784 protein-coding genes, 9 tRNA genes, 2 other RNA genes, 2 pseudogenes and 2 riboswitches (1 of these 799 cut by a window edge) are annotated in these 922,746 nt (G+C 37.8%); of the genes and pseudogenes, 343 read left to right on the top strand and 454 right to left on the bottom strand.

The features are described from left to right. Both corA and ASE92_RS05240 read right to left on the bottom strand, forming a co-directional pair. Positions 1-272, bottom strand: partial view of a magnesium/cobalt transporter CorA gene (gene corA / locus ASE92_RS05245; RefSeq protein WP_056848995.1) — the 5' portion only. The gene continues 850 nt to the left of window position 1, outside the view; only the first 272 of its 1,122 coding nucleotides appear in the window; it begins with the start codon at positions 270-272; its stop codon lies beyond the left edge, outside the window. A gap of 1 nt (position 273) precedes the next feature. Then, complete coding sequence (locus tag ASE92_RS05240; protein WP_056848994.1) at positions 274-885, bottom strand: WbqC family protein; 612 nt, start codon at positions 883-885, stop codon at positions 274-276. A 38-nt stretch (positions 886-923) separates the two neighbouring features. On the opposite strand from ASE92_RS05240, the gene ASE92_RS05235 reads away from it, so the two are divergent. Together ASE92_RS05235 and ASE92_RS05230 are read left to right on the top strand one after the other, a co-directional pair. Further along, positions 924-1,796, top strand: coding sequence for a lysophospholipid acyltransferase family protein (locus tag ASE92_RS05235; protein ID WP_056848993.1), 873 nt, complete (start codon positions 924-926; stop codon positions 1,794-1,796). A 4-nt stretch (positions 1,797-1,800) separates the two neighbouring features. After that, positions 1,801-2,814, top strand: coding sequence for a glycosyltransferase family 2 protein (locus ASE92_RS05230; protein WP_056848992.1), 1,014 nt, complete (start codon positions 1,801-1,803; stop codon positions 2,812-2,814). A 60-nt stretch (positions 2,815-2,874) separates the two neighbouring features. Here the strand turns inward: ASE92_RS05230 and aroQ are convergent, their stop codons facing one another. Next, positions 2,875-3,294, bottom strand: a complete 420-nt coding sequence (gene aroQ / locus ASE92_RS05225) for a type II 3-dehydroquinate dehydratase (protein WP_056848991.1) — start codon at positions 3,292-3,294, stop codon at positions 2,875-2,877. Positions 3,295-3,354: 60 nt separating this feature from the next. Here aroQ and xerD point away from each other — a divergent pair, with 60 nt between their 5' ends. Then, positions 3,355-4,254, top strand: coding sequence for a site-specific tyrosine recombinase XerD (gene xerD / locus ASE92_RS05220; RefSeq protein WP_056848990.1), 900 nt, complete (start codon positions 3,355-3,357; stop codon positions 4,252-4,254). Here xerD and prmC read toward each other — a convergent pair. After that, positions 4,229-5,110, bottom strand: a complete 882-nt coding sequence (prmC, locus tag ASE92_RS05215; protein WP_056848989.1) for a peptide chain release factor N(5)-glutamine methyltransferase — start codon at positions 5,108-5,110, stop codon at positions 4,229-4,231. The two genes, xerD and prmC, sit on opposite strands and share 26 nt — an antisense overlap. A 98-nt stretch (positions 5,111-5,208) precedes the next feature. Between prmC and ribD the strand changes: the two genes are divergently transcribed. From ribD to ASE92_RS05195, 4 genes are read left to right on the top strand one after another with little or no spacing between them, the layout of a single operon-like run. Next, entirely contained in the window at positions 5,209-6,243 is a 1,035-nt protein-coding gene (ribD, locus tag ASE92_RS05210; RefSeq protein ID WP_235527282.1) for a bifunctional diaminohydroxyphosphoribosylaminopyrimidine deaminase/5-amino-6-(5-phosphoribosylamino)uracil reductase RibD, read from the top strand. Then, positions 6,244-7,110, top strand: coding sequence for a DMT family transporter (locus ASE92_RS05205; RefSeq protein ID WP_056848987.1), 867 nt, complete (start codon positions 6,244-6,246; stop codon positions 7,108-7,110). Next, positions 7,097-7,711 carry a YigZ family protein gene (locus ASE92_RS05200; RefSeq protein ID WP_056848986.1) on the top strand — a complete coding sequence of 205 codons (615 nt, stop codon included), beginning with the start codon at positions 7,097-7,099 and terminating at the stop codon, positions 7,709-7,711. The genes ASE92_RS05205 and ASE92_RS05200 overlap by 14 nt, the downstream gene beginning before the upstream one ends. A gap of 36 nt (positions 7,712-7,747) precedes the next feature. Next, positions 7,748-8,608, top strand: coding sequence for a nucleoside phosphorylase (locus tag ASE92_RS05195; protein WP_056848985.1), 861 nt, complete (start codon positions 7,748-7,750; stop codon positions 8,606-8,608). Positions 8,609-8,672: 64 nt separating this feature from the next. On the opposite strand, the gene ASE92_RS05190 is transcribed toward ASE92_RS05195, so the two are convergent. Together ASE92_RS05190 and ASE92_RS05185 are read right to left on the bottom strand one after the other, a co-directional pair. Then, a complete protein-coding gene (locus ASE92_RS05190; RefSeq protein WP_056848984.1) occupies positions 8,673-9,080 on the bottom strand; it encodes a DUF1398 domain-containing protein in 408 nt (135 codons plus the stop codon). Between the two features lie 2 nt (positions 9,081-9,082). Beyond that, the gene (locus ASE92_RS05185) at positions 9,083-10,129 is read right to left on the bottom strand and encodes an aldose epimerase family protein (RefSeq protein ID WP_056848983.1); all 1,047 of its coding nucleotides are present in this window, start codon (positions 10,127-10,129) and stop codon (positions 9,083-9,085) included. 73 nt (positions 10,130-10,202) lie between these two features. On the opposite strand from ASE92_RS05185, the gene ASE92_RS05180 reads away from it, so the two are divergent. The 3 genes from ASE92_RS05180 (at position 10,203) to ASE92_RS05170 (ending at position 13,480) form a co-directional block, all read left to right on the top strand. Beyond that, a complete protein-coding gene (locus ASE92_RS05180; RefSeq protein WP_056849295.1) occupies positions 10,203-11,354 on the top strand; it encodes a galactokinase in 1,152 nt (383 codons plus the stop codon). A gap of 62 nt (positions 11,355-11,416) precedes the next feature. Further along, a complete protein-coding gene (locus tag ASE92_RS05175; protein WP_056848982.1) occupies positions 11,417-11,947 on the top strand; it encodes an RNA methyltransferase in 531 nt (176 codons plus the stop codon). Positions 11,948-12,199: 252 nt separating this feature from the next. Then, positions 12,200-13,480, top strand: coding sequence for an OmpA family protein (locus tag ASE92_RS05170; protein WP_056848981.1), 1,281 nt, complete (start codon positions 12,200-12,202; stop codon positions 13,478-13,480). A gap of 134 nt (positions 13,481-13,614) precedes the next feature. Here ASE92_RS05170 and ASE92_RS05165 read toward each other — a convergent pair whose 3' ends face one another. Together ASE92_RS05165 and ASE92_RS05160 are read right to left on the bottom strand one after the other, a co-directional pair. Further along, a complete protein-coding gene (locus ASE92_RS05165; protein WP_056848980.1) occupies positions 13,615-14,913 on the bottom strand; it encodes a DEAD/DEAH box helicase in 1,299 nt (432 codons plus the stop codon). A gap of 727 nt (positions 14,914-15,640) precedes the next feature. Next, a complete protein-coding gene (locus ASE92_RS05160; RefSeq protein ID WP_056848979.1) occupies positions 15,641-16,012 on the bottom strand; it encodes a dihydroneopterin aldolase in 372 nt (123 codons plus the stop codon). Between the two features lie 117 nt (positions 16,013-16,129). On the opposite strand from ASE92_RS05160, the gene ASE92_RS05155 reads away from it, so the two are divergent. The 4 genes from ASE92_RS05155 to ASE92_RS05140 all read left to right on the top strand — a co-directional run bounded on the left by ASE92_RS05155 (position 16,130) and on the right by ASE92_RS05140 (position 18,839). Beyond that, complete coding sequence (locus ASE92_RS05155) at positions 16,130-17,320, top strand: acyl-CoA dehydrogenase family protein (RefSeq protein ID WP_056848978.1); 1,191 nt, start codon at positions 16,130-16,132, stop codon at positions 17,318-17,320. A 22-nt stretch (positions 17,321-17,342) separates the two neighbouring features. Beyond that, positions 17,343-17,723, top strand: a complete 381-nt coding sequence (locus ASE92_RS05150) for an SRPBCC domain-containing protein (RefSeq protein ID WP_056848977.1) — start codon at positions 17,343-17,345, stop codon at positions 17,721-17,723. 173 nt (positions 17,724-17,896) lie between these two features. Next, entirely contained in the window at positions 17,897-18,577 is a 681-nt protein-coding gene (locus ASE92_RS05145) for a hypothetical protein (protein WP_056848976.1), read from the top strand. Between the two features lie 49 nt (positions 18,578-18,626). Then, positions 18,627-18,839 carry a hypothetical protein gene (locus ASE92_RS05140; RefSeq protein ID WP_056848975.1) on the top strand — a complete coding sequence of 71 codons (213 nt, stop codon included), beginning with the start codon at positions 18,627-18,629 and terminating at the stop codon, positions 18,837-18,839. 81 nt (positions 18,840-18,920) lie between these two features. Here the strand turns inward: ASE92_RS05140 and lysA are convergent, their stop codons facing one another. Both lysA and ASE92_RS05130 read right to left on the bottom strand, forming a co-directional pair. Next, the gene (gene lysA, locus ASE92_RS05135) at positions 18,921-20,075 is read right to left on the bottom strand and encodes a diaminopimelate decarboxylase (RefSeq protein WP_056848974.1); all 1,155 of its coding nucleotides are present in this window, start codon (positions 20,073-20,075) and stop codon (positions 18,921-18,923) included. A gap of 318 nt (positions 20,076-20,393) precedes the next feature. Beyond that, positions 20,394-21,707, bottom strand: coding sequence for an aspartate kinase (locus ASE92_RS05130; protein ID WP_056848973.1), 1,314 nt, complete (start codon positions 21,705-21,707; stop codon positions 20,394-20,396). A gap of 249 nt (positions 21,708-21,956) precedes the next feature. On the opposite strand from ASE92_RS05130, the gene ASE92_RS05125 reads away from it, so the two are divergent. The 10 genes from ASE92_RS05125 to ASE92_RS05085 all read left to right on the top strand — a co-directional run bounded on the left by ASE92_RS05125 (position 21,957) and on the right by ASE92_RS05085 (position 31,324). Next, a complete protein-coding gene (locus tag ASE92_RS05125) occupies positions 21,957-23,693 on the top strand; it encodes a phospho-sugar mutase (RefSeq protein ID WP_056848972.1) in 1,737 nt (578 codons plus the stop codon). 249 nt (positions 23,694-23,942) lie between these two features. After that, positions 23,943-24,314: a hypothetical protein gene (locus tag ASE92_RS05120; protein ID WP_056848971.1), complete on the top strand. Its 372-nt coding sequence runs from the start codon at positions 23,943-23,945 to the stop codon at positions 24,312-24,314. A 201-nt stretch (positions 24,315-24,515) separates the two neighbouring features. Further along, positions 24,516-25,286: an MbnP family protein gene (locus tag ASE92_RS05115; RefSeq protein WP_157255634.1), complete on the top strand. Its 771-nt coding sequence runs from the start codon at positions 24,516-24,518 to the stop codon at positions 25,284-25,286. Between the two features lie 28 nt (positions 25,287-25,314). Then, positions 25,315-26,325 carry a cytochrome-c peroxidase gene (locus tag ASE92_RS05110; RefSeq protein WP_235527281.1) on the top strand — a complete coding sequence of 337 codons (1,011 nt, stop codon included), beginning with the start codon at positions 25,315-25,317 and terminating at the stop codon, positions 26,323-26,325. Beyond that, a complete protein-coding gene (locus ASE92_RS05105) occupies positions 26,288-27,265 on the top strand; it encodes a transporter (RefSeq protein ID WP_082454909.1) in 978 nt (325 codons plus the stop codon). Before ASE92_RS05110 ends, ASE92_RS05105 begins: the two co-directional genes overlap by 38 nt. Before the next feature lie 9 nt (positions 27,266-27,274). Beyond that, complete coding sequence (locus ASE92_RS05100; RefSeq protein WP_056848967.1) at positions 27,275-27,730, top strand: hypothetical protein; 456 nt, start codon at positions 27,275-27,277, stop codon at positions 27,728-27,730. A gap of 157 nt (positions 27,731-27,887) precedes the next feature. After that, positions 27,888-28,538 carry an SCO family protein gene (locus tag ASE92_RS05095; RefSeq protein ID WP_056848966.1) on the top strand — a complete coding sequence of 217 codons (651 nt, stop codon included), beginning with the start codon at positions 27,888-27,890 and terminating at the stop codon, positions 28,536-28,538. A gap of 93 nt (positions 28,539-28,631) precedes the next feature. Continuing rightward, a complete protein-coding gene (locus ASE92_RS05090) occupies positions 28,632-29,054 on the top strand; it encodes a cytochrome c (protein ID WP_056848965.1) in 423 nt (140 codons plus the stop codon). A 46-nt stretch (positions 29,055-29,100) separates the two neighbouring features. Next, positions 29,101-29,478: RNase P RNA component class A (rnpB, locus tag ASE92_RS06495), an RNA gene on the top strand. Positions 29,479-29,920: 442 nt separating this feature from the next. Beyond that, the gene (locus ASE92_RS05085; RefSeq protein ID WP_056848964.1) at positions 29,921-31,324 is read left to right on the top strand and encodes a sigma-54 dependent transcriptional regulator; all 1,404 of its coding nucleotides are present in this window, start codon (positions 29,921-29,923) and stop codon (positions 31,322-31,324) included. A gap of 58 nt (positions 31,325-31,382) precedes the next feature. Here ASE92_RS05085 and ASE92_RS05080 read toward each other — a convergent pair whose 3' ends face one another. From ASE92_RS05080 to gatB, 5 genes are all read right to left on the bottom strand, one after another. After that, a complete protein-coding gene (locus tag ASE92_RS05080; RefSeq protein ID WP_056848963.1) occupies positions 31,383-33,173 on the bottom strand; it encodes a chloride channel protein in 1,791 nt (596 codons plus the stop codon). A gap of 26 nt (positions 33,174-33,199) precedes the next feature. Further along, a complete protein-coding gene (locus ASE92_RS05075) occupies positions 33,200-33,922 on the bottom strand; it encodes an RluA family pseudouridine synthase (protein WP_056848962.1) in 723 nt (240 codons plus the stop codon). Positions 33,923-34,190: 268 nt separating this feature from the next. Beyond that, entirely contained in the window at positions 34,191-34,880 is a 690-nt protein-coding gene (locus ASE92_RS05070) for a response regulator transcription factor (RefSeq protein WP_029274338.1), read from the bottom strand. Positions 34,881-34,983: 103 nt separating this feature from the next. Further along, positions 34,984-36,096: a TlpA disulfide reductase family protein gene (locus ASE92_RS05065; RefSeq protein ID WP_056848961.1), complete on the bottom strand. Its 1,113-nt coding sequence runs from the start codon at positions 36,094-36,096 to the stop codon at positions 34,984-34,986. Then, complete coding sequence (gene gatB / locus ASE92_RS05060) at positions 36,096-37,553, bottom strand: Asp-tRNA(Asn)/Glu-tRNA(Gln) amidotransferase subunit GatB (protein WP_056848960.1); 1,458 nt, start codon at positions 37,551-37,553, stop codon at positions 36,096-36,098. Before gatB ends, ASE92_RS05065 begins: the two co-directional genes overlap by 1 nt. 143 nt (positions 37,554-37,696) lie before the next feature. Here gatB and ASE92_RS05055 point away from each other — a divergent pair, with 143 nt between their 5' ends. The 3 genes from ASE92_RS05055 (at position 37,697) to ASE92_RS21090 (ending at position 39,513) form a co-directional block, all read left to right on the top strand. Next, on the top strand, positions 37,697-38,287 hold the full coding sequence (locus ASE92_RS05055; protein ID WP_157255633.1) for a hypothetical protein: 591 nt from the start codon (positions 37,697-37,699) through the stop codon (positions 38,285-38,287). Between the two features lie 97 nt (positions 38,288-38,384). Further along, a complete protein-coding gene (locus ASE92_RS05050) occupies positions 38,385-38,894 on the top strand; it encodes a hypothetical protein (RefSeq protein WP_200926329.1) in 510 nt (169 codons plus the stop codon). A 154-nt stretch (positions 38,895-39,048) separates the two neighbouring features. Beyond that, positions 39,049-39,513: a hypothetical protein gene (locus ASE92_RS21090; RefSeq protein ID WP_157255632.1), complete on the top strand. Its 465-nt coding sequence runs from the start codon at positions 39,049-39,051 to the stop codon at positions 39,511-39,513. A 34-nt stretch (positions 39,514-39,547) separates the two neighbouring features. On the opposite strand, the gene ASE92_RS05045 is transcribed toward ASE92_RS21090, so the two are convergent. From ASE92_RS05045 to ASE92_RS05035, 3 genes are all read right to left on the bottom strand, one after another. Further along, the gene (locus ASE92_RS05045) at positions 39,548-40,147 is read right to left on the bottom strand and encodes a hypothetical protein (protein WP_056848957.1); all 600 of its coding nucleotides are present in this window, start codon (positions 40,145-40,147) and stop codon (positions 39,548-39,550) included. A gap of 148 nt (positions 40,148-40,295) precedes the next feature. Continuing rightward, positions 40,296-42,161 carry a M1 family metallopeptidase gene (locus ASE92_RS05040; RefSeq protein WP_056848956.1) on the bottom strand — a complete coding sequence of 622 codons (1,866 nt, stop codon included), beginning with the start codon at positions 42,159-42,161 and terminating at the stop codon, positions 40,296-40,298. Positions 42,162-42,186: 25 nt separating this feature from the next. Beyond that, the gene (locus ASE92_RS05035) at positions 42,187-43,140 is read right to left on the bottom strand and encodes a 3'-5' exonuclease (protein ID WP_056848955.1); all 954 of its coding nucleotides are present in this window, start codon (positions 43,138-43,140) and stop codon (positions 42,187-42,189) included. Between the two features lie 181 nt (positions 43,141-43,321). On the opposite strand from ASE92_RS05035, the gene ASE92_RS05030 reads away from it, so the two are divergent. Both ASE92_RS05030 and ASE92_RS05025 read left to right on the top strand, forming a co-directional pair. Beyond that, complete coding sequence (locus ASE92_RS05030) at positions 43,322-45,295, top strand: DUF3857 domain-containing protein (RefSeq protein WP_056848954.1); 1,974 nt, start codon at positions 43,322-43,324, stop codon at positions 45,293-45,295. Between the two features lies 1 nt (position 45,296). Next, complete coding sequence (locus tag ASE92_RS05025; RefSeq protein ID WP_056848953.1) at positions 45,297-47,204, top strand: DUF3857 domain-containing protein; 1,908 nt, start codon at positions 45,297-45,299, stop codon at positions 47,202-47,204. Between the two features lie 141 nt (positions 47,205-47,345). On the opposite strand, the gene ASE92_RS05020 is transcribed toward ASE92_RS05025, so the two are convergent. After that, positions 47,346-48,794, bottom strand: a complete 1,449-nt coding sequence (locus ASE92_RS05020) for an SDR family oxidoreductase (protein WP_056848952.1) — start codon at positions 48,792-48,794, stop codon at positions 47,346-47,348. 209 nt (positions 48,795-49,003) lie between these two features. On the opposite strand from ASE92_RS05020, the gene ASE92_RS05015 reads away from it, so the two are divergent. Beyond that, the gene (locus tag ASE92_RS05015; protein WP_056848951.1) at positions 49,004-49,777 is read left to right on the top strand and encodes a murein L,D-transpeptidase catalytic domain family protein; all 774 of its coding nucleotides are present in this window, start codon (positions 49,004-49,006) and stop codon (positions 49,775-49,777) included. Here the strand turns inward: ASE92_RS05015 and ASE92_RS05010 are convergent. Further along, the gene (locus ASE92_RS05010) at positions 49,774-50,217 is read right to left on the bottom strand and encodes a hypothetical protein (RefSeq protein WP_056848950.1); all 444 of its coding nucleotides are present in this window, start codon (positions 50,215-50,217) and stop codon (positions 49,774-49,776) included. The genes ASE92_RS05015 and ASE92_RS05010 overlap by 4 nt on opposite strands. 166 nt (positions 50,218-50,383) lie before the next feature. Between ASE92_RS05010 and topB the strand changes: the two genes are divergently transcribed. Then, on the top strand, positions 50,384-52,234 hold the full coding sequence (gene topB / locus ASE92_RS05005; protein WP_056848949.1) for a DNA topoisomerase III: 1,851 nt from the start codon (positions 50,384-50,386) through the stop codon (positions 52,232-52,234). On the opposite strand, the gene ASE92_RS05000 is transcribed toward topB, so the two are convergent. From ASE92_RS05000 to ASE92_RS04980, 5 genes are all read right to left on the bottom strand, one after another. Then, positions 52,231-52,608, bottom strand: coding sequence for a response regulator (locus ASE92_RS05000; protein WP_162237742.1), 378 nt, complete (start codon positions 52,606-52,608; stop codon positions 52,231-52,233). The genes topB and ASE92_RS05000 overlap by 4 nt on opposite strands. Positions 52,609-52,763: 155 nt before the next feature. Next, entirely contained in the window at positions 52,764-54,674 is a 1,911-nt protein-coding gene (locus tag ASE92_RS04995) for an AAA domain-containing protein (protein WP_056848947.1), read from the bottom strand. Between the two features lie 54 nt (positions 54,675-54,728). Beyond that, positions 54,729-55,112, bottom strand: a complete 384-nt coding sequence (locus tag ASE92_RS04990; RefSeq protein ID WP_056848946.1) for a DUF3037 domain-containing protein — start codon at positions 55,110-55,112, stop codon at positions 54,729-54,731. After that, positions 55,090-55,881, bottom strand: coding sequence for a HipA family kinase (locus ASE92_RS04985; protein WP_056848945.1), 792 nt, complete (start codon positions 55,879-55,881; stop codon positions 55,090-55,092). The genes ASE92_RS04990 and ASE92_RS04985 overlap by 23 nt, the downstream gene beginning before the upstream one ends. Before the next feature lie 97 nt (positions 55,882-55,978). Continuing rightward, positions 55,979-56,167: a hypothetical protein gene (locus tag ASE92_RS04980; RefSeq protein ID WP_056849294.1), complete on the bottom strand. Its 189-nt coding sequence runs from the start codon at positions 56,165-56,167 to the stop codon at positions 55,979-55,981. A 105-nt stretch (positions 56,168-56,272) separates the two neighbouring features. Between ASE92_RS04980 and ASE92_RS04975 the strand changes: the two genes are divergently transcribed. Genes ASE92_RS04975 through ASE92_RS04965 form a run of 3 tightly spaced genes read left to right on the top strand, consistent with a single transcriptional unit; the run spans position 56,273 to position 57,618 of the window. Beyond that, positions 56,273-56,653 carry a hypothetical protein gene (locus tag ASE92_RS04975; protein ID WP_056848944.1) on the top strand — a complete coding sequence of 127 codons (381 nt, stop codon included), beginning with the start codon at positions 56,273-56,275 and terminating at the stop codon, positions 56,651-56,653. Between the two features lie 25 nt (positions 56,654-56,678). Then, entirely contained in the window at positions 56,679-56,882 is a 204-nt protein-coding gene (locus ASE92_RS04970) for a KTSC domain-containing protein (protein ID WP_056848943.1), read from the top strand. Next, positions 56,875-57,618 (top strand): endonuclease, encoded by a 744-nt coding sequence (locus ASE92_RS04965; protein ID WP_056848942.1) that lies wholly within the window; start codon positions 56,875-56,877, stop codon positions 57,616-57,618. The genes ASE92_RS04970 and ASE92_RS04965 overlap by 8 nt, the downstream gene beginning before the upstream one ends. A gap of 155 nt (positions 57,619-57,773) precedes the next feature. Here the strand turns inward: ASE92_RS04965 and idi are convergent, their stop codons facing one another. From idi to ASE92_RS04945, 4 genes are all read right to left on the bottom strand, one after another. Next, on the bottom strand, positions 57,774-58,316 hold the full coding sequence (gene idi / locus ASE92_RS04960) for an isopentenyl-diphosphate Delta-isomerase (protein WP_056848941.1): 543 nt from the start codon (positions 58,314-58,316) through the stop codon (positions 57,774-57,776). A gap of 4 nt (positions 58,317-58,320) precedes the next feature. After that, positions 58,321-59,157 carry a squalene/phytoene synthase family protein gene (locus ASE92_RS04955; protein WP_056849293.1) on the bottom strand — a complete coding sequence of 279 codons (837 nt, stop codon included), beginning with the start codon at positions 59,155-59,157 and terminating at the stop codon, positions 58,321-58,323. Between the two features lies 1 nt (position 59,158). Further along, positions 59,159-60,046, bottom strand: a complete 888-nt coding sequence (locus ASE92_RS04950) for a MerR family transcriptional regulator (RefSeq protein ID WP_056848940.1) — start codon at positions 60,044-60,046, stop codon at positions 59,159-59,161. A 165-nt stretch (positions 60,047-60,211) separates the two neighbouring features. Then, the gene (locus ASE92_RS04945; protein WP_056848939.1) at positions 60,212-60,490 is read right to left on the bottom strand and encodes a hypothetical protein; all 279 of its coding nucleotides are present in this window, start codon (positions 60,488-60,490) and stop codon (positions 60,212-60,214) included. A 315-nt stretch (positions 60,491-60,805) separates the two neighbouring features. Between ASE92_RS04945 and ASE92_RS04940 the strand changes: the two genes are divergently transcribed. The 7 genes from ASE92_RS04940 (at position 60,806) to ASE92_RS04910 (ending at position 65,670) form a co-directional block, all read left to right on the top strand. Beyond that, a complete protein-coding gene (locus ASE92_RS04940) occupies positions 60,806-61,543 on the top strand; it encodes a LytTR family DNA-binding domain-containing protein (RefSeq protein WP_056848938.1) in 738 nt (245 codons plus the stop codon). A 109-nt stretch (positions 61,544-61,652) separates the two neighbouring features. After that, positions 61,653-62,015: a response regulator transcription factor gene (locus ASE92_RS04935; RefSeq protein WP_056848937.1), complete on the top strand. Its 363-nt coding sequence runs from the start codon at positions 61,653-61,655 to the stop codon at positions 62,013-62,015. 10 nt (positions 62,016-62,025) lie between these two features. Then, the gene (locus ASE92_RS04930; protein ID WP_157255631.1) at positions 62,026-62,655 is read left to right on the top strand and encodes a hypothetical protein; all 630 of its coding nucleotides are present in this window, start codon (positions 62,026-62,028) and stop codon (positions 62,653-62,655) included. 168 nt (positions 62,656-62,823) lie between these two features. Beyond that, positions 62,824-64,197, top strand: coding sequence for an exonuclease domain-containing protein (locus ASE92_RS04925; RefSeq protein WP_056848935.1), 1,374 nt, complete (start codon positions 62,824-62,826; stop codon positions 64,195-64,197). Between the two features lie 158 nt (positions 64,198-64,355). Continuing rightward, positions 64,356-64,709 (top strand): MmcQ/YjbR family DNA-binding protein, encoded by a 354-nt coding sequence (locus ASE92_RS04920; RefSeq protein ID WP_056848934.1) that lies wholly within the window; start codon positions 64,356-64,358, stop codon positions 64,707-64,709. Positions 64,710-64,798: 89 nt separating this feature from the next. Then, positions 64,799-65,215, top strand: coding sequence for a VOC family protein (locus ASE92_RS04915; RefSeq protein WP_056848933.1), 417 nt, complete (start codon positions 64,799-64,801; stop codon positions 65,213-65,215). A 23-nt stretch (positions 65,216-65,238) separates the two neighbouring features. Beyond that, positions 65,239-65,670 (top strand): SRPBCC domain-containing protein, encoded by a 432-nt coding sequence (locus ASE92_RS04910; RefSeq protein ID WP_056848932.1) that lies wholly within the window; start codon positions 65,239-65,241, stop codon positions 65,668-65,670. An 11-nt stretch (positions 65,671-65,681) separates the two neighbouring features. Here ASE92_RS04910 and ASE92_RS04905 read toward each other — a convergent pair whose 3' ends face one another. Both ASE92_RS04905 and ASE92_RS04900 read right to left on the bottom strand, forming a co-directional pair. After that, on the bottom strand, positions 65,682-66,125 hold the full coding sequence (locus ASE92_RS04905) for an NUDIX domain-containing protein (RefSeq protein WP_056848931.1): 444 nt from the start codon (positions 66,123-66,125) through the stop codon (positions 65,682-65,684). Beyond that, positions 66,112-67,098 (bottom strand): cation diffusion facilitator family transporter, encoded by a 987-nt coding sequence (locus tag ASE92_RS04900; protein WP_082454907.1) that lies wholly within the window; start codon positions 67,096-67,098, stop codon positions 66,112-66,114. Before ASE92_RS04900 ends, ASE92_RS04905 begins: the two co-directional genes overlap by 14 nt. Positions 67,099-67,210: 112 nt before the next feature. On the opposite strand from ASE92_RS04900, the gene ASE92_RS04895 reads away from it, so the two are divergent. Further along, positions 67,211-68,407 (top strand): pyridoxal phosphate-dependent aminotransferase, encoded by a 1,197-nt coding sequence (locus ASE92_RS04895; RefSeq protein WP_200926327.1) that lies wholly within the window; start codon positions 67,211-67,213, stop codon positions 68,405-68,407. A 178-nt stretch (positions 68,408-68,585) separates the two neighbouring features. Here ASE92_RS04895 and ASE92_RS04890 read toward each other — a convergent pair whose 3' ends face one another. Continuing rightward, positions 68,586-69,830: an ABC transporter permease gene (locus tag ASE92_RS04890; RefSeq protein WP_082454906.1), complete on the bottom strand. Its 1,245-nt coding sequence runs from the start codon at positions 69,828-69,830 to the stop codon at positions 68,586-68,588. A 199-nt stretch (positions 69,831-70,029) separates the two neighbouring features. Here ASE92_RS04890 and queA point away from each other — a divergent pair, with 199 nt between their 5' ends. Both queA and ASE92_RS04880 read left to right on the top strand, forming a co-directional pair. Continuing rightward, on the top strand, positions 70,030-71,079 hold the full coding sequence (gene queA / locus ASE92_RS04885) for a tRNA preQ1(34) S-adenosylmethionine ribosyltransferase-isomerase QueA (RefSeq protein WP_056848929.1): 1,050 nt from the start codon (positions 70,030-70,032) through the stop codon (positions 71,077-71,079). A 77-nt stretch (positions 71,080-71,156) separates the two neighbouring features. Further along, positions 71,157-71,822: a 2-C-methyl-D-erythritol 4-phosphate cytidylyltransferase gene (locus ASE92_RS04880; RefSeq protein WP_056849290.1), complete on the top strand. Its 666-nt coding sequence runs from the start codon at positions 71,157-71,159 to the stop codon at positions 71,820-71,822. 96 nt (positions 71,823-71,918) lie between these two features. Here the strand turns inward: ASE92_RS04880 and ASE92_RS21085 are convergent, their stop codons facing one another. From ASE92_RS21085 to ASE92_RS04855, 6 genes are all read right to left on the bottom strand, one after another. After that, positions 71,919-72,077: a lmo0937 family membrane protein gene (locus ASE92_RS21085; RefSeq protein ID WP_131557824.1), complete on the bottom strand. Its 159-nt coding sequence runs from the start codon at positions 72,075-72,077 to the stop codon at positions 71,919-71,921. A gap of 170 nt (positions 72,078-72,247) precedes the next feature. Continuing rightward, positions 72,248-72,469 carry a DUF2795 domain-containing protein gene (locus ASE92_RS04875; protein ID WP_010603503.1) on the bottom strand — a complete coding sequence of 74 codons (222 nt, stop codon included), beginning with the start codon at positions 72,467-72,469 and terminating at the stop codon, positions 72,248-72,250. Positions 72,470-72,554: 85 nt separating this feature from the next. Beyond that, positions 72,555-73,103 (bottom strand): cob(I)yrinic acid a,c-diamide adenosyltransferase, encoded by a 549-nt coding sequence (locus tag ASE92_RS04870; RefSeq protein WP_056848928.1) that lies wholly within the window; start codon positions 73,101-73,103, stop codon positions 72,555-72,557. Between the two features lie 79 nt (positions 73,104-73,182). Continuing rightward, positions 73,183-73,941, bottom strand: coding sequence for an ABC transporter ATP-binding protein (locus tag ASE92_RS04865; protein ID WP_056848927.1), 759 nt, complete (start codon positions 73,939-73,941; stop codon positions 73,183-73,185). A gap of 54 nt (positions 73,942-73,995) precedes the next feature. Beyond that, entirely contained in the window at positions 73,996-74,286 is a 291-nt protein-coding gene (gatC, locus tag ASE92_RS04860; RefSeq protein WP_056848926.1) for an Asp-tRNA(Asn)/Glu-tRNA(Gln) amidotransferase subunit GatC, read from the bottom strand. Next, complete coding sequence (locus ASE92_RS04855) at positions 74,283-74,933, bottom strand: lysophospholipid acyltransferase family protein (protein ID WP_369817385.1); 651 nt, start codon at positions 74,931-74,933, stop codon at positions 74,283-74,285. The genes gatC and ASE92_RS04855 overlap by 4 nt, the downstream gene beginning before the upstream one ends. 257 nt (positions 74,934-75,190) lie before the next feature. Here ASE92_RS04855 and trpS point away from each other — a divergent pair, with 257 nt between their 5' ends. From trpS to ASE92_RS04785, 14 genes are all read left to right on the top strand, one after another. After that, positions 75,191-76,189: a tryptophan--tRNA ligase gene (trpS, locus tag ASE92_RS04850; RefSeq protein ID WP_056848924.1), complete on the top strand. Its 999-nt coding sequence runs from the start codon at positions 75,191-75,193 to the stop codon at positions 76,187-76,189. A gap of 91 nt (positions 76,190-76,280) precedes the next feature. Continuing rightward, positions 76,281-76,895: a deoxynucleoside kinase gene (locus ASE92_RS04845; RefSeq protein WP_056848923.1), complete on the top strand. Its 615-nt coding sequence runs from the start codon at positions 76,281-76,283 to the stop codon at positions 76,893-76,895. A gap of 112 nt (positions 76,896-77,007) precedes the next feature. Continuing rightward, complete coding sequence (locus ASE92_RS21445) at positions 77,008-77,208, top strand: DUF5808 domain-containing protein (protein ID WP_056848922.1); 201 nt, start codon at positions 77,008-77,010, stop codon at positions 77,206-77,208. Between the two features lie 2 nt (positions 77,209-77,210). Next, positions 77,211-77,978: a 3-deoxy-manno-octulosonate cytidylyltransferase gene (gene kdsB / locus ASE92_RS04835; protein ID WP_056848921.1), complete on the top strand. Its 768-nt coding sequence runs from the start codon at positions 77,211-77,213 to the stop codon at positions 77,976-77,978. Between the two features lie 56 nt (positions 77,979-78,034). Next, entirely contained in the window at positions 78,035-78,595 is a 561-nt protein-coding gene (locus ASE92_RS04830) for a DUF3575 domain-containing protein (RefSeq protein WP_056848920.1), read from the top strand. A 46-nt stretch (positions 78,596-78,641) separates the two neighbouring features. Then, the gene (locus tag ASE92_RS04825) at positions 78,642-79,181 is read left to right on the top strand and encodes a hypothetical protein (RefSeq protein ID WP_056848919.1); all 540 of its coding nucleotides are present in this window, start codon (positions 78,642-78,644) and stop codon (positions 79,179-79,181) included. 199 nt (positions 79,182-79,380) lie between these two features. Beyond that, a complete protein-coding gene (locus ASE92_RS04820; protein ID WP_056848918.1) occupies positions 79,381-80,997 on the top strand; it encodes a CTP synthase in 1,617 nt (538 codons plus the stop codon). A gap of 20 nt (positions 80,998-81,017) precedes the next feature. Beyond that, complete coding sequence (gene yidC, locus ASE92_RS04815) at positions 81,018-82,817, top strand: membrane protein insertase YidC (protein ID WP_056848917.1); 1,800 nt, start codon at positions 81,018-81,020, stop codon at positions 82,815-82,817. A gap of 163 nt (positions 82,818-82,980) precedes the next feature. After that, on the top strand, positions 82,981-83,781 hold the full coding sequence (locus ASE92_RS04810) for a hypothetical protein (RefSeq protein WP_056848916.1): 801 nt from the start codon (positions 82,981-82,983) through the stop codon (positions 83,779-83,781). Next, positions 83,771-85,801, top strand: a complete 2,031-nt coding sequence (locus ASE92_RS04805) for a helix-hairpin-helix domain-containing protein (RefSeq protein ID WP_056848915.1) — start codon at positions 83,771-83,773, stop codon at positions 85,799-85,801. Before ASE92_RS04810 ends, ASE92_RS04805 begins: the two co-directional genes overlap by 11 nt. A gap of 3 nt (positions 85,802-85,804) precedes the next feature. Further along, positions 85,805-87,892: a ComEC/Rec2 family competence protein gene (locus ASE92_RS04800; protein ID WP_056848914.1), complete on the top strand. Its 2,088-nt coding sequence runs from the start codon at positions 85,805-85,807 to the stop codon at positions 87,890-87,892. A gap of 1 nt (position 87,893) precedes the next feature. Further along, positions 87,894-88,670: an enoyl-CoA hydratase/isomerase family protein gene (locus ASE92_RS04795; RefSeq protein WP_056848913.1), complete on the top strand. Its 777-nt coding sequence runs from the start codon at positions 87,894-87,896 to the stop codon at positions 88,668-88,670. 22 nt (positions 88,671-88,692) lie between these two features. After that, positions 88,693-89,376, top strand: coding sequence for a DUF4412 domain-containing protein (locus tag ASE92_RS04790; protein WP_056848912.1), 684 nt, complete (start codon positions 88,693-88,695; stop codon positions 89,374-89,376). Positions 89,377-89,470: 94 nt separating this feature from the next. After that, positions 89,471-91,642 carry a S9 family peptidase gene (locus ASE92_RS04785; protein ID WP_056848911.1) on the top strand — a complete coding sequence of 724 codons (2,172 nt, stop codon included), beginning with the start codon at positions 89,471-89,473 and terminating at the stop codon, positions 91,640-91,642. A 211-nt stretch (positions 91,643-91,853) separates the two neighbouring features. On the opposite strand, the gene ASE92_RS04775 is transcribed toward ASE92_RS04785, so the two are convergent. Both ASE92_RS04775 and ASE92_RS04770 read right to left on the bottom strand, forming a co-directional pair. Further along, on the bottom strand, positions 91,854-92,564 hold the full coding sequence (locus tag ASE92_RS04775; RefSeq protein WP_056848909.1) for a DUF3307 domain-containing protein: 711 nt from the start codon (positions 92,562-92,564) through the stop codon (positions 91,854-91,856). Continuing rightward, positions 92,564-93,175 carry a SatD family protein gene (locus tag ASE92_RS04770; RefSeq protein WP_056848908.1) on the bottom strand — a complete coding sequence of 204 codons (612 nt, stop codon included), beginning with the start codon at positions 93,173-93,175 and terminating at the stop codon, positions 92,564-92,566. Before ASE92_RS04770 ends, ASE92_RS04775 begins: the two co-directional genes overlap by 1 nt. Before the next feature lie 153 nt (positions 93,176-93,328). Between ASE92_RS04770 and ASE92_RS04765 the strand changes: the two genes are divergently transcribed. The 4 genes from ASE92_RS04765 (at position 93,329) to pdeM (ending at position 99,320) form a co-directional block, all read left to right on the top strand. Then, a complete protein-coding gene (locus ASE92_RS04765; protein WP_056848907.1) occupies positions 93,329-94,384 on the top strand; it encodes a ligase-associated DNA damage response exonuclease in 1,056 nt (351 codons plus the stop codon). Then, positions 94,381-95,970, top strand: coding sequence for an ATP-dependent DNA ligase (locus ASE92_RS04760; RefSeq protein WP_056848906.1), 1,590 nt, complete (start codon positions 94,381-94,383; stop codon positions 95,968-95,970). Before ASE92_RS04765 ends, ASE92_RS04760 begins: the two co-directional genes overlap by 4 nt. Before the next feature lie 166 nt (positions 95,971-96,136). Further along, positions 96,137-98,614 carry a ligase-associated DNA damage response DEXH box helicase gene (locus ASE92_RS04755; RefSeq protein WP_056848905.1) on the top strand — a complete coding sequence of 826 codons (2,478 nt, stop codon included), beginning with the start codon at positions 96,137-96,139 and terminating at the stop codon, positions 98,612-98,614. 67 nt (positions 98,615-98,681) lie between these two features. Further along, complete coding sequence (gene pdeM / locus ASE92_RS04750; protein WP_056848904.1) at positions 98,682-99,320, top strand: ligase-associated DNA damage response endonuclease PdeM; 639 nt, start codon at positions 98,682-98,684, stop codon at positions 99,318-99,320. Here the strand turns inward: pdeM and trxA are convergent, their stop codons facing one another. The 4 genes from trxA to ASE92_RS04730 all read right to left on the bottom strand — a co-directional run bounded on the left by trxA (position 99,321) and on the right by ASE92_RS04730 (position 105,044). Beyond that, on the bottom strand, positions 99,321-99,617 hold the full coding sequence (trxA, locus tag ASE92_RS04745) for a thioredoxin (protein WP_056848903.1): 297 nt from the start codon (positions 99,615-99,617) through the stop codon (positions 99,321-99,323). It abuts the gene before it with no gap. A gap of 115 nt (positions 99,618-99,732) precedes the next feature. Next, complete coding sequence (locus ASE92_RS04740) at positions 99,733-101,082, bottom strand: dihydrolipoamide acetyltransferase family protein (protein ID WP_056848902.1); 1,350 nt, start codon at positions 101,080-101,082, stop codon at positions 99,733-99,735. Positions 101,083-101,129: 47 nt separating this feature from the next. Continuing rightward, on the bottom strand, positions 101,130-102,383 hold the full coding sequence (locus tag ASE92_RS04735) for a competence/damage-inducible protein A (protein WP_056848901.1): 1,254 nt from the start codon (positions 102,381-102,383) through the stop codon (positions 101,130-101,132). A 3-nt stretch (positions 102,384-102,386) separates the two neighbouring features. Next, entirely contained in the window at positions 102,387-105,044 is a 2,658-nt protein-coding gene (locus ASE92_RS04730) for a putative LPS assembly protein LptD (protein ID WP_056848900.1), read from the bottom strand. Between the two features lie 74 nt (positions 105,045-105,118). Between ASE92_RS04730 and ASE92_RS04725 the strand changes: the two genes are divergently transcribed. The 3 genes from ASE92_RS04725 (at position 105,119) to ASE92_RS04715 (ending at position 107,904) form a co-directional block, all read left to right on the top strand. Beyond that, entirely contained in the window at positions 105,119-105,982 is an 864-nt protein-coding gene (locus ASE92_RS04725) for an N-acetylmuramoyl-L-alanine amidase (RefSeq protein WP_056849289.1), read from the top strand. Between the two features lie 21 nt (positions 105,983-106,003). Continuing rightward, the gene (locus ASE92_RS04720; RefSeq protein WP_056848899.1) at positions 106,004-106,780 is read left to right on the top strand and encodes an N-acetylmuramoyl-L-alanine amidase; all 777 of its coding nucleotides are present in this window, start codon (positions 106,004-106,006) and stop codon (positions 106,778-106,780) included. 170 nt (positions 106,781-106,950) lie between these two features. Then, the gene (locus ASE92_RS04715; RefSeq protein WP_056848898.1) at positions 106,951-107,904 is read left to right on the top strand and encodes an MlaD family protein; all 954 of its coding nucleotides are present in this window, start codon (positions 106,951-106,953) and stop codon (positions 107,902-107,904) included. 181 nt (positions 107,905-108,085) lie between these two features. Here ASE92_RS04715 and ASE92_RS04710 read toward each other — a convergent pair whose 3' ends face one another. The 4 genes from ASE92_RS04710 to ASE92_RS04695 all read right to left on the bottom strand — a co-directional run bounded on the left by ASE92_RS04710 (position 108,086) and on the right by ASE92_RS04695 (position 111,581). After that, the gene (locus tag ASE92_RS04710; RefSeq protein WP_056848897.1) at positions 108,086-108,991 is read right to left on the bottom strand and encodes a ribonuclease Z; all 906 of its coding nucleotides are present in this window, start codon (positions 108,989-108,991) and stop codon (positions 108,086-108,088) included. A gap of 69 nt (positions 108,992-109,060) precedes the next feature. Continuing rightward, positions 109,061-109,438, bottom strand: a complete 378-nt coding sequence (locus tag ASE92_RS04705; protein WP_056848896.1) for an STAS domain-containing protein — start codon at positions 109,436-109,438, stop codon at positions 109,061-109,063. Between the two features lie 35 nt (positions 109,439-109,473). Further along, positions 109,474-110,418 (bottom strand): phosphoribosylaminoimidazolesuccinocarboxamide synthase, encoded by a 945-nt coding sequence (locus ASE92_RS04700; RefSeq protein ID WP_056848895.1) that lies wholly within the window; start codon positions 110,416-110,418, stop codon positions 109,474-109,476. Positions 110,419-110,621: 203 nt separating this feature from the next. Next, entirely contained in the window at positions 110,622-111,581 is a 960-nt protein-coding gene (locus tag ASE92_RS04695; protein ID WP_056848894.1) for a PhoH family protein, read from the bottom strand. A 103-nt stretch (positions 111,582-111,684) separates the two neighbouring features. Here ASE92_RS04695 and ASE92_RS04690 point away from each other — a divergent pair, with 103 nt between their 5' ends. Both ASE92_RS04690 and ASE92_RS04685 read left to right on the top strand, forming a co-directional pair. Then, a complete protein-coding gene (locus tag ASE92_RS04690; protein ID WP_056848893.1) occupies positions 111,685-112,464 on the top strand; it encodes an S-adenosyl-l-methionine hydroxide adenosyltransferase family protein in 780 nt (259 codons plus the stop codon). Positions 112,465-112,686: 222 nt separating this feature from the next. Next, complete coding sequence (locus tag ASE92_RS04685; RefSeq protein WP_056848892.1) at positions 112,687-113,214, top strand: hypothetical protein; 528 nt, start codon at positions 112,687-112,689, stop codon at positions 113,212-113,214. Positions 113,215-113,387: 173 nt separating this feature from the next. Here ASE92_RS04685 and ASE92_RS04680 read toward each other — a convergent pair whose 3' ends face one another. Together ASE92_RS04680 and serC are read right to left on the bottom strand one after the other, a co-directional pair. Further along, the gene (locus ASE92_RS04680) at positions 113,388-114,338 is read right to left on the bottom strand and encodes a D-2-hydroxyacid dehydrogenase (RefSeq protein WP_200926325.1); all 951 of its coding nucleotides are present in this window, start codon (positions 114,336-114,338) and stop codon (positions 113,388-113,390) included. A gap of 93 nt (positions 114,339-114,431) precedes the next feature. Next, positions 114,432-115,505 (bottom strand): 3-phosphoserine/phosphohydroxythreonine transaminase, encoded by a 1,074-nt coding sequence (serC, locus tag ASE92_RS04675; protein ID WP_056848891.1) that lies wholly within the window; start codon positions 115,503-115,505, stop codon positions 114,432-114,434. A gap of 325 nt (positions 115,506-115,830) precedes the next feature. Between serC and ASE92_RS04670 the strand changes: the two genes are divergently transcribed. From ASE92_RS04670 to ASE92_RS04640, 7 genes are all read left to right on the top strand, one after another. Beyond that, positions 115,831-116,976: a methionine aminotransferase gene (locus tag ASE92_RS04670; RefSeq protein WP_056848890.1), complete on the top strand. Its 1,146-nt coding sequence runs from the start codon at positions 115,831-115,833 to the stop codon at positions 116,974-116,976. A 22-nt stretch (positions 116,977-116,998) separates the two neighbouring features. After that, entirely contained in the window at positions 116,999-117,802 is an 804-nt protein-coding gene (locus ASE92_RS04665) for a nitrilase family protein (RefSeq protein ID WP_200926323.1), read from the top strand. Positions 117,803-117,861: 59 nt separating this feature from the next. Then, positions 117,862-118,896 (top strand): N(4)-(beta-N-acetylglucosaminyl)-L-asparaginase, encoded by a 1,035-nt coding sequence (locus tag ASE92_RS04660; RefSeq protein ID WP_056848889.1) that lies wholly within the window; start codon positions 117,862-117,864, stop codon positions 118,894-118,896. Between the two features lie 48 nt (positions 118,897-118,944). Further along, positions 118,945-119,847 carry a YegJ family protein gene (locus ASE92_RS04655; protein ID WP_056848888.1) on the top strand — a complete coding sequence of 301 codons (903 nt, stop codon included), beginning with the start codon at positions 118,945-118,947 and terminating at the stop codon, positions 119,845-119,847. Positions 119,848-119,889: 42 nt separating this feature from the next. Continuing rightward, the gene (locus ASE92_RS04650) at positions 119,890-120,702 is read left to right on the top strand and encodes a copper homeostasis protein CutC (protein WP_235527280.1); all 813 of its coding nucleotides are present in this window, start codon (positions 119,890-119,892) and stop codon (positions 120,700-120,702) included. Beyond that, positions 120,703-121,158 carry a hypothetical protein gene (locus tag ASE92_RS04645; RefSeq protein ID WP_056848887.1) on the top strand — a complete coding sequence of 152 codons (456 nt, stop codon included), beginning with the start codon at positions 120,703-120,705 and terminating at the stop codon, positions 121,156-121,158. It begins immediately after the preceding gene. A gap of 82 nt (positions 121,159-121,240) precedes the next feature. Next, on the top strand, positions 121,241-121,765 hold the full coding sequence (locus ASE92_RS04640; RefSeq protein WP_056848886.1) for a hypothetical protein: 525 nt from the start codon (positions 121,241-121,243) through the stop codon (positions 121,763-121,765). Between the two features lie 38 nt (positions 121,766-121,803). Here ASE92_RS04640 and ASE92_RS04635 read toward each other — a convergent pair whose 3' ends face one another. The 3 genes from ASE92_RS04635 to ASE92_RS04625 all read right to left on the bottom strand — a co-directional run bounded on the left by ASE92_RS04635 (position 121,804) and on the right by ASE92_RS04625 (position 123,867). Next, positions 121,804-122,199, bottom strand: a complete 396-nt coding sequence (locus tag ASE92_RS04635; RefSeq protein ID WP_056848885.1) for a hypothetical protein — start codon at positions 122,197-122,199, stop codon at positions 121,804-121,806. Positions 122,200-122,283: 84 nt separating this feature from the next. Continuing rightward, positions 122,284-122,874: a Crp/Fnr family transcriptional regulator gene (locus ASE92_RS04630; protein ID WP_056848884.1), complete on the bottom strand. Its 591-nt coding sequence runs from the start codon at positions 122,872-122,874 to the stop codon at positions 122,284-122,286. 6 nt (positions 122,875-122,880) lie between these two features. Next, complete coding sequence (locus tag ASE92_RS04625) at positions 122,881-123,867, bottom strand: D-alanine--D-alanine ligase (RefSeq protein ID WP_056849285.1); 987 nt, start codon at positions 123,865-123,867, stop codon at positions 122,881-122,883. A 213-nt stretch (positions 123,868-124,080) separates the two neighbouring features. On the opposite strand from ASE92_RS04625, the gene ASE92_RS04620 reads away from it, so the two are divergent. The 5 genes from ASE92_RS04620 (at position 124,081) to ASE92_RS04600 (ending at position 127,499) form a co-directional block, all read left to right on the top strand. Beyond that, positions 124,081-124,851, top strand: coding sequence for a PASTA domain-containing protein (locus tag ASE92_RS04620; protein WP_056848883.1), 771 nt, complete (start codon positions 124,081-124,083; stop codon positions 124,849-124,851). Positions 124,852-124,857: 6 nt separating this feature from the next. Next, positions 124,858-125,913: an endolytic transglycosylase MltG gene (gene mltG / locus ASE92_RS04615; RefSeq protein WP_056848882.1), complete on the top strand. Its 1,056-nt coding sequence runs from the start codon at positions 124,858-124,860 to the stop codon at positions 125,911-125,913. Next, a complete protein-coding gene (locus tag ASE92_RS04610) occupies positions 125,913-126,320 on the top strand; it encodes a thioesterase family protein (protein ID WP_056848881.1) in 408 nt (135 codons plus the stop codon). The genes mltG and ASE92_RS04610 overlap by 1 nt, the downstream gene beginning before the upstream one ends. A gap of 9 nt (positions 126,321-126,329) precedes the next feature. Next, the gene (locus tag ASE92_RS04605; RefSeq protein WP_056848880.1) at positions 126,330-127,319 is read left to right on the top strand and encodes a YihY/virulence factor BrkB family protein; all 990 of its coding nucleotides are present in this window, start codon (positions 126,330-126,332) and stop codon (positions 127,317-127,319) included. Positions 127,320-127,414: 95 nt separating this feature from the next. Continuing rightward, positions 127,415-127,499, top strand: a tRNA-Ser gene (locus ASE92_RS04600). A 142-nt stretch (positions 127,500-127,641) separates the two neighbouring features. On the opposite strand, the gene ASE92_RS04595 is transcribed toward ASE92_RS04600, so the two are convergent. Next, positions 127,642-128,949: a peroxiredoxin gene (locus ASE92_RS04595; RefSeq protein ID WP_056848879.1), complete on the bottom strand. Its 1,308-nt coding sequence runs from the start codon at positions 128,947-128,949 to the stop codon at positions 127,642-127,644. A 92-nt stretch (positions 128,950-129,041) separates the two neighbouring features. Then, a riboswitch (SAM riboswitch) is annotated at positions 129,042-129,142 on the top strand. Between the two features lie 342 nt (positions 129,143-129,484). Here ASE92_RS04595 and ASE92_RS04590 point away from each other — a divergent pair. After that, entirely contained in the window at positions 129,485-132,658 is a 3,174-nt protein-coding gene (locus ASE92_RS04590) for a SusC/RagA family TonB-linked outer membrane protein (protein ID WP_056848878.1), read from the top strand. Between the two features lie 10 nt (positions 132,659-132,668). Then, complete coding sequence (locus tag ASE92_RS04585; RefSeq protein ID WP_056848877.1) at positions 132,669-134,102, top strand: SusD/RagB family nutrient-binding outer membrane lipoprotein; 1,434 nt, start codon at positions 132,669-132,671, stop codon at positions 134,100-134,102. Between the two features lie 126 nt (positions 134,103-134,228). Here the strand turns inward: ASE92_RS04585 and ASE92_RS04580 are convergent, their stop codons facing one another. Both ASE92_RS04580 and ASE92_RS04575 read right to left on the bottom strand, forming a co-directional pair. After that, positions 134,229-135,026 carry a sterol desaturase family protein gene (locus tag ASE92_RS04580; protein WP_056848876.1) on the bottom strand — a complete coding sequence of 266 codons (798 nt, stop codon included), beginning with the start codon at positions 135,024-135,026 and terminating at the stop codon, positions 134,229-134,231. Between the two features lie 228 nt (positions 135,027-135,254). After that, on the bottom strand, positions 135,255-135,719 hold the full coding sequence (locus ASE92_RS04575; protein WP_056848875.1) for a Crp/Fnr family transcriptional regulator: 465 nt from the start codon (positions 135,717-135,719) through the stop codon (positions 135,255-135,257). A gap of 293 nt (positions 135,720-136,012) precedes the next feature. On the opposite strand from ASE92_RS04575, the gene ASE92_RS04570 reads away from it, so the two are divergent. The 5 genes from ASE92_RS04570 (at position 136,013) to ASE92_RS04550 (ending at position 143,720) form a co-directional block, all read left to right on the top strand. Continuing rightward, the gene (locus ASE92_RS04570; RefSeq protein WP_056848874.1) at positions 136,013-136,408 is read left to right on the top strand and encodes a LytTR family DNA-binding domain-containing protein; all 396 of its coding nucleotides are present in this window, start codon (positions 136,013-136,015) and stop codon (positions 136,406-136,408) included. 252 nt (positions 136,409-136,660) lie between these two features. Continuing rightward, positions 136,661-137,275 (top strand): RNA polymerase sigma-70 factor, encoded by a 615-nt coding sequence (locus tag ASE92_RS04565; protein WP_056848873.1) that lies wholly within the window; start codon positions 136,661-136,663, stop codon positions 137,273-137,275. 51 nt (positions 137,276-137,326) lie between these two features. Then, entirely contained in the window at positions 137,327-138,364 is a 1,038-nt protein-coding gene (locus ASE92_RS04560) for a FecR family protein (protein ID WP_056848872.1), read from the top strand. Continuing rightward, the gene (locus ASE92_RS04555; RefSeq protein WP_056848871.1) at positions 138,361-141,000 is read left to right on the top strand and encodes an outer membrane beta-barrel protein; all 2,640 of its coding nucleotides are present in this window, start codon (positions 138,361-138,363) and stop codon (positions 140,998-141,000) included. The genes ASE92_RS04560 and ASE92_RS04555 overlap by 4 nt, the downstream gene beginning before the upstream one ends. 20 nt (positions 141,001-141,020) lie before the next feature. After that, positions 141,021-143,720 (top strand): outer membrane beta-barrel protein, encoded by a 2,700-nt coding sequence (locus ASE92_RS04550; protein ID WP_056848870.1) that lies wholly within the window; start codon positions 141,021-141,023, stop codon positions 143,718-143,720. A gap of 122 nt (positions 143,721-143,842) precedes the next feature. On the opposite strand, the gene ASE92_RS04545 is transcribed toward ASE92_RS04550, so the two are convergent. Further along, complete coding sequence (locus ASE92_RS04545; RefSeq protein ID WP_056848869.1) at positions 143,843-145,168, bottom strand: alpha/beta fold hydrolase; 1,326 nt, start codon at positions 145,166-145,168, stop codon at positions 143,843-143,845. A 286-nt stretch (positions 145,169-145,454) separates the two neighbouring features. Next, on the bottom strand, positions 145,455-146,522 hold the full coding sequence (locus ASE92_RS04540; RefSeq protein ID WP_056848868.1) for an SDR family oxidoreductase: 1,068 nt from the start codon (positions 146,520-146,522) through the stop codon (positions 145,455-145,457). Positions 146,523-146,645: 123 nt separating this feature from the next. On the opposite strand from ASE92_RS04540, the gene ASE92_RS04535 reads away from it, so the two are divergent. Next, entirely contained in the window at positions 146,646-147,233 is a 588-nt protein-coding gene (locus tag ASE92_RS04535; protein ID WP_056848867.1) for a Crp/Fnr family transcriptional regulator, read from the top strand. Between the two features lie 90 nt (positions 147,234-147,323). Here ASE92_RS04535 and ASE92_RS04530 read toward each other — a convergent pair whose 3' ends face one another. The 3 genes from ASE92_RS04530 to ASE92_RS04520 all read right to left on the bottom strand — a co-directional run bounded on the left by ASE92_RS04530 (position 147,324) and on the right by ASE92_RS04520 (position 150,695). Further along, a complete protein-coding gene (locus ASE92_RS04530; RefSeq protein WP_056848866.1) occupies positions 147,324-147,947 on the bottom strand; it encodes a class I SAM-dependent methyltransferase in 624 nt (207 codons plus the stop codon). Between the two features lie 206 nt (positions 147,948-148,153). After that, a complete protein-coding gene (locus tag ASE92_RS04525) occupies positions 148,154-149,236 on the bottom strand; it encodes an AI-2E family transporter (RefSeq protein WP_056848865.1) in 1,083 nt (360 codons plus the stop codon). A gap of 103 nt (positions 149,237-149,339) precedes the next feature. Further along, entirely contained in the window at positions 149,340-150,695 is a 1,356-nt protein-coding gene (locus ASE92_RS04520; RefSeq protein ID WP_056848864.1) for an alpha-amylase family glycosyl hydrolase, read from the bottom strand. A 315-nt stretch (positions 150,696-151,010) separates the two neighbouring features. Here ASE92_RS04520 and ASE92_RS04515 point away from each other — a divergent pair, with 315 nt between their 5' ends. Together ASE92_RS04515 and ASE92_RS04510 are read left to right on the top strand one after the other, a co-directional pair. Further along, a complete protein-coding gene (locus ASE92_RS04515; RefSeq protein WP_056848863.1) occupies positions 151,011-151,724 on the top strand; it encodes a DUF3891 family protein in 714 nt (237 codons plus the stop codon). A 110-nt stretch (positions 151,725-151,834) separates the two neighbouring features. Continuing rightward, positions 151,835-152,548: a class I SAM-dependent methyltransferase gene (locus tag ASE92_RS04510; protein ID WP_056848862.1), complete on the top strand. Its 714-nt coding sequence runs from the start codon at positions 151,835-151,837 to the stop codon at positions 152,546-152,548. 168 nt (positions 152,549-152,716) lie between these two features. Here the strand turns inward: ASE92_RS04510 and ASE92_RS04505 are convergent, their stop codons facing one another. Both ASE92_RS04505 and ASE92_RS04500 read right to left on the bottom strand, forming a co-directional pair. Further along, on the bottom strand, positions 152,717-153,337 hold the full coding sequence (locus ASE92_RS04505; protein ID WP_056848861.1) for an alpha-ketoglutarate-dependent dioxygenase AlkB: 621 nt from the start codon (positions 153,335-153,337) through the stop codon (positions 152,717-152,719). A gap of 189 nt (positions 153,338-153,526) precedes the next feature. Further along, positions 153,527-153,739 carry a hypothetical protein gene (locus ASE92_RS04500; RefSeq protein WP_056848860.1) on the bottom strand — a complete coding sequence of 71 codons (213 nt, stop codon included), beginning with the start codon at positions 153,737-153,739 and terminating at the stop codon, positions 153,527-153,529. Positions 153,740-154,116: 377 nt separating this feature from the next. Between ASE92_RS04500 and ASE92_RS04495 the strand changes: the two genes are divergently transcribed. Beyond that, entirely contained in the window at positions 154,117-154,623 is a 507-nt protein-coding gene (locus ASE92_RS04495) for a DUF4142 domain-containing protein (RefSeq protein ID WP_162237741.1), read from the top strand. Between the two features lie 138 nt (positions 154,624-154,761). Here the strand turns inward: ASE92_RS04495 and ASE92_RS04490 are convergent, their stop codons facing one another. Both ASE92_RS04490 and ASE92_RS04485 read right to left on the bottom strand, forming a co-directional pair. Then, positions 154,762-155,016: a hypothetical protein gene (locus ASE92_RS04490; RefSeq protein WP_056848858.1), complete on the bottom strand. Its 255-nt coding sequence runs from the start codon at positions 155,014-155,016 to the stop codon at positions 154,762-154,764. A 73-nt stretch (positions 155,017-155,089) separates the two neighbouring features. Then, entirely contained in the window at positions 155,090-155,923 is an 834-nt protein-coding gene (locus ASE92_RS04485) for an MBL fold metallo-hydrolase (protein WP_056848857.1), read from the bottom strand. Between the two features lie 469 nt (positions 155,924-156,392). On the opposite strand from ASE92_RS04485, the gene ASE92_RS04480 reads away from it, so the two are divergent. Next, on the top strand, positions 156,393-157,535 hold the full coding sequence (locus tag ASE92_RS04480) for a zinc-dependent alcohol dehydrogenase (protein WP_235527279.1): 1,143 nt from the start codon (positions 156,393-156,395) through the stop codon (positions 157,533-157,535). 5 nt (positions 157,536-157,540) lie between these two features. Beyond that, positions 157,541-158,023, top strand: coding sequence for a hypothetical protein (locus ASE92_RS04475; RefSeq protein ID WP_056849284.1), 483 nt, complete (start codon positions 157,541-157,543; stop codon positions 158,021-158,023). A gap of 91 nt (positions 158,024-158,114) precedes the next feature. On the opposite strand, the pseudogene ASE92_RS21440 reads toward ASE92_RS04475, so the two are convergent. The 3 genes and pseudogenes from ASE92_RS21440 to ASE92_RS04460 all read right to left on the bottom strand — a co-directional run bounded on the left by ASE92_RS21440 (position 158,115) and on the right by ASE92_RS04460 (position 160,414). Further along, a pseudogene (locus tag ASE92_RS21440) lies at positions 158,115-159,101 on the bottom strand (TIGR03885 family FMN-dependent LLM class oxidoreductase). A gap of 49 nt (positions 159,102-159,150) precedes the next feature. Next, on the bottom strand, positions 159,151-159,405 hold the full coding sequence (locus ASE92_RS04465; protein WP_056848855.1) for a SemiSWEET family sugar transporter: 255 nt from the start codon (positions 159,403-159,405) through the stop codon (positions 159,151-159,153). A gap of 265 nt (positions 159,406-159,670) precedes the next feature. Further along, positions 159,671-160,414, bottom strand: coding sequence for a DUF92 domain-containing protein (locus tag ASE92_RS04460; RefSeq protein WP_056848854.1), 744 nt, complete (start codon positions 160,412-160,414; stop codon positions 159,671-159,673). A gap of 270 nt (positions 160,415-160,684) precedes the next feature. Here ASE92_RS04460 and ASE92_RS04455 point away from each other — a divergent pair, with 270 nt between their 5' ends. After that, the gene (locus ASE92_RS04455) at positions 160,685-162,865 is read left to right on the top strand and encodes a hypothetical protein (protein WP_056848853.1); all 2,181 of its coding nucleotides are present in this window, start codon (positions 160,685-160,687) and stop codon (positions 162,863-162,865) included. Between the two features lie 52 nt (positions 162,866-162,917). Here the strand turns inward: ASE92_RS04455 and ASE92_RS04450 are convergent, their stop codons facing one another. The 6 genes from ASE92_RS04450 to ASE92_RS04425 form a co-directional block, all read right to left on the bottom strand. After that, positions 162,918-163,985 carry a zinc-binding dehydrogenase gene (locus ASE92_RS04450; RefSeq protein WP_056848852.1) on the bottom strand — a complete coding sequence of 356 codons (1,068 nt, stop codon included), beginning with the start codon at positions 163,983-163,985 and terminating at the stop codon, positions 162,918-162,920. 30 nt (positions 163,986-164,015) lie between these two features. Continuing rightward, positions 164,016-164,771, bottom strand: coding sequence for an SDR family oxidoreductase (locus ASE92_RS04445; RefSeq protein ID WP_056848851.1), 756 nt, complete (start codon positions 164,769-164,771; stop codon positions 164,016-164,018). Between the two features lie 409 nt (positions 164,772-165,180). Beyond that, positions 165,181-166,308: a Gfo/Idh/MocA family protein gene (locus tag ASE92_RS04440; protein WP_056848850.1), complete on the bottom strand. Its 1,128-nt coding sequence runs from the start codon at positions 166,306-166,308 to the stop codon at positions 165,181-165,183. 272 nt (positions 166,309-166,580) lie between these two features. Continuing rightward, entirely contained in the window at positions 166,581-167,006 is a 426-nt protein-coding gene (locus ASE92_RS04435) for a helix-turn-helix domain-containing protein (RefSeq protein ID WP_056848849.1), read from the bottom strand. A gap of 174 nt (positions 167,007-167,180) precedes the next feature. Next, on the bottom strand, positions 167,181-167,573 hold the full coding sequence (locus ASE92_RS04430; protein WP_056848848.1) for a response regulator transcription factor: 393 nt from the start codon (positions 167,571-167,573) through the stop codon (positions 167,181-167,183). A gap of 39 nt (positions 167,574-167,612) precedes the next feature. Then, on the bottom strand, positions 167,613-168,377 hold the full coding sequence (locus tag ASE92_RS04425; RefSeq protein ID WP_056848847.1) for a DeoR/GlpR family DNA-binding transcription regulator: 765 nt from the start codon (positions 168,375-168,377) through the stop codon (positions 167,613-167,615). Between the two features lie 158 nt (positions 168,378-168,535). Here ASE92_RS04425 and ASE92_RS04420 point away from each other — a divergent pair, with 158 nt between their 5' ends. The 5 genes from ASE92_RS04420 (at position 168,536) to ASE92_RS04400 (ending at position 175,190) form a co-directional block, all read left to right on the top strand. Next, positions 168,536-170,128, top strand: coding sequence for a glycerol-3-phosphate dehydrogenase/oxidase (locus tag ASE92_RS04420; RefSeq protein ID WP_056848846.1), 1,593 nt, complete (start codon positions 168,536-168,538; stop codon positions 170,126-170,128). A gap of 22 nt (positions 170,129-170,150) precedes the next feature. Further along, a complete protein-coding gene (gene glpK / locus ASE92_RS04415) occupies positions 170,151-171,641 on the top strand; it encodes a glycerol kinase GlpK (RefSeq protein ID WP_056848845.1) in 1,491 nt (496 codons plus the stop codon). Positions 171,642-171,679: 38 nt separating this feature from the next. Further along, on the top strand, positions 171,680-172,411 hold the full coding sequence (locus ASE92_RS04410; RefSeq protein ID WP_056848844.1) for an MIP/aquaporin family protein: 732 nt from the start codon (positions 171,680-171,682) through the stop codon (positions 172,409-172,411). Positions 172,412-172,607: 196 nt separating this feature from the next. Beyond that, positions 172,608-173,279, top strand: a complete 672-nt coding sequence (locus tag ASE92_RS04405) for a 3'-5' exonuclease (protein ID WP_056848843.1) — start codon at positions 172,608-172,610, stop codon at positions 173,277-173,279. A 3-nt stretch (positions 173,280-173,282) separates the two neighbouring features. Continuing rightward, on the top strand, positions 173,283-175,190 hold the full coding sequence (locus ASE92_RS04400; RefSeq protein WP_056848842.1) for a DUF294 nucleotidyltransferase-like domain-containing protein: 1,908 nt from the start codon (positions 173,283-173,285) through the stop codon (positions 175,188-175,190). Between the two features lie 61 nt (positions 175,191-175,251). Here ASE92_RS04400 and rplT read toward each other — a convergent pair whose 3' ends face one another. From rplT to ASE92_RS04360, 8 genes are all read right to left on the bottom strand, one after another. After that, entirely contained in the window at positions 175,252-175,596 is a 345-nt protein-coding gene (rplT, locus tag ASE92_RS04395; protein ID WP_029285460.1) for a 50S ribosomal protein L20, read from the bottom strand. Between the two features lie 72 nt (positions 175,597-175,668). Beyond that, the gene (gene rpmI, locus ASE92_RS04390; RefSeq protein ID WP_010600880.1) at positions 175,669-175,869 is read right to left on the bottom strand and encodes a 50S ribosomal protein L35; all 201 of its coding nucleotides are present in this window, start codon (positions 175,867-175,869) and stop codon (positions 175,669-175,671) included. A 29-nt stretch (positions 175,870-175,898) separates the two neighbouring features. After that, a complete protein-coding gene (gene infC / locus ASE92_RS04385) occupies positions 175,899-176,468 on the bottom strand; it encodes a translation initiation factor IF-3 (protein ID WP_056848841.1) in 570 nt (189 codons plus the stop codon). A gap of 17 nt (positions 176,469-176,485) precedes the next feature. Beyond that, positions 176,486-178,411, bottom strand: a complete 1,926-nt coding sequence (gene thrS, locus ASE92_RS04380; RefSeq protein ID WP_056848840.1) for a threonine--tRNA ligase — start codon at positions 178,409-178,411, stop codon at positions 176,486-176,488. Positions 178,412-178,657: 246 nt separating this feature from the next. Beyond that, positions 178,658-179,554 carry a hypothetical protein gene (locus ASE92_RS04375; RefSeq protein ID WP_056848839.1) on the bottom strand — a complete coding sequence of 299 codons (897 nt, stop codon included), beginning with the start codon at positions 179,552-179,554 and terminating at the stop codon, positions 178,658-178,660. A gap of 123 nt (positions 179,555-179,677) precedes the next feature. Beyond that, a complete protein-coding gene (locus tag ASE92_RS04370) occupies positions 179,678-180,415 on the bottom strand; it encodes a (Fe-S)-binding protein (protein ID WP_056848838.1) in 738 nt (245 codons plus the stop codon). 26 nt (positions 180,416-180,441) lie between these two features. Further along, entirely contained in the window at positions 180,442-181,749 is a 1,308-nt protein-coding gene (locus ASE92_RS04365) for an MFS transporter (RefSeq protein ID WP_056848837.1), read from the bottom strand. 118 nt (positions 181,750-181,867) lie between these two features. After that, a complete protein-coding gene (locus ASE92_RS04360) occupies positions 181,868-183,760 on the bottom strand; it encodes an ATP-dependent DNA helicase RecQ (RefSeq protein WP_056848836.1) in 1,893 nt (630 codons plus the stop codon). 74 nt (positions 183,761-183,834) lie between these two features. Between ASE92_RS04360 and ASE92_RS04355 the strand changes: the two genes are divergently transcribed. Then, positions 183,835-187,062, top strand: coding sequence for an amidohydrolase family protein (locus tag ASE92_RS04355; protein WP_056848835.1), 3,228 nt, complete (start codon positions 183,835-183,837; stop codon positions 187,060-187,062). A gap of 85 nt (positions 187,063-187,147) precedes the next feature. On the opposite strand, the gene ASE92_RS04350 is transcribed toward ASE92_RS04355, so the two are convergent. Then, entirely contained in the window at positions 187,148-189,343 is a 2,196-nt protein-coding gene (locus ASE92_RS04350) for a radical SAM protein (RefSeq protein ID WP_056848834.1), read from the bottom strand. Between the two features lie 245 nt (positions 189,344-189,588). Between ASE92_RS04350 and ASE92_RS04345 the strand changes: the two genes are divergently transcribed. Then, on the top strand, positions 189,589-190,305 hold the full coding sequence (locus ASE92_RS04345; RefSeq protein WP_056848833.1) for a hypothetical protein: 717 nt from the start codon (positions 189,589-189,591) through the stop codon (positions 190,303-190,305). Positions 190,306-190,530: 225 nt separating this feature from the next. Here ASE92_RS04345 and ASE92_RS04340 read toward each other — a convergent pair whose 3' ends face one another. Then, positions 190,531-191,721: an NAD(P)/FAD-dependent oxidoreductase gene (locus tag ASE92_RS04340; RefSeq protein ID WP_056848832.1), complete on the bottom strand. Its 1,191-nt coding sequence runs from the start codon at positions 191,719-191,721 to the stop codon at positions 190,531-190,533. A gap of 263 nt (positions 191,722-191,984) precedes the next feature. Between ASE92_RS04340 and ASE92_RS04335 the strand changes: the two genes are divergently transcribed. Together ASE92_RS04335 and purE are read left to right on the top strand one after the other, a co-directional pair. Beyond that, positions 191,985-193,124, top strand: a complete 1,140-nt coding sequence (locus tag ASE92_RS04335; protein WP_056848831.1) for a 5-(carboxyamino)imidazole ribonucleotide synthase — start codon at positions 191,985-191,987, stop codon at positions 193,122-193,124. Between the two features lie 54 nt (positions 193,125-193,178). Beyond that, complete coding sequence (purE, locus tag ASE92_RS04330) at positions 193,179-193,670, top strand: 5-(carboxyamino)imidazole ribonucleotide mutase (protein ID WP_056848830.1); 492 nt, start codon at positions 193,179-193,181, stop codon at positions 193,668-193,670. A 49-nt stretch (positions 193,671-193,719) separates the two neighbouring features. On the opposite strand, the gene ASE92_RS04325 is transcribed toward purE, so the two are convergent. Continuing rightward, on the bottom strand, positions 193,720-194,283 hold the full coding sequence (locus tag ASE92_RS04325) for a YqgE/AlgH family protein (protein WP_056849283.1): 564 nt from the start codon (positions 194,281-194,283) through the stop codon (positions 193,720-193,722). Positions 194,284-194,329: 46 nt separating this feature from the next. Here ASE92_RS04325 and pdxH point away from each other — a divergent pair, with 46 nt between their 5' ends. From pdxH to ASE92_RS04305, 4 genes are all read left to right on the top strand, one after another. Beyond that, entirely contained in the window at positions 194,330-194,980 is a 651-nt protein-coding gene (pdxH, locus tag ASE92_RS04320) for a pyridoxamine 5'-phosphate oxidase (RefSeq protein WP_056848829.1), read from the top strand. Between the two features lie 319 nt (positions 194,981-195,299). After that, the gene (locus ASE92_RS04315; RefSeq protein WP_200926319.1) at positions 195,300-196,190 is read left to right on the top strand and encodes a 3-hydroxyacyl-CoA dehydrogenase family protein; all 891 of its coding nucleotides are present in this window, start codon (positions 195,300-195,302) and stop codon (positions 196,188-196,190) included. 37 nt (positions 196,191-196,227) lie between these two features. Then, complete coding sequence (gene ruvB, locus ASE92_RS04310; protein ID WP_056848828.1) at positions 196,228-197,250, top strand: Holliday junction branch migration DNA helicase RuvB; 1,023 nt, start codon at positions 196,228-196,230, stop codon at positions 197,248-197,250. Between the two features lie 371 nt (positions 197,251-197,621). Then, positions 197,622-199,130, top strand: coding sequence for a carbon-nitrogen hydrolase family protein (locus ASE92_RS04305; protein WP_056848827.1), 1,509 nt, complete (start codon positions 197,622-197,624; stop codon positions 199,128-199,130). Between the two features lie 198 nt (positions 199,131-199,328). On the opposite strand, the gene ASE92_RS04300 is transcribed toward ASE92_RS04305, so the two are convergent. Beyond that, positions 199,329-199,535 (bottom strand): hypothetical protein, encoded by a 207-nt coding sequence (locus ASE92_RS04300; protein ID WP_056848826.1) that lies wholly within the window; start codon positions 199,533-199,535, stop codon positions 199,329-199,331. A gap of 136 nt (positions 199,536-199,671) precedes the next feature. Here ASE92_RS04300 and queG point away from each other — a divergent pair, with 136 nt between their 5' ends. Further along, on the top strand, positions 199,672-200,604 hold the full coding sequence (gene queG, locus ASE92_RS04295; protein ID WP_056848825.1) for a tRNA epoxyqueuosine(34) reductase QueG: 933 nt from the start codon (positions 199,672-199,674) through the stop codon (positions 200,602-200,604). Between the two features lie 103 nt (positions 200,605-200,707). Here the strand turns inward: queG and alaS are convergent, their stop codons facing one another. Then, on the bottom strand, positions 200,708-203,323 hold the full coding sequence (gene alaS, locus ASE92_RS04290) for an alanine--tRNA ligase (RefSeq protein ID WP_056848824.1): 2,616 nt from the start codon (positions 203,321-203,323) through the stop codon (positions 200,708-200,710). A gap of 115 nt (positions 203,324-203,438) precedes the next feature. Between alaS and ASE92_RS04285 the strand changes: the two genes are divergently transcribed. The 3 genes from ASE92_RS04285 to ASE92_RS04275 all read left to right on the top strand — a co-directional run bounded on the left by ASE92_RS04285 (position 203,439) and on the right by ASE92_RS04275 (position 208,307). Continuing rightward, positions 203,439-203,774: a MerR family transcriptional regulator gene (locus ASE92_RS04285; protein ID WP_056848823.1), complete on the top strand. Its 336-nt coding sequence runs from the start codon at positions 203,439-203,441 to the stop codon at positions 203,772-203,774. A 212-nt stretch (positions 203,775-203,986) separates the two neighbouring features. Further along, entirely contained in the window at positions 203,987-206,851 is a 2,865-nt protein-coding gene (locus ASE92_RS04280) for a prolyl oligopeptidase family serine peptidase (protein WP_056849281.1), read from the top strand. 184 nt (positions 206,852-207,035) lie between these two features. Further along, positions 207,036-208,307 carry a nucleoside recognition domain-containing protein gene (locus ASE92_RS04275; RefSeq protein ID WP_056848822.1) on the top strand — a complete coding sequence of 424 codons (1,272 nt, stop codon included), beginning with the start codon at positions 207,036-207,038 and terminating at the stop codon, positions 208,305-208,307. Between the two features lie 79 nt (positions 208,308-208,386). On the opposite strand, the gene ASE92_RS04270 is transcribed toward ASE92_RS04275, so the two are convergent. The 3 genes from ASE92_RS04270 to ASE92_RS04260 form a co-directional block, all read right to left on the bottom strand. Next, positions 208,387-208,566 carry a hypothetical protein gene (locus ASE92_RS04270; RefSeq protein ID WP_157255629.1) on the bottom strand — a complete coding sequence of 60 codons (180 nt, stop codon included), beginning with the start codon at positions 208,564-208,566 and terminating at the stop codon, positions 208,387-208,389. A gap of 163 nt (positions 208,567-208,729) precedes the next feature. Next, positions 208,730-209,170: a PaaI family thioesterase gene (locus ASE92_RS04265; protein WP_056848821.1), complete on the bottom strand. Its 441-nt coding sequence runs from the start codon at positions 209,168-209,170 to the stop codon at positions 208,730-208,732. Between the two features lie 175 nt (positions 209,171-209,345). Further along, the gene (locus ASE92_RS04260; protein ID WP_056848820.1) at positions 209,346-211,799 is read right to left on the bottom strand and encodes a TonB-dependent receptor domain-containing protein; all 2,454 of its coding nucleotides are present in this window, start codon (positions 211,797-211,799) and stop codon (positions 209,346-209,348) included. 175 nt (positions 211,800-211,974) lie between these two features. Between ASE92_RS04260 and ASE92_RS04255 the strand changes: the two genes are divergently transcribed. The 9 genes from ASE92_RS04255 to ASE92_RS04220 all read left to right on the top strand — a co-directional run bounded on the left by ASE92_RS04255 (position 211,975) and on the right by ASE92_RS04220 (position 217,227). Continuing rightward, entirely contained in the window at positions 211,975-212,364 is a 390-nt protein-coding gene (locus ASE92_RS04255) for a MerC domain-containing protein (RefSeq protein ID WP_056848819.1), read from the top strand. Positions 212,365-212,435: 71 nt separating this feature from the next. After that, the gene (locus ASE92_RS21080) at positions 212,436-212,585 is read left to right on the top strand and encodes a hypothetical protein (protein WP_157255628.1); all 150 of its coding nucleotides are present in this window, start codon (positions 212,436-212,438) and stop codon (positions 212,583-212,585) included. Between the two features lie 2 nt (positions 212,586-212,587). Continuing rightward, positions 212,588-213,214 (top strand): ABC transporter ATP-binding protein, encoded by a 627-nt coding sequence (locus ASE92_RS04250; RefSeq protein WP_056848818.1) that lies wholly within the window; start codon positions 212,588-212,590, stop codon positions 213,212-213,214. After that, positions 213,214-214,416 (top strand): FtsX-like permease family protein, encoded by a 1,203-nt coding sequence (locus tag ASE92_RS04245; RefSeq protein WP_056848817.1) that lies wholly within the window; start codon positions 213,214-213,216, stop codon positions 214,414-214,416. Before ASE92_RS04250 ends, ASE92_RS04245 begins: the two co-directional genes overlap by 1 nt. After that, entirely contained in the window at positions 214,416-214,856 is a 441-nt protein-coding gene (locus ASE92_RS04240; protein WP_056848816.1) for a hypothetical protein, read from the top strand. Before ASE92_RS04245 ends, ASE92_RS04240 begins: the two co-directional genes overlap by 1 nt. Beyond that, complete coding sequence (locus tag ASE92_RS04235; RefSeq protein WP_235527278.1) at positions 214,853-215,302, top strand: hypothetical protein; 450 nt, start codon at positions 214,853-214,855, stop codon at positions 215,300-215,302. The genes ASE92_RS04240 and ASE92_RS04235 overlap by 4 nt, the downstream gene beginning before the upstream one ends. A 10-nt stretch (positions 215,303-215,312) precedes the next feature. Next, entirely contained in the window at positions 215,313-215,750 is a 438-nt protein-coding gene (locus ASE92_RS04230) for a Fur family transcriptional regulator (RefSeq protein ID WP_056848815.1), read from the top strand. A gap of 108 nt (positions 215,751-215,858) precedes the next feature. Next, a tRNA-Arg gene (locus ASE92_RS04225) sits at positions 215,859-215,932 on the top strand. Between the two features lie 92 nt (positions 215,933-216,024). After that, positions 216,025-217,227, top strand: coding sequence for a DUF763 domain-containing protein (locus tag ASE92_RS04220; protein WP_056849279.1), 1,203 nt, complete (start codon positions 216,025-216,027; stop codon positions 217,225-217,227). Positions 217,228-217,802: 575 nt separating this feature from the next. On the opposite strand, the gene ASE92_RS04215 is transcribed toward ASE92_RS04220, so the two are convergent. After that, positions 217,803-219,269 carry a glutamate synthase subunit beta gene (locus ASE92_RS04215; RefSeq protein ID WP_056848814.1) on the bottom strand — a complete coding sequence of 489 codons (1,467 nt, stop codon included), beginning with the start codon at positions 219,267-219,269 and terminating at the stop codon, positions 217,803-217,805. 3 nt (positions 219,270-219,272) lie between these two features. Further along, the gene (gltB, locus tag ASE92_RS04210; protein ID WP_056848813.1) at positions 219,273-223,772 is read right to left on the bottom strand and encodes a glutamate synthase large subunit; all 4,500 of its coding nucleotides are present in this window, start codon (positions 223,770-223,772) and stop codon (positions 219,273-219,275) included. A gap of 457 nt (positions 223,773-224,229) precedes the next feature. Here gltB and ffs point away from each other — a divergent pair. Both ffs and fsa read left to right on the top strand, forming a co-directional pair. Further along, positions 224,230-224,329: signal recognition particle sRNA small type (ffs, locus tag ASE92_RS20715), an RNA gene on the top strand. An 85-nt stretch (positions 224,330-224,414) separates the two neighbouring features. Beyond that, positions 224,415-225,074 carry a fructose-6-phosphate aldolase gene (gene fsa, locus ASE92_RS04205; RefSeq protein WP_056848812.1) on the top strand — a complete coding sequence of 220 codons (660 nt, stop codon included), beginning with the start codon at positions 224,415-224,417 and terminating at the stop codon, positions 225,072-225,074. Between the two features lie 160 nt (positions 225,075-225,234). On the opposite strand, the gene ASE92_RS04200 is transcribed toward fsa, so the two are convergent. Further along, complete coding sequence (locus tag ASE92_RS04200; protein WP_056848811.1) at positions 225,235-225,750, bottom strand: HAD-IIIA family hydrolase; 516 nt, start codon at positions 225,748-225,750, stop codon at positions 225,235-225,237. Between the two features lie 329 nt (positions 225,751-226,079). Here ASE92_RS04200 and ASE92_RS04195 point away from each other — a divergent pair, with 329 nt between their 5' ends. Further along, positions 226,080-227,102 carry an LD-carboxypeptidase gene (locus tag ASE92_RS04195; RefSeq protein ID WP_056848810.1) on the top strand — a complete coding sequence of 341 codons (1,023 nt, stop codon included), beginning with the start codon at positions 226,080-226,082 and terminating at the stop codon, positions 227,100-227,102. 48 nt (positions 227,103-227,150) lie between these two features. On the opposite strand, the gene ASE92_RS04190 is transcribed toward ASE92_RS04195, so the two are convergent. Beyond that, a complete protein-coding gene (locus ASE92_RS04190; RefSeq protein ID WP_056848809.1) occupies positions 227,151-228,467 on the bottom strand; it encodes a hypothetical protein in 1,317 nt (438 codons plus the stop codon). A gap of 156 nt (positions 228,468-228,623) precedes the next feature. Further along, on the bottom strand, positions 228,624-229,058 hold the full coding sequence (locus ASE92_RS04185; RefSeq protein ID WP_056848808.1) for an Hsp20/alpha crystallin family protein: 435 nt from the start codon (positions 229,056-229,058) through the stop codon (positions 228,624-228,626). 67 nt (positions 229,059-229,125) lie between these two features. Between ASE92_RS04185 and ASE92_RS04180 the strand changes: the two genes are divergently transcribed. From ASE92_RS04180 to ASE92_RS21330, 5 genes are all read left to right on the top strand, one after another. Beyond that, entirely contained in the window at positions 229,126-229,611 is a 486-nt protein-coding gene (locus ASE92_RS04180) for a thioesterase family protein (RefSeq protein ID WP_056848807.1), read from the top strand. A gap of 256 nt (positions 229,612-229,867) precedes the next feature. Then, a complete protein-coding gene (gene lepA, locus ASE92_RS04175) occupies positions 229,868-231,655 on the top strand; it encodes a translation elongation factor 4 (protein WP_056848806.1) in 1,788 nt (595 codons plus the stop codon). Between the two features lie 85 nt (positions 231,656-231,740). Further along, on the top strand, positions 231,741-232,622 hold the full coding sequence (locus ASE92_RS04170) for a bifunctional 5,10-methylenetetrahydrofolate dehydrogenase/5,10-methenyltetrahydrofolate cyclohydrolase (RefSeq protein ID WP_056848805.1): 882 nt from the start codon (positions 231,741-231,743) through the stop codon (positions 232,620-232,622). A gap of 112 nt (positions 232,623-232,734) precedes the next feature. Beyond that, on the top strand, positions 232,735-232,896 hold the full coding sequence (locus ASE92_RS21075) for a DUF6364 family protein (RefSeq protein WP_157255627.1): 162 nt from the start codon (positions 232,735-232,737) through the stop codon (positions 232,894-232,896). Between the two features lie 279 nt (positions 232,897-233,175). Further along, entirely contained in the window at positions 233,176-233,427 is a 252-nt protein-coding gene (locus ASE92_RS21330; protein WP_056848804.1) for a hypothetical protein, read from the top strand. A 79-nt stretch (positions 233,428-233,506) separates the two neighbouring features. Here the strand turns inward: ASE92_RS21330 and ASE92_RS04160 are convergent, their stop codons facing one another. Further along, positions 233,507-233,842, bottom strand: a complete 336-nt coding sequence (locus ASE92_RS04160) for a Rieske 2Fe-2S domain-containing protein (RefSeq protein WP_056848803.1) — start codon at positions 233,840-233,842, stop codon at positions 233,507-233,509. A 106-nt stretch (positions 233,843-233,948) separates the two neighbouring features. On the opposite strand from ASE92_RS04160, the gene ASE92_RS04155 reads away from it, so the two are divergent. The 3 genes from ASE92_RS04155 to ASE92_RS21435 are packed head-to-tail and all read left to right on the top strand — an operon-like array spanning position 233,949 to position 236,915. Continuing rightward, complete coding sequence (locus ASE92_RS04155; protein ID WP_056848802.1) at positions 233,949-234,572, top strand: 7-carboxy-7-deazaguanine synthase QueE; 624 nt, start codon at positions 233,949-233,951, stop codon at positions 234,570-234,572. 38 nt (positions 234,573-234,610) lie between these two features. Next, a complete protein-coding gene (locus tag ASE92_RS04150) occupies positions 234,611-236,497 on the top strand; it encodes an OmpA family protein (protein WP_056848801.1) in 1,887 nt (628 codons plus the stop codon). 1 nt (position 236,498) lies between these two features. Further along, complete coding sequence (locus tag ASE92_RS21435; RefSeq protein WP_056848800.1) at positions 236,499-236,915, top strand: DUF6526 family protein; 417 nt, start codon at positions 236,499-236,501, stop codon at positions 236,913-236,915. 34 nt (positions 236,916-236,949) lie between these two features. Here the strand turns inward: ASE92_RS21435 and ASE92_RS04140 are convergent, their stop codons facing one another. From ASE92_RS04140 to recQ, 3 genes are all read right to left on the bottom strand, one after another. Beyond that, positions 236,950-237,666, bottom strand: coding sequence for a YqjF family protein (locus ASE92_RS04140; protein WP_056848799.1), 717 nt, complete (start codon positions 237,664-237,666; stop codon positions 236,950-236,952). Positions 237,667-237,668: 2 nt separating this feature from the next. Then, complete coding sequence (kdsA, locus tag ASE92_RS04135; RefSeq protein WP_056848798.1) at positions 237,669-238,481, bottom strand: 3-deoxy-8-phosphooctulonate synthase; 813 nt, start codon at positions 238,479-238,481, stop codon at positions 237,669-237,671. Between the two features lie 86 nt (positions 238,482-238,567). After that, positions 238,568-240,757 (bottom strand): DNA helicase RecQ, encoded by a 2,190-nt coding sequence (gene recQ / locus ASE92_RS04130; RefSeq protein WP_056848797.1) that lies wholly within the window; start codon positions 240,755-240,757, stop codon positions 238,568-238,570. A gap of 91 nt (positions 240,758-240,848) precedes the next feature. On the opposite strand from recQ, the gene ASE92_RS04125 reads away from it, so the two are divergent. Both ASE92_RS04125 and ASE92_RS04120 read left to right on the top strand, forming a co-directional pair. Further along, positions 240,849-241,817: an SIS domain-containing protein gene (locus tag ASE92_RS04125; protein WP_056848796.1), complete on the top strand. Its 969-nt coding sequence runs from the start codon at positions 240,849-240,851 to the stop codon at positions 241,815-241,817. A gap of 14 nt (positions 241,818-241,831) precedes the next feature. Beyond that, positions 241,832-242,923 carry a mannose-1-phosphate guanylyltransferase gene (locus ASE92_RS04120; RefSeq protein WP_056848795.1) on the top strand — a complete coding sequence of 364 codons (1,092 nt, stop codon included), beginning with the start codon at positions 241,832-241,834 and terminating at the stop codon, positions 242,921-242,923. On the opposite strand, the pseudogene ASE92_RS04115 reads toward ASE92_RS04120, so the two are convergent. Together ASE92_RS04115 and rlmB are read right to left on the bottom strand one after the other, a co-directional pair. Continuing rightward, a pseudogene (locus ASE92_RS04115) lies at positions 242,920-243,669 on the bottom strand (DUF5995 family protein). The gene ASE92_RS04120 and the pseudogene ASE92_RS04115 overlap by 4 nt on opposite strands. A gap of 65 nt (positions 243,670-243,734) precedes the next feature. After that, positions 243,735-244,502: a 23S rRNA (guanosine(2251)-2'-O)-methyltransferase RlmB gene (gene rlmB, locus ASE92_RS04110; RefSeq protein WP_056848793.1), complete on the bottom strand. Its 768-nt coding sequence runs from the start codon at positions 244,500-244,502 to the stop codon at positions 243,735-243,737. Positions 244,503-244,931: 429 nt separating this feature from the next. Between rlmB and dnaB the strand changes: the two genes are divergently transcribed. Further along, complete coding sequence (dnaB, locus tag ASE92_RS04105; protein ID WP_056848792.1) at positions 244,932-246,497, top strand: replicative DNA helicase; 1,566 nt, start codon at positions 244,932-244,934, stop codon at positions 246,495-246,497. Between the two features lie 47 nt (positions 246,498-246,544). Here dnaB and chrA read toward each other — a convergent pair whose 3' ends face one another. Both chrA and ASE92_RS04095 read right to left on the bottom strand, forming a co-directional pair. Beyond that, on the bottom strand, positions 246,545-247,762 hold the full coding sequence (gene chrA, locus ASE92_RS04100; protein ID WP_056848791.1) for a chromate efflux transporter: 1,218 nt from the start codon (positions 247,760-247,762) through the stop codon (positions 246,545-246,547). 50 nt (positions 247,763-247,812) lie between these two features. After that, positions 247,813-248,148 carry a tetratricopeptide repeat protein gene (locus ASE92_RS04095; protein ID WP_056848790.1) on the bottom strand — a complete coding sequence of 112 codons (336 nt, stop codon included), beginning with the start codon at positions 248,146-248,148 and terminating at the stop codon, positions 247,813-247,815. 128 nt (positions 248,149-248,276) lie between these two features. On the opposite strand from ASE92_RS04095, the gene ASE92_RS04090 reads away from it, so the two are divergent. The 5 genes from ASE92_RS04090 to ASE92_RS04070 all read left to right on the top strand — a co-directional run bounded on the left by ASE92_RS04090 (position 248,277) and on the right by ASE92_RS04070 (position 253,425). Then, the gene (locus ASE92_RS04090) at positions 248,277-249,014 is read left to right on the top strand and encodes an electron transfer flavoprotein subunit beta/FixA family protein (protein ID WP_056848789.1); all 738 of its coding nucleotides are present in this window, start codon (positions 248,277-248,279) and stop codon (positions 249,012-249,014) included. Between the two features lie 86 nt (positions 249,015-249,100). Beyond that, positions 249,101-250,069 (top strand): electron transfer flavoprotein subunit alpha/FixB family protein, encoded by a 969-nt coding sequence (locus ASE92_RS04085; RefSeq protein WP_056848788.1) that lies wholly within the window; start codon positions 249,101-249,103, stop codon positions 250,067-250,069. Between the two features lie 54 nt (positions 250,070-250,123). After that, the gene (locus ASE92_RS04080; RefSeq protein WP_056848787.1) at positions 250,124-250,738 is read left to right on the top strand and encodes a bifunctional nuclease family protein; all 615 of its coding nucleotides are present in this window, start codon (positions 250,124-250,126) and stop codon (positions 250,736-250,738) included. A gap of 156 nt (positions 250,739-250,894) precedes the next feature. Then, positions 250,895-252,280 (top strand): nucleoside permease, encoded by a 1,386-nt coding sequence (locus ASE92_RS04075; RefSeq protein ID WP_056848786.1) that lies wholly within the window; start codon positions 250,895-250,897, stop codon positions 252,278-252,280. Positions 252,281-252,297: 17 nt separating this feature from the next. Beyond that, positions 252,298-253,425 carry a DUF3667 domain-containing protein gene (locus tag ASE92_RS04070; RefSeq protein ID WP_056848785.1) on the top strand — a complete coding sequence of 376 codons (1,128 nt, stop codon included), beginning with the start codon at positions 252,298-252,300 and terminating at the stop codon, positions 253,423-253,425. A 64-nt stretch (positions 253,426-253,489) separates the two neighbouring features. Here the strand turns inward: ASE92_RS04070 and ASE92_RS04065 are convergent, their stop codons facing one another. From ASE92_RS04065 to ASE92_RS04025, 9 genes are all read right to left on the bottom strand, one after another. Beyond that, on the bottom strand, positions 253,490-254,779 hold the full coding sequence (locus tag ASE92_RS04065) for a citrate synthase (protein WP_056848784.1): 1,290 nt from the start codon (positions 254,777-254,779) through the stop codon (positions 253,490-253,492). 132 nt (positions 254,780-254,911) lie between these two features. After that, positions 254,912-255,442 (bottom strand): DUF3347 domain-containing protein, encoded by a 531-nt coding sequence (locus ASE92_RS04060; protein ID WP_056848783.1) that lies wholly within the window; start codon positions 255,440-255,442, stop codon positions 254,912-254,914. Positions 255,443-255,538: 96 nt separating this feature from the next. Then, positions 255,539-256,090, bottom strand: coding sequence for a hypothetical protein (locus ASE92_RS04055; protein ID WP_056848782.1), 552 nt, complete (start codon positions 256,088-256,090; stop codon positions 255,539-255,541). Positions 256,091-256,246: 156 nt separating this feature from the next. Then, complete coding sequence (locus ASE92_RS04050; protein ID WP_056848781.1) at positions 256,247-256,762, bottom strand: outer membrane beta-barrel protein; 516 nt, start codon at positions 256,760-256,762, stop codon at positions 256,247-256,249. A 127-nt stretch (positions 256,763-256,889) separates the two neighbouring features. After that, the gene (gene miaA, locus ASE92_RS04045; protein ID WP_056848780.1) at positions 256,890-257,804 is read right to left on the bottom strand and encodes a tRNA (adenosine(37)-N6)-dimethylallyltransferase MiaA; all 915 of its coding nucleotides are present in this window, start codon (positions 257,802-257,804) and stop codon (positions 256,890-256,892) included. A 1-nt stretch (position 257,805) separates the two neighbouring features. Then, on the bottom strand, positions 257,806-258,576 hold the full coding sequence (locus ASE92_RS04040; protein ID WP_056848779.1) for a hypothetical protein: 771 nt from the start codon (positions 258,574-258,576) through the stop codon (positions 257,806-257,808). 66 nt (positions 258,577-258,642) lie between these two features. After that, positions 258,643-259,005 (bottom strand): hypothetical protein, encoded by a 363-nt coding sequence (locus ASE92_RS04035; RefSeq protein ID WP_056848778.1) that lies wholly within the window; start codon positions 259,003-259,005, stop codon positions 258,643-258,645. Between the two features lie 53 nt (positions 259,006-259,058). Then, complete coding sequence (locus ASE92_RS04030; RefSeq protein ID WP_056848777.1) at positions 259,059-260,150, bottom strand: MBL fold metallo-hydrolase; 1,092 nt, start codon at positions 260,148-260,150, stop codon at positions 259,059-259,061. A 293-nt stretch (positions 260,151-260,443) separates the two neighbouring features. Then, positions 260,444-261,796, bottom strand: coding sequence for a Gfo/Idh/MocA family protein (locus ASE92_RS04025; RefSeq protein ID WP_056848776.1), 1,353 nt, complete (start codon positions 261,794-261,796; stop codon positions 260,444-260,446). A gap of 153 nt (positions 261,797-261,949) precedes the next feature. Between ASE92_RS04025 and ASE92_RS04020 the strand changes: the two genes are divergently transcribed. Then, a complete protein-coding gene (locus tag ASE92_RS04020; protein ID WP_056848775.1) occupies positions 261,950-262,966 on the top strand; it encodes a LacI family DNA-binding transcriptional regulator in 1,017 nt (338 codons plus the stop codon). 27 nt (positions 262,967-262,993) lie between these two features. On the opposite strand, the gene ASE92_RS04015 is transcribed toward ASE92_RS04020, so the two are convergent. After that, a complete protein-coding gene (locus ASE92_RS04015) occupies positions 262,994-263,926 on the bottom strand; it encodes an AraC family transcriptional regulator (protein WP_056848774.1) in 933 nt (310 codons plus the stop codon). 100 nt (positions 263,927-264,026) lie between these two features. On the opposite strand from ASE92_RS04015, the gene ASE92_RS04010 reads away from it, so the two are divergent. After that, entirely contained in the window at positions 264,027-266,099 is a 2,073-nt protein-coding gene (locus ASE92_RS04010; protein ID WP_056848773.1) for a TonB-dependent siderophore receptor, read from the top strand. A 33-nt stretch (positions 266,100-266,132) separates the two neighbouring features. After that, positions 266,133-266,720 carry an HmuY family protein gene (locus ASE92_RS04005; protein WP_056848772.1) on the top strand — a complete coding sequence of 196 codons (588 nt, stop codon included), beginning with the start codon at positions 266,133-266,135 and terminating at the stop codon, positions 266,718-266,720. A 496-nt stretch (positions 266,721-267,216) separates the two neighbouring features. Here ASE92_RS04005 and ASE92_RS04000 read toward each other — a convergent pair whose 3' ends face one another. The 4 genes from ASE92_RS04000 to ASE92_RS03985 form a co-directional block, all read right to left on the bottom strand. Continuing rightward, a complete protein-coding gene (locus ASE92_RS04000; RefSeq protein WP_010602585.1) occupies positions 267,217-267,396 on the bottom strand; it encodes a hypothetical protein in 180 nt (59 codons plus the stop codon). A 183-nt stretch (positions 267,397-267,579) separates the two neighbouring features. After that, positions 267,580-268,164, bottom strand: a complete 585-nt coding sequence (locus ASE92_RS03995; protein WP_056848771.1) for a biliverdin-producing heme oxygenase — start codon at positions 268,162-268,164, stop codon at positions 267,580-267,582. Between the two features lie 84 nt (positions 268,165-268,248). Continuing rightward, positions 268,249-268,665 carry a response regulator gene (locus ASE92_RS03990; RefSeq protein WP_056849278.1) on the bottom strand — a complete coding sequence of 139 codons (417 nt, stop codon included), beginning with the start codon at positions 268,663-268,665 and terminating at the stop codon, positions 268,249-268,251. A gap of 1 nt (position 268,666) precedes the next feature. Further along, positions 268,667-270,877 carry an ATP-binding protein gene (locus tag ASE92_RS03985; RefSeq protein ID WP_056848770.1) on the bottom strand — a complete coding sequence of 737 codons (2,211 nt, stop codon included), beginning with the start codon at positions 270,875-270,877 and terminating at the stop codon, positions 268,667-268,669. Positions 270,878-271,041: 164 nt separating this feature from the next. Between ASE92_RS03985 and ASE92_RS03980 the strand changes: the two genes are divergently transcribed. Next, a complete protein-coding gene (locus ASE92_RS03980) occupies positions 271,042-271,392 on the top strand; it encodes a response regulator transcription factor (protein WP_235527277.1) in 351 nt (116 codons plus the stop codon). A 1-nt stretch (position 271,393) separates the two neighbouring features. Here the strand turns inward: ASE92_RS03980 and ASE92_RS03975 are convergent, their stop codons facing one another. The 3 genes from ASE92_RS03975 to ASE92_RS03970 form a co-directional block, all read right to left on the bottom strand. Further along, positions 271,394-272,200, bottom strand: coding sequence for a mechanosensitive ion channel family protein (locus tag ASE92_RS03975; protein ID WP_056848768.1), 807 nt, complete (start codon positions 272,198-272,200; stop codon positions 271,394-271,396). Between the two features lie 9 nt (positions 272,201-272,209). Then, positions 272,210-272,362, bottom strand: coding sequence for a hypothetical protein (locus ASE92_RS21065; RefSeq protein WP_157255625.1), 153 nt, complete (start codon positions 272,360-272,362; stop codon positions 272,210-272,212). 111 nt (positions 272,363-272,473) lie between these two features. Next, positions 272,474-272,842, bottom strand: a complete 369-nt coding sequence (locus ASE92_RS03970) for an STAS/SEC14 domain-containing protein (RefSeq protein ID WP_056848767.1) — start codon at positions 272,840-272,842, stop codon at positions 272,474-272,476. A gap of 139 nt (positions 272,843-272,981) precedes the next feature. Here ASE92_RS03970 and ASE92_RS03965 point away from each other — a divergent pair, with 139 nt between their 5' ends. After that, entirely contained in the window at positions 272,982-274,100 is a 1,119-nt protein-coding gene (locus tag ASE92_RS03965; protein WP_056848766.1) for an alpha/beta hydrolase, read from the top strand. A gap of 53 nt (positions 274,101-274,153) precedes the next feature. Here the strand turns inward: ASE92_RS03965 and ASE92_RS03960 are convergent, their stop codons facing one another. After that, on the bottom strand, positions 274,154-274,924 hold the full coding sequence (locus tag ASE92_RS03960) for a Ku protein (protein ID WP_056849277.1): 771 nt from the start codon (positions 274,922-274,924) through the stop codon (positions 274,154-274,156). A gap of 136 nt (positions 274,925-275,060) precedes the next feature. Here ASE92_RS03960 and ASE92_RS03955 point away from each other — a divergent pair, with 136 nt between their 5' ends. Beyond that, on the top strand, positions 275,061-277,334 hold the full coding sequence (locus ASE92_RS03955; protein ID WP_056848765.1) for a glycosyltransferase: 2,274 nt from the start codon (positions 275,061-275,063) through the stop codon (positions 277,332-277,334). A gap of 69 nt (positions 277,335-277,403) precedes the next feature. Here the strand turns inward: ASE92_RS03955 and ASE92_RS03950 are convergent, their stop codons facing one another. After that, entirely contained in the window at positions 277,404-278,876 is a 1,473-nt protein-coding gene (locus ASE92_RS03950; RefSeq protein ID WP_056848764.1) for a glycoside hydrolase family 130 protein, read from the bottom strand. A 168-nt stretch (positions 278,877-279,044) separates the two neighbouring features. Between ASE92_RS03950 and ASE92_RS03945 the strand changes: the two genes are divergently transcribed. After that, positions 279,045-280,187 carry a sensor histidine kinase KdpD gene (locus ASE92_RS03945; protein ID WP_056848763.1) on the top strand — a complete coding sequence of 381 codons (1,143 nt, stop codon included), beginning with the start codon at positions 279,045-279,047 and terminating at the stop codon, positions 280,185-280,187. Here ASE92_RS03945 and ASE92_RS03940 read toward each other — a convergent pair whose 3' ends face one another. Then, on the bottom strand, positions 280,188-281,273 hold the full coding sequence (locus ASE92_RS03940) for a metallophosphoesterase (protein ID WP_056848762.1): 1,086 nt from the start codon (positions 281,271-281,273) through the stop codon (positions 280,188-280,190). A gap of 161 nt (positions 281,274-281,434) precedes the next feature. On the opposite strand from ASE92_RS03940, the gene ASE92_RS03935 reads away from it, so the two are divergent. Continuing rightward, on the top strand, positions 281,435-282,607 hold the full coding sequence (locus tag ASE92_RS03935) for a DUF4185 domain-containing protein (RefSeq protein ID WP_056848761.1): 1,173 nt from the start codon (positions 281,435-281,437) through the stop codon (positions 282,605-282,607). On the opposite strand, the gene ASE92_RS03930 is transcribed toward ASE92_RS03935, so the two are convergent. The 11 genes from ASE92_RS03930 to ASE92_RS03880 form a co-directional block, all read right to left on the bottom strand. Beyond that, positions 282,608-282,844, bottom strand: a complete 237-nt coding sequence (locus tag ASE92_RS03930; RefSeq protein ID WP_056848760.1) for a hypothetical protein — start codon at positions 282,842-282,844, stop codon at positions 282,608-282,610. An 84-nt stretch (positions 282,845-282,928) separates the two neighbouring features. Beyond that, positions 282,929-283,252, bottom strand: a complete 324-nt coding sequence (locus ASE92_RS03925; RefSeq protein ID WP_056848759.1) for a mannonate dehydratase — start codon at positions 283,250-283,252, stop codon at positions 282,929-282,931. Positions 283,253-283,316: 64 nt separating this feature from the next. Further along, positions 283,317-284,561: mannonate dehydratase (gene uxuA, locus ASE92_RS03920; protein ID WP_235527276.1), on the bottom strand; the 1,245-nt coding region annotated here is incomplete at its 3' end. 9 nt (positions 284,562-284,570) lie between these two features. Beyond that, positions 284,571-285,395 carry an SDR family oxidoreductase gene (locus ASE92_RS03915; protein ID WP_056848758.1) on the bottom strand — a complete coding sequence of 275 codons (825 nt, stop codon included), beginning with the start codon at positions 285,393-285,395 and terminating at the stop codon, positions 284,571-284,573. An 84-nt stretch (positions 285,396-285,479) separates the two neighbouring features. After that, complete coding sequence (locus ASE92_RS03910) at positions 285,480-286,646, bottom strand: glycoside hydrolase family 88 protein (protein ID WP_056848757.1); 1,167 nt, start codon at positions 286,644-286,646, stop codon at positions 285,480-285,482. A 1-nt stretch (position 286,647) separates the two neighbouring features. Continuing rightward, positions 286,648-287,844: an alginate lyase family protein gene (locus ASE92_RS03905; protein ID WP_235527275.1), complete on the bottom strand. Its 1,197-nt coding sequence runs from the start codon at positions 287,842-287,844 to the stop codon at positions 286,648-286,650. Then, positions 287,845-290,307 carry a glycoside hydrolase family 2 TIM barrel-domain containing protein gene (locus ASE92_RS03900; RefSeq protein WP_056849275.1) on the bottom strand — a complete coding sequence of 821 codons (2,463 nt, stop codon included), beginning with the start codon at positions 290,305-290,307 and terminating at the stop codon, positions 287,845-287,847. 7 nt (positions 290,308-290,314) lie between these two features. Next, entirely contained in the window at positions 290,315-292,954 is a 2,640-nt protein-coding gene (locus ASE92_RS03895) for a glycoside hydrolase family 2 TIM barrel-domain containing protein (RefSeq protein WP_056848756.1), read from the bottom strand. Positions 292,955-293,081: 127 nt separating this feature from the next. After that, positions 293,082-293,609, bottom strand: a complete 528-nt coding sequence (locus tag ASE92_RS03890) for a hypothetical protein (protein ID WP_157255624.1) — start codon at positions 293,607-293,609, stop codon at positions 293,082-293,084. 10 nt (positions 293,610-293,619) lie between these two features. Beyond that, entirely contained in the window at positions 293,620-295,275 is a 1,656-nt protein-coding gene (locus ASE92_RS03885) for a RagB/SusD family nutrient uptake outer membrane protein (RefSeq protein WP_056849274.1), read from the bottom strand. 10 nt (positions 295,276-295,285) lie between these two features. Beyond that, complete coding sequence (locus tag ASE92_RS03880) at positions 295,286-298,444, bottom strand: TonB-dependent receptor (protein ID WP_056848754.1); 3,159 nt, start codon at positions 298,442-298,444, stop codon at positions 295,286-295,288. Positions 298,445-298,884: 440 nt separating this feature from the next. On the opposite strand from ASE92_RS03880, the gene ASE92_RS03875 reads away from it, so the two are divergent. Beyond that, on the top strand, positions 298,885-299,898 hold the full coding sequence (locus tag ASE92_RS03875) for a LacI family DNA-binding transcriptional regulator (RefSeq protein WP_056848753.1): 1,014 nt from the start codon (positions 298,885-298,887) through the stop codon (positions 299,896-299,898). Positions 299,899-299,901: 3 nt separating this feature from the next. Here the strand turns inward: ASE92_RS03875 and ASE92_RS03870 are convergent, their stop codons facing one another. From ASE92_RS03870 to ASE92_RS03855, 4 genes are all read right to left on the bottom strand, one after another. Further along, on the bottom strand, positions 299,902-301,020 hold the full coding sequence (locus ASE92_RS03870) for an alginate lyase family protein (protein ID WP_082454902.1): 1,119 nt from the start codon (positions 301,018-301,020) through the stop codon (positions 299,902-299,904). A gap of 88 nt (positions 301,021-301,108) precedes the next feature. Beyond that, complete coding sequence (locus tag ASE92_RS03865) at positions 301,109-301,963, bottom strand: hypothetical protein (protein ID WP_056848751.1); 855 nt, start codon at positions 301,961-301,963, stop codon at positions 301,109-301,111. Between the two features lie 14 nt (positions 301,964-301,977). Further along, entirely contained in the window at positions 301,978-303,594 is a 1,617-nt protein-coding gene (locus ASE92_RS03860; protein WP_082454901.1) for a RagB/SusD family nutrient uptake outer membrane protein, read from the bottom strand. 9 nt (positions 303,595-303,603) lie between these two features. After that, positions 303,604-306,795: a TonB-dependent receptor gene (locus ASE92_RS03855; protein ID WP_056848749.1), complete on the bottom strand. Its 3,192-nt coding sequence runs from the start codon at positions 306,793-306,795 to the stop codon at positions 303,604-303,606. A 570-nt stretch (positions 306,796-307,365) separates the two neighbouring features. Between ASE92_RS03855 and ASE92_RS03850 the strand changes: the two genes are divergently transcribed. From ASE92_RS03850 to ASE92_RS03830, 5 genes are all read left to right on the top strand, one after another. Beyond that, complete coding sequence (locus tag ASE92_RS03850; protein WP_056848748.1) at positions 307,366-308,163, top strand: alpha/beta fold hydrolase; 798 nt, start codon at positions 307,366-307,368, stop codon at positions 308,161-308,163. 1 nt (position 308,164) lies between these two features. Next, positions 308,165-309,640: a PAS domain-containing sensor histidine kinase gene (locus ASE92_RS03845; RefSeq protein WP_056848747.1), complete on the top strand. Its 1,476-nt coding sequence runs from the start codon at positions 308,165-308,167 to the stop codon at positions 309,638-309,640. A gap of 102 nt (positions 309,641-309,742) precedes the next feature. After that, on the top strand, positions 309,743-309,979 hold the full coding sequence (locus tag ASE92_RS03840; protein WP_056848746.1) for a hypothetical protein: 237 nt from the start codon (positions 309,743-309,745) through the stop codon (positions 309,977-309,979). 261 nt (positions 309,980-310,240) lie between these two features. Continuing rightward, the gene (locus ASE92_RS03835; protein ID WP_056848745.1) at positions 310,241-310,567 is read left to right on the top strand and encodes a hypothetical protein; all 327 of its coding nucleotides are present in this window, start codon (positions 310,241-310,243) and stop codon (positions 310,565-310,567) included. Positions 310,568-310,941: 374 nt separating this feature from the next. After that, complete coding sequence (locus tag ASE92_RS03830; protein ID WP_157255623.1) at positions 310,942-311,472, top strand: ferritin-like domain-containing protein; 531 nt, start codon at positions 310,942-310,944, stop codon at positions 311,470-311,472. Positions 311,473-312,088: 616 nt separating this feature from the next. Here the strand turns inward: ASE92_RS03830 and ASE92_RS03825 are convergent. Then, positions 312,089-312,985 (bottom strand): SDR family oxidoreductase, encoded by an 897-nt coding sequence (locus ASE92_RS03825; RefSeq protein WP_056848744.1) that lies wholly within the window; start codon positions 312,983-312,985, stop codon positions 312,089-312,091. Positions 312,986-313,725: 740 nt separating this feature from the next. On the opposite strand from ASE92_RS03825, the gene ASE92_RS03820 reads away from it, so the two are divergent. Next, positions 313,726-314,097 (top strand): PleD family two-component system response regulator, encoded by a 372-nt coding sequence (locus tag ASE92_RS03820; RefSeq protein WP_056848743.1) that lies wholly within the window; start codon positions 313,726-313,728, stop codon positions 314,095-314,097. 446 nt (positions 314,098-314,543) lie between these two features. Here the strand turns inward: ASE92_RS03820 and ASE92_RS03815 are convergent, their stop codons facing one another. Beyond that, positions 314,544-314,735, bottom strand: a complete 192-nt coding sequence (locus tag ASE92_RS03815) for a hypothetical protein (protein WP_056848742.1) — start codon at positions 314,733-314,735, stop codon at positions 314,544-314,546. A 284-nt stretch (positions 314,736-315,019) separates the two neighbouring features. Between ASE92_RS03815 and ASE92_RS21595 the strand changes: the two genes are divergently transcribed. Then, positions 315,020-315,172 carry a DUF2256 domain-containing protein gene (locus tag ASE92_RS21595; protein ID WP_082454900.1) on the top strand — a complete coding sequence of 51 codons (153 nt, stop codon included), beginning with the start codon at positions 315,020-315,022 and terminating at the stop codon, positions 315,170-315,172. A 128-nt stretch (positions 315,173-315,300) separates the two neighbouring features. On the opposite strand, the gene ASE92_RS20690 is transcribed toward ASE92_RS21595, so the two are convergent. Both ASE92_RS20690 and ASE92_RS03805 read right to left on the bottom strand, forming a co-directional pair. Beyond that, positions 315,301-315,573, bottom strand: coding sequence for a UBP-type zinc finger domain-containing protein (locus ASE92_RS20690; RefSeq protein WP_082454899.1), 273 nt, complete (start codon positions 315,571-315,573; stop codon positions 315,301-315,303). Between the two features lie 2 nt (positions 315,574-315,575). Further along, positions 315,576-316,820, bottom strand: a complete 1,245-nt coding sequence (locus ASE92_RS03805; RefSeq protein ID WP_056848740.1) for an NAD(P)/FAD-dependent oxidoreductase — start codon at positions 316,818-316,820, stop codon at positions 315,576-315,578. A 259-nt stretch (positions 316,821-317,079) separates the two neighbouring features. Between ASE92_RS03805 and ASE92_RS03800 the strand changes: the two genes are divergently transcribed. The 6 genes from ASE92_RS03800 (at position 317,080) to ASE92_RS03775 (ending at position 323,659) form a co-directional block, all read left to right on the top strand. Further along, entirely contained in the window at positions 317,080-317,925 is an 846-nt protein-coding gene (locus ASE92_RS03800) for a hypothetical protein (RefSeq protein WP_056848739.1), read from the top strand. Positions 317,926-318,108: 183 nt separating this feature from the next. Then, complete coding sequence (locus tag ASE92_RS03795) at positions 318,109-320,505, top strand: TonB-dependent receptor (RefSeq protein WP_056848738.1); 2,397 nt, start codon at positions 318,109-318,111, stop codon at positions 320,503-320,505. Between the two features lie 223 nt (positions 320,506-320,728). Then, positions 320,729-322,024 (top strand): phosphopyruvate hydratase, encoded by a 1,296-nt coding sequence (eno, locus tag ASE92_RS03790; RefSeq protein WP_056848737.1) that lies wholly within the window; start codon positions 320,729-320,731, stop codon positions 322,022-322,024. Positions 322,025-322,234: 210 nt separating this feature from the next. Further along, positions 322,235-322,534: a septum formation initiator family protein gene (locus ASE92_RS03785; RefSeq protein ID WP_056848736.1), complete on the top strand. Its 300-nt coding sequence runs from the start codon at positions 322,235-322,237 to the stop codon at positions 322,532-322,534. Between the two features lie 15 nt (positions 322,535-322,549). Continuing rightward, the gene (locus ASE92_RS03780) at positions 322,550-322,996 is read left to right on the top strand and encodes a hypothetical protein (protein ID WP_157255622.1); all 447 of its coding nucleotides are present in this window, start codon (positions 322,550-322,552) and stop codon (positions 322,994-322,996) included. Between the two features lie 48 nt (positions 322,997-323,044). Then, the gene (locus ASE92_RS03775; protein WP_056848734.1) at positions 323,045-323,659 is read left to right on the top strand and encodes a trimeric intracellular cation channel family protein; all 615 of its coding nucleotides are present in this window, start codon (positions 323,045-323,047) and stop codon (positions 323,657-323,659) included. A gap of 169 nt (positions 323,660-323,828) precedes the next feature. Here the strand turns inward: ASE92_RS03775 and ASE92_RS03770 are convergent, their stop codons facing one another. After that, positions 323,829-325,913, bottom strand: coding sequence for a hypothetical protein (locus tag ASE92_RS03770; RefSeq protein WP_056848733.1), 2,085 nt, complete (start codon positions 325,911-325,913; stop codon positions 323,829-323,831). 193 nt (positions 325,914-326,106) lie between these two features. On the opposite strand from ASE92_RS03770, the gene ASE92_RS03765 reads away from it, so the two are divergent. Beyond that, positions 326,107-326,844, top strand: coding sequence for a murein L,D-transpeptidase family protein (locus ASE92_RS03765; protein ID WP_056848732.1), 738 nt, complete (start codon positions 326,107-326,109; stop codon positions 326,842-326,844). Here the strand turns inward: ASE92_RS03765 and ASE92_RS03760 are convergent. The 13 genes from ASE92_RS03760 to sucD all read right to left on the bottom strand — a co-directional run bounded on the left by ASE92_RS03760 (position 326,816) and on the right by sucD (position 341,201). Continuing rightward, positions 326,816-327,418: a hypothetical protein gene (locus ASE92_RS03760; RefSeq protein ID WP_157255621.1), complete on the bottom strand. Its 603-nt coding sequence runs from the start codon at positions 327,416-327,418 to the stop codon at positions 326,816-326,818. The genes ASE92_RS03765 and ASE92_RS03760 overlap by 29 nt on opposite strands. A 232-nt stretch (positions 327,419-327,650) precedes the next feature. Then, a complete protein-coding gene (locus ASE92_RS03755) occupies positions 327,651-327,920 on the bottom strand; it encodes a hypothetical protein (RefSeq protein ID WP_056848730.1) in 270 nt (89 codons plus the stop codon). A 69-nt stretch (positions 327,921-327,989) separates the two neighbouring features. Next, on the bottom strand, positions 327,990-328,733 hold the full coding sequence (gene fabG / locus ASE92_RS03750) for a 3-oxoacyl-[acyl-carrier-protein] reductase (RefSeq protein ID WP_056848729.1): 744 nt from the start codon (positions 328,731-328,733) through the stop codon (positions 327,990-327,992). Between the two features lie 107 nt (positions 328,734-328,840). Next, a complete protein-coding gene (locus ASE92_RS03745; RefSeq protein ID WP_056848728.1) occupies positions 328,841-329,920 on the bottom strand; it encodes an agmatine/peptidylarginine deiminase in 1,080 nt (359 codons plus the stop codon). A gap of 139 nt (positions 329,921-330,059) precedes the next feature. Beyond that, positions 330,060-330,935, bottom strand: coding sequence for a carbon-nitrogen hydrolase (locus tag ASE92_RS03740; RefSeq protein WP_056848727.1), 876 nt, complete (start codon positions 330,933-330,935; stop codon positions 330,060-330,062). Positions 330,936-331,424: 489 nt separating this feature from the next. Next, positions 331,425-333,392: an SPFH domain-containing protein gene (locus ASE92_RS03735; protein WP_056848726.1), complete on the bottom strand. Its 1,968-nt coding sequence runs from the start codon at positions 333,390-333,392 to the stop codon at positions 331,425-331,427. A gap of 525 nt (positions 333,393-333,917) precedes the next feature. Then, positions 333,918-334,136, bottom strand: a complete 219-nt coding sequence (locus tag ASE92_RS20685; protein ID WP_082454949.1) for a cysteine-rich CWC family protein — start codon at positions 334,134-334,136, stop codon at positions 333,918-333,920. Positions 334,137-334,397: 261 nt separating this feature from the next. Next, positions 334,398-336,782: a ribonucleoside-diphosphate reductase subunit alpha gene (locus ASE92_RS03730; RefSeq protein ID WP_056848725.1), complete on the bottom strand. Its 2,385-nt coding sequence runs from the start codon at positions 336,780-336,782 to the stop codon at positions 334,398-334,400. A 147-nt stretch (positions 336,783-336,929) separates the two neighbouring features. Next, positions 336,930-337,901, bottom strand: a complete 972-nt coding sequence (locus ASE92_RS03725; protein ID WP_056848724.1) for a ribonucleoside-diphosphate reductase small subunit — start codon at positions 337,899-337,901, stop codon at positions 336,930-336,932. 457 nt (positions 337,902-338,358) lie between these two features. Further along, positions 338,359-338,739 (bottom strand): septal ring lytic transglycosylase RlpA family protein, encoded by a 381-nt coding sequence (locus ASE92_RS03720; RefSeq protein ID WP_056848723.1) that lies wholly within the window; start codon positions 338,737-338,739, stop codon positions 338,359-338,361. Positions 338,740-338,883: 144 nt separating this feature from the next. Then, positions 338,884-339,384 (bottom strand): methionine-R-sulfoxide reductase, encoded by a 501-nt coding sequence (locus tag ASE92_RS03715; RefSeq protein WP_200926317.1) that lies wholly within the window; start codon positions 339,382-339,384, stop codon positions 338,884-338,886. 218 nt (positions 339,385-339,602) lie between these two features. Next, on the bottom strand, positions 339,603-339,995 hold the full coding sequence (locus ASE92_RS03710) for a GxxExxY protein (protein WP_056848722.1): 393 nt from the start codon (positions 339,993-339,995) through the stop codon (positions 339,603-339,605). 333 nt (positions 339,996-340,328) lie between these two features. Continuing rightward, a complete protein-coding gene (sucD, locus tag ASE92_RS03705; RefSeq protein WP_056848721.1) occupies positions 340,329-341,201 on the bottom strand; it encodes a succinate--CoA ligase subunit alpha in 873 nt (290 codons plus the stop codon). A gap of 299 nt (positions 341,202-341,500) precedes the next feature. Between sucD and ASE92_RS03700 the strand changes: the two genes are divergently transcribed. Next, positions 341,501-341,923: a cupin domain-containing protein gene (locus ASE92_RS03700; RefSeq protein WP_056848720.1), complete on the top strand. Its 423-nt coding sequence runs from the start codon at positions 341,501-341,503 to the stop codon at positions 341,921-341,923. Positions 341,924-342,249: 326 nt separating this feature from the next. Here ASE92_RS03700 and rlmF read toward each other — a convergent pair whose 3' ends face one another. Both rlmF and dctA read right to left on the bottom strand, forming a co-directional pair. Next, a complete protein-coding gene (rlmF, locus tag ASE92_RS03695; RefSeq protein WP_082454898.1) occupies positions 342,250-343,215 on the bottom strand; it encodes a 23S rRNA (adenine(1618)-N(6))-methyltransferase RlmF in 966 nt (321 codons plus the stop codon). A gap of 241 nt (positions 343,216-343,456) precedes the next feature. Beyond that, complete coding sequence (gene dctA / locus ASE92_RS03690) at positions 343,457-344,725, bottom strand: C4-dicarboxylate transporter DctA (RefSeq protein WP_056848718.1); 1,269 nt, start codon at positions 344,723-344,725, stop codon at positions 343,457-343,459. A 181-nt stretch (positions 344,726-344,906) separates the two neighbouring features. Between dctA and ASE92_RS03685 the strand changes: the two genes are divergently transcribed. After that, the gene (locus ASE92_RS03685; protein WP_056848717.1) at positions 344,907-345,503 is read left to right on the top strand and encodes an RNA polymerase sigma factor; all 597 of its coding nucleotides are present in this window, start codon (positions 344,907-344,909) and stop codon (positions 345,501-345,503) included. A 1-nt stretch (position 345,504) separates the two neighbouring features. Here the strand turns inward: ASE92_RS03685 and ASE92_RS03680 are convergent, their stop codons facing one another. Then, on the bottom strand, positions 345,505-346,506 hold the full coding sequence (locus tag ASE92_RS03680; RefSeq protein ID WP_157255619.1) for a hypothetical protein: 1,002 nt from the start codon (positions 346,504-346,506) through the stop codon (positions 345,505-345,507). Positions 346,507-346,643: 137 nt separating this feature from the next. Here ASE92_RS03680 and ASE92_RS03675 point away from each other — a divergent pair, with 137 nt between their 5' ends. The 4 genes from ASE92_RS03675 (at position 346,644) to ASE92_RS03660 (ending at position 354,262) form a co-directional block, all read left to right on the top strand. Then, positions 346,644-347,825: a FecR family protein gene (locus tag ASE92_RS03675; protein ID WP_056848715.1), complete on the top strand. Its 1,182-nt coding sequence runs from the start codon at positions 346,644-346,646 to the stop codon at positions 347,823-347,825. A 141-nt stretch (positions 347,826-347,966) separates the two neighbouring features. Continuing rightward, on the top strand, positions 347,967-351,410 hold the full coding sequence (locus ASE92_RS03670; protein ID WP_056848714.1) for a TonB-dependent receptor: 3,444 nt from the start codon (positions 347,967-347,969) through the stop codon (positions 351,408-351,410). Between the two features lie 9 nt (positions 351,411-351,419). After that, positions 351,420-352,964: a RagB/SusD family nutrient uptake outer membrane protein gene (locus ASE92_RS03665; protein WP_056848713.1), complete on the top strand. Its 1,545-nt coding sequence runs from the start codon at positions 351,420-351,422 to the stop codon at positions 352,962-352,964. Positions 352,965-353,032: 68 nt separating this feature from the next. Then, positions 353,033-354,262: a M14 family metallopeptidase gene (locus ASE92_RS03660; RefSeq protein ID WP_056848712.1), complete on the top strand. Its 1,230-nt coding sequence runs from the start codon at positions 353,033-353,035 to the stop codon at positions 354,260-354,262. A 110-nt stretch (positions 354,263-354,372) separates the two neighbouring features. Here the strand turns inward: ASE92_RS03660 and ASE92_RS03655 are convergent, their stop codons facing one another. The 10 genes from ASE92_RS03655 to ASE92_RS03610 form a co-directional block, all read right to left on the bottom strand. Beyond that, positions 354,373-355,215 (bottom strand): cyanophycinase, encoded by an 843-nt coding sequence (locus tag ASE92_RS03655; protein ID WP_056848711.1) that lies wholly within the window; start codon positions 355,213-355,215, stop codon positions 354,373-354,375. Beyond that, on the bottom strand, positions 355,215-356,240 hold the full coding sequence (locus ASE92_RS03650) for an isoaspartyl peptidase/L-asparaginase family protein (protein WP_082454896.1): 1,026 nt from the start codon (positions 356,238-356,240) through the stop codon (positions 355,215-355,217). Before ASE92_RS03650 ends, ASE92_RS03655 begins: the two co-directional genes overlap by 1 nt. A 6-nt stretch (positions 356,241-356,246) precedes the next feature. After that, complete coding sequence (locus tag ASE92_RS03645) at positions 356,247-357,338, bottom strand: cyanophycinase (RefSeq protein ID WP_056848710.1); 1,092 nt, start codon at positions 357,336-357,338, stop codon at positions 356,247-356,249. A 122-nt stretch (positions 357,339-357,460) separates the two neighbouring features. Next, positions 357,461-358,855: a RagB/SusD family nutrient uptake outer membrane protein gene (locus ASE92_RS03640; RefSeq protein ID WP_056848709.1), complete on the bottom strand. Its 1,395-nt coding sequence runs from the start codon at positions 358,853-358,855 to the stop codon at positions 357,461-357,463. 11 nt (positions 358,856-358,866) lie between these two features. Further along, positions 358,867-362,178, bottom strand: coding sequence for a TonB-dependent receptor (locus ASE92_RS03635; protein WP_235527274.1), 3,312 nt, complete (start codon positions 362,176-362,178; stop codon positions 358,867-358,869). 163 nt (positions 362,179-362,341) lie between these two features. After that, positions 362,342-363,517: a FecR family protein gene (locus tag ASE92_RS03630; protein ID WP_056848707.1), complete on the bottom strand. Its 1,176-nt coding sequence runs from the start codon at positions 363,515-363,517 to the stop codon at positions 362,342-362,344. Between the two features lie 92 nt (positions 363,518-363,609). Beyond that, complete coding sequence (locus ASE92_RS03625) at positions 363,610-364,197, bottom strand: RNA polymerase sigma factor (RefSeq protein WP_056848706.1); 588 nt, start codon at positions 364,195-364,197, stop codon at positions 363,610-363,612. Between the two features lie 36 nt (positions 364,198-364,233). Then, the gene (locus tag ASE92_RS03620; RefSeq protein ID WP_056848705.1) at positions 364,234-366,006 is read right to left on the bottom strand and encodes an ABC transporter ATP-binding protein; all 1,773 of its coding nucleotides are present in this window, start codon (positions 366,004-366,006) and stop codon (positions 364,234-364,236) included. A gap of 119 nt (positions 366,007-366,125) precedes the next feature. Next, positions 366,126-366,920, bottom strand: coding sequence for a tRNA pseudouridine(38-40) synthase TruA (gene truA / locus ASE92_RS03615; protein ID WP_255352328.1), 795 nt, complete (start codon positions 366,918-366,920; stop codon positions 366,126-366,128). Positions 366,921-366,947: 27 nt separating this feature from the next. Then, complete coding sequence (locus ASE92_RS03610; protein WP_056848704.1) at positions 366,948-369,440, bottom strand: prolyl oligopeptidase family serine peptidase; 2,493 nt, start codon at positions 369,438-369,440, stop codon at positions 366,948-366,950. Between the two features lie 282 nt (positions 369,441-369,722). On the opposite strand from ASE92_RS03610, the gene ASE92_RS03605 reads away from it, so the two are divergent. From ASE92_RS03605 to ASE92_RS03585, 5 genes are all read left to right on the top strand, one after another. After that, positions 369,723-370,190, top strand: a complete 468-nt coding sequence (locus ASE92_RS03605; protein ID WP_056848703.1) for a DUF4293 domain-containing protein — start codon at positions 369,723-369,725, stop codon at positions 370,188-370,190. 393 nt (positions 370,191-370,583) lie between these two features. Next, positions 370,584-372,518, top strand: a complete 1,935-nt coding sequence (locus tag ASE92_RS03600) for a DEAD/DEAH box helicase (protein WP_056848702.1) — start codon at positions 370,584-370,586, stop codon at positions 372,516-372,518. A 178-nt stretch (positions 372,519-372,696) separates the two neighbouring features. After that, a complete protein-coding gene (locus tag ASE92_RS03595) occupies positions 372,697-374,544 on the top strand; it encodes an alpha-L-fucosidase (RefSeq protein WP_056848701.1) in 1,848 nt (615 codons plus the stop codon). Between the two features lie 69 nt (positions 374,545-374,613). Continuing rightward, a complete protein-coding gene (bshC, locus tag ASE92_RS03590) occupies positions 374,614-376,200 on the top strand; it encodes a bacillithiol biosynthesis cysteine-adding enzyme BshC (RefSeq protein ID WP_056848700.1) in 1,587 nt (528 codons plus the stop codon). Between the two features lie 33 nt (positions 376,201-376,233). After that, on the top strand, positions 376,234-377,319 hold the full coding sequence (locus tag ASE92_RS03585; protein WP_056848699.1) for an Ldh family oxidoreductase: 1,086 nt from the start codon (positions 376,234-376,236) through the stop codon (positions 377,317-377,319). Between the two features lie 107 nt (positions 377,320-377,426). On the opposite strand, the gene ASE92_RS03580 is transcribed toward ASE92_RS03585, so the two are convergent. The 12 genes from ASE92_RS03580 to ASE92_RS03525 all read right to left on the bottom strand — a co-directional run bounded on the left by ASE92_RS03580 (position 377,427) and on the right by ASE92_RS03525 (position 394,659). Continuing rightward, on the bottom strand, positions 377,427-380,102 hold the full coding sequence (locus ASE92_RS03580; RefSeq protein ID WP_056848698.1) for a glycoside hydrolase family 3 C-terminal domain-containing protein: 2,676 nt from the start codon (positions 380,100-380,102) through the stop codon (positions 377,427-377,429). Between the two features lie 11 nt (positions 380,103-380,113). Beyond that, a complete protein-coding gene (locus ASE92_RS03575; protein ID WP_056848697.1) occupies positions 380,114-381,538 on the bottom strand; it encodes an alpha-L-fucosidase in 1,425 nt (474 codons plus the stop codon). Positions 381,539-381,579: 41 nt separating this feature from the next. After that, the gene (locus ASE92_RS03570) at positions 381,580-382,770 is read right to left on the bottom strand and encodes an ROK family protein (RefSeq protein WP_082454894.1); all 1,191 of its coding nucleotides are present in this window, start codon (positions 382,768-382,770) and stop codon (positions 381,580-381,582) included. 44 nt (positions 382,771-382,814) lie between these two features. Next, the gene (locus ASE92_RS03565; protein ID WP_056848696.1) at positions 382,815-384,122 is read right to left on the bottom strand and encodes a calcium-binding protein; all 1,308 of its coding nucleotides are present in this window, start codon (positions 384,120-384,122) and stop codon (positions 382,815-382,817) included. A gap of 1 nt (position 384,123) precedes the next feature. Further along, complete coding sequence (locus ASE92_RS03560; RefSeq protein ID WP_056848695.1) at positions 384,124-384,693, bottom strand: redoxin domain-containing protein; 570 nt, start codon at positions 384,691-384,693, stop codon at positions 384,124-384,126. A gap of 51 nt (positions 384,694-384,744) precedes the next feature. Continuing rightward, positions 384,745-386,463, bottom strand: coding sequence for a SusD/RagB family nutrient-binding outer membrane lipoprotein (locus tag ASE92_RS03555; protein WP_056848694.1), 1,719 nt, complete (start codon positions 386,461-386,463; stop codon positions 384,745-384,747). A 21-nt stretch (positions 386,464-386,484) separates the two neighbouring features. Beyond that, a complete protein-coding gene (locus ASE92_RS03550) occupies positions 386,485-389,766 on the bottom strand; it encodes a SusC/RagA family TonB-linked outer membrane protein (protein ID WP_056848693.1) in 3,282 nt (1,093 codons plus the stop codon). A gap of 334 nt (positions 389,767-390,100) precedes the next feature. Then, the gene (lepB, locus tag ASE92_RS03545; RefSeq protein ID WP_056848692.1) at positions 390,101-391,294 is read right to left on the bottom strand and encodes a signal peptidase I; all 1,194 of its coding nucleotides are present in this window, start codon (positions 391,292-391,294) and stop codon (positions 390,101-390,103) included. A 169-nt stretch (positions 391,295-391,463) separates the two neighbouring features. Continuing rightward, on the bottom strand, positions 391,464-392,198 hold the full coding sequence (gene dapB / locus ASE92_RS03540; protein ID WP_056848691.1) for a 4-hydroxy-tetrahydrodipicolinate reductase: 735 nt from the start codon (positions 392,196-392,198) through the stop codon (positions 391,464-391,466). Between the two features lie 10 nt (positions 392,199-392,208). Further along, complete coding sequence (locus tag ASE92_RS03535; RefSeq protein WP_157255618.1) at positions 392,209-392,913, bottom strand: DUF5683 domain-containing protein; 705 nt, start codon at positions 392,911-392,913, stop codon at positions 392,209-392,211. A gap of 26 nt (positions 392,914-392,939) precedes the next feature. Further along, positions 392,940-393,848 (bottom strand): ParB/RepB/Spo0J family partition protein, encoded by a 909-nt coding sequence (locus ASE92_RS03530; RefSeq protein ID WP_056848689.1) that lies wholly within the window; start codon positions 393,846-393,848, stop codon positions 392,940-392,942. Positions 393,849-393,855: 7 nt separating this feature from the next. Beyond that, on the bottom strand, positions 393,856-394,659 hold the full coding sequence (locus ASE92_RS03525; RefSeq protein WP_056848688.1) for a ParA family protein: 804 nt from the start codon (positions 394,657-394,659) through the stop codon (positions 393,856-393,858). Positions 394,660-394,840: 181 nt separating this feature from the next. Here ASE92_RS03525 and ASE92_RS03520 point away from each other — a divergent pair, with 181 nt between their 5' ends. Then, a complete protein-coding gene (locus ASE92_RS03520; RefSeq protein WP_056848687.1) occupies positions 394,841-395,362 on the top strand; it encodes an NADPH-dependent FMN reductase in 522 nt (173 codons plus the stop codon). Between the two features lie 441 nt (positions 395,363-395,803). On the opposite strand, the gene ASE92_RS03515 is transcribed toward ASE92_RS03520, so the two are convergent. Next, positions 395,804-396,880: a DUF2891 domain-containing protein gene (locus ASE92_RS03515; RefSeq protein ID WP_056849268.1), complete on the bottom strand. Its 1,077-nt coding sequence runs from the start codon at positions 396,878-396,880 to the stop codon at positions 395,804-395,806. A 78-nt stretch (positions 396,881-396,958) separates the two neighbouring features. Continuing rightward, positions 396,959-397,411 carry a hypothetical protein gene (locus tag ASE92_RS03510; protein ID WP_056848686.1) on the bottom strand — a complete coding sequence of 151 codons (453 nt, stop codon included), beginning with the start codon at positions 397,409-397,411 and terminating at the stop codon, positions 396,959-396,961. 19 nt (positions 397,412-397,430) lie between these two features. Between ASE92_RS03510 and ASE92_RS03505 the strand changes: the two genes are divergently transcribed. Continuing rightward, positions 397,431-399,092: an ABC transporter substrate-binding protein gene (locus tag ASE92_RS03505; RefSeq protein WP_369817379.1), complete on the top strand. Its 1,662-nt coding sequence runs from the start codon at positions 397,431-397,433 to the stop codon at positions 399,090-399,092. A gap of 5 nt (positions 399,093-399,097) precedes the next feature. Here the strand turns inward: ASE92_RS03505 and ASE92_RS03500 are convergent, their stop codons facing one another. The 7 genes from ASE92_RS03500 to ASE92_RS03470 form a co-directional block, all read right to left on the bottom strand. Next, the gene (locus tag ASE92_RS03500) at positions 399,098-401,185 is read right to left on the bottom strand and encodes a prolyl oligopeptidase family serine peptidase (RefSeq protein WP_056848684.1); all 2,088 of its coding nucleotides are present in this window, start codon (positions 401,183-401,185) and stop codon (positions 399,098-399,100) included. Between the two features lie 83 nt (positions 401,186-401,268). Next, the gene (locus ASE92_RS03495) at positions 401,269-402,705 is read right to left on the bottom strand and encodes a SusD/RagB family nutrient-binding outer membrane lipoprotein (protein ID WP_056848683.1); all 1,437 of its coding nucleotides are present in this window, start codon (positions 402,703-402,705) and stop codon (positions 401,269-401,271) included. An 11-nt stretch (positions 402,706-402,716) separates the two neighbouring features. Further along, complete coding sequence (locus tag ASE92_RS03490) at positions 402,717-405,848, bottom strand: SusC/RagA family TonB-linked outer membrane protein (protein ID WP_056848682.1); 3,132 nt, start codon at positions 405,846-405,848, stop codon at positions 402,717-402,719. Between the two features lie 290 nt (positions 405,849-406,138). Next, positions 406,139-408,577, bottom strand: coding sequence for a TonB-dependent receptor domain-containing protein (locus tag ASE92_RS03485; protein WP_056848681.1), 2,439 nt, complete (start codon positions 408,575-408,577; stop codon positions 406,139-406,141). A gap of 405 nt (positions 408,578-408,982) precedes the next feature. Continuing rightward, positions 408,983-409,711: an acyl-CoA desaturase gene (locus ASE92_RS03480; protein WP_056848680.1), complete on the bottom strand. Its 729-nt coding sequence runs from the start codon at positions 409,709-409,711 to the stop codon at positions 408,983-408,985. Positions 409,712-409,838: 127 nt separating this feature from the next. Further along, positions 409,839-410,336 (bottom strand): phosphoheptose isomerase, encoded by a 498-nt coding sequence (locus ASE92_RS03475; RefSeq protein ID WP_056848679.1) that lies wholly within the window; start codon positions 410,334-410,336, stop codon positions 409,839-409,841. 321 nt (positions 410,337-410,657) lie between these two features. Next, entirely contained in the window at positions 410,658-411,233 is a 576-nt protein-coding gene (locus tag ASE92_RS03470; protein WP_056848678.1) for a hypothetical protein, read from the bottom strand. A gap of 135 nt (positions 411,234-411,368) precedes the next feature. Between ASE92_RS03470 and ASE92_RS03465 the strand changes: the two genes are divergently transcribed. The 8 genes from ASE92_RS03465 (at position 411,369) to ASE92_RS03430 (ending at position 419,049) form a co-directional block, all read left to right on the top strand. Beyond that, positions 411,369-413,369 carry an LTA synthase family protein gene (locus ASE92_RS03465; protein WP_235527273.1) on the top strand — a complete coding sequence of 667 codons (2,001 nt, stop codon included), beginning with the start codon at positions 411,369-411,371 and terminating at the stop codon, positions 413,367-413,369. Positions 413,370-413,477: 108 nt separating this feature from the next. Then, positions 413,478-413,915 carry a thioredoxin family protein gene (locus tag ASE92_RS03460; RefSeq protein WP_056848677.1) on the top strand — a complete coding sequence of 146 codons (438 nt, stop codon included), beginning with the start codon at positions 413,478-413,480 and terminating at the stop codon, positions 413,913-413,915. Next, the gene (locus tag ASE92_RS03455; RefSeq protein WP_056848676.1) at positions 413,902-414,852 is read left to right on the top strand and encodes an FAD:protein FMN transferase; all 951 of its coding nucleotides are present in this window, start codon (positions 413,902-413,904) and stop codon (positions 414,850-414,852) included. The genes ASE92_RS03460 and ASE92_RS03455 overlap by 14 nt, the downstream gene beginning before the upstream one ends. Beyond that, on the top strand, positions 414,849-415,082 hold the full coding sequence (locus ASE92_RS03450; RefSeq protein WP_056848675.1) for a DUF4266 domain-containing protein: 234 nt from the start codon (positions 414,849-414,851) through the stop codon (positions 415,080-415,082). The genes ASE92_RS03455 and ASE92_RS03450 overlap by 4 nt, the downstream gene beginning before the upstream one ends. Before the next feature lie 12 nt (positions 415,083-415,094). After that, positions 415,095-416,285, top strand: a complete 1,191-nt coding sequence (locus tag ASE92_RS03445) for a DUF3570 domain-containing protein (protein WP_056848674.1) — start codon at positions 415,095-415,097, stop codon at positions 416,283-416,285. A gap of 36 nt (positions 416,286-416,321) precedes the next feature. Further along, entirely contained in the window at positions 416,322-416,996 is a 675-nt protein-coding gene (locus tag ASE92_RS03440) for a response regulator transcription factor (RefSeq protein ID WP_056848673.1), read from the top strand. Beyond that, on the top strand, positions 416,993-418,246 hold the full coding sequence (locus tag ASE92_RS03435) for a cell wall metabolism sensor histidine kinase WalK (RefSeq protein ID WP_235527272.1): 1,254 nt from the start codon (positions 416,993-416,995) through the stop codon (positions 418,244-418,246). Before ASE92_RS03440 ends, ASE92_RS03435 begins: the two co-directional genes overlap by 4 nt. Before the next feature lie 53 nt (positions 418,247-418,299). Then, positions 418,300-419,049 (top strand): phosphatase PAP2 family protein, encoded by a 750-nt coding sequence (locus ASE92_RS03430; protein ID WP_056848672.1) that lies wholly within the window; start codon positions 418,300-418,302, stop codon positions 419,047-419,049. Positions 419,050-419,133: 84 nt separating this feature from the next. Here the strand turns inward: ASE92_RS03430 and ASE92_RS21055 are convergent, their stop codons facing one another. Continuing rightward, on the bottom strand, positions 419,134-419,334 hold the full coding sequence (locus ASE92_RS21055) for a hypothetical protein (protein ID WP_157255617.1): 201 nt from the start codon (positions 419,332-419,334) through the stop codon (positions 419,134-419,136). Between the two features lie 1,881 nt (positions 419,335-421,215). Here ASE92_RS21055 and ASE92_RS03420 point away from each other — a divergent pair. After that, the gene (locus ASE92_RS03420; protein WP_056848670.1) at positions 421,216-421,788 is read left to right on the top strand and encodes a hypothetical protein; all 573 of its coding nucleotides are present in this window, start codon (positions 421,216-421,218) and stop codon (positions 421,786-421,788) included. A gap of 221 nt (positions 421,789-422,009) precedes the next feature. Here the strand turns inward: ASE92_RS03420 and ASE92_RS21050 are convergent, their stop codons facing one another. The 11 genes from ASE92_RS21050 to ASE92_RS03365 all read right to left on the bottom strand — a co-directional run bounded on the left by ASE92_RS21050 (position 422,010) and on the right by ASE92_RS03365 (position 442,093). Continuing rightward, positions 422,010-422,219 carry a hypothetical protein gene (locus ASE92_RS21050; protein WP_157255616.1) on the bottom strand — a complete coding sequence of 70 codons (210 nt, stop codon included), beginning with the start codon at positions 422,217-422,219 and terminating at the stop codon, positions 422,010-422,012. Between the two features lie 47 nt (positions 422,220-422,266). After that, positions 422,267-422,575: a hypothetical protein gene (locus tag ASE92_RS03410; protein WP_056849265.1), complete on the bottom strand. Its 309-nt coding sequence runs from the start codon at positions 422,573-422,575 to the stop codon at positions 422,267-422,269. Beyond that, a complete protein-coding gene (locus ASE92_RS03405; RefSeq protein ID WP_056848668.1) occupies positions 422,556-424,571 on the bottom strand; it encodes a PHP domain-containing protein in 2,016 nt (671 codons plus the stop codon). The genes ASE92_RS03410 and ASE92_RS03405 overlap by 20 nt, the downstream gene beginning before the upstream one ends. 266 nt (positions 424,572-424,837) lie before the next feature. Further along, on the bottom strand, positions 424,838-426,772 hold the full coding sequence (locus tag ASE92_RS03400) for a family 43 glycosylhydrolase (protein ID WP_056848667.1): 1,935 nt from the start codon (positions 426,770-426,772) through the stop codon (positions 424,838-424,840). Between the two features lie 743 nt (positions 426,773-427,515). Next, positions 427,516-428,532 carry a cellulase family glycosylhydrolase gene (locus ASE92_RS03395; protein ID WP_157255615.1) on the bottom strand — a complete coding sequence of 339 codons (1,017 nt, stop codon included), beginning with the start codon at positions 428,530-428,532 and terminating at the stop codon, positions 427,516-427,518. Positions 428,533-428,562: 30 nt separating this feature from the next. Continuing rightward, positions 428,563-430,404 (bottom strand): beta-galactosidase family protein, encoded by a 1,842-nt coding sequence (locus tag ASE92_RS03390; RefSeq protein ID WP_056848666.1) that lies wholly within the window; start codon positions 430,402-430,404, stop codon positions 428,563-428,565. A gap of 81 nt (positions 430,405-430,485) precedes the next feature. Next, the gene (locus ASE92_RS03385; RefSeq protein WP_082454893.1) at positions 430,486-432,003 is read right to left on the bottom strand and encodes a glycoside hydrolase; all 1,518 of its coding nucleotides are present in this window, start codon (positions 432,001-432,003) and stop codon (positions 430,486-430,488) included. A gap of 63 nt (positions 432,004-432,066) precedes the next feature. Next, on the bottom strand, positions 432,067-433,758 hold the full coding sequence (locus ASE92_RS03380) for a RagB/SusD family nutrient uptake outer membrane protein (protein ID WP_056849263.1): 1,692 nt from the start codon (positions 433,756-433,758) through the stop codon (positions 432,067-432,069). A gap of 4 nt (positions 433,759-433,762) precedes the next feature. Continuing rightward, positions 433,763-436,945: a TonB-dependent receptor gene (locus ASE92_RS03375; protein WP_056848664.1), complete on the bottom strand. Its 3,183-nt coding sequence runs from the start codon at positions 436,943-436,945 to the stop codon at positions 433,763-433,765. Between the two features lie 281 nt (positions 436,946-437,226). Further along, positions 437,227-441,333 carry a two-component regulator propeller domain-containing protein gene (locus ASE92_RS03370; RefSeq protein ID WP_082454892.1) on the bottom strand — a complete coding sequence of 1,369 codons (4,107 nt, stop codon included), beginning with the start codon at positions 441,331-441,333 and terminating at the stop codon, positions 437,227-437,229. Between the two features lie 442 nt (positions 441,334-441,775). After that, positions 441,776-442,093 carry a hypothetical protein gene (locus tag ASE92_RS03365; protein ID WP_056848662.1) on the bottom strand — a complete coding sequence of 106 codons (318 nt, stop codon included), beginning with the start codon at positions 442,091-442,093 and terminating at the stop codon, positions 441,776-441,778. A 117-nt stretch (positions 442,094-442,210) separates the two neighbouring features. On the opposite strand from ASE92_RS03365, the gene ASE92_RS03360 reads away from it, so the two are divergent. Continuing rightward, a complete protein-coding gene (locus tag ASE92_RS03360) occupies positions 442,211-442,537 on the top strand; it encodes a hypothetical protein (RefSeq protein ID WP_056848661.1) in 327 nt (108 codons plus the stop codon). Positions 442,538-442,657: 120 nt separating this feature from the next. Here the strand turns inward: ASE92_RS03360 and ASE92_RS03355 are convergent. The 3 genes from ASE92_RS03355 to ASE92_RS03345 all read right to left on the bottom strand — a co-directional run bounded on the left by ASE92_RS03355 (position 442,658) and on the right by ASE92_RS03345 (position 444,588). Further along, a tRNA-Ala gene (locus ASE92_RS03355) sits at positions 442,658-442,731 on the bottom strand. Positions 442,732-443,260: 529 nt separating this feature from the next. Continuing rightward, positions 443,261-443,896 carry a chloramphenicol acetyltransferase gene (locus ASE92_RS03350; protein ID WP_056848660.1) on the bottom strand — a complete coding sequence of 212 codons (636 nt, stop codon included), beginning with the start codon at positions 443,894-443,896 and terminating at the stop codon, positions 443,261-443,263. Continuing rightward, the gene (locus ASE92_RS03345; protein ID WP_056848659.1) at positions 443,893-444,588 is read right to left on the bottom strand and encodes an HAD family hydrolase; all 696 of its coding nucleotides are present in this window, start codon (positions 444,586-444,588) and stop codon (positions 443,893-443,895) included. Before ASE92_RS03345 ends, ASE92_RS03350 begins: the two co-directional genes overlap by 4 nt. Before the next feature lie 104 nt (positions 444,589-444,692). On the opposite strand from ASE92_RS03345, the gene ASE92_RS03340 reads away from it, so the two are divergent. From ASE92_RS03340 to ASE92_RS03330, 3 genes are all read left to right on the top strand, one after another. Continuing rightward, the gene (locus tag ASE92_RS03340) at positions 444,693-445,277 is read left to right on the top strand and encodes a Crp/Fnr family transcriptional regulator (protein WP_235527271.1); all 585 of its coding nucleotides are present in this window, start codon (positions 444,693-444,695) and stop codon (positions 445,275-445,277) included. A gap of 125 nt (positions 445,278-445,402) precedes the next feature. Then, on the top strand, positions 445,403-445,912 hold the full coding sequence (locus tag ASE92_RS03335) for a flavodoxin family protein (protein WP_056848657.1): 510 nt from the start codon (positions 445,403-445,405) through the stop codon (positions 445,910-445,912). A 47-nt stretch (positions 445,913-445,959) separates the two neighbouring features. Further along, positions 445,960-446,586, top strand: coding sequence for a carbonic anhydrase (locus ASE92_RS03330; RefSeq protein ID WP_056848656.1), 627 nt, complete (start codon positions 445,960-445,962; stop codon positions 446,584-446,586). Between the two features lie 191 nt (positions 446,587-446,777). Here ASE92_RS03330 and ASE92_RS03325 read toward each other — a convergent pair whose 3' ends face one another. From ASE92_RS03325 to ASE92_RS03295, 7 genes are all read right to left on the bottom strand, one after another. Continuing rightward, a complete protein-coding gene (locus ASE92_RS03325; RefSeq protein ID WP_056848655.1) occupies positions 446,778-447,542 on the bottom strand; it encodes an SDR family NAD(P)-dependent oxidoreductase in 765 nt (254 codons plus the stop codon). Positions 447,543-447,651: 109 nt separating this feature from the next. Beyond that, positions 447,652-448,491 (bottom strand): 5-dehydro-4-deoxy-D-glucuronate isomerase, encoded by an 840-nt coding sequence (kduI, locus tag ASE92_RS03320; protein ID WP_056848654.1) that lies wholly within the window; start codon positions 448,489-448,491, stop codon positions 447,652-447,654. Between the two features lie 152 nt (positions 448,492-448,643). Continuing rightward, a complete protein-coding gene (locus ASE92_RS03315; protein WP_056848653.1) occupies positions 448,644-449,831 on the bottom strand; it encodes a glycoside hydrolase family 88 protein in 1,188 nt (395 codons plus the stop codon). Positions 449,832-449,849: 18 nt separating this feature from the next. Then, positions 449,850-451,856, bottom strand: coding sequence for a polysaccharide lyase family 8 super-sandwich domain-containing protein (locus ASE92_RS03310; protein ID WP_162237740.1), 2,007 nt, complete (start codon positions 451,854-451,856; stop codon positions 449,850-449,852). 102 nt (positions 451,857-451,958) lie between these two features. After that, a complete protein-coding gene (locus tag ASE92_RS03305; RefSeq protein WP_056848651.1) occupies positions 451,959-452,882 on the bottom strand; it encodes a DUF5017 domain-containing protein in 924 nt (307 codons plus the stop codon). 18 nt (positions 452,883-452,900) lie between these two features. Continuing rightward, the gene (locus ASE92_RS03300; protein ID WP_056848650.1) at positions 452,901-454,805 is read right to left on the bottom strand and encodes a RagB/SusD family nutrient uptake outer membrane protein; all 1,905 of its coding nucleotides are present in this window, start codon (positions 454,803-454,805) and stop codon (positions 452,901-452,903) included. 20 nt (positions 454,806-454,825) lie between these two features. Continuing rightward, complete coding sequence (locus ASE92_RS03295) at positions 454,826-458,023, bottom strand: TonB-dependent receptor (protein WP_235527270.1); 3,198 nt, start codon at positions 458,021-458,023, stop codon at positions 454,826-454,828. Positions 458,024-458,256: 233 nt separating this feature from the next. Here ASE92_RS03295 and ASE92_RS03290 point away from each other — a divergent pair, with 233 nt between their 5' ends. Both ASE92_RS03290 and ASE92_RS03285 read left to right on the top strand, forming a co-directional pair. Next, positions 458,257-462,288 (top strand): two-component regulator propeller domain-containing protein, encoded by a 4,032-nt coding sequence (locus tag ASE92_RS03290; protein WP_162237739.1) that lies wholly within the window; start codon positions 458,257-458,259, stop codon positions 462,286-462,288. 183 nt (positions 462,289-462,471) lie between these two features. After that, positions 462,472-463,329 carry a M12 family metallopeptidase gene (locus ASE92_RS03285; RefSeq protein ID WP_056848648.1) on the top strand — a complete coding sequence of 286 codons (858 nt, stop codon included), beginning with the start codon at positions 462,472-462,474 and terminating at the stop codon, positions 463,327-463,329. Positions 463,330-463,485: 156 nt separating this feature from the next. Here ASE92_RS03285 and ASE92_RS03280 read toward each other — a convergent pair whose 3' ends face one another. Together ASE92_RS03280 and ASE92_RS03275 are read right to left on the bottom strand one after the other, a co-directional pair. After that, a complete protein-coding gene (locus tag ASE92_RS03280; protein ID WP_056849261.1) occupies positions 463,486-464,232 on the bottom strand; it encodes a LytTR family DNA-binding domain-containing protein in 747 nt (248 codons plus the stop codon). 10 nt (positions 464,233-464,242) lie between these two features. Continuing rightward, on the bottom strand, positions 464,243-466,264 hold the full coding sequence (locus ASE92_RS03275; RefSeq protein ID WP_235527269.1) for a histidine kinase: 2,022 nt from the start codon (positions 466,262-466,264) through the stop codon (positions 464,243-464,245). Between the two features lie 220 nt (positions 466,265-466,484). On the opposite strand from ASE92_RS03275, the gene ASE92_RS03270 reads away from it, so the two are divergent. The 5 genes from ASE92_RS03270 (at position 466,485) to ASE92_RS03250 (ending at position 471,437) form a co-directional block, all read left to right on the top strand. After that, positions 466,485-466,823, top strand: a complete 339-nt coding sequence (locus ASE92_RS03270) for a hypothetical protein (protein WP_056848647.1) — start codon at positions 466,485-466,487, stop codon at positions 466,821-466,823. 62 nt (positions 466,824-466,885) lie between these two features. Then, a complete protein-coding gene (locus ASE92_RS03265) occupies positions 466,886-467,224 on the top strand; it encodes a hypothetical protein (RefSeq protein WP_056848646.1) in 339 nt (112 codons plus the stop codon). A gap of 52 nt (positions 467,225-467,276) precedes the next feature. After that, positions 467,277-468,116 carry a GLPGLI family protein gene (locus ASE92_RS03260; RefSeq protein ID WP_200926316.1) on the top strand — a complete coding sequence of 280 codons (840 nt, stop codon included), beginning with the start codon at positions 467,277-467,279 and terminating at the stop codon, positions 468,114-468,116. Between the two features lie 10 nt (positions 468,117-468,126). Continuing rightward, on the top strand, positions 468,127-470,799 hold the full coding sequence (locus tag ASE92_RS03255; RefSeq protein WP_056848644.1) for a carboxypeptidase-like regulatory domain-containing protein: 2,673 nt from the start codon (positions 468,127-468,129) through the stop codon (positions 470,797-470,799). Positions 470,800-470,918: 119 nt separating this feature from the next. Next, positions 470,919-471,437: a hypothetical protein gene (locus ASE92_RS03250; protein WP_056848643.1), complete on the top strand. Its 519-nt coding sequence runs from the start codon at positions 470,919-470,921 to the stop codon at positions 471,435-471,437. Between the two features lie 181 nt (positions 471,438-471,618). On the opposite strand, the gene ASE92_RS03245 is transcribed toward ASE92_RS03250, so the two are convergent. From ASE92_RS03245 to ASE92_RS03230, 4 genes are read right to left on the bottom strand one after another with little or no spacing between them, the layout of a single operon-like run. Further along, the gene (locus tag ASE92_RS03245) at positions 471,619-472,677 is read right to left on the bottom strand and encodes a hypothetical protein (protein ID WP_056848642.1); all 1,059 of its coding nucleotides are present in this window, start codon (positions 472,675-472,677) and stop codon (positions 471,619-471,621) included. Positions 472,678-472,691: 14 nt separating this feature from the next. Next, positions 472,692-474,110, bottom strand: coding sequence for a hypothetical protein (locus ASE92_RS03240; protein WP_162237738.1), 1,419 nt, complete (start codon positions 474,108-474,110; stop codon positions 472,692-472,694). A gap of 50 nt (positions 474,111-474,160) precedes the next feature. Continuing rightward, the gene (locus tag ASE92_RS03235; protein ID WP_056848640.1) at positions 474,161-475,006 is read right to left on the bottom strand and encodes a hypothetical protein; all 846 of its coding nucleotides are present in this window, start codon (positions 475,004-475,006) and stop codon (positions 474,161-474,163) included. A gap of 22 nt (positions 475,007-475,028) precedes the next feature. Continuing rightward, positions 475,029-477,131 carry a WG repeat-containing protein gene (locus tag ASE92_RS03230; RefSeq protein WP_056848639.1) on the bottom strand — a complete coding sequence of 701 codons (2,103 nt, stop codon included), beginning with the start codon at positions 477,129-477,131 and terminating at the stop codon, positions 475,029-475,031. Positions 477,132-477,467: 336 nt separating this feature from the next. On the opposite strand from ASE92_RS03230, the gene ASE92_RS03225 reads away from it, so the two are divergent. Next, on the top strand, positions 477,468-477,908 hold the full coding sequence (locus tag ASE92_RS03225; RefSeq protein ID WP_056848638.1) for a hypothetical protein: 441 nt from the start codon (positions 477,468-477,470) through the stop codon (positions 477,906-477,908). A 254-nt stretch (positions 477,909-478,162) separates the two neighbouring features. On the opposite strand, the gene ASE92_RS03220 is transcribed toward ASE92_RS03225, so the two are convergent. The 3 genes from ASE92_RS03220 to ASE92_RS03210 form a co-directional block, all read right to left on the bottom strand. Beyond that, positions 478,163-479,068 (bottom strand): glycerophosphodiester phosphodiesterase family protein, encoded by a 906-nt coding sequence (locus ASE92_RS03220; RefSeq protein WP_082454890.1) that lies wholly within the window; start codon positions 479,066-479,068, stop codon positions 478,163-478,165. Between the two features lie 105 nt (positions 479,069-479,173). Further along, entirely contained in the window at positions 479,174-480,697 is a 1,524-nt protein-coding gene (locus ASE92_RS03215) for a RagB/SusD family nutrient uptake outer membrane protein (protein ID WP_056848636.1), read from the bottom strand. A 31-nt stretch (positions 480,698-480,728) separates the two neighbouring features. Continuing rightward, positions 480,729-483,995, bottom strand: a complete 3,267-nt coding sequence (locus ASE92_RS03210) for a TonB-dependent receptor (protein ID WP_056848635.1) — start codon at positions 483,993-483,995, stop codon at positions 480,729-480,731. Positions 483,996-484,298: 303 nt separating this feature from the next. Between ASE92_RS03210 and ASE92_RS03205 the strand changes: the two genes are divergently transcribed. Then, complete coding sequence (locus tag ASE92_RS03205) at positions 484,299-485,603, top strand: M23 family metallopeptidase (protein WP_056848634.1); 1,305 nt, start codon at positions 484,299-484,301, stop codon at positions 485,601-485,603. Between the two features lie 8 nt (positions 485,604-485,611). Beyond that, positions 485,612-486,034: a secondary thiamine-phosphate synthase enzyme YjbQ gene (locus ASE92_RS03200; protein WP_056848633.1), complete on the top strand. Its 423-nt coding sequence runs from the start codon at positions 485,612-485,614 to the stop codon at positions 486,032-486,034. Positions 486,035-486,137: 103 nt separating this feature from the next. Here the strand turns inward: ASE92_RS03200 and ASE92_RS03195 are convergent, their stop codons facing one another. From ASE92_RS03195 to ASE92_RS03185, 3 genes are all read right to left on the bottom strand, one after another. Further along, on the bottom strand, positions 486,138-487,115 hold the full coding sequence (locus ASE92_RS03195; protein ID WP_056848632.1) for a YihY/virulence factor BrkB family protein: 978 nt from the start codon (positions 487,113-487,115) through the stop codon (positions 486,138-486,140). Positions 487,116-487,389: 274 nt separating this feature from the next. After that, positions 487,390-488,709: a DUF3887 domain-containing protein gene (locus ASE92_RS03190; RefSeq protein WP_235527268.1), complete on the bottom strand. Its 1,320-nt coding sequence runs from the start codon at positions 488,707-488,709 to the stop codon at positions 487,390-487,392. Positions 488,710-489,127: 418 nt separating this feature from the next. Next, positions 489,128-489,544: a VOC family protein gene (locus ASE92_RS03185; RefSeq protein ID WP_056848630.1), complete on the bottom strand. Its 417-nt coding sequence runs from the start codon at positions 489,542-489,544 to the stop codon at positions 489,128-489,130. Positions 489,545-489,779: 235 nt separating this feature from the next. Here ASE92_RS03185 and ASE92_RS03180 point away from each other — a divergent pair, with 235 nt between their 5' ends. Then, positions 489,780-490,766: a GlxA family transcriptional regulator gene (locus ASE92_RS03180; protein ID WP_056848629.1), complete on the top strand. Its 987-nt coding sequence runs from the start codon at positions 489,780-489,782 to the stop codon at positions 490,764-490,766. Positions 490,767-490,975: 209 nt separating this feature from the next. Here ASE92_RS03180 and ASE92_RS03175 read toward each other — a convergent pair whose 3' ends face one another. The 22 genes from ASE92_RS03175 to surE form a co-directional block, all read right to left on the bottom strand. Then, the gene (locus tag ASE92_RS03175) at positions 490,976-491,365 is read right to left on the bottom strand and encodes a hypothetical protein (RefSeq protein ID WP_056848628.1); all 390 of its coding nucleotides are present in this window, start codon (positions 491,363-491,365) and stop codon (positions 490,976-490,978) included. A 149-nt stretch (positions 491,366-491,514) separates the two neighbouring features. After that, on the bottom strand, positions 491,515-492,195 hold the full coding sequence (rpiA, locus tag ASE92_RS03170; RefSeq protein ID WP_056848627.1) for a ribose-5-phosphate isomerase RpiA: 681 nt from the start codon (positions 492,193-492,195) through the stop codon (positions 491,515-491,517). A gap of 957 nt (positions 492,196-493,152) precedes the next feature. Beyond that, the gene (locus tag ASE92_RS03165; RefSeq protein ID WP_056848626.1) at positions 493,153-495,441 is read right to left on the bottom strand and encodes a GH92 family glycosyl hydrolase; all 2,289 of its coding nucleotides are present in this window, start codon (positions 495,439-495,441) and stop codon (positions 493,153-493,155) included. Positions 495,442-495,542: 101 nt separating this feature from the next. Then, positions 495,543-496,214, bottom strand: coding sequence for a basic secretory protein-like protein (locus tag ASE92_RS03160; protein ID WP_056848625.1), 672 nt, complete (start codon positions 496,212-496,214; stop codon positions 495,543-495,545). Positions 496,215-496,414: 200 nt separating this feature from the next. After that, positions 496,415-497,086 (bottom strand): basic secretory protein-like protein, encoded by a 672-nt coding sequence (locus ASE92_RS03155; RefSeq protein WP_056848624.1) that lies wholly within the window; start codon positions 497,084-497,086, stop codon positions 496,415-496,417. Between the two features lie 4 nt (positions 497,087-497,090). After that, positions 497,091-498,071 carry a basic secretory protein-like protein gene (locus ASE92_RS03150; protein WP_056849259.1) on the bottom strand — a complete coding sequence of 327 codons (981 nt, stop codon included), beginning with the start codon at positions 498,069-498,071 and terminating at the stop codon, positions 497,091-497,093. Between the two features lie 166 nt (positions 498,072-498,237). Continuing rightward, complete coding sequence (locus ASE92_RS03145) at positions 498,238-500,070, bottom strand: RagB/SusD family nutrient uptake outer membrane protein (protein WP_056848623.1); 1,833 nt, start codon at positions 500,068-500,070, stop codon at positions 498,238-498,240. A gap of 10 nt (positions 500,071-500,080) precedes the next feature. Next, positions 500,081-503,284, bottom strand: a complete 3,204-nt coding sequence (locus ASE92_RS03140) for a TonB-dependent receptor (protein WP_235527267.1) — start codon at positions 503,282-503,284, stop codon at positions 500,081-500,083. A 28-nt stretch (positions 503,285-503,312) separates the two neighbouring features. Next, positions 503,313-503,873 (bottom strand): discoidin domain-containing protein, encoded by a 561-nt coding sequence (locus ASE92_RS03135; RefSeq protein WP_056848621.1) that lies wholly within the window; start codon positions 503,871-503,873, stop codon positions 503,313-503,315. Positions 503,874-504,660: 787 nt separating this feature from the next. After that, a complete protein-coding gene (locus ASE92_RS03125) occupies positions 504,661-505,548 on the bottom strand; it encodes an ROK family protein (RefSeq protein ID WP_056848619.1) in 888 nt (295 codons plus the stop codon). Between the two features lie 57 nt (positions 505,549-505,605). After that, positions 505,606-507,873 carry a GH92 family glycosyl hydrolase gene (locus ASE92_RS03120; RefSeq protein ID WP_056848618.1) on the bottom strand — a complete coding sequence of 756 codons (2,268 nt, stop codon included), beginning with the start codon at positions 507,871-507,873 and terminating at the stop codon, positions 505,606-505,608. 173 nt (positions 507,874-508,046) lie between these two features. Further along, the gene (locus ASE92_RS03115) at positions 508,047-510,224 is read right to left on the bottom strand and encodes a hypothetical protein (RefSeq protein WP_056848617.1); all 2,178 of its coding nucleotides are present in this window, start codon (positions 510,222-510,224) and stop codon (positions 508,047-508,049) included. Between the two features lie 8 nt (positions 510,225-510,232). Next, a complete protein-coding gene (locus tag ASE92_RS03110; RefSeq protein WP_056848616.1) occupies positions 510,233-511,399 on the bottom strand; it encodes a glycoside hydrolase family 76 protein in 1,167 nt (388 codons plus the stop codon). A 106-nt stretch (positions 511,400-511,505) separates the two neighbouring features. Then, positions 511,506-513,326: a RagB/SusD family nutrient uptake outer membrane protein gene (locus ASE92_RS03105; protein ID WP_056848615.1), complete on the bottom strand. Its 1,821-nt coding sequence runs from the start codon at positions 513,324-513,326 to the stop codon at positions 511,506-511,508. A 12-nt stretch (positions 513,327-513,338) separates the two neighbouring features. Next, complete coding sequence (locus ASE92_RS03100) at positions 513,339-516,524, bottom strand: TonB-dependent receptor (RefSeq protein WP_157255614.1); 3,186 nt, start codon at positions 516,522-516,524, stop codon at positions 513,339-513,341. Between the two features lie 93 nt (positions 516,525-516,617). Then, a complete protein-coding gene (locus tag ASE92_RS03095; RefSeq protein ID WP_056848613.1) occupies positions 516,618-519,062 on the bottom strand; it encodes a glutaminase family protein in 2,445 nt (814 codons plus the stop codon). A gap of 205 nt (positions 519,063-519,267) precedes the next feature. Next, positions 519,268-520,269 (bottom strand): LacI family DNA-binding transcriptional regulator, encoded by a 1,002-nt coding sequence (locus ASE92_RS03090; RefSeq protein ID WP_056848612.1) that lies wholly within the window; start codon positions 520,267-520,269, stop codon positions 519,268-519,270. Positions 520,270-520,473: 204 nt separating this feature from the next. Then, a complete protein-coding gene (locus ASE92_RS03085; RefSeq protein WP_056848611.1) occupies positions 520,474-522,117 on the bottom strand; it encodes a RagB/SusD family nutrient uptake outer membrane protein in 1,644 nt (547 codons plus the stop codon). Positions 522,118-522,127: 10 nt separating this feature from the next. Beyond that, positions 522,128-525,229, bottom strand: coding sequence for a SusC/RagA family TonB-linked outer membrane protein (locus tag ASE92_RS03080; protein ID WP_056848610.1), 3,102 nt, complete (start codon positions 525,227-525,229; stop codon positions 522,128-522,130). A gap of 249 nt (positions 525,230-525,478) precedes the next feature. Then, positions 525,479-526,588 carry a lipid-A-disaccharide synthase gene (lpxB, locus tag ASE92_RS03075; RefSeq protein ID WP_056848609.1) on the bottom strand — a complete coding sequence of 370 codons (1,110 nt, stop codon included), beginning with the start codon at positions 526,586-526,588 and terminating at the stop codon, positions 525,479-525,481. A gap of 99 nt (positions 526,589-526,687) precedes the next feature. Then, positions 526,688-526,960, bottom strand: a complete 273-nt coding sequence (locus tag ASE92_RS03070) for a hypothetical protein (RefSeq protein WP_056848608.1) — start codon at positions 526,958-526,960, stop codon at positions 526,688-526,690. 15 nt (positions 526,961-526,975) lie between these two features. After that, positions 526,976-527,821 carry a 5'/3'-nucleotidase SurE gene (gene surE, locus ASE92_RS03065; protein ID WP_056848607.1) on the bottom strand — a complete coding sequence of 282 codons (846 nt, stop codon included), beginning with the start codon at positions 527,819-527,821 and terminating at the stop codon, positions 526,976-526,978. 205 nt (positions 527,822-528,026) lie between these two features. Between surE and ASE92_RS03060 the strand changes: the two genes are divergently transcribed. Further along, complete coding sequence (locus ASE92_RS03060; protein WP_056848606.1) at positions 528,027-530,960, top strand: pitrilysin family protein; 2,934 nt, start codon at positions 528,027-528,029, stop codon at positions 530,958-530,960. A gap of 93 nt (positions 530,961-531,053) precedes the next feature. Here ASE92_RS03060 and ASE92_RS03055 read toward each other — a convergent pair whose 3' ends face one another. Both ASE92_RS03055 and ASE92_RS03050 read right to left on the bottom strand, forming a co-directional pair. Continuing rightward, positions 531,054-532,106 carry a glycoside hydrolase family 130 protein gene (locus tag ASE92_RS03055; protein WP_056848605.1) on the bottom strand — a complete coding sequence of 351 codons (1,053 nt, stop codon included), beginning with the start codon at positions 532,104-532,106 and terminating at the stop codon, positions 531,054-531,056. Positions 532,107-532,170: 64 nt separating this feature from the next. After that, the gene (locus ASE92_RS03050; protein ID WP_056848604.1) at positions 532,171-532,356 is read right to left on the bottom strand and encodes a CsbD family protein; all 186 of its coding nucleotides are present in this window, start codon (positions 532,354-532,356) and stop codon (positions 532,171-532,173) included. Positions 532,357-532,551: 195 nt separating this feature from the next. On the opposite strand from ASE92_RS03050, the gene ASE92_RS03045 reads away from it, so the two are divergent. Together ASE92_RS03045 and ASE92_RS03040 are read left to right on the top strand one after the other, a co-directional pair. Next, positions 532,552-535,644, top strand: coding sequence for a TonB-dependent receptor (locus ASE92_RS03045; protein WP_056848603.1), 3,093 nt, complete (start codon positions 532,552-532,554; stop codon positions 535,642-535,644). A gap of 17 nt (positions 535,645-535,661) precedes the next feature. Next, entirely contained in the window at positions 535,662-537,026 is a 1,365-nt protein-coding gene (locus ASE92_RS03040) for a RagB/SusD family nutrient uptake outer membrane protein (RefSeq protein ID WP_082454889.1), read from the top strand. Between the two features lie 69 nt (positions 537,027-537,095). On the opposite strand, the gene acs is transcribed toward ASE92_RS03040, so the two are convergent. After that, positions 537,096-539,006 (bottom strand): acetate--CoA ligase, encoded by a 1,911-nt coding sequence (gene acs / locus ASE92_RS03035; RefSeq protein ID WP_255352333.1) that lies wholly within the window; start codon positions 539,004-539,006, stop codon positions 537,096-537,098. A 205-nt stretch (positions 539,007-539,211) separates the two neighbouring features. Here acs and rpmB point away from each other — a divergent pair, with 205 nt between their 5' ends. The 6 genes from rpmB to rimO all read left to right on the top strand — a co-directional run bounded on the left by rpmB (position 539,212) and on the right by rimO (position 542,825). Then, a complete protein-coding gene (gene rpmB / locus ASE92_RS03030; protein WP_010599806.1) occupies positions 539,212-539,445 on the top strand; it encodes a 50S ribosomal protein L28 in 234 nt (77 codons plus the stop codon). Between the two features lie 44 nt (positions 539,446-539,489). After that, positions 539,490-539,672 (top strand): 50S ribosomal protein L33, encoded by a 183-nt coding sequence (gene rpmG / locus ASE92_RS03025; protein ID WP_010599807.1) that lies wholly within the window; start codon positions 539,490-539,492, stop codon positions 539,670-539,672. Between the two features lie 82 nt (positions 539,673-539,754). Continuing rightward, positions 539,755-539,910 (top strand): DUF4295 domain-containing protein, encoded by a 156-nt coding sequence (locus tag ASE92_RS20680; protein WP_010599808.1) that lies wholly within the window; start codon positions 539,755-539,757, stop codon positions 539,908-539,910. Positions 539,911-539,992: 82 nt separating this feature from the next. After that, positions 539,993-540,955, top strand: a complete 963-nt coding sequence (gene ftsY, locus ASE92_RS03020; protein ID WP_056848600.1) for a signal recognition particle-docking protein FtsY — start codon at positions 539,993-539,995, stop codon at positions 540,953-540,955. Positions 540,956-541,007: 52 nt separating this feature from the next. Then, positions 541,008-541,400 (top strand): GxxExxY protein, encoded by a 393-nt coding sequence (locus ASE92_RS03015; protein ID WP_082454888.1) that lies wholly within the window; start codon positions 541,008-541,010, stop codon positions 541,398-541,400. 93 nt (positions 541,401-541,493) lie between these two features. Then, the gene (gene rimO, locus ASE92_RS03010) at positions 541,494-542,825 is read left to right on the top strand and encodes a 30S ribosomal protein S12 methylthiotransferase RimO (RefSeq protein ID WP_056848598.1); all 1,332 of its coding nucleotides are present in this window, start codon (positions 541,494-541,496) and stop codon (positions 542,823-542,825) included. 70 nt (positions 542,826-542,895) lie between these two features. On the opposite strand, the gene ASE92_RS03005 is transcribed toward rimO, so the two are convergent. From ASE92_RS03005 to ASE92_RS02990, 4 genes are all read right to left on the bottom strand, one after another. Further along, a complete protein-coding gene (locus ASE92_RS03005; protein ID WP_056848597.1) occupies positions 542,896-543,237 on the bottom strand; it encodes a hypothetical protein in 342 nt (113 codons plus the stop codon). Positions 543,238-543,437: 200 nt separating this feature from the next. Further along, entirely contained in the window at positions 543,438-544,436 is a 999-nt protein-coding gene (locus ASE92_RS03000) for an NAD(P)H-dependent glycerol-3-phosphate dehydrogenase (protein ID WP_056848596.1), read from the bottom strand. Between the two features lie 157 nt (positions 544,437-544,593). Beyond that, positions 544,594-545,934, bottom strand: coding sequence for an efflux RND transporter periplasmic adaptor subunit (locus tag ASE92_RS02995; protein ID WP_082454886.1), 1,341 nt, complete (start codon positions 545,932-545,934; stop codon positions 544,594-544,596). A 132-nt stretch (positions 545,935-546,066) separates the two neighbouring features. Continuing rightward, positions 546,067-547,476: a TolC family protein gene (locus ASE92_RS02990; RefSeq protein ID WP_235527266.1), complete on the bottom strand. Its 1,410-nt coding sequence runs from the start codon at positions 547,474-547,476 to the stop codon at positions 546,067-546,069. 20 nt (positions 547,477-547,496) lie between these two features. On the opposite strand from ASE92_RS02990, the gene ASE92_RS02985 reads away from it, so the two are divergent. The 3 genes from ASE92_RS02985 to ASE92_RS02975 all read left to right on the top strand — a co-directional run bounded on the left by ASE92_RS02985 (position 547,497) and on the right by ASE92_RS02975 (position 553,826). Further along, positions 547,497-548,153 carry a polysaccharide deacetylase family protein gene (locus tag ASE92_RS02985; protein WP_056848594.1) on the top strand — a complete coding sequence of 219 codons (657 nt, stop codon included), beginning with the start codon at positions 547,497-547,499 and terminating at the stop codon, positions 548,151-548,153. A 436-nt stretch (positions 548,154-548,589) separates the two neighbouring features. After that, positions 548,590-551,355, top strand: a complete 2,766-nt coding sequence (locus tag ASE92_RS02980) for a bifunctional aconitate hydratase 2/2-methylisocitrate dehydratase (RefSeq protein ID WP_056848593.1) — start codon at positions 548,590-548,592, stop codon at positions 551,353-551,355. Between the two features lie 191 nt (positions 551,356-551,546). Continuing rightward, a complete protein-coding gene (locus ASE92_RS02975) occupies positions 551,547-553,826 on the top strand; it encodes an aconitate hydratase (RefSeq protein WP_056848592.1) in 2,280 nt (759 codons plus the stop codon). 191 nt (positions 553,827-554,017) lie between these two features. Here ASE92_RS02975 and ASE92_RS02970 read toward each other — a convergent pair whose 3' ends face one another. Both ASE92_RS02970 and ASE92_RS02965 read right to left on the bottom strand, forming a co-directional pair. Continuing rightward, the gene (locus ASE92_RS02970) at positions 554,018-554,431 is read right to left on the bottom strand and encodes a putative signal transducing protein (protein ID WP_056848591.1); all 414 of its coding nucleotides are present in this window, start codon (positions 554,429-554,431) and stop codon (positions 554,018-554,020) included. Positions 554,432-554,540: 109 nt separating this feature from the next. Continuing rightward, positions 554,541-555,878, bottom strand: a complete 1,338-nt coding sequence (locus tag ASE92_RS02965; protein WP_056848590.1) for a GH1 family beta-glucosidase — start codon at positions 555,876-555,878, stop codon at positions 554,541-554,543. A gap of 97 nt (positions 555,879-555,975) precedes the next feature. Here ASE92_RS02965 and ASE92_RS02960 point away from each other — a divergent pair, with 97 nt between their 5' ends. Next, complete coding sequence (locus ASE92_RS02960; protein ID WP_056848589.1) at positions 555,976-558,519, top strand: PKD domain-containing protein; 2,544 nt, start codon at positions 555,976-555,978, stop codon at positions 558,517-558,519. A 1-nt stretch (position 558,520) separates the two neighbouring features. Here the strand turns inward: ASE92_RS02960 and ASE92_RS02955 are convergent, their stop codons facing one another. After that, positions 558,521-560,335, bottom strand: coding sequence for a hypothetical protein (locus ASE92_RS02955; protein WP_056848588.1), 1,815 nt, complete (start codon positions 560,333-560,335; stop codon positions 558,521-558,523). 43 nt (positions 560,336-560,378) lie between these two features. Between ASE92_RS02955 and rlmH the strand changes: the two genes are divergently transcribed. Together rlmH and ASE92_RS21590 are read left to right on the top strand one after the other, a co-directional pair. Then, the gene (rlmH, locus tag ASE92_RS02950; RefSeq protein WP_056848587.1) at positions 560,379-560,852 is read left to right on the top strand and encodes a 23S rRNA (pseudouridine(1915)-N(3))-methyltransferase RlmH; all 474 of its coding nucleotides are present in this window, start codon (positions 560,379-560,381) and stop codon (positions 560,850-560,852) included. A 68-nt stretch (positions 560,853-560,920) separates the two neighbouring features. Further along, positions 560,921-561,043 (top strand): hypothetical protein, encoded by a 123-nt coding sequence (locus ASE92_RS21590; protein WP_255352327.1) that lies wholly within the window; start codon positions 560,921-560,923, stop codon positions 561,041-561,043. 56 nt (positions 561,044-561,099) lie between these two features. Here ASE92_RS21590 and ASE92_RS02945 read toward each other — a convergent pair whose 3' ends face one another. Both ASE92_RS02945 and ASE92_RS02940 read right to left on the bottom strand, forming a co-directional pair. After that, on the bottom strand, positions 561,100-561,642 hold the full coding sequence (locus ASE92_RS02945) for a DUF5606 domain-containing protein (protein WP_056848586.1): 543 nt from the start codon (positions 561,640-561,642) through the stop codon (positions 561,100-561,102). Positions 561,643-561,715: 73 nt separating this feature from the next. Then, positions 561,716-562,174 carry a peptidylprolyl isomerase gene (locus tag ASE92_RS02940; protein WP_010601314.1) on the bottom strand — a complete coding sequence of 153 codons (459 nt, stop codon included), beginning with the start codon at positions 562,172-562,174 and terminating at the stop codon, positions 561,716-561,718. Positions 562,175-562,408: 234 nt separating this feature from the next. Here ASE92_RS02940 and ASE92_RS02935 point away from each other — a divergent pair, with 234 nt between their 5' ends. Beyond that, positions 562,409-563,590 carry a hypothetical protein gene (locus ASE92_RS02935; protein ID WP_056848585.1) on the top strand — a complete coding sequence of 394 codons (1,182 nt, stop codon included), beginning with the start codon at positions 562,409-562,411 and terminating at the stop codon, positions 563,588-563,590. A 238-nt stretch (positions 563,591-563,828) separates the two neighbouring features. After that, positions 563,829-564,521, top strand: a complete 693-nt coding sequence (locus ASE92_RS02930) for a porin family protein (RefSeq protein WP_056848584.1) — start codon at positions 563,829-563,831, stop codon at positions 564,519-564,521. 67 nt (positions 564,522-564,588) lie between these two features. Here the strand turns inward: ASE92_RS02930 and ASE92_RS02925 are convergent, their stop codons facing one another. Genes ASE92_RS02925 through lpxK form a run of 3 tightly spaced genes read right to left on the bottom strand, consistent with a single transcriptional unit; the run spans position 564,589 to position 568,436 of the window. Further along, complete coding sequence (locus ASE92_RS02925; RefSeq protein WP_056848583.1) at positions 564,589-566,586, bottom strand: putative porin; 1,998 nt, start codon at positions 566,584-566,586, stop codon at positions 564,589-564,591. A gap of 1 nt (position 566,587) precedes the next feature. After that, entirely contained in the window at positions 566,588-567,403 is an 816-nt protein-coding gene (locus tag ASE92_RS02920) for a purine-nucleoside phosphorylase (protein ID WP_056848582.1), read from the bottom strand. Next, positions 567,375-568,436 carry a tetraacyldisaccharide 4'-kinase gene (lpxK, locus tag ASE92_RS02915; protein ID WP_056848581.1) on the bottom strand — a complete coding sequence of 354 codons (1,062 nt, stop codon included), beginning with the start codon at positions 568,434-568,436 and terminating at the stop codon, positions 567,375-567,377. The genes ASE92_RS02920 and lpxK overlap by 29 nt, the downstream gene beginning before the upstream one ends. A 410-nt stretch (positions 568,437-568,846) precedes the next feature. Between lpxK and ASE92_RS02910 the strand changes: the two genes are divergently transcribed. The 10 genes from ASE92_RS02910 to ASE92_RS02865 all read left to right on the top strand — a co-directional run bounded on the left by ASE92_RS02910 (position 568,847) and on the right by ASE92_RS02865 (position 577,821). Further along, the gene (locus ASE92_RS02910) at positions 568,847-569,986 is read left to right on the top strand and encodes a sterol desaturase family protein (RefSeq protein ID WP_056848580.1); all 1,140 of its coding nucleotides are present in this window, start codon (positions 568,847-568,849) and stop codon (positions 569,984-569,986) included. Between the two features lie 77 nt (positions 569,987-570,063). Continuing rightward, complete coding sequence (locus tag ASE92_RS02905) at positions 570,064-571,194, top strand: NAD(P)/FAD-dependent oxidoreductase (RefSeq protein ID WP_056848579.1); 1,131 nt, start codon at positions 570,064-570,066, stop codon at positions 571,192-571,194. Positions 571,195-571,235: 41 nt separating this feature from the next. Next, positions 571,236-571,907: a methyltransferase domain-containing protein gene (locus ASE92_RS02900; protein WP_235527265.1), complete on the top strand. Its 672-nt coding sequence runs from the start codon at positions 571,236-571,238 to the stop codon at positions 571,905-571,907. Then, complete coding sequence (locus ASE92_RS02895) at positions 571,904-572,956, top strand: type III polyketide synthase (RefSeq protein WP_056848577.1); 1,053 nt, start codon at positions 571,904-571,906, stop codon at positions 572,954-572,956. The genes ASE92_RS02900 and ASE92_RS02895 overlap by 4 nt, the downstream gene beginning before the upstream one ends. Position 572,957: 1 nt before the next feature. Beyond that, entirely contained in the window at positions 572,958-573,404 is a 447-nt protein-coding gene (locus ASE92_RS02890; RefSeq protein WP_056848576.1) for a 3-hydroxyacyl-ACP dehydratase FabZ family protein, read from the top strand. After that, positions 573,397-574,677, top strand: coding sequence for a beta-ketoacyl synthase (locus tag ASE92_RS02885; RefSeq protein WP_056849257.1), 1,281 nt, complete (start codon positions 573,397-573,399; stop codon positions 574,675-574,677). The genes ASE92_RS02890 and ASE92_RS02885 overlap by 8 nt, the downstream gene beginning before the upstream one ends. Continuing rightward, the gene (locus ASE92_RS02880) at positions 574,670-574,930 is read left to right on the top strand and encodes an acyl carrier protein (RefSeq protein ID WP_056848575.1); all 261 of its coding nucleotides are present in this window, start codon (positions 574,670-574,672) and stop codon (positions 574,928-574,930) included. The genes ASE92_RS02885 and ASE92_RS02880 overlap by 8 nt, the downstream gene beginning before the upstream one ends. Next, positions 574,920-575,468, top strand: a complete 549-nt coding sequence (locus ASE92_RS02875) for a 4'-phosphopantetheinyl transferase superfamily protein (protein ID WP_056848574.1) — start codon at positions 574,920-574,922, stop codon at positions 575,466-575,468. The genes ASE92_RS02880 and ASE92_RS02875 overlap by 11 nt, the downstream gene beginning before the upstream one ends. Before the next feature lie 98 nt (positions 575,469-575,566). Continuing rightward, on the top strand, positions 575,567-577,201 hold the full coding sequence (gene pruA / locus ASE92_RS02870) for an L-glutamate gamma-semialdehyde dehydrogenase (RefSeq protein ID WP_056848573.1): 1,635 nt from the start codon (positions 575,567-575,569) through the stop codon (positions 577,199-577,201). 359 nt (positions 577,202-577,560) lie between these two features. Next, positions 577,561-577,821: a hypothetical protein gene (locus ASE92_RS02865; protein ID WP_056848572.1), complete on the top strand. Its 261-nt coding sequence runs from the start codon at positions 577,561-577,563 to the stop codon at positions 577,819-577,821. Positions 577,822-577,873: 52 nt separating this feature from the next. Here ASE92_RS02865 and ASE92_RS02860 read toward each other — a convergent pair whose 3' ends face one another. The 3 genes from ASE92_RS02860 to ASE92_RS02850 form a co-directional block, all read right to left on the bottom strand. After that, positions 577,874-578,530, bottom strand: coding sequence for a carbonic anhydrase (locus tag ASE92_RS02860; protein WP_056848571.1), 657 nt, complete (start codon positions 578,528-578,530; stop codon positions 577,874-577,876). A 5-nt stretch (positions 578,531-578,535) separates the two neighbouring features. After that, on the bottom strand, positions 578,536-580,140 hold the full coding sequence (locus tag ASE92_RS02855) for a SulP family inorganic anion transporter (protein ID WP_056848570.1): 1,605 nt from the start codon (positions 580,138-580,140) through the stop codon (positions 578,536-578,538). Positions 580,141-580,265: 125 nt separating this feature from the next. After that, positions 580,266-580,610, bottom strand: a complete 345-nt coding sequence (locus ASE92_RS02850; protein WP_056848569.1) for a hypothetical protein — start codon at positions 580,608-580,610, stop codon at positions 580,266-580,268. 375 nt (positions 580,611-580,985) lie between these two features. On the opposite strand from ASE92_RS02850, the gene ASE92_RS02845 reads away from it, so the two are divergent. From ASE92_RS02845 to ASE92_RS02825, 5 genes are all read left to right on the top strand, one after another. Further along, entirely contained in the window at positions 580,986-582,527 is a 1,542-nt protein-coding gene (locus ASE92_RS02845; protein ID WP_056848568.1) for an acyl-CoA carboxylase subunit beta, read from the top strand. A gap of 95 nt (positions 582,528-582,622) precedes the next feature. Next, on the top strand, positions 582,623-583,786 hold the full coding sequence (locus tag ASE92_RS02840; protein ID WP_056848567.1) for an MFS transporter: 1,164 nt from the start codon (positions 582,623-582,625) through the stop codon (positions 583,784-583,786). Positions 583,787-583,802: 16 nt separating this feature from the next. Further along, positions 583,803-584,387, top strand: coding sequence for a hypothetical protein (locus ASE92_RS02835; protein WP_056848566.1), 585 nt, complete (start codon positions 583,803-583,805; stop codon positions 584,385-584,387). Positions 584,388-584,389: 2 nt separating this feature from the next. Continuing rightward, the gene (locus tag ASE92_RS02830; RefSeq protein ID WP_056848565.1) at positions 584,390-584,803 is read left to right on the top strand and encodes a GNAT family N-acetyltransferase; all 414 of its coding nucleotides are present in this window, start codon (positions 584,390-584,392) and stop codon (positions 584,801-584,803) included. A gap of 135 nt (positions 584,804-584,938) precedes the next feature. Next, positions 584,939-586,075, top strand: coding sequence for a M42 family metallopeptidase (locus ASE92_RS02825; protein WP_056848564.1), 1,137 nt, complete (start codon positions 584,939-584,941; stop codon positions 586,073-586,075). A 200-nt stretch (positions 586,076-586,275) separates the two neighbouring features. Here ASE92_RS02825 and ASE92_RS02820 read toward each other — a convergent pair whose 3' ends face one another. The 4 genes from ASE92_RS02820 to xth form a co-directional block, all read right to left on the bottom strand. Continuing rightward, entirely contained in the window at positions 586,276-587,400 is a 1,125-nt protein-coding gene (locus ASE92_RS02820) for a hypothetical protein (RefSeq protein ID WP_056848563.1), read from the bottom strand. Between the two features lie 21 nt (positions 587,401-587,421). Next, the gene (locus tag ASE92_RS02815) at positions 587,422-588,531 is read right to left on the bottom strand and encodes a YncE family protein (RefSeq protein WP_056848562.1); all 1,110 of its coding nucleotides are present in this window, start codon (positions 588,529-588,531) and stop codon (positions 587,422-587,424) included. A 6-nt stretch (positions 588,532-588,537) separates the two neighbouring features. Further along, the gene (locus ASE92_RS02810; protein ID WP_056848561.1) at positions 588,538-590,571 is read right to left on the bottom strand and encodes a TonB-dependent siderophore receptor; all 2,034 of its coding nucleotides are present in this window, start codon (positions 590,569-590,571) and stop codon (positions 588,538-588,540) included. 96 nt (positions 590,572-590,667) lie between these two features. Next, a riboswitch (cobalamin riboswitch) is annotated at positions 590,668-590,862 on the bottom strand. A 195-nt stretch (positions 590,863-591,057) separates the two neighbouring features. Further along, positions 591,058-591,840, bottom strand: coding sequence for an exodeoxyribonuclease III (xth, locus tag ASE92_RS02800; protein WP_056848559.1), 783 nt, complete (start codon positions 591,838-591,840; stop codon positions 591,058-591,060). A gap of 193 nt (positions 591,841-592,033) precedes the next feature. Between xth and ASE92_RS02795 the strand changes: the two genes are divergently transcribed. The 4 genes from ASE92_RS02795 to ASE92_RS02780 all read left to right on the top strand — a co-directional run bounded on the left by ASE92_RS02795 (position 592,034) and on the right by ASE92_RS02780 (position 594,291). Further along, the gene (locus tag ASE92_RS02795) at positions 592,034-592,477 is read left to right on the top strand and encodes an RNA polymerase sigma factor (RefSeq protein ID WP_056848558.1); all 444 of its coding nucleotides are present in this window, start codon (positions 592,034-592,036) and stop codon (positions 592,475-592,477) included. Further along, positions 592,467-592,970, top strand: a complete 504-nt coding sequence (locus ASE92_RS02790) for a hypothetical protein (protein ID WP_056848557.1) — start codon at positions 592,467-592,469, stop codon at positions 592,968-592,970. The genes ASE92_RS02795 and ASE92_RS02790 overlap by 11 nt, the downstream gene beginning before the upstream one ends. Before the next feature lie 73 nt (positions 592,971-593,043). Beyond that, positions 593,044-593,625, top strand: a complete 582-nt coding sequence (locus ASE92_RS02785; protein ID WP_056848556.1) for a DUF1543 domain-containing protein — start codon at positions 593,044-593,046, stop codon at positions 593,623-593,625. Positions 593,626-593,703: 78 nt separating this feature from the next. Next, the gene (locus tag ASE92_RS02780; RefSeq protein ID WP_056848555.1) at positions 593,704-594,291 is read left to right on the top strand and encodes a DUF4142 domain-containing protein; all 588 of its coding nucleotides are present in this window, start codon (positions 593,704-593,706) and stop codon (positions 594,289-594,291) included. A 45-nt stretch (positions 594,292-594,336) separates the two neighbouring features. Here ASE92_RS02780 and ASE92_RS02775 read toward each other — a convergent pair whose 3' ends face one another. Both ASE92_RS02775 and ASE92_RS02770 read right to left on the bottom strand, forming a co-directional pair. Next, the gene (locus tag ASE92_RS02775) at positions 594,337-596,055 is read right to left on the bottom strand and encodes an FAD/NAD(P)-binding protein (RefSeq protein WP_056848554.1); all 1,719 of its coding nucleotides are present in this window, start codon (positions 596,053-596,055) and stop codon (positions 594,337-594,339) included. Positions 596,056-596,169: 114 nt separating this feature from the next. After that, positions 596,170-596,568: a LytTR family DNA-binding domain-containing protein gene (locus ASE92_RS02770; RefSeq protein WP_056848553.1), complete on the bottom strand. Its 399-nt coding sequence runs from the start codon at positions 596,566-596,568 to the stop codon at positions 596,170-596,172. A gap of 142 nt (positions 596,569-596,710) precedes the next feature. On the opposite strand from ASE92_RS02770, the gene ASE92_RS02765 reads away from it, so the two are divergent. The 7 genes from ASE92_RS02765 to ASE92_RS02725 all read left to right on the top strand — a co-directional run bounded on the left by ASE92_RS02765 (position 596,711) and on the right by ASE92_RS02725 (position 605,704). Further along, positions 596,711-597,154, top strand: a complete 444-nt coding sequence (locus ASE92_RS02765) for a DUF1810 domain-containing protein (protein ID WP_056848552.1) — start codon at positions 596,711-596,713, stop codon at positions 597,152-597,154. Positions 597,155-598,144: 990 nt separating this feature from the next. Next, positions 598,145-600,562, top strand: coding sequence for a S9 family peptidase (locus ASE92_RS02750; protein ID WP_056848549.1), 2,418 nt, complete (start codon positions 598,145-598,147; stop codon positions 600,560-600,562). Between the two features lie 158 nt (positions 600,563-600,720). Next, positions 600,721-601,620 (top strand): DnaJ C-terminal domain-containing protein, encoded by a 900-nt coding sequence (locus tag ASE92_RS02745; RefSeq protein ID WP_056848548.1) that lies wholly within the window; start codon positions 600,721-600,723, stop codon positions 601,618-601,620. A 5-nt stretch (positions 601,621-601,625) separates the two neighbouring features. Continuing rightward, complete coding sequence (locus ASE92_RS02740; RefSeq protein ID WP_056848547.1) at positions 601,626-601,922, top strand: chaperone modulator CbpM; 297 nt, start codon at positions 601,626-601,628, stop codon at positions 601,920-601,922. Positions 601,923-602,027: 105 nt separating this feature from the next. Continuing rightward, the gene (locus ASE92_RS02735; protein WP_056848546.1) at positions 602,028-603,599 is read left to right on the top strand and encodes a helicase HerA-like domain-containing protein; all 1,572 of its coding nucleotides are present in this window, start codon (positions 602,028-602,030) and stop codon (positions 603,597-603,599) included. A gap of 138 nt (positions 603,600-603,737) precedes the next feature. Beyond that, positions 603,738-604,637: a sugar phosphate nucleotidyltransferase gene (locus ASE92_RS02730; RefSeq protein WP_056848545.1), complete on the top strand. Its 900-nt coding sequence runs from the start codon at positions 603,738-603,740 to the stop codon at positions 604,635-604,637. Next, complete coding sequence (locus ASE92_RS02725; protein WP_056848544.1) at positions 604,628-605,704, top strand: phosphotransferase enzyme family protein; 1,077 nt, start codon at positions 604,628-604,630, stop codon at positions 605,702-605,704. The genes ASE92_RS02730 and ASE92_RS02725 overlap by 10 nt, the downstream gene beginning before the upstream one ends. A 561-nt stretch (positions 605,705-606,265) precedes the next feature. Here ASE92_RS02725 and dnaK read toward each other — a convergent pair. Continuing rightward, a complete protein-coding gene (gene dnaK, locus ASE92_RS02720) occupies positions 606,266-608,170 on the bottom strand; it encodes a molecular chaperone DnaK (RefSeq protein ID WP_056848543.1) in 1,905 nt (634 codons plus the stop codon). An 801-nt stretch (positions 608,171-608,971) separates the two neighbouring features. Here dnaK and ASE92_RS02715 point away from each other — a divergent pair. Then, positions 608,972-609,334 (top strand): DUF1304 domain-containing protein, encoded by a 363-nt coding sequence (locus ASE92_RS02715; RefSeq protein ID WP_056849256.1) that lies wholly within the window; start codon positions 608,972-608,974, stop codon positions 609,332-609,334. Positions 609,335-609,566: 232 nt separating this feature from the next. On the opposite strand, the gene ASE92_RS02710 is transcribed toward ASE92_RS02715, so the two are convergent. Beyond that, positions 609,567-610,754, bottom strand: a complete 1,188-nt coding sequence (locus ASE92_RS02710; RefSeq protein ID WP_056848542.1) for an SAM-dependent methyltransferase — start codon at positions 610,752-610,754, stop codon at positions 609,567-609,569. 280 nt (positions 610,755-611,034) lie between these two features. Here ASE92_RS02710 and ASE92_RS02705 point away from each other — a divergent pair, with 280 nt between their 5' ends. The 3 genes from ASE92_RS02705 to ASE92_RS02695 all read left to right on the top strand — a co-directional run bounded on the left by ASE92_RS02705 (position 611,035) and on the right by ASE92_RS02695 (position 614,910). After that, on the top strand, positions 611,035-612,771 hold the full coding sequence (locus ASE92_RS02705; protein ID WP_056848541.1) for a GMC oxidoreductase: 1,737 nt from the start codon (positions 611,035-611,037) through the stop codon (positions 612,769-612,771). Positions 612,772-612,782: 11 nt separating this feature from the next. Further along, entirely contained in the window at positions 612,783-613,415 is a 633-nt protein-coding gene (locus ASE92_RS02700; RefSeq protein ID WP_056848540.1) for a gluconate 2-dehydrogenase subunit 3 family protein, read from the top strand. A gap of 76 nt (positions 613,416-613,491) precedes the next feature. Continuing rightward, positions 613,492-614,910, top strand: a complete 1,419-nt coding sequence (locus ASE92_RS02695; RefSeq protein WP_056848539.1) for a TlpA disulfide reductase family protein — start codon at positions 613,492-613,494, stop codon at positions 614,908-614,910. Here the strand turns inward: ASE92_RS02695 and ASE92_RS02690 are convergent, their stop codons facing one another. The 34 genes from ASE92_RS02690 to ASE92_RS02530 all read right to left on the bottom strand — a co-directional run bounded on the left by ASE92_RS02690 (position 614,911) and on the right by ASE92_RS02530 (position 634,606). After that, positions 614,911-615,780: a glycoside hydrolase domain-containing protein gene (locus ASE92_RS02690; RefSeq protein WP_056848538.1), complete on the bottom strand. Its 870-nt coding sequence runs from the start codon at positions 615,778-615,780 to the stop codon at positions 614,911-614,913. Positions 615,781-615,865: 85 nt separating this feature from the next. Beyond that, entirely contained in the window at positions 615,866-616,399 is a 534-nt protein-coding gene (gene rplQ / locus ASE92_RS02685) for a 50S ribosomal protein L17 (protein ID WP_056848537.1), read from the bottom strand. Positions 616,400-616,517: 118 nt separating this feature from the next. Further along, positions 616,518-617,510 carry a DNA-directed RNA polymerase subunit alpha gene (locus ASE92_RS02680; RefSeq protein ID WP_056848536.1) on the bottom strand — a complete coding sequence of 331 codons (993 nt, stop codon included), beginning with the start codon at positions 617,508-617,510 and terminating at the stop codon, positions 616,518-616,520. Positions 617,511-617,595: 85 nt separating this feature from the next. Next, positions 617,596-618,204 (bottom strand): 30S ribosomal protein S4, encoded by a 609-nt coding sequence (gene rpsD, locus ASE92_RS02675; RefSeq protein ID WP_056848535.1) that lies wholly within the window; start codon positions 618,202-618,204, stop codon positions 617,596-617,598. A gap of 61 nt (positions 618,205-618,265) precedes the next feature. After that, the gene (gene rpsK, locus ASE92_RS02670; RefSeq protein ID WP_010599885.1) at positions 618,266-618,655 is read right to left on the bottom strand and encodes a 30S ribosomal protein S11; all 390 of its coding nucleotides are present in this window, start codon (positions 618,653-618,655) and stop codon (positions 618,266-618,268) included. Between the two features lie 152 nt (positions 618,656-618,807). Next, on the bottom strand, positions 618,808-619,185 hold the full coding sequence (gene rpsM / locus ASE92_RS02665) for a 30S ribosomal protein S13 (RefSeq protein ID WP_010599886.1): 378 nt from the start codon (positions 619,183-619,185) through the stop codon (positions 618,808-618,810). Positions 619,186-619,255: 70 nt separating this feature from the next. Further along, on the bottom strand, positions 619,256-619,372 hold the full coding sequence (gene rpmJ / locus ASE92_RS20675) for a 50S ribosomal protein L36 (RefSeq protein WP_010599887.1): 117 nt from the start codon (positions 619,370-619,372) through the stop codon (positions 619,256-619,258). Position 619,373: 1 nt separating this feature from the next. Next, a complete protein-coding gene (gene infA, locus ASE92_RS02660) occupies positions 619,374-619,592 on the bottom strand; it encodes a translation initiation factor IF-1 (protein WP_010599888.1) in 219 nt (72 codons plus the stop codon). A 71-nt stretch (positions 619,593-619,663) separates the two neighbouring features. Next, positions 619,664-620,449, bottom strand: coding sequence for a type I methionyl aminopeptidase (gene map / locus ASE92_RS02655; protein WP_056848534.1), 786 nt, complete (start codon positions 620,447-620,449; stop codon positions 619,664-619,666). Between the two features lie 100 nt (positions 620,450-620,549). After that, a complete protein-coding gene (gene secY, locus ASE92_RS02650; RefSeq protein WP_056848533.1) occupies positions 620,550-621,890 on the bottom strand; it encodes a preprotein translocase subunit SecY in 1,341 nt (446 codons plus the stop codon). Between the two features lie 7 nt (positions 621,891-621,897). Next, on the bottom strand, positions 621,898-622,344 hold the full coding sequence (rplO, locus tag ASE92_RS02645) for a 50S ribosomal protein L15 (RefSeq protein ID WP_056849255.1): 447 nt from the start codon (positions 622,342-622,344) through the stop codon (positions 621,898-621,900). A gap of 136 nt (positions 622,345-622,480) precedes the next feature. After that, positions 622,481-622,660 (bottom strand): 50S ribosomal protein L30, encoded by a 180-nt coding sequence (rpmD, locus tag ASE92_RS02640; RefSeq protein ID WP_010599892.1) that lies wholly within the window; start codon positions 622,658-622,660, stop codon positions 622,481-622,483. A gap of 4 nt (positions 622,661-622,664) precedes the next feature. After that, the gene (gene rpsE / locus ASE92_RS02635; protein WP_056848532.1) at positions 622,665-623,183 is read right to left on the bottom strand and encodes a 30S ribosomal protein S5; all 519 of its coding nucleotides are present in this window, start codon (positions 623,181-623,183) and stop codon (positions 622,665-622,667) included. A 17-nt stretch (positions 623,184-623,200) separates the two neighbouring features. Next, a complete protein-coding gene (gene rplR / locus ASE92_RS02630) occupies positions 623,201-623,554 on the bottom strand; it encodes a 50S ribosomal protein L18 (protein WP_025145211.1) in 354 nt (117 codons plus the stop codon). Between the two features lie 5 nt (positions 623,555-623,559). Beyond that, positions 623,560-624,117, bottom strand: coding sequence for a 50S ribosomal protein L6 (gene rplF / locus ASE92_RS02625; protein WP_056848531.1), 558 nt, complete (start codon positions 624,115-624,117; stop codon positions 623,560-623,562). Between the two features lie 18 nt (positions 624,118-624,135). Then, a complete protein-coding gene (gene rpsH / locus ASE92_RS02620) occupies positions 624,136-624,537 on the bottom strand; it encodes a 30S ribosomal protein S8 (RefSeq protein ID WP_235527300.1) in 402 nt (133 codons plus the stop codon). Positions 624,538-624,683: 146 nt separating this feature from the next. After that, the gene (gene rpsN / locus ASE92_RS02615; RefSeq protein WP_025145214.1) at positions 624,684-624,953 is read right to left on the bottom strand and encodes a 30S ribosomal protein S14; all 270 of its coding nucleotides are present in this window, start codon (positions 624,951-624,953) and stop codon (positions 624,684-624,686) included. Next, positions 624,953-625,519 carry a 50S ribosomal protein L5 gene (gene rplE / locus ASE92_RS02610; protein ID WP_086547740.1) on the bottom strand — a complete coding sequence of 189 codons (567 nt, stop codon included), beginning with the start codon at positions 625,517-625,519 and terminating at the stop codon, positions 624,953-624,955. The genes rpsN and rplE overlap by 1 nt, the downstream gene beginning before the upstream one ends. Further along, positions 625,516-625,857, bottom strand: a complete 342-nt coding sequence (rplX, locus tag ASE92_RS02605) for a 50S ribosomal protein L24 (RefSeq protein ID WP_029282701.1) — start codon at positions 625,855-625,857, stop codon at positions 625,516-625,518. The genes rplE and rplX overlap by 4 nt, the downstream gene beginning before the upstream one ends. Position 625,858: 1 nt before the next feature. Continuing rightward, positions 625,859-626,227 carry a 50S ribosomal protein L14 gene (gene rplN, locus ASE92_RS02600; protein ID WP_010599900.1) on the bottom strand — a complete coding sequence of 123 codons (369 nt, stop codon included), beginning with the start codon at positions 626,225-626,227 and terminating at the stop codon, positions 625,859-625,861. A gap of 1 nt (position 626,228) precedes the next feature. Beyond that, entirely contained in the window at positions 626,229-626,483 is a 255-nt protein-coding gene (gene rpsQ / locus ASE92_RS02595; protein ID WP_010599901.1) for a 30S ribosomal protein S17, read from the bottom strand. A gap of 13 nt (positions 626,484-626,496) precedes the next feature. After that, entirely contained in the window at positions 626,497-626,709 is a 213-nt protein-coding gene (gene rpmC / locus ASE92_RS02590; RefSeq protein ID WP_025145217.1) for a 50S ribosomal protein L29, read from the bottom strand. A 71-nt stretch (positions 626,710-626,780) separates the two neighbouring features. Beyond that, entirely contained in the window at positions 626,781-627,203 is a 423-nt protein-coding gene (rplP, locus tag ASE92_RS02585) for a 50S ribosomal protein L16 (RefSeq protein WP_010599903.1), read from the bottom strand. A gap of 40 nt (positions 627,204-627,243) precedes the next feature. Continuing rightward, positions 627,244-628,089 carry a 30S ribosomal protein S3 gene (gene rpsC, locus ASE92_RS02580; RefSeq protein WP_056848530.1) on the bottom strand — a complete coding sequence of 282 codons (846 nt, stop codon included), beginning with the start codon at positions 628,087-628,089 and terminating at the stop codon, positions 627,244-627,246. Between the two features lie 9 nt (positions 628,090-628,098). Further along, positions 628,099-628,458: a 50S ribosomal protein L22 gene (rplV, locus tag ASE92_RS02575; protein ID WP_056848529.1), complete on the bottom strand. Its 360-nt coding sequence runs from the start codon at positions 628,456-628,458 to the stop codon at positions 628,099-628,101. A gap of 7 nt (positions 628,459-628,465) precedes the next feature. Beyond that, positions 628,466-628,732, bottom strand: coding sequence for a 30S ribosomal protein S19 (rpsS, locus tag ASE92_RS02570; protein ID WP_010599906.1), 267 nt, complete (start codon positions 628,730-628,732; stop codon positions 628,466-628,468). Then, complete coding sequence (gene rplB, locus ASE92_RS02565) at positions 628,732-629,556, bottom strand: 50S ribosomal protein L2 (RefSeq protein ID WP_056848528.1); 825 nt, start codon at positions 629,554-629,556, stop codon at positions 628,732-628,734. The genes rpsS and rplB overlap by 1 nt, the downstream gene beginning before the upstream one ends. A 20-nt stretch (positions 629,557-629,576) precedes the next feature. Then, entirely contained in the window at positions 629,577-629,867 is a 291-nt protein-coding gene (gene rplW, locus ASE92_RS02560) for a 50S ribosomal protein L23 (RefSeq protein WP_056848527.1), read from the bottom strand. Position 629,868: 1 nt separating this feature from the next. Beyond that, the gene (gene rplD, locus ASE92_RS02555; protein WP_010599909.1) at positions 629,869-630,498 is read right to left on the bottom strand and encodes a 50S ribosomal protein L4; all 630 of its coding nucleotides are present in this window, start codon (positions 630,496-630,498) and stop codon (positions 629,869-629,871) included. 4 nt (positions 630,499-630,502) lie between these two features. Further along, on the bottom strand, positions 630,503-631,120 hold the full coding sequence (gene rplC / locus ASE92_RS02550; protein WP_056849254.1) for a 50S ribosomal protein L3: 618 nt from the start codon (positions 631,118-631,120) through the stop codon (positions 630,503-630,505). A 172-nt stretch (positions 631,121-631,292) separates the two neighbouring features. Beyond that, positions 631,293-631,688, bottom strand: a complete 396-nt coding sequence (locus ASE92_RS02545) for a DUF1634 domain-containing protein (RefSeq protein WP_056848526.1) — start codon at positions 631,686-631,688, stop codon at positions 631,293-631,295. A gap of 1 nt (position 631,689) precedes the next feature. Beyond that, on the bottom strand, positions 631,690-632,523 hold the full coding sequence (locus ASE92_RS02540; RefSeq protein ID WP_056848525.1) for a sulfite exporter TauE/SafE family protein: 834 nt from the start codon (positions 632,521-632,523) through the stop codon (positions 631,690-631,692). Positions 632,524-632,768: 245 nt separating this feature from the next. Continuing rightward, the gene (locus ASE92_RS02535) at positions 632,769-633,350 is read right to left on the bottom strand and encodes a hypothetical protein (protein WP_056848524.1); all 582 of its coding nucleotides are present in this window, start codon (positions 633,348-633,350) and stop codon (positions 632,769-632,771) included. Further along, entirely contained in the window at positions 633,350-634,606 is a 1,257-nt protein-coding gene (locus ASE92_RS02530) for a prephenate dehydrogenase (RefSeq protein ID WP_056848523.1), read from the bottom strand. The genes ASE92_RS02535 and ASE92_RS02530 overlap by 1 nt, the downstream gene beginning before the upstream one ends. Before the next feature lie 173 nt (positions 634,607-634,779). Here ASE92_RS02530 and ASE92_RS02525 point away from each other — a divergent pair, with 173 nt between their 5' ends. After that, positions 634,780-635,391 (top strand): hypothetical protein, encoded by a 612-nt coding sequence (locus ASE92_RS02525; RefSeq protein ID WP_056848522.1) that lies wholly within the window; start codon positions 634,780-634,782, stop codon positions 635,389-635,391. 53 nt (positions 635,392-635,444) lie between these two features. Here ASE92_RS02525 and ASE92_RS02520 read toward each other — a convergent pair whose 3' ends face one another. After that, a complete protein-coding gene (locus ASE92_RS02520) occupies positions 635,445-636,788 on the bottom strand; it encodes a deoxyguanosinetriphosphate triphosphohydrolase (RefSeq protein WP_056848521.1) in 1,344 nt (447 codons plus the stop codon). A 113-nt stretch (positions 636,789-636,901) separates the two neighbouring features. On the opposite strand from ASE92_RS02520, the gene ASE92_RS02515 reads away from it, so the two are divergent. Together ASE92_RS02515 and ASE92_RS02510 are read left to right on the top strand one after the other, a co-directional pair. Further along, positions 636,902-637,264: a hypothetical protein gene (locus ASE92_RS02515; protein ID WP_157255613.1), complete on the top strand. Its 363-nt coding sequence runs from the start codon at positions 636,902-636,904 to the stop codon at positions 637,262-637,264. Between the two features lie 10 nt (positions 637,265-637,274). Then, on the top strand, positions 637,275-637,469 hold the full coding sequence (locus ASE92_RS02510) for a hypothetical protein (protein ID WP_056848519.1): 195 nt from the start codon (positions 637,275-637,277) through the stop codon (positions 637,467-637,469). 263 nt (positions 637,470-637,732) lie between these two features. Here ASE92_RS02510 and ASE92_RS02505 read toward each other — a convergent pair whose 3' ends face one another. Then, positions 637,733-638,002 (bottom strand): hypothetical protein, encoded by a 270-nt coding sequence (locus ASE92_RS02505; protein WP_056848518.1) that lies wholly within the window; start codon positions 638,000-638,002, stop codon positions 637,733-637,735. A gap of 307 nt (positions 638,003-638,309) precedes the next feature. On the opposite strand from ASE92_RS02505, the gene ASE92_RS02500 reads away from it, so the two are divergent. Next, the gene (locus ASE92_RS02500) at positions 638,310-638,969 is read left to right on the top strand and encodes a response regulator transcription factor (RefSeq protein ID WP_056849253.1); all 660 of its coding nucleotides are present in this window, start codon (positions 638,310-638,312) and stop codon (positions 638,967-638,969) included. A gap of 4 nt (positions 638,970-638,973) precedes the next feature. Here ASE92_RS02500 and ASE92_RS02495 read toward each other — a convergent pair whose 3' ends face one another. The 9 genes from ASE92_RS02495 to ahcY form a co-directional block, all read right to left on the bottom strand. Further along, positions 638,974-639,219, bottom strand: coding sequence for a hypothetical protein (locus tag ASE92_RS02495; RefSeq protein ID WP_056848517.1), 246 nt, complete (start codon positions 639,217-639,219; stop codon positions 638,974-638,976). Positions 639,220-639,447: 228 nt separating this feature from the next. After that, a complete protein-coding gene (gene rpsJ / locus ASE92_RS02490; RefSeq protein ID WP_008244591.1) occupies positions 639,448-639,753 on the bottom strand; it encodes a 30S ribosomal protein S10 in 306 nt (101 codons plus the stop codon). A gap of 132 nt (positions 639,754-639,885) precedes the next feature. Then, positions 639,886-642,000, bottom strand: a complete 2,115-nt coding sequence (fusA, locus tag ASE92_RS02485) for an elongation factor G (protein ID WP_056848516.1) — start codon at positions 641,998-642,000, stop codon at positions 639,886-639,888. A gap of 131 nt (positions 642,001-642,131) precedes the next feature. Beyond that, positions 642,132-642,599: a 30S ribosomal protein S7 gene (gene rpsG / locus ASE92_RS02480; RefSeq protein WP_056848515.1), complete on the bottom strand. Its 468-nt coding sequence runs from the start codon at positions 642,597-642,599 to the stop codon at positions 642,132-642,134. Positions 642,600-642,616: 17 nt separating this feature from the next. Continuing rightward, the gene (gene rpsL, locus ASE92_RS02475) at positions 642,617-643,030 is read right to left on the bottom strand and encodes a 30S ribosomal protein S12 (protein WP_010599925.1); all 414 of its coding nucleotides are present in this window, start codon (positions 643,028-643,030) and stop codon (positions 642,617-642,619) included. Positions 643,031-643,221: 191 nt separating this feature from the next. Beyond that, positions 643,222-643,632, bottom strand: coding sequence for a RidA family protein (locus ASE92_RS02470; protein ID WP_056848514.1), 411 nt, complete (start codon positions 643,630-643,632; stop codon positions 643,222-643,224). 118 nt (positions 643,633-643,750) lie between these two features. Beyond that, positions 643,751-646,564, bottom strand: coding sequence for a TonB-dependent receptor (locus ASE92_RS02465; RefSeq protein WP_056848513.1), 2,814 nt, complete (start codon positions 646,562-646,564; stop codon positions 643,751-643,753). Positions 646,565-646,697: 133 nt separating this feature from the next. Beyond that, positions 646,698-647,033, bottom strand: coding sequence for a DUF6370 family protein (locus ASE92_RS21325; RefSeq protein ID WP_056848512.1), 336 nt, complete (start codon positions 647,031-647,033; stop codon positions 646,698-646,700). A gap of 341 nt (positions 647,034-647,374) precedes the next feature. Continuing rightward, positions 647,375-648,691 carry an adenosylhomocysteinase gene (gene ahcY, locus ASE92_RS02455; RefSeq protein WP_056848511.1) on the bottom strand — a complete coding sequence of 439 codons (1,317 nt, stop codon included), beginning with the start codon at positions 648,689-648,691 and terminating at the stop codon, positions 647,375-647,377. Between the two features lie 317 nt (positions 648,692-649,008). Here ahcY and ASE92_RS02445 point away from each other — a divergent pair, with 317 nt between their 5' ends. Beyond that, entirely contained in the window at positions 649,009-649,437 is a 429-nt protein-coding gene (locus ASE92_RS02445) for a CBS domain-containing protein (protein ID WP_056849252.1), read from the top strand. Between the two features lie 112 nt (positions 649,438-649,549). Here ASE92_RS02445 and ASE92_RS02440 read toward each other — a convergent pair whose 3' ends face one another. The 3 genes from ASE92_RS02440 to ASE92_RS02430 form a co-directional block, all read right to left on the bottom strand. Further along, entirely contained in the window at positions 649,550-650,998 is a 1,449-nt protein-coding gene (locus ASE92_RS02440; protein WP_056848509.1) for a M20/M25/M40 family metallo-hydrolase, read from the bottom strand. A 205-nt stretch (positions 650,999-651,203) separates the two neighbouring features. Then, positions 651,204-652,253, bottom strand: coding sequence for a TerC family protein (locus ASE92_RS02435; protein ID WP_056848508.1), 1,050 nt, complete (start codon positions 652,251-652,253; stop codon positions 651,204-651,206). After that, positions 652,253-653,224 carry a polyprenyl synthetase family protein gene (locus ASE92_RS02430; RefSeq protein ID WP_056848507.1) on the bottom strand — a complete coding sequence of 324 codons (972 nt, stop codon included), beginning with the start codon at positions 653,222-653,224 and terminating at the stop codon, positions 652,253-652,255. The genes ASE92_RS02435 and ASE92_RS02430 overlap by 1 nt, the downstream gene beginning before the upstream one ends. A gap of 282 nt (positions 653,225-653,506) precedes the next feature. Here ASE92_RS02430 and ASE92_RS02420 point away from each other — a divergent pair, with 282 nt between their 5' ends. Further along, positions 653,507-654,538 carry a carboxylesterase gene (locus tag ASE92_RS02420; protein ID WP_056848505.1) on the top strand — a complete coding sequence of 344 codons (1,032 nt, stop codon included), beginning with the start codon at positions 653,507-653,509 and terminating at the stop codon, positions 654,536-654,538. A gap of 23 nt (positions 654,539-654,561) precedes the next feature. After that, positions 654,562-655,374, top strand: coding sequence for an alpha/beta hydrolase (locus tag ASE92_RS02415; RefSeq protein WP_056848504.1), 813 nt, complete (start codon positions 654,562-654,564; stop codon positions 655,372-655,374). On the opposite strand, the gene ASE92_RS02410 is transcribed toward ASE92_RS02415, so the two are convergent. The 6 genes from ASE92_RS02410 to ASE92_RS02385 form a co-directional block, all read right to left on the bottom strand. Continuing rightward, a complete protein-coding gene (locus ASE92_RS02410; RefSeq protein ID WP_056848503.1) occupies positions 655,371-656,333 on the bottom strand; it encodes a YpdA family putative bacillithiol disulfide reductase in 963 nt (320 codons plus the stop codon). The two genes, ASE92_RS02415 and ASE92_RS02410, sit on opposite strands and share 4 nt — an antisense overlap. Before the next feature lie 155 nt (positions 656,334-656,488). After that, positions 656,489-657,901: a rhodanese-like domain-containing protein gene (locus tag ASE92_RS02405; protein WP_056848502.1), complete on the bottom strand. Its 1,413-nt coding sequence runs from the start codon at positions 657,899-657,901 to the stop codon at positions 656,489-656,491. Between the two features lie 331 nt (positions 657,902-658,232). After that, positions 658,233-659,252, bottom strand: a complete 1,020-nt coding sequence (locus ASE92_RS02400) for an asparaginase (protein ID WP_056848501.1) — start codon at positions 659,250-659,252, stop codon at positions 658,233-658,235. Between the two features lie 498 nt (positions 659,253-659,750). After that, positions 659,751-660,518 (bottom strand): TatD family hydrolase, encoded by a 768-nt coding sequence (locus ASE92_RS02395; protein ID WP_056848500.1) that lies wholly within the window; start codon positions 660,516-660,518, stop codon positions 659,751-659,753. A gap of 121 nt (positions 660,519-660,639) precedes the next feature. Beyond that, positions 660,640-663,567: an excinuclease ABC subunit UvrA gene (uvrA, locus tag ASE92_RS02390; RefSeq protein WP_056848499.1), complete on the bottom strand. Its 2,928-nt coding sequence runs from the start codon at positions 663,565-663,567 to the stop codon at positions 660,640-660,642. 112 nt (positions 663,568-663,679) lie between these two features. Then, on the bottom strand, positions 663,680-664,588 hold the full coding sequence (locus tag ASE92_RS02385; RefSeq protein ID WP_157255612.1) for a hypothetical protein: 909 nt from the start codon (positions 664,586-664,588) through the stop codon (positions 663,680-663,682). A gap of 231 nt (positions 664,589-664,819) precedes the next feature. Between ASE92_RS02385 and ASE92_RS02380 the strand changes: the two genes are divergently transcribed. Further along, a complete protein-coding gene (locus tag ASE92_RS02380) occupies positions 664,820-665,209 on the top strand; it encodes a hypothetical protein (protein ID WP_056848497.1) in 390 nt (129 codons plus the stop codon). A gap of 137 nt (positions 665,210-665,346) precedes the next feature. On the opposite strand, the gene ASE92_RS02375 is transcribed toward ASE92_RS02380, so the two are convergent. Both ASE92_RS02375 and ASE92_RS02370 read right to left on the bottom strand, forming a co-directional pair. Beyond that, complete coding sequence (locus ASE92_RS02375; RefSeq protein WP_056848496.1) at positions 665,347-666,390, bottom strand: ferredoxin--NADP reductase; 1,044 nt, start codon at positions 666,388-666,390, stop codon at positions 665,347-665,349. A gap of 201 nt (positions 666,391-666,591) precedes the next feature. Next, the gene (locus ASE92_RS02370; protein WP_056848495.1) at positions 666,592-667,374 is read right to left on the bottom strand and encodes a lytic transglycosylase domain-containing protein; all 783 of its coding nucleotides are present in this window, start codon (positions 667,372-667,374) and stop codon (positions 666,592-666,594) included. A 265-nt stretch (positions 667,375-667,639) separates the two neighbouring features. Between ASE92_RS02370 and ASE92_RS02365 the strand changes: the two genes are divergently transcribed. From ASE92_RS02365 to ASE92_RS02355, 3 genes are all read left to right on the top strand, one after another. Next, the gene (locus ASE92_RS02365) at positions 667,640-669,238 is read left to right on the top strand and encodes a pseudouridine synthase (RefSeq protein ID WP_056848494.1); all 1,599 of its coding nucleotides are present in this window, start codon (positions 667,640-667,642) and stop codon (positions 669,236-669,238) included. Positions 669,239-669,375: 137 nt separating this feature from the next. Then, positions 669,376-670,485, top strand: coding sequence for a lactonase family protein (locus ASE92_RS02360; RefSeq protein WP_056848493.1), 1,110 nt, complete (start codon positions 669,376-669,378; stop codon positions 670,483-670,485). Between the two features lie 4 nt (positions 670,486-670,489). Beyond that, on the top strand, positions 670,490-670,984 hold the full coding sequence (locus ASE92_RS02355; protein ID WP_056849251.1) for an SRPBCC domain-containing protein: 495 nt from the start codon (positions 670,490-670,492) through the stop codon (positions 670,982-670,984). Positions 670,985-671,173: 189 nt separating this feature from the next. Here ASE92_RS02355 and ASE92_RS02350 read toward each other — a convergent pair whose 3' ends face one another. From ASE92_RS02350 to tilS, 7 genes are all read right to left on the bottom strand, one after another. Continuing rightward, positions 671,174-671,620, bottom strand: coding sequence for a KTSC domain-containing protein (locus ASE92_RS02350; protein ID WP_056848492.1), 447 nt, complete (start codon positions 671,618-671,620; stop codon positions 671,174-671,176). 175 nt (positions 671,621-671,795) lie between these two features. Then, entirely contained in the window at positions 671,796-672,938 is a 1,143-nt protein-coding gene (gene bshA / locus ASE92_RS02345; RefSeq protein ID WP_056848491.1) for an N-acetyl-alpha-D-glucosaminyl L-malate synthase BshA, read from the bottom strand. 355 nt (positions 672,939-673,293) lie between these two features. Next, positions 673,294-673,395 (bottom strand): GxxExxY protein, encoded by a 102-nt coding sequence (locus ASE92_RS21675; protein WP_200926315.1) that lies wholly within the window; start codon positions 673,393-673,395, stop codon positions 673,294-673,296. Positions 673,396-673,403: 8 nt separating this feature from the next. Further along, positions 673,404-673,565 carry a GxxExxY protein gene (locus ASE92_RS21670; RefSeq protein WP_200926314.1) on the bottom strand — a complete coding sequence of 54 codons (162 nt, stop codon included), beginning with the start codon at positions 673,563-673,565 and terminating at the stop codon, positions 673,404-673,406. A 127-nt stretch (positions 673,566-673,692) separates the two neighbouring features. Further along, positions 673,693-674,151 carry a hypothetical protein gene (locus ASE92_RS02335; protein ID WP_157255611.1) on the bottom strand — a complete coding sequence of 153 codons (459 nt, stop codon included), beginning with the start codon at positions 674,149-674,151 and terminating at the stop codon, positions 673,693-673,695. 135 nt (positions 674,152-674,286) lie between these two features. Continuing rightward, positions 674,287-674,775: a hypothetical protein gene (locus tag ASE92_RS02330; protein ID WP_029282618.1), complete on the bottom strand. Its 489-nt coding sequence runs from the start codon at positions 674,773-674,775 to the stop codon at positions 674,287-674,289. Beyond that, complete coding sequence (gene tilS / locus ASE92_RS02325; protein ID WP_056848489.1) at positions 674,776-676,107, bottom strand: tRNA lysidine(34) synthetase TilS; 1,332 nt, start codon at positions 676,105-676,107, stop codon at positions 674,776-674,778. 65 nt (positions 676,108-676,172) lie between these two features. Here tilS and ASE92_RS02320 point away from each other — a divergent pair, with 65 nt between their 5' ends. Beyond that, the gene (locus ASE92_RS02320) at positions 676,173-678,479 is read left to right on the top strand and encodes an OstA-like protein (RefSeq protein ID WP_056848488.1); all 2,307 of its coding nucleotides are present in this window, start codon (positions 676,173-676,175) and stop codon (positions 678,477-678,479) included. A 194-nt stretch (positions 678,480-678,673) separates the two neighbouring features. Here the strand turns inward: ASE92_RS02320 and ASE92_RS02315 are convergent, their stop codons facing one another. Together ASE92_RS02315 and ASE92_RS02310 are read right to left on the bottom strand one after the other, a co-directional pair. Then, complete coding sequence (locus tag ASE92_RS02315; protein ID WP_056848487.1) at positions 678,674-679,249, bottom strand: non-canonical purine NTP diphosphatase; 576 nt, start codon at positions 679,247-679,249, stop codon at positions 678,674-678,676. Positions 679,250-679,308: 59 nt separating this feature from the next. Then, on the bottom strand, positions 679,309-679,965 hold the full coding sequence (locus ASE92_RS02310; protein ID WP_056848486.1) for a hypothetical protein: 657 nt from the start codon (positions 679,963-679,965) through the stop codon (positions 679,309-679,311). Positions 679,966-680,132: 167 nt separating this feature from the next. Between ASE92_RS02310 and ASE92_RS02305 the strand changes: the two genes are divergently transcribed. The 4 genes from ASE92_RS02305 (at position 680,133) to ASE92_RS02290 (ending at position 683,519) form a co-directional block, all read left to right on the top strand. Further along, positions 680,133-680,657 (top strand): hypothetical protein, encoded by a 525-nt coding sequence (locus ASE92_RS02305; RefSeq protein ID WP_235527263.1) that lies wholly within the window; start codon positions 680,133-680,135, stop codon positions 680,655-680,657. 51 nt (positions 680,658-680,708) lie between these two features. Continuing rightward, positions 680,709-682,076, top strand: a complete 1,368-nt coding sequence (locus ASE92_RS02300; RefSeq protein WP_056848484.1) for a peptidylprolyl isomerase — start codon at positions 680,709-680,711, stop codon at positions 682,074-682,076. A 5-nt stretch (positions 682,077-682,081) separates the two neighbouring features. Next, complete coding sequence (locus ASE92_RS02295; protein ID WP_056848483.1) at positions 682,082-683,044, top strand: MoxR family ATPase; 963 nt, start codon at positions 682,082-682,084, stop codon at positions 683,042-683,044. A gap of 274 nt (positions 683,045-683,318) precedes the next feature. Then, positions 683,319-683,519 (top strand): hypothetical protein, encoded by a 201-nt coding sequence (locus ASE92_RS02290; protein WP_056848482.1) that lies wholly within the window; start codon positions 683,319-683,321, stop codon positions 683,517-683,519. Positions 683,520-683,619: 100 nt separating this feature from the next. Here the strand turns inward: ASE92_RS02290 and ASE92_RS02285 are convergent, their stop codons facing one another. The 5 genes from ASE92_RS02285 to msrA all read right to left on the bottom strand — a co-directional run bounded on the left by ASE92_RS02285 (position 683,620) and on the right by msrA (position 689,222). Next, a complete protein-coding gene (locus tag ASE92_RS02285) occupies positions 683,620-684,504 on the bottom strand; it encodes a glycerophosphodiester phosphodiesterase family protein (protein WP_056848481.1) in 885 nt (294 codons plus the stop codon). 223 nt (positions 684,505-684,727) lie between these two features. Beyond that, the gene (locus ASE92_RS02280; protein ID WP_056848480.1) at positions 684,728-685,585 is read right to left on the bottom strand and encodes a nuclear transport factor 2 family protein; all 858 of its coding nucleotides are present in this window, start codon (positions 685,583-685,585) and stop codon (positions 684,728-684,730) included. A gap of 81 nt (positions 685,586-685,666) precedes the next feature. After that, positions 685,667-686,647: a M28 family peptidase gene (locus tag ASE92_RS02275; RefSeq protein WP_056848479.1), complete on the bottom strand. Its 981-nt coding sequence runs from the start codon at positions 686,645-686,647 to the stop codon at positions 685,667-685,669. A 201-nt stretch (positions 686,648-686,848) separates the two neighbouring features. After that, complete coding sequence (cysS, locus tag ASE92_RS02270) at positions 686,849-688,309, bottom strand: cysteine--tRNA ligase (protein WP_056848478.1); 1,461 nt, start codon at positions 688,307-688,309, stop codon at positions 686,849-686,851. Positions 688,310-688,622: 313 nt separating this feature from the next. Next, complete coding sequence (msrA, locus tag ASE92_RS02265; protein ID WP_056848477.1) at positions 688,623-689,222, bottom strand: peptide-methionine (S)-S-oxide reductase MsrA; 600 nt, start codon at positions 689,220-689,222, stop codon at positions 688,623-688,625. Positions 689,223-689,468: 246 nt separating this feature from the next. Between msrA and ASE92_RS02260 the strand changes: the two genes are divergently transcribed. The 5 genes from ASE92_RS02260 to ASE92_RS02240 all read left to right on the top strand — a co-directional run bounded on the left by ASE92_RS02260 (position 689,469) and on the right by ASE92_RS02240 (position 693,436). Then, positions 689,469-690,431, top strand: coding sequence for an isopenicillin N synthase family oxygenase (locus tag ASE92_RS02260; protein WP_056848476.1), 963 nt, complete (start codon positions 689,469-689,471; stop codon positions 690,429-690,431). Positions 690,432-690,530: 99 nt separating this feature from the next. Continuing rightward, positions 690,531-691,373 (top strand): hypothetical protein, encoded by an 843-nt coding sequence (locus ASE92_RS02255; RefSeq protein ID WP_056848475.1) that lies wholly within the window; start codon positions 690,531-690,533, stop codon positions 691,371-691,373. A gap of 13 nt (positions 691,374-691,386) precedes the next feature. Beyond that, a complete protein-coding gene (locus ASE92_RS02250) occupies positions 691,387-691,980 on the top strand; it encodes a Crp/Fnr family transcriptional regulator (protein ID WP_056848474.1) in 594 nt (197 codons plus the stop codon). 67 nt (positions 691,981-692,047) lie between these two features. Continuing rightward, a complete protein-coding gene (locus ASE92_RS02245; protein WP_056848473.1) occupies positions 692,048-692,767 on the top strand; it encodes a sterol desaturase family protein in 720 nt (239 codons plus the stop codon). A gap of 63 nt (positions 692,768-692,830) precedes the next feature. Beyond that, on the top strand, positions 692,831-693,436 hold the full coding sequence (locus tag ASE92_RS02240) for a lipopolysaccharide assembly protein LapB (RefSeq protein WP_056848472.1): 606 nt from the start codon (positions 692,831-692,833) through the stop codon (positions 693,434-693,436). Between the two features lie 54 nt (positions 693,437-693,490). Here the strand turns inward: ASE92_RS02240 and ASE92_RS02235 are convergent, their stop codons facing one another. Both ASE92_RS02235 and ASE92_RS02230 read right to left on the bottom strand, forming a co-directional pair. Next, positions 693,491-695,308 carry a serine hydrolase gene (locus ASE92_RS02235; RefSeq protein ID WP_056848471.1) on the bottom strand — a complete coding sequence of 606 codons (1,818 nt, stop codon included), beginning with the start codon at positions 695,306-695,308 and terminating at the stop codon, positions 693,491-693,493. Continuing rightward, positions 695,295-696,929: an amidohydrolase gene (locus tag ASE92_RS02230; protein WP_056848470.1), complete on the bottom strand. Its 1,635-nt coding sequence runs from the start codon at positions 696,927-696,929 to the stop codon at positions 695,295-695,297. The genes ASE92_RS02235 and ASE92_RS02230 overlap by 14 nt, the downstream gene beginning before the upstream one ends. 275 nt (positions 696,930-697,204) lie before the next feature. On the opposite strand from ASE92_RS02230, the gene mutL reads away from it, so the two are divergent. From mutL to ASE92_RS02200, 6 genes are all read left to right on the top strand, one after another. Next, complete coding sequence (gene mutL, locus ASE92_RS02225; RefSeq protein ID WP_056848469.1) at positions 697,205-699,040, top strand: DNA mismatch repair endonuclease MutL; 1,836 nt, start codon at positions 697,205-697,207, stop codon at positions 699,038-699,040. A 158-nt stretch (positions 699,041-699,198) separates the two neighbouring features. Further along, entirely contained in the window at positions 699,199-699,903 is a 705-nt protein-coding gene (locus ASE92_RS02220) for a rhomboid family intramembrane serine protease (RefSeq protein ID WP_056848468.1), read from the top strand. Continuing rightward, positions 699,896-700,750, top strand: a complete 855-nt coding sequence (locus ASE92_RS02215; protein WP_056848467.1) for a rhomboid family intramembrane serine protease — start codon at positions 699,896-699,898, stop codon at positions 700,748-700,750. Before ASE92_RS02220 ends, ASE92_RS02215 begins: the two co-directional genes overlap by 8 nt. Then, positions 700,750-701,856 (top strand): endonuclease/exonuclease/phosphatase family protein, encoded by a 1,107-nt coding sequence (locus tag ASE92_RS02210; protein WP_056848466.1) that lies wholly within the window; start codon positions 700,750-700,752, stop codon positions 701,854-701,856. Before ASE92_RS02215 ends, ASE92_RS02210 begins: the two co-directional genes overlap by 1 nt. Before the next feature lie 113 nt (positions 701,857-701,969). Further along, on the top strand, positions 701,970-702,602 hold the full coding sequence (locus ASE92_RS02205; RefSeq protein WP_056848465.1) for an NAD(P)H-dependent oxidoreductase: 633 nt from the start codon (positions 701,970-701,972) through the stop codon (positions 702,600-702,602). A 172-nt stretch (positions 702,603-702,774) separates the two neighbouring features. Further along, positions 702,775-705,501, top strand: coding sequence for a hypothetical protein (locus ASE92_RS02200; RefSeq protein ID WP_056848464.1), 2,727 nt, complete (start codon positions 702,775-702,777; stop codon positions 705,499-705,501). Positions 705,502-705,561: 60 nt separating this feature from the next. On the opposite strand, the gene ASE92_RS02195 is transcribed toward ASE92_RS02200, so the two are convergent. The 8 genes from ASE92_RS02195 to ASE92_RS02160 all read right to left on the bottom strand — a co-directional run bounded on the left by ASE92_RS02195 (position 705,562) and on the right by ASE92_RS02160 (position 715,546). Then, on the bottom strand, positions 705,562-706,521 hold the full coding sequence (locus ASE92_RS02195) for a D-glycerate dehydrogenase (RefSeq protein ID WP_056848463.1): 960 nt from the start codon (positions 706,519-706,521) through the stop codon (positions 705,562-705,564). Positions 706,522-706,573: 52 nt separating this feature from the next. Beyond that, positions 706,574-707,374, bottom strand: a complete 801-nt coding sequence (locus ASE92_RS02190) for a DUF4249 domain-containing protein (RefSeq protein ID WP_056848462.1) — start codon at positions 707,372-707,374, stop codon at positions 706,574-706,576. A 4-nt stretch (positions 707,375-707,378) separates the two neighbouring features. Then, positions 707,379-709,703: a TonB-dependent receptor gene (locus ASE92_RS02185; RefSeq protein ID WP_056848461.1), complete on the bottom strand. Its 2,325-nt coding sequence runs from the start codon at positions 709,701-709,703 to the stop codon at positions 707,379-707,381. Between the two features lie 52 nt (positions 709,704-709,755). Beyond that, positions 709,756-710,418: a GDSL-type esterase/lipase family protein gene (locus tag ASE92_RS02180; protein WP_056849250.1), complete on the bottom strand. Its 663-nt coding sequence runs from the start codon at positions 710,416-710,418 to the stop codon at positions 709,756-709,758. Between the two features lie 92 nt (positions 710,419-710,510). After that, positions 710,511-710,876 carry a hypothetical protein gene (locus ASE92_RS02175; RefSeq protein WP_056848460.1) on the bottom strand — a complete coding sequence of 122 codons (366 nt, stop codon included), beginning with the start codon at positions 710,874-710,876 and terminating at the stop codon, positions 710,511-710,513. Between the two features lie 90 nt (positions 710,877-710,966). Next, positions 710,967-713,414 (bottom strand): outer membrane beta-barrel protein, encoded by a 2,448-nt coding sequence (locus tag ASE92_RS02170; protein ID WP_082454884.1) that lies wholly within the window; start codon positions 713,412-713,414, stop codon positions 710,967-710,969. Positions 713,415-713,459: 45 nt separating this feature from the next. Further along, on the bottom strand, positions 713,460-715,196 hold the full coding sequence (locus ASE92_RS02165) for a PspC domain-containing protein (protein ID WP_056848458.1): 1,737 nt from the start codon (positions 715,194-715,196) through the stop codon (positions 713,460-713,462). Positions 715,197-715,210: 14 nt separating this feature from the next. After that, positions 715,211-715,546 (bottom strand): PadR family transcriptional regulator, encoded by a 336-nt coding sequence (locus ASE92_RS02160; protein ID WP_056848457.1) that lies wholly within the window; start codon positions 715,544-715,546, stop codon positions 715,211-715,213. A 501-nt stretch (positions 715,547-716,047) separates the two neighbouring features. Between ASE92_RS02160 and ASE92_RS02155 the strand changes: the two genes are divergently transcribed. Beyond that, positions 716,048-717,481 (top strand): amino acid permease, encoded by a 1,434-nt coding sequence (locus ASE92_RS02155; RefSeq protein ID WP_056848456.1) that lies wholly within the window; start codon positions 716,048-716,050, stop codon positions 717,479-717,481. A gap of 192 nt (positions 717,482-717,673) precedes the next feature. Further along, positions 717,674-717,838 (top strand): hypothetical protein, encoded by a 165-nt coding sequence (locus ASE92_RS21040; RefSeq protein WP_157255610.1) that lies wholly within the window; start codon positions 717,674-717,676, stop codon positions 717,836-717,838. Positions 717,839-717,851: 13 nt separating this feature from the next. On the opposite strand, the gene ASE92_RS02150 is transcribed toward ASE92_RS21040, so the two are convergent. From ASE92_RS02150 to recO, 6 genes are all read right to left on the bottom strand, one after another. After that, positions 717,852-718,748: an NAD(P)/FAD-dependent oxidoreductase gene (locus ASE92_RS02150; RefSeq protein ID WP_056849249.1), complete on the bottom strand. Its 897-nt coding sequence runs from the start codon at positions 718,746-718,748 to the stop codon at positions 717,852-717,854. Between the two features lie 67 nt (positions 718,749-718,815). After that, positions 718,816-719,442: a class I SAM-dependent methyltransferase gene (locus ASE92_RS02145; RefSeq protein ID WP_056848455.1), complete on the bottom strand. Its 627-nt coding sequence runs from the start codon at positions 719,440-719,442 to the stop codon at positions 718,816-718,818. 12 nt (positions 719,443-719,454) lie between these two features. Next, complete coding sequence (locus ASE92_RS02140) at positions 719,455-720,366, bottom strand: hypothetical protein (protein WP_056848454.1); 912 nt, start codon at positions 720,364-720,366, stop codon at positions 719,455-719,457. A 97-nt stretch (positions 720,367-720,463) separates the two neighbouring features. Then, a tRNA-Val gene (locus ASE92_RS02135) sits at positions 720,464-720,538 on the bottom strand. Between the two features lie 51 nt (positions 720,539-720,589). After that, positions 720,590-720,664: transfer RNA gene (locus ASE92_RS02130), tRNA-Val, on the bottom strand. Between the two features lie 63 nt (positions 720,665-720,727). Then, positions 720,728-721,453, bottom strand: a complete 726-nt coding sequence (gene recO, locus ASE92_RS02125) for a DNA repair protein RecO (protein WP_056848453.1) — start codon at positions 721,451-721,453, stop codon at positions 720,728-720,730. A gap of 120 nt (positions 721,454-721,573) precedes the next feature. Here recO and ASE92_RS02120 point away from each other — a divergent pair, with 120 nt between their 5' ends. After that, positions 721,574-723,925 carry an RND family transporter gene (locus ASE92_RS02120; RefSeq protein WP_056848452.1) on the top strand — a complete coding sequence of 784 codons (2,352 nt, stop codon included), beginning with the start codon at positions 721,574-721,576 and terminating at the stop codon, positions 723,923-723,925. A gap of 310 nt (positions 723,926-724,235) precedes the next feature. On the opposite strand, the gene ASE92_RS02115 is transcribed toward ASE92_RS02120, so the two are convergent. Further along, positions 724,236-724,508, bottom strand: a complete 273-nt coding sequence (locus tag ASE92_RS02115; RefSeq protein ID WP_056848451.1) for a hypothetical protein — start codon at positions 724,506-724,508, stop codon at positions 724,236-724,238. A 268-nt stretch (positions 724,509-724,776) separates the two neighbouring features. Here ASE92_RS02115 and ileS point away from each other — a divergent pair, with 268 nt between their 5' ends. The 4 genes from ileS (at position 724,777) to ASE92_RS02095 (ending at position 729,945) form a co-directional block, all read left to right on the top strand. Beyond that, positions 724,777-728,208: an isoleucine--tRNA ligase gene (ileS, locus tag ASE92_RS02110; RefSeq protein ID WP_056848450.1), complete on the top strand. Its 3,432-nt coding sequence runs from the start codon at positions 724,777-724,779 to the stop codon at positions 728,206-728,208. A 30-nt stretch (positions 728,209-728,238) separates the two neighbouring features. Beyond that, on the top strand, positions 728,239-728,622 hold the full coding sequence (locus tag ASE92_RS02105; protein ID WP_056087634.1) for a TraR/DksA C4-type zinc finger protein: 384 nt from the start codon (positions 728,239-728,241) through the stop codon (positions 728,620-728,622). Further along, positions 728,622-729,296, top strand: a complete 675-nt coding sequence (locus ASE92_RS02100) for a lipoprotein signal peptidase (protein ID WP_056848449.1) — start codon at positions 728,622-728,624, stop codon at positions 729,294-729,296. The genes ASE92_RS02105 and ASE92_RS02100 overlap by 1 nt, the downstream gene beginning before the upstream one ends. A 130-nt stretch (positions 729,297-729,426) precedes the next feature. Beyond that, positions 729,427-729,945 (top strand): DUF4269 domain-containing protein, encoded by a 519-nt coding sequence (locus ASE92_RS02095; RefSeq protein ID WP_056848448.1) that lies wholly within the window; start codon positions 729,427-729,429, stop codon positions 729,943-729,945. A gap of 199 nt (positions 729,946-730,144) precedes the next feature. Here the strand turns inward: ASE92_RS02095 and ASE92_RS21665 are convergent, their stop codons facing one another. Next, the gene (locus ASE92_RS21665; RefSeq protein WP_056848447.1) at positions 730,145-730,504 is read right to left on the bottom strand and encodes a DUF2809 domain-containing protein; all 360 of its coding nucleotides are present in this window, start codon (positions 730,502-730,504) and stop codon (positions 730,145-730,147) included. Positions 730,505-730,555: 51 nt separating this feature from the next. Between ASE92_RS21665 and ASE92_RS02085 the strand changes: the two genes are divergently transcribed. Beyond that, entirely contained in the window at positions 730,556-730,744 is a 189-nt protein-coding gene (locus ASE92_RS02085) for a hypothetical protein (RefSeq protein ID WP_056848446.1), read from the top strand. Here ASE92_RS02085 and odhB read toward each other — a convergent pair. From odhB to ASE92_RS02070, 3 genes are all read right to left on the bottom strand, one after another. After that, entirely contained in the window at positions 730,733-731,962 is a 1,230-nt protein-coding gene (odhB, locus tag ASE92_RS02080) for a 2-oxoglutarate dehydrogenase complex dihydrolipoyllysine-residue succinyltransferase (protein WP_056848445.1), read from the bottom strand. The genes ASE92_RS02085 and odhB overlap by 12 nt on opposite strands. 105 nt (positions 731,963-732,067) lie before the next feature. After that, positions 732,068-734,866, bottom strand: coding sequence for a 2-oxoglutarate dehydrogenase E1 component (locus ASE92_RS02075; RefSeq protein ID WP_056848444.1), 2,799 nt, complete (start codon positions 734,864-734,866; stop codon positions 732,068-732,070). A 262-nt stretch (positions 734,867-735,128) separates the two neighbouring features. After that, the gene (locus ASE92_RS02070; RefSeq protein WP_056848443.1) at positions 735,129-736,403 is read right to left on the bottom strand and encodes a DASH family cryptochrome; all 1,275 of its coding nucleotides are present in this window, start codon (positions 736,401-736,403) and stop codon (positions 735,129-735,131) included. Positions 736,404-736,578: 175 nt separating this feature from the next. Here ASE92_RS02070 and ASE92_RS02065 point away from each other — a divergent pair, with 175 nt between their 5' ends. Further along, complete coding sequence (locus ASE92_RS02065) at positions 736,579-738,186, top strand: DUF4139 domain-containing protein (RefSeq protein ID WP_056848442.1); 1,608 nt, start codon at positions 736,579-736,581, stop codon at positions 738,184-738,186. A 108-nt stretch (positions 738,187-738,294) separates the two neighbouring features. On the opposite strand, the gene ASE92_RS02060 is transcribed toward ASE92_RS02065, so the two are convergent. The 3 genes from ASE92_RS02060 to ASE92_RS21250 all read right to left on the bottom strand — a co-directional run. Next, positions 738,295-738,588 (bottom strand): GIY-YIG nuclease family protein, encoded by a 294-nt coding sequence (locus ASE92_RS02060; protein ID WP_056848441.1) that lies wholly within the window; start codon positions 738,586-738,588, stop codon positions 738,295-738,297. Continuing rightward, positions 738,561-738,734, bottom strand: coding sequence for a GIY-YIG nuclease family protein (locus ASE92_RS20670; RefSeq protein WP_235527299.1), 174 nt, complete (start codon positions 738,732-738,734; stop codon positions 738,561-738,563). The genes ASE92_RS02060 and ASE92_RS20670 overlap by 28 nt, the downstream gene beginning before the upstream one ends. Before the next feature lie 213 nt (positions 738,735-738,947). Next, positions 738,948-739,063, bottom strand: a 116-nt coding sequence (locus ASE92_RS21250; RefSeq protein WP_235527298.1) for a HAMP domain-containing protein, incomplete at its 3' end; no start/stop codon positions are given. A 539-nt stretch (positions 739,064-739,602) separates the two neighbouring features. Here ASE92_RS21250 and ASE92_RS02055 point away from each other — a divergent pair. Next, positions 739,603-740,508 (top strand): TIGR01777 family oxidoreductase, encoded by a 906-nt coding sequence (locus tag ASE92_RS02055; protein ID WP_056848440.1) that lies wholly within the window; start codon positions 739,603-739,605, stop codon positions 740,506-740,508. 31 nt (positions 740,509-740,539) lie between these two features. Beyond that, the gene (locus ASE92_RS02050) at positions 740,540-741,838 is read left to right on the top strand and encodes a deoxyribodipyrimidine photo-lyase (RefSeq protein WP_056848439.1); all 1,299 of its coding nucleotides are present in this window, start codon (positions 740,540-740,542) and stop codon (positions 741,836-741,838) included. Here ASE92_RS02050 and ASE92_RS02045 read toward each other — a convergent pair. From ASE92_RS02045 to ASE92_RS01995, 11 genes are all read right to left on the bottom strand, one after another. After that, positions 741,835-742,758, bottom strand: coding sequence for an FKBP-type peptidyl-prolyl cis-trans isomerase (locus tag ASE92_RS02045; RefSeq protein WP_056848438.1), 924 nt, complete (start codon positions 742,756-742,758; stop codon positions 741,835-741,837). The genes ASE92_RS02050 and ASE92_RS02045 overlap by 4 nt on opposite strands. After that, positions 742,759-743,250, bottom strand: coding sequence for an FKBP-type peptidyl-prolyl cis-trans isomerase (locus tag ASE92_RS02040; protein WP_235527261.1), 492 nt, complete (start codon positions 743,248-743,250; stop codon positions 742,759-742,761). Positions 743,251-743,414: 164 nt separating this feature from the next. Then, positions 743,415-745,208 (bottom strand): acyl-CoA dehydrogenase family protein, encoded by a 1,794-nt coding sequence (locus ASE92_RS02035; RefSeq protein ID WP_056848436.1) that lies wholly within the window; start codon positions 745,206-745,208, stop codon positions 743,415-743,417. Between the two features lie 60 nt (positions 745,209-745,268). Next, positions 745,269-745,577, bottom strand: coding sequence for a four helix bundle protein (locus ASE92_RS02030; RefSeq protein ID WP_056848435.1), 309 nt, complete (start codon positions 745,575-745,577; stop codon positions 745,269-745,271). A gap of 79 nt (positions 745,578-745,656) precedes the next feature. Next, on the bottom strand, positions 745,657-746,832 hold the full coding sequence (locus ASE92_RS02025; RefSeq protein ID WP_056848434.1) for an acetyl-CoA C-acyltransferase: 1,176 nt from the start codon (positions 746,830-746,832) through the stop codon (positions 745,657-745,659). A 60-nt stretch (positions 746,833-746,892) separates the two neighbouring features. After that, a complete protein-coding gene (locus ASE92_RS02020) occupies positions 746,893-747,243 on the bottom strand; it encodes a four helix bundle protein (RefSeq protein ID WP_056848433.1) in 351 nt (116 codons plus the stop codon). 320 nt (positions 747,244-747,563) lie between these two features. Beyond that, complete coding sequence (locus tag ASE92_RS02015; RefSeq protein ID WP_056848432.1) at positions 747,564-749,969, bottom strand: 3-hydroxyacyl-CoA dehydrogenase/enoyl-CoA hydratase family protein; 2,406 nt, start codon at positions 749,967-749,969, stop codon at positions 747,564-747,566. 98 nt (positions 749,970-750,067) lie between these two features. Continuing rightward, complete coding sequence (locus ASE92_RS02010) at positions 750,068-750,502, bottom strand: MarR family winged helix-turn-helix transcriptional regulator (protein WP_056848431.1); 435 nt, start codon at positions 750,500-750,502, stop codon at positions 750,068-750,070. A gap of 133 nt (positions 750,503-750,635) precedes the next feature. Then, positions 750,636-751,952 carry an OmpA family protein gene (locus tag ASE92_RS02005; RefSeq protein ID WP_056848430.1) on the bottom strand — a complete coding sequence of 439 codons (1,317 nt, stop codon included), beginning with the start codon at positions 751,950-751,952 and terminating at the stop codon, positions 750,636-750,638. A 93-nt stretch (positions 751,953-752,045) separates the two neighbouring features. Then, entirely contained in the window at positions 752,046-753,767 is a 1,722-nt protein-coding gene (ggt, locus tag ASE92_RS02000; protein ID WP_056849248.1) for a gamma-glutamyltransferase, read from the bottom strand. Beyond that, positions 753,739-755,514, bottom strand: a complete 1,776-nt coding sequence (locus tag ASE92_RS01995; protein WP_056848429.1) for a long-chain fatty acid--CoA ligase — start codon at positions 755,512-755,514, stop codon at positions 753,739-753,741. Before ASE92_RS01995 ends, ggt begins: the two co-directional genes overlap by 29 nt. Positions 755,515-755,780: 266 nt before the next feature. Here ASE92_RS01995 and ASE92_RS01990 point away from each other — a divergent pair, with 266 nt between their 5' ends. Both ASE92_RS01990 and ASE92_RS01985 read left to right on the top strand, forming a co-directional pair. Continuing rightward, a complete protein-coding gene (locus tag ASE92_RS01990; protein WP_010600581.1) occupies positions 755,781-756,245 on the top strand; it encodes a hypothetical protein in 465 nt (154 codons plus the stop codon). 385 nt (positions 756,246-756,630) lie between these two features. Further along, positions 756,631-757,269, top strand: a complete 639-nt coding sequence (locus ASE92_RS01985) for a DUF6266 family protein (protein ID WP_056848428.1) — start codon at positions 756,631-756,633, stop codon at positions 757,267-757,269. A gap of 183 nt (positions 757,270-757,452) precedes the next feature. Here the strand turns inward: ASE92_RS01985 and ASE92_RS01980 are convergent, their stop codons facing one another. After that, positions 757,453-759,234, bottom strand: coding sequence for a M61 family metallopeptidase (locus ASE92_RS01980; protein WP_235527260.1), 1,782 nt, complete (start codon positions 759,232-759,234; stop codon positions 757,453-757,455). A 411-nt stretch (positions 759,235-759,645) separates the two neighbouring features. On the opposite strand from ASE92_RS01980, the gene ASE92_RS01975 reads away from it, so the two are divergent. The 6 genes from ASE92_RS01975 (at position 759,646) to htpG (ending at position 768,929) form a co-directional block, all read left to right on the top strand. Continuing rightward, positions 759,646-760,743 (top strand): efflux RND transporter periplasmic adaptor subunit, encoded by a 1,098-nt coding sequence (locus ASE92_RS01975; RefSeq protein WP_056848426.1) that lies wholly within the window; start codon positions 759,646-759,648, stop codon positions 760,741-760,743. Positions 760,744-760,745: 2 nt separating this feature from the next. Next, on the top strand, positions 760,746-763,856 hold the full coding sequence (locus ASE92_RS01970; RefSeq protein ID WP_056848425.1) for an efflux RND transporter permease subunit: 3,111 nt from the start codon (positions 760,746-760,748) through the stop codon (positions 763,854-763,856). Position 763,857: 1 nt separating this feature from the next. Beyond that, the gene (locus ASE92_RS01965) at positions 763,858-765,168 is read left to right on the top strand and encodes a TolC family protein (protein WP_056848424.1); all 1,311 of its coding nucleotides are present in this window, start codon (positions 763,858-763,860) and stop codon (positions 765,166-765,168) included. 17 nt (positions 765,169-765,185) lie between these two features. Continuing rightward, on the top strand, positions 765,186-766,079 hold the full coding sequence (locus ASE92_RS01960) for a hypothetical protein (protein ID WP_056848423.1): 894 nt from the start codon (positions 765,186-765,188) through the stop codon (positions 766,077-766,079). Positions 766,080-766,161: 82 nt separating this feature from the next. Then, positions 766,162-766,554, top strand: coding sequence for a PleD family two-component system response regulator (locus ASE92_RS01955; RefSeq protein WP_056848422.1), 393 nt, complete (start codon positions 766,162-766,164; stop codon positions 766,552-766,554). 488 nt (positions 766,555-767,042) lie between these two features. Further along, a complete protein-coding gene (gene htpG / locus ASE92_RS01950) occupies positions 767,043-768,929 on the top strand; it encodes a molecular chaperone HtpG (RefSeq protein ID WP_200926312.1) in 1,887 nt (628 codons plus the stop codon). Positions 768,930-769,058: 129 nt separating this feature from the next. On the opposite strand, the gene ASE92_RS01945 is transcribed toward htpG, so the two are convergent. Continuing rightward, on the bottom strand, positions 769,059-769,547 hold the full coding sequence (locus ASE92_RS01945) for a type I restriction enzyme HsdR N-terminal domain-containing protein (RefSeq protein WP_056848421.1): 489 nt from the start codon (positions 769,545-769,547) through the stop codon (positions 769,059-769,061). Positions 769,548-769,943: 396 nt separating this feature from the next. On the opposite strand from ASE92_RS01945, the gene ASE92_RS01940 reads away from it, so the two are divergent. Then, positions 769,944-770,687: a LytTR family DNA-binding domain-containing protein gene (locus ASE92_RS01940; RefSeq protein ID WP_056848420.1), complete on the top strand. Its 744-nt coding sequence runs from the start codon at positions 769,944-769,946 to the stop codon at positions 770,685-770,687. Between the two features lies 1 nt (position 770,688). On the opposite strand, the gene ASE92_RS21035 is transcribed toward ASE92_RS01940, so the two are convergent. Then, on the bottom strand, positions 770,689-770,832 hold the full coding sequence (locus ASE92_RS21035) for a hypothetical protein (protein ID WP_157255608.1): 144 nt from the start codon (positions 770,830-770,832) through the stop codon (positions 770,689-770,691). Positions 770,833-770,972: 140 nt separating this feature from the next. Here ASE92_RS21035 and ASE92_RS01935 point away from each other — a divergent pair, with 140 nt between their 5' ends. Then, positions 770,973-772,094 (top strand): sensor histidine kinase, encoded by a 1,122-nt coding sequence (locus ASE92_RS01935; RefSeq protein WP_056848419.1) that lies wholly within the window; start codon positions 770,973-770,975, stop codon positions 772,092-772,094. Here ASE92_RS01935 and ASE92_RS01930 read toward each other — a convergent pair. The 4 genes from ASE92_RS01930 to ASE92_RS01915 all read right to left on the bottom strand — a co-directional run bounded on the left by ASE92_RS01930 (position 772,084) and on the right by ASE92_RS01915 (position 791,542). Then, the gene (locus ASE92_RS01930; RefSeq protein ID WP_056848418.1) at positions 772,084-774,867 is read right to left on the bottom strand and encodes a lantibiotic dehydratase; all 2,784 of its coding nucleotides are present in this window, start codon (positions 774,865-774,867) and stop codon (positions 772,084-772,086) included. The genes ASE92_RS01935 and ASE92_RS01930 overlap by 11 nt on opposite strands. Before the next feature lie 116 nt (positions 774,868-774,983). Next, positions 774,984-776,984: an OmpA family protein gene (locus ASE92_RS01925; protein WP_056848417.1), complete on the bottom strand. Its 2,001-nt coding sequence runs from the start codon at positions 776,982-776,984 to the stop codon at positions 774,984-774,986. Positions 776,985-776,993: 9 nt separating this feature from the next. Next, on the bottom strand, positions 776,994-777,995 hold the full coding sequence (locus tag ASE92_RS01920) for a PorP/SprF family type IX secretion system membrane protein (RefSeq protein WP_235527259.1): 1,002 nt from the start codon (positions 777,993-777,995) through the stop codon (positions 776,994-776,996). Positions 777,996-778,036: 41 nt separating this feature from the next. Then, positions 778,037-791,542: a putative Ig domain-containing protein gene (locus tag ASE92_RS01915; RefSeq protein ID WP_082454880.1), complete on the bottom strand. Its 13,506-nt coding sequence runs from the start codon at positions 791,540-791,542 to the stop codon at positions 778,037-778,039. A 214-nt stretch (positions 791,543-791,756) separates the two neighbouring features. Here ASE92_RS01915 and ASE92_RS01910 point away from each other — a divergent pair, with 214 nt between their 5' ends. Then, complete coding sequence (locus ASE92_RS01910) at positions 791,757-794,333, top strand: hypothetical protein (RefSeq protein WP_056848414.1); 2,577 nt, start codon at positions 791,757-791,759, stop codon at positions 794,331-794,333. Between the two features lie 56 nt (positions 794,334-794,389). Here ASE92_RS01910 and ASE92_RS01905 read toward each other — a convergent pair whose 3' ends face one another. From ASE92_RS01905 to ASE92_RS01780, 26 genes are all read right to left on the bottom strand, one after another. After that, positions 794,390-795,229, bottom strand: coding sequence for an OmpA family protein (locus ASE92_RS01905; RefSeq protein ID WP_056848413.1), 840 nt, complete (start codon positions 795,227-795,229; stop codon positions 794,390-794,392). 193 nt (positions 795,230-795,422) lie between these two features. Then, complete coding sequence (locus tag ASE92_RS01900) at positions 795,423-796,085, bottom strand: DUF2461 domain-containing protein (protein WP_056848412.1); 663 nt, start codon at positions 796,083-796,085, stop codon at positions 795,423-795,425. Between the two features lie 102 nt (positions 796,086-796,187). Beyond that, on the bottom strand, positions 796,188-796,583 hold the full coding sequence (locus ASE92_RS01895) for a hypothetical protein (RefSeq protein ID WP_056848411.1): 396 nt from the start codon (positions 796,581-796,583) through the stop codon (positions 796,188-796,190). Positions 796,584-796,585: 2 nt separating this feature from the next. Further along, positions 796,586-796,861, bottom strand: a complete 276-nt coding sequence (locus ASE92_RS01890; RefSeq protein WP_235527258.1) for a hypothetical protein — start codon at positions 796,859-796,861, stop codon at positions 796,586-796,588. A gap of 104 nt (positions 796,862-796,965) precedes the next feature. Continuing rightward, positions 796,966-798,282 carry a DUF4302 domain-containing protein gene (locus tag ASE92_RS01885; protein WP_056848409.1) on the bottom strand — a complete coding sequence of 439 codons (1,317 nt, stop codon included), beginning with the start codon at positions 798,280-798,282 and terminating at the stop codon, positions 796,966-796,968. A 16-nt stretch (positions 798,283-798,298) separates the two neighbouring features. After that, on the bottom strand, positions 798,299-799,657 hold the full coding sequence (locus tag ASE92_RS01880) for a putative zinc-binding metallopeptidase (RefSeq protein ID WP_162237737.1): 1,359 nt from the start codon (positions 799,655-799,657) through the stop codon (positions 798,299-798,301). Positions 799,658-799,671: 14 nt separating this feature from the next. Then, positions 799,672-801,132: a RagB/SusD family nutrient uptake outer membrane protein gene (locus tag ASE92_RS01875; RefSeq protein WP_056848407.1), complete on the bottom strand. Its 1,461-nt coding sequence runs from the start codon at positions 801,130-801,132 to the stop codon at positions 799,672-799,674. A 10-nt stretch (positions 801,133-801,142) separates the two neighbouring features. Continuing rightward, positions 801,143-804,781, bottom strand: coding sequence for a SusC/RagA family TonB-linked outer membrane protein (locus tag ASE92_RS01870; protein WP_056848406.1), 3,639 nt, complete (start codon positions 804,779-804,781; stop codon positions 801,143-801,145). Positions 804,782-804,814: 33 nt separating this feature from the next. Continuing rightward, a complete protein-coding gene (locus tag ASE92_RS01865; protein ID WP_056848405.1) occupies positions 804,815-805,777 on the bottom strand; it encodes a FecR family protein in 963 nt (320 codons plus the stop codon). 109 nt (positions 805,778-805,886) lie between these two features. Further along, positions 805,887-806,489, bottom strand: coding sequence for an RNA polymerase sigma-70 factor (locus ASE92_RS01860; RefSeq protein WP_056848404.1), 603 nt, complete (start codon positions 806,487-806,489; stop codon positions 805,887-805,889). 118 nt (positions 806,490-806,607) lie between these two features. Continuing rightward, positions 806,608-807,144: a DUF420 domain-containing protein gene (locus ASE92_RS01855; RefSeq protein WP_056848403.1), complete on the bottom strand. Its 537-nt coding sequence runs from the start codon at positions 807,142-807,144 to the stop codon at positions 806,608-806,610. 56 nt (positions 807,145-807,200) lie between these two features. Then, complete coding sequence (locus tag ASE92_RS01850; protein WP_056848402.1) at positions 807,201-807,896, bottom strand: SCO family protein; 696 nt, start codon at positions 807,894-807,896, stop codon at positions 807,201-807,203. Further along, a complete protein-coding gene (locus tag ASE92_RS01845) occupies positions 807,896-808,252 on the bottom strand; it encodes a cytochrome C oxidase subunit IV family protein (RefSeq protein WP_056848401.1) in 357 nt (118 codons plus the stop codon). The genes ASE92_RS01850 and ASE92_RS01845 overlap by 1 nt, the downstream gene beginning before the upstream one ends. A gap of 24 nt (positions 808,253-808,276) precedes the next feature. Next, a complete protein-coding gene (locus ASE92_RS01840) occupies positions 808,277-808,984 on the bottom strand; it encodes a cytochrome c oxidase subunit 3 (protein ID WP_056848400.1) in 708 nt (235 codons plus the stop codon). Positions 808,985-809,015: 31 nt separating this feature from the next. Continuing rightward, complete coding sequence (locus ASE92_RS01835; protein ID WP_082454879.1) at positions 809,016-809,582, bottom strand: cytochrome c oxidase subunit 3; 567 nt, start codon at positions 809,580-809,582, stop codon at positions 809,016-809,018. Between the two features lie 15 nt (positions 809,583-809,597). Further along, positions 809,598-810,506: a heme o synthase gene (gene cyoE, locus ASE92_RS01830; protein ID WP_056848398.1), complete on the bottom strand. Its 909-nt coding sequence runs from the start codon at positions 810,504-810,506 to the stop codon at positions 809,598-809,600. Positions 810,507-810,517: 11 nt separating this feature from the next. Beyond that, positions 810,518-811,576: a heme A synthase gene (locus tag ASE92_RS01825; RefSeq protein WP_056848397.1), complete on the bottom strand. Its 1,059-nt coding sequence runs from the start codon at positions 811,574-811,576 to the stop codon at positions 810,518-810,520. An 82-nt stretch (positions 811,577-811,658) separates the two neighbouring features. After that, positions 811,659-813,536: a cbb3-type cytochrome c oxidase subunit I gene (locus tag ASE92_RS01820; RefSeq protein WP_200926311.1), complete on the bottom strand. Its 1,878-nt coding sequence runs from the start codon at positions 813,534-813,536 to the stop codon at positions 811,659-811,661. Between the two features lie 23 nt (positions 813,537-813,559). Beyond that, positions 813,560-814,798 (bottom strand): cytochrome c oxidase subunit II, encoded by a 1,239-nt coding sequence (locus ASE92_RS01815; RefSeq protein WP_056848395.1) that lies wholly within the window; start codon positions 814,796-814,798, stop codon positions 813,560-813,562. Positions 814,799-814,864: 66 nt separating this feature from the next. After that, positions 814,865-816,085, bottom strand: a complete 1,221-nt coding sequence (locus tag ASE92_RS01810) for a hypothetical protein (RefSeq protein ID WP_056848394.1) — start codon at positions 816,083-816,085, stop codon at positions 814,865-814,867. A gap of 15 nt (positions 816,086-816,100) precedes the next feature. After that, entirely contained in the window at positions 816,101-816,697 is a 597-nt protein-coding gene (locus ASE92_RS01805; protein ID WP_369817374.1) for a cytochrome c, read from the bottom strand. Next, positions 816,690-817,226 (bottom strand): DUF3341 domain-containing protein, encoded by a 537-nt coding sequence (locus ASE92_RS01800; protein WP_056848392.1) that lies wholly within the window; start codon positions 817,224-817,226, stop codon positions 816,690-816,692. The genes ASE92_RS01805 and ASE92_RS01800 overlap by 8 nt, the downstream gene beginning before the upstream one ends. Positions 817,227-817,228: 2 nt before the next feature. Then, positions 817,229-818,701, bottom strand: coding sequence for an NrfD/PsrC family molybdoenzyme membrane anchor subunit (gene nrfD, locus ASE92_RS01795; protein WP_056848391.1), 1,473 nt, complete (start codon positions 818,699-818,701; stop codon positions 817,229-817,231). 26 nt (positions 818,702-818,727) lie between these two features. Beyond that, a complete protein-coding gene (locus ASE92_RS01790) occupies positions 818,728-821,757 on the bottom strand; it encodes a TAT-variant-translocated molybdopterin oxidoreductase (RefSeq protein ID WP_056848390.1) in 3,030 nt (1,009 codons plus the stop codon). A 48-nt stretch (positions 821,758-821,805) separates the two neighbouring features. Beyond that, the gene (locus tag ASE92_RS01785; RefSeq protein WP_056848389.1) at positions 821,806-823,104 is read right to left on the bottom strand and encodes a c-type cytochrome; all 1,299 of its coding nucleotides are present in this window, start codon (positions 823,102-823,104) and stop codon (positions 821,806-821,808) included. A gap of 254 nt (positions 823,105-823,358) precedes the next feature. Next, complete coding sequence (locus tag ASE92_RS01780) at positions 823,359-824,339, bottom strand: deoxyhypusine synthase family protein (protein ID WP_056848388.1); 981 nt, start codon at positions 824,337-824,339, stop codon at positions 823,359-823,361. Between the two features lie 300 nt (positions 824,340-824,639). On the opposite strand from ASE92_RS01780, the gene ASE92_RS01775 reads away from it, so the two are divergent. Continuing rightward, positions 824,640-825,767 (top strand): hypothetical protein, encoded by a 1,128-nt coding sequence (locus ASE92_RS01775; RefSeq protein ID WP_056848387.1) that lies wholly within the window; start codon positions 824,640-824,642, stop codon positions 825,765-825,767. Between the two features lie 149 nt (positions 825,768-825,916). Here ASE92_RS01775 and ASE92_RS01770 read toward each other — a convergent pair whose 3' ends face one another. The 6 genes from ASE92_RS01770 to ASE92_RS01745 all read right to left on the bottom strand — a co-directional run bounded on the left by ASE92_RS01770 (position 825,917) and on the right by ASE92_RS01745 (position 833,609). Next, on the bottom strand, positions 825,917-828,295 hold the full coding sequence (locus tag ASE92_RS01770) for an outer membrane beta-barrel family protein (RefSeq protein WP_056848386.1): 2,379 nt from the start codon (positions 828,293-828,295) through the stop codon (positions 825,917-825,919). Then, positions 828,295-829,893, bottom strand: a complete 1,599-nt coding sequence (locus tag ASE92_RS01765; protein WP_056848385.1) for a M56 family metallopeptidase — start codon at positions 829,891-829,893, stop codon at positions 828,295-828,297. The genes ASE92_RS01770 and ASE92_RS01765 overlap by 1 nt, the downstream gene beginning before the upstream one ends. A gap of 10 nt (positions 829,894-829,903) precedes the next feature. Beyond that, a complete protein-coding gene (locus tag ASE92_RS01760; protein ID WP_056848384.1) occupies positions 829,904-831,454 on the bottom strand; it encodes a M56/M15 family metallopeptidase in 1,551 nt (516 codons plus the stop codon). Continuing rightward, on the bottom strand, positions 831,451-831,819 hold the full coding sequence (locus tag ASE92_RS01755; RefSeq protein WP_056848383.1) for a BlaI/MecI/CopY family transcriptional regulator: 369 nt from the start codon (positions 831,817-831,819) through the stop codon (positions 831,451-831,453). Before ASE92_RS01755 ends, ASE92_RS01760 begins: the two co-directional genes overlap by 4 nt. Before the next feature lie 331 nt (positions 831,820-832,150). After that, positions 832,151-832,810: a DUF1345 domain-containing protein gene (locus ASE92_RS01750; protein WP_056848382.1), complete on the bottom strand. Its 660-nt coding sequence runs from the start codon at positions 832,808-832,810 to the stop codon at positions 832,151-832,153. A 10-nt stretch (positions 832,811-832,820) separates the two neighbouring features. Continuing rightward, a complete protein-coding gene (locus ASE92_RS01745) occupies positions 832,821-833,609 on the bottom strand; it encodes an O-methyltransferase (protein ID WP_056848381.1) in 789 nt (262 codons plus the stop codon). Positions 833,610-833,653: 44 nt separating this feature from the next. Between ASE92_RS01745 and ASE92_RS01740 the strand changes: the two genes are divergently transcribed. After that, positions 833,654-834,517: a transglutaminase-like domain-containing protein gene (locus ASE92_RS01740; protein WP_056848380.1), complete on the top strand. Its 864-nt coding sequence runs from the start codon at positions 833,654-833,656 to the stop codon at positions 834,515-834,517. Positions 834,518-834,529: 12 nt separating this feature from the next. Beyond that, positions 834,530-835,642 carry a glycoside hydrolase family 18 protein gene (locus ASE92_RS01735; protein ID WP_157255607.1) on the top strand — a complete coding sequence of 371 codons (1,113 nt, stop codon included), beginning with the start codon at positions 834,530-834,532 and terminating at the stop codon, positions 835,640-835,642. Between the two features lie 45 nt (positions 835,643-835,687). Here ASE92_RS01735 and ASE92_RS01730 read toward each other — a convergent pair whose 3' ends face one another. Together ASE92_RS01730 and prfB are read right to left on the bottom strand one after the other, a co-directional pair. After that, entirely contained in the window at positions 835,688-836,620 is a 933-nt protein-coding gene (locus ASE92_RS01730; RefSeq protein WP_056848379.1) for an alpha/beta hydrolase, read from the bottom strand. Between the two features lie 9 nt (positions 836,621-836,629). Beyond that, a protein-coding gene (gene prfB, locus ASE92_RS01725) for a peptide chain release factor 2 (protein WP_157255606.1) occupies positions 836,630-837,704 on the bottom strand; the annotation gives its coding sequence in 2 pieces (ribosomal slippage) (positions 836,630-837,643 and positions 837,645-837,704; 1,074 coding nt in all). Between the two features lie 254 nt (positions 837,705-837,958). Between prfB and ASE92_RS01720 the strand changes: the two genes are divergently transcribed. After that, positions 837,959-838,477: a hypothetical protein gene (locus ASE92_RS01720; RefSeq protein WP_056848378.1), complete on the top strand. Its 519-nt coding sequence runs from the start codon at positions 837,959-837,961 to the stop codon at positions 838,475-838,477. A gap of 17 nt (positions 838,478-838,494) precedes the next feature. On the opposite strand, the gene ASE92_RS01715 is transcribed toward ASE92_RS01720, so the two are convergent. Beyond that, positions 838,495-839,799: an amidohydrolase gene (locus ASE92_RS01715; RefSeq protein ID WP_056848377.1), complete on the bottom strand. Its 1,305-nt coding sequence runs from the start codon at positions 839,797-839,799 to the stop codon at positions 838,495-838,497. 180 nt (positions 839,800-839,979) lie between these two features. After that, entirely contained in the window at positions 839,980-840,504 is a 525-nt protein-coding gene (locus ASE92_RS01710; protein WP_056848376.1) for a hypothetical protein, read from the bottom strand. 158 nt (positions 840,505-840,662) lie between these two features. On the opposite strand from ASE92_RS01710, the gene pgi reads away from it, so the two are divergent. The 4 genes from pgi to ASE92_RS01690 all read left to right on the top strand — a co-directional run bounded on the left by pgi (position 840,663) and on the right by ASE92_RS01690 (position 846,609). Beyond that, on the top strand, positions 840,663-842,309 hold the full coding sequence (gene pgi, locus ASE92_RS01705; protein ID WP_056848375.1) for a glucose-6-phosphate isomerase: 1,647 nt from the start codon (positions 840,663-840,665) through the stop codon (positions 842,307-842,309). 198 nt (positions 842,310-842,507) lie between these two features. Then, complete coding sequence (locus ASE92_RS01700; RefSeq protein WP_056848374.1) at positions 842,508-843,821, top strand: pitrilysin family protein; 1,314 nt, start codon at positions 842,508-842,510, stop codon at positions 843,819-843,821. A gap of 29 nt (positions 843,822-843,850) precedes the next feature. Further along, the gene (locus tag ASE92_RS01695; protein WP_082454877.1) at positions 843,851-845,932 is read left to right on the top strand and encodes a pitrilysin family protein; all 2,082 of its coding nucleotides are present in this window, start codon (positions 843,851-843,853) and stop codon (positions 845,930-845,932) included. Positions 845,933-846,069: 137 nt separating this feature from the next. After that, positions 846,070-846,609, top strand: a complete 540-nt coding sequence (locus tag ASE92_RS01690) for a DUF4251 domain-containing protein (RefSeq protein WP_056848372.1) — start codon at positions 846,070-846,072, stop codon at positions 846,607-846,609. A gap of 355 nt (positions 846,610-846,964) precedes the next feature. On the opposite strand, the gene ASE92_RS01685 is transcribed toward ASE92_RS01690, so the two are convergent. From ASE92_RS01685 to ASE92_RS01630, 12 genes are all read right to left on the bottom strand, one after another. Next, a complete protein-coding gene (locus tag ASE92_RS01685; protein ID WP_056848371.1) occupies positions 846,965-848,047 on the bottom strand; it encodes a glutaminyl-peptide cyclotransferase in 1,083 nt (360 codons plus the stop codon). Next, a complete protein-coding gene (locus ASE92_RS01680; RefSeq protein ID WP_056848370.1) occupies positions 848,025-848,390 on the bottom strand; it encodes a YraN family protein in 366 nt (121 codons plus the stop codon). The genes ASE92_RS01685 and ASE92_RS01680 overlap by 23 nt, the downstream gene beginning before the upstream one ends. Before the next feature lie 109 nt (positions 848,391-848,499). Next, positions 848,500-850,488: a DNA primase gene (gene dnaG / locus ASE92_RS01675; RefSeq protein WP_056848369.1), complete on the bottom strand. Its 1,989-nt coding sequence runs from the start codon at positions 850,486-850,488 to the stop codon at positions 848,500-848,502. 109 nt (positions 850,489-850,597) lie between these two features. After that, positions 850,598-851,257 (bottom strand): SGNH/GDSL hydrolase family protein, encoded by a 660-nt coding sequence (locus ASE92_RS01670; RefSeq protein ID WP_056849244.1) that lies wholly within the window; start codon positions 851,255-851,257, stop codon positions 850,598-850,600. Positions 851,258-851,273: 16 nt separating this feature from the next. Further along, positions 851,274-852,851, bottom strand: a complete 1,578-nt coding sequence (locus ASE92_RS01665; RefSeq protein WP_056848368.1) for a serine hydrolase — start codon at positions 852,849-852,851, stop codon at positions 851,274-851,276. A gap of 57 nt (positions 852,852-852,908) precedes the next feature. Next, entirely contained in the window at positions 852,909-853,850 is a 942-nt protein-coding gene (locus ASE92_RS01660) for a hypothetical protein (protein ID WP_056848367.1), read from the bottom strand. A 60-nt stretch (positions 853,851-853,910) separates the two neighbouring features. Beyond that, a complete protein-coding gene (locus ASE92_RS01655) occupies positions 853,911-855,095 on the bottom strand; it encodes a M20 family metallopeptidase (protein ID WP_056848366.1) in 1,185 nt (394 codons plus the stop codon). Then, positions 855,082-855,525, bottom strand: a complete 444-nt coding sequence (locus tag ASE92_RS01650) for an SPOR domain-containing protein (RefSeq protein ID WP_082454876.1) — start codon at positions 855,523-855,525, stop codon at positions 855,082-855,084. The genes ASE92_RS01655 and ASE92_RS01650 overlap by 14 nt, the downstream gene beginning before the upstream one ends. A gap of 101 nt (positions 855,526-855,626) precedes the next feature. After that, entirely contained in the window at positions 855,627-855,923 is a 297-nt protein-coding gene (locus ASE92_RS01645; protein WP_056848365.1) for a type II toxin-antitoxin system RelE/ParE family toxin, read from the bottom strand. After that, positions 855,908-856,135 carry a hypothetical protein gene (locus ASE92_RS01640; protein ID WP_056848364.1) on the bottom strand — a complete coding sequence of 76 codons (228 nt, stop codon included), beginning with the start codon at positions 856,133-856,135 and terminating at the stop codon, positions 855,908-855,910. The genes ASE92_RS01645 and ASE92_RS01640 overlap by 16 nt, the downstream gene beginning before the upstream one ends. Positions 856,136-856,355: 220 nt before the next feature. After that, positions 856,356-859,658, bottom strand: coding sequence for a preprotein translocase subunit SecA (secA, locus tag ASE92_RS01635; RefSeq protein ID WP_056848363.1), 3,303 nt, complete (start codon positions 859,656-859,658; stop codon positions 856,356-856,358). A gap of 137 nt (positions 859,659-859,795) precedes the next feature. After that, positions 859,796-860,095 carry a hypothetical protein gene (locus ASE92_RS01630; RefSeq protein WP_056848362.1) on the bottom strand — a complete coding sequence of 100 codons (300 nt, stop codon included), beginning with the start codon at positions 860,093-860,095 and terminating at the stop codon, positions 859,796-859,798. Between the two features lie 247 nt (positions 860,096-860,342). Between ASE92_RS01630 and ASE92_RS01625 the strand changes: the two genes are divergently transcribed. From ASE92_RS01625 to ASE92_RS01600, 6 genes are all read left to right on the top strand, one after another. Next, the gene (locus ASE92_RS01625; protein WP_056848361.1) at positions 860,343-860,846 is read left to right on the top strand and encodes a hypothetical protein; all 504 of its coding nucleotides are present in this window, start codon (positions 860,343-860,345) and stop codon (positions 860,844-860,846) included. A 2-nt stretch (positions 860,847-860,848) separates the two neighbouring features. Further along, entirely contained in the window at positions 860,849-861,538 is a 690-nt protein-coding gene (locus tag ASE92_RS01620; protein WP_056848360.1) for a hypothetical protein, read from the top strand. 234 nt (positions 861,539-861,772) lie between these two features. After that, entirely contained in the window at positions 861,773-862,870 is a 1,098-nt protein-coding gene (locus tag ASE92_RS01615) for a VWA domain-containing protein (RefSeq protein ID WP_056848359.1), read from the top strand. An 84-nt stretch (positions 862,871-862,954) separates the two neighbouring features. Beyond that, entirely contained in the window at positions 862,955-864,442 is a 1,488-nt protein-coding gene (locus ASE92_RS01610) for a sigma 54-interacting transcriptional regulator (protein WP_056849243.1), read from the top strand. A gap of 39 nt (positions 864,443-864,481) precedes the next feature. After that, a complete protein-coding gene (locus ASE92_RS01605; protein ID WP_056848358.1) occupies positions 864,482-865,228 on the top strand; it encodes an AAA family ATPase in 747 nt (248 codons plus the stop codon). 54 nt (positions 865,229-865,282) lie between these two features. Further along, complete coding sequence (locus ASE92_RS01600; protein WP_056848357.1) at positions 865,283-866,527, top strand: metallophosphoesterase; 1,245 nt, start codon at positions 865,283-865,285, stop codon at positions 866,525-866,527. Positions 866,528-866,619: 92 nt separating this feature from the next. On the opposite strand, the gene ASE92_RS01595 is transcribed toward ASE92_RS01600, so the two are convergent. The 3 genes from ASE92_RS01595 to ASE92_RS01585 form a co-directional block, all read right to left on the bottom strand. After that, positions 866,620-867,309: a response regulator transcription factor gene (locus ASE92_RS01595; RefSeq protein ID WP_056848356.1), complete on the bottom strand. Its 690-nt coding sequence runs from the start codon at positions 867,307-867,309 to the stop codon at positions 866,620-866,622. A 148-nt stretch (positions 867,310-867,457) separates the two neighbouring features. Then, positions 867,458-869,125 carry a sensor histidine kinase KdpD gene (locus ASE92_RS01590; protein WP_056848355.1) on the bottom strand — a complete coding sequence of 556 codons (1,668 nt, stop codon included), beginning with the start codon at positions 869,123-869,125 and terminating at the stop codon, positions 867,458-867,460. A gap of 3 nt (positions 869,126-869,128) precedes the next feature. Continuing rightward, entirely contained in the window at positions 869,129-871,015 is a 1,887-nt protein-coding gene (locus ASE92_RS01585; RefSeq protein ID WP_056848354.1) for a prolyl oligopeptidase family serine peptidase, read from the bottom strand. A 266-nt stretch (positions 871,016-871,281) separates the two neighbouring features. Here ASE92_RS01585 and ASE92_RS01580 point away from each other — a divergent pair, with 266 nt between their 5' ends. After that, complete coding sequence (locus tag ASE92_RS01580) at positions 871,282-873,105, top strand: tetratricopeptide repeat protein (RefSeq protein WP_056848353.1); 1,824 nt, start codon at positions 871,282-871,284, stop codon at positions 873,103-873,105. 65 nt (positions 873,106-873,170) lie between these two features. Beyond that, positions 873,171-873,707: a GNAT family N-acetyltransferase gene (locus ASE92_RS01575; RefSeq protein WP_056848352.1), complete on the top strand. Its 537-nt coding sequence runs from the start codon at positions 873,171-873,173 to the stop codon at positions 873,705-873,707. Here ASE92_RS01575 and ASE92_RS01570 read toward each other — a convergent pair. The 3 genes from ASE92_RS01570 to era form a co-directional block, all read right to left on the bottom strand. Continuing rightward, on the bottom strand, positions 873,681-874,190 hold the full coding sequence (locus ASE92_RS01570) for an N-acetyltransferase (RefSeq protein ID WP_200926309.1): 510 nt from the start codon (positions 874,188-874,190) through the stop codon (positions 873,681-873,683). The two genes, ASE92_RS01575 and ASE92_RS01570, sit on opposite strands and share 27 nt — an antisense overlap. A gap of 176 nt (positions 874,191-874,366) precedes the next feature. After that, a complete protein-coding gene (gene der, locus ASE92_RS01565) occupies positions 874,367-875,668 on the bottom strand; it encodes a ribosome biogenesis GTPase Der (protein WP_056848351.1) in 1,302 nt (433 codons plus the stop codon). Between the two features lie 128 nt (positions 875,669-875,796). Beyond that, positions 875,797-876,693 (bottom strand): GTPase Era, encoded by an 897-nt coding sequence (gene era, locus ASE92_RS01560; RefSeq protein ID WP_056848350.1) that lies wholly within the window; start codon positions 876,691-876,693, stop codon positions 875,797-875,799. Positions 876,694-876,807: 114 nt separating this feature from the next. Here era and ASE92_RS01555 point away from each other — a divergent pair. From ASE92_RS01555 to ASE92_RS21660, 5 genes are all read left to right on the top strand, one after another. After that, a tRNA-Met gene (locus tag ASE92_RS01555) sits at positions 876,808-876,883 on the top strand. 80 nt (positions 876,884-876,963) lie between these two features. Beyond that, positions 876,964-877,035, top strand: a tRNA-Glu gene (locus ASE92_RS01550). 279 nt (positions 877,036-877,314) lie between these two features. Continuing rightward, positions 877,315-877,390: transfer RNA gene (locus tag ASE92_RS01545), tRNA-Met, on the top strand. Between the two features lie 31 nt (positions 877,391-877,421). Continuing rightward, positions 877,422-877,493 (top strand) — tRNA-Glu (locus ASE92_RS01540). 130 nt (positions 877,494-877,623) lie between these two features. Further along, the gene (locus ASE92_RS21660) at positions 877,624-877,776 is read left to right on the top strand and encodes a DUF6364 family protein (protein ID WP_369817392.1); all 153 of its coding nucleotides are present in this window, start codon (positions 877,624-877,626) and stop codon (positions 877,774-877,776) included. 439 nt (positions 877,777-878,215) lie between these two features. Here the strand turns inward: ASE92_RS21660 and ASE92_RS01535 are convergent, their stop codons facing one another. Genes ASE92_RS01535 through ASE92_RS01525 form a run of 3 tightly spaced genes read right to left on the bottom strand, consistent with a single transcriptional unit; the run spans position 878,216 to position 880,745 of the window. Continuing rightward, the gene (locus ASE92_RS01535; protein WP_056848349.1) at positions 878,216-878,455 is read right to left on the bottom strand and encodes a hypothetical protein; all 240 of its coding nucleotides are present in this window, start codon (positions 878,453-878,455) and stop codon (positions 878,216-878,218) included. 10 nt (positions 878,456-878,465) lie between these two features. Next, positions 878,466-879,467 carry an SPFH domain-containing protein gene (locus ASE92_RS01530; RefSeq protein WP_056848348.1) on the bottom strand — a complete coding sequence of 334 codons (1,002 nt, stop codon included), beginning with the start codon at positions 879,465-879,467 and terminating at the stop codon, positions 878,466-878,468. Positions 879,468-879,470: 3 nt separating this feature from the next. Beyond that, positions 879,471-880,745, bottom strand: coding sequence for a hypothetical protein (locus ASE92_RS01525; RefSeq protein ID WP_056848347.1), 1,275 nt, complete (start codon positions 880,743-880,745; stop codon positions 879,471-879,473). A 230-nt stretch (positions 880,746-880,975) separates the two neighbouring features. Here ASE92_RS01525 and ASE92_RS01520 point away from each other — a divergent pair, with 230 nt between their 5' ends. The 4 genes from ASE92_RS01520 to ASE92_RS21310 all read left to right on the top strand — a co-directional run bounded on the left by ASE92_RS01520 (position 880,976) and on the right by ASE92_RS21310 (position 882,989). Then, positions 880,976-881,416 (top strand): GNAT family N-acetyltransferase, encoded by a 441-nt coding sequence (locus tag ASE92_RS01520; RefSeq protein ID WP_082454875.1) that lies wholly within the window; start codon positions 880,976-880,978, stop codon positions 881,414-881,416. A gap of 112 nt (positions 881,417-881,528) precedes the next feature. After that, entirely contained in the window at positions 881,529-881,753 is a 225-nt protein-coding gene (locus tag ASE92_RS01515) for a hypothetical protein (RefSeq protein ID WP_056848346.1), read from the top strand. Between the two features lie 126 nt (positions 881,754-881,879). Beyond that, complete coding sequence (locus ASE92_RS01510; RefSeq protein ID WP_056848345.1) at positions 881,880-882,272, top strand: helix-turn-helix domain-containing protein; 393 nt, start codon at positions 881,880-881,882, stop codon at positions 882,270-882,272. 129 nt (positions 882,273-882,401) lie between these two features. After that, complete coding sequence (locus ASE92_RS21310; protein ID WP_200926307.1) at positions 882,402-882,989, top strand: hypothetical protein; 588 nt, start codon at positions 882,402-882,404, stop codon at positions 882,987-882,989. Between the two features lie 255 nt (positions 882,990-883,244). On the opposite strand, the gene ASE92_RS01500 is transcribed toward ASE92_RS21310, so the two are convergent. The 6 genes from ASE92_RS01500 to ASE92_RS01475 all read right to left on the bottom strand — a co-directional run bounded on the left by ASE92_RS01500 (position 883,245) and on the right by ASE92_RS01475 (position 892,798). Continuing rightward, positions 883,245-884,132: a family 16 glycosylhydrolase gene (locus ASE92_RS01500; RefSeq protein WP_235527257.1), complete on the bottom strand. Its 888-nt coding sequence runs from the start codon at positions 884,130-884,132 to the stop codon at positions 883,245-883,247. Between the two features lie 52 nt (positions 884,133-884,184). Then, positions 884,185-885,588: a PKD domain-containing protein gene (locus tag ASE92_RS01495; protein ID WP_056848343.1), complete on the bottom strand. Its 1,404-nt coding sequence runs from the start codon at positions 885,586-885,588 to the stop codon at positions 884,185-884,187. 11 nt (positions 885,589-885,599) lie between these two features. Next, the gene (locus ASE92_RS01490) at positions 885,600-887,108 is read right to left on the bottom strand and encodes a RagB/SusD family nutrient uptake outer membrane protein (RefSeq protein ID WP_082454941.1); all 1,509 of its coding nucleotides are present in this window, start codon (positions 887,106-887,108) and stop codon (positions 885,600-885,602) included. Positions 887,109-887,118: 10 nt separating this feature from the next. Beyond that, positions 887,119-890,475 carry a TonB-dependent receptor gene (locus ASE92_RS01485; protein WP_235527256.1) on the bottom strand — a complete coding sequence of 1,119 codons (3,357 nt, stop codon included), beginning with the start codon at positions 890,473-890,475 and terminating at the stop codon, positions 887,119-887,121. 212 nt (positions 890,476-890,687) lie between these two features. After that, positions 890,688-891,860, bottom strand: coding sequence for a FecR family protein (locus tag ASE92_RS01480; RefSeq protein ID WP_056848341.1), 1,173 nt, complete (start codon positions 891,858-891,860; stop codon positions 890,688-890,690). 359 nt (positions 891,861-892,219) lie between these two features. Further along, entirely contained in the window at positions 892,220-892,798 is a 579-nt protein-coding gene (locus ASE92_RS01475; RefSeq protein WP_056848340.1) for an RNA polymerase sigma factor, read from the bottom strand. Positions 892,799-892,975: 177 nt separating this feature from the next. On the opposite strand from ASE92_RS01475, the gene ASE92_RS01470 reads away from it, so the two are divergent. The 4 genes from ASE92_RS01470 (at position 892,976) to ASE92_RS01455 (ending at position 896,345) form a co-directional block, all read left to right on the top strand. Then, complete coding sequence (locus ASE92_RS01470) at positions 892,976-893,278, top strand: helix-turn-helix transcriptional regulator (protein ID WP_056848339.1); 303 nt, start codon at positions 892,976-892,978, stop codon at positions 893,276-893,278. A gap of 11 nt (positions 893,279-893,289) precedes the next feature. Then, positions 893,290-894,390: an NADH:flavin oxidoreductase gene (locus tag ASE92_RS01465; RefSeq protein WP_056848338.1), complete on the top strand. Its 1,101-nt coding sequence runs from the start codon at positions 893,290-893,292 to the stop codon at positions 894,388-894,390. Between the two features lie 781 nt (positions 894,391-895,171). Beyond that, positions 895,172-896,062 carry a pirin family protein gene (locus ASE92_RS01460; protein ID WP_056848337.1) on the top strand — a complete coding sequence of 297 codons (891 nt, stop codon included), beginning with the start codon at positions 895,172-895,174 and terminating at the stop codon, positions 896,060-896,062. A 1-nt stretch (position 896,063) separates the two neighbouring features. Continuing rightward, on the top strand, positions 896,064-896,345 hold the full coding sequence (locus tag ASE92_RS01455) for a GNAT family N-acetyltransferase (RefSeq protein WP_056848336.1): 282 nt from the start codon (positions 896,064-896,066) through the stop codon (positions 896,343-896,345). Positions 896,346-896,350: 5 nt separating this feature from the next. Here ASE92_RS01455 and ASE92_RS01450 read toward each other — a convergent pair whose 3' ends face one another. Both ASE92_RS01450 and greA read right to left on the bottom strand, forming a co-directional pair. Beyond that, a complete protein-coding gene (locus ASE92_RS01450; protein WP_056848335.1) occupies positions 896,351-896,749 on the bottom strand; it encodes an HIT family protein in 399 nt (132 codons plus the stop codon). A gap of 75 nt (positions 896,750-896,824) precedes the next feature. After that, positions 896,825-897,298 (bottom strand): transcription elongation factor GreA, encoded by a 474-nt coding sequence (gene greA, locus ASE92_RS01445; protein WP_029276724.1) that lies wholly within the window; start codon positions 897,296-897,298, stop codon positions 896,825-896,827. Positions 897,299-897,585: 287 nt separating this feature from the next. Between greA and ASE92_RS01440 the strand changes: the two genes are divergently transcribed. After that, on the top strand, positions 897,586-899,466 hold the full coding sequence (locus ASE92_RS01440; RefSeq protein ID WP_056848334.1) for a M1 family metallopeptidase: 1,881 nt from the start codon (positions 897,586-897,588) through the stop codon (positions 899,464-899,466). A 76-nt stretch (positions 899,467-899,542) separates the two neighbouring features. On the opposite strand, the gene ASE92_RS01435 is transcribed toward ASE92_RS01440, so the two are convergent. Continuing rightward, a complete protein-coding gene (locus ASE92_RS01435; protein WP_056848333.1) occupies positions 899,543-900,019 on the bottom strand; it encodes an OsmC family protein in 477 nt (158 codons plus the stop codon). 146 nt (positions 900,020-900,165) lie between these two features. Here ASE92_RS01435 and ASE92_RS01430 point away from each other — a divergent pair, with 146 nt between their 5' ends. Then, positions 900,166-900,585 (top strand): DUF6157 family protein, encoded by a 420-nt coding sequence (locus tag ASE92_RS01430; RefSeq protein WP_056848332.1) that lies wholly within the window; start codon positions 900,166-900,168, stop codon positions 900,583-900,585. 9 nt (positions 900,586-900,594) lie between these two features. Here the strand turns inward: ASE92_RS01430 and ASE92_RS01425 are convergent, their stop codons facing one another. Further along, positions 900,595-901,521 carry an NAD(P)-dependent oxidoreductase gene (locus ASE92_RS01425; RefSeq protein ID WP_056848331.1) on the bottom strand — a complete coding sequence of 309 codons (927 nt, stop codon included), beginning with the start codon at positions 901,519-901,521 and terminating at the stop codon, positions 900,595-900,597. Between the two features lie 224 nt (positions 901,522-901,745). Here ASE92_RS01425 and ASE92_RS01420 point away from each other — a divergent pair, with 224 nt between their 5' ends. From ASE92_RS01420 to ASE92_RS01400, 5 genes are all read left to right on the top strand, one after another. Beyond that, the gene (locus ASE92_RS01420) at positions 901,746-904,238 is read left to right on the top strand and encodes a TonB-dependent receptor domain-containing protein (protein ID WP_056848330.1); all 2,493 of its coding nucleotides are present in this window, start codon (positions 901,746-901,748) and stop codon (positions 904,236-904,238) included. A 119-nt stretch (positions 904,239-904,357) separates the two neighbouring features. Then, entirely contained in the window at positions 904,358-906,724 is a 2,367-nt protein-coding gene (locus tag ASE92_RS01415) for an outer membrane beta-barrel family protein (protein ID WP_235527255.1), read from the top strand. Positions 906,725-906,759: 35 nt separating this feature from the next. Continuing rightward, positions 906,760-907,314, top strand: coding sequence for an NUDIX hydrolase (locus ASE92_RS01410; protein ID WP_056848329.1), 555 nt, complete (start codon positions 906,760-906,762; stop codon positions 907,312-907,314). Between the two features lie 566 nt (positions 907,315-907,880). After that, positions 907,881-908,342, top strand: coding sequence for an IS200/IS605 family transposase (gene tnpA / locus ASE92_RS01405; protein ID WP_056848328.1), 462 nt, complete (start codon positions 907,881-907,883; stop codon positions 908,340-908,342). Positions 908,343-908,377: 35 nt separating this feature from the next. Next, entirely contained in the window at positions 908,378-909,124 is a 747-nt protein-coding gene (locus ASE92_RS01400; RefSeq protein WP_056848327.1) for a 1-acyl-sn-glycerol-3-phosphate acyltransferase, read from the top strand. 24 nt (positions 909,125-909,148) lie between these two features. On the opposite strand, the gene ASE92_RS01395 is transcribed toward ASE92_RS01400, so the two are convergent. Both ASE92_RS01395 and ASE92_RS01390 read right to left on the bottom strand, forming a co-directional pair. Further along, on the bottom strand, positions 909,149-909,898 hold the full coding sequence (locus ASE92_RS01395) for a LytTR family DNA-binding domain-containing protein (protein WP_056848326.1): 750 nt from the start codon (positions 909,896-909,898) through the stop codon (positions 909,149-909,151). A 63-nt stretch (positions 909,899-909,961) separates the two neighbouring features. Beyond that, entirely contained in the window at positions 909,962-910,771 is an 810-nt protein-coding gene (locus ASE92_RS01390; RefSeq protein WP_235527254.1) for a sensor histidine kinase, read from the bottom strand. Positions 910,772-911,258: 487 nt separating this feature from the next. Here ASE92_RS01390 and ASE92_RS21030 point away from each other — a divergent pair, with 487 nt between their 5' ends. The 4 genes from ASE92_RS21030 (at position 911,259) to ASE92_RS01375 (ending at position 914,997) form a co-directional block, all read left to right on the top strand. Continuing rightward, entirely contained in the window at positions 911,259-911,429 is a 171-nt protein-coding gene (locus ASE92_RS21030) for a hypothetical protein (protein ID WP_157255605.1), read from the top strand. Positions 911,430-911,433: 4 nt separating this feature from the next. After that, entirely contained in the window at positions 911,434-912,342 is a 909-nt protein-coding gene (locus tag ASE92_RS01385; protein ID WP_056848324.1) for an ABC transporter ATP-binding protein, read from the top strand. A 1-nt stretch (position 912,343) separates the two neighbouring features. After that, entirely contained in the window at positions 912,344-913,141 is a 798-nt protein-coding gene (locus tag ASE92_RS01380; protein ID WP_056848323.1) for an ABC transporter permease, read from the top strand. Between the two features lie 287 nt (positions 913,142-913,428). Continuing rightward, entirely contained in the window at positions 913,429-914,997 is a 1,569-nt protein-coding gene (locus tag ASE92_RS01375) for a M20/M25/M40 family metallo-hydrolase (protein ID WP_056848322.1), read from the top strand. Between the two features lie 100 nt (positions 914,998-915,097). Here the strand turns inward: ASE92_RS01375 and ASE92_RS21655 are convergent, their stop codons facing one another. After that, positions 915,098-915,328: a response regulator transcription factor gene (locus tag ASE92_RS21655; protein ID WP_056848321.1), complete on the bottom strand. Its 231-nt coding sequence runs from the start codon at positions 915,326-915,328 to the stop codon at positions 915,098-915,100. A 286-nt stretch (positions 915,329-915,614) separates the two neighbouring features. Here ASE92_RS21655 and ASE92_RS01365 point away from each other — a divergent pair, with 286 nt between their 5' ends. The 9 genes from ASE92_RS01365 to ASE92_RS01325 all read left to right on the top strand — a co-directional run bounded on the left by ASE92_RS01365 (position 915,615) and on the right by ASE92_RS01325 (position 922,466). After that, a complete protein-coding gene (locus tag ASE92_RS01365; protein WP_056848320.1) occupies positions 915,615-916,001 on the top strand; it encodes a hypothetical protein in 387 nt (128 codons plus the stop codon). 3 nt (positions 916,002-916,004) lie between these two features. Continuing rightward, complete coding sequence (locus tag ASE92_RS01360) at positions 916,005-916,652, top strand: hypothetical protein (protein WP_157255604.1); 648 nt, start codon at positions 916,005-916,007, stop codon at positions 916,650-916,652. A 29-nt stretch (positions 916,653-916,681) separates the two neighbouring features. Further along, positions 916,682-917,410, top strand: coding sequence for a sensor histidine kinase (locus ASE92_RS01355; protein ID WP_162237736.1), 729 nt, complete (start codon positions 916,682-916,684; stop codon positions 917,408-917,410). A 3-nt stretch (positions 917,411-917,413) separates the two neighbouring features. Further along, positions 917,414-918,055, top strand: a complete 642-nt coding sequence (locus tag ASE92_RS01350) for a response regulator transcription factor (protein ID WP_056848317.1) — start codon at positions 917,414-917,416, stop codon at positions 918,053-918,055. Positions 918,056-918,175: 120 nt separating this feature from the next. Continuing rightward, the gene (locus tag ASE92_RS01345; protein WP_056848316.1) at positions 918,176-918,553 is read left to right on the top strand and encodes a BlaI/MecI/CopY family transcriptional regulator; all 378 of its coding nucleotides are present in this window, start codon (positions 918,176-918,178) and stop codon (positions 918,551-918,553) included. After that, complete coding sequence (locus ASE92_RS01340; protein WP_056848315.1) at positions 918,550-920,523, top strand: M56 family metallopeptidase; 1,974 nt, start codon at positions 918,550-918,552, stop codon at positions 920,521-920,523. Before ASE92_RS01345 ends, ASE92_RS01340 begins: the two co-directional genes overlap by 4 nt. A 14-nt stretch (positions 920,524-920,537) precedes the next feature. Then, positions 920,538-921,200, top strand: coding sequence for a TonB-dependent receptor plug domain-containing protein (locus tag ASE92_RS01335; RefSeq protein WP_056848314.1), 663 nt, complete (start codon positions 920,538-920,540; stop codon positions 921,198-921,200). Between the two features lie 25 nt (positions 921,201-921,225). Then, positions 921,226-921,945, top strand: a complete 720-nt coding sequence (locus ASE92_RS21430; protein ID WP_235527253.1) for an energy transducer TonB — start codon at positions 921,226-921,228, stop codon at positions 921,943-921,945. A gap of 125 nt (positions 921,946-922,070) precedes the next feature. Next, positions 922,071-922,466: an energy transducer TonB gene (locus tag ASE92_RS01325; RefSeq protein ID WP_235527252.1), complete on the top strand. Its 396-nt coding sequence runs from the start codon at positions 922,071-922,073 to the stop codon at positions 922,464-922,466. The last annotated feature ends 280 nt before the right edge of the window (positions 922,467-922,746 follow it).

Below are 922,746 nucleotides of genomic sequence, written 5' to 3'. Positions count from 1 at the left end.
CTAATGTCGAACTTCGAATAAAGCGTTTCGAACATATTTGGATCTGCCAAACCTTTTATATCAAACCAATAATTATAGCTTTTATCCTGAATCAGCTTTTCTATATTATTGATGTTTTTCAGTTCCTCTTTTTTATGAGATTTATCATTATAGGTATGAAAAACAATCACGGGCTTCAAAGCCTCATCATCGATGGCATAAAGCCCTGGGCTTGTTCCTGGCGCTGGAACTTTATAATGCTTGTGGCGACTACGAGGTTTGTTTTTTCCCATTTTATAAATACAACTTGGCTTGTGGACCTTGGTTGAACAACAAATCAACTATACTTAAGTTGTTTAAAAATTGATGCCTGTCATCGAAAACCTGATAATATGGCTTAGTGTTTACAATATCCTCATTTTTTTTAGGATTCATCATCCCTCTAAAGTCTAATTCTGGCGCAATTTGATCTTCATAAGAGGTTGTTATTCTCAAATCAATCTTTAGCTTTAGTTTTTGCAAAAGCCATTCCATCAACTCCAAATTGTAGTCAAAAAGGAATTCAAACCTATTTTGGTAAAATCTCAATAATTCATCTTCATAATATTCGAAATAGGCCGAGCTGCGGTAGCAAGTTTCTAAACTCAACCAATGTAAACGTTGCCAATTAAAATCATAGCTGATGCGAACATCTTTCATTTTTTTATGTGTTTTTGATCCTTTTACCAATGGAACGGTTAAATCTAATTTTCCGTTTGGAGAATAGATACTTGCTCTATTGCGGTAAGTTTGCTTTGCTAAATGTTCATGTTTTTCTATTAAAAAATCATTACCAAATTGCTGTATCAAGCTAAAATAACCTACAGGAGGAAGATAAAATAATGGTAGTATAGCTGTATTCTGCATTTGAAAATTTATGTTTGTAGCTGAAACCAATAAAAATAATGATTAAAAGAGTGATGGCGCACATTGGCGTATTTTTTTTATACCTCGTGTCGATACTACCACTGCCTGTTTTATTTTTTTTTGCAAGATTACTATATTATCTTCTTTATTATGTAATCGGTTATAGAAAAAAAGTAGTTAGACAGAATTTAGTGAACTCTTTTCCCGAAAAATCAAGTGATGAAATTATCATTGTAGAGAAAAAATATTTTCTTTTTTTAGCAGAACTCATTTTTGAAATCGTTAAAATGACCACCATCTCGGAAAAAGAAACTTTAAAAAGGGTGAAATTTTCGGGCTTGGAGCAATTGGAGAAACATTTTAATGCTGGCGAAAGTGTTTTGGCCTGTACCGGGCATTACGGAAATTGGGAATTGGGAACGTTGGCTTTGGGATTAAATATTTCTGCTAAAACAATGGTGATTTATAAACCGCTGACCAATAAAATCTTCGAAGCGTGGTTTAACGGTTTCAGAACAAAATATGGAAATATTTTTATCGCCATGCGCCAAACTTTAAGAGGCTTGGCTGCTTATAAAAACGAACCTACATTATTTTGTTTTGCAACAGACCAGGCCCCTACCCGTCAGGAAACCAAATATTTCGTCAATTTTTTAAATCAGCCTACAGCAGCATTATTAGGATTAGAAAAAATTGCCAAATCAACCAACAGACCTATTTATTATTTTAAAGTTACAGTAGTGAAGAAAGGCTATTACCATGTTGAGGTTTTGCCTATGTGTTTAAACCCTTCATTAATGGATGAATACGAGATTACTAACTTGCACTTTAAATTCTTAGAAGATATTATAAAAGAACAGCCTCAATATTGGTTATGGAGCCATAAACGCTGGAAATTTAAACCCGAATAACAACATGAATCCTTCAGTAGCCGTTGTCATATTAAACTGGAATGGAAAGGCTTTTCTACAAAAATTTTTACCAGGAATATTACTTACCCAATACGATAATCTGCAAATTATTGTAGGCGATAATGCATCTACAGATGATTCTGTAGCATTTTTACAAACGCATTTCCCTACAGTTAAAATCATCAAAAACGATTTAAACTATGGTTTTGCCGGTGGTTATAATAAGGTTTTGGAGCGGGTTGAAGCAGAATATTTCGTGCTCTTAAATTCGGATGTTGAAGTGACATCCAACTGGGTTAGGCCCGTTATCGATTTAATGGAAAGCGATGATTCTATCGCGGCGGCGCAGCCAAAAATTAAATCACAGTTAAAGAAAAGCGATTTTGAATATGCGGGTGCCGCCGGTGGTTATCTGGATATTTATGCCTATCCATTTTGTCGAGGTCGTTTATTTAATGTTTACGAGTCGGATGAGGGCCAATACAACGATCAAAAAGAAATATTTTGGGCAAGTGGTGCAGCGTTTTTTATTAAAAGCAGATGCTGGATAGAAACAGGAGGCCTGGATGCCGACTTGTTTGCACACATGGAAGAAATAGATTTGTGCTGGCGATTGAAAAATTTAAATTACAAAATTATGTACTGCCCAACTTCAGAAGTCTTTCATGTTGGCGGCGGTACATTACAAACTGAAAACCCTTTTAAAACTTATCTAAATTTCAGGAACAACCTGATCATTATGCAGAAAAATTTGCCTGCAAGTGATGCTTTTTTTAGAATTGGCATTAGAATGTGGATAGATTTTGTGGCCTGGTGGCACTTCCTATTATCGGGAAAACCTAAATTTACATTGGCTGTAACAAGAGGACATTGGCATTTCATAAAATCGATTGCCAAAACAAACAGAAAACGGAGATCGATACAGAAGCCTTATGCTGCACATGCTGGAGTATATAACAACAGCGTAGTTTGGGCATTCTTCATCAAGAAAATTAAATATTTTAGTAAACTTTACTAATCTATAACTTCATCGAGTTATCGGATGCTGTGAAAATGCATCTTGATTAGAATAAGCTGCTTACTTCTGTATTAAACTTTCAATAGCTAAACGATAACCTTTCATTCCAAACCCGGTTAAAACGCCCTGGCAATTTTTTCCGGTTAAAGATACATGTCTATATTCTTCACGGGCATAAATGTTTGATACGTGAACCTCAACCACTGGTGTTCTAACTGCGGCAATGGCATCAGCAATCGCTACAGAAGTATGTGTATAACCACCTGCATTTAGCACTACCCCATCATAATTAAAGCCAACTTCATGTAACTTGTTAATTAGTTCGCCCTCTACATTGCTTTGAAAATACGCTATTTCTACGTTGGGATATAATAATTTAAGCTCCTTCACATAATCTTCAATGCTGATATTGCCATAAATAGAAGGTTCACGAACGCCAAGTAAATTTAAATTTGGGCCGTTAATTATTTGAATTTTCATGATCAATTAATGGTTTTATGTTGTAACGTTGCAATGTTATAAAAAATCTTAAATAAAAGCATGCTTTGGCAATCATATATTAAAGGATTTAGAGCTTACTTAAAATTAGAGAGGTCGCTTTCTGATCATTCTGTACAGGCATATTTGAATGATATCGCTAAATTGAGCCAGTATTTCGAAGCTATCGAAGAAGAAACCAAATTAACAGATATTAAGGCCTCTGATATCAGATCATTCATCAGCTGGTTAAATAACCTGGGTATGCTAGCCAGTACGCAAGCCCGGGTAATTTCAGGTATGAAAGCATTTTTCACCTATTTAATGTTGGAAGAGGTCATTCAAATCGATCCGATGGCATTGATCGAAGCACCAAAATTGAGTCGAAAGTTACCTGATATGCTGAATATTCACGAAATCAATGGCCTTATCGAAGCTATTGATGCTTCGAAACCAGAAGGAATGCGTAATAAAGCCATTATAGAGGTGCTTTACGGCTGTGGATTAAGGGTGTCTGAATTAACGGATTTGAAAATTTCGAACTTATATCCACAAATTGAATTTATAAAAGTTATTGGCAAAGGGAACAAAGAGCGTTTGGTTCCTGTTGGCGGCGTTGCTTTAAAACTGTTGGACATTTACTTAAACCAAGTTCGCAATCACATGACTATAAAAAAGGGAAATGAAAATTTTATTTTCCTTAATCGTTTCGGCGCAAAACTTTCCCGTATTTCTGTTTTTAACCTCGTTAAAAGCCTTGCTGTAGCTACCGGCCTCAAGAAAACAATTAGTCCGCACACTTTGCGCCATTCTTTTGCAACACATTTAATAGAAGGTGGCGCCGATTTACGAGCAGTACAAGAAATGCTGGGTCATTCCAGTATTACGACAACTGAAATTTACACCCATATCGATAGGGATTACTTGCGGGAAGTAATCACGCAGTTTCATCCGCGATCGTAATTGCCTGATCAAAGCTCGCTTTAATCATTCGGTTTTTGCCCTGCATATCTTTTCTCAAATCGATACTTGTAAATCCTTTAGCTGAAAGCATTTCCATAGTTTCAGATGATAAAAATTCATTAATCTCGAGGTACAAATTACCGGTCGGCTTTAAGTTGGTTTTGGCAAAATCCGAAATAGCGTTGTAAAAAATCAATGGATTATTATCATCAACAAACAAGGCCAGCTTTGGCTCGTAATTCAATACATTAGAATGCATATCTATTTTTTCTAATTCTCTGATATATGGCGGATTACTCACAATTACATCATATTTTTCTTCACCTGAATATTTCAGGATATTCGCATGAATAAAGGACAGTGGTGTATTCAGCTGAACCGCATTTCGTTGCGCTACTTCAAGTGCATCAGCAGAAACATCTAATGTTGAAACTGATGCTTTCGACAGGTGCTTTTTTAGTGTAATTGGAATGCAACCCGAGCCTGTTCCAATATCTAAAATTTTAATCGAGTCAGTTGGCTTAAGCTTAAGGGCTGAAATAATCCAATCTACCAACTCTTCTGTCTCGGGCCTTGGAATGAGTACATTTTCATTCACGATAAAGACTAAACCATAGAAATGGGCTTCACCCAATATGTATTGAATGGGTTTTCCAATGATCAAATCGTTTAGGATACTTAGCAGTTTTTGGAAATGAACGAAGTCCATTACACTATCGCCCATCATGCGCAATCTCCCTGGTGAAAATTTCAAAACGTGTTCTGCAGCCAGGCTAAAGATCTCTCTGGCTTCATCACCATCATATTGTTGACTTAGTTCTTCTTTGAAATGCTCTTCTAACTCTCCTAATTTCATCGTTGTAAAATTAATATTTTTGAAACCATATCAATGATGTTTGTACCGCTAATGGCTCATTTTTTAGTATTTTTGCGCAAATGACCAACGAATTTTACATGAAACGCTGCTTAGAGCTGGCGGCTTTACCAATTGGAAATGTAAGTCCTAACCCAATGGTTGGCTGCGTAATTGTTCATAATGGGAAAATTATCGGTGAAGGTTATCATCAAGAATTTGGTAAGGCCCATGCAGAACCGAATGCTATAAAATCGGTTTTCGATCAGTATGGTGATGAAGGTACTGATTTATTAAAAGAAGCCATTGCTTACGTAAACTTAGAACCTTGTGCGCATTTTGGTAAAACCCCTCCCTGTGCCGATTTATTTGTAAAACATCAATTGAAAAAAGTGGTAGTTGGCAATCGTGATCCGTTTTCTGGTGTAGATGGCAAAGGGATTGAAAAGTTAAAAAACGCGGGTATAGAAGTAATAAGTGGTGTTTTAGAGGAAGAGTGCAAATATTTTAACCGAAGATTTTTCACAAGAATTCAGCAGCAGCGCCCGTATATCATTCTTAAATGGGCAGAAACCGCAAACGGGTATTTTGCAACCAATTTTGGTCACCAAAAATGGATAAGTGGCGCTTTAGCCAAAAGAATGGCCCATGAATGGCGTACACAGGAAGATGCCATTTTAATTGGTAAGAAAACGGCCATCATCGATAATCCTCAACTCACGGCACGAGAGTGGCCAGGCAAAAATCCCATTCGCCTTGTAATTGATAAGAATCTCGACGTTCCACAAAACAACCACATTTTTAATGATGAAGCTAAGACAATCATCTTTAATGAAATTAAAACAGATGTGGTTGGAAATGTTCACTACATTCAAATGGAAGATATGCACTTCTATCTGGCTCAAAAAATAGCCTTTCAACTTTATTTGATGGATACGCAATCGGTAATTGTTGAAGGTGGTGCAAATATTTTAAAGCAATTTCTGGACGCTAATATCTGGGATGAAGCCAGAATTTTTAATTCTAAAGGCAGTTGGAACGACGGTATTCCCTCACCAGTCATCAACGGTCGTTTACAAGAACAAATCCGGGTTGGTTCTGATCAACTATCCATCTATATTAATCAGCACAACTAAATGATATACATACTATTAAGCATTTGCTGCAGCGTTACAGTTGCCGTATTGCTAAAATTGGCAAAACGCTATCAAATCAATATCATTCAGGCAGTTACAATAAATTATTTTGCTGCTTTAATCTTATGTTATATTTTCTTTAAGCCAGATATTATCATTGTAAATGCTAGCGCACCATGGTCAATTTACTTATCGCTAGCAGTATTATTGCCTTCAGTGTTTTTACTTTTGGCTGCCTCAATAAGAAATCTTGGTATTGTAAAAACCGATATCGCCCAGCGATTATCTCTTTTTATCCCGATTTTGGCTGCTTATTTTATATTCAGTGAAGATTTTAATCAATTAAAAATAATTGGTTTATTAGTCGGGTTTCCCGCTATATTTTTAACTTTCCTTCGAAAAACTGTTCAAAAGGAAAATCAGGGAAATTGGATTTATCCATTAATGGTTTTTATAGGTTTTGGAGTTATAGATGTACTCTTTAAACAAATTGCCTTATATAATTTACTTCCATACACAACCTCGCTCTTCGTTGTTTTTTGCCTAGCGTTTATCGTTTCGCTGATCATTGTAATCGTATTAATGATCATTAGAAAAATCAAGATTCAGCTTGTAAACTTGGCTTGCGGCTTGGTTTTAGGGTTATTTAATTTTGGTAACATTTTGTTCTATATGAAAGCCCATAAAGCCTTGTCCAACAATCCATCAACGGTTTTTGCAGCAATGAATATGGGGGTAATCGTTGTGGGAAGTTTATTTGGAATCATCATATTTAAGGAGAAATTAACAAAAATAAACTACCTCGGAATCGTCTTAGCGCTTGCTGCCGTCATCTTTATTACCCTTTCCCAAAATGCTGTTCGATGATTCCTATAAAACGATAGAAAGTCCTTCAGAAGGAATTTTTCGTGATAAAGGCAGTAAATTCATCGCTTACGCCTATCCTATCCGCAATGAAGATGAGGTAAAGCCTATTATTGCAAATCTTCGCAACGAACATGCTAAGGCTAGACATTGGTGTTTTGCCTATCGTTTAACTCCTGATCGTTCTGTTTTTCGTATTAACGATGATGGCGAACCCTCAGGTACTGCTGGCAGACCAATTTTGAATTGCTTACTTTCTGCCGATCTTACAAACATAGCGATCGTGGTGGTCCGTTATTTTGGTGGCACATTATTAGGTGTTCCTGGTTTAATAAATGCCTATAAAAATGCTAGTTTGGATGCTATTGCCTCTGCGAAAATTGTTACTAAAACAATAAATGATCTGTACGAAGTACATTTTGATTATCTTCAGATGAATGATGTGATGAAACTGGTTAAAGAGGAAAGCCTGCTTATTCTACAGCAACACTTCGATGCCAATTGCATTTTGAAACTTGAGGTGAGAAAGGCACAGTTGAATCAGGTTTTAAGTAAGTTTGATAAAATAAGCAACGTAAAACTGAAATATCTCCAAACCACTTAAGTGCCCAAACAAAATTTAATTTCAAACTAAGCAATTATGAAAATATCCGAAAGCGACTTAATCATCAATCCAGACGGAAGCATTTATCATTTAAATTTATTGCCAGAAGACGTTGCCGAAACAGTCATCACGGTTGGCGATCCAGATCGGGTGGCTGAAGTAAGTAAGTATTTTGATGAAATAGAATTAAGAAAGGGCAAAAGAGAATTCATTACGCATACCGGTTATGTAGGTAAAAAGCGGGTGTCGGTGCTTTCTACCGGTATTGGTACGGATAACATAGATATTGTTTTTAACGAATTGGACGCTTTGGTCAATATAGATTTTGAAACCAGATTGGTTAAAAAAGATCTTAAGTCGCTGAGTATTATTCGTGTGGGTACTTCTGGTGCCGTTCAGGCCGATATCCCGATAGGTACCATTTTGGCTTCGAATTATGGTTTGGGAATGGACGCCCTAATGAACTATTATGTTCAGCAAGTTGCTGATGATGATAGAACTTTAATGGCTGACGTTAGTAGGCATTTCGGGCACTTAAAAAACATTAACCCCTATTTAACTGCTGCTAATGACACTTTACTAAATACTATTGGAAAGGATCTGCCTAGGGGAATTACGATTACTGCCCCTGGATTTTATGCGCCACAGGGACGGGTAGTGAGGGCGGAAAATGCTGTACCGAACTTTATAAATTTAATAAACAGTTTCAAGAGCAATCAATATCGCATTACAAATTTGGAAATGGAAACAGCGGGTATTTATGCATTGGCTAAAATATTAGGCCATAAAGCCTTGTCGATCAATGCAATTTTGGCAAGCCGCGTAAACTTTGAATTTAGCAAAGAACCGAATAAAATTGTAGAGCAGGCTGTTAAACTGGTGCTGGAAAGAATTTAGTGACGCTAGCTTATTCTGTTTTCTAACGTTATCTATTTTCCTTGAAATTGCAACTCACTCGTTTTTATTTCCAGCCTTTAAGCTTTGGAATTTTCTCCCGCACCAATTCATTCCCCTCACTATCTAGATAGGTACAAGTCATTGCTCCCAAATCAATCACCCACTTTTCTACACCAGCATCTGCAGCTTGCTTACAGAAGGTCCAATAATCGGTTTCTCCGCTTTGGTGTATCTTTAATGCATGCCTCAATTTATCTTCAGATGATTCATCGTTAATGATAAGTGCCGGATACCCCTGTGGACTTGCCTGCTGTGCATTGTCTTCATCATCAAAATAAATGGAAAGTCCGTTAGACACATAAACATCATTTCTGACTACCCCCATTTCTTTAATTTCCTTTATAAACTGAGGGAAATCAGCACCGGTTTTAATTTTCGCTTCTGCAGTTTTAATATCTTGAAGGCTAAACATATTTATTTGGCTAGTGATAATTTATAAATTGTAGTTTGTGTGTATAAATCCTCCGGCTGTAAAATAGTACTTGGAAATTCAGGAATATTGATTCCATTTGGGTGATGCTGGGTTTCAATGCAAAAAGCGCTGTAAGCTTGGTAATCTTTTCCGCCTTTACCATTTTTTACATCAAGGTATTTTGCGGTGTATAAATGTGCAACAGGCTCGGTAGTGTAAACGCTTAATGTTAAACCACTCTCTGACTCGCTCGTTTTACTTGCTAGAGATAAATCACCATAAATTTTATCAAGAACAAAGCTCTGATCATAACCTTCTTCAGGGTCCCAATCTTTTCCAATTTCCTTTAGGTGTGTAAAATCGAGCGGTGTTCCAGCTACCGGAATTAATTTTCCAGTTACTGAATAATTATCATCTTGCTCTAAATAATTCGACCCAAAAATTTGAAGTTGATGATTATCAACATTTCCCCCATCTGGAGATAAGTTAAAATAGCCATGGTGGGTTAAATTAATGGGAGTAGCTTTATCTGTTTCAGCTTCGTAGCTTAAAATAAGTTCATTATTCTCGGTCAATTCAAAAGTTAGCGAGATCACTAAATTGCCTGGAAAATTTTCCTCCCCATCTTCACTTTCATATTCTAACGTAACCAAGTTTTGATTTTCATCAACTTCAACAATATCCCAAACTTTTCTATCAAAACCTACCTTGCCACCATGCAACGTTGCTGCACCAGCATTTTGAACCAATTGGAAGCGCTCATCGCCAATGCTGAAACGACCATCTTTGATGCGATTTGCATAACGACCAATTACCGCTCCGAAGTAAGGATAGTTCTTCAAATATTCAGGATCAAGATATTGCTCAAAAGAATCAAAGCCTAATACAATATCCTGCATCTCACCTTTATCATTTTGAACTATAAATTTGTTAATGATAGCACCGTAATTAAAAATCTTAACGTAAGTGCCTTTGCTATTGGTTAGTTCGAGTGCGAAAATTTCTTCGCCATCAATAAATTTTCCTGTTGATGTTTGCTGAACGCTCATAAATTGTAACTTAGGATTTTTGTTTCGTAACAAACATAGCATTATTAATGCTTTTATAAATATTTTTAACCAAATGAAAATCGAACTTGAGCAAAATTTTTTAGCAAATTATAATCGTAATTCTGATGCAGTTTACTTCACTCCTGGAAGGATCAACCTGATTGGCGAGCATATAGATTATAATGGTGGACTAGTAATGCCTTGCGCCATCACATTAGGAACTTGGGTTGCTATTGCCTCAAATAACGATGGCAAATTCAGGTTTAAAAGTTTAAATTTTGAAACTCGGGTTGAGGTAGAGAGCAATAAGATCCATAATAAAAACGGCAGTTTATGGGCCAACTACCCTATTGGAATAATCAATGAGTTTTTAAAGGATGGTAAAGAAATCAATGGATTTGATTTTCTGTTTTTCGGTAACATTCCAATCGGATCCGGCCTATCTTCTTCAGCATCAATTGAAATTGCTACGGCATTTGCATTGAACGATTACTTGAATTTGGGCTATGATAAACTGGAGCTAGTCAAAATTGCCAAAAAGGTTGAAAATGATTTTATCGGTTTGAACTCTGGAATTATGGATCAGTTTGCAGTAGCAGTTGGTGAAAAAGATAAAGCCATTGTACTTGATTGCGAAACGCTGAAATACAAAATGGTTGATGTTGCCTTAGGTAAATATTCTTTAGCCATTATCAATACAAATAAGCCCCGAGAATTGGCTGATTCTAAATATAATGAACGTGTTGCAGAATGCCAGGAAGCTTTAAGATTGTTGAATGAGGAAATTACACTTCACAATTTGTGTGAACTAAACGCAGAGAAGTTTGCGTTGCATAGTCATTTGATTCATGATGAAACAATTCTGAACAGAGCTACACATGTAGTAAAGGAAAACGACCGCGTTCATCTTGCGGCTAAAGCACTTAATAACGGCAATTTAGAAGAATTCGGCCGTTTGATGTATGCATCGCATAAATCATTGAAGGAGCTTTACGAGGTTAGCGGAGATGAATTGGATGCAGTTGTTGATTTTTGTTTGACTTACGATCATGTAATTGGTGCCCGAATGACTGGCGCTGGCTTTGGAGGTTGCGCCATCGCTTTGCTTGAAAGAGGTTACGAAGAAGATTTTGCCAAACATTTAACAGCGTATTATGTGGGTAAAATCGGCTATCCTGCAGCGATTTACATCAGTGAGATTGGAGATGGGCCCACAAGGCTTTGAAATATTTAACAAAGTCAATAACGATAATCTTTTAGATAAACTGCAAATTTGCGGTTAATACAATGAAAAAATTAAAATTAGACGAACTCAATCGTCCAGATATAATCGCGTTTAAAGCGCAAGAGAAACTTCCAGTCGTGGTGGTTTTAGATAATGTTCGTAGCATGCATAATGTCGGTTCTGTTTTTCGTACAGCAGATGGTTTTGCACTGGAAAAGGTTGTTTTGTGCGGAATTACGGCGCAGCCTCCACATCGTGAAATCGAAAAAACTGCTTTAGGCGCAACACAATCTGTAGAATGGATTTATTATCCTGACACTTTATCTGCCATCAATGCATTACGTATCGAAGATTATGAAATTGTTGCCATCGAGCAGGCAGAAAATAGTACCATGCTAAATACGTTTCAGCCAGATTCCAATAAAAAATACGCTCTAATTTTCGGTAATGAAGTTGATGGCGTGAGTGATGAAGTGATGGCTAGCATTGATGAATGTATCGAAATTCCTCAGTTTGGAACCAAACACTCTTTTAATATTGTAATTTCTGCCGGCATTGTATTTTGGGACTTCTTTGCGAAGTTAAGACTATAAAATTTGCTGGAGCCATGGGCTGGCGAAGTCAATTTTTAATCAAAATCTAATCTTTGTATACAATTATAGACAGTTTTTAACCTGCTAAGGGCTATTAGGTAACATTTTTGTGAATTATTTTATCGATCATAATGAGCTGATCTAATGATCGTTGGATTTATTTTCCATTTTTTGGCAAGGTTTTTTCTTATAGGCAACCAAACAGTATTATAAAAAAACTGTTAAGAGACTATTATTTATAAATTAACAAAAATGAATTCGAGAATTACAAAATCAACAATGTTGGTTGCCTTATTAGGATTATCATCACAATTATTTGCACAAGAAACGCCAACTACAACCAGTAGATTCGGTAAACAATCATTAAGAACCTGGAGCGTTGGTGCTCATGGTGGTATCTTAAGCCAAAACACTTTCTTAGGTGGCGGAAGCGTAGATGCAAGAGAATTTAAAAGTATTGGTTATGGTGCATTTGTTAAGAAACAAATTTTGCCAGCTTTAGGCTTGCAAGCAGATTTCTTACGTGGCGAGGTTAAAACAGCTAACGCTTTCGGAAACTTAGAGCAGAAAAATAGCATTAACTGGTCTGGATCATTAACAGCAGTTTTAAACATTGCAAACTTTAGTTTAAATACTGAAAATGCAGTTTTAATTCCATACGTAAAAGCTGGTGCTGGTTATATGTCATCTGATTCGCAACTTGGAACTACAGAAGTTTTTGCTGATAGAGAAGGCTGGTTTATCCCAACAGGAGTTGGATTTAAATTAGGTGTTGCTAAAGGTATTAACATCGATTTAGGTTATGATATCAATTTTATCAAATCTTCACCAACAGTTAAAAGTGCTTACAACGAAAGCAGATTCTCTTACGCTCACGCAGGTTTAGAGTTTGCTTTAGGAAACAAAGAAAATTCTCAATTGCAAAACTATAGTGCTGTTGCCGATTTACGTAAGCAAAGTGCAGAAGAAAGTGCTGAATTAAGAAGAGCATTATCTACAGCAGAACAAAATGCTGCCAGAGATAGAGAGCAATATGCTAAAGATTTAGCTGATGACGATAATGATGGTGTAGCAAACAAATTTGATAAATGTCCAGGAACACCAACAGGTACTGTAGTTGATGGTTCTGGCTGCCCAATCAAAGTTCAACGCGAAATTATCAGAGAAACTAAAGTAATTACTGAAGAAGATCGTAAAGTTGTTAAAGATGCAATTTCAAACTTAGAGTTTGATTTAGGTAAATCTACTATCCGTTCTAAATCTTATGCTTCATTAAACAGAGTTGCTGGTTTATTAGTAGAGAAAAACTTTAGCTTAAAATTAGCTGGTCACACAGATAACACTGGTGGAAGAGAGTTAAACTTACGTTTATCTAAAGAAAGAGCAGAATCAGTGAAAGCTTATTTAGTATCTCAAGGTGCTAACGCATCAAGAATTGAAGCTACTGGTTACGGACCTGATCAACCAATTTCAACAAACAAAACTGCAGCGGGTCGTCAAGAAAACCGTCGTGTAGAATTTACATTATACTAGTCAATAGTAAAATAATATAAAAAAGCCCCGATGAAAATCGGGGCTTTTTGCGTTTAAAATTTTCTTCAATGAGAGGCACGAAGCAATCTATATCATAACATGGGCGCCAGATCTCTGGCAATGGGGATTTACAATTAAGATAAACCTTTTTTATTCTTATAAGTCATTTTGGCCTTCGTACCCGCACTGTAATTGTAATTCTTTAAATTGCTTGCTTTTTTCTCATGGAATGCGGCACCACGTTCGGTAACATCCTCTTCTTCCTCTTTTTTCTTTTTCTTTGGTTTTGCGGTTGCATCCATTATTTTTAGATCTTCAGGGAGCTCCATAACATCCATCCGCTGTCCAATGGCTTGTTCAATCTTCTTAATCTCAACGAGTTCTATATCAGTAGAAAATGTAATCGCAACCACTTCCTCTTCTCCTGTTTTAACAATACGCTGAATTAATGTTTCCTTTTGCTCAGGCAATTCTAAATGAAGGATAAATGGAATTCCCTGAATATCTAGCTCCCCTAGATTCTCGTTAGCGACAATAAGAACTCTCGCATCAGGATTTTCCTTAAAGTCTTCAATGTCATCGTAACCTTTGTCATCAAAAAACAAAGAACGGTAAATACTAATTTCGCCTTCTTTTGGATTATTGAAGTTTTTATAAACCGTTTGGGCTGTTAATCTGGTATTTACAAACACCACTACTTTATCAAAAAACTCCGTATCATTTAACAAGAGTGTTAACAAGTTCAACTTGGTGCGGAAGTTTGGGACCTGGTATAACATCTGCGGATAAACTTCTGCTTGTTGCTCACCAATTTCATCAACCTCGATGGTTGTTGCCGAATCTTTCATAAAAGGAGAAATCATATGATTCAATTTCTCGTGAAATACTTCTGTAAAAACAACATGCTGAGATTTATAAGCACTGTTTGCCAATTCAACTACAGGAAGCTGTAATCCCTTTTTAACAATCAGTTCGGCATTATCTACAATAAATAATTGAATTTTATTGGTGTTTAGGGCAAGTTTCAAATATAAGGCACGAGCCCTGTCTGGCACAGCAACAATAATATCGCAACCATCGGTAATCTCATTCATTTGTGTTTCAACAGCCCCACGACTGTCAATTCCAAGAATTCTGAACGTATTATTTCGGTTCAATAACTTGAATTGTTCCAACACATGATCAACATGTTCTGCATCTGGGACCAAAATTAAAGCTCTTGGCGCTTCTTCGAAAGCATATTTCAACTTCATTAAGGTAGCTAAAACATAAGTTGTTGTTTTCCCTGCTCCTTCTGGTGCTATCGCAATAACATCTTGTCCACCTAAAATTCTGCTCATGGTTCTGATTTGAATCTCTTTTGGAGTTAAAAATCCTGCATCAGTCATGGCTGCAACAAGTGGCTTACTAAGCTTTAATTTTTCTAATGACACGCTTATCGTTTTAATATTTGAAAATGCAAATATCCTTAAAATAATTAGCTTTTGAGAAATTGAATTCAGGCTTTAGTATATGTAAAGCTAATTCCGCCCTGTAAGCTATGGCTTTAAGATTAAAAATGGAATCTTTTCTTTCAATTTGAATATGATAAAACCCAATAAATCATAGAAATAAATAAATTAAATTATTATATATCAAAAGGTTATCAGATTACACAATAAATTAACTACTAAATCCATAGATATTATATACTTATTTATATATTTGTTGAACATTGAATTGATAACTAAAATATGTTAAACTATTAAAGGCAAAGAATATGTCAAGATATTTTCAATATCCCTGAATCAGCGACTATCCAAATTTTAGATATCATACCGAAATTACGGTAGTCGATACTAAACAGATAAGGGATGAAGATAAAATTAATCGTGAAGAGATTATTGTAATGAAAGATTTTTTATCCTTAAAACCGGTTTAACAAAATTGTCCAGTTTACCGATAGGAAGGTTGAGGTTTTATAAACTTTAAAATGTTGGTTCGAATCCAACACTAGGAAGATAAGTGTATCTCATAGCACTTAAACCTGATTCTGCTCAATCAGGCAAGATTTGGTTATCTTATATTTGTTTTGTTGTTAGCAAAGGCTATCCGCGATGGATAGCCTAACTTTTTTTGCAGCTAGCTTAATAGACTAGCACCAAAAATGATTTAACCATGTTACTGAGCTGATGCATTGTAAGTCAGCTTTACAAATGAATGCCCAATTTGCCCTTCCATTGGTGGATTAAGTTTTCTGATACTCACGTTTATAGTTTCAACAAAAGGATAAAGCTTGATTACTTTTAATATGATGTTATTTAAAACTGTTTCTAAGAGCTTTTGAGTCTTCTTCATCTCATACAATATAATGGTATTCAAATCTTCGTAATTAACGGTGTTGGAAAGCTCATCATCGATAACTAATGGAGTAAATTTAGTTTCAAGATCAATAATAAAATGATTTCCAATTAGTTGTTCTTCCGGATACCAGCCATGCAATGCAAAACAACTAACTTCCTTTAATGCTACGGTTTGTTTGAAATGATTCATATAGGTGTGTTTCTGTGTGTAGCAAAATTAATTTTTTATTCAGGAATATAATGCCCCTTGCGGTAAATTGTTACCTTTGAAATAAACGGATTTCTTAACCAAATAATAGAATTTCAAATGAGTATATCGTCGAACAAAGACCTTTATGAGGCTCCAGATTATTATCTATTAGATGAGTTGCTTACTGATGAGCACAAACTGATTAGAGCGTCGGCTAGAGAATGGGTTAAGAAGGAAGTGAGCCCAATTATAGAAGATTACGCTCAAAAGGCAGAATTTCCGAAGCATTTAATAAAAGGATTGGCTGATATAGGAGCTTTCGGGCCAACAATTCCGGTAGAATATGGCGGCGCTGGATTGGATTATACCGCATATGGAATTTTGATGCAGGAGATCGAACGCGGTGATTCCGGAATCCGTTCTACCGCATCTGTTCAAGGATCGCTGGTGATGTATCCTATTTATGCCTATGGAAGTGAAGAGCAACGAAAAAAATATTTACCAAAATTAGCCAGTGGCGAAATGATGGGATGTTTTGGTTTGACAGAGCCTGATCACGGATCAAATCCTGGAGGCATGGTTACCAATATTAAAGATGCAGGATCTCACTACATTTTGAATGGTGCCAAGATGTGGATCAGCAATGCTCCTTTTGCCGATATCGCTGTGGTTTGGGCAAAAGATGAATCTGGTAAAATTCGAGGCATGGTTGTAGAACGTGGAATGGATGGATTTTCTACTCCTGAAACACACAACAAATGGAGCTTGAGAGCTTCAGCTACTGGCGAGTTGGTTTTTGATAATGTCCAAATTCCAAAAGAAAATGTTTTTCCAGAAATAAGTGGCTTGAAAGGTCCGCTAGGTTGCTTAAATCAAGCACGTTATGGTATTGCCTGGGGTGCCTTAGGGGCAGCAATGGATTGTTATGATACAGCCCTTCGTTATTCGAAGGAAAGAATTCAGTTTGGAAAACCAATTGGAGGTTTTCAATTGCAGCAGAAAAAACTAGCCGAAATGGTTACGGAGATTACTAAAGGGCAGCTTTTAGTGTGGCGTTTAGGTGTGCTTAAAAGTGAAAACAGAGCAACAGCCGAACAAATATCAATGGCAAAAAGAAATAGTGTAGAGATTGCATTAGATATTGCTAGAAATGCTCGTCAGATGCTTGGAGGAATGGGTATTACAGGAGAATATTCTATCATGCGCCACATGATGAATCTGGAATCGGTAGTAACCTATGAAGGAACGCATGATATCCATTTATTAATTACAGGTATGGATGTAACAGGACTGAACGCTTTTAAATAATGCAGATACAAAATATAAGTTAATGAGAGATTACAAAAAATACACTTACATCCCCGCTTCACCTGAAGAGGTTTATTTAGCACTTACAAAAGATATTAGCATCAAACTGTGGACGGGTGCGGAAGTTGAATTCGAAGAAAAGCCCGATACGGAATTTTCATTTTGGGATGGCGACATCGTGGGAAAAAACCTTGAGTTTGAGCCAAACAAAAAAATTGTGCAGCAATGGTACTTCGGTGAAGATGCCGAACCTTCAATCGTCACGATTAAACTTCACGAAGATAAAAAGGGAACTTCGTTGGAATTTAAACAAACAAACATCCCAGAAGAAGATTATAAAGATTTCACAGAAGGAATTGAAGAATATTTTATCGGCGGATTAGTTGATTTTTTTGATGAATAAAACTAAAATTTATAAATTGTAAATACATATTAACCCTCTTCAATCTAATTATGAAGCTCTCTAAACATCCCATAATTTTTATTGCGATATTTTCAACCATACTATTATCTTCATGTGGCGTTGTTGTAAATAATCTGCCGGTTTTTTATACCCCTCCTGCTAGTTCAAACCACATGTCCTACCTTCCAAAACCGATGATGGAAGATAGTGTTAAAGTAAAAAATTACGTTAGTGCTAGTTTCGCCAACAACAGTCTGCCTTATAATGTTGGAGACATGGCTATGGGTTACATTAACTACAATCGGTCTCACGTAGTTAAGAATTTCAATTTTGCCTACGGCGGGTTCGGATATTTTGGAGGCACCTCCAGAGGTTACGAAAACACTCAAAGAAAGATTATCGAAGCGTATCATGATCAAGGATTTTATGGTTTCGGTTTACGCACATCAATTGGAATAGCCGAAAAATCTGGAAATACAGAATTTCGGATTTTGAATTGGGAAAGTGCTTTTGTTTATGAGGCTGGTAGCTATGCTTCATTCAGAAAAGATGTGCGAAGTAAAAACGATCCATTATCGATAGCTTCTGATAAAACTGCACTTTTTACAACGGGTGGTTCAACAGAAATTATTTGGTCTGGCCGTAAAAATACCGATAGACAATATGGTTTCCGTCTATTTGTAGGTAGCACTATTGATTTAAGAAATAACATTAATTATAGCGAAGATAAAATTACGGGCTTAGCAACTGACTTGTCGTTTTTTATCAAGATTAAAAATGCTTACGGAATTTTAGGTTCAGGAACCAATTTAATGAACAACTCTGGTAAGATTACACTAGGCTATTCATTTTAATGAAAACATAATTTCAGGTTTACTGTTCAGCTATTAAAAATAAAATATCATGAACAAATCTATAGGACTTATCTTAATTGTAATTGGAGTGATTATGCTCGTTTGGACTGGATTTTCATACACTCAAAAAGAAAAGATAGTTGACGCCGGACCTATTCAGATATCAGCTGACAAAGAAAAATCGGTAAACTGGCCGCCGTATGTTGGTGGAATAGTTTTAGTTGCGGGTGTAGTTGTACTTGTGGCCTCGAAAAAGAAATAATGTTAAACGTCATTGCAAGGTACGAAGTAATATATCCTACTAATTAAGATCGCTTCGTGCCTTGCAATGACGAATATGTAATTATAGTTCGTTACTGTAGACAGATCTTATCGCATCTCTTAAATTATAGTTTGATGCCATTACTTCACCGTAAGCGCCAGCACTGCGGATGGCGAAAATATCGCCTCTAAATGATTCTGGTTGCTCCACTTCTTTGCCAAAGCAATCGGTGCTTTCGCAAATGGGCCCTACGACATCATACTTGATTTCATTTCCGTTACCTCGAGTCAAATTCTCAATTTTATGGTAAGCCTGGTATAAGGCAGGACGCATCAACTCAGTCATTCCGGCATCTAAAACCACAAAGTTTTTTTTCTTACCTTTTTTGATATATAATGCTTTGGTGATTAAAGCTGCTGATTGGCCAACCAATGCTCTTCCTAATTCAAAATGAACTTCCTGATTGGGTTTTACGTCCAGAAAATCGTTAAATATCTTAAAGTAAGATTTAAAGTCAGGGATTTGATTATCAGGATTATAATAGTCAATACCTAAACCACCACCGACGTTTAAAATCTCGACAACGAAACCTTTATCTTCAAACCAACTACAGAATTCATTTACGCGAACACAAAGGTTTTTATAAACATCGAGGTTGGTAATTTGAGAACCGATATGGAAGTGAATTCCAATAAATTTTAGGTTTTTAGATAAATTCAAGGTTTCCGCACATTGTGGTAAATCCCATGAATTGATTCCAAACTTATTTTCGTCTAAACCTGTGGTAATGTTGTGGTGGGTATGGGCATCTACATTAGGGTTAATACGGATAGCTACCTGTGCAGTCTTGCCTTTTGCAGCTGCTAACTCATTCAAAACTTCCAACTCTTGAATAGATTCTACATTGAAGCAGAAGATATCAAGATCTAAAGCCTCATTTATTTCTTTATCGGATTTACCGACACCAGCGAATACGATTTTTTTGTGATCGAAACCGACTTCAACAGCTCTTCTCACCTCTCCGGCACTTACACAATCTGCACCAAAGCCAATCTGTTTAATTTGCTCGAGTAAAACAGAATTGAAGTTAGCTTTTAAAGCATAATGAATATGAAATTGATATGGAGCGGCGGCTTCTGCACAAGTGCTTAGCGTTTTTTGCAATAAATCCGTATCGTAATAGTAAAAAGGCGTTTCTATATTGTTAAACTTTGATATATCTTTATCGGCGAACATGTTCAAATTCCTTATAATCGTTTTAATTTTATTTTTTGTACTCATTTATTGGGGCAATTACCTTGATTTGAAGCATGGACGCATTACCCAAAAACAATACAATGGGAAAATTAGATTTTCTATTGTTCTTATTCTAATTGTATTGTTCTTATTCTTTATTAGAAAATGAAAATAATTGCAGCCATTTTTGTCGTTTTAGTTATCTCTTTAGGATTATTTAATTCCTACAAGAAATACAAAAATCAATTGTTACCAGCAAACTTTTTAGGTTTTCACTTTCTTGTCGGCTTGCTGGTTATTATGGGTGCGTTTTATTTGCTATTCAAATAATCTATTGTGCAAACTTCTTAAAGCTTCAGTTTTGTATTCGCTCAATATGAGTAGCGAAACATTATAGTTGCTTCCTCCATAAGAAATCATACGAATTGGAATATGTTTCAACCCTTCCAAAACCCGACTAGCAAAACCATGTTTTTCTGAGCCGAAATCCCCTACAACGCAAACAATACTGTGGTTGGTATCCACTTCAACTGTACCGAAGCTTTCTAATTCTTCAATAATTTTTGAAAGATTTCCGGTCTCATCGATAGTTAACGATACCGCAACCTCAGAGGTGGTGATCATGTCAATTGGTGTTTTGTAACGCTCAAATACTTCAAACACGCGACGTAAAAAACCGTAAGCTAAAAGCATCCGACTAGATTGAATGCGAATAGCAGTGATGCCATCTTTTGCTGCGATTGATTTAATTTTACCCTTTTCGCTGTTATGCGTGATCAAAGTACCAGCAGCAGAAGGCTCCATAGTATTTAATAAACGAACAGGAATTTTATATTTCTGTGCCGGAAAAACAGATTGCGGATGTAAAATTTTTGCTCCAAAATAAGCTAATTCTGCAGCCTCATCAAATGATAATTGCGCAATTGGTTTGGTCCCTTTTACAATTCGAGGATCATTATTGTGCATCCCATCAATGTCTGTCCAAATTTGAACTTCTTCGGCTAAAATTGCTGCTCCAAGTAAAGAAGCAGTATAATCGCTTCCACCACGGCGCAAATTATCCACTTCGCCAAAACTGTTGCGGCAAATAAATCCCTGAGTGATGAACAATTTATTGCCTTTGTTTGCTTCTAATAATGGCGTTAAATGTTTGGTTGTAAATGGAATATCAGGTTCATTGTCTTCATCAGTCTTCATGAAATCTAATGCTGGAAGTAATACTGATTCGACACCGATTGACTTCAAATAAATATGATATAATGTTGTCGATAATAATTCGCCTTGAGCCAAAACAACTTTCTCTTCAATTGAAGTAAAAATATCGTTGGTTAAAACAGCTAGAAAGCTGAAATGATAATCAATTACCTCATTGCCCATCTCCTGAAAATCGGCAGCGGGCAATAACTCAATTACAAAATCCTTATATTTTTGATATAAATTTTCAACACATTCGCTCCCCTTCTTCTTATCCCCAGCTAAAAAATAATTAGAAATTTCTACCAAACTATTTGTAGTACCAGACACTGCTGATAAAACCACAATCTGTTCTTCATTTGGATTAATGATATCCAATAATTTCGTCATGCGCTCGGGACTACCTACAGAAGTACCCCCAAATTTTAATATTTTCATCTATTTATAAATTGGTTAACCGGATGAGCCGCCTGAACTTTACAATTATTGTGAAAAAGTTACAATCGGCCCATTTATAATACTGGATTTTCTTATAATTGTATCGGGGCGTGAAAATAAACAAAAGCAGCTTAAAAGCAACATCCTCAACAAAATAAAATTTGGATTAATTAAAATTTCGATATTTTAACAAAACTTCATCCAATTAAATTTGTTCAACACCAGATATTAAATTAAAAATAGAGCTCAATGCAATCAATTGATCAATCAACACAAACCACAATAAATCAGTGGTTAAGCGGACACTACGACGATAAAACAAAGTCTGAAATTCAGGAACTTGTAGATAAAAATGCAACTACAGAACTTACCGATGCTTTTTATAAAAGCCTTGAATTTGGTACAGGTGGCTTGCGGGGCATAATGGGTGCCGGCTCTAACCGAATAAATAAATATACTATTGGTACAGCCACTCAAGGTTTAGCAAATTATTTGAATAATAAATACCCAGGTGAGAAAATCAGCGTAGCCATTGCTCACGATAGCAGAAATAATTCTGATTACTTTGCAGGAATTACGGCTGATGTTTTTTCAGCAAATGGCATTCATGTATACTTTTTTGAGGCATTAAGACCAACTCCTGAGTTGTCTTTTGCCGTCCGTCATTTCGGATGTAAAAGTGGAGTAATGCTTACCGCTTCCCATAATCCTAAAGAATATAATGGCTACAAAGCTTATGGAGCAGATGGCGGACAGTTCACCTCTCCGGATGATAAACTGGTTATCGATGAAGTAAATAAAATCAAAAGCATCGACGAAGTAAAATTTGATCGCATTGATGCAAATGTTGAATTAATTGGCGAGGCTGTAGATAAACTTTACTTAGATGGAATTACTGCGCTTTCCATTTCACCCGAAGCAATTAAAAGACAACACGATTTGAAAATTGTGTACTCTCCTATCCATGGTACCGGAATTACTTTGGTACCAAAAGCATTGGAACAATTTGGCTTTACTAACGTAACCATTGTTGAAGAGCAAAGTAAACCTGATGGTAATTTCCCGACGGTAGTTTATCCAAATCCTGAGGAAAAAGATGCCTTGACTTTAGCTATGAACAAAGCTAAAGAGATTGATGCAGATTTAGTTTTGGCAACTGACCCAGATGCAGATCGCGTGGGTATCGCTGTTAAAGATAATGATGGCGAATGGGTATTATTGAATGGTAATCAAACTGGAAGTTTATTGATCAATTATCTTTTATCTGCCTGGCAAGAAGGCGGTAAATTAGATGGCAATCAGTTTATTGTGAAAACAATTGTTACCTCGAACCTTATTGAAGAAATCGCAAAGAAAAAGGATGTTACTTATTACAATACCTTAACTGGATTTAAATACATTGGTCAGTTAATGACCGAATTAGAAGGTAAAAAGTATTTTATTGGTGGTGGTGAAGAAAGTTATGGCTACCTGATTGGCGATTTAGTTCGCGATAAAGATGCGGTTGTTTCTGCTGCTTTCATTTCGGAAATGACGGCCTACTATAAAGATAAGGGAGCAAGTTTATACAATGCTTTGTTAGATATGTATGTTGAATATGGCTTGTATAAAGAAGATTTAGTTTCATTGACTAAAAAAGGTAAAACAGGGGCTGAAGAAATCAAAGCGATGATGGTTAAATTCCGTGAGAATCCACCTTCAACCCTAGGCGGTTCTAAGGTATCAGTGTTAAAAGATTACGAATTGAGCCAGGAAACTGATTTAACTACCGGAAAAGTAACAAAATTGGATTATCCAACTTCTGATGTTTTACAGTTTATTACAGAAGATGGAAGTATCGTTTCTGCTCGCCCGAGTGGTACCGAGCCGAAAATTAAATTCTATTGCAGTGTAAATGCACCATTGGCAGATCGGGCTGATTTTGCTAGAGTAAATGAGGAGCTAGGTGATAAAATTAAAGCTATAATGGCCGATTTGCAGGCTTAGGTTTTAGCCACAGATAAAAAGGATGAACACAGATGAAGAATTTCATCTGTGTTTTTTTATACCCGTCAGTTGAAACTGACGTTAAGGAATAGCATTTAGTATAATCTTGTTATTTGTAATTGAAAGATGCTTCACTAGATTCCTATTTTATTAGGTACTCATTGCCGTTGATTTCAATCAACGTTTTTCAAAAATGACTTTCTTTTCTTTGCTTCAATCATTTTCTTTAATACTTTTGCAGCAAATACAATGTTCAAAAAAATCCTGATATACCTTTTAGTGATTTGTTCGGTTTCAAACGGAGCGATGCAACTAGTGGTTTATTCGGGTTATAAAATGAACAAAGAATACATTACTTCTGTATTTTGTATCAATAAAGAACATCCTGAATTGCATTGTGATGGACAATGTTTTTTAGCAAAAAAGCTGAAAGACTTAGATAGCAAAAACAAACAAGTTCAGGAAAATCTCAAACGAATTGTAGAAGCTGAGCCAAAATTTCAGATTACCGATATTAATCATCAAATTCCATACTTCATTATCAAATCAGAAAGTGGTTATCTCCAAAAACCAGTTAAAAACCTTTCTGTTTCTATTTTTCATCCACCGAAAACGGTGTAAGTAAATTTTACTTTTTTATGCGGCGGCTTTGCCATCGCAGGTGTAGTCTATTGTCTTTCTGAGCATTGCGAAGAATCTCATTACTAAAAACAATTATTTTCTTCTGCTGTAATGCTAGTTTCCGCTAAAACGTTAGAGATTCTTCATTGCATTCAGAATGACAGCAATTATTTAATTACTTATTCCAGTTTTCAAAAAAAAATGAAATTACATCAATACCTATTGGCATTATTATGCCCAATTATGCTTTTATCGTCTTGCAAAAAAAGCGGCGATGAAATAACAGCAAATACAAAGTCAAGCTTTACAATCGAATTCGAACATCAGGTTAATGGTGCTGCCTTGGCGCTCAATATAACCAACTACAAAAATGCAAAAGGCGAAGATTTCAAAATCAACATATTCAAATATTATGTCAGCAATATTAAGTTAAGCAAAGCTGATGGCACAACTTACCTCATACCAGAAAGTTATTTTCTGATTGATGAATCGAAAAGTCCATCGAAATTGGTTACGATAAGTGATGTTCCGACAGGAGATTATACAAGAATTGAATATACCATTGGCGTTGATTATGCCAGGAATTTTGCTGGTGCTCAAACCGGAGTATTAGATCCTATTTACGGCATGTTCTGGACCTGGAACAGCGGTTATATTTTTGTAAAACTGGAAGGAACTTCTCCCCAGTCTACAGCTGCGAACAATGCCATCACCTTCCATATTGGTGGTGTTATCGATCCAAATAATACCCTTAAAACTTTTTCAGCAGAAATTAACGCTGCAAATCCGTTAAGAATTAGAACTGATGCGAAACCCAATATGCACTTTATTGTAAATGCAGCATCGCTATTTACAGGCGTTAGTGATGTAAGTTTTGCAACCTTAAATTATACCATGGGCGGGGCCAATTCAGTAATCGTAGCGAATAATTATGCTAAAGGGTTATTCCGTTTAGATCATATCCATAATTAATATGTGGCGTAAATCAATTGTCTTTGCAATGCTTTTTCTAAGCATTGCATTGATGTATGCATGCAGCAAAAATGAAGATGACATTATACCAGAAGAGAAAAAAATAATCTTTTCTATTCCATCTAATTTCCCAGCGCCGGGATACAATTTCGAAGAAAACCAGCTGACTAATGCGGGTTTTGCATTGGGTAAAAAAATATTTTACGACGCTCGTTTATCTGCTGACAAAAGTATTTCGTGTGGAAGTTGCCACCAGCAGTTTGCTGCATTTGCAAACCTTGATCACAAAGTAAGTCATGGTGTAGATAACTGTCAGGGCAAAAGGAATGCTCCTCCTCTTTTCAACCTGGCCTGGCAAAAGGCTTTCTTTTGGGATGGTGGGGTAAAAAACCTCGAAACATCTCCCTTAAATGCTTTTACAGATGCCTGTGAGATGAAGACCGATTTAGAAACAGTTGTTTCGTTTTTGCAAAACACACAACCCTATCCCGAATTATTCAAAAAGGCGTTTGGCTCTGGTGATATCAATTCGCAAAAAGTACTAAAATCGATTGCTCAGTTTGTGGGTGTTTTGGTATCAGGAAATTCCAAATATGATAAGATAATGCGAAAAGAAAAGGGCTTCACTTTTACATCTACGGAGTTGGCAGGTTACAATTTATTTAAAGAAAAATGTTCATCCTGCCATGCAGAGCCACTCTTTACCGATTTTTCTTACCGAAGCAATGGCCTGGATTTGGTTAGTCTAGATGAAGGTCGTTCGCATATCACCGGTGCTGCTGCCGACTTTGGAACATTTCGCGTTCCAACGTTACGTAACATTGAATATACTAGTCCGTACATGCATGATGGCCGATTTTATAATCTGGATGAGGCGCTTGAACATTATAATTCTGGAGTAAAGAATTCCCCGAATCTAGATAAAAGTTTGAAAGGCGGAATCATGTTAAATGATACTGAAAAAGATCAAATCAAATCATTTCTAAAAACATTAACAGACAATGAGTTTATTAAAAATACATTATATAGTGAATCGTAAAATATTAATTCTACTATTTGTTTTGGTTGGTAGCCAAACATTCGCCTGCGACATTTGTGGCTGTTTTATGGGGATTACCCCGTATTTTAACCGCAATAGCATTAGTCTTCTTTATCGCTATCGTTCTTTTAACGGTTATGATGGCCAGGGTCACTCCTTGTTTCCTAACGGAGGTAAATTCTTTATCCCCGCAAAGCAGCAAGATGCCCCGATAACCGGCCACACCGGAAATCAGGCAGATTATGAGTTATATCGATCAATCGAATTTAGAGGTAGATATTTTATGAATAGTCGCCTGGAAATTAATGCAATTTTACCATATGTTTCCAATAGCGAAAGATACAATGGTTATACCTCATCTATCTCTGGCATAGGTGATGTAAACCTTTACACGGGTTATCACTTTGTACAACAACTGGAAAATGACTTTAAGCAACAGTTAATTGCCGGTATCGGTGTAAAACTCCCCACAGGGAAAAACGACTTTAAAAATAACGAAGGAATTCGATATTCATCTCTGATGCAGGGAGGAACGGGCAGTACAGATGGATTTGTATACTTAAATTATATTGTTGGTTTAGGAAAGTTTGGGGCAAGTTTAAACACCTCCTACAAAGTAAACGGAACCAATAGCCGTGATGAGGGGATTGCAAATAGCACAACCAGTTTCTTAAATATTTTCTATACCCAAAGAGTAGGAAAAACTGTTCAGGTAATGCCGTCAGCGCAATTTTTTTATGAGTATTCTGGTGGAGAAAAATACCAAGGAATTAAAACCGGAGAACATGTAATGAATAATTTAATGGGTGGCGTAGGTGTAGATGTTTTCTACAAAAACATGGCCTTAAATGCTGGGTTACAGAAAAACGTTTGGGAAGCCAAAACTGATCACCCGATGAGCGCTGGACGTGTTCATTTAGGAATAACTTACAATTTTTAAAAAACGAAAATGAAAAAATTGATTATAATACAATTGGGCCTAACGCTTCTGTTTTTCGCTGCTTGTAAAACAGAACCAGATGCAAATGCGGTAAAGAAAGAAGTACTAAACATTCACGACAAGTTGATGATGGATGGGGAGAAAGTAGTGAAAAATAGAATCAAATTGGATTCTATTCTGAAAAGCGGAAAAATCAAATCTGCGGAAGATTCGCTTAAAATGGCTAACCTGATTAATCAATTAAACAAAGCTGATGAGCGCATGATGGATTGGATGCATTTCTTTAAAGATGATTTTAAAGGTAAAAATGAGCAAGAAAACATGGCGTACTACAAATTGCAGATGATTAAAGTGAGAGCCATTGAAGACCAGTATATCCAAGTAACAAAGGTATCAGATTCGGTTTTGAAAAATTACAATATCAAATCTGTAGAAACCACAGAAATGAAAAATCATAAGCACTAATTGTTTTCCCGCTGATGGAAAGATTTGCAAAAACCATTTACAAAATCACCAAGCATTTCATTCAATCGGCGGGAAACGATTTGAACTGACAACAAAAGAACAATTAATCCCATCCTTTATAATAGAGGTTGTATATTTACATTTTAATAAAATCATCATGAATAAATTGATTTCTTCGATAGCCGTTTGTATGCTATCAATCACCATATTTTCATCTTGTCAGCAAGAAAAGAAACTTCCTTTTTATGGCGAACGACATGCGGAAACCGTTAGAGATGCTGCAGGTGTTGAAAAGATAGACACGGTTTATCAAACCATTCCAAATTGGTCTTTTCTTAATCAGGACAGTGTGATTACGACAAACAAAAGTACTGATGGAAAAGTTTACGTAGCCGATTTTTTCTTCACCTCATGTACCACCATTTGCCCCACCATGCATCGTAACTTGATGACGGTTTACAACAAATTTAAAACCAACCCGGATGTGATGTTTGTGTCACACACCATCGACTTTAAATACGATAAACCTTCGGCACTTAAAAAATATGCAAAGAAACTCGGTGTTGATGGACCAAAATGGCAATTTCTTTATGGAAGCAAAGACAGCGTGTACACGCTTGCGGAGAAAAACTACCTAGTAGCGGTTGGCGAAGATAGCACAGCAAAAGATGGTTATATTCACCAGGGATATTTAGTCCTGATTGACAAAGACCGAAGGATTCGCGGCGCTTACGACGGAACAAAGGAAGAACAGGTTGAACAGTTGAAAAAAGACATCCCGGTTTTATTAGCAGAGTATAAAAAATAAATTTTAACCGCAGATGAAAAGGATAAGCACAGATAACAATACAAAATCTGTGTTCATCTTTTCTTATCTGTGGTTGATATTAAATAAAAATCCATGCGCAAATACATCATTAATTCCATTTTTTTACTTTCGATTGTTGCCATCATTGTTTCTTGCCAAAACCAAGAAACTATCGACTTGCAAAACTATATGTCGAACGGGAAAGATATTTACAAAGCAAAATGCCAGAACTGTCACGGTGAAAATGGCGAAGGTTTAGGTCAGCTCGCTCCTCCACTTACCGATTCAGTATTTTTAAAAGCCAATAAAACACGGCTTGCTTGCATTATTAGAAATGGCACGGATGAAAAAATGACCATCCACGGTAAGGATTACCAGGAAAAAATGCCTGGTTTCCCTGAATTGGCAGACATCGATGTGGCTCAGGTAATGGTTTTTGTTACCAATTCGTTCGGGAATAATCAAGGTTTTGTTCCCTACTCACAGGTTTCTACCCAATTACAAAATTGTAAATAATCAACTTCTTTAAATAATTTGACTTAAAAAGCCCATATTTGCGCAAAATGCAGGTTGTTCTATCGCTGTTTCGATTTATCGGAAGAGAGGAAAGTCCGGGCAACGCAGGGCATCTCGCTTTCTAACGGAAAGGAATTCAGGAATGAAAACCTGAATTACGGATCAGTGCAACAGAAAATATACCGCCCCGAGCAATCGAGGTAAGGGTGAAAACGTGCGGTAAGAGCGTACGAGCATTGCAGGCGACTGCAGTGGTTTGTAAACCCCGAGAGTTGAAAGACCAAATAGGCTAACGCATGTAGGGCTGCCCGTCCGATGTTAGTGGGTAGGTCGTTAGAGATAAACGGCAACGTTTATAGTGGATTAATGATAGAAATCCTGAGCAATCAGGAAACAGAACCCGGCTTATAGACCTGCATTTTTTTCATTTTTGAAAGCAAAAACTAGAATATTTAGGCTGCTTCTATCTATTATGATTTGTTCAAGGTGATGCTCCAAAACTTTAAATTTTCTTATCATCAATTTCTATCGGTTGCCACGGAGACACCGAATTCACGGAAAAATACTATCAATTGTATAATACAAAAATTTATTTAATGCAGTGTGAAAAATTATTGAGTTAGAATTCGCTGTTTAAAAAAACATCGCATTAATAACCTGACGGAACTGAGAATCTTCATATTTACCTTTCGCTAAAAAGTTAACCTCAATTGAATTATCCAAACAAATTTCTATCTACTATTTTCCGATAAAAAACTTAAAACCTTTTTAACGATTTCTCGTTTATAGGCTAAATTGATTGTATAATAAACTATACATAAATTTAAAATTATATATTAGCACTTCAATTAGAATAAGAATATCAAATGGCCAAACTATTAATTATTGATGACGAGCGGGCAATTCGAAGTACCCTACGCGAAATCTTAGAATACGAAAATTACGATGTTGAAGATATCGATAATGGTATCGACGGCCTTGAAATGATCAAGAAAACCAATTTCGACTTGGTTCTTTGCGATATCAAGATGAATAAAATGGACGGTATGGAAGTGCTCGAACAGGCACAAATCATCAAACCAGACCTACCTTTCATCATGATTTCTGGTCACGGAACTGTAGAAACAGCCATTGAGGCCAGTAAAAAAGGTGCCTTCGATTTCATTTCAAAACCACCAGATTTAAATCGTTTACTGATCACCGTTCGCAATGGTTTAGATCGTGGAAATTTAGTTACCGAAACAAAAGTACTAAAACGTAAAGCAAGTAAAACCCGCGAAATTCTAGGTGAATCCGAAAGTATATCGAAGATTAAAGAAACGATTGAACGAGTTGCCCCTACTGAAGCGCGAGTTTTAATTACAGGTGCAAATGGTAGTGGTAAAGAGCTGGTTGCCCGTTGGTTACATGAAAAATCAAACCGTGCTGACAGCCCGTTAATTGAAGTGAACTGCGCTGCAATTCCATCAGAATTAATTGAAAGTGAGCTGTTTGGCCATGAAAAAGGTTCATTTACTTCAGCTGTTAAACAACGTATTGGTAAATTTGAATTAGCAAATGGCGGAACATTATTCTTAGATGAAATTGGCGACATGAGCCTTTCTGCTCAAGCTAAAGTGCTTCGTGCTTTACAAGAACATAAGATTTCTCGTGTTGGTGGCGAAAAGGAAATTGAAGTTAATGTTCGTGTTTTAGCGGCAACCAATAAAGATTTATTAAAGGAAATTGAAGATGGTAATTTCCGTATGGATTTGTACCACCGTTTAAATGTAATCAACATCCACGTACCTCATTTAACAGAACGTACTGATGATATTCCAGTGATTGCACAGAATTTTCTAGAAAATATTTGCAATGACTATGGCATGCCTGTTAAAAAAATTAACGAAGGTGGTATGGCTGCATTACAGGCTTTGCCCTGGACAGGGAACGTTCGTGAGTTACACAATATGATTGAGCGTTTGATTATTTTGAGTGATAAGGTGATTACAGAAAATGATGTACGTGCTTTCGCCAATCCAGGCGGCGGAACAAACATTGGTGCGGCAACGAGTACACAAATTGCTCTTTCTGCGAATGGGTCAGGGATGTCTTCTTCTTTCGATAGCTTTAATAATTTTCAAGATTATAAAGACCATGCGGAGAAGGAATTTATCAAATTTAAACTGGAAAAAAACAATTGGAACGTATCAAAAACTGCTGATGAAATCGATATTCAAAGAAGTCATTTGTATAGCAAGATTGAAAAATTCGGTTTGAAGAGAGAATAATTTAAAAAATTATAGGTTGTAAGTGATAAGTCTTAGGGCTTAAAACTTACAACTTAAACTAACCCATATAATCATTCTGTCTCATCAATAAAGCCCTGTATTTATTGAAAATAGCTGTTTTCGAAACGAAACCTTGATATTGGTTTTCGTTATTGATCACCGGCAAAATCCACGCATTTTCCTGCTCCATTTTCTTCAGAACTGTTTTTAGATCATCAGCAATATTTATGGTAAGCGGAGCTTGCTGGACTAAATGTGAAACAGTCAGGCTTTCCTTTTGCTCCTCTTTAATCATCTCTCCGAAAATTTCTTCCACATAGATAATCCCTTTGAAATCTCCTAACTCATCAATAACCGCACAGATATTTTTATGCGACTGTACAATTTCATTCATCTTCAAGGAAATTAAATCATTAAGATAGAGAGCCGGATAGTTTTTTTCTGTCAGATATTTTAGTTTCATCTGATTCAAAACTGTTGTGTCTTTATCTTCGTGTGATAACAGTTCCCCCTTATCGGCTAGTACCTTCGTATAGATAGAATGCTTCTGAGCACTACGGTTAATAGCATAGGAAATCGCCGTAGTTATCATTAAAGGGACCATTAATATATAACCTCCGGTAATTTCGGCAATTAGAAAAATGCCCGTTAATGGTGCATGCATGATCGCTCCCAAAGCAGCTGCCATACCTGCAACTATGAAATTCGAAACGTTCAAATGGGCAATTCCCGATAAGTTGACCATGTAAGCAAAAATAAAACCAATTAATCCCCCCATGATTAAACTCGGCGCAAAAGTACCCCCGTTGCCTCCTGCACCCAAAGTAACCAGGGTAGCAATCGATTTCATGAATATGGTTACAATTGTAAAAAGTATAACGACTGCCGGAATGTTGCTGTAATCGGAAAAGATACTGTTGTTAATTACCGTTAAATAGTCGCCTTTCAAAAGGCCTTTAATCGTAATGTAGCCTTCACCATAAAGGGTTGGGAAAAGAAAAACTAGCGCCCCTAACATCAAACCACCAATAATAACTTTGGTGTAAGGATGTTTAATTTTATAAAAAAGGCCTTTAACAGCATAGTTTGCCTTGGTAAAATAAATCGAAAACAAACCAATTAATCCGGCCAGAAGTACATAGTAAAATAAGGCGTTAATTTGCCATCCTTCTGTTACCAGGAAAAATAACTGTTGGGTATAAAATATACGGGCAACTACGGCGGCGGTTGCAGCCGATAAAAGCAATGGGATAAACGCCGGTATTGTAAACTCGGGAAGTAATATTTCGATTGCAAAGACGATTCCTGCAACAGGACTATTAAAAGCCCCGGCAATACCAGCAGCCGCTCCACAAGCCACAAGCATGGTAATTTCGCGATAGGATAAACCTAAAATACGTGCTAAGTTAGATCCAATTGCCGAGCCACTAGTAACGATGGGGGCCTCTAAACCGGTTGATCCACCGAAACCTACCGTTACTGCAGCAGTGATGATTTGAGAATAAATATTATGTGCCTCTACCCTGCTCGATTTTTTGGAGATCGCGTAGAGCAACGGGGTTAAGCCAGTTTCAAACTTGCTTTTTCTGATGAAATATTTGATATACAGAACCGTCAACAGGATTCCAATCATCGGAAAAATGAAATATAAATAGTACTTATATTTCCAGTGCCAGTCTGATTGAAGAAACTCTTCGATATGGTGTGTTAAACTTTTTAATGCGGCGGCGGCCAGGCCAGCGAGAATACCAACAATAACAGCAAGTATGATGAGGAAATTACGGTTTGATATTTTTGACTTTCTATATTGGTTAATCTTATCAAGGTAATTTACAAATCTGATATACATGTTATTCTATTTTCTGGTTATTGATTTTAAGCGTCAAATTTATCCAGCTGTTTGATTAATGTGGCAAAATCTTTTGGATATGGCGCATCGATTACAATGTCTTTATCATCTAAACCTTTAAAAATTAAATGGCGGGCATGGAGCGCAAAACGTTTCATAATTGGTTGCTCCTCCTCTCCTTTAGATAATCTGTAGCCTCTTTTGATTGAAGACAAAAATACAGGTTTTCCTTTGTACATGTCATCACCCACTATAGCAGCACGTTGCGTAGCCAAGTGGATGCGGATTTGGTGCATACGACCGGTAATTGGTTTACATTCTACCAGCGTATAATGTTTATAATATTTTAATGAATCGAACACGGTCTCTGCTCTTTTTCCTTCTGCTCTGTCGATGGTTACGTTTTTATTTCCATCATTTAGAATGGGTAGATCAACCAATAACTTGTCGAATATTACGTGGCCATCAACCACTGCATGATAGGTTTTGTCCACCTTTCTGCGTTCGAATTGCATGGATGCATGGCGGTAGGCTTCAGGATTTTTAGCAATAATTAAAGCACCAGAGGTTTCCTTATCTAAACGGTGACAAACCTGTGCATCATCGCTATATTGTTTAGCCAGACGCAATACATTAGTTTCCCCAGAACCACCTCTTTCATCGAGCGAGGCCAAGAATGGTGGTTTATTGATTACAATAAAATCGTTGTCTTCAAAAAGAATAAGGTCTTTAAAATTCGGGTACTTCAAACTGTTGCGCTATTAATGAGCCGCAAAAATACGGATTTTATTTTATTGGTTCAGAATTTAACCACAGATAAAAAGGATAGACACGGATAAGGAAGTCATATTAAACCTTATGTCATTGCGAGGAACGAGGGCAATCTTAATACTCCCAACTAGTAAGCACGGTGCAGAATCGCTGCGTGCCTATAAATAAATGATGCAAAGAAAAAACACAGATTAATCACCAAAAAAAATTTGTGTTAATCTGTGTCTATCAGTGGTTAATATTTGCTTAAGAAAGCTCGAACTTATAACCAACACCTTTTACCGTTGATACATAAGTTTCTCCTAATTTTTCCCGAAGTTTACGGATGTGAACATCAATAGTTCTATTGGTAACTACAACAGAATCTTCCCAAATATTTTTAAGGATCGATTCACGGGTATAAACTTTACCGGGTTTAGAGGCCAAAAGATATAATAACTCAAATTCTTTTTTGGCAAGAACAACTTTATTTCCGCCTTGAAAAACTAAATAGGCTTCTCTATCAATTACTAGATCACCAATTTCCAATTTGTTTTCTGATACTTCTTCCGTTCCAGTATTCCTTCTTAAAATTGCGTTAATTCGACTTACTAAAGCCCGAGGTTTAATTGGTTTCGCAATATAATCATCGGCACCTACATTAAAACCCGCAATTTCTGAATATTCCTCACTTCTGGCAGTTAAGAAAACCATAAAAGTGTTTTTAAACTCAGGAATTGCCCTCATCAGTCTGCAAGCCTCAATTCCATCCATTTTAGGCATCATAATATCTAAAATAATTAGATCTGGATGAACTTTTTTGGCAACCGTAATTCCTTCCTGACCATTGGTCGCAGTAAAAACCTGGTAACCTTCTTTTTTTAGGTTGTACTCAATCAGTTCCAGAATATCTGGTTCATCATCAACAATTAATATTTTCTGACCTGCGTTGTTCATAGTTAAATATTTGTTACGAAAGTACTGTCTCTGATGTAATTTCTAGTTAAGACTAAGTTAAGAAATTGTTAACGACTTAAATTAGTTTAACATTGAGTTTCTTTTAACGTAACGTTTTAGCTAGAAATGCTTCTAGGTCCTCTCCACGGAGGTTTTTAGCAGCAATTTTTCCGGTCGGGTCAATAATATAAGAAGTAGGAATTGCCTGAACCTGATATTTTTTAACTGTTTCTCCGTTAAAATCTTTCAGTTCAGATACCTGATTCCACGCTAAACCATCTGCCTTAACAGCACCTAACCAAGCAGCCTTATCAGTATCTAGGGATATTCCTAAGATGTCGAAGTTTTTAACTTTGTATTTATTGTAAGCTTTTACCACATTCGGATTCTCCTGACGACATGGTTGACACCAGGAAGCCCAAAAATCCAAAAGAACGTATTTACCTTTATAATCTGCTAAACTAATTGCTTTTCCGTCTGCAGTATTCATGGTAAAATCTGGAGCCACCTGTCCAACCTGAACAGCCTTCAATAACGCCATCTGTTTCACAAAAGTATCTACCGTAGTATTACCTTTAATTTCATCTTTAACTTCATCTGCAAATTGTACAAGCTCCGCCTCATATTCTTGCGGACTAAGCGTATTCATCGCGTAAAAGCTAGCAAGCGTACCTTTATTGTCTTTAGCAAACTTAATGATCTGCGTATTCAATTGATTAATATACGACTGATACTGAGGCTTCATCTCCTCTAATATCGCTGCTCTGTTTTGTGGTTGAGTAGCCACTTTAGCCTCAAAATCTGCCTGCAATTTTTCAGCTTGTTTCGAGAAATTATTTCGAATGGTATTTAACTCTGATAGTTTCTCAACCTCATTTGCGCCAGATATTTTGTAAGCCATAGTTTTATCAGTTAAATCAGCTTCTAATTTAATTTGATCGCCATTTTTGGCAATTAACATAAATTCATGATTGCCGATGGAAACCCGGAAAAAATCTACAGATGGCGTTTTACGAATAAATTTAAATTCACCTTTTTCTGATAAGTTAGTCGAATCGATGGCGACCATTTGACTGCTTTCCATCCCGTATAGGAAAACTTTCTTCTCTGTTCCAGGGTTCTGGAATGTCCCATCAATTGTAAAACTATCTTTTGGTTTACAAGCTGTAAAGGCCATCGCAATTAATACGATCAGGCTTAAATTTTTTAATCTCATTATTTTAATTTTTCTAGTATTAATTCATTCAATTTTTTAGCGTCTGCTTTACCTTTTGCCAACTTCATTACATCGCCAACAAACAAGCCTAATACGCCTTTTTTACCTTTTTTAAACGCCTCAACTTGTTGTGGATATTTCGCTAACACTTCATCGATAAATGCACCTAATTCATCGCTGTTTTCTGAAATCAGTAAATTTAATGATTGTGCAAGTGTAGTCACATCAGCTTTTGGTTCCATTTCAATAGCTGGTAATAATTGCTGAATGGCAATTTGTTGTGTAAGCTTTTTATCATCAACCAAATTAATTGCAGCAGCTAATTGTTCTGGTTTAACATTATAATCATTAATAGTTATTCCCTTTTCACTTAACAAAGCCCTAACCGGACCAATTAACCAGTTAATAAGTGTTTTCTTAGTATTAACAATTGGTAAAGCTTTATTAAAATAATTTAACAGATCCAAATTCTCCGCAAATAAAGCTGCGTCTGCTTTTGTAATACCAAATTCGGCAACCATTTGCTTCGAAATTTCATTTGGTAAAGCGGGCATGGCCGATGTGATTTCTGCCAACCAATCGTCAGAAATAAAAATAGGCTGCAAATCCGGATCAGCGAAATACCGGTAATCGTTTGCCTCCTCTTTTGTTCGCATTGGCGATGTTGTGCCTTTATCAGCGTCAAAATTTAATGTGCTTTGGATGATTTTGCCGCCATTCTCAATTACCTCCACTTGTCTCCCAAATTCAAAATCCATTGCTCTACGTACGTTACGCATAGAATTTAGGTTTTTTACCTCGCAACGGGTACCAAATTCTGTAGAGCCATTCGGACGGATAGAAATATTTGCATCGCAACGCAAACTCCCCTCCTCCATGTTTCCATCACTCACATTTAAATGGCGGACCAACTTTCTAATTTCAGTAAGCAGCGCTGATGCTTCTTCGGCGCTACGAATATCAGGCTCCGATACAATTTCTATCAAAGGAACTCCAGCACGATTTAAATCAACCAAAGAATAGCTATCATCCTGATCGTGAATACTTTTTCCCGCATCCTCTTCTAAATGGATTCTATTTATCCCTATTTTCTTCGTTGATCCATCAGCTAATTCAACTTCAAGGAAACCATTTACACAGATTGGCTGATTGTCTTGTGTAATTTGATAACCTTTTGGTAAATCGGCATAGAAATAATTTTTTCTATCAAAGTGATTAGTTTGATTGATGGTACAGTTTAAGGCCAGGCCAATCCTAACCGCTTTGGCTACCACCGCTTTATTTAGCTTAGGCAAAGCACCCGGTAACGCCAATGAAACAGTTGAAATATTATGATTAGGTGAAGCCCCGAAAGATGCACTATCGGCAGAGAATATTTTGGTATTGGTGTTTAATTGAACGTGAATTTCCAGTCCTGAAACTAGTTCGTAATTGTTTTCGGTTGTCCCTAAACCCATAGATAAATGATGCCTTTGAATGTATTGAGCTGACAAATATAGTTAAAGAATGTTAAAACGAATTGCCTCAATTAAACTACGCGAAAATGCTTTTGTCTATTTCAATAATTAACACACACAAGGAACCTTTAATTAAAAACATTATGAAAAAGTTAGTTTTATTTGCTGCAGTCTTGATGGTTTCATTATTCAGCATAGATGATGCAAAAGCTCAAATTAATTTACACATTAATATTAACCAACAACCAGTTTGGGGGCCTACAGGTTATGATCATGTAGATTACTATTATTTACCAGATATCAATGCATATTACAATGTCCCATCCAGGCAATATATCTATTCGAATCAAGGCAATTGGGTTTCGACAAACAGTTTGCCAGGTCAATTCAGAAATTTTGACTTATACCGAGCATACAAAGTTGTTGTAAACGAACCCAAACCATATTTAAGAAATAACGTCTATATAGCTAAATACAGTAGATTTAAAAACTATAATGGCCGCCAATTGGTAATTAGAGATAGTCGCGATCGTAAATATGATGTGGTGAAAAACCACCCCAACTATAAAGCTGTTGCGGTGAATAATAATAGCAATCGTCAAAATCGTACACAAAACACTGTTGTAAAAATAATTCAAAACTCAAGAACAGCTCAAAATTCCAATCGTGGCAACGATAGAAGAGTAGAAAATGATCGTCCAGATAGGAATAAAGCAAATGGTAGAAGTAAATAGCGTGATTTAGTTGTGATTAGGGAGTTTCGGAAGAAGCTCCCTTTTTTGTGGCACGCCTTTTGGAAATATGGGTCTATCAACACAAATTAAATCGATTATGAAAAGATTATTTTTAGTTGCTGTAATAATGATGATTTCATTCCTCAGCATGCCGGCAAAGGCTCAAATAAATTTGAATGTAAATATTGGTTCACAGCCGCTTTGGGGACCCACTGGTTATGATCATGTTGATTACTATTACCTTCCAGATGTGGAAAGTTACTATTATGTTCCGAAAAAGCAATTTGTATACTTGAATGGAAACGACTGGGTTTTCGCGAACAATCTACCATCGCGATACGGAAATTACGATTTATACAATGGGTATAAAGTGGTAATTAACTCTCCAAAACCTTATCTAAATTTTAAGAATGATAAGGTTAAATACGGAAAATTCAAAGGTAATAAAGGTCAGTTGGTCATCAGAGATAGCCGCGATAGCAAATACTACGTGGTAAAAGGTCATCCACATGGAATGCCACCGGGACAAGCTAAAAAAATATACGGTAAAGCGAACAAAGGAAATAGTAACCATGGCAAAGGAAACGGAAAGGGAAAACACAAATAATTGTTAACTGATTAAGGAAGGGCTTCGAAAGAGGCTCTTTTTTTATATCTCTGTTACAATAGATGTTTTGGCATAGCGTTTGAATTTGTATTAAACACACAAATAGAAACAGATTATGAAAAAGTTATTTATCATCTCCGCGATTATAGGTATCGTGGCTTTAACATCAAATCAATCTAACGCCCAGGTAAGTATTAATGTAAATATTGGAGCACAACCGGCTTGGTTTCCTGTTGGTTATCAAAACGTTAACTACTATTACTTACCCGAAGTACAGTCTTATTATTACGTTCCTCAACGCCAGTTTGTTTATTTAAATGGAAATCGTTGGACTCGATCTAGATATTTACCGGCTAGATATAGAGGCTATGACTTACACCGAGGAAGAAAGGTGATTGTATATGGAAACAGCCCATATCGCAGTTACAATACGCATAGAGTTAGATATTCTAATCATAAGAATGTGTTTCGTTCATCATATGGCGGCGGAAATAGAGGTCGATATAACGCACCGCGAAACCATTACAGGCCGCAACGCGTAGATTACAGACGTCACGATCAAAGAGTTAATGCTAGTTTATTTTCTAGAGGACATAGAGAAAAACATGGTAGACGTTAAATAAAAAAAGAGGCTTTAGGCCTCTTTTTTTATTTTAAAATCGCTTACCAATCGTTAAACCAAATCTTGGGTAAGCTTCTAAGGATTGATTTTTACTTCCAAATACCCTACCTACACCTAGGTACGCTTCACCTAAAAAACCATTTCGAGTTAAAAATTTTGCTCCGGCAGCGGCGCCTAAGCCAAAGTCCGTGTAGTTTCTTTCTGGTAAGGTAATGTCATAACCAGCAGGATAGCTAGTGTAAGCCAAAGATGTATAATCAAATTCTTTGTGCGATATGATCCCAGCATTTCCTTCAATAAAAAAACCGTTCGCTTTTTTGTTTCCAAAATATATGCGATAGTGTGGGGTAATGACATAGTTTATTTTGCTGCCAAAAACATTTTCATTAGTTGCACCGATAGCAACCGATAATCCAACACCCATGTTGTCTTCAATGATTCTTTCGTAAGTAATTTCCGGAAGTGCTAAAATGGAATAAAACAAATTAATCTTAATCTCGTTATTCCCGCCATGGCCGATGGCTTCAGACTTAAGTTTGATAGACTGGGAAAGACTATCTATGTTTTTGTTTTGCGCCTTTAGATAATTTGTTGAGCTTACTAGCGCTAAGAATAAGAGTATTTTTTTCATCTAGATATTTTTAAACGAAACTAATAAAATAGTTTAAGTACGAAACAATTTGCAACTTTTTTAAGACACCATATCAAGAGCATAGTCAAACGATAAAACATGGTAGACGTTAAATAAAAAAAGAGGCTTTAGGCCTCTTTTTTTATGATTAGTTTACACTATAAGTATTATCACTTTTCACTTTGTCTGGAACATGACTACTGCCCATTGATACTTTATTCAGTTTTTTTGAAGTTTTAATTTCGATTTGCACTTCCTTTGCACCATCTTGCCAAACAGCGATTGTACTATGATTGGTTTCTTTTGAGCCATCTGCATAATTTAACACCAAATCAATGGGTAATGCTTTAATCCCTTTATTTTCAATTTTTATTGAATAACCGGTGTCTGTTTTATCCACCGATTTAATTGCCATATCCAAAACGCCGCCCTCAAAAAACCATGATTTCCAAAACCAGTTTAAATTTTTTCCACTTCCTTCATTTATACTGTTAAAGAAATCGTAAGGCATTGGGTGTTTACCGTTCCAGTTGTTAATGTAGTTGTGAAGCGCTTTAGTAAACAACTCCTCGCCAAGATAATCTTTCACATACAAATACGCTAAACCAGGTTTCGGATAAGAATTGGTAAAACTCCCAGATCCCTTTAAGTCAGGTGTTAATGTCATAATGGGAGAATCATCTTTATTTCCTGATGAAGCTGCCGTTGGCTGAATGCCGTATTCATCTACGATGGTGGAATCGATCATTGGTGAAATTAGCCACTCACCTATCGTGGCCCAGCCTTCATCCATCCAACCATATTTGGTCTCATTTATACCCATATAAAACGGAAACATGGTATGGAAAATTTCGTGATCTGTTAACGTAATGGCGTCTTCCCTATTATCAACTGGGTTATCATTAACCATCATCGGATATTCCATTTGATCTAAACCATCGAAAATAGTTTCATGATTATATGGAAATGGCCATTTCGGAAATTTGTAACTCATTGATTCAACAGTTTTACGGGCAAAATCAATTACTTCATAATAGTCTTTGTGCTTAGCGTTAAAAACAGCATCAACCCTCGTTCTTCTTTTTGTTTTTGGATCAACCATCAAACTGGTTGATTTCCACAAATAATGATCACTTAAAGCAAACACAAAATCGGTAACATTTTTGGCTTCAAACTTAAAGGTATTAAAAGTATTGGGCTTAGTTACCTGTTTCATTGCCAAATCCTTTTCTGTAATCACATCTACAATTCCATCATTTTTTTCCGCTGAAGCGATTTTAGCGGCAATTTCTTTATAAAATACTTCATTAGCATTTTTTAAATCGCCTGTAGCCCAAACGGCAAACCCACCAGGAACTTTAATTTCTGCATTAAACTGATCGAAATCATTGTAAAATTCTTCTGCTCCTGTATAAGGATATTTATTCCAGCCATCTACATCATCGTAAACGGCAATTCGAGGAAAGAAATAAGCAATAAAATGCGAGCCATCGTCTACTTGCCCGGTTCGAATGTGCGAGCCCTTATTTAAAGTATAATTGTAGTCGAAGTTAAACTTGATGGTTTTGCCAGGTAAAAGCGGTTGAATGACGATATGCATATTCGTACCGTCAATCTGCAAGCTCCCTAACGATAACTGACTGTTGTTTAGGGCCGCAGTTGTAATTTGTACACCTTCACCCAAATCAGAATCCGCAATTTTTGATTTTCTGATCGAACCCTTTTTATACAAATTTGGATATAGCTTGAACCAAATTTCTTTTAAGGTATCCGGACTGTTGTTGGTATAAACCACATCCACCTTACCCTTTAACAATCGCGTTGATGGATTAAAATCAACCTTCAAATCGTATTTTGAAGAGTTTTGCCAATAGTTTTTCCCTGGTTTTCCACTAACACTACGGGTCTCTTTGCTGTATGTATTCTGAAAAACCGGTTCAATAGGCAATTGAACCTGAGCGTTTGCATATACTGCAGAAAAAAGTATAATGCTAAATATTTTAATCACTTTCATTTAAATCAAACCTTAATACCGCTGCTTATTTACCAAATTTCATCTTTAGCTGCTCAAGCATATCGTTATTAATTGGCTGTGCAGGCTTATCTGGTTTTTGCTGAGGCTTTTGTTGATATTGTGGCTTTTGAGCAGCAGCCGTTGGTTGTGGTTTTGGGGTGCGGTTTTCATTTTTCTTGGCATTAAATTTCGCCCATTCCTCATCCAGTTTTTTCTTCGTGTATAGAGGAAAATCACCTTGCTTCATCCAGGCATAATAACTTGGTTCAACAGCAAAAACTTGTTCGGTCGTTTTTCCTTTGTGTTTTCCGAAGTTAAAACAAACCTCATTTTTATCATTATAAACCATTCTGCCAGCAAAATCTACAGGCTTATGTATGTTAGTAAATACGTGTAAAGCATCTACATCATTCACAACAGGAATGCTTTTGTTGCCCTGTTTATCTTCAAACTCTTTTTCTTTGTACATCTCCAGCTGCCCAAGCAAAACTTTATAAGTTGCTATTACATCTGCCTCAGCAGCGTGAGCGTTTATTAAATCTTCCTGACAATAAAATTTATAAGCTGCTTTTAATGTACGTTGCTCCATCTGGTGGAAAATATTCTGAACGTCAACAAATTTGCGTTGGTTCATATCAAAATCTACATTAGCTCTTAAAAACTCTTCCAACAACATCGGAATATCAAACTTATTTGAATTATAGCCCGCCAAATCACTTTCTCCGATAAATTCGGCAATTTCTTTTGCTAACATTTTGAAGGTTGGCTCGTTTGCAATGTCTTCATCGTAAATGCCATGAATTAAAGAAGTTTGCAAAGGAATCGGTATTTCTGGATTTACACGCCAGGTTTTAACCTCTTCTTTACCATCTGGATATGCTTTCAAAATGGCTATTTCTACTATTCTATCAGCGCCTACATTTATACCAGTAGCTTCTAAATCGAAAAATGCTAATGGACGTTTTAAATTTAATTTCATTTTATTGAATAAGGGAAAGAACACAGCGTCTTACTGCATCGAAAATTATGTTTATCCAAAAGTGCTAAAAAGGATTGATTTGTTTGTAAAACACCGTATTAAATTCGAAATATAATTTTCAAATTATTTCTGAATATTAAATGCTAGCTTTAAATTGCTGCAAAATTTAAAGACGCACTCTATGAAAAAACGAATACTTTTTCTCTTACTATTTTCCGCATATATGCCGGTTTTTGCTCAAAACTTTAATTTTGGAGCCATTACCTATGATGATTACGAATTTGACCGAAACAAGCTTGATAGTAATGCAAATGCAATCGTGCTCAAAGAATTTGGTACAGCAAGGATAGACATTGATGATGCTACAGGAAGGCTTGAACTTATTTTCGATTACCATGTAAAAATCAAGATTTATAACAAAGAGGGATTTGAGAACGCAAATGTAGTAGTGCCTTTATACAAGGATGATTCTCGGGAAGAAATCATTAACGATTTAACCGCATCTACCTTTAACTATACTGACGGCAAGTTTGTTGCAACACCTATGGATAAAAAAGCTATATTTTTCGAGAACCGATCGAAGTATACTAAGCTTTTAAAATTTACGCTACCAAATTTAAAGGAAGGATCGATAATAGAATATAGCTACAGGTTAAAATCTCCAAACCTATTTAATTTTAAAACATGGGAGTTTCAGTGGAAAATACCAAAGGTGCTCAGTGAGTATCTGGTTTACATTCCTGGTATTTACAATTACAATGTTTCCCTTAGGGGTTATCAAAAGCTAAGCGATCAGAAGGTTGAATTAGCTAAAGAATGCCTGCGCATTAATGGGGCAAATATAGATTGCTCCAAAATTACTTACCTGATGAAAGATATACCCGCATTCATTGAAGAAGATAATATGACCGCTCCAAGTAATTTTAAATCGGCTATTTTCTTCGAACTTTCTGATGTTACCAATCCGTCCGGTGGCAAAACTTCGTATACAAAAACGTGGAAAGATGTCGATTACGAATTGTCCAGTGATAAATCGTTTGGATCACAAATAAAACGTAAGGATATTTATAAAGACATTATTCCTTCTATAATTAAAGATGCGCCAGACGATTTGATTAAAGCGAAAGCCATTTTAAACTTCATAAAAAAACAAATTAAGTGGGATAACTATTACGGAATTTATTGTGCGGAAAACATCAAGAAATCCTTCGATAACAGATCGGGAAACGTTGCTGATTTAAATTTAAATCTAATTGCTGCACTTTCTGCTGCAAACCTTGATGCTGAAGCCGTTATTTTATCTACCCGTGAGAACGGCACGATAAATAAACTCTATCCTGTAATCAGCGATTTTAATTATGTGGTTGCCAAATTAAACATTGGCGACAAAAGTTATCTTCTTGATGCTACGGAACCACTTCTTCCTTTCGGTTTGTTGCCTTTACGCTGTATGAACGATCAAGGCCGGGTTATTAACTTGAAAAAACCATCTTATTGGATCGATTTAAAAGCGAGCCAGAAAACGGTGACCAATTACATTTTAAATGGAAAACTGACTAACGAGGGTAAAATAGCGGGTACACTTACGACCATTTATCAAGGTTACGCTGCTTTTGCCAAAAGGAAAGAAATTAAAAGATACACCTCCACTGATGAATTTGTAGAAAAACTAGACGAACGGTTGGTTAAAATAAAGATTTCCGATCCTGTAATTAGCAATTTAGATAGTGTAGAAAATCCACTCACAGAAAAATACGAAATAGAGTTTACCATGAACGATGGAATAAGTAAAAATGAGTTTTATTTAAGTCCGTTTTTTATTAATGCGATTTCTAAAAACCCTTTTAATTTAAATATCAGGACTTATCCTGTTGATTTGGGTGCAGCATCTGATGAGAGGATTATCATCAATATCGAACTGCCAGCAAAGTATAATTTAGTAGAAAAACCAAAAAATCTGGCTATTGGCTTACCCAACGGTGGTGGTAAGTATTTGCTGCAAACACAATTGGATAACAACACCTTGTCATTGAGCCAGATTTTGCAATTTAACAATGCTGTTTATCAACCTGATGAGTATCCCTTTCTAAAGGAATTTTATAGTAAAATAATCCAAAATCAAAAGGTAGAATATTTATTAAGAAAAGGCGAATAATATGAAATACAAACTTATTATAATATGCCTTTTTACTTTGATTAACACCGCTTTTTCACAGGATAATTACGATGTTGATTTAATCCCCGGAACACTCAAAAACAGAGCTAACTCTTGTATCAGAAATGAGGAAATATTAGTTGATATGCGTTCGCCGGAAAACGTATTGTTAACCGTAAAGAAAGCGATTACGGTATTTAACGAAAATGGCGAAGATGAAGCAAGGCTGGTATTAAACTATGATAAAAATACCTCTATAAAAACAATAAAGGGTGAAGTTTACAATGCTGTTGGTAAACCAATAAGCAAGTTTACGCAAAATGACTTTAGTGATGTAAGTGCAGCAGATGGGTTTTCCTTGTTTATAGATAGCCGCGTAAAGCATTATCTGCCGAATTTGAATCAATATCCGTATACCATCGTTTACAATTATGAAATTCGTAACAAACAGAATTTAATTATTCCCAGATGGATCCCAAAGCCTGGCGATGATATTTCGGTGGAAAAAAGTTCGTATACTTTTATTTGTAAACCAACTGATGAGGTGCGTATAAAAACTGTTAATTATGCTATGGAACCAGAGGTTTCGACAGATGAAAAGCAAAAAAAAATGGTATGGAAAACCAGCAATATCTTAGCTGTTAAAAGTGAACCTTTTAGTCCTAACCCCAAAACTTATAGAACAAGCATTCAAATTGCGCCCAAACAGTTTACTTATTCCAACCACAAGGGTAGTTATCAAAATTGGGAGGAGTTGGGAAAATGGGTTTACGATGATTTGATTAAACAGCGAAATACCTTGCCACCAGCTACCATAACGATGGTGAAAGATTTGGTAAACGATGAAAAAACTGATAAAGAAAAAGCCAGAAAAATTTATCAGTATCTGCAAGACAAAACACGCTATATCAGTGTTCAAATCGGTATCGGTGGTTTACAGCCTATCGCGGCAAGTGAGGTCGATCGTTTAGGATATGGAGATTGTAAAGCACTTGTAAATTACATGCAAAGTATGTTGAAAGCTGTTGATATTGAATCCTATTATTGCGTAGTGGAAGCTGGCAGTGAAAAAATAAGTCTTGATCCTCAATTTGCGGATATGGCTCAGGGTAATCACATCATTCTCTGTTTACCTCTTAAAAGCGATACTACCTGGCTGGAATGTACGCATCAACAAATTCCCTTTGGGTTTTTAGGTGACTTTACGGATGACCGGCTGGTATTTGCCTGTACTCCAGAAGGCGGAAAAATGCTTAGAACACCTAAATTGAGTGCACAAAATAATCTTCAGATAAGAAAAGTAAATTTAAGTCTTAACGATGATGGTACAGCTCTAGGCAATATGCAAACGGTTTTTTCGGGCTCTCAATACTATAATCATGAATCCAACATCGAAAAATCAATAACCGAGCAACAAAAAGCACTTAAAATTTGGTATAATCTTGATTATATAGATTTCAAAAACATCACTTACTTAAAAGATAAAACCGATAATCCGAAAATTATAGAAGATGTTAAAGTCAATATCCGTCAATATGCGCCAGTCGAAAACAATAAGATGTATCTACAGTTAAATGCTTTTAATATCTCGAGAAATATTCCGGAAATAAAAGTAAGAAAGCTTCCTGTTTATATAAATAGAGGCTATACTGATGAAGACACCATCACTTATTCGATTCCAGAAAATGTATTAACTGCTTCTATTTTACCGATGAATAAAAGTCTGGAAAGTGATTTTGGGTCTTATGAATCCAAGGTAACTGTTGAGGATAGAAAAATTATTTACCACAGAAAAATCAAAATTAACGATGGAACATATCCTGCCGAAAAATATAGCTCATTCGCAAAGTTTATGACCGACGTAAATACTGCCGATAATTTGAAGTTGATCCTTAACTTAAAAAAATAATGCCAAGGGCGATCCCAACAATCATAATTAAGTACATTAGAATTTCTGTACTTGCAAAGCGTTTATATTTAGTCCAGAAAGAATAATCGTGGTCCTGATTTGGCATTTTTTTAATTTAAGCAGTAAAACTAACGAATTGAATTAAGATTCAGGTTGAAAAGTAGTAATCTGTTTGGCCATGCCCTTAAACAATACGATATGAAATGGCCACATGGCGTACCAATACATCCTTCCCCACAAACCTTTCGGCCTGAAGGTAGCAATTTGCGATAGAAACGCCTGGCCATGAAATTCTACCAATTTGAATTCTAGCCAGGCTTCACCAGGTACTTTCATTTCGGCGTAAAGCAATAATCGTTTATTCTTTCTGTCGGCTAAAAGCACCCGCCAGAAATCAAGCACATCACCAGCTTGAAGATCAATATTACTGGTTCTGCCTCTGCGTGTGCCTACGCCACCGAAAATTTTATCTAAAAAACCTCTTAACTGCCAAAGCCAGTCCATAAAATACCATCCTCTACTTCCGCCGATGCTCCAAATATTATCAAAAACCTCTTCCGCCTTGCGTTCAAAAGGCATTTTTACCTTATATTCTAACGTACCGTTTTGTGGAACTTTAATTTGGTCCATGAAATCGGTTTGCAGGTAGCCTCTATTTAAGGCATCTTTCCAGCTTGAAACTATAGAATTTTGGTCAATTTTTTCAAAAGCCAAATGCAAAGACTGGGCATAGGTTAAGCATTGCCGGGGCACAACCTCTTTAATACGGTCATCTTTACAAATCACTTCGTTTTTCATGCTATCAACCAAGCTTTTTGCAAGTGAGTAAGGTACAGGTGTAATTAAATTTAACCATAAAGATGATAATCGTGGGGTAAGTACCGGTACGGTAATAATCCACCTTTTCAAACCGCGTTCCTTTGCATAACCCAACAACATATTTTTATAAGTTAAAATATCCGGACCACCGATATCAAACGTTTCATTAAATGCTTCTCGGTTATGGAGCACACCAGTTAAATAGCCCAAAACATCGCGGATGCCTATGGGCTGGCATTTTGTTTTTACCCATTTTGGAGCCACCATCACCGGGATTTTCTCCGTTAAATCTCTAATAATTTCGAAAGATGCACTGCCAGAACCGATAATAATTGCAGCTCTCAATATGGTACAGGCAATTCCCGATGATTTTAATTCGTCTTCGACCGCCAGGCGTGAGCCTAAATGTTTGGATAAATGCTCGTCGTTAGCAATACCAGTAAGATAAATGATCTGCTTACACTTTGTTTTTTTTATTGCCTTTGCAAAATTCTCTGAAGATTTTTTCTCTAAATCAGAAAACCCTTCGTCGCTTGACGACATGGAGTGAACCAGGTAGTAAGCTGCATCAACATCATCCGGAATCTCATTTAAAGAATCGGGATTTAATAAATCACCATTGATAATCTGAACCTGATCCACTAAGTCAGATTGTGCAGCAAATCTTCTGCTATCACGCACCATGCAAACAACCTGATGCTTCGCATCCAATAATAAAGGGAGTAATCGTGTACCGATGTATCCGTTTGCGCCAGTAAGCAGTATTTTCATCAAGTGATTATTTATTTCACAACACCTTAAAAACTGTTTTGTTATTTCTTTTCCTACTGATTTAAAAGAATTTGTATTCCACTAAGCTATAAAATAAATGCATAAGTCATCTGAAGGTCAAACAAGCTGTATTATTAACACTACAATGAATTTCGGGCAACATTTGTTTCAATCTATCGTATAAGTAGTATTAAACCAAACATTCCTGTATGAATAAATACATTTTATGCTTTGCTTCTATCATTTTAATATGTGTAGCTCTTATTGGAACAAGTTTTAAAGCAGCTGATCAATCTCAACCTTTAAAAAATTTTGCAGCAGATAGCGCTTATAATCAATACATTTTAGATTTATATCAAACAGCTGATTTGGATTCGGTTGGTTTGAGCGAGCAGGTATTTGAGAAAGCATTGACCGGTTATTATAATATGAAATATTCTGGCTTATTGCATGAGAAATCGGTGCTAACCATCGCAGATTTTGATCAGGAAAGTTGTAAAAAGCGCATGTATATTATTGACATAGATAAAAAGAAACTGATTTTAAATACATGGGTGGCACACGGCCAGAATAGCGGTGGAGATAAACCGTCTAATTTTTCGAATATTCAGAATTCAAATCAAAGTAGTTTAGGGTTTTATCTCACTGGAGAAATATATTTTGGGAAACATGGCAGATCCTTAAAACTAGATGGAATGGATCAGAATTTTAATAGCAAAGCTAGAGATAGAGCGATTGTTTTACACGGGGCAGATTATGTTTCGCAAGAGACCATAAATAAACTGGGTAGATTAGGAAGAAGTCAGGGCTGTCCTGCTGTGCCAACTAAACTCGCCAATAAAGTAATTGATGCCATTTCAGATCGGACAGTCTTATTTATAAATAGTTCAAAAAAAGCTTATCAGTCTTCTCTTTTAAACGAAACACTAGCGGCTAATGCAGCTTTAAATCAAAATAATATGATGGCTGCCCAAATGAATTAGTACGTTTTGAGGTTGGTGTTATTTAAATTTTTAGGGAACATCTTAACAAAAATCGGTTTAAACCGGGCCAAAAAATCCCATACCCAACGATTGCTGTCTTTTTCCTTTTCGCCGCAGTCTACAATTTCTGCTCTCACCAGTAACTTCTTTACAAAATTATTCATAGGTTCTATTTTAATAACGCTATTAAACTTTAACCCTACATAATCGCAGTAAACATGTACCAATATTTCAACAATTAATGAGTCATTGGAAATAATTAAATCCTTATTAAGCAGATTTTTGTAATTGCTCTTAATCGTTTGTGCTAACAAATTAAATCTTTCGTGGGCATTCCCATTCAAGAAGCGCCACAATTCAGCATCACTGTATACACGAATTATGCCCGGTTGCAAATCAACTTTTATCCTGCATGCTGCTAATTCGTAAATCTGTCTCATTTTTTAATATTGGATTTAAAAATCGATTTATTGTTACTAAAAGATGTATTTCAAACAGCTTGACACCGAAAATGTTTAAGTTCAGCTGGTTACCCTGTGAGTAAAATTTTAGCTGTTGAAAGGAATATTTTAGGCATCTTTGAGGTTGAAAAAATACGCCTAATTAATGAAGATAGTTATTGCAGAAAAGCCCTCTGTTGGTCGTGAACTTGCTAAAGTTTTCGGCGCAACAACCCGTAAAGATGGATATATCGAAGGTAAAGGATATTCATTTACCTGGGCTTTCGGACACCTACTTCAATTGGCACCTCCACAGGATTATGGTTTTATTGGTTGGAGAAAACAACATTTACCGATGTTGCCAGCTAAATTTAAGTTAGCAGTAAGAAAGGTAAAAACCAAAGACGGTTTTATAGAAGATCCAGCAGTTAGAAAACAGTTGGATACCATTAAGCGACTGTTTGATGAAGCAACCGAAATTATCGTTGCCACCGATGCCGGGCGTGAGGGCGAATTAATTTTTAGATATATTTATTATTATCTGAAATGTAAAAAACCTTTCAAACGACTATGGATATCATCTCAGACAGATGAAGCTATAAAAGATGGCTTTAGAAACCTAAAGCCCGGCACAGATTACGATACCTTATTTAATTCGGCACATTGCCGCTCAGAATCTGACTGGTTGGTGGGTATGAATGCCACTCAGGCTTTAAGTATCTCGGCCGGGAACAGAAGCGTATTATCTTTGGGCAGAGTACAAACCCCAACGCTGGCAATGATTTGTGCCCGGTTCCTGGAAATTAAAAATTTTGTTCCCCAAATTTATTACCAAATAGCCATCCAACTGATCAAGGATGAGCAGCAATTTAAGGCAGTATCTACCTCGAATTATAAGGATAAAGAAGAAGCTGAAAAACTTTTCGCATTGGTAGAAGATGTAACTTCTGGCTTTGCCACTGGAGGAAACATCACCGCTGTAGAGGCTAAACCCCGTAAAGAACCACCACCACTTTTGCACGATTTGAGTAGCCTGCAGCAGGAAGCAAATAAAAAGAAAGGATTTACCGCGGACCAAACCTTAAATATTTTGCAAAATTTATACGAAAGCAAATTGGTATCCTATCCACGTACTGGATCAAGGTATATTGGCGATGATGTTTTTGATGGAGTTCCAACGCTAATTTCTAAATTTACTAATCATCCTGATTTTGGTAAACAAGCACAGTTTCTTCAAACGGTTAGCCTAAATAAAAGAAGTGTAAACGCTAAAAAGGTAACCGATCACCATGCCGTATTGCCCACCGGCGAAGAAGCCTATGGTTTAAGCAGCGATAAACAAGCGGTTTACGATATGGTTGTTGGGAGGATGATTGAAGCTTTTCACCAGGAATGCCTTAAGGAAATTACCAAAATTACTATCCAGTCGGGTTTAACTTTCATAGCTAATGGAACAGTTATCCGCTCTGCGGGATGGCGCTCGGTTTTTAACGAAACCGATGAAGATAAAAAAGATGAAGACAATGCGGCGCTGCCTAAAGTTGTTGTAGGCGAGCAACTGCCTATTCTGGAAAAGTCTTTGCTCGAAAAACAGACCAAACCAAAAGCCATGTACAACGAAGCTTCTTTATTGAAGGCACTTGAAACCTGTGGAAAAGAAATTGAGGATGAGGAATTGCGTTATGCCATGAAAGACAGTGGCTTGGGTACCCCAGCAACACGGGCTTCAATTATTGAAACTTTAATTACCAGAGAATATATTGTACGCGAAAAACGTAATCTGTTGCCCACTAATAAAGGCTTGGCAGTTTACGAAGTGGTAAAAGACAAACAAATTGCACAAGCTGAATTAACCGGACAATGGGAAAAGCGATTGGAAGAAATTCGATCGGGATCTTCCGTGGCAGATTTTAAGTGGGAAATTACGGAATACACGAAAATGATTACCAACGAATTATTGATTGCGGGCGCTAGTATTTCTGGAAAGCTAGAAGATAAAAAACTAGAGAAAGCTTAATCGAAAGCTTTCTTTAACACTTGCTCAATCGAAATACCCATGTTTTCATGTTTTTGGATGAAACCTATCGCCCCTGCATCTTTATATTGTTGCTGTAAAGTAGCCTTATCGTTACCTGTAAACATGCAAACCTTTATTTGAGGTTGGATGGCATGAACTTTTATTATAGTTTCAGGGTTACTATCTTCCCTTGGCATATTGATATCCAAAAGCAAAAAATCGAACTCGGTTTGATTTAGCAATTCGAATGTATCTGGTAAATTAGTAGTTTCGGCGATCGTTGGATTGTCGAGAAATTTTTTAAAAAAACCTTTCATCACCATTCTCATCAAATCACTATCATCTGCAATTAAAACTTTAATTCCTACTTTCATTTCCATTAATTATTAAACCATCATCATTTACAATGAGATTTATATAACACAGTTTTCTACCTTGATTGTTTAAGGGAATTTTAAAGCTATAAAATAAATCCAGGATGATTTACTCAAATGTAATAATTTATAAGCAAAATAAATGACCTGACATGTTAGCTATTTATAAATTCCCAAGCGCTATGATAGACTCCTAATTTATCGGCATATTCAATAAAGTCTGCATAAAATTTGGCCTTCGATAATGTTGCACTATCTCCTATTACTACCAATTTCTTTCTGGCTCTTGTCATAGCCACATTCATTCTTCTGGTATCTGATAAAAACCCAATTATTGCATCGGAATTGCTTCTGGTTAAACTGATATAAACAACATCACGTTCCTGCCCCTGAAAACTGTCTATTGTATTTACCGAAATTTTATTTTGTAGAGAAATTAAAGCTTCATTTTCCTCAACCAAAGCCTTTATATATTGTACCTGTTGTTTATAAGGTGAGATGATTGCTATTGATGGAAAATTATCAATTTCTTTGGAAGTAACTTCCTTGACGAATGAGGTGAGATGGTTAACTAAAAAAGCAGCTTCATCTGGATTTATGGTACTTGTGCCCTCTAGTTTTTCATCAAAACTGCAGCCCGCAGTATCGATATAAACAAGTGGTTCGTCATCGTCGAAAATTAAATGACTTGCAACGGACTGATGAGCATTTAATTGGTTTTGATAAAAAACTTTAGAGGAATAACCCATAATGTTCTGATGCATTCGATATTGTTCGTTCAAAAGCACAACTGACTCAGGGTGAATGTCGATCAACTTTTCTAATAAAGTTTTGCTTAAGCCGTTACTTCCGGCTTCTTGGGATTTTATTGTCGGTGAAAGTTGAAAGTGATCTCCTGCAAAGATTATCTTCTCTGCTTTTAAAATTGGTATCCAGCAGGCGGGTTCTAATGCCTGGCCAGCTTCGTCAATCACTACGGTATTGTACTTTAAATTGCGGACGCTGTAATGGTTTGCACCCACTAAGGTTGCAGTGATAATTTGTGCCTTATCAAACAAATGGTCTGTAATATATTGCTCAATTTTTTCTACTTCTTTCCCAATTTTATGCGCCTCATTAAATAAAGCTTTCCGTTGATCTCTTTCAGCCTTGCCAAAACTTCGCTTATATTTATGGGCCATGTTCTTATATTCGTTGGCCTGTTTTTTTAGCGATTTAACGGTTTTCATATCCGGATGATCAGCCATTTTGTGTTCTAGAGTCGAGGTTAATAGTCGGTCTGAAACCCGAGCTGGGTTACCTATACGGATGGTATTTAACCCCTCCAGCGCAAGTTTCTCTGTTAATAAATCAACGGCAGTATTGCTAGGGGCAACTACTAAAATCTTTTGGTTATTATGTTTGATCAACGATTTTATAGCATGAACAAGCGTAGTGGTTTTTCCTGTACCAGGAGGACCGTGAACAATTGCCAAATGATTAGCGGTGACAATTTTATTCACCGCAAGCCTTTGTGAATCATTCAATGTGCTAGGGATAACAAACTTTTCTTCAATCTGAAACGATGGTTTCTCAGCTGTAGTCAATATCCTGATCAGTTTATTTTCTGAATCATCTTCCGCAAGAACTGACGCTCGTTTCAATGCACTTTGCATTTCATCGTAGCTGTTGTTGTCGAATAACAAATCGACACCAAGTTTACCATCTCTTGTCCAATCTGGTAATTCATCCACCCGAAAGTTAACTTTCATTTTACTACCCGTTTGGTGAGTAATTATTCCTTCTAGCTGATCTATCTTTGGATCATGATTGGAGAATAATACAACAGAAGATCCAAATCTAAATTGATGAGAAAAATCTTGATGTGTTGTACGTTCCACCTCCACAGTTAAATAATCTCCCCTACCTATCTCATTATTTCGGATAGCAATTGGATACCAGGTAAGCCCCAGGGAGCGTCGATCGGCAGGCGAAGTGTTTTCTGTAAGCTTTAGATAGGATTGGAGATCTGCCTCACGCTCCGTGTTAAGTAGATCTTGAAGCTTTTTAAAATATTCTTTTGGCAACGGATATCATTAAAGAAATAAGTGAATTTTATAATTAATGGGTCTAATTTGCAATTACAACACCAATTCATGATGGAGTCTTATCATCGTCTCGTAAGGATCTGAGGAAAAACCAGGGTGTACCTTTGAACATTGAATTATAGTACTTCTAGTGGCAGTAAGCCATCTAAAACGGGAGGCCTCATCATATTGACCAATCGGACCAGCATTTTTTGCACCTATGCTAATTCGTTCAAAAGCTGAAAGATTTGCCTGTACTTCGTCAATATCGATTTTAGATGAAAACGCAGTTAATTTAACTTCATCAACAATGAAAACGCTTTGCAAAAATTTCTTTTTTGCGCAAAAAAGAATAATGCCCACATTCATAAATTCTTCACGCTCTACCCTAGGCATAACACGAATCACGGCATACTCAAATAAGAATTTCTCTTGCATGCTGCGCTTCTTTTAAAAATAGTTCAGAATTTGCTAAACGGGTTTCCAGAAAATACGAGTAGGCATTCCTGTGTGCTGTATTGCTTTCAAAGTTAGTCTCTCCTTCCAACCAATCATCCGGAATTAAATTGATAACCGCCTGAATCTTTTCAGGATTTAAGATCGATTTAAATTCCTGATCAACAGCATCTAACTCAGATGCCCAAGGCAATAAAACATGGTCTTTTACCAGAAAAAACGGCCTCGTAGCCTGTTCTTTCCAGTTTTGCCATGAATGATGAAAATATAGCGATGCACCATGATCGATGAGCCAAAGTTGCTTATGCCAAATGAGCATATTGGTGTTTCGGCATGTACGATCCATATTGGTTAAAAAACAATCCAACCACACAATTTGCGAGGCCAGTTTGGCATCGACAGTGGTAACTGTTGGATCAAAAGTTATGGCACCTGATAAGTAATGAAGCGCAAGATTTAAACCGACACTTCCTTTTAGTAAATCTTGAATTTCTTCATCCGGCTCGGTTCTTCCAAATGCCTCATCCAAATTAGCAAAAACTAATTCAGGAACGCGTAAGCCCAGAATTCTTGCTATTTCGCCACCAATTAGCTCTGCTATTAGTGCCCTTGTTCCCTGGCCGGCGCCACGGAATTTTAATACGTATAAGAAATTATCGTCGGCTTCAGCAATTGCAGGCATTGATCCACCTTCTCGCAAAGGCGTAACATACCGCGTAACACTAACCGTTCTTAGTTGAATTTTATTCATAAACTTAATTAGCGTAACAATTATAAAAATAGGTCACCTGCTAAACTCGCCACAAATTTAGAAGATTTATATTAATATCATTAACCTATATGGTCAATTAATCATGCCCTAGATAAGCATTACCTGCTGGGGTCATCACGGTTGTCCATTGAATAGATTCCCTGTTAATTTTAACTAAGCCCATGCTTTCCAATACCTCGTAATCATCTTCCATCCCGCCTAAAATTGGAGAACTTACTTGCTGATTGATAACCTCTAATAGAGATACAATTTCTGATCTTTCCATAATTATGGTTTTTGAATTACTAAACAGTTGTAGCATGAAAATGTTTACTTCAGGATCTAAACATTTTCGATGGTTGAAGGTTGTATTTAAAATTAATTCGATTTCATGGAACCACACATCTATTACATTTTTGTTTTAGCGCTCCCCGTAGCTTGCATCGCCTGGACGGTTACCAAAGAAGAAATTTTTAGAGAGGCGAGAGAATTTTGTGTTGATCGATCAAAAAATTGCGACAAGCTAATCAAGCGGAAATTTTTTTACGTGTTCACCTGTGAATATTGTTTCAGCCACTATATCACCTTAATTATCCTATTGATTACCAAATACACGCTTATCTATCCAGATTGGAGAGGCTATGTCATAGCTTTCTTTGCAATTGTTTGGATTGCAAATGTATACATGAGCTTGTATAATATTATACGGATCGATTTAAAGAAAGAGAAAATTCGAGCAGCCAAAGAAGAATCAGAACTTAAGGGAGAGTAATTTTGAGTTTAAGAAAATACTTTTTATGCCATCATCCGTTATAGATCATTTTAGTTATAATCCAGAAGCGAAAGCACTCAATATAACTTTCGTCTCTGGAATGGTTTATCAATATGAAGGTGTGCCTCAGAACGTATTCGAAAGGTTAAAGGCTGCCAGATCAAAAGGCAAATATTTCAATTATTATATCAAAGAACATTACTCATTTAAAAAACTAGCAGATGCCTGAAGGACCATCAATTGTGATATTAAAAGATTTAGTAGCTGGACTGCGCTTAAGGAAACCTGAGGTTTTGGAAGTGACAGGAAATGTGACGACTATTGATAAAAACCGGCTTTTGCATCGAAAGGTTAATGATTTCAAGAGCTGGGGAAAACACTTTTTAATTTGTTTTGATGATTTTACTGTACGTATTCACTTCATGCTTTTCGGAACATATTTAATAAATGATAGTAAAAAAACACCAATCAAACTTGGACTCACCTTTAAAAATGATCAACTAAATTTCTACACATGTAAAATTGACTTACTTGAGGGTGATATTAATCAACATTACGACTGGAAATCTGATGTTATGTCTACATCATGGGATCCCAAACTGGCACTAAAAAAATTGAAAGAAACCGCATCTTCCTATATCTGCGATGTATTACTAGATCAAAAGATTTTTGGAGGCGTTGGCAATATCATAAAAAACGAAGTGTTATATAGAACTAAAGTTCACCCACTTAGTAAAATTGAAGATATTCCTTTAGCTAAACTTAAAGAGATTATTAGTGAAAGCCAGCGATATAGCTTTGATTTTCTGGCCTGGAAAAAGGAAAATACATTGAGTAAACGTTGGGAGGTGTATCTGCAGAAGAAGTGCGCTGCAGATCATGAGGTTACTAAACAAGAACTCGGGAAGACACATAGGCAATGTTATGTGTGCGATTTTTGTCAGAGAAATTATTCTAAAAAATAATTTTTCCCACAGACGACAGATGCTTCGACTTGTATTTCTTAAGAACAACACCGAACTATAATCTTAAAGTAAAAGAATTATTAAACTTTTAGGATTTATGTAAACAACTTCTATATTTGTCCTCGAGAGCGTTAATTTAGATACGGGTATATGGCTTAGGCTGTATGCCCGTTTTTATTTTCAACGAATTCCATATGCTGAATTACTTTTTCTAGGCATATTTTCAGCCAAATTGTGTAGTTGTTTGGGTTGTATTCAATATCTTTTTTCAACAGATTGAGGTTCATGTATTTAAAATCCATCACCTCGTTTAGATTGATTACGGGCTTCTTATTAGATTTGCCGAAAAAAACATGATCAAGTTCATGCTCCGTCAATCCATCTTCGAATTTAACTTTATAAAGAAAGTTGAAGGCATACGTCAGATCACAGCTCATTCCCATTTCTTCCCGTAACCTTCTCTGCGTGGCATCCAGATTACTCTCGCCTTCCCGAGGGTGACTGCAGCATGTGTTAGTCCACAACCCACCGGAATGGTATTTTCCCTGGGCCCTTTGCTGCAATAAAAGCTCATTGTTATCATTAAAGATAAAAATGGAAAATGCCCTATGCAAAGCACCCTTTTGATGGGCTTCTAATTTCTCCATTTTACCCTGCGGTATATCATTTTGATCAACTAAGATTACGTGTTCTTCCATTAAACTAGATCACATTTAATTTATGGCGAATCATAGAATCGAACATTAAACCAATCTTGTGGTGGTTAGGTATTCTTATTCTTTCATTCATAATTTTCTCTGCGCTCAATCCCTTTATTTTGTTAAATAACTTTTTATAATATATATATGATAAATAAACGCCGTTTCTCGAACTTAACGGGAGCATCTTAATGCCAACCAAAGACTCATTAAACTCCTCCTCTATTTCTCGCTCAATTTTTCGTTTTTCGTTATCACAGAATGCTGCTAAATTCACATTAGGGAAATAATTCCTGTTCAAAGCCTGATGATCAGCTTTCACATCCCTCAAAAAATTAACTTTTTGAAAAGCAGAACCAAGCTTCATCGCATAAGGCTTAAGTCTATTGTACTCGCTTTCATCGCCGTTGGTAAACACTTTTAAGCACATAAGGCCTACTACTTCCGCTGATCCCAAAATGTATTCATCATATAAATCTTGCGTGTATAATTTATCCTCTAAATCCATTTCCATACTTCTGAGAAAAAGACGAATGAGTTCATGATCAATCTTAAACTCATTAACTACTTTCTGAAAAGAATTAATCACAGGATTTAAGCTGATGCCTAACTGGATAGATTCAAAGGTGTCCTGCTTAAATTTTTCGAGTAAATACTTTTTATCAAAATTATGAAAGCTGTCAACAATTTCATCCGCTAAACGAACGAAACCATATATAGCATAAATGGGTTGGCGCAACTCTTTACCTAAAAAATAAATTCCAAAAGAAAAACTGGTACTATAACTAGTGGTGGTGAGTTTACTACAATTGGCCGATAGTTGATCGAAAATTTCTTTCATGTTAAATAGGGATTTGTATTGATTTTTCGAACTCATCAAGCGATTTAAACCAATTGATATGATCAATATTTTTAAGGTTTTTTATAACTGTTGCATTTCCTGCCAGATGAATTTTAGCAGTTTTGCACTTATTAGTGAGGTTAATAATATATTTATTGGTTGGTTCTTCTGCTCGTGATTTAACCATAAAAAGCAAAACGTGATCAATATTTATTGTCGAAATTACAGCGCTTACAGAATTTAATGGTGTTCTATTACCTAAAAAAATAACATTTTGATTATTTAGTTTTAGCAGGTAGTAAGCGAAAATTAAACCGATGTCATGGTCTTCATCTTCGGGTAGAAAAAGTAGCCAGGTATCAGCATCCATGTTAGTTGTACTTATCTGATCAATTTGGGCAAAAAGTTTTTGTTTGATAATGTTGCTGATAAAATGTTCGTGGGCAGGACAAATATCATCTTTTCTCCACATCAATCCTAAACGAACAAGTAAAGGGTATGTTACTCTACGGTAGGTATTGGTAACACCCATTATCTGCATGCAATCGTTGAGTAGATTGTTAAAAGCTAAGTGATTAAATTCTAAACCAAACTTAATTAACCTCGAAAGATAGAATTCAGCCAAATCATCATCAGATTGGTGCTCGTATTGTTTATCTAAAAGATCTTCTATCGCATCGTTGGAGAGACTACAGATTTTTGAAATTTTTAAACCAACTTGATTTAAGCTAACGATGTTTAATAGCTTTACAAGCTGTACATCGTCATACAATCTAGTATTACCCTGCGATCGCATAGGTGTTAAAGCATTATACCTTTGTTCCCAAATCCTGATGGTATGCGAATGTACGCCCGAAAGCTGTTCTAGATCTGAAATGGTATAAGTCATTTTTGTTTAAATATATTCAATAAAATCTAAACAAAAAGAAAGTCGAATAGTTTTTTTCTATTCAAAACAAAAGTTACAATTTGGAAGTACTAAAATTGCAAGACAGCTCCGTTGGAATGCTCAGTCGAAACTAGCAATTTTAGTACTCAAACCCCTAATTAAAACTCAATTGTAGGCTCGCTCAGTTAGCAGAACCCCACTCTCTCCATTCCCCGTAACAATGGTGTGAACATGTTTATATGTTTGACTAAAAAAATCATAACCGTGTTCCATTGTTTCTATCGAAACCGATTTAATTGGGTATTTCCGATTAGTTTGAATGCACAGTAAATTACCATTAGCAAGCAAAAGGAAATCACAATCATATCCCAACTCTTGCAATTCAATCACTTTTCTAGTGATAGATTTATTCAATGTAGTAGTAATGGCGGTTCTGTTTTTCATAGGAATGTATTTTAGGTAGATAATTACTGATTTTTATTTAGAAATCACCTTATGATCATTACGGTTTTGGAGCCGAAATATTATCAAACGGTCAATAAATTGTAAATCACATTAATCATTTATGTTAAAACTACATATTTATTATTATTAATTGCATATTTATACCACTAATAAAATGTATGTGCTTGCAGTTTATTAATTCATATCCGTAAAATTAACACTACACAAATAAATCTACTATTTGCTAATACATTATAAATTATTTTTCGATTTTATCACTCTAAATCGTATTTTGCAGCATCTAAAACTCACAAAATGTCTATAAGTTGCATCGCCATTGATGACGATCCCCATTCCTTAGAAAATCTAATTGCTTACATGGAAAAGTTGCCCGAACTGGAATTAGTTCAAACTTTTACTGAACCGTTGCAGGCATTGGCAGAAATATCTATGGCAAATCCTGTTGATATTATTTTCATAGACGTAGAGATGCCGGCACTTTCTGGTATTGAGCTCGCTGGCTTATTGAGGCAAAAGGCTAAGCATCTTATCTTTACAACAGCTCATCCGAGATATGCATTAGATGCCTTTAGAGTTGAGGCAGATGCTTACCTATTGAAGCCCTATTCTATTCTTAACTTCACCAAAACCATTAATAACTTATTTCCTACTGGTAAAACCGACCATCAAACTTTATCCATATTTAATGATCATTACTTTTACATTCCATTACATAATGAGAATGAGGAATTAGTAAGAGTAAATTTTGAGGATTTGGTTGCTGTCGAGGATCATAAACACGATATTAATTTTATTACCACGGAGCTATCTATATCAAGTGCAAAAATAAATTTCGCGAAGATGATTAATATGTTGCGAACGCACCCAGGGTTTATCCAGATTAGTACCAATATAATCATTTCTAAAAAGCACATTAAAAGTGTTTTAGGTAATCAGATTTTGCTTGCCAGCGGCGTTCTGTATACAATTGAAGATTCGCACAAATTGCTTTTTACCAAATTTGCGAATAACAATTCTTTGAAAGATAGCTGATAATTAATTCTATCTAGAAATTTAATTTAAGTTTTTAATAGCGGTTAAAACATTCCTCATGTTTCTTTGTATTAGGGATAGTCTATTTTTTATTAATTGAACATCCGTTTTGAAAAGAATATTAGTTGTTGATGATGATCCCGATATTTTGGAGGTTTTTCAGATGGCACTAGAAACCGAGCATTACAGCGTTTACCCATTATTATCTCCAAGATTTATATTTAAAACAATAAAAGAGTTTATGCCAGATTTAATTATTCTGGATATTATGCTGAACGGGATGGATGGAAGAGCAGTTTTCAAAGAGCTTAGATTAAATCCTGAAACAGAAAATATCCCAGTAATAATGGCTTCTGCCCGTTATGATGAAAATTACATCGTATCGCAAAAACTAAACCCGGATGATTATTTAGTTAAACCTTTTAACATTTCAGATTTACTGCGAAAAGTAAATAAGCTAATTGCTAATTAAAAAACCATATATGAACTCAAGATTACTAACCCCGATTATATTGCTTTGCGCCGCAATATCAATGAAAGCTAGCGCACAAAGTAACCGTCCTGATAAACTTTATTCTATGAGTGGAATTGGTTTTGCATTCCCGATGGGCGAAACATCAGATTACTTTAAACCGAAATTCTCGACCTCTCTTGGGGTAAATTTAGCGGTAGGAAACGGAGGTTTTTTCGTTTATCCAAAGGTGAGTTTACATGCTTTTACATTTAACCAACAGATCGCCGACCCCGGTTATACTTATACCATTCAGAAAGGCAGATCTACTACGTATTTATTAAACATTGCCTTAGGGTATCGTAAAATATTAGATAAATGGGCTTTTTATGGATTCGCTGGTGCAGGTGGCGGCTTTATCTTAACTCCTCAAGCTGGGGTTAATGCCAATACATTGCAGGTAAATATGGAAAACAAAACCAATAGCTTAGGTATTGCTGAAGGTGGCGGTGGAATCGAATACAATATCGGTGGTGCCAACTTATTTGTAGAGGTTAGTTATATGTATGGTTTTGGTAAAATTCAAAATCGTGTATTTAACACCGTTCCTGTTAGCGTAGGTATAAAGCCTAATTTAAGCAAATTATTAAGTAAGCTTTAATAAAATATTAATAATAGTTAACCAGCGATTGCGTTATTACGTAGTCGCTGGTTTTGTTTTAAAGCATTACTAAAAATGCAATACAACTAAAAAAACCGTCAAAAAATAGCTCAAAATTATTTTTATTACTAAATATTTTAGTATAGATTTGTGTTTGAAAATTTGCCGATGTTATACGCAGTTGTAGATATAGAAACCACGGGAGGCCATGCCTCTGCAAATGGAATTACTGAGGTAGCCATAAACATTCATAATGAAAATCAGGTGGTGGAATCCTATACAACCTTAATCAATCCAAGGCAATTTATACCTGCTTATATCACTGCTTTAACAGGAATTGATAACGATATGGTAGCAGAAGCACCCTATTTTGAGGATGTCGCATTGCAAATCTACCAGCTTTTGAATGAAAAAGTCTTTGTAGCCCATAATGTTAATTTCGATTATTCTTTTTTAAAACATCATCTAGCGGCTGCGGGTTACGATTTGAACTGCCGTAAACTTTGCACTGTAAGGCTAAGTAGAAAACTTATTCCAGGAAAGGCTTCATATAGTTTGGGCAAGTTATGTAGTGCGTTAAATATCTCCATTCAAAATCGACACCGTGCCGGAGGAGATGCCGATGCAACCAGCATTTTGTTTAATATGCTTTTAGAAACCGATCACGAAGGTGTTATTGCCGAAATGTTAAAGAAGAGTTCAAAAGAACAGGTTTTGCCCCCACATCTAGATCGTGCTTCAATTTTAAGGTTGCCCAACCAACCTGGCGTATATTATTTTAAGGACAATAAGGGAAAAATAGTTTATGTTGGAAAAGCTAAAAACCTAAAAAAACGAGTGATAAGCCATTTTACAGGCAACAAACCAAATAAGCAACGACAAGATTTCTTACGAACTATTTATAATGTCGATTATGTAGTTTGCGGCACTGAGTTAATGGCTTTAATTTTAGAAGCGAACGAGATTAAAAGACTTTGGCCAGAAAATAACCGAGCTATGAAACGTTATGAGCATAAGTATGATCTTTATGTTTTTGAAGACCAAAATGGTTATTTAAGGTTGGCGATAGATAAGCACAAGACAAACAATAAATCACTTCAAAGTTTTAATAGCTTGTTAGAAGGTTATAATTTTTTGAATCAATTAATTGAAAAATATCAACTTTGTGCTAAGCTCTGCTATCTTCAAAAAACAGCTACAAAATGCACTGCACACGATAACGGCCAATGCTTTGGGGTTTGTAGCGGCATAGAAACAGTTGCCGTTTACAATAAACGTTTAAATAATGCGCTAGCTGAACTTCAGCGTTTACAGCCCAGTTTTGCATTGGTTGATGATGGACGTGAGGCAGAAGAACTCAGCTGTCTCGTGGTAGAAAATGGAACATTCTATGGAATGGGATATTTTAAAGATAAAACCTATTTAGCAGATGGCTTAGCTCCTATCAAAAACGATTTGTCAATTTATCAATCCAACAGTTATATTCTCAATTTAATTCTTAATCATGCTGCAGAATTTCCGCAGAAACTATATAAATTGTAATTTAGGCTCTCGAAATTCACAAGCTAATTTATCAGTTATCTTTCAATCCGTTACCTTTTGATTTAGATATAAAATACTTAAAAGCTTAAAATTGATGTAAGTTTGCTAGATCAAATTTTAATTATAGCTCGATTGAACGTTATTTAAAAACACATATTATGATATCTCCAGATTCTTTTAGAGAACTTGCCTTGTCTTTTGAAGACGTAGTAGAAACACCAAATGCCAACAAAAACTCATTTAAAGTTGACGATAAAATCTTTATTACAATTGATAATTCAAACTTAAAAGCAGTATTTAGATTATCGCCAAAAGATCAAAACAAATTTTCGGATTTAGACCCATCAGCAATCTATCCTGCACAGGCAGGCTGGGGCAAACAAGGATGGACAATTTTTGAATTAAGTTTCATAGAAAACGAAGTTCTTAATGATGCGGTTCGACTTTCTTATTGCGCCGTAGCACCAGAAGATTTAGCTAAGAAATATAAGAAGAAAGCTGTTAAGAAGTAACAAATTGTCTCAATTAACCCGGTAAATTTTCATAAATACCATTCTTTTTCTTTTGAAAATCTGGTTAAGTTTAATAAAATTTTATAGCTATGATCAAATCACTATGGATAAACCTTCCAGTTAAGGATGTAAAAAAATCGAAAGAATTTTTCACTAAATTGGGTTTCAAATTAAACTTGCAATATGGTGTTCGCGAAGATAGTGCGAGTTTCCTGGTTGGTGATGCAGGTCTGGTTTTAATGCTTTTTGAGAAGTCGTTATACGAGGGATTTGCGGGTAGCGCAGTTCCAGAAAGCTTTTCTGGAAACGAAGTATTATTTTCCTTCGATGCCGAGAGTCCGGAGGAAGTAGATAATTTGGCGAAAAAAGTGGTGGAAGCGGGTGGTTCTATTTACGGCGAACCTGGTTATAAAGATGACTGGATGTACGGTTGCGGCTTTATAGATCTTGATGGACAAAGGTGGAGCATTTTGTTTATGGATTTCAGCAAAATGCCTTTGGGTTAATTTGAGTCATAAAATCTAAACATATGGATGCTAAACCGATAATAGTCGAATGCGTTTACAATGTGCCAATTGATAAAGTTTGGCAAGCATTAACGGATAATGATCACCTTCGACAGTGGTATTTTCAATTAGATAACTTCGAACCAAGGATTGGATTCAAGTTCGACTTTATTGGTGGTACTGACGAAGGACCAAAATACCTACACCTTTGTGAGATCATGGAAGTTGACGAAGAAGCTGTAATTGCTTATTCATGGAAATATGATAACTACCCAGGCAGCTCTATAGTGAAATGGGAAATCTTCGAGCAGGGAAACAATACCAGGCTAAAACTAACCCATACAGGCGTTGAAACCTTTGCCTACAATGGTAAAGATTTCCAAAAAGCAAGTTTTAAAGCTGGATGGAATTACTTTGTAAATGATGCCTTAAAAAATTTCTTGCAAGCTCTGTAGATAATTGCTTGCTATTTTAATGCTTTCTTTAGTAGTTCAGCAACAGTTTTGTCCGTTTTGAAGGTAATTGCGTTCACATCCAGTTCACTTATCGCAACCCAACGAAAGGCTTGAAGAATTTCTCCTTCTGCATCGAAATCGTAAATTTTTGTCTTAAAGGCAAGTTGTAGGGGTGCCTTTTCTTTAACTAAGTAATACACACTTATTACCTGACTATCGTTAAAAGAAGATTTCTCGTAAAAGTCAGTTGTATAAAAATGTGATAAAACTTCTATTTCAGCATTACATTCTTCCAAAAATTCTCGCTTCAGCCCATCAATAAGACCTTCGCCAATTTCTAAACCACCACCAGGGAATTTGCTGAAACGAAAGCCATACTCCTCTTCATCGCTAATTAGAATCTGTTGGTTAGCATTAATTAGCAAACCATAAACACGTACATTAAAGTAACTCATTTTCGTAATGCTTTTTGTTCTTGATCACAATTTCAGGCGTCCAGATAATTTCCTTTTTAAAGGCTTCTGCCCTCACCGGGCATTCGCTCATGTGGCAATAATGGCAGCACGCAGGCAAACACGGGTCTGCATGGATAAATAGTTCTGCCTTTCGAATTCCGTTTTTATTAATGAGTTCATCAATCTGTGAGATTTCTCTATGAACTTGATTCAGGTCGAAATAGTAAGGCAGTGTAACGTGGCAATCTATGTGAAAATCAGGGCCGTATTGTTGGGTACGAAGATTGTGAACATCAATCCAGGGATTGTGTCTATTGTTCTGCAGTACATCAACAACTTCTTCCACCAAGGTAAAATCGCTTTCATCCATTAAGCCACCAACTGAACTTCTGGTTAACTTATACCCGGAATATACAATATAAAAACCAACCATAATAGAAAGCAGACTATCCAACCAAATTATATTTGTTATTTGAATAAGCACTAAGCCGAGAACTATAGCCACGCTAGTATAAGTATCTGTAAGTAAGTGCTTTCCATCAGCCTGGAGCGTTATAGAATGCTGCTCTTTCCCAACTTTAACCAGGTATAAACCAACGATCATATTTACCAGACCAGTAATTCCTATAATTATGGTTCCCTGTAAAAGCTGCCCAACGGCATGGGGATAAATTAAATTGTAAGATGATTTGAATATAATAATGATACCTGCTAAAAGAATCAAAATTCCTTCAACAAAGACTGAGAAAAATTCTACTTTTCCGTGGCCATAAGGGTGGTTTTCATCTCTGGGTTGCGTACTTAAATAGATGCTGTAGAACGCAAAACTGCCAGCAATTACGTTTACAATACTTTCGGCTGCATCGGTTAAAATGGCATTTGAGCCCGTGATGAAATAAGCCACAAATTTGGCTAGCATTAAAAAAATACTAACCACTAATGAAATTATAATCGCTTGCTTTTTTATCGTCACGGGATATTTTTCACAAAAATACGCTTATCACTCAAATTAAATGAGAAAAACTATGCCTTTTTTAGTGCAGAATAATATTTGGTTTATATATTTGCGTTCAAAGTAATTAACCATGAGCACCTTATCCAAAAGAATCAACAATCTATCAGAATCTGCGACACTTAAAATGACCAAATTAGGCCGTGAACTGGCCTCAAAAGGTGTTAATATTATAAGTTTAAGTGTTGGTGAACCCGATTTCAATACGCCTGAGCATGTTAAAAATGCCGCAAAAAAGGCTTTAGATGATAACTACACCCGTTATTCTCCAGTTCCAGGATATCCAGATTTACGTCAAGCTATTGTTAACAAATTAAAAACCGAAAATAGTCTCGATTATGATATTTCGCAAATTGTAGTTTCTACAGGGGCAAAACAATCGCTATCAAATGTAATTTTAACATTGATAGATCCAGATGATGAAGTGATTATTCCTACGCCATATTGGGTTTCGTACTCCGAAATGGTTGTTTTAGCTGAAGGAAAATCCGTTTTCATTGATACGGATATTGAGAGCAATTTTAAAATTACGCCTGAACAATTAGAAGCGGCTATAACACCAAAATCAAAGTTGTTTATGTTTTCATCGCCATGTAACCCTACTGGTTCAGTTTATAGCAAGGATGAATTGGCAGCTTTAGTTAAGGTTTTTGAGAAACATCCTAACATTTATATCCTGTCGGATGAGATTTATGAGCATATCAATTTTGTGGATCAGCACGAATCTATCGCACAATTTGATAGTATTAAAGATAGAGTAATTATCGTTAATGGCTTTTCAAAAGCATTCGCAATGACCGGTTGGAGATTGGGTTATATCGCAGCAAACAAAGAAATTGCTGCTGCAAATGATAAATTGCAGGGACAAACCACTTCAGGAACCTGTTCAATTGCACAAAGAGCAGGCATCGTAGCTTATGAGCAGGGTTTGGACAGTGTTTTAGCCATGAAAGAAGCATTTCTTCGTCGTAGAGAATTGGTTTATAATTTACTAAACGAAATTCCTGGTGTTAAAACAAACCTTCCTGATGGCGCCTTCTATTTCTTTCCAGAAATCAGTTCATTTTTCGGCAAACAAGATGCGGATGGAAATATTATCAAAGACTCGTCTGATTTAGCGCTGTATCTGCTAAACGTTGGCCACGTAGCTACTGTTGGTGGTGATTCTTTTGGAAACAATAATTATATCCGTTTATCCTATGCAGCTTCTGATGAAAGTTTAGTAGAAGCTTTAAGACGAATTAAAGAAGCACTAGGAAAGCTAGCATAATTAATTTGCACTTAGCAATTCATGATTTTCAGGTTATATATTAAACCCTTCGCCAGAATGATCTGGCGAAGGGTTTTAATTTTGGAATCTTAGTATTGCGATATGAAAATTAAATATAAAAGGTCGAAACTGATAGTGAAGATTCGTTTTGACTAATTTCTTAAAGATGAATAACATTTTAGCTTCTGATGGCCTCAACCGGATCTAATCTTGATGCGGAATATGCCGGCCAGAATCCCGATATCGTTCCAATAATGACAGATATCCAAATGCCGAGTAATATGTTATTTACTCCAAGTATAATATAAAATCCGGTAAGTGCTCCGAGTAATAATGCAATCAAATAAACCAGCAACAGCCCGAGCAGCCCTCCCAAAATACAAAGTGAAATAGACTCGAAGATAAATTGCAATAGAATAAAATAGTTTTTCGCACCCAATGATTTTTGAATACCAATAATGTTTGTTCGCTCTTTAACGGATACGAACATGATGTTTGCAATACTAAAACCTCCAACTAATATCGAGAAACCTCCAATAATCCAACCTGCCCAATTTACCATTGTAAACATCGAATCTAGTTGATTAGAAAGTATAGTTGTTTTGTTCAGGGCGAAATCTTCTTCCTGGCCAGGCCTGATTCTATGGATAGATCGCATTAAACCTTTCAATTCGCTTTCTACTTCTTCAAGCGAAACATTATCATTTCCACGTACCGTAATTTGTGGACCATATCTTTCATTTTGAATATCAAGAATACTCTTGGCAAAATTTATCGGGATATTCACATTTTTATCCAAAGAAGTACCCAGCATATCCTCGCCTTCTTTTTTAAATACACCAATAACTGTTAATCTCCTACCCAAAACTTGTACTTGTTTACCTATCGGGTCATCTCCACCAAATAATCCTTCAGCAACATCTGCCCCCATTAACAACACGGGTGAGCCGTTATTGCTTTCGGTTTCGGTAAAATATCGACCAGCTTGCAGTTCGAAATTCCAGGTTTTATCAAAATCATGCGAAGCTGCAGAAACATTTATCCCTTCAACAGAATTACTCCTGTATTTTATTGTCCTATCACTCGTCGAGATTTCAAAGGTGATTCCCTGGGCGTTCCCCATTCGTTCTCTTAAAGCAGCAAAATCACGAAGCGAAGGCTGTGGCCTGTTCATGTATTTCCACCAAGGATAGTTATCGCCAAAACTCCACGGCCATTTTTGAACATAAATCGTATTAGATCCCAATTTATCTACACTTGACTGAAGTTTACCACGAAAGGTATCTACTGCTGAGAAAACAGCAATGATGGTAAAAATCCCTATTGTGATCGCAAGAAGCGATAACATGGTACGCATTTTATTTTGGCGTAGTGCATCAAAAGCAAAACGAAAACTCTCCCCTATTAGCCTAAAGATTATCATAATTAGTGGTTAGATGCACAGCATATAAAAAGGTTACAACTCATTTTCAAAACTAGTTAATTTTGTGGCGTTTCAGAGTTAAGCGACTTATTTTTCCATATTTAATTAACCAAAACATTGTATACTGTAATTACGTTTGATAAAATACGAAAAAGAAAAATTAAATTCGTATTTTTGCACCTCAAAAAATTCATCAAGAATGAAATTATCACAATTCAAATTCAATCTACCAGAGTCACTAATTGCTAACAATCCAGCCGAACAACGCGATGAAGCACGTTTGATGGTTTTACACAAAGACAGTGGTAAAATCGAACATAAAATTTTCAAAGACGTGCTAGGTTATTTCGATGACAAAGACGTAATGATACTTAATAACACAAAAGTTTTCCCTGCTCGTTTATACGGTAATAAAGAGAAAACTGGCGCTACTATCGAGGTTTTTTTGCTTCGCGAATTAAATAAAGAGTTACGTTTATGGGATGTTTTAGTAGATCCAGCTCGTAAAATTCGGGTAGGTAATAAATTATATTTCGGCGACGATGACTTATTGGTTGCGGAAGTTGTTGATAATACTACTTCTCGTGGGCGTACCATTCGCTTCTTATTCGAAGGAACAGACGAAGAATTTAGAAAAAACGTAGAAATTTTAGGTGAAACACCACTTCCGAAATACATTAAACGCAAGGCAACTGCTGAAGATAAAGAACGCTACCAAACCATTTTCGCTAAACACGAAGGTGCTGTAGCAGCTCCAACTGCAGGTTTACACTTTAGTCGCGAGTTGATGAAACGCCTTGAGCTTAAAGGTGTGGAATTTGCAGAAGTAACTTTACATGTTGGGTTAGGAACTTTTAGAACCGTAGAGGTAGAGGATTTGACAAAACACAAAATGGATTCAGAGCAATTTATCATCGAGCAAAAAGATGCTAATATTGTAAATAAAGCCATAGAGGAAAAAAGAAGAATTTGTGCAGTTGGAACGACTTCAATGCGTTCAATAGAATCTGCTGTATCAGCAAACAGAACATTAAAGGCTGCAAATGACTGGACAAGCAAGTTCATCTTCCCTCCGTATGAGTTTAGTATTGCTAATTCAATGATTACAAACTTCCACACTCCAGAATCAACATTATTGATGATGGTAAGTGCGTTTGGTGGTTATGAAAATGTAATGAATGCTTACGAAGTAGCAGTTAAAGAAAAATATAAATTTTATAGTTATGGTGATGCCATGCTAATTATATAGATTTGAGTATTGAGATGTGAGATATGAGCTTAAAAACTCATTCTCACATCTCAAATCTATTATCTCACATCTTAAATATGAAATACTACGCTATAATTGTAGCAGGCGGTTCTGGCAATCGGATGCAGACGGAAACCCCGAAACAATTTTTGTTGCTAAAAAACCTCCCGGTTTTAATGCACACTATAAAAGCTTTTGCGCAAAGTAGTACTCAACCTAAAATTTTATTAGTTTTAAACAAAGAACAACAGGGCTACTGGAAAAGGCTTTGCGAAGAGTTCAATTTTAGTGTACCACACGGAGTGATTGATGGTGGTACCGAACGCTTTTATTCGGTTAAAAATGCAATTAGCTCCATTAATGAAGAATGTTTTGTCGCTATCCATGATGCCGTTCGTCCGTTAGTTTCGAAAGAATTGATTGACGGGTGCTTTAAGGAGGCTGAATTGCATGGTAACGTTATAGCTGCTGTTCAATCGAGCGACAGTGTAAGAATGCTTAAAGACCATAAAACATCTGCATTAAAGCGGGATGAAATCTTCCTGGTACAAACGCCTCAAACCTTTAGTTTAAAAATTTTAAAAGAGGCTTACCGACAAGATTATTCAGTAAATTTTACTGATGACGCTAGTGTTGTTGAGGCTATTGGTGAAGCTATTCACATTTTGGAAGGAGAAAGAAATAACATTAAGATAACCTATCCTGTTGATTTAGAGTTAGCAGAACTTTTGTTAAAGAGTTAATAAAAGAAAAGGTGTTTCATAATAATGAAACACCCTCTCTATTCATCAATATTAAGATTTTACTCTGCAAATTGATGAATGTTCGCTTAACATATTTTATGTTGCTCTGCCTATAACTTTAAGCAATATTGCAATAATTGCGATTACCAATAAAACGTGAATGATGTTACCCACATCGCCAAAGCCGTGGAACACGAAGCCGATCACCCATAGTATAACCAATACTACTGCGACTAAATACAATAAATTTCCCATAGTGTTAATTTTTTAAGTAAATGTTGATGTATTAACACAGCCGGAATACTTTTGTTTAAAAAATGTAAATTATATTTTCAATTAATTGATAATCAAACCCCTTTTCGTTGTAAAGAGGTCATAAAAAAACCTCTCGTTTTTTCGAAAGGTTTCTTTATGCTTTATAAAATTTAGTATTCATCCTCATTAAAGAAGAAATCTTCTTTAGTTGGATAATCTGGCCAAATTTCCTCAATAGTTTCGTAAGGTTCGCCATCATCCTCTAACGCTTGCAAGTTCTCAATAACTTCTACTGGTGCGCCAGAACGGATACCATAATCAATTAATTCATCTTTAGTTGCAGGCCAAGGTGCGTCTTCCAAGTGCGATGCTAGTTCTAATGTCCAATACATATCTTCAATTCAATTAAATTCTTGTTCTTAACAATGCGCAAAGTATATTAAAATTTTTGAGCAAAACAAACTTATTTTTCCACTATTAAATACGAGGTATCCAGATGTTTTCTTCTGCGCTATAATCCATGTTCAGTTTTCGTGCCAAAACAAACAAATAATCACTCAAGCGATTTAGATAAACATTAACTTTCTCGTCTACAAAGCTGTTTTCTGCAAGCTCAACAGTTAAACGTTCTGCCCTTCTGCAAACGCATCTGGCAATGTGGCAGTAAGAAACAGTAGTATTTCCGCCTGGTAAAACAAAGTGCTTTAGAGGTGGCAGCACTTCATTCATTAAATCCATTTCCTTTTCTAACAAATCAATATCAGTTTGATATAGATCAGGAATTTTCATTTTCGATTTTTCTGGATCTGCCGCCAGTGTTGCTCCTATTGTGAATAACCTATCCTGAATTTCTTTCAATAATTTCTTGTATTCCGGAGCGATATCCTGACACATGATTAAACCTATGTGAGAATTTAGCTCATCGACTGTTCCATAAGTTTCTATACGTAAATGATATTTCGGAACACGAGTACCACCAATTAATGAGGTTTGTCCTTTATCGCCAGTTTTGGTGTAGATTTTCATTTTGAAGCTATATTAATAAGTTACACGCTTTAAGTATATCCAAAACGTATAACTTACTCACCTAAAACTTAAAACTTTTTTAATTTATTTTTTCCCAATCGCTACCACTATCATTTAAAGCTTGCAGGCGTGGAGAAACATTTTTGATATCAGTATTCACGTAATCGTTCTCAATTAAACCATCACGCATTCTCACAATTCTGTGTGCATGTTGCGCAATATCCTCTTCGTGAGTAACCAAAATAATCGTATTACCTTTGCTGTGTATTTCTTCAAGAAGACCCATGATCTCTATTGAGGTTTTTGTATCTAGGTTACCTGTTGGCTCATCGGCCAGAATAATAGATGGATTGTTTATTAAAGCTCGTGCCACAGCCACACGTTGGCGCTGACCGCCAGATAACTCGTTCGGTTTATGATCCATACGGTTACCTAAATTTACGTTTTCCAAGGCTTTTGCAGCTCTAGCCTCGCGGTCCTTTTTGCTACTTCCGGCATAAATTAGAGGTAAAGCCACATTATCCAGCGCGGTAGAACGAGGTAAAAGATTAAAAGTTTGAAAAACGAATCCTATTTCTTTATTACGAACCTCGGCTAAAGCATCATCAGTCATTTGGCTCACATTCGTTCCATTTAAGATGTAAGTACCACTTGATGGTGTATCTAAACACCCTAATATGTTCATCAAGGTTGATTTTCCCGAACCTGAAGGCCCCATAAGCGCGACAAATTCGCCTTTATTAATGTCTAAAGAAACTGATTTTAAAGCATGGATAACTTCTGATCCGATTACATATTTACGGCCAATTTCTTTTATGGTAATAAGTGGTTTCTCCATGTTTTTTCGTTTTTAGACAAGCGTAAAGGGTAAGATGTTACAATAGTAACAAAATTACTTTTCGATAATTTTTGGAACCATAAAAAATTGATCAGTATGTTTGGCGGCATTTTTAAGTCCATCTGCCGTTGATATCTCTTGTTTCACAACGTCTTCTCGCCAAACATTAGTCGTCTCATTCATATAAACTAAAGGCTTAACGGTTGAGGTATCGAGTTCGTTGAGTTTTTCCATAAACGAAAGTATCTTGTTCATTTCAGGAATTAGGGTTTCAACTTGCTTTTCATCAATATGAATTCTGGCCAAATCGGCAATTTTATAAATAGTTTTTGCGTCTAAATTCATTTTACTAGCTTACTTTCAATGAGTTGAAATACCTTTTCCTTTAACAAATCAGAATCAACGTCTGCCAACTTTGCTGTGTCTATCGGTTTGTGGACGTAAATATCGCAAATTCCTGGCTTACTTCCATATTTGGCGCCGTCATCCCAGTTAATTTTCCAAACATTGGTAATGCTAACTGGCACGAGTGAAATGTTTTTATCTATAGCTAAACGAAACGGACCATTTTTAAATACACCCAACCGTGGCGGATAATGATCATCTATTTTTCCTTCTGGAAAAATAATTAAGCTCATTCCTTTTTCTAAATTTTCGCCAGCTTTTTTAAATGCCCGAAAAGCAGAAATTTTACTATCACGGTTTACCGAAATATCAATTGTTTTAAAGAAAATTCCTAAAACCGGATTATTTAACAATTCATCTTTGCCCATAAAATGGAATTTACCATGGCACATGATACAAAACACCATAATATCCAAATTCGAAGAATGATTGGCGCAATAAATATACGTTTGCTCGTAATTTAGTTTCTCCTCGTAACGATAGTTGTACCAAACGCCAGAAAGCAAACTGCAACAGAAACTATTGGCTTTTCTGCAAAAATTTAAAATGGCGTAATATTTTGGATTACGAGATGTGAGGTAATACATTGGATAAAAAAGGATAAAGAAGAAAATTATCCAAAATAAAAACCATACTCGGTGTACTTGCCTTAGAAAGTGAATCATAGATAATCAAAAATATAAAATACTTTCCCATTTCAAATACTGATCAATCCATAGATTAGATATTTGATTTCATGAATCACAAAGGATTGATCAATCAAATTAAGCCAAGAAATTCTATTCATATAAAATTGATTATATCGTATACGTTCCTTGCTTTTTATTTTTAATTTCGTGCCATTATGAAAGAAACAGTGGTGAGTGGCATTAGGCCAACTGGAAAGCTACATTTAGGAAATTATTTTGGTGCGGTAACCAATTTTGTAAAAATGCAGTATGATTATAACTGCTATTTTTTTATTGCCGATCTACATTCACTAACAACTCATCCTACTCCGGGTGATTTGCATGGCTATGTTCGCCATGTATTAGTAGAATATTTAGCTTGCGGAATTAATCCAGAAGAAACCACCATATATGTTCAATCTGATGTTCCAGAAGTTTCTGAGCTTTATTTGTATTTAAATATGAATGCATATTTAGGTGAATTAGAACGAAGCGCCTCTTTTAAAGAAAAGATAAGATCTAATCCGGATAATGTAAATGCTGGTTTATTAACCTATCCAACTTTGATGGCTGCCGATATTCTAATTCATAGAGCCACGAAAGTGCCTGTTGGAAAAGACCAGGAACAACATTTAGAGATGACCCGTAACTTCGGCAACCGATTTAACAGGATGTACAATGCCGATTTTTTCCCTGAATCTTTTGCGTTTAATTATGCTGAAAATTTAGTTAAAGTACCTGGCTTAGAAGGAAAAGGCAAAATGAGTAAATCAGATGGTGATGGAAACTGCATCTATCTCTCCGATAGCCCTGAAATTATCCGTAAGAAAGTGGCCAGAGCAGTGAGCGATAGCGGACCAACAGAAGAAAATCAGGAAAAGCCAGAAGCGATTCAAAATCTTTTTGATTTGATGAAAATTGTCTCTACGCCTGATACCATTGAGCATTTTGACGAATTGTACAATAAAATGCAAATCCGTTATGGAGATATGAAGAAGCAACTGGCTGAAGATATGATTGTGTTTAACTCCCCTATCAGAGAACGTATTGAAGAACTTTCGAAAGACGAAACTTATTTAAGACAGGTTGCTAAACATGGCGCATTGAAAGCCCGGGAAAGTGCTCAGAAAACCATCAGAGAGGTTCGTAGCTTAATCGGTTTTAAAAGTTTTTAGTAATTTTAAATAGATTTGAGAAGATTGATATGAGATTTGAGACAATGCTCGACTCCATATCTGATATCTCATATCTCATATCTAGATATATATGCACATAGCAATTGTAGGAAATATAGGCGCCGGAAAAACGACATTAACGGGTTTACTCGCCAAAAATTATGGATGGGAAGCTTTGTATGAAGCGGTTGACAACAACCCCTACCTGGAAGATTTTTATAGCGACATGAAACGTTGGAGCTTTAATCTTCAGATTTATTTCCTCAACAGTCGTTTTCAACAAATTACTGATATTGAAGTAAATAAACGTAACGTAATTCAAGACAGAACCATTTATGAGGACGCACATATTTTTGCAGAAAACCTGCATGATATGGCGCTGATGACTACTCGTGATCATGACAACTACCGTGCGATATTTGATAACATCACTTCTTTCATCAAACCTCCCGATTTACTGGTCTACTTAAGAGCGTCGGTTCCTACGTTAGTAAATAACATTCAACGTCGTGGCCGCGAATATGAGGCAGGCATTAGGATTGACTATTTGTCTAAATTAAATGAAAAATACGAAGCCTGGATCAAAAATTATAACTTGGGTAAATTATTAATTCTTGATAAAGACAAACTGGACTTCACCAACAATCCAGAAGATTTAGGTACTGTTATTCAGTCAATTGAGGCTGAAATAAACGGTCTGTTTTAATTTTATTTTTTAGATTGAATTTTCGAATACATCTTCACCCTGATGTATTTATTAACGAGCCGTTTTTTGCTTAAAATTTGTTTTTGATTATCGCTTTAATTATATTATAAAGATGACGGAAAAAGATTTTGAACACGAGAATTATTCGAGTTGGAAACTTGGCATTTTTTATTTCAATCGAAATGATAAACGTTTGTTTGTGCACAAGCGGATCAGAATTTTAGGTTGGACACTGAATTTTGCTCATCCATTGTCTTACGTTGTGTTAGCGCTAATTTTTATTTTAGCTTATATCTTAAGTAACCTACCATAAACATGATTGATAGTGCAAATTTAGCCATAGGTATTATTCCTGCCCGGTTTGCTTCTACCCGATTTCCTGGGAAGCCTTTAGTTGATATCGCAGGCAAAACCATGATTCAACGCGTATATGAGCAAGCGCTGAAAGCAAAAAGTTTGTCGAAAGTGGTCATTGCTACAGATGATGAGCGTATAGTGGATGAGGTTAAGAGATTTGGCGGTGAGTTTGTGTTTACATCTGCTCAGCATCAAAGCGGTACCGATCGATGTGCAGAAGTGATTGATAAAATCCCCGGGTTTGATATTGTAATCAACATACAAGGCGATGAACCTTTTATAGAGCCTAGCCAAATAGATTTATTAGCAAGTTGTTTTATTGAGGATAAAGTTCAGTTGGCCACGCTCATTAAACCCATCCAAAGCCAGGAAAGCATCTACAACCCAAATAGTCCGAAAGTGGTAATTGATGTAAATGGCAGAGCAATGTACTTTAGCCGAAGCCCAATACCATTTATTAGAAATGGCGAGCCAGGCGTTTGGGCAGAGAAACATCAGTTTTATAAGCATATTGGTATCTACGGATATAGAACAAAATCATTAAATGAAATTACCAAACTACCACCATCATCATTAGAAATTGCAGAGAGCCTGGAGCAATTGCGGTGGATTGAAAATGGTTTTTATATTCAAACGAAAGTTACAAATTTAGAAACAGTTGCAATAGATACTCCAGAGGATTTATTAAAGTTGAATAACTTATTAGCGGCTTTGAAGCGAGAATAAAATAATATTCTTAAATTACACTTAAATATGATTTAATACCCTCACAATTTGAATCGTTGAAAAAGATTGTAATCATTTTTATATCATTTCTAATTATTCAAACGGCTAGTTCTCAAGAACCTGTCGGTATCAATGTAAAATCCAATTTATCAAATTTATTGGCTAAAAAACCATCTTTTTCTATTGAGAAAACCTTTCGCCAGAGATATGGTCTGGAACTTTCCTATTCATCAGGCGAACTAAACTGGGGTAGAGACTACAAGTTTAGTGGTTTTTTGCTCAGAGGGAAAATGTATGCTTATAAAATTAAATCCAAAGAAATCACACCTTTTTGGGGATTGTATGCCGGAAACTTGGATAAAAAAATTATATCTAATGCTGAAGTAGACAATACTGGTTTTATATCTATTGGCAGAAACAGAAACTTCGAGGCGAATTCGGTACGCAGTGGAGTTAATGTAGGTTTTATATATTTACCATTTAAAAGATTAATTTTAGAAACCACTACCGGCTTAGGTTACGGCAAATATTTCAACATTAAAAACAATCTACATCAGGCAGCTCCAAAAGGATATTTGGATTTCCAATTATGGCTATCAGTAGGCTATACCTTCTAATTGTAATTTAATTATTTATAAAAACTTAAAATTTGTATTTTCGGAAATGAGAAAATTACTGCTCCTACTTTCCATTGCCTTATTGTTATATGCTTGCCAAACTGACAAACCAAAAAACAACGATTCTATAGAATTTAAGAATGTAAATCAAAGTGTTGCTCAATCATTTTCTGATCTAAATAAGCTCGATACTTTTAAAATTGAGCTCACTGGCAGGAAACCGGAAGAAATGGTTTTAACCTTTACCATTAAAAATTTTGATGGAAAAGAAATTTATAACGTAAAACTAAAAGGAACCGATTTGTTAGGAAATACAGATCCAAATCTTGATTTATCGAAAGAAAAAGCTCAGATTGTATTCTTAAAAACCATAGCAGATGATTTTTTTGCCGAAGATAATTTTATCGAGCCTGCAGTAATGCCGGAAGACAAGCCTGACAGTTATGTTCCGGATAAAGCGCTATACGAAGAGCTTAAAAAATCTGGCTTAAATGGCTTCAAGTATCGTTTAGGTAAAGAAAAAAATCTTTATATCGCCTGGAGCGAGAAAGAAAAAAAGGTAAAAATCTACTATAACTGCTGTTAGTGAAATTCCTTATTACATAGTAGATAATCCGTTAAAATTTTAAAATCTACTGATAAATTCAGCTAATTTTCTGATAAACATCGCATTATCATTTTTAAAATATCTAAATTTTAAATCAGCAGAAACAAGGAATTTTCCTACCTTTGTATCCCGTACAAAAAGCGGCAATATTTACCATTTGCCGTAAAAAATCACAAACATGACTAAGTATATTTTTGTTACGGGCGGTGTTACTTCCTCATTGGGTAAGGGCATCATTTCCGCATCTTTAGCTAAACTTTTACAGGCACGTGGCTACCGTGTAACCATTCAAAAGTTCGATCCTTATATCAATATCGATCCAGGAACACTGAATCCTTATGAACATGGCGAATGTTTTGTTACTGAAGATGGTGCCGAAACCGATCTGGATCTTGGTCACTATGAGCGTTTCTTGAACGTTCCAACTTCTCAAGCAAACAACATTACTACTGGCCGTATTTACCAAAACGTGATTAACAAAGAACGTAAAGGCGAATATTTAGGTAAAACAGTTCAGGTTGTGCCTCACATAACTGACGAAATTAAGCGCAATATGCGTATTTTGGGCGATAGTGGTGATTATGATATTGTTATTACTGAACTAGGCGGAACCGTTGGCGATATTGAATCTCTACCTTTTATTGAAGCTGTTCGTCAGTTTAAATGGGAAGAAGGAAGTTCAAATGCGATTGTAATTCACTTAACATTAGTGCCTTATTTAGCTGCTGCTGGCGAATTAAAAACTAAACCAACACAACATTCGGTTAAGGCATTATTGGAATATGGTATCCAACCGGATATTTTAGTTTGTCGTACTGAACATCACTTAGGTTCTGATTTAAGAAAAAAAATTGCTCTTTTTTGTAACGTTAACATCAACGCCGTAGTCGAATCTATGGATGCATCTACTATTTATGATGTTCCGTTGTTGATGATGAAAGAACAGTTGGATAAAACGGTTTTGGCTAAATTAAAACTCCCAACTAAAAACGAACCAGATATGGAAAGCTGGAAAGAGTTTTTGGGACATTTAAAAAATCCGACAGCTGATGTAACTATTGGTTTGGTTGGTAAATATGTTGAGTTACCAGATGCTTACAAATCGATTATCGAATCTTTCGTGCATGCAGGTTCTAAAAACGAATGTAAAGTTCGTGTAGAATATATCCACTCTGAAGGCATTTTTCCTGATAACGTAAAAGAAAAATTAGGTCACTTACATGGTGTTTTAGTTGCACCAGGTTTCGGAAGTCGTGGTATTGAAGGAAAAATCGACACTATCAAATACGTCCGCGAAAATAATATTCCATTTTTCGGGATCTGTTTGGGTATGCAATGTGCTGTTATTGAGTTCGGGCGGAATGTTTTGGGCTTAAAAGATGCGCATACTACCGAAATTGAAGCTGATTCTAAAAATCCTGTGATTAACATGATGGAAGAACAGAAAAATATTGTAAACATGGGCGGTACCATGCGTTTAGGTTCATATCCTTGCGACATAAAGAAAGGAACGAAAGCATTTGCGATCTACGGCAAGGCACATATCAATGAGCGTCACCGTCATCGTTACGAATTTAACAACGATTATTTAAAGCAGTACGAAGATGCTGGAATGATTGCTTCTGGAATTAATCCACAAACAAATCTGGTGGAAATTGTAGAGCTAAAAAACCATCCTTTTTTCGTGGGAGGACAGTTTCACCCAGAATTAAAATCAACAGTTGCTAATCCTCACCCACTTTTTGTTAAATTTGTCGCCGCTGCGATGGAGTTTGCGAAAAAGAAAACGAATTAAAAGCAGTACAAACAAATATAATGGATAGAAATACCTTTACAGGATTATTCCTGATTATGATCATCTTGGCGGGATCATTCTACTTTTTTGGGCCAAAAGATGCTGAAATAAAAAAAGAAAATGCCAGAATCGACTCTATAAAGAGAGCTGATTCACTAAAAAATGCTGGAATTAAACCAGTTTTAAAAGACACAACTGCTGTAGCAAGTACACCAACCGTAGATTCGTTGGCTTTAAAAGGTCCTTTCGGTTCTGCAATAACAGGAACAGATGCAAAAACAGTTTTAGAGAATGAGAAATTATTAATCAACCTAAGTAATAAAGGTGGTAGAATTATTTCAGTAGAAGTTAAAGGACAAAAAACCTATGCTGGCAAGCCGCTAATATTATTTGACGGAAATGCCAATAAATTTGGCTTAACTTTAAATGCTGCTGGCAAAGTAATCAACACTAACGATTTATATTTTACGCCTACTAAAGCTGGTAATACCGTAACCATGCGTGCTAACTATGGCGCAAATGCTTATGTTGAATATGTTTACGATTTAAAAGCTGCGAGTAATAAAGTTGGCTTTAACATCAACCTGGTTGGCTTACAACAAGTAATTGCCGGAAATAACATTTCTTTAAACTGGCAAACTATTTTATTACAGCAAGAAAAATCTTTAGAAAGCGAGCACCGTTATTCGGCACCCTACTATAAATATGTAGATGGTGATGTTGATCACTTAAGTGTATCAAAAGATGAAAAGGAAGATTTAGGCAAAGGAAAAATTCAATGGTTTTCATTTAAACAACACTTTTTCTCTGCAACGCTGATTTCGAAGGATGGTTTCGAAAAAGGAAGTTTAGAAGTAAAAATCCCAACAGCTCCCGGACAAGTAAAATTTTATGATGCTAATATGCAATTGCCTTATACGCACCTTGCTAACCAGGCATACAGCATGGAATTTTACTTCGGAACGAATAAATTTTCAGCTTTAAAAGATCAAGGATATGACTTAGAGAAACAAGTAGATTTAGGTTACTGGCCGTTAAAATACATCAACCGTTTTATCGTATTGCCTGTATTTAATTTCCTTAATAACTTCGGCTGGAATTTCGGTTTAATTATTTTGGTATTAACCATTTTATTGAAAGTTGCTTTATCTCCATTAACTTATAAGTCATACTTATCAATGGCTAAAATGAGGGTTTTAAAACCAGAAATGGATGAAATTAAAGCTAAAGTAGGTGAAGATAATCCAACCTTGGTTCAACAAGAATATTTAAAACTTTACAAAAAGGCTGGTGTAAATCCACTTGGTGGTTGTTTACCAATGGTTTTACAATTACCGTTAGTAATGGCTTTTTTCTTCTTCTTCCCTAACCTTTTCGAATTACGTGGAGAAAGTTTCTTATGGATGAAAGATTTATCAACCTATGATGAATTTATAAAATTCGGATTTAAAGTTCCATTTATCGGCGATCACTTAAGTTTAATGTGTGTGTTGATGACGGTTTCGACGCTAATCATGACTTACTTTAACAATCAGGTTTCGGGTGCAACTGGTCAAATGAAATACATTGGTTATATCATGCCGATCATTTTCTTAGGTGTTTTGAACAGTTACCCTGCTGGTTTAAACTATTATTATTTCTTGGCCAACTTAATGACTTTCGGACAGCAGTTCTTAATTCGCAAAATGGTAGATGATGATAAAATCCATGCTTTAATTCAACAGAATAAAGCAAGACCAGCTGATGAGAAAAAAAAGAAATCTAAATTTCAACAGCGTTTAGATGATTACATGCGTCAGCAACAACAAGCAAAAAAATAATTAAATTATGATAAAAGAGCCTCGATTGTGAAAACAGTCGAGGCTTTTCTTTTTATGAGAATTTTAGAAATTTTATAGTTATCATTTCTGATTTTATTTTACTAAATTAGAATAACCAAACACAATCCTCCCTATTTTTTATTTACTGGTTTAACGCCCTCAAATGAAAATATGGAATGTATTGTTAATCTCCCTAACACCTTTTTATTTATTCGGTCAAAACAGTCTGGGTCCTCGGCTTACTGCTATGGGCAACAACGGCACCGCCGTTACCGATGTTTGGGCATTACAGGCAAATCCCTCGGGAATAACTTCTCTTGAAAAGCCTACACTTTCCTTAAATTTTATCAGGCATTTATTTAGTAATGAAATTAGCACCCAAGCCTTGGTGGCTGTTGTACCGTTTAAAAATAATTTTGCTGGCGCCAGTTTTCAGCGATATGGTTTCGCAGAATACAACGAAAACAAAATTGGTTTTGCTTATGCCAAAAAACTCGGAAACAAACTATCAATCGGCCTAAATGCGAACTATCATCAACTAAGAATTGCGAGTTATGGTGCTTCAACAGGTTTTTCGATAGATGTTGGGGTGCTTTACCATTTTAGCAAAGAATTTACTTTCGGTGTTTTTTTAAGTAATCTATCAAAACAGAAGTTCAGCAGCACCGAAATATTAATAGAAATTCCAACATCTTTTAATGTCGGTGCAAGTTATTTGGCCTCCGATAAGGTATTAATTGCTACATCTGTCAGTAAAAAACTTGATGAATCTATTGATGTTAGCTTGGGCATCGACTATAAAATTATAAGTTTATTAAGTCTACGCGGTGGTTTAAGTGCGAAGCCTTTTAAGCAATATGCTGGTTTCGGTTTAAACTATAAAAAATTCTTGTTGGATATGGCAACTACCTATGATGCCAACTTTGGTTATGCACCTCAAATTGGAATTGGTTATGCGTTTTAGACTTATAACATTGGTATTTGTAGTGATGGGTTTCATTGCAAACGCTCAAATTGCTGAGCAAGAAGTTAATGTTCGAGATATTTTGGAAAGTGTAGCAGAAAATCTTCCTGATGATTATGACATTACTGAACTAATTGACGTGCTGACGCGATATAAAAAGCATCCAATTAATCTCAACAAAACTTCGCCAGAAGAATTGAAGACACTTGTGTTTTTGTCTCCTCTTCAAATTAGTAATTTTTTTGCCTATTTAAAAGATAACGGAGATTTTGTCAATCTATTAGAGCTTCAAAGTATTGATGCATTTGATATTAAAACTGTAGAGAGTTTGCTGCCATTTGTTACTTTGAGTGTTGCAACAGAATACGAAAAGCTTAGCTTTAAAAATATCTTAACTTTAGGAGAGAATGATTTAGTGATGCGTTTTGCGCAAACTTTGCAAACGCAAAAAGGTTTCACAGATTTACCCGGAAACCGATATTTAGGTACTCCAGAAAGGTTTCAAACTCGCTACCGATACCATTATGGAACAATTGTTTCAGCCGCCATTACTCTGGATAAAGATGCTGGTGAAAAATTCGTTGGTAAACCATTTGATTTCTACTCTGGAAATATTGCATTATTTAAATTAGGTAGAGTTAAAAAGCTAGTAGTTGGAGATTACACGTTACAATTCGGACAAGGTGTTACCATGTGGTCGGGTTTTGCCTTTGGTAAAGGGCCAGATGTTACCAGCGTAGCGAAAAAAGACTTGGGTTTGCGTCCTTATACTTCAGCCAATGAATATTCATTTTTAAGAGGCGCATCCGCAACAATTAATCTTTACAAAAATATTGACATCACACCTTTCGTCTCCTTTAGAAATCTGGATGCAAGTCATGAGCTAGATTTTGATGGCAATTTAGTTCAGGCAACCATTAATAAAAGTGGTTACCACAGAACTCCGACAGAGATTGAAAACAAAAATTCTTTGAGTCAGCAGGTTTATGGAGCAGCACTTCAATATACCAAAAATGAATTGGGAATTGGTGCCATTGCTTATCAGAGTAAATACGGAAGTAGTTTCATTACACAAACTTCGGTTTACGATCGGTTTAGTTTTACAGGAAATTCATTAACAAATTTTGGTGCTTATTATAATTATACCTACGAAAATATTTATCTCTTTGGTGAAGTCGGAAAAAGTTTAAATAGCGGTTTAGCTTATGTTAACGGTGCTTTAATCAGTCTTTCTCCTACAGTTTCTGCAGCAATAACATATCGGAACTATGAAAAGGATTACCATAATTTTTTTAATCAGGCATTGGCTGAGGCAAGCGAAGCGATAAACGAAAAAGGATTGTATGCAGGCTTAAACATCACTCCAAACAAAAAATGGGCGTTCTCCATTTATGGTGATTACTTCCAGTTTCCTTGGTTAAAATATAGAGTAGATGCACCATCGAAAGGCTATGAAATTTTAAGTCAGGCGGTTTACACACCGAGCAAAACCTTTAAATTTTCAGCAAGATTTAAAACGGAAAACAAACAACAAAACACCGATTTGGATGTGCCTATTAATTTTCTGGATAATGTTAAGAAAGAGGGTTATCGAATGGAAGTGAGTTGGCAACTCAATAAAAAATGGAGCTTTCAAAACCGAGTAGAAGTTTCTCAATATAAAAAAGGCGAAGCAAACCGTGAATTTGGCTATCTGATTTATCAGGATGTAGATTACTCTCCGATGTTTTCCAAAATCACCGGTAATCTAAGAATTGCATATTTCAACACACCAAGTTACAACAGCCGGATTTATGCCTACGAAGATGATGTACTATATAGTTTTGCCTTCGGAATGTACAGTGGAAAAGGTTTCAGGACTTATTTAAACCTGAAATATAACCTTGCTAAAAAATTAAATATTTGGGCAAGATATGCCATGTTCGTTTATAAAGATATAGAAACAGTTGGTTCATATTTGGACGAAATACAAGGCAATAAAAAATCAGAAGTAAAAATCCAGTTGAGGTATCAATTTTAAAAGATGTTTAAAGCAGAATATATTTTCGCAAGGATTCTACTCCCTTTTTTAATTGGGATTGGCATTTTTTACTTCTTCGCAACGCAAAGAATGATTTCGATTACTGAAATTTCATTGGCGGTGATTTTCATTTTTTTATTAACTATTAATATAATTTATAAAAAGGCTAAGGGCTATAAGTTTAAAGGCATAACAGGATCATTAATTTTTATTTTCTTTTTTATACTGGGAGGATTACTATGCCTCTTAAATAATCACAAGCTGAAGCAAGATTACTTCGCCAAAAAGAAATATACCTACTTAAAAATTTGGATAAATGATGAACCCGAGCAAACAAATGATATTTTGAAGTTTACGGCAAACGTAGTGTCTGGGTACGAAAATTCGAACCATGTTAAGCTTAGCGGACAATTGTTGCTGGCTTTGAAGGTAGATAGTATGAGCCCTGTAAAATTAAAATATGGTGATGAGTTGATAGTATCCGCAAAATATTTGGAAGTAGAACCCCCATATAATCCCGCTGAATTTGATTTTAAAAGATGGCTGGCCAGCAAAAATGTTTACGAACAAACATTTATCAACCAAAATCACTTGCTTAAAACTGATAGAAATACTGGAAATCAGATTATAAAGTTTGCCTTGGATTTGAGGGAAAAGCAGGTGGCAAAATACCGAAAACTAATAAAAGATGACGAAGCTTTTGCAGTTGCATCAACACTCATTTTAGGATATCGGGCTGATTTAAGTAAGGAAACGTTAGCAGCATATTCCAAAACCGGAACCATACATGCACTCTCTGTTTCCGGCAGTCATGTAGCTATAATTTTCTTTGTGCTAGATTTTTGTTTAGCTTTTCTGAACAAAAAACGTTCACTTAAAATTTTAAAGTTTATCCTCATCTGTTGTCTGATTTGCGGCTATTCATTAATTACAGGTTTATCTCCATCTGTCGTCCGGGCGACCATTATGATTACGATCTTCATCACAGCTAAAACTTTCGCCAGAAACAAAAACGGATATAACACTTTAGCATTTGCGGCATTCTGCCAATTGGTTTACAATCCATTCTTAATTTGGGACGTTGGTTTTCAACTGTCATACCTATCCGTTTTTGGTTTAATTTATCTTCAACCGAAAATCTACAAATGGATTTACGTCAAAAATAAATGGCTGAATAAAATCTGGCAATTGATTGCACTTTCTCTATCGGCACAATTGGTTACATTTCCACTTTGTATTTATTATTTCCATCAGTTTCCTGTCTATTTTTTAATGGGGAATTTGTTTATCTCTATTCCGCTTATCCTCATTATGGTTTTAGGAATTGCTATTCTAATTCCATTTATAGATAAAATTTCCCCGATTTTTGAATGGATTATCGTTACCACAAACACCGTTTTAAAATGGATTGCAGATTTACCATTTTCTACTTTTTCATCGGTATGGATTACTCTTCCAGAATTAATCTTAATGAGTATTGCTTTGAGCTTGTTGATTTACGGGCTTGTCAGTAAGAGTGCTAAATTTTATATCATTTCCGCGTTGATTTATATCGCTTGTTCTACAATTACCCTTTATAATGATTGGACGGCTATCCATCAGAAGAAAATTATCTTTTTCACTTTAAGAAAAAATTATGCAACTGCATTTATTGATGGTAAAACAGCAGTTTTACTTACCGATTTAAGCCCGGACGATAGAAATTACAAATTCTTTATTGAGCCCGCACTGCAACAATCTCAGATTAATACAATTAGATTTACCAATTTGGAAAGAGACACTGTTTCGAAGAATTTCATCAAAAAAGATAACCAAATTGTATTTTATAAGTACAATATTCTACTGATTGATGAATACCTTAATTATAAAAAGATAGTAATCGATAGTAAATTTTCAAGCGTTTGGTTAACAGCGAATAACAAATACAATTTACAAAATCTTCCTAAAGAATTAACATATAGACATTTAATTATCGACGCTACAAATAAAGATTATAAAATAGCAAACTTTAAAAAATTTGCGGAGAATAATAAAATAGAAGCTCATGTTTTAAAGAAAAATCCTGCATATTTGGTTTACCTAACCCAATAACATGGAAAACCTGGTTTTGTACCGTGTGGAAGAAAGAATTGCCACCATAACCCTCAACAGACCCGAAAAAAGAAACGCACTAAATCCTCAATTAATTTTGGAATTAACTGAGAAATTTATTCAAGCATCAGAAGATGATGCGGTTAAAGTGATCGTATTAAAAGCCAATGGAGGTTCATTTAGTGCGGGTGCAGATTTAGAGTATCTTCAACAGTTACAACAAAATACCTTTGAAGAAAATGTTATAGATTCGAACAACTTAAAAAAGCTTTTTACAACCATTTATTATCTTCCGAAAATCGTTATCGCACAGGTAGAGGGACATGCAATCGCCGGGGGGTGCGGATTAGCCACAATATGCGACATTATTTTCGCCACTCCTGAAAGCAGTTTTGGATATACAGAAGTTAAAATCGGCTTCGTACCGGCTATCGTTTCGTGTTTTTTGAAGCAAAAGGTAAACGAAACTATAGCTAAAGAATTATTGCTAACTGGAAAAACTTTCACAGCTCAGGAGGCTTTGGAATATAAATTGATAAATTATGTAACAAATTCAGCAGAAATTAATCGAAGTGTTAAAGAATTTGCACTACGTTTGTGTAGCGGGAGTTCTGGTAATTCGTTGATGATCACAAAACAGCTAATTAACCAAACAACAAATCCCCTATTGGAGAAAAACTTGGAATTTGCAGTACAAATAAACGCAAGAGTTAGGGAAAGTGAAGATTTTAAAAAAGGAATTGCTTCATTTTTAAATAAAGAAAAAATTAACTGGTAAACAACTAAACTTAAATAAAAACATGTTAAAATCAATCAAAACAAGCGTTGTCGCTTTAATCTTAGTTAGTGGTGCAATAATCGCACATGCGCAAAAAAAAATTGCTGAAGGTACAATTACTTATGGCTTGGAATATAAATTAACTGATGAGCAAAAAGCTGCAATGGGCGGTCAGGAACCACCTGCAGAAATGAAAGTTAAATTCAATAATGGTTTAACTAAAATTGAAATGGAACAAGGTCCTGCTTTAATTGGTATCGTTTCTGATAACAACGAAAAAACGGGTTTATTATTAATTGATGTGCCTATCGCTCAAAAACAATTCGCCGTAAAACAATCAAAAGAAGATGTAGAAAAAGCTATGGGTGCAATTGCTAAGTTTTCAGATTTCAAAGCAACTGGCGAAAAACAAACTGTAGGTGGTTACAATGCTGAAAAATATACATTTAAAGATGATAAAGGTGGCGCTCACGAATTATGGGCAACTAAAGATGTAGAACTTCCAAACGTAGGTTCTCAAAACTATTTCCCAGGTTTAGGTGCATTTCCAGTAAAGTTTACAATGGTTCAACGCGGTATCGAAACTACAACAACATTAAAATCAATTGCTGAAGGTAAAGTGGGTGCAATTTCGAAAGACGTTCCGGCAGGTTACGAAGTAGTAACTATGGACGAATTAATGAAAATGCAAGGTGGCGGAGAATAACTAACTTATATCTTACAATCAAAGGCTTTTTAACTGCCGGCTTTTATTTAAATTAGCCCAAAAGTTAAAAAGCTTTTTTTATGACTAATTTTTTATGATAAAAAACTTATTACTCAAACTCTCAATTGTTTGCATTGCCGTTTGTGCACTTGTTGATGCAAAAGCTCAAGGCATAAATTGGGCAAAAGATGGCAATTCTTATTATCAAATTACCAGTGGAGAAATTATTTCTGTTACGCTACCTAAAAGTGAGAAAAAAACGATTATTTCCCGGGCACTTTTAACGCCTTCAGGAGAAGATGCCCCTATTGCAGTTCGTAGTTTTCAACTTTCTGCCGATGGAACTAAAGCTTTGATTTACACCAATAGTAAAAAAGTTTGGCGTTACGATACGCGTGGCGATTATTGGTTGGCTGATTTAACAGCGAATAAGATCACTCAAATCGGCAAAGACAAGCCTGCATCATCGTTGATGTTTGCAAAGTTATCGCCCGATGGAAGTAAGGTTGCTTATGTAAGCAAACACAATTTATACGTGGAAAATACTGACGGGACTAATATGAAGCCCTTAACAACCGATGGAACAGACCGGATGATTAACGGCACTTTTGATTGGGTTTACGAAGAAGAATTCGATTGCAGAGATGGTTTTAGATGGAGTCCTGATGGAAAATCTATTGCTTATTGGCAAATCGACGCTACCAAAATCAAGAATTTTTTAATGATTAATAATACCGATTCGATTTATCCCTTCACCATTCCTGTAGAATATCCAAAAGTGGGCGAAAATCCATCAGCTTGTAAAGTTGGTATTGTCGATGTAAATACTGCTAAAACCAATTGGTTAAATATCCCTGGCGATAATATTCAACATTATATTCCTCGGATGCAATGGGTTCCAAATAGCAATGAGGTAATTCTCCAACAATTAAATCGCGAGCAAAATGAAAGTATTGTATTTATTTGCGATGCAACCAGTGGCGCCGCTAAGGCCATTTATACCGAAAAAGCAAAAGCCTGGATTGATGCCCAAGATGAGTGGAAATGGTTAAATGACAATAAGGAATTTACTATTTTATCTGATAAAGATGGATGGGCACACCTTTATAGAATTAGTCGTGATGGTAAAAAAGAAACGCTGGTAACAAAAGGAAATTACGATGTTGTTGATGTGAAATTAATCGACGATAAGAATAATTATTTGTATTTCATCGCTTCGCCTAATAATGCCACACAACGTTATTTGTATAAAACCAAGCTGGATGGTAAAGGCAAGTTAGAACAGGTTACGCCATCTATCCTGCTTCCTGGCACACACAGTTATGATATTTCCCCTAATGCGGCTTTCGCTCGTCACACCTACAATAGCGCTACAGTAAGGCCGGTAACCGAATGGATGAATTTTACTACAGGCAATCCATTCACCATGGATGGTAGCATTACTAACCAATTATCAAAACAAGAAGCACCTAAAAATAAAGTAGAATTCTTTAAAGTAACTACAGAAGATGGTGTTGAATTGGATGGCTGGATGAAAAAACCAGATAATTTTAATCCCGATAAAAAATATCCTGTAGTATTTTATGTTTATGGCGAACCTGCTTCTCCAACAGCCTCTGATACTTATGGAGCAGGTAGAAATCCCTTGTATGCCGGCGATATGGCTAAAGATGGTTATATCTATGTTTCTATGGATAATCGAGGTGCACCCGTTCCTAAAGGTGCAGCCTGGAGGAAGGGGATTTATAAAAACATTGGCGTAATTAATATCCGCGATCAGGCTATGGCCGCAAAAAAACTGCTCGCTACGAATGCATTTATGGATAGAGATCGTGTTGCCGTTTGGGGCTGGAGTGGCGGTGGTTCATCCACCTTAAACTTAATGTTTCAGTATCCTGAAATTTACAAAACAGGTATCTCCATTGCAGCTGTTGGTAACCAATTAACTTACGATAATATTTATCAGGAACGTTATATGGGCACTCCTTTTCCAAGCAAAGAAGCTTATGTTAAGGGCTCTCCTATTACTTATGCCAAAAACCTGAAGGGTAATTTACTTTACATTCACGGTACTGGCGATGATAATGTTCATTATCAAAATGCCGAAATGTTAATTAACGAATTGATTAAAAACAGAAAGGTTTTCCAATTAATGAGCTATCCAAATCGTACCCACAGTATTTCTGAAGGCGATGGAACCAGTGAACATTTATCGCTCACTTATACTAAGTTTTTGAAAGATAATTGTCCTCCAGGCGCAAAATAGAATTGATATTTAAAAAGCAATTTAGCGGGGAATCGGTTTCGATAGCCCCGCTTTTCATTTTAATCTTTTTTGTAAAAATCAACCTCGCAGGTTTTAAAAATCTGCGAGGTTTCTCAAAAAAGTATTACATTTCAATCGGGTTTAAAATGCAATGTTCTGCATTCTCCTTAATGTTAGCTTAGCATAAAGCTTAACATGCGGCAGGGAAAATTTATTTTATCAATCCCATAATCATTAGTGAAACTACTATGGCGATTCCGAAACTCAGCAAGGTGCCAATTAGTACATATTCAGTTAATTTTAAATCGTGTGCTTCTTTTAAATCGCCAAAGCGAAAAATAGATTTAGCCGCCAACAGAAAACCTACAGCCTCAAAATGATTGGTCAGGATGAAAACAAAAATCAATGTCCGTTCTAAAATACCAATATATTTCCCTGCATTCTGTAACGATTTCGGACTCTCATCGTCGCTTTCTGGTAACCACTTGGCAATAATTACTTTCATAATGATGGATGTTGGCATAGTCAAAAATAAAACGCCCGAAATTATAATCCACGTGTGCGTTTCATTTATAAAACTGATATTTAAATAACCATTATAGAAAAAATTCCATACTAATACAATAGAGCTGAAGTGCAAAAGCTGGTCAACAAAAAATAAGATTCTGGCATTTTTATTTGTTTGAAAGATCGATTTTAAGGCATCAATTATGAGATGCAAGGCACCAATTGATAAAGCTATTTTCCAAACATTAAAGCTTAAAAAAACAACAAAAATTAATCCTATATGAACCAGGACATGTAGATATAACTTGCTTGATTTTAGCTTCTTTCTTTCCTTATCTTTCACCCATGAATTAGGTTGCAGAAAAAAATCTCCAACTAAATGCGCTATAATGATTTTAATTAAATAGATCTCCATTATTTCGAAAGCGTTTGGTTCAATTTTTTACGGTATAATTTATCCATCTCCATCAATTCAGAATAATGAGCACGTTTTAAAGCCTCACTTACCAAAGATTGGGTTCTGCCAGAAAGCACGGCTAGCTCACTTTGCAACACATTTTCGTTTTCTAATGCCAGCTTGACCATTTCTGCAGCAACTATTCCCCAACTATCCATTGCAATTAAAGACAGCTTAATCATAACATTAATTTCTTCATCGAAATCAAGGAAGTCAGTTTTAATAGCCAGATTAACTTTTGCTTGTTTTAAGCTATCAAAAGCTGCTCCAGAGTTTACAAAAGCATCTCCACTTGATTCTGAAAGTTTTTTACGCTTGCTTTTTATATCACCGATTCCAATGCCCATCCTCACATCTGCAGGTTTATTTATTCTGATACAGGCTTTTAAATAAGCTGCAGTTTTAATAGCATTTTCTGCCTCTACCTCTACCTGGAAGCTGTCTCCGCGATAAATCTCCCACTTATTATTCTGCTTTGAAACTACTTTTAAAGCATTTTTCAAACTCAATAACCAGCTATCTTTTATCTTTCTTGAACCTATTATATCACCTGTTATAATGCAAATCATAATACAATATCGGACTATTAAATCATATTTCAAAAATTATCGGCTAATTACCCGATATTTCTATTTATCGGCTAATTACCCGATATTTTAAATTATCGGCTAATTACCCGATATTGATTTAAAACTTATAGCATAATTTATTGTTTAGTACTCATGGCATTAATAGAATTTACAAAGAGAGGTATTTACTGCAAGCAAGGAGATTTTTATGTAGATCCTTGGTGGCCTGTGGATTACGCCGTAACTACACATGGACATAGCGATCATGTACGTTTTGGAAATAAACATTACCTCTGCCACACCTTAACAAAGCCTATAATTAAACGCCGGATTAGCGAAGATTTAAATGTAGAAACCCTTAATTATGGCGAAAGCATCGTTCGTAACGGTGTAAATATTTCGTTTTATCCTGCAGGCCATATCATTGGTTCGGCACAAGTTAGATTAGAATATAAAGGGGAAATCTGTGTTATTTCCGGCGATTATAAAACGGAAGATGATGGGATCAGTGATATTTTTGAACCTGTAAAATGCCATTCATTTGTATCTGAAAGTACTTTTGGTTTACCGGTGTATAAATGGCAAAAACAAGATCTTGTTTTCGATAAAATTAAAAGTTGGGTTAGCGATAATATTCCACAACAGAAAACGAGCGTATTAATTGCATATAGTTTAGGTAAAGCACAACGTTTAATTAAAAATCTTGCGGGCAGTGTTCCTATTTTTGTTCACAATAGTATCGCAAACCTAAACGAAGTAATTATCAATGCTGGTGTAAACTTGCCAGAAACGATTAGAATTACACCCGAAACTACCAAGGATGAATTACAAAAGGGAATTGTAATTGTGCCACCAGCCATGCGTGATAGCCGATGGATTAAGAATTTATCCCATCCGGTTACTGGTATTTGCTCAGGTTGGATGCAGGTTCGGGCACACCGTCGCTGGCAAAGTGCCGATGCTGGTTTTGCCCTCAGTGACCATGCCGATTGGACAGGGCTAATGGATGCCATTACTGCAACCGGCGCAGAAAAAGTTTATGTTACCCATGGTTTCACTGCCGCTTTTAGTAGGTTTTTAAATGATGAGGGCATTGAATCAGAAGAAGTTATGACCAAGTTTGGACAAGAAGACGACGAAGAAAATAAAGTTGACCTGGCGGACGGAGAGAATCAAAAGAATGAAACTGAAAACATAAGCGCAGAATGAAAAGATTTGCAAAACTCATTCAGCAGCTTGAATTGAGCAATAAAACCAATGATAAAATTGCTGCTTTAGTAGATTATTTTAATTTTGCTGATGATAAAGATAAGATTTGGGTTATTGCCTTGTTCACAGGAAAAAAACCTCGTCGACCAATTAAATCAGCATTGCTTAAATATTGGGCAATAGAAATTACACAAACACCCGAATGGTTATTTTCTGAAAGTTACTCGAATGTGGGCGATTTAAGCGAAACCATTGCCCTGCTCCTCCCGCCTGCAGAGAAAACTTCGGATATTCAGTTGCATAAATGGATTGAAAATTTGCACGATTTGGAAGGTAAAGACGATGAAACTAAAAAAAATTTCATCTTAAATGCTTGGAATACCTTAGAAACACAAGAACGATTCATTTTCAACAAACTTATTTCAGGCAATTTCAGAATTGGGGTTTCCAATAAGATGCTGGTGAATGCCCTGGCCAAGCAAAGTAGTTTGGATAGTGCTCAAATTATGCATAGCATTATGGGCAAGTGGAATCCTTATGAAATTACTTTTACCGAGCTGATTAATGGGGCACATGTAAATACAGATAACTCCTGGCCGTATCCCTTTTGCCTTGCCTATGCTTTGGAGCAAGAGCCAGAAAAGTTAGGCGATATTGCTGAATGGCAAGCCGAATGGAAATGGGATGGTATCCGCGGACAAATTGTTAAAAGAAATGGTGAATTATTTATATGGAGCAGAGGCGAAGAATTGGTAACAGAGCAATTCCCAGAACTACATTTTTTAATTGATATTTTGCCAGATGGAGTGGTTTTAGATGGTGAAATACTAGCGGTACAGGATAAGCAGGTTTTATCTTTTAGTACTTTGCAGCAACGTTTAAACCGCAAAACGATCAGTAAAAAACAACTGGAAGACGCCCCTATTGGGTTCTTCGTTTACGATATTCTGGAGTTTGAGGCAAATGATTTTCGAGAACATCCTCTTAGTGAAAGAAGAAAAATATTAGAGCAGTTAATTGGAAGTTTAGATGACAGTGCTGTGATTCTATCACCAGTTATAAAGTGTAAAACCTGGGAGGAATTAGCAGAGTTAAGACAAACCTCACGTTCAATTAACAGCGAGGGAATTATGCTTAAAAAACTGAGTTCACATTACCACAGTGGTCGTAAACGTGGCGATTGGTGGAAGTGGAAAATCAATCCTTATACCGTTGATGCAGTGATGATTTATGCCCAAAAAGGTAGTGGAAGACGAGCAAATTTCTTCACCGATTATACTTTTGCTGTTCGTGATGGTGAAAACCTGGTTACTATCGCGAAGGCTTATTCTGGCCTAACCGATAAGGAAATTAAAGAAGTGAATTCTTTTGTAACCAAAAATGCAATAGAAAAATTTGGACCAGTTAGAACCGTTAAACCCGAACTTGTTTTCGAAATTGCATTTGAGGGAATTGCAGAAAGCAAACGACACAAAGCTGGTTTGGCACTTCGTTTTCCACGGATTTTAAGATGGCGGAAAGATAAAAAAGCTGTTGAAATAAATACATTAGAAGATTTGAGGCAATTGCTAGCATCTACAATATAACACTCCCGAAAGGTTTATTTACTTAGGTTTACCATGCCATTTAAACCCGTCAGGCGTGGAAATCTCCCGATTTTTTATCGGGAATTGAAACAAATGGCGGGACTAATGCTAACAATGAATTACTGAAATTGCTTTTCAATTAAAAATTTAGAAATTACAATTATACATGGACCAAACGAAAACCAAAGGCTACAAAAAAATTAAGCAATGGCTTAAAGCCAATGGTCGTAAACCATTTAAATTTCAGGAAGATGCCTGGCAAAACTACTTAAACGGTTACAGCGGATTGGTGAATGCTCCAACAGGATTTGGTAAAACATTTTCGTTGTTTTTGGCTATAGCCATAGAAGCGCTGAATGCATCAGAATTAAGCAATAAAAAAGCAAAAGATCGTTTACAGCTTATTTGGATTACTCCACTTCGTTCACTGGCTAAAGATATTGCAAGAGCGATGCGTGAAACACTTACCGAACTTGAATTAGATTGGCATGTTGGGGTAAGAAATGGCGATACCTCGCAGGCAGAAAAGGTTCAACAGAAGAAATCGATGCCCGAGATTTTATTGATTACACCTGAAAGTTTGCATCTTTTGCTGGCACAAAAAGGCTCTTCAACTTTATTTAAAAACCTGAAGTGCATAGTCGCAGATGAATGGCATGAATTGTTGGGAAGTAAACGTGGCGTATTGGTAGAACTTGCTATTTCCCGGATTAAAGGTTTGCAAAAATTGGAAAAAAATCAGTTTTTAAGAGTATGGGGTATTTCGGCAACCATTGGAAATATTGAGGAGGCTTTAGATGTTTTAGAGCCTGATGAAACAGCTAAAAGAATCATTATCAAGGCCGACCTAGAAAAGAAAATCATCATTAAATCAATTCTTCCCGATGATATTGAAACCCTACCTTGGGCTGGGCATTTGGGTTTAAAATTGGCTTACAAACTTCTGCCTATTATTGAGAAAAGCAAAACGACTCTTATTTTTATCAATACCCGTGGGCAATCGGAAATGTGGTACCAGCACTTGCTAAATATCGAACCTGAATTGGCAGGAAGAATTGCTATTCACCACGGTTCGATAGATTTTGAACTCAGAAACTGGATTGAAGATGCGTTACATACGGGGCAACTGAAAGCTGTTATTGCGACTTCATCCTTGGATTTAGGTGTAGATTTTAAACCTGTTGACACCGTTGTTCAGGTGGGTTCGCCTAAAGGTGTTGCCAGGTTTTTACAACGTGCCGGCCGTTCGGGGCATTCACCCCATGAGGTTTCGAAGATCTATTTTTTGCCGACACATGCTTTAGAGTTAGTAGAAGCAGCAGCAATTAAAGAAGCGGCCAAAACCAATAATATAGAAAGCCGTGAGCCCTTCATTATGGTTTTCGATACTCTTGTTCAATACCTGGTTACTTTAGCTATTGGAGATGGCTTTGATGATAAAATCGTTTATGAGGAAATAAAAAATACCCACGCTTTTAAATTAATCTTGCCAGAGGAATGGTCTTGGGTAATGCAATTTATAACTTCAGGTGGCGATAGCTTAGGTGCTTATAATGAGTTCAAAAAGGTAATTAAAGATGAAGACGGATTATGGAAAGTTAAAAGCCGACAATTAGCTATGCGACATCGTTTGCACATCGGTACCATAGTAAGTGATGCAATGTTAAAGGTAAAGTTTCTTTCCGGCGGTTATATTGGCATGGTAGAAGAATATTTTGTTACCCGCTTAAAAGCCGGAGATAATTTTCGTTTGGCCGGTCGGGTTTTAGAGTTTGTTCATGTTAAGGATATGACGGTAATTGTTCGGGTGAGTAAACAGAAAAATGCCATTTCTCCAAGCTGGAATGGTGGCCGTTTGCCTTTATCTTCAAATTTGGGCTCGGTGTTGCGGAAAAAATATAATGAGGCTTTAGATAAAACCCATAACGATGAAGAATTGGATTCAGTTTATCCATTATTTCTTTTGCAAGAAAAGCGTTCTCATGTACCACGCAATGATGAATTGCTAATTGAATTGATTAATAACAAAGAAGGTTTCCATCTTTTTGCTTATCCATTTGAGGGGCGTTTAGTTCATGAAGTTTTGGCGGCTTTGGTAGCTTACCGCTTGAGCAAGCTTTTGCCGATCAGTTTTTCTATTGCAATGAATGATTATGGTTTTGAGCTGTTAAGTGAAACAGAAATTCCTATGGATGAATCTATCGCCTACGAAGTTTTCTCGCCTAAAAACCTCACTGAAGACATTACGCTAAGTATCAATTCAACTGAAATGGCTCGAAGAAAGTTCCGTGATATTGCCTGCATTTCAGGTTTGGTTTTTCAGGGGTATCCCGGTAAATATGTTGCTAATAAACATCTTCAGTCATCAGCTGGTTTATTTTTTAATGTTTTTAGCGATTACGATAAACATAATTTACTTTTACGCCAAGCGTACGATGAAGTTTTTTATCAGCAATTAGAAGAGCCGAGATTGGCTGCCGCTTTAGAAAGAATTCAGAATAGTGAGGTAATCATTACCCATCCTCAAAGTTTTACACCATTATCATTTCCGATCAAGGTTGATAGTTTACGGGAAAACATGAGTTCGGAAGAATTGGAACAACGAATTGCAAGGATGAAAGCGGAATCGGAGAAATTTAAGTAAATTACCCTTTTACTGTTTCGTCATTGCTATTTACGAAGCAATCACGGACTATATTAGATAAAAATTAATGACAATCACAAGCCACGGAGAAGAACTGATTTTAGATAAAGAAAGGGCTTTATACTTACCACAACATCAACTTTTAGCCATTAGCGATTTGCATTTGGGTAAATCTGCACATTTCCGTTCTGCTGGTGTACAAGTACCATCTACCATCGCTCAAAATGATTTACAACGATTAGGTTTGCTCATTGAAAGGTATAAACCTAAAACGTTATTGATCAATGGTGATATGTTTCATCATGGTTTAAATACCGATATCGATGAGTTTGCAGCGTGGAAAAAGCAATTTCGCGAACTCACTTTCTTGCTTGTAAAGGGAAACCATGATAGGTTAGCAAATGCTGATTATGCATCAATGCAAATTGAAATACATGAACCAAGTTTTTGTTTAGGCCCTTTTTGCTTTATTCATGATGCACCAAAATGCACGGAAGAAGAATTGTATCCGATAAGTGGCCATATTCATCCTGGGGTTACTGTAGTGGGTAAAGCAAAACAGCGTTTAAAATTCCCGTGTTTCTTCTTTGGAAAAGAATACGCAGTTTTGCCAGCTTTTAGTACGTTTACCGGCCTTTATAATATTTACCCGAAGATTAACGAACAAATATTTGCAGTTACGCCAAATAAAGTGGTGGAAGTATAATTAAGAATGAGAATCGATAATCTGTTTCAATTGCGAAGCTTGCAAAACACCACTTTGACGCCAAACTTGTTTTCCTTGTTTGAATAACATTAAAGTAGGCACGCTTTGAACAGAATATGCAGCCGCTGCTGCTTGATTTTTATCGATATCAACCTTAATAATCGAAACGGAATCGCCAACCTGTGATTTTAACTGTTCTAAAATGGGCTTCATCATTTTGCAAGGTCCGCACCATTCAGCAAAAAAATCTACCAAAACTGGTTTCTCTCCATTTATTAATTCTGAAAACTTAGCCATAATTTAAGTCGTTAGTCGTTAGTCGTTAGTCGTTAGTCAAAAAACAGAATTAACGTGATTTGGTTTTAAACTAAAGAAGTCAAGTTTTGAAAAACTTGACTTCTTTTTATTCTAATTAAATTTCTCTGTTAAAATCCCAGTTCTCCAGGTAATCAGCTACTCTTCTCACAAACATCCCTCCTAACGAACCGTCCACAACTCTATGATCGTAAGACAAGGAAAGGAACATCATGTGGCGAATTGCAATTACATCACCATGTTCAGTTTCTAACACTGCAGGTTTCTTTTTAATGGCCCCCACAGCTAAAATAGCAACTTGCGGTTGGTTTATAATGGGTGTGCCCATCACGTTTCCAAATGAACCAACATTTGTTAATGTGAAAGTTCCCCCTTGTGTTTCATCAGGTTTAAGTTTAGAAATTCTTGCTCTTGCAGCTAAATCATTAACGGCTTTTGTTAAACCAACTAAATTTAACTGATCGGCATTTTTTATCACTGGAACAATGAGGTTTCCACTTGGCAAAGCTGCTGCCATACCAATATTGATATCGCGTTTCTTGATAATTTGCGTTCCGTTAACAGAAACGTTAATCATTGGAAAGTCTTTAATGGCCTTTGCTACTGCTTCAACAAAAATTGGCGTAAATGTTATTTTCTCATTTTCACGTTTCTCAAAGCTATTTTTTACTTTGTTGCGCCACAAAACCATATTCGTCACATCGGCCTCAACAAATGAAGTTACATGTGGAGAGGTCGTTTTACTCATCACCATATGGTCGGCAATAAGTTTACGCATTCTATCCATTTCAATAATTTCATCGCCCCCAGAAACTGATGTTGTTGATGTCTTAGTTGCAACCGGTGCTTGTTTTGAAACGGCAATAGGTTCAGCAACCGGCTCATTAGGAACATTTGAAATGGTTGGTGAGGCATTCGCTTGGCCACCATTTCTGGTTGAAATATAATTTAATAAATCATCTTTGTTGAGCCTGCCGTCTGCACCAGAGCCTTTTATTGAATCGAGTTCTTCAATGGAAATATTTTCTTGAGAAGCTATGCTTTTTACCAGAGGAGAATAAAAACGTTCTGAAGAAGCAAAATCAGCTTGCACTTCAGATGTTTTTTCTTGCTGTAATTCTGCTAAGCCCGGAATGTCTTGAGGTTGTTCTTCATCTACAACAGGAATTTGTTGAGCAGCTTCTTCGGTTTTAACGTCGCTACCACCTGCAGTTTCAATAATAGCAATTACATCACCAACTTGCGCAACTTCATCTTCCTTAAATAATTGCTTTACCAATTTACCGGCAACAGGTGAAGGTACTTCAGAGTCTACTTTATCTGTTGCAATTTCCAAAATTGTGTCATCCAAATCAATTGAATCTCCAATTTGTTTTACCCATTTAATTACGGTTGCTTCGGCAACACTCTCACCCATTTTTGGTAACAATAGTTCGTATTGAGCCATATTAAATTACAGTATTATATATTGGTATTGCGACAAAAATACAGTTTTTATTCGTTGTAAAAGTCTTCCCTAAGTAGATTTAATAACATCATCAATGCTGATGCAGCCGAACGTTCGATGTTTTGAAGGCGTTTGTTACTGAAATTAAACACTTTAGCAACTGTTTTATTCTTTGATGAGATCGCAATCCATACCGTTCCAACAGGCTTATCTTCGGTACCACCATCGGGTCCGGCTATACCACTTACTGCAATAGCATAATCAGTTTTGAAATGTTTAATTGCGCCTTCGGCCATTTCGGTAACCGTTTCTTCACTCACAGCACCAAATTTAGATAAGGTAACTTCTTTAACACCCAGGATCGATTCTTTCAGTTCGTAGGCATAGGCCACAGCTCCACCCCAATACACAGATGAACAGCCAGGATGTTGAGTAATCAAATGGGCAATATAGCCACCGGTGCAACTTTCTGCGGTAGATAATGTCAAACCTTTCGATTTCATTAGATTAAGAATAGCCTGCTCGAGCGGGAGATCTTCATCAATTACAACAAACTTTTTAATTTTTGCGATAATCTGTTGAGCATAAACTTCAACTTCAGCCTTCAAGGTCAATTCATTATCGCCCTTGGCAGATAAACGCAAACGCACCTGGCCTAATTTAGGTAAATATGCAAGCTTAACATGCGGCGGCAAACTATCTTCGATTTCTTCAATTTCCTTGGCTAAAAAAGATTCACCAATATTAGCCGTCAGAATAGTTTTGTGTACAATTGACGGCAACTTAAATCGGGATTTAATTCTTGGCAATACTTCATCGTCCATTAAATACATCATTTCGTACGGAACTCCAGGCATTGACACAAAAATCTTATCGTACTGCTCAAACCACATGCATGGAGCGGTTCCGTTTTTATTAACGATCACTTCGCAACCATCTGGTACATCAGCTTGCTGGATGTTAATATCCAACAAAGGGCGTTTGAATTTCTCGAAAATCTGACGAACCATTTCTAAGGCTCCGGCATCGTTTCTGAAACCCATATCGAAATATTTAGCCAAAGTTTTCTTGGTAATATCATCTTTCGTCGGACCCAAACCACCAGTTATTAAAATGATGTCTGCTCTGGTTTCAGCATCAGCTAAAGCAGATAAAATATGTTGTTCATCATCAGAAACCGATGTGATTTGTTTAACCGAAACGCCAATTAAATTTAATTGTTTAGCCATCCAGGCCGAATTGGTATCAACAATTTGGCCGATAAGAATTTCATCGCCAATGGTTATAATTTCAGCTAGCATAATTTACTGGTATGTATTGTAGAAACCTTGTCTTTTGCTCAATTTTAAATCTTGAAGAATTGATGCTTTAACCTTTAAGGTTACGGAATAACTCTTATAAGCACCATAAGGAACCCAATTCACACTCATATCCCAACAATGTAAGTCGCGGTAAATCCCTATGTTCATTGGTGTTAAACCATTATTCTGAAAATCATAACCTGAATTAAAAGTAAATTTCCATTTAGGTGTCAGATTAAAATCTCCATTAAAGTTTAGCGTATTACTTGTTGTGCTTACGCCAAAATCGTTACTGTATTGAAAACTGTAAGAGAATGAGAAATTCCAGGGAATATTGAAATCTACAAACGCGTTTGGATCTCTGCTGATGGCAGCCAATTGTTCTGATTGCAATGGCGATAGGCCTTTTTCCTTTGCCGTTTCGCTCAATTTATCATTGGCTTCATTTTTCTTTTTCAATGCATCCGGATTTAAGCTGTAATCGAATGAGAAGCCGATGTTTGTTAATCTGGCTAAGCGGCCACCTCTCCTCAAGGTGAAATTATTGCTTCGCGTAAAGGTTCTTTGTCCGGTAACAGGATCTATACTTTCATCCAAATCATAAGGATCGAACGTACCATTGTAATTAATTCCTAATTTATCTGTAAACTGAGATCGACCGTTAAAACTCAAGGTAGAAAGTTTATTTCTCGGAGCCAGAAAATTATAAGAACCAGAAATACTTAAACCTTGAATAATTGGAATTTTTCGCTCTCCGGTACCAGTGGTATCTTTGCTCGATTTAACTTTTAATTCCACCGTATTATCCACACCAAAGCCTATAGCGGCAGCCTTGCCTGGAAAAGAACCTTGATAAGCCATCCCCTGGAAAACAGAATAGGTTAACGGCTGCTGATAAGTATCTCTTATTTCTTTCCCATTTTGATCAATTGCAGCCAAAAAAGGACCTCTACCTGCTTTAGTAAAATCTGGCGAATAATTAAATGAAACGTTAGGTGTAATTACGTGGCGCATAGCCATAATGTTCCCCAGGTTCTTAAACTTCTTTTGACCATAAATTTTAGTAGACATACTGGTGGAAAGACTATAACTTCCGGCCCGTTTGAAACCACTGAGCGTATCTATCCTTTCTGTATAGGTTCCATCATCGAAACTGGTAAATCTTTTATTGATATGTTGAAAATTCCAAACCTCGTTATAGCTACCACCCAAAGAGAAGTTTAGATATTTTAAAGCTGTAAACGACATATTTATAGGAATGCTGTGACTGAAACCAGATCTCAACCGCTTTAAACCGTCGTTTTGAAACAGTAAACTATCCTTTGTATCTATGGCATTTGTTCCTTGCAAAGCATATCCAATGGTAATTTTTTGATACCATTTTTGCTCTCCCAATCGATTTTTTGAATCGAATGGACTGAAAGTTGGCACGTTAAAAGTTGCATCGGGCAGCCTAATCGATACGTCCCTTGTACGCAAGGTCTGATTACTCGTCATCGATAACGAATAATTCATATTGTTGGAAAAAGTTTTGGAATAACTAATACTACTATTGGTGGTATTGTTTGCAATCGCATTTAAATCGTAGTTCAAATTAGCAGGACTATTGGTGTAATAGCTACTTGAAGTAACGTTAACACTGGCACTAAAAGTTGTTCCGGGGTTGGCGTTTGCGTTTTGGGAGTGCGACCATCTAATGCTAAAATCCTTGTTAGGATTCTCGAAAGCTTCAGTGCCCTCTAAACCATTTTTCACACTATTGTAGCTAATACCTATGTTTCCGCTAAATTTATATCTTTTGATGTAGTTACTGGTCAAATTGGTCTCGTATGAACCATTCGTGTAAATACTTCCAAGAAGTTTGGCATCCCAGTAATCATTTAAACCAAGGTAGTAACCTCCATTTTGTAAAAAGAAACCACGTGTTGCATCCTCACCAGGACTTGGTAAAATTATGCCTGAAGTTCTTTTATTTGGTTTAGGAAAAAATGCAAAGGGTAAACCTATAGGCGTAGGTACACCTTCAAAAACCATGTACATTGGTCCACTTATAATCTGCTTTTCCGTGGCAATACCTTTTGTAATCAAAATCCCGAAGTGAGGATGAGGCAAATTACAGGTACTGTACATTACATTTTTGATGTGCAACTCATCATCAATTTGTTTTTTACTTTGTCCGCCGGAGAAAAAACCACCCTCCTGCTCAGAGAATACACCGTAAACTTTTGCCTTAGTACTTTCAGAATTATAATAAAGTGAATCGGCTATTGCAGAGCCATCGGTTCCCGATTTAAAAATAGGTTTACCAACATATCTATTAGTTTTTGGATCCGTTCTTCCACTGGCAAAAATCAGTTTATTTTGCGAATCGTAACGGATATAATCTGCATCGAGTTCGAAATCGCCATAATTTACCCTGGCGTTTCCATACATGTATATGATACTCTTGTTTTTGCTGAAACGAACTGAATCGGCCCGATACTCTACTTTTTGATCCAAACCACTATTATTTGGAGATGCTTTTTTAGATGTATCTCTTTTTGATGTGTCTTGCTGGATGATTTGTTGCAATGAAAAAGAAGAAAATGCGTTAGCTTTACTAACACCATGTGTTAATAAAATGACAGAAATTAGTAAAATAGAGCTAGTAAGGAGTTTCAAATTCGTATTTGAATGTTATTTTTGCACAAATGTTTAATCAAAAACGTTCAAAATTAGTGAAAAATATACCATTGATGTATCTTAAAACCATTTTAACATTTATTATTTGTATTGCTTTATTCAATACAATTGATAATCAAGCCTTTGCGCAAGAATATAAAATTAAAACAATCGTAATCGACGCTGGTCATGGAGGAAAGGATGGCGCCACGCATGGTGTTTATTCTAGAGAAAAAGATGTTGCTTTAAAAACAGCACTTAACTTGGGTAAAGCACTTCAAGATAGTATTAAAGATATTAAAGTAATTTACACGAGGCAAACTGACGTTTTCATTCCATTGTACGAACGCATCAACATCGCTAATAATGCAAAAGCTGATTTATTTATATCTATTCACTTAAATGATATGCCGGTAAGGGTATCGAAAGTGGTTGATTATTATAAAAAAGTTAAGGGTAGAAAAGTTCCTGTTTACCGTTCTGTCGTTTCGAAAAGCACCTCTACACGGGGCACTGAAACCTTTGTATCTGGTACAGGACGTTTAGGAGAGCAAGATGAAGTAATCAAAAGGGAAAATGCTTCGATGTTTTTGGAGGATAATTATCAGAAAAACTATGAAGGTTTTATTGCCAATACACCTGAGAATGACATTATGCTTTCTTTGATGAAACAAACCAATAGAGAAAGAAGTTTAAAATTTGCGTCACTTTTACAGCAAGAATATATCAGTGCTGGTAGAATTAACCGCGGCGTGCAGGAAAAAAGTTTAGCAGTATTAGCAAGAGCATCAATGCCTGCAGTTTTAACTGAAATTGGTTTTGTAAGTAATCCCGATGAGGAAGATTATATGAACTCTGCAGAAGGTCAAACAGAAATTGTTAATGGAATAATTAAAGCGATTAAAAACTATAAACGTATTGCCGAAACATCTTTCTAATCTACCCCCATCCCTATCAAAATGAAGATCAAACTTCTAGCCTTTCTACTTTTAATATTTCCTTTCATCCCAAGCCACTCTATTGCTCAAGGGTATAAAATCAAGACAATTGTTATCGACCCTGGTCATGGAGGTAAAAAGCCCGGTGCATCTGGAAGTTTTTCTACCGAAAAAGCGATTGCATTAAAAGTTGCCCTTAAATTAGGCGCAAAGTTAAAGGCAGAATTACCAGACGTTAAAGTAATTTACACCCGAACGAAGGATGTTGATGTGGACTTATATAAACGGGCTGAAATTGCCAATGATGCCAATGCTGATCTTTTTATCTCCATTCATTGCAATTCGATGCCTCCGGGAAATAAACACATAAAAGGTGCCGAAACACTTGTTGCAGGATCGCATAGATTAAAGGAACAAGATGCTGCGATTAGAGAAAATGCCGATATTAAACTGGAGAAAAATTATAAAAGCAAATACGATGGTTACGATCCAAATAATCCGGGGACGTTCATTCTTTTATCTTTACTAAAAAATACGTTTCGAGATAAAAGCATTAAATTTGCGAAACTCATTCAAACAAGTTACATCAGCAGAGATAAAAGAGCAAGCCGGGGGGTTAAAGAACAGGGAGTTTTGGTGCTTCAAAGATGTGGAATGCCAGCCGTGTTAACTGAAGTTGGGTTTATATCGAATAAAGAAGAAGAGAAATACATCAACTCTGAAAAAGGTCAGAATGAAATTGCAGATTCGATATTGGCTGCAATTAAGAGCTACAAAAAATCTGTTGAGGTAAAATAATAGTAGAATTAGTTTTTAAATGATATAAAACCACTTATTCACCAAACAAAAATAACTGTGTAAGCATTATGTAATAACAACATATATTTGCACCATAAATTAAAGAATTACGCCTCGGACAAGTAATAATTACTAATTTTACCGCTTGTATCCGTCAAAGATAAACACTCATGAAGATTAAAAACGAAACCAAAGTAGGTATTTTAGCAGCATTTGCCATCGCTTTACTCATTATAGGATACAATTTTTTAAAAGGTAATTCCATTTTTTCTAGCGAAACTACCTTGTTTGCAAGGTATACGAGAGTAGACGGATTAACCGTTTCTAAACCTGTTTTAATCAATGGATACCAAATCGGTCGGGTTGCTAAACTACAGCTAGAACCCGGTGGAACTATTTTGGCTACTTTGAGTATCAATAGCAAATATGATATTCCAGAAAATAGTATCGCTAGATTAGAGGGAACTGACCTTTTAGGTAGCAAGGCAATTGTAATGTCGTTGGGTAACTCGAAAAAAATGGCTGAAGATGGCTATACATTAAATGCAAACGTAGAAAAAGGCTTGATGGAACAAGTTCAGCCTGTACAGAAGAAAGCTGAACTAATTATTGGCAAAATGGATTCCATTTTAAGTAGTGTGAATTCTATCTTGAATCCAAATTTCCAGAAAAATGTTGACAAAAGCTTTAATAGTATTGCAGGAACTTTAGCTTCATTAGAAACAACCTCGAAAAAAGTTGATGGTTTAGTAGGATCAGAAAGTGCCCGCATCGAAGCTATTTTTAAGAATGTTGAAGGTATTACTGCCAACTTAAACAATAACAATCAAAAAATTAGCGACATACTAACCAATATAAATACAGTTACAGATAAGTTTGCTGCTGCTAATTTTAAACAAACGTTAGATAATGCCAATAATGCTATTGCCGATTTACAAAGTGTAATTTCTGGTATTAAAGATGGAAAAGGGAGTTTGGGATTATTATTAAATGATGATAAAATGTATCAGAACCTAAATAATGCATCTAAAAATCTGGATGAGTTGATGATAGATTTGAAAGCAAATCCTAAGCGCTACGTTCATTTCTCAGTATTTGGTGGTGGAAACAAAAAAGACAAATAGTCTATTCTATAAAAGTGAGAAGCCTTGCAATTTTAAGTTGTAAGGCTTTTTTCGTTGAAAATATGTAGAAAAGCAATTGAAGTACAAATATTTAAGCTCGTTTTCCTTCTTTCCGTTAAATTTTTTAACAGAAAAAATTAACAGGATACCGCTGCAATAAGGTTTAAAAAATTTTTCTGGTTTACAACTGGAAGGTTCTTCCCTCAATGGCTAGCTCAGTATTTTCAAAAACAGATTGGGTTTCTTCCAATAACATTTGAAGCGTTTTGTAACGAGAAGAGAAATGACCGATCAGTAATTTCTCCACTCCATTGATTTTAGCCACCTCTCCTGCTTGTAGCGCAGTAGTATGGTGAGTTTCATTTGCCCTATCTAAAAGCTCATGCATAAAGGTAGCTTCATGATATAAGGTATCACAGCCTTTGATGCTTGAAAAGTAGCGTTCATCAAACTTTGTATCAGAACAGTAAGCATAACATCTCGGCGGATCTGCAGGCGTAGTGTAGTCTTCACTATTTAAAACCTGTCCATCAGGCAATTCAACATCAACTCCTTTTTTCAAGGCAGTGTAATAAGCCATCGGAATTTCATCTGTTTTCTCTTTAATCAACTTACGTTGTCTCGGCTTTTGCTTAAAAATAAAACCTGTTGTCGGAATGCGATGGTTGAGTACAATCGTTTCCACTATCAAATCTTGATTTTCAAATATTTGCTTTGATACATCTGCTTCGATGGGGAAAAATTCCAGCGGATATCTTAAAATCGTATCTGAGTATTTAAACTGAATCTCTAGAATTTCTAAAAGTGGTTTCGGTCCGAAAATTTGCATTGATTTTGTTCGGCCGTTTAAATGTAAGCTGGAAAGTAAACCAATCAAACCGAAATAATGATCGCCATGCAAATGGCTAATGAAAATATGGTCGATTCTTGCCGCTTTTAAGTTGTACTTGGTGAGCTGCTGTTGTGTACCTTCACCACAATCAATTAAATAAAATTTTTCATTACAATTTACAAGCTGCGCTGATGGATTCCTATTAAAAACAGGAGTTGCCGAACTGCTTCCAAGAATTGTAACCTCAAATTTCATATTTTATTGATATAAAAAGCCTCGTAGGTTTTTGAAAACTACGAGGCCAGTGTTGTATTTATAAGTATGTTATTTTGCGCCTCTGAACTCTTTTTCTAATTCATCCATAAAGATGAAATCAGTAGCTTCCTCTAATGTATTAACAAACGTTACAGATTGAAATATGTTTGATAATTCTATAATTGGTGCAATTTCATCATTAATACCAGTTACGATAAATAATCCGCCAGCAGATTTGCAAAGTCTATCACCCACTAATAAGCAACTTAAATCCTGCGCATCAGTGCATTCTTTAACATGGCTCAAATCAACAATGATATTCTTAAAGCCCTCTGCATTAAGTAAATATAATTCAGATTTTAAACCTGGTGAATTATCATTTGTAAACTTAGGTTCTTTTAACTTTAAGGTTACGTATTTATCGTGTTTGTCAACTGAAAATTTCATCTCTTCTAATCTTTATTTTACTAATGTATAAAAATTTAAAGCGTTTCCAAAGCCTTTGTAACATTGCTTTCTATGCGACTTGAAATAGAATCAGCATCAGCTTTCACAAACTTTTCTCCAACAATATGCTCATAAAGTTCTATGTATCTTTCTGAAATTGAATTAACGATCTCAGGAGTCATTTCTGGAATAACCTGCCCATCTTTACCTTGAAAGCCATTTTCGATTAGCCATTTCCTTACAAACTCTTTAGAAAGTTGTTTTTGAGGTTCGTCGGCTTTTTGACGATCTTCGTAACCATCGGCGTAAAAATAACGGGACGAATCTGGAGTATGAATTTCATCAATTAAGTAGATTACGCCATCGGCTTTACCGAATTCATATTTAGTATCAACTAAAATTAATCCGCTTTTCGAAGCGATTTCCGTTCCACGCTGATATAGAGCGTAAGTATATTCTTCCAACTTTTCATAGTCAGACAATGATACAATTCCCTTTGCAAGAATATCTTCTCTTGAAATATCTTCATCGTGACCAACAGATGCTTTAGTTGTTGGGGTGATGATTGGCTGAGGCAGTTTATCATTTTCCTTTAAGCCGTCGGGCAAAGAAACTCCACATACCGAACGTTTTCCTGCACTATATTCTCGCCACGCATGACCTGCCAAATAGCCTCTTATTACCATCTCTACTTTAAAGGGTTCGCAAATACGACCAATAGTTACCATTGGATCTGGAACAGCTAAAACCCAGTTTGGAACGATATCCTGGGTTGCAGATAAGAATTTGGCTGCAATTTGGTTTAGAACCTGGCCTTTGAATGGAATGGCTTCGGGTAAAACTACATCAAATGCAGAGATCCGGTCTGAAACGACCATCACCATTAATTTATCAGCTATGGTGTACACATCGCGTACTTTACCTTTATAGAAATTGCTCTGATTTGGAAATTTGAAGTTTGTTTCTTTTTGTGCTTTCATGAGGCGATAAAAATAGTAAAAAAGAAGGAGAGTTAGCTACTGCGAGTTGGAAGATTTGACACAAAAAAACCTCGTAGTTTATGAACTACGAGGCTTCGATTTATTGATGAATACATCGTCTTGATGAATTTATTTCAGCACCTTTCATGCTATAAACTTCCTGAAATAAATCCAGGGTGACGACCGCCTTAGCAACAACTATCTTACTGAATATCACCGTAAGCTTTCAATATATCTTTAACCAATTTATGGCGGACAACATCCTCACCGCTCAGGTAAATGATGTCGATGCCCTTAATATCTTCAAGAATCCTCAATCCATTAAACAAGCCAGACATTTGTTTTTTGGGCAAATCGACTTGCGTAACATCACCTGTAACAATAAATTTAGCCGTCGGCCCCATACGCGTTAAAAACATTTTCAACTGCATGTCTGTCGCATTTTGCGCTTCATCCAGTATCACAAAGCAATTATCTAATGTTCGGCCACGCATAAAGGCTAATGGAGCAATTTCTATGGTTCTATTTTCAATATAAAACTTTAATTTCTCTGCCGGAATCATATCATCCAAGGCATCGTAAAGCGGACGTAAATAGGGGTCGATTTTTTCTTTTAAATCTCCAGGCAAGAAACCTAGATTCTCTCCTGCCTCAACCGCAGGTCGAGTTAAAATGATCCGCTTAATTTCTTTGTTTTTTAGCGCTCTTACAGCTAGCGCAACTGCAGTGTAAGTTTTACCAGTTCCCGCCGGACCGATTGCAAAAAGAATGTCGTTTTTAGCAATACTGCTTACCATTCTGCGCTGGTTGGCCGTTCTTGCTTTTACCAACAAGCCATTAGTGCCAAAAACTATTACTTCTCCGCCGCCGCCGGTAGGTTGCTCTACATCTTTTTTTGCAATACCGGCAGCCTTTGCGCCTAGAATAGATTCAACATCATTATTGGTTAATGAGCTATATTTTTCAAGGTGAGCCACCAGCTGGTTAAACTTCTCTTCGAATGCCTTAAGCTCCTGTTCATCACCGAGAACCTTAACATCGCTCCCTCTCGCTACCAGTTTTAATTTCGCGAAAGCACCTTTAATCATTTCGTAATTCTCGTTATTTGCCCCCCAAAAGTGAGCAGGATTTACGGTATCCAGAGTTAATTTTAATTCGTTCAAACTGTAGTATTTTAAAAAGTTATCGGGGTATATTAATTAAAATTTGAATATTTGCAGACGCTTACGCCTCTACACAAGAATAAGCAATAATAACGAATTTTTAATGGGTATAATTACTTTAACAACAGATTTAGGTTCAAAAGATTTTTACCAGAGCGCCCTTAAAGGTAGTCTGTTAAGTCTTATGCCTAATGTTAATTTAGTTGATATTACCCATGAAGTTCCATCTTTTAATATTTCTTATGCTGCATTCGTTTTAAAGAATGCTTATCCATACTTCCCGAAGAATACGGTACACTTGATTGGAATAGATTCGGTATACAGTGAAAACACCAAATATATTGCTGTTAAACACCGCGACCATTATTTCGTGGGCGCTGATAATGGTATTTTTTCATTGCTTTTTGATGATGTTCCGGAAGATGTTGTAGAACTTAACATTATGCAGGATTTGAAATATCTTCACTTCCCGTTGGTAGATATTTTTGTGAAAGCTGCAACACATTTGGCGAAAGGCGGGAAATTAAAGGACATCGGTTTACCTGTAGCGGAAATTGAGCAGAAGATGCTTTTACATCCTGTTATTGAGCGTGATATCATTCGTGGTAGTGTAGTTTACATCGATACTTTTTGTAATGTAATTACCAACATCACGAAAGACCTTTTTACCAGAATACAGAAAAACCGTGACTTCACTTTGTATTTCAGAAAAAGTGAAACCATCACCCAGTTAAGCTGGCATTATAATGAAGTTCAGGAAGGCGAAAAGCTATGCTTATTTGGCATCAGCAACCACCTAGAAATTGCAATCAACAAAGGTAAAGCCAGCGGTTTGCTTGGTTTGCACCTTGGTGATATCGTTAGGGTTGAGTTTCATCCTTAAAGAGATTAAAGAACCAAGCCAAAAGATTCCTTTCTCAAGCCAAATAATCTCGATCATCTTTGCGAGGCAAGAAGCAATGTGACTAAGTTTCGCTCTAGCATATCTTTGCAAGATTGCATCGCTCCTTGCAATGACGAAACTTTGCAATCAATAATTTAATGACAAATGAACCAATAAACATAAGGTTCAAACAACTTCTACTCTTTTCACGTTTATTACCACATGAAGAAATATTTTTATTTACTCTCCATCCTATTCATAAGTTTTCAAACTTTTGCTCAACAAGATACAGCATCTTATGCGGCCCAACGCGTTAAGGTCAATTCACTACTCGCAGAAAGAAGTGCGAAATTTGGTCAATATGACGAAAGCTTAAATCAACGCACAGGAATATTCGGCTGGCAAACCAAAAAGGACATAAAGAATTCAAATGAAATTCTACGCCAGGTTGTACTGACGGACAATAATATTTTCAAAGAGCTGAAGGTTTTAATGGATTACAAGGATCTGGAGAATCAAAAGAAGGTTGCTGTAGCCGACAATTCACAAGAAAGAATTGAAAACTATATGTTAACCATTAAGAAACTTCAAGATCAAAACGAAAAACTGAACAGCGATCTGTCTAAAAAAACTGGTGGAGGTTTATCAACCTATTTTATCATATTCTTAATCCTGATAATGGCTGGCGGATTTTACTTCTTTAATAAGAAACTACAGCGATATAAAAAGTATGAGAAAGGCAGTATTTAAAGTTCTGGTAAAGATAAATAATGCAATCTTACCCAGTTTAATAAAAAAGGATCCGAATAAGTTGACCACTTTTCAAAAAGCGATACTGGGTTACCGCTATTGGGTGTTAACGAAAGCTTTGGATTAATAAAAAACCTCGTAGGTTTTGAAAACCTACGAGGTTTGAGTCATGTCTATTTCTTGAAATGCTCAATAATCAAAGTCGCCAATTCCGTACCAATACGTTCTTGCGCTTCGTTAGTTGATGCACCGATATGTGGTGTCAAGGAAATTTTCGGGTGAGTTAGAATTTCTGCTAAAGGTGTCGGTTCGTTATTAAAAACATCTAAACCAGCGAAAGCAACTTTACCTGAATTTAAGGCTGCGATTAAAGCCGGTTCATCGATAGTTCCTCCACGAGAACAGTTTACGATTCCAACTCCATTTTTCATCTTGGCGAACTCTGCTGTACCTAAAATTGGTTTATCAGCAAATGGGGTGTGCAAGCTTAAGAAATCACTACCAGCAATTACTTCATCTAGTGAAACTGTTTTTATTGGAATACTTACCGATTTTCCGCCCTGAAACTCCAAAGTAATTTCAGATTCTGATGGAAACAAATCGTAAGCTAAAACATTCATTCCTAAACCTAAAGCCACTTTTGCGGTTGCCCGACCAATACGGCCAAAACCAATTATTCCGATCGTTTTTCCGCTTAACTCAGTTCCTTTAGCATATGCTTTTTTAAGGTTGTTAAACTGAGTAGATCCTTCAACAGGCATTTTACGGTTGGCATCCTGTAAAAATCTTATACCTGTGAATAAGTGAGAGAAAACCAACTCAGCTACGGATAATGAAGATGCGGCTGGTGTATTTACCACTGCAACACCTTGACTACGGGCATATTCAACATCAATATTATCCATACCAACGCCACCTCTACCAATTAATTTGATATTTGGAACAGCATCAATTAACTCTTTTCTAACTTTCGTTGCACTACGAACCGTAATGGCATCATAGTTTTTTAAAGCTTCAGCCAATTGATCTTGAGGAATGGTTTCAGTATCAACCTGAAAACCTGCTTTCTCTAGTAGTTCTTTTCCGATTGGGTCTATCCCATCGTTTGCTAATATTTTAATCATTGTAACTTTTATGATTACACAGATTTTTAGATTACACAGATCTTAATAACAGAAATGTACTTACCCTAGCTTATCTGCGGTATAATTTAAATCTTAATTTAATTTTGCTTGTTTTTCTTCGAATGATTGCATTGCATCAATTAAAGCGTGAACGCTGGTAATAGGAAGTGCGTTATACATCGATGCTCGGAAACCACCAACACTTCTGTGTCCTTTAATACCAATAATCCCTTGTTCTTCTGCAAACTTCAGGAATGGTTTTTCCAGTTCAGGGTTTTCCATTACGAAACAAATATTCATTTTAGAACGATCTTCTACAGCACAGGTACCTTTAAACAATGGGTTTCTGTCAATTTCTCTGTAGAGTGCTTCGGCTTTTTGCTTGTTCTCTTTTTCGATCTCTGCAACGCCACCTTTCGATTTTAACCAACGAAGGTTTAATAATGAAACGTACACTGAAAAAACTGGAGGCGTATTGTACATCGAATCATTATCAATATGTGATTGATAGTTTAACATTGAAGGAATTTTACGATCGATTTTGCCTAAAATCTCATCTTTAACAATCACAATGGTTAAACCTGCAGGACCGACATTTTTTTGAGCACCCGCGTAAATTAAATCAAACTTCGATACATCAATTACGCGGCTCATAATATCCGATGACATATCGCAAACGATTGGAACACTGGTTTCGGGAACATTGAATAGCTCAGTTCCATAAATGGTATTATTCGAAGTATAGTGGAAGTAAGCACTATCAGCAGGGATTTCGAAATCTTTTGGAATAAAAGTATAGTTCGAATCTTTTGATGATGCAACAACATTCACATTACCTACAAATTTAGCTTCCTTTAAAGCCTTCGTAGCCCAAACACCCGAATCTAGGTAGCTTGCTGTTTGTCCATCGCCCAATAAATTCATTGGTACCATTGCAAATTGCAAACTCGCACCGCCTTGCAAAAATAAAACGGAATAACCCGATGGCACATTTAATAACTCTTTAACCAACCTATCAGCTTCAGCAACAACCGCCTCAAATTCAGTTGTTCTGTGCGAAATTTCTAAAATTGATAATCCATCGTTAAAATCTAAAACTGCCTGTGCAGCTTGTTTAAACACTTCTTGAGGTAAAATACAAGGGCCTGCGCCGAAATTATGCTTCATCTTATTATATAAATGATTATGGCGGTAAATGTAAAATTTTTAAAGCAGTTATGCCTAAAAAATCTTATCCAAAAAAATCACATTTTGTTAAAAAATTTAGCCAGATAAGCTGTTTTATTGCTGTTTTGGCAATTTGTAAAACAATGTTTAGCCTTAATCTCAAACGAGTAGAATTTTCTTAGACATTACGATAAAACATCCTCCTTTTATTTAAAGGATTGCTATTACCGGAAACATTTGATAAGAACAATCAAAGGTTTTAAGTTTTACGTACCCTACACCGTTTAACACATTTAATGTTTTTTTTACTATTTTCGCTTATAACATGTTGAATATACAATCGAAACTTCCTGGTGTAAGCACTACCATTTTCTCGGTAATGTCTAAACTTGCAGCAGAGCATAATGCCATTAATCTATCTCAAGGCTTTCCTGACTATACTTGCGACCCAGTACTGACAGACTTGGTTAACAAAGCTATGAAAGATGGTTTCAACCAATATGCCCCAATGCCTGGCAATAATTTACTTAAAGAAACTATTGCCGAAAAAGTCGAGACCCTATACAATATTAAATATAACCCTGATACAGAAATTACCGTTACCGCTGGCGGTACGCAAGCTATATTTACTGCGCTTGCAGCAATAATCAATCCTGGTGATGAAGTAATTATCTTTGAGCCCGCTTATGACAGCTATGCCCCAACTATTAAACTTTTGGGAGGCTTAGTAAAAACATATGAACTGGCCCCACCGCATTATACTATTGATTGGGAAATGGTTAAAAAGCTGTTTACTTCGAGTACCAGAATGATTATTTTAAATTCGCCTCATAATCCAACTGGCAGCATTTTATCAACGGATGATATGAAATCGTTAATAAAATTAATTAACGGAACAGATATTTTGATTTTGAGCGACGAGGTTTATGAACATTTAATTTATGATGGGCAGAAACATCAAAGCGTAATGCTTTTTCCGGAATTGCGTGAGCGAAGCTTTGTTATCGCGTCTTTTGGTAAACTTTTACATGCTACCGGCTGGAAATTAGGTTACTGCTTGGCCCCCGAGATGCTTACAAAAGAATTCAGGAAAGTACACCAATTTAATGTTTTCAGCGTTAATAGCCCTATGCAACAGGCTATCGCTAACTACCTTCAAGTGCCCAAGCATTATTTAGGTATTGACAAATTTTTTCAGGAAAAGAGAGATTATTTCAGAAAGCTATTGGGTTCTAGTCGGTTGCAATTACTTCCCTGCAACGGTTCCTATTTTCAATGTGTAAGTTATAATAATATCAGCGATGAAAAGGATGTAGATTTCAGCATTAGGCTAATTAAAGAATTTGGCGTTGCCACCATCCCTGTTTCGGCATTCTATCAAAAATCGACCGACCACAAAATTATTAGATTTTGTTTTGCAAAAGAAAATGCTACGCTTGCTTCGGCTGCAGAGAAATTAAAAAATGTTTAATCAGCCCGTAAAATAAACATATATGGATACACCTGTTTACACTCAAATAGAAAACCTGAAAGTCACTATTTTCCAGGCTTATCTATTTTGGGAAAACATCGAAAAAAACCTAAAAAACCTTGCCCTGAGATTATCAATGGGCGTTCGGGAAAAAACAGATTTAATCATTTTACCCGAAATGTTTAATAGTGGTTTTAGCATGAACTCGGAGGCCCTGGCCGAGGAAATGGACGGTTTTACCATGCAATGGATGCAAAAGACAGCCTATCAATACAATTGTGTGATTACGGGAAGTCTTATCATTAAAGAGAATGGAAATTACTATAATCGGTTAATTTGGATGGAACAGAATGGCGATTATAAATATTATGATAAGCGGCACTTATTTGGTTTAGGTGAAGAGGATAAAAATTTTACTGCTGGCAAGGATAAACTTATTGTCGAACTTAAGGGCTGGAAAATTAGATTAGCGGTTTGCTACGATTTGCGGTTCCCTGTTTGGTTACGCAACGTTAATGAGGAATATGATATATTACTTATTGTAGCTAGTTGGCCCGATAAACGTTCGGCGCATTGGAGGGCATTAATTCCGGCCCGTGCAATTGAAAATCAAAGTTATGTTATAGGTGTCAATCGTGTTGGTCACGATGGTAATCAGATTTATCACGGCGGACATTCCATGGTAATCGATCCTTATGGCAGTACCGTATATTACAAACCAGAAGATGAAGACATGTATACGGTAACCATTAATTATGAGGAATTGGTAAAAATTAGAAGGCAATTTCCTTTCCTAAAGGATGCTGATCAATTTTCTATTACTTAACTAGTTTACAAAAAAAATAACTCGTCAAAAAAAATCAAACATTAATAATTAACCTCAACATGTTCAACCGTCGCAAATTTATAAAAGCATCAACCCTTTCTGCAGGTTTACTCGTTCTCGATAAAACCAGCATGGCTTATGCCATTCCGTCTCATAAAGAAGAAGCTACTAATCTCCCTATTGTGATTTCGACCTGGGATTTTGGAATTGCAGCAAATGCTGATGCCTGGAAGGTCTTATCTAAAGGCGGCAAGGCATTAGACGCAGTAGAACAGGGCGTTTGGGTACCAGAGGCTGATGAAAAAAATCAATCTGTTGGTTATGGTGGCTTGCCAGATAGAGACGGCAAAGTAACGCTTGACGCTTGTATTATGGACGAAAATGGCAACTGCGGAGCAGTTTTAGCGCTGGAGCATATCAAACATCCAATTTCTGTTGCTAGAAAAGTTATGGAAAAAACACCTCATGTAATGCTTGCTGGTGATGGTGCTTTACAGTTTGCTTTGGAGCAAGGTTTTAAAAAAGAAAATTTGCTTACCCCATCGAGCGAAAAGGCCTGGAAAGAGTGGTTAAAGACAGCCAGGTACGAGCCGGTGATGAATATCGAGAATATGCTTTACGAAAAGGCAGCACCACAGAAATTACCTGGCAACCAGTACAATCACGATACCATTGGAATGTTGGCCATTGACAGCAAAGGCAATATTTCTGGTGCCTGCACAACAAGCGGCATGGCGTATAAATTACATGGTAGAATTGGCGATAGCCCAATTATTGGAGCTGGGCTCTATGTAGATAATGAGGTTGGTGGTGCCACTTCAACAGGTGTTGGAGAAGAAGTAGTGAGAAATGTTGGTTCTTTTTTAGTGGTTGAGTTAATGCGACAGGGTTATACACCCGAAGCCGCTTGTAAAGAAGCCGTGATGCGTATTATCAAAAAGAAACCCGAAACTGCAAAAAATATTCAGGTTGGTTTCCTGGCCATAAATAAAAAAGGTGAATACGGCGCTTACGCTATTCAGCAAGGATTTAGTTACGCGGTCTGCAACGCCGAAAAGCAAGATTTGTTAATCAAAGGAAAAAGCTATTACTAACAATTTAAAATCATCCCAAAACAAATATTATAAATCTAAAGATATATTATGGGATTACTCTCTAAAATTTTCGGTAAAAAGAATGTCGAGGAACGTGAAGGCGAGCCTGATTTAGTTTATGTGGCTAACGAAGATGAGCGCATGAACTGGGCAATTGAAAAGGCCAATTTAACACTTTGGTACTTCGAAGACAGCTTAGAAAATCCAAAACCTGAACAAGCGTATTTCTCCATTAAAGTGAAGATTATTGACGGTGATAAAGGTGAACATATCTGGTTAATTGATCCACATTTTGATGGCGAAGGAAATTTGTATGGTACGGTTGGGAATGAACCTGTTGATGTGAACACGGTAAAGCTAAATCAGAAAATTGGAATTGAGCGTGATTTGATTTCAGATTGGATGATTATTGAAGGCGGAAAGCTAATCGGCGGCTACACCATTCGGGCAATTCGAGAAGGTATTCCAGCAAATGAACAGCCTGCATTTGATCAAAGTATCGGTTTATATATCGATGAAGGCGTTGATTACTTCAAAATTAACAGAGACACACCCGAAGGCGCAATCTTATCGCTTGAAGAAGCGTACAGTAATAAAGATATAGACGCTGCCATTGATTGTAAAGATTTTTATGAAGAAGCAAGAAATATGCTTGGTGGAATAAATATTGAACTTGACGAAGAAATCATCGAAAAAACGGCTGACATTTTAAAGTTGTCTTTTATCAAAAGTATCGAAGAACACGGTTTTCCCGATTTCACGCAAATTAAAAACGCTTTTCCAGAAAGACAGAAAGTTAGTGAAACGAACTGGATCATCACAGAAATATGCTGGTATCCGGATAACGGAAAATCTTTTCAACAGCTGAATACTTATAAGTCATCCAATGGATGGAAAGTATTAGGGCCAGTAAGCACCAAACCTGGTGATGGGGATCAACAAAAAGACTAGTAAAGCTTTTTGCTTATCTAAATAAACAAATCGATACTTGTTATGAAAGATATAAATTCAAGTTCCAATTCAGGAGTTAATGAGTTTAAAAATGAATTTTCAAATCACCCTGTAGACATTTGGGGTCTTGAAGTCTGTGCTAACGGATACGAATCCGCATTTAACGCACAGCTTGGTGGTGCAATAAGAGTAGAATTGTGTGATAACCTTGCCGAAGGTGGCACAACACCCAGTTATGCTCAAATTGCTTTGGCCAAAAAAAATCTGCAAATCGAAATTTGGCCGATTATCCGCCCTCGCGGGGGCGATTTTTTCTATTCTGACTTGGAGTTTGATTTAATGAAAGAAGATATAAAGAATTGCAAATCATTAGGTTGTGATGGCGTTGTTATTGGGATACTTCAGGCTGATGGAAGCATTGATAGGAAAAAATGCAGTGAACTAATTGCCTTGGCTAACCCCCTTCCCGTGGCTTTCCACAGGGCTTTTGATATGTGTAACGATATGCACCAAGCACTGGAGGATTTAATTGATCTGCGAATTGTCCGCGTGCTTTCTTCGGGTGGCGCTACATCAGCGATAGCGGGTGCAGAAACTTTGGCAAATTTAGTTAAACAAGCAAATGGCAGAATTTCGATTATGCCCGGCGCGGGAATAAACATCACTAATATTCACGAGTTAATCCAAAGTACCAAGGCCAAACAGTTCCACGCTTCCTGCAAAAGTTATGTACCTAGTAAAATGCAATTTCGCAATACAAAAACAAAAATGGGAAGCATTTCAGATGAATATCAATACGAATTAACTTCAGTGAAGAAAGTTAAAGAGCTGGTTGACGAAATCAACAGAAATTAAATGGCAGCAAGTTTTAAACCATATCAAGTTTTATTGTTTGCAGCATTGCTTTATTTAATCTCGATTGTTTTTGTAGATCAGAAGATAGAAATCAATTTAGCCTACACCTATTTTTCTATTGATTACACATTAATTGTGGCGTTCATTTGTGGGCTTCTGCTCATATTCGCCGGACTTTATAAGTATCTAAACAAATATTTTTCCATTAAACTCTTAACATGGCTACATATCATGCTATCAATAGTATTACCATTTTTTGCCGTCTGGATGAGCCATTCATTCCACAAATCATTGGCATTAATAGAACTGACTGATATTGAATCGATGGATTATATATTGAATCATCAGAAGAAGCTGAACCAAATTATACCTACCTTCATTGTCATTGAAACCCTTCCTCTTATTAATGTATTGGTTAGCTTAATCAGAATGAGATATTCTACTGCAAAAGTGTGAATCCATTTTACAAAATTCAATTTCAATCATTTAGTTTTCAGATATTTAGTATATTTAAATACCTAAACTAGATTAATTTTTTATGAAAAAAATCTCATCTCTATTGTTAATGGCTTTATTTTTTGCAGCATGCCAAAATAAAGACGTAAAAACTACTGAAGCTGACTCAGCAGACACTACGAAATATCCTTATACCTTTAAAAAACAACAAGGCTGGGAAATGAATAAAGACAGTAAAAATGGCGTCATTGCCCTTAGTACGATTAAATCTTTTGAAAATATGGATACTACTGCGATGGGAAAACTGCTTGCAGATAGTGTTTGGTTTAATTTGGATGGATACAAATTTAAAGGAACTAAAACACAGTTTTTAAATCAAATCCAAGGAGAATTTGCCAAAATGAGCAGCTTCAAAATTGAGATGGAGGATATGGCATCTGTAATTAATAAAGATAAGACAGAAGAATGGGTGAGCTTATGGTATAAACAAGTAACTGCCACAAAAGATGGGAAAATCGATACCATTCAATTGTATAATGATTTCAAAATCAAAGATGGGAAGGTACAAGGTTTATCAGAATATGTGCAACACCCCATGAAAATGTAACAAAAAAAGCTCCAAAAAATTGGAGCTTTTTTTAATGATTATTTATTTCCACTTCCGGGAACATAATGCAAACCGGGTGTTAAGTAGTGTAGTAAAATGACTCTTGAATACCTGTAGTTTATAGGAGAGCATAAAAATACGCCAAATAAAATTACGCCAACATAATACCAGAGGTTTTCATAAATAAGTTCTAGACCCAAAACATAGGCAGCAACTCCAATAGTAATAATCTCAGCAACATTCATAGCGTAGCTCACAAACATTGCAACATAAAAAAAACCAGGCTCCCGCTCAAATTTTAAGTTACAAACCGGGCAGTTGATATTTGTTTTCTGCAACTTAAACGAGTAAGCACTTCCGGTAAATATATCACCTTTTCGGCAACGCGGGCATTTACAATTTATAAATGCTTGAAATTTAGAGAACTCTGCCATATTTAATATTATTGATGTGCAAATTTACATTTTAATAAATATGCAAATTATGATCTACATCATGTTTCGAAATAGATTGCAAACCTATTTTTTATTAGGGCGAATGATCTTTCCCCGGTTAACTTCAATTAATCCTTTATCAGACAAAATTTTGATTTCTCTTATAACCGTTTCTACCCTCAAGCCAGTCATATCGGCTAGATCTTGTCTGGTTACTTTCAAACTATCACCAACTTCAATATCGTTTAGAAGATAATTTATGATGGTTAATAACCGGTGTTCTGCTTTTTCATTGGCCAGTTCTTCCAGCATCATTGATTTGTAAAACAACCTGTTGCTTAGCGTTTGAATAAGATTGATACTGAAACCTGGTGTCGTTTCAATTAAGTCGAAAAATTGCTTTCTTCCAACCTGAATAATCTCCGATTCTTTATTTGCAATGGTGTAAGCTAAATACTTCCTATTTATGATTAGAGCAGGTTCACCAAAGTATTGTCCCATTTTAAAAATCCCCTGAATAAATTCTTTCCCATCTTCGCTTACTGTGACCATCCTAACTTCGCCAGATTTGATAAAATAGACATATCGTGGCACCATTCCTGGTTCATAAATAAGCGTATCTTTCGGATAGACCTTTATCGCATAACCGTGGTCAATAAGTTGTTGAATATCCATGAAGCACTAACCCAATGTTTCTTTCATTAAATTAGTGTAAAACTGCTTTAGCGTTATGCCCATGGCAGCAACCTGTTGCGGAATAAAACTGGTAGCTGTTTGTCCTGGAATGGTGTTTATTTCAATAAAATAAAAATTTCCTGTTTCGTTTTCCAAAAAATAATCGATCCGCACTACTCCCCTACAATTTAATTTTGAATAAACGCTTTTTACGATTTGATGAACTCGATCATATTCCTCCTCATTCATATTTCCTGGCGTGATTTCCTGAGTTGCGCCTGGCGTGTATTTAGCTTCAAAATCAAAAAATTCGTTTGCTGGAATCACTTCCGTAGTAGGTAAAACAGTGATTTCGCCTTTAGCGCTATACACGCCGATAGAAAATTCCCTACCACTCACAAATTCTTCTATTAGTACTTGTGTATCTTCAGCAAATGCTTTTTCAAGCGCCATTTCCAGATCATCAGCATGTTTTACCTTGCTCATTCCGATACTACTTCCACCACTGTTTGGTTTTACAAAATAAGGCAACCTTAAGTCTTCCTTAATTTGTTTGATATTATAATTGCCATTCTTAAAAATCTGAATAGATTTTGCAGTATATAACTGACTAATACCCTGCACAATCGCTTTAGTATAACCTTTATTCATCGTTATTGATGAAGTTAAGGCATCGCAAGTGGTGTAAGGTATTCCCAACATATCGAAATATCCCTGCAGTTTCCCGTCCTCGCCCGGCGATCCATGTATGGCAATGAATATGCCGTCAAATTTAATTTTACGACCCTCTAATGTTAGAGAGAAATCATTTTTATCAATATCTATTTTAACAGAATCTGCAGGCTCGTAAAACCATCCTTTATCATTTAACATTATTTTATAAACATCATACAAATCGGTATCGATATTTTGAGCAATAGTTGCTGCACTTTTTACAGAAACAACCCATTCGCCTGTGGTACCGCCTGTTAATAACGCAATAGTTTTCTTCATCTTTAAAATGCTTATTTGTAAATAGAATTTGATCGTAATTATATCATCAAAAATATAAATATCTTTGCGCATTGTTTAATTTTGATCCAGAGAATTGATAATTGATGGTATTATATTTGCTCAAAGCAATGAACCCAATTGTTCGCAAAATGCTTTCAAAAATTAAATTAACTACATTTGAGTTTATACGCTTAAAACCAGAATTAAAGATTCATGTCTAAATTTATAGATTATTTAAAAACCAAAAGCTTTAGAAACAATATTTTAGCTGCCGTTATCACAGTGGTTTTACTACTACTTATCGCTTTTTTCAGTTTAAGGTATTATACCAAACACGGTCAGGGATTAAATGTACCGATGGTTAAGGGATTATCATTTGATCAAGCGGTAAAAAAACTGGAAGATGTAGGTTTGAAATACGAGGTAGATTCTGTTTTTATCCTGGACCAGCCTGCCGGGATTGTAATTGACCAGGACCCTGACCCCAACACCTTTGTTAAGGACAACAGAACAATTTATTTGACTATAAACGCAGGTAAAACGCCTAACACTAAATTTCCTGATATTGCTTTTAAAACACTCAGAGAAGCACAGGCTATTATTGAAAGTTCCAGATTAAAACTTGGTGATACTACTTACAAACCGGACGTGAGTAAAGATGTTGTTTTAGAAGCTTCGTTCGGTGGCTCTGCCATTGCAGCCGGCGACATTATCCCAGTAGGATCGAGAATCAATTTGGTATTGGGAGATGGTAGAGGAAGTCAGGAAGTTGATGTGCCACAACTGGTTGGCTTAACTGTTGATGAGGCTAAGTTCAGCTTAAAAGGATCGAACCTAAGTTTGGGAGATATTATTTATGAGGGCAATATTATCGATAGTGCAAATGCAGTGATTACCAAACAAGACCCGATGCCAGCCGATTCGGTAACAAAAGTGGCTATCGGAACAAGAATTAACATTACGCTTTCGAATAAAGAACAATAAGATACAATGATCGAAGTAGAAAAAAAGAAAACGAGTACCGGTAAAAAAGCTGTTATTGCCATAGCTGTAGTTATTATTTTGATTGCAGGTTTTTTTGCCTTAAATTTTTATAGGCTTTACTTTGCCCCTAATGTAACCGAAAACCAAAAATATCTTTACATCAAAACCGGTGAAAGTTATGACGAGCTTCTATTCGAAATCAAGAAAAGAGATATCTTGAATAGCGCCTCCTCATTTGCTACTGCTGCTGGGAAGATGAATTTACCTGCCAACTTAAAACCTGGTCGCTATCGTTTGAAAAAAGGCATGACTAATAGAACGTTAATCAATTTAATTAAAGCTGGAAATCAGGAGCCTGTAAAACTGAAATTTCAAAATATTCGTAAGAAAGAGAATTTTGCCGCCTATTTAGCCAGTAATTTAGGAGCCGATTCCCTCAGTTTTATAAACGTTTTGGATTCTGCTGCATTGATCAGCAAATACGGTTTCAACAAGGATAATATCTATACCATGTTCATCCCGAATACTTATGAGATGTACTGGAATATTAAGCCTACCGATTTTTTGGAACGCATGCATAATGAATACGATAAATTCTGGACCGCAGAGCGTAAACAAAAAGCTGCAAGTTTGAACCTAAGTCCTGCGCAAGTTTATACTTTGGCTTCGATTGTAGATGCAGAAGCACTTTACGATAAAGAAATGCCCATCATTGCTGGTTTATATCTCAACCGATTAAATAAAGGGATTTTATTGCAGGCCGACCCTACTGTAATTTTTGCGAATGATGATTTTACGGTGAAACGCGTTACGGGAAAATTATTACAGGTGCAATCATTATATAACACTTATAAATATGCAGGTTTACCGCCGGGTCCAATTATGATGCCTAGTATTAATGCTATTGATGCCGTTTTAAATCGTAACGAGAACAACTACATTTATATGTGTGCAAAGGAAGATTTTTCTGGCTATCATAACTTTGCAGAAACTAAAGCACAGCATGAAATTAATGCGAAAAAATATCGTGACGCGTTAAATAAAAGAAATATCTTCAGGTAATGTTTGTACATGAAACAAAAGTAAAAGTACGTTATGCCGAAACGGATCAGATGGGAGTTGTTCATCATGCAAACTATGCTTTGTATTATGAATTAGCAAGAACTGAGTGTTTTGAAGCTTGTTCTGGCATTACCTACGAATCGATGGAGGCGGAAGGTGTAATGCTTCCTTTGTTAGAGCTTCAATCGAAGTTTTTGAAGCCCGCGTTATACAATCAGTTGCTTACCGTTAAGTGTATTGTTAAAGATTTGCCAACAGTACGTTTAAATGTAGAGTACGAAATCTATAATGAAAAGGAAGAGCTAATTAACATTGGAAAAACTGTACTTGTTTTTGTTGACAAACAAACCAGAAGACCTTGCCACCCACCCCAAAATTTTATGGACGGTGTGAAACAGTATTTTTAGAAAAAACAAATGGAATGGTTACATCGGCAATTGCTACATCTTAAAATCTATTCTACTTTTATCGAATGGACCAAAGGATGTGTATTGCCTGGATTTAGCCCACTGCCTCTCTACACCGTTGCAACATTTTTTTTTAGGGAAATTGGTAAAGATACGTTGGTGAACAAAGCTTCATCTTTGGCTTATAGTTTCATGTTGGCCATATTCCCTGGAATAATTTTCCTTTTTACGTTAATCCCTTTCATTCCAATTAAAGGTTTCCAAGACCAATTGCTAAGTTTAATTGAACTGGTTTTACCTCATAATGCTTACGATGCTTTTGAGTCTACATTGAAAGATATTGTCAAAAATCAAAATACAGGTTTGTTGTCTCTTGGATTTCTATCGGCTATATTTTTTGCCACCAATGGGGTTAAAAACTTAATGAAGGCCTTTAATAAATCCTCGCTGATTATAGAAACCCGAGGCTGGTTGAAGCAAAGATTAATAGCGTTTGTTTTAACCACAGTAATATGTTTGTCTATTATTATTTGTATCAGTGCAATGGCAATAGGCGAAGTAGCATTAAATTACATTAAAGGAGAATTACACATCAAGGATAGCCTCGCAGTTTATGCCATTCAATTTACACGATGGGCATTGTTGGCTATTTTATATTTCATCACCATTTCAATTTTGTACAGATATGGACCTTCGCATACGAAAAAGTGGAAGTTATTTAGCGCCGGCTCGTGGCTTGCAACTATTCTAGCTTTTTTAACCATTTGGGGATTCTCCTATTACATTAATCATTTTGCATCATACAACAAAGTTTACGGATCTATCGGAACCCTCATCGTGGTGATGATTTGGTTATATTTAAACTCTCTTATTTTATTAATCGGTTTTGAGTTAAATGCCAGCGTTGATGTAAGTAAACGCAGTGTTAAAATAATAAGACCTACTTTCAATCTGTTCAAAAAATCCGATCCAATTGAAGGAAATATCCAAAAAAAATAAATTTTTCTACCTCTGCGTTAAGCAATTATCAATTTAATATAAAAAAAATGCATTCTTAATTTGCAGATTTAACCGGAGTTTGTACTTTTGCCTCCGGAAAGCTGGCAGAGTGGTCGAATGCGGCAGTCTTGAAAACTGTTGACTGTAACAGGTCCGGGGGTTCGAATCCCTCGCTTTCCGCAGATTTAGTATTAAAAATTTCAAAAGCCCGCAAATCATAAGATAGCGGGCTTTTTTGTTTCTCAAAGTACTCGAAATATTTATGAAATCGAATGTTAGGAAAAGGACTTCCAAATAAACTAATTTCTTGTTAAAGCCTCTTCTACAGCAGTTTTTTCGACAACAATCCATCAATCTCGTCATTGAATGCTTTGACGAAATCAGTGTAGTATTTTCCTGTTGCTGGTCCACTATAACCTGTATGGATCTGTGCAACATTTCCATTTTTATCGATGATGATCATCGTTGGAAAAGAAAGGAAATTACTTAGTCCAGGAAGTGATTCTGCAACCTGTTTTTTATCCGGTTTGCCAGCGATTACCTGATCATATTCAATGCCGAACTTATCGCGGAATCTGCCCAATGCTTTTTTTACAAAAGCCGAATCCAGTTGCCGCTCATAATGAATGCCAATAACTTCAACGCCACGACTGCGATTTTCCTTGTACCATGGAGCGATGAATGCTGCCTCATCTACACAATTAGGGCACCAGGTTCCGGTAATCGTCAGGATCACAACTTTATTTTTAAATTTCTCATCCTTCAACGAAATCTTCTTTCCATTAACATCCGGGAGAGAAAAATCCAGCGTTTTATACCCTTCTTTTAAAAAAGTTAATTTGGTCGCATCCGGGAGGGCCGCATTTTGATTTTGAGTCCCGGTGAAGGGTGTATTTCCCCTGGCACTCACTGCTTCTCCCACAATTTTACCTTCTTTCGAAAATGTGCCTTTGTAGTAAGCAGGACTCGAACCGATGAAACCGGAAAGATAAAAATGGTTTCCATCAACACTGCCTTCAAGATAGCGGGAATCGCCGGTAATGCGGAGGAATGTACCTGTAATCTTGTTTCCGGTTTGCTTAAAAAGTCCTACCGCATTTTCATTTTTGCCATTTTGTGACTGAAAAACGATATCGTATTTTCCAGAAATATCTGCATCTGGTGCCTGACCACTGGTTGCAAACCGATATTGCTTTGCTTTACTGGCATACACAGGCAGTGGTTTTCCAGATCCATCCTGTCTCTTCAATACGCCGACAAGTGAATCTTTCTGGATTTTAAATGAAAGAACATTGTCGAACTGATCCAGGTTAATCAACAATGAATCGCCTTTCCTTTTTACAACTCCCCCGTCGAAGCGCTCATCGGCATTTAAAAAGCTGAGAAAGGGTTGGTCACCGTTTCTATTTTTGATTTCAAAGTTAAAGGGTACTTCAACACCCGATTTGAGATTAAAGACACCTCTCCAGATTCCATCTGCCTGAAAAGATTTTGGAGATTCGACACTATTGCTTTTGATTTCATTTTTTGATTGCGCTGATGCATTCTGTAGGAAAAGTCCTGCTACAACTATTAAAATATATTTTATTTTCATGGGATGTTGATCAATTAACAGCGCAAATGTAGGCATGATTAGCCTTAAGAAAAAAACATTTCAATAAAATCTATAGAATTACTAGACAATATGATTTTTCTATTATCTTTGCGCCAGTTATTTTAAAATACTTATCAAGAAAGGTGGAGGGAATGGCCCTGTGAAACCTTAGCAACCAGCCTTAGGTATGGTGCTAATTCCATCCCGGAAAGTCTGGGATAGTTAAGTCAGTTGAAGGCCAAATCATTGTTAATGAATATGAGAGCACTGCTGGTTTATAGGAGTGCTTTTTTTTATAAGCGGATTGCTACAATTGATAAGTGTTGATCTATCAGAAAAATAAAATAAATGGAAAAAACTAACGAGCAAAAATCAATTTACGCATGCATTTCAAACCTTAGTAAAAGAGACCGAATGCGAACGGGTATTTGTCCAGACTAAAGTCAGCAAATACCACAAAAACTTAAAATTTTCATTATCAGTGTGTTAAAAAATTCGTCAAAGCGGAGTGGAATAGCTTTGCCTAAATTTCGCGACATCATCCCTTAATCAATCATCAACAAGATCTATTATGTTCAACAAGATTATGTTTCCGGCAATATTATTTCTGCTATTGCTTTCCCCATTCGTACGTGCACAAAACATCTCCATATCAGGCACGGTTAAAAGTTCATCAGGAGAAACTCTGCCCGGTGTTTCCATTTTTGTAAAAGGTACCAAACAGGCAGTAACGAGTAATGGTGCCGGCAGTTTTACCATTATGGTAACTGGCAAGAGCACATTGGTATTTTCTTATATCGGCTTCGCCACTAAAGAATTGGAAGTATCTGGCGATACACAGGCGCTCAACGTGGTTTTAAATGATGCGGATAACGCTTTAGATGAAGTTGTGGTTACCGCTTTGGGCATATCGAGACAAAAAAAATCGCTGGGTTATGCCGTACAGGAGCTCAAGGGTGAAAGTTTAACAGAAGCGAGGGAAAGCAACCTGGTAAATGCGCTGGCGGGTAAGGTTGCCGGCGTAAGGGTAACCAATAGCCAGGGCGATATGGGTTCTTCACGCATAGTGATTAGAGGAGAAACTTCTATTTCCGGTAATAACCAACCACTTTTTGTTGTGGATGGTATACCTGTGGATAATTCGCAGCTCAATTCCGCTGGCGCAAGAGATTACGCAAATACAATTTCCGATATCAACCCAAATGATATAGAATCGATCAGTGTGCTTAAAGGCCCGAACGCAGCAGCGTTGTACGGCTCAAGGGCAGCGGCCGGAGTAGTGATTATCAAAACAAAATCCGGAAAATCGAAAAAGGGTTTGGGGGTTAGTTTTAACTCCAATGGGGTTATTGAAAGTTTACTTACACTGCCAAAGTACCAGGATATTTTTGGTCAGGGATCAGAAGGCAAGTTTAGCTACGTAGATGGCAAGGGTGCCGGAACGAATGACGGTGTGGATGAAAGCTGGGGCCCGAGAATGGATGGCAGGTTGATTCCCCAGTTTTTTTCAAAAGGAGTTGCTGTCCCATTCGTAGCCAATCCAGATAATGTTCGTGACTTTTTTGAAACTGGTTATTCTCTTTCCAATGGCATTGCTGTTGAAGATGCCGGAGAGAAATTTGATTACCGCTTATCCTACAACAATCTAAAACAGGTTGGTGTGGTGCCTAACTCGGGGCAGGACAAGAATTCGTTTGCCATGAACACCACTTTGAGGATTACGCCAAAGCTAACGCTAACAGCGAATGCAAATTACAGTAAACTTGGTTCTGACAACTTACCAGGAACAGGCGGTTCCAGGTCGACCAGTACCATGCTTCAGTTTACCTGGTTTGGCAGACAGGTAGACATTAATCAATTGAAAAATTACCGGGATGAAAACGGAAACACTTTCAACTGGAACAACAGTTATTACAGCAATCCATACTGGGTGGCCTATGAAAATACAGTATCACAAAACCGGAATAGGATTATCGGAAACATTGGCCTAAATTATAAAATTAATGATGGTCTTAACTTTAACTTCCGTTCGGGAACGGACTATTATAATGATCGTCGCAAAATCAGGATTGCATATGGTACCAATGGAACTCCCTTTGGTTCCTATACCGAAAGTGCTTTTACCGTGAACGAAAGCAATACCGATGCAACCTTGAACTATACCAAACAGCTCAATGATGATTTCAGTCTGGAAGCCTTATTGGGAACGAATATACGTTCAAGATATATCGAACAAAATGACCAGAGTGCACCGAGGCTTGCTGTCGCTGGATTATACACTTTGAACAATTCCAGAGATCCGCTTACCTCTTCTAATAATTACAGTAAATTGAAATCCTACAGTGCTTACGCATCGGCGCAGATTGGATTTAGGAATTACCTTTTTGTAAATGTGACGGCTCGTAACGACTGGTCATCGACATTGCCGGCCCAGAACAGATCTTATTTCTACCCTTCCTTTAACGGAAGCCTGGTGCTGACAGAGGCTTTTGATATCAAGAGCGAGGTGCTCGATTATGCCAAAATACGTGGAGGTTGGTCGAAAGTAGGTAAGGATGCTGATCCATATCGCCTGATTAACACCTATTCTTTCAATGCTCCTTTTGGAAGCAATCCTCAACTCAGCCCTTCGGCCACAGATTTGAATCCTGATCTGAAACCTGAAACCACGACTTCATCTGAATTAGGAGCAGAAGCTGTGTTGTTCAACAAGCGCCTTCGTTTTGATGTAAGTTTATACAATACCAATAGCTACGACCAGATTTTAAGTGTGGATGTGAGCCAGAGTACCGGATTCAGGTCCAAATTGTTAAATGCAGGAAAAATCAACAATAAAGGCGTGGAAGTACAATTGGGGGTTACTCCTATCAGAAAGCAGCTAACCTGGGATATTGATATGAATTATGCTGCGAACAGAAGTAAGGTTATCGAGCTGGATCAAGCGGGGCTGTTGCAAAACTATGTCGTGGCAACGAACTCTGCTCAAGTCATCGCAGCTGTCGGCCAACCTTATGGAACGCTTTTCGGTAACGCTTTTTTAAGAGATGGCGTTGGAAATATCATCGTGAATGCAACAGGAGCTCCACAGACTGATCCTACCAAAAGGGTACTGGGTAAATATACACCAGATTGGATAGGCGGCATATCCAATACCTTCACCTATAAGGGTATTAGTTTGGGCGTGTTGATTGATGCCAGCTTTGGCGGCTCAATTTACAACGGAACCTATGCAACAGGAACCTATACAGGCGTGCTTGCCTCTACCCTGCCAGGCAGAGCGGCAGAATTTGGCGGTATTTCCTATTATTACCCAGGAAATGTGAAAGCAAATGGAACAGTAAGACTAGCTGATGGTGCTACGGTGCCTGCTGGTGTAACGGTTTACGATGACGGAATGATTTTCGACGGCGTAACGGCTGATGGAAAACGCAACGAAAAAATACTTTCTGCACAAACCTATTACAAGTCGTTTCGCACCATTGATGAAGCCAATATATTTGATGCCTCTTACGTCAAACTCCGCGAAATTAAACTAAGTTATAACCTACCCTCGAAATGGATACGCCCGTTAAGTCTGCAAGGGGTATCGGTATCACTAGTGGGTAGAAACCTGGCGATACTGCACCGTAATGTAGCCGATATCGATCCGGAGGTAGCCTTTAACACCGGGAATGGCCAGGGACTTGAGAGCCTTTCCAACCCAACAACCCGCAGCTATGGCATCAACCTGAACATTAAATTTTAATCCTGTACACATGAAAAATAAATTTCTATATATCACTGCTTTCGTTTCAATTTTAGCGGCCTCCTGCGGCAAGGAACTCGACGAAGTAAACATCAATCCGAACGCTACTGAAGATGCACAGCCTGATTATCTGCTTACTGCGGCGATAAAAAACACAGCCGATGCCTATTGGGGAACAACTAACAACATGAATTCGAGTCTTCTTTTTGCGCAACACTGGGCAAAGGTCCAGTATACCGAAGAAGATCGCTTTATTTATTCGAACAGTAGTTTTATCTCTTTATGGTCTACTTTGTACTCGCAAAGTATCACCGGTTTTAACAAGATCATTGAAATTGGAAATACCACCGCCAATCCAAATTACCGGGGTGTGGCCTTAACTTTAAAATCCTGGTCATTCCTGTTGCTTACAGATGCCTATGGTGATATTCCCTACAGTCAGGCAGGAAAATTAGACGAATTCATAACACCAGCTTATGATAAACAAAGAGACGTCTATTTTGGCATCTTGGAAGATCTGAAAAATGCTAAAAATGCTCTTGATCCAGCAGGGAAAGCTATTACAGGTGACATTATCTATGGTGGAAATATTGGTAAATGGAAAAAGTTCGCTAACTCTTTACGGTTAAGAATCGCTTTGAGAATTGCAGACAGAGAACCTGCAAAGGCAAAGCAGGTATTGGATGAGATTAAGGCTGATGGCGATCAGTATATCAGTGACAATACGGATATTGCTCAACTGATTTATCAGATCTCACCACAACAGAACCCCGTAAGTGCACAATTTGATACCCGTGATGACTACCGGATTAGCAAAACAATAGTTGATAAGCTGTTTTCGCTAAATGACCCACGCCTGCCAGTTTATGCAAGCAGAACACAAACCGCTACCCCTGAAGAATATCTTGGTTTGCCCAATGGCTTAACCAATTCAGAAGCCAGTAACCTGGGCTTTGCCAGAACCTCCAAGCCAGGAACTTATTTTCTTGCGCCGCAATCCCCTGCCGTAATTTTCAGCTATGCAGAATTACTTTTCGATAGAGCCGAGGCTGCTGCAAGAGGCTTAACTACAGAAAATGCTGCAGATCTCTACAAGCAAGGCATCACAGCTTCGCTGAAACAATTTGGTGTATCGGATGCTGCAGCCAATGCTTATCTGGCGCAGCCATCAGTTCAATATGATGCTGCTAGTTATAAAAAATCAATCGGTGAGCAAAAATGGCTTGCACTATTTGGGCAGGGTTTGGAAGCCTGGGCCGAGCGTCGCAGATTGGATTACCCGCAACTTACCGCTTCGGTGAATACCGTACTGAATGGCCAGATTCCGGTACGTTTTATTTATCCCGGTACAGAGCAATCCCTAAACGGACAAAGCTATAAAAATGCGGTGGCCAGCCAGGGTGCTGACCTGCTGACCACCAAATTATGGTTTGATATTAATTAGGTCTAGCTTTATCTCAGACTAAAAAAGTAATCTTGCCCTGGAAACCCAAATGTTTCCAGGGCATTTTTGTAACAAAATATTTGACCGAGCCTTATGTTAGAGCGCCTGCTCCTATTTCTCCTTTTGCTATATCTTCAAATCTCGTTTATCAAAAGGATCCCAAGCAAAACGCTGATCTTGCAAGCGGTCATATTCCTTCACATAATCCGGATGTTCGGTGCTCATTACCCTATCCCAGAGCCTGAAATACAGTCCATAGTTTCCCTTAAATTTACTGTGGTGCAGGTTATGGTGAACTGAAGTATTTAAAACCTCAAACGCCAGGGTGAAGCGAAACCATTTAGGCATGATTTCGTAGCCGAGATGGCCGTACACATTAATGATGAAACCTGTCACAGTAAACAGCAATATTGTTAAGGGATGCATCGGCATTAGCATCACAATCAGCACCAGAACAAAGCCTTCTGTAAAGGCTTCCAATATATGAAAACTATAGGAAGTCCATGGTGACGGATTAGTACTTTTATGATGGACCAGATGGGCAAGTTTGAACAGTTTCTTATGATGTAACAGTCGGTGCATCCAGTAAAAATAAGTATCATGGATTATCAGGCTCAAAACCAAAGCAACACCGATATACCATACAGGGAAATCATCGATCTGACTATAAATTCTGGTGTACTGCTTAAGCGGGGTGAAAATTAACACCACTGCAATGATTGAAAATACAAACGTACTTTGCATGGAATGCCATACCTCACGTATGAAGTCTTTTTTTGTCGCCGACTTTTGCTGAATTTTAAACTTATTCAGTCTAGCAGGCATCATGAGATAAAAAAGCATGAAAGGAATTCCGGCAAGTACAAAATACCGGATGGCCGAAATACTAAAAATACCAACGGCGGATTCTATTATCTTTTCCATATCTATATTATTTTTTGTCTCTCAAAAGTATAGAACAGATAGATTTTGCGCCGTTAACAAAGGATAATTTAGCTGCTTAACAAAAGATAATTTATGTCATTGTTTGCCTTTTGTATACATCCTTTTTCGAATACGACTTAGAGAAACCGGAGTAATACCGAGCATTGATGCGATGTATTTATCTGGCACTCTGTTTACCAGGTCAAAACGTTCAGAAAGAAGTTCCCGCTAGCGCTCCTCAGGCGATTGCGTAACAAACGATTCCAGCATTTTTAAGGATTCCGCCAGCATTTTCATCAGAAAAAAATTACGGAGCGGTTCGTACTCCGGGTGTGTCTTCAAAATTTCCTCCAAAACATCATAGTCAATCTGTAATAACTTTACAGGTTCAAGAGCACGGTAGATAAATCTTGAATGTTGGCGATTAATAATGGTATCGTGTGAGGCAATAAACTTGCCTTCGCCGCGAAGAAGAAGAGTAGCTTCATCACCATTCTCCTTAATGATGTATACCCGAATGATGCCTTGTTCTATAAAAGCCAGTCTGCGGCTATTTTCGCCTTCACGCATATAGGCTTCATTTGTTTCCAGCGATACCACAGTGGTCATCGCAAATAAGGGCCCGGTATCCGCAGGCATAATCCCAGCTAAATCAAACAATAATTCCTGTAAGGTGTCAATTGATGTTCTCATATAATAGTGGTAATGAGCAATGGGTAAAAATAAAAATATAATAACAGCCTAGCAAAAGCTATCGTACGCTCCCGTCTTATTTTTGCAATAACTGGGAGATCTTCAATTCACTTAAACGGGAACAGCATACAAACTTAAATCCAGTACAACAAAAATCGGGGCGAAAGACATAACATCAGGCATTTTAATCTCAGTTATGGGAGAAATACGCTGCTTTATACGCATTTGTCAATACCCTACTTCACCTGGTTGTTAGCAGAAAATATTCTTTACTTAGCCGCGTTTTTCTTACGATGAAAGATGCCGGAAAACGATACAGTTGTGTAATTATTGATGATGAATTTAGTTCGATAGAGATTATAAAAGAATATATCTCCCAGATACCAAAACTTGATCTCCTTAAATTTTATCTTGACCCAGTTTCGGGTTTGAAAGCCCTACAAGGCGGACTCAAAGCTGATATCTTATTCCTTGATATCAATATGGGGATATCAGGATTGGACATTGCAAAAATGGTTCGTAATCAGGTAAAATCGATTATTATTACCAGCGGTCATATTGAAAATGCCCTGTTCGCATTTGAAGTCAATGCAGATGCTTTTTTAGTGAAACCTATTGGCTTTAAAAGATTTCTTAACACGGTAAATCAGCAGATCGTAAAGAATGTTTCTGATTCAATCAACAGATGAGGGTAGGCTTTCGCCTGGCTAGAGAAATCTAACTATAAAGCTCTTCTCGAAAGAAGTTGTTGAAACAATTGGTAAACCTGATAAATTATTTAACGGTAATTTACCCTATTCAATTTCTCAGCAGATAATTACTTCTTAGTTCGTTTCTTCTAAAATAATTTATTTTCTGTTGGAATAAGTATATCTTGAAACATCGGTGTCTTTATTACAAAGTGCCTAGTAAAACATACTACAACAAGAGATTGCCTGTTAATGTCAGAAAAAGAAGTTAAGATTTTATCGCTATTTGAAAACATTGAGCAGGGTAGCAAAGCTGCTTTCGATGAGCTTTTCATGCTATATCACCATAAGCTACTGTCTTTGGCAAAACAATATATTAAAAATAAGGAAGGCGCTGAAGAAATCACATCTGAACTCTTTGTGAAACTATGGCTCAAACGGCACAATCTCTCTCAGGTGATCAATCCAGAAGTATATTTGTTCATTTCAATAAAGAATGCCTGTCTCAATCTAATTAGATCCGAAAAAAAGAGAAATTCAATATTCAGCCTCTCTCCTCCTATAGAAGAACCCACGAATCAAGAAAATTCGGGTATGGCTGATCAGGAGTTATACAATTTCCTCGATGAAGCAGTGGCTGGGCTTCCAGAACAGCGAAGAATTATTTTTATTCTTATTAAAGAAGATGGATTAAAGACCAAGGCTGTAGCAGAAATTATGGGGATTTCGGTGAGGACGGTTGAAAACCAGCTATACAAAGCTGTCAAATCTTTGGCTGATACGCTGAGTCTATATTTAGGTTATCACCCTCAAAATAGGAAAAAGCCTAGCGTGGCTTCTCAATGGCTTCTTTCCTTTTTTTTCTAACCGTAGTGAGTAGTTTTCAAATTGAAACTGTCTTTAATGTAAAAGCATGGAATGATGAACAGACAAAAATTCATTAAATTATTTTCCCGAAAAATTTCGGGTGAAATTGATGCCGAGAACCAAGATCTTTTAAACGCAGCGATCAGCGAAAATGAACATTATAGCGCATTAGCAGATGATTTGGAAAACTATTTCCTTAAGTATCCTACAACCGTCAGTCCGGATCGTCAGCAGCAGTTAAACCAAATCTGGGCCACTATTGGGGCAAATGAAAATGAACAGTTCAAGGGTAAATACAGCTATTCCAAACCAAATAAAATTGTCCGCTCTGCAATATGGATTAGATCAGCTGCAGCCATCATTATCATATTCTTTGCAGGCATATTGCTTTACCGACTTCTAAACAAGCAACAACCTAATGAATTTGAGCAGCTAACCACTCAAGAAGTGAAGACTTTTAAAATGCTGGACGATGGGACCAAAGTTTGGTTAAACAAATATTCAACGTTGCGTTACAATAAAGGCTTTGGCGCCCGTGGAAGGGAAATAACCATAGAAGGAGAAGCCTATTTTGATGTAGTCAAAAATGAGCAGGTTCCGCTGTATGTTCACGCTGGAAATATTGATATCGAGGTAAAAGGCACCGCTTTTAGTGTCAAAGCTGAAAAGAATAGCAAGGATATTGAGGTAGCACTACTAAGAGGACTCATTGAAATTAGTGACAGATTAAACAAAAACAACAGCTTATTATTACACCCCAATCAAAAAATTATTTACAACACACTACTAAAAGATAAAGAGAATAAGCTGCAAATGAAATTGGTAAATCCAGCTGTACTTTTGAATGAAACCAAATGGATTGCTGACACCCTTGTTTTCAAAAAAGAAAAGCTTAAGGATCTGGCCCTTAAAATCGAGAAAAAGTACGATGTAAAAATAGACATACAAAGCGAAGCGCTAAAGGAAAAAAGGTTTAGCGGAATATTTATAAACGAAACGATCGAACAGGCAATAGCTTCCCTTAAATTGTCATACCCAATGAACTATACAATCAACAAAAGGTTGGTTGTAATTAAGGAGCAGGAATGAGAAAGGCAATAATGCTCTTTGCGCTAACGTGGATAGTGAGTTCGGATATTTCAGCTCAGGAAAGAAAATTAACCTTGACGTTACGGCAACAACCGCTTAGAGAATTGTTTAAACAAATCGAAAAACATTGCGATTATGGTTTTATATACAGTGATGAAGTTGTTCAGGATACGATGCTGGTATCGATAAAGGTAAGAGACATGGCTGTTTCCAACGTGCTTGGAACGGCTCTTAAAGCCCATCGATTGGTCTTTAATTTAATCTCCGAAAAACTGATTGCAGTTGGTTATCAAAATTACCAGCTGAAAAACCGCGATGTTTCCAGGTCGGCATTCTCCGGAACAATAACAGATAAAAATGGCGTAGGCATCCCCTTTGTATCCTTAACCCTACTGCGATCATCAGATATTATTGAAAAAACAGTAAGTGAAGATAACGGTCGTTACCAGCTCAGCTCTCCTCTTTTACCCGAACATGGCTATCGGCTACTGGCAACCTTTGTCGGTTATAAGCCGCTCGAAATTTCCTTTACCCTTGTAGATATTTCGCATTTACAAAAGCTGGTGATGTTTGAAGACGCACAAACCTTGCAAACCGTAACAGTGGTCAACACCAAACCACTCATCGAAAGAAAAACCGACCGTTACATCGTTAATGTGGAGAACGGTTCACTAGCACAAGGATTATCAGCTTTCGAGGTACTACAAAAATCTCCTGGAATTTGGGTAAATCAGGATGGCAGCATCAGGATTAAGGGAAATCAATCTGTGATGGTGATGATCAACGACGTTGTTCAGCGGATGTCGCAAGATGACTTAGCAGAATACTTAAAATCACTTAGGTCCGAAGATATCAGTAAAATTGAGGTGATATATAACCCGCCTGCAGAATTCGAGGCCGCGGGAACTGGTGGGATCGTTCACATTCTGCTTAAAAAATCACGCAAAGACGGGCTGAACGGATCCCTGAATGCGAGGTATCAAAAACAGGGAAAGCAGGGATTGATCACTAGCGGAAGCTCGTTGGCCTATAAGCTGAAAAGGATTTATCTAGCTGGTAATGGCTCCTACACCAATGACAAAAATTCTTCTTATGGTGAAGAAACATTTTACTACCCTGATGCAAGCATTTTTAGCAATACAACAGTTCGCAGCAACAAAATTTCGAGATATCAATATCGTTTCAGTGCGGTTTACGACATTGCGTCAAATCAATCACTAGCGATACAAAATACAGGTTCAAAGAACCAACCATCGCAACTATTTTTAACAGATATCATCTATCGAAATATCACCACCAGATCAGGTAATGCCCGTGCAGATTGGGATAGAAAAATTAAATTCAATAGCACCACGCTTAACTATACATGGAAGTTAGACAGTCTTGGCTCCTCATTAAAGGTGATTGGAGATTATTCAAAAAATGCTAAAAAGGAGCAGAATCAGCTTTTAACAATTTATAGCTCCCCGTTAAGTGGCATGCAATCCAGAACCTTGACACCGAGCAGTACAGAAATTTATGCCGGCCAAATTGATTACACCAAAAACTGGAAAAATAAACTTGAATTGAAGAGTGGAATAAAGTATAGTGCTATCCACAGAGATAATGAAAGCATAAGCGAAAACCTGATTCAAGGCCTGTGGATAAACAACCCGTTAATCAGTAATCAGTTTCTGTATAAAGAAAAGTTGGCCATGGTGTATACAACGCTTGAAAAAACTATCGGCCCAAACAGCCTTGAAATTGGATTAAGAGCTGAGCAAACCCGTTCTAACGGACTTTCAGTTACATCGGACGATGCTTTTAAAAGAAAATATTTTAGCCTATTTCCATCGGTTTACTTAATGAGAACACTAAATGAAGATAAAGGTTCATCGGTCTTCCTCAACTACTCCAAAAGGCTTCAACGACCATCTTTTAATGATCTTAATCCTTACCGTTTGCAAGTTCACGATTACATGATTTTAACGGGAAATCCTGACCTACTTCCGCAATATTCGCATAATTTTCAGGCAGGCTATAATTTCCTGAGCCATTACAATTTCGATGTTTATTTCTCGTCAACCTCTAATCTGATTGCCTTGCTGGCTAATACAATTGCTAATAATGTTGTTGAATACAAATCATTTAACTTTAGAAAAGGTACAGAATACGGCTTGAACTTAAATGCTTCACCGCAAATTTCGAAGGCCTGGAAGAGCAACTACAGCCTTTCCCTTTACCGGGCTTCAGCCTCCACAAATAACTTGGGCAATACAAAGACTACGCTGGCTGCAAAATCTATGCAAACCATAAGCTTCAAAAAAATACCGACCCTGGATATCATCTCAGAATATAAATCCCCATCGCTTTCCGGTAACACGAGGCTCGGGCATCTGTTCTACGTTGATCTGATGCTTTCACAAAAAATAATTAAAGAAAAAGGTGTGTTGCGAATTTATCTTTCCGATGTATTCAATACCGTCCGAGAAAAGGAATTTTCGTTTAATAACGGCACCATAATCGATTTTTATCAAAAGCGACAAACCCAGAATATTAGTTTATCCTTCAGCTATAATTTCAGCCTCGGCAATAAATTCAATCAAAACAATATTGAGCAAAGCAATAAGGAGGAAAACAGACGGATGGGTAATTAACTACTTTAAGAGTGTTGGCTATGACTGCTAAAAAATATCATTATTTCATTATCACGCTTGCGTTATTCATCGTTGCGAGTTTGTCAGCGTATGCGCAGCAGGTTACAGTAAAACTTGATAAAAAGCCTATTATCGAGCTATTTAAGCAGATCCAGATTCAAACCGGATACTCCATTATTTACAGTAACGAAATCGTTTCCGATTCTACGTTAATATCAATAGAGGCAAATAAACTAAACGTAAATCAATTACTAGATAGCGTCCTAGCCTTCAAAAATCTGATTTCCCAAACACTTTCTGCTTCATTAATTGTGATTCGAAGCAGAGAAATGGAGTTTGAAAAATCCAAACCTCATCAAGTGATCATTTCCGGAAAAGTGATGAATAGCGATGACCATGGGGTTCCATTTGTAACAGTTTCACTTTTAGAAAGCGGAGTGTTGGTAGGTGGAACCATTGCAGACGAGCATGGAAATTTTAAATTCTCCTATCCTTTGAAAAAAAATAATGGTTTCACTTTGAAGCTGACTTCCCTTGGATATGACAAACGGATTTTAAAATTCCCAATGGATAAATATCCTATCGGGATACAAGATTTTGGAAAGATCAAACTTGAATCCCAATCTAAAAATCTACAATCGGTACAGGTGAATGGGAATCAAAGAGTAATTGAAATGAATGATGGAAATATTGTCTTCAACGTTTCCAAAAGCATCAGTGCCCAGGGCACGAATGCACTTGAACTTTTAGCCCGGGCACCAGGTGTAAGCGTTGCAAGTGATAATTCCATCTCTCTGAATGGTAAATCGGGGGCATCGATCTTAATTGATGGAAAGATGACTTATTTATCTAACAGAGAAGTGGCAGAACTACTTAAAACGATGTCGTCCTCTAATATCAGATCAATTGAGATTATCAACAGCCCCGGAGCCAAATACGATGCGGCAGGTACGGCTGGAATTATCAATGTAAAGACTTTGAAATCGACTGTAGATGGCTTGAACATGAGCATCACCTCAGGGCTAAATTATGGCGTTTATTTGAGAAACAATCAGGATCTTTCCATCAACTATAGAAAAAACAGATTCAATTTTTATGGTTCCTACAGTCATTTTTTCGGCTATTATTCTTATCTCTACGGAGGAGACCGAATTCAGGAGGGTAGATTCTATAATAGCTTCACAGATGATGTTGACAAAAGAAATAAAATCGGATCGAGAATTGGTGCAGATTTTATGATTAATAAAAAAAGTACTGTAGGCATATTAGTAAATGGTAATTTCCTTTTTGGTGGAGGAATAACAAATACCAAAACCGAAATTGGCCTGGAGTCGACAAAGATAGTGGAGCAAACGCTCATTGCAGTGAACGACTATTATGCGCAAGGTACCCAACGTTATAACTTTAACGCGAATTATAAATTTGAAGATACGTTAGGCAGAATCTTGAATATTGACGCGGACTATGGGAATTTTACCAAAAGGGCAGGAAACCTTCAATCCAACAAGTATACGCTGAATGATCAAACTATACTCAGTGATAACCTTTATCGCTCATTAAATGGTATCGACATCAGTTTAGGTGCGGTCAAAGTCGATTACATGACAAATTTTTGGAAAGGAAAACTGGAGACTGGTGTGAAATATTCAAGCGTATCCTCTTCAAACAACTCCCGTTTTCTGGAAATCCAGCTGGCAGGTGAAGTGCTGGATCCCTCAAGATCAAATAAATTTTCTTTCGAGGAAAATATTAGCAGTGGTTATGTTAACTATAAGAAACCGTTTGGAAAATGGCAACTCCAAGGCGGTTTGAGGGTTGAAAATTCACGTTCGACAGGTATGCTCGAAGAAGTTTCCGAAATTTCAGGCAATCAGCAAACTATCAACCGAAACTACACGAACTTCTTCCCTTTCTTTTCCGCCAGTTTGACGGCCTCCACGTCACATAGCTTTTCTTTTAGTTATTCAAAAAGAATAGATCGGCCGGCTTACCAAAATCTAAATCCTTTTATTTATTTGTTGGATGAACTTTCTTTTTGGCAGGGAAATCCATTCCTGAAACCTCAGATCAGCCATCGAGGACTAATACAATATGTACACAAAAGCACCATCATCGGCTTAGGTTATACGTATACCAATGATTTTAGCATGGAAGTCACGGATACCATCGGTTCATCGAAAATTGTCATGATTCCCCGAAATCTGGGTAATCAGCAGCATGTAGCCTTAACATTGACCCAATCGTTAAAGCCTGTGGCTTGGTGGGAGATTACCTTTAATGGAACGCTTTTCCAGCTTAATAACAACATTGATTTCGGGAATAGCCGAACCCTTGATCTTAAACAAACAGCTGCGAGATTAAGTCTCCAGCAGACATTCCGATTGCCCAAGGGTTTTATTGGCGAAGTGATGGGATTTTACAACTCTAAACGCCTTGTTGGGGCAAATCAGTTCTTTGAACCCAATAGTCAGGTAGACATAGGATTACAGCGAAGCTTTTGGCAAAAGAATGGCACTTTAAGAGTTGTTTATAGTGATATTTTCAAAGGAAGCCAGGCACACTCCTTGCAAAGCATCGGAAATTTTACCATCCGAAACTATAGCTATTTTGAAAACAGACAACTAAAACTTAGCTTCAGTTACAAGTTTTCTACAGGAAACTCAAAAGGTCCAAGAACCCGAACTTCTGCTTTAGAGAATGAAAGTGGACGAATCAAATAACATTTAAAAGTATTTTCGGCAATTAACTTATATGAATTTGGATATCACGCTTGCTCGAGCATCTTCAATAACACCGTAAATCTCTATAAATAAAAAAGGATACTGAACCCAGATGACAGCAATTATTTCCACATTAAAAAATCCAGCACAATTTTGTTGAAAGCTGACGGATTTTCTTTGGGAGCGAAATGGGTTGCACCTTGTAGCAGCTGTAATTTTGCTCCGGGTATTCCCTCTGCAATAGATCGGGTATGCGCCTCTAAAATAATATCTTTTTCACTCGCAAGCACTAACGTTTTGGCGGTTATGTTTTTAAGCGACTTTTGATCAATCTGCGGCTCCTTTAATAACATCTCGAGGAGCAGCATGGTATTTTTATCTTCAGGATTGTTTTTCGACTTTAGCTTATTCAGGTCACTTTTAGTTTGCTTCAAAATTGTCGGACTAACAGAGGATTCCTCAGGATTAAGGTTAGCGCCCATCACTACTAATCTTTTAACGTAATCAGGATTTTTAATGGCAAGAGTAAGACCGGTATTTCCTCCATCACTCCAACCTAAAATATTCACATTTTTGAGATGTAGACTATCTAAAAGCGTTTTCATATCTTCCGCAAAAAGATCATACGAAAGGGATTCAGACCTATTTCCTGAACTTTTCCCCTGTGCCCTGGTATCTACTGCGATTACTTGAAAGTGCTTAGTAAACTCCCCTATCTGCGATTTGAAATCACTAATCGATCCACCGTTACCATGTAGCAACAGCAAAGGTTCGCCTGATCCATAAGTTTCACAATAAATTCTTGAGCCCGCAACATTGATGTATTTGCCTTTGAGTTTATCACGTCCATAAGGATAAATGATCTTTGCATTTCTGGAGTTTATATGCAGATGGTGTAGAATATTTCGATCGCTATCCAAGGCCAGTTCTATTTTTACCCCTTGTTTTTCCTTTAAAGTTTCAGTTCCCCTAAAGCCTTTAAGTGGCAGTGGCGATTCTTCGAAATCAGCATTAGGGATAACTACTTTTTTCCACGAACCAGCAGCCGTTTCCACCTCGAAGCTAAAGTTATCGTAATAAAAATCCCCATTTCCACGGGTATTCACATATAACCATACCTTTTGTGCACTTGACGCTACTGTTCCGGCGATCTCATAGTGATGCCAGGCAGAATCTTTATTAGTAGCAGTTTTCGATTGCCTTGTTCCGGGAACAAAATCATAATCTCCTTTTCCAACCTGAAGAAAAAAGAATCCCGCCAGGCTGATACTGTCGGATGGTATATTCTTGATATCCACTCCTGCCTTGAAGCGCTTTCCTATAAAAGATTTAATTGGAATTTCCCGTACAATCCCAAGATCATTGCTGGTAGTAAGTTGTCCAAAGCAAGGCAAAGCCGAGGCAAAAAAGAAAATTATAGCGCAAAATCGAATGGTGTTATACCTCATATAGCAGAATAGAAAATGTTACTAAAGTCAATCTCGGCGCTAAATTAGAATTTCAAATTAATTTTATCTATCAAAAATACTAAGCAGAAATTTTTAAAATACCCAAATTCATTTTACGTCTCTATTATGACAGCCGCACCTCCACCATTTTGCTCGATTTAATCGGGATGCTTGTGCCTGACTTTACCGCTTAACATTCCTTTTATAATCCATTGCCTGATGATTTGCTTTGCTTAACCTCAAAATAGATTAAGTTGTTAAATTTTTTTTTGTTTAAAAACTTCGTTTAAGGAATCAATTTTTTATCACGCAAACGTTCGAACAAATTAAAAAAAGTTTCCTCTGTATCCTGATATTCCATAAACCCGAATTTCCTGCTTTTTGACATGCTGGTCATTACCTCTATTGGCCTGCCCAGATCGAGATCAGTATGCCAGGCTGAGGCTAAACGATCCAGGTTCGTTTCTTTTAAATGATATTTACTCGCAATTTCAGCCCATATTAAAGAAGCGTTACTCATCTGATCTTCCAATGGATTTATATCCCCGTTGAAGCCAACACTAGCAATTTCGAAGTAATCTGCAATTTTTTTCCAAAGCCGGTTCCAGCGAAATACATCTCCATTTACCACGTTGTATGCCTGATTTTTTGCAGCATCTGTGGTCGAAGCCCAAATTAAATGAGCAGCTAAAACACTTGCATCCGTTACATCAGATATTCCTTCCCACTGTGCCCTTGAACCTGGCCAAATAAAAGCATTTCCAGTTTCCTTACAGATAGTGGCATAAGCTGCCAGTGTAGTTCCCATATTCATGGCGTTACCAACAGCATGGCCAATTACCGTATGCGGCCGATGTATGCTCCAGGTATAACCATCTCTCGCTGCTCCGGCATAAACCTCATCCTCCTGAGCATAATAAAAATTTTCCAAATCGAGGCGGGGATGTTCCTCTCGGAGAGGTGTTTCAGGAAGAAAACCCTCTTTTGCGTAAGCCTCAAATGGTCCAAGGTAATGTTTCAACCCGGTTACCAGTGCTACATGTTCCACTGTTTTTTTTGGCGAAAGGACGCTCAGCAGGTTTCTCACCATTAATCCGTTTACCCGAACATTTTCCGCTTCCGTATCATTCCGCATCCAGGTGGTAATAAAAACATGCGTCGGCATAATATTAGTAAGGCCGGTTTCTAAGCTTTTTAAATCAAGCAGGTCTGCCGCAACAGGTATAAGTTTTTCATTCTCCGGATTTGGGCTTCGGGAAAGGCCGTATGTTTCCCAACCCTGTTCAATCAGTTTTTCTGCCAGATTTCCTCCCGTGATGCCACTTGCTCCTACCACTAATGCTATCCTTTTCATATTTTTCTTTTTATTTGTGCAAAGTTATAGTCGAGATATTGAAATACACTTGATATTTGTCAAGAGGGCAAATCCATATATTCAAATAACAGGTAGTACTGATATTCCAAACCAATAAAGTTTATGAACAGTTTTGAAATCCTCTTCAGTCACATTGATCGAAAAATATCGCTTTCTCCTGAAGAAAAGCATATGGTTTTCGAGCATTTTATACCTAAACAATTAGCGAAGAAGCAATATCTGTTAAGTGAGGGTGAAGTGTGCAGGAATTTGGCATTTGTATGCAGCGGCTTGCTGAAAACTTTCAATGTTGATGAAAAAGGAATCGAACGTGTAAGTATTTTCGGCTGGGAAGGCTGGTGGCTATCTGATTTCAGCAGCTTTTTAACCGGAATAAAATCTGTATCCTTCATTGATGCCCTGGAAGATGCTGAGTTGCTTTTGATTTCCAAAGAAAACTATGAAGCGCTCACGCTTCAAGTGCCCAAAATGGACAGGTTTTTTAGAATTTTATACCAGAATAGTATTGTGACCAAAGAACGTAGACTTCGAAATTCCATAACCTACTCTGCCAGTGAACGGTATAGTGAATTTATTGAAACGAATCCAGAAGTAAGCAACCGAATCCCACAACACTTAATCGCGTCCTATCTCGGCATAGCACCTGAAACCTTAAGCCGGATAAAACGTAAAATAGCAGCAGAAAAATAAAGCTACAGAAGCCCGGTATAAGGATCATTAAAGCAAGTATTCCGTTTAAAGCCCATGATTTTCCCTCAGATTTAACGTTTTACCCTAATTCTATTGCTTTTGTACACACCAGGTGGTCATACTGCGAAGGTTTTGAACATTTGTGGTTTTTATAGGCTCATGCAGCTCACCTCCCATTTTTTTTGTTAAACGGATAAGCATTTCCTGATTAACTAAAAATCGCTCAGACTCATCCGGGAGGATATAACGTCCGTTGCCAATAAAGTGGACACTTGATTCAATTCCAATATCAGAGGCAAGCCGACAAAAAAAATATCCGCCAGGTTTTAAAACCCGCCACATCTCGTTAAGCATGGCTTCAAAATGTTCCATGTTTTCTGCAAAATGAAGAACCGCACTGCTAATAACCAGGTCAAAATCTGCATCTGGAAAAGGAAGAGAAGTTATATTGGCCACCTGAAAATGACCGGATAAAGGTTTCGCAGCGTAAATGTGGGCTAGTTCCTCAACTCGCTGAATCGCTTCGGGCTGTTGATCAACCCCAAAAACCTCGAAACCACTTCGAAGAAAATACACCAGATTGCGACCCTCACCGCAGCCCGCATCCAGTATTTTTTCACAATGATCGTAAGTCCCTTTCAGAAGTTGATCGAAAAGATAAATGTCGATTTTACCGTAAATTTCCTGAAGATTTTCCTTTCCTGATTTTTTCATTTTCGCAAAGATAACATTTGCTTAAACTCTGCTCATCATATAATAAAAATAGCTTTGGAGCTTAAATCAGTACCACGAAGAAGATTATCAAAGCGGAAAAATTATTTACAAAACCGATGGATGAATAATCTGGAGCGCAAAATGGAAAGCACGTACATTGGTAGCTTTCAAAAAGAATAAATCGGTTTCTTTTTAAATCCTTGAAATCAATTTTTAGCAAACACCTTCTTAAAATAATCTAAAACGGAGGTTTTTGGTTTTCTGGGATTTTCGGGACCAATAAGAAACCCATAAGGCTGCAAATGCGGATAGTGATCGCAAATGATTTTTGCCATCCCCAATAACGGCACTGCCAAAATCATTCCCGCGACACCCCACACCAGCTCACCCAGCACAATAGCCATAATGGTGAACAGTGGGTTAATATTCACTTGCTCACCAACAATAACGGGTTCCAGAATATAACTTTGCAAAAATTGCACAAGAAAGTAGGTAATTAAAACACCGATGATCATCTTTCCATCTCCACCCTGCGCTACAACGGCGAGCACAGTCAAACCGGTACCGGTCAGATTTCCAATAAATGGGATAACTTCGAGAAGGCCGCAAAGTACAGCAAAAAAAATGGCACTTTCCACCCCAACAATGCTAAAACCTATTCCATACATGATCCATAATACACCGATCATGGCAGCAAGACCGCTAAGATATTTCTGCGACACCTTCCCTGCCTGATGAATGACTTCAGTTGTATCCTCATTTTCCTTATTTGGAACCAGCTTCAGCAAGAACTTTTTGATGTGGCCACGCATGGAAAGAAAAAGAAACATGTAAACCAGCACAAGAACGGTGTTGATCAGAACGCCCATCAAACCAGAAGCAAAAGATAAGATCAATCCACCTGATTTGCCCTTGGTACCTTGCTCAATGGCCTTTTGCTGCTCTGCCTTTTTGACCCCAATCGTTTCATTGATCCAAGACTTTAAAGACTCCAACATCCCAACTATTCGCTTTTCCATTCCGTCGAGATGATCAGCCAGACTTCCCAGTTGGATGGACAACAGCGCAATGATCAGCCCCACGGCAAGAACGAACAGCAATATACACGCAAGCGAGGCAAAGGCCCTGGAAGCCCCTTTGCGTTCAAAGAAGTTGGATAGCCTGATGAAAACCATCGACAACACTGCAGCCAGTGTTAACGGAATCAAAAATGGAGCGGCGAAATACAGTCCGCCAAAGGCCAGCACAAAAAGGAACAGCGTATTTACAGAGAGGCTAAGTTTTTCCATATGCCAACAAACAATACGCCGCTGCAAAAGTTTAGTGAGACGAAGGATATTGTAAAAAAGGTGGCTTGAATTTATGAGTAAGGCAACATTAAACTTATGATTTCTATTTTTGAAAAATTAAGTATTGAAAAGGTTCCAACCTGACTACCTGCGCCAGGTTGGTTTTTGAGCCATCTGAGATGTTTGTCCACTTGCCCTTAAGCTTAACTGGAAGACGGTACGTAACAGGTTTATTTCTCAAATTTGCTAGTACAAGCACCGTTTGCTTTTCGAGGGTTTTGGTAAAAACGCAAACATCATTGCTACTGTATGAAACCAAAGCACCCCTTCGCACAGCCTTACTTTTGTTTCGGAAACCCACTATTTTCTTATACTCCTCAAGCACATCCCGGTTAGTTTCTTCGAAAGACCAGTCGATGGATTTTCCCGTAAAAGGAAAGGTAAGCCTGAATGGCGTTCCTATCTCCTGTCCGTTATAAATCATTGGAACGCCTTTCATGTAGGCGGTAACAACGAAGGCGGCAGCTGACCCTTTTTTGCCACCGAAGAGCTCAAGCGGAGTGCCGTCTGATCCGTTGACATCGTGATTTGTCAAGTATCGAACCACTGCCTGGCCACTCTTTGCACCTTTATAGTCACTATTATTTAACGTATCAATCGACTTTACAGATTTATTATTGCTAAAGATACTTTTCAGATTCCCGAAATAATTGAAACCAAAAAAGTAGTCAAAACCAGCAGTAAAATATCTGGGACTACTGCCCTCGGCCAACATCAAAAGGTTATGGGTTTTAATGGTCTTCAGACTATCATTTACCTGTTTCCAGAAATCAAGTGGAGGACCATCAGCATAATCACAACGAAAGCCGTCGATATTTGCTTTATATACCCAGGACTTCATGGAATGAATTAGTGACAACCTCAGTTCCTGGTTGCGGAAATCTAGCTGGGCAACATCCCGCCAGGTTTCCGGGTACTTGATTTCGCCCAAACTATCACGCAGATAATAACCCGGTTTGTTTATCCAGGGATGGTCCCACGAAGTATGATTGGCTACAATATCAAGCATTACGGCAATATTTCTTTTATGCGCTTCATCCACCAACTTTCGTAAATCGTTCAGCGTACCAAATTCTTTTCCTACCTCATCGTAATTCATCGTTGCATAAGGAGAATTTGCGCCTTTGAGTTTACCTACCGGATAAATGGGCATAAGGTAGATCACATTAATACCAAGGTCTTCAATCGAGTTCAATCTTTGAGTTACGCCTGTAAAATCACCTGTTTTACTGAAGGCCCGGGTGTTTACCTGATAAAGCATCACATCCCTGGTATCGGGAACGCCCGTAAACGGCTGACCGTATTGAGCAGGATAGCCATTATTTTGAGCATGAGCGAGCACAGATAGCATCAAAAACCAACCTGCTAAAAGAAATATTATCGAAAGTTTATTTTTCATTTGCGAAAATTTTAGATTTTAAAGGTAGCAAGGAGGATGACATAAAGTATCCTCCGAAGCGCAAAATTACTAAGCGTAACCAGAATTTTGCTTTAGATACAAAATGGTGCCGCATCCGCCTTTGGAATTTGAAACGACCAGATAGCTTTTATGGTGGGGATCATCTATCAGGATAAACAGCAATCGATTTTACAATGGGGATATTAAGTCTGTTTTTTTATAAATTTAGTTTTGTGCTGCTGGTCAAAACATTGATAAAACCTATTGAATTAAATTCTGTTGATCTTTTGGACCCGAAAGAAAAGGTCAATAATCATGATTGTACAATATGATGAAAAAGGCTGGCACATTGTTACCCAACGTTCACACGGACTGCTTGCAGGGCAGATTTGCGCTCGATGGAAAGTTACGGACCAACCCGAAAAATGGGTGGAGACCTTAATCGCCACAGCTGAACATGATGACGTTTACAATGAATTCGAACGCAGCCCGCTTATTGATGAGAATGGAGCACCAGTCAATTTTAAGAGTACCAGATTTGACTTGGACAGTTCGGCCAGATTGATGGACATGGCTTTAACCAAAAGCCGGGTTATTGCGCTATTAATCGCCAGGCATATTTCTTTTACGCATGGAAGCGATCCATTAGCCAAAAGTTTCATAACACATTTGAAAAAGAAGGAACCGCGATGGCTTAAGGAAACAGAAGTCACAAAAAAATCAATTGACCTGGCTTACGCTCTTTTGGAATTTTCAGATGCCCTTTCCTTATTGATCTGTCAGTCGCAAATACCACCTGAAGGTCGCAAGTTACAAATCAGTACCGGACCTAATGGACTTCCCTATTTCCTCTCTCAAAAAGAAGAATCACTCATTGTAGAGCCATGGCCTTTTGAAACAGATCAATTTTCAGTCAGCTATGAAACCAGAACAATAAAGCAGCTCAGGTTTAAAAGTGATGAGGAGTTTAGGTCAAAACTGAAAACTTCCCCCGTTAAAAATCATAATTTGATAATCTCCCGTTCGTAGAGATAAAAAACATCACCAAAAAAAGAAATGTACATTTTTTCAGTCGATCTTATAACCTCATGACCTCGTTTTAGAAATAGATAATTTAACCTAAATTACAAATCATCCCTATGAAAATATCAAATTTTGTCCTTAGCGCTTTCTTAGTGTTATTGTTTCAAACGGCCGTTGCACAACAACAATCTCCTTACACTTTCAAAAAGCCATCCGCAAATGGTACAGGCAAGGTATATATGGGCCGCGAGATTGCCCAGGTAATGAGCTTCGAAGGCGTGGAATGGTTGGAAAGAAATAGCCGGACAGCGGAAGAAAACACTAATCTGGCTTTAGCGTCGATGTCACTAAAGAGCAACACCGTTGTTGCTGATATTGGTGCAGGATCTGGATTTTATACTTTCCGGGTTGCTACACGTATTCCGAAGGGCAAGGTATATGCGGTGGAAATCCAAAATGATGCGATTGATCACCTTAAGAAAAAAGCGTTCGACGATGGTCTCAAAAACGTGGAAGTGATCAAAGGCTCAGACACCTCACCCAATTTACCAGCCAGTGCAATTGACCTGGCATTTATGGTAGATGTTTATCATGAATTAGAAAACCCTGCAGCATATCTCGCAGCGATAAGCAAAGCGCTTAAACCCAATGGTCAGCTGCTGCTATTGGAATATAAAGCAGAAGACCCGCAGGTAGCAATCAAACCAGAGCACAAAATGAGTGTAAAGCAAGTGAAAAAAGAGCTTGAAGCGAGTGGATTTAAGCTGGTTAAAAACGGCAAATTTCTGCCCTTACAGCATTTCCTACTATTTGAAAAAACAGTAAAATAAAATTTCCTTTATCAAGTTTCCGTGTCACGGGTTATAGGAAACTTTTAATCTGTAGCAGCTCAATTAATGCTTTTTGCCGCTATCCGAAAGCTTACGCATCATTATCTATAACCAAAAAACATGGCGAAAGGCTTGCGGTGAAACGTTAGGTTCGTGTCACAATCTCATTTAAACACCTAGGTGTTCGGCTAACATTTGAGCAACTTTTCCGTTTGGATCAAGTGGCTGCACCCTGGATGGCTTCACTTTTCGATAAGTGATCGAAACTCTCCTATCTCTATGAACTATATTTCCATCGATCATATCTTTTTTTCTTGGCGGAATTGCGTGATTCCACTTTTTGCGGGCATCATCCTGCATCACATATAAAGATCGCCTGGGAATCACCACGTCGATAACTTCAAAAGTGCTGGTATTAGTAAATTTCATCACACATCCACTTCCGAGGTTAATCCCGCAAATTTGATTCTCATAATAAACCCGGTCTTTATGTGATTTAATCCCTTGACCAGGAAGGTATTCGTTGATTATTACCTGATCAGGCTGATGATCTAAAACATGCTTTTCAACAATTTCCTGCGCCAGTTGATCAATTTCCTGGGGAATAGCGATCGGATAACTCACCAGATTGTAGGGTGCCTCCAGTTCATTTCTAAAGCCATAATATTGAAGCCTTCTTTGATAATCAACTATCCATGACTGACCATCAATTTCATTTAATAATTTTGTTTCTCTTGCTGGATCAATAAAATCTGGATACAAGAACAAACCTGGTATAAGCGTTTCCATTTTTTTAAATTAAAATATAACATCTAAACCTTGATAACGAGGGAAACAAACGAACTGGATTTCAGCAGCTACTGGAGTTAAACTAAAGTAGTGCTTAAGATAAAAGATGGGTTAAATCCTATCATCTACATTCCGAACGTTTCCCTACAAAAACCAACCAATTAACGACTAACTAGACTTCCATTAAAACTAGCGTTGCTCCTGCTCAATCGCTGCACCTATTTTTTGGACCAAATCTTCTGGAATAAGATCACTGGTTTTCCAGATTGTAAATGGCGGTTCCTCCAGCTTTTCGGGAAATATGACACCTGCATGAACCCCATCAAGACTGACATGGTATTCATTATTAAACTGATTTACCTCAACTTTGTAGGTATTGATGTTGAAACTATACGATTGCATAACATAGCTAATATGAAAGACAACATATTTGGCATGAATTGGTTTTGACCACCTCAGGTTAATTACTTCTAAACCAAATCAATCGCGATTTGAATTTTTAGGACCATCATTTGTCGAGCTACTTCATTTGAACGGAATTAGATCTCATTAGTCTCAATCTTTTCTAAACCGAAGTTAAATACCTGCTTAGCTTCAAAATGTACGTGTTTTTCTCTCCTATCACAGGTCGCATCAACAAACAATTAAGGAGCGATGTTTTCAAGAAGATAAAATATAATATTATGATTAAAAGGACATTTAAGTGGAGAAATACAATTACCATTATAGCACTAGCCAACCTTGGCTTGGGCTGCAATATAGCCGACAAACGTTCATCAATGGAAAAAGACAGCGTTGGAAATGATACTGCTGTTAAAGATCACGTTGGAGGGGTTGAAACATTCGAAACAAATATGGAGGAAGATGCAGCAGGATATTTGAAAGCAGCGAGCCAATCTCTAGTTGTTCAAGATAGTTTACTTACTGCGGCTTTGTCTTCCGGAAGCAGTGAAGAAATTAAAACATATGCAAAAAAAGCACGTGAACGCACCAGATTTTATAAAAAAAACTTGGAGGGTTTCTGCAATAAAAATAAAGTGCTTTTAAATGAGGCATTGCGTATCGAACAAGTCGATTCGCTTCGTTGGTTATCTCGGCAGGTAGGTATAGCATTCGACAGGCCATTTTATAAACAGCTATCTGTTGAGTTGGATAAAAACATTGAAGCTTATGAGGATGCCAATAACGCAAGACAACAAAGGGTAAAAGATTTTGTAAAAGACGAGTTACCAAGATTAAAAAAGGAGAAAGAACTCCTAGATGAGCTGGGAAGAAAACTGGACTAATCCCGTAGTATTAAACAATCCCGTTAGCTAATTATCTATAGTGATTTTAATGCTTATCAGCTATGCCTTTTGATTACGTTTTTTATTGTATTCTGATGGACGCTGCGCAACCATTCAATTACGCCGCGTCCGTTTCTATTAAGGAGTGGCAGGGCCTTTATGCTCCCAATGGTCTTTAATAACCTCACCATTTGATCCGAATTTAAGCCTTCTGGCGTAGCGCTCGCTTCTGATTTTTCCATTTGCATCCTTCTTACCAATAAAAATTATAATTGCTCTGCCGTCATCGTCTGTTTTCAGCGAAAGATCATAACGACCAAAGTTTGTTTCAATAAATTCATTTTCCGGATAGGCCTTATTAATTACCTTAATTAACGTATCTGTAAGTTTCATGTCTTTGATGTCGTTTAATATTTCACATTGATTTCCATTTAGTATCTATCATAATTAAATGGTAGACGCTATCTTAGCTAAACCTCCCATGTTTCGGTACTGCTTTCTCGTGAAAGTTTCCGGCTAAATCTTTTAATTGCGATCTCATTTCTTCACCTTCCATCACCTGGCCATGTCCGGTAAGTAGAAACTCCGGATCAATGCTGGCTAACGTTTTCACCGATTGATGGGCAGCATCCCAATCAGTAGTCAAATATCGTGGCGGGCCATTGACCTCTTTAATCTGGAAGAGAACTTTATAAAGTGAATCTTGCCTCACGGTTACAACAGCATCGCCGCTAATCAGTACACGATCTATTGCCCTGAAAATGGAAATATGCCCAGGCGAATGTCCTGGAGTATGTTTCCATCTCCAATCTTCAAATCCTGGCAAAGTTTGGTTCTCAGGCAGAACTTTTAGATAAGGGGCGATATTTGTAGCCTTATGCGGATATAGTGAAGATATTTTTGCCAAAAGCCCACCTTCAACAGTGTCATCTGGTTCAGGATAATCTTGTGTTCCATTTAGAAAAGGAAACTCTGCCAGGTGTGCATAGACTGGAACTTGCCATTTTTCAAGAAGTTCAACAAGACCTCCCACATGATCAAAATGACCATGAGTGAGCAAAATAAAGTCAGGTTTTAGTTCTCCAAATCTTTCTGTTGCAACTTTGAGAATTTCTTTTCCCGAAGTTGGCATTCCAGCATCAACTAAAAACCACGATTCACCAGGTTTGCCCACCATAGCAATATTCACAATTTGATTGGTGTAATAGTATACATCGCCAGAAATTACTCCATCATCATAGCTGGATGATGAAGTCATTGGGATAAAATGATTATCCTCACTTTGAGATATTTTTTCCATAAGCTTTCGATTTTTCAATTTCACGTTTGCAGAAAGATTTTCAATTATATTTTAAACTTTGATCAGCTCCTCTCAAACGGTATACATTAGTCCTCTTCTAAAAAATCGAGAATTTCAAATGATGGTTTTATCATTTTGCGGCAACATCGATTTTTTTATAGCGGCGAAAAGCAATCGTTTAAATCAGATTGGCACGTTTCAACTCACACCGCTTAAGTATGTGGAAAGCCAGCGATAACGGACGTTTTTCAAAAAAGAATTGATTACCAATAAGCTTGCTGAAGATATATTGAAACGAATATTTACAAAACTTTTGCTTCTTAGGGCATGTTTTTCAACTAACAACTAAGAATTTTTAGTTATGAAAAAAATAAAAGTTTTACCATTTTTTCCTCTAATTTTTTCATACCGATATTCAATTTCAAATAACTAAATCCTTAAACCATTAATTTTTTTTGAAATGCTAGCAATGAATTATAGAGGACCATTTAGGGTCCGGGCCGAGCAACGACCAATGCCAGAAATTCTTCATCCTGAGGATGCCATCGTGAGGGTGACCAGAACCTGTATATGCGGTTCTGATCTTCATCTTTATCATGGTATGGTGCCCGATACGAGGGTTGGATCAACCTTCGGACACGAGTTTATTGGAATTATCGAGGAAGTAGGGCCGCTGGTTATCAATGTTAAAGTAGGTGATCAGGTTCTGGTTCCATTTAATATTGCGTGTGGAAAGTGTAATTTCTGCAAACAAGGTTTATATGGAAACTGCCATGAATCGAACACCATGGCAACTGCAGTGGGTGGCATTTTTGGATATTCCCATACGGCGGGAGGATACAACGGCGGACAGGCTGAATATGTACGAGTGCCTTATGCTAACGTGGGACCAACAGTGATTCCCCCAGATATGGATCCGGATGACGCGGTGTTACTTACCGATGTGGTGCCCACTGGTTATCAGGCGGCAGAAATGGGTGGTATTAAAGAAGGCGATACCGTAGTAGTTTTTGGTGCCGGACCTATTGGAATTATGGCAGCAAGATGTGCCTGGTTTTTTGGTGCTGCAAGGGTCATCATCATCGACCATGTAGACTATCGCTTAGAGTTTGCAAAAAATTATGCGAAGTGTGAAGCGTATAACTTCAAATCTATGGCTGATCCGGTTTTGTTCCTTAAGAAAACAACCGATTGGTATGGTGCCGATGTGTGTATCGATTGCGTGGGTTGCGAGGCAGAAGGGAACGCATTACAAACCTTCACTGGAAAAATTACCCTGATGCAGGCGGGTGCAGCCACAGCGCTACAATGGGCCATTAATTCTGTGAAAAAAGGCGGTATTGTATCAGTGGTAGGCGTTTATGGTCCACCGTTTAATTACGTACCTATTGGAAATGTATTGAACAAGGGAATAACGTTACGTGCCAATCAAGCTTCAGTAAAAAGGCTGCTTCCTAAATTAATTGATCATGTGCAATCCGGCAGGCTTAGTCCAAAAGATTTAATTACCCATCGTGTTCCACTGGAAGAAATTGCAGATGCCTATAACATTTTCTCGAAGAAACTTGACGAGTGTATCAAAACGGTATTAATTCCTTCAACAAAAAATTAAGAAAGATGAAAACAAATTCGATAGATTACAAAAGCATTCCGGGTTGGGGAATAGATATAGACCCTGGAAACGAACCCACTTATCCAATGAAAAACTATACGGGAGACGACCATAAGCGTAGTGTTTATGAGCGGTCAGAGCCACAACCTGTGAACATTGAATTACTTAAATCGAACGAAAGACCAGCATTTAGTATGGTATTTGGGGAGTCGATTCCTCCATCGGGTTTAAGTGGAATGATTAGAAGATATGCTTTCAAACATAGTGAAGACCGTTACCGACATTGGATTCCACTTATTCTAGCCGACCGCGTGAACGCTTGGGAAGGGATTGTAGATGATTTAAAAAAAGGAACAATTCCTAATATTTTTGCGGAGAGAGGCATGAAATCGGAAATGAAATACAATGCTGGCCCTTTCGCCAAAAAAGCGTTGACCACAGTAGCAGTTGGCTTCGCTTTATATCTGCTTTGCAGGAAAAAAAGATAAGGCTTTAATTGTTTTTCCCTCAGTGACTAGGGTGAGCTTACTTCTCAGTAAGCTCACTTAACAAAAAGAAATCATATCGAATGCCTTTTCATCAGCGAATAGCGAGAAGGTTTCCATTTAAAAAACGAAGATTAGGAAGTACTTCGGCACCAAAATCTTCGATAAATTCTTTTTGATTGCGATTTACATTGTGTAGAATTACGCGATCTATTCCTAAACTTAGGTCTTGTTCAATCCAGTTTTTATGCTGAACGAGGCTCGAGGAAATTCTCACATGTTCTTCCATATCCGCCGGCTTTACCAATTGGGCTGCAGCATCAAAATGTGCCACTGTGGGCAATTCACCCAGTACACTTCCCTGAAAAATATTGCTGCGCCACTGGTCATATGCTCCAGCTTCTGCCTCCTCCTTCGCTCGTGAATAAGATAACTGAACTTTTAAATGAATGGGTTTCCCTGCGCCGCCATTGCTTCTAAACGCCTGCACTACTTTTTCGAGTTCATGATGAGGTTTATGCGTCGTTAGTAAGCCGTCTGCCCATTCGCCCGCCCACCTTGCAGTTTCCAGGCTAACTGCCGCACAAAATAACAGTGGTTTTTCTTTTGGCAACGTATATAGTCTTGCGTTCTCTACATTAACCAGGCCTCTATGGTTAACCTCTTCCCCATCTAAAAGCCTTCAAATTATTTGGTAGCATTCCAAAAGTCTGGCATTCCTTAAAGATTTCTCCGGCCATTTATCACCAGTGATACTTTCATTCAAAGCTTCGCCACTTCCCAGGGCAACCGATAGTCGTCCGGGAAACATTTCATTGAGCGTGGCAATGGCCTGAGCCACTATGGCTGGATGATAACGTTGACCAGGGGCACAAACTACGCTGTAAGGTAAAGTGGTAGATTGAAGTGCTGCGCCAAGCCAGGCAAATGAGAAGCCGCTTTCACCCTGCCGCTCACTCCAGGGATGAAAATGATCTGATGAGGAGATAGCATTAAACCCACAAGGTTGCGCTAGTTCGCTAAGTTCGAATAAAACGCTAGGGGGAAATTGTTCATGTGAAGCATGATAAGCTATTGTCATTTTAAGAAATTTTAGTAGGGTTTATAATTCAGAATTCATCTAGCACAACTTAGCAATAACGAAATTTGAGCACAATCATCACAATATTCAATGCCAGCGCAAAGAAGTTCGTAGAAATTATCGCGATATCTGACTTCACGAATCCGTAATAAATCCAAAGCGCATTTCCGGTCATTAAAACAATAAACATGAATATAGATACCTCTTCTGCCTTTTTCTTTTTCAAGGTCTTAATAATCTGGGGAAGAATAGACGACGATGTACATATACCAGCCACTATTCCAAGAATGTCGATTCCTTCCATATTTCCTAGTTACATTTTATCAGAATTTTGTTTTCAAAAGATTTTGGGTGCCTTCACCTCAAAAACTTAGATACCCAAACAACAAGCTTTTTATTGGCTCTGTTCTGCTAAAATGTAAATCAAGTAAATTCTCTCTCTGGAAGTATTTTTCACAAATCGATTGGGGAAACATTGATGGAGTGCCATAATTTCATTGGCTTCTTTTTTAGGAAAAGAGGTATATGGAAGCTTAGAAGGATGATATTTAGATTAAACTTTAATTTTTTCACGAAATCGCGAGCAACATCAAAGCGATAATCGCCGCAGCTAGCGTACTACAAAAATTGACTACATTATTCCCTATTAACCCTTTGCGTTCCAGCAATGCTCCGAGTATTGAATCTGATAAATTCCCTGCTGTACCCGCCAGAGCAATCCACAAGAAGTTAATATCAAATCCAAAACCAATTGCATATATCAACGCAATCACCAGACTTCCCATTACACCAATCAAAGTACCTTCTAAACTGATTACGCCATCTCTCCCACATTGATCCGATTTCAGCGTGATTACATTATAAAATCGCCTGCCGTAGATTACTCCAAGTTCTGACGAAAGTGTATCTGCGGTAGCCGACGCAAAAGCCGCGGCCATTGCAGGCAACATGATGGCAGCAGATTGAGGGTAAACAACCACAATAACACCAGCGATAGTAGAAACACCAGCATTAGCAAAAACCTGAGCGGCTGTTCTGCCATTTTTGTTTTCATCCAGATCCGAAAAACTCCGCTTTTGATCCCTTTTCCACGAAGTAGTAACTGAGCCAATAATAAAAAAGGCGGTCATCATCATCACACCAACAAAGCCCGAAGCCATAAAGATTAGACAGGCCATCAAGCCTCCGGTAAAGGATGCCGGAACAGTGAGTTTTCTAGCCACAATACTGTAAATCATGCCTGCAATAATGATGATAGGCAAAAGTATATCACTATACTCAAAATTTAACAATCTGATTGTACTATTAGTCATTTCCAAATTTAGAATTTTTTCGTTGCGCTGACACCAAATACACGCCTTCTATAAAACATTAATAATGGAAATGGGTTGCAGGCTTTCTATTGAAACTCTTGTTTTCTCGTCAATTGAATCACCAGGTATTTCACCCTTTTGACTATGTTGCTTTGATTGACTTATTGTGTTCTTAAAACGTTCGAACTAGGTATTAACCATCCAAATCAGGTATTTATACGCTAAACATGGTTGTCGGCTCCATCGTTTTAAATAGGTAAGAATTTATATATGGAACCAATATCAGCATGGGCGGCTAATGCTCAATCAGAACTGAAAAATTTAAAACCAATTGCAGCGCTTTCTGAAGAAATGGATTTGTCTCTTTATTTAACCAGTGATACTTTATGGCTGGTGAAACGATGGCAAGATGACTCGAGCATAGGATTTAGAACGGCATTTTCTCCGTCAGGTATTTTAACCTTGGAAAACATAGATCTCAAAGCAAATAAAGCCAGCGTTAAATTGGAGACTGATTCACTAGGTTATCAGGTAGACATCTCCTGGAATCCTGAAAATGGCCAGCTGAGATATTCTTTAAATGCTACGCCTAAGATCCCGCTTTTAATTCCTTATTGGCCAAAAGATATCCTAAGTTTTGATAGAAAGGGGAAAATCAAGCAGAAAGGTACAATACACACTCAGCAACGAGGTACACGTTCAGGCATCATGTACTTCAACGATGGGGAGTCTGGTTCGGTATTTTACTTTCAAAACCTTACGGCTTTGAATGATTATTTCGAGGATACACAATCTAGCGCAGGTGAAACGGTTGGTGGTGAATGGCCGGAAATCGGATTCTCCTTACCCGCTTCAAATGCCGGTCTGGAAAAAAACAAATCCTATATCCTGAACGATAGCTTCGTTGTATTTTCAAACGAAGTTCCCACAACACCTGCTAACATAGCTGTTCAATACCTTGATAAGCTTGCTGATGTTTATGTGCAGCTTCCCCGGCCTGCAACAACTTATTATAAATGGCTGGATACCGCAGAGAGAGGCCTGCAGGATCTGGTTTATCATAAGGGCTGCTGGACATTCGCAGGCGGCCACTCCTACCTGAACGCCTATGTAGCTGATTACAAATCGCCTCCAGAGGTAATGGTTCAGTTAGCCGTGTTAGTGCCCATGCTCGAATATCTGGAATGGAAAGGTGAGGCCGACCATAAATTAGTTGATGAACTGATAGCAGGTTTGCCAGCTTTTTATGAACCAAAGATGAAAACTATTGTGCGCTGGCTGCCGGCTCTGGAGAGCAACCTCGATCACTCAGAAGAACAAAAGAAGCCTCGTGTGATGGATTCCTGGTACCTACATCATCCGCTGATGAACCTGGCCCGATTGAGCGATCGCAATAATGAAACGGCAAAAACCCTTCTAATGGATTCCATTGATTACGCCATAAAGGTGGCACAACATTTTAAGTACGAGTGGCCTGTCTTTTATCAGATGGATACGTTAGAAGTTATAAAAGCCGAAACCGCTGAAGGTGAAGGCGGAGAAAAAGATGTACCCGGAACCTATGCAGATTTGATGCTCAGGTTATGGAAAATGACGGGTGACAAAAAATATTTTGAAGAAGCAAGGCAAGCAGCTGAAAAGCTTAAAAACCTTAGCTTCGAAGTATTTTACCAGGCGAACAATACTGCATTTTCTGCAGGAGCACTGATTAGGCTTTACAAGGAAACGGGTGACAAAACATATCTCGAACTCAGTTACGTTTGCATTGCAGCACTGTTTGATAACATGCAACTATGGGAATGCAATTACGGGCACGCCAAAAACTTCCCTACCTTTTTTGGCATATTTCCATTAAAAGATGCACCATACACAGCAGCTTATGAAGAACAAGAAGTTTATTCTGCTTTGTGCGATTATCTTGTTCAAATTCAGGATCTGGATGTGCTTCCTTCCATCAGGCTTCTAATTGCGGAGTTCGTAAAACACTTCATTGGCCGCGTGTTATATTATTATCCTACAATGCTTAAAACCGATGCGATAGTTGAAGAATCGAAAACAGGAGAAATCGACCCCTCTTTATGGATTGCACTTGAGGATCTTCATGATGGCTGGGAACAATCTGGCGAAGTTGGTCAGGAGGTGTATGGTGCTGGTGTTGCTTTTGGTGTCATAGAAAAACAATACCACAAAGTAAAAGATGAATCCTTTATGATATTCTGTGATTATCCAATAAGCAGTTTTCGCAAACGTGGGAAGTCCGTTAGTTTTGCTACCCAAGGCGACCAGCGATTATCTTGCCGGATAGTTCTTCTACCTCAGGAACCAAAAGATACGTACAACTTTACCGTCTATATCGGAAATGATTCCAACAAAGTTGAACCGATGAAAGTTGATAAACAAGCTATCGAATTTAGCGTTTCCGGCAATCAAAAAATAAAAATATCCTGGTGAAAATGTCTTCACAAGGATATTTTTATCACATTAAGTTAAGATTTTAGTTAATCTACGAAATCTTTAAGGCTACGAACACTGCTCCCGTTTCTTTTTTATTCTGGGCAGTTTCAAACGCCTCGTTTATTCGATCTAATGGGTAAGTATGAGTGATCATTTTCTTTGCATTGATTTTTCCTTTGGCAAGCAGTTCCACACAAATCGACATTTCTGGATAAATATCCCAAAAGCCATAACTGGCGCTTGGGATCAAACTGATCTCCGATTTTTGTAAATCCTGCCAATTCAATTCCATAGCGGTATTTCCATTTTCAAAGCCCCCGACAATGATTACCTTTCCTCCAATTCGAGTGATTGATACCGCTAAAGGAAGCGTGGTGGTCATCGATTCGCCTCCGGCACACTCAAAAGTCAAATCTGCTCCTCTTCCATCGTTGAAAAGTTTAATGCAAACCTGAGGGTCTTCCGTCTCAAGATTAACTACCCTATCTGCTCCTAAAGATTTAGCCAGAGTCAAAGAACTTTGAACAATATCGAATACAATTACTTCAGCACCCGATAACTTGGCCAGTTGAAGCTGTGCCAACCCTATTGGCCCCGCACCTATTATAGCAACTTTATTGTTTATTCTCAGTCCGCTAAGCTTTTGTGCATGCAGGCTAACAGAAAATGTATCCAACAAAGCAGCTTCTTCGTCGCTCACGTTATCGGGAAGAATATGGAATTTGGTAGAGGGCCCAACAACGTATTCAGCAAAGGATCTGGATATGGTATCCATCCTTACCTTATACAAATTTGGACAAAGATTATATTGCTGAACCCGACACCAGTCGCAGGTCCCATCACCTAGCAAGGTTTCTACCACCACTCTATCGCCCGCCTTCACATTGCGAACTGCCGGTCCGGTTTCCACAACAACTGCAGACATTTCATGTCCCATAATTTTACATTCGAGATCTGGCTCATGTTTTTTCCAGTGCCATAAATCTGTTCCACAGATACCCGAAACTTTAATGCGGGCCAAAACCCAGTCGTCGGCTGGAATTTTAACCCTGTCTACTTGTTCAATCTTGAACGTTCCGTCGGCCTCTTTTAAGGCTGCTTTCATTTTAATGCTCATTTGATACAATTAAATGGTATACAAAAAACATTAAATAAGCTGCAAATGTGGGCGGATTTTTAGGTTCACTACATCCGAAGCAGGTGGTTGGGCAATACAAAATGCGATAGCCCAAGCAATGTCAGCTGCAGGAAGCATTTCATGTTTTTCTATCTGTTCCAATTTCTCTTCTTTGCTAGCCGCCTGCATATCAGTATCAACAGCTCCTGGTTCGATAAGTGAAAGTCTGATCCCCAATGGATTGATTTCTTTTCTCAATGCCTCAGAAAAGCCTTGAATCCCAGCTTTGGTTGCGACATAAACACTACTTTTCTCTTCCCTCACATCGGCACTCATGGATCCAATATTAATAATCTGTCCTGCTCCAGCAGGTTTGAAACGATTTAATGCCTCCTGGCTACAGGCCATGTAGGCTAGCAAATTTGTATTTAAAATATATTGCCAGTCTTCGTAACTACCATCTGTGATACTTCCATAACCGAGTGCAGCATTATTGATAAGAATATCCAATCCGCCAAGTTCAGAATCCACGGCATCGAAAACTTTCCGTATGCCTTCTCCTGATGACAAATCTGCTTCGACAGCAATTGCATCGGGTAATTTTTTACTTTTGATGGCTGCTAGTGTTTCCTGCAAAGGTTCATCATTCCTGCCGCAGATTAAACATTTTGCCCCCAAAGAACTCAACAAAATTGCGGATGCTCTTCCGATTCCGGTGCTGCCGCCAGTTATCAATATTTTCTTGCCTAAAAAGGCACTGCTAAAATGAGAATTGAAATCTTCCATAATATATATTTGAAGTTAAACCTGTTACCGCTTACATCCATATTGACACGTCGAGCAAATTCAAAACAATTTGTTTAATTCTGATCTCCCATATAGATGGAACGATGATTATAATTTTATAACCAGCCAGATTATTTTTTTGTTGAACGGTAAATACCCGTTATCAAAGGTCATAAATACTTGATTTTAGCTCATTCATTGTGCCGAAGCAGATTGTGAAAGAAATATCGGTACGCTGGACTAATGGAATAGCGCAATAATTACCAATAAGGCAGGTGAAAAACTATAAACTTGAATAGAAGACAAATCCTTAACTTAAAAATTAAAGAATTCAAAACATATGATAAGCTAAGTACTATGCTGTAAAGCAATAAGGGTTATCAATTTTGAATAAGAAGCTTGGACTTTACTACCAAACATTAGCCGGCAGTTTGACTTTTTGTCCGGTCTTCGCGGCTTGATAAATCGCCTCAATAATTTTAAGATCTTTCAAACCCTCCTCACCATCTACAGAGACAACAGGCTGTTTATTTTCGAAAATAATGGCTGCCATTTGATCCATTTGTTCCGTTTGATGGGTGGTAATGGGTTGGTTGAGTTCACCTTGATGTGTTCTGCCCTTTATCGGACCGTAACCTGTTGATGGCTGCATCTCTGCAAAGCCTTTATCGCCACTCAAAAAAAATCTATCCAGGTGGTTGATATTATAACTAGACAAGCATGAAGCTATAGCGCCGCTAGGGAAACCCAATTGGAATTGTATGGTTTCATCTACGCCTTCCTTAAATTTAACCGGATCGGTTTTGGTTTCCTGTGCCGTTATCCAAACAGGCTCTTCCCCTACCATATATCTTGCGCCATTAAGCGCATAAATTCCGATATCCATCATTGCTCCGCCACCAGCCAGTGCTTTATTTAATCGCCACTGGTTTGGGTCGCCCGCTTTAAAGCCGCATTGCCCCTGGAAAAACATAACTTTTCCAAATTCGCCAGCTTTCCTCATTCGAATCACTTCAAGGGTCCGCGGTTCAAAGTGCATTCTATAACCCACCAGTAATTTCACATTTGCTTTTTTGCAAGCAGCAACCATTTCTTGCGCCTGTTTGGCATTTACGGCCATTGGTTTTTCGCAAATGGCATGTTTCCCGGCCTTGGCCACACGGATAACTTGATCGTGATGAAGTGCATTTGGCGTTATGACATAAATCGCATCTATATCAGGATTGTTTTTTACCTCGTCGAAATTCTCATAGTTGTAGCAATTCTGCGCTGGAATGTCGTACTTCAGTTGCCAATCTTTAATTTTGGATGGCGTTCCACTAATCACCCCCACAAGTTTTGCCTTGGAACAGGCTTTCATTGCTTCCGCCACACGGGTTCCGTACCCACCTAAACCCATAATAGCAACTCTGAGCACTCTCCCTTGATAAGGCTGATCTTTCTTTTCGGAATAGTTCGCAAATGTTGATAATGAACTCAGCTGCAGCATTAGTGCAGATGCACCCATTTTTTGTAGAAAATCTCTTCTTGTATTCATATCCTTTCACGGTCTAGAAACTGTTCCTATACTAAGTAATGAAATATCTTAATGATCAATACCTTTTGGCAAAGAGCTGATTAACACTCTAAAACCTAACAAAAATTTTTTACGTTTAGTTTTGCGATGAATTTCCTCTGCATACAATAAATAGGGTAAATCAATTGGATGTTACAATTAAAAACTTATGAATTTCGCGAGGGTTTTAGATTTGCTAGTTTCTGCAACAATAAAAAATAAATTATTTCATTAATAACTAATGAGATTGTTAGCTAGGAAAGAATAGTAGACGACTTAAAATCACGCGGGATTGACCGATCCTGAATAGTTTCTGTACCCTTTTTCTCATCCGACAGTTCACCAAGAAGTTCATTGTATTTTTCCAAGAGCTTAATATACTTATCCATCCAGAAGTAAACGGACTTACTATCGCCATTAGTAGAATTATTTTGATTTGGATGATGGTAAGGATTGTGAGGTCGATGAGTGCTATTCGAAAAAGCTTCCGGTAATTCTTTAGAAAAATCGTGACCTATTACATAGCCAACCTTCAATAGAATTTCTGGATTTAGACTTTTCTGATCGAACCAATTATAAATGGTTCTTCTACTTACGTTTAACTTTCGGGAAAGCTCACTAATTCCCATACTATCTCGGCGTACTACACGCTCAAGAACCTGACCAAAGTCGACACTCATTGCTGTTAATTTAAATTTTAAAAAATACTTAAACTAGATTAACAATCAGGACGATTCAGAGCAAGCAAATTAATTAAATTTCGGGTAACTCAAAAAAATAAACTTACAAAAGTTAAAAATTAGCGCATAAAAAAAGAGGCAATGCCTCTCTTTATGTTTCAAATGCCCTAATAATTATGCTTTACTAGCGCTTTTCTCAGAACTAATTTTCAATTGTTTATTAATACGCTCTAAAACATCATCAATATCAAATGGTTTACTGATATAATCATTTGCAAAAGCAGCAATGGCTTTTTGTTCGCTATTGTTTTGTGCAGACATTACAATTATCGGAATATGTTTCGTAAAAATATCAGTCTTTAAATCTTCGCAAATTTCTGCACCATTTCCATCTGGTAGCATCACATCTAACAGAAAAAGATCAGGCATAGCATCCTGAATATTCTTTTTTAGTTCGGCAAATGTTGATGATAATTGTAATTCAAAACCTTCTTCTTTTAATAAGATTTCAATTACATTTCTTATTTCTTGATCGTCTTCTAAAATGTGTATTCGTTTAGTTTCCATATTCAAATTATATCGTTTTGGTTCGTTCTTAAGTATAAACTATACAATAGTAACAGTAACACCTAAACTTTCTAAATGTTTTACAATTTGCTCAGAAATTCCTTTATCAGTGATAATATGATCAATTTCGTCTAAGCCACAAATCTTTCCAAAACCTCTTTTCCCAAATTTAGTTGAATCTGCTAATACAATTGTTTTTTGCGATGCGCTAATCATTTTGCGATTGAGATGCGCTTCCATAGCATTCGTAGTGGTTAAACCGAAATCTAAATCAATGCCATCTACCCCTAAAAATAACTTGTTAAAATAAAAATCGCCTAAAACCTGCTCAGCGTAAGATCCCATAACAGATGATGAACTTTTCCTTAGCAAACCGCCCAACTGAATCACCTCAATACTAGGTTCTCTCATTAACTCTAAAGCTACGTTTAGTGCAGAAGTGACAACCGTTAAGTTTGTACCTGAAGGAATATTTTTGGCAAAGTAGAATACCGTAGTGCCAGAGGCGATTACAATAGAATCGTTCTCATTTAATAGTAAAACAGCCGCTAACCCAATTTTATTCTTTTCAGTCGACTGTATTTTCTCTTTTTCGTTTACTGGCCGATCTACTGTATATGGATTATTTATTGTAGCCCCCCCGTGGGTTCTAAAAAGCAGCGTTTTATCCTCAAGGAGTTTTAAATCCTTTCTAATTGTTACAGATGATACTTTCAACTCCTTACATAAATCTACCACATTAATATATTGGTCTCTCTGCAGGCGATTCAAAATAAATTGGTGCCTTTCAGCTAAATTCATCATAAAATCTAATCATTTATTTATGCTGCAAATTAGCAAATAAAATTCTCATATCTGATTCGGTCAGGTAATTAATATTTTTTTAACATAGATATTATATTATTTCGATAATGATTACTTATAATTGCGTATTGTTTCGTTTTATTATTTTTTAGAAATAAATGGAAAGACTTCATCATCATCTTTGGCTAAATAATTATACATGGGATATCATCATTATTGGTGGTGGTGCAACTGGATTAGGCACAGCATTGGATGCGACCACCAGAGGGTTAAGAACTTTATTGGTCGAACAATCAGACTATGCCAAAGGCACATCTAGTCGCAGCACTAAACTCGTACATGGTGGTGTGAGGTATCTGGCCCAGGGTGATATTGGATTAGTGAGGCATGCCTTACGCGAAAGAGGTTATTTACAAAAAAACGCCAATCATTTGGTTAATAAAGAGGAATTTTTAATTCCTTGTTACGATTGGTTTTCTGTAGCGAAATACTTAACAGGTTTAACCCTTTACGACTGGCTTGCTGGAAAATTCAGTTTTGGGAAGTCAAAATTCTTTAGTAAAAGTCAAACTTTAGCTTTGATGCCCGGCATTAAAGAAAAGGGTTTGAAAGGCAGCATCAGGTATTATGATGGCAAATTTGATGATGCCCGCCTAGCCATTAACATTGCGCAAACAGCCATTGAAAATGGCGCTACATTATGCAACTATACGAAAGTTATTGCATTATTAAAAAATACCGACAATGAAGTGAACGGTATCGAAATTAAGGATACGCTTACTGGCGAAACATCGAAACAATATGCGAAAGTAATTATAAATGCTACGGGAGTATTTGTTGATGATATCTTGCAGATGAATAATCCTCAATCTAAAAAATTGGTGCGCCCTAGTCAAGGTGTTCACGTGGTATTGGATAAAAGCTTTTTAAATAGCGAATCAGCGTTAATGATACCAAAAACGTCAGACGGCAGGGTTCTTTTCGCTGTTCCATGGCACCAACATTTATTGGTTGGCACAACAGACACACCCTTGGATGAGCACAGTTTAGAACCAAGAGCATTAAAAGAAGAAGTAGACTTTATAATGGCTACAGCAGCCACCTATTTCAAAAGAAAGCCTTTGGAAAGAGACATTTTAAGTGTTTTCTCTGGCTTACGGCCTCTAGCTGCACCAACAAATGGGGATGGAAATAGCACAAAAGAGATCAGTCGCGATCATAAATTAATGGTATCTGCTAAAGGATTGATTACTATTACGGGCGGCAAGTGGACCACTTACCGCCGCATGGCAGAAGAAACAGTTGATTTAGCCATTACTCATGCTGGCTTAAACGCAAAACCATGCATTACCAAAGAGTTAAAAATTCATGGTACTACTGAAATAGCTGGGGATGATCATTTGGATGTTTATGGTTCCGATCGTCAGAATATCGAAAATTTAGCGCAACAAGAACCGGAATTAAATCACAAACTTCACCCAAATTTTCCGTACATACTTGCAGAAGTGGTTTGGTCGGCCAGAAATGAAATGGCAGAAACCGTTGAGGATATTCTAAGTAGAAGATTACGAATACTGTTCATTGATGCCCATGCGGCTAAGGAGATGGCTCCGAAAGTAGCCTCACTCCTCGCTAAAGAACTTAAGCAACAAATTAGTTGGGAAAACAATCAAGTAGATAATTTTAATAAATTAGCCGACGGCTATATTTACCACATTGACTCAACGCAAATTGAGAAAGCCTTAACCTAATAAAAACTAACCAAATATAATTATGAGCAAGTTTATCATGTCTCTTGATCAAGGAACGACAAGTTCAAGAGCGATCATTTTTAATCATAATGGCGAAATTGTTGCCATAGCCCAACGCGAATTTACGCAAATATATCCCCAGGCTGGATGGGTAGAGCATGATCCATTGGAAATCTGGTCGACTCAGCTATCGGTAGCAGCGGAGGTAATCGTAAAAGCCGGATTATCGGCAACCGATATCGATTCAATCGGGATTACCAACCAGAGAGAAACAACTGTTGTTTGGGATCGGGAAACTGGCCAGCCTATATATAATGCTATTGTTTGGCAAGATAGAAGAACTTCTACTTATTGTGATGAAATTAAAGCACAAGGCTTGTCCGAAAAAATACAGGAAAAGACGGGCTTAATCATCGATTCATACTTTTCAGCCACCAAAGCAAAATGGATTTTAGAGAATGTTAAGGGGGCTAAAGAAAAAGCTGAAGCGGGAAAATTAGCGTTCGGTACAATTGATTCCTGGCTTATATGGAAGTTGACAGCAGGAGAAAAACATGTAACTGATGTCACCAATGCTTCCAGAACAATGATTTACAATATCCATACCCTGGCATGGGATGATGAACTGCTTGACTTATTCGGTATTCCCAAAAGCATGTTGCCGGAAGTAAAGTCATCAAGCGAAGTGTATGGTGAAACGGCCGGAAGAATTCTTGCCGCTAAAATACCCATTGCAGGTATTGCCGGCGATCAGCAGTCGGCATTATTCGGACAAATGTGTACCGAAATCGGGATGGTAAAAAACACTTATGGCACAGGATGTTTCATGCTCATGAACATTGGTACCGAGGCCAAACTCTCTTCAAATAATCTGTTAACCACCATCGCCTGGAAGATAAATGATCAGGTGCATTATGCGTTAGAAGGCAGTATTTTTATTGGCGGTGCAGTGGTACAGTGGCTCAGAGATGAAATGGGACTGATTTCTAAATCTGCCGATGTAGAGACGCTTGCCCAAAAAGTAAAAGATACCGATGGAGTTTACGTAGTGCCTGCATTTGCGGGTTTAGGCGCTCCACATTGGGATCAACATGCCAGAGGAACAATAACAGGTCTCACCCGAGGCACCAATAAATCGCATATCGCAAGAGCGGCTTTAGAAAGTATTGCTTATCAAACGATGGATGTACTCAAGGCAATGGAGGCAGATGCAGGTGTAAATATCGCTGAACTTCGTGTAGATGGTGGCGCCACAGCGAACAATTTATTGATGCAGTTTCAGGCCGATTTACTAAATTGTAAAGTGATAAGGCCGCAGGTTACAGAAGTCACTGCATTAGGTGCAGCTTATTTAGCTGGTTTAGCTACAGGTTATTGGGATAGCGTAGATCAGATTCGATCTCAGTGGAAAGTAGATAAAACTTTTGTTGCCGAAGATGGGGTTGACAACGCGGCTCGGATTAAGGGATGGAACAGAGCAATAAAAGCAGCGAAAGCAAGTGCCGTTGACTAATTTTAATCGTATCAAAAATATTTAACCAAATATTCATCATGACAGAATTTGTTGCAGAATTTATTGGCACAGCGTTGCTGATTCTACTCGGAAATGGCGTAGTGGCAAATGTTGTACTCAACGGCACAAAAGGAAATAACAGCGGTTGGATTGTAATTACCACAGCCTGGGCATTAGCTGTATTTGTTGGGGTAGTTATCGCGGCACCCTTCAGCGGGGCACATTTAAATCCAGCGGTAACCATCGCCTTAGCCATTGCACAAAAATTTAATTGGGTTAAAGTTCCATATTATATTTTGGCCCAGCTTTGTGGTGCTATTGTTGGCTCTTTTTTAGTGTGGGTAATGTATAAAGATCATTTTGATGCTACTGAAGATAAGGGATTGAAAGCTGCCCCATTTGCAACGGCACCGGCAATAAGGAATCTAAAATCAAACTTATTCTCAGAAATTATAGGAACATTTGTTCTCATTTTCGTGATTTTCTACTTCACAAATGCTGAGATGGGCAGTGATAAAACACCCATTGGCTTAGGTTCGTTAGGTGCAATTCCAGTTGCATTTTTAGTTTGGGTAATTGGCCTTGCACTTGGAGGTACAACGGGTTATGCCATTAATCCAGTTAGAGATTTAGGTCCCCGGATCGTTCATGCGCTCATTCCTATGAAAGGAAAAGGCACAAGCGACTGGGCTTACAGTTGGGTTCCAATTGTCGGCCCAATCATTGGAGCAACTTTAGCTGCTTTGCTTTATTTATCTCTAAACTTATAAAATAGAATCTTCACTGTAAAAGCGGTGTAGATTTTTTCTCAATAAGCTGAGGCAATAATAGTTAAATTAAAATTTCCGCTGATAGAAATTAAAATCACTAATTTTAATGGTTTCCGCCTACAATGTGGCTTCAAGACAGGATTTAGGCTTGGGATAAATTCCTATATTTGGTATCGAACTAATCAACTATAAGCCTGTGCAAAATTATTTTCTCGTCGTTGATACCGAAACCTCAGGCCTGCCCATAAACTGGAAAGCTTCCTATACTCAGGAGAATAACTGGCCACATATCATCCAAATCGCCTGGATCATTTACGATGAACATTATGTCGAAATTCGAAGGAAAAACCATTATATTAAAAATCCCGACATTGCTTTAGATGTAGCTTCGCAGAAAATCCATCACATTACTCATGATTTTTTAGAGGCTAACGGTTCTTCAGGATTAGAGGTGATGATGGAATTCAAAAAAGATATTGACCGATATAAACCTTTGGTAATTGGTCACTTTATTGAGTTCGATTTCCATATGATTAATGTGGAGTTCTCCCGACTGGGATTAAATGATATCTTTAATGGTATCGATTTCTTTTGTACCATGAATGCAAGCAAGCCTTATGTTAGAAACCCTTCTGTAGAACTGCTTAAATTGAATGAGTTTTATGAAGAGCTGTTTGATGAGGCACCTGAGAATTACCATAACGCACTGGCAGATACATTAAATACATCAAAAATATTTTTTCATCTCCTGAAAACCGGAATGGTAGATCATGCTGCGATAAGGAAACAATCTGATAATTTGTTAAAAGCAAACGAACAAAAAACTGAAAAATCCCGTAATTTTATAAATCGCCTATTCCCGTTATAATTAATGAAAGAAAAAATTGATTTTCTGGCCGCTACTCTTCCCTACAGTGTGCTGCCCGATCAAGTTTTAGAAGAATTAGCCAATCTGGTAGAAGAAGTCGACTTTCCTGAAAACACCAGGCTATTCGATGAGGGAAATCATAAAGTTAAGGGGGTTCATATTATCGTGAAAGGAAGTTTTGAAACTTTTTTCTTAGATAGTCAGCAAGCAAAACGCAAGGTAGAAACATATGGACCAAAAACTACTTGTGGGGGAATTTCGATCTTGTTCAATAAAAAGAAGCCTATTAAAACAGTTGTGGCACAGGCGGGTACAAAGGCTTTGTTATTACCAAGAAAAATTTTCAAAGCAATTTGTGCAGAATATGAGGAGTTCTTCGATTTTTTTGCCAATGATTTTGGCAAAAGAATGCTTGATGATGAATACGCTCATTTTTACAAGACCAATGGATCACTTGAAGATAATTATTTAGTTGTTGATCAACTTTATTCTTCGAAAATAAGAAGCATCGGCTACAGGCAAATCATCTATTGCAATAAAAATACCCCAATTTTCGAAGCTGCAATTAAAATGGCGGAGAATAAAACCAGCTGCCTCTTTGTAAGAGATGAGCAGGAGCAATATGCTGGCTTCGTAACCGATATTACGCTGCGAGATCGGGTAATTGCTGGTTTAATTGACCCAAAGCTGCCTATCATCAATGTTATGGATGATAAAATCATCAGCATCTCTACCAACGCCTATGTTTACGAAGCTATATTACTCATGTTTAGCAGTAAGTCGCGGTATCTGCTGATAGAAGACGAGGGTAAATTCATAGGTTTTTTGAGCAGAAACAGACTGCTGAGTGAGCAAACAAAATCTCCTTTAGTATTTATACAATCGGTAAAGAGCGCCACAAGCAATGAAGAGCTGAAAGTAAAATGGCAAAAAGTACCTTCCATTGTAGCGCAACTACTCGACCGTGGGGTGCATGCCGAGATTGTGAATGAAGTGGTTACCACCATTGCAGACACCATTTCAAATAAAATCATAGAAGATGTGATCCGTAAACTTGGCCCACCGCCTGCCAAATTTGTATTTATGGTGCTTGGTAGCGAGGGAAGAAAAGAGCTTTCATTAAAAACAGATCAAGATAATGCTATTATTTACGAAGATACGCCCGAAGATCAAAGGGCAATGGTTAGGAGCTATTTTCTCGATTTTGCCACTCAGGTTTCGGATAAATTGAATTATGTAGGTTTTGTTTATTGCGATGGCGATTACATGGCCACAAATCCCAATTGGACGCATTCCTTATCCCACTGGAAATACAATTATAAAAACTGGATAGAAGAAGCACTACCTGAAGCAGCGGTAAAGTTCGCGGCTTTTTTCGATTGCCGGGCAATATATGGCGATGCTGAAATTATGAATGATCTACGTCATTTTGTTGACGATGAGTTGAAGAGACCCATTGAAAAATTTTATGTTTACCTGGCCAAGAATGCGCTGCTTTACGAACCGCCTTTAACCTATTTCAGAAATATAAAAACACAGAAGATAGAGAGTAGAGAAGTATTCGACATTAAAACGGCTATGACACCGATTGTGGATTTGGTAAGGGTTTATGCGCTTCAAAATAGAATTTTCCAAAAGGAAAACACAGGTGAACGCCTGAGGGCTTTGAAAGACTTAGGCGTTTTTAGCCAAAGCCAATTCAATGAGTTGACACAGTCTTATTACTACTTGATGGTTTTGCGGCTAAAAAACCAGGCGAACCAAATCATCAAAGAAAATAGGTCGCCAAACAACCTTATTGAAATTAATAATTTAACAAAAATTGAAAAAGTTACTTTAATCGAAATATTTAAGACCATCTTAAATTTTCAAAGCGGAATAAAAATGAAGTTTACCAACAGCCTCATTTAAATAAAAAAGGGAACCAAACTGGTTCCCTTTTTTAATATCATTAACGCCTAAGCGAGAATTTCTATTTTACTGCATCAATTACAGCTTTGAAAGCTTCTGGGTGATTCATTGCTAAATCAGCCAATACTTTACGGTTTAAACCGATTTCTTTTGAAGCAAGTTTACCGATTAATTGAGAGTAAGAAATACCGTGCTGACGAGCACCTGCATTAATACGTTGGATCCATAATCCGCGGAATTCTCTTTTCTTAACTTTACGGTCACGGTATGCATATTGCAAACCTTTTTCTACTGTATTTTTAGCAACCGTAAAAACTTTGCTTCTTGCGCCCCAATAGCCTTTGGCCATATTAAGGACTTTTTTCCGTCTTCTTCTCGAAGCTACTGCGTTTACCGAACGTGGCATGTTGTTGTTGTTTTTTGGTAAGCGGCGTTCATTTAAGAATCTTTAATGCCTGATACCTGGTGAATTAATAAATTACTTTCCGATACAAAGCATACGCTTAACGTTACCTGAATCTGCATCTGTTACAATTCCTGCATTTCCAAGAGCACGTTTACGTTTAGTACTCATCTTTGTTAAGATGTGACTTTTGTATGCTTTGTTTCTTTTGATCTTACCTGTTCCAGTAAGCGAAAAACGCTTTTTAGCACTGGAATTGGTTTTCATTTTTGGCATAACCTGTTTTTTAATTTATAAACCTATTTTTATTTTTTTACTACTTTAGGCGCAACTGTAAGGAACATCCGTTTACCTTCTAACTTAGGTAATAACTCTACTTTTCCTACATCTTCCAAAGCCTGGGCAAACTTTAACAATAAAATTTCACCCTGCTCTTTGTAAACAATTGCTCTACCTTTAAAATGCACATAAGCCCTAACTTTTTCACCATTCTCTAAAAAGCTTACTGCATGTTTAAGTTTAAATTGAAAATCGTGGTCGTTCGTATTAGGGCCGAAACGAATCTCCTTAATTACAGTTTGTTTAGCATTAGCTTTAATTTCCTTTTGCTTTTTCTTTTGTTCGTAAACAAACTTACTGTAATCAATAATTCTACAAACTGGAGGCACCGCATTTGGAGATATTTCTACCAAATCCAATTCAAGTTCATCAGCAAGTGCCAAAGCTTTTGCCAAAGGATAAATCCCCGGTTCAACATTATCGCCAGCCAAACGCACTTCAGGCGATTTAATGTACTGATTAATGTTATGTTCTGCTTCTTTTTTCTTAAAAGGTGGACGTGGTCCCCTGTTAAATCCTGGTCTTCCTAATGCCAAATGTGTATTATTTTAATTTAAACCGTTATTTCTTTTCTTAATAAATTGTTGAATTCCTCCAACGTCATTTCGCCTAAATCTCCCTCACCATGTTTACGTACCGAAACTTTACCTTCAGCCATCTCTTTATCACCAATAATGAGCATGTATGGGATCTTTTTAACTTCCGCATCGCGGATTTTACGTCCGATTTTCTCGTCTCGAAAGTCAATCAGCCCGCGAATATCGGAATTATTTAGTTCATCTAAAACTTTTTTTGCATATTCTTCATATTTTTCTGAGATCGGAAGAATAATAAACTGCTCCGGACTTAACCATAAAGGAAAATTACCAGCGCAATGTTCTATCAATACTGCAATAAATCTTTCTAATGAACCAAATGGCGCACGGTGGATCATTACAGGTCTGTGTTTTTGATTATCACTGCCTGTATATTCCAACTCAAAACGTTCAGGCAAGTTATAATCAACCTGAATAGTACCCAATTGCCATTTTCTACCTAAAGCATCTTTTACCATGAAATCCAGCTTCGGACCATAAAAGGCCGCTTCACCATATTCTACTACAGTATTTAAACCTTTTTCAGCAGCAGCTTCAATGATTGCAGTTTCAGATAATCTCCAGTTTTCGTCAGAACCAATGTACTTCGCTTTATTCTCTGGATCTCTTAACGAAACCTGAGCAGTATAGTTTTCAAAACCTAAAGATTTGAAAACATAAAGTACCAAATCGATTACTTTCTTAAATTCTTCTTTCACTTGCTCTGGCATACAGAACAAGTGAGCATCATCTTGAGTAAAGCCACGTACACGGGTTAAACCATGTAACTCGCCACTTTGTTCGTAGCGGTAAACGGTACCAAATTCTGCAAAACGAACCGGAAGATCTTTGTAAGAACGTGGTTTTGTTTTATAAATTTCGCAGTGATGCGGGCAGTTCATCGGTTTTAAGAAGAACTCCTCTCCTTCTTGCGGCGTTTTAATTGGCTGGAACGAATCTTTACCATATTTCTCCCAGTGGCCAGAAGTTACATATAAATTCTTATGACCGATATGTGGCGTAACTACTTGTTCGTAACCGGCTTTCGCTTGTGCTTTTGTTAAAAAGTTAACCAAACGTTCACGCAAAGCAGTTCCTTTAGGCAACCATAGCGGTAAACCCATCCCCACTTTTTCTGAAAATGCGAATAACTCTAATTCTTTTCCCAGTTTACGGTGATCGCGTTTTTTCGCTTCTTCAATCATCGCGAGGTATTCAGTTAACTCGCTAGCCTTCGGAAACGTTACGCCGTAGATACGTGTTAATTGTTTTTTGGTTTCATCACCACGCCAGTAAGCACCGGCAACATTCATTAATTTAACAGCTTTTACAAAACCAGTATTTGGAATGTGTGGGCCGCGACATAAATCAGTAAACTGACCTTGAGTATAGAACGTAATTTTTCCATCCTCTAATCCATCAATTAAATCCAGCTTGTACTCGTCGCCCTTTTCAGTAAAATATTTAATCGCATCAGCTTTACTTACGCTTTCACGTACAAAAGTTTCTTTTTGTTTAGCCAACTCAATCATTTTGGTTTCAATGGCTTTGAAGTCATCAGATGAAAATTCTTTGTCGCCAAAGTCTACATCGTAATAAAAACCAGTTTCAATAGCCGGACCGATACCAAATTTGGTTCCGGGATAAAGTGCCTCTAGAGCCTCAGCCATTAAGTGAGCTGATGAATGCCAAAAAGTTGATTTCCCGGCAGTGTCATTCCAGGTCAACAGTTTTACTGAAGAATCAGCATCAATTGAACGGGTAGAATCCCAAACTTCGCCATTAACTTCGGCAGCTAAAACATTGCGGGCTAGGCCCTCAGAAATTGATAATGCAATTTGATGGGCAGATGTGCCCTTTTCGTACTGACGGACAGAACCATCAGGTAAAGTAATGTTAATCATCTACAACTATGATTTGTTCTTAATCGCTTTGCGGAAAAGCTTTAGAACGGTTTAAAAAAAATGTTAGTTCGCAATCACATACAAAGTGATTTTTAATTGTCGCGAAGATAATGAATTTTCCCTACTATTTTGAATTAATGGGGATGTAACACTAAATTATCCTCCAAGAAAACAATAGTTAGATCCATAAAAAAAGCCTGCTCATTTGAGTGAGCAAGCTTCAGTAGGAAAAAATATTTTTAACTATTATTGGCCGATTACCGTTCTACCTCCGCCAAAGTTTCCACCTGGGCGATTATTTCTGAAACGTTTCATCATGTTTTCCATTTTGACTTTGTACTCGTCTTCTGTAATAAGCTTCGCTTTTTTTGGAGCGGTAACATCTTTGGCGCTCACACCACGGTATTCAATGCTTTTAGCAATGGTACTGTTACCCCTACTTTCTATAGCTAACACTGCACCTTCAGTCCACATTTTAGGATTCGGAGAAAAATTGAAACCCAAATCATTGGTGTACCAAATATGAGTTTCTTCAGTTACATCTCTATCCTCACCTAAAATCTTCATTGATCTGATAGATTTTACAATCACTTCCTTACAATCAAAACCGATAATTTTTTTGGTTGCATTGGTTTTTTCTATTACGATTTTTGGTGCAACAACAGGTTTAGGTTTGGTGGTATCACCTGGATTTCCACCTCCCATTCTAAATGAACCAATCGGGCCTGAAGTTGAAAGTGTTAACTTGCTAGGCATGTAATAAGTGGTGTCGTTTAAATCAAACACTTCTGATAATTTTTGATCTGCAAACGAATAATAATATTCTCTATTTCCGCCTGCACCGCCAAAACGCATCATCATACGGCCCATACCGCCACCACCGCCACCGCCGTTACTGTCTTCGGTTTCTTCTACGGGCATATAACTAGCATTGGTTGCATTGAACAGCAATTCAAAATTGGCTTTACTTGTTGATGGCATCCGGGCTATGGCTTGTTCGGGTAGTTTAACGCCGCTTGCGGCCATCATCGCCGCTGGATCTGTAATGGTTTCAAATTGTATTGCTCCCGAAGTTTTTTTTTGCGCATTCGCTACTGAGGCAAAAGATAAAACGCCTAGTAAAGCGAAAATTATTTTTTTCATGGGTTCTGTATTTTGTGTTTTAGATATGAAAGCTGAAAAAAGGTTTAACAAAAAAATTTCAGATTTAATGTTAAACCTGTTAAAAAGTGTTTAAATACTTATAAATCAGTAGTAATATCTTCGTTAATATTCTGTACTTTCTAACCAACCATTGCATAAAACATCGGCAATATGCATGGTTTTTATGGGAAGTTTATTTTTATCGATGTAACCTTGAAGGTGTAAAAGGCAAGATAAATCGGTAGAAATAATATAATCGGCTTGCTGCGCCAAAGCATGGTTTACCTTTTGTTCGGCCATGGCTGATGAAATGGCATCAAATTTTACAGCAAAAGTACCACCAAAGCCACAACACATATCATTATCAACAAGATCGAGCATCTCTAAACCATGTACTTTAGATAGCAGCTGCCGAGGTTCGTCTTTAATTTTGCATTCGCGAAGTGCGCTACAAGAATCGTGGTAAACCGCCTTGCCTTCAAGTTCTGCACCGAAATAGTCTTTTTTAGCTACGTTAACCAAAAAATCAGAAAGTTCCCAGATGTTTGACTGTAAGCTTCGACATTTATTGTGAACGATTGTATTGGTAAACAAGTCATTAAAACCGCCTTTAACCATACCCACGCAAGATGCTGAAGGTGCAACAACATAGGTGTTCTCCGTAAAATCGTTCAAAAATTTTGTGCCGACTTCTTTTGCTTCATCCCAATATCCAGCATTATAAGCTGGCTGACCGCAACAAGTTTGCTTTGAATTGTATTCAACTTTGCATCCCGATTTTTCTAATAACCTTAACGTATTAAAAGCAGTTTCAGGATATAATTGGTCTACAAAACAGGGAACAAACAATTCTACTTTCATCAACAAATATTCTTTAGCTTACAAACTTACAATTTTACTGTTTCTTTGCGCTCGATTTTTTTCAAGATTACCAAAAACACCAATCCAATAATAAAAAATGAAGCTAAAGCGATAATGGAGAAGCGAATATTTCCGGTTAAATCCTCGATATAAGCAAAGCTGAAAAGTCCGATTACGATGGCCAGTTTTTCGGTAACATCGTAAAAACTAAAGAATGAAGTGCTATCTGGCGTATTTTCGGGTAAATATTTAGAATAAGTAGAACGGGATAAGGATTGGATTCCGCCCATAATTAGTCCTACAATAGCTGCTAACGAATAAAATTGATATTCATTCGAAATGTTATATCCATAGATACAACAGCCAATCCAGATGATTACAACCATCATTAACACGTTAACATTGCCCCATTTTTTTGCTAAAAATGACATAAGCAATGCCCCTGGGATGGCAACGAGCTGAATAATAAGAATCACAGCAATTAGTTTAGCTGTTCCTAATTTTAACGTTTTTTCAGCGAAACCTGCAGCGGCCAACATAATGGTTTGTACACCCATCGAGTAAAAGAAAAACGAAAATAGAAAGCCTTTAAGCCTTTTGATCTGCTTCAATTGAGTCCAAACTTTCGCCAACTCACTGAAGCCATCCTTTATAATATTGGTTTTTATCTTGCCTATTTGAGGCGTTCCGTTGGGAAGAACGGAGAACGGAATCTGTGAAAAAACAATCCACCAAACACCTACTAAAAGAAAAGATAACCTTGGAGGAAATGAAGCATCTACAATCCCAAACCATTCCGGCTTGAGCACAAAAAGAAAACAAACTAATTGTAGCACTACTGAACCTATGTAACCATAAGAAAAGCCTTGCGCACTTACACGATCCTGATGATCTTCGCTAGCGATTTCAGGTAAGTAGGAATTACTAAACAATACGCCTCCAATATAGCCCATTGCCGCCAACACAAAGAAAACAATGCTGATTTGCAAAGTATCAAGTTTAAAAAAATACAAAGCCATACAAGCCAAACCGCCCATATAGGTAAAAAATTTCATGAAAGATTTTTTGTTCCCCCTCCTGTCTGCAATCGACGATAGAATGGGTAATGCCAGCGCCATGATCAGGTAGGCAAATGATAACGCATAGTTAGATAAAGAAGTGTTAACGAATGTTCTTCCTAAGAAAGTTACTTTATCGCCATGCTCTTTAGTAGTGGTGATAATGGTGTAATATGCAGGAAAAATTGTTGAGGTAATGACTAAATTATAGGCAGAGTTTGCCCAATCAAAGAAAGCCCAGGAACGAATGGTTTTCTTGTTGTTTTTTTCTATCATTTTTCGCTTCGCGGATGATTATACTGATTATTGATTAATACTGATTTCAAAACTAATGTTAATTCACAAATTGAGTGGCTTTTTCACAAATCTTCGATTCCAATTCGTAAATCTAAAATCAAATGTAATACTTCTTCCCATCAGTTTTTATTTTGCCTGCATCTAATAATTCGCGAATGGCAGCTATCCGTTCATTTTCAGCTCCGTTTTTTATATGCTTAACCAAATCATCTAAACTTATTGGCTGTTGATGAAGTAAAGAAACGATTTCAAACTCTATTTCATCATTCATCTGAACTTCGTTTTCTGCCCTTTTTTCTGCAAGGCAAACATCACAAACCCCACATTTTGTCGCCGTATGTTCATCAAAATAGTTTAGTAGTTGGATACTTCTGCATTTTTTTGTGCTGGTGTAAGCCACCACAGCACTTACCTGCTTTAGTAGAATTTCTTTTCTCAGTTCAAGGTATTTGACATCCAGATCAAAATGATCCATATCTACCCGGGGGCGAACGTATTGCAATTGCGGTTGATCAGTTTGTTGTATGTAAGTTAACATTTCAATAGATTGGAGTTTGTTTAATACGGCAATCACATCCTTAAAGGAAATACTCAGTTTCTTAGCTAAATCGGCTTCATTTATTTTAACAAAACCATCGAAAGCGCCGCCGTGAGAACGAAGAATTGTTTTAATTATCCCATCGTATGCTTTATTTTCTATCTGAAACCGATACACATCCTCATGGCCAACAATAAACATCAGCCTCGATGGCAGAAAGACGCTTTCTGAAAGTGTGATATAGCCATCATGCTCCAAAAATTTTAACGCTGATATCGTTTTTAATACACTAATATTGAATCGCTTACAAAAATCAGCGATATCAAAGGTAAAGGTCAACCCTTCGCCGGCACCAAACGCCAGCTGGAAATAATTTCCTAGATAATGATATATCTTTCTGATCTCATCCGGAGATGGAAAACTATTGATGTAGCGAGATTCAAGACTTAGAACGTCAGATTGATTCGCGAGCAAAACTGCGTAGCTTCTTTTTTCATCGCGGCCTGCCCTTCCTGCTTCCTGATAATATGCTTCAAGGCTTTCCGGTAAATCCAGGTGAACTACGAAACGAACATCTGCTTTGTCAATACCCATCCCGAAGGCATTTGTGGCCACCATTATTCTGGTTTTGTTCAGTTTCCAATCTTCCTGTTTTTGAAAACGCACATCCCGTTCTAAGCCCGCGTGATAAAAATCGGCCTTAATTTGATTGCGGTTTATGAAGTTTGAAACCTCTGCTGTTTCTCTTCTATTTCGAACATAAACCAGTCCAGTGCCTTTAACATTCCGGCAAATCTCAATCAACTTTTTATATTTATCTTCCTGTCCCAAAACAACATAACTTAAATTATCTCGAGCAAAACTTTTCACAAAAACCTGTGGGTCTTTCATCTCCAGCTTCTCTACAATATCTTTTCGCACAAATTCTGTAGCCGTTGCAGTGAGTGCCAAAACCGGTACACCCGGAAGAATCTCTCTTAACTTAGATATTTGTTGATACGGTGGACGAAAATCATAACCCCATTGCGAAATACAATGTGCTTCATCAACAGCGATCAGATTTACGTTCATGTAAGAGATACGTACACGTACCAAGTCAGAAAGCAATCGCTCTGGAGAAAGATAAAGGAATTTAATTTTGCCGTAAATGCAGTTATCCAATAAGATATCAATTTCGCGTTTGCCCATCCCGGCATAAATGGCAATGGCCTCGATACCCCTCGATTTCAGGTTTTCTACCTGGTCTTTCATCAACGCAATTAAAGGAGAAACCACGATGCAGATTCCCTCTTTTACCAGTGCAGGAACCTGGAAACAGATCGACTTACCGCCACCGGTTGGCAGAAGCGCAAGGCTATCTTTGCCCTCTAAAACCGAAGCAATAATATCTTGCTGTAAAGGCCTGAAAGCTTGATGGCCCCAATATTTTTGTAAAATCTCTATTGCTGTCATAAATCGGCGGTATCAAAACTATAAAAAAGCTGTTGATATTGCTAAATTGCGCCACAATTAATCAAAAATATAGAATGAAACATCTCTACCTTCTATCTGCACTTTCGCTTTTATTCTTTAACATAACCGCCCAGGAAAAAAAATGGGATATTGAAAAATACCAGGGAACTACGAAAAATTTCACGCTGAATACCGATGAAGGAACCTGGATGAATTTGGACGTAAGTGCCGACGGACAAGAAATTGTTTTTGATTTATTGGGTGATATTTACACCATGCCTGTTTCTGGAGGTCAGGCCAAGCTAATTAGTGGTGGCATTGCATACGACGTACAGCCAAGGTTTAGTCCAAATGGAAAATATATTTCTTACACCAGCGATAAAAGTGGCGGTGACAATATTTGGATTATGAATCGTGATGGTTCTGGCAAAAAGCAGGTAACCAAGGAGAGCTTTAGGCTCTTAAATAATGCCACATGGATGCCCAATGGCGAATATATTGTAGCCCGTAAACACTTTACAGCTGGCCGCTCACTAGGAGCGGGCGAAATGTGGATGTACAATATTAATGGCGGCGATGGGATTCAATTGACTAAACGCAAGAACGACCAGCAAGATGCAGGCGAGCCAAACGTTTCGCCCGATGGACGCTATCTCTATTTCAGCGAAGATGTTAGTCCCGGGCCAAACTTCGAATACAGTAAAGATCCAAACGGAACCATCTATGCCATCCGCCAGTTAGATTTAAACACTGGAAAATTAACTACCCTTATCAATCAACAAGGTGGCGCCTGCCGTCCGCAGGTTTCGCCTGATGGCAATTTAATTGCGTTTGTTAAGCGGGTTCGTTTAAAATCAACGCTTTATGTTCAGAATATCAAAACAGGAGAAGAATGGCCTGTTAACGAAGATTTATCTCACGATCAACAAGAAACCTGGGCTATTTTTGGTGTTTACCCTAACTTCGCTTGGACGCCAGATAGCAAAAGTTTAATATTTTATGCGAAGGGCAAGATCAGAAAAACAGAAATCGCAAGTCTGATTACTTCAACTATTCCCTTTCAGGCCAATACGGTTCAAACGGTTCAGCAGGCATTGCATTTCGAGCAGCAAGTATACAGTAATGATTTTTCAGTAAAAATGTTGCGCCAGCTAACAACTTCTCCGGATAGAAAAACGATTGTATTTAATGCAGCTGGATTTTTATACAAGCAAGAGTTACCAACTGGAACACCTGAACGATTAACAAGTGGAATGGATTTTGAATTTGAGCCCAGTTTTAGTCCCGATGGCAAGTTTGTAATTTACACTACCTGGAGTGATGAACTCCGCGGAGCGATTAAAAGAACCGATATTAAATCTGGCAAAACCATTACTTTAAGCGATGAAAAAGGATTTTATTATTCTCCTCAATATTCTACCAAAGGTGATAAAATTGTGTTTAGAAAAGGAAGCGGCAATGATGTTTTAGGCTATAATTATGGTCGTGGAACGGGAATTTTCATCATGCCTGCTGCTGGTGGTACTAAAACTTTGGTTTCAGATAACGGTATAAAACCATCCTTTAACAATTCTGATACGCGAATTTATTTCCAAAGTTATGCGGATGGTAAAAAGGCTTTAAAAAGTATCGATTTAAATGGTGCTAACGAGAGAACACATTTTACATCACAATATGCAAATCAGTTTGTGGTGAGTCCTGATAATAAATGGCTCGCTTTTAACGAGCTTTTTAATGTGTATATCACCCCAATGATTAATGTAGGAACGGCCCAGGATGCATCGGCTGGAAATAAAGCCATTCCAGTAGCAAAAGTTACTACAGATGGTGGTACTTACATGCAGTGGAGCGCTGATAGCAAAAATCTTCATTGGACATTAGGCCCGAAATATTTCACTATTGATGTGAAAAATGCTTTCAATTTTGATGGCACTACCCCAAAAACACAAGCCAGTTCAATTGATATTAACCTTACTCTAAAAAGTGACGCTCCTACCGGAATTGTAGCCCTGAAAGGCGCCCGAATTATTTCAATGAAAGGTGATGAAGTGATTGAAAACGGAACAATCTTAACAGATGGAAATAAAATTATCTCAATAGGGAAAGCCGATGCGGTAGTGATACCTGCAGATGCGAAGGTTATTGATGTAAACGGCAAAACAATTATGCCTGGAATTATTGATGTGCATGCACATTTGCGCACCAGTCCTGATGGGATTTCGCCACAAAATGATTGGAGCTATATGGCTAATTTAGCTTTCGGTGTAACCACTTCACATGATCCATCAAGCAATACCGAAATGGTTTTTAGCCAGAGTGAAATGCTAAAAGCAGGACGAATGGTTGGGCCAAGAGTATATTCGACCGGCTCTATTTTATACGGAGCCGATGGCGATTTCAAAGTGGTAATCAATAGTCTTGACGATGCATTGGCTAATTTGAAACGGCTTAAGGCAGTTGGCGCTTTTTCAGTAAAATCTTACAATCAGCCCCGCAGAGAGCAGCGCCAGCAAATTTTGGAAGCTGCCCGACAGCTAAAAATGGAAGTGTTGCCAGAGGGCGGTTCTACATTTTTTCATAATATGAATATGGTTGCCGACGGACATACGGGAATTGAACACAGCATTCCGGTTTTACCGGTTTATAAAGATGTAACTACCCTTTGGAACAACACCACAGTAGGTTACACGCCAACATTAATCGTTGCTTACGGCGGTCAGTGGGGAGAAAATTACTGGTATGACAGAACTAATGTTTGGGAGAATGAAAAGCTAATGACTTATACACCTCGTTCGATTATCGATTCGAGGGCAAGACGCAGAACCACCTCAGAATATAGCGATTACAACCATATCGATATTGCAAAAGCCACTAAACAAATTGCAGATGGTGGTACAAAAGTAAACTTGGGTGCCCATGGGCAAATACAGGGTTTGGGTGCACACTGGGAACTCTGGATGTTTGTTCAAGGTGGATTTTCGCCATTGCAAGCCATTAGAAATGCGACTTTAAACGGCGCACATTATTTAGGAATGGATAAAGAAATTGGCTCATTGGAAGTTGGCAAATTAGCAGATTTAGTCATCATGGATGCCAATCCTTTAGACGACATCAGGAACTCTGAAAAGATTAAGTATGTGATGATTAACGGCAGGATGTATGATAGCGCCACCATGAACGAAGTGGGAACAAGAGAAAAACTTCGTAGCAAATTGTGGTTCGAAAGCGCAAAAGGCAATGGATTTGTAATTCCGAATAGCGAATCAGAAACATGGACTTTTACCGTTCCACATTGTGATTAATTGAGCTGCTTATCATATAAGGGATATGAGTTTCATTTAAGCTCTAAGTCTTAAATCTTTCTTATATTCCTTATATTATTATTCACTACAAAACTAACAAACCAAATTCTCTTAAAGTATTTACAGGTTTTGAATACCAGAACAATTCAAAGTTTTCCATCTCTATTTCAAAATCTGCTTTAACTTCAGCAAAGGTGTAAACCTTTTCATTTGAAATGTGAATTTGTTCTAAAATCGAAACCAACCATTCGCCCTCACTCTTATTGGCTTGAATTGTAAAGCTTTGTTTTTTATCATGAAAAGTTAACGATGCCATTTCCCAGCTATTCCCTTTTTTCGATTTGGTAAAATATTCAGCAGAGGGCTTCCCTCCTAACCAAGCTACTTTAGCGGTTGGTTTAGTATGAAAATGATCGTCATTGCTCAAAGCACCTTCGATAAAACCAGCAGGAATTTTGGTTCTTGGGATTTTAAAATCGAACCAGTCTTGTAAATCGTAATCGAAACAAATGCCATGCATAAAATTGAACAGCGACTTTTTTAACCCGTAACTAAACTTATTATGATCGATGCCGGTTTTGTCAAAGTAGTTAATGTCGTTATTAGCGAAACTACCAATTGCTTCTGTTTCCTTCACCACTCCAAACTTTTCAGGGTACATGCCAACGGGACTGTGTGCCGTCATTGCAAACTGATGCCAAAAGCCCGATTGTAATACGCCAGCCTCAAATAGTTGACGAACCATTTCTAAACTATCTACAGTTTCCTGTATCGTTTGTGTGGGATAGCCATACATTAAATAAGCATGAACCATGATGCCTGCTGCTGTAAAGTTCCGCGTTACCCGGGCAACCTGTTCAACAGTTACACCTTTATCGATCAATTTTAATAGCCTATCGGAGGCCACTTCGAGACCTCCTGAAACAGCAATGCAGCCCGATGCCTTTAGCAGTAAGCATAAATCTGCTGTAAAACTTTTTTCAAAACGAATATTTGTCCACCAGGTAACCGCTAATTTCCTCCTGATAATTTCAAGTGCAACCTCACGCATCAGAGCAGGTGGAGCAGCCTCATCAACAAAATGAAACCCATTCTGCCCTGTTTTCGCATATAAATCTTCAATTCGATCGACAATTTGTTTGGCTTGAACTGGTTCGTAAACCTTTATATAATCCAGCGAGATATCGCAAAATGTACATTTCCCCCAATAGCATCCATGGGCCATAGTCAGTTTATTCCACCTGCCATCACTCCACATTCGGTGCATTGGGTTTACAATCTCTATCACCGAAATATATTGATCCAGCAATAATCCGCTGTAATCGGGCGTACCAACATCAGCTTGTTTGTAATCTTTTCTGAAGGAATCGTTTTTATAAATAACTTTGTCATTTTCCAACAAAAATGTACGCTTATACATTTGCATTTCCTTCGGCAAGTTTCCGCCGATGTTTTGAATGAGCAAATCGATGGGCAATTCTCCATCATCCAAGGTGATAAAATCGAAAAATTCGAAAACACGTTTATCAGAAAGTGAGCGCAACTCCGTGTTTGGGAAGCCACCGCCCATAGAAATTTTAATTTCAGGATAATTTGCTTTTACCCATTGCGCACACCGAAAAGCGCTATATAAATTACCAGGGAAGGGAACAGAAATTAAAAACAATCTGGGTTCGATTGAAATTATCTTCTTTGATAAAATTTTAATAAGAATTTGATCGATGTAAGTTGGTTCATTTTGTAACGCCGTATATAATTCATCAAAAGAATTAGCGCTTCTGCCTAAACGTTCTGCGTAGCGACTGAAACCAAAATTTTCATCCACACATTCTACGATGTAATCGGAAATATCTTCAAGGTATAATGTCGCCAGATGTTTCGCCTTATCCTGCGTCCCCATTGCTCCGAACGCCCAATCGAGTTCTTCTAACTGCGCAAAGCGAGCCGCCTGTGGAAGAAAATCATCTCCACAAATTTGCAATGCCAAGGTTGGATTTTTGCCTTGAAGGAAGGCAATTACAGAATCAATAGTTTTCAGGTACTCATCCTTCAACGCGAAAATGCGCTTTGCATTATCACTTTTTAATTTCGAACTAGAAACTTCAAACAAATCAGCTAATCCATTTTTTGAAAACAATTCTAATATTACTTCAATCCCTAAGTCTGCTTGTGATGAGGAGATATTCTTAGTGTTTAAAAATCCTTTTATATACGCTGTTGCCGGATATGGAGTATTCAGTTGGGTAAATGGCGGCGTAATGGCGAAGATTTCGGTTTTCAAAAGATTTGAGTTTTTGCAAAAGTAAAGGAATTTTAGAACTTAGGGATTTATTATAAGTCAAATTTCCATGGTTTGTGTCATCAAAGACCATTCGATAATTGTTATGTCTGGTTGTTTAAATACAGATTGAGGAGAAGCTATTGAGATGCTAAAAAAATTCAGCATGACAATTTGGTTGAAATAGTTAGTAAACTAAAACGCCAATCAAAACGTTTTAGCATTACATGAAAACCTTTTCTATCTGAATGAAATATTTTTATCTACTTACTTTTCTTCTAGCAGCACATCTTTGTTTCGCTCAAAAAACATTTATTTTTCCTAAAGTGAAGCCGCAAGGTATATCTATTGAGCAGCTTACTCCCACCAACTGGACAGTAATTGAAAAAGCAAATGGAGATTTGAATCATGATGGCGTTGAGGATATTGCTGTTGTTTTCGAGTTTGATAAAAAGATTGATGAGACCAGAACCTACGGAGATAATAATTCGGAAATTATAAAGGAAACACAGAAACCACGAATTTTAGCGATTTTTTTTAAAGATCATTCTACAGGAAATTTCCGCTTATCCAGCCAGAATAACGATTTTATTCTGAGATCTGAAGAAGGTGGTAAACTCGGCGATCCGCTCAATCAAATCGGAATCAAGGATCAGCAGCTCTACTTGCGTTTTCAGGGAGGTGCAGAGTGGCGTTGGGAACTGGGTTATACCTTTAAATTCGAAAATAAAGATTGGTTTCTAACCAGTGCGATAAACCTCTATTTTAACCAGAATACCGGAGATATGACCGAGCGTGTTTACGATTTTAAAACCCGTGAATTATTTACTACGGTTGGGAATTTACACAGAAGAGATATCGCGAACCGAAAAACGAGTGAGGTTCTATATTTTTCTCAGTTGAGAACATTTAAAACATTTAAAAAGCCTTGGGCCTGGGAAATAATGCCCAATGTTTATTTATAGGGTTTGACACGGAAACAGGCGATTTAGTTATTCAAGAATTGTAGTGGGTTGCCGAAGTTTGTCCAACCGACGCATACAAAACTTTTTTGCCGCGGCAACACAAAATACACGGAGATTTGGCATTTAATAAAACGGTCGTCATTGCGAGGCACGAAGCAATCTTAATGCGCTATGCTTATAGAAAAGAATATCAGTATTGCTTGATATTTCGCAGAGGCAGTGGTGCTAAATATTTTGCGCAATTACGAAGCCACTTGCCCAGGCCCATTGGAAGTTATAGCCACCCAACCAACCCGTAACATCCATACATTCCCCGCCGAAAAATAAGCCAGGAATCTTTTTACATTCCAAAGTTTTGGATGAGATTTCATTGGTATCAATTCCGCCACGCATCACTTCGGCTTTATCATAACCTTTGTCACCGGCTGGTTTCACTTTAAAGTGATGGATTGTTTGTTCAATTAATTGGATTTCCGCATTCGTTAGGGCCGCAACCGGTTTAGTTAGGGGCAAAAATTTCCCTAAAGCATCAGTAAATTTCTTAGTATAGAAACGGTTTAACAAAGTGGATAAAAGTGTTTTCCCATTTGTTTGGCGTTCCTCAGATAATATTGAAACAATATTTTGACCGGGCAGCAGATTGAGATTTACGCTTTCTCCTCTTCTCCAGAAGGACGAAATTTGTAAAATTGCCGGGCCGCTCAAACCCCAATGCGTAAACAATATATTTTCTTCGAAAGAAATTTCATCATTACTGACTTCACAAAAAACTGAATTGCCAGAAAGCTGGGCAAACCATTCTTCATTTTTCCCTGTGATGGTTAGAGGAACCAGCGCTGGTGCTGTTTCTACAATTTTTAAATCATGCTTCCGGGCAAAACGCAAAGCAAAATCTGTTGCACCCATTTTTTGAATGGGTAAACCGCCTGTAGCCACAACTAGTTTTGCGGCCGTTAGTGTGATATTTTTTCCATTCTTATCGTAAGTAACCCGAAAACCATCAAGTAATATCTCAATCTCTTTAACGTCGGCATTGCAGCGAATTTCCTGACCAAAATCTTCGCAGATTGATGTGAAAACCTGTACAACATCTTTTGCGTTCTTTTCATCGGGGAACAATTGTCCTAATGTTTTTTCCCTGCCATGAATCCCATAAGTTTCGAAAAAACTTACGGTGTCATCTACCGTCCATTGCGTAAAAGCCGATTTAATAAAGTGGGGGTTTGCAGAAATAAATTGTTCTGCTGAAGCAAACTGGTTGGTATAATTGCAACGACCGCCACCAGAAATTAAAATCTTGGCACCTGGTTTTTCATTTTTTTCCAGTACAATCACTTTCTTCCCCAGATAGCCCGCTTGTACCGCACACATTAACCCGCAAGCACCTGCGCCAATAATTATTGCATCAGCATTCATTTCGCAAAGTTATAAGTTTTACCTTCTAAGTGGTTAGCAGAATCCTTTTTATAATAGCCGCGATTGTAGTGAAAATACTTTTTGAAGCAATGTCTTTGAGATGTTAAAACTAACAATGACAAAAAGATTGAAACGTAAAGCGTGACTGCATTTTAATTTTCGCACTGTTTTTGCGCTACAAAACCTTTGCGATTTAGTGCGATAAAAGACCTGTTGAAGTTTATTTTTTGCTATTTTTGCGATTCAAAAAATCTATTTTATTAATGGCAAAACAGATTAGCGAATTAAAGTTAGGTATTCTTGGTGGCGGTCAGTTGGGCAGAATGCTCATTCAGCAAGCCATTAACTATAACGTTACCTCTTTGGTTTTAGACCCTGACCCTGACGCTCCTTGCAAACACATTGCAAATTATTTTGAAAACGGTTCGATTACCGATTTTGACACCGTTTACAATTTTGGAAAAAAGGCCGATATTATTACCATAGAAATTGAAAAGGTAAACATTGATGCTTTAGAACAACTGGAAAAAGAAGGTAAACAAGTTTTTCCGCAATCAAGGGTAATTCGTTTAATTCAGGACAAAGGTATCCAAAAGCAGTTTTTTAAAGAGAACGATATTCCTACCTCTCCTTTTCATATCGCAAATACCAAAGAGGATATGTTAAATAGTGCGATCCCCTATCCTTATATTTTAAAGTTGCGTAAAGATGGCTACGATGGCAAAGGGGTAATGAAAATTAATAGTGCTGCCGATTTAGATAAGGCCTTTGATGCACCATGTATTGTAGAAAAATTGGTTGATTTTGAGAAAGAAGTTGCCGTGATTGTTGCCCGAAATTCGAATGGCGACATGAAAACTTTCCCAATGGTGGAGATGGAATTTAATCCTGAAGCCAACTTAGTTGAGTTTCTTATTTCGCCCTCAACTTTTGCTGAAAGCCTACAACAAAAAGCTGAAAATATTGCAAAAAGCATCGCTTCTGCAATGAATATTACTGGTATTTTGGCAGTAGAAATGTTTGTTTGTAGTGATGGTGAACTTCTGGTAAACGAAGTGGCGCCGCGTCCACACAATAGCGGTCACCAAACAATTGAAGGCAATTATGTTTCACAATTTGAACAACATTTGCGCTCAATTTATAACTTGCCTTTGGGCGATACCACAAGCATTACCAATGCAGTGATGATTAATTTGCTTGGTGAAAAAGGTTCGGAAGGTGTAGCTAAATATGAGAACTTAGAGAAGATTTTGGCCATTGATGGCGTTTTCGTCCATCTTTATGGTAAAAAATATACCAAACCGTTTCGCAAAATGGGCCATGTAACTATTGTTGATATCGATAGAGATAAAGCTATCGAAAAAGCTAGATATGTACAGAAAACGTTGAAGGTGATTGCCTAAAAGATCAAAGAGTAAAGAACAGAGAGCAAAGATTTTAAAGTTAAAACATAAAAAATGAGTGCGAGAGTTGGAATAATTATGGGCAGCAAATCTGATTTGCCTGTTATGCAAGATGCTGCTGATATATTAAAAGAATTCGGAATTGAATATGAAATTACCGTAGTTTCTGCACATAGAACTCCTGAACGCATGTTCGATTATGCAAGAGAGGCACAAGCACGAGGTTTAAAAGTGATTATTGCTGGTGCTGGCGGTGCCGCACATTTACCTGGAATGGTAGCATCGATCACTACTTTACCTGTAATTGGTGTGCCGGTAAAATCATCCAATTCTATTGATGGGTGGGATAGTATTTTATCCATCCTACAAATGCCAAACGGTATTCCGGTGGCTACGGTTGCATTAAATGCGGCGAAAAATGCAGGTTTATTGGCTGCTCAAATTTTAGCTACAGCAGATGAATCGCTGACTGTAAAAATGCAGGATTATAAAGATGAGCTTAGAAGAAAAGTAGAAGAAAGTGCTACTGAAATGAGCGGACTATAAATATTAGGTTGAGCTTGTCGAGGCTTAATATTCTTCGACAAGCTCAATATTAATTTAAACTGGGGTCTATAGGAAAATTGCTTACATGAGCATATTTCGGACCCAGGTTTACGATTACATCTCTCCAAAGTTTTTCTTCATCATTGCCGAAAATAATTTCCGGATGTGAGATGTCGCTCACCATCCAGGCATTCTGCTCCAGCTCTCTTGCTAACTGTCCGTCATCCCAACCTGAGTAACCCATAAAAAACTTAATCTCGCTTTCGTCAATCGCATCGTTGTTGATTAAAATTTTTAGTGTTTCAAAATTTCCTCCCCAATAAATACCATTGCCAATTTCTTCACCGCTTTGCAACTTATCATAAGCCCGGTGAATGAAGTGCAAAGTATCTGCGGCAACCGGCCCACCAAAGTAGATGTGGTTATTGGCATCCCATAAATCTTGAATCACATCTTTAACCAGCAAATTTCCCATCTGATTTAAGATATAGCCAACTGTTCCATCTTCTCCATGCTCGGTTAATAACACCACCGAACGTTTGAAATTGGGATCAGCCATAAAGGGTTCAGAAATTAATAATCTTCCGGTTTTTGGTTTTATATTGTTCAGCATCACGATAATCATTTGAAGCACCATAAAAGATGCCTATTTTTGTTCTATGCAAGTTACAAACGAATTTCTACAAAACCTGCGCCAAGATTATAAAAGCGCCACGTTAGATGAAGCTGACGTAGATAACAATCCTATTACGCAATTTCAAAAGTGGTTTGAAAATGCTGTTGAAGCACAAGTTTATGAACCAAATGTGATGACATTGGCCACAGCTGACAAAGCCGGCCGACCAGATGCCAGGATTGTGTTACTGAAAGGCGTTGATGAAAATGGTTTCAGATTTTTTACTAACTATCTAAGCGCCAAGGGTAAGGAATTAAAACGTAACCCCTACGCAGCATTGGTTTTCTTTTGGCCAGATTTAGAACGCCAGGTTAGAATTGAAGGCACAGTAGAAAAACTTGACAAAGAAACCTCTGAAGAATATTTTGTAACCAGGCCAGTGGCCAGTCAGATTGGTGCGGTAGCCTCTCCACAAAGCCAGGTTATTCCTGACCGAAAGTTTTTAGAAGAAAAGTTTGAAGAGCTAAAAGAAAAAAGCGAGGGTAAAAGTATCGCAAAGCCGGCACATTGGGGTGGTTATATTGTAAAGCCGACTCGGATAGAATTTTGGCAAGGTCGCCGAAGCAGGTTGCACGATAGAGTTAATTTTGAACTTGTTAAGGGTAGCTGGGTTAAAAGCAGGTTAGCGCCATAAAGTGTTTTCAAATAAATAGAGATCTGCTATCCAGCCAGATCTCTATTTTAACTAATCATTAACTAACCTAAATGATACTAGGAAGTGCTTTTATAAAAACGTCATTACTGAAAACTTGACGATTATTTTCTTTCATTATCAAGCAATCGAAAGGCCTAATTGTTTTTGCAGTCAATCAGATTTTCGTCAGAAATGAGGTAAAAATCTGTATCGGAAAAAATAAGCCTTTTGTAAACCACCACAACACTTACATCAAATAATAATATATTTGGAAACTTCGTAAATAAAAGATTATTAGCAACACCTAACCAAAATTTTAATGATTAAAAATATTTCAGTTATAGGATCGGGAACTATGGGCAATGGAATTGCACATGTGTTTGCTCAATTTAATTACTCGGTTAGTTTGGTAGATATTAATCAGACAGCCCTCGATCAAGCCATACAAACCATTACTAAAAACTTAGACCGACAGGTTGCAAAAGGTCTAATTACTGAAGATCAAAAAACAACAACGCTCCAGAACATTTCTACTTTTACCGCCATAAAAGAAGGCGTTAAAAATGCTGATTTGATAGTGGAGGCAGCTACGGAAAATAGAGAATTAAAACTTCAAATTTTTAAAGATCTGGATGAGGCAGCACCAGAAAATACTATCCTAGCTTCCAACACATCATCTATTTCAATTACTAAAATCGCTGCAGCTACCAATCGTGGAGATAAAGTAATCGGTATGCATTTCATGAATCCAGTGCCAGTGATGAAATTGGTTGAAGTGATTCGGGGATATCAAACCAGCGATGAAACTACACAAACGATTATGTCGCTTTCTAAAAGCCTTGAAAAAACGCCTGTCGAAGTAAATGATTATCCGGGTTTTGTAGCCAACAGAATTTTGATGCCGATGATTAACGAAGCAATATACACCTTATACGAAGGCGTTGCCGGTGTTTACGAAATCGATACTGTAATGAAATTAGGAATGGCTCACCCTATGGGTCCGTTGCAACTAGCAGATTTTATAGGTTTAGACGTATGTTTAGCAATATTGAAAGTTCTTCATGATGGATTTGGAAATCCTAAATACGCCCCTTGTCCGTTATTGGTTAATATGGTTGTTGCCGGAAAAAAAGGTGCAAAATCAGGTGAAGGTTTTTATAAATATACAGTTGGATCAAAAGAGCTGGTGGTGGCCGAAAAATTCAAATAATCCTAATTTTTTTAGCATTTAATTTTATATTTGCTGTATGAACGAAAATCTTGATCCAGATGCAAGCAGCTTAAGTCCCACGGACAAAGATATTGAGCGTGTATTAAGACCACAAGCTTTTGAAGATTTTACCGGGCAAGAAAAAGTGATGGAAAACCTTCGGATTTTTGTTCAGGCTGCAAAACTTCGTGGCGAAGCCCTTGATCACGTTTTATTACACGGGCCTCCCGGATTAGGAAAAACTACACTATCTTATATCATTGCCAATGAGATGGGTGCCGGCATTAAGGTAACTTCTGGCCCTGTATTGGATAAACCCGGAGATTTGGCGGGTTTGCTAACCGGTTTAGATACGGGCGATATCCTGTTCATCGATGAAATCCATCGACTATCACCTTTGGTTGAAGAGTATCTCTATTCTGCCATGGAGGATTTTAAAATCGACATTATGCTCGAAACTGGTCCAAATGCCCGTTCCGTTCAAATATCGCTGAATCCATTTACGCTTGTTGGAGCAACTACCCGTTCAGGCTTGTTAACCGCACCACTACGTGCTCGTTTCGGTATTAATTGTCGTTTGGCTTATTATGATGCCAAGCTTTTGACTACAATCGTGCTTCGTTCCTCTGATATTCTTAATACACCCATTGATGATGAAGGCGCTTATGAGATTGCTCGTCGTAGTCGTGGAACGCCTCGTATTGCAAACGCACTTTTGCGTAGAACAAGGGATTTTGCACAAATAAAAGGAAATGGAAATATCGATCCGGAGATTGCGAACTATGCCTTAAATGCTTTAAATGTTGATGAACATGGTTTAGATGAAATGGATAATAAAATCCTGTCTACGATCATTGATAAATTTAAGGGAGGCCCTGTGGGTTTAAAAACCATAGCTACTGCAGTTGGCGAAGATGAAGGCACAATTGAAGAGGTTTACGAACCCTTTTTAATCCAGGAAGGTTACATTATGCGTACCTCTAGAGGAAGGGAAGTAACAGAAGCCGCCTACAAACACTTGAAAAAGAATTATCCAGGGCAAACTGGAAAGTTGTTTTAAGGTAGGTTTATTACCTTGCCGTTTTAATGTCTTTTTTAAAACAGTATAGCATATTACTGCGCTAATTTTATTCAAGCTCGACGCTGATAAAGATTGCCACGTCCCGATGAAAAATCAGAACTCGCAATGACGAGGGGAGAGCAAGAATATATCTTCTATTGCCATACCGAATTGGATGTTATTGATAGGGCATTCTCCAATCCTTTATCGGCAACTGATGAAATCCTCCTAGTTATTAATAATAAATAATTGCCTAATGCCGATGAACAATAGCATTTACAATACGTAAGGTTAAATTCTTCTAAAAAACCTAAAATATATTTGAACATTTGTCTCATCTTTCTGTTCCTTATCTATAAAACCAACAAATTATGAATATCGAATTACGTAAGCTAACGCTTGAAGATTATGCCGATTTAAAAGAATCAATGTTACAAGCTTATGATAGTATGGGAGGTTCAATCTGGCCAAAATCAAGCATTGCTAAACTCATCAGTATTTTTCCCGAAGGACAGCTTTGTATTGCTGTTGATGATAAAGTAGTAGCATGTTCACTTTCAATCATTGTAGAATACGACGAATATGGCGACAGACATACTTACAAACTAATTACCGGAGATTACTCATTTAGTACTCATGATCCTAATGGTGACACACTATATGGAATTGAAATATTTGTTCATCCTGAATTTAGAGGCTTAAGATTAGGACGCAGACTTTATGAAGCACGTAAAGAACTTTGCGAAAGTTTGAATTTAAAAAGCATTATCGCTGGTGGAAGAATTCCTGGTTACCATACCTATTCAGAAACTTTAACGCCGAGGCAATACATTGACAAAGTGAAGGCTAAGGAAATCTATGATCCTACCCTAACCTTTCAAATCTCTAATGATTTTCACGTTAGAAAAGTATTGAAAAATTATCTTCCCGGCGATAAGGAATCGAAAGAATATGCAACGTTAATTGAGTGGAACAACATATATTATCAGGGTATCGATGCTTCCGCCCGTTCAGCAATGACCATTCGCCTAGGTTTGGTGCAGTGGGAAATGCGTTTGTTTCCAGATATGGACGTTTTTTATGAGCAAGTGGAATTTTTTGTCGATGCGTTAAGTGGTTACAAATCCGATTTCATTATGTTCCCGGAGCTGTTTAATACTCCATTGTTGCAGCCCTACAACCATCTTCCAGAAATTGAAGCCATGCGCAAACTGGCAGAGAAAACTCAAGAGATTGTGGACAGAATGCATGAGTATGCACTAAGCTACAATGTGAATATTATTACCGGAAGCATGCCCTTACTTGACGGAGGAAAACTTTATAATGCAACTTATTTATGCCATAGAACAGGAAAAATCGATGAATATAGAAAGATTCACATCACCCCTAACGAACAAAAATATTATGGAATGATTGGTGGCGACAAGGTGCAGGTATTTGATACCGACTGTGGTAAAATCGGCATTTTGATTTGTTATGATGTAGAATTTCCTGAGTTAAGCCGCATTTATGCAGATCAAGGCATGCAGATTTTGTTTGTACCTTTCTTAACCGATACACAAAATGGCTATACACGGGTACGTCATTGTGCACAGGCAAGAGCAATAGAAAATGAATGCTATGTTGCCATTGCGGGCTGCGTCGGCAATTTACCAAAGGTGAACAATATGGATATCCAATTTGCACAATCTGCCGTTTTTACTCCTTCTGATTTTGCTTTTCCCACCAATGCAGTTAAGGCCGAGGCCACTCCAAACACAGAAATGGTGTTGGTAGTCGATGTAGATTTGCATCTTCTTGACGAATTGCACCATTATGGAACAGTTAAAGTGTTAAAAGATAGACGCAATGATTTGTATCAAGTAAAACTGCTCAAATAGTTTTTGAAGCGCAGATTTATGCAGGTCATAAAATTTGTTCCTGCCTTTTGCTAAATCCCCATTTTTAGGTGCTCATTAATCGTTTGATGAATCGGGATATCTCTTCCAGTCGGGGCTAGTTACCTAAACCAGAAGTTATTTAAACAAAAAAACGCCGGTCGCATCAACAACCGGCGTTCAATTATAATCTAAAGCTAATTACTTTTTCATTGCAAACCATACTATCAATCCGATAATAACTGCTATCGGGATGATCCATTTTAAAACAGAACCAGCCCCATTTTCATCACGCTCTGTAACCGCAGGTTGTGCTGGTCCTGGATCTTCTTTATGATTTTCGTAATCTTGTTCTATCGGTTTAGGAGCTTCTCCCGATTCCGTATGTTTTGGATCTATGTTTTCCATTTATGTTGTGAGTTAAGTTCTTTTTAATCCAATTCATCGAATTTTGAAGAACTGCAATTAATTAATTTAGTTTTCTGTAAATAGAACAAGTGATTGTTAAAAAGGTTTTGCTTCCTAAGCCTTATCTTTGTATTTCGTGTTTAGTAATACTGCAAAATATAGCCAACAAATTAAAGATGAAGCCCTTCGTTTGGGTTTTTTGTCTTGCGGCATTTCAAAGGCAGAATTTTTAGAAGAAGAAGCACCCAGACTGGAAAAATGGTTAGCTCAAAACCATCACGGCGAAATGAAATATATGGAAAACTATTTCGATAAACGTCTTGATCCCCGCCGGCTGGTTGATGATGCAAAGTCAGTAATCTCTTTATCGTTAAATTATTATACTGATGAAAAACAGGTAGATCCGGAGGCGCCAAAAATTTCAAAATATGCCTATGGGCAAGATTACCATCATGTTATAAAAGATAAATTAAAATCACTTTTGCAATTTATTCAGGAACATATTGGAGAGGTTTCAGGAAGAGCTTTCGTAGATTCAGCTCCGGTTTTAGACCGAGCCTGGGCAAAAAAATCAGGTATTGGATGGATTGGTAAAAACTCAAATTTAATCAGCAAAAAAGAAGGGTCTTTTTTCTTTTTGGCAGAGTTGATCGTCGATTTAGAGTTGGACTATGATCATGCTTTCCAAACCGATCATTGTGGCACCTGCACCCGTTGCTTAGATGCTTGCCCTACTGATGCGATTATTGCTCCGCAAGTGGTAGACGGAACTAAATGTATTTCCTACCTCACTATAGAGTTGAAAAATGAAATCCCTACTGAGTTTAAGGATAAAATGAGCAATTGGGCATTTGGATGTGATATTTGCCAGGACGTTTGCCCCTGGAACCGGTTTTCGAAAGTACACAACGAACCCGCTTTCGAACCTGAAAACGGCTTGTTGGATTTAACAAAAGAAGATCTTATCGAAATAACCGATGAAGTTTTTAAAAAGGTTTTTAAAGGGTCGGCTGTTAAACGCACCAAACTTGTTGGCCTGAAAAGGAATATAGATTTTTTACAATCTTAGGCTTCCCCATTAAAAATTGGGCTTTCAAAAAAATGGAGAAATCTTTAGAACTTGTAACCAAATTCTAAGATTTCTCCGCTCTATTAACAAATATCAAAACGATCTATCCTGCGATAAATCCTTCAGCTTTTTCTAAAACCACTGTTAAACCAGCAGAATTTTTACCTCCGGCAGTGGCATAAAATGGCTGGCCACCGCCTCCACCTTGAATTTCTTTACCCAGCTCCCGCACTATATTGGAAGCATTCATTCCTTTTTTCACCAAATCATCTGATAGCATTACCGTTATTCCAGGTTTTCCTTCAATTTCTGTAGTGAAAACTAAAAACAGATTATCAATCATATCTTTCAACGAAAAAGCAAGGTTTTTTATGGCATCGGCACTTTGTAGGTCGATGTGTTTTGCAATTAAGTTAACGCCATTTATTCCACGGACGTGATGAACAATTTCGTGTTTCAAAGCGCCCACACGTTCTAAAGTAGATTTTTCGATCTCTTTTTTAAGCCTTGCATTTTCATCAAGTAAAGCTTGAACCGATGCAGATAAGTCTTTAGAGCCGTTTAGCAATGCTTTCAAGTGGCCAAGTTCTTTACGTTGATCAAGGAAATACTGTTCTGCTTTATCTGCAGTAATTGCCTCAATTCTTCGTACTCCAGCCGCAACAGCACTTTCAGAAATGATTTTGAAAGAACCGATTTGACCTGTTGCCTTTACGTGTGTGCCACCGCAAAGCTCTTTCGAGAAATGGTCATCGAAGGTAATCATACGGACGAAATCGCCGTATTTTTCACCGAACAACGCAGTTACACCACTTTCAATCGCATCTTGATAAGGCACATTTCGCTGCTCTTTTAATTTAATATTTTGTCTGATCTTCTGATTCACAATTACCTCAATTTGAGCCAATTCTTCATCGGTTACTTTAGCGAAATGAGAAAAATCAAAACGTAGGTAATCAGGATTCACCAAGGAACCTTTTTGATTAACATGTTTACCTAAAACTTGCTTTAAAGCAGCATGCAACAAATGTGTAGCCGAATGATTATCCTCCGTAAGAATGCGTTTATCTTCATCAACAACTGCCCAAAATTTACCTTCCAGGTTGTCAGGAAGCAAATCTGTAAAGTGTACCGTTAAGCCATTTTCTTTTTTAGTATCCGTGATATCAACCCAAAACTGGCGACTATGATCTTCTAAACGACCAGTATCTCCCACCTGACCACCACTTTCGGCATAGAAAGGCGTCTGGCGCAAAACAATTTGATATTGCTCTTTTCCTTTAGCTTTAACTTTACGGTATTTTAAAATCTCGGTTTCAATTTCTAAATCATCGTAACCCACAAACTCGCTCTGGTCATCTGCATTTACAATAATCCAATCGCTTGTATCGATTGCAGTAGCAGCACGACTATCATCTTTTTGTTTTTGAAGCGCTTGCTCATATCCAGCTAAATCAATACTCCAACCTTTTTCCCTCGCCATTAACTCTGTTAAATCGATAGGAAAGCCGAATGTATCAGATAATTCGAAAGCGAAATTTCCTTCCACTAAATTATTGGCTGCCTGATATCTTTCAAAACGCTGAATACCAGTGGATAAAGTCCTCAAGAAAGAAATCTCTTCTTCCAGCACAACCTTCTGAACGAAATCCTGTTGTGAAATCAATTCATCGAAAACACCTTTAAACTGTTCGGCCAATAGGGGAACCAGCTGATTTAAAAATGGCTCTTTAAAGTTTAAGAAAGTATAGGCATAACGCACAGCACGGCGTAAAATTCTGCGAATAACATAACCTGCTTTGTTATTTGATGGCAACTGTCCATCTGCAATTACAAACGAGATGGCACGAATGTGATCGGCCATTACACGCATAGCAATGTCAGTTTTTTCGTCAGCACCATATTTAATCTCCGATTTATCAGCAATAAACTGAATCATCGGTTGGAAAACATCAGTGTCGTAATTTGAAGTTTTCTCCTGTAACACCCGTACCAAACGCTCGAAACCCATTCCGGTATCAACGTGTTTGGCCGGTAAGCTTTGCAACGAACCATCTTTTAAACGGTTGAATTGCATAAATACATTATTCCATATTTCGATTACCTGCGGATGATCGGCATTTACCAATGTGGCACCATCAACTAAAGCTTTTTCCTCATCGGTACGGCAGTCTACGTGGATTTCAGAACAAGGGCCACAAGGACCGGTATCGCCCATTTCCCAGAAATTATCTTTTTTATTTCCCGGTAAAATATGGCTTTCATCAACATATTGCTTCCAAAGGTCATAAGCTTCCTGGTCTTTCTCTAACCCCTCCTTTTCATCACCCTCAAAATAAGTAACGTATAATTTCTCTTTCGGAATTTTGTAAACTTCAGTCAATAACTCCCAGCTCCACGCAATTGCATCTTTCTTAAAATAGTCGCCAAAACTCCAGTTGCCTAACATTTCGAACATGGTATGGTGATAAGTATCAATACCCACTTCTTCCAAATCGTTGTGTTTTCCAGATACACGCAAACAGCGTTGAGTATCAGCAACTCTCGAATATTTAATAGCAGCCTCACCCAAAAACAAATCTTTAAATTGATTCATTCCGGCATTGGTAAACATCAACGTTGGGTCGTTTTTCACAACAATTGGCGCCGATGGAACGATATGATGTTGTTTCTGTTCGAAAAAATTTAGGAAGGCTTGTCTAATTTCTTTAGCTGTCATTACTTTAGGATTGGAGGAACAAAATTAAAATTTTATTGCGTTAATAAGGAAAAATCGCACTACATTTGAATACTTTAATTAATCGTTGTAATACCCTAATAATCAAGCACAATTTATGCCCTATAAAGAAAGAGAGATTAATAAAATGTATTATACCATGGGTGAAGTGACTGAAATGTTTAATGTGAACGCTTCACAAATCCGTTTTTACGAAAAGGAATTCGACATTCTTCAACCCAAAAAAAACAAAAAAGGCAACCGATTATTTACTCCTGAAGATATTGAAAACCTAAAGATTATTTTCAACCTTGTTGATGAAAAAGGTTTCACTTTAAAGGGAGCAAAAGAGCATTTAAAAAATAATAAGGGCGATGTTAAAGAGAATCAAAGAATTATTGATTCATTAGAAAAATTAAAGGGATTTCTAGTCAACTTAGCACAGGAGTTGTAAAAACAGATTTTGTTCGAAATTGTAGCGAATACACATCTTCATCATCACCATTGAAAATTCGCTAAAATCATTTCTCATTGATTTACTGGCCAAATAGATGCCACCGAAACATTTTTACAATGTAATATTTGGCGTACAAGTTTCCAAATGATCTAAAAATTTCCAATTTTAGGAGATTAAATCACCACCAACAAATTTATTCATTTCAAAAAATGCAAAAAAGACTAACTATTATTCTGTTTTTCGTTGTCGGCATTGCCTGTGCTCAGAAAAAACCATTAGATCATAGTGTTTATGATAAATGGGAGTCAATAGGCACCAAGCAATTATCAAACAACGGTACTTGGGCAATGTATAGTGTGTTACAGCAAGAGGGCGATGCGCAACTTTATATTACCAATATCAAAACCAACGCTAAAATAAATGTCCCTCGGGGAATGAATTCACAATTTAGCAACGACTCTAAATTTGCTGTTTTCAATATCCGTCCATTAAATAAAGATTTACGCCAGGCAAAAATAAAGAAAAGAAAACCTGACGAAACACCCAAGGATTCTTTAGGTATTGCAAACCTGACTACAAATGCAATTACCAAAGTACCTCGTGTAAAATCGTTTAAATTTCCTGAGGAAGGCAATGGCTTTATGGCTTACTTAACTGAAAAACCAGATACTGCTAAAAAAACACCAGCTAAGCCCGTTGAGAAGAAAGATGCGGAGATGGATTTTGCTGATGATGAGCCAGCTGGTAAAGGAAAAACAGAGGAAGGAACAGATCTTATTGTTAAAAATTTATTAACAGGAATCGATAAAACCTATAAATATGTTACCGATTATTCTTTTAGTAAAGATGGAAAACAATTGGTTTTTGCTTGCAGCGGTTCTAAAAAAGATAAAACAGCTCCACAAGGCGTATTCTTGTTAAATACCGAAAAAGGAACCCTTAAAACCCTAATCAAGGGAAAAGGCAGCTTTAAAAATTTTGCGTTCGATGACGAAAGTGAGCACTTGGCGTTTGTCGGCGAGCAGGATCCAGAGAAAAAGGAGATTAAAAATTATAATGTTTATTACAACTCTTTAACATTAGATACCGCACAAACCATTGTAGACTATGACATGCCAGGTTTACCTGCAAAATGGTCGGTTAATGGTGATGGCAGGGTGACATTTAGTAAAGATGGTAAGAAACTATTTTTTGGCATCTCTCCTATTAAAAAGCCAAAAGATACGACTATCGTAGATTTTGAAGTAGCTAAAGTTGACGTATGGAATTACAAGGACGATTACTTGCAGCCAATGCAATTGAAAAATGCGGATCGCGATAGCAAAAAAAGTTATCTATCAGTTATCGACGTTTATAGCAGCGACCCAAAAGCAATCCCATTAACAGATTTGAGTTTACCTGACGCTAACATGGTTGCAGAAGGCGATGCAAATTTCGTTTTGGCGTCTACAGATTTCGGGCGTAGGATCGAATCGCAATGGAGTGGTGCAACATCGAAAGATTATTATTTAGTTGATACTAAAAATGGCCAGCGCAAAAAGATCATCAGCGAATTAAATGGCTACGCAATGGCTTCTCCGGGTGGCAATTACATTTTGTATTTCGATAGAAAAAACGGTAATTGGTACACTTACGCTGTAGCAACAGGCAAAATTGTAGCCTTAACAGAAAGCTTAAATGTAAAATTTGTTGATGAGGACAACGATGTTCCAGATCTTCCATCATCCTACGGAGTTGCCACCTGGACAGAAGGCGACAAAGCAGTTTTATTAAATGATCGATATGACATTTGGTCGTTTTCTCCAGATGGAAAATCGCCTGCTAAGAACATTACTGCTGGTTTCGGTAGAGCAAATAAAATCACCTTCCGTTATGAACGCGTTGAACAAGATAACAACCCATTCAATCGCATGGTGGATAATAAATTTGTTAAAGCAAACGAATTGGTTTGGTTAGATGGATTTAACAACGTGACTAAAGAAAATGGATTCTACAGAACAAATGTAGGTTCGGCAAAAGCACCAGAATTGGTGGTTATGGCAAAATATAAATACTCAAATTTAGTCAAAGCCAAAGATGCGGATGTTTATATTTATGACAAAGCAAACTACACAGAATCGCCAAATGTTTATGTTACGAATGATTTTAAAACAGAAACAAAGTTAAGCAATACCAATCCTCAACAGCAAAATTACAATTGGGGTACGGCAGAGTTGGTTAAATGGACTACACCAAAAGGATATAAAGCCGAGGGAATTTTGTACAAACCAGAGAACTTTGATCCGAATAAAAAATATCCAATGATTGCTTATTTCTACGAAAAGCTTTCTGATGGATTGTACACTTATCAAGCTCCAGCGCCTACCCCTTCCCGATTAAACATTTCTTTCTTCGTGAGTAATGGGTATTTGGTTTTCGCTCCGGATATTAGTTACGAAACTGGTCATCCAGGTCAATCGGCAGTTGAATTTATCAACTCGGGCGTAGAGAGTTTAAAGAAAAACAGTTGGGTAGATGGAACAAAAATTGGTATTCAAGGACAAAGCTGGGGTGGCTATCAGGTAGCCTATTTAATTACTCAAAATGATATGTATGCAGCAGCTTGGGCAGGAGCACCAGTGGTAAACATGACCTCCGCTTACGGGGGTATCCGTTGGGAAAGCGGAATGAACCGTCAGTTTCAATATGAAAAAACACAAAGTAGAATTGGTGCCACCCTTTGGGAAAAGCCAGAATTATATACCGAAAATTCCCCTCTATTTATGTTTCCAAAGGTAAATACACCAGTGGTGGTAATGGCCAATGATGCCGATGGAGCGGTGCCGTGGTACCAGGGAATAGAAATGTTTACTGGCTTACGGCGATTGGGCAAACCAGTTTGGATGTTAAACTATAATGGAGAAGCACATAATTTAGTTCAACGCCAAAATCGTAAAGATATCCAAATTCGTGAACAACAGTTTTTCGACTACTATTTAAAAGGTGCAAAAGCGCCTGCCTGGATGACTAGTGGAATCCCGGCAACTGAAAAAGGAAAAACATGGGGTTTTGAATTAACAGATGATAAACCTTAGTTAGTACAGAGTTCAAAGTCTGAAGTCCATAGTCTTTAGTTTTATACTAGGAACTATGGACTTTTTTGATTTTATAATTTGTAAACTTAAGACTGAATATTTACGACTACAGACTTTGGACTTAGCCATGGATTTACAAACTAAAACCCCTATTTTACACCGGTTAAAAAACTAAACAACCCTAATGGCATTAAGTAGAATTTGGTCTGGATTTATTGTTATCGCAATTTTAGTAGCCGCAGTAAAGTGCTTCTTTTTCGGACAAACTGAAATTTTTAGTTGGATGGTGATTGGTAAAGCAGATGATCCAACCAACCTCACAAAAGTTAATGGCATCATCGAAACCTGCTGGACATCAGTAGAGTTGTGCCTTAAATTAATTGGAATTTTGGCCTTATTTATGGGCTTTATGAGCATTGCTGAACGTGCTGGCGGAATTCGCTTATTATCAAGAATTGTAGGTCCTTTCTTCTCAAAACTTTTCCCGGAGATCCCTAAAGGTCACCCTTCAATGGGGCACATGATCATGAATTTTTCTGCAAATTTATTGGGATTAGACAATGCTGCAACCCCATTTGGCTTAAAAGCGATGGAAAGTTTGCAAGAATTAAACCCGAGTAAAGACACTGCATCAAATGCTCAAATTATGTTCTTGTGCCTTCATGCAGCGGGTTTAAGTTTAATTCCGGTGAGTGTAATTGCTATACGTGCTTCGCAAAATGCTTCTGATCCTACCGACGTTTTTATCCCATGCTTAATTGTAACTTTTGTTGGAACGATGGCAGCCATGCTAATCGTTTCTTTTAAGCAAAAGATCAACTTACTACAGCCTGTAATTATTGGTTGGGTTTTAAGCATATCTTTGATAATTGCATTGCTTGTTTTATATGTAACTTCATTGAATGCTGATGGTATTAAATCATTTTCGGGCTTATTAAGCAACGGATTAATTCTATTTGTTTTCTTAGTAATTGTGCTGGGTGGCTTGTATAAAAAAATCGATGTTTTTGATGCGTTCATTGATGGCGCAAAGAATGGATTCGAAACTGCAGTAAAAATTATCCCTTATCTCGTTGGCATGTTGGTCGCAATCAGTATGTTGCGTACCAGTGGAACATTTGATGTGGTAATTATGGGTATTAAAAATTTATTTGTAATGCTCGGTGCCGATACTCGTTTTGTAGAGGCGCTGCCAACTGCTTTGATTCGGCCGCTAAGTGGAGGTGCCGCCAGAGGAATGATGGTGGATACGATGACGGCTTATGGTGCCGATTCATTTCCAAGTAAGTTATCTGGTATATTCCAAGGTGCTTCTGATACAACCTTTTATGTCATTGCCGTTTATTTTGGGTCAGTAAGCATCAAAAATACACGCTACGCCGTTGGCGCAATGTTATTGGCAGATTTGGTGGGTGTTTGTACCGCAATTGGCCTGGCTTATTTATTCTTTGGATAGAAAATGTCAGACATAAAAAATCCCTGCTTTAGAAACTACTTAAGCAGGGATTTTTTTTGAGCATTATTCTGATGGATTGTTAAGAGACTTGCGGACGAGGCGATATCCTGTTGATGATTTCATCGATCGCATCTGGATCGATAGCCACATTTTTAGATGCACACCACTTCTCATTTTTATTATCTAACCAGATACAAAAAGAATGGTAGCCATCTAAAACAACGGCATAAGTTTCATGAAAATCATCTTGAATACGCATGCAAAATCCTTTAAAAATCTTGCCTCTAACAATGAATTGCAGGGTGGAATAATTTTCTAACATGGCTCATTATATTTTTGGTTAAGTTACAACAATGTATTAATGAGAATGTTTCGCTAATTTAAAGGAATTAACAAATAATTTTAAAGCTTCGAAGAAAGTGTTAACCTATGTTTAACATGTTCGAATATCCTTTGGCTATTAAACGTTTTTTTGATGGTAAATATATCTCACACTGAAGATTTAAAATTGTTTTTCCTCGCTTCACAATTGATGTTTCGGCAACAACCTCGTCTCCTTCTTTCGCAGGGGCAAAGTAATCGATATAATTATTTACGGTAGTGTAACGATCATTTAAACCCATAGTGTAAACTGTTGCACCAATTAAATCATCAATAATTCCAGCGGTAACGCCGCCATGCAAAATTTGGTAAGGATTAGTCATCTCCTTACGAATGGTATATTGGCATACCAGAATACCATTTTCAGCTTTGATTAAAACCGGCGCCAACCAATTCATAAAATTCGATGGTGAATTAGAGATCACCTTGCCAATAGATTGTCTTAGAAAATTTAATCGTTGCTCACTTACTGATGGTTCCATGTTTATGTAGGTTATATCAAGCCAAGATGGATGAAGTAAATATAGCAATGGAAAAGCGATGTTTAAGATGGAAAGCCCATTTTTTTCTCTCTCCACAAATATTTAAGAACGTCATTCCTACATGATCAATATTACATTTTCCATTACCCATTTCCTATTCGTCATTTTCCGATCCTCAAAAAGGCACAATCACTTTAATGCTCATATTTCTGCCCATATTATAAATTCCAGAGCGGCCATTGGGTGATGATTCATAATACTCGAAATATTTTAACCGATTTAAGTGCGATTGGTAGGCAATATTGAAAACATTATCCGCCTGAATAAAAATATCCAATACTGTTCTCCCTGACTTAGCTTTTATAGAGGAACCAATGCCAGCATTAATTAAAGTATATCCTTTCGTAAAAGTCTCAGTATCATCAAGTGCATAAAACTTATTTTGTTCTGTAAATATTGCTGCATCAATTTTAAAATATGGTTTATCCAAAAAACCGATATTCTTTTGTGCTGTCAATTTTATTTCAGATCTGATTTGCAATGGTGGGATAAATGGTAAATATTTTGCTGCTTTCCCATGTAAATTCAATAAAGTTTCATTTTTATTTAAGCCTACTACATAAGCAACACTATTGTTAAAGGCAAACCATTTTAATGTTGATGGGTGTATGTTTATAGCTAACTCAGCACCATACAAACGGGCTTTCGATTGCTGATATTGATAAGTTAAATTCCCGGGAACAATAACCACTGCATTTCCATTATCATCCGTTAAACGCGATTGATAGATGTAGTTTTGAATGTTGTTGTTGAATAGTTCCATGCTAATATCTACATCTTTTAAATAGGCACTAATGCCAATATCCTGCTGAAGATTAAACTCTGGCTTAAAAGTTCTGTTTCCCAAATAAACAATGTGTGCGCCAGGATCTAAACCATTTGAACCAATTTCAGTAATATTGGGCGCTCTATATCCTCTTGCTAAATTTGCCTTGATTAAAAATTTATCTGATAGATTATAGGTTAATCCTAAACTCCCAGAAAAGCCATAATAATTCTTATTAAATGATGGGAACTGCAAATTAGCGCTAGCATCATTCACATCAGATTTTTGCCCAAAACCAGTTAAAACATTCGTTCCGACATAGAAATCACTCCAATTAATATTTCTCCTATCAAGCCTCACGCCACCTGAAATATCCAATTTCCCAAAAGACTTTTTAGCGAAATAAAATGTTCCGATATCAAACAAGTCATAATCTGGAATAGGGAAATCTGTAGCATCTTTACTGCGATTAGTTTGGTACATCCCATTGATACCTAAAGTACTTTCAATTCCGCCAAAATCCGGGAGGTTGTATTTTATATCATAGTTCAAAGTGTTCAAAACCACATATAGTCCAGCTTGATCCGGGATCGTTGGATGATTATATTCTCTTCTTACACTTTGCTGTCCACCAACTAATATGTTTAAATCACTATTTGCAAACTTAAATTGACTGGCGTTATAAAAACGGAAATGCTGAATATGCTGATGTAAAGGATTTATAGTGTAGGTCTTTAAGTCATCTGAAGATACGATAGGTCTGTTTTTAATATCGTCTCCATCATCAAAAATTTGCCTCGTAAAGCTACGAGTGGTAGAATCTCTGCTCCCATCCGGAATCTCCATAAGGTTATCGTAGTAAGTAATAGCCGTTTTAGAATAACCCCAGTCTTTATCTACTCTCGCACTTGCTGAAAGATTATATTCTCTAAATGCAGTTCCATAAACATACCCATCAACCTTGTTGTAATAATTATGGGTCGCCTTACCTGTAGCACGCAAAGTATATTTCCAGTCATTTTTGATGTAAGCTAAACCCAGTGACGAACCAAACATTCCATTATTGCTTTGAAAGTTAGTGGTAAAATCACCTTTCAACTTGCCATCTTCGAAATTTGGCGTATAAGGAATCATGTTAATTACCCCTGCCAAAGCATCAGATCCATATGTTAAACTCGCCGGACCTTTCACCACTTCAGCCCTCACGATTCCATATTCATCAACCTCAATTCCATGTTCATCACCCCATTGCTGGCCTTCCTGACGCAAGCCATCGTATAAAGTTAATACCCGGTTGTAGCCAAGTCCGCGTATAAAGGGTTTAGATACATTTGGCCCCGTAGTAACCGCGGTTACACCCGGAACACCCTTTACAATCGCTTCGATTAGGTTTGTATTTACATTCTGATCCATTGTTTTTTTAGACAAGACCGCAATCGGCACCGGGCTTTTTCTTAACGATGTTGCTCGGTTTACACCCGTTATCACCACATCGCTGAGGTTCGATTCAGTCTCCGATATTTCTACATTTAAATGCAGTGTATCATTTAGTACTTGGGCTTTTATCCGCTTAGCTTGATAATTAACCCCCGAAAACTGCAATTCAACTGGACCACTTTGAACATTGCTAATTTGATACCAACCCGCTTGATCGGTTTTTGTGGATTTATTGGTTCCAACAATTTTAACATTAATATTCTCCTGTACTTTTCCTTTTGATGAAACCTTACCTGTGATTACATTTTGGGAATAGCTATTGGAAAATGTGCAAGCAATTAAAATAAGTAGTATGGCTATTTTCATGGAATGATATTATCTAAATATATTTTTAGGCAAATCTAAATTTATTTTTAAATATATCAAATAATAAATTTTGGCAAACGAACGTTAAAGCAATTATCATGAAAATGCAATTTCGTTGCAAATAATAGCAAATGCAACATAATTGCTTTTATATTTGACTGGTAAACTTATGCTGATGAAAAATTTTAAAACGATAAATCTTGATAAACTGGGTATAACTGCTTCTACTGTCTGCGCTGTTCATTGTGCGATTCTCCCTTTTGTATTTACGCTTCTACCTTTGTGGGGATTAGAGTTTTTAGCCACTCCAGCATTAGAAATTTCGATGATTCTTCTTTCACTATTTATTGGCGTATGGGCTTTAAGTAAATCATATCGAAAAATTCATTACAACTTCTATCCGATATTAATTTTAGCACTCGGTTTTGGCGCCATACTTTTGGGGCATTTTTCAGGCATCGAAACATTAGAACCCATTTTAATTCCGCTTGGCGGATTTACAATTGCTGGAGCACATTTCTTCAATTTAAAATTAACAAAAAGCTGTAAGCACATCCATCAATAAAACCATTAACTATATTGTAACTATCCTATTTAAACAATTTACCTACTAGAAAAGGAATATATATTTGTACCATGGAAAGAAAAATAAAACTACTTTTTGTTGCTGCACTTTCTTTCATTTGCACCCTAAACCCTGCTTGCAAGCACGGCACCGATAATGCACAAGAACTTTATCGCCGCTACGCAATTAAAAACATTCAGGTAATAAAAAAATCGAAATAAATATGATCAGTATTCAATCGCTAACCCATAACTACCATAACGGCCCTACTTTAAAATTTCCAGATTGGGAAATACTTAATCAAGAACAGTGGTTGTTATTAGGTGCATCGGGAAGTGGGAAAAGCACTTTGTTAAACATCATTTCAGGTTTACTGAAACCACAAAATGGCAAAGTAAACTTAAACGAAACCGATCTCTACAGCTTATCTCAAAAAGAAATGGATCGTTTCAGAGGACAAAATATCGGCATTATATTTCAAAAACCTCACTTAATTAAAAGTCTAAATATATTCGATAATGTGGCTTTGGCTTCCTCTTTGGCGGGAGTAAAAATTAATCAATCAAGAGTAATGGATCTGCTTTCTTCGTTAGGCTTAGAAGATAAAACAAAAAACTATCCTGAAGAATTAAGTCAAGGCCAACTACAAAGAGTTTCTATCGCACGGGCATTAGTAAACAAACCCGCTTTGTTGATTGCTGATGAACCAACATCTAGTTTAGATGATGAAAATGCTGATAATGTACTTAAAATTTTGACTCAACAGGCTGCCGAAAATCACGCTTCGCTGGTTATTGCCACACACGATAGAAGAGTAAAAGATAAACTTAACAAGGAATATTTATTGTAATGAACATACTAAGGCTAAGTACAAAAAACCTATTAAGGAATAAGCTCACCACGTTTCTAAATATTATATTGGTGGCATTTGGTGTAGCCATTTTAACTATCCTTTTTTTGGCATCTACACAAATTGGAGATAAGCTGGAACAAAATGCGAAAGACATCGATTTAGTCGTTGGCGCTAAAGGAAGTCCGCTTCAATTAATTTTAAGTAGCATTTACCATATCGATTTTCCAACCGGCAATATTCCGTTAAAAGATGCAACCGAACTGATGCAAAACCCAATGGTTAAACGAGCAGTTCCTTTGGCTTTGGGAGATAACTTTCAAGGACATAGAATTGTGGGTACAGATTCGGGATTTGTTAGTTTGTATGGTTTAAAATTGGTTGCAGGAAAGTTTTGGTCGAGAGATCTAGAAGCAACAATCGGTAGCGGTGTGGCGGCAGAAGCGCATTTAAAAGTGGGAGATAAATTTTTCGGCGCACATGGTTTAAGTGATGCGAGCGACGAACACAAACACCATGCATACACCGTGACAGGAATTTTGCAAGCGCAGGGAAACATTACGGATAACTTGATATTAACCAATATTGGTAGTGTCTATAAAATGCATGAACCTGATCATGATGAGCACGAAGCGCAAAAAGAAGCAGAAATTAGCAACAAGGAAATCACCTCCATCCTTATTCAATACAGGTCGCCGATGTCGGTTGTCATTTTTCCAAGAATGGTAAACCAAAGCACCAATATGCAGGCTGCATCACCGGCGATGGAAAGCGCAAGATTGTTTTCGCTAATTGGTGTGGGGATAGAGACTTTAAAATGGTTCGCTTTATTGATCATGGCAATATCAGCCTTGAGCGTTTTTATCAGTTTATACAACGCAATGAAAGAGAAAAAATACGACCTGGCAGTTATGCGTTCTTTGGGTGCTTCTAAAGCAAAATTATTTTTCTTGGTGATGCTGGAAGGTTTGCTAATTACGGTAAGTGGCGCCATTTTAGGATTGTTCATCGGACACTTAGCATTACACATGATCGCTCATTATCAAGAATCATCGCAAGCCAGATTAACAGGATTATACTTTGTAACTGACGAACTTTACCTCATTATTGCCGGTTTAGTTATAGGCGTGGTGGCCTCTATTTTGCCAGCCATCCAAATATATCGAGTTGATATCGCTCAAACACTTTCAAAAGAGAAATAATGAAAAAAATAGTAATCATCACCCTCTTATTTATTGCGGCGCTTGAGTTAAATGCACAGGTGAAAGTGCATAAAGATATGCGTACCAAAAATTGGAATTTAATTGGGATGAGATATGAAAAGCAGGTTGAACCATTAAAATGGGCAAGTATCTTTCCGCCAGAACTGATGGCACTCAACAACAAAATCATAGAATTGCCCGGTTATATCTATCCAACCAAAGTGGGATCTAAGTTTTCAGAATTTCTTTTATCTATCGTTCCGATAGAGTCATGCCCCTTTTGTGGAACGGGCGATATTCCATCAATGATAGAGGTTAAAATGACCGCCCCACTCCCATTTACCGAGAAATCCATCAAAATACAAGGTAAATTTGTGATCAATAACTCTGGTGATAATCGATCAGAATTCTTTTTGTTGGGTGCAAAACTGGTAAAATGAGAAATGGATTAATAATTTTAATGCTTCTGGGGGTTCATATAGCATCGGCCCAAACTAAAAACCATAACAGCAAAGATCAATTAAGATCATTGAATTGGGATGTAATTGGATCGGTGAAATTCGAACTAACGGAGAAAAATGAGTTATTGCCTATTTATGTTGAAAACATCACCAGATTTAAGAATAAAATGTTTGATTTGCAAGGATATATAATTCCGATAAAAAATAGCCAAAAGCATCAAAAATTTTTATTGGCAACTTTACCCATAAATCAATGTTATTTTTGTGGACAGAACGGTGTTCCTATAATGGTGATGATAGAAATGGAAAATGCTATAGCATTTACTGATAAACCCATTAGGGTTAAAGGCATTTTAAAGTTAACTAATGATAATGCCACTTACCAACCACCAGTTTCTATTGTAAACGCGAAGTTGATTATTTAAAAATAAGGTTATGAATACTATTGAAGCACAAGCCTACGAGAATTTATTGTTGAAAAATGGTTTGAAAAGAACCGGCGCTCGATTACAAGTGCTGGATGTGCTTACTCATCGAAATTCAGCCACATCTCAACCCTACCTGGAGAATGTAATTGGGAAGGATATCGATCGGGTTACCTTATACAGGATTTTAAAAACTTTTGAAGAAAAGGGGATTATCCATCGGGTATTAGATAAACAAGGAACGGCTAATTATGCCATTTGTTCCAGTTCATGTACAGAAAATCACCATCATGATGAACACGTTCATTTCAATTGCAATAACTGTTTAAGGGTTTATTGCCTTGATGATGTTAAAATCCCATCATTGAAAATAGAGAAAGGGTTTAAAATTGAGGATATGAATCTGATTGTTTCGGGAATTTGCAAAGATTGTAATCAAGCTAATTAATTAGTTTTTAAAGCTTTAAAAACGAGCTAAAAAAATCAATAGAAATAATTAAAATATATTTTTGCTTATTAGATAGAACTTCTATATTTGCAACTCGTTACAAAACGGGCCTCGGTAGCTCAGCTGGATAGAGCGTCGGTTTTCTAAACCGAGGGTCAGGGGTTCGAGTCCCTTCCGGGGTACAATTTAAACCTTCAACTTTAAAGAGTTGAAGGTTTTTTATTTACCAGCCTTCTATCATCTAATTCGATTTTTTTTACTAAATTTGTTAGTATTGAAAAGATCAGGAAGTGCAGATTTACCTTTACATTACGGCCAGGTACCACTTTGGTTGGCGCAGCGCATGGCGAAACTTGGCTTGGCTATTACAGAATCTATTTTGATGGAGTATGGAAAAGCTGAAGTAATTCGAAGACTGAGTAATCCATTTTGGTTTCAAAGTTTGGGTGCGGTGATGGGAATGGATTGGCATTCGTCAGGCATTACCACATCTGTTATGGGCGCTTTAAAGAAAGCAATTAACCCACTCTCCAAAGAATTAGGGATTTACATCTGTGGTGGAAAAGGTAAGTTCAGTCGAGAAACGCCAAATGAACTGTTAAGAATTGCAGATCAAATAGGTCTTAACGGAACGGAGTTGGTAAGAGCCAGTAAATTGAGTGCCAAAGTAGATAATACAGCTATTCAAGATGGCTTTCAGTTGTACCTACACAGCTTTATTTTAAGCAACGATGGCGATTGGGCGGTCGTGCAGCAAGGCATGAGCAACGAAAGCTCAACTGCTCGGCGTTATCATTGGCATTCAGAAAACCTAAAGTCGTTTGTTGACGAACCGCACACCGGAATTTGCGGTATTAATCAGGGGCAGATTCTGAATTTAACTTCGAGCCACGCAAATATTACCAGGCAAACGATGATGGAGATTACCGAAGAATCTCCAGTGAAAATGATTTCAGAAATTCAAAGGTTAGTGATGCCGAAACATCATGACCTGAAATCGAAGGATGTTGACTTGAAAAGATTAGGCAGCATATTATGGCTGGCGCAAGACAAGCAACCAGCAGATTTTGAAGAATTACTTTTATTGGAAGGAATGGGCCCACGAACCTTGCAATCATTAGCTTTGGTAAGCGAGATAATTTATGGTACCCCGTCACGTTTTTCCGATCCTGCAAGGTATTCATTTGCTCATGGCGGCAAAGATGGTCATCCATTTCCTGTTCCGGTAAATGTATATGATGAAACCATCAGCGTACTTCAAAATGCAGTTGAAAAAGCTAAAATCGGAAATACAGATAAACAACAAGCTATTAAATCTTTACATCAAATCGCTCGGAACGCAGAAGCGAATTTTGTCCCAAATATGGATTTCGATAAAGTAATTGCAAAAGAAAGAGCTGAAAGCTGGAAATATGGAGGGAGAACTATTTTTGGAAAAGAGAAACCACCCAAGAATGACCAGCTAAGGTTGTTTTGACAGATGCTGAAAGAATGACGGAGGCAATAAACATAATGATATAGATGCTGAAATGAATTACCATTGACGTTTTTAACTTTCCGTCATTGCCTGCGGTAGGCAGGCGATCCCGATTTTATTGGAAGCAATCTCATCTGTTGTATTATTTTTATTAAGGGAGTTGCTTCGTGCCTCGCAATGACGACCGTTTTTAACGTCATTTATATTGATTTTTATGAAATAAATCACCTCTCAGCATGACGAAAGTTCGATGTCCATTCCGTGAATTCAGTGTTTCCGTGGCAAAAAACTAGCTTTGACAAAGTTTCAATCTTCCACGAAAAAAGGTCGCGGCTTTCAATACGACTAAAAATAATCACTGCTTAAAGAGATTGCCACAGCCGATGAAAAATTGGCTTCGCAAAGACGACTACTCTGCAAAAAAGGTCGCGGCTTTCAGTACGACTAAAAATAATGACTGCTTAAAGAAATTACCACCGCCCATGAAAATTGATCTCTCAAAGACGAAGCTGTAAACAAAAAAGGTCGTGGCTTGCACCACGACCCTAAAAATATAAAAATTAAAAACCTGTTAACTAAGCATAAGCTACAGCATCTCTCGATGCCAGTTTTGTAGTTCCCATCAAGTATTCGTCTACTTTACGAGCGGCTTCTCTCCCTTCGGAGATTGCCCAAACTACCAAGGATTGACCCCTGCGAACATCACCAGCTGCGAAGATCTTCGCAATGTTAGTTTGATAAGTATGTTCTGAAGCTTTTACATTCCCTCTATTATCCAATTCGATACCAAGCTTTTCGAGTAAACCTTCTTTTTGTGGATGCAAGAAACCCATGGCCAAGAAAACCAATTCACATGGTAAATCTCTTTCTGTACCAGCCACTTCTTTAAATGAAACGGGACGTCCAACAGCATCAATTTCCCACTCTACATCTACTACTTTTAATGCTTTCAAATTTCCGTTTTCGTCAGCAATAAAATTTTTAGTATTAACCGACCAAGCTCTCTGGGCACCTTCTTCGTGAGAAGAAGTGTTTTTCAAAAGCATTGGGTAATTTGGCCAAGGCATATTTTCTGTTCGTGTTTGCGGCGGCATTGGCATAATTTCAAACTGAGTTACCGATTTAGCACCATGTCTATTCGAGGTTCCGATACAGTCGGAGCCTGTGTCTCCACCACCAATCACAATTACATTTTTACCATTAGCCAAAATATCTTCAGCAATAATTTCTCCGTTTGCGACACGTTTGTTTTGCTGCTTTAAGAAATCCATGGCAAAGTGAACCCCTTTTGCCTCACGACCAGGAATTGTCAGATCACGAGGAATGGTTGAACCTCCAGCCAGCACTACCGCATTGAAATCTCTTAAAAGCGTACTGATTTCTACGTTCACACCTACATTGGCATTTGTTCTGAAGATTATTCCTTCTTCTTTCATCAAATCAATGCGGCGATCGACCACATTTTTCTGTAGTTTAAAATCCGGAATACCATATCTTAATAAACCACCAGGTGCATCATCACGTTCGAAAACCGTTACTTCATGCCCAACCTTATTAAGTTGAGCAGCAGCGGCTAAGCCTGCAGGACCTGAACCGATAACGGCAACTTTTTTGCCTGTTCTGATTAATGGCTTTTTCGCCTTGATAAAACCCTTTTCAAACGCAATCTCTATAATATGCTTTTCAATTTCCTCAATAGAAACTGGCGGACGATTGATACCTAAGACACATGCAGATTCGCATGGTGCCGGACAAATTCGACCGGTGAATTCAGGGAAATTGTTAGTGCTTAATAAAATTTCCGCTGCCTGCTCCCATTTACCTTGATAAACGGCATCGTTAAATTCTGGAATCACATTACCCAGGGGACAACCTGATTGGCAAAACGGAACGCCGCAATCCATACAACGGGCAGCTTGATTGTTTAATTCTTGTGCGGGTAATTCATTTAAAAATTCCCCATAATGTTTTACACGAGTTTTAGCCTCTTCTCTTGTGGGCGCAACTCTATCGTATTCTTGAAATCCTGTTACTTTTCCCATGGCTTAGTGTGTTTTTACTTGTTGATTACGTTTTGCTAAAACTGCTTTGTATTCTTTAGGGAATACCTTTACAAAATGATTGGACTGTGTTTTCCAATCGCTTAAGATAAATTCGGCTACTTTACTATCAGTCAAACGGATATGCGTTTTAAGTAAAGCGAGAATTCGTTGTTCATCTTCAGTTTGTAAGGGGTCAAGATCGACCATTTCTTTATTGCATTTACGGGCAAAAGTTCCTTTGGCATCATATACCCAAGCCACACCTCCGCTCATTCCCGCCGCAAAATTACTTCCAGTATCACCAAGAATCAGCACTTCACCACCTGTCATGTATTCACAACCGTGATCTCCAACGCCTTCTACAACTGCGGTAGCACCCGAATTACGAACTGCGAAACGCTCACCAGCTTTACCACGGGCGAACAACTCACCAGAAGTTGCACCATAAAGCGCTACGTTACCAATGATGATATTTTGCTCTGGAATGAAAGTTGAATTTGAAAAAGGATAAATGGCTAAACGAGCACCAGACAAACCTTTACCCACGTAGTCATTTGCTTCACCTTCTAAAGATAATGTAACTCCCCGGGTATTAAATGCACCGAAACTTTGTCCTGCCGAACCTACAAACTTGAAGTTGATGGTATCGGGCGGCAAACCTGCTCCCAAATGTACTTTAGAAATCTCGTTAGATAACATAGTTCCTAATGAACGATCAGTATTTTTCACGTTAAAGCTCGCAAAAACAGGCTCATTATTGGTAATTGCAGGTTGTGCAGCCGCTATTAATTGATGATCTAAAACGTGTGTTAAACCATGATCCTGCTCTTCAGTATTGAATAAAGGCAATCCATTATCTTCCGCTTTAAAAAGAACTGCGGAAAGATCTAGATACTTTAATTTCCAATCTTCTTCTGGTAATTCCCTAACCTTTAAAATATCGGCTTGTCCAATCATTTCATGAATGGTTCTGAAACCAAGTTCAGCCATAATCTCACGTAATTCTTCAGCGAGGAAATGGAAAAGATTCACTACGTGCGCTGCATCACCACTAAATAATTTTCTTAACTCCGGGTCTTGTGTCGCCACACCAACCGGGCAAGTATTTAAATGGCATTTACGCATCATGATACAACCAGCAGTAACCAAGGCAGCGGTAGCTACACCCCATTCTTCAGCACCTAACAAAGCTGCAATAGCAATATCTCTACCTGTTTTTAGTTGTCCATCAGTTTGCAGAACGATGCGGTTACGCAATCTGTTTTTAACCAAAGTCTGGTGCGCTTCTGCCAAACCAAGTTCCCAAGGTAAGCCAGCATGTTGAATAGAAGTTAATGGCGATGCACCTGTACCCCCATCAAAACCTGAAACCAAAATAACATCAGCATGTGCTTTAGCTACACCTGCAGCAATGGTTCCAACTCCAGCTTTAGATACCAATTTAACATTGATTCTGGCAGCACGATTGGCATTTTTCAAATCATAAATCAGCTGCGCTAAATCTTCGATTGAATAAATATCGTGATGCGGAGGCGGAGAAATCAAGCCTACGCCTGGTGTAGAGTGGCGCACTTTTGCAATCCAATCATCCACTTTGTGACCTGGTAATTGACCACCTTCTCCAGGTTTTGCACCTTGAGCCATTTTAATCTGCAGCTCATCAGCATTGGTTAAATAATAACTGGTTACGCCAAAACGAGCAGATGCAACTTGTTTAATGGCAGACCTCATGCTGTCTCCATTTTCCATTTTTGTATAGCGCATTTCATCCTCACCACCCTCGCCAGTATTGCTTTTACCACCAATGCGATTCATCGCGATAGCTAAAGTAGAGTGTGCCTCGTGGGAAATCGAGCCAAATGACATTGCTCCAGTTGCAAATCTTTTTAAGATTGCCTCGGTAGATTCTACTTCATTTAAAGGAACCGATGGTCGGGTATAATTAAAATCAAACAATCCACGGATGGTATAAGCTTGTTGTGTTTGCTCATTTACCAGCTTTGAATATTGTTTAAAAATATTGTAATCGTTTTTACGTGTCGCGTTTTGCAACAGGTGAATAGTTTGAGGGTTAAACAAATGTGCCTCACCTCTACGACGGAATTTGTAAGTTCCTCCTGCCGGCAATAAATTCTCAGTTTGTGTTGCTGGCCCGAAACTGCGGTGATGTTTAATCAAAGTTTCTTTTGCTATTTCATCTAAGCCTAAACCACCAATACGAGAAACTGCTCCAGTGAAATAAGTGTTTACTACTTGTTTATTCAGACCTAAAATTTCGAAAATTTGCGCACCTTGGTAAGATTGCAAGGTAGAGATTCCCATTTTAGAGAAAATCTTAAGCAAGCCACTATTTACCGCGTAGATGTAATTTTTTGTTAATTGCTCTGCTGATAAACCAGATTCTTCTTGAAAACCATTGATTGTTTCTAAGGCCAGATATGGATTTATAGCCGTAACGCCGAAACCTAACAAAGTAGCAAAATGATGAACTTCCCAAATATCTCCACCCTCAATTACAATACCTACAGCGCCACGATACCCTTTCCGAATTAAGTGATGATGTACTGCCGAAACAGCCAATAAAGATGGCATTGCAGCATGTTCAGAATCTATTGCTCTATCGGTTAACACGATCACCTGAAAACCATCTTCTACAGCATCAACAGCATAACGGCATAAACGATCTAAAGCTTTTGCCATTGCACCTGGTTTCCCGTCTGCCCTAAAATAGGTTTGCAATGTTTTTGCTTGAAAAACCCCGGTATCAATACTTCTTAATTTCTCTAACTCTTGATTAGTTAAAATGGGATGTTTGATGGCAACACAATGTGATTGCAAAGGATTTTCCTCTAACAAGTTACCATTGCTACCCATGAAGCTAGCTAAACTCATAACCACTTTTTCCCGGATCGGATCGATTGGCGGATTAGTTACTTGTGCAAAAAGCTGCTTAAAGTAGTTTGATAAATGTTGTGGACGTTTTGATAAAATTGCAAGTGGCGTATCTGTCCCCATTGAACCGATTGGCTCCTTAGCCTCAACAGCCATTGGTTTCAACAACAAATCAATGTCTTCTCTGCTGTAACCGAAAACCTGCTGATATTTAAAAATAGATTCTTCAGATAGTCCCGTAAACATTACACGTGGTTCAGGCAACTCTTCTAAACGAATTTGATATTGGTTAATCCAGTCAGCATATGGGCTTTTGCTACAAACCTGAGTTTTAATCTCTTCATCACTAATAATTCGTCCCTGCTCCATATCCACAACGAACATTTTACCAGGTGTTAAACGACCTTTTTCAATAATTGTGCTCTGGTCGATTGCTAAAGCACCTGCTTCAGAACCCATAATTACACGATCATCAGAAGTGATGGCATAACGCGACGGGCGTAAACCATTGCGATCCAACGTAGCGCCAATTAATTTACCATCTGTAAACGCAATTGCTGCTGGTCCATCCCAAGGCTCCATTAAAGTAGCATGGAATTCGTAGAACGCTCGTTTTACGGGATCCATATCCTCATTGCCATCCCAAGCTTCAGGAACTAACATCATCAATACATGAGGCAAAGTCCTTCCAGCATGAAGCAATAATTCAATAACATTATCTAAACAACCTGAATCTGAGTTAGTTTCATCGATCACCGGCAACAACATATCCAGTTCTTCTGGTGTAAAATAGGCAGATGCAAAAGATTTCACCCCCGCCCTAAACCAGTTTAAGTTTCCTTGTAACGTATTGATCTCTCCATTGTGTGCTATAAAGCGGAATGGCTGAGCTAATCTCCATGATGGAAAAGTATTGGTTGCAAAACGTGAGTGAACTAAGCCTAAGGCAGAAACCACACGTTTGTCGCTTAAATCATTAAAGTAAGTACGAACCTGTAAAGAAGTAAGCTGACCTTTGTAAATGATAGTTTGGGCAGAAAGGGAAACGATATAAAAATCTTTACCACCATGAACCGTATTTACGATTAGCTTAATGAGGTAATTTTTAAAAATATAAAGCTTGCGCTCAAAATCAGCACCGGGATTAACTGTGTACGGACGACCGATAAAGACCTGCTCAATTTCAGGTTCTACAGAAAGCGCCATGTTGCCGATATCAGTAGTATCTACATCAACCTTTCTAAATCCTAAAATCTCCAGACCAAGTTTCTCTGCAGCACGGTAAATTAGCTCACGGCATTCTTCTCTTGATCTGATATCCTTTGGCATAAACAATTGACCCACACCATAATTATTGGTTTCGGGTAAGCTAAAGCCAGCTTTTAAACATTCATCATAAAAAAATTCGTGGGGAATTTGAATCATTATACCGGCACCATCGCCCGTATTTGGTTCTGCTCCACATGCCCCTCTATGATCTAGATTTTCTAAAATAGTAAGTGCATCGGAGATGATTTGATGCGATTTTCGCCCTTTCACATGCGCAACGAACCCAATACCGCAGGCATCGTGTTCAAATTGCGCATCGTACAATCCACTGTTTGGTTCCATTCTTTGCTCGTTAGTTGTTAGTGTATAGGAAACACTAAGATACAAAAAACGAATTTTAAATTACAGAGTTGTTATGCTTTTTAGAATTATTTTAGTTTAAAAGCAAATATCGACATATTATTTGCGAAATAATTAATTTTAAAAGTAATTATTTACGGATTTGATAATTTGAATTTTCTGCTAAATACACGTGTTCATCAGCCCTTATCCTACAAAAACGATTTACCACAGAAAATCATATATGAAAATAATATTTACTTATAAATATTTACAATCACTTGTTGCTTATTATCTATTGTCATGTTCAGGTAATTCAGCAGCTGGATTTAAATGGAGTATTGCGCAGCGCTGCCCCTCGCTTAATTTTATTTTGGTATGAATCAGTGAGATAGCCTAAATGACTAAAAATTTAAAAAAATGCATTTTGCAAAACAACAACTTTTTCTACCTTTGTGGCGGGCAAGTCTTTTACGACCAGCTCCCTTTGAACTCCCCCAGGATGGGAACATAGCAAGGGTAGAAGGTTGTAGCGGTGCGATAGAAGGTGCTTGCCCTTTTTTTCTTTTCCCTTAATCCCCTGAAGGGGGAATTAAATTCTTCAGGGTTCAATTTTGAAACTCAAATACTTAAGAATTTATAACCATGAAATTTTTTATTGACACAGCAAATCTTGATCAAATCAAGGAAGCACATGATTTAGGCATTTTAGATGGCGTAACCACTAACCCAAGCCTAATGGCGAAGGAAGGCATCACTGGCGAAGAAAATGTAATTAACCACTACAAAGCCATTTGCGATATCGTTGAAGATAATGTAAGTGCAGAAGTGATCTCGACTACCTTTGATGAAATCGTTAAAGAAGGTGAAGCACTTGCTGCTTTAAACCCAAAAATAGTTGTTAAAGTTCCGATGATCAAAGATGGTGTTAAGGCAATTAAATATTTCTCATCGAAAGGAATTAAAACAAATTGTACTTTAATATTCTCTGCCGGACAGGCATTATTAGCTGCTAAAGCTGGCGCAACTTATGTTTCTCCATTTTTAGGCCGTCTAGATGATATTTCTAGCGATGGCTTACTATTGATCGAAGATATCAGAACAATTTTTGATAATTACGGTTACGAAACTCAAATCTTAGCAGCATCAATCCGCGGACCGTTACATATTGTTAACTGTGCTAAATTAGGTGCAGATGTAATTACAGCTCCATTAGCTGCGATTGTTGGTTTACTAAAACACCCATTAACTGATAGCGGTTTAGCTACTTTCTTAGCAGATCACGCGAAGGCAGCAGGCAAATAAGCTTGGAGTGTTCAGTCGAGAGTCTGAAGTCTAAAAAAAGTCCTAAGCATGGAGTTTAACTCTTACTTAGGACTTTTTTATTTTTACTCATCTCTAGAGAGACACGAGAAATATCAGTTTTTGGGTTGTGTACCTAGGAAGCGCCGACCTACAAAGCGAACTAAAAACTTCCAACTTTAAACTCTAAACTCAAAACTTCCTTCACCTTATCGTAACTAATCTGCTCGTCGGGCTCAATTAGAATACCCTTCACTCCTGCCCCATTTGCGGACTCTACATCTCTTGGCTTATCTCCAATCATTACCGATTGAGCAGGATCAATGTCATACATATCAATAGCATCCAGAATCATTCCAGAGGCAGGTTTGCGACATTTACATTCCCCGCCAACAGTTGGATGGTGTGGACAGTAATAAAACCCGGCAATATCAGCGCCTTTTGCCACAAAAGCATTTCTCAACATTTGATGCATAATTGCCAGCTCTTGCTCGCTATACCTTTTTAATGCAATACCGCCTTGATTTGTAATTACAATAAGCAGAAAGCCTTCATCATATAATCTCTTTAGTACGGGAATTTGATACTCTAGGATCTTAAAATCTTCAACACGACAGATGTAATCATAAATTTCGTGATTTAAAACGCCATCACGGTCTAGAAAAATAGCTTTATTCATTTAAATTCGGGATTGGAGACTCCAGCTTAACTGAATTATCTCTAGTAAAATTGATTTGCTAAAATATATAAAATATAATAATCAAGTGTATAACTTATATCGATTGAACTTCAAACTGATGGAAAAATCGGCCAGCAAAAAATAAATTCATCAAACATCAAACTTTTTATTTTCTCAGGGGTTATCTATATAATTCACATTATACTAATCTTTTACAGATTAATTTGTTTGGTTTAAAAAAGGGATTTATGGATATAGATCCCTTTTCTTTTAAGCAAAAATTATTTACTTTATATTAGCTTTTTAAATCAATCACTTCCTGAAACCAGATGAACAGAAAAAAATTCCTTTCCTCTTTTATTGCAGCTGCTACCGTCATTCCCATTTTTAAAAGCTTCGGCAATAGTATTGAAAGCAAAACTTCATCATTTAAGATACCACCATATTTAAATCAAGGCGATTGGATTGGAATAACAAGTCCGGCTGGTTTTATCACTACGGAACAAGTGCAGCCTTCAATTTTGCAAATGCAAAGCTGGGGTTTCCAAATAAAAATAGGTGAAACAATTGGAAAACGCGATTTCACTTACGGCGGCACAGATGAGGAAAGATTGAAGGATTTCCAAACGATGTTGGACGACCCCAAAATAAAAGCCATCATGTGTGCCCGGGGCGGATATGGCTTCGTCAGAATTATAGATCGACTAGATTTTTCATCATTTAAAAAAAATCCAAAATGGATTATCGGATTTAGCGACATTACTGTTTTACATTGCCATCTAGCCAAGAACTATGGTATTGCTTCTATCCACTCCAAAATGTGTAACAGTTTTCCAGATGATTGGACGAAAGCAGAACCCATTCAGATCGAAACTATCTTATCTATAAAAAACGCTTTAATTGGAGCGTCAATGGGCTATTTAGCTCCTGCAAACATGAATAATAAATCAGGAAGCGTAGAAGCAGTTTTAGTTGGTGGAAATTTGAGTATTATTGAAACACTTTCTGGAAGCGATTCCGATTTGGACACCAAAGATAAAATTCTCTTTATTGAGGATACAGGCGAATACCTTTACAGCATCGATAGGATGTTATGGAACTTGAAACGTAGCGGTAAACTAAAAAACCTCAAAGGTTTGATTATTGGAGGTTTCAAAGTTAAACCAGATGATACTGGCGAAGAGTTTGGCAAAACTATTTATGAGATAGTGTTGGAGAAAGTTAAAGACTACAACTACCCAATCGCGTTTGAATTCCCTGTAGGGCATCAACGAAATAATTTCGCACTAAAATGTGGCGCAAAACATAGCTTGAGAGTTACTGAAAAAGGAACTACCCTTCAAAGCCTTTAATAATTTTAAGATATCGCAGTAGCATTCTCAGAGATTCTAACGCATAAACTAAACCGTTTTCACTTCATCTTCACTGTAATCTTTGATATCGGTGATGTAACCGTTAACTAAGAGAAAATCAAAAAGTGGCTTTGCCTCAGGCGTAACAGGCATATTCGAAGTTGTAATTACTTCATTTGTTTTTTTATCTAGAAACGGATAAGCGAATAAACGAACATTTGTATTGAACATGTCGTTAACATAGCTCAATAACTGACCAGAATAATTTTCACCTTTAAAATTTGTAGAGTTAAAAACAAACTTCAAGTTGTTAATGTTGGTAGCTAGGCCGACACTTTTTGGCTTACAACGAGCCAAATACTTAGCTAACCGATTATGACGAGTGAAATTTGAAACGATCACAATATTTCCAGTATCGCACATTTCTTGCGTACGTTTAGCAACCGATTCTAAATCAATATGATCTGGAGTTTCTTGTTCATCCGTTAAAACATTGGTTAATAAAACCTCAATCATAACAGCAATATTTCCCTCTTCTACTTTATTGGTTCGTTTAAATTGCTCGGTTGCCTTGTTAAATAGATTGAAATTGGGTAATGATTTCTGGCCATATTTGGTTCGTAAAATCATAATGTCCTTTTTGTACAATAAATCTTTAGCCTGACGTGGGTGTGTATCTGCGTCAAAGATAGCTGCCGCAGAAAAATCTTTCATAATCATGTATAAATTAAGTAAGATATTATCTACCCCAGGAAATGCCGGGCCCTTAACAGAGATTAAATCTATTTCAACCGAACCGATCGTTAAATTATCAGCTAAAGATTCAACCATTAATTTTGGATCTTCATTAAGATAGAAAGCTGCATAAACTAAATTAACGCCAATAATACCAAGCACACGCTGTTGCATATTTACATCGGTATCAAGCAAGCGGACATGGAAAAATATTTCATTTGGAGCACCACCAGGCTCGTTTTGGAAACGAAGTCCTACCCAACCGTGAGGTTCATTTGTACGTTTATAATTTAGTGTGGTAACCGTATCGGCAAAAGCAAAAAATGTTCTACTTTCATATTTTTCGCCAGATAATCTTTCGTTAAGTAGGCCAAATTCATGATCGAGCATTTGCAAAAGTCTATTCTGGCTTACATAACGACCATTAGTTTCAGCACCATAAATCGCATCGCTGAAAGTCATATCATAGGCCGACATCGTTTTCGCAACGGTTCCGGAAGCTGCACCAGCGTTGAAGAAGTTCCTCGAAACTTCTTGTCCTGCACCAATTTCGGCAAAAGTACCGTATATCCTTGGGTCAAGATTAATCTTAAGTGCTTTACGTTTAGTATCCAGAATTTCTCTTTCCATGCCGCAAAAGTACAAAAAAATGATGTTAGGCTAACTTGATGTTTTAACTTAAAATCAATCTAAATATAAAAAATAAGGTTAACGTCATCCAACGTTAACCTTATAAAACCTAAACCTAAACTATTATGAAAAACCCTCTTTCGAGAATATTTTTTTCTACGATACTACAATTTCTTTGTGTTGTAATTTAGTATCGTCTTTTTTGCCAATGTTAATTACCAAAATACCGTCTTTATATTCTGCCGTAATTTTTTCACCATCTGCAGTTTCTGGCAAATTAAATGATCTGGCAAACGAGCTGAAATCAAATTCTTTACGGGTATAATCTTTAGCAACCTGTGTTTCGTCTCTTTTAACTTCTGCCCAAACAGAAAGCGTATCTTTTTTTAAATTGATTTGAAAATCTTCTTTCTTCAAACCTGGTGCCGCCAACTCAATCACATATGCAGTCTCATTTTCATGAATGTTCACGTTTGGCGATTTATCAACCATTTTGTTTTTACTTACTGCTTCACTAAACAATGAATCAAAAACATTGTTAAAGTAAGGTGCTGTGTTGCGGGTTCTGTTGTTAAAATTTACAAGTGTCATATCTTTAATTTTATTTTTTTAATCTTATATCAGTCCTTATTCAACTTACATACCAAACCAAATTTTTATGATTTTTAAGACATTTTGGCAAAATAAATCGAAATCAAAAGACAAATTGTCAGAAATACGTGATTTTTCCGACAAATTCAACTATAAAACTAACATCCATCTTCGTTTTGTTGATTTTGATTTAATGGGCCATGTGAATAATTCTGTCTATTTTACCTACTTGGAAATTGCCAGAACTAAGTATTGGGAAGAAATTGTAAAGTGGGATTGGAATAAAACTGGAATCGTCATTGCCCATGCTGAAATAGATTATATTCTGCCGATTGTGATGAATGATAAAATAGCTGTTCATGTGAAAACATCACGAATTGGCAATACAAGCTTTGACTTAGAGTACCAAATTGTAAAACTAAAGGGAACCGAGGAAGTAATTTGCAGTAAAGGAAAAACAGTTTGCATAGCCGTTGATCCTAATACAAAAAGACCAACTACAATACCTGAGGCTGAAAAGCAAAAAATGTTGACTTTTGAGCAGCTAATTTGATATATCGCATGCTTTAGCAATTAAATTCAATGGTAACTATGCATTCATTGTTGCTATGAATGAGATTGTTCATTCAAAATAACCGATTTTTTCTGGAAATAAGATAACGAAACGACTAAACATTTTTCCTCCTGAACGGAGGAAGTGATTAACTTTCTAATCAGCAAATACTACCTTGTTTTATAAAAAAATTGGCCGCTTAGCATTCCATTTTCGACGGTAAATTTTCCATTAAAAAGCATATCTTTGCGCAAAGATGAAGCATATACGTAATTTTTGCATTATTGCACATATCGACCATGGCAAGAGCACTTTGGCTGATAGGTTATTAGAATATACAGCGACAATTTCGCAGCGTGAAGCGCAGGCGCAATTGCTCGATAATATGGATTTGGAGCGTGAGCGAGGCATAACGATTAAAAGTCATGCCATACAAATGAACTATAAGGTTGGAGATATTGAATATAACTTTAACTTGATTGATACCCCGGGACACGTCGATTTTTCTTATGAAGTTTCGCGTTCTATTGCCGCTTGTGAAGGCGCTTTATTAATTGTAGATGCTTCGCAAGGGATACAAGCACAAACCATTTCGAATTTGTATCTGGCTTTAGAACACGATCTCGAAATTATTCCAATCTTAAACAAAATGGATTTGCCTGGGGCGATGCCTGAAGAAGTTAAAGATCAGATTATTGATTTAATTGGCTGTAAACGCGAAGATATTATTCCTGCATCGGGTAAAACTGGCTTAGGGATTCCCGATATTATTCAAGCCATTGTAGATCGTGTTCCAGCACCTGTTGGCGATCCTGAAGCGCCGTTACAAGCCTTAATTTTCGACTCGGTTTTTAACTCTTTTAGAGGAATAATCGCTTATTACAAAGTGGTAAACGGCGAGATCAAAAAAGGCGACAAAGTTAAGTTTATTAATACAGGAAAGGAATATCTTGCTGATGAGGTAGGAATTTTAAAACTAGATATGGCGCCAAGGAGTGTGGTTAAAACCGGAGATGTGGGTTATATCATTTCAGGGATAAAAGAAGCCAGAGAAGTAAAAGTTGGTGATACCATTACAACAACTGCAAGACCATCTTTAGATGCAATTCAAGGTTTTGAAGAAGTTAAACCAATGGTTTTCGCTGGGATTTATCCTGTTGATACAGATGAGTTTGAAGAACTTCGTGAAGCAATGCATAAGCTACAGCTGAATGATGCATCTATCGTATTTGAACCTGAAAGTTCGGCAGCCTTAGGCTTCGGTTTCCGTTGCGGATTTTTGGGTATGTTGCACATGGAGATCATTCAAGAGCGTTTAGAGCGTGAATTCGACATGACGGTTATCACTACCGTTCCTAACGTATCCTACATCGCTCATACTACAAAAGGAGATGAAATTTTTGTAAACAATCCTTCAGATCTTCCTGATCCGAGCAAACTGGATTCTGTTGAGGAACCATTTATCAAAGCCAATATCATTACTAAAGCCGATTTTGTCGGACCGGTAATGTCACTGTGTATTCAGAAAAGAGGAACAATTGTAAATCAATCCTACTTAACCTCCGATCGGGTTGAACTGGTTTTCGAAATGCCAATGGGCGAGATTGTATTCGACTTTTATGATAAATTAAAAACCATTTCAAAGGGCTACGCATCTTTCGATTATCACCAGGTAGGTTACCGCAAATCAGATTTGGTTCGTTTAGATATGTTAATTAATGATGAACCGGTTGATGCCCTTTCTTCACTCATTCACAGAAGTAACGCTTACGATTTCGGAAAGAAAATTTGCGAGAAATTAAGGGAGTTAATCCCTCGTCAACAGTTCGAAATTAAAATTCAAGCTTCTATTGGCGCAAAAGTGATCGCTCGTGAAACACTAAGTGCTTTGCGTAAAGATGTTACCGCTAAATGTTACGGTGGTGATATTTCCCGGAAGCGTAAATTATTGGAGAAACAGAAAAAAGGTAAGAAACGCATGCGCCAGGTTGGAAACGTAGAGATTCCCCAATCAGCATTTATGGCAGTTTTGAAATTGGATTAAAATTAGATATGAGATAATAGGCATGAGACGTTAAACATTTGTTCGATCTCAGATCTCAAATCTCATTTCTCACATCTCTTTAAGAATGAAATTATTAGACGGCAAATACGTATCAGAAAAAGTTAAAGTTCAGATTGCAAAGGAAGCTGCAGAGTTTTTAAATACCAATGGACGCAAACCACACCTTGTTGCCATTTTAGTGGGCAACGATGGCGGAAGCGAAACCTATGTGGCCAGTAAGATGAAAAACTGCGAAAAGGTGGGTTTCAAGTCTTCACTTCACAGGTATGATAATTCGGTAACTGAGGCTGAATTATTGGCTAAAATCGAAGAAATTAATCAAGATGCTGATGTCGATGGATTAATTGTTCAGCTCCCTTTACCAAAACATATCGACCCTGAGAAAGTTACGGAAGCTATTGATTACCGTAAAGATGTAGATGGTTTTCATCCGGTAAACTTGGGCAGAATGATGCGTAATCTACCCTGCTTCATCCCTGCTACACCTTATGGAATTTTATTGATGTTACAGGAATGTAACATTAATACCTCTGGGATGCATTGTGTAGTAGTAGGGAGAAGTAACATTGTTGGTAGTCCGATGAGTATTTTAATGGCCCGTAACGCAAACCCAGGCAACTGCACAGTTACGCTTACACACTCCCGCACTAAGGATTTAAAAGAACAGGTTTTACAAGCCGATATTATTATTGCGGCAATTGGTAAAAAGAACTTCATCACCGCCGACATGGTAAAACCCGGTGCGATAATTATTGATGTGGGCATCAACCGTGAAACATCTACCGAAACGAAATCTGGTTTCAAATTATATGGAGATGTAGATTTCGAAAACGTAGCGCCCATTTCATCTTACATTACACCTGTTCCAGGCGGAGTCGGTTTGATGACGATAGTAGGTCTATTGCAAAACACTTTAGCATCAGCTAGGAAAGAAATTTATCAATAAGCTCGAGGGTTAAAGCATAAAGGAAAAAGCAATTCAATTTTTGAATTGCTTTTTTTACGTAAACTAATTTTTATTTATACGTAAAGCATTATATGTTATAAATATTTCAATTATGGATGCGAAATTAACTCCAAGCTTCAATGATGATGTGGTTGCAAAGGCTAAGAAGTACGCAACTGATAATAATATTAGTCTTTCGCGGCTAGTTGAACACTTATTGATACAGGTTACGGCTAGTGACTATAAATCATTTAGAAGATTATCCAATTTCTGATTGGTTGAGTATGGTTGCAGAGGACGAAGTTGAATACAAAAAAAACGGGGAAAGCCAACAGAAAAACATCAAAAGATGAATTCTTCTCTTCTAAAAAGTAATTGATGAAGATATTTTTAGGTGCTAATATACTTGTTCTGTATTAAACAAGGAATTTACTCTATTTACTTACTCTTCAAGAATTTTGAGTTTGGCATCTCATCCAAAATTCGAGGTTTACACCTCAACTCTTTGCCTGGCTATTGCGTTTTACTTTGCCGAAAAAAACATAAATCCCAATTGGCGAAACATAAAATTGATTTGCTTTGTCAGCATATAAAAATAGTAGAAAACTCGGCCAAAGGTGTTTTAAATACTTTATCAAACAAATTTATTCACGATATTGAAGATGGCTTAGAGTACTATGCTGCAGAATCTGTCCAATGTAAATGCATCATTACAGAAGATGTTGAAGGTTTTTATTTCGCTGAAATAGAAGTTGTAAATTGTCAAGAGTTTTTTAAAAGGTATTTGTTGCAAGAGAAAGGATGAATGAACAAAGAATAAAGATGAGTGCTGAAATTACAATACGCTCAAAATCCTTGTTCATTGCTCCTTATTCTTTGCTCTTTCAGCTCCAAAGTTTACTCCACCAGCTTTCTTCAAAACCAACATACAAGCCATCTTCTCTTAACTCACTTGGATAAATATCAATATAATCGCCCTGACCCTCTGCACCTCTTCCGTTTTCCAAACTATATTCATAGCGATGTATCGGACAGATCAAATGACCATTTTTGCACCAACCACCAGAAAAGTGACCGCCAGCATGTGGGCAAGAAGATTGGGTTACCACAATTTTTTCTTCATTATTGATCACGCAGAGTTGTTTGCCATTAACCTCAAGCGTTTTTATTGAATTGGCATTGGGGATTTGATTAATATTTAGTGCTTTGAACCACTTCATCCAGCTAAAATAACTATTTAAATATCAGTCTTATTTCATCTTTACATTAATTTTTAAAAGAGAAATCGCTACACCATATTTTTTTAAGATATTTGCATCCTCAAAAATGAAACAAGATATACCAGAAGACGGCACATTACTTCCTTTAATGGAAGAGTTCTATACGATACAGGGCGAAGGATTCAACACCGGAAAAGCAGCTTATTTTATCCGCTTAGGTGGTTGTGATGTGGGATGCCACTGGTGCGATGTGAAAGAAAGCTGGGACGCCGAAATGCATCCCTTAACTCCTGCTGATGTAATTGTAGAAAATGCAGATAAATTCCCGGGCAAAGCTGTGGTAATTACTGGTGGTGAACCACTTATTTACAATCTTGACTACCTTACTCAAAAACTTAGAGATCGAGGTATCTTAACGTTTATTGAAACTTCGGGTGCTTATCCTCTTTCAGGCCATTGGGATTGGATCTGTTTATCACCAAAAAAATTTAAAGCACCCAGACCCGATATCACCCCTTTCGCCCACGAGTTGAAAGTTATTGTTTTTAATAAAAGTGATTTTAAATGGGCAGAGGAATATGCCGCAATGGTATCACCAACCTGTAAGCTTTACCTTCAGCCAGAGTGGTCAAAATCTAAAGAAATTACCCCAATGATTATTGAGTACGTAATGGCTAACCCGAAATGGGAAATTTCTTTGCAAACGCATAAATTTTTAAATATTCCTTAAATAGTTTACATTAGCTTTGATCACTAAATGTTGATGTAATGAAATACTGGTTTCTCTTATTCGTTAGCATATCAAGTATTTTTGGTTATGCGCAAAGCTCGCCAAATAGAAAAGCACAAACTTTTTTCGAAAAGGCAGGACCATACATTGAGAAATTAGATTATGCATCTGCCGAGCAAGTTTTGAAAAGTGCTGTTGAGGCAGATCCCCTATTTCAAAATGCATTTACCTTACTCGGCGGCGTTTACAAAGCGCAAAAGAGATATTCAGATGCTAAAGCCGCTTACCAAAAAGCATTACTGATCAATAAAAATGTAGCTCCCGAAGTGATCTATGGCTTAGCCGAGATGGAATTTGCCACACAAGAATATGATCAGGCAAAACAACATTTTAATGAATTCTTATTATTAGATAGTTCTTCTGAACGGGCAAAACGAGCAAGGAAATATTTAATGGACTGTGATTTTGCATCCCTTGAAATTAAGAAGCCCGTTAAATACGCACCAGCTAATCTAGGAAATGGCGTTAATACAAACGACTCAGAATATTTCCCTGCTTTGACAGCCGATGGAGAAACATTAGTGTTTACTCGCCTGATGAATGGGAATGAAGACTTTTGGACTTCTCAATTCAAAAATAATTCATGGAATTTAGCTACGCCTTTATCAGCAAACATAAATACGACCAGATACAATGAAGGCGCTCAAACGATATCTCCAGATGGAAAATATTTATTTTTTACGGGATGTAATCGCCCAGATGGGCTAGGTAGATGTGATATTTATGTTTCTCACCGTGAAGGCAAAGATTGGGGCGAACCTTATAATATTGGCAAACCTGTAAATTCTGAGTATTGGGAGTCGCAACCTGCAATCAGTCCCGATGGCAGAACTCTATATTTCATTAGCAACCGTCCCAGCGGTTCGGGAGGCTACGATATATGGAAAAGCACCATTACTGATGATGCCAAATGGGGACCTGCTATAAATCTTGGTCTTGAAATAAATACAATTTACGATGAAAACACACCCTTCCTACACGCTGATGGAAAAACACTTTACTTTTCCTCAGATGGATGGCCAGGTTTTGGAAACAAAGATATTTACTACAGCAGAATGGATGTTGGAGGAAAGTTTCAAAAACCTATTAATATCGGCTATCCGATAAATTCATTTGATGATGAGAGCGGTTTAATTGTTAGTGCTGATGGAAACACGGGAATGTTTTCCTCTAACTTAAAAGACGGCTTCGGTGGTCAGGATATTTATAGTTTCGGTTTGCCAGAAATTGCGAAACCAATGAAAGTATCGTATGTAAAAGGCATTGTGAGAGATAAGGACAGCAAGAAAATGATAGAAAGCAATGTTCAGGTTATAGATTTAAAATCAAACAATACAGTTTTTGATGACTACACCGATCCCGAAACTGGCCAGTTTCTAGCTGTTATGCCTATCGGAAGTAATTATCTTTTCAATGTTAATGCAGAAGGTTATTTGTTTTATTCTGAAAACTTTGAATTAAAGACTGGCGATATCAACAAGCCCTACCAAATAGAAGTCTACATCGAAAAAATTAAACAAGGTGGAAATGTAACTTTGAGAAATATTTTCTTTGACACTAACAAGTTCAATCTCTTGCCTGCATCAATTAAAGAACTCGATTTATTAATTGAGTTCCTAAATCAAAATCCAACGGTCGATATCGAAATTCAAGGTCATACAGATAATATAGGCGATGCTAAATTGAACGAAAAGTTATCACTTAATAGAGCAAATGCTGTTTACGAATATTTATTGAAAAACAATATTGAAGCCAAAAGACTCACGTTTAAAGGTTTTGGGGCAAATAAACCAATTGCAGATAATAAAACCGAGCTTGGGCGAAAAAGCAATAGAAGAACATCGTTTTTGATAACTAAAATTTAATATGTCGCAAAATTACTCCAACCACAGAAGGTTCTATCCGCTTTTCCATTTCTTTGCTGTGCCGTTGATCTTGCTCACGTTGCTGGCTTCGCTCTACAATTGCGTAATAACTCCAAATATCTCATCGGCTTTAATTTTCCTTGCGATATTTTTAGTACTGCTAACAGCTATAATGGCAAGAACATTTGCATTGAAAGCGCAAGACAGAGCTATAAGAGCAGAAGAAAAATTCCGATACTTTTTGTTGGCCGGCAAAGCACTGCCGGCTGAACTCACTTTAGCACACATACTGGCTTTAAGATTTGCAAGTGATGGAGAATTAGTGGTACTTGTTGATAAGGTAATTTCCATGCAACTATCGCCAGATGGCATCAAAAAGGAAATAAAAAGTTGGCGAGGGGATCAACACAGGGTCTAATCAGGTGTATTTATTTTTTCAAGCAAAAAAACTGCTAAAACTTTTTCCCTTTCAAAACCCTAATTTCTGAGCCTTCTGCAAGCATTACTGAATCTGGCTCAGCACGGTTAAGGAAAGCGAAATCACTTCCGTAATTAATCCCAAAATCAACTTCAATTTTATATTGTTTAACTGGGTAGGCTTCCCAACGTGGATGTTCTACGCCATATTCAGATGTTCTATTTAATCCAATCTTGGTATATCCCCAATAATGTTCCGTAATGAATTCTTCTTCACTGCCCACGGCAATTTCTTCAGCTTTTGATGAAGCGGTAACAGAAAACTTATTCCAGATTTTGTTCTTCCAAAGATAATCTACTTCAAGTTGATGCTCCTGCTCAATCCAAACGTGTTTCATCGGCAAGGTTTGGTAGTTCTCTTTGTAAACTGTATTTGCCACAAATGTGATGGCTGGCAACGGCACAATTTCTTTTATAAAAACAACGCCCCTCTTCCACTCATCACCATCTTTGTATTTAACATAGAAGCGAAGATTAACTTCCTCAAAATTGGTATGAAACGGGATATTAAAGCCTCTCAATTTTACATCTACGAACATAAAACCAACTAAGCTCACATAGTATTTACCTTGCCAATCATCCAATTCTGTATTGGGCGGTAGGTATTTCAAAAGCACAGCCTTATCTACAGCATATTGCGCCAGAGCAAGTTTTCGCCATTCGGCAGTAAGAAATACCTTTGAGTTTGTCATTTTTAAAGAATAGCTTGCCTAATCCGGATCAACCTGGTTAAAGTTTCTTCCAATAAATCCAAATGCAGCATATTAGCACCATCTGATTTCGCGTTTGCTGGATCTGGGTGAGTTTCGATAAATAAGCCATCTGCACCAACTGCAATGGCAGCTTTAGCAATGGTTAAAATTAACTCTGGTTTACCTCCAGTTACGCCACTCGCTTGATTTGGTTGCTGTAGCGAATGCGTACAATCCATCACAACGGGAACACCGAAGCTTTGCATTTCGGGTAAACCCCGATAATCAACAATTAAATCCTGGTAGCCAAAAGTATTTCCCCTATCCGTTAAAATTACTTTTTCGTTGCCAGCTTCCCGCACTTTTTCAACTGCAAATTTCATTGAACCAGCAGAAAGAAACTGACCTTTTTTTACATTAACTACTTTACCAGTTTCGGCAGCAGCAATCAACAAGTCAGTCTGGCGACACAAAAAAGCAGGGATCTGCAAAACGTCTACATATGCAGCAGCGATTGCAGCTTCACCACTTTCGTGAATATCTGTAACGGTAGGCACGCCAAATTCGCGACCAATACGCTCCAAAATCCTTAGGGCTTTTTCATCGCCAATCCCTGTAAAAGAACTGCCTTTGCTTCTATTTGCTTTGCGATAGGAACCCTTGAAAATGTAAGGGATTTTAAGTTTATCTGTAATCGTAATAATCTTTTCAGCAATGCGCATGGCGATATCTTCACCTTCGATTGCACATGGACCAGCCATCAAAAAGAAATTTCCGGATTCTGTATTTTTTATTTTATCTAAATAGTTTAGCATAATTGAGATTTAAGACTTGAGAAGTGAGATGTGAAATTTCAAACGTCAACCGTCTAAAATCTAGTCTCTTTATCTCAAATCTAATTTTAGTTCCCTAGTTCCGACATGAATTTTATTCGCATCAATTGGATTTCTTCGCGGGTGTAGTCAGTTTCGCCAAGTTCATTAAGTGCTTCATCAATCGAATCGCTTTCGGCAGCACGGAAGTAATCAAAAACCTCATCTTGTCTATCGTCATCAATGACTTCATCAATAAAATAGTTTAAATTAAGCTTAGTCCCCGAGTTAACAATCGATTCTACCTCTTTTAAAATTTCTTCGTAAGTAATTCCTTTCGAATCAGCAATATCTTCTAAACCAATCTGTCTGTCTATATTTTGAATAATAGAAACTTTCATTTGCGATTTATTGGCTTGAGTTTTTATAATCAAATCAATTGGTCGCTCAATGTCGTTATCTTCTACGTATTTCTTTATTAACTCAATAAAAGCGCTACCAAATTTCATTGCTTTACCAGAGCCAACACCATGTATTTGTCGAAGTTCTTCCATTGTAATTGGATAATGCGTACACATTTCCTCCAAAGATGGATCTTGAAAAACGACAAAGGGTGGAACACTTTTTTGCTTGGCAATTTTTTTACGTAAATCTTTTAGCAGCTGTAGCAAGTGGGTATCTAATGCTCCAGGGCCTTGTTTTACATCATCCTCATCATCATCTGCACCCGTTTCAATCGGTTCATTTAAGATAAATTTCAAGCTGTAAGGATTGATAATAAAGTCTCTTCCTTGTTTTGTTAGCTTCAATAAACCATAATTATCAATATCCTTAAAAAGGTAATTGTTCAGAACGGCCTGCCGGATAACTGATTTCCAAAACAAAATTCCTTCTTCTTTACCGATTCCGAATTCCGGAACTTTGCTATGCTCGTAAGCAATGGTTTGTGCAGTTTCCAAACCCAAAAACACGTTTAATAAATGTGCATCATCAAACTTCTCGCCTGTTTTTTCGATAAATTTTAGCAAGGTTGATAGCTGCTCTTCCGCATCAAATTGTTTTTTAGGTTTTTTGCAGTTATCGCACATGCAATTGCAACCTGTTTCATTAAAATTTTCTCCAAAATAATGAAGTATCTGCTTACGTCGGCAAACGCCAGATTCAGCATAATCAATAACTTCTTTTAAAATTTGTGTACCAATTTCACGTTCAGAAACCGGCTTATCTTTCATAAATTTAGCAAGCTTATCTACGTCTTTTTGAGCGTAGAAAGCTATACAAACTCCTTCGCCGCCATCACGGCCAGCTCTACCAGTTTCCTGGTAATAACCTTCCATACTTTTAGGCACATCGTGATGGATAACGAAACGAACGTCAGGTTTATCTATCCCCATACCAAAAGCAATTGTCGCTACAATCACTTCTGCATCTTCCATCAAAAAGCGATCTTGTGTTTCAGCTCTAATTTTTGGTTCTAAACCAGCATGGTACGGCAAAGCACTAATTCCATTAAGGTTTAGCGCTTCTGCAACTTCTTCTACTTTTTTTCGACTGAGACAATAAATGATTCCTGATTTCCCTGGATTCGATTTAATATACTTTATGATTTCTTTTGTGATATCCCTTTTTGGGCGAATTTCATAAAATAAGTTTGGCCTGTTAAATGACGATTTGAATAGTGTAGCCTCGGTCATGCCAAGGTTTTTCATAATATCTTGCTGAACTTTTGGTGTGGCAGTAGCCGTTAGAGCTATAATAGGAATATTATTGCCCAAGCCTGCAATCACCTGCTTTATTTTACGGTACTCTGGTCTAAAATCATGTCCCCATTCCGAAATACAATGCGCTTCATCAACCGCGACAAAAGAGATCTTTATTAAATTCAGGAACTCAATATTATCTTGCTTAGCCAGCGATTCTGGTGCAACATATAATAACTTCGTCTGGCCACTTAAAAGATCAGACTTAACTTGTGTAATTTCAGACTTATTTAAAGATGAGTTAAGAAAATGTGCGATACTATCATTTCCGCCAAATGCTCTTAATTGATCCACCTGGTTTTTCATTAATGCAATTAGAGGAGAAATTACAATCGCCGTTCCTTCGCTCATTAATGCTGGCAATTGATAGCAAATAGACTTTCCTCCGCCGGTTGGCATAATAACGAAAGTATTATTCCCTTCTAATATGTTTGTTATGATCGACTCCTGATCACCTTTGAAATTATCAAACCCAAAGAAATTTTGCAGGTTATCAAATATCGACTTTTTCACGTCCATTTTGTGTAATAAAATATGCGATGCTATTTTTCTATCCAAAATAACATAATTTTACAAGAATTTCAAGTATTCACCAACAATTATTTTCTCTTTGAAAAGTAAAAAATACATAATCCAATCAGCCATAAGCACTTTAGAGCTTGAAGCAGCAGCGATATTAAATGTTGCGAAAAACATTAACGATGATTTTGAGCAGGTGGTATCTTCCATTTTAAATTGTGATGGAAGAGTTATCGTAACAGGCATAGGCAAAAGCGCTATTATCGCTCAAAAAATTGTTGCTACTTTTAATTCTACTGGCACGCCTGCTATCTTTATGCATGCCGCGGATGCTATTCATGGGGATTTAGGTATGATTCAAAGAAATGATGTCATTATTTGTTTATCAAAAAGCGGAAATACTCCAGAAATAAAAGTTTTAGTTCCATTGCTTAAATCTGCAGGAAATAAACTGATTGGAATGGTTGGGGAATTGACATCTTTTTTAGCCGAACAGGCAGATCTTGTATTAAATACCTCATTTGAAAAAGAGGCTTGCCCACATAATTTAGCACCAACTACCAGCACAACGGCTCAACTTGCCTTGGGCGATGCATTGGCTATTTGTCTCTTAGAATGTAGAGAATTTAATGAGTCTGATTTTGCGAAATATCACCCTGGAGGATCATTAGGAAAAAAACTTTATTTAAAGGCCAAAGATCTGGCTCTTTCCAATGAAAAACCTTCAATAAATCCCTCGGCTTCCGTTAAGGATGTATTAATAGAAATTAGCAAAAACCGTTTGGGTGCTGTTGCTGTTGTTGATGAGGGAAATAGTGTAATTGGTGTAATTACCGATGGCGATATCAGACGAATGCTTGAGAACAATGATTCGGTTATTGGACTGAAGGCCGAAGATATTATGGGAAAGCAGCCAAAAAGTATACAATACGACGCTCTTGCAGTGGAAGCACTACACATAATTAAGGAAAATAACATTACGCAGTTGCTAGTACTGAAACAAAACACTTACTTTGGAATTATCCATTTGCACGATCTTTTGAATGAAGGAATAGTGTAATTTTAAATCATAAAATGAATAAAGATTATTACGCCCTAATAATGGCTGGCGGAGTTGGAAGTCGCTTCTGGCCCGTGAGCAGAACAGAATACCCTAAGCAGTTTATCGATTTTTTCGGCGTTGGTAAAACGCTGATTCAAAGTACTTACGAAAGGTTTTTAAAAATCTGTTTACCAGAAAATATATTTATAGTTACCAATGAGATTTATGCTGAACTTGTAAAAGAACAGTTACCACAACTTTCAGATAATCAAATCCTGGCGGAACCTTTATTAAGAAATACAGCCCCTTGTGTAGCTTATGGAAGTTTAAAAATACATGAGCTTAATCCCAACGCGACTATTGTTGTAGCACCATCGGATCATACTATTGCTAACATAGATGGTTTTATCGAGTCCATTGAGCAATCGCTTGATGCCGCATCGAAAAACGATTGTTTGATTACCTTAGGCATTAAGCCAAACAGACCTGATACAGGTTACGGCTACATTCAGCACACCGATCATGTACTAAATACCGATACTGATTTACATCGGGTTAAAACATTTACGGAAAAGCCGAATTTAGAACTGGCCAAATCATTTATCCAAAGTGGGGATTTTTTATGGAACGCCGGAATTTTTATTTGGTCGGCAAAATCAATTTTGAAGGCATTTGAAAGGCATTTACCAGACATGTACGAAATTTTCAATCAGGGCCGTTCAGAAATGAATACCGAAAGAGAAAATGATTTTATAAATAATGCTTATCTCCAATGCACCAATATATCTATCGATTTTGGTATTATGGAGAAGGCTGATAATGTTTACGTTTTACCGGCTGATTTTGGTTGGTCTGACTTAGGTACCTGGGCATCAATTTATGAAATGGCTGAGAAGGATTATGTTGGCAATGCGGTAATTCCTTCAGAACAGGTAATTATGTTCGATTCGTCTAATTGTATGGTGAATGTACCGAAAGACAAACTAGTCATTCTACAAGGACTACATGATTACATTGTAGTGGAAAACAATAATATGTTAATGATTTGCCCCCGTAATGAAGAGCAAAAAGTAAAAGAATTTGTAGCCGAAGTTAAATCCAGATTCGGAAATAGATTCATTTAGTCTTTCAAAAATTTTATAATCTCACCAATATCCTTTGGTTCGAAAATCCTAACTGTTCTTAAAATTAAACTTTGAGAAAAGTTAGGATTTATAATATTACTGGCTACTAAATTAATTTTATCATCCAAATATTTGATGTAGCCCGGATACATATTCTTTTGCAGAACAGAAAGGCCAACAGCATTTGCCCAAGCGGTATTTCTTGCCGCTGTAATGCTAAAACGGACTACAGACTCTTTGCTTTTATTATCAACATATTTTAATAATTTCATTGGGGCACAAATCTCTTCTAAATCCTTTTGGATTATATTTATCAAGCAACCAATAATATTGTTGATAAGATTGAAATCTTTTTGAATCAACTGGATGTCAGAACCTTTTGCAGTTTCGGCAGCAGCGATACCGAGATCCAAATTAATATGTGCATTCATGCCCATTGATAAATGTTGAATGACAGTGTGAGGCTGTAAACTGGCATCGGAAGCGGATTTCCATGAAGAAGTTAGTGGGGTTTGGTTCAGATTACAGAAATAAGCGTCGATAGATCGATTTGCAAAAATCACATTAAGCTTTTCCATTCGCTGTCCGTTCTCAAACAAGCCATCACTTATTCCATTTTAAACAGCGACGGTCATTTTTCGATACAAGCAAACAAAATATCCTGCTCTGGATTTTTTGGCAATGCTTTGATCAATAATGTCATCGAGATGAGTGATAACTTCAGTAATGTTTTTTGCAGGAAGCATAAATGGAATTTCTATTAAAAATACATAATTATATTTTTAACTAAGAAATTAAAAGGACACCTGCCTTAGGTTGTTCTTTGTCTTACAGCCTCGTATAAAATAACACCCGCAGAAACCGACACATTTAATGATTCTATTTTGCCAGCCATTGGAATTTTTGCTAAATGATCTGCTACTCTTAAAAGATCGTTGGAAATCCCCTCGTCTTCCGAACCCATAATGATTGCTGTTGGCATGGTATAATCTGGCGAGTAAATTAAATCTGTAGTTTTCTCGGTACAGGCTACAATCTGCAAACCGCTTTCTTGCAAAAACAAACAGGTTTTATGAAGGTTAGCATGTCTGCAAATAGGGATATTAAATAGAGCTCCTGCAGAAGTTTTAATCGCATCTGCGTTTATTTGTGCAGCATTTTTTAACGGTACCACAATAGCATGCACGCCTACGCAAGCAGCTGTACGAGCAATTGCACCCATGTTACGTACATCAGTTACACTATCTAACACCAATATCAACGGCACTTCACCTTTTTCAAAAACAGCAGGAACAATATCCTCAATATTTTGATAAGTGATAGGAGAAATAACAGCTATAACACCTTGATGATTTTTTTGAGACATTCGATTCAATTTCTCAATTGGAACAGCGTTCAATGGGATCAAAGTATCTTTAAGTAATGCTTTTAACTCCAGAAATAATTCTCCGCCCAGACCACGTTGTTGATAAATTGTTTCAATATCTCTACCAGCTTTCACTGCTTCAATTACAGCTCTAATGCCAAATACAAACTCATTATTTTCTTTTGCTCTCTGCGGTCTTCTAAAATTATCCATGATGTAAAATTGTTTGCAAAAGTAATTGTTTTTCCGGCAAGGCAAGCAAAATTATTTGCTATTGGAAAATATGGGAGTAAATCAGAGGATTGATTTTTATTGGCAATCGAATTATAGAGGTGGAAGTTGATTAGTCTAACTTAAAAAAACAACTACTACCTTTCGTACTATTGCCAATATCTATTCCCATTATCTCTTCACTATTTTCAATTATCCATTCCCTATTTCCTCACCTACCCCTCCCTATCCCCGTACGTTCATTTTAAATAGATCCTTTTTTATCACCTTTCCATTATCAACATTTTGTTGTTCAAAATTTTGAAATCTTTTGATAATTACTAAAACTTAATCTTATTCTTCTTCAATTTGTTAACAAACAGCTAAGAACTTGTTAAAACATTCGGATCAAAAATTAACTACTTTTGTAAAATGAGTATCGATAACGAACAAGGCGGAAAGAATAATATATCATCCCGAAAAGCAAGATTAAATACAACAGTGAGTTCAATGGGTAAATTGCCTCCCCAAGCGTTAGATTTGGAAGAGGCAGTTTTAGGTGCATTAATGTTGGAAAAAGATGCGCTTTCGGCTGTTATCGACATTTTAAAGCCTGAAGTTTTTTATCATGAAGCCCACCAAAAAATATTTGCAGCGATCCATATGCTGTTCGAAAAGTCGAAACCAGTAGATATTTTAACGGTAACATCAGAACTGCGCCAGATGGGTACTCTAGAAATGGTTGGCGGAGCTTATTATATCACCAACCTGACTAACCGTGTAGCTTCTGCCGCAAATATTGAATACCATGCCCGGATTATTTCCCAAAAATATATTCAGCGTGAATTGATTAGAATTTCTACTGATATTATTACGAATGCATATGAAGATACCACTGATATTTTCGATTTATTAGATCATGCGGAAAAAGGATTGTTTGATATTGCCCAAAATAACTTGCGGAGAGATACGCAGAAAATGGACGATATTATTAAACAATCGCTAGCAACCCTAGAAGAACTTCGAACAAAAACAGATGGCTTAACGGGTGTTCCAACTGGTTTTACAGGGTTAGACCGCATTACCGGAGGATGGCAAAAACAAGATTTGGTTATTATTGCTGCTCGTCCGGCGATGGGAAAAACCGCCTTCGTACTTACCTGCGCAAGGAATGCGACAGTTGATTTTCAAAAACCGACAGTAGTTTTCTCTTTAGAGATGTCTTCTGTTCAGTTAGTTAACCGTTTAATATCGGGAGAAGCTGAAATAGAGCAAGAAAAAATAAGAAAAGGAAATCTACAAGAGTGGGAATGGCAGCAGCTTCACAGCAAAATCGGTCGCTTAACCGAAGCTCCCCTACTTATCGATGATACGCCAGCGCTAAATATCTTTGAATTTAGAGCAAAATGTAGAAGGCTAAAATCACAATACGATATTCAATTAGTTATTGTGGATTACTTGCAGTTGATGCATGGTAAAGGTGAAGGCGGTAAAGGTGGTGGTAATCGTGAGCAAGAGATCGGTAGTATTTCAAGAGCTTTAAAATCAGTTGCAAAGGAATTAGATGTTCCTGTTTTAGCTTTGTCACAGTTAAGTCGTGCGGTAGAAAGCCGACCTGGTTTGCAGGGAAAGAGACCAATGTTATCCGATTTGCGTGAATCGGGTTCAATTGAGCAGGATGCTGATATGGTTTTATTCCTTTATCGCCCTGAATATTATGGCATTACAGAAGATGAGCAAGGAAGATCGCAAGCAGGAATTGGCGAAGTAATTATTGCAAAACACAGGAACGGTGAAACTGGAATTGTGCCGCTACGTTTCGTTGGTAAGTTTGTTAAATTTACGGATTTAGAGGAAGATTTCACAGCACCAACGTCGTTTGCTTCCGCAGATCCATCTGCAGGAATGTACCCATCACAAGATTTTGAAAAACAAAGCAATGTAATCATTCGACCTTCGAAAATGGACGATTACAATGACGATGATCCACCATTTTAATGGAGGTAAATAGTTGAAGGGAAATTGAAAAATTTCCCTTTTTTTATTTAGAAAAGATATCCGAATAATATTCCAGCTAAAACAATAACAGGCGGGCTCACTTTGGAGAAGTTTAAAAGTAGAAATGTGGCTAGCATTATCCCTAAGAACAACCAGTTAAAACCCATTGGGATAAGCAACAGGATAAAGGCGGCAATAATGAAACCTACGCTTACCGCATTGATACCAGAAAGACTATAGCGAATTCTTGAGATTTTCTTCAAATCATCCCAAAAAGGAACAATAAATAAAACCAAAATTAATCCCGGTAAATTAATTCCAATTACACCGATTAAGCCGCCTAGCACCTGTCCCCATACGCCGTAGCCAAAGTTTTTCATGCTTAATGCCCCAAGATAACTGGTGAATGAAAATGTTGGTCCGGGTAGTGCTTGCTGTAAGGCAAAACCTGACAGAAAACCTGATGAAGGCAGATAATGCTTCATCTCTACAAACTCCGTAAACATTAACGGGACAAGCACCTGACCACCGCCGAAAACCAATATTCCGTTCCTGTAAAAGTTTTCTAACAAACGAATTGGCAAACTAAAAGGTGATGTTCTATTGATGATGGCACCAACAAGTGCAAATAAAAGTAGTGCTCCTAAAAAGTAAATCATCTTCTTAGGGTTAATATTCGAAAAAAGTTTAACTCGTAATTCTGTTTCCTCTTTAGGCGTTTCAATCGCAGAAGAAATTATTCCACCAACTAATATCGCTAATGGGAACACATAGGCATTACGGAGAACAAAGGTTGCCACAACAGAAGATATGGCTAAGAAAATGGAGACTTGGGAAGACAAAACTTTTTTACCCAATTGCCATGCTCCATAAGCCACAATACCCAACGCTATAGGCTGAATATACTCCAAAATATCACTAAATTTTTGCTTCTGATCAAGCAAGGCATAGCTAATCGCAGCAAATGTCATAATTGCTGCCGTTGGCAAGATCCAAATCAAAAAAGTAAGGATTGCTAGCTTTAGTTTCCCAACTTTCCAGGCTATCCCCACCAGTGTTTGTGTAGATGCCGGCCCCGGTAAAACTTGTGCTAAAGCGTTCAGCTCCAGTAACTCCTCTTCCGAAATAAACTTGGAATTTTTAACGAAATACTTTAACAGTAATGCTAAATGTGCTTGTGCGCCACCGAAAGAAGTGAAGGTGAACAATACGACATTCCTGATAAATAGCCACTGCTTTTTAGCAGCGATGGGTTTAGCCTGCATTTATTCTAGCTGATTAACAATAAACAAATAATTGAAAAGGACTCACTAAATTATTCATCTTCATAATCTAAACCTGCAGCAGTATTGTACGCACCTTGCAACTCAGAAAATGCATGCATATCTCTCTTATTACGGGCTACAGCCATTCCTTTTTGATATACTTCAATCGCTTTATCTTTTTGATCATCTTTTTCCAGTAACTTACCTAAATGATAATAAGTTCCTACATAACCTGGATGTTTATCCGTTAACTGAAGGTAAAAAGAATAGGCCTTTTCTTTATCATTTTGAGTGTTATACTCTGTGGCTAAGGCATATAGTATAAACGGATCGTTCGGATCACTTTCTAAAAACTCCAATAACTTTGCTAAACGGCTTGATGACATTTTATTTCCTTGCTTTTTTAATTAAATTTGCAGAAAGACCATATATAAATAAGACCAATAGTATGATAAATCAGAAGCCTTACTTAAAGCTTTGATAATTTCATATTCACTAAAACCCAAATTAACATATGAAAATATTAGTTTGTATCAGTAACGTGCCCGACACGACTACAAAAATAACTTTTACCAATGATAATACCGAATTCAATACAGCCGGAGTACAATATATTGTTAATCCTTATGATGAAATAGCGTTATCGAGAGCAATTGAGTTAGCCGAAGGTGGTAAAGGAACAGTAACTGTAATCAATGTTGGCGAAGCTGCAAACGATCCGACCATCAGAAAAGCGCTTGCAATTGGCGCAGATGACGCCGTTAGAGTGAATGCTGCTCCACGTGATGCATATTTCGTAGCTAAGCAAATTGCAGAATACGCAAAGGATAAAGATTTCAATATCATTTTAACCGGACGCGAGTCTATTGATTATAATGGAAATCAGGTAGCCGCAATGGTAGGCGAATTTTTAGACCTACCCTCAATTTCGATCATCAAAAAACTTGACATCGATGGAGACAATGCAACTTTAGAAAGAGAAATTGAAGGTGGAAAAGAAGTAGTTACCGTTAATGGTAAGTTTGTAGCAAGCTGTGCTGAAGGGGTTGCTGAACCTAAAATCCCTAACATGCGTGGTATTATGAGCGCAAGAACAAAACCTTTAACTGTTGTTGATCCAGTTTCGATTGAGGAAGTTATTAAGGTGACAAAATATGAAACTCCAGCTCCACGCGGTACAGTGAAATTAATTCCTGCAGATCAGACGGAGTCGTTAATTGGCTTGCTACATAGTGAAGCTAAAGTGATTTAATAGGATCTAGTTAAGTTTGAACTTGAAAAAACAGAGATAATTAATTGAGTAGATAAACATCTCCATCGGAGATTTAAGATAAAAATATGTCAGTATTAGTATATGTAGAACAAGCTGAAGGGAAGTTTAAGAAATCTGTTTTCGAGGCAGTTTCATACGCCAAAGCCATTGCCGATCAACAATCGACCAAGTTAATTGCCATTTCTATTGGCGATGTTGCGGAAAGTGAATTAAAAGAGTTAGGTAAATACGGTGCATCGAAGGTTTTAAATGTAAGTGTAGATCAGTTAAAAACGTTTGTAAACCAGGCTTACGCAAGCGTAATTGCTGCAGCTGCTGGACAAGAAAATGCAGACATCGTCGTATTATCCAATTCATTCTCTGGTAAAGGTTTAGCACCTCGTATTGCAGTGAAGCTTAAAGCTGGTTTGGCAGATGGGGCTGTTGAGTTGCCTAGTACAGATGGAAAATTTTCGGTTAAAAAAACTGCATTTTCTGGTAAAGCCTTTGCCATTACCGAATTAACATCGGCAAATAAAGTAATAGCCTTAAATCCGAATGCTTTTGGTGTGAAAGAAAATAGCACCGAGGCTGCTATTGAAACCTTCTCTGCTGATGTTAAACAATCGGACTTAGGAACTGTTATCAAAGATATTGTAAGAGCAACTGATAAAGTTTCACTTCCAGATGCAGAATTAGTGGTATCTGCCGGGCGTGGTTTAAAAGGTCCTGAAAACTGGGGAATGATTGAAGAATTAGCAGGTTTATTGGGTGCTGCAACCGCTTGTTCAAAACCAGTTTCTGATGCAGATTGGAGACCGCATTCAGAACACGTGGGTCAAACAGGAATTTCCATCAGCCCCAACTTGTATATTGCCATCGGCATATCTGGTGCAATTCAACATTTGGCTGGTGTAAGTTCGTCAAAAGTAATCGTGGTGATCAACAAAGATCCTGAAGCGCCTTTTTTCAAAGTAGCAGATTACGGTATTGTTGGTGATGCTTTTGAAGTTGTACCAAAATTAATAGAAGCTTTAAAAGCACATAAAGGATAATAAATTACTTTGAACCTCGCATATCTAAAAATATGTGAGGTTTGAAAATCATATATGAAAAAAGTTAAATTAGATATTGTAGGTTTATCTTACAGCCAGACTCAATCTGGTGCTTATGCCCTGGTTTTAGGAGAAGTAAATGGCCGCCGAAGATTGCCCATTATTATAGGCGCATTTGAAGCTCAGGCAATTGCTATTGAAATTGAAAAGATGACTCCCAGCAGGCCATTAACCCACGATTTATTTAAATCAATGGCTGACACTTTTCATATCAACATACAAGAAATCATTATTTATAATTTGGTCGATGGTGTGTTTTATGCAAAACTAATCTGTAGCGATGGAAAAACCACCCATGAAATTGATGCGAGAACCTCAGATGCAATTGCGCTCGCTGTTCGGTTTAACGCTTTAATTTATACTTATGAATTTATACTGGCCTCTGCAGGGATTGTAATTGAAGGCAATGATTTTTTATTCTTAGAAAACATGGATTCGATTGCCAAAGAACCTGATGCTGATGTAACGCCAGGTTCATCGCAACAGCAAGGATTTGGTGATTTGACAATTGAAGAACTTCAACAGAAACTCCAGGAAGCAATTGCTGAAGAAGCCTATGAAAAAGCTGCCCGATTGAGAGATGAGTTAAATAAAAGAGGAACTTCCTAATAAATTGTTATTGATTCTTACGTAAAATCCTCCGAGAAAATGGAAATTTAAAAAGAACCCAAATTGTTTAAAATAATTTGGGTTCTTTTTTGAATAATGTTTTAAAATAGTTCTATATTCAGCCTTTACTTCAAAAAAATCAAACAAACGAATATGATGAATGTTAAGTTCCGCTTAACCTTGATGAGCTTTATGCAATTTTTTGTGTGGGCAGCATGGCTTATTACAATTGCAAACTATTGGTTCGGAACCAAACAATGGGATGGTGCAGACTTCGGAATCATATTTTCAACAATGGGTATTGCTTCCCTTTTCATGCCGACCTTAACTGGTATTATGGCAGACAAATGGATTAATGCAGAAAAACTGTATGCTGTTTTACATATTTTGTATGCCTGTGTAATGTTTTACTTACCACAAGTGACAAGCCCTAACAGTTTCTTTTGGGTGATATTATTGGCAATGTGTTTTTATATGCCCACCATCGCATTAAGCAATTCTATTAGCTATACAACGCTTAAAAATAGCGAATTTGATGTTATTAAAAGTTTTCCACCAATAAGGGTTTGGGGAACCGTAGGATTTATTGTGGCCATGTGGATTACCAATTTAACAGGTAATAAAGCAAGTGCAAATCAATTCTACATAGCTGGAGTAAGTGCTTTTGCATTAGGCATTTATTCATTTACTCTTCCTGCATGTAAACCATTAAAGTTAATCAGCGATAAAAAATCATGGGTGCAAAAATTAGGGCTAGAATCCTTCAAATTATTCGCAGATTATAAAATGGCATTATTTTTTATTTTCTCAATGTTTTTAGGTGGAGCATTGCAATTAACAAATGCATATGGAGATGTGTTTCTTGATGAATTTAAAATGTTTCCCCAATATGCTGAACTCTATGTAGTAAAAAGATCCACCTTAATTTTATCAATTTCTCAAATTTCCGAAACACTGTTCATTCTAGCCATCCCCTTTTTCTTAAAAAGGTATGGAATTAAGAACGTAATGGTTATTTCTATGCTGGCCTGGGTATTCAGATTTGGTTTATTTGCCTTTGGAAATCCAGCTGATGGATTGTGGATGATCATTTTAAGTTGTATTGTTTATGGAATGGCGTTTGACTTTTTTAACATTTCAGGATCATTATTTGTTGAAACTTCAACTACTCCAAAAATGCGTTCCTCAGCCCAGGGTATGTTTATGATGATGACAAATGGATTTGGAGCAATTTTAGGAAGTTTAACATCGGGCTGGATCATTCAAAAATATTTTACAAGCGCATACACTACTATTCAAGAATTAGCAACATTAGTTTCAGCACAACCTAATAATAAGCTATTAATTAGTTTCCTAGGTTCAAAAGGAATTTCTGTTTTAGATAATGGTCAATTGAGTAGAGCAATACCGGTTATAAACTGGCACAGCGTGTGGCTAACATTCGCCATTTATGCTTTAATCATTACGGTTTTATTTGCACTATTATTTAAGCACAAACACACCAAAGCAGAAGAGAAAGCTATTGATGCCATTACCCACTAAATATTTCGAAATCACCTATGTCAGCTGGTAAGTATAGAAAAGAACACAATTGTTTAAATTGTGGCTCGCATGTAGAAAAACATTATTGTAGCAATTGCGGGCAACCCAATCTAGAATTAAAAGAAAGTTTTTGGGGCTTCATTAGCCATAGCATTGCACATTACTTCCATTTTGATAATAAATTTTTTCAAACACTTGTTCCTCTTTTAACTAAACCTGGCCAGGTTACGTTAGATTATTTAGCTGGAAAAAGAGCCAGATATATCAATCCGGTAAGCATGTACATTTTTGTATCTATTGTTTATTTTTTGGTTGCCTACTCGCCTAAACATGTCGAAATAGAAAACGAACACAAGCCTGTAACTGCCGCCCAATCTCAAAAAAGAAAAGCTACACTAGATAGTGTAAACAAAGTTTTGAAAAATGCCGGACTGGTAAAAGCAGTACCAGGCATCATGAACGAAACCACCAAGCATATCGCGGAAGATTTAGATCGAGAAGATTTCAAAGCCTTAAGTTTCAAAGATCAAAAAATAGCCTTAGAAAATCTGAAAAAGCTGAACAAAGCTAATCGATCGGATTCGTTAACTAAGGTAATTGGAAAGTTTAGTGAAATTCACGATGATCGAAATGACAGTACTTATGCTGCATATTTAGCCAGGCAGAAAACTTTAAATCCTATAGAGCAGGATAATTGGTTAGATCGAATGATCAAGAAGCGTGCTATCTCAATCGGAGAAAAAGCGGAGGTTATTCAAGAAACCCTTGAACACAACAGACCAAAGCAATATTTTCTGATGATGCCTTTGCTTGCACTATTCATTATGTGGAATTTTAGAAGAAATCACATTTATTATCTGGATCACCTAATCTTCACAATACATGGAATGACTGCATTTTTTATCGTTTCCATATTTACAAAACCGTTAATAAAATATATTTTCGGCGAAGATTCCAACATGTCAAGCCTCATTGGAATAGCTATTTTCGTGTGGATTTGCTGGTATATGTTTAATGCGTTGAAAATATTTTACCAACGAAAAAAAGTAGTTGGGAAGATGATCATGATCATTATATTATACTTTTTATCACTTAAATTAACTGAAATGGTGATGCTCAATCTAATCTATTACGTAGTAACCTGATCAAAATAATGGGCATAAAAAAAGCTTCAGAATTCTGAAGCTTTTTTTATGGAGTAAATAATTATTATTTTCTGCTCTTAATATCAACGAACGCTCTATCAGTTTCACCAACGTAAATTTGACGTGGACGACCAATCGGCTCTTTATTTTCATGCATTTCTTTCCATTGAGCAATCCATCCCGGTAAGCGACCGAGGGCAAATAACACAGTAAACATTTCAGATGGAAATCCCAATGCTCTGTAAATGATGCCTGAGTAGAAATCTACGTTTGGATATAGCTTTCTATCAATGAAATACTGATCAGTTAATGCTGCCTCTTCTAATTTTTTAGCTATTTCTAAAATCGGATCATCAATACCCAAGTTTTCCAAAATATCATCACAAGCTTTCTTAATGATTTTTGCCCTTGGATCAAAGTTTTTATAAACTCTATGTCCGAAGCCCATCATACGGAAAGGATCGTTTTTGTCTTTCGCTTTGGCAATCCATTTTTCTGTATCTCCGCCATCGTTCTTAATTAGCTCAAGCATATCGATAACAGCTTGGTTTGCACCACCATGTAATGGCCCCCAAAGTGCCGCGATACCTGCCGCAACTGAAGCATACAAATTACAATCTGATGAGCCCACTATTCGAACAGTAGATGTTGAGCAATTTTGCTCATGATCTGCATGTAAAATCAGTAACTTGTTCATCGCATTCACAACAACCGGGTTCACATCGTAATCCTCAGTACGTTGTCCAAATGTCATCCAAAGGAAATTGGTTACGTAATCATACTTATTTTTTGGATAGATAAGCGGATGGCCCAATGCTTTTTTATAAATAAAAGAAACAATTGTAGGTAGCTTAGCCAATAACTTAATGATGGTTAGATTTTGTTCTTCAGCAGTTTGATTAGGCTTTAAGCACTCTGGATAGAATGTTGATAGTGAGAAAATTAAAGAACCAAGTTGACCCATTGGATGAGATCTCGACGGATAACCATCGAAGAATTTCTTCATATCCTCATGAATCAAGGTATGCTTACTTATTTCGCCTTGGAATGCATCTAATTGCTCTTGTGTTGGCAAATCACCATATACGATCAAATATGATACTTCTAAAAAGCTGGATTTTTCGGCAAGTTCTTCTATAGAATATCCTCTATATTTTAAGATTCCTTTTTCACCATCTAAAAAAGTGATTTTACTTTTTGTAGAACCAGTATTTTTAAAACCAGTATCTAAGGTTACAAAGCCTGTAAGATCTCTTAACTTAGATATATCAATGGCTTTTTCATCTTCTGTTCCTGTAATTACTGGCAATTCTATTGTCTTACCATCAACTTTAATCTCTGCAATATCTGACATATTATTGTATTGTGTTTATAGCTTTCTAAATTATATAAAATTAATATACATGCATAACAAATCTGTTAAATTAATATGAATAATCAGTCAAAAAGACGTAACAATCATGCTTAATTTTTCCCGACATTCATGCTATTTCGATGTAATCTCTTCTGCAACTCTTCCGCATTCAAGCATCTGATTACCATAATAAGGATTTTTGATTTCCTTTTCTTTCGATAGCCAGTCTCCTCCATCTCCTTTGTTAGCCATTGGGCAATGTTGAACATAAAGTGTTCCTGATTCTATCTCTGTCGATTTGAATAAGGCAATGATATCCGCACTCAAAACAGTAAAATTTTTGCGCTGTATGGCAAGGTCATTAACGCCTGCAATTTTAGCTGCTATTTCTGCCGTGGGTTCACAACCCGCGTAATTTGCTAAACTTTTCTCTAACGCCTTAGCAGTTTTTTGTCCAACTGCAGAATCTGAAGCTACCAATGCATTTTTTAGATCTACATATTGATTTAATATCTCTGATTTTTTGACATCGTTGATCTTTACCTCATTTGATACCTTCGCTGCGTTGTTCTGGGAAGTGTCTTTATCACCTGTAGCGTTTTTCTCCGCTTGGTTGCAGGCCAGTAATGTAGCTAATATGGCAATGCCGAATATTTTTTTCATTGTATTTGGTTTTCCGCTCAAAATAGCAATTATAATATTAATTAAACAAAAAAAGCCCCGCAAATTGCGGGGCTTCTGAAATATATGATGCTATAATTATAATTTAAAATTATAAGCGATTCTTAAAGCAAACTGACCTGTTTGTCTGAAATAAGTTGTAGAAGCTACATCATTTACATAACCTTCATATCTTGCACCAATATCAAGACCATTATTCCACTCATAACCAAGACCACCTGTATAAATAAAGTTAGTTTTAGCGCCATCTTCAATGCCGAAGCCTGCACCAGCTTCTGCAGCTAAATACATTCTTTCAATAGCAAAAACTTTAACACCACCTTTGGCTGGAATAAAACCAAAATCTAAAGAGTTATTTCTGCCTTTAAGCTTTGTATAACCTCCAGATGCTGTAATAGCAACATCTTTAGTTAAATCCCACTGAAGTTTTAAATCGGCTCCGTAAGCATACTCCATAGGAGAACTTTTCTTAAACAAACCACCGTTTAATCCCACTCCTACCTTAAAGGCCATTCCATTGTTGGTAGATCCTGAATCCATAGTTGTCATGGTTTGTGCATTTAGGTTCGATCCTGTAAAAACAGCACCTGCGACAAGTGCAGCTGCAAAAAATTTAGTAATTGTTTTCATGTTAGATAAATTTAAATTATTAATTAAGGGTTTTGGCTTATATACGATAAATTGATTCTCACAGATTTTACAATTTTCATTTTATTCAGAAATTTTTAAAATAAAAAAAAAGCCCCGACTTTCGTCAAGGCTTTTTTGAATTATTTTATTGATAGATTACAAGCTAAATCCGTAAGCTAAACGTAAACCGAAATAGCCAGTGTTAACACTGTTTTGCGATAATCCTTCATATTTTACACCTAAATCCAATCCATTATCCCAAGAATAACCAACTGCTGGTGAATAAACAAATGATGTTCCGCTACCTTCATTAGTACCAAAACCAGCACCTAATTCTGCCAAGCCATATAAGCCAGATCCAGACTGATTAAAGAAATATTTAGCACCAACTTTAACTGGGATATATCCGAAACTACCGTAATTAACACCAGTATCGCCAATTTCTTTTCCGCTGAAGTGCGTATAACCCGCTGTAACAGGGATTGATAATTGTTTGTCTACATTAAATTGGTAACGAAGATCTCCGCCAATTGCGAAACTATAAGCATCGCTAGTCGGTACGCCAACATTTAGCCCAATACCGAAGTTACGAGATTGTGCGTTAACATTTGTTGTAAAGAATAGAGCCACTACAGCTGCTGAGGTAGCAATAATTTTAGTAATTGTTTTCATTATAAGTTATTTTTTTGAGTTAAACTATATGTGAAACAAATACAAAATATGTGCCAAAAGAGCTTTTTTGTTTAATGAAGCGGTTAACGTAATAAGAACGTGCATATTATGATTTTCCGAAAATAAACTAAAATGAAATTTTAGCCAAAATCTGTTTAGTTATTTGGTTAGTATTCAATGATGCATCAAGCCAATTTATCAAAACCCCGTCTTTTTCCATTTTTCTAAAAAATGTATTCTGGCGTTTCGCATACTGGCAAATAGCAATTCCTAACCTCATTTTAAATTCATCGTAATCCATCAGGCCGTTTAGGAAGTTTACCATAAATTTATATTCCAAACCATAAAAAACTAACATATCTTTTGAAACTCCGCCTGAAATTAAATTCTCAACTTCATCGATCATCCCTGATGATAAACGATCATCCAATCGTTTTAAAATCTTTGCTCTGGTTATTTCAACCTCGTTTTTAAGTCCGAAAACAACAGGATTTATTTTTGGACCTTTATTTATGGTGATATCGTTGTGCGCTAAAAACGTTGCAACTTCAATTCCCCTTATCAACCTTTTCTTCGAATTCAAATCAACATAATCTACATCGTTATACTCTTTAAGCCTGGATGTTAACTCTTCCTTCGTTTCAAGTTGCAATTTTGCTCTTAAACTTTCATTTACAGGAACAGCTGTATATTCCTGGCTTTGAAGTAAGCTATGGATATACATGCCAGTACCACCACATAAAACAGGAACTCTACCCCTAGCAGTAATATCACCAAATACCCGATAAAAATCGTTTTTAAAAGCATCTACGTGATATCTTTCTCCAGGCTCCAGGATATCTATCAAATGATATGGTATTTTTCTATTTTGAATACTGTATTCATCAAGATCTTTTCCAGTTCCAATGTCCATTTTTTTAAAAACCTGGCGACTATCGGCACTAATTATTTCCCCGTTAATGGCATTTGCAACATGGGCTGCTAATTTTGTTTTACCAGAAGCTGTTGCCCCTAAAATAATGATGAGATTAAAATCTTTCATGTTAAAATTTCAGGATATATTTTAAACTTCCAGTGTTAAATACGGCGGCAGATGAAAATGAATTCGTTTTAATTATGATCCGATTGAAATCTATATCTAACGAAAAAAATTGTGGATTTAATAGATCGGTTTGGATGAAGTTTAACTTTTGGTAAACCTCTCCCGCCGACCAATCCCGATCAGCATAAGTCATGATATCCTCAGGTTTATACAACACTGAAAAGTGCGTGATTAACTTACTTAGCCCTCCAATTACAGAATATCCAGACTTCACCGCGAACCTGATCAATTCTGCTGATTTATAATTTTCTTCATAATTCATTTTGCGAAGTGCAGAAAAAGTACCAACCGCTACTAATTCATCTTTTTCAAACAACCCAAATTTGTGCCTGCTGCTTACAAAACCCTGTAAATGATTTTCGTTAAGAAATGTTTTCGCAATACACTTATCGATTTTCTGAACAGTGGTTTTTCTTCCGTGTATCCTTTTATTTAATCCTAAGATAGACGCAATTCTTCCCAAAACCTGGTCAGATTTATTCAACCAGACATCTTCCCATAAATGAATAAGCTTGGTTCCCTTGACCAAGTATGCTCGCTGTAGATCAATGAGTTGGTTTGGTGTAAACGTATTGTGGATATTTACTAAATGGATAATAAGGGATTGATTATGAATAGAAAGCAAATTAAACTCGACCTCCAAAAAAAAATGGCACTCCACATTTAAATCAGCTAGCGCCGATTCAAGTAGTGTGTGCCATGCAAATATCATGGGTGGTTGGAGAATGTTCAATTATTCGATTAATTTGCTGATTGGCGCAAAATTAATCAAACAACTTTAAATCCATTCATTTTCTTTAAAGTGAGTGTGAAGAATTTCAACTAATGTTTCTATCTCTTTCAATTTAGCTTCATCTAATTCTGAAATTTTCAATCCCAGTTTATCATCCCCAAAACTAATAAGGGCTTGGTTTTTAAATGCAAAATCTTTGCTGTTCAGCTTAAGTTCTACCTCGCTTCCATTGATGTACAAGCCTACGAAAAACCTTTCAGTAACCTTAATGTCGTCGTATTGAATATTTTTTTCGCTATAAAGATCGTAACCCGTTTCAGAATTTTCGTGTACCGTATAACCTCGAGTGGCATATGGTTGTACACTAGCTCTTATGGTTTGAAAAATTTCTACAAGATCGGTTTTCATATCAGTTGATTTTAGTTTTTAAACAGCAGAACTATATTTTTGTTTAAATTTTATTAATCAAGCCACCATTTGAAAGTTGGCATTTCGGTGTTTAAAATCACGGTTTCGCCTAATTGAGGAGTAACAATTGGCATTTGTTTTCCATGGGCTGCATCAACCACTCTTTTTATTGAATCATCCCAGGGATGCATAGCTAAGCTGAACTTGCCCCAGTGCACAGGCATTAGCACTTTTGCATTTAAATCAATTGCAGCCTGTACAGTTTCTTCGGGAAACATATGTATATGAGGCCAATAGGCATTGTACTGCCCACATTCGAGTAAAGCAATATCAAATGAACCGAACCTGGTTCCAATTTCTTTAAAATGATTATCGTATCCAGAATCTCCGCCTAGAAAAAGTTTCCAATTTTTATACTCCAGCACAAACGCCGACCACAGTGTTTGATTACGTTTGAATTTTCGTCCTGTAAAATGCCTTGCCGGTACCGCTGTAAAGGTAATTCCATTCAACAAACTAGTAGTTTCATTCCAACATAACTCTTTAATCTTGTTTGAAGAAATCCCCCATCTTTCCAAATGTGAGCCCACCCCTATTGATGTAATAATGTTGGCAGTATGGGGAGCCAATGTTATGATGCTTTGATAGTCCAAATGATCATAATGATCATGAGTGATTAAAATCACATCAAGATTTTTAAAATCTTCAGTTTTAACGAAGTCAGTCCCCGCAAAAGCTTTACTCCCAATAAAAGAAAATGGAGACGGTACCTGACTAAAAACTGGATCAACTAAAATCCTTAAACCATCCATCTTAATTAAATAAGAAGAGTGGCCAAACCAAATAATCTCTGGAGCAGCCGTTGCTGGTTTACTATTTAAATCAGGTTGGATATGTTTTAAAGATTTTTGAGGAATCTTATTTGGATGTTTATCGAACAAGAAAGCTTTCAATACCTTGAAGAAACTTACGCCTTCAGGCTGCATTGGGGTGATCGATTGATTTTGTAAAGCACCATCACGATAATTGCTCAATTGATGGATTCTTTCAAGTCTTAATCCTCTTGGTAATCTTCCGAAAACAGGAAGGTTGGTGATCACTAAAAATAAGACGAAAAATAAGAGTAAAAAATATAGCGCAACCATTAAGAAAAATTTTGGCCAATGTACGGATTAGATTCACCATCACTTCAATACTTAAGTCAGCCGAAAGCAAAATAAAAAGGTCCCAGAAATTTGCTGGGGCCTTTGGTAATTTCAATAAAAATTAATTTTGAACGCTTTAAAGTGATAACTTTGATATCGGCTCAACATATAGCTTAGATAACTTATGTAATTCAAGTGAATTCATTTATTTGAAATGCCATTAAACGGGGAGTGGTTATAACACTTCTCGTTTTGCTTCATCACTTGCTTAGTGATCGCAAAATCTCTTCCTATCAATAATCATCATTTTGAGCAAATATTGGCTTTCTACTCATCCATTTGCCTCCTGTAAAATCTGGAAACTCCACTGTTTCGTTTCCTAACTCTATTGATAGTTCACTTAACGGTGTAATGGCGCTCCAAGTTGCAGCGTCATAAACATCAAGCGGCGTAGGTTGGTTTCTCTTCGCTGATTCGATAAACGCGTTCACAACAAAAAAATCCATACCACCATGTCCTGCACCCTGGGCATCATTTCCGTATTTTTTCCATAGCGGATGATCATACTTTTCCAGCCACTCTTTAGCATTATCCCAAGCATGTGGTTTACTGATGCCTTCTACGTAAATACTTTTGTTTACATCCATCCATAAACCTTTTGTACCCTGAAAACGGAAACCTAAAGAGTAAGGGCGTGGTAAATTAGTATCATGCTGCAAAATAATCGTTTCGCCGTTTGCACAATCAATTGTGGTAGTTACAATATCTCCTAATCTGAAATTCACTTTAGCATTCGGATGGTTTGCACCTCCTTTTTCAACAATATAGTTATGTAAGCCACGAGATTTGGTTGCAAAGGAATTTAACTTCAAAAACCGGTTTCCCCTATTAATATCTATACATTGAGCAATCGGGCCGACACCGTGTGTAGGATATAAATCACCATTGCGATGAACAGAATGGTTTGTTCTCCATTTGGCTTCCGAAAATCCTTTGTCACCAAATTCCACCCCATGTCCGTATGGATTAATACCATCGTTAAATTTAACTTCCCTTAAATCGTGCTGGTAACCGCCTTGAAAATGAATCATCTCCCCGAAAACACCCTGTCGAACCATGTTTAAAGCTGCAAGAACATCTCTCCGGTAACAAACATTTTCAAGCATCATCACATGTGCATCTCCTTTTTCAGCAGCGCGTACTACATCCCAATGATCTTGCAGGTTAATTCCCAACGATACCTCGGATCCTACGTATTTTATGCCTGCATCTATTGCTCCAATTATCATCGGTTTGTGCAGTTCCCAGGGAGTAGAAATGATTACAGCTTTAATGCCCTTTAGTTCCAACATTTTTCTCCAAACATTTTCATCACCTGTAAAAATCTTTGGCATTGGCTTACCGCTTTTCGCAACAATGGCTTTAGTCATTGTTAACATCCTGTCTTGTATATCGCAGATAGCCACCAATTCTACATCATTTCTTTTCAAAAGCAATTCCAAATGATTTTGGCCCCTTAAACCTACTCCGATCATCACCACTTTAATTTTATCATCAACGGGTGATGCAAAAATAGATTGATCTGGAAGGGCGGCAAAAGCAGCAGTGGTTAATCCTGCGTTTCTAACAAATTGTCTTCTATCCATAAAGCTCGAATATTTTATATTGGTTACCCATTAAAAGATATTCGAATGTATCGATATTTAGATATTGATTATACGAAATGGAGTAAAAAAACAACGCAAACGTTTGATTAATTTCGTAATATTACATCACGAAGAAGTAGTTTAGCAGTCAAAATGCAATCCAAACCAACCACTATAAAAGAAATCGCCAGACTTTTGAACATTTCTCCTTCTAGCGTATCTAGAGGCTTACATGATCATCCCAGTATTGGAGCAGTAACAAGAGAGAAAATTAAGCAGTTGGCAAAATCACTTAATTATGAGCCCAATAATGCTGCAATTTTATTTCAAAAGGGCAAAACCTATACTATCGGTGTGATTTTACCTGAGCTATCAGAGCATTTTTTCTCCACGGCTATATCTGCGATTGAAGATGAGGCTTTAAAAAAGAATTATACTGTAATTTTTGCCCAATCGCATGATGATTATGATCAGGAGGTGAAGTTGGTAGAAAAGATGAAAAACCAACGTGTTGATGGCTTGTTGGTTTCTATAAGTAAAGACACCTCAAAATTTGATCACTTTGAAAAATTAAATTCCTTTAATATTCCTGTCGTATTTTTCGACCGTATTCCTCCCTTAAAAAATGTTCACTATGTAGCTTGCAGCTTAGAAAGCGCAACCGTTAAGGCTATAAATTACCTGCTTAAAAAAGGCCATAGAAGCATTGGAATGATAAATGGGCCGACTACCTTGTTCGCGAGCGACGAAAGAAAAGATGGTTATATGCAAGCCATTACCTTTAACCGGCTGAAGTTCGATCCGTCTTTGATCGTTAATTGCGATTTGACTGAAAAAGGCACTATAGAAGCTGCCAATCAATTTTTAAATCATAAAAGGAAACCAACTGCAATTGTAGCCTTTAATGATTATGTTGCCTTATTTTTGATCAAATATTTTAAGAAAATCAATGTAGTTAATGATTTCGATATCGTTAGTTATGCTAACTTACCCATTATAAGCTATATAGATCATTCACCAGTTGCATCAGTAGAACAATATCCCTATTTGCAGGGACAGAAAGCCGCAAACATTCTTCTCGATTTAATGAATAGTCCTAATTCAGAAAACCAGGCATTTTATAACACCATAGTAGAATCAGACTTGATTGTAAACGAAGGCAAAGATTAATATTAACACAAACGTTTGCGTGGAGTTTTAGGTTTTGTTTAAACTGCCTGGTAGAATTTTATAAAGCTTTTTGAAAGCGTATATAAAATGTTGAGGATTTTTATAACCTACTAAATACGATACCTCACTTACACTTTTTTTCTCCTGAGCTAGGAAATGGTATGCCTGTTCCATTCTAATTTTATATAGGTAGCCAAAAACGGTATATCCTGTAATCTCTTTAAAACCTTTTTTAAGCTTGTAATCGTTTATACCAACTTTTCTTGCTAATTCGACAAGCGAATGCGGTTTTTGGAGATCAAACTCAACAAGTTTCTTAGCTGATAAAATTTTATCCACATCATCTTTCTTAATTAGAAAGCTCGCTGGCGTATGTTGCTGATCGATATAGTATATAATCAGTTCAAAAATTTTCGATTCGATAAACAACCGATTTGCCCTACCAGCATATTTTGAATTGATAATGGATTGGAATAGTACCTCCATTTCTGGTGTTACCGTTTTTTCTTTTGGAAACGATTCTGCTTCAAATGTTTTATTTGCGATTCTTTGATAATAGGATGAGGTAAGTTGAATATATAGATATTTAACCCTCCCATTAATATGGAGTATGGTATTGTTTAATTGCCCAAAAGCAATAGACTGTTGATTAGCGTTTATAATGACCGGGTCACTTGCTTCATCGGCCTTATTAATAAAAATTACTCCTTCCATGCAATACAGAAAGCCAATATTTTCTTGAGCTGAGCTGTATCTAAAATCTTTAGGTTGATTCGTTTTAATGTCTGCAACAGTAACATGAATACCTTCAAACCATTTCTCGCTGATTTTCAATTGATAGTCAGCATTCGCTATTTCGCTACTGTGCTCATCAATATCCTTTGCAACTTCGAAATTATATGGATAGGTATTTGAATAAATAGGTTCTTCTGTAGCATAGTCTGATATTTTAATTCCCATTTTTTTAATCCGTATCACGGCATTAATTATCCGTTTGGCGTTATCTGATGTTTCTGATTATCGACAAATTTGCACAATTATTTATAATTAGTCTAAATAAATGAAAATATATTTATCCATCTTTTTTATGTTTTTCGGATTTTTAACTTTTGCTCAGGAAATTATAACAGATACCATCAAGGCAACTGACTTGAAAGATGTAGTTATAACGGCTACTCGTACCGAAAAAAATATCATGAAATTGCCAGTACCTATAATTAGAATAACCGCAGATGACATAAAAAACCGAGGTATAGTTCGCTTAAACGAAATACTAGCAGAACAAACCGGTTTGACAATTGTGAGCGATCATGGCCAGGGTATCCAAATGCAAGGTTTTGATCCTCAATATACCATGATTATGATTGATGGAGAACCGGTAATTGGTCGCACATCAGGTACTTTAGAACTATCACGTATTACAATGGCTAATATTGATAAAATAGAAATTGTAAAAGGCCCTACATCTTCGTTATACGGAAGTGAGGCGATGGCAGGAGTAATTAACATTATTACAGTAAAACCAAAAGATGGATTTAGGGCATCGGTAGCAACTAGATATGGCACAAATAATAAAGCCGATATAAGCTTAGATGCATCATACAAAAATGAAAAAATTAGCTTATCGGCCTTTGTTAATCGTAATAGCAGCAGTGGATATTCGTTAATCGAAAACAGCAGCTCTCCTACTGTTGTGCCTTTTTCGGGCTACACAGGCAATATTAAAGTTGGCTATCAAATCAATAAAAAATCTGATCTAAACCTATCTGTACGTTATTACAATAATCTTCAGAAGAACGATTATGTCATTGATAACAGACTGGTTTTGGGCGATGGAAAAGAAAGTAACCTTAATATTAATCCTACCTACAACATTAATTTCAATGCTAAAGTCAAATCGTCGTTAAGATTGTATTATTCAAGATATGCCACAAAATCTGCCTTAAATTATCAGGACGATCAAACTGTTTATGATGACAGTTACTTTACCCAGAACTTTAGCAGAGCAGAATTTCAAACAGATTACTCATTATTAAACAATTTAAAATTAACTGGTGGTATTGGGGCGCAGTACGAAACCGTAAAAGCAACTAGATATGATCAATTAGAATCATTTAATTCTGGTTATGGATATTTTCAAGCCGATTATACACCACTAATTAAATTAAACATTATTGCTGGTGGCCGTTATGATATGCATAGTGTCTATAAATCTCAATTTAGCCCGAAACTTGCTGCAAGTTATCAGTTACTTAATAATCTAACCTTCCTTACATCAGTAGGTAAAGGTTATAAGGCCCCAGATTTTAGACAGTTGTACCTAAATTTCACTAATGCAGTAGTAGGTTATAGTGTTTTTGGATACGAAGATTTAGCTGCGAAACTTTTAGACCTTCAAAATGCCCGACAAATACAATCAATTCTAATTAATCCAAATAGTTTACAAAGGCTAAATGCAGAAAGTTCATTATCATACAATGCAGGTTTCAGATATGCAGTTACACCGAAAGTTAAGGTAAGTGTAAATCTTTTTAAAAACAATATCAAAAATTTAATTAGTACCGTAATCATCGCCACCAAAACAAATGGCCAATCGGTGTTTTCTTACCTTAATATCGATCGCGTGAGCACGCAAGGTGTTGAAACCGATATAAGTTACGCACCAATTAAGGTGTTTCAAATTTCTGTAGGCTTTCAATATTTAGATGCTTACAACCGAGATGATGTTGACCGAATAAAGAATGGTAAAGTATATATGCGTGATCCAAATACTAACGAAACCAAATTGGTTAAATTAAGTGATTATGGAGGTTTACTTAATCGCTCTAAATATATGGCTAATGCAGCAATTGCCTATAATAATGCAAAAGATGGTGTTTTTGCTTCCTTAAGAGCAATATATCGAGGTAAATATGGGGTAAGCGATTTAGATGGGAACGGAATGGTAAACATGGATAGCGAATATGTTAAAGGCTATACCCTTTTTAATGCATCAGTAAGTAAATTATTAATCAAAGATAGATTACGCCTTCAATTCAGCGTAGATAATGTATTTGATTACAAGAATATAAATTTCATTAGCAATCTTCCTGGGCGACTATTTTATGGAGGCCTTACCTATAGCATCAAATAATCTAAATAAATATAAATTAAATAAACAATTAAAATGAAATCAATTAGAAAAATTACCATTGGATTAGTATTAGGCTTATTAATTATGGCTTTTGCATCATGTAAAAAAGATAGTGACACAGCGCCTGTGGTAAAAGCAGATCTAAAAGTTAATAAAGTAAACGATCTTCACCCTCCCCTAGATGCAATATCAGGTCTTCCAAAAGGGACAGTCTATTATAGTTTAGCTTTAAATAAAGAGGTAAAATCAACAGAAGCATGGGATATAAGTTTCTCTACTACAACTATTGCAACAAGTGGATCTGTTCAATTAGCTGATGGTATTTTTAGTTCATATACTACTGCACCAACATCTGGTTATGTAGTTGGGAATGTAGCCAATTGGTATACATATACTGGTACTACGTCAGTACCTAATCATGCTATTTTTCCAGTTTCTGGTAAAATTATTTTGATAAAAACTACTGATAGTAAGTATGCTAAAGTTGAAATGATAAGTTATTATAAAGGAAACCCAAATACCAGTACTGCTGCCTTTGCTGATCTAGCAACGAGACCAGCTTCTTCATACTATACCTTTCAATTTGCCTATCAAGCTGATGGTACAACTAATTTAAAATAAACAGTTAACAAATAATTATGTTGAATCAAAATTTTTCTATGTTGTAAAAGTTGCTACCGGTAAAGTGTATAAATCAAAATTCTACAGCTTTATTTCGCGATGGCGGCACACGCGGCAAACCTGTAATCGAATATTAATTAGTTAAAAAAAGATCACTTGAATTAATTGCCCTCAAATTAAAAATATGTTTTGTTAGTTGGATAGATGCTCCCCGCGATGGGGAGCTTTATCTTTTATAGGGCTTTGGGTTAATTGTTGAATTGCTCTATTGTTACATTGTCACATGCTAATTCCCAAACTGTCTTTTAAAAGTTACTAACTTTAATAAGCAAATTGACTGTTAGCGTTAGTAACGTTACAAACTGCAAACTAATGATTGAGATTTGCCACTCTTTTGCAGATAGTAAGTTTGGGATAACGATAGCTACTCAAAATGCACTAAACGCAAAAAGGGCTCCGGCATACCGAAACCCTTTTTGTTCTTACTCGCGAAATATTATTTTCCAGAGTTTTTCTTGTCAGTTACTTCTGCACGGATTTCTTGTGCTAAAACTTTAAGATCTTGCATTGCTTTACGCACACGAGTACCAGCAGCTGCATTGCCAGCATTATAAAATTTTTCTACATCTGCTTCAATCGCAGCAACAGCAGCTTTAACTTTTGAGAATTTTTCCATCGCTAATTGATGTTTTTAAGGTTTAAAAAATTTATTTTTTTCAATAATACATATTTACCTTGAATTAACAACAGAAAGCAAATTTTAATTTGAAAGAAGTTTTGCACATTCTAACAATCAAAAAAATGCCTTAGCAGTATTATAGATGTATTTTTTCGATTTTATCAGGCCGAATTTGAAAACCTAATTTAGCTGTTTTGATAACTTGATCAAATTATTAAAGGTTTCATTAGCGCTTCTAACGCATCGCTCGTAATCAGCACTTATAACACTTTCATTCAGTATAGTTACAAAATTTTTCCATTTTGAGCCTAACTCTTCCCCATAAACACCATAATAGTTTAAACCGCCTTCGTGATTAGAAAAATTAGGGTTAGCCAAAATATGCTTTTTAATTACGTTTCCACCCAGTGTAGCACCTTCCAACACATATAATGCGCCTAATACTTCTGCATTGTTTTTTTCAGCCACAAATAATTCGAAGTTAAGCGCTGGCAAAGTCAAACTATCAATTTGCCAATACGCCAGGTCCTTTTCCAACGCAGCTAACTTTAGTCTGTTCTTCATATCCAATCGATCAGCCAAATCATTATCTAACATATTGGCTAACTTATTTTCTAATTTTTGATGTATAATGTAATTAATGGTTAGTAGTTTTTTATAGTTCTCAATGCTTAATGTATTGTTCATAATTTCATTTACGAACATTAAAGATTCTAATGCCGCATGATTTTCAGCGGTTTCCGTTCTCAATAAATTGGCAATCATATTTAGGTGATATCTAAAATTAAATTGTAAAAAAGAAAAGATTCGGATTGAAGCCCGAATCTTTATTGTTATATCTAAAAAAAATTAATTTAAACGTAAATGCTGGTTAAACCAAAAATCGTGTACGGAATGAACACATTTCAGTAAGTTATCATAGCCATCGGGTTTGGTTAAATAAGCATTGGCACCAAACTCTATTGATGCTTTTACATCATCCGGATGATCTGAGGTGGAGAATAAAATCACCGGAACAGATTTTAAGTAAGGAATATCTCTAATAAATTTCAGTAAATCTAACCCAGACAAACCTGGTAAGTTTAAATCCAATAAAATTAATTTCGGTTTTGTTTTAGTATCAGCGAAAGCCTGCAATTTTTCCAAAGCCTCTTTGCCGTCTTCTACAATACTTAAATTTAGTGTTTCTTTAACTTCTTGAACGGCGTTCTGCATAAAAAATGCATAATCCGTATCATCTTCTACATAAAATATGTCTGGCGTCATTCTATTTATTTTTAAAAGCCACATAAAACGTCGAACCTACATGAAGTTTGCTTTCAAACCAAACCCTACCATTATGTCTTTCAACTATTCTTTTTACAATGGCTAAACCCACACCTGTTCCCTCAATATCCTTAACATTTTCCATGCGCTTAAAAAGCTCAAAGACCCTGTCGTAATAACGGTTATCAATTCCCATACCATTATCTTTAATCGCATAAATAGTTTCTCCACCATCTATAACAGCACTCACTTCAATTTTAGGGCTTTTAACCATTGATGAGTATTTTACAGCATTGCTGATAAGATTTGTAAAAACTTGAGCGATCATTGTTTTATCACCTTTCAGATCAACCAATTGCCCTAAAATCAATTCGGCATTGTCTGCTTTAAAAGCCGACCACACCTCAGCACTAACTTCAGCTAGTAACGATTGCATATTTACCGTCTCAAAAACGATCTCAGAACGGCCCACGCGAGCTAAATTTAAAATCTCCTTGATTAGAAAATTCATTTTGTTAGCACTGTTAATAATCCTATCCAGCATGTTTTTTCCCTTATCATCCAGCGTTTTGTTTTTCAACATCAGCTCTGCATAGGTTTTTATAGAGGTAAGTGGTGTTCTCAAATCGTGAGAAATGGTATAACTAAAGGTATCCAGTTCCTCATAAGCTGATTGTAGCTTCTCATTTAACAGTCTAATCTCGTTGGCTTTCTTATTAATGTGAGCAACGATGATTTCCCGGATGCGTAAAACGGAAGTAATCTCTTCCGGCATCCATTTCTCGGAGGTATTATTGACCACTTCTGACCAAGTTTCGAAAGACTTTCTTGGAGATAAACTCGCTAATCCATCCACAAAAGCGGTTACGGGTTTATCAGGATTTCCTGCCCAATTAACGGTCGATATTTGTTCCGGCTTAAACCAAATCATAATTTCAACAGGATCTTTACTTAGCGAACATGCCAATATTCCAGATGCTATGTCTTTATACTTCTTCGCTGGATGAAAAATTTCGGAAAGTCGATGCGTATAATAAATCGATTCGTCGCTATTATCTTTAAGCCAGGCTACTAAATCCCAGATTGACTCATCATCAGGAACCTCACCAATTGTTTTTAGCTCGTTTTCGAAAACAATTGCCACACCGGTTCCATGAGTAACATTCAGTAACGTTTTATCGTAATTGGTTAATGCTTCAATTAAATACTTATCTCTATTGAGGTGTTCAGATAGTACATTCGCAGTGTTATTGAATAATTCCACTGTTTCCGAATTTTCTTCTTCCTGTCTGTATTCCAATGCAGAAGACAAAATTTCGCCAATGAGCTTAGCGCCTTCGCGAGCTTTATAATCGATAAATTTGGAACTATAATTATGACAAGCAATCAAACCCCATAACTCGCCGTTTGCGATTAGCGAAATGCTAAAGCTCGAATACACCCCCATATTTTTTAGATATTGGATATGGATAGGCGAAACAGCTCTCAAACTTCCGTTAGTTAAATCTAATGCGGTGGTTTCGTTGAAAGTTATTATAGGAGAATCATCGGTATTAACATCTGCAATTAGGCGTGTTAAGCTTAGCTTATACAATTCTCTTGCTTGTTTCGGAATATCTGTCGCTGGATAATGTAAACCAAAAAATGGCTCTAAATGATCTTCCCTTTCTTCGGCTACCACTTCGCCATGTCCATCATCTAAAAACTTATAAATCATGATACGATCATAACCAATAAGCTTTTTAACTTCGGTAGCGGCTCCTTTTAATAAGGCCGATACCGATTTACCTTGCAGCATTGCAGAGGCCGATCTGCCAACTAAACTTTGAATATCATATTGTAAACTTACTGGCTCAAATTCTAAAAGCCAATCGTTAACTGAAGTATTTATAATAAGATAAAATGGCTTTTCGTTTATTGCAATGGGATATGGACTAATGGCATCGAAACTTTTCCTAATCACCCCTAACTTCAATAAGTTTTCAATATTAAAATCAGGTTCATGAGAGAAATGATTTGACAATACCGAAATAGGCTGATTTAATAAATTTTTAGCTGGTGTAGAAACATAATCGCTTGTGTTCTCACTTATATAGGTGATAGTGAAATCAATTTTATTGATAGCGATTAGAAAACCATGCGACTGAATTTTGCCGGGAATGTGAATAGGCTCTTTATCACAATTGGTTAAATCAACAGAAAATTTATTCATAGGATGTATTAGCACTTACAAAAGTATTAGAATTTTCGAAACGGCAAATATTACTGTTCTTTTAGAATGACTCTAATTTGCTATATTCAGTTTAGAGATTTATTTTTTATTTTATCTTTGTTCAAAATTTAAAAATCATCCCAACCTTGTCAAAAAAGAACATTTTGGTTATAGAAGATAACCATGCAATTTTAGATGTTATTACTCTTATTTTAGAAAGCGAAGCTTTTAATGTAGCGGGGTTAAACAAAGGCGCAGATTTTATTGAGCATGTATCCGAGTTTAATCCAGATGTTATCATCATGGATATCATGCTGCCGGATATTGACGGAAGAGTTCTTTTGAAAGAATTGAAAGAGAAAGCGTCAACCAATCATATTCCTGTGTTAATGATTTCCGCACGTTATAATGCCACTAATTACACACTTGATGGAGTTTCTGCAGATGACTTTATGGCAAAACCGTTTAATATTGATGAGCTGATGGACAAGATTTATGCACTTCTGAAAGCATAAATTAGTCTGGCATTCCAGGTAATTTTACCCCGCCATTTTTTAAATTTTTCATTAACTCTTGCTGAAAAGATAACTTGGTATCCATAAACCCATGAGCTTTCACCCAAATGTTCATGGCCACTTTGTAACCACTATCTTCCAAAGTCGATACCCCTATTCTACGTTCTGGAGTGTTGAGGCATTTTTTAAATTCATCAACCGTTTGATTAAAAACTTTGACTATTTGTTCGAATTCAATACCGTAACTGAACTTAATTTCAATATCTAGCCTTCTTATTCCTTCTTTGCTGATGTTGATGATTACTTCATTCGATAATTTACTGTTCGGTATTACTACTGATCTGTTGTCGAAAGTTTTCACAATGGTATAGAAAATCTGTATTGATTTTACTGTGCCTTCCTGCCCCTGAGCAATAATATTATCGCCTACCACAAATGGTTTGAGCAATAGTATCAAAACGCCGCTTGCAAAATTTTGTAAAGTACCTGATAATGCTAAACCGGCGGCTACTCCAATACCACCAACTAATACAGTTAAAAACGTCAGTTGGATTCCGATAATTTGCATCACAGTTAAAACCAAGAGCACTCTTAGCGTAATGATAATTAAACTGGTAAGAAACGGTGTCAACGAAGGATTTACCGCCCTCCGCGTCATTGCTGCTTTTGACCATTTACTAAAAATTTTAATAAGCCATAAACCAACAATTAATACAGCAATACCTAAAAGAACAGCCGGACCTTTCGCTATTACCCAATCAAAAATTTTATCGTAAAACCGATTAATATTATCCGAATCTATCTTCATAAATTAAACTCACTTACTTTTGTCTTTTTTAGGCGACTCCTTGCTCACATCTACTTTTTTAGCGTCTTTTGCCGAAGTAACCTTTTCATCGGCTCCTTTTGCTTTTTCATCTTTTGGTGCAGTAGCTTTGCTTTTTTCTGCCGAAGTTTTTGAATTTTTCATCTGTTTATCATTATTTAAGGTAACAAAACCCTACTCACTTCATGCGCCACCTAAATTATTCATCCCGATTGCAGCGTGAAATGGAGCGGATTTCAGATTTGATTATTTAATTTAGTTTTCAGTAATTAACCACGCTTTGGCTTCTTCTATTTCATCTGATTTAAAACCCTTTGATGAACCTGGAGTTGCTATTGAGAATGCATCTGAAAACCATTCTACACTTTTCTCGTGGCTTACAACAGCTATTTTCTTCCATTTAGTGAAATTTTGTAGCCCTGCCTTAGCATCTTGAACCCAGGCACCAGCGGTAAAATTCTTTACATCAGTTTCTAGTACCAATAAGTACCTTATTTCGTCAAATCGATCTGCCGTTCGTTTTAAGCCTGGCAGCAATACGTTCTTCAAATCATCACTGGTAACTTCGCCGGTAGCCCTCACACCAAATACATTATCGGGTAACCCTGTAATTTCTGTTAACATATTATTTAGTTTTTTATAGAACAAGTTTATTGGTGTAGATGTTTGGAAAGGGACTAAATTCTAAAAGGTTGTACGTAAAACGAAACCCTAACTTCTTGATAACGTTATAGAAAAAGCATTTATAAAAACTAAAATTCCTATGAAAACCAATCTATTAAAGTTGTCATCTGCCTTTTTTGCGCTGGCGATCTCACTATCTGCCTGCACCAGTGGAGATAAAACAACAAACACTACAGATTCTGTAATGGCCGATTCGTCAGCTGTCGTGGCGCTAAAACCCGCTGGTCCTCCGCCAGAATGGGGCAAAACAATTAAACCGGAAATGCAAACTGTAATTGAAAAGCTAGTGAGTTATGGAGATCAGCCTTTGGAAACGTTAGACCCAGCTGCTGCTCGTAAAAACCACACGCCAACTGATGCCGTTATGGATTTAGTAAAGCAAAATGAGATCAAAGTTCCAGCACCTCAAGTTGATACCAGCGGTAAAGACATTAATGTTGCTGGTGGAAAAATTCATGTCCGCATTTATACCCCTAAAGCCGGAAATGGTCCCTATCCTTTGATTGTTTATTATCATGGTGGCGGTTTTGTTATTGCAAACTTAGATGTTTATAATGCCTCTGCACAGGGATTAGCCGAGCAGGTTAATGCTGTAGTGGTATCAGTTGCCTACAGGCTTGCTCCAGAAAGTAAATTCCCAACGGCGCACGATGATGCGTTTGCAGCCTATGAATGGGTAGTTAAAAACGCAGTTAGCCTAAATGGTGATCCAGCGAAAATTGCTGTTGTTGGCGAGAGTGCCGGTGGCAATTTAGCAGCGAATGTATCTATTACGGCAAGAGATAAAAATATAATGATCCCTATACACGAGGTCTTGATTTATCCTATTACACAATCAAATATGGATACAGAATCTTATAAGCTTTATGCCAATGCTAAACCATTAAATAAAGCAATGATGGGTTGGTTTACAGAAAAATACTTAACCACAATGATTGAAGCACAAAATCCAAAAATTTCGCTGGTAAATGCAAATCTAAAAGGCTTACCTCCTACCACTATCATCACTGCAGAAATTGATCCTTTGCATGATGATGGAACAATATTAGCCAATAAACTATCTGACGCTGGCGTGAAGGTCAATAGCAGAAATTATGAAGGCGTAACACATGAATTTTTCGGAATGGCCCTTGTTGTTCCAGAAGCTAAAGCGGCTCAAGCTTATGCAGCAGAACAGTTAAAGGCTTCCTTCAAGTAAGATGCCGAAAAAAGGAGGCGATAAGGCCTCCTTTTTTTTTCAATCCAACATCCTTAAGCTCCTTTTTTTGATCCCAAACTTTGCATCAATTGATCATATAAATCATCGCTCGTCGCTTTTTGTGGTTTCATTTTCTTCACTGTAGCTCGTTTGCCTTTGGCTTTTGCCTTAATTATCTTTAACAATTCTTCGCTATAATCATCCTTAAAAGCACTTAAATCAAATTTCGAACTATATTGTTTAATCAATGCTAAACCTACATCCATCTCCTTTTTAGTAATTGTGATATCCGTTACTTTATTAATGTCTGATAAACTTCTGATTTCTTGTTCAAACCGAATTTTGGTAATCACAATTACACCCTCCATGGGATGAATAACACAAAGGTTTTCGGTATTTCTCAAAACAAACCGAGCTACACCGGCTTTGGCAGATTTTTCTAATGCTTTTAATAGCAGTGCATAGGCTTTTCGACCCTGCTTCTCTGGTTCTGTATAATATGAGGTTTCATAATAAATAGGATTAATCTCTTTGATATCGACAAAATTTTCGAGTTCAATAATTTTAGTTTTTTCTGGTGAAGCTTCTTCGAAATCGTGTTTATCTAAAATAATGTATTTGTCTTTCAGAAAATGTCCCTTAACAATTTTATCAAAAGGTACTTCCTTATGCGTTTTATCATTTACACGCATGTACCTAATTTTTTCATGATCGCGTTCATCAAGCATATCAAAATCCAGGTGCGTAGTTTGCACTCCTGAAAACAATTTTACAGGAATATTAACCAAACCAAATCCAATTGAACCTTTCCAAATCGATCTCATAGCAATAATGTTTAAAATTTTATAGGTAACAAGACGATAATTCATATTGTTTTGTCATAATCAAGTGAAATCTATCGAAAATAAAACCATTTACCATCGGCTATGTTAAATAAGGTATATCAACCTATTAGTACTTATGAAGATTGCATACATATCCACTTATCCTCCACGCGAATGCGGGTTAGCAACATTCAATCAGAATTTAGTTAACGCTTTAAGCTTAAACTCTTCTTATGATGCTCAAAACAGTTTTGTTGTCGCATTAAATGAATCAGATAATCTTGATGAGCATGCCTATCCAAAGGAAGTTAAGTTTGTAATCAGACAGCAGAATCAGCAAGATTATTTAGAAGCTGCAGATTTCATAAATAACAGTGATATTGAAACCTGCATCATCGAACACGAATTTGGGATTTATGGTGGTAATAGCGGGGTATTTTTACTCTCATTTATCAATAGATTAAAAAAGCCTTTCATTACCATCTTACATACGGTTTTAAAGGAACCCAATTTTATGCAACAAACCATTATTAAAGAGATTGCATTAAAATCTTCGAAAATAGTGGTGATGAGTAAAAAAGCAGTTTTATTTTTAACCAGCATTTACCAAATTCCACAATCATCGATAAAATTAATTGAACATGGCGTTCCAGACCTGGAGCCGATTTTAAATAATGAAGTTGCTCAAAGTGAATTATTTAGAAATAGAAAAGTGCTATTCACCTTTGGCTTAATTAGTCGTAATAAGGGATTAGAAACGATGATAAAGGCGCTTCCGAGCATTGTCGCCCAACATCCTGATGTTTTATATGTGATTCTAGGAAACACACATCCAGGTGTGGTCAAACATAATGGAGAGGAATATCGCGATAGCCTTAAAGCTTTGGCCAAGGAGCTGGGTGTGGAAAGTAACATTGCATTTGTAAATAAATTTGTTTCTGAAGAGGAATTACATCAATATTTAACTGCCTGCTACATTTATGTTACTCCATATTTAAATGAAGCGCAAATTACCAGTGGAACATTATCATATGCTATTGGAGCAGGTGCAGCTGTAGTTTCTACTCCCTATTGGCATGCGCAAGAATTACTTGCAGATAACAGAGGTAGGTTGTTCGATTTTAAAAACGATGAGCAGCTAGCAAATGTGGTGAATGAATTATTGAATGATCAAAATAAGCATCAACAACTTAAATTAAATGCATATCAATATGGGTTAAATTTAAGGTGGCCAGCTATTGGAAATGTTTACATGAACGTTTTGGATGAGGCATTATTTGCAGGTCAGAAACCATCGAGAGTTGTGCCGCCTATTATTGATGTTGAAGGAATGCCAGCTTTAAATTTAAGTCATATCTCCTTATTGACTGATGATACTGGAATTATACAGCATGCCCGTTTTGGAATACCAAACTTGAAGGAAGGATACTGTATAGATGATAATGCCAGAGCATTAATTATGGCTTTAATGGCTTTTGAGCAAGATAAAAATCAAAAAGCGCTGAAGCTAATTCCAGTCTATTTAAGTTTCATTCAATATATGCAGCGGGAAGATGGAAATTTTAGGAATTTTTTAAGCTTTAATAGAAATTATCTGGATGAAGTTGGATCTGAAGATTCGTTTGGCCGTACCATTTGGTCATTAGGTTATTTGATAAATGTTGCCCCAAATAACTCTTACCGAGAATTCGGAAGAGAATTATTCTCACATTCCGTTTCTCATTTTAAAAGTTTGAAATATATGAGAGGCCAGGCCAATACCATCATTGGAGTAGCTTATTATTTAAAAACGCACCACGGCGATGAATTACTAATTAATGAAATTAACACTTTGGCCAATACACTTAAAAAAGCATATAACATTAATAAAGATGGTGAATGGCATTGGTTTGAAGATATTTTGACTTACGATAACGCCATTTTACCGTTGGCGCTTCTTCATCATTATGAAGCTACAGGTAATATAGAATCGTATAAAATTGCCATGGAAAGTATTGAGTTTTTGAATAAGTTTTCTTTCGAAAATGGTTATTTGAATCCAGTTGGGAATGATGGTTGGATGAAAAAGCATGGTAAAAATCCAATATATGATCAGCAAGCTATTGAAACAATGGCGATGGTACTGCTTTACGCTAAAACCTATGAAATTACCAAAGATGAGAAATATCTTAACCTAATGCAGGTGAGTTATGAATGGTTTTTAGGCAAAAACAGCCTTCATATTCCTCTGTACGATTTCGAAACGCATGGCTGTGCCGATGGCTTGCAATTTAACAGTGTGAATAGAAATCAAGGCGCTGAAAGTACGCTAGCTTATTTTATCTCACATTTAGCCGTATTAAAGGCTGCCGAGGCTGAATATGCAACATTGTCTTCTCCGTTGGTAGAAAACGAAAAAGTAGCAAAATAAACTGTTCGAGCAAATAAAAAAGGCTGATTCATCATTTGAATCAGCCTTTTTTTGTGCATTAGAATTTAACTATTTATCGTTGTTTTCTAACAAGCGATTTAAAAGTAACTCTAGATTTACGGTTGCGAATGAAGAACTATAATCGGATAAACCATAAGGTATAATAAGCTCCCCGTTACTGATTATTGATCCACAAGAATAGACCACGTTTGGAACATAACCTTCACGCTCATCATTATTTGGTATAATTAGTGGTTCCATTAAATGTCCTATTTCTTTGGTTGGGTCTTCTAAATCTAACAACACTGCTCCGATACAATATCTCCTCATTGGGCCAACACCATGGGTGATTACCAGCCAACCTTTGTCAGTTTCAATCGGCGAACCACAGTTTCCTATCTGCACGAGCTCCCAACAGTAACGTGGCTGTTTTAGCAAAATTGGATTTTCCCAAACATTCACTTTGTCAGAGAACATGATGTAATTATTCCAACCATCTATCCTACTCATCATCACATATTTCCCGTTTATTTTCCGGGGGAATAACGCTAAATTTTTATTTTGTGCGCCATCTCCATAAAGCGGAATCACTTTAAACTCATAGAAATCCTCCGTTTGTACTAATTTCGGAATGATAAGTGATCCATCAAATGCGGTATAAGTTGCGTAATACACTACTCTTCCATCATCTTTTATAAATTTTACAAACCTGGCATCTTCAATTCCTTTTCTTTCGAACTCTGAGATCGGGAAAATAACACGATCGGAAATATCGGTATCTTTTGAAAAACTTATCGTGTGGTAGGTATCAGAAAGCCAAAGCACTTTATCGAATTCAACCGATTTGATTGGGTTATCTTTATGTAAGCTTTTAGAATCTTTAATGATATTACTTAGTGTAGTATACTCAAACTTATCATCTAATTTAGCTTCAATCTCCTCTAAAACCGAAGGATCAATTTGTGCGTAGGCAGCCTTTTTTAGGAAAAGTTTTTTAACATAAATTGCATTTTTCACCACCTCAGCTTCATCTACATAATCGCCTACCGGCAGCACCTGAATATTATTATTTTTATCAATTAATGCCCTTCGGAAAACAATCGATGAAATGTGGCCTTCCCCAACAGCTCTGAAGCTTATAATTACTCTTTTCTCGCCTTCCACTAAATCCGTTTGATCAGGATCATCTACAATACTGGGATTAAAAAAAGCAGCAGATTCAATTGAATATTCGTGTGTAAAGTAAGCACCGATCAGTAACCTTTTATATTGATCAAGGTCTTCCATATCGGTATTTAACATGGTAAACTGCTTTTTAAGTTTTTTACAATGCCGATTTAAAATCTTTGTGATATTCCTATGTCGTTTTGAGTATTCCTGCAGAATTGGCGATATTAAGGAGAAAACTTTTTCATCAGAAAACTCTAAAACTTTTCTTATCACCTCAAGCGCTCTTTCCTCTCCGTTAAAAAAAAAACGGGCAATAACACGTTTGGTATCGGGGTTTACCTTAACGGGTTTTCGTTCAATGTATAATCTCATTTTTATGTTGATTTGATCGTTAATTCGAATTCTTTATCCGAATATTTTCAATATGTATATTAACTAAATTTACTATATAATTGTTTCTTTTTTTATCCTTTTGAGGATAATCTTTACCTTTAACATTATTGTTGTTCTCGCCGGGATCAGCATTCTAAAAACACAATCATGCCTGAAAACATTACCCCAATTAATAGCGACAGCCGATTAGAAAAACTTTTATATTATGAAATTTTAAATTCACCAGCGGAAAACACCTACGATAATATAAGCTGGTTGGCGGCTGCAATTTTCGAGGTTGAAAATGCTGGAATTTGCTTTATAACCAACGATGATATTTTTATAAAATCGCAAGTTGGAAAGAAAATTGAATTATCAAAGAATGATAGTTTTCTATCTCCAGAATACTTAAAAGACGGGTCGGTAACAAGGAATAATATCGCAAGAAGTGATGAGCCTGATAAATATATAGCTGTACCCATCAAATCTCCTGATTATTTTATAATTGGAGCGCTTTATGTGTTTGGCAACATCACGGCAGAACCAACGGAAAAACAAAAAGAAATGTTATCAAAATTAGCAGAACTAGTTATTGACAAATTAGAAACCAGGATTGCCATCAGACAAACACTAACTGCTCAGGATGATCGCTTGCATGTGCTCATTCACGATTTAAAAAATCCGATGACTACTATTTCGCTGCAATCGGAATTGGTGAGTAGAATGCCAAACATTGATGAAAAAGCAGGCTTGATTGCTTCAAAAATTAACTTGCAATCAAAAAAAATGGTCGGTAGTTTAAACGAAATTTTAAGCTCGGCTAAAAAAGTAAGTGGTTCCTTTAAACCACAAAAAAATAAAATTGATCTCCGAGAAGTTTTAAATGCGGTTAGCCAAAAACTAGCGCCACTGGCTAATAAAAAAAATCAAAACTTTGATATTAAAATAAATTCGGCTTTAGAAATTTTTGGCGACGATGAAAAGATAACGAAGCTTTTTTATCACATCTTACATAATTCAATTAAATTTTCTCCTGAAAATAGAAGCATCACATTGTTGCATCAGCAAGAAGAAAATTTAATTACGATAGCAGTTAAAGATGAAGGTGTAGGTTTAAATGATATTGATTTGGAAAGACTTTTTATAAAATTTGCAGATCTAAGCGCGGTACCAACTCATGGCGAAAATTCTAATGGTTTGGGTCTTACAGCTGTGAAAATGTTTGTAGATATGCATAAAGGTAAAATTTGGGCAGAGAGTGAAGGAAAAAATAAGGGCACTACTTTTTTTGTTCAGCTACCAATAAAATAATTAATCGAGCAATTCTGCCAACCTCATTTCCTCAAGCGCAATTCTTTCTGGGGCTCCTTTTTTCAGAAATGACCACTTGATTAAACGTATTACTCCATTTTCAATTTCAATACCCGTAATGTCGCCATCACTAAAACAGCAACAACCACTGTTAAAATAGCCTGGTTTGTACTGTTTAAATTCTGGTGCCTCATCCCCTTCCCGAATTCTTTTCTTCAATTCGGCATTTAATAAGTCAATTTCTTGTTGATTATTACTTATGGTTGCTCTTTTTAGCTTTAAATAAATTCGCTCCAAATGAGTGAGCGAAGCAAAAACAGGCTGATGCGTATGCCCGGTAATCAGCGAGGTATTTTGTTGTTCTATTTGCCAGCTATACATCATGCTGTTATGTTCGGTTTTAAGCTGATTATCGTAAGCTGGAGTATTAGGATTAATTCGTAAGAACGATTGCAAAGGTGCCCAAATTGTACTAACAAACCACTTACTAAACCAATTTCCATCACTTTGTAAATCACCCTGATGGCCATGAGTAAGGAAAATATTTAACTTTCTATCCGCTATATTCGTTCTTAAAATAGCACCTTCATAAATGGGGATCTTTTTTCCATAAATTCTATTTAGGTTGAAGCCAGCAAGTGGATCGTTATCCCAATACAAATCGTGATTACCGAATATTTTTGTAAACGATTCAGAGAGTATAAATGCCTTCTCTGCCTCAAAAGTAGCTTTATTGTGTTTAATCACAGATTCCATTAAATTTTCCCATAATTCTTCACTATCTCCCAGGTTGATGTAATGAAAATTTTCTTGATGATAATGAGCAAGCGCCGCTAAATAGTTTTTCTCTGCCAGAGCGAAATCATCAGCATAGTCTCTTGCGCCTTTATGCTGATCTGAAAAGATGATAAATTTATCGTCCGGTTGCAAATCGAAAACCAATCCTCGTTTGCCGGGCTCATCCAAAATAGTGTCATAAAGTTTGGTCAATGCTTCGTGAATACGTATCTGATTAGGTCGAGAACCAAACTTGTTAGAGAGGTTAATTACCCATTTACCTAATAATCTTTGTAAAAACTTTCGCATTGAAACTATTAATATGTAGATGAAAATAACAAAAAAGAGCTACAAACGTTTCGAAATCTCCATATTTAAAACTCGGTAACTTTTGCAGGAAATGTTCGGTAACAAATCATTTATATTGGTTTCTTTTTTGGCTAATATACTTACATTAGTCTGCTAACCAAATGAAAACCAAAATGACACCATATCAATTTCAAAAACTACTAAAACCTTTTAGTTTAGCCATTACTGTCCTTATTTTCAGTAGTCTTTGTGCTTTGGCACAAAACAATAAAACTCCTGAATTGCAATTGAGTAATGTCAAAAAAATCGCTCGATTAACGGGAACACTACTCAAAGGTGAACAACTTCCCAGTCCGAATAATACTGCAAAGGACTATGATGTTGGTGGAACTGATCTGGGAATTTTTTGGCAAATGGAAGGTTCAAAAGTCGGGATCTTTTTCGGTGATACCCATGGAAGAGAATTTATTGCTGAAAAGGATGGTAAAGGCGGTGGCAATGGTGCTAATTGGCGATCAAATGTTCTGGCATTTTCAAGCGACAATAATCTGGAGGATGGAATCACAATTGATTCTATGGTATTGGATGAAAACGGAAGTGCCCGAGAAATTATTGCTGGTGGAAAGACAAATCCTAAAAAATACAACACCTCTATTCCAACAGCAGCTATTCGAGTAGGTAAAACAGATTATGTGCATTACATGAACATTTATGATTGGGCCGGTAAAAATGGCCGATGGCTTACTAACTTGTCTTCGTTATATACCTCAACAGATGATGGAACAACTTGGACGAGAAAAGTGGCAGTAACCTTTAATGGCAATAGTAAGTTTTCTCAGATCTGTTATGCTAAGAAAGATGGTTTTGTTTATATGATAGGGAGCTTAGCCGGTCGTGGTGGGCCTGGATATCTGGCCAGGATTAAGGAAAAAGAAATGCTGAATTTAGATCAATATGAATATTGGAATGGTGATTCGAAAAAGTGGTTCAAAGCTGATGAAGGTAAAGCGACCGTTATTATCCCCGGACCCATTGGCGAGGCCTCCCTCCTATATCATCAGAAATTTAAGCGATGGATCATTGCTTACAGCTACGATTCAGCTTATGATCCAATGGCGAAAAGTAAATTCCATGCTATGGTTTATCGCGATGCCAAAAGTATTAATGGAACCTGGAGCAATCTAAAAATATTAGCCGATGTTAACCAATTTAAAGGATTATACTGTCCTTATATTTATCCGTTAAAAAATAATACCGATCATTTATACTTCACTATGTCGCAGTGGGAACCCTATAATGTTTACCTTATGAAAGCTGATATCAGCATGAAATAGCTAAGCATCTTCCCCGTTCCAAACATCATCATCCGCATGTTTTATCTCATCGTGGCTAGATGTTGATGACTTGAAAAGCTCATCGTGGTGGTAATTTCTTTCAGGATTTTCAGGTAACATATCGTCATGTTCCAATGCTACTTTACGCAGGTGTTCTGGTTTTTTAACTTCTGGTAAATCATCATGAATAACTGAAGGAGTTAAAATTTTCTTACCGGGATTAGATTTGTTTTCCATAATGCGAGTTGCTCAAATTTCAAGCCATAACTTGACTGTAAAAAACAATACCCGCCTATTACTCGGCAGGTATTGTTATAAAAATTAATAATTTCCGGTTACTCCTACTTCCAAACCTCTCAGTTCTGCAAGKCCGCGTAAACGCCCAATGGCCGAATAACCGGGGTTGGTCTGCTTTGCAAGATCATCCAGCATCTGGTGTCCGTGATCCGGGCGGAAAGGAATCGGTTGTTCCCTTTTGGCGTTTTCTTCCGTTAATGCCTTCATTATCTCGAACATGTTTACATCGCCGCCCAAATGGTCGGCCTCGTAAAAACTGCCGTCATCATCTTTTTTAACATTACGCAGGTGCGCAAAATAAACACGCTCTTTAACTGCGTTAAAAATCGCCAGGGTGTCGTTTTTCATTCCCGCACCCAAAGATCCGGTACAAAAACACACGCCGTTAAAAGATGCACACGCCGTTAAAAGNTGCATTCCAGAGAAACCGAGAGAATTCCCTTTTGGCGTTTTCTTCCGTTAATACCTTCATTATCTCGAACATGTTTACATCGCCGCCCAAATGGTCGGCCTCGTAAAAACTGCCGTCATCATCTTTTTTAACATTACGCAGGTGCGCAAAATAAACACGCTCTTTAACTGCATTAAAAATCGCCAGRGTGTCGTTTTTCATTCCMGCACCCAAAGATCCGGTACAAAAACACACGCCGTTAAAAGGCTGGTTTACCTCGTTGATGATATATTCAAAATCTTCCAGCGTACTCGCTATCCGTGGCAGACCCAAAATTGGATAAGGCGGATCATCGGGATGGATCGTCATCTTTATCCCTTCTTCGGTACAAACTCCGGCAATGGCGTTAAGAAAAAATTTCAGGTTTTCTTTCAGTCCCTGCGTACCGATTGCCGCGTATTCGTTTATGCTGGCCCTCAGGGTTTCCAGCTCAAYTTCTTTTTCGTTGGGAATGCCCATCAGTACGTTGATGCGCAGATCCTGCAGTTCCGCCTCGTTGAGCGTRGCGAACTTTTCRTTGGCTCTTTTGAGGATGGATGAATTGTAATCAGCCTCCGCATTTTCTCTCTTCAGGATATGSAGATCAAAGATCGCCAGATCGATCCAGTCGAAATAAAGGGCCTTTGATCCGTCGGCCATTTSCAGATCGAGCTGGGTACGTGTCCAGTCCAGAACAGGCATAAAATTATAGCATACCGTTTTRATGCCGCACTGAGACAGGTTGCGCAGTGAAATCCGGTAATTTTCCAGGTAGTGTTCCGCATCATGTCTACGGGTTTTGATCGCCTCGTGAACCGGTGATATGCCGCACTGAGACAGGTTGCGCAGTGAAATCCGGTAATTTTCCAGGTAGTGTTCCGCATCATGTCTACGGGTTTTGATCGCCTCGTGAACCGGTACACTTTCCACTACCGACCASGTTAAACCTGCAGCTTCAATAATCGCTTTGCGTTCCCTGATATCTTCCAAAGGCCAAACCTCGCCGTGTGGAATGTGGTGCAAAGCAGTTACAATTCCGGTTGCACCGGCCTGTTTAACATCCTGCAGCCGTTCCCTGATATCTTCCAAAGGCCAAACCTCGCCGTGTGGAATGTGGTGCAAAGCAGTTACAATTCCGGTTGCACCGGCCTGTTTAACATCCTGCARACTCACCGGGTCGTTCGGACCATACCAGCGCCAGGTTTGTTCCAGTTTTTTATATTTCATTTCCATAATTTAAACTCCCGAAAAAGCACCAAAACCACCGTCAACGGTGATATTCTCCCCATTTACAAATTTTGAGGCATCACTTAAAAGATAAATCAATGCCCCGATCAGTTCCTCGGGCGCACCAAACCTTTTGAAAGGTGTTTTTGAAAGAATCGCATTACCTCTTGCCGTTAACGAACCATCTTCATTGGTTAAAAGTGCTCTGTTCTGGTTGGTAATAAAAAAGCCCGGAACAATGGCGTTCATCCTTACTTTGTCGCCATATCGGTTGGCCAGCTCTACTGCCATCCATTTGGTATAACTGTCTATCGATGATTTTGCCAGTGAATAACCCAAAACCCTGGTTACCGCCTGTGTTGCCGAAACAGATGAAATATTCACGATGCTTCCGCCGTTCTTCGCTATTTCTCTACCAAAGATCTGCGTGGGTACCAGTGTTCCAAAAAGATTCAGATCGAAGGCCTGTTTCAAAGCTGAGATGTTCAAATTAAAGACATCGCTGCCGGGCTGGACTACGGCTTCTGCAATATTACCGCCTGCACCGTTCACCAGTGCATCTATACGACCAAAGGTGCTGATAATCTCTGTGTTCGCATCGATCAGGTTTTGCTCATTAAGTACATCGGCAAGGATGTAGATTGCTTTGCCACCGGCATTTGTAACCGTTTCTGCCCTTAAACGGGCAACTTCCTCATTTCTGCCGATGATTGCAATGTTTGCCCCGGCGGAGGCAATTCCGTTTATAAATGCTTCGCCCAAAACCCCGGTTGCCCCGGTTACCACCACAACTTTATTTTTGAGCGAAAACAGGTGCTCGATATTTTCTGCCATTCTTTATTCGTTTATTTTCACTGGCCTCATTCTTACCAGATAAATTGGATATTTATGTATGTAATTAGTTGAAATACGACAAGCCTATTTACTTCTAAGCAGTGCCTCTAAATAATAATAGTCAGCATAATTAATCGGCACATCGATTTCTGATTTAGCTGGTCGATGCCCGGTGCTATGCTCCAAAATAAAACCATAGTTGTCGCCAATTTTACTGGTATATTTTGTACTCAGCGAATATAGAATTTTATCTGCTGCAGCTTTATATTTTTTTGCATTTCCACTGTATTTCGCCAATTCGTACAGCGCAGAAGCTGTGATGGCTGCCGCAGAAGCATCTCTGGAAACATTTGGAATATTCGGATCATTGTAATCCCAATAAGGAATGCCATCAGCTGGGGTAACTTTGCTATTGAGGATAAAACCAGCGATTCCATCCGCTTGAGCCAGATAAGCTTTGTTTTTGGTTTCTCTAAAGCAAAGCGTGTATCCGTATAGTGCCCAGGCTTGTCCACGAGCCCAGGCAGACTCATTGGCGTAACCTTGTGCAGTCAACTTTTGAAGGATATTTCCGCTTTTGAGTGTATCATAATCAATTACGTGATAAGAACTGAAATCGGGGCGGAAATGATTTTTAATGGTATGATCCGCATGAGATACAGCAATTTTGTAAAACGATGAATCACCGGTCATTTTCGTGGCTTCAAAAAGCAGTTCCAGATTCATCATGTTGTCGATAATTACTGGATATTTCCACTTGTCGCCATTGTGATCCCATGATTTTAGCACTCCGGCAGTTTTGTTAAAACGGGTGGAAAGCGATTTTGCAGCCTGAATAATTACCGCTTTATAGGCAGTATCACCAGTTAAGCGGTACCCATTTCCAAAGGGACCATAAATCATAAATCCTAGATCATGTGTTCCCCGATTATATTGCTCTTTTTTGATATCCTCCGTATATTTTCTAGCCAGATTAAACCACTTTTTATCTTTCGTATACTGATAGAAATACCATAATTCAGCAGGGAAAAATCCACTTGTCCAATCTCTTGAAACCACCATTTTGAATTGCCCTTTTTCCACTGTTCGTGGTGAAACCAGGTTTGGTTTTATCAGGCGGGCCGAATCAACATTTTTAATTAATATATCAGTTTGTTTTGCAGCCGAGGCAAAAGCCTGCTTCACATTAACTTTCTGTGCGTTTGCCAAATTGAATGACAAAGCACATAGAAACATCATCTTAATTTTCATACTATAACCAAATTAAAGGATTGCGGATAGGCAGGTTTCGAATGACCTCTTCTACCTGCGGTTTGTGATCTAATTTTTTCCATGCTGAATACCACGATGATTGATTGTACTGAACCGCACCAACCAATAAAAACGGCTGTGCAACCGGCCAATTTTCCCAGTACATTACATCGGGTTTTAAAGGCCATTTGCTTTTATCTACAATAAACGGATAAAGATATTCAATACCTTTTTTAATTGATTTTCCATCAACAGTTTCAAAGTTAAAAAGATTGTCTTTAGGCGTTGATAAAATCTGACAAATCATCGTCATGGCATCCAGGTTAAAAATGGAATAGCCATAGGCTTTAGTTCTGGCGATTTCTAATGGAAAACTTCCGTCGTTCCCCATTTGATTGGGCAGCAGGATGGTTTTGTATCGCACACGCAAAGAGTCGAGCATGCTTTCATCACCACATAACTTTGCAAACGAGGCCACTTGCATGGCCCAACATGTAGCATGGTTATTTTTTACAGTTTTTTCTTGGATTCCGGGTACAGAGGTATTGAGCCACAGGGTATAATCTGAAAACCATTTCTTGATACCCGACAAAGTTGCCTTATTGAAAGATTTTGCTTTTTGCATCACCAAAGCACCCTGAGCCACTTCCATTAGGTGGATAGTATCGATAATACCATAATTGCGACCAGTAAACCTTCCTTTCACTGCCTGAGCAAAAAGTAAGTTTGGATTCATTAACGTATTGCTATCAATAAACCAGGCTTGAAAGTGTTTAATGGCATGTTTAACAAATTTTTCATCGCCCGTAATTTTATAAGCTGATGCCAAGGCGCCTATAATTTTGCTGAATCTGATCATCACTTTGCGGTGCTCCACAAAGTTATCCGGATTGGTTAAACCATCTTTACTGATGTATGGTCCATCAGGATTTTTGGGATCAGGCCACCAATAATCGGCTTCTGAAAAGAAATCATGTTTCCCACCAGCACTTCGGGGAGAAGGTGAAGCTGTGATGGTTATCGGGGCCTGAGTTAATGCCCAGGCAGACTCGGCTAAAACTTGCTTTTTCAGTAACAGTTCCGCTTGTTTTGCCAGATCGGAAGCACCCTTTTCCGAATGCTGATCAGCCCCAGAAAATGCCGTTCCAATAACAGAAGAAACGGCGACTAGTAATATCAAAGAGATCTTGTTCATCATTTATAATTCTTGAAAAACTGTAGGAATGCCATCTGAAACGACAGAAGCAATACTTTTTCCTTTATTTAATTTAACTTTTATCGTTGCTCTTCCGTTATAGGCCTGCACTTTTCTAGCACCTGAAGATGTGCCCAGGTTATCAAGTAATTTGCCATCGCCGGTTAGGCCGAAATTAATCCAGTTCATGGCATCCAGACATTGCACACTATTACTATCAAACAGCTTTACTTCCAATGTAGCCACATCATCTTGCTGACTAATTTTTGTAAGAGTCATCTTTGCAGGTTTACTCCATTTTTCTGTCTGATAATTGAATTTAATCTCATCTGTTACCGTAACGTTACCCTTTTTCGCGATCACTTTTACTGTATTTTCTCCTTTGATAAAAGGGAGGTTCCACCGCAAACCGGCCGCAGGAAAATCCTGACTATTGCGTTTTTTGATTCCAAAACTTTTGCCATTGAGGAAAATTTCGGCCTCATTACAGTTTGAATATACTTTTACCATTTTTTCTTCGCCCTCATCCCCCCAACGTACAGGCCAACTGTGGCCATAAATATGCGCCATCGGTTTCTGGATCCAGTAAGACTGAAAAACATAGTAAGATTCTTTTTTAGTAAAATCTCTTTCCACTACCCCTTTTTGGTTCATGTAGGGAACTGGGTTTTCAGGACGGACAGGCGTAGAAAAATCTTTGAACGGCCAATAAGCAGTACCGCTAAGCCATGGCATATTTTCCTGTTCTTTTAAATGCCAATCAATCAGGTTAGTGATGTACGATTCACTCCAATCTCCATCCTTGGAAATTCTGGCACCACCCCCATACAAAGAGGCATCGCCAGCCCTTTCATCAGCTTTGCCACCGGTTTTGATTTTGCTCAACGCTTTATCCGGGTTTTCCGAATGGCGCCCTGCATGACTATCGCCGCCCCATTCTACATGTAAAAAGCGTTTTACTTTGGCAAATTCATCTTCAGATGCTTTTTTGTAATCCGTGTAAACACCACGATACCAACCCGCCCAGATAGAAGGCGAATACACATCTACAATGTCAGCACAGAAGTCGCACCTTCTGATTGCGGTATATCTGGAAGCGTCCATTTCATGAGAGATGTTGTTAAGTTCTTTCATAAACGTTCTAATCTTTTCCTTGTCGAATTCCGGAAAATCGCCTGGCCAGTCATTTTCATTTCCCAAACCCCAGATTATTATAGAAGGATGATTGTAGTGCTGTTCGATCATGTTTTTCAACATCGTTCGGGCTTGTTGCTTGTAAACATCACCACCCAAACCGCCTCTGCACCAAGGGATCTCTTCCCAAACTAAAATGCCAAGACTATCGCAGAGATTAAGCACAATTTTAGATTGCTGGTAGTGGCCCAAACGGATAAAATTAACGCCCATGTCCTTCATCATTTGCATTTCAGTGCGAATCATATCCTCTGTCATCGCCGCAGCTACACCAGCATGATCCTCATGGCGATGGGTTCCACGTAATAACAAGCGCTTTCCGTTTAAGTGAAAAGGCCCCTTTTCCACAAAATTAATATGCCTGAAACCTACCTTCTCTTCACCCTGATAAGTTCCGGCAGAAGAAGTGATTTCGTAGCTTAGGGTATATTGAAGGGGATTATCGACAGTCCAGAGTTGAGGTTTGTTGAACTGGAAAGTCCACAGATCGAGGTCGCTATCCAGACTAGTTAACTTCTTAACTTGTTTTGCGATAACCTTACCCAATGGATTTAACAATTTCAGTTGAACGGTTGCATCAGATAAGCCTGTTGGATTATAAAATCTGCCTTTTACATTCAGCTTTGCAACTTTTCCCTGTGCATCAGTTTCTGCCTTGACAAACATTTTATCAACGTAAAGTGCAGGTGTGTAAACCAGATTTAGGTAGCGGTAAATGCCACCGTAAACATTAAAATCAGATAAATCGGATGGAATCATCTCCAGATCTCTGGAATTATCAGTGCGAATAGAAACCGGAATTTTCCCTTTAAACTGCTTTTGATAGGCTTCACTTTTTTTGAAAGCCGCAACCGCATCGGTAATATCAGCGGTCCATTCATCATAACCGCCTACATGTGAAGCGACTTTGGTAGTGTGTATATACATATCAGTCTTTTGTCCAGCGCCTTCAAAATGCAGAATGGTTCTGCCATTTTTGTATGGATTTGCTACTAAGAGCTGCGTACGATACCATGCCGGCCCCTGATAGTAATTCACATCCGGATCAACCGCATCGGTTGCATTAACACAATGTGGTAAGTTCACTTTTTGCCAAAGTGGAACAGATTCAGGATTCCCTACCCCTACGGGGCGAACGGCTTCCCAGATTCCACCCAAATCTTGTTTCAGAAATTCCCAGTTTTGGTTTAGGCGAACTGACTTTTGCGCCCAAGTAATGTTACTACATAAAAGTAAAGCAACGATAACTAAATATTTTAAGTACTTATACATTTTATAATTAATAAATTTTTCTGAGTTGAATAGCATTTAAAACAGCTTTACCCGTGATGGCATTGAAACTAATGGTAATACCCTTATTTCCTTGAACTGAAATTCGTGTTTTCTTTTTAACGGCAGTAGCATAACCATAATCGGTTGCTAAATTTACACTGGGCATAAACATATCGCCATTAATTAGCACGTCAAAAGTTCTATATTCTTCAATTTCTTTTTTGTGGTTATTATCCAGGTTGTAAGCTAAAGCTTCTTTTACCGCTCCTCCTAATAATTCTGCAAAGTAGATTGTAAGTTCATACTCCCCATCTGGCACATCGAACTTAAATTCTTTGATACCAACCTGTTGGGTCTGATAAACCGGATCATCGTTAGTATCCAGAATATTTTTGTCGCTGCCATAGCTTATTCTGTTATTGGTTCCTTTAAAAGCTTCTCCACCGATATAACCCCATGATCCTTTTCTATAAGGCCGATCTGGTATCCAAACCTGATGTTCCTGATCATCAAGATAAATTCTTTTCGAACCTAGCAGAACATTCATCTGCTGAAAAGGAATTTTATCCGTAAAAGAATAAGGTTGCAATTGAAAATTGATTTCAGCCTGGTCGCTCAGATTACCTGAAACAACCCGTACCTGATTCAGGCCGTTAACAAATGGAACTTTCCAATCTATGATATGATCTACAGCTTCTTTGATTCCAAAGCTTACTCCATTCAAAAATAATTCAGCTGATTTTAAATTCGTGGCGACTTGTACATTCTGCGTGCTCACTGCTTTGCCAGAATCAGCAAGGGCAGTACGGTCTTTCCAATGAGCCGATGTTATTTTTAAATATGGCTTTTTGGAAAGATAAGCCTGATAAAGAAAGTAGCTATCTTTCGGTTTTCTTCCAATGGTTAACAAACCCTTATTGTTGATATGCGGCATGGTTTCTTCACGGGTTTCCGAATTAAAATCGGCCAGATTCCAGGCCATCCCCCCGGCCACGAAGGGTCTGCTTAACATGGCATTGAGATAAACCTGATGGAATTTTATAGCATACTCCACACTTTTGTCGAACCTGACCGGATCTGTCGATCTGATTCTTGGATCAGCATCAGCTCCATATTCAGTTACCATAAACGGCGTGTTTGGCAACTCTTGATGATGACGGTCGAGAAATTTGGCAAAATCTGCAGGCACACCCGAGTACCATCCTGAATATAGGTTCCAGCCGACGATCATTGGTATTTTGGTAAGGCCAACTTTATTGTAAAGATCCCAGGCGCCGTGATTTACAAGTAGCGTATATCGTGATGGATCGAGCTTACGCGTTAAACTATCCAGCTTTTCGGCCAGTTCCCTGATGTGATCGAAATAGATTTGCTGCCGAGGCTTATCATCTGCGAACTTTGGCCGCAATAGAATTTCGTTCATATAAGCCCAGATGATTACGCTGGGGTGGTTAAAATTCTGACTGATCATTTCCCGCTGCATATCCAGGCAGTTATTGGTAAAGGCTGCTGATTCGGTGATGGTATTCACTACTGGAATTTCTACAGACGCGAGAATTCCAAGCCGGTCGCAGGCCTCCAAGATGACCGGGTCTTGCGGATAATGGGCAACCCGCAAAAAATTTCCGCCCATTTCTTTTAGTAGCTCCACATCCCTGATTTGAAGGGCGTCGGGAACAGCATTCCCCATGTTTTCGTAATCCTGATGACGACTTGCCCCAATCAACTTAAGCGGTTTACCATTCAAAAAGAATCCTTCGTTGGCATCAAATTTAAACCACCGAAACCCAACCGGGTTAGAAACCTGATCAATCGGCTTTTCTGTTTTTGCATCTAAAATCTGGGAAACCAAACGGTAGAGATATGGATTTTCTGGAGACCACAAAAGAGGGCTTTTAATGGGTTTGAGGTTTTGAACAATAGATTTATTCTCGCCTTTTTTTAAATTGACATCTACTACTTCTTTGGTAATAAGTGTACCCTCATCATCGTAAAGTTGTTGTAAAACCTTTATCTTTTTATCTGTTGCAGCGTCATTTTTAACATAAGTATTTACCTTAACGGTTGCATAACTGGCACTTACCTGTGGCGTATTAAGGAGAACGCCGGAACTGCCACTCTCGCTTTGCGAAAAATGTACCGCATCGGTAATCAGCAAATTTACATTCCTGTAAATGCCTCCGAAAAAAGTAAAATCGGCAGTGAGGGGCGGAATATCTTCGTTGAAGCGATTGGTGACCCGTACTTCCAACAAATCGTTTTTAAAATTTAAGAAATCTGTAATGGGTACAACAAATCTGTTGTAGCTACCCATATGCTTACCTGCTGATTTTCCATTGATCAATACTTCTGCTTCCTGACCAACACCATTGAAGATTAAAAAAATCTGTTTCCCTTTCGCCGATTCATCAAATTTTAAATTTCTGGTGTAAATCACCAATCCCCTGTAATAACCGGGCTCATCATCCAGTACATCTTGTACATTCCAGGTATGGGGAATGTTTATATTTTGATTTGGCCCTTCACCTTTACGAAATTGCCATTGATCATTCAGGCTTATTAGTTTTCTTTCACCCATTTGAGCAGAGGAAAAGGAAGCGAAAAGGAGCAGTGGGGCAAGTAAATAAAGAAATTTTAATTTTAGCATAAACAGGATCGGATTGATTTCAATAGAAAGGGAACGGTTTGTAAATTATCTGCGCTAAATTTAATTTACCTCCCTGCCGAAACCAGCTTGGGAGGTATTATTATAAGCTTCTCAATTATTTAAAGCACTAACGGATTTCAATAAATCGCTTGAATGCCTGAGTGAATGTACCAACCGTGTATTGTTGTGTGGTGTTGGTAACTAGATTAATTTCAATTCTTCGTGTACCAGGCGCCTGATTATTCAGTACCTTAAAATAAAGCGTGTCAATCTTAGTTTCGGCCTTTGGAAATACCAAAGAATAAACTCCGTTAGGCGAAGTAATTTTGTTTCCGCTTCTATCAACCACTTCAAAATCTTGCCCTACAACGGCCGGGTTGGTAATTCCGGTGGTAACTAGTGCATATTGTGCGGCAGGATCATAATCACGCAGGTAAGAAGAATGGAACTTAACCGGAAATTTGATCAGTGCAGTTTGGTTTCTAAGTACAGATGCCGTAGCGGTATTGTTCCAGGGGATAGAGAAAAAACCTGCATAATAATAATTCTCTAATTCTGGTACGCCAACAGGATCTGTTTCTAATTTATCGCAACTTGAAAACAATGCACTGCTAAACAGTATTGCTGTCAAAAACTTGATGTGTAATAATTTCATAATTATATTTTTAATTCCAGTTTGGATTTTGCTTAATGTTATTTCCACTCAAACTAATTTCCTGTAAGGGAACGGGATATAAATAATCTCTAAGTGGGTTAAATGCCCTGTTGTTGGCGGCTTCTACTACCAACACACCATCGGCGTTTAAAACCAAGGTTGCCGGAAGCGTTCCTACCCATTCAACAGCATTGTATTTGGCACCGAGCAAAGCTTTTGGCAACACGGATTCTGCAGTTTTCCACCTGATTAAATCTCCGTATCTAAAACCTTCTAATGATAGCTCGACTGTTCTTTCTCTTCTGATTTCTTCACGCATACTAAGTCCGTTTGCTGCAACGAAAGCATTTGTTAAGCGCACATTTAACCCAGCCCTAGTTCTGATCAGGTTAATGGACAAATCCAGATCAGCATCAGAAATGGTTTCATTTAACTCATATTTAGCTTCAGCGTAGGTTAATAAAACTTCCGCGTAGCGAATAAGTGGTTTGTGCACTGTTGAATTATTATTGGTAGTCCAATCTTGAGCATTAAACCCTTTTTTGGCGGCAAATGCTGATCTTGAGCCTAAGGAAGTACCTGGAACCCAGGGGCGCTGGTAAGCTTGTTCTCCACTTCTGAACACCAACGTTGTAATTCGCGGATCACGATTATCCAAAATCGTGTTATATGATGTTTCTGCTGCTTCATTAACAAACAATGGGGATCTGGATGCCGATGGAGAATTATCGGTATTAAAAGCAGGCAAGCCATCCCTGTATAAAAACATGCGGATCAGGTTTCTTGTCGGTGCAATTCTACCATTTTCCAAATCGCGGGAAGTGTTATGCACCAAACCGATAGCCGATGTACCTCCGTATAATTTTACAAAAACATTTTCCGTATTGGCTGCGCCTTCACCATCGTGGGTAAACATGCCCTGATAGCTGGCAAAAAGACGGTGACCCTGACCCATTACCTGTGTAGAGGCATCAATTGCGATTTGTAGGTGCTTTTGATAATCGGCAATTCCGAAAAATTTCATACGGGTACCTTCATTTAAGGCAATACGGGCTTTTAATGCCCATGCAGCGCTTTTAGTCACCCGGCCATATTGTAATGCCGGTAATGCGGCCCGTGTTGGCAACCAGGTTGCTGCAAAATCCAAATCATCATACATCGCCTGTACAACCAGTAAACGTTCTGTACTTGGCATTGATAATTCTGGCGCATCAACGCCAAGTGTTTTCAAAATCAAGGGCACATTGCCATATTTTTGAACAAGGTTAAAATAAGCATAAGCTCTGAAAAACCTGGCTTCGGCAAAATAACGGTTTTTAATGGCATCACTAACCTGTGCTTTTGTGCCTTTTTCCAAAATATTATTGGCCGTAAAAATATGCTGGTAAGGTACCCGCCAGTCATCACTCGTGCCCGGTACGCCGCGGTTTCCGTTGCTCACCTGGTTAAGGCCGCCTTGGTTAACATTGTCATCTGCCCGGTTATCTATGGTGTATCCGGCCAATTGCTGGTACATCCGGTTTGCGGCATTCATTAAATCACTTTCGGTGTTCCAGAATGTATTATCAGTCAATTCAGTTTCTGGTAACCGATCCAGCTTATTACAGGCATTAAATGTCGACACAATTAATATGGCTGCAAAAAATACTTTATATGTTGTTTTCATATCAATCATTTTATAAGGTAATATTTAATCCGAACGATACAGAACGGTAGAAAGGGTATGCTTGTGCACTTACATCATTTCCAACTTCGGGATCGAAAACACTCAGCACATCTGTTTTCTCAAACAAATCCTGCCCGGCGACATAAACCCTTAAGTTTTGGAATATTTTATTTTGTGGTTTGAAGTTATACCCTAGTGTTAGGTTTTTCAGGCGGATATAATTTCCATTCTGCACCCATTTGTCTGATGGCCTGAAGTTATGGGCACTGGTTTGAAACATACGTGGAAAAAACGCGTTGGGGTTTTCTGGCGACCATCGATCCAGGTGAATTGACCATGGCATGTTCGCAGTTCCTAAAATCGGAGATAATGTATTTTCATCGATCAAGAAAGCTCTTTTTGCAACTCCCTGAAAAAATACAGTAATATCAAATCCTTTCCAGGATGCGCCTAAATCCAGGCCAAAAGTATATCTGGCGTTAGTGGTACCAAGGTTTACCAAATCTCCTGAATTGGTTGGCGTACCACCACCTGCATCAATTACTCCATTCCCGTCTAAATCCAGATATTTTACATCACCTGCAGCAGGATTGGCAAAGAACGGATATCTCACCCTTGCTTTGTAAGCATCTGCTTCTGCTTGCGTTTGAAAGTATCCATCAGTTTTATAACCCCAAACGGTATTTAGCGGATAGCCCTGTAAAATTTCTACCACGCCGGCATTCGCTACCGAGTTTCGGCCATCGTATTTAGTTACCTCGTTTTGATTATCAGCAACGTTAAATCCTATTCTATAATCACCATTTTTAAAGGTATCTCTCCATTTTAATTCAAGCTCCCAACCCCAGCTTTTAAGTTCGCCCACATTTAATTTTGGAACATTTACACCGATGGTACTTGGTAAAAATAAATCGGCCAACATATCTTTATTATATTTTACATAATAATCTGCTGTTAAGGTTAGCTTGTTTTTGAAAAGACCGGCATCAATCCCGATATTGCTCGACTGAACGGTTTCCCAGGTTTTATTTGCCGAAGCCAACTGGTTTTGATAGAGATACTGGGTTTTCAAACCGTTAAAAATTACTCTGTTCTGGTTGTCGATCCCAATGCCGCTGGTAATCAAAGGGAAATAATCGTAGAAACCTAACACCGCACCATTACCAACCTGTCCCCAGGAACCTCTAAGTTTTAAATTGCTTACAAAAGGCACATTATCCTTGAAGAATTGTTCTTCGCTGATTCTCCATCCAGCTGAAAATGCCGGGAAGACCTGAAAACGATTTTCAGGCGCCAACCTAGAGCTTCCATCGTAACGAACTACCGCTTCAAATAAATACTTTTCATCGTAATTGTAATTGAAACGGCCGAAAACAGAACCAAAAGCCCAGGTTTCAACTTTGTCTTTATTGGTTTTAGTTGCAGCATCACCAAAATTTAAACTAAAGAAATCGTTCGTTACCATTCCAGTTGCACTGGCAGAAAACTCATCTTTTCTATATTGTTCAAAAGAAGCACCCCCTAAAACTTTAAAGCTGTGTTTGTTAAGCTGTAAATCGTACGAGATTTGGCCGGTTAAATTATCCTGATAACTTTTATTTTTGGTCAAATCGAGCTGATTTAACGCATTGAGCGTATTACGAACCGTATTGGTACTTCTTCCATACCAGTTTAATGTTCTTTTATTCGATTCATAATTATAGAAACCGTAATTACGGGAGGCGTTTAAATCTACAGTAAGGCCTTTAACAAAATTTTTGGCCGTGATATTTATTTTTCCAACGAAGTTATCGAAGTCACTTCTTTGAAACCCTGCATTTTTTTCAATATCAACAGGATTTAATTGTAAATCACCATTGTAAATATTCCCGGTTACATCTTCTTTTGGTACATACAACGATTGTCTGGTACGTACACGGTAAAGCAAATCGATAATATTGCCTGTACTGTAAGAATTTTCGTTTACCTGAGATCCGGCATAACTCAAAATCGCTCCAACTGATAAATATTTGTTGATCTCCGAGTTTACAGAAAGGCGCATTGTTTTAACAGAGTTGTCATCAGGACCGAAACGCATTACTCCGTCTCTTTTAAAATAACTGCCTGACAATAGATAATTTAACTCTTGCTTCCCTCCTCCAATTGATAAATTATATTTCTGTGAGGCATTAACCTTATCCATACCTTCTTTAATCCAGTTGGTATTATCATAATAATCCCAGCGATCGGCGGTTTGGTTTTCGCGATAATTAAAATTAGGATTTTTAAGCCATTCAATTTGCTCAGGAGTAAACTCTCTGGCGCCAGTTGCATTTAACCGTGCCTCATCAATTAAAGTTTGTTCATCCCATGAGTTGAGCCTTTGGGGTTGCCTTGCGGTAATGTTTAAACTGTAGTTATTACTGAAGTTGATGCGTGTTTTGCCACTTGCGCCCTTTTTTGTGGTAACCAGAATTACACCACCGGCCGCACGTGCGCCATAAATAGAGGCAGCAGCAGCATCTTTTAACACCGAAATATTCTCGATATCATCAGGATTGATTAAGGCCAGATCCATTTCCACACCATCAACCAAGGTTAATGCTGCTGTGGTATTTGCAGACGAAAAGCCCCTGATTCTAATCCCCAATCCTTCAGCACCAGGTTTACCACTTCCGCGGGTAATGGTAACTCCTGGCGATATCCCTTGTAATGCCGCAATTGCGTTTGGCACCGGACGATCTTGAAGTTGTTTTCCATCAACCTGTGCTACTGCACCAGTTAAGTTTACTTTTTTCTGCGTTCCATAACCTATTACTACAACATCATTTAGACCTTGCGCATCATCAGCAAGGCTAACATTAATGGTGGTTTTCCCTGCTACGGCGACTTCTTTAGATGCGAAACCAATGTATGCGAATACCAGCACAGCACCTGGGGAAGTCGTTCTAATGGTATATCTCCCGCTTTCATCTGTAACCGCACCAACTTGAGACCCCTTTACTTTAACGCTTACACCAGGCATGGTGATGCCTTTTTCATCTCTGACTGTCCCGGTCACTGTGCTTTGAGCAAAAGCTGTACTATTAATAAGTAGCGTAAATGCAATAACAGCTATAATCTTTGCCTTTGGGAAAGGCTTAATCACATTAGCTGCGAAAGCGCTCAAAAGAAAATAAAATCTCTTCATAATTTATATCGATATTAATCTGTTTGGTGAAACCCAATGCATACCAATGCCACGCTTACTATAGCAATAGCCTAATAAGTTTATGTGGAATAAATTTGATTGCATGCGCTCCAGGCTATTTAATTGCGCCTAAATAATCTGCTTTTTAAAATGAATGGATATGACTAGAGTGGCATATACCAGAGATTTTGATGTCATTTTTTTTGTTGAAACTCTTGCATTTCAGAGAAAAGCAAGGCGACAGCTGATGCTGAGTAGAGTAATTTTTTTCCATGTTTATTTGGTTAGTTTTCTTTAATAAATCTAATTTATGGAAGCAAATAAGAAATTTCCGAGCCTGATTAACAATAAACGCTTAAAATGGGTTTAAACTATATTTCAAACGTTTGAAATAATAGCTGATTTTTGCTTAACTATGTAGTACCCTATTATTAAGTTATATGCAGAATACCCCGGTAACCTTAAAATATCTGGCAGAAAAATTAAAGATGTCAATATCCACAGTGTCTAAGGCATTGAATAATTATCCTACTATAAACGAATTTACTAAAAAACGAGTTCAGGATCTGGCTACTGAATTACACTTTACGCCAAATAAATCGGCCATTAACCTTAAACAGGGACGATCAAAAATTATTGGTATTATTTTACCGAATCTGCTTGACCACTTTTTTACCAGAAGTGTTTACGGCCTGGAACAATTTGCTTCAAAACATGGATATAACGTAATTATCAGCCAGTCGCACGATAGTTTAGAAAAAGAAATCCAATCTGCGAACATGTTGCTGCAAACCCGTGTTGATGGATTAATTGTAGCCATTTCCAAGCACACCCAAGATTTCTCTCATTTTAACGAGTTTGAAAAAATGGGCACCCCTGTGGTTTACTACACCCGAAATCCTAGTTTTAACCTCAGTTGCCACAAGGTTTTGTGCAATACTTTTCAGGGTGCCTATCAAGCTACCAAATTTTTAATCGAGCGGGGGCATCAAAATATTGCCTATTTAGGTGGACCAAAAATGATCAGCTTTACCCATGATAGGTTTAATGGTTACATTCATGCGCTTAAAGACCATGGCATTCCCTTTTCTGCAGAACTAGTGGCTTATACAGATTTTGATAAAGAAAGTACCATTACCGCAATTAAAAATTTGTTTTCATCTGAAGATAAAATACCCACTGCACTCGTGGCCTTTAAAGAGCCGATTTTGTTTGATGCGATGAAATATCTTCGTTCGGTTAACCATCCAAACTTTCAACAGTTGGAATGCATCGGTTTTGGCAATACCTCATTCATCAGCTATTTTAATTCGCCTCCGGTTGCTTCTATTGAAGAAAACCCTGAATCTGTAGGCGAAAATGCGATGAAACTTCTTTTACAGCTATTAAACAGAAATATTGAAACAAACGATTATCAGAAGATATTGGTTGATTGTAAGTTAGTTGTTCATTAACAATTATTTTATTGAAGGATATACTTTGGTTGCTCTTTGAACAATGGACAGTGCCTGATCTTTGTTGAACTTATTTAACTGCTGATATGGCCATTTTTTCTTTTCTTCCAAATATGGGATGAGCCATTCTACAGCTTTCTGCAAACCAACATTATTCTTGTTTTTCGTATGGTACAAGTCTATTCCAACATGTTGAGCCAGCTTAGCTATCTTCATCCATGCATCAAGATTCATATTTACATAATCCCAGGAGTTAGTCCGGGCAGTTTCTAAAGGCTGGCGACCATCGGTATCAAACTGCACATCAAGTCTGGGAATGGTGATGGAGCTAAGCGTTCTTTTAGCCAATTCTTTGTTATCCAGAAACAGGGCAAAATCAATTACCTGCAAATCATAATTGGTACCATGATTATTTTTTTCCAACCTTTCGCTTTTGCCATTCGCACTATCGGTTAACCACGTTAAATAAGCACTGAACCATTTCTTCACGCCGCTTACCGTCTCCGGCTTTAGAGATTTACTCTCTTGCAACAGCGCAATGGCTTCTGGAATATCTATCAAGCCTCGGGTTTCGATAATGCCAATTCCACGGCCATCATTTAATCCTGGAACATATTGTGCAAAAGTTAGGCTGGGATTCATTCGTGTTGCGGTATCGACAAAAAAAACGGTTAACAACTCATTGGCTTTTTTAGCATATTTCTCTTCACCAGAAAGATAATAACCCAAGGCCAGATCGTTTAATGCAGCAGTTAAATCTCCTATTTGTGCCCGATCATTGAGTTTATAAATCTCCGGGTTTCTACGTCCATCTTTTCTGATGTAAGGCTCGCCATTAGCTTTTGTTGGATCGGGCCACCAATAAGGTGCCTGACTTAAATAATCGTGAATATCGCCAGAAGGCGCAATTTTAGTTTTTTTGAAGGTAACTGAATACGGCCTTTTTAGCAGGGCACGATCGGCACGGCTAATTTGTTCATTACTTGATTTTGAAATGAATTGCTGCTTTAAAACCTTTAAGGTTGCTTCATCATTAATTAAGAGTTTAAATTTTTCTTGTCCCTTTGTTGTTGATGAAAACAAGAATACAGTTGCAAAGAGAAAAATAATCGATCTGATCATTAGCACTAAATGAATTTAAGAATTTTGTTAACTGATGATTTAGATTTGATGCCTGTCCGATTTAACAGGCATCAAATTTAAATTCATATTAATATCTCCACGGATAGATAAGCGCCCCGAATACATGGATTTGGCCATTGGTAGCGAGCAAACCAGCAGTGGCAGCATTTGTAGCATCGTTGTACCTTAATGGAGAATAATCGCTACTCACAATTCTAAAATTAAGGCGGCTTTCCGGATCGAAACCATAAACCTGACCTGGAGTTAAGCTGTTTACGCGGTTGAGTATCCGATCGCCGGAAACATTTAAGTTTGGTGTAGTTCCGGCAAGGTACCATCCAAGTAACGATTTATCTGTAGCACTAGTGCCAGATGGTAAAAGTGTAGGCAATGAAGAATTGGTGGTTGTACCGTTTTCAAACCCATAATTTTCAAGTGCGATAAGTGATAAGAAAAAATTTCTCACATCTTCTTTCGGATAATCTGACCAATTTTTAACCGGAACCCCATCTACAGAACCATCGGTTTTTAATTTCAAAGTACCATCGGTATTTTTACTAACTAAAGGAAACGAAAACCACATGCCGGCAGTTGGAACATTACTGGTAGTTACCAGCACTCCGTTTGTAGTGCGTGTAGGCAACACGCGGATGGCTTCGTTTTTTAGGAAAACAAAGGTACGACCGGGTTTTTCGTATTCGGCCAGATCAATACCCGCGTACTCCAAACCAAGCTGCATCCACTTAAAAATGGTATCGTTGGGTACAATCGGATTTTTACCCCGATCTAATAAATACTGTTTCGCCGATTTGTTGATATGCGCATCAAGTATATTTTTTTGAAACTCATAATCTACTTGTTTATCCAAGCCAAACATCGAACATCCTGAAATGATGGTGGCCATGGTTAAGAAACCGATCATTAATAAATTTATCTTTTTCATTTTCAATTCTTTAATTAATAAGGTTGGCTTTGAACCAGTAAACTATTTGAATACAGCACCCTTGTTGCCAATGGCCAGTAATATCTTCTTTTATCGCTACCCCAGCCTACTGCCGGATTGCCCCTTGAGCTTTGACGGGCAATTAAAATAGGATCCATTACTTCTTTAACACGATCTGTTCTAACCAGATCAAACCAACGTACACCTTCGCCAAAAAGCTCATACTGTCTTTCCTGCAAAATTTCCATCTCGAGCGTATTTTCTGTAAAAGATGTAGCCACAACCTGCGGTACACCGGCTCTGGCTTTTATTAAATTCAAATACTTCACTGCATTTGCTCTATCACCGATTTTATTAAGCGATTCTGCATAAAGAAGATACATTCCGCTCAAGCGGTACATCGGTGCATAAACATTCGTCTCTCTGGTGCCTGGTAAACTGCTGTTGTATATTGTTGGGGTAAAATTGTATCCGGCTGTTGCTGTTGGGGCCACATAATTCCCGGCATATAGCTTCCAAACACTCCTATCCCTAATCGGCTGATTTGTTGCTGAAGTAATATTGTATGTTTGTTTCACCCGCAAGTCTGTCGTGGCCGAAACTGTGCCATAGAGTTGAACTGACTTACGAGGCCAATCGGTCCACAAGGGGTCGGCCATTCTGATGAAAGGTTCGTTATCGGTTCTTGATGTTCCGGCCATACAGGCGCATCCATTTGCAAGGAAATCCCAGTTGATATAAAAGATCGTTTCCACGCTGGTGGCAGGATTTACGAATTGTGTGTTCCATGTAGTTCCTGGCTGAAGATCAGTTAAGGCCCCACCAGAACCATCCGCTCCGATGCCCGATGCATTATAAACTTTGCCTGTTGGCGCTTTAGCTGCAAACAAACGTTTAAACCAGATATTGGCATTGGCATAGTCTTTTCTCCACATGTACAAATCGGCCATAATGGAGCATATTGCACCTTCGCCCAAATACCAGGTAACCGGAGTTTGATTTTTAAGGGTAAGGTCGTATGCGGTTGTTAAATCTTTGATACATTGATCAAGTATTTTTGCCTGCGGATCCTTAGCTTGTTCGGCCTGATCGCCCAGTTTTTCATAAGGCTCCAAACGTAACGGTGCATCGCCCCAAACCCTGGCAATCCAGAAATAGCAAAGTGCCCTCATGGCATACGATTGCGCCATATAACTGGCTTCTTTGGCTTGTGTTAAAGCGCCAATAGTACCGATGGGTGCATAATCTTTAACCTCTGGAATCTTTTTGATTAATAAATTCGCTCTGGAAATGGTACTGTATAAAAAAGTCCAGTCAGCCCAGGTATTCAATGCCGTGAGTCCGTTTAAATGAATTTCATCTGTAGAGTTTACACTGTAGGTATCACGCCTTTCCCAGTTATCCGATCTGGATTCTCCCCACCACATCTGGCGGTTTTGATATTGGCCGTCGCCCATCATTGTTTGCTGAAACTCGCCGTACATACCCGCCAAAGCTGCATCTGCTTCGAGTGAACTTCTCAGGAACGTACTCAAAGTGCCCTCGGAAATTGGCTGCTCATCTATTGCTTTTTTACATCCTCCAAAAGCCATTAATAAGCTTAAGAATGTTATTGTAAATATCTTTTTCATTGTATAAAATTAAAATCCGATGTTAATACCAAAACCCAACTCTCTTCTCTTAGGATATTTGCCGGTGTCATCTCCAGGAGTTAAACCTGATGACGCAGAAAATTCAGGATCATAACCCGTATAATTGGTGTAGGTAAGCAAATTAACACCGTAAACATATGCCGAAAGGCTTCTTGTAAATAGTTTTTTAGCAATTTTTGAATCAAGCCTGTAGGTAAATCTGGCGTTAGACAACCTGATGAAACTGGCGTCTTCTAAAAAGTAGCTGTTTCCTCCCGATCGCTGGCTTCCCCTGATGTTTTTATCTGGATAATAAGGATAAGTGGATTGATCTCCCTGTTTGGTCCAGGCACCATAAATCGCCTCTGGTAATGATGGATTGCCATTATTTGCAAAATTGGTTAGATTTTGTTTAAACTGATTATACACCTGGCCACCAATTGTAGCGTTGATGATGAAGGAAAGAGATAGGTTTTTGTAGGTAAAGTTATTCACGAAACCCAGGTAAAAATCTGGTTGCGCATTCCCAATCACATGCCGATCGCCCTCGTTGATAAAGCCATCATTATTGGTATCTTCCCATTCGGTATCTCCTCCAAGCAGTACTGCTCCATCACTATTTTTTTTCTGCACAATTGTACCTGCATAACGCTGCCCGTCAAGTTCATAATAACTGGCGGTCGATGCTACAGGATCTGCAGCTGTGCCGCGAACAGGATATTTAACGGTTATCCCCACTGGGGTTAATCGTCGTCCATCAGGGGTGTAGGCATTCGAAGCGTCATATTCATATACCCCAAGATTCTTCCATCCATAAAAATCACCAATTTTACCACCTTCTCTCACCAGATAATTTGCGTTACCGCCACTTACTCCGCCCAAACCTACAGCTATAAATTGTTCGCCGTTGTAAAGCGATTTAATACGGCCACGTTCTATTGAAACGTTGGCGTTCACCGTCCAATTAAAGTTTTTCGAAGCTACAGGAGACCCAGAAACAGCAAACTCAAGGCCTTTATTCTGAATATTTCCCACATTCACTTTAATGGTATTATAACCAGTTTCTTTTGGCATTTGCCTGTCGTACAACAAATCTTGTGTATCTCTGAGGTAGGCATCAACAGTTAAGGAGAGCCGGCCTTTTAAAAAACTTAAATCAAGACCCAGGTTTTTGGTAATTGTTGTTTCCCATTTTAGTGCTGTGTTACTAAAAGTAGGGGTTGTCGAAATTCCGCTTACACCGTTGTAACTGTTCCCTCCGATTTCTACTCTTGGAATAGATTCATAAGGACTAATTGCATCGTTACCCAAGCTGCCATAGCTGAATCTTAACTTACCATCGTATAAAATCTTTTTGAGCGAAGAGAATATTTTTTCATCACTAAAGCGCCATGCTGCCGAACCGGCAAGGAAATTCCCTGCCCGGTTATCGACCCCAAATCTCGACGAAGCATCATTGCGATATACCCCCTGAAGAATATACCGGCTTTTATAATTATAATTCGCTCTTGCAAAATAAGAACCAGTCGAAACCGCTGAGGCAGAAACCCGTTGAGCACTCAATACCGAGATATTTGAGCCAGTGATTGTGTTTACATTTTCCAGTACGAAATTGGTACCGCTTAAAGTAATATCATCAAACCGAACCCGGTCTCTTGATACGCCCAATGTTGCTGCGAGATTATGATCTTTGATACTTTTGTTATAGTTTAAATAAGCTTGTCCTTCATAATAGAAGCGCTTACTTGTAGCATTGGTTGCAGCGTTATTATCGCCATTTTGATTGGTTACATACCGTGGCGAAAAGAATACGCGTTGCCCATTATCCAGCTGCGTATTTAAGGCGGCGGTAAACCTTAGATTTTTAAGGATATCGTAGTTTAGCGTACTTACAAATTGAGCCTTGTAATCCTCGCGAGTATTTACTTCCAGTAAAGCATTAGCAATAGGGTTTCTCTTGTTGTTAATGAAACTGGTTAGCGTACCATTGGGATAATAAATCAGATAACTCGAGGGTCGGTCGAAGACAGGCCGGATAGAGTTTCCGATATTGGCATAATTTCCAGTCTGCCTGTAAAAAGAAATATTGGTCGAAATCTTAAGTTTTTTCGATGCCTGATATTCAACATTCGTTCTAGACTGTATTCTTTTATTGTAGGTATTTAAAGCGATACCCTGATCGTCGAGATAATTTAAGCTGGTAGAATAAGTAAGCCCTTTTGACCCGCCGCTTAATGACAGGCGGACATCGTGCTTTTTGGCCAGGTTACCCAATAATAATTTCTGCAGATCATTTGCAGAATTTAAGCCTGGATTTAAGGAATCTGTTAAAACAGCTAACTGACCCTGCAATTGACGATAATACCGAATATCAGCAGAATTTGACTGCTGTATCTCATGAGCGATGCGGCCCATTGTAAATACATACTGCAGATCTATTCGTGGACTCCCTTCCAAGCCTCTTTTAGTTGTAATCAAAATTACTCCATTTGCTGCCCTAGAACCATAAATGGAAGCAGACGCAGCATCCTTAAGTACTTCGATATTTTGGATATCATTAGGATTGATTGCTGCGGCATTGGGCGTGATTACACCATCTATTACATATAGAGGCGCTGTACCCTGGCCTTCAGATGAAAAGGTAGAAGGACCACGAATGGTAATAGAGCCTTCAGCACCCGGCTCTCCGTTATCATTAACTACCAGCACTCCGGCGGCCTGGCCTTGCAAAGCATCGAACAAATTTAGTGGCTGCCTTTCTTCAATTTCCTTAGCCGTAATGGTAGAAGTTGAAGAAGCCAGGTCTTTCTTTCTGGAAGTTCCGCCATAGCCAGTGACTACAACTTCATCAAGCTCACCTACATTTTCAGCGAGCGTTACGTTAACAACGGTTTTATTGCCAACAGGAATTTCCTTTTGAGCGTAGCCCACATAACTGAATACCAATATTGCCTGTGCATTGGGCACCGTTATGGTGTACTTGCCGTTTGGATCTGTGCTGGCTGCAGTATTTGTATTTTTTACTTGAACGCTTACACCTGGTAATCCGGCAGTTTTATCAGATACTGTACCTGATATTTTAATCTGCGCATAGGCTGATTGTAAACCTGTGATGCAGATCCCTAGCAATACAAGAATTAAAACTGTTAAAGTATGGGTGAGGTAGATCCGATGATGGTGATGGGTAAAGGGTTTTCTCATAATTATCTATTTTGGTTAGTTATGCATTAAATGCTGCAGATTAAGATGGGCATAGCAATTTCACACAGGCAAAATTGCTGTTATAGCATACCGCATCTTCTACAGTAAAAAATTAAAATTCCGGACTTAAAAATCTAGTTGTCTTTTTTGGCGAAAGAAATGTTAATGAGTTTTGGCGTTTTTATGTATTTGGTTAGTTATGAATTAAAAGTACAATGAAAAAGAAAAAATTTATTTCAAGAAATCTAAAAACATCGCTTAAACCGCTCTGAAAACAATTTCAAACGATTGAATAATATTTCAACCGATTAAAATCGAAGGCAAAAAAACTTGTAAAAATTCAACTGTAAAGGCTGTTGACTTGTAAATATTGAAAGCTCTGCATCAGTATGAGTTCATAGTTGTAGTCGCTGGAAGCTTATTATCTACGGCTAGACAGTATAAATACAGTTACATTTTGAAAATAATCGCAAGCATTTTATACTTACCTCGACACCCGTGTAAATACTTGTCCGTTTATTTGCAAATACTATATTTTCCATATCTTTATCGAATCAATTCCTATTTTACATGCAACAGTCAGTCTTAATCCGTAATAATGTAAATGTTATTGGAAAAGGAAATCAGGTTATGCTATTCGCCCATGGCTTTGGTTGCGATCAAAACGCCTGGCAATTTATTATAGATGGCTTTACGGCAGATTATAAAGTTGTGCTATTCGATTACACGGGTTCGGGTAAATCGGATATTGGTCAGTACGACTCTAATAAATACAGCAAGCTAGATGGTTATGCACAAGATGTGCTTGAAATTTGCGAGGCCTTAGCATTAACGAACGTTATTTTTGTAGGACATTCTGTAAGCTGTATGATCGGACTTCTGGCCGCCAACCAAAAGCCTGAATACTTTTCGAAGTTAGTTTTTGTTGGTCCCTCGGCCAGATACCTAAACGAAGGTGATTATTTCGGAGGTTTTGAGAAAGCTGACTTGGAAAATCTTTTTGATTTTATGGATAGCAATTACCTGGGTTGGTCAAGTAAAATGGCTCCAGCCATTATGGGCAATCCTGACCGACCTGCACTCGGAGGATTTTTAACGGAGAGTTTTTGTTCTACTGATCCAAAAGTAGCCAGAGACTTCGCCAGGGTTACTTTTTTCTCTGATAACCGGGCAGATCTGTCGAAATTAAAAATCAAAAGTTTGACGTTACAATGTGCCGATGACATTATAGCGCCTAACAGTGTGGGTGAATTTGTTTATCAACATACCCCTGGAAACGAGATCGTTTTCTTAGAGGCGACTGGCCACTGCCCACATATTAGTGAACCTGAAGAAACAATTCGGGCTATTAAAACGTTCATTACCTAACATGAGCTATCCTGACGAATCAATGAGCGGCAAAAATCATTTACTAGAAACCCTTATTAATTCAGATGAGTTATATCATACAGCGCCATGCGGCTATTTTTCACTCTCCACGAAGGGTGAAATTATCAAAATAAATCATACCCTACTTCATTGGTTAGGCTTTTCAGAACAGGAATTATTAGGAACAAAGTTCGCCGCTCTTTTACCAAAGGGTGGCCAAATGCATTTTGAAATGTTCTTTCTACCTATGGTAAAGGTAGATGGTGGAGTAAAAGAACTTAGTTACGAACTGCTAAAAAAGGATGGCAACTCCTTATCAACATTACTAAATGCGAATACCATCCTTGATAAAAACGGCTACATTAAAGCAGTTAACGTAGTAGTGGTTGATGTAACAGAACGCAAAAATTACGAAAGAGAACTGCTTAATGCAAAGAGTTTGGCCGAAAACGAGCAAAAACGGCTTGAATTTATGGCAGATCTTGCTCCAGAAATGATCTGGACGGCATCTTCTACTGGCCGTATAAATTATGTTAATGCCCGTTTTTGTCAATATTTTAATTGTACAAAAAATGAGACCCGATCTTCGTTCATCCTCTCAAAAATTCATCAACTAGATATAAAAAAATTACTTACAAGTTGGTATGCCTGCCAAACAGGCGGTTCAGATTTAAATGAAACGATTAGGTTAGTTAATCAGGAAGGCAATTATGAATGGCATCAAATCAAAGCTTCACTATTTGTTGATAATCACGGTGAACAAATCAATTGGTTCGGCTCTTGTACCAATGTAGAAGAGCATATTAGTCAGTTAAAAAAGAAAGACGAATTTATCAATATCGCCAGTCACGAGTTAAAAACACCACTTACCAGTTTAAAGGCCATTCTTCAACTGATGCAAAGGATGAAGGGGGAAACCAGCGAACGCATGTTGAGCCTTATTGAAAAAGCCAATCACAATATTTCGAGAGTTACCGAAATGGTGGAGGATTTACTGAACACCAGCCAGATGAATGATGGGCAGTTGCGATTAAGCAAGAGCAATTTCAATGTAGTGGAAATGATTGGCAGCTGTGTACATCATATTCGGGTTGAAGACCATTATAAAATCATCACCGAAGGAGATAAATCTATATCGGTCTACGCAGATGAAAGCAGGATAGAGCAAGTGGTAACAAACTTTATTACGAATGCGATGAAATATGCTCCAGAAAGTTATCTCATCAAAATCAATATTGAAAATGTTGAAGGCTTTGTGCGCATCACGGTAAGTGATGAAGGACCAGGAATACCTGCAGAAAAAACACCACACCTTTTCGACCGCTATTACCAGATTAATACAACTGGCGGGAAATATTCGGGCCTTGGTTTAGGACTGTTTATATGCGCCGAAATTGTAAAGCAACATGGAGGGGAGATTGGCGTAGAAAGCACTGTTGGTAGCGGAAGTTCTTTTTGGTTTACCTTACCTCTTTGATAAAAAACTATGTAATTAATGCCAATAGCCTCGTCTACTGGCCTTTCTAAACGGGATTTTAGCGCTAACTGATTTTTTTTATTATCACTGTAATATTTTTGGATGCTCAGCTCATTCAGGAATGCATCCTTACTTACTTCAACAGGATATCATCAGCCTTATTTTTTGAGGAAGATACTTCCAAAAGGCTACCCCGAGTTTCTAACTACATCTGCTGCATCAACACTTGGCGCCAATAGAATGCCTTTACGGTTTTTATATCCGAGTAGTGAAATTACGACCAACCAGAATTTCCCGGGAACGGCATTGATTTACGAGCCTGTTTGGTGGGATAAGTAGTGAAAAACTCCAAGCGGTTTTTATTACCTTCAAACTAGCGGATACTACCGAAATGTATCTGATTAGTACCTGAATGAAGAATTCGGTACTTTATTTTGATATCAATTGGCTAGTTTGCTTAAAATTATTGTCCGGATGGATAAGGTTTACAGTTAATGACGGCAGGATGCCAAAAGGTATCCTTGCCTCTCTTTTTTCCAATGTGTTTAGGGCTATCTCTTAAGAACAAAAAGATTTTTAAACGACAAATCGATATCAAACATGAATATTTCACCAGATATGGTAATTAAAGTTCCATTAAAAGGAATAGCAAAAAAACTTTCACCCAAAATATTTAAACATGAAAATAACTTTTGCGTGCTCTACGGCGAAGATGCTCAAACAGGCATATATGGTTGCGGTATTTCCGTTGAGGATGCCTTGATCGATTGGGAGCATCAGCTTAATAAAGCATTGAGTAACGACGTTAATATTAAGCGTCTAATTGCAAATGTTAATCCACCTGAAAACGTACAACATTTCTTAGAAACTTATAGAAGTAACGCCAAAAAGGATAATTCAGCTTATAATCCTAAGCGCAATTTTTAGCATTCATCCTGGCTAACGCTGGGGCTCACTTTTCAATTCAGGAGATAAATACATCATCATCTTTTTCAGGTTATGCCTGCCAAGATCGCAAACCTGACAATTGCTAATTCTTGATCCATATAGGATATTTATCGGCATTTATTAACCAAGAAGATTAATCGACCGACAAAAAATACCGTAATAAATTACGTACTATTTCTATACAAAGCGGGTAGTTTTCGCCAAACTTCAATTATTTTTTAATGTTTTTTATATGGAGCCCAGGGCTAGTAAAATAGCTGACGTAACTGAAAAATGTAACGGAACGGGCAAGCCAGCACTAAAATTTAAATAGTTAAAAGCTAATAAATAATAATAAAAATAAAATCGATACTATGGCAAAACAAAGCAACAGTGCATCGATGCCGAACGGGCATTTGCACGAATTATTTGTAGATGAATTAAGAGATATTTTAGGCGCAGAAAAACAACTGTTAAAAGGACTTAAAAAACTATCGGATGCCGCTGGAAGTGAAAAACTAAAACAAGCGTTTGATACACATTACGAACAAACTGAAGGGCAAATTGAACGACTTAAAAACGTTTTCAGTTCAATAGATTTGACTGCCAGAGCCAAAAAATGTAAAGCAATGGCTGGCCTTTTAGAAGAGGCTGAAGAGATTATCGAAAGTTTCTCTGATCAACCCGAAGTTTTGGATGCAGCCTTGATTTCTGCAGCTCAGAAAGTGGAGCATTATGAGATTGCAAGTTATGGTTGTCTGGTTACTTACGCCAAATTAATGCAGCATACAGAGGCCGAAGAGCTTTTAAGGCAAACGCTTGAAGAAGAAAAGCAAACAGATGTTTTACTTACCGAAATTGCCATTAGCGAGGCAAATGCGGGTGCAGAAGAAAAAAATAAATAATATTAACAAGAAAATAGCGATAAGATTCATCGCTGTTTTCTTGTTAATCGAATACTGGAATTAAATGCCACTCATTTCATTTTCGCATCATCGCTGGGCTGGTTACCGAAACCAAATCGCTATATAAGGGCGTACATATGTAATTTTGACGAATTATCACTAGTTTACCTTTTAAAAACGAAGAGGTGCGCTATTCTCCATTCCCTATTCGCTATTTACCATTCCATATCGCAATTACTCGTATTTGACGAAGATTAGAAAGAATAAATTTCACAAGCATACAGAAGGAGCTGGGACATAGAAGTCTTTCTTCCGATTCCTAAAACAGGAACCTAATGTCAGCCAAGTTATTTCGCTTAACAAAAATGGGATACAGGTAGTGCTGTACATGACGCTGATCGTTGCAATTATGCTAATGATGTACAAAAAAGCTATAAAATCGGTTATAAGACTGCTAAAAGGCGTTTCGCTATGGAGGTTAGAGACCTAATAATTGCTATGATCGTTGTGTAATGTGGTGGAGATCCAGGCCTATTTTTTAAAAAATGGCCGGAATTTCTTCCGACCATGACTAGCTTTTTAAGGCCTATTTTTAATTATGATTAAATCTAATTATTTAAATCGTTATTCTACCCCCGGTTACCGGAATAGTGGCACCGGCAATATAACTTGCATCATTGGAAGCCAGGAATACATAGGCTGGCGCTACCTCTGCAGGTTGTCCGGCACGTTCCATTGGTGTATCTTTTCCAAATTCTTCATGTTCGGGGATAGTTGATGGAATCAACGGTGTCCAAATTGGACCTGGGGCTACCGCGTTTACCCGAATTCCTTTTCCATTCATCAGTAAAATCTGGCTGAGGTTTGCCGTAAAATTTTGGATAGCACCTTTGGTCGCAGCGTAGGGTAAAAGTTGCTCGCTTGGCGAATAAGCATTTACCGAAGTGGTATTGATGATACTACTACCTGGCTTGAGGTGAGGTTCTGCAGCCTTGCATAGAAAAAACATTGCGGTAATGTTGGTGCGAAACGTACGCTCCCACTCTTCACTCGGAATCTCGCTTAATGATTTTCTTGCCATTTGAAAAGCGGCATTATTAACCAAAATATCTAAGCCACCCAATTCGCTTACGGCGCTATCAATAATTGACTGGCAATGAGCTTCATCCTGAATATCTCCTTTAATCAGAACTGCTTTTCTACCCGCCTTTTCTACATATTTAGCTGTAGTTTTTGCATCTTCATCTTCACTATCATCTAAATAACTAATTAACACATCAGCGCCTTCGCGGGCAAAAGCAATGGCCACAGCTCGGCCAATTCCTGAGTCGCCACCGGTAATAATAGCCTTTTTACCTATTAATTTACCGCTGCCTTTATATGATTCTTCTCCATGATCGGCTTTGGGCTCAAGATTAGACTCTGTCCCGGGTGGCTGCTGATCTTGTTTAGGAAATGGTGGCTTCGGATACTGATCGGATGGATCTTGCGAATTTTTATTTTCTTCTGTCATCATCTTTATTATTTAATAAACGGATTATACATCGTTTAAAAAACCCGATAAAAAACAGAAAGGTTTTAAAAAAATCACATTAGAAGGTTATTTTAAGTTATATTTTATTAGGTTACTCGACAAGCGATTCCCCACTACCGGTTGTTCTTCATAATACCTATTGTTATTTTTGCATTACCACTATGAAGAAATTAAATAGAATACGAATCGATTATCGCTATAAGAATTGAGGCAAAACAGAGAGTTGTTTGCTAACAGGACGCTGACGATGATTATTTATTTGTGCTATTAAAAAAAGGGTAGAGTATTGGCACCATTTACAATATTGGCAAAAATATGGAAGTCTAGTCACTACAACACTTCCTCCCTGCCGATACTGTCAAAATTGTGAATCGATTAATGAACATATAACAGCAAGCAAACAAATATTTATGAGGTAAAATTCTGGTATTCTGTTAGCTTCAAAATTCACGGATTTTTTGGTCTCAATCTGACTATAATTAATTTCCTTTGCGGCGAAATAAATTCAGTTACGCCAGCCATAAAAATTTTCGAAAAGTGCCTCCACACCTCTATTGTATAAAAGCATCTCGTTTTAAGTTTATTGACATTTCAATAGCTCGTTTTCAAGATTTATAAGTAAGTTTAAATACGCAATCTTTTGGGATAAATAGTGAATGTTATATCAAGGGGTATATTTAGCGGATAATTCGTTATTTTTATATTCCAAATAGAAGTAAATGTCGAAAATATTAGTATTAGATAACGATTTAGGCAATGCTGACGTAATACAACTTGCACTGGAGGAACAGAACCATCAAGTTAAAAATATTAATCAGGCTGATCTGCTAAATGAATCTATTAAAAATTTCAAGCCAGATTTAATTGTGATGGATATTATTCTGGATGTAGCTGATGGCAGAGATTTATGCAACCTCGTCAAAAAAAATCGAGATACCGGGCATATTCCAATCATGTTGATCACTGCTTTGTTAGAATCGCAGGTAGAGGACATTTCTTGCAAAGCAGATGGCATCATTTTTAAACCTTTCGATTATAATAAATTAACCAGAATGGTTAATAGGCTAATTATGCCAGGAGGACACATTTAACCTCATGAAGCTCACTTTCTATAAAAACTGTCTCACTCTATTCTGTTGAGCAGATGAAAATCTAATCATCCACAATTTCTATCCCTATTACCGATAGCGCTTCAATATGAATCAAGATGATTAATCCCTACAGCATCAACCTCAATCACGTTATCGCCAAAAGCTTAAGTAGTCCGCTTCCTACCTAACCTCCATATCTTTCGCTATCAATAGAAATATATATCTCATAATCCCCTTTAAAAAGATAGAGCAAATAACTGCCGTTAATGTCCCAGGTGAAGATTCTTAATCGCTCAGTAAAAATATTCTTCATTATTTTTTCTTGTTAACAAAAAAGCTCCACGAAAATGACGTGGAACTTTTTAAATCAAGTTTTCAAAGGGGATAAACCAGAGAATACCATCTCTATCCCTTGCTTGAATTTTTAAATCAATTTGTAGTACAAACTACGGCGTTGGGGTAGTTGTATCTTGCATGCTACTATCTGTTGTGGTAGTATCCTGCATTGGCGAAGTTGCATCCATCGAACTCATAGAAGTATCAGCACTTGCTGAATCTGCATTATTTGATTTTGAATCGGAGTTACAAGACACTGCTAAAATGGCTAACGTGCCTAATAAAAAAATGTAGTTTTTCATCGTTTCTTTGTTAAGGGGTTACTCATGAAAAAGCCTTTTTTAATTGCAAAAGTTTTATCATTTCGGTAAGCGTTACTAAAACAAGTATTTCCCGAGGAAGTAACCCGTAGTTTCCGTAAGCCGTTCTAAAACCGTGAAACAACTTGAATAATAGACGATCGAGCCCCCTTAAGGACAAGATTAATAACTGAAACTTCTCAGAGCATAGTATGGGTCTCTCCTCAGCAGTTTTAATAGAGAAAAACAAAAAAAGATGTTGAACGTTCTGAAATAAACACCTTAAGTTGAAAAAAGAGAACTTCCCGGAAAAGATCTGCCCTAGTTGCGAACGCCCATTTTCCTGGCGAAAAAAATGGAAGCTAAATTGGGATGATGTTATTTATTGCAGTTTGAAATGCAAAACACACAAAAAAAGTAGAGATACTGAAATACGCTAATATTTACGCTCCACAAGAGGATAGTAGAGCGATGAGATATTTAGTTTTTAAAGAAACCATGAAATGTAAATAAACATTTCATTGGTTTTATAGGCGACGAGACAGATTAAACCAATGAAGTACTTAGCTTAATAGCCATCCATTTCATCGTCGATGTAACAATACAGCCACCTTTCCCCAGGTTCTGAAGAAATTACGACAGGATGGCTTACTTTTTTGCAGTGGTGCGACATGTGTTGCATGGGTGAAGAATCGCAGCACAAAGTAACCCCACAGGTTTGGCAGGTACGTAAATGCACCCAGTCACTTCCTATTTTGATGCATTCTTCGCAAGTGTATTCTTTAGCCACTTTAAGCGTTTTTATAGCCTTGATGTGGTGGCAAATTCCATTGTTTTCCATAGTTAAAGTTTTGATAAGTATTGATGAACTTGAGTAACAGCCATAGCGCCTTCGCCTACTGCCGATGCTACTCTCTTGACCGAATTGACCCTGACATCGCCCGCTGCAAAAGATCCTGGTACGCTGGTTTCTAAATGATAAGGTAATCGATCCTGATTCCAGCAGTTTTTATATTGATCCAAGCTGACAACATCGTTACCAGTGTATAAATAACCATTTTTATCTCTACAAATCGCAGTTTCAGCAGCCCATTCTGTATTCGGTTTGCCACCTATACAAATGAAAAGCTTGGAGGTATCATGCCAGTTTTCGGTTCCCTGTTCACTGTTTACAATTTTAATGCGCTGCAGATAATCATCTCCTTCAAGCGCTATAACTTGCGAATGGTACAACACATGAATATTATTGATGCTGGCAATACGCTGAATCAAATAATCTGATAAGGTTTCGGCAAGATTTCCTTTTCTTATCACCATAAAAACACGTTTGGCGAAACCAGAGAAATAGGTGGCAGCTTGTCCGGCAGAATTTCCACCACCGATAATATAAAGATCTTTATCCTGACAAAAGAAGGCTTCACTTGCACCGGCCCCGTAATAAACCCCTTTATGGAAAAAACGATTTTCATCGGGAAGGTTTAACCTCGCATACTCTACTCCCGTTGCGCAAATATTGGTTTTAGCCACTAATTTTTCTCCAGAAGCAAAATCGACATGAATTTTATTATCGTAAAAAGTTCCTTTTATACCCTCCTTTAACAGCAAAATTTCCACACCGAATTTTAGTGCCTGTTGTCTTGCTCTTTCGGCAAGGTTTGCCCCCGAAATACCTTCTGGAAAACCGAGATAATTCTCAATTAAGGAACTGGTACCCGCCTGCCCTCCAATAGCTTCACGCTCGATTAAAATAGTTTTTAAACCTTCGGATGCCGCATAAACTGCAGCACTTAAACCTGCAGGACCAGCGCCATAAATTGACAAATCATACTCTGCATATTTCGGTTGGGTAATCCAGCCCAAATTACAGGCAATTTGCTCCAGCGTCGGATCGACAATTACCTTCCCATCAGGGAATTCAATCACCGGCAACTTATGTGGATTGTTATAAGAGGTAATGCCTTGCCCCCAACCCAAATCATCATGGGTAATATCAAACCAATCGAAATCTACCACACTTCGCTTTAAAAAATCTCTTATCGGATAAATTTCAGGAGAATCGGGGATGCCGTATAATTTCAGTTTATTCATATGGTAAGCAAATCATTCAGATAAATTCTCAAAATATTTAAATTGTATATCAATTTTTGTACTAAACCTCTATTATTAAACTCAGTGTTAAACTATCTGATGTATAAAATGACGTAGGGCGCTATCAATATTAGCTAAAAATTAAAAGCTATCCAAATCGACAAAATAATTAACCCCAAAAATCTGAATATCAATAAAAAACACATCGATTTAAATCACCCCACCTTTATTTTTACTAATTTTATTGAAAATCAGACTTATGAAGAAAATTTATTTAACGCTACTTTGTGCCATGATGGCTTTTTGTAGTCTCGCTCAAACTAGATCACAGAAGGAAGATATTATTAAAAAAATAAACGGTGATGAGCTTAAAGGAAGACTTATTCGTGTAACCGATAGTGATGTATCGTTTGTGTACACTGGAGAAACCGCAGAATACATCATCAAAAAATCAGATATCGCTCAAATTCTTCATTCCAGTGGCCGCACCGAAGTTATTTCACAGCAAGTGCAGTCCTCTCAAATCAGGCAGAACGACCAAATTACCATGGTTGCCAGCCCTGCAGAGCATCATAACAAAATAGCCATTTTACCCTTCACATTTCTGATGGATAACCAGCCGGGAGCTGATGCCATTGGTATGAAAGCGCAACAAGACACTTATGCGTTATTGAGCCAACATGCTGCTGGTTACACCATTCTTGATCCACGGACAACAAATGCGAAACTTGTGCAGGCTGGCATTACCAAAGATAAAATGATTGGATTTACCATGAAAAATTTGGCAGATGTTTTAGGGGTAGAATATATCATTGATGGTACAGTAGCCCAGAACAAAGCTTATCAAACGAGTTATACATCGACAAGTGACAATACGAGTGTGAAAAGAGATGATGATGATAAAATTAAAAAGGTTTCGACTTATGGCTCATCAAGTAGCAACGCCGCACAGCGATTTGATGTAAGGGTAAGCCTTCAAATTTATATGGATAATAACGCTAGTATTTACAATGCAAACCATCAAGCGCTTTTTAGCAACACCGACGGATCTTATGGCGCTCCCTTGGAATATTTGCTTAAAAGATGTCCGCTTTACAGAAAATAAATTTGCAAAAATCCTAGCAAAGGGTTTGTTCTCAACTGGACAAGCCCTTTTTTGTTTTTCAAAAAAACTCAAATATTTCGCTCCACCATTTCAACCAATTCTTATTTAGAATAATTAAAAATAATTTTCTAATCTCGTTTTAATTTCTTTCTTTTGCGCTAACTAAGAATTAATCTAAATAAGATGTATAAAAACTTTACTCTATTTTTTACTTTGATAATAGTGGTTTTCTTGACAAGGGGAACAGTATTAGCTCAATCAAAAAACGGATCGGTATCTGGATCCGTAAAAACAAGTGACGGAAATCCGGCAGCTTTTGTAAGTGTTGGCATAAAAAACACATCGAAAACAGCTCAAAGCGATGAAAGTGGAAACTTCACTATCAAAAATGTAGCTCCAGGAAATTATACTTTAAAAGTATCTGCTGTTGGCGTATCAGCTCAAGAAAAGCAAGTTTCAGTTACAGCTGGCGAAACAGCAACGGTATCTTTTTCTATTGCAGAATCGTCTTCGCAATTGAAAGAAGTGGCCATTAACGGATATAGAACACCCAACACAAAACCAGTAAACCTAGGTAAAATTGCAATTGTACCAAGAGATCTGCCGCAGGCAGTTCAAATTATCGGTACACAAGTTATTGCCGATCAACAAGTAAATAGTTTGGGCGATGTAATGAAGAATATTAACGGAGTGGCGTTGGGTGCCAACCGTGGCTCGGTTGGAGAAAATTTTTATGCCAGAGGTTATAGCTTAGGTTCGAACAATGTTTTTAAAAACGGTGCCAGAACTACCATTGGTGGAAGTCCTGAAGCCAGCACACTAGAATCAGTTGAAGTTTTAAAAGGTAGTGCTGCCTTATTGTATGGTGGCGTGAGTGGTGGTGCTGTGGTAAACATGGTGACTAAAAAACCTAAATTCGAATACGGTGGCGAGGTTTCTATGCGTGTAGGTAGTTATGATTTGTACAAGCCAATTGTAGATCTGTATGGACCTATTTCTGATAAAATTGCCTTCAGAGTTATCGGTACCTACGAATCTGCTGGAAGTTATAGGGACAATGTATCGTCGAAAAGATTTTATGTTAACCCTTCGTTGTTATACAAAATAAATGATAAAACTGAAGTAATAGTACAAGGAGATTATCTAAAAAGTAATTTTACTCCCGATTTTGGTATAGGGACTATCGGCAACAAATTATCGCCCTTAGGCAGAAATGTTTTTATAAATACCGCATGGGCTTATAACAAAACCAACACAGCAACAGCACAAGCGGCTATCAATCACAAATTTAATGCCGACTGGAAATTGAATTTCAGTGCTTCATTACAATCTTACAATCGCGATTATTTTTCTGCCGAACGTCCTGCGGCTAGCGCAACAGGGGTTTGGAATCGTGCTTTAACTCGATCGGATATTGAAGAATTCACCTTTAATCAACAGATCAATTTGACAGGCGCTTTTAAAACAGGGAGTATTAAACATATCTTACTTGTTGGAGCCGATGCAGATCAGGCTAGTACTAAATCAGGAGGCTTTTCGCCAACAGCAATACTACCTGCAGGTAATAACCCTACCTATTACGATACTGTAAATTTACTAGATCCCTTATCGTTTGATAAACCAAGCAACTACAATATGCCTGCAACTACTTTATTAACGAATACAGACGCATCTGTATTTAGAATGGGTGGTTTTGTTCAGGATTTGGTAAGCCTTACAGAGCAATTTAAAGTTTTGGCAGGTATCCGTTGGTCATTTCAAAAAACGCCTACTACTGATATCACGACTATAGCCAGCGGCGGGGTAACTAAAGGTACTGCAACAGATAAAATTGATAAAGCATTCTCTCCTAAATTCGGGATTATTTATGAACCGTTAAAAAACACATCTGTTTATGTTAGTTACTCCAATAACTTTACATCTAATACCGGAATTGATATAGAGACAAATGGCCCAATGGGCCCATCTATAATTGATCAGTATGAAGCTGGTGTTAAAAACGATTTCCTCGAAGGAAAACTCTCAGCAAATTTAACAGTATACAGAATTAAGAATGATAAGTTCGCTCAAACTGCACTTGCAGATCCAACAAAACGAGAGTTTTCAGGAGCGACCGCTAGCGATGGTATAGAACTGGATTTATCAGGAACAATAGTGTCAGGACTGAATTTTTTAGCAGGTTATAGCTACAACTATATGCGTTATACCTCTACCATTGCAACTGGTATTGTTGAGGGAGAGCGGGTAGTAGGTACTACAAAAAATACAGCCAACGCTACATTGTTTTATACCTTTCAAAATGGAGATCTTAAAGGCTTAAAGCTCGGTGCGTCCGCATTTTATACAGGTGATAGAAATGGAGGAAGAAACACAACAAAAAATAATTCCTCAACGGGTATTATTCCATTAAGCGCATTTACCACTTTAGATTTCTCTGCAGGATACAGCTGGAAAAAATTCTCGCTTTTGGCTAAAATATCAAACATCACAAACGAGTTGAATTATTTCGTTCATGAAAATTATAGTGTTAACCCAATTGCCCCACGTCAGTTCTTAACCACACTTTCATATAAATTTTAGTTAACACGATCATCATAATCTAACCCTAAAGCCAAAAGCTTTGGGGTTTTTTATTTGAATAATTTTCATCAAAAATGGCGACAAATTGGCCAAATAAACGATAGTAACATTAACGCCTGAAACACTTTATTTATTTAAAAAATATACTAACTTTGAGGTTAAGCTTAGTAATTGTACTTTATACACTAAGCAGGTTAAAAAATCAACAAAAAATCAAATAAAAATGAGCATAATCGTTAATGTCCATGCCAGACAAATCCTCGATTCGAGAGGCAATCCAACAGTAGAAGTTGAAGTAGTTACAGAAGCAGGCGCTTTTGGCCGTGCAGCTGTACCAAGCGGTGCATCTACCGGGCAATATGAAGCTGTTGAATTACGTGATGGAGATAAATCTACCTATTTAGGTAAAGGTGTTTTAAAAGCTGTTGAAAATGTAAATACTAAAATTGCTACTGCTTTAAGAGGTGTTGATGTTTTCGAGCAAAACGCTATCGATAAATTAATGTTGGAGCTTGATGGTACTGAAAACAAAGGTAATTTAGGTGCTAATGCAATTTTAGGCGTTTCTTTAGCTGTTGCAAAAGCTGCTGCCGATGAAATTGGACAGCCTTTATACCGCTACATTGGTGGCGTTAACGCAAATACTTTACCAATTCCGATGATGAACATCATCAATGGTGGTTCTCACTCTGATGCGCCGATCGCATTCCAGGAGTTTATGATTATGCCAGTTGGCGCACCATCTTTCTCGGAGGCTTTACGTTGGGGAACTGAAGTTTTCCATAGCTTGAAAAAAATTCTTCACGATAGAGGTTTATCAACTGCTGTAGGTGATGAAGGTGGCTTCGCTCCTACTTTTGATGGAACTGAAGATGCAATTGAAACTGTTTTAAAAGCGATTGAAACGGCTGGTTACAAACCAGGTTCTCAAATTTGTTTGGCATTAGATTGCGCATCATCTGAGTTTTACAAAGACGGTAAATACGATTACACGAAATTTGAAGGCGCTACCGGCGTAATTCGTTCAAGCGAAGAGCAAGCGCAATATTTAGCCGATCTTTCTGCAAAATATCCAATTATTTCTATTGAAGATGGTATGGATGAAAATGACTGGACGGGTTGGAAAAGCTTAACAGATAAAATTGGCGACCATGTACAATTGGTTGGTGATGATTTATTTGTTACAAACGTTACGCGTTTACAACGTGGTATCGATGAAGACACTGCTAACTCAATCTTGGTAAAAGTTAACCAAATCGGTTCTTTAACCGAAACCATCAATGCAGTAACTTTGGCTCAAAACAACGGTTATACTTCAGTAATGAGTCACCGTTCTGGAGAAACTGAAGATGTTACCATTGCTGATTTAGCTGTTGCATTGAACTGCGGACAGATTAAAACAGGTTCTGCATCTCGTTCAGACAGGATTGCAAAATACAATCAATTATTACGTATTGAGGAAGAGTTAGGCGAAAACGCTCGTTTCATCGGTTCTAAATTCAAATACGCTAAGAAATAATATTCCGTCGGTTAAAACCGACGGCAATGAATTGTTAACAAGTTGAAAAACTTATTTATAGAACATCCGGAGATTTAAAATCTTCGGATGTTTTTTTATACATTTACGTCATTACGAGGCACGAAGCAATCTTACTACCAAAGCGAAGCTAAAAAACCTATCGCTTTAAGATTGCTTCGTACCTCGCAATGACGATTTTTCTAGAGAATTATGAAACGTTTAATAGACCTTTTCCGTAATAAATATTTCCTTGCAACGGCTGCTTTTGCGGTTTGGATGCTGTTTTTTGATAAAAACGACATGATGTCGCAGTACGAATACCGCAGGCAGGCGAATAAATTACAAGAAGAAAAGGAGTATTTCGAAAAAGAAACCGCTCAGGTTAAAAAAGATCTAAACGAACTGAGTACCAATCTAAATACCGCTGAAAAATTCGCTCGCGAAAAGTATTTCATGAAAAAAGATAACGAAGATGTTTTTGTTATTATTCGTGAAGAAAAGAAGGATTAACCTATACAACAACCAATGCGCACTTCTAAATTACTTGCCTCCGTTCTTGTCCTTATTATTTTATCTGCCAGCTGTAACTTTAGCCGAACCTATTTGAATAGGGAGGAAGATAAACAGGAGGCTGTTAAGGTTGTAGATCAGTTTTACGATCGGGTTGCCGAAGGCAAATATGAAGCTGTGGATGCGCTTTTTAGCTCAGAATTTTGGAAAGTTACTTCCAAAGAAAAACTTCATAATCTCTTAATTAAGAAGAAAGAAAAACTAGGCAAGCTTAATACTAAACTACTCGCTAAGTGGGAAACTAAAAGAATTGAGAGCAGCAATCCCTCGTCGAATTATGCTTTGTTATATGACAATAAATATGATAAATTCGAAGCCAAAGAATCTTTTAGGTTGGTAATGGAAAAGAACCAGATTAAGATAATTGCCTTCAATATTAATTCAGACGCCTTTCTTCAATAATCTCCGAGAAAATTTCTACGGGGTATTGTAATTAAAATTTCTCCCGATATGCTCCACATTTTATATATCATCGCTATTACTGCCGAAGCCATGACCGCTGCGCTTTCTGCTGGCAGAAGAGATATGGATTGGATTGGTGTTTGTATTATTGCCTGGGTTACAGCGTTAGGCGGTGGAACAGTTAGAAATGTATTGTTCGGTCACTATCCGATGAGTTGGGTTGAACATCCTGAATACCTGGTTATTACCGCTGCCGCTGCATTACTTGCTGCATTTATCGCCTCTGTAATGACGAAACTTAAAAAGCTATTTCTGTACCTGGATGCAATGGGCTTGGTTGTGTTTACAATTATCGGTTGCCAGGTTGCACAGCAAATGCATTTGCCTTATCTAATCGTTTTATTCAGTGGAATGATCACTGGCTGTGCCGGCGGTGTGCTAAGAGATGTACTTTGTAATGAAGTTCCGTTTCTTTTCAGGAAAGAAATTTACGCCAGTGCGGCAATCGTTACCGGAGCAGTTTATATTGGCGTGGAACATTTCCATGGAAGTGAAATTTTAGCTACCGTGCTTGCTGCTGTAATAGGTTTAACGCTCAGGCTACTTTCGATAAAATATAAATGGCACATGCCCAAATTTGTTTATAAGGAGGAGTGGCACTAGTTTAGTTTGTAGTTGTCAGTTTTTAGTTAAAACAAGGCCCTCTAAATTTATGCAAAACTAAAGCAGCACAAGAATGAATTAGATACCCAACTTTGTGGCCCTCTGCGCCTTTTCTTTGTGTACTTTGCGGTTCATGGGCACCCCAAACCCCAAACGTTCAATTCCAACATTATAGTTCCCCATTTCTTTTCCTTAAAAACCATTCAACGCTTAGCAAAATCAGGATTAACCCAAATAACCATTTAAGATTAATGAGTTCGTCATACTTACGGTCTTCGTAGCTGATGGTTTTAATATTCTCGTTTGTCAGGATTTCATCGGCTATTTTTAATAAATCTGCCGGCATAAAAAGCCTGCCATTACTTTGTTTTGAAATGGTATTCAGCAATTGGTGATTAGCTGTTGTTTGCTGATATTCTGCTATGAGCGCATTCACATAAAAACTTCCTGCAGCGGTAAATTTTTGACCGCCTAGTGAAGTACTGGCTACATAAGAATAATTTCCCGCAGCCATTGCTCCTGCATCAAGTAGATAGCCTTTGTCTGTTTTCGAGAAAACGTAATTAAAAAGCTTTCCTGCATCATTTTTTATTTGCAAGTTCACTTCAGGCTCATTTACGGGCTGATAACTTTCATTGTAAAGCGTTCCGTTTAATTGAATTGATTCATTTTCATCGTAAGCAGATTTAGATGTAAAAACTTTAAATCTTCTCTTATCATCCTTTACCGAAAGATATTGAACGGTTTGAGAAATTAAGTTATTTATACTTGATTGTTCAATCTCATTTTCAGCGGCTGATAACTTCCATCGCCACAGGCCCTCACCCATTAAATAACCGGCTTTTAAACCATCTTCATTAGTAAAAAACAATAAAGGTTGTTGCGTACTCACTTTGCCTATGCGCTGATTAAATACTGGGGTGGCGCTTGCATTTACTGTCAATCTACCGAAAGGCATCAATAATGGATCGAAACCCGAAAACTGCTTTTTGTCTTCCTCTGATAAGTTGAAGCTGGTAAATCCATTTGCAAAATCTGGATAAACCTCCTGAACAGAGCCGTTAGCATCGCTTAAATTAACTTGATTCTGAATTTGGTTGAAAGCATTCACATTGCTTTGTGCACCTAAAATATACCATATTGGCTTCTTTAAAGCCGTCACCTTTTGCAAAAATGAAGCAGAAATATTCTGCGCATCCGGCAACTGATACAACACAATCAAATCAAATTTCGATGGATCTATCGCATTCAAATCATCAGCCAATGCGAGTTTAGCCTCGTAATGTTTGTTGAGAGAAATCGCTTCTTTTAAAACCCCTAGATCCGGATGCGGAGCTGCAGCAGCTAACAATACCTTTTGCCTGCCATCAACTACTTCTACATAGAACGTTTGTGAATTATTCTTCGTCGTAATTTCATTTGAAAGTGCACCAACCTGAACCGTATACTTTTGTACACCAATTTTACCAGCATATAATTTAACAGAAACCGTTTTAACAAATGAATTTCCAGTAATTGCAATATTTTGTTGCTCAACTTTAGCACCGTTTTGGCTGACCGTTAAAGCCGTATTTTCCCGGTCACTTTGGAACGCCTGCACCTGAACCTCGATCGTAAAGTCATCATCTAAATAAACGATATTATTATAGTTTACATTCGAAATCAAAATATCCCGTTTCGGAATGCTATCGCCCAAAGCAATGGTATATACTGGTGAATTGATCTGATTGATACTATACAAAGGATTCCCGCCATGATTAAAGATCCCGTCCGTTGCCAAAACGATTGCTCCAACGTTTCTGTTGGTATATTCATCTCTTATTTTTTGAAAAAAAGCACTTGCATCGGTTAGCTTCCCTTGGTTCTTAAAACTGAAACCTTCGCCAACAGAATCGCTGAAGTTGTAGGCTTTTACCTCATAGTTGTCTGAAAGTTTATCGTAGAGGGCCTTCAGATTTTGTTCGTATAATTTCTGGTCGAAACCAGCTACTTTAACCTGGCCGACCGAAAGTGAATTATCTTGGCCGATAATGATAACAGGCTTATCTAAATGGTAATTAAGTGTTTTGATTAAAGGCGCAAATAGTAGCCAGGCAATAGCGGCAACAGCAATAATTCTGACGGCAGTTAACCCATATTTCAGTTTTTTATCAAGATTTTTATTGCTCCGATAAAGCAGCCAGGCATATAAAATTCCCAAACCGAGGCAACCTATGAAATACAAAATAGAAGTACCGGCAAAAAAACTGTTCATATTTTATAAAGATGCTAATTTTGTATTTAACCGCAAAGAAAGGTATTGAAGCTTTTACCATGGAGATTTTAATATTTGCAAATTTTTCCACGGAAACACTGAAAGCACGGAAAAATGGTTTCATTCCGTGTAAATCTGTGTTTCGGTGGCATGCTTTACGAATAAATATTTAGCTTTAAACAAACCAAATTTCATGAAATTAATCTTTTTAACGTTTCTTTTATCCATCAGTATAATGGCCAGTGCCCAAAACAATTTCAAAGCAACCCAAATTAAATTCGAACGAGTAGAAAAAGCCTACAATGAGAAATGGGGAACTTTAGAAAAATTTGTGAAAGCTGCTGATTTTGGCAATGATTTTTCCATGCTCATTAACGCCTATAAAGCTGAGGGAAAATTAGAAGTCTGGTTAAAATCTAAATCAGCCAAAAGCTATTCTTTATTCAGAACTTACGATTTCTGTGCGCATTCTGGTTCTCTTGGTCCGAAAGTTATAGAAGGTGACGGGCAAACACCAGAAGGATTTTATTACATCAATGTTTTTAATCCGATGAGTAATTTTCATCTATCGCTCGGGGTTAATTATCCAAATGCAGTTGACTTAGCCAGAACAGGCAAAAATAGAAAAACTGGCGGCGACATTTACATCCATGGCAATTGCGTAACCGTGGGTTGTATTCCCCTTACGGATGAAAAAATTAAAGAAGTTTATGTTTTAGGTGTGGAGGCAAGAAATAACGGACAGGATAAAATTCCGGTTAATATTTATCCCTTCAAAATGACAAATGCCAATATGCAAAAGTATTCAGCTCAATTTCCTGCACAGCTTAGCTTTTGGAAAACCTTACAGCCAGGCTATTTGGCCTTTGAGAAAAATAAAACTACCGCAAATATCAAGGAAGTTAAGGGGAAGTATGTGATTTCTTATTAATTGCTCTATCAGCATTAGTCCCATCATAATCCAAACTATCGATTACCCAACGTTTATTATCAATCTTTGTTAAAGAAAAAATCATCTGATTAAATTTTGAAATATCGAATTTGACCAGTGCCTTATTGTAAATCAAATAGATTTCTGACAGGTGGCCTTCTTCAATGTGGCCTAGAATTTCTTCCGGCTCAAAGCCAAAAAGCAAATCACATTCCAATCCAGGAACTGGCCCAAAATAATCGACAATAGGGTGTTTTATTAATGTATCTGAAATACTTTTATATAAGGCTCTTAAATTACCTAAGAACGAATCAGACACATAATTAGACTTCTTAAAATTAGACAAATACTCATCAACACTTTTCATATCAACTCTTAATACACTATCTTTTTTAATAGTATCTTCATTATAACCATTGACTATTGGAGATGTCATCAATTTTGATTCATTTTCTTTATACCACCTTAAGAAATCTATGATGGTTATTTTTATTTGACTCTCGTTTTGATTTTGCTGCCCAAAAACAATTGAACAGAAAAATAACATTAGCAATATTGAGATTAAGCGTTTCATGTAGTTTAATTGATAGAACTAAGCTAAATAAAAATTACTTAGAACAAAAAAGGTAGAAAGTAAACCTTGATTGCTGGTCGAGATTTATAATCTCGATCGATTGATTTATGGATTTGTAATCCATATGCTTCGATGATGAAAAAGACGGGATTGCAAATTCCGACTAGTGAGTAATGAACAGGAAATTTTTAGTAAAATAAATGTGTTGCGCTTTTTATAACAGGTTTTAAAATTAAAAACCTCCTTTAACTTTGTTTCTTCGTTGAATTAAATAAGTTATGGCAAATGTAGTTCCAGCTACTATTAACACATCAGTTATAAAAGCTAAAACAATAAAATTGTGTCTGGTTTCTGGTTTAGGATATCTTTTACCTCCCGAATATTCATAAAAAGAGAAAGGGAAACCCATTGAGTTGTTCCCATCAGATGCACTATTAAAACTAAACGATAGTAAAAATATGAGTGTCGTAACACCAAGACTAATTAAAATTCTTTTTCTCATAGCATCATATAAACTGTAAAAGGTGGAAGGTTAACCCTCCACCTCAAACCTTTAAACCCACTACCTTTATTACAGCATTCCGCCACAAACCGATAATGTTTGTCCGGTTACATAAGCGCTCATATCCGAAGCCAAGAATACACAAACATTGGCAATATCTTCGGTTTCTCCGGCACGTTTTAATGGAATATCCTTCTCCCAACCTGCAACAACCGCCGGGTCTAAAACCTCAGTCATTTCGGTACGGATAAAACCTGGGGCAACCACGTTAGCACGAATATTTCTTGAACCTAATTCTTTGGCAACAGATTTTGTAAAACCGATAATTCCGGCTTTTGATGCGGCATAATTCGCTTGCCCTGCGTTGCCTGTAATACCAACTACAGAACTCATATTGATAAAAACACCTTTACGGGCTTTCATCATTACTTTAGAAGCAGCTTTAGTTACATTGAAAATCGATTTCAAGTTGATGTTAATCACATCATCCCAGTTCTCTTCGCTCATGCGCATTAACAAACCATCTTTCGTAATACCGGCATTATTTACAACAATGTCGATTGTTCCAAATTCGGCTACAATATCATTGATTAATTGTTCCGCCTGATCAAATTTTGAGGCGTCAGAACGGTAACCTTTTACTTTCGTTCCAAAACTTTGCAATTCTTGCTCCAAAGCCTCGCCTTTTTCTACTGATGATAAATATGTAAAAGCAACGTTAGCGCCTTGCTCAGCAAATTTCTCAGCTATTTTACGACCAATACCTTTCGATGCACCTGTAATTAATGCTGTTTTTCCTTCTAATAATTTCATAACCCCTAAATCCCCTGAAGAGGACTTTTATATAATGTATAAAAAATTTAAACTGTTGTAAAGTTAATACTTAAAACGAAATTGACTAATGACTTTCGACTTAAGACTTAAACCGCTGGCTCCTGCTGGCTCAAGCAATGAAAACTTCCTAAACCCCAGATAATATCTACTGAATTGATGCCAATTACCCTTCTGTCCGGGAAACAACCTTGAATAATATCCAATGCTTTTTGGTCGTTCACGTCACCGAAAACTGGAACAATTACAGCTGCATTTGCAATATAAAAATTAGCATAAGAAGCAGGCAATCGAGTATCGTCAAAAATCACTGGCGATGGCATCGGCAACTCCACAATGTTCAGCGAGTGACCATCTTTCAGTTTCATTACCTTTAAAGCTTTCAGGTTTTCCTGCAACAGGAGATAGTTTTCATCTAGCGGGTTGGTTTCCACAACGGTTAGAACAGTATCTTCATTCACGAAACGTGTGATATCATCAATATGACCGTCTGTATCATCACCAACAATTCCATCACCTAACCACAAAACCTGCTCCTGTCCATAATACTCAAGCAGGTATTTTTCTATTTGCTCTTTATTTAAATGCGGATTACGATTTTCGTTGAGCAAACAAGCGGTTGTGGTTAAAACGGTTCCTGCACCATTAAATTCTACTGAACCACCTTCCATTACGATATCAGGAATAAATAAAGGCAAATCAAAATGTTGAGCAATTTTTGTTGGCACTACATCGTCCAAATCAAAAGGAGGATACTTTCCACCCCAGGCATTATAACGCCAATCTACTACCGCTTTTTCGTTTCCTTTAACCACAAACGCTGGGCCATGGTCACGACACCAGGCATCGTTCGTTTCATTGAAATAGAATTCAATTTGCGATAAATCTGCATCAACTTTTGTCAATTCAGCGATAGCAAAAGCTTTCATTTCCTCGCCCTTAACATTTATACGAACTATTTCGCTTTCTGCAACGGCTTTAATGAATTCACAGTATGGCTTATAAATCGTTTCGATTTTTCCTGGCCAGCTCGCTTCTTTATGCGGCCAACTTAACCAAGTGGCTTCATGTTTTGCCCATTCAGCAGGAAAAACATAGCCTTGTTTTTTCGGAGAATAATCGAATTGATTGATATTTAAATGTTCTTCTTTGGGTGGGAAATTTGACATTTCGTTTTGTATTTTTAGTTTTCATCATTGCGAGGCACGAAGCAATCTATTTTACTTATCGAATAAGATTGCTTCGTGCCTCGCAATGACGATCACTTATGAAGTTTTCACTTTAAACTTTTTACTTTAACCTTTCAGCTTAATCATTATCAATATATCTTTTCGTAATCGGCTGATAAGAGTCAATCCTTCTATCTCTCAAAAACGGCCAGTGCTTACGCATGAAATCACTCTGATCTAAATCCAGCTCTACCACTTCGGTTTCTTCCTGCTCGTGTGAAGCCAGATAAAGCAACTTACCTTGTGCGTTGGTTGCGAAACTTCCTCCCCAGAATTTCATTCTACCTTCCTGCTCAAAACCAACACGATTTACACTCACAACCGGAACGCCGTTGGCTACTGAATGTGAACGTTGGATGGTTTGCCATGCATTATATTGATCTTTATTGGTTTCCTCATCCTGTGTTGTATCCCAACCAATTGCAGTTGGATAAAACATGATATCAGCGCCCATCAACGCAGTAATCCGTGATGCTTCTGGATACCATTGATCCCAACAAATCAAGATACCAATTTTGGCAAACTTGGTTTCGAAAACCTTGTACCCTAAATCGCCCGGAGTAAAATAGAATTTTTCATAGTAAGCTGGATCATCAGGGATGTGCATTTTACGGTATTTCCCTAAATAGGTACCATCAGCATCCAAAACAGCGGTTGTATTGTGGTACAAGCCTTCAGCACGTTTCTCAAATAAAGAAGCAATTACCACAACGCCAAGCTCTTCAGCTACCTCCTGTAAAGCATCAGTAGATGGCCCAGGAATTTTTTCAGCTAAATCGAAGTTGTCGTAATCTTCTACATCGCAGAAATATAAAGAAGTAAAAAGCTCTTGCAAGCATACGATTTGCGCACCTTTCGCGGCTGCCTCTCTTACTTTTGCAATCGCTTTATCTAAATTTTCCTGCTTATCTTTAGTACAAGTCATTTGTACCAAGCCAACTTTTACTTTCTTCATTTCTTAAAATTATTGGATGAAAGAATGATAGAACGAATGAATTTGTAAAGCATTCAACCATTTCCCAAAGGGATGCCTTTGGCACAAAATTCCTTCACTCTAAATTAGGTTGCAAAGTTACTATTTTGTTTAAAAGTAGAAGGGCATAATTATGTAATTGTTTTTTGAAAAGCAGTGGCAGTATCTAAATCATTGTTAGTCGGGCTATGCGCTTTAGCTATTGCTATCCTTCGACTACGCTCAGGATGACAGCAATAGGCTACCGCTCCTATCCCGTTTAGATAAGGAAAGATATTGCTACTATGAGGGATAGCAAGATTTATAATTAGGCTAAAGTCAATTTAAAATTATTAATATTCAGGCAGCTAAAGCAGCCTGCAATGAACAGCCGATCTAATAGCCATCGCAGTTCATTGCCGTTCGGCTTCAGCCAACGGATACTAGAAAAGGCCTCGATTTTCATCGAGGCCTGTCACATTTAAAATAAAATTAAGAATTAATGTTATCCCTTTTAGGTATCGCTGTTGCTTCTACAACTTCGGCAACCGCTATCACCTCTTTTCGCTGTTGCGGGTCCATTAGCTCCATCAACTTCAAGCCTAATAAACCATCCATTGCTGAGCCGCCATTATTACCCCCATTTCCACCAATTAACACATCAGGAATTAGCTTAACATGACCTTTAGATAATTCTTCGGTAATTTTATAACGGGTAAAGTTTTCGCCACCTAAAGCCTTAACAGCTAATTCATAGGCTTCGGCCGTAGACTTACCGATAGCTAAAATTTTACCAGCTTCGGCTCCACCTGTTAAAGAAATTTGTTCAGCTTCCGCCGAAGCCCTTAACTTAATCGCTTCAGAATCTGCTTGCGCCCTTGCTTTTGTTGCTTCGGCTTCGGCATGTGCTCTCATTTTGGTTGCTTCTGCTTCGGCACCAACAGCTAATTTCACACCGGCTGCATCACCTTCGGATTTTTTAACCGTTGCACTTGCGGTACGCTCGGCAATCTCTACACTTTGTTGCGCCTTAACAATGTCCTTTTGCATATCAGCAATAGCAGTTTCTTTTTCCATTCCCTGACGTGTTTCCTGTGCTTGCTTCTGGGTTTCATAAGTTACTTTTTGTTCTTCTGCGATTTTACGATCGGTTAAGGTCTTCATCAACGATTCTGGTGGAACAATGTCGCCAATCAAGGTATCAACTGCGTTTACATTATATTCATCAAGCACTTTGCGAATATGTTCTTTTGCAGATTCTTGACGTTCTTTACGCGTACTTAAGAAAGCGATCACATCGCTTCCTTGTGCCGAGTTACGGAAATAGTTACCAATAGTTGGTTCCAAAACCTGCGAAACCAAGTTTACCATGTTACCGAAACGGGCAATTACTTTTGGCGCTTCAGTTGTTGGAACGTGAATAATTTGAGCCACATCCAGATTGAAGGGAAAACCGTCTTTGGAACGTACTGTAATGGTAGATAAATTTTTATCCAAATTATGTGCTTCACTTCTCGCAGATGCCCAGTTTAAAACCAGGTTTGTTGTGGGCACCAATTCCACTTTCATAATGTACTTGTTAATTGGATATTTACCGGGGCCAAGTGGTTCTAGCCAAACCCCTTTCGAACCTTTCCCAACAATGTTACCATGTTTAAAATCGGCACCGGTTAAATCGTTTCCATCGGTACCAATAAAGGAAATCACCACGCCAACATAGCCAATCGCGATTTCAGTCATCGGAATTTCCTCCAACTGAATAGCCCAAGGATTAAGGTTGTAAGAACCTGCTAAAATTACTTGTGGCTGTAATCCCCTATTTCCTCCAGCTTTGATAAAATTATCAAAGTTCTGGAAATTGTTATGTCCTTCTACCAATTTACCAGCAATCTGGTTGGCTTCAATCGGCAAACCATCAAGTGTTGTTACAATACCCACCATACTTTCCTGAATACGAATCATATCGGTAACGGAAACTTGAAAAAGTAGGGTGTTTATACGATACGAACCTGAAGTAATGTAGGAGGTCTGCCTGCCTCTCTGACCTCCGTTTTCCAGGAACTTTACAGCATCCTGAAAATTGTCAGATTCTACTCTTTGTCCGAGGATATTTCCGGTGGGAATTTCTGAACCATCTTTGGCCATGATTAGACCAATTTTACCTTCTGGAATGATGGTAAATTGTTCCATGGTTACGCTATACTGCCAAAACCACATTCCAAAATATAATCCAGGAGCTAATGTTTTACCTTGGAAACCTGCTTCGCCTTTTACGGCGATGATGCGTCCGTCGGGCAGTTCTCTGTCTGAACCAAATAGCACGAATTTTTTGGTAATTAACCCGATTCTATCTTCGGGAACAATGACCATCCCAAATAAGAAACGTAAAATGTATTTGTATAAAACGATGCATAACAATGCCACTAAAACCCACCAGTAATTAGAAATGAGCGCTTCCATAATAATATGTATTTTCTATTTTTTCTGCTGATAAACCATTTATCAGCTAGCATATGGTTATCAAAAGGAGTGCGCTATTTACAAAAAACATTCAACGCAAGAATATATATTTCTTTCCGTTCTAAGGACTCAGATTTGATTTGAGACAACGCATTTATAAAATACCACCTGAACTTGACATTTCTGAAAATGACCGAATAGACAAAAGAAAAAGAGTCAAAATTAAGAGTTTAGACATGGAGTGATTTGTTTCAACGAAAACCTGGCAGAATTTAAATTTTTCTTACTTTAAGCTGTCCTATTTCGGACCTTAAGATGTGACTAATAAAATAGACGGTTTGTTTTTGTTGGTGTTTATTCACTTACTTAAGTAATATAAACCCGATTGAATGGATGCCAATTTTTTTCTAATTGGCAGGAAGAAATGCGGGCCTGATATAGCCAGAAGTGCAGAACATTGCTTTTCAAAAAAATTGAAGCAGATAGAATTTAGTATACAGATGCTTTTAAGATTTTGCTATTTAATTAAACCCTTATCTCTTCCCTGTATTCTTGCTGTAACTCGAAAAGGCATTTAGCGCATAAACAACCATCGTACAACTCAGAAATGTATTGAACTTCGTTAATGCTCAATTGCACTACGCCACACTGACATTTAGTGTATGAATTTGCCTTGCATTCAATAGCCGTTCCGCATCTTTCGCAGGGAATGATTTCGTGTTTGCTATGTTTTTGGGTGTTCATTCGTTCAATGGTCATTAGTTCATTGGTATTTGGCGCATTACAGTAATGAACCATTGACAGATGAACTATTAAACTAAAACCAAAAGTAAGGACAAAAAATAAGGTTTTGAGCGTTTGCCCAAAACCTTATTTAATTTATTGCTTTGCAATGTTCATCGGTTCAATGGTCAGTAGTTCGTTGATGTTTAGCACGCATTCTATGCAACTTAACAAATGAACTATTTTACCAATGGCTAATGAATTAATGAACTATTACCACTTTTAACCTGAACAGCTAATGCAGCCTTCTTCCATTGAACAAACTGGGCCGTCAACGATTTCTTCTGCAACCTGGTCTTGAGTCATTTCAGCAGGAATAACTGCTTCAATTGCTTTACCACCTTGGTTTTCTACAGTAAATTTAACTGCTTGAGATGCTGCTTGAGTACGTAAGTAATACATACCGGTTTTCAAACCTTTCTCCCATGCATAAAAGTGCATTGAAGTTAATTTTGAAGTATTTGGTGCATTTACGAACAAGTTCAATGATTGTGATTGACAGATATATGCGCCACGATCTGCAGCCATATCGATGATGTTACGCATCTTAATCTCCCAAACAGTTTTGTACAATTCTTTAATATAATCAGGAATTGCAGCAATACCCTGGATTGAACCGTTAGCCAATATGATTTGATTTTTCATATCGTTGTTCCACAAACCTAAGGCTACCAAATCTTTCAATAAGTGTTTGTTTACAACGACGAACTCTCCACTTAATACACGACGGGTGTAAATGTTTGAAGTATATGGCTCGAAACATTCGTTGTTACCTAGAATTTGAGAAGTAGATGCAGTTGGCATTGGCGCAACCAATAATGAGTTATACACACCATCTTTAACTACTTTCTTGCGTAAAGCATCCCAATCCCATCTTCCGCTATCTGGTGTTACGTTCCATAAATCAAACTGGAATTTACCTTTTGATAATGGCGAACCTTGGAAAGTTTGGTAAGGACCGTTTTTCACCGCTAAATCGTTTGAAGCTGTCATCGATGCGAAATAAATCGTTTCGAAAATATCTTTGTTTAAACGTTTTGCCTCATCACTTTCGAAAGGTAAACGCAATAAGATAAAGGCATCTGCCAAACCTTGAACACCTAAACCAACCGGACGGTGACGCATGTTTGAATTTTCAGCTTCCTGAACCGGGTAATAGTTATGGTCGATGATTTTATTCAGGTTTAAAGTAGCCTGATAAGTTACATCGTATAATTTTTGGTGATCGAAAGCGCCATTGATTACGAAACGTGGTAGAGCTAATGATGCCAGGTTACATACCGCAACCTCATCTTTAGAAGTGTACTCAATAATTTCCGTACATAAGTTAGAAGACTTAATTGTACCTAAATTCTGTTGGTTAGATTTGCTGTTCGCTGCATCTTTAAACAACATATAAGGTGTACCTGTCTCAATTTGAGAATCTAAAATGGCAAACCAAAGTTCCTGAGCTTTGATCGTTTTACGTCCACGGCCTTCAGCTTCATATTTCGTATAAAGATCTTCAAATTCTTTACCGAAACAATCTGCTAACCCTGGTGCTTCGTGTGGGCAGAATAATGTCCAATCACCATTGTCTTTAACACGTTGCATAAACAAATCGTTAATCCAAAGCGCATAGAATAAATCACGGGCACGCATTTCTTCTTTACCGTGGTTTTTACGTAAGTCTAAGAATTCGAAAACATCTGCATGCCAAGGCTCTAAGTAGATAGCGAAAGCACCTTTACGTTTTCCTCCACCCTGATCTACATAACGAGCGGTATCGTTAAACACACGTAACATTGGAATGATACCGTTACTCGTACCATTTGTACCGCCAATATATGAACCTGTTGCACGGATATTGTGGATGCTTAAACCAATACCACCAGCACTTTGAGAAATTTTAGCGGTTTGTTTTAACGTATCGTAAATCCCTTCAATGCTGTCATCTTGCATAGTTAGTAAGAAACACGAAGACATTTGAGGTTTAGGTGTAGCGGCGTTGAACAAAGTTGGAGTAGCATGTGTAAACCAACGCTCGCTCATTAAGTTATACGTTTTAATTGCACTCTCGATATCCTCTTTATGGATACCAACAGAAACACGCATGAATAAGTGTTGCGGACGCTCAACAATTTTACCGTTCACTTTTAAAAGGTAAGATTTCTCTAACGTTTTGAAACCGAAATAGTCGAAACCAAAATCACGGTCGTAAATGATAGAGCTATCTAAGATATCTTTGTTTTTTTCGATGATTTCGTGCACATCATCAGCGATAAGCGGTGCCGCTTTCTGCGCTTTCGGGTCGAAATATTCGTACAACATTTTCATCGTACCCGAGAATGACTTGGTAGTGTTCTTATGCAAGTTAGAAACCGCGATACGCGAAGCTAGCAAAGCATAATCAGGATGTTTCGTAGTTAACGATGCGGCAGTTTCTGCAGCAAGGTTATCCAACTCTGAAGTGGTTACGCCATCATATAAACCCTCGATTACCTTTTTGGCAACATCGATTGGGTCTACCAGTTCTGCGTTTAAACCATAGCACAGTTTTTGAATTCTGGCTGTGATTTTGTCAAATTGCACCGCCTCTTTGCGGCCATCTCTTTTTAGTACGAACATAATTTTTGAGATTTTTCTTTAATGATTGAATGAGTGAGTTTTGAATAAGTGATTTTCCTATCAACCTTTCGAACCAACTCGTAATGTTTTATTTATTTTTCCGAATGATAAAAGAGCACTCTATCATTCATTAATTCAAAATTTTAACTAGAAGTCTTCATCTAAAGAAAACGCTTGTTTATTGTTATCAGCAGAAGTTAACACACCACTTTTCTGGTAATCGCCAACGCGTTTTTCGAAGAAATTCGTTTTACCCTGCAATGAAATCATTTCCATAAAATCGAAAGGATTGGTTGCATTATAGATTTTCTTATAACCCAATTCCTGTAACCATCTGTCGGCAACAAACTCGATGTATTGGCTCATCAACTTTGCATTCATTCCGATTAAAGCAACCGGTAATGCATCGGTAATAAATTCTTTTTCAATTTCAACAGCATCGCTGATGATAGAATGAACTTGCTCTTCACTCAATTTGTTGCTTAACATGCTATACAATAAGCAAGCAAATTCGCAGTGCGAACCTTCATCTCTGGAAATTAACTCGTTACTGAAAGTTAATCCAGGCATTAAACCACGTTTTTTCAACCAGAAGATAGAACAAAAACTTCCGCTGAAGAAAATACCTTCAACAGCAGCAAACGCTACCAAACGCTCAGCAAAAGTTCCGTTTTCAATCCAGCGAAGCGCCCATTCTGCCTTTCTTTTTACTGCCGGAACAGTATCAATAGCATGGAATAAACGATCTTTTTCTTCAGGATCTTTGATATACGTGTCTATTAATAAAGCATAGGTTTCGGCATGGATGTTTTCCATCATAATCTGGAAACCATAAAAACAACGAGCTTCTGGCAACTGCACTTCACTCATGAAGTTTACCGCCAGGTTTTCGTTAACAATACCATCACTAGCAGAAAAGAAAGCAAGGATGTGGGAAATGAAATGTCTTTCGCCATCATTTAAACTATCCCAGTGCTTTTGGTCATCAGAAAGATCGATTTCTTCTGCTGTCCAGAAACTAGCTTCGGTCTTTTTATACATTTCCCAAATTGCCGGGTATTTAATCGGCAAAAGCACAAATCTATCTTTGTTTTCTTGTAGTAATAATTCCTGTTCCATATCTGATACTTTAATATTTTATTCCATTTTAGTTAGAGCCGACAAAACCACGCATCCACCAATTTTATATAGTGATTGAAATGTTTCGTATTAAAACTCTAGTGCAAGTGTTAACCCTTGGCGAATGACAAACAACAGAGTCTTTAGTAGGGAAAATTTAGATTTGTTATCAGAGTGATACACCTGTAAATTACTAAAAACTAAGCTTTTATATTTGTTTTCAAACGCAAGAAGTTAAAGAACTTTGTTATAACAAATATATACACGGAGGGGCTTTTTTGTGAACCAAAGTTGTTAACACTACGCTGAATCTGGTGGAGAAAACGATCGGCTAAATATCATTTTCAAGCGAAAAAAAAGCTAATCCTTTCTTTTCAAGGGTTTAGCAAACCAGAATAAGTGTTAATAACTTAAATTTGAGGTGTATAGCATGTGTACAATAGAGCAAAAAGGAATATTACTCCACACTATAACTTAGATTTACTTTGGCTATGCCTTTATGATAGATACCAATCTCTTTAGCAGCGCTTTCTGATAGATCTATTGCCAATCTTTTAGAGAAAGGACCGCGATCATTTACCTTTACTGTTACTGATTTTCCGTTGTCGGGATTGGTTACTTTGATCATTGTGCCGAATGGCAAAGTGCGGTGAGCGGCGGTGAATTTTTTGGCTCTGTATTTGGCGCCGCTAGTGGTGCGGCGGCCTTCGAATTTTCTGTGATAATAAGTTGCAAGAACTGTTTTGCTAACGCTGTCTGGTTCATTTGAGGGACCGGATTGCTTTGCTTTACCTTGTAAAAACAGGAAACAAAAACTTAATAACAGAAGATACTTCATAGGCTAAAATTTTTATATCGAGCCTGCAAATATAAGCATTTAGTTTATAATCAATAATTTGTGGAAAAACAGCCTGATTTTCAACAACAAAAAAGGCGTACAACTTGTCGCTGTACGCCTCTACCTAACCTCACTACATCCACCTTATTTCTTGTCTGGCACAAAATTCATCGAGATAGAATTTACACAATGACGGGTGTCTTTAGCGGTAAATCCTTCCCCTGTAAAAACGTGACCTAAGTGTGCACCACAGTTGGCACAAACTATTTCTATACGCGATCCGTCAGCGTCAGGAATCCGTTTTACAGCACCCTTAATTTCATCGTCGAAAGCCGGCCAACCACAACGAGCATCAAACTTACTTTCCGAACGGTACAACTCCGCATTGCAACGTTTGCAAGTATATGTTCCTTTATCTGTGGTATGCTCATACTTTCCTGTGCCAGGATATTCTGTTCCTTTATTAACAATTACTCTTTCTTCTTCGGGTGTTAATGTGTTCCAGTTCATTTTCTTTTTTATAATATTTTCTGATGACTGTGCTGATTTTGTTTCTTTCTTGTCTTGCTTTTGTGCGCAAGCAGAAAGACTTCCAATTAAAACAACAGCCGAGATCAAAAATAGTTTATTTAACATCGTTTTCATACTACAATATACGCTACAAATTTTGTTTTGGTTTGTGGGTTTAAAGGTTTGGCTTAGTGTTTACAAAGGAATGATAAATCATCATCCTAACAGCTTGCTTAAACAGGAAATAAAAGAAAAATTGCCACGGAAACACGGAATACACGGAACCAATATCAAAAAACCATATTAGCCTTTGTTTGGACACAAACATCAGTGTAGATACCTACTAAAATTGCTTAAAAAACAACTCGTCGTATTTCAAGCGTTGGCTTGCCAAAATTCAATACTAAACCAACTTTACAATCAGCACATTTCAAGTAATTTATAGTTTGAGCTAGATCTTCATTTGCAATTCCACTTTTTGATTTTATTTCCAGTATGACCGAATCGAAAACCATAAAATCAGCATAAAAACTATGTGGCAACAAAGTATCTTTATAAAAAACCGGGTAATGCTTTTCACGTTCGTAATGGTAGCCCCTACTTTCCAATTCAATACAAAGCGCATCTTTGTAAACAATCTCCAGAAAACCGCAGCCTAAATCTTTATGAACTTCGATTGCAGCATTAATAATTAAGTTAGTTTCATTTTTATAGGGAAGATTATCTTGTCTTATTTGATAATCCATAAAAGATAATTTTAACTAATCTAATCAAATTTCTTTGTTTTCTTTTTTAACGTTTGCTTTCCCACACTCTGAAAAAAAAATTTTTTCATTCTCTTTCACCTTTTTTAAATTCCGTGTCTTCCGTGTTTCCGTGGCAAATAATATTCACCCCTTTTATTAATTCCTTAACAATCAAGGTCGCCTTCAACAAAAATTTTTTCACCAATCCCTTCCATTTTCTTTTTCCCTTTTTAAGTTTCCGTGTCTTCCGTGTTTCCGTGGCAAATAACTAAGCATACAAAAAAAGCGTTCCGAAGTTAATCGAAACGCTTTCATTTATGTAAATTTAAAATCTTACTTTGCTAATTCTTCCGCCATTGCAGCGCCAATTTCAGCAGGACTTTCTACTACACGAATACCACACTCACGCATGATTTTCATTTTAGCAGCAGCAGTATCATCAGCACCACCTACAATTGCACCAGCGTGACCCATTCTACGTCCGGCAGGAGCAGTTTGACCAGCGATGAAACCAACAACAGGCTTAGTACCGTTTTCTTTAATCCAACGAGCGGCTTCAGCTTCCATTCCGCCACCAATTTCACCAATCATGATGATACCATGAGTTTCAGGATCGTTCATTAATAACTTCACCGCTTCAACAGTTGGCGTACCAATAATTGGGTCGCCACCGATACCGATAGCAGTAGTAATACCTAAACCAGCTTTAACAACCTGATCTACCGCTTCGTAAGTTAAAGTTCCTGATTTTGAAACCACACCTACATGACCTTTTTTGAAGATAAAACCTGGCATGATACCAATTTTAGCTTCATCAGCAGTAATTACACCTGGGCAGTTAGGGCCGATAAGCGTAACATCACGGTCAGAAATATATTCTTTAACCTGAATCATATCCTTAGTCGGGATACCTTCAGTAATACAAACAATCACTTTAATGCCACCATCGGCAGCTTCCATAATCGCATCAGCAGCAAAAGCCGGTGGAACGAAAATGATAGATACATTTGCTCCTGTTTTATCAACAGCATCTTTAACAGTATTAAAAACAGGCTTTTCTAAATGTAATTGCCCACCTTTGCCAGGCGTAACACCACCAACTACGTTTGTACCGTACGCCAACATTTGTTCTGCGTGGTATGTTCCTTCGTTTCCGGTAAAACCCTGAACGATAACCTTAGAATCTTTATTTACTAAAACGCTCATGTATCAATATTTTTTTGTGCAAAGCTAATATTATTGACTGGAAAGTCAAGCTTAAAAATAGATTATTTAGCCCATTTTTTCATGAAAATGTAAGGAGTTCGCCTATGGCAGTTGTGGTCCTGCTATTCACTTTACTCCGTTGCACTTCGTGTTCGTTGCTATCAGGTTTATTTAACAAAACTTCTTCGCCTTTGGCAACCCGAAGTAAAACGCCTAATTTTACTTAAGCCTAAAGCTGAAAGTAGAAAGACCAAAGCTAAAAGCATGATGCAAAATAATACAGCCAAAAAGAGTGTAACATGAAAAACAAGGTTTTTATCCTTCTTACATTATTGATAGCCATTGCTTTTGGCGCCAAAGGGCAAAGTAACGACACGTCGAAATACATATTACAAAACGATATCGAAGTGGCGAAAAAAGAACCCGGCACACACAAGGGTGGTGGCGAAACCATTGGATACAATTTCTTTGGTGATGCCAAAAATCTTAAAACGGCTTTCCGCAAAAGGATTTTAAAACCCGGTTCATCCATCGGCTATCATTTGCACAAAGAAGATGAAATATATTACGTAATCAGTGGAAATGGCACCATGCAGATGAATGGGAAAACATTTCCGATTAAACCTGGCGATGCGATTTTAACGCGTCCGGGGAGTTCGCATGGCATTAAGCCAAACGATGATAATGATTTAACGATATTAATTGTTTACGAGAAAAAATAGGTTAGTTAAGGAGTAAATCCCTCAATTCAGCAATCGGTATTACAAATTCCGACCAACACAATTACAAATCCCGACCAGCTATTAGCAATAAACGGGCTTGAATGCTTTTCTTTTTGCAATAACCTTAAATGAGCTGTCATGCCGAGGAACGAAGCATCTGCAACCTATGAAACAGACACTTCGTTCCTCCTCATAACAGAAATCATAAAAGAGATAAAACCAAAAGCCGGACTAACTTTAATGGTTAATCCGGCTTTTGGTTATTTTTATTATAACTCGCTAGCAAGAGACTCAAGACTTTCGACTCTAGACTAACGACTAAAAACTTATTTCCATCCCTTCGCCCACTCTGCTTGTGCAGCATCATCCTGAAAAGTCCAAGCGACAAAACGGCTGATTTTTTGTCCCTGGCTCATTTGCACCGTACGCACTTCGAAGGCGTTTGCATTAACCAAAGCGCTGTAAATACTTTTTAAGTTCGCACTTTTCGATACCAATGAAGTAAACCATAACACCTGGTTTTTAATTTGTGCGCTTTGAATAATCATTTGCTCCACGAAAGCTCGTTCACCGCCTGGGCACCAAAGCTCAGCCTTGTTTCCACCGAAGTTTAAAACGTGTTTTACTTCTTTTTCGTTGCCACCCAAGTTACGCCATTTCTGGCGGGTACCTTGCTCTGCCTCTTTTAAAGATGCGTGAAAAGGCGGATTGCAAACCACAGCATCGAAACGCTCTTTTGCACCTACAATATTTCTAAAAATACCCATTTTAGAAGATTGCTGACGAATTTCTACCGCACCCTGCAACGGCTTATTTGCTTCAATAATTCGTTTGGCAGAATCAACAGAAAGCGGGTCAATTTCAGAACCTACGAAATTCCAACCATATTCCTGATGACCAACAATTGGGTAAATACAATTTGCACCCACGCCAATATCAAGTACATTTACACTCGCTCCTTTGGGATTTTTACCCTTGTTGCTCGAACCCAAAAGATCGGCAACATAGTGAATGTAATCAGCCCTGCCAGGTATTGGCGGACAAAGAAAATCCTGAGGAATATCCCATTGAGAGATATTATAAAAATATTTTAGCAATGCTCTGTTAAGTGCTTTAACGGCATTTTGATCTGCAAAATCAATAGAATCGTCGTTATGCTCGTTTTTAAAAACGAAACGTTTCAATTCTTTTGATGCAGCAGTAAGTTGTTTAAAATTATAACGCGAACGGTGTTTGTTGCGTGGATGTAACTCGCTTTTTTCTTTGCGGTTATTTTGTTCTTCTTGAGCCAATGTGATCTGGTTTAACTAAACATGCTGTGTGCATGTTTCTGGTACAAAGGTAAGTTAAATAGTTGGTTTATGTGTTGTGCGTTGCCTGTTACATGTTATCTGTCATAGTTCCAATAAAAAGCAAAAGAAGCTATCGCTCACTTTTGTGTTAGCATCTCGAGACGATCTAATGAATACACCTCTAAAATATTGGGAAACAAGAATCCAGTCTGGTAACCAATAACTGGTAGCTCACAACACGTTAACTTTCCTCATTTTTCTCAATCGCTGCTGGCTGGATTGCTTTTAAATACTTTGCCTGATCAAACTGATTTTCGCTTTTGGCAATTACGATTGTCGCCACACCGTTCCCAATAACATTGGTAATGGCTCGAGCCTCACTCATAAAACGATCGACACCAATTAAAATAGAAATATGCTCGATGGGCATTATTTTTAAAGCCGTAAGCGTAGAAACCAACACGATAAAACCACTTCCTGTAACGCCTGCAGCACCCTTTGAGGTAACCATCAACACGCCTAAAACAGTAATTTGCTGACCCAGAGATAAATCAACATGAAAAACCTGACAAAGGAAAATTACGGCCATGGCGAGATAAATTGCTGTACCATCTAAATTAAACGAATATCCTGTTGGGATGACTAAACCCACCACAGATTTATCGCAACCAATAGCTTCCATTTTTTGCATCATACTAGGCAAAGCTGATTCAGAAGAAGAGGTGCCCAAAACAATCAAAATCTCCTGGCGAATAAATTTGAGATAAGCCCACAAGCTGAACTTATAATACCTACAGATGCCATTGAGCACCACAAAAATGAATAAAATGCAAGTTAGATAAACCGAGCCCATAAGTTTAGCCATCCCGAATATGCTTTGCAAACCATGTGTACCGATGCTAAAAGCCATTCCTCCGAAAGCACCGATTGGCGCTAAACGCATAATCACTTTCATGATTTTAAATAGCACTTTTGAAATCTTATCAAAGGCATTTAACACAGAAGTACCCTCGCCTCCTAGTTTATTTAACCCGTATCCGAATAGAATGGCAAAAAGCAAAATTTGGAGAATATTTCCTTCAGCAAAAGCTGCGATCACATTATGGGGAATGATATGCAAGAAAAACTCGGCCCAATTCATGTCTTTTGCCTGCGCTGCATAACCCGAAATTTTTGATGCGTCGCCTGCTTTCGCAATCACACCTGCTCCGGGTTTAAGCACATTTGCAACCAGCAAACCGACTGCTATGGCCACTGTACTCACGATTTCAAAATACAGCAATGCCTTTCCTCCCACTCGGCCAACTTTTTTCATGTCACCCATGTGGGCAATTCCCAAAACAATGGTGAAGAAAATAATAGGTGCAATGAGCATACTAATCAGGTTAATAAAACCCTGACTAATCAATTTGGCTGTCGATGCAAACTCAGGAAAGTAGGTCCCAACAAAGATCCCGATGATAATTGCGATGATAACCTGAAAAGTTAAATTGGAAAGAATAGATTTCATTTTGGTTTTTTAAAAACGAAATATAGCTTATATTTTTATCTTACCTTGAAAATAGCTAAAACAACAGGAGATAAAATGTTTGTTTATCAAAATCATTCAGTTTTCTGCCCATTTTTTACTGAAAATATTTTTATTATTCAGTAATTCATATATTTAGCCAACCGAAACCAACGAACTATACATGTCTGTTTATAATTTATCTGCGGAAAAAATATTGCTGCAAAAAATTGCCGGTGGCGATGAAATTGCTTTTAAGCATGTTTTTGAGCTTTATAAAAATAGGGTTTACAGTTTCGTGGTTAGATTTGTACATTCTAAAGCTGATGCGGAAGAAATTGTTCAGGACACTTTTTTTACCATCTGGCAGAAAAGAGATACGCTACCGAATATTGAGCATCCCCGAAACTACATTTACACAATTGTTCGTAACAAAACCTATAATTATTTAAACCGGGCTGCTAAAAATCAGAAAATACTGGCCCAGCTATGGGCAAATATGCAGGTAGAAAGCAATGGTATTGAAGAACAAACTGACTTTAAGGATAGTGAAATGCTAATCAACAGGGGGCTGGCAAATTTATCAGAGCAGAAACAGCAGATTTTTAAAATGAGCCGCTTTGATGGTTTGAGCCACGAGGAAATTGCCCTTCAGGTTGGCTTATCAAAAAGCAGGGTGAAGAACGTTATAGTTGATGTGCTAAAATACCTTCGCCACTACCTTTCGATTAATACACTTAAAATAAGTATAACTGCATATTTTGTTTGGTTGCTTTCTTAATCTACTTAAAATATTTAGCCATAAACTGATTAATGGCCTTGGTTATTGATTTCACATACTCGGGCCTTTTTTTATCATCCATCCTTACATCCGAATTAAACTCCAGCTGGATTGCAGAAATGTTTCCAGAAAATTTAGAGCCATGCCTTGCCGTGTTGTAACCGCCGTTAAAGTACCTGCCATCCGGAAAAAATTCTTCATCAACCGGGTTTGGAACCGATTTGCCAGGAGTAGCCAAGATATCTTTCTCGCTTAACAAGGTACCCATAGCATAATCACCTTTTATTAGCTCAGTCATTGTGGCCTTGCCACTTTTGACCATAGCTTTTACGCTTGATTTATCGGCATATTGCTCCAAATCGTTGGATTTGAAATCTTTGCCTTTTAAAAGCAAACCAATTTCTGTGCGTTGCGGGCGGTGTGCATTTCCATGAATATCAAACAGCAAGCCCTCATTATTTTTAAGCACCTGCGCTTTCGCATCATCAATGAAAGCATGAAATGCTTTCCAGGCAGCTTCGGCATTTACATCGCCCTGCGCAGCTAAAGACATTGCCCGGTTCGCATCCAGCTTACTTCTGTGTAAATGGTTTAAAATGATGTGTGGCCTTAATCCTGTTGTTCTTTTTATTTCCTCGGCTAGTGCCTGGGTAAGCTCAAGGGTTTTAGAATCCGATACTGCAGAGAAACTTTCGGTGTCGCCATAGCCATTATCTTCGGCTTTAACTACGTATTCATTCGTTCTAGTTCTGATGAAATCCGGTTTCAAACTTCCGCCATGTGGCGAAGTTAAAATTAGTTTAGATTTATGATCGCCTGCGATGTATTCTATTGCCAGCGCATATTCGCCCGATGGCGCAGTTACGTTAAAGGTATAGGTTTTGCCCGGTTGGTAATGCCTGGTAGTATCCTGAAAGCCCGGTGATAAGATTTTGTTGGCCATTAGGTCTGAAGTACAGATCGTCAAAATGAAAGCAATTAGAATGGTTGTTTTTCTACACATTTTTTGAAGTTTAAGCTTAAATGATAGACCGGACACAACAACTAAAGGACCGCTAAAAAAAATATTTTTATTTCCCGCGGTCCCTTGTATCCACTTAATAGTCTATGTATTAAAGGCGCAATTTTGCCAATCCCGACATGCCTGAAAACAACGACAGAATTAACGATTTACTGGATCAATATGTAAACAAAACTATCACGGAAGAAGATTTCGCGGAGCTATTTAATTACATCAGCAAAGAGGAGTACAAACCGCTTTTGGATGATTACATGAAAAAATTGGATAAGGTTACCTCACCAGATGCCGATGTACACCATGTTGATTGGAACTACATGTACCAAAACATCGTAGTTGATAAAAAAGAAAGATCGAAAACGGCAATCATCATCTCCCTTGCTAAAAAATTAACAATTGCGGCCTCGCTGGTCATTGTTGGTTACTTAGGGTATCATATCTACAACAAGCAAAAGGTTCCACAACCTACTGTACAAATCGTAAAAAAAGATTTGCTTCCCGGAGGAGATAAAGCTATTTTAAAATTGGCTGATGGTTCTGAAATCATCTTAAATGATGCGCAGAAGGGAACACTTACCCGGCAAGGCGCATCAAATATCAACAAAAGCGATGAGGGTTTTATTGAGTATGCAGTTAACGATAAAGGAGAGCAGAACGTATATACCAATACCTTATCTACACCCCGCGGCGGCCAGTACCGTTTAATGTTGCCTGATAAAAGCTTGGTTTGGCTTAATGCCGAATCATCCATCACTTTCCCTACAGCATTTGTGGGCAGCCAAAGAAAAGTTATGGTCACAGGTGAAGTTTATTTTGAAGTATCGAAAGATAGAACCAAACCATTTGTTGTAGAAAGCGAACAGGCAAACGTAGCAGTTTTAGGTACACATTTTAATGTAAACCTTTATCCTAACGAAGAAAATGCCGCTGTTACCTTATTAGAGGGATCAATAAAATTGAATCATAACAATGTCTCGAAAATTCTGGTTCCTGGCCAGCAAGCTGTTTTTGATGCAAATAGTTCCCGCATTTTGCTTAGAAATGTTGATGTAGATAATGTGGTAGACTGGAAAAACGGGCTATTTATTTTCGAAGATGCCAGTATAAAAGATGTGATGCGCCAGGTGGAGCGATGGTATAATGTAGAGGTGAAATACGTTGGTAAAACACCAAGCATTAAGTTTAACGGGGTAGTAAGTCGCAATAACAATGTTTCGAAGTTATTAAAACTGCTTCAGGCAGCTGGAAACGTAGAATTTAATATTAACAATAAAACGATAGAAGTGAAACCAATCAGCAAGTAACGTATGAAGTAAAGCCAAAAACCATAATAGCAAAAAAATCTTCCCGGTTGCACCCGGAAAGATTTAATTAAAGCTGCAAGCAGCAGTTTTGGGCTATAAAAATTTATCAACTTATCAATAAACCCAAACCAAAACAAACTTATGAAAGATTGTCTACAATCTCAAACGGGCAGCCCCATGCCCAAACCAACTACAAAATTAAAAGGAACCTGTTATGCGTTTAAAGCTTTTTTGGTTATGAAACTAGCGGCAATAATTATTTTTTGCTTATCGCTCCAGGTGAGTGGTAAAACAATGGCCCAGAAAATCACACTTACCGCAAATAATGCTTCCTTAAAAACTATTTTCAAGGAGATAAGAAAACAAACCGGCTATTATTTCATCTACAGTAATGAAGTAATTGAAGAAGCTAATCTGGTTAATGTAAAGGCAAAAGATCAGGGTTTGGATGAGCTGTTAAAAAATATTTTTAGCAGGCAGCCACTAAATTACGCCATCGAAGATAAAACCATTATTGTAAGCGTAAAACCTGTGGCTAAAGTGTTCGGGGTAGATCGGATTATCTCGGGCGTGGTAAGCAGCAGCGATGACAATACTACCTTACCAGGAGTTTCTGTACGAGTAAAAAGTAAAGGTAACGGTGTAATTACCAATTCTGACGGAAAGTATACCATTACGCTTCCAACAGGAGAAACCACCTTAGTTTTTTCATACCTGGGTTATACCTCGAAAGAAGTTATAGTTGGCGCCAATAACACGTTAAATGTTCAGTTAACCATCGAGAACAAGCAGCTGGAAGAAGTTGTTGTTCAGGCATATGGTACGGTTAGAAAGAGCGCATTGACCAACTCCGTATCAACAATCAATTCGAAAGAACTGGAAAACCGGCCAATTTCGAACCTGGCAACGGCATTAGTTGGTGCTGCGCCCGGTATTCAAACCACTACGGGAAGCGGTCAGCCTGGCGCTGGCCCGAGCGTACGTATTCGTGGTTTCGGTACCATCAACGGAGGTTCTGATCCATTATATGTTGTAGATGGCGCACCTTATGAGGGCGCACTGAATAACTTAAATCCTGATGATATCGAAAATATTTCTGTTTTAAAAGATGCATCGGCATCAGCGCTTTATGGTTCAAGAGGTGCAAATGGTGTGATTCTAATTACTACAAAAAAAGGGAAGGATGTGGCCCCGAAGCTTACTTTGAAAACAACGCAGGGTTTAAATTCAAGAGGTTTGTCTGATTACGAGAAAGTTGATGCTTTCCAGTATTACCCGCTACTTTGGGAATCAATGCGGAATAGTTTAGTATCCGGTGGCGCAACACTTGATGCGGCAAACACGCAGGCATCAAATAATATCGTCGGATCGTTAATTTCAAATCCATTTACTGTAGCCGATAACCACGTAGTGTTAACTAATGGAACGATAAATCCGGCGGCTTCTCTAATCTATCCTGAAGACTTAAACTGGGTAAATCAGCTGAGACGCACCGGCATACGCAGCGAATATAATATGAATTATAGCGGAGCGAGTAACAAAAGCGATTTCTTTGGTTCCCTGGCTTATTTAAAAGATGAGGGTTACTCTGTATTAACGGATTTCAACAGGTATAGCGGCAGGGTAAATATAAATACCCACGTAAAAAAATGGATTAAAACCGGCATTAACCTTTCGGGTTCAGTTCAAAAAACAAACGTTGGCAATCAAGAGAGCGGAATCTGGGAAGATCCATTTTATACTGATTTAATTTTTGCACCAATTTATGCTGTACACAAGCATAATGCCGACGGAAGTTACTTACTGGATGCGCTAGGAAATCAGGTGTATGATGAAGGTTACACCCGCCCTATTGCTCCTGGCAGAAACGTGTTAGCAGAAACAGAATACAATGAGAATTACACCGAGCGTAATTTTATCAGCGGGCGTACATTCGCTGAGATTTCTTTCTTAAAGAATTTTAAGCTGACTACCAATTTCAGTCTGGACTTAAACAACTACAAATTTAACGTTTTTGATAGCCCTATTATCGGCGACGGTTTGACCTCCAATGGAAAAAGTAACCGCACTAGCTCAACAACCAGAACAATCAATATTAACCAGTTATTAAACTACAACCGTTCTTTCGGAAGCCATAATATTGATGTATTGGCTGGCCACGAGGCTTACCAACGCCGTTATGATTATAATTTTGGCAGTGCATCCGGTCAAATTGTTTCAGGATCAACTGAACTTAAAAACTTTGCTACAATTCTTTCTTTAACTTCTTATCAGGATAACTACCGGATTGAGTCCTATTTCGGAAGGTTCCAATACGACTATGATGGAAAATATTTTGTTTCCGGATCTTACCGTACAGATGGATCTTCAAAATTCTCTCCGGTAAACCGCTGGGGAGAATTTTGGTCTGTAGGTGCTGGATGGCAAATCAATAAAGAAAAATTCTTTAATGTTAGCTGGGTTGATAATTTAAAACTTCGTGGCTCTTATGGCCAGGTAGGGTCTGATGATTTGGGAAGTTATTACCTGTATCAAACTTTTTATGATACTGGCTTTAAAAATGGTAATGAAGCAGGTATCAAGCAAGCTTTGGCACTTGGAAATGAAGATATCCAATGGGAATCGACCAATAGTATGGATATTGCCCTGGAGTTTGGCTTTTTGAAAAACCGCATTTCAGGTAGTGTTGAATATTTTAACCGTTATACCGATAACCTTTTATTTAACGTACAACTTGCCCTCTCTTCGGGGTTAAATACACAAAACCAAAACTTCGGCAGTCTTTACAATCGTGGTGTAGAGATTCAGTTAGATGGTACGCCAATCAAGACCAAAAGCTTTAAATGGAATGTTGGCGTTAACTGGACAACCTTTACCAATAAGATTTCCAAGTTACCCTACGATGAGTTTATCGATGGCACCAAGAAATATATGGTAGGCCAATCTCGCTATGATTATTGGCTGAGAGATTATTATGGCATAGATCCTGATACAGGTTCTGAACTTTTTGTGGCCGGGCCGGCAGCAACGACTACCAAGACCATGCCCGATGGCACGGTGGTAACCACGAGCGGTACCAATGCCTTGTACCATTATGCAGGTTCATCTATTCCTGATTTCTATGGCAGTATCAACAATACCTTTACATACAAAAATTTCGCATTGGATTTCAGATTTATCTATCAGGTTGGCGGCGTTTCTTTTGATGGCGATTACCAGTCTCTGATGTCTAACGGCACTTATGGAAGAGCATTACATGTTGATGCCTTAGATCGTTGGCAAAAACCAGGTGATGTAACAAATGTACCCAGGCGAGCAATTGGAACTACAACGTACGATAGCGATCGCTGGTTGGTAGATGCTTCTTATTTATATTTAAGAGCAGCGAACTTTAGTTACACCGTACCAAAAACATTTTCCCGCAAACTATCGATTACCAATGCAAGAATCTTTGTAACCGGCGAAAATTTATTTATGCGCTCATACCGGAAAGGCTTTGATCCATCGCAGGCATACAACGGAAATTCGAGCTACACTTATGCTCCAAACAGAATTGTTTCTTTAGGTTTAAATGTAACGCTTTAAAATATCATCATGAAAAATTGTAAAATCACTTCAGTAATCATGCTTATGATAGCATTGTTTACTTCATGTAAAAAAGATTTTCTGGAAACCTTCCCAACTGATCAGGTTGCGCAAACAACGGCTTTCGAATCTATTGCCAATGCAAAACTTGCCGTAAACGGGATGTATCGTTTAATGTATCTTCAAATTTCAAATCAGTCGCAGGATGCACATGGTGCCATGATGTTGAATATGGATGCCATGGGCGAAGATTTTGTATGGTCAGGAAATACTTACAGTTATTTTAAGCCCGCACTAAGATGGATCGATCACCGAAGTGCATCAAGCTCACTTGCCGCTTTCCCTTATTTACTATACTACCGGATTAACAGTAATGCCAATATGATTATCGAAAACATCGATAAGATTGATGGTGCTGCGAATGAAAAAGCTGTGATTAAAGGCGAAAGCTTAGCTGTTAGGGCCTGGTGCCATTTTAACCTGATCCAACTTTATGGCAAACGTTATGAAGCAGGAAAGCAGAACACACAGGCAGGTATTCCAATCATTATCTCAACGGAGGGTGTAGATCAACCGCGTTCATCGGTAGAAGCCGTTTATACTCAGATCAATCAAGATTTAAATCAGGCGATTTCTCTTTTAGAAAACGCAACAGCCAGATCAGCAAAGACCCATGTAAACTTAAATGTCGCCAAAGGCTTTAAAGCAAGGGTTGCACTAACTATGCAGGATTATGCCAACGCGGTGAAATATTCAAAAGAAGCCAGAACTGGTTTCTCTTTAATGACAAATACGGATTATCTGGGTGGATTTACTTCGATTTCGAATGTGGAATGGATGTGGGGTGCTAACCAGTTAACAGATCAGGTACCAAGCTTTGGTTCTTTCTATTCTTACGTATCGGGTAATTTTAATTCGTCGTGGAACAGGCTCGAGCCCAAGATGATCAACTCTCTTTTATATGCTAAAATCCCCAGTACAGATATCCGAAAAAAATTATGGTGGGATGGTACCACTGCAGATAAAGTTAATTTCCCTGGTGCAATAGATGCCGCAACGGGTGCTGCCGCATCAAATGTAAGGGTAATTAAATACATGCACAGAAAATTCAAAGTTCTGGATGTTACCAGCCGGGCCGGCGATATCCCCTTTATGCGGGTTGCCGAAATGTACCTGATAGAAGCTGAAGCTTTGGCACGAAGCGGACAGGATGCTGCTGCAGCTGCTGCACTATACCCACTAGCGGTAAACAGAAACCCAAATTATGTACTATCTGCAAAAACAGGCGCAGCTTTAATCGATGAAATAATGGTACAAAGACGTATTGAACTGTGGGGCGAAGGCTTCCGTTTCTACGACCTGAAACGTACAGATGCCGACATGGACAGGAACGGAATGGATAACCCTAGAGTAAGTAGCACCGTAACCTACACCGATATTGCCAATACTTTATTTAAAGCTCGGGCATCGCAAAATAACCTTTGGGAATACAGAATTCCTCAAGATGAAATTGATGTAAACAAGGCCATTGGTCCTGAAGATCAAAACCCTTAAAGATTTCTCTTCTCGTTGAACAGGCTGTCGTGAGGCAGCCTTGTTTCTTATTTTAAAACTTTCACATCGTGATTAAATTACAAAATCAAACGGCTTTTATAGTAATCCTCGCAGCATTCATATTAGCATGTAAAACTAAAAGTTTAACGCAAAGTATTAATGAACACGCATCAAAAGCAACCACAAATTTCCAAATAAGAAAGACTTATCGCTTTAATAAAAATCAGATTCTGTTAACCAATAACTTTGGTGGCGCCAGGCTAAATTCAATTTCACAGGAAAACGATAGCACCTTTAACATTGAGATTGCTCCCGAAAACGAGCCCATCAATCCCAGCCCATGGTATGCTTTTAAAGTTTGGTCGGCACAGAAAAAAAATCTTTACGTTAACCTCAATTATAAAGGTACTTCACATCGCTACAACCCTAAATACCGTTATCAACATCAGCCCTGGAAAGATCTTGCTGATGTCAAAATCAATCAGAATAAAAAGCAAGCCTCTTTTAAACTATCAGCAAACAACGATACCATATTGGTTGCTGCACAGGAACTGTTAAGTGCTTCGGATAATTATCATTGGGAAGATAGCTTGGTCAGGCTTCCTCAGGTAAAAAAGCAAAAAATTGGTGAAAGTATTTTGGGTAAACCCATTAATGCAATAAACATTGGTAATCAAAGCAAAAAACTGATTGTGGTATTGAGCAGGCAGCATCCACCTGAGGTTACGGGTTATATGGCCATGCAGGAATTTATCAGAACCGTAACTGCCAATACTGAACTGGGAAAGAGCTTCAGAATGAAATTCGAGCTGCTCTTAATTCCGGTAATTAATCCTGATGGTGTGGATGAAGGCAACTGGCGACATAATGTGGCCGGTGTAGATTTAAACCGCGATTGGGAAAACTTTGCACAACCGGAAACAAGAGCGGTTAAAGATTATCTCTTAAAAAAAATTACGCAGCAAAATGCAAAGGTATATTTCGGGATAGATTTCCATTCAACCTATTACGATATATTTTACACCAATGAAGACCAGCCTCAGAACAAAACCAATTTACCGGGTTTTACGCGGAAATGGCTCCACGCTTTTAGCGAAAGTATCCCCGGTTTTAAGCCTAATATTAAACCATCTCCAAATGGTGGTAATGTATCTAAAAGCTGGATGGGGAGGGTTTTGCATGCAGAAGCATTAACCTATGAGGTTGGAGATGATACGCCCCGGACTTTGCTTAAACTAAAAGGTAAGGTTGCAGCCGAGAAAATGATGGAATTATTGCTGGCCACTGAAAATAAATAATAGGATTACCTTCAAAATTGCAATATAATCGAAAGAAATCTTTAATTGACTAGATAAAAAAAGCACGAAGCAATTCTATCATTTAGCTTGCTTCGTGCTTTTAATTGAGGTTAGGGTTTAATATCAATTACATCTCCTGCGGTAAAAATTCCAAATTCGGATTGCTTAAATTTCATCAAACCTTTATCTGTTTTTTTTAATTCTTTTGGATTAGCCAATCTAACCACCTGACTTTCGCCAGCAACTGTGGCTTTATTGCCATGAACAATAATTGCTGTACTTTCATCGATACCGACACAAACCAAATCAGGATGGGCCGCAAGAGCAGAAATTAAACGGTTGTAGCGGTTTCTTTTTAAGAAATGTTGATCAATAATTGTATTTTCCAACAAACCCATGCCCGGCAAAAATTCAATGTTTTTATCCCAAAGCTTGTTAAAAGTTTCTTTGTAAACGGTATCTAAAAGTTGTTTTCCGGTAATCATATATTTACTCATCACCGCAGCGCCAGCGCTTGTTCCGGCAATAGTAGCGCCGTTTTGATAAGCTTTATGAATGGCGGTGTAAACTGGTGTATTCAAAACCACATTCATAAAACGGCTTTGATCGCCGCCCAGGATATAAATAAGCTTTGCGCTGGATAAGGAATCAGTCCACTTTTTATCATTTACGTCATGCTCTGCGAAATTGAAGTTTTTAATTACTCTGGGATCAAGCTTTTGCAACTGAGCGGAAAGTGTGCCAAAACCAACATCAGGAACTTCACTGGCCATTGGCAGAACAACAATGTAATCGCTCGGTTTTAATTCGGCAGTATTAAGCATTTGCTTCATTAATTCATCAGAACGATTGCCGCCGCCGATGATAAAGAGATTTCCTTTTGTAGCTTTACTTTGTGCATTTAGCATTAAGGAAAAGCCAACTAAAGCAAATATTAGAAATAACTTTTTCATTATTTATAAATGTTTACTTCAATTTTCCCATCAGCAGTAATTGCACCGCGATACATGCCTTCAGTATTAAAAGGCATCGCAATATTTCCTTTTTTATCCAATGCAATTAAGCCACCATCGCCACCCATTTTACCAACTTTATCTAATGCCATTTTAGATGCTACGGCAACAGACAAACCTTTGTATTCCATTAGATCGGAAATGGTTTTGGCTACTACATTACGGATGTAAAATTCGCCCCAACCAGTGCAAGAAACACCAGCTGTTTCATTGTTGCAATAAGTTCCAGAGCCAATAATTGGCGCATCGCCCACGCGACCGTATTTTTTGTTGGTCATTCCACCTGTAGACGTACCGGCAGCCAAATTACCTGCTTTATCTAAGGCCACGCAACCAACAGTACCGAATTTGTAATCGTGATTTTTACTCCCTAACAATTCTGATTTTTTACTCCCATGATCCAAAACCGCTTTGGTTGAATCTTCTTTTATCGCTTGTTGTAATCCATCCCAACGCTCTTTAGTCCAGTAATATTTCGGATCAACAATTTCCAAACCAGCATCTTTTGCGAATAGATCCGCACCAGCGCCAACCATCATCACATGCTCCGATTTTTCCATCACCGCTCTTGCTGCAGAAATTGGATTTTTCACTGTGGTCACTCCGGCAACCGCTCCTGCCATCAATGTTTTACCATCCATAATGGCGGCGTCCAGTTCGTTTTTACCATCGTGGGTGAAAACCGCACCTTTACCAGCGTTGAAATGTGGGTCGTTTTCCATCACATGAATAGTTGCTTCCACTGCATCTAAACTGGTTTTGCCCGATTTAATTTTTTCATAACCTGCCTGCAAAGCCTGGGTTAAAACAGCAATATAAGCAGCTTCTTTTTCAGGGGTCATATTTTTTTTTAAAATGGTTCCGGCACCGCCGTGAATAACCATTACATATTTTTTCTGCTGCGCAGAAACATTCAATGCTAACACAGAGAATAGTAATACCGTAAATAATTTCAATGTTCTCATTTTATTTTATTGATCTTTTTTATTTAAAACTCCGTTATCGATCCACCACCAATACCATTTTCCACCGGTGGCTTCACTTGCCTTAAAGTTAGCAACATTAAAGCTTCCACCACCATTAACCGAGGCAGCAATTTCATAAACTGCCAACGCTTTTTCACCATTGCTCCAGATTGCCTTTTTAAACGCTTCCATTTGCTCGGGTTGTTTACCAGCATCAGAAGAAATGAAATAAGCATAACTGTAAGGTCTGGTTAACGAATAATCTCCAAAAACTTTAGCCATTCCATCCTTATCAATGCAAACAGCGGTACGCTCATCAGCAGCGATGCATTTGGCTGGCGTTTTCCAATCTTTATTTATCCTACCTAAAAACACGACAGATCTTCCTTCCCGATCGCGAGTTAAGTAATGTTGGTCGGTAATTACATTCTGCAAATACGGCGCTTTCAAAAAGTCATTGTTGTAGAGTGTAACATTAGCATCATAAGGGTTTGCCAAAGCTTGTGCAGAAGTAACGCCGCCCGTTTCGCCGCTGTAGTAAAAGCCACCCAAAATGGCACAACCAGCACTTGTTCCTCCAACTGGTGCCTTTTTGTCATTTAACAGATAATTTAATGCCTGCTCGGTTTTTGTTCCTTTCCAGTTTCTCATATAGTCAGATTGATCGCCACCGGCAATAAAAACCATTTCAGCATTGCGGATGATGTAAGCCACTGTATCATTATTCGCCAATTCTTTCGTGTTGATTAACAAAGTTTCAACGGAATTTACACTGCCCAAACTATTGATATACGGATTGTAAGCATCAGTTCCGGTAGCACGTAAAACTACTACATCTCCTCCACCACTTCTTTCAATCATCCATTTAAAAGCGGCATCAACGTCGGCTCCGCCACCCATTAAAACCATTCCACCATTTGTAGATTTTATCACGTTGGAACTATCGCCAACAATACCGATTGAGGCAGGTCGGCGTTTAGCCACCGGTATGGCTGTACCACCACCTGTCGGTTGAGGTTTTGGAGTTTCAGTTGTTTTACTGCAGCCCATTACAGAAAAACAGCAAGCCACTAAAATGATTAGAAAAGATTGTTTCATTTTAAAATTTACTAGGTTAAATGATGATCACGCAAGGCTTGTCGAAAGCTAACAGATATCTCTATTTGCGTTTCGACAAACTCAACGTGACAATAGTCATGCGATATTCACTTATGATTTACCTAATAATTAGGATTTTGAATCGTTTGCTTGTTGACTGAAATTTCTGCTGCCGGAATTGGAAACGAATATTGCGCCTGAGTAGTTGGCAAAGTAACTGCCCCTGAAGCATTTGCAGCATCAACGGCCAGTCTAACAACAGGCAAATTCCTTCTTTTTAAATCGAAAAAACGATGACCTTCGAACGCTAATTCCTTATAGCGCTCTTCCATAATGGCCGCTATTAGTGTTGGCTTATCAGCAAACGTAGCACTAACATAGCCGTTTATACGGGCATTACGTAAAGCATTTAAATCTCCAGCGGCGTCACCGGTAGATTCTGCTTCAGCTTCCGCTTTAATCAAATACATTTCACCTGTACGGAATAATTTAATATCTGTTAAACCAGGAGCTGTTGATGTTCCACCAATATATTTATTAACCAGGTACTGTGATCTCGTTCCGGTTCTGGTAGCATCAAATCTGATATAAGCTGAATAGCGTAAATCATTCACTTTATCAAAAGTATTAATCAATTTCTGAGCTGGTGCATACAAGACAATTCCTCCAGCCTGGCGGAAATAAAAATCGCCTAGTCTTGAATCGGTTGTTCCCACACGTTTTGCCTTCCAGATCACTTCACTATCATTGGCGTCAGTCCAAATACCTGGGAATTGCGCTTTAGTGGCCAGTGGAAAAGCAGCAATGGCTTCATTGGCATAGGCAATTGCTTCACTCCAATTTTTCTCATACAAAGCTAATCTTGCTTGAATAGCGGATACTGCTGCTTTTGTAATCCGTGTTTTATCCGTAAATGTTGTTGGAATTAGTGGCTTAGCTGCAATAAGATCTGCTTTTGCGTTAGCAATAACTACTTCAAAATTATCTCTCGCTGGATAACTAATGGTTGAGAACTGCATATAAGGAACACCTAACGCACCTGTTTGATATGCTGAAGCATAGTTACGAAGCAATTCGAAATGAAAATACGCCCGTAAGGCCAGCAACTCCCCACGATAACGAGCAGCAGTTGTTGCATCTACTCCTGTCAACGAGAGCGCATCAAGTCCTGCTAAAGTTCTGTTTACACGATCAATAGCGACGTAAAAAGTATAATATTGCGAAGTAACAGAACCGCTCCCAGCGTTGTATAACCACCTAAATGCATCACTATTACCAACTGTGTTTTCCGTTGGAAAAGTAGCCTCATCAGAAACGGTTGAGGTAACACCAATAGTACTTCCATCTAAAAGCGCATAGGCACCTAAAACACCTAAATTAATATCACTAATATTTCTGTATGCCTTGTCTGGAGAAATGGTATCTGTAGGAACCAAATCTAATTTCTTGCATGACGATGCCGTAAGAACCAACAAAGAAAATATAAGGATGTATTTTTGATATATTTTATTAATCATTGCTGTAAATTTTAAAAGTTAACATTTAAACCAGCCGTATAAGTTCTGGTATTTGGATATTGGAAACGACCATATACTGCATTATTTTCAGGATCTAAACCTCTCCATTTGGTCCAGGTGAATAAGTTCTGACCTTGAACAAAAATTTTAACTCCTTTGATAATTTTGGTTTTTTCCAATAAGCTTTTTGGCAGTGAGTAACCAATGTTCACGTTTCTTAGTCTTAAGAAAGATGCATCCTGAATATCTTTCGAAGTAAAGTTTCTTGGAAGATCGAACTTCTGCAAAATCGCATCATTACCGGTATCGCCAGGAACCTGCCATCTGTTTTCTAACATTCTTACCGTTTGGTTACTGGTTGCATAACGTTGATTCTCGTTGTAAAAATCTTCATTATTCCAACGCATTACGTTAGTTACGAAAGAAAATAAAGCCGATGCCGTAATGCCTTTGTAACTTAATGAAGTATTAAAACCACCAGTAAAGGTTGGATACAAACTGCCAGAATTGGTGGTACTTTGTGTATTAACGTTGTAAGCTGTGGTAATTGATCCATCTAAATTATAGTACTGGGGTTCTCCAGTTTGAGGATTTACGCCGGCCCAATCTGGAGCATAATACGTTCCATAAGGCAAACCTACTTTCAAAATTCTTGAGTCGCCATCAGGATAAGAATCTACTAAATCGGTAACATGAAGGATCTTATTTTTATTGTACCCGGCATTTACACCCACAGTCCAGATAAAATCCTGGTTCTTGATTACATCGCCGCTTACATCAAATTCCACCCCTCTATTTCTCATTACACCAGCACTTAAATTTAACTCGCTAAAACCAGATGTTGCAGAAAGCGGCTGATTGATAAACATGTTAGTTGTTTTACGATTATAGTAATCAACTGTAATACGCAACCTATTTTTAAACATAGCCAAATCAAAACCTGTGTTAAATTCTTTTACATACTCCCAATCGAAAGCATCGTTACCAGGAGTTGTGGCTCTAATTGCAGATGCGCCACCGTATGAAGTGTTAACTGCATAAGTTGGCAGATAAAGGAAATCGCCACCGAACGGACTTGCAGTAATACCGTAGCTTCCTCTAACTCTTAAATCATTGATGAGCTCGTTATTTTTTAAAAATTCCTCTCCTTTAACATTCCAATTTGCACCAAATGAATAGAAGCCATGCCATTTGTTTTGTGGAGCAACTCGTGTAGATCCATCGTAACGGTAACTTCCCGTTAAGGTATATTTATCATCATACGTATACCTGGCTACACCCATGATAGATGCCAATGCATTTTTAGTTTTTCCACCAGTGGTACTTGGTAAAAAAGTAGCACTACCATTTGTTGCACCTGCCGGCGTTTCTGGCAAACGGCCATCAATACCATAGGCACTGAAACCAAACGAATTGTAGTTGTTGTACACATATTCGTAGAATGCAGAAGCTTCAAAATCGTGTATTTCATTAAATTTCTTAGCGTAAGTTAAACCAGTAGTAGAAATGATATTAAAGTTTCTTCTGCTTGCATCTGTTAATCTTCCTCTTCCACCCAATGTATTGGCTACACTTCTCGATCCATAATATGAATCTGGGTTAACAAACTGTTGATCTGTCGACTGACGGTAATCAATACCTGCTCTTGTTGTTACTTTTAACTCTGGCAAAATCTGATAAGCAAAATTAGTGCTGATAATCGACTTAAATTGTTCTGTTTTATCTGAAGAATTCAATAAACGTTCTAAAGCCTGACTACCTTCGCGCTGATCTAAAATAAAATATTGAGATCTGTTTCCTGGATGTACCAAAGTACCATCAGATGCGTATGGATTTTCGTAAGGCAAGGCATAATAAACAGAGGCCATTGCGGTACCGGCACCTGTGCCACCCTCGCCTTCAGTAAAACTAGATTGAGAATAACCAATGGCAACATTTGTGCTTCCGCTGAATTTGCCATCATTAAAATCAAGGTTACTTCTTAACGAGTAACGGTCAAGACCTGTACGTTTAGCAACACCCTCTTGGCTATAATAATTTAATGAGTTGTAAAAACGAAGTTTGTCATTACCACCGCTTACACTTACCTGTTGTTCCTGGAATTTACCTCGTTGAAAGAAAATATCCCGCCAATCTGTATTGATTTGTCTTAAACTGTCGATAATATAATCAGCACGGGCACGAGTTGCAGGTGTGCCGGCAGCGTAAGTAGGATTTTTTGGTGAATATGTCCAACCCGGACCGATGTTACGGCCAAAACTTGCCCCAATTTCCTCTTCAAACTGCAAACGTTGTTGGGTGTTCATCATTTCGAAATTTGGTCTGCTCAAATTTGAAAAACCATACTGAGATGTATAATTCACCGATAATCTTCCTGCCTTACCTTTTTTCGTGGTCAAAACAATAACACCATTCGATCCTCTTGAACCATAAAGCGCTTTAGCAGAAGCATCTTTTAAAACGGTTGCAGATTCAATATCTTCTGGATTAATGGTTTGAAAATAACCTGCTTCAATTGGTACGCCATCTAAAACAAAAAGTGGCGTAGATGAACCATTTATACTTCCAATACCGCGAATTACAACTGATGCACTCTGACCTGGCTGTCCAGACGTAGAAATTACACTCATTCCCGGAACGCGGCCTTGTAAAATTTGATCGACAGTTAATCCTGGAACGGTATTAATTTTATCGGCCGATACCAACGAACTTGCCGCAGCAGATTGTGTTTTGGTATAATTGGTATAACCAGTTACCACTACATCGCTCAATGTTCCGGCAGATGGCGATAATTTAACAGCACCCATTTGCGATTTTGCCGCAATCTCTCTATCCGTATATCCTATATAAGAAATTACTAAAACTGCGTTTTCATCTACATTTCTGATCGTAAAGTTACCGTTGCTATCACTTACCGTACTAGCCGATTGTCCTTTAACCCGTACTGAAGCACCTGGCATTGGGTTTCCGTTTTCATCAACAATTTTTCCGGTTACATCTATAGCTTTTAAGTTTTCATTATTGGATGATTTAGGAAAAATCAGAATGGTATTGTCTTTAATTTCCCAACCAAATGGTTGTGATTTTAGCGTTTGCGTTAGTACTTCACTAAGCTCTGCATTTTTCAGATCGATTGTAACTGGTCTCGATTTTTGCTGAACTAAATCGGTATCATACAAAAAGAAATAACCAGTTTGGCGTTTAATTTCTTTTAAAACACGTACCAATGGAACATTCTTTTGGCTAATGTTAATGCGTTGAGAAAATGCATTCGCACTTACCTGAACACATAAAATAGTCATTAGAAAAACAAATATTTTCATAGTTCTAACAATTTTTTGGTTTAAATAATTTGTAGTAAAGCCTTTTGTTTTTTCTGACAAGAGATTACTACTTCGAGTGTAAAAGTTCATACATTCAGTTTGGTTTTAGGTTAAATTGATTAGTTATTGTTTGCTGGGCTTTATAGACCTTAGTTATTCTTAATTATATTTTTGAGATCACTTTTAATCGTTTCCCTTCGGTGAGTTGAAATTTGATGTTACCGGTTTTCTCCAACATGGCCAAAACTTGTGATAATTTCGATGTTCTGGGTACCATGCCATTGTATCGTTTATTAGGAAGCGATGAATAGTCGATTTTTACATCGTACCACCGCTCCAGTTGAATCAGAACATCCCGCAGTTCCAAATCGTTGAAACGGAATAATCCATTTTTCCAGGCCACTTCGTCATCAAGGTCTACATCATTTGATACGTGGATAAAAGCATTTTCTGCTATTCCCGTTACCGCCTGCTCGCCGGGTTTTAAAGTTTTGTTGGATTTTTGATTACTAATTTTGATACTACCCTCTAACAGTGTGGTTTTTATGGTTTTGTCATCCATGTAACTGTTGATGTTGAAATGCGTCCCCAATACTTCCACATCCTGGTTTTTGCTTCTTACGTGGAATGGTTTCGTTTTATTTTTAGCCACTTCAAAATAAGCTTCGCCCGTTAATTGAACCGAACGCTCATTACCAACAAACACTTCCGAATATTTTAAAGAGGATGCAGCGTTTAGCCAAACTTTCGTCCCGTCGGGTAAAACAATTTGGTACTGACCGCCATTAGGAGTTTCGATGGTATTGAAAGCGTTATTTTCTTTATCTACTAATTGGTGGTTAAGAACAGTATAAATCAATTTCCCGTCTTCAGTTTTGGAGATGCTAATTCCTTTTGTATCACTGATGTTTGCAGCTGTATTGGCATCAAGAACCACTTTTTTCCCATTCGCTAATGTTAAAATGGCCTTGTCTGAACCGGGAAGCACATCTAAATTTTCTATCTTGGCTTTCGTTGTGCTTGAACTGGATAATATTTTTTGATCTTTCAGGAAAAGTATACTTCCGCAAACCAGTACCAATGCAGCGGCGATCGAAATGTATTTATAAACTGTATTTAGATTATATTTTTTATCTGCAGTAATTTTATTTTGAATGGCCCTGAAGTTCTGATCTTCCAAGAATTGAAGTTCTTCGTTCGGCACCTGTCCTGAAACATCTCTTTTTCCAAGAAAATTATAATATTCATCAATAAAGGAAATCTCTTCAGCACTTGCCTTGCCAGATAGATAGCGTTTAATAATATCATTTAACTCATTCTTGGGTTTGAAGGCGCTCATTTTTCTGGCTTTTCTTATACTGTACCAGAAAATAAAAAATATCCCAAAAGAAATTTAAATATTTTCCAAAAAAAATTGGCAAAAGAATTCTTTTAACTGAAAAAGGCGAAATAAAACGAGACCAGAAACAAAAACAGGTGTGTTAATCGAAATTTTAGCGCATGGGTGGCAGTAGTTAATTGATTTTGCACCGTTTTTTGCGATATATTTAGCTGGACAGAAATTTTTGCAGTAGATAAACCTTCAAAATAGTGTAACAAAAAGATTTTTCTACGCTTTTCCGGAAGTGCTTTGATAAATAATTCCAGCAAACCTTTTACTTCCCGATCTAACAATTCCCCATCCGCTTGCATTGGAGATATCAATTGGTTTTCAAAAGATTCTGTAAAAAAGCTATCTTTTGGTTTTCTGGAAATATGTTTCAGCACCTGAAACTTTACCGCAGTATGCAGGTAAGCCAGTGGATTTTCCAATTCCAGTGTTTCTCTTCTGTTCCAAAGATCGGCGAAAACATTTTGAATTACATCCTGGCATTTTTCCTTTTCTGGCAAACGTTTGTAAGCGGCATTATAAAGCTCTACCCAATAAAATTTGTAAATTTTTCCAAATGCTGCCTCGTCTCCTTGCTTTAATAAGTCAAAAAGTACGTTATCGTGCTCACTATTTCTCGACGCGTTCAATAATTAGGTTTATAGGAAACCCAAACATAATCATTTTTAAGAACTTTTAGCGATCCCTCCGGATGAGAATTGCAAATCGTAAAGCTTTTTGTAATAACCGTTTAGCTTCAGCAGTTGTTGGTGAGTTCCCTTCTCTTTAATCTCGCCTTTATCAAGCACGATAATTTGATTGGCTTTCTGAATGGTTGATAAACGGTGTGCAATTACGATGGAAGTTCTTCCTTCCATCAGGTTATCAATCGCCTTTTGAATCAATAATTCGGTTTCGGTATCTACGGATGAGGTCGCCTCATCCAAAACCAAAATGGCTGGATTGTGAACTAAGGCCCTGATGAAGGAAATTAATTGCGCCTGACCTGCAGAAAGTGTTGCACCTCTCTCCATCACATTATATTGATAGCCGCCAGGCAAACGCTCGATAAATTCGTGAGCACCAACTTTTTTTGCCGCATTCACCACTTCCTCAATCGTGATTTCAGCATTATTTAAGGTGATGTTATTTAGGATTGTATCCGAAAACAAGAAAACATCCTGCAGAACTGTGGCAATATTGCTTCTCAGATAATCAAGCTCAAAATCTTCAATTTTTATTCCGTCAACTGTAATTTCGCCTTTTTTAACTTCGTAAAAGCGATTTAAGATGTTAATGGTAGATGATTTCCCTGCACCTGTCGCACCAACCAACGCAACCGTTTCTCCAGCTTTAACTTCAAAAGTTAAATCTTTCAATACGTACTGCTCGTCGTTATAAGCGAACCAAACGTTTTTAAACTCAATATTTCCATCCAGTTTCACTGGCTTTTCGGTTCCATCGTTAATGGTCACTTCGTCGGTATCCAAAACCTTAAAAACCCGCTCTGCTCCAACCATTCCCATCTGCAGGGTATTAAATTTATCGGCCAGCTGGCGAATCGGAGTAAAAACCATCCCCAGATACATGATAAATTGGGTGATGGTTCCTGGCGTAACGTCAATCGGTTTTGCTAAAATACTTTTAGCGCCGTACCAAACCAGCAAACCTAAAGACATTGCTGAAATCAGTTCTACAACTGGAAAAAAGATAGAATAATACCAGTTGGAACGGATATTGGCATCGCGATAGCGTTTATTTATCGCATAAAACTTTTTGTATTCCTGCCTTTCACGAGCAAAATATTGAACGATAGAAACCCCGGTAATATGTTCTTGCAAAAAGGTATTGAGGTTAGAAACCTCATTTCTAATTTCTTGGAACGCCACTTTAATGGCTTTCTGAAATTTTCTAGTGGCTACAATCAATAAAGGGATCGGTAATAGCACCACGAGACTTAATTCCCAGTCGGTATAAAGCATTACGCCCACAATTACCACTACCTGCAATGAATCGCCAATCATCGAGATCAACCCTTCTGAAAATATATCAGCGATGGTTTCCAAATCAGAAACTGTCCTGGTAATCAACTGTCCTATAGGCGTTTTGTCAAAATATTTCAACCGCAAACTGGTAATATGATTAAAAACTTTTATCCGCAAATCGCGGATAACCGATTGGCCCAAAGTATTAGTTAACAAGGTATGATTATATTGAATCAGCGTTTGCAAGATCAACATAAAAATCATCAGCATGGTCATTTGTACCAGGCCAGAATAGTTTCCCAAGAGGATATAATGATCGAGGGTATACTTGATTAAAAAAGGCCGAACTGGGGAAATGGCCGCCAGCAAAACCGTTAAAATAACCGACCAAACAAAAACAGCACGATAAGGCTTTACGTATTGAAAAATACGTTTAAGCAATCCTGTGTTATATACTTCGCCTGTTACTGCCATTGTCTGTTGTCTGTTAAGAAATTGTTCCGCCTAAAGGTTTAATTATCTAAAAATTTTTTTTTGCACCCGACTGGTAACCGGTAATTGTTAACTGAAAACCGGTAATCGCTAACTGATTTTTACTTTATATACGGATATTCAACTTTAACTAAATATAAACCGCATGCTGGAACTGACTGGCCAGCTTTGCTGCGATTTTTGCTTTCAATTATTCCTTTAAATTCATTGAGTGTTATTTCATGTTTCCCTACTCTAACCAAAGTGCCCATTATTGCCCTAACCATGTTTCTTAAAAAGCGATCGGCCTGAATGGTAAAAACCAAACCATCTTCTAGTGTATCGAAGCTAGCTCCTACAATTTTACAATTATTAGTGAAAGTTTGGGTATTTGACTTACTGAAACAAGAAAAATCGGTATACTCCAACAATATCGCAGCTGCCTGATTCATTAATGGTACATCAAGTCTATCTTTAACCAGCCATGATCGATTTAATTTAAAAGGATTTTTTTCGAAATGCAGATAATATTTATAGGCTCTCGCAGTGGCATCAAAACGAGCATGTGCCTCGTTATGGACAGGAATGATTATTTTTGCAGCAATTTGGTAAGGCAGCATGGCATTTATCCCTACTACCCCCTGTATCACTTTCGATTCTTCCATATCTTCCACATCGAAATGTGCAAAAAACTCGGTAGCATGAACCCCAGAATCCGTCCGGCCGCAGCCCAAAGTTTCTATTGGCTGCCTGTAAAAGGTAGACATCGCTTTATCCAAAAGCTCCTGCACAGTTATTGCATTGGGCTGAATTTGCCAACCGTGATATAAGCTGCCATCATAAGCAATTTGTATGAAATACCTTTTTTTACTCAAAGCGCTGCAAAAATACTTTTTTCCTTTTACTTCAAAGGACAAGCATTGCAAATTACATTCAAATGATTCTTATTCTGATTTAGCGACATTCTTTTCATCAAGTTGCCATTTGTTGTTGTAGAATCCGGTTAATTTTATACCCTTACTTCCTTGTTTGGGCAGATCGGATGAAAAAATCATAAAATCAGGAAACCCACTTCCGCCGGCAAAATATTGATTGGCATAAGCCACTTTTGTACCTACAGCACCTGTTCCAGCAACAACACCAATTAAAAGCTTGGGATCTTTTTGAGGCCAAATATAATATGCAGCTAAGTCAGCTCCCTTCCATTGATGTTTTCCAGCCGTTATTTGGGTATTGCTTACCTGAATCGGACAATCTTTCAAGAGTCCTTTCCATGCGCTGTTATTCTCCGAATTACCATACAAAATGATATTTCTCCCTGCATATTTCGAACCCAAAAATTCTTTGTCCGTAATGATATCCACCGCTCCGTTACCACGGTAATACCAGCTTTCCGCATCATATTTTGCTTTATTTAAGTTGGCTTGATTGGCCTCAGCATTGCCTTTGGTACCAACAACAAATATCATCTTGTAATTAAAGGCTTCTTTAAACGTACCAGATCTAAGCGGATTCTTATTTTGAACATTAACCCCTTTTACAATTTGCCACTGTTGATCAGATTTTTCCAGTGTTAACGTATCGTGATCGGTTTGCGTGATGTAATTGATATCAGCTAAACTATCTAAAGTAATTTTAACGCTAGTTTTAGCGGCAAATTCTGTCAAGGCTAAACGCAACATCTCAATGTTTTCTGTTTTACCGGTTATGGTTGAAGACTTCCTATCTCTGTTCAAAATTATCCGGCTGTATTGTGAAGGTTGAATTTGCTGATGAATTGTAGCCCATCGATATGTTGCAGAAATACCTGGACTGGAGGTAATGAAATCAATATGGTTGACAGCAGAATCAGCTTTGATGTTATGCCATTTAAAAAAATTAAATATTGGCGGCCAATCTACACTTTGATCACCAAACCAATGTTCGCCGCCGGGGTATTCGTAATAGCTAAAATCAGGATGAAAATCTGCCAGCACTTTTTTCATTTGCCTGGCGTAGCTAACAGGAACAACACGATCTGCATCACCATGTAAAATATATACTCCGAGCTGTTTGTAATTGTTGGCTAACTTTGGTACATCGCTTTGATTTCCGGCTCTCAGCAACATCTTTTCGATCATATTTTTGCTGCTGTCTGGAATTTTACCATCTGCAGAGCCATAGTCTTTTAGCGATGCATAACCGGCTGCGGGAGCAATTGCCGCCCATTTATCAGGATATGTGGCGCCTAAAAACCAGGTGCCGTGTCCGCCCATAGAGTGACCAGTAAGGTAAATCTGCTTTTCATTCGGCTTAAATTGTTTTTTCGCCAGCTCTAAAACCTCAAGCGCATCCTGACGGCCCCAATCTTCCCAATTAAAACCTCGTGGCCGGCGATTGGTAGCAGCTGCAACTGTACCCCAATCTTTTGACTTGTAAGCCCGTGCCTGTCCTATTGCTTCTACCCCCGCACCATGTACAGAAAGAAACAAGGCAGAATTAGGCTTCCAACCACCCAGCTGAGGAGTTACGGCAAAATACTGCAAACTGCCATCTATTTTACTGATAAAAGTTTGCTTATAACTTGATGAACCTTTTACGGCTTCAACTGACAAGTTTTGCAGATCAGCAATTTTTCCATTTTTTAGTAGCTGAATCTCCAGATTATAATTACCTTCCTCCCTGACTGCACTGGCGTCGAAGTCGAAAATCGACTTTCTCATACTTAATTTTAAGATTTTCGCGATCTTAGTTTGTTTCTGCCTGCCATTCAAAATTGTTTTTATCTGTAAAGCATCTTCATCATTTAAAGAAGAATTGCTAATGGTTATGGCACCTTTCAATATTCCGTTTATTTCACTGATTACAATATGAGGTAGCGTGAGGTCATCTGTATGGATGATTAAGGGTTTAACATTTAAAATGATTCTTGGCAGAATACTGGCACCTCGAACAAAAAGTTCGTTAACTCCTTTTTTCAATTGCACAGGGATGTGCATATAACCAGAACCGTAAGGATCGCCCATATGTGGAATACCATTAAAAAACAGTGTATTACCGCCAATTACGTTCAAAATGGCCGTTTGTTCTTTTAGAGAAGTATAACTTAGATAGATGTAATCGGAACCTCTGTCTATACCCCCAGGATTTAAAAAAGGATTATTGGTGGTTTGCGTCGACCTTCTGGTAAATACACTGAAACGACCGTTCGCATCTGCTTTAATTGCTTTCCAAAAAATTTTTTCACCGTTCGCACCGCTAGTAAATTCGCCGCTTTCATTTGGCGTTTGTAAGGTGCCGTTCGCCATTTTATACGCTAGCTGATCAGTGTATATTGCCTCACGGCCATAGCGACTTCCGCTGGCCACCGTAAGAGCATTTTCAAATTTAAGGGTATCTTGAGCAAAAGCTTTTGATGCCGCAATTAAAATAATTATTGTAAATAAGTGTTTTAACATAAATCGTTTTATTGAGTGACGTGAGTTTGAATCAAATTAGTTTTTATAATTGAAAAAGTGTCGTAACTTATCTGAAGAATTGGTTTTGACTAATATCAGCTATAATTTTCAGATCACCATTAAAAAAAGGGTTCACCTCACATTTTCACCTATTTGTTACATTAATGAAATAAGCTTACGGTGATAAATTTAAAAATTTGACAGTAGTTGATTAGCAGAGCAGGAAAATATTTTTTAAGGATGAAATAGAATTCCTATAATTGCCTATTATTTTAAATTAACATGATACAAAGAATACAAACCATTTGGTTATTACTAGCGGCGCTAACATTGGCTTTAATGATTTTCTTTCCAATTGCATTCAAAGAAACAGGGCCAACTGTAGCTGAGATTTATACGAATGGCTTACATAAAGCGGTTATAGGAAGGTCAGGTTCAGGAGTAACTGTTAGTGATTTCCTTCCGTTGTTTATCACCAATATCGCGGTAGCTTTGATGAGTTTTGCCAACATCTTCAATTTCAAACGAAGAAGCGTTCAAAAAAAAGTAGCGATTTTAAACATCGTGTTGATTATTGGTTTTGCTTTTTGGTGCAGTATTTACGCCAAACAACTTCCTGGAGGAATTGACAGCGCAAAGTTTGGAGTCGGTGCTTACCTACCCGCTATTGCAATCTTATTTATTATTTTAGCCATTTTCGGCATTAATAAAGACGAGAGGTTAATCCGCTCTGCTGAAAGGTTGCGATAATATTGTTGATGCTTTTGCCTTTTAAACCCGATTGAAACGAAAATACTTTTTGCAAACCTCGTAGGTTTTTAAACGGCGAAGTCCTCAATGAGGCAATTACAATAATAGACTACTTGAATTAAACCGACGAGGTTTAAAACAAAAAGATTGCAGTGTAAAGCGGGAGTGATTTAGCCCACAGAAAGCAGGTTTTGATTTTCAAATTCTAAAGATATTAACAAACGTTTCGCTGCTAATTTACCTTCGTCTATTTTCTATTTCCAATACCCTCTTCCCCTTAATTTCTTTCTTGCTTATTTTCAATTATTTAGCTATAAAAACTATTTAACTAACTATCAGTAAAATACGAAATATTAACCGTACCTTTGCGGCTCAATTAAAAATAAAAGACGAATGACAAACCCATTTCAATTATTGGGGATAAGTGATGACGTCGTTAATGCCGTAAAGGACCTTGGATTTGAAACTCCAACGCCTATTCAGGAGCAAAGTATTCCTGTACTGTTAGAAGGCACTAATGATTTTGTTGGTTTGGCCCAAACAGGAACAGGAAAAACAGCCGCATTTGGTTTGCCGCTGTTAGAACTAATCGATTTTAAAGTTAATAAACCACAGGCATTGATTTTATGCCCTACCCGTGAGTTATGCTTACAGATCGCTAACGACCTTAAAAACTTTTCTAAAAACGTTGCTAATGCCCACGTTGTTGCCGTTTACGGTGGCGCGAACATTATGCAACAACTACGCGAAATACGCCAAGGCGTTCAAATCGTAGTGGCCACGCCCGGCCGTATGTTGGATATCATTGGCCGTAAGGCAATTGATTTTTCAAACGTTAAATATGTTGTGCTTGATGAAGCTGACGAGATGTTAAACATGGGTTTCCAGGATGACATCAACGACATTTTATCAACTACTCCTGATGACAAAAAAACCTGGTTATTCTCGGCTACAATGCCAGCAGAAGTTCGCCGTATTGCTAAAAAATACATGAACGAGCCTGTTGAATTAACCATGGGCACAAAAAACACGGGTAACGTTAACATCGAACACGAATATTATATTGTTCGTGCCCGTGATAAATACGCTGCCTTAAAACGTATTGTAGATTTCAACCCTGAAATTTTTGCCGTAGTATTTTGTAAAACCAAATTGGATACACAAGATGTTGCTGAGCATTTAATTAAAGATGGTTACAATGCTGATGCTTTACATGGCGATTTATCGCAACAACAACGTGATAAAGTAATGCAACGTTTCCGTGAGCGTAACATGCAATTGTTAATTGCTACTGATGTTGCTGCCCGTGGTATCGATGTAAACAATGTAACCCACGTAATTAACTATTCTTTACCTGATGAAATTGAGAGTTATACCCACCGTTCTGGCCGTACTGGCCGTGCTGGTAAAACTGGTATTTCAATCTGTATCATCAACTCAAAAGAGCTGGGAAAAATCCGTCAATTGGAGCGCATTATTGGTAAACAATTTACTAAAGCTGAGCTTCCTACCGGATTTGATGTTTGTGAAAAACAATTATTCTCATTGGTACATAAAGTGCATAATGTAGAAGTTAATGTGGAGCAAATTGATCAATACATTCCGCGTATTATGGATGAATTTAAAGATTTATCTAAAGAGGATGTAATCAAACGTTTTGCTTCATTAGAATTTAACCGTTTCTTAGACTACTATTCTAAAGCACCTGATTTAAATGCAGCTGTTGGCGATGATCGTGGCGAAAGAGGTGAACGTGGTGAAAGACGCGGACGTGGTAGCGAAGGTTACACCCGTTTGTTTATCAACTTAGGTTCTGTAGATGAATTTACCCGTGGCGATATGTTATCATTTATCTGTAACAACGGAAAAATTGCTGGCAAAAGCGTTGGTAAAATCGACTTAAAAGGTGTTTTCTCTTTCTTTGAGGTTGAAGATGATGTAGCTGATAAAGTTTTCGAAGGCTTTAAATCTGTTGAATTTAACGGTCGTGCAGTACGTATCGAGAAAAGCGGAGATGGTGGTCGTGGCGAAGGTGCTGGCGAAAGACGCGGTGGCGGTGAAAGACGTAGCGGTGGTTTCGGTGGCGAACGCAGAAGCGGCGGTGGCGGTGGTTACCGTGGTGGCAGCGGCGGTGGCGACAGAAGAAGTTCTGGCGGTAGCGGTCGTAGAGAAGGCGGAAGCAGAGAAGGTGGAAACGCTGGTGGTGGTTTTAGAGATTTCTCAGGACGTAGCCGTGATGAAAAAGGTGGAAGTAGAGAAGGTGGAAGCGGACGCAGAGAAGGTGGAAGTCGTGAAGGTGGAAGTGGGGAACGCAGAAAAAAATGGTAAATCACTAAAAACATATATTTTAAAAGCCGTCCTGTTCATTCAGGACGGCTTTTTTTGTGCTTAAAATTTGCAAAAACTGTATCAATATGGGTGGCTATTTCAATATAAATGATTTAGCTACCGCAGTGAGTTTAGATAATAGGAGTATATCTGCTATATTTAAATCAACAAAAATATTATGCAGTTTTTAAAATTTGTTTTCTCGTTTTTATTTCTACTACAAACCAGCAAAGTTTCAGCTCAACATGTGAGTAAGTCCAATGAAAAAATGCAGTGGTTTGCCGATGCAAAGCTCGGTATTTTTATCCATTGGGGAATTTATTCTGTGAATGGAATTTCAGAATCGTGGTCATTTTTCAACAATTACATTAACCACGATGCTTACATGAAACAACTGGAAGGGTTTGGTGCTGATCAATACAATTCGCAGGAATGGGTAAATCTGATTAAAGAAAGTGGAGCCAAATACGCGGTAATCACCACAAAACATCATGATGGCATTGCACTTTGGAATAGCAAAGCAGCTAATGCAACAACAACCATAAAAAATAGTGCAGCAAAAAAAGATTTGATTACGCCTTTTGTAAATGACTTAAAGAAAGCGGGATTAAAAACCGGTCTGTATTTTTCGCTGCCCGATTGGAGTTACCCTGATTACGATATCTTCACCCGAGAAAGGAAACGTTATGATTTAAAAAAAAATCCAAAACGCTGGAGCATTTTTTTAAACTATTACCATACACAGCTAAAAGAACTTTCAAATCAGTATAATCCTGATTTATTTTGGTTTGATGGAGATTGGGAACATACTTCTGCCGAATGGCAAACAGATAGAGTTCGAAGTTTATTGCAAAATAAAAATCCTGAGATTATCATCAACTCACGCCTTGATGAGCAGGGCGACTATGAAACGCCAGAACAAGGTGTACCAATTGTTAAACCCACAGGTAGCTACTGGGAGCTTTGTTATACTATGAATGATTCATGGGGCTACCAGCCTTATGATAGTCGTTATAAATCGTCTAATATGATCATTAGAACTTTGATAGACTGTATCAGTATGGGCGGAAATTTGTTGCTTGACATTGGCCCGAAGCCGGATGGAACAATCGCCTCTGAGCAAGTTAAAATTTTGAAAGATTTAGGCCGTTGGACTAACAAACATGCAGATGCAATTTATGGCACTACAGCAGGCATACCAAAAAAGCATGTGAATGCTAAAACTGCTTTATCAAAAGATAAAAAGCAGCTCTACATTTATTTAGATTTCAAAACCACACATGGTATTGTTTTATCAGGCATTAAATCAAAAATAAAAAAGGTAGATGTGCTTGGCAATGATGCGCCCGTTGAAACAACAAAACTTAATGATACAGATTATATTTTTGATATTAAAGAAGAACAGTTCGATAAAGATGCTACCGTATTACGGGTTACTTTTAGCGGAGAAATACAGCTATCAGAAGAAAAGGATGAGCCAATTTCGTTTCAAACGTTATTCGAAGTTACTCCTGCAACGGATTTTACAAATTTAAATCTGAGCACCCTTTCAAGTAATTTAAATGATGGGATCAATATTTTCGATAATACTAATCTTGCTGCAGATGGAAAGGACTTTAAATCGGGTATTAAAAATTCAAAGAAAAGCATAAACGAATGGGTTATAAAAAATGCAGAAGCTTTATATAAAACCAAAGCTGGCATTCCTACAGGGCACTATCAAGGTAATACTGTACTTTCTGCAGATAAACAAACACTGTATTTATTTTTAGAAGGTGAGCCTACAGGCCCAATTTCGATAAAGGGATTAGAAAATAGAATAAGTAGAATTCGGGTGGTTGGACAAGGCACGATGCTAAACCATGAAATTTACAACAAGCTTTATTGGAGCAAAATACCAGGTATTGTATACATCGATATTCCAAAAGAAATATTAGATACACACTTAACTGTAATTGCGGTACTTTTAGATGGACCTCTAAAATTGTACCGAGAAAACGTGGGCGCAATTGAAAGCAATCTCTAATTATTTAACTATTGTAAAATAGTAGTTCTGCTTTACAAATATTCTTAAATTGCATTACTTTCGCTAATTATGCAGGCAAAATATATTTCCTATCAGGAAACTGGCTCTTTTTCGAAACTGGTTTTAGATTATATCAATGATGAAGCGCAGTTAAGGCCTTTTTACAGTTATCGTCCTGATAGGGATGGTTTAGCCCAGGCAATAGAAAACAGGAATTTTTTAGGAGACCGAAACATTCTGGTTGATGTTCTGAAAAATCAATATCGGCATATCCAAACCAATAAATCGGTAACAAAAAACATCGAACTGCTGGCTTCTGAAAATACTTTTACAGTAACCACAGGCCATCAACTTAATCTTTTTACGGGTCCTTTATATTTCATTTACAAGATCGTTACCGCGATAAATCTTGCTATCGAGTTAAAGATGGCCCATCCTGATAAAAATTTTGTCCCTGTTTATTGGATGGCCACAGAAGATCATGATTTTGAAGAAATTAATCACGTAAGTGTTGATGAAAAAAATATCAGCTGGATACAAACCACCAATGGTGCTACTGGCAGGTTAAGTACCAAAACTGTCGCTGCTGCTGTAACCGCTTACAAAGGCTATTTGGGTATTTCGAAAAATGGAAAGCACATTGCTAAACTGGTAGAAAAAGCTTACCTAGAACATGATAATTTAGCAGATGCTACACGTTATCTGGTAAATAATTTATTTGAAAAATACGGTTTGGTAATCGTTAATGCAGATGAACCGGCACTAAAAAAGATTTTCGCGAGTATAATAGCGGATGATGTGAGGCAGCATAACAGTTCTAAAAATATCGACTCTACCTCTAACCAGCTCGAGGAAAAAGGCTACAAAACCCAGGTTAACGGCAGGGATATTAATTTCTTTTATCTCAAAGATGATTTGCGGGAACGTTTAATATTTGAAGATGGAAAATACGTGGTCAATCATACTGACATCAGTCTTACCGAAGATGAATTGTTAGCAGAAATCGCATCGAATCCCGAACGGTTCAGTCCAAATGTGGTGATGCGACCAATGTACCAGGAATTAATTTTGCCCAACATTGCTTACATCGGTGGGGGCGCCGAAATAGCTTACTGGATGCAGCTGAAAGCCAATTTTGATTTTTATAAAGTAGACTTTCCGGTGTTATTGCTCCGTAATTCGGCTTTGTTGATTGATAAACGTAGTGCCGAAAATTTATACAGTCTAGGGTTCTCTTTGGAGGATATCTTTTTACCGGTTGAAGAGTTGAAAAATCTGTGGGTAAAGAAAAACTCAACTGCCCAGCTTAGCCTTGCCGATGAAACCCGTGCCATCAATAGTATTTTTGACCAGATTAAGTTAAATGCTTACAAGATTGATAAAACCTTATCGGTTTCTACCGATACCGCAAAGCAAAAGACGAATCGCTTGCTAGCCAACCTGGAAAAGAAACTTTTTAGGGCTGAAAAACGGAAGCATGAAATGGCATTGGTACAAATTGAAAATGTTAAAAAGCGCCTTTTTCCTAATGGTACTATGCAAGAAAGAACTTTGAATATCGCACCGATGTATGTCAACTACGGGGAAGATTTTCTTTCATCCTGCATAGAAAACTTTGAGCCACTTGGCGGCGATTTCACGCTACTTTTACCCTAAACAAAGTCATTGTAACGACAAATTAATGCAAAAATGAACTTTATAAACTTCACCGAAACCAAGCTTCGAACTTTTACTTACAACGTTTTTAAAAAAATGGGCTGTTCTGATGAACATGCCGAGCTTGCTACAGATGTATTAATTCGTTCTGATTTACGTGGAATTGATTCACATGGTGTAGCTCGTTTAAGTGGCTATGTTCGTTTATGGGAGAAAAATAGAATTAATGCCACACCTGATGTCAAAATTGTGCATGAAACGCCAACCACTGCAACAGTTGACGGAGATGCGGGTTTGGGTTTGGTTGTGGCACCTTTCGCAATGAAAGTAGCCATCGAAAAAGCAGAGAAGTACGGAAGCGGATGGGTTTCAGTAAAAAATTCCAACCATTTCGGCATTGCAGGTTACCATGCTTTAATGGCGGTAGAAAAAGATATGATCGGCATCAGCATGACCAACGCAAGTCCACTGGTTGCGCCAACTTACGCCAATGAAAGGCTACTTGGAACTAACCCAATGTGTTACGCATTCCCGGCAGGGAAATATCCACCGGTAATTGTAGATATGGCTACATCAGCAGCTGCAAATGGAAAATTAGAAATCGCTCAAAGAGCTAACAAACCTATACCTGAAGGCTGGGTACAAGATAAAAACGGAAAAAATTCCATCGACCCTAATGAATTGAAAGGTGGGGGTTCGCTTTTGCCTTTGGGTAGCGATAAAGATCACGGAAGCCATAAAGGTTACGGATTGAGTGCTACAGTGGATATTTTATCGGCTGTGCTTTCAGGTGCAAACTATGGCCCATGGGTGCCACCTTTTGTTGCTTTTTTAGAACCCTCGGCAAACCCTGTTGGTGAAGGTTTAGGCCATTTCTTAGGCGCAATGCGTGTAGATGGTTTCCGCCCTGCCGAAGAATTTAAAAACCACCTGGACAATTGGGTGGAACGTTTTAAAAATGCAGAAACAATTGATCCTGATAAGAAAGTAATTATACCTGGCGAACCGGAACATGAGTATGAACAAGAGAGAAAAGTTAGCGGAATACCTTTGATCGACGTTGTAGTAAAAGATTTGAATGAGTTAGCCGAAAAATTAGGAATTGAAGGTTTAAATTAAAGAAAAAGCCGCGAGTGTAACCAGCACTCACGGCGATAACTAACTAAGTACATATGGTTAACCTACCATAAAAAGGCAAAATCTTTCTGCTTAAACGAAGTGTAGCATCACAATACTTTAAGGGTTTCCTTTAACAATAACGCTTTACTCGATGCGCCAATCATGATTCGGAAATCTCCTGGTTCAATCACAGATTTCATTTCTGCATTGAGCATTTTCAGCATTTCTGGCTCGATTTCAAAAACAATCTCTTTACTTTCTCCTGGTTTTAAGCCAATTCTCTTGAATCCTTTAAGTTCCAATACTGGCCTTACAACGGTTGCCAACATATCCCGAATATAAAGTTGAGCAACTTCTTCACCTGCCCGGTTGCCGATATTTTTTAGTTTAAAAGTGGCGGTAACCTTCTCATTTTGATTGATTTCACGTTTACTCAAAACCAAGTCACTGTATTCAAATTCTGTATAACTCAAGCCGTAGCCAAATGGGAATAGTGGTTCTCCACTGAGGTTATTGTAATCATCACCACGTCCGGTAGGTTTATGGTTATATACCAATGGCAATTGCGATTCATGTACCGGGTAGGTTATCGGCAATCGCCCGGCAGGATTATAATCGCCAAAAAGCGTTTCCGCTATTGCGTTTCCTCCTTCTTCCCCCGGATACCAAACATTTAAAACAGCAGGTACATGATCTATCCAATTATTCATCGTAATTGCACTTCCACCAACCAATAGCACCACAACAGGCTTACCGGTTTTAGCCATTTCATTAATTAACTGCTCCTGATTTCCAGGCAAGTTCAACATGGCTCGATCTTGAAATTCACCCTCCTTTATACCGGCAGCAATCACCACAACATCTGCTTGTTTGGCAAGCGAAACGGCTTCAGCGAGTTCTTTGTCAACATTATTAATCACTTCAAAATCAGAAATGAATTTGATGTAGGCATTGCCTTTCGTTTCTTGAAATTCGATGCGGACGGCATATTTTTTATCTTTTTCAAAATTAAAAGAGATCAGGCGACTATGATAAGAAGTTTTCTCCCATTGATCGATCAACAATTTATCGTTGATAAAAAGTCTGAAACCATCATTCCCTTCTAAGCCGATCTTGAATACTCCGGTTTTCGGAGCAACTAAATTTCCAGTCCACCTTACCGAGTATAGATCTTTTGCAAGTTTGCGGTCGGGCGCATAAAGGGTCCACATGAAATCGATTTTCTTGTCGATTCTGGTAACCACCGGTGAGCCGCTGAAGTTCAAATTATCGAAGAATTCGGCCTTTAAACCACTTGTTGTATCGGTACGTAAAAAATTAGCTGGAATAATTTGGTAGAATTTAGGATCGCGACTGCTTCCTTTCGTATAAAGTACATTTCCTGGTTGCCCCACCCTTTTCCTGATTCCTTCCAGAATACTGATTTTACCATTTCCAGAACCGCTGTAACCTCCTAGACGTGCTTCAGTGGCATCTTCTCCTAATACTAAAATCTTCTTCTCGGTTTTTAGGGGCAGTATTGATTGCTCATTTTTTAACAGCACAAATGACTTTTGGGCGGCTGCTTTTGCTACAGATTTATTGCGTTTATCGCTTACAGCTTTTTCAGCATCCTTTTCTGATACATATGGATTTTCGAAAAGCCCCAAATCAAACTTTGCTTTTAAAACCCTTGAAACGGCATCATCGATTCGGCTTTTCGAAATTGACCCATCTAAAAAAGGTGGGATGAAAAGTTTGTAGTGATCAAATTCAGTTTGAAAAATCACATCTAACCCGCCTTCAATGGCTTGTATGGTGGATTGTGCATAGCCTGTTGCGGTATGATGCAATACGCTAGCTCCACCAACGGCTCCAGCATCAGAGATTACAAAACCTCCGAAACCCCAATCCGTTTTTAACTTTTGAGTAAGCAATTGATAGTTTGATGTTGCCGGAGTTCCATCAATAGAATTGTAAGCCGTCATCAGCGATCTGCTTTTGCCCTGTTTTATGGCCACTTCAAAAGGCGGATAATAGATTTCCTTCATCATCCGCTCATTGAAATGGATAGGATAACTGTCGCGACCGCCATCGCCCACATTTGCAATAAAGTGTTTAGGTGTGGTAATAATATTTTGCTTTTCGAATGCGCTGACAAAAGCCAAACCCATTTGCGAAGAAAGAAAGGGATCTTCACCGTAGGTTTCTTCGGTTCTGCCCCAACGCACATCCGATGCGATGTTTACTACCGGCGTCAAAATATCTCTAATTCCTCTCACTTTAGTTTCTCCAGCTATTGCCCGGGCAACATTAGCCATATTTTCGGTATCAAAACTGGCTGCAAGACCAATTGCCTGGGGAAAAGCAGTTGCACCTTGACGCACCAAACCATGAAGGGCTTCATCAAAAGGAATAATCGGAATGCCCAGCCTGGTTTCAGTTACGAAAAATTTCTGGATGGCGTTAATTTTCTTGGCCAATGTGAACGCATTTTCTGAAGTATTGTAGCTCATCATTTGGTTGACACCACCACCACCTTGAGATACAGCACTTACCTGTAAACCGAAGATCCCATTTTGATAACGCTTTTTGTCCACTCCGTCAAGGTCGCCGGGAATCATAAACAATTGCCAGAATTTTTCTTCCGGAGTCATTCTCGCCAGCAAATCCTTCACCCTGTCATCAATACTTGCCTTCGCATCTTTGTAAACAGGGGTTGTTTGCTTTTGTGCAAATGTGTTTATTGCATCAAGAGAAAAAATAGTTATCCCAAGAATGGCTACAAAACATTTTATCTTCATAGTGTTTAATTTTATTGCGCTGTAAACTCAAAAGCAAGCGCTGCCGTACGATCAACTTTAGGAATAGAAACGCAGGTTTCTCCATCAACACTTTTCCATTTTACTTTGTTACCTGTGGAAAGCAAAATGATATCAGTGCCTTTTTTGGGTGCGTTTCCTTTCCATTTCACCATATCTGGTATTGTTTGCTCTGCTAAGCAATGAATTGCAAATCTCTTTTTGGAATCTTTACTTTGAGTAAACCAGGTTTGTTTGTCGTGATAATCTTTTGTGATGCGGGTGCCGTAAATTGCTTTTCCATTTTTGGAAGTCCACTTTCCAATTTCATTAAGTTGTTTAGTCACGTCGTCAGGGAGCGTTCCATCTGGTTTTGGCCCAACACCAAGTAATAAACTGCCACCTTTTGCAACAATTTCTACCAGTTTATGAACTACTTCTGTTGAAGATTTATATTGATCGTTAGGTACAAAACCCCAGGCACCGCCTAAAGTCATGCAACTTTCCCAGGGATAATCCAATTGTTTTTCCGGAATCCGCTGTTCAGGAGTTTGGTAATTTTCGTAAGGACCATGAACGGTTCTATCTACCATTAACAACCCTGGTTGTGCTTTCCTTGCCATTGCAGCAATTTTTGGCATATCAATATCCTGGCTCCATTTAGGGATATTTGCACCCCACGACAGCACCTCTTCGTTCACGGTTTCCAAAGGACGAACCCAACCCCCATCGAGCCAAAGAATATCTACACTGCCGTAGTTATTCATTAATTCTCCAATCTGGTTGTAGGTAAAATCCTTGAATTTATTCCAACGCCATGGATATTTTTTGATATCGTAATTATTGTTTCGATCTGCCGTAGCATACTTTTGCCACCAATAATATTGCGAATGCCAATCGGGTTTAGAAAAGTAGGCACCAATCATGAAGCCATCTTTTCTAAAAGCATCAAAAACATATTTGGCAACATCTGCCTTTGGGTTATTGGAAAAAGGTCCTTTGGCAATGCTGAAATCGCTTTGCTTGGTATCAAACATGGCAAAACCATCATGATGTTTGGTAGTAAATACGAGATATTTCATCCCTGCAGCTTTCCCCGCAGCCGACCATTTCTCGGGGTTGAACTTAGTTGGATTGAACTTTTTGCTAAAATCCCAGTACCGTTTTTTATAGTCCTCGTAAGCGATGGTAGAATCTCTTTCGATCCAATCTTCAGAACAGATAGACCAAGATTCGATAATTCCTGGAACAGCATACAAACCCCAATGGATGATCATGCCAAACTTTTTATCCTGCCACTGCTCTAATTTTTCTTTTACCAAAGGATCTTTTGGCCACTCGTAAGTAGCAGATTGTTTTACAATATCATTGCGTTCCTGTGCAGAAGAAAAAGCGATTGAAAGTGAAAATAGATAAAAGGAAAATATTAATTTTTTCATATCAATGTCGTGAGATTTTTTTCATTTAAATCTACAGTCTATTAATCAAATTGACTGTTTTCGATTATTAGGCCGGCAGCTGCTAGTAATTCTGCCTCATCAGTTAGCGTAGATAACTTGATTTTGGTTTGGCCTGCAATTCTTGGTATACAGAATTCATTTATCGCTTGTTGGATTGGAGGCAGCAGCATTTCTCCGGCCTTTGCTCCTCTTCCACTTAACACAATGCATTCTGGGTTAAGAATATGAATTAATGTTGATAACCCCTTTCCTAACTGAAATCCGGCTTTAGACAAAATAGAAACTGCTAAGGGATCTTGAGCAATTACAGCATCTAAAAAATGATCTCTTTGATGTTTAGTTTTATCTTTAAACAACTCTTTCATACTAGATTCTGCGCCATTGGCTAAAGCCTGTCCAGCTTTTTCAGCCATCACGAGCAATGAAGTATCAACCTCTAAACACCCCCTTTTTCCGCAAGAACATAAATTGTTACTATCAGATAGTGGAATATGGCTAAACTCACCAGCATAGCCCGTACTTCCTCTGTAAAGTTGGCCGTTGATAATCATACCAAGCCCCGTTCCCCAGCCAATATTTACAACCATCACTTCTTTCAAATCCATTGCCTCACCGAAATTGAGTTCGGCCAAAGCGATTAAACTTGAATCATTATCAATAAAAACCGGAAGTTTCACTGCTGAGGAAATAAATTCGCGTAATGTTAACCCATTATTAATTGGAAGATAGGACAGGTTTATACCTAATTCTGCATTCACAAAACCTGGCATTCCAATCCCTATACCTAAAATATCTTTTCTTTTTATTTTTGATCTATCAATACTCTCATTAATAAAATTTACCAGTGTACAAACATCGCTTTTATCATCAGACAAGTCGAAATCCAGGTATTGCATGGGTACGATTAACTTTCTAGACATATCATAAACGGTAAGTCTGGTAATGAGTTGATCCATGGCAATGGCCACAATAAATTTATTATGATTTGGGTTAAGCAGGTACATGGACGGGCGTCGACCGCCAGTAGAAGGTGCTAATCCTTGTTCTATGATATAACCTTCAGCCATTAAATTGTTGACAACAGAGGTAACCAATGGTAAACTCTTTTTGGTGAGCTTACTTAAATCGGTTAATGACAGCGCTATTTTATAATAGAGATGCTTGATAATATCAGCTTTTAAACGCTGACCTTTCTCGATGATAACAGACATCTGAACTAAATTTTAATGATAATAATAAGCCTAAGCAAGCTCGGTTATTTTAATAGGAGCTTTTCATCGCCCTCTTTGTATGGAAGAAACAGCATTAACATCGTCATCATCTCATCACTTGATTTCATATCATTAGCTGAAAAAACCATTTTGGGAGGATTATTAGGATTGTTAGGGTTATTTCTCGAGTTATCGTAAGTAGCCTCCATTGTTAAAATGGAACCCTTCGGAATTTTTATCAGTTGCTTGAAACGATAAATTTCTTGCCATCTAAAATCCCATGATGGAATAGAAACTAAATTAATCGTTTTTCCATCTGGTGTTACTGCATAAGCTTTGAAATCTTTTCCCAACAGATGCATATGTGGCCAAATATATAATAAGGACTGATCTTTCGGTGTAACTATCTTTAAGTTAAATTTCTTTATAGAATCAGCCGGAATCATGAAGTAAGGATCAATTGAATTTTCTCCGACTCCAGCAGAACCCAAGCTGACTACATCTATTTTCCTTTCTATTGGTGCCTTTTTAAAGAAAAAATTAACGCCTGAAATGCTTTCTTCTTCTTTTGCTGATGGACCATAATGAATGGTAAGTAGAATTACACCTCTTTTCGGCATTACCCAACCTAAATTAGCCGGATAGGATTCGAATGATGTTCCCGGAATCCAACCCCCATAGTAGGTCATTTCCTTTTTAAATGGCATAAATTGATCATAATCGGATCGGTCGCCATCTGTTAAATTTACATAGTCGGCCGCACTATTGATATCTACACCATCCGCTACCGGATGTATGGCGAAATTTGCATGATGAATAAGTTTCTTATTTGAGGAGAAAAATTCAATTGCCTCTACATTTTTTTCTTCGCCGAGCTCAAATGGTATCTTGAAAACGATGAAACGTTCTTCCCTATCTGATTTGACGATGAAGGGCTTCATTGTTTTTAAAACCAGTTCTGGCTTACGGCTGTATTGTGTTCCTTCTATATAATCCTGCTGCAATTTACCTTTAGCCTTAACTGTACCCTGAGGCATTTTATCGTCAACCCAGGCACTAATCATTTTCTTTTCAACTTCACTTAACGACCGATCATTCTCAAAGCTTCGGTAATGATTATCTGGCTTCCAGGGCGGCATAAAACCAGATTGGGTCACTTTCTTTATAAAGCTTCCTCTTTTTGAAACATCTTCATAGGTTAATAATGCAAAAGGTGCCGCTTCTCCTGGCCGGTGGCAGGGTGTGCATTTATTTTTAATTATTGGTGCAATATGCTCATAGTAGGTTAATTTCTGACTAAAACCCCCTTTAATCACTAGTAAGGCAATAAATAATAACAAAATTTTCTTCATTTTATTTGTCGTTAATTAAGCAGCCAACTGGCTTAGTAATTTTAACAGGGTAGTTGGGTGTAGTCAGGTTCGCAAGGGCGTCATTTAAATAATGCGACGTGATAACTTTGCGTTTAACTCCAAGGCTCTCGGCCCAGTTATCAATTAATCCACGATATTTTAGTGTACCCTCTTTATCGATTAAGATAACCTCTGGCGTAGTGGTGGCATTCAATGCTGATGTTAATAATTTTAAATCGTCTACCAACAAGGGGAAACCTACCTTGTATTCATCCTTGAAAGCCGATATTTCCTTCAGTTTATAAGCATTTCCGGGAATTAGGCCCAGTATTTCCACGTTTGGATATTTTAATTTTAATGCGTTAAGTTCCGCTACATAATTTTGACATAGCGGACATTCTGGAGACAGGAAAATAAAAGCCGTAGCCTTACCAGCCATGATATGATCTGTTTTTCCATTTAATGCCTTTAACGGAATTTTTTGCAGCTTTTGAACGGAAATTTTGCTTTGGGCCTTCGCTCCGTAAATGCTTAAATTAATTAGCAACAGATAGGTGAAAATTCTAAACATCCTCTTAATATAAAAAACTCCCGGCTTTCACCAGGAGTTTTTGAAAAAAATTTATTTCTTATCCCACCAAACTCTTCCGGTAATATCACTTGGTCCCTGACCAAAATCAGGATCTGCCTGCATTGCTTTGTAGGCATCTGTAATATTTTGATAGTTTAGATTTGTGATTGACGGGATGCTTAACGCTGCTCTTCTTGGAATAGATTGCTCGGTACCCGAGGCTATAATCCTTTCAAGCGCAACAACAGTTGTGGTATTTGGCATACCTGTTCTTTTAAAAATTGCCCAGGCTTCGTTAGGTTGTTTAAAAAAGTTAAGGTAAGCCTGACTGATAATTTGATCCAAACCTTTGGCTGCATCATACTTAACTGGCGTTTTAGCAAGATAGTTGCTAATTTCTGTCGCTGTTACGGCTTGATAATTAGCAGCACCTGTGCGATCAATAATTTTAGCTTTGTTTGCAAGATCATCATACAACCTGATAGATGCTTCTACACCTTTATTGTACCAGCTTTCAGCGCTTTCTGATGTTACGCCTCTTGCTGCTAACTCAGCACGCATAAAACAAACATCAGGATAAGTAATCAAAGGAAATGCGTTCATCCCTGTACCGCCATTTTCACCAGCGGCAAAAAGGCGTGGTTGAATCAGTGATAAGGTATCCATCACCTGGGGCACACTTTGTCCACTTGCATTTCTTACCGTGATAGTGATGTTGTTAAGGAATTTAGCAAAGTCTGGCGCAGCAGAGGCATCCGGACTTGTAGCAACACCATAATATCTTCTCGGATCGAAGTTTGAAGAAGCTGGAACTTTACCTTGTGCCTTAGCCAGGTCGAAATTGGTTTGACTAAATAAATTCTCCTGATAGAAAAACCTGATTCGAGGATCGGAATTGGTATACATGAAATCAACAATTGGCCTAGGAGCACGCAGGTTCCCAGCCGACCAGTCTCCACCATCTGCGTAGTTGGCATTGGCTCTAAAAATCCAACTTTCATTCGCATTATCAATCAAACCACCTGGGGCGGCTAAAATATCCAATACTTTAGTTCTCATTTTAGCAGCATCTCTCTTCATTAAACGCATCGCTATTCTCAATCTTGTTGAGTTTGCCACTTTTATCCATTTAGCCACATCACCCTGAAAAAACAGGTCGTTTTTACCAAAAGAAGTTTGTGCAACAGGTTGCGTTGCACTTAAAGTTGTTACTGCGCTTTTTAATTGAGCGTCAAGAATATCAAATAGTTCAGGTTGAGTGTTATATTTTGGTGTTTCAGTACCGCCATATCTCACCATAAAGGCATCTGTGTATGGAATGCTGCCACTAATATCAGAAACATAAAAGGCATAATAAGCCTTAACTATTTTTGCAATTTCGACTTCATGTACTCTTTTTGCCTGTTCTTCTGCAGACATTTTTCTAATCAGTTGTTCTACATCTGTAAGGTTACCACCTACTGCAGGATAGAAAATGCCATAACGAACATTTCTTAAACTGCCAGATTCCGAAATAAATGTTACACTATTTCCAGCAAGTGGAGTCAACATTTGCATCCAGGGCATAATGCCTCGAAAGTTATCATAATAAGCCTCGAAACGGTCTCCTTGAATACTTGCAACAGCATTCATAAATTGTTGTTCCGGAGTAATTACATCGATCAGCTGAGGATTGGTGTTCAGTTCAACAAACTTCTCCTTTTTACAGCCTGTAATGGTCAGCCCAATTAAAGCTGTACAGGTTAAACCTATTTTATATATCGTTTTCATTTCAATTTCTTTTTTAAATTACTATAAAGAACCTTTTAATGAGAATGCAAATGTACGTACGTAAGGCATACCTCCGTATTCTGCAAAAGCTCCTGCAGTATTATTGAACAAACCTTCAGGATTAAGATGATCTGGTAAACTGTTGTATATGTAAGTTAAATTCCTTGCGATTACACTTACGTTAATTCGGTTGAAACTAAGTTTTTCTGTGAATTTTTTAGGTAAAGTATATCCTACCGAAACCTCTCTCAGTGCAACCCAGCTATTTTCGAATGTAGAATATTCTCTAATACCTGTAGACCATTGTGTTAAACGTGCGTAATGGACACGGGCACTTACTGGCTGAATCAGCCCTCTGTTCACAGCCTCCTGGAAAGTTAAACCAGAAACATTAACATTACTGATTGTTGTACCTGCTGCAAAAACACCTTCAGGGATGATACCATCATTTGCAATGATATTTCCTTGTGCATCTTTTCTAGGTAAACCACCTAAATCAGCAGAACGGCCAAATAATGTGCTTTCAAATGCACCGAAATTTGTGCCATACTGATGTGTTCCAGAAGCTATTAAACCACCTACTTTAGCATCAATTTGGAAATTAACATTAAAGTTTTTATACCTGATATTATTGATTAAGCTTCCGTTGTACTTTTCCATCATACTACCCAAATTTTTGTTGCCCTGGCCTAAATCACCACTTCTCCAATAACTTCCATTTGCTTTTAAAAGCTTTTGACCGCTGTTAGGATCAGTAGCATAACCATAACCAGTATAAATACTTCCGTATTCTTGTCCTGCAACAGCAACTGAACTCATGTCAGCTCCAAATGCATACCCCAAAGTGTAAGTATCAACGCCTGGAGCTAATTCAATAATTTTATTGCGATTGCGAGCAAAGTTCAAGGTGGTATTCCATTCAAGATTATTCGACTTAATTGGTGTACCAGTCAATAGTATTTCTATACCCTTGTTCTGAATGTTTCCTGCATTAAATAGTTTTTGACGAACTCCAGACTCAGACGGCAATGCCAATGACAAAATCTGATTAGTTGTATTCTTTTTATAGAATGAGAAATCTATTCCAAATCGATCATTAAAGAAACGTAATTCTGCTCCCAATTCAATTTCCTTAGTTAACTCATTTTTCAATTGTGAATTTCCTAAAGTATATTCAGGATATCCATACCTAGGCATTTGATTGCCATTTTCATCAATATAAGTGCTTAAAAACGAATATTTACCTTTACTCGTTGTGTATGGCGCAGTTCCCAATCCGGTGTGACCATAATTGGCTCTTAATTTACCGTATGAAAGAAATGCGAAAGCATCATTATTTTTTAAAGATTCAGAAAAAACATAAGATAAACCTACTGATGGATATAAATAACTATAATCGCCACTACCATCAGGATAAGTTAAAGTTGAAGACCAATCGTTTCTTACACTATAGTTTAACGTAAGCATATTTTTATAAGAGAAATCTCCGTAAGCATATACCGCATCGGTACGTTGGCTTCCATCTATCGAGAAGTCAGTAACTGCTGTATTTACAGAGTTTCCGATAAAGAACTTACCCGGATCTTTCAATCCTCCGTCAGTTCTGGTACGGGTGTAGTTATTACCAAAATCTTTAGTGGTTTCGGCACCAACACTTAAGCTTAAGCTGAAATTATCTGTAATTTGCTTATTTCCGTTTAATAAAAACTGGAACCTTGTACTTCTTTGATCTGACTGGCTTTTAGCATATTCGCCTCCGGTAAACCCAACACCTGTACCAATATTTTTTGTTTCCTGTGAAGTATTGATTTGGTTTAACGTACCACGTAAAACTGCATTTAACCATGGCCTAATATTGGCTGTAATATCAAGGTTACCTCTAAAATTGTTTTCACGTTGTCTAACGTTAGTATTGTAGATCGACCACCAAAGCGGAGCTAAACCATATGGGTCATCGCTACCTGTTAAGATACCGCCATTTGTTGGGCTAATATATTTGTCTTTCCAATAGTTGGTATCATAGCTTCTTGGATTCGCGTAAACCAAGGCAAATAAAGGATTATTGTTATTTGACTGGTTAACCGGATTAAAACTATTACTAGTAGTATAGTTTACACCAGCGTTAATTTCGAATAGTTTAGCAAATTTATGCGAACCTCTAAAATCGAAAGCGTCCCGCTCAAATTTATTATTTGGCAAAATACCTGTGCTGAAAAGTTTAGTATATGAAAGACGGAAAGTTCCGTTTTCGTTAGCCCCCTGGAATGCAAGATTTGAATTGCTGTAGTTTCCTAATTTATAGGCATCAAGTAGATTATTTGGCTTTGCATCCCATGTAATTATCCTACCATCAATGTCCTTAACCTGACTTCCGTCGAATCTTGGGCCAAAGCTCCAAAAATAGTTAGCGGCATCAACCTGTGGAATACCATCGGTACCTTTCGTAAATGTTGGATTAATACCCGCACCGAAGTCATTCTGTAAATCCATAGTCCGGTAAGCCTCCTCGATTGTTTGAGTATGAGAAAATGAAATTCCTAAACCCTGACCTGCTTTCCCTTTTTTAGAGGTGATCAAAAGCACTCCATTCTGGGCTCTCGAACCATATAAAGAACTTGCAGCAGCACCTTTCAATACCGTTATGCTTTCATAATCATCAGCATTTAAGTTTTTCATGATGTTACCAAAATCCTGGGCACCATTACCATATGAGTCAGCTCCTGAAACACCTGGCTGAATCAAAACTCCATCAATCACAACTAAAGGTTGAGTATTCGGACTTAATGAAGAGTTACCCCTGATTCTGATTCTTGATGATGATTGCGGACCGCCTGTTCCCTGGTTAATCACAACACCAGCTACTTTACCCTGTAAAGCGTTTACAATGTTTGGTTCATTGGCACGAACCAAATCATCGCCTTTTACATCCTGAATAGAATAACTCAACTTTCTGGTTTGTTGCTTCACTCCAAAACCTGTTGTTACTACTACTTCATCAAGGGCTTTAGAATCTTCTTTCAGAGAGATGTCTATTGATGAACGATTTTCAACTGGTATTTCAGTTCTTAAATATCCAATTGCTGAGAAAACAATAGATTCTCCTGGGTTTAGAGAAAGACTATATTTTCCGTTTGCATCAGTTTGGGTTGCCCGCTTCGTTCCTTTTACAGAAACACTAACCCCAGGCACGGGGTTTCCGGTTACATCTTTAACGGTACCAGTAACCGTTTTTTGAGCATACGCACCTATAAACAATAATGTTAATAAGAATGCAGTAAATAGCCCTTTGTAGATTTTTTTCATTACAAATGAATTTAGTTAATAAATAGTTTGGTTGTCGGCTTTGTGAAGATTGTTTCTGTTCTGTAATTATAATAGTTTGATTAGGTTAAAATATTCTCACCACTTGTAGCTAATCTGTATTGTGCTAACGTACTCGATCTAATCGTAAATTCGAAGCACTCTATCGCTGTAGTTATCAGGCGATAGGAGTGTAAGCTTGGTTGTTTGTAACAAACTTAATAAATAAATTTAAAACTTAATATAAACTTATTAATTTTTTTTAAAAGTTTACCACAAAACAAAAAAAGGCTTAGAGAAATCTAAGCCTTTTTTTGTTTTGATTTTCCAGGAAAAACTAGTCAATTCCTCTAAATAACCTGCTCCATCTTATTTTACTAAAGAAAGAAGCATCACTATCCCAGCTCATCCAAATAAATAATGCTTTACCTACAATATGATCTTCGGGAACGAAACCCCAGTAACGTGAATCTGCTGAATTATGGCGATTATCTCCCATCATCCAGTAATAATTCATTTTAAAAGTGTAAGTGTTTGCCACCTTATCGTTGATGTACCAAACGCCACCCTTCTTCTCTACTTTATTTCCTTCATAAGTTCTGATGGCTCTGTAGTAAAGTGGCATTGTCAAACTATCTATTTTCACCGTCCAACCTTTGGCGGGAACTTTAATCGGTCCGAAGTTGTCCCGGTTCCAAACCCGATTTGGATCGTGAGGGAAAACTCCACCTTGCTCAGGACCGGCAGCATCAGGGCTTAGCGTTACCGAACTGATAAAATCAAAAGCTTTCAATTTATCAGCTATTTCTGGTGACGCATTTACGATATAGGTATTTTCAGCAATTGCAGGACTATTACCCAAATCCAATTTAAATTCATCGAGCGCTGCGTAATTAAAATCCATAGTTTTAAATACGATTTTATAAGGCATCATGCCCGTATTTTTTAATGGCTCTTGCTTTCCGTTTACAACAGCAACGCCGTTAGCCATTGAAATCACATCACCTGAAATGGCGATGCAACGCTTAATAAAGTTCTCTCTTTTATCAACTGGCCGATCAACAATCGTAAAGTTATTACGAACTTGCTCTCTACCCATGTTACGAACCATATTGTAGTAACTATCTGACTGATTTTCTACAGCAACGGTATCACCTTCCGGAAAATTAAAAACCACTACGTCGTTTCTTTTTATTTCGGATAAGCCAGGCAAACGGTGATATTTCCATTGAACGCCATCCCAATAGGCTTTTGTTGATGTTGTTAACGGCATTGTGTGGTGTGCAAAAGGGAAAGCAACCGGTGTCATCGGGATGCGGGCTCCATAATTAACTTTACTCACAAAAAGAAAGTCGCCAATTAATAAAGAACGCTCCATTGATCCGGATGGAATGGTGTAAGCTTCAATAAAAAAAACACGAATAATGGTTGCTGCCACTACAGCGAAAACAATGGCATCGACCCATTCTCTTGTTTTTGTTTTTTTCTTTTTAGTGGCATCTTTTTTTCGTTGCCAGAATTTATAATTCATATTATTTTATGCTATTAAAGCCCCACCCCAACCCTCCCCAGAAGGGAGGGAGTTGCAAAGCGACTTAAAATCTTTGTTTCTTATTTCTTGCTCTTTGTTCCTTAATCTTTGTTCCTTGCTCCTTAATCCTTGTGCCTTAATCCTTGCTCCTCACTCTTCCTTCTCGCTCCTATTCAAAAATATCAGTGATACTGAAAAATCCTTTTTTGCCTTTTAGCCATTCTGCAGCAACCACAGCGCCTAAAGCAAAACCTGCTCTGCTGTGTGCAGTATGTTTAATTTCAATGTCGTCTACCTCGCTGCTGTAAATCACCGTGTGCGTTCCCGGTATGTTTTCAATGCGATGCGATTCAATAAGCAGTTGATCTGCTTTCGCGAAAGCTTCTACATCTGTTCCCACAACTTCATTTAACCACTCTGTCTTTCTCTCTAAATTATCTACGATACCTTCGGCAATTGTAATTGCAGTACCACTTGGCGCATCTAATTTTTGTGTGTGATGAATTTCCTCCACCTGCACTTCATAGGCCGGGTAGTTATTCATCAGCCTTGCTAAAGTTTCATTTAACTTAAAAAACAAATTAACGCCAATACTGAAGTTAGACCCATAGAGCAAAGTATTGTTACTGGTATTACAGTCATTTTTAACTTCCTGCAATTTGCCGTACCAACCTGTTGTACCTACCACGACAGGAACATTTGCATCAAAACACGCACTAATATTATTTAAAACCGAATCAGGTGTACTAAAATCGATAGCCACATCTGCCGATTTTAGGTTCTGCCTGGTTAAATCTTCCTGGTTATCGATGGATATTTTTAGTACGATTTCATGACCGCGTTCAAGAGCAAATTTTTCTATAATCTGTCCCATTTTGCCATAACCTAAAAGCGCAATTTTCATGGATTTATTTTTAAAAAGTTAGAGATAATTTTAAGGCTGGCATGGCTCTAAAGCTGTACATGCTGTTTGAATTTATCAATGTAGGAACCGCCCTGAAGGATAATTTATCATCGATATTAAAGAAGTGTAAACGAGCCGCAACGTAAGCATCTACCACGTTCGCGATGTAAACTAAACCGTATGAGAAAAGTACAATTTGCTTGTTTCTCCTGTAAGTATCTTTGCCGGTAGTGATCCCTGAAGTAGAAAATTCACTTCCATCGTCTTTAATAAATGGCCCATTAGGATCTGCCTTGCCGCCGTGATTATTCCGATACTGTAATTCTTTCAGGTACAAATCATATTGTTTACTACTCTCGATATACGACAGCGTCAATACGGTAAACCCACCATAAATGGCTCCTATTTTACCTATGGTGTAAATGCGTTGGAAGGTAAGATTTTTACCCGCCCTGGAACCATCATTCAATAGTTGAAGATTGTAAATCTGGCCAAGTCCGGGCAATATTAATGATTTTAAAACTGCCTTTCTTCCGGCAACTTTACCTGGGTTTACATATTTGGATTTTACGGAATCACGCCGGGTCATTACTTTAGGCGAATCTACTTTCATAGGCCTGTAGTTACGACTTTTCAGCGTATCAGTTGCTTTTGATACTGTATCTTCTACCTGAGCCGAAGCTTGGTTTACCAGAAAAAACGTAAATAAAGACACCAGTATTAAAAGCTTATTGAAATGCATTACCAGTCTAATAATTCTAAAATTCGGTTCAAATCATCATCACTCATAAAAGGAATTTCGATAGCGCCTTTGCCATTCTGCGAAACTTTCAATTTTACACGTGTAGCAAATTTAGATGCCAGATCATCCTGCAGTTTTTGATATTGGAAAGAAACGCCCTTTACTGCTGGCTTCTCCTCGATTTTGAGTGGCGAATGCTGTAAATTACGAACCAGTTCTTCTACTTTACGTACTGACAAACCTTTATCTAAAATCTCCTGATGGATAAATAATTGTTTATCAACACCATCAACATTAATTAAAGCCCGGGCATGCCCCATTGATATTCGCTGATCGCGGATGGAAGCTTGAATGGCCGGTGGAAGTTTCAATAAACGCAAATAGTTGGTTACTGTGGTACGATTTTTTCCAACCCGCTCACCTAACTGTTCTTGTTTTAAACCCACCTCATCAATCATCCTCTGAAAACTTAATGCAACCTCAATGGCGTTCAGGTTTTCTCTTTGGATGTTTTCGATCAATGCCATCTCCAACATCTGTTGGTCGTTAGCACTTCGAATATATGCTGGTACTTGTGTTAAGCCTGCTAGTTTGGAAGCCCTAAATCTACGCTCACCAGAAATTAACTGGTATTTGTTTGCACCGATTTTTCTTACCGTAATGGGCTGGATTAAGCCTTGTACTTTGATGGAATCTGCTAGCTCATTTAAAGCTACCTGATCAAACTCGGTACGTGGTTGATAGGGATTGGTTTCAACTTCCGTTAAACTTACATGACTGATATTACCAATCTGCTCGGTTTCACTTACAGCATTTACTTGCTGTTTTGGTGGATGAGAAGATTCGCTATCATCTAAAAGCGCACTTAACCCTCTTCCTAAACCTGTTTTTCGCTGAAAAGACGTCATCTATAATTTATAAAGTTGCTGTATCTATGTTTTCTTCCTCTTTTAACAGTCCGTTTTTCTTCACGATTTCTCGGGCAAGATTGAGGTAGTTAATTGCGCCTTTGCAATTGGCATCATGCATAATTACCGAAACGCCATAACTTGGTGCCTCACTTAAACGGGTATTTCGCTGAATAATGGTATCAAAAACCAACTCATGGAAATGCGTACGAACCTCTTCAACCACCTGGTTTGATAAACGTAAACGAACATCGTACATGGTTAATAAGATTCCTTCTATTTCCAATTCAGGGTTTAAACGGTTTTGAACAATTTTAATTGTATTTAACAATTTACCCAAACCCTCTAACGCAAAATATTCGCATTGAACCGGAATAATAACCGAATCGGCTGCTGTTAAAGCATTGATGGTAATTAATCCTAACGAAGGAGAGCAATCGATGATAATGAAATCGTATTGATCTTTAATTTTTTCTAACACCGCTTTCATTTTATACTCACGGTTATTGAGATTGATCATTTCAATTTCGGCACCAACCAAATCAATATGCGCAGGTAACAAATCTAAATTTGGAGTATCTGTTTTTTGGATAGCCTGGGCAGGGTCGATATCGTTGATGATACATTCGTAGATACTGTCCTTGATATTCCGGGGATCAAAACCAATACCTGAAGTTGAATTCGCCTGAGGATCAGCATCTACCAATAAAGTTTTGTATTCTAAAACGGCTAAACTCGCCGCAAGGTTTATAGATGAAGTTGTTTTACCAACACCACCTTTTTGATTTGCTAATGCAATTATTTTGCTCATCTATCTATCCGAAATTTAATAACGCGTATTTGGGCGCTGTTTATTTATGCCTTTAAATCGGCAAAAAGTTCTATTTTTGCGTTGTTTACGCCCTTTTTATCAATCAGCTAAGATACAAACTATATGGTAATTTTAGCAAGAAGGTCTATCGGGTTTTAAACATCTTATTAACAATTCATTCATGATCACAATTATAGCTGCCACCAACAGGCCCAATAGTAACACGCTAAAAATTGCTAAATATTACCAAGCGCAACTGAAAATAAAAGGCCAGGAAGCTGGCATTTTTAGTTTGGAAGATTTGCCTGCAGATATTTTAAATACGGATATGTTTGGAAAGCGGTCGCCAGCATTTCAAGAAATTCAAAATTTGATTAGCGAGACAGACAAGTTTATTTTTGTGATGCCTGAATACAATGGAAGTTATCCCGGAGTGTTAAAGGTAATGATCGACGCCGCCGATTTCCCGGGAAGTTTTTATGATAAAAAAGCAGCGTTGGTTGGCTTATCGTCTGGTAAATATGGAAACATTCGTGGAGTAGATCATTTCACTGGAGTGTGCCATTATATTCACCTGAATGTGCTTCCACTGAGGATACATATCCCTAACATCAAACAGGAGCTCGATGAAAATGGAAATTTATTTCAAGAAGACACTGTTAAATTTACGAATGAACAGATAGATAAATTCATCAACTTTTAACCAGAATTTTGAAGGATTTAAAGATTTTAAGATCAATGCCTTCACTCCTTGCATGCCTGCGCTCATTCCTAACGAGCACGAAAATAGCTTATCGATTTAATCGAATTTGTTTATCCGCCTTCGCCGGTGCCTGCGCTCATTCCTAACGAGTGCAAAATAGCTTATCGATTTATCGAATTCGTCTATCCGCCTTGGCATAGGCCTGCGCTCGTTTCTAACGAGTGCAAAATAGCTTATCGATTTAATCGATTTCCTTTATCCGCCTTGGCATAGGCCTGCGCTCGTTTCTAACGAGTGCAAAATAGCTTATCGATTTAATCGACTTCCTTTATCCACCTTGGCATATGCCTGCGCTCGTTTCTAACGAGTGCAAAATAGGTTATCGATTTAATCGATTTCTTTAATATGCCTACGCTTGTCTCTAATAGATACAAAACAAAGTCACTGTTTTTCTAAAGCGTAAACTGCAAATGAGGCTAGCCAGTGATCGCCACCGTAATTACCGGCAAAAACCAGGGGCAAGGCATTAGCTAAGAATTTATCAGCTGTACTTTCAAAATGTTTTTTCCATTTATGGTTTTCCGGCAATTCTTTCGCAATTCCTTTCATGCACCATGCTCGGGTAAAGGATAAACCCACTAAATGAACGCCCTGATAATCGTTGATATCGCTGATGATTGGCAGATCGCTAATCCTATCCAGACTTCTTTTTTCATAGAATTTATTTAGCCAGTTTACAAAGTCTTTTTTTGGAAGAACCCGCCTGATTAAATCGGCAATCTCTAAACTTGGCGAAAAGAAGTCGGATCCATCTGGCTCAAGGTAAGCTGGAGTTGCCTTGTTATCCAAATAGAAAGCTTTTGCCTTTTCTTCAATCTGTTTTTCGAATGCTACGTCTTTGAAAGTTCTTGCCCAATCTAAGGCGAATACTAAACCAAAAGCCGTATTGGGATGTACGCCCGTTCTGTTGGGATAAGTTTGCTTTGGCAAATAGGCTTTCCAGAGCTTCAAAATCTGTTGCGTTAAAGGTTGCAAAGCAGCATGCCATTTTTTAGCATCCGGATTATCCCAGGTGTACAGTTCCTGATCAAGCTTTAATAACCAGGCCCAGCCGTAAGTGCGCTCATAAGTACTGGCCACCTGATATTTAGTAAAATACTCGGCTTCGGCTTTCATCTTATCAGGAGAAAAGGTTTTATCCAAAACCGCAATAATTTCAGTCTTGCTTTTAAGATCAGGAACCGTTTTTAGCAATCGCAGCAACATCCAATGGCCGTGAACAGAACTGTGCCAATCTAAACAACCAAAAAAAGCGGGATGCAGTTCGCTTGGCAGTAACCTTCCATCAACTGCTGTATTGGCCACATGCGAAGTTTTATTCGGAAACTCCTGAATAATGCATCCAAGCGGCATCTTGGCTAGCTTTTCTGCAACATCAGCAGTTAAAGTGGGTACAACCTGTGCCGAAGCAAATACGAAAGAGAATATAAGAATGCAAAAGGAAATGCTTTTTTTCATGATTGATTTAATTATAAGCCATTTAATTATCATCGGGAATGGCCGCATAACCATTTCAAATCTCCCACACCATCAGTTTTAAGCTCCAAACCTGATCCATTTATCACCTTCATGACCGAAGATAAAAGAACCGGGATGAAGCATTTCAGCCATGTCTTCAATCAGCGATACAGCATTTTCAGCTGATCTTTCCCGGTTAACATCATCATTAAGCAAAATGATGCGGTTGTTTTTTACTGCTTGCCAATCGCTATCTAAAACAGATGGAACCTCTCTCATCAGATCGGTAAGCATTTTCCCAGGTTGGTAGTAGATAATAAAAGCAGCATTCATCACGTCGGACTCGATCATTCCTCCAGCTAAAGCAATCTCTTCCGTAAGTAAATAACTTGGATTATTGTTTACATCTAATAAAGCAACCGGCATTTTATCCATAAACTTAATTTTATGCTCAACAATATCCAAACGCTCCTGTAAATCATCACGTTTTGTAGCATCCAAGCCAATAAATAAATCGTTTAAAAAAGACATCTGCATTAAATTTATTAATTTGTGCAAAAATAACATTCCTTACCGCATGCAAGGCTCATTTAGATATATATTTTGGATTGTTTGTCTTATCATCTGCATTTCCTGCAAACAAAATAATAATAATAGCGACAAAAAAGTTTTCAATATCAATCTGGATCAAGGTCTGACTTCTCTCGATCCGGCATTTGCCCGAAACCAAAATGCCATTTGGATGACCAACCAAATTTTTAACGGCCTGGTGCAGATAGATTCATCGTTGCAAACTGTTCCATGTATTGCAAAAAGCTGGACGGTTTCTGCAGATGCACTGACCTACACATTTAACTTACGCGATGATGTATACTTTCAGGATGATGAAATTTTTAAAAATGGCAAGGGAAGAAAAGTTATTGCCAGCGATTTTGCCTATTCATTCTATAGGTTAATCGATCCAAAAGTAGCCTCCTCTGGCGGTTGGATTTTTAGTGACAAAGTCAAAGATCAATCGAGTTTTATTGCAATAAACGACAGTACTTTTAAAATTCAACTGGTTCGCCCTTTTCCACCATTTATGAATTTACTCACTACACAATATTGTTCGGTGGTGCCAAAAGAAGTGGTGGAGCATTACGGTAAAGATTTTCGAAGTCACCCGGTGGGGACAGGCCCTTTTAAATTCAAATATTGGAAAGAGGGAGAAATTCTGGTTCTATTAAAAAATGAACATTATTTCGAAAAAGATAACACAGGGAAACAATTACCGTATTTAGATGCCGTTAAAGCTACTTTTATCAGCGACAAACAGAGTGGTTTTATGAGTTTTTTAAAGAAAGACCTTGATTTTTATTACAACGTTGATGGAAGCTACCGTGATGACATCCTGACGAAAAGCGGTAAGATGACCACCAAATACAAAGGCAAGTTTACCTTAACCAAAAGCCCGTATCTGTGCACGGAATACGTTGGCATTTTGGTTGATTCAAATTTAGCCTTGGTAAAAAACTCGCCTCTGAAAATTAAGAAAATTAGACAGGCTATTAATTATGCCATTGATCGCGACAAATTGATTAGATATTTGCGCAATGGGATCGGCATCGCCGCAACTTCCGGGTTTATACCAAAAGGGATGCCTGGATTTGATAGTGTTGCCGTTCGGGGCTATTCCTACAATCCAAAGCTTTCTGCCAAACTGTTAAAGGAAGCTGGTTTCCCTGACGGGAAGGGTTTCCCGGAAATCACCTTGAATACCACCACTACTTACAAAGACTTGATCGAATTTATTCAAGGAGAGTTGACAAACGTGGGCATTAAAGTTAAAATTGATGTGAGTCCGAGCGCAAGTTTGAGAGATTTAATGTCGAAAAACAGTGTGAATTTTTTCCGTGGTTCATGGCTAGCCGATTATGCAGATGGAGAAAATTTTCTTTCGATGTTCTATTCCAAAAATAAAGTTCCCTTCGGCCCAAATTACTTTGCCTTTTACAATAAGGAATTTGATCGGTTATTTGAACAAAGTTATTACGAAACCGATAACGAAAAACGTTTTGCGCTTTACCGCAAAATGGACCAACTGGTGATGGAAAACTCACCTGTGGTGCCATTATTTTACGATCAATCGGTAGTGATGCTACAAAATAACATTAGCGGCTATGCATTTAATGCCTTAAGCTTAATGATCTTAAAAGGCATTAAAAAGGATTGATATCCTCACTTTTCTCTATCCATCAGCTTGCGTTTTAAAAAATCTGCCGTGGCATCACTCACTTTTACGCCATTAGAAAACTTCATCCAATGGTGGGTATCATCAGGAATAGCCAGAAATTCAAAATCCATCTTCAAATCTTCAAAGCGTTTCGCTAAATCTACACTTTGATTAAAAGCTACGTTGCGATCATCATCGGCATGGATGATCAAGGTTGGGGAAGTCCAGGTTTTAACATAGGTAACTGGTGAAGATTCATTCGCAATTTTCGCCGCCAAATCCGCATCGGGAGCAGGCGTTTTCCCTTCGATCGCTGCACTACTAAATCGACTGTTAACACCGTGAATGTCTACACCTGCAGCGAACAGCTTAGAGTCTTTCCCAAGTGCCAGAGCCGTTAAGTAACCTCCATAAGAGCCGCCATAAATCCCTATCCGTTTAGGATCGATATTGGCTTGATTCGCTAACCACTCCCCTGCTGCCTTAATATCCTGGTATTCTGAAGCACCTTGAGCTCCGGCATTTTTAGGTTTGTGAAAATCATATCCATAACCCAAACCCAAACGGTAATTGACAGAAAGTACCGTAAAACCCATACTCACGAGGTACTGATTCAAAGCATAATCAATGGAATAATAATCCATCGGGCTCCAGCCCAGATACATTTGGCGTTGGGGTCCACCGTGAACATAAACAATGGCCGGGTGATTTTTAGCAGCTTTTTTAGGAGAAAAAAGTTGTCCATAAACGGTATTGCCATCAGCCGCTTTAAAATTAACGTGTTTGGGAGTAACCATTTTCGATAACGGAAAATCTTTTGGAATCAATTCTTCACCAATTAGATTTATAGTTCCTCCGGCTTTCAAAAGTGCTGGCAGCAAGGGCCGCTGTGCAGTAGCACTTAAACAAAATACCTGTTTTGCATCTCCCGAAAATACGGGATAAGCTTCAATACCCAAACCCGAACTTAAAGGTTTCATATTGGCTTTATCCGCATCAACAGTATAGATATGTCTTCGGTCTAAATCATGAACGTCCTTACCGGTGTTGGATGCAAACACCAAAGTTTTTTTATCACTGCTTAATTTGATGTTTTCAACGGTGAAGTTACCAGGAGTAAGTAATATTTTTTGTGATCCATCAGCTTTCATGGCATACAAATGCGGCCATCCATCTTCATACGAAGTAAATACAATCCTATCCTTTGCCCACATTAAGTTTGCCCCACCCTCTATCGATGGAAAAGATCCACGTACTGTTTCCGGGGCCTTCCAAATTTGTTTGCTTTTTTCGGTTTTAAGATCAACTGTCCAAATGGCCCAGGGTTGGTGTTTCGCTTTTAATATAGAATCTGTTTCTCCGCCAACTCCTTGCATCCTGACAAAGGCTATAGCATCCCCTTCGGGCGACCAAACAGGAGAATTATCTCTGGAAAATGAGGGCGACAACCATTTAATTGGCGTTTTTTGATCTTGATAAATCCCTATAAATGAATGATCGTTGCGATTACTTACAAATGCAATTTTCTCCCCATCAGGCGACCATTTATAGGATGTATTAGATCCTTTTACACTGATAATATTTTTTGCGGGTGAAGCGCCATCTGCCGGGCTTAGATAAATCTGACCTCCTTTCGCAAAGAGGAGCTGATTGCCTTTTGGTGAAAATACAGGGTTATCACCTTCGGAAATTGAATTTATTTTACCCCCTGAAAATGGAATGGTAAAAATTTCTACCTTGGGTGGGGTTGGTAAGGAAGCCGCATTCACTGAACCGCCGTCTCTTCCACCATGATCGCCGCCCTTTACAAAAACAACCCATTGGCCATCAGCAGAAATAGAAAGACTGGTCAGCTCCTGGCCATCATCTTCATTAAAGTTGGTTATTTTTACCGCTTTATAATCTGGCGCTTCGGCAGTATAAATATTTCTTTTACCTTGTTCATTAGCTGCCCAGGTCATTTTAGAACCCACTGGAGATGCTACCAATTGCGACGGAAAAGGATAACTAAGTACGGATTTAATGGAAAATGATTGCGCAAAAGCTGAGGCTATTGAAGCAAATACCAGTAAAGTAAAAAGCGCTTTCTTCATTATAGGAAATTTCTGGATAATTTATACAAAAAAGCCCTAACCAGTAAATGGGAAGGGCTTGAAAATTGTTTTTTATAAAATTGTTACTGATCCCACCACAATCTTGTGGTTCTTGGTACATCAACAGGAACGTTTGCTCCATTTTTACTCCTTTCACCCTGAGTGTAATCCAGGCGGCGAATGAAAGTTGGCAATGCATTATTCACTGGCAATGTAAAATCTTTGTATTTATAATCAAAACGGCGAGCATCATTCCAGGCTTCTGGGTTGAGATAGGTGGCGATATATTTTTCTTTAAAGATTAAATCTTTAGTAAGTGCGGCTGCACCTACAGAAACTGTAGGCCTTGCTAAATAAGCTGCCTTATCTACTGCTTCAACCTGAAATTTATCCATGTTCGCAGAAATCCCTGCCAAATACGCGTTATATGATCTCGTTCTGTCGGTATCGAAAGCGGCTTCTGCTTCAATGAATTTTAGCTCTGCGTAGGTTACCAGGAAAATTGGAGAAGTGTTTCCGCTCCAGGGAGAATTCTGTGAAATATAGTTTTCATTTTTCAAAGTGTTTGCTCCAGGAGGTCGATTTCCTGCTCCGTTTACAGTGCCAATCCATTTTCCATCAACTGTTAAGTCAGTAATTTTTGGCAGTCGTGGATCAATCGGACCAGGATATGATGTCCCGTTTAATGCATCAATTAATTGCTCAGAAAGCCATCCACCTAAAGATTGCTGTGAATTATTAAGCGCCACAGTTGCCCAAAAATTACGCTCTCTAAAAGTCTGCATTCTTGCATCTTCATTGTTATTAGCGATTGATTTGCTTACAGCATCTAAAACAGCTGCCGGATTGTAGCTAGCAGTTTTACTTACTTTATTCAATAGTCGGGCTTTCAAAGCGTAAGCAAACTTTAACCAGTTGGCCCTCTCGGTAGCAGCAGTAGTGCCATAAATTAAATCGCTGGCTGCCGCTAATTTTACTGCTGAGTTTGTTTTTGCCAACTCCACAATGGCCTCATCAATCAAAGCCATAGAAGATGCATAAACATCTTGTTGCTTATCATACTTCGGCACTAAATTATTGATATTAAAAGCTTCAGAAAAAGGAGCATCGCCCCATAAATCATTCACCATGATCAAATTGTAGGCAATGATCACATCGGCAACGCCTTTATATTCGCTTGAATTTTGGGCAATCGCTAGCTTTTTCATTTCATTGGCATCAGCCATAGCAAAATACAAGGCATCCCAGGTACCACTAAAATCTATGGCCTGGTAAGTATCGCCGGCGCCATTTGCAGCAGGGTTGGCTGTATACTGCACGTAAGGCAAAATAATACTCGCCACATTATAGTTATTTAAACCCGCTTTATAAGTAGATGTTGCTAATAAGGCGTTTAAGGTTGGGTTAGCAACCTGGTTTGGATTATCTGATAGTTTATCAAAGTAACTATCCTTACAGCCTTGCAAACCTAATGTTGCAATCATGGCCGAAAACAAGGTATATTTTATAATCTTTTGCATCTTAATTCTTTTTAAAAACCAACATTAAGCGTGAACAGAATCTGACGGGAAGATGGATAGGTAAATCCTGCAGAGCCATCATTGTTGCTTCCTGCATCATAAGAACTTGATTCAGGATCTACGCCGTAATATTTTGTCCATAACCACAAATTGTTTCCCGTAACCGATAACGAAGCGTTTTTAATTGCTTTTGCAGGTAACCAATTCTGTGGAAAACGGTAAGATAAACTTGCCGAACGTAAACGTACCCAGGAAGCATCAGATACAAATGGCTCAGATACATTTCTGTAATAAATCCGGTAATAACCCTCGCCGTAATTAACATTATCAGGGCCGGTAGTTTGTCCAAGCCAAACTTGTTTGGTATTCGGCGTTCCATTTGCAAGTACACCTTCAAATGTTTTAAACGATCTTCTGTCGGTTGTATAATCTGGCAAGCCAAATGCCGAATAAAAATCTTCTAACCAGTTATATTTTTCGAAACCTAAACGGGCATCAAACAACACGTTTAAGCTGAAGTTTTTGTAGTTGAACGTGTTTCCTAAACCAATAATATAATCTGGTTGAGAGTTACCTAACAATCTTTGTGTGCCACCAGAAATGATTGGAAAACCATTTGTACCGATTAGTAAAGGAAGATTTTTATCTAAAACGATTGGATCCTGAGGGTTTGGAGAATACCTCTGGAAATAACTTCCATAAATATTTCCGTAAGGCTGGCCTTCTATCAGTTTCATGGTTACCCCAGCATTTCCATAACCTCTCGCAGCGCCATACACAATCTCTTTAATGCCATTAGGCATGTTAAGCACCTTGTTTCTATTTGCCGAAAGGTTAAGGTTTACGCTCCAGTTGAAATCTTTACCTACAATTGGTTTACCATTAATGACCAATTCTACACCTCGGTTACGAATATCGCCCGCATTAATTGATTTGGTTACATAGCCTACAGCTGATGAAATCTGGGTTTGAATAATTTGATCCTGACTTAATGAATAATAGTAAGTGAAGTCAAATCCCAGGCGGTTTTTGAAAAACGACATTTCTAAACCTGCCTCATAGGTATTTGTAAACTCTGGTAATAAATCAGGGTTACCCAGGTTAGAAGCAATTGTTAAACCACCTGTACCGGTTGGTAAACTACCGTAAGGAGAATAGCCTGTAAAAGTAGAATATTCTGAAGCATCCTTACCGATCCGTGCATAAGACAACCTTAATTTAGCCTGATTGATCACTGATGGCAGTTTTAAATGATCAGAGAAAACGTAGCTTAAACTTGCAGAAGGATAAAAGAATGATCTGTTTTCTTTTGGCAAAGTTGAAGTGATATCATTTCTTCCTGTAACGGTTAAGAACAGATAATTCTTATAATCAAACGTAGCCTCTCCAAAATAACCCACCAAACGCTTTTCGCGGAGGTTTTGGCTTAGCGTTACCACCCCTGCATTAGTAAGATTAAAGAAGTTATAAATCCCTAAAATACTGCCCAAGGTTCCAATCTCTTTAATTCGTCTGTCGTAAAGTTCTTGCCCTAATCTTAAAGTACCTGTAATGTCTTCCCCTAACTTAGTTGTAAAAGTAGCAACTAAGGTACTGTTCAGTGTTCTAAATTTGGTATTGTACTCTCCGTAGAAGCCCTGCTCGTTATCATACATCGCTTCACCGGTATACATTGGGCCACGAGCTGTTCTCACCCTGTTATCATTGTAGGTATCGATACCAAAACGGTACGATAGATTTAACCATTTTGCTGGATCATAACTTAAACTTGCACCGCCAATGAAGCGGTTTACATCGCCTTTAAGCTTATTATTAGCGGTTCCCCAAATCGGATTATTTGTTCCAAGATATTTTTGAGAACCATCTGCATTTTCATAATCAGAAACATCGTATCGAGGTGAAAAATAAGCTAAACCTTCTCCAAACCGATCGGCTGCATAAGTGTAACCACCTGAATTGGTAAAGTTCATGTTAACAGAAGCCTTAAACTTTGGACTGATAATGAGATCAGTATTTAGTCTTGCAGATAAGTTTTTATTATCCGTATTAGGCATCATCCCTTTTTGGTAAAGTTGCGAGATTGAGGAGAAAAATTTAATAGCATCACTTCCACCGGTTAATGAAACCGAATTTTTAACCTGCTGTCCAGTGCCAAAAGCCTGATCATAATTATTAAAAAGCTTATCAGGATGGGTTGGATCAATTAATTTCGCTTCCGCAATTGTTGGTCCCCAAGCTGGTCCGATACCACCTGGAGGATTGGTATAAACACCTAAAACCCCTTGTGTATATTCTGTTTGAACTTTCGGACTGATTAATACATTCTCGAAACCATAAGTACTATTGAAATTTACCTGGATTCCATTTTGCTTACCTCTTTTTGTAGTAATTACCACTACGCCGTTTGCGCCTCTTAAACCATATAAAGCCGTTGCTGCGCCGCCTTTTAAGATATTAATGGTTTCAATATCTTCAGGATTTACGTCCGAAGCCCTATTGGTTACACCTCTTGAGCCATAAGAATTACCGCCTGGATTTGCTCCTACAGTTGAAGTTGAGTTATCAATCTGAACTCCATCAATGACATAAAGCGGATCGCCAGAAATGTTTGGGTCAATGGAGTTTACACCCCTAACCCTGATACTTGCACCCTGACCAGGACCACCACCAGTACTTGAAATAGTGGCACCAGCAACTTTTCCCTGTAACGCATTAACTAAATTAGGTTGATGGTTATAATTCAAGTCTTCTGATTTAACCGTTTGAGCAGCATAACCTAACGACTTTGCCTGCCTGGTAATCCCTAAAGCTGTAGAAACGGTAACTTCTTCCAACTGTTGTGAATCTGAAGCCAGCGCCAAAGCAATTGTAGTTCGGTTACCAACAGTAACTTCCTGTGTTTTGTAACCAATTAAACTGATCACTAAAACCGCAGATGAAGAAGGTACCTGAATAGTAAAACTACCATTACTATCAGTTGATGTTCCGGTAGTGCTTCCTTTTATTTTAACGCTAGCACCAGGTAATGGCCCAGAATCATCAGAAGAAGTAATTTTTCCTGTTACTGTTTTTACCTGAGCCATAGAAGAAAGACCCGTTAGCAAAACACACAAAAAAAATAGTGAGGTAAAGATTTTTCTCATATCTCTATTATTTAGGTTAAGGTTTGTTAGTTAGATGCAATATATAGTTTTTAAAAATAAAAAACCGCATAAAAACCTAGCAAAAACTGGTTAAATCTAAATAAATAAAGAAATTTGCCATAAAACCTGCAATAAGAATCAGGCATATCGAAATTATACCGCAAAAACAAGCATAATCTTTGCTAAACAAACGGGTTATAAGATAATTTTCAGGTACTAAGTGTATTTTATACACCGTAAACAAAAAAGCCTTCGATTTTATCGAAGGCTTTAATATTTGTCTCTAAATTTTATTGTTGAATGCCGCCCATTCCGCCACCACCTTGTTGCTGGTCTTGTTTTGCGTCATCATTTTTGATTTTTTTCTTTTCTGTAAATTTCAGTTTACCGAAACTATAACTGAAGTTAACCCCAAATGACCGAAGCGGATAGTAGATATTCATGCTTTGGTAAATTGTACCCGTAGCATTTACTGCGTTATTTACTGTTTTAATATGAAGATCTTTTGTAAACGGATTTAACACGTTTACACCAATGCTTCCTTTTTTCTTAAATAAATCCTTTTTAAATGAGGCACCGTAAATGTAAAATGGATCGGTAACACCCTGATAGGTACGTACTCGCGAGGTAATTACATTGAAAAGTTCAAAATTATATCCTTTCCCGAAACCATAAGCAGAACGTACAAACCAATTGAAATTGAAGTAGGTACCCGTGTTAACATTGGTTTCGTTATTGGTTACTGAGTAAGTGCTACCAACAAAATTGGTCATCAATGTCCATTTTGGTTTAGGATTGTAAGAACCGAACAAGTTAAAGCCATAGGTTTCTGCAGTACCCACATTAATATACGAACTCAATGTTTTGTTAATGCCATTTTCTGTAACAGGTGAGATAGAACGCTCTATCACGCCACCTGTACGACGATAAAATAATGAAGCCGTAATAACTGAACCTTTAATATAGGTGTTATAACCCAATTCAAAATTTTGACTTAACTCAGGATCCAATTGTGGGTTACCTTGCATGATATTAAACTGGTCGCTTTCGTTACGGAAAGGATTCAGATAATTCTGGGTTGGTCTTTGAACACGGCGATTATAGCTCAATTTCAAAGTAGCCCCACCTTTCAAAGTTCTTGAAAGAATGGCACTTGGAAACAGGTTTAAATAATCATTTTTTTGGATTCCGCTGTTTTGAGTATTAAAATCAATCTGTGTATATTCTGCTCTAACCCCACCTTTAAACTTCCATTTTTTCGATAAATCGAAAGCAATTACACCGTAAGCAGCACCTACATCCTGGTTATAATCAAAATCTTGTGCAGCAACATCAAACTGACTTTTGATATCGCGTAAAATAGCTTTTGCACCAACCTCTAAAACGGTAGCTTTTGAAAACGGATAAGTATAATCCGTTTGGAAAGTATACTCATTGTTTTTTCCCGTATTGTTACTATTGGTAATTAAACCTGTTGGAAAAGCTGCAGAGGTAAGTGTATTACTGAAACGTGTGGGATTTCTACCCGTGGAAAGTTGTGCCGAAACAGAAAACTCTTCTCCCTCCTTCTTACTCGTTTTACGGTAATCCACGTTCCAATCCAAATTCCTGAAGGTCATTTCCATATCTCCAATATTTGCCGCAGCAATGTTGTTGATGATATAATTGGTTTCACTTGGACCTCCGTTAGAAAAGCTATTAATTTTAGCCGTTGTACTAATGTTATTGTAAGCATTAAAATCGTAATCTAAGCCCAGGCTTCCATTGTAGCCATCACGTCTCCATTTAGAGAATCCATTTTGCGAAATGCTATTGGTTGTACCGTTTAAATATGTGGTGTTGGTTATAAATTCTGTAAGCGATTTTTGCGGATAAGCTAAGTTAGTACCCAAACTAGTGTTCACACTTAAACGGCCAGTTTTAGCAGTTAGGTTAAACGCTCCATTGTTCTGGCGTGTTCCAACTGATGCGTTAACACTTCCGCTAACACCTTGTGCTGTAGATTTTTTAGTGATGATATTGATAATACCTCCCGATCCTTCGGCATCGTATTTTGCCGAGGGACTGGTAATCACTTCAACACTTTTAATTTGCTCTGCCGGAATCATTTTTAAGGCATCAGCTACACTGCTGGCCATTGTTCCAGAGGGCTTACCGTTAATTAACACACGAACAGCCCCGCCACGCAATTGTACATTTCCTGTAGCATCAACCGATAACATGGGCACTTTACGCATCACGTCTGTAGCATCGCCACCGGCATTAGTTCCGTCAGCTTCAGCGTTATATACCATTCTATCGATCTTATTTTCGATCACTGCTTTTGTTCCCTGAACCTGTACATCAGCCAACGTATTTTCTGTTGAAGAAATATAAATGGTTCCTAAATTCTGATCGGGTTTTGCCGGGGTGGTGTTAACCAAAATAGTTTTGGTTTTGTAACCCATAAAACCGATCATCAATTTATAAGAATCAGGCGCAACATTTTGCAATGATAACTTTCCTTTCGGATCTGTTACCCCACCGTTTACCGATTTATTATCCTTTGTATTAATAAGCGAAACTGTTGCGTAATCTATAGGCTGTTTGGTAACAGAATCTAAAATGGTTGCCGTAACACGGCCAAAAACGGTTGGTTTTTTTGCACCTCCACCTAAACCACCAGGAAATTGGGCCTGAGCATTGATAAATATTCCCAGCGATAGGATTAAGAGTAAAATTCTTTTCATATTAGTAAGTTAATCTTTGGTTATTAGTCGGCGGAAGAGGCCATTTGTTACAATGCAGGAGAATACTTTTTCGCGACTTCGTTAATTTAGTCGGCAAAGGTGCAAATTTTTCAGACAATAACAGCGTAAAAATGATAGTTCACTAGAAATGTAAAAAGAAAAAAAAATAGATCGGAAATAAGCAAGAATAACATGCTTCTCATCCTTAACAATTTAATTTGATAGTGATATGATTACCGAGTGCATATACCCTTAATGGAATAGATGTTTTCCAGTATATTGAAGCATTGAAACAACCAAAAAAGCTTAATTAAGAGACATTAGAGGATAAAATAAATATGCACTGGCTGACCAGCGCATATTTATTTTATCAGCGAAGAAATGGATTCTGCCAACAGAAATTGACTATACTTTTCTTATTTTGATAATCCGCATCCAGTGCAAAACCTTCATTACCGGATAGGTTGGATCAAACTCCCACCATTTAGTAGCAAAGTTAGGACTATTGGGTTTTTTATGGTGATTATTCTGAAACAACTCTCCCATTAATAGAAAATCCCAAGGTAAGGAGTTTTTGCTATGGTCATCATTATCGTGGTTAGAATAACCATATTTATGCCCGCACCAGTTAACAATGGCGCCATGTAACGGACCCATTAAAAAATGAATTGGCAATAAAATAAACAACCACCAATGGTTTGCGAACATGATATAAAAACCAATATAAAATAAACCACATGCAATTCGCCATAACCAAGAATTTCCAATCTTATCGACTATAGGCCATTCAGGATAATTACCCTGAAAAGCCGGTTCAGGTTGTATTTTAAACTGCAAATAGTTCATATACATATTTTTTGTAGCAATCATCATCCCGAAAACATCCTTAAAAAAATGTGGGGAATGCGGATCCTTTTCTGTATCGCTATAAGCATGGTGCATACGGTGCAAAATAGCATAAGCCCTTGGATTTAAGAATGATGAACCTTGAGAAATAAGTAAAATTAAATAAAAGAATTTTTCCCAGAAAGGCTCCATCTTAAACATTTTATGCGATGAATAACGGTGAAGGAAAAAGGTTTGGCTAAATAAGGATAAGAACCAATGGCAAAGAAAGAAAATGAGGATAATCATGTATTGTGTGTATGCTTTATTAACGTATTTTATCTACGTTTAGTTTTGGCGGTTAGAAAACCAAGGTATGGGAAAGGAAGAGTTACTACAATCCTGCCCGATTAAAACGAGCAGGATTTAAAAAATATTATCTGCCAAAATCATCCTGAACGCGAACGATATCGCTTTCATCAGATGGGTTTGATGCATCTGTATGTTGCCAAATCTCTGCTACAACACCCCAGTCATCTAAACCGATTAAACGGTGGCGTTCACCTTGTTGTAATTTAATTTGATCTTTTGGGGCGTATGTTTTCACTTCCCCCTCTTCGTCAGTCTGGCTGGTTTTAATACCAACTGTACCGGTAACCACTTGCCAGATTTCGGCTCTGCGGTGGTGGTATTGCCAGGATAAACGGGTATTCGGAGCAACGATCAATATTTTCGGACTTAACTTGCCGCCAATTTTTAAACTCTCTACATCTAAGCCATCAAAATAAGTATCAGCAAATTGTTGAGCCTGCGCCTCATCAATTACAAAAAAACCGCCCCAAGGACGTGTTTCATCGCGGTTTACCACATTAAAACCTTCAATTTTTAAACGCTGTGCAACGCTGTCAAATATTTCTTTTTTATCGTTTGTCATTACTAATTAGGTTATTTTTAAAGCAAAGAAACTGTAAACAATTTTGGTTGATCACAATCTACAGTTTTGGCAAAAATAATGCTTATAAATTAAAAACTCCTTTTTACGACTGCATTTTTTAGTAATATTTTCGAGCTGTTTAGAATCGGGAGAAAGTGTAAAGTTTACTACAGCCGCTGTCGAGAGGAAAAGATTTAATCTCAATGTAGGATTAGAAAATATTCCTGTATTAATTGGATTGATATCAAGCCTGTGGTAATGGAATGCTTGTGCCTTTGGAAGCGCTTCAACTTTTATTTTGGGGAAACGAAGCGATAAACGTTATTTCACTTTAGCGAAAGCTATATTTTGCGAATCCTGTTCTGCACTAAGCTCTTGGACTTTGATTTTGTTCATGGCCATTTCAATAGTAACAGAGGCATTAGGTTTCTGATATTGATCAGAGATAGACCCTGTAACGGATAATATTTGTTTAAGTGCGGCAAAAAATTGACGATCCTTATTTTTTACATATTGTAAATCTCTACCAGATTCACTATAGCTCCTATTTACATTTTCAGCACAGTTTTTCTGGTAAGCATCCAACATTAACAATTTGTTTGTAATAGCCTCTAATGCTTTTTTCGACAATAAAAAACCTTTTATTTCTACCACTTCATTGTTTTTTAAAACATAGGTGTGGCCATCAAAGGCTACTAATGAATTGGAGTTAAAAATTGATTTGGCTACCGGGTACGGAATGCGTAACTTTTTAATTAAGCTTTTATTGAATTGGTATCGCTGATCAGCCAATTGCTTCACATATTGGTTACCATCAATAGCCTGATTTATATTCTGTGCATCAGCATGACAAATAAAACTGGAGAGGAGAATGGCGATAATGAAGATGTTTTTCATGCTTAATTTTTGAACTTCAAAATAACACAAAAATTTTCAAATTATGTATAATAAAGTTTACAATTAACTTTACAATTGAACAACTATAAGTTGTATAACTGATTTCACCATAATTTTTAGCAATGACGCTGAGTAATGTTGAAACATACAAACTTCAGAATCTCTTCAGAATTCGATGATAGCTTTGGCCTTTCGGCCAGAATGAATATCAAACCAATGAACATCTTTAAAAAATTAAATAGTCTATTTCAGTGTAGATTTGGACCTGTACTACTTGCTGTGATTTTGCTATGCACCGCTTCGCTGCTGACGAGGATTTCGCTCTTAGTTTATTCCTCGGCATCTTTTGAGTGGAGTTTAACAAATCTCCTCAAGGTATTTGTTATTGGCCTATTCTATGATCTTGCAGCTGCTTCTTATGCAATAATCCCCCTTATTCTTTATCTGTGGATTTTCCCATCGAGATGGTACAGCAAAAAAATAAGTAAGATATTAATTCTTGCCTATTTTTTTGTGGTAATATTCACGCTTATTTTTAATGCAATTTCCGAATGGATTTTCTGGGAAGAATTTTCGGTACGCTATAATTTTATTGCGGTCGATTATCTGGTTTACACTACTGAAGTTATCGGAAATATCAGGCAGTCATACCCTGTTATTCCCATTTTAACGATCCTTCTTGTCCTTTCAGCATTTATCACCTACTTATTGAGGAAAAAAGTGTGGGAATCTACCCTTATTCCAATGCGTTTTGCAAATCGTTCAAAGCTTCTATTGCTATTTCTTATCGCTCCGATTGCCACCTACTTTTTAGTTAGCCACAACTGGAAAAATCAAAGTCGCAATCAATATGTAAATGAACTTTCGGGCAATGGCATGTACGATTTTGGCTTTGCCTTTTGGCACAACGAGTTAGATTACGATACATTTTATAAGACTATACCCCTCGAAAAAGCACTGTCTATCATCAGAAAAGATCTTAATTTTTTACCAGTCAATTTAAGAAACCGTAACACCATCAGGAATATCAAAGCTGATTCGGCGGAAAAGAGAATGAACGTCATCCTGATTAGCGTAGAAAGTTTGAGTGCTGAATTCCTGGGGAGTTATGGCAATACACAAGGCATCACACCCAATCTGGATTCACTTGCAAAAGAGGGTCTGCTGTTCACCAATTTATATGCTTCAGGTACACGAACGGTTCGTGGTTTGGAGGCATTATCACTCTGTATACCGCCAACACCGGGGCAATCTATCGTTAAACGCCCAAACAATAAAAATCTTTTTACATTGGGCAGTGTATTTCGTTCTAAAGGCTACAGCAGCAGGTTTATCTATGGCGGTTATGGCTACTTTGATAATATGAACGAGTTCTTTTCTCAAAATGGTTATCAAGTCACTGATCGAAATGCATTGAGTGAAAAGGAAATCCATTATGAAAATACCTGGGGTGTTGCGGATGAAGACCTATTTACGCTTTCGCTCCGGGAACTGGACAAAGATTACAAAAGCAAGAAACCCTTCTTTGCGCACATCATGACGGTTTCGAACCACAGGCCATACACTTATCCGGAAGGCCGCGTTGATATTCCATCACATACCGGACGGGAAGGCGCCGTAAAATATACCGATTACGCGATTGGAAGATTTATCAGAGAAGCAAAACTTAAACCCTGGTTTGGGAATACACTTTTCGTCATCGTTGCAGATCATTGTGCATCAAGTGCCGGAAAAGTTGAACTTCCAGTTGATAAATACCATATTCCAATGATAATATATTCACCAGCACATATTAAGCCTGGCAAATTCGAAAAACTTGTGGCACAGATCGATATTGGGCCTTCAATACTAGGATTGCTCAATTTCAGCTATCAAAGTAAGTTCTTCGGTCAGGATGTTTTTAAAATGAAAGACCAGCAGCAAAGGGCATTTATCAGTACCTATCAGAGCTTGGGATATCTTAAGAACAACAAACTTATAATTTTAGATCCAAACAAGAAATCAAACACATTTACGCCGAATTTTAAAACCGGGGCTTCCAAAGTAATCCCTTCTGAAAGTTGGCTAACAGATGAGGCCGTTGCACATTACCAGTTGGCGTCTTACTTGTATTCAAGTGGCGGATATCATCAATAAATCTATCTCATATCCTTAAAACAATAGAAAACGCTACTTGCCATTGCGTTTGGCAATGCAAAATCGTCGGTTAAAGCCTATGGAGAAAGCTTACGTTAACAATCAATTATGAAAAATCTACTATTTATTGCACTCGTTGCGATTTCATCAACAATACCTTGGGAACAGAACTTTGAAACCGCTCAGAAAAACGCAAAGGAACAGCACAAGCTTATTCTCCTGAATTTTTCTGGCTCGGATTGGTGCGGTCCATGTATTAGAATGCATAGTGAAATTTTCGCTGATCAGGGATTTATAAAAATGGCAACAGCAAGCCTGGTGATGATTAATGCAGACTTTCCTAGAAACAAGAAAAAACAGCCTGCGGAACCGATTAAAAAGCAGAACGAAATGTTGGCCGAAAAATATAACCCCCTGGGGAAATTTCCTTACACAGTAATTCTGGATCAGGATGGAAAAGTACTCAAAGCGTATGATGGGTTGCCAAATCAAACTGCAGGTGAATTTACAAACGAGCTCCAAAAAATCTGCGATGCAAAAAGATAGTGAATTACAGCTCGCTAAAGCTTTCAAACTTACCGAGCGCTTGATGGGAAATACTTTTGAGCTAACGGTTGTTGCAAACAGCGAAAAATGGGCAATGCAAAAAATCAGGCTCGCAATTGATGAGATAAAAAGAATTGAAAATCTATTCACCACGTTTCATGAGAATAGCCAAACCAATCAAATTAATAGCCAAGCTGGAATTGCGGCTGTAAAAGTTGACCCTGAAGTTTATCAGTTGATAGAACGTTCTATACGGATATCAGCAATTACAGATGGTGCATTCGATCTTACTTACGGCTCTATTGACAGGAAGTTATGGAACTTCGATAGTACCATGACACGTCTTCCCGATATCGAAACGGCTAGATCAATGGTGAGATTGATCAATTATAAAAACATCATCCTTGATCCTCTAAATAATACCGTAATGCTTAAAGAAAAGGGAATGCGGATAGGTTTTGGAGGAATAGGAAAAGGTTATGCGGCCGAAATGGCAAAATCTCTGTTAAAAAAAGAAGGAGTATGCGCTGGAATTGTAAATGCTTCCGGCGACCTCACCACTTGGGGCACACAGCCTAATGGGGAGCCATGGACAATTGGCATTGTTGACCCCGATCATAAAAACACCCCATTTTCTTATTTGAACGTAACCGATATGGCAGTTGCTACATCTGGCAATTATGAAAAGTTTGTAAATATTGGCGGCAAAAAGTATTCGCACACCATTAATCCCAAAACCGGCCTTCCCATTAGCGGCATAAAAAGCGTAACCATTATTAGTCCAAATGCAGAAATAGCCGATGCCATGGCAACTCCAGTTACCGTAATGGGGATTTCAGCAGGTTTGGATATGATCAACCAAATTAATTACCTGGGCTGCATCATTGTAGACGACAATAATAAAATCTATACCAGTAAAAATATCAACCTTAAATGAAAGCAAAATTGATAAAAGGAATGCTCGCGGTAGCAATGGCACTTGGTGTATTGCTAGTTATACCTTCTTGCAAAACAGTTAAAGAATATCAAAAGAACAGATTAAACGATGCAGAAATGATTCTAGGGAACAGGAAGATTGAGAAGACCGAACTCAGCTTTCAAGGATACCGGGAAGGTGCTTCGGGCGCAAATTCGGGAAAAAGCGGCGGTGGTTGTGGATGTAATTAAGAAGATAAACACATGAAAAAAATATTTTTAACTGCAGCGGCTGTTTTCGCATTGTTACATTCCTTTGCCCAAACAACACCAAAAGACAGTACTGGTTTTCAGAGCAGAAAACTTAAACTAGATGAGGTAAATCTGGTTTCGAGTTATTATACACAAGATGGAAACAATGCTGCTGTTACAGGCGGTATCGGCTCACAAAAACTCACTGATATTGCCAACGTATTTGATGTAAAAATGGTTAAATATGATGCTAAATCACGAAAACATACTTTTGGTCTTGAAGTGGGGATCGACCATTATACTTCCGCATCATCGGATATGATCGATCTTCAGGCAAACTCTTCTGCCTCACATGCCGATACCAGAATTTACCCTTCGTTAAGCTGGAGCATTGAAAATGAAAATAAAGGAACTACTTTAGCATTCGGTCTTTCTTCATCAACAGAATTCGATTACCAATCATTTGGTGGTAATGTGAGTTTCTCTACCAAAACCAAGGATAAAAGTGGGGAGTTTACTGCTAAATTACAAACTTACCTGGATCAGGTTACATTAATTCAGCCAATTGAACTGAGAACAAATACGATGGACCATGAGCGGTATGGATCGGCAGCAAGAAATACATTTGCAGGTTCGTTATCATACTCACAAATTATTAATGAAAGATTTCAGGTGATGTTGCTGGCCGATGTGGTGCAACAGAATGGCTATCTCAGCCTTCCTTTTCATAGGGTTTATTTTAAAGATAACACTGTGCACCAGGAAAATCTTCCAGACAGCAGGCTTAAAATCCCTCTGGGTTTTAGGGCAAACTACTTTATTGGCAATAACCTGATCATTAAAACATATTACCGTTATTATACCGATAACTGGGGACTTAAATCTCACACGGCGGACATAGAGGTGCCTATCAAAATCAATTCTTTCTTTTCCATTAGCCCTTTTTATAGATATTATACTCAAACGGCAGCCAAATATTTCGCTCCGTTCCAAACACATACTGCGGCAGATCAATATTATAACAGCAACTATGATTTATCTAAGTTCAGCAGTGATTTTTATGGTGCAGGTATTCGCTTCGCCCCACCAAAAGGCGTATTGGGTATGCAACATTTCAGCATGCTCGAAATTAGATATGGGCATTATGCCAAAAACATTAACATGAGTTCGGATATTATTTCATTGAACATCAAATACAAATAAAGCTACTTTAGCTATCTTGTAGCAATTTCAACATACATGAAAATACTGGTTATAGAAGACGAGCATACGTTACGGACAAACATTATCGAATACCTGATGGCAGAAGGTAACGTATGCGACCAAGCTAAAACTTTTGCTGAGGCTGCGCAAAAAACCGCCCTTTACAGTTATGATTGTATCTTGTTGGATCTTACCTTGCCAGATGGTGATGGGCTAACCTTGCTGGCCGATTTAAAAAAGATCGAGCGCAAGGATGGCGTCATTATTATTACCGCAAGAAATTCGGTAGATCAACGAATAGAAGGCCTTAGCCTGGGAGCGGATGATTATCTCATTAAGCCATTTCATCTTTCAGAACTTAGCGCAAGGATCATGGCGGTTATCCGTAGGCGCACCTTTAATGGAAGTGATGTTGTAGTATTTAACGAACTTGCCATTGATGTTCAGGCAAAAGAAGTTAAAGTAAATGGTAAGGACATTAGCTTAACCAGAAAAGAGTTTGATTTGCTGGTTTATTTTGTAGCCAACAAAGCTAAAGTCATCTCAAAATCTGCAGCAGTAACCCATATTTGGGGCGATCATGCAGATATGGCAGATAGTTTTGATTTCATTTATACCCACATTAAAAATCTAAGAAAAAAATTAGTAGATGCTGGCTGTAAAGACTATTTTCATTCGGTTTACGGAGTGGGTTATAAATTCGCTGAATGATGAGATTATTTACTACTTACAACAGGGTTTTGTTAACTACCAGTATAATTGGCTTGCTCATTATTGGCTATCTTTTTTACAACACCTTAAGCCAGTACCTCAATAAGCAAATTGATAATTATCTGGTTGAAGAGCTTCTGGAAGTAAAAGATTATGCTAGCAATAAAACCAACTATCCAGCTCATGTAGTTTTCGAAGATCTGGTGATCGAGTACCACAAGATCTCCAAACAACATATTAAAAGACATTTTGGCGATACAGTCTTTTTTAATCCGAAAAAAGGCCATAAAGAGAGCGGCAGATTTCTGGAAGAGGACTTGGCATTAGGTGGTAAGGATTATAATGTTAAGATTATCGCCTCTAAAATTGCACATGCAGATCAGGCACAGAGTATATTTTTGGTCATTATCCTACCTGTTTTAGGGCTGTTAGTCGTCATTTTATTGGTAAACAGATACATGACAAAAAATATTTGGCTTCCTTTTAGGCAAATTTTGGCAAACCTGAAATCATTTAACCTAAACCATGGTGGAAATTACCAGAAAGTTGACACTTCGATAGTTGAATTCAAAGAATTAAATGATGCCATAGTTGATATCTCTCAACGCGTCAAATCTGACTATAAAGAAATTAAACTCTTTACCGAAAATGCATCACACGAAATGATGACGCCCATTGCGGTAATCAATTCGAAATTAGATATGATGCTGCAATCGAACAATTTAAGTGAAGAAGAAAGCAAAAACCTGATTGACCTTTACAGTGCTACTTCTAAACTTACCAAACTAAATCAATCGCTTTTATTATTAGTAAAAATTGATAATAACTTATTGAAAGATAAGGAGGAGGTTAACTTAAAAAAGCTAATCGAAGAAAAACTCGCCTACTTTCAAGAGTTTATCCAGAAAAAAAATATCATTATAAAATTGGATTCACAGGACAAAGAACTGCTAATGAGTAGATATTTAGCAGATATTTTGTTAGATAATTTGATAGGAAATGCAATTAGGCATAATAAAATAGATGGATCGATAAATATTGAACTTAACGCTAAAAAGCTAGCTATCAGTAACACCAGCGAAGCTGATGCTTTAGATCCATCAGTAGCTTTTGAGCGTTTTTATAAGTCGCCTTCTTCTGAAGGAATGGGATTGGGTTTAGCCATAGTTAAACAAACAGCTGAACTACATCAGTTTAAAATTGTTTATAGTCATGAGCACAATTTACATTCCTTTTGCTTAATATTCTGATACTACAGAATCTCTTCAAAATTGAGAACTAGCTTTGTTCTAAATCAAAAGGAATGAAATATTTAGTTCTCATACTTAGCGTATTCAGTTTAAATTTAAAAGCGCAGAACATTGATAGTCTGGGCAAAGTTGAAGTATACTACAATCATTATAATCACAAAAAGCTTAATGCTTATATCATACCAACTGTATTTGTTGGTTATGGTTTAGTTTCATTGGGCAGTAATGCCATAAGAGATTTAGATTTAAGTACAAAAGCAGAATTAAGCGAAGATCATCCAAAATTTGCAGCACATGTAGACGATTATGCCATTTTTTCTCCCCTATTGGCCATGTACGCTTTAGATATTGCAGGTATTAAAGCAAAAAATAATGCGCTAGATCAAACCGCAATGGTATTAATTACTACGGCAATTACCACAGCAACAATAACCACTTTAAAAAGTAAAACCCACCGTTTAAGACCTGATGGTTCGAGCGATAACTCTTTTCCTTCTGGGCATACCGCAACCGTGTTTGCTGCCGCAGAAATGTTACGTCAGGAATTTAAAGATCAATCGCCATGGCTTGGCTATGCCGCTTACGCCGTTGCTACAGCCACAGGTATGTTAAGAATGTATAACAATAAACATTGGTTAAGTGATGTGGTTGCTGGTGCTGGCTTTGGAATTTTATCTACCAAATTAACCTATGTCGTTTATCCACACCTTAAGAAGTTTATTGGCCCTCATATGCGGAATTTAAGTTTTGCACCATTGTACCAGCAAAACCAAGTAGCCTATAGATTTGCCTACAAATTTTAGCGGTAATGTCAGCGTGACACGCACTACTGAAATTATAGTGGCAAGGATTTGGTTTGCATAAGTTATGCAAAACGTTCTCCTTACCTATCTAACAAAGGGCAACAACTTCTCCAACGAAATCCCTAAATAATCGCAGACATGAAAAACCGTAATGGGTTGATGTTTCTGCAAACCATTACAATCTCTAATCACTTGTAAAATGCGCTGACAAGTACGCTCGCTCTTGCCAGTCATCAGCTTAAGATCGGCAGTATAAAAACATAAACGATGTATTGGCGCACTCATCACTCATTTTCTTTATGGGGTAAAACAGGTCATCTTCATCTACCAAATTTAGCTCATCTGTTAATAGTTACAAAGCATCCTGTAACTTTTAGAAAATTGACAAGACCAAGTAAAACAGCGTATGCAAAATTTGCAATAGCCTATGCAAGCACCCATTCAATTTTTGCAACAAAAAACCAAAAGTGTTGCAAATATGATAAGTCATATTGCGGGTTATTTATCAAAAATTGGCGGAAAAGGTAAGTTTTCTGCCTAAAATAACATTAAATTGTACGGCGTCATTGAATTAATCGTTAGCTACAACACTAACTCCACTCATACTGCCCCACACCTTCCGCGTTATTGCGAACCCGATCCTTCATCGGCTGTGGCAATCTCAGGCACAACTTGTCATCCCGACCTGTACCGATTTTACATCGGTAGGCGATGGATTTCTTGCCATAAATTCCARACGCTCAAACCTTGCCACGCTTAGCCAGCGTATGGCTTTTACCTTTCCCTTGATGGAAAGGTAACCAAAGATCAAGGCTGCAMTGAATTCGCTAAAAATCAAATCTTCGGATTGGAAATARAAGAACTCGCTTCSCTCAAACAGCTTTTATTTCTGACAATCCTTCCAATTGATTTTTTTACGCTAATTCACTGAGGCCGGATAGCGTGCTTCGCAATGGCAKTGCGTAGCTATTGCCCGTTACCCACAACCCTAACTCATCTRCCACTGCCCTACACCTTCCGCGTCATTGCGAACCCGATCSTTCATCGGSTGTGGCAATCTCAGGCACAACTTGTCATCCCGACCTGTACCGATTTTTATCGGTAGGCGATGGATTTCTTGCCATAAATTCCAGACGCTCAAACCTTGGATAGCGTGCTTCGCAATGGCAGTGCGTAGCTATTGCCCGTTACCCACAACCCTAAATGATCTGCCACTGCCCCACACCTTCCGCGTCATTGCGAACCCGATCCTTCATCGGSTGTGGCAATCTCAGGCACAACTTGTCATCCCGACCTGTACCGATTTTTATCGGTAGGCGATGGATTTCTTGCCATAAATTCCARACGCTCAAACCTTGCCACGCTTAGCCAGCGTATGGCTTTTACCTTTCCCTTGATGGAAAGGTACGGTAGGCGATGGATTTCTTGCCATAAATTCCAGACGCTCAAACCTTGCCACGCTTAGCCAGCGTATGGCTTTTACCTTTCCCTTGATGGAAAGGTAACCRAAGATCAAGGCTGCAMTGAATTCGCTAAAAATCAAATCTTCGGATTGGAAATARAAGAACTCGCTTCGCTCAAACAGCTTTTATTTCTGACAATCCTTCCAATTGATTTTTTTACGCTAATTCACTGAGGCTCGCTTCGCTCAAACAGCTTTTATTTCTGACAATCCTTCCAATTGATTTTTTTACGCTAATTCACTGAGGCCGGATAGCGTGCTTCGCAATGGCAGTGCKTAGCTATTGCCCGTTACCCACAACCCTAAGCGACCTACCACTGCCCCACACCTTCCGCGTCATTGCGAACCCGATCCTTCATCGGCTGTGGCAATCTTTTTTAGTATAGTGTTGTACATCCAACTCACACCGAATTGGTATCTGTTGACTTCATTTTAAAGGTGCGAACCTTGATTTAAAGCAACCCATTATCTGCCACCCTACCCTACTAACGTATTACCAACGTAGCACCGACGGTAGACCGACGGCAAACCAACAGCCCAAACCGCCAATTGCGACAAATACAGACAAATAGTGCATAATAGGTACAAATGCAACGGAACCCGCCAAACGCGGCGAGCCCTACTTTTTTCTACTCCATCTTTACACTACGCAGTAAAACAAGATTGCAAATTTTAATTAATCACATTTAAAAAACAGAAAGAAAATGGCAAAGTCAGAAAACAACGAAGTAATGTATGGTGCCCGCGGTAAAGTGGGCAACCTATTGGTATTTAAAAATTTTGGAAGCAACCAAACGGTAATTGCCAAAAGACCAAAAAAGACGGAGAACCCCGTATACTCCGCAAAACAGCTTGAGGCAAAGCTTAAATTTAGAGAGGCAGTCGTTTACGCCAGAGGTGTAATTAACAACCCCGCTTTGTTAGCCGTCTATCAGCTATTAACTAAACCCGGCACATCGGCCTACAATTTAGCCTTGGCAGATTATTGTAAATCTCCAGAAATCAGCTTAATTGATGCCGACAACTACCAAGGTTTAATCGGTGAGCAAATTAGGGTAAGGGCTATAGACAACTTTGGACTTACCCAAGTAAAAGTAAGCATTTACGATGCCGCAAACCTTTTAATAGAAAGCGGTTTAGCTACCCAAAGTGCCAACAGTGTAGATTGGTTTTACGTAGCCACTGCTCTAAATAGCAATTTGGCAGGCACTAAAATTATTGCCGAAGCTAAAGACACCCCTGGCAATACCACCCTGGAAACACTGGTTATTGTTTAACTTAAAGCCCATCCCTGATGATTGGGGATGGGCTTAAGTCTTACCTATTGATTGCTGCAACCTCCTCCATCCGCGTCATTGCGAACCCGATTTTCATCGGGAGTGGCAATCATTTTTGCTTAGTTATAGTATACCCAAATAATTCACCATACATGCCAAACGCTTAAGCTATCGGAGGTGTTTTTTACCATAGCTTAAAAAATACGAGCTAGAAGCTAGCACTAGCAATGGGCCGGAAAGTTTTCTCTCTGGAGTACGAGTTGATCCAAGCCGCTAAAGGTGAAATTATGAAAATCATAACTTGGAACAGCACTTATGGGTTTCCTGGTATTGATCTGAATGAAAAATTTGTTCAACGTATTGGTTCGCCAATATTCTTCGCTAAGTTTATGAAGGTCGTTGTAGGCATTTTCTAATTCGTGTTTTTTCATGAGAGATAGTCTGCTTGAGTTTTGAACTGATCAGATTTTTACCATGTTCATTCCGCTGGCTTATATTTCTCAAGCGCCGCTTTATATAAATTATCACTCTCATCCTTAAACCGCGTTCTATTGGCTTCAAGGTCAGTGAATTTTTCATATAAATTTTTGTAAATGATCTGATGCGCTTTGTTGGATAGTATTTGCTCATTATAAGCAGCCATCTCAAAATCATCCAATACTGCCTTTTTTAACAAAAAGTAGAGATCTTCTTTGGTTATTAAATCGATCGCATGCCAGGTAGCTTCCTGTTCCCCTCCATCTCTAAGGAAAAACCCTTTGTTGTCGTCAATTTTTAAGTATATCATAAATCGTATTTTTTCTATCATCATAAGCTTGCTGGCCAGCTTCTAAACAGCTAAGCATGATGTCATAATTGTCGGTTAATGCACCGTCAAGACTTTTTAATTGTTTATCGCCAGGATAACCGTAGAACAATTGATACTTAACTTCATTTCCCACAATAGATTTTTTAGTGTATACGATACAGTCGGGCTTTATAGATGCCCCAACTGTACTGTTATGCGTAACAATCACAACGGGTATCTCCTTGGAAATCTGCTTTAGAAGCTCATTAACATCATTTTTAAGGAATAAATTATCAAATGAGGATTCTGGTTCATCAATCAACAGTAAATCAAATTGTAGTGCATCTCCGATTTCATGCAAAAGATTGAATTCTGAACGTTCACCTCCTGAAACTGGGAATCCGTGTTTGTTAAGGGTTTTGTATTCGATGTCGACAAAATATTTGTGAAAATCAGTTTCCTCCAATCCAATTTCCTTTATGGAATTCAAAAAAGAGTAAGGAGTTTCGTATTTTTTGAATGCCTCCATGAATGATATCTGTTTCCGGGACTTGAGCTTTAACTGATTTGCGCCAGTATATTTTTTGGTTCTGGCAACCACCTTGAATCCCCGTATATTTTTGCTGTCTATCTCTCTTTCTTGCTGGATTTCCTTGATGATTTCATTGAACTTCTTGACTTTTTCATTTTCCAGCAGAACCCGATAAAAATCAATATCCAAAGGTGGGGTATTAGCCGTTTTTAGTTTCAGATCGTCCTTGATCTTACCGATCAGGTCATTCAACCAGCGCTTTTCAAGGTTCTGTTTATGGGTTCCAATATGCTCTCTAATCAACGCTACCGCAAGTTGCTTTAATGAATCAACAGAAATGTGCTGATTAATCAATTCGCTGTATTCGGTGTTATCAATTAAAAGGCAGGCGGCATCGATCAAACTGTCCAGCCCTTTCAGATCAGCTTCTAAAAATAGGGTTTCACTGAATAGGGATGCTTTTGAATAACTATCAAGCTTATCACTTTCAGAAGCAAATTTAATCAAACTTTCGAGGTATTTTTCAGCTTCTTTTTTGTTCGCTACTAGATCGACCTTCGTCATGTCGGCAATCATATCTTTCAGTTCCTTCAAAAACTGTTCGTTAACGGAACTGTGCCTGGTAGATAACAGTGCTTCAAATTTCTCTTCGCTGTCCTGTAGCAGGGCAAACTGTTTTAGGTATTTAACATTTTCGAAAGAACCCATGATCCGTTCAAGAGTATGGGTTTTCCCAGTTGAACGTTCTCCCAACATCACGTTCAAACCGGTAGAAAGGAACAAACCATCATCTGTAACCTGAAAATAGTCGTTGCCCTCACTTCCCGAAAGGCAAACTTTTGTTCTATCAGTCAAACATGCTTTGATACTTTTAAGTGTTATTTCACCAATATCAATAAAACTCTGCCTTGTAGGAAATCCTTTGATCCCATTATAAATTCTTACGTCACTAAAAATAACCGGAACCAACTTCGTGTTATCCTTGGAGCAGGCTTTGAATTTTCTAGGACTAGTCACTTCTCCAGCGTGGATATGTGGGTTTAGCTTTGCGATTGTCTCCTCTGAAATATTTGGTTTCTTCTCGTAATGTGGTATCAGCAGATACCTGTTTAGATCGCCGAAGATAGCCTGTAAGTTTTCAACAGTAATACTATCTTCCCGTGTTTTGATGAGAGCCTGAACCTGCTGACATTTTGCAGTAAAGTCTCCGAGTTCAGTATTCTCTGAAATTAAAAGTAAATGACCTTTCTCCAAATCTATCTCTATTCCTGGCAACACTTTAATATCTAGATTTTCGCAAATTTGTGTGAACTGTTCCGCATCAAATAAATTATGGTTGGTAACGGCGATGCAATCCAGTTCAAGTTTTGTAACGTATTCTTTCAGAGTTTCGAGGCAAAAATCGAAATGACTGTCGCTAATTGTGCTAGGAATTGTGTGGATGTGGAGGTCAATTTTTTTCAATGTAGTGAACGTTAAATTCAGACTAATATACAAAATTCACCATAACAAAATTACGTTAACGTGGTTTTCTAAGTCCTCTGATCAGAACAAACAGAGAACATTTATATTTTATATTAAGAATCTATTTAAAAAATAACGCATAAGTACATCAAACGATATTTGAGATCAGAAAACAAAACTGTCGCAATATTCATAGCCGCTGTATCCTAGCCTAACGAATCTATGATGAGGAAAAATGTATCCAGATCTTAATTTAATAAAATGCATCAATTGGCTCCTTCAGAAGTCATCGAAATTCTTTTAATCGTTCCGTCAGGATTATATCTTAACCGATCGATGCAAATAGAGCGGCTAAAGCTTCCGCCATTGGTTTGAATCGCTCCGTTATGATAGATAAAATACCATTGATCCTTAAATTTAACTATAGACTGATGGTTGGTATTACTGTTTCCCGCTATTTCATTGATAATCCCTTTGTAGCTATATTGCCCATCGATCGAATCGCTTGTCGCATATGCTATTTTCTCGGGAAAACCCTTTGCGTAAGACAAATAATATTTGCCATTATTTACATGAATCCAGGGAGCTTCCGTATATTCAAAGCCCTTCGTGTTTAGTTGCTTCACCTCACCATCTATTTCAATCATATTTTCTTTCAGTTTAGCATAATAGCATTCGCTATTTCCCCAAAAAATCCAGGAATGACCATCTTTGTCCGTAATAACTGTGGGATCGATGCAGGCCCATGCATGATTGGATGAAAAACAATCTTTATTCACCAACAATGGTTTTCCCAAAGCGTCCTTATATGGACCTTCAGGCCTGTCAGCAACTGCAACGCCTATACCCGACCAGTTCGTACTGATGTACCAATAATATTTGCCAGCTTTCTCTATCACCTGACCAGCGTAAGCATCGCCGCTTTTTGCCCAGCTAAAATCTGTGATTTCCAAGGGCACGGGATATTCAGTCCAGTTCTTTAAATCTGTGGAGGAATACACCAGCCAATCTTTCATTTTGTATCCCGTTTGCCCACCGGCATAATCATGTCCCGCAAAAAGCCACAGCGTATCACCCATAACTAAAGCAGAGGGATCGGCCGTGAATTCATGTTTGATAACGGGATTGCCTGAAGAGGTAAAATTATAGCGATCGCCGGGTTTAACCGGGCGCAACAGAGTTTCAGGAACTCCTCCCCAAACCGACTGTAAGGAACGTGCTTCGTTGCGTGTAATACTAATCACACTGCCATGCCGGGGATTGAAGTTTTTATTAAATTTTTCGGGCTTTGAGCTAAAATGAATAAGATCGGTGCTTCGCTGAAATTCGTAACGAAGATCGGCATACAGGTCATACATAAGAACATATTCTTTAGAATCATTCAGTTTGAATACACTAGATCCCTCAACGACAATCTTTTGTTCAGAATAGGCATCCAGGTATTTAAAATCTTCTTTCCAAGGCCCCCAAAGTGACTTGCTGGTCGCTTTCTGTATTCCATTGCTGATCTCCTTTCCCGAACTGTCTTTGGTATTGCCTTTAAAGAATAAGTTATAGGTACCATCTTTATAGACAATATCGCCATCTATAGCACCGTATTTTGAGCTAAACATTAATTTTGGTTCCTCTTCGAAACCGGAAAAATCCTTGTTGGCGTAGGCGCCATAAAAATCTAACATTTTATCATTGTTAAACCGAACAGTAAAATAGACCAGGTATTTTTTAACCTGGGGGTCGTAGATGGTTTGAGGGGCCCAAACCCATTGAACATCACCGAACTTCGCTGGATAGCTTTTGGCCAGCTCGACTACGCTATGTTTCCAGTTGATCAAATCTTTGGAATGTAGCATAACTATTCCCGGATTACTTCCCCATCCATCTTTAAAAGTGTTCATGTCTGTTGCCGTGATATAATATCCATTTGGCTCTTCTCCACGCAGGATATGCGGATCGCGAATACCGCCGGTAGCTGATATTTTTTCGGAAGCGATAATTGGTTTGTTGCCATTCAGGGCGAACCAGTTAACTGCATCTGAACTTACTGCAAAACGTAGCTGCTCCTGAATATTTTTTTCCCCGGATCCTTCAAAATATGCAAAAAGATAACCATCAAAATCCGGCAGTCTTTTTTGCTGGCCGACACTGGTGTATGAATTTAGAACAAACAACATAAATGCGAAGAAGAAAAAATACTTACTCATAATTAATTGATTAATGGTGTTATGACGAATATTTTATTTAAATCTGTTGATTAATTGTATTGTTCAAAAACTAAAAGTTGTTCAGTCCGAACCTCAAATTTCATTTTTATCGCATTAATCACGTTGAGGATATTTGGTAGATTCAAATGTAAATAACAAACGTCGCAACAAGGATTATAAAATTTATTTCTCTTTATCGATTTAAACGCTCATTTGATCAGCAAAGCCTTTTTATCCCCGTAAGTGGGGTGCATTGACATCGCTGGACCCTCATAAAAGAGATTATGCTTTTCAGGATTTCCTAGTCAGATTATGATGCATTTGTGCTTCAGTCCAAAAACTCTTTCAGGATTGTTGGAGAGAAAATCAATGATAGTTTTGACCTCAGGTAATAGCCGTTCTTGGAGAACGACTATCAAATGAAGGAAGGATAATTCTTGACGCGTTATTAAGGATTTTGCAATCCAGAGTGCTTATGCATAAGAGGAATCCTTTTAAAGGTAATTCGTTTTTAAAGTTTATGGGATACCTATAAAAGGGACAGCTCTTTTAATTCCAAAGAAAAGTCCAGTAACTATTTCATTTGCAATCTCTGGCAGGATAAATGGATCACTAAAATAGCCTAAAACCAAATCCCTTCGCCATTTGTGTACAATCGTTGACAGATTTAAAAAATGCACTCCTAACCAATTTGGTGTTGGAGACAGATTACTTATTTATTCTGTTTTGCAATCCTGAAGCAATTAATATCCCCAGCCAAAGCGCAGCCTGCTTACTCCCGATGAATTCGTGACGGATAATTTGATATCATCACCATTACCCGTCTTGTTTAATAACGCATAGGTATCCCCATCTCTGATCCCTGGCCAATAAACACTGGAAAGGTTCCCGCTCCTAAATACATTTGTAGAGCCGATGACATAGGCAATCTCGTTGTCATTCCCCGCAGGTCCGGTATAATTTTTTCCAGTTGTCATCCCTGCCCCGAATTCGGTAATGATGGTTCTTGATACATATGCACCGTATCTGGAACGCCAGTTATTTTCCCAATCGCTCTGCGTTCTGGTATTCCAAAATGCATAGTTGTGCAGGGCCAAAAAACAATCCTTAAATCTAATATCTGCGCCAATACCGTTTACATCTTCGGAATAACCGGTACCCGACAACAATATCCTGTTCGGTGCCAGATTCGAAAATTTAGAAAGGAATTGCTCATAAACTGATCCGAGTTGTGAAAGTGAATAGCCATAGGGTTCGTTTATCACCTCAATGTATACCTCACTTTGTTGACCATATTTATTTAAAATCACCGTCCACATTTTCCAAAAAGCATCCATATCATCAATCATACCGTCCTTGTTTTTCGAACTTTCCCAGCAACATAAAATAACCTTTAATTTCTTCGCCAATGCCAGATCAATCGTGGCCTGATAGGCCTCCCACCAGCGCTCTGTTACCGATGGCGGATTAACAGGCAATCGGATGGCATTGATGCCGGGTAAATTCGTGATGATGCCATCATAAATTCTTGCGGATTTTTGGGCCACTATGGCATAATTATCTCCCGCATCAAGCCCTGATGGAATGACCCAGCCATCTACAAAGTTATCCCGAGCATCTGCCCAGTTGATCCCTGCAATCAGGGGATGAACTAAGTTGGATGGCCCAATCACCGGTTCTGCAATTCCATCTGTTTTTTTACTACAACTCCACAAGCTCACCATCAATGCGATAGCTAACGAATACTTTTTAATGCTCACGATGTAAGATTTATTTATTATGGAAAAAAATTATTTATCGTTATTTACCTGATCAAGAATAGGTTGTTCCAAACCGGTTAGTACATTTGCCTCTGGCTTATTAAGTTCCAGAATGATGATTTCATTTTTCCCTTTTTTCAGCCATTCGGCAGGGAGATAAATGGTCTGTTGTGGCCCTATGCTCCAGTACTTACCCAAGTTGTGCCCGTTTACCCAAACTACACCTTTGCCCCAACGCCTGAAATCCAAATAAGTATCTGAGGGATTAACCACATCAAACGAACCCAATTTCAGAACAGGTGTTTTCTTTTGGGATTTTACGGCACTAATTTTCGAGACGTCTACTTTATCCAGAGGTAAACCGTACATCGTCCACCCCTTTAGTATCTTACCTCCAAAAGTAACATCGCCGATGATGCCCTTTTTATTCTTGAGCAGGTTTGGCCCAAAATTAATTCGCCCCATATTTTCGACAAAAATCTCAAGCGTATGTGATCCTTGTGGAACATCGAGGATAGTTTGCTCCTGCCCTAATCTTCTGTCCATTGTGCCCTTTCGCTCTCCATCAATAAATACAATTCCATAATCACGCAACCCATCAATTTTCAGTTCAGCTTTTTTTCCACCCGCAATTTTTGTCTTGTAAACCATATAGCCGTAAGCCTGGTTCATATCCTCAAAAGTCAGTGGATCCTCGTTTACTTTTCCAGCACCCATGTAATCGAAAATCCCGATCTCTTTATCAAACTTTATTGAAGTTAAAGCCATGGATGGTTTTGCCTCAGGCACCTGCGGTAAGCTGTAATCTTTTGGGAGGTGCTTAGCGATGACTTCCCTGAACTTCATGAATTTTTCCGTTGCATTTCCGGCCTCATCCAATGGTGCGTCGTAATCGTAACTGCTGATCTGTGGCTCAAAGGGAATGGAATCCCTAAAGTTTGCACCATTCATAAAGCCTCTTGTACTGCCTCCATGAAACATATACATATTGATCGAGATCCCCTCTTTAAGTACAGTGTCGAGTTTGCCGGTGTATTGATCAGCCGGCACTTTATGGTGAGGCGTGCCCCACCAGTCAAACCATGCAGGATACCACTCGGCGATAAAAAATGGACCTTTTCCCTGGTTCAGACTTCGAACCGCTTGTTTTACCTTCAGGGGATTATCCTGCCCGTTTATCGCAGGCATCAATCCTTTCAAGTGTCCCTTTACAATATCCTTTTCCGGATCGCATGTGTACAGCAATCCATCAAAACCAGCCTCAAGAAACATTTTTCGGTTCATCTCCAGGTAAACCTTATCCGCTCCGTAAGAGCCATATTCATTTTCTACCTGAACCATAAGGATGTTCCCCCCATGATTAATCTGAAGCGGTGCCAACTGTTTCCCAATCTCGTCAATATATTTTTTATACTCGGAAAGGTATTGCTTTTCCCTGCTCCTTACCTCCAGTCCTTTCTCGTTCTGGAGCCAGTAAGGATAGCCGCCAAATTCCCATTCGGCGCACACATACGGACTTGGTCGAAGGATAACCCATAGGCCTTCCTCTTTGGCAATCTTTACAAATGCAGCGATATCGTTATTCCCCGAAAAGTCAAACTTCCCCTTTTCAGGTTCATGCAGGTTCCAGAAAACATAGGTACCAATCGTATTTAGGCCCATAGCCTTTGCCATTTTCATCCTTGCCCTCCAGGCTTCCCTGGGCACCCTCGGGTAATGTATTTCCCCGGAAATAATCTGATAAGGCTTGTTGTCCAGCATAAAGGTGCTATCTCCAAGTGTAAAGCTATGCTGGTCACTTGACTTTCCGCAGCCTAAAAGTGCTGCAAGAAAAACTACAGCGTTCAAGAAATTTATTATAGTTTTTTTCATCTGTCTGTTTTTTATTTTTGAAGAAACCTACACCATCTTCAGGATCTTTATTTTACATATTTGGCCCTCAGGGGAGTCGCACTATTTTTCCCTTCTGGCTATAATCGTGGTAATTGATTTGGCTGGAAGTGTGATATTGCGTGCAGCCGATGCAGATCGCTCAAGATCAGCATTGGAGGAGGTGGTGTAAAGTTGTGCATTTCGATTTTGATCTATTCCGGTGAGCTGTAGCTCAACAACCTGATCACTATCATTAACCGCAACTGCAACAACTTCTTGATCTTTTAGATAAGCTGATAAATAAAAATTTTTCTCATTGGCCATGGTGACCAATTGCCTGGTGCTTCCAGGTGAGATAAAACGGCTGTAGTTCCCAAGGCCCCACAGCAGTTTACTGTCATATACCTTGCCGCCGAGCTTACTTTTATCGACATAGACCAGGCCGTCCTTATAATCGCCGATTGATACGGCCAGCCACCACTGCCATGAGGTTGCATTGGCATAAGTCAGGTCATGGTGGATGAGCTTGGCGATAAAAAGTGCTGTGGTCATACCTAAATCACGTCCCTCACCTTTAAGTAAACTATCTCCCAGCACGCAGTATTCCGACATCCAGAACCTTAGGTCTGAATGCTTGGCCACTTGTTTTCCAACAGCTCTTCTGATTTCAATTGATTTTTCTTCAGGACTGGTGGTAAAATAGCTATGTCCGGATATGCTCCTGTCGATATTGGGCAGCGAGCCAACAAAGCCAACTGACCTCGGATTGAAAAAATATTCAATCTGGTTACTTTTTGTACTATCGGGATGATTGGTCAGGTAGTTTAATTGCCCTGCCTCTGCAAGCTGGATTCTTGTTTTAAGTCTTGTCTTACTTAGTGTTTTGCTCAGACTTTTAATTACCTGACTGATTTCCAAGTTGGTGTAGGGACAACCCTCCTGATTCCCTTCATTCCATTTCCATTGAGGCTCATTTACCGGGCTGAGATAATCCAATTCAATTCCTGTTTTTGCTTTGATAATTTCAACGTTTTTCAGCAAATCATTCGAGAAAGCATCAAGCTTTTCAGGGTTGAGGTTCGTTTTTCCGTCACTGGAGAAAGCCTTATTATTGAGCGTAAAGTTCACATGTGGACTATTTACAAAACCAAGAAATTTCTCTGCACCTCTTGATTTAGCTGCTTTCATAAACCAGATTTGCCCCGGCATGGCATTCTCATCATAATCACCATTGGTCTTCAAGAAAGAAGCCTGTCTCCTCCACTCATCTCGGATCCCGCTGACATTACCTTGTTCTGCACTTCCACCGCCTATTGCAAAACGCCAGAAGTTCAGGCCAATTCCCACTGGGTTACCCTTATCGTCCAGCTTTCTGCTGAAGAGTAAATCTGCGACTTTGTTCTTCTGCTCATCAGGCCATAATCCTATAAAACGGCAGGTCCACGCATCAGAAGCTCCAAAACCCTCAATCTCTTGTGCTGGCAGGGAATAATCGATACCCGCTTTTATTACCCTGTTTTGCCCCAATCCAATGAAAGGCATGCAGAGCAGGAAAAAAGTAAGGAGGCTTAAGTTTCCCGACTGATGGAATAATCGCATAATAAATAGTTAACGAAGATCCATCGGAATGAGCCGATGGATCTAAAAAATTGAAGAATTGAATTAATAGCCTGGGTTTTGCTCCAGTTTACCTCCTGAGGAAAGAATCTCCGCTCTGGGGATCGGTAACCAGTATTGTTTATCCTGAAAGGTCTTTCCATCCAATGCCACTTTTGAAGTATAGCTTAACGCATTTCCTGCTTTAGTCACAATAATACCTGTCGCAGGTTTTGCCTCGACAGTATTTGCAGTTCTCCAACGGCGAACATCATAGTAGCGATGTTCTTCGAAAGCCAGCTCTACCCTTCTCTCATATCTTACTGCGGCACGCATGTCAGCCTGACTAAGACCAGTTGCCAATGCGGGCATGTTTACATCTGGTCTGGCACGAACCATATTAACCGCTTGTCTAGCTGACATCGATGAGCCTGCAGGTATAGCGTCCGGTCCATAGGCCTCATTTGCAGCTTCCGCATAGTTTAAGAGGATCTCCGAATAACGCATATAAATCCATGGCTGTAATCCTGCGACATCCCATGGATTGTCGATCGGGAAAGCATCATTCATAAACTTTTTCAGGTAATAACCTGTTTTGGTCGTGTTCCAGTTTGAATTCCCATCCTTACTATCTTTACCTCCAGGAACGAATGCCTCCAGAGTTCTGCCGCGGTAGCTGGCCCCATCGTAAATAACCGTGTAGGCAAATCTTGGATCCCGGTTGGCATAAGGCTTGGCCGGATCATAGCCTGAGCCAGATTCTGTAATGGCTTTTCCGGTGATGGTCTGGTAATCATCAACCAGATTTTGCAATGGCGTATTCCCTCCCCATGCATTGTACCCATTGGGTCCGTTTGCGATTTCCAGGCATACGTGCCTGGCGTTTGTGGTAAATAATCTTTCGAAGATCATTTCATTGGTTTCGTTCTCCAGAAACATTTTATTATACCCACCGGTGTAAATACCATATTTGTTTAAACTGATTACCGCTTGAGCGGCAGTAACTGCAGCTGCCCATGTCCCCGTGCCATATAGAGGACTTGCAGCATAAAGGGTCAATCTTGATTTCAGGGCCAATGCGGCGCCTTTTGTTGCTCGGCCAAGGATCCAGGTACCTGAATTATTTAATGGGAGTAGCGCAGCGGCAGCATCAAGTTCCGTAGTGGCATAATCAATACTTTCCTTTAGTGTTGCCCTTTTGAACAACGCTTCATCCTGCAGATTATCATCAAGCTGCGTTACTTTATCTCCCAATAGTACGGCACGGCCGTAATTACGGATAATATCCTGATAACGGAATGCCCTTATGAATTTGAGCTCTCCTTCGATCAGTCTTTTGTGTCCGGCACTCATCTGTATCTTCGTCAATACCTGAAGTGCATAGTTACATTCGCGGATACTACGGTAACTTCTTGCCCAGAAGGAAGCTGTACTTCCCAAGTTATCGGGCGATACCTGACCACGTTGCATGGCCCATGTTCCATCATCATTATTATAAATTGATTCGTCTGTGTAAGAACTCATCATGCTGTATTCAAAGCCACGGCCGAAACCGGGATTGGATCCCTCGCCTTCTTTGTCCTGGAGTCTCGGACTCACATAACGGTTAAGAACAAAAGCCTCATATATTGTGCTGTCGGTTTCGACCGAAGCGGTACTGATTACCGATGTAGGAGTGATTTCCAGGAAATCCTTTTTGCATGATGCAAACAGTAATGCAGCACCAAGGGTAAAATATAATGGTCTATAAAATTTCATGATGTTAGAATTTAACGTTTGCACCTATGTTGATAATTTTTTGTTGGGGATAAAACTGACCGCTCTCGCTGCTGCCCTCGGGATCATAATCCTTTACCTTGGAAATGGTAAAGAGATTGAATGCGCTGGCATATAACCTGACACCGGAGATCTTGATTTTTGATAGCATACTGGAGTTGAAGTTGTAACCCAATTCGATATTCTTCAACCTGAAGAACGAGGCGTTATTCAGCCAGAAGTTATTCTGGAAAGCGCCGCCGCTGATTGCATTTGAGGCTCGCTCGGTTACCCTAGGGAAACTTCCTTCAGGATTTGCGGCACTGAAGCGGTTATCTGCCCAGCTGCTGTAAAAATTCCCTACACTGCCTGATTCAGGCAATACATATTGGCTGACGCGTGACTGTCCTGCAAAAAGAATAGCGACATCAAAGTTTTTATAGGATGCATTCAGATTTATTCCGTAGGTAATCTCAGGAACGTTACCATATTTACTTCTGGTTCTGTCCTTGAAGTCAATGACACCATCGCCATTGAAATCCTCGTATTTTAAGTCACCAATTTTTGCACCGGTCACATGAGGGTATGAATTCAATTCCTGCTCCGTGCGGAAGATACCCATAGAATTGAATAAAAGGTAACTGCCTATCGGGCGCCCGGTTTGACGTTGATAATCTAAGGTACCGGAAGCCTCATCTATAAAAATGATCTCGCTTTTCGCATAGGTAATATTTCCTGTAGCTCCCCAATTGAAGTTTTCACCTGAATGGTTGTAACCTAAGGTTGCCTCAACACCTGAACTGTTAATCTTACCGATATTTTCTGCCGGAACCAGCGGATCAGATCCATAAGGATTTACAATTCCGGAAGTTGCGGGAATAGAGGCATTTCTGGTTAGCAGAATATCACTTCGTTTCTGGTTGAAATATATAGCCTCTAAGGTGAAGTTCTTTAGAAAAGTGGCATTGATACCAATATCCAGCTTATTTGCCCGCTCCCAGCCCACATTTGGATTGGCAAGTTTAACCAGGTTTAAGTTGGGTTGGATCACGTTGACCCCACTGCCTGGATTTGCCCCGACGAACCCGTTTCCAATTAACGTATAGTTATCAAAATATTGATAAGGGTTAATTAAATCACTTCCCAATGAACCATATGACCCCCTGATTTTCAAGTCGTTGATGAATGATACATTATCGGCGAACCATTTCTCCTGGCTGATTCTCCAAGCACCCAAGACAGAAGGAAAATATCCGAATCGGTTATTTTGAGCGAATAATGAAGATCCGTCCGCACGAATCTGGCCTTCGATGATGTAACGCTCATCATAGTTATAGGTCACCTTCCCGATGTAGCTTTGCCTTGGATAATCCGTACTGCTTCCAGAATTCCTTAAGTCAGTAGCTGCGGTACCGCCTTGTGAAAGCTCGGGCAGGGTTGTTGAGATATAATTCAAACGTTGCGCATCGAAAGTTTCAAAGCGTTGTCTACTTTGCTCGTAGGCTGCAAATGCATTAATGTAGTGTTTACCAAATTTCCTATCGTAATTTAATTTGATATTTGAGGTAATAAGACTCGTATTGCCCTGCGACTCATACAAGGTAGCCTTAGCCCCACTTCCACCGACAACAACGGTGTTATAAATACCTGATGATTGATCGTAAGAAAATAGGTTATAGGGCTTGTTAAAGTTCTTATTGAAATTGAATGTCTTATCTACCGAGAAAAAACCATCTACGGACAATCCTTGGACGCCGGGAATCTGGTAGCTGCCCCTTAAGATGGCATTGATGACCTGTCTTGGATTTTTGGCAGTTCCCCCTAAATCAGTCACCTGTACTGCAGGATTGTTGTTCTCGATTCCAGTAGTTGCCAATCCATTGGGATAATAGGCCCCAACGATAGGTTTTGCCCTGTAGATAGACCTGAAGATGTCACCTGCACCTGATATTGGAAAAACGCGGTCTTCCTCCCTACCGGAAACCCCTAAGCCAATTTTTAACCTTTTGGAGATACTCGCATCAATATTGGTCCGGAAATTATACTGATTATACTTGGCCGCACCGTTTTTATAAATGGCATCCTGATAGATTTTACCCAGGGAAACAAAGTATTTCACATCTTCTGTTCCACCACTGACCGAAAGGCTGTGCTGATTCTGTAGTGCAACATTCTTTAAGGTTTCACCGATCCAGTCGGTATTGGGAAAAAGCAAGGGATCAGAGCCATCTCTGAATTTCTGAATTTGCGCTACAGAATATGCCTGATTTAGGCCTCCATTGGGGTTGGAATCGAAATTAATTTCGTTCATGATCTGGGCGTAGGTTGCTGCATCGGCCATTTTGGGAAGACGTGTCGGCATACTGAAGCCCTGGTTGAAAGTATAACTTACTGTAGGTTTACCGATCTTGCCCTTTTTGGTCGTGATCAGTATTACACCGTTAGCCGCCCGATTGCCATAAACAGCAGCTGATGCATCCTTCAATACGGAAATACTTTCTACATCATTCGGGTCGATCCTTTCCAGACCACCCAGCTGACCTGGAATTCCATCAACGACAACCAGAACATCCGAGTTGGTGGTGGTACCCAATCCGCGTATCAAGATTTTGGATCCATCGTAACCGGGTTCACCGCCACGGTTATTGATTACGACGCCCGAAACTCGACCCGCAAGTGAATTGGAAAGGTTTGGCTGTGGACTTTTCACCAGGTCCCCGCCTTTTACCACCGAAACAGATCCGGCTAGGGTCGATTTCTTTTGGGTTCCATATCCAACAACTACTAATTCGTTAAGTGATTGGGAATTGGCTGTCAGCTGTGTGTTCACAGTAGTTTTTCCTTTGGTGGGAACTTCCTGATTATTGTATCCGACATAACTAAAAATTAGGATAGCATTTTCATTGGGTACTTTAATAGTATACTTACCGTCTGAATTGCTGACCGTGACGGTTGTCGTACCCTTGACCGTCACACTAACACCGGGAAGCGGCCCGCCCTTCTCATCGTAAATGGTACCTGTTACAGTTACTTCTTCTCTAAGGGTGAAAGGATTTTTAGCACTTGAATTTTCCGCAGCCTTCACGACTTCTGCTGAAAGCAGCGAAACGCCGACAAGGGAAACAATGAACAATGTTCGCTTTGCCGTACGGCAAAACAGAACATTCTTGTTCTGTAAAACTTTTCTCATTTGGTCATATTTGGTTAATAAATGAATAGTCTCTGTTACGACACGCTTAGAAGAAGAATAATCTACGTCAGCTATCCGCTAGAAACATCAGCTAAATTCCATTAATTGATGCAAATGAAAAGGGGGTAAACTGCCAATATTTGAGGGGTAAAACTGCAAAAAAATAGCTTTTTAGAGTCAAATTAGCTGAATTAGATGGTTTAGCGTTTTTCTTACCGAAAATGATTCAACCATTACCCCATACAAATGTTACACACGCTGTTAGTCAAAAATGATAGTGATTACTTTTTAAAATCCCTGCCAATAGATTGCGTGTTGGAGAAAGTTTTGCGGTATTTCTTGATGTACTCAGATGGGTTCATTTCAAATATCTTTTTAAACTGTTCCCTAAAATATTTGATATCATTGATACCGACCATGTACATGGTTTCCTGAATCGTCTTATCGGTACTGATGAAGATTTCTGCTGCTTTCCGCAGACGTATAAATCGGATAAAGCTATTGGAGGAATGGCCTGATATGGACTTGATTCTGTTAAATAGATTTGTCCTGGACATACCCATTTCTTCAGCCAGCATCTTAATGTTTAAGTTTGGGTCCTCGATTTTTCCCTCAACGATACGGATACAGTTTTTCAGAAATTCCTTATATTCAGCAGATATCTTGGAACTATTGGGGTTGAGGGTAATCTCACCATAGAAGTATTTTTGTAGCTTACTCTTACTTTTTAAGATCCCGCCAATCCTGGCGACAAGCAGGTCCTTATCAAAGGGTTTGCTAATATAATCGTCGGCACCACTTTCCACCCCCTTGAGTTTGATTTCCGCGGAAGTACTTGCAGTGAGCAAAACGATTGGAATATGGGAGATGGATTCGTCCTCCTTTACGATACTGCAAAGTTCGATACCGCCCATTCCCTGCATCATGACATCGCTGATCACGATATCGGGAAGAAATTCGCGAATAATCGCCAGTCCTGCCTCTCCATCGCTTGCTTGGTAAATACGGTATTGCTGCCCAAATACTTCGGCAAGATAATCGGCAATTTCCGGGTTGTCATCTACAATAAGTATCGCTTTGCGTTCCTCAGCGATCATTTCGGTCAGGCGGGCATCCTTAACTTCGACGGGCTCCGTGATCAAATCCTCCTGATTTAGTTCTTTTAGAAAAGAGGAGCTCTCCTGTTGCTCGGGAACGATAAAGTCCGGATTGATATGGCTTGAGCCTTTGAGCAGGCTGACGGTAAAAGTGGTGCCAATTTGCTCATTGTTCCTACAGGTTACCGCGCCACCATGCATCTCCACAAAGTTTTTGACCAGATAAAGGCCTATCCCGAATCCACTTGCCAGGGATCTGTTCCTGTTATCTTCCTGATAAAACCTATCGAAGATTTTCTCCGTTAGGTCTTCCCGAATACCGAATCCGGAATCGACGATCAGTATCTCGACGGTATATTGTGATTCCTTGATTTCCACGATGATAGACCCATCATCGGGTGTGAACTTAAAAGCATTGGAAAGGAGGTTAAAAATAGCAATTTCCAATTTTTCCCTATCGGCGTAGATATCGGCCCGTTCCGAGCGGGAGATAAAATCGTAATTGATATTCTTGCTACGTGCCTGGTGAGAAAAGCAGAGAAAAACCTCTTTAACTAAAGAGACCAGATTAATATTTGCTGCTTTCAAGGTATCGCCCTTAAAATCAGCCTTTCTGAACAGCAGCAATTGGTCTACCAGACTTAATAACCTTTTGGCATTTCTATAAACGATATTCATTCCACTGGTATCCATATTTTTATCATCCTGATACAGCAGTTCTTTTACAGGATTGATAATCAAGGTGAGTGGCGTCCTAAACTCATGAGATATGTTTGTGAAAAAAGATAATTTACGCTCGTTGAGCTCCTTCTCGTTTTCACTCTCAATATGGGCAATCTTTATTTCGTATTTAAGCTCTTGCTGCTTTCTTCTATAGGAAATGTATAGGTAAGTCCCAGCGCCAAATGCAGTTACATATAGGATCAATGCCCACCAGGTAAGATACCATGGCGCTTTGATTATAATCATAATGGATTTACCTTCCTGATTCCAAACGCCATCATTGTTAGAGGCCTTAACCTGAAAAGTATATTTTCCGGGATTTAAGTTGGTATAGGTCGCCCTGCGTTGCGTGCCAACGTAGTTCCACTTTTTATCAAATCCGACCAGGCGATAGGCATATTGATTTTTCCAGGAGTAGGAATAATTGAGTGCGACAAAATCAATAGAAAAAACGCTTTGGTCATAACCTAATGTTATTGTAGATGCGGTATTAAGATTTTCTTTCAACGGACCATCCGCACTTGGCAAAACGCTTTTATTAAACAGCTGAAAATCCGTGATGAACACGGGAGGTGCCTGACGATTGTATTTTAGCGCTCTTGGATCGAAACTAAAAAAACCCTTGTTACCTGCTACATAGAGCATTTTTCCTGAGCTAACAATAACTGAACTGACAGCAACTCCATCAGCGTCGTCAAAGTTACGTATTTTATTATCCGTTGGATTGAGACTTGATATCCCATTTTCAGTAGTTAGCCAGATTACCCCATTTTCATCTTCTGCAATTCCGTTGAAGACATTACTGGCAAAACCGTTGGTCTTCGAATAAATCAAGAAACGCTTTTCCTTGAATATATATTTATTCAATCCATCCGCAGAGCATACCCACATGTTTTTCTTCGAATCGGTGAATATGGCATTGATTACATTGCTGCTCAATGTCCCTTTGGCGTTAACTACGGTTTCGATGGACTGGAACTGGCCGGTCTTGGGATCAAAGACATTTACGCCGCCGCCGTATGTGCCCACCCAGATCTTTCCATCCGGTGCCTTTGCCAGGGCATAAGTGTGATTGTTGTTTATAGACAAAGCATTTTTGGGCTGATTGTAGTAATGCTTAAATTCATTTGTTTTGGTGTCGTAGATCTTGATACCTGCATCTGTTGCCAATATATAGCTTCCGTTTCCAACTTCAAGGATATCTCTGAAAACATCCTCGTTAAATAAGTTGCCTATAGAGGAGTGGTGGAAATGATGGGTAAAGAAGTTGGCCCTCTCATCGTAGCTATCAAAGCCGTTCTCCGTCAAAACCCAAAGTATTCCTTTTGAATCGTTATACAACTTCTGGATCTCATTACTTGCCAAACTACCTGGATGGGTACCTTTTGTAAAAACCGTAACCTTTCCTGAGGGCCTTGAGATTTTGAAGAGCCCATTATTGGTTCCCAGCCATATTACAGAATCGAGAACAACCATGCTCTTAACCTCTCGATTACCTAATGAAAGGGGGTGTAATGCAAATTTATTTTGGTGATGGTCCATTTTTCGAAGTCCGTTTTTAGCATTGATCCAGATGATACCATCCCGATCTTTGTAGGCGTCGCCAAATGAATTATTTTGTATATCGTCAATTCTGTCCCATGCCATGGAATTGCTGTCAAACCAATAAAAGCCGTTATTGCCACCAATGAGCATACGGTCACGGTTCACTTTCATGATGCTGAAAACGGAGTAATTATCTTTGTCCGGAATCGTAATTTTTTGAAATTTTCCGGTTTTCGGATCAAATATGAAGAGTCCGTTCCAATAGGTTCCTACCCAGATCTTTCCGTCCTGTGCATAGCATAACGACCATACGTCATTCGGATTTTTTTCTCCGGGCTTTTGATATTGGGCATAATTGGTAAAAGACCGCTTAGCTTTCTGGAAATGGTTGAGGCCAGCGCTCCAGTTGCCCAGCCATAAATCCCCCTTGGCGTCCTCGATGATAGAGTTGACGGATTTTCCCATCATGCTATTCCTTTTCGATAGGTTCGGTCTGTATATCGCAAACCCTTTTTTGCTCGCGACATATTCATTAAAACCATCGTCTGTACCAATCCATAACTTACCTGTCCTATCACACAGAACAGACCAAACCTTGTTATTCGATAACGAGGACGCATTTCTATCATCGTGCAAAAACCTGGTAAATCTTTCCGACAAGGGATCTAGAAGATTGAGACCATCCATGGTAGCCACCCATATCTTACCGTTCCGGTCCTCAACCAATGCATTAATAAAGTTGTTGGATATAGAGGTGCTATCGCCCAACTTATTGGAGAAAATCTTGAACGAATAACCATCGAAACGGCATAATCCGTTTTCGGTACCGACCCAGACAAAGCCCCTTCTATCCCTTAATGTTGCCGTGGTGTTTTTTGAGGGCAGACCATCATTCGTGGTATAGGTCTTCATTTCAACTTTTTGCTGATTGCTAATGGAGACAAGATTGACCTTCTGAGCGAAAGTTAATTCAGCACAAAGCAACATGATTAATGACAATGTAAGTCTTTTAAAAACAGTCATAAGTGCTTAATATAAGGTTAGAAAAATCCGTCGCTCAAAAACTGGTGAAATGTACAAAAATGGAATTCATTTATTGTTTAATAATTTCAATTTATATATTGAAGATTGTTTAACTCTAGAGCTGTTTCGGTTATGGTGAAAAAAGACTTACATTCATCAATCTTCCTCATTCAAAGTTTAGGACGCGAAGGTCGTGAACAAAAAGTTAGTATAAGGTCTACCAAGGCAGCATGTCGTTCAGAACAATAAATCAATACCAACTGACCAGACTCGCCAAAAATGTTATTAACAATTACAATGATGGATAGACCACAGACTGTTGACCCCATATCGCCGGAACTAAAATTTGTGTTAAATAATTATCTAACTTGCTATTATGAATCTGGCAATGCGGGGTCAAATACATTGGATTTTGCAGCCTATATCTGTTTTCACTACTATGTTAAAATAGCCCTTTAACTATTAAGCCTAAAACAATTATCAACAACAAAATCCCTATCGTTAGAATAACATAGGTTAATGGTGAATGCTTTATTATTTTTGTTTGAACTAGGTACGCACTTTCCCTCCAAGAAACGTGCTTATCTGCAATGAAAAAAGAGAGACTTATCAACAACAACGAAACTCCTACTCCAAATAAATGCTTTTCATTTAAAAAAACCAGCTTTCCGAAAAACGGTGCTGCACAACAAGCAAAGCATAAGTATAGAACAACCCCATACCACTTATCCATGTTTAAAACTTTCAGAAAATCTTCCATAAATAATACTTTTTATAACGTGGTAGCAAGATACGAAATATATGTAACATTTTTATTACAATACCCTTAATTATTTTTTACCATAGCAGACTTTTAGATGTTGAATAATTTCACGGTATGGATAACGATAAGATTCTTCACGGAAAAGGTTTCCACGATTACGTGCAAAGGATTCGAGAGGAAAAGTTAAGAAAGGAGATTGAACATGAGTTTCAATTATTAGATTTGAGTATTCAATTGGATGATGCTAGAAAAGATAAGATTCGGGCTGAGATGGAAAGAGATAGAAACGTTAAAATTTTGGAAAGGGAAGTGTTAAAACAATTATTGAACCCAGATACACCAGTTAAAAAATTAACTAAAAAGGAACAAACCGAACAACGAGCAAAAGAAATAAGTGATTTGAAAAGGTTAGAAATAGTTGCTAAACACCGCAAGAAGTAATACTGAGTTATTTACTGAAGTTATATACAGTCCTAAAAACCCAAAAAATTAGCACCCTTCCACACCTTCATGCATAAAAAAAGCCTTTAGAAGACAATCTAAAGGCTGAAATTTACGTTGTGGAGAATATCGGATTCGAACCGATCACCTCTTCACTGCCAGCGAAGCGCTCTAGCCAAATGAGCTAATCCCCCCTCAATGTTATTCCAAGCAATCATCCCTTTCAAGCCGAGCGAAGCGCTCTAGCCAAATGAGCTAATCCCCCATGTTTTCAATATGCAATACTCAAYGTTATTCCAAGCAATCATCCCTTTCAAGCCGAGCGAAGCGCTCTAGCCAAATGAGCTAATCCCCCATGTTTTTATTACTCATCGATCAAATTCCCAATGATCAGTGTTTTGCCAGCGAAATGATTAATACATCTCCTTGCGCCAGCAAAAATAGCAAATACTTTCTCTAAACCAAATGAAATTAAAATTTCAGTTTAACGGTAAACAAACTCATGAAACAAACAATGCTCATTGCAGAAGGTAGCGGGTATTGAATAAATAAAAAAAGCAAAAATGTTGCGGTAATTAATAACATGCAAAACATAAATGCTTTGAATAAAGAACCCATACAACACATGGCTATGGTGGCTACAATATAAATGGGGATTATAACTGCGGTTAGAAACATTAACCGAAAATAACCTGCAGATATTAAGTGGTAATTACCTAAATATTAACTTCTTGATCTTTGATTCAACAGCGACTGATATTCATCCACAAATTGAGATACGTGAAAACCATCCATCAAAGCATGATTGACATGAATTGAAATTCCCATCACCTTGCGCCCATTTTCATCTCTTACCATTCCAAATGAAATTTTAGGGCAACTATCGTGATAAGAAAATTTTCTTGCATGAGACATCGAGGTAAAATTTAACCAGGGCAATGCTGAATAGTGGATTACGTTTTCGCCAGATGATGAAGGAATTAATCCAATGCTTTGTTGAACATTCTCAATTTCCTTAAGCGCTTCGTTTTTGAATTTATCAAAATCAGGGTTGAAATCCATGTAGCCAAAGCCGAAGGTTCCGTTGGGGCGATTGATGGTTGTAGCAGCGTTCACCGAATCGTATTTCCACACTTCACCATTAATAATTCTGTAGCGAAATTCCTCAACTTTGTTAGCTGCCGCTAGCGATTTGTGTAAATAAAGCAAGAAGAATGAAACGCCGGTTTCCTTTGCTTCCTGATAAGTTGATGTACAATCTACATCTACCGTAACACCGAAGAATGGCTCCTCAAAAGCGTTAAAAAATTCAAAATGATCTTTTCTGATCCAGGTATTTATATCTATTTTTTCTTTCATTCAATTAATTTTGGTAAAATATCAGCCAAACGCTCCATTTGGTAAAAGTTAGGATTTTCGATGGTATGATCAATCCGCTCGTGCACCCAGGTAGTGTGGAAGGGAATATGAACTGCATGGCCACCAACTGCCAGTACCGGTAAAACATCCGATTTTAACGAGTTGCCGAGCATTAAAAATTCTTCTGGCTTGCAATCGAGGTGTTTCATCAATTTTTGATAATCTCGCTCCTGCTTATCACTCATAATTTCGATGTGATGGAAATAATGATCTAATCCAGATTTTGTAAGCTTGCGTTGTTGATCTAACAAATCGCCTTTGGTGGCCACAACTAATCGATATTTGCCATGTAGTGCTTTCAAAACTTCTTCTACACCATCCAATAACTCAATCGGTTTATTTAACATTTCCTGCCCCAACTGTATGGCTTTGTTGATTACTTCTGGATTTACCTTCCCTTCGGTGATTCTCAAAACGGTTTCAATCATGCTCAACATAAACCCTTTTATCCCGTAGCCATAGAGCGGCAAATTGTCTATTTCGGTTTTCAGCAATTCTGCAACAACACTGTGATGGGGCATAAAATCTTCCAGCAAGCCTGCAAACTTTTCTTCCGTTTCCCGGAAATAAGGTTCGTTTACCCAAAGGGTATCATCAGCATCAAATGCGATTACCGTAATTTGATTGTTCATGGTTATAACAGTAATTTAGTGCTGCAAATGTAAATCAACCTTTCGCGATCAGAAAGGACATTTGTCCCTTATTGTAAATTATGTTACGTACTAACCTTATCTTTTTGTCTTTCATCGAACGTTATGTCGAGGAAAATACGGCGTCGAATATAACTTTAAAGACCTTTCCTTCAGGATTCAGATTTATTACGCAGGGAGAAAAAATCAAAAATATATACATCATTAAAGAAGGCATTACAAAATGCTTTATCTCCGAAGAAAATGGGAAAGACTTTATTATAGAATTTTTGGGAAAAGGAGAAGTTGCCGGAGAATTGGAAGCGATAAAAAAGATCGACTGCCTTTGCAATGTGGAGGCCATTAGCGAAATAATGGTATTTGCCATCCCTGATCGTGTATTTATTTCATTGATAGAAAACAACATCGAGTTTAACAAAATTCTGTTACAAGAGTTATCAACAAGGATTATACAAACCAGTTCCAGGGCCTCTTTTCAGCAGCTTTATACATTGGAATATGGTTTATTAAAACTTTTAAAGCTGCAAACCGAAGAGCAAATTTTGATTTCGAAAGAAGATATGGCCGCTTACCTGGGGATCTCTGTGAGGAGCTTTAACCGAACGCTACAACAAGTTAAGGCTAAAAATGAAGATCTAAGCTTGAAAAAAGTGCTGGAAAGCTTAGGCTAAAAATGAGCAGGATGACACGCTTAGCTTTAATTTTACTCAATAAGTTGAGGTTGATAAACAGACCCTCGTTTGCGCTCCAAAATAAATTCAACTGAACATTTGAATAGGATATTTGTTTATCAGGTATGTCTGAAATCCTAATCATAAACGGAAGTGCCCGATTAAATGGAGACACTCAGAAATATATCAGTAGGTTAATGGAAGGGCTTGATTACCAACAGATCAATTTATTGGAGCATTATTTTCTGCCTTATCATTACGATAATCGCTATCCACCCGAAGATCAGTTTGAAGGATTTGCAAAGGAGATGCTGTACCATAAACATATTGTATTTGCAACACCTGTTTATTGGTATGCGATGAGCGGGAGAATGAAAAATTTCTTCGATCGTTTAACGGATTGGGTAACCACAAAAAAAGAAGTCGGTAGAAATTTAAAAGGCAAAACGGTACAATTAATAGCTGTAGGAACAGATGGAGATTTACCTGATGGATTTATTACCCCCTTTATGCGTACCGCTACTTATTTGGAGATGGATTTTAAAAGATATCAATATTTTAATAGTGGCAACCTGATTACAGAGGATGAACTCACTGAAATCCGAAAATCTTTTTTTAGTTTTATGCAGGATTAATTTCTATTTCTAACCTTTAATATATTATAAATTTAAAAATAAAACACATGAAATTAGAAGACGTTTTTAAAAATAACGAAGAATGGATCGGAAGAAAATTGGCAAATAACCCTGATTATTTTACAGAGTTGGCCAAAGGACAGACTCCAGAGTTTTTATATATAGGATGCTCTGATAGTCGCGTAACTGCTGAAGATTTAATGGGCATTCAACCGGGTCAGGCTTTTATCCATAGAAACATCGCCAACTTGGTAAACAACGTTGACTTAAGCGTTATGACTGTTTTAAACTACGCAGTGCGACATCTAAAAGTTAAACATATCATTGTTTGCGGTCATTACAATTGCGGGGGCGTAAAAGCAGCCATGCAACCAGCAGATATGGGGATTTTAAACCCATGGTTACGTAATATTCGTGATGTTTATCGTACTCATAAAGATGAGTTAAATGCTATCGAAGATGAAGGTGTTCGTTACAACCGATTAGTCGAATTAAACGTTCAAGAACAATGCGTTAACTTACTTAAAACCGCAGCTGTTCAGGAAGCCATTACTTTACGCGGACTGACCGTACAGGGATGGGTTTTTGATATCCATACCGGACGTTTAATAGACTTGAAAATCGATTTCGAAAATATTCTGAAGGACATTAAAGAAATCTATAACCTTTTTTAGTCGGCGAAAAGCTTCTGAGGCCTTCAGGCGAATATGAAGCAACACAAAGCCTACTTAAGCCAATCATAGAATTTAAACAGTTAAAAACCGATGTATGAGGCTTGGAAAATTTAACCTTCCAATTTCATGCATCGGTCTTTTCTTACTTCGGACTCCAGACCCCGGACTAAAGACTTTTGACTCCAGACTCCTTAACGTCCCATCCAACCGCCATCAACGGTTAAAATTGTACCGTGTACGTAATCGCTAGCGCTAGAAGCTAAGAATAAGGTTGGGCCTTTAAAATCTTCAGGCGTTCCCCATCTTCCGGCAGGAATACGGGAAAGAATTGAAGTGCTCCTATCCTGATCTTCTCTCAACGCCGTAGTATTATCAGTTGCAATATAACCCGGTGCAATCGCATTCACATTTACACCTTTCGATGCCCACTCGTTAGCAAAAGCTTTGGTTAATGAACCAATTGCTCCTTTACTTGCAGCATAGCCCGGAACGGTAATTCCACCCTGGAAAGTAAGCAAAGATGCGGTGAATATCACTTTTCCACTGCCTCTGGCAATCATATCGCGACCAATTTCTCTGGTTAGAATAAAAGGAGCAGTTTGATTAACCGCAATTACCTCATCCCACATATCATCAGGATGTTCTGCAATTGGCTTGCGTAAAATGGTCCCGGCATTGTTGACTAAAATATCAATCACCGGATGGTCTGCTTTAACTTTCGCTGTAAACTCCAACGTGCTTTCGCGGTTACCAAAATCGCATTGATAGGCATAAAATTTTCTGCCTAAAGCGGTTACTTCTTTTTCTACGGCGCTTCCTTCAAGTTCAAGACTTGCAGAAACGCCAATAATATCTGCACCAGCTTCTGCCAGAGCTAAAGCCATGGCTTTACCAATTCCTCTTTTGCAACCGGTTACTAATGCAGTTTTACCTGCTAAATCAAATATGTTTGACATTTTTTCTTTTCTTATTGATATTACTTTTTTTGATCAAAGAGTCGTCATTTCGACAGAAGTGGAGAAATCTTTCAAATTTCTTTCGCCCAGTTAGCGAGTAAAAATAAATCTACTTCAACTCTGTAATGGCACAGTGATCCATATCGCCATAATCTAAATTTTCACCGGCCATGCCCCAAATGAAAGTATAATTGCTTGTACCTGCACCAGAGTGTATAGACCAGTTTGGAGAAATCACGGCCTGATCATTTTGCATCCAGATATGGCGGGTTTCTTGTGGCTGCCCCATGAAATGGCAAACACTTTGCCCCTGCGGAACTTCAAAATAAAAATAAGCTTCCATTCTCCTATCGTGGGTGTGTGCTGGCATGGTATTCCAAACACTACCAGATTTCAGCTCCGTCATTCCCATTTGCAATTGGCAAGTAGGCAATACGCTATTGACCAAAAGTTTGTTAATTACCCTATGATTGGCCGTTTCAGGTGTACCCAACTCCACAATTTCCGCATCAGCTTTGCTTACTTTTTTTGTTGGATATTTGTGGTGCGCTGGAGCAGAATTTAAATATAATTTTGCGGGTTGAGCGGCATCAGCCGATTCGAAAGTTACCTCTTTAGTTTCCTTACCAATATATAAAGCCTCTTTATATTCTAGTGCGAAAGTTTCACCATCTGCAGTAACAATGGCTTTTCCACCAACATTTATCATCCCTAACTCTCTCCTCTCCAGAAAATAATTTGCTTTTAAATCATCGGGATTTGGGAGCGCCAATTTTCCATTTACCGGCATTGCACCGCCAACTATATACCTGTCAAAATGAGATAAAGTTAAATTAACTTGGTTAGCCTCAAAAACGTTTTCGATTAAAAAATTTTCACGCAAAGATGCGGTATCCATTTGTTTAACTTCCTTTGGACTTTGAGCGTAACGGCTTTCGAATTTATTCATTGGTTAAAATTTGAGATAAGATTTAGAATCGAAAATCAATTCCTTTTTCGCAAATATATTTATACGATGTTTAAAAATGTAACGAAAGCTAAACTTTATTAAGCATGAGAGGAATACAAAAGCTAATTATGGGAGCCAAACCTACTAGTGTTTTATAAATACCACTTTTTATATCTCGCCAAAGCCTCTAGATAATAGTAATCAGCATAAACTAATGGCACATCTATTTCGCTGTTTAAAGGATAAGCGCCAGTACTGTGCATCAGCAAAAAGCCTCCATTTTCGCCGAGTTTGGCTCTGTAAGCATTACTTGCCAACGAATAAATCATGGTTTCTGCAGCAGATTTAAATTCAGTCTTTTCTTTATCGGCTGTAAATTGTGCAAGTTCCAACAATGCCGAAGCCATAATCGCACCAGCAGAAGCATCACGTTTTGCAAAAGGAACCCCTTGAGCATCAAAATCCCAAAAAGGAATTTTATCTGCTGGCAAATTAGGATGATTTAAAATAAAATGGGCAATTCCCTTGGCTTGTTTTAAATAGTTTTCATCCTTTGTAAACCGGTACATCATGGTGTAACCGTATAAAGCCCATGCTTGTCCGCGGCTCCATGCAGAACAATCTGCCGCCCCTTGCCAGGTTGCTTTTCTTTTTACCGCACCGGTTTCCGGATTATAGTCAATTACATGAAACGAACTAAAATCGGGGCGAAAGTGATTTTTTAAAGTTGTATTCGAATGGATGACCGCAATTTCCTTAAATTTTTTATTTCCGCCGTTATCCGTTGCCCAATTTAACATCTCGAGGTTCATCATGTTATCAATAATTACCGGATAATTCCAATATTTACCTTTGTTCCACGATTGGATTGCCTTTACATTATCATGATAACGGGTAGAAAGCGATTCTGCAGAACGTTGAATAATGGCTTTATATTCAGGCTTCCCCGTCAGGCGATAAGCATTTCCAAAGCTACAATACATCATAAAACCCAAATCATGATTACCCGTAAAGGTTTGATTCGCCTCGATAACTTTTAAAGCATCTTCAGCTTCTTTTTTGATACTTTCGTTTTTGGTCTGCTCATAAATATACCACAGGCTACCCGAGTAAAACCCACTGCACCACCATTGAATATCATAGTTAACATGTTTTCCATTTTGATAGGTTTGCGGCGTTTTACCGGTAGGAATGCCTTTTGCTAAAAATTTGTATTGATCGGCAGCAAACTTAAATTCGTCACTAATAAGCTGCGCCATTGGCTTTCGCACATTGTTTTGTGCAAAGGAAACTGAATTCAAAAGAACCAGTAATGCGATTATTAAACTATTTTTATTCATGAGTTTGGTTGTGTTTTTTTAATTTGAAATGTTGTATTTAAGGGTTGATCCTGCCAGTGCACCAACCGGAAGATTACAGGTGATTATTTTACTGCTTTTTAACTTAGGGGTTTTTATTTCGATCCGAACTTTCGAGTTTTCTTGTGTAGGGTCTGCAATAAAAATAAGCGGATTGATGGCGTTCAAATCTTTGACCTGAATAATGCATGGCTTATCTACCTTTACTATTATATCATCATAACTAAGCTCTCCTGCTTGATAAAAAACGACTTGCATTATGCTCAACCTGTTGTGCATTACCGCTTGGATAGCCTTTGTGTTTTGGATGACTTTAATCGCATCAAGCGGATACTTTTGCATAGCAGCAGCTCCAATATCAGGAACCACAACGTAGGCATAACTCGCATCATGTGGTTGTACACCATGGTTAAACCAACTTTTAAAAACCTTGCCCGAGACTTCCTTTTTTTCCTGAAATTGATTAATGCGATACCAATTTCCGACCTGGTTTTGTTGGGTAACTTTTACATCTCCACCAGCAGGAAAAAAATAGCCAATACTATCATGAAGCAAGAAACTTTTATCTTCAATAACCTTTCCCCGCAACCAGGATTGATTAATAGTTGTTGTAATGACTTGTGAAGAAGCACTGTTAATCCCGGCGCCCAGGCAAATAACTTCTTTATCGAAAAAAAACCAGGCCTTTTTTGCCTGAACACTATCGAAATCTAGGTCGTAAGCAGAAGCGCCATAAACACCATCGCTTACCCCGCCTACAAATTTGGTTGTTCCAGGAATCCCCCATTCTTTTTTGATGGTTGCTCCTTTATCGTCAGTATAATCTCTGGTTGTGGTTCCAGGAATTTTATCCCATTCCCATAGCGGCATAATGTTGGCATATTCTGATCCGCTTCGCTGAATATTGGTTGCACCATCTGACAAAAATTTACCAAGCACATTTTCATTGTTTCCTCTTTCGGTACGTAAGGTTCTTACAGAAGCCGTTTGTACGCTAAAAGTATATTGAGGTCTTACCTGCCGTGTGTAACCACTTTTCCAATAAACCGTATTAGAAGGCTCGATTTGATAATTTGCGGGTTTTTGATGTGATGTTCTCCATGTAGAAGCTTCCCAATAAGCGGAATTTTCCCGATTGAACATTTTTATTTTATTCACCATTCCAGATACATGGGCATTTAACGAATCCTGCCGACTAATACCTCTTCCTCTCACATTAAAATCGTAAAAGGAGCCTCGAATGGTTTTCAAAAAAGTGTCTTTCAAGTAACTGACTAAAATATGGAGTTGTGCTTTTGGTAAAGCATATTCCGTATCTCTCAAATAATAGGCTGCGTTTACTGAATTACCGGCAAATACCCGTCCGTAACTCGCGATGGCCTGCTGCTTACCATGCTGATAATAACTTCCATCTACCTGAACACCTTCTTTACCATCTTCAACTGCAATGGGTTCAAAAAGATATTTTGCAGCCGAATCCAAAGTGTTTTTATTTTGTGTTAAACAAGCACGGTACAAATAATGCAAAGCTTCATCTGATGTATTGGCTCCATCGCCGACTTTTAGTTTGCGAACCATCCTTTGAATTAAAACTTTCTCCAGCTCAACTGGCAGTTGAGTTTTGCCATTCCGCATTAAAATTAAAGTTTGACCGATAGCCTGCGGATAAAAAATATCATTGTACCACCAGTTTTTATTTTTCGGATTTCTATCCAGCCAATTTTGAAGCGATGTGGTTATTGCACCATAAATCTCCTGGTTTCCATAAAATTTATTGGCCGGACGGATATAAGCCGTAGCCATTTCTTTAATTCTTTTCAAAGGATCATACTGTGCATCGGCATAATTGATATCTGTCCAGCTTCCATCGGCTTTTAATTTTATCAAATCCTTTGTAATCTTTTTTGCTAGAAAGACGTCATTAATACCAGTCTGTAAATCTGCGCTGATGCGCTTTTCTATAGTTGAAAAGGGGTCTTTCTGCGCAAAAGCTGATACACTAATCATCAATAAAAAAATGAGGAAAAGCTTTCGCTTTAGCCAACGCAAATTAACAGGTAATAAGCAAGGGATCATTTTGTTCATAAGTGTGGGATATGGCTCTTTCGGTTACAAAATAACTTTAACATTAAATTCTTTCAGCACCATTTGGCTGTCGTTTGGTGTAGTATTATAACTTGCAAACGTAATTTTGTACCTGCCAGCAGCCGCGTATTTATAAGCGTAGGCAGACAATGCCGAAGCGGTAATATTTTTTACAGTTGCCGTTGGAATATCTGGAGCAATTCTTCCAACAAAAATTGGTTTACTGATGATCCAGCTGGTATTGGACGGAGCGGTAGCCGCACCACCAACAATAGTTAATGCCGTAGTTGTAGCCACCCACCTCGAGCTGGCAGGCGACCAAACATTTCCAAATCGAGTCCAAAAAGCATTATCTCCAGGCAATGAACTTAAATTGTAAGTATAATCGCTAAGCACATTATTAACCAGAAAATTGGTTATTGTCCAGGTTCTCTGTGTTGATCCGGTAAGGCCTGTATATTTAAAGGCGATGAATAAACTATCATTGGCATCGCTAACTATATCGGCCAGATTTACCTGCCCGGTGTTAACTGCTGTAGCACTCGTTGCAATGGGTGTTCTTGCTGTGATATTTGTCCAGGCTGCATTTACCACACTTGCCGAATCTTTGGCTGGAAGTTTATTGGTGGCCAAAACCTGGAGCGTATTATTTTGAGCACCAAATTGCGCTGTACTGGTAAAAGATAAGGTTGGTGTTCCAAATGCGGATGAACGGGTTTTAAATTCGTATTTATTCCCTGGCGTTCCTGCCCAGAAAACAACATTATCTGCATAACCACCAAAGTTGAATTTACAGGTATCACCCAGTTTAAAAACCAGCGTATCGCTAATTGTGGAACGGGCATTTGTTAAAGCAATATCAACCGTTGGTACATCAGTGGTCAGATCTTTTTTGCAAGCTAAAAGACAATTGCAGGCAATTAAGATAATATAGAATGAATTTTTCATTTCTTAATAATTTAGTGATTAATAACCTGGGTTTTGTTTCAGTGCTTTATTCAGATTTAGCTCATATGTTGGTTTTGGCATCAGGCTATACCGAGGCGTTACTGTAATCAAACCCTGGTATCCGTTGATATTTCCATTGCCTGCAGTTACTCCATTGGCGGCCGCATAATTCCCGAAAGCCTGTAAATCGCCGGCAAAATTGCCCCATCTTACCAGGTCATACTTTCTAGAGGCTTCAAAGCACATTTCACGCATGCGTTCATCACGAAGTGCTAACTGGAAATCTGCTTTATTTAAACCCGGAGTTAGCAAATGTTCGGATCCGTTAGTAATGGTTGCGGTAGCAGTTGCCGTAACCCCTGTAGTTGGTGCTGCGATAGTAACGGTAGGTACTGAGGTAAAATAAGGTCCGGCAGTTGTTAAGTTTCCGCGACTCGTTAATTTAATTCCTGTAATCACACCAGCGGTTGAAACCACTGCAGTAGCCGTTGCTCCTGCCCCGCCACCGCCACTAATGGTAACCACCGGTGGATTTGCTACTGAATAACCAGAACCACCATTAACTACCGTGAGATTTTTAACAATATTGCCGTACATGGTTCCATAACCGCGTTTGCGCACTTGATTGATAGCATCGTAAGCAGCGGCGTTTGGTCCGTTAACCTGGTTTTCAGCTTCTGCTTTGATTAGCAGCACATCTGCATATCTAATTACCGGCCAATTGGCATTGTAAGTTCCGGTATTACGCATTTCTGCCGGTGCATATTCTCTCCTAAATTTGCCTGTATTCATTTGCCAGGGTGCTGAGCGATCTGTCTTTACCCTCGTTCCGGCTGATGCGTTGGTTGTCCAGATATAATCCGGACAATTCCAATCTCTCCTGGTATCAAGCGAAGCTTTATTAACCAATGTGCTGCTAGGTTCAACTTCATAGCTATCAAATAATTTCTTGGTTATCCGTACCCAACCAGCTGCAGAATATGAATTTTGTTCAAAAGTTCCATTTATCAACAAAATAGCTGAAATGATACCGTTGAAATTACCGATATCGTTACCCGTTTTATTGGTCACTCCGGCAGCTGCTCCTGCAGAACCCCACTCTAATATATCTTCTTTTAAATCGTACTTATCCTGAAAGAGATTGATGAAAACTTGCTTATAATCTGGATTCAAAGCATGCTGACCAGAAGCAACAACCTTATCGGCATACGTAATGGCATCGGCATATTTACTGGTATCGTTAACCGGATAACCTGCCCAATACAGATAAACTCTGGCCAACATGGCTTGTACTGCTGTAATGGTAACCTGATCATTGTAACCTAAACTAGCTGCCGTGCGACCTTGTAATAAACTTTCTGCTTCTTTTAAATCGGCAACAATCTGAGTATAGATGGCCGGTTGAGAAGCTGCAGGAATGTTAACTTCAGAGATACCTGGCTGATGCAATACCAACGGAACTTCGCCAAATTGAATGGTGAGCAAAAAGTAATTGTAAGCTCTCAAAAATAGTGCTTGTCCCTTGATATAGCCACGCTGCCTTTCATCCATGCTGGGTTTAGTAATGTTATCAATTAAAACATTGGCGTTATTGATGGCGATATAAGGATATTGCCAGCAATCCTGAACGTAAGAGTGCCCGGCGTCATAAGTGTAATACAACCCACGGGTTTCATTACTGGTCGCCCGATCGGGCAACATTTCATCGGTAGTGCTTACAAAATTAAAGTGATGCACCTGGCCGTACATTCGCTCCAACATCATGGTACTATAAACTCCATTTAAAGCTACCTGAAGCTGATCGGCAGTGCTGTAGAAATTTACTGGCGAGTAGAAATCCGTTGGTTCGGTATCCAGAAATTTTTTGCATGATGACGATAATCCCATCACGAATAAAAAAGCCAAAATATATTTATGTTTCATTGTCTTATTTTTAATGATGATTAAAATGTTGCGTTTAAACCAAATGTTACGGTAAATGATTGCGGGTAAGTGCCATAATCAAAACCTGGTGTTAAATTACCCGGACGGGCAGAAGCTTCCGGATCTAAACCTGAATAATTGGTAAAAGTGAGTAGATTTTGTGCCGAAGCATTTAATCGTAATCTAGACATGCCAATGCTTTTTACCAGTTTACTGCTGAAGTTATACCCAAGCTGAACGGTTTTCAATCTCAAATACGAACCATCCTCCACAACTCTTGACGAATAGTTTGGGTTAACAAAGCGTCCTGCTTTATAAAGTTCGTTACTTGGGTTGGTTGGCGTCCACCGGTTCTCATAAGTTGCGTATTGGTTAAGGGTGAAATTTCTTACAATTCCGCCTTCAAAAACGTAACGGTTGGCATTAATGATGTTATTGCCATAACTCCACTGCAGGAAAACACCCAGCTCCCAGTTTTTATAGCTGAAGTTATTGCTAAAACCACCTGTGTGGATTGGTAATCCCCTACCGATGATGGTATAATCATTTGCGTTAATGGTTAAATCGCCATTTAAATCTTTGTACTTAATATCCCCAGGTTGAACTGCTGCACCATTATTCGGGATATTGGGTTTGAGTGAATAAGTGCCGTTTGGCATCCTATCAAAATCACTGTACTGGTAAATGCCATCGAAAATTAAACCATACATCTCTCCTACCGAGCGACCTTTTACCGAAATGTATGGTGATAAACCTCTAAAACTGGTATCAAAAAAAGTTCCTGAACCGGAAAGCAATGAGTTTTGCCCTTCGGTTAATTCCAGGATTTTATTTTTGTTGAAACTGATGTTGAAACTGCTGCTCCAACGGAAGTTCTTGGTTACGATATTTGTACTGTTCAACGTAATTTCCAATCCCCTGTTCTCTAAACTTCCAATGTTTTTGAAACCCGTTCCACTTTGCACACCATTTGCGAAAGGCAGATTCGCATTTAACAATAAATCGTTGGTGGTGCGTTTGTAAACATCAAGTGTTAAACCCAAACGATTTTTAAGAAAGCTAAGATCTAAGCCGATATTCGTTTGCACATTGGTTTCCCATTTTAGATCGTAGTTTCCGGCAGCGGTAATTACCGAACCTATGGCTACAGGTTTGCCATTAAAAGAGTACCAATATTGGGTATTGGCTAAATTTAATTGAGGCAGATAGGCAAAGTCGCTTACCCGGTTATTTCCTGATTCGCCATAACCAACACGGAGCTTAGCATCCGACAGCCATTTCTGGTCTTTTAAAAAGTTCTCCTGACTAAATCTCCAGCCTATACTAGCTGATGGAAAATAACCCCAACGGTTAGCTGGCGAAAATTTTGAAGATCCATCAGCCCTAAAACTTGCTGTAACGAGGTATTTTCCGTTAAAATCATAATTTAACCGACCTAAAAACGACATCAGTGTCCAACGAGAACTGTTAACAGAAATCACCGTGTTCGCTGCCGGAACAAGATCAAGGGCATCGAGTCCTAAACTTTCGTTGGCTACCTGCGTAGCATAAATAGATCGAAATGAACTTTTATTTCGCTGTGCGGAATAACCCGCCAACACCGTTAAGTTATGATCTTTGTTGAAGGTACTCTTATAAGTTAAGGTATTATCGCTTAACCAATTAAATACCGGACTACTGGCAATAGTACCATTTGGGCCTGATGAATTCCATTTACTGCCCGATTGCGTTTGAGAGTTATTGAAAATATTGGTTTCGTTAACATTATTGTTTATCCCTCCGGCTACTCTTAATTTTAATTTCGGCGTAAAAGCATATTCTGCGTAACCATTGGCTGCAAGGTTGGTCGTTTTGTATTTTGTTTGTTGGTTTGATAAACTGATCAGTGGATTTACCCGGTAATCTTGTGCCGAATTTCCTTCATTTGCCGGATCGTACAAACCGCCTAATAAATCAGAGTTGGCATCCTTTCCAGATAAGGCATTGGTTGGGCGGTATCCCCAAACCGAATATAATAACACTGATGAAGCATAGAAATTGGTGGCAGAAATTGGCGTACCGAAGCTTTCGCTATATGCGTAATTGACATTGATACCTGCCTTAAGCTTATCATTAATCTGTTGATCCAATACAAATCTTCCCTGATAACGCTTGAATCCACTATAGATAATAATTCCTTTCTGGTCGTTAAAATTCCCGGAAATGGAATAAGTGGTTTTATCGTTTCCGCCACGTAAAGCAATATCGTGGTTTTGATTTTGACCGGTTTGATAAACATAATCCTGCATATCCAAACCCTGCACATTTTTGTAATCGTTTAATGTTGTTCCACCTTTAAGGTAAGTAGAATCTGCTACAGCCTGATCAAGATCGCGAAGATATTTCACATATTCATAGGGGCCCATTACCGGGATTTTCTCTGGCGCCTTTTGCAAACCATAATAAGCGTTGTACGTGAGCTGAGGTTTACCGGGTTTACCTTTTTTAGTGGTAATCAGTATCACACCATTTGATCCACGGGCACCGTAAATAGCTGTGGCAGAAGCGTCTTTTAAAACATCGATGCTTTCAATATCTGATGGATTGATGGAGTTTGAGTTCGCGTTTTCAGAGGGGAAGCCATCAATCACATAAAGTGGAGAATTATCCTGAGAAATTGATCCCGCACCGCGGATCACAATATTTGCCGTAGCGCCAGGCTGACCATCACTGGTGGAAACCTGAACCCCGGCAACACGACCTGCTAACGCCTGATCAAAAGATTTTACTGGCGCCTGTTCCAAATCCTTCATGTTTACCGAACCAATTGCCCCAGTTAAATCGGCACGTTTAGTAGTTCCATAACCTACTACAACCACATCGCTTAAACCCGTAACTGCTGATTTCAAGGATACATTAAGGGTGGTTCTGTTGCCAACCGTGATGGTTTGCGAGGCATAACCAACATAGTTAAACACCAGCTGATCAGTACTTAAAACCTGAATTTTGAACCTTCCGTTTCCGTCAGTTTGCGTGCTGGTTTTAGTGCCCTTTACCGAAATGGAAACACCCGGCACAGTTTGATTGGTTTCATCTGTAACCACACCGACAATGCTTTTGCTTTGCGCAAAAACGGTTGAAGTGACCGTTAAAAAAATCGCAATGAGCAACAATAGTGTTGAATAATGAGGCAAACGCTTCCGCATGATCTCCTTACCCTGATTGTAGAGTTTATTCATAATTAATAGTTTATATTGGTTATTTTTCGCTTTCGTACAATCCAGTTAAGATTGCGCTTCTTGCTTGAACAAACATAAGCGGAAAGCCATTTTGAGGAGGGATAAATTTCTAAATAAATAGGGTGAATTTTCTAAAAATTTGGCAGAAATGCTTTTAAACCATACTTTTAAGGGATCACAACCAAATTCACCAATTATTCTGTATGTTTTCGAATTCCTTTAAAATCTTGCTATTGGCAATCTTATTTTCTGGAATTACTTTTTCTGCAAAAACACAACAACCTATTTTATTTGATCATCTGGGAGTAGAGAGAGGATTATCGCAAACTTCAGTACTTTCTATTGGCCAGGATAAGAATGGCTTTATGTGGTTTGGTACACGTTACGGCCTAAACCGCTATGATGGTCATCATATTAAAATTTATCAATACGCTGAAAGCGATAGTAATTCGCTATCCAACAATTATGTAACCACTATATTCTCCGATTCAAAAAAAAGGCTTTGGATTGGAACCAGTATAGGCTTAAATCTCTACGATGAAAGAAATGATGCCTTTAAAAGAATTACAAGCCAACCTAAAACCGCAAAAGGTTTAAGCAGCCATGTTATTAATTGCCTTACCGAAGATAGCAAAGGGAATATTTGGATCGGAACATTAAATGGATTGAACCTATTGAAAAACGGTAAATTATCTGTTATTACTAAATTCTTCAACACTAAGAATGGCGATGGTCTTTTCCATAATGTGCGGTCAGTGAAAGAAGATCATCAAGGAAATATTTGGGTAGGCACTTCAAATGGTCTGCTTAAAATGGCGGTAATAAACGGCGAATATCAACCTACTATTTTCAAAAACAATGGAAGCCCTGGAGATATCAGTGCGAATTACATTTCAAACATCACCGAAGATAAAAACCATAAAATTTGGGTAAGCACACAAAGTAACGGACTAAATTTATTTGATCCTGTAACTCAAAAATTTAAACGTTTCCAATTTTCAGCTGCCAATAAAAATACAATCGTAAGCAATACCATTCGGAATATGGTAGTTGACGATGCAGGCAAGTTGTGGATTGGCACACTGAATGGGATTAGCATCATGGATACCCAAAATTTCACTTTCCAAAATCTGCAATTCGATCCAGACAATAAAAAAAGTTTAAATCAGAACTCTGTCCACAAATTATATAAAGACAATAATGGATCCATCTGGGTGGGTACTTATTTTGGAGGCATTAACATTAATTATCCCTACACCACTGCGTTTACCGTTCACGATAGAAGCAGAAGTAAATCGAGCATTAACAACAATGTAATTAGCGGGTTTGCAGAAGACCAAAACAAAAATTTATGGATTGGTACTGAGGGCGGAGGGATAAGTTTATACAACAAATCGACTCAAACATTTAAAGCCTATCAAAATACTGGCGGTTCAAATGCCCTGAAATCCAACCTGGTTAAAACAGTGTTGTTTGCCAGCGATGGAAAATTATGGGTTGGTACGCATTCTGGAGGTCTAAATGTTTACGACCCCAAAACCAACCGTTTTAAAAGCTTCAATTTCAGCAATCAAAATGAAGACGTACCCGATGAAATCAGTGCCATTGTTGAAACCAAGTCTCATCGTTTAATTGTGGCTACGCAACGCAATGGCATCAAAATCTCCAATCCAAATAAAACCGAATTCAAAGACTTGAGGCTACCTGCTTCTATTCCTTCTTCCGCGAAAGTAAAAGCGTTAATGGTTAACGAGGCTAAAATCTATTTCGGCACAACAAATGGTTTTTTCATTTATGATGAAAATACTAATAGATTTTACACCGTTCTTGATCATCAGTTAAATAAACCGCTCAATTATTATGTAAACTGTATATCAAAAACCAAAGCGAATGAAATTTTTCTTGGCACTTACAACAGTGGATTATTATTGTACGATCAGAACAAAAATTCAATCAAGGCTTATACTACCAGAAATGGTTTGCCCCACGATAATGTTTTGGGCATGATAGAGGATGACAAGGGAAACCTTTGGATTAGCACAGCCAATGGACTTTCCATGTTCAACCGATTGAAAAAGACTTTTAAAAATTATACGGTGGCCGATGGTTTACCAGGCAATGAATTTAATGCAAATGCTTTTTTTAAAAGCAGCAGTGGCGAACTGTTTTTTGGAGGATACAACGGTTTTATCAGCTTCTTTCCAGATCATATTCAGAGCAATGATAAAGCATCCAAAGTGATCATCACCGAATTGAAACTTCAGAATAAAACGGTTAACATTAATGGTAACGATGGGCTACTTGATGAAAACATCAGTTTGAAGGATAAACTGATTTTTGAAAGTGATCAGAATACATTTAGCTTAAGCTTTGCGCTTTTGAATTTCATTAAACCAGAAAAAAACAGATATGCCTATAAGTTAGATGGCTTTGAAAAAAGCTGGAACGAAGTAGGTATGCCAACAGCAACCTACACCAATCTGCCTGCTGGAAGCTATACTTTTCTGGTTAAAGGCATTAATAACGATGGTGTTTTAAGCGCCAACACCGGAAAAATAAAAATCATCGTAAATCCTCCGTTTTACCGCACCTGGTGGGCATATTTATTTTATTTCTGCATCATTGCGGCCGTGCTGTTTGTGATTGCCCGTTATGTTTTGATCAGGGCACTGCTCAAAAAAGAGAAGGAAGTGAATGAACACAAGCTGGAATTTTTCACCAATATTTCACATGAAATCCGAACTCCATTAACTTTAATTGTTGGGCCATTGGAGCAATTGATTGAGAATGCAAAAGATAACCCCACATTGAACCGCGATTTACAACCGATTAAAAATAATGCCGATCGTTTGATGAATCTGGTAACCGAACTGCTCGATTTTAGAAAGGCTGAAAGTGGTAAAATGGCACTTCATGTGAGTCCCGGAGATTTCGTAAAGTTTTGTAAGGAGATTTTTATGGCCTTTCAAAATATGGCATTATCAAAAGAAATCAACTACACTTTTCAAGCGGCAAGCCCTCAGATAGAACTTTATTTTGATAAAGTACAACTGGAAAAGGTATTGTTCAACTTACTTTCAAATGCTTTTAAGTTTACGCCAGACGGTGGAAAGATCAGTTTGAAGATCTCTCAGGAAGATGAGCTGGTTACCCTTAAAATCTGTGATAATGGAAAGGGAATTCCTTTGGAAAGTCAAGCCAATTTATTCAACAATTTTTACCAGGCAAATGCAAATACCACCATTGGCACTGGTTTAGGTTTATCTTTTTCGAAAAGCATTGTAGAATTGCACCATGGTAAAATTTCATTTCAAAGTTTGCCGGCAAACGGTAGTCAAAACGGCCAAACCTGTTTTAGCGTAAAACTGAAAACGGGAAAAGCGCATTTTAATTCTTCTGATTTTATTACAGATTACGTGTATTACGATGATGCCGTAAATTACAATTTACAAGAAAGGTTTGAACCTCAACCCGAAGAAACGACACCAGCCCTTCAGGATAAAAAAAGATATACTCTTTTGCTGGTGGAAGACAATGCCGAGGTACGGAGCTTTATTAAAAATGCTTTATCTGCAGCGTATAACATCCAGGAAAGTGAAAACGGAATGGAAGGATTGGAAAGCGCTATTGAACTCATCCCCGACCTGATTATAAGCGACGTAATGATGCCCGTAATGGACGGGTTGGAACTGTGCCGCCAAATCAAAACCGACGAAAGAACCAGCCATATTCCTGTTATTTTATTAACCGCCAGATCTGCTTATGTTCATCAAATTAATGGTTTTGAGAATGGTGCAGATGCCTATATCATGAAACCTTTTAATTTAAAAGTGCTGGAACTGAATATTAAAAACACATTAGCAGCAAGAGAAACCATAAAGCATAAGTTCGCTCAGGTAATTACGCTTGAACCCAGCAATCTGGTCATCAGTAAAACTGAAGAAGGTTTCCTGATGAAGATTATGAAAATCATCGAAAATCATATCTCCGACCCCCAGTTTGATGTACCCACCTTATCGGCAGAGATTGGCATGAGCCAGCCCATACTTTACAAAAAAATCAGGGCACTTACCGACCTTTCGGTAAACGACTTCATCAAATCATTGAGAATAAAAAGAGCCGCACAATTATTAAAACAAAACGCTGGTAATATAGCCGAGGTTGCCTACGCCGTAGGTTTTAACGATCGAAAATACTTTAGTTTGGAGTTTAAGAAACATTTTGGTAAAACGCCAAGCGAATTTATACAGGAAGAAAAGGTTTAGCGTTGCGCAACCATAAACTCATATTTCAAGCCGTACGGAGCCTTGCCTTCCCAACCACTAAACCTCGTAAGGCAAAACATAAACACAACGATTGAAAACAAAATCCCACCAAATCACAAACAATTTCATGACATTCACGTTACATTTGTAATTAATCTATCTAACCATTTTAAACAAAAACCTATGTTAAAAAAATGTTTAATGGTGATGGCATTAGCAATTGCGCTGTCATCCTGTAAGAAAGATCCAGGGAATGTGCTGGAAAATGAAGAAAAACTAGCAATGGATGCTGAACTCAAAGCAAGCTTAGCCGGCGATCAATTATTAACGACACAAGGAGCTCCCTTGAAAGTCTGTGTCGATAAACTGAGTGATAGCCGTCCGATTATTTTAGGGCAAGACGATGAAATTTCTGGTAGAGGTGTAGCGGTTAAGGGTACAAAATGGCCTAATGGCAAAACGCTAAGAGTTTTTTTCATCAACGGCGGACAAGTTGTTCGCGATAATGTGATGAAATTTGCTAGAAGATGGGCGAATCATGCAAACTTGCGTTTTGTAGTGGCTCAAAGTAGAGCAGAATCAGACATCAGAGTGGGATTTAAATTAAATGGAGATTTAGGAAATTGGTCGTGGATTGGCACAGATGCTAATTATCATAGAGGAGAACAAACCATGAATTTCGGCGATTTGGACAGAAACTCCAGTGATTATGCTTATAGTTTCTATGTTCTTCATGAATTTGGCCATGCCATCGGACTAGGACATGAACACTTAAGTCCCCTAGCTAACATCAATTGGGATAAACCAGCAGTGTATCAATATTACATGGGTCCGCCAAACAATTGGACTCGTGCACAGGTAACCAGCAATATATTTGATAAGTATAAACCAAGGGAAGTTCGCAATACCGCTTACGATACCAAATCTATCATGCATTATTGGATTCCAAATGAATTTACACTAGATGACTTCAGTGTGGATGAAAATGCATACTTATCTGATAAAGATAAAATTTTCATCAAACGCATTTACCCTGATTAATATTTCAAAAAAGACCGGCTTCTCGTCGGTCTTTTCTTTAGTATAAAAATAGTGAATCGGAAATCCAAGTTTCTTATTTTGCGCTTTCTAGGTTTGCATCCTATAACACCTGTTGGCCGGGAATCAAAAGCGAGTTTTAACAAAGTAATATTCACTCTAAGCAATATTCTCCAGGTACCGCAAAACCTCTTCTTTCTTCCTGCTTGAAACCAGGATGTTTTCCTTGTTTTCCATTTGCAAATAACCTTCCCGATAATATTTTTTAACGTATTTAAAATTAACCAAATAGGATTGATGACATCTTAAGAAGCCAAATGGCGTAAGTAAACCTTCATATTCTTTCAGGCCTTTTGATACTACAATTTCACGCCCGTCATTTAGAAAAAAGCTGGTATAACCTTTATCGCTTTTGCAAAACATGATGTTTTCAATTGCTACCACTTCAATATATTCTACGCTTTTTAAAGCAATACGCTTGCTCGCCCCTACACCTTGTGCCAAATAGTGGTCTTTCGCAATGGCCAATTGTTGCTGACCGAAACTTTCATGCTCCCGGTGGTGGTAACATTTGTTTAAAGTGGTGGTTAGTGATACCTCATCAATGGGTTTAAGCAAATAACCAAAAGCGCCCAAATTTAGGGCCTGAATAGCATATTGATCATAAGCGGTGAGAAAAACTACCTGAAAATCGTTGATTCCAATGGTGTGAAAAAGGTTGAAACTGTCGCCATCTTTTAAGCGGATATCAGCCAAGATAATATCTGGCTTTAATTCAGGAATTTCCTTTTCGGCTACTGCTATTTCAGCAGCAAAGCCAACTACTTCCAAATAATCTATCTTTTTAACAATTTGCAAAATATGTTGCAAAATGCGGATTTCATCTTCCAAAATATAAAGTTTCATATCAATCTTTTTAATCGTTAATAACTGGTATTGTAATTTCGACGCTAACACCCCTCCAACCATGTGCTTTTTTGTCTTTTACTTCAAATGCGGCATGTTGGTTATTAGATTTAAACAGTAATTCAAACCGTTCTTTTAATATAATTTGGGCCAAGGATTGTTTCTTCGGCGTATTTGCTGGCTTTTCTACCAATCCACTACCATTATCATCCACCTCAATCAACAACAAATCACCCTTTAATTTAAAAGAAATTAGGAGCAAACCTTTGTAGGCAATATTTCGGAAACCATGCTCAATTGCATTTTCTACGAAAGGTTGGATTAGCATGGGCGGAATGAGTGTTTCGTTTACATCGAGTTGGTGATCTACATCAATTTGATAATCGAATACGCCAGCATAGCGCATTTGCTGCAGCTGGATGTAATTGTTTAATGAAGTTACCTCCTCGGCTATTTCAATAAAATCTTTTCTGTTTTGTTCTAAAATACCGCGGAGCAGGCCCGAAAATGATTTAAGATAGCGCACCGATTCATCTATATGTCCGGAAGCTACAATGCTTTGCAAATTGGCAATGGCATTGAAAATAAAGTGCGGATTTAACTGGGCTTGAAGCATTTTTTGCTCCATGTTAAGGCGTTGATTTTCTGATTTTAATAGATTATTTTTCGATTTCAGGCGCTGCTGGCGATGGATGATAAAAAAGAAAGAAATTACCCCTATAAAAATAAGTACAAGTAAAAACATCGATGAACGTTGTTGCTTAATAATCGTTTCATTCAGTTTATTCCTCCCTTTTAATTCTGCAATATTCCGATCTTTTTTTTCCGTTTCATACCGCTCATGCATTTCTGCAACTTTAACAGCTTCGATGGCTTCATTATTTTTAAGTTCAATCCTGTGTGATGCTTGCGCCGCTTCCAATGCTTTGGCATATTCGCCCTTTGATTTATACGCATCAATCAGCCCATTGTAATAAACGCTTTTTTGCTTTCCAGATAAATCATTTTTTTCGAATGCAATCCCTTCTTTGTAATACTTGATGGCAGAATCGGGTTGATTGTTCCTGGTAAAACTCGTGGCCAAATTGTTAAAAGCAATATCGTTGAGGTTATCGGTTCTCTTGAGATAGTTAAAATATCGTTTACTAGAAGCCACAGCTTTTGCCGATAGGCCTTGCTGACTATAAATCTGCGCCTCGTTGTCGTAAGTGCGGGCAAGTGCTAAGCTATCGCCAATTTGCCTGGCCAATATTCGAGCCTGGTTGTTATAAAACTCCATTTTTTTGAAGTTTGCCAACCGGGAAGCCAATAGAAAAGAGATATCGAAATAGCGCTGTTTAACTGCCGGATGAGATTTAAACGGATGATTATTAAAGTAAACAGCTGCATATTCCAATGATTTTTTCGCGTTCTGATTTTGGAAGTAAGCCTGTGCCAGCAAATCGTAAAAACGATAAGTTAATCGGCTATTTGCACCTTCTGCTAATTTCATGGCAGCAAATATTTTGCTTGTCAACGCAGACTCAACCATGGAGCCATTACCCATGTTTTGTGCCAGAATTCCATAGGTTTTTAAAAGTGCTAATTCATCATTCGGTTTGGTCGATTTTATCTTTTGATATTCGTTTATGGCACTATCGCGTTTTTTTTCCATGCCATATTTTCTGGCTTTGAAATAGTGATAATATGGATTAGCGTCTTTATTTGCAGAATTGCTTAATAGACTATCCTCTTTAAAAATCATTTTTTTAATCTTAAACGCCGGGAGTGTATCTAGAGCAATGATGAATGACAAGTAATCTTTTTTACCAATAACAACTTGATTGGCCTTTTGCTGGCCGATGCTTTTATCATCCTTATTTCTGCAAGAGGAAATAAAAAGGAAACTCGAGATAGCGCAAATCGCTAATGCAGTTCTTGCAGTGATATTCATTAATGCGGAGGTTGACTTCTTTAAAATCTGTAAATATTCTCTAAATATATAAATAGAAATTTCCCTAAAAGAATCAGTTGAACATTCGTAGTTTTTCATTCCATATCCGTATTACTTCAATACTTATTTGATTTTTCAGGAACCTTATTCAACTCGACCAGCAGAAATTGAAAGAAACCAAACGAATATCAGTTGCGCACCAGCAGCTGTAGGTTAGTCTTTTTTTTGAACCACATTTCTCTACAAATTCAAATCGGAAACAAGAAACCATCCTCTGATTTCTAAAAACTATTAACCATTTACTTAAAACAAAAAAATCATGAAAAAACTATTCTTTGCATTGATTTGCACCGCAATTGGCTTTAGCGCTTCAGCCAATAATGTAACTTCGAAAAGAGATGCAACAACTGAGACTAAAATTGAAGCTGCACCTACATTTAAAAGGAATAACAGCATTGAAACGGGAAGGCTAAGCGCAGAAAAACTGGGTTTCTTTCGCAGACAAATGAATTTCACTTTTACTGATGCCTGTGGCAAATCATACGTCGTATACGTTTCTGGTCCTAGTAGCGCATCTAACTACTCATTATGGGAAACCGCAAACATTCATTTTCGTGGAAATGTAATGGCTGACTATTGGGGTTGCTACAGAATGTAATCGTTTGTAAGGCTACCTGCCAACAAAATAGTATTCAATCTAAAAATTAAAATAAAAAAGTCATGAAAAAAATATTAATCGCACTGGCATTTGCCATGTTAGGAACTGCATCATTTGCCAGTGATGCTAAACCAGCTAAAATACCATCTATCATTAATAGCACCGTTGAAACAAGCTCGTTATCTACAAAAATAGTGAAGGTAAATGTTGGAAGTGAAACCAGTGCTCTATTGCGCAGAGAGAAAGTTTTCCTATATACAGATCCTTGTGGTGTTAAATGGCAAATTCACGTATTTGCTCCCGATGGCACTGATAACCTGAGCATGTTCCTGGTTGGCAACAACTTTTTTTGGCAAGGCGTTAATTCAAGTTCTGACGGTTGCTACCATAACCAACCATAAATTTAAAAAAATAAAATAGAGTAAGAGGATGGTTTCTTTAATAAAAGTTAAGATGAAAAAATATTTCAAATTTATATTACCAGCATTACTATTAGGCGCTTTATATTCCTTTAAATATAAAACCAGCGAGCAAGAAGATCAACCTACTGCAATGGCTTACTATCATTTTTACCACATTAAAGATAGTACCCAAACGGGTAGATTATATAGTGAAGATTTTATCCTCGCTTTTAATACCAAAAAAAGTCTCTACAGTAGTCAAACTCGGGTAAAGCAAGATTCTACCGTTCAGGCCATTTTAGCTGCAGCAGAAGCAAAAAACAGCAATGTAGTTGATATGGGCACCTATTTACCCGTTACCGAAGATGACATTTACATCAACAATGGGAAAATTTCAATTGTAAAAAACACCCCACAACAACGTTATTTAATTACCGAAACTCCTGATAAAATTGATTGGAAGATTGATAAGGAAACCAAAGATTTGCTGGGTTACACTTGCCAAAAGGCCACCGGCATTTGCAAGGGCAGAAAATATACGGCCTGGTTTACAACAGATATTCCGGCAAGCTTTGGCCCATGGAAACTACAGGGTTTACCCGGATTAATTTTAGAAGCTTATGATGACCGTCATTTCATCAAATTTACCTGTACAAAATTGGTCATTCAAGAGAATCTGCAAAACGTTAAACCAATCAATATTCCAGCAGATGCAATTTCAACAAACATGAAAGAGTATGAGCAAATGAAGAAAGCACAGGCTGATGGTTTTAACATGTTCGGCAATGATAGCGGAATTACTGTTGATAAGATCACTTCAAGCGGAGGAAATAGTAACACTGCCCCAAGAAAAAAATTCACCATTAACTATCCCTTGGAATTAACCGATTAAGCTCAAAGATTTGTTAAAGAAAGGCTTCCTTTTATGTTTACCACTATTATTTTGTGCGGCATTTTTATCCGCACAAAATACGGTATCTGTAAGTGGTTCGGTAAAAGACGGTATCGGCAATCCGGTGGCTTCAGCATCAGTAGCTATCGTAAACCAATCTGGAGCAGGCATTAGCTTTGGTACTACAAATGATAAGGGTTTATTTAAATGTGATTTCCAAATTGGTCATGAAAGCTACTCTGTAAAAGTAACCGCAATGGGTTTCCAGCAGTTTTACCAGGCCATTGAACAAAAGAACAACGAGCTGGTAAACGTGGTGCTTAAGCAAAAAAGTTACAAGCTTGCAGAGGTTACTATCAAATCAAACGCTAAAATCAGCTTATCGAGTGATACCTTGAAATACAGCGTTAAAGGTTTTCAGGAATCTAACGATCGGGTAATTGGTGATGTGATCAACCGTTTACCAGGAATTAAAATCGATGAAAATGGCGCCATAAGTTACAACGGTAAGCGCATTACCAATGTTTATATAGATGGTGATAACTTATTAGATGGCCGATACAAAATGGCCACCAACAATGTTCCTGTTGGTGCTGTAGAGCAGGTGCAAGTGATAGAACGCGATCAACCCGTAAAGGCGCTGAATGGGTTTATAGGCAGCAATAATGTATCGTTGAACATCAAACTCACCGATAGTGCCAAAACGATGATGGTGAATTCGGCTTATCTGGGTGCAGGCAATAAGGCTTACGTGGCCGAGCTAAATAACCTAATCTTCAATAAAAAGATCAAAGCCATCAATACCTTTAAAACCAACAACATTGGTGAGAACCTCGAAGCCGAACAAGCGGTTTTAGGTCAGTCTTTTAATAATGAAGTGGCATTAAAATTACCCAAAACCTTCCTATTAATGGAAAGTGAAACCCTGCCAAACCTGAAAGAAAAGTATTATTTGTTAAATAATGACTACTCGGGCAGCCTAAATGCTTTGATAAAAATGAAAGCCGATTGGGGATTGCGCTTAAACTTATCTACACTCCAATTAAAACGAAAATTTCAGTACAATAACACTGTAAATTATTTTTTAGGCAATACCGATACCATTCGGTTTAATGAATTTCAAGATAACGTTTACAAATTAAATCAATGGCACGCCGAAGCGCAGCTCGAAAAAAATAGCAACTCAATTTATTTGAAATCAATTACAAAATTCGAAATTCCAAAATGGAAAAGAAATGGCAGTACCATACAAAATGAGCAAGGTTTCGGGCAGAGCCAACCCACAAATCAGTTATCCATTAGTAATGAAACCAATTTGGTAAAGGCTTTAGGCGTGAATAACATTTTGCAATACAATGGTTTGCTACAATATTATAAAGTAGATGAAAACCTAGAAATTGCGCCAGGCATTCAGCAAAATATTGTAAATGGAGGTGCTGACTACTTAGCGTTAAACCAGCAAGCCACCACTAAAAACATATTCATCAACCAATCTGCCACTTTTAAAACCAAGTTTAATCGCTTTGTTTTATCGGCAACAACCGGTGCTTCTTACGAACACAATCGATTAAACAGCCACCTATACAAAACCGATAGCACCAATAATATCACATCAGTTGGGAACCAATTTAAAAATGATATCGGCTTTGATAATTTAGGCTTATATGGACGAATTTCGGTACTTTATCTTTTGAAAAAAGGATCGATTAATCTGGAGGCAGGTCCAACTCTTAACAACATCAATTATTCCGAGGCGGAGAAAAGCACTGCTAAAAAGAACATGTATTTTGTGTTGAATCCGATTATAGAATTTAGAAAAAACCTGGGAAGGTATAGTGAGCTGAATGCAAGATTTGCCCAACAAACGCAATTTGGACAAGTTAATGATATTTACACTGGTACCATCTTAGTTAACTACCGGCAATTTAATTTTAACGACACACCTTTACCTAAGACAGATCTGACTAACTTTAATTTAAGATATTCTTACCGAAAGCCATTAAAAATGCTTTTTTACAACCTTATGCTCGGCTTCGACAGAACAAATCAAAACTTTATCAATTCTTATACTTTGGATAGCGGACTGACAAAATCAGTAGCCATCGATTTCAGGAACACTATCGACCAATATTCCTTAAATGGCAACATTTCTAAATATATTTTTCCACTCGAAATAAATATTGCTGCAAACGGAAGCTTAAGCATGCAAAAAGGAAACAATTTTTATAACGGTGAGATTACGCCCTTTAAAAGCTATCAGCTTAACACGGGATTAAGCTTAAGAAAAAAGCTGTTTTCGAAAGTTACACTATCGGTGGCCGGCGACTTAAGCAGATCGTTAAACAAACAAGAAAGTCTGAGCGGACCGATTGAAAATGAATCGGCAAACGAAAAAATAAAGAGCGAATGGTTACACAATTTGAGTTCAGCGCTATCTTATGCCCTAACCTATAACTTCGTTTCTTACCGGCAGTTTTCGCAAGAACCCATCCGTAATCAGTTTTTAGATTTCAGCTTAAAATATGCCCCCACCAACTGGAAAAGCTTCTTCGAATTTCAATGCGTAAACTTGATTAATCAGCGAGCCTACCAGCAAATCACTTCGTCTGCAAACCAATTATCAACTTACCAAATGCCATTGCGACCAAGAACTTTTCTAATCAAGTATTCATTTACTTTTTAAGTAAAAATTTTCAAATAATCGTACAGAACGATTAAATAATAATGTAGGGATATCAAATATAAACCTTTCGCTTTTGTAGCAATGATTAGGACTATATTTAATTTTTAGATCAAAAAAATATGAAAACTTATAGTTACCTGGAAGTAAATGCTGGGAAGGGAATTGGCTTTGCACTGGCATACATTGCACTAATAGTTGTAATTTTATCTATGGTTTTCGGAGGTTTTGGAGGCCTTGCAGATGCTGTAAATAATTTTGGCAGCGGTAAAGTTTTGGGGTTTTTGGCAGGTATAGTGCTCATTCTACCCATTTTCTTTCTGATCAGATTTATTTATCCTAAAGTAAGCATTCACACCAATACAACTATGCTGACCATCGTAAAGAAAAACCAGCCAGATTTACTCATTCATTACAATGAAATTTATGCAGTTGCACTTAATGCACAACGTTTAAATACACTTTCGCTTTACGGTAAATCGAACGAAGTGCTATTCCATATCCAGCCATTTAACAATCACCAGTTGATGCCGGAATTGGTAAATGAGATTACGAAAAGCAATGCTTTTAGGAAATCGGTTACACAAAAGAGACTGTTAAACACCACCTACGATATGATCGTTTATCAACGCAGTTATTGATTGTAAAGAAGTTCGCCACACCTTTAAAATCGACCACCATACTTTGAAAATTTTGCCAGAAAGATTGGTTAACATCGAAACCAATAAATGACACACCAAAACCCATTAGCACTAAAATAAGCTCAATTAAAGTAGCCCTAACACTAAATAAAATATAAATTTTTTCATCATATTTTTCATGCTATTGCCTTACTTTAATCAGATACAATAATTTGGGACTTGGTGAGTAAAAGGAAAATCCATTTGGCGAATGGTAAAATGCCGGAGTAAAAAGATCAGTGGCAGAACCAGCTTCCTCGACAGTAAACAAACTTGGTTTAAAGCCATTGTGCCGCTCTTTTTCTACAACCAGCTTTGGAACCATAAATTCAAATTTTTTCCCGGCAACTTCAGTTTCAAAAAAACCTTTCCCTCGCCAATTATATACGCTAAAACCGCCACCGCCGCCACCAATAACATGATAATATTTCATCTTCTCCTCTTGATAAAAGTATAAAAGCTTTACATCTTTAGGAATCTGGAAATCGACCTCTCCACTTCTAAAAACCTCTTTTCGATACCTAATTGGGCTCTCTTCATCTGGCACATTAAAATATCCCGGCAGCTGTTGCCACAACAACTGCCACTTTTTATCCTCATAAAAATACGTCTGCAAATACCATACATCCTGATTTACCAGTGAATTCGAAAAATGATATTTTCCAGTTGCCTTTATCGCTTTGATTTTAGCTGATATTCTTTCGTTCGTCCAGCTATTATCTTTATTCCATTCAATCACTTCATGTCTGGTGGTATCGCCATCTAATGGCCAGGAATTATAATAGCCACCTCTATCGCTGGTGTACACAATAAATTCGCCTATAAAGTTGGCCCAATGGCTGCCATAAGCAACATAAATAGAATCCAGAAGTTTGCCGGCCTTATCTATTTTATAATATCGGTTATCATGTTTGGTATCCTCATCAACCTCGGCATCACAATCAATAATTAGCTGATCATTTACCGATTCAAAAATCCGGATAGGATTAGGTGAAGCAGCGCTCGATACCACTACCCGGGCCATAAATTTTACATCAAAAACAGCAGAGCGATAATGTTCATTAATCTTTTGAAATGAAGCGTATTTCTCTTCCAGAGGAGCATCGTTGCGGTCGATAATTAGCCTGTTGTTATAATAATATAGCGATACCGCCAAACCAATAGCCAATGTAATACCAATCCCAAGCCACATCTTTTTCATTTATTAAACTGAAATTATTTAAAAAACGTATAAACAACCTTAATTTCATTTGGTGTGGAATAACTATCATCGCCTCGTTTTTGAACACTTTGGAAAGCTTTAATGATCCCGTTTTCGAGTTGATAAACCATTTTAGATGATTTATATTTATTTATATTTTTAACCACTAATTCTCCACTGTCGCTCATCGTATAAGTCTTCGTTTGAGAATCTCCATTGAAGCTTTCGGTTATGGTTAGTGGTAAAGTCCATTGGTTGTTGCTGTAACAAACACTAGAATTTCGGTCTCCATCGGCATAATCTAAACAAGTCTGGTCATTTCTCGCTGCAATTTTATAGGCTTGACCACTATTAATTTTCATTTCTTCGTAATTTGCCTTTTCAATCGAGTATCTATCAGATTCAAGAAACAACCTGCCGACCATCTTGAAAGTCTCCAACCTGTAATCATCCTTCGTAATGATTACATCATCCTGATAAAATAAGCGGGTTTTAATCTGTCCATCTCGGGAGATGGTTTGAGGCAAATTATTACTGTATTTTATGATTAGATGTTCGTCACCTTCATCAATATATTCTGTCAACTGTCCCATCTCGTTAAACTTAAAAGTAAGTTTTTCCTTTCCGTTAGGCAACAGGGAAATGCTGCTCACATTTTTTAGATTGATAAACTGAAAAGGTAGAATATACTCCCCTAATATTTCCTGTTGCAAAAGGGCATTGATATTGGGCTCAACATCTTTGTCCGCACCGGTAGTCTGCATGAGTTTTTCAACCGTTAAGCTGTCCTTTTTAAAGCTGGCATAATAAGATGATGTTTTATTTACGTTCGCAGCTTTCCCAATCTGCTCTGTTAATTTAACCATTTTGTTGCCCTGCAAAATTTCGGCTTCAGGCTTTCCGCTCCAATAAATAAAACCTTCATGGCGCAACTGCCTGTCAAGGAGATTTAGATTTTGCTTGCCATTGTTAGCTACTTTGATAAAAGTATTTCGGTAAACGTGGTGATAATTGATATCGCTTTCGGGAAAATTTTGATGCAATTCATCCCATTCTCTCTTCACCAAACCACGCATGCTATAATAATCCGTACTTAAATCGGCGGCCTTTGGCTGACTGCGATAAGTTCTGCTTTCGCGATCTGCCATCCATTTCACATCATAAATTACAATCTGCGGTTTTCCTGCTTCCAGCACCAAGGTATCACAATCGGTACAAATCTTTTCTCTTTCAAATTTGGCTTCTTGCGGAGAAACCATAATCATTGGAGGTGCAGCATATCCTGGTTGTTTACTGTCAGAAAGTGAAGGCGGAGGTGCTTCAACAACGGGTGGCGGCGGTCCAAAATATTTCCTAACCGTTCTGACAGCTTTTTTCTTTACTGTTTTCTTTTGAGCAGCAGCTGTTCCTACTACTAATAAAGCAGTTATCATAAACAGCATAGTTCTTAAATATTTATTGAGCATAGCTTCTATCTTTAGGTTTATTTACTTAAATCTTTTGAGCGAATCCACATGAGCTTATTATTCGGTGCGAAACGATATATATCCTGCCACCACCTGGCTCCTCCGCGACAAGCCGTAAACAACAATTTCTTTTTTGGATCTAAAGTAACATCGCAAAGGCAATTGCATTTGGCATTGGAGTTGTCGGGTTCCAATAATTTTTCGAACCGCTTCGAATTTTGGTTGTATAGAAAAATGCTAAACTCTTGGTATACGCCCATTCCGGCATCAGGGATAGAGAAAGCGATATCGTCATATCCATCAAAGTTATAATCAGCAATGTAACTTTTGCGGACTGGATTAGGCGAATCCAATGCCGGAAGGAGTGTATTGAACAGCTTACCATCAGCATATTGGATACTTAATTTATGGTGATCAAAATGATTAAAACTGATTAGCGCACCATGCAAAAGATATCGGTCGTTCTCCAGTGTCCCCTTCCCTTCTAACTGAACGAGATTAAACTTCTTGGCATCTTTCTTTCTCCAGTAAGAAGCTTTTTCCACACCATTTATATTATGCATCAGCGTGTAAGTTCCATTCACTTTGCCATCAATCATTTCATCCCAGATAAAGGTTTCATCATCTGGCTGACCATCACTCCTGCCGCTGGTGTCTCTTTTATGGCTTTTGATTCGCAGGGCGATATTTCCTGTTTGTCCCACATATTTAACAAAAGCTCCTTTACCTTGATCGCCGAAGTATAGATTTAAACGAAATGGCTTTGCTAAATCCACAGATTGCAGAATGTAAGGCTGAGCATTGCTTTTACAAAAAGCAAAAACGATTAAACAGATTAATATTGTAGAACATTTGTTGATCATGGATTCGGATTTTTAAACGCCTTTAAAAGGAAGTATATTCTACCTGTTCACCATACTCATTGTAGCTGGTTCTATCTTTAAATTTGATTCGCGTTTTTCTGTCAGCACTTTCTCTGTCGAAATCATATAATTCGCTATCAAAGCGTTTTACTACACTACCCTTTTTATTAATAAGCGCATATGAATTATCTTTCATTTGTACCAGAGCAAGTTTTGAAGTGGTGAAGAAGCTATGTGCATATTGAAATTTAAAAGGAATAGCCAGCTGCCCGGCAGGGTTGATATATCCTTTTTCATTATTGCTATTTTCAACCAAAGCAAGGCCTTCGCTAAGGGGTTTTGCATCCTCCCAACCTTTGGCCCCTAGATTAATGCGGATATTGTTCTGTTTATCTACAAAATAATATTTACTATCGGTATTGCCGTTTGGTTCTTTTGTGGCTTTTCGCACAAGTAGTAAACCGCTGTTATAACCACCGTAAATATCGTCGTACTTGTTCTGCGTTAAATTCGTTCCGTTTAAATCAAAAACATTGGTTTTATTATTGCTCTTGGCCAGGAAAGAACTTCCATCTATCTCAACATCGTCATATCTAAAAGGCAGTACTACTTTGAAATTCCTGTCCAACACACCTTCCTTCCCATCTTCTGCCTTAGCCCACCAAAATTTCGAACCTGTAAATTTTAAATTATCGTACTCCATCGGAAGAACAATTTTGCCGGTATTAATGTCAGCTATTCCGTTTAGCCCATTTGTTCTGGGTTCGATCTTCACATACCTGCCATCAAAAATCTCCGTATCATCTATTTTATAAGCGACCTTTTCAACCGTTTGTGTTTTATAATTTATCCAGTAAGTGTTGTCAACATCTCCATATTGATCCCAGTAATAATAGCGGTTTAACTTACGGAAATGCTCGTTAAACTGTGGCTGTATCACCCACTTGCCTTCTTTATTTAAAAAACCAGCCTTTTGTTTAGCAAAATCCATTGCGAGAAAATATTCCCCTGGCGCTTCGTCATATTTAAAGGTATAGTCAACATCGAAATTTTTCATTTGAGGCACACTATCGCTCACGGAGAAGCCAACGCTACTTACCGGACCTGCAAAGGTGTAGATTGCCGTTTTTCTACTTCCTTTTTCAGCATCAGATAAAGCTGCCGGTGCGTGTACTTTGAGCCATTTATCAAGGTCCTTTTCAGTTTTAATCTCATCTGCTTTAACCCCATCTTTTGCTTTCTCTAGTATGTTAATATAATTTTCGTAAAGCTTTCTTTTTGCCGGAGTAATTTCGGTATTGCTGCTGCTTCCTTTTTCTGCTAAAACCCTTCCATCTTTATAATAGGCTTGTATTTTGATATCCCGATCGTTCTCTACATCAGGTAAACTACAATGTACCTGATTACCAACAATGGTATCTAACCGGATGATTCCATAAGGTGTTTTAACTTCAGGACTGTTCGGTGAAACTTTGTAGAGTGTTTTGCTGGCCACTGGAAGGCTTATTTTGTATTGAATACTGCGGATTGGCTTTGATGACATCAACGCAATATTCTCGTTGAAGCTACTGGCCTTATAAATGTATTTCTCCAGGGCGTTCATTCCCTCTTCATCAACAAATTCGTAATCTTCGCCTTTATCTTTTTCAATTTTGGTATGCTTTTTTGCTATGCTATCGCGAGTCAAATAACCCTTATTGGTTTCAGTTCCATCTAAAAAGGTAAACTTTTGAGGCCTGTAAGCCGGTTCCATATCTGCATTGTGTAGAAAATAGCTACTCTCCTCACCCATTAAAGTCAGCAAGTCATATTCATCTTTATCTAATGAAATCATATTGAAGGGATACTGCAAGCTAGTACTCACTTCCAAATTTTTGAAAAAACGATAGAGTGCGCTGTCGCTAACGGCTTCTGTCCGTGTTGACTGGAAATTACTGGCTTTCTCTGCTGAGAATTTCTCAGTAGTACCAGCGGTAATCATAATCCTGGTATCGCTCAGCTTGATAATGCCTTTCAAATTATTAATATCATCATCTATTTTAGCCAGCAAATCTTTTTTTGATTGCGCCATACAAGAACTAAAGAATACAACACTTAAAACGAGCAGGTATTTGTTGATTTTCATGATACAGGATTAATTATGACGATGCAAGATAGATTTTGGAGCATGCATCTCTACGAATTTATCAATCTTTAAGAAGTGAAAATAAAGCGATTAGAATTCGTAGGGGTTGGGGTGATATCTGGTAGGTTTTGGCTATTATTTGTCTATTGATTTGCAGGTGAACGACATAAATTTACCTACATTACTCTTATCAATCCTTTCAAAACAATTCAGCCGATTCTCTGCTTTTATAAATATGAAACCATCATGATTTTTCGGCCCACCTAGTAGGATAAATAAATCTGATACCTGCTTGTAATAGCAGCGTTTCATCACCCATTAAAAAATTATATAACGATGAAGATTTTAAAAGCAATTTTGGCTGGTTTCGCTGGCGCAGCCGCCTTAAATATATTACACGAAACGGTTCGCAGATTTGATGCCGATGCACCAAGAGTGGATTTAGTAGGAGAAGAAGCTTTAACCCGCTCCATGAACAGCCTCAACCTCGAAGCGCCAACAGGCAAAAATCTATATGTCGCTACTCTAGCCGGCGACATTGTGAGCAACACCATTTATTACAGTGCAATTGGCATGGCTGGAAGTAAAAATGTTTATCTAAAAGGAGCGCTTGCTGGTTTAACTGCTGGCCTGGGTGCCATTAAACTCCCGAAAGAAATGGGTTTAGATGATGAACCTGTAACCAAAACAGATAAAACCAAGTTGCTCACTGTAACCTGGTATTTAATTGGTGGCCTGGTAACCGCAGCGGTTGTTGATCAGTTTAAAAAGAAATAACTGTAGAACGGCTACCCTTTGTTCGAGACAACATTACACTTTGTTAACCCTTTACTAACCGTTTACTAACCCTTTTTCTACCTATCGTTAACCCCTTTTTAACCCTTTGGTTACCCAAATAGTTAACTCAGACTCTAGAAATGGTAAACTTTAGGTTATTAAGTATTAACCTAGCCATCCGCTATCGCTTGACCATTGCATGCCGATCACAGTCATAGGGCATGATGATTGCATTTTAAGGCATCTATCAATTCCTATTGATGCAGTTTTCGTTCCTTTAGATATTTGATCAAATCTGCGGGGCGATCGCTTTGAATAAACAGAGGATTAAAATCCAGTAACCAACCCCAGCTTTCGGGTTTTTGATTTTGCTCTACTGCCCGATCATCATCGTGGCCGCCATTGAGTGATGGCCACAAGCTGTTTAGCCAAACGACCTGCTTTTTAGCAATCTGCGGAAGTTGTTTGAGATTAGTTAAGGTATCTGTATTGAAAATCGGTTGGATTACACTTTTCTTTGAACCTCCATAACCTTTGATAATTTTTAAAGCGTTAGGGTTGGTCATATTAACCACCACCATAATGTACGCTTCAGCAGGGATTTTCTCTGTTGAAACCAAGTTTTCAAAAGGAATATTGTCGCCAACATTTACAACTGCCTGCTGTAAGGTTCCGGTCTCCTGCAAAACTTTAAATACCTCCGGCAGGTGATCATTGCCCTTATCTACATTAATCAGGATTTTATTTTTCGCTACCCTCATCAACTCTTTAAACGTAGGAATTGGGTTTGCGGTTACTCTGCCTAATCCATTTCTCAGCTTAAATTTTCTAATTTCTTCTAACGTAAAATCGCTCACTTTACCTTTTCCATTGGTGGTACGATCGATTGTATTATCATGCATCACCACCATCTGGCTATCTTTCGTCATTTTTACATCAAGTTCCATCATATCAAAACCTCTATCAATGCTATTTAACAAAGCATGCAGCGAGTTTTCAGGCGCATTTCTCCAGTCGCCACGATGGGCTACCACTAGAATTTCTTTATGGGTACGATTAAAAACTTGCTTTAGTTTTTCAGCAGGATTTTGCGCAATAGCAGAAGTTAGGTTTATCGCTGCCGTAAAAAACACAAGAAAATAAAATCTAATTTTCATCATTTAATTTTGATAAAAAGCGCCTGTGTCACGATGTTAATCCTTCGAAAAGCTCAGGATGAAACCTTAACTAATGATACAGGCGCTAATGTTTGCTAATAAAAATAATTAATATCCTGGGTTTTGGTACATTTTTGCAGGATCTAACTTGAATTCATCAAAAGGAATAGGGAAATATCTATCTTTTGTGGTAAAATTACTCAACTTTGCGTTGCCAAAGTTTGCTTGAGATTTTGCTTTGAAATAAGTAACCAGTTCAGCAGTGGTAAAGTTACGCAGCAAATCAAACCACCTGTGGTTTTCGAAAGCCAACTCTACCCTACGCTCATGCAAAATTGCCAGTTTTAGTGTTGGATATTTTGAGCTATAAGCCGCGTTGTTACGGGCCACAGCGTATAAAGGCACACCTGCTCTTGCCCTAACCATATCCAAATATTGTATCGCAACCGCATCATTGCCTTGCAACATATTCACTTCTGCCAACATTAAAATAACATCTGCAAAACGCATTAAAGGGAAATTATTTCCGCCGTAGCCGTTAACCGTTGCCGCTTCACTTGCATCTCGGTATTTGGTAATAAACCAATCCAGCACCCTGGTATCAGCAGCATATTTAATGGAAAAATCTTTACGGGGATCGCCGGTTTCATAATCTAAAACTAAATCAGGCGTTACGTTGCCTCCAACTCCTGTTGGTGCTCTTCTCGAATTGATGGTTTCGCCGAAAGCCTGGTTATTTGCGGCAATGCTTGAAGCGTAAGTAATGTTTCCCTGAAGGTTTACTATTTCGAAAATCACCTCTGGATTGTTTGTTTTCTTCGTTACATCAAACACATCTGCATAAGGAATAGCTGCAAGTGTGTTGAAAGTCTTCATGTTGTATGCTGCTAATAAGTATGTATTTGCATTGGTTAAATTCTCTGCTTTGTTATTTTCTAATGTAGTGGCCATCGTTAAATAAACCTGACCTAGCAAACCATTTATAGCAGCTTTAGAAGCTCTGCCTGCAAGAGCACCTGTAGCCAAGTTTGGAAGATTACTATTTAATGCATCTTTCAAATCAGTTACAATTTGGGCATAAACCGTTGCTTGTGGTTGTCTGAAAGTATTTTCAACCACTTCATTATTACTTGTTAGTTGTTTGGTTACCAATGGCACATCGCCCCATTTTCTTACCAAATGAAAATAGATTAACGCCCGGATAAATTTCGTTTCCGCCAGGTATTGTGCTTTCAAATTGGCATCAGTAAATGGCACTTTATCAATATTCGAAGTAATTACATTACATCTGGTAATGGTGGAATAAAGACTTACCCAATGGTTTTTTAAATAAGTGTTACTGGGTAAAATACTAAAATCTCCAAATTGGAAAGGCTCTCCTGCATTCGATTGATTATCGTTTATGCCGGTATTATCTGAACGTTGCTCGGTATACAAATTGCTGCTTTCTCCAATATTGTTGCTGCTTCTTAGTGATTGATAAACGCCATTTACCGCAAGCAAAACATCATTTGGCGAAGTGAAGAACTGTTCTACCGTTACCGCATTGGGGTCGGTTTGTTCAAGGAAATCTTTTTTACAGGCTGATAAAGAAATCAAGCCTACAAAAATTAAGAATATACTTTTTTTCATTTTGATCTATTTTAATGATTTCAGAGCTAGATTAAAAAGTTAATTTAATACCTAGGTTATAGGCTCTGGCCAATGGATAATTACCATAATCTACGCCAGGGGTTAAGTTTGCACCAGCATTATAATCTACTTCAGGATTGTAACCTTTGTAATCGGTAATGGTAAATGCATTATCAACACTTCCAAAAACTCTTATATTTTCTATATGAAGGGTTTTGGCAACCATTTTCGGGAAATTATAACCTAATGTGATGTTTGTACACCTTAAATACGATCCATCCTGTACATAAAATGAGGACAAACGCGTACTGTTACTTTGCGTACCTGCACGGGAAGCACGGTAATTTAAACCGCTCCCTGGATTTGCTGCATTGCGGTAACGATTTGCAACTTCTGCGTATTGATTGCCTGATCCTTCAAAGTTATACAGGTAATAATCCTGACCATCCAGCACATCGTTACCTTGCGATCCATTGAAAGAAGCCCTGATATCAAATGATTTATAATTTGCATTCACTGCGAAACCGTAGGTAAAATCCGGGTAAGGGTTGCCAATTACTTTCTTATCAGCATCGTTAACCACGCCATCGCCATTGGTGTCTTCAAAATACAAATCGCCTACCTTGTAAGGATTAGATTGTGCAGAAGATGGTGCAACTTTACCTAATAATTCTGGTGTTACCCTACCGGCAACCTGGTAACCATAAAACATACCAATCGATTGACCTTCTTGTGTAATATGCGTAATGTACTGTCGCTCTGCACCCACACTAAAAATGGTACTGTTTCCACCCAGATTAAGCACTTTGTTACTGTTAAAAGAGATGTTTCCGCTTAAGCCTAAATTGAAATTTTCGGTGCTGACTACACGACCGTCCAATTGGAAATCGAAACCTTTATTTCTGACTTTACTATCTCTTAAGTTAGTTAAGATGCTTGATGATCCAGAAATTGCAGAAATAGGCTGGTTGAATAATAAATTGTAAGATAAACTGTAATAGTAGTTGGCAATAAATGAAAGGCGACCGTTGAAGAAACTTAAGTCCGTACCGAAATTGTATTGCGATGTGGACTCCCAACCCAGGTTCTGATCTTTAATACCGCCAGCCCAAACTGCTGTTGCAATCGCATTTCCAAATACAACACCACCCGGGCTGCTCATGGTTTGCGTATGGTTGTTATCGCCAATATTGTTGTTACCGCTTAAACCCCAACTTGCTCTTAATTTAACGGTAGAACCGTTACCAAGGAAGTCGTTATACCAGCTTTCTTGAGATAGATTCCAGCCTGCCGCTGCTGATGCAAAAGCACCCCACTTATTTTTTGGACCAAACCTTGATGAACCGTCCATACGGAAAGTACCACTCAAATAGTATTTGCTATCGAAATTGTAGCTGGCACGACCAAAATACGACAATAAGGTGGTAACGTATTTATTTGCCGAATTCAGCACAAAATCTGTATTCGCGGCACCTTTATCAGATATTTCACCGATTTTATCGCTTGTAAAACCCGTTGCGGTTACCCTTACTAAATCACTTTTGGTATGTTGAGCAGAATATCCACCCAAAATATCCAGATTGTGTTTGCCAAAAGTTTTGTTGTAATCCAATGTAAATTCGGCCAGCTTATCTACCTGGGTTAAGTTTTGGGCTACTGCATTTGCAGCCGCAATTGATGATGGAGAACCGGGTGCATTTCCACCGCCGTTACTTAAACTGGTGGGGCGATAATAATCATACTTTTCACTGTAATTGTTCGTACCTAAATTGGCCTTGAAATTTAAACCAGTTAAAATTTCGAAGTTGGCATAAGCATTATAAGTGTTTCTGTTTCCAAGACGATTAACTTTCGTTTCATTAACCGTTGCTACCGGATTTTCTAAACCTTGATAACCAAATTGATTGGCCAAAGCAGACATACCATATTTTATCGGGTTACCATTTGCATCTCGTGCAGGCAGGTATGGCAAGTAAAGCAATGCCGACATCATCGGACTAAAGCGACCTTCTCCAACCTCTTTATTATTGGTTTGCGTAAGCGAGATATTGGCGCCTACCTTTAATTTTTTACTTACCTGCCCTTCAATATTCGAGCGGAAATTTAAAGCCCGCATAGCGGTATTGGTTACAATCCCATCTTGATCCTGGTATCCACCACTTACAAAGTATTTAATGTCTTTGTTTCCACCAGAAAACGCAAGGTTATGGCGCTGGAAAAATGCGTTTCGATACAATTCATCCTGCCAGTCGGTATTAAATGCAGGCGCCTTTGCCGTTTGACTTGCAAAATCATAAATATCTTCCGGTATACTTACCGATGATCCATTACCGACATTGGAAGTTCTGGCGGTGTTATTGTCAGAAAACATCGAATCATTCCAGGGTTTACCGGCATTTACTACTAAATCTTTATAAGCATTGTTTCGTCCGTCAATCATCAGTTGAATAAACTGTGATGCATCCAATAGCTTCACCTTTTTATGCAACTGAGTTACCCCAGCTTGCACATCATATTGAAAACGGCCTTTACCATCCTTACCTCTTTTGGTAGTAATCATCACCACACCACCAGAAGCCCGCGAACCGTAAATAGCAGCAGAAGCTGCATCTTTCAAAATATCAATTGTTTCAATATCTTCAGGGTTGATGAATACATTATTTCCAGAAGGATAACCGTCTATTACATATAACGGATTTGAGCTTGCATTGATTGAACCTACACCTCTAACCCGAATTTTAGTTCCAGCGTATGGTGCACCACTGGTTTGCGATACCTGCACACCAGCAACCTTACCTACTAAAGCCTGACCAACCGTTGGTGCACTCAGATTCATTTCGCTTGCCTTTACACTGCTAATGGCTCCTGTTACATCCGATTTTCTAATCTTTTGATAACCAATTGCAACTACCTCATTTAAGGTATTGTTACTTTCTTTTAGTTTAACATTAATCGTTCTCCCTCCTGACACTGAAATTTCCTGCGTTTCGTACCCAATAAATGAGAAAACTAAGGTCGCACCGTTGGCTACATCTATCGTAAATCTTCCATCGCCATCGGTTGAGGTTGTTCTTTTGGTTTGCTTGTCATAAATGCTAACGCCCGGAAGTGGCTGGCCTTTTTCGTCTGTAACTGTTCCGCTAATAGCAGCCAGGCGATTGTTTAATTTAACGATTGAAGAATTTTCGCCAGAAATAAAGGCAAAGGCTGTGGAATTGCAAAGAGCCAGTAAACCAATGGGCACAAGCATTTTCCTACAGGCATGTTTAATACCTGCTGTTGAAAAAAATGATATCATCTTTTTTGTATTAGTTTGTTTTTAGAATTTAATATTTGTTGATGTTTTGAAGGGTTGTAAGCTTTAATTTACATAGGCTAATTATTTTGGTAAAAGCTATTCGGAGCGCCTTTTACGGACGCAAAACTAGGTGTGTACTTTTAACACTATGTATGGAACATATTAACTCTACAATAACAACAGCTGGGCTTTGTTAAGTCTGTGTTAAATAATTTTCAATCGATAAAATTAAGCTGCTGAACAGGAGTAAGATGATAAAAACTTGTAGTGCGAAATTTTGTTTCCTTAAATAAATCATCTGGTATGCAGCTACGTTTCATATTTATTGTTATCGTTTATATCTCGCTCGTCTCTTGTAAATCAGGCACTGTAAATTTATTTAAGGCGGCTAGTCCGCATGAACAATATAAGCGCAAATTAGAAACCGCAGGCCTGGATAAAACCGCCATGGGATCAGCCTGGATTAATGCCTCGTCGGCCAGTATGCAGAAAGCACTTACCATCAAAATTCCTTATAAGGAAACGGGTTATTTTGATGCCGGAAAAATTCCAGCAGCCGCTTATCAGTTTTCAGCCACAAAAGGACAAAAACTCACCATCAGTTTGGACAAAAAACCTACCACATCAGCGCTTTATTTGGATCTGTGGTACCTCGCCGATATCAACAATCCAAAAAGAATCGCTTCGGCTGACACCCTTAATAATCCCATCCAGCATGAAATTGAGGATACCGGAAATTATTTGATCAGATTGCAGCCTGAATTATTACAAAGTGTGGAATACACGATAACCATTACTGCTGGCCCATCGCTGGCTTTCCCGACCACATCAAAAAGCAAAAGTATTGGCAGTTTTTGGGGCGATGGACGGGATAACAATGCCCGTAAACATGAAGGCGTTGATATATTCGGACCGGCGAGAAGTCCGGTTTTAGCGAGCGCCGATGGAACCATCACCCGGGTAAATGAGAATAATTTAGGTGGAAGAGTGGTATGGTTGCGCCCAAAAGGAAAAGATTACACCCTCTATTATGCGCATTTGGACAAGCAAATTGCAGTGGAAGGCGAGGAAATAAAACTAGGAGATACCTTGGGTTTAATGGGGAATACGGGGAATGCAAAAACTACCGCTCCTCACCTTCATTTTGGCATTTACACTTTCGGTGGTGCAATAAATCCCTTACCGTTTATCGATCCGGTTACCAAAACCCCAGCTAACATTTCTGCGGCCATTTCGAACCTGAACAAAACTTTGAGAACATCATCAAAAAGTAATTTCTATAGCTCCACACAAAAAAGTGGAACCGTCGGAACGCTAAACTCGGGTACAATTATTAACATTAACTCCGCAACAGAAAATTTGTATAAAGCGGAACTGCCTGATGGAACTACTGGTTTTATCGACAGTAAATCGCTTGTTCAAACTACCAAACCATTAAAAAAGATAAGAATAAATATGAGCCAGCAAAAAGTGTTCGATCAGCCAGACAGCCTTGCAGCAGTGAAGCTAACTTTAAAGACTGGAGCCACTGTAAATGTTTTGGGTAATTTCAACAGCTATCAATTAATCAGCGATGAAAATTCGCAAATTGGCTGGATAGTTAAGTAATTTTGGGCATGAAGATATTTCAGCAAGCCCTTACACTTCGGGAGAGAAGACGTGGTTTCCATATCATTACTAACGAAATAGAGGATGCGCTTCCCGAAATTTCAGAAATGAAGGTGGGAATCTGTCAGGTATTTATTCAGCATACCTCCGCTTCGCTAACGATAAATGAGAATGCCGATCCAACGGTTCGTATGGATTTTGAAATGTTTTTTAATAAAACAGTTAAAGAGAACGATCCGGATTATGAACATGATTACGAAGGATCGGATGATATGCCAGCGCATTTAAAATCGGCACTGTTGGGGAGTTCGGTTACTATCCCTATCCGTAATGGAAGATTGGCGTTGGGTACCTGGCAAGGTGTTTATCTCTGTGAACACCGCAACAGAGGCGGCCAGAGAAGATTAGTGGTAACAGCCTGGGGCGAATAGAACAGGCTTATCAGTGCGCAGCCAGTTTTCATTAGCTGTGGCAATCTTATTTATAAAACCCTAAATCATCTTAATCAACCGTAAAATGAGGAATTGATCGAATCTATTTGTCTTCTTCTTTCTTTACCTGTTCTACTATTTCAGGGTGATTATCCTGAATCGATTTTCTGGTTGACTCCACCTCCACTTCTTTTGTGGTAACGGCATAGTGTGCCGGGTAAATTTCCGATCCGTAGGCAATGGCATAAGCTTTAGTAAACTCTGCTCCAAAATACAAAATGATAGAGGAATAATAAGTCCATAAAAGTACGATAATTAATGAGCCTGCTGCACCATATGTACCCCCAACATCGCTTTGGCCAATATAAACCGATATGGCAAACTTACCAATCATAAAAAGCACAGCCGTTACAACCGCTCCAGCCAAAACATCTTTCCATTTGATGATGGCATCTGGCAAAACTTTAAAGATAACTGCAAAAATTAAAGTAATTACGCTCAAGGTAACCACCAGGTTAATTACATAAAATACGTAAAAAGAAACATCGGCAAAACGGGCCTGGAGCCTGTCGCTAAATCCATCTAAAACTGAAGATATCGCTAAGGAAACCAATAGTACAAAGCCCAAACTGATAATAACTGAAAAAGATAAAAACCTGTTTTGTAGCATTTTCACCCAACCATGTTTTGGCTTAGCTTTTAAGCCCCAAATGGTATTAATTGAATCTTGTATATCGCCGAAAATAGTGGTAGAACCAATAAGCAAGGTCACAATACCAATGATTAACGCAATGGTACCCTTATCATCCAAATAGGCATTTTTGATTAGCTCTTGTAGTGAGGTAGCTGATTCGCGACCGAGAAAACCGACCAGTTGATCGTACACCTTACCTTCTGCAATTTCTCTACCTAAAAAGATGCCGCATAGTGAAATGATCACAACCAATAGCGGAGCCATAGAGAACACAGTATAATAAGCTAGAGAACCACTTAGCTTGGTTACTTTATGATCGCCAAAGCCAGTAAATGATGCTTTTAAAACGCCCCAAATTCCTTTTAATGTTACCTTTTGCTTTGCCATAAATACGTAGAGTAAGATGAATGATTTAAACTTTAAACCGCATATATTTTGAATTGTTTGTATTTTATCGATTTATAAAAAGGGGAATGAAATATCCCGGCACTTATTTTTCTGCCATGGAGATGCTCCAACTAACATTCAAAACATTCTTTCGAACCGATTTATAGATGATGATTCAAGCGGTTTTGAATATAGCAGATCCGATTGTGCTGAAATTCGGTCAACAAAAAAGCCCTAGCTTTTTGCCAGGGCCTGATAATGAGTTTTATCTTATCTATTTCGCCTTTATCCAAACGGCGAGGTCATTTACCAAACCTTCAGCAACGTTTACTGGTGTTTGATATTGGCCCATACTACCTTTTTCTGTTTGCGGACTTAACAAGTGATTCAAATCCGGATAATATTTTAGTGTTACATTCTTTTTCTTCGATAACGCCGAATTCCATAAATCGAAATCAGTTTTGCTCACCTGAAAATCATTTCCACCTTGCAACACGTAAATCTTCTTAGTTAAACTTTTAGCGGTATTCACCTGATTGTAAGTATTTAAATCGACCCAATATTTAGCAGGCAAACCCAATATAGATGAATCTGGTTTTATGGTGGTACCCAATTGTGTGATTCTGCTTTTATTGATTTGTACTATGGCATCATCCAGATATTTTTTGTTTTCTGCAGTCGTATCCTTCGACAAATCGAACATATATTTGTTTTGTTCTGCAATAATATCACTCAACTTTCTGGCAGGGGCAGCGGCTAATATAATTCCAGCCACATCTGGCGAGGTTGCTGCAAGTTTTGGTGCCAACATGCCACCTAAACTGTGCCCAAAAACATAAATGCTTTTAGGGTTTGCACCCATAACGGCTTTAGCTGCTACAATTGCTGCTGCTGCATCATCTAAAACCTCTTCTTTTACAGTGTAAGGTTTCGAAAATTCATTGGGATATACTAAAGTTCGTTTTACATAACGAACAGAACCAATACCTTTGGAGGCCAAACCGCCTGCTAAATCTTTAAAAGGCTTATTGGCACCTATAGTTTCGTCCATATCGCTAGGGCCCGAACCATGTACAAAAACCACCATCGGAAAGTTTTTTACATTTTTTGGCGTGGTTACTATTGCAGCTAGCTGCTTGCCGGCAACACCTACATACACCTGTTTTTCGCTATATAAGTTGGTATCGGCATAAACCGGTTTGGCATAAGCCACATTGCTTTTAGCTGGCGCAAGGAAAATACCAACAATTTTTTGTGCTTTATTAAACCCAAGAATAAAATTTTGTGCTCCGTTTGCAAATTTCCCTTCAACAGTTACTGCAAAAAACTGACCTTGTGCTTTACTTTGAATGGCATCGAAACTTTCTGGCTTACCATATTTGGTACCTATATCAAACCAAAGTTTCTTTAAATTTTCTTCACTGAGTTTTGTTTTCAAAGTATCATCAAAAAATGCATGTGCATCATTAAATTTCTCTTCCTGGAGCACCTTAAAAAAATCGTTTGCGCTGTTAAACAATTGTATTACATTCTGAGAAAATGCTGTAGTGGTAAACAGCAATGCAATAACAAATAAAATACTTCTCTTCATCATAAATCTTGTGTCGGTTTGGAATTCACAAGTATCAAAGTTAAGAATATTTGCCTTTTAAAAAGGGATTAATGAAGGGAGAATAGCTTTTAACGTTTTTTAACATTTCACCTCTCTACCATGAAGTTAGCGGTTAAATACAATCACAAAACACGCTTCGTTTTTTTCAAATTTATAGGTGACTCATTTATAAAAAATAGAGTCTGTAGGATTCATGTAGCACCAAATGCACCTAGTTTGAGTATTGCCGTTTAACGCTCCACGTTAAAAAACAGTACAATTTTGGCCACTTAGCCCCGGGCGAAGCGGTACCCTGCAGCAAGGTGGGAACCACCGAAGCGAAGCGTACAAGCAAAGCACGGGAAGAAAGAAAATGGCGTGAACAAGCTTTGCGCTTCACAAAAATGGGAATCAGACGTTTTTAAATATACTTTTTATCGAAATTAATTAACCAGGTATTGCCAAATCGATCTACTAAATTGCCAAACAAGGCCCCCCAAAAGGTTTTCTGTAGTGGATTTACTGGTGTCCCTCCTTTTGAAAGTTTTTCGTAAAAGGCTATTGTTTCTTCTTCCGAATCGCAATTTAACATTAGTGAAACCGCATTGCCCTTGACCAAACCAGCATCAACCACCAGATCGGTTCCCATAATTACGATTTCGTCGGAGGTAAGCACTGCATGCAAAATTTTATCTGCCATAATTTGAGGCATATTGCCTGCCATTGGCGATTCGCCGATGCTTTGGAGTGTTAATTCGCCACCAAGGCAATCGTGGTAAAAGCGCATAGCCTCTCTACAATTTCCGTTAAAAGTTAAATATGAGTTGATGTGAGCCAATTTAATTCCTCCTTTTAATCTCCAACGATGTGGCGCAAATCGCGACTTTGTTGATAATGTTAGATTCCATACTCAACCCCCAGATTTTTAGCTTAAACAAAAATAGCTGCTTGATGTAACATCAGAATAAGAAGAAACGACAATTATTAGGGTTGTTTACGACAAAGCCCGTTGTTATATTTGTTTAGTAGAACTGATGAAAACCAGGTAGATAACAAAATACAAAAAAGATTGAATGAAACATGTATCGATTTTAGTTCCGGAAACTGCTGTAATTGAAGCCATCGCGGATCCTAGGTATTTATTTACCGCAGTGAATGAATTTTTACAGGCATCTGGAAAACAACCGCTCTTTAAAGTGGAGCTTGTCGCCGCATCAAAAGAAGTAAGATTAAATGATAATCTGTTTTCGGTCCACCCAGATAAGCTTTTAGAAGATGTAGATCAAACTGACTTGATTTTTATACCTGCCATAAGTGGAAACGTGAATAATGCAATTGAATCAAATGAAATCCTTTTTCCATGGATTGTAAAACACCACGCCCGGGGTTCGGAGGTGGCTTCGCTTTGCATGGGTGCGTTTCTATTGGCATCTACAGGTTTATTAGACGGTAAAAAATGTTCTACACATTGGTTATTTTCCAGCCAGTTTAGAGCCATGTTTCCTAATGTAGATTTGGTTGATGGAAGTATTATCACCGAATCGCAGGGTATTTACTCCAGCGGAGGCGCCAACTCCTACTGGAATTTACTTTTGTACCTGGTAGAGAAATATACGGACAGAGATACCGCGATTTTAGCAGCCAAATATTTTGCGATAGATATTGATCGAGAAAGTCAGCTGGCATTTATGATGTTTCAAGGCCAAAAAGGCCATGAAGATGAAAAGATAAAAAAGGCACAGGAATTTATTGATGGAAATTACCAGGAAAAAATTACAGTAGACCAATTAGCAGATCTCCTGGCTTTGGGAAGAAGAAGTTTTGAGCGCCGTTTTAAAAGTGCCACGAAAAATACGGTAATCGAATATATTCAACGGGTTAAAATAGAAGCCGCCAAGCGAAGCTTTGAATCGAGCCGAAAAAACATCACTGAGGTGATGTTTGATGTGGGCTATACCGATAATAAATCTTTCAGAGATGTTTTCAAGAAGATTACGGGTTTAACCCCGATTGAGTATAGGAATAAGTATCATAAAGAAGTTCTGGTGTTGCAAGCTTAATTTTTTTTTAAAAAAAAAGATACTACCATACAATAATTTCAATTCTCAGCGTTTATGTATGTGAGAGCGTTAATTTAGATGACGGGGATACTGCCTTAATGGTGGGATCCCCGTTTCTTTTTGCAACAGTTTTTTAGAAATTATAGGGCATGAAAAAAGGGACAATTTTATAAAATGTCCCTTTTTGATATATGATGGAGGTAAGAATTTTAACTGTTCACATCAGAAAAATCAGCTGTTTTCTTTTGAGTATAATCATTAACACTTTTGAATCTTTTTGGTTTTAATATTAAGTATAAACCTACTCCAATAAAGGCTAAAGCCGCTATAATTCTGGAGATTTCAAAATCAAAAACAACAATATGCTTTAACGTAAATATTGCGCCGATAATGGTTAATGCCAACCAGCTACTGCCTTGATAATTTTTGCGGTAACCGAGCCATAAGCCAGCGCCTAACATAATGGTATGCCAACTTAAAATCCAATGAGGAATATCTAATCCTGAATTTCTTAATAAGAATACTGATCCGATAGCGACAATTAAAATGCCCAACCCTAATTGTTTATCTGCTTGATTTTTTTTAAAGAAAGTTTCCATAACCGTTTTGTTTTATGATGTAAATGTATCACAGAAACAGGAGTTGGGAAATGGCTTTCCTTTGAATAAGTTTAAAACGTCGGTAAGTGAAATAAAACCGTCGGTTAAAATATTTTTATTTTTTTGGGGAGGTTATTTTCTCGGTAAAGTTATTCGAAAATGATGATTTCATCACCTTTACTCATGATCACCGTAGAAGTAAGTTTAATGAACAGACCGTGAGCGAGCAAACCATCAATTTGATTAAGTTCATGGCTTAATTGAGCAGGATTGTTGATGAGTCCGAAATTTGCATCGATAATAAAATTACCATTGTCGGTGATGAAAGGCTGATCATTTTTAATTCTTTTATTTCCTTTACCTCCCAGTTTTTCTATTTGATTAAAAACGTATTGGTAGGCTAACGGAATCACCTCAATTGGAACAGTAAAAGCGCCTAATAGAGTAACTTTTTTTGAGGCATCGGTAACAATAATTGATTTCTTGCTTAAGGATGCCATAATTTTTTCGCGAAACAATGCTCCTCCTCCACCTTTAATCAAATCGAGCGATTCGTTAAACTCATCAGCACCATCGATACTAATATCAATAGATGATAAATCGCTAAGCGGGAGAATTTCGATACCAAAAGATTTAGCTAATTCCTCTGTGTGAACAGAACTTGCAGCGGCTTGCATTTTAAAGCCATCTTTTACCATTTTACCGAGCTCTTTTATAGCGAAGGTTGACGTAGAGCCCGTACCTAAACCAACTAAATCTCCTTCTTTTACAAATTTTATTGCGGCTTTAGCTGCCGCTAATTTTTCAGCATCTTGTTGAGTGGTTTCCATAGCGGTAAAAATAGAGATTTATGCGTTTTAGTAGCCACAGATCCGCAGATTAATTTTGTGGTCAAGCTCGTTTTTAATGGAAGCGATTAAATCGCTTTATTATTAATGCGCTCGTTAGAAACGAGCGCAGGCAAGAACGAGCGTGGGTAAAAACTTGCTCACGCTCACGCTCGTTTCTAAGGAGCGTGGAATAGTTAATCGTAATTTACGATTATTTTAAGCGATTTAATCGCTTCGCTATTTATGCACTCGTTAGAAACGAGTGCAGGCTAAAACAAAAAAAATTATTCACGCTCACGCTCGTTTCTAACGAGCGTGGAATAATTAATCGTATTTTACGATTGTTTAAAACGATTAAATCGCTTTGTTATCGATGCACAGCTAGAAACGAGCGCAGGCTAAAACTCGCTCACGCTCACGCTCGTTTCTAACGAGCGTGAAATAGTTAATCGTATTTTACGATTATTTTAAGCGATTTAATCGCTTCGCTATTTATGCACTCGTTAGAAACGAGTGCAGGCTAAAACAAAAAAATTATTCACGCTCACGCTCGTTTCTAACGAGCGTGGAATAATTAATCGTATTTTACGATTGTTTCAAACGATAAAATCGCTTTGCTGTTTATGCACCTTAGAAACGAGCACAGGTAAAAATTCGATTAGGCTTACTCACGCTCACGCTCGTTTCTAACGAGCGTGGAATAATTAATCGTATTTTACGATTGTTTCAAACGATTAAATCGCTTTGTTATCGATGCACTAGCTAGAAACGAGCGCAGGCTAAAACAAAAAAATTATTGCCGTTAAGCAATAATTCATTTTTCTATCGTTTATATAACTGAGAGCGTTAATTTAGATGATGGGGATTCTGCGATAATGTGGAATCCCCATTTCTTTTAGATCTTATTTTTGGGTAAAAAATCGGACTGTAGGTAGCAAGCTTCAGTCCGATTTTTTTTTATTTCTCCGTAGACATAGAGTAAGGGAAATCTACGGGTTTTGAACCTCTAACTTTATTTGGCGTTGCCCCCATGCTAAAATTTAATACTGCTCCCTTTTGCAACCCACTGTGGCTGATCCAATTTTTAGAATATGGCTTACCATTCATTTGCAGCGACTGTACGTAACGGTTGCTATCGCTGTTTGCAGCAGCATTTATAACCACTTGTTTACCGTTCTCTAATGTTAGCGTTACCTTTTTAAATAATGGCGCACCCAACACATATTGATCAACCGCAGGCGTTACCGGGTAAAATCCCATGGCTGAGAAAACATACCAGGCAGAGGTTTGTCCATTATCTTCATCTCCGCAATAACCATCTGGCGTAGCTTTATACATTCTATTCATCGTTTCGCGAACCCAATATTGTGTTTTATAAGGTGCTCCGCCGTAGTTATATAAATAAATCATGTGTTGAATCGGTTGGTTTCCATGTGCATACTGACCCATGTTTGCAATCTGCATCTCACGAATTTCGTGAATCACACCACCATAAGCACTTTCATCAAACACTGGAGGCATAGAGAAAACTGAATCCAGTTTGGTTACAAATTTATCGTGACCACCCATCAGCTTCGCTAAGCCATCAACATCCTGGAAAACCGACCAGGTATAATGCCAGCTATTTCCTTCTGTAAATGCACCACCCCATTTAAAAGGGCTAAACGGACTTTGAAAAGTTCCATCCTGATTTTTGCCTCTCATCAATCCCGAAGCAGGATCAAAAAGATTTTTATAGTTCATTGCTCTTTTTTTGTAGATATCGATCTCTGAAGCTGGTTTACCTAAAGCTTTACCCAACTGGTAAATTGTAAAATCATCATAGGCATACTCTAAAGTTTTAGCGGCGTTTTCGTTTTTCTTTACATCAAATGGCACGTAACCTAATTCATTATAGTACTTCACGCCATCACGACCAACAGCCTCCACCGGACCTTCATTATTGGCACCATGTTTTAGTGCATCCCACAAGGTTTGAATATCGTAACCACGCAAGCCTTTAATGTAAGCATCAGAAACTACCGAAGCCGAGTTGTTACCCACCATAATGTTGGCATAACCTGGACTACTCCATTCTGGCAACCAACCACCTTCTTTGTAATCGTTTATTAATCCTTCCTGCATCTCTTTGTTAATGGATGGATAAACCAAGTTTAAGAAAGGATATAATGCTCTGAATGTATCCCAGAAGCCAGTTCCTGCGAACATATAACCAGGCAGTGTTTTGCCATTATAAGGGCTCCAGTGTACAACTTTGTTACTTGCATCAACCTCATATAATTTATTAGGGAAAAATAATGTACGGTATAAGCAAGAATAAAAAGTGCGCATTTGATCAATTGAACCACCTTCAACCGCAATTTTGTTTAAGGTTTTGTTCCAGATTGCTCTTCCTTTAGCTTTTGTAGCATCGAAGCCATCGTTAGCCAATTCTCTTTTTAGATTCAAATCAGCTTGCTCAAAACTGATAAATGATGAAGCGACTTTAGCAGTAACCTGCTCACCCTTTTTAGTACTGAAACCAATGATGGCACCGCTATGGTCGCTTTCTAGCTCCAGCTCATTATCTTTAAGATTTTTGCCGCTCCAGGTTTTAGCCAGTTTGAAATCTTTATTGAAATAAACTACAAAGTAATTTTTAAAGTTTTTTGGTAGCGGACCACGGGCATATTTAGTAGTGTAACCAATAATCTTGCGTTCAGCAGGTATAATTTTAATGTACGATCCTTTGTTTAAGGCATCTACAACCACATATGAACTATCCGTTTTAGGAAAGGTAAATCTGAATTGAGCAGCTCTTTCCGTAGGGGTAATTTCAGTAGTTACATCAGCATCAGCCAGATAAACGCTATAATAATAGGGTTTGGAAACTTCTGCTTTATGGCTAAACCAGCTCGCACGGTCGTCTTCATTGAACCTTAATTTACCTGTAACAGGCATAATGGTGAAGGCTGCATAGTCGTTCATCCATGGCGAAGGTTGGTGCGTTTGTTTAAATCCACGGATCTTGTCAGCATCATAAGTATAGGCCCAGCCATCGCCCATTTTGCCAGTTTGTGGCGTCCACATATTCATTCCCCACGGTAACCCGATGGCAGGATAAGTGTTTCCGTTTGATAAACTAGGTTTAGATTGTGTTCCCATTAAAGGATTGATCCAATCTACCGGATCGGTAATTTTGCCAACTGTTTGCGCAAAACCAGCAGTTGCTGCAAAGCTTAACAGAGCGATAAGTAACTTTTTCATTTATTTGGTGTGTTTGAGATATATTGAGATTATTGTTAGCAGTCGCTGACCGTAAATTTGCTGATGCAATAATCATCATTGATTTGTATGTTGATATGAGTTTAAATTTCTGAATTTTTGATGTAATCAGACCAAAGCGTATCTAAATCTTTACCTGTTAATTTAGTCCAAATGTCAGCTTTATAGCTATGATCTCTTAATGATGCATCGACAGCCTTGATGGTTCCAGCTTTTACATTTTTCTCTATCCAGGCAAAAAAACGAGCTGTAATTCTATAGCTGTTTTTATAAGTGTGCTCTGGTTTCAAAGCAGGTAAAGTCCATTTGGCACCAGCATTGTCTACACCAAATTTATATCGGGCGTAATCTGCAATGCCTTCTGTTAACCAGCCTGGCCCTACACTTTTTCCATAATCCTGAACAATATGCATCACTTCGTGAGTAACTACATCAATATCTTCCGGGTGCTTCACCATCCAAATAGAACTGTAAGTTACCACGCCATTGGCCGTTGCGGCAACACCTTTGTAAGTGGTATCAACGAAGAACTTAACGGTTTTCAACGTTTTAGGATTATATTCCTTTGCTAATTTAGGATAGACCTCAAAAAAAGTTTCGATCATGCGTTTTTTTAGTTGTGGATCGAGTGCTGCAAAGTTACTTTCAAAAGTTAAAGTATAGCCTTTACGCTTGATCATTTCTTGTGCTTGTAAATGAAATAATGAGGCGCTTATTATGGTAAATAATAATATCAGGACTGATGTTCTTTTCATTGGATATCTAAGTTTTTATTGTGGTTAGCATTATTATTCTGCAAAATAAAAATAATATGTAAAACGTTTTAGTAAACTGTTATTTATTTTTATAACATTTTTGATTGGGAGAATTTAAAGGCTAAAAAACACCTCAAACGATAAAAGAGCCATCGAATATCTAAACCCGTTGGCTCTTATATATTCATTTCGAGATAAAACTAATCTATGTCCTTATTTGTAAGATATAAGGCCCATAATTCGTCAACATTCTTTCCAGTAATTTGCTTCCACGATTCGGATGTGTAGGTATTATTTTTAAGTTGTGTATTAAGCTGGGCAATGGTATTTGGCCTTTGGTATTTATCCACCCATAGTAAGAATCGGGCAGTTACCCTGTAGCCCATTCTGTAATGTTGGCGAGGATCAACTGAAGGTAAACTCCAATCTGCCGCAACATTATTAAGCCCATACTGAAAACGGCCACAATCTGCCAGGCCTTCTAAAAGCCACTCCGGACCCATCGCTTTAAAATCTTGCACAATATGCATCAGCTCGTGGGTAACCAGATCGGTATCTTCCTGATGCTGCGATAGCCAGTTGGCACCAATCAATATTTTGCCTTTGCCTGAAATGGCCACTTTTTTATAATTGGTATCAATAGAAAGAATAACCGTTTTGGTGGCATCTGGATTAAAGGCCTTAACCATTTTAGGGTAAACCTCGAAGAACGTATTGGCAAGTTTTTGCGCCAATTCCTCTGTGATAAATGTGGAATTATCTATAAATTCAAGGGTATATTCTCCACGTTTGATTCGTTGATCACCTTGTGCAAATGTTTTCGAGTTTAGTAGCAAAACAATGAAAGAGATTGTTAAGATAGATTTTTTCATATGATTATTTTGATTTTTTATCGCTGTATTTCAATTCCACCTGATTCGGGTTTTTACTGTAATCTTCCCAAAGCTGATCAATAGTTTTGCCCGTTAAGTTTGTCCAGGATTCTCCTGTATATTGGTGGGCTCTCAACTGTTGATCCAATGCCGCAATTAAACCTGGTTTTACATTTTGCTCCAACCAGGCGAAGAATCTGGCTGTAATCCTGTAGCTATTGGTATAGCTCTGTTTATCAGTAAATGCGGGTAAACTCCATTTTGAACCCACATTGTCTACGCCATATTTATAACGAACATAATCGGCAATTCCCTCTGTTAACCATACCGGACCAGCTGAATAGCCGTAACCCTGAACAATATGCATCGTTTCATGCGTAACCACATCAATATCAGTTGGATGTGCCTTCATATACCCTGCGCTAAACAAAATTCTGTTACCGCTGGCTTCTGCGACGGCTTTATAAGCCGTATCAACCACAAAAAGAACATCTTTAGTCGATTTATTATTAAAAGTTTTAACCAGTGTGGGATAAATTTCAAAATAAGTATCGATTAAATTTTGTCTTACCGTTGGATCCAGATTTGGATCTTTGCTAATGAACGTAAGCTTATAACCTTTCTTCTTCTTGGCACTGTAAAAAGACCAGTTTCTGGTTAGAGCGGCCTGCAACTCCTTATTAATCTTTTTTAATGATTTTCCCTTAACCCAATCGCTGTTTACTTTGATCTCTCCTGCTTTTGCTTTAATCGTCTCAGTTTCGCCATTGGCGATTTCTAGCACTACATCACGTTTCGTTCGGTAACCATCAGCTGATGCGAAATAAGGGTATTGCATATTGAAAGCTAATGTTAAATGACTTTTCGTTTCAGCACTTAATAAATTTGAAGGATCGGTGATTGTAATGGCAAATTCTCGTTTTTTCTGACCCAATGCACCTAATGAGCACGAAATCAAAACGAAAAGCAATATTCTTTTTATCATTATTTTTGTTTTTATTTCAACTACCACCATTCGAGGTATTATTTATTGATGATCTGCATTTAAAAACATCAATAGAATTTAAATTGAATGAAGTTATCGAACTAATATTAAATCAATTATTCTTTATAAATAAAAAAACACCGGGCCTAAACCCGGTGTAAATTATTTACCAACCTGTATTTTGAACAATAACAGGAACTTTTTGAATTTCTCCATTTGGTATTGGCCACAGATAGTGTTTCTTTTGAAATACCCTATTTTCAACCACCACTGGAGTAAAAAATCCTGGTGCATTTTGTGTAATGTTTAAGCCTCTAATTTGGGTATCAGTTGTTTCAGCAATCTTCCATTCTCTGGTATAGAAATAACGGTCCCACTCAAAAGCTAACTCCACACGTCTTTCCCGGCGGATAGCTTCTCGCATATTTGCAGGAACTGCAATTGCTCCTGCGCCGCTTCCATAAGGGCCGATGCCCGCTCTTGTACGGATTCTGTTTAGGTACACCAAAATATCTGGATCAGATGGATTGGATTCTTGCAAGGCTTCTATATAATCCAGATAAATTTCTGCCAATCTAATCACAGTGAAAATTGGTCTACCAGTTGTCCATCCTGCAACAGTAAGGTGCTTTCTTGATGTGTAGCCCGTTTTTGTATAGTCATTATTCGCAATAGCACCTTTACCAGCATTTCCGCTATTGGTAAAATCTGTAATGATGTTTGATTGAGGATTGATCCATTTACGGCCACTGTAGGTGATGCTCGAGTAGAAACGCGGCTCGCGATTTACGAACATATTGCTGATTGACCTGGTCGCATTTTGATCATTGGGATCAGGGGCCTGATAATTAGAAAATCCGTTAGCAGTATAGGTTGGATCATTTTCTATCGGTAAGCCATTTGCTGTAAAAAATGCATCAACCAGTTGTTGCGATGGAGATAAAAATGAGCCGCCTTTATCACCTCCGGATGCACCGTTATGATTCGGCGCTAATGAATATTGGTAAAGCGTTACATCACCACCTCTACCGAAGATGATTTCTGAATTCCATCCATTTAAAAAAACATCTCTTGTAGCGATAAAAGCCCTGTTGAAAGCTGTGTTTGGTAAACCAGATGGTGTTGCCGAAATATTATAAAGTGCATAGCTAGAGTAATTTGGGTTATCTAAAAATGCTTTTGCAGCAGTAGCCAATTTGGCCCATTTTGCTACACTGTATGTTTGATTAATCAACTGTTTTCCATCTTGATTTCTCAAACCAGCGTAATCTGCGTTTCCATTAAATAACGGACGAGCAGCTGTTAGCAGTGTTTTGATTTTATAAGCATCGGCAACTGATGCTGTGATGTGACCAAAATCTTCATTTGCCTGTGGTGTAGCTGGAAGACCAGCAGCTGCAGCTGTTAACTCGCTTACCACATAATCTACACATTCATCCATCGAGTTACGTGGCTTACTAATGGCCTCAAGCGGTGCGTCCGATTGAATTGGCTCATTACCCAATAAAACCACAGGGCCGTATTGTCTGATTAAATGGTAGTAATAGATCGCTCTAAGTGCTCTAGCTTCATTTAAATAACGGGTTACCAAATCGATACCGCCAATATTACAATCGGTACATTTGGCAACATTGGCCATAAATGTACTAGCCGCCTGAATACCGCGGTAATAGTTTTGCCAATGATAATTCACTTGTCCGCTGGTTGCATCCCAGGCACCGGTATTAACGTTCTCAGTAAAATTTGGTAAGGTGTAATCTGCTTCATCAGAAGCGGCTGTCCAAGGGCCACTATTGCCCAAAGCACTAGCTGAACGATCTTGATTTTGCTCTGGCAAAGTCGAATAAACGTTTGCTAACGCCTGGTCTACAGTGCTTTTTCTTTGATACTGTTGTTCGAATGTTAACCGATCATCAGGCACTTGATTCAAAAATTTCTTACAGCCGTAATTACCGATGATCAGTAAAGTTCCAACTGTATATATAAATATCTTTTTCATGCTGTTATTATTAAAAATTAGCGGTTAAACCCAAAGAGTAGTTAGATGTTAATGGGTATCTGGTACCGTTATTTGTATTTAACTCTGGGTCCCAAAGTTTAAATTTACTGATGGTAAACACGTTGTAGCCCATGCCATAAATTCTTAGGCGTTTGATGCCTAATTTTTTGATGCCTTCTTTTAGGGTATAACCGAAATCTGCGTTTTTCAATCTAATGAAACTGATATCGCGAAGCCACCAGGTACTTGCCTGATAGTTGTTACTATTTGTGCCGCCGTAAGATAAACGAGGATAAACAGCATCTTGACGAGGGTTGGTTGGCGTCCAACGATCTGCTGCAACCGCTAACATATTGCCTAAACCACCAGAGTTTGCGAATGAAGGAATGTTTAAAAGAATATCGGCATTATCCTGACCTTGGAAGAATAATCCGAAATCGAAGTTTTTGTACGTTAACGAGAAACCAAAACCATAAGTAGTACTTGGAAGGTCTCCTCTACCAATAATTGTTCTATCAAATGAATCGATTTTACCATCGCCATTTAAATCTTTGTATTTTATATCACCTGGCATTAGTGTACCAAACTGAGTTGGACTTGCATTGATTTCTGCCTGACTATCGAACAATTTTTCGGCAATATAACCTACACGTGTAGCTGCCAACACGTTAAATCCACGTTGTTCCATCCATGGGTAAGCTTGTGGCGCCTGATCGTTTTCAATTACTTTATCTTTATTAAAAGTAACGTTAGCTCTTAAATTTAAGCCCCAATCTTGCCCCAACTGTGCATCATATTGAATCGTTCCATCGATACCTTTATTTTCTACGACACCGAGATTTCCAATTGGCGTGTTCGCCAGGCCAATGTAATTTGGTACTGTTCCTCTGGTAATGAACTGATTTTTTCTCCTTTCCTGAAAGAAATCGACAATTAACGATAGGTTATTGTTAAATGTTTTTAACTCGAATCCTAAATCCTGTTTACGTGTTTCAGCCCAGGTTACATCTACACCATAAGCTGTTACACCTAAACCACCCGGAGAGATATTTCCATTTTGACCGAAAGTATAACCGCTTGCACTGCCTACCTTTGTTAAATAATAAAAACGCTCACTTTCGTTTCCTACATAGTTTCCGCCACTACCACCACTACCAACAATACCATCAGAATAGCGGAATTTAACCATTTGGATTGCGTTTTTTAATGGCTCAAAGAATTTCTCGTTCGATAATAGCCATCCCACACCAAATGCAGGGAAAAATCCGTAGCGTTTATCTGGCGCAAAGTTTTCAGAACCATTATAACCTACGTTTGCTTCGAAGAAATACTTATCATCATACGCATAAGTAGCACGACTGGCAATACCTTGTAAACGATATGGAAGCGAAAGCGTTAAATTACCTGCAAATGGCGTAGTATTATCATTTTGGTTATACAATAATAAACCTGTTATGGCATGTTTACCAAAAGTACGGTTGTAATTAATAGCAGCTTCCAAGTATATTTTCTTATCGCCACCATTATTAATACCATAATTTAAAAATTCCTGGCCTTGAAGGATCAACCCATATTTGTAACCCGAAGCTGGATTTCCAGGTACGATGTATGGATCGTTAGGATTAATTCTATACAAACTTTCTCTTCTGGTTCTGTTCACCGAACTATTGGTATTCACATCAAACGAGAACATGGTTGTAGCTGATAAACCCGGAGTAATTTCTTTTAAATCCTGAGTTAAACGGATGTTCGAATAAAGCTGAGTGCTGTATCCTACTCTATATCCATTTCTGGTTACATCACCATAAGGGTTACGTTGATCGGCCTGTGGGCTGATTCCTGGCAAACTTCCGTTTGGATATAGTATCGGGAATGAAGTTGGATTGATTAAAAATGCCTGATTAAAAATATCTTGCGCCAGCAAGTTACTTGGATAACTGGTTTGGGCCAAAATCCCTTTAATTCCTAGATCTAACTTAGTAGTACCGGTAATATCCCAGTTTAAATTAGCACTTACATTATAGCGTTCAAAATTTTGTTTAGCAGCATCGTTTACAGCCTCATCGGTTTTAAATAAACCATTTTCGCCATAATAACCTAATGAAACATAATATTTTGCATTGCTTACACCACCAGATAAGTTGGCGGTAACCGATCTGTTTCTACCAAAATCCCTGTAAATGGCGTCGAACCAATCAACATTTGGATAGAGAATTGGATCTGCACCCGATTGCGTTTTTTGGATGGCATCAATGGAGTATGCTGGCGTAAAAGCACCTGCAGCACCAGCTCTTAAATAGTCAGAATATTTGGCTTCGTTGGCTAAATTCATATAATCTACCCCATCAATCAGATCTGGTTTTTTAGTGAACCGGCTAATGCCTTCATAGTACTCCACATTAATACGAGGGGCGCCAATTTTACCTTGTTTGGTATTGATTAAGATCACCCCATTTGCACCGCGAATACCATATACGGCGGTTGCAGCAGCATCTTTTAGTACAGTGAAGTTTTCTACATCATAAACACTGATATCATTTAGGTTACGGTTTGGAACCCCATCAATAATTACCAGCGGGCCTCTATCGTTTGCGGTTAAAGAGGATACCCCACGAATAAAAATATCTGAGCCGGTAGCACCAGGCTCACCATTTCTTGATACGTTTACCACACCCGGAATACGACCAGCCAACAACTGACTCATACTAGAAACTGGTTGTCTTAATTCGGAAGCTTTAACAGAAGACTGTGCGCCTACTAAACTTTCTTTCTTTTGCGTACCGAAACCTACAATTGCAACCTCTTTCAAGTCTGCACCTGTAGTTTCTATTAAACGGATATCAAGCACCGTTTGCGTACCTACTGTAATTTCCTGGGTATCGTAACCCACATAAGTAATAACGAGTACAGCATTTTGATCTGGCACTGTTATAGTAAAAGCACCATTTACATCGGCTGCAGCACTAATAGATGCGCCCTTTACTTTAACTCCTGCGCCTGGTAATGGTAAACCAGCAGCATCTTTAATAATACCACGGATTACGATATCGGCTTTGGCCTGTGATAGCAAAACCGAACTATTGATTTTAATAGCAGATGCGTTGGCTGTAGCATAAAAACCGCTGCTCAAAGCCAATGCAACTGCAATAGCCTTGGAAGCAAAATTTTTAAACCTGAGCTTACCCTCCGTTAAATTTGTAAGTTTTTTCATCATAATTTTTTGTTAGTATAAATTGTTCAGGTTATTGTTGTTCTTCAGGTACTTCAATTAAACGCCATTCTGATAACTGGAAAAGCGAACCACTGCCAACAGCAGAAATGCTGATGCGATAATGATTGTAAAGCACTTTGTTTTTAAAGCTGTAAGTTTTCGTCAGGTTACGACCCGAAAATGTTTCACCAGTTCTGGTGTCCAAATCAACCCAAGTGGTTCCATCTGTAGAGCCACTAAACTTCCAATCTTTCGGATCCCTGCCAGGTGCATCTCCACCAGATGTTAAGGTGTAAGAGGCCACTTGTTGAGGTGATGGAAAAGATAATTGCATGTAGAAATTAGTCTGGTAGGGATTGATTAAAAATTTCGAATTGAAATCGTTATCAATCACTTTTGCAGATCCTTCGCCTCCTGAGGATCCGGCGCCATTTTCAATGTTTACCGATAATATCGCTTTCGCGGTAACATCTACTTTGGCCTTCCAGGTAAACAGATCGACGGTAGGATATTCCTCCTTGCCACACCCAAGAAGCAGGGTAAATACTGCAAGAAGGCAGAAAGCTTTCTTGGCATTTTGTAAAAAAATCATAATTAATAAATTAAAATTGTTAGTTGGTTGCGTTTGAGAATACGGTAGATAAAACCTTTTGCAGAATTTTTAAGAATTTAGCACGCAAACTTCGTCCACATGAATACATTACGTGGTTCTTTAGCTTTATCGCTATTTCCAACGTAAAAAGTATTCACTCAAAAATTAGTTACCCTGATATCAAGCAACTTGATGATGATTTTAATTTTTTGAAAAATCAATCCGGCTCTACTTGTCAGGCAGCTTATTTTAAGGGTTAAGATATACCACAACATCACTAACCTTTTACTATTAATGAGTCTTGATAATTACTGAATTTCTGTAGTTCGTTTGGTAACTTCTCTAATAAGAATCTGATTTAGGTAATTTAATCGCCATATCGTTCGAGATGTAGTTATGCATCTCTACAATCCTTCTTGTTGGAAAAAGAATTGCGATCGTTCATCCTTATCAGGGAAATGGTGTGAGTTTGGTTTTTTTCATATTGGTTGGCTTAGGTTGTTGGTTAAATTATATTAAGCTTATTATTGGAAAAGGGATACATGCTAAGAAAAAACACTAAAACATGCTAAAACGTTTTAGTATAGATCTCTAAAAAAAACCCGCACATTAATGGCGGACATTTAATTGATCGATTAGTGCTAAAACGTTTTATTACCTCAATAATAAGCACTTTAAGAGTTTTTGCAAAGTCAAATATTTGTTACAATGAAGAAATGAGGTATTAAATCAGATTTTACTTAAAAAAACTTCCTGAAGTTGTACTATTTCTTTATTATTCCAAGGTTTAAGAACTAATAGAGTTAAACTTTTCATCGCAACAGCTTGCTGCGCCAATTAATGCTGCATGCTCTTTCAATTCTGAAATTTTGATAGCTGCATAAATACCATTTCCTTTTAAAGTTGCAATAAGTTCGGGCGAAAATTCATTAAATGCCTGAGCAATGTTTCCTCCAACGATTACCGTATCAATTTTATTTTTATTGATAATTGGAATTAAGAATTGTGCAAGATTATAACCAAACTCCATGAAAACCTGTGTGGCTAGATGATCAGTTTTAACTGCTTCTACCAATTCCTTTACGCCATCTAGATTAGTTCCACTCAAATGTTTGTACCTTTTTACAAACCAACGGGTTGCCAGATAATCTTCTGCAATACCATCCAAAAATGATGAGTTCCATAAATCAGCATCGGTTGCTTTCTGGTTGATACAAATGGATGAGCCTAAGCCAGTACCCAATGTTAAGCCTAAAACATTCGCGTTACCTTTTGCTGCTCCCGCAAATACCTCGCCCTGCAAAAAGCCCGCAGCATCATTAATAAAATGAATATGATCAGCAGGAATATCAAGACGGGCAGCTAACTCATTTTTCACGTTGATCTGATAGAGCGACTTAAATTTATCCTGATCTTTTATAAGTGAAATGCCATTCTCATAATCAAAAGGCCCCGGCATAGCAATTCCAACAAACCTCGAATCTTTTGTAACACCATCAAAAGCATCATTAATAATTTCTACCCAAGCCTTTAAAATAACTTCTTTACCCTCTTGGGAGTTGACAGCACTACGTTTAATTGAATTCGTAATTAAGCTTCTCGTTTCTAAATCTATTAATGCGGCCGTAATATGCGAACCGCCAATATCGACACCTAATGCCAAAGGCTTTTCCATTCTTTTCTCTATATTTCTGTAAAAATAATCATTTCTACCTATTACTAAAACGTTAAACTAATTAGTTAACGAAAATGGCTTATCAGCCTTCAATAAACCTCTATTTAAATCAGGCTTGTTACTCATTTTCAGTTTTATTATACCACCATTAATTAAATCCTGGTGTGTTATAAAATTTCGGGTGTATGTTTTACCATTTAACGTAGCCGATTTGATATACACATTTGTTGCGCTGTTCTCTGGTGCTTCAATGATAAATTGCTTGCCATTCTCCAGGTTAATTGTGGTTTTCTTAAACATCGGACTGCCAAAAACATATTCGCCCGTTCCGGGTGTTACGCTATAAAAACCCAATGCACTTAATACATACCAAGATGAGGTCTGTCCCTGATCTTCGTCGCCTGGATAACCATTTTCTGTTGCATTGTAGAGCTTACTCATTACCTCACGGGCGTGAAATTGCGCTTTCCAAGGCTGATTTGCATAATTATACAGGTATACCATGTGCTGAATGGGCTGGTTTCCATGCGCATATTGGCCCATGTTTGCCATTACCATCTCTGTCATTTCGTGGATCATACCGCCGTACGTACCCACTTTTACATCATTAGGCTGCGAAAATACGGAATCTAACTTAGCAACAAAATTTTCATTTCCCCCCATCATGTTGATCAGGCCTTTTGTATCTTGAAAAACCGACCATTGCCAGTGCCAGGCATTACCTTCGGTAAAAGGCCCACCCCATTCAATAGGATCAAAATTTGGTACCCAGTTTCCATTTGAATCTTTGCCTCTCATAAACCGGGTGGCAGAATCGTAAACATTCTTATAATTATACATCTGACGCTCAAAAATATCCATGTAAAACTTATTTCCAGTCATTTTAGCCAGCTCATATCCACAATAATCATCGTATGCATATTCTAATGTTTTAGCAGTTGCTTCGCGATATTTTGGATAGGGCACATAACCCAATTGATAATAGTCTCGCCAACCATCACGGCCATTTGCTGGCCCCCAAGGCCCTTTATTAGTAGCTTCATGTAGGTAGGCTTCCAGTGCTTTTTTCGGGTCGAAAGTGCGGAAGCCTTTGGCCCATGCATCTGTAAATAAAGAAATGGCATGGTTCCCGATCATACTTCCAGCCTCACTTGGAAAAGACCAGGAAGGCAACCAACCACATTGTTCGTAAGCTTCAATCATGGCCTGCATGTATCGGCCATGCATTTCGGGATGAAGTAAAGTATTTAGCGGGAACTGCGCCCTAAAAGTATCCCAAAACCCTGTGTCGGTGTACATATAACCTGCATGCACCGTCCCATCGTAAGGACTAAAATAATGCGGTTTGCCACTTGCATCTATCTCGTAAAATTTTCGTGAGAAAAGGCTGGCACGGAAAAAACACGAATAAAACGTTTCCATGTCGGCTTGCGTTCCACCTTCTACCACAATTTTATTTAATGATTTATTCCATACGACAGCACCTTTTGCCTTTGTTTGCTCCAAAGTTTTGTCGGCACCTAATTCGGTTTTTAAGTTTAACTCTGCTTGCGCTAAGCTAATATAAGACGAAGCAGTTTTAACCTGCACTTTGGCACCAGCTGCAAATTCTATGTAGGCGCCTTTCCCCAATCCATCAGCAAAAGTAGAATCTGCTTTAACCGTATTCCCTTTATTTTCCCAGGTGCCATACGCTTTTATCGGCTGATCAAATTTTAATACGAAATAACTTTTCCAGCCTTTCTTAAAGCCTTCGCCATTGTTTACATAACCCGTTATCTTGTTTTCCTTCGGATAAATCCGAACGCCGCTTAACCTGGTGTAGCCATCAAGAATTAAAAAGCTTTTTTTGCCTTTGGGATAAGTGAAACGTAAATGTGCCCCACGTTCTGACGGAGAAATTTCGGTTGTGATTTTGTTCTCAAATATAACTTTGTAATAATTTGGCTTTGCAATTTCATCCGCATGAGCAAACTTTGTTTCCCTTTTGTTTTCATCAACTACTAACTCATCTATCATCGGCATCAAAGAAAAAACCGCATAATCTCTACTCCATGAACTGCATTGGTGTGCTTGCTGAAAGCCCCTTATTTTATCTTTAAAATATTGGTACTTCCATCCATCGCCATTTCTACCAGTTTGAGGCGTCCACGTATGCATGCCGAAAGGCAAAGCCGTGGTTGGATAAGTATTGCCTCTAGTTAATTCATGCTTGGAATTTGTTCCTTGCAGGGTGTTCACATAATTGACCAAATCTTTTTGCTGTGCCCATAACCCTTTGGCTGCAACGCAAATTAAAATGGTAGTTAAAAATTTAAGTTTCATTTGTGTGTCTTTGTTTTTACTAATTATCTCGTACGAAATCAATCTTTAATTATCTATCGTAATTTCGAACTAAATCAATTTTTTATTGATTGAGGAGAGATCCCATTGCAAAAAATCAATTCTTCTATTGAGATTTCTCAATCTCGAAAAGCTCATTTCGAATTTTATTTTACTTACCAGCTGATGTTAACCTGTACACCTTCACTGAAATTCTCAAAGCCCAACAGCAGTGTTTTTGATTTTTCATCCCAATCATTTTTGGTAAGGGATAATTCTTTTCCGCTGGAGGTTGCCGTAACTTTTGTTGGTTTATTCGCCAAAAGAATGCGCATGATGTTATTGGTTTTCGAAGGGCTTTTTGCTAAAAATTGATAAGATTTTTTTCTCGAAACCTCATCTGTAACCCTTGCCGCCGCAGCCAAAACCTGAGGTTTGCTTTTATTCTCTGCTTTATTTACATCAAATAAATAAGCCTGTGAATTGGGCTTAATGGTTTTTGTATTCAACACAGGAAGCTCAGGATCGAAAAGATCAATAAAAGTTCCCGTTAAGGTTACTGGCGATTTGCTTTGACTTTCATCTAAGACCGCGGCAATAACAAATGGTCCACGTTCTAAAACAAAGTTGTTTTTTAGAACCAAATTTCCTGCTTTTGCATCATGCTCATAAGCTTTTTTAACTGTCGACATAAAATCTTCGTCACCATTTTTTAGCATAATAAGCTCTTTTGGATCTTTACGTACCAGGTAAACTTTGCCTTTACCCACTTCATAAATCCCGCCACTTTCGCTTAAAGGCACACCCAATAAGCCAAATAAATGCTCTGATGGGGCTTTGAAGTTGTTTCCATTGCTATTCCACCATTCTTTCACATTCTGGAATGGATCGTTATCCCTACCGTAATAAAGCAAAATGCCTCCCGCTTTTACCCATTTGTTTAACTCCTGGTGAAAATCAGCCGAGAGCGGTTTCATGTTTGCGTAACTCATGATCAAGACTTTAATATCTTTTAAAGTATTTTTATTGGCGAGGTTTTCGATATGAACAGTTTCCACCGGAATGCCTTGTTTAAGTAATGGAATGGCCATTCCATAAAAGTTAGACAACTGAGGATCATCGTAGCCCTGATGGGTTGGAAAGCGTTGAAACATCATGGAATTAGAAAGTAAAACTCCGATACCATGGCTCCCATTCAATGTGTTTTGCGAAAGCGGCATCTGGTTTAACGAGTTGACCATGATTTGCATTTGAGTGGCGTAGGCTGGAGAAATCGGCTGACGCTCTTTCATTCCCTCCACCGGAAACTTACCTCTATAAATGCGATTTGGCCAAGGCATTACTTCGTAATTATCGACCATTGGATACAGTAATTCAGCAGTGAATGTAGCCTCATAATTCACTTTGTAATCATTCCACGATCTTGCTCTATCTTCAATCGGATCTGTCAAAAAATAGATCTTCCTACCAGTTGGTGCCGTCATCGAAACCATAGAACCATACTCCAAAAATGCATTTTCAAATACCCGCTCTTTCATCAATCCATCGTAATAAATCGGCTCCCGAGAGGTACCTGTCCACACCTGAGCAATGTATCCATCCATTCCTTCTAAATTAGCCAGGCTTGCCTCCGGACTTACAATTTGCCAGGAGGAATAATTAATGAGCGAGTGCGTGGGCACGAAACATTTTACCCTTTTCCCCTTGCTTTCGCTATAGGTTTTTACATAGGTAAACACTTCTTTCAGTGCATTGAAATAAAGTTGATATTTCAGTTTGGAAGATAAGTAAGTAGCTTCAGGCGATTCATGCTGGGCCATCCAGGGGAAACCATAGTATTTTTGCCATTCATTTTTAAACGTTTGGCTATAACCTGCACGGGCCCAAAACTCGGGTTCTTCCAAATAAATTGCGGTTACACCTGCATCAATGGCCCGCTTTACGTGGCTCTTCATATAGGTAAGAAAACTCGCTGTAGGAACGATATAGGGAACATCTTTTCCATGCCAAATGGTTTCGCCATTACGCATCATCTGGCCTTCATCCAAATGGTTTTTTCCATCCCATTCGCCTAAGAAATAATCTTTGTACTGGCCCCAGGCAATACCGGTCATAAATTGTACTTCATAACCTTTATCGAGATAGCCTTTAACACGTTCTTCAAATTTCCCACCATCATCGTTAATGCCGTAAACCATTGCAATGTCCGATCGAACATCGTAATCCGGGCTCCATGGTGCAGAAACTTGAAACGACGTTTTTTGCTTGGATTTAATCTGGGCAAATACATCGCCTTGCGGAGTTAAACCAATTGCCAATGCCGAAAGAGCCACATAAAACTTGAGGTTTTTCATATCGATTTTTAGTTAGCAGGAGCGAATAATTGCATGAAAGCCACAGCACTACTCGATTCGTAAGATTGAACAACGCCTGTTGGGCAGGGTGCTTTGTAATTGCGGTGCATAATCCCGCGACCAAAATCGCGGTTTCCCCAGGCGGTATCGGCGTTAAAAATTGCCCATTTAGCATAATCACCTGCCGGATAAGCTTTGGCCAGATCGGCTAAATATTGGGCGAAAATTGCCTTCAAAACCCCCTGCTCGTTCCAGTCGCCTTCGGCAGGCAAAATACCACTCGGATCGCTCATGATATTTTTGGTATAATTGGCCGCGATTTTTGCATCGTCTAAATAACTTTGCGTATTGGTATTTTTATACAATAAAACCGCAGCGCCAATGAGTGTTCCCTGGTTGTAAGTGTAGTCTTCGAAACCAGGGTTATTATCGCCAACCTTATGATCGGCTACCCTGCCTTTGGCAATATCGAACAGATTTATTCTAGACCATGCGTAAATTTCTTTAGCCTTTGTTAAATAAGCTTCGTCTTTGGTGACATTATACAATCGCACTGCGGCAATTACGGTAGGGAAATTTATGCATGCATTTTTGCCACTGTGCTTAAAATCCCAAAACATACCGCCTTTAACCGGATCGTAAGAACCGCTCCAAACTTTAGCAAAGCCAGATTTAGCCTTATCAAGATAAGCTTGGTTTTTGGTGATTTCATAAGCACGGGTAAGCGACATAATCCACCACATCATATCATCATAAATAAACCACTCAACAGAGTTATCCCAATTGTAATTATCGTAACGTTTGGCTCCTCCGTCGTACATATCAGTAATCAATTTGTAGTAAGCGGGGTCTTTGGTACGCTCATAAATGTTCATTACGTTGTCCCAATAAATGGCTTGGGTCCAAATGGCGGCTAAACCTTTTTTTTCGGTAGTGCTGTAATAAAGTTTATCTGCAGGACTATAATAAATGGTATTAAAGGAATTGAAAGCGATAGTGGCTTCGGCAGCAGTAAAACTTGTTGGCGTGGCTGGTGGTAAAGTTGGTGGTTTTGTTGTAGGCGCTTCAGTGCCTTTTTTGCTACAAGAGCTGATTGAAATTGCGATAGTTAAACTTAAAAACGCAACCAGTATTTTAAGTTTGCGAAGATTTTTAGGTAAAGATCTATTTTCCATAATACGTGGTTCTTATGGCATGAAAAGAATATCAGGGCGGCACTTACATAGGTAAATCATGTAAGCACCACCTGATTTTAGTTATTTTGATGTTTCATTTCTGAAACTACCAACCTGGGTTCTGCACCATTAAATCATCAGAATTAACGTCTTTTGAAGGGATTGGAAATAAGTAATGTCTTTTACTAAATGTTCTGGTTTCGAAAGCAACTTTGTTGAAGAAATTCGGTGCATTCTGCGTAATATTTAAACCATAGATTGGGCCATTGTCTGTAGTTTCTGCAATTTTCCATCTTCTGGTATCGAAATATCTTACGTTCTCGAAAGCCAACTCTGATCTACGTTCATTTCTGATCGCTTGTCTCATTGCCGCCTGATCTGCTGGAGCAGTAATCTGGCCAGTACCTGAACCATATTGAGGAATGCCAGCCCTTTGTCTGATTTGATTTAAGTAATTCAAGATATCAGGATCACCTGGAGTAGATTCATTTAAAGCTTCTACATAATCTAAAAACAAATTACCCACACGGTACAAGATACATGCCCGATTGCTTTCTCTCCAGTTACCCAAGCCCATTGCTTTTCTAACGGCATAGCCAGTAACGGTGTAATCGTTACCACCTGTGGCTTTACCTGAGTTACCATTGTTAGTAAATTCTGTAATCACGTTACCAAAAGCCGTGTTCAACCAAACACTGTTATGGTAAGTAATATTTACATAAAAACGCGGCTCACGGTTAACCCATTGGTTAAAAGTATTGGTTGCAATTGGGCTTCCCGGGGCTTTATAATCTGTAAAACCAGTATTTACATAGCCTGAAGCCGGATCATCAATGGTACGGCCGTTTGCTGTAAAGAAAGCATCAACTTGATTTTGTGTTGCACCTAAACCAGCTGAACCTCTCACCTCAGATGCTTTACCACTGTGATAAGGCGTCATTTCATATTGTCTTCCTTCAATATCAGCATCTAATCTCGACATGATGATTTCACTATTGAATTTATCAAGGAAAATATCGCGACAAGATAAATATCCATTTATAGATCCATCAGCATTGGTTTTTCTTAGTAAGCTGTAAGTACCTGGTACAAATTGAGTAATGTAGGCTTTGTAAGCATCAGAAGCTCTTTTCCATTTTGAAGCATCATAAGTTTGGCTAATCAATTGTTTACCATCCTTGTTTTTGAGATTGGCCAAATCGGTATTACCATTATAAAGCGGGCTTGCTGCTAAAAGGTAAGCTTGTAAACGATATGCCAAAGCCTGACCTTTTGTAATTCGGGCGTAGTTTCTATCATTAAGTGGGGTAACAGGTAAATTATCTGCAGCACTTTGTAATTCAGCAGTGATGTAATTAATACATTCATCGAAACTGTTTCTTGGTAAACGAATACTTTCAGTTGGTGCATCTGGCTCAATTACATTCTCGCCTAAAAGAATTACCGGACCATAAGTACGAACCAGATAAAAATAATATATCGCTCTTAAAGCTCTTGCCTCATTTTTATACTGGGTAATTAATTGTGGTGTGATATCCTGGGTTACTTTATCGATATTGGCCATAAAGAAACTTGCTGAACGAATACCTCTGTAAAAATTGTTCCAATAATCATTTACGAAACCAGAATTCGCATCCCAGCTTCCAATGTTTACGTTATTCGCCTGGTTGAAACCCCAAACAAATTCAGCTTCGTCTGAGGCACCAGTCCATACCCCAGCACTTCTACCCGTATTTGGATTACGCTGACCAAATTCATCAGGAATTAAACTATAAACATTTGCTAGAAATTTTTCAGCCGTAGCACGGTTTGTAAACGTTTCTTCGAGGGTTAGCCTATCATTAGGCACCTGATCTAGAAAACCTTTTTTACAAGATGTAGCCAAAGTGAAGCAAGCTACAAATGCAATAAATATGTATTTTTTCATGATTTTTGATTCTTAAAATTTAACATTTATACCTAAGGACAATGTTTTGGTGATTGGATACTTCGAACCATTTGCTCTTCCGCCAGTATTTAACTCCGGATCCCATAGTTTCCAATTACTAAAGGTTAACAGGTTGTTTCCAATTAAATAAATGGCTGCATTTTTAAGATATATTTTCTCAGCAAATTTCGTAGGAAGATTATAACTCAATTGAGCTGATTTTAAACGCAAGAAGTTTACATCCTTCACCCACCATGAACTTTCTAAAGTATTATTAGTGTTATCTGCTTCACCATAAGCTAAACGCGGATAAAATGCATTTTGATTAGGGTTTGATGGCGTCCATCTATCGGTTGCGATTGCATAAGCATTACTTAAACCGCCACCACCATTAAATGGAAATATACCTGAACCACCTAACATAATGTCTGCACCGTGAGTACCTTGGAAAAAGGTACTTAATGCAAAACCTTTGTATGATGCACTTAAGCCAAAACCGTAAACTTTATTTGGCACATCACCTCTGCCAATTTGAGTTTTATCATAATCGTTGATTAAGCCATCCCCATTTAAATCGCTGTACTTGATATCACCAGGACGGAGATTGCTTTTTGATCCTGGAGCTGCACTTGCATCGATCTCGGCTTGTGTATCATATAATTTCTCTGCAACGTAGCCGAATCTTGATAAAACATTCGTTCCAACACGGTTCATCCATGGATAAGGTTGAACAGGACGATCATCTTTTATGATTTTATCTTTATTGTACGTGAATGTTCCTCTCAAGCCAATATCAACCTGCCCAACTTTGAAATTATATTCTAAAGTGGCATCAATACCGCGGTTATCAACCTCACCTAAGTTACCATATGGCTGATTGGTTAAACCTACATAACCTGGAATAGATTGGCGCTGGAAAAAGATCCCTGTACGATCTTCCTTAAATAGATCGACAATTAAGTAAAGATTGTCTTTCAGTGTTCTAATTTCCATCCCTAAATCCTGCTTACGAGATTCAGCCCAAACCACATCTACACCATAATCAGTTACGTTAATTCCGCTAATTCCGTTATCATAGCCTCTTCCAAATTGATAACCAGCAGCACCATCAGAAACAAGGGTTAAGTAAGCAAATCTTCTACCTACCAGGTTTACATCAGAGATTTTACCAATACCAACAATTCCATCAGAATATCTAAACTTCAAGAACGAAATGGCATTTTTCATATCACCCCAGAATTTTTCATTTGAAGGAATCCACCCCACACCAAATGCAGGAAAGGTTCCGAATCTTTTACCTGGTGAAAACAATTCAGATCCGTTATAACCAAAATTAAATTCGGCAAAATAACGATCATCATAGGAATAGGTTGCACGAGCTGCTACTCCAATAAGTCGCTCAGGAATAGAAGCAGTAAAATCTCCAGCAAATGGGTTGGTGTAATCTTGCGTATAACCTAGTAATAACCCACCAACACGGTGCTTTCCGAAAGCTCTATCGTAGTTCACGGCAGCTTCCGTATAAAATTTTCTGTTGCCACCTCTTGATGGCTCGAAACTTAAATAATTACCTCCACTGGTAAACGATTGAAATAAATCTAAACTCCCATCTGCTTTGTAAGGGTTATTGATATCTCTAATGAAATATGTACTTTCTCTTTTTGATCTTCTGATAAAGTTTTCATTATAGTTATCAAAAGCTACCATTGCAGTTGCTGTTAAACCTTCAGTTACCATCTTCAAATCCTGAGTTAACCTTAAGTTGGTATACAATTGGTTTCTAAATTCTGTTCGGTAGCCTCTTCTGGTCAAATCTGCATATGGATTTCTAAAACCACCATTTGAAGAACGGCCTGGAATTAAACCACCTGGATAAATTTTTGGATATTCTACTGGCGATACATCTAATGCCGATGTAAAAATATTTTCGGTACTTTCTCCAGGATAATTACCAGTTGAAGCGTAACCCTGAATACCTAAATCCAATTTTGTTGTATTGGTGAGCTTCAAATTTAAATTACTGGTGAAGTTGTAACGGGTATAATTTAACGCTGAATTATATTGTGCTAAATCGTCCGTTTTTAAGAAACCACCTTCATTGTAATAAGCCAATGAAACATAATACTGTGCATTATCAACCCCACCACTTGCATTTAAATTTGCTCTGCGGGTACTGCTATATTTATCAAACAGCTCATTCATCCAGTTTACATTAGGGTAAACCAACGGATCTACACCCGAGGCTGTTCTGTCTATATAGTCTTGCGAATATTTTGCTGCCTGACCCCTTCCTGTCAGGGCCTCATTAGCCAGATTCATATAAGAAACACCATCTAAAGCTTCAGGATGCCTTACAAAAGTGCTTAGGCCCTCGTTATAATCGAAAAAGATAGAGGGCTTACCCACTTTACCAGTTTTGGTTTTTACGATAATTACGCCGTTCGCACCACGAACCCCATAAACCGCGGTTCCAGATGCATCTTTTAGTACCGTGAATGATTCAATATCCTCTGGGTCGATTGCATTGATAGAGCGCTCCACTCCATCTACCAATACCAGTGGCGCACTTGAACCACTAAAAGTTGCAATACCACGAATCCAGATATCAGCCGTGCTTCTACCTGGCTCGCCACTTCTTTGTACTCCAACTACACCCGCAATTCTACCTGCTAATGATTGGGTTACGCTTGCTACGGGTTGCTTTAATTCTTTTGAGTTAATGGTAGATTGTGCACCAATCAAGGAAACTTTACGTTGGGTACCGAAACCTACAACTGCAACTTCTTCTAGCGCATTTGAGCTTGGAACAAGTGAAACAGAAATATTTTTCTGATTGCCAACAGTAACGCTTTTTGGTTCATAACCTACATAAGAAATGATCAATACAGAAGATTCTGAAGGCACACTGATGCTAAATGCTCCATTTATATCAGTAGCCGCAACGGCTAAAGATCCTTTTACCTTCACACTGGCACCTGGAATTGGGGTTCCGGTTTCATCTTTAATAATACCTCTGATTACAATATCGGCAAAAGGTGATTTTAGTTCCTTTGTTGCCTTTGGCGATGTATTAATATTTATTGCATTTGCCGATGCATTAAATGTTAATCCAAGTGCCAAGGATAGTGCACCTAACTTGCAGGCGCTCTCCTTCGTCATAAGCGTGAGCTTAATGAGCCTAGTAAATTTTTTGTTCATATTGGTTGGTTTTGTACTTGGTTAGTTATCTTTTCAGATGGGTTTGTTAGTTTTCTTTGTTCGTTTATGTTATTTAGTAAGTGAATAATTTGTTTATTTATTAGCCCAATGATCAGCAAGCATTTTGATGAAGTATCCGCCTACCACACTTCTAGCCTGAAAACCGGCTTTTTTTCCGCTGATGGTTTCATGCCAATCGCTTAATGGCACCTTATCCGAAGTTTCACTGGCAAATTTGTATATGGGTTTGATAAACTTTTGAAATTCCTGCTGATTGTCGCTCAAGGTTGCTGTCCACATAATCCAATCAGATTTTGTATAAGCTTTGCGACTATCAAGCGGTAAACCAAAAGCATTTTGCTTGGTTAAATAGTAGTTGATTTCTTTGCGGTAAACATCATTCGGAAATAAATTCAGTTTCAATAATTTATCCCAAATCAGGTTATATTTCTGGCTCCAGGTGTTTTTATCATTGAAGGTTAATGCGTAGTGGTCGCCGGCATCGGCAAGTTTTTGCCAATTTTTGGCCATATCCAATGCAGCATTTCTATACTTCAAGGCTACATCTGTTTTCCCCAACTGTTGTGCGAGCTGTGCATAAACACCTAAGCCGACAATTGCTTTTACCGATAAATTTGCATTTCGAGCCAAATGACCAGCGAAATCGTCGGTGCATAATTGGTTCGCTGGATCGAAACCTTCTTTCAAAAGATAGTTAGCCCATCTCGACATTTCTTTCCAGTGCTTCTCTGCATAACCGGCATTACCTTCAGCTTTGGCAATGGCACCCACCAAAATGATCATATTTCCGGCTTCTTCCACTGGCATATCTTCGCCATAAATTTGTCCGTTGGCTATTGGATATGTGCCTATATCATGTGCCGGATAATCTTTGTTCCATTTTCCGCTTTCTGAATAGTAGAAAATTCCATTGAGCATTCCTTTTAATAATTCAGGGTTGTAAAGCAAATATTGCGGTGCCGATGGATAAGTAACATCTACCGTATTGATAAAACCGCCACTAAAATTCTCCTTCGACAGAAATAAAATATCGCCATTTGGGGCATACACAATTTTGTGCGCTGCAATACTTTGGCGATAGGCCAATTTGCACATATCGGCATATTCCTTGCCGCCAGCTTTAGTTGCATCAGCTACTAACTTGGCATCAAAAGCCTTTGTTTTAGCTTTAAGTGTTGAGTAATCGTTGTTAGCTTGCGTAAGTTGGCTCTCGAAAGTGCTTGATGGAGAAGTTCTCCAAATTGGTAATAATTGATCTCCGAAATATTCGATTGATTTTAAGTCATCATAACCCAGCATCACATATTTTTCTACCGCCTTTGCGCCAACCGCACCAAAAGGAATGATGGTACTTAAATCTTGTGTTTTAACATTAATAGCCTTTGAAGCTTGCGGGTATTGCCCAGACTTAAAACTATTTAAATTCGAGATTTGAGTACCGATAAATTGCTTTGCTCCAAATTTAGAAGGAACCGCCACATACATATAACCCCAGTCAATTCGTAAATCATCATTTTTCTTTTTTAGAATCGGCTGCTCTACCGTACCTGCTTTTAAAATGGATAAATTATTATTGGTATTTTTCCAAACGGAAACAGCCTGATTAGGCGTATTAACCGCTAAATTGGATGAAGCACTAAAATAGATATCAACTTTGTGTGCTTTCCCATCAGCAGATTTTACTGCGTAAGTAATATAGCTGATTGGCCTTGCCGTTAATTTGATATCGTTTAATAACAGTGGCGAAGTGAAGGTTACTGTTAAATTTACACCACCGCATTTAAAATCGTAAATGGTATTGGTAGCTTCAACGGCTACATTGGTTTGTGTTGCTTTTAATACTTGAGAACCGTTCGGAATTTCTTCTACAATTCCTGCATCTAGATGCCTGCCTCCTGCTGTATTTTTACAATCAATAGCTAAAAGGTTTTCGCCAGGATTTAAAATGCCGTCTTCAATAGGAATATAAATGTATTCGTGAACCCAACCATCTTTTTCATAAATCGTTTTACCATTTAGATAAACGATAACATTATCGTCATGACTAAGCTTTAAATATTTTTTAGCTGAGGAAGACTTACTAAATGAAAACTTTCTGCGATAATAAATTTCATCTGTATTCCATTTTGTCTTGGCCGTATTATCGTCGCCAAACGGAGCCTCATTCTTTTTCCAATCGCTGTCATCAAAAGCTAAGCTGTTCCAATCTGTTGCCGGCTTTTTAAATGCATAGCTTGCCTGGTAACTTGTTTCATCGGCAGCGGGCAAAATTGTTTTATAGTTTTTCGATTCAGCACCTAAAAAACGATAAAACTTACCATCAACTTTAGCCACACCTAAAAGCGATTGTTCTTTGCCTGTCCAATGTTTGGTTACCGAATTATTTAATCCATCGCCAAAAGACCAAATGCTTAAGTAGGTATCGTGAGCAATTAAGGGATAAGCTGGAGCCTTATCTTGAGCTTGAACATTAAAATGTAAGATGCAGCAAAATGCAAAGAAGTATAGTTTTCTCATAAACAGAATATTTGGTTACATTAAACGTTTTACTAATCTGACAAATCACTTTCTTTTAATCTAGTTAAAAGAAAAAAATTTTAAATATTGATTTGAGATTGACTTAGGCCCGAAAACATAAAACGTTTTACTATCTCAATATTAAAGAATTAAATTCCATATTAAAATAGCGGATTCGCAACATTTTAGTTACAGCAAACAGAAACTATCTTTCAATAAGCTTCGCAGGAATAATCACCTTTTGATTTTCTGCTTTGGCTTTAGAAGAGAGCTGATTTAGAATAAGTTGTATCACAGTTTCGGCAATTTCTTCGAGGGGTTGTTGAACAGCAGAAATACTAGGCGTATGAAGTTCAAAAACCTCATGATCATCATAGGCAATAACAGAGAAGTCATCTCCTATTTGCTTGTTAAGTTGTTTTAGGGCTTTTAAACCACTAATGGCTAAATAATTGGTAGCAAACAGTACCGCATCAATTTCTTTTTTAAGAAACAGGTTTTTCATTTCTGCAATGGTTTCCGTTTCATCCTGGTTGAAATGAATTTTGAGTACCAACTCATCCGAATAGGTAATCTGATGATCGATCAAAGCTTTTTTATAACCGTCAAAACGCTCCACAATTTGTTCTACATCGATATCGGTGGTTACAAGTGCAATTTTTCGCTTACCATCTTTGATGAAACTTTCTATAGATTGATAAGAAGCTTTAAAATGATCGGCACCTACATAATGAGTTTCCACATCCGATAAATTTCTATCAAACAAGATAACAGGTTTATTATCCGCCAGTAAAGCATTAATATCTTCTTCGATTCCTTTGGTAGGGGAAATGATATAACCATCAACCTTCCTCGATTTAAACATGTTGATTAAATCTTTCGCCTTTTCGACATCGTTTTCGGTACTGGAATAAATGATTTTATAGCCCTTTTTATAGGCTTTATCTTCTATCAAGCGAGCAATACGGGAAAAGAATGAGTTGGAAATATCTTCAATAATTAATCCGATAATGTTCGAGTTACCTGTACGTAAACTCCTTGCAATTTGATTGGGCTTATAACCACTTTCTTTAATAATTTCTTCCACCTTTTTTATCACAGCTTCGCTAATTGATTTCTCTTTCGCTTTACCATTTATGATAAATGAAACTGTTGTGATAGATACACCTGCCTTAACGGCGATATCTTTTATGGAAAGGGTTTTCATTTTTTAGCGCTTCAGATAATATATTGTGATAAGTCTCCCGTATTTATACAGTGATTTTTCAATTTTTGCTAATATAAAGCATCTTAATTAATATTTTCTTAATATTAATAGATTTAGATTCTGCTGTTTTGTAAAATATTCATATCTGATTGTTAAGGTTTTGTTAAAACAGAAAAGGCACATTTAAGTGCCTTTTCTGTTGAATTAATAACCTGGATTTTGTTTTAGGTTTGGGTTAAGTGCAATTTGTTGCTGTGGTATTGGATATAATTGTTTGTTTGCATTGGTTGGCTTATGATCCCACCAATCCGTTGTTGCAAATTTCCCAAAACGTATCAAATCGTCGCGACGGAATCCTTCAAAAATGAACTCACGTCCACGCTCTACCAACAATTCATCTAAAGTTAGGGTTGCCGTTGTATATTGATTTGCAGGCCAATCTGCTGCTGCAAAAGCTCTTACTTTGCAATCGTTAATTAATTTTACCGCCTCTGCAGTGGCCGTGCCCCCATTTTTACGCATTAAAGCTTCTGCTTTGGCAAAATAAATCCATGTTAAACGATAGATGTTCCAATCCGTATTGTTATAAACATTACTCGGTTGTGTAGTTGCGTTTGCAACTTGATTACCCAGTTTATATTTATTAAAACGTACACCACTGTTTTCTTCACCTTCGCTCATGTTTGAAACAGTAGATCCCGTTTTATTTTTCTGGATATTATCTACAAACTCCAACTGCTTACCATCGTATTCATTTCCACCAGTTGCAATTAGTGGTTGGCCGTTATCAAAACGTGTCATTTTACCTTCCAGTAACCATGTTCGTTTTCTTAAATCGGCATCAACATACTTGGTAAAATTTCCTGGCACAACTACAATACCATCGTTACCATTTCTACTTCCGCCATAAATAAACTGCTGATTAAAGTGGTAAAAATCGCTTGGAAAACCTGGTTGAAAATTAGCTCTCTGAAACTCGTATGCTACAGAGAAAATAGTTTCTTTACTTAAATCGTTATCAGGTTTAAACTGATCGGTGATATTAGGATCCAAAGCCATGTTGCCGTTCATTCCACCAGCTTGGTTCGAAATTATTTTATCCGCAGCTGCGATGCAATCATCCCAACGGGCAGTGCCTGTCCATGCTTCAGCATTTAAGTAAAGCTCTACCAGCATGGCATAACCTCCAGCCTGGCTCATTCTACCTAACATGGCTTTTGATAGCTTTGGAGCTTTTTCTATATTATCCTTAATTTCTTTTTCAATGAAATTAAACACTTCCGTTCGGCTCATTGTAGATGGCCTAGCTGGTTCTCCAACCACAGTAACTACCGGGATGTTACCAAATAAATCCATCAATTTTAAATAATGATAAGCCCTGAACAACTTAAGTTCAGCTAAAAAAGCATCCTTTTCCTGTTGAGTAATCCCCAACTGTCCAGCATCCCGTTTTTCTAAGTTTTCGATTGGCACGTTACATAAACCCACACCCCAATACATAAGTGACCAGGCATTATTTATTCCACCTTCATCAACCGTCCAGGTGTGGTAATGTAGCCTTTTCCATTTACCACCATCCTCACCGTGGCGACCTTTGGTTGGCCAGGCAAGTTGATCGGCAGAAAGCTCGGCTAAACGCCACCAGCCATCCTGCCCTGCTGAAGTTCCCCATGCATTTGCATGCGTATATGGCCTCAAAACAGCAGAGATAATTTCATTTTTGTTGGTGTAAAAATTCTCACTACTAATGGTATCATACAAATTCTCATCTAGTTTTGTACAACCGTTTGCCGTAATTAACAGCATTGCTGCTAAACACGATGAATATATTTTATTTAATGTTTTCATGTTATTCAGTTTAAAATCCAAAGCTTACCCCTAATAAGAAAGATGAGGTGCTTGGGTAAGGCCCTCTACCATCTACACCTAAAACACCATCGTTTGCTGGTTGGCCTAAGCCTGTATCCTTAACAAAATCCGGGTCGTTACCTGTGTATTTTGTAAAAGTGGCCAAGTTTTGTCCAGTGATATAAGCTCTCAAATTTCGGATGTTTTTCGATTTCAGCTTGAAAGTATATCCGAAGGTTACCTCATCAATTTTTAAGAAACTACCATCCTCGATATAATAATCAGAGTACATATAGGTATCATTAATCTGAGCATACTTATCAAATGCCGAACTTAACAAATTGGTACCCGAAACTTTGTTACCGTAAGAAAGTGCAGTAGTATTTAAAATTTGGTAATCGAATTTACCTCTTAAGAAAACACGCAAATCGAACTGTTTATAATTAAAGCTATTGGTTAACGATAAATAATATTTTGGGATAGCATTACCGATCACCGCCAAATCTGTTTGATCTCTATTAAATGAGTTATTGATTTGGTCATTTCTCACCGGCTGACCATTTCTATTAAAGAATAACCATTTTCCATCGGCAGTAAAGCCTGCGAAGCGTTTACCCCAGAAATCGCCAATCTTGCCTCCTTCGTAAATACGGATGGAGTTACCTAAATCTCCAAAACCGCCTATGCCAGATGTAGAAAGATAATCTCTTTTATATTCGCTATTTGAATAAGAATCTAATTTATTGCTTGTGGTACTTGCAGCTAAATCAATGTTGTATTTAAAATCTTTTCCCCTAACGGCTTGATAGCTTAATGCCAGCTCAATACCTTTTGCAGAAATCGATCCTACGTTTGTATAAATAGACGAACGCACAAATGGCGGCTGTGGTGAATCGTAATTATCCAATAAATCTTTGGTTACGCGTTTAAATAAATCTAATGATCCGGAAAGGCGGCTTGCAAAAAGCGTGAAATCTAAACCCAAGTTAATCTCTTGTTTCTTTTCCCATCTCAAATTTGGATTTGGATTGGTGTTCGGACCGTAGGTTTCGCGATATTGGCCATCAGGATAAAGATAAACTCCACCGGTACCTAATGTTACCAAAGATGCATAGTTCGAAATACCTGAATTACCAGTTTCGCCATATCCAACTCTCACTTTCAAATTATTCACCCATTTCACGTTCTCCATAAATTTTTCTTCGGTAACTGTCCAACCGGCAGAAACGGCAGGGAAATTTGCCCATTTATTATTTACACCAAAACGTGATGAGCCTTCTCTACGCAAAATGGCTTGTAAGTAATACCTGTTTTTGAAGGTATAGTTCACTCTTCCGAAAAAAGCAATTAACGTATTGTCATTTTTAAAACTTCCTAGAAATGCTTTACCAGCAGACAATTGATTACCTGCATTTAAATTATTTTCTTGGAACTGGTCGTTTAAGAAACCTAAGTTTCCGGCGTTAAAACCTTCATTAACTTCATAACGGTAACTATAGCCACCAATTGCGGTTAAGCTATGGTCGTCGCCAAATGTAGTTGCATATTGTAAAGTTGGCTCTACGTTAAAATTCTGCTCCAAAACAGTTGATCTGGCGGCATAACCTCCATTTTTATAAATGTCATTCTCTAAGGAATATTCGCCAAATACCGATCGATATGATCCATCAATGTAGCTGTTGCGTTGAACGGCACCAAAAACGGAAGCTTTGAAACCTTTAAAGATCTCGTATTCTGCTTTAGCATCAATAGAGCTGGTTTGTTGTTGTCTTTTATTGGTTTCTTGCTCTAACCTGGCCAATTCGTTGGTTGCATTCGGATCAAAAAACCAGCTCCCGTCAGGGTTGTAATAAGATTGGGTAGGGTTCCTGGTTAACTGATTTTCCCAGCCACCGCCGCCCAGCAAATCTCCTTTATTAAAATTGGTCGATAAGTTTACCTGTGTAAATAATTTATCGTCAAGACCTTTCGAGTTTAAGTTCAATCTTATCCCATATTCCGTACGACGATTATTTTTTGCAAAACCCTGTAAATCGCGATAGTTGATACTGGCCCTGTAACTTGTCTTTTCAGAACCGCCAGACATGGAAAGGTTATGGTTCTGACTTAAGTTTTCCTTATTCACTAAATCATTAAATGGATCAAGCGAAGCACCATAATCCTGGCGATCGAACTGTCCACTTCGGATTTTCTCTCTGAATTCATCTACAGTTAAAAAATCTGGTCTTTGATACAAATATTCTTTACGCAAATAGCCTGAATAATCGAAACGAGCTGGCCCTGCTTTACCTTTTTTAGTGGTAACGAGAATTACGCCGGCATTTGCCCTTGTACCATAAATTGCGGCACCCGAGCCATCTTTAAGCACACTAAATGATGCGATATCATCTTGCTGCAAAAGATCTAAATTCCCTCCCGGAATTCCATCAATAACAATTAGCGGACTTTGGCTACCCGTTACAGATGTTACCCCACGAAGCTGCACACCTACACCTGAATTTGGGTTAGATCCGCCCGTTCGGGTAATTTGTAAACCTGCAACTTTTCCTTGTAATAAATCCAGCGGGTTTCGCGACCCACTTTGCCTAAATTGAGAAGTATCTACCGTGGCAATTGCCGATGTTACCTCTTTGGCCTTTAGGGTACCATAACCCACTACTACCACTTCATCCAATTTTTGCGAAGCTGATGGTACAAGATTGACCGTTAATGGTGCCGTACCATTACCGGCAGGAACAGTTTTAGATTGATAGCCGATATAACTGAATACCAAAACATCAGTTGGTGCTGTAACGGTAATACTGAATTTACCGCTTTCCTGCGTAACAGAACCTCCAGTTTTACCTTGAATTTTGATTCCAACGCCAGGTAAACCGATTTTTTTTTCGTCTAAAACCACTCCGGTAATTGTCTTTTGTCCGGCGGCACTGGCTGGTGCAGTAGCGGGCCCATCTTTTGGCGGTGCTGCCTGCACCGGACTTGCACCACCTAATGGATTTACCGGTACCTTAACAGAATCTGCAGGAACTGGCGTTGGGACCTTTTTAGTGGTGTCTCTTTTTGTGGTGTCTTGCTGAAAATAATAATGATTGAAACTTTTGGTTTCTCTCATCGATTTAGCAAACAACAGGGGGCTTGAAATTAGGAACAGGCATAGAAATCCTGTAATCCTGAGTAGAATGTTTCTCATTGGCACTCATTAGTTTAGTTTATAATTAGTTACGCTATGCGTCTAACTTTCTCTTAATTAACGAGGGCGAGGAATGATTAATTAGGTACGATTAGAATTACGCAAAACGATTTAGTAACGCTTAAAAGAGACATTTGTTTTAAAAAAAATGAAAAAGTTTTTTTTGAGAAACTATTTTATTGATGAATATTGATAAATCAGCTTCGCGGTTTTGGCGGATGCACCAGGTTTTCCCATTAAAAGAAGTAACTCCTCGTAGTTGTGAAGCATTCTTTCTCGCCCGTCGCCTTCCACAATAATTTTAAGCTCTTCGCCCACTTTTTTAGTGTTACAATCTTCCTGAATAAGTTCGGTTACAATCTTTTTATTCACGATTAAATTAACCAGGGAAATGAACTTAATTTTCACTAACATCCTGGCGATAGCAATAGAAATTGCTCCTCCACGATAAACCACCACCTGCGGAACTTTAAACAAAGCAGTTTCTAAGGTAGCTGTGCCCGAGGCCACAATTGCAGCATGGGCATGATGCAATAAGTTATAGGTGTTGTTAAATAAAAGTTTAACTTTTTTGGAGCCTATAAACTGCTTATAATAACTCTCATCGAAAGTTGGTGCGGCTGCAATGGCGAATTGATAAGCTGGAAATTGGTCTGTAATGCTGAGCATTACCGGTAATAATCGCTCAATTTCTTGTTTTCTGCTACCAGGTAATAATGCAATGATTTTCTGTTCAGCTAAATTGTTTTGGGAGAAAAAATCCGGATCGGGAGAAAAGGCAGCCTGCTCATCCAAAAGTGGATTCCCGACATAATCCACTTTCATACCCCATTCTTTATAAAAATCTACCTCGAAAGGTAAAATGCAAAACATATGATCAACAACCTTTTTGATTTTTAGCACCCGCTTCTGATTCCAGGCCCAAATTTTTGGAGAGATATAATAACAAACCCGGATGTTATTCTCTTTGGCAAATTCAGCTATTTTTAAATTGAAACCTGGGAAATCGATTAGGATCAATACATCGGGCTGCCAGCTTAAAATATCGGCTTTGCACTTTTTAAGGTTTTTAAAAATCGTTCTTAAATTCAACACTACTTCCGTAAAACCCATAAAGGCCATATCAGCATAGTGCTTCACTAACTCGCCACCTTCAGTCTGCATTTTATCGCCGCCAAAATAACGAAACACAGCCTCACTGTCTTCGAGCTTTAATGCTTTCATTAAGTTTGCACCATGTAAATCGCCTGATGCTTCACCTGCTACGAGATAGTATTTCATTTTGCTATATCACTTATCGTCCTTGCGAGGCATGAAGCAATCTTGAGGCGGATGTACTTCATGAGATTGCTTCATGCCTTGCAATGACGGTTATGTTTATTAAAAAACCTTGTAGGCGAAGAAAATAAATGCACACAAAAATGTTGCAGCTAAAATTCCTCTGCCAATGTTAAGCTTATTGTATTTAAAAAAATATTGCATCGCGTAGGCATTAACAGCAATGCCACCGATGTAAAGCAAATCGGCCTTAGCCAGCGACGACACCTGATGAATAACATACCAAGCTAGCCCACATAAAATGGCTGGTATTATTAAACCTATCGCCAGCCCAATCCAAACAGAATCTGTTAGTTTCCTTAACTTATCGCTCATGTATATAGAGATAAATTAGCCTAAATTGATTCCATCAGGAGCAGAAATAGTGGTTTTCCCTTGATCGGATTTCGGAATATCACCAACAATAAAATTCCATCCGTTTAAAGTTTGAATGGCATGATGCGCCGTTAAATCGAACTGTACTGGCACAACCGAAACATAGCCATGTTCCAATGCCCAAACATCGGTATCTTCACCCTTATCAAAATTTTCGAAAACACCTGTTAACCAATAATATGGTCGTTTGTATGGATCAACACGCTCATCAAATTCCTCCATCCATTTAGCATTAGCTTGCCTGCAAACTTTTACCCCTTTCAGGTTATCACCCTTCGGGAAATTTACGTTAAGCAAAACGCCTTCTGGCAAACCATTTTCAAGCACCTGAAGACAAATATCTTTAATGTACTTTTTAGTATTACTAAAATCCGCATCAGCAGCAAAATCATCCATTGAAAAACCAATAGATGGGATTTTTTCAATGGCGCCTTCAACCGCGGCAGACATAGTGCCTGAATATAAAACATTAATGGAATTATTTAAACCGTGATTAATACCCGAAACGCAAAGATCTGGTTTCTTGCCCTTGAAAATTTTATTTACTCCAAGCTTCACACAATCTACCGGAGTGCCGCTACATTTGTACATCTCCACGCCATCATAAAGATTTACTTTATCAAAACGAATAGGTTTACCGATAGTAATTGCATGCCCCATTCCGCTTTGTGGACTATCGGGAGCAACCACAACCACATTTCCAATTTCCTGCATTACCTCCATCAAATTTTTAATTCCGGTAGCGGTAATACCATCATCATTTACTACTAAAATAGTTGGCTTTGCTTTGTGCTTTGTCATGCTGGTAAAAATACAGATTATAAAATCAAGGCACAATAAAGCGCTATTTTATCTGCGAAAATCATTTATTAACCGTCTAAAAGAATATATTTTTTAAAGCATTTCATTCGATGCAAGAAAGCATATATATTTGATCAAACAACTTATTAATGTGAGGATTGGATTTAAAAGTTCAGTCCTTCAATCACTATCATAAACCAAATAAATGAAAATCAAACTATTTACATTAGCTTGTTTTCTTGTTGCAAGTTCGGCGGCCAAGGCCCAAACTGCTTACCAATGGAAAACAGGAACCTCTGGCGGTTACAGCTATAAATACGTAACTAACGATCCTACGAAATCTCGCTTCTACACGCTAAAAAACGGGCTTACTGTAATTTTATCGCAGAATAATAAAGAACCGAACATTACCTATAAAATGGCTGTAAGGGCTGGTAGCAATACAGACCCGAGAACAAATACCGGCTTAGCCCACTATCTGGAGCACCTTCTATTTAAAGGAACCGATAAATTCGGAACCTTAAATTATGCGAAAGAAAAACCTTTGCTAGACAAAGTGGAGGCACTTTACGAAACTTATAACAAAACAACTGATCCGGCTAAACGTAAGGAGATTTATAAAGAAATTGATAAGGTTTCGGGCGAAGCCTCTGAATATTCTATTGCAAATGAATATGATAAAATGATGAAAGCGATTGGCAGTAACTCTACCAATGCGCACACCTCAGTTGAAGAAACAGTGTATGAAGAAGATCTTCCATCGAATAATATTGATCGGTTTTTATCTCTTCAGGCAGAGCGTTTCCGTGCACCAGTTTTCCGTATTTTCCATACCGAATTGGAAGCAGTTTACGAAGAGAAGAACATTGGTATGGACAACGATGGACGTAAAATGTATGAGAAAATGCTTTTTGCCCTATTTCCAACACATAATTACGGCCAACAAACCACAATTGGTACCATTGAGCATTTGAAAAACCCATCGTTGGTCGAAATCAGAAAATATTACAACAAATATTATGTGCCTAATAATATGGCCTTAATCATGTCTGGAGATATTAATTATGATGATTTGATCAAAAAAATTGATAAAAATTTCTCTTATATGGTTTCGAAACCATTAGCGCTATATGATCCAGCACCAGAGAAACCACTTACTCAGATTCAAAAGGTTGATATTTACGGCCCTAGTGCAGAAAACCTTTACATTGCTTACCGCGGTTATGCCCAAAATACCCGTCAAAGTTTGCTATTGGATTTAATCGGCAGCATCCTATCAAACGGAAAAGCTGGTTTAATGGATATTAACATCAATAAACAACAAAAAATGTTAAGGGCTAACGCGGGTTATAATTCCATGAAAGATTATGGCGTTTTCATTTTATCAGGTTCGCCAAAAGCCGGACAAACTTTAGAAGAGGCTCAGAAACTTTTATTAGAACAAGTAGATCTACTTAAAAAAGGTGAATTTGATGAAAGCTTAATTAAGGCTACTGTTGCCAACATTAAGTTAGCTGAATTGCAAGGTTATGATAACAATGATGTTCGAGCTGACGCAACGATGAATGCTTTTATCCAAAATCGCGGTACAGAATGGGACAAGACACTGGCCTCTACCGATGCAATGGCAAAGGTTACCAAAAAAGAAATTGTTGATTTTGCAAACCAGTTTTTCATCAACAATTATGCGGTTCTTCTGAAACATAAAGGAGAAGACAAAAGCATCATGAAAGTAGAAAAACCAACTATCACTGCCGTAAAGACTAACGCAAATGAAGTTTCTCCTTTCACAAAAACAATTATTAGTTCTCCAATTAAGCCAATTGCACCTAAATTTTTAGATTACAAAAAAGACCTAAATTTCGGTAAAGCTGGAATCGCTGATGTAATCGCTGTTCAGAACACAGAAAACGGTATTTTCCGAATGGGCTATCGTTTTGAAATGGGTTCTTATAATTACAAGTTATTGCCTTACGCGGCTCAATATTTAGCTTTTTTAAGTACCGATAAATATTCGGCAGAAGATATTAGCAAGGCTTTTTATAACTTGGCCTGTAACTACAATATTAATGTTGGTACAGAAGTGACAACTGTTTCTTTAAGCGGTTTGCAAGAAAACTTTGATAAAGCTGTAGCCCTTTTAGAAGATGTTTTAGCGAATTGTAAGCCGAACGAAAAAGCACTCGAAGATTTAAAAGGGCGTTTATTAAAATCAAGAGAAAATGCGAAATTAAATAAATCATCCATTTTAGGAGGCTTGATGAGCTACGCACAATATGGTTCGGATAATCCTTTTAACTATGGATTAAGCAATGACGAAATCAAAAACATGAAATCGTCTGACTTGATTTATTTGTTGCACAACCTAACCAACTACAAACACACGATTACTTATTTCGGTCCGAAGGCTTTAGATGCCTTCTCTGCAGACATAGCGAAAGTTCATGCTTTGGGTAAGGATTTTACACCAGCAGCTCCAATGAAAAAATTTGTTTATACCACGACAGATTCTAACAAAGTTTACTTTGCAGATTACGATATGGTACAGGCAGAAATTCGCTGGGTACGCAATGCTGGTTTATACGACCCTACCAACGCAGCAAAAATTGGCCTTTTTAATAATTACTTTGGTGGTGGCATGGGTTCTATCGTGTTCCAGACCATTCGCGAATCTAAAGCCCTGGCTTATTCTACTTTCGCTGTTTATTCTTCACCAAATAGCAAAGACAAAGAAAATAGCATGGTGGCTTATGTAGGTACGCAAGCTGATAAAATGAATGAAGCCGTAGCTGGAATGAACGAACTGTTAACGGTATTGCCTGAGTCAGACAAATCTTTCGATCTTTCGAAAAACAACTCTTTAAATGGAATTGAAACTGCTAGAATTACAAAAGATGGCATTATCTATTCTTATTTAGCTGATAAAAAACTAGGTTTTGATCATGATTCTCGCATTGATGAATATGCTGCGTTGAAACCCTTAAGCTTCGCAGATGTAAAATCTTTCCACAGTGGAAATATCTCAGGCAAGCCTTACAATTATTGTGTGGTAGCCTCAGAGAAAAAAATTAACATGGCCGATTTAGCTAAATATGGCGCTGTTACCAAATTAAGCTTAGAGCAGATATTTGGATACTAAGAAAATTTGACGGTAAAAAGGTGGAGGGTTTAAGGTAAAACCCAAAGCCCTTAAATAATTGAAAGCGTTCTGGTGTAAAAGCCGGAACGCTTTTTAGGTCTGACTCGATTCGAGTTTTGATAATATTTCATTAATCGAAAATCTGGCCGCACAAACAAACTCATCAGCTGCACCGTAATAGATTATCAGTTCGTCACCGCTCACAATATGTCCATTGGTAAAAACCACCTCCCCAAAAAAGCCGTCTAGCTCATAGCCTTCATTTGGAACCATTATCGCGGAATCGGTTTGAGCCAATACTTTTGATGGATCTTCAAGATCCATTAAAAATGCGCCTAAGCAATACTGATGTTTTGAATTGGCACCATGATATATTTCGAGCCACCCACGCTTTGTTTTTATTGGAGCCGCACCTGCACCAACGCGTTTACTATCCCAATTATTTTCGCGGGTTTTGACGAGACATTTATGGTTTCCCCAATGTGTGCCATCAGGTGATTCTGCAATCCAAATGTAATTGCCACCAAGATCAACACTACTAGGACGATGAAGTGCGTAAAATTTCCCATTAATCTTTTCGTCGAAAACTGCACAATCTTTATTGTGTGGTGGGATAATCAATCCTTTGCTCTCAAAGTTTTTCCAATCTTTAGTTGTCCTCATCCCTACCGCCACACCATTTTGAGAAACAGCTGTATAGGTAAGATAATAGGTATCATCTATTTGTGCAACCCTGCAATCTTCTATCCCGTACCGCTCTGCCTCTCCCTCTCCTTGTAACAATGGATAATCTTCAGGTTGATAAAAATTTACTCCATCATCACTGCAAACTAAGCGGAGATGAGATAATGTAGTTAAATAATCGGCACCTTTATACCGGATTATTCGAGGATCTTCGGCTTGCAAATCCGGATCATTCTCGTTGATGGCAATAATCTCAATTCCATCATTGGTAAGTACAGGAAAAGAAATAGTTCCGGCAATTTGTGTGGGACGCTCGGCTACCCGAATGAGCAGCCACGTTTTGTTATCAAAAGTGAAAGCGCCAGGATTAAGCAAACAGGCAATTTCTAGGCCTGGCCTGCTTGCTTCAAGATCTTTTGGCGCTAAAATTGGATTCTCTACGAATCTGATCGCAATATCCATAAAAATAGATTTATACCAAAACAGGCAATCAAATTGATTGCCTGTTTTGGTATTTGATTATTAATTACAAGGAATTAATCCACTTTACCAGTTCGTCTCTTCCTTTACCTGTTTTTTGCTGAAGTCTCCCTAATAACTCATCATCTTGCCCCTCATCGTGCTTCAAATCATCATCAGTTAAATCGGCATAAGCTTGTTTAACTTTTCCTTTTATTTCGTTCCACTTTCCTTTAATTTCTAACTTGTCCATTTCGAGTTTTTTTTAGTAAATCAAATTTTAATCTAGTTTATTAACAACCATCTCCAATTTTTGTTTCGAAATACGCTTTTGAAACGATATTAAATGTTAAAACAAATAATTCTTAAATGTTTTAAATAAAAATTTTGTTACATTGATTTATCATTCTTCTAACTATAAACCATTACTAACTAAAACTAAATTTTGATGAGAAAACTACTATTAAGTATGATTTTATCTTTCGGTCTGATTTCGCTTGCTTTCGCACAAGATAAAGTCATAACCGGGAGAGTTACCTCTAACAGCTCAGGGCCTTTACCTGGTGTTAGTGTGTACGTAAATGGCGCCGCTTCAAATGGTACTCAAACCGATGCAACTGGTTCATACAAACTAAGCGTACCAGCAAATGCAAAATCGTTGGTTTTCACTTTTATCGGGTTTAAAACCAAGGAAATAGCTATAACAGGCACCACAGTCAATGCCAGTTTAGACGAAGACAATACCACCTTATCTGAGGTGGTGGTAGTGGGTTACGGTACGCAGAATAAACGTGATGTGACGGGGTCGGTAGCTTCAGTTAAGTCAAAAGATTTGGAGAACCTTCCAGTTACCAGCTTCGAACAAGCACTACAAGGCAAAGCAGCTGGTGTACAGATATCAGCTCAAAATGGAAAGCTTGGGCAAGGAATTACCGTTAGGGTTCGCGGAGCAGCATCTGTTACCGCTGGTAGTGAACCACTTTATATTGTGGATGGAATCCCGATAACTTCGGGAGATTTCTCAAGCACAACGGCTCCGACAAGTGCATTGGCCGATTTAAATACGAATGATATTGAATCTATAGAGGTTTTGAAAGATGCATCAGCTTCTGCAATTTATGGAGCAAGAGCATCGAATGGTGTGGTAATAATCACAACCAAACAAGGTAAAGTTGGTAAAACGCTTATTCAATTTAATGCTTTGGGTGGAATTAGTACACCATCTAATCATAGAGAATTTATGAATGCTGAACAATATGTTCAGATTTTAAGAAGAGCAGGCGCTGGTGCTGCAAATCAGGATTTTCTTAATGGAGATTATGCCACGCTACAAGAGGCGCTTGATGACTATACATCAATTGTTGAGGGAAGGCTAACCCGCTATTCAGCCGGAAATACCGACTATCAGACTTATAAGGTAAACACAAATTGGGAACGAGAATCATTCCAAAAGAATCCCGTTACGCAACAGTATGATTTAAACTTAACCGGAGGTAACGAAAAAACTAAGTTTTATATAGGCGGCCAAGCATTGGATCAGCAAGGTATCATTGTTGGTAATAGCTACAAGCGCTATAGCGGAAGATTAAACCTAACCAATAAGGTTACAGATTTTTTAGAGGTTGGTGTGAATTTGAATTTTTCGAACAGCATAAATAATCGGTTATCAAATGATAACGCGTTCTCTAGCCCTTTACAATCAGTAGCCCTATCGCCAATTACGCCTTTCATTGATCCAAGATCAGGGTTAATTAGCGGGACTTTACCAGGTGCTGCTTCGAACTACCCTGTTTATTATAACCCTTTTATCGGAATTGAAAATGCGGCATATAAAGCAACTGTTTACCGCACAATCGGCAAAGCATTTGCAAATGTTAACATTGCGAAAGGCTTAAAATTCAGCACAGATTTCTCGATTGATAACTTGAACCAAAACGAAGAGAGCTATTATGGTTCCTTAACTTTTAGAAATACTGGAACAGCTAATGGGGATGGACAAAACATCTCAACATTCGTTATCAATGCGAATACAAACAACTTTTTTAGCTATAATACCACCTTCGGTAAAAGTGCATTTGATGCCATTTTAGGAACAAGCTATCAAAAATCCACTTCGAAATACAGCACACTAGAAGGTCAAGATTTTCCGAGTGATGCATACATCAAATTAGGATCAGCTGCTACTAAGGTAATAGCAACAAGTAATGAAAGTGCCTTTAGCTTTTTGTCTTATTTTTTTAGAGCAAATTACAAATACAACGATCGTTACTTGGTGGGTTTTAGTGTAAGAGCCGACGGATCATCTAGATTTGGAGAAAATAATAGATATGGCTACTTCCCTGCTGGATCAGTAGCCTGGATTGCATCAGAGGAGGATTTCTTAAAAAGTAGCGAAACGATTAGCTTATTAAAACTAAGAGCGAGCTACGGTTTGACCGGTAACGCAGAAATAGGAAACTATTCTGCTCGTGGTTTATTCAGCGGAACCGGTGCTTATGGCGGAGTTGCGGGACAAATTCCAACGAGAATTGCCAATCCTGATTTAACATGGGAAAAAACTAAACAACTTGATATTGGATTAGATTTTGGTATACTAAAAAACAGGATTACTGGAACATTTGATTTCTATCAGAAAAACACAACCGATTTATTGTTGGATGTACCAATTCCGCAAACAACTGGTTTTTCTACAAAGACACAAAATTTAGGTAAGTTAAAAAATACTGGCTTCGAACTTGGAATTAACTCAGAAAACTTTGTCGGTGCCTTTAAATGGTCGACCGCGATAACAGCTGCAATTAACAACAATAAAATTACTGATTTAGGTGGTCAGGTTTTGAACAGTAACGAGATTAATGCTGCAATTGCAGGACAACCAATTGGTGTTTTTTACTTGCCAGAATATGCAGGAGTTGATCCATCTAATGGTGATGCTTTGTATTATAAAAACACCACCGATGCTTCTGGTAATTTAAACAAAGAAACTACAACAGATATCAATGAAGCTCAACGTATTTTTGCTGGAAATCCAAATCCTAAATATACTTTTGGTATCAATAATACATTTTCTTATAAAAACTTTGATTTAGGAGTATTTTTTCAGGGGGTAGCTGGAAATAAAATTTTTAATGCAGGCGGTCAATATATGAGTGCAAACGCATCAAACGGCTACGATAATCAAACAGCAGATCAATCAGATTATTGGGATAAACCTGGGGATCTTACTTCCGTTCCGGAACCACGATTATTTTATGGGAATGGTGTTGGAAATTCAACCAGATATATTTCAAGTGGTAATTTTATCCGTTTAAAAACCTTAACGCTGGGTTACACTTTTTCAACTTCAGTACTGACTAAAATCAAATTAAGTAAGTTAAGATTATATGCTACTGCACAAAACTTGGCAACTATAACAGGCTTCAAGGGTTGGGATCCAGAGGTAAATGCTGATTATCAATCAACCAACATCAACCAGGGTGTCGATTTCTATTCTGCACCTCAGCCTCGCGTAATTTCATTCGGTATCAATATTGGCTTATAATTAAACGACGAATAGACATGAAAAAGACATATATATATAAATTGATAATGGCATCGATGTTACTGTCGGTAATATCATCTTGTAAAAAAGCACTTGAAATTTCCCCTGTAGATACAATTGAGCAAAGTAAAGCTTTACTTACTTCTAAGGATGTAGAAGTTGCTTTAGTTGGAGCTTATTCTGAATTGGGAAGCAGAAATCTTTATGGTGGGAGGGCCTTTTTGATGGCCGATTTTCTAGCGAACACAAATGCTATCGAGTGGTATGGAACCTATGAGGAGCTCACCCAGACCATTAATAAGCAGTTATTAAAAACAAATACTTTCGTAAACAACGTTTGGGCTGCGGGTTACACAGCTATAAACGATGCAAATAATATATTGTCTGCGATAAGCAAAGTTGATGCGGCGAAAAAAAATAAAGTAGAAGGTGAAGCCAAATTTATAAGAGGCGCTGTTTATTTTGATTTAGTGAGGTTATATGGAAAAGCATATAATGATGGGTCTCCTGCGACAAATTTAGGGGTACCAATAGTGCTTACGCCAACAACAGCAGTCACAGATGAAAGCTATGTAACAAGAGCTACGGTTGCGGCAGTTTATGCGCAAGCAATTGCTGATTTAACAGACGCTGAGGCAAAATTACCAGCAACAAATGGATTTTTTGCTACAAAGTCATCTGCAGCAGGAATTCTTGCAAGACTGTATTTACAGATGGGAAATTACGCTGCTGCTGGCGCTGCTGCAAACAGAGTTATTACTTCTGGAAACTACTCATTAACATCGTCATACACTGCTGCTTTCCCAACAATGGGATCAAGCCCGGGCTTAAATACAACTGAAGATGTATTTTCTATTCAGGTTACGACCCTAACCGGATTTAATGGATATAATGAGTTTTATGGATCGTCGACCTACGGCGGCCGTGGAGATGCAGTTATTTCCCAAAGCTGGATTGATGCTAACTATGTTGGCTCAGATGATCGGGTGAATGCTTTCTACGATGATGGAGATATGTTCACTTCAAAATATGCAAATCCTTATGGTAATGTTTCTATTATCAGGTTAGCTGAGATGTACTTAATTAGAGCGGAATGTAATGTGCGTTTGGCTCCAGCGGCACCCATTGGTGGGCGCACACCTCTTCAAGATCTATCTATTGTAAGAGGACGAGCGGGATTAACGACAACCAATGCAACATTAGCAAATATTTTAAATGAACGTAAGCTGGAACTAGCCTTCGAGGGATTTGCATTACACGACGCCAAAAGAACGCAAACCAATATTGGGTCGATTGCTTGGAATGCAAACAATTTAGTTTTTCCAATTCCTCAAATAGAAATGGATGCGAACAAAAATCTGGTTCAAAATCCAGGATATTAACCACAATTCATTAAACCAAAAAAATGCCGATCAAATGATCGGCATTTTTTGTTACTGAGAATGTTTTATCTATTTCAGCGCTTTCGAAGCCGCTATAATTTCTTCTACCACCCCTGGATCCAACAAAGTTGAAGTATCGCCTAAATTAGCGGTATCACCCTCAGCAATTTTTCTTAATATTCTTCGCATAATCTTGCCCGAACGTGTTTTTGGCAAGCCGGACACGAAAAGGATTTTATCTGGTTTAGCAATGGCACCAATTACTCGGGTAACCGTTTGCAGAATATCTTTTTTGGTCAATTCTGCTTCGCCATGCATTTCTGGATTAATTACGAAAGCATAAATTCCTTGTCCTTTTACATCATGCGGATAGCCGACAACTGCACTTTCAACCACACCAGCATGCATATTAATGGCGTTTTCTACTTCCGCAGTACCAATTCTATGACCAGAAACATTCAAAACATCATCAACCCTACCAGTGATTCTATAGTATCCATCCTCATCGCGTAAGCAGCCATCGCCAGTGAAATATAAATTCTCATAAGTAGAAAAATAGGTCTGCTTGCATCGTTCATGATCGCCATAGGTAGTACGTAACATTCCAGGCCATGGAAATTTAATGCAAAGATTTCCACTCACTCCATTGCCTTCAATTTCTTTACCATTTTCATCTACCAGAATAGGCTGAATACCCGGCAGAGGCAAAGTGGCGTAACTTGGTTTTGTTGGCGTCACTGTGGCAATAGGCGAGATCATAATTCCTCCGGTTTCGGTTTGCCACCAGGTATCAACAATTGGTGCTTTACCATGTCCAATTTTTTCGTCAAACCAATGCCAGGCCTCTTCGTTTATAGGTTCTCCTACAGAGCCGAGCACACGAATAGAACTTAAATCTTTTCCTTGTAACGGTTCCTCGCCAAAGCTCATTAATGAACGTATAGCAGTTGGTGCGGTGTATAATGTATTTACCTTATGTTTTTCTACAATATCCCAAAACCGAGAAGCATTAGGGTAGGTTGGAATCCCTTCAAATAATACAGAAGTTGCCCCTTGAGAAAGTGGTCCGTACACAATGTATGAGTGACCAGTAATCCAACCGATATCAGCGGTACAGAAATAAACCTCACCTGGTTGATAATTGAATACATTTGTGAAGGTATAACCAGCATAAACCATGTATCCGCCGCAAGTATGTACCACGCCTTTTGGTTTACCAGTAGAACCCGAAGTGTACAAAATGAACAGCATATCTTCTGCATCCATCTCTTCGGCTTCGCAGATATCATTTACGTGTTTAACTTCATCTTCCCACCACACATCTCTACCTTTCAACATGGAAACCGGAGTACGCACATGCGTAAGCACAATACATTTTTCTACGGTAGGGCAGCCGATAAGCGCATCGTCAATTACATCTTTCAACGGAATTTGTTTATTTCCGCGATACGCACCATCTGCAGTAATTACCAATTTACATTGCGAATCGTTAATCCGATCGGCAATGGATTTGGCAGAGAAACCACCAAAAATTACCGAGTGAACGGCTCCTATTCTGGCACAAGCCAGCACTGCAATTGCCAGCTCAGGAACCATAGGCATATAAATGCAAATCCGGTCGCCTTTTTTTGCTCCGTTACGTTTTAAAACATTGGCAAAACGGCACACTCGTTCGTGCAACATCTTATACGTTAGGGTAACACTTTCTTCCTCAGGATTATTGGGCTCCCAAATGATAGCAGGTTTATCACCGTTCTTTTCTAAGTGACGATCCAGGCAGTTTTCGGTGATGTTTAGTTTGGCACCCTCGAACCATTTAATGTCTGGCTCGTTAAAATTCCATGATAAAACTTTAAACCACGGTTTTTTCCACTGAAAGTTCTGGGCAACCTCGCCCCAAAATTGTTCAGGGTTTTCGATACTTTTTTTATAATCTTCTTCGTATTGTTTAAAAGATGTAATTTGCATGGTGCTCGTTATATATTTGGGATTACTAGCGGCTAATTTAAATAAATAATTATTAGCACAAATATTCAAATCGTATCAAAATGGATATGGCCAACGAAAATTGAAAAAATATAGAAAATATTTACACCCCCTCTTGTTGTTTACAATTATTATTCAGATATTTGCACACTCTTAAAAAAATTAAGCGACGATATTTTAACAACTATATTTACAAGTCATGTCAAGAGTTTGTGATTTAACAGGAAAAATGGCAATGAAAGGTAATAACGTATCACACTCGAACGTTAAAACCAAACGCAAATTTTATCCTAATTTGAAACTTCAGAAATTTTATATCCCTGAAGAAGACCGTTGGATTACGTTGAAAGTTTCTACTTCAGCGATTAAGACCATCAATAAAGTGGGTATTAGCGAAGCAATTAACCGTTTCGTAAAAAAAGGATTTTTGTAAAAAACATTAACTGTTGAGATTAACAGTTTACAATTAATATTAAAATGGCAAAAAAAGGTAACAGAGTTCAGGTTATTTTAGAATGTACTGAGCACAAAGAAAGTGGCATGCCAGGTATGTCTAGATATATTTCTACGAAAAACCGTAAAAACACTACTGAGCGTTTAGAATTGAAAAAATTCAACCCGGTATTGAGAAAAGTAACCGTACACAAAGAAATTAAATAAGATTGGTGATTTATAGTAGAAGGTTAGGGTGAGGAACCCCCATTCTATCAATCTATCATTCAATCATTAAAATTATAAGAACATGGCAAAGAAAGTAGTTGCAACCCTTAAAACAGGTACAGGTAAAGAATATTCGAAAGTGATCACAATGGTTAAATCACCAAAAACTGGTGCTTACTCATTCAAAGAACTTATCGTTCATAACGACCACGTAAAAGATGCTATCGCATCTAAATAAGGTTAATATTTTTTAATCAGAAAATATTAAAGGCCGTTCCGTTTTAACCGGGAGGGCTTTTTTTGTTATAGCAAATTTAGATATGGGCTTATTTGATTTTTTCAAAAAGAAAGAAATTGCTCCAGAGGCTCAAGAAGCTTTGGATAAAGGTTTAGAAAAAACTAAAGATGGTTTCTTCAATAAAATTACCAAAGCTGTTGCCGGAAAATCAACAGTTGATGACGAAGTGCTCGATAATCTCGAAGAAGTTTTGGTTACTTCTGATGTTGGAGTAAGCACCACGTTAAAAATCATAAAAAGGATTGAGGAACGCGTTTCTAAAGACAAATACCTTAATACGTCTGAATTAAATTTCATTTTAAGAGATGAAATTCAACTTCTGCTTTCTGAAAATAATAGCAACGATTTCCGTCAGTTTGAATATGGCGATCACAAACCCTATGTAATTATGGTGGTTGGTGTTAATGGCGTTGGTAAAACAACCACCATTGGCAAATTGGCCCACAAATTAAAAGAATCTGGTCTTAAGGTTGTTTTAGGTGCTGCAGATACCTTCAGAGCTGCTGCTGTAGATCAAATTAAACTTTGGGGAGAACGTGTTGGTGTAAGAGTTGTTGCCCAACCGATGGGATCTGATCCTGCCTCTGTCGCTTTTGATACTCTACAATCGGCTGTTGCCAATGGCGAAGATGTAGTAATTATTGATACTGCCGGACGTTTACACAATAAAGTTGGCTTAATGAATGAGTTGGGCAAAATTAAGCAGGTGATGCAAAAGGTTGTTCCAGGTGCGCCACATGAAATTTTGCTTGTATTAGATGCTTCAACCGGGCAAAATGCTTTTGAGCAATGCAAACAATTCACCGAAGCTACCGATGTTAACGCATTGGCCATCACAAAATTAGATGGAACAGCCAAAGGAGGTGTTGTAATTGGCATTTCCGATCAGTTTAAAATTCCAGTTAAATATATTGGCGTAGGAGAAAAGATAGGCGATTTGCAGCTTTTTGATAAGAAAGAGTTTGTGAATAGTTTGTTTAAATAAACGCAAGCGGTTGATTGCACCGATTTTTAGTTGATTACACTGATGATAAAAAATACTTAAGCAGATAAATACAACTGAAAATCAGAATGATAAGCTTACTGAGATTATAATTGGTTGTTGCTTTCAAAAACACAATGAGCTCGGGCATGGTTTTCTTGAAAAAATCTATGCAAATGCTTTAAAAATAAAACTGAACCAAGCTGGATTGTTATTTCAAGCAGAAAAAGAATTTGATGTAATCTTTCAAGATGTCAATATTGGAAAATTTAGGTGCGATCTTTTTGTTGAAAATCAAGTGATTGTAGAATTAAAATCAGTTACAGGATTTCAACCTAAGTTATTTCAAAGTCAACTTTTATCATATTTAAAAGCCAGCAAAGTTAAAACAGGTTTATTAATTAACTTTGGCAATACCAGCTGTGAAATAAAAAGACTCTCTGTTTAACACTTAAATTATAAAACTCAAAATCTTTTATCAGTTGTAATGTTATCCACCTTTATCAGTGGAATCATTTATAATCGGTAACATCAACATTATATGAATACCAAAATAGTAAAAAGTAAAACCGCAATTAAACAACCCAAAATAAATGTAATTACTTTGGGTTGCTCTAAGAATATATACGATTCGGAAGTATTGATGGGGCAGCTGCGTGGCAATAACTTAAACGTTGTTCACGAGTCTGATAAGATGGGGAAAGATGATATTGTAGTAATCAATACCTGCGGTTTTATTGATAATGCTAAACAAGAATCTATTGATACCATTCTCCAGTTCAGCGAACTAAAGGAAGCAGGGAAAATTGGAAAAGTGGTAGTAACAGGATGTTTATCAGAACGTTACAAACCAGAACTAGAATCGGAAATTACCAACGTGGATGCTTTTTTTGGCACCAACGATTTACAAAATATACTTCACGAGTTAGGCGCAAACTACAAACATGAACTTATTGGCGAACGTTTATTGACCACGCCATCTCACTTTGCCTATTTCAAAATAGCCGAAGGCTGTAACCGTCCTTGTTCATTTTGTGCTATTCCGCTGATGCGTGGAAAACACATGAGTAAACCGATGGAAGAGTTGGTTAACGAAGCCAAAATTCTAGCTAAAAACGGCACCAAAGAGTTGATTCTAATTGCACAGGATTTAACTTACTACGGCTTGGATTTGTATGGCGTTAGAAAGTTGGATGAACTTATGCGTCGTTTATCTGATGTTCCTGGTATTGAATGGATTCGTTTACAATACGCCTACCCTTCTGGTTTCCCTATGGAAATTTTGGATGCCATGAATGAGCGTGATAATATTTGCAAATATCTGGATATGCCGCTTCAACACATTACAGATAATATGTTGAAATCAATGCGTCGTGGTACAACGAAACAGAAAACAATTGATTTGGTAAATCAAATTAGAGATAAGGTGCCTAATATTGCGATGAGAACTACTTTAATTTGTGGGTATCCGGGCGAAACAGAACACGATTTTGAGGAAATGAAACAGTGGGTTGAAGAAACCAAGTTTGATCGTTTAGGTTGTTTTACCTATTCTCATGAAGAGAAAACTCATGCGCACACCCTAGTTGATGATGTTGCTGATGAAGTTAAACAACAACGTGTAGATGAGATCATGGAAATTCAACAAGGCATTTCATTTGATATTAACCAGGAAAAAGTTGGGCATACTTTCAAAGTTTTGGTTGATAAAAAGGAGGGCGATTTCTTTGTTGGAAGAACAGAATTCGATTCACCAGAAGTGGATAATGAAGTTTTAATCGACGCTGCTACAGGTTATGCAGCAAATGGCAGTTTTGTAAACGTTAAAATAGACAGAGCTGAAGATTTCGATTTGTACGGAACAATAGTTTAAAAGAGTTATAAAAATAAAAAAAGCCTCGGTTTGAAATACTTTCAACCGAGGCTTTTTGCTATTCATTATTTTAGTTCTTTTTTTCTACTCTGGTTTTGATTTGACTTGGTTTTAACCAAATTTTCGCACCTTTTGAGTTTACGTAATACTTTTCGTTTTTAGCATTGATGTAAACATCAGAACCATCTGGTGCCATTTTGCCTTTCCAGGTTTTATCTGCTACTTTCGAGCCGCCTTTCACCGCAACTTCGGCAGTTTTATTACCAACCGATTTTGCACCTTTTCCAATGGCTTTTCCGGTTTTATCTAGTGCTTTACCAACATCTGTTTTTTTCTCTTGTGCATTAACACTTAAGCTTACACCGCCAAATAATGCGAGTGTTAATAATCCTATTGCAAATTTCTTTTTCATGACAGTTATTTTTATTTAGTGTAGAACGCGATAACAGCCAATTTGTTTTAAATAGGATTACTATAAAATGTTAAATAAACCTTATTGAAGTGATATCCTTTTTGGCCCAAAAATTTTAATCCCAGCAGTACCACGAACAAAAAGATAAAACGAAAAGAAGGACTGCAGTAACCGATTAACAGTTCATTGCTTTACAGCTATTAATTGATTTTCTCGGCAAGTAACTTCATCTCCATTTGAGGCGATCGGTTTTCATATAAAATATTGTGAACGGCTTTACTAATTGGCATATCTACATTAAATTCAAGGTTTTTAATGTGCATACATTTGGCCGCGTAATAGCCCTCAGCAATCATATTCATTTCTAGCTGCGCTGATTTTACGGTATAACCCTTGCCAACCATGTTGCCAAAAGTACGGTTGCGGCTAAATTGAGAATAAGCCGTAACCAATAAATCGCCTAAATAGGCAGATTCCATAATATCGCGATTGATGGGGTGAACAGCGTCAACAAAACGTTTTATCTCTCTAATGGCATTGCTAATTAATACCGCCTGGAAGTTATCCCCGTAACCTATACCGTGACAAATTCCACTTGCTACAGCATAAATATTTTTTAAAACAGCTGCATATTCCGTCCCGAAAATATCGTCAGAAACGTTGGTTTTGATGTAATGGGTATTTAATAATGATGCAAAACCTGAAGCTTTTTCAATATCTGTACAGGCAATAGTGAGGTACGATAGTTTTTCAAAAGCAACCTCTTCGGCATGGCAAGGGCCGCTTACCACCAAAATATCATGATATGGAATGGCGTAGCGCTCATGTAAAAACTCTCCAATAATCAAGTTATCTTCTGGTACTATACCTTTAATCGCAGAAACAATTTTCTTCCCTTTTAGATCGTCACTAGTAATTGCCGAAAGCGTTTCCTTTATGAAGGCGGCAGGTACGTTTAGGATCACAAAGTCAGCAGCACTAATAATTTCTTTTACGTTTGAAGACAAGTTATCATCTGCCAATTTTATTTCAACAGAACTTAGATAATGTGGGTTATGCTTAAACTTTTTAATGTGATCAATAGCCACTTCATTGCGCATCCACCAATAAATTTCTTTTTCGGATAAATTATCAGAAAGCATTTTAACAATGGCAGTCGCCCAGCTCCCGCCCCCTATCATCGCTATTTTAGGTACCATGTTTATAAAAAAGGTTTTAAGGTAAAAGGTGTAAGGTAAAAGGTGTAAGACTTAAGGTATAGACTTGATGTCTATAAACCTTAAACCTTACACCCCTAACCCTGGTTTACACCTTAAACGGTTGTGCAAGTTACTATTTCTTGCAATGAATTATAAACTACTTCTTGCCGTCTTTGTTAAACAGCTGATCCTTAGCCGTTTTTTCTACAACCATACCGTCTTTTAACTTATTTTGGATTGCTGAATAAGGACCTGTTACAATTTCCTGACCAGCTTTTACACCCGATTTAACGATGATAAACTGATCATTCTGGATCCCTGTATTCACTTCAACTTTTTTTACCTTCTTTGTTTTGGAATCAAAAGTATATACGAATTGTTTTATTTTCTTATCGGTTAATTTCGACTTCTGCTTATCGGTATTTTCCTGATTCCCGCTATTTTTGTCGCCTTCGCCTGCCTTACCACTTTCGGTAAATACGGCCTGAATTGGAACAGCTAAACCATTAACGGTTTCACTTTCAATATCAACAGTTGCCGACATTCCCGGACGGAAAATAGATTGTTGTTTGCCTTCCATTACTTCTGTAATTCTGATTTTTACAGAGAAGTTAGTTACCTGATCTACTGAAGTGGAAGTAGTTGTTCCAACTGCTGTTGATGAACTTGCAATTTCTGTTACTACACCTCTAAATTTTTTATCAGCAAAAGCATCAACCTCAATAGAAGCTTTATCGCCCACTTTAACACGGGTAATATCGTTTTCATTTACATCTACATTTACTTCCATTGATGAAAGATTGGAAATACGCATAATTTCGGTACCAGCCATTTGCGAGGTTCCCAAAATACGATCGCCCAATTCGATTGATAGTTTTGAAACTACACCATCTGCCGGAGCATAAATGGTTGTTCTGGCTAAATTGGCACCTGCTTCCTTCACATTTGCACCTGTTTGCTCTAAAGTAAATTTAGCACCAGTTACATTTTCTTTTGCACTGGCTAAGGTTGCTTTTGCTGTTAAATAGGCAGCTTTGGCGGCATCAAATTCTGATGCTGATATCACTTTTTTATTAAACAACTCTACATTACGTTTATACGTAGCTTCGGCATTAACAAAATTAGCTTGATTTTGAGCCAGTTGCTGTTGTGCGGCAGCAACACTTGCTTTCTGAGCGTTATATGAAGCCACTGTACGCTCATAACCTGATTGCAAAATATCTGGACGAACTTTACAAAGTAACTGCCCGGCTTTGACAATATCGCCTTCTTTAACTTTCAGTTCTACCACTTCTCCCGATACCTCAGAACTTAATTTAACTTCGGTTTCTGGTTGAATTTTACCACTTGCAGTTACTGTTTCTACCACAGTTTTATCTGATGCTTTATCTACGGTAACTTTTTCAATTTTTTCGCCACCTATAACGCCAGTTACAGCCAACACGGCTAAAATGGCAAGAATGACACCAATGGTAATTAATATGTGCTTCAGTTTCATAATTGTTTAATGTATTTCGTTTGTTTTATTTTTCACTTCGAGGATGATAACCTAATTTAGTGAATTACAGATTCTTGTGTTTTGTTCTTAGTATTAGATCTTTACTCCTTGATCCTCATTCCTTGCTCTTATCTAAAAAGTAATTTGTTTGCCCAAGTAATAATCAATCACCTTCGCTCTAAATATTAAATCGTATTTCGCCAAGATAAAATCAATTTCTGCTTTGTTTCTATTGGTTTGTGCTGTGCTATAATCTAATGAGTTTACCAAGCCTACATTATAACGTTGATCGATTACATAAAAAGCATCTTTTTGAGCTTGAAATGCATTTTGAGTTGAACTATAACGACTTTTAGCGGCATTTAAATCGGCAACTGCCTGATTAATAACCTTAATTAAATTATTTTTGGCCAAAGTTTCATCAGTTCTACGCTGCTGTAAAGTGATTTTTGCCCGGCGAACATTGGAACGTGTAGAGAATCCATTAAAAATAGGGATTTGAATTCCCATGCTTACAAATTGGCCAAAGTTATCAGATAATTGGTCTGCAAATCTGGAGTTCGGAAACAATGGATTGGCATTAAACTGATAGTAATAAGCAGAACCTAAACCACCACCTAAAGTGATTTGCGGAAAGAAACTACCTCTTGCAACGTCAACTGCTTTTTCAGCTGCTTTTGAATAGTTCAAAGCCAATTTAATGTCAGGAAAGGTTTCCATTGCCTGCTTGTAAATATCGCTTGGAACATAAGCCGTTTTAACATTTTCTATTTCATTAACCATTGGTGGTTGAACTTTAAAAGTCATTGGTGGCTGAATTTCCATCAACTGACCTAAAGTTAAATAAGATATCGTAAGTTGATTCTCCGCATTTGTTAAGTTCAATTCTGCAGTTGCAGCCTGCGATTTTGCCTGAGAAATATCGGCCAGGGTTTTGTTACCTACATCCAATAAAGCCTGCTCACGTTTTAAAGTCGAATTAGCAACCTCTAGTTGTTGTTGCGTGGCTTTTACCTGATCCTGATTATTTAAAACCTGAAGATATGCAGTAACAACCTGCAAAATCAAATCGTTTTTTACTTTATCTACATTGGTTTTTCCAGCATCTAACAAAAATTTATTTTGTTTGATCTGGTTAATTTTTGTTCCCCCACCAAATAAAGTAACGTTCGCATTTAAGTTGGGATTCAAATTATAGTTCTGCGTGTTTTCGAATAAACCCGAAACCTGCTGACTCCTACCCCATTGCATAGATTGATTTACACTTCCATTTAAAGTTGGCAACAATGCATTTTTGGATTGGAGCAAGTTTTCCTCACTCAGCGCCGCACTAAAAGCAGCTTGTTTAATGTTTAAGTTATTTTTCAGCGTATTTTCAACCGCTTGTTCAATGGTGATTACTTCTTGCGCCTTAACATTTTGACCAAAGCTTAGTGCTAATAACAATGCAGATCCGGTAAGTAACTTATTCTTGGTAAACATTTTCATAATTTGTTTCAAATCTATATAAACAACTTTAATAATTTCAATCTGTACAGGCATTTACTAACTTTGGTTGTAAAATGTACCTGATCAAATCGCCGCTTCTGCTAAAATGGTATTATCCATCATTGTTATGGAATAAATCCCGCACCGAAAAAGTTATTTATTTGACCTTTGACGATGGACCTATACCCAATGTTACAGATTTTGTTTTAAAAACTTTGAAAGCTTTTAATGCAAAGGCCACATTTTTCTGTATTGGCGATAATATTGTAAAACATCCCGAAGTTTATGCTCGTGTAATAAATGACGGACATGCCATCGGAAACCATACTTTTAACCATTTAAAAGGATGGAACACCGACGATGAAACCTATATCGAAAATACCCTCAAGTGCCAGGAACTTACCCAAACCAATCTTTTCAGGCCTCCTTATGGAAGGATAAAAAAGTCTCAAGTCAAAAGTCTACAGTCATTAGTTCTCAAAACGCAATCCGACTCAAAACCAAAGACTAAAAACTCTGGACTCAACATCGTCATGTGGGATGTACTCAGCGGTGACTTTGACATTAATCTTTCGCCCGAGAAGTGTTTCCAAAACGTGATCAAACACACCGAAAATGGTTCGATAGTGGTGTTTCATGATAGTTTGAAAGCTTTCGATCGTTTGGAGTTCACATTGCCAAGGGTGTTAAAATATTTTTCGGATAAAGGTTTCACTTTTTCAATGTTGTAGCTTTTAGCCAAACCTGTGCCATAGAAAATTAGCGTCGTTAGTGCCACGGTAAGGTTATAATATCATGAGTGCATTTTAAGATACGTTCGTAAATGAACATTAATGTTCGTTTATGGACAGTTATATCACTTATACTTAAAGGCATAAATGAAGGGTTATTTGAATTATCTTTTGAGCTAAATGAACAAATAATTACTACGTTTTCATGACTTCATTTTCAATCATTTACATTAATTTAGAACAATTCCAAATTACTTAATAGCCTGCCCGAATTATATTTAAGGGTTGATTTTTGCTATTTTTGTTTTGACCAAAATATTGAGCTTAATTGGCTCAATAACACAAATTAATTTACAAAAATATATTCTTTTTCACACGACAGGAAATAAGCATTTTCGCTACCTGAACCTACAAGAAAGAGAATAAAATATCTAAGATGAGTATTTATAACGATTATATCCAGGAGATTGAAGACAGAAAAGCTCAAGGTCTTCACCCTAAACCTATTGATGGCGCTGAGCTGCTGAGTGAAATCATCACGCAAATTAAAAATGTAAATAATTTTAACAGAGAAGAAGCTGTTAATTTTTTCATCTACAATACTTTGCCCGGAACCACTGGCGCAGCAGTTGTAAAAGCACAGTTTTTAAAAGAAATAATTTTAGGTGAAGCGGTAGTTGCAGAAATTACTCCAGATTTTGCTTTCGAACTGCTATCTCACATGAAAGGCGGTCCTTCCATCAAAGTTTTATTAGATATCGCCTTGGCGGATAATGGCGATAAAGCCCATAAAGCTGCTAATGTGCTTAAAACACAGGTTTTCTTATATGATGCAGATACAGATCGATTAAAAGAGGCTTATCATAATGGAAATGAAATCGCTAAAGAGATTTTGGAAAGCTATGCACAAGCTGAGTTTTTCACAAAACTCCCTGAGGTAGCCGAAGAAATTAAAGTAGTAACTTTTATTGCTGGTATTGGCGACATTTCTACAGATTTATTATCTCCAGGAAATCAGGCACACTCCCGCTCTGACCGAGAATTACATGGAAAGTGCATGATTACGCCAGAAGCTCAGGAAGAAATTCAAGCTTTGCAGGCACAGCATGCGGATAAAAGTGTGATGTTGGTTGCTGAAAAAGGTACGATGGGTGTGGGTTCTTCTCGCATGTCGGGGGTAAACAATGTAGCACTTTGGACAGGTAAAAAATCTAGTCCTTACATTCCATTTGTAAACATTGCACCTATTGTTGGTGGTACTAATGGCATTTCCCCAATTTTCCTTACCACAGTTGATGTAACAGGTGGTATTGGTATCGACCTTAAAAATTGGGTAAAAAAGATTGATGAAAATGGCAACGTGATCCGCAATGAAAACGATGAGCCTATCTTAGAACAGGTTTATTCTATTGAAACAGGCACTGTACTGACGATCAATACCAGAACAAAAAAATTATATAACGGCGAATTTGAATTAATTGATATTTCAAAAGCGCTAACTCCGCAAAAAATGGAGTTTATCAAAGCTGGTGGTTCATACGCTATTGTATTTGGTAAAAAAATCCAAACTTTCGCCGCTAAAATTTTGGGTATTGAAGCTCCAATTGTTTTTGCCCCAGCTAAAGAAGTTTCCATTGCAGGCCAAGGTTTAACTGCTGTAGAGAAAATCTTCAACAGAAATGCCGTAGGTTTAACTCAAGGTAAAATTTTACACGCTGGCTCTGATGTTCGTGTGGAAGTAAACATCGTTGGTTCTCAGGATACCACCGGTTTGATGACCGCCCAGGAGTTAGAAGCAATGGCTGCCACTGTTATATCACCAATTGTTGATGGCGCTTACCAATCGGGTTGCCATACGGCATCTGTGTGGGATAAGAAAGCGCAAGCCAACATTCCTAAATTGATGAAATTTATGAATGAGTTTGGTGTAATAACCGCCCGCGACCCAAAAGGTGAATACCATGCAATGACTGATGTGATTCATAAAGTACTGAATGACATTACCATTGACGAATGGGCAATCATTATTGGTGGCGATTCGCACACCCGTATGTCTAAAGGCGTGGCTTTCGGTGCCGATTCTGGTACTGTGGCATTAGCGCTGGCAACTGGTGAAGCTTCGATGCCAATTCCTGAATCGGTTAAAGTAACTTTCAAAGGCGCCATGAAAGCGCACATGGATTTCCGTGATGTGGTGCATGCGACTCAATTACAAATGTTGCAGCAATTTGATGGCGAAAATGTATTCCAGGGCCGTATTATTGAAGTTCACATTGGAACTTTATTAGCCGATCAGGCTTTTACATTTACCGATTGGACAGCAGAGATGAAAGCAAAAGCATCTATCTGCATTTCGCAGGATGATACTTTAATTCAATCTTTAGAAATTGCCAAAAATCGGATTCAAATCATGATAGACAAAGGTATGGACAACCATAACCAGGTGCTACAAGGTTTAATCAACAAAGCAAACAAACGTATTGAGGAAATAAAAACAGGCATCAAACCGGCTTTAATGCCAGATGATAATGCGAAATATTATGCAGAGGTAATTATTGATCTGGATCTGATTGAAGAGCCAATGATTGCCGATCCGGATGTGAATAATGTTGATGTTTCTAAACGCTACACCCATGATACCATCAGAGATTTAACTTTCTATGGAGGCGATAAAAAGGTAGACCTTGGCTTCGTTGGATCTTGCATGGTTCACAAAGACGATTTGAAAATCGTTTCGCAAATGTTAAGAAATGTAGAGCAAAAAACAGGAACAGTTTCTTTCAAAGCTCCGCTAGTGGTTGCTGCCCCTACTTATAATATCATTGATGAATTAAAAGCGGAAGGCGATTGGGAATACCTACAAAAGTATTCTGGATTTGAATTTAGCGATGCATTGCCGAAAAGTTCAGCCCGTACAGAATATGAAAACATTATGTACTTAGAGCGCCCGGGCTGTAACTTATGTATGGGTAACCAGGAAAAAGCAGCAAAAGGAGATACCGTAATGGCAACTTCAACCCGCTTGTTCCAGGGCCGTGTGGTAGAAGATAGAGATGGCAAAAAAGGCGAATCTTTATTGGCTTCTACCCCTGTAGTCGTTCTTTCTGCAATTTTAGGTCGTATTCCAAGTATCGAAGAATATAAAACTGCAGTTGAAGGTATTAACTTAACCAAGTTTACCCCTGTTTCTACCAAATTATAAGAAACAAAAATCTGCATTTATTGTTATTAAATTAGAGGCTGTCTGACTTATCGGATAGCCTCTTTAATTATGCAAAAACAGCATAGAATGTTTTTAAATTATACTTTTTGACAAATCATAAAAATAAGTCTGTCAAAAAATGTTTAATTTAGTTTGTATTGGAATTGACAATAATTTTAAAAAAATAAAGTATGGCTTTCGACATAGACATGATTAAGAAGGTTTACGCAAATTTCGGCCCGCGTGTAGATGCGGCCCGTAAAATTGTAGGCAGACCTTTAACATTATCAGAAAAAATATTATACGCCCACCTTTGGGATGGCGATCCTAAAAAATCATTTTCTCGTGGAACTGATTATGTAGATTTCGCTCCAGACCGCGTTGCAATGCAAGATGCTACCGCACAAATGGCACTTCTGCAATTTATGCAAGCCGGTCGTCCACAAGTTGCTGTTCCTTCAACGGTTCATTGCGATCACTTAATTACTGCTAAAGAAGGTGCAGCGATAGATCTTCCTCATGCTAGAACAGAAAGTGCTGAAGTTTTTGATTTCTTATCTTCTGTATCCAATAAATATGGTATCGGTTTCTGGAAACCAGGTGCAGGTATTATTCACCAGGTAGTTTTAGAAAATTATGCTTTCCCTGGCGGAATGATGATTGGAACCGACTCACACACCGTTAATGCTGGTGGTTTGGGCATGGTTGCTATTGGTGTTGGCGGTGCCGATGCTTGCGATGTGATGGCGGGTTTACCTTGGGAACTTAAATTTCCTAAATTAATCGGTGTTAAGTTAACCGGTAAATTAAACGGCTGGACCGCAGCAAAAGATGTGATTTTAAAAGTTGCAGGTATCCTAACTGTTAAAGGCGGTACCGGTGCAATTGTAGAATATTTCGGCGATGGTGCAATCAACTTAAGCTGTACAGGTAAAGGTACCATTTGCAATATGGGTGCTGAAATCGGTGCAACCACCTCTACTTTCGGTTACGATGAAAGCATGGAACGTTACTTACGCTCAACTGATCGTAATGAAGTAGCTGACGAAGCCAATAAAATAAAAGAATATTTAACAGGTGATGCTGAAGTATATGCTGACCCTGAAAACTATTTCGATCAGGTTATCGAAATTGATTTAGATACATTAGAACCCTACTTAAACGGTCCGTTTACGCCAGATTTGGCTACTCCGGTTTCGCAGATGAAAGTAGAGGCTGAGAAAAACGGATGGCCTTTGAAAGTGGAATGGGGCTTAATTGGTTCTTGTACCAATTCTTCCTACGAAGATTTGTCAAGAGCTGCATCCATCGCTAACCAGGCTATTTCAAAAGGTTTGGTAACGAAAGCTGATTTTGGCATCAATCCTGGTTCTGAGCAGGTACGTTACACGGCCGATCGGGACGGTTATTTAAAAACCTTCGAGGATTTAGACGCCACAATTTTTACGAATGCCTGTGGCCCTTGTATTGGAATGTGGGATAGAACTGGTGCAGAAAAGGCAGAGAAAAACACGATCGTTCACTCGTTTAACAGAAATTTTGCAAAACGTGCCGATGGTAACCCCAACACTTATGCCTTTGTTGCATCGCCAGAAATGGTTGCTGCCATTGCAATTGCAGGTGATTTAGGTTTTAACCCATTAACAGATACGCTGACAAATGATAAAGGTGAACAAGTTAAATTAGACCCTCCTACCGGCTTTGAATTACCTACTAAAGGTTTTGCGGTTGAAGATGCAGGTTATCAGGCGCCAGCAGAAGATGGTTCAAAGGTAGAAGTTTTAGTTTCTCCAACCTCTCACCGCTTGCAATTGCTTGATCCATTTACACCTTGGGAAGGCACAGATTTAAAAGGCTTAAAACTTTTAATCAAGGCTAAAGGAAAATGTACAACAGATCATATTTCCATGGCTGGTCCCTGGTTAAAATTCCGCGGTCACTTAGATAACATTTCTAACAACATGTTAATCGGTGCGGTGAATTACTTCAACGATAAAACGGACAGTGTTAAAAATGAATTGACAGGAGAATATGGTCCTGTTCCGGCAACACAACGCGATTACAAAGCGGCAGGTTTCGGATCTATCGTTATTGGTGATGAAAATTATGGCGAAGGCTCTTCACGTGAGCATGCTGCTATGGAACCCCGTCATCTTGGAGTTCGTGCAGTTTTGGTAAAATCTTTTGCCCGTATCCACGAAACCAATCTGAAAAAGCAGGGAATGTTAGGTTTAACTTTTGCTGATAAAGACGATTACGACAAAATTTTAGAAGGCGATACTATCGATATTTTAGGGTTAACAGAGTTTGCTCCAGATAAGCCGCTCACTTTGGTTTTACACCATGCAGATGGAACTGAGGAATCTTTCCCAGTTAACCACAGTTATAATGCACAGCAAATCGACTGGTTTAAAGCGGGTGGTGCGTTAAATATCATTAGAGCTGAAGCCGCAGCGAAAGCTGGACTTTAAAAAGAACAATGATAAAGGAGCAAAGAATAAATATAGGTTCTGTAACTATAGATCTTTGCTCCTTTATCTTTGAAAAGCAATTGCAGTAAATCTTAGGTTAGCTTCGGTCCCGCTAACGCTACAAGCCCCGAAGAAAATCGGGAGCTTTTCGCGGATATCGGATTTACTTACTTAGACGGCTGCGAGAAGACCTACTCAAATTCATGACCGCAATCAAGGCATCGGATCACTTCTATTTTCGGTAACCGATAATTAAATATTCCGAATAGGTTAAATTTATTATACCTTTTTTCTGATCGGTGAAGATTTTTAGATCCGCATTTTGGACAAATGACTGGCTCTTCAGCCATGGGTTTTTCTGCAACTTGGTTATCAAGATCTTCAAGTTGGTGATCTTCTAACAACAGCTTATTAATCGCTTCAACGTCCCTTTCAAAAACGATAAGCTTAATACCTCCTATGGCCTGGTTGTAGAGCGGGTTTATCGTGGCCACATTTTCATCGGCAAGGAAACACGCAAAACCAGAATCTTCTAATCTAGCCCTGATAATGTTGGCTTCCATTGGATCGTAGTAAGTGCTATAAACTATGGTCTTGTCGTTCATGTGTTCAAGTTAATCATATTCCCCGCAGATTTAAAAAAGATAAGACGCAGTTCTCTCCGATCTTTTGAATCTGCGTTTCTTATCTGCGAAGATCTGCGGGAAAACAGCCTTAGTTTTTCAAAAATTCCTGCCACCAATAACCCGAATATTTGATGGTGCGTTTCAATGTTTTAAAATCAGTGTGAACAAGTCCAAACCTGGCGTTGAAGCCTTCAGCCCATTCAAAATTGTCCATCAACGTCCAGGCCATATAACCCGTGATGTTAATTCCATCTCTTTTTGCCTTAAGTAAAGCCTCCAGATAAATCTTAAAATATTCAATCCGCTCCGCATCTACAATATTGCCATTGTCTACCTTATCATGGTAGGCGGCTCCATTTTCGGTAATCATCAAATTCTTAATGTTTGGATAAGCAGCGAACTGCATTATAATATTGTAAAAACTGTTGGCATTAATTTCCCAGCCCATTGCGGTGTGAGGTTTTTTACGGCTTTTGGCTTTTACCTCCCAGGCTTGAATTACCGGAATAAATGCATTGTATTTAATTGTTAGTGGAAAATAGTTCTGCAAACCAATAAAATCAAAGTCAAATTTCATCCTGTCTTGCAAACGCCAGCTTCCATATTCCATTTGAAATTTCTCCAAAACTTCCCAATCTCCAGTTGGAAAGCCCAAACCTTGTGCCGGCTCTACAAAAAGTCTATTCATCAAACAATCTACACGCTTAGCAGCCAATAAATCGTTATCGCTTTGCGTGTGCGGAATAATTTCAGAACAAGAATACGTAGTCCCGATATTGGCATTCCTGACCTCTGCCCTCAGAATTTTCCCACCATCTGCCTGTGCTAGAGCAGTATGTAAAACGGCTGGAAAAAAATTGCTCAATCCAGTTTTTCCTGGCGCATGGATGCCTAGCATGTATCCCAGTGAAGTGTAACCAAAAGGTTCATTCAACACAATCCAGTTTTTGACTTTGTCGCCATATTCGAGCGCACAAATACTTACAAATGCATTGAAGGCTGCATTGATACTGAAACTGGTCCATCCACCTTCATCTTCCAATGCCTGAGGCAAATCCCAGTGATAAAGCGTGATATAAGGCGTAATTCCATGGGTTAAACATTCATCTATTGCCTGATGGTAAAAGCGTAATCCCTCTTGGTTAACCTCTCCTCTGCCAGCAGGTAAAATCCTCGACCATGCAATGGAAAACCTGAATATCTTAAACCCCAACAACTTCACTAAAGCAATGTCTTCCTGATAACGATGATAAAAATCGCAGGCAACATTCATTTTATGTCCACTTTTAATTTTTCCATTTCGATTGGAAAAGTTATCCCAAATGGACGGCCCCTTACCATAAGAACTGGAAGCACCTTCAATTTGTGGTGCGGCTGTAGCTACTCCCCATAGAAAGTCTGATCCAAAATCACTTGCTTTAATCATAGTCTTATCTTACCGCCTCAAGTTGCAACTTTAATATTAACAAAACATTAACTTACATTACAGCACAAAAAGAAAACATTTTTTAATAGTTTTACTGATGCGCTTTTCATTAATTCTCTTTTTATTTTTAATATTTTGCTCAAAACTTTGGGCAAATTTTTCTCCGCCAATAAATGATGAACTAACAAATGCGATAAACATCCCGAACACTACCGGATTCTGTAGCGTTGATGCGGCATATAGTAACATTGAAGCCACCGCATCGACTATCTATAATAAACCTACAAGTTGGGTAGCAACCGGAAAAGATGTTTGGTTTAAGTTTACCGCTACAAAATACGATGTCAATATTTCAGTAAGTGGCCTGGTTAATTCGAGCAGTACCAATACTTTGATAAGTCCCTTAATTGCGTTGTATGCTTTTGATCCTTCTACAACAAGAATTAGTGAGATGATTGGTACTTCTACTACTTCTGCCAATGTTACTACCTATTATAAGGGAGCACTGGAGCTCGGACAAATTTATTATGTACGTGTTAGTGCAGAAAATGATCAGGTGGGAAGTTTCAAACTGTGCTTAGATAATTATTTTCCTCCCTTAAAACCGGGGCAAGATTGCGGTACAGTTTCAATTTTGTGTTCAAAAGAAACCTTTACACAATTAAATGTTACAGGCACAGGTTCGAATAGAAATGAATCTGCAGGTACATGCTTAGGAACAGAATCGAATTCGGCCTGGTATATGTTTAAGGCTTCCAAAGCGGGATCTTTTACTTTTGTAATTACGCCAACTGTAACTACCAATGATATTGATTGGATATTTTACGATCTAGGGCTAAATGGAGATTGTAGCATGGTAAATGCATCAAATGCCATTCGTTGCGCTGCCGGCAGCGGGGTTCAATGTACGCCTACATACTATAAAACTGGGCTAAGTATGACGGAAACCGACTTAACAGAAGCTTCTGGTTGTCCGGCTGGACAAAATGGTTTTGTTAAATATGTGGATTTGGTTGAAGGGCATACCTATGCTATTTTGATTGATAATTTTTCTAGCGGAAACAATGGCTTCACCTTAGAATTTGGGGGCGATGCAGATTTAGCAGGACCAAGTGCTGAAATAGCTGTAGAGAAGTTAAATCCATGTACAGATAGCCAGGCTTATGTATTTGAAAGTATTGCCACTAATTATGCAGAATTAAAATGGTCATTTGGTGAAGGCGCAAGTCTATCAACAGCGGATGGCATTGGCCCATACACCATCACCTACAACACGCCAGGAGAAAAAGTTGTTGTGCTCGAAGCCAAAGGAAGCAATGGGTGTAGTGTGATAACCACCAAAAATTTCATTGTTGCCAAAACGCCAGACAAACCCACTATCACTGCATCTGATATGACCTTATGCCAAGGTGATGTTCTTCAACTTTCAACACCGCTTCTGAGCCTTGCCACTTATCACTGGAGCGGACCAAATGGCTTCACTTCTACTGAACGAAACCCGGCGATAACGAACGTTGGGCCTGAACACATAGGAATTTATAAATTATTCGTACAGGTTGGAGACTGCACTAGCGAAGAAAATTCACTGGAAATTCTTTCCGTTGATTTGAAACCAGAGGCGGCCTTCTCTATTGTAGTAAATAACAAATGTGAAGCGAATCAGCGTTTTTCGTTTGTTAATGCATCTAAAAATTATACCAAGATTAAATGGGATTTCGGTTTATCAGTGCGAACAAATACCGATGCTGAAAACAACGGTAAAGTAATCACTTTTGATACGCCAGGACTGAAAACGATTACGTTAACCATTGAAACTGACAACGGCTGCGTAGCTATCGCTACCCAAGAAATCCTGGTAGAGTTGAAGCCTGAAATTCCAAAAATTTCGATCAACAAACCTGCTTTCTGCATAAACGATTTAATAAGACTTTCAGTTCCCCAACAGGAAAACATGAGTTACCTGTGGACAGGACCAGACAATTTTACGGCAACCAACAGTAGCGTGGAAATACCGGTAAATAATTTCAACAAAGCCGGAGAATACAAAATTGTACTCACTTCAGGAACTTGCAGCTCTGATCCTACAAGTATAATTATTCCTCCGATTGCCAGAATTCCAATAGCGGGTTTCTATACCGAGCCTTCTTTTAATGTCAAGTTTTCTGTGCCTGCACCAATCGTTTTTACAAATACCTCTCAATTTGGAGATTATTTTGAGTGGCGCTTTGGTGATGGAACTTTTTCCTCTGAAAAAAGCCCTACACATACCTTCCAAACGGATGGAACTTTTAGGATTACTTTGACGGCATTTTCAAATAATGGTTGTTGGAATTCGATCACTCAAGGCGATTTGATTGTAAGGAAAGAAGCGTCGATATTTACACCAAATGCATTTTCGCCAAACGGTGATGGTGTAAATGATGAGTTTGTAGTAGGTATTACTAATCTAAAAAGGTATAGAATTCAAATTTATAACCGATATGGCAATCAGGTATTTTTTACCGATAATATCTTCGACAATTGGAAAGGAACCTTTAAAAATACCGAACTACCAACAGGTGTTTATTATTATGTGATTCTCGGAACTCATTTAAACAATTCAACCGTTAAATATACAGGATCGGTTACGCTATTGCGATAAATTAATCTAAGCTTAAGCCTATTTGTTTCAATAAAATTGCGGCATTAAAGGTAGAACAAGGTCCCTGTTTCAGTTTATAATCGAACTCCATTTCTCCGTTTATGATTTGAATATCAAAATGGAAGTTTCTCAAAGCAGTAGGATGATCCTCTTTCAAATCGGCCAACTGCAAATCGTGTGTGGCAAATAAGCCTGGCGTTTTTTCTGCAATAAGCTTCTCCACAAAAACCTTCGACCCTAAATACTTGTCCTTGCTATTGGTTCCCCGCAACATTTCATCGATGAGTACAAAGGTATTTTTGTCTTGTTCGATATTCTTTAAAATCATTTTTAAACGATTTAGCTCAGCTTTGAAAGTGGAAGTACTTTCATTTAGGGAATCCTTAATCCTCATATAGGTGTTAATGGAAAAAACAGATAGTTGTAATGACCGGGCACAAACCGGACCACCTGCATAAGCTAAAACCATATTGATGCCGAGCGTTCTAAGAAAAGTACTTTTTCCTGCCATGTTTGATCCGGTTACGATGTCGACCGTCGGCTTTGCTTCAAGGTAGAAATCATTATTAACCCTTCGCTCAACAGCAATTAGCGGGTGTCCAATTTCAGTTCCGCTCAATTGAAAACCTTCATCGATTGAAGGAAAAACCCAGGCTGGCTGGTTATATGCTAAAGTGGCCAACGAGATAATTTCTTCGAAATCACCCAAATGGTTGAGTGCCGAAATAACATCTTTTGAAGAGCTTTGGTACCATTTATCCAGACTGATACAACATTGCAAATCCCAAAGAAATAACCCATTCAAAAAGCCTCCAACAATTAGATTTAGCCTTGCATCAAACTTCTGAATTACTTTTGATAATGTCTTTATTTCTTTACTTATCGGGATCTTTGAGGTAAATAACTGCAGAATATAGCTGCTTTTCCATGGCTGATTTTCGGTCCACTTTATGGCCTCGGCGTAACTGTTTAATAATCCTGAACCGCCACCAAAACTGTAAAAAACCAGATTAATTTTCGAATTTAAAAAGATATTTATGCCTAAGTGAATAAAAACAAAAAGCCCTAAAATATTTCCAGATAAACCACCAATAAAAATGGAGGATAAAACTAAGCCAAAGGTAATATAGGGGGCAACGGCAACATAAACTCGCAGCAATTTTTTACGTACAAAGGCGAGCTGCAGTCCCAAATCTCCTGCCAATTGCGTTTTAATCTGTTCAATTTTTTCAATATTATGACCGTGTAAGTTGGCTCTGAAATCAAATGTTTCTTCAATTTTTTCTTGTACTTCTTTAATGGCTTCTTGTCGGGCCAAAATTTCAGCTTTGGTTGATTTATGAGATAAACGCTCTGCTAACAAATCTTTGCCAGTTTTTGTATAACATCTGTTTACCAAAGAAAATAGCGAGGCACGGCCAAAAATGTCTAAGTCTGATGAAAATGGATGAGATTCAGATTCAAATACCTTCCCATCCTCATAACCATTTGGTTTGCCATTCAGTTGGTTCCATTCGTTTTGATAAACCCACAACAATTGCTTTTGATAGTCAATTTCACGGTCTAATCTTGCCTGTTTCCTTACCACAAATACAAACCCTATCACCGGAAGCAGCAACGCAAATTGGATCAATGTTCTGCTGTTATCATCGGCAGAATTTAACAGTAAAACAAAGAACAATATTTCAGCTAAAAATAGACCTATTCGTACCAGCGAAAGCTGATCGATAAGCTTTTTTGTTGTCTCAATCTTAGTTGTAACTTCATTAATTTTTTGGCTATAGCCAGATATAATTTGTGCTTGTGTTTTTAACATTATCTTTGAATGGCAGAAAATTCTAAAGATAGCAAAATATTAAATGAAGATTACTTTAATCGCCATTGGCAAAACGGAGGATAAGTATTTAATTGAGGGGATTGAAAAATACATCAATAGATTAAAGCACTATATAAACTTTACATTTTTGCCTTTGCCTGATGTGAAAAATGTTAAGAATTTAAGCGAGGCGCAGCAGAAAGCAAAAGAGGCTGAATTGCTGCACAAACAAATTAATAATGGCGAGGTTGTTATTTTATTGGATGAGAAAGGTAAAAAATATTCTTCAATCGAGTTTTCCAATTACCTGAATAAGCAAATGATTGGCAGTGTTCAACATTTAATTTTTATTATTGGAGGCCCGTACGGATTTGACGAAACCATTTACAAGCGGGCAAATGGACTTATTTCTTTATCTGATATGACTTTTTCACATCAAATGATCCGCTTGTTTTTTGTAGAGCAGTTGTATCGGGGATTTAGCATTTTGAAAGGTGAACCCTATCATCACGCCTAACTTGCAAAAGAGAATCGAGAGATAAAATATGGAATTGGGATTCCAAAAACATCATAAAATAAAACGATATGTTAGATAAATATAAACGCAATTACCGGTATAGAAGTAACCAGAGTGGCAACAATAAAGTGCTTTGGATCAGTATTATCATTTCATTAATTATTGTGGTGATCCTTTATTATTTCTTTTAAGCCAAAAAAAACACCAAGCGTTTGCCTGGTGTTTTAGATAACATTTAGAAAAAAAACTAAACGCCTTTTTTACTTGTCATGCTTGCTTTTTTAGCAGGAGCAGATGTTTTTGTAGTTGCTTTCGCACTTCCAGATGCTTTAGTAGCAGTTGATTTTGTCTTCTTATCAGCAGCAACTTTTTCTTCAGCCAATTTAACCTCAGCCGGAGAACCTGGAGTATCCGGTGTATCTTCGTTAAACAAAGGTAAATCTTTCAATAAGTTATACCAAGTGATGATTTTCTTCATATCAGAAGCGTATACTTTTTCCTGATCGTGACCTGGAGCCACTTCCAAAAAGTACGAACGTAAATCACCTTTTAAATCTGGAGTAGATCCTTTTTCAGAAATTTTAGCAAAAATATCAGCCAATTTAATTTCTTCTTCTTCACCATAAACTGTAATATCTTCTAACGAAGCTAACTTAGTATTGGTAATATTGGCTACAACTTTAGTTTTTTGGGCATCCAAACCCTCCAAAATATAACCTACTTTATTTTGTCCAACCAGCTTAAATAAACCTGGTCTGCCAGATACGGCAACAATTCCTCTTAAATTCATATTCTATTTTGTTAAGCGCTTAGCGGTTGGGGTTTAGCGGTTTAAACGCTTATCGCCAAACGCTCAACGCAATTTAATCTTCAATAATTTCGATTCCTAAAATTTTATCTCCCTGGCGGATATCGTCCACAAGGTCAACATTTTCAACTGCTTTACCAAAAACAGTGTGGTTGCGATCTAAGTGTGCAGTATTTGTTCTGCTGTGGCAGATAAAGAATTGAGAACCCCCAGTGTTACGGCCAGCATGTGCCATTGACAGCACACCACGATCGTGGTATTGGTTTTCGCCAGTTAACTCACAATCTATTTTATAACCCGGACCACCTGTACCCGGCATTCCTGTTGCACCATCTTTAGAATTTGGGCAACCTGTTTGAACCATGAAATCAGGAATTACGCGGTGGAAAGTTACACCATCATAGAAACCTTCGTTTGCTAATTTTTTAAAGTTTGCAACTGCTTTCGGAGCATCTTGTTCAAAGAACTCAACAGTCATATTTCCTTTTTCAGTTTTTATTATTGCTTTACTCATATCAATTGTGTGTACTGGTTTTAAATTTTGATCACCTTAAAAACTCCGTGTTTTTAAAAGTAAAGGGCAAAAATAGCAAAATTGTAGAACTCATACAGCATTAAATTTTTCTAAACAGTTTAAATGAGGTATTTTAGTGTTTTACACTCCACCGATTTGAAAAATAAATATTACATCTTACTCATTTGCCTGTTAAGCAGTTTTGTTGCTCATGCCTCATCGTTATTGGTTTATATGGATGAAGATCAAAAAAACCACCTCAAAGCTTACGGCATTGCCTACTGGACCATCAGCAAACAGGTGGAAGTAGATTGGCTATTAAACTATCGTGGCGGAAGTTTTCTGATCAAGTATAATAAAACGGTTGAAGATGAGCTTAAAATCAGGGGCGTTTCTTACGAAGTAGTGTCTGATGCTAAAGTGGTTAATCTTTTAAACGAAATCAGCGATCCATCAGTTAACATGGAGATGGTGAAACTGGAGAAAACACCTAAAATCGCCGTCTATTCTCCTAAAAGTAAATTACCCTGGGATGATGCAGTGACGCTGGTATTAACTTATGCAGAGATACCATACGATGTGATTTACGATGATGATATTTTGCAGGACAAACTGACCAAATACGATTGGCTCCACCTGCATCACGAAGATTTCACTGGACAATACGGTCGCTTCTGGTCTTCATTTCGATATGCCACCTGGTACCAGGAGGATGTAAAAAACCAAGAAGGGTTGGCTAAAAAACTAGGCTTCAAAAAAGTTTCAGAAATGAAACTTTCGGTAGCCAAACACATTAAAGAATATTGTGCCGGCGGCGGCTTTATGTTCGCCATGTGCTCCGGAACGGATAGTTTTGACATCGCCCTAGCTGCCGATGGAGTTGATATTTGCGCCCAAATGTTTGATGGAGATGCTGCAGACCCAAATGCACAATCGAAATTAGACTTTAATAAAAGCCTGGCTTTTCAAAATTTCAAATTGGATAACAACCCGATGAATTACGAATTTTCAGATATTGATGTTACCCAAAACCGATCGCTTAACCAGAGCAATGACTACTTTACTTTATTTGATTTCTCTGCCAAGTGGGATTTGGTTCCAACCATGCTTACCCAAAACCACGATAAGGTAATCAAAGGTTTCATGGGACAGACTACCGCATTTAAAAAATCGGTTGTGAAACCAAGCGTAACTGTTTTAGGGGAAAACAAAGGTGCCGCAGAAGTACGTTATCTTCACGGAGAAATAGGCAAAGGGCAATTTACCTTTTATGGAGGCCATGATCCTGAAGATTACCAGCATGCCGTTGGCGACCCACCTACGGATTTAAATTTACATCCAAATTCTGCAGGTTATCGGTTAATATTAAACAATGTTTTGTTTCCCGCGGCAAAAAAGAAACCCCAAAAAACATAATCTAACAGCTAAGTTTGTCTCCTATCAGCGAATATTCCTGTTCTGTATACAAAATAAAACATTGAGCAAGCGAGCAGTGCTATACAACTTCGAGTGATAAAAATCAAATAAAAACCACTGTTAACCAATTATTTATACTGATTAAGCGATCAGCAACATATAGTTTGGCACAGCTTTTGGCAAGTGGCAGATAATTAACATTGAAAACAAAAATTCTTTTACCTAAAGAAAAAATATCATGAAAAGATTATTATTAAGTGCTTCAGTAGCATTATTAGCAACAGGCGCATTTGCACAAAGTACAATGACTGGTTCTGACGCTAGATTTGGTTTAAAAGCAGGTGTCAATTTATCAAGTTACAGCGGTACTGGCGCAAGAGATTTAGATTACAAAAGCAATGTAGGTTATAACGTTACTGCATTTGGAGATTTCGCAGTTGGTAACAACTTCTTCATTCAACCAGCAGTGTCTTTACAAAATAAAGGTGCAAAATTAGAAAGTGTTGGAACAATTGCAGGAAATACAGTTACTGGTACATTTAAACAAGATGTAATGGCTATTGAAGTTCCTATTAATGCAGTTTTAAGAATTCCAACCGGAGATGCGGGTGCATTCCAAATTAATGCTGGCCCATACATTGGTTTCAATATCTCTGGTAAAAACAAGTTTACAGGTACCTATACCAACAGCGCTATTGCTGGATCTACTTTTTCTGATAGAGATATCGAATTCGGAAGCGATGCTAATGATGATTTAAGTAGTATCGATTTCGGTGCAAACTTTGGTTTGGCTTATCGTTTGAATAGCGGAATTTCAGTTGGTGCTAACTATGGTTTAGGTTTATCAAATCTGGTACCTAAAGATCAAAGATCAAATGACGATAAATTGAGAAACAGAGTGTTAGGATTCTCAGTTGGTTATTCATTCTAAGACAACTCATAGTAACAAAAAAGGCGTCCGGATGTAGATCAAGACGCCTTTTTTGTTCTCTCAAATTCTAATCATAAAAATTCCAGCTCACTCCGAACTTCAACAAAGCATCTTGCATAGGATATCGATTAACGGTATAATAACCCGGAGAGAATAATCCCTGGTTAACATAATCGTATTTAATAAACAGATTCGCTCGTTTTAAATTCGCTTTGATATATACGTCTATAACAGGTTCTGATTTGAAAACGCGATCGCTGCCCACATAAAATTGTGCTGTGGCTGGAGAATAAGAGTAATTAGCATATTCGGAATTGTACCTCACATCAAAACCTATATTCGCTTTCAATACTTTGAAAAAGGTTTGATCAAGATAAAAACTATTGTAGGTATAAAATTCTGGTGTTCTTAAAATTGCATTCTTATCCGTTTTTTGGTAAGCGATATAATTTTCTAAAACAAACTTTCCAAAACGCCATTTCTTAGCTATATCGAATCTAATTAAACTGATATCCTCCCCTTCTTGCACCGGCTTAATTGCAGTTGTTCCGTAAGCATTATCTGCAGCGAAATACAAATAGTTACTGGTTAAAAAATATTTGGCACCAGCTGTAAAACCATATTTATCATTAATAAAATTGAAAGAAGCATTGGCAACTTTTGTATTTTTAAAGTTTTGGTTATCCCATCTGTAGTGGTTTCCGTGATAATAGTTAAATATTGCAGCGGGCGATTGGTTTTGCGCATAAGCACCTAATTCAATTCTCCCAACAGATTTACTGAGCAATATTCTACTCTTAGCTTCATATAAGTAGTCGCCTGCGTTTTCACCTTGCAGTATTTGTTGCACATCTAAATTCAGATCGATATTCGATGTAAAACGATAACCTGCGGCTCCTAAAATAGTGATGTTTTGATAAGCAAACTGGCTTTGTTCATACGCTGATCCATCTTCTTTATTTCCTAAATATTTGTGTTGATAATAATCATGGCGAATACCTGCATCCACTTTTAGTTCATTTTTAATAACAGTTGAATTTTTCGGGCGAAGAAAAAAGCTGTAAAGAAATTCATTTTTTACATGTTGAACATGGGTGGAATCGTTGGTAAAAGTTGGACTTGCAAATCCTTGCGGCAATACGCCGTAACTATCAGTTTCATTTTTAGCAAAATCGTAACTGTCGTTATTGTATTCAACCGTGTAGGTTACTTTATTGGTGGGTAAAACAGCGCTGTTGAAATTTGCAGAGGTATCTATCCGGCCAACGTAATAGGTTTGTTTTAAAAACACCGTATTCTTTCGATACAAATTTCTCGCTGTGGTTAACTTAACGGTTTCTGCATCTCTGCTGATTTTATTATAGCCCGGATTGAAGATAGTCGAATCCAATGTTGATCCGTTTTCGTAAGCCCGCATGGTGTTAAAAATTGCCGAAGCCCACATATTATAGCGTTTGCTGGGCGATTGATACCAGGAAAAAACGGCAACATTTAAGTTATCTCCCCGCTGTCTGCTGTAAAATCCCCTCGAATCTCCCCTATTGAAATTGACGCCGGCATTCCAGTTTTTCTTAATATTTTGGCTGTGAATGGCCTTAAACAGCTGCTCCTTTTGTCCGGCACTAACTAAGTATAAGCTGGTATATGGTGAGCGAGCCTGATAATAAATAATATCCTCTGGGGTTAGGGCGTAGTAATCCAACGAATGAAAACCAGCATCGAAACCAATGCGTTTACTGGGTTCGTAAAGCAAAGGGCGGGCTGCCAAACCCATGTTCCCATTATTTATGGTTGGATTTTGCGGCTGTAGCAGTGGACTATAGTTCTGAATATTCCTCGTCGACGTATCTAGCGGCAGTAACACAATACTATCCCTGCTTAATCCAAGTTTAGTAAAGCGAATAAATTTTGCTGTAAAAACGACAGAATCCTTTGCATCAAGTTTTTTTCTAATAGAATCTGCTTCTGATTTATCGTTGATATTTGTTTTTAAATCTTGCGCAAAAGATTTTTGAAAACCCGAAAGCAACAAAATAATAAAGCAGAATTGAACAACTTTAAGCATCTTATAGTTCAGCAATTAAGCGGGTTAATATTTCGGTCATTTTAGGTTCAGCTTTAGCCGCAGCCTCTAAAATTTCATCAAGGTTAAAAGGCTGCAAATCTTCAGGAAAACCTTCATCGGTTAAAACCGAAATAGCAAAAACCGGCAACCCGGCGTGATTGGCTACAATAACTTCTGGCACGGTACTCATCCCAACGGCATCACCACCAATTAAACGCAGATATTTATATTCTGCTTTAGTTTCCAAGTTCGGGCCAGAAACGGCAACATATACCCCTTTGTGGCATTTAATATCCAAAGTTTTTGCAATGTCTAAAGCTTTCGCAGTTATCGAACGGTTATAAGGCTCACTCATATCGGGAAAACGCGGTCCCAAAGAACTTTCAATTAAGCCCCTTAATGGGTTATCAGGTTGAAGATTAATGTGATCTTCGATAATCATTAAATCGCCCTTTTTAAACTCAGGATTTAAAGAGCCCGCAGCGTTTGAAACAATTAGGTTTTCTATGCCTAAACCTTTCATTACCCTAACAGGAAAAGTGATTTGCTGCATACTGTAACCTTCGTAGTAATGCAAACGACCCTGCATGGCCACAATTTTTTTCCCATTTAGAGAGCCGAAGATGAGTTTTCCGCTATGAAATTCTAAGGTAGAGATAGGAAAATTTGGAATATTTGAATACATCAACTGATGTTCCACTTCTATTTCCTTTACTAAACCGCCTAATCCAGTTCCTAAAATAATGCCTATTTCTGGCGCAAAGTTTTCAGTTTTACGTTTGATATACTCAACGGTTTCTTCTATTGCTCTTAACATAGTTTAAAATAAGTTCATCAAAGGTAATCTTATCTTCTTCAAATAATTCAACCTCGATGGGTAAAAAATATACTGGTAAATTTATCAGTATATTTTCAAATCCCGCAGCTTTTAAACGTTTGCTATCCTTTTCTGTTGTGATGATAATTTTTTCTTTTTTCTCCTCCGCATCAAATGCCGCTTTAAATTTCTTTATATCATCTGTTTTGAAAGCATAATGATCTGGAAACTCTTCATGTTTAATCGTTTTGGAATAATTCTCAAGCTCGTCAATTAGCGGGGCAGTATTTGCAATTCCGGTAAGCAAGAAAATTTGAAAATCTTTTATATCCTCCAACGAACGACTTTCATTGTGGTATAAATGTTCTAGCTCGCCATATTTTAAATAAGAATGCAACACATTTTGAGTGGAGTTAGGTTGCAACTCGTTGATAGACGCCTGCTGCGCAACATGTAACAAAGGCACCGGGGCTTTGGTAACTAATAGAACATCTGCCCGTTTACGAGAGGCAAAAAGATCTCTTAAATTCCCTGCCGGAAGAAGAAACTGAAGGGTACCCAATTTTCTGAATTCGAACAATAAGATATTAAAACCAGCCCTTACTGCCCGATGTTGGTAAGCATCATCCAAAATGATTAAATCGTGGTTTTCTTTTAACTTTTCTATTCCAGCTACCCTATCTTCACAAACGGCCACAGTAACATTTTCGAATTTTTGATAATACTGTAAAGGTTCGTCTCCAATGGTTTCCGCAGTTGCACTTGCATCAGCCAAAATAAAACCTTTCGTTTTTCGGCCATATCCCCTACTCAAAATTGCAATTTTGTATTCAGTTAAAAGCCTTACCAAATATTCTGTAGTTGGGGTTTTTCCTGATCCGCCAACGGCTAAATTACCTACGCAAATAACAGGAAGATCGAATTTTACAGCACGCATAATGCCCCAGTCGTACAACTTTTTACGAAGCGTAATTGCCATTCCATAAATCAGTGAAAAAGGAAGAAGTAAAAGACGTAGATATTTTAGTAACATAGTTGTGCTTTCAAAAGTAGGGAATATTTAAAAATATGAGGCATTCTTGGTAAACTGCCCTATAAAGCAACCTCTAAAAACACAAAAAGGTTTGTTGGATTTTGATAAGAATGTTCCTTTTAACCTGGATTTAACATCAATATTTTAAATTTTCTGTTTGCTATATCTTGGCTAAAAAAATCTGGCAAATTACTGGTGGCAACACGCTGATTAACTACTTGATGCTTATTTTGTAGTAACCGATCATCGCAAATCTAAGAGTAACAAAGTTGATCCAATATTCCAAAATGAAAGTATTCACATTTACGTTCAACTGGCTGAATGAAACTTTAATGTACAACGAATATAAATTCAGTTTCTGATAAATACTTAAAATTCAGTATAATTGTTGATTAACAACATATAATTTAATGTTTCCAAATAAGCGTTTAGTAGTCGGTCAAGGCCAAATCAGTGGCTATATTTCTATTTTTTTAGCAGCCTTAGCATTGTTAGGGATTTTGTGTTTCCACTACCCTGAAAAACTGACCACTCCTGAATTTCGTGAAATTTACACCAAAAATAGCATGGAAGCGCTGATGCTTGGCGGCGTTATAGCTTCATTCTTTTTTGCGGCTTTAAGTATCATTCTAAGCAAAAAACTTAAATACGGCTGGCCTGGTTTTGCTTTGGCAGCACTGGCGGTAATATTGGGCGCATTAAGCGTTGAAGGTAGAGATGTAGCTAAATCCAGCTGGCACTTTGGCTTAGATTGGATGATCTTGGATCTCCTGTTGATGGTCGCCATTTTTGTTCCTTTGGAATTGTTTTTCCCGAAAAATAATGATCAAACTAAATTTCACGAGGAATGGCGCACCGATTTAACTTACTTTGTAATCAGCCATTTATTTATTCAATTTTTCGGCATTGTAACCCAAAAACCCGCTGTATTATTCTTTGGCTGGATGGGTCTAGATAAATTACATATATGGATTCAAGGCTTGCCATTTATTGTGGCACTTTTCTTGGCCTTTTTTACCACAGATTTATTCCAATATTGGGCACATCGTTTTTTCCACACACGTGTTTCTTTGTGGCGTTTCCACTCTATTCATCATTCTACCCAAAACATGGATTGGCTAGCAGGAAGCAGAACCCACTTTATTGATATTTTCTTTACCCGGGCCATGACCTTCATTCCGTTATACATTTTGGGTTTTTCTTCTACTGTGTTTAACGTTTATATCATCTTCATTGCCATTCATGCTGTTCTAATTCATGCCAATACAAGAATAAATTTCGGACCGCTGAAGTATATTTTTACCACACCACAATACCATCATTGGCACCACTGTGAAGATCCTAAATATTATGGTCACAACTTCGCATCAATATTTCCATTTATTGATATGATATTCGGAACCTATTATTTACCAGGCAAAGAGTGGCCTGCAGGAACTGGGGTACATGAGGCAGAATACCCGAAAGGTTTTGTAAAACAAACGATTTATCCATTTACAAAAAGTCCTTTTGATACTGACTTGAAAATGGAAGAAAGAAGTGACCGATAGCTTCAAATATAAGCCCCCTAACAAATTTTGAACAAAGGACAGATATAAAGTGTTACCTTGTATATCTGTAATCCTTTATGCCACTTAAAACAGAAATCTTAATTATTGGAGGTGGCTTAGCAGGCTTAACGGCGTCGCTTCACCTTAATAAATTAGGTTTTGACGTTACCCTAATCGAGAAATCTACTTATCCTCAACACAAAGTTTGCGGAGAGTATATTTCAAACGAGGTTCTACCCTATTTTAATTGGCTTGGTATTGATATCGCAACTTTCTTCCCACCTCAAATTACCGACTTACAATTTACCTCCATCTCCGGAAAAGAGATTAATACCACCTTACCTCTTGGGGGATTCGGTTTGAGCCGTTACACGCTTGATTATCACTTGTATAAATTAGCTATCGCCAGAGGCGTGAATGTGATCGAAAATACGGTATCAAATGTGCTTTACCTCAAAGATGAATTTTTGGTAGAAACAATTGCTGGAGAAAATTACAGTGCTGCGTACGTAATAGGTGCTTATGGAAAACGTTCGTCAATCGATGTAAAACTAAATCGAAATTTCATCAACAAAAAATCTCCTTATTTAGCAGTTAAAGCACATTACAAATGTGATTTTCCGAACCATACGGTTAGCCTAAATAACTTTGATGGGGGATATTGTGGCGTTTCAAAAGTCGAAAATAATAATGTAAACGTTTGTTATTTGGCAAATTATGAAAGCTTTAAACGACAAAAAAATATATTGGCTTTTCAAGAAAATGTACTGTATAAAAACAGTAATCTAAAAAAAATTCTTGAAGGTTCAGAAATGCTTTTCGATGCACCGCTAACGATCAGTCAGATATCTTTCGCCGCCAAGGAACCAATATCAAACCATATTTTGATGATTGGCGATACTGCCGGTTTAATTCATCCACTTTGTGGAAACGGTATGGCAATGGCAATCCATAGCGCTAAAATAGCAAGCGAATTAATTGCAAAGCAAATTGTAAATCACTCACAAAGAGCCATTCTGGAAAAAGAATATACGGAAGAATGGCAAAAACTCTTTAAAAATAGATTAAAGTTTGGAAGAATTTTAAGCCATATTTTAAAAACCAATACTTATGAAAATATAGCCATGATTTCTTTACATGCAATGCCATTTATACTGAACAAGATAATTAAACATACCCATGGACAACCAATTACAATAAACAACTAATGTCGATAAATACAAAGTTTAGAAGTACTGCGCCAGAATTAATGGATGACTTTGAAATGAAAGGAGACATTCTGCGTGATGCATTAGACAAAATCGCCAGTATTAATAAGTTATTAGGGGGCAATCAAGTTACGCTCGATGGCATAAAAACCTTACTAAAAAACAAACCAAAAACCGAATTGATGCGTATTACTGATATAGGTTGCGGCAATGGCGACATGCTCAGGACTTTGGCAGATTATGCGGATAAAAATAACTTGAATTTTAGTTTGACTGGAATAGATGCGAATCAATTTACCATCGATCACGCAGAAAGTTTATCAAAAAATTATTCCAATATCACTTATCTGTGTAGAGATATTTTTGACGATTCGGTTACGGAAGAATACTGTGACATTTTTATTTGCACACTAACCTTGCACCATTTCAAAGATGAAGAGATAATTCACCTTTTAAATCGGTTTAAATCTTCTGCTAAAGTCGGCATTGTGATTAATGATTTGGAAAGAAGCGCCTTAGCTTACCGGCTTTTTCAAGCCTTGTGTTTTGTATTCGGCTTAAATCACATGTCAAGAGAAGATGGTTTAGTCTCAATACTCCGTGGTTTTAAGCGGGAAGATTTAGAAAAATATACAAAAGAATTGAATTTTAATTACAGCTCAATCAAGTGGAAGTGGGCTTTTCGATATCAATGGATTATTAAGACAATATGAGCGTAGTTGTAAAAGCAGTAGCCAAAGCCTTACCCGACTTTTGGCGAGAAACAGCAGATATTATTCCATTTTTAGATGGCTGGCTAAAAGATCATGATGAACGCTTTGTTAGAAAAGTAAAAAAAATTTTCGAAGGCGCTGCCGTTGATAGACGTTATTCGTTCATGTCGCCAGAAGAGGTTTTTAGCGATTTAAGTTTTGAGGAGCGAAATAATATTTATGCAAGAGAGGGTATAAAACTTGGAAGCCAATGTTTAAAAAACGCACTTGAAAAGGCAGCGTGGCAACCAGAGGATTTAGATTATATCATCACCGTAAGTTGCACAGGCATTATGATCCCATCTCTTGATGCCTACCTGATCAACAACCTGAAGCTTCGGCAAGATATTGTGCGGCTGCCAGTAACCGAAATGGGTTGCGCCGCAGGTGTTTCAGGAATGATTTATGCCAAAAACTTTTTAAAATCCAATCCAGGCAAACGGGCAGCAGTTGTTGCGGTTGAATCGCCAACATCAACGTTTCTGCTGAACGATTTTTCGATGGCCAACATTGTCAGTGCAGCCATTTTTGGTGATGGTGCCGCTTGTGTATTGTTAAGCTCAAACGAAAATGACGAAGGACCAAAAATTTTAGCTGAAGAAATGTATCACTTTTACGATGCAGAGGAGATGATGGGATTCAAACTGACCAATTCAGGTCTGCAAATGGTTTTGGATATTGAGGTTCCGGAAACAATTGCCGCCCATTTCCCACAGATTATCCATCCCTTCTTAGCAAAAAACAATCTTGAAATTAAGGATATCGACCACCTTATATTTCATCCCGGAGGTAAAAAAATAATTCAGGTGGTGGAAGCTTTGTTTAGCGAATTAGGGAAAAACATTAATGAAACCAAAGAAGTACTAAGGCTTTACGGAAATATGAGTAGCGCCACAGTTTTATATGTTTTGGAGCGATATCTTGATAAACAACCTGCAGCAGGAGAAAATGGATTAATGTTAAGTTTTGGACCAGGATTTTCTGCGCAACGAATCCTCTTACAATGGTGATATGACCGCTACGGAAATACTTGCAAGAATGCCCTATGGGAAAGATTTCCTTTTCGTTGATGAAATATTAAAATTCGACGAAAATGGAATTACTGGCACCTATTTATTCAAAAGGGATTTAGTTTTTTATGAGAGCCACTTCGAGAATAATCCAGTTACGCCAGGAGTAATATTGACAGAAACAATGGCACAGATTGGTTTGGTTTGTTTTGGAATTTATTTATTAAAAGATCAGGAGGCTAACACTAAACCCGCTTTTGCTATGACTTCGAACTCAATAGAATTTCTAAAACCTGTTTATCCCGGAGATAAAGTTTGGGTAACCAGTGAAAAAACATATTTCAGGTTTAATAAATTAAGCTGCAAGGTTACGATGAAAAATTCGATCGGTGAAATATTGTGTAAAGGAACTATTGCAGGTATGCTAATTCGACATGGCAATGGATAACAAAAGAGTTGTGATAACAGGTTTAGGTGTTTGTGCTCCGAACGCTACCAACATCCCCGATTTTGTGCATGCGCTTAAAAATGGCATCTCAGGCATTACACATCAAAGCGATTTAGAAGCGCTTGGATTTTCATGCCAAATAGCAGGCAAACCTCCACTTACAGAAGATAGAATTGCACAATATTTCAGTCCACTTGAATTAAAAAACCTTAACAGTACAGGCATCATTTATGGTGTAATTGCGGCTTTAGATGCATGGGAAAATGCCGGCCTGAAGCTTAGCGACATCAATGAACCAGATTGGGATAGTGGAACCATTTTCGGCACAGGTACCTCCGGGATAGATAAATTTCGATGGGCTATTAACAAAATCGATGATATGGAAATACGAAAGCTTGGTAGTTCTGTAGTGGTGCAAACGATGGCTAGTGGCGTAAGTGCATTTATTGCAGGCAAAATTGGTCTGGGCAACCAGGTGAGCACCAATTCATCTGCCTGTGCAACTGGTGTGGAAAGTATTTTACTGGCTTATGATCGAATTAAATCGGGTAGAGCAAAACGGATGCTTGCAGGAAGCACCAGTGATAGCGGCCCTTACATTTGGGGCGGCTTTGATGCCATGAAAGTTTGCAATTATAAACACAATGCTGAGCCGGAAAAAGGTAGCCGGCCAATGAGCGCAACTGCCAGTGGATTTGTACCTGGAAGTGGCGCTGGTGCACTCGTACTGGAGTCGCTTGAAAGCGCATTGTTACGTAACGCACCAATTTACGCTGAAGTTTTAGGAGGCGATTTAAACTCTGGCGGCCAACGCGGCCTAGGCACAATGACTGCGCCAAACCCGGTTGCTGTACAAAGATGCATCAAAAAAGCTATCGATAATGCTGGCATTCGGGCTGATGAAATAGAGGTGATAAACGGGCATTTAACTGCTACCACTAAAGATGCGCTGGAGATTGAAAATTGGAAAGCTGCCCTAAATACATCGAAAGATAAATTTCCCTATATTAATTCGCTTAAAGGTTTGGTGGGCCATTGTATTAGCGCAGCCGGAAGCATAGAAACAGTAGCTTCTGTGCTCCAATTAAGCGAAGGCTTTATCTTTCCAAACGTTAACTGCGAAGATTTAAATCCGGCCATAGCCGACTTAATTGACGAATCGCGAATTCCACAGCAGTTGATCAACAAACAATTTAATTACCTGGCCAAAGCAAGTTTCGGTTTTGGCGATGTAAATGCATGTATCATCCTTAAGAAATACAATTATGAGTAAAGAAGAAATTATTGCAGAACTTAAAAATATCATTACCCCATACAGCGAAGAAACCATCGCTTTGCAAAGTATTGATGATGACACTGATTTTTTAAAAGATCTAAAAATAAATTCTGCCAACCTGGTTGATATTGTGCTTGATGTTGAAGATCGGTTTAATATCGAAATAGATAACGATTCGATGGCAAAAATGCTGACAGTTAAAGCTACAGTGGATATTATTGAGAGTAAACGTCAGGAAAATGCTGGGTAATGATATTGTAGATTTGAAGTTTGCAAAACTTCATTACAATTGGCGGAGAAAAGGCTACCTCAATAAAATTTTTTCCGCCAGAGAGCTGGAACTTATAAATAGTTCCAAAAGCGAAGATACAATGGTGTGGGTGTTGTGGAGCATGAAAGAAGCAGCCTATAAGTGTTATAATCGGTTAACGTCCGAAAGGCTTTTTAATCCCCAGGCTTTCGAATGTGCACTCTTCAGTTCTTGCACCAACAGTGCGAGTGGCGTGGTGATACGGAATGGCCAAACTTTTTTTACAAAAACCGAAATAAGCAAAAATTATATCCATACGCTTGCTTATTCTGGCACGTTGGTGCTGGATCATTTATCTGTCCATCATCATAAAAACAATGCAGAATATTCAGTTGCTTTTACAGATTCCACCAACTATTCATTACAAAAAGACAAAAACCATCTTCCGGAGGTAATAAATAAAAAAACACAGCAAAAACACATGGCTTCGATTAGCCACGATGGAGGATATTTATGCATCGCTTTTTTAAAAGTTTGACTGTCTAAAACGAGAATAATCCTCTATTTTCTTTACAGAATAATAGAATTGCATCCCTCAAAAAGCCTTATCTTTGCTTAAATCATAAAAAATAAAATATGCTTAAAGGATTTTTTAACGTACCCACTCCGGTAAACGAACCTATATTAAATTATGGCCCAGGCAGTAAAGAACGTGTACTTTTGAAGGAAGCACTTGCCGAGGCTCGCTCACACGAACAAGACATTCCGATGTACATTGGAGGCAAACAAGTTCATACCGATAAAAAAGGTAAAGTTGTTCCACCACATGATCATAAACATATTTTAGCTCAATTTAGCATTGGCGATAAAACACACATTACACAAGCAATTGATGCAGCTTTGGCTGCAAAACAAGATTGGGAAAACCTTTCGTGGGAACATAGAGCAGCAATATTTTTAAAAGCTGCTGATTTAATTGCAGGCAAATACCGTTATAAGCTAAACGCTGCAACGATGTTAGGTCAAAGTAAAAATGCTTATCAGGCAGAAATTGATGCCGCTTGTGAGCTGATTGATTTCTTACGTTTTAACGTAAGTTACATGGCCGATATTTACAAACAACAACCTCCGGTTTCGCCTCGTGGAAGCTGGAATAGAGTGGAACAACGCCCACTTGAAGGTTTCGTTTTTGCTTTAACACCTTTCAACTTCACCGCAATTGCGGCAAATTTACCTGCCTCGGCAGCGATGATGGGAAATGTTGTGGTTTGGAAACCTGCCGATACACAGGTTTATGCGGCTAACCTTTTAATGGAAATTTTCCGTGAGGCTGGCTTACCAGATGGTGTTGTGAATTTAGTTTACGCCGACGGACCAGAAACAGGTGAGGTGATTTTTAATCATGCTGATTTTGCGGGTATTCACTTTACTGGGTCTACAAAAGTGTTCCAGGAAATTTGGAAAACGATTGGAACAAATATCCACAAATACAAATCTTACCCTCGTATTGTGGGCGAAACTGGGGGAAAGGATTTCATACTAGTTCATCCTTCTGCACAAACTGACATTGCCAGCACAGCCATTGTTCGTGGTGCATTCGAATATCAAGGGCAAAAATGTTCGGCTGCAAGTCGTGTTTACATTGCTGAAAGCCTTTGGCCAGAAATTAAAGAACAAATGCTTCGCGATATCGCCTCGTTTAAAATGGGTGGCACCGAAGATTTTACCAACTTCATTAACGCCGTTATTGATGAACGCTCTTTTGATAAGTTGGCTAAATATATTGATCAAGCTAAAAAAGATACAGGTGTAGAAATTATTGCCGGTGGTAATTATGATAAGAGCAAAGGTTATTTTGTTGAGCCAACCGTTTTAGTAGTCGACGACCCGAAATACACCACCATGTGCGAAGAATTGTTCGGTCCTGTTTTAACGGTTTACGTGTATGCTGACAAAGATTTTGATTCAATTTTGGAAGTGATTGATACAACCTCTCCATATGCTTTAACAGGTGCATTAATTGCACAAGATCGCTATGCGATTGATAAGGCAAGTCATGCTTTACGCAACTCGGCTGGTAATTTTTACATCAACGATAAATGTACCGGGGCTGTTGTTGGTCAGCAGCCATTTGGCGGCGCCAGGGGTTCGGGTACTAATGATAAAGCAGGTTCGATGATTAATTTATTGCGTTGGGTTTCTCCACGTACCATTAAAGAAGTTTTTGAATCGCCAACTGATTATCGCTATCCGTTCTTAGCTGAAGATTAAGATTGTTCATGCTGAGCTTGTATAAGAATCAATATATTATAAAACCCCTGAGCAATCAGGGGTTTTTCTTTTCAAAGGATTTAGAAAGCAAAAGCAGACGAAAGGTTAACGACAGTCGGGTTTTATGTAAAAGGCACTTTTTTTTTATTATTAAACCCGACAATAGGGAAAATCCTTTTTGTTGCTTTTAAAGTTACTAACTCTAATTTGCACGTGCATATTTAGAGTTAGTAACTTTGCGAACAAAAAGATTGGAACGAATGGCGGGACCACAGTATCCACAAAGTGCGAAACATTCATTTCCAAATCCCGCAAAACTATCACAGGGTTTAACTGTTCTATAGATAAATAAAAATACCATGGAAAATCAGGAAGAAAAAAACTCAAATTTAGGAGATAAAAATATTGATAATTCGGCCGAGAGATCTAATATGCCCGATCAACAAGTGCCACGTCACCGTAGTGATGAGCAGAGCGATAAAAACAAAGTAAAATCTGATGCAGGCCACTTAGGAAGAGATTTCGGAAGAGGTGATTTTGGATCGGAAGAGGCACGTGCAGATGCCGAAAAAGGCAATAAAGGAGAAGCTGGTAACATGCCAAATAGCGAAGAAAAATAAAGCCCCGGGTTTACCGAGGCTTTTAAAACTAATTATACTATCGGGATGTGTTTTAACCCACCTTAAACGCAGGCGCAACATCATCAAGGCAGTTACAAGTAACTTTCATATCTTTAATGATGCCTGTTTTAAGGCTGTAAACCCATGCATGAACTGCTAAATCCTGACCGTCGGCCCAGGCAGCTTGTACAATGGAGGTATTCATAATATTTGATGCTCCTTCAATGGCGTTCAGTTCTACCAACCGATCAAAGCGTTGATCGGGATCTTTGATGGTTGCCATTTCACGTTCATGGGTACGATAAACATCGCGAATGTTTCGCAACCAGTTATCAATAATCCCCACTTGTTTATTACCCAGGGCGGCTTTTACTCCACCGCAACCGTAATGACCACAAACAATTACGTGTTTTACTTTTAAAACATTTACGGAATAATCCAGTACCGAAAGCATGTTCATATCGGTATGTACCACTACATTGGCAATGTTTCTATGTACAAAAATATCTCCTGGTTTAGTATTTGTAATCTGGTTTGCCGGAACCCGGCTATCTGAACAACCAATCCACAATACGGGTGGATTTTGACCTTCAGATAGCTTATCAAAGAAATTTGGATCACTATCAATCGTATCCTTAACCCAATCTCTGTTTCCTTGCAAAAGGGTTTTGTAACTGATGTTTTCTGTCTCTATTGTTTTTGCGCACATGGCTGTTATTTATTAATATCCTCTACTACTTTGTTGGTCAATTTCGGTACACTATAATGTTTCTGTACGTTCTCTAATGTTACAATAATACCCTTGGTATAGGCATTATGCTTGTAATTGAAAATGGTTTCCAATACATCCGGGTCGATGTACCTGGCGTTTGAACCATCGATTATTACATTTGTTTCGCGAGGAATATTCGTTAAAACTACTTGTATCGCTGCTTTATTTAAGAAAGAAACTTCTTCTGCCAGTTTAATTCTGATGTTCTTTTTATCGCCTTCGTTGGTAATTCTATAAAAGTAAGGGTTACGCATGTTTGTACGCAACAGATAAAAGATCGACACCAACATGCCTATCGCAACACCTTTTAGCAAATCAGTAAACAATACGGCTACAACCGTAACTACAAAAGGTACAAACTGGTCCCAACCTTTGTGGTACATGTGTTTAAATAACCCGATTCTGGTGAGTTTATAACCCGTAACCAATAAAATTGCCGCCAGACAAGACAGGGGAATCATATTAATAATTTTCGGAATAAACAGCAATGAAAGCAGCAGCCAAACGCCATGAAAAATTGCCGACATTTTAGTTCTACCACCAGAGTTTACATTTGCAGAACTTCTTACAATTACTGAAGTCATTGGTAAACCACCAACCATACCGCTGGTAATATTGCCAATTCCCTGAGCAATTAATTCTCTGTTTGTTGGTGATACCCGTTTAATGGGGTCAATTTTATCTACCGCCTCAATACTCAGCAGCGTTTCCAAACTGGCTACCACCGCAATCGTTAATGCCACAATATAAACATTTTTGTTGCCTAGCTGATTAAAATCGGGCATGGTAAACAAACCCAAAAACCCGTTAAAACCATCTATCACTGGGATCTTAACCATCTGATCAGCCCTTAACGGATAGGCAGTACCGGCAAAAATCATGGTTCCGATTACGCCGATTATTACTACAATTAACGGTGCGGGTACAATGGCCAGTTGCCTTATTTTCGGCCAGATGATTAGTATGGCAATGGACAATAAACTGATGGCAACCGCAGCGAGACTAAAATGACTGATTGCTGCTGATATAGCTGAAAATGTATTTTCGTGATCTTGCTGAAAAAAACCTTCATCACCACTGAAATCGGTATCAACCCCTAAGGCATGCGGAAGCTGTTTTAAAATTAAAATTAAACCAATAGCGGCCAGCATTCCTTCAATAACACTTGACGGGAAATAATTGCCGATGGTACCTGCCTTTATTAATCCTAAAATTAACTGGAAAACACCAGCGAGCACAACCGCTAACAGGAATGTTGGATATGGGCCCAAAGAGGTGATGGCTCCGAAAACAATTACGGTTAAACCAGCAGCTGGTCCGCTTACGCTGAGCTGCGATCCACTTACAGAAGCAACAACAATCCCTCCAATTATACCGGTAATAAGGCCGGCAAATAACGGTGCACCCGAAGCTAGTGCAATACCTAAACAAAGTGGCAATGCCACCAAAAAAACAACAATACTTGATGGAAGATCTTTCTTTAAATTCTTGGCAAGAAAATATTTCTTCACGTCCGAACCTGAAAAGGCCGGGTTAAACTTTTGCATAACGATATAATTATCTAGTAAATTTTAACGAATAAATCGCGGGGAACGGTGTTGTTGAACCTATTGAGTATTTGCTCAGCAGCTTAAACATGTTTGCATATTAAACCTATCCCGAAAAGAAAAAACTAGATAAAATTTGGTGGCGGTGTTGGAACTGTAGGGTGATATGGATCTACATACCGCTTGAAATGCTCAATAAAACTGCTCTTCAAAAAGAAATGACTGGAAGAGAACTCGTAAGAAAAGATGGGATGGTTTAGCTCGATAAGCTTGAAATCGGAGAATTTTGCAGTGTCTTTGGCGGAGTCTTTACCGCCTTCATGCTCTAACTCGATTTGCATGATTACAGCGTTCATAATTTCCTTATCGATACTGGAACAAAAAACAGGCGCACCAGAAATAGCCATCTTCGCGGAGAAGATAAGCATAAATGCTGCAACGATTGTGTATTTGTATTTTCTCAAAAACATTTTTTCTAATCTTATTCTAATGTTGTTTGCAAAAATAAACGGATAATTGGTTTTTCAGCACAATGGGTTGTAAAATATTTGTAATACAACAGTTTATTTGCTGATTAAACCCTTATTCTGATGATATTCAATTTAGTAAAATAGTTTTAAAGCATCAAGCTGACGAGCCTTTAATTAAATTCCAGCTTTAAGGAGCGCTTTATGTATGGATTGCTTACGCTATAATGTTAGAAAGAAATAAAAGTTGCGTCGGTTTTCGTTTTTAAAGACATTCAACTATAAGTGAAATATGAAGATCATTCTCTTACAAACTTCTCCACTTAAGCTTGCATTACCGTTGTTAATTTTTAATTTTAAATCCACATATTATCAGCAATGGATAAGAAAATAGCATTACTTCAAGATAAAATTAACCAGGCAAAGCTTGGTGGCGGACAGGCTCGAATAGATAGCCAACATAAAAAAGGTAAACTTACGGCCCGGGAACGCATTCACTTTTTAATGGATGAAGGTAGTTTTGAAGAAATTGGTATGCTGGTTACCCATCGCAGTACGGATTTCGGGATGGAACGCGAAAAATTTCTGGGAGATGGTGTAGTCACCGGCTATGGAACCATTAACGGCAGGCTTACCTATGTTTTCTCTCAAGATTTTACTGTTTTTGGAGGATCGCTTTCTGAAACGCATGCAGAAAAAATTTGCAAGTTAATGGATTTGGCGATGAAAAATGGCGCACCTTTAATTGGCTTAAACGATAGCGGAGGTGCCCGAATTCAAGAAGGAGTAGTTTCTTTAGGCGGTTATGCTGATATCTTTTATAAAAATGTTCAGGCCTCGGGTGTCATCCCGCAGCTTTCGGCTATTATGGGGCCATGTGCCGGAGGTGCGGTGTACTCGCCTGCCATTACCGATTTCATTTTGATGGTAGAGAACACTTCCTACATGTTTGTAACCGGGCCAAATGTAGTGAAGACGGTAACGCATGAAGAAGTAACCTCGGAGGAATTGGGTGGTGCAACTACACATGCCACAAAATCGGGTGTGACACATTTTGCCTGCACCAATGAAATTGAAGCCATTAACCATGTTAAGAAACTCCTAAGTTATATGCCTCAAAATTGCGAGGAAATACCTACTCAACTTCAGTACGAAAGTAGCGACGAAAGCAGAACTGTGTTAAATACTTTTATGCCACAAAATGCCTCTCAACCTTATGACATTCGCGAAATTATTGCAGAGGTTACTGACGCAGATAGTTTTCTGGAGGTCCATAAAGATTTTGCTGAAAATATTGTGGTTGGTTTTGCCCGTTTGGCTGGACGAAGTATTGGTATTGTAGCCAATCAGCCTGCTTATCTGGCAGGCGTTTTAGATAGTAATTCTTCTGCGAAAGCGGCTCGTTTTGTTCGTTTCTGCGATTGTTTTAATATTCCTTTACTGGTTTTTGAAGATGTTCCAGGTTTTTTACCAGGAACCGATCAGGAATGGAACGGCATTATTACCAACGGTGCGAAATTGCTTTATGCTTTTAGCGAGGCTACTGTGCCGCGAATTACAGTAATTACCAGGAAAGCTTATGGCGGTGCTTACGATGTGATGAACAGTAAGCACATTGGCGCTGATATGAACTACGCCTGGCCAAGTGCTGAAATAGCGGTGATGGGTGCGAAAGGAGCTGCAGAAATTATCTTTAAAAAGGAAATTACTACTGCAGAAAACCCTCAGGAGAAATGGCTGGAAAAAGAAAAACTTTATTCGGATATCTTTGCCAACCCTTACCGTGCCGCCGAACGTGGCTTTATTGATGAGGTAATTGAACCTTCGCAAACCCGGATAAAACTGATTAAGGCTTTCAAGATGTTAGAAAATAAAGTGGTTAACAGTCCTCGTAAAAAACATGGAAATATACCTTTGTAAAAGGAGTAAAGATAAAAGAGCAAACATTAACCTTTAGCTACCTTCGTCCCCCGCACTTTCAACTTTGAACTCTTTACTTTTAACTTTTCCTTTACATGCTAAAACGCATAGACATCCTCCTCATGGCCTTCTGCACCGGCCTTATTGTTGCCAATATTTATTACTGCCAACCATTAGTTATTTTAATTGCAGAAGAGTTTAAGTTAACCGAAACTTTCGCAGGCAGAATTACCTACATCACTCAGATTGGTTATGCTTTTGGTTTGTTTTTACTTGTGCCGCTGGGCGATATGTTTGAGCGCAAAAAGCAGATTTTAATCATAACTGGAATGGCCATTTTGGCGCTATTAACAGCAGCCGTTTCACATTCTTTTTTCTTATTGGAAATCGCCTCGCTGCTTATTGGCATCTGCTCCATTGTACCTCAATTAATACTGCCTTTAGCCGCGAACCTGAGCACCGATGAAAATCGTGGCGCCAACATTGGCATGATTATGAGCGGTTTGCTGGTAGGTATTCTGGCCTCTCGAGCAGTAAGCGGAAGTATTGGATTCTGGCTTGGCTGGAGGGCAGTTTATTATATCGCCGCAGGCATTTGTTTATTACTTATTGCCTTAATGGCGAAACGCTTTCCTCAAAGCTTTCCGGCTTTTAAGGGAAGTTACAAGCAATTAATGGGCTCGATGTTTAGCTATATTAAATCTCAACCTGTGCTCCGCGAAACTTCTATTATCAACTTTTTGGCCTTTGCTATTATTAGTGCTTTCTGGACAACCATGGTTTTGTTTTTAGCCAATCCCCCGTTTAATTTTCAAACCTTACAAATTGGTTTATTTGGCATTGCCGGTGCTGCTGGTGCTTTAGCTGCGCCGCTTGTAGGGAAGCTAAGCGATGGCAACAACCCTCGGAAGAATTTAATGATCGGCTTTATCCTGCAACTCATCAGTGTAGCTTTATTTTACTTCACTGGCAACCACTTATACCTTTTTGTGATTGGCATTGTACTCATCGATATCGGTCAGCAAGCCATTCATGTAACCAACCAAACCAGAATTTACACCCTCATACCCGAGGCGAGAAATCGCTTAAATACGATTTTTATGTCGGTTAGTTTTATTGGCGCCAGTTGCGGTTCGGCCTTAGGCTTATGGCTTTGGGCACAAGGCGGCTGGGCTATGTTTTGCTACGGCATGACGGCAATTATCATCATCAATATTTTAATTTATCTATTCTACGGCAGAAAACAACAATCGATCTAAACCGCTATCACATTCTATGAAATTTAAATTCACTGCTCCGCTCCTTTTCATCATTTCATTTAGCATCTGCTATACTAAGACCATTGCACAAGAAAAAGCAAATGAATCACCGACCGTGACATCCCTAAATAAATTTAAGCTCTATCTGCTGGGGATAGGCCTGGAACGCGAACAGAAAATATCAAAACAATCAAGCTTATATTTTAGTGCAGCAATTGAAAGTGTTGTCCCTTTTTATCCGGAGCAACCGAGCAATGATAGTGATGTAATTCGAATAGATTATGCTTTCAATTTTGCTCCAGTACTCGGTTTAGGATTCAGAAACTATTTTAAATTATCAAAAAAAGAAAATTTAAGAAAGAAAACAACAACCCATAGTGCAAGCTATTTGGGAATAGAATATAATTTAATTGCACCCATTTTAATAAACCAAAGATATACAACAAATTATATCCATTCTTTTTCTCCTCTGTGGGGTTTTCAGAAAAACACATTAAAAAACACAAACATTGAATTGGCAATCGGACCATCGTTTCAAACAGACTTTGATCGTAGCCGGTTTTCGATATTGGCCAGAATTGGCTTCAGTTATTTACTATAATCATGTCCCTAATCCAAATCGAACAAATATTCCCTTCGCTTACCTGGCGTATCCGTCATGAAGTGATGTATCCGGAGCTTCCTTTTGAGGCTGTAAAACTTCCAGAGGATTTTGATGGACTTCACTTTGGCTTATACGCTGATCATAAATTAACCGGCGTAATTTCATTATTTCATGATGGCGATGTTTACCAATTTAGAAAACTCGCTATTTTAAACGAAGCACAAAAATCTGGTTATGGATCGAAACTAATGGAATATATCTTGGATTTTTGTAAAATTCAGAAAGCAAGCAAACTCTGGTGCAACGCAAGGGTAAATGCTAAGGAATTTTATTATAAATTTGGATTCCATGAAACCGACAAAACATTTTTTAAAGATGGTTATGATTTCGTAGTAATGGAGAAAGAATTTTAGATTGTAGATTGACGAATGACGATTTAACACCTCGCCTATTCGAATTTGTAAAGCTAAAATCATAAATATAATCTGATTGATGACTGGGTCTGCTACCGCAAATCTAAAATCGTGAATCTAACATCATAAATAAATATGGCTAAGAAAAAAGAAGACGCTAACCTGCCAAAAACGGAGGATAAGAAAAAACATGTAACTGTTGTAACCAAAAAATCGTTACAATTTTTAGAAGAATACATTAACAATCCTGCTCCAACAGGTTACGAATGGGAAGGCCAGAAATTATGGCTAAACTATTTAAAACCATACATTGATGAGCATTTTGTAGATAATTACGGAACTGCAGTGGGTGTAATTAACCCAAAAGCCCCTTACAAAGTGGTAATAGAAGCGCATGCCGATGAAATTTCATGGTATGTAAACTACATCACCAGTGATGGTTTAATTTACGTCATCCGTAATGGTGGCTCTGACCATCAAATTGCGCCATCGAAACGCGTAAATATCCATACGGAGAAAGGCCTGGTTAAAGCAGTTTTCGGCTGGCCAGCTATCCATACGCGTCATGGTGAAAAGGAACAGGCACCAGAATTGAAAAATATTTTTCTGGATTGCGGTTGCACCACAAAAGAAGAAGTAGAAAAATTGGGCATCCATGTAGGCTGCGTAATCACCTACGAAGATGAATTTATGGTATTAAACGATCGCTATTATGTTGGTCGTGCTTTAGATAACCGTGTTGGCGGTTTTATGATTGCCGAAGTTGCCCGTTTGCTGAAAGAAAACAAGAAAAAACTTCCATTCGGTTTATACATTGTAAACTCCGTACAGGAAGAGATTGGCTTACGTGGAGCAGAAATGATTGCGCAACGCATTAAACCAAATGTGGCCATTGTAACTGACGTAACCCATGATACAACCACGCCAATGATCAACAAAAATACGCAAGGCGATTTATCTGCAGGTAAAGGTCCGGTGGTTTCTTACGCTCCGGCAGTTCAAACCAATTTAAATAAATTACTAATCAAAACGGCTGAGAAAAACGAAATTCCATTCCAACGCCAGGCTTCTTCACGCTCAACGGGAACGGACACCGATGCATTTGCTTACTCAAACGGTGGCGTTCCTTCGGCATTGATATCTCTGCCTTTACGCTACATGCATACCACAGTAGAAATGGTACACAAAGAAGATGTTGATAATGTGATTAGCTTAATTTACGAAAGTTTATTGAACATTAAAGACGGACAGGATTTTAGAGAATTTAAATAAAAGTTGAGAAGAAGCTCACTAGCTCACCCACCTTTTTAAATTTCTGTCGCATTGAGCTTGTCGAAATGCATCATTGTAATTTCGACAAGCCTTTCTACGACTGGTACCAACCTTTCGGAGGCAATAGGTTCTTGAAAGCAAAAGCGCTACAAATGTTTCCATAAGCAGCGCCTTGTCATTGATGAGAAACGTAAAAAAAATTACTTAATATTTAAGTCGGTTGCCCCCTTAACATCGGTAGATATTTCGCCGAGAATGCCAGCGTTTACATTTTGCGCTGTGTAAACTTTAACAAAATCAATTGTACTTAAGCTAACCTTTTTACCTGCGCCATCAACCGCCCAGGCGATATCGAAACTATTGTACAATTTGGTTTTATAATCATCGCCAGTTGAATAGCTATCGGTGTATCCCCAATCGAAGGCAGCATTGGTTACAATGCCCGAAGTATTGAGTGTCGACGGCAATAATGTTCCTTTGAACGTAATCTTATCTTGATTGGAAGCAAACAAAGGATAAAAATTGATGCGTTTCTCACTGTTATTTACAACACCACTATTGCCTTGGTTATCTGTCCAAGCAACATTTGCAGCAGCTTTTGGGTTAATGTAAGTAATTTCATAGTTTTTAATGGTAGTTGTCTTTTCGTACTCGCTTCCGGCCAGTTCAAACCACTCATCATCTGGCAAGCCATTACCGTTTTTATCCTGACTTACCATTACAATACCTGGCTCTGCAAAAGCATACGGCGGACCGAAAGGGTTTCCGTAGATGGCCAAATCTGCCCCGTTTTGGTTAACAACAGAATGGTCGAAGCCAAAAACAATGTAACCGCCAAAACCACCCAAAGAAACCATGTTGTTTATACTTCCAACCAATTTTTGTGCTTGTTCTGGCGAGCCTAAACTTGCATTGTTAATGTGCTGACCAGGCGCTGGCGCATACTCGAAAATTTTACTGATAAATTTGCTACTGGTTGGCGTTACTCCAATTACAGGCACAGGAACATTAATAGTATAAGTATGCTCAAAACTGCCTGCCCCATTATAACCTTTGTATTCGATAATATATGTACCAGAAGTAGTGGGGGTAAAAGTGAAATTATACGCGGTACTTACTACTTTTCCATCCAGTTTCCATTCGTGCTGGAAGCCTCTCCCGTCGTTTGAAACTGCATATAATTCAGTTTTCGCATTCACTTTTCCGGTGAGGGAATTTTCAGTAATCCCCATTTTTCCATTAGGAGCGGTTTCCTCATCTTTTTTGCAACCGAAAAATAGTGTTGCAACCATTAATACTGCAACTAGGTAATTGTTAATTTTCATTATTATATATTGATTGTTAAATTATTTAGTGTAGAAAACCAAATGAGCAGGAATATCTCCTGTGGATACAGAAAACTTCTTTTTACCATTTTTATCAATGGAATATAAAGTTCCTGGCGTAACATAGTCCTTTGCATCGGTGATGTAAACCTCTGATGAGATGGGGTCAACTGCGATTCCGTAAGGCATTACAATTTCTTTATCAGTGCCATCACTAATGAAGCCGCCCGGAATAATGGTTTCATCTTTCACATTGATTTTTGAATAAGAAATTACGTTAGACATGGTTGCATTGCTCCAGGCAGTGCTAATGATGTAAGCAAAATCTTTATCAATTGCGAAATTGCTGGCTTCGATATCGAACTTCCTTTTTACTGCTTCCGTCTTTGTATCAATCACATACAAATTCGATTTTACATCACCATAATTTCCTCGGGAGGTAACATATAAATCACCATATTGATCTGCTTTTACACGGTGAAGATTGATGGCAACATCAATGCGCTTAATTTCTTTACTAGTTGCCAGATCAACAACAGACAAAGTTCGCTCGTAATTGCTGCTGGTATAACCGCCAGAATTGGCTACATAAAGTCTATCGCCAACAACAGCCATTTCCTCGGGCTCACGTCCTACTGTGATTTTAGCATCCAATTTATAAGTTGCCGTATCTACAACAGCAACAAAACCTTCGTAAGCAGTTACATATGCTTTGTTTTTATAAAATGTAAGGTATCTACAGTTCGAAATATCTACCTGAGCTAATTTTTTTGCAGTTTTAACATCAAGGATTTCCAATTTTCCAGATCCATTTACAATTATATAGAGCTTAGAACCATAAATTTTAATGTCATTCCCTACATCGCCCAAACCTAATGTAGCAGATGGGTTTGCTTGTCCGTAAATATTTTTTCTATAAACACCGGTAGCATAATCATAATAATCTATGGATGCTTTATTCGAACCCCAATTCCCTTCGTTTAAAACATATAGTCCATTTACAGCAGTACTGCCCTGCCCAGGAAGTTGAGTTTGTTCTTCAGGAGTGACGCCTTTATCTTTCCGGCAAGACCACAAAATTGTAGCGAGGCAAAGCGCAGTTAATACTTTAATTGATAGCGATTTTTTCATTTTATGTTATTTAAATTTGGTGATAAGTGTGATCCTGAAATTTCTTCCAGGCATAGGATAATTGAGTACCACATCGTAATATTGATTAAATACATTATTCACTTCTGCAGCGATACTATAATTTACTTTTGCGTAACCGAAGGCAAACCTGACAGCCAGATCATGTGTGTACCATGGCTCTACATAGTTTACAGGGATGTTTGCCTTTTGGCTATAACGTTCGCCGGTGTAGATGTAACTGTAATTGAAGCTGATATTTTTATAGTCTAAGCCCAGCATTAGAGCGCCACTATTCAATGGGATGTACGGAATCTGCTGACCAAAAACGGCACTATTCTGCGTAATATCAATGGCCTTTTCATAGGTATAATTAAATTTTGTATTCAAATTGAAACTATTAAAATTCCAGTTGCATTGGATGTTGGTTTCCAAACCTTTGATTTCTACTTTACCCAGGTTAACCATGCTCCACCTAAAGGGGCTAAGCGTAGGAATGGCAATGATTTTATCGCGTACGGTGTTGTAATAAATATCTGTTTGAATAGAAATTTGAGTGAGTTTTACTGCCTTAAAAAATTTGGAATAAGTGAAACCTAAATCGTATTGTTTGGTATATTCTGGACTTAAATTGCTGTTCCCAATCAGCGTGTAGTACAAGTCGTTAAAGGTTGGCATCCTAAAAATAGACTTGTAGAAAGCCCTAAGTCGGAAATCGTTGTTTTTAAATGGCTGCCACGAAGCCATAATTGTCGGTGTATATTCTGTTTTATCGCCAGCTGAGGAATTGGTTTTCACCTGATCATTCACCAACGTTGCCAACACGTTACCTTGGATACTCAGGCGTTGCCAGTTAAATTTTGAAGCAAGAGCGATTAAAGCAGTCTGCCTTTTAGGATAGGCAAAGTTTTCCAGATTGGCATCTAATTGCTGATAACTGTAATCGGTTGATAAGGAAATATCCCAAAATTTAAGAATCTGATATTGATTGGCTAACGATAAATATATTTCTTGCTGGGCATAACGATTGTCTAAAGCGCCAAACAGTGAAACCCTTTCCGGATCGAGATACCGGATAAAATCGTAAGCGTATTTTGCATTTGCCAGGAATTGAAATCTTTGATCTGTTTTACTCTGATAGGAGGATTGAACAAAGAAATTATCATCCCATTGACGCTGGCTAAAGTCAAACTTATTGGCCACAATAGCACCGGGCAAACCCCTCTCGCTATCGTAATTATAAATCCTCAGTTGCCATTTACTACTATCGGCGGTATTGCCAAACAGCGCTGCTTCAAATCTTTTAGCAAGAATATCACCGTTATGCCTTACTACTGTAGTATCATAAACACTGTTGGTGTAACGATATTTATATTTTCCATTCGCCTGAATTAATTCTGCGTTTAGGCTTAGCGATAAACGGTCAGTTAAACGTTGATGAAAAACAACCGATGGATCGAACAATCCAAAGGAGCCGCCCTTTAAACTTAACTTTAAACTTCGGCGCTGGCCAATATCGAATACAGGGCTTTGCGTTTTTAAATAAAGCGAACTGGCAGAGGCGAATGCTTTTGCTGGCATAAGTAGGTCACTTTTCTGACCACTATAAAGTGAAATTTCTTCGAGGTTATCCAACGAATATTTACCCAAATCTACCTGCCCGTTTTGTGCATTTCCTAATTGTATGCCATCATAAAAAACTGCTGTATGGTTACTACCCATACTGCGAACGTTAATGGTTTTTAAGCCACCAATGCCACCGTAATCTTTTAATTGTACTCCAGAAAAGTATCTGATGGCATCAGCAACAGAGAGTGCATTTAATTTTCTTAATGCTGTTCCGCTCAATATTTGCAAGGGTGTTGGCGAAATATTTTGTAATAATTTTCGCTGATGCCGAATCTCGACTTCTTTTAAAATATTTGCTTTTAACGAGTCAGTTTGGGCAACGGCTAACTGAGGCATAAGAATGCCTGTCCAGAAAATGAACGATAGGAAAAGATAATACTTGATGCCATTACAGGCATGTAAAAACCTAAACATTTTGTTGTGAGTTTAATCCCCACAGCAAACAGAATTACAAGAAATGAAAATACGGAATACCGAAAGTACCTCATCTCTAGCTTCAATCCCCGAAAGCTATGAAATATTGCAAGAGGCAGGTCTTCTGACTTACTCCCGGTTTTCTTGCCTTCCCACCTCGAAATCGGGGCAGTGGCTTAAAGAATAGAAAATCCGTTAATGGAGCTTACAGCTGCGGGACAGTTTTGGATTTACACCAAATTCCCTTTTAATTCCGGGTGTTAACCGGAAACCAAAAGCATGGCAAAGGTAGCCAAATTTTGAAAAGATTTTAGAAAAGTTTAGCCACAGTTTAAATTTCTCAGATAGTAAATATTTCTTGCGGTTGTTGGGAACCAACTTCCTCGAGGCGCTAGCATTCGATGCCAGCATAAATTAAACTTTTAAGCTATGTTAGTTAATCAATTTTAACAAGCTCAAAAATTCGTAAAGCTATTTTGCAGAAGCTTATTGTTCTACATCACTAATTTCGATCCATACCGGGCAATGATCGCTTGTTTTTTCCCAGCCCCGAACATGCTTATCTACTCCAGCGCTTAAAAGTTTACTTTCTAGTTGTGGACTCAAAAGAAAGTGATCAATGCGCAAACCGGCGTTACGGCCGTAGGCATTTCTAAAGTAATCGAAAAATGTATAAATCACTTCTTTGGGATACAACTTTCTGATGGCATCTGTCCAGCCTTGCGCTACCAATTTATGAAAAGCTTCACGCACTTCTGGCCTGAAAAGTGCATCATCAACCCATCGTTCGGGTTTATAAACGTCCAATTCAGTCGGCATCACATTGTAATCTCCCGCAAGCACTACAGGTAAATTAAATTCTAAAAGTTTTGCTGCATGGAGTATTAACCGTTCAAACCAAGCCAATTTGTATTCCAATTTTGGCCCCGGCGCAGGATTTCCATTTGGCAAATACAAGCAGCCCACCACAACCCCATTAATCATGGCTTCAATATATCTACTGTGTAAATCTTCAGGATCACCAGGCAAACCCCGTTTAAGTTCCTTTATTTCATGTCCACGAGATAAAATAGCCACCCCATTCCAGCTTTTTTGTCCATGCCAGATAGCGTTATAGCCGGCTTCGAGGATAGCCTCTTCGGGAAATTTCTCATCAGGCGCTTTTAATTCTTGTAAACAAACTACATCAGGCTTCGTTTCTTCGAGCCATTTTAATAAAACTGGCAAACGCCCATTTACGCCGTTTACATTGTAGGTTGCTATTCTCATCTCTGTAAAAAATTGGTGAGGCTAAATTAATGAACAAATTTTTCCCCACAAGTTAAAACGGAATTAAAATTGAACTCGTTGTCACTTAAAAACATCTAAAAATCACGAAAAGCTGATTAATTTTTCATTAATTGAAAGCATTTGTAATTTTTGCGCTTATCTTGCAATTATATTTAATCACTCCCGTTAGTAAATGTCTGAAGTTGCGATAAACATCCCAAAAGGTAACCAGAAGGATATTCATCAGTTATATGATAAGTATGCTGGAATGCTTTTAGGTTTTATAAGAGGTACGGTTCAAGATCATCGAAGATCAGAAGAAATTTTAGTTAAAATTATCTCTGCATTTGTATTGGAAACAAATGGCCAGCCTACTTCCTGGTTGCAGTTAAGGCAATTTGCAAGATTTAAATTGCCCGAATTTTCTTCCATAAATAATGAAAAACTAAACGGTAATCACACGAATAATGAATATTTAAATCTGCTAGATGAGGAGGAGAAATATATTTTCCAAATGGTTTATTATCAAGGAAAGTCTATCAATCAACTTGCAGATTTGTTAAATAAGAGTGAAAATATATTGCGTAACCAGTTGAAATCATCAATAGATAAAATTAGGAAAGCTCGTGGAAATTAAACAACTGATAGATAGCGGCCTAATGGAAACCTATGTTATGGGAGTGGCCACCGACGATGAAATTCAGCAGGTTTTGCTGGCAAAAAAACAGTTTCCAGAATTTGCCGAAGCGTTAACAAAATTAGAAATGGATATGGAAATCCTTGCACAAAGTATGGCTGTTCCGCCTACAGCTAATGTATTATCCAAAATTGAACAAGAAGTAAATGAGATTATACTTCGCGAGCAAAATTTAAAGCCATACACTGAAACTGAAAGCAAATTTAAGCATGCGGAACAAGAAAAAGTTAAGCAAGACCGCTATATAGAAGTTGAGTCCGAATCGAACCAAATGCGCATCAGCAAAGTCTGGAGATGGGTTTTTGCGGCTGTTTTTGTTTTGGGCAAGATATTTTTAGGCTTCGCGATTTACTTTTATTTAGAAAACAGACAGGCACAAGAACAGATTAAAGATTTGAAATTAGAGATTAACCAAATCAAAACAGTTAAGTAATCTATATTGATAAAATATTATTTCCTAAAACGATAACAGGGTTTGCTGGTTATAGTTAATATAATTTAGCAATATGAACAATCAGTCATCAGAAAACGAAAATCCCAAGTTATATATGTTATTGCTGGGCTCAAAAGCGCCCAAAAGAAATGTAGAGCAACACGATTATTTCTTCGGCATTGCCAATACATTAAAAGAATTGGTGCCAGAAATCAAAGCATTTTGGCCTGAGGCTGGCAATAGTATTCATATCGATGGCTGGCGTGAGGTAAACCAGGTTGATGGTTTTCGAATTGAAGTTAAGCCTCGAACGGCTGACCATTCATCCGCTCCCCATAAACTATTTTTTATCAACCTCGGTGGTTATCAATCCGGGAAGTTAGAAGAACAACATTATATCGTTCTTGGGGTAAAAGATGATCGGGCCTCGGCCATTCAGGACGCAAAGAAAACTATTTTTTTCAAAACTAATTCAGTTAAAGGCGCTAACTCACATATTGATGAAAAATATGGTATCGACATTGATGACATTTACAGGGTTGAGGATATTTTAAGCCCGCAGCATAAAGAAAAATACCATATCGAGATTACACCAAACGCTACCCTACCTGATGATGAGATCCATTTAGGCTATTTTAAACTTGATAAAATTTAGAAATACGTACTCCTTAAATATCTATGCTAAACCTTTCTAATTAAAACATGTTATTAGTTTACAACAAAAACCAATAATATGAAAAAGTTAGTTTATTTGATGGCCGTATCCGTTTCGGCCTTAGCATTTCAAGCATGTGGCGGTGGAAATAAAGACGCCAAAGAAACAGCTGATAGCTTAAACATGAGTAAAGATACCACAAGCAACGCGGCTGCAACTGGTGGCATATCAGTTGACAATGAAGATGCAAAATTTGCAACACAGGCAGCAGTAGGCGGCATGGCAGAAGTTGAATTGGGCAAACTTGCCCTACAAAAAAGCAGCAATGCACAGGTAAAAGAGTTTGCTACCATGATGGTAAATGATCATGGAAAAGCAAATACCGAATTAATGGAAATTGCTGCTGCTAAAAATATCACTTTGCCATCGACTGTTGATGATGACCACAAAAAGAAAATGGACGATTTGAGTAAAAAGTCAGGATCTGATTTTGATAAAGCTTATGTTGATGCCATGGTTGATGGACATAAATCGACTTTAAAATTGATGGAAGATGAATCGAAAGATGGCGCTGATGCAGAACTTAAAGCTTTTGCTACCAAAACGGCTCCGGTAGTACAAACGCATTTAACTATGATCAATAAAATTAAAGATGGAATGAAATAAAATTTCCATCCCAATAAAAAAATCGAGGCAAATCCCTCGATTTTTTTATGCGCTTATTTTTTTCATTACCTGTTCCGACGCTGCTTCGCAGAAGTCAATCCCCGAATAATCGGGATTATAGCCACCTATGTATGGAACAGCCATAATAAAAACACGTTCACTGGCAACACCATCTTCGTCCACTACCTGAAAATAATCGTTAATGGTAATCCCTGGAACACGTAGAGAGAAATGACCATTCTCCGTTTTCTCCACTAATTTATTTCCTTTTTTGTAAGCTGCAGTTCCTTTTTTTATATCCTTAAAGTTCAATTTTGCAGGGCTAACAATACCCCCGTCAATTAAACCTTGAAAAGGAAAATCTTCAAACGATAAATGAGGCTGCCCTACACAATCGACAAACATTTTATAATGCTTGGCAATTTGTTTCCCATTTTCGTCTTCATAATAGTAAGTAGCACCACCTTTAGCATTTGGCTCTACCCTGCTATCTTCGCCAACAGATACAATATCAAGCACACCGGCATCGTGAAGCGCCATTAAATCGCGACAAGAACTTTGAGGAACAAAAGCAATTACAATTGAAATGAGTGGCATTAATACTTTTTGAAGCCTTTGCATATCTTCAGCAGGAAGATATTTTGCAGGGTAATTCATAGCGAAACTCAATACTGCCAAAACCTCTTTCCAATAAATTGATTCTCTTTTTTCGATCGATTTTTCTGCTTCCGCATATTCTTTCTTAAACAAATCGAATGGCGGCAATTTCTCTCGATAATCCATCATGGCCTCCACGAAAGTTTCAAGATCCATATCTTTTATCCGTTCGTAAAACTTCGGCTCTTTCTTTTTAAATTGTTGTTTAAAGTTTCGGTCAAAAACAAAATCCAGGGAAATAAAACCTCCGTTTTTCTTGATATGATCTTGTACCTGCTTTTTGGTGAGCGTATCATCTTTTCCTAAATGGCTATCTTCCAAATGAAACCTAATGGCTGGTAAAAGGCCATTTCTGGAGTGCATGATAATTTTAAATTTACTGCTATTAGCATCTAATTTGAAAAGATAGGTCCCATCGTCATTCTGTGTAAACTTACCGTTGCTACGGGCAAGTGTTCGTATAGCGTCAACCGCGGTAAGAGATGATCCTTTAAGTGCTATAGAATGGTTACAACGTAAAGTCACCTTTTTTGGTGGGTATGGCGAATCGAAATAGTTCGGAATTTTTCCTTCATGTTTTTTGGGCCAATTGTGGCCGGTACAAATTATAATTTCATCAAAAATTCCATCCTCTTTTCCATCTACTTTTACCTTAACCTTTTTTGTACCTTTATCATCCAGAATATCCGTTATCGTGGTGTTTAAATGAACTTTTGTAATAATGGATTTTTTTTCTGCTTGTTTAATCAGCAAATCGAACTGTGCAGAAAGGTATTCTCCAAAAAATAATCGAGGCAAAACCTTGTACTCATTAAATTTTTCAGAATCAATGTCGAACTTTTTTAAAATACTTTTTGGGGCAATTTTAACCCAATCTTCTATAGAATTGAAAATAATGGGTATTTCATTATCAGATACATTTGTGATATGTTCTACTTCTGCACCTTCACTACTGTAAGGCATACCGGCGCCAAGATGTGCTTTCCGTTCAAAAATTTCTATCTTCAGATTTTTTAGTTCAGACTCAATAAGTCTCTTATACATAAAAAGGCCACTGGGGCCTCCACCAAGTATAGCAATTCTTTTTTTAGCAGTTTTTAGGCTCATTTAATGATGTAAAAAGGCGATATAATTAAAAAGTTTCTTTGAATTATAAAGAAACCTTTCTTACAATCATTAAAAACGAAAATTGTTTTGATGCAATATTAAAAACCAGCTCGATTAGCGCATCACCTTTTGACGGTTTTCTCGATGTAAAAGCTCATTAATTGCAGCCTGAAGTTTAGAAAACATCACCGGCTTCACTAGGAACATGTCTCCGTTAGCCCCAAAGGCCTCTAAAGCATATTGATCGTACGAGGTTACAAAAAATATAAACCTCACTTTATCGCGAAGTAACTTTGCAACATCCAATCCACTGATATCCATTTTAATATCTAAAAATAAAAAGTCGATCTTATCTTCATCCTTAATGTTAATAATAGCTTCAGCTGGTTCGGTATAAGTTTCGGTTACATGCAGCCCTGGTATTTGATCTAGGAAGTTGGCGAGAACATCTATGCTGAGTTGATCATCATCAACGATTACACATCTATATAAAGTATTTTTTGAGTAGTCCATTTAGATTTTTTTTAGGATAGGAAGCAAACCATAAGCCAAATACTGTGTTACAAGCTGTAGTTTTTGGACTACATCGATGTTTTCACTCCTTTATTATCGAAAACCTTCTTGATTAATTATGGTTATAAAAAAATAACGAGCTATGGCAGGATTAGAAAGATTTATTTCGGCACAGGAAAAAGACCATGAACTAGCGCTTTCAGAAATAAAAAGAGGAAAGAAAGCCAGTCATTGGATGTGGTATATATTTCCTCAAATTATGGGCCTAGGCCACAGTGAAACCGCTAAATTTTATTCGCTACGCGATCTAAAGGAAGCGCAAGATTTTTTAGAGCATCCAACACTTGGAAAAAGATTAATAGAAATTACAGCGGAAGTGATCAAACATAAAAACAAAACTGCCCATGAAATTTTTGGATTTCCTGATGATTTGAAATTTCACTCATCGATGACATTATTTTCTATGATACCTGGAAGCGATGCGATATTCAATACCGCATTGCAGACGTTTTTCAACGGCAGGCCAGATATAAAAACAATTGAAATTGCACACAATAATTTGGATAGATTAAAACCAATGTGCTAAATTGCTGTTTCAATTATAATTCATTCATGTTTGAGCGCATGTTTGGGTTTAGATATGGGATAGGCCGAATGCCTATCCTTTTTTTGTTCAGTCTACGACACATAAAATATTAAACATTCTGCAGACTTCAATTTCTATACAAATTCACGATATTAAAATTGATGCAAAAAGATTAGCCATAGTTGATAGTAGATATTTGAGACTGGCCTTTGAGTTATCAACATTTATTGCAATTTGTGTAAAATTATTTTTTTCAACCAAACTAACATTTCACTAAATTGTTTTCCATAAACAAGAGACAAAAAAGTCCTGTGAGCGGGTGATCCGCGGAGGGCAGGCACACCATAAAAAGGAAAATCCTTTTAAAAAAAAGATAGCCACTTATTTCAAAATGAGTGGCTATTCTTATTTCTATTGATCTAAGTCGTTTAGCCTATCTAATTCAATGTTTAATAGTTGATTGTCAAAAGCTATAGTGCAGCAAGTCTAAAGGTTATTTTAACCTAACGATAAGTGAAAATTATTTGAGAATCTATTTATTAAATCAATCCTTCAATTATCTACCATTGACATTATTATTTCCGTCATTGCCTGTCGACGGCAGGCAATGACGACTATCTTTTTTAATAATTTTTATCTCCAAAAACCATGAACGGTCGTCATCCTCAGCTTGTCTGGGGATCTTAATCCCATTTCCTTTATACTGTTTTAAGATTCCCGCCTTCGCGAGAATGACGAGGTGTCTGATAAAGAAGAGCTGCTTTCGAAACTTGGAAAACATATAGCGGCCAAATCATGCGTTTATGTAAAAAAAATGGGAGATATTAATATAGAAGTATTAAAACTAGTTATAAAAAAACTCCATAACTGCTATCCAAAATCAGTATCCGGCGTTAACGAAATAAACATTGTTGTAAATAAGAAGTTACGCTTAGTAAAATTAAATTTTCCAATATTTGAACTTCTCATATTTCAACTAAAACCAAGGAAATGATTAAAAAACTACGATTTTATTTTTTAATAGCAGGAGTGTGCATTTCAATCCATGCAAATTCGCAAGATGCTATTAGTTATCAAACTCCCCCAAAAGAAATAGCTGATTTACTACTGGCAAAACCTACTCCGGGTGTAAGTATAGATGGTAAAGCCGAGTGGATATTATTTAGCGAACGCAACTCTTATCCTTCTGTTGAAGAGTTGGCGATGCCAGAATATCGTATTGCAGGATTAAGGCTAAACCCCAACAATTATTCGCCTAGCAGACAGAACTATATAAACAATTTCAGTCTGAAAAATATCAAATCAAACCAGACTTTTCAGGTCACCGGTTTGCCCAGTCCTTTATATGCAGGCAACATAAGCTGGAATCCGGCGGAGAATAAGATCGCTTTTACAAACACTACACAGAAAGGTGTTGATTTGTATGTGATTGATATGGCGACAAAAAAAGCCATGAAAATTAACAAAGCATTTTTAAACGTTGTTTTAGGAAGTGGATTAACCTGGTTAAATGATAATACCATTGTTTATCGCACGGTTACTAAACCAGCAAGCGCAGCACCAACAAAACCATTAATGCCGAAAGGTCCAACCATTCAACAAAACTTAGGAAAGGCTGCTCCAAGTGCTACTTACCAGGATTTGATTAAATCTCCTTTTGATGAGCAACTTTTCGAATTCTTTGCGACTTCGCAACTGGTTAAAAATACTGCTGGTGTAGAAACGCCTATTGGCAAGCCAGCCATTTATCAACGCGTAAATATCTCTCCAGATAAAAACTACATGATGTTAGAAACCATTCGCAAACCATTTTCTTACCTGGTTTCGGCTTTTGGCTTTCCATCAACGGTAACCATTACCGATTTAACAGGTAAACCGTTAAAAGTTATTGCCGAATTACCATCATCAGAAGGAACGCCATCAGGTTACGACAATACACAAAATGTGGCTCGCGGCTTTGATTGGAGAGATGATGAACCTGCAACCATCATTTGGGCAAAACCGCTTGATAGTGGCTTAATCAAAAAAAATGTACCATTCCATGATGCAGTTTATGCTTTAAGTGCTCCATTTACCGGAACAGAAAAAGAATTGTTTAAAACGCAAACTCGTTTCCGTGGCGTGCAGTGGGGCGATGCAAACCTCGCCTTGATTATGGAAGGCTTGAGAAGCAAACAAACTTCTAAAGTGAGCAGATACAACCCGGTAACAGGAGCTGTTGAAGAACTCTATAGTCGAAACCAAACAGATGCCTACGGAAATCCAGGCTCGCCTGTTACGGTAAAAAATAAGTATGGCCGCCAGGTGATTAAAACTGTTGATAACGGCACAAAAATACTAATGAACAATCCTGTAGGCTCATCAGAAAAAGGCGATTTACCTTTCTTAGCTAAATTTGATTTATCAACCAAAAAGAATGAGATCATTTGGCGAAGCGCAGAAGGAACTTTCGAATATGTGAGTGACGTAATTAATCCTGATAAATTGGTTTTACTTACCCGTAAGGAAAGTCAGAAATTGGTCCCTAATTATTTTATTAAAAATTTAATGCTTCGGATAGCAGATCAGCCGATTACTGATTTTGCAAACCCATATCCTTCACTAGACGGCATCACCAAAGAAAAAATATCTTACAAACGTGCCGATGGTGTAGATTTAACAGGCGATTTGTATTTACCAAAAGGTTACAACAAAGATAAAAACGGACCATTACCAACATTGATCTGGGCTTACCCACGTGAGTTTAATTCTGCAGCAGATGCAGCCCAAATCAGAGGTTCGAAAGATAAATTTACCGCCATTAGTTGGGGCTCACCAATTTATTGGGTAACTCGGGGATATGCCATTTTAGATAATGCGGAAATGCCAATCGTAGCAAAAGATGGTAAAAAGCCTAACGATACTTTTATAGAACAGTTGAAGTTAAATGCAGAAGCCGCAATAAAAAAGCTATCTGATTTAGGTGTTGGAGATAAAAAACGGATGGCTGTAGGCGGCCATAGTTATGGCGCTTTTATGACGGCTAATTTATTGGCCCACACCGATCTTTTTGCAGCAGGAATTGCCAGAAGTGGTGCTTATAACCGAACTTTGACACCATTTGGCTTTCAAAATGAGGAACGCACATACTGGCAGGTACCACAATTATACTATGAGATGAGTCCTTTCAGTTATGCAGACAAGATAAAAACACCGCTTCTATTAATTCACGGTGATTCTGATGACAACCCAGGAACATTCCCAATTAACAGTGAGCGTTTGTTCAATGCCATAAAAGGTGCAGGCGGAACTACACGTTTTGTATTCTTGCCTTATGAAGCGCATGGATACCGTGGTAAAGAAAATATCCTCCACACCCTTTGGGAAGAAGATCAATGGTTGGAAAAATATGTTAAAGGCAAAAAATAGTATCTCTCTATCGTTATAAGTTAAAAGCTCCGAAATTTCTCGGAGCTTTTTTTATGTCTAGCGAAGCTGAATCATTTTTATTTCAAAAATTCTGTCATTTAGGCTTACATTTATCTCATCAAAATTGAACATTACAACTACTTATTTGTTTAAATGCCATGGACTATATCGATTACTATAAAATCCTTGATTTAAAGAAAGATGCCTCAACTGATGATATCAAAAAAGCATATCGAAAGTTAGCAAGAAAACATCATCCCGATTTAAATCCAAATAATGAAGAAGCCAACAAAAAATTTCAGCAGATAAATGAGGCCAATGAAGTTTTAAGTGATCCGGATAAGCGAAAAAAATACGATAAGTACGGAAAAGATTGGCAGCACGCTGATCAGCTAGATGCACAGGAACAACAGCGCCGGCAATATCAGTCTCAGGGTAGTGGCTACGGTGGTGGTAGCAGTTATTCTGGCGGCTTTGGTGGAGAAGACTTCTCTGATTTTTTCTCATCCATGTTTGGCGGCGGTGGCGGTCGCAGCAGTCGCAACTCCCCGTTTAAAGGGCAAGATTATAATGCAGATTTACAGCTTAATTTGGTAGATGCTTACACTACGCATAAGCAAACTTTAACGGTTAATGGCAAACAAGTCCGTATCAATATTCCAGCTGGAGTAGAAAATGGACAAAAAATTAAATTGGCAGGATATGGAGCGCCAGGCATAAACAATGGCCCTCCCGGAGATTTATACATCAAATTTAATATCAGCGATCATCCCCGATTTAAAAGAAAGGGTAATGATATTTATATACAGGAAGAGGTAGATTTATACACTGCAATTTTAGGAGGGGAAAAAATTGTGGAAACCCTTAATGGAAAGGTGAAATTAAAAATACCAGAAGGTACCCAACCTGATACCACCTTACGTTTAAAAGGAAAAGGTTTCCCTATTTACAAAAAAGAAGGCCAATTTGGGGATTTATATGTAAAGTGGCAGGTTAAGTTGCCGACCAATCTTAATACTGAACAAAAAGAATTATTCGAAAAACTTTCCAAAAGCTAAACAATATGGAAAACAATCTGATATCAATTGAGGATGTTTGCGTACATCATCAGGTACAAATAAATTTTATTCGGTCTTTAGAAGACTTTGGTTTGATTCACACTACAGTAATCAAAAAAAGCATTTGGCTGGATAGTGATGAACTTTCAAAGCTAGAAAAATACCTGCGTTTGAGCCACGATTTAGACATTAACCTGGAAGGATTGCATGCTGTTGCTCACTTATTAACTCAGTTGGATGATATGCAGGAAGAGATTCTATCTCTCAGAAACGAACTAAATTATTATAAGCAAATCAATTAATTAGCAAAGACAATCGTTTGTGCAAAAATTTGATGTAAAAGCAGTGACCAAAACGCATTTTTTTTAGGATTAGTTTCTTAAATTGGCAATCTAATTTTCAAAAAAATGAGTGATTTGTCTAACAGCTTCATCGAAAAAATAAAATTATCTTACGCACCAACCGGCTCTTATATTTATTTAGGGGCAGGAATGTTAGAGGGGCAAGTTTACGGAGATGCAGAAGTAAACCTGTCTTTAAAGATGATGAATAGGCATGGGCTCATTGCTGGTGCTACCGGTACCGGAAAAACAAGGACACTGCAGTTACTTGCTGAGCAGCTTTCAGATGCGGGTGTTCCGGTTTTCATGTTAGATGTAAAGGGTGACTTATCCGGTTTAAACCAGGCGGGGGCCATCAATCCAAAAATCGAAGAACGATCTCAACAGCTCAATAAACCTTTTTCTCCTTCAGGATTTCCGTTAGAAATATATTCTTTGTCTGGCAAAATGGGTGCTCAAATGAGGGCTACCGTTTTGGAGTTTGGGCCTACCCTTTTATCAAAGGTGTTGGATTTAAACGATACGCAATCGGGCGTAATGGCAGTAATTTTTAAATATGCTGACGACAATAAAATGCCGATCATCGATTTAAATGATTTAAAAAAGCTGGTTTCTTATCTATCTGAAGGTGCTGGTGCAGCAGAAATTAAAGAGAGTTACGGCAGCATTTCTACCTCAACATCTGGCACCATTCTTCGAAAAATTGTAGCCATTGAGCAGCAAGGTTTAGGCGGAATGTTTGGAGAAAAATCATTTGATATCCAGGATTTATTTGAACGTGTAGATGGAAAAGGAATAATTAGTTTGTTAAATATTTCAGATGTTCAAAACCAACCCGTTTTATACTCCACATTTTTATTGAGTTTATTAGCAGAGTTATTTAATACAATGCCCGAGGTTGGTGATTTGGATAAACCAAAACTGGTATTCTTTTTCGATGAAGCCCATCTGCTATTTAAGAATTCATCGAAGGCATTCTTAGAGCAAATCGAAACCATAATCAGATTAATCAGATCAAAAGGAATTGGCGTTTTCTTTTGTACACAAGCACCAACAGATGTACCCGAAAGTGTGTTAGGGCAGTTGGGCAACCGAGTGCAACATGCTTTGAGAGCATTTACACCAAACGATGTTGATGCACTAAAGAAAACGGTAAACACTTATCCAAAATCAGAATTTTACGAAATCGATAAGGTATTAACTTCGCTGGGTACTGGTCAGGCATTAATTACGGTACTGAATGAAAAAGGAATCCCTACAGAAGTTTCGGCAACCATGCTTACCCCTCCCCGGGCATTGATGGGTCCGTTGACTACTGCAGATCTCGATAAAGTGATTCAATCAAGTCAGATGTATGCGAAATACAAAGACGCGATCGACCCGGAAAGTGCTTATGATATTTTAACCAAACGAATTAACGAACAGACCGCAGCAGCAGAACAAGAGAAACAAGAGGTTGAGGCAAAAAAACAAGAGGAAGCCGAAAATAAACCAAAGCCAGGTGAAAAAAGTATTGTTGAACAGGTAATGGGCGCTACAATTACACGCCAAATTGGTAAAGAAATTGTAAGAGGGATTTTCGGTATGCTAACAGGGAAAAAAACCAGAAGTAAAAGCGGTGGCTTCTTTGGTTTTTAAAATAAATTTAATGCAATAGTACAAAACACCTATATAATAATTAACGCTCAAAAGAGTATTTTCGCGATGTAATGTTCTCTAGCTACTGATATTAATTGTAGCGAAAGAGATTGATTAGCTCATAAAAAAAGATAAAGAATGAAACCTACCTTATTAATACTGGCAGCTGGAATGGCAAGCCGTTATGGAAGTATGAAACAAATTGATGGCTTTGGCCCGAATGGCGAAACCATTATCGATTATTCAATCTACGATGCTATTAACGCTGGCTTTGGTAAAGTTGTATTTATCATTAAAGAAGAATTTGTAGAAAATTTCAAAGCTATTTTCGAACCTAAACTACAAGGAAAAATTGAAACAGACTATGTTTTTCAAAACTTTGATTTAAAGCAATTTGGTATCGAGGAAGAAATTTACAGAGAAAAGCCTTGGGGAACAGCACATGCTATTTTATCAGGCAGAGAAGCAGTTAAAGAGCCATTTTGCGTAATTAACGCTGATGACTATTATGGTTTTGATGCTTTCAAAAAGATGGCTGACTTTTTAAATACCGAGGCTACAGATAGCAATTTCTCAATCATTGGTTATGAAATAGGAAAAACACTTTCTGAGTTTGGGGCCGTATCAAGAGGAGTTTGTAAAGTAGATGAATCGGGCAACTTAACCGAAATTGTGGAACGTACAAAAGTTTACCCTAAAGATGGGAAAATTTTCTATGAGGAAGATGGAGAAGAATTCCCATTAGATTTTAGCACACCAGTTTCGATGAACTTCTGGGGCTTTACTCCTGCTGTTTTCAAAATTACTGAAGAATTGTTTGTTGAGTTTGCAAAGGCAAACAAAGATAAACCTAAAGCAGAATTTTTTATTCCTTTAATTGGCGAAAACCTGGTTAAAAGTAATACCGCAACTTTTAAAGTAGTACCAACTTCTAACAAATGGTTTGGCGTAACCTATAAGGAAGATAAACCTTTTGTTCAGGATTCAATTGATCAATTGGTTAAAAACGGAACATATCCGACTAAATTATGGAGCTAGATTTAGACTCCCAAGTTTTAAGCGCATACGGATATACCAAAGAAAATATTCAAATAACACAAATAGGTACGGGTTTAATTAACCGTACTTATTTGCTTTCGCCCCTATCGGAAGACAAAAAGTATATCCTTCAAAACATTAATACTTCGGTTTTTAAAAATCCACAAGCAATTGCGAATAATCTAAAAGCAATAGCCGATTATTTATCAAAAAATTATAAAGATTATCTATTTATTAAACCAATTTCTACCCAAAGTGGCGAAGAAATGGCTTTGATTCAGAACGAATATTGGAGGATGTTGCCATTTGTTTCTGATACTGTTTCGCTTGACGTGTTAAGCGATCCGAAACAAGCTTATGAAGCAGCAAAACAATTTGGAAAATTAAGCAGGTTATTAAATAATTTCAATACCACCTCAATTAAACCTACCATACCAGGCTTTCATGATTTGGGTTTGCGTTATGAGCAATTTATGCTGGCTTTGAACCAAACCAGCAAACAATTTAAAGGCTTGGCAAAGCTAGAAATAGAAAGTGCGCTCCATCACCGCTATATTCTTGATTATTACAATTCCTACACGCATCGTAGCGACTTTCCTGATCGTGTAATGCATCACGATACAAAAATAAGCAACGTACTTTTAGATGCCGAAACTTATATCGGTGTCTGCGTAATCGACCTCGATACCATTATGCCTGGGAAATTCATTTCCGACTTAGGCGATATGATGCGTACTTATCTTTGTGCTTATTCGGAAAATGAAACTGATTTAAGCAGAATTAAAATCAGACTCCCTTATTTTGAAGCCATGGTTAAGGGCTATTTATCTGAAATGAAAAGCATCCTTACTGAGACTGAGAAAGAACTCATTTTATTTTCAGGAAAGTATATTATATATATGCAAGCCTTGAGATTTTTGACCGATTACCTCAATGGAAACGTATATTATCCTATCTCATACCCTACACAAAACTTAGATAGAACAAAAAATCAATTTAAGCTATTAAGCGAATTATCCCTAAACCAGAAAGACTTACAGGATGTTATTGAAGAACATTTAGTTTAGGCTGCAAGCAAACCATCCTTTGTACACCCGACAATAGCGAAAATACTTTTTAATTCAGCAACGCTGAATAAACTGTCAATGCTGAGGGTTAATTTATTCCATAAAAATCAATATTAATTATGCTAACAACGGTCGTCCTTGCGAGGTGCGAAGCAATCTCATTTGATAAATAATACAACAAATGAGATTGTTTCAATCGATGAAAAATCGATTTCGCAAAGAAGGAAATAATAACTTCAATGGTAGGCACGAAGCATTTCCCACTTATGAAACACCTGCCTTCGGTAGGCAGGGATGCTTCATGCCTCAGCATGACAGAAGTTTATAAAGATTGCAGCGAATGACAGGATCACAGCTTCCGAAAAGCACCCAACCGTTCATTTTCAAATTCACTTAAACCATATAAGACATTCCAGCAACATATAAGCTCAAAGTCTTATATTTCCTTACATTCCTTATATGGTGAATCTTTAAAATTAAAAAAGCGCTTCTGAACTTAATCAGAAACGCTTTAATTTTATACGCCCAAGACTTTCGACTCAGGACTGAAGACTCAAAGACTTATTTCTCTTCCTTTACTTCTTCGAAATCAACATCAGTAACGTTATCACCGCCACCTTGAGGCTGACCATCAGCTTGTGGTTGCTCACCACCTTGAGGCTGACCGCCATCTTTGTACATTTCCTCAGAAGCTACGTTCCATGCTGCTTGCAATTCAGCAGAAGCTGCATCGATATCGGCGAAGTTACGAGATAAGTGTGCTGCTTTTAATTTCTCTAAACCAGCTTCGATTGGCGCTTTTTTATCAGCAGATAATTTATCACCAAACTCTTTCAATTGTTTCTCAGTAGAGAAGATTAAAGCATCAGCACCATTGATTTTATCAGCTTCTTCTTTTTGCTTAGCATCATCTGCTGCATTAGCTTCAGCTTCTTCTTTCATTTTTTTGATCTCAGCATCAGTTAAACCTGAAGATGCTTCGATACGGATTTTTTGCTCTTTACCAGTAGCTTTATCTTTAGCACTTACGTGTAAAATACCGTTCGCATCGATATCAAAAGATACTTCTACTTGAGGCACACCACGAGGTGCTGGTGGAATACCATCTAAAATGAAACGACCAATTGTACGGTTTTGTCCAGCCATTGGGCGCTCACCTTGTAAAATGTGGATTTCTACTGAAGGCTGGTTATCAGCTGCAGTTGAGAAAGTTTCCGATTTTTTAGTTGGGATAGTTGTGTTCGACTCGATTAATTTAGTCATTACACCACCCATAGTTTCGATGCCTAATGATAAAGGTGTAACGTCTAATAACAATACATCTTTCACATCACCAGTTAACACACCACCTTGAATAGCAGCACCAATTGCTACAACCTCATCAGGGTTAACGCCTTTACTTGGCTCTTTGCCGAAGAAAGCTTTAACAGCATCCTGAATTGCAGGGATACGAGTTGAACCACCTACTAAAATAATTTCATCGATATCGCTTGTGCTTAAACCAGCATTTTTCAATGCAGATTTACAAGGCTCGATAGTACGCTTGATTAAGCTATCAGCTAATTGCTCAAATTTAGCACGAGATAATGTACGTACTAAGTGTTTAGGGCCGCTAGCATCAGCAGTAATATATGGCAAGTTAATTTCAGTAGAAGTTGTGCTTGATAATTCAATTTTAGCTTTCTCAGCAGCTTCTTTTAAACGTTGTAATGCCATTGGATCTTTCGCAAGGTCCATGCTGTTTTCTGATTTAAACTCTTCAGTTAACCAATCGATAATAATGTGGTCAAAGTCATCACCACCTAAGTGTGTATCACCATCAGTAGATTTTACTTCGAAAACGCCATCACCTAATTCTAAAACTGAAACGTCATGTGTACCACCACCGCAATCGAACACAACAATTTTCATGTCTTTGTGTGCTTTATCTAAACCATAAGCTAAAGCAGCTGCAGTTGGCTCATTAATGATACGTTTTACAGTTAAACCTGCAATTTCACCTGCTTCTTTCGTAGCCTGGCGTTGTGCATCATTAAAGTAAGCTGGCACAGTAATAACTGCTTCAGTAACTTCCTGACCCAAGAAATCTTCAGCAGTTTTTTTCATTTTTTGTAGAATCATTGCAGAAATCTCCTGTGGAGTATATTTTCTGTCGTCGATTTCTACACGAGGTGTGTTGTTATCACCTTTAACAACTTTATAAGGTACACGTCCAGCTTCTTTCGCACTTTCGTCGTAGCTGTTACCCATAAAGCGTTTAATCGAATATATCGTTTTTGTTGGGTTGGTTATAGCCTGACGTTTAGCAGGCTCGCCAACTTTACGCTCACCGTTTTCTGCAAAAGCAACAATAGACGGTGTAGTACGTTTACCCTCACTGTTCGCGATAACTACAGGCTCATTGCCCTCCATTACGCTCACGCAAGAGTTTGTTGTTCCTAAGTCTATTCCAATAATTTTTCCCATTGTATTTTTGTTTTCTCTTTTTAAAGTATTATAATTTCTACAGCTATTAAACAATGCTTGTGCCAATTGGGTTTTGGCAGAAATTATCGCTAAAAGACTGATAAAATGTAAAAAAAGATGCCTTTTATTACTGACAGCATGACAGAAGTAAGCTAGAAGTGTAAAGCTGAAAGACTAAAGTTAAAGACAATTTAAATAGTTTGAAAACGAACAGTAGTAGTTCTTCGAAAGCTCCTGCCCCGCTGTCCGCTTTACTTCGTTGCACTCCGTGTTCGCTGCCATCGGGTTTATGAACGCAGTTTTTAGCTTTTGGGGACGTAATAACCATCCCCGCCCCCTCCTTGAAAATAACGAGGGGAGTATTATGGTTTGATAATTAACTTTCAACTGATATGAAAGTTTGGTTAAAAACACAAACTAAAGTTGGCAGAAAACATTACAAGCCGGCTCACTAACTTTCAAAGTAGCGAGGATTGGCATCAGAAGATTTTAAAGTAAATACCAATAAATCTCTATTGCAGTTTCATCCATGAACCACTGAAACAAGAAATCCTACGAGTGTTATACAAATTTTCAACTACAACAAACCTCCACACGGCTTAGGATTACGCCTTTAGATTTATCGAGAATTTACTACAAAGCTTCAAAAGCGTTGATTATTCATTAGTGTCTATTTTTTTTAACGGTATTCATGAGCTCGCAGAAAAGCTCGGTTTTTGTTTCTTATTATCAAGAAAAAGAAAAAAGCCTGTCTGGCCAAGACAGAATTTATTGTACCTTCAATTACCAAATCAAATTATCATGCAATTAGCAGCACAAATCATCATTGGCCTGGTGGCCGCCATTCACATTTACATTCTATGGCTGGAAATGTTCGCCTGGACAACCAAAGCCCCAAAAGTTTTCAAAAGCATCCCTGAAGAATTATTCCCAAAAACAAAAACCCTGGCCGCAAACCAAGGCTTATATAATGGTTTTTTGGCTGCCGGTTTAATCTGGTCGCTCTGCATTACCGATCATCACTGGAAATTATATGTAGCGATATTTTTCTTAACCTGTGTAATCATTGCGGGCATTTATGGCGCCACAACAGCGAGTAAGAAAATTCTTTATGTACAATCTATTCCAGCATTGGTAGCCATGATTCTATTGCATTTGAGATAATTTAATAACATCGCCATCTAACCATATAAGATATTTAAGTTCCATTTAAGTGCTCGGCTTATATTTTCTCACATTTCTTATATGGTCATTTTTTTCTGAACAAGCTCTTGAATAAAAAGTTCGTTAAAACGGTCGTCATTGCGAGGCACGAAGCAATCTTGATAGTATGGGTTTTAATAGCGAATGCATTAAGATTGCTTCCTCCCTCGCAATGACGAAGTAGGAAAAAATCTTATAGCTGTAAAAGTCGCTCCAAATGATGATAACCAATTCCAAAGTAAGCTTTACTTGCTCTAATTTTCTCGATGATTTCTTCTTTATTCTTTCCTCCTTTATCCTTACTCTTAATCCCAACAACCAGTACATTCTTTGGCGTATGCGCATCAGAAATAAATTCGAAAACTTTCGTTTTATAACCGAAGTATTCCAAAATCAAAGCACGAATACCATCGGTCACCATTTCAGCCTGACGTTCTAAGAAGATGCCGTACTTCGTTAAAAATGAAACATCGTTTTTCACTTTGTTTTGCTCAATTTCTCTTCTGATTTGTTTATGGCAACATGGTGCAACAACAATTAATTCAGCGTTGGCTTTAATGCCTTTATATATCGCATCATCAGTAGCTGTATCACAAGCATGGAGTGCAATGAGCAAATTCACATCTTCGGCGTTGTAATCTTCAATGGTTCCCTGAACAAAATTAAGCTGATCGAAAGCAGATTTCTTGGCAACTGAATTACACAAATCAACCATATCCTGGCGATACTCTACTCCTACAACTTCAGAATTTAATTTTAAAACTGAATGTAAATAATCATACAAGGCAAAAGTTAAATAACCTTTACCCGAGCCCATATCAGCAACTTTTTTAATGGTTCCCTCAGGTAATTCCTTAATTAACGAACTTAAAGTTTCAACGTAATGGTTAATCTGACGGAACTTGTCCTGTGCATTTTTAAAAACCTTTCCATCAATATCAGTAATCTTTAGTTCTGTTAAATAAGGTTTTGACTCTGGTTTTATCAATCTCGATTTCTCTTTATCATGATTCTCTGTTGGAACTTCTTTAGTTGAAGGTTTCGTTTCTCTCAGAACAATTTTACCATTATTCAACTCTTCAAGAATTAAGTCTCTCTCGGTGGTAAAAAGCGTTCCGATTTTAAAACCGGTTGTCAGGTATTCAGAAATTAAATTAATACCCTCATTCAAATTGAGATTCTTCACCACATCACGGGTTTTGTACCGAAATGTGAAAGCCAATTTACTTTCTCGTTTAATCAAAACCGGGCGAACCAGAATTTGCTTTAGCGCTTCTTCATTTCCTTTGTAATTACCTAGGGAAACTTTCACAAAGTTTTTAGAAGATAAGCTTAAATTTAAAGCGGAAGTAAATTGTTCAATCTGTTCTGAAAATACCATCTATAATTATTAAACCACAAAGGTAATTCATTTTATTTGGAGAATAGAGAGGTGTAAATAATGTAACAATGAAGCGACTATTTTAGCTTAATACTTCGTTATGTGATTAAGTATGATATCAAATATCCGTCTCCAATCAAATGAAGCAAAATATTTTCCTAATACGATTTACTTCATACTAAAATGAAGTTTACACACAAATCATCTAAATTCAATAATTAGTTTTATTTCCTAGAAATTAGCTTTAGATTAGGATATCATTTAATTCTAACCAAAACAAATGAGTGAATTTCAAATAAAAAAATCGCCAACGGTGTATGATGCTATTATTGTAGGATCTGGAGCTGGTGGTGGGATGGCGGCATACGTTTTAGCCAATGCCGGACAAAAAGTTTTAATGCTTGAGGCAGGGCAATATTTCGATCCAAGAATAGATGCCCATCAACTTAAGTGGCCTTGGGAATCTCCACGAAGAGGAGCAAGTACGGTCCGTCCGTTTGGCGATTTTGATGCTTCATATGGTGGCTGGGAATTGGAAGGAGAACCCTACACTACCAAAGATAAAACGGAATTTGAATGGTTCAGATCTCGAATGCTTGGCGGCAGAACGAATCACTGGGGAAGAATATCGCTCAGAATGGGTCCTCTGGATTTTCAGGCAAAAGATGGTTTAACAGATGATTGGCCAATTACCTACGACGATGTTAAACCATTTTACGATAAAGTTGATCGTTTGATTGGCATTTACGGTACAAAAGAAGGGCTACCAAACGAGCCTGATGGTATCTTTATGAAACCCCCAAAACCAAGGTTAACGGAATTGTTTATCAAAAAAGGAGCTGATAAAGCAGGGGTTAAAGTGATTGCTGGCCGTGGATCGGTATTAACAGAACCATTACCGAACAACAGCGATAGAGCTCCATGTTTTTATTGTGGCCAGTGTGGCCGAAGTTGTAAGGTTTATGGCGATTTCTCTTCATCTTCTTGCTTGGTTATTCCGGCTGTAAAAACAGGGAACCTCACTGTAATTACCGATGCGATGGTTCGCGAAGTAATCACTGATAAAGATGGATCGGCCAAAGGTGTTTCTTATGTAAACAGAAAAGATTTACAAGAGTATCAGGTAAATGGAAAAATGGTCATTCTCGGTGCCAGTGCTTGCGAATCTGCCCGTATTTTATTGAATTCGAAATCTCCGTCACATCCTAATGGCTTGGCAAATAGCAGTGGAATTGTAGGTAAATACCTTCACGATTCTACCGGCGTAAGCGTTTCAGGTTTCCTTCCGCAGTTAATGGATAGAAAACGTTATAATGAGGATGGTTTAGGAAGTGTGCATATCTATTCACCATGGTGGCTGGATAATAAAAAACTCAATTTTCCTCGGGGATACCATATCGAGTATTGGGGCGGTATGGGTATGCCAGCTTACGGTTTCGGTGGCGGCGTAACGCAAATGAATGGCATGGTTCCAGGTAGAGATGGAAAAATGAAAGATGCCGGCGGCTACGGAAAATCATTAAAAGATGATTACCGTCGCTTTTATGGAACCACCGTTGGTATGGCAGGCCGAGGAACCGCCATAGCCAGGGAAGATAACTATTGCGAAATTGATCCCAATGCTGTCGATAAATTTGGAATTCCTGTTCTCAGGTTTCACTACAAATGGGCCAAAGAAGAAATTTTACAAGCTAAACACATGCAAGATACTTTCTTACACATGATGAAAGAAATGGGTGGAGTGGTTACGTCAGAAATTCAGGGGCCAGAAACCAATTATGGTTTGTTACCTCCTGGAAAAATCATTCACGAAGTGGGTACTATCCGCATGGGCGATGACCCGAAAAAATCTGCACTGAACAAATATTGCCAGGCACACGATTGCAAGAATCTTTTTGTTGTTGATGCCGGTCCATTTGTACAACAAGGTGATAAAAACGCAACCTGGACTATCCTTGCGCTCTCCATGCGTACGGCAGAGTACATTTTAGCGCAAAAGAAAAAACAAAACATTTAAAGAATTACAACATGAACAGACGTGATTCCCTAAAAGCAATTGGCTTAACAGCAGTAAGTACTGCAGTGTTATTAGAAGCCTGCAAGCAACCCGAAAACACCGGCGACAAGCCTATTCCACAAGAAACGAAAGCAGAGGCTGGGCGTGAACAGTGGGAAATAGACCGGGATAAAGAACTAAAAGCGGAAACTTATTTCACTAAACATGAAATGGCAACCATAACTGTTTTAGCAGATATTATAATTCCTAAAGATGATGTCTCGGGAAGTGCCTCTGATGCCAAAGTGCCAGAGTTTATTGAATTTATTGTAAAAGATATCCCCGAACATAAAGTGCCTATGCGTGGTGGCTTAAAATGGCTGGACGTTTATTGCTTTAATAAATTTAGCAAATCTTTTGTAGATGCTTCTGCAGATCAGCAAATTTCGATAGTCGATGAAATTGCTTATCCCAAAAAAGCAAAGCCCGAAGTTCAGGCCGGCGTTACTTTTTTTAACCGAATGAGAAGCTTAACGGCTTCTGGTTTTTACACTACAGAAATCGGTGTAAAAGATATTGGTTATGCAGGTAATGCACCAAACCAATGGACTGGTGTACCAGCTGATGTATTAAAACAATATGGAATGGAAAATGTAAAAGTTTAATTTTCCTCTTCAGTGAAGCCAGAAACCCAATTCTGGCTTCTTTAATTTAATACGCTAAATAACCGCAATCAAAAAAATGAAAAAATTAACCCTATTATCTTTCCTTGTGTGCATAACCTACGGTGTATTTGCACAGAATAGCCCTAGCCAATATGCTAACTATTTTAATGGTTTCCAACGCACAAAAAAAACAAATCCTGATTCAGCGATTTACTTTCTAACCAATTTGGCAATGCTTGAATCAAATGCAACGGATGATTTGTTGCACAACAGTTTTGCTCAAAGTTTTATGCTCGGATCAAGAGAAGAGTTATTGAAAGATCCCGAATTTCTTGCTCACCTTAAAAAATCCAACATTACTTTAGATTCTGCCCGACGTAAGTTTGCTGAACAGCAATCTAATGCTTACATCATTCTCGACAAAACAAAAAAAAGTGTAAATAAGCAGATCAAGGAAAATATCTATCCTATTTGGAAATGGGTTGAAGCCATGAAAAATAAAGACAATGCCATCGAACTACAAAAAATAGGTAACGAATATCTATCCTACCTAAATGAAGATTCTGACTTTTACAATCAAAGGAAAGCAAGATACGGTTTGATGATTTCGGGTATAATGAATAAGAGTGATCAGCTGAAGCCTCTGGCGGTTAAATTACAAGATTTGATTTACGATAATCTAAACCAATATATAAGTACTCACTCTACACAAAACGAGCTGTCGCGAGAAGAAAAAATGGACCGGGCATGGTATAGATACATGTTTGCCGCCATTAATTTTATTTCTGCAGGCAACACGGTAAATAAAGCCGATCAAATTAAGTCCTTAAAATTGGCTTCTGAATTCAGCCCTGATGCTATAGACAACACCGTTAAATCAGCCTATTTTTACGATATGTTTTTTCTTTTTGACAAAGAGAAATATTCTTTCGAAGAAGACTATTTAGCTACGATAGCAAGCGATGACGACAAGCTTAAAATGGTTATGGCCATGTCTATGAAAGATCCAAAATATAAGGCGGGTGCCAAGGCCTTATACAAAGAACCTGGCAAGTTTGGTGAATATTGGTTAACAGAATTTAATAAATACGGCAAAATTGCCCCTTTATTTTCGTTGGCGAAATTGGATGGAAGCTTATATCAGATGGTAAACAACAGTAATCAATGGACATTAGTAGACTTTTGGGGTACCTGGTGTTCACCATGTAGGAAAGAGCATCCCGATTTGCAGAGCACTTACCAAAAAACCCAAGATGGCAGATTGCAAAACCTAAACATCATCACTATTGCAAGTAATGACAACGAACAGGCTGTAAGGGCTTACATGAAAGAGTTTAGTTATACTTTTCCCGTTGCTATGTCAGATAATCAAATAGAAAGTGCCTACAAAGTCGCTTCATGGCCATCGAAATTTTTGGTTAGTCCGCAAGGAAAATATGTGGTAATCCCCTTTGGTGTAGACTGGCAAAAATATATAGCTGATTATATTAATTGATCATGGTTTACCTTTTTTAGAGAGAAGGTGAGAGTTCATTACCTCCCTTTTATAGGCATTAAATCTTTTCTCTAATTTTTTCCTGCCGTCTCTAATATTCATTGGTGATACTAATATCATAAAATCAAAAACCAATATTTCGCCTTTCTTACACTTCACTAATCCTGTAGAGAAATCAGTAAGCATTGAACTTCCCTTGATATTAATTTGCAATACATCTTTATTTTCATTTGTCCAGCCATTTCTAATATGCTGGCTATCTACACTTTTATGCTGATCAAAACTTAAAAATAGCGCCGCGTTATCATTTCCAATTAAAACTTCTGGCTTAACTTTATCAACCATTTTCCAGCTCCACTTTACGGTATCTGGTCTTATATCTCGGTCGTTTCCTAATCCCACTAAGTACTTTGAGGCATTTTTTTCAAATGGAATATGGAAGTTAATATTTGAAAAGTTAATATCATTTAAAGCTTTCAGTTCTACATGAAACTTAGCAATCCCATCTACAGTAATTACACCCTGTACATGCTGCAACATATTGGCAGAAGAGCTTGTAGCATCCCAGGAGATGAAATTTTTATTTTCGGATAATACATTAAATGTGTTCGCAACTAGCTTCTCCTGTATTTTAGAAGATGTAAACAGATGAAAATGTATGGGTTCATAAAGCAAGTTGGTGGATTTATCACCAAAAGCTTTTAAATCAGAATCATAGTAGGATTGGATTTGCTTTGGAAAACCATCAGCATTGATTTCAAATTTTCTACCAGAAATAGATATAACTTTATCAGTAACAAAAATTACTTTCTGCTGAGCGATACTTGAAAAGCTCAAAAAAAGTAGAATAATGAAGAATGACCTGCACATTTTACGAGTTAAATTAAAATCCAATATAAACAAAAAAGTCCTGCTCTTTCGAACAGGACTTTTTAAAATTTTAAAGCAGAGAAAACTATTCTCCTTTTGGTTCTTCAGTAGCAGCTGCTTCTTCAGTAGTAGCTTCTGGAGCAACTTCTTCAGCAGTTTCAGCTTTCGCTTCACCAGCTTTAGGAGCAGCAGCGGTTTTACTTCTACCACGACGAGTAGTTTTCTTCTCTTCTTTAGCCTCTACATCTTTACCGTAAACTTCGTTATAATCTACCAATTCAATTAAAGCCATCTCAGCGTTATCACCTAAACGGTTGTTTAATTTAATGATACGAGTGTAACCACCTGGACGGTTTGCAACCTTTTCAGCAATTTCGCGGAATAAAATAGTTACTACCTCTTTATCTTGTAAGTAAGCGAATACAGTACGACGTGAGTGAGTAGTATCACTTTTTGATTTAGTGATAATTGGCTCAACATAAGTACGTAAAGCTTTTGCTTTAGCTAAAGTTGTTGTAATTCTTTTGTGCAAAATAAGTGATGATGCCATATTGGCTAACATCGCTTTTCTGTGACTTGCAGTTCTACCTAAGTGGTTTACTTTTTTACCGTGTCTCATTGTTTTTTTATAAAGTGTATACCGTCTCTGTCTCAGAGGGAATTATACACAGTGAATATTATTATATTTATAGAAGAGTTTGGACTCAAGACTAATGACTCCGAACTCTAGACTATTTTTATTCTTCGTCTAATTTAAATTTAGACAGGTTCATACCGAAAGATAAACCTTTAGATTTTACTAGTTCTTGAATCTCTGTTAAAGATTTTTTACCGAAGTTTCTGAATTTTAACATATCAGCAACATCGTAAGATACTAAATCAGCTAAAGTACGGATATCAGCAGCTTTTAAGCAGTTTAATGCTCTAACTGAAAGATCCATATCTACCAATTCCGTTTTAAGGATTTTACGCATGTGTAAAATTTCCTCATCCACTTCTTTAGTTTCTTCTTTTGCTTGAGATTCTAATACCAAGTTCTCATCAGAGAATAACATAAAGTGTTGGATAAGAATCTTAGCCGCTTCTTTTAATGCTTCTTCTGGATGAATTGAACCATCAGTAGAAATATCTAATACCAATTTCTCATAATCCGTTTTTTGTTCAACACGGAAGTTTTCAATTGTGTATTTAACGTTTTTCATTGGTGTGTAGATCGAATCGATCGCGATAACACCTACAACAGCATCAGCAACTTTATTTTCTTCAGCAGGTACATAACCACGTCCTTTATTGATGGTTAATTCCACTTCTAAAGTTACAGATTTGTCCATGTTGCAAATCACATGCTCAGGATTTAAAACTGTAAAGTTGTTAGAGAATTTAGTGATATCACCAGCTTTGAATTGATCTTGGCCGTTAACAATGATGAATACTTTTTCAGCATCACCAGAATCACCAGTTTTCTTAAAACGAACTTGTTTTAAGTTTAAGATGATATCAGTTAAATCTTCTACAACACCTTTCATGGTAGAAAACTCATGCGAAACGCCTGAAAAACGAATAGTAGTAATAGCATAACCTTCTAATGAAGAAAGTAATATTCTTCTTAAGGCATTACCAATTGTTACACCGAAACCGGGCTCTAAAGGACGAAATTCAAATGTGCCATCGAAATCTGTTGATTTCTGCATGATCACTTTATCAGGTTTCTGAAATGCTAAAATTGCCATTTATAATTTTTTAAATTCGTTATTGAATATATAGTAACAAGAAAAAAGTTAATTACCCTTTCGAGGTAATTAACTATCTTATTTATTACTTTGAGTATAACTCGATGATTAAGTTTTCCTTAATGTTTTCAGGAATTTCATCACGTTGTGGGTAGGTTAAGAATTTACCAGTTAATTCACCAGCATTCCACTCTAACCAAGAGAACTTATTAATTGTTCTGCCTGCAACTGAGTTACTAATTGATTCTAATGATTTTGATTTCTCACGAACCGCAACAACATCACCAGCTTTTAACTGATATGAAGGGATATTTACAACTTCACCATTCACAGTTACGTGTTTATGGCTAACTAACTGGCGTGCACCAGAACGGGTTGTTGCAATACCTAAACGGTAAACTGTGTTATCTAAACGTGCTTCTAATAATTGAAGTAAGTTATCACCTGTAATACCAGCACGAGAAGATGCTTTTTTAAACAAGTTACTGAACTGCTTTTCTAATACACCATAAGTATATTTTACTTTTTGTTTCTCCATTAACTGGATTGCATACTCAGATTGTTTTCCTCTTCTTTTTGAAACGCCATGTTGGCCAGGAGGATAATTTTTTCTGTCTAACACCTTATCAGGACCGAAGATTGGTTCTCTGAATTTACGGGCGATTTTTGATTTTGGGCCTGTATATCTTGCCATTTTTTTCTGTTTTTAAAGTACCATTCAGCCTTTAACTGAAGATTCTTAGCTTTAAAATTAATTAAACTCTTCTCTTTTTAGGAGGACGACATCCGTTGTGAGGAAGTGGAGTAATATCTTTAATAGATGTTACTTCTATACCTGCTACTTGCAAAGTTCTGATTGCAGATTCACGACCTGAACCAGGACCTTTTACAAAAACTTCAACTTTACGTAAACCTAAATCAAATGCAACTTTACCGCAATCTGAAGCTGCTTGACCAGCTGCATAAGGTGTGTTCTTTTTAGAACCTTTAAAGCCCATTTTACCAGCAGAAGACCATGAAATAGTCTGTCCGTTGTTGTTGGTTAACGTAACGATGATGTTGTTGAAAGTAGCATTGATATGTGCCTGACCAACAGGCTCAATTACAACGATACGTTTTTTTGTTACTTTTTTACTCTTAGCCATGTTATCTTTTAGATTTTAGATATGAGACTTGAGATATGAGACTTTCTCTACCCCGATACTCAGTATCCTACTTTTTATCTTTTGTTCCAGATTTGAGCAGATTAAATAGACATGATGCTCACATCTAAAACCTCACATCTCCTATCTATCTATTACTTAGTAGCTTTTTTCTTGTTAGCAACTGTTTTTCTCTTACCCTTACGAGTACGTGAGTTGTTTTTAGTACGCTGACCACGAGAAGGCAAACCTTTTCTGTGACGTAAACCACGGTAACAACCAATATCCATTAAACGTTTAATGTTTAATTGAACCTCTGATCTTAAAGCACCTTCTACTTTAATTTCATCGTTAATCATTGTACGGATTGCTGATAACTCATCATCAGACCAATCTTGCACTTTTTTGTTTAGATCGATACCTGCAGTAGTTAAAATACGTTGTGCAGTAGTTCTTCCAATACCATAGATATAAGTTAAACCAATCTCTCCTCTTTTGTTTCTTGGTAAATCAATACCTGAAATCCTTGCCATATTTATTTATCTTTTGAAGTAATTCCGAACGGCGGGCCACCGTTGTGCGGTACATTACAATGTTTTTTAATTACCCTTGACGTTGCTTGTATTTCGGATTTTTCTTGTTAATAACGTAAAGTTTACCTTTACGGCGAATAATCTTGCAATCAGCGCTACGTTTTTTAATTGATGATCTAACTTTCATTTTATTTGTATCTATAGGTTATGCGCCCTTTTGTTAAATCATAAGGCGACATTTCCAGTTTTACTTTGTCACCAGGAAGAATTTTGATGTAGTGCATCCGCATCTTTCCTGAAATATGAGCAATAATCTCGTGTCCGTTCTCAAGTTCTACTCGGAACATCGCATTCGATAATGCTTCTCTTATTACTCCGTCTTGTTCAATTGAGGCTTGTTTAGCCATATTTTGTTGATTGTTACTTAATTAGCTGCTTCTAAACAGGGTTGCAAAATTAAATAAAAAATTTTAATTATTTATTTTTTTTGTTGTAAAACTTCTTCAATTAATGAAAACGTTGATAAAACGTCTGCTTTGCCCTTTTTTATCGACACGGTGTGTTCAAAATGTGCTGATGGTTTATTGTCTTTACTAGTGACCGTCCATCCATCATTGTGAAATAGTACTCCAGCAACACCGGCATTGATCATCGGTTCAATAGCAATCACTAAACCTTCCTCCAGTTTCGGACCAACACCGCGTTTCCCATAATTAGGGACCTCTGGTTTTTCGTGAAGCTTTACCCCAACACCATGCCCTACTAACTCTCTTACCACACCAAAACCGTGAGCTTCCGCATGTTGCTGAACAGCAAAGCCGATATCTCCAACACGCATTCCGCTTGCCGCCTTTTCGATCGCTAAATCAAGGCAATGTTTGGTTACCTCAACTAACTTCTGTTTTTCGGCATCAACATTTCCTATAGAAAATGTATAAGCCGAATCGCCAAAGTATCCGTTTTTGATCACACCACAATCCACCGAAATTAAATCACCCTCTCGTATGATGTATTCGCTCGGGAAACCATGAACAACTTGTTCGTTTGGCGATATGCATAAAGAGTAAGGAAAGCCATTATAATTTAAAAATGCAGGTATCGCACCATGATCATTAATAAACTCAAATGCCAGCTTATCTAAGGCTAAAGTGGTGATGCCTGCTTTGATTACCTTTGCCACTTCAGCCAAGGTTTTTGAAACAAGCATTGAACTTTCTATTATTAACTCAATCTCTTCAAGAGACTTGTAATAGATTTTAGACATTCATTTTAAGTTTCGAATGCTTAAATTGTAAATGAGTGAAGAGCTGATGGGCCATTCACTCATTCTATCATTCAAAATTTTATATTCAATTTCGCCCAGCCTACAAAGCTGCGTTGCTACTTGCAGCAGGCACGCCTGTTCTGCCGGTAACTCTACCAGTTTTCATTAATCCATCGTAATGACGCATCAATAAATAACTCTCAATTTGTTGTAGGGTATCTAAAACAACACCTACTAAAATCAATAGTGATGTACCCCCAAAGAAATGAGCAAATTCTTGTTTAATACCAAATTTTACGGCAATTGAAGGTAGTATAGCAATAATCGCTAAAAATACCGCCCCTGGAAAAGTGATTTTAGAAATTACATCATCAATGAAAGTCGATGTTGCAAAGCCCGGTTTAACGCCAGGAATAAAACCACCATTTTTCTTCATATCGTCACTCATTTGAGTTGGATTTACTGTAATAGCAGTATAGAAGAAAGTAAATGCGATAATTAAAAAAGCGAAAGTTAAGCTATAAGCTAATGAAGTAGTATTGCTAAACTGAATTAACCATGAACCTTGCAATGAAGGAACAAATTGAGTTAAAGCACCTGGAATAAACATCAAAGCCTGAGCAAAAATGATCGGCATAACACCGGCAGCATTTACTTTTAATGGAATGTATTGACGAACACCACCAAACTGGCGGTTACCAACAATTTTCTTTGCGTATTGCACTGGTACCTTACGTACACCTTGCACAATTAGAATGGTAAACATTACCACTGCAAATAAGGCAACAATCTCTAAAACTAAGGCAACCGGGCCTCCACCTTCACTGGCAGAACCTACACGTGCACTAAACTCTTGAGAAATTGCAATAGGTAAACGAGCAATAATACCAACCATAATGATTAGTGAAGTACCGTTACCAATACCTTTATCAGTTATTTTTTCACCTAACCACATTACAAATAATGTACCTGCTGTTAATACAAACGTAGATAACACTAAAAATAAAGTATTTGGTAATAAAATAGCTTCTGCTGGAACCTGCGTTTTAACGTAACCTACAGATTGAACGATTGTAATCGCTACCGTAAGGTAACGAGTGATCTGGTTCATTTTCTTTCTACCACTTTCGCCTTCTTTCTGCATTTTTTGGAAAGAAGGAACAGCAATACCCAATAGTTGCACCACAATGGATGCAGAGATATAAGGCATTACCCCCAATGCTAAAATAGACACACGAGAGAACGAACCTCCGGCAAACATATCCAGAATGCCTAAAAGTCCTGATTTTTCGTTAGCGCCTAAAGCAGTTGGATCTACACCTGGTAAAACCACGTGAGATACAAAACGGTATACCAAAAGAATTAAGAGCGTAAACAATATACGCTCTTTTAATTCTTCAATTTTCCAGATATTACTTAAAGTAGTAAATAGCTTCTTCATTTAATAATTACAATTTTACAATTGAACCACCTGCAGCTTCAATAGCTTTTTGTGCGGTTGCAGAAAACGCATGTGCAGTTATTTCTAATTTTGCTTTTACTTCACCACGACCTAAAATTTTAACTAAGTCGTTTTTTGAAGCTAAACCATGCGCTTGTAAAGCAGCGAAATCAATAGTTGTTAAGTTATGTTTTTCGGCTAATGCTTGTAAAACATCTAAGTTAACACCAACATATTCGGTACGGTTAATTGGTTTGAAACCAACTTTAGGCACACGACGTTGTAAAGGCATTTGACCACCTTCAAAACCGATTTTGGTTTTGTGACCAGAACGAGAACCCGCACCTTTGTGACCACGGGTTGAAGTACCACCACGACCGGAACCTGTACCACGACCAATTCTTTTGTTGTTTTTTGTAGAACCTACTGCAGGTTTTAAATTACTTAAATTCATTTTTTTGAATTTGTGTTGCCCTTCGCTTTCACTAAACAGGTACAACGATAAATAAATAATGATCGAGTTTTGAATGATTGAATGTTAACAATTTGCCTAATTCATTCATTCAAAACTCATTCATTTGATAATTGTCTTAAATTGCTTCGATAGCTACTAAGTGGTTCACTTTGCGAACCATACCAATAATTTGTGGTGTAGCTTCTACCTCAACACTTTGATTCATTTTAGATAAACCTAAAGCTTGAACGGTTCTTTTTTGGCGCTCGCTTCTGTCGATAACGCTTTTTACTTGTGTTATTTTGATCTTAGCCATGATATTATCCGTTAAATACTTTGTTTAAATCTATACCACGAGTTTGAGCTACTGTATAAGCATCACGCATTTTTGTTAACGCATCTACAGTTGCTTTTACCACGTTGTGTGGGTTTGATGAACCTTTAGATTTTGCCAATACGTTATGAACGCCAGCACTCTCTAATACAGCACGCATCGCACCACCAGCAATTACTCCGGTACCTACTGCAGCTGGTTTGATTAAAACAAAACCACCTGAGAATTTACCGATCTGCTCGTGAGGAACTGTACCGTGTAAAATTGGAACTTTTACTAAGTTCTTTTTAGCATCATCCACACCCTTAGCGATTGCTTCAGTTACTTCTTTCGCTTTACCTAAACCGAAACCAACAACACCGTTCTCATCTCCAACAACAACAATTGCTGAGAAGCTGAAAGTACGACCACCTTTGGTTACTTTGGCAACACGTTGTATACTAACCAAACGATCCTTTAATTCGATATCGGTGGTTTTAACTCTTTTTATATTGATAGTTGACATCTTACTTTTTCTTCAGATTAAAATACTAAACCAGCTTCGCGGGCACCCTCTGCCAACGATTTTACACGACCGTGGTATAAATAGCCATTTCTATCGAAAACAACTTCTTTAACACCAGCAGCGATTGCTTTTTCAGCAACTAATTTGCCTACTGCAACTGATTGGTCGCTTTTGTTACCTGTTCCAGAAAAATCTTTTGATAAAGATGATGCTGAAGCTATTGTAGTACCGGTTACATCGTTAATTACCTGCGCATAAATCCCTTTATTGCTTCTATATACAGATAACCTTGGACGCTCTTCCGAACCGGTAAGTCTTTTTCTGATCCCTTTTTTAATACGATCTCTTCTTGATAATTTTTTACCTGCCATGATTACTATTTTTTAGACGCTGATTTACCTGCTTTTCTTCTTAACACTTCACCTACAAACTTGATACCTTTACCTTTGTATGGCTCTGGTGCACGTAACGAACGGATTTTCGCTGCTACCTGACCGATCAATTGTTTGTCAATACTTTCTAAAATGATTTTAGGAGTTTGACCTTTTTCTGAAGATGTAGTTACTTTAATCTCTTCTGGTAATTGAAATACATAATGGTGAGAATAACCTAAAACTAGATCTAGTGTATTACCTTGGTTTGTAGCACGGTAACCAACACCTACTAATTCTTGAGTTAATTTATAACCTTCTGTAACACCAACAACCATGTTGTTAAGCAATGAGCGATATAAACCGTGTAATGCTTTGTGTTTCTTTTGTTCTGATGGACGTTGAACTGTTAAAATTCCATCTTCTTGACTTACAGTGATATCTGAATCTACTGCTTGTGTTAATTCACCTTTAGGGCCTTTTACACTTACTACGTTATCTTTCGATACAGTAATGGTAACACCTGCAGGGATTGTAATTGGGGCTTTTCCTATTCTTGACATTGTGCTGTTCTCCTAATATTAATAAACGTGACACAATACCTCACCACCAATGTTTAATTTGGCTGCTTCTTTATCAGTCATTACACCTTTAGAAGTAGATAAGATTGCGATACCTAAACCGTTTAATACTCTTGGCATATTTTCAACACCAGCATAGTTTCTCAAACCTGGTTTACTTACTCGCACTAATGTACGAATAGCAGGAACTTTAGTAATTGGATTGTATTTCAAAGCAATTTTAATGATGCCTTGAACTGTTGTATCTTCAAACTTGTAGTTCGCGATGTAACCTTTATCGAAAAGAACTTTAGTAATTTCTTTTTTAAGGTTTGATGCAGGAATTTCTACAACACGGTGGTTGGCCTTAATGGCATTCCTTACTCTTGTTAAATAATCTGCTATTGGATCTGTATTCATTATTTATTGTTTTTGATAGTGGTTTCCTTCTGCTACCCAGCTGTGGGACCTGCTATCGGTTAAAATTCCATTTTTAGTATATAGACAATAGTATAAAGTATAAAGACCAATCGATCTAAATACTTTATACTAATTACTTTATACTTTTATTACCAAGATGCTTTCTTAACACCTGGTATTTTACCGTCTAGTGCCATTTGGCGGAATGTTACCCTTGAAATACCAAAGGTACGCATATAACCACGTGGACGACCAGTTAATTTACAACGGTTGTGTAAACGTACCGGAGACGAGTTTTTAGGTAATTTATCTAAACCCTCGAAATCTCCTGCAGCTTTTAATACTGCACGTTTTTCAGCGTATCTAGCTACCAATTTTTGGCGCTTAACTTCGCGTGCTTTTACACCTTCTTTTGCCATTATTCTGCTGTTTTTTGATTTTTAAATGGTAATCCGAATTGTTTCAATAACTCAAGAGCCTCAACGTCAGATTTTGCCGAAGTTACGAAAGTTATATCCATCCCTAAAATTTTATTGATTTTATCTATATTGATCTCTGGGAAGATGATTTGCTCAGTTACACCTAATGTGTAATTTCCTTTACCATCAAAACCTTTATCGTTAATACCTTTAAAATCACGGATACGTGGTAAAGCTACAGAAATCAAACGATCTAAGAACTCATACATATTGTTATCACGTAATGTTACGCGTACACCTACTGGCATACCTTTACGCAATTTAAAGTTAGAGATATCTTTCTTAGAGTTAGCCGGAACCGCTTGCTGACCAGTAATAGTAGTCAACTCAACGATTGTGGTATCCATAATCTTTTTATCAGTAACAGAAAAACGACCAACACCCTGATTGATACAGATTTTTTCCAATTTAGGAACCTGCATTACAGTTTTGTACTGAAATTTCTCTTTTAATGCATTTACAACTTCTTCTTTGTATTTGCTTTTTAATCTAGGTGTAGCCATTATTTAATTTCCTCCCCTGAAATTTTAGCAACTCTAACGATTTTACCATCAGCGTTAAGTTTACGACCAACGCGAGTGGCTTTACCAGATTTTGGATCAACCAACATCAAGTTAGAAATGTGAAGAGCAGCTTCTTTTTTAATAATACCACCGTTCGGATTTGCAGCATTTGGTTTAGTGTGTTTAGACACTAAGTTAACGCCTTCTACAATGGCTCTGTTTTTATCTATTTGTACTGAAAGTACTTTTCCTTGTTGACCTTTTGAATCGCCAGCAATTACTTTAACTAAATCTCCAGTGCGGATTTTAAGTTTTGATGGTGTATTTACTTTGTTTCCCATTTTATAATACCTCCGGTGCTAATGATACAATTTTCATGAATTGTTTTTCACGTAGTTCTCTCGCAACCGGGCCAAAGATACGTGTACCTCTTGGCTCATCCTGTGCGTTCAATAATACAGCAGCATTATCGTCAAAACGGATATAAGAACCATCTTTACGACGGATTTCCTTTTTAGTTCTTACAACAACTGCTTTTGAAACTGTACCTTTTTTAATATTACCTGACGGTAATGCGCTTTTTACGGTAACAACTACTTTATCACCAATTGAAGCATAACGTTTGCCGGTTCCACCTAGCACGCGAATTACCAATACTTCTTTTGCGCCGCTGTTATCAGCAACGTTTAATCTCGATTCCTGTTGTACCATCTTATTTAGCTCTTTCTAAAATTTGTACCAATCTCCAGTTCTTGTTTTTACTCAAGGGACGAGTTTCCATAATCAATACTGTATCACCGATACCGCATTCGTTTTTCTCGTCGTGAGCCATAAATTTGGTAGTTTTCTTAACGAACTTACCATAAATCGGGTGCTTTACTTTACGTTCCACGCTCACTACAACAGATTTATCCATCTTGTTGCTTACCACTAATCCCGTTCTTGTTTTTCTTAATTGTCTTTCCATGTCGACTCTCAAATTATTTAGTTTCAGTAGCTGACTCAGTGTTTTTCACTTTAGTCAACTCAGTGTTTAAACGGGCTATGTCTTTCCTTACTTTCGCAATACGCGAAGGATTTTCGATAGCTGAAATAGTGTGTGCGAACTTTAATTTTGATAAGTTCTCTTTTTCTTCCGCAATCTTAGCTACTAATTCTTCTTTTGAAAGCCCTGTGATTTCTGAATTTTTCATTTTTCTTTTTTTTAAGTTGAGTGTAGCGGTTATAATAAACAAGTATTTACAACATTCACCTCAACATTCTACTATGCTTCTACGTAATCTCTACGTACTACGAATTTGGTTTGGATTGGTAATTTCTGAGCTGCTAAACGCAATGCTTCTTTAGCTACTTCTAAAGGCACACCTTCAGCTTCGAAAATTACGCGTCCGGGTCTTACAACTGCTACCCAATACTCAGGAGCACCTTTACCTTTACCCATACGTACCTCAGCAGGTTTTTTAGTTACTGGTTTGTCCGGGAAAATTCTGATCCATACCTGGCCTTCACGTTTCATGAAACGGGTTACCGCGATACGAGCAGCCTCTATCTGGCGACTTGTAATCCAAGTTGCTTCTAAAGATTTAATACCGAAAGATCCGAATGCTAATTCAGCTCCACGAGAAGCTAAACCCTTCATTCTGCCTTTTTGCATCTTCCTGAACTTCGTTCTTTTTGGCTGTAACATTTTATTTTGTTCTAATCGTTAAACGATGTTAATAAATCAATTATTTACGAGGACCTCTGTTAGCGCCTGCGCCACCACCTCTGTTTGCACCACCTTGGCCTGGACCACGACCGCCACCTTGGTTTCCACCACGTCTGTCGTTACCACCGCCACGGTTATCTCTTCCACCACCACGGTTATCTCTTCCACCGAAAGCGGGTTTATCTGATGCGCCTTTTGGACCGTTGTTTGTCGAACCGATGTTTGGAGACAAATCACGTTTTCCATAAACCTCACCTTTACAGATCCATACTTTAACGCCGATTTTACCATAAGTGGTTAAAGCTTCAGCTAAAGCATAGTCAATATCAGCACGGAATGTATGCAAAGGCACTCTTCCTTCTTTGTACTGCTCAGTACGTGCCATCTCTGCACCACCTAAACGACCAGAAGTCATGATTTTGATACCTTCAGCACCCATACGCATGGTTGATGCGATAGAAGATTTCATTGCTCTACGGAATGAGATCCTTGCTTCTAATTGTTTTGCAACACCTTCTGCAACTAATTGTGCATCAAGTTCTGGGCGTTTAATCTCGAAAATGTTAATTTGAATTTCCTTTTTAGTCAATTTCTTTAACTCTTCTTTGATTTTATCAACCTCAGCACCTGCTTTACCGATTACGATACCTGGGCGAGCTGTGTGAATTGTTACCGTGATACGTTTTAACGTACGCTCTATAACCACTTTAGCAACACCACCTTTAGCGATACGAGCAGAAAGGTATTTTCTTATTTTCTCATCTTCAACTAATTTATCGGAGTAGTTGTTGCCACCGAACCAGTTAGAATCCCATCCTTTGATGATACCTAACCTGTTACCTATTGGATTTGCTTTTTGTCCCATTTCCTAAAATTAGTTTTGAGTTGTTTCTGTACTTTTACTATCTACAATCAGCGTAACGTGGTTTGAACGCTTACGAATTCTATACCCACGGCCTTGAGGTGCTGGACGTAAACGTTTAAGTTGACGACCGCCATCTACCATAATCGTTTTAACAAATAACTCGCTTCCATCAGAAGTTTTGCCATTTTTAGCTTCCCAGTTGTTGATAGCAGATAATAATAATTTCTCAACTCTTATTGCTGCTTCTTTATTGGTAAACTTTAAAACACTTAATGCTTTTTCTACACGTTCACCTCTGATAAGATCTACAACCAAACGCATCTTACGCGGTGAGGTTGGACAATTGTTTAATTTTGCTATTGCTTCCATTGTCTAATTATTTTTTCTTTTCAGCGTGTCCTCTGAATGTTCTGGTTGGAGCAAATTCTCCCAACTTGTGACCAACCATGTTTTCTGTAACATACACAGGGATAAATTTATTACCATTGTGTACTGCAAATGTATGATTAACGAAATCTGGTGAAATCATTGATCTACGAGACCAAGTTTTGATTACAGACTTTTTGCCTGAATCATTCATAGAGTTTACTTTTTTCTCTACGTTATGGTCAATATAAGGTCCTTTTTTTATCGAACGAGCCATTATTTCTTCCTTCTCTCTATGATGTAACGATTAGAATATTTTTTAAGTTCTCTGGTTTTGTAGCCTTTAGCTAAAACGCCATTTCTTGAACGTGGGTGACCACCTGATGATCTACCTTCACCACCACCCATTGGGTGATCGACAGGGTTCATCGCTACCGGTCTAGTTCTCGGACGACGGCCCAACCAACGTTTACGACCAGCTTTACCTAATACTTCATTTGCGTGATCTGAGTTAGATACCGCACCTATAGTAGCAAGACAAGTAGTCAAGATTAAACGGGTTTCGCCTGAAGGCATTTTCAAAGTAGCATATTTACCATCGCGGGCAGCTAATTGTGCATAAGCACCTGCACTACGGGCTAATTGTGCTCCTTTTCCAGGGTGAATCTCCACATTGTGGATGATAGAACCTAATGGAATGTTCGATAATTTTAAAGTGTTACCTACTTCTGGAGCTGCTGTTTCGCCCGATAATAATACCGAACCCACTTGCAAACCTTCTGGAGCAATAATGTAACGCTTCTCGCCATCTGCATAATGTAATAATGCGATGCGGGCAGTACGGTTTGGATCGTATTCAACAGTAGCTACTGTTGCAGGAATATCGAATTTATCGCGTTTGAAGTCGATTAAACGATATGATTTTTTATGACCACCACCCATGTAGCGCATAGTCATTTTACCTGTGTTGTTACGTCCACCAGACTTTTTTGATGATACAACCAATGATTTTTCGGGCTTGGTTGCTGTAATCTCCGTAAAACTAGCACCAACTCTGAAGCGGGTACCTGGAGTAACTGGTTTAAATTTTCTTAAGCCCATAGTTATAATTAATTATTAAATTAAAGAGTTGCGTAATAATCTATTGTTTCGCCGTCTTTTAACGTTACGATTGCTTTTTTGTATTTCGGGCTACGGCCAGAAACAAAACCTGCTTTAGTGTAACGAGATTTCGCTTTTCCATCAACAACCATTGTGTTCACTGCTACGATGGTTACACCGTACAATTTCTCAATAGCCGCTTTGATTTGGATTTTGTTAGCCTTGTGGTTAACAGCGAATGTGAAACGGTTAGATTTTTCAGTTAAAGCTGAAGCTTTTTCGGTTAATATTGGTTTTTTTAAAATTTCCATATTACTTGGCAAATGCCTCCTCCAAAGTTTTAACAGAATCTGCAGTTAACACAAGTACACCAGCGTTTAATACATCATAAGTATTTAAATCTGCTGCCGAGATTACTTTAGTTTTCTGAACGTTTCTGCTTGATAAATAGATATTATTATTTTGTGCAGGTAAAACCAATAAAGTTTTTTGAGTACCTACGTTTAACGCAGCCAATAAACTTGTATAGTTTTTTGTTTTAGCTGTATCGAAGTTGAAATCTTCTAAAACTACCACGCTGTTATCTTTTGCTTTATAAGCTAAAGCAGATTTACGTGCTAATGATTTTAATTTCTTGTTCAATTTAAAGCTATAATCACGTGGTTGAGGACCGAAAACACGACCACCACCGTTAAATAACGGAGATTTAATGCTACCCGCTCTGGCACCACCTGTACCTTTTTGCTTGTATAGTTTACGAGTTGAACCAGCAATCTCATTACGTTGTTTAGATTTGTGAGTACCTTGACGTTGGTTAGCCAAATACTGTTTTACATCTAAATAAATCGCGTGGTCGTTAGGCTCGATACCAAATACCGATTCAGGAAGTTGCACCTTGGCACCTGTTTCTTTACCTGAAATGTTTAATACTTTAACTTCCATCTGATTACTTGTCTAAGATTACGTAAGAACCTTTAGCTCCTGGAATGGAACCACTAACTACTAATAGGTTTTGCTCAGCATAAACTTTCAAAACTTGTAAGTTTTGAACTTTTACTCTGTCTCCACCTGTTCTTCCTGCCATGCGCATTCCTTTGAATACACGTGAAGGGAATGATGATGCTCCCAATGAACCTGGGGCACGTAAACGGTTATGCTGACCGTGAGTCTGCATACCAACACCGGCAAATCCGTGGCGTTTTACAACACCTTGAAAACCTTTACCTTTTGAGGTACCTACAACATCAACAAAATCGCCTTCTGCGAATGCGTCAACGGTTACTACATCACCTAAGTTAAGTGAAGTTGTAAACGAATCGAATTCAACAAGTTTGCGTTTCGGAGTTGTGTTTGCTTTCGCGAAATGGCCTTTTAACGGTTGAGTTGTGTTTTTCTCTTTTTTCTCATCGTAACCCAATTGGATTGATGAATACCCGTCTTTTTCTTCGGTTTTCACTTGTGTAACTACACAAGGCCCAGCCTCGATTACCGTACAAGGAATGTTTCTTCCTTCGGCATCAAAGATACTGGTCATTCCTACTTTTTTTCCAATAATTCCTGACATTTTATCTTTTCTTTTTAACACCCATCGAAGCAGTAGGGCTTCGTTCAAGGTGGTTGTACATCCCCCGAAAGGGACGGCAAAGATAGACAAGAATTATTAATTTTCAAATAGTTAGCCAAATATTTTTTCAAATAAATTGTTGATATGTTGGCTTTTAACTTTTAACCAGATGTTAATGTGCCAAACCACCATTTAAACTGATGGTTATGATGGCAAGGATGATAAATCCGATAAGAACATAGAGATAATCTTTCTCTATCAAAAAGCTAAATATGGCAAAAATGATGCGGGCAATTGGCGTAAAAATGAGCATTAGGATACCAAACTGAACAATGGCATCGCCATGAAAGCTAGATAAGCCTTTAAAAATCTCTCCTATTGATGAAAACTTTGAGAGTTCTGGTTTAAAAACTTTATAATCGGTTATTACCCCTTTGTTATGGATAAGGAAAATGACACCACCAATCAGTACAATACTCATCGATATGATTACACCAGCACGCAGAAGCGTACCCAATACAACCTGGATATCCTTATCATTAATATTTTCGTTTTTCTCTTCGTTCATTTTACAAGCCGCTAATTCCTTTGTAAATCATTTGTAGTGCTAAAAACGTAACTACAACTGCAAACACAATTTTTAGTTTGTCGGTCTTAGTTCGCAACAAAACTTTCGATCCAATCGAAGCGCCGGTTAAAACTCCAATACAAACGGGCATTGCAATTCCAGGATCTATCTGACCGCGGTGCAAATAAACAATCGCGCTTGCAGCGGCTGTTACACCCATCATAAAGTTACTTGTGGTTGTCGACACTTTAAAAGGCAAACGCATGATGTTATCCATCGCGATTACTTTTAGCGCACCGCTACCAATACCTAAAAGACCAGAAAGGGTACCAGCAAAAAGCATCATCGCAAAACCAGCAGGCACATTTTTAACTGCATAAGGATGATCTACGCCCTTATCAGGATAACTACTGTTCAGTTTGAAAAATTTTGCCCATTTATCAGTCTTGTCTAAAGTAGTATGATCAATCTTTTTCTTCAACGTCATGATGGCGGAGAAAATTAAGATGCACCCAAAAATGATGGCGATATAATTTGCATTGAGATAAACAGCTACTACTGCGCCACAAATGGCTCCTATTGTAGTGGCAATTTCGAGAAACATACCGATTCGAATATTTGTAATTCCTTCTTTTACATAGGCTGCCGCAGAACCCGATGAGGTGGCTATTACCGAAACAATTGATGCACCGATGGCATAATGAATATCAACCCCTAGCGCCAGTGTTAATAGCGGAATTATAATTACACCTCCACCTAAGCCTGTTAATGAACCTAATAAACCTGCCAAAAAAGCGCCTAACAAAACGATGATGGTAAATAACAAAACCGACATGCGGGCAAATATAAGGGACAGTTTTTGGCTAAACGAAGGATTTATGGAATAAAATAAAGTCTATATATTATATGGATGATATAAATTGGAACCTGGTAATTAAAATTTATCAACGTGTTACAGGTGTCAGCTACGCTCTACTTTCAAGCTCATTTTCCATGAACGTATTGGCGGTTATCGTTTTCAAGGATACAGCAGTATAACTACAGCATACATTGAAACCAGGTGCCAGCTGAATATTTAATTCAGGATTTATGATGAAGCTTACTCTCCTTATTGATATCCATATTTTTAAAAGTCTCGATAACTTCGTAAGCAATCTGCCTAACCGTTCCTGGTATTGGATTGATGGTGGTTTTATTTCCATAAGCATCAGTAAGCTTCCATCCTGATGTATCTATCATTATTTGATCATTCCCGGCTAACGCTTTTATAATTTTAGCTCTCGTAAATGCAATTGAATTGGAATCGACAATTATCTTTTTATTGTTCCACCAGTTTTCTAATGATACTTTAATCAGACTAGACTGCTCAAGCTTCGGCAGATAATTCCAGCCTGCTCCTTTTGTATGTTCCAGCTTTAGCAAGCCAATAAAGTTGTTTACACTTTTTGATTGATAAGTTTCTGAACTACAGCTAAGCTGAATGTGATTAAGCTTCAATTGAGTGAGTAATGATTTGGATTGTTCAGCACTCTGGAATAGGATCAACATTCGTTTAGCAATTTGAGAAACCACCAGTTTATTTCTCAAATCATATTCCTGGCATAAACTTTCAACATCAGCCAAATGAGTTTGCAATTCGACAACCAATTCTGATTTTGCCACTACTTCCCTAACCTCCTAATCATTTCTGCACTGAGGTCTCTCCCATCATTCAATCGATTGGCAAAAAATGATTTTGCAGCCTCAAAATGTTCCTTATACCCTTTCAAATCACCATATCCTATTATCGATGCCCATTCATGAACAGCAGTGTGAAATTCCAAATCGTCGCCGCGGATAGATTTATCGTATAAAGCGGTGGTGATCGATTCTTCCAACATCTCCTCGTTTTTGAAAAGATATTCAGCTATTCCAAGCCTCAATTTAAATGGTGGGGTTTGACAAATTAAATTATCATAAGGATTTACGCCCATTTTATACCAGGCATAAACCATACTTAGCAAACTTAAGTGCGAATTTGGCTTTTGCTTATGATCTGCGTCAGAAAGGCTAAATTCTTTCATGATGTTGTCATCAAGGAGCAGAAGCGTTCTGCTCTCATGAAATACAAAATCGCGAGCAGCATAAATTTTCTCCCTAAATTCAATTTCATTTTCACAAATCATCAGCTTATATAATTCCGATTCTGCCTGAGCGTAATATTTCACCTGCTTCTGAGCATAAGGATTCAATATTGCTAAGCCAGCATAAATATGTGATTTGTAACTAAAAATTCTGAGCGTGGTTAAGATTTTCACATTATCGATTCCGCCAGCATACGCTGGGTTATCCCATGGAAAGAATCCTGCATTTTTCCAGGCTGACCCCATGCTTTCGAAGCCCATGTGAGTAACGGCTTGTGTATCGGCCACAATGCGGTCATGCTCACGATAATCGTCCATTTCGATGATATTCGATTTAAGCGAACGGTAAACGGCTAAAGCTTTAGCATAAACTTCATCGGTAGCCCGATGGCGAACGACCACCAGTGTTTGCCCTTCTGGACTAAAAGCAGGCCCGTGTAAAGAGTGGCAGGTTACAATCTGTGTATCATCTGGAAGGTGTTTCTCAAAAGCTGCAATTTCCGGATGTTTAACAGAGGTTTGTCCGGATACAATTGCGCCAAACTTTGTAGAACGGGCAAACGTAGAAACTACCTCATCAATCTTTTCTGCTTCCACACAGTAAATAATAAAGTCTGATTTGCGGGCCACTTCATGACCATCAATTAATACCTCGATTCCTTTCGGCTCTAATTCATTTTTTAAATCCGAAAACCTTAAAGGCATATCTGCCCCGCATACTTTATAACCTTCGCTTGCAAACGACAGCGCATATAATTTGCCCATATCGCCCAAACCGATAATTCCTATTTGCATGAGGCAAATGTAATCTATCAATAAGTAAATTATAATAAAACGTAGATAAAATTGTTATTTAACAGATAACGAAAACGCACAACAATTAAAATCTATAAAGCCATTAGTTAAAAATTATTAACTAGGAAATAGATAAAAATGTAGTTTTACACTCAAACACCTATATTTAAACTATGCAGAAAATTAAACACACCCTATTGTTTTTAGGCGCTATGCTATTTTTAAACATTGCTTTTGGTCAAACTTTGCCAGATACAACAAAAAACACCGATCCATCGCTAAATGGCCAGTATCAGTTTATGTTAAAAAAATCTAAGAGTTTATATGGCGCAAGGCTGATTAACCCTTCAAGATTATCTGGAGTGTGGAAAAGTGTAAATGATACCTTGAGGAAAGAACGCAAACAACTGCAAGAGGCAAAACAAGAAATTAAAACACAGGCACAAACCATTTCTACGTTGAAAGGCGAAGTTTCTGGAAAAGAAAACTCATTGGCAGATGCCACAGCTTCCGTTAATGAAATTAAATTTCTGGGGATATCTTTTAACAAAGGAACCTATAACACCATCGTTTGGGCAATTATTATTATTCTGGGCGCTGGCTTGGCAATAGTAATTTTTCAATCTGGTAAATATAGAAAGGAAGCAACTTACAGAACACAGCTTTACCAGGAAGTTGCAGATGAATTCCAGGCGCACAAGGTTAAAGCGAAAGATAAGGAAATGAAATTGGCACGTGAACTTCAGGACGAAAGAAATAGATGGGATGATTCTCGAGGAAGGTAATTGAGATCAAGATCAAGGTTGAGGCAAAAATCTCAACCTTGATCTCAACCAAATTAGGTTTCAGATGGAAATGAAATTCCTTTAATATTTCGATATAAATCTACAGCATAAAGATCAGTCATCCCCGAAACAAAGTCTAAAACACTTTGGGTACGGGAGTAAATATCAGGCAAATCAGTATGATACTGCTTTGGTATCAGTTTTACTAATTTTTTATAATAGTGGGTGTTGTTATTTATCAAAGCTGGCACAAACTCCTCCAGTAAACCCGCCATAATTTTGTAACCTGCAACTTCCTTTTGAATCACTGAAGAGAAATTGTAAATGCGTTGAATAGAAACTTTCTCAATTTCTTTCCAAGCAGAGCGATATGGTTCTGGTATCAGATCTGTAAGGCTATTATTCAAAGTTCCCTGAAGCAAACTTTCTTGTTCGCGGTAAAAAATATCTGCGCAAATATTGGTTAATGTGTTTATTGCCTTTGCCCTAAGAAGACCAATTTTGGCATCATCATCTTCATAATCATTTTTAAGTCTGTCTTCGATAGTTTTTGAATTAGCGAAGGGAAGCAAATAATTTTTCACCTCCTCGTAAGAAAGAATTTTTAAACGATGTGCGTCTTCCAAATCAATAATGCTATAACAAATATCGTCGGCAGCTTCTACCAGATAAACCAAAGGATGGCGTTTGTAAATTAAATATTCACCTTCTTCTTTTTTAAGCTGAAGTTCATTTGCAATTCTTTTAAACGTTTCTTCTTCCGACTGAAAAAAACCATACTTTTTCCGGTGCAACAAACCTTTTTGTTTGCCTGCAATAGAAGCGCAAGGATATTTTGCAATTGAGGCTAGGGTAGAATAAGTGAGGGCATACGCATCGTTACCTTTGCCCTTAAGTGGATGGGTAAGAATGCGGATGGCATTCGCATTACCTTCAAAATTAATCAAATCATGCCACTGCGATTCATTCATTTTATTTTGATAATCCTTGCCATCTCCATCAGTAAAATAACGTGAAATCGCAGCTTCTCCAGAGTGTCCAAATGCAGGATTTCCTAAATCGTGAGCAAGGGATGCAGCTGCAACAATATTTCCAACTTCATTTATAAGTGGAACATCTTTAATTAACTGAGGATTTTTTTCCTCCAAAGTATTCACAAAAATATTCGCCATGGAACGAGCAACGCTTGCTACTTCCAGACTATGCGTTAAACGGTTATGAACAAAAACACTCCCTGGTAATGGAAATACCTGAGTTTTATTTTGCAAACGCCTGAAAGGCGATGAAAAAATTAATCTATCGTAATCTCTTTGAAAATCCGATCTTGCTTTATCTCTATCACCCGTCCAACTTTCTTGGCCAAATCGTTTATTTGAAAGTAAATTTTTCCACTCCATTTTTAAAATTTGGTGCAAGTTACTCAAAAGCAGAAAATCCCATAGATAATAATTTTGAGAAACTTGACTTAAAACCATTTTTGCTTAAAGCTGTTCTTAATAAAAATACAATTATGAAAACAAGTATTTATAATAAGGAAGAGCATATTGAAGGTTATGTTGGCAAAGGTGACGATAGCACTAAATCAAAGCTTCAAAAGGAATACGAAAAAGGAAATGAGGGCAACGAAGTAACCAGTTATGGACAAGAAAGCGATGCAATAGCAGGAAATACGGCTGCTAAAGATGGCTTTGATAACAGCGGAACGCAGGGAAAGGATTCTTTAAGTGACGACACTTATAACAGTAAAGATGAGCACCCCACAGTTGAAAGTGCTGCAAGTAAAACTGGAAGTTCTTCAGATGACTTTGATTCGCCAAGCCAAAAAGAGGTTAAGCAAAGAGATGAAGACGATGTTTTAAATACTGGAATTTAAGAGGCTTATTATGGGATTACTAAAATATGTTGTAATTGGGGCGGTGGCCGTTTATAGTTTTAAATATGCCAGCAAAAAAAGAAAAATTGACGGAAAATCACTATTGGATGATTTAAAAGATGGTTTGAATGATGCTTTTTGTCAAGCCAAGGAATACAAAAATAGATTAGAGATGGACTATAATCAAACTACAAAACTTTACTGACAGCAATAACTACTTTATACTACAAAATTTGATTTATATCAATTACTTTTAACACTAAAAACTTGCAATAAGTTTGTTTAATTAGCAAATTTGCAAACATATTAGCACTCGCAGCCACATCTTAATCATCCTAAGGCTAAAACTAATTTATTGGGCTATAAAAATGGCTACTCTAAAAAACATCTAGCTGTTGAGTACTATCAGAATTATTCCTCTACCGGAAAAATCATTAACTATAAAGAGGGATTTTAACGAATCCTTCTTTATAAATCTTTCCCACCCAAACCTTTCTCATCGATACTATTTCTACTTCCAATATCTTCACCCTGACTTAGATTCTCGTTCTTTAGATTGTCTATGGTGTTAGATTCATTTTCTGTATTAGAAATGTGATCTTTACCTGGCGTGTTTTTACGCTTAAATTCAGAGTCGCTAACGGTATGTCCATAAGTTGCCTCTCCATTATCCCACTCTATATTACGATCAGTATTTTCATTTTGATCAGTTCTGTTATTATCAAGCTCCTTGTTCATCACACCTAAATATTTAATCTCTTTAAATGAATAACACCTAGATGGTTAATAAGGTTTAAACAATTTGTAATTACGCTAGATTATCTAATCTCACTAGCTAAAGTTTAGCGGATAATTATTCAGGTGTAATTAAATACACTATGTCAAGAAAGAATGCGCATCACCGTTCTGTTGTGAGAAAGGGAGTTAACAATGATCAGCGCTGCCTTAAAAAAGGCGTATAAATACATCGCTTTTACGTATTTAAACAGAGATCATTGACACTTGAATATATCGATATTTGGTTGACTACCAAACAACCTCAAATTTGAAATCCCCAATAAAGGTAATAATAGCCGATAACCACCCCATTATTAGAAATGGTATCACAACGTTAGTTGGAACTCAAGATAATATCGAAGTCATTGCCGAAGCTTCAAAGGGCTTCGAGGTAATCGATTTTTTGGAGAAAGGGAATCTTCCAGATATACTTATAACAGATATTGAAATGCCCGACTTGGATGGAATTGAATTGACCAAATTTATCAAAAGTAACTATCCACAAATTAAAGTTTTAATCTTAACGTCTGTTGATCAAGAAAAATTAATTACTAAATGCTTTGATGCTGGTGCCGATGGTTATTTATTAACAAATGTAACCACATCAGAAATCGTATTTGCAGTTGAACAACTTAACGCAGGTTACAAATACCTTAGCACTTCAATTGGGATGAAATTACTGGATCCAATTCAGAAAAAGGATTCGGTGGAAGCAGGGAGCATAAAACGGAGTGTTGAGTTTTCGAAACGAGAATTGACAATACTAAAGCTCATTGCCGAAGGCTTTACCAATACTGAAATTGCCGATACGCTATTTACAAGTAAGAGAACAATAGAGGGGAATCGACAAAATTTGCTACATAAAACAGGCAAAAAAAATACTGCTGAGTTAATCGGTTTTGCAATTAGAAATGCAATTATTGATTAGCTTTTCAATCCACTCCCTTACTTTGGTCTGATTTAGCAGAAACATCTGTATCCTTTATACTTGATCCATTCTCATCTCTATATTTAGGTGGATTGTCCATTCTGCTCTCTTCCAATTCTGAAAAATCGCTTCCTTTCTGATTTCCAACTTCCCCATGCGAAGAGGGTTTTTCCTTTAGTTCTTCTTCAGGATTGGCAAAATCCTGACCTTCGATAGGAAGATTTTCTTCCTTTTTAGTGGGTTTATTCATATCATTTAAACGAATAAAAACCCAATTTGTTTAACTGCCAGTTGAAACATTTACGGCCAAAGAATCAGTGATCTATATAGAGTAAGCTTTTCTTAAATGCTTATTAAAATCCTATAACGGCAACAAAAACATCCAGTTTATAAAATCAATTTTCCATACGCCTCACAAAAAATAGTGCAAAAAAAAAATCCCGACTTTCATCAGGATTTTTAATCTTTTTAAAATCAATTAAACTTTGATTTCAACTTCAACACCACTAGGTAATTCAAGTTTCATTAAAGCATCAACTGTTTTAGAGTTAGAGCTATAAATATCTAATAAGCGTTTGTAAGCGCACAATTGAAATTGCTCTCTAGCTTTCTTGTTTACGTGTGGAGAACGTAATACAGTAAAGATTTTTTTCTCTGTAGGAAGTGGAATTGGACCACTTACAACTGCACCCGTAGGTTTAACAGTTTTTACGATTTTCTCAGCAGATTTATCTACCAAGTTGTAATCGTAAGATTTTAATTTAATTCTGATTCTTTGGCTCATCTTATTTTTAATTATGATTTCCTGTTAGAGCTATTAACAACAGAAATCGGATTTATTTTTTCGATTAAGGATTAAAGAACAAAGATGAAAGACAATATCTTTAATCTTTGCTCTTTATTCCTTTTATCTTAACTAGTCTTCAGATTTTACTCTTCCTTTTGATTTAGCAATTACTTCATCCTGTACGTTTTTAGGTGCTGCTTCGTAATGGTCAAATTCCATTGTAGAAGTTGCACGACCTGAAGTGATTGTACGTAACTGCGTTACATAACCAAACATTTCAGAAAGAGGCACAGTTGCTTTAATTACCTGGGCACCGTTACGTGTATCCATACCTAATAACTGACCACGACGACGGTTCATATCACCGATTACATCACCCATGTTTTCTTCAGGGGTTAAGATTTCGATTTTCATGATTGGCTCCATCAAAGTTGGTTTACACTTAGGTAAAGCTTCACGATATGCCATTTTAGCTGCAAGCTCAAATGATAAAGCATCTGAATCGACTGCGTGGAATGAACCATCAATCAAACGTACTTTCATATCAGGAAGTGGATAACCCGCTAACACACCATTAACCATCGCTGCTGCGAAACCTTTTTCTACTGAAGGAATAAACTCACGTGGAATTGAACCACCTGTAATTTCGTTTACGAATTGTAAACCACCTTTTTCGAAATCAGCATCGATTGGCGAGATAACCACTTGGATATCGGCAAATTTACCGCGACCACCAGATTGTTTCTTATAAGTTTCACGGTGTTGAGTGGTACCGAAAATAGCTTCTTTGTAAGCTACCTGTGGTGCACCTTGGTTAACTTCAACTTTAAATTCGCGTTTTAAACGGTCAATTAAAATATCTAAGTGTAACTCACCCATACCAGAGATAACCGTTTGACCAGTTTCTTGATCAGTTTGAACTCTAAAAGTAGGATCTTCTTCAGCCAATTTAGCTAAGCCCATACCCAATTTATCAACGTCAGCTTGAGTTTTAGGCTCAATAGCTAAACCGATCACTGGCTCCGGGAAATCCATAGATTCTAAAACGATTGGGTGTTTCTCATCACATAGTGTATCACCAGTTTTGATATCTTTAAATCCAACTACAGCAGCAATATCACCAGCAGCCACGTTTGGCACTGGGTTTTGCTTGTTAGCATGCATTTGGAAGATACGAGAAATACGCTCTTTACTTTCAGAACGAGCATTGTAAATGTAAGAACCAGCTTCTAAGTTACCCGAGTAAACACGGATAAAACATAAACGGCCTACAAATGGGTCAGTTGCAATTTTAAATGCTAAAGCTGCAAATGGCTCATTAATGCTTGGTTTTAATAAAACTTCTTCGTTAGTATCTGGGTTAGTACCAATTACACCTTCGCTATCCATAGGTGAAGGCAATAATTCCATCACATAATCAAGCATAGTTTGTACACCTTTGTTTTTGAAAGATGAACCACAAACCATAGGAACAATTTTAGCATCTAAAACAGCCGCCCGTAAAGCATCTAAAATTTCACGCTCAGTAATTGAGTTAGGATCTTCGAAGAATTTCTCCATCAAAGTCTCATCATAATCAGCTACTGATTCTAGTAATTTTTCTCTCCACTCAGCAACCTCATCTAACATATCATCAGGAATTGGCACTTCAGTAAAGGTCATACCTTTATCATGCTCATTCCAAACGATACCACGGTTGTTAATTAAATCAACCACACCTTTAAATGCATCTTCAGAACCGATAGGTAATTGCAATGGAACTGCATTACTACCTAACATATCTTTAACCTGCTTAACAACTTTTAAGAAGTCAGCTCCAGAACGGTCCATTTTGTTAACGAAACCAATACGAGGAACTGCATAGTTGTTGGCTAAACGCCAGTTGGTTTCTGATTGAGGCTCAACACCATCAACTGCAGAAAACAAGAATACCAAACCATCTAATACACGTAACGAACGGTTTACCTCTACGGTAAAATCCACGTGACCTGGTGTATCAATAACGTTTACATGATATTTTTGACCTCTGTAATTCCAATCAACAGTAGTTGCAGCAGAAGTAATGGTAATACCACGCTCTTGCTCTTGTGCCATCCAGTCCATTGTTGCAGCACCTTCGTGCACCTCACCAATTTTATGACTCACACCAGCATAATAAAGGATACGCTCTGTCGTTGTAGTTTTACCTGCATCAATGTGAGCTGCAATTCCAATATTTCTTGTAAATTTTAAATCTCTTGCCATCTTATGTTTTTGATTTATCTGATTTTAAATGATTACACCGATTATGTAAAAACAAATCGGTGTAATTTATCTAATCAGTATAATCTTCTAATTAAATCTGTGTAATCTTACTAATCTGTTAATCCTAATTACTAGAATCTGAAGTGAGAGAACGCTTTGTTAGCCTCAGCCATTTTGTGCGTATCTTCTTTCTTCTTAACAGCAGCACCTTCACCTTTAGCAGCAGCTACCATTTCACCAGCTAATTTCTCTTTCATGGTTTTTTCGCCACGTTTACGAGCGTATGAAATTAACCATTTCATACCTAAAGCTGTTTTACGTTCTGGTCTAACCTCAGTTGGAACCTGGAAGTTAGCACCACCAACACGGCGAGATTTAACCTCTACAGCTGGCATAATGTTAGTTAAAGCACGTTTGAAGATCTCTAAACCGTTTTCGCCTGCTTTTTTCTCAGCAATTTCAACAGCATCGTAAAAAATAGAGTAAGCGATAGATTTTTTTCCATCGTACATCATATTGTTCACAAAACGAGTTACTTGAACATCGTTAAATTTTGGATCAGGAAGAATAATTCTCTTTTTTGGTTTTGACTTTCTCATTTCTTATTTCCTCCCGATTATTTTTTCTTTCCTTTAGCAGGAGCTGCAGCAGCTTGACCTGGTTTAGGACGTTTAGTACCATATTTCGAACGACGTTGGTTACGACCAGCAACGCCTGATGTATCTAATGCACCACGGATGATGTGGTAACGTACACCTGGTAAATCTTTCACACGACCACCACGAATCAAAACGATTGAGTGTTCTTGTAAGTTGTGACCTTCCCCAGGAATGTATGCATTCACCTCTTTACCGTTCGTTAAACGAACACGGGCTACTTTACGCATTGCTGAGTTTGGTTTTTTAGGGGTAGTGGTGTACACACGTGTACATACACCTCTTCGCTGTGGACAGCTGTCCAACGCTGGAGACTTACTCTTGAACTCCAGTGCTACTCTACCTTTTCTAACTAATTGTTGAATAGTTGGCATTGTGCTTTTTTAATTTTTTGTTTAATTATTTACCGCTCCCCCGGCATCCTCGCAGATAGCCCATAAAACGGACTGCAAAAGTAGAACAATTCTTTTTATAAATCAAGGGGTTAACGCAAAAAATTTAGCGTGTTGAGTTTTTAGTTTGGAGTTGAAGATTAAGGAGTTGCAAATTTAAGCTGACACCAAATTTACCTGCCCACAGCGGTTACATCGATTTCTATCTGCATCCCATCTAATGCTAACCTGGTGACAGGTATTAAGGTATTCACCGGAAACTTCAAATCAGGCCAAATTTTTTGAGACACAGCAATCAAAATTTCATGCTTACTTAAATCATAGTCAACCACAAGTGTGGTCAACTTTACAACATCACTCCACAGCAGTCCTTCACTTTTAAGTGCGATCTCAATATTTTCAAACACAATATTTACCTGTACCTTGAAATCATCACTTAAAACACCATCCATATTGCTACCACCTTGCCCGGATATAAATACCATTTTGCTATTGGAGTTGACAGTAGCAATATGAGAGTACCCGTGAGGTTTTGGATCGTATAATCCTTCAGGATTTTTTATTTCGAAATTCTCGTTTTTCATTTGCTATAATTAATCGTTGAATATAAACAGACTGGATTTTCTAACGGTCAGCGAAACGTAATAGCTGATTTGCTGCAACACCGAAAATGAAACAGTTAACATAGCCGAGGAATGAAAATTAATTCACCGTACTTCTCGGATTACTTTTCTCACTTTTAGAGCCAACCTTTGTAATCTTATAATTCAACGAAACATAAAAATATCTGGTGATGGAGTTAAAACGAATGTCTTCTATCCTACTGCCATTTACAGTTCTGTCGATATTGGTATTTTGATTTAGAATATCAAATCCTTTTAAGCTTAGTGTTATTCTACGCTGCATAAAATATTGATCTAAACCAGCATTCAGCAGAAATACATTGTTGTTAAAGCCATCGGCTCTACCGGCAGCCCCATTGTGGTTTAATTCTGTATTGATCCTCGTATTTTTAATAAACTCATAACTTAGGCTAGCGCTATTTGAGAAATTAAAATATTTATTATCCAGCGCACTTGGCTGCGAATTATTTACCTTGCTAAATTGTACCCCAACATAAATTCCGGCGTTTAATTTATCATCAATATCATAGCTAAAGTTTGCATTCGGTCCAAAATTATATCGATTGGTAAGATTTTTTTCCTGATTAATAAATGAAGTGTTGTGCGAAATTGACAGATTGATTCCATACCCCATTCTTAGTCCCTTTAACTTGGTTGGCTGCCCAAAATAAGTACCGGTATTGATGTAATAGTTACCATCTATATTAACGGGCTGAACATATTGTACGCCATCTACGTAATTAATGCTGTTCCCAACATCGTCCAGGGCATAATTCACTAAAAAGTAACCATTCCAGTATTTATTATTGTCGGCACTGAACGTATTAAAATTAACTGACATGCGATGACTTTTCCTAGCCTCCAATTCTGGATTACCTATCCTTTGATAAAGCGGATTGCTGTTATTTTGAACAGGCTGCAAATCATTTACAGAAGGAAGATTCACGTTGGCGTTATAATTCAACTGCAACGTGTGCTTATTCTTATTCCTGAAACTGATATTTAACCTTGGCAGAATATTATAATACCTCTTATCAATGTTATTGGTGTTGATACCAGCGCTGCTAAAAGTTGAAGCATCCAATCCTGTTTCCTGAAATCCCAAACCAAAATTGTAAGTCCATTCCGTGCGGTTATAAATGAGCCCTAGCCTGGCGGTTTGTGTCCATGTTTTGTTCTCGAGTGTATTCGAAAAATCTGGAACAACAGCATCATAAGTGTTATTTAATGGATTGTAACTTAAAGTTAACTGCTGCGCATCTACTTTACCCTCGTTACGAATATAGGCTACATTCCCACTCAATTTCTTGTCTTCAATCGGGCGAATGTAATTTACTGCAACACTATAATTTTGAGATTTATTTTCCTGCTCTGCCTGCTGGTTTAAATCCGTTACATCTACAACCCCCGCTCTATAATTGTTAATTAGTGATTTATTTAACCAATTGGAGTTGAAAGTATTTTGCGAACCATTTAAACCAATAATAATCGATCCTTTTTTCAATCGCCTTGTAGCAGAAAGTTCGCCAAAAAAAGCTGGGGTAGAATTTCTTTGATCCAGGAGCTGACTACCTTCATTAATTTTTCCGGTGAGATCAAAAGCAGAATTGAAATTTCTATTATTGATATTAGTGGTGTAATTAAGAATTGCATTTGAGCGAAAAGTTAGATCGGTAAGCGAATCGGGATGGTATTCTACTTTGAAATTGAATCGATGGGCTTGGTTATCAGAGTTTCGGTTTGAAACTTCGTCAGTTCTAAGTACATCATCTTGATTAATATCCTGAACGTTCGAAAACCGATTACCTAAACCTTTGCTGAAATATGTGAAGTAGCTACTGCTTAAAGTCAATTTATCCTTCGCACCCCAGCTGTTACTAAAGTTTAATCCGCCACTGTGCGTAGTTACTTCGCCAATGGCACTATTATCAAAAACACCAGAACCGCCAATGGTTGTTCGTCCGTTATTTACATTGATGGAAAATCCTCCGCCTCCGGGAGGGGCAAAAAGATTACCGATGTTTCCACTGGTAAAACTATTTAAATCTTCGTATTGAAAACTGGCATTACTGACATTATTGCTCATCCCTAAAATGGCAAACTGCATTTTTTTAGTGAAGTGGTTGGCGCTTAAGTAACCGCTATACCGATCGGTGGTTCCGCCAGATAAATTGGCATTGCCAAACCAACCATTCTTTTTATCCTCCTTAATAGTCAGGTTGAGCACCTTTTCCCGTTGTCCATCATCAATCCCGGTAGCTTTTGCCTCCAAGGTTTTCGCATCTATTAACTGAACTTTTGCGATCACATCGGCTGGTAAATTTTTGGTCGCTGTCTTTGGGTCGGTACCGAAAAAATCTTTTCCATCAACGGTTAATCTGGTTACTTTTTGTCCTTGCACTAAAATACTACCATCTTTATCAATGGTTACACCAGGGAGTTTTTTTAACAAATCTTCAACTGCAGCATTTGGTTGTGTTTTATACGCATCGGCATTAAACTCAACGGTATCTTTTTTCACAGTTGCCGTGGCATATTTTCCTGCCACCGAAACATCTTTTAAAGCTATCGCATCTTCTTTCATTTTCAATACCCCTAAATCAATATTCTTTCCTGAAAAAGTGATGGTTTTTAAAATTGGATTATAGCCCATTGCGGATATTTTCAAGGTATAATCGCCCTTACTAATATCTTTAAAAAGGAACTCGCCTGCTTTGTTGGTAACCACACCAACTTTTTTATTTGAATCAATTTTGCTTGACAAAATAACACCTACATATTCAATCGGTAAGCTTGTTTTACTATCAATAGTTTTTCCCGTGATGATAGCATTCTCCTGTGCGAAGACTTTCGTAGATAAAAGGAATAGCAAAATCAATAAATAAGGTTTCATATCTGAGTTTGTTTTTTTGTTTGGTATTGAGAAGTTAGGCTCAATGTTCAGATATAAGACGCAAGAAAAATTAAAGTGTGACAGTCGACGGTTTATTTTTAATAAAAAGCTAAAATGTTAGCCTAACATCAACCTATTTACTGAGCAATTTGATATTGGTAGCTTTAAACCTATTCTTTATAATTTTGCCAGAAACTTCTGCTTTGCTTACAGCATTACAGAAACCGTGTTCGCCATGCGCATCGCCAAAATCATCTATACCTTTTCCATCAACAAAATAAGACTTGCCATTTATTCTAATGGCTAATTCACAATCTTTACCTTTCATTTTAAACTGGCATTCGCCACAAGCAATTTCTACGGCTTGATTAGTGATCAATTGATCTGATGCCTGTTTTTTCGAGGTATTTTGGGCTTTTAAACCGAAACTGAATAGTGTTAAGAGCAAAAGGATAGCTACATTTTTCATTATGCCTATTTTTTTCAAATGTAGGCTTTGTTGGCAAAAGAACTACAAGTCTTTGCAAAATAGACCTGGTAGCAGCGAACTCGGACCCCGATATCTAATCGGGAGGAGTAAAGCGCTAGCCTGCAGGAGCTAGGAATAACAGGATTCATGTTTCCTAAGAAGTACTGCAGTAGCGTTTTCAAAATATTCATTTTTGCCACGGAAACACAGAAGGCACGGTAGTTTAAATCTTTCGGCAGGATCAAGATGGCAGGCTTAAACGCAAAAAAGGGATATGCAAATTGCACATCCCTTTCGATATTCAGCTTCGGACTTCCGACTTAGGACTTCCGACTCTTTTTTTAGTAACGATATTCGTCTGATTTGAATGGACCTTCAACCGGAACGCCAATATAATCAGCCTGGTGTTGATCTAAAACATCTAATTCTACACCGATTTTTTCTAAGTGTAAACGAGCAACTTTCTCATCTAAATACTTAGGTAAAACGTAAACTTTGTTTTCGTAGTTATCTGTATTAGTCCAAAGCTCTAATTGTGCTAGAGTTTGGTTGGTAAATGAGTTACTCATTACGAAACTTGGGTGACCAGTTGCGCAACCTAAGTTCACCAAACGACCTTCGGCCAATAAGATGATATCTTTACCTTCGATAGTATATTTATCTACCTGAGGCTTGATTTCAACTTTAGTTGAACCATATTTTTCGTTTAACCAGGCAACATCAATTTCATTATCAAAGTGACCGATATTACAAACGATGGCTTTATCTTTCATGGTTAAGAAATGCTCGCCACGAACAATATCACGGTTACCAGTTGTGGTTACAATAATATCTGCTTCTTTAACGGCAGTAGCGAATTTTTTAACTTCGTAACCTTCCATTGCAGCTTGTAGAGCACAAATCGGATCAATTTCAGTTACAATTACACGTACACCTTGTGAGCTTAAAGATTCTGCAGAACCTTTACCCACATCGCCATAACCGCAAACAACAGCTACTTTACCAGCCATCATCACGTCAGTTGCACGACGAATTGCATCAACTAATGATTCACGACATCCGTATTTGTTATCGAATTTTGATTTAGTTACAGAATCGTTAACGTTAATTGCAGGTAAGTGCAATGTTCCGTTTTTCATTCTTTCGTATAAACGGTGAACACCAGTGGTTGTTTCTTCTGACAAACCTTTAATGCCAGCAATTAATTCTGGGTATTTATCAAAAACCATATTGGTTAAATCGCCACCATCATCCAAAATCATGTTTAGTGGTTGTTGCTCCGGACCGAAGTGTAAAGTTTGCTCAATACACCAGTCGAATTCTTCTTCGTTTAAACCTTTCCAGGCATAAACCTGAATACCAGCAGCGGCAATTGCAGCAGCAGCATGATCTTGTGTTGAGAAAATATTGCAAGATGACCAGGTAACTTCAGCACCTAAAGCCACCAATGTTTCAATTAGAACAGCCGTTTGAATCGTCATATGCAGACAGCCTGCAATACGAGCACCTTTTAACGGTTGCGTTGGGCCGAATTCTTTACGTAAACTCATTAAACCTGGCATTTCTGCTTCGGCTAATTCGATTTCTTTACGGCCCCATTCTGCCAGTGAAATGTCCTTAACTTTGTAAGGGATATAAGTTGTCTCTACTGATGACATATTTTATTTGTTTTAAATGTGGAACAAAGTTACGGCATAGCTTTGTGAAAGCCAAATAATTAAAAGAGCAAGGTGGTTTATAGAATGTAAAATAAAGGAGTATTTTTAAAAAGATTTTGAAAAGCAAATTCAGTTTATTTTCGGCTACTTCAGTCCCGCCATACACTGTAGCTACGATAAAAAAATCGGAGGCTGCCGTTTCTGCCGGGTTTAAATCACTAACACCTGTATCACTTTTGTAAAACTGCATGATGCAAAACAAACCTTTGATTTCCAGTTTATTATTTCTTAAATTGATTCAACCAACTAAATCAATTATGAAAACAGTAAAACACCTTCTCGATACCAAACAAGCAAGAGTGATATCAGTACCTAAGAGTATTTCGGTATTAGATGCGCTCAAAATAATGACGGAGAAAAACATAAGTGCCATACTGGTGATGGAAAATGAAAAACTTACCGGTATTTTTACAGAACGCGACTATGCCCGCAAGATCATCCTTCAGGGTAAATCTTCAAAGGATACCCTAATCGAAGAAGTAATGACTGCTGATCCCATCACCATTAATACCAGTGATTCCATTGACCATTGTATGCAACTCATGACGGAAAAGCACATTCGCCACTTACCTATTGTTGTAAACAACGAAGTAAAAGGAATGATGTCCATCGGCGATGTGGTAAAATTTATTATTGCCGACCAAAAGCAAACGATATCGCAGTTGGAAAGTTATATTAGTGGGTAAAAGTTGAAAGCATAAACTTAAATCCTATCATTCCCGCCAATGAAATATAGCATGTTTACTTCGCTTTGATTCGCTAGGAATGATAGGTTTAATGTTCAACTCTTATGCCAGACTATTTCCACCGCCATTCGCCAGCAATGGTTAACGGCTCCTTTAAGTTTTGCGATTCTAAAAACCTTTTTAATTCTTCTTCGTTTTGTACGCCCACTGGAATTTTTGGCGTATTGGCTAAAGCATAAGTTAGCATAGCGCTATAACGAACGGTGTTTTTTAGTTCTTGCTCATCAACTAGTCTAAAAGAGTCTCCATCAGAATGATAAAAGGGTCCGGAGTTATTTGGCAACTTGCCACCGAAACCACCACCTGTCGGAATTCCTTCTAACATAAAAGGTTGGTGATCGCTATGTAAACCTGCGCCAGCATTGAACAGATTCTTGAAGCCGGTGTCAATTTTTACAATCTCAGCACCCCAAGTCGTAAATAAATCTTTCATTTCAGCACGAGAGGTCGAAAATCCTTTGGGATCATTGGTCATGTCGTAATTCAGCATGAACTTAACCTGATTTAAGTTTTTATCTTTTTTAGCCTGATCGATATAGGCTTTAGAACCTAATAAACCTTGCTCCTCACCCATAAACAGCACAAATTCTACTGTTCGTTTCGTTTTTAAGTTTAACTTTTTAAAGGTACGGGCCATATCCATAATGGCAAACGAGCCGATCCCATTATCGATAGCTCCAGTGGCTAAATCCCAGCTATCTAAATGCCCACCCACAACAATTTTATCTTTTGGCATTTCGGTTCCTTTGAAACTAGCGATCACATTTCTTGCCTTAATTAAACCTGAAAAGTTCGTCATGCCAATATGCGCCATTTGCGATTGGCTTTTTAATTTTTCTTTTAGCGTCATCCCATCTTCCAAACCAATGCAAACCGCCGGAATTGGAATAAGTTTACCCGTAACAGATGCTGTGCCCGTTAACAAAACACCATCTTTTACGGTATTAATGATAATTATCCCAATGGCACCATATTTAGTAGCGATGGCAGTTTTTTCTGAACGGTGCAATGATTTTGTCCCGTCGGGAGAACCTGGCAAAACACCAAGGTAAATCAAAGCAATTTTTCCTTTAAATTTTGAAAGATTGTTTTGATAATCCACTTCTAATCCATTTCCGGCATCAACAATTTCTCCTGTGATATTTGCACTAACAGGAGAATGTGCCAAAGTAACGGCCTTAACTTTCGCTAAGCTATTTTTGTTTTCGCCAATTTCTACATTAATTGTCTTTCTTGCCCAACTTTCCACTTCAAAAGGTTGGAACTTTACTTCGCAACCGTAAGATTTTAATAAGTTGTATGCATATTGCTCTGCCTTTGCTCCATTAGCTGAACCCGTTAACCGGTGACCGATATTTTCAGTTTCATATTTAAGTGTTTGATATGCTTTGGAATTTTGTTGCACTTCGGAATTGATTTTCTCGAAAACGCCGCCGAATTGATCTTGAGCATTCGCGAACAAAGCACTACAAAGAAGTGCAGCTGATAAAAGGTATTTCATGAATATGGTTTGCTGATTGATGGGTTGAAAGTACAAATTTTACGGTTAGCTATTAAGCTGTAACGTTTATTTTGCTTTTGGGTTAGTGCTTTTTTCTTGAAAATTTAACTTCAGAGCAATGAGCTTAACTACCTCTTGCATTCTTGATCTGAACAAGCTATACCATAAGAAATGTAAGGAAATATAAGATTTAGCGCTGGAGAAACTATTGATGCGCTTCTTTCTTCTTCGGGAAAACCAATGATGCCACAATACTGATCACCAGAATACTCAAAATCACAATCAATGAATGTTGCGTGGTGAAACCCAATTTCTCCAAATAAACGTGGCCTAACATTTTTACCCCAATAAATGCCAATAAAACAGCCAAACCTGCTTTTAGATAATGGAATTTATGGATAATATTAACCAGTAAGAAAAACATCGACCGCAAACCCATAATGGCAAAAATATTGGAGAAAAACACAATATAAGGGTCTTTAGTTACCGCGAAAATTGCTGGAATAGAATCGACAGCAAATAATAAATCGGTAAATTCTACTATGAGTAATACCAAAAATAATGGCGTAACGAATCTTTTATGGTTAATGGTGACGAAAAAGTTTTTGCCCTCGTATTTTGGATGGATAGAAAATATCTTCGAGGCCCATTTCACCACCGGATGATTTTCTGGATCTATCTTTTCTTCTCCTTTACTGAAAAACATTTTTATACCAGTGAAAACCAGAAACGCACCAAACAGATACAAGATCCATGCAAACTTAGCGATCAGCGCTGCACCAACAAAAATAAAGATGAAACGCATGATGATTGCGCCAAGGATACCCCAAAATAAAACGCGGTGATAATACTTTTCTTCCACTGCAAATGCAGAAAATATCAGCACAATAACAAAGATATTATCAACAGATAAGGCATACTCAATTACATAACCAGTTAAAAATTCCAGTCCTAAATTTTGCCTGTAGGTAGAGAGACTGGACTGGAAATCATTAGCATTTAAGGTTATATGATGTTGATGCTTGGTTACAATTTCCTGTAAATGGGCAAAATCCCTTATTCCATGCAGCTGATGGCCTTCGGTAAGCAGAAGAAAGTAAAAACCGATGGCTAAACCTACCATGATAACACTCATGATACCTGCCTGTTTCAAGCTGATTACATGTTCCTTTTTGCTAAAAAGACCCAAATCTAAAGCCAGTACTAGCACAATAAATAAAAGGAAACCTAAACTGAAGAGTAATTCGCTGCTCATTATTTTTTACGTTCGGTAGTGTAAAGTACTAATTGTTCTAAGCCTGTTCTGGCTTCTCCTGCGTCAAATTGATGCAAAATATCAAATGCAGCATTCTGGTATTCCAGCATTTTTTGGTTGGCATAATAAACACCTTGTTGTGCATTAACAAAATCGATAATCTGTTGAATCTTTGACGGATCATCCTGATGGTTTTTCACCAGATTTATTATCCGTTTTCTATCTGCTTTGTCCGCTTTATTTAAAGCGTATATTAATGGCAGAGTCACTTTTTTCTCTTTAATATCAATTCCTAAAGGCTTGCCTACGTCGTCCGTACCAAAATCAAAAGTGTCATCTTTAATTTGAAAAGCAATTCCAACTTTTTCGCCGAATAGACGCATCTTTTCAATTATTTCATCACTTGCACCAGCAGAAGCTGCTCCTGCAGCACAACACGATGCAATTAAAGATGCCGTTTTCTGCCTGATTACATCGAAATACAACTCTTCCGAAATATCCATTTTACGCACTTTTTCTACCTGCAACAATTCACCCTCGCTCATTTGCTTTACTGCCTCTGATACAATTTGTAACAATCTGTGTTCGTTATTGTTTACAGAAAGTAGCAAACCTTTGGCCAGCAAATAATCACCTACCAAAACCGCAATTTTATTTTTCCATAAAGCGTTAATAGAGAAAAAACCACGGCGCTCGTAAGCATTGTCAACCACATCATCGTGCACTAATGTTGCCGTGTGTAAAAGTTCAACAAGAGCAGCACCACGGTGGGTAGATTCTGTAATTCCGCCGCACAGTTTCGCTGCAAAAAACACGAACATCGGTCGCATTTGTTTGCCCTTTTGCTTTACAATATAATGGGTAATCCTATCCAGCAATGGAGCATCGCTGTGCATAGAATCTTTAAAGGTTTTTTCAAACGCTTTAATATCGGCTGCTATAGGTTTTTTTATCTGATCGATTCCCGGCATTAAGTCGAAAAATTTTGATTGCAAACTTAAGCTAATTTCCCATAAAAAGTGAATCAATAACGTTAATATTAAGGATTTGAAAAGCGTCGGAAGTGCCATAAACTGCTTCAGTCTTGCGATCCGCTTTACTTCTCCCAATGAAGAACTGGGATTCGTGTTCGCTCCGATCAAGTTTAACTACATCAGTCTGTGCAATAAATCCCCTCGAAAGGCAAACCATTTTTTAATATATTCTTTGTTATTTCGGCTAAACCGCTACATTTAAAGCAGTAATTTGTTAGAATGAAAAGGCGTTACAAAGTTCTATTCGGGGTTTCAGCACTGTTGGCGATCAGCTATTTGCTTGGCCCAAAACCAAAAAAACCATTGTATAACGCAGCGTTAATACAAGTTCCAGAATTGAACGAGCTGGAAGGCTATGTTCAAAATATTGAGCAGCTCAATAAAATTAAACCGGGCAATGAAGCAGAAATTATTTGGGCTAATGGTGCACACCAGAAAACCGAATACGCTGTGGTTTATTTACATGGATTTTCTGCTTCAAAAACTGAAGGAAACCCGGTTCATTTAAATTTAGCGAAGGCGATTGGCGCCAATTTATATCTCGCCCGATTAGCCGATCACGGTATTGATACCGTTGCGCCAATGCAAAATTTTACTGCTGATCGACTGTGGGAAAGCAGTAAATTAGCCTACGCCATCGGTAAAAAACTGGGCAAAAAGGTAATTCTCGTGGGCACTTCTACGGGTGGTACAGTTGCGTTAAAATTAGCGGCAACCTACCCAGAGATTAATAGTTTAATCTTACTTTCTCCTAATGTGGCCATAAACGATAAAAATGCCTGGTTGTTAAATAATCCATGGGGTTTACAAATTGCCAGAAAAGTTGTTGGAGGCGACGAAAGAAAAGTGGAGGGTAGAACTGACGAATATCAAAAATACTGGTACACCAATTACCGGATAGAATCTTTGGTAGAACTACAGGAATTTATTGAAGGAACGATGACCAGAAGTACCTTCCAAAAAGTAAAACAACCTGTGCTGATGTTATATTATTACAAAAGTTTAACAGAACAAGATCCGGTTGTACGCGTAGATGCGATGTTAAAAATGTTTGATGAGTTAGGCACACCAGATCATTTGAAACGTAAAATAGCCATTCCAGGAGCCGGCAATCATGTTTTGGGTTCGTATCTTACCTCAAAAGATTTACCAAGTGTAGAAACTGCTATCCATAACTTTGTAGAAAATATTTTGAAACTACAGCTGAAACATCCTTTACCTATCGCTGAGGAAGAAATTAATCCTCTATAATTGACTCCTAAAGCCATAAAATAATGAGATTTCTTCTTTCAATCCTTTTTCTTTTTACTGGGAATTTTGTTTCTGCACAAAACACAAAGGCCAATCAATCTTTCCAAATCGGTAAAATCGAAGAAATTCATTCGGCTATTTTAAATGAAACCAGAACATTGAATATTTATCTGCCTGGTGGATATTCGGCCGATACTTTGAAAACATGCCCTGTAATTTATCTTTTAGATGGATCTGCGAATGAAGACTTTATACACATCGCCGGCCTCGTTCAGTTCTTAACCATGATTGAGAAAATGCCTCCAACCATTGTTGTTGGTATTGCTAATGTAGATAGGAAACGTGACTTCACCTTTCCAACAACCATTAAAAAAGATCTGGTGGATTTTCCAACCACAGGTTTTTCGACAAAATTCATTTCTTTTATTGAGGAAGAATTGCAACCCTTCATCCATTCTAAATACAGTACAAGTAGCTCAAAAACCATTATAGGGCAATCGCTAGGCGGATTACTGGCTACAGAAATTTTGTTAAATAAACCGCAGCTTTTCTCCAATTACCTGATTGTAAGTCCGAGTCTTTGGTGGAACAACGAATCCTTGCTCCGCAACCCATTAACAGAAATAAATAAAACTGATGGCAAAAAAGTTTATATAGCTGTTGGCAAAGAGGGCCAAAAGATGGAAGCTGATGCTAAAAAGTTCGCTGACTTGATTCGTGTGAATAAAAAAATATCAGTGAAGTTTAATCCTTTACCAAAAGAGAACCACCTCACTATTTTGCACAACGGCGCCTATCAAGGGCTGGAATTCTTATTTGATAGTAAGACAAATTAATTTACAATATTACTTATAATCATTTCGGCATGTACTCTTGAATTTTCGATAAAGAGTTTGTGTGTATCCAAGCCTCCACAAACCACACCGGCTAAATAGAGACCTTTGACATTGGTTTCCATGGTTTCTTCATTATAAACCGGACAAAGACTTTCCGGTAAATCAATTCCGAACCTTTTGAGCATCGAAAAATCTGGCTGGTAACCTGTCATCGCAATTACAAAATCATTGACAATTGTTTTAACACCATCAGGCGTTTTAATATCAACTTCGCCTTCTCTAATTTCGAGTAATTCTGAATGGAAATGAGCAGTGATTGCTCCTTCTTTAATCCTGTTTTCAATATCCGGACGAACCCAATATTTTACGTGAGGACCCATTTCGCCACTGCGAACCACCATTGTAACATTTGCCCCTTTACGGTAAGTTTCTAAGGCAGCATCAACGCCAGAATTATTTGCTCCAACTACTACCACATTTTGAAAGGCATACAAATGCGGATCTTTGTAATAATGAGTTACTTTGGGCAAATCTTCGCCAGGGATATTCATTAATAATGGAACGTCATAAAATCCTGTGGCTACTACTACATTTTTCGCTGTATAACTTGCCTTTGTCGTATTGACTTCAAAGTCTTCTCCTTGTTTCAAAACCTGTTTAACTGTTTCAAAAAGGTTGATCTTTAAATCGAACTTTTCAGCAACTCTACGATAATATTCAACGGCTTCGTTGCGATTTGGTTTCGGGTTGATGGTAACAAAGGGCGTATCGCCAATCTCCAGTTTTTGAGACGTGGAAAAGAATGTCATGAAAACCGGATAGTTAAAAAGGCTATTTACTAAAGCACCCTTTTCAATAATCAGGTAGCTCAAATTAGCCTTCTGCGCTTTAATTGCACAAGCCATTCCAATCGGTCCTGCGCCAATGATGATGATATCGTATTGATTTTGCTTCGCCATTTATATTTATCTAGCACCATTTAAGCGCTATAAAATTTTTCAATTGTAGAACATAACCTCGTCATTGCGAGGCACGAAGCAATCTTAATGCTTTAGGTTTGCGGTAAAATTGCAAATGTTTCAAGATTGCTTCGTTCCTGGCAATGACCATAGCCTTAAACTTTCATAGCCTTACTCGGGCAAGCAAAATCCGTTCGTTTTAAATTTGTATTCTTAATAGCCCCGTAACCACCAGCTATATCAATTACATGCTCTACGCCACGAGACTTTAGAATAGAGGCCGCAATCATCGATCTGTAACCGCCGGCACAATGAATATAATAAGTTTTATTTGGGTCAATCTCTCCCATCCAATCGTTAATAAAATCCAAAGGGCGACTTAAAGTAAACTCCAAATGTTCCGATTCATATTCACCCGGCTTACGAACATCAAGAGCTATTATTTCTTGTTCTGTTACGGCTTCTTCAAAAATTTCTGCTGAAATGGTTTCGATGGTATCAATTTCTTTTCCGGCATCAGTCCACCGTTCAAAACCACCATCCAGATATCCAATTGTACTGTCATAGCCCACACGAGTTAAGCGGGTGATGGTTTCCTCCTCTTTGCCTTCATCAGTGATCAATAAAATGGGTTGATTTAAATCGGTAATTAGTGCGCCAACCCAAGGGGCAAACTGCCCGTTCAGGCCAATATTAATGGCATTGGGAATAAACCCTTTTGCAAAGACTTGTGGGTTACGGGTATCGAGCATGATTGCTCCGGTTTGATTGGCGGTATCTTCAAAAGCTTGCGGTGTTAAAGCATTTAAACCTTTTTCATAAATGCCGTCGATACTTTCTACACCACCTTTATTTATTGCAGCATTTTTAGCAAAGTACTGTGGAGGAGGCATAATACCGTCAGTAACTTCTGATATAAATTGTTCTTTGTTTTGTGCCTTAAGGGCGTAATTTACTTCTTTTTGATGGCCTAAAGTATCAAAAGTTTCCTTGCTCATGCTTTTTCCGCAAGCAGAACCCGCACCATGTGCAGGATACACAATCACATCATCGGCCAATGGTTTGATTTTTTCATTAAGAGAATCATATAGCATTCCTGCTAAATCTTCCATGGTTAAATTTCCTTTCTGCGCTAAATCGGGGCGACCAACATCTCCTATAAACAGGGTATCGCCACTAAAAATGCAATGGTCTTTTCCTTTTTCATCAGTTAACAAATAAGTGGTCGATTCTAAGGTATGACCAGGCGTATGTAAAGCCGTAATGGTTAAATCGCCTATCTGGAACTTCTCGCCATCTTTAGCAATGTGCGATTCAAATTCCGTTTTGGCTGTTGGTCCATAGATAATTTTAGCGCCAGATTTATCGGCTAAATCCACGTGGCCAGAAACAAAATCTGCATGAAAATGGGTTTCAAAAATATACTTAATTGTTGCGCCAGCTTTCTCCGCTTTTTTTAAATAAGTTCCAACTTCTCTCAGTGGATCTATAATCGCAGCTTCGCCGTTACTTTCTATGTAATAAGCAGCCTCTGCCAAACACCCAGTATATATTTGTTCTATTTTCATGATTTATCTGTTCGTCTCCTTGAATTTATTTCAGGGTCTTATTGAATAGATGCTGAATCAAGTTCAGCATAACCTATTTACTAACAAAAATAGTGCTAAATACGAACAACCGAAATGATGGTGATCATAATTGCAGAAGTTTTACTTACCAATTTTTTTGATGAACGCTTATTCGATTTTTTTTACAGTAATTGGTCACCTAAGGCCGATAGTAGTGAGATACTTTTTGTAGCGCAACTGATGGGAGTTGCGAACACGTTAACAAAAAGATTAAACTGATAGCGGGAGTAGCATTAAAAATTGCACCCGCAATTGCCTTTCAAACCAATAATTAATCTTTTGTTAATTCTCCACGTAAAGATTCATCCATTAACTTCCGGCTTTCTTCCAGAGGTAAGCCTAGACCTAAAACATACATTAGCTTAGTTACCGCAGCTTCAAAAGTAAGGTCGTAACCACTGATGATGCCCATTTTTAATAACTCGCGACTGGTTTCATACCGACCTAAGTGCACCGATCCTTTTTTACATTGAGAAATATCGATGATGATTTTACCGTTTAAAATAGCTTTGCGAAGACTATCTAAAAACCATTGGGCAGTTGTGGTATTGCCAGATCCAAAAGCTTCTAAAATGATGGCGTCGACTTTAGAATCGGTGATTGCTGACACAGCTTGAGGCGTGATGCCTGGATATAACTTCAACACACCAATGTTAGAATTAAAATTGGTATTGAGTTTAAGTTGCCCGTCTGGCGCTTTCATTACATAATTGGTGTTAAATTGCAAATGCACTCCAGCTTCGGCCAAAACAGGATAATTTGGTGAACGAAAAGCCTCGAACTTTTCGCTATTGTATTTTATAGAACGATTACCTCTAAATAATTGGGCGTCGAAATAAATGCAAACTTCTGGAAACAGCGATTTCCCATCCTCTTTTGTTGCTGCTATTTCCAAAGCAGTGATAAGATTTTCCTTTGCATCTGTCCTGATTTCCCCGATGGGCAGCTGAGAACCTGTTAAAACAACAGCTTTACCTAAATTTTCGAGCATAAAGCTGAGTGCTGAGGCGGTAAAAGCCATGGTATCTGAGCCATGCAAAATAACAAAGCCGTCATAAAGATCATATTTGGTGTTAATCAACTCTGCCAAAGTTTTCCAAATCTCTGGATCCATGTTAGAAGAATCTAATACCGGAGTGAACGAGTGAACATCTAGATGATAATCTAAACGACTTAATTCCGGAACATTTTCTTTAATCTGTTCGAAATTGAAAGGAATTAACATTCCGTTTACGGGATCGTTTACCATACCGATGGTACCACCGGTATAAATTATTAGAATCTTTGTCATTTGGTTGGTTTTGGTTGCTCAACGCAAAGAAACTAAAAATTTAGAGATGAATACAGTTATTTTTAATTTTGATAATTATTTAGAAGAATTTGGTATCATAATTATCAGATTGATTATTTAAGTAGACAATAATGAAATATTAATCATAACTGTTAATCCAACGAATATAATTTAGTTATAGTTTTGCGCTTATAATGGTCGGAATTGAGATTGCGGAGGTGGCTAAACTGAATTGTTTGAGTGAACAATCTACACGGAGAACTCGGGATGAACGATCCGCATGAACGATCGTCATCTTGAATTTATTTCAGGATCTTAATGGTTATGCTAAAAACGTAGAAAGGAAAAATCAGTATAAGCTGAGGAAAAAATCAACAATCGAAGCTCTTTATGCTAAAAAATCTGTGAAATTTTCGGCATCAGCGGGAAAAATCAAATCTACTTAATTCGAAACAAAGATCTCCCACACAATATGATTTATCTAGAAACTACCACTATTTAAACACCAAAAATCTTTTTTGAATTTTCAGTAGTTACATCGGCGATCGCTTCCACCGAAACACCATAAATATCAGCTAATTTTTGAGCAATGTAAATTAGATAACTGCTTTCATTTGGTTTTCCACGAAAAGGAACTGGCGCTAAATATGGCGAATCAGTTTCAAGAACTAAATTTTCCAAAGGAATTTCCGACAAAACAAGATCTAATCCTGCCTTTTTATAGGTTACTACGCCTCCAATGCCCAAATAAAAATTTAAATCGATGGCTTGTTTGGCTTGCGCTACATTGCCGGTAAAGCAATGAAATATTCCACGCAGTTTTTCGTCACGCTCGCTTTCTAATACCTCAAAAACTTCATCGAAAGCCTCGCGACAGTGAATTACGATTGGTAAGCCGAGTTTTTTTGCCCAAGCAATTTGTTTGCGGAAGGCGTCTTGTTGGATAGTTAATGTAGTTTTATCCCAATATAAATCAATTCCTATTTCACCGATGGCATAAATTTTTCTGCCAGCAATGCTTTCGTAAATTTCATCTAACACTGACAGATACTCTTCCTTAACATCACATGGATGAAGACCAGCCATCGCAAAACAATTCTCAGGATATTTACTTACCAAATCATCAATCATTGTAATCGATTTGACATCAACATTGGGAAGAAAAAGTCTATTTACATCATTTTCAAAGCAACGTTCCATCAACTGGCTTTGCTTTTCAGCATCTTGCTCGTAATATAAATGGGTATGGGTATCGGTAAAAATCATTTCTTTAGTGTAAAATGGATGATGTATGAACTGGCCGTCATTGCGAGGAACGAAGCAATCCTAATCCCCTATTGGCAACCTTACGTCTTAAGATTGCTTCGTACCTCGCAAGGACGAAAGCCTAATCTTTTTGCTTAACTTTTTTGATGACCTTCCCTTTTTTGACTTCAGACTTTTGACTTACGACTTCAGATTGGTGACTAAACTCCCACTCCATTTCCTTTTTCAAAAATTTTCCAGTCAAGCTAATTGGGTTTTGAATCAAACCTTCAGGCGTACCCTCGAAAAGGATTCTTCCCCCTCCGGCTCCGCCTTCTTCTCCCAAATCAATTACCCAATCAGCCACCTTAACTACATCTAGGTTGTGCTCAATCACTAAAATGGTATTTCCTTTATCTACAAGCTCCTGCAAAACTCCTAAAAGCACATTAATGTCTTCAAAATGGAGTCCGGTAGTTGGTTCATCTAGAATATAAAATGTTTTCCCGGTGTCTTTCTTCGAAAGTTCAGTAGCCAACTTAACCCGCTGTGCTTCACCGCCAGATAGCGTAACTGATGATTGTCCTAAAGTGATATAACCTAAGCCAACATCCTTAAGCGTTTTTATTTTACGATAAATGATGGGAATATTTTCGAAAAATACGCAGGCGTCTTCAATACTCATGTCCAACACATCACTAATAGATTTTCCACGGAAACGAACTTCTAAAGTTTCTCTATTGTAGCGTTTTCCAGCGCATTCTTCGCAAGGAACCTGAACGTCTGGTAAAAAGTTCATCTCTATTACCTTCAATCCAGCGCCTTGGCAAGTTTCGCATCTTCCTCCTTTTACATTAAAAGAGAAACGGCCAGGTTTATAACCCCGAATTTTAGCTTCAGGAAGTTGGACAAACAGATTTCTGATATCAGAAAAAACACCCGTATATGTTGATGGATTTGAACGTGGCGTTCTCCCGATTGGGGCCTGATCAATTTCAATCACCTTATCTATTTCTTTTAAACCAGTAATTTTTTCGTAAGGAAGCGGTGTTTTCTTCGCTCTGAAAAAGTGATGATTTAGAATAGGATACAGCGTTTCTGTTATTAAACTCGACTTCCCTGATCCTGAAACCCCGGTTACCGCAATAAATTTGCCTAAAGGAAAATCTACAGAAACTTCTTTCAGGTTATGACCTGTAGCTTTAATAATGGAAAGTTTGTGTCCATTCCCTTTTCTACGAACTTTCGGCGTTTCTATCTTTTTCTCGCCATTTAAGTATGCCGCGGTTAAGGTTTTCGATTTTAAAATTTCTTTCGCAGTTCCTTCAGCAACTACTGTTCCGCCATGAATCCCTGCTCCTGGCCCAACATCAATCACCCAATCGGCTTCCAAAATCATATCCTTGTCGTGTTCAACAACCAAAACGGTGTTTCCCAAATCACGGAGATTTTTTAACGCGTTAATCAGGCGCTCGTTATCTCGCTGGTGTAAACCGATACTTGGCTCATCCAGAATGTACATCACATTCATTAGTTGCGAACCGATTTGAGTAGCCAAACGGATCCGTTGTGCCTCTCCACCAGAAAGCGTACGGGCAGTACGATCTAGCGTTAGGTAGGTTAAACCAACATCAGTTAGGAAACCAATCCTTGCTTTTATCTCTTTTAAAATTTCTTTTGCGATGATATTCTGGCGATCAGAAAGCCGGTCATCAACATGCTCAAACCAGGCATGAAGATTATTAATATCCATTGAAGCAAGCTCAAAAATATTTTTGCCATCAACCTTGAAATGCAAACTTTCCTTTTTCAAACGAGCACCATGGCACTCCGGACAAGTTTTCAATTTCCGGAAAGCATCCATATCATCAGATGCAGATTCGCTTCGCTTCTCGTTCTGCTCCTCTAACATTTTAATTATACCATCGAAAGTGATGTTATAATTCTGAACGTTCCATTTGTTATATTCTACTTCAACTTTGATCAGATCATGAGAACCATTTAAAATAATATTGATCACCTCATCACTCAATTTATCAATCGGTGTAGATAAAGAGAAACTGTATTTTTTTGCCAAGGCTTTTAATACCTGGAACATCCAGATATCGCGATATTCGCCGAGTGGAGCTAAACCACCGTTTAAAATGCTCAGTTTTGGATTCGGCATAACCGATTCCTTATCCACCACGAAAATATAGCCCAAACCATCACAACGTTCGCAAGCACCATAAGGCGAATTGAATGAAAAACTATTCGGCTGAGGCTCATCGTAAGAAATACCGGTAGTTGGACACATCAGAAATTTACTGAAGTGAGCAACATTATTATCCTTATCACTGATTTTGATGACGCCTTTACCCATCTTCATGGCCGTTTGAACCGAATCTAAAAGACGCTTCTTGTCTTTATCATCAACAATTAAACGATCAATAACCACCTCAATATCGTGGATTTTATAACGATCGACCTGCATTTTGGCCGTAATATCTTTGATTTCTCCATCAACGCGAACTTTAACATACCCTTGTTTACGGATTTGTTCAAAAAGCTCACGGTAATGGCCTTTTCTACCCTTAACCACAGGAGCCAGAATGTTTACAGCACTCCCATCAAATTTATTGAAGATGTTTTGCAGAATCTGATCTTCGCTCATGCGTTCCATTTTCTCACCTGTATTGTACGAGTAAGCATCGGCTACACGGGCGTACAGCAAACGCATAAAATCATAAATCTCAGTGATGGTTCCAACGGTAGAGCGTGGATTTTTACTGGTGGTTTTTTGTTCAATGGCAATTACCGGACTTAAACCAGATACCTTGTCTACATCAGGGCGCTCCATACCACCCATAAACTGGCGGCTGTAAGCACTAAATGTTTCCATGTAGCGGCGCTGGCCTTCTGCGTAAATGGTATCAAAAGCCAAAGATGATTTCCCACTTCCACTTAAACCGGTAATCACTACAAGTTGGTTTCTGGGGAAACTTACATCTATATTTTTTAAATTATGTACCCTCGCACCATATACTTCTACATCTTTTTGCTCGCCGAGGTCGACAGATTTATTGCTCATATTTTGTTCAAAAGTTGGGATGAAATTCAGGCTTAAAAGACACTAAATTTCAATCCGCAAAAATGCTAAAAATTTTATCAAAAAGAAAGTCTAAACCAATCTGTATTAAGGATTAATTGTCATAATGTTTACTCCTGTTTCGCAGAAAACCTGACGAAAAACCGAAACGCAAATAGCCATAGTGATCCTGGAAGTAAATGTTATAATTATCTTCTCCATAATAACCAACGGCAGCCATCAGAAACACATTATTCATAAACGGAAGACTATAATTAAAGTTAACTTCAGCATTTAAGCGCTTTTGTAAATTCATTAGATTTTTCGATGGAATTTTATTCACTGCGTAAGAAATCTCACTATTTAAACGCCAGGTTTCCTTCTCGGTTTTAACATTCGCTTTGTTTATGGCTTTTTTTTCAATGTCATCGTATTTCCGTAGTGAGAAATTGTAGATAACCCTTGTAAAACCAAAACCCAAATCCAGAGCAGGTTCATACCTAAAGAATTTATGCCATTGCAAGCCTACACGATGATTAACGGAATAATAACTTTCATCGGTACGGCCTGGAATGAGATGACCAAATCTATATGATGCGGTTAAGTAGTTGGCATTAAAATTCCCCGTGAAGGTGTTGACCGTTCCATCTGGATTGATCGCCTCTTGATCTTGCCCATTAGAATGGTGCGTAAACGCCATCTCTGCATACTTGTAATTTTCAAGATCGGTATTTAAGCGAGCATAAGTAGCAAACCCTAATCGATAACTCGGCGTTCGAACACCAGCAGAAAATTCATTCCTAACCCTTACGGTAAAATCGGGAATAATTGCGAACGCTATTGGCGATTTATAACTGCCAAGAAGCATATAAGTCGTAGTCAACCTGCCATTGATTACATATTTTGATGGTGCACCAAGTTCGCCTGCAGGAGAAGTGTAGGAAAAATCGGCGTTTTCTTTATATAGATTTACGTATTGTTTATTTGCAACTTCTCTTTTGATGGCAAGGGAATCTTTATCCATACTTTGCGCAAAAGCAAATAGGCAGGAAAGATTAAAAAAAATAAAATAAAGAAAATGTTTTTTCATCAATCAATAAACGTCGGTTTTTGACTCTTGGTTTTTGGGCAACGGGTTTTAAAGGAGTTAATAGTTGAGCCAAACTCTTATATTCGCCCAAAGATGTTTAAAACGAAATGGGTTGCGTAAAGCTAGCGGCTGACTGCAATTTTACCAACAAGCTGACTATAACCAATGACAACTAAAGAGATAATTATAGTGCTGGTAATCTATGTCATTCTCCCGTTAATAGGACTTTTATATTCTTTGATGCTAATTAGGCAAATAAAAAATGAAGAGATATTGAATGCCCCGATACCAGAACTACTTATGGTTTTTGTAACTTATGGAGGACTTTTACTTGTTGTACTTACGACATTACTTTGGAAATGGTCAGGAATGGCTTCTGTAGGGAGTTTGTATTTAACTCTTGTTGCACCAATTTTTATGGGGCTAATTGCTTATAGACATCGGCAGACAAAGACAATCTCCAAGTATCATAATTGGACATACATCTCAGGACTTTTATATTTTATAATTGCACCTCTGACATTCGGACTACTATTTCTTGCAAGAAAAAACTAAACAGCGTAATAAAATTGTAGGTAACAATGATTTGATAAGTCCGAAAATCTTTTCTTCAAGCTCTCCATGCTTCTAGTAATTTCACTCACTCCCACATCTCCAAGCAATATAACGTTACATTAACAAAGTCTCATCCTTTACCACTCAATCGTCGTTCCATTTTCTGTCGGGCGACCGGTACACACCAAAACCCTACCCCGCTCAATCTCTTCATCAGTTAGTACTTCGTTGTAATCCATCCGGACATTGCCTTTAGTACAATTGGCTACACAAGTACTGCAAACGCCGCCGCGACAACTATAAGGAAGTTTAATTTTATTTTCCAGTGCCACATCTAAAATTCGCTTTGGCCATGGAATATCGAGGTTGTAACGTGTACCTTGAAAATTTAAAATCACAGAGTAGGTATTTTTATCAACCACTTTCTCCGTACTATCATCTTCATCAACTTCATCTTCTGGCAATACAAAAGTTTCTCTTTTAATCTGCTTGATATCAAAACCCATCCCTAACAGAGTAATTCTACACAAATCCATATAAATAATTGGCCCGCAAGTATAGAATAAAGCATCCTCTCTTTTGAAGTGCAAATGTTCTTTGAGTAACTTTTCGATATAAAATTTGTTCAAACGGGCAGTCATCAGGTTTTTGCTATTGCTAAATACCCAAACAATTTTTAATCTTTCGGGATATTTTTGCTGCCACTCGTTAAGTTCATCGTAAAACAGCGCATCTTCTTTTGATCGGTTACTATATATTAAAGTGATCAAGGAATATTTCTCTCTTACCAAAGCGGTTTTTAAAATGGAGAAAAGCGGCGTAATGCCAACTCCGGCTGCAAAAAGAAACAGATCTCTTTTTAATTGCTCCTCAGGCAAATAACTAAACAAACCCTGGGGTTCTTGTGCATAAAGAATATCATTAAGCGCTGTTTTATGGTGCAAAAACCTGGAAATCTCTCCATTCTCTACCCGCTTAACGGTAATCGCAAGCGGCTCATCTACATCTGGTGAGCTGTTAAATGAATACGACCGACGCACTTCTCTGTTTTTACCTTCAAAAATCAAGGACACAAACTGACCAGCAAAATATTTCGGATAATTGCCTTCCACATCCTCAAATTGGAATGTAATATTATCCCCGGGTTGATTGATGATATTGTTAATGCGAAGTTTGAACATAGCTAGGATCAAAGATAAAGGAACAAGGATTAAAGAACAAGGAGCAAAGATTAATACCCTAAGAAGAGCGCAATATCTTCCATCATCAATAAAAAAAGAATCTGTTATTCTGTGGCCAAAGATGAAATCGTTTGCATAAAAAAAGCGTCCAGAATTAAATCCGGACGCCTTACCAAATGCTTTGTTTTTACCTTAATGATGTTATTCGCCGTTGTAGGCCAATAATACTCGCTCTTTTTTGTATCCGTAGCGCTTCGGATGTTCCATAATCTGCTTCATCGAAATTACTTTATAAACGTAGCCACCGGTTTCGCGGTTCAACTTCATTTTGTAATAATTGTCTTGATTTTGATTATTGATTTGCTTACGCAAGCGGCCATCGCCTACGTTATAGGCTGCAGCAACTAAAGTCCAACTCTCTAAACCTTTATACATTTCTTTAATGTATTTACAGGCAGCAACTGTAGATTTTCGCAAATTATAGCGTTCATCCACTCTGCTGTTTACCTTTAGGCCGTAAGTACGGGCTGTACCAGGCATAAACTGCCAAATACCGGCAGCACCTTTTGGCGAAACGCCCATAGCCGTTCCAGATTCAACCAGAGCTAAATACTTGAAATCATTAGGGATTCCGTAAGCAGCAAGAATTGGTTCAATTACCGGGAACCATTTGGCTGCTTTTTGATGCAAAACATTTGTTTGCATATGCTTGAAATTGTGTGCGGCAAGAATTTTTTTCATTTTTCTCTCTACCTTTTTATCGCCTAATGGCAAGGTTTCGTCCGCGAAGTTTAACTGAGCCATTAACGACTGAGGTTTGGCTACCTCTACAACTCTTACGCTGTCAGTTTTTGTTATTGTAGTGTTTAAATTTGCTTCTTTTGAAAGACTTTTTGGTACTAAGGGCATTTGGTAAGTGAACACTTTTGCCAAGATAAATAGTGTTGCCACTACCGCAAATGGTACGCTGTGTTTCTTTAACATCTTCCTCCTTTTTTTGGTGAACTTATATAAAAACGTCGGCAAAGCTAAAAAATAATAACCACATTATCAAATAGTTACAGAAATACCGCCCAAAACCTGCGCCTAAAGTGCTTTAAACGTGGATTTTAAATTTTGATTTTTCGATGCTTTTTTCTATTTTAGAGGCTATTTTTTGATCAAAATTTTCACTGCTCAACAATTGTAATGTTCATCAATTTTTCATAAATTTGCAGCCCGCATTTTAGGATGCGGCTAAAAGCGTATCATGATAAATAAAGACAACAGGAACAGTCGGGATGACAAGTCCAAATCGGGAAACCGGAGAACAGAAGGCAGAAGCAACGATGCCGGATCTGATAGAAGAAAATCAGACGACAAAGACAGTAAATTCAAAAAATCATCCGATTCAAGAGATAACTTCAGACCTAGAAGTTCAGACAATAAAGATTTCAAATCAAAATCATTCGGAGACAAAAAAGATTTCAAACCTAGATCAGGAAGCCGCGATTTCAAATCGAAAGATTCGGAACCACAAAGTTTTAAATTCGGCGATCGTGAATTCAAATCGAAAGATTCTGGAGCAAGATCAGAAGAACGTAGCTACAAATCAAAAGATAGCGGATCAAGGGATTACAAATCAAAAAGCGGCGATCGCGACTTCAAGCCGAGAGAAGGTGGATCAAGAGATTACAAACCAAGAACAGGAGATAGAGATTTTAAATCAAGAGATGGTGGCTCAAGAGATTATAAACCAAGAACAGGAGAGCGTGGAGAGCGTGATTTCAAATCTAAGGATGGAGATTCGAGAGATTTTAAACCGAGAACTGGCGACCGTGACTTCAAACCTAGAGAAGGCGGACCGAGAGATTATAAACCAAGAACCGGCGAACGCGATTTCAAATCGAAAGATGGTGGATCGAAAGATTTCAAACCAAGAGAAGGTGGTTACAAGGATTTCAAATCCAAAGGCAAATCTGATGGATTCAGACCAAGTGCTGGAAGTTCAAGAGATGTAAAACCAAGAGAAGCAAGAGAAGGCGATTCTCGTCCGTTTAGAAAACGCGAAGAATCGCAACCTAGAGATACAGAGTTTAACCGTCCAGAAAGAACAGTAATTGCACCTGCACGAAAAACAAACGAAGACAAAGGCCTTATTCGCCTTAATAGATATATTTCAAACGCCGGCATTTGCTCTCGCCGTAAAGCCGATGAGTTAATTGCTGCAGGCGTAGTAACAGTAAATGGCGAAGCAGTTACAGAATTAGGCCATAAAGTTGATCCAGCAAAAGATTTAATTCGTTACAATGGCGAATTACTTAAGCGGGAGAAAAAAGTTTATGTGTTGTTAAACAAGCCGAAGGATTACATCACAACAACCGATGATCCTCAGGAGCGCCGTACCGTAATGCAATTGGTAGATAAAGCTAGTCGTGAGCGCATTTACCCAGTTGGCCGCTTAGATCGTAACACAACTGGCTTATTGTTGATGACAAATGATGGTGATTTAGCGGATAAATTATCGCACCCAAAAAATGGCATCACCAAAATTTACAATGTTGAGTTAGACAAATCATTATCTCAGGGAGATTTGAATAAAATCGCTTTTGGTTTAGAGCTTGAAGATGGTTTGATTAAACCAGACAACATCTCGTATGTTGCAGGCGGAACCAAAAAAGAAATCGGTATTCAAATTCACAGCGGTAAAAACAGAATTGTTCGTCGTATTTTCGAACACCTGGGTTATAGCGTAGAGAAATTAGATCGCGTAGTTTATGGCAACTTAACTAAAAAAGATTTACCTCGGGGAAGATGGAGATACCTGGAAGATCATGAGTTAATCCAGATTAAACATTTAATCAAATAACAAAAAAGGCAATCGGAAGATTGCCTTTTTTGTTTGAGCAAAACTCGTCACTGAGGATTTTTCAAATCGCTAAGCCCTTGCTTAAAATTGTAGCAAACTTTTTTTTCGCCATATTTGTTTCTATAACAGTTATCATCATGAAAAAAAACATCATCATATTTTTAATGTCACTTCTATCAACCATTGCTTTTGCACAGAAAACCAATTATAATCTGCTGGTCGGCACATACACTAAACCCGGTAAAAGCGAAGGAATTTATATCTACAACTTTAATACTGCTACCGCAGCATCGAATTTAAAGCAGATTGCAAAAGGGATTGCCAATCCAAGCTATCTGGCAGTTTCGCCCGATAATAATTTCGTTTATGCTGTAAATGAAACTGGAAATACCAGCACCGTTAGCGCATTTAGTTATGATCAAAAAACCGGATTATTAAGTTTTTTAAACAAAGTTGATAGTCATGGCGCTGATCCTTGTTTCGTTACTGTTGATAATAAAAATGTAATTGTAGCAAACTACAGTGGCGGTAGTTTAGCGGTTTTTCCACGCAATGCCGATGGCTCTTTAAGCGAAGCAAGCCAGGTAATTCAGCATACCGGAAAAAGCATCGATCCGAAAGGCAGACAAAAAAGTGCTCATGTTCACATGGTGAAATTTACGCCTGACAAAAAACATCTTGTCGTTAATGACTTGGGGGAAGACCATATTTATATTTACAATTATAATCCGACAGGTAAAGATAAAACCCTTACCGAAAAAAAGGTGTTAAAAACAAATGCCGGAACCGGACCAAGACACATCACTTTTACTCCGAATGGAAAGTTTGCCTACCTCGTACATGAATTTAATGGAAGCATAACTGCTTTTAGCTATTCGAACGGAAACCTAATCAAGTTACAGGAAATAGGAACTACGCCTAAAAACTTCTCAGGGTCAGTTGATGCGGCTGATGTCCACGTCTCTGCAGACGGAAAATTCCTTTATGAAACTAACCGTGGCGATGCAAACAGCATTTCTGCATTTTCAATCCTTCCAACAGGTAAACTCAAATTTATAGAGACAGTGAGTACATTAGGTAAAGGACCACGAAATTTCACCATAGATCCAAGTGGCAAATACTTATTAATTGGCCATCAATACACCAATAACATTATCGTTTTTAACCGGAATAAAACGACTGGAAAGCTTACCGATAGTGGTAAACGAATTGAAGTGGGTTCGCCAGTTTGTCTTGTTTTTAATTAAAAAAATGGAAGATTTCGACTGGACTAGCTTTACCTTGAAGATCGCCATCAAAGCAAAGCTGGAGAATATTTATGATGCCTGGACAAAGGCAGAAGAAATTGAAAAATGGTTCTTAAGCAGTTCGCAATTTTTTGACGAGAACCATATGCAGTTGAGCAAATCGCAAAACGTACTTAAGGGAGATTTATATCAATGGATTTGGTATTTATATGATGATGTTGAACATGGGCGAATAGCCGAAGCAAATGGTAAAAATCATTTTCAGTTTACCTTTGCTGGCGATTGCGTAATAGATATTCTCCTTAGGGAAGAATACGAATATATAATAGTTGAACTCACTCAAAGCAATATTCCAACTGATGATCAATCAAAGCGAAATATTCGAATAGGTTGCCATGGAGGCTGGAGTTTTTACTTAGTTAATTTGAAATCGGTTTACGAAGGTGGATTAGATTTGCGGAATAAAGACAATCGCTTCAAACCAATGCTGAATAATTAGATTCTAATCATTTCCGAAAATAAATTCGTCATTGCGAGGCACGAAGCAATCTATTACGAAAGAGATTGTTTCGTGCCTCGCAATAACGACTGTTTTAGAAAACGACGGAATAGCAGTTTTTGTGAAAATTTGCTACAAACAAAAAAAAGACCTGCCAAGCAAGTCTTTCATTTATATTTTTATTTAAAATTACGCAGGTTCTGCTACCCTTGCAACATTACGATAAGGATATTCATTAAAAATATGTCTACGGGCAAAGCGGCCAGGAGAATCTGCGTTAACTAATTTAACATAGATTGCTTTTGGAACATCAAAATATTCGTAAGCACTGCCATCGTAAAACTGAATGTTTAATACTTGTTGCTTGTATTCAAAATCCTGAATATTTGATAAAGTTGTAGTTTGCGTATAGGTTTCTATATTTTGCTCGCGGGTTTCTGGCGCAATACTTACTAAAAAGTGGTAAGCTTCGATAATCTCCTTACTTCTTGCTTCAGCATCTAATTTCTCTTCTTCTTGCTGAAATTTGTCTGGGTGACAATCTTTCATTAACGTACGGTATATCGATTTAAGATCCTTTAATTCAGCCTCTTTATCTACGTTCAAAAGCTTTCTGTAATCAATTATTTTTTTCATTTATGCTAACCTATTTTTAGTTTTTCAAGAAATCAGTTTTCATTTTGTGTGATCGATGATTTCGAAGGCGCAAAGATACAATTTATAATCGTTTGATTTTGAGAAAGTTTATTTTTAATAATGATTTAACTTATAGGGTATATAAGCAGATAAAATGCAGTGAAGCAATGTGATATTAATATTTCGCTTGAAGCGAATTTTCAATCACCTCTTTATAATAATCAATATAATAAGGTAGGATTTTTTTCAAATCAAAATCCTGCGCCCTTGTAAATGCATTTTCCTTAAAATATTTCAGCGTTTCATCATTACTTAAAATGGTTATCGCTTTATTAGCCATATCTTCTACATCACCAACATCGCACATGTAACCACAATAATCATCAATATTTAATTCAGGCAAACCACCAGCATTTGAAGTAATTGCAGGCACTTTGCAAGCCATTGCTTCCAGGGCAGCCAAACCAAAGCTTTCTGATTCTGAAGGCATCAAAAACAAATCAGAAACCGATAGAATTTCCTCAACGGCATCTTGTTTGCCCAAGAAACGCACATGATCGTCAATACCTAATGATCGGCAAAGCTGTTCATCGTAAGACCTTTCCGGACCGTCGCCAACCATTAAAAGTTTTGAAGGGATAACAGCCTGTACTTTTTCAAAAATCCGAATCACATCTGAAGTGCGTTTCACTTTCCGGAAATTTGACGTATGAATTAAAATACGTTCATTATTGGGCGCAATTGCCTTTTTAAAGTGATCTTTTGCTTGCAGGCTAAAACGACTAAAATCGATAAAATTCGGAATCACTTTAATTTCTTTAGTGATTTCAAAATGATTATAAGTATCATCTTTTAAATCTTGAGAAACGGTTGTTACACCATCGCTTTGATTGATTGAAAAGGTTACTACAGGCTTATAGGTTGGATCTTTGCCTACCAAAGTGATATCAGTACCATGCAAAGTGGTCACAACCGGAATATGAATGCCATAACTGGCTAGAATTTGCTTAGCCATAAAAGCTGCAGATGCATGTGGGATGGCATAATGCACATGTAAAACATCCAGCTGCTCAAAACGAACCACATCTACCAGTTTACTAGCCAAAGCCGATTCATAGGGTGCATAGTCGAAGAGTGGATAATCCCTTACAGAAACCTCATGATAAAAAAGGTTTGCAGAAAAAAAGTCAAGCCTTGCAGGCTGGCTATAGGTAATAAAGTGAACCTGGTGACCCTCGTTGGCGAGTGCTTTTCCAAGCTCCGTTGCAACTACTCCACTACCACCAAAAGTGGGGTAGCAAACAATTCCTATCTTCATCTGTAAATGTGTTGTTAACAACACAAATGTAGCCCATTTTTAGCTGAAATGCATGTCGGGATATTGCAATAAAAACTGAGTTATGGTGATAAGTTTTGGAGCTTTAGAGAAAGAAGTGATAAGGCAAGCTTGTTAAGGTGGCCCGCAGATTGGCAGATTTCTTTTCATTAAATCTTGAAGATTAAGAAAAATAGCCGAGTCTCAAAACGGTGGGCCGCAGATTCGCAAATTTTCTTTTTAAATAAGAGTATCTCCAAAATCAGCAAACTAAGTCTACTATTTTGAGGTGTGCCGTGGATTAGAGGAATATTTATGACAATTTACTACTGATTATTCTTTTGTGTTGAAGAGATTTCTAATTAAAATTGACAAGTAAGCCTATCTGCAAATTCGAGATCTTTAAATAATTCAAAACTTGAGCATAATGCTCGTCAACTATTATACTGCTGGATTTCACCTTAAGAATTATCTATCATTAATCACAAAATCAGCATAAAATTTATGCTTAAGGATGACCTCCTTATAATTAACCAAAAATTCTTTTTCTCTTTCATCAGAAATACCTCTAGATGCTAGCTCATACTCAAATGCATTTTTATATACTATTTCAGAAAACCCCTTTTCCAAGAATCCGATGAATTTCCATAGCAACCCCTATTATTAAAAAACATTCTTCTTGAAAGGATAATCATCTCCATTGTAATAGGTCTTCATAATAAATAATCCTTAAAAATCTGCGAATCTGCGGTTAACCCTATTTGTAATCAAAAATAATCTGCGGATTTTTATATCCTAGTTTGCGTTCCTCGCCTTGTATTTGAGTACGAATGTCTTCTACTTTCGCAATTTGTTTATTGTATCGCTCCAAAGCCTTTTGTGCATCATCAGCATCTCCTTTGGCTTTTTTCGTCAATTTTTCAGCAGCTTTTTGATCGACTATCGTTCCAGATTTGTTAATATTTTCACTATGCTTTTCAGAAGAAGCTTTGGCATTTCCATTTGCTTCCAAAAGCTTCAATCGCAATTTCTCTACATCAGCCTCTTCTTCCGCTTCTTTAATTTTAAGCTCTAAAACTTTCATACTCATTTTCAATACCTCAACTTTGGTATTTAAAACCCCTAATGAATCTTTTGAAACTTTTGCGTTATACGTTTGCGCCATAGCCGGAATAGATGCAAATCCTAGTAAACCAGCAAATATTAATTTCTTCATAACAATCATTTATCGATTGCATATTTCAATTAAAATGCCCAAAGCGAAAAACTACCTTCAACGTGTAGCTGTGGCATTAAATGAATTATAGAGGAGTTTTAGATGCTGATTTTTGAGAAAATTTTTACCCGGAAATTATTTCAGGTTTCTCATTTCCTCTTTAATCACAAGGAAAAGTTCGTTTGGTCTTTGTGTGCCGATGAAATATTCCAGGCCATCGCGATCCGTTAAAACAACGGCATCTTTACCTGAAGAATAAAAGCGTATAGTACCTTTTGTATGAAGATTATAAACTGGGTTATTAAAAAAATAGCGACTGTAAGTTGCTTTACGAACATCAACAATACTATTTAAGTCAATTTTAACACGTTTTGTAGTCCAAAGGCCATCTAAGATCATACTTCCATTATCAACTACAATTTTATACTGGATTAAGAACAGCAGTAACATAGAAACACCGATAATGCCGAAGCCAACCACCAAAAATAAGTCTTGAGTATTGTCGCGATCGCGTTCGTAAACATAAGCTGCAAAACAGAAAGCGGCCATTATTAACCTGATGAAAATGCGAACATAATCACGACCGATGTATTGTTTTTCGATGTAGGCGTATTTGCTTTCCACTTATTTTTTTTTGAGTTCGAATATAGCAACTTTTTTTGTTGCTGCAGTTAATTTGTATCGATTATCCTGACGCATACCCACAATCCAAACGATATCGCCATTCCCATTTACTAAAATCGGTGTGGTGGCTTTTAAATGTATTGGCACCTTTTCATCAATAAAATAATCGCTCACCTTTTTGAGCTGTCGCATACCCAAGGGGATAAATTTATCGCCATTCTGCCAATTTCTTACTATCAGCGGAAAAATTAATTTATCCGCATTAACGAAGGCTTTGTAATGGCCAACTTCGAATTTGATTTCAGAAGAAAACGAAAGTGTTATGTCATCCTTTCCAAATAGGATATTATATGTTGATGGGTGAATAAACTGATTAAAGACTGAGTCGACATTCTTTTCGGCGATTACCAGATAATCTCTATTGATAATAGCCTGATGAGTTGAGCTGAAAAAATGCGTACCACTCAATGAATTTAAATGACTTAAAATTTCCTGAACAACCGATTCTGTAAATCCATAAGGTTTTAGCAATTCAAAAAACAGCAGCCGCTGAGGGTTAAGCTTTACTATTTCATCTATCGCGATGTAAACGCCGTCATCTTTCTTTTGAAGAATTTTTGCAGCTAATTTCTTCACCGCTGTATTTAGAAACGCCTCCACTTCGGCAAATCGAACGGCATTTTCTGTAAAGGTTTTCTCCAAATCTGGATTGATCTCTTTAAGTTTCGGAATTACGCCTAACCTAATTTTATTCCTGGTATATTGTGTACTTTGATTCGAACTGTCTTCAACGAAATCTAAATGATTTTTGTCGATTATTTCATCAATCTCATTTCGATTTAAAAACAATAATGGCCTGATTAAATGTTGTCTCTTTGGTAAAATACCGTGCAAACCACTTATTCCTGTCCCACGAGTAAGGTTAATCAGCATGGTTTCTAAGGTATCGTTTTGATGGTGTGCCGAAGCAACCAAATCGTAACCGTATTTTACCCTAATTTCTTCGAACCACGGGTAACGTAAATCTCGGGCAGCCATCTGGGTAGAAATTTTATTTTCTGCGGCATATTTTTTGGTGTCAAAATGCGTTAGATAAAAAGGAACATCAAGACTTGCAGAGAGCATTTTAACAAAATTTTCATCACGTTGCGCTTCATCACCTCTTAAGTTAAAATTACAATGCGCCACACCTATATTAACGCCTATTGCCTTAAACAAATGCAACATTAAAACCGAATCTTTCCCGCCGCTTATGGCTAAAAGAATCCTATTATCCCTAGCAAACAGCTCATGCTGATTAATAAAATCCTGAAATTGTTTTAAGGGTAACATCCACCAAAAATATTTAATTTTAACTGGTATTCCGAACGTTCGGAACAAAAAACTAACTTTGTAAAGTGCAAAAACTATTTGTCTTTTTATTTTTAATAATCTTTCCGGTATATCTTTTTAGCCAACAAAAGGCAACGAAGATCAAAATTGTTTCGTTTGCGAAAATAAGCGGTGATACAAAAAATAAAATCAGCTACTTACGCTTTCCCATTTTTCAGCAAGATAACGCAACACTAACCTGCGATAGTGCTGTATTTTACAGCGAGCGAAATTATTTCGAAGCCTTTAAAAACGTTCACATCAATCAGTTGGCCACTGATATCTATTCCGATCAATTGGAATATGACGGAAATAAAAAACAGGCGCACTTAACCGGAAACGTGGTTATGAAGGATCCAACATCTGTTTTAACTACTAACATATTAGATTACAACACCTTAAGTAAAATCGGCACTTACACGAGCGGTGGGAAGATCGTAAACCAGGATGTTACATTAACCAGTAAAAACGGCTATTATTTTAGTAGCAGAAATTATGCTTACTTCAAGTATAATGTGGTAGTAGTAACGCCACAAACTACAATCAAATCAGACACGATGAGTTATGATACCCAGTCGAAATGGACTTATTTTTATGGCCCAACGAATATCAAAGGGAAGGACGATAACTTATATACTGAAAATGGTCAATACAATACTACAACTGAAGATGCATTTTTTGGAAAGAAAAATTTATATACTCAAGGAACAAGATCATTAAAGGGAGACAGCTTATATTATTTTGGGAAGAAAGGAATTGGTAAAGCCGTTAAAAATATCGTATTCTCTGATACCAAGGACAAAATGAAAATGTTCGGCGATTTAGGCTACTACTACAAAATTGATCAGCGGACACTGGTAACCAGAAATGCATATTTAGGTATTGGCACTGAAGATTCTGTTCTGGTAAAGGGTAAAAAGCGCCCGGATAGTTTATGGATGGGTGCCGATACCCTGGAAACCCAAATGGTGTTGCAGAAAACCTTGAAGTTGATTCCAAAAATTTCTATCAAAGCAGATAACGAAGTTGGAGAAGATGATGAAGAGGATGGCGGCACTAAAGAAAAGAAAGAAAGTCCTGATCAGCCGACACCAACAAGAGGTGCTGATAAAGTAATTGGAGAAAACGATAAAAAAGCCAAAAACAAATCGAAGAATGAGGCTAGTCCAAATGATGAAAAGAGTTTATCACTCAGTAAATCTACAGACAGTTTAAATATAGATTCTTTAAGTAAAATTCCACCTAAAATAAAGGGGGATAGTACAATAAATCTGCTTAAAGCGAAGGCAGATTCTATTGTTAAAAACCTGCCGAAATTAAAGCAGGATAGCTTAACAAAAAAACTTACTGCAAAGACTGGCGAGATAAAAAACATTAATCCATTAAAGGTGGATAGTTTATTGAACCCTGCCTCGAAGGCAGTAACCAAAGATGGTTTAACTAAAAACTTAGCCAGTTTAAAAGGTGCCCTAAAAAACGATACCGCTAAATTCAATCCTGCAGATACCGTTCAGGCCCGTATAATTAAGGCTTATCATGGCGTGAAAATTTTCAAAACAAATATTCAGGCTAAAACCGATAGTTTATTTTATACCAGTGCCGACTCTACCCTTCGTTGTTTTCTAAATCCGATTATTTGGTCAGAAGGATCACAGCAAATTGCAGATACGATTTATGTTCAGTTTAAAAACAAGAAGTTAAACAACCTGCAAGCCATCAAAAATGCTTTCTTAGTGAATACACCAAAAGATTCTTTGCGTTTTAACCAGATAAAAGGCAGATTAATGACTGGCTTTTTTAGAAATGGCAAGCTCAAAACTATGTACGTTGATGGTAATGCAGAAAGTATTTACTACACGCAGGATGATAGCACGAAGGTTTACAAAGAAATGAATCAGACTTTGAGCAGTAGGATAAAATTTATTTTTCAGGATAATGAAAATGATATTGAAGACATTGTTTACATTAAAGGTGTTGAAGGTGCGCTAAACCCAGAAAATAAGGTTGCTAAAGATAACGTATTAAAAGGCTTTTCATGGAAACCTAAAGAAAGACCGAAAGCTAAGAAAGATGCCGTTGGCTCTTCGGGCAAAACGAAATCAAGAACTAAAACTCCTTCAGCTAAAACTATTTTGGCAAACAATAATAAGGTTCCAGCTCAAAAAAATGTAAACAAGCTTCCTGCTAAAAAGGTAACACTACCCAATGGAAAAGTAAACTTCAACTTGAACAAGAATGTGCCTTTGGCTAACTCTTTAGATACAGTTAATTTCGGGATTAAACCTATTTTGCCAAAAGTAGATACTTTAAAGAAAACGATAAAGAAGTTGTAAATTACTGCAAACGGCGTTTTACAAGCACCTGGAACGTCCTTGCGAAAATTTTCTCCAATTCTTCATCGGTGATTTTTGTAGCAATCTCTAACATAGCGTAACCTTCCAATCGCCATTGTAGTTCTCTTTTTTAGTTGTGGTTAACCCCAATGAGATTGCCACGCCCGATGAAAAATCGGGACTCGCAAGGACGTTTAGCTGGCCTTCAAAAACTCAATCATTTTTTTTAGCGCAATGGCTCTATGGCTAATCTTGTTTTTTTCAGCCATATCCATTTCAGCAAAAGTAACATCATAACCATCAGGTTGAAAGATTGGGTCGTAACCAAATCCATTTGATCCAGCTAAGTTTTGGGTTATCGTACCTTCAATCGTTCCTTCGAAAATATGATTAACATCATTCAGCATTAGGGAGATAACGGTTTTAAACCTTGCTTTACGATTATGTTGTCCTTCAAGTTTTTGCAAAACCAGTTGCATATTTTCTAAGCTATCCCTACTCCCACCGTATCTGGCAGAAAAAACGCCAGGCTCATTATTTAGCGCTGCTACCTCTAAACCACTGTCATCAGCAAAGCAATCTAAATTAAAATTTTCTACCACATATTTACTCTTTAAACTTGCATTCCCTTCAAATGTGTTAGCAGTTTCGGGTATATCCGCATTACAGCCAATATCATTCAGATTTAAAACCTCATATTCTCCAACCAAAGCCAGGCGAATTTCTTCTGTTTTATGTTGATTGTTGGTGGCAAAAACAAGCTTCTTCATGATGTTAGATGGAAAATAGTAAATAGGTAATGGGATAAACAGATTCCGATATTTAAAATCTATAACTTAATTTTCTGCAAATTTCCCCAAAGTAATTTTTTAGCGGTTAAATCGCTATCCAATTGATGAAGGTTGGGTGCGAAGATGATTTTTGTACCTCCATGCTGAATAATTTCATTCTGCCAAACCAGATTCAGTTTTAGATCAGAAATTTCTACCCCAAATGAAAGCATAATTGCCGGTTTAAAAAACTCATGGAAATCAACATATTCGGTTCCTATATATTGTGCATAATTCACTACCGCAAAGTCCGGTGTACTCAAATCAACTGCCTTAACAATTTTTCGCAGTAATTCTCTTCCCTCGGTAGTGCTTACATCATTCAGTTTATCATTTACTAAAATCAAAACCGACTTTTTGTTTCCGCCCAAAAATTTAAAGGATTTTGGCGATTTTGGTTCAGCCAAAACACGAGGAATTTCTACTTGAGGGGTGTAGCTTTTAGCAGATTCTTCATTTGTTTCTACTGAAATTGACTCACTTTTAGGCTGTAAAACTTTTTCTTCAATTAAATCAGTTTGAGATTCAATCGGGTTACTAACAGGCTTTTCGTTATCAACAAGTGCGATTTGAACATACTGATCCTTCACTAAAAAAATATCTTCAGTAAAAAATAAGCGTAAAGCATTCGCATTGTTGGTAAGCTGGTTTTCCATTCGTATTTTTGTAGGATAATAATTTCTGTTAAAATTAGTTAAATATCTTATAATAGCGCCGCTAATTGTTACTTTTATCCCTTAAAATTTATAGAGTGCTCTGCTTAAAAAAGGCTTGTTGCTTATTTATTTTTAGTATTATTTTCGGTTATTCGTTTGCACAAAACGTGGCTGCAATCAATGGCAAATCAATAAGTAGCAAAGAGTTTTTATGGGCTTATAAAAAGAGTCATAATGGTATTTCTAGCACGGATTATGCCACTTTGGAAAACTATTTGAACTTGTATATAAATTTTAAATTGAAAGTTTTGGATGCCAGAGAAATGGGCTTGGATAAAAATTCAATTTATCAGGAAGAGATTAGAACTTACGAAACTGCACTAGTAGCACATAAAAAGACTGATGCAAGACATAAGGATCAGGATTTTTTGCTCAATGAATATAAAGAAGGCGTTTTGATGTTCAACATCTCCGAAAAAAAAATATGGAACAAAGCGCAAGACGATGAGCAAGCATTACAGGAGTTTTATAATAAAAATCAACAGAATTACAATAAGCCATTAAGTGACTTGAGAGGCCAGGTAATAGCCGATTACCAGCAAAGCCTGGAGGAAAACTGGCTGAAAGGGCTCAGACAAAAACACCAGGTTAAGATTAATGAACAAGAGTTAAGAAGACTCGCAAAACAGTAACTCTACTTTCGTAAAAGATTAGTATTAAATTTGCAAAATATAACACAAAGAATGAAGAAGTTTTTTTTAGTAGCAACAGCATTAATTTGCACATTGTTAAACAGTTATGCCCAACCAGGGAAACATAACATCGATAAAGTTGCTGCTGTGGTAGGTAATAATATTATTTTACTATCAGATTTGAATCAGGAGTATACACAATATTTATATCAGGGAAATCCTCCAAATGAGAGCATAAAGTGTAAAATTTTACAAAACACCTTAACTCAAAAACTGCTGAAACAACAGGCAGAAATCGATTCGGTTATGGTAGAAGATGGCCAGGTAGACGATGAGGTTGATAAACGGATGCGTTCGATGATGCAACGTGCCGGTGGGCAGGAGCGTTTAGAGCAATTCTTAAATAAATCGGTATTGCAATATAAGGACGAGATGAGACCAACGATTAAGGATGGTTTAATCGCTCAAAAAATGCAAGGTAAAATCACCGAAAATATTAATGTTACGCCAATGGAGGTTGAAAAATACTTCAAATCGTTGGGTGATAGTATTCCAGAATTCAACACGGAAGTTGAAGTTGGGGAGATCATTCTAGATCCAAAATTATCAAGAGCTGAAAAGCAAAGATTTAGGGATAAAATTGAAGCTTTACGTTTAAGAATTAAAGGTGGCGACGATTTCGGAGTTTTGGCTAAAACATATTCTGAAGACCCGGGATCATCTGCAGATGGTGGAGATTTAGGTTTCTTTGATAGAAGTATGATGGCAAAAGAGTTTACAGCCTGGGCTTTTAAACTTAAAGCAGGAGAAATTTCTCCGGTATTTGAAACTGAATTTGGGTTCCACATCCTTCAGGTAATTGAGCGTCGTGGTGAGCAGGTTCACGCCCGTCACATCCTGGTAAGACCCGCAACAACACCAGAAAGTTTAACCCGTTTGAAACTTCATGCCGATAGTGTTTACAACAAAATCATCGCTAACAAACTATCATTCGCAGCCGCAGCAAACTTATATTCAGACAATAAAGAATCGAAATACAATGGCGGTATGATGCTGAACGCAGAAAATGTTCAAGCCAGAACTACTTTTATCCCTATCGATAAATTAGATCCATCCGTATTTTTGGTAATCGATACCATGAAAATTGGTGGCATCTCTAAACCTGATTTATATACTGCAGCTGATGGCAAACAAGGATATCGCTTACTTTATTTGAAATCTAAAATTCCGCCTCACAAAGCGAACATGGCACAAGATTTTCCAAAAATTAGAGACGCCGCTCAAAGTGATAAAATAAATCGTACTTTAAGCGAATGGTTTGAAAAACGTCGTGAAAGTACTTACATTAAAATCGACGACGAGTTTAATACCTGCGATGAACTAAAAATTTGGACTAAGACCACTACAGCCGCAAAATAACACGAATGCAGTACAAAAACGAAGTAGAAGCCGTTGACGCACTTCATCACACTTTCAACAAAATTAAAACCGAAATTAGTAAGGTTGTTGTTGGACAAGATGATATCATTAAATCAGTTTTAATCGCCATTTTTAGTAACGGACATTGTTTGTTGGTTGGCGTACCTGGATTGGCTAAAACTTTACTCGTTCAAACTGTTGCCTCGGTTTTAGATCTGGATTTCAATAGAATTCAATTTACACCCGATTTAATGCCAAGTGATATCATTGGCGCAGAGATATTAGGAGAAGACAGGCACTTTAAGTTTATTAAAGGTCCTGTTTTTTCAAATATTATTTTGGCTGATGAGATTAACCGTACTCCGCCAAAAACGCAGGCCGCTTTACTAGAGGCCATGCAGGAAAAATCGGTTACAGCAGCTGGATTAACCCATACTTTACCAAAGCCGTTCTTTGTGTTGGCTACGCAAAACCCAATTGAACAAGAAGGGACTTATCCCCTACCAGAAGCGCAACTCGATCGTTTCATGTTCAATATTCAATTAAATTATCCGGCATTTGCCGATGAGCTGAATATTGTTAAAAATACTACAAGCAATAAAACCATAGCGCTCGAGAAAATTATTCATGCTGATGATATTCTGTTTTTCCAAAAGCTGATTCGCGATATTCCTGTAACAGATAATGTTTTGGAATATGCGGTAAAGCTGGCTTCTAAAACCCGACCGAATAGTGAGTTTGCAACAGAAGCGGTAAACAAATATATAAGCTGGGGTGCCGGGCCAAGAGCATCACAGTTTTTGGTTTTAGGAGCAAAATGTCATGCGGCTATTTCTGGAAAATATGCTCCAGACATTGAAGATGTTCAGGCGGTAGCAGAACCTATTTTACGCCACCGTATTGTTAGAAATTATCGTGCTGAAGCAGAAGGATTATCAATAGAAAAGATAATTAAAGATTTGTTATAAAAAATTCAATACAACTTAGAAACCGTAGCAATCATTATTTTGCCGTTCGTTAAAACGTAGGGGATCGTCTTTCCAAAATAAGATAAAAGAGCTGCTAGTGTGATTGTAAATGAATCATCAACTCCTCCTATCACGATTTTATCTGAGAAAGATAGATTGGAAAAGCAATCAAATAATTTAACCTACATCGCATGGTTACTTTACAATTTAGGATAATTGTTCTTATCTTTATGCCAATTAGAAAGCAAAATTTTTCAAATCAAAAATATTTAACATGTCAGCTCACGATTCACACGCACCAGTTCATCAAACAAAAGGCATTTGGGCATTGCCATTAACAGCTTGGATTATTGTTTTAATCCTTCTTGTAGCCTTTACCAGACCAATTTTCGTTCACGCACCAGAAGGATCTGGTCACCATGAAACAGAGAAACCGCATTCAAAAGCAGAAGAGGCTGAATCATCTCATCACTAGTATTAACTTGAAGGTTAGAAGTTTATACTAGCTAGTTTAGATAGCGATAGAAAAAGCGTCCCGAGGTTAAAATCGAGACGCTTTTTTTGTAGCTCAAATTTTATTTCAGCTGCCCCATTAAGTTCGGGAAATCGGTAATTACACCATCAACTCCCAAGCTCATAAAATATTTAATTTCCTTTAAACTATTCACCGTCCACGGAATAATTTTGATGCCCATGGCATGGCAGCGATCTACCAATCCTTTACCTACTAAAACCGAATATGGACTGTAAATGGTAGGCTTGAAACCTAATTTTTCAATATAATCTTCGAATGGCTCTTTTTCATCAATCAAAAGCGAAGTTTGTATCTTAGGATATTTCTCATGCAAATACTGGAGCGTTCGCATATCAAAAGATTGAATAATTACCCGTTTCGAAATCTTTTTTGCGTTGATAACTTCCATAATCAACTCTACAAACTCAGCAGGCTCAGGATGAAAATCGTTATCTCCATTTTTAATCGTTTTCGTTTCAATACTATAAACAGGCTTTTTTAACCTTTTTTCTTTCACATAAGTTTCTACCGCGTCAATCGTCTCACTAAGCAAAGGCTTGTAGGCTTTAAACTTCACCTGACCGGGAAAACGAGCATGAACTTTACTTCCAACATCAAACTTCTTCACGTCCTCGTAATCCATTTTGTAAATGTTGTATTTCTTTTGATCTTTCAAAGAAATCGGTTTACCATTTGGCATTAAAGAAATTTCATTGTTAAAATAGGGCTCCTGAGATAGCACAACTTTTTTATCTTTCGAAATAACGGCATCCATCTCTAGGGTCGTTACCCCCAAATCAAGAGCTTTGAGCATACCTTCAACTGTATTTTCGGGCATTATTCCACGTGCACCAGCTTTACCCTGTAAATCAAATTTTTGCTTTTGAGCCGAAACCTGTAAAAATGTAAGCGAGAGCAGAAGTATGATCTGTAATCTTTTATTCATTAACTTAAAACGTAAAATGATTTGTTATTATATTTTCTGAAGCACATAAACAGTACTATTTTTAATGTTGTTCCCGCTTTTCACTTTACTCTCCCGAGAAAACCGGGATTCGTGCCCGCTTCAATCGGGGCTAGAAGGAAACGAAAGTGCAAAAAACAGCTTCAATAGCACATAAAAAAAGGGCTATCTTTTTATGAGAGCCCCTGTAATTCACGTTGTAAATTTATCTTTCTGCAGGTACAAAAGCCTGAACAATTAAGTTCCAACTGGCATCTGCAGCTTTTTCATAAACAAAAACGTAGTTAAAACTTTCGCGTAAATCGGCTTTATAATCTATTGTGGCCACGCCATAGGTATAAGCCAAATCACTTCCAATTGCCTTATCAACACCAGTTGTTTTTAAGTTAATTTTACTAATCATTCCGTTATAAAAAGAAATGATTTTGCCTTTTCCGTTAATGGCTTCGTTACCCGGAAATAACAGACGGGCATCTTCTGTTAAAAAGCCACCAAAGGCGGCAATACCATGTGTTTTCAAAAGCGTGTTCAAAGTTTTTTCAGTCGTAGAAATGATATCCTTTCCAGCCTTTAATTGTTTCTCATTCAAAAATTTTGGGGCAACATGGTCTTTTGGTTCAATAAATTTAGGAGCAGATTTATCTAAAGGTTTATTGCTCGATGTGCCTAAATCAATGGCTAATTTCCACTTGCCATTCTCCGATTTCCAAATGGATAGATACTGACCATATTTTTTCTCCGAACCACTCACCGCGTAAGGACCAGTAGTGAAACCCAAGTCGCCACTACGGGAAACCTTTGCTAAATTTGGTTCCCAGGTAACGTTATTTTCATCTGCTTTCTGTGCATTATAAAACGTTCTAACATTTACCGGATTCGGCCTGAAAACCAACGCACTTGATAATGAATACTCCAGATAAGCGTCTTTATCTCCATTTTTTGCAATAGATTTTGCGAAATCTTTTTCTGCACTTACTAATGACTTCGTGGTTCCATCATTTTTTTGTGCCCATGCACCAATTGCCAAAAGTGATAATATTGCAGTTGAAAATAATTGTTTCATTATAAAATTTTAGATATATGTTTGGCGAATATAGAATTTTTTAGATGCTGTCTTTTCAAAAGTAATTAACAATTACACATTTTATTTTTCACGATAAATCGTTTCCAGAACCGTTTGCCCGGTTGCTTTAAGGGTATTTTTGTCAATATTTGCAAGGTTATCCAGTTGTGTGTGCCAATTGATATAGAAACCACTGTTATCGTTATAGTGAATAATATCAATGGATGGCACTCCAGCTTTATTCATCCAGAAATGATCATCAACAATTTTACCGCTCGGAATGCGAACAAAGTAAGATGAATAACCAATTTCGTTACCAATATCCCAAACCCTATTCACAACATCAGGCGCTGCCTGCCTCGAAATTTCATCTTGGGTAAACTGGGCATTCCCACCACCAACCATGTCGAGATTAATCCCGTAACCAGCTTTATAGCCGGCAGCAGTTGCATTTTTCGCCCAAAATTGCGAGCCCAAACACCAGGTAACCTCGTCAGGTGTTTCATCATTTGCCTTCCCGTAGTCTTCCAAATCCCATAATACAAAATCAATACCTACGTTTGGCGACTTTTTCTGAATTTGCCTTGCCATTTCAAGGATCACACCAACACCACTGCCCCCATCATTTGCCGCGTCAAAAGGCTTATTGTGATTTGCAGGGTTCGAATCCTGATCAGAAAACGGACGTGCATCCCAATGGGCCGTAATCAAGACCCTTGTTTTATTTTCCGGATTAAAACTGGCCAAAATGTTTTTCAGTTGAAAAGCCTTGCCATCGTAAGTTTGCGTTTTCTCTCCTTGAATTTTAACCTCTGCGCCAAATGACTTCAATTTATCAACCAAATATTCAGCACATTGTTGGTGCGCCAAAGTACCCGGAATTCTTGGTCCAAAATTAACCTGTGCTTTCACATAAGCATAAGCACTATCTGCATCAAATTCGGGCGAAACTAAAGTTATAGCTGCATTTGTCTCTGTATCGCTAGCCTTATCTGATTTATTTTTGCAGGCCTGAAAGCTCAGTAAAGCGATTAGAGGCCAAAATAAAAGTTTTTTATTCATTGTTAATGTTAAATTATGAAGGAGATTGCCACGAATATTACCGATGAAAAATCGGAGAATATTCTCGCAAGAACGGAAAAGCGGCGCATCAAAAAAATCAAGTCCATAAATGGGTTCGTCATTGCGAGGCCGGATTTTTCATGTGGACGTGGCAATCTCATTGATGCTTCTAATTATTAAACCACAGGATCCTCACTAAAACTAAACCTTACTCCAGGTCGTTCCTTCTTTGCTATCCTTTAGTTGAATCCCCAACTCCTGTAGTCCAATTCTAATTTTATCTGAAGTAGCATAATCTTTATTGGCTTTCGCTTCGGTACGAAGATCGACCACCATTTCCAAAACACCATTTAAATCGTTGCTCCCTGCATCTTCGTCTTTCAAACCTAAAATATCGAAAACAAAATCGTTCACTAATGCTTTCAGTTGCTCAAGAGATTTAGCTGAAATCTTCGCCTTTCCGTCATAAACTGTATTAATAATTCTTACCGCCTCAAACAGCTCTGCAATTAAAATCGGACTATTAAAATCATCATTCATTGCGGCAATGCACTTCTCTTTAAGGGCAACAATATCAAAATCATTTTGATCAGAAACGGCTAATTTATCCAACAAACTCACTGCAGCCATCAACCTGCGGAAACCTTTTTCAGAAGCATCGAGCGCATCGTTAGAAAAATCTAAAGTGCTGCGATAGTGTGCCTGAAGCATGAAAAACTTAACCGTCATTGGGCTATAACCTTTCCGCAAAAGCGGATGGGCACCGGTAAATAATTCGAGCGGAAGAAAACCATTGCCTGCCGATTTAGACATTCGCGTTCCATTTACGGTAAGCATGTTGGTGTGCATCCAATAACGGGCAGGCTGTTTGTGACTGCAAGCTTCAGATTGAGCAATTTCATTGGTGTGGTGCGTAGCAGCTAGATCCATCCCTCCACCGTGAATATCAAATTCATCGCCCAGGTACTTTGCGCTCATGGCAGAACATTCGATATGCCACCCCGGAAAACCTAATCCCCAAGGAGATTGCCATTGCATTAAAGTTTCAGGCTTCGCTTTAATCCATAAGGCAAAATCCAAACGCCCGCGTTTCTCATCTTGTCCGCCTAACTCGCGGGTATTATTCAACATATCCTCTAAATTGCGATTGGTAAGGATAGTATAATTATATTCTTTACTGTATTTTTCTACATCAAAATAAACATTTCCACCCACCTCATAACCATAGCCATTGGCAATAATTACTTTGATCATCTCAATTTGTTCGATAATGTGGCCAGTTGCTGTTGGTTCGATGCTCGGTGGCAAGGTATTAAACATCCGTAACACATCATGAAAACCCAGAGTGTACTTTTGTACAATTTCCATAGGCTCTAACTGTTCGAGTTTTGCACGTTTTGCAAACTTATCATCTCCTTCATCCCTATCTCCCTCAAGGTGCCCTGCATCGGTTATATTACGCACATAACGAACCTTAAAACCTAAATATTTCAGGTATCTGAAAATCAAATCGAAAGAAATAAATGTACGGCAATTGCCCAAATGCACATCGCTATATACGGTAGGTCCGCAAACATACATGCCCACATGAGCAGCGTTTAACGGTTGAAAAAGTTCTTTTTTACGCGAAAGTGTATTGTAAAGCTGTAAGCCAGTATTCATACTGCAAATGTAATATTTACCAGCGTAAAGTTTTAGGAATGCTGCATTGTTTAACTGACCAATCAGATAATTGACAATTCTTAAATCAAAAGAAGCATTTTTTGGAAAGGTACTGTAGTGCTATTCGGGTAATGCAGTCCGCCTTTTTGCTAAATCCCCGATGAAGAAAGAATCGGGGGATACCGCTTCAATGCGGTTTAGAAACCAAGTTTCGAGCCTTTACTTAGTCTACTAAGTACAATTGCTGTGGCTATCTCAATTTTTTAGTCAATCGTCATTCCCATGAAGTCAGGAATGACGATCGTTCTAATGATTAATTCTTCAACTTATCTTTAAATATTTTCTCCAGTTTTTGCATTTTGGGCAAAATTACCGCTCTGCAATACGGCTCACTACCATTTTTCAAATAGTAATTTTGATGATAATTTTCGGCTACATAAAAAGGTTTCGCAGCCTCGATAGCAGTGACCACAGGTTTGCCAAAAGCGTTTTTCTTGTTCAATTCTGCTTTATACTTAGAAGCTAAATCTTTTTGTTCAGCGTTATGATAAAAAACTACCGATCGATACTGTGTACCGGAATCTGCACCCTGGCGGTTTAGTGTAGTTGGATCATGGCTTTTCCAAAAAACTTCCAACAACTCATCGTAAGTAATCACCATTGGGTTATAAGTAATCTCTAAAACCTCTGCGTGTCCTGTTGCACCTGTACAAACCTCTTCATAAGTTGGGTTTGCTAAGCGCCCTCCTTCATATCCAGATTTTACAGCGGTAACACCTTTAAGTCTTTGAAATATGGCTTCTGTACACCAAAAACAACCCATTCCAAATGTGGCCTTCTCAGTCTTTTTCCCCTGCGCCTGAACTTGGTTCAATGTCAGGATTGATAATAGAATTAAAATTATTTTTTTCATTTTGTGTGTTAATTATTGAAGCAGCTTTCATTTGCATTCGTTAATAATATTACGAAAATAAAGCGCAACTAGTTTGTGTGGATACAATAATGGATTTTGAATGACAATCGCAACAAATTGTTAACTCATCTGTTAATGTTAATAACTTAAATTACTGTTACTTAAATTTTTATAGCCGCAATATTAGCCGCGCTCGCACTTATTAACAATTCTTTTTTAAATTCGTATCACATTAAAAATAAATTTATGTCTACACCGTATATTCCTTGTTTGGATTTAGGTTCTTATATCAACGGAACTGAAGAAGAACGTAAAAAATTTTCTGATGAGTTGGGCAGAGCCTTCAACGATTCGGGGTTTGTAACCATCACAAACCATGGTTTAAGTCAGGAATTGATTGATAAGCTTTATGACAATATTAAAGCTGCATTTCAACTTCCTGTAGAAACCAAAAGGAAATACGAGAAGCCAGAATTGGCCGGGCAACGCGGCTATACCAGTGCCGGTAAAGAAACAGCAAAGGGTGCTAAAACACCAGATTTGAAAGAGTTTTGGCAAATTGGGCAGGAAGTTACCGATGGCGACCCGGTGAAAGATGAATATCCGGACAACGAAGTGTTAGAAGAGCTTCCAGAATTTAACAAAGTTACTGGCGATATCTACAAAAAACTCCAGGAAAATGGCACACACTTATTACGTGCCATTGCTACTTACCTGGAATTGCCAGTTGATTATTTTGATAAAGATGTACACAACGGAAACTCAATTTTAAGAGGTATTCACTACTTCCCTATTGAAAACCCAGAGTTAATTGCTGATGATGCAGTTCGTGCCGGCGCACATGAAGACATCAATTTAATTACCCTTTTAATTGGAGCCAGTGCAGACGGCTTGGAGGTTTTAACCCGCAGCAATGAATGGTTGCCAATTAAAGCACACCACACCGATATCGTTGTAAATGTAGGCGACATGCTGCAACGTTTAACCAATAACAAATTAAAATCAACCACACATAGAGTGGTAAATCCACCTCGCGAATTGATGAAAACTTCTCGTTTTTCGGTTCCATTTTTCTTACATCCCCGCAGTGACATGGATTTGACAAGTCTGCCTTCAACCATTGATGCCGAACATCCGAAAGCCTATAGCGATATGACAGCTGGCGAATATTTGGATGAAAGATTAAGAGAAATTGGGCTGAAGAAATAAAGCCTCACCTAAATCCTCCCCGGAGGGAAGGACTTTGACCGGCTCAAATTTGAAAAAAAGCACCGATTAATTCGGTGCTTTTTTTGTTACTTTAAAAATATGTATTCAATCAATTTAGAAATTTTTAAAGAAATACACGGAATTGGTTCTGCTTCGGGTATCATCTCCAAAGCAGATTTGCTTTACATTATTGGAGATAACAGTGGTTACCTGAAAGAGTTCAATATCAAAAGTGAAAAATTACGAAAAATCCAAGTCTTATCTGATAGTGAACAAACTGGCCTGGAAAACATTCCTAAACCACAAAAGCCAGATTTCGAAGTACTTTGTCAGTATGCTGACCGGTTTTATATTTTAGGATCAGGATCTACCTCGAAAAGAAATTTGATGGTAGAATTTGATACAAAATCACAACAAATCGGAACAAAAGATCTGACCAATGTCTATCAAAAAATGAAGGTCATTGCAAATATTAACGACGAAAATTTCAACATCGAAGGAGCAGTTTTTAACGGCCAGTTCTGGTTGCTTTTTAACAGGGGAAATGGCAACGATGGCAAAAATGGCGTATTCCGGATCCTTGAAAAAGATTTAGTAAAAGCTGAAAAAATAGCTTTTACCAGTTTGAAGCTCGCGAACATTAACCATGTAGAATCTTCGTTTACCGACGCAGTACTTGTTAATAACGATGTCTATTTCATCTCGACGGCCGAAGATACCAAATCAACTTATGCCGATGGAGAAATTCTGGGCAGTTTTATTGGCAGTATAAATCCAGAAACCTTGAAACTTAACTTTACCTACAGGATCCCTGGCTTACATAAGTTTGAAGGGATTTCATTATTCAGGAAAACGGCAAGTACACTTGAATTTTTACTCTGTGAAGATAGAGATACGGATGAACTGAAAACCGCCGTTTATAAATTACGATTATCCGTATAATTGATTGATTTTTATGGCTGAACAGTTATTTCTAGGAGATTATCAAAATCTCTTCAACCTTTTTGATAATATTTATCCCCTAAAGGATGAAATAAAATCGGCCATCATTGCCAACAGTGAGGTTATTGAAGTTGCAAAAAAAACAAAACTTTTAAGTGTTGACGAGCGAAGCAATACCATTTACTTTATTATAAAAGGAGCTGCCAGAATATTCTATCTCGATAAAGAAGGCAAAGAAACAAATACCTGGATTTTATTCGAAAATCAACTTCTCATTTCTGTTTACAGCTTTTATACTGGCAACCCGAGTTTTGAATACATTGAAACTTTAGAACACTGCCAACTAATTGCTGTAAAAAGAGAAAAACTCGATGAACTATACTTAAACTTCATGGAATTTAATTTTTCAGGCAGGAAGTTAACCGAATTTTACCACATGCGGAACGAGATACAAGCAAACGAACTGCGTATGTTGAGCGCAAAGGAACGGTATCAAAATTTACTGGAAAGAAATCCTCAACTCTTTCAAAGGGTATCTTTAGGACACATTGCTTCATATTTGGGGATCTCTCAAGAAACCTTAAGCAGAATTAGAAAGCAAAAATAGTTTTTTGACTTTTGTCAAAAGCCAGCAGACTAGCACATCATAGATTTGATCAATAAATTTTAAATCTATGTTAATCATCATTTTTATCGTATTTGGTTTTTGCTTTCTCATCGAAAGAATTAAACCAGGCTGGAAACTGCCAAACGTTTCCACATGGACCATCAGGGTTTTAGGAGTTAATTTCATTCAGTTAAGTATAGTTGTCTTAGCTGGTTTTACCTGGGAAAAATGGCTCTCATCCATCTCCGTTTTTCAACTTTCTAATTTTGTTCCCAATTGGCTCGGCGGTATTATCGCCTATTTTATTGCCACGTTTATTTTTTATTGGTGGCATCGCTGGAGGCATACTGTTGATTTCTTATGGCTGGGTTTTCATCAAATTCACCACAGTCCACAACGCTTAGAAGTGATTACTTCATTCTACAAACATCCATTAGAAATGACAGTAAATTCGATTATCGGAAGTCTTTTGGTTTATACTTTACTTGGTCTAAATCCTGAAGCTGGAGCCATTTATACTTTATGCACAGCACTTGGAGAATTTTTTTATCATACAAACGTGAAAACACCACAATGGATTGGGTACATTTTTCAGCGACCAGAAATGCACCGCATTCATCATCAATATGAAAAGCACAGCAATAACTACGGCGACATTGTATGGTGGGATATGCTATTTGGCACCTATGAAAACCCAAAGGAATTTAAAAGCACCTGTGGATTTGACAATGAAAAGGAACAAAGATTATTGGATATGATCAAATTTAAAGATGTTCATGAACATTAAATTATTTTCGCTTACAATAGGTAGTATCTTCATCAAGTAGTATCTTCATCCAAATTTAAAATCATGAAAAAACGCTTTTTAACACTTTTACTTCTTTTATCCGCTACTCAGTTCGCTTTCTCACAAACCAAAAGCATTAAAGATCTTTATTGGGATTATTCGCAGATTAGAATGGAGGATACTGAAAAAACGCAAGCAATTAATTTAGCTGAAGCGTTAATTAAAAGATCTCCAGAATTAACTAAAACCCAACTTGGCAATGTGAGTTATCATTTAGCCAGGCTTTATGAAGAAACAGATCATCCTGAAAAGGCAATTCCTTACTATGAACAAGCAATAAAAATTACACCGGGTTATTACGTTCCTTATCGGGCTTTAGGCTTCATTTTTATCAAAAAAGCCAATGCAATTGGAAGTAAAATGAATGAGGCGGCCAAAGCCAAAGACGCTAAACTATCAGCTGAACTCTATGAACAATATAAGGTAATCGCATTAAAAGCACTACCAAATCTTGAAAAATCGCAGGCTTGTGATCCAGATGAAGAAACTAAGGCCATCATATTGAATTTGTACAAAAGCTTAAAAGATAATGCCTCCATTTTATCTCTTGATGAAAGATTAAAGAAAAAACAAGCTGATTGTATTAGTCTACTGGATGATGAATATTAAAATCCAAAAAAACTTACGAAGTTCCTATTGCAAAACTTCGTAAGTTATTATATCCTACTTCTTCGATTCGTCAATCGCTTTGTTAATTACATCTTGAATCCGCCCTCTGATTCTTAAGTTCCCAAGCTTATCGCTCACGCTTGGATTAACCCTATTGGAAAGGAAAACATATACCAAACCTCTCGATGGATCTACCCAAACGCAAGTACCGGTGTACCCGGTATGCCCATAAGTTTGCGGTGAAGCCAGGTTTGATGGATAGTGTTTTGTACTATCTGGATCCCAACGATCGAATCCCAAACCACGACGACTCACATTCGATTGCTTTGATGTAAACATATCAACCGTTTCTGGTTTAAAATATTGCGTACCACCATAAGTTCCACGGTTTAAGAGCATCTGATAAATGATGGCCAAATCATTTGCACTAGAAAACAAACCGGCATGACCAGAAACACCACCCGCAAGTGCTGCACCCTGATCGTGAACATAACCTACTAAAAGCGTTTTTCTAAAATAGGTATCTTGTTCTGTGGGTATAATCTGATCTCTGCCAAAGCGATTTCGAGGTAAAAACCCAGCAGTTTGCATCCCAAGAGGCTTATAAAAATTCTCGTAGGTATATTGATTTAATGGTTCCTCACTGATATGCTCCACAATATCTTTCATTACATACATACTGATATCGCTATAAACATATTGACCACGTGTTTTGATTGGTGAGTTGAGCATTTTAGGCCACATAAAATCTTTAAAGAAATCTTTTTTGATGTAGTAACCATCGGCAACCTTAGTTGGGAAAGCAGCAGAAGAATCTACACTATAATCGCCTGTTTTTACGTAATTATGAAATGGAATATATGGGATAAAACCCGCCTGGTGTAGCATCACTTCACGAACCTGAATGTTATTCATGGGTGTAGTTCGGGCTTTCGGTATATAGGCGCCGATATTGGTATCCAATTTCAACTTTCCCTCCTCGAACAAACGCATTACCGAGGGTGTGGTGGCTGTAACTTTCGTTACTGAAGCCAAATCGAAAACATCAGTTACTTTATCGGGTAAATTCGTATCGTAAGTATGCGTTCCGTAAGCTTTATTAAAAATCACTTTTCCATCCTTCGCCACCAAAACCACCAAACCTGGGGCTGCCTTTTGTCTAATGGTCTCCTCGGCAATCGCATCAATTTCTTTTAGGTTATTGGAATTTATACCGGCATCTTCTGGCACAGTATATTTCAAGCGGGTTTTGTCAGTTGTAAAGCCAGAGCCTATGGTATATTTTGCAGAATAGGCTTTGGTTAATTTATTTACCGCTGCAATGCCGCCAAAAATATATTGCGGCACAATGGCCGCCGCGTCTGCACTGTTCTCTCCCGTCCAAATAATGGGCGACTGAAGTAAATCAAACGATTTTAATGCGGTTCCATTTCCAAATAGGGAAATGATCACCTTTTTTGTTTTGCTTAAACTGTTAATAAAATTGATGTATTTGGCATTGTTGGTTTGCTGATCATCAATGGCAATCAGCACAACGTTGAAATATTTAAGATCGTCTTCCAGGTCATTCAGGTTTACGCTATCCCTATATTTATCTGCAGAAAACGATGTAATTTTATCGTATTTGTTCGCTAAACTATCAAAAACTAAGCTATAAGAAAACCCCAGACTTACTGAGGCAATGTTTATTTTATCGAGAGATTTTAAGGGTATAACAGCATCTTTATTGTTCAGCAAAATGGTTGAACTGGTAATATTATTGGCAACAGAAAGCTTTTTTTCGTTTGTAGCATGGTCTTGGGCACAAGCCATTAAACATAAAACATTAAAGAAACTTGCTACGCCCAGAATGACTAATCTATTTCGCTTCATATACTTTTTCTCCGTTTAAATAGGTTTTTAAAACTTTGGTTTTTAATATGTTTTGTGGGGTTGATTTTAATATATCATGATCAAGAATAACAAAATCAGCGAACTTATCTGTTTCTAAACTGCCTTTCTCCTTTTCTTCAAAATTCGCTTTTGCGGCCCAAATGGTCATCCCCCGTAAAGCTTCTTCTGGTGTAAGCGCATTTTCCATTTGAAAACCGCCTTTCGGAAAACCCTTTGCATCTTCTCTCACTGTTGCAGCATAAAACGTTAATAATGGATTAATGTTTTCCACCGGAAAATCAGTTCCAAGGGGTATCCAGCCATTTTGTTTAAGGAGTTGTTTATAGGCATAAGCATCTTTAACCCGCTTTGGCCCCAATCTTTCTTCCGCCCAATACATATCTGAAGTAGCGTGTGTTGGCTGAACGGAAGGAATAATATTGGCTTTTCCAAAAAGGGCGAAATCATTTGAGTTTACCACCTGAGCATGTTCAATTCTCCAGCGTTTATCGTTTTTGCCTTTTAGCACTTTATTATAAATGTTGAGCATTACCCGATTGGCCGAGTCGCCAATGGCATGGGTGCACATTTGAAAATTATGCGCTGCAATTTTTTCAGCTACCTCCTCAAAATGCTTCCGATTGCTCAACAAGAAACCGCTTTTCGCTGGCATATCGCTGTAAGGATGCAATAAACAAGCTCCTCTTGATCCCAAAGCGCCATCAGCATAAACTTTAAATGAGCGAACATTTAGTCGATCGGTTTTTATCGCTCCGCGTTTAAACAGGTAATCATAATTTTGTTCAGCATCAGCTAACATCACGTACAAACGCATTTTCAACTTTCCGTCCTCTTGCATTTTTTCGATAAAATCTACCGCTTGAAAGGGTAAGCCACAATCATCAATTGTCGTTAAGCCTGCAGCAAAACAATTTGTTTGCGCATCAGTTAAAATTTTGGTTGCCAGTTTTTCATCTGGCGAAGGGATTTTGCTATCCACAAGGCCAACGGCATTATCAATTAGAACTCCCGTCAATTTTCCGTTTGCGGTAAGCATATCACCACCCACTAATTTCTGTTCGCCTTTTATCCCAGCTTCATCGAAGGCTTTTTGATTAACCACAGCAGCATGTCCATCTACGCGATTTAACAATACTGGTCGGTTTGGAAATAACTCCGTTAATTTTTCATTTGTAGGAAAAGCTTTATTTTCCCAGTCGTTCTGATCCCAGCCATTGCCAATTAACCAGCCATCCGGATGGGTTTTAGCGAACGCTTTCAATCTTTCTAGAATCTCCTCCCAGGATTTGGTATCCCTTAAATCTGCTGTTTGCAAGCTTTGTCCGTAACCGAAAAAATGAGCATGCGCATCGATAAAACCTGGGTAAACAGATTTTCCATCGGCATTAACTTCTTCTTTAGCCTCGTATTTTGATTGAATATCTTTTGAAGAACCTAAACCTAGAATTTTTCCATCTTTAACGGCAAAAGCTTCAACTTTTTCGAATTGATCATTAACAGTATAAATAGTGGCATTATAAATGATCAGGTCAGCTTGCTCTTTTTTCCCACAGGAAGAAAAAAACAATGCCAAAGAAAGGAAGAAGAGAAATGATTTCATGTTGTTAAAGATAGAAAATTGAAATGAATTGGCTTTGTAAAATGCCGATTACGAAATTGGTTAGCTCTTAAATTCGGCTATCGATCATTAGTATTTTCTTATCAAGATTAAAAGGAGATGCACAATTGATAGGTGATGTTCAAGACAAAAGACTTAAGACTTCAGACTGCTGACTTTAGACTTTTTCGAACCGTCATTTACATGTTGAGTTTTAAACAAAGCCAAATCCTTAAGCTTATTTTGCATAATTTAGCAAATTCACTTTGCCCTAATACATGACTGATATTATTCACTTATTGCCTGATGCTGTTGCCAATCAAATTGCTGCCGGAGAAGTTGTTCAACGACCTGCTTCTGCTGTAAAAGAATTACTTGAAAATTCGATTGATGCTGGCGCAGATAAAATTCAATTGGTGATAAAAGATGCTGGAAAAGCTCTCATTCAGATCGTTGACAATGGTTGCGGAATGAGCGTTACCGATGCCAGAATGTGTTTCGAGCGCCACGCCACCTCAAAAGTAAAAAAGGCAGAAGATTTATTTGCTATTCGTACAATGGGTTTTCGTGGCGAAGCGATGGCTTCCATAGCCGCCATTTCTCAGGTAGAAATGAAAACCCGCCGCCATGAAGACGAAATTGGTACCTGCATTTCTATTGAAGGCGCTGTAGTAACCGCACAAGAGCCCGTGGCAACACCTGCGGGAACACAGATTGCCATTAAGAATTTGTTTTACAATACCCCTGCCCGTCGTAATTTTTTAAAGAGCAATCCGGTAGAAATGCGTCATATTATTGATGAATTTACAAGGGTGGCTCTGGCACACCCGACCGTATTTTTCAGCTTACATCATGACGGAACAGAAATTTTTAACCTCCCAAAAGGGAACTTAAAACAACGTATCGTCCACATTTTTGGCAATAATTACAACGAGCGATTGGTTCCTGTTGAAGAGGAAACAACCATAATAAATTTAAAAGGCTACATCGGAAAACCGGCTTTCGCCAAGAAAACCCGTGGCGAGCAATTCTTTTTTGTAAACAATCGATTTATTAAAGATCCGTATTTAAATCACGCCGTAAGTTCGGCTTTTGAAGATCTTTTGCCAGATGATAGCTACCCGTTATACGTCTTATTCATCGAAATTGATCCTTCAAAAATAGATGTGAACGTTCACCCTACCAAAACGGAGATTAAGTATTTAGATGAAAAATCTATTTATGCGATTATGAAATCTGCTGTAAAACGTTCTATTGGGAGATATAACATCTCTCCTACTTTAGATTTTGATCAGGAAACGGGTTTCAGTAACATGATTACGCAAAAAGCAGTGGAAGATATTGTTCCGCCTAGTATTAATTTCAATCCCGATTTTAATCCTTTTGCCAGCGACAGCAGTTCTACTTCGGGATACGCCACATCATCAAGAAACTATGAAGCAAAACCGAGTGCTAAAAACTGGGGCTCGCTTTATGAAGTGGTGGAGCAGCCGGTGAACGAACAGACATCGTTTTACACAGACGAGCCGATTTTTGAAACGAAGCAAAAGCAATATATGCAGTTGCATAACCGTTACATTGTTTCACAAATTAAATCGGGTTTAATGGTTATCGATCAACAAATGGCACACGAGCGTATTCTTTACGAGCGATTTCTAGTACATTTAGACGATAGAAAAGGCGCATCGCAACAAAGTTTATTTCCGCAAACCATTACCCTTAACGCCAACGATTTCGAACTGGCCAAAAGTTTATTGGACGATATAAAAAGTTTAGGCTTTGATGTACGTGAATTCGGAAAAAATACGTTGGTTGTAGAAGGAGTTCCGGTTGATTTAGGAAGCAGCAATATCAACGAAACACAACTATTTGAGCAACTAATTGAAGGTTTTAAAAACTCTCAGCAGGAACTGAAGTTAACTAAAAGAGATAGCCTGGCCCGAACGCTGGCAAAAAACAGTGCGATAAAAGCCGGAACCGCATTAAGCCAGGAAGAAATGAATACGCTGATTGATGAACTTTTTGCCTGTAAAACTCCTAATTTTAGCGTGAGCGGAAAACCAGTAATTCAAACCATAACCTTGGAAGAATTAGATAAAAAGTTTGAAAAGTAAGGGCGAAGAGTAAGGAATAAGGAGCAAGGAGCAAGGAACAAAGAGCCAGGAGTAAAGAGCAAAGAAAAAGATTCCTGAATAAAGTAAATAGAAAACATAACAACAACGCTTTAAACTCCTCCCTTCTGGGGAGGTTGGGTGGGGCTAATAAAACATAAATGAACAACCTATATATCCCCCCAATAGTTAAAAACCTGCTAATCATTAACATTCTCTTTTTTGTAGGAACTTATTTTTTAAGTTCTACCATTAATTTGGAAGATATGTTAGCGGTTTATTATTTTGACTCTCCAAAATTTGGCGGCTGGCAAGTAATCACTTATATGTTTATGCATGGTGGTATTGCTCACATTTTCTTCAATATGTTTGCACTTTACTCCTTCGGAAGTTTATTGGAAACGCGTTGGGGAGGCAAAAAATTCCTGATATTTTATTTGATAACTGGCCTGGGCGCTTTATTACTCCAATGGGCAGTTCAAGCCATAGAGGTTAACCAAATTATTGGCCATTTTACGCTGTACGAAGGCTGGCAAAATCAAATAAAAAGTCAGGCAGATTACCAAACCATAGGGCAAATTTACGGTGGAGGCATGTTAGGTGCCTCAGGGGCAGTATTTGGTTTGTTGGTAGCTTTTGGAATGTTATATCCAAATGCTGAACTTTATATTATGTTTATCCCAGTACCGGTTAAAGCGAAATATATCATCCCATTTTATATTTTAGTTGAATTATTTTTAGGCGTTAGTCGTTTTGAAGGCGATTCAATTGCACATTACGCCCACTTGGGGGGTGCTTTAATCGGCTTCATCCTGGTTAAAATTTGGAAGGATAAGAACACAAACTTTTATACTTACTATGAATAATACGGTTAAAGATTTAAAGTTTAAGATTTTTCAATCGGGCAATCCGCTATTTCTATATATAGGAATAAACGTGATTATCTTTTTGGTTACCGCCATTATTGCTGTATTCTTATTTTTAGGCAGAACCGATTTCATCATTGGAGATTGGATTAGAGAGTATTTTGGTGTACCGGCTCAAATTACCGCTTTGCCAACCCGATTCTATACCATTTTTACTTACATGTTTGTTCATGATGGCTTTCTGCACCTGCTGTTTAACATGCTTGGTTTATTCTGGTTTGGTAATATCTTTATGAACTTTTTAAAGCCCCGTCAATTTCATTTTGTGTATCTCGCAGGCGGTTTGGTTGGTGCTTTGATTTATATCGCAGGGTTGAATATCATCCCTGCCTTTGCCGATGGATTAATAAACAGAACTGTTGTTGGTTCTTCGGCTGCAGTAATGGCTATTATTGTTGCCACGGCTACACTGGTACCAAACTACAGCATTATGCTCTTACTTTTTGGAGAAGTAAAAATAAAATGGGTGGCCATTGTATATTTCCTATTGTCATTTTTAGGGTTATCGTCTGCTAATGCGGGCGGGAATTTGGCGCATATTGGCGGCGCACTTCTGGGTTTCATCTTTATTAAAAGTTTGCAAAAAGGGGCCGACTGGAGCAAGATCTTCGAACGCAAACCTAAGTTAAAGGTTGTGCGCAATGAACAACCTACGCCAAGAAAACCGGTTTTTAATGAGGTTTCTCAACAGGAAATTGATGCCATTTTAGATAAAATATCTTCATCAGGTTACGATAAACTATCTGCTACAGAGAAAGAAAAACTTTTTAAAGCAAGCAAAGATTAATGGCGAAAAAGAAATACAATTTCTTCGATAAACTTTTACTACCTGTTGCAGTACTACTGGCAATCGCTTTAATACTTGGTACTGTTGCCGGCAATATGGATCCACGTAAACATGCATTAATTGCATTTTTTGGCCTGGCTTATCCTTACGTATTATTTTTTCATATCATTTTTTTGGCCTGGTGGTGCATTAGTAAAAAATGGGTTTTCGCTATTCTAAGCATCATTGTTATTGCTTTTGGTTTTAAAACATTGAAAGCAACTTTTTCATTTGGCGGCGATAAAGGTGGCCCGGAAAAAGTAGAGAATAGCATCAGAATGATGACTTACAATGTGCATACTTTTAAACTTTATGGAGGCGAAAATGACGAATCGGTAAAAGAAAAGATGCTTAAAGTTGTGAAAGATGAGAACCCTGATATTATCTGTTTCCAGGAGTTTTATACCCGCTTTAAAGGCAACTTTGATATTATCGATAGCTTAAAAACGGTTTTAAAATTAAAACACTTCTATTTCGTACCGACCAATAAGAACGACTTCGAGGCTTACGGACTGGCTATTTTCACCAAATATCCGATAGTAGGTAGCGGCAAAATCCCTTTTGTAGATGGTTACAGTGGCAACATGAGCATCTATGCAGATTTAAATATTTCGGGCAAAACACTTCGGGTGTACAATGTTCACTTCCAATCTATTTCGTTTGAAAAACAGGATTACGAATATTTGGACAAGGTTAAAGAAATGAATACCCAGCTTCAACCTTCAAAACGAATTTTGCGTATGCTTAAAAGTGCGTTTTTAAAACGCAGCGGCCAGGTAGATTTGATGAAAAAGGAAATGGCATCTTGTAAAACCCCCTATTTAATCGCCGGAGATTTTAACGATACTCCAGCATCGTATGTGGTTACTCAAATTACTGAGGGCTTAAACAATGCTTTCGTTAAAAAAGGCTCGGGTATGGGCAAAACTTACAATGGTAAGTTTCCCAACTTTCAAATCGATTATATTTTAACCTCAAAACATCTCGAAGTGTTAAACTATAACATCACGGAGGCGAAACTATCGGATCATTTCCCAGTAAGAAGTGACTTAAAGTTTGCCGACTAACCGCTCAAATTTGTTTATCACCTTTTCTATTACCGATTGCTTTCTTACCATACATCAACAAAACAGGAATTTGTAATGGTGATATTTGACGCACAAAATTGAAAGAAAATATCATGAGCTTAATAGATGCACTAAACTGGCGTTACGCAGTTAAAAAAATGAATGGTCAGCCTGTAGAACAAGATAAAGTTGATCAAATTATACAAGCAGCTTTATTGGCACCAACGTCTTCGGGCTTGCAGCCGTTTAAAGTTATCGTAATTACCAATCAAGAATTAAAAGAAAAAATTGCTCCTATTGCTTATAACCAATCGCAGATTATTGATTCATCACATCTATTGGTTTTTGCGGCGCAAGAAAATTATACTGACGAAGGTATCGATAAAGTGTTCGACAGAATGAATACGGAACGTGGCTTACCTTTAGATACAACTGATGCTTATAAAAACCAGTTAAAAGGGATGATCTTGTCGAAACCAGCAGAAGAAAACTTTCACCACGCTGCTAAACAAGCTTACATCGCCTTTGGTATCGCACTTGCTCAAGCTGCCCTTTTAAAAGTAGATTCTACTCCAATGGAAGGCTTTAATGCTGCAGAATTAGATGAGTTATTAGGCTTGGATAAAAAACAATTAAAAAGTGTAACTTTATTGCCATTGGGCCATAGAGACGAAGCTGGAGACTGGTTGGTGAACATGAAAAAAGTACGCACACCTTTAAACGAATTTGTAATCGAATACAAATAAGAAATTCACATCCAAAGGTATAACAGAACAAGCTATTAAAAGTAGCTTGTTTTTTCATGCCCTTTTTTTTGACCTAACTTTTTTTATGTAAAAAAATGTTAAAGATGCATACAATTTAGGTGCTCTATTTTTAATTGGATATATTTACCTTTTAGTATTTAATTTCCAATTCATGAAGATTTTTAGATTACCGTTTTTAATATTTTCAATCTTATCACTCCTAAATTTATCTTCTTCGGCACAAACTGATACCGTTAGCATCAATACTTTAATAGCGAAAACCAGCAAAGCTCTAAACGATTATCCTGCCGAAAAAATTTATCTTCATTTCGATAAGCCTTATTATGCCATTGCAGATACCGTGTGGTTTAAGGCTTATGTAACGGAAAATCAAAATTTCTTATCGGGCATAAGCAAAATCGTTTATGTTGATGTGATCAACCAAAAGGATTCGCTTATCCAAACTTTGAAGTTGCCTATTGTAGGTGGCGTGGCAAACGGAAGCTTTCCATTAGATCAGGTAAACTATAAACAAGGAAACTACCATATTCGGGCTTACACCATGTGGATGTTAAATTTCGACGATCCGAGTTATTTCAACAAGACATTTTACGTGGGTGAGGCGATAGACAAGGAGGTCAAAACGCATATCACTTACAAGAATACTTCGACAGACAAGCTGGAGAAAATTGATGCCCGTATCCAGTTCAAAGATGCAAACAATAAGCCTTATGCAAATAGAAACGTAAGCTGGCAGGTGGTAACAAGTTTTACAGTGATTGCAAAAGGCAGAGGAACTACCGATGCGAACGGCTACCTGACCATCGCCATGACTGCCAATCAAAAAGCCGAATATCAGCTTAAAAAAGGTGAACTGGTTACCTCCATTAATACTACCGAGAAAGATCTGGTGAGCAATAGTTTTCAACTGGAAAATGCCATCGTTACTAAAGATTTTCAACTTTTTCCTGAAGGAGGAAGCCTGATTGCTGGCCTAACCAATAAAGTTGCCTTTAAAGCCATTAAAAGTGATGGTTTGGGGATTAATTCAAAAGGTACCGTAACCGATAATAATGGCAAACAGGTTGCCACATTTACGGCCCAAAGATTAGGAATGGGAAGCTTTAATTTGCTTGCCGAAAGCGGAAAAACTTACAAAGCCAATGTAATCTTTGCCGATGGAACCACACAAAGTTATTCGTTGCCAGCAGTTAACGAATCGGGCATTTTGGTGAGTGTCGATAACAGCAACCCGGAAAACGTTGCGGTTAAAATTATTTCAAATGATACTTTTTTCCAGCAGAACCAGGGCAAGAAATTTTACCTGGTTGCGCAAAGCAAAGGGGTTATTTGTTACGGTGCCCAAACTGCACTTTCTTCCAAAGAATATAGCACCACTATTTTGAAATCTAAATTCCCAATGGGAATTGCCCAGTTTACACTATTTACAGATGCTGGAAAACCTTTAAGCGAGAGATTGGTTTTCGTTCAAAATAAAAATGCATTAAATGTAGCGCTATCAACGCCTACACCAACATCCGGAGTTAAGAAAAAGGTTAAAGTGAATATCGCCGCCAAAAAAGATGGCGCTCCGGTAGAAGGTACATTTTCTATTGCGGTAGTTGATGAGAGCAAAGTTCCCTCTAGTGAAGACGGTGCTACAACCATTTTAACCGGCTTACTTTTAAGCAGCGACCTGAAGGGATACATTGAAAAGCCAAATTATTACTTCAACGCACCCGATGCAAAGAAAAATGCCGACCTGGATGTTTTGTTGCTTACCCAAGGATATCGATCTTTTAAATACACCGACATTTTAAGTGGCAAATTACCTAAAATCAGCTTCTTGCCCGAGCAGGGTATCGACCTTACGGGTGTTTTAAGAATGAATAACGGTATTCCTGTGAGAAAGGGTACGATATTGGTAACCATTCCAGACAAGCGTTTCAATTCGCAGGTGACTACGGATCCGGTAGGTAATTTTAAGATACAAAATCTGGTATTAAATGATTCATCAAAAGTGACCATCTCGGCCAAATATAATGTGAACTATAAAGCCATGACGATTAGTTTAAATGGATCGCCAACGCCTGCCTTAACCAGAAATTTTAGTGCTGCAGAAGAGGTTTTAAATATCGATAGCGCATTAACTACTTACTTAGATAATAGTAAAAAGCAGTATGCATATTTGCACACTTTAAAAGATGTGACCATTAAAGCGGCTACAATACCGAAGGTAAGCCACAAAGATTATCCTGCTTTAAGTGGTTTAAGTCAAATTGCCGACCATGAGATAACGGGTGATAGATTACAAGGTTGTAATTTACTGATTAACTGTTTGCAAACGATGATGGCTGGTGTAACTTATATGGATAATAATTTTTATGTGAGCAGAGATTATAACCAAGGAAACAGAACGCCAATGGGCATTTTCATCAATGGAATGAATGTGGATGTAAATCAGATTAATACTTTAAATGCATCTGAAATAGAATCTATAGAAATCTTTTTAAGAGATGAGCTTGGCTTGGTAAACAGGGCAAACAATGTGAACGGGGTAATCGTAATCAATCAGAAAAAAGCACCGAAAGGACAAAAGATATCGAAAGCACAACTTTTGGATATGCTACCTAAAAACTACGAGCTCACGTTCTCTCCGCAGGGATATAACAAGGAAAAACAATTCTACTCGCCACGTTATGATGTGCCGGCAAACATGAACAGAAATGATCTGCGCACCACTATTTATTGGAATCCAAAAATTGTAACGGATGCCACCGGAAATTCTTCGGTAGAGTTTTACAACGCCGATGGTAAAGGGCAATATAAAGTGATTATTGAAGGTATTGATGCCAATGGAAATATTGGTCGATCGGTAATGAAATATTTGGTGAAGTAGAAACGAAACCAAAGCTAAAAGGGCGTTAGATTTGAAAATCTAACGCCCTTTTTTATGTGATTAATAAATTGGATAAGGAATTTGCTCTCCCCTTAAACCAGCCAGAATATTCTCCACAATTAACTCGGCCATGGCCACTCTGGTTTCTTCGGTAGCAGAGCCAATATGGGGTAAAACGGCAACACTCTCCATAAATAATAACGGATTATTTTTATCCATTGGCTCCGGATTGGTAACATCCAAACCTGCACCCCAAATAATCCTTTCTTCCAAAGCTTGCGTTAAGTCTTTTTCATTATGGATACCGCCCCGAGCTGTATTGATAAAGATAGCATTCGGCTTCATTTTCTTGAATACATCAATCGAAAATTTACCTTTGGTTTCGTCCGTCAAAGCAGTGTGAACCGTCAATACATCACTCTGTTCCAAAAGCTCATCGAATGAAACATATTTGGCATCAAGCTCTTTTTCGGCATCCTCATTTCTAGATCGGTTATGGTAAATTATCTGCATGCCGTATGCGGCTTTGCATTTCTTCGCCATTTCCAAACCAATTTTACCTAAACCAAAAACACCAAGCGTTTTACCATTGATTTCAATACCTAGTTCCGTTGCAGGCTCGTATTTTTCCCACTTGCCATCAATAATTTTCCTGTATGAAAAGAAAGCTTTTCTCGATACCGCTATCATCAATAAAAAAGCAGTTTCGGCTGTTGCGGCACTTAAAACACCAGGCGTGTTTCCGATAGCGATATTTAATTTCTTGGCAGTTTCTACATCAACCTGATCAAAACCAACCGAATGAAGTGCTATTACTTTTAAATGTTTACTAGCATTTAAAAAATCGGCATTAATTTTATTCGGGCCAACACTTATAAAGCCATCTTGATCCTTGCAGGCTTCTATCAGCTCTTCAGGTGTAATTTGTCGTGTTTCTTTCCACTGGGTAATTTGTATATGATGATCTTCCAATTGCTGCAAAGCAACGGGCGCAATGTTTCCACTTATAAATACTTTCATACTCTTGAAACAGCAAATAAATATGGGTGTTTTAGCAAAAAAATATTAGCCATTACTTAACCTCAGTGCTCAGCTTTTGATAGGTGTGTGCGCTGAAATATCCTAAAGCATTGTTCGAAATATTTGATGGCGGGTTAGCAGGTGTAGTGCCTTGATTTGGCCCACGGCCAGATTGCTGACTTAACGTATACCAATAATCAAAAATATTGGAATCGATGCTTTCGGCCTCTACGCTAATTTTATCTCCAGATTTTAATCCATCATCGTCATCATCATCAGATTCATAATAAAGCTGAATACGCAATTTATTTCCGTTAGTCAAGCGATCATTATTCACATATACTCTTCGTGAAAATAGATTATTTACATATAAATTGAAGTGATAAAAATTGGTTTCGTTCTCAGGATCAACTAAATAAGCGGCTGCAGTTTTACGTTCGTTGCCAAAAAAAGAATTGGTAACCACACCTATCGAATCCAATTTTACGCGGTTTGGCATTTTAGAACTCGCGGTATACGTTTTGCCTTCTACACTTACATTTAAGCTATAGGTATTACCAGAAATGCCACGCATTGCCTGCACATAAACGCCTGGTGTTTTTTCCATAAACATATATCTGCTTCCTTTGTCGTCAGTTACGATAACAGTGGCGCCAGATACTTTCGGATAAATGCCCTTCTCATCATAGCCGACAGTTTTACTAATCACGATCTGCTGATCAATGAGCTGATCGGTAATATTGCCTTCGATTACAATTTGCGCTGCTGCATTATTGGTATCCACTTCGATAATTTTTTTACAGGAAGTAAAGCATAAAGTCAAAACAGCGATATATTGAATAAATTTCTTCATGGTTTTAAAATTTAAAGTTCCAGGTTACCGATGGAATAATACCGAATAATGATGTTTGCTCGGCCACTGTTTTACTTGGATCGGTCGGATCGTTAATAAATTCGACAGAATATGGATTTTTTCTACCCAAAGCATTATACACGCCAAAATTCCAGCTCGATTGAAATTTCCCTTTATTTCTCCCTTCAAGTGTTGCACTTAAATCTAGCCGCATGTTGTAGGGCATTCTACCGGCATTTCTTTGCGTGTAATAATATACCGTTTGGCCTCCGACATTATATTTCCCTGCCGGATAAGTCACCGCATTTCCTGTGCTGTAAATTAAACTCGAAGAAAAAGTCCAGCGTTTATTTAAATTATAAATCCCCACAAACGATACATCGTGTGTACGATCTTGCCTGGATGGGAAATAATTACCATTGTTCAATTCTGCAAACTTTCTTTCTGTTCTTGATAATGTGTAGCCCACCCAACCATTCAACTTTCCGAACTTCTTTTTAAAGAACAATTCCAACCCATAAGCCCTACCCGTTCCATATAAAAGTTCTGATTCTACGTTTGAATTGCCTAACAGTTCAGCAGCATCTCTGTAATCAATTTGGTTTTGCATCCATTTGTAATACACTTCGCCAGAAAATTCATAGCTATTTTCAGCAAAATTTCTGAAATAACCAACAGCAACCTGATCTGCAATTTCTGGTTTAATGTTATTGCTACTCAATACATATTGATCAGTTGGCGAGCTTGATGTAGCATTGGTTAAAATGTGTATATTCTGCGTATTTCTGTTATAAGAAGCTTTAACTGAATTCTCTTCATTAAACAAATAGCTCAACGAAAAACGCGGCTCCAGGTTTAAGTAATTCTTATAAAACTTACCGCTTTCTACCTTATCTGATGATAAAATATTGCCATCAGGATCGTAACTACCGAAATTACCCGGCCCTAATAATGAAAATGCAGCCAATCTTAATCCATATAATAAATTCAGTTTTTCGGTTACCGCCCATTCATCAGAAACATATGCCGCACTTTCTAAACCATATCGTTTTTCTTGCGTAAGCGGATTAACCTGCGATTCCTGACTGGTGGTAATGTCAATTGGAGAAATGCGGTGATGCGTGGCATTTAATCCAAAACGCAAAGTGTGCTTGTTGCTAAAATATTGAAAATCTTCTTTAAAGTTGAAATCCCGCACTAATGAGGTCGCCTTGAAATTGGTTACATCATTTAACAACCTCACCGTATAATTGTAGTTATTGTAAATTAATGAGGTATTGGAAAACAAACGATCATTAAAAATGTGATTTAAACGGATCGTTGTCGTTACATTTCCCCAATTATTCTCAAAAAGATCCTTAACGCCAATATTATCTTTACCAAAATAACCTGAAATATAAATGGTGTTTTTATCGTTGATTTTGTAATTGGCTTTGGCATTGATATCGTAGAAATTCAAAGTGCTGCCATTTATCGATGAATCTGGCGAAGCTCTTAAAAACAAATCGATATAAGTTCGCCGAAAACTCACCATAAACGAACCCTTATCTTTTACAATCGGCCCTTCTGCTTTCAATCGCGAAGCAATCAACCCAATTCCACCTTGAAACTTAAATTCCTTATTATTTCCATCGTCCATTTTAACATCTAAAACCGACGATAACCGACCCCCATATTGCGCTGGCATACCGCCTTTGTATAAACTTACATCTTTAATAGCATCGGCGTTAAAGGTGGAAAAGAAGCCCAATAAGTGCGAAGAATTGTAAACCACAGCCTCATCTAAAATAATTAAATTTTGATCGGCAGCACCTCCGCGAACATAAAAACCCGTATTGCCTTCGCCTCCGGATTTTACACCTGGCAAAAGCTGAATGGTTTTCAAAACATCTTTTTCGCCCAATAAAACCGGAATAGAGTTTAACGATTTCATATCAATACGCTCCAAACCCATTTGAGCGCTTTTTACGTTTTCATTTTTACGGTTATTGGCGCTCACCGTAACTTCGGCTAAGTCATTTGCATCCTTTAATTCTTCGTTCAGTTTTGTATCCTTATTCAGATTGATAGTTTTTATAACACTTGCGAACCCCGTGTAGCTTATTGTTACGGTATAAGTTCCTTCAGGCTGAGTAAGGGCGAAATAACCGTAGTTATTGGTTAGCGTACCTGCAGAAGTTGCACCAGTAATTTTAACTGTAGCTCCGATAAGTGTTTCGCCAGAACTTGCATCGCGGATAGTGCCACTTAAGGTAAATTTATTTTGTGCAAAAAGGGTTAAACTAAAAAAACTGAGAAAGAAAATGAGCAAATACGGTTTTAACGGCATGTTTAACGGATCTGATTTTTAGGATGTTTTCAAATGTACGAATTTGAACCGTCTATCTTTTTATCAAATGCTTTTCAACAGCCTTTTTCCAAATGGCGTAACCCGCAGCATTCATATGTAACATATCTTCCACAAACAATTCAGGACGGTTTTGCCCATCCCTGGTAAGCATTAAGGGATAGATATCTACATATTTCGCATCAAGCTGTTCGTTTATAAATTTTTTGATCAATGCATTGGAAGCAACGGCCTTTTCTCTAAATTTATCCCTACTCGGACTTGGTTTTATCGAAATATAAAGGATAGGCACATCTGGCAATTTTGCTCTGATGGAGTTAAATAATCTTATGGTTCTGTTGAGTACGCTATCTGCAGTAGTTTTTGGTTCTGGAAGATCATTTTCACCAACATACAATACAATTTGGCGTGGGTGATAAGGGAAAACGATATCATTTAAATAGTAAGTAATGTCGTTGGTTACTGCTCCGCCAATACCACGGTTCAAAGCATTGTATTTTGCAAAAACCTGGGTTAAATCATCCCATTTTCTAATTGATGAACTGCCTACAAACAAAACCGGGTTAACCGGCGGTTGAAACATTTTATCGTACTTTTTAATCGTTTGTACATCATCCCAAAATGGAGGCTTCGATTGGCTGAACGCAGTAAGTAAAACCAGTTGTGAGAGCAGTAGTGTAAAAAATATTTTTTTCATATCAATCATCATTGTTCAATTGCACAAGATAACAATCATCAAATGAAATTTATATAAAAAGACTGTGACTGACTTGCCGCGTGATTAGTTAGCTATTTCCTGGTCATTATTTCCTGAATTCCTTCTGTCAGCTTTTTAACTTTTATATACCCAGCCATAGATGTATTTCTTTTATCGAAGTTAATTTCGAGCCATCCAGAGTTAGCTTTTAAATTGACTTTATCCTCTCCATTTAAATTCACTAACAAATCGATATTTTGCTTAAGTGGTAGTTTATTGTTCAACGCACTGTCTAAATATTCGTTTAATTGGCGGGTTTTACCTTCGTCAAATTTTGCTGTAAACTTAAATGCTGTATTGCTATCTACAATTTTCAGGGATAAATTTCCGCCCTTTGTGTTGCAGCCAAAGCTAAAAGATGCCAATAAAATTGAAGTAATGTATAATAATATTTTCATGTTGATTTGTTTTAATTATTGATTAATAATTGTTCAATTGCTAATTCAGGCAAGACTCCAGACTGTGGGCTTTGGACTCCAAACTCCAAACTAAGAACCAGCTCTGTTTTTAATATCCTCCGTAGCCGTATTTCTCGATCTAGCCGACTTCACATTTTGGTTTCCGAAACCATAGCTAATGCTAAAATTCGCTCTTCTGCTGGTGTAACGATTGGTAACTGTCATGTTTACATTCTGATAAATCAAACTTCCTGCCCAGTAATTCGTCAAAAATATATCGTCCATATTTAAACGCAGCTTAAGCTTTTTATTGAGCATGCTTTTTTGAATTCCTGCGTTAAAGGCATATTGCGTAACTGTGGTTCGCTCTACACCAGAAACACGCGGCGTATTTAACCAAAAATTAATTTCTAGGCTGAAGTTTTGGGGTAATGTAAAAGAACTGGAGCTGTATAAATTTACTGCTGCCTGGCCTGCGCTGTATGCTCCGCCTTCTAAATTGCCATCTTCAAATTTGCTATAATAAACGCTGGCGTTATTTTGCATGTTCCACCATTTAGCAATCTTAATCGGTACATACACACCAGCAGAAAAATTCTGGAAACGACCTAAGTTTTGCCTGATCACACTGATCACCCTGGTTTCATCATTTTGCTGACTAATTTGGGTAATCATATCTCGTGTATCTGAGTAACCCAATGTTAATGAAGTTTCCTTATAGCTATAATTAATTTCGAAGCTATTGGTAAACTGTGGTTTCAAATATGGATTTCCTTGATCCAAAGCCAATGGATCCATATAAAAAACAAATGGGTTGAGCTGTTGATAGTTAGGACGATCTACTCTCCTGCTATAGGAATAACGAATATTATGCTTTTCGCTGATTTTTTGGTTAACAAATGCAGTAGGAAACAAGGAAAGGTAATTTCTTTCAACCTCTTTATTATCCGTAATCGAATTTCCGTTAGAGTGTGTATGTTCTGCTCTTAAACCAAGCTGAATTTGCCATACCTTCCATTCTTTAGAGAAATTGGCATAAGCTGCATTGATGTTTTCTTTGTAAACGAAATTGTTCGATTTCCCTAAATCATTTTGCCAAACGCCTGATGAAAATTGTTCAGATAAAAAATCATTATTGGTTACCACATAACTGCTTTTCAAGCCAGTTTCAATTTTCATTGTTTTAGAAAGTGGAAGCGTTAAGTCAGTTTTAGCGGCATAAACATTAATTTTTGCATTGGTAGTATTACGCAAAGTTGTTTTATTGTCCGAGTTTCCATTGGCATTTAAATAGTTAGCCAAAAAATTCTCTTCCTTTTCATTGCTAAAGCCTGAGTAATCTGCATCGAAAGTTAAGCTCTTCCCATTTTTATCAAAATCGTGCTTAATATTAAAATTCGCTGTCAAGTTGCTGGCTGGCGAAGTGGAATAAGCATCTTGCAGAATAGTACTTAAAGTGGATATTCCATTTTGCATTGCATTGATATTTGTGTTACTAAAATTGGTAAGCTTGGTTTTAACCGTATTGGCATCCAGCATTACTCCGAAAACAGTTTTCTCTGAGGCATAATAATCTGTACCCAATTTGCCTTGGAAACCTAAACCCTTATTCTTGCGATCGAAATTTTGAGTGAGTGAACTGGCCAAACCATTGGCTAAAGTGGTACGATTTAAGAATGTATTATTAAAGTTGGATTTTCTAGCCATGGCGCCGTTGCCAAAAACATTCCATTTTCCTTGCCTATGGTTTAAATTCAAATTTACTCCGGCACGGTATAAATCAGTTGGCGAATTGGGCATTAATCCTTGTCCACCATTAAAAGAAATGGTTCCGTTTGTACCATATGCTTTGTTTCTCTTTAGTTTGATGTTAATAATTCCTGCATTTCCTGCAGCATCATACTTTGATGAAGGATTGGTTATCAATTCTATGGTCGAGATTTGTTCCGCACTCATATTGCTTAATAATGCGGTCACATCTGCCCCTGATAAAAAATTGGTTTTCCCATCGATCATAATTAAAACTCCCGATTTGTTGTTGAGCTTAATTTGTTCACTTTGCCTGTCAATCTGCACGCCTGGTGCTTTCTCCAAAACGTCCAAGGCTGTTCCGCCAGTTGCGGTGATACTATTTTCTACGTTTAAAACTGTTTTATCTATTTGGTGCTCAATAAAAGGTTTTTTACCTGAAATACTCACTTCTTTCAATTGCTTAGTTAAACCTTCCAATTTTATATTGGGCATTTTTAGATCAGCTGTTAATAAAATTCGATCCGTTTTTAAACTTTTATAGCCTACAATAGAAACTGATAATAGATAACTTCCGCTTTTTAACTGAGTAATTTCGTAAACCCCATCTTGATTGCTGGAAAAGCTTTTTACCACACTTGTATCTGCAAAGTTCATTACTCTAATGATGGCAAAAGGTAAAGCTGCCTCTTTTTCATCAACAATTTTCCCTGTTATTTTATAGAAATTTTGGGCAAAGGAAACCCCACACACCATTAGGCATGCCATTAGCACTAGTAACTTCTTCATGATATTTTTTTAATGCCTTTTGAGGCGAATTGAAACGGTGATGGTTTAATTATTATTTATGCCAAGCTCTTCTTTAACTTCATTAATCCTGTTCGATATCGAATCTTGATAGAGGCTATCTGCAGTTCTATCTTTCTGCGCAAATTCCAGGTCGATCAGTTCCTTTTTCAACTTTTTATTTTTTATGGCTTCCTCTTTCAATTGTGCAACACATTTTAAACCATCTTCGGTCATCATCCATGTGCTGTAATCGTTTTTATCATTTTCAATTTCGCCACAATCCCAGGTTCCATAATTGTTTAAGTATCGGTAAGTATCTTCTTTTAGAATCACCTTTGTACCCACCGGAATTTCTAGTTTTAGTCTAACCTCCTGGTTTCTCCAAATGGTTCCTTTTCTCAGTTGAAAACGCGGATTGAAAACAAGATTAGAGTCTTTTAAAACATATTTATAATCGATGTTCTGCGCATTTTGTAAAGCACTTTGAAAAGTTTTCCCCTGCGATTCATATTTCTGCGTTAAGCGGGTAGCCAATGTTGCACTTTTTTCAATATCAATACGGATGTTATTTGGCATTACAAAAGGTCCGTTCTCAAAATCTTCCGTAACAATTTGTCTCCTCTGGTTTGCATCAATACGGTAAGTCACGCTATCTTCCTTACTAAAGTATTTGCTTCTATCAATATCAATAATATAAGTTTTATAAGATTTTAGATCGGCAGTTTGCGCCAATTCTGCATGTTGTTTGAACTCCGAAGAAATTTTAGCTGCATGATAACCAGCCATAGCAACACCAACCAGCCAAACAATTAACAAAGCGAAAGAAAGTGTTTTATTAATAGCTTGTTTATTAAAAGCCACACGGATAGAAAACAGCACCAAAGCTAAAATGGGTACAAAAAATACTATAAATGCACTGAATAAGATTACGCCTCTATTACTTTCATCTACAATAGAGAATGGGAAATACTCATATACACTCGAATCCCAAAATCCTTGAAATGCGGCAAAACCTACAATTAACGATAGCAAAAATACGACTCCAAATAGTACAATAAAACCTGCTACAACCTTAAAAATGATTTTTCCTGTTCCAGAAATAAATTGCCCAAGCCAATCGAAAAATTCACCGATAAAAATGCCAATTTGCCCAAATATCGACCCGGTGTGTTTACCGGCAATGGCTAAACCTTGTTTAACAGCTAATAACTCCTCATCCAAATTCTTTTGGAAACCCTGCAAGTTGGCCGGTTCGCCTTTCATTTCCATACGCTCGATACGCGATTTTGCTTTTGGCATAATAATCCAAAGGATTGCATAAATCAAAAAGCCTGCACCACCTAAAAACAGTGTAAACAAAGCCGCCACACGAATCCATTTTGCGTCGGTATTAACATAGTGCGCAATCCCCGCACACACCCCCGCAATCACCCGTTCATCCATATCGCGGTATAGTTTTTTTTCAGCCTGGAACTGATAATTGGTATTGGAAACCGGCTCTTCGTCGTTTTCTTCTACCGTATCAAAATCCTGCACCCGCCCCATTTGGGCAATCACTGCATTAACATCAACCGAGGCAACCACTTGTTTTTTCTGTTCTTCCAATTGCTCTGTTAATAATTCTGCAATTCGATTTTCGATATCCGTTACAATTTCTAAATCGTCAGCGTGGTTAACGAAATGTTGCTTCACTTCGTTTAAATAAGCCTTTAAGAGTTCGTAGGCACTTTCTTCAATATGAATAATCGTATTCCCAATATTTATGATGATGGTCTTTTCCATTTCTTTTTTACTATTTATGAATTGGCTCCTTTTTGTGAAACACCTACAGCATAAGCCAATTCTTGCCAGGTTTGATCTAATTGTGATAAAATATCCTTACCAACTTGGGTTAAGGTATAATATTTACGGGGCGGGCCTGAGGTAGATTCTACCCAGTTGTAGCTTAACAAACCATTGTTTTTAAGCCTGGTTAATAATGGATATAATGTGCCCTCAACCACCAATAATTTTGCCGTCCTTAATTCGGCAATAATATCCGAAGCGTAAATTTCGCCACGTGAGATGATTGATAAAACACAGTATTCCAGAATTCCCTTCCGCATTTGTGTTTGCGTATTTTCTGCTATCATAATACAAAGATATATGTTTTATATTGTACTATGCAATACATAGTACTAAAATAAATTAAAATTATGAATTAAATAACTGATTTAAAGCGATTTAATTTTGTTTAATTATTTCTAAGTATTTAATTTTAATTTGAAATCACTAAATTTTATGGAAAGCAATGACAGTAATTCTTCGGTTTTAGCAGTCCCGCTATCGCCTTATAGTTCCAATTTTGTAAGAAAAATTGGGAGCTATTTGGCTCTATCGGGTTTAGTTTGGTTAGGTTGGTGCAAGAAAAGCCGATACAACTTCATCAAAAAAACCTAGCATTAAAAACTCTTGTCAAAAATAATAAGTCGACATTCCATGCAGAAATCTTAAATCGATTGCTGTTTCTACGCTAAGTCATTTACAACTAAACCAAGGCTGTGTTTTGAATCAAAAAATAAAGACAAACAAATCACTACAAACAAGGTAGATTTAATATATTTTAATAATTTTGTGGCATATTAACTTTGTTCATGAAAAAATCTATTGCCAGCATTGTTGCAGAGGCAAACGAAAGTGGAGAGGGCTCACTTAAAAGAACCTTAGGTCCGATTAACTTAATACTTATAGGCGTAGGTTTAACACTTGGTGCCGGGCTATTTTCTATTACAGGTTTGGCAGCAGCCAATCATTCTGGTCCGGCGGTTACCCTTTCTTTTGTAATTGCAGCTTTAGGTTGTGGTTTTGCAGCTTTGTGTTATGCAGAGTTTGCGTCTATGATACCCGTTGCGGGCAGTGCCTACACCTACTCTTATGCTACGATGGGCGAGCTTTTTGCCTGGATTATTGGCTGGGATTTAGTGCTCGAATATTCAGTTGGTTGTGCAACGGTAGCCATTAGCTGGTCGCAATATTTAACACGCTTTTTGGGCAGTTTAGGAATTTATTTGCCGCCACAGCTTACCCTCTCCCCTTTCGAGACGGCTAAACTTGCCGATGGATCTACAGTTAACGGAATTATAAATATCCCTGCTGCACTAGTGGTGGTTCTAATGACTGCAATTTTAATCAGAGGCACCAAAGGATCGGCAATTGTAAATGGAATCATCGTTTTTTTAAAGGTGGGCGTTGTTTTGGTTTTCATCGCGTTAGGCTGGCAATATATCGATCCCGCAAACTATCATCCATACATCCCTGAAAATACCGGCACCTTTGGGCAATTTGGCTGGAGCGGAATTTTACGAGGAGCCGGATTGGTTTTCTTCGTTTTTATTGGCTTTGATGCAGTAGCAGCTTCGGCCCAAGAAACTAAAAACCCGGGAAGAGATTTACCAATAGGCATTATTGGTTCACTGTTAGTCTGTACAGTTTTATTTGGTTTATTCGGCCATGTAATGACAGGCTTAGCCAACTACAAGGAATTTGCCAACAGTGGCGCGCCAGTGGCCATTGCTATCGAAAAAACGCCTTATGGCTGGTTAAGTCAGGCAATAATATTGGCGATTTTAATCGGTTACACTTCGGTTATTCTAATTGATTTAATGGCACAATCGCGAATGTTTTATTCTATAAGTAAAGATGGCTTATTACCCAAAATGTTTTCTGATGTTCACTCGAAATTTAAAACCCCGTGGAAATCAAACATCATTCTATGTATTTTCATATCCCTTTTCGCTGCATTTGTACCGATGAATGTGGTGGGCGAAATGACAAGTATCGGAACATTGCTTGCATTTTTGATGGTTTGTGTTGGTATTCTAATCTTACGAAAAACTGATCCAGAAGCGAAACGCCCTTTTAGAGTTCCTTTGGTCCCGCTAATTCCTATTTTGGGGATTTTAACATGCGTAGCGATGATGATATTTTTACCCGCCGACACCTGGATTCGGCTTATCGTTTGGTTAGGAATTGGTTTAGCTATTTATTTCTTTTACGGAAAAAAGCATAGCAAAATACGGGCAAAATAAAATACAGCCTAATTATGGTTTGTTGCTTTTTATCTACAATTGTAATTGATTGTAAAACAATATCTTGACAATTTGAAGGTAAAATTCGGAAGTAGCTAACAAATAATAAGAAGTTATCCACAATTTATTGAAATATATAAATCGTGGCTTAGGATTTGAAATAGAAAAAATACCTATTTAAAATATTTTCCTATGATACTTAAATTAGACACTTCCGTTTTTAAACTCAGTAGACATAAAGCTGAAACCATTGAAAAAGCGGCAACTCCGCTAACAAAACAACAGTGGGTTACTGCAGACAGAATAGTAATGGCTGCTATGTTTATTTTTACAGCTCTTGGTGCTATTTTATTCTAGTTTCTGATGATCCTTAAAAATCTTCATCAATCAATTCCTTATTTATCATGACAGCAGCCAAAGTTCCACTTGCTGTTATCACAGAAAGCGACCTAAACAAGGTTGCACAATCTCCTGCGGCATAAACACCCTTAACAGTTGTTTGCTGTTGCTCATCAATTTTTACTGTTTTCAGTTCTGTTAGCTCAAAGCCCAATTGTTGATCAAAATTTATATGCTGATCCACCTCTGGCCTCATATAGATGGCTTTCAATTTCAGCTCATTCCCATTTTTAAACTTTACAGTTTCTAAGCTTCCGTCAGCATGTTCCAATTCTTCAATTTCATTTTCAACAATTTTAATTGATTTTGACAGTAGCTTATCGATTTGCTCAGGAGTCAACGCTGATTTTCCATTGGTTAAGATTGTAAGGTCTTTATTCCAGAGATTTAAATTTTTTGCCATTTCAAAAGCCTGATCTCCATTCATGAATAAGCCTATCTTTTCATCTTTAACTTCGAAACCATGGCAATATGGGCAATGAATAACCGAGATTGCCCAGCATTCTTTTAAACCTGTAATATTCGGTAAGTTATCTTTTAAACCGGTTGCCAAAAGTAACTTCCGGGCAGTAAAACGATTACCGTTCTTAAGTTCAATCTGAAACACATTCTCAATTTTTTTAGCTACCAACACCTCCCCATCTAAAAATTCTACGGTTGGATATTTAAGGATTTCAGCCTTAGCTATCGAACTGATCTGAGCAGGAGTTTGCGCATCGTGGGTAAGAAAATTATGTGAATGTGGCGTCAGTTTATTGCAAGGTTTGCCACCATCAACTACCAAAATTTTTCTTGTTGCCCTTCCTAAAGTAAGTGCAGCCGACAAGCCTGCATAACTACCTCCAATAATAATTACATCATAATCCATATCTTTTATTTTGACCAAAAATGAAAATAAATAAACATAAATGCAATATTGTTGCATTAAATATTTGTCATTTTTTATAGACCATAGCTGTAATAAAATGGCCGTAATAAAAGCGTTGTTCGATTATCTCATATTTGTGGTTTTCAAAATAGGGATTAATATCTACTAGTTTCTTTGCCTCCACATTGCTAATTAGACTAAAAAAAGTGTACATAGCTTTCAGAAAAAACTTATGCCACCATTTGCCATTAGTGGAATGTGTTACAAAATCGACCATTAACCATAAGCCGTTATCCTTAATAGCTGAATTCAGTTTTCTAAAAACTTTACTGCATCTTTCTGCCGAAAAATTATCGAATAAAAATGGGGTCATGATGACATCGAAATATCCATCGGCGCTAAACTCTTCAACTCCGGAATGAACAAATACCACATCGTTATCGCCGCAATTGCGGGCTTTGGAAAGTGCAATCATTTTCGAAGATATCTCGACATAAGTAATTTTCAAACTTGATTGATGGCGTTTTGCTATTTCTTCTAAAATCCATCCAGTGCCACCGCCAACAATTAAAAGCCTACTATTTGGAGTAATATATTTGAGCTGATTTATTTGTGCCTTGACCTGTGATTTTCCAAATACCAGCCGGCTTAAGAAATCGTAATATTTTGCAATTCTATCGTAGTTATTGATCATTGCTAAAAATAGTTAATGCACAAATTGCATCCCCAGTATGCCGCAAAGTGCTTTGATTAAAATTAATCCATCTATCACCATTAAATAGTAAAGAATATTTTTACGCCTGTGCATAGAATATGCCACGTAAATGGTTAGTAAAAATGGAAAAATGTTGCAAAGCACCTGAGGAAGACCAAAATCTTTGTAACTGGCAAAGACTCCAAGAGAAATTAAGCCCACCAACAATAGGGGAATTAAAATACTAAAAATCGTTTTACGCAAGCCGTAACGAACCACAAAAGTTCTTAAATGCTTGTTGGCATCCGTAGGATAATCTTTGATATCAAATATAATGGCGTTAACAGTACAAAACATCCAGTTTTTAACGAAAAGCCAAGTCCATAGCACAGAATCATGATAATCAATACCAGTTTCTATTTTGAGCATAATCAGCGGGAGAACATTCGCACAACACGCCCAAACAAAGCCAATAACAAATGCTTTTAACCAACCAGTGTTTCGAAGATTAAATTTCAAAAAAGACTTTGGCAATAGGCCATAATAGAGTGCCGCAGCCACCACAACAGTTATAATAGCGGCCCAATAGATTGCCGGAAGTGTTAAAAAATGATGTAAGTTTTGATAAAGTAAATTTACCGCCAAAATAACGCAGAGCACAAAAAGCAATAACTGACTGATATTGATTAGCTTTTTGTGTTCAAAATACCACTGCGTTCTTAAGTTTGTAGTTGATGGTTGAGTGGAAACTTTATTATAAGCATATGTATAATAAATAGTTGGAGCTAAAAATAATAGCAGGTAATAATTTAATGAATTAAAGGGCAGCCTCAATTGAAAACTGGCTTCCAATGTTAGCGCTACAGCAAGGATGCCGACGAAATAGTTTCCGAAAAAGATAAAGCGGATTATTTTAGTTGACATCAACTTTCATTTTGCATGTGGCAATTTCGGATATAATATTGACTTAAAATATAAAAATCCATAAAAAAAGCCTCTCAGTTTCCTGAAAGGCTTAGTGTGGGAAATGAGGGGTTCGAACCCCCGACCCCCTCGGTGTAAACGAGGTGCTCTGAACCAGCTGAGCTAATTTCCCTTTTGAAAAAAGGCTTTATTTATTAATCTTTCAAATCCTTGAAAGCATGTGTGGGAAATGAGGGGTTCGAACCCCCGACCCCCTCGGTGTAAACGAGGTGCTCTGAACCAGCTGAGCTAATTTCCCTTTCCTTTTGGGAATGCAAATATAGTGCTATAATATTGTTTCGCAAATCTTTTTTATTTTTTTTCAGCTCAACAAAGCTTCCAATATTTTATGCGATTGTACTTCACCAAAAGAAGAAGTATGTAAGGTATAGAAAACCAATATCTTATCCAGTAGAAACCGCCGCTGATTGTTACTCATCTTGATCTCTGAAATTTTTTCTAGCGAGGTTTCAAATAATAAAACAAACCCTAATGCGTCTTCTAACTGAAGATAATTTGCGTGAATGGGCACCCTAGAAACGAACTCCCCTTCCTGTAAATCAAAATAAAGCTGATCATTTCTTCGCTTTGCATTTGGTGAAAAGCCTAAAAACCGGGTTAATTTTAAAAGAAATGACAAGTGAAAATTTGGATTTATTTCTTCAGCTTCATCAAACCAGGCTATAGCGTTAAAAATATAATCAAACAAATTTTCATCAGCCGATTGCTGTCGGATACTCTTGTAAAGCACTTCATTAAGAAAAATAACAATGCTGGTTTTAATGATATCATAAGGAATACTTTTAAAAACGGGTGTCTGCCTCACTTCCGAAACCCGTTGAATATTGGTGTTTGCCTTATGATAGACAACCATGTCAAGCAAATGAAGGGACTGCAACATATTTATTTTAACCTTAGCTTTAGGCTTTTTAACACCGTTTATAAGGTAAGATTGCATACCAAATTTATCGGTTAGCACTTGTACAATTACACTGCTTTCGCTGTAATTGGTCGTCTTTAAAACTATACCCCTCACTTTATGCAACATGCTGCTCAAACATTTTTTTCAAAAGTATGTTATTGTGCAAAATAAATTGAGCAAAAAAACACTCCAATTTGTAAATAAGATTAGTTTTGCCCTTATCATTAAAATTAAACTAGATAACACATGTGGGTTAAGCTATCAAGGTTTATTCTTCAGAACCGTATCGCAATCATAATATTTTTCGTATTGGGTACAGTTTTTATGGCCTATCAAGCCAAAAATGTAAAACTTTCCTACACGGGAAGCAAAATTTTGCCTGTTACTGATAGCGCATTTATAAAATACAATAACTTCAAAAAAACCTTCGGAGAAGACGGAAGCGTAATGGTGGTTGGGATCCAATCGCCCAATATCTTTAAAAAAGATGTTTACAATCACTGGGTTCAACTCTCTAATGAAATCCAGAAATTAAAAGGTATAAAAGCAGTTTTATCTTCCGGACGGATTTTCCAATTAGAGAAAGATACCGTTGCGCAAAAGTTTGTTTTAAAAGCTCTTCCAAATGGGGCGGTAAAAACCGATTCTGAAATGGACTCGATAAAAAAGGCCTTGTTTAATACGCCATTTTTTGAAGGATTGGTTTACAATAAACAGAATGCCACCTTAATGGCAATTACTTTTGATACTAAAATATTAAACTCTGCTGAACGAAACCCCATTTTAAAACAGATTGAAGAAAAAGCTAAAGCTTTTGAATCAAAAACTAAAATTCAGGTACATATTTCGGGCTTACCTTACATCCGTACCGCCGTTAGCAAATTGGTTAGTAATGAGTTTGTTTTGTTTTTGGGTCTATCGATTTTAGTATCTGCCATTATTCTACTGATTTTTTTCAGGAAATTCTACGCTGTTTTCTTCCCGATTCTGGTGGTAGTAATGGGCGTAATTTGGAGCATTGGTACTTTGGTATTATTCGGCTTCGAGTTAACAATTTTAACAGGATTAATTCCGCCGCTGATTGTAATTATCGGTATACCAAACAGCATCTTGCTGCTTAACAAGTATCAAAATGAATTAAGAAAAGGTGTTTCGAAAGAACAGGCATTAAGCGTTACCATTGAAAGGATAGCGGTTACCACATTGATTGCCAATATTACTGCGGCCATTGGTTTTGGAGTTTTATACTTTACAGGAAGCGAATTACTGGTGCAGTTTGGTAGCGTTGCATCGATAAATGTAATGATCACCTGGTTGATGTGTCTATGCCTAATTCCGATTATTTTCAGCTATTTGCCTGCGCCAAAACTGAAAGCCCAAAACCATGTTGAAGAAGGTTTTCTACATAAATTACTGGTTAAAACAGATCAGGTTGTTCAACATAAAAGCAGCTTAATTTATATCGGCACGATTGTAATCTCCATCATTGCTATTATAGGAGTGATGAAAATTAATGTGAATGGATATGTTGTAGATGACTTACCAAAAAGTTCAACAATTTTAAGGGATTTAAAATTCTTTGAGAAAAATTTTGAAGGGATTTTGCCACTTGAAGTGAGCGTAGACACCAAGAAAAAGAATGGTGTTTTCAACCTGACGAATTTGAAAAGGATGGAAAAAATGGAGAAAATGATTGCTGCCTATCCAGAATTTTCGCGTTCGATTTCAGTTAATATGGGGCTAAAATATGCTACACAGGCTTTTTACAACAACGATACTGCATTTTTCCGTTTGCCGGATAATATGGAAAAAAACTTTATTCTCGCATACATTGCCAGCGGCGGAAAAGGAAACGCAAGCTTATTAACCAACTTCGTAAGCAAAGGCAATCAAAGTACCAGGATTAGTTTTCAGATGGCAGATGTGGGGTCCAAACGTTTAGATGCAATAATGGCTGAACTAAAACCACGTATTGATAGCATTTTACCTCCCGATAAGTTTGATGTGGAATTAACGGGTTCGAGCATTATCTTTTCTAAAGGAACGGATTACATGTTGAAACATTTATTTGAAAGCATTGGCCTGGCAATTGTATTAATCTCGCTCTTACGTCTGGCTCAATTCAAAAGCGTGGGCATTATGTTTATCTCGCTGCTACCGAATATCGTTCCATTGATTATTACCGCTGGAATTATGGGCTATTTTGGGATTTCCCTTAAACCCTCAACCATTTTAATTTTCACAATTGCTTTTGGATTGGCATCAGATCAAACCATATATTTCCTAACCCGTTACCAGCAAGAACTAAACTTGACTAACTATTCTGTTCCGAAAGTAATTACCGATACAATTACTGAAACTGGGGTAAGCATGACACACATTGCGTTGATTCTGTTCTTCGGTTTCGGAATTTTTACGGCCTCCACCTTTGGCGGTACAGTAATTTTGGGCCTGCTGCTTTCCATAACATTATTTGTAGCCTTGATTTTTAACTTAACCTTATTACCTGCTTTGGTGTTGTGGCTGGATAAAAAGAAAGTTAGAAAAGTAATTTCTGACGAAGAATCGGCGAAAAATGCTGGTGAGTTTGATCACTAAACAGTTTTCAGTTGAATATTTTCGGTTAACAGGTTTCAGTTAGTGCAAGAATCAGAAGTTGAGTTTATGTAGGTTATTGGCCAGAAAAATTTATTTCTTACTCAGAATTAAGTGATCTAAACCTGATGGTAGCGGGCACGAGTGAAATTCTTCATTGAACGAGTAAAGCGTACAGCAGGACGAACATTAAAAATAAAACACTGGATTGCTTTTTTAATAGTTATTTTGAAATTAAATAAGATAGTTGACAAAATGTAGTTCATATTAACAACCCACTAAAAAACTCAGAAACTTCTTATCGTAAATCAGCTTATTCCTTTACAGGTCTTTCCTCTTCATCATCTACCGGGACCTCAACTGTCGGGTCGGTAATAATTTCTGCGTTCCCATCTTTGTCCTGCTTTGCAAACAACACGGGATATAACATCCATAATGCACCAACCATTACCAGTATGCCGGCCAGGATTTGTAAATAGCGAGCCCAGCTCACTTCATTCGCACTCAAAATTCGGTAAGCGACAAATGACAATACACCAAGAATAAGAACTAAAACGGCTTTTTGTAATTTCAGGAGCTTGATCATGGAGAGTTTCTTTTGTTTTGAATAATATGGACTAAAACAAAGATGAGTCCAATAAGTTCGAGCAGGCCAAAGAAATAAAATGCGAACAACATAAAATTGCGGCTGGCAGGACTGATGACAGCAACAATAGGCAGTGCAATTACAGCGATAATCATCAAAGAAAGCCCAAAATTAAATAATTTCACGTCAAAAGTATTTACATCAAAACTACCAAAATTCAGCCAATTTTTTTAACTTTGCATCCTTAATTTTTTGAGGTACTTAATTGATGTATAGCGAATTTAAACAATTGGACCTTGCCAAAATAGGGCAAGAAATACTGGATTTTTGGAAAGAAGAAAACATCTTTGAAAAGAGCATTTCGTCTCGTCCGAAGTCTAATCCGTTTACTTTTTACGAGGGACCGCCGTCTGCTAATGGCATGCCGGGCATTCACCACGTAATGGCTCGTGCTATTAAGGATATTTTTTGCCGCTACAAAACAATTAAAGGCTATCAGGTTAAAAGAAAAGCGGGTTGGGATACACACGGCTTACCCGTTGAGCTTGGCACCGAAAAAGAATTAGGCATTACTAAAGAAGATATCGGCAAAACGATTTCTATCGAAGATTATAATGAAGCCTGTAAAAAAACAGTGATGCGTTACACTGATGTGTGGAACGACTTGACTGAAAAAATGGGCTATTGGGTAGATATGGACGATCCATACATTACCTACAAATCGAAATACATGGAATCGGTTTGGTGGCTTTTAAAGCAGATTTACGATAAAGGATTAATTTACAAAGGCTACACCATCCAACCGTATTCTCCGAAAGCAGGAACAGGCTTAAGTTCGCACGAGGTAAACCAACCCGGTGCTTACCGCGATGTAACTGATACCACAATTGTTGCGCAATTCAAGGCTTTACCTGATACTTTACCTTCCTTTTTGAAAGAAGCTGGAGATATTTATTTGTTGGCCTGGACCACAACTCCGTGGACTTTACCATCGAACACGGCGCTAACTGTAGGACCGAAAATTGACTATGTTTTAGTTAAAACTTTTAACCAGTATACTTTCTTGCCAACAAATGTAATTTTGGCGAAAAGCCTGGTTGGGAAACAATTTGGTAAAGGTTTTTTTGAAAGTAACGAAGCTGAAGATTTTGCTAATTTCAAAGCTGCTGATAACCTGCCTGCCGGCAAGGCAGGAAAAATTCCTTACCAAATCCTTGCCGAATGCAAGGGAACTGAATTGGTTGGCATAAAATATGAACAACTTTTAACTTACGCTTTACCATACAACAATCCTGAAAATGCTTTCCGAGTAATTTCTGGCGATTTTGTAACTACCGAAGACGGTACTGGTATTGTACACACCGCACCAACGTTCGGTGCTGATGATGCTAAAGTTGCCAAAGAAGCCCTTCCAGAAATTCCACCAATGTTGGTGATGGATGATCATGATATCCTTGTTCCGTTGGTGGATTTACAAGGAAAATTCACTAAGCATGTTGGCCCTTTCGGTGGCAAATATGTAAAGAATGAATATTATGATGCTGGCACAGCACCTGAAAAATCTGTTGATGTAGAAATTGCAATTTTATTAAAGGAAGAAAATAAGGCCTTCAAAGTAGAAAAATATGTCCACAGCTACCCACATAGCTGGAGAACTGATGAACCACTTTTATATTATCCTCTAGACTCTTGGTTTATCAAGGTAACTGATGTTAAAGACAGAATGTTCGATCTTAATGAAACCATTAACTGGAAACCAAAATCTACAGGTGAAGGTCGTTTTGGCAATTGGTTAAAAAATGCCAACGATTGGAATTTATCGCGTTCGAGATATTGGGGAATTCCTTTGCCTATATGGAGGACTGAAGACAAGAAAGAAGAAGTTTTAATAGGTTCTATTGAAGAACTTTATAACGCCATCGAAAAATCTATCGCAGCAGGTTTTCAAAAAGAAAATCCGTTTAAAGGGTTTGAGGTTGGCAACATGTCTGAAGAGAACTACGACCTGATCGACTTGCATAAAAATGTAGTGGATCAAATTACTTTGGTATCTCCATCAGGCAAACCAATGACTCGAGAAAGTGATTTGATTGATGTTTGGTTCGATTCTGGTGCTATGCCTTATGCACAGTGGCACTACCCTTTCGAAAACAAAGAAAGCATTGATGGAAACGAAGATTTCCCGGCAGATTTCATCGCCGAAGGTGTAGACCAAACCCGTGGTTGGTTTTATACTTTACATGCCATTTCTACATTGGTTTTTGATAAGGTAGCCTACAAAAATGTAGTTTCAAATGGCTTGGTATTAGATAAAAACGGGCAGAAAATGTCTAAACGTTTGGGCAATGCTGCTGATCCTTTCCAAACCATTAATGAATATGGTGCTGATGCGACGCGTTGGTACATGATTTCGAACGCAAACCCCTGGGATAATTTAAAATTTGATATCGAAGGAATTGCAGAAGTTCGCCGTAAATTCTTCGGAACGCTTTATAACACTTACGCTTTTTTCGCTTTATACGCTAATATCGATAAGTTCGAAATCGACAAAAATAATTTAAGCAATGTGGCAGATAGAACGGAGTTAGACCGATGGATTTTATCGTTGCTGCAAACCTTAATCAATGAAGTGGATGAGGCTTACAATGCCTACGAACCTACTAAAGCTACTCGTGCTATTCAGGCTTTCGTTGATGAACACCTAAGTAACTGGTACATCAGATTAAGTCGCCGCCGCTTTTGGAAGGGTGAAATGACTGATGATAAACGTGCTGCTTATGAAACACTTTACACGTGTTTAGAAACTTTAGCACAGCTGATGAGTCCGGTAGCGCCTTTCTTTGCCGATTGGTTGTACAGAAACTTAAGTATCAACGATAAAAATGCTGAACAATCTGTTCACTTAACATTATGGACACCAGCAGACGAAAGCTTAATCGATACAGATTTAAATGAGCGCATGGTTTATGCTCAGAATATTTCTTCGATGGTTTTATCGTTGCGTAAAAAGTCGAGCATCAATGTTCGTCAGCCTTTAGAGAAAATCTTGATCCCTTCTTTAAGTAGTGATTTTGAGCAAAAAATTTCGAAAGTCGCCGATTATATCCTTTCAGAAACCAATGTTAAACATATCGAATTCATCACTGATACGCATGGCATTGTAAAGAAAAAAGTTAAACCGAACTTTAAGGTTTTAGGTGCGAAAGTAGGTAAGAGCATGAAAGCTGTTGCAGATGCAATTAACAATTTCAGTCAGGAAGATATTTTTACTTTAGAAAAAGAAGGACAAATAAATATCTCAACTGACCCCAAACTCGGCGACAGTATTTCATACGATGTACAACTTTTAGATGTTGAAATCATTGCAGAAGATATTCCAGGATGGCAGGTGACCAATTTAGGTAGCTTAACGGTTGCTTTGGATGTAACCATTTCCGAAGAATTGAAACAAGAAGGAATTGCTCGCGAGCTTGTGAACAGAATTCAAAATTTACGTAAAGAATTAAATTTTGAAGTGACTGATAGGATTAAGGTGGCTTTACAAAATGATAACCTTGTTAAAGCAGCAGTTGCTAAAAACAAGGGCTACATTTGCGCAGAAATTTTAGCCGACGAATTAGAATTAACAGGTGAAGCGTTTAGCTCAAACAAAATCACTATAGACGATGTTGAATTAAGCATTTCAGTAACTAAAATATAAATCCATATCTTAGAAAACTAAATTAAAAAAATGGAAAACAGTAACAAAACACGCTACTCAGACAGTGAACTTCAAGAATTTAAAGAACTGATTCAAGATAAATTACGCATTGCGAAAGAAGAACTTAATGCATTAACATCATCATTAAGTAACCCTAACGCTAATGGAACGGAAGATACTTCAGGAGCTTACAAAACTTTAGAAGATGGTTCCGCAACCATGGAAAAAGAGCAAATCAATCAATTAGCTGCCCGCCAGAAAAAATTTATCGACAATTTGGAGAATGCATTGGTGCGTATCGAAAACAAAACTTATGGCATTTGTCGCGAAACTGGTAAATTAATTCAAAAAGAACGTTTACGTGCGGTTCCACATGCTACTTTAAGCATGGAAGCTAAATTAAAGCAGAGTTAATGAAAGGCTATACAAAACCTTTATTAGTTATCTTTTTAGTTTTACTTGCTGACCAAGCGCTTAAAATTTGGGTAAAAACCAATATGGAGATTGGCCAGGAGATTATATTTTTTGGAAAATCTGGCTTGCATTTTACTGAAAATCCCGGAATGGCATTCGGAATGGAGTTTGGTGGCGAATTTGGGAAATTAGCTTTATCAATCTTTAGAATTATTGCCGTTGGCGGAATTGGTTACGGCTTACATTATCTGATCAAGAAAAAGTATCATAGAGGATTGATATTAAACGTTTCCTTGATTTTCGTTGGCGCATTGGGCAACATTATCGATTGTGTATTTTATGGCGCAATCTTCGATAAAGGAATGGTTTACAATGCTTCATTTAATGATTACGCCAGATACGAAGGTCTCGCTAAATTTTCATCCGATGGGTATTCGTCATTTCTTCACGGAAATGTTGTAGATATGTTTTACTTTCCTCTACTCACAGGTCATTTTCCAAGCTGGATACCTATTTGGGGAGGTGATGAATTTGTATTTTTCAGGCCCGTTTTTAACCTTGCTGATGCTGCGATTTCAGTTGGCGTAATACTGATCCTCATCTTCCAGAAAAACTATTTTAAAGAAGATGTTAAGGATGAAGTGGGGATTAATAGTGAGATTGTTGAAGACTAGCATTTCAAAGTTGTCAACTTTTTAGCAATAGCGCTATTAAAGTTGAGAACATTAAATATTTACAAGCCCATTTCTTAATTGAGATGGGCTTTCTTGTCCAATGCCCCGTTATGAGTAGCGCTGATTAAAAATGATAAACTTTCTCAATATATCTTACCTGAAACTTGGAAACGACAAGCAGCAAAAAGCGTATCAGGTTATAACTGATCATGCTATTTTAGAAAAGCTTGCTCAATACAATCCGATTTTAGTTGGCACGATTCCTATCGACATCGACATAGAGAAAAGCGATCTAGATATCATTTGTTATGCTCAGGATAGAGAAGAATTCAGGAAGGAGTTAGTGCATCATTTTCATAGCATGAAAGGCTTCATCATCTCTGAAAATCAGAAGCTACAGTCAATGAAAGCAAACTTCTTTATTAATGGTTTTGAAATTGAAATTTTTGGTCAAAATATCCCTACCGAACTACAAAATGCTTATCGCCATATGCTCGTTGAGCATAAAATTCTGCTAGAAAATAATGAGGATTTCAGGAAACAGATCATAGATTTAAAAAGGCAGGGTTACAAAACAGAACCTGCTTTTGCTAAATTGTTAGCACTAAAAGGCGATGCTTATGAGGCACTTCTGAAGTTGGAAATATAAAGTTTTGTTATTGCTCGATACCGTTTAGGAGTGATATTGTAGTATGCAGCAACCATGAATGGTTTGTCATACTGAGGAACGAAGTATCTGCAGCTATGAAACAGATTCTTCGTCCCTACCGTTGACGTTTTTGTTTTCCGTCATTTATATTGATTTTTATGAGATAAATAAATCCTGAGAATGACAACTTTCTAATACCTCAATCCCCAAACAACAAACAAATCAAATAACCAACAAAGTAGGCGAACAAATCATACACGCTAAAATAAGTTCCTAGCACAATACTCCAAAACTTGTTATTCTGTAAGCCCAACCAATTTACATAATGCAAGAGTTGCAAGAATTCGACAACGAAAGAGAAAACTAAGACACCTAAAGCAAGCTTCTTATAGTTTGTTTTGAGAAATATCCTCAAGAAAGCATAGATCAAAACTACCACCAATACATCACCACCGAAAGGCCGTATGTAAGTATCGTGCAGGTATTTTGCAATTAAAATTTCGACGATAAATATTGCGATGAAAATAAGCAGGAATTTCAGATTGAACGTTAATTTCATCCTCAAATATATAATAGAAATATTTTCATTTCATGCGAAGCTCAAAAATCTTTGAAAGATGGACGCGAAGTTAGAGATCTCACCGCTCCGTTGCACCCGGTCGAGAAGACAATCAAAAAGCGTTGCGGTGAAGAGGATGAAAAAGTGATTTCAATGACGAATTTGTTGGAAATCAAAAAAGCCTCAACAAATGTCAAGGCTTTATATTTTAAGGATAAAATTAGCGATTTAAACGCCTAATAACAATCTTGCCGGATCTTCTAACAATTGTTTAACACGAACTAAAAACCCAACAGACTCACGTCCGTCAATAATTCTGTGATCGTATGATAAAGCAACGTACATCATCGGACGAATAACCACTTCACCTTTTTCGGCAATAGGGCGCTCAATAATGTTGTGCATACCTAAAATTGCAGATTGTGGTGCATTGATAATTGGTGTAGACATCATTGAACCAAATACACCACCGTTAGTGATGGTGAAAGTCCCACCTGTCATTTCTTCAATCGTCAATTTACCATCGCGGGCTTTGAGTGCTAAAGCTAAAACAGATTTTTCAATCTCTGCTAAGCTCATACTTTCAGCATTACGAATTACAGGAACAACTAAACCTTTCGGCGCTGAAACTGCTATCGAAACATCAGCGAAGTTATTATAAACAATTTCTTCGCCATCGATGCGAGCATTAACTGCTGGGAAATCTTTCAATGCTTCAGTAACCGCTTTGGTAAAAAAGCTCATGAAACCTAAACCTACACCATATTTTTCTTTAAAGGAATCTTTATACTTTCCGCGTAGATCCATAATCGGCTTCATATTAACCTCGTTGAAAGTGGTTAACATTGCAGTTTCATTTTTAACCGAAACCAAGCGTTTCGCTACTGTTTTACGCAGTGGAGACATTTTCTCACGACGTTCGTCACGAGCGCCTGCCGGAGCTGCAGCTGCAACAGGGGCACTAGCTTTAGGAGCCTCTGGTTTTTTACCAGCTTCTGCTTTTACAGCATCATCTTTGGTAATGCGGCCATCAACACCTGTACCTTTAACAGCACCAGCATCAATACCTTTTTCAGCAAGAATTTTTCCAGCTGCAGGAGACGGGGTTCCAGTAGCATAGCTCTCTCCAGATGCTTTCTCAGCAACAGGTGCTGACGTTTTATCTTCAGCAACAACGGCTTTATCTTCTGCTTTTGGAGCCTCTGCCTTCGCAGGAGCTGCGCCACCATCTTCAATTTTACAAACTACTGCGCCAATAGCTAAAGTATCGCCTTCAGCAGCTATGGTTTTTAAAGTTCCAGCTTGTTCTGCGGTTAATTCGAAAGTAGCCTTGTCTGATTCTAATTCAGCAATAACTTCATCCATTTCAACAACATCGCCATCGTTTTTTATCCAACGTGATAAAACAACTTCGGTTATCGACTCACCAACTGGTGGAACTTTTATCTCTAAACTCATATTTTTAAAATTGTAATTTTTTTTGTTATATGTTTAAGATTGCAAGGTTGAAATGTTTTGAATGCTAAACCCTCTACGTTAAACCCTGCAATCCTTTACCTCAAATTAATCTGCTTCTGCCATTTTTTTGCTCGCTTTTTTTGCCGCTTCTTTAACTTCTTCTTTTTTAATCGGAAGTTCTAAAGCTTTAGCTAAAATGTAAGCTTGCTGGTTGGCATGTTGTTTAGCAAACCCTGTTGCAGTACTGCTGCTTTCTTTTCTAGAAATTACATCAATACCTTTCAATTCAGTTTTATATAACCTGCGGAATAAATATGGCCATGCACCCATGTTCTCTGGTTCTTCCTGAACCCAGAAAACTTCATTGGCATTTTCATATTTTTTCTTAATGGCTTCCATTTGATCAATAGGTGTAGGATATAACTGTTCTACACGAACTATTGACACATGTTTAACTTGATCAGCCTGTTGTTTTTCTAATAATTCATAATAGATTTTTCCACTACAGAAAACGATTCTGGTTACCTCAGCAACTTTAACGTTTACATCATCTATCACTTCTTTAAAACCGCCCTCTGTAAATTCCTCAAGTTTCGATACACAAGCAGGATGACGTAATAAACTCTTAGGTGTAAATACAACTAATGGTTTACGGAAATCGCGTTTAAACTGGCGGCGTAAAACGTGGAAGAAGTTTGCAGGTGTTGTACAATTTGCTACTTGCATATTATAATCTGCACAAAGCTCCATAAAACGCTCAATACGTGCCGAAGAGTGTTCTGGTCCCTGACCTTCATAACCGTGAGGCAATAACATTACCAAACCGTTTTCGCGTTGCCATTTTGTTTCCGCACTGGCGATATATTGATCGACAACAATTTGTGCTCCGTTAAAGAAATCTCCAAATTGCGCTTCCCAAATCGTTAATGCATTCGGATTAGCCATAGCATAACCATATTCAAATCCCAATACACCATACTCTGATAAGTGAGAATTGTAAATATCAAATGTTGCCTGCTGATCTGAAATATTAGCTAATGGTACATATTCTTCCTCGCTATCTTCCAATGTTAAAACCGCATGACGGTGTGAGAAAGTACCACGCTCAACATCCTGACCACTTAAACGAACCCGTTTACCTTCTGATAACAAAGTACCATAAGCCAACTGCTCGCCCATTGCCCAATCGAAAATATTAGTTTCGTTAACCATTTTGGTCCGTTCAGAAAATAATTTTTCAATTTTTTTAAAGAACTTTTTATTTGATGGTAAAGTAGTGATGCGTTTTCCAATTTCTAGCAATGTAGATTTTTTAACTGCCGTAACCGGCGATGTTAAGAAATCTTTAGGTGTAGCCATACGTAAATCTGCCCAGGCACCACCAAATTTGATCTCAGCGTTTCCAGCAACATATTCTTTCGCTTCGTTTAAGCGTTCCTGCAAAATACCACGGAAATCTTTTTCCAATTCTTTCGCTAAACCCGCTTCTAACTTGCCCTCTTTAGTAAGTTGCTCGATATAAATTTCCCTTGGATTAGGGTGTTTTTCAATTGTTTTGTACAGTAATGGCTGCGTGAATTTCGGCTCATCAGATTCATTGTGACCGAAACGACGATAACATAAAATATCAATAAAAACGTCGTTTTTATATTTCTGACGATATTCCATAGCCAGGTTAATCGCATAAACCAAAGCTTCAGGATCATCTCCATTTACGTGAAAAACCGGCGATAAAGTAACTTTTGCAATGTCAGTACAATAAGTACTTGTGCGGGCATCTTTATAATTTGTGGTAAAACCTATTTGGTTATTAATCACCAAGTGAATGGTTCCACCGGTTTTATAACCTTCAAGGCCTGCCATTTGGATTACTTCGTAAACAATACCCTGCCCAGCAACTGAAGCATCACCATGAATCAAAATCGGTGCTAAACGAGAGTTATCGCCACCGTATTTGAAATCGATTTTCGAACGGCTCATACCTTCAACCACACCATCAACAGTTTCTAAATGCGATGGATTTGGGCAAAGACTTAAGTGAACACTTTTGCCTGCAACAGTAGTTACATCAGTAGAATACCCTAAGTGATATTTAACATCGCCACCAAAAGGGGTATCAGGATTATAGCTTTTACCCTCAAACTCAGCAAAAATATCTTTGTAAGTTTTTTGCATGATATTCGCCAACACATTCAAACGACCGCGGTGCGCCATCCCGATTACAAATTCCTCAATTCCTAATTCAGCACCTTTTTCTATAACCGAATCCAATGCTGGAATCAAAGCTTCCGCACCTTCTAAAGAGAAACGTTTCTGACCTAAAAATTTTGTACCTAAAAAATTCTCGAAACTTACTGCTTCGTTTAATTTTCTAAGAATGCGTTTTTTTTCGTCGATTGAAAAATTAGGCGTATTACGTGCGCTTTCCATTTTCTGTTGAATCCAGTTCAACACTTCAGGCGTACGTAAAAATTTATATTCTGCTCCGATTGAGCTTGTATAAGTCTGTTTTAAGAAAGCAACAATATCTTTCAGTTTGGAAGCACCAATACCAATTTCAACACCTGAGTTAAAAACCGTTTCTAAATCTGCATCAGATAAACCGAAATTTGCAAGATCTAATGTAGGTTGGTGTTTGCGTCTTTCGCGAACAGGATTGGTATGTGTAAACAAGTGACCGCGGGTTCTGTAACCATCAATCAAATTTAAAACACTAACTTCTTTTAAAAATTGTTCCGGAGTTTCGGCTGTAACCGTTGGGACTTCAGAACCTCTTCCGAAATCAAAACCCTCAAAAAACTTTTGCCAACCAAACTCAACTGATTCAGGATCTTGCTGATACGACTGATATAAAGAATCTATATATTCGGCGTTTTCGCCGCTAAGATATGATAAACTACCCATTATTTACTGTTTACTATAAGCATTACAAAATTAGAATTTTACCTTATATAAATGGTAAAAAACTGGATTAATTGCACAAAAAAATATATTTAGAAACATTCTGACTTTCAGGCGAATTTATATCGCAAGGAATTAAAATAATTACTGCTCATGGTTAAGCAAAAGGCAAGCCAATAATTAATTAGTGAATGAGAGAATTAGCGAAATGAAGGAATGACAAAATAATTCAATTGGAAAACAATGCTTCAAACTGCAGAATTAGCTACGAGGCCCAGGTTAAAGCGTAATTCCCTTTCGGATCAAGATTTTTGATGTTTTTATCGAGATCAAAAACGCTTTTCGATTTTTGATCGTTTCCAACGCCGGCAACATTTGCCCAATTGCCCCAATTACTCGCAGGATTATAATCGATTAGTTTTTCCTCAAAATATGCAGCGCCAAAAACCCAGCTCACTTCCAAGTTATTTATTAAATAAAGCGCGGCTGTTTGTCGTGCAATATTTGAAATGAATCCAGTCTGGTTAAGCTCTGTCATCACTGCATCAACAACGGCAAAGCCAGTTTGGCCATTTTTCCATTTCGTAAAATTCTCTTGCTCATATTCAACATCAACTAAACCCTGGCTACCAAATCCATTCGGGTTAAAGAAGGTGTTGCCGTATTTTTTGAACATAAAACGGAAATAATCCCGCCAAAGTAATCCTAACAAAACATGATTAAACATGGCTTTTGTATTAGGCATTCCTTCCATTTTTTTGATTTCCCAATATACCTTTCTAGGTGATAAACAACCCATGGCCAGCCATGCGGAAAGCTTTGAAGCAAGAATTAAATTTTTAGAATTAGCAGCTTGTTGCATAGCCACAGTCACTTTTTGAAGATGCGCTAATCCTTCAGCTTCGCCACCGGTAAACTCAAAATCAGCACGTTGATCTTTCTCTTGCGGAAGCAAATTCAATTGTTCTAATGATGAAAGTGTTCCCCAATCGATAACTTCGGCAACATTAATACGATCTGGCGCTGGTATACACGGCTTGATAATCGAATCACGTTCAATTTTCTTTTTGAACTGATTGAAAGCATCAGGAATATCTTTAATTGGAAAAGGAAGATCTTCTTTATTATACAAAGTATGGCCGATGAAATGTTTCAAGTTGACACGTAATTTCCAAAGGGCATTTTCTACTAAAGTAGAAACATGGGTTTCTTCTCTGGCTACTTCGCGATGATGATACACTTCGGTAATTTCATATTCCTGAACCAATTGAGGAATGATGTCCTCAGGGTTTCCTTCAGCAATTAAAAGGTTGCCACCAATTTGTTTTAGTGAATAGCGAAGTCCTAAAACACTTTCTAAAATAAATTGAGCCCGGATGTTACCAGTTTTAAGGGTGTCGTATTTAGTTTGACCAAATTGACGGTGATCCAAAATATAAACTGGCAAAATCGAATCAGACTTAGCAATAGCCTCCACCAGCATTTCATTATCATGCAAACGAAGATCATTTCTAAACCAGACTAAAATTTTTTTTGACATCTTAATATTTCGAAAAGGGTGTTAAGAACGTAATCACAAATTTATCTTATTTTTTGTCGGCATCAAAAACCACGAATTTTCTTTACAAATACTCAACAAAAATTACCGTTATGGAAAAATAGAAAATCGCACATCCTGTATTCAGCTATCCATTTCTAATACATAATAAAAAAAAATGAAACGAATCCTAATTGCACTATTATTTCCTCTTGCCACTTTTGCTCAACAGCAAATTAAAACCAAAGCCATTTTACAAAGTGTAACGGTATACAATAACGGTGCGCAACTCACGCACTCAGGCAAAGTGAGTCTTCCAGCCGGAACATCGGAAATTGTAATCAACAATATATCTGGGCGGGTGAATGAAAATTCTATTCAGGTTGGGGTAACTGCAGGCGTAACGATTTTGGCGGTGCAATTCAACAAAGATTTTTTGAGTACTGATGCAGCTAACCCAGAGATTAAAAAGTTGAATGATAGTTTGAAAATCGTTTCCGGAGAGTTGACTAAAACTAAAAATGCAAAAACTATAGAAGAACAAACTTTAGTTTTATTGGATGAAAACCGGAAATCGGGCGGTACAAGCAACGGCACGAACGTATTAGAACTGATTAAATTAGCCGAATATTACCGTACTAAAAGTGCTGAAGTGAGAGCGGCTATTTCTGCGCTGGCATTGACGGAAGAAAAACAAAATCAAAAACTTACTGCTTTGCAACAACAAATTGCAGAATTAAGGAACAGCCCAAATCAACAATTGGGACAACTTGTTTTACAGTTAATGTCTAAAGATAGTGCCGAAGCCAACTATAATGTATCATATGTAAGCCCGGCCGCAAGCTGGTTAGCCAGTTATGATATTAAGTCGATGAGCACTGCAAAACCACTTGGCATAGTCTATAAGGCTGCGATTACGCAAAGTACAGGTTTGGACTGGAAGAAAGTAAAACTTTCCTTATCAACAGGAAATCCGAATTACAATATCACTGCACCAAATCTAAGTCCGTGGTTTGTATCTACTAATCAACCACAAATACGGATCAGAGGTATGGCCTCCCCAATTATGAGAGAGGAAAAAAGCCTTGATGAAGTGGTGGTAACTGGATATTTGAATGCAAAAAAGTCAGAAGCAGCTGTATCAACTATCAATAACTACACATCCGTTAACGAAACTCAACTTGGAGTTACCTTTGATATTGATATTCCATATGATGTAAACAGCGACAACAAGCCACATACGGTTTCATTTAAAGAGTATGAGGTGCCTGCTAAATATAAATATTACGCAGCACCAAAATTAAGTACCGATGCTTTTTTACTGGCTGATGTTATTGATTGGGAGAAGTTGAATCTTCAAGCGGGCAATGCCAATATTATTTTTGAAGGCACCTATACCGGAAAATCATTTATCAACCCTGCAAATATTTTAGATACGCTAAGTTTAAGTATGGGGAAGGATAAAAAGATTATCATCACTAAAGAAAAACAGGAAGATTTTAGTAGCACTAAATTCATTGGGTCGAATAAGAAACAACTTTTCACGTATTTGATCAAGATTAGAAATACGAAGAAGGAAGCGATTGATCTAACATTGAAAGACCAATATCCGTTATCTTCTGAAAGTGATATTGAAATTGAATTATTGGAAAGTAACGGCGCAGAAGTTAATAAAGAAACAGGAATGCTTTCATGGCAATTGAAAATTGCGCCGAATGAAACCAAAACCATTAAGTTAAGTTATTCGGTTAAGGCACCAAAAAATAGGATAATTGCAGGGTTGTAGATTTATTTTCGGTATTAAGATCCCCGCATACGCGAGGATGACGGGTTAACGAAAATAGCTCGGCTCCGTCATTCCCAATTTAATTGGRAATCTTAAAGCATAATATCATTATAAGTTTTCGTCAAACAGATCTATCCATTTAGGGTTTTGGTCGCCTATTAGCTTTATTTTCCAATCCCTGTTCCACTTCTTTAGTCTTTTTTCATCTCCTATTGCCTCTTCAATTGTTGGATAAAACACGAAATAAACAAGTTTAGTGCAATTATATTTAGAAGTGAATGAAGTTGGGTACCGTTTTTCCTTGTGTTCTAGCACTCTGGAATATAAGTCTGAAGTAACTCCTATGTAATAAACATTGTTAAATGTATTTGTCATTATATAAGTGCAGCCGCCTCTTTCCATATTGTCCGCCTCTTTCCATATTGTTGTAAAGAATGAAAAAATTGTCCGAATGAAGTTGGGTACCGTTTTTCCTTGTGTTCTAGCACTCTGGAATATAAGTCTGAAGTAACTCCTATGTAATAAACATTGTTAAATGTATTTGTCATTATATAAGTGCAGCCGCCTCTTTCCATATTATAAACATAGAATATTTTTTTGCAGTTTCTTTGCATTTTCGTCAAGAACTGTTGTTAACGAAGTTGTATTTGTAGCATTAGGATCCCCGCATCCTCGAGGATGACGGGTTAACGAAATTAGCTCGGCTCCGTCATTCCCAATTTATTGGGAATCTTAAAGCATAATGGGAATCTTAAAGCATNATTCTCCCATTCGTTAAGCTTTTTGCCATGCTGTTGAACGAGGAAGCAAGTTCACTGAATTCATCGTTATTATTAAAATGCAGGCGCTGCTTATAATTTCCTCTGTACACGAACATCATAATCTATACCCGTAGCACGTAAAACGAAGTTGTATTTGTAGCATTAGGATCCCCGCATCCTCGAGGATGACGGGTTAACGAAATTAGCTCGGCTCCGTCATTCCCAATTTATTGGGAATCTTAAAGCATGAAGATTCTGCTAGATCGTTATAAGATCCCCGCATACGCGAGGATGACGGCTTAACGAAATTAGCTCRGYTCCGTCATTCCCAATTTAATTGRGAATCTTAAAGCATGAGAGTAGCGCTCRAWCGTTGTAAGATCCCCGCATACGCGAGGATGACGGGTTAACGAAAWTAGCTCRGYTCCGTCATTCCCAATTTAATTGRGAATCTTAAAGCATGAGAGTAGCGCTCAAACGTTGTAAGATCCCCGCATATGCGAGGATGACGGGCTTACGGCTGGACTCCCAATTCTAAACTCAGACTTCGGACTTCAGACTTCGGACTTCAGACTTCGGACTTCGGACTTCGGACTTCGGACTTCGGACTTCGGACTTAAAACAAACCCTTTTGTATCTTTGGTGTTTTAAACACATGGCAAAAAAGATTCTGATTACTGGAGCTACAGGACTTGTGGGCAAGGAACTCAAAAACCAACTTTTGAATAAAGGATATGAGGTAAATACGCTATCCCGAAAAAACAGTTCTGATCCGAATAATTTCGTGTGGGACGTTTACAACGGAAAAATCGATTCCAGATGTATAGAAGGTGTAGAGTCAATTATTCATTTGGCCGGCGAACCCGTAGCAGAAAAAAAATGGACTGATGAGCGGAAAAAACAGATTATTGATAGTCGGGTAAAATCAACGGAACTACTTTACCAAACCATTCAAAACAAATCTGATCATCAAATAAAATCATTTATTTCAGCATCGGCAGTGGGCTTTTATGGCGATTGTGGAGATGAAATTTTGACCGAAAACAGCGCAAATGGTTATGGGTTTTTAGCTGAATGTTGCAAACTTTGGGAAGATGCTGTTAATAAAGGCAAGAAACTGAGCTTACGCATTGTTAAACTCAGAACTGGAATCGTTTTAAGCAAGGAGGGCGGTGCACTGCCACAATTGGATAAACCTATCAAGCTTTTTGTAGGTTCGGCTTTAGGCACTGGTAAACAATGGACGCCTTGGCTGCATATTGATGACATGGTTGCCATGTATATCTACGTCTTGGAAAATGTTAAAATGGAAGATTCATACAATGCCTGTGCTCCATTTCCCGTAACCAACATCGGTTTAACCAAAGCCATCGCGAAACATTTGAAGCGCCCCTTTTGGCCAATAAAAGTTCCGAAAAAAGTAATAGAATTGTTGTTGGGCGAACGAGCAGAAGCGGTTTTAATGAGCAATAACACATCAGCTCAAAAAATCCTGGATGCTGGCTTCAAGTTTAAATTTACAGATTTAGATGAAGCACTTACTAGTCTCTATCATAAATAATCTTATTTCAAGCCCTCAAGCATATTCTTAAATGAAGACACCCATCACCATTTTTTGGTTCCGCCGCGATTTGAGATTAGAAGATAACGCAGCCCTCTATCATGCATTAAATAATGGTACACCTGTACTTGCGCTCTTTATATTCGATAAAAACATTTTAGATAAATTATCTGAAGATGATGCCCGGGTTACTTTTATTTTTCAAACTATTGAAAGTTTAAAAAAAGAACTACAACAACACGGATCAGACTTATTAGTGAAGTATGGAACTCCAGAAAAAATCTGGCCTCAAATTTTAAAAGATTATAAGGTTGAGGAGGTTTATACCAACCATGATTACGAACCTTATGCCCGTGAACGCGATGATAATTTGGCAGAATTTTTAACCAGTGAAGAAATCGCTTTCAGAACCTTTAAAGATCAGGTGATATTTGAGAAAGATGAAATTTTAAAAGGCGATAAAACGCCATATACCGTATTTACGCCCTATTATAAACAGTGGCAGGCAAAGCTCGATGATTTTTATTTTAAAGCTTACCCTACAAGAAAATACTTCAAAAACCTTTTTCAAACCGAACATTTAGTGCTGCCTTCACTAAAGGAAATGGGATTCAAAGCGAGTAACCAGGAATTCCCAAAAATTAATTATAAAAATAAACTGGATGACTACGCAGAGGAACGAGATTTCCCTGCTATGGAAAGTACAACCAGAATTGGTTTGCACCTAAGATTTGGTACTTTAAGTATTCGTAAGGCCGTAAAAGATGCTGTAGAGGCAAAATCAAATGTTTGGTTATCTGAATTGGCCTGGAGAGAATTCTACATGATGATCCTCTGGCATTTCCCGTATGCTGCTTATGATTCTTTTAAAAAGCAGTACGATAAAATAAAATGGCGCAATAACGAAACCGAATTTCAAGCCTGGTGCGAAGGAAACACGGGTTATCCGATAGTGGATGCCGGAATGCGACAGCTCAATGAAACCGGGTTTATGCATAACCGTGTAAGGATGGTTGTTGCAAGCTTTTTATCGAAACATTTATTAATCGATTGGCGCTGGGGTGAAAATTATTTCGCCGAAAAGCTTCTGGATTATGAAATGGCCAGCAACGTAGGCGGTTGGCAATGGGCTGCAGGCTCAGGAAATGATGCTGCGCCGTATTTCCGCGTTTTTAATCCTGAATTGCAAACCAAAAGATTTGATCCAAAATTTGAATACATTAAAAAATGGGTACCAGAATATGGGACAAAAAAATATGCCCAACCAATAGTTGAGCATACATTTGCACGAGAAAGAGTGCTTAAAGTATTTAAAGAAGCGTTATCTTAATTGGTAACGCTAACGATTTCAATATCAAAATCTAAAGACGTATTCGGAGAAATAGTATTAAATCCTGAACGGCCGTAAGCATACGCCGATGGCAAAATCATTCTGAACTTAGTTCCAACTTTAAATTTTGGAATCATAATTTGCCAACCCGATACCAAACCGGATAGTGTAAGTGAGAGACCATCTGCAGATGAATCAAATACAGCACCATCTAATGTTCTTCCTGTATATTTAACGTTTACTGTACTTCCAATACCATTAACAGCCTCTCCTGTTCCCAAAGTATTTACGATGTAATAAATCCCACTAGGATCTTTGGTTGCAGTAAGCCCTTTAGAAGTTAAAAAAGTTGTAATGCGATTATCATCTAATAATGCCTGCTTTTGGTAAGGATAGGTTGTCACTATTAAATCGACAATTTCATTTGATGGAATATTTCCAGCACCGTTTCTTCCAAAAGCCAAATAAGAAGGCAAAAGTATTCTTGCTACTCCACCAGGTTTTAGCGCCAATAAAGCAGTTCTTATCGCAGGAATAGAATAAAAACCCTGTGGATTTGAAGTTGTAACTAATGAGGAATTATAAAACTGGTCGGTATAACCTACAAACGTTCCTAAGTTCGATAATAGTGGAGACTGCAGGTATGTGGCTCCAGTAGATAAAGACTTAACTGTTAAGTTATAAAGAACTGAATCTGGATTTTTAAAATTATTGCCTGTTCCAGATGAAGTTACCTGATAAAAGAATCCTGATTTATCCGGATCGGGCAACATTACAGCACTTAAGTTATTTTTTGATATGTATGAAGCTATCGTTGCACTCTCTGTAGCCTGAATAGTTTCGTACTCTTTCTTACATGCAGAAAGGAAAACAACAGTAAGTAAACAAGTTAAGAAACTTAGTTTGGTAAATTTATTCATTTAGTTTGTAACGTCTGTAAGTGTTATATTGAAATCGAGGATAGAATTAGCTGGAACTAAAGATGATGGAGATCTTGTTCCATATGCATAATATGATGGGATAATCAATCTGATTTTACCACCTTTTTGTATTTTCGGAATACCAAACTGCCAGCCTGCAATTACGCCACCTAAAGAGAATTTTATTGGAGTACCTTTTGAACTGTCAAACAGTGTGCCGTTGAGCAATTTTCCTTCATAATCTGCAGTAATCTGCGTTGAAGTGGTGTAAGTAATACTGCCCGAACCTGGTGCAATAATCTGATAAAATATACCTGAAGGATCTTTTATCCCTGATATGTTATTTGCCTTTACAAAAGCGCCAATTGCAGCAGTATCGGCTTTAAACTGAGGTGTTGGATCATAGTCCTCTACCGCCTCATCTTTTTTACATGCAGCGAAGAACCCAACAACGCAAAGCAATAATAATATATACTTGAATTTTAGCATCATCTGCAAAAATAAGCTTTTAATACGGATGCTACAATTTTTAACCAAATTTAACACATCCAAAGGTTAGAGGTGTAAGGTTTAGGGGATGACCATTAAGCAAAAAAAGGTTGAGTGTTTGAGCTACACGCCCAAACCCTCAACCTTTAAACCCTCTACCTTTTACCTTAAAAAATATACTTATTTGCCTCAATTAACTGCTGTGCAACTCTTTGACGGGCATCTTTAACATTAAAAGGTTCAACTTTGGTGAAACGACGTAAGCCAACCAGCATCATGCGCTGTTCATCACCTTCGGCAAAAGCCCAAAGCGCTTCTTTACCAGCTTTGGCAATGCCATCAACAGCTTCAACCATATATATTCTCAATAAATCCAGCTGCCCATTAATTGCGGCTTCACCTTTTGTAGCGGCCAGTTTTTCGGTTCTCAATAAAGCAGACTCGAAAACATAAACATAACTGGCCATATCTGCAATATTCATTAAAATTTCCTGCTCTTTGCTTAAAGTCATCATCAGTTTCTGAACCGCAGCACCCGCAACCATCAAGGTAGCTTTTTTAAGGTTGGCAAGAACTTTTTTCTCAGCGGCAAATAATGTGGTGTCTTCTTCCCCAAAATCTGGAATGCTCATCAACTCTGCAGCAACCGCAGTGGCCGGTGTCATCAGATCAAGTTCCCCTTTCATGGCTCTTTTCAGCATCATATCAACCGTTAACAAACGGTTAATCTCGTTCGTCCCTTCAAAAATCCTATTGATACGGGCATCACGGTAGGCTCTATCCATTGGCGCATCGGCACTAAAACCCATTCCTCCATAAATTTGAACCCCCTCATCTACGGTATAATCCAGTGCTTCTGAACCCCAAACTTTTAAAATGGCACACTCAACTGCAAATTGTTCTACAGATTTTAATCGGGCCTTTCCAGATTCCATTCCGCCAGCAACCAATTGCTCATAGGTGTCATCAATGTTTTGTCCGGCACGATAATTAGCAGCATCAACCGCATAAAGTTTCGAAGCAATTTCTGCAATCTTAAAGCGAATGGCACCGTATTTCGAAATCGGGCGACCAAATTGACTACGCTCATTTGAGTAGTTAATCGCCGTATTTAAAGTCGCTTTTGATGCACCAATTGCTGCCGCTGATAATTTTATGCGACCGATATTTAAAATGTTAACCGCGATTTTGAAACCATTCTCCCGCTCACTTAACATATTTTCAACCGGAACAGGGCAATCGTTAAAGAAAACCTGACGCGTAGAAGAACCCTTGATACCCATTTTATGCTCCTCTGGGTTCATGGTGATGCCACCAAAATCTTTCTCCACAATAAAAGCAGTCAGGTTTTTATCATCATCAATTTTAGCAAAAACGATAAATATATCTGCGAACCCCCCGTTGGTAATCCACATCTTTTGCCCGTTAATGATGTAATGTTTGCCATCATCGCTCAGCTTGGCTTTTGTTTTTCCGGAATTTGCATCCGAGCCCGAATTCGGTTCTGTTAAGCAGTAAGCCGCTTTCCATTCGCCAGAGCCTAATTTTGGAATATACTTCGCTTTCTGTTCTTCGTTTCCATAATAAAGAATAGGCAATGTGCCAATTCCGGTGTGTGCTGACAGCGCTACTGCAAAAGAGTGACCAGCGCCAACCACATCAGCAACTAACATGGAGGTATTGAAGTTTTTGCCAAAACCACCATATTCTTCCGGGACAGAAACCCCAAGAATACCCAATTCGCCAGCTTTGGTTAAGAGTGTTGGCATTAATTCAGGGTCTTCCTGTTTATCTATTTTATCTAAGTTTGGATAAACTTCAGCTTCCAGAAAATCGCGACAAGTTTGCGCAATCATTTGTTGCTCTTCATCAAATTCTTCAGGAATAAATACATCCTGGTAAGCCGTTTCTTTAATTAAGAATTCGCCGCCTTTAATTGTTTTCTTTTCAGTTGTTTCCATTCTGTTGTGATTAAGGATTAAGGAACAAAGAATAATGACAATGTGCCTGAATCAAATATTTTATAATAATGTCTTTTTAAAAGTTGAAATCTTTTTTTCTAATTGTATGATGGAACTTAGCAAGTCTTCTAAATCAGCTTTGATAAGGCCAAGCTCTATTGATAATAACAATTGAGTTTTTAATTCAAATAACGAACCCAATGCAATAGACAAAAAGTGAGCAAATTCTTTATTGGAGTACCTTGAAGAACCTTCTGCAATGTTCGATGGAACAGAAATGGCACATCTTGAAATTTGAGATATCAACCCGAATTTTTCTGATGGTGACAGATTACCTAATATTAGGTTGGTAGCTTTGGCTATCTGCATACCCTCATTCCAAATCTGCAATTGTCTAAATTGTGCATACTATCTTATGCTACTCATCTTTGTTCATTGATCTTTGCTCCTATAACATCTCAAAAATTCCTGCTGCTCCTTGTCCTGTACCTACGCACATGGTAACCATGCCATATTTCTTGTCTTGTCTTTTCAGCTCATTCATCATTTGTACCGAAAGTTTTGCGCCTGTACAACCCAGAGGGTGACCCAATGCAATGGCTCCACCATTTACGTTGATGATATCTGGATTTAAACCGAGCGTTCTGATGATGGCTAGAGACTGCGACGCGAAAGCTTCGTTCAGTTCAATTAGATCGATATCATCTTGTTTTAAACCTGCTTGTTTTAATGCTTTTGGGATGGCCTCAATTGGACCGATCCCCATAATTCTTGGTGGAACTCCAGCGATACCATAACTTACTAATCTTGCGATTGGTTCAACATTAAGTTCCTTCATTTTCTTTTCAGAAACAACGAGAACAAAGGCTGCGCCATCAGATGTTTGCGAAGAATTACCAGCGGTTACACTTCCTACAGCATCAAAAACTGGCTTTAATTTTGCCAGTTTCTCTAACGTGGTATCTGCTCGAGGACCTTCATCAGTATCCACTACATAAGAACGGGTTTTCTTTTTCAGGTTTTCATCCAAATAATTTTCGTTAACCGTAATTGGCAAAACGCCATCTTTTAAATGACCGTTTTTTATGGCATGAACAGCTTTCTCATGAGATTTTAACGAAAATGCATCCTGGTCTTCGCGGCTCACATTGTATTCTTTCGCAACGGCCTCGGCAGTTAGTCCCATTCCCCAATACCAATCGGAATTGTTTTTCGCAACCTCCGGATTTGGAACGAGTTTCCAACCTCCAAACGGCATTCCACTCATTACTTCTACCCCACCAGCGATAATACAATCGGCCATTCCGGCTTTAATTTTCGCTACTGCTGTAGCAATAGTTTCTAAGCCAGATGCGCAATATCGATTTACGGTAACGCCCGGAACTTTGTCTGTATTCAAACCCATCAGCGAAATCATCCGGCCAATATTTAAGCCTTGTTCCGCTTCGGGCGTGGCGTTACCCACAATTACATCGTCAATTTGTTCTTTATCTAAATTTGGAACCGATGCCACTAAAGCGCTTATCACTTCAGCAGCTAAATCATCAGCTCTGGTAAAACGGAATACGCCTCGGGGTGCTTTACCCACTGCTGTGCGATATCCGGCTATAATATATGCTTCCATTTAGTTATGATTAAGGATCAAGGAACAAAGATTAAAGATCTGGCTCCCCAACCTGTTTCGTTATATAAGTGTTTTTTTAAACGTTGATATTTTCTTTTGTAATTGAATAATTTCTGTTAACAATGATTCAATATGCTCAGAAGTAAGAAAACCCAAATCAGCTGAAAGCAATAGCTGTGTTTCCAATTCGAATAAGGAACCTAAAGCAATGGATAGAAAGTGACCAAACTCTTTATTGGAAGAGCGAGAAGAACCCTCTGCAACATTTGATGGAACAGAAACTGCACATCTGGAAATTTGAGATATCAATCCAAACTTTTCTTTTGAAGGCAGAATATTAATTAGCAAATAAGTCGCTTTGGCGATGGCCATACCTTCTTTCCAAATTTGAAGCTGTCTAAAATTATGCATTTGTTCTGCTATTTGTCTTTATTCCTTGTTCTTTACTCCTTGTTCTTTACTCCTTCTTCTTTACTCTTTGCTCTTTATTCCTTGTTCTTTACTCCTTGTTCTTTACTCCTTGCTCTTTGTTCTTTACTCCTTGCTCCTTGCTCTTTGTTCTTTACTCCTTGCTCCTTGCTCTTTGTTCTTTACTCCTTGCTCTTTGTTCTTTACTCCTTACTCTTTGTTCTTTACTCCTTACTCCTTGCTCTTTGTTCTTTACTCCTTGCTCTTTGTTCTTTACTCCTTGCTCTTTGTTCTTTACTCCTTGCTCTTTGTTCCTTTATATATTAGTTCCTCAACGGTTTCCCTTTTGTTATAATCGACTGAATTCTTTCCAATGATTTTCTTTCTCCTGCCAGAGATAAAAATGCTTCCCTTTCTAAATCCAATAAATATTGTTCGCTTACTTCTGTTGGGGAGGATAAATCACCACCACACATGACGTAACCTAATTTTTCGGAGATTTTTTTATCATGTTCGGAGATGAAATGACCGGCGTACATGCTATTTGCTCCGGCATAAACTATCCCTAAACCTTGTTTCCCTAACACTTTGATGTCTGTGCGCTGAACGGGTTTGGTATAACCTGCATCTGCCAATTCAATTGCTTTTGCTTTCGCATCGGCCAGTAAACGGTTGCGGTTCATCGAAATTGAGAATTTATCCTTTTGCAGATAACCCAATTCATAGGCTTCATAACCTGAAGTTGATACTTTAGCCATACCAATGGTTAAGAAACGATCTTTCAATGCATTTTGAACAATCTGGTCGTCTTTATATTCATCCGATGCCCGCAGCGCAAACTCTTTTGTTCCGCCGCCACCGGGAATAACGCCGACACCAAATTCCACCAACCCCATATAAGTTTCTGCTGACAATTGAACATGATCGGCATGTAAGCTAAACTCGCAGCCGCCACCTAATGTTAAATTGTGTGGTGCAACCACAACCGGGATGGAAGAGTAACGAATACGCATTGAAGTGTTTTGGAACATTCGGATAGCCATATTCAACTCATCCCACTCCTGCTCTACCGCCATCATGAAAATCATTCCCACATTTGCACCAGCAGAAAAGTTGGCACCATCATTACCGATTACTAAGCCACGGTAATCTTTCTCTGCCATATCAATGGCTTTGTTAATTCCTGAGATTACATCACCACCGATGGTATTCATTTTGGTATGGAATTCTACATTTAAAATGCCATCACCTAAATCAATGATGGAAACGCCAGAATTTTTCCAAAGTGTTTTATTCTCGCGGATGTTATCTAAAATGATAAATTTATCCGTTCCTGGTAAGGCTTTGTAAGATTTTGTTGGAATATCATAGTACTTTTTAACGCCGCTCTCTACCTTATAAAAAGAAGTATTTCCGGCATCAAGCATTTCATGAACCCAAGCCGCAGCTTTATTTCCATATTGCTCCATTCCCTCAATGGCTTCTTTGACACCTACTCCATCCCAAAGCTCAAAAGGACCAAGCTCCCAACCAAAACCTGCACGCATCGCATCATCAATGCGGTACAATTCATCAGAAATTTCTGGAATCCGATCAGATACGTACTCAAATAATCCAAATGAAGAATGGCGGAATAGCTCGCCTGCCTTATCCTTTCCTTTCGCAAAAATCTTCATGCGTTCGCGAAGATTTTCAACTGGCTTGGTCATTTCTAATGTAGCCGATTTAACTTTTTGCTGAGGTTTGTATTCTAAAGTTTTTAAATCCAATGCAAGGATTTCGGTTTTTCCGTCGGCAGCTTTAGTTTTTTTATAGAAACCCTGGTTGGTTTTATCGCCAAGCCATTTGTTCTCCTCCATCTTTTTAACATAGTCGGGGAGTTTAAATAACTCATGTGCTTTATCATCAGGACAATTATCGTAAAGTCCTTTGGCTACTTTAATCATGGTATCCAAACCAACTACATCCGAAGTACGAAAAGTAGCCGATTTCGGTCTACCCAAAGCTGGACCGGTAAATTTATCTACCTCTTCGACCGTTAGATCTAATTTTTCGACCAAATGCAATAAGGCCATAATTGAATATACTCCAACTCTATTGGCAATAAAGGCTGGCGTATCTTTACACAAAACTGTGGTTTTACCTAAAAATTTATCGCCATAATGCATCAAGAAATCAACAATTTCCGGCTTAGAGTGCGGCGTAGGAATGATTTCCAATAGCTTTAAATAACGCGGCGGATTGAAAAAGTGTGTTCCACAGAAATGTGCTTTAAAATCATCGCTTCTGCCATCTGCCATTAAATGAATTGGGATACCGGAAGTATTCGAGGTAATTAATGTACCCGGTTTACGAAATTGCTCTACCTGTTCGAAAACTTTTTTCTTGATATCAAGATTTTCAACAACTACCTCAATTACCCAATCATAGCCGGCAATTTTCGACATATCATCTTCGAAATTTCCGGTTTTAATTTTATTCAATACTTTTTTGGAATAAACCGGCGATGGATTTGTTTTGATGGCCGTTTGCAAAGCCATACTAACAATCCGGTTTTTTACCGCTGGTTTGTCTAACGTCAGTCCTTTTGCTTGTTCTTCTGGAGTAAGTTCTTTGGGGGCAATATCTAAAAGCAAAACCTCAACCCCAATATTGGCAAAATGGCATGCAATACGCGAACCCATAATCCCCGAACCTAAAACAGCAACTTTATTAATGCTTCGTTTCATCAGTCTTTATTTATTTTTCTTTTGGTATGATGGAACCTGCTTCAAAAAATGAGCCCGTTGGTAAACTCATGCAAAGCAGGTTTCATTACAAAATATATTTAATCAACAGTGTATGCTACTGTAATATCATTAAGTTTTATTAACAGATTAATGAATGTTTCTTTCTCTTTTTTAGAGAAGTGCTCATCCAAATATTCATTAAATTTTCGCACAACCCCTTTTGCAAGGTGCTTTTTTTCTTTTCCGAAATCGGTTAAAAAAACCTTCACCGAACGTTTATCGCCTATAGAGGTTTCGCGGTAAATAAGCTTAGCTTCTTCCATATTATTTAACATTCTGGAAAGGCTGGTCGCTTTTACGCCAAGAAGGGCAGCTAAATTGGAAACGGCAGTACCCTCTTCATCATTTATGTTTATCAGCATATAACCAATAGCCTGTGTTATACCAAAAGTAGAGGCCATTTGATTATACTTGTTAAACATGTTTTGCCATGCAAACTTCACGTGATAATCTATTGTTTGCTGTTGTTTCATTTTAATAATTTATTATGCTTGCATAACAAAGCTAATGAATGTATTTTATTAATCCAATAGGGAAACTGAAAATTTTTTGTCATAAAAAAAGCCCCCGATTTTCATCGGAGGCTTTCAAAAATTTATTTATCGACTAGTATAAAGTAAACTCTACACGACGGTTTTGTTGACGACCAGCTGCAGTTTTGTTAGTTGCAATTGGTTGACCCATTCCGTAGCCAGTAGCCTCAATACGAGATGCATTTGCACCTTGAGAAACTAAATAAGCTTTTACAGATTCTGCTCTTTCTTTAGATAAACGTAAGTTTAATTCTTTAGATCCAGTGTTATCAGTATGACCTGCTAATTTTAAGCTGAAGTTTTTCTCTACTAATAAAGCTGCTACTCTGTTTAACGAAGCATAAGACTTAGAGCGGATAGTTGCTTTACCTAAATCGAATTCTAAGTTTTTAATCGCTTCGTTAACTACTTTACGGTCTTCTTCTGTAACTATTGTTACTTGTGGTTTCGGAGCCACTAACGGACAACCAGAACCATCTACAACAGTACCAGCAGGAGTACCTGGACATTTATCTAATTTATCAGCAACACCATCACCATCTGTATCTTTTAACAGATCATTCATTTCTGAACGTAATTTTGCATTTTCAGCTTTTTGAGCATCCAAATCAGATTTCAAAGCATTTGCTGTATTTTTTGCAGCCAATGCCTCATCATAAGTTGCAGCTACTGGGTTGTGGAAAGCCAATTGTTTTCCAGTACCCAATGCAAATTCTAAACCAGCGTAACCATAGTTGTATTTATCATTAGCCGGGCCTCTGTGTAATCCATCAAGATTATCACCGTCAACATAATTGATTGTCCAACCTAAATCGATATTAATTCCATCAGATACTTTGAATTTTGCACCAACACCTACAGGGATGATCAATTCTTTGATTGTTTTACCACCAGCAAATTCAGTTGTTCCTGCTGCAGTGGTAATAGTTGGCTTGTAACCAGCTAAACCAGCACCTACTGAAGTATATAATTGCAATGCGTTTTCTTTTTTGAACATATCAATATTGAACATATTCACAACTGCATTTAAACTTCCTGAATACTCTAATTGAGTTTCAAACGCTGTTACCGGAGAACTATTTACCAATCCACTTTCAAAAGGCTCTGAATTATCAGCCTTTAATTTACCTCTTACTCCATCTAAACGCAATGAGAAATACGGTGTGAATTGTTTTTTGATGTAAAGACCATAACCAAAACTGGTTTTGTTATTACTAAAATCATTTTTTCCACCCAATGGCGATAGCGGAGTCAATGCACCAGCATTAACACCAATAGACCAAGTTCTGAACTGAGACGTGGATGTTGCTGGTTCCTGAGCCATTGCTACAGTACCTGCAAATAATCCGGCTAATACAACCGGTAGGGACTTGATTAAATTTGATTTCATATTTTTTAATATAACGTTGATATGCGTTGCCCAGCATACACAATTGCTATACCAAAAAGAGAAAATTTAAAAAATACTTATCCACTTTAACACTTAGTAACCCAGAGCGGTATCATCTCCCCGCGGATCTGCACCCGCTTGATAAGCGCCCCATGTGGTTTTCAAAATAGCATCTACCCTTCCAATTGCACCACGGTTGATGATTTTATAGCCTTTAGCTTCCAACTTTTGTGTTGATAAGCTATCTATTGCATCCTTTTCTACATAAACCTCATCTGGCAGCCATTGGTGGTGAAATTTTTTAGCAGCAACAGCAACCTGCATATTCATGTCAAAATCGACTACATTAATGATGGTTTGAAAAACAGAAGTAATGATCGTTGATCCACCTGGGGTACCCACAACCATGAAAAGTTTTCCCTCTTTTTCTACAATAGTTGGAGTCATAGAGCTTAACATCCGTTTATTTGGTGCAATAGCGTTGGCTTCGCCACCCACCAAACCATACATATTTGGCGCTCCTGGCTTTACCGAGAAATCATCCATTTCATTATTCAGTAGAAAGCCACCACCTTTAACCACAACCAACGATCCATAAGAGCCGTTTAAGGTTGTTGTTATCGAAACGGCATTTCCTTCATGATCCACAATAGAAAAATGCGTGGTTTCTTCGCTTTCTTTACCTTTGATTACTCCGGCTAAAATTTGATCGCTAGGTGTTGCAGCGGCCCAATTAAAGTTGGCCATTCGCCTTTTATTGTAAACAGGATCTAATAATTCTTTTTGAGGAACGCTATAAAAATCCGGATCACCAAGATGGGTGGCCCTGTCAGCATACACTCTCCTTTCTGCTTCAACAATAACCTGTACTGTTGAATCTGAGTTATGTCCCCATTTTTTCAATGGATATGGCTCAACCGATTGTAGCAATTGAATGAGTGCTATGCCACCGCTGGAAGTTGGCGGCATCGTAATAATCTTGTAACCGCGATAACTTCCTGTGATAGGTTTGCGCCATACCGCCCGGTAGTTTTTTAAATCTTCTTTGGTAATTAAGCCTTTGCCACGCTGCATTTCTGCCACAATCGAATCAGCAACCGCTCCTTCATAAAAGCCTGCCTTACCTTTTTGTTGAATAAGCTTTAAAGTATTCGCTAATTCGGTTTGCACTAATAAACTGTTCTCTTGCCAGGTGCTTTCCAGGTTGACCATAGCAGTTCCGTTTATATTAATATCCATCAATTTTCGGTGCAAGCCGTTTAGTTCAGCGGATTGGCGCTTGGTAATTTTAAAACCATTCTCTGCCAAGTCAATTGCTGGCTGCACAACCTCTCTCCAGGAAAGTTTACCATATTTTTGATGAGCCTCTACCATACCGGCAACCGAACCCGGAACCCCTGCGGCTAAATGCCCAAATAAACTTTTATCAACAACTGGATTCCCTGCAGAATCTAAATACATATCTCTGCTTGCTGATGCAGCCGCTTTCTCGCGAAAATCCAGTGCATTCACTTCGCCCTTTGCAGAACGATAAACCATAAAGCCGCCACCACCAATGTTTCCAGCATTTGGATACACTACAGCTAACGCAAATTGAACAGCAACAGCCGCATCAACAGCGTTGCCGCCTTTTTTTAAAATATAAATACCAACTTTTGATGCTTCAGGATGGGCCGTAACAACCATCCCATTTTTAAATTCCCCGCTGTTGTTTTTCCCGAGCTGACCGCTTACGCAGCTGGCAAAAACAATGACTAATACGATTAGCGTTGAGCTAATTTTAAGTTTAGTTAGGAGCTTTATAGTTCTCTGCATCTTTATATATTTTTTCGATGATATCGGCATTTTTTTCGGTAATAACTTTTCGTTTCAAGCTTAGTTTTGGCGTTAACTCGCCGCCATCAATACTCCATTCTTTTGGAAGTAAAGCAAATCTTTTCACTTGCTCCCACTTGCCAAAATCTACACTGGCAGCCTCGATTACCTCGTTGTATTTTGCTAAAACCTGATCGTTTTTTATAATCTCTTCATTTGTGGTAAAAGTGATTCCTTTTTTGCCTGCCCAGCTTTTCAATACTTCGAAGTTAGGAACAATTAACGCAGATGGAAATTTTTTATTCTCACCCAAAACCATAATCTGCTCAATAAAAATCGACTCCTTGTATTTGTTTTCCAACATTTGAGGCGCAATATATTTCCCACCGGCGGTTTTAAACATTTCCTTTTTACGATCGGTAATTTTGAGAAAACGACCATCCACTAATTCACCAATATCGCCAGTATGGAACCATCCATCCTGGTCTATGGCTTCTTCTGTTAAATCGGGGCGATTGTAATAACCTTTCATCACTTGGTGGCCACGGGTTAGCACCTCTCCATCCGAAGCGATTTTGACCTCAACACCTTTAATCACCTCCCCAACAGTGCCGAACATGGTACCGCCAAAATGATTTACCGTAATTACAGGCGAAGTTTCGGTTAAACCATAGCCTTCGAAAACAGGCATACCTGCAGCCCAGAAGATCCGAGCTAAACGAGGATTTAAAGCGGCGCCACCAGAAACAATTACCACGATCTCTCCACCAAGCGCCTCCTGCCATTTTTTAAAAACCAATTTCCTGGCAATGCCCAATTTTAAATTATACCAGGCACTTGCGTCTGTGGTATATTTTTCGGCCAACGCTACCGACCAAAAGAAAATCCCCTTCTTAATACCAGTAAGCGATTTCCCTTTCTCCATTATTTTATCATAAACTTTCTCAAGCAAACGAGGTACAGTTGAGAATGCATTTGGTTTTACATGTTGAATATCGGCAACTATGGTATCCATGCTTTCAGCGTAATAAATACTTGTTCTATTATATAAGTACAAGTAAATAATCATGCGTTCGAATATGTGAGAAAGCGGCAAAAAGCTTAAACTTTTATTTACACCTTCTGGCATCACGACGGATGAATTTACAAAATTGGCCACCAGATTATGATGCGTCAACATTACGCCCTTCGGGGTGCCCGTCGTCCCTGAGGTATAAATGAGTGTTAATATATCTTCAGGTTCTACTTTTGATCTATATTCGTCGAGGTTAATTGCCTGGCTTTTTTCCCCATCAGCAATAAGCGTTTTCCATGATTTAACACCTTCAACATCGCTAAAACTGAAAATTTTTATATCTGAATTGATGGCATCTGCACATGGCTTTATTTTTTTATATAAATCGCCATCCGATACAAAGACAATCGAAATTTCTGCATCTTTTAAAATAAACTGAATATCGTGTTCTGCTAAAGTAGGATAAAGCGGGATCTGGTAGGCCCCAATTTGATTAGCTGCAAAATCGGCAATATTCCATTCTGGTCTATTATGAGACATTACCGCAACCCTTCCACCCTTTGCAATACCAAGATTAATTAATCCACGACTTAAATTGTCTACAGTTGCAGAAAAATCTGCAGTACTGTAATTAACCCAATTGCCATTAATTTTTCCATTGATAAACTCTTGCTTCGGATCTTCCAGGTTATATCGTAGGAGGTCGAATACCCTTGTAATTTCTGCAGCCATATCTTTTTATTATTATTTGGTTAAGTTAAAAAATCAAACATAAAGATGCTAGCCTTATGTTTTTGATCGATAAAATTTTGCATTTATGAGTGAATCTTAAAACAACTTCTACATCGAAAAATTTAAATAAACTTAAGAAATCAAAAATTACTATGCAAGCATTGTTTTTTATAGCGATATAATTTTTACCGTAAAAACATAAACGGCATTAAAGTTGTTAAGCTGATTAAATATTTGAAAAACGTTATTTACTTTAAAATTTGATTATGAAAAAGCTATTTACAATTTTAGGATGCATTGCATTATTTGCATTGACGACAACGAGTGTTAAAGCACAGAATTACAAAACAGGTTTAGGATTAGGAATAGACTTTGGAGACGGCGCAACATTGGTTGGACCATCTGTTAGACATCATTTCAGCAGAAGTGCAGCTTTACAAGGTGAAGTTTTATTTGGTGGTAACTCTACAACCTTACAGGCATTTTTACAATATAATGCTTCAATTCCTGGCGCAAAAGGCTTAGATTGGTATTTAGGTGGTGGTCCTTCAGTACAATTGTACGATGGTGGTTCTAACTTCTATTTAGTTCCAATGGTTGGTTTAGATTATAAAATTAGCGGTGCACCATTAGCAATTGCTTTAGACTGGAGACCAAGATTATATCTAGGTGATGGCGATAGCGATTTTAACGCTGGAAGATTTGGCTTAGGCTTTAGATATACTTTTTAAGAGGATATAGAAATTCATATTAATCCCGTTAGGAAATATCTTAACGGGATTTTTTGTTTATATATTTTTTCATACATTCAATATAACATCTTATCAGGCTTATTATTTCTCCACTATAAAGGCTACAACGCCATTAACTTAAACTAAGTAACAACACCTTCTTAATATATACTTGCCTGCACCAAGATGATACATGCCTTTGTACAAACTAACCCTTACAACGGGTTTGATTCGGATCTTCTTCGGATGTAAGACGGAACTGCGACAATTCGATCCGAGTAAAATACGATTCAAGTATGAAATAAATTCATGTTGAAGGTTAAGAATATATAAGCAAATCCTTATCTTAGGGTAATCATCCCATAATCTTTAAATTTTAAAAATTATGGCAACGCTGGAAAATGGAATTAACGGTGGTTTCACCGGGAAAGTAGGTAGCGTAATTGGCTATCAACGTTATGGAAAATGGATAATTAGGGCATTACCAAAGCCAAGTAAAAAGAATAAAACAGGTACGGGTAAGCAGAACAAATGTAGGTCAAAGTTTACCTTTATGCAATCTTTTCTTTCTGATGTACTAGAATTTATTCGCGTAGGCTTCAATTTAGACGCGAAAGCTAAAGGCATGTCTGCACATAATGCAGCAAAATCTTATAACATGCTTCATGCTTTCGGTGAAGATGATCAAATTGATTATGCTAAAATCAGGCTTAGCCAGGGAAATTTATTAATGGCTAAAGATGCATCGGTAACTGTAAATAAGGATGGTATATCATTTATTTGGGATAAGCAATTGGATACAGGTTATATCAGGTCTACCGACCAGGTGATGTTAATGGCATATGATGAAGAAAAGGGTTTTGCCGTATATACCGTTAGCGGTAACCGAAGAAAATCTGGAGAAGAATTGCTTATTATTCCGCTACACCGTAAAGGTAAATCTTATCATACCTGGATTGCTTTTATAGCAGATGACCGTCAAAGTATTTCTGATAGTAGTTATTTGGGATTGGTTGAATATTAATCAACATTTAAGTAAAAAACATCTCGAAATGTAGTGATAAAATCAATTCGTTAGCGCAGATTGCTTCGCACCTTGCAATGGCGGATTTATTGCTACCGGATCTTAGTGTGATTAAGCAAATCTTTTCACAAAAAAAACCGCCAGATCCTATCTGACGGTTGTATTATTTCTACAAAAATTAACTTATTTCCCTGTCCATTTTTTGAACACCGCTTTTTGTGCCGGCGTCGCATTCTGATTAATGGTAGCTTTTAAACGTACGCTAGGGTTTGCTTTCAAAGTAAGTGAAATCTCTTTTTCCAAACCATCACGTTTTATTTTAAGTTTCAACACATCGCCGATATTTTTTCCTGAAACAACAGGTAAGGTTTCTAATGATAACATCGGGCTTTTTAGTCTGATATTGGCCAAAGCATCGTTTACCGAAATATTGTCTAACGAAATAATTTCATCATTAACATTCAAACCAGCAACCCATGCAGCAGAATTTCTAGTAATTGAAGAAACTGAAATCGTACCATTATTGGTTAACTGGCCTGCGGCACCGCTTACTGGTTTATTAGGCGTTGCATTTTCAGTAGTCATATCTACTCCGGCGTAACCTAAATATTTCACATATTCCGCATCATCTACACCATTAACATATTTAGCCCAAAAATTGGTAAAGCTAATACCCGAAATTTTTTCGACCATTGCTTTAAATTCAGCATCGGTATAACCACGTTTTAAAGTTTTGCATTGTAAATACATGGCTTTCATTACGTCATCTAAACTTTTGGTACCTTTTGTTGCATTGATAATTTCCAAATCCATCAATATTCCAATTACTTCACCTTTACTGTAATAAGAAATGGAATTATTTTTGGAGTTTTCGTTCGGACGGTAACCAATAATCCAGGCATCATAACTAGAAGATGCTGCTGATTGATACTTTGCTCCAGGCGTATTAATCACCGTACCGATGGCGCCAGCAAGATCGTTCACAAAAGTAGCATCATCGTTAAAACCCGCTCTGTGCATGTATTTATTTTCATAGTATGAAGTAAATCCTTCAGCCACCCAAAGGTTGGTGGTATAGTTTTCGTTGTCGTAATCAAACGGACCTAAAGCAACCGGGCGTAAACGCTTAACGTTCCATAAATGGTGATACTCATGTGCAACCAAAGCTAAAAAGCCTTTGTAACCTGCTTCGGTGTTGTAAGCATTTCGCGTAGCACCCAAGGTAGTAGAGTTTAAATGCTCTAAGCCACCGCCACCTCTTAAGAAGTTGTGAACGATGAAAGTGTAATGTTTGTTAGGATTTTCGCCATAAACCGCGGTAATTTCTTCTACAATTTTAGCCATATCCACTTTCAACTTCTCTTTATCATAATTACCGCCACCATACATGGCAACCTCATGACGAACGCCAGCTGCATTAAATTCGAAAATATCCTGATTACCTACCTCTATCGGGCTATCGTATAAAATATCAAAATCGCTTGCACGGTAAGTAAACTGCTGACCAGCAACAGGCTCTAAACCTGTAGAAACTTTACTCCAGGTATTAAATGGAACAATTTTCACTGTACTTGGTGATTTAATCATTCCATCAGGATGCATAAAAATTCCTGTTGATGATAGAAAAGCATGAGATTCATCAATAAAAGGGGTACGTACCGAAATTTCGAAAGCATAAACACGGTAGTTGATTTTTATCTCAGCAGCTTTAGCGGAAAATATTCTCCAGGTATTTTTTCTCACTTTTTCAACCCGAGCCTGCTTACCGCCAGCCGTTGCCTTAAACTCTTCTACACTTTTCTCAAACTCGCGAACAAGATAAGAACCTGGAGTCCACACTGGCATTTTTACATCAACATAATCTTTTGCCAAACCAGAAATATTCATCTGAACTTCAGCATAATGTGCTTGTGGCTCTTTAAAAGAAACCTCAAAAGCAATTTTTACTTGTGCATTTGCTGCCATAAAACATGTTAGTATTAAAACTAAACTTAAAATTGATTTTTTGATTAACATATTGGGGTATTTTGTCAGCAAAAATATGGTAATTGATGAAGTTTTTGAATTTTAAACGAAAATTAGATCGAGCCTGGGCATATAAAACTCCTAAGTCAGCCGTCATAAGTCTTGTAGATATAATCTATAAACCATCGCCTTTGTAATGAAAGTTGATTTAAAAAGTATGGCAACTTATTCGAAAAGGCATTTTATTAAATTAACAATCCATACTTTGGATTATAGACTAAGGCCTTTGAATTAACTTGGTAACATCCTTAATACAACAAATTTAGGACTCAACTATTTGAATATTTTTACACTCTTATTCTTACGTTAATTCAGTTTTAACGTTCAGATAAGCAAGACACGAATATAAACATGAAGAAAAGGTATATTTTTTATGCTGTTTTTGCTATTGGCCTGGCCTGTTTAGTATACTACAGAATTAATGCAAACAAAAAATTAGAAGGTAAAGGTGGGGCTGCTGGTGCTTCTGCTAAAGGTGGGGCTGGCAAAGGTGGAGCTGCAGGCGCACCCATGGTAGTTGATGGTATTGTGGTAAAACCGACTTCATTTGATAACGACCTCGAAGTAACCGGAGCCATTGAAGCCAATGAATCTGTAGTGCTTAAAAGTGAAGTTGCCGGTTTGGTAACTGGAATTTATTTTAAAGAAGGAACCAATGTAGCTAAAGGATCGGTATTGGTTAAAATTAACGATCGAGATATTCAGGCACAATTACAAGAAGCCTTAACCAAACAAAAACTATCTGGCACTACCGAAAACAGGTCGAAACAATTGCTGGAAAAAGGCGCAATCAGTCAGGAGGAGTACGATATTTCACTTGCCGATTTGAGATCGCTACAGTCGCAAACGCAATTAATTAGGGCGCAATTGGCTAAAACAACTATCCGTGCTCCATTTTCGGGCAGAATTGGTTTAAGAAGTATTTCTGCAGGAACTTATTTAACACCTTCTACAGTCATCGCAAACCTGGTAAACACCAATCCGGTTAAAGTTACATTTTCGGTACCTGAAAAATATGCAGGACAGATTAATCTGGGCTCATCAATCTCATTTACAACCGATGGATCCTCAAAACAAAATACCGGGAAAGTATATGCTATAGAACCGGGAATAAATACAGCCACCAGAACATTGCAAATTAGGGCATTGGCGCCTAATGCGGATAACAGCTTGTTACCAGGCTCGTTTGCCAAGATAAAGCTTGCACTAAACACCCTTCAAAATGCTATTCTTATTCCTAACCAGGCCATTATTCCTGTTTTAAAAGGTAAAATTGTTTACATCAAGAAAAACGGTAAAGCCCAGGAAGTAAAGGTAGAAGCCGGAACCCGAACAGATGAAAACATTGTAATAACTTCTGGTCTTAAAGCTGGCGATACTGTTTTGACTACTGGCTCAATGGCCTTGAAAAAAGATGCTCCTGTAAAAGTAAATCTGGTTAAAGAATAATTATGAGTATCTCTACAACGAGCATAAAAAGGCCTGTTCTTGCCATTGTAATGAACCTGCTGATTGTCCTTTTCGGGATAATTGGTTATACATTTCTGGGCGTAAGGGAATTTCCTTCTATCGATCCGACCGTAGTTTCGGTGCGAACCTCCTACCCTGGAGCAAACTCTGATATCATTGAATCGCAGATTACGGAGCCGCTGGAAAAATCAATCAACTCAATTGATGGGATTCGGAATATTTCTTCTTCCAGTAACCAGGGAACAAGTAACATTACAGTAGAGTTTAACCTTGATAAAAATATTGAGGAAGCAACAAATGATGTTCGCGATAAAGTTTCTCAGGCAGCAAGAAATTTACCCCGCGATATTGATGGTTTGCCCATTGTAAGCAAAGCTGATGCAAACTCTGACCCTATCCTTTCGATGACGATCCAGAGCGATAAACGCAATACCTTGCAGCTTAGTGATTTTGCCGAAAATGTGATTGCCGATCGGATTCAAACCATTCCTGGTGTGAGTAGTGTACAAATTCAGGGGCAACGGAAATATTCCATGCGGATTTGGATGGATCCAAATAAGTTAAGTGCCTACGGACTCACCTCTCAAGACATTGTAACTGCACTAGATAATGAAAACGTAGAGCTGCCTTCAGGAAAAATTACAGGCGAAACCACCGAACTTACCGTAAAAACTTTGGGTAAACTGGTTAACGAAGAACAGTTCAATAATCTGATTCTTAAATCAGATAGCAACCAGGTTGTTAAGCTTAAGGATGTTGGTTATGCAACTTTAGGCTCAGAAAATGAAGAAACCGTGCTGCGTGAATCAGGGAAACCAATGGTTGCAGTGGCCATCATTCCTCAACCTGGAGCCAATTACCTCGATATTAGTAAAGAATTTTATAATCGTTTTGATAAATTAAAGGCAGATATGCCTGATGATATTAAGCTGAATGTTTCGCTGGATAATACGTTATTTATTAAAAGATCGGTAACAGAGGTGGCTGAAACCATCGGCCTATCCTTAGTTTTAGTAATCTTAATTATTTATCTTTTCTTCAGAGATTGGGGAATTGCTTTCAGGCCGCTCATTGATATACCGGTATCCTTAATTTTCACTTTTTTTGTGATGTACGCTTTCGGGTTTTCGATTAATGTTTTGAGTTTACTGGCGATTGTTTTAGCTACAGGTTTGGTGGTTGATGATGGGATTGTAGTTACTGAAAACATTTTCAAAAAGGTTGAGGAAGGGATGTCGCCATTTGAAGCGGCAATTAAAGGCTCAAATGAAATTTTCTTTGCGGTAATATCCATCTCCATCACACTTGCAGCTGTTTTCTTACCAGTAATTTTCTTACAGGGATTTGTTGGGAGATTATTTAGAGAGTTTGGAGTGGTAATTGGTGCTGCAGTATTGATTTCTGCCTTTGTATCGTTAACGTTAACTCCAATGTTAAATGCCTATCTGATGAAAAAAGGCGGGCACAAACCTTCTAAATTCTATAACTGGACAGAGCCTTACTTCATTAAACTTAATGATGCTTATGCATCCAATCTGAATAAGTTTTTAGATAAACGATGGCTTTCCATTCCCATTATTGTGGTATGTATGGGCTTGATTTTCTTATTTTGGAAGTTGTTGCCTAAAGAAACCGCCCCTTACGATGATCGAAGCGCCATCAATATGACGGCAACTTTGCCCGAGGGTGCATCATTTACTTCGACAGATAAATTCATCATGAAATTAAATCAAATGGTGATTGATTCCGTTTCGGAGAAGAATGTAAATATTACCATTACAGCTCCTGGTTTTGGTGGTGCGGGTTCAACAAATATGGGTTTCGTGAGGATGGGTTTGGTTGACCCTGAGAAACGTGAACGTTCGCAGAAAGAAATTGCTGACATGCTCACGAAAATCACAAAAAAATATACTGAGGGTAAAGTAATTGTCAACCAGCAGCCTACAATTTCTGTGGGTAGAAGAGGCGGTTTACCCATCAGTTATATCATCCAGGCACAAAACTTCGAAAAGTTAAGAGAGAAAGTACCGTTATTTATGGAGGCTGTTGCCAAAGATCCAACTTTTACCGTATCGGATGTTAATTTAAAATTCAATAAGCCAGAAATCAACCTGACTATAGATCGTGATAAAGCGAAAAACCTTGGGGTATCAATTTCTGCCATTGCACAAACGCTAAACCTTGGTTTAAGTGGTCAAAGGTTCTCCTACTTCTTTATGAATGGCAAACAATATCAGGTAATTGGTCAGTTTGACCGGGGCGATAGGAAAGATCCTTTGGATTTAAGTTCTGTTTACGTTCGTAGTGATAAAGGCGAATTAATCCAGCTTGATAATTTGGTTACAGCAAAAGAAGAAAGCAGTCCACCGCAATTATATAGAAATAATCGTTTTATTTCTGCCACTGTTTCTGCAGGTTTAGCGCCAGGTAAAAGCATTGGCGAAGGGATAGATGCCATGGATAAAATTGCAGCCAGCGTTTTAGATGAAACTTTCTCTACCGATTTAAGCGGCGAATCAAGAGATTTTAAAGAAAGTTCTTCAAATACATTCTTCGCTTTTGGCTTGGCATTGTTGTTAGTCTATTTAATTCTATCAGCACAATTTGAAAGTTTTAAAGATCCTATCATTATCATTTTAACTGTTCCAATGGCCGTTGCCGGGGCATTTTTATCGCTTTGGTTATGCGGTCAAAGCTGGAATATCTTCAGCCAGATTGGAACCATTATGCTAATTGGTTTGGTAACCAAAAATGGTATTTTGATCGTGGAGTTTGCCAATCAGCTAAAAGAAAAAGGTATGGCCATACCGGAAGCCATTCGCGAAGCGTCGGTTTCTCGTTTACGTCCAATTCTAATGACCAGTTTGGCCATTGCCATAGGTGCACTACCAATTGCCCTGGCTTTGGGTGCTGCAGCAAAAAGCAGAATGAGTATGGGAACCGTAATTGTTGGCGGAACTTTGTTTTCGCTCGTATTAACGCTTTTTGTAATCCCTGCCATTTACTCGTATTGGGCAAAACCATACAAACCAAACAAACAACTAAAAGATGCTGATCGTTTTGAGCATGAAGCAACACACATAGCAGAATAAGATGAGTAAGCAACTAACCATATCCATACTTTTTTTGTGCCTATCCGTTTCTGGGTTTTCGCAAGAAAAACTCAGCTTGCGGGAAGCGATTACCATTGCGCTTCAAAATAATTACGACATAAAAATAAGCAAGAACGAAATCAAGATTGTACAAAACAACGCTAACATTGGCAACGCAGGGATGCTTCCCACCATTGAGGGGGTTTACAGTAACGGTGGAAGTATTCAAAATACAAGGCAAACACCCGTAACCGGAGAAGACAGAGTGATCCGCGGGGCAAGAAGTACCAATAACAGTTATGGCGCCGATTTAAACTGGACAATCTTTGATGGCTTCACGATGTTTGCGAACTACGATCGTTTAAAAGAATTGCAGAAACAGGGAGAAATAAATGCCCGGCTTACCATTCTAACAACCGTATCAGATGTAATTACGGCTTATTATGATATTGTAAGGCAGCAACAATTACTGGTAGCCGCCGATAGTGCCATTGATGTTTCGGTGTGGCGCAGCAATATTGCTAAAACTAAATTACAACTGGGCCGAGGGTCGAAATTAGATGTGTTAACAGCCCAGGTAGATTATAATACCGACACTTCTAACTACATTCAAATTAAGAATTTTCTTCAGGTGGCAAAGGTTCGTTTAAATCAATTATTGGTTAGAGATATTAGCACTGGCTTTACAGTTGCAGACAGTATAGATGTTGATAAAGGAATTTTATTTAGCAAACAGGCAGAAATTGCGGAGCTACAAAATCCAAGCGTCCAGAATGCGTTTATCAATCAAAAAATTGCTTCATTAAACCTCAAAGCCATTAAAGGGGCCAGATATCCGGCGATTAGTTTAAATTCTGGTTACAGCAGGGCCAAAAGTACAAGTCCGACCGGATTTAACCAGCGCTTTGCGGCGAATGGATTTACCTATGGCGTAACGGCCAGTTTAAATTTATTTAACGGTTTTTTGCAGCGTCAGCAAGAGCGCAATGCCAAAATTGATATTGAAAATTCATCACTTAATTTGAGTAAAACCAAGCTTGATGTAAATTCGCAACTATTAACGGCTTATCAAAATTATGCGACTTATCTCGATTTAATTAAACTGGAACAACGTAACGTAGATATTGCGAAAGAGAATTTAGATATCACCATGGCTAAATATAAATTAGGAAGTATTGCCCCGCTAGAGCTTAGAGAGGCACAACGCAATGCCATTGACGCACAAAATCGTTTTATTGAGATGCAATATCAAGCTAAAATTGCAGAAACCACGTTGAAAGAGATTAGTGGCAACATAGATTTATCCAATTAATTTTTATATTTATTCCTATGATACTTGTTGCAGATAGTGGCTCTTCGAAAACAGATTGGATGGGCTATCTTAATGGCGAAACCATAAAATTTAACACCCCCGGAATAAATCCTTACTTTTTAAGTGAGCAGGATATTAGCAAGCTCATTTCGAAAAATGAAACGGTAATGCAATATGCAGAACAGGTAAAAGAAATATACTTTTTTGGTGCAGGTTGTTCGTCGCCTGATAAGCATGAGGTAGTGTCGAATGGCTTGTCGGAGATATTTAAAAACGCTTTCATTTCAGTAGATCATGATCTTTTGGGATCCGTTTATGCTACTTGCGGCAACGCAGAAGGGTTAAATTGTATTTTGGGTACAGGTTCAAACATTTGTTATTTCGACGGTAAAAAAATTCACGATGGCCATCATGGTTTAGGTTATGTTTTAGGCGATGAAGGCTCTGGAACATTTTTCGGCAAGAAAGTACTACTTGCTTATTTATACAATAAAATGCCATCTGGTTTAGCCGCAGAGTTCAAAAAAGCTTTCCCTACAGAAAAAGACCAGATTATCACTAATGTATACCAGAAAGCTTTTCCAAATATTTATTTGGCCAGCTTTAGCCGTTTTATGGCTAGTCATAAAGAACATCCTTTTATCCAAGACATTCTAAGAACAGGTTTTCAGGAATTTGTTGATACCAATATAAAAGATTATCCAAAGCATAAAGATGTTCCTTGTCATTTTGTAGGCTCTATAGCTTTTTATTATCAAGAGGAGTTGGTAGAAGTTTTGCAAGCTAACGGAATAGAACCAGGCAAAATTTTACAAAAGCCAATAGAAGACTTGTTTAACTTCATTCTTCAAAAGGAAGGAATTGTACAACAAGCTGGAGAAAGCGATAGCGTTATTTCTAAAATAAACTAAACGTTAAATTTTTTTGAAGATTTTAAACATAACAATATACATTTTGTTATAATTTTAAGGGCGCATAAATTGCTTTAAATATATGAAGAGAATATTGGTAGTTGACGATGACATTGAGGTTTTAGAAACCATACAGTTAATACTCGAAATTGGTGGCTTTAAAGTTTCGGCACTAAACGATGGCGAAGAAGTTTTTAACAGAATTGAGAGTTTCAATCCAGATTTAATTTTACTTGATATTTCTTTGGGCCATATTGATGGCAGGGTATTATGCGAGCAGTTGAAATCAATAGAAAGCACTTCTAAAATTCCCATCTTGTTGATTTCTGGTTTATATGATCAGAAAGATTTTACAACATTAAATTATGGTCAGGATGACTTTTTATCGAAACCTTTCCAGATGGATGTTTTATTAAAGAAGATTACCAAAATATTAAGCCTGGAAGAAAACGAACCAAGTTTTTTGTTGAATTAAGAAGAGATTTTTAAAAATATACAGCCAAGGAGACGAAAACTWCTTGGCTTTTTTTATTTCTGATGATTACTGAGATCCCTAGTGAAGCTAAGGATGTGGAGAGTTTAGGAGAATTGCCTTATGTTTCGGGCGGTGAGGACACCGACCGATAGGATAAGGAGACAAAACTACTTGGCTTTTTTTATTGCAGCTGATGACTAAGATCCCCAGTCAAGCTGAGGATGACGATCGTTCATGAGAATCGTTTCAGGTTTCGGGCGGTGAGGACACCGACCGATAGGATAAAGCTGATGATGACGACCGTCCATGAGAATCGTTGAGAAATTGCTATCCGCTAACCGATAATTAGCATCCCGAATGAGATTGCAGCAGCCAATGAAGAATTGGCTTTGCAATAGCGACGAAAAAACGCTGTCAATTTGGCAAACAAAAGGCTTTGGAACAAGCCTTGATATGCAGGATGTAGATTAAACAATTTATTTACATATATGAGCATACAGGAAAAAGGAAATATCTCGATACATACCGAGAACATTTTCCCGATAATTAAGAAGTTTTTATACTCTGATAACGAGATTTTTCTTCGTGAGTTGGTTTCTAACGCAGTAGATGCGGTTCAGAAAATTAAAAGACTAGGTTCATTAGGTCAGTTTAACGGCGAAGTTGGTCAACCCTTGGTACAGGTTGCGGTTGATAAAGACGCAAAAACCATTACCATTAGCGACAATGGCTTGGGTATGACGGCCGAAGAAATTAAAAAATACATCAATCAAGTTGCATTTTCTGGCGCAAGTGAATTTGTAGAAAAATTTAAAGATGCTAAAGATGCAAACGAAATCATCGGAAAATTCGGGTTAGGTTTTTACTCGGCTTTCATGGTTGCTGATTTAGTTGAAATTCAAACCTTATCCTACCAGGATGGTGCAGAACCAGCTCGTTGGGTGTGCGATGGAAGTACTGAATTCGAAATTACTGAAGGCACTAAAACTACCCGTGGTACCGATATCATTCTTCATGTAAATAAAGATTCGGAAGAGTTTTTAGAGGAATCGAAATTGCAGGAAATCCTTGATAAATACGCTAAATTTTTACCTGTTCCGATCAAATTTGGCACTAAAAATGAATCTGTTGAAGACGGTGAAGATGAAGAAGGCAAGAAAAAGTATAAAGATGTAGAAGTTGATAACATCATCAATACAACTAATCCAATCTGGACAAAAGCACCTGCAGATTTGTCAGACGAAGATTATTTAAACTTCTACCGCGAATTATATCCATTTAGTGAAGAGCCATTATTCTGGATTCACTTAAATGTAGATTATCCATTTAATTTAACAGGTGTATTGTATTTCCCTAAGTTGAAAAACGACTTCGAAATGCAACGCAACAAAATCAAATTATACTCTCGCCAGGTATTTATTACCGATGAGGTGAAAGATATTGTTCCTGAGTTTTTAATGTTGTTACACGGTGTAATCGATTCTCCTGATATTCCATTAAACGTATCGCGTAGTTTCTTACAAGCAGATAGCAACGTTAAAAAAATCAACAATTATATCACCAAAAAAGTTGCTGATAAATTATCGGAGCTGTTTAACAAAGACCGCAAATCTTTCGAAGATAAATGGAAAGATATCGGTTTGTTCGTTAAATATGGTATGATTAGCGAAGAGAAATTTTACGATAAAGCTAAAGATTTCGCATTGGTTGGAAACACTAAAAACGAACTATTCACATTAAACGAGTACAAAGAAAAAGTTGCTCCGTTGCAAACTGATAAAAACGGAACAGTAGTGTATTTGTACTCAAATGATGCTTCGAAACAGGATGCTTTCATTCAATCGGCCAATAAAAAAGATTATGATGTATTGGTTTTAGATTCACCAATTGATAATCACTTTATTCAGCAACTAGAGCAAAAGCTAGAAAAAACCTCTATCAAACGTGTTGATTCGAGCGTTGCTGATAAGTTAATTGAGAAAGACGAAGTTAACGAACATGTGTTAAGTGAAGACCAGGTAAAGGAAGTGACCACGATTTTTGAGAAAGCAATTACCAAACCAGGTATGCAGGTAGAAGTGGTGGCGTTAAATCCTGATGAATTACCGGTGACTATAACCATGGATGAGTTTATGCGTCGGATGAAAGACATGGCTGCAATGGGCGGTGGAATGGGCTTTTACGGCCAAATGCCTGATAGTTATAAAGTGGCTATTAATGGCAACCACAAGTTGGTAAGCAAAATTTTAAAAGCAGAAGGCGAAGAGCAAAGTAATTTGGCTAAGCAAGCTGTAGATTTGGCTTTATTAGCGCAAGGCATGTTAACTGGCGCAGAATTAACTGCATTTGTGAGCAGAAGCGTTGAACTGATTTAATTTACACTAACGAATATTTAAAAAGGGAGAAGCCGAAAGACTTCTCCCTTTTTTTTAGGCATAAAAAAAAAGCCCTGTAAAGGACTTTAGTTCATCTAGAATTTCGGGACTCTTAGATTAAATAATATGTTAACTGGCTACAGACTTTTGCTCAACGTTGAAGTAATCTTTATGTTCTTCAATCAATTTTGCAATTGTCGCCGCTTTAGTATCAGTAATTTTAAACTCAAATAATGGCTCCTGATTTTTTTTAGATTTAACCATTTTCTCTGTATAGAAGCGATAAACCAAACCATTTGTTAGCAAACCGTATTTTGCTTTAGTTTTACGAAAATACTTTGATAAACGAGAATCGTGGATATCAAGACTATCCTCATGGTGCTTGCATTCCACCAAAATAGTTGGCTCACCATCTTTCATAATGGTGTAATCTACTTTCTTACTTTTTTTAACACCAAAATCCAAAACCGCTTCAGACTGAACTTCTGAAGGATCAAATCCTAAAATTTGAATAAATGGCATTACCAATGCGTTCCTGGTTAAGTCTTCATTTTGAACTTGAGGAAGCATCTTCTTAATTCTTACTGCAAACTGACCAATTTCGTCTTTAAGTTCCATGTTGAGTATTTGTAATTTCTATGTTTTTCATTTGTGCTGTGCCATATTCACTTACCACTTACAACTATTAGCTGATCCCAGTATTGTATGGCCTGTTTTTAATTTTCTTATCCACAGGCTACACAAGCTTGGGTAGGCAGATGTAAAGGGTTAATTAATCTATTTACTTTTTAAAGGCAAACCAATTAATTATCTGTTTTTGGCAAACAGTATAAAGATTATTAAAAAGAAATGAGTACGTTATTTTTTTACATCAACCATGTGGATTATTACACGAAACCAAGTTTTTCTTGTAGTAAGAAAATGGCAACAGGCTTTTTTTTAGGCAAGAAGTAATTTGATTATATTTTTATTTAACTTGCATTAAAATCATTCCAAACTCATATTTATCACATCATGAATCTAAAATGCGTTGTCATCGATGACGAACAACATGCGATTGAGGTACTTACAGACCATATAGCAGAAATGCCGGGACTAACAGTATTTAAGACTTTTACAAGTCCAGTTCAAGCCTTAACCGAAATTAGCATTGACGACGAGATAGATCTCCTCTTCATGGATATTGATATGCCTGGAATTAATGGCTTAGAACTTGCCAAAAATATCCGAGAGAAAGCTAAGTATTTAGTTTTCACTACCGCACATCCTGACTATGCGTTACAAGCTTTTGATGTTCAATCAGATCAATATTTATTAAAGCCGATTTCATTTGCAAAATTTGCTTTAGGTATTGATAGAATTTTGAAGAAGGAGGCAAATAACGCCAAAGCTACTTCAAAAGATGCCGAACAGGTGGCGGCGCTTTATATCAAAGGCGACCACAAATATGCTTTTTCCAATATTGCTATTGATGAAATACTTTACATAAAAGCACTTCAGAATTATATTCAAATCATTACCAAGGGAGAAACGCACACCACCTACCTTACATTAAAGGAGATTGAAAAAGCTTTAGAGAACCACGCATTTATTAGAGTTAATAAATCGAATATAGTTGCTAAAGCAGCAATCAAAAAGGTAGATGGAAATATAATCCGTCTTGTAAATAATGAAATGATTCAGATTGGCGAAGGCTATAAAGAAGCTTTCTTCGCCTACGTACAAAGTAGCTTATTGAAATCAAATAGAAGTCAGTAGACTATAAATCTACGATATAGCTAGACATAACAGTTGCATGACTCATATCGCCAGTTGGGTTAGTAACGTAGTTATTTTTAGCTTTGATGTTTTTATAAACGAATACAGTTTTTTTACTGATTTTTGGAGCCATTTGAGTTTTCATGATATTATAAATTTAAGGTTTAATATTATTGCTATTTATTTCTGTAAAGTTGCAACGTAAATATTACCTTCTATACTTTTTTACACAAACACTCGGTTTCAGGAGATAAAAACCCTAAATTAATAGATCAAACCACAAAAATGACGCTACTTCATCTAAAATCATTTTTCAAAAAGCACAAGCTTCACTTCCTTATTTGGGGACTTTATATCTTATATGAGGTTTTTATTTTAGGATTAGTAACCGGACAATTTCGTCCAATTGGTGCATATATATTAATCTATGTAACTAACATATCAGTATTTTATTCTAATGGTTATCTTTCTGGAAAAGCTTTGAAAAGCGATGATAACATTCCATATTATATTAAACTTCCCCTGATCATCCTTTTTTCACTTTTTGCATATATTTTAGTGTCATTCATGTTAGTGATGTTTTTTGGAGTGATCGGTCTTGTGGAAAAACAAACGCTTGAAACTTTTGATAGAAAGTTTGTTTTAGCGTGTATTTATCGATCCTCATTATTTATTGGTTATTCAATAGGATACATTTATATTCTAAAGTATCTTGAAGATCGAAAAAAGGTGGAGGCTTTGGAACGCCAAAGTCTCGTTACACAAATAGAAAAACAAGCTTTAGAGAATGATTTGGTTCAATCGCAAAATAACTTTCTTCGCAGCCAGATTAACCCTCACTTTCTATTCAACACCTTAAATTTTATATACAACGACGCCCGTAAAAAAGCGCCAATGGCTGCAGATGCGATCATGAACCTGGCCGAAATGATGCGTTATGCTTTAAAGAGGCCAGAAGCATCGGAAATGGTTCCGTTGAGCGAGGAAGTAGAACAAATTGAACACTTAATCAACCTTCATCAGCTCAGAACAGCAAATGCTATTAATTTAAATTTAGAGGTTAATGGCGATTTGTTTGGCTTAAGGTTTCCACCACTTATCTTATTAACCCTTGTAGAAAACATATTCAAGCATGGTAATGTAACTCACTCCACGCAACCGGCGATCATTAAAATCGATTATGAGAACAATAATTTAAACATCAGCACCATTAATATGGTGAATGATAATAAAGGAAAAGAACATGAAAGTCATCATGTTGGTATCGACAACATCAATAAAAGGCTAGCCAATTTTTACAAGGATGATTATATTTTCAGATACTACAAAGACCCGTTGAATAGATATATAACGGAGATCGATGTGCAGGTAATTAATCCAATGTCTAAATTAAACCTTAACCAATAGCTCTTCTGCGCTGAAGGTCCTTAAGTAAAAAATAATACATTACCATTTCATTCGTCCGTTGATCTTTGTTGAACAATCGGTTAACATGCATGTGCATTAGATCAGTAAAGAGTTTTACTTTTCTGTTTCCATCAGTTAATTTAAGTACGCTAATAAATGATTTTTTAAAACCGTCGAAATTTTCGTTTTGTTTTGGGTCAAAATTCGGCGCAATTTTATATTGCTGATATTGCTGGTTGAGTTTTTTGAAATCTGTTGCATCCAAATGATGCTCTTTATTGAATGAATCGGAAACCATCCTAATCACTTTCAACATCACTTCAGAGTCGAAAACGACAGCTTTCAACAGTCCATCTACCAGATAAGAACACCATTTATACTTGGTAAAAGCATCTGTTTGTTGCTGCAACTGCGATATGACGAACTCACTATCGATAGAGAAATGATTTTCAACATCCGAAATGATTTCCGCCCCATATCTTTCCAACTCTCGCTTATAGGTTTTTAACTGAAAATCTGAAACCAAACCACTCGCTATATAATCCTGCAGATGATCGCCTAGCGTAGAAACCAATGCTTGTCCGTCTTCGTTGTTGTGCAGTAAAATCCTCAAACGCAAATGATTCCCATTTTCATTGTACCTGATAAAGAACCACGATTTTATCTGCGCTGAAAATTGATTTAAGAAAGACGGGATCACCCCAATTAACAATTCATCGGAACGTTGTTGATGGCAATAAATTTCGAAATATAGCCACTCCTTTCCCGGAGGAAATACCTTTTGAACAGGAATTGCATTATTACTGCTAATTTCTGTTTTTTTGTAAATGCTATTGTTATGGTAAAGGTTTAAAATAAATTGACTTACATAAGGCTTTTGCGCCTGATCTACAATAACATCATTTTTGGGCAAGATGACTTCCTCTAAATATAATTTATTCTGCTTTTGGATAAATTGAAGAAAAGCATTCAAATCCTCATCACTATCTAAACCGAAGCATAAAGTTTGATCTGACAAACCCGCTTTAAAGTACTTACTTACTCCGATTTGTGTAAGATATGAACGACAATCTTCAATAGAGACGGCTGTTTTATTAGGGTAGAATTGTGTTTTGCTTACTCGCCATTTTGCACCGCTTAATACAATATTATGAAACTGAAAGCGAGGATAAAAACCCAGATCGGGAAAGATACTATCAAGGGATAGCGACAATGAAGTTTGCAGACCCTGATGTTGCAAATCGCACAAGAGCCTAAACACCGACAAATCTGACCGGGTGTAATTATAAGCCGAAGCCATACGAGGAATAAGCCTTTTATTTAAGCTCTTTGATCTAAGAATGACTTCGCTACTACTCACCGAAATTTGAATATCGCCTAGTGAAAGAGGCGCTGCGGAGGTATCGAAATTCAGTATGGATAATTGATGCCAGTAAATCTGCTTTCTACGATTGATATTATCCACGTTGGTTTCAACGAGGTAAGCAACATCAAAAAAAAGCACTTCAGGGTTTGCGTTTTGTTCAATTGCCGATGTTTCCTTGCAAAACTGTTCCACAGCTTTATCGGCGATAGAAAAGCGCCCGGTTAAAGCATTTGCCGTTACACCGCCAATTTGATCAACACAAATTAGATCATCTGCTAACGACATTACAAGGCTAAATGAGTTTGGCAGAATACTTTCACTTTCATTTGTTTCGAACGCTAGCTTATTCAAATAAATAGGCTCCTTGTTTTCAAAACCAGCTACAGAAAGTTTGGTTTTTAAGGTCGATTTTAAATCTTGTTTGTCTTCAGCATTCTTTTTCTTCGAATTAAACTGCGCTACAAAATCATCTTCGCTTACCTGCTCCAATTCATCGTAGCCCACACCCATTTCAGGGTCGAGTGCGATGGAAAGCGGAACTTCCTGCTGATCGAACTTATTCTTGAATCTCGAAATAAAGCTTTTTAGCGCTTCACGTTCATCAGATTTCAAGATTTTCGATAAAAGATCAATCAGTGTCGGTATCGGCTTAATTAAACGTTCATCTAAACCACCTGCAATTACTTTTCTTTCTGCTATTAAATATTTTGGGAGATTGCTGTCATCGATTCCTATCCTTTCGAAATAATCTTTCCCTATCACATTAGGGTCAAACTCCGTAAAAAGAAGTTGGATGGCGTGCATATCATGAAGCAATTCTAAAAATTCTACCTTACCCGCTTCATCTACACCCAGTGTGTTAATCAAATCATTTACTGCAATCGGTTTGGCACAAGATTCGAGAATTTGCATTACAGATTCATTTTGATCAATTTCTGCCAGTTCGAAAACACCTTCGGTACAAGCAATATACCTAATGCTGTTGAGTGTTGAATAATAGCTAGTGTTGCTGAATAGCTGAATGTTATCAGCCATCAATTTTTCGAAATCAAAATGAAGTTCATTCCGATACGGCCAATCGATAAACTGATGAACGATCTGCTCATTGTTTATGATGACTTTGCTTTCGCTTTCATTAAAGGCATTTGCCAAAAAGCTGAAACTTGCAAATGTGCCGTAGGGTGTTGAGCGATATTTTGCCCGATTAAAATATTTCCATACTGTAAAAAAAATCTTTGGCGGCAGGTTTTTCAGTTCATGAGCTTCTACGTCTTTTATGGTTTCGTAAAAGGCAGATGATGAAATGGAAATGGCTTTTTTAAGTTCATCCCAACTACTTTCAAGATCAGCTTGATGTGAAAATTTCGGCGTTCTGAAAATAATGGAGGGATGAATCAGGGGTTTCATAGAGATATTTTATTGGGCGAAAATTACAAAGATTAATGTTAAAACCCACATGCTATATAAAGTAAAAAGCCATCTTCAAAACTGAAGACGGCTCTAACAAGAGACATAATTAAATTCTATTTCTTTGTAACTTTAAATTCTGTACGCCTGTTTTTGGCTCTTCCATCTGGATTATCTTTTTTCTTCTTGCCCTTTCCAATCTCATTTGGTGCAATAGGCATCGATTCCCCATAGCCTTTAGATGTTAAACGGGCTTCGGAAATTCCTTTGCTAGCCAGGTAATCAACGCAAGATTTAGCCCTTTCGTTCGATAAATTTAAATTGTATTCATCGGTACCAATATTATCGGTATGCGAACCCAACTCAATCTCCATTTCTGGATTATCTTCCATAATTGGGATAAGAAAATCCAGCACTTTTTTAGATGGCTCCGTAAGTTCTGCGCTGTTGAATTCATAATAAATATTATCTAAGGCAATTGGAATTCCTAGTTTAAAAGGACTCAGACAATAGTCTTTATAAATCATAGTATCGGCTTTTGCAAGCTCCTCGTAAGAATAATTTTTGGTAATGGAGAAATAATTATCCTTCGCAAAAAGCAACTTTACAGGTCGTTTTGAATCTGTTCTGAACGTATATTTACCATCTGTACCAGTGGTTTGTTTTTGATTGTTTTCTATGTTAGAGAAAGTCACAGTAGCACCTGCCAATGGCAATTTTGTTTTGCAATCGGTAAGAATGCCGCTGATATTAAAAAACTCCTTTTTAACTTCGAAAACTTCTAAACAGCACGATGATTCCCTGTCAGAACTAATGTATCCTTTGGTACCTTGATCATCAATGGCGGTAAAATAGATATCATCTTTCGATGAATTAAACGGATAGCCCAGGTTTTTAGGTACTGTCCAGGTAATTAAATCTCCTTCGGCTTCGAAAAAGTCCAAGCCGCCCAAGCCCACTCTTCCATCGGTACTAAACAATAATTTTCTGGTTATGGTATTGTAATATGGCGCACGTTCATCATCTTCTGTATTAATGGTTGGCCCCATATTTACGGCCTGACCTAAAGTTCCATCTTCTCGAAGCGCACAGTACCATAAATCGAACTTTCCGTAGCCCCCACTTCTATCAGAAGAAAAAAGTAAAAATTTTCCATCTGCCGTTACATACGGCTGGCTCGAGTTAAAATCTTTACTATTGATTTCTAATCCTACTGGTACCGGATCAGACCATTTATTATCCATTTTAGTTGCGGTGTAAATCGCATATTTCTCCCGTTCTTTCCAATAAGTGAAATATACCCTGTTTCCTTCAGGCGTAAAGCTTGCCGCAGCAACTTCTATGCTTTTCGGCAGATTAATGTCCATCATTTTAACCGAAATATCAGATACCTTTAAATCGCTTTTGGTAGTATACAGGTTGTTAATGAACGGATTTGCCTTTGTGGAAATTTGCACATCGCCTGCATCGGTTTTCACAACATCCTTTTTTCCGGTGATAGATACCGGACGAGAAGATGTAAAATAAAAAGCATTGCCCAATTTAACTGGAGCATAATTAGATCCTAATCCATTTACATTATTGGCCAGCTTTCTAACCTCCACCATTCTCGGGAAGCGCATTTCCTCAAGTGCAAACTTGCAAGAGGCAATCTCCTTGTTTGCGTTTTTAACTAATGGATCGTTTGGATTCTTCGAGATAAAAGTTTCAAAGGCCTGAATGGCAGGTGTGAATTTTTTATTGGCTCTTAAACATTCCGCATAATAAAATTGAGCTTTGCGATAACGTGTATTGGAAAAGGTTATCGCTACTGCATAATACTTTTCTGCCTCCGCATATTCTCTATATAAACGGCTAGATTCTGCAAGGTTATAAATTGATTCTTCATAATCTTCCATCAATTTATCATCCTTCGCAGTTTTTCTCTCTGTACCATAAGGCAAGATGGCCTGTGTGCTATCGCCAGTAATTTTTAATGCCTTTTTGTAAAAGGTTGATGCCGCATAATAATCTTTGTTCTCGAAATAAGTATCAGCAACTCTTTTGTAATTGACTACAAATTGAGCGTTTGCATAGCCAAAAGATGCTAAAAATAAAAACAGTAGTATTCTTTTCATTTTAAATTATTATAAACGTGGACAGAAGAAATTTGGACCGATGATGCCATTTCGCCCGATAAGCGAGATAGACAATTCAAAACCGCCGTTGCTGTTTGAAGCTCTGCTGAAATTTGAAGTATTAACATCATAACTTAGTCCGAAAACCATATTTTGTAATTGCAAGCCTACAAAAGCTATGGCCGCATCTTTTACACGATAATTACCACCAAAAAGAATATTTGATGATGGATTAATATTCAACTGTGCGTATGCACCTAAAGAAATTTCATTGGTATTTCCCTGATACATGACCAATGCATTTGGAACGATATCTAACAACTCCGACGCCCTAATCCTGGCGCCGCCATGCCCGGTAAAACGCACCGGTATGCGAGAATTTGAACCAGAAAAACGATCAACAGGCATAGTGAGGTGGGCAGCACTTGCGCCAACGAAGACATTTACACTCTTATTCGGGTTACCATCAAAGTACATAATACCTGCATTTACATCCGGTACTAATGAAGATTGAGACTGGAAAGTTTCGCCGCTCATCATGCCTCCATCATAACCAGAAATTGGATTAAACTGGTTACCAAAGCGGCCCTGTGAAAAATCGAAACTTCTGTTGATAATCCCAGCCTGCAAACCAAAACTAATCATTTGCAAACCCTCGAAACCGAACCTTAGGCGATACGACCCAGACACAAGAGCAGTTAGATAGTTAAAATCCAACTCACCAGCCCTTTGGTTTAATACAGTAGCGCCAAAAGCAAGGTTTTTCTTTGGAGCCATATCAAAAGAGGCACCGCCAGTGAGAAATGAACTATTAAGAGCGCCCCACTGCTGTTTAAAATTTAAACTTGCCCTGTAGTCTCCATCAACCACTCCCGTTAAAGCCGGGTTTAGCCAAAGAGGGTACGCATAGTACTGAGAAAAATGTGGATCTGTTTGAGCAAATGATTTAGCTGTGCAGATAACCAAGCCCAAAACAGCTACATATACTTTTAAATTCGAAATTATTTTCATGGAATTTGATTTTTTCTGTTTATAAATTAACCTGCACATCGTTATCTCAATAAAGTAACTGTTCCTTTTTTAACCACAGTTGATCCATCCGTTAACTGAACCTCTACCATGAACACATATACACCGATTGGTTGATTAACACCTTTGAAAGTTCCATCCCATCCGTTAGAAACGTTGTCAGATTGGAAAATCAACTGGCCCCATTGTGTATAAATGGACATTTTAGCACTTGCTATGGTATTTCCATAAATTAAGAATACATCGTTTTTACCATCGTTATTTGGCGTGAATGCATTCGGAATATAAATCTGGTTACCCAATGGATTACTTGCTTTACCTGTTACTGGGGTAGAATTTGCACTGGTTTGGCAATCTAACTGGCCTTTAGCTCTAACAATTATGGTAACTGCCTGATCTGGTTTTAAACCTGAAGCCAGGTAACTGGTTCCTACTGCAGCTTGCCAGGTTAAACCATTATCCGTTGAAACTTCGTAGCCTGTTGCACCATTAACTGCTGCCCATGCAAACGTTACGCTATTTGGTGTAGTAGATTGAACGACAACCGAAGGCGCAACTAATACTGGAAGCACCGTTACGGTAACCGCTGTTCTTGTTGGGCTTGCACAACCACCCACTGCAATACTTTCCACATAGAAAATGGTGGTGGTAGTAATGTTAGGTGTAGTAAATGTAATGCCCTCGCCAATCGAACTTCCGTTTGAACTTGTTGTGTACCATCTGTAGATTAAACCTGATACTGGATTATTAACAGTTAATATGGTATTGCTTCCGGCACAAATAGTTGCATTTGCGGCAGTAACCGAAGCAGGCGCCACTGGCACTGGTAGTGCAACCACATTTACCGGGGTTCTTGTTGATGATAAACAAGATCCATTTGCACCTTCTACATAATAAGTGGTATTGGTTGTTATTGCTGGAGTGGTGAAAGAACTTCCCGTTCCTGCAATTACACCTCCATTAGGTACGCTATACCAATTGTAAACCACATTTGCTTGAGGATTTGAAACAGTTAACACCGCCGAGTTTCCTATACAAACGCTCACATTTGCTGATGTAACCGTTGGAACGTTTGGTTTCTGATTAACAGTTACGGTTACTTTTACTCTTCCACCATTATTATTACATCCGCCAGCGCCCACTGCTTGTACATAATAATCGGTAGTGGTATTGATTACCGAAGTGGTGTAAGAAGTACCAGTGAACAATAAACTACCACCAGTTGCAGCAGTGTACCACTCGTAGGTTACACCTGTTTGTGCATTTGTAACCGTAAGTGTTGTTGGCTCGCCAGAACATATACTGGTTCCTGCCGTTGCCACTATAGGGCTATTAGGAATTGCACTCACTGTGATCGCTACTGCAACCGCATTTGAAGCTGCATTTTCACATTTATTATCTCCCCTCACGGTAACATAATAGGTGGTATTGGAAGTTAATGCAGGTGTAGTGAATGATGCACCTGTAAACACTACTGATGTTAGTGCTGCATTGCTGTACCAGGTAAAAATTGGATTAGTAACCGTGGTGCTCGTTGCAGTCAATGTTGTTATGCCACTAGTACATACAGTAGTTGTTCCGCCAACAGCGAGATCAATTGCTAAAGCTCTAGGGTTTACAATAATCGTTACCGGTTTAGCGCTAGCAGCGGTGTTCTCACATTTATTACTTCCTTTAACAGTTACATAATAAGTTGTAGTGGTGCTCAAAGCTGGCGTTGTAAAAATCGGACCAACAAATGCCACGCTGGTTAACGAAGCATCGTTATACCAGGTAAACACCGGACCAGTTACCGTTGTAGAACTTGCATTGATTGTTGCTGTTCCAGAACCACAGATTACTGTTGGATTTGATAGCGTGATATCTGCTGCCGTAGCCACTTCGTTCACCGTTACCGTAACTACTTTTGCTGTTGATGCAGAACTTTCACATCTGTTATCGCCCTTTACAGTTAGGTAGTATCTTGTTGTTGCGGTTAGTGGCGATGTGTTAAATGTTGCGCCTACAAATGCAACCGAAGTTAAGGCCGCATCGTTGTACCAGGTAAATACCGGGTTGGTAACCGTTGTAGTTGTTGCCACTAACGCGGCAGATGAACCTGCACAGATAGAAGCATCGTTGGCAGTAACGTCACTTGCGCTGGCGACTGTAGTTACAATTATCGCTACTGCTTTTGCACTGGCTGCCGAATTTTCACACTTGTTATCTCCTTTCACCGTTACATAATAGGTGGTATTGGCTGATAATACTGGTGTTGTAAATACTGCACCTGTAAATATTACATTATTAAGTGCTGCATCACTATACCAGGTAAATACCGGATTGTTAATAGTAGTGCTCGATGCGGTTAATGTTGTGCCCGAATCATTACATATTGACGTTGTTCCTGTAGTGGTAATATCACTTGCTAACGCTATTGGGTTTACAATAATCGTTACCGGTTTAGCGCTCGCAGCGGTGTTCTCACATTTATTACTTCCTTTAACAGTTACATAATAAGTGGTAGTGATGCTCAAAGCTGGCGTTGTAAAAATCGGACCGACAAATGCCACGCTGGTTAACGAAGCATCGTTGTACCAGGTAAACACCGGACTAGTTACGGTTGTAGAACTTGCATTGATTGTTGCTGTTCCAGAACCACAGATTACTGTTGGATTTGACAGCGTGATATCTGCTGCCGTCGCCACTTCGTTCACCGTTACCGTAACTACTTTCGCTGTTGATGCAGAACTTTCGCATCTGTTATCGCCCTTTACAGTTAGGTAGTATCTTGTTGTTGCGGTTAGTGGCGATGTGTTAAATGTTGCGCCTACAAATGCAACCGAAGTTAAGGCCGCATCGTTGTACCAGGTAAATACCGGGTTGGTAACCGTTGTAGTTGTTGCCACTAACGCGGCAGATGAACCTGCGCAGATAGAAGCATCGTTGGCAGTAACATCACTTGCAGTGGCAACCGGTGTTACAGTTATGGCTATTGCCTTACCATTTCCAGCAGCATTCTCACATTTATTATCCCCTTTAACAGTTACATAATAAGTAGTACTTGCTGATAATACCGGTGTGGTAAAGGTACTGCCCAGAGCAGTAATGTTGGTTAAAGCTGCATCACTGTACCAGGTAAATTGCGGGTTGGTTACACTTGGCGAACTTGCTGTGAGTACAATTGAAGATCCTGCACAAGCAGTTGTACCACCCGTTACAATAATATCTGTAGGTGTAGCAAGCGGGTTAACCGTCACCACAACAGCTTTAGCATTCGCAGCCGTATTTTCACATCTGTTGGATCCTTTAACTGTTACATAATATGTGGTAGTTCCTGTTAAGTTATTTACAGTAAAAATTGGACCGGTAAATGCTACGCTGGTCAATGATGGATCATTGTACCAGGTAAATACAGGATCGGTAACGGTTAGGCTCGAAGCTACCAACACAGTTGATGAACCCGAACAAATTTGTGTATTGGCCACGGTGATATCGGCTGCAGTTCCAAATTCTTTAATTGTTACCGCGATTACTTTAGCTGCATTAGGCTGATTTTCACATTTGTTATCGCCCTTCACAGTTACATAATAAGTAGCATTATTATTTAAGCTACCTGTATTAAACGATGCTCCGGTAAATACTGGATTTGATAATGCGGCATCACTATACCAGGTAAATATCGGATTTATGATTGCAGCAGCTGAAACGGATAATAATGCGCTTTCACCTTTACAAATTGAGGTGATGCCATTTACATTAATATCAGCAGCTGTAGCGTATGGATTTACCGTAATCGTAATCGCTCTTGCTGTGCTCGCCGTATTTTCACATTTATTATCGCCCTTAACCGTTACATAGTAAGTTGTATTAGCGGTTAAAACAGGTGTAGTAAATTGTGAAGTTGTATTGACTACGGTAGTTAGGCTTGCATCGCTATACCAGGTAAACACCGGATTAGTTACTGTAGTGCTTTGGGCATTCAGCGTAACTGTTGCTCCGCCGCAAACCGATGTTGGTCCGCTTAACATGATATCCGTTGCTATTGCTACAGGATTAATGTTAACCGAAACCTCGCTTCCGTTACCAGCAGTGTTCGCACATCTGTTGTCGCCGCTAACGCTAACATAAAACTTAGTTGGGGTGGTAATTGCAGGTGTAGTAAAGGTTGCGGTATTACCAGCCAATAACTGGGTTAAGGCAGCATCGCTATACCAATTAAACACTGGATTAGGGATGGTACTTGTTGCGGTTAATACAGTAGTTCCAGTTGCGCAAAGCGATGTATTGCCGGTTACGGTAATATCGCTGGCTAAAGCCGCAGGATTTACGGTAACCGAAATTTTTGTTCTCGTTGGGTTAGCGCAAGCATTAGCACTAACCGCCTCTACATAATAGTTATATGTTCCAACTGATAAATTTGCTGGCGTTGTAAATTTGTTATTATTGGTTACCAAGAGGTTACCATTTACAGGTTGATCGTACCAATTATAAGTGATACCCGTTACAGCAACCACACTTAACTCAACCGGTGTATTTAAACAGGTTGTTAATGGATTACCTGTAGAAGGAACCGGTGGTGTTGGCGGAGCCAGAACGGTAACCGTTGCTTTTACTTTAACTGTTTCGCAACCATCAGCACTAGCAGTTACAGCATATTCATAAGTACCTGATGCTAACGTTGGGTCGGTTGTGAAGGTTGCCCCATTTTTTCCTGTATATGTTGTTCCTGCATACCATTTGTAAGTAATTCCTGCCTGAGGATTTTGAACACTTAGTGTTGCAGCAGAACCCTGACATACACTTACGGTATTGGTAGTTAAAGTAGGTGTAACGATGGTTTTTTGTGCATAATCAAAATTGATGGCTGTTAAAGCACCAAGTAAACCGGCATTTAATCTTAACTCCACTTCATCAAAACGACTTGTTGGAACAATGGTTAATATTCCCGAGTTGCTACCAGCTAATAACCTCAAACTAATTAATGGATTTGATACTGCAGTAACATCACCATTACTGTTCCCATTTAAATAAGTGGTTACAACAACGTTTGGCAATAGGCCCAATGATAACAACTGACCTGGAGTGGTAATTTTTAATCTTAAAGTATCACCAACATTTGAAATCGATGAGAATTTTAATCTTTGATAAACTGACGATCCTAATAATCCGACAGGAATAACTAATGTTGAACCTGTATTTACATTGCCATCAATAGCGTTATTTGGATTAATTACACCTGCTCCTAAGCTTATCCCTCCTGATACACCATTGGTTTCCGATATTGCGGCACCACATGGGGTAGGCACTGGTGAACCATTAGGAATTACAGTTACATCAACACGCGCTCTCGCTGAGGTACATCCACCAGGGATGATTGCTTCAACAAAATACGATGTATTGCCTGTGAGTGGTGGTGTAACAAAATCACTTGTTGCAGAATTTGTAGTGGAATAAGCCAGAGTTGTTCCTGTTTCGGTGGTGTACCAGTTAATCGTTACGCCTGCTGTGCTCGAAGTGGCAGTTAAAGAGGCTACCGAACCTTCTGTAATGGTCACAGCCGATGGAGTTACAACTGGAGCTTCAATATTACCGATGATAATCGTTGCTGTTGCTTTGTCAGATGTTGAACCGCAGCTATTCACTGCTTCAACACGATAAGTGCTGTTTGCAATAACATTAGAAACCGTAAAGGTTGGTCCATCGAAACCTGCCTGATAAACATCTGCACTGTTGTACCATCTGTAGGTAGTTCCAGCAATTGGATTTTTAACCTGGAATATAACCGAAGCATTTTGACAGGTTTCCACGTCTGGTGATAATAATTCTGGTTGTAATGGCGCCGGAGTAACCGACACATTTACTGCCGTTCTGTAACTCACACAACCTGATGCAGACACAGCTGCCACGAAGAACTTAGTATCGGCAGTTAAAGTTGGTGTGGTAAAAATAATGCCATCCTTGCCTGTAAGGTAAGTACCGGCAGCATCATACCATCTGTATGTTAAGTTTGATGATGGATTGCTTACCGTTAACTGAGTAGTTTGACCTTCACATGCGTTTACATTTGCAAAAACAACTGTTGGTGCAACCAGAATGCGCTGTGCATAGTTAAAATTCAACGAGGTTAATGCAGAAGCAATTCCTCCGTTTAATCTCACCTCAACCCCATCAAATGTTGCCGTCGGCACAAACGTAAGTAAGGCTTGAGTATCTCCACTTAATAACTGAACGTTCAATAACCCACTATTTACTGTTCTCGAATCGCCGTTGCTGGTTGTTCCAAGATAGGTGGTGATTTGTGTATTACCTAAAACACTTAATGAAAGCAATCTTCCAGGCGCTGAAACCAACACCCTCACGGTATCACCTAAAGTAGATACCGAACCAAAACTTGCCCTTTGGAAAACCGATCCGCCTAAGGCGCCAACTGGTAAAATTAATGAAGATCCTGTTTGGGTATCATTATCAATGGCTAAACCGGGGTTAAATACACCAGCCAGTAAGCCTAAACCTACAACACCGTTAGTTTGTGCTATTGCCGCTTCGCAAGGAACAGGGTTTGGAGCTCCTCCCGTGTTAACGGTAACCGTAATCTGAGCCCGAGCAGTTGAAGCACATCCATTTGCAGAAACGGCTTCAACATAATAAGTGGTAGTGGTGGTTAATGCTGGCGTAACATAAGTTGGACCAACATAAACCGGCGTAGTAGATGTTGCTGAATTATACCAATTGAAAGTAATATTTGCCTCTGATGAGCTAGCTGTTAAAATTGCAGTTTGCCCAGGGGCTACTGAAGATGAGCTTGTTGCCAACACAGGTAACGATGGTGCAGGATTGACCGGAACCAATACTGTCGCCCTGCCCGTACTCAAGCAACTTCCTTGAGAGGCCTCTACATAATAGGTAGTGTTAGCGGTAAGTGCCGGAGTAGTTACCGTTGCGCCTGTTAAAACCGGAGTTCCACCAGTTTGAGTACTGTACCAATTGTAAGTTACCCCAGCAATTGGATTGCTTACAGATAATATAGCTGGGCTACCTGCACAGCTTGCAGCAACCGTTGCTACTGTAGGTACAGCCAGTGCTGGTGTTACCGTAACCGTTACCGGAATACGGTTTGGATTTGCACAAGTACCTCTTGATACCTGAATGTAATAAGTTGTTGTAGCGGTTAATGCTGGAGTGGTAAAGGTAGCACCCGTGGCTACTTCATCGCCAGCGGCATTATACCAGGCTATAGTTGTACCTCCGTTTGCTGTAGCTGTTAAAGTAGCAGTACTACCTGCACAAATTGTTTGTGAGCCAGCGGTAACCGTTGGATTTGGATATACGATTGTTGCGCCGTAAACATCTAAACTGGTTACAGCAGAAACCACACCACCGAAACGTACCTCTACCCGATCAAATGGTGCGCCAGCTAAAATGCTTGCGGCAAATCGGCTTCCACTTAAAAGTTGAAGATTGACAAGTGATGACCCCAACTGTACCGTTCTTACAACAGTAGTTCCGTTTAAAATGGTTACGGTTGTATTATTAAGCAGCTGAAGATCCAATAAACCGCCTGGCAAAGCCAAATCTAATCGAACACTATCTGTAGCAGTACCTCCTATCGGGAATCTTAATTGTTGATATCCGCTTGATGCGACACCAACTGCTAAAGTGATTCTTGTGAAATTATTCGGATCGGTATCTGTAGCGTTCCCTGCCCCGGAAATTCCGCACAACAAGCAAATCCCAGTAATGCCACTGCTTTGACTATTGGCTGCATTACATGCGGTGCCAGTACCAACAGGAATAACAGTTACTGTTACCGGAACCCTGCTTGCGCTTACGCAACCATTGCTATTGGTGGTTTCAACATAATATGTTGTTGTAGAATTTAATGCTGGTGTAGTAAATGAAGTTCCAGACCCAACTTGTGTACCGCCAGTAGCTGCATCAAACCAGGTAATGGTATTACCTGAATCAGCTGTTGCCAATAAAGTAGTTGATTGATTTGGATTAATGACCTGGTTATTGGTAGATACAGTTGCTAAAGTTGCCGGCGGATTTATTGAAACGGTTACCGCTGTTCTGGCACTTACTGCAGTTCCAGAAACCGCCTCAACATAAAATACAGTTTGAGCAGTTATTGCTCCTGTTGTAAATACGCCAGTATTGTTGGTGGCCAACGGTGTGGAACCTGTTGCTCCATACAAATTATAAGTGACACCAGCAATTGGGTTGCTTACAGTTAACGTAGCTGGCGAACCAGAGCAAACTGCAACATTTGCTACCACAGGCGCATTTACCGTTACCGTGATGCTGTAACCTGTTGTGGCTACATTACCATTGGCATCTCTTGCAGTTAGCAAGACGGTATAATTGCCTCCCGAAGTTGGTACGCCTGTAATTTCCCTGGTATTGGTATTAAAGTTTAATCCAGGGGGAAGATTGGTTGCTGTATAAGTGTAAGGGCCTGTACCTCCTGTAACTTCCGGAAGTGTTTGTTTTGGATAGCTGGTACCCACTACACCATTTGGAAGTGTTGCTGAAGGCAAGTTTAGTGCACCTATTACTTTCAGTGCATAATTATTACTTGCGGTTCTACCCTCGCTATCAACAACGCTTACAGTTACAACATAATTTCCAGCTTGCGTTGGAACACCAGTAATTTCGCGTGTGCCAGGGTTAAATTGTAATCCTGCCGGAAGATTGGTTGCCGTATAAGTATATGGACCAACGCCGCCAATTGCAGCAGGAATAGTTTGAACAGGATAATTTACGTTCTCATTGCCATCTGCCAATGTCGCTGGTGGCAGCGTTAACGGATCGATAACTGTAATAGAATAAGTTGTAGTAGCTGTTTTTCCTGTAGAATCAGTTACTGTAACTGGAATTGGGAAAGTACCAGATTGTGTTGGGGTTCCAGAGATTTCTCTTGTTGCTGGATTAAATGTTAATCCCGTTGGTAAACCTGTTGCTGCATAGCTGTATGGCATTGTACCTCCAATTGCGGAAGGAATAGTTTGGGTAGGATAAACTAATCCATTTGTTCCGTTTGCCAGGCTTGCTGCGGGTAATGATAATGGATCGGTTACTTTTAAAGTATAATTTGAAGTGATGGAATATCCATTAGCATCAGTAACTGTTACCGGGATAATATAATTCCCAGGTTGAGTAGGTGTACCCGTAATTTCTCTGGTTGTTGGATTGAAACTTAATCCAGGAGGAAGATTTACAGCAGAATAAGTTAATGGCCCTGTACCACCAGTTGCGGCAGGGATGGTTTGTGTTGGATATAATGTTCCGGTTACGCCATCAGGTAACGCAGCACCGGCCAAAGCCAATGCTGGCGTTACTGCGAAATTAAATATTGCCGTTGCCGAACAATTTTTATTGTCTGTAGCAACTACTGAAAATGTTGGATCTCCTGAGGCAGTTGGTGTTCCCGAGATTAATCCTGAACTAGATAAGGATAAACCTGCTGGCAAAGTGCTTCCTGATGCTAAGGTATAAGTGAAGCCCGGTGTACCACCTGTGGCTAATGGTAATTGTTGATTGTATGGGAACGAGATACTTGCATTTGTTAATGTACTGCCATTAAATACTATAGCAGGATTTACGGTTATGGCAATCGGAGTTCTGGTTGGATTTGAACACAAAACACCGTTGATCAATTTATTAACCTGAAGGTAATAAGTTGTATTGGATGAAAGCGCTGGGGTTGTAAAATCACCACCGTCAGGATTTAAAACAGTTGCACTAATCGGGCTATCGAAATAACTCACAGTAGTTCCTGTTACCGGTGTAACAGATAACTTAGCTGTAGTACCAGCACAAATAGATTGAGCACCAGAGATAATGGTTGGATTTGGGTAAATAACCGTTGCACCATAAATATCTAAGCTGCTAACTGCTGAAACTACACCTCCGAAACTTACCTGAACGCGGTCGTAAGCGCCGCCTGCAACTAATGTAGAGGCAAATCTTCCTCCACCCAAAAGCGTTAGAGATAATAATCCGCCGTTTATCTGAACTGATTTTACAACTGTTGTTCCATTTAAAACCGTTAAGGTAATGTTATTCAAAACACCCACGTCGGCCAGACCACCTGGCAAACCTAAGTTTACCCGAATACTATCTGTGGCCACACCTACATTAGGAAAAATAAGTTGTTGCACACCTGTTGCTCCAACCCCCACACCTAATGTTAATCTGGTAAAATTATTTGGATTAGCATCAGTAGAATTTCCTGCGCCTGTTATACCACATGCAATACAGATTCCCGTAATTGCTGTGCTTTGGCTTCCAGCAGCATTACATGCCGTAGTACCCGAAGTGGGAACAACCGTAACGGTAACCGGAACACGAGAAGTACTCGGGCAACCCGCCGAACTGGTTGTTTGAGCATAATAAGTTTTAGTTGCTGATAGCGCTGGTGTAGTAAATGTAGCACTGGTGCCAACCGGATTTCCACCTGTTGCAACTTCATACCAGGCAATGGTATTTCCTGCATCAAAAGTAGCTGTTAGTGTAGCTGTTTGACCAACATTGATTGCAATATTACTGCTTGCTACTGTAGGTAACGTTGCAGGTGGATTTACCGAAACAACAACTGAAGTTTTCGAACTTACCGCGGTGCCAGAAACAGCATCGATGTAAAAAGTAGTTTGATTGGTTACTACTGGAGTATTAAATATTCCAGTAGTATTAGTTTGTATTGGCGTATTGCCAGTTGAACTATATAATCTATAAGTGATGTTTGCACCAGAGATAAGATTGCTTACCGATACGGTTGCACCAGCACCCGAACAAACAGTGGCGGATGCAACTATTGGCGCATTAATACTGACATTAAGCGTGTAGGTTGTTGTGGCACTGTTACCACCAGCATCTGTTGCCGTTAAAGATATCCCAAAGGTACCTCCTTCAATTGGGGTTCCTGAAATTTCTCTTGTGTTCGGATTAAAAGCCATTCCTTGCGGCAAACCAGTTGCTGTATAGGTATAAGGTGGAGTTCCGTTAGATACGGCTGGCAAGGTTTTGGCTGGGTAAGCTGTTCCAACCGTTCCATCTGCTAAGGTAATTGATGGTAAATTGAGCGTTCCAATTACTGTTAAAGGATAAGATCTGCTTGCCGTTCTTCCACCCTCATCAGTAACCGTAATTAATATAGAATAGTTACCTGCTTGTGCCGGTGTACCCGAAATGCTGCGGGTGCTCGGATCAAAAGTTATTCCAGCAGGAAGATTTGAAGCAACATAAGTGTAAGCTCCTGAACCTCCAGTGGCTGGAAGGATGGTTTGTGATGGGTAAACAACTTTTTCAGTTCCATCAGTAAGGCTAGTTGGTGGCAATACCAGCGGATCTAATATGGTAATAGAATAAACAGTTGTTACCGTTTTACCATCTGCATCTGTAGCCGTAACAGACACTGGATACGTCCCTGCCAAAGTTGGCGTTCCCGCTATCGCTCTGGTGCCAGGTGTAAATGTTAATCCTGCTGGTAACCCTGTAGCTGCATAAGTGTATGGGCCTGTACCGCCCGTAGCTGCAGGGATAATTTGTGGAGTATAATTTGTTCCGGTTGTTCCATTTGCTAAAGTTGCAGGTGGCAAAACTAACGGATCGGTTATTTTAAGGGTATAATTTGATGTTACCGTATTGCCGTTTGCATCCGTAACAGTAACCAGAACAGTATTATTGCCTGGTACCGTTGGCGTTCCGGTAATTTCTCTTGTTGTTTCATTGAATGTTAAACCGGCAGGAACGTTGGTAGCTGCATAAGTGTAAGGGCCTGTACCGCCTGTAGCAGCTGGAATAATCTGAGTAGGATACGAAACATTTGTTACTCCGTCAGGCAATGCACCTGGAACCAAAGTCAAGGGCTCTGTAACGGTGAGGGTGTAGGTTGCGGTTGCACTACAGCCCTTCGTATCCGTTGCAACTATAGAAAAACTATAGTTATTGGCGAGGGTTGGCCTGCCAGCTATATCTCCAGTTGTAGAAAGTGTTAATCCGGCCGGCAAAGTGCTACCCGCAGCCAAAGCATAGGTAAAACCTGGCGTTCCGCCTGTAGCAGGCGAAATTTGTTTATTATAAGTTGAACCACTTGTTGCATTTGTAAGCGTGCCACCAGCAAAATTAATGATTGGATTTACCGTTACGGTCACTGGAACCCGTACAGATTCTGCTGTACAGCCTGCTCTTCGTGAGGCAACATAATAAGTTTTATTTGCTGTTAACGCTGGTGTTGTAAATGTGCCATTATATGTCTGTGTTGATAAAGCATTTCCTCCATCAGCAACGTCATACCATATCAACTGATTTCCGAGTGCAGTGGTAGCTTGTAAGTTAGCGCTTGTATTGTAACATATATTAACTGCATTTGAAATAGGCGCCGTAAAAGTTGGAAATGCAGGGCTTCTACTAATGTCATAAATCTCTACATACTGAGTAACGTTAGCACTTACGAGTGTTGATAATCTCACCGAAACCCGATCAAAAGCAACCCCCGGAGCAAACGGTACTGTTACAGCCTGACCACTGTTCAACAAGCCCAGCAAATCTAAGCCCAGTAAGCTGGATGCCGCAGCACTGTAAACGGGCGTATTTCCGCGGTAAGCAGTAACCCTTAAATTATCGAACAGCTTTAGGTTTACCAAAGCAGGCGAAGTTCTGAAACGTAAATTTATATTATCGGTTGTATTTGACAGTGTAGGAAAGTAAACGTTTACACTTTTTGAGGCCGCTACGCCCAACACGCCTGTGCTTAGGTTATAGAAACTATTTTTATCATTATCTATTACCTTTTGAAAATCGAAATTTTCTGCTCCAGCCAGGTTCAATGCATCTAACGAGATGCCCTCTGCATCAAAATTTGCATAGGTATTTAAATCGCAATTATCATTTCCATCGATAGTGTAGGCATAATAAACATTGGTTTTGCCAGTAGTAGTCAGTAAAAGACCAGTGGTTCTGTCAACAACATAAACCTGATCGTAAATTTCATTTGGGGTGATGGCAATAAAAGTGTAGCCATTCTTATCTTTAACTATTTTAATATTTGAGTTATTATCGAAACCTGAAGCACTCGACCGACTTAAAATAGTGGTTCCATTGGGACGTAGAGCTCCAACCTCAAATTGATGGTTTCCGATAACCAGCGTTCCAACAATGTCTGCTACGAGCCCTCCTAATGTTCCTCCTAACAAGCCGTTTAGGGCCGATTGATCGAAATCAATTCTGATATAGGTGGTTTTATTTGCCGCAACGCTGCTTGGAAATTTTAAAGTTATTCCGCCAGAATAGGAACCTGCGCCCAAGGCTACCCCCCCATACGAATTAAGTGTAGCAAAATTAGCATCACTGGTATTGATCGCATTGTTGATATTATCTACACGGGATGGACTAAATGAAAAAGGCTTAATTTCAGTAACTGAATTTGCATAATTTTTTGTTTGCGCATACGAAACGGAACCGAAGAACGTTAGTAAAGTGATAATTGCGAATGCAAGGGCACAGCGAATTGTTCCTTTATGGGATTGAGAGGTAAAGATTTTCATCATGTCAGGCGTAATTGGGATGATTGATTGTGTTTAGTACTCATACTTAACATTTCAATGACAAATCTACATTTCGCATGAACATGCTTTCTATCCATTCTTGTTCATTATATTTTCGAAATTTTCGTTCATTTTGTTCATCCGTTCAATTAACATTCATTTAATTTCCTTCATTGTGAAATTATGATGACATTAGCGAAGTCATCCCTGTAAATTAATGAATACTAACGAACTCCTCTCTGAACTCAAGAAGTTTGTACTTATAAAGTCGGGATTAAAAAATATAGATCCTTCTCACTGTAAGCTAATTTCTGAGTATATATTTCAAGAAACTAAAAACTATGTTAGTGAAACCACTATCAAAAGGTTTTTTGGCTTCGCAAACACGCAACACAAATTTTCTTTGTTTACTTTGAACAGCTTATCACAATACATAGGCTATTCAGACTGGAATACATTCTGTAAGGAAAAAGAAACTCAGGTTTCAGCTGAACAAAGCACCTGGGATACACTTAAACTAAAAGCTAAATATATCAGTGATATTGCACTGGTTTCAAAGAAAAATAATTCCGGCATTCCTTTCGTATACACGGCTGATAGGAGTTTCTATTATCCTGATTTTGATTATTTTTTAAATAATGATTATCAGTTTACAACTTTGAGTGCATTGCCTGGCCAAGGTAAATCTATCCTACTGGCACACTTGGTTCATCACTTTTTTTATTCGGAACAAGCATTGTATAAAAATGATATTGTTTTGTTAATGAACGTGAATAGTATCAATACGATTATCCTAAATGGACTGACGCTAAAACAATGGTTTTTAAAGGAATTTAAATTTGAAAGCGTTAACGATTTAATTAGTTTTTTCAAACTTCATCCAGAAAAAAAAGAGGGCCGATTTATATTAATCGTTGATGGAATTGACGAATTTCTCACCAAGACAGAATATTTACAAACATTTATAGATTTTTTATACAGCATAGAAGAAAATAACTTCTTAAAAATGGTATTTGGTTTACGAACCAATAGTTGGATTAATCTGCAGCCTCTTATAACAGGCTCGGCTTTTTTAACAAAGAGTTGGTATAATGGCTTGTTTTACGATCTTGATGTACTTAGCAATGTTCCACCGTTAAATACCGAAGAGATATTAAATGTGTTAAGCCAGCTTGAAGATAAAACGGTTATTCAAGATGAAGTGAGCCCTGCTCTCTTGACGCAATTTAAAACGCCGTTTTGGTTGCAAGTATATTATCAATTAAAAAAAGATAATCTTGCCCTCGAATTGAACAATACGCTTCTCTGTTATGAGATTATTAACTATTTCTTAGAAACGAAAATCTTTTTAGCGAAAAAAAGTACCGAGAAAATATATCTGCTAAAAAAAATAAGCGGAAGTATATCTAAAGGAAATAAAGGTCTTCGTGTGGCGAAAGAATCTATACTTGACATTGTAAATCAGTATCCTGACGCTTATCAAGAGTTGTTGTACGATGGTATTCTAATTGAAGAAAAGCGGCTTAGCACTGCAATACCGACAGAAATTGTTCGTTTTTTGAACGATGATATCTATACCTATTTCATTTTTATTCAAATTACCGAACGCTTTGACTACAAACCAGGTAAGGAATTTTTTGAATACATTTTAGCAACCTTTCTGCCAGGAACAGTATTAAGATATCATATTTTAAACTGGGCTATACGCTTCTGTATCAACAGAAATGAAATTTCTGAGTTAAAAAACATCCTGAAGCTATCATTTACGAATGAAGAAAAAAACATGTCGTTTGATTTCATTTGCAATGTTTCGAAATATGAGCTAAGCAAGCCCAACTCAAACTTCAATAAACAAAGTATCGACTTAAATTTTATTGATATTTTGGCTACAGGCCGAACAATGAGTAAACTTTACAAGGAAACCATTAAAACTATTTCTGATAATGTATTAAATGAAGATGTCCAAATCATGCTATTGGTTATCGAATGTAATATTGCCTTAATCGATGTAGACAAATCTTCGTTGATTAGTGCAATGCATGCACTAAAACGCCATTACAAAAGATTAAATGAGTTATTTCCCATAAATCCTTATGACATTATTTTATATTTCATGAATAACCTTACGGGAAAACCTCATGAAAGTAAAACACTCGAAGATAAAATTATCAGGCTATGTCAAAAAATTGATAAGAGTGAACCTTTGAGCAACAAACTAATTACTACACCCGAAATCCTGGCCTATCGATTAGTTTTATTGGCTTTATTCGCACAGAAAAATTATGCTGAATGCCACCGATTCATTATGGCTATTTTAAATAAATATCCTAATATCTTTAATGTACGCCATTCGGTCTTCTCTCCGTTCCTATTGTTACATTTGGGCCATACCTATCTTAAACTTAACTATTATAAGAAGGCTAAAAGAGTTTTAGAATTTATGGAGAAAGTGATAGAATGCGACTATACCTACTACACCAATTTTATTAGCGTAGGTTTTAATTTATTCAAAGCGAGCTTTTACAACTGCACAGACAATTATGAACAAGCAGTTACCGAGATAGAAGCAGGCTTAAAAATGGCTTTCAAAAACGATTTTAGAGTCTATGAGGTTTCGTTGCTTTTGTTAAAAATAGATGCACTAAAGCATTGTGATAAACCCGAAGAGGTATCAAATGCTATAAAAGAGCTGTTTAAGTTTGTATCGATAAACAAAATTTCGATGCCAGAGTATGCCAACTTGAATAATTTCGAATTCGAACAATCATTTAAGATTTTAAAGTCTTATAAATAAAAAATGCTCTAATGATTAAATCAAAAGGGCATTCTAATTCATTTAATGCGATTAGATTATTTGATCAGGTTGTAAAGCTCATCCAATTTTGGAGAAAGCACAATTTCAATTCTTCTATTTTTGCTTCTTCCATCTGCATTTGCATTTGAACCGAGCGGCTGAAATTCTCCTTTACCTGTGGCCGTCATTCTAACGCTTTCTACCTTCTCATTATCTGTTAAATAACGTACCACCGAAGTTGCCCTCAACACACTTAAATCCCAATTATCTTTAATCTGACCTAAGTTGTTTATTTTTTGATTGTCGGTATGGCCTTCTACAGCAATATTAATTTCTGGCTGTTGTTTTAAAACATTAGCCAACTGTGTTAGTGCCTGCTTCCCTTTTTCATCTATGATAATACTACCTGATGGAAATAACAATTTATCTGTTAGAGAAACATAAACCTTTCCGTTCTTTATTTCTACAGTTAAGCCGCTTTTGGTGAAGCCGAGCAGTGCTTGTTGTAACTTTTCTTTCAATGAATTGGTCGCTTCATCGCGTTTACGCAAAACCTCTTCTACCTCTTTTAAACGCTTTTCGCGGGCAGCCAGATCGCCAGATAGCTTTGTGATTTCGGTAGTCGAATTATTTTTTAGCTTTTTATAATTTGCATCTACTTCATTGTAACTGCTTTGCAAATCTCTTAACTCTTCAGCCATCAAAGTGGTGTCTTTCTTAAGTTTCGCAACCTCTTTCTCTAAATTCTCAATTTTTACCAAGCCCTCATTAAAGGCAGTATATAAAGAATCTTTGCTACCCAATAAAGCTTTATATTTTTTTGGCGATAAAACCACACATGAGGTAAAGGACGAAATGAATAAAAGAATGACAAAAGCTAAGAAGGTATTTTTCATCGTATAATAATTTGTTTTAAATAGTGATTAAGCCCTGCTACCGCAGGCAGCTATCAGATTTATTCATCCACTATGTGTTTGAAAAATCATGATGGTTTCATGTTTTGTTTTCAAGATTTTAGCATCAAGTACAAAATCTGCGAAGGGTTTAGCATTGACTGTCGGTTATTTTGAGTATTAAATTAACAGTTGATTATTGCTCAATGGCATTTCGTAAAAATGCAACTAAAGGTTGTATTGTTGCAAAAGAACTTATCAACTTATTAACTAGATCAGGCTTAAAAAAGTCTTCATCTTTTAGTGGCATGGTCGCCTCAAAGCTTTTTAACTTTAAAAACTCGATGTTTGGATCTGCAGGATCATAGCCCTTCGGCGCATTTTTCAGGGCATTTGTTTTGCCCAATGTGAAATTTGCTTTGAATGCTTTGGCTTCAATAATGCTTTTGAACTCGTCAATATTGTAATCTATTTCCTGTCGGATAAGTTTAACATGTGGTGCTTCGGGCATCCAATAACCGCCTGCAATAAAGCTTTTACCTGGCTGGATGTGTAAATAATAACCAGGTTCATTACCGCCTTTACTCTTGGCAGAAAACCAAATGCCGAAGTTATTTTTATAGGGATCTTTATTTTTGCTAAACCGCACATCGCGATAAATACGCATTAGGCTTTTCTTCGGATCAGTTTCTGAGGAAATTAAGGGATCTACCTTAGCCAGCTCCGGTATAAGCGCTGCTACAAGTTTCAAAGTATCTTCTTTCGCTTCCTCGTATCTAGGTTTATTTTCCGCAAACCATTCGCGGTTGTTGTTTTCCGCTACCTCTTTGATAAATTTTAAGGTTTCTTTTTTTAGCATATAGATATGATTAACCGGATAAACCGTACAACAGCCATCCAATTTAGAATCTTCAATAATTAATATATCGTGTTAAACACTCAAACTTAAAACTCCTGACTTTTATTGATCATAATAAGCTTTATACTTAATATTTGGCGACAATACATGAAGCAAAATAATACGTGAGTAGCGGTAATTAAAAGGATAAAGAATAAAACAACCAGCAAAAATCGCAATCAAATAATGCCAAAAAGTAGCATCTGTTAGTGGGCCGAAAAACAGGTAGGTAATAAAGCTTACAAGAAGCATTTCGATTACATTCATGGCATAACTAACATACATGGCCGCATAGAAATATCCAGGTTCAATTTCTATACGCTGTGCACAATAACTGCAAATTTCTTTGGTATGCTGAATGTTCCAGCCATACATACTGCCCGTAAATATATCTCCTCTACGACAGTGTGGGCATTTGCAGTTTACGATTGCAGAAAGCTTGGAAGTTTTACCAGACATGTTTAGTTTAAATGAAAAGGTTCTTTTTTCATATTTAACGCCACATTTTTCTTGCGGTATTTCTTGTACCAGATTACCCCAATTACTATTGCCATAATGTATGGAATGGCCAGTAAATATAAAACACCCGTGTTTAAACCAGCCGAAACGGTATTGCCATTTTTTACGCCTTGCTCCGCATTTATACTACACATGGCGCATTGGGCTTGTGCATTAGCAGTAAAAAGTAAAATGCAGGTAATTGAAAATAAGATAAAAGTGAATGTCTTTTTCATCATTGCAAATATAAGATTTAACGTGTGAGGGGTAGCAAAAATTATGTCATAAAAAAACCCCGCTGATGAGGCGGGGTTTGTGGGAGAGTGATATTGAATTATTTTAATTATTGTAATGAACCCGAAAAAGTAAAGTTGGGATTCTGAACACTTCTAAACTGACCGAGAATCTCTCCAGTTGTTGGATTAGTAAAGTAAGCCAATGTGAAGGTATCTGTATTGATTCGTTGAGTAGTTAGGGGTGCCATTTCATTTACAATTAATGAGGCATTACCTGTTGGCGAACCAGCTGTAAATTTATATACCCCAGCTGTTGTTTTGGTGAAAGTATAAGGCCAATCTCCAACAAAACGATTAGCATTTTGATAAATATCTGCAGTTAACACCATCGTATTATTAATGGTGTTAAAAGAAAATACCATTCTATCAAGCCTTAAACGATAAGCAGAAGCCAAGGTAGCTGCAGCTGCAGAAGCCCTGCGTGTAATGAATTCCGATCCCCATCCTGGATAAGTCGTTCCATTTGGAACTATGATAGCAGAGTATTGTATTCCAATTAACAAGTGAAGCGGATAAAGAGAGGTTGGAGAAGCAATTATTTCCAATCGGGTTCCATCAACTGTGGTGAAATATACACCCTTAATCGGATCCCAAGTAAGCTCATTTATAGACTTACCTTTGTAAATTAAAGGTTCTTTAAATCTTATTCCAGTTAAAGTGAAAGCAAAACCAGTAGATACTGTAGTAACTGAACCACTTCCATTATCCCAAATTAATGTTACAACTTTACTCACATAATTGATAGAAGTTTGAACTTTGATGGCATCTACAATAGAAAAATAAAGATTGTTGTTATTATCCACATAATCTACAGAGGTCTGAATTGATTTTAGCAAACCTTTTTCGTTAAATGATTTTTGTTCAGCTGCAGTTGCTTTTACTAAAATCAGTTTACTATTTAGCAATTTTCCGGTTAACATAATCGAATCGCCAACTTGCTTGTCGAATGTAAATTCGAAGTCTGAATAAACACCCCATCCTGCAACTCCACCAAAGGTATTTGGGTTCGGATCAGCAAGTATATGCATGTAACTGTAAGTATCAAAAGAAAGTGTTGGAGTTTGAAAAGCCTTAACCTTATAAGTGCTCTCCATACTTTCAGCAGCCGGGTCATAATCCAAATCAGCATACATTGTTACCTTGTTCTCTTTGCTAAAGTTTAAGTAAAAAGAATAGCCTCCACCACCATCAGGATATAAGAAAGCTTTCCATCCGGTAGTGCTGCCAGTCAAGGCATTGGTATATTTAGTTACTGCTTCAGTAACTCTTTCTTCAGGTCTTTGTCCATCAACCAAAACCTCCTCTTTCTTACAGCCTGCAAAAAGTGCTAAAGACAATAAAGAGTATAAAAATATTTTTTTCATGTTAATTTCTTCTTAATTATTGACCCATTGTACCATAAAAATATGAATTGGCATTAGTGGTTTTATAAAATGCCCCTAATGAGCCTAAAAACCCAATATCTCCTGGAATAATTTGATTAATCCAATTGGCTCTGAATGATCCTGTAGAAAAATAGCTATTCACTCCTGCCATTCTTGCATTAATAACACCCATATTTCCGTAAGTTGTTGTTGTAGGTTGAGTTGCTAACAAAGTAAATGTGGTAACACCTGTTGTAGTATTCAATGCCATCGTGTAATCTGCATCTGCAAAATAAGTTGTTGTTCCAGCAGCATTGGTAAAAGTATACCTTAAGGTCATGAGGTTAGCTGCTTTAAAAGTCATCGCATAATTGCTTAAAACAAAACCGCCAGCAGCCATTGAAGTTCTTGCTGCGTTCCATAAACCAAGAAACTCTGCCGATTGATTAGGCTCAGTTGAAGGATTAGCGGTAAGCGTTGTATAACCAATTCCAGGACCAATCATTCTTGCCAAAACTGGCTGCGAAACTTTAAATAAAGCCAACTGAACCTCACTTTGCAATTTATAGAAGTCAATATTGAACGCAGTTTTGAAGTAATCTACAACGTACTGCTCCTTTTTCTTTAATTTTACTTGGGCATCTGCTGCCAATGTTGCCACAATAGCGTTATACTGAACACGCCCCATCATTAACATGTTAGATGATTGCTCGGCAAAATCTTCCCCTGGAGAAACCCTTGCATATTGCGTGATGAAACCTAAAGAGTAAGCTTCTGCCAATGATCTTTGTGTCCAGTTAGCTTCGTAACCGCCACGCGATACTGTTTGATATTCAGGAGAAAAATCAACAGTCTGATTTAAAATGTGAGTGTACTCATGCTGAATAACCTGAATCATTTGTTTAACCGATGCTAGATTGGTTTTATCAAATGAGTTAATCACATACAATACAATTTTACGTCCACCTTCGGCAGTTCCCAACGTAATTGTACCATTGCTATTATACTCTGCACTACCTGCTAAAACGAATTGCTTCGGAGATATTTTTTTAATAAAATCACTTCCACCAGCACTTTCAAATGGTCTAATCCATACATCGCGAACCATTTCCATTGCTGGAATAACTTGTTCAACCGAAGGAGGTGTGATGTTTTTACCCGATGGAAGCTCAAAGCGATCAAATCTATACTTCGTTTCAATATTATATGGGTTAAGAAAATTCTGGTCCAACCAGATATCCGTAGCATTTTTATTGGTTATAATGTTTTGGTCAATCGCATCTAAATTGGCATTTAAAGTGCCCTCTTTTTTACAAGATGCAAGGATTGTTAGCATACCTAATGCTAGAAGCCCTTTATTAAATATTTTTTTCATAATAATCATCTTTATTATCTTGGATTTTGAGCAATGCCAGATAGTGTAACCTGATTCGGTAATTGAAACAACTTCCGTGGATCATCAGCAGTAAGTGTAATGGTTTCAAATGATCCATTCACTTTAAAAACTTTATGTTGAACAGGCAATTTATATCTTAAAATATCGAACCATCTCAATCCCTCTTGGGTAAATTCTTTTTTCTTGAAATCTAAAATTGTAGCAATTAAACCTGCTTTTGGATCAGCTATACCATAAAATGTTGCAATTTTAGCTAAAGTAACTGCATGGGTTGTAGCATTGTAATTTAAGATTCTTGTACTGCAATAAGTATTTAAGTCTGCCAATGCCAATGTATTTTGACCTGATGACGCATAAGCTTCCGCTCGGTTCAATAAAACTTCGTCTGCAGTTAAAACAGGAACAATAGTATATGGAAAACCAATCGTAGCATTAGGACTGGTTCTTACAAAATATTCATTCCATTTTAACATTGTATAATGTGGTACGCCGTAATAAGCTGACTTATATGCCCAACGTGCGCCTGTAACATTTGGTGTAAACATTTCATTATTTTGAACCTGCCCGAATCCATATCTTGGACTTACTGTCCTGGCCCATGATGATGCCGTTTCTATTAATAATAGTGTTGATGGTTCACTCGCTTGGGTAAAGTTAATTACCTGCTCATCCAAAGTGTACGTATTATATCTGGTATTCCAAGGTCTCAATATTGTAGCGAAAGCATTTCCTGGAGAAACCGCACTTGCATATTGAATTACCTTATCGTACTCTTTTTTGAATAAGAAAAATCTTGCAGCGAACGCATTTGCTGCACCTAAATTAAAGTGATATTTAGCAACTTTATAAGAAGTGTTTTTTATTAATGGAAGCCCTTCTAATAAGTCTTTCTGAATGCTCGCATACACTGATGCTACTGTACCTCTAGTATATTGAGCTGATACTACTTTTTCGGGAACGGTTACATAAGGTATACCCGGTGAATCGTTGCTACCTGCAGGATCATAAGCCTTCGAATAAAGTGTTACCAACATAAAATGGGCATAAGCTCTTGCCACTAAAGCCTCTCCTTTGTACGGTAACGCTGCAGCACCTAAATTATTAACTTCAATTGCCTCTAATGCAGCATTTGCTGCTGCAATTGCTTCATAGCACGAATTCCAATATTGTGTTGGCGTATCACTGTCATCATCATCATTATCCAACCAGTAATATGGTTGTGTAACCGTTCTTCCTTCACTTCCTATTCCAGGGCCTTTATCTTCAGCATTGTCAGATGCTGTCTCGGTAAATGCGATATAGTTACCTTCTGGATAGGCACTTGTTAATAATTCAGCTACTTTTTCTACTGTATTTACTTGTGTTCTTTGATCTGGTGCTTGCTCCAAAAACTTCTTACATCCAGCTGTCGATATCAGCGTTAAAGCAATAATCGATATGTATATTTTTTTCATGATAGTATGTTTAAAACCCCACCTTTAAAGATAATGTAAACTGACGAGGGATTGGCAAAGCCACACCTCCTGATCCGAAAAACTCTGGATCCTGTCCGTTTAATTTCTTATCTGAATAAATTAAGAATAAGTTATTACCAACTGCACTGATAGATGAGTTAGTTAATCCAAGTTTCTTTGTGTATTTTGAAGGAATGTTATAACTTAAGATAATTTGTTTCATACGTACAAAACCTCCATCTGCAACACGCTCTGTAGAGTAGTTATAGTTATTATAAGCATAGTTACTCCCGAATGCTTGTGCTTCCAAAACATCCAAAATTGAAGGAACATTTGTTAACAACTCATCACCTTGCATTTCCCAACGACTTAAGAATGCTTTGGGCATAGCATCAAGATCGGTATAACTCGTTTTAAATGAAGGCGTTAAACGCACTTTATTTCCCGCTGCAAATGTTACTAAAGTTGAGAGGGTAAAATCTTTGTATTTAAATGTATTTGAGAAACCACCTGTATATTGGGGATCGATAGGGCCTTCATATTTAAGGTATTTAATTACATCACTTTGCAGATAAACATCACCGCTTACAACTCCTTCATCATTGATAAATTTTGGAGAACCATTTAAAGGATCTAATCCCTGAAAATCAAGTGAAAATAATCCTCTTTGAGCATAGCCTTCTAATGGACCACCATCTGCACCTATTAAACCGAAGATTGATGGTTGGTTTTTCAAGTTTGTGATCTCATTGCGGTTGTAACCAAAAATTAATTGGGTTGACCAACTAAAAGAAGGAGAGGTAAAAATTTTCGCTCCCAAAGCTGCCTCTATACCTTCCGATTTCATATCAGCATAGTTTGCTTGCTTAATGGCCTCACCACCAATACCAGAAGTTCTAAAAGCACCAATCAAATCAAAACTTTTTCTTCTATAAGCATCAACTGTTAAAGTCATTCTTTCTTTGAATAATCCTAAATCCAACCCTACGTTAAGTTCGTTTAATTTTTCGAATGTTAATTCAGAGTTTTCAAGACCAGAAATGTATAGCTTGGTTTCCTTCTCTCCTAGGTATGGACGACGGGTACCCATACTTTGTACTACTAAACTTGAGTTTGTTGCCGAACCCATACTTGCTACTAAACCATAAGTTGCCCTCAATGTTGCCCGACTAATTATGCTTTTAAGTCTTTCGCCCTGCATGAAATTTTCAGTATCGATATTCCAAGCTCCAGAAACATTCCATGTAGGTAACCATCTTGCTGTTGGTGATTCTCCCAATAAATTCGAACCATCATAACGGCCAGTTGCGTTAATGCTATATTTACCCTTGTATGAATACGCCGCTCTTAAAGCATAATTTAGATAACGCTCGTAGCGATAACCCATGCTATAATAGTTAAAGCCGCCTTCAACGTTTTGTTTAACAATATTTGGATCAATAAACGGAACACCACCTTTATCATATTGATAGCCATATCCATCAAAAACTTTATTTTGACGATTGATGTAACGCATCTCCTGAGTTGCAAAAACATTGAAAAGATGATCACCATTGAAGGTTTTATCATACTCTAAACTATTTCTTACGTAATAATTTGTGATGTTATCATCGTTGGTTTTATAAAAACCGCCATAAGGTAAAACAGAAACTGGTAATGCATTTGGATCATCCGGATTGCTGTATAAAAATTTATTGTTATTTCTTATCGTAGCATCATCAGGACTTATACCGGCACGATATGCTTGTGCCATGTTTGAGTTTTCAGTAATTTTGTGCTCCTGGCTGGTTTTAGCAAATCGATAAGCACCGTCAAAAGAGTATTTTAAGTTGTTTGTGATCTTATACTTTAACCCACCTTGAACTTTAAAATCAATCAAGCCCAATTCTAAGGTATTATTTCCTAATTCGTTAAGGATATTAAATGGTGCGTAATTCTGAGTAAAATATTCCCGATTACCATTCGCATCATAAGGTGTTAACGTACGACTGGTATTCAAAGCATAACTGAATGGATTAATATCAAAATCACGATCATAAGTTCCGTAAACTGGATTTCCATTTCTACCCAAAGTTCCCGGCGCTTTTTGATCACGGATAGAGCCCTGAGTAATGAGTTCAAAACTTAACTTATCACTAATCTCAAAGTTGCCACGGAAGTTCCCAGTAAATCTTTTAACCTTATCTGCGATCGTCCATCCGTTATCTTGTAGAAAACTCGTTGAAGCATATATTTTAGATTTCTGTGTTCCCGTAGCCACACTTAGCGAGTGTTCTTGCATTAATGACTGTTTAAATAAAACATCAAACCAGTCAGTATTTGCATCAGCATAGCGTTGTAAAAACTGCTTTTGACTTTGAGCATCATTTCTTAGCGCATAACTACCTGTTGCAGGATCATAGACATACATTTGATTGTACATTTTTGTAAATACCCCACCATTTGCACTACGAGATGAACTTGAATGATTTAACCATCCTTTATTTTGCATTTCAATATAAACATTCATTTGATCTGCAGAATTCAAAATATCAAAGTTATTATATGAAGGTTTCATATAACTAGAAAAGTTTCCAGTATACGATATCAATGGCTTGCCCTCAGTATTTCTACCTTTCTTTGTAGTGATAATAACGACACCGTTCATTGCTCTAGCGCCATATTGGGCTGTAGCAGCAGCATCTTTTAAAATATTAAAGCTTTCAATATCGTCAGGGTTTAGTCCTGCTACTGATGAACCTACAAGTGTAGACGGATCACCAGTTGACAATTGTTCATTGGAAATGTTAACCACATCTTCCAAAATAATTCCATCCACTACCCAAAGCGGTTTATTATCTCCTGAAATAGAGGTTGCGCCACGCACACGAATTTTTGGAGCAGCACCAAATGTACCGGAAACGTTTTGAACAGAAACCCCAGCTACACGACCTTCAAGCATACGACTTACATCTGTGATACCATCTCTTTTTACATCAGAAGCCTTTAAAGCAGTTGCCGCACCCGTAAATAATTTTTTATTAAGTTCCTGATAACCCGTAGAAACTACATTTACTTCTTTAAGTTGGTTAGCATCCTCCTCAATTGAAACATCTATTGTGGTTCTGCCATTTACAGCGATTTCAATGGTTTTATAACCTACTGAAGCGAAAGATAATGTGGCTCCATCTTTCACTTTAATTTGATATTCGCCTTGTCCGTTAGTAGAAACGGCATTCGATGCACCTTTTTCACGTACACTTACGCCTGGCAAAGCTGAGCCATCTTTTTTATCTCTAACACGACCCTTAATGATTATATCTTTTTTTGTGTTAGATTTTGAAGCTTCCTGCACTTTAAGTATAACCTGGCTACCCACTAACTTGTAACCGATGTTTTTTTGTTTCAGCTGATCTAGTGATTCAGTGATTGATGTGAGTTTGTTAGGAACCGCCAACATCATTGTTTTGTTAATTTCAGCTGCGTCGTAAACGAAACTTACTTTGTAAGCTTGTTCAATTTTCTTTAAGTAGCTGTCTAACCTTTCGGGCTTGGCGTTACCTTGCTGAATATCAGCTTTGGCTAAAACCGCCCAAAAGATTGCACACAGAAGTAAGGCCATTCGGCGCAAACTCATTCCCGCATTTCTTTTGTAGAAATTTCTCTCCATAGTTAATTGTTGTTTGTTTGATTAATTGATTAGTTAAGGTGTTTGTAGGATAATAGTATCTTTAGTTTCTTTTATTTTTAATGAATAAGTTGCTTTCAAAACCTCTAAAACCTCGTTCAAACTATTATTCTCGAATTTGGCATTAAATTTTTCTACCAGTTGATGGTTGGTAATTAGTTTGATGTCAGTTTTATAATAGTGACCTAATTGCTTGCAAACCTCTTCTAAAGGTGTGTCAACAAAAATTAATTGCTTGGTAATCCAAGAATCTGAATTTTGTGATATCCTTGTCGTGAATTGCTTATCCAAGATACGATAAGTTAAAGCCTGGCCTGCTGTTAAAATAGAAGATGTACCTTTTTGATAGGGCGAAAAAATAACCTTACCGGTTTTTACATCAAGATCAATTTTAACAGGAGAATAATCAAGGTTAAAAGAAGTTCCTAAAACACTCACTTTCGATTCACCCATAATTACGCTAAAGGGATGTTTAGGATCTTTAACAATTTGAAGAAAGGCTCTCCCTTTGGTTAGATAAATATTTCTTGAATTCCCATCAAATGCTTTAGGATACTTAATTATAGTATTTTCCGCTAAAATTAATTTAGATCCATCAGATAAGAAAAGGGAGTCGATATCATTTTTCGTTTCGAAACTTAATAATTCTAAAGGCCTATTTAAAGTGTAAACCCAGTAACAAGAAACAGCTAATAAAATAGTAGCTGCAATGCCACTTAACCATTTAATTCGAAATGTTGGTTGGTGAGATATCTTCTTCAGCGCCAGTTTAAAACTTTCAAGGGATTTTTTTTCATTAACTTCTTTTAGACGTACCGCTTTCGACGATAAATTCCATACCCGCTCCACTTCCTTAAAATAGGATTGATTGCTTTCAGATTCAGCACAAAAGGAAATTATAGCAGAATGAAGTTTTTCATCCTGTGGATTATTTAAATACCGAACAATTAAGTCTAGGTATTCAGGTTGGTTAAGCATTAGTTAGTTTGGGTTTGTAAATATAAAGACAATCAAACCGAAAAAAACCCCTAGATAATTTTTAAAAAATTAAATAAAATTGAAAAAATACCATTTTGACCGAGCAAAATCAGACAAACATGAAGTTCAAGAGCATTAAATATCCTTTACCACGCTTATTTAAAGTTTCATCGTTTAAAAAACGAGCTCTTAATAGTTTTAAGGCATTTCCGATATGATTCTCGACTGTTTTTTCAGAAATATTTAATTGAATTGCAATTTCCCTATACTTTAGGCTTTCGAATCGACTTAATATGAACACCTTTTTGCATTGAGCCGGAAGTTTTTCAATTTCATTTCTTAACATCAAAATCATTTCACTTTCCTCATCAAGATCCATTAAATATTGATCCGTAATAGTTGAAGCTAATTTTAAATGATGCTGCTCTATATTTTTTTGACGATTGAGGTAATTAATGGATGAATTAATTACAGTGCGGTACAAGTATGATTTGATGGATTGAACTTCGTTCAAAGCTTGTGGATTTTCCCAAATCTTGAGGAAAATATCTTGTACCAGCTCCTCCGCGATAGATATATCATTCACATAACTGTCGCTTGCTAATAAAAGTTTTTGGAAATAGACTGTATAAAAATGGGTGAAAGTCGCAGTATTACCCTGCTCAATTATAGTGATTAAATCAATTCCCTTTTCTACCTTAGTTGCATTCATCTAGTGGTAACCTTCCATCGACTCGGTTAATATAGAATCAATATTACAACTTTATAACCACAAAAATGACAGTTTAGATTTGTTTTCAGGTAGCTTTATTTCAAAAAATTTAAAACACTTAGCTATAATAAGGTGATATCATCAAATAAACGATTACCCCTGTTACAGCAACATAAAGCCACATCGGGAAAGTAATCCTCGCAATTTTTCTATGCTTGTCAAAACGTTGAGCCAGCGCCCGAACAAAAGTAACTAATACAAAAGGAATGATAATTACGGACAGGCAGATATGAGTGATAAGAATAAAATAATAGATGTATTTAATAGCGCCTTCGCCTCCAAATTTTGTCGAATCAGCTGTCATGTGATAAGCCACATACATCCCTAAGAAACCAACAGATAAACCAATGGCCACTTTCATCAGATTTTCATGAAGCTTTTGTTTGCCGTTTTTTATGGCCCAAACCGCAATTACCAATACAATGGCAGTTATCCCATTTATTGTGGCGTAAATTGGTGGTAAAAAAGACAAGGGCTTTACATCGTAACCAAGTTTCCTTAAGTTAACTCCGAACAACAATGCAACTACCAAAGGTATGGCGATTGACAATACAACAATCCACTTATTATATTTCGTTTCAACTGATGACTTCATTTCTCCTTGTGCCCTTAAATACTTTTTACTTTAAACTTTTAAATTTCAACTTTAACCTACCTGCCATCCTTTAAATTGCGTAGATATTCTGCAATAAGCACTTTAATTTCGTCCTCTAATCTACTTTTGGCTTCGGGATTATCAATTTCATACATGCCTCTGATTCGATGTTGAACATCTATCAATAATATTTTGTTGCCAAATATGAAATTGGGTTTATCCTTTGATTCATCTTTAATTACATCAAGCAAAAGCCCTTTTCTGATTAAAGGATAGGTTGTTGATGTATCTCCGGTAAGCAAATCCCACTTACCAGCCTTGGCCTGAAATTGATTGGCGTAATCAACAACTTTGTTTTTATCATCTGGATTTACAGAGATACTTAAAAAGCGAACCAGTGGCTTCTTGGTGTAACCAGCTGACAACTGACTGATGTATTTAGCCACATCTTTACTCATCGCATCAGTAAAGAAAAGATTGAGAACAATTATTTTATCCTTTACAGAATCGAGATTAATAATTGCACCTTTTTGATTAACGAGGCTAAATTCAGGAATTTGGTGATAAATGGTATCTGGAATTTTCTTCCCTTTAACGGAATGAAATGTAGATGCTACTACCTTTTCTCCGAATATAGGCAAGCTCTTATACCTGTTTTTAGCAAACTGTGGCAATAAGTAAAAAAACAAAAATCCTGGTATAGCCAATATGCTTACCAGGATTAATACCTTTTTAATTGGGCTTCTTTTCATTAATGGCTCATCATATGGATGTTAAGAAATCCACCTTCAATTAACATTAAAACGATAAAGTAAATAATGAAAATAAACGAAACGGTGAGCGAAAGCTGAAGTCCTAATTTTTCATACTTTAAGTGCATAAAGTAAGCTACTATATAAAATGCTTTTAATAAAGTTAATGCAATATATACAAAGTTACCTACCCCATGAGACATATAGCCTTTAGGTAAAATTACCAACGCGATAATAAATTCAATTACCGTAATGAGTAATAAGATACCGAATACCTGCCAAATTTTTCTTTTGCTTAGACCTGCATGTTCTTCGTGTTCGTGTCCTTCTGTTGTATGTGAATGATGTTCTGACATGATAATATTTTTAGATATGATAAATTAAACCAAATAGAAGAATGTGAATACAAACACCCAAACTAAATCTACAAAGTGCCAGTACAAACCAACCTTTTCAACCATCAAATAGTGACCTCTTTTTTCGAAAGTTCCGTTAATGGTCATGATTAAGATAATGATATTGATTAACACACCACTAAATACGTGGAAACCGTGAAAACCTGTAATGGTAAAGAAAAGGTTTGAAAACTGTTGTGCTGCTACCAAAGAAACATCACCAGAAAATAAATGTTTTAATTCTTCTGCTGATGGAATTTCTCCCCATCCAAATCCTTCATGGAATAAGTGAGTCCATTCTAAAGCCTGACAACCCAAGAACATAAAACCACCAATAATAGTAGCCACCATCCACCAAATTACTTCTTTTTTAGAACGTCTGTGTCCTGCTTCTACGGCTAATACCATCGTTACAGAACTCATGATTAAAATGAAGGTCATGATACCCACAAATACTAATGGATAACCACTATCTGCAAGACCAGGTACGGATTGGAAAACCAAATCAGGATCTGGCCATGTTAATTTTGAAAAACGCTGAGCGCCATAATAGATCAATAGCGATGAAAAAGTAAAAGCATCTGACAAAAGGAAAAACCACATCATGATTTTACCATATTCTACCGACCACGGAGAACGACCACCATTCCATGGTCCGGTTTTAACTTGATCTAATTGTGATACTGAATTCATTTGGAAATAGTATAATAGTTTGTTAACAAATTTAACGGTTCAAAAGTAAAAAAACATACAGATATATCCATAATATATCTATAAAATGCCAAAAAATAGATGCGATTTCCATGCGATATTGGCTTTTCGCTAATGGAATATTTCTGTAGCTGCCCACTAAAGCACTAATTATTAAGAAAGCACCAGCTATAATGTGTAGCAGGTGAATAAAACTCACCACATAAATAAACGAAATTGCTGCATTATTACCTACCAGGGTTGCACCTGTTTTGATCATACTGCCCCATGCATTAAACTGCATCACACCAAAAGCAATAGCCAATAGCACAGTCACCAGAAGCAAATTTCTTTGTAAGCTGAAATTTAATTTACGCAATGCCCTTGATGCTAAGAAAAGCGTAATACTACTGGCGATTATCACCAGACTAGAATAGATAAAGGCATCGGGCAGAACCAAACCATGCCCTTTTCCCTTGGATGCAGAAAACACAAGATAATAACTTGTAAAACCACCAAACATAATTGTTGATGATACTACAAATAACCATACTATAAATTTTCTCGGCTTTGGATCAAATGTATCTTGGATATTTTCCATTGTTAGAACCATAAATTATTTTGCTATAAAATTTAATAATAAACCCAACTGTACGGCTGGGATGTAAAAAAACGAACAGAACATTACTTTTTTCGCATCAATTAATTCTCTGTTCAATAAAAGTTTTAAAGCTAACCAGCTAAAAATAAGCCCGGCTAGTAGCGATAAACCAGCGATGTAATAACCACCGAAGCCATAAAAGGTCGGCAATAAACTTACCGGAATCAAAAGTAGCGTACTTACAAAAGTTAATAAAGCAGTCGTCTTATCACGTTTTTTAGTAGGTAAAAGTCTGAACCCAGCTTTTTTGTAATCATCATCCAACACCCATGCAATTGCCCAAAAATGTGGAAACTGCCAAACGAATTGAATTAAAAATAATATTCCTGCGATGTAATAGTCAATTTCATGAAACATCTCCGCTTTCAAACTTCCGAATGCTGCCAGGTAACCGATAAGCGGTGGCAACGCACCAGGTATGGCTCCAACAAAAACTGCAATCGGTGACTTGCGTTTCAAAGGTGTATAAGCAAACGCATAAAGCAAGATCGAAAATACAGATAGTAGTCCAGTCTCCAGGTTCAGTCTGCCAAGTAACCAGGTCCCTACAAAAGCCATAAAAACGCCTAAAATCAAGCCCTGTCCAGTTGTCATCCTACCTGCAGGCATTGGTCTATCTTTGGTACGAGACATGAGCTTATCTAAGTCTTTCTCAATAATCTCATTGAAACAGTTTGCGGCTGCTGTTACTAAAAACCCACCAGCGATCAAAATGCCCCAATTTCCCCAATCAATAGAAGGAATATGGCCTCTGCCTACTTGCATTTTCTGGCCGATCAAAAATGATATCGATGCAGAAAACACTACCGTAAACGATAGCCTGAACTTGATAAGTTTAGAAAAATCAGAAATAACTTGTTTCAATTCTCTTTTTTTTATTGCTTATAAGTACTTGTACGGTAAACCAGCAAGTACAAATAAAATTGTAAACTAAATAGCAGCGTAGAAAACAAAATGTGTATGGCTTGCGCTGCTGGTGGAAATGCGATATAAGCTAAAGCAAAGCCACTTAAAATTTGTATGAGAAGCGTGATTAAAATAAAACGGGCAGTTAACAATGGGGCTGCTTTTCCGCTAAAGCGATCGATAACCATTTTATAAACGATCGCATTTGCAAGCACTACTAAAATGGCTAAATCGCGATGATATGAAAATACGGAACCCACTTTTGCTATCCAACTCCCTCTGATAGTGTAAGACAGTGATTTCGCAATTACATCCACCGACTCTCTTACCTCAGTACCTAATATGATTTGAACAACACTAACAATCAAGGTGAAAAGCAAAAATCCTTTAAGCCATAATATGCGGTACATGATTACGGATTGCGGTTTATTCAGCTGTTTCGCGTAGTTATAAGTGTATATGGAAATGGCTAAAATTACAATTGCTAATAACATGTGTACGGTAACTACCCACTGTGCCAGGTTAGTCGAAACCACAATTGAACCAAGCCAGGCTTGATATCCCACCACTAAAATGTTTAGGATACTTAAAAAAATGATCCTCTTAGCCGATTTCCTGTAGGTAAAAGAATATACCGCTGTTAAAAGCAAAAATATTCCTGCCACAACTCCCGTTAAACGGTTAATATATTCTACCCATGTTTTAGCCGGATTAAATTCTTCAGGCAGTGTAATACTTTTATCATTCCTGATGCTATCTGCCAATTCAGCTTTGCCCATACTCTCTAGGTATTTAGCAAATTTTTCATTCTTTTTTAACCTTCCGGCAACATACTTTTCTTTATAATCAGCAGGTAGCTGAGATACATCGGTTGGTGGAATATAACGGTCAAAACATTTTGGCCAATCAGGACAACCCATACCCGAGCCAGTACTGCGAACAATACCGCCGGCAAGTATAACCAATAGCGTAACTATGATGGTTATGAAATTGATCCTAATAAAACGTTGTTCTGATCTGCTGACCATATATCTTTTAAGATGAAAAGGGTATCCGGATAAGCAGAAACTTAATCAGATACCCCTTTTAAAATTGTATTAAAGCTAAAAGCTAGTTATTCTCTTTTACAGGATTAGCTAATTCCCAATCTTGTTGAATTTTCTCGGCCTCAGCATTTCCTTCAAAATCATGAGGCAAGTTTGAACTCATGGTTTGAGAGAAAGGAACTGTTTGTGGAATAAAATCTACATCATGTCCTGGTTTGCTATAGTCATAAGGCCATCTGTAAACTGTTGGAATTTCTCCTGGCCAGTTACCGTGGATGTGTTCAACTGGTGCAGTCCACTCTAAAGTGTTTGATTCCCAAGGATTTTGCGGTGCCTTTTTACCTTTGAATATTGAATAGAAGAAATTGAACAAGAATGCTACTTGAGCCAATGCTGCCATAATAGCCGCCCAGGTTACAAAAACGTTCACCGTTAACCATTTTTTCATGAATTCGAATTCAGTAAAAGCATAGTAACGACGAGGTACACCATCTAAACCTAAGAAGTGAAGTGGGAAGAATACCAGGTAAGCCGCGATGAAAGTTAACCAGAAGTGTAAATAACCTAATTTAGCATTCATCATTCTACCAAACATTCTTGGGAACCAGTGATAAACACCAGCAAGCATACCAAAAATTGCCGCAGAACCCATTACCAAGTGGAAGTGGGCAACTACAAAATAAGTATCGTGTAGATTAATATCCAAAGAAGCGTTACCTAAGAAGATACCGGTTAAACCACCAGAGATAAAGAATGAAACTAAACCAATAGCGAACAACATGGCTGGAGTGAAACGGATGTTACCTCTCCATAGCGTAGCTAAATAGTTAAATGTTTTTACTGCTGAAGGTACCGCAATAATCAATGTGGTAATCATAAATACACCACCCAATAGCGGGTTCATACCGGTAACAAACATGTGGTGACCCCAAACGATGAATGAAAGTACGGTAATACCAATTAATGAATAAACCATCGCATGGTAACCAAAAATTGGTTTACGTGAGTTTACCGAGATTACTTCAGATGAGATACCCAAAGCTGGCATGATAACGATGTAAACCTCAGGGTGACCCAAGAACCAGAATAAGTGTTGCCATAAAATTGGAGAACCACCTTCATTTGGTAAAATATCTGTACCTAAAACAATATCAGATAAATAGAAACTTGTTCCAAAACTGCGATCGAATACCATTAATACCACCCCAGCTACAAGAACAGGAAAAGATAAGATACCTAAGATAGCCGTTAAAAAGAAAGCCCAAATGGTTAATGGCATTTTCCAAAGGTCCATACCTTTAGTACGCATGTTTAAGATTGTACTCACATAGTTGATACCACCCATTAATGATGATGCCACGAAAAGTACCATACTAATTAACCATAATGTCATCCCCATACCAGAACCTGGCATTGCCTTCGCAACTACAGATAAAGGAGGATAAACTGTCCAACCACCAGAAGCAGGTCCTGTTTGGATGAAGAACGAAGACATCATGATCACACAAGCCATAAAGAAGAACCAATATGAAAGCATGTTCAAGAATGGCGAAGCCATATCTCTTGCACCAATTTGCAATGGAATAAGTAAGTTACTAAAAGTACCACTAAGCCCTGCAGTTAACACGAAGAATACCATGATGGTACCGTGAATGGTAACCAGTGCTAAATAAAAGTCAGGTTTGATACGACCGCCTTCAGCCCATTTTCCTAAAAAAGTTTCTAAGAATGGAAAGTTTTGATCTGGCCAAGCCAATTGAATACGGAATAAAATTGATAAGCCCATTGCAATTACGGCCATAATGATACCCGTAATTAGGAATTGCTTAGCAATCATTTTGTGATCCATGCTGAAGATATACTTCGAAATCAACGTCTCCTTGTGGTGTCCGTGATCAGCGTGGTCGTGATTGTGTTCGTCGTGTAATGCTATTGTTGACATATTCTTTTCGCTCCTGCTTAATATTATTTATTTAAAGCCATTTGGTTTCCTTTCACAGCTGCCGAATCGGTTGCTGATGAATCTCCTTCTGCTGCTGGTTTAGCAGGTGCAGGTGCCACAGGCAAATTAAATTGTTTTCTTAAATCGTCGTTTAAGTATGTTTTTTGTTCTGCAATCCATGTTTTGTATTCAGCTTCTGATACTACACGTACATCTTTTTGCATGTTATAGTGACCAGATCCACAAATCTTAGCACAGTAGAAAAGGAACTTAAAATTAGGATCATTGGTTTCCTCCTGCATTTGACGGGTAGTCTTTGTTGGAGTAAATTCAAAAATAGTTTGCATACCTGGTACAGTGTTCAACTGAACTCTGAAGTGAGGCATGTAAAAACTATGGATTACATCTTTACTGTTTAAGATCAACTTAACAGGCTTACCAACCGGGATAACCATTTCGTCAGCCATTTCGTCATCGCGAGAATTCAAATCTTTAAAATCTATACCTAAAGTATTTGATGCAGTTGTTAATTTGTAGTTTTTCTTTCCTACAATACCATCAGCACCTGGGTAACGGATAGACCACTTAAACTGCTCAGATGTTACTTCGATTTGAAGTGGTTTGTTGTTAGGATCTTCAACTTTGAAGAAAATAGATCTCCACGTTAAGAAACCCATCAACACTAAAACTGTTAATACTAAGGCTGGAACAATTGTCCAGATTTTCTCAATCGTATTATTGTGTGGATAGTAGTAAGCTTTTCTTTTTGCCGAATACTTGTAGATGTAAGCGAAACCAAATAATAAAATGTGCGTAGCAATGAATACAATGGTGGTGATGATTAATGTTAAGTTAAACATTTCATCAATCTTCTTTCCATGTTCTGATGCAGCGTCAGGCAATAACATAGAACCATGAACGGTATATTCCCAATACACACCATACAAACCTAAAACCAAGAACAATGCAAATAAGCTTGCATGTACCCCGTTCCAGTTAATACCAATTGGCTTACCCTGCGCTTCGCGGCTTAGTTCATATACTTTTATTGCTTTACCAATAATAGCGATGAATACACATACGGCTAGGAATATCAGCGTATAAAAAATTACTGATTTGTAAACCTCTCCCATATCAACTTTCGGTGCCGCTGCAGCACTTGCTGCTGCCTCTTGCGCAAAAGCGCTGGTGTTTGCAAAAACAGTAAGTAATACTGCCAAAGCCGCGGTCGTTTTACTCGTGATAAACTTTCTTAAACTCATTTCCTTAAAAGTAGTACGCTGTACTTCTATAATAATAATTAAATATTTGCTCTATACTATCACCTATTAAAGCTGGTGATGCAAACTTTCTTGTAATAACGGATGATTCTTTGCAATTAAAGGTTTCTTGCTTAAGTTGCTTAGAACGGTAAAGGTAAACAATCCTACAAAACCTAAGGCAGTACCGATTTCAACAATACCGAAACCATTGTGTCCATCTTCTACAGCACCTGGCATAATCATTTGGTAGTAATCTACCCAGTGACCCAACAATACTACGATAGAAACAAATAACAACTTCGCATCTGTTCTCTTGTTGTCTCTGTCCATTAACAATAAAACCGGAGCTAAGAAGTTCATCGCCAGGTTTAAGAAAAACCAAAACTTGTAATATTCAAAGCGTTTGTAGAAATAAACAGTTTCCTCTGGCATGTTTGCATAATAGATTAGTAAAAACTGTGCGAACCATACATAAGTCCAGAAGATAGAGAAACCAAAGATAAATTGCCCTAAGTTGTGTAAGTGGCTATTGTTAACCCATTGCATGTAACCAGCTCTTCTTAATAAGATGATGATGATTGCGATGGTAGCTAAACTACTCACCCACATTGCGGCAAAGTTGTACCAACCAAACATGGTTGAGAACCAGTGCGCTTCTAACGACATGATTGTATCAAAAGCAAAGATTGGTGTAGTAAAACCGTAGATCACCAGGAAGATACAAGCATTTTTAAAGCTTTTTCTGTATGAAGCTAATCCACCGGCTAAATCTTCATTATATGAAAGTTTAGTAAAGCTTATTGCAAATGCACTGTAAACACCCAAAAATACTACCATACGACCTAAGAAGAAAGGCACATTTAAGAATACCGCCTTACCTGCGATCAATGAATCGTAATTAGGACTATTTGGATCAGTTAATCCATCAGCATGCCAGTGGTGGTATAAATTATGTGTATATAAACCAGCAGAAATAATCACAATTAGGATTATAGAAGCAATAGGCAATGTTTTGGCCAATGCCTGTGGTACACGTAAAATTGAAGCAGACCATCCTGCTTGCGCGACAAATTGAACGGCTAGGAAAAACATACCTGACATACAAACGCATGCAAAGTAATATCCCATAAGCAACAGGTTAGCAAAAGTACGCTCATGCATTACTTTATCACCAGTAAAACCGTAACCAATAGCAATAGCACCTAATATGATACCAACAATGCTCAAGGTTTTTACTTTACCTGTAAACTCAAACTGTTCACTAAAATTAATATTGTGAGTTCCCATTTATATTCTGCTTTACTATTGTCCTTTTTGTAATTGTTGAACATACATCACTACTTTCCAACGATCTGTTGGCGTAATTTGTGAAGCATGCGAGCCCATGTTATTTACACCGTAAGTAATGGTGTGATAAATTTTACCTGCAGTAAGATCTACCATATTACCACCACGAGATGATGCTCCTGTTTGGTATGCCGGTACACCGCTAAATTTCTCAATTTTTACCAAATGCCCTTGACCATCACCTTTTTCACCGTGACAAGGGCTACAGAAAACATTGAATAAGTGCTTTCCTTGTGCCAAGTTAATGGTATCAACAGGCAATGGATTTACCATACTTACACCCGCCGCTTCGTAACCTTCCTTGGTATTAGGAAATTCATCGTACTCTGTAAACCCAACGGGTTTTGTGTTTGCTGGTGGTAATTGAGCAGCATGTCCGCCAAAGCTTGGCACATGTGCGGTATCTACTGGCTGATCCGGATTTAAAGCAATCGGATCATACATATTTCTGGCATACTCTAAACCAGTACTGCGTTTATCTTTACAAGCTGTGAAAGTAGCTGCAAAAGCGATAGCTAAAAACGCGGTATAAACAAATTTATTCTTATTCATAGCTAATGTACTTCCTTTCATTATACTTTACTTCTAAAGCACCTGCATCTTTTAATAATCCATCAATTACAGTGTGTGCTGCATTATCCTTTGCATCAATAGCGATAACAAAACGATCGTCAGTTGCACGAAGATCCATTACCCTTGGCGATCTTCCTGGAAACAAATGCGTAGAAGCATAATAAGTTAACACCATACCGAAAGCACAAAACAATACAGTAAGCTCGAACATTATCGGAATAAAATCCGGCAATGCGAATGATGGCTTACCACCAATGTTTACTTTCCAATCGATTACTGCGCAAAAATAAATTAATGCAAAAGCTGCGCAAGTTCCACTGATACCAAAGCAAAATGCTGCAATATCGATTCTCGATCTTTTAATCCCTAATTTGGCTTCTATTCCGTGTATAGGCATTGGCGTATAAACATCGTAAATGCTTACACCATTTTCCTGAAGTTTTTCGATGCCATGCATCATTTCATCAGGATCACCAAAGCTGCCTAAAATATATTTGATATCACTCATTGTTATATTTTTGCGTAATCTTCTTGTTTAACACTATCAAATTTCTGTAACGACTCTACGTATTCTGTTACGTATTCTTTGTTCTCATGTCCGTCTTTAATCTGTTTCATTTTCGCTTGCTCACTTGCAGATTTTAATAATAATTTAACCTCTGCGATAGCGATTGAAGGCAATACTCTTAAGAATAATAAGAATAAAGTAAAGAACAAACCGATTGAACCCACGAATACACTCACATCAACCCAGGTTGGATAAAACATTGCCCAACTTGAAGGGATATAATCACGGTGTAATGAAGTAACGATAATTACGAAACGTTCGAACCACATACCCACGTTTACTACGATTGATAAAATCCAAGTAGCTTTGATGCTTAAACGGATCTTTTTGAACCATAACAATTGCGGAGAGATCACGTTACAGGTCATCATCATCCAGTACGACCACCAATAAGGACCAGTAGAACGGTTGATGAAGGCGTATTGCTCGTACTCAGAACCTGAATACCATGCAATGAAGAACTCAGTTAAGTAAGCCACACCTACAATTGATCCAGTTAAGATGATGATTTTATTCATCGACTCAATGTGGAACATGGTGATGTAGTTTTCAAGACCCAATACTTTACGTGCTACTAATAATAAGGTTAACACCATCGCAAAGCCTGAGAAAATCGCCCCCGCTACGAAATATGGAGGAAAGATTGTGGTGTGCCATCCTGGAATTACTGATGTTGCAAAGTCCATTGATACAATAGTGTGTACCGAAAGTACTAATGGCGTTGAAATACCAGCCAAAATTAATGATACCGCCTCGAAACGTTGCCAGGTTTTAACACTTCCACTCCATCCGAATGAAAAGATAGAATAGATTTTTCTGCGTGTTCCTACTGCACGATCACGAATAGTTGCGATATCTGGCAATAAACCTGTGTACCAGAATAATAATGATACCGAGAAGTAAGTAGAGATGGCAAACATATCCCAAACCAATGGTGAGTTAAAGTTTACCCAAAGTGAACCGAATTGATTTGGCAATGGCAAAACCCAATAAGCCAACCACGGACGACCCATGTGAGATACTACGTACGTTGCTGCACAGATAACGGCGAAGATTGTCATCGCCTCTGCAGAACGGTTAATGGAGTTACGCCAGTTTTGACGGAAAAGCAATAGTACCGCTGAAATTAACGTTCCGGCGTGACCGATACCTACCCACCATACGAAACCGGTGATATCCCATGCCCATCCAACTGTTTTATTTAAGCCCCATGCACCGATACCATTCCAAAAAGTGTAACTCACAGCTACAACCCAAAGTAAAGCACCTAATGCTGAAACGATGAAACCAATCCACCAAGCCTTGTTCGGCTTGTTTTCTACCGGCCCTAAAATATCATCCGTAATTTTTGCATACGTGATATTATCGCCGGTAATTAATGGTTCTCTAAGTATTGATTCGTTATGTCCTGACATAATTTGTATTTTCTTTATACTAAAGCTTACGCTTGTACTGTTGTATCTGTATTTCTAATTTTTGTCATGTATCCGATACCTGGTTTCACGTTGATTTCTTCTAATACGTAGTAGATACGCTCAGAACGTAATGCTTTTGAAACCTCTGAATTTGGATCGTTTGAATCACCAAATATGATTGCATTTGCTGAACAAGCTTCCTGACAAGCCATTTTGATATCGCCATCTTTCAATGGACGTTTCTCTAATTTAGCTTGTAATTTTCCACCTTGAATACGTTGGATACACATTGAGCATTTCTCCATTACACCACGAGAACGGGTAGTAACATCAGGATTCAATACTAATTGAGTAAACTCATTATTTAAGTAGTTATCGAAACGTGAATCATTCCAGTAGTTAAACCAGTTGAAACGACGAACTTTATACGGACAGTTATTCGCACAGTAACGTGTACCTACGCAACGGTTATAAGCCATGTGGTTTAAACCATCACTTGAGTGTACAGTTGCCAATACCGGACAAACCGTTTCGCAAGGTGCGTGATCACAGTGTTGGCACAACATTGGTTGGTGAACCACAGAAACGTGATCTAAATCTTCCAATTTAGCAATCTCTTTTTCTTTGGTTACATCACCATCTTTGGTTTCGTAGCTATAGTAACGATCAATACGAATCCAGTGCATTTCACGACGACGGCGAACCTCATCACGACCTACTACAGGAATGTTATTTTCTACATTACAAGCAACAATACAAGAACCACAACCAGTACAAGCATTCAAATCGATTGCCATTACCCAGTTGTTACCTGGTTTCTCATAGGCATCCCAAAGATCGTAATCTTTGTGTTCGCCTTTATGGTTACCAGCAGAAGCATCTTTCAAATATTCTTTGAATGTAGCTTCTTTAATTACCGCACGACCTTCGAACGAGTGGTGAGTTTGTGTTTGAGCCAATTCATAGTAACCACCTGTTGGGGTAATGGTTACATTGCTGGCATATTGCATTGTTCCGTTTAGGAAAGAGATAAAAGGGAACGCATTTTTACCTACCTCGTTACCAGCTTTACCAACTTTAGTACGGCCATAACCTAATGCGATAGATGCTGTTCCTTGTGCTTGTCCTGGCTGGATCAATACCGGAAGATCTACAGAATGTCCATTGCTACCTTTTACAGTAACTACATCAAATTCTTTAACCTTTAATTTTTCTGCAAATTTTGGTGCAAGAGCAACATAGTTATCCCAGGTTACTTTTGAAACCGGATCTGGCAATTCTTGCAAGAATGCATTGTTGGCGTTTTTACCATCACGCATCGGAACACTTTCGTAAACTTGCAATTCTACCTGGTCGCCGCCTTTTGCCAAAGCTTTGCTGCTGCCTACAATTGAAGTAGCAACTTGCGCCAATGACTGAGTGAAAGAATAACTACCGGCTGCTTTTGGAGCTACTGTAACTACACCCTTCTCTAAAACATCATTCCACTTTAAACCAATTGCTGGCAACATTTTGGTTTCCCAGTTGTTGCGAACAAATTGATAGTAATTTTTAACCGGAGCATCAGCCCAAACCAATAAACTCTCTTCTGCCTGACGGCTGTTGAAAACTGGGTTGATGGTAGGTTGAACAATTGAATAATATCCTTCGTAAGCATTTGCATCACCCCACGACTCTAAATAGTTATGGTTAATTGCAATGGCATCACAAAGTGAAGCTGTTTCATCAGCTCTATCTGAGAAAGAGATTTTTGCAGGAACTTTAGCTAAAGCCTTAGTAAATGCATCAATATTCATGAAATCGTAAGCAGGGTTACTGTTTAAAAATAAAATAGCACCAACTTCACCGCGACTCATTTCGGCAACTAAACCGTTAAATTCAGCATCGTTACCTGCATATAAATAGCAAGGATTATCTAAATCGATTGTGGTACCATAACTTCCGATAGCGGAGTTAATCGCATTTACTAAAATTTGAGTAGAAACATCGTTAGAACCACACACTACAAGGCCTTTACCTTTGTTTTGCACTAATTCTTTTGCTACTAATTTAATTACTTTATCAGCAGTGGTGTTGTTTCCAAGTGTACCACCCGCTAAAGACTGACCAGTAATTGCATTATATAAAGCGATTAAAGCAGGTCCTTCTTCTGATAATTTAATCGGAACACGCGTATCAGCATTTGTACCCGTTAAGCTCATTCCACTTTCAAATTGAATGTGGCGGCTCATTTTTTTGTTTTCTAACGATTTGTAGTTACGGTTAGAAGTATATTGAGCTGTAAACTCTTCTCCGCTAATCCAGGTTCCTAAGAAATCGGCAGCGAAACTTACAATTAAGTCAGCTTTATCGAAGTTATATTTTGGCAATACCGCTTTACCAAAGCTGTTTTGGTTAGCCTGAATAATTCCGGTATAAGAAACCGCATCATATTGTACCAATTTAGCCGCTGGATATTTTGCAATAAACTGTACTAAAACAGCATTTGTTGATGGACTGTTAACTGTAGAAGCCACTACGCGGATTTTTTTACCGCCTGCCTGTGCTTTTGCCAATTCGCTTTTTACAAAGCTATCTAACTTAGCCCAGGTAGTTTCTTCGTTTTTAAGAACTGGCGCTTTTAATTTCGATACATCATAAAGATCTAACACAGAAGCTTGCGCTCTTGCATCAGTACCGCGATAAAATTCACCTGCATTAGGGTTTGGTTCAATTTTAATCGGACGACCCTCTCTTGTTTTAACTAAAATACTTTGGCCGTTAAAGCTCGAAGTATAATAGTTAGGAATACCAGGCGTAACCTCTTCAGGTTTTACCAGGTAAGGAATAGATTTATGAACCGGGGCTGTTTGACATGCTGCCAAAGTAACTGCACCTAAACCAAAACCTAACGCCTTTAAAAAGTCGCGGCGTGGGGTAACGGTGCTTAACCCTGCTTCATTTAAAACATCTTCTATTGGAAGTGGCTCGGCGAATTCGTTTTTGCTATTCTTAACAAAATCGGGTGTATTATTATACTCCTCTAAGCCTTTCCAGTATTTTTTGTTGCTTTCCATTTAAGCTATATTACTGTTTATTCGAACGTTCTTACTAAACTCTATCTATTAATAGTGGCATTTACCACACTCTAAACCACCCAATAACGCTGGGGTAACTTTCTCGCCTTTTTTAATTTTCTCATGCGCTTCAATAACCTTAGCGTAGAAAGCATTATTTTTCTGACCAGAAATATCTGTTTCCTTGTGGCAGTTGATACACCATTTCATGGTTAATGGAGAATATTGGTAAATCTCTTCCATTGTATTAACCGGACCGTGACATGCGAAACATACAGGCTCTGTTGGTTGTAATCCTTTTGCTTTACGAATAGCATCTTCTGCAACTACTACGTGCTGAGAGTGGTTGAAGTATGCAAAATCTGGAAGGTTGTGTACACGTACCCACTCCATCGGTTTCTCTTTGCTCTTATCGTATTGTTGTGTTTCAGGATCGTAACCTAAAGCATTGTAGATTTTTTTGATCTCTGGAGAAATCTCACCATCATAATTATCTCTTGCCTGAACAGCTTTGTGGCAGTTCATACAAACATTTAATGATGGAATAGTAGCATTCTTAGATTTGAAAGCACCATTGTGGCAATACTGACAATCGATTTGATTGATACCAGCGTGTAGCTCATGTGAGAATTTAATCGGCTGAACTGGTTGATAACCAGTGTGAACACCTGTGTTCCACATACCCATCCAACCCCAAGATCCTAAAGCAATTACCAAACACAAGATAAAGAACATCACAAACTTCTTGTTTTTGAACATTTTACGAACACCTACCTTTAACGGCACATCTTCTTCAATTTCAATACCTTGTTTCTGTAAGATTAAACGCTCTAGCAATTTAGATGCACGACCTAAAATTACCAGGATTAGAATACCTACCAATACAATAGCAACGATACCAGCGATAGATAAACCAGATGTACCGCTTTCTCCAGCACCAGCTTTTGGCGCATTTGGATCAACAGCAGCTTTAGGCTCGCCTTCTTTGATGTATGCTAAAATGCTTTTAACTTTTTCCTCATCCAACTCAGGGAAAGAAGTCATCGCTACTTTACCATTTTCGTTAAATAATTTAACCGCTTCCGGATTGCCGGCAGCAATCATTCCTTGCGAATTAGGAATCCATTTTAATAAGAACTCTTCAGAGTGGCGATCACTCACCCCTGTTAAAGCAGGACCTACCAATTTGGCATCTAATGCATGGCATGATGAACATTTAGCTCTGAAAAGCGTTCTCCCCTCTTTAGCATCCTGAGCACTAACGGATGAAACCGCCATTACAGTAACTGCTGAAAACACGAATAACGACTTCCAAACGCTTTTTAAAATCATCGAGATATCTCTCATAATGAACACTTTATACTTATTTAATTTACTTTTTGTTGTGAAATTGATGCATGAACTGATGTAGCTCCACCAAAACTTGAACAAAAGTATAACTTATTAATAAATCCCATGACATAATAGTGACCGGAAATACAATTTATAATCATTCTAAACAAATGATGTTTCAGGCCACTCAGGCAATAAAAATGCCCATTTTTCGATCTTTATCTAAAATGGGCATGAAGCTTAAATTTTGTTTTATCAAAATGTTATTCTTATTGCCTTAATATCCAGGCAAACATCAGCGGTGCTACAATTGTTGCATCACTTTCTACAATAAACTTTGGTGTATTGATATCTAACTTACCCCAGGTAATTTTTTCATTCGGTACCGCTCCAGAGTATGAACCGTATGAAGTTGTAGAATCAGAAATCTGGCAGAAATAGCTCCAGAAAGGAATATTTTCCATTTCCATATCCTGATATAACATTGGCACCACGCAGATTGGGAAATCACCGGCAATACCACCACCGATCTGGAAGAAACCAATACCTTTGCCGCCACTGTTTGCAATATACCAATCGGCTAACCAGCCCATATATTCGATACCACCTTTTACAGTAGTCGCAGTTAGCTCTTTTTTCATCACGTAGGAAGCAAAAATATTTCCCATAGTTGAATCTTCCCATCCTGGAACCACAATTGGAAGATTTTTTTCAGCAGCAGCTAACATCCACGAATTTTTTGGATCAATCTCATAATATTGCTCTAAATCTCCACTTAAAAGCATTTTGTACATAAATTCATGTGGAAAATAGCGTTCGCCTGCTGCTTCAGCATCCATCCAGATTTTTTGAATGTGTTTTTGCAAACGACGGAAAGCCTCTTCTTCAGGAATACAAGTATCAGTAACGCGGTTGTAATGGTTTTCTAATAAATCCCATTCATCCTGGGGACTCAAATCGCGGTAATTAGGCACACGTTTATAATGCGAATGCGCTACCAGGTTCATTATATCTTCTTCCAGATTAGCTCCTGTACAAGAAATGATAGATACCTTATCCTGGCGGATCATTTCTGCAAGCGAAATACCCAATTCAGCAGTACTCATTGCACCGGCAAGGGTAATCATCATTTTACCACCTTCATCCAAATGCGTTTCGTAGCCCTTAGCCGCATCCATCATCGCCGCAGCATTGAAATGGAGATAATTACGCTCCATAAACTGAGATATTGGTCCTCTAGTATTGCTCATTTTGTTATGTATTATTTTTCGCAAAAGTAGGCATTTAGCCCGAAAGGATAAAACTAAAGTCCGTATTGCTTAGAATTACAGCTTTAAGGTTCTATTTTGGAAAGCAAAATCAACACTTATAGGTTATGGTAGTCCGGCTTTTTGGTACAAGGCCCAACGAAAAGTTGGGCGCTTTCCTCGCCAATCCGGTTTAGGTGGCTCAAGCCTTGCTACTATTAATGAATCCCAAGCCACTGTCATAAAACAGCTATCGCCCTTCAGTAAATAATTCTTAATAAAAAAATGAGTTAATTTGCGGCAATGAAAAAAGTTTATTTTCTCCTGAGTTTCTTGTTCCTATCTGGAAGTTCATTTGCTCAAATGAAATTGATAAAAAAGTTGCTATCAAACGAAAAAGATACTTTACGCAAAGCAAGCTTTTTGCCCATTCCTTCATTCGGATATGCCCAGGAAACGGGTTTTCAGTTTGGTGTTGGTGCGATTGTTGGTTTTTATGCTGATCGGTTGGATACTACAAATCGTCCATCATCTTTAACTTTAAACCTGAACTACTCTACCTTGAAAGCTTACAATATGAGTTCGCTCATTGATATTTGGGGAAAAGAAAATAAGCTCCATTACATTGGCGAATTGCGTTTTAAACGCATGCCTTTTAACTTTTATGGCATTGGCAACAGTACCGAAGAGGCTAATGAAGATAAATTGATCCAGCAGCAGATTAAAGTTTTGCTTCAGGCAGAAAAACAGTTATTGCCAAAGGCCTATACCGGGGTTTCGCTAGGTTTTGAAAACTACAAATATAAGGATGTAGTTGCCGATGGAATTTTTAACAGCGACCCATATTATAACAATAGAACTGGTAGCGTTTTATATCTAGGTGTTTCGCAAAGTTATGACGCCAGGAATAATAACAACTACACCACAAAAGGCTTTTTCATCAGAGGTACGTATCAATATGCTCCTGATATTTTTTCGGCTGGCAATTTTACAGGTAGCCAGATAAAAATTGATGTAAGGAATTTCTGGCGATTGAACAAAAGCTTCGCAGTAGGCGTACAAGGATTGTACAATACCGTTTTGGGCAGCAACACACCTGTTTATCTATTACCACAAATTGGTAACGACGAAATGATGCGTGGCTACTATGGCGGGCGCTATCGCGATAAAAACTTATTGGCTGCGCAGGCGGAGTTAAGATATCGTTATAGCAGTCGTTTCGGCGCTACGCTATTTGGCGGAACCGGAACCGTTTGGGGCGTTGATGATTTTTCTACCAATGCTTTCAAACCAAATTATGGCGCTGGATTGCGGTATTTCTTCGATCCGGAAAAAGGAATCAGCGTTCGTTTAGATTACGGAATCGGCGAGAAAAGACCAAATGAAAAGCGTCAAAGTGGATTTTATATCAGCATCGCGGAAGCGTTTTAATTGACCAACACGTCTTTGCGAGGAGGAACAACGCCGCAATCTAATTCGGCAACTGCAATTGCGATAATGAAATTACCCCAAACGATGAAAAATCGTTTCTCTCTTCACAGCCGCTATTATCGGGTAATGAATTGTGCACAGTGCTAAGTTTAATTGCTCCGCCTTCGCTCCTCTTCATTTCCTGATTTACGATCCGTTTGTTTCAGCTTCTCATTTCCGAAATTAAATCGGGCAGTGATTCGTAATTGTCTGGCATCGTAATAATTATTGTAATCTTGTTTAATGTTATTGATTAAACTGCTAAACCGATACCTATTGGATTTCAGCAAATCGTTTGCGCTTAAAGATAGCTGGAGTTTTTTATTGAGCAGCAAAGTCTTCACTCCAAAATCTAAATTATACTGGCTTTTAACTTCATTTAATCCTTTAGCTGTCGGAAATTGAAACCAAAAATTAACATCGGCCAAAACAGTTTTGCTTTTATTTATGGTAAATTGATTTGAAGTTGAAAAGTATGCGCCCATTCTGCTCAAATTTGCTTGTGTTTGCAAAATTGCCGACTTCGATAAAATGTAAAAAACATCAAACTGATTAATGGTTTGCCAATTTTCGAATGGGTTTGACACTAGGGAATTAATAAATTGGTAACTATATCCGGTAATGAAGTTTACGGGTTTAGTGGCTTGGGTATTTGAGTTTACATCGATAAAATTCACATCAGCAAAACCATTATTGGCACCGCTAAACGATAACGTACTGGTGAGAGAACTTTTGTAAGTGTGCGAAAGCTCGATGTTGTGATTATAAGACGGCTGCAAAAACGGATTACCTTCAGTATAAACATATTGATTGCTGTACCACCGAAAAGGATTTAACTTCCGGTAGGCTGGTCGGTTAATTCTACGCCCATAATTGATACTCCATGCACTTTGATTGCCACCACGATAAGTGGCGTAGAAAGTAGGAAACAACTGTAGATAATTAGACTTTATTTCTTGATTGACTGAATTTCCATTTATCTGGGTATATTCCGACCGCAGGCCAAATTGAAAATCCCACTTTTTAATGGTCTTGTTCACATTAGCATACAAGGCATGAGTGTTTTCATGATAAGTAAATAAATTGCTTTGACTCAAATCGACAGCATAAATGTCATTCCGTTTTCTATAAAACGCAATATCGCTTTCGTTCTTAATAAAACTAAGTTTGGTACCGAACGAAACTTTAAAATTTTTATAAGGCAAATCTACATCAGCTTTTAGCGTATAAAGTGTAATTCCTTGTTTGCTCGTTGATAAATATTCTGCAAATGATCCCGGTATTATAGCACCATCACCGAAAAAACTCCGGTTATTGAAAGTCCTATTTTTATCGTCGGCAAAGCTAAACCAGTCTGCATTTATGGTGAGCTGTTTGCCTGTTGAATCTAATGTTTGTTTTAAAAACAGATTTGCAGAATGATAACGGGAGCTGATTACTGCATTTGCATCAGAATTTAGAACAGAGTCTAACTGCTGATTGACGTTAGTTACCCTGGTTTTTAGATTCTCTTCCGAATGAAAATTTGTATAACCGCCATTGTACGCAGCACCAAGCATTGTTTTTTTGGAAATTTGATAATCCAATCCAATTTGCCCGCTGGGTACCGTTCTGAAATTACGGTCTTTGTTAATTACATTCCAGCTTTGTGAAGGGTAAAAAATAGTACTTTGTTCAAATGGTACAATGGAACCTTTTCTGATGTTAAAGGTTGAATTAACGGTAATTTTATCTTTTCGATAATTCAAGTTTCCACCCATGGAAGCCGTTGGATGTGAAGCTTGCGTAAAAACGGTATTAACAGAACCCTTGAAACCTTCAGCTGTTGTTTTTTTTAGCACGATATTAATCAAGCCGTTATTCCCCTGTGCATCATAATGTGCCGGAGGATTGGTAATCACTTCTATTTTCGAAATTTGATGAGATGAAATAGATTTGAGATAATTAGACAAATCATCCTGACTCAGCTGTATTAATTTATCATTCACCATCACATTTACACCACCTTTGCCTACGAGTGAAATCTGATCATTTACTACCCGAACGCCTGGAACTTTGGCCAATAATTCAAGCGCATCGCTACCGATTGCAGTCACGCTATTTTCTACGTTAAATATTGTTCGATCAATTCTTTTCTCCAATAAAGGCCTTTTTGAATTGATTTGAACATCAGCAAGCTCATTCGAAGCTATTTCTAGTTTAATGTTAATTGAAGTGTCTCTTGATAATTGGATACTTTTCTGCTGTGTATTAAATCCAATTGCCGAAAAGGTGATTAAATACTCGCCCCCACTGATGTTTGAGAAAGAATAATTACCCAAGGTATCTGATTGGGTATACCGTATTTTAGTGCGGGGTTCCGCCAATGTTATAGATACATTACGCTGAGAGGCATTTTTATCATTCTCAACTTTTCCTGAAATCCTGAGCTGTGCCTTACTTTGAAGAGCAAGCAATAAAATTAAAAGTGATAATGTCGACTTTATCATTAAGGATTTAGATCAGCACCAAACAACTTAGCCTTTGATGTGCTAATGTCATAATAAATACTATCTGCTTTGATAGGCTTTTGGTTTTTTGAGATAATTGTTGCATTGATCGCTTTAAGTAATCGGTCGGCAGAATTAATGAGAATTTTGCTACCTATAATCCTTGTCTGATCGACGGAAGCTTCTGCGTGACCATAAATGTATGCTATTGACTTATTCTTGCTAAATCTAACAGAGTCTCCTTTGTAATCAACCTTCGAGCCCTCACTAAACGGTTTGTATTCTATTTCTTTGAAATCTTGTTTACCAGAAAATGATTTATAATTTCCCGTGTTTAAATCGAAAATGATTAATTTGGCAAGAGTTTTATCGCCCAAATCATTAGTTAGCGAAGCATTTTTAGCTTTTAAAATATTCGTCACTTTATTCCATTCTACGCTTTCAGCCCTCAGCACATCCGATTTTATTTCAATCACCGCATCTTGCATTACAGAAATTTTGTTTTTTGTATCTCCAGTTATCTTTTTGAAAGAATTAATTTTGGGGATAACTGATCTTGATGATCTCTTCACCGTATCACTTCGTACTATCCTTTTGATTTTTTGTTTCTGGCTCACAATGGTATTTGACTTGGCTTGCGCTGAATCCATCACTTTAACATCTCCACTCTTTAATTTGTATTCTGGAACAACTTTTTCAGCGTAAACTACTTCCACTGACAATAGCCAAACTAATCCAAATACCACTGGCAAAGCCAGCAAATACATTAGTTTTTTCATGTTTTTAGATTTTGAGTTAAACAACATCTTGATTCTATCCTTAACCGGGCTTTTCACAAAATTATGAATGAGTGGCATATCATTTTTAGCTACGGCAAGCCTGAACAGCAAATTCGCATAAGCTTGATTCCCAAAGTCAGCAGATGTAATATCATCTGCTTCATACTCATGGGTTTGTTCTAACGCTTTATCAAACAAATAAATGATTGGATTAAACCAAAACAAAGCTTTAAAAAGCATTAGCAAAATCTTATCAACAGAATGAAGTTGTTGAGCATGAACCCTTTCATGAATTAGTAAAACCTGCAATTCGTTTTCGCTTAAGCTATTTTCATCGATAAAAACATAATTGAAAAAAGAGCAGTTCGTAAACCCCTTCTTTTTTGTAACCAATTTTAAGCCATCATTGGTTTTTACATACTTCCTAGTACACTTTATTAAGGCAACCAACCTCCAGGCACAGGCCAAAATGATTAATGAGGTAATGCCTAAATAAAAGTAAAACCCTATTTTTTCCCAATTTATTTCGGGTTTATCTATATACTGGTATTCAACTGCAACAGGGTTGATCATTTGGAATGGCGCATCGCTAATAGGCTTGAGGTTTGGATCAACTAACGGAATCTGAATCTCTTTTATCTCGATTTCGCGTTTAATTTCAAACTGTAAAGCAGGAATAATTGAACTTAAAATTAATGAGCCAAGCAGGTAAAATCGATTGAATTTAAAGAAGGTTAGTCTTCTTAAAACCAAAAGATAGAAGCCGAAAAACAAAACTGTACAGGCGCTGGCCTTAACCAAATAGATGAACCATTCCATATTTTAATCTTTAACAACCTCGTTTTGAGAACAAGACAAACCCATCTAATATTAAATTACTGATTTTACGAAGGTTGCTTTCCTGAGTGATGAAATCCAGACTTTTTTGATCGGTAATATTCCCTAATTCAATCAAAACTGCTGGCGTTTGAGATTCTCTTAATACCAACAAACTTGCATCCTTAAGCGAATTTTGGACAGGCGTCCCCTTCACTTGCTTAAGTTTTCCTAAGATATTTGCGCCCAGTTCTTCTGCTATTTTAATATTCTTATTTAATTTCGAAACATAAAGCTCTATGCCGCCGAAGGCCAAGGAACCATTCTTAGGCATTGCATTATGATGAATAGATATAAAAGCAGTAGCAGGTTGAATAGGTAATCGATCGCGAAGTGATACATACTCATCACCACTTCTGGTTAACCGAATTTTGATGCCTCTTTTAGTAGCTTCTTCTTTTAAAATGTTTACTGCTCTCAAATTCATGTCTTTTTCCCTTTGCCCATCCAGGGCAACCGAAGCTGCATCTCTGCCTCCATGTCCTGCATCAAGAACCAATACCACTTCTGCCTCGTTAAATGCAGGTTTCGCATTCGGATCTAAAACTGTTGCTGTTTTAAAATAATCTTTCTTGTAAACCTTAACATGAGTAAAATAATTTCCATTATCTGCCACATTTTTTGTTACAATAACTTCTTTACGGTTTACAAAGGCTAATAAGCAAAGCGCAATTATTGGAATAAATGAAAAGTAAATGAGCTTTTTCATATTGGAGTTTGGTTTTTTGTACAACATCATAATTCTTTTTTTTAATGGCAGTTTGCTAAACCTATGCGCCAATAACGTACTTGAAGGCATGGCCAAATTCAACAATAAAGATGCATAAGCTTTTTTATCAGCGGTTTTTAGTGTTTCCTGATCAGCCAAAAACTCGTGATTGTGATCGATCGCATTTCTCCAGAAATAAATGATGGGATTGAACCATAAAATACAAACTGCTAAATTTACCAGGAGCTTGTCGACAGCGTGGCCTTGTGTTACATGAGCCGACTCGTGCTGAATTACCAAATCTCTTTCATCTTTTGTTAAGCTTTCATCTATGATGATTTGATTTAAAAAGGAGCAATTTTTTATTTGTGCATGAGGTTGAACCAGAATAAGTTTACCATTTTGAGAAGATTTGTATTTTGTGATAGAACGCTGAACGATACCCATCATAATAACCATTCGGAAAATTAATGCCAGCAAAACGGCACCATACACATAAACTATTAACTGACTCCAATGAGTAGGCGAATCCTTTATTAGCTGATTATCATTAAAATCTTGTTCAAAAGCAGCTTCATTGCTATAAGCTACCTTAACTGGCGTCTCTTGATGATTGACCGAAATTTCCCTTGTACTTTCTACTGTTAAAGCCGGAATGGCGAAACTAAAAAGCAATGCCGTTAATAAGAATAAACGGTTAAGTTTAAAGAAAGTAAGTTTCGATAACAAAAAATGATAGGCTATGAAAAAGATAACCGTACAAGCCGAAACCTTGAGTAAATACAGTAAAATCATGATTTTTGATTTTGGTGAATGATCTTTTGGATTTCTTCTATATCGCTTTCACTCAATTTTTCTTCTTTAACCATAAAGGATAATAAACTGGCTGGTGAATTATCAAAATAGCCAGAAAACAGTTTAGAAAATGTGGTTTTGGCATAATCGTCTTTATCGATGGCAGGAAAATACTCATAGGTTTTTCCATAAGCTTTGTAGTTAACATAACCTTTCTTTTCTAAAAGCCTTACGATAGATGAAATAGTGTTGTATGGTGGTTTTGGTTCGTCATCTAGCTCATCGATAATATCTTTTACGAATGCTTTCTTTAGCTTCCATAAAACCTGCATAATCCGCTCTTCCGTTTTGGTTAATTCTTCCATATCCAAACTTATAACTTATTTTTCAGTTATACAACTATAAAATCAGTTATATTATTGATTTTTTAGTTTTCATACTGAATGTCGTTGCGAATACGACCCGGAATAAGCCGCTAGGGGCATAAATTTTTAAAATTTGATTACCCTAAATTTTTGAGAAGGTATTACACTAGATGAATAGGCAATATGCAGCTGTCTTTGTTTTTAAACCCGATCGAAGCGAGATGCTCCCCGATTTTTTATCGGGAGCAGAAGCGGGAGCGGGACAGAAAGCCGCCACGAAATACAGAACTGATCATTTCCGAATAATTGATCAACAATATAGCCTCTGAAATTAGTGACTTAATCCAGCCAATGCATTAATGGTTAACGCCACAATTACCGTATTGAAAATAAAGGCGATTAAACTGTGTAGCAAGGAAAGCCGACGAATTTGACGGGAAGAAATTTCGACATCAGAAACCTGAAAAGTCATCCCTAAAACGAAAGAAAAGTAGGCAAAATCAACAAAATCTGGAGATTCATTGCCGGGAAAATCCAATCCTGAACCCTTTCCATTTTCATTATCGCCATAAAAAAGATGTGCGTAACGCATGCTGAAAGTGGTATGAACCAAGAACCACGACAAAAACATTCCTGATAAGGCGATAACCAATGAGAGCGGTTTGATATCTTTATTGATTAACAGCAGAATTACAGCCAACAACCCAGCGAAGGTAGAAACTACAACAATTGCAAAAATCTCTTCTTTAGTTTCATCTTGAATTTTTGCTTTTAAGCAGGTTTCGATAGGTGATGTTTTGAAAAACATGAACCAGTGCAATGATATCAGCATTAAACTAAAAATATCCCAGCCAAACATCACGTGGGTGAGCATGTCAGTTTTTAAGAGCAACGAACCTAAAAAACCTAAAATCCCCACAAAAAAGCTAATTAGCAAAATATACAATGCCGATAACTTCTGGATACCTTGAAGTTTGGGTTCGATTTTCATACTGGTTTATTTATTGATTAAATTTCAGCTTGAAATGCTCTTTGGCTTGTCCTTTTTTGAAATAAACCAATCCAATCCAAAATAAATCAACTGTGACTGTTACTTCTGGATGGCTTTTGATCTCTTCCCAAGCTTCTTTCATTCCCTGGCTCCAGTAAATATCATCAAAAATGAGCAAAGAATTTTCGGTAACTTTTGGCAAACACCATTTAAAGTAATTTAAGGTAGCATCTTTGCGGTGGTTGCCATCAATATAAACGAAATCGAGACTTGGCTGCTTAGCAATGATATCAGGTAAAATGAGGTCGAAATTACCTACATGAAGTTCAATATTATTTAGATCGAGATCCTGGAAATTTCTCTTTGCCACCTCGGCCGTTTGAGGACAGCCCTCTATAGTAATAATTTCAGCTTCGGGACAAGCTTTTGCCAAGTATGATGAGGTAATTCCTAAACAAGTGCCCAATTCAATTGCGGTTTTGGGATTAGTATTTTCTGCTAAACGATAAATGAGTTTAGCTAACCGCGGACTTTTAAGTGCATTTTTAGCAATTTCACTTATCTTCTTTGTTCGGTTCTTATTAAGATGGGAACCTGCTCCCAGATCTGTAACGGTGATTTCAGAATCGTCAGAAAAAAGTTTTTTTCTTTGCTCTTCTATGTTTTTGTATTGAGATTTCTCGCTAAAATCGTAAATTACCGCATCAGCGAGCTTGTATACGAATGGTGAATGCGTTCCATGACGGGTTTTCGCTGTTAAACGATGTTTAATGTAATCGGTAATAAATTGAAATAGCATAATATTGCAAAAGTAATTAAACGCGGCAAACGTGTGTATGTTTTATGGAAAATATCGGAGAGATAAGCGCATTAGTTAAATTATTGGATGATCCGGATGATGAAGTTTATCAGCATGTTGAGCAGAAACTGCTCGAATATGGTGGTGAAGTAATCCACTATCTGGAAAATGCCTGGGAGCAATCTTTTGATGGGCTTTTGCAGGAACGAATTGAAAACATTGTTCACCAAATCCAATTTAAAACGGTTAAAGAAGATTTGAATTTATGGTATTTAAGCGGTGCTTTCGATTTGATGCAAGGTGCGCTCATCATTAACCGTTATCAATATCCTGATTTGGATGAACAAAAAGTGATTAACCAAATAGAGGAAATTAAAAGAGATATCTGGCTGGGCCTACAATACGAAATGAGTTCGGTAGAAAAGGTAAAATTGATTAACCATGTTTTGTACCAACAATACGGTTTTGGTGGCAACACAAAAAATCATCACGACCCTCAAAACTCTTATTTAAACCAGGTTTTAGAGAGCAAAAAAGGCAATCAAATATCATTGGCCATCATTTACTCTACGCTTGCCCAGAAATTAGATTTACCAATCTATGGTATCAATCTGCCTCAACATTTCATTTTGGGTTTTATAGATGAAAGTAAACAAGAAGGCACTGAATACGGCGTATTGTTTTACATCAATGCTTTTAACCGTGGAAATATTTTTGGCAAACATGATGTTGATCAGTTCCTCCGCCAACTAAATTTAGAATCACTGCCAGAATATTACAGGCCCTGCAGCAATACAGATATCATTCGCAGGGTAATCAGGAATTTAATTTCTGCTTACGAAAATGCCGGTGCAACAGAAAAAGTGAGAGAACTGAACGAACTGCAAAATATTATCGCCGAACCTTAAACATCCCAAAAATTGAAAAAAATCTCCCCTCTGTCTCTTTCTTCATTTATTATTTTCGCAGGATTTATCTGCTTTGCAAATAATCTTAAAGCACAAAAAATAGCTAAGCCAAACGTAATAGCCTATTATACTGGTGGCGGTGGAACTTTAATTGACAGCTTCCCTGTAGAGAAACTGAGCCATTTAATTTACAGCTTTGGGCATGTTAAAGGCGATAGCCTGAACATCAAAAGTGCTAAAGATTCGGCTTTGATTTCGAAAATGGTGGCTTTAAAAAGTCGCAATAAAGATTTGAAAGTGATGATTGCCATGGGAGGTTGGAGTGCTTGCGAACCCTGCTCGGAAGTATTCAGCAGAAAAAACGGACGGGAAACTTTTGCCAAAACCACTAAAGAACTATTGGATTATTTCCATGCAGACGGAATCGATATCGACTGGGAATATCCTGCAGTAGCGGGTTACCCAGGCCATAGGTACACAGAAGCTGATAAACACAACTTCACTTTATTGATTCAGGAGCTACGCAAAAAACTAGGCAAAAAAGCCGAGATTAGTTTTGCTGCCGGAGGTACAAAAAACTGTATAGATTCTTGTTTTGAGTGGAAAAAAGTGATGCCCTTAGTAGATCGAGTGAACTTAATGAGCTACGACCTGGTAAGCGGTTATGCCACACAGAGTGGGCATCATACCCCACTTTTCTCTACGCCGCAACAACAACTTTCTGCAGATTGGGCCATAAATGAAATGATTAAAGTAGGTGTTCCACCCCAAAAAATTGCTTTAGGCGCAGCTTTCTATTCAAGAATTTTCCAAAACACTACGGATGCCAACCAAGGGTTATATCAACCAACAAAATTCTTAAGTGGTGTTTCTTACAAGAATTTTCCAGATCAGTTTACGGTAGACAAAGGGTTTCAATACTATTGGGATGATGTAGCCAAAGCGCCATATTATTACAATGCCGCTTCAAAACAACTTGTTACTTTCGATGACCCAAAATCAATTGCTTTAAAAACCAAATACGTAGTTGACCGTAAGCTAAACGGTATTATGTTTTGGGAGTTAACGGATGATGCCTATGCCAATGGACTGGTAGATGTTATAGCTGAAACTTTAAATAAATAAAAAAGACGTAACTTAAATTGCGGCTTTTTTATGTACACTAAATAGTTAAAAATTTCCTTTTACTTTAAATTTTTGAACCTTTAACCATCCTGCCATCAGGCTAAACCAATCGGTGGTACTTGTTTTGTTAATTAGCCCGAAACCATGACCACCTTTTTCAAAATAGAAAAGGTTACTTGGAACTTTAGCAGCAAGTAATGCTTTATGCATTAATTCGCTGTTCGCTACTGGTACGGTTTTGTCATCTTTAGCATGTACGAAATAAGTTGGAGGTGTTTTTTTAGTTACGTTTTCATTTGCAGAAAAATACCTTTTTAATGAATCTGGCGGATTGGGGCCCAATAGATTTTTCATAGTCCCTGTATGTACCGATTCTTCGAAACTAATTACTGGATAAACCAGCACACCGAAGCTTGGTCGTAAATCTATTTTTTCCGGGTTCGCTATTTTTAAATCATTATAATGTATTTCTAAGGTAGAGGCGAAGTGACCACCTGCAGAAAAGCCCATTATTCCAACCTTATTGCTTTTGATATGATATTTTTTAGCTGCCTTTCTTACCAGATAAATGGCTTGCTGTGCGTCCTGAAGCAATGCATAAGTTTTATCAACCATGATTTGATCACTCGGCAAACGATATTTTAAAACAAAAGCGGTTACCCCAATGGCATTGAAACGCTTGGCCACATCTGTTCCTTCATGACTAAAAGCAAGCGCTCCATAACCACCCCCCGGACAAATGATTATCGCTGTTCCGGTGGCAATATCTTTCGGCGCTTCAAATACCGTAAGTGTTGGTATTGAAACCTTCGTAACGCTTAATGTACCATTAGATCTTACCTCGGTATTCTCGGCATATGTTGAGGGTGTAGGCTTTGCCCCTGGAATGCTGTCAGTATATAACGGAATTACTTCTTGTGATTTTGAAATTTGAACCGCCATAAAAAACAAAAAGAAAAGGATGAATGATTTTACCATGATTGTTTATTAAAATTCCATTAAATAAGCTTTCAAAAAGTCGTTAATATCACCATTTAAAACGGCATCAGGGTTAGACGTTTGGTAGTTGGTACGGTGATCTTTAACCCTTCGGTCATCGAGCACATAACTTCTAATCTGCGAACCCCATTCTATCTTTTTCTTCGATCCTTCTACCGCAGCAATGGCTTCATTGCGTTTACGCTCTTCAATTTCATACAATTGAGATTTAAGCAAACGAATGGCATTTTCTTTATTCTGCAACTGCGATCTCGACTCCTGATTTTTGATGATAATACCCGATGGTTTGTGGTACAAACGAACAGCGGTTTCTACTTTATTTACGTTCTGTCCACCGGCGCCACCTGCTCTAAAGGTTTCAAATTCAATATCTGCCGGATTGATGTCAATCTGAATGGTATCATCAACCAACGGATAAACGTAAACCGACGCAAAAGACGTATGGCGACGGGCGTTCGAATCAAAGGGAGAGATACGCACCAAACGATGAACGCCATTTTCGCCTTTCAAATAACCATAAGAAAAGTCGCCATCAAACTGAAGCGTTACCGATTTTATTCCTGCAATCTCCCCTTCCTGACTATCTTGTTCGGTAATTTTGTAACCATTTTTATCGCCCCACATCATATACATCCGCATAAGCATGTAAGCCCAATCGCAACTTTCCGTTCCACCTGCACCAGCGGTAATTTGCATCACCGCCGAAAGTTGGTCTTCTTTATTCCGGAGCATATTTTTGAGTTCCAGTTCTTCAACCGAAGTTTTGCTGATCTCAAATTGCTCTTGAAGTTCTGTTTCTGATGCATCGCCAGATTGAAAAAACTCAAACATTACTGCTGCATCTTCTACAGCATTATTGGTTTGGTTAAAGCCGTCAGTCCATTTTTTCTTCGAACTGATTTCTGCTAATATTTTTTCTGCTTTTTTTGGATCGTCCCAAAAATCGGGCGCCATCGTTAACTTTTCCTCTTCACGGATGGCGTATAGTAGCTCATCGACGTCAAAGATGCCTCCTCAGAGACGTTACTCTGTCTCTTAAATCCTGAATCTGTTCTTTGGTCATAATGGCAAATATAACAATTGGATTGAGCAAAAGGAAAATGGATGCTGATAAATTATTTGTGACGAAAATCATCATAATTATACACATCTAGCTTTGTATTCAAAATGGTAAGAGAAATATTGGTAGTAGCAGGTTTTTTATACATTAAATATTCAATTTTTCATAATATATTTATAATAATCAAAATTCAACTGCTCCAAGTTAAATAACTAATAAATTGAATCTACTATACCGGAATCAAACTTATACGATCAATGAAATCCGACCATATACACAGTATCTCTTTTCAAAATAATAAAGTGATTTTAAAAGTTGGCAATACACCATTGCTCATAAGAGTGATCTTATTTTTGACTGCTTTTTTGTTTTTTCTATTACCAGTTGGTGGCTTAATTTTAAATGTATCTGCAGGAAATAGAATAGCTTTTTCTGGTATTATTATGGCAGTAATATTTTCACTCTGTGGTTTTTATTTACTTAGAATTTCTTTATGGAATTCATATGGAAAGGAAATTATTGAGATAAGTGGTAATAAAGTCTCTTATATAGCAGACTATGGGTTATTTAAAGATAATGTAAAAGAATTATCTACTGAAAATCTTCGATTTTCAATTATACCTAAAGACAATAGCGAAGTTGGAGTGATGTTGTTTAAGTCAGACCAATCACAAATTGAATCTGTTATTCAATTGCCAATTAGCGAGTTAGAATTTCTATCAATAGATATAGCTACAGCAATATTAGAAAAAGCTAACAAAAATAATTTAGATTAGCACAAGGTAATCCTACCCTATTTCTTCATCCCCATATAATCCAGCGTTAAATTGGATAGCAATTTTACACCCAACACAAAGCCGCTTTCATCCAAATAAAAATCAGGGGTATGATGAGAAGCCGTTTTTAAAGGATCTTTACCCTTCGGCATGCCACCAAGAAAGACAAACAAGCCCGGTATTTTTTCCTGAAAAAATGAAAAGTCTTCAGCGCCAGTAACAGGCGGCTTAAGCATTACATTGTCGGCTCCGGCAGTTGCTTTCATACTTGGAAGCATCTTTTCTGTTAAGGCGATATCATTGAATGTTACAGGATAATGGTTACTATATGGAATTTTAACTTCAGCAGTTCCGCCGCCAGCCTCGGCTGTTTTGGTGGCAATGGTTTTAATACGCTCGATGAACATCGCTTCATCTTCTTTGCTGAAATTACGAACCGTTCCTAGCATCTCCACTTTCTCAGGAATAATATTTGAACGAACCCCACCAGTAATGGCTCCAATAGTGACCACTCCTGGGTTTTCTGTAACATTCAAATTCCTGCTTACAATAGTTTGAAGATTGTTTACAATTTGTGCTGAAATGACGATTGGATCAATACTGCTCCAGGGGTAAGCACCATGCGCTTGACGGCCTGTTACCGTAATTTTCATATCATTTACCGCGGCCATTGTTCCGCCCGGGCGATAAGTTACTTTACCAACTTCTGTTTGTGCATTAATATGTAAACCGAAAATAGCTTCAACTTTTGGGTTTTCAAGTACGCCTTCCTTGATCATCAAAGCAGCACCGCCTTCTTCTCCTGCCGGAACACCTTCTTCTGCGGGTTGAAAAATGAATTTTACTGTGCCAGGGATATTCTTTTTCATAGATGCCAGGACCTCTGCTACACCCATTAAAATGGCGATGTGGCTATCATGACCACAAGCATGCATTACACCAACTTCTTGTCCGTTATACGGTGTCTTTACTTTTGAAGCGAATGGAATATTTACTCGCTCGGTAACAGGCAAGCCATCCATATCAGCCCGTAATGCAACCACCGGACCAGGTTTACCACCTTTTAAAATGCCAACCACACCAGTTTTAGCAACGCCAGTTTTTACCATTATGCCCAACGATTCGAGATGCTTTGCAATGATTTCTGCTGTTCTGGTTTCGGTATTGCCCAATTCAGGATGTTCATGAAAATCTCTTCGCCAGGCGATAACTTTTTGTTCTAATGCATCGGCTTTTTTGGCAACTGATGAACGTAAATCTGATTGTTGAGCAAGGCTGGCTAACGAAATCAGCAGAAAAGGGATGATGTATAATTTCTTCATAGGAGATGATTAGTTGAATTGCTAATTTAACAAGAAAAAGCTGTATCATATATACAATCTGTTATCGTAAGCCTGTCGGAGGACTTATTAAAAAACCAATTAAGGCGTTTCGACAAGCTCAACGTGACAAAGTTGAAGATATTTAGATTTATGATACAGCCTCTTTCAATTTAAAAATCGCTAGTTAAACATGCCTTTCAGCTTATCTAATATTCCACCATTGACAGGAGTTTCGCCGTTTTGGTTAGCTGCAGGTGCAGGTCTGCCGCCATTAAACATCCCAATTACATCGCTCACATCGAATTTACCATCACTTCCACCAGCCAAACTGCCCACTACATCTTTGATATTGAACGAACTATCATTTGGGTCAGCAGTTTTTTGGGTTAGTTTTCCAATGATTACGGGGATTACCGTTGCAGCCAATTTCTTCGCTGTTTCTGCATTTATGCCTAAACCGGCTAATTTATCTGTAAAACTTCCAGCTGCCTGCTGTGTAACCGCTGATCCTTCTGCATTTCCAGAATTAAAAATTTCGGCCAATCCATCTACATTTCCAGAGGAAATTTGATCTTTTAACGTATCAAAAATAGAACCTGACGCCGCTTGAATTACCTGTTCATTTTGCTCATTTGGAATTTCGCTGTTATTTACAACCGTGTCCTGTACGTTCTCACGCACCAATTCATTTAAATTTTCTAACATCTCGTTTGTTAATTATTTTATTGTTGGGTGCAAAATATCTGCGGGGACTAATATTAAAGTTACACTATAGATTCAACAATAAAAATACTTATGGATTTTTGAACATTAAAAGACAGAATTAAAAATTTGCTTTATTACTTTTACAAAAAACAAAAACTATGTTACCGAAAATAAATTTTACTGAAACTGAGGCATATAAATACCTGGCCGATCATTTTATAGATATTAATCAAAAAAGCATTAAAGATCTTTTCGCAGAAGATGCAGATCGTTTCAACAAATTTTCTGTTTTTTTTGAAGATATCTTGCTTGACTATAGCAAGAATAGAATTACGGATGAAACCTTGGCTTTGTTAATTCAGCTGGCCCGCGAGTGTAAATTAGACGAAGCCATTAAAGCGATGTATTACGGTGACAAAATCAACGAAACCGAAGACCGTTCTGTACTTCATATTGCACTGCGTAACTTAAGCAATACGCCCATTTTGGCTGATGGCAAGGATGTAATGCCTGAAGTAAATGCCGTGCTTGCCAAAATGGAAAAATTTAGCAATAGCATTATCAGTGGTGAATGGAAAGGTTATACCGGAAAGGCGATTACCGATATTGTGAACATAGGAATTGGAGGTTCAGATTTAGGACCTGTAATGGTTACCGAAGCCTTGAAACACTACAAGAACCACCTGAATATTCACTTCGTTTCTAATATTGATGGAACGCACATCGCTGAAACTCTTTCAGGATTAAACGCAGAAACGACATTGTTTTTGGTGGCTTCGAAAACATTTACTACACAAGAAACAATGACCAATGCGCATTCTGCCCGTTCGTGGTTTTTAGAGAATGGAGCTAAAGAAAATGATATTGCAAAACATTTTGCTGCCTTATCTACCAATGCTAAAGATGTTTCAGCTTTTGGAATTGATACCGAAAACATGTTCGAATTTTGGGATTGGGTTGGCGGTCGTTATTCTTTATGGAGTGCAATTGGTTTGTCTATTTCATTAAGTATTGGCTTCGATAATTTTAAAGAACTTTTAGCTGGTGCGCATGCAACCGACAATCACTTTAAAACTGCAGAATTTGAAAGCAACATTCCTGTAATTTTAGGATTATTAGGCATTTGGTATATTAATTTTTATAATGCAGAAACGCAGGTAATTTTACCTTACGATCAATACATGCATCGCTTTGCGGCGTATTTCCAACAGGGAGATATGGAAAGCAACGGCAAACATGTAGATAGAAATGGCAACGAAGTTGATTATGAAACAGGGCCAATTATTTGGGGCGAGCCTGGTACAAATGGTCAGCATGCCTTTTATCAATTGATCCATCAAGGTACCAGAATCATTCCTGCTGATTTTATCGCCCCTGCACAAAGCTTAAATCCACTGGGAGACCATCATCCAATTCTGCTATCTAACTTTTTTGCGCAAACCGAAGCCTTAATGAACGGTAAAACGGAAGAAGAGGTTACCGAAGAACTGAAAAAAGACGGCAAGTCGGCAGAAGAAATTTCCAAAATTACGCCTTTTAAAGTTTTTGAGGGCAACAGACCAACGAACTCTATTTTATTGAAAAAAATTACGCCATACACTTTAGGAAGCTTGGTAGCTATGTATGAGCACAAAATTTTTGTTCAGGGTGTAATATGGAATATTTTCAGCTTTGATCAGTGGGGTGTTGAATTGGGTAAACAATTGGCTAAAAAAATTCTTCCAGAGTTGGAAGGTAATGAAAAAGTGGCAAGCCACGACAGTTCGACCAATGGCTTGATTAATCAATATAAAACCTGGAGATAAAACCCACAGTTAGTTGTGGCATCCGAAAAGAAAATCAAACGAAATTTAGCAAAAAGCGAGTTTTATACTCGCTTTTTCTATTATAATCAATATTTTAGGGCACCCTTAGCCAAGTGGCAAATCCAAATTAACTTATTTATGAAATTTTCTCTCTCTTCTCGCCTTTGATTGTTTCTAATCATTAAAAACAAATTACGAATGAAAAAAAGATTTCTTTTTGCTTCGGCCCTTTCCATTTTATGTTTAAGTGCCTCTGCTCAAAAAGTACAATTTACGGAGTTCGACCTTTACAATGGTCTTCACGTTATTTTACATCAAGACAAAACCGCACCTGTAGTCGCCGTTTCTGTAATGTATCATGTTGGCTCGAAAGATGAAGAAACAGAGCGCACAGGCTTTGCACACTTTTTCGAGCATTTATTATTTGAAGGATCCGATAATATTAAACGCGGTGAATTTATGAAATTGGTAAGTAGCAATGGTGGGCAGAACAATGCAAATACCTCTCAAGACCGTACTTTTTATTACGAAGTTTTTCCCTCTAATCAATTGGAATTAGGCCTTTGGCTGGAAAGTGAAAGAATGTTGCATCCGGTGATTAATGAAGTTGGCGTTAAAACTCAGAATGAAGTTGTTAAAGAGGAAAAACGATTGCGTATTGATAATGCGCCTTATGGAAAGTTTACTGAAAAAATATTCTCACACTTGTTTGCTGACCATCCTTATCGCTGGCAGCCAATCGGCTCAATGGAACATTTAGATGCAGCAAAACTTAGTGAGTTCATTGCGTTTTTTAAAAAATATTATGTTCCTAACAATGCGGTATTAACTATTGCCGGCGATTTGGATATCGAAAAAACCAAAGGCCTGGTTAAAGCTTATTTTAACGAGGTACCAAAAGGTGCACCAGTTGTTCGCAAGGAGTTCAAGTTACCAGAAATCACTAAAGAGATCATCGATACCGCTTACGATGCCAATATTCAAATTCCGGCAATATTTGCAGCGTATCGCGTACCGGGAATGAAAAGCAGAGATAGCAAAGTACTGGGCATGATCAGCTCTATTTTATCGGGTGGCGGAAGCTCGAGATTAAGTACTAAAATGGTTGATGAAAAGAAAACAGCCTTACAAGTAGCGGCTTTCAATTACAGTTTAGAGGATTACGGCGCTTATATCACTTTAGCCCTGCCAAATAAAAACACCCCACTAAACGATTTATTGAAAGATATTGATGAAGAAGTATCGCGTTTACAAACCGATTTAATCAGCGAAAGTGATTATAAAAAGTTGCAGAATAAATTTGAAAACGATTACGTAAGCGCTAACAGCAGAATGCTCGGCGTTGCCGAAAATTTAGCTGCAGGTTACACCTTCCACGATAAAGACACAAACGACATCAACAAAGAATTAGAAATAATAAGATCGATTACCCGTGAGGAAATCAGAGACGTTGCCAAAAAATACCTCGGCAAAAATCAACGAGTTGTTTTGTATTATTTACCTAAGAAATAAGCGCTTTATATCTTACATTATTTAAAATCATGAAAAAATTATTCATCATAGCTGCAATTTCCTTATTGGCTCAAGGTATTTCGGCACAAACTATAAATCGCAGTCAAAAACCAAAACCTGGTCCGGCGCCTGTAATTACCATCGGCGATCCGGTAATTTATAAACTGGCCAACGGCATCACTGTTTTAGTGGTAGAAAATCATAAGTTACCGAAAATCTCAGCAAGCTATAGTATCGATGCTGGCCCGATTACCGAAGGCACTAAAGCTGGCGTGGTGGGCTTAATGGGCAGTATGTTAAATGAAGGCACAACCGCCAAAACCAAAGCACAATTCGATGAGGCGGTAGATCAATTAGGTGCCGATGTTGGCGCTAATGCATCTGGGGGTTCGGCTTCAGCTTTAACCCGCTATTTTCCTCAGGCTTTCGCTTTAATGGCAGAAAGTATTAGAAAGCCGGCATTCCCTGAAGCTTCTTTTGAAAAGATAAAATCTCAGACGATCACGGGGTTAAAATCAAATGAAAAAAATGCCAAAGCAATATCTTCACGTGTGGTAGATGCCCTGGCTTATGGAAAAAATCATCCTAACGGAGAATTTGAGACCGAAGCATCTATCAACGGTTTAACTTTGGCTGATGTGAAAAACGCTTATGCAAAATACATCACTCCATCTAGAGGTTATTTAACTTTTGTTGGCGATATTAAACCAGAAGCAGCAAAAGCCCTTGCAGAAAAAGCATTCGGCGATTGGAAAGGCGCAATATTGACTTTACCTACATTAGCAAAAGTAAGCAATCCTGCTAAAACTGAAGTTGATGTAATCAATGTAAGCAATGCAGTACAATCTGAAATTACGGTGGTAAATTTAATCGACTTACCCATGAGCAATCCTGATTATTTTCCACTTTTATTGGCTAATCAAATCTTAGGTGGAGGTTCTGAATCCAGATTATTTATGAATCTGCGTGAGAAACATGGATTCACTTATGGCGCTTATTCAAGCACCGGTGCCGGACGATTTCAGTCAAAATTTTCCGCTAACGCAGCCGTTAGAAATGAAAAAGTTGATAGTGCGGTAGTTGAATTTTTGAAGGAGATAAATACCATCCGTACGGCAAAGGTATCTGCGGAGGAGCTGCAAAATGCAAAAAATCTTTATAATGGCAGCTTTGCGTTGGGCCTCGAAAACCCTGCCCGTATCGCTGGCTTCGCCAGTAGTATTTTAATTAATAATTTACCTAAAGATTTTTACCGCACTTACTTACAAAAATTAAATGCAGTAACAGCTGACGACATTTTAAGAGTTGCCAAAAAATATTACAATCATGATAACACCCGTGTAGTAATTGTTGGTAAAACTGAAGCTTTCATTCCGGGCTTAAAGAAAGCTGGTTTTGCAGTCAATCAATTTGATAGTTACGCAATGCCTGTTACAGCTGCCGCTACTACTAGCACAGCCACTACAAAGGCTGCTAAAGATGTTATAGCAAGTTATATTGCAGCAATAGGCGGAGAAGCGGCGATTAAAAAGATCACGTCGTTACAACAAAATGGTGAAATGGACATGCAAGGCAACAAGTTAACTGTAACCATGAAAAACATGGCGCCGAACTCAAATAGCATGGAATTAACCATGATGGGGCAAACTGCAGTGAAACAAGTTTTTAATGGAGCCACTGGATATGCCATGCAAATGGGGCAAAAGAAAGATTTAACTGGAAATGACCTGACAGAGAAGAAAGAGGAAAAAGGCTTGGTAAGTCAATTGTACTATGCCACTGATGGCTGGAAAGTTGAATCGGCTGGAACAGCAAAAGTAGGAACAGCCGACGCCTATAAATTAGCAATTACTTCACCATCTGGCAAAAAGAAAACTGAATATTATGATGTCAAGACTGGCTTGCTTTTGAAAGATGAAAAAACGGTAACAAATGGCAATGTAGAAATTAGTCAATCGACAGAATATGCTGATTATAAGAAAGTAGGAGACCTATTATTTCCTCATTCATTAACGCAAAGCGTCCAAACTCCACAAGGCTCGCAAGAGTTCGCCATTATAATTAAGGAAATTAAAGTGAATCCGCCACTAAAAGCAGAAGAATTTAATTAACGAGGTATTTTGAAGATAGAAAGCCGTTGCATTGAAAATGTAACGGCTTTCTATTTTTGACTTTTTCATCATGATCATTTATGGAATGTTTGAAACTTGCACATCTTAAAATTGTTATACTTTAAAACACACAGGTTATGAAACAATTAAGATTAATATTGAGCTTGGTTTTGGTGATCTCATCATTATCATTATTCGCACAAACAGATAAAGAAACCACAGAAAAAATAATTAAAGAACAGAACTATACCTTTGTGGCGAATTCTGCCATCCCGATGGCTAATATGGATGTTTCTAGAGTTTTGGAAAGAATGCCCGGAAATCCAAGTGGATCTTACATCAATTTATCAGGAAGCAACTACGACTTGACAGTAACTAAGGATAGTATTATTGCTTACTTGCCATTTTATGGAAGAGCATTTAGTGCGCCATATAATCCGAATGAAGGTGGGATAAAGTTTACTTCAAAAGATTTTACCTACAAGCAAACATTGAGTAAAAAAGGCGCCTATACTATTCAAATAAACACTAAGGATGTTAAAAGGGAAAATTACAGGTTTACGTTAAATGTTTCTACAAATGGATACGCTACTTTAGTTGCTTCTGGAAATAATAGGCAACCGATTACTTTTAACGGTGTATTGCAAGAATCTAAGAAGAAAGATAAAAATTTATAAAATCGATGTGGAAATCCTAATGCTGTATCCTTATTCCCGCGTAGGCCGTGATTTTAATGCGATACATAATAAATAAGATTAAGATCCCCAGGCAAGCTGAGGATGACGACCGTTTTTACAAACCGTTCATGGTTTGTGGCGATAATAACAACGATTAGCAAAGGTAGTTGTCTTTGCGGGGCACGAAGCAATCGCATTTGATAAAATAATACCGCAAATAAGGTCTCTTCGATCGATGAAATATCGATTTCGCCTAACTTCCGCAGGCAAGCGAAGACGAAAAGTTAAAAACGTCCATGGTAGAATGACGACTGTTCATGGTCGATGTTTCCACCGACCATTTGAGGAATTATCTTTACTTCTTTATTAACTGAATCTGATAAATATGGGGCCATTTTTTACCCGTTACAAACAAGCTTTTTGTGGCTTTATCATAGGCAATCCCATTCAGTACATTGTTCGCCTTTTCGTCTTCGGTTTTGAAATTATCTGCAGAAAAAATACCCGCCAAATTGATACGTGCCTCAACAGCACCGTTATTGGGGTTGATGATCAAAATATCGTTTGTGGTGTAAACATTGGCGTAGATTTTCCCATCGATCACTTCTAACTCATTAAGATTTTGAATTGGCCCTTTATTGTCATAAACATCAATAGAACCGATGCGGTTGTACTTATCTTTATCTAAAAAGAAAATCGTATTTGAACCATCAGTGTTAAGCACCTTTTCTCCATCGAAAGCCAAACCCCAACCCTCTCTTCCGGTAGTGTAAGAAAATTCCGAAAGTTTTTTCATTGTAGCTTTGTCGTAAACAAAACCCACTTTTTCACGATAGGTAAGTTGAATGATTTTATCACCAATAACCGTGATTCCTTCTGCAAAATATTGTTTATCAACCGGTGTTGATTGAACTATTTTACCTGTTGATGGTTCTACTTTACGCAGACTCGAATGACCATAATCGCCAGCACTTTCGTAAAAAAAGCCATCATGATATTCTAAACCTTCCACGTAAGAAGCAGTATCGTGAGGAAGTGTTTTGATAACTTTGTAGCTATATTCCACTGGTGCCTGCGCAGCCAGTACATTAATATTGGTAGTTAGCTCTTCAGCTTCCGTACCTTCGTAAATTTTGGCAGTTAAAATATGGCTCCCCAGCTTCAATCCTGCTGTTTTAAGCTTAATGACCGAAGTGTCCGTTCTAGCGATAACTTTAGCGGTATCAATTAAATAGACAACAGAATCTACTCTCTTGTCCTTTCCAAATTGAACTTTAACTTCAAATTCATTGCCAACAGGAACATTTAAGCCAATCATCGGCGATAAGAAACTTCTATATGTCCCTGGTTTATCATCCTTGCATGAGCTGACAAATGCAACGATAATTGCGATGAAAAGTAAGTTTTTGATTTGGTTAATCTTCAGGCCAAAAAGCATCTTCAATGTGATTTAGGTTATAACTTTTATTTTTTGCAAAGGTAATCGCAATTATATCAAAACGAATATCATTTTGATGATTCATGATTTCTATATATTCAGTTGCGGCCAGCTCCATTTGTTTCCGCTTTGCATTATGTACAAACTCCTCCGGCTGACCAAAGGCAACAGATGTTCGGGCTTTTACCTCCACGAAAACCATAATTCCATCTTTATAGACTATTAAATCTATCTCCGCTTTGCCATGCGTCCAGTTCTCGTCCAGCACTTCGTAACCTTTACCTTCTAAATATTGTTTTGCAATACTTTCTCCTTCTCTCCCTAAATCGTTATGAATTGCCATTTTGATGAATTATTGAATGATCGATTTTTGAATGAGTGAATGATACCTGTATGAAGAAATGAATAAACTGCCCTGATCTAAAAACCCCCGAATCTTATTAATTCTGATCCTATTTCACAATTACTGAACCTAAGAACTTAGATATTTCCCGTTCCACTCCTTTTATAACACCGTAGCGCTGCATTAAAATCATTTGATTATCCCCATCCTTTTCGTCTTTAATTTCTTTTAACAAATTGGTCAAAATCTTATCAACCTTTCTTTTCTTCAGATGAAAAATGCCTCCTAAAATGGTTGCTTTGAGGTTCATACTTTCATCTTTAACGTAAATAAGGTGTTTATTGAGCCAGTTTTCACTTAAAGCATATTCTGATGTAGAAAGCGTGATGGCTAAATCTGCTAGGTCGCGATCTACGTGTTTTATAAAATGATTTGCAGTCGGTAATCTTCCGTTGTCAATCTCCGTTTTATAATGCTCGATAATCCTTTTACAAAGCGAATTTTCAAAGTCGACATCTGCCAGGTTTTGCATAATAAACGAACCGATATACATGTCATCGATCTTGTCCCAATTTACAAATTCATGCCCGTAAGTTAACAACAAGCGTACTATTTCCTTCTCCTGAATTTCGTCTGTTGCCGAAGCTGTTTGTTGGCTATCCGGGCCAGCATTGTCATCCCACAAATCGTCTGGTGGTCCTAATGGCTCAGGCGGACCAGATGAATAAGGATTACTATTATTGTTTGAAAAATTACTTTGAGCTCTTTGATTACTCTCGAAGTTTTTCTTGACTTTGTTTGAGCGCATTTTATTCAATTCGCTCATCAAAATTTTTTCTTCAATTTCAAGGAGGCTGCTCGATTCACGAACAAAAACCGATGCCTTAATTGGGTCAGGGATTTTCGCAATACTTTCTACAATATCGCGGATAATTCCAGCCCTCTTTATCGGATCATCGCCAGCATCTTTCAATAAAACATTGGCCTTGTAAAGGATAAAATCTTTACGGTTTTGCTCTAAATAAGTCTTGAAGGCACCTGCCCCTACATGGTGCATGTAAGAATCCGGATCATGCCCATCGGGAAATGAAACGATCTTAACGTTTAATCCCTCCTCCAGAATCATATCCAAACCACGCAATGAAGCTTTTATCCCAGCGGCATCACCATCAAATAAAATCGTAATATTTTGCGTAAAACGACCAATAAGTTTAATCTGTTCTACAGTCAAAGAGGTTCCGGAAGAAGCGACGACATTTTCTATGCCTGCCTGGTGTACAGAAAGCACATCGGCATATCCTTCGGCCAGATAACAGTTATCCAAATCTCGAATTGCCTTCTTCGCATGAAACAAGCCATAAAGAACATTTGATTTATGATAAATTTCGCTTTCGGGAGAGTTTACGTATTTGGGTACGTTTTTATCGGTTTTGAGGGTTCTGCCACCGAAGCCAATTACCCTGCCCGTAAAACCATGAATAGGAAACATCACCCGGCCACGAAAGCGGTCGTAAATTTTCCCATTATCGTTCTTGATAGATAATCCGGTAGATTCTAAAAACTCCAGTTTATGGCCTGCATTGGTAGCGCTTTGAGTTAAGGCATCCCAAACATCGGGCGAATAACCTACTTCAAATTTCTTAAGGATATCTTCCCGAAAACCACGCTCTTTAAAATAGCTGAGTCCAATTCCTTTCCCTTCATCTGTTTCCCAAAGTTGTTTTACAAAAAATGTTGATGCAAATTGAGATACGATGTACAAACTTTCTTTGGCGCTTTGTGCCTCGGCATCTTGTGGGGTGAGTTCAGTTTCCTCAACTTCAATATTGTATTTATTGGCTAAAAACTTAAGCGCTTCAGGATACGAATATTTCTCGTGATCCATAATGAAACGCACAGAATCGCCTCCTTTTCCGCATCCAAAGCATTTGTAAATACCTTTGGTTACAGAAACGTGGAAAGAAGGGGTTTTTTCGCCATGGAAAGGACAATTGCCAATTAAACTAGTTCCGCGTTTTTTTAAGTGCACAAAATCACCTACTACCTCCTCAATTCGGGCGGTATCCATTATCTTATCTATCGTTTCGCGGTTTATCATTCTAGTTTTACGTTTTAAGTAATATGTTTACGTCTACCGACTCCACTTATAACCTGCAACTTATAACATTCAAAAATTTCTACAGGCATCTAGACTTACAACTTTCAACCTACCTCACCAAAGGCAATAACTGATCAGCCACCAATTTATTTCCAGCTTCGTTTAAATGAACACGATCTGTAGTTAAAATACCTTTCTCTTTGTCCTCAGGATTGTTTTTCGCCTCGTACTCAGTGAAGATTTTTCTCAAATCGCAAACTGGTAAATTGTTTTTTGCAGCCAGCTTTCTTATCCCTTCGGCATATTTATTTAAGTCTGCATCGAGCTCATTGGTTCCGTCTTTCTTTTCTCCTACAACAGATGGTGTAACCAAAATCACCTTACTACCAACACCCTGAATTTTGTTAATTAAGGCTTGATAAAACTTTAAATATTTATCATAATCAGTTCCGGTATGGGATGATTGTTTGTGCCAAACATCATTAATCCCCACATAAATAACTACCAGATCTGGTTTTTTATTTAATACATCATCTTCCAAGCGTAGATACAAATCGTATATCTTGTTGCCACCAATACCAGCTCCTGTAACAGCGTACTTTGTAGAATCTAAAGCTTTTTTTATTAGGGTAACATAGCCATTTTTAGAAACGCCTTGCTGCGTGATAGAGTCTCCAAAGAAGATAATATGTTTTGGTTTAAATGTCATTGAAGTTAATGCAATTAGGCAAAAGCTTAGTAAAATGCCTGTTCTGAATAAATTTTTCATTGAAATATAGGTTTGATTATTTTTGATCAATCTTTTTTAGATCCAGATCCTGAAAATCGAAACTAAAATCGGTTAATGGAGAAATTGCCTCCATTTTAAAGCCTGTAGGTTTTCCTTCAGTGTCAAGCGAAAAGTTCACAAATGCATCCGCATCCATACTTCTATCGTACCATTTAACAATAAAAGTATTGCCTTTGTAATACACCATATCGCCGCTTAACTTTAGGGAGTTTTTTGCCTGGAAATGCATTTTCCCATTTACATTGCTAATGGTAACTACACCAAACCAAACATCGCTGTAAGTACCCAAATAATTTTTTAAATCTGGCTTATTAGTACCGTCTTTTTGAGCGGAGGCAATATCAGCCCAAATTTTATCAGTCACTTTTTTAGCGTATTCCTTATCTTCTTTCTCACTATCGGTTACTTCTTTAACTCTGTCTTTGCCCTTGATACCAAAATAGCCATCCTTAATGGCTTCAGTAATTGCAGTAAAAGCGCCTCCAGATTGTTGATTCGTCAGCACAATAATACCCAACTTTAAATCCGGTATTAAAGTTACTTCACTTACCATTCCAGCCAGACCACCGGTATGCTCAGCCACCATATAACCTTTTTCATCACTCAAAAACCAACCTAATCCATAACCAAAAAAATGCCTGTTATAATCTCCTTTTCCGGCAGGGATGATGCTGTGCAAGGTCCACATTCTGTTCTGAGAAGCTCTGCTAAATAAGGTTTTATCTAATTTCTCGCCATACTTTCCTCCGTTTAATTGCGTAATTGCCCATTTGCTTAAATCTGCTACGCTCGAATTCATTCCACCAGCGGCATTGCTATTCTCGGAGAAATCTTTTGGGATGACTGATACTTTCCCATTCACAGGCGCATGTGCATCAATAATATTCGTCTTATCTTTTAATCGATTAAAAGAAAGCGCAGTACTATTCATGCCTAATGGTTGCGCAATTTTTTGCTCAATAAAATCTTCATATTTCATTCCAGAAATCCGTTCGATTACTTCGCCGGCCACGATGTAAAGCAAGTTATCGTAATCCCATTTGGTACGGAAACTAGAAACAGGTTTGAGATACCGTAAATTATGAATGATTTGTTTTTTTGAAACGGTTGAAGAATCAGGCCAAATCATTAAATCACCGGCACCAAGACCTAAGCCACTTCTATGCGAAAGTAAATCGCTGATGGTAAACTCAGAAGTAACATATGCATCGTATAATTTAAACTCAGAAATAATGTCGGTTACTTTCGTGTCCCAGGTAATTTTCTTTTCATCTATCAGCATGGCTAAGGCTGCTGCTGTAAATGCTTTGGTGTTCGAGGCAATACCAAAAAGGGTATTTTCATCAACCTTTAATTTATTTTTTAAAGACCGAACACCATAACCTTTGGCGTGGATTACCTTTCCATCTTTTACTACTGCTATCGCAATACCAGGAACATTTAAAGCAGTTAAGGTTTTTTCTGCAACACTGTCGATTTGTTTAGATGTAAGTACCTGAGCAGACAGATTCGTACTGCAAAAGATCAGTAGAAAACTCGCTTGTATAAAGGTTTTTTGAAATGATAATCGCATGGAGGGTGGGTTTAAATATCGCTTAAAGATAATCATTCTTTCAGGAGCATCTTTCGCCTACTTATCCTTTTCAAGCTTATAATCTTTATGTACAATGAGGAAACTTGCCCGCTCTTCTTTTTTGAAAGGGTAGTCCCAATTTCCCTGATACGTAATCTTCGTAGGCAGTTTATCATCGCCGAAATAACCCATTTCAATATTCATTTGAACATCAAAATCAAACAGCATGTTGCCATATTTCATATCCACATAACGCCCCAGAATATTGAAATTTCGTTTATCAAAAATAGTAACCAGTTCTTTGATCATGATACCATCTTTTGTCCAACTGGAGATATCTGGCTTGACAGAAACCTTAAAGCGATAAACAGGAATGGAATCTAAATAAGTTCCACTGGTAAAAGCGTAATCATAATACTGGCGCATATTTGCCGAAAAAATTTCTGTTTTACTGCCAATAAACGGCACTTTAACCGGCCGACCGGGATTGAAGATTAGCGTTTTTAACTTGTTTTTGTAGCTCTCATTGGTACCACCTTTTCCGTCAGCGGCTGGTGCATTGGGCACAAAATCAGTGTTATAGGCATTCATAAAAATGTAATCGAACATTTCTACCGTATACAGTTGATACTTACCGTTTTTCTTATAAAGATTACCACTTTCTTCTTTGACTAAATACTCCATTTTATACTTGCCGGCGTTGTTGTGTTTTATCTTCCGATAAATTTTTCCATCAACTTTGTTTTTCTTGTTATAGCTGAAGATTCTGTTTTCAGCTATGAAGCTGTAGCGCTTCATGTCTCTGAATGATTGATAGAAAGATGTATCATTTACCACTTTATTAATGAAGGTTTCGATGTTTAACCGCTCCGCTTTAATATTGACTACCGAATCTAAAGTAATTGTTTTAATCGTATCGGGATTAAAACGAGGAATTTCTTGAGCAAAACCACTAAAAATGAAAGCGGATAAAATGGTAATCAAAAATAATTTCTTCATGTATAATGGTATATAATATGGTGATGTAAGTGAGATTTTGACTGTGCCACACTACATCAATTAATTTCCAAGCTGCTTTAGGGCGATATAAGCCATTAAACCAGTAGAAATTTTAAGTGCATCCTCGTCAATATCAAACTTTGGCGTATGCACAGAATACTGCGTATCCTTTGCTGCGTTACCAGTACCTAAACGATAAAAACAAGCATCTGTTACCTGTGAGTAGAAAGAAAAATCTTCAGCAGCCATCCAAATGTCTAAATCAATTACATTTTCTTTGCCTAAAAATTCCTCAGCAAATGATCTGGCATTAGCCGTTAATTTTTCCTCATTGATAAGGAAAGGATAACCCTTGTGGATATCAAAATCACAACTTCCGCCCATGGCTTCGGCAATACCTTCGGCCATTTTTTTCATGCGTTTATGTGCCTCTGCTCTCCAGTCTTCATCTAAAGTTCTAAAAGTACCTTCAATTTTAACTTCATTTGGAATGATGTTGGTTGCGCCATTTGCCGTTACTTTACCGAACGACAAAACAGAAGGCAAACGCGGATCGGCGTTACGGGAAACGATTTGCTGTAAGGCAACAATGATGTGTGAGGCAATTAAAACCGGATCGATATTTTGGTGCGGCTGTGCGCCGTGGCCACCTTTTCCGGTTACGGTCACGTATAATTCATCGGTTGATGCCATATAAATACCTGAACGAAAACCGACTTTACCCGACTCAATTAAGGGCATCACGTGCTGACCAACGATGTAATTTGGCTTCGGATTTTCAAGAACGCCTTCCTTGATCATGATACTCGCACCGCCCGGCAACAGCTCTTCTGCAGGTTGGAAGATCAATTTGATAGTCCCACCAAACTCATCTTTCAATTGATTTAGGATATAAGCTGAACCTAAAAGTGAAGAGGTGTGTACATCGTGACCACAGGCATGCATTACTCCTGGATTTTTAGACGCATATGGTTTATCGTTCGCTTCCAGAATTGGCAAGGCATCCATATCAGCACGTAAGGCAATCACCTTATCTGATGGTAAATTTCCCTTAATTAAACCTACAACGCCTGTATTTGCGCAATCGGTAAATTCGATTCCCCAAGCCAATAGCTTGTCTTTGACAAATTTTGAAGTTTCGAACTCTTGATAAGATAATTCAGGATTGGCGTGAATATGTTGACGGTAATCTACTACATCATTAAAAATAGAGGCAGCAAGTTCTTGGATTTTATTTTTGATCATCAGTAATAGTCGTATCTAATTGAGGAGCATTAATTTTTTCCCTAAAAATAAACAATGTTGGGAAAGCAGGTCGGATTTCATTCATCAAACTTTGTGCTTCTAAACGTGTTCTAAAATCGCCCACTCTAATGTAATAATTAGGCTCCTTGTAAATAAGGTAAGTATTAAATTTTGGGTAGAGACTTTTAAATCGGGCCTGTTGATTAAACACTTCTCTCCTATCTGAACCATAAAATACTTGCACCCGATAGCCATATGAAGAAACAATTGGCTTTCCTATTTTCACTTCACCAGTAGTTTTATAAACTTCAGAACGCTTTGCGATCAAACTATCGATGAGTGGATCTTTTATAACAGTTACTTCGCCTCGCTGAGCAAAAGATGCTGAAAACAGAAATAAGCTTAGTATTAGCGTGAGTATTATCTTCATTTGTAATTAACCATGACATTCCAAAATTGTTTAAAAACAAGAATGCCGAATTCTTAGCAAAAATCGGCATTCTTTATGGGTTGTGCAAATGGTAGTTTTGACTAGAGAATTTTTAACTGATCAGGATTTTGTTTGGTTGGCCAAATACTGTGAATGATAATTTGATATTCATTGCTTTCATAGAAAATAACATATTCAAGAACAATTAAACCTCTCACATTTTCAATTGGAGATCGCATGCCCAATTCAGGATGTTTAACTAATAAGTTGATTTCCTTAGTAAATTTTTGGTATAGCTTTGAAGAAAATTTTTTATTGCCATTCCGTTTGGCATAAAATTCCAGAATGGCGAAGAGTTTAATTCTAGCTTTGTGTGACCAAATTATTTCTTTAGCCATGTTTTTATTTCATCATCCAATGTAGATTGTTCTACATATGATCCACATTCTATTTGTGTTTGGGATGAAATAATTTCTTCACGCTGATCGGTGGTCAGAGTTATGGATTTATCATTGAAATCTGATTCTACAATAGTAACACCAAAATCTTTAAGAACTTGCTTTACAATTGAACTTTTCTCATCAGGAATTTTTATGATCAATGTTTCCATAAATCAAAAATACTAAAATTAAATTGTATAAGATAAAGCCGGATATTTAAAAAATCCGGCGTTTTTGTATAGGCTATAGACTTACGAGATTATATGTGGTAAAAAGTCTCAATTGGTTGTACTTATGCGCCCATTGATATTTGTTTAATTAAAAAAATTAGTTTAAAAAAAAAGCCCTGACAAAAGTCAAGGCTTTTATAGTTTTGATTAAAAAACTCCTTTACAAATTCGCTCCGTGGCAGTTTTTAAACTTTTTACCACTTCCACATGGGCAAGGTTCATTACGTCCAACGGTTGCTTCTTTACGAATCGGTTGTTGCGGAACGGCCTCGCGGGTATCGCCAAATTCTACACCTGGCTGCTCAGCACCAAACTCTTGTTTAGTGGTCTGCAATTTCGGTTGTTTAACAGGTGCTGGTGCTTCTCTAACCTCATCAGCTTCTTGCTGAACAGGAATACCACCTTTATACAAGAAACTTACTACTTCTTTATTCACTGCGTTAAGCATGTTTTTAAACAAGTTAAAAGCTTCCATTTTGTAAATCACCAATGGATCTTTCTGCTCATAAACTGCATTTTGAACAGATTGCTTTAAATCATCCATTTCACGTAAATGCTCTTTCCAGCTATCATCAATCAAGGCCAGAACGATTGTTTTTTCAAATGAACGAACAACTTCTTTTCCCTTATTATCAATTGCTTTCTTTAAATCAACAGCAACCTGAATTCCACGGATTCCATCGGTAAATGGAACTACTATTTGCTCAATGTGCTCACCACGTTCTTCGTAAACCTGAGTTAAAACTGGTAACGACTGGTGAATAATGGCTTCTGATTTACGAGCGTAAAATGATTCAGCCTCTTCAAATAAACGCTCTGTTAATTGCGCTACATTGGTAGACGAGAAATCTTTCTCTGTAATTTCAGTGTCCAAAGAGAAGTTTTTAATTACTTCCAGTTTAAAACCATCGTAATTTCCTTCTTGTTTATATTCATTAACGATATCCTCAGCAACATCATAAACCATGTTGTTCATATCTACATCTAACCGCTCGCCAAAAAGGGCATTTTTACGTTTAGCATAAATAACAGTACGTTGAGAATTCATCACATCATCGTACTCTAACAAACGTTTACGGATACCAAAGTTGTTTTCCTCTACTTTCTTTTGAGCACGTTCGATAGATTTGGTAATCATAGAATGTTGAATCACTTCGCCATCTTCGATACCCATACGAACCATGATGCTTGAAATTCTTTCAGAACCGAATAAACGCATTAAGTTATCTTCTAACGAAACGAAGAATTGTGATGAACCTGGATCGCCCTGACGACCAGCACGACCACGTAACTGCCTGTCTACACGACGAGACTCATGACGCTCTGTACCCACAATTGCTAAACCACCAGCTTCTTTAACACCTGCGCCCAATTTAATATCTGTACCACGACCAGCCATATTGGTTGCAATGGTTACCGTTCCGGCCTGACCAGCTTCTGCAACAATATCAGCCTCTTTCTGGTGCATTTTTGCATTCAGTACGTTGTGCTTAATTCCGCGAAGTTTTAGCATACGGCTCAATAATTCGGAAATCTCTACCGATGTTGTACCTACCAGCACTGGTCTGCCTGCTTCCGTTAATTTTACAATTTCATCGGCAACAGCATTATATTTCTCCCGAACGGTACGGTAAACATAATCCTGCTGATCCAAACGGGAAATGTTTCTGTTGGTTGGAATTTCAACCACATCTAATTTATAAATCGACCAGAATTCGCCTGCTTCCGTGGTTGCCGTACCCGTCATACCGCAAAGTTTGTGGTACATACGGAAATAGTTTTGCAACGTTACGGTAGCATAAGTTTGGGTGGCATCTTCTACCTTAACATTTTCTTTAGCCTCAATAGCCTGATGTAAACCGTCAGAGTAACGACGGCCATCCATAATACGACCTGTTTGCTCATCAACAATTTTAATTTTCCCTTCATCAATGATGTATTCCACATCAATTTCAAACAAAGTATAGGCTTTTAATAATTGATTTACCGAATGAATCCGCTCTGCTTTAACAGAATAATCCCGCATTAAAGCATCTTTTTGAACAACCTTTTCTTCTAAAGGCATATCAGATTTTTCCAATTCAGCTACTTCAGTACCCACATCTGGCAATACAAAGAAATGAGGGTCTTCGCCAGATTGAGTAATCAATTCGATACCTTTCTCCGTTAACTCTACCTGATTGTTTTTCTCATCGATATAGAAATACAATTCCGAATCAACTTTAGGCATATTTTTAGATTGATCAGCCATGTAGTAGTTTTCAGTTTTTAACAACAAACCACGAACACCGCTTTCACTCAAAAATTTAATTAATGCTTTATTCTTTGGTAAACCACGATAAGCACGTAATAGCGCCAAACCACCTTCACCCTCTTCTGTACCGGTGTTACCCGCATTAATTAACTTTTTAGCCTCATTTAAAGCAGAAGAAACATAAGCTTTCTGAGCATTTACCAACCGCTCAATACGTGGTTTTAACTCATAAAATTCGTGCTCATCTCCTCGGGGAATAGGGCCTGAAATAATTAATGGTGTACGGGCATCATCAATTAAAACTGAATCGACCTCATCTACCATGGCAAAATGTTGTTTACGCTGCACCAATTGATCAGGCGTTTGCGACATATTGTCACGCAGGTAATCAAAGCCAAATTCGTTATTGGTTCCGTAAGTAATATCAGCCGCATAAGCTTTTCTTCTCTCTTCAGAGTTTGGCTCATGCTTATCAATACAATCGACACTAATTCCGTGGAATTCGAATAGTGGACCATTCCACTCACTATCCCTACGGGCCAGGTAATCATTCACCGTTACAATGTGAACGCCTTGACCTGCAAGCGCATTTAAATATGCTGGCAAGGTAGAAACCAAAGTTTTACCCTCACCAGTTGCCATTTCGGCAATTTTACCACTGTGCAAAACAATACCACCGATTAACTGAACATCGTAGTGAACCATGTTCCATACTACTTCGGTACCTGCGGCATCCCAACGATTAGCCCATTGAGCTTTGTCGCCAACGATTTTCACATTGTTTTTACGAGCAGCATAATCTCTATCAAACTGTGTGGCCGTTACTTCTAGATAATCGTTCTCACTTAAACGACGAGAAGTTTCCTTAACTACGGCAAATGCTTCAGGAAGAATCTCCAATAGCACTTTTTCCAATTCAGTATCACGCTCTTTACCTAAAGCATCAACCTGATCGTAGATGGCAGTTTTTTGATGAAGATCTAAACCATCTCCTTCAGCATCAGCTTTTAACGCCGCAATTTTACTATCGATATCAGCTAAAAAAGAGGCTATTTTTTCTTTAAATTGAATGGTTTTCCCACGTAATTCGTCGTTACTAAGTACCGATAGTTTACTAAATTGTTCATTTATGGCAACAACCAATGGCTGAATTGCCTTTATATCTCTCTCTGATTTACTTCCGAAAATCTTTGCTAAAAATCCTAACATTATTGTATTTTAAATCTTATTTATTATTGAAAAAGGGTTGATTCCAACAACCAGAATATTGACTTTTAATAAGTCAATTGGGCTGCTGAGGGTTTAAATGGGAATAAAATCTTTTAAAAAGATCTAGAAAAACGAAATTATGGACTATTGTTTTTTGGCTTTTTACGAATGGTCAAATCAGAGATTAACTGATTTACGCATACATATTTAACAGTTTTTGATGGAGCTTGAGTACCGCTTAAAGCAAGCGCAGTGTAAGATAATAAGTAAGGGTTATGCTCCTCATTTAACTGAACGGAAGCTTTCCCGGGGTTATTTACACTAATTTTGTGTTCACTACAATATTCGTTCAATATTCTTAGCCCTTCAACACGCTCGGCTTTTGCCAAATGTGTTAAACTAAAAAATACAAGAGATATGGTAACGAGGTGTTTCATTAATTTGCGGCAAAGCTAGTTTTAATCTTTTACAAAATGAAATTACACTTACTCAAAAACTATACCCCTAATTTTGAATCCTATATTTGAGACCTTTTTTTGCAACAAATTGCGAAGAATTCATTTCCGTGAATTAATTACTGACACCAAACCCTACAGTTGACATACATTCAAAGTAAGGTTGTTCCCTCATTTTTATTTGCAAAAGAGGTTAGGAAATACTGACGTCCTTTTTTAATTTTATACCATGCCGCAAAAAGTAATTACGATAGGTTACCGGAAGATAATTGATGATTCAAGCCTAAACCATTGGGATAAGTTTATCCATGAAGACAGTTTTTTAGAGTTCCAAATGCAATCGCAGCTTTTCAATCAGGAAGAAAAGTACAATACATTTGCCGAGCTAATTTTAAATGTACCAGAGGCAGATAAACTTCACTTTTTAGTAAGCGCAGCCATTACAGGTTATCTAAGACAACTGAATGGCATTATTCCAGATATTTTAGATAACCTTGGAAGAAAATTTCTACCCTTTGAAAATTTCAAATTTGAGATTATTAACTCCGACATCAATGATATCGAACAGCATAAGGTTGCTATTAACTTTTTTTCTAAACCCATGATCTGGCATGATAGCCTTCATCACTATTTATTGCTCTCGCCATACAGTGAGGTAACCGAGCCGGAGGTGGTTACTCATCTTCTTCAAATTCAACAGTTTGTAAGTATTCATTCTATAAAAACTATTTAACAATGGGGTTAACACCTGATAAATTATTCCTTGCTGAGGAACGTGGTCTAAAAACAACGGATACCTTAAAAAGATATAGCACATTTAACTTCGAACAATTTTTTAGCGAGCATAAGCGTGCCATCGGAAACTTATTTATCTGCAATGTTGATTCTATAGCTGCTGGCAAAATGATCTTTTTTCTTTCCAAGGAAGATTCTTATCAATTATTTTTTCCCACTACAGGAAGAATAGATATTGTTCAGGGAGGGAAAGAATTTGGAGTTGAGACTGGTGAAGTACAGGTTTTAAATTTAGGTAAAGGTGAGGTTTTAGAAATCAGTAATCCGTATCCAAATGAGGAAATCAATTATATCCAGCTGGCCATTACCACCGATCTCTTTTTGCTTAGGGCCAGTGAAATGTTATTTAAATTCGATTTTGAGGAAGATAAAAACCATTTCATTGAAATTGTTAATCATGCTAAACTTCCGTTCAGGCTAAACGTGGGTACTTTTGCCAATGGCCAGGAATTGATTTGTAAGCTCCAAAGCAAAGATCACAAACTCTTTTTCTTTGTAATTGATGGCACCTTTCGTATTGATGGAAGAATATTAAAAGCCAGGGATGGTCTGTCGCTTTGGGATTTAGAACAAGTTCAGATTGTGTCGTTGAGCGATAACGCAGTCATTTTAGTATTGGAGCATCTTTAGCAAATTTGATCCCGCTGAATCACGACGAAGTCTTTTGATAAATTATGCACTTGAAGAACGCAAGCTGGCAGATTTCCATTGATTTAAACGTTTTGAATCCAACGTTGTTATTCAAACTTTTCTCGCTAGCGTTTTTGAATTACTCTGGCTCTCTGCTTTCACCCAAATATGACACCCCGCTTAAATTAATCCAAATCGAAACTTTTACCTTTAATAATCCGTTAATACACATACATGAGAGGTTTTCGTTTTTCTGATTATAAGCCTGGCGATACGCCACAAGGTGGGTTTGATGAGTTGCTGAAATTGTTTAGCGAACTGCTTAACTATACAGCAGGTGATGCGGCAGAGGCTTTAAGCTGGCTCAATGAACTCGACAAGCAATACAAACTAACAAATAATGATTATGGCATCGGGAATTTCATCGATGACCTGAAAGAAAAAGGCTACCTCACTGAAGACAACCAATCGGGAGAGTTTAAAATTACTGCCAAAACAGAACAAACTATCCGCAAATCGGCCTTGGATGAGATTTTTGGAAAGCTGAAAAAATCTGGTAGAGGGAATCACAATAGCAACCAATCGGGTATTGGTGAAGAGAAAAATGCCGATAGACGCGAGTATAGTTTTGGCGATAGTTTGGATCAGATCGACATGACAGCCTCTATCCAAAATGCTCAGATTAACCATGGCATTGGAGATTTCACCCTAACCGATAGAGATTTAGAGGTAGAGGAAAAGGATTTTAAAACACTTACTTCAACCGTGTTGATGATCGACATATCGCATTCCATGATTTTGTATGGAGAGGACAGAATTACTCCTGCTAAAAAAGTGGCAATGGCCTTAGCCGAACTTATTAAAACGAAGTACCCAAAAGATACTTTAGACATTGTGGTTTTCGGCAATGATGCCTGGCCGATTACTGTTAAAGATTTACCTTACCTTCAAGTTGGTCCCTATCACACCAATACTTTTGCTGGTTTAGAGTTGGCTACAGATTTACTTCGCCGCCGCAAAACACATAACAAGCAAATTTTTATGATTACAGATGGTAAGCCAACCTGTTTGAAAGAAAATGGAAAGTACTACAAAAACAGCATGGGCCTGGATAGAAAGGTAATTAACAAAACCTTAAATATGGCTGCACAATGTAAACGATTGAAAATTCCAATCACCACATTTATGATTGCAAAAGACCCATACCTCCAACAATTCGTTCGCCAGTTTACCGAAATTAATGGTGGAAGAGCTTTTTACAGCTCCCTAAACGGATTAGGTGAATACATTTTTGAAGATTACATTAAAAATAGAAGAAAGACTGTAAAATAGAAATAAGAACAAAGATAAAAGAGCAAAGATTATATTTTCACATTTATGACTTTAATCCTTGCTCCTTTATCCTTACTCCAATATATGCAAAACACAACATTAGGCCAGTTAAAGGCAACAAATTATAAATCTCGGAGTGTAAAAGAAGAACTTAGAGAGAACTTAATCAAGGTACTTCGAGATAAGAAAACGGAGTTCGAAGGGATTATTGGTTACGATGAAACAGTGATTCCGGAGTTGCAAACTGCAATTCTTTCCCGTCATAACATCTTACTTCTGGGTCTACGCGGGCAGGCTAAAACACGTATTGCCCGTTTAATGGTAAACCTACTAGATGAATATGTTCCGTACGTTGCAGGTAGCGAAATTTTCGATGACCCATTGAACCCTATTTCATGGTATGCGAAAAACGAAATTGCTACTCAAGGTGATGAAACCGAGATTGCCTGGTTACACCGCAGCGAGCGTTATACCGAAAAGTTGGCTACGCCTGATGTTACTGTCGCCGATTTAATTGGTGATGTTGATCCGATTAAGGCCGCTACTTTAAAACTAACTTACAACGATGAGCGTGTTATTCACTTTGGTTTAATTCCAAGAGCGCACCGCAGTATTTTCGTTATTAACGAATTGCCAGATCTGCAAGCTCGTATCCAGGTGGCTCTGTTTAACATGCTCCAGGAAAAAGATATACAAATTCGTGGTTTCAAACTCCGTTTGCCTTTGGATATCCAATTTGTGTTTACGGCAAACCCAGAAGATTACACCAACCGTGGAAGCATTGTTACACCATTGAAAGATAGAATTGAAAGTCAGATTTTAACCCACTATCCGAAAAGCATCGAAATTTCCCGTAAAATTACTTTTCAAGAAGCCAAGCTTACTAGCGAGCAACGTGATAATATTGAAGCGGATGGGTTGGTTAAAGATTTAGTGGAGCAAATTGCTTTCGAGGCACGTAAAAGCGAATACATTGATCAAAAATCGGGGGTATCGGCAAGACTAACCATTTCAGCTTATGAGAACTTAATAAGCACAGCCGAAAGACGGATGTTAATTTCGGGTGAGAAAAATACTTTTGTTCGTTTATCTGATTTGGCTGGGATTATCCCCGCTATTACCGGTAAAATAGAATTGGTTTACGAAGGCGAATTGGAAGGACCTGCACATGTGGCAACAACTCTAATCGGTAAGGCAGTTAAAACCTTATTTGCCCGCTATTTCCCAGATCCTGAAAAGGCGAAGAAAACCAAAACGGCTAATCCATATACTGTAATTACCGAATGGTTTACTGAAGGAAATAATATCGATGTTACCGATACCTTGACCAATGCGCAATACAAAAAGGCATTGATGCTGGTTCCAAGTTTATATGATACGGTAAAGAAATTTCATCCTAAATTAAGTGAAAACCAAACCCTTCTTTTGATGGAATTTGTGTTGCACGGCCTCGCAGAATATTCTCAATTGAGCAAAAACTATTTGAACGGAGGTTTTGGGTTCTCAGATATGTTTGGCAGTTTATTTAATGCCGAGTTTGACGAGGAAGAAGATGAAGACGATTTTAGGTAGTAGTTAGTGAAAGATTTAATAACTTCTAGAAGAAACTAAATGGAATTTAACGGATATCTTTTATCGCTGAGGCTAAATCGGCAAAATCTTCCAGAAAGATATCCGTTTAATATTCCTTGTTTAAAATCTTTTGAAGAATTGGTTTTTCATCCAAAAGTAACGTTTCTAACCGGTGAAAATGGAGTTGGCAAATCAACATTAACTGAGGCAATCGCCGTTAATCTTGGCTTCAATGCTGAAGGAGGAAGTAAGAATTTCAATTTTAAAAGTACTGAAACCCATTCCGATTTACATAACTATTTAACAATAGCAAAAAGTTTTAAGAAACCAAGAGACGGTTTTTTCTTAAGGGGTGAAAGTTTTTACAATGTTGCCAGTGAGATTGACAAACTTGATGAAGAAGGTGGAGAACCAAAAATCATTGACTCTTATGGCGGACTTTCGTTGCATAAGCAATCTCATGGGCAGTCATTTTGGTCACTGTTTATGAATCGATTTAACGGAAATGGTGTTTATATTTTGGATGAGCCCGAATCGGCACTTTCTGCAACTAAGCAAATTGCAATGTTATCCAAAATTAACAGCTTGGTTAATCTAGATGCCCAGTTTATCATTACCACACATTCTCCAATATTGCTGGCTTACCCAAATGCATCAATTTATGAAATGGCTGACGAAGATATAACAAGGGTGAGCTATGAGGAAACTGAAGTTTATCGGGTTTACAAATCCTTTCTAGATAACCCTAACAGAATTCTAAACAGTTTATTGACTGCAAATACCTAATTTAGCAGGCCAATAAAGTACCCAAATTTTTAATTTAAATCGAACAACCCAAGTATGGGAAGACTTCCTTTCATCATCGTTGCCTGTATATTTATTATTGCATTCGATATTTATTGCTACAAAGCAATTGTTTCTGTTTTTAAAAACTGGAAACCACGCACCAAAAAGGTATTTGGAATTTTATATTGGTCTTATAGCATTCTTTTAATTTTTGGTGTTTTCGCAGGAATTTACTTAAACCTGTTTCTTACTTTAAGAGCTATCATTTTAGTGGCTTTCTTTCTCACAGTAGCCTGCAAATTTGCAATGTTGCCATTTTTAGTGCTAGATGATTTGCGTAGGTTATTCATAAAGATTTTCAGAAAAAAACCTACTGCAGAAGACCAGCCAATAAGCGAAGCAGAACCGATTTCACGTTCAGAGTTTCTAGTTAAAGCTGGTTTAGTAGCAGCAGCAGTTCCTTTAACTTCTTTAAGCTGGGGCATTATTTCCGGTGCCTATGATTATCAGGTGAGAAAGGTTAATCTAATTCTACCTAATCTTCCAAAAGCTTTCGATGGAATTACAATGGCCCAAATTTCCGATATCCATTCAGGTAGTTTTTATAACAAAACCGCAGTTAAAGGTGGTGTAGAAATGCTAATGGATCAAAAACCTGACTTTGTTTTCTTCACCGGAGATTTGGTTAATAACCTCACCAATGAAGTTAAAGATTATCAAGATATTTTCGCAAAAGTTAAAGCGCCACTTGGCGTATATTCTTCTTTGGGGAACCATGATTATGGCGACTACTATTTTGGCAAAACATCATCTCCGGCAAAGGTTAAAAACCTAAAAGATATGGTTGATGTACATAAAATTATGGGTTACGATTTGTTGATGAACGAACACCGCAGATTAAAAGTTGATGGGGAAGAAATTGGTATTTTAGGTATAGAAAACTGGGGAATGGGCCGTTTTCCAAAATATGGTAAAATGGAACTGGCTGTTCAAAATACCGACGACCTGCCTGTTAAATTATTGCTCAGTCACGACCCTTCGCATTGGCGGGGTGAAGTGCTACAAAAATACCCGCAAATTGATGCAATGTTCAGTGGCCACACCCATGGAATGCAGTTTGGCGTTCGCTTAAAAGAATACCAATGGAGTCCGGTGCAATACATATATAAAGAATGGGCCGGATTGTATCAGGAGCAAAAACAACAGCTTTACGTTAACGTCGGTTATGGATTTTTAGGCTATCCGGGAAGAGTTGGAATTTTGCCAGAAATAACTGTATTTACGTTAAGAAGAGCGTAGAGAATTTTGAATTAGAAAATTGATGGAATGAGAGAATGGGCGATACCGTAAAAACATTCTCTCATTCAAAACTTCATTCATTCAATCATTTCTTATCCCGCATTAAAACGATAACCCACACCGCGAACGGTTTGCAGCAATTGTGGATTATCTGGATTTAACTCAATCTTTTTACGCAGGCGAACAATGTGCATATCCAATGTACGGGTGTTAACGTCTGAATTGTAGCCCCAAACCACCAACATTAACTCATCGCGATTAATTACTTTTCCTGGATTGCGCAAGAAATAAAGCAAAATCCGATTTTCTAAAATGGTAAGCTCAATTTTCTTTCCATCTCTAAATAAAGTATGAATATTCGGATGATGCTCCATATTGCCGAAACGGTGAATTTCAGCGGTATCTTTATTTACGATGAACTTTACTTTACTTTCCAGCATCGCAACCAAAACATCCATATTAAATGGCTTGGTAATATAATCTGATGCGCCAAAGTTATAAGCATCAATTTTATCAACATCCTGTGCCTTAGCTGTCATCATAATGATTAGATTTTCGAAACCTTGTTTACGAACACTTTCACAAACCTCGGCACCTTGCTTTCCTGGCATCATCCAGTCCAATAAAACAATATCTGGTTGGTCAGCTATAATCATCCGCTCACCCGATTCGCCATCATTGGCTTCTAAAACATTATAGCCTTCAGTTTTTAAACGATGTGCGACTAAAAAGCGAAGATTTTCATCATCCTCAACAATTAATATTTTTACTTCTTTAGACATTTTTGTGTGTTTATATGTTGTAAAGTTCAAAGGTTGAAATGTTAACTATGGCAAACAAAATCACAACATTCAGACTTTACAGTATTTTAATTTTCAATGCATTAAGTTCAAATAGCCTCAATCGCGTTTCTACTTTTAACTTTCCACTTTAACTATTATAAGGCAGCACAATTTTAAACTCTGTGCCATTGCCCACTTTGCTCTTAACCGAGATTTCTCCCTGCATAAAGTTAACCAGTTCTTTACAAAATGCCAAACCTAAGCCTACGCTTCCCATTTGATTGTATTCATTCTGTATCCTGAAAAACTTTTTAAATATATTGTTTAATTCAGATGCCGGAATACCAATTCCTTTATCCGCAAACCTAAAAACCAAAACACCCTTAATTAGCTTTGCACTAATGTGAAGTATCTTCTGAGCAGGTTTAGAATATTTATAAGCGTTTTCTGCTAAATTATCGAAAAGGCTTCCTAATAACACCGGGTCTGTAATAAAGGTTTTAAACCCTACAACTTCATAAGTAATTTTAAAATCAGGATGTTTTAATGTATGCGATTCAATTGTACTTTCGATGAAATCTTCAATATTTACCTGCTCCTGGTTAAGCTTTATGGCTTTGTTTTCAATTTGAGTAAAAGCCAGCAGCTTATTCATTAAGCCATTGAGTTTATCCGCTTCCTCATCTAAAATTTTACCATAAAGTTGCTGTTCTTTTTGACTTAATGCAGTTGCACTTTTAATGTTGTTGCCTGCAATTTTAATTACACTAACCGGTGTTTTAAACTCATGGGTAAGGTTGTTTACAAAATCATATTGAAGCTTAAACATTTTACTGTTGATGTTGAGATTACGGTAGATTAGAAAAGCTACCAACAACAATACGCCATACACCAAAAGCAATACTAAAGCAATCGGCATAAAGTAAATAAATATTTCTTTTTTGATATATGATTTTGACGAGGTGAAATATAATTTGAAATCAGAAAATGCACCCGGCAGAGCAATTTCAGTAGTCATATTCTCATCAGAAGTATCAATTGGGTCGTAGGTTAATGGCTCAACTTCAATTTTTTGATACAACAATGGTCTTGTATTAATTACCTTAATCTTATTTGGGTCAAGTTGAAATACCAACATATCCTGCTGATAAACCGGCAAAGGATTCAGCTTATGCCGCATCATATCCTTGTAGATTTTTAAATCTTCGCGTCGGGGAATGTTTAGGTAAGTGATTTTATTTGATTTTACTACAGAAAAATTTGTGAAAAGTTCTTCCTGGGTGGGTACAGCTGCAGTATCCAATAGGTCTACAAAGGTTACCAGCTTGTAAGCCATTGCATTAAAATCATCTCCAACTTTAAAAGAACGTGTATCAAATTCAGAAAACAGCTTTACCGAATCTGGTGCTATGGTTTTACCAAATTGGTAGATGGATTTCGGTCCTATAGACAAATTTCCGACGTTCATCCCGTCTTTCACAGCAACGTTTTTTACTTCGGTATCATAAAAAGTAACTTTCGAAATAAATGGATATTTAATCGTTACGGTATCTACAAATTTTGCCGCAGTTGCAGAATCCAAAAAGCCATTATAATATGAAATTTCAGGCATTTTGTTCTGAAAAAAATCGTTGTAGGCTTTAATGCTTTGCTCTAAAACATTTACTTTTTCTGATACGAATTCGTTTTCAATAGACTTTTTACTGAAGTTAAAAGCCAAAAACAACGATAGGATAAATAGAATGGAGATGAGAACAATAAAGGTAACACCAAGCGAGAAATTTTTGCGATAACCACTTTTTTTGTCGAGGGCCATAATCTATTTCTTGCTCAGATTTGTTTTTAAAAACTCTTCCAACGCTTTATACAATGCAGTTCTTCCTTGCTGGCGTAATACAGGGTTTGGCCCTTCTTCTTTCTCGATATAGGTAACCGGCACATTTCTCTTTTTCAACTCCTTGATGAACTGAACACCTTCTGCCACATTTACCCGTGGATCTTTAGGGTTTTGCGCAATAAAAACAGGCGTTTTAAAACGATCGGCATGAAATACGGGTGATGCAAAACGCATATAATCTGTATCAGTTACCGGATTGCCAACAATTTCATAATACATTTGCAGGTTCGATTTTAAAAACGGAGGAATGGTTTTCAGATAACTAAACAAGTTAATTACTCCAGAATTTGATCCGCCGCAGCTGTAAAGATCGGGATTTTTATACAAACAGTTTAATGCAATATAACCGCCAAAACCATTCCCATAAATAGCCACTTTTTTAGGATTTGCGATTTGCTTTTCGATTAACCAGCGCACACCATCGTTTACATCTTCCTGTATCTTATCGCTCCACTGTTTAAACCCAGCTGCATAAAATGATTTACCATAACCTGTCGATCCTCTGTAGTTTACCTGCAAAACAGCATAACCCCGACTGGCCAAAAACTGCACTTCAGCGTTATAACCCCAACTATTTCTTCCCCCCGGCCCATTATGTGGCAATACCACAACCGGAAGATTTGTTGCTTTTTTGTTTTTCGGGAGTGTGAGGTACCCATTAATGGTTAAGCTATCGCGACTTTTGAAACTAATTGGCTTCATATCGCACATCATCTCTTCTTTAATGGAAGAATTAATATCAGTAAGTTTTTTTAATTTATTATCACTTGCCGTGTATAAGTAGTACGAACCTGGGCTTTTATCGGTAAATGTTCTAATCACAAAAACTTTTTCCTGCTTGTCCTTATCCATTATCCGCCATTCAGAGCCTGGCAAGTTTAAATCAATTTTGCTATAGGTATCTCTGGACTCGCTATCCAGATAGTATTTTTGTTTTTTCCAGGTTTCGCAGGTTACAAATAGCATTTTCTTTTTTGCCCGTGAATATCTCGCATCCACTACATTCAAAGTGTCATTTGCAAACAGCACTTTCTTTTCTTTACCTGTTTTCAAATCAAGAGAAACTAGCGCATTTTTATCCCTATTCACATTCGATATCGCATAGAGCATGTTTGGCTCTTGCTCTGAAAATGCAATAGGTCGGAAAGTGGTTTCAAAATTGTTGCTGAAAACCGGCTGAAACGACTGATTTTCATTTTCTCGATACAAAAGTGTTTCGTTTACACCATCACTGGCGATAGCAATTTTTAAAACACCCTTGTTATCCGTCATCCATTCGGTAATATTGCCTGGATTTTTAGCCGCAATATCCATTTGGCCGTTCCTAACATTTAAACGATAAACATCAAACACTGTAGAATCTCTTTTATTGGATGCAACAATGATATATTTATCGTCAATAAGCTGATCTTCGATAACCTTTAAACGCGTCTTTTCATTTGCACTAAGTTGTACCTGCTTGCTTCCATCTTTGTTAATTACAAAAATATCCGAACGCCGGTCTTTAGATTCATCTTCTGTGTAATAGATCAATTCATTATTGCTTGTCCAGAAATGAAAACTGATTGTTTTTTCTGTTAAATGCGTCAGCTGAACACTGTTTCCAGTGGCTAAATCTTCAACAAAAAGATCGAGTTTTTTATCCTGAAGTTTGAGGTAAGACAAACTTTTACCATCCGGAGAGATGTGATAATAAGCTTTATCGAACGTTTTAAAGAAATCATCTACAGGTATAGTCTCTCCCTTTTGAGGATGCTTACATCCCCAAACTGAAGCTATTAAAACAAATAGAATAATTCTTTTTAACATAAATTAATTTCTCACGGGATGACAAAAATAAGGAACCCTGTTAGTTTACTATGCTTTACACCAACAATGTTACTTATCAAAATGAGATGCCAACGGGCTCAATTTAGTATTTAAAAAATACAGACAAATAAATTGCAGGTAACATTATTATTGGAATTAATCGGCCTTGCTTAAGCTTTCAACTAAATCCATTTAGTTAATGTTTAACCAATCGGGTTTTTAGCTTTCAGCCTTTTTAATTACTTTTAAACCTTATAATTGGCATAATGAATAGACTAATCGTATTTGTATTTTTCTTGTTAACATTAGGTGCTAATGCGCAAGTTTTACGGCTAAATCCACCTATCGCTGCCGATAACACGTCGTTAATTATTCAATATTATCGTGATGGAGAATATGATAAAGCTGTTATTTTATTAGAGAAAATTTTTGCCAGTCCTAATAATGAAGGCTATTTTGATATTTATTTCAATTCTCTTTTGAAATTAAAACGTTACGATGTTGCCGAAAAAGCTGTAAAGAAGCTCATGCGGCAAAGTCCAGAAAATGATGCTTATCCTGTTGCACTAGGTAAGCTCTATCAAGAAAAGGGCGATATTCAGGCAGCCAATAAAATCTTTAATGAGGTAATTAATAAACTGCCGAAGGATGAGTTTAAAATCCGTAGTATGGCCAATAGCTTTTATAGATTTGAAAATTATGATTTCGCTGTTCAAACTTTTAAACAAGGCAGGAAAATACTGGGTAATGATGAGTTTTTTGTTTACGAGCTTTTAAACATTTACCGTTTTAAAAAGGATAAACCAATGTTAATGCAGGAATATTTAGATGCATTGGCCACACTCCCACAGTTACTGCCACAAGCGCAAGCCATTTTGCCTGTAATTTTTGATGACAAGGCCGATTATCAAACCTTTCAGACAGGCATTTTAAAAAAGATCCAAAAATTTCCAGATGCAGAGGTTTACATCCAGTTATTAACCTGGAATTACATTCAACAGCAAGAGTTCGATATGGCATTGCGCCAGCTGATTGCTTTCGATAAACGCACTAAGGCCGATGGTGGCACTTTGTTTAATGCGATATATACTTTCGTTGATAATAGCGCTTATGAAACTGCTATCAAAGCTTATGAGTACCTGCTCACTAAAGGTAAAGATAACCCATACTATTTACCATCTAAAATCGAACTGTTAAATACCAAATACAATATCCAAACTACTGGCAAACCAATTTTAGCAGACCTTAATTTATTAGCCAAAGATTATCAAACTCTGCTTGATGAAAATGGAAATAATAAAAACACTTTATTCGCGATTAAAAAATTAGCGAATCTCCATGCATATTATTTAAATCAGGCTGAGAAGGCCGAAAAAGGTTTGGAAGAAGCTTTGCAAATGCCAGGTTTAAGTAGCCAGGATCTTGGTCAGTTGAAACTTGATTTGGGTGATATTTATATTCTTACCAACCAACCTTGGGAAGCCTTTTTAGTATATGAGCAGGTGAGTAAACAGTTTGAAGGTCAATCTATTGGTAACGAGGCTCGTTTTCGAAGTGCAAAACTTTCCTTTTATCAGGGTAATTTTGAATACAGCAATGGCCAATGCCAGGTATTAAAGGCTGCTACTTCACAATTAATCGCTAACGATGCTTTGAATTTAAGTCTACTAATTTCTGATAATATTCAAACCCCAACAGATAGTAATGCTTTGAAAATGTACGCTGATGCAGAAATGTTGATTTTTAGAAATTTACCGGTAAAAGCAATTACTAAATTGGACAGTATAGCAATTGCTTATCCGCAAAATGGGCTTGCTGATGCAGTAATGATGACCAAGGCAAAAATCTTTATTAAATCAAACGAATTCCAAAAAGCTGCAGAGATTCTAAAAAAAGTAAGCGAAGATTTTAAAGATGGCATCTGGACCGATGATGCGCTGTTTACACTTGGCGATTTGTACGAGAAAAAACTGAACGACATTGTGCAGGCAAAACTTTATTTTCAAAAACTGATTACCGATTACCCGGGCAGTATGTTCAGCGCAGAAGCCCGCAAAAGGTTTAGAAACTTACGGGGAGATGGGGTTTAATGCAGCATTAGTTCGAAAAGATAATCAACAAAAACTGTAAATTAGCTTCTGTTCAATGCTCCACCATGATAGAAACCGATCGGCTTATTTTAAAACCATTGCTTCATGATCAACTGCTAAAATATATTCGCGATGATCATTCTCTGGAAAAAGAATTCGGACTTTTACCCACCAAAAAAAATATTTCGAAATCATTACATGATGCACTTCAGCAAACTATTTTACCCAACGTTTTCGATAAAGATAAAGACTATCTCTATCACACCTTGTGGGTAATTATTTCTAAACCAGACCAAAAAATGGTTGGCGATATTTGCTTTGTTGGTGAACCCGATGCTGATGGAGAAATTGAAATTGGCTACGGCACTTACGAAGAGTTTAGGGGCAAAGGCTTTATGACCGAGGCAGTGGGCAGAATAATTGAATGGGCAAGGGAACAACCAAAGGTTAAATCAATTTATGCTGCAACTGAAAAGGGTAATGTAGCCTCCTATTCCATTCTGGAGAAAAACCATTTTGTAAATATTGGTGAGGTAGATGATATGTTAAGTTGGGGAATCGAATTGAAAAGATTGCTAAACGACAATCTCGAAGAGACTTAAACTGATTCCCTCATAGTGTTTCGGCAAACCTTCCGATTTTTCGAGTGTAACTACGCCAACATAATCAAAACCGCAGCCAGTATAATATGCTAAAAGCTTCTCATTATCAGCCCAGGTATCCATACGAATAAATTTTATATCGTTTTTGGCTGCATAATCTTTAGCCCATTTGATAATTTCTTTTACGAACGAATAACCACGATAAGCAGGATGCGTAACGATCCGATGAATGTAAATTGAATCGTGGTCGCGATCGCCCCAAATGAGCTGATCATTAAAAGTTACTGCAAATACACAAGCTACTTCGCCATCAACTAAAATTTTATATTGGCGGTTATCTGAAATTTCTGTTTCTACCAACTCCCTGCTAAAGCCTTGCCAGTGTTTGTTAAATACTTTTTTTTGATGAGCAACGGCCATATCGTAAAAGTCGAAAATGGCATCTATATCTAAAAGCTGGCTATTTTTTACTTCGATTTGCATGGCGTAAACTTAAAATATTAATTTTTGGCTTGCACTAAATTGATAAAAATTTCTTTGAGATTGATTGTAACTTCACCATGACGGTAAAACAAAGCAGGGGTCGTTTTCCTATAGAATGCGACCCCTGCTTATTTATCATATTAAATTAGGCTTCCGTTAACCCCAGTGTCACCTGCTTATTTTTGTCGGAAAAATATTTGAATTGGCGAACCTGAAAAATCAAAATTCTCTCTTAATTTATTCTCAATGAAACGTTTATAAGGATCTTTAATATACTGAGGCAAATTACAGAAGAACGCAAACATTGGCGAGGTGCCGTTAATTTGCGTAATGTATTTTATTTTAATGTGTTTACCTTTTAAAGCCGGAGGTGGAAACTTTTCGATCAACGGCAACATTACATCATTTAATTTCGATGTAGGAATTTTCTTTCCACGATTTTTGTAAACCTCTAAAGCAGCTTCAATGGCTTTGAAAATACGTTGCTTGTTTAATACTGAAGTAAATACAATAGGCACATCGGTAAACGGACGAATACGCTCGTGGATTTGCTCCTCGAAAGCTTTCATTGTTTGCGTATTTTTCTCAATCAAATCCCATTTGTTGATTAAGATTACAATACCTTTTTTATTTTTTTCAGCAAGGTGGAAAATATTAATATCCTGACTTTCGATACCTTCTACAGCATCGATCATCAATACCACCACATCAGCTTCTTCCAAGGCCTTGATGGTACGCATTACCGAGTAAAATTCTAAGTTTTCTTTAACCTTAGTTTTTTTACGCAATCCGGCAGTATCGATCAACATAAACTCATGCCCAAATTGGTTATAATGAATTTTGATCGAATCGCGGGTGGTACCAGCATTTGCGGTTACAATATTACGCTCTTTCCCAATTAAAGCATTAACCAAAGATGATTTACCTACATTTGGGCGACCAGCGATGGTAATTTTTGGCAGTTGATTTTCTTCTTCAGGGATATCTTCGAAATTTTTAACGATTTCGTCTAACAACTCACCTGTACCAGAACCAGTCATTGACGATAGTGGGTAAACTTCGCCCAAACCAAAACCATAAAAAGTATGGATTTCATTGTACAGTGCAGTATTATCTACTTTGTTTGCGCAAACATAAACAGGTTTTTTACTTCTGCGTAAAACCTGGGCAATATCATCATCCAAATCGGTAATGCCAGTCGTTACATCAACCATGAATACTAAAACGCTTGCTTCTTCAATAGCAATCATTACCTGCTCGCGAATGGCCGCCTCATAAACATCTTCAGAATTGGCTACGTAACCACCAGTATCAATTACGGTAAATTGCTTGTCCGTCCACTCGCCAACGCCGTAATGTCTGTCGCGGGTTACGCCGCTCATATCATCTACAATTGCCTTGCGACTTTCAGTTAATCTATTAAAAAGGGTGCTTTTGCCTACGTTTGGCCTGCCTACGATGGCGATAATATTACTCATTTTGTATTTATGATTGTAAATTTACGATTGTAGATTTTCTATCACAAACGTAAAAATTGTTATGTCTATATCAATTAGCCATTGATTATCAACTCCTAACCGATTTATTTCGGGCTGCAAAGGTACGGTTAATTATCGTAACCAAAGCTCTTTAGGTAATTCTTTTTGCTTCTCCAATCAGGAATTACTTTTACAAACAACTCTAAAAACACTTTCGAATCCAAAAATTTCTCTACTTCCAAACGGGCTTCTGTACCTACTTTTTTAAGCATGCTGCCACCAGTACCAATTAAAATATTTTTCTGTGAGTCGCGTTCTACCACAATTTCAGCCATGATCCGCACCATGCTACCTTTTCCATTTTTAAGTTCTTCTTCCTTAAAACTTTTAACAATTACCTCGGTACTGTAAGGAATTTCTTTCTGGTAGTTTAAGAAAATCTTTTCGCGGATGATCTCAGAAACGAAGAAACGCTCCGAGCGATCGGTTAGTTCCTCCTTATCATAATAAGCCGGATGCTCGGGCAATAACTGCAAAACATGATCTAAAATTCCATCTATATTATGTTTATGTAAGGCCGAGATGGCATAAATAGAAATGGGATTTAGCTTTTCTTGCCAATAAGCAATTTTTTCATCAACCTGCTCTTGCAACGCTTTGTCGATTTTATTAATCAACACAATTGTAGGAATATCACGGTTTAGTATTTTCTCTAAAACATCATCTTCATCATGCGTTTCGTTGATGTCTGTAACGAATAAAAGTACATCGGCATCGGTCAAAGATCCGTTCACAAAGCTCATCATACTCTCCTGCAAAGAGTATTTTGGCTTAATAATACCCGGAGTATCAGAAAAAACGATCTGATAATCTTCCTCATTTACGATACCTAAAATACGATGTCTTGTGGTTTGCGCTTTAGGAGTTATGATGCTAAGTCGCTCGCCAACAAGCACATTCATTAGGGTAGATTTGCCAACATTGGGTTTACCTATTATACTAACAAAACCTGCTTTATGCGCCATAGAAATATTTTTAAAAAAAAATTTGCAGCACAAAGAAACGAATTATATCTTTGCATTCCAATTCGGAAACAGAGTTAAGGATTTAATTCAAGTGAAAAAACGAGTTGTATATAATGCGGGGTGGAGCAGTTGGTAGCTCGTCGGGCTCATAACCCGAAGGTCGCACGTTCGAGTCGTGTCCCCGCTACCAAGTAGTCTGAAATGGTCAGTACCAAGTCCGAAGTCTTATTGACTCAAGACTGAGAACTAAAGACTCAAGACTGATTTAATGGCCCGTTCGTCTAGGGGTGAGGACGCCAGATTTTCATTCTGGAAACAGGGGTTCGATTCCCCTACGGGCTACACTAATAACAGAAAGTTGATTTAAAGCGATACCGCTGACGATCAACTTTTTTTCGTTTACGAGTATCGTTTGGTATCGTGCCTGTCTGGAGTTTTGCTTCCCCTATATCTTCCCCTTTTCTGCAAGACCAATAAAAAATCAGCCTCATAAAAAATAATCCATTAAAAATCAAGCAGATAATTTAAATATTCCGAAAATCTTTGAGAAGCCTTTTGAAAACTGAAAATATTATATACCTTTGCACTCCTTCAAACGAAGAATCTTTTGAAGATATAGAGTGCGGGGTGGAGCAGTTGGTAGCTCGTCGGGCTCATAACCCGAAGGTCGCACGTTCGAGTCGTGTCCCCGCTACCAGAAGAGTTGAAAGACACTCTAATTATTTAATGGCCCGTTCGTCTAGGGGTGAGGACGCCAGATTTTCATTCTGGAAACAGGGGTTCGATTCCCCTACGGGCTACAGAAACTCCGTCACGGAAACAACATGGAGATTTATTCCATAAAAATCAACAAAAAACCTTCAAAATCTGAAGGTTTTTTTTGTTGATTTTTTTTTGGTGCAGTCTTTTTAAATGAGATTCTAAGCACGTATATTTGATTTAGTTATCACACGTGTTCTGATTACTAAACTCACATTAACGATAGAGGATACAGTAATTGATTCGGCTAAAAAATATGCCCGCCAAAAAGGAAAGAGTTTATGTGATATCGTAGAAAATTACCTGAAATCTATCTTACAATAACATATATTACATTCTTCGTCAGTATATGCCCGGAAATGCTATTTTGAGATTGCTGGAGGAACTGGCTGATATGACGGAAATAACAGACGTAACAGCTGCTGTTATTCGTCAGTCGCTTAAAACGGATTTTAAAGATTTGAAGATGCCATTCAATACCATAGTGCCCTAAGCATCCCCGATTTAGATTTTATTGTCACTCGAAATACCAAAGATTTTAAAAAGAGCAATCTTGCCGTTCTCACACCGACTGAAGCATTGGCTAGCTTTAGTTAAACATAGCGAATTTGTCTCATAGGCTGGTCAATAGATCACCGCCCATGTTCGCCAAAAGTATCAAATCGTCCCGAAAGGTGTTTGACAACTGTAACGCTTGGGCTACAGAAAGCGATTTGTTTATTCAAACCGCTTTTTTCATTTAAGACCCTATTCTTCTTGACCTTTAAACCTTAGGATGTGCCCGATTACCTACGGACTTATCGTAACCTTCTGCGTTATCCTTAAAATAAAATCCGTAACTGATAATAAGCACCACGATGGCGATGCCTAATATTAGCAAGGTAGCACTGCTTTTTATTACTGTTTGCAGGCTCACCACTTCGATATTCCAAATTCTCAAACCCAATATGCCTAAAAAAGCAATAACAAGAAGAACAATAAAAACTCCAATAATCTTTTTCATAACGGTTTCTTTAAAACTTATTTAGCCATTCTGTTTTCTTTTGATCAAACTCATGCTGCGTAATAATGCCTTCATCTAAAAGAAGTTTTAGCTGTTGGAGTTTCGCAACCGGATCGGCAGCAGAATTGTCAATCTGTTCGTTGCGTATGGTATCGAAAGTTTTTCCAATCTCCATGCCTACCCCAAACTGTAAACCCGCTCCTGCCAAACCTCCCTCATTTCGGGCGGCATCTCTTAAGGCTCTTAACTTTTCAAGCTCTACATAAGTTAAACCACCTTCTCCTGCAGCCATAGCATCGGCAGTGATATCTGCAATCTTTCCAATTCGTTCTTTTGTAGCCTCGTCGAACACTGTCCCGTTAAGTTTAAAATCCGTTAGAACGAAACCCAGGTTACTTACCTCATTATTAATCTGATCTTTTATATTGTGAGAAAGCAGTGGCAGTTGCGCATCAATGTTTTGATAAGACACGCCACCTTGTGCAAGCGAAGAGGCTATGCCTTGCGGAAAACGACTTTGGAGCATTTGCCTTGCATCAAGAACAGTGTATTGATCTGACGAGCCAATTACATTACTGAATAAATGTTTCGCATCTGCTATTTTAAACGAAAATGAGCCGTTTGCACCAAGCTCAACTGGAATCTTATAAACGGGATCAATATATTTAATAGCCTGAACAGTGCCCCATCCCTGGTTTACATTTTCTGATGTACGGTAGAAATAAATTTTCAATTTGTGTTCACTTTCAAAAGCAGTACGCAATTTTAATAGCGTGGTAATGAAAGGATGATTATCAGTTTCCAGATCATAAATGCCCTCTGCTGTAATTTCATCAGTTAGCTTTCCTTCGTAAACCAATAAGGCACCCTGCCCTGGCCCTACAATTAGTTTACTGGCATTTTTAAGTTCATCATTACCAGATGGAAACTTGTACACTAAAATCTCTGGGTTTTGATTATCCCATTCTATTACCTGAGATAACTGGTTTTTGAAAAAGTTTATTATTCCCATGGTTTACCTTAATTTAAATTCTTTAATTAATTTTCCGTCCATTTCAATAGCGAGCAGGAAACTGCCTGCTCTGACCACAAATCCATCTTTGTACCGAATGCCATCATGGAAATTTTCATGAGTTGGAACTGGGTAGCTAAAGACTAACTTACCGTTTTTTGCATCAATGCATTGAATATTAGTTGGTGATTTATCTGCCGGGGTTTTATCGGTAGCGATAACTACATAGTCGTTATCACTAAATAGAATTTTAGGATCAAAATACACCCTGCCTGGGGTGAGATCGGTGTAAGAACGGAGAACATCCCAAAGAAAATAGTTGAGTATTTTTTTACCTCTATAATTCATCCAGCTTAAATGCACATAATAATCAGGTCCGCCTTCATTATCTTTCATGGTATATTTAAACAATTGTATTTTCTCTTCAGGGTAATCATCACTATGCAACGAAAACCTATATTGTGTTTTTAGCTTTTCATTTATTTCTTTTTTCTCAAATGCAGGTTGGCTGGCGCTCATTTCATCTTTGGTGTAAATTTTATCAATCAATGGGAAAAAGAAAACATTCATACCCTCGTTAGTCATCAAGTTAAAGGCTTCTCCATTGCTATCATATGCAAACTCTGCATTTGCAATACCACTCGCCAGCGCTGTATGATTTTTAAATAAGCTTTGCGTTACATCAATTGGCGAATAATTTTCTTTATCGATTTTATAGATGGTTGTTTTATTGGCGATGGCATATAAATCGCCGTTGCTAAATTGTTTTAATTTAAAATTGTTACTATTCGAAATACTAAAAGTCCCTATTTTTTGTGTCTTAAGTTCTTTATCTGATATCAAATCGTAAAAACTAATATATGTACCTGTTTCATTTTCATCATCATTACCCGAATACCTGCGGGCACCAAAAACAACAACAATGGGGTGTCCATTTTTATCAGCATAAGCCAACTGCTCTTGAGAATACCAATTAAATTCTGGCCGAACATATCCGTTTAAATTATTGCTTTTTTTGCCTACAAAAAGTAATGGAACTATCAATGCAACAACAAAAAATGCAGCGACTACCGAGCCAATAATTAGACCGACTTTTTTACCTCCACCTGTATTAAATTGAGGGGTATTGTAATTTATATTGTGGTTAATGTTGATGTCGTCATTATCCAAAAAATATTCGGTGTTGCAACTGCTGCAAATAAAATGATCAGCCTTGATTTCTGTTTTACCTATGCTGCCACAGTGCGGACATTTAATTGCTTTAATTTGTTTTGCCATTTACGGTAAAATATTTAATTCGTTCCTCATCAATGTTCAATATTAAAGCCATCACCGGTATGTTTGTTTCCAAAATGTATATGTGTTTATATCTGTTTATTATTTGTGAGGTATGTACTGATATTCGTTTCTGATGTTCAGCTTAATGGCTCGCGATTTATTAAAAATCTGCTTTCTGATATCGATTTCGTCTGAAAATAGCTACATTAACGCCCCATCAACTCTCTGGAATGCAAAAAATAAATATCATCAAGGCAACCCAAAATGATTATGAAATATTGATCAAAGTATGGGAAGCATCCGTAAGGGCAACACATCATTTTTTAAGCGAGAGGGATATTCTAACTTATAAGCAAATGATTTTATCCAAATATTTCGATCTAGTTGATCTATTTTGTTTCAAAGCGCATGATGTTATCCTGGGATTTTTAGGTTTATCAAACGATACTATTCAAATGCTATTTATTGATCCAAGTGCGAGAGGCAAAGGAATTGGTAAAGAATTGATGAAATTTGCGATCGAAGAAAAGAAGGCAACAAAAGTGGATGTAAACGAGCAAAATGAACAAGCAGTAGGCTTTTATAAACATTTGGGCTTCGTTATAATGGAACGCTTTGAAAATGATGATGCGGGTAAACCGTACCCTATTTTAGCAATGAAACTTGGATAGCGATCAGCCAAAAACTGAGCACCAATTTATTAATTCCTAATACCAAATTTAAATTAAACGAACCTTTGCACCTGTAGAATGTTGTTACTCATATTTATTTAATAAGAAGATAATGGCAAAGGAAAAGAAGAAAAAAGACAGTAAGAAAAAAGGCGGAAAGAAAAAAGACAAAAAAGCAAAGAAAAAAGGCCAGAAGAAGAATAAGCTTGGCGTAAAAAATTCGTTGGTTAATAACATCAATGCCCGTAAAAAGAAGGGCAAATCCCGCTCTAAAAAGAAATCGAAAATTAGCAAGAAAGCTTACAAAAAAATGCAAAAAGGCTGGAAGAAAAAGTAAGCTAGAAGAATTGTACCAAATGATTTTAAAATAGCGCTAAAAAGTGAAAATCTACTGTGATATCAAAAGGGTACTACTTTCCCAAAGGATAGCAGTATCCTTTGGGAAAGTTATTAACTTTATACCATGGCTTTTAACAGAGAAATTCACACCCTTGAAACTTGTAATACCAGTTTAAATGCAGTAAGAGATGCCCTTTATGTTTTAAACGGAAAATGGAAGTTACCATTAATATTAACACTTCAGGATGGCCCGAAACGTTTTAATGAAATTCAAAAGTCGTTAGGCGACATTACCCCTAAAATTTTATCGAAAGAATTAAAGGAGTTGGAACTGAACGAATTTGTACTGCGTAAAGTGTTCCCTACCACTCCTGTAACTGTTACTTACGAGCTCACTGCATACAGTGGATCTTTAGATAAAGTGATTGACGAACTTAGAAATTGGGGAATGCAACACCGCGAAAGATTAGTAGCAAGCAGAAAGACTGATGGTATTTTAGACGAAGTTGAAGCTTAAATGAGCAGGATAAGTTTCATACTCGCCACCCCCACTAAAACTTTCCTCGTTTTCGAACTTATAAAAGTTTAAATCCCCTATTTACATGATTATCTGTAATATCGGTTATCTTTGCCCAAAATAAAAGCGATGGCGGTATTACATAAAAAAGAAGAAAAAATTCAGGCAGTGCTGGGTAGGTTGCCTAAAAAATATACAGACGAGCAATTTGTAGAGATGTTTATCAGACTTTATTCGAAGGATTGGGGCAAAATTAAATCTGCGTACATTAAACAATCTCAGGATAAAGAACCTGGCCACATCATTAATATGCCAAAGCCAGAGGTTTATTTAAGACAAATTTTAGTTAACTACTTACAAAATATTGATGCTCCTAAAGCTGCAGAAACCAAAGAGGAAGTGAAAGTTGACGCTCCTGCCGTTGAGCGTAAAGCACCAGCTAAGAAAAAAGAAGTGGCAGCCGAAGAAACTATTGCTGAACCAAAAAAAGCTAAAGCACCTGTAAAAAAGAAAACAGAAGTTACTGATGAAGACGTTGTTGCAGCACCAAAAAAGGTTAAAGCACCAGCTAAGAAAAAAGAGGTTGCAGAAGAAACAGTTGCAGAAGTAAAAAAAACCAAAGCGCCAGCTAAGAAAAAAGTTGTGGTTGAGGAAGAAATAGTAGCTACTGAAAAGAAACCTAAGGCGGCAGCAAAGAAGCCCGCAGCAAAAAAATAAAAATATTTTCTGCTCAATATAATAAATAGGCTTTTTAGCTGTTTATATATTTGAGAGCGTTAATTTAGATGACGGGGATAGGTCGGTATGATTTATCCCCGTTCTTTTTTAACAGGATTTTTTTAAACTCGTTCCGCTGAATTTATTTCGGCATTTTATAGCATGAAAAATGCTAAAACACATTTTCATTGACGACTAAACGCAAAAAAAGCCGTTCCAAACAGAACGACTTCAACAATTAAACTAACCTGCAAATTACTTATCAATCATTTTATAATAGCGAACATAATCTACTTCCATTTTTTGTGGCCAGATAGAAGCATCTACACCTTGAGCTCCTCCCCAATCGCCACCAACAGCAATGTTTAAAAGCAAATGGAATTTTTTATCGAAAGGCCAGGCCTTGTATCCGGTACCTTCGTTAGCAAACTCGAAAACTTTCACATCATCAAAATAGCCTCGAATGGCATAGGGCGTCCAGTCTACGCGGTACAAATGAAAGGCAGTGCTCACGCCATCAATTTTTTTAGTACTCGATTTTTGTGTGTTTATTTTAAAATAATAAGCTTCGGTATGCGTAGTAAAATGAACCATGTCCTGGTCGTAACCTACATGCTCCATAATGTCAATTTCTCCTGATTTTGGCCAATCTCCATAGAAGCGATCGGTGGGTAACATCCAGATGGCTGGCCATGTTCCTTTTCCAAAAGGCAGCTTCGCTTTTATTTCGAAACGCCCATATAAGGCATCCAGCTTATTTCTCGTTACCATTCTAGCTGACGAATAATCTCTTCCACCCATACTTTCTTTCTTAGCTGTGATGGTTAAAAGCCCGCCCGCCACATTGGCATTATTGGTAGTGTTGGTGTAAAACTGGAGTTCGTTGTTGCCCCAGCCACTTCCACCAGTATCGTAATCCCAATTGCTTGTTAACGGTGCTCCGGTATTCGTAAATTCATCGGCCCAGGTTGGTGAGGTTTCAAACGTCCATCCTTTATCTACTGGCGGGCCGGCAGGTGTTGGCGGAACATATACCAAACCATTATCATCAGTGCCTTTAGAACATGAACTTAACCAAATTACAGCAAGAGCAAATGCAGCAAAAATTTGTTTCGTGAAATATTTTCTTGTCTTGATCATCATATCGATATATAAAGATCAGCTGGCCTTAAAATCCAACTGATCTAGCACAATTTTATTTGAATTCGAAGTCATCTATGTAAAAGAGCCCTGGATTTGGATGCCCTTCTCCACCAAGCTGAACCACAATTTTATCGTAGAGCGTTTGCCCGCTGATACCTGAAAAATCGAACTCTAATTGCGTCCATGTATTATATTGAACAGCCGTTAAAGTTTTCACAATTTCGGTTTGAGTTTGCCAGGCATTGCCACCCAGCAAAGAGTTTTGTAGTTTTACTGAAACGGTTGCTGGTGTTTTAGTGAAATCATTTCCGCCAGGGAAGAAAACTTTTAACCTCACCTTATTTGTAGTGGCTAAGTTAAATCGATATGGCATGGTTACATTTAAATTCCCATACTGACCGTCGCCGCCTGCTTTTTTCTCGTAATAACCCACTTTTGCAGAGGTATTTACTGGAAACTTGGCAGGATTATCATAAGGCCTAACAAAATCTACATTCTCTGCAGTCCAGCTAAAATTTGCCGTAGCTTGGAAATCATCACTTAAATTGGCCGCTTGCAATGGTTTTTGAATTACGGGCCGCACATAACCTTTTTTAACGAGTTTCAAATACCAGGCATTTCCAGCATTTGCTTTATCTAAACAACGCAGCCACATTTCATTCTCGTTTAACGATAAAATTTGATATTGAGATACGCCCAAATAATAACTGATAAAACCTCCGCCAGAAATAGTTAGGTATTTTACACCATTGGTTTCTGTTATCAACCACGTTAAGTTGGTTGCCGGCGTATAGTTTACCGTTGGATCATTTGATCCAGCGGGGCCACCAATTCCAGGCGCATTTGCAGCGTTGGCAAAGGTTGTTCCTTTATTATCGTAGGTATATTTTAAGGCATTCATGTTAAAGGTCATCTCATCATCGTAAAAACCCTGTCCGTTTTTTTCATCTGCCGCAGCCTGATACCAATCGGGTGCTTGCGAAGTAATTGGACCAACACCTAAATGACCTGCAGATTTTTGATCAATAACCCAGGTGAAACCTGCTGCATTAGATAAGCCACCAGATAATGTGGTAAAGGCTGGATCAGTTAACATAGCAGGATTTGTTGCTGCAATTACTACCGTTTTGGTGCTTGAAACAGAACCTCCTGCAGTTGCAATTGTTAATTTTACGGTGTAAGTTCCGGCGAGAGGATAAGATGCAGTCACTGTATTTCCATCAGCTGTAGCGCCATTGCCAAGATCCCACAGGGCCTTAAAACCAGGAGATTGATTGACTAATGTAACCACATTGGCATTTGTTGAGGTCGGCGTTATGGTAAACTTCACTTGATCTGTTGTTGGTGCAGCATCCAGCTCTTTATCGTTATTTTCTTTTTTGCAAGCGCTAAAGCTTAGCACAAACAGCAGGCTTAAAAACCCGGCGGTTTGTTTAATGATATAATTTAATTTCATGGTATATCTAATTAATTATAGCCTGGATTTTGTTTAATTACGCCTTTTGTCAAGTCGATTTCCTGTTGAGGAACTGGCAGTAATTCGCTTTTGCCTGCTTTGAAACCCAATGGACCCAACACGGCAACAGCTTTGTTGGTGCGTACCAAATCGAAAAACCGATGTCCTTCAAAAGCCAACTCAAGTCTGCGCTCATTGTAAATATTATCAAGTGTTGCAGGTACTGGGGTTAAACCTACTCTAGCCCGAACGGCAGTTAATAATTCCAAAGCTCTCGTTGCATTGCCTCCTGATCTTACTAAAGCTTCTGCTTCCATTAGGTAAGTATCGGCTAAACGCATTTCAATTTCATCTATTGGCCAGTTTAATTCGGCAACCCCACTATTTGATCGATATGCCTTTAATGGCGCATATTTTTTAATGAAGTAATCGGTATTCTGATAACGAGCGGTATAAGTAGCACCTGCAGCTTTTAGGGCAGTGCCGTCTATAATAGAAGTTGCAAAACGTGGATCAGCTTTCATGGCATTTACTAAATCGAGCGTTACAGGGCAAAAGCCCCATCCTGCAGAATAAGTATCGCCATTATAGCTATCCATGCCAATAAATTGGGGTGCAACATTTCCTTCGCCACCATTTACCCAACCCCAATCGCCCCAGGCAGATAAGGTAGAATGAGGAATCTCTAAAATTACTTCTGAATTAAATTTATTATCAGGTCTGAAAATATCAGCATAATTTGGAAGCAAGGCATAACCATATTCATTTCCGGTTTTATTCACATCATTAAATAGCGTTGCGGCTTCTGTCAATTTACTATTGTCATTTTGGAAAAGTAACACCTTACCTAATAATGCTTTCGCTGTTCCTCTAGAAATTCTACCTTTTTCATTAGCGGCTACCGTTGGCGGCAGACTAGGAAAGGCTTCTCTCAAATCTTTCTCTACTTGTGCATAAATTGCTGCAGGCGCCGATTGTGTTTGTGTGTAAAGATCGGCCGTTGGTATTTGTTTGGTAATTAACGGAACATTGCCAAAAAACCGAACTAAATCAAAATAGAAGTAGGCACGTAAAAACTTAGCTTCGGCTGTTATTCTAGATTTAAAAGCAGCACTTAAATTTGTGGCTTTCTCAATTTTATCTAAAATGATATTCGCCCTGTTTATTCCAGTGAAATTTTTAGACCATAAACCCACCTGTGGACCCAACCTCGAATCCATATTGAAGTTATCGTATGCTACCCAGCCTGGCTGATCTGAAGCATTACCTCCGCCTGCCCAGCAATCATCAGATGCGGCACTTAGCAAGGGCTGCTTCATGGTATAGCCACCACTTGTACCCCATTGCATTACATCGTAAACGGCAACCAGGCCTTGATAAACTTCTGTTTCATTGCGATAAAAGTTTTCTTCTGTCGCTGTTCCTTTTGGCGTTAACTCCAGAAAGTCTTTCTTGCAGGAAACCATTAACTGCATGATGGCCAAAATGGCTATCGAATATTTTATATGTTTAGTTTTCATCTCTATATTATTAAAATCCAACATTTACACCTACAAAGAACGATCTTGCCTGTGGATAGAAACCGCGATCGACACCTAAACTACCACCACCAATTTCCGGATCGTAACCATTATATTTAGTTAGCGTAAATAGGTTATTTGCCATTACATAAAATTTAAGGTTATCTAAGCCCACTTTATTCACAAGCGTTTTTGGCAATGTGTATCCAAGCTGAACGTTTTTCAATCTGAAATAAGCACCACTCTCTAAAAACAAATTAGAAACACGGCTATAATTTTTGTTATCATCAGCCAATGTAGCCCGAGGAACCGTATTGCTTGTTCCCTCACCTGTCCAACGGTTTAAAATGTTAGTGGTATAGTTTGATGGACTTAAATCGAATCTTCTTAAACCATTAAATATCATATTTCCAGAAACACCTTGGCCGAAAATGGAAACATCAAAGCCTTTGTATTTGGCTGAAAATGTTAATCCATAAGTAAAGTTAGGGTTAGATTTTCCTAAGAAAGTTCTATCCGCATCACTAATTACACCGTCGCCATTCAAATCCAAAAATTTAATATCGCCAGGTTTTGCATTTGGCTGAATTAATGCGCCAGCACCATTTTTGTAATTGTTAATTTCTGCCTGGTTTTGAAATAAGCCAGCAGTTTGGTAACCGAAAAATGAATCGACAGATTGGCCAACCGCAACACGGGTAACCTCTAAACTTTGTGGCGTAATCGTTTGCCTGCTTGGTATGTAATCTTTATCGGCTCCTAACAGCGTTACTTCATTTTTGATGAACGCTGCGTTACCTGCTATACGAAAACTTACTTCACCAACTCTTTTGTTCCAACCTAATTCGATCTCGAAACCGCGGTTGTATAAATCGGCTGTATTGGCATACGGACCAGAGTTGCCCACATAAGAAGGAACCACTTGCTGCAATAACATGCCATAAGTTTTCTTATTGAAATAGCTGGTTGATAAAGTAATGCCTTCAAACAAGGTCGCATCGAAACCTAGATCGAAAGATGAGGTTTCTTCCCACTTTAAATCAGGATTGGAAAGTGCATTCGGGCTTACTCCATTGGTTAACGTCTGTCCAGATGCTGTTCCTAATGAGTAATTTCTTCCTCCGCTTACGGTTGCTAAGTAGCTAAAATCAGGAATATTATCATTACCGTTAACACCATAAGAACCACGGAATTTTAAAAAGGTTACGATGTTGTTCTTTGGCCAGAAATCTTCTCTCGAAGCTACCCAACCAGCCGATCCTGAAGGAAAATAACCGTATTTATTGTTTGGACCGAAGCGTGATGATCCATCTCTACGGATGATACCTGTGAACAAATATTTCTCATCATAATTGTAGATCACCCTCCCAAATATGGAATTCAAAGTGTTTTGATATTCTCCGCCATAAAAATCCGAATTGGTTCTGGCTACCGGAAATTGCAATGAAGCATCCCGAATGTTATCAACCGGAATACCCTCTTTGATACCACCGTTTGTTTCGCCTTTGTTTTTTTGCGCCGAGTAACCCACTAAGGCGGTAATTACATGCTTTCCAATAGTTTTATCATAACTCAAAGTATTCTCCAGCGACCAAAACAAACCGCGGTTACTATCTCTTGTGTAAGCGGTTAAAGTAGATTGATTGATTGAATTCAGGTAATAAATCGGACGGAATGATTGTCCTCCCCAGAAAGCTAAATCCACACCACCTGTACTTCTCAGCTTCAATCCTTTTAAAAATTCAACTTCAACAAATGCATTTCCAACTACTTTATCGCTCCACGAATTACCTTGAGCAACCTGCAAAGCTGCTACCGGATTTAATATTTCGGATTGTGCATAGTCAGATATCCCATAAGGAAAACCTGCATCATTTCTAACCACCGGATTATTGAGATACTTTGGTAACCCATATTTTGCAGGATCAGTCTCCACAATTGGTGTAATTGGATCCATATTGATGGCACGGCTTAATGGCGAACCATACTCGGTGTTGGTACTTACGCCAATTGAATTGATTCGGGTATAACCGATTGAGTTTCCAAATTTGATATTCTTGGTGATTTTATGCTCGAAATTAAATCTGGCTGTAAATCTTTTAAACTTCGAATTTTGCGTGGCCACGATACCATCCTGATCGAAATAACTGAAAGAGCCGTAATAAACTGATTTATCATTACCCCCGCTCATGTTTAAATCGTGGTTTTGAATCATCGCTTTGTTGTTAAATACGGCTTCCTGCCAATCTGTTCCTTCACCGTACTGCGCCGGATTTGGGAAACGAACTCCTGTCACACCATCTGCCAATTGCGATTCATTATAAATGGTGGCGTATTGCGTGGCATTTAATAAATTTAAGTTGGTAGAAGGAGCTTGCGTACCAATGTAATTATTGTATTCTACACGAATACGACCAGTATTTGAGCCTTTTTTCGTAGATACAATGATAACGCCATTTGCTGCACGGGTACCATAAATAGCTGCCGAAGCGGCGTCTTTTAAAACCTCAATCGATTCTATATCCGATTGATTTAAAAATTCGATCCCACCGTTAATCACTACTCCATCAACTACATATAAAGGATTGGCGTTATTAATATTCGCAATACCACGAATTCTAACTACGCCGCCATCTCCAGGCTGACCAGAGCTCGTAGTAACCGTTACGCCCGAAGCTCTACCTTGCAAAGATTGTTCAATACGCACCACAGGCATATCTTTCAAATCAGTAGCTTTTACTGATGCAATGGCACCCGTTACTACGCTTTTCTTTTGCGTTCCGTAGCCGATAACAACAGCATCAGCCAGTAAACCTGCTTGTGGAGTAAGTGTTATCGTTAATCCATTTGATGCCGTAACTTCCTTGTTTTCGTAACCAATGTAAGACACTACTAAAATCGCACCTTCAGTTACATCTTTTAACGAAAATGCACCAGTTACATCCGTTACTGCACCAAGGTTAGAACCCTTTACCTTAACACTGGCTCCTGCCATAGGCTGACCGTTTTCATCCACTACCTTTCCTCGTATATCAACAAATGATCGAATAATTAACGGCATGCCTTCAATAGGCTTACGGTGAATAATAATGGTGTTATTTTTTATTGTGTAACCCAAAGGTTGCTCGCTAAAAATGCGCCTTAAAGCTTCTTTAATATCGGTATTTTTAATTTCGATAGTTACCGGTTTTCCTTCTTTCAGTACATCGAGATCGTATAGAAAGTTATAACCTACGCTTTTGTTTAGCTTACGAAAAACATTCAAGAGCGAGGTATTTTTTTCTGATAGGGTTACGTTTTGTGCATTGGCAGCTCCGTAACTGAGCTGTAAAAAGGAAGTGATTAGTACGACAAAAGTCAATTTCATAATCAGCAGAAATTTAAACAGGCGCCCTTTGGGTTGGGGCAACCATTCAGTATAAAAATTCATATATTTGGTTATTAGGTTTAGAATAGTTGTATCTCACAATTTTACGATTAGAATAAGGCCTTTATTATAGCTGGGAGCGTTGCCGCGCTTCCAGTTTTTTTAGCTAAGCCGAACTCTAAAACTATCAAAGATGATGAAAAGCGTATAGGTTATGGCATAACTAAAATCCTCCTTCCGTCAATTTTAAAATGTACCGCATCAGTTGTTTGAAGCATATCCAACACTTCATTTACGCTGTTGAAACGAGAAATCCGTCCACCGAAAGTTTTGTTGATTTTTTTTCCACGATAATCAATTTCTACATTGTACCAACGGGCAATTTTATTCATAATCGTTTCTATATTCTCTTCATTAAAGCTAAAGAAACCATCTTTCCAGGCTATCGCTTCTTCGGCGTCAACTGCCGAAACCATTATAGATGGCGATGAAGGGCTAATGAGTGACTGCTGACCTGGCTTAAGTAATGCTGATCTAGTAGATTGAAGATTTTTAATTTTCACGCTACCTTCCAACAAAGTTGTTTTGTTGTCTGGCTCATTGTTGTAAGCGTTGATATTAAAATGCGTTCCCAACACCTCTACTTCCTGGTTTCTCCCAGAAGCTAACTCCGTTTTAACTGTAAAGGGAATTCTCTTGCTGTTTTTATCCAAACGCTTGGCCACTTCAAAATACGCCTCGCCTTTTAATTCAACCAATCTTTTTGTCTGATCAAAAGCCGCGGGATATCTTAAAGATGATTCTGCATTTAACCACACTTTTGTACCATCAGGAAGATTAATCTGATACTGCCCGCCACGAGGCGTTTCGATGGTGTTATATAAATCTTTCTTTGCGCTTAAAGTCGAAGCAACTGTATAAATTAATTCGCCATTTTTAGTTTTGGTAATATTTATTCCGGCTTGGCTTGCAATTACTCCATTTGAAGCATCGGTAAGTGAAATTTTCGATCCATCGGCTAGGGTTAGCGTGGCTTTATTTCCTCCTGGCTTAATAATTTTCTGTTCTGTTTTGTTTAAGGCTTGCTTCGTTTCCGTATTTTTTTGAACCTCCCAATTAACAACTACACCAATAAAGAAAAGTACTACTGCCGCAGCAGCAACCTTTAGCCAAAGTGTTTTACTGTGCCTGCTTTTAATTTGTGTTTCCTCTTGAATGGCAGCCCACATTTGGTTGCGGGCATCTGCCAATTCTGAATGGTTTAGATCAGCATGTTTACCCGATAGCTCATTTAAGTGCCACGATTCTATCAAAGCTTTTTCTTCTTTAGTACAAAGGCCGACGCTGTATTTTTTTAAAAGTTTTTCAACTTCCTCTTTACTCATCACTTCAATATATTTGGCTAATTAAATACATGTCGGTTGAGCGAACCCTAGGTAGTAGATGAAATGAAAATATTTTCATTTTTTTTTTAAAAATTTTTAGAAAAGCAAGGCTTGCTTTTCATTTTCATGTTTGTTCCTGCCACATGCTCATACGCCTTCAGGCCTTAGCCACAAGGCCGGTATCCGCCATGTCAGGTTTAGAAATGAAGTGATGTGCACAAACTCAGGTTTCCTAAACCCGATTGTTGCGATCATACTTATTGTTGCAATAATATCAATGAAGTATCAACTTTAACAACAAGATTAAAGCAAAAGCGGGACTGAATAAACCGATAAGCAGAAATTTGCTTTCCAAAAAACTATTTTATTAATAAGATGGTGGCTAATAACAAAAATGAAGTTAATTTCAAGCGTAAAACTTTGAGCGCATTGCTCATTTGCTTTTTAACGGTTTTATCTGATAGATGAAGAATTTCTGCTATTTGCTTTTGACTCAAATGCTGTTGGCGACTCATTTCAAATATCTGACGCATTTTTGGAGGCAATAATGAAACCTCCTTTTCTATTAAAGAAGCAAATTCCTTTTCACGAATATAATCGTCGGTTACATAATCTCCCTTTAAAGAAAAATCTTCCAGCGATTGTAAATAATTAGAACGTGATTTATTTTTATCCAACCAATCGTAAATTTTATAACGTACTGCGGTGTACAAATAGTTAGAGAGTTGTGATTTGATTTGAATATTTGGATTGCTCCATAGGTAAACAAAAATTTCCTGAACAATATCTCGGGCATCTTCCCTGTCTGACACCATTTTACAGGCATAGATATACAACAAACCATTAAAGCGTTCGTAAATTTCCTCAAAGGCAAATTTATTTCCATCCTGCATGAGGATGAAAAGTTCGAGATCGGTTAATGATTTATAAGCAGACATTTGGTTAGAATGATTAAACGAATGTAAGAAATTGTTTGGCTTAAATCCTAAATAAAAATTGAAGAATCCCTAACTAACTTAAACGTTTTATTAACGCTTATTTGGTTATTATACACACTATTGTAAACTTCAAAATTTTAATTGGCATATCGGGAAAAGTCGATATACATTTGCATCATGGATCAGGTAGAAATTTTCAAAGCTCTATCAAACAAAACCCGTTTACAAATTTTAAACTGGTTAAAAAGTCCTGCCGAATACTTTCCAGAGCAACCAAATGCCGATTTTGAAAACGTTGGCGTGTGTGTAGGGCAAATTCAAAATAAAGCCGGTTTATCACAAAGTACCATTTCCGAATACCTCTCTATTTTACAGCGGGCAGACTTAGTTTGCGCCACAAGGGTTGGCCAATGGACCTACTACAAACGTAACCATGAAGGCATTGAAAAATTAAGCAAAATCATCAATACAGAATTATAAAAATTAATTATATGAACACAGATAGTTTATTTAAGCCATTTAGCTTAAAATCATTAAACATAAAAAATAGAATCGTAATGGCTCCAATGACGAGGTCGTTTTCTCCGAATGGAATTCCGACTGATGCCGTTGCCGAATATTATGCAAAGAGAGCTGCCGGCCAGGTTGGTTTAATTCTTTCAGAAGGAACAGTCATTAACCGTCCTTCGTCTTCTGCCGATCCTAACATTCCTCACTTTTATGGCGAAAAAGCTTTAGCAGGATGGAAAAAAGTGATTAACGAGGTTCATACCGCTGGCGGACAAATGGGACCACAAATCTGGCACCAGGGTATCCACGCAAACCATGCTTCGGGCTGGTTGCCAAATGCTCCTTTTGAAGGGCCATCGAGCTTAAACAGTCCGGGTTTTGAAAACGGTGTACCGATGACTGACGCTGCCATTGCAGATACAATTGCGGCTTTTGGTCAAGCTGCGGTAGATGCCAAAGATTTAGGTTTTGATACAGTAGAAATTCATGGTGCTCACCAATACTTAATTGATCAGTTTTTCTGGGATGCTACCAATAATCGCACCGACATTTATGGTGGAAAAACTTTAGCTGAACGTACGCGGTTCGCTGTTGAAGTAATTAAAGAAGTACGTAAACGTGTAGGTGAAGATTTCGCCTTAATTATTCGCTTGTCACAATTTAAACCTTCAGCATATGATTTTAAATTAGCCAAGAATGAATCAGAAATGGAACAATGGTTAACGCCAATGGCTGATGCAGGAATTGATATTTTCCACTGCTCACAACGCCGTTTCTGGGAAACTGAATTTGAAGGTTCTGATTTGAACTTTGCAGGCTGGGCAAAAAAATTAACGGGAAAAACAACCATCTCGGTGGGTTCTGTTGGTTTAAGTGGCGATTTCTTTGGTGCTTTTGCAGGCCAAAGCTCAGAGCCAAGCTCATTGGATGAGTTGGTACGCAGAATGGATCGTGGAGACTTTGATTTGGTAGCTGTTGGCCGCCCATTATTGGCTGATCCAAATTGGGTTGAAAAAATCAAAAACAACCAAATGGATGAGCTGAAAGGTTTCAGCAAAGAAGCATTAGCAGAATTAGTATAATTTTTCTTTCTGAGTACATAATGGAAAACACCTCAGCAATGAGGTGTTTTTTTTAAACCATGATTTTGCGTGAGCTTGCTCGTTAGCGTTCAATGCCTGCGCTCGTTTCTAACGAGTGCAAAATAGCTTAGCGATTTAATCGCGTTTAAATAAAATCAAATCCAAAGATTTCTCCGCTATGGTCGAAAGAACGATGACATTTGTTTCTTGACAAGTAAAATTTTTATGCCTGCGCTCGTTTCTAACAAGCGCAAAATAGTTCAGCGATTACAATCGCGTTTAAATAAAACCCAAACATTCCTTCACTGCGGTCGAAAGAACGATGACATTTGTTTCTTGACAAGTAAAATTTTTATGCCTGCGCTCGTTTCTAACGAGTGCAAATAGCTTAGCGTTTTAATCGCGTTTAAATAAAATCAAATCCAAAAATTTCTCCACTGCGGGCGAAAGGAAGATGACATTTGTTTCTTGACAAGTAAAATTTTTATGCCTGCGCTCGTTTCTAACGAGTGCAAAATAGCTTAGCGATTTAATCGCATTTAAATAAAATCAAATCCAAAAATTTCTCCGCTATGGTCGAAAGAACGATGACATTTGTTTCTTGACAAGTAAAATTTTTATGCCTGCGCTCGTTTCTAACGAGTGCAAAATAGCTTAGCGATTTAATCGCGTTTAAATAAAATCAAATCCAAAGATTTCTCCACTGCGGTCGAAAGGAAGATGAGATTGGTTCTCGACAAATAAAATTTTCCTAAATTCACGTCAAAAAAAAGGAACTCCAATGTCAAACATATCCCTTATAATTGAAGAAAGACCAGCGAACATTGGCAACTTTATGGTAGGCAGACTACTCCCTTTCCGTGAAAAACGAATGGTTGGTCCGTTTGCGTTTATCGATCATATGGGGCCTGCAGCAATGAGTAACCATGAAAATCTGGACGTTCCTCCACATCCACACATCGGTTTATCTACCCTTACCTTTTTATTCGATGGAGAAATAGAACATCGCGATAGCCTAGGAACGGATGTAATTATTAAACCAGGGCAAGTAAACTGGATGACAGCCGGTAGTGGAATCGCTCACTCAGAAAGAACACCGAAAAATCTGCGACAAACCGATAAAATGCTTCATGGTCTGCAAATTTGGGTGGCTTTGCCTAAAGCACTGGAACAAATGGCGCCAGAATTTTTTCATGTAGACGAAACAGATATCCCGAGTTGGGAGCAAGATGGCGTTAATATTAAACTTATTGCGGGCGAAGCTTTTGGAAAAAAATCTCCGGTTCCGGTTTATTGCCCACTTTATTTTATTGAAATTAAAAGCACAACGAGGCAAAAACTAAGTATTGGTAACGATCTTTTTGGCGAAAGTGCATTGTACATTTTAGAGGGTGGAATTGAAAGTGAAGGACATCTTTTCGAGCCGCGGTTAATTTTAATTGCAAACGATGCCAAGTTGTGTGAATTTACCATGCTCGAAAATACAACTGTTTATATTTTTGGAGGAGAACCTTTTCCTGAAGAAAGATTTATTTATTGGAATTTTGTAGCATCGGAGAGAGAATTGATTGAGCAAGCCAAACAAGATTGGTTAGAACAAAAATTTAAACCCGTACCAGGCGAAACGGATTTTGTTCCTTTGCCAAATCAAAACCCTTATCAAAAGAAATAATATGGAGATTAATCAGGTAAACAACGAAAAAAATGGCTATTTCGAAGCTATAGAAAATAATGTTCAGGCGGGCAAAATGAGTTATGTTTGGGCTGGCGAAACCAAAATTATAATCGATCATACAGAAGTTAATCCAGAGTTTTTGGGCAAAGGGATTGGCAAACAGCTGTTAATGGCTGTAATTCAAAATGCCCGTGAAAATAAAATTAAAATACTTCCACTTTGTCCTTTCGCTAAAAGTGTGTTCGACAAAGACGAAACGATACGCGATGTTTTGTTTTAGCGAATTTATTCCGCTAACAGAGCCTGCTTAATTTTCTCAGCTGCTTCGGCCAACTCTTCCTGGGTTGGCTTTAGCTTCTCCTTGGCAAAGTTCATATCGGCTACACTATTCATCGGTATTAAGTGAATATGAGCATGCGGAACCTCCAATCCGATAACCGAAACGCCAACTTTTTTGCAGGGAAAGGCTGTCTTCACCCCTTTTGCCACAATTTTCGCAAACATCCAAAGGCCAACATATAAATCTTCATCCATATCGAAAATATAATCTACTTCGATTTTAGGAATAACCAAAACGTGGCCAGCGGTTAAGGGCTGAACATCTAAGAAGGCTAAATACTCAACAGTTTCTGCAACAACATGCGCTGGTATTTCTCCTGCAACAATTTTTGAAAAGATAGTCATAAGTCAGTTGTGGGTTATCAGTTATGAGTTACAGGTTTGGGCTTACAACCTGTAACCCATAACTCTCAACTTCTTTTATCTAGAGATTTCTAAAACTTCGAATTGCATTTTACCAGCAGGCACTTCAATTTCGGCAAATTCGCCAACAGATTTACCCAACAAACCTTGTGCAATAGGCGATTTCACAGAAATTTTTCCTGTTTTTAAATCGGCCTCCGTTTCGGCTACCAACTGATAAGTCATGGTGGCACCGTTTTTAACATTTTTAATTTTAACAATTGATAATGCTAATACCTTTGATAAATCCAATTTCGACTCATCAATCAGGCGGGCATTTGCCAATGTATTTTTTAATTTTGAGATTTTGGCCTCATGCAAACCCTGTGCTTCTTTAGCAGCGTCATACTCTGCATTTTCCGATAAATCACCCTTATCTCTCGCCTCAGCAATTGCTTTAGATATTAGCTGACGGCCGGTGGTAGTTAAATAATGAACTTCTTCTTTCAGTTTATCTAACCCCTCTTGTGTGTAATACGTTACCTCTGTCATTGCTCTATTAATTTTATTCAAACGCTATAAAAAACAAACAAGACTACATAGTTGGTTTGCTACATAGTCTTGCTTCAATTATAACGAAGATAAATTGTGGAAATTACAAAAGCAAATAAAAGATCAGGATTTTTAGATTTTAACATCGAGTTGCCACTAATCATCACATGAATAAACCTTCATTCCCTAAACCAATCATCTTTCGCTTAAATTTAAAAAGTAACATTCAAACCGATACTCATTTAAAATTCATTCAATTATGATATTTTAGTCGAAATTATTCAAAAATGAAAAAGTTATTTTCTTTACTCCTCCTTATTGGGCTAGGAAGTTACACGCTTTCGGCACAAGAGCTATATATGCCACGAAATATAAAGGCAGCTTACGATAAAGGAACCCGCTCTATGAACGGTAATCCAGGTACCAACTATTGGCAAAATCATGGCAAATACACCATGGATATTAAAGTAGATGCCGCTACGAAAGTTGTTAGCGGACAAGAAGAAATTTTATATAGCAACAACAGCAGCGATACGCTAAAAACCCTGGCTATTCGTTTTGTAAACAATTTACACAAGCCAACTTCTCCACGTGGAGGTGCTGTAAGCGAAGATTTTTTAACCACAGGCCTAAACATTTCATCGTTTTCTGTTGATGGAGAAACGTATAAAGTAGATGCTAAAAACTGGGGAACGGTTGGCAATGTGCGTTTGAAAAAGCCATTAAATCCAAAGTCGAAAGTATCTGTTAAAATAGGATGGGATTATCCTTTATCAAAAGAAAGCGGTCGCGAAGGACAGATTGATCCAAACTCTTTCTTTGTGGCTTACAGCTATCCCCGTATTTCTGTTTATGATGATTACAATGGTTGGGACAGAATTCCACATACCGACAGAGCGGAATTTTACAATGATTTTAACGATTATGTTTTCTCAGTAACAGTGCCAAAAGATTACGTGGTTTACGCTACCGGTGATTTCTTAAATCCTGATGAGGTATTGCAGCCTGAAATCTCCGCTCGATTAAAAAAATCATATGATACAGATGGAGTAATTAATATTGCTACCGCAGATGAATTAAAAAATGGTAAAGTAACGGTTCAAAAAGATTGGAATACATGGAAATTTAAGGCCAATCATATTCCTGATGTAACGTTTGCCATGAGCAATCACTACGTTTGGGATGGTGGAAGTGTTGTGGTAGATTCAAAAAGCGGTCGCAGGGCAAGTGCACAGGCAGCCTATAACCCAACAACAGGAAAAGATTTTTTAAATTCGGTAAAATACAACATTAATGCACTGGCCTGGTTCTCGAATAACTGGCCTGGCATTCCTTATCCTTACGCCAAAAGCATTGCTTTTCAAGGCTTTGCCGATATGGAATACCCGATGATGGTTAATGATTCTAACTTCGGAGATCCGGTTTTCGCTCAACTGGTTCAAGACCATGAAGTGGCGCATACCTATTTTCCTTTCTTTATGGGCATAAATGAAACACGTTATGCTTATATGGATGAAGGTTGGGCAACTACGTTCGAATATTTAATCGGCATTGCCGAACATGGTAAAAAAGCTGCTGATGATTTTTACAAAAAATTTAGGGTTAACAGCTATATTAACGATAAATCTGCAGAAGAAGATCAACCCGTAATTTCGATGTCTGACCAGGTTTCTGGTGCCGGGTACGGAAATAACTCTTACGGAAAGGCTTCGTTAAGTTATCTGGCATTGAAAGATATGCTGGGTGATGATTTATTTAAAAAAGCACTTCATCATTACATGAACACCTGGAATGGTAAACATCCCATCCCATGGGATTATTTTAATTCGATGAATACAGGATCTGGGCAGAATCTAAACTGGTTTTTTCAGAACTGGTTTTTCACCAATCACTACCTCGATTTGGCCCTGAGTAACCCGCAAATTTCATCAGGAAAAGTAACGTTTGTAATTAAAAATGTTGGCGGTTTTGCTATCCCATTTGATATTTTGGTTACCGATACGGAAGGTAAAACAGAAACCATTCATAAAACACCAGCGGTTTGGAAGGTCAATCAGAAAGAATTAACCATGACGATTAACACCAACCGTAAAATAAAGTCGATTACTTTGGATAATGGTATTTATGTAGATGCCACACCAAATGATAACGTTTTTGTTGTAAAATAATAGCAGTTAAAAGTTGGCAGTTTCTAATTATAAACTGCCAACTTTTAACTTTCTACTTTTTACCAAATACTAAATACTAGCTATTCTCCGCTTTACAGCCAGGCTGGTGTTTAACCGGAAAATTTAATGAGTTGGCGATAAAACACATTTTGTTCGCTTCTACATGCAACGACTCTGCCAATTCAAAGTGTTCCTTATCTGCTATTAAAACCTTTGGATATAGGGTTACTTCCTTAAACTTACCACTTCCATCTGCCGATTCTTCCATTGTGCCGACAGCCTCATCTTTATAATCGATAACTACTATTTCGTTTTTAGAACATAGGTGCAAATACCAAAGCATGTGGCAACTGGAAATAGAAGCCAATAACAAATCTTCCGGGTTATATTTAGATTTATCGCCAAGAAAGGCAGAATCTGATGAACCAGAAATATCGCTTTTTCCTTGTACAGAAATAACGTAGTCGCGATCGTAAGAGCGGTAATCCATTGTTCCAGAACCCTTATTGCCCGTCCAGGTTACGGTGGTAGTGTATAAATGATCTTTCGGCATGATATAATTTAGTTAGAAATTGTATTCCAATTTAGGAAATAAGGGTGGAAACTACGAGAAGAAATCGCAATTGTTTGTTAATTTAGAATCAAAATGAAAAAATTTCCCGCCCAAAATTAGAAATTGAATAGACTTAATCACATCCCATGACCAAAACTCACACCACTAACTATTTCGACACTTTTATTGAGGTAGCAGAAGATTGTCCGGTTATCCACGGAGAAATACCAAAACTAAAAGGAAACAATAAAACGGTTGCTGAATTACAGTTTGAAATGATCTCAAAAAAGCCTTACAAATACTCATCTGATGATGTGTTATTTCAAGTTTTCGCAGAAAGAAACGATATCAGCGAAGCAGAAAAAGATGAAGCCAAGAAAAGCTTTTTCTCGAAAGGACAACCTTGTTTTCGTGCTTCACCTTTAACAAAACGATACGGCTTTGGCGTTCACTCCAACCACGAAGGCAAAATTGCTATTTATGGAATGGAAACAGAAGAATACACAAAGCTATCTTCCGATTCTGGAATTAAAACAGTGAAAGCCATGCGTACCTCAAAAAAATAATTCAAGAGTCTAAAAAGAAAGTCCCTCCAGTTTTTGAGCCAAAACTTCCGATATCTTGAGATAAGAATCAAATGTCCAACCGCCAACATGAGGTGTTAAAATAACTTTATCATTCATCTTCAATTCATTATACCAGTTTTGTTCGCCCAAAGCAGGAAACTTCTCAGTTTCTAAAACATCTAAACCGGCACCTAAAATTTTGCCCGATTTCAAATTGTTCAGTACTGCTTTCGTATTAACAATTTCGCCTCTTGCTGTATTGATAAAGAATATTGGTTTTTTAAAATGGAAAAAATATTCATCGTCAACCATCTGTTTGGTTTCGGCAGTGAGTGGAATGTGCAAACTCAGCACATCGCTGTGTTTTACAATTTCTTCCATACTTACTTCCCGGGCGAACGCATCAGAAAAGCCTGTTTTATATTTATCATAAGCCATTACATCAACTTCAAAGCCAGCCAGTTTTTTAGCGAAACTTTGTCCCATAAAGCCATATCCAATAATGCCAACTTTCTTTCCTTTTAATTCGTAGCCGCGGTTTCCTTCGCGATCCCAAACCCCAGTTCTAATCTCCATATCAGCCCTGCGGAAGTTATTCATCAGCGATAAAAGCAAACCTGTGGCATGTTCGCCCACCGCATCGCAATTACCTTCTGGGGCGTTAATTAACTCAATACCTCGTTCGAAAGCAATTTTCTCATCGATATTGTCTAAACCAGCACCGGCACGGGCCACAAATTTCAGGTTTGGAGCCGCCGCGAAAAGCTCAGCATCAATCCTGAATTTGGTACGAACAGCAATACCGACGTAGTCTTTTATTTTTTCTAACGTCTGCTGTCTGGTAATTTCAGGTTCATCATCAACCTGATAGCCCAATGCCACCGCCTGCTCTTTAAAAGCGGGATGTAAATCATCAACGATTAATATTTTTTTCATCTCGAACAAAAGTAACAATTTAGATATTGGCCATTTATAATATTGTTCAATTGTTTTCCTGTTTAACTAACACAAATATGCCTGGACCTTAAATTTGAACAAAAATTGCTCACGAAAATATTACTATAAAATGGCTGTAATAAAATAGTTACGCCTCCTTAATTAAACTTAGTTGCCGTTACTTTGTCTCCCTTTACAAAAACACACAACAAATAATATATTTAATGAGAATTTTTAAATCAAGGACGATACAAATTACCCTTCTATTCTTAAGTTTATCCTTTAACATTTTCGCGCAAACTGGAGGCAAGGCAAAAATAATCGGTGTACTTAAAGATGCCAAAACACAAGAAACCATCCCATTTGCAACGGCTGTTTTAATTGATAAAGCAACCGCTAAAAATGCTAAAATAGCGCAAACTGATGCAAACGGCGCTTTTGTAATGGCCGATTTACCTACAGGAACTTTTACTTTCAAAATAAGTTTTGTTGGCTACCAAACCATGGTACGCGATAACGTAAACATTACCTCAGCTACCGGAACTTTAAACTTCGGCGATATTAAGATGAATACCGCGAAAGGAAATATCTTAAGCGAGGTTACGGTAACCGGGCAAAAACAAGGTATGCAAATGGGCATCGACAAAAAGATTTTTGCTGTAGATCAAAGCGTGATTAGCGAAGGCGGTTCTGCCGGCGATTTACTACAAAATGTTCCTTCTGTTTCTACAGATATGGACGGAAATGTAAGCCTACGTGGATCGAGTGGCGTTAGGGTTTTAATTGATGGCAAACCTTCACTTATTGCCGGTGGTAACGTGGCGCAAATTCTCCAGTCTATCCCGGCAAGTTCTATCGAAAGTGTAGAGGTAATTACCAATCCATCATCCAAATATGACGCGGAAGGCCAATCTGGTATCATCAATATTGTGCTAAAGAAAAATACTAAACTTGGGTTTAACGGTTCTGTGGCTTTAACTGCCGGTAATCGCGACAACTACAATGGCAATACCAATTTGAGTTTTCAAAATAGTAAAGTAAACCTTTACGGAAACTACAGCTATCGTTACGGCAATAGAATTGGTGGTGGCTTTCAGGATATTACTTATAAAAGTCCAACCACTTCAACTGCTTTTGCAAACCAAAATACTTCATCAACTTCGTTGGATAAGGGACATAATGCTAAAGCAGGTTTAGATTATTACATCACTCCTAAAAGCATTGTAAGTTTATCGGGTGGTTTTAACTCAAGGGAAAATGACCGCGATGAATTTGTTGACATCAGACAATTGCGCTCTAATTTGAGTCCGGTTTTACTAAGCAACAGAAGCAATACCAATAAAGGTGATGGAAGCAGTTATGATTTAAATTTGGATTACGTTCAAAAATTTAAAAAACCGAAAGAGGAATTGACTTTCAACTTTGGTTACTCATATGGAACGAATAATAATGATCAGGCGTTTAGCACCACTTTTACCAACCAAAACGGAAATCAAGTAAATATCAATCCAAGTTTACAGCGTATTTTTAATACTGGCGATAACACAAATTATAACATCCAGGCTGATTACACTTTGCCAGTTGGCAAGGCAGGTAAAATTGAAACCGGCTACCGCAGCCAAATTCGTTTAGGAGATAACGATCAATATGCAGATTCGATTTTAACCAATACTGAAATTTACATTCGTAATAACAAATTGATTAATGATTTTAACAGCAAAGATCAGGTTCATGCGCTTTACCTAAACTATCAAAATCAGATAAAAGATTTTGGTTACCAAATCGGTTTACGAGCTGAAGATGCCCGTTTAGATACCCATCTGGAAGGATATAATGGTAATAACCTAGTAGCAAGTGAAGGAAACATCCATTACAAAAGGTTATATCCAAGTGTATTTTTAACGCAAAAACTAAAAGGCGAACAAACCGTTCAGTTGAGCTATACACGCCGTGTAAACCGTCCTCGCCCATGGGATACAAACCCATTTTTAGATGTATCCGATCCGTTGAATTACAGAGCAGGTAATCCGAATTTATATCCGGAAGATGTACACTCTTTTGAATTGGGTTACAGCAAATATTTCAAAAAGGTAACCTTAACATCTAGCTTATATTTCCGCCAAACTAACGACGTTATTCAAAGGGTAAGAAGTGTGCCTGATGCAAATGGAATTATCACCACAACACCACAAAACTTAACCCGTCAACAAAATAGTGGTTTAGAATTAATTGGTCGTTTCGATTTAATTAAAGCGTTAAACTTTACTACGAACGTAAATTTATATCAACAGAAATTTGAAGGTGATGAAAGATTTAACATTGCAAGTAGAAGTGGTTTTAGCTGGAATGGAAATATCACTGGAAATTTAACTGTAGCAAAAAACGTATCTATTCAGGTTCGTGCCGATTACAGAGCGCCGGAAGTAATGGCGCAAGGTAAACGTAACGCCATGTACGGTATTGATGGTGGAGCCAAATACGATTTCCCTAACAAAAAAGCATCACTGAGTTTCAACATTCGAGATGTGTTTAATACCCGCAGATGGAGCATGACTACGGATGATAACTTTACGTATATCGATTTTGCCCGACGCATGCAAGGAACAATGGGTAACCTAACGTTTTCTTACCGCTTCGGAAAAACCACATTCAACTTAAATAAAACCAAGAAGAAAGACGATCAGCAAGACAATCGTCCTGATGAAGGCTCATTTTAATTTTGAAAAAGGCGTTTAAAAAGATATTTTTAAACGCCTTTTTTATAAACGCTAACCAAACATTGAAAAAACGTCTCCCTAAATTTTGTCTTACTTTCTTGATTCTATTTTCAGGAGTCATGGCTTTTGCCGCCGAAAAGGGAACGATTAGTGGCAAAGTGGTAGAAGAAGTTGGTGGTTTATCTATTCCCTCAGCTATCATTTCGATATATCTTGGAGAGGCAGAACAACCTTTGATTACTTCTACAAGTGATGATGACGGTTTTTTTAGTATCAAAAATCTGAAAAGCGGAAACTATCGCATTAAAATTAGTTTTGTTGGTTATGCACCTTTGGTGGTAAACGGAATCATCATTACTGACAAAGATTTTGATAAAAACTTAGGATCATTGAAACTCAGCTCAGAGCAAAATTCGCTGCAGGAAGTAACCATTACCGTTCAGAAACCTGCAATAGAATTTGGTGCCGACGGTGTAACCTATAATGTGGGTTCTACTTTATTAGCGGAAGGCAGCACTGCAACAGATGTTTTGAAAAATGTACCCATGGTACAGGTTGATATCGATGGGAATGCAACTATTGCTGGCAAAAAAAGCACCCGTGTTTTCATTGATGGAAAGCCATCTGATTATATGACATCGAACATTGCCGATCTTTTGAATGTGCTTCCATCAGATGCAATTGAAAAAATTGAAGTGCTCACCAACCCACCTGCAAAATACAGTGGCGACGGAGAAGGAATCATCAATATTGTGATGAAAAAAGGGTTTAAGGTAGGGTTTAATGGTAATATCGGCGTAGCAGGTGGTGCGCAAGGAAATGGAAATGCCAATACGAATGCTTCCTACCGTGGAAAAAATTATGCCATTAATGGAAGTGCAGCCTATCGTTATAACGTTGGCAAGGGTGAAAATAATAGTTATAGAGAAAACTTCTTTCCTGATACGACATTTTATTACGATCAAAACGGCGCCAACAAAAGCAAAAGCAGAGGTGTCAATTTTAGGTTGGGTTTTGATTGGGACATCACGCCAAAGCAAAATATTCGCCTATCAACCAATTACAACGATAATACATCTTCTTCCAATTCAGCAAACGAGCTGCGCTATTTAAGTGAGCAACTCATTGAAAAACGATTGCGAAACCAGGCTAATACAGGCAATGGAAACAGCAACAACTTTATAATAAATGCCGATTACAAGCTACAGACTGATACGAGTGGTGGAAACCTATCGATTGGATTAACATTTAACACCAATGGAAGTTTAGATCTTCGAACCTATAACACCTCCTATTTACCAATTGGTATTTCGCGGGCAACACTACAGCAAAACAATAATGATATTGGAAATAATGGCATTACTTTTAACCTGGACTATGATAAACCGGTATTTAAAAAAAGGGATCGAGTTGAGTTAGGTCTTGCCTATAATTATAGAAAAAATGACAACGACTTATTGGTGGAGAATTTCAATTTTCAAACGCAGCAATTTGTAACCAATGATAGGTTGAGTAATCAATTTTTATACAATGAAAACATTCTGGCTGGATATGCATCATACAATTATCGCAATGCAGGTTGGGGCGTAAAAACAGGGGTTAGAACAGAACTAACAGATGTGGCTTTCGATCTTTCGACAGGAGAAAACTATAATGTAAAGCCTTATCTAAGCGTTTTCCCGAACCTTTCGGTTAATAAATTTTTCCGCAAACGTTATAATTTTGGCGCAACATACAGCGTTCGTATCAATAGACCAAGAGAAAATACCTTGAATCCACAGGTTAATAATGTAGATACTTTAAATATCTCTTATGGTAATCCGAACCTTTCGCCCTCATACACGCACCAAATGGATATTAGTTTTGGGGCATTTGGGCAGAAATGGTCTTTTACGCCTCGCCTTTCTTATTCCATTAGTCAGGGCGTAATTGAAAGATTTAGAACAGTTACCTTAATTCCGGGTTCTACTTCAGCTCGATCGGAAAGCACTTTCGATAACGTCGGGACAAACAATTCTCTGGCTTTGATTATAATTGGAAATTACCGCCCAACAAATAAAATTTCAGCCAATGGGAATTTCAGTATGATTCAGAGTAATTACACTTCAAAATTAAATTCAGTTTTAAATAGAGATGGATTAAGCATTAGGGGAACTTTTGGCTTTTCTATGCAACTTCCACAGAAGACTGCTTTCGAATCAAATTTAAATTATGCCAACAACTTAAGTGCCCAGGGAAGAAACAAGGGTTCGGTAACTTCGAGCTTCTCTGCTAGAAAAATGTTTTTTAGCAATAGATTAAATTTCAGGGTTACTTTAAACGATATTTTTGGAAATCGAAATAACACCATCTATAACGAAGGTGAAAATTTTAGATTGCAAAGTTTTTCTACGAATAATACGCAGAATTTCATATTCAGCCTAAACTATAGATTTACGAAGATCGCAAAAAAAATTCCACCACTGCCCCCAGCAACACGACGATAAATTTTATTTAGGATAGGATATTTGTAATTTGCGTAATGGAAGAACAAAACCCCTGGAAAACGCTGGAGAGTAACTTAAAATATGACAACAACTGGATTAGTGTCACCGAACATCAGGTGATCAATCCATCTGGTGGGAAAGGAATTTACGGTGAAGTACACTTTAAAAACTTAGCCATTGGTATCTTGCCGCTCGATGAAGATTACAACACCTGGTTGGTAGGCCAGTATCGCTTTCCGTTAAAAGCTTATAGCTGGGAGATTCCCGAAGGAGGGGGACCACTCGGCGAAGATCCATTAGAAAGTGCCAGAAGAGAACTGCTGGAAGAAACAGGCATGAGCGCAAGCAACTGGAAAGAAATTCAACGCATGCATTTGTCAAACTCAGTGAGCGATGAATTAAGCATCATTTATGTAGCTACCGGCTTGATTCAAGGCATTGCAATGCCAGAAGAAACCGAAGAACTAGTGGTTAAAAAAGTCCCGTTTGATGAGGCTTTCGAAATGGTGATGAAAAATGAAATTACGGATTCAATGAGCGTGGCGGCAATTTTAAAAGCGAAGCTGATGATTATGGAAAACCTGATTTGATGTTTATTTTATCATAAAATGTTCCTAACGGAACATGAAAAACCATTTTTTTTTCTACCGAGGAGATATCCCTACGGGATATTTGGGCGCTTAGAAAAAATGAAATTTATGCCTTGATTGAAGATAACTACCTGCGTAGTTAGGTGCTTTTGATGTTTTCTCAAAATGGATAATTCTTTTTTACCTCATGTTCCGTAGGAACATTTCCTCGGTAGAACAATTATGCACCATACATTTTCGTTCCGTAGGAACGTTTCATAAAAATAAACATCAAAATATTACCCCAAGCTATCATGAAATGTTCCTAACGGAACATGAAAAACCACGAATTCTTTCTACCAAGGAGATATCCCTACGGGATATTTGGGCGCTTAAAAAAATGAAAATTTATGCCTTGATTTTAATGATATATACCAAAACCGGATGTCACATGTTCCATAGGAACATCTCCTCGGTAGAAAATATGCACCATACATTTTCGTTCCGTAGGAACGTTTCATGAAAACAAACATCAAAATATTAACCCAAGCTATCATGAAAATTGGTTATATTCATTAAAAAATGATATGCCAAACACCTACACTCAAATACACATCCAATTTGTTTTTGCAGTGAAATACCGAGCGGCACTAATTGGGGCAGAATGGGAGGATAATTTGCAAAAATATATCACTGGAATCTTCCAAAACAATAACCATAAAATGATTCAGATCAATAACATGCCGGATCATATCCACATTTTGGTTGGGATACGTCCACATCAATCTATTTCGAGCTTAATTCAAAACGTCAAAACCGAAAGTTCAAAATGGATTAACGATCAAAATTTATCTAAATCTAAATTTTCATGGCAAGGGGGTTATGGGGCGTTCTCTTATTCAAAAAGCGAATTACCAAACGTCATTCAATATATCCACAATCAAAAAGAGCATCACAAAAAAGAAAGCTTTCTAAGCGAGTACGCTAAATTTTTAAAAGATTTCGAAATTGAGTTCGAGGACAAATACATCTTCAAGGAACCAGAATAATTTATATTATCTTTGTTGCTTTATTTTAAAACCAGATGAGCAAATTTTTCGGCTATATACTTACTCCAATATTTTACATTTTCTTTGGTTTAATGCTGTGCATTTTCCATCCCATTCAATGGATTTGCTATAAATTATTTGGCTATAAAGCGCACAAAACGTCGGTTGATATTTTAAATTTCTTCTTAACCTATTGCCAGATATTTTTATTTAATTCCATCAGTTTCAGGAATGAATATGATCTCCCAACCGATCGGCCAATCATATTTGCAGCTAACCATCAAAGCATGTACGATATCCCATCGTTGATTTGGTTTTTAAGAAAGTATAGTGCAAAATTTATCTCCAAAATCGAACTTACAAAAGGGATTCCATCTATCTCTATTAACTTACGCCTAGGGGGTGGAGCCAATATCAACAGAAAAGACAACAAACAAGCCATTTCCGAAATTATCAAACTTGGCCGTAGAATGAAAGAAAATAACTGGAGCACGGTTATTTTCCCTGAAGGTACCAGGGCTAAAGATGGGATGGTGAAGCAATTTCAATTCGGAGGAATCGCAACCATTTTGAAAGCAGTTCCAAACGCATTAGTAGTGCCAATAGCCATCGAAAACTCGTGGAAGATCGTTCGCTTCGGAATGTTTCCTTTAACTACCGGCCATGCCTTAAAATGGACGGTTTTGAAACCGATAGAACCAGGGCTAAAAACGCCAAACGAAATTACGCTGGAAGCCGAGACAGAAATCAGAAAAGTTTTGGGTCAGGAAATAACTTTATAAAAGAAGTTAGTTCGAGAGTGGCAATTAAATATTCTTGTTGCCAATAACCCTGAAAAATTCATCGCGATAAGTGTCTCCTACCGGAATTATTTTGGTGTTAATGGTAATCCTACTGCGCTCAATACTTTCAATTTTATCAACAGCCACAATGTACGATTTATGTACACGAATGAACTGACTCTGTGGTAACGCCTCTTCCATTTTCTTCATGCTTTGGAGCGTAATGATGCGTTCATCCCTGGTGAATATTGAAATGTAGTCTTTCAATCCTTCGATATACAAAATATCGTGAAGGTAGATTTTCTGAATTTTATGTTCTGTTTTTACAAAAATATAATCCTGAACGGGATTGGGTGGTGCAGAGAAAGCTGCCGGAGTAATAATTGGCTGTGCTACACTTGCGGGCGCTTCTACTGGCTTATGCTGTTTGTGAACCTTCTCTACTGCTTTGTAAAAGCGATCGAAAGCAATGGGTTTCAGCAAATAGTCAGAAACATTTAAATCGTAACTTTCCAAGGCGTACTGTGGGTATGCTGTAGTTAAAATATAATTGCATTTAGTTCCCGCGATTTTTAAAAACTGAATCCCCGTTAGCTCTGGCATTTGAATATCTAAAAACACCAGATCAATACCCCCACCCTGAACAACCTGCAATGCTTCAATTGGATTTTCGCATCGCTTCACCATCGTTAAAAACGGAACTTTGGAGATATAATCTTCCAAAATATCAAGCGCTAATGGCTCATCATCAACAACAATACAGTTTAAGTTCATTTTTAGGTTTAATTTTAATTCAACGATTCAAAAATGGTCAATTCTTCAAAGCCAGTTGGCAAATTAAATATCGATCATTAGTTCACAGGTGTAATGAGTAGCCGAATTTACAACATTTAATTTATATCTGTCTGGGTATACCAGCTGTAATCGTCTTTCTACGTTAGGCAAACCAATTCCACCTTGCGCATCCTTATTCTGCTGATTTTTCTTATTGATCACGCTAAAATGAAGAATCTTTTGGTTCGCAATAATGTTAATTTTAACCGGGTTTTCCGGATCGTTGACTACGCCATGTTTAAACGCATTCTCTACAAATGAAATCAACATCAGCGGTACTATTTTTTGATCGTCAATTTCCCCATTAAGGGTAAGTTCTATGAAAGCCCCATCTTTAAATCTTATTTTTTGCAGTTCTATATAGTTAGTTAAATAATCAACCTCCTTGCTTAAAGCTACCGTTGGGGTATTGCTTTCATAAATCATGTAACGCATAATCTCCGAAAGTTTCATAATCGCATCGGCTGTTTTATCCGATTTTTGATAAGCAAGCGAATAGATATTATTTAAGGAGTTGAAAAGAAAGTGCGGATTAAGCTGCGATTTAAGGAATTGCAATTCCATTTCCCGGCGTTCACTTTCCAGGTTACGTTGAATTCGTTCATTAGAAAACCAATCAGCAGCAAATTTAATGAGGCAACTTGAGACTAAAAAGAATCCACACAAAAACAATTGTGCGAAAAAGTATTGATCTGCCTGCAGTGTTTTCGGCTTTCCTTCCATGATGTAATCCATCATATCTTTAGGATTTAAAACCGCTACAACAGTTTTAATTAATGCCGCAGCGCCTAACAAAAGAACAAATGCCAACATGTAGAGAAAATATTTCTTCCTTTTTTTAATGAGCTGGGGAATAAGGATTAAATAGTTAATATAAAAGAGGGAAATATTTATTATACCAAATAGCACAAGGGAGAGTAAAAAATGTTTAACACTTTTTACCTGAGAATCAAAAAAGACATCTAACGCAATTATTAATATTATAAATGCCCAGAAAATTCCGTGAAGTATTAATGTTCCTTTGCTTTTTTTCATTTAATATACTTTGGAAGAGGAAGCAGCTGATTGCTAATCTTTCCGCATCCAAAATAAATAAACTTTCTTTTTAAACCGCACACAATCTACCAACAGGCATTTTTTTTCTACCAACAGGCAAACAGCCATATTTTATCGACAAACTCCAAATCTCATCGATAAACGCCAAAAATGCCTGTTTATCTAGAATCTTGAACACTTGGTATAATACATTTTAGCAAACAATTCGAATGCTGTTCCTTTGAATCATCAAAACGAAAACAAAATGAAAAAGTTAGTAAACACATCGCCATTTTTACTTTTATTAGTTCCAGTATTCATGATGATTATTTTAACGCTTACGGTAAATACAAATCAAAATGATGCTGAAGTTGTGGTAAAACCTACATCAAGCACTAATACGATCGCAAAACAAGTATCAGCGGTTTTCAAATAAGGTAATGAGTAATTATGCAATCGAAACTGTAGGCTTAAACTTTAGTTTTGGCAACCAAACCATTGTAAAAGATTTATCCTTACAAGTACCAAGAGGTAGTATTTATGGTTTTTTAGGCCCTAATGGCGCTGGTAAAACTACTACAATAAAAATCCTGCTTAATTTATTGAAATCGCCGGCAGATCAGGTTTTTATTTTTGGGAAAGAGATCAACAGTAATCGCATTGCCACACTTAAAAAAATTGGAGCCTTGGTAGAGCAACCCGCTATCTATGGCCATCTTTCTGGTAAAGAAAATTTAATTAATCGCTGCCTCCTGCTCAGGATTGCAAAAAGCAAAGTCGCCGAAATGCTGGCTTTAGTAGACCTAACCGATGCTGCAGATAAAAAGGCTGGTAAATATTCTTTAGGAATGAAACAACGTCTAGGCATTGCCCTGGCCTTGGTTTCAGACCCGGAATTACTACTGCTTGACGAACCAACCAATGGCTTAGATCCTAACGGTATTATCGAAATCAGAAACCTGATGATTGAATTAGCCACCAAACACAACAAAACTATTTTAGTATCTAGCCATTTATTGGCTGAGATTGAAAGAACTGCTACCCATGTAGGCATCATTAACAAAGGCCAATTATTATTCCAAGGCACCATTGAAGAGCTGCATCTGCTAAGCAAACCGATGGTCGAAATAGAAGTAGATCAAATTGAAAATGCAAGCGCTTTTTTGGTTACCAAAGGCTATGAAATCGCTTCCAAAACAGATAACAGAATAACCGTTCCTTTTTCTTCATCCGCTGATAGCGGAAAACTCAATACGCTACTCATCCAAAATGGATTCACAGTAAGCAGCCTCTCCAAGCAACGCAAAGATTTGGAAAACCTTTTTCTTGATATTACCAAAAACAACTAAAATGCGCTCCATCTACATTTCATTAGTTTCCGAGTTTTATAAATCCAGGAAAACACTCGCCTTTTGGGCCGCAATTTTACTTCCGGTTGTAATATGCAGCTTGGTAAGTTTTGGTTTTTATTCAGGTGCTGATAAAATTCTGAAATTGAACGCACCCGGTATGACGCTTTGGATAAGATACGCTGGTGCCACCCTGAACGTTATGGGCATACTGGTGATGCCTTTTTATGTAATGTTTATGGCTTTTTCGGTTAATAATATTGAGCACAAAAACGATACATGGAAAAGCCTTTTTGCCCAACCGTTAAACAAATTCTCTATCTATACCGCTAAATACCTATTTGCGGTTACGTTGATTTTTATTTGTCTGTTTCTATTTGCTACGCTAACCTATGGTTTCGGCCATTTATTGCAAGTTTTAGTTCCAAAATATACGTTTAGTCAATACAACCCATCCAACTTCCTCATTAACTCTTATAGCAAGTTATTTTTGTCATCCCTGGGCATTTTGTCCCTTCAATTTATCTTTAGCTTAATATGGGGCGATTTTCTTAAACCGATCGGCATCGGTTTCGTAGGTACTATTATGGGCATTGTAGCAGGAATGGTTAACTGGACATACGCCTATCTTATCCCGTACAGTCTGCCTGCCTTGGCTTTGCAAGTTACACAGGTAAAAAAAGGAAAAGATCCACTAGATTTTGAAATTTTCGCCAGAGAAATTTGGGTAAGTCTAATATATGCAGGAATATTATTTATTGCAGGTTACTTTATTGTAACCAGAAAAAGTATTAAATAAGATTTTTGAAAAGCAACAGCTGCATTTCATTTTAATGTTAGTCCTTCTTTACACTACAAGCACACTTCAAAAGTTTTGTGCTTAGGTGAAGCATATGCATCAAAACTTCTATTTGTTCTCAATTGGAATACGGGCTTTCCGTTTCAATAAGGTTTAGATTATTTTGGCTTTTACTATCAAGTTTGGCAACTGTTCTGCCGCAAAAACACTTTGTAAAAATGTCGGGAGATTCTAATTGTAGAAAAGCTAAAATGTAATTTAGCACTTAAACCAACCTACTTCTTGAAATGGTCAAAAGATTTACAATCACAGCAATGGCTTTTGGCCTTTGCTTTTCTGCGTTTGCGCAAGATGCACCAGATGCCGCGATAGTACAAAAAATACGTACAGCTGGCCTGGAGAATTCAAAAGTGATGGATATTGCCTTCAACTTAACTGATGTTTCCGGTCCACGTTTGTCTAACTCTCCCGGTTTAAAACGAGCGCAAGATTGGGCAGTAAAACAACTTACAGAGTGGGGTTTGAAAAATGCACATCTCGAAGCCTGGGGAACATTTGGCAAAGGCTGGCAAGTAGATAAATATTACGCTGCAACCACCGCTCCATTTTATCACCCGATTATTGCCTCTCCAAAAGCATGGACACCAGGAACCAATGGGCCAATAAAATCCGAAGTAGTTTTAATTAAAGCAGATAGTGTTGCCGATTTAGTGAAATATAAAGGTAAACTCGCGGGCAAAATTGTAATGATGGATCAAGGCGCTCCACTTGCGAGCGGATTGAAGCCAGATTTTTCACGCTATGCTGATTCTACGCTGGCGCAGATGGCAGCGGCAAAACCTGCAGCTGGCGCACCTCGTCAACGTGCTGCCACCGGGCCAATGGCCGATCGTATGGCGCAAATGATGAAAATGCGTGAAGCGCGTGCCGCCATGAGCGCCATGTTAGTCGAAGAAAAAGTGGCTTTGATCTTAACTTATGCCCGCGGCGGACAAGGAACTTTCTTCACCAGCAATGGTGCCTCTTATGCGTTAGATGCTAAACCAGTTTCGCCTGAACTTGAAGTTGCTGCTGAAGATTTCTTACATATTTTACGTTTGCTTCGTGCTGGCAAACTAGTAGAGATAGAGGCTGACATCAAAACTTCATTTTATGCTCAAGACCCTCAGGGATACAACGTAATAGCCGAAATTCCGGGAACCGATAAAAAATTAAAGGATGAAGTAATTATGATTGGAGGCCACTTCGATTCGTGGCATGCTGCAACTGGCGCTACCGATAATGCAGCTGGTTCTGCCGTAATGATGGAAGCTATGCGCATTTTAAAAGCCATTGATTTTAAACCTAAGCGCACCATCCGCATCGCACTTTGGAGTTCTGAAGAGCAAGGACTATTTGGTTCAAGAGGTTATGTAGCCAAACATTTTGGCGATCCGAAAACGATGGTTTTAACACCAGATCAAAAGAAAATTTCAGCATATTATAATTTAGATAACGGAACAGGCAAAATTCGCGGCATTTATTTACAAGGAAACGCAGCGGCCGGCCCTATATTCCAAAGTTGGCTAAGTCCGTTTAATGATCTTGGGGCTACAACGGTAACGATTAACAACACTGGAGGAACCGATCACCAGGCCTTTGATGCAGTAGGCATTCCGGGTTTCCAATTTATACAAGACCCAGCCGACTACAACACCCGTACGCACCACAGCAACATGGATACTTATGATAGATTGGTGGAAGATGATTTGAAACAATCAGCAACTATTGTCGCTTCTTTCGTTTACAATACCTCCCAGCGTGATGCACAAATTCCAAGAAAGGAATTACCAGCAGCACAAGCCGCAAGACCATAATTAATTTAAAAATGCAAAAGCCTGCTAAGTTGACCATAAAGTCAAACGGCAGGCTTTGCTTTTTAGAGAGAGGGTGCGTTAAATATGTATATTTTAATCTTTAGTAAGATAATATCCGCTGCTTAAATGCCCACACAATAAGCTGATACGAGTTTCGTAGATCTAGCTTTCTAACCATGTTCCGCCTGTGTGTATTTACGGTATGCTCGCTAATAAAAAGCATATCGCCTATTTCTTTGCTGTTATAACCTTTTGATAATAGCTTTACTATTTCAATTTCCCTTTCCGTTATCAAGTTATTACTTTCTTGAAGATGGATGTTGTTTGTCATTGTAAATTAAATTGTAGGGTGATCATTAGCTCATCACAAAGAAGACTCCTGCTTACCCCGCAAAAAATCGGGATCTTTTTATTATGGGATAAACAACTTTGGGATGTGCAACACTAAATTTTCATTCTTTATTGCATTTCAAAAGTATGTCGACGTACCTATATATGAGTAGTATGTTTTACCCTAAATCAAAAGGTGTTTTTACGGTATTAAAATTCATAGTGGCTATTGTCAGAAACTATCTAAATAACGAATTTAGAAGACCAAAATCAAACCTACTTTACTAATGAGCAAAAATTCGAATTTTCAACCTATTGATAAGAAGGTTGCACAAGAAATGGTTAACGCATATACCGAACAGGCCAGCAAAGATCCAAAATCTTATACCAAAGCAATCTGGTTTCCTGCAGCACAAATCTTAGAAATGGCCAAAACAATTGCAGATGGAAAACACGATGGTTTGCGAATTTATAATGCTCAATACACAGCCAACTCCATAGAAGGATTGCCAAAAGAATATGAAGGAAGAAACACGGTATTACTAGTGCCAACCTTTGCTGCTGGCTACAGCAACCCAATTGGCGACTTAACCGAAGAACATGAAGATGATTTGGAAGACATTGAAAACAGAGGGGAACTTTGTCCTAGCGTATGCCAGGGAACCGGACTTTAAAGAATGAATTTTACATCACCGATAGTTATAGCCGAAATAATGTGCCTTATAGGCGCAGTTATATTTTTAAGGAATGATAAAAGCATTTTTTGGAAATTAAATATTGCCTATCTTCTGCTGGCGTTATTAACGGAAGCTGCAGGAAGTTATATGTCCTCTAAAAGAGAAAACAATCTTTGGTTATTTAACTCCTTTGTATTTTTCGAAATTAGCTTCATTTTTATTGGCATCTGGCATTGCCTGAAAAATTATTTAATCCCTAAGCCTATTATATATGTAGGGTTAGGGATCGTCTATTCGATTTATTTTGGGTTTATTGCCAAAGATTCGATTATGGTGTTTAACTCGACTGCTGTAACAGTAATGTCGGTAGTTTTTAGCCTCTACTGCCTTTATTATTATTATCTCCTGTTAAATGACGAAAAATTTATTGAAATCAAATATCATTCAGAATTTTGGTGGATAACAGGTGTATTGTTTTATTATTTCGGTGGAACGGTTTGTAATTTGTTAAGTGATGTATTTGATGTTCGTTTCGGCAAAAGTTTAACCCTCAGGTACGCTATTACCATAGCATTGAATTTCATTTTATATAGCGTTTGGACCTATTCTTACTTATGCAGAGCGAAACAACAAAAATTGCAATCTTAGTTGTTCTTGCAACTTTGATTTTCTTACTAATGCCTGTTTTTTTGATTATGTACATCCGTTCGTATAATCGGCATAAGAAAAACCACATTTTAGAGAAACAACATATGCAACAGCAGTTTGAGGCAGAGATGCTTCAAGCCAGAATTGAAGTGCAAGATAATACCATGCAAGCTATTGCAACAGAACTGCATGATAATGTAGGACAATTATTAAGTTTAACCACATTGACCCTAAATTCAATTAATCTTGATCATAGCGACAAAGCCACTGTCAAAATAGAAAATTCCTTATCTCTGGTCAACAAATCTATCAAAGAGTTAAGAGAACTTGCCAAACTTTTACATGGTGAGCAAATAGTAGAAAACGGTTTAGGCAATGCTTTGCAACAAGAAATAAACTGGCTGGAAAAAACAGGCAGTTACGAATTGCAGGTGAGCAATCAACTTCATAATCTGCAGGAAAACTCCCCAGATAAAGACTTAATTATTTTACGCTTGCTACAGGAAATCATCAACAACATCATCAAACATGCAAACGCTACTTCAATCAGTTTTAATGCATACTATGAGGATAAAAAATTATATTTAAACGTTGAAGAAAATGGAGTAGGTTTCAATTATGAAAAGGCTAAAGCAAATAAAGCAGGTTTGGGATTAAGTTCCATTTCAAAGCGCATCGAAATGATAAATGGTAAATTGGCTTTAAATTCAATTCCTAATAAAGGCACTAACATCCTAATCGAAATCCCATATCCCTAAATCATGTTACTTCAACCCATATCCATTGCCATAGTTGATGATCATACCCTATTCCGTTCTGGATTAGCCAGCTTATTAGACGAATTCGACGAAATTAAGGTGGTATTTGAAGGCAAAAATGGCCAGGATTTACAACATAAAATTGTAAATCATCCAGATGTTCAACTGCTATTAATGGATATTAATATGCCAGTAATGGATGGATTTGCAGCCACCAAGTGGATGAAGGAGCACCACCCCAATGTAAATGTATTAGCATTGAGCATGCTTGAAGATGAAAAAGCCATTATTGAAATGCTGAGAGCTGGCGCAAGCGGCTATATGCTTAAAGAGTCTACACCTAACGACCTTCTCTTGGCCATTAAAGCTGTTGTTGAAAAAGGGTTTTACATCAACGACCTGGTGTCGGGCAGGCTTTTGGTTGCTTTAAAAAATGGCGATTCAGGCCCAATTTTCAGCACAAGGGAACTTGCATTTTTGCAGCATTGCAGTACCGAACACACCTACAAAGAAATTGCCGACATGATGAATGTAAGCCCACGAACTGTTGACAATTACCGGGAATCATTATTTGCCAAACTCAATATCCGATCTCGTACAGGATTGGTGGTTTATGCGATCAAGAATAACCTAATTACCATATAATCAGCACCGCTGAAAATCTTTACCAATTAAAAACTTGATAAATAATTTGCATAACTAAATAATTAGTTTTAACTTTAGTTAAGGCTTTTGCCTAAAGCTTATCTCTATTTATTAAATACTATGGAAATTAAAGATCTAACCAAAGCAGAAGAACAGCTTATGCAGGTATTGTGGCAGTTGGAAAAAGCATTTGTGAAAGAGGTTATCGATGAACTTCCCTTGCCAAAACCCGCTTACAATACAGTTTCAACAATTATTAGAATTTTAGAGACAAAAGGTTTTATTGGCCATGAGGCCTTTGGAAAAGCCCATCAATATTTCCCGATCATCAGCAAAGAAGAATACAAACGCCACGCCACCGAAAAGTTACTCGGCAATTATTTCGAAAATTCAGTAGAAAGTATGTTTTCTTTCTTCGTGAAAGAAGAGAAGTTAGATTTAAGTGATGTTGATGAAATTTTAAAAATGATTGATAAAATTAAACATAAGCCAAAATGAGTTTTGCCCATTACCTCCTTCAGGTAAACTTATACTTAATTGTTTTTTATGGCTTTTATAAATTACTTTTAGATAAGGAAACCTACTTTTTACTCAACCGCGTTTACCTGGTAAGTGCTGGTGTATTATCATTATCTATTCCATTTATCCGACTGGAATGGCTTACTGAGCAAAAGGCGGCACAGCAGGTTTATACATCTGTAAATTGGGAAGCCGTATTGGAAAAAGCTACTATTGTAGGCGATAGTAGCAATGGCTTTAATTGGGGTTATGCGTTTGTGTATATCTATTGTGCAGGCATAATCTTCTGCTTAGGCAAGCTTGCTTACAATTTACTCTCAGTACAGAAACTGATAAAAAATGCGAAATCGGGTTCTGCCTTTTCTTTTTTTAGTAAGAAAGTCGTTGATCAGGATTTGCCGCTAATGGCAGTGATTGACGTACACGAAGAAGCCCATATTAAACAATGGCATACCGCAGATATTTTGTTTTTTGAGATTATAGGAGTTTTTACCTGGATAAATCCAATCATTTATTTCTACAAAAAATCCATTAAAAATATTCACGAATTTTTAGCAGATGAGCATGCTGCGGCATTTCAAGGTGATAAAGCTGAATATGCGATGCTTATCTTAAGTCAGTCGTTCGGAATTTCTCCCAATCGCCTTACCAATGGTTTCTTTGATCAATCACTCATCAAGAAACGGATCTTTATGTTGCAAAAAGAAAGATCAAAGAAAATAGCCATTTTGAAGTATGGCTTCTTTATTCCGCTTTTTGCAATTCTCATTATTTTCTCCTCAGCAACGGTAAGAAAAAATGAAAAGCTGATTTCAATTACCAATCAAATACCACTGGACAAACCTATTGAAATGGTTCAGGAAATAATTATTCCTGAGCCAGCATTTGCGCCAGAAAAGTTATCTACCACTGAGATCATTCCTACAGCAGAAAAAGTAGCCGGAAATTGGAACAACTTTTATACTTTCATGGCCAGATCAATAAAATATCCATCCGAAGCTCAGAAAAACAACCTTCAGGGCAATACTCAGATAAAATTCACCCTTCAAAACAATAAGGTAACAAACGTAAGCAGTGTTTTGAGTTTGGGCGACGGCTGCGATGAGGAAGTGATGAAAGCCATATTGTCGTACAGAAAATTTGAAAATCTGCTTAATGGTAAATACACGTTGAAAGTAGGTTTCACGCTTTCCGGAAATAAGACCCCGCTTAAAAATAAGGAGACGATTAAAGTGGCTAATTACCAAAAACTTTCTGATATTAATATCATTGGCTATTCTTCACCTGTAGAAAGTGGCAGTGAGGAGGATAAGTTAGACAAGGTTTTTGACTTCGTTTCAATAGAGAAACAGCCGGAGTTTCCTGGGGGGATATCAAAGTTTTATGAATATTTAAGCAAGACCATAAAGTATCCAAAACTAGCACAAGAAAATAATGTGCAGGGAAAAGTTTTTCTATCCTTTATCGTTGAAAAAGATGGCTCGCTTAGCGATGCTTTGATAACCCGCGGCCTGGGTAGCGGACTGGATGAGGAGGCGTTAAGGGTAATAAATGGTTCGCCCAAATGGAATCCCGGAATAACGGATGGTAAACCCGTTAGGGTAAAATACAACATCAACGTGAATTTCACACTAAATGTTGATGATGAGGTGAAGAAAGCAACTCGGATTAAAGGCCTTTCTACGAGCAACGTTTTTAACAACTCGAAATTTGATGGTGTTGTGGTACTAAATGGAAAAGTGAGCCAAAATGGATTTGATTTTACCAAGATTGATAGTCGCGATATTCAATCCGTTTCGGTACTAAAAGATGCTGCAGCAACAAGTTTATACGGAGATAAGGGGAAAAACGGCGTGCTCATCATTACCACAAAAAATAACGATTTTAGAAAAGCAAGTTACACGGAACTTAAGTTAGATACCAACACACCTACTCTTAAAATAAGATAATTAAGATCAACAATATGAAAAGAATATTAACGATTGTTATAGCGCTGGGTTTGGCCTATAGTGTAAAGGCACAAACGAAACCAGATAGCACCAAAACACCGAGCATTACTTTACGTGGTACAGCTACATCTGTTGCGGAGCCCCTTATTGTAATTGACGGAAATAAGCAATACCTACGAGGAACGGCATCGATGGCTGGTGTGGATCCCAACAATATCGAATCGATAAACATTTTGAAAGATGCTGCATCAACCACTAAATATGGCCCTGACGGATTTGCGGGTGTTATTGAAATTAAAACTAAAAACGGTTTAGCAGGAATTTATAATAAGAACATAGATTCAAATAGCGTCGGCCTTCAGGGCAAAATGACCGGACTAAGTTTTCGCCCGAATGCTACAGGTGTGATCCGAAATTACAAGACAAAAGATTCTGACCACAAAGTGATTATCAGAAATCTCCTGCAAAAAGATTCCGATCCAAAAGCTAATCCAATTTATATAGTTGATGGAAAGCAAGTAGATAATATAGAAACGCTTGATCCAAATACAATTGAATCAATTAATGTACTGAAAGATGTTGCTGCTAGAAAATCACAGTATGGTGAATCAGGCGCAAATGGAGTAGTTATTATTACTACAAAAGTTCCTAAAAAAGAATCTCAAAAGAAAAACTAAATAAAAAACTTAATACTATTTAACCATGAGAAAGCTAATGATTTTAGCCCTAACGGGCATTGCCATGCTTACCAATTCGGTAAAAGCACAAAAAATTTACGATTTCGTATCAGTAGAAAAGCAGCCAGTTTACCCCGGTGGAATTGTTAAATTCTATCAGTACATGAAAAATGAAATTAAATATCCTGAAGTTGCGAAGAATAATAAGATACAGGGAAAGGTATTTTTAAGCTTTACAGTTGAAAAAAATGGCAAGCTAACTGATGTAGTTATAACAAGGAGTTTATCGAAAGAAACCGATGTGGAAGCCATCAGGGTAATCAAAAACTCTCCAAGTTGGGAACCAGGACTGCTAAACGGGAAACCTGTAAGGGTCAAATACAATATCAATGTTAATTTCTACCTATCACAAAGTGGCGCCGATAAAAAAACAATGATTAAATCAGGCTTAACACCTGAATTTCCTGGGGGAACAGAGAAGCTTTATAGCTATTTGGCTAAAAACATTAAATACCCAAAAGAAGCTCAGAAAAATAATGTCCAAGGAAAAGTTTTTCTTGAATTTAATGTAGAAAAAAATGGAACCTTAACAGATATTGTTGTAACCAGAGGGCTATCCAAAGAAACTGATGCAGAAGCTTTGAGGGTAATGAAAGCTGCACCAAGGTGGAATCCGGCAATTGGCACAGATGGCCATCCTGTAAAAACTAAATACCGTATGACAGTGAATTTCACTTTGTCTTAACATTTTATGACGCTCTCAACATCGCAAAGTCTTAATTTCAATATTAAGATTTTGCGATTTCACTGTACAATTCAAAGCGCATTGTATATTTGAGAATGATAACTCAGCTCTTTAAATTTAGTATTTTGTCAATAGCGCTACTATTCGCTTTAGAAAGCAAGATCAAGGCACAAGAAGTGATGATTCCGGTAGACTCCATCAAAAATTTCGATTTTAATTCTATAGAAAAGCCACCAGAATACCCTGGAGGATTACAAAAGTTCTATCAATATTTAGGCAGAAATACTAAATACCCAAAGCAAGCTTGGAAAGATAGAATAGGCGGAGCTGTAACGCTATCATTTGTTGTGGAGAGAAGTGGAGATTTAACGGAAGTAATGGTAGTTAGCGGCTTGAGGAAAGATATTGACGAAGAAGCGATAAGAGTGGTAAGCAAATCGCCAAAATGGAATCCAGGAATACAAGATGGTAAACCAGTTAGGGTGAAATACAATATCAAGGTTAACTTTTCGCCCAATTAAGCACTACACTTAACCACAAAACCCCAGCTAATAATAGTCGGGGTTTTATGTTTTCTCTCCTGTCTCGGAACACTAAATTTATAAAATATTTAATGTATATACAAATAATACAAAATAAAATTTCTAATTAGATATTTTTTTAATATGCTAACATAGAATATTTGCAACTTTCGCAAACTTTTATTTTGATGATAACATCCCTTTTAAGAAGTCGTCTCTTGAAATCTTTTATTTGCGCACCGCAGCATACCAAAAATAATCGAGTCTGATCAACTTTTAT

It is taken from the genome of Pedobacter sp. Leaf41 (assembly GCF_001422545.1).
Taxonomy (GTDB): Bacteria; Bacteroidota; Bacteroidia; order Sphingobacteriales; family Sphingobacteriaceae; genus Pedobacter.
Note: the sequence above shows the minus strand (reverse complement) of the source record. Positions and strands in the feature narration are given on the sequence as shown.

What these genes read in the sequence shown, in the direction of transcription:
- ASE92_RS05240 (WP_056848994.1), bottom strand. Translation starts at nt 885, where the DNA reads ATGCAGAATACAGCTATACTACCATTATTTTATCTTCCTCCTGTAGGT.
- ASE92_RS05235 (WP_056848993.1), top strand. Translation starts at nt 924, where the DNA reads ATGATTAAAAGAGTGATGGCGCACATTGGCGTATTTTTTTTATACCTC.
- ASE92_RS05230 (WP_056848992.1), top strand. Translation starts at nt 1,801, where the DNA reads ATGAATCCTTCAGTAGCCGTTGTCATATTAAACTGGAATGGAAAGGCT.
- aroQ (WP_056848991.1), bottom strand. Translation starts at nt 3,294, where the DNA reads ATGAAAATTCAAATAATTAACGGCCCAAATTTAAATTTACTTGGCGTT.
- xerD (WP_056848990.1), top strand. Translation starts at nt 3,355, where the DNA reads ATGCTTTGGCAATCATATATTAAAGGATTTAGAGCTTACTTAAAATTA.
- prmC (WP_056848989.1), bottom strand. Translation starts at nt 5,110, where the DNA reads ATGAAATTAGGAGAGTTAGAAGAGCATTTCAAAGAAGAACTAAGTCAA.
- ribD (WP_235527282.1), top strand. Translation starts at nt 5,209, where the DNA reads ATGAAACGCTGCTTAGAGCTGGCGGCTTTACCAATTGGAAATGTAAGT.
- ASE92_RS05205 (WP_056848987.1), top strand. Translation starts at nt 6,244, where the DNA reads ATGATATACATACTATTAAGCATTTGCTGCAGCGTTACAGTTGCCGTA.
- ASE92_RS05200 (WP_056848986.1), top strand. Translation starts at nt 7,097, where the DNA reads ATGCTGTTCGATGATTCCTATAAAACGATAGAAAGTCCTTCAGAAGGA.
- ASE92_RS05195 (WP_056848985.1), top strand. Translation starts at nt 7,748, where the DNA reads ATGAAAATATCCGAAAGCGACTTAATCATCAATCCAGACGGAAGCATT.
- ASE92_RS05190 (WP_056848984.1), bottom strand. Translation starts at nt 9,080, where the DNA reads ATGTTTAGCCTTCAAGATATTAAAACTGCAGAAGCGAAAATTAAAACC.
- ASE92_RS05185 (WP_056848983.1), bottom strand. Translation starts at nt 10,129, where the DNA reads ATGAGCGTTCAGCAAACATCAACAGGAAAATTTATTGATGGCGAAGAA.
- ASE92_RS05180 (WP_056849295.1), top strand. Translation starts at nt 10,203, where the DNA reads ATGAAAATCGAACTTGAGCAAAATTTTTTAGCAAATTATAATCGTAAT.
- ASE92_RS05175 (WP_056848982.1), top strand. Translation starts at nt 11,417, where the DNA reads ATGAAAAAATTAAAATTAGACGAACTCAATCGTCCAGATATAATCGCG.
- ASE92_RS05170 (WP_056848981.1), top strand. Translation starts at nt 12,200, where the DNA reads ATGAATTCGAGAATTACAAAATCAACAATGTTGGTTGCCTTATTAGGA.
- ASE92_RS05160 (WP_056848979.1), bottom strand. Translation starts at nt 16,012, where the DNA reads ATGAATCATTTCAAACAAACCGTAGCATTAAAGGAAGTTAGTTGTTTT.
- ASE92_RS05155 (WP_056848978.1), top strand. Translation starts at nt 16,130, where the DNA reads ATGAGTATATCGTCGAACAAAGACCTTTATGAGGCTCCAGATTATTAT.
- ASE92_RS05150 (WP_056848977.1), top strand. Translation starts at nt 17,343, where the DNA reads ATGAGAGATTACAAAAAATACACTTACATCCCCGCTTCACCTGAAGAG.
- ASE92_RS05145 (WP_056848976.1), top strand. Translation starts at nt 17,897, where the DNA reads ATGTCCTACCTTCCAAAACCGATGATGGAAGATAGTGTTAAAGTAAAA.
- ASE92_RS05140 (WP_056848975.1), top strand. Translation starts at nt 18,627, where the DNA reads ATGAACAAATCTATAGGACTTATCTTAATTGTAATTGGAGTGATTATG.
- lysA (WP_056848974.1), bottom strand. Translation starts at nt 20,075, where the DNA reads ATGTTCGCCGATAAAGATATATCAAAGTTTAACAATATAGAAACGCCT.
- ASE92_RS05130 (WP_056848973.1), bottom strand. Translation starts at nt 21,707, where the DNA reads ATGAAAATATTAAAATTTGGGGGTACTTCTGTAGGTAGTCCCGAGCGC.
- ASE92_RS05125 (WP_056848972.1), top strand. Translation starts at nt 21,957, where the DNA reads ATGCAATCAATTGATCAATCAACACAAACCACAATAAATCAGTGGTTA.
- ASE92_RS05120 (WP_056848971.1), top strand. Translation starts at nt 23,943, where the DNA reads ATGTTCAAAAAAATCCTGATATACCTTTTAGTGATTTGTTCGGTTTCA.
- ASE92_RS05115 (WP_157255634.1), top strand. Translation starts at nt 24,516, where the DNA reads ATGAAATTACATCAATACCTATTGGCATTATTATGCCCAATTATGCTT.
- ASE92_RS05110 (WP_235527281.1), top strand. Translation starts at nt 25,315, where the DNA reads ATGCTTTTTCTAAGCATTGCATTGATGTATGCATGCAGCAAAAATGAA.
- ASE92_RS05105 (WP_082454909.1), top strand. Translation starts at nt 26,288, where the DNA reads ATGAGTTTATTAAAAATACATTATATAGTGAATCGTAAAATATTAATT.
- ASE92_RS05100 (WP_056848967.1), top strand. Translation starts at nt 27,275, where the DNA reads ATGAAAAAATTGATTATAATACAATTGGGCCTAACGCTTCTGTTTTTC.
- ASE92_RS05095 (WP_056848966.1), top strand. Translation starts at nt 27,888, where the DNA reads ATGAATAAATTGATTTCTTCGATAGCCGTTTGTATGCTATCAATCACC.
- ASE92_RS05090 (WP_056848965.1), top strand. Translation starts at nt 28,632, where the DNA reads ATGCGCAAATACATCATTAATTCCATTTTTTTACTTTCGATTGTTGCC.
- ASE92_RS05085 (WP_056848964.1), top strand. Translation starts at nt 29,921, where the DNA reads ATGGCCAAACTATTAATTATTGATGACGAGCGGGCAATTCGAAGTACC.
- ASE92_RS05080 (WP_056848963.1), bottom strand. Translation starts at nt 33,173, where the DNA reads ATGTATATCAGATTTGTAAATTACCTTGATAAGATTAACCAATATAGA.
- ASE92_RS05070 (WP_029274338.1), bottom strand. Translation starts at nt 34,880, where the DNA reads ATGAACAACGCAGGTCAGAAAATATTAATTGTTGATGATGAACCAGAT.
- ASE92_RS05065 (WP_056848961.1), bottom strand. Translation starts at nt 36,096, where the DNA reads ATGAGATTAAAAAATTTAAGCCTGATCGTATTAATTGCGATGGCCTTT.
- gatB (WP_056848960.1), bottom strand. Translation starts at nt 37,553, where the DNA reads ATGGGTTTAGGGACAACCGAAAACAATTACGAACTAGTTTCAGGACTG.
- ASE92_RS05055 (WP_157255633.1), top strand. Translation starts at nt 37,697, where the DNA reads ATGAAAAAGTTAGTTTTATTTGCTGCAGTCTTGATGGTTTCATTATTC.
- ASE92_RS05050 (WP_200926329.1), top strand. Translation starts at nt 38,385, where the DNA reads ATGAAAAGATTATTTTTAGTTGCTGTAATAATGATGATTTCATTCCTC.
- ASE92_RS05045 (WP_056848957.1), bottom strand. Translation starts at nt 40,147, where the DNA reads ATGAAAAAAATACTCTTATTCTTAGCGCTAGTAAGCTCAACAAATTAT.
- ASE92_RS05040 (WP_056848956.1), bottom strand. Translation starts at nt 42,161, where the DNA reads ATGAAAGTGATTAAAATATTTAGCATTATACTTTTTTCTGCAGTATAT.
- ASE92_RS05035 (WP_056848955.1), bottom strand. Translation starts at nt 43,140, where the DNA reads ATGAAATTAAATTTAAAACGTCCATTAGCATTTTTCGATTTAGAAGCT.
- ASE92_RS05030 (WP_056848954.1), top strand. Translation starts at nt 43,322, where the DNA reads ATGAAAAAACGAATACTTTTTCTCTTACTATTTTCCGCATATATGCCG.
- ASE92_RS05025 (WP_056848953.1), top strand. Translation starts at nt 45,297, where the DNA reads ATGAAATACAAACTTATTATAATATGCCTTTTTACTTTGATTAACACC.
- ASE92_RS05020 (WP_056848952.1), bottom strand. Translation starts at nt 48,794, where the DNA reads ATGAAAATACTGCTTACTGGCGCAAACGGATACATCGGTACACGATTA.
- ASE92_RS05015 (WP_056848951.1), top strand. Translation starts at nt 49,004, where the DNA reads ATGAATAAATACATTTTATGCTTTGCTTCTATCATTTTAATATGTGTA.
- ASE92_RS05010 (WP_056848950.1), bottom strand. Translation starts at nt 50,217, where the DNA reads ATGAGACAGATTTACGAATTAGCAGCATGCAGGATAAAAGTTGATTTG.
- topB (WP_056848949.1), top strand. Translation starts at nt 50,384, where the DNA reads ATGAAGATAGTTATTGCAGAAAAGCCCTCTGTTGGTCGTGAACTTGCT.
- ASE92_RS05000 (WP_162237742.1), bottom strand. Translation starts at nt 52,608, where the DNA reads ATGAAAGTAGGAATTAAAGTTTTAATTGCAGATGATAGTGATTTGATG.
- ASE92_RS04990 (WP_056848946.1), bottom strand. Translation starts at nt 55,112, where the DNA reads ATGCAAGAGAAATTCTTATTTGAGTATGCCGTGATTCGTGTTATGCCT.
- ASE92_RS04985 (WP_056848945.1), bottom strand. Translation starts at nt 55,881, where the DNA reads ATGAATAAAATTCAACTAAGAACGGTTAGTGTTACGCGGTATGTTACG.
- ASE92_RS04980 (WP_056849294.1), bottom strand. Translation starts at nt 56,167, where the DNA reads ATGGAAAGATCAGAAATTGTATCTCTATTAGAGGTTATCAATCAGCAA.
- ASE92_RS04975 (WP_056848944.1), top strand. Translation starts at nt 56,273, where the DNA reads ATGGAACCACACATCTATTACATTTTTGTTTTAGCGCTCCCCGTAGCT.
- ASE92_RS04970 (WP_056848943.1), top strand. Translation starts at nt 56,679, where the DNA reads ATGCCATCATCCGTTATAGATCATTTTAGTTATAATCCAGAAGCGAAA.
- ASE92_RS04965 (WP_056848942.1), top strand. Translation starts at nt 56,875, where the DNA reads ATGCCTGAAGGACCATCAATTGTGATATTAAAAGATTTAGTAGCTGGA.
- idi (WP_056848941.1), bottom strand. Translation starts at nt 58,316, where the DNA reads ATGGAAGAACACGTAATCTTAGTTGATCAAAATGATATACCGCAGGGT.
- ASE92_RS04955 (WP_056849293.1), bottom strand. Translation starts at nt 59,157, where the DNA reads ATGAAAGAAATTTTCGATCAACTATCGGCCAATTGTAGTAAACTCACC.
- ASE92_RS04950 (WP_056848940.1), bottom strand. Translation starts at nt 60,046, where the DNA reads ATGACTTATACCATTTCAGATCTAGAACAGCTTTCGGGCGTACATTCG.
- ASE92_RS04945 (WP_056848939.1), bottom strand. Translation starts at nt 60,490, where the DNA reads ATGAAAAACAGAACCGCCATTACTACTACATTGAATAAATCTATCACT.
- ASE92_RS04940 (WP_056848938.1), top strand. Translation starts at nt 60,806, where the DNA reads ATGTCTATAAGTTGCATCGCCATTGATGACGATCCCCATTCCTTAGAA.
- ASE92_RS04930 (WP_157255631.1), top strand. Translation starts at nt 62,026, where the DNA reads ATGAACTCAAGATTACTAACCCCGATTATATTGCTTTGCGCCGCAATA.
- ASE92_RS04925 (WP_056848935.1), top strand. Translation starts at nt 62,824, where the DNA reads ATGTTATACGCAGTTGTAGATATAGAAACCACGGGAGGCCATGCCTCT.
- ASE92_RS04920 (WP_056848934.1), top strand. Translation starts at nt 64,356, where the DNA reads ATGATATCTCCAGATTCTTTTAGAGAACTTGCCTTGTCTTTTGAAGAC.
- ASE92_RS04915 (WP_056848933.1), top strand. Translation starts at nt 64,799, where the DNA reads ATGATCAAATCACTATGGATAAACCTTCCAGTTAAGGATGTAAAAAAA.
- ASE92_RS04910 (WP_056848932.1), top strand. Translation starts at nt 65,239, where the DNA reads ATGGATGCTAAACCGATAATAGTCGAATGCGTTTACAATGTGCCAATT.
- ASE92_RS04905 (WP_056848931.1), bottom strand. Translation starts at nt 66,125, where the DNA reads ATGAGTTACTTTAATGTACGTGTTTATGGTTTGCTAATTAATGCTAAC.
- ASE92_RS04895 (WP_200926327.1), top strand. Translation starts at nt 67,211, where the DNA reads ATGAGCACCTTATCCAAAAGAATCAACAATCTATCAGAATCTGCGACA.
- ASE92_RS04890 (WP_082454906.1), bottom strand. Translation starts at nt 69,830, where the DNA reads ATGATAATCTTTAGGCTAATAGGGGAGAGTTTTCGTTTTGCTTTTGAT.
- queA (WP_056848929.1), top strand. Translation starts at nt 70,030, where the DNA reads ATGAAATTATCACAATTCAAATTCAATCTACCAGAGTCACTAATTGCT.
- ASE92_RS04880 (WP_056849290.1), top strand. Translation starts at nt 71,157, where the DNA reads ATGAAATACTACGCTATAATTGTAGCAGGCGGTTCTGGCAATCGGATG.
- ASE92_RS21085 (WP_131557824.1), bottom strand. Translation starts at nt 72,077, where the DNA reads ATGGGAAATTTATTGTATTTAGTCGCAGTAGTATTGGTTATACTATGG.
- ASE92_RS04875 (WP_010603503.1), bottom strand. Translation starts at nt 72,469, where the DNA reads ATGTATTGGACATTAGAACTAGCATCGCACTTGGAAGACGCACCTTGG.
- ASE92_RS04870 (WP_056848928.1), bottom strand. Translation starts at nt 73,103, where the DNA reads ATGAAAATCTACACCAAAACTGGCGATAAAGGACAAACCTCATTAATT.
- ASE92_RS04865 (WP_056848927.1), bottom strand. Translation starts at nt 73,941, where the DNA reads ATGGAGAAACCACTTATTACCATAAAAGAAATTGGCCGTAAATATGTA.
- gatC (WP_056848926.1), bottom strand. Translation starts at nt 74,286, where the DNA reads ATGAATTTAGACGCAAAAACTATTTATAAAATTGCCGATTTGGCCAGA.
- ASE92_RS04855 (WP_369817385.1), bottom strand. Translation starts at nt 74,933, where the DNA reads ATGTATTACCTCACATCTCGTAATCCAAAATATTACGCCATTTTAAAT.
- trpS (WP_056848924.1), top strand. Translation starts at nt 75,191, where the DNA reads ATGAAAGAAACAGTGGTGAGTGGCATTAGGCCAACTGGAAAGCTACAT.
- ASE92_RS04845 (WP_056848923.1), top strand. Translation starts at nt 76,281, where the DNA reads ATGCACATAGCAATTGTAGGAAATATAGGCGCCGGAAAAACGACATTA.
- ASE92_RS21445 (WP_056848922.1), top strand. Translation starts at nt 77,008, where the DNA reads ATGACGGAAAAAGATTTTGAACACGAGAATTATTCGAGTTGGAAACTT.
- kdsB (WP_056848921.1), top strand. Translation starts at nt 77,211, where the DNA reads ATGATTGATAGTGCAAATTTAGCCATAGGTATTATTCCTGCCCGGTTT.
- ASE92_RS04825 (WP_056848919.1), top strand. Translation starts at nt 78,642, where the DNA reads ATGAGAAAATTACTGCTCCTACTTTCCATTGCCTTATTGTTATATGCT.
- ASE92_RS04820 (WP_056848918.1), top strand. Translation starts at nt 79,381, where the DNA reads ATGACTAAGTATATTTTTGTTACGGGCGGTGTTACTTCCTCATTGGGT.
- yidC (WP_056848917.1), top strand. Translation starts at nt 81,018, where the DNA reads ATGGATAGAAATACCTTTACAGGATTATTCCTGATTATGATCATCTTG.
- ASE92_RS04810 (WP_056848916.1), top strand. Translation starts at nt 82,981, where the DNA reads ATGAAAATATGGAATGTATTGTTAATCTCCCTAACACCTTTTTATTTA.
- ASE92_RS04805 (WP_056848915.1), top strand. Translation starts at nt 83,771, where the DNA reads ATGCGTTTTAGACTTATAACATTGGTATTTGTAGTGATGGGTTTCATT.
- ASE92_RS04800 (WP_056848914.1), top strand. Translation starts at nt 85,805, where the DNA reads ATGTTTAAAGCAGAATATATTTTCGCAAGGATTCTACTCCCTTTTTTA.
- ASE92_RS04795 (WP_056848913.1), top strand. Translation starts at nt 87,894, where the DNA reads ATGGAAAACCTGGTTTTGTACCGTGTGGAAGAAAGAATTGCCACCATA.
- ASE92_RS04790 (WP_056848912.1), top strand. Translation starts at nt 88,693, where the DNA reads ATGTTAAAATCAATCAAAACAAGCGTTGTCGCTTTAATCTTAGTTAGT.
- ASE92_RS04785 (WP_056848911.1), top strand. Translation starts at nt 89,471, where the DNA reads ATGATAAAAAACTTATTACTCAAACTCTCAATTGTTTGCATTGCCGTT.
- ASE92_RS04775 (WP_056848909.1), bottom strand. Translation starts at nt 92,564, where the DNA reads ATGGAGATCTATTTAATTAAAATCATTATAGCGCATTTAGTTGGAGAT.
- ASE92_RS04770 (WP_056848908.1), bottom strand. Translation starts at nt 93,175, where the DNA reads ATGATTTGCATTATAACAGGTGATATAATAGGTTCAAGAAAGATAAAA.
- ASE92_RS04765 (WP_056848907.1), top strand. Translation starts at nt 93,329, where the DNA reads ATGGCATTAATAGAATTTACAAAGAGAGGTATTTACTGCAAGCAAGGA.
- ASE92_RS04760 (WP_056848906.1), top strand. Translation starts at nt 94,381, where the DNA reads ATGAAAAGATTTGCAAAACTCATTCAGCAGCTTGAATTGAGCAATAAA.
- ASE92_RS04755 (WP_056848905.1), top strand. Translation starts at nt 96,137, where the DNA reads ATGGACCAAACGAAAACCAAAGGCTACAAAAAAATTAAGCAATGGCTT.
- pdeM (WP_056848904.1), top strand. Translation starts at nt 98,682, where the DNA reads ATGACAATCACAAGCCACGGAGAAGAACTGATTTTAGATAAAGAAAGG.
- trxA (WP_056848903.1), bottom strand. Translation starts at nt 99,617, where the DNA reads ATGGCTAAGTTTTCAGAATTAATAAATGGAGAGAAACCAGTTTTGGTA.
- ASE92_RS04740 (WP_056848902.1), bottom strand. Translation starts at nt 101,082, where the DNA reads ATGGCTCAATACGAACTATTGTTACCAAAAATGGGTGAGAGTGTTGCC.
- ASE92_RS04735 (WP_056848901.1), bottom strand. Translation starts at nt 102,383, where the DNA reads ATGCTAGCTGAAATTATAACCATTGGCGATGAAATTCTTATCGGCCAA.
- ASE92_RS04725 (WP_056849289.1), top strand. Translation starts at nt 105,119, where the DNA reads ATGTATCTTAAAACCATTTTAACATTTATTATTTGTATTGCTTTATTC.
- ASE92_RS04720 (WP_056848899.1), top strand. Translation starts at nt 106,004, where the DNA reads ATGAAGATCAAACTTCTAGCCTTTCTACTTTTAATATTTCCTTTCATC.
- ASE92_RS04715 (WP_056848898.1), top strand. Translation starts at nt 106,951, where the DNA reads ATGAAGATTAAAAACGAAACCAAAGTAGGTATTTTAGCAGCATTTGCC.
- ASE92_RS04710 (WP_056848897.1), bottom strand. Translation starts at nt 108,991, where the DNA reads ATGAAATTTGAGGTTACAATTCTTGGAAGCAGTTCGGCAACTCCTGTT.
- ASE92_RS04705 (WP_056848896.1), bottom strand. Translation starts at nt 109,438, where the DNA reads ATGAAATTTTCAGTTGACAAACACGATAAATACGTAACCTTAAAGTTA.
- ASE92_RS04700 (WP_056848895.1), bottom strand. Translation starts at nt 110,418, where the DNA reads ATGAAAGCACAAAAAGAAACAAACTTCAAATTTCCAAATCAGAGCAAT.
- ASE92_RS04690 (WP_056848893.1), top strand. Translation starts at nt 111,685, where the DNA reads ATGGGTATAATTACTTTAACAACAGATTTAGGTTCAAAAGATTTTTAC.
- ASE92_RS04685 (WP_056848892.1), top strand. Translation starts at nt 112,687, where the DNA reads ATGAAGAAATATTTTTATTTACTCTCCATCCTATTCATAAGTTTTCAA.
- ASE92_RS04680 (WP_200926325.1), bottom strand. Translation starts at nt 114,338, where the DNA reads ATGATTAAAATATTAGCAAACGATGGGATAGACCCAATCGGAAAAGAA.
- serC (WP_056848891.1), bottom strand. Translation starts at nt 115,505, where the DNA reads ATGAAGCATAATTTCGGCGCAGGCCCTTGTATTTTACCTCAAGAAGTG.
- ASE92_RS04670 (WP_056848890.1), top strand. Translation starts at nt 115,831, where the DNA reads ATGTTGAATATACAATCGAAACTTCCTGGTGTAAGCACTACCATTTTC.
- ASE92_RS04665 (WP_200926323.1), top strand. Translation starts at nt 116,999, where the DNA reads ATGGATACACCTGTTTACACTCAAATAGAAAACCTGAAAGTCACTATT.
- ASE92_RS04660 (WP_056848889.1), top strand. Translation starts at nt 117,862, where the DNA reads ATGTTCAACCGTCGCAAATTTATAAAAGCATCAACCCTTTCTGCAGGT.
- ASE92_RS04655 (WP_056848888.1), top strand. Translation starts at nt 118,945, where the DNA reads ATGGGATTACTCTCTAAAATTTTCGGTAAAAAGAATGTCGAGGAACGT.
- ASE92_RS04650 (WP_235527280.1), top strand. Translation starts at nt 119,890, where the DNA reads ATGAAAGATATAAATTCAAGTTCCAATTCAGGAGTTAATGAGTTTAAA.
- ASE92_RS04645 (WP_056848887.1), top strand. Translation starts at nt 120,703, where the DNA reads ATGGCAGCAAGTTTTAAACCATATCAAGTTTTATTGTTTGCAGCATTG.
- ASE92_RS04640 (WP_056848886.1), top strand. Translation starts at nt 121,241, where the DNA reads ATGAAAAAAATCTCATCTCTATTGTTAATGGCTTTATTTTTTGCAGCA.
- ASE92_RS04635 (WP_056848885.1), bottom strand. Translation starts at nt 122,199, where the DNA reads ATGGCAGAGTTCTCTAAATTTCAAGCATTTATAAATTGTAAATGCCCG.
- ASE92_RS04630 (WP_056848884.1), bottom strand. Translation starts at nt 122,874, where the DNA reads ATGGATATTCAACAACTTATTGACCACGGTTATGCGATAAAGGTCTAT.
- ASE92_RS04625 (WP_056849285.1), bottom strand. Translation starts at nt 123,867, where the DNA reads ATGAAGAAAACTATTGCGTTATTAACAGGCGGTACCACAGGCGAATGG.
- ASE92_RS04620 (WP_056848883.1), top strand. Translation starts at nt 124,081, where the DNA reads ATGTCTAAATTTATAGATTATTTAAAAACCAAAAGCTTTAGAAACAAT.
- mltG (WP_056848882.1), top strand. Translation starts at nt 124,858, where the DNA reads ATGATCGAAGTAGAAAAAAAGAAAACGAGTACCGGTAAAAAAGCTGTT.
- ASE92_RS04610 (WP_056848881.1), top strand. Translation starts at nt 125,913, where the DNA reads ATGTTTGTACATGAAACAAAAGTAAAAGTACGTTATGCCGAAACGGAT.
- ASE92_RS04605 (WP_056848880.1), top strand. Translation starts at nt 126,330, where the DNA reads ATGGAATGGTTACATCGGCAATTGCTACATCTTAAAATCTATTCTACT.
- ASE92_RS04595 (WP_056848879.1), bottom strand. Translation starts at nt 128,949, where the DNA reads ATGCCTACATTTGCGCTGTTAATTGATCAACATCCCATGAAAATAAAA.
- ASE92_RS04590 (WP_056848878.1), top strand. Translation starts at nt 129,485, where the DNA reads ATGTTCAACAAGATTATGTTTCCGGCAATATTATTTCTGCTATTGCTT.
- ASE92_RS04585 (WP_056848877.1), top strand. Translation starts at nt 132,669, where the DNA reads ATGAAAAATAAATTTCTATATATCACTGCTTTCGTTTCAATTTTAGCG.
- ASE92_RS04580 (WP_056848876.1), bottom strand. Translation starts at nt 135,026, where the DNA reads ATGGAAAAGATAATAGAATCCGCCGTTGGTATTTTTAGTATTTCGGCC.
- ASE92_RS04575 (WP_056848875.1), bottom strand. Translation starts at nt 135,719, where the DNA reads ATGAGAACATCAATTGACACCTTACAGGAATTATTGTTTGATTTAGCT.
- ASE92_RS04570 (WP_056848874.1), top strand. Translation starts at nt 136,013, where the DNA reads ATGAAAGATGCCGGAAAACGATACAGTTGTGTAATTATTGATGATGAA.
- ASE92_RS04565 (WP_056848873.1), top strand. Translation starts at nt 136,661, where the DNA reads ATGTCAGAAAAAGAAGTTAAGATTTTATCGCTATTTGAAAACATTGAG.
- ASE92_RS04560 (WP_056848872.1), top strand. Translation starts at nt 137,327, where the DNA reads ATGATGAACAGACAAAAATTCATTAAATTATTTTCCCGAAAAATTTCG.
- ASE92_RS04555 (WP_056848871.1), top strand. Translation starts at nt 138,361, where the DNA reads ATGAGAAAGGCAATAATGCTCTTTGCGCTAACGTGGATAGTGAGTTCG.
- ASE92_RS04550 (WP_056848870.1), top strand. Translation starts at nt 141,021, where the DNA reads ATGACTGCTAAAAAATATCATTATTTCATTATCACGCTTGCGTTATTC.
- ASE92_RS04545 (WP_056848869.1), bottom strand. Translation starts at nt 145,168, where the DNA reads ATGAGGTATAACACCATTCGATTTTGCGCTATAATTTTCTTTTTTGCC.
- ASE92_RS04540 (WP_056848868.1), bottom strand. Translation starts at nt 146,522, where the DNA reads ATGAAAAGGATAGCATTAGTGGTAGGAGCAAGTGGCATCACGGGAGGA.
- ASE92_RS04535 (WP_056848867.1), top strand. Translation starts at nt 146,646, where the DNA reads ATGAACAGTTTTGAAATCCTCTTCAGTCACATTGATCGAAAAATATCG.
- ASE92_RS04530 (WP_056848866.1), bottom strand. Translation starts at nt 147,947, where the DNA reads ATGAAAAAATCAGGAAAGGAAAATCTTCAGGAAATTTACGGTAAAATC.
- ASE92_RS04525 (WP_056848865.1), bottom strand. Translation starts at nt 149,236, where the DNA reads ATGGAAAAACTTAGCCTCTCTGTAAATACGCTGTTCCTTTTTGTGCTG.
- ASE92_RS04520 (WP_056848864.1), bottom strand. Translation starts at nt 150,695, where the DNA reads ATGAAAAATAAACTTTCGATAATATTTCTTTTAGCAGGTTGGTTTTTG.
- ASE92_RS04515 (WP_056848863.1), top strand. Translation starts at nt 151,011, where the DNA reads ATGATTGTACAATATGATGAAAAAGGCTGGCACATTGTTACCCAACGT.
- ASE92_RS04510 (WP_056848862.1), top strand. Translation starts at nt 151,835, where the DNA reads ATGAAAATATCAAATTTTGTCCTTAGCGCTTTCTTAGTGTTATTGTTT.
- ASE92_RS04505 (WP_056848861.1), bottom strand. Translation starts at nt 153,337, where the DNA reads ATGGAAACGCTTATACCAGGTTTGTTCTTGTATCCAGATTTTATTGAT.
- ASE92_RS04500 (WP_056848860.1), bottom strand. Translation starts at nt 153,739, where the DNA reads ATGCAATCGTATAGTTTCAACATCAATACCTACAAAGTTGAGGTAAAT.
- ASE92_RS04495 (WP_162237741.1), top strand. Translation starts at nt 154,117, where the DNA reads ATGGAAAAAGACAGCGTTGGAAATGATACTGCTGTTAAAGATCACGTT.
- ASE92_RS04490 (WP_056848858.1), bottom strand. Translation starts at nt 155,016, where the DNA reads ATGAAACTTACAGATACGTTAATTAAGGTAATTAATAAGGCCTATCCG.
- ASE92_RS04485 (WP_056848857.1), bottom strand. Translation starts at nt 155,923, where the DNA reads ATGGAAAAAATATCTCAAAGTGAGGATAATCATTTTATCCCAATGACT.
- ASE92_RS04480 (WP_235527279.1), top strand. Translation starts at nt 156,393, where the DNA reads ATGAATTATAGAGGACCATTTAGGGTCCGGGCCGAGCAACGACCAATG.
- ASE92_RS04475 (WP_056849284.1), top strand. Translation starts at nt 157,541, where the DNA reads ATGAAAACAAATTCGATAGATTACAAAAGCATTCCGGGTTGGGGAATA.
- ASE92_RS04465 (WP_056848855.1), bottom strand. Translation starts at nt 159,405, where the DNA reads ATGGAAGGAATCGACATTCTTGGAATAGTGGCTGGTATATGTACATCG.
- ASE92_RS04460 (WP_056848854.1), bottom strand. Translation starts at nt 160,414, where the DNA reads ATGACTAATAGTACAATCAGATTGTTAAATTTTGAGTATAGTGATATA.
- ASE92_RS04455 (WP_056848853.1), top strand. Translation starts at nt 160,685, where the DNA reads ATGGAACCAATATCAGCATGGGCGGCTAATGCTCAATCAGAACTGAAA.
- ASE92_RS04450 (WP_056848852.1), bottom strand. Translation starts at nt 163,985, where the DNA reads ATGAGCATTAAAATGAAAGCAGCCTTAAAAGAGGCCGACGGAACGTTC.
- ASE92_RS04445 (WP_056848851.1), bottom strand. Translation starts at nt 164,771, where the DNA reads ATGGAAGATTTCAATTCTCATTTTAGCAGTGCCTTTTTAGGCAAGAAA.
- ASE92_RS04440 (WP_056848850.1), bottom strand. Translation starts at nt 166,308, where the DNA reads ATGAATACAAGAAGAGATTTTCTACAAAAAATGGGTGCATCTGCACTA.
- ASE92_RS04435 (WP_056848849.1), bottom strand. Translation starts at nt 167,006, where the DNA reads ATGAGTGTCGACTTTGGTCAGGTTCTTGAGCGTGTAGTACGCCGAGAT.
- ASE92_RS04430 (WP_056848848.1), bottom strand. Translation starts at nt 167,573, where the DNA reads ATGGAAACTAAACGAATACACATTTTAGAAGACGATCAAGAAATAAGA.
- ASE92_RS04425 (WP_056848847.1), bottom strand. Translation starts at nt 168,377, where the DNA reads ATGATGAATTTAGCTGAAAGGCACCAATTTATTTTGAATCGCCTGCAG.
- ASE92_RS04420 (WP_056848846.1), top strand. Translation starts at nt 168,536, where the DNA reads ATGGAAAGACTTCATCATCATCTTTGGCTAAATAATTATACATGGGAT.
- glpK (WP_056848845.1), top strand. Translation starts at nt 170,151, where the DNA reads ATGAGCAAGTTTATCATGTCTCTTGATCAAGGAACGACAAGTTCAAGA.
- ASE92_RS04410 (WP_056848844.1), top strand. Translation starts at nt 171,680, where the DNA reads ATGACAGAATTTGTTGCAGAATTTATTGGCACAGCGTTGCTGATTCTA.
- ASE92_RS04400 (WP_056848842.1), top strand. Translation starts at nt 173,283, where the DNA reads ATGAAAGAAAAAATTGATTTTCTGGCCGCTACTCTTCCCTACAGTGTG.
- rplT (WP_029285460.1), bottom strand. Translation starts at nt 175,596, where the DNA reads ATGCCACGTTCGGTAAACGCAGTAGCTTCGAGAAGAAGACGGAAAAAA.
- rpmI (WP_010600880.1), bottom strand. Translation starts at nt 175,869, where the DNA reads ATGCCAAAAATGAAAACCAATTCCAGTGCTAAAAAGCGTTTTTCGCTT.
- thrS (WP_056848840.1), bottom strand. Translation starts at nt 178,411, where the DNA reads ATGATTAACATTACTTTACCTGATGGTTCTGTCCGTCAGTACGAAAAG.
- ASE92_RS04375 (WP_056848839.1), bottom strand. Translation starts at nt 179,554, where the DNA reads ATGAAAAAAATAATTTTCGCTTTACTAGGCGTTTTATCTTTTGCCTCA.
- ASE92_RS04370 (WP_056848838.1), bottom strand. Translation starts at nt 180,415, where the DNA reads ATGAAAGTAGAATTGTTTGTTCCCTGTTTTGTAGACCAATTATATCCT.
- ASE92_RS04365 (WP_056848837.1), bottom strand. Translation starts at nt 181,749, where the DNA reads ATGATAGAAAAAAACAACAAGAAAACCATTCGTTCCTGGGCTTTCTTT.
- ASE92_RS04360 (WP_056848836.1), bottom strand. Translation starts at nt 183,760, where the DNA reads ATGACAGCAATAGAGATTTTACAAAAATATTGGGGCCATCAAGCTTTC.
- ASE92_RS04355 (WP_056848835.1), top strand. Translation starts at nt 183,835, where the DNA reads ATGAAACATCTCTACCTTCTATCTGCACTTTCGCTTTTATTCTTTAAC.
- ASE92_RS04345 (WP_056848833.1), top strand. Translation starts at nt 189,589, where the DNA reads ATGAAATATTTTTATCTACTTACTTTTCTTCTAGCAGCACATCTTTGT.
- ASE92_RS04340 (WP_056848832.1), bottom strand. Translation starts at nt 191,721, where the DNA reads ATGAATGCTGATGCAATAATTATTGGCGCAGGTGCTTGCGGGTTAATG.
- ASE92_RS04335 (WP_056848831.1), top strand. Translation starts at nt 191,985, where the DNA reads ATGGCAAAACAGATTAGCGAATTAAAGTTAGGTATTCTTGGTGGCGGT.
- purE (WP_056848830.1), top strand. Translation starts at nt 193,179, where the DNA reads ATGAGTGCGAGAGTTGGAATAATTATGGGCAGCAAATCTGATTTGCCT.
- ASE92_RS04325 (WP_056849283.1), bottom strand. Translation starts at nt 194,283, where the DNA reads ATGCTGAACAATATAAAACCAAAAACCGGAAGATTATTAATTTCTGAA.
- pdxH (WP_056848829.1), top strand. Translation starts at nt 194,330, where the DNA reads ATGCAAGTTACAAACGAATTTCTACAAAACCTGCGCCAAGATTATAAA.
- ASE92_RS04315 (WP_200926319.1), top strand. Translation starts at nt 195,300, where the DNA reads ATGATTAAAAATATTTCAGTTATAGGATCGGGAACTATGGGCAATGGA.
- ruvB (WP_056848828.1), top strand. Translation starts at nt 196,228, where the DNA reads ATGAACGAAAATCTTGATCCAGATGCAAGCAGCTTAAGTCCCACGGAC.
- ASE92_RS04305 (WP_056848827.1), top strand. Translation starts at nt 197,622, where the DNA reads ATGAATATCGAATTACGTAAGCTAACGCTTGAAGATTATGCCGATTTA.
- ASE92_RS04300 (WP_056848826.1), bottom strand. Translation starts at nt 199,535, where the DNA reads ATGGAAAACATAGATCCAAAACATACGGAATCGGGAGAAGCTCCTAAA.
- alaS (WP_056848824.1), bottom strand. Translation starts at nt 203,323, where the DNA reads ATGACAGCTAAAGAAATTAGACAAGCCTTCCTAAATTTTTTCGAACAG.
- ASE92_RS04285 (WP_056848823.1), top strand. Translation starts at nt 203,439, where the DNA reads ATGCCCTATAAAGAAAGAGAGATTAATAAAATGTATTATACCATGGGT.
- ASE92_RS04280 (WP_056849281.1), top strand. Translation starts at nt 203,987, where the DNA reads ATGCAAAAAAGACTAACTATTATTCTGTTTTTCGTTGTCGGCATTGCC.
- ASE92_RS04275 (WP_056848822.1), top strand. Translation starts at nt 207,036, where the DNA reads ATGGCATTAAGTAGAATTTGGTCTGGATTTATTGTTATCGCAATTTTA.
- ASE92_RS04270 (WP_157255629.1), bottom strand. Translation starts at nt 208,566, where the DNA reads ATGCGTATTCAAGATGATTTTCATGAAACTTATGCCGTTGTTTTAGAT.
- ASE92_RS04265 (WP_056848821.1), bottom strand. Translation starts at nt 209,170, where the DNA reads ATGGAACCATCAGTAAGTGAGCAACGATTAAATTTTCTAAGACAATCT.
- ASE92_RS04260 (WP_056848820.1), bottom strand. Translation starts at nt 211,799, where the DNA reads ATGAAAATAGCCATACTACTTATTTTAATTGCTTGCACATTTTCCAAT.
- ASE92_RS04255 (WP_056848819.1), top strand. Translation starts at nt 211,975, where the DNA reads ATGAAAAATTTTAAAACGATAAATCTTGATAAACTGGGTATAACTGCT.
- ASE92_RS21080 (WP_157255628.1), top strand. Translation starts at nt 212,436, where the DNA reads ATGGAAAGAAAAATAAAACTACTTTTTGTTGCTGCACTTTCTTTCATT.
- ASE92_RS04250 (WP_056848818.1), top strand. Translation starts at nt 212,588, where the DNA reads ATGATCAGTATTCAATCGCTAACCCATAACTACCATAACGGCCCTACT.
- ASE92_RS04245 (WP_056848817.1), top strand. Translation starts at nt 213,214, where the DNA reads ATGAACATACTAAGGCTAAGTACAAAAAACCTATTAAGGAATAAGCTC.
- ASE92_RS04240 (WP_056848816.1), top strand. Translation starts at nt 214,416, where the DNA reads ATGAAAAAAATAGTAATCATCACCCTCTTATTTATTGCGGCGCTTGAG.
- ASE92_RS04235 (WP_235527278.1), top strand. Translation starts at nt 214,853, where the DNA reads ATGAGAAATGGATTAATAATTTTAATGCTTCTGGGGGTTCATATAGCA.
- ASE92_RS04230 (WP_056848815.1), top strand. Translation starts at nt 215,313, where the DNA reads ATGAATACTATTGAAGCACAAGCCTACGAGAATTTATTGTTGAAAAAT.
- ASE92_RS04215 (WP_056848814.1), bottom strand. Translation starts at nt 219,269, where the DNA reads ATGGGAAAAGTAACAGGATTTCAAGAATACGATAGAGTTGCGCCCACA.
- gltB (WP_056848813.1), bottom strand. Translation starts at nt 223,772, where the DNA reads ATGGAACCAAACAGTGGATTGTACGATGCGCAATTTGAACACGATGCC.
- fsa (WP_056848812.1), top strand. Translation starts at nt 224,415, where the DNA reads ATGAAATTTTTTATTGACACAGCAAATCTTGATCAAATCAAGGAAGCA.
- ASE92_RS04200 (WP_056848811.1), bottom strand. Translation starts at nt 225,750, where the DNA reads ATGAATAAAGCTATTTTTCTAGACCGTGATGGCGTTTTAAATCACGAA.
- ASE92_RS04195 (WP_056848810.1), top strand. Translation starts at nt 226,080, where the DNA reads ATGAACAGAAAAAAATTCCTTTCCTCTTTTATTGCAGCTGCTACCGTC.
- ASE92_RS04190 (WP_056848809.1), bottom strand. Translation starts at nt 228,467, where the DNA reads ATGGAAAGAGAAATTCTGGATACTAAACGTAAAGCACTTAAGATTAAT.
- ASE92_RS04185 (WP_056848808.1), bottom strand. Translation starts at nt 229,058, where the DNA reads ATGACACTTGTAAATTTTAACAACAGAACCCGCAACACAGCACCTTAC.
- ASE92_RS04180 (WP_056848807.1), top strand. Translation starts at nt 229,126, where the DNA reads ATGATTTTTAAGACATTTTGGCAAAATAAATCGAAATCAAAAGACAAA.
- lepA (WP_056848806.1), top strand. Translation starts at nt 229,868, where the DNA reads ATGAAGCATATACGTAATTTTTGCATTATTGCACATATCGACCATGGC.
- ASE92_RS04170 (WP_056848805.1), top strand. Translation starts at nt 231,741, where the DNA reads ATGAAATTATTAGACGGCAAATACGTATCAGAAAAAGTTAAAGTTCAG.
- ASE92_RS21075 (WP_157255627.1), top strand. Translation starts at nt 232,735, where the DNA reads ATGGATGCGAAATTAACTCCAAGCTTCAATGATGATGTGGTTGCAAAG.
- ASE92_RS04160 (WP_056848803.1), bottom strand. Translation starts at nt 233,842, where the DNA reads ATGAAGTGGTTCAAAGCACTAAATATTAATCAAATCCCCAATGCCAAT.
- ASE92_RS04155 (WP_056848802.1), top strand. Translation starts at nt 233,949, where the DNA reads ATGAAACAAGATATACCAGAAGACGGCACATTACTTCCTTTAATGGAA.
- ASE92_RS04150 (WP_056848801.1), top strand. Translation starts at nt 234,611, where the DNA reads ATGAAATACTGGTTTCTCTTATTCGTTAGCATATCAAGTATTTTTGGT.
- ASE92_RS21435 (WP_056848800.1), top strand. Translation starts at nt 236,499, where the DNA reads ATGTCGCAAAATTACTCCAACCACAGAAGGTTCTATCCGCTTTTCCAT.
- ASE92_RS04140 (WP_056848799.1), bottom strand. Translation starts at nt 237,666, where the DNA reads ATGACAAACTCAAAGGTATTTCTTACTGCCGAATGGCGAAAACTTGCT.
- kdsA (WP_056848798.1), bottom strand. Translation starts at nt 238,481, where the DNA reads ATGCTAAACTATTTAGATAAAATAAAAAATACAGAATCCGGAAATTTC.
- recQ (WP_056848797.1), bottom strand. Translation starts at nt 240,757, where the DNA reads ATGGACGTGAAAAAGTCGATATTTGATAACCTGCAAAATTTCTTTGGG.
- ASE92_RS04120 (WP_056848795.1), top strand. Translation starts at nt 241,832, where the DNA reads ATGAATAAAGATTATTACGCCCTAATAATGGCTGGCGGAGTTGGAAGT.
- rlmB (WP_056848793.1), bottom strand. Translation starts at nt 244,502, where the DNA reads ATGGATAATTTTAGAAGACCGCAGAGAGCAAAAGAAAATAATGAGTTT.
- dnaB (WP_056848792.1), top strand. Translation starts at nt 244,932, where the DNA reads ATGAGTATCGATAACGAACAAGGCGGAAAGAATAATATATCATCCCGA.
- chrA (WP_056848791.1), bottom strand. Translation starts at nt 247,762, where the DNA reads ATGCAGGCTAAACCCATCGCTGCTAAAAAGCAGTGGCTATTTATCAGG.
- ASE92_RS04095 (WP_056848790.1), bottom strand. Translation starts at nt 248,148, where the DNA reads ATGTCATCAAGCCGTTTAGCAAAGTTATTGGAGTTTTTAGAAAGTGAT.
- ASE92_RS04090 (WP_056848789.1), top strand. Translation starts at nt 248,277, where the DNA reads ATGAAAATATTAGTTTGTATCAGTAACGTGCCCGACACGACTACAAAA.
- ASE92_RS04085 (WP_056848788.1), top strand. Translation starts at nt 249,101, where the DNA reads ATGTCAGTATTAGTATATGTAGAACAAGCTGAAGGGAAGTTTAAGAAA.
- ASE92_RS04080 (WP_056848787.1), top strand. Translation starts at nt 250,124, where the DNA reads ATGAAAAAAGTTAAATTAGATATTGTAGGTTTATCTTACAGCCAGACT.
- ASE92_RS04075 (WP_056848786.1), top strand. Translation starts at nt 250,895, where the DNA reads ATGAATGTTAAGTTCCGCTTAACCTTGATGAGCTTTATGCAATTTTTT.
- ASE92_RS04070 (WP_056848785.1), top strand. Translation starts at nt 252,298, where the DNA reads ATGTCAGCTGGTAAGTATAGAAAAGAACACAATTGTTTAAATTGTGGC.
- ASE92_RS04065 (WP_056848784.1), bottom strand. Translation starts at nt 254,779, where the DNA reads ATGTCAGATATTGCAGAGATTAAAGTTGATGGTAAGACAATAGAATTG.
- ASE92_RS04060 (WP_056848783.1), bottom strand. Translation starts at nt 255,442, where the DNA reads ATGAAAAAAATATTCGGCATTGCCATATTAGCTACATTACTGGCCTGC.
- ASE92_RS04055 (WP_056848782.1), bottom strand. Translation starts at nt 256,090, where the DNA reads ATGAAAACAATTACTAAATTTTTTGCAGCTGCACTTGTCGCAGGTGCT.
- ASE92_RS04050 (WP_056848781.1), bottom strand. Translation starts at nt 256,762, where the DNA reads ATGAAAACAATTACTAAAATTATTGCTACCTCAGCAGCTGTAGTGGCT.
- miaA (WP_056848780.1), bottom strand. Translation starts at nt 257,804, where the DNA reads ATGAAAGATTTTAATCTCATCATTATTTTAGGGGCAACAGCTTCTGGT.
- ASE92_RS04040 (WP_056848779.1), bottom strand. Translation starts at nt 258,576, where the DNA reads ATGATATTTGCATGGCACACACTACTTGAATCGGCGCTAGCTGATTTA.
- ASE92_RS04035 (WP_056848778.1), bottom strand. Translation starts at nt 259,005, where the DNA reads ATGAAAACCGATCTTGTAGAAATTTTTCAAACCATAAGAGCTAGTGTA.
- ASE92_RS04030 (WP_056848777.1), bottom strand. Translation starts at nt 260,150, where the DNA reads ATGGTTGCGCTATATTTTTTACTCTTATTTTTCGTCTTATTTTTAGTG.
- ASE92_RS04025 (WP_056848776.1), bottom strand. Translation starts at nt 261,796, where the DNA reads ATGGATAGAAGACAATTTGTTAGAAACGCAGGATTAACCACTGCTGCT.
- ASE92_RS04020 (WP_056848775.1), top strand. Translation starts at nt 261,950, where the DNA reads ATGCAATCCAAACCAACCACTATAAAAGAAATCGCCAGACTTTTGAAC.
- ASE92_RS04015 (WP_056848774.1), bottom strand. Translation starts at nt 263,926, where the DNA reads ATGGGAATTAAAATATCAGACTATGCTACAGAAGAACCTATTTATTCA.
- ASE92_RS04010 (WP_056848773.1), top strand. Translation starts at nt 264,027, where the DNA reads ATGAAAATATATTTATCCATCTTTTTTATGTTTTTCGGATTTTTAACT.
- ASE92_RS04005 (WP_056848772.1), top strand. Translation starts at nt 266,133, where the DNA reads ATGAAATCAATTAGAAAAATTACCATTGGATTAGTATTAGGCTTATTA.
- ASE92_RS04000 (WP_010602585.1), bottom strand. Translation starts at nt 267,396, where the DNA reads ATGGAAAAATTCTCAAAAGTTAAAGCTGCTGTTGCTGCGATTGAAGCA.
- ASE92_RS03995 (WP_056848771.1), bottom strand. Translation starts at nt 268,164, where the DNA reads ATGATTGCCAATTTATTGAGAACGGAAACCGCTGAAAATCATGCGGCA.
- ASE92_RS03990 (WP_056849278.1), bottom strand. Translation starts at nt 268,665, where the DNA reads ATGACGCCAGACATATTTTATGTAGAAGATGATACGGATTATGCATTT.
- ASE92_RS03985 (WP_056848770.1), bottom strand. Translation starts at nt 270,877, where the DNA reads ATGAATAAATTTTCTGTTGATTTAACCAATTGTGATAAAGAGCCTATT.
- ASE92_RS03975 (WP_056848768.1), bottom strand. Translation starts at nt 272,200, where the DNA reads ATGAAGATAGATTCGGATAATATTAATCGGTTTTACGATAAAATTTTT.
- ASE92_RS21065 (WP_157255625.1), bottom strand. Translation starts at nt 272,362, where the DNA reads ATGAAAAATTCAAAAACTTCGGCAGAAAAAAGCAAAGCTACTGCACCA.
- ASE92_RS03970 (WP_056848767.1), bottom strand. Translation starts at nt 272,842, where the DNA reads ATGTTAACAGAAATTACAGGGTTACCCGATAATGTATTTGGTGTGAGG.
- ASE92_RS03965 (WP_056848766.1), top strand. Translation starts at nt 272,982, where the DNA reads ATGAAAACCAATCTATTAAAGTTGTCATCTGCCTTTTTTGCGCTGGCG.
- ASE92_RS03960 (WP_056849277.1), bottom strand. Translation starts at nt 274,924, where the DNA reads ATGAGATCGATTTGGAAAGGTTCAATTGGATTTGGTTTGGTTAATATT.
- ASE92_RS03955 (WP_056848765.1), top strand. Translation starts at nt 275,061, where the DNA reads ATGAAGATTGCATACATATCCACTTATCCTCCACGCGAATGCGGGTTA.
- ASE92_RS03950 (WP_056848764.1), bottom strand. Translation starts at nt 278,876, where the DNA reads ATGAGATTATACATTGAACGAAAACCCGTTAAGGTAAACCCCGATACC.
- ASE92_RS03945 (WP_056848763.1), top strand. Translation starts at nt 279,045, where the DNA reads ATGCCTGAAAACATTACCCCAATTAATAGCGACAGCCGATTAGAAAAA.
- ASE92_RS03940 (WP_056848762.1), bottom strand. Translation starts at nt 281,273, where the DNA reads ATGCGAAAGTTTTTACAAAGATTATTAGGTAAATGGGTAATTAACCTC.
- ASE92_RS03935 (WP_056848761.1), top strand. Translation starts at nt 281,435, where the DNA reads ATGAAAACCAAAATGACACCATATCAATTTCAAAAACTACTAAAACCT.
- ASE92_RS03930 (WP_056848760.1), bottom strand. Translation starts at nt 282,844, where the DNA reads ATGGAAAACAAATCTAATCCCGGTAAGAAAATTTTAACTCCTTCAGTT.
- ASE92_RS03915 (WP_056848758.1), bottom strand. Translation starts at nt 285,395, where the DNA reads ATGGCAGAAAATATCGAGCACCTGTTTTCGCTCAAAAATAAAGTTGTG.
- ASE92_RS03910 (WP_056848757.1), bottom strand. Translation starts at nt 286,646, where the DNA reads ATGAAAATTAAGATGATGTTTCTATGTGCTTTGTCATTCAATTTGGCA.
- ASE92_RS03905 (WP_235527275.1), bottom strand. Translation starts at nt 287,844, where the DNA reads ATGATGAACAAGATCTCTTTGATATTACTAGTCGCCGTTTCTTCTGTT.
- ASE92_RS03900 (WP_056849275.1), bottom strand. Translation starts at nt 290,307, where the DNA reads ATGTATAAGTACTTAAAATATTTAGTTATCGTTGCTTTACTTTTATGT.
- ASE92_RS03895 (WP_056848756.1), bottom strand. Translation starts at nt 292,954, where the DNA reads ATGCTAAAATTAAAATTTCTTTATTTACTTGCCCCACTGCTCCTTTTC.
- ASE92_RS03890 (WP_157255624.1), bottom strand. Translation starts at nt 293,609, where the DNA reads ATGAAATTATTACACATCAAGTTTTTGACAGCAATACTGTTTAGCAGT.
- ASE92_RS03885 (WP_056849274.1), bottom strand. Translation starts at nt 295,275, where the DNA reads ATGAAAACAACATATAAAGTATTTTTTGCAGCCATATTAATTGTGTCG.
- ASE92_RS03880 (WP_056848754.1), bottom strand. Translation starts at nt 298,444, where the DNA reads ATGAAGAGATTTTATTTTCTTTTGAGCGCTTTCGCAGCTAATGTGATT.
- ASE92_RS03875 (WP_056848753.1), top strand. Translation starts at nt 298,885, where the DNA reads ATGCAGAATACCCCGGTAACCTTAAAATATCTGGCAGAAAAATTAAAG.
- ASE92_RS03870 (WP_082454902.1), bottom strand. Translation starts at nt 301,020, where the DNA reads ATGATCAGATCGATTATTTTTCTCTTTGCAACTGTATTCTTGTTTTCA.
- ASE92_RS03865 (WP_056848751.1), bottom strand. Translation starts at nt 301,963, where the DNA reads ATGAAAAAGATAAATTTATTAATGATCGGTTTCTTAACCATGGCCACC.
- ASE92_RS03860 (WP_082454901.1), bottom strand. Translation starts at nt 303,594, where the DNA reads ATGAAAAAGATATTTACAATAACATTCTTAAGCTTATTAATGGCTTTT.
- ASE92_RS03855 (WP_056848749.1), bottom strand. Translation starts at nt 306,795, where the DNA reads ATGAGAAAACCCTTTACCCATCACCATCATCGGATCTACCTCACCCAT.
- ASE92_RS03850 (WP_056848748.1), top strand. Translation starts at nt 307,366, where the DNA reads ATGCAACAGTCAGTCTTAATCCGTAATAATGTAAATGTTATTGGAAAA.
- ASE92_RS03845 (WP_056848747.1), top strand. Translation starts at nt 308,165, where the DNA reads ATGAGCTATCCTGACGAATCAATGAGCGGCAAAAATCATTTACTAGAA.
- ASE92_RS03840 (WP_056848746.1), top strand. Translation starts at nt 309,743, where the DNA reads ATGCTCAGCTCATTCAGGAATGCATCCTTACTTACTTCAACAGGATAT.
- ASE92_RS03835 (WP_056848745.1), top strand. Translation starts at nt 310,241, where the DNA reads ATGAATATTTCACCAGATATGGTAATTAAAGTTCCATTAAAAGGAATA.
- ASE92_RS03830 (WP_157255623.1), top strand. Translation starts at nt 310,942, where the DNA reads ATGGCAAAACAAAGCAACAGTGCATCGATGCCGAACGGGCATTTGCAC.
- ASE92_RS03825 (WP_056848744.1), bottom strand. Translation starts at nt 312,985, where the DNA reads ATGACAGAAGAAAATAAAAATTCGCAAGATCCATCCGATCAGTATCCG.
- ASE92_RS03820 (WP_056848743.1), top strand. Translation starts at nt 313,726, where the DNA reads ATGTCGAAAATATTAGTATTAGATAACGATTTAGGCAATGCTGACGTA.
- ASE92_RS03815 (WP_056848742.1), bottom strand. Translation starts at nt 314,735, where the DNA reads ATGAAAAACTACATTTTTTTATTAGGCACGTTAGCCATTTTAGCAGTG.
- ASE92_RS20690 (WP_082454899.1), bottom strand. Translation starts at nt 315,573, where the DNA reads ATGGAAAACAATGGAATTTGCCACCACATCAAGGCTATAAAAACGCTT.
- ASE92_RS03805 (WP_056848740.1), bottom strand. Translation starts at nt 316,820, where the DNA reads ATGAATAAACTGAAATTATACGGCATCCCCGATTCTCCTGAAATTTAT.
- ASE92_RS03800 (WP_056848739.1), top strand. Translation starts at nt 317,080, where the DNA reads ATGAAGAAAATTTATTTAACGCTACTTTGTGCCATGATGGCTTTTTGT.
- ASE92_RS03795 (WP_056848738.1), top strand. Translation starts at nt 318,109, where the DNA reads ATGTATAAAAACTTTACTCTATTTTTTACTTTGATAATAGTGGTTTTC.
- eno (WP_056848737.1), top strand. Translation starts at nt 320,729, where the DNA reads ATGAGCATAATCGTTAATGTCCATGCCAGACAAATCCTCGATTCGAGA.
- ASE92_RS03785 (WP_056848736.1), top strand. Translation starts at nt 322,235, where the DNA reads ATGAAACGTTTAATAGACCTTTTCCGTAATAAATATTTCCTTGCAACG.
- ASE92_RS03780 (WP_157255622.1), top strand. Translation starts at nt 322,550, where the DNA reads ATGCGCACTTCTAAATTACTTGCCTCCGTTCTTGTCCTTATTATTTTA.
- ASE92_RS03775 (WP_056848734.1), top strand. Translation starts at nt 323,045, where the DNA reads ATGCTCCACATTTTATATATCATCGCTATTACTGCCGAAGCCATGACC.
- ASE92_RS03770 (WP_056848733.1), bottom strand. Translation starts at nt 325,913, where the DNA reads ATGAACAGTTTTTTTGCCGGTACTTCTATTTTGTATTTCATAGGTTGC.
- ASE92_RS03765 (WP_056848732.1), top strand. Translation starts at nt 326,107, where the DNA reads ATGAAATTAATCTTTTTAACGTTTCTTTTATCCATCAGTATAATGGCC.
- ASE92_RS03760 (WP_157255621.1), bottom strand. Translation starts at nt 327,418, where the DNA reads ATGAAACGCTTAATCTCAATATTGCTAATGTTATTTTTCTGTTCAATT.
- ASE92_RS03755 (WP_056848730.1), bottom strand. Translation starts at nt 327,920, where the DNA reads ATGAGAAAAAGAATTTTAATTAGTCTTGGTGTTACGACACTCATATTT.
- fabG (WP_056848729.1), bottom strand. Translation starts at nt 328,733, where the DNA reads ATGAAATTATTAGAAGGAAAAACAGCATTAATTACAGGTGCATCGAAA.
- ASE92_RS03745 (WP_056848728.1), bottom strand. Translation starts at nt 329,920, where the DNA reads ATGTCAAATTTCCCACCCAAAGAAGAACATTTAAATATCAATCAATTC.
- ASE92_RS03740 (WP_056848727.1), bottom strand. Translation starts at nt 330,935, where the DNA reads ATGAAGAAAGTAAAAGTTGGCTTGGTACAAATGACTTGTACTAAAGAT.
- ASE92_RS03735 (WP_056848726.1), bottom strand. Translation starts at nt 333,392, where the DNA reads ATGGAAGCGCTCATTTCTAATTACTGGTGGGTTTTAGTGGCATTGTTA.
- ASE92_RS20685 (WP_082454949.1), bottom strand. Translation starts at nt 334,136, where the DNA reads ATGAACACCCAAAAACATAGCAAACACGAAATCATTCCCTGCGAAAGA.
- ASE92_RS03730 (WP_056848725.1), bottom strand. Translation starts at nt 336,782, where the DNA reads ATGTTCGTACTAAAAAGAGATGGCCGCAAAGAGGCGGTGCAATTTGAC.
- ASE92_RS03725 (WP_056848724.1), bottom strand. Translation starts at nt 337,901, where the DNA reads ATGGAACAGGAATTATTACTACAAGAAAACAAAGATAGATTTGTGCTT.
- ASE92_RS03720 (WP_056848723.1), bottom strand. Translation starts at nt 338,739, where the DNA reads ATGAAGTATCTTCTGTTATTAAGTTTTTGTTTCCTGTTTTTACAAGGT.
- ASE92_RS03715 (WP_200926317.1), bottom strand. Translation starts at nt 339,384, where the DNA reads ATGAAAACGATGTTAAATAAACTATTTTTGATCTCGGCTGTTGTTTTA.
- ASE92_RS03710 (WP_056848722.1), bottom strand. Translation starts at nt 339,995, where the DNA reads ATGGATTATCAAATAAGACAAGATAATCTTCCCTATAAAAATGAAACT.
- sucD (WP_056848721.1), bottom strand. Translation starts at nt 341,201, where the DNA reads ATGAGCGTTTTAGTAAATAAAGATTCTAAGGTTATCGTTCAGGGTTTT.
- ASE92_RS03700 (WP_056848720.1), top strand. Translation starts at nt 341,501, where the DNA reads ATGAAAAACAAGGTTTTTATCCTTCTTACATTATTGATAGCCATTGCT.
- dctA (WP_056848718.1), bottom strand. Translation starts at nt 344,725, where the DNA reads ATGAAATCTATTCTTTCCAATTTAACTTTTCAGGTTATCATCGCAATT.
- ASE92_RS03685 (WP_056848717.1), top strand. Translation starts at nt 344,907, where the DNA reads ATGTCTGTTTATAATTTATCTGCGGAAAAAATATTGCTGCAAAAAATT.
- ASE92_RS03680 (WP_157255619.1), bottom strand. Translation starts at nt 346,506, where the DNA reads ATGTGTAGAAAAACAACCATTCTAATTGCTTTCATTTTGACGATCTGT.
- ASE92_RS03675 (WP_056848715.1), top strand. Translation starts at nt 346,644, where the DNA reads ATGCCTGAAAACAACGACAGAATTAACGATTTACTGGATCAATATGTA.
- ASE92_RS03670 (WP_056848714.1), top strand. Translation starts at nt 347,967, where the DNA reads ATGAAAGATTGTCTACAATCTCAAACGGGCAGCCCCATGCCCAAACCA.
- ASE92_RS03665 (WP_056848713.1), top strand. Translation starts at nt 351,420, where the DNA reads ATGAAAAATTGTAAAATCACTTCAGTAATCATGCTTATGATAGCATTG.
- ASE92_RS03655 (WP_056848711.1), bottom strand. Translation starts at nt 355,215, where the DNA reads ATGAAAAAGTTATTTCTAATATTTGCTTTAGTTGGCTTTTCCTTAATG.
- ASE92_RS03650 (WP_082454896.1), bottom strand. Translation starts at nt 356,240, where the DNA reads ATGAGAACATTGAAATTATTTACGGTATTACTATTCTCTGTGTTAGCA.
- ASE92_RS03645 (WP_056848710.1), bottom strand. Translation starts at nt 357,338, where the DNA reads ATGAAACAATCTTTTCTAATCATTTTAGTGGCTTGCTGTTTTTCTGTA.
- ASE92_RS03640 (WP_056848709.1), bottom strand. Translation starts at nt 358,855, where the DNA reads ATGATTAATAAAATATATCAAAAATACATCCTTATATTTTCTTTGTTG.
- ASE92_RS03635 (WP_235527274.1), bottom strand. Translation starts at nt 362,178, where the DNA reads ATGAAAATATTTGTTTTTCTAATGACTATTTTATGTGTTCAGGTAAGT.
- ASE92_RS03630 (WP_056848707.1), bottom strand. Translation starts at nt 363,517, where the DNA reads ATGAGCGCCTTCAAACCCAAGAATGAGTTAAATGATATTATTAAACGC.
- ASE92_RS03620 (WP_056848705.1), bottom strand. Translation starts at nt 366,006, where the DNA reads ATGGCAGTAACAGGCGAAGTATATAACACAGGATTGCTTAAACGTATT.
- ASE92_RS03610 (WP_056848704.1), bottom strand. Translation starts at nt 369,440, where the DNA reads ATGTTAAAACACTTATTTACAATAATTATTTTAATTGCGGCATCAAAA.
- ASE92_RS03605 (WP_056848703.1), top strand. Translation starts at nt 369,723, where the DNA reads ATGATACAAAGAATACAAACCATTTGGTTATTACTAGCGGCGCTAACA.
- ASE92_RS03600 (WP_056848702.1), top strand. Translation starts at nt 370,584, where the DNA reads ATGACAAACCCATTTCAATTATTGGGGATAAGTGATGACGTCGTTAAT.
- ASE92_RS03595 (WP_056848701.1), top strand. Translation starts at nt 372,697, where the DNA reads ATGCAGTTTTTAAAATTTGTTTTCTCGTTTTTATTTCTACTACAAACC.
- bshC (WP_056848700.1), top strand. Translation starts at nt 374,614, where the DNA reads ATGCAGGCAAAATATATTTCCTATCAGGAAACTGGCTCTTTTTCGAAA.
- ASE92_RS03585 (WP_056848699.1), top strand. Translation starts at nt 376,234, where the DNA reads ATGAACTTTATAAACTTCACCGAAACCAAGCTTCGAACTTTTACTTAC.
- ASE92_RS03580 (WP_056848698.1), bottom strand. Translation starts at nt 380,102, where the DNA reads ATGAAGATAAAATGTTTTGTAGCCATTCTTGGGATAACTATTTTTTCT.
- ASE92_RS03575 (WP_056848697.1), bottom strand. Translation starts at nt 381,538, where the DNA reads ATGAAAAAATTAATATTTTCCTTTTATCTATTTTCACTTTCAATCGCT.
- ASE92_RS03570 (WP_082454894.1), bottom strand. Translation starts at nt 382,770, where the DNA reads ATGTCTGTTATCATCGAGAAAGGTCAGCGTTTAAAAGCTGATATTATC.
- ASE92_RS03565 (WP_056848696.1), bottom strand. Translation starts at nt 384,122, where the DNA reads ATGAAGAAAATTTTGTTATTATTTATTGCCTTACTAGTGATTAAAGGG.
- ASE92_RS03560 (WP_056848695.1), bottom strand. Translation starts at nt 384,693, where the DNA reads ATGTTTAGAATTTTCACCTATCTGTTGCTAATTAATTTAAGCATTTAC.
- ASE92_RS03555 (WP_056848694.1), bottom strand. Translation starts at nt 386,463, where the DNA reads ATGAAAACGATATATAAAATAGGTTTAACCTGTACAGCTTTAATTGGG.
- ASE92_RS03550 (WP_056848693.1), bottom strand. Translation starts at nt 389,766, where the DNA reads ATGAAAAAAATCTACAAAGGGCTATTTACTGCATTCTTATTAACATTA.
- lepB (WP_056848692.1), bottom strand. Translation starts at nt 391,294, where the DNA reads ATGAATTATAAATTCTGGCAACGAAAAAAAGATGCCACTAAAAAGAAA.
- dapB (WP_056848691.1), bottom strand. Translation starts at nt 392,198, where the DNA reads ATGAAAATTGCGCTTTTAGGTTATGGCAAAATGGGACAGATTATAGAA.
- ASE92_RS03530 (WP_056848689.1), bottom strand. Translation starts at nt 393,848, where the DNA reads ATGACGTCTTTTCAGCGAAAAACAGGTTTAGGAAGAGGGTTAAGTGCG.
- ASE92_RS03525 (WP_056848688.1), bottom strand. Translation starts at nt 394,659, where the DNA reads ATGAGCAAAATAATTGCATTAGCAAATCAAAAAGGTGGTGTTGGTAAA.
- ASE92_RS03520 (WP_056848687.1), top strand. Translation starts at nt 394,841, where the DNA reads ATGATCACAATTATAGCTGCCACCAACAGGCCCAATAGTAACACGCTA.
- ASE92_RS03515 (WP_056849268.1), bottom strand. Translation starts at nt 396,880, where the DNA reads ATGAAAAAAAGCATTTCCTTTTGCATTCTTATATTCTCTTTCGTATTT.
- ASE92_RS03510 (WP_056848686.1), bottom strand. Translation starts at nt 397,411, where the DNA reads ATGTCTTTTTTAAACGATTTATTTATTGGCTTGGATGCTACAAAACGT.
- ASE92_RS03500 (WP_056848684.1), bottom strand. Translation starts at nt 401,185, where the DNA reads ATGAAGAAAGCGCTTTTTACTTTACTGGTATTTGCTTCAATAGCCTCA.
- ASE92_RS03495 (WP_056848683.1), bottom strand. Translation starts at nt 402,705, where the DNA reads ATGCAAAAGATTATAAAATATACCTTGTTTTCGGCCATGATTGCAACA.
- ASE92_RS03490 (WP_056848682.1), bottom strand. Translation starts at nt 405,848, where the DNA reads ATGAGAAAAATCTTTACCTCACTATTTTTTTTGTGTGTTTTGCTAACG.
- ASE92_RS03485 (WP_056848681.1), bottom strand. Translation starts at nt 408,577, where the DNA reads ATGAAAAGAATTTTACTCTTAATCCTATCGCTGGGAATATTTATCAAT.
- ASE92_RS03480 (WP_056848680.1), bottom strand. Translation starts at nt 409,711, where the DNA reads ATGATTATCCTCATTTTCTTTCTTTGCCATTGGTTCTTATCCTTATTT.
- ASE92_RS03475 (WP_056848679.1), bottom strand. Translation starts at nt 410,336, where the DNA reads ATGACAAACGATAAAAAAGAAATATTTGACAGCGTTGCACAGCGTTTA.
- ASE92_RS03470 (WP_056848678.1), bottom strand. Translation starts at nt 411,233, where the DNA reads ATGAAAAACATCTTCATTATCGCCATTCTCCTCTCCAGTTTTATTTGT.
- ASE92_RS03465 (WP_235527273.1), top strand. Translation starts at nt 411,369, where the DNA reads ATGTTGAAACATACAAACTTCAGAATCTCTTCAGAATTCGATGATAGC.
- ASE92_RS03460 (WP_056848677.1), top strand. Translation starts at nt 413,478, where the DNA reads ATGAAAAATCTACTATTTATTGCACTCGTTGCGATTTCATCAACAATA.
- ASE92_RS03455 (WP_056848676.1), top strand. Translation starts at nt 413,902, where the DNA reads ATGCAAAAAGATAGTGAATTACAGCTCGCTAAAGCTTTCAAACTTACC.
- ASE92_RS03450 (WP_056848675.1), top strand. Translation starts at nt 414,849, where the DNA reads ATGAAAGCAAAATTGATAAAAGGAATGCTCGCGGTAGCAATGGCACTT.
- ASE92_RS03445 (WP_056848674.1), top strand. Translation starts at nt 415,095, where the DNA reads ATGAAAAAAATATTTTTAACTGCAGCGGCTGTTTTCGCATTGTTACAT.
- ASE92_RS03440 (WP_056848673.1), top strand. Translation starts at nt 416,322, where the DNA reads ATGAAAATACTGGTTATAGAAGACGAGCATACGTTACGGACAAACATT.
- ASE92_RS03435 (WP_235527272.1), top strand. Translation starts at nt 416,993, where the DNA reads ATGATGAGATTATTTACTACTTACAACAGGGTTTTGTTAACTACCAGT.
- ASE92_RS03430 (WP_056848672.1), top strand. Translation starts at nt 418,300, where the DNA reads ATGAAATATTTAGTTCTCATACTTAGCGTATTCAGTTTAAATTTAAAA.
- ASE92_RS21055 (WP_157255617.1), bottom strand. Translation starts at nt 419,334, where the DNA reads ATGAGTGCGCCAATACATCGTTTATGTTTTTATACTGCCGATCTTAAG.
- ASE92_RS03420 (WP_056848670.1), top strand. Translation starts at nt 421,216, where the DNA reads ATGGCAAAGTCAGAAAACAACGAAGTAATGTATGGTGCCCGCGGTAAA.
- ASE92_RS21050 (WP_157255616.1), bottom strand. Translation starts at nt 422,219, where the DNA reads ATGAAAAAACACGAATTAGAAAATGCCTACAACGACCTTCATAAACTT.
- ASE92_RS03410 (WP_056849265.1), bottom strand. Translation starts at nt 422,575, where the DNA reads ATGATATACTTAAAAATTGACGACAACAAAGGGTTTTTCCTTAGAGAT.
- ASE92_RS03400 (WP_056848667.1), bottom strand. Translation starts at nt 426,772, where the DNA reads ATGAGTAAGTATTTTTTCTTCTTCGCATTTATGTTGTTTGTTCTAAAT.
- ASE92_RS03390 (WP_056848666.1), bottom strand. Translation starts at nt 430,404, where the DNA reads ATGAAAAAAACTATAATAAATTTCTTGAACGCTGTAGTTTTTCTTGCA.
- ASE92_RS03385 (WP_082454893.1), bottom strand. Translation starts at nt 432,003, where the DNA reads ATGCGATTATTCCATCAGTCGGGAAACTTAAGCCTCCTTACTTTTTTC.
- ASE92_RS03380 (WP_056849263.1), bottom strand. Translation starts at nt 433,758, where the DNA reads ATGAAATTTTATAGACCATTATATTTTACCCTTGGTGCTGCATTACTG.
- ASE92_RS03375 (WP_056848664.1), bottom strand. Translation starts at nt 436,945, where the DNA reads ATGAGAAAAGTTTTACAGAACAAGAATGTTCTGTTTTGCCGTACGGCA.
- ASE92_RS03370 (WP_082454892.1), bottom strand. Translation starts at nt 441,333, where the DNA reads ATGACTGTTTTTAAAAGACTTACATTGTCATTAATCATGTTGCTTTGT.
- ASE92_RS03365 (WP_056848662.1), bottom strand. Translation starts at nt 442,093, where the DNA reads ATGGAAGATTTTCTGAAAGTTTTAAACATGGATAAGTGGTATGGGGTT.
- ASE92_RS03360 (WP_056848661.1), top strand. Translation starts at nt 442,211, where the DNA reads ATGGATAACGATAAGATTCTTCACGGAAAAGGTTTCCACGATTACGTG.
- ASE92_RS03350 (WP_056848660.1), bottom strand. Translation starts at nt 443,896, where the DNA reads ATGAAAGAAAAAATAGATATAAATACCTGGATCAGAAAAGATCATTTT.
- ASE92_RS03345 (WP_056848659.1), bottom strand. Translation starts at nt 444,588, where the DNA reads ATGAACAATCAAATTACGGTAATCGCATTTGATGCTGATGATACCCTT.
- ASE92_RS03335 (WP_056848657.1), top strand. Translation starts at nt 445,403, where the DNA reads ATGTCTGAAATCCTAATCATAAACGGAAGTGCCCGATTAAATGGAGAC.
- ASE92_RS03330 (WP_056848656.1), top strand. Translation starts at nt 445,960, where the DNA reads ATGAAATTAGAAGACGTTTTTAAAAATAACGAAGAATGGATCGGAAGA.
- ASE92_RS03325 (WP_056848655.1), bottom strand. Translation starts at nt 447,542, where the DNA reads ATGTCAAACATATTTGATTTAGCAGGTAAAACTGCATTAGTAACCGGT.
- kduI (WP_056848654.1), bottom strand. Translation starts at nt 448,491, where the DNA reads ATGAATAAATTCGAAAGCCGTTACGCTCAAAGTCCAAAGGAAGTTAAA.
- ASE92_RS03315 (WP_056848653.1), bottom strand. Translation starts at nt 449,831, where the DNA reads ATGAATAAAAATAGTTTAATAATCGCATTACTGGTTCTTTTGAATTCA.
- ASE92_RS03310 (WP_162237740.1), bottom strand. Translation starts at nt 451,856, where the DNA reads ATGATTAGTGTATCAGCTTTTGCGCAGAAAGACCCCTTTTCAACTATA.
- ASE92_RS03305 (WP_056848651.1), bottom strand. Translation starts at nt 452,882, where the DNA reads ATGAAAAATTCATTCTATATTATCTTAATTGCCTGCAATTGTCTTTTA.
- ASE92_RS03300 (WP_056848650.1), bottom strand. Translation starts at nt 454,805, where the DNA reads ATGAAACATAAATATATTTTGGCTTTTTTATTCGTGATGGGATTATCG.
- ASE92_RS03295 (WP_235527270.1), bottom strand. Translation starts at nt 458,023, where the DNA reads ATGAATAAACTCTACAATCAGGGTAAGGAGATCATGCGGAAGCGTTTG.
- ASE92_RS03285 (WP_056848648.1), top strand. Translation starts at nt 462,472, where the DNA reads ATGTTAAAAAAATGTTTAATGGTGATGGCATTAGCAATTGCGCTGTCA.
- ASE92_RS03280 (WP_056849261.1), bottom strand. Translation starts at nt 464,232, where the DNA reads ATGAAACTTTATATTTTGGAAGATGAAATCCGCATTTTGCAACATATT.
- ASE92_RS03275 (WP_235527269.1), bottom strand. Translation starts at nt 466,264, where the DNA reads ATGAAAAACTACGAATGTTCAACTGATTCTTTTAGGGAAATTTCTATT.
- ASE92_RS03270 (WP_056848647.1), top strand. Translation starts at nt 466,485, where the DNA reads ATGAAAAAACTATTCTTTGCATTGATTTGCACCGCAATTGGCTTTAGC.
- ASE92_RS03265 (WP_056848646.1), top strand. Translation starts at nt 466,886, where the DNA reads ATGAAAAAAATATTAATCGCACTGGCATTTGCCATGTTAGGAACTGCA.
- ASE92_RS03260 (WP_200926316.1), top strand. Translation starts at nt 467,277, where the DNA reads ATGAAAAAATATTTCAAATTTATATTACCAGCATTACTATTAGGCGCT.
- ASE92_RS03250 (WP_056848643.1), top strand. Translation starts at nt 470,919, where the DNA reads ATGAAAACTTATAGTTACCTGGAAGTAAATGCTGGGAAGGGAATTGGC.
- ASE92_RS03245 (WP_056848642.1), bottom strand. Translation starts at nt 472,677, where the DNA reads ATGAAAAAGATGTGGCTTGGGATTGGTATTACATTGGCTATTGGTTTG.
- ASE92_RS03240 (WP_162237738.1), bottom strand. Translation starts at nt 474,110, where the DNA reads ATGATAACTGCTTTATTAGTAGTAGGAACAGCTGCTGCTCAAAAGAAA.
- ASE92_RS03235 (WP_056848640.1), bottom strand. Translation starts at nt 475,006, where the DNA reads ATGATCAACAAATGTTCTACAATATTAATCTGTTTAATCGTTTTTGCT.
- ASE92_RS03230 (WP_056848639.1), bottom strand. Translation starts at nt 477,131, where the DNA reads ATGAAAATCAACAAATACCTGCTCGTTTTAAGTGTTGTATTCTTTAGT.
- ASE92_RS03225 (WP_056848638.1), top strand. Translation starts at nt 477,468, where the DNA reads ATGAAGATTTTAAAAGCAATTTTGGCTGGTTTCGCTGGCGCAGCCGCC.
- ASE92_RS03220 (WP_082454890.1), bottom strand. Translation starts at nt 479,068, where the DNA reads ATGATGAAAATTAGATTTTATTTTCTTGTGTTTTTTACGGCAGCGATA.
- ASE92_RS03215 (WP_056848636.1), bottom strand. Translation starts at nt 480,697, where the DNA reads ATGAAAAAAAGTATATTCTTAATTTTTGTAGGCTTGATTTCTTTATCA.
- ASE92_RS03210 (WP_056848635.1), bottom strand. Translation starts at nt 483,995, where the DNA reads ATGATATCATTTTTTTCAACAGCAGGTATTAAACATGCCTGTAGGAAA.
- ASE92_RS03205 (WP_056848634.1), top strand. Translation starts at nt 484,299, where the DNA reads ATGCAGCTACGTTTCATATTTATTGTTATCGTTTATATCTCGCTCGTC.
- ASE92_RS03200 (WP_056848633.1), top strand. Translation starts at nt 485,612, where the DNA reads ATGAAGATATTTCAGCAAGCCCTTACACTTCGGGAGAGAAGACGTGGT.
- ASE92_RS03195 (WP_056848632.1), bottom strand. Translation starts at nt 487,115, where the DNA reads ATGGCAAAGCAAAAGGTAACATTAAAAGGAATTTGGGGCGTTTTAAAA.
- ASE92_RS03190 (WP_235527268.1), bottom strand. Translation starts at nt 488,709, where the DNA reads ATGATGAAGAGAAGTATTTTATTTGTTATTGCATTGCTGTTTACCACT.
- ASE92_RS03180 (WP_056848629.1), top strand. Translation starts at nt 489,780, where the DNA reads ATGAAACATGTATCGATTTTAGTTCCGGAAACTGCTGTAATTGAAGCC.
- ASE92_RS03175 (WP_056848628.1), bottom strand. Translation starts at nt 491,365, where the DNA reads ATGGAAACTTTCTTTAAAAAAAATCAAGCAGATAAACAATTAGGGTTG.
- rpiA (WP_056848627.1), bottom strand. Translation starts at nt 492,195, where the DNA reads ATGGAAACCACTCAACAAGATGCTGAAAAATTAGCGGCAGCTAAAGCC.
- ASE92_RS03165 (WP_056848626.1), bottom strand. Translation starts at nt 495,441, where the DNA reads ATGAAAAAGTTACTTATCGCTCTGTTAAGCTTTGCAGCAACTGCTGGT.
- ASE92_RS03160 (WP_056848625.1), bottom strand. Translation starts at nt 496,214, where the DNA reads ATGAAAAGAACATCAGTCCTGATATTATTATTTACCATAATAAGCGCC.
- ASE92_RS03155 (WP_056848624.1), bottom strand. Translation starts at nt 497,086, where the DNA reads ATGAAAAAATCTATCTTAACAATCTCTTTCATTGTTTTGCTACTAAAC.
- ASE92_RS03150 (WP_056849259.1), bottom strand. Translation starts at nt 498,071, where the DNA reads ATGATAAAAAGAATATTGCTTTTCGTTTTGATTTCGTGCTCATTAGGT.
- ASE92_RS03145 (WP_056848623.1), bottom strand. Translation starts at nt 500,070, where the DNA reads ATGAAAAAGATATTTATATATACAGTTGGAACTTTACTGATCATCGGT.
- ASE92_RS03140 (WP_235527267.1), bottom strand. Translation starts at nt 503,284, where the DNA reads ATGATGAAAAAACTTACAAATTTAACGGAGGGTAAGCTCAGGTTTAAA.
- ASE92_RS03135 (WP_056848621.1), bottom strand. Translation starts at nt 503,873, where the DNA reads ATGATTTTTTTACAAAATGCCAAGAAAGCTTTCTGCCTTCTTGCAGTA.
- ASE92_RS03125 (WP_056848619.1), bottom strand. Translation starts at nt 505,548, where the DNA reads ATGGAAAAGCCTTTGGCATTAGGTGTCGATATTGGCGGTTCGCATATT.
- ASE92_RS03120 (WP_056848618.1), bottom strand. Translation starts at nt 507,873, where the DNA reads ATGAAACTTAAATTTTTAACTACCATTTTAATTTGCGTTGCAGCCAAA.
- ASE92_RS03115 (WP_056848617.1), bottom strand. Translation starts at nt 510,224, where the DNA reads ATGAAAAACCTCAAGTTTTATGTGGCTCTTTCGGCATTGGCAATTGGT.
- ASE92_RS03110 (WP_056848616.1), bottom strand. Translation starts at nt 511,399, where the DNA reads ATGGAAAATAGATCTTTACCTAAAAATCTTCGCAAACTTAAAATACTG.
- ASE92_RS03105 (WP_056848615.1), bottom strand. Translation starts at nt 513,326, where the DNA reads ATGAAAAAATACATATTTATTGCATTTGTAGCTTGCTTCACTTTGGCT.
- ASE92_RS03100 (WP_157255614.1), bottom strand. Translation starts at nt 516,524, where the DNA reads ATGAACAAAAAATTTACTAGGCTCATTAAGCTCACGCTTATGACGAAG.
- ASE92_RS03095 (WP_056848613.1), bottom strand. Translation starts at nt 519,062, where the DNA reads ATGAGAAAACTATACTTCTTTGCATTTTGCTGCATCTTACATTTTAAT.
- ASE92_RS03090 (WP_056848612.1), bottom strand. Translation starts at nt 520,269, where the DNA reads ATGAAAACCCTTTCCATAAAAGATATCGCCGTTAAGGCAGGTGTATCT.
- ASE92_RS03085 (WP_056848611.1), bottom strand. Translation starts at nt 522,117, where the DNA reads ATGAAAACATTAAATAAAATATATTCATCGTGTTTAGCAGCAATGCTG.
- ASE92_RS03080 (WP_056848610.1), bottom strand. Translation starts at nt 525,229, where the DNA reads ATGAGAGAAACCAAAAGTTTCAATCATTATTATTTTCAGCAAGACACC.
- lpxB (WP_056848609.1), bottom strand. Translation starts at nt 526,588, where the DNA reads ATGAAATACTATCTCGTAGCAGGTGAAGCATCAGGCGATTTACATGGT.
- ASE92_RS03070 (WP_056848608.1), bottom strand. Translation starts at nt 526,960, where the DNA reads ATGAGCGATAAGTTAAGGAAACTAACAGATTCTGTTTGGATTGGGCTG.
- surE (WP_056848607.1), bottom strand. Translation starts at nt 527,821, where the DNA reads ATGACAAAGCACAAAGCAAAGCCAACTATTTTAGTAGTAAATGATGAT.
- ASE92_RS03060 (WP_056848606.1), top strand. Translation starts at nt 528,027, where the DNA reads ATGAAAATCAAACTATTTACATTAGCTTGTTTTCTTGTTGCAAGTTCG.
- ASE92_RS03055 (WP_056848605.1), bottom strand. Translation starts at nt 532,106, where the DNA reads ATGGATATTGCGATCAGATTCGTAGAGAATCCAATTTTAGCGCCAAAA.
- ASE92_RS03050 (WP_056848604.1), bottom strand. Translation starts at nt 532,356, where the DNA reads ATGGACAAGTTAGAAATTAAAGGAAAGTGGAACGAAATAAAAGGAAAA.
- ASE92_RS03045 (WP_056848603.1), top strand. Translation starts at nt 532,552, where the DNA reads ATGAGAAAACTACTATTAAGTATGATTTTATCTTTCGGTCTGATTTCG.
- ASE92_RS03040 (WP_082454889.1), top strand. Translation starts at nt 535,662, where the DNA reads ATGAAAAAGACATATATATATAAATTGATAATGGCATCGATGTTACTG.
- rpmB (WP_010599806.1), top strand. Translation starts at nt 539,212, where the DNA reads ATGTCAAGAGTTTGTGATTTAACAGGAAAAATGGCAATGAAAGGTAAT.
- rpmG (WP_010599807.1), top strand. Translation starts at nt 539,490, where the DNA reads ATGGCAAAAAAAGGTAACAGAGTTCAGGTTATTTTAGAATGTACTGAG.
- ASE92_RS20680 (WP_010599808.1), top strand. Translation starts at nt 539,755, where the DNA reads ATGGCAAAGAAAGTAGTTGCAACCCTTAAAACAGGTACAGGTAAAGAA.
- ftsY (WP_056848600.1), top strand. Translation starts at nt 539,993, where the DNA reads ATGGGCTTATTTGATTTTTTCAAAAAGAAAGAAATTGCTCCAGAGGCT.
- rimO (WP_056848598.1), top strand. Translation starts at nt 541,494, where the DNA reads ATGAATACCAAAATAGTAAAAAGTAAAACCGCAATTAAACAACCCAAA.
- ASE92_RS03005 (WP_056848597.1), bottom strand. Translation starts at nt 543,237, where the DNA reads ATGAAAAAGAAATTTGCAATAGGATTATTAACACTCGCATTATTTGGC.
- ASE92_RS03000 (WP_056848596.1), bottom strand. Translation starts at nt 544,436, where the DNA reads ATGGTACCTAAAATAGCGATGATAGGGGGCGGGAGCTGGGCGACTGCC.
- ASE92_RS02995 (WP_082454886.1), bottom strand. Translation starts at nt 545,934, where the DNA reads ATGAAACTGAAGCACATATTAATTACCATTGGTGTCATTCTTGCCATT.
- ASE92_RS02990 (WP_235527266.1), bottom strand. Translation starts at nt 547,476, where the DNA reads ATGCCTGTACAGATTGAAATTATTAAAGTTGTTTATATAGATTTGAAA.
- ASE92_RS02985 (WP_056848594.1), top strand. Translation starts at nt 547,497, where the DNA reads ATGTACCTGATCAAATCGCCGCTTCTGCTAAAATGGTATTATCCATCA.
- ASE92_RS02980 (WP_056848593.1), top strand. Translation starts at nt 548,590, where the DNA reads ATGAGTATTTATAACGATTATATCCAGGAGATTGAAGACAGAAAAGCT.
- ASE92_RS02975 (WP_056848592.1), top strand. Translation starts at nt 551,547, where the DNA reads ATGGCTTTCGACATAGACATGATTAAGAAGGTTTACGCAAATTTCGGC.
- ASE92_RS02970 (WP_056848591.1), bottom strand. Translation starts at nt 554,431, where the DNA reads ATGAACGACAAGACCATAGTTTATAGCACTTACTACGATCCAATGGAA.
- ASE92_RS02965 (WP_056848590.1), bottom strand. Translation starts at nt 555,878, where the DNA reads ATGATTAAAGCAAGTGATTTTGGATCAGACTTTCTATGGGGAGTAGCT.
- ASE92_RS02960 (WP_056848589.1), top strand. Translation starts at nt 555,976, where the DNA reads ATGCGCTTTTCATTAATTCTCTTTTTATTTTTAATATTTTGCTCAAAA.
- ASE92_RS02955 (WP_056848588.1), bottom strand. Translation starts at nt 560,335, where the DNA reads ATGTTAAAAACACAAGCACAAATTATATCTGGCTATAGCCAAAAAATT.
- rlmH (WP_056848587.1), top strand. Translation starts at nt 560,379, where the DNA reads ATGAAGATTACTTTAATCGCCATTGGCAAAACGGAGGATAAGTATTTA.
- ASE92_RS21590 (WP_255352327.1), top strand. Translation starts at nt 560,921, where the DNA reads ATGTTAGATAAATATAAACGCAATTACCGGTATAGAAGTAACCAGAGT.
- ASE92_RS02945 (WP_056848586.1), bottom strand. Translation starts at nt 561,642, where the DNA reads ATGAATTTAAGAGGAATTGTTGCCGTATCTGGCAGACCAGGTTTATTT.
- ASE92_RS02940 (WP_010601314.1), bottom strand. Translation starts at nt 562,174, where the DNA reads ATGAGTAAAGCAATAATAAAAACTGAAAAAGGAAATATGACTGTTGAG.
- ASE92_RS02935 (WP_056848585.1), top strand. Translation starts at nt 562,409, where the DNA reads ATGGATGAAGATCAAAAAAACCACCTCAAAGCTTACGGCATTGCCTAC.
- ASE92_RS02930 (WP_056848584.1), top strand. Translation starts at nt 563,829, where the DNA reads ATGAAAAGATTATTATTAAGTGCTTCAGTAGCATTATTAGCAACAGGC.
- ASE92_RS02925 (WP_056848583.1), bottom strand. Translation starts at nt 566,586, where the DNA reads ATGCTTAAAGTTGTTCAATTCTGCTTTATTATTTTGTTGCTTTCGGGT.
- ASE92_RS02920 (WP_056848582.1), bottom strand. Translation starts at nt 567,403, where the DNA reads ATGTTAAGAGCAATAGAAGAAACCGTTGAGTATATCAAACGTAAAACT.
- lpxK (WP_056848581.1), bottom strand. Translation starts at nt 568,436, where the DNA reads ATGTTACTAAAATATCTACGTCTTTTACTTCTTCCTTTTTCACTGATT.
- ASE92_RS02910 (WP_056848580.1), top strand. Translation starts at nt 568,847, where the DNA reads ATGTTTCCAAATAAGCGTTTAGTAGTCGGTCAAGGCCAAATCAGTGGC.
- ASE92_RS02905 (WP_056848579.1), top strand. Translation starts at nt 570,064, where the DNA reads ATGCCACTTAAAACAGAAATCTTAATTATTGGAGGTGGCTTAGCAGGC.
- ASE92_RS02900 (WP_235527265.1), top strand. Translation starts at nt 571,236, where the DNA reads ATGGATGACTTTGAAATGAAAGGAGACATTCTGCGTGATGCATTAGAC.
- ASE92_RS02895 (WP_056848577.1), top strand. Translation starts at nt 571,904, where the DNA reads ATGAGCGTAGTTGTAAAAGCAGTAGCCAAAGCCTTACCCGACTTTTGG.
- ASE92_RS02890 (WP_056848576.1), top strand. Translation starts at nt 572,958, where the DNA reads ATGACCGCTACGGAAATACTTGCAAGAATGCCCTATGGGAAAGATTTC.
- ASE92_RS02885 (WP_056849257.1), top strand. Translation starts at nt 573,397, where the DNA reads ATGGATAACAAAAGAGTTGTGATAACAGGTTTAGGTGTTTGTGCTCCG.
- ASE92_RS02880 (WP_056848575.1), top strand. Translation starts at nt 574,670, where the DNA reads ATGAGTAAAGAAGAAATTATTGCAGAACTTAAAAATATCATTACCCCA.
- ASE92_RS02875 (WP_056848574.1), top strand. Translation starts at nt 574,920, where the DNA reads ATGCTGGGTAATGATATTGTAGATTTGAAGTTTGCAAAACTTCATTAC.
- pruA (WP_056848573.1), top strand. Translation starts at nt 575,567, where the DNA reads ATGCTTAAAGGATTTTTTAACGTACCCACTCCGGTAAACGAACCTATA.
- ASE92_RS02865 (WP_056848572.1), top strand. Translation starts at nt 577,561, where the DNA reads ATGGAAAATCAGGAAGAAAAAAACTCAAATTTAGGAGATAAAAATATT.
- ASE92_RS02860 (WP_056848571.1), bottom strand. Translation starts at nt 578,530, where the DNA reads ATGTGCGCAAAAACAATAGAGACAGAAAACATCAGTTACAAAACCCTT.
- ASE92_RS02855 (WP_056848570.1), bottom strand. Translation starts at nt 580,140, where the DNA reads ATGCAAAAGTTTAACCCGGCCTTTTCAGGTTCGGACGTGAAGAAATAT.
- ASE92_RS02850 (WP_056848569.1), bottom strand. Translation starts at nt 580,610, where the DNA reads ATGTTTTTGAGAAAATACAAATACACAATCGTTGCAGCATTTATGCTT.
- ASE92_RS02845 (WP_056848568.1), top strand. Translation starts at nt 580,986, where the DNA reads ATGGATAAGAAAATAGCATTACTTCAAGATAAAATTAACCAGGCAAAG.
- ASE92_RS02840 (WP_056848567.1), top strand. Translation starts at nt 582,623, where the DNA reads ATGCTAAAACGCATAGACATCCTCCTCATGGCCTTCTGCACCGGCCTT.
- ASE92_RS02835 (WP_056848566.1), top strand. Translation starts at nt 583,803, where the DNA reads ATGAAATTTAAATTCACTGCTCCGCTCCTTTTCATCATTTCATTTAGC.
- ASE92_RS02830 (WP_056848565.1), top strand. Translation starts at nt 584,390, where the DNA reads ATGTCCCTAATCCAAATCGAACAAATATTCCCTTCGCTTACCTGGCGT.
- ASE92_RS02825 (WP_056848564.1), top strand. Translation starts at nt 584,939, where the DNA reads ATGGCTAAGAAAAAAGAAGACGCTAACCTGCCAAAAACGGAGGATAAG.
- ASE92_RS02820 (WP_056848563.1), bottom strand. Translation starts at nt 587,400, where the DNA reads ATGAAAATTAACAATTACCTAGTTGCAGTATTAATGGTTGCAACACTA.
- ASE92_RS02815 (WP_056848562.1), bottom strand. Translation starts at nt 588,531, where the DNA reads ATGAAAAAATCGCTATCAATTAAAGTATTAACTGCGCTTTGCCTCGCT.
- ASE92_RS02810 (WP_056848561.1), bottom strand. Translation starts at nt 590,571, where the DNA reads ATGTTTAGGTTTTTACATGCCTGTAATGGCATCAAGTATTATCTTTTC.
- xth (WP_056848559.1), bottom strand. Translation starts at nt 591,840, where the DNA reads ATGAGAATAGCAACCTACAATGTAAACGGCGTAAATGGGCGTTTGCCA.
- ASE92_RS02795 (WP_056848558.1), top strand. Translation starts at nt 592,034, where the DNA reads ATGTCTGAAGTTGCGATAAACATCCCAAAAGGTAACCAGAAGGATATT.
- ASE92_RS02785 (WP_056848556.1), top strand. Translation starts at nt 593,044, where the DNA reads ATGAACAATCAGTCATCAGAAAACGAAAATCCCAAGTTATATATGTTA.
- ASE92_RS02780 (WP_056848555.1), top strand. Translation starts at nt 593,704, where the DNA reads ATGAAAAAGTTAGTTTATTTGATGGCCGTATCCGTTTCGGCCTTAGCA.
- ASE92_RS02775 (WP_056848554.1), bottom strand. Translation starts at nt 596,055, where the DNA reads ATGAGCCTAAAAACTGCTAAAAAAAGAATTGCTATACTTGGTGGAGGC.
- ASE92_RS02770 (WP_056848553.1), bottom strand. Translation starts at nt 596,568, where the DNA reads ATGGACTACTCAAAAAATACTTTATATAGATGTGTAATCGTTGATGAT.
- ASE92_RS02765 (WP_056848552.1), top strand. Translation starts at nt 596,711, where the DNA reads ATGGCAGGATTAGAAAGATTTATTTCGGCACAGGAAAAAGACCATGAA.
- ASE92_RS02750 (WP_056848549.1), top strand. Translation starts at nt 598,145, where the DNA reads ATGATTAAAAAACTACGATTTTATTTTTTAATAGCAGGAGTGTGCATT.
- ASE92_RS02745 (WP_056848548.1), top strand. Translation starts at nt 600,721, where the DNA reads ATGGACTATATCGATTACTATAAAATCCTTGATTTAAAGAAAGATGCC.
- ASE92_RS02740 (WP_056848547.1), top strand. Translation starts at nt 601,626, where the DNA reads ATGGAAAACAATCTGATATCAATTGAGGATGTTTGCGTACATCATCAG.
- ASE92_RS02735 (WP_056848546.1), top strand. Translation starts at nt 602,028, where the DNA reads ATGAGTGATTTGTCTAACAGCTTCATCGAAAAAATAAAATTATCTTAC.
- ASE92_RS02730 (WP_056848545.1), top strand. Translation starts at nt 603,738, where the DNA reads ATGAAACCTACCTTATTAATACTGGCAGCTGGAATGGCAAGCCGTTAT.
- ASE92_RS02725 (WP_056848544.1), top strand. Translation starts at nt 604,628, where the DNA reads ATGGAGCTAGATTTAGACTCCCAAGTTTTAAGCGCATACGGATATACC.
- dnaK (WP_056848543.1), bottom strand. Translation starts at nt 608,170, where the DNA reads ATGGGAAAAATTATTGGAATAGACTTAGGAACAACAAACTCTTGCGTG.
- ASE92_RS02715 (WP_056849256.1), top strand. Translation starts at nt 608,972, where the DNA reads ATGCAATTAGCAGCACAAATCATCATTGGCCTGGTGGCCGCCATTCAC.
- ASE92_RS02710 (WP_056848542.1), bottom strand. Translation starts at nt 610,754, where the DNA reads ATGGTATTTTCAGAACAGATTGAACAATTTACTTCCGCTTTAAATTTA.
- ASE92_RS02705 (WP_056848541.1), top strand. Translation starts at nt 611,035, where the DNA reads ATGAGTGAATTTCAAATAAAAAAATCGCCAACGGTGTATGATGCTATT.
- ASE92_RS02700 (WP_056848540.1), top strand. Translation starts at nt 612,783, where the DNA reads ATGAACAGACGTGATTCCCTAAAAGCAATTGGCTTAACAGCAGTAAGT.
- ASE92_RS02695 (WP_056848539.1), top strand. Translation starts at nt 613,492, where the DNA reads ATGAAAAAATTAACCCTATTATCTTTCCTTGTGTGCATAACCTACGGT.
- ASE92_RS02690 (WP_056848538.1), bottom strand. Translation starts at nt 615,780, where the DNA reads ATGTGCAGGTCATTCTTCATTATTCTACTTTTTTTGAGCTTTTCAAGT.
- rplQ (WP_056848537.1), bottom strand. Translation starts at nt 616,399, where the DNA reads ATGAGACACGGTAAAAAAGTAAACCACTTAGGTAGAACTGCAAGTCAC.
- ASE92_RS02680 (WP_056848536.1), bottom strand. Translation starts at nt 617,510, where the DNA reads ATGGCAATTTTAGCATTTCAGAAACCTGATAAAGTGATCATGCAGAAA.
- rpsD (WP_056848535.1), bottom strand. Translation starts at nt 618,204, where the DNA reads ATGGCAAGATATACAGGCCCAAAATCAAAAATCGCCCGTAAATTCAGA.
- rpsK (WP_010599885.1), bottom strand. Translation starts at nt 618,655, where the DNA reads ATGGCTAAGAGTAAAAAAGTAACAAAAAAACGTATCGTTGTAATTGAG.
- rpsM (WP_010599886.1), bottom strand. Translation starts at nt 619,185, where the DNA reads ATGGCAAGGATTTCAGGTATTGATTTACCAAGAAACAAAAGAGGAGAG.
- rpmJ (WP_010599887.1), bottom strand. Translation starts at nt 619,372, where the DNA reads ATGAAAGTTAGATCATCAATTAAAAAACGTAGCGCTGATTGCAAGATT.
- infA (WP_010599888.1), bottom strand. Translation starts at nt 619,592, where the DNA reads ATGGCTAAACAAGCCTCAATTGAACAAGACGGAGTAATAAGAGAAGCA.
- map (WP_056848534.1), bottom strand. Translation starts at nt 620,449, where the DNA reads ATGTCTAAAATCTATTACAAGTCTCTTGAAGAGATTGAGTTAATAATA.
- secY (WP_056848533.1), bottom strand. Translation starts at nt 621,890, where the DNA reads ATGAAGAAGCTATTTACTACTTTAAGTAATATCTGGAAAATTGAAGAA.
- rplO (WP_056849255.1), bottom strand. Translation starts at nt 622,344, where the DNA reads ATGAATTTAAGTAATTTAAAACCTGCAGTAGGTTCTACAAAAAACAAC.
- rpmD (WP_010599892.1), bottom strand. Translation starts at nt 622,660, where the DNA reads ATGGCTAAGATCAAAATAACACAAGTAAAAAGCGTTATCGACAGAAGC.
- rpsE (WP_056848532.1), bottom strand. Translation starts at nt 623,183, where the DNA reads ATGTCAACTATCAATATAAAAAGAGTTAAAACCACCGATATCGAATTA.
- rplR (WP_025145211.1), bottom strand. Translation starts at nt 623,554, where the DNA reads ATGGCAGGTAAAAAATTATCAAGAAGAGATCGTATTAAAAAAGGGATC.
- rplF (WP_056848531.1), bottom strand. Translation starts at nt 624,117, where the DNA reads ATGTCAAGAATAGGAAAAGCCCCAATTACAATCCCTGCAGGTGTTACC.
- rpsN (WP_025145214.1), bottom strand. Translation starts at nt 624,953, where the DNA reads ATGGCAAAAGAAGGTGTAAAAGCACGCGAAGTTAAGCGCCAAAAATTG.
- rplX (WP_029282701.1), bottom strand. Translation starts at nt 625,857, where the DNA reads ATGGGAAACAAAGTAAATACACCATCAAAACTTAAAATCCGCACTGGA.
- rplN (WP_010599900.1), bottom strand. Translation starts at nt 626,227, where the DNA reads ATGGTACAACAGGAATCGAGATTAAACGTTGCTGATAACAGCGGCGCA.
- rpsQ (WP_010599901.1), bottom strand. Translation starts at nt 626,483, where the DNA reads ATGGAAAGACAATTAAGAAAAACAAGAACGGGATTAGTGGTAAGCAAC.
- rpmC (WP_025145217.1), bottom strand. Translation starts at nt 626,709, where the DNA reads ATGAAAAATTCAGAAATCACAGGGCTTTCAAAAGAAGAATTAGTAGCT.
- rplP (WP_010599903.1), bottom strand. Translation starts at nt 627,203, where the DNA reads ATGTTACAGCCAAAAAGAACGAAGTTCAGGAAGATGCAAAAAGGCAGA.
- rpsC (WP_056848530.1), bottom strand. Translation starts at nt 628,089, where the DNA reads ATGGGACAAAAAGCAAATCCAATAGGTAACAGGTTAGGTATCATCAAA.
- rplV (WP_056848529.1), bottom strand. Translation starts at nt 628,458, where the DNA reads ATGGAAGCAATAGCAAAATTAAACAATTGTCCAACCTCACCGCGTAAG.
- rpsS (WP_010599906.1), bottom strand. Translation starts at nt 628,732, where the DNA reads ATGGCTCGTTCGATAAAAAAAGGACCTTATATTGACCATAACGTAGAG.
- rplB (WP_056848528.1), bottom strand. Translation starts at nt 629,556, where the DNA reads ATGGGCTTAAGAAAATTTAAACCAGTTACTCCAGGTACCCGCTTCAGA.
- rplW (WP_056848527.1), bottom strand. Translation starts at nt 629,867, where the DNA reads ATGGAAATTTTAAAAAAACCAATATTAACCGAAAAAGCTTCAGCTTTA.
- rplD (WP_010599909.1), bottom strand. Translation starts at nt 630,498, where the DNA reads ATGGAAGTTAAAGTATTAAACATTTCAGGTAAAGAAACAGGTGCCAAG.
- rplC (WP_056849254.1), bottom strand. Translation starts at nt 631,120, where the DNA reads ATGTCAGGAATTATTGGAAAAAAAGTAGGAATGACCAGTATCTTTGAT.
- ASE92_RS02545 (WP_056848526.1), bottom strand. Translation starts at nt 631,688, where the DNA reads ATGAACGAAGAGAAAAACGAAAATATTAATGATAAGGATATCCAGGTT.
- ASE92_RS02540 (WP_056848525.1), bottom strand. Translation starts at nt 632,523, where the DNA reads ATGTCGGTTTTGTTATTTACCATCATCGTTTTGTTAGGCGCTTTTTTG.
- ASE92_RS02530 (WP_056848523.1), bottom strand. Translation starts at nt 634,606, where the DNA reads ATGCAAATAGGAATTATCGGTTTGGGCGATATGGGCAAATTATATGCG.
- ASE92_RS02525 (WP_056848522.1), top strand. Translation starts at nt 634,780, where the DNA reads ATGCAGAAAATTAAACACACCCTATTGTTTTTAGGCGCTATGCTATTT.
- ASE92_RS02520 (WP_056848521.1), bottom strand. Translation starts at nt 636,788, where the DNA reads ATGGAGTGGAAAAATTTACTTTCAAATAAACGATTTGGCCAAGAAAGT.
- ASE92_RS02515 (WP_157255613.1), top strand. Translation starts at nt 636,902, where the DNA reads ATGAAAACAAGTATTTATAATAAGGAAGAGCATATTGAAGGTTATGTT.
- ASE92_RS02510 (WP_056848519.1), top strand. Translation starts at nt 637,275, where the DNA reads ATGGGATTACTAAAATATGTTGTAATTGGGGCGGTGGCCGTTTATAGT.
- ASE92_RS02505 (WP_056848518.1), bottom strand. Translation starts at nt 638,002, where the DNA reads ATGAACAAGGAGCTTGATAATAACAGAACTGATCAAAATGAAAATACT.
- ASE92_RS02495 (WP_056848517.1), bottom strand. Translation starts at nt 639,219, where the DNA reads ATGAATAAACCCACTAAAAAGGAAGAAAATCTTCCTATCGAAGGTCAG.
- rpsJ (WP_008244591.1), bottom strand. Translation starts at nt 639,753, where the DNA reads ATGAGCCAAAGAATCAGAATTAAATTAAAATCTTACGATTACAACTTG.
- fusA (WP_056848516.1), bottom strand. Translation starts at nt 642,000, where the DNA reads ATGGCAAGAGATTTAAAATTTACAAGAAATATTGGAATTGCAGCTCAC.
- rpsG (WP_056848515.1), bottom strand. Translation starts at nt 642,599, where the DNA reads ATGAGAAAGTCAAAACCAAAAAAGAGAATTATTCTTCCTGATCCAAAA.
- rpsL (WP_010599925.1), bottom strand. Translation starts at nt 643,030, where the DNA reads ATGCCAACTATTCAACAATTAGTTAGAAAAGGTAGAGTAGCACTGGAG.
- ASE92_RS02470 (WP_056848514.1), bottom strand. Translation starts at nt 643,632, where the DNA reads ATGAAAAACGAGAATTTCGAAATAAAAAATCCTGAAGGATTATACGAT.
- ASE92_RS02465 (WP_056848513.1), bottom strand. Translation starts at nt 646,564, where the DNA reads ATGAAACCTTATTTATTGATTTTGCTATTCCTTTTATCTACGAAAGTC.
- ASE92_RS21325 (WP_056848512.1), bottom strand. Translation starts at nt 647,033, where the DNA reads ATGAAAAATGTAGCTATCCTTTTGCTCTTAACACTATTCAGTTTCGGT.
- ahcY (WP_056848511.1), bottom strand. Translation starts at nt 648,691, where the DNA reads ATGTCATCAGTAGAGACAACTTATATCCCTTACAAAGTTAAGGACATT.
- ASE92_RS02445 (WP_056849252.1), top strand. Translation starts at nt 649,009, where the DNA reads ATGAAAACAGTAAAACACCTTCTCGATACCAAACAAGCAAGAGTGATA.
- ASE92_RS02440 (WP_056848509.1), bottom strand. Translation starts at nt 650,998, where the DNA reads ATGAAATACCTTTTATCAGCTGCACTTCTTTGTAGTGCTTTGTTCGCG.
- ASE92_RS02435 (WP_056848508.1), bottom strand. Translation starts at nt 652,253, where the DNA reads ATGAGCAGCGAATTACTCTTCAGTTTAGGTTTCCTTTTATTTATTGTG.
- ASE92_RS02430 (WP_056848507.1), bottom strand. Translation starts at nt 653,224, where the DNA reads ATGCCGGGAATCGATCAGATAAAAAAACCTATAGCAGCCGATATTAAA.
- ASE92_RS02420 (WP_056848505.1), top strand. Translation starts at nt 653,507, where the DNA reads ATGAAAAGGCGTTACAAAGTTCTATTCGGGGTTTCAGCACTGTTGGCG.
- ASE92_RS02415 (WP_056848504.1), top strand. Translation starts at nt 654,562, where the DNA reads ATGAGATTTCTTCTTTCAATCCTTTTTCTTTTTACTGGGAATTTTGTT.
- ASE92_RS02410 (WP_056848503.1), bottom strand. Translation starts at nt 656,333, where the DNA reads ATGGCGAAGCAAAATCAATACGATATCATCATCATTGGCGCAGGACCG.
- ASE92_RS02405 (WP_056848502.1), bottom strand. Translation starts at nt 657,901, where the DNA reads ATGAAAATAGAACAAATATATACTGGGTGTTTGGCAGAGGCTGCTTAT.
- ASE92_RS02400 (WP_056848501.1), bottom strand. Translation starts at nt 659,252, where the DNA reads ATGACAAAGATTCTAATAATTTATACCGGTGGTACCATCGGTATGGTA.
- ASE92_RS02395 (WP_056848500.1), bottom strand. Translation starts at nt 660,518, where the DNA reads ATGATTTTTACCGATACCCATACCCATTTATATTACGAGCAAGATGCT.
- uvrA (WP_056848499.1), bottom strand. Translation starts at nt 663,567, where the DNA reads ATGAGCAATAAATCTGTCGACCTCGGCGAGCAAAAAGATGTAGAAGTA.
- ASE92_RS02385 (WP_157255612.1), bottom strand. Translation starts at nt 664,588, where the DNA reads ATGGATAAAGATTCCCTTGCCATCAAAAGAGAAGTTGCAAATAAACAA.
- ASE92_RS02380 (WP_056848497.1), top strand. Translation starts at nt 664,820, where the DNA reads ATGACAACTAAAGAGATAATTATAGTGCTGGTAATCTATGTCATTCTC.
- ASE92_RS02375 (WP_056848496.1), bottom strand. Translation starts at nt 666,390, where the DNA reads ATGTTCAAACTTCGCATTAACAATATCATCAATCAACCCGGGGATAAT.
- ASE92_RS02370 (WP_056848495.1), bottom strand. Translation starts at nt 667,374, where the DNA reads ATGTTAAAGAAACACAGCGTACCATTTGCGGTAGTGGCAACACTATTT.
- ASE92_RS02365 (WP_056848494.1), top strand. Translation starts at nt 667,640, where the DNA reads ATGATAAATAAAGACAACAGGAACAGTCGGGATGACAAGTCCAAATCG.
- ASE92_RS02360 (WP_056848493.1), top strand. Translation starts at nt 669,376, where the DNA reads ATGAAAAAAAACATCATCATATTTTTAATGTCACTTCTATCAACCATT.
- ASE92_RS02355 (WP_056849251.1), top strand. Translation starts at nt 670,490, where the DNA reads ATGGAAGATTTCGACTGGACTAGCTTTACCTTGAAGATCGCCATCAAA.
- ASE92_RS02350 (WP_056848492.1), bottom strand. Translation starts at nt 671,620, where the DNA reads ATGAAAAAAATAATTGATTACAGAAAGCTTTTGAACGTAGATAAAGAG.
- bshA (WP_056848491.1), bottom strand. Translation starts at nt 672,938, where the DNA reads ATGAAGATAGGAATTGTTTGCTACCCCACTTTTGGTGGTAGTGGAGTA.
- ASE92_RS02335 (WP_157255611.1), bottom strand. Translation starts at nt 674,151, where the DNA reads ATGAAGAAATTAATATTTGCTGGTTTACTAGGATTTGCATCTATTCCG.
- tilS (WP_056848489.1), bottom strand. Translation starts at nt 676,107, where the DNA reads ATGTTACCCTTAAAACAATTTCAGGATTTTATTAATCAGCATGAGCTG.
- ASE92_RS02315 (WP_056848487.1), bottom strand. Translation starts at nt 679,249, where the DNA reads ATGAAGAAGCTTGTTTTTGCCACCAACAATCAACATAAAACAGAAGAA.
- ASE92_RS02310 (WP_056848486.1), bottom strand. Translation starts at nt 679,965, where the DNA reads ATGGAAAACCAGCTTACCAACAATGCGAATGCTTTACGCTTATTTTTT.
- ASE92_RS02300 (WP_056848484.1), top strand. Translation starts at nt 680,709, where the DNA reads ATGAAGAAGTTTTTTTTAGTAGCAACAGCATTAATTTGCACATTGTTA.
- ASE92_RS02295 (WP_056848483.1), top strand. Translation starts at nt 682,082, where the DNA reads ATGCAGTACAAAAACGAAGTAGAAGCCGTTGACGCACTTCATCACACT.
- ASE92_RS02290 (WP_056848482.1), top strand. Translation starts at nt 683,319, where the DNA reads ATGTCAGCTCACGATTCACACGCACCAGTTCATCAAACAAAAGGCATT.
- ASE92_RS02285 (WP_056848481.1), bottom strand. Translation starts at nt 684,504, where the DNA reads ATGAATAAAAGATTACAGATCATACTTCTGCTCTCGCTTACATTTTTA.
- ASE92_RS02280 (WP_056848480.1), bottom strand. Translation starts at nt 685,585, where the DNA reads ATGAAACAATTATTTTCAACTGCAATATTATCACTTTTGGCAATTGGT.
- ASE92_RS02275 (WP_056848479.1), bottom strand. Translation starts at nt 686,647, where the DNA reads ATGAATAAAAAACTTTTATTTTGGCCTCTAATCGCTTTACTGAGCTTT.
- cysS (WP_056848478.1), bottom strand. Translation starts at nt 688,309, where the DNA reads ATGAATACTGGCTTACAGCTTTACAATACACTTTCGCGTAAAAAAGAA.
- msrA (WP_056848477.1), bottom strand. Translation starts at nt 689,222, where the DNA reads ATGAAAAAAATAATTTTAATTCTATTATCAATCCTGACATTGAACCAA.
- ASE92_RS02260 (WP_056848476.1), top strand. Translation starts at nt 689,469, where the DNA reads ATGTCTACACCGTATATTCCTTGTTTGGATTTAGGTTCTTATATCAAC.
- ASE92_RS02255 (WP_056848475.1), top strand. Translation starts at nt 690,531, where the DNA reads ATGTATTCAATCAATTTAGAAATTTTTAAAGAAATACACGGAATTGGT.
- ASE92_RS02250 (WP_056848474.1), top strand. Translation starts at nt 691,387, where the DNA reads ATGGCTGAACAGTTATTTCTAGGAGATTATCAAAATCTCTTCAACCTT.
- ASE92_RS02245 (WP_056848473.1), top strand. Translation starts at nt 692,048, where the DNA reads ATGTTAATCATCATTTTTATCGTATTTGGTTTTTGCTTTCTCATCGAA.
- ASE92_RS02240 (WP_056848472.1), top strand. Translation starts at nt 692,831, where the DNA reads ATGAAAAAACGCTTTTTAACACTTTTACTTCTTTTATCCGCTACTCAG.
- ASE92_RS02235 (WP_056848471.1), bottom strand. Translation starts at nt 695,308, where the DNA reads ATGAAGCGAAATAGATTAGTCATTCTGGGCGTAGCAAGTTTCTTTAAT.
- ASE92_RS02230 (WP_056848470.1), bottom strand. Translation starts at nt 696,929, where the DNA reads ATGAAATCATTTCTCTTCTTCCTTTCTTTGGCATTGTTTTTTTCTTCC.
- mutL (WP_056848469.1), top strand. Translation starts at nt 697,205, where the DNA reads ATGACTGATATTATTCACTTATTGCCTGATGCTGTTGCCAATCAAATT.
- ASE92_RS02220 (WP_056848468.1), top strand. Translation starts at nt 699,199, where the DNA reads ATGAACAACCTATATATCCCCCCAATAGTTAAAAACCTGCTAATCATT.
- ASE92_RS02215 (WP_056848467.1), top strand. Translation starts at nt 699,896, where the DNA reads ATGAATAATACGGTTAAAGATTTAAAGTTTAAGATTTTTCAATCGGGC.
- ASE92_RS02210 (WP_056848466.1), top strand. Translation starts at nt 700,750, where the DNA reads ATGGCGAAAAAGAAATACAATTTCTTCGATAAACTTTTACTACCTGTT.
- ASE92_RS02205 (WP_056848465.1), top strand. Translation starts at nt 701,970, where the DNA reads ATGAGCTTAATAGATGCACTAAACTGGCGTTACGCAGTTAAAAAAATG.
- ASE92_RS02200 (WP_056848464.1), top strand. Translation starts at nt 702,775, where the DNA reads ATGAAGATTTTTAGATTACCGTTTTTAATATTTTCAATCTTATCACTC.
- ASE92_RS02195 (WP_056848463.1), bottom strand. Translation starts at nt 706,521, where the DNA reads ATGAAAGTATTTATAAGTGGAAACATTGCGCCCGTTGCTTTGCAGCAA.
- ASE92_RS02190 (WP_056848462.1), bottom strand. Translation starts at nt 707,374, where the DNA reads ATGAAGAAATTTATTCAATATATCGCTGTTTTGACTTTATGCTTTACT.
- ASE92_RS02185 (WP_056848461.1), bottom strand. Translation starts at nt 709,703, where the DNA reads ATGCCGTTAAAACCGTATTTGCTCATTTTCTTTCTCAGTTTTTTTAGT.
- ASE92_RS02180 (WP_056849250.1), bottom strand. Translation starts at nt 710,418, where the DNA reads ATGAAAAAAATATTTTTTACACTACTGCTCTCACAACTGGTTTTACTT.
- ASE92_RS02175 (WP_056848460.1), bottom strand. Translation starts at nt 710,876, where the DNA reads ATGAAAATATTATTATACATTACTTCAATTTTATTGGCATCTTTTAGC.
- ASE92_RS02170 (WP_082454884.1), bottom strand. Translation starts at nt 713,414, where the DNA reads ATGAAGAAGTTACTAGTGCTAATGGCATGCCTAATGGTGTGTGGGGTT.
- ASE92_RS02165 (WP_056848458.1), bottom strand. Translation starts at nt 715,196, where the DNA reads ATGGAAAAGACCATCATCATAAATATTGGGAATACGATTATTCATATT.
- ASE92_RS02160 (WP_056848457.1), bottom strand. Translation starts at nt 715,546, where the DNA reads ATGATAGCAGAAAATACGCAAACACAAATGCGGAAGGGAATTCTGGAA.
- ASE92_RS02155 (WP_056848456.1), top strand. Translation starts at nt 716,048, where the DNA reads ATGAAAAAATCTATTGCCAGCATTGTTGCAGAGGCAAACGAAAGTGGA.
- ASE92_RS21040 (WP_157255610.1), top strand. Translation starts at nt 717,674, where the DNA reads ATGATACTTAAATTAGACACTTCCGTTTTTAAACTCAGTAGACATAAA.
- ASE92_RS02150 (WP_056849249.1), bottom strand. Translation starts at nt 718,748, where the DNA reads ATGGATTATGATGTAATTATTATTGGAGGTAGTTATGCAGGCTTGTCG.
- ASE92_RS02145 (WP_056848455.1), bottom strand. Translation starts at nt 719,442, where the DNA reads ATGATCAATAACTACGATAGAATTGCAAAATATTACGATTTCTTAAGC.
- ASE92_RS02140 (WP_056848454.1), bottom strand. Translation starts at nt 720,366, where the DNA reads ATGTCAACTAAAATAATCCGCTTTATCTTTTTCGGAAACTATTTCGTC.
- recO (WP_056848453.1), bottom strand. Translation starts at nt 721,453, where the DNA reads ATGTTGCATAAAGTGAGGGGTATAGTTTTAAAGACGACCAATTACAGC.
- ASE92_RS02120 (WP_056848452.1), top strand. Translation starts at nt 721,574, where the DNA reads ATGTGGGTTAAGCTATCAAGGTTTATTCTTCAGAACCGTATCGCAATC.
- ASE92_RS02115 (WP_056848451.1), bottom strand. Translation starts at nt 724,508, where the DNA reads ATGATCAAGCTCCTGAAATTACAAAAAGCCGTTTTAGTTCTTATTCTT.
- ileS (WP_056848450.1), top strand. Translation starts at nt 724,777, where the DNA reads ATGTATAGCGAATTTAAACAATTGGACCTTGCCAAAATAGGGCAAGAA.
- ASE92_RS02105 (WP_056087634.1), top strand. Translation starts at nt 728,239, where the DNA reads ATGGAAAACAGTAACAAAACACGCTACTCAGACAGTGAACTTCAAGAA.
- ASE92_RS02100 (WP_056848449.1), top strand. Translation starts at nt 728,622, where the DNA reads ATGAAAGGCTATACAAAACCTTTATTAGTTATCTTTTTAGTTTTACTT.
- ASE92_RS02095 (WP_056848448.1), top strand. Translation starts at nt 729,427, where the DNA reads ATGATAAACTTTCTCAATATATCTTACCTGAAACTTGGAAACGACAAG.
- ASE92_RS21665 (WP_056848447.1), bottom strand. Translation starts at nt 730,504, where the DNA reads ATGAAATTAACGTTCAATCTGAAATTCCTGCTTATTTTCATCGCAATA.
- odhB (WP_056848445.1), bottom strand. Translation starts at nt 731,962, where the DNA reads ATGAGTTTAGAGATAAAAGTTCCACCAGTTGGTGAGTCGATAACCGAA.
- ASE92_RS02075 (WP_056848444.1), bottom strand. Translation starts at nt 734,866, where the DNA reads ATGGGTAGTTTATCATATCTTAGCGGCGAAAACGCCGAATATATAGAT.
- ASE92_RS02070 (WP_056848443.1), bottom strand. Translation starts at nt 736,403, where the DNA reads ATGTCAAAAAAAATTTTAGTCTGGTTTAGAAATGATCTTCGTTTGCAT.
- ASE92_RS02065 (WP_056848442.1), top strand. Translation starts at nt 736,579, where the DNA reads ATGAAACGAATCCTAATTGCACTATTATTTCCTCTTGCCACTTTTGCT.
- ASE92_RS02060 (WP_056848441.1), bottom strand. Translation starts at nt 738,588, where the DNA reads ATGGAAAGAGGCGGCTGCACTTATATAATGACAAATACATTTAACAAT.
- ASE92_RS20670 (WP_235527299.1), bottom strand. Translation starts at nt 738,734, where the DNA reads ATGACAAATACATTTAACAATGTTTATTACATAGGAGTTACTTCAGAC.
- ASE92_RS02055 (WP_056848440.1), top strand. Translation starts at nt 739,603, where the DNA reads ATGGCAAAAAAGATTCTGATTACTGGAGCTACAGGACTTGTGGGCAAG.
- ASE92_RS02050 (WP_056848439.1), top strand. Translation starts at nt 740,540, where the DNA reads ATGAAGACACCCATCACCATTTTTTGGTTCCGCCGCGATTTGAGATTA.
- ASE92_RS02045 (WP_056848438.1), bottom strand. Translation starts at nt 742,758, where the DNA reads ATGAATAAATTTACCAAACTAAGTTTCTTAACTTGTTTACTTACTGTT.
- ASE92_RS02040 (WP_235527261.1), bottom strand. Translation starts at nt 743,250, where the DNA reads ATGATGCTAAAATTCAAGTATATATTATTATTGCTTTGCGTTGTTGGG.
- ASE92_RS02035 (WP_056848436.1), bottom strand. Translation starts at nt 745,208, where the DNA reads ATGGAAACAACTGAAAAGAAAACAATTAAAGGCGGCGAATTCTTAATT.
- ASE92_RS02030 (WP_056848435.1), bottom strand. Translation starts at nt 745,577, where the DNA reads ATGCAGATAGCCAAAGCTACCAACCTAATATTAGGTAATCTGTCACCA.
- ASE92_RS02025 (WP_056848434.1), bottom strand. Translation starts at nt 746,832, where the DNA reads ATGGAAGCATATATTATAGCCGGATATCGCACAGCAGTGGGTAAAGCA.
- ASE92_RS02020 (WP_056848433.1), bottom strand. Translation starts at nt 747,243, where the DNA reads ATGCATAATTTTAGACAGCTTCAAATTTGGAAAGAAGGTATGGCCATC.
- ASE92_RS02015 (WP_056848432.1), bottom strand. Translation starts at nt 749,969, where the DNA reads ATGAAACGAAGCATTAATAAAGTTGCTGTTTTAGGTTCGGGGATTATG.
- ASE92_RS02010 (WP_056848431.1), bottom strand. Translation starts at nt 750,502, where the DNA reads ATGAAACAACAGCAAACAATAGATTATCACGTGAAGTTTGCATGGCAA.
- ASE92_RS02005 (WP_056848430.1), bottom strand. Translation starts at nt 751,952, where the DNA reads ATGAAATCAAATTTAATCAAGTCCCTACCGGTTGTATTAGCCGGATTA.
- ggt (WP_056849248.1), bottom strand. Translation starts at nt 753,767, where the DNA reads ATGCAGAGAACTATAAAGCTCCTAACTAAACTTAAAATTAGCTCAACG.
- ASE92_RS01995 (WP_056848429.1), bottom strand. Translation starts at nt 755,514, where the DNA reads ATGGCTGCAGAAATTACAAGGGTATTCGACCTCCTACGATATAACCTG.
- ASE92_RS01990 (WP_010600581.1), top strand. Translation starts at nt 755,781, where the DNA reads ATGAAAAAGCTATTTACAATTTTAGGATGCATTGCATTATTTGCATTG.
- ASE92_RS01985 (WP_056848428.1), top strand. Translation starts at nt 756,631, where the DNA reads ATGGCAACGCTGGAAAATGGAATTAACGGTGGTTTCACCGGGAAAGTA.
- ASE92_RS01980 (WP_235527260.1), bottom strand. Translation starts at nt 759,234, where the DNA reads ATGGCAGCAAATGCACAAGTAAAAATTGCTTTTGAGGTTTCTTTTAAA.
- ASE92_RS01975 (WP_056848426.1), top strand. Translation starts at nt 759,646, where the DNA reads ATGAAGAAAAGGTATATTTTTTATGCTGTTTTTGCTATTGGCCTGGCC.
- ASE92_RS01970 (WP_056848425.1), top strand. Translation starts at nt 760,746, where the DNA reads ATGAGTATCTCTACAACGAGCATAAAAAGGCCTGTTCTTGCCATTGTA.
- ASE92_RS01965 (WP_056848424.1), top strand. Translation starts at nt 763,858, where the DNA reads ATGAGTAAGCAACTAACCATATCCATACTTTTTTTGTGCCTATCCGTT.
- ASE92_RS01960 (WP_056848423.1), top strand. Translation starts at nt 765,186, where the DNA reads ATGATACTTGTTGCAGATAGTGGCTCTTCGAAAACAGATTGGATGGGC.
- ASE92_RS01955 (WP_056848422.1), top strand. Translation starts at nt 766,162, where the DNA reads ATGAAGAGAATATTGGTAGTTGACGATGACATTGAGGTTTTAGAAACC.
- htpG (WP_200926312.1), top strand. Translation starts at nt 767,043, where the DNA reads ATGAGCATACAGGAAAAAGGAAATATCTCGATACATACCGAGAACATT.
- ASE92_RS01945 (WP_056848421.1), bottom strand. Translation starts at nt 769,547, where the DNA reads ATGGAACTTAAAGACGAAATTGGTCAGTTTGCAGTAAGAATTAAGAAG.
- ASE92_RS01940 (WP_056848420.1), top strand. Translation starts at nt 769,944, where the DNA reads ATGAATCTAAAATGCGTTGTCATCGATGACGAACAACATGCGATTGAG.
- ASE92_RS21035 (WP_157255608.1), bottom strand. Translation starts at nt 770,832, where the DNA reads ATGAAAACTCAAATGGCTCCAAAAATCAGTAAAAAAACTGTATTCGTT.
- ASE92_RS01935 (WP_056848419.1), top strand. Translation starts at nt 770,973, where the DNA reads ATGACGCTACTTCATCTAAAATCATTTTTCAAAAAGCACAAGCTTCAC.
- ASE92_RS01930 (WP_056848418.1), bottom strand. Translation starts at nt 774,867, where the DNA reads ATGAAACCCCTGATTCATCCCTCCATTATTTTCAGAACGCCGAAATTT.
- ASE92_RS01925 (WP_056848417.1), bottom strand. Translation starts at nt 776,984, where the DNA reads ATGAAAAGAATACTACTGTTTTTATTTTTAGCATCTTTTGGCTATGCA.
- ASE92_RS01920 (WP_235527259.1), bottom strand. Translation starts at nt 777,995, where the DNA reads ATGAAAATAATTTCGAATTTAAAAGTATATGTAGCTGTTTTGGGCTTG.
- ASE92_RS01915 (WP_082454880.1), bottom strand. Translation starts at nt 791,542, where the DNA reads ATGATGAAAATCTTTACCTCTCAATCCCATAAAGGAACAATTCGCTGT.
- ASE92_RS01910 (WP_056848414.1), top strand. Translation starts at nt 791,757, where the DNA reads ATGAATACTAACGAACTCCTCTCTGAACTCAAGAAGTTTGTACTTATA.
- ASE92_RS01905 (WP_056848413.1), bottom strand. Translation starts at nt 795,229, where the DNA reads ATGAAAAATACCTTCTTAGCTTTTGTCATTCTTTTATTCATTTCGTCC.
- ASE92_RS01900 (WP_056848412.1), bottom strand. Translation starts at nt 796,085, where the DNA reads ATGCTAAAAAAAGAAACCTTAAAATTTATCAAAGAGGTAGCGGAAAAC.
- ASE92_RS01895 (WP_056848411.1), bottom strand. Translation starts at nt 796,583, where the DNA reads ATGTCTGGTAAAACTTCCAAGCTTTCTGCAATCGTAAACTGCAAATGC.
- ASE92_RS01890 (WP_235527258.1), bottom strand. Translation starts at nt 796,861, where the DNA reads ATGATGAAAAAGACATTCACTTTTATCTTATTTTCAATTACCTGCATT.
- ASE92_RS01885 (WP_056848409.1), bottom strand. Translation starts at nt 798,282, where the DNA reads ATGAAAAAAATATTTTTATACTCTTTATTGTCTTTAGCACTTTTTGCA.
- ASE92_RS01880 (WP_162237737.1), bottom strand. Translation starts at nt 799,657, where the DNA reads ATGAAAAAAATATTTAATAAAGGGCTTCTAGCATTAGGTATGCTAACA.
- ASE92_RS01875 (WP_056848407.1), bottom strand. Translation starts at nt 801,132, where the DNA reads ATGAAAAAAATATACATATCGATTATTGCTTTAACGCTGATATCGACA.
- ASE92_RS01870 (WP_056848406.1), bottom strand. Translation starts at nt 804,781, where the DNA reads ATGGAGAGAAATTTCTACAAAAGAAATGCGGGAATGAGTTTGCGCCGA.
- ASE92_RS01865 (WP_056848405.1), bottom strand. Translation starts at nt 805,777, where the DNA reads ATGCTTAACCAACCTGAATACCTAGACTTAATTGTTCGGTATTTAAAT.
- ASE92_RS01860 (WP_056848404.1), bottom strand. Translation starts at nt 806,489, where the DNA reads ATGAATGCAACTAAGGTAGAAAAGGGAATTGATTTAATCACTATAATT.
- ASE92_RS01855 (WP_056848403.1), bottom strand. Translation starts at nt 807,144, where the DNA reads ATGAAGTCATCAGTTGAAACGAAATATAATAAGTGGATTGTTGTATTG.
- ASE92_RS01850 (WP_056848402.1), bottom strand. Translation starts at nt 807,896, where the DNA reads ATGAAAAGAAGCCCAATTAAAAAGGTATTAATCCTGGTAAGCATATTG.
- ASE92_RS01845 (WP_056848401.1), bottom strand. Translation starts at nt 808,252, where the DNA reads ATGTCAGAACATCATTCACATACAACAGAAGGACACGAACACGAAGAA.
- ASE92_RS01840 (WP_056848400.1), bottom strand. Translation starts at nt 808,984, where the DNA reads ATGAATTCAGTATCACAATTAGATCAAGTTAAAACCGGACCATGGAAT.
- ASE92_RS01835 (WP_082454879.1), bottom strand. Translation starts at nt 809,582, where the DNA reads ATGGAAAATATCCAAGATACATTTGATCCAAAGCCGAGAAAATTTATA.
- ASE92_RS01825 (WP_056848397.1), bottom strand. Translation starts at nt 811,576, where the DNA reads ATGGTCAGCAGATCAGAACAACGTTTTATTAGGATCAATTTCATAACC.
- ASE92_RS01820 (WP_200926311.1), bottom strand. Translation starts at nt 813,536, where the DNA reads ATGTCAACAATAGCATTACACGACGAACACAATCACGACCACGCTGAT.
- ASE92_RS01815 (WP_056848395.1), bottom strand. Translation starts at nt 814,798, where the DNA reads ATGAGTTTAAGAAAGTTTATCACGAGTAAAACGACCGCGGCTTTGGCA.
- ASE92_RS01810 (WP_056848394.1), bottom strand. Translation starts at nt 816,085, where the DNA reads ATGGGAACTCACAATATTAATTTTAGTGAACAGTTTGAGTTTACAGGT.
- ASE92_RS01805 (WP_369817374.1), bottom strand. Translation starts at nt 816,697, where the DNA reads ATGAATAAGAATAAATTTGTTTATACCGCGTTTTTAGCTATCGCTTTT.
- ASE92_RS01800 (WP_056848392.1), bottom strand. Translation starts at nt 817,226, where the DNA reads ATGAGTGATATCAAATATATTTTAGGCAGCTTTGGTGATCCTGATGAA.
- nrfD (WP_056848391.1), bottom strand. Translation starts at nt 818,701, where the DNA reads ATGTCAGGACATAACGAATCAATACTTAGAGAACCATTAATTACCGGC.
- ASE92_RS01790 (WP_056848390.1), bottom strand. Translation starts at nt 821,757, where the DNA reads ATGGAAAGCAACAAAAAATACTGGAAAGGCTTAGAGGAGTATAATAAT.
- ASE92_RS01785 (WP_056848389.1), bottom strand. Translation starts at nt 823,104, where the DNA reads ATGAGAGATATCTCGATGATTTTAAAAAGCGTTTGGAAGTCGTTATTC.
- ASE92_RS01780 (WP_056848388.1), bottom strand. Translation starts at nt 824,339, where the DNA reads ATGAGCAATACTAGAGGACCAATATCTCAGTTTATGGAGCGTAATTAT.
- ASE92_RS01775 (WP_056848387.1), top strand. Translation starts at nt 824,640, where the DNA reads ATGAAAAAAGTTTATTTTCTCCTGAGTTTCTTGTTCCTATCTGGAAGT.
- ASE92_RS01770 (WP_056848386.1), bottom strand. Translation starts at nt 828,295, where the DNA reads ATGATAAAGTCGACATTATCACTTTTAATTTTATTGCTTGCTCTTCAA.
- ASE92_RS01765 (WP_056848385.1), bottom strand. Translation starts at nt 829,893, where the DNA reads ATGGAATGGTTCATCTATTTGGTTAAGGCCAGCGCCTGTACAGTTTTG.
- ASE92_RS01760 (WP_056848384.1), bottom strand. Translation starts at nt 831,454, where the DNA reads ATGATTTTACTGTATTTACTCAAGGTTTCGGCTTGTACGGTTATCTTT.
- ASE92_RS01755 (WP_056848383.1), bottom strand. Translation starts at nt 831,819, where the DNA reads ATGGAAGAATTAACCAAAACGGAAGAGCGGATTATGCAGGTTTTATGG.
- ASE92_RS01750 (WP_056848382.1), bottom strand. Translation starts at nt 832,810, where the DNA reads ATGAAAATCGAACCCAAACTTCAAGGTATCCAGAAGTTATCGGCATTG.
- ASE92_RS01745 (WP_056848381.1), bottom strand. Translation starts at nt 833,609, where the DNA reads ATGCTATTTCAATTTATTACCGATTACATTAAACATCGTTTAACAGCG.
- ASE92_RS01740 (WP_056848380.1), top strand. Translation starts at nt 833,654, where the DNA reads ATGGAAAATATCGGAGAGATAAGCGCATTAGTTAAATTATTGGATGAT.
- ASE92_RS01730 (WP_056848379.1), bottom strand. Translation starts at nt 836,620, where the DNA reads ATGGTAAAATCATTCATCCTTTTCTTTTTGTTTTTTATGGCGGTTCAA.
- ASE92_RS01720 (WP_056848378.1), top strand. Translation starts at nt 837,959, where the DNA reads ATGAAATCCGACCATATACACAGTATCTCTTTTCAAAATAATAAAGTG.
- ASE92_RS01715 (WP_056848377.1), bottom strand. Translation starts at nt 839,799, where the DNA reads ATGAAGAAATTATACATCATCCCTTTTCTGCTGATTTCGTTAGCCAGC.
- ASE92_RS01710 (WP_056848376.1), bottom strand. Translation starts at nt 840,504, where the DNA reads ATGTTAGAAAATTTAAATGAATTGGTGCGTGAGAACGTACAGGACACG.
- pgi (WP_056848375.1), top strand. Translation starts at nt 840,663, where the DNA reads ATGTTACCGAAAATAAATTTTACTGAAACTGAGGCATATAAATACCTG.
- ASE92_RS01700 (WP_056848374.1), top strand. Translation starts at nt 842,508, where the DNA reads ATGAAAAAAAGATTTCTTTTTGCTTCGGCCCTTTCCATTTTATGTTTA.
- ASE92_RS01695 (WP_082454877.1), top strand. Translation starts at nt 843,851, where the DNA reads ATGAAAAAATTATTCATCATAGCTGCAATTTCCTTATTGGCTCAAGGT.
- ASE92_RS01690 (WP_056848372.1), top strand. Translation starts at nt 846,070, where the DNA reads ATGAAACAATTAAGATTAATATTGAGCTTGGTTTTGGTGATCTCATCA.
- ASE92_RS01685 (WP_056848371.1), bottom strand. Translation starts at nt 848,047, where the DNA reads ATGCTTTTTGGCCTGAAGATTAACCAAATCAAAAACTTACTTTTCATC.
- ASE92_RS01680 (WP_056848370.1), bottom strand. Translation starts at nt 848,390, where the DNA reads ATGGCAATTCATAACGATTTAGGGAGAGAAGGAGAAAGTATTGCAAAA.
- dnaG (WP_056848369.1), bottom strand. Translation starts at nt 850,488, where the DNA reads ATGATAAACCGCGAAACGATAGATAAGATAATGGATACCGCCCGAATT.
- ASE92_RS01670 (WP_056849244.1), bottom strand. Translation starts at nt 851,257, where the DNA reads ATGAAAAATTTATTCAGAACAGGCATTTTACTAAGCTTTTGCCTAATT.
- ASE92_RS01665 (WP_056848368.1), bottom strand. Translation starts at nt 852,851, where the DNA reads ATGCGATTATCATTTCAAAAAACCTTTATACAAGCGAGTTTTCTACTG.
- ASE92_RS01660 (WP_056848367.1), bottom strand. Translation starts at nt 853,850, where the DNA reads ATGAAGAAATTATTTTTGATTACCATTTTATCCGCTTTCATTTTTAGT.
- ASE92_RS01655 (WP_056848366.1), bottom strand. Translation starts at nt 855,095, where the DNA reads ATGATCAAAAATAAAATCCAAGAACTTGCTGCCTCTATTTTTAATGAT.
- ASE92_RS01650 (WP_082454876.1), bottom strand. Translation starts at nt 855,525, where the DNA reads ATGAAGATAATACTCACGCTAATACTAAGCTTATTTCTGTTTTCAGCA.
- ASE92_RS01645 (WP_056848365.1), bottom strand. Translation starts at nt 855,923, where the DNA reads ATGGCTAAAGAAATAATTTGGTCACACAAAGCTAGAATTAAACTCTTC.
- ASE92_RS01640 (WP_056848364.1), bottom strand. Translation starts at nt 856,135, where the DNA reads ATGGAAACATTGATCATAAAAATTCCTGATGAGAAAAGTTCAATTGTA.
- secA (WP_056848363.1), bottom strand. Translation starts at nt 859,658, where the DNA reads ATGTTAGGATTTTTAGCAAAGATTTTCGGAAGTAAATCAGAGAGAGAT.
- ASE92_RS01630 (WP_056848362.1), bottom strand. Translation starts at nt 860,095, where the DNA reads ATGAAACACCTCGTTACCATATCTCTTGTATTTTTTAGTTTAACACAT.
- ASE92_RS01625 (WP_056848361.1), top strand. Translation starts at nt 860,343, where the DNA reads ATGCCGCAAAAAGTAATTACGATAGGTTACCGGAAGATAATTGATGAT.
- ASE92_RS01620 (WP_056848360.1), top strand. Translation starts at nt 860,849, where the DNA reads ATGGGGTTAACACCTGATAAATTATTCCTTGCTGAGGAACGTGGTCTA.
- ASE92_RS01615 (WP_056848359.1), top strand. Translation starts at nt 861,773, where the DNA reads ATGAGAGGTTTTCGTTTTTCTGATTATAAGCCTGGCGATACGCCACAA.
- ASE92_RS01610 (WP_056849243.1), top strand. Translation starts at nt 862,955, where the DNA reads ATGCAAAACACAACATTAGGCCAGTTAAAGGCAACAAATTATAAATCT.
- ASE92_RS01605 (WP_056848358.1), top strand. Translation starts at nt 864,482, where the DNA reads ATGGAATTTAACGGATATCTTTTATCGCTGAGGCTAAATCGGCAAAAT.
- ASE92_RS01600 (WP_056848357.1), top strand. Translation starts at nt 865,283, where the DNA reads ATGGGAAGACTTCCTTTCATCATCGTTGCCTGTATATTTATTATTGCA.
- ASE92_RS01595 (WP_056848356.1), bottom strand. Translation starts at nt 867,309, where the DNA reads ATGTCTAAAGAAGTAAAAATATTAATTGTTGAGGATGATGAAAATCTT.
- ASE92_RS01590 (WP_056848355.1), bottom strand. Translation starts at nt 869,125, where the DNA reads ATGGCCCTCGACAAAAAAAGTGGTTATCGCAAAAATTTCTCGCTTGGT.
- ASE92_RS01585 (WP_056848354.1), bottom strand. Translation starts at nt 871,015, where the DNA reads ATGTTAAAAAGAATTATTCTATTTGTTTTAATAGCTTCAGTTTGGGGA.
- ASE92_RS01580 (WP_056848353.1), top strand. Translation starts at nt 871,282, where the DNA reads ATGAATAGACTAATCGTATTTGTATTTTTCTTGTTAACATTAGGTGCT.
- ASE92_RS01575 (WP_056848352.1), top strand. Translation starts at nt 873,171, where the DNA reads ATGATAGAAACCGATCGGCTTATTTTAAAACCATTGCTTCATGATCAA.
- ASE92_RS01570 (WP_200926309.1), bottom strand. Translation starts at nt 874,190, where the DNA reads ATGCAAATCGAAGTAAAAAATAGCCAGCTTTTAGATATAGATGCCATT.
- der (WP_056848351.1), bottom strand. Translation starts at nt 875,668, where the DNA reads ATGAGTAATATTATCGCCATCGTAGGCAGGCCAAACGTAGGCAAAAGC.
- era (WP_056848350.1), bottom strand. Translation starts at nt 876,693, where the DNA reads ATGGCGCATAAAGCAGGTTTTGTTAGTATAATAGGTAAACCCAATGTT.
- ASE92_RS01535 (WP_056848349.1), bottom strand. Translation starts at nt 878,455, where the DNA reads ATGAAAAAGATTATTGGAGTTTTTATTGTTCTTCTTGTTATTGCTTTT.
- ASE92_RS01530 (WP_056848348.1), bottom strand. Translation starts at nt 879,467, where the DNA reads ATGGGAATAATAAACTTTTTCAAAAACCAGTTATCTCAGGTAATAGAA.
- ASE92_RS01525 (WP_056848347.1), bottom strand. Translation starts at nt 880,745, where the DNA reads ATGGCAAAACAAATTAAAGCAATTAAATGTCCGCACTGTGGCAGCATA.
- ASE92_RS01520 (WP_082454875.1), top strand. Translation starts at nt 880,976, where the DNA reads ATGCAAAAAATAAATATCATCAAGGCAACCCAAAATGATTATGAAATA.
- ASE92_RS01515 (WP_056848346.1), top strand. Translation starts at nt 881,529, where the DNA reads ATGGCAAAGGAAAAGAAGAAAAAAGACAGTAAGAAAAAAGGCGGAAAG.
- ASE92_RS01510 (WP_056848345.1), top strand. Translation starts at nt 881,880, where the DNA reads ATGGCTTTTAACAGAGAAATTCACACCCTTGAAACTTGTAATACCAGT.
- ASE92_RS21310 (WP_200926307.1), top strand. Translation starts at nt 882,402, where the DNA reads ATGGCGGTATTACATAAAAAAGAAGAAAAAATTCAGGCAGTGCTGGGT.
- ASE92_RS01500 (WP_235527257.1), bottom strand. Translation starts at nt 884,132, where the DNA reads ATGATGATCAAGACAAGAAAATATTTCACGAAACAAATTTTTGCTGCA.
- ASE92_RS01495 (WP_056848343.1), bottom strand. Translation starts at nt 885,588, where the DNA reads ATGAAATTAAATTATATCATTAAACAAACCGCCGGGTTTTTAAGCCTG.
- ASE92_RS01490 (WP_082454941.1), bottom strand. Translation starts at nt 887,108, where the DNA reads ATGAAAACTAAACATATAAAATATTCGATAGCCATTTTGGCCATCATG.
- ASE92_RS01485 (WP_235527256.1), bottom strand. Translation starts at nt 890,475, where the DNA reads ATGAAATTGACTTTTGTCGTACTAATCACTTCCTTTTTACAGCTCAGT.
- ASE92_RS01480 (WP_056848341.1), bottom strand. Translation starts at nt 891,860, where the DNA reads ATGAGTAAAGAGGAAGTTGAAAAACTTTTAAAAAAATACAGCGTCGGC.
- ASE92_RS01475 (WP_056848340.1), bottom strand. Translation starts at nt 892,798, where the DNA reads ATGTCTGCTTATAAATCATTAACCGATCTCGAACTTTTCATCCTCATG.
- ASE92_RS01470 (WP_056848339.1), top strand. Translation starts at nt 892,976, where the DNA reads ATGGATCAGGTAGAAATTTTCAAAGCTCTATCAAACAAAACCCGTTTA.
- ASE92_RS01465 (WP_056848338.1), top strand. Translation starts at nt 893,290, where the DNA reads ATGAACACAGATAGTTTATTTAAGCCATTTAGCTTAAAATCATTAAAC.
- ASE92_RS01460 (WP_056848337.1), top strand. Translation starts at nt 895,172, where the DNA reads ATGTCAAACATATCCCTTATAATTGAAGAAAGACCAGCGAACATTGGC.
- ASE92_RS01455 (WP_056848336.1), top strand. Translation starts at nt 896,064, where the DNA reads ATGGAGATTAATCAGGTAAACAACGAAAAAAATGGCTATTTCGAAGCT.
- ASE92_RS01450 (WP_056848335.1), bottom strand. Translation starts at nt 896,749, where the DNA reads ATGACTATCTTTTCAAAAATTGTTGCAGGAGAAATACCAGCGCATGTT.
- greA (WP_029276724.1), bottom strand. Translation starts at nt 897,298, where the DNA reads ATGACAGAGGTAACGTATTACACACAAGAGGGGTTAGATAAACTGAAA.
- ASE92_RS01440 (WP_056848334.1), top strand. Translation starts at nt 897,586, where the DNA reads ATGAAAAAGTTATTTTCTTTACTCCTCCTTATTGGGCTAGGAAGTTAC.
- ASE92_RS01435 (WP_056848333.1), bottom strand. Translation starts at nt 900,019, where the DNA reads ATGCCGAAAGATCATTTATACACTACCACCGTAACCTGGACGGGCAAT.
- ASE92_RS01430 (WP_056848332.1), top strand. Translation starts at nt 900,166, where the DNA reads ATGACCAAAACTCACACCACTAACTATTTCGACACTTTTATTGAGGTA.
- ASE92_RS01425 (WP_056848331.1), bottom strand. Translation starts at nt 901,521, where the DNA reads ATGAAAAAAATATTAATCGTTGATGATTTACATCCCGCTTTTAAAGAG.
- ASE92_RS01420 (WP_056848330.1), top strand. Translation starts at nt 901,746, where the DNA reads ATGAGAATTTTTAAATCAAGGACGATACAAATTACCCTTCTATTCTTA.
- ASE92_RS01415 (WP_235527255.1), top strand. Translation starts at nt 904,358, where the DNA reads ATGGCTTTTGCCGCCGAAAAGGGAACGATTAGTGGCAAAGTGGTAGAA.
- ASE92_RS01410 (WP_056848329.1), top strand. Translation starts at nt 906,760, where the DNA reads ATGGAAGAACAAAACCCCTGGAAAACGCTGGAGAGTAACTTAAAATAT.
- tnpA (WP_056848328.1), top strand. Translation starts at nt 907,881, where the DNA reads ATGCCAAACACCTACACTCAAATACACATCCAATTTGTTTTTGCAGTG.
- ASE92_RS01400 (WP_056848327.1), top strand. Translation starts at nt 908,378, where the DNA reads ATGAGCAAATTTTTCGGCTATATACTTACTCCAATATTTTACATTTTC.
- ASE92_RS01395 (WP_056848326.1), bottom strand. Translation starts at nt 909,898, where the DNA reads ATGAACTTAAACTGTATTGTTGTTGATGATGAGCCATTAGCGCTTGAT.
- ASE92_RS01390 (WP_235527254.1), bottom strand. Translation starts at nt 910,771, where the DNA reads ATGTTGGCATTTGTTCTTTTGTTAGGCGCTGCGGCATTAATTAAAACT.
- ASE92_RS21030 (WP_157255605.1), top strand. Translation starts at nt 911,259, where the DNA reads ATGAAAAAGTTAGTAAACACATCGCCATTTTTACTTTTATTAGTTCCA.
- ASE92_RS01385 (WP_056848324.1), top strand. Translation starts at nt 911,434, where the DNA reads ATGAGTAATTATGCAATCGAAACTGTAGGCTTAAACTTTAGTTTTGGC.
- ASE92_RS01380 (WP_056848323.1), top strand. Translation starts at nt 912,344, where the DNA reads ATGCGCTCCATCTACATTTCATTAGTTTCCGAGTTTTATAAATCCAGG.
- ASE92_RS01375 (WP_056848322.1), top strand. Translation starts at nt 913,429, where the DNA reads ATGGTCAAAAGATTTACAATCACAGCAATGGCTTTTGGCCTTTGCTTT.
- ASE92_RS21655 (WP_056848321.1), bottom strand. Translation starts at nt 915,328, where the DNA reads ATGACAAACAACATCCATCTTCAAGAAAGTAATAACTTGATAACGGAA.
- ASE92_RS01365 (WP_056848320.1), top strand. Translation starts at nt 915,615, where the DNA reads ATGAGCAAAAATTCGAATTTTCAACCTATTGATAAGAAGGTTGCACAA.
- ASE92_RS01360 (WP_157255604.1), top strand. Translation starts at nt 916,005, where the DNA reads ATGAATTTTACATCACCGATAGTTATAGCCGAAATAATGTGCCTTATA.
- ASE92_RS01355 (WP_162237736.1), top strand. Translation starts at nt 916,682, where the DNA reads ATGCCTGTTTTTTTGATTATGTACATCCGTTCGTATAATCGGCATAAG.
- ASE92_RS01350 (WP_056848317.1), top strand. Translation starts at nt 917,414, where the DNA reads ATGTTACTTCAACCCATATCCATTGCCATAGTTGATGATCATACCCTA.
- ASE92_RS01345 (WP_056848316.1), top strand. Translation starts at nt 918,176, where the DNA reads ATGGAAATTAAAGATCTAACCAAAGCAGAAGAACAGCTTATGCAGGTA.
- ASE92_RS01340 (WP_056848315.1), top strand. Translation starts at nt 918,550, where the DNA reads ATGAGTTTTGCCCATTACCTCCTTCAGGTAAACTTATACTTAATTGTT.
- ASE92_RS01335 (WP_056848314.1), top strand. Translation starts at nt 920,538, where the DNA reads ATGAAAAGAATATTAACGATTGTTATAGCGCTGGGTTTGGCCTATAGT.
- ASE92_RS21430 (WP_235527253.1), top strand. Translation starts at nt 921,226, where the DNA reads ATGAGAAAGCTAATGATTTTAGCCCTAACGGGCATTGCCATGCTTACC.